This window comes from Collinsella sp. wc0529 (assembly GCF_046116875.1).
Taxonomy (GTDB): Bacteria; Actinomycetota; Coriobacteriia; order Coriobacteriales; family Coriobacteriaceae; genus Collinsella.
On record NZ_JBJXBO010000001.1, the window covers coordinates 173015 to 1095760 of the forward strand.

The following is a 922746-nucleotide window of genomic DNA, read 5'->3' on the forward strand; positions in this document are numbered from 1 at the left end:
CACTAGGTCGGCAATGGCCTTCTCGTCATCAACTACCAGTATGCGCTCGTTCATGCGTGCTCCTCTCGCGCTCCATTATGCCCGAGGCGACGCACGCCACACACAACAAGCGTGGGTGATTAAGTCGGCCTTAAGCACCCTTGTGCCCGTTCGGGAGCGGATGTGGGCCATACACGCACGCGATGATCGCCGACGCCGGCAAACGATATACTCTAGTTCCAGAAGAGACCATCCCGTCGAAAGCGAAATCCGTGAAGTCCCTCACCTCTTTTGCAAAGCGCTCAGTCCAGCTTGCCGCCGGCTTTGTCTGCGCTATCGCCCTTGCCGCTGGCGCGCCCACCGTCGCCGGCGCCCAAGTGCTCACGACCGACAATGTTTGCGGCAAAACTGCCGATGCGCGCGGTATCACGGCCGAAAACCTGCCCGATATCGATGCGACCAATGCCCTCGTCATGGGCAAAGACGGCACCGTCTACTATGCCCGCGGCGCCGATGAGCAGGTCAAGATTGCCTCGATCACCAAGGTCATGACCGCAATCCTAACCGTCGAGAATTGCAAGATGGACGAGAAGGTCACGGTGAGCAACGCCGCAGCCACCGTGGGCAATTCGACCGCCGGCTTGCTCGAAGGCGACAAGCTTACCGTGGAGCAGGCGCTGCGCGGCCTGATGATTCCCTCGGGCAACGACGCCGCCATCGTGCTCGCCGAATATGTGGGCAAGAAGATCGACCCTAAGACCAAAGACGCCGAGGCCACATTTGTGAAGGCCATGAACGAGCGCGCTAAGAAGCTCGGCTGCACCGGTACGCTTTTTGAAAACCCGCATGGTCTGGACTTTGATGAATGGGCTGGCAATATGCACTCAACCGCACACGACGTAGCGCTGATGATGCAGGAGGCCATGAAAAACGACACGATCCGCGAGGTCGTAGCGAGCGAGGATTCCTGGATCGAGGTCACGGGCGCCGACGGCACCGACCATTCGCATTCCATGGACACGCATAACTATTTGCTGGGCCAAGATGGCAACATCGGCGGCAAGACCGGCACCACCGACGACGCGGGCTATTGCTTTACGAGCGCCTACAACCGCGACGGCGACGAGATCTACACCGTTATTTTGAACTCCACCACCACCGATCAGCGCTTTACCGATACCGCCACCCTTGCCAACTGGTACTACGGCCACAAGGTGACGGTCGCAATCGCCAACACGCAGGAAAAGACCGCCAACGGCAACCCGCTTATGGCGCGCATTGGCCAAACCGACTGGACGGATAAGACAATCGACGCCACACTCGCCGATCCTACGGCGCAAGCGACCGTGTTTTCCCTTGCCGGCGAGGTGACCGAAAAGGTTAGCTACGACGATCTTTCGGGCACGGTGCATGTGGGCGACAAGGTGGGCAGTGTTACTCTCAAGCAGGACGGCACCAAAATCGCCGTTATGGACCTGGTTGCCGACGAGGAAGGCGCAGGGCCGAATCCCATTGAGTGGCTCCTTGTGAAGCTCGACCGCCTGGGCCGCCGCATCGACAACCGCCCACTCACGGCAGAAAGCGAGACCGTCGCCAAGGCGCCCGAGATGTAAGATCGAAGAACAATACACTCGCTGAAAGGAGGTGTCCGAAAGGATGCCTCCTTTTTTTGAGGGTTCGAATCCCCAGCGCCCTTTCTCGATAATAAAAAAGGGCCCCCGATGGGACCCTTCTTTAAAGTTAAACTGGCGGAGAGCTGGGGATTCGAACCCCAGATGCCCTTTTGGGGCATACTCGCTTAGCAGGCGAGCACCTTCGGCCTCTCGGTCAGCTCTCCGTAACAGCCGTTCTATAGTAACCAAACAGTCGAGGATGGGCAAGAGGGATTTTCAAATTGCCCAGCAGCCTCTCCTCCTTGCAAGCTTCGCCTACCCCAGCGAGCGGTTGAGGGAGCCGAGCTCATCGTTGCCCATGGTGCGCCACATTTGATAGATGCAGCCGCGCGCCAAGAAAAAGAAACCGTTATCGACGAGTTGCACGGCGGCATCCGCGAGTTGATTGGTCACGGCGGGCACCGGCGGCAGCTCAAGACCTGCCTTGTGGATGGTCGCGACAGCCTCCTCAAACGTGGGCGGTTTGATGACGCCCATCTCGTTCATAAGGCCCTGCATTTCCTCCTGCGCACTGCCGCCCGACTCCTCGCCGCGCGGCACTAGGCGGTAGCACGCCAGCGCCAGCTCGAGCTGGTCGCAGTTCCAGTAGGCGAATGCCAGGCGATAGAACAGGTAACCGATCGAAGGCCGGTCGCTGGCAATGCGCAGGCCGTGGCGCGCTACCTCGATAATCTCGTCATAGCGCTCCAGGCGTGCTAGCACGTTAATCAGGGCAAAGTGAGACTGCATGGACGAGCGCGCCAAATCGTAGAGACGACGCACCTCGGGCAGTGCACGCTCAAAGTCCTCTTGTTCGGCGTAAAAGCTGCAGATCTCGTGCTGGGCAAAATACAGCGCATCGGGCGCACGAAGGATTCGCACAGAGCGGTCTTCTTCCAACACCGGTAACACCATGCGCACCAGCTGGTTATCGCAAAACTGCGTTTGAACCGGACCTGTCGCCAAAAGCTCGGCGACGGCGCACTTGGCCTCCAACTCCTCGACAAGACGAGAAAAGCCTTCAAAAGCACCTGTACGGTCGACTTTTGCCTGCTCGCGCAATTCAACAACACGCGCCACGTATGGGTCGTCGTCCTCTTCCATGACCTCCAACTCGTCAGCCGTATCGGCAAGCAGCAGATCGCGCAGCGCCGGCGGCAGCATGCGATGGTCATCACGCGGACGAGCATGAACCTCCGCAGGCTCAATCGTCTCCGGAGCGGTTGACTCATACGCCTCAAGCAAACGCTTGCACGGCATATCGTCCATGTCCATGCTCTCAAGATCCTTAGCGACAGGCACGCAATCGGCCAGATAGGCCGCGCGCCCAAAGAAATACGTTGCAACAACGCGCTCGCCCTGCTCGCTGTCGGGAGCAGCAATCTGCACATAGCAGCGCGTGATGCAGGTGCCCGCGGCAAAACACGCTGCCGCAAGCGTGAGTGCCACGCGCGCATCGTGCTCCGCGGCCCAGATCGCGCGCGTATCCTCGTCCAGCTCGCGCCAGGCGTCATCTTGAGCGTCGTATTCACGTTGCGGCATGGCATCAACGACAGACTGCCCAAACCGAACGAGCATAATCCCCTCGGCAACGTTTACTCGATAGGTATAGTCGAGCCGCGTGACCACGTTGAGCGCCTCAACGATTCGCGCAAAACGGGTGCGCACGTCCCACTCGCCGCCCGGCTGGCAAGCCACCGTACCCGGTTTGCCCCACGGGTTATCGCTCGAGGCCGTATCGAGCAGTCGGGGAACATCGTTGGTCGTCTTAGCGATATGCCACGAATCAAAGAGTGCACAGCCCTCAAGGCTCGGCGAGGATGCCGCGGGGGCCAATCCAGCCCCGATGCGCTCAAGAATGCCGGAGAGGCGGTTGAGACGGCACTCGATGGCAAGCAGCATGTCAATCTCGTCCTGGTCCAACAGGCTACGATCAAAATTGAGATAGAAAATCTTTGAGCGATCAATGCGAGCCAGGCTCATCTCGGACTTGGCAGCGATGGTGCGCAGGCGGGGCAAGTCAATTTCGCTCATAAGGGCGGCGGCATAGCGCTCGATACCGCTCGGATTCTCGGCATGGTCAACGCGGTAGAGCAGCGTCTCGATAGCATCGGGGAGCGGTGCCGTGTTAAAGCCCAAAAACACCTCGACCGGCTCGGGCAACTTTACGAGCTTGATCTTGTCGATAACATTTTGCATACCCTCGTCGAGTCCGCCGGCGTTCGCCGTGCTCGCAATGGCATTTTCGGAGTCAGCGAATATCACGTAGCGCAGGAACATCGATGCCATGAACTCGCCGTAAGGAAGGGCGCGGATCGAGTTCCATGTCTCGTGGTCGGACTGCTCGCGCATGGGGCCTTCGGGAGAGCCGGCAGTTTGCGCGCACGCGCGCATTGCACCGTTGGCTTCCCTTACCATAATCTCACCAATACTGGAATCCGACTCGTCAAGGACCAGTTCCATGTCGGGATCGTTGGGCAGCGGAGCCTCGCTAACGGGGCGGTCCACCTTGTACACCTCACCCGAAACGCTTACGTAGCCCAAAAGCGACACATGACTTTTGCCGACGAATTCGACGACATAACAAGATTCACGCTGATCCTCGCCAAAGAGCTTCCAGACCACGCCATATGAGCGTCCCGCAGGCTGCTCGGGCATCGCCGGAAAGCGCTTCTTGGGATCGAGAAACCTGAGCTTGTATGTCGGACGCTCTGCCACGAAATATCACCCTGATCGGTCGCTTGAAGAAGGAGTGGTCGCGAATAAGTCGCGACATCTACTCGGAATCTTACACGAGTCGACAGGAAATCGTCCCTTTGGACGAAAGCACTCAAGCTGGCGCAAAAAAAGCCCCCGTTGCCGGGAGCTTTAATCTCAAATGGTGCGGCGTATAGGATTCGAACCTATGACGTTCTGATTCGTAGTCAGACCCTCTATCCAGCTGAGGTAACGCCGCGACTTGTTGATTATTATGCACATCGACTGAATAAAGGTCAAGCATTTTTCGAAAAAAGTTATCGAATTTGATTTTTACTCATTTTTGACCACTTGATGCGATCTTCACCGCATCGCGATATAAGAAAAGCTCCCGTTGCCGGGAGCTTTATAATCAATTGGTGCGGCGTATAGGATTCGAACCTATGACGTTCTGATTCGTAGTCAGACCCTCTATCCAGCTGAGGTAACGCCGCAACGCACGGATTATTATGCACGTGACCCCTCGATGGGTCAAGCGACAATTTGGAAAAATTTTACGAAGTGATGATTAAGACGCTCGCGCCTCGACCGAGGTCCGAATCCAGGCAGTGTTGCCATAAAAGAAAAGCCCCCGTTACCGGAGGCTTTAAGTTCAATTGGTGCGGCGTATAGGATTCCGCGCATCCGCTGCGCGGATCCGCACCGGCTTCGCCCGCCTGCCGACGTGCTCGCCCGCGGGCTAAAAACGCTCCGCGTTTTCTTGACGCCCGCGCCTCGACCGAGGTTCGAATCCATGCGGTGACGGCATAAAAGAAAAGCCCCCGTTGCCGGAGGCTTTCAATTTCAATTGGTGCGGCGTATAGGATTCGAACCTATGACGTTCTGATTCGTAGTCAGACCCTCTATCCAGCTGAGGTAACGCCGCAGCGCAAGACATATAAAACCACTTTAGCTTATTGGAGTCAAGCACAATCTCAAACTTTTTTGTGGAACGCAGTTTTGTCATGCTGCTCCGCATATACCGCTGTTCCCCGTACGATCGATTGGCTTTTCGATCACGTCAAACTTAGCATCAAGTTCCCTCAGGAGTGATCTCACCCGCTGGGCGCAATCATAATCGGCAAACGAGATGCTCAGCATGCGCGCGACCTGGTTGGAAGTCCCAACTCCATAGAAGTGCTCCAGCGCCACAAGTCCCTCGTGCGTCACAAAGGTCTCGACCACATGCGGCGACTCCTCAAAGCACCATTGTGTCAACGGACCCTCACTCGTCTGCCGAACCACCAGGCCGCCCATGCCAGACGGCTCACACGTTACAAGCAGGTACTCCCCGCCCTCGTCGCTCTCAAACAAAACCACCCGATCATCAAACAGCTCCATCGCGTCCCCTTTCTCTCGCTCTTATTTAGCAAAAGCATAGCAGGTAGATGGCTGTATACAGAACAGTTGTTCGTGTTCTTTCTATTGAGCTGTCCGCACGGCATGGTATGGACCTGCGCACGAAATAGGGCGCCCCCGAAGGAGCGCCCTTGCATATCCCCTATGCAGCCAACTTACGCGACCGGCTCGATCTTCTCGAGGCCGCCCATGTAGGGACGCAGGACCTCGGGGATCGTGATGGTGCCGTCGGCGTTCTGGTAGTTCTCCAGAATGGCGGCCATGGTGCGGCCGGCCGGCAGGCCGGAACCGTTGAGCGTGTGCAGGTAGCGCGAACCCTTGAAGTTCTCGGGGTCGCGATACTTGATGTTGGCGCGGCGAGCCTGGAAGTCACCGCAGTTGGAGCAGGAGCTGATCTCCTTGTAGGCGTTGTAGCTCGGCAGCCAGACCTCGACATCGTAGGTCTGACGGGCAGAGAAGCCCAAGTCGCCGGTGCACAGGCTAATCACGCGATACGGAAGGCCCAGCTGCTGCAGCAGGTACTCGGCCTCGGCGGTCATGCTCTCGAGCTCCTCGTCGGACTCCTCCGGCTTAGCGAACTTGACCATCTCGACCTTGTCGAACTCGTGCTGACGGATGATGCCGCGGGTGTCGCGACCGGCGGAACCGGCCTCCTCGCGGAAGCAGGGGGTGAAGGCGGTGTAGCGGCGCGGCAGGGTGTCGGCATCGAGGACCTCGCCGGCGTGCAGGTTGGTAAGCACGACCTCGGCGGTAGGAATCAGGAAGTTATCGCCCGAGACGTGATAGGCGTCGTCCTCGAACTTAGGCAGCTGACCCGTGCCGAACATAGTCTGACGCTTGACGACGATGGGCGGCCACCACTCCTTAAAGCCACGGCTGGTGTGCGTGTCGAGGAAGAAGTTGATGAGGGCGCGCTCCAGACGGGCGCCGGCGCCACCGAGAACGGTGAAGCGGCTGCCGGAGAGCTTGTTGCCGCGCTCGAAGTCGAGGATGTCGAGGTCGGTGCCCAGGTCCCAGTGCGGCTTAAAGTCGAAGTCGAACTCGCGCGGGGTGCCCCAGCGACGGCGCTCGATGTTCTCGTCCTCGTCCTTGCCGTACGGCGTGGCCTCACAAGGGATGTTGGGCAGGTGAGCCATGAAGTCGTACTGCTCCTGTTCGAGAGCAGTACGGCGCTCGGCCAGACCGTCAATCTTCTCGTTGACGGCGCGCACGGCCTCCTTGGCGGCCTCGGCCTCGTCCTTCTTGCCCTCCTTCATCAGGGCGCCGATCTTCTTGGACTCGGCATTGCGCGTAGCCTGGAGCTCCTCGACCTCGGTGATGACGGCACGGCGCTCGTCGTCGAGCTTAAAGAACTTCTCGCGATCCCAAGACGTCTGGCGGTTAGCCATGGCGACATCGATGGCATCGGGGTTCTCGCGAACAAACTTGATATCAAGCATTAGATCCTCCGGCGATATACATTCCATTTAGGTTGCAACCTTGTACATGTATGGGCAAGTATATACTTATGAGCGTTTACGACCCAACTCAACTACGCAAGAAGGCACCCAATGGACGCAGTTTTTTCCTTTTTGTTTGGCACCCGCACCGGTTTTGCCATCCTTTTCGCCGGCGGCATCCTGTTATTTGCGATTCTTGCCTTTGTAATGGAGAAGCGTACCCATAAGATGTACGTCGACCGCGGACCCAAGTCCGAGGATGAGGAAGACAGCTTCTGGGACTAACCTGCCAAAAAGGGACAGGTTTATTTTGGTCGGTTTTATCTGGGCAAACGCAAGCGCCCCGCAACTGGAATTGAGCCAGTTGCGGGGCGCTTTTCGCTAAAAGGACAAACTGCAGAAAATACCTGCCAAAAATAAACCTGTCTTTTTTGGTCGGTTTTACTGGAGAGTTGCGTCGATTGCCTTGACCAGGGCGCTGCGCATGCCGGAGTCCTCGAGCGCAACGACGCCCTTGATGGTGGCACCACCGGGCGAGCATACGGCATCCTTCATCGCCGCAGGATGCTGGCCAGTTGCAAGCTGCAGCTTTGCCGTACCCAGCACCATCTGGCTCACAATGCGATAGGCATCGGCACGCGGGATACCGTGCTTGACCGCTGCATCGCCCAGGGCCTCGATTGCCATGGCGACAAATGCCGGGGCGCAACCGCCCACCGTGCCGCCCACAAACAGCAGGCTCGTATCGAGCTCGACGACAGCGCCAAGCTTACCGAGCAGGTCGAGCACAACAGCACGCTGCTCGCCGTTGAGCGTAGAGGACTTCTCGCAGGCGATGACACCCTCGCCCACCGAAACCGGTGTGTTGGGCACCGTCGAGATGTGCGCGACGCCCGGCAGGACCTGCTCCCACTTGGCACTGTCCCAGGTCCAGGCAACCGACAGAACGACCTTTTTGGCAAGAGCATCCTTGAGCGGGGCGAATACCTTCTCGATCATGTACGGTTTGACCGCAGCGACCACGATATCGGATGCGGCGACAACCTCGGCGGCATCGTGGCAAGCGGCCATCCCGCGCGCCTCACAGCGCTCAACCAGCGCGTCGTAGCGACCCGCACAGGCGCACATATCGCTCGCAGCTACACCGGCAGCGATCCAGCCATCAGCCATGGCGCTCGCCATATTGCCAAAACCGACAAATCCAATCTTCATATCACATAGTCCTTTCAGACACATTCCTCAAAACGAAAGGTATTGTCCCACGCCATTGTTTCGTATTGCCGACCTATTTGTGATACGGCTCGCCACGGCTAATCTTGCAGGCGCGATAGATTTGCTCCAGCAGCACCACGCGCGCCAAGTTATGCGGCAAGGTAATGCGTCCAAAGCTGAGCATCTCGTCGGCTCGTGCGCGCACGCCATCGCTCACGCCGTCCGATCCGCCAATCACAAAGGCGATGTCGCTATTGCCTCGCAGCATAAGATCATCGAGCCGCGCCGAAAACTCCTCGCTCGAGCGCTCCTTGCCCTCGATAGCCAGCAGGATCACATGCGCTCGAGACGGCAAGGCAGCAAGAATCGCCGCCCCCTCCTTGTCGCGTGCGGCATCCACGCCGCCCGCCTTAGCCGGGTCGATATCGGCCACCTCGCGGATATCAACCTTGGCATAGGCACCTAGGCGCTTGGTGTACTCAGCGCACGCGTCCTTCCAAAAGCGCTCCTTGAGCTTACCGACGCAAACGACGGTGTATTTCACGCGCGTCTACTCCTTCGAATCGTTTTGAACTTTGCTGGCTGTCAGCATCTGCTCGAACATCGAGGCCGACTGCGAGAAATCGCTCGGCAGCACGACCGTCGAGGTTTTACCCGTACGAGCGAACTCCGTCATCATCTCGGACCACTGCGTAAACATGAACAGCTGGTTGGCCTCGTCGTTACCGACTCCCGTCTCCTGGATGATCTCGAGCGAATCTTTGATACCCAGCGCGATGGCCTTGCGCTGGTTGGCGATGCCCTCGCCCGCCTTTTCCATAGCCTCGGCCTCGGCGGTCGCCTCGGTGACGCGCTTGATGCGGTCTGCCTCGGCGAGCTCCTGCGCCGCAGCGCGCTTGCGCTGGGCGGCGTTGATGTCGTTCATGGAGTTCTCAACCTCGGTCGGCAGTGCGATTTTGGTGATGAGTGTCGACACGAGGGTGAAGCCGTAGGCAGCCATCTGCTCGGACACGGTGGCATTAACGTCCTTGGCGATGTCATCCTTCTTGGCAAAGACCTCATCGAGTGTGTAGACGGGAATCGAAGAGCGCAGAGCGTCGGTGATGAAGTCACGCATCTGGTCGACGGGCTCCTGCAGCATATAGTAGCTCTTGTAGATGCCCGAATCTGCCGGGCCGGCGCCCATGTCATAGCTCACGTGATACTGAGCAGAGACCTCAAGGCCGATGGTCACGTTGTCCTGGGTCTTAACGTCGATGCCAAAACCGTTTTTCATGGTGCGCAGACTCACCGTGGCGGCCTTGCGGTCGATCACGGGCACCTTCATGTGGAAGCCCGCGTTGACGATGCGGTTAAACTTGCCCAGACGCTCGATGATCACGGCATGTTGCTGTTCAACGACATAGCAGGCGTTGGGAAGCAGTAGCAACAAAATGATGATGGGAAGCAGAAGGCTCGTAAGGGCGGCAATGATACCGGACAACAGCATGGTCTCTCCTCTGATAGGCACACGTTGGCATTAGGATACCCGCACGAAGCAGCTGTGTGACACCAACAAGAGGACCCGTGGTCAAAAAAGGCCAAATATGAGTACTGTTACCAGTTTAGTAACAGCGTATTTGGGTCAAAATCGCCTCGTTGAACCCGAGGTCTGGTAGCGCACAGAGATGTGGTGTAAGAGGCGGGGCATGCCCCGCCTCCGCCCTTTCTTGAAAGGGAGGGGACACCGCCTAGAATTCGTCGTTGGAGTAATGAAGGTGACGAATGGAAGGAAAGGCGATGCCCCAAGAAGAGAGTGTACTGCGCCTCGGTCGCGACGAGGCCCTCGAGGCGGCGAGGCTTTGGCAGGAGTGCGGCGACGCGCGCGAGTTCGCGTGCAGGGTGCTGGGCGGCGTGATGAACGCACTGATGGACTCCGAGGCCCAGCAGATGTGCGGCGCGAGCCGCAACGAGCGCAGCGACGGCAGGGAGAACAGCCGCAACGGCTACCGCCCCAGGTCGCTCAAGACCGCCGTGGGCGACGTGGAGCTCGAGATACCCAAGCTCAGGCACGGCACCTACTACCCCGAGGGCATGCTCGCGCGATGGTCGCGCGTCGACACCTCGGTGGCCGCCATCGTGCAGGAGATGTACGTGTGCGGCGTGTCCACCCGCAAGGTCGAGCGCGTGGCGTCCAAGCTGGGCATATCCTCGCTGTCGAGCTCGGAGGTCTCGAGCCTCTGCTCCGACCTCGACGCCGAGGTGGCGGAGTTCCGCCGCCGCGACCTTTCGGGCACGCCGTGCTGCTACCTGTGGCTCGACGCCACCTACATGAGCTGCAGGGTCGGCTCGTCGGTCGTCTCGCAGGGCGTCGTGACCGCGATCGGGCTGGGCGCCGACGGGCGCAAGCACTTCCTGGGCTGCGACGTGGTCGACACCGAGAGCGAGGACTCCTGGGCGGCATTCCTCGGCGGGCTGCGCGAGCGCGGGCTGGCCGGCGTCCGCCTCGTGGTCTCCGACAGCCACGCCGGGCTCGTGGCCGCCGTCTCGCGCCTGTTCCAGGGCTGCGCCTGGCAGCGCTGCGTGACGCACCTGCAGCGCAACCTCCAGAGCGCCTGCTCGGGCAGGCCCGAGGACTCCAAGGCGGCCGTCAGGGACCTCGTGCACGCCGCGGTCTACCAGGACGACCCCGACCTCGCGCGCTGCGTGTGGGCCGAGGCGGCGCCCTGGGTGGCGTCGGTGTCCGCCAGGGCCGGCGAGGTCTTCGAGCAGGCCGAGGACTCCGCGCTGGCGTTCACGGCCTTCCCCAGGGCGCACTGGGCCAAGCTCCGCACCAACAACGTCCAGGAGCGCGCCAACCGCGAGATCAAGCGCCGCTACAGGGTCGTGCAGTCCTTCCCCTCGAGGGAGTCGATGCTGCGCCTGACGTGCGCGAGCCTCATGGAGACCGAGGGGCAGTGGTCCCAGCAGCGCGTGTTCTCCGAGGCCTCGGCCGCCGAGGGCTTCGCCGAGACCGCGGACAGGCCGGCCCCGACAGAGGGGAGGCGCCGCGCGCTCGGGCGGCGCGCCAGGGAGATAGTGGACGAGATAGTCGAGAAGCGCGGCCTCAAGAAGGAGTAACATCGGGGCTTGCAGCGACGGACCTCAGGACACTCTTACACCACGTCTGCGCGCGCCACCCGAGGTCTATCGAAATTACTTCATTTTGTCTCAAGGTTGAGCCAAATTAGCGTACATCTGTTGCGCAAAATGAGCAAAAATGGCTTCATGAAATGTCTCTATTTTCATGTCAGTACTCATATTTGCCACTTTTTGACCACAGGGACATCTACCGCGCGAAATCGATATGTCAAATCTGCCAAAACGGCCCATAACAAAAAAGCTCCCATTGCTGGGAGCTCTTTCAATCAATGGTGCGGGCGAAAGGACTTGAACCTTCATGGGGTTGCCCCCATACGGACCTGAACCGTACGCGTCTGCCAATTCCGCCACGCCCGCGTGCAGGAATTAGAATAACGGAGCGCCATCGCGAACGCAAGAACTATTTTTGAAAAAGTTTGCAGGCATTTTCCCAAGCGGCTTGCGCGATTGTTTCGGCGTCCTCACCAGTGCGATCGACACGGTCGTTAACCAGCGCGTTTGCCGTAATGGAGATCATTGCGGGCTCGCATTCAAGACCGCGGATGGGCTCCGGAGCCATATACGGGCAATCCGTCTCAAACAAAATTCGATCGAGTGGGGTTGCCGCAAATGCCTCGCGCACGTCGTCGTTGCGCTTAAAGGTGGCCGCACCACCATAGGCGATATAGCAGCCCAGCTCCACAAAGCGCTCCATCGTGGCGCGGTCCTCGCCAAAGCAGTGCAGCACACAACCGGCCTGGGGCACGCCCACCTCACGAAGCACGTTATAGGCGTCCACGTGCGAGGTTCGCTCCTGGTCCGTGTCCTCGTGACGCAGATGCAGCTCCACCGGCACGTTACGACACACGGCAAGCTCGAGCTGACGCGCCATGCAATCAATCTGCACGTTATGGGGTGCTGGCGCGATATCGTCGTCATAGTCCATGTGGTAGTCCAGGCCGATTTCGCCAATACCGGCGCATAAGGGGTCATCGAGTGCGGCAACGACCTGTGCGTGAACGTCGTCGGTATAGTCCGGCGCGCCATACGGATGCACACCGGCAAGATACTTGATCTGCGGGATATCCTGCATCGGCAGAATTTCGCGCACGAGCCAGTCACTATAGTCCGTCACGCTGCGCTTGTCGGCGATGGGGTCGAACATCGTCACCAACAGGTCGACACCCGCGGCTTTGGCGCGCACGAGCGTCTCGGGCACTTCTTTGCCCCAAAACGAAAGCAGATGCGCATGCGTGTCGGCAAGCGGTGCCAAGGGCACGGGGCAGGCGACCGTCTTCTTTTTCTTGGTAAACGTCACGCGTGCGGCATTAGGCATCATGGATTAGCTCCTGGGCCAGGCGAACAAAGTCGGCAACATCAAGCGTCTCGGCGCGCGTGGTGGGTGCGATACCGCAAGCCTCAAAGGCGGCATCGAGCACGTCTTTGGCAAAGCCGTTGGCGCTCATGGAATTGCGGATGGTCTTGCGACGCTGGGCAAATGCAGCATCAATCACGCGGGCCACAAATTCGCGATCGAGTCCTTCGGGCACCACACCGTCAACACGGTCGATACGCACGACGGCCGAGTCCACGTGCGGCGCCGGCATAAAGCAGCGCGGCGGCACCTCAAAGCGGCCCGTCACCTGCGCATACAGGCCGAGCTTTGCCGTATAGCCGCCATAGGTCTTGTTGCCCGACACTGCGGCAATGCGATCGGCAACCTCCTTTTGCACCATGACGACGGCACGCTTGAGCGCCGGCATCGTCTGGAAAAATTGCAAAATGATCGTCGCCGCCACGTTATAGGGCAGGTTCGCGACAAACACCGTCGGCTCACCGCCTGCAGCCTGCTCAATCTGCTCCGGACCCACCTTGAGCGCGTCGCCCATGATAAAGCGGAAGTTGGCATAGTCGGCGGCATGGGCATCGAGCACCGGCTCGAGCTCGGGGTCGGCCTCGATCGACGTGACGCACGCCGCTTCCTGCAGCAACGCAAGTGTCAACGTACCGCAACCCGGACCCACCTCGAGTACGCGCTCGTCACCTGCAAGCTCGGCAAGCTCGCAGATACGCTCGATCACATGATTGTCGATTAGAAAGTTCTGGCCCAGGCGATGCTTGGTCGCAAGGCCAAACTCCTCTAGCAGCTCCCTGGTGGCCGTGGGGTTTGCCAAAGGCGAAGTCGTCATGGTTGCCTCCTTAGCATGATGGCGGCGTCTTGAAACAAAAGGGCATGGACCGTGGTGGCCATGCCCTTACAGCTAAACAGCAAATTGCCGATATGGCGCTCGCGCGGTCTCTACGCCAGACGCGGGAACAGCGGATCGCCCTTCTCGACGGGCTGACCACCAGCAAGCAGGCCCCAAGCGCAAATGCCCTTGAGGTCGTCGCTCGCGGCCTCGTCCTCGCAGGACAGGCGGCGCAGAGCCTCGGCAGAAGTCTGGGGCATGAGCGGCATCAGCAGGTGAGCGGCAATGCGGATGGCCTCGAGCAGGTTGTAGATCACAAACGCCAGCTCGTCAGCCTTGGCCTCGTCCTTGGCAAGTGCCCAAGGCTCGGAGTCCTCGATGTAGTGGTTGGCAGCGTGGATGAGCTCCATGACCTCGTCCTTGGCTCCACCGTAATCGAGCACGTCCATCTTGGCCATGTAGCGCTCGACCAGACCATCGGCGATCTTTGCCAGCGGGTTGTCGAACGCATCGAACGATGCGGGCTTGGCGGGCGCACAACCGTCAAAGTACTTGCCGCTCATGTTGAGCGAACGCGAGATGAGGTTGCCCCAGCTGTTGGCCAGGTCGGCGTTGTAGACCTGCTCCATGCGATCGAAGCTGATGGCGCCGTCGGTACCGGGAACGACGTCGGTCATAAAGTAGTAGCGATAGCCCTCGACGCCCAGCATGTCGATAACGTCCTGCGGAGCGATGGCGTTGCCGCGGCTCTTGGACATCTTCTCGGCCTTGCCAGTCTCGGCATTGCGCACGGTCAGGAAGCCATGGGCAAAGACGTGCTCGGGCAGGGCCTCGCCAATGGCCATGAGCATGGCCGGCCAAATGACGCAGTGGAAGCGGATGATGTCCTTGCCCACGATGTGGAATTGCGCGGGCCAGCGATAGGCCAGCTCGGCACGGGCCTCGTCGGTATCGACACCGTAGCCGACAGCCGTCATATAGTTGAGCAGCGCGTCGAACCACACATAGGTCACGTGGCCCTCGTCAAACGGAACCTGGATGCCCCAGTCAAAGCTCGTACGGCTCACGGAAAGGTCGTTAAGGCCGCCCTCGACAAAGCTGCGAACCTCGTTCATGCGGAACGCAGGCTCGACAAAGTCGGGGTGCTCGTCATAGAGCTTAAGCAGCTTGTCCTGAAAGGCGGAAAGCTTAAAGAAGTAGGACTCCTCCTGCACGCGCTCGAGCGGGCGGTGGCAATCGGGGCACAGATGCTGACCGACGCTGCCGTACTCCTCGTCGCCCTTCTGGACCTGCGTATCGGTGAAGTAGGTCTCGTCGGGCACGCAGTACCAGCCGTCGTAGCTGCCCTTATACAGGTAGCCAGACTCCTTCATGCGCTCCCAGAGGTACTGCACGGCATGATGCTGGCGCGGCTCGGTGGTGCGGATGAAGTCGTCGTTGGAGATCTCGAGCTTGTTCCAAAGCTCCTTGAAGTGCGGAGCCTGGCTGTCGGTCCACTCCTGAGGCGTCATGTTGTGCTTGGCTGCGGCCTCGGCGACCTTCTCGCCGTGCTCGTCCATGCCGGTCAGGAACTTGACGTTATAGCCGGCGGAGCGGCGATAGCGAGCCTGAACGTCGGCGATGATGGTGGAATAAGCCGTGCCCAGGTGCGGATCGGCGTTGACGTAGTAGATGGGCGTCGTGATAAAGAACGAAGGCTTGCTTTGATCCATGGGGTTTGTCCTCCAGAAAAACGTTGCATACAGAGGATGATTCTAGCGCAAGGGCTGGATATCCTCCATCTATTGCATATCGAGCACCATGGCATAGACATCGCGCTTGCGGCGCGAATACTTCTGAGACAGGCGCTTGGCCACCGCAGACGCGGGCTCCCCCTCCTCGAGCGCGGCGCGGATATCCTCGCGCAGGGCCTCGTCGGGATCCGCTGCCGCGGCGCCAACCGGCACGGCACCGGCCTCCTCATCCTCGCTCGGCGGCGCGATGACCAGCGCAATCTCGCCCTTTACCTCGCCGCGAGCACGCAGCTCCTCGGCAAGCTGGGCAGCGGGCCCGCGCAAGACTTCCTCGTGCAGCTTGGTGAGCTCGCGGCAGACGGCAACCTCACGCTGGGGAAAGACCTCCACCACGGCCTCGAGCGTCGCCACGATGCGATGTGGAGACTCGTAGAAGATGAGCGCGCCGGGCACCACGGCAAGGCGCTGCAAACGGCGCACACGGTCGCCGTGCTTTCGGCCCAAAAAGCCCTCGAAGAAAAAATGCTCGCAGGGAATGCCGGACGAAACGAGCGCCGTGACGCAAGCAGAGGGCCCGGGAATAACTTCGACGGGCACATCGGCCTCACGTGCCGCCTCGACCAGCGCCTGGCCGGGATCGGACACGCTCGGCATGCCGGCGTCCGAGGCAAAGGCGAGGGTCTCCCCCGCCAGCAGACGGTCGACCAGGCCGGCGGCGCGGCTGGCGATCACATTCTCATCGCAACGGACAAGCGGCTTGGAAATGCCCAGATGCATCAGCAGCTTTGACGTCACACGCGTGTCTTCGCAGCAAATGACATCGGCGGCGGCAAACGCCTCGCCAACGCGCGGGGACAGGTCGCCCAGGTTGCCGATGGGCGTGCCGACCACATAGAGTTTGCCCGTATGGGCGCTGTTTTGCGTCATATCAACCTATTCAATCATGCCACGCTCGAGCGTACCGAGCGCCGCGCGGGCGTCCCATGCTGCAATGCGCTTCTCGGTCTTCCACGTTTGGAAGAACCAACCGGCAGCCGGTGCAAACGAAGCCAGTTGGTTGGCGATAAACACGCGCTCGTAGGCATTGCGGCCCTCGGGCGTAACCGACGAGTTGGCAAAGATCGCCGCGCCCGACCATTCGCCCACCAGCACGGGGAACCCAGTCGAAATCGCTTCTTTGAGCTCGCGCTTGTTACGCGAAATCGCCGTCGTCAGCCCGCGGGGGCTCGTGATGTCGAGCGCATGCTCGTCGCGGTAATGGTACAGGTGAAGGTCCATGTAGACGTTCTTGTACTTGGCGCCGCGCATAAAATGCTTCCACTCGCTGGGATGCCCCGACGACGAGAAGACGACGATCTTATCCTCGGGCATATACGAACGGACGAGCTCGTAGGCATCGCGATAGAAATATGCGCAGGTAGTGAGCAGGAATGCCATCCGTCATGGTGAAGAGGCTCTTGCGGACACTCATCTGCGGCGTATCCAGCAGCTCAATGCCCAGCAGGCTCTCGGCCTCGCCGTAGCGATCAGCCAAGCGCTCGAGCACGTCGAGTGCGACATGGCGGCCGTTAGTGGACGAATGCCACTCGGCAACAGCCTCCGGCGTGGCGGGCGAATCGTTGGAATCGCCCTGGCCACCGGGCACAGTTGCCAGATCAAGCAGCACGCGGATGTCGTACTTGGCAGCCCACTCAATTGCACGGTCGATGTAGTCGACAACCGAGATGTAGGACGCATCGGACTCCTGCGAGCCAAAGGCATACCAGGGCACCGGCAGACGCACGGCGTTGAGGCCGATCTGCGCCATGCGACGGAAATCGTCCTCGCTCACAAACGTCTCGTAATGACGGCGCATGCGCTCGTTATAGGCGGCGGTGCCCATGGCCTCCTGCAGCTCGGCCGCGTTGGATGCACCGGTCGCCGCGTATAGCGACGGGGTCACCCAAGGCTCGGGAATAAACCAGCCAGAGAGATTAACGCCGAGTATCCTCTCCATCACTGCCCCCTTCGGATCGTGCAGGCCGAGCCTGCATCGTATTGCATAGGAAAAGTATCGTTTTGAGTATACCCGCGCGTGCGGACAGACGACCGAACGGTCTGTAAAGTGGCGCAAAAGCGGGAGGAATATCTGGGCGGGCCCGAGATGGCGCGCCGAGATGTACATATGCGCCGGAAGTAGGCGGCCGGAAAGCGCATCCCGTTTTCGCAAAAGACTGGGATGCATTTTCCGTTCGAGGCCTCAATCGGAAAATGCATCCCGTTCTGAGCGCGAGATCTGGGACGCAGTTTCCGCCAAAGGCCGCAAAAGGAAAGCACGTCCCATTCTGACGCCGGATTCCGGGTCGCGCTTTCCCAAGCGACATCAAAGCGGAAAACGCATCCCACTCTGAAGACAAATTCCGGGACGCAATTTCCGCAGAGCCCTCGATAAAAGAAAAGGACCCCTTTGCAGAGGTCCTAGTCAATTCAAGGTGGCGGGGAAGGGAATCGCGTCCGCGCGCTGCGCGGACGGACCGCTGTGGCGCTTACGCGCCTTGCGAGCTGCGCTGGCAAACGCTTACGCGTTTACTCAGCTCCGCGCCCTCACGGGGTTCGATTCCATGTGGGGGCTGTATAAAAGAAAAGGACCCCTTTGCAGAGGTCCTAGTCAATTCAAGGTGGCGGGGAAGGGAATCGAACCCCTGACACGAGGATTTTCAGTCCTCTGCTCTACCAACTGAGCTACCCAGCCATTTGAGGTGTGCCTTGTTTCAAGGCTTGATTAGTATAACCAAGGACGCGTTCCGGTCAACCGAGAATTTTAAAAAAGTTTTTGAGCACAGCCTCGGTTCTATAAATCGGCACGTCAGAGGCATCAGCCGGCAGCAAGAAGTTTTTCACTCAGAGCCGCACGGGCAAACTCACTTGGCGTCATCCCCTCGGCAGCCGCCCGTCGACGAATGGCCTCCTTCATTCCCAGAGGAATCTTGACCGACAGCGTTGCCGTCCCCTCACCTGAGAGCGGGGACCGTCCATGCACGATCCCACCAACGGTGTGTTCGCCATCCGGAAACTCTCCGCGCTCGTACGACTCGCACCACGCGTCAATCATTTCATCCGTTACAACCTGACCATTAGCGGCCGTATACGTCTTGCCCATCATCGACCCCTTTGCCGAGCCTGTTCAATCTCCTGCCAAAATTTCTTCTGGACTGGAGACAAGGCATGAATGATAAGCCACCCACGGACAAGCTCGACCGCGACAAGCTCCACGCTTCGTCCGTCTGGGAGCCATCCAATCGCAAGCCATCTCGGCGGCTCGTCCTTCGACTCGCGACGAATGCACTCAGTAACCGCAAGCCAAGCGCTAAGCACCTGCTTTTCCGTCAGGTGCTTTTTAGCGTTGGGATGAATCTCAACATCCATGCATCTTCTCCTCCATCTTACCCAATTTCGTATGACGAAAGTCCACTGTCGCCAATTCTTAAGCCGGCACGCGTTGGAGAGCAGGGGTCGAAACAATGATTGAAGGACGCTCTAGTACGGCCCAGGCGCCGGGGCAGGAGCACATGCGCCAAGGGCGGACGTTTTCGTAGCGCGCGAGGATATTGCCGTCGCGATCGATAAAGGCGATGTCGATGGGATAGGCCATAAAACACGTATGGACCGAAGAGCAGCGTGGAAACGCCATGACGAGCGGCAGGCCGTTGGCGGCAACCGGACGCCGTCCCAGCATGCCGCGCAGGCGCACGACAAACGACTCCGCCACCACAAACTCGGCCGGCGTCCAACCCAGCCTATTGAGTGCCCGCGCGTAGGCGATGTAGGACGAGACCGCGGTCACATGACCACCCCCGGACGCCATGGATCGACCGTCACCGCACGCTCGTGCGACAACGTTGTCGGCGCCCCCAGCGGAACGCCAGCGATGCTGAGAGAAGTCGGCCACGGCTCATAGTGCATGGTGCAGGTGTAGGTCCTAAACGTACCGGATAGGGAGAGCAGGCCACCATCCGATGCCTTCGCGCCTTGCTCGCTCGACACTTCGATCTGTAAGTCATAGCCTTCCATGGCATTCAGAATTTGAGTCTGAACCGTCGCCGAGGCATCGGCAGAGCTTTCGTCGCCCTCCCCCTCCGACGCCACGGCATGCGCTAGCACGATGTCGGGCACCACGCGGTCGAAGCGCGCGACAGCGCTGGCAAAGATCATGACGTTGTACACGATGAGTGCCAGCACCAGCAAAACGGGCGTAACCACTGCCATCTCCACCGTCGCTTGGGCGCGCTCCTCGCGCAGACGCATGCGGATACTCATTACGACCCACCGCCCAGAGCGCCAACCAGCGTGGCGACATCGACGGTGAGCGGGATGGAGCCGCCGCCGGGCAGAGGAATCTCCGCAAGTGTGAACACCGTACCGCTAATGGTGCGTTCGACTTGATATTCCAACGCCTCGCAAAGCGCCTTGGGATCGGTCACGCCCAACGGAATACTTCGCAGTTTGTCTTGCGCTTGAGAGAGACCCGCAATGTCAGACCCCGGACTCTTAATGATATTGGCGGAATCGGTCAGCACCGGTTTTCGCAGGCACAAGTCGCACGGTTCCAAACCCAGCGCCGCCACGGACGCCGAAACGGTATCGCCGAGCCACGATGCGATGGAGCCCAACGCGCCGCTGCCCCCTCCTAGGCCTTTAATCATCTCGTCCATAAGTTCGTCGGCTGAGCCTTGGATATCACCGTATCCCACGAGTAGCCGTCCCCAAACATCCATGACGCCGTCGAGCACGCCGGCAACGCCGCCCGAGCGTTCCTTCAATGTCGAGAAAAATCGCGAAAGCACGTTGTTTTGCGCCGTCGCCTCATCGGGCGCCAGCACCGCGGCAGAGATAGCACCGCGATCGCCAAGCCTGACTGCCGCGTTAAACGAGGAGTTAAGTTGATCGGGGCTGGTAATGTCACCCGAAACTGCAAAGGCGACCACGCCGTTGCGGCCAGGTGGGGCGATACGCGGGCGCTCGCCGGAAAGCTCCTTGATGGCCTGGTCAAACGCATTGCCTGCACGGTCAGCCTCGTCCTCGGTCTGACGCTCGAGCTCGAACTCCTTGTTGCGGCATTCGACGTAGTCTTCCAGGGCCTCTTTGAACTTATCGAAGTGGTACTCGAAGCCCCTTTCGACAGAAGTCGTTGCAATCGCAACGTACCCTAAAGACGACACACCGAAATGGCATTCGCTACACGTTTCGTGACCGTCAAAATCTGCGACGGATGCCAGCCCACCTGGCTTTCCTTTTTTGTAATTTGGACAGTCAGTCCCATAATGCAAATAGGTAACTTTATCTACTTCACTCGTGGGCCAACACGCATCGGTATAGAGTTCAGTCGCCCGCGCCTCATCTGGATTTCGCGGAAGGAAAGGGATGTGGGCGGAAACTTTGCCGTCCTTTTCAGTTATATATGCCCGCTCGACTTCTTCGCTCGCATAAGCGAAGAACACCTTTCGTGCAGCAGAATCTGCCTGTTTTTCCGGACCCTCGCCAAGCGGTTTCTCATTTGCCAGGCGCTGGCGATAGTAGGCCTTCGCGCGATCGAGCGCCACTTGCGGTTCCCACGTAACGCTCGAAGCGTAATGCGGATTTTGAGCACCAGAGAGATCCGTCAGGCTTTTCGCACGCTCCCACATGCAAGAACAGCTGCTAACCGAGCCCTTGTCAGACCCACCACAATCCGCCAGCCAAGCGCGCTCTTTAGCCTTCGCCGTGTCCTCAGAAGCCTTCCGCAGCTCCTCGGCCGCACGCTCTAAATCATCTGATGTGTCTTTAATGGTATCGGTCGAGATCTCTGACCCTTTGAGCGCAGCGAAGTCCGATTCGGATGTCCTGGGCACGGCAAGCGCCGTACCGGTATAGGTCACACTATCGGTATCCTGCGCCGACACCGCCTGCGTGGCACGCGCGGCAATCAGATACGGCAGAGCCGTCTCGATTTTCCGCAAGCCTTCCGATGCGCTTTTGGCAAACTTGTTGCGCGTTTTAATGATCTCAATCCCGGTGTCGACCATATTGCCGGCAACTGGTTCGGCACCCGGGATGAGGATGGCGACCAGGCCCGTCCCGATCGTGGCAAACCCCGCTAGCCCCAGACTCAAGATGCTCGCATCAACCACCGTGGCAGCCGTGTGATAGGACGACACTACGTTGGCACCCGCCAGCGCGCCGCTATCGGCCGCCACCTGGGTGTCCCCCGCGCGCGACATGCTCCATATCGCCGCGGTCGACGAAAACAACAACGTGAGCACCACTAGGATGACCACGGCAGAAGAAAGCGTGGTGTAGGCACCGTCTTCGATAAACAGGTCGATACCGGCGCGGCCCATAAAGCCGCCTCGCTTGCGATGGCAGCTCGGACGGCGCGTCAAAACGCGTCTAGACCAGAAACGCTTAATCCCATGCAGCAATCCACGAATCATAATCTCCCTCCAGCCATTCGGGACGTGATTGATACGAGACATCGACCTTGAGCTCAACGTAGCCGCCCTCGGCGGTACCACCCATAACCTGCGCAAACGCACCGATCACAGGCAACGGCTTGACCTCGCCGGAAACGGACACGGACGAGACGCCGCCCGCATCGGCCCGGCTAAGCTCGACATCCCACGACAACGGCCCGCCGGCATGAAAGATCGAAACGTTGGGCACTGCGGCAAGCCGGCGGAGGGTGAACTCCTTAAGATCGTCGTCCTCCGCCGTCGTCGTGGTCATGAGCCGCGCGGTCTCGGCGGCGGCAGACTCCATGACCGCGCGCGTATAAAGCAGGCACACCGGTTGCAGTGCGAGAAGGATGAGCGTCAGAAACGTCGGCAGCAAAAAAGCGGCCTCGACCGTAGACTGCGCCCGGTCCTCGCGCGCGATATCAATACAACGCGATGTCCTTAGCGCCCGTAGCGGCGTCGATAACCGACGTCGAGGCAACGCCATGGGATGCCGCCCGCTCAACCAGCGCCGCCAAGCGTCCATCGGTGCCAGCACGCCAAAGTCCCACAATCGCCAGCACGATCGATAACAGCGCCACCGTGACGATGGCGTATTCGACCGTCGCTTGGGCAGATTCCTCACGCAGAATGCCATGCATTTCACGATCCCTCCTTTGAGCTTATTGTTTGCGGGACCAGACGCACGGCGCGCAGACGACACGAAGCATCGCCAGCATCCGCGGCAACCGTCACCATATCGACCCAGCCGCGCCCATCGCGCACGATGGCGCCCCATACGTTGCCCTTAATATCGAGATAGCCGCTCAGGGCGAGCTGGGCCGTTGGCACCTCGCGGTAGGCGCGTAACATATCCGCCGCTGCCTCGGTCATCGGTCGGTCCTCGGACCATGCAAGCCGGACCGCAATCGCGTTGTCCTCAGGTGAATCCGTCGCAGTGCCAGACCGCTTGTCGAGCGTCCGCAGAAAGGTTTGCGCCGTGACAGCGACATCCGAATCGTCCGCATCTCGCATCTCATCTTTTTGAGACGCCACCGCCGAATCTGAGTCCGAATCGAAGGCGGCCCCAGGACGCTGCTGCCGCGCGGCGTTAAGCCCCCAAAGCACCGCCGCTATCGCCACGGTCAGGCAAGCAAACACCAGCAGCACCCGGATGGGGCGCTCGCCCTCTACAGGCTGTTGATGCCCTCGCTGATAGCGTTCCATAGATCTTGGACCTTGCCCTTAAATGCGACAATGGCAATGATGGCGATCACCACGAGCACGCCGACCAAGATGGCGTATTCGGTGGTGCCCTGCGCACTCTCCTCCTGCAGTAGCTCCCCGGCATGCTGGCGAGCGCGAATTGACTGGCAAACAGCCCAGCTCCAGACCTTGCCAGCAACGTCAGTCATCGTGTTCATGTATTCCTCCCTACATCATCCCGCCTGCTCCCAACAGCGGGCCCAATATGGACAGAAGCAACGCCGGCAAGATGAGTGTGCCGGTGGGAATCAGCAGCTTGACGGGCGCACGCTCGATCTCGCGCTCGACCGCGGCGCGATGAGCCGCACGGATCTCGCGACTTTGAGCGGCCAGTGTCTCGGCAAGTGGGGCACCCAGGGCGAGCGCCTGTCCCACCGTGATGGCAAAGGTCTCGAGCGCTCGCACGTCCAGGTCGCGCGCGGCGGCCAACAACTCGTCCTCACGCGTGCCCACGCCCACCTGCCACGCCATGCAGGCCCGCTCAAGTCGAAGAGCCAGCACTGACCGGCGGTTGGCGCAGAAAATCTCAAGCGCCGCATCAAACGAAAGACCGGCCGAAAGACCCAAGCGCGCAACATCGATCATCTCGGACACTTCGCCGAGCGACACTCGCGCCGGGCCGCCCGCTCCAACCGCGCCCTTCATTCGCGCGGTCAGAGCATCGACCACCGAGCGACCCGCGGCAGCGACCAGCACCGCCTCGCGCTTGCAGGCCTCTGCGATCTTGCGTGCATCCGCCCGATCCAAACCCGTCGCGACAAATACACTCAGAGCGCACAGGCAAGCCGCAACTGCAACCGGGGCGCTCATAGCTCCACCCGCATAATGCGCCGGATAACCACCAGGGCAACGGCGTTGAGGGCAAGACCCAGCACCACAGCGCCCGCGCCGGCAGGCGTCGCAAGACCGCGACGAAAATCTGCCGAAAGCAGCGCCAACACCGCGCACATGCCCGTCGGCATCGCCGCGACCATATGCGCAGACATGCGGGCCTGCGACGTCTTAACATCTAGGCGGCGCTTGAGCTCAATGCGCTCCCCCACCATGCTCGACGCCTCGGACAGTAAGTCGGCAAGCGGAGCGCCGGTGCGCTGTGACACCTTAAGCGCCAAGGTCACAAGCGAAAGACCGGGGGCGTCGATGCGCACGAGCAAGTCATCGAGCGCGTCGGTCGCCGAGATGCCGCAATCGATTGCCGCCGCCACCCGCAAAAACTCGGTATGCACCGGTTCTTGCGCATGAGCGCCCACAAAGCGCATGCCCTGGGCCAGCGAATGTCCCGAGGCAAGCGACATGGAAAGTGCGGTAAACGCCTCGGGCATGGCCTCTTCTGCATCGTGTTGCTCGCGCCGGCTCTCAAAGCCATCCCGAGCGGCGCCAACGGCAAACGGAGCAACAAGTCCCAAGGCAAATCCGAGGGGCGATAACGACACCATCGTTAGCAAAACGCAGCAGACACCGCTCGATAGCAGCAGAAACGCCAAACGCCCCGAAGCATCCTCGATCGCGAGGCCAAGGCGACGCGCCGGAGCCAGCGATGCCCACGAACGGGCGATCTTTTTCAGCGGATCGTTTTCCACCAGCTCACGCGGCAGCTTCTCTGCCACCGTCTCGAGCGCCTGACGCGCCAGCTCCGCCGGCGGTACCTGCGGCACACGAGGTTCCGCCCCGCACGCCGTCGCAACAGAAAACCCTGCCAAACCCCCTACGACGAGGGGCACAGCGACCTCCATTCGTCCACCTCCTCTTGTGTGAGCGTCCCCGACCGCAGGCCTTCTGCGATAAACGGCGGCTCGCGGTCAAGCTTCCAGGTGCGCTCGGCGGCATCGAAAGTCACATAGCGCTCGAGCTCTACGCCGCCCGACGCGGCGCGACGCACCCCCGAATACGAGGAGACGAAACGCCTGCCATCGGCGTGGCGCTCGGACATCACGATGCCGTCGAGCGCCATGGCAATCTGCTCCTCGATGAGCTCGCTCGGCAGATCGATGCCATAACGTGCAAGCAACGTCAGACGCACCACGGTCTCCTGCTCGGAACCCGCATGAAGCGTGGTGAGCGACCCGTCGTGGCCCGTGTTCATGGCCTGCAACATGTCGCAGCACTCGGCACCGCGCACCTCGCCCACCACGATGCGGTCGGGGCGCATGCGCAGGGCATTGGTCACCAGGTCGCGGATCGTCACCGCGCCCTCGCCCTCAATTGAAGCCTCGCGCGCCTCTAGGCGCACCACGTGCGGATGATGCGCAAACTTGAGCTCAGCAGAGTCCTCGATCGTCACGATGCGCTCGCCGGTGGAGATCTCGCATGACAACGCGTTGAGCAGGGTGGTCTTACCAGATCCCGTGCCTCCCGCAACCGCCAGGTCCTGTCGCAGCGACACCGCGCACGACAGCAGCTGCGCATACCAAAGCGGCAGCGACCCCAGCCCCACAAGCTCGTCCAGCGAGCAGATACGGTCCGAGAACTTTCGGATGGTGAGAATCGGTCCGTCAATCGCCACAGGCGGAATCACCGCGTTGACGCGATAGCCCGTTTTGAGGCGGGCGTTGACGATGGGGCTGCGCTCGTCGATACGGCGGCCAAGTGGCGAGATGATGCGGTCGATAAGCACCCGGATCTGCTCATCATCCTCAAACGCATGCTCGATGGGGTACAAGACGCCGCCGCGTTCAAAGAAAGCCGAGCGGCAGCCGTTGATCATGATTTCGGTAACGGTGTCGTCCTCGATGAGCGGCTGCAACGGCCCCAAGCCCACCACGTCATCCAAAATCTCGTCGATGATAGTCTCGCGCTCGGGCGTCGCGAGATCGGTCGGCTCCTCAACATTGAGCGCCGCCTCCACCGCAGGACGCAATTCCGAGCGGGCAAGTGCCGGGTCGATATAGGCGCTGATACGCGCCACTTCGTCGTAACCCATGCGGTCCATCACGGCGCGCTTGGTGCGTCGTTTCACCGCGCGGCGACGCCCCGCATCTACAGGCGCTGCCGCCGCTGCAGCGCCGGCAGCCTTAATCCTCGTTTGCAGGCTCATCGCTGATCACCCTCGCGCGACCAGGGAAGGCGAATACGCGGGCGTTCGGTGCGCATTGCACGGTCGGCGACCATATCGCTCCAAGGGCCGACGGCGCACCCCAGTTCCACGAGCATCTCGCGCGTGGCCTCGCGCACGCTGGTCGCAAAAGCGCTGGTCTGCCCCACTGCCTCGTCAGCGCGCCCAAACGCCATGAGCGCGGCGAGATCCTGCCCGCCATCGGCGATACGAATCTTGGAGCTCAACGCACAGGCAATCTCAAAGCGCATGGCGACGTCCTCGTCTGCCCCGCGCGCACCGAACCGGTTGAACACGGCGCTCATGCGCGTGCGCGGCACACCTACTCGACTTGCCAGTTCAATGACGCGCGACGCCGATGTCGCGGACGACACCGCCGCATCGCCAACGACCAGGCAACGGTCGCTCGCCGCCACCGCAGCCGCCACGGCATCGCCCCAAAAGACCGAGGTATCGATAAAGACCACGTCGGATTCGCGACGCAGGACATCGAGCAGCAGCTCCACCGGACGTGCCATGAGCTCAGCTTGCTCGGGCGCCGCGACGGGACCCCAGAGCGTAACGCCCGGGGCGACGCGCATCGATGCGGCCACGATATCCGGCTCGGTGAGCGTGCCCGCCGCCGACGGCTCGATAAGTGCCGCCATATCGTGCGGAGCATCGACGCCTAACAAGTCGTAAAGGTTTCCAAACATCAGGTCCAGGTCGAGCACGGCGGCACGCAAGCCCAACAGCGACGATGTGTGTGCCATGGTGGCAACGATCGTCGACTTGCCGCAACCGCCCGAACCCGAAATGGCGCAGATGACCGGAGCTCGATGCGGCGAAGCGGCAGCGTCTGCCGGCGGCATCGGAGGCGGCGGGGCGGGCGTCGGTGACAGCGTCCCCGTCTCCCCCGCCGCAACTACACGCTGCGTCCAAGCCGGCATGGCGGCTTGTTCGGTCTGCGAGGCAGGCTCGTTCTGCGCAATCTGCTCATGCTGCATCAGCGACAACTCGCCGCACCCGGCAAAGCCCTCAACTTCGTCGAGTTCATCCGCCAGATTCACGCCGCGCACGTATCCCATATCTACAGCCGGGGAGTCGCCAGTATGCTGCGCCGGTCCTCCAGCGTCATCGTATACAAGGGGGTTCCGGGGGCGCCGACCATGCTCGGCTTCCGCTTTTCCATAATCATCAACACGCGGGCCTCTTGTAGCGCGAGGCGCCCCGGGTTCCCTATCAACAAAAGCATCGGGCTCAATCGTCATGCGCCGATCGGAATCAACCGCTCCCTCGCCCGCTCGCCCGTTGCCGCATATACTGTGCGCAGCGATGACCTCGGTCGCCCCTGCGCGAAACAGCCCCTCGATATCCGACGGATCGAGTGCTTCTATCAACACGACCACGCGACTCACGCGGCCTTCGGCCGTCAGGCGCGCAACAGTCTTGCGCACATCTTCGGTATCAAACAGAGACGCCGCGATGATGGCAGCTCCGCGGCGCGACGGAAACGCCCGCGCCATGGAAACCAGCCCGTCCAGGTCACCCACGCGAAGCACCTGTGCACCCGTATCACGGCCCTCGACTTCCCGCTGCAACAGCCCGTAATCGCCGCACGCGCAGCACGCAAGCCAGATCGCCTTCATCACTCGTCGCCTCCGCTCTTTTTGCCGCGCGCCGTGGCGGGAATCGTCAAGCTGACCGTTCCCTTGCCCGAGGCTCCCAGCAGTTCCTTGACGTCTTCGGGGTCAGCCGCCAGCGTCACCCATTCGATCTTGCCCTCGCGCGTGGCACCGGAATCCTCACTGGTATCGATCACGTACGCGCCGCACAGTCGATCGGTTACGCCGTCTTTTTGCACATACACATCCACGTAGCTGCCCACGCCCGTAGCACCGCCGACCGAGTGCTCGGCATCGACCGCCACCGAAACGGCGACTTTGCCCTTAGGCACCTCGAGCTTGTGGCTCTCGGCCTTGGTGTAGACATTGCAGATCACGGCGTTTTTGGGAATACGCGAAGTCGTCACGTCGCCGCGCACCTGGCGCAGCTCGGTCGCCGCGTCACGCGGCAGCAGACTCGTCAGCCATTCTTGGGTTATGACATTGGTCTCATCGAGGGTCTCGCCCACATCGATATCACGCGCCGCGACGCATACCTCGACGCGATCGCCACCGTACTTGGCCAAGGTCTCAGCCTGGACCTGTTCGGCTTGCGAGCGGATCGACGAGCCGTAAACCATGCAGAGCAGAGCAGCGAGCACGCCCGCGACCAGACTGATGGCGATGCGCTTGCTCTTGTTCACGGCCGCTCCTCTCATGGCAGTGCCGGGCGAATGCCCGTACCACCATTGTCTGGGCGGTCAGAGTGCAAAGCGGCGCAATCGCGATCTTGGTTTTCGATGTCAAACCAATCGCCGACCAAAAGCTGACCAGCCCGTCAAGCTCATGGCAAGGTTTTGGTCAGCACGTCAGCAAACTGCATGTTTCGAGGCTTTTCCGCAGCAAAAAAGCCGTCTCCCGAACAGTTGGGAGACGGCTGTCATAGGAAAAATCAATTACAGATGAACATCGGGATCGAGCATTTGAGCGCTCACGCGCATGGATGACGCCAGGTTTTGGAACGTTTCCAGACGCAGGCTGTCGATCTGCCCGGCGTCCTCGGCCTCGCGAACGGCGCAGCCCGGCTCATGGGTATGCGTGCAATCGCCAAACCGGCACGCGCGCGATGCCTCGACAATCTCGGGGAAGGCGCGCGCCAGACCCCGCTCGTGACCCACGAGCGGTAGGCTGCGCAGGCCCGGGGCATCGGCGATCACGCCGGCGTCGCCCGGCAGCGCCACCATCACGCGCGCGACGGTAGTGTGACGGCCTTGGTCGTCGCGTTCGCGCACACCGCCAGTCGCCAACGTATCGTGGCCCAGCAGTGCATTGAGCAGCGTCGACTTGCCGGCACCCGACTCGCCCAGAATCATGGCGCAGCTCCCGGCGGGCACGCAGGTGCGCACCTCGTCCAGGCCACGGCCCTCGGCAGAAGATGTCACGATTACGCACACGTCCGGGCCCACCAGGCGGCGCACGCGGTCCAGATCGCGCTCGAGCTCCTCGGCATCGCAGCGGTCAGCTTTGGTGAGCACCACCACCGGCTCGGCATCGCAGTCGAGCGCCAACACCAACGAGCGCGCCACGCGGTCGAGCAGCACCTCGCCAGCACCGAGCGCCTGCACGATTAGCACGCTATCCACGTTGGAGCAGAGCACCTGACGCTCTCCGCGGGCACGGCCGCGCCAACGCTCAAAGCTCGTACGGCGCGGCAGAACGCACTCAATCACGCCCATATCGTGCCCGGGAGCGCGGCGCACCGCCACACGGTCGCCCACGGCGGGCAGCAGGACCTCGTCCTCGCCGCGCGACTTGGCAAACCCCACGGCATGCTCGGCGCGGAAGGTATCGTTGGCAGTCGCCACCAGCGGAAACCCGCGATCCAAGCGCACCACGGCGCCAAGCTGCATCTGCTCGGGCTCCTCGGCATGTGCGCAGAAATCATCGAAGGCAGTCTGCTGGGCTTCATCGACCGGCAGGTCATCAAACGCCGGAACGTCCTGCAGCGCGTCGAGTCCCGGCACGCTTGCCAGCAGCTCCTCAGCAGATACGGGAGCCTCGGTCGCGAGCTTCCGACGACGATCACGCTTAGCCCGCGCCCCCGTCGTCTTTTTCTTCGCCTTAGCCTTAGCCTTGCCCACAAGCGCCTCCCAGCACCATAAATCACAACTGAGCAGGTATTTTAAATCAAATAGAGCTGGCCGGGCAAAGCCCTAAATCAAAAAGAGCCGGTCGAGCAAACGCTCGATCGGCTCACAAACTTTCCCTCAGCTTACGGTCCCGAGAGGTTGTCCGAAAGCCCGACCGCCGAGAGGGGTTTCTTCTGAGCGATCCCGCAGCGCGAAGCGCGAGGACCAGCGAAGAAGAAACCCCGCAGGCGGTCGGGCCGGTGGGAGGGATGGCCTTTCGACCTACTCTTTTTCGACCGCGCGCATGATCGCCTTGTAGATCTCCATCAGCGGGATGATCAGGAAGGCCAGGCCCAGCGCGGCAAGAACGCCCTTGAGCTCAAGCGTCACGGGGCCAAAGAACATCTCGGCAAGCGTCGGCTGCACGGTCACGATCACCGTCAGCACCAGTGCCAGCGCGGCAGAAGCCCACAGCCACTTGTTCTGCTTCTTCATGGTGAACAGCGACGCACGACGGCTGCGCATATTGAAGCAGTGGAAAATCTCGACCATGTTGAGCGTGATGAACGCCATCATCACGCCTTCCTCGTCGGCATTGCCGGCGATCATATCGGCGATGTGGATGTAGCCCATGTCAAAGTACACGCCCACAAAGAAGCTCGCCAGCACCAGCACGGTGATGATCAGACCCTGGACCACGCAGTCCAGGCCCATGTGACCGGCAAAGACACCGTCCTTGGCGTTGCGCGGCTTGCGCTTCATGATGTCACCCTCGGCATCCTCCATGCCCAGCGCGAGCGCGGGGAAGCAGTCGGTGACCAGGTTCACCCACAGCAGCTGCACCGGCTGGAAGATGGTAAAGCCGATGAGCGTGGCGATAAACACCGAGAACACCTCAGCAAGGTTGGCCGAAAGCAGGAACTGGATGACCTTGCGGATGTTGTCGTAGATGCGACGGCCCTCTTCGCAGGCACCGATGATGGTGGCGAAGTTGTCGTCGGCAAGCACCATGTCGGCAACGTTCTTGGTGACGTCGGTGCCGGTGATGCCCATACCGACGCCGATGTCGGCGCGCTTGATGGACGGGGCGTCGTTGACGCCGTCGCCCGTCATGGCCACGATCTGGTCGCGCGACTTCCAAGCCTCGACGATGCGTGTCTTGTGCTCGGGCTGGACGCGGGCGTACACGCCGTAGTCCTCGATGTGCGCGTCGAGTTCCTCGTCGCTCATGCGATCGAGGTCGGCACCGGTGATGGCATGGCTGCGATCGGTGACGATGCCCAGCTGCTTGGCGATGGCCACGGCGGTGTCGATGTGGTCGCCCGTGATCATGACGGTGCGGATACCGGCATCGTGCGCCTCGCGGATGGCGTCGGCGACCTCGGGACGAACCGGGTCAATCATGCCGGACAGGCCGCAGAAGACCAGGTCATGCTCGAGCGCGGCGGGACTGCAGTCGGCCGGGACCTCGGTGTAGGTGCGGCTTGCCAGCGCCAGCACGCGCAGGGCCTCGTCGGCCATGGCCTTGTTGGCGGCCACGAGCTCGGCACGACGTTCCTCGGTCAGGGGGACAACCTTATCGCCCTCGTAGATATGGGTGCACAGGCCGATCACCACGTCGGGCGCGCCCTTGGTGTACTGCTCGTACTCGCCATCCAGGGTCTCGACGACCACGGACATCATCTTACGGCCCGAGTCGAACGGGGCCTCGCCCACGCGCGGGTGCTCGGCAGTCAGGCCAGTAAGACCAGCCTTGCCGGCATCGTTGACGAGCGCGCACTCAGTCGGCTCACCAACGGCCTCGCCCAGGTCCTCGTCCCACTGGGCATCGGAGCACAGCGCCATACCGGCCAGGAACTTCTCCTTAGGCGCAGCGAGCTCGTGCTTGACGACGGTCATCTTGTTTTGGGTAAGGGTACCGGTCTTGTCGGAGCAGATGGTCTGCGTGCAGCCAAGGGTTTCGACGGCAGAGAGCTTGCGGATAATCGCCTGGCGCTTGGCCATTTTGGTCACGCCGAGCGAAAGCACGATAGTCACGACGGCAACCAGACCCTCAGGGATGGCGGCGACGGCAAGCGAGACAGCGACCATAAAGGTATCGAGCAGCGCGGTCGGGTCGGTGAGAACGTTGCCCACGCCGTGGCGGATGATGTCGACGCCAAAGATAACGACGCAGATGACGATAACCATGATAGTGAGGATGCGGCTGAGCTCGGCAAGCTTCACCTGCAGCGGCGTGAGCTCTTCCTTGGCCTCGGCCAGGGCGCCGGCGATCTTACCCATCTCGGTGTTCATGCCGGTACCGACTACGACGGCGCGGCCACGGCCGTACACCACGGTGGAGCCCATGTAGCACATGTTCTTGCGGTCGCCGAGCGGCACGTCGTCGGTGCCGGCGGCGAGCTCGATCACGTTGGCATGCTTCTCGACGGGCACGGACTCGCCGGTAAGGGCGGCCTCCTCGATCTTCATCGTGGCGCTCTCGAGCACGCGGCAGTCGGCCGGGACGGAGTCGCCCGCCTCGAGCATGATCACGTCACCGGGCACGAGCTCGGCGCTCGGCAGGTGCACGAGCTTGCCGTCGCGCAGCACCTTGGACTGCGCCGCGCTCATCTCCTGCAGGGCCTCGAGAGCCTCCTCGCTTTTAGCCTCCTGGACCACGCCCAGCACCGAGTTGACGATAACGACGAACATGATGATGGCGACGTCGGCAAAGTCCGCCTCACCCTTGACCATGCCCGTGAGTGCACTGATGACGGCGGCAACGATCAGCATGATGACCATGGGGTCGGCCATCTGCTCAAAGAAGCGCTTCCACAACGGCGTCTTCTCGGCTTCCTCGAGCTTGTTAGGGCCTGTCTTGGCGAGGCGCGACGACGCCTCGTCGTTGCTCAGGCCGAGGCTCTCATCGACACCTTGGTCGCTGAGTACCTCCGCCGCGGCGGACAGGTATTCCTTTTGCATATAGAGTCCCCTCCTGGGATTCGGGCCACTCAGCAGATTGATGCCCGATCATAATTCCCAGGAGAAGGGCAAGGGCTCATCAAGGCTGCCGTGCTGAGCGGCAGTTGATAGTGGAGCTATGGTACCCCAAAGCGACGCGTCTAGCCAAAACATTCCAATTGGAAACACGGCTCGAGTGCAACGATGCAGACCGTATGATGTTCGACATTGATAAAACGTTTTTTCTTCGGTGCATCATCAAACTGAAATATCGCCCAGATAGCAGCGGTTAGAACGGTTGGTAAAGTTTTTGCATATACCGTTTATTCGCAAAAAATGAACTTCTAATTCGGCATACGGTCGATTTTTTGGGGTATTCGGTCGGCATTTCGTTATAATCATCTCAGTTTTATTTCTTATGGTTTATCTATCAGCGCAAGACGATGTCAGATGGAGGTCTGAATGTACAAGCGCACCAAGATTGTATGCACCATGGGTCCCGCCTGCGATAGCGACGAGACCATCCGCGAGATGATCAAGGCGGGCATGAACGTCGCCCGTTTTAACTTCTCGCACGGATCCTACGACGAGCACCACGGTCGCATCGAGCGCGTCCGTCGTATTTCCAAGGAGCTCGGTCTGCCCGTCGGCATCCTGCTCGACACCAAGGGCCCCGAGGTCCGCACCGGCCTTCTGGTCGACGGCAAGAAGGTTGCCGTCAAGACCGGCGATAAGATCGTCGTCACCGCTCAGCCCACGTCCGAGGATTTCCACGGCACCTCTGAGCACATCTCCCTCGACTACCTGGCTCTGCCCTCCGAAGTCGAGAAGGGCTCCCTTATCCTGATCGATGATGGTCTGGTTGCCCTCGAGGTCGAGTCCGTCGACGGCCAGGACATGACCTGCGTCGTTAAGAACGACGGCCTGATCGGCGAGCGCAAGGGCGTCAACATGCCCAACGTCAACATCTCGCTGCCCGCTATCACCGAGCGCGATCGTCAGGACATCCTCTTTGGCCTGACCGAGAACATCGACTACATCGCCGCTTCCTTCATCCGTGACGGCGAGTCCGTCCGCGGCATTCGCAAGCTTTGCCGCGAGAACGGTGGCGAGCACGTGACAATCTTCCCGAAGATCGAGTGCGCCCTGGGCGTCGAGAACTTCGACGAGATCCTCGAGGCTTCCGACGGCATCATGGTCGCCCGTGGCGACCTGGGCATCGAGATCAAGCCCGAGCTCGTTCCGCACATCCAAAAGGAGATCATCGCTAAGTGCAACGCGGCCTACAAGCCCGTTATCACCGCTACGCAGATGCTCGACTCCATGCAGCAGAACCCGCGCCCGACGCGCGCCGAGGTTGCCGACGTTGCTAACGCCATTTACGACGGCACCGACGCCGTTATGCTCTCTGGCGAGTCCGCTGCCGGTAAGTACCCGGTCGAGGCCGTCAAGATGCAGGCCAGCATTGCTCTCGAGACCGAGAAGTACCTCCCGGCTCACGCTCCACTCGAGGTTCCGGCTGACGCTCACGGCACCCGCGTCGTCAACAACGTTGTGGGTATGTCCGCTGTGAACATGGCCACCACCGTTGGCGCCAAGTGCATCACCGTGCCGACGACCACTGGTCGTACTGCCCGCCTGATCTCGCACTTCCGTCCCAACATGCCGATCTGCGCGTTCTCCCGCCACGAGTGGGCCGTCCAGCAGATGATCATGTACTGGGGCGTCATCCCGCACCAGGCAGAGATTACCCAGGGCACCGTCAACGGCACGATCGTCAAGGCGATCGAGACCGCTAAGGAGCTCGGCTACGTCAAGACTGGCGATTTGACCGTCGCTACCGCCGGCGATCCCCGCATGAGCGTCCAGCTCGAGGACAAGGTCTCCTCGACCAACGTCGCTTACGTCGCTCAGGTACGCTAAATCGTACTTGCAAGCAGATTTGCATTGCAAAGGGCCCGGAAGGCATTGCCTTCCGGGCCCTTTTTCTGTGCCAATGCCGCCGCACGGCAAAACACGCACTCATTTCTTTACCAAAAGCGCGAAATCCACCCTTCGAGGCCAAAAAATAAAGCCCCAAGCGCTAAAAGTGTTCGCCCGGTGGCAAACCCACACCTCACACAGGGCTGATAAATCGTTTTAGCAAGAACCAAATCGACCTGGTTTTCGGAAGTATGCGGCAAATTCTGGAACCTCCGAGCACACCCTGTTTTTTCGCAACAAAATGCCTGATAAACTAGCCTCAAAAGCCAGGTCCGCTCATAGGGTTCAGATTTTGCCGCATACTTCCGGATTGACGCTGGCATCACTCGCTTCAAAGAGATGATTTCGGCCAGGAGGGCATTATGGACCTGACGCTTTGTGGGCAATCCGCCTTTAACTACTACCGCATCCCGCCGCAGGTATTAGGCCTTTACCCCGCCATTAGCCTTGGCAATATGGATCGCAGATGTTGTGGCCTCGGAAGTCATGCAGTTGTAAAAGACCTGCTTCACGCACCACTTCACAGGCTTGTATTCACTCGGGCACAATCCGGGTCGCGAAGCCTGTTTAAATCGCACCTCCTGACCCAAGAACCACCTCCGGGGCCGTTTAGGCAGACTGAACATGGGTTTGATGTCACGTCACCGGAGTTCACGCTGCTCAACCTTGCTACGCAGGTTTCACGCAACCAGTTACTCATGGCTTGCTACGAGATGTGCGGCTCCTTTGCAGTGTTTAAGCCCTGCGAGCGAACGCAACAACAACTCGATGAAGCTATTTCGCTTAAGTTCATTCCACCCAACTGCGGCTGGGAGCGAGTTAACGACACCAAGGGCAATGACACCAACTTGTGGAAGCGCACGCCGCTTCTTACCGCAACGGATATCGCCGCGTTCGCCAAGCAAGCCGCAGGCCTGCGCGGCGTCAAACAACTGCGCCGGGCGGCCGAGCACATGACGGGGCAGGCCGCCTCGCCCTTCGAAGTACAGACCTCCATGCTTATCTCGCTCCCCCGCGACGAGGGCGGCCAGGGCATCGAGATCGCCAAAAACGCGCGCATCCCGCTCAGTGAAGCCGCACGTTCGCTGTATGACAAAACCTGCTGCTACGCCGATATCCTCGTCGAAAGCGCCACCGACAGCATGGGCGTCATTCTGGAATGCCAAGGCCGCTCTGCCCACGACAGCGAAGCCGCGAGCCTCTCCGATGCCGAGCGCGCCACCGCACTCACAAGCATGGGCTACGACGTCATCCAAATTACCTATGACCAGATCAAGGAGAAGAAGAGCTTCGACCACATAGCCGAGCTCATCCATAAAAAGGCCGGGCTTCCCCACATCCCAAAGACCAAACAGGAACGCATTGCCGAAGATACCTTACGGCAAGAGCTACTTGTCGATTGGGTTGAGCTATTCACTGCCGGGCCGGCCAGCTAGCAGCTAGCAATCAGGGGCAGCGCAGGCACATCGGGCGATTCGACACGGACGGCAAAACCCGCCTCGGTCAGCTCGATGACCTCGGTAAACGTCGCATCGAAAAACTCCTCGGTTAGCAGGCGATACGGCGGATGATCGGGCTCACCGGGGTTTTCGCGCACGATCTCGTGCATAACGCCGATGGTCTTGAGCACATATTCTTTATGGATGGGATACTGCCCAAAACGTGCCGCAGCGGTATACAGGCGATCGGTCGCACGCGGGATGGAAACAATGCCGAGCGTCTTGCCAAACCAGTCAAAGTCGCCTTGCTTTTTAATGCGGAACTCCTCGCACGGCTTGCCGCCGTGCGCCTCCAGGTACTGATTCACGCGCGTATTCCATACGGTATCGGCCACCAGATGCGACCAGACACCCAGTGTCAAATCGAGCAACGACTGCGCCACGTCATCGGGCGCGAGCGAAAGCTCGCTAGCACCGGGACCGGCAACCGGCTCGGCATCCTTGTAGCGTTGGGGATAATGTACCCGATTGAGTCGCTCGCGCTCCTCGACAATCGAGGTCGCGGCAGCCGGCGTACCAACAGGCGCCCCTTTGAGCAGCGGCGCCACATAGGTATCCCAGAACTCGTGCTCGCGCGGCTTAGGGATAGGTTCGGGCTTTGCAAAGTGCGTAATGCGGTATGGGATGGGATCGGCGATGCCAGGGACCATATAGCCCACGAAGATATCCGGAACCACGCAGCCAAACAAAAAGGCATTGCGGTCGCGCACGCTATTGGCAAGCGCACCGGTGCGCTCCAGCAAACGCTCCGTCTGAGCGATATGAATGTTCCAGCTTGGCATAGCCACCCCCATAAAAACCTGGATAACTATACCATCACGGCAAAGCCGCGCAGGCGGCTACGCACGCTCTACGCAGCAACTATTCCGCAGCGCCGCTCTCGGTTCCATACGACGACACCGGCGCCTCGACCACATGGTGATATCGATCGATATAGATTGCACGGGCACCCAGGCGTCGCACCAAATCCTGGTGATGTGTGCTCATCAAGACCGTCTTACCCGCCGCGACGTAGGCCAGCAAGAAGTTGACCACGATGTCGCATGAATCCTCGTCGAGCCCATTGGTAGGCTCGTCGAGCACCAGGATATCCGGGTTCATCGACACCACCGCAGCCAGCGCAACGCGCTTCTTTTGCCCGCCCGAGAGCTGATAGGGAGAGACGTCGGCAAGGTCGGCAACCTGGAATAGCTCCATGGCATCGCGGACGCGGCGCTCGAGCTCGTCTGCCGGCAGCCCCATCTGCGCGGGACCAAAAGCAACTTCCTCGCCCACCGTAGCGCAGAACAGCTGGGCGTCGGCATTCTGGAACACAAAGCCCACGCGCTGATGAAAACGCTGAGCGGCCGCAGAATCCTTTAGAAACGCCGCATCGACCGCATGCCCGTCGAACAGGTACGCACCCGCGTCCGCAAGCTCAAGGCCGTTGATAAGACGCATAATCGTCGTCTTGCCGCAGCCGTTAGGACCAAGCAGAGCAACGAGCTCTCCACGGTTCACCTGCAATGAAACGCCATCGACCACCGTATGACCCGCATAGGAAAACACCACGTCGCGAAACTCGATGAGCGGCGTGACCTCGGCGCCGGCAGCACCGCTCGCACCCATCGCGTTATTCGTATCGTTTGCCAAAACGTCGCCCTTCCCTACTCACATCAACGGTTCGACCGTCCGCGCTACAGCACCGCGCACAACACGGCGAGCAACGCCACAACGGCCGCGTAAACCGCATCGCGCCAGCCAAAGCCGCTCCGTGCAGGCGCCGGATACACGCCGGCGAAGCCGCGACACAGCATGGCCTCGTCCATCGCGCGGCTGCATTCCATCGCCTTGATAAACGTCATGCCCATGATACCCGCCAGCGAATCGGTGCGCGAAAAACCCGCAGGCGCGGAACCGACGCTGCGCAGCATGACCGATTCGCACAGATCGTGCGCCGTGCGTCCCAGCACCTCAATATGCTTGAGCGCCATATCAAACGTAAAGATAACCTCGTCGGGCAGGTGCAGCATTTTGAGCGCCGCCGACATGCGGCTCCAGGTGAGCGTCCACGAAACACCCAGCACCAGCGACACATTAATAAACGTCTTGAGCGCGATCTTGAGCATGGCACCCGTGGCAGACGCGCCCAGCAGCAGGGCAGGCAGTGCCAGAACCACCGCAAGCCCCGTGGCGCCGAGCGCCGGTACAAAGGTCGCGCGCAGCCCACGTGCAGGGCGCACCGCGACCAGCACCAACGCGATCGCCGCCATCAACATCAGATACAGCGGGCTTTGCGTCAGACACACGCACAGAACGCAGACGAACATCCCCGCCAAACGTACCGGGGCCGAAACGGAAGAAAGGGCGCGGTCGATTATCGACCCGCCCTTGTGTGCGCCGCCGCCCAAGCGAACCCGCTCAAGCAGACTCGCCAGGTGCAGGACATTCTTTTGCATCACACGATGCCGAGCCCCCGCGGGCTCGTAACGCTGCTCGACCGCAAGCCAGCTAGGCAGCTCGACCATCGCCATGGGCTCCGCTTTCCTTGACCGTCAGCGAGATCAGACGGAATGCGATGGTGAGCACCGCCACGCCAATCACGCCCGAAAGAATATACATCGCGGCCTGGCCGGCAAAGCCAAGGCCCTGTTCCTCGGAATAGGCCTGCAGGTAATCACCCGTGGGCAGAGCGTCGGCAAAGGTCGGGGTATCGAGGCCGACCGAAGCCTGCAGGCTGTCGTCGCCAGCCTCCTGAACGGCGGTCGCGGCGCCCTCGGCGTCCCACTCACCCCAAGCGTCACCGGTGGCAAGCAAGCCGAGCGGCGTAGCCACGACAAGCACGGCGACCAGAATGAGCGTGGGGATCAGGGAAGTCTTCTTGGCGGTACCATCGGCGGCAAGCTGGCCATCGGCGGCTTCGGGGCCGACGATAATGCCCGGCGCCGTCTTCTTAATGAAACCGTAGATGGCGGCCGTTGCCACGCCCTCGATCACGCCGGCAACCAGCATATGCGGGATCAACATAGCCGGAATAGCCACGGACAGCGGGAAGGGGCAGTACAGCGGCGCGCCCGAGGCGTTGGTGAAGAGCATCGGCTGAATGCCAAACTCGATCGCCGCGCACAGGGCCGCCAGGCACAGGCCAACCCAACCGCTCACGATGGCAGAAACCGAGGTGCCCCAGCTCTTGTCGTGCAGACGGCTGTTGAGCGCACGGAACACGATAGCAGCGACAAACGGCAGCACAAAGGCCATGTTAAAGCAGTTAGCGCCAAAGGACAGGACGCCGCCGTCGCCAAACAGCAGCGCCTGCAGCGCAAGTGCAACCGAAACTGCAATGGCAGCAGCCTCGGGGCCCAGCAGCAGCGCGATGAGCGCGCCGCCAACAGCGTGACCAGTGGTGCCGCCGGGCAGCGGCACGTTGAACATCATGAGCAAAAAGGAGAATGCGGCACAAATGCCCAGGAACGCCATGTGCTCGCGATCGAGCGTGGCGCGCACCTTCTTGATGCAGTGGACCCAAACAGGCACCATCGCCACCGCCATGACGGCATCGGTTTGCGGGGACAGATAGTTATCTGGAATGTGCATGTACGCCTCCCGGTTGTCGGCGCACGGAATTGCAACGCCGTCTGAATTACCTTGCCAGTGTTACGCATTGTCAGATTCGTAACACGCCGCGGGATATCATAGCAAAACGGCGCACTGCCGACAAAGCAGCACGCCGTTATGTAATGCGCGTGTCATATATGAAGGCTCAACAGTGCCTTATATCGAGCATAGCGGTCACGTAAGACTCGGCGGCAACCACCGCTGACCCATACCCCAGCGCAAGCCCTATCCGCGGACCTCGCCGTTTACGCCCTTGCATACCTTGGTGACGATCTTCTGGTGCGCCTTCTCGACCTCTTCGCTGGTGAGCGTGTGGTCGTCGGAGCGATACGTAAGCGCAAAGGCCATGGACTTCTTGCCCGCTCCGATGCGGATGGGATCGCGGTAGACGTCGAACAGGCGCACGCCCTCGAGCAGCTTGCCGCCGGCGCTGGTAATGCGGCGCTCAAGATCCTCGCAGGTCACAGCATTATCGACCACGATAGCAAGGTCGTGCTCAACGGCCGGGTACTGCGAGAACTCGCGGTAGTTCTCCTGATTGCGGGCGCCCTTGATCAACTTGTCCAGATCGAGCTCAAAGGCAACGACGACCTCATCGATGCCCATCGCCTCGCGCGCCTCGGGGTGAATCTCGCCGACCCAGCCCAGCACGGTGCCGCCGGACAGGACCTCGGCCGCACGACCCGGCTGCAGGAAGGCATAGCCCTCGCCCTCGACGGGACGGAAGCGAACCTTCTCGATGCGCAGCTGGGCGAGCAACTCCTCGACAATGCCCTTGCCAGAGAAGAAGCGCAGCTTGCGGTACTTCATATTCCAGGACTGCTCGCTCCACTGGCCCGAGAGCACGCCCGCCACGGACTTGGTCTCCTTGGGCAGGCTGGCGTTCTCACGGCCGTGGAACAGGCTGCCGACCTCGTACAGGTGCACGTTGGGCGTACCGTGTGCCTCGTTGTAGGCCACGGACTGCAGCAAGCCCGGCAGCAGCGAACGACGCATCTCGGTCTGCTCGGCTACCAGCGGATTCATGAGCACCACGGGGCAGCCGCGGCCTTCGGTGGACATACCGATCTTCTCCAGGTCGCCCGGGGCGGCAAAGCCAAAGGTCGTGGTCTCGTTGAGGCCGCAGGCGCGCAGGATCTCGCCGACCTTACGGGTGAGCTTCTGCTCGCGAGTCAGGCCGCCGATGTGGTTCTTGGCAGCCGGGATGGTCGCCGTCACACGGCCCATGCCCCACAGGCGCAGGACCTCCTCGATCAGGTCAATCTCGCGCGGCAGGTCGGGGCGGAAGCTCGGCGGGGTGACCACGAAGTCCTCGCCGTCGCGCTCGACGGTGCAGCCCAGGCGGGTGAGCGAGCGCTCGATAAAGTCGGGCTCGATGTCGGCACCGCAGATGGCGTGCACGCGGGCCAGGCGCAGCTTGATGCTGTCGATGGTCTTGGGCGCGGGGAACACGTCCACATAGCCGGGGGCGACCTCGCCGCCGGCGATCTCCTCGATAAGCGCGCACGTCACATTGGCGACGTCCACGCAGCCGGTCTCGTCGACCTGGCGCTCAAAGCGGATGGAGGCGTCGGAGATCAGCGACAGGTCACGGCTGGTGTGCGAGGTGCGGCCGGCGTTGAAGCAGGCGCTCTCGACCATCACATCGACGGTATCGTCCTCGATCTCGGAATCCATACCGCCCATGACACCGGCCAGCGCCACGGGACGCTCGCCGTCGGTGATGAGACCCATGCCGGCGTCGAGCACGCGCTCCTCGCCGTCGAGAGTCGTGAACTTCTCGTCCTGCTGGGCGGCGCGAACCACCACGCGACGGTGGCCATCGCGCTCGGCAAAGGTGTCGAGGTCAAAGGCGTGCAGCGGCTGGCCGGTGAGCATCATCACGTAGTTGGTGATATCGACGATGTTGTTGTGCGGGCGCACGCCCAGGGCGTTGAGGCGCTTGACCATCCAGTCGGGCGAGGGACCGACCTTCACGTTGCGCACGATGCGGGCGACGTAGCGGTCGCACAGGCCCTCGTCGGCAATCTCGACCGAAAGCTCGTCGTCGGTCGCGCGGCCGGTCTCGACCTTGATGGCGGGCAGCTCAACGTGGAAATCGCGGTCGAAGATGGCACCGGTTTCGCGGGCCATGCCGATCATGGACAGGCAGTCGGGGCGGTTGGGCGTGATCTCGCAGTCGAGCACGGTGTCGCTCGAGCCCACGTACTCGGCAAACGGCATGCCGCAGGGCGTATCCTCGGGCAGGATCATGATGCCGGAGTGGTCGCCGCCCAGGCCGAGCTCGCGCGCGGAGCAGTTCATGCCCATGGACACGACGCCGCGAAGCTTGCTCTTCTTGATCTTGACGTCGCCGGGCAGGACAGCGCCGATCATGGCCGTGACGATGTGGTCACCAGCCTCGAAGTTCTGCGCGCCGCAGACGATCTGCAGCGGGGCGGGGTTGCCATCGGCGTCGAGGTTCTTGTCGCCCACGTCGACCGAGCACACATACATGTGGTCGCTATCGGGGTGCGGGGTCTTGGTGAGCACCTTGGCGGTCACCACGTGGTCGAAGGACTCGCCCACTGTGTCGATCGCCTCGACCTCGGTACCGGTACGGATATATTCGTCCGAAAGGGTCTTGGGATCCTCCGGAATATCGATCATGGTCTTGAGCCAGTCGTAAGAAACACGCATCTAGCTCTCCTTTCATACTGAAAGCCTGCGAAGAGATGCAGGTGGAAACTTCAACTTTGTGAACATTCCTTACAAAGCGAGGGTTGTCCAAGTGCGGCAGATCGGCCCGAAAGAGGAGCGCCGCGTACTTTGGTACGCAAGCGACGAATGAGCGCCGAGGTGCCGTGCTTGGGCAAGCCGCAGCCTAGAACTGATTCAAGAAGCGCATATCACCCGTCATGAGAGTTCTGAGGTCGGGCAGGTCGTAGCGCAGTGCCGCGACGCGCTCGGCGCCAATACCAAAGGCGAAGCCGGTGTACTTCTCGGGGTCGATGCCGCAGTTGATCAGGACGTTGGGGTCGACCATACCGCAGCCCAGGATCTCGATCCAGCCGCTGTGCTTGCAGAAGTTGCAGCCCTTGCCGCCGCACACGTGGCAGCTCACGTCCACCTCGCAGCTGGGCTCGGTGAAGGGGAAGAAGTGCGGGCGGTAACGCGTCTTGCGATCCTCGCCAAACATGCACTTAACAAAGTAGTCGAGCGTGCCCTTAAGATCGCCAAAGGTGATGCCCTCGTCGACGACCAGGCCCTCAATCTGGTTGAACTGCGGCAGGTGGCAGGCGTCGGCCGTGTCGGGACGGTAGACGGTGCCCGGGCAGATCATGTAGATGGGCGGCTTCTGCGACTCCATGGTGTGGATCTGCACGCCCGAGGTCTGGGTGCGCAGCAGCACGTCGGACTCACCGTGAGCGTGAGCCTCGGGATGCGCGACGCTGCCGGGGTTGTTGTCGACCACATAGAACGTGTCGCGAGCCGAGCGGCTCGGGTGATCCATGGGCGCGTTGAGCGCGGTGAAGTTGTAGTAGGAAGTATCGACCATGGGGCCGGACTCGACGGTGTAGCCGATGCCGCAGAAGATGTCCTCGGCCTCCTCGATGATCTGCTTGATCAGGTGCTGGTGACCGATCTGCGGACGGATGCCCGGCAGCGTGATGTCGACGGCCTCGTGCTCGAGTGCGTGCTTGAGGGCGGCGGCCTTCATCTCGGTGGTGCGCTCGTCGAGCATGCCCTCGATCAGCTGGCGCATCTCGTTGGCGCGTTTGCCCATCATGGGACGATCCTCGGGAGCGAGCTTGCCCATCATGCGCATCAGGCCGGTGATACGGCCCTTGCGGCCGAGCAGCTCAACGCGCGCGGCCTCGAGCTTGGCGGCGTCGTCAGCGCTAGTGACGAGCTCCTTGGCCTCTTCCTCGAGTTTGACCAGATCATCAATCAGACTCATGTCTTCCCTTTCGTCTCTCGCGCATCTCGCTTGCCGGGGCGGCTAGCACCCGATAGCTGCGGATGTGCGGCCCGGTTCGGTAACAAAAAACCGTCCTCGGGCATGTACATTGCCCAAGGACGGTTGAATTCCGCGGTACCACCTTGTTTGACCCGGCGGATGTCTGGCCCGCCGTGCCCACTCTGCGCCCCTTGTCGCGAGGCTCACGGCTTCCCTACTGGGACTTTGCTGCCACTGGCCGCGTGCCCGTTGAGGTCGCTGCTCGGGAGTGAACGCTTGGCCCTTGCCACCGCAGGAAGGCTTGCAGCCCATGACCTTCCCTCTCTTGCCGGCGACGCGGCGGGCAAAACCCTCTCCGTCAACGCATTGGGCTATAGGATAACACATTTCGCGAGCGCATCGCCGCGTTCCGTTTTGTTCGCGCTGGGTACAAGGCAGGTAGCTGTGCAAACTGGCCGCGCACCCGCCTGCGGCGCTCGGCCTGCGAGATTAAGGATACGGTATGGGAAAGAAACTCGATAAGAAGGCCAAGGCCGCCGTGGCAAAAGCCGCCAAGGGCGTCAAGGCCGCTAAAGTCGACAAGGCCGTCAAAAAGTTCCGCAAACTCGAGGGCAAGCTGTGGACTCGCGAGTACCTGCTCAAGATTGCCGAGTTCGATGGGGCGACGATTGCTCCTGCCAACGGCGCTGCCGCCCGTGCCGACGCCATGGGCACGCTTGCCGGCGAGCATCACAAGCTGCTGACCAGCGAGAAGTCCGTTGAGCTCGTACGCTCGTTAGCGCGCGAGACGGTTGCAGGCGGACACGTAGACGACCCGCAGCTGCTCAACGAGATCCGCGTGCTCGGCCGCGACCAGCGCGAGGCAAGCGTTATTCCCACCGAGGAGGCCGAAGCCTGGACCAGGCTCACCTGCGAGGCCGACGCCGTGTGGCACAAGGCCAAGACGGCCAACGACTGGGCGAGCTTTGAGCCCTATGTGGATAGAATCGTCGCCCAACTTAAGCATCAGGCCGAACTCATGGACCCCAAGCGCGACCCATACGACGTTTGGCTCGACCAGTACGAGCGCGGCCTTTCTGCCGAGAGCTTCGACGCATTTTGCGAGGAGGTCAAGGCCACGGTCGTGCCGCTCGTGCACGCCATCGGCGAGCGCGGCCAGCAGCCCGATGCCGACTTTTTGCACGCCCGCGTGCCCGAGGCCGCCCAGCGCGCCATGAGCTTCGACCTGATGAAGCTCGTCGGCCTGAACCTGGACGACACCACGCTTGCCTTTACCGAGCACCCGTTTAGCGAGGGCTTTGCCGTGGGTGACGCGCGCATCGCGACACACATCTACGAGGACGATTGCATCTCCAACGTCTACAGCATCATCCACGAGGCGGGGCACACCATGTACGAGCTGGGCGTCAATCCCGCCTATGCGCGCACCTGCCTGGAGGGCGGCACCTCCATGGGCATCCACGAGAGCCAGAGCCGCTTCTTTGAGAACACCGTGGGCCGCAGCCGTGCCTTTATGGGACCGCTGCTCGAGGTGCTGCGCCGCCACGCGCCCGAGGTCTACGGCAACGTAGACGAGGACACGCTCTACCGCGCCGTGAACATCGCGCAGCCGTCGTTGATCCGCACCGAGGCCGACGAGCTCACCTATCCGCTGCACGTTATGGTGCGCTACGAGATTGAGCGCATGCTGTTTGCCGGCGAGGCCACGGCCAAGGACATCCCCGCGCTTTGGAACCGCTTCATGAATGAGTACCTGGGCATTCCGGTTCCCGACGACACGCACGGTTGCCTGCAGGATACGCACTGGAGCGGTGGCTCGTTTGGCTACTTCCCCACCTATGCGCTGGGCAGCGCCTACGACGCCATGTTTGTGCCGGCCATGTGCCGCGACGGTGTCGACCTTACCGGCGCCTGTGCGAGCGGCGACCTGACACCCGTCCGCGCATGGCTGGGCGAGCACATTTGGCAGTGGGGCCGCGCCAAAGACGCGCCGGAACTCATCAAGGGCGCATGCGGCATGGCGTTCGATGCCCGCTACTACTGCAGCTACCTGCAGGACAAGTTCACCACGCTGTACGAGCTGTAAGGCATAACCGACACGCCAACGCAAAGGGGACGCCGCGGAACCAATCCGCGGCGCCCCCTTTCCACCTAGTTGTTTAAGAACGTCCCCAATGACTACCTTACAGAGCTTCCAGCGCCGCGGCGATGCGCTTCATGGCGACGTCGGCAGCTGCCTGGTCGGGAGCTTCGGCCAAAACGCGAATCACCGACTCGGTTCCACTCTTGCGCACCAGCACGCGGCCCTCGCCCGCCAGCGACGCCTCGGCCTCGGCGATGGCGGCTTGCACGCCCATGTTGCCCAGCGCGGCATCTTTATCCGCCACGCGTACAGCAACCTGAGCCTGCGGCAGTAGCTTGCACGGAGCCGTGAGCTGCGAGAGCGTCTCGCGCTCGGCACGAATCACTTCCATCACGCGCAGCGAGGTCATAATGCCGTCGCCCGTGCGCTCGATATCACCAAAGATCGTGTGGCCCGTCTGCTCGCCGCCCAGGCTGTAGCCGCCCTCGCGCATCTTGGCATACACGTGACGGTCGCCCACGCCGCTGGTCACGGCACTCAGGCCGGCAAGCTCCAACGACTTGATCAGGCCAAAGTTGCTGGCGATCGTCGGCACCACGGTACCGCCCGAGAGACGCCCGTGCTTGTTCAGGTACACACCGCACACGTACAGGATCTGGTCACCGTCGACCACGCGGCCGCGCTCGTCCACGGCCAGGCAGCGGTCGGCATCGCCATCGTAGGCAAAACCCACATCCAGGCCCTGCTCCACCACGTGGCGCTGCAGGCGCTCAATATGCGTAGAGCCGCAGTCGACATTGATGTTAAAGCCGTCGGGCGCGGCATTGATCACGCGCACATCGGCGCCCAGTGCGTCGAACACCGGCTTGGCCACCGAGGATGCCGAGCCGTTGGCGCAGTCGATACCGATCTTGACGCCCTGCAGCGAAAAGTTCGCGCTGGCGATGAGCGAAGCAATGTAGCGGTTGCGACCCTGCATGTAGTCCACCGTGGCGCCGATGTGGTTGCCCGTTGCCAGCGGCACCTCGCTCTTGCCATCGATATAGTCCTCGATGAGCTCCAGTACGTCCTCGTCCATCTTAAAGCCGTCGCTGTTGACTAGCTTAATGCCGTTATCGCAAAACGGGTTGTGGCTCGCGCTGATCATGATGCCGCAATCGAAGCAGCCTTCCACAGTCTGATGCGCTACGCCCGGCGTCGGGATCACATGCAGCATATAGGCGTCCGCACCGCTCGCGACCAGGCCGCTCACCAGCGCCGCCTCAAACATATAACTCGAGCGACGCGTGTCCTTGCCCACGATCACGCGCGCCTTAGCACTGCGGTTGGCGCCGTAATACCAGCCCACAAAACGGCCAATCTTATAAGCGTGCTCTACCGTCAGCCCAACGTTGGCCTCACCGCGAAAGCCGTCGGTGCCAAAGTACTTCATGCGCTCTCCTTACAAAATAGGGGCGAACAGATTGCCTGTCCGCCCCAAAATGGTACTCGATTATCTGCGCTACCAGAAAAACCCTACGCCGACGCGCTGTCGCGAGCCGCCTGGCATGTAGGAGTCTGACGCAGCGTAAGCGGCTTGTCCCCCGCCTCGGCCGACGTGGTCAGCGTATACGTGATCGTCGTCGTCTCGCCAGCATGCAGGTCAACGGTGCCCGAATAGAAGGGGATTCCATGCCACGTAGCGGCGCCAAGACCAAACTGTGTGCCCTCAACCGTAAGGTCACTGATGTTGCCGCCCGTCGGGGCAAACAACGAGACATTCAGGCGTTCGTCGTCACGCGCGGCATCGGGTGCGCTCGCCGCAACGTAGTCGGGCAGCTTGCCTGCCTCCTCCTGCGTCATGATGTTCGTCAGAGTAACGGTGATGCGATACGAGCACGTGCCGTCGCCGTTCTTGATGCCCTGGCCGATCTGCGTGTCGGCGTTCAGATACCAGTCGAGCTTGGAGAAGCTCAGGTTGTTAAAGTAAACGCCGGCAACAGGATCGGCACTCGGGTCATCCGGATCGGGCAGCGAAGCGTCAATGCCCGTCTCTTTGATGGCACTCTGCTCATCATCGTTTCTCATCCACGCGATCAGGCGGCCCTCTTCGGCACCGCGCTCAACGGCGCTGACAAGCTTCGTAACATCGACATCGCCGATACCGCCAAGGATCTTGTCGAAGGCAGCGCTGGCGACGGATGCAAAGATGCCGTCAGACTCCTCGACCGGATAGTTCCAGTACACATCGTGCATGAGGACCTTTGCGGCGTTGGTGCCGTCGACAACCGTTCCGTCGGGCAGTGACACGTTACCGACCAGGCCCAGCAGATACTGCAGGAACACCGGGTCGATACCGATGACGCCATCAACGTCCTGTCCATACTGGGACTTCCACAGCGCGGCGACACGCTGCGAGTTGCGGGGCCAATCAGGCGAATAGGTATTGCCCGAGTTGTACAGGTTACTGTGGTTGCCGAACAGCGCCTCATCCTCTTCGTCGACGCTCTCGACTGCCTCATCCTCGCTGAGTCCAATGCGGGGAACAAACTCGCCAATCGACATCTGGCCGTCAGTGACCGAAATCAGGCCCTGCGAACCGCCAAAGCCGCCGCAAGCACGAATCTCGACGTTGTTCATGGCGTACATAAGGTAGTTGCGCGTCTGGCCGTTGGCGCCGAGCATCTGGGGAAGGACGGGGGCGACCTTCTCCGCCGCGTCAACCGCACCGTTGAGGGTGGCAAAGCCGTCCTTGGCCTTATCGACCAGCTCGGTCACCTGGGAAATATGAGTATCGCCAATGCCCTGGACCTTCTCGTTGGCGCTCTTGAACACCTTCGAGCTGCTGGAAAGCGAATCGGCGACCGCCTGCAGCGCGGACACGTTAATCATGCCGTCCTGGAACAGCTTGCCGGGCGTGGCCTGCGAAAGGTTGTCGGCCATGGAAACCAGCGCGTTGCTCGAGACATCGGACAGGGCGTCGATCATGGTGCGGGCTGCGTTGATGTCACTGCCATACACCGGGATAAACGATGCCGCCGTCCACAGCGGGCTCGAGGTCTCCGCCTTCATGCTGTCGCAGAGCTCATCGATCTTCTTCGCGTCGTCAGGCAGCGTCGAAAAATCGCCCGACGTGACCTTGTCCTTAAGGCCACCGACGATCTCGACAGCCTCCTTCGCTTCGCTCTTTACGGTCTTTGCCGAGTTAAGCAGCATAAAGCCGCTTGCGCCAAGCGCAACGAGAAGCACCGCGACTACAACGGCAATAATGGCGCCGGTGTGACGCTTTTTGCGCTCGCCCTTGCGATGGCGATGACGGACCAGACCGTCAGAGGTCGAACTCGGCGAAGCGTCGCCACCGTAGTTCAAGCCAAAATCGTAATAATCTTCCTTGGAACCCGAGCCCGCAAACTCGGCACCGCTATCATCCAGGCGGGCGAACGTGCCAGTCTCGGAGGCGCCGGTGTAAATCGTGCCAAGGTTACCCGTAAGCCCCGCGCCACCGGCAGAGGGAGTATTGTTGGCGGCCTTGTCGGCATTAACGTTGCCGGCGGCATTCGCGGCGTTGGCAGCACCTGCGTTGTTCGCGGGTACCGAAGGAGCCCCGCTCGGCTGCGACGTGGAGGTTGCACCGCCCGCAAAGACATTCCCTCTTGCACGGCCGGTCTTTTTTGCCTTTTGAGACTGCTCGTACAGAGCGGTAAACATCGCCGTCTCGCCCGGGGACACGCGCTTACCGGAACCGCCCTGTCCAGCGCCGCCCGGCGTGCCGGCCTTACCAGCCCCGTTCGGACGCGGCGGAACTGCAGGGCGGCCGCTATCGCTGCCCTTAAAGTGATTACCAGCCATAAAGAAATCCTCGCAATTGAGTCGCAATGAAAAAGTCCATAACGTTGCTAGTTTATGGCATTTTGAGCATCGACAGCTAAACTCCAGACACGGACATCAATTGGCGAAAATGCGGCACAACACCTTTTCTGTCTTGGCGGCGGCGCTAGCTACACCGTAAGGAACATCATCACGATGATCATGGCAAAGCCGATAAGGTCGGTCGGCAAAAACACCGTCCCCAGCATAACGGCGCTGGTGATGGTCGCCGAAACCGGCTCCACAGTTCCGATGAGGCTCGCGCGCACCGAGCCGATGTCCTTAACGCCCTGCATATAAAGCATGTAAGCAAAAAACGAGCCGATAACCACGAACACCGCGAGCGCCTCGATGCCGGCAGCGTCGAGCGCCGGCATATGCGCCCAGGGCTGCACGAAGACGCACGAGACCACGCCCGCCGTGAGCATTGCCGAGCCCGTGACGATGGGGCTACCGTATTCGGGCAGGATCTTGGCGGGAATCACCGCCATACACGCGGCGCTGACCGCACACATAAGACCTGCTGCCAGGCCAAGCGGCGAGATATTCAGGCTGGTGGGGTCGCCGCCGGTGGCGATTAAAAAGGTTCCACCCAGAGCTAGGCCAATGCCGATGACTTCGCGAGTACGCGGCATGCGGCGATCGATCACGCAGGTGTAGCCCATGATGATAACGAGCTGCAGGCACTGGAGCACCGTCGCGGTTCCGGCGTTCGTCAGGCGCACGGCCGAAAGATAGCAAAACTGGTTGAACAGCAGGCCAAAGGCGGTAAAGAGCAGCAGCTGCTTGCGATCGGCGGGTGTGGTCCAGAGCTTAATCAGGCGCTCGCGGTCGCGCGTAACAACCACGGCCATAAAGAGTAGACCGGCGAGAATCTGACGCACGCTCATAAGCCACAAGGTGTCGACGTGGTAGGTATCGAACAGAAAGCTCGCGCTGGTGCCCGAGAAGCCCCAAAACGAACCGCCCACCAGCGTAGCCAAGACGCCCGTGATCATCTTGCGCGACGACGCATCGTTAAGGCGGTCGCGCCAGGCGCGGCGGGTGCTACGGCTGAGCTCGTCGGTGCCCTCGGGCACATCAATGTTCGATATATCGGTCATCGGCACCGAAGCCCCTGCGCCTTCGACCTGCTCGACACACTCTTTGCTCATTCCACTCCCCCGAAACAGCCTGGAAACAATTCGGCTTACCTTACCACGGCGAAGTCACCAGCTGGAGGCTTGTCCGCTTATCGGTAGGACAATTCCGCAGGTGTCTTTCCATAGCTCGATACCGCAATGGCCTTGCATTATGCGACAGCCAAATCGCGGCAGCAGGCTCTTTTAAAATGGATATGACGAAGCCCCCGAATTCCACAATGTAAGCGATTTTTAAAAATGTTCTTGCCACCGAGTTCAGGCTCCGTTATATTATCCCTTGCGCGCTTGCGCACCCTTGATCGGGCGTTTAGCTCAGGGGGAGAGCGCTTCCCTGACACGGAAGAGGTCAGAAGTTCAAATCTTCTAACGCCCACCAATTGTTCAACCGGTCTACCTGCGGAAATGCGGTAGACCGGTTTCTTGTATATAGCGCTGTATCCCAAATGTATCCCAAAAGGCGGCGCGCGAGCACTCGCTGGAGGCGGCGATGAGGGACATCGCCAGAAACGACCTGGTCATCCTGGACGAGTTCGGCTACGTGCCGCTGGACCTCGACAGCGCGAGGCTGCTGTTCCAGGGGGTGTCGGACTGCTACGAGAGGCACAGCCTGGTCATCACCACAAACATTGAGTTCAGCAAGTGGGGCACGGTCCTGGGGGACGACAAGATGGCGGCGGCGATGATCGACCGCATCGTCCACCACGGCCGCCTGGTCGAGTTCACCGGCGCGAGTCACCGTATGGAGGCGACGCTCATACTCGGCAAGGCGGTGGGATAGGTTAACGCGGCGTGTTTGCCAAAGTGCTCAATTTGGTCGCGCCACAATGTTCAGCTTGTCGTCGACACAAACAGCGGCTCCCGCGTTTGGCAGCCCCGTGGTCCCAGCGGACGCGGGGAGACCGAGAAGAGTCAGGGCTCCGCCTCCTTGAGCGCGCCCACGTCGCCCCCGTGTTCGTCGAGAAGGGCACGCGCGGCCTTGACGCTCCGCGCCCCAGCGAGCCTGAGCTCAGTACTCCACGCGCTCGTCGGCTGCTGCGCCCTCCACCGCTTCGATCCCCGAGCGAAGGGCGTCCGCCACCTCTGCCGACCTCGCGTCCTCTTGCCCTTCCGCGAGCTCGACCTTCGCCGCCTCGTCGCCATGAGTCTCACCGTCCATGTATCCTGCTTTCAAATCGCGGCAGGCACAACAAGGCGCCCGCCCAGTTACTCGATACGAGCAGCCTAGACGGGCGTCACAAAGTGGCAGAGGGGCACGACTCTAATGCCAGGCATCTGCTGGTATCATTAAAGTGCAGCATTGGTTATGGGAGAGGGCTTCACATCCCACAGCCAGTCAGACCTAAGTTGGCTTCGTCCTGCTATAGATTGAGGTGAAGGCGATTGACTGATCAACAAAGTGAGACGATCGAGATTTCCGAACAGATTCGCGACAAGAAAAAGGATGTGCGATTCAGCACTCGCGAATACGTTGCGGAATACCTCATCAATAAGTTCAATGCTGATGCATTCTACATTCCGCTTGACTATCAACGGAACTTCGTCTGGACGGACGTTGACTGCAGCTACTTTATTGAGTCTGTGCTAATTGGCCTGCCCATTCCCTACATGTTCTTTGCCGATGCTGAAGATGGCAGAACGGAAATCGTTGATGGAGCGCAAAGGATGAACGCCTTGGTGAACTTTGCCAGAGGCGATTTAACCTTGTGCAATCTAGACATCCTTACATCTGTCAACGGAAAGACCTATTCAGAACTTCCCATAGAAGTACAAAGAAGATTCGATAACGCGAGCTTTCGAGTGGTTTACCTTGAGGAAGGGACCACCTTTGACGTCCGACAGGAGATTTTTCGTCGTATCAATTCATCGGGCAAGCAGCTCAAATCGCAAGAAATTCGCCGTGGCTCCATGGGCGGCGATTTTACAAAACTAGTAAGCGAGCTCTCCAAAGATCCGCTCTTTATAAAACTTGCCCCGTTAAGCGAGACGGCGCGCAAACACTACGATGACATGGAACTTGTCACTCGTTTCTTCGCCTATGCAGACGGCTACCCAGATTTCGAGGGTTACAAAGACCGCGTTGCTAGTTACCTGGATGAATACACGAATCGCATGAACATCGAGCTTGCCGAGTCACCTGACAAGCGCAATGAACTCGTCGCTCGCTTCAAAGAAATGTTGGAATACGTTGAGAAGTGCTTGGGAGACAGGGGGTTCAAAAAGACACCGACAGGAAAAACGACTCCTCATGCGCGTTTCGAAGCTATTGCGGTCGGCGTTGCCGTGGCGTTGTCGGAGGACAAGGACCTTTCGCGCAAAGACATGTCTTGGATTGATTGCGAAGAGTTCCAGACCCTTGTGCGGTCAGACTCGGCAAACGTAAAGGCCAAGTTGAAAGCTCGCATTGATTTCGTTGCCAACAAGCTGAAGGCGGAGCGGTAAACCTTATGGATTCCAATGACTTTAACTTGGGGTACGAAGAGGTCTACAACGACCGCCTTGGTGAGACCAAGAGCATGATTACGCTCGCGACCCTGCTCGATTCGCTTGACCAAGGTGCAGAGGGCGTGCGCTACAATGCTGTAATGCGAGGAGCGTACGAAATCGCTGAAAAGGCAAATCCCAGTGGCCTGCCCTCATCGACACCAGATGTGACCCTCGTTTCCAGTGTCATCCGCTCCAACGTCAAGCTTATGATCTACAATATCATTGAGTACTCAGTCACTAATCTCATGCAGGCGATTTACGACAGAGTAAAGGACGAGGGTTGCGGCTACGCTGAGGTTTCCGAAAAGCTTCAATCGATTTGGCACCATACCCAAATGTATAACGGGTTGAGCGACCCAAAAGCCAGCAATAGTACTGCCGAGTCCATAAGCAAGAGGTTGCTTGATCATGCTGTTAAAAATAACGTACTTCAATTCAGCGTTCGGAACACCATCGCCGGTGGAAATCTAGATGTAGACAAAATCCTCAAGCTCTTTGATGACCACGGAATATCGATTCATGATGATATAGCGAACTGCAAGAGGGATGAGATTAAGAGCGAGCTTAAAGACATCAAGAATCGACGGAATGACCTAGCTCATGGATCAATTTCGTTTGCAGAAGCAAGCAATCAGGTGACAACATCGGAGCTTGCGGAGCTAGTCAATCATGTTGACTCATTTTTGATGCAGCTCCGCAAGGATGTTTCGACCTACCTCAACGCCGGTGAATATCGGCGCGGTATGACCGAATCAGAAGAGGGCTAGTGTACGCAAGCGGCAATTATGCTTTTGCCAACCGCTTCGCCGAGCTTTGGTGGCACGGCGTTTCCAATATGCCGTGCCACAGCTTTCTTGCTGATCTTCTCGCCAGGCCTAATGAACTTGTAATCCTGCGGGAAGCTCTGCAAGACGGCACCCTCACGCAAGGTTAGGGCTCGATTTTGCTCTGGATGCCCAAACCGGCCCGTACCGTACATATAGAACTGCGTAGTTATAGTTGGGGACGTCTCGTCCCAAGCCATCCTCCCGTAGACCGCAGGGTACGTTTGGCCAGCAGCCTTTTTATGACAATCAAGCCTCAGATCCTCAGGCCAATCTCGCCACGTGCCATTAGGCGTCGAAGCCTTAATGCGCTTCAAGTTTAGTTCTGATAGCGCCGACGCCGTTTGCAGAGAGTCCCCCCTGCAAGAGCCGCCAGCGCTCACGGCAGGCAGCGCACCTATTGCCTGCCGAACCGTAACAGCATGAGCGTTATCATTCGTAGGGTCAATCAAGCTGATGGACCCATTTCTAGAAGCTAGCAGAATCAATCGCCGCCGATGCTGGGGCACACCGTACTCCTCAGCCTTTACGACGCTGTATTCCACCGAGTATCCGGACTCCTTAAGCGTGTTCAAGAAACCAGAGAAGATGCTCTCCTTCTCGAGCTCGGGCACGTTCTCCATGGACACGTAATCTGGCTGCACTTCACGTACAAGCCTCCCAAACTGCGCAAGCAACCCCCAGTCCTTGTGCTTCTCGCGATGCTTCTTGTCCTTGCGGTGCTTCGAGAAGGGCTGGCAAGGAGCGCACCCTACCAAGACTTTGATGTCAAAGTCCTTCAGGAGCTCCTTGACTTCCTCCCCGGTGACCTCGGCGATGTTCTTGCAGATGAACTTGTCCTTACCGTTGTTCGCATCGTAGGCGTACTGGCAAGAGGAATCGAGGTCAAACCCAGCCACCACATCGATGCCAGCGGTGCGTAAACCGTAGGTCAGGCCCCCGACCCCGCAAAACAAATCCACAGCACCAATGGAGGCGCTCTGAGCCTTATCCTCCGTGGAACTATCAACGCTCATCGCAATCACCCCTTCGGCGTCCTAGAATGACCGTATGCGAGCGTCACAAACTCGAAAAGAATTCAACTCGCTAACTTTATAGATTAGCAGCAATCAGAGGGATTGGAGACCTGAGCTTGAAAACGTCACCGAACGGCTGTTTGCTTCCCGTAAACAGCAGAAGTGCAGGTAAAACGCCTTGGCCTCGATTTGCTTGATCGCCTGCTCCAAGTACGGCAATCCGGAGAGGTCCTGGCCGCCGGAGGCCGTGCAAAGCGCTCCGCTTGTATGGTCGCCCGTGCTCTTTCAGCCTGCGTTCGCCGCATGCCAGAAGAGCGTGCCCGCCGTGATCCTACCGCCCTCGTCCACATGCTCGAAGAGCTTGCGGGTAACGGCCTCGTCGTACTTCTCGGGGTCGTGGGAGCACCAGCTAAGGAACGTGTCGTGGTCGCCTCCAGCGGCCTCGTAGCTGATGCCGATGTTCTTCCAAGTCTCGTAGTTCTTGGGCGGCTCCATAGAGAGGAACGCCAAGTCGGCCTTCTCCTTATCGTTCATGCTGGCTCACCCCGCAATCGAGCTGCGAGGCGGCGCTCCCCGTGACCGAGCTGTAAGATGCAGCCACGACAGGCCCCCGGCCTGTCCACTCGCCGCCGGTGGCCCCGCCGCCAAGTATACGGCCACCGGTGTCATTTTCCTTGAATGCTTCCATAGGCATCGCTAGTCCTCAATGCCGAGCATGTCGCAGATTTTCTGCCCGCTGATCGCCCAGGTGCCGCCGATCATCATCGCGGGGAGCGTCCCGTCCGCGCACCACTTCTGGACTTGGCGCAGGCTCCACCCGCCAATCTCGGCCACGTGCTTAGGGGGTCTCGCACACCTTCACGTCCGCGCGCCGGATTTGCGAGCAGCCGAGCGGCTCCTTCCCATGCCCTATTCTCGCCTTTGTACCGAGCCATTCAGTCACCGCCCTAACCTCTGAGCTACTAATGACGTGTGATCACGGTTAAGACTGTACAAGAGCGAATTGCCGCGTTTAACTGTGGTTATGTAGTGCAGCAGTGGCAAAACTGCTTGACGGCGCGGGACTTCCATTTTGCTTTGCGACTGCTTGGACGGCCAAATTGCTCATTTGCTGACTTATAGCAATGCCCCAACGGCACCGTCGCGTTCGCAAACAGCCGCGGCCAACAGCAAGAACATCAGCAATTCCGTCGGCATGCATCGGACGTCCGCCGCTGGGGTATCCTTGGAGCACATGCACCGCAAGCCGCACAAAGGAGCCGCCATGCGCACCGAGCTCGATGTTCCCTTTTCGCACAAAGACCAGGCCAAGGCCCTGGGCGCCAAGTGGGACCGGGTCAAGAAGATCTGGTACGTGCCCGATGGCGTCAACCCCGAGCCCTTTGCCGCGTTGCTGCCCGGCGTGGATCGTTCCGACCCCAGCGCGCCCCACATCTATCTGGTGCTTGGCAAGCGCGAATGTTGGAAGTGCCGCGAGCAGACGACGGTCGCGGCCTTTGGCATTCCGTATCGGTTGGCCGAGGACTCGGGCAGCAAGGCCGCGCCCGGCGCTGCGCCCGCCATGGACGACGCGGGCCACATCGCGATCGACACCGCCCGCGCCAACGCCATAGCCATCGTTCCCGCGCTGGGCTGCGTGCCGGCCGAGATCCGCGACTACCTGCGCGAGCGCTGCGGCTACAAGCCCGTAACGTCGCGCACCACCAAAACCGTATCGCTCGCCAGCACCTGCACCGCCTGTGGCGCGCTGCAAGGCAGCCATTACCTGTTCGAGGAGCCCATGTCGCCGTTTGCGCTCACGGCTATCAACAAGCTGCCCGCGCTGGAGTTCGTGCGCGTGGAAGTCGCCGGCGTCTTTGGCATCCACGCCAGACAGGGCAACTTTGACCAGGCACTTTTTACCTGGGCACGCGACCACCACACCCAGTTCCACAAGCCCCTGTGCGAGGGGATCTACCTGTAAGATATCTTAGGTACCGGCGAGCGCTCCTGGCGGCAAGGTATCGCCCAAAGGCAGAAGCACCCGACAGACAATTAGGTGTCCGCATCGTCATACACGACATCGATACCACAGCCGTGACAGCGTCCGGGGCGCACCAGCATGTGAAGACGGTCTTGTTACAGTCCCAAAATATGCTCCAAATAGCCCTTGTTAAACCAGAACGATTGCCTGGTCATCCAACGTCCGTCGGGCAACTCGTAGGCGTTCCTCGCAATATCGCCGATTTCGGTTCCGTCGGCGAATCTGTACGCAGCTTTTGAGGTATGCGGGCGGACGTGAACGATCGGGTTGTCTGCCATACCGGGCAGGTTGTTGGTCACTTTGAGCTTTCCGCTTGCATCCCGATACGGATTGAGCTCAACGCCCTCGCGAATGACCTTTCGTGTCTCATCCCAACAAGCCTTTGCGGGGCCTTCGATTTCGTTTGCCGGCATTGCCCAGAATAGGCAGCGGTCAAGGCGCCACTCCCCCTCGTGGTCCTCACGGAACACGACAAAGAAGAAACGACTGGTCTCAAGGCGCGCACGGAAGGAAGACGTTTCCCAATCCTCATTGATTAGCTGCTTAAACTCAAACGGAGGGAAGGACATTGCTTGCTCGATGTGCCCCCTCTTATTAACGCGACAAGCGCGGACGTTAATCCCAGCCTTAACGAACTCCTCGGCAGCATTGTTTTTTATGCCGAGCATGCGATAAACGAGTGTCGTCCATTGCGCCTTGTTTCCTGTGTATTCCAAGCCGTACTGCTCCGCAATCTGGCGATCAGTTTCGCCATAGTGTTGCTCGATCAGTCCAGTTACGTAGCTTTCGAAATCAATGGACTCGTCGTCGCCTCGAACGATGCTCTCGCCGATACGCGGGGCACCGAGAACATAGGCGTGAAGCACATAGTCCATGTACGAGCGTTTGAGAGAAAAGGCGCGACGCTTCGCGCGACGGCGTTCGATCTCGCCCGTATCGGTATTGAAGTACTCGTAGTACTGGTCGACCCACATTGTCGCTTCGGTTGCGCCCTTTGTGCAGGCGCCCAAGTAGGTGGTCATGCCCTCCGACAGCTCGTCTGCGCGACCATCCTGAATGTACGAAATGATTTTCTCGTAGTCGGCGCGAATGATCTTCATATCCTCTTCGGGCAGACGAACCATGACTGCACGCTCAATGCGCTGGTCGTATTTGTCGATGGAGCGGTCACGGCCGTAATAAATCAGCAGGATATTGCTGAGCTTGGTCTTGAGATGCGAGCTGTCGTAGTCGAGCGAAACGGGACGGTCGTAGGGAATCATCGTCAAGACAAGACGTTCACCGGCAGATTTACGACCGTCTTTAAGTACGTCAAAACACGTTGCCTTGAGCTCGACACCCGCCTCGGGAAAGTCCGGCCGGTCGTCGCTGTTGGCCTTGTAGCCAAAGTAACGCTCCTCGATCAGGGTTCCCATACCGCCCTTGTACTTCTTGGATCCAAAGTCCTTAGGCGCGCTCTCCCCCTCCGGCGCAATGCCAAGCTCCAGAATGTCGCGAAACGTCATCCCGTCGAGATTGGCAGCATACCGCTCGATGCTAGAGGGGTCAGAAAAATCAGTATCGTCAAGCATGCGCTTGAAATCGAGGTGCTTCTTGGACATGGCAAATCCTCTCGAAATAAGACATGATCTAATACGTATGCTACTGTAAATTCGGGTTATACCGTGAAGATCCCCTAAGGGATCTTCCATTTGCAACCCGATTTCTGTACCCTTGATCTTTGCATTTGCAGCGATTTGGGGGAGTGAGTATGTCAGAGGTCAAAATCGCCGAGCTTTTTGCTGGCGTCGGCGGATTTCGTTTGGGCCTCGAAGGCTATGCTGACCCTCGTTATCCAGATTTCTACATGAAGCCCGCCGGACCCTTTCGCACCATTTGGGCCAATCAGTGGGAACCGCCCGGAACCAAGGCTCGTCAGTTCGCGGCACGCTGCTATATGGACCGCTTTGGCGAGGATTCCGTAGTCAACGAAGATATCAATAAAGTCCTGGAACAGGCTGAAGCCGGAGAGGTTGAAATCCCCGACGTCCAGATGGTTGTCGGCGGCTTCCCTTGCCAGGATTACTCCGTCGCTCGCCCGCTTAACCAGGCACATGGCATCGAGGGCAAGAAGGGTGTCCTTTGGTGGGACATCTACCACTTCCTCGAGATGAAGAAGCCGCGCTTCGGTCTCTTTGAGAATGTCGATCGTCTGCTCAAGTCGCCCGCGTCTCAGCGCGGTCGCGACTTCGCCATCATCCTAAGCTGCCTTGCCGACCTCGATTACACGGTCGAATGGCGCGTGGTCAACTCCGCGGAATATGGTTTTCCCCAGCGTCGCAAGCGTGTTTATATCTTCTGCGAAAAGGACGCTGGCAAGGTTGATCTCGTTGATCGCATGCACAACGGCGTCATGGCTAAAGCCTTCCCCGCCATCTATCCCGACGAGATGTCCGAGCTCGATGTTTTACCCGACCCCTACGAGAACTCAACTCGTTTTGGCGTCGGCCAAAAGACCTCTCAATTCAAGAATGCTGGCGTCATGCAGGGCTGTCATGTTCTGACCTGCGACTTTGCCGAGGACTATCACGGTGAGCGCCACGTGCTTGGCGACGTGCTTGTCGACGAGGCTTATGTCCCGGAGCAGTTCTACATCTCCGACGAAAAGCTTCCCGACTGGCGCTACCTTAAGGGCAGCAAGCGCGAAGAGCGCACTAACAAAAAGACAGGCTTTACGTACACGTATTCCGAAGGAGCCATGAGCTTCCCGGATGCCACCGACAAGCCGAGCCGCACCATCCTCACAGGAGAAGGCGGCACGGGAGCGAGCCGCTTCAAGCACGTCATCGAATGTCCCGATGGCCGTTTCCGCCGTCTTGTTCCCGACGAGCTCGATCAGCTTCAGGGATTCCCGAAAGGCTGGACCGATACGGGCATGACTGACGGCCATCGAGCCTTCTGCATGGGCAACGCACTCGTCACCGGCGTGCCCCATCGCATTGGCGAAGCTATGGTCGAAGTGTACAGCCTCTAAGGCAAGCAATCAGGAGCCGGCAGTTCACGCTGTCGACTCCGTTTTTTCCATCCCACTTCCCTGTATACTGATGTAGCACGTGTTTCATCCGGGCTTGTTGGGCCGGGTCGTTCATGGGAGGTTCTTGTGGCTGTTTCGAATCCGCCTAAGGGAAGCGTTTCTTCTTCGTCCATCAAGCCGGTTACGCGCAAGGCCGTGCGCTGCCAGCGCGAGGTCGCCTGGCTTGTCACGCAGGCAGCAGGCAGACTCGTGGCGAGCACGGAGGACGTCAATGCTCCCACACCGAGCTTTGTGCTGGCAGCGGCGCTGAATCGAGTACGCCAGCTGGAACTCGTCGCACAAGAAGACGGCAGCCATCTTGGCTACCAGGACGCTATGGCGCCCGACCTGTTGACTTTTTGTCACATGGCCAAGTTGCCTGCCGCGCCCAATGCGCTTTCGGACGCAGGCTACATGTTTACGCTCTCGGGCGCGGACCTTATCCGCGACATCTATGCATACTGCAGCGAGCTCGCCGAGCGCCACGTCTTTGACGCAGCTGAAGTCAAGCCGGGATACGCCATCAAGCTGGTTCTTAGGCTGTTCTTGATGGACGGGTTCGGGGCTATGCCAGCGTAAGCCGAGTCTTTAACTTCGCCGTCGACTGGGCAACAACCGCCTTACCTTAGCGGGCGCCAATCGAGAGTCGATTATTGAGTCGCCTCGTCCACTAACGCATTTATTCCACGCGCTCTGACAGTCGATATTTGCGGTTGCGGCTTGTCGACGGCGCCGTGGGCTCAAGCTCGCCTTGAGCAATGAGCGCGTTGACGCGCGACCTAACCTGGGAAATTGTAAGCCCCGTGCGTTCTGCCAGCTCACGCGTCCCCAGCTCGCCGTAGTGTTTGAGTGCCGTCACAATTAAGCCCCCGCCATGATCGACCGGCTCGATCTTTGAACGGTAAAGTACGACCTTGAACCGATCGAACCCCGGGCAGAACAGGGGCTCGGCCAGACCATGTGCGCGCATGGCATCGATCATCATCGGGATGCCCGAGCCATTGCCCTCAGCCGGCGAACCTGCGCCATCCGGCAGAGGGACAATCGACATGAGTTTCACGAGCGTCGCGTTACGGCATCTGGAGCTGCCGTCAAACAAGTTCTCGCGAGTCTTTCCCCCGTAAAGGCCGCCAGGATTCGTCACCTCGACACGATCGTCAAAGACGTCGACGGTAATCGACTGTCCACAGAACCGATCCCCGTATTCTCGATGGATTACGGCGTTGGCGATTGCCTCGCGCAGAACCTCCTCGGGAATCTCCAGCGAGTCGACACGCGAGACGCCTTGGACGGTCGAGGTTCGCCGCAAATTCTTGGCGACGGCCGCGACGGCATCCGAGATCATCTCGCCCAACGTTCCCTCACAGATTGTGCGGTCCATGAACCTCAGCGACCCCGCCGTGCCTTTCCGGGTCCCCGCATAGACAGCCATGTCGATAAAGAGCTTGGGATAAAACTGCTGGGGGTAGGTGCCCGCAACTAGGAGTCCAGCCTTGGTAACATTGCCCTGGGAATCAAGGAAATTTAGGCGCTCCAGCTTCGTTTGTTTGTCCGGCGCGCCGCGCATTGCCCGAGGCGTCAACGAGAAAGCCCGATCTATCGTACGGTCGACCAGCGCCTCGTCGAGATCGTCCGCGCCCGCGCCCGCCACCGCGTCGCGATCGCTCGGAGTCACTCGACCGTATGACGCCAATGCGAGCACCTCGGTCGACGAAAGCGGGACATCTTTGTCATCGATGCGTTTGTAGCTGCCACCTTGAGCGCCCCGTTCTATGACATAACAAGGCTTGCTCGACGGGTCGAGCTCCTCAATCGTGATGACCAGAACCACGGTGCCCTGGAGCTCCACGCGCTCAATGGTGTATTTGGGCGGATTGGCCAGCTTTCCGCGACCGCCGGCATCGCCCATGCCCGCCACGAATTGGTTGAGCACTTTCTCGGTCTCAAAGTTTGCAACTGGGACAAAACCCGCGCGCTCGCTCACTCCGAGTACGATGATGCCGCCGGCGGTGTTTGCGAAAGCGCTGACCGTTTCCCATACGTCGCGGGAAAGCGTTGTGGCGCTCTCCTTGACCTCGACGTTAAGATCGTCCGAGCCCATGCGCCTTAAAGACTCGAGCAGACCGGTCAGTTCGTTTTCGTTCATCTGCACGTCCTTTCGCTCGGTTCTGCGAAGAATGCCGCGAATGGATTTCCTTCGTCTCTCAGTTATCTCTCGTAATTATCTCTCATCTTTCTGTTATCTCTCATATTAGAGATGAGTGAGAGATAAAAGATAAGATGTCTGCCATCTGTTTCATATAAACATGTTTTTGCTGGTAGAACAATCGGTATTGAGATAATACCATGATTGCTTGTCTCTTTGCTGCTCAGTTATCTCTCATATTTATCTCTCGTCTTTCTGTTATCTCTCGTATTCGTGACGAATGAGAGATGAGAGATGTGCGGGCGGCGGATGAGCATGGATTTTGGACGGTCGGGAAATGAGGGTGGATATTTGGACGGTATTTGGGCGTTTTGAGGCTGATTCCGTCCGAAAATCCACTCTCATTCGATAGGCGTCCAAGTTTCCACGCTCGCGCGGCGGGCACGCGGGGCCTTTACCCAATCCGTTGGCATCGTCTTCAGTTCGCCGCAGAACCGCAGCCCCATATGGGTATACTCACGAGGATTCGACTCGATTCGCCCCCGCTGGGGCGTCAAAGGAGACTGCATATGCCCACCACCTCAACCGACCCGCGCGCCGCAACCGCTGCACTGCTGGTGCCCGGCACTACCTGCCACGGCTTTGCCGTCGAGCGCCGCGAGACCGTGCCCGAGCTCGACTCGGACGCTTACGTGCTGCGACACACTGCCTCGGGCGCTCGCCTGCTGTACCTGGCGTGCGACGACGAGAACAAGGCCTTTGCCATTGGCTTTAAGACGCCGCCGGCCGATTCCACCGGCGTGTTCCATATTCTTGAGCACTCGGTGCTGTGCGGATCGGCCAAGTTTCCCGTCAAGGAGCCGTTTGTCGACCTGATCAAGAGCTCCATGCAGACGTTCCTCAACGCCATGACCTACCCCGACAAGACCATCTACCCCGTTGCCACCACCAACGAGCAGGATCTGTACAACCTGATGGACGTGTATCTGGACGCGGTGTTCAACCCGGCCATCTATACCAAGCCCACCATTTTTGAGCAGGAGGGCTGGCACTACGAGCTGGACCTGCCGGAGGACGCCGAGGTCGACAGCAGCTCCGCGAGCCTGCGCGAGGGCACGCTGCGCTATAACGGCGTGGTGTTCAACGAGATGAAGGGTGCGCTGTCCGACCCCATGAGCGTGCTGGACGACGCCGTCAACGCCGCGCTCTATCCCGACACCGCCTATGCGCACGAGAGTGGCGGCGACCCGCGCGCGATTCCCGCGCTCACCTACGAGCAGTTCCTGGACACGCACGCGCGCCACTACAACCCCTCCAACTCCTACATCACGCTCTACGGCGACCTGGACGTGGACCGCGCACTGGCCTTTTTGGACGAGCGTTATCTGTCGCAGCCGAGTGCCGCGAGTCGCCGCATGGACGCTGCCGTCGCTGCCGGCGAGGACCCGTCCACGCTGGCACCCAATCCGCTGGGCGTGCAGGCACCCGTGACCTGCGAGTACAAGCGCGTCGAGATGGCCACTACACCCGAGAACGCCCTGGTGGGCTTGGGCCTGGTGCTGGGCAGCGCGCTCGACCGCAAACGCACGATCGCGGCGGATATCCTGTTTGAAGCACTGCTGGGTTCCAACGAAGCGCCGGTTAAGAAGGCCATTCTGGCCGCCGGCCTGGGCGGCAACGTGGTGAGCTACACCGCGGCCGAGAGCCTGCAGCCCTACGAGCTCATCATGCTGCAAAACGCGCAGCCCGGCGTGGCGCGCGAGCTGCGTCGCGTGTTCCAGGACGCCTGCCGCGACCTGTGCGAGCATGGCGTTCCGCGCGAGCGCCTGGAAGCTATCATCAGCAGCAACGAATACGACCTGCGCCAGCGCGACTACGGTATTGCCGACGGCGTGGCCATTGCGTGCGACGCGCTGAGCACCTGGCTCTACGATGACGACGCCGCGACGCTGGCGCTCAAGTACGGCCCGGTGTACGAGGAACTGCGTGGCGAGCTGGACGGCAGCTATTTTGAGGACCTGCTACGCGAGCTGGTGCTGGAAAACGACCATATGGCGCTGGTCGAGCTGGTGCCGGTGGACGCCGCCGAGGGCGCGGAGATCGCCGAGGCCGCCGAGCTGGCAGCCAAGCGCGATGCCATGACCGATGCCGAGCTGGCCGACGTGGTCGAGCGCACAGCTGCGCTGCGTGCCGCGCAGGAGGCCGAGGACACGCCCGAGGCCAAGGCCACGCTGCCGCGCCTGCGCGTGTCCGACATTGGCGAGGCGCGCCCCGAACCTCCGCTGGTCGTGGACACGACTGTGCCCATCCCCTGCCTGCGCCACGACATCCCCACCAACCGCCTGGCCTACGCCATGCAGTATTTCGACCTGAGCTGCGTCGCGTTTGAAGACCTGCCCTATGTGACGCTGCTCTGCCGCCTGCTCAAACAGCTGCCCACGAGCGAGCACTCGGCCGAGGAGCTCGACAACTTGCTCGCCGGCAAACTGGGCTTTTTGAGCTTTACGACCGAGGTCATGACCCAGCCCGACGTGGACGGCGCGCGCCCCTACCTGCTGGTGAGTGCCGGCGCCCTGTCCGAGAAGATCGATGCGCTGGCGAGCCTACCGCGCGAGGTATTGTCGAGCACGCTGCTGGCAGACGCCGACGCCGACCGCGTGCGCGACGTGCTCACGCAGATTCGCATTGGGCTTGAGCAGGGCTTTATCAACAACGGTCACTCGGCGGCGCTCGGTCGCGCGATGAGCTACAGCTCGCCTTCGGCCGTGGTGCGCGAGCAGCTTTCGGGCGTGGACTTCTACCTGTTCCTGCGCGATCTGCTCGACCACTTTGACGAGCGCGTGGACGGGTTGCGCACCAAGCTTGCCGAGCTGGCAGAGCGCGTCTTTGTGGCCGACGGCTGCCTAGCGAGCTTTACCGGCAGCGATGAGGACTTTAACGCGTACTGGGCCGCCGCGGGCGACTTGGGGCTGGGAGCTGGCGACGGCGCCGATGCCGGCCGCGACACGCTCGCGGTGCCGGCGCCGTGCGACCACCACGAGGCTTTCGTGATTCCCAGCGACATCTGCTTTGCCGCGCGTGCGTGCGATCCGCGTCGCCTGGGCATTGACGTGACAGGCGCTTGGGCCGTGGCTGCCAACGCGCTCTCCTACGACTACCTGTGGAACGAGATTCGCGTGAAGGGCGGTGCGTACGGCTGCGGATTCCGCGCGGCCGGCGAGCGTCAGACGGCGTTCTACACCTACCGCGACCCGGCGATCGATCCTTCGATTGAGCGCGTGGAGCGCGCGGGTGCATGGCTTGGCAGCTTTGAGCCCGACGAGGCCGCCTTTGAGGGCTTTATCGTGAGCTGCGTGAGCGGCATGGACGCGCCGGTGAAGCCGTACGCGCTCACCAAGCGCCGCAACACGACCTACCTGGCCGGGCTCGATCCGCATGCGCGCGAGGAGCGTCGCGCCCAGATGCTCGCCGCCACGCCCGGTGAGCTGCGCTCGCTCGGCGCCGACGTGACGCGCATCGCAGCCGAGTCGCCCACCTGCGTCTTTGGCGGCCGAGACGTCATCGCCAAGAGCAACGCCGGCTTTAACGTAGTCGACCTGCTGGGCTAACGCACTAAAGGTAGATTTTTGGGACATGCCCGAAAATCTACCTTTTTTCTGCGGCATGAGCGGGGCGGCGCAGCCCACCGCGGCGGTTTGTCTCAATCTGTAACATCTAGACGGCAATATCGGCTCCAGATGTTACAGATCGAGACGTTTCCAGACGACGCCGACCTTTTGTCTCAATCTGTAACAACTAGGTCCAATTTTGCCGAGTTACTGTTACAGATCGAGACAAACCGCCGCAGACGCCCATCACAGCACAGATAAAACCCGCCAAAATAAACCTGTCCCTTTTTGGTACGTTTGGGAGATGAGGCTGGGATGGATAAGGCCGAGTTGCGGCGGGCGGTGACTGCCCGGCGCAATGCTCTTGATTTGGATGTTCGGGCGGCGAAGTCCGCCGCTATCTGCGCGCGGCTTGTTGAGCTGATGGATCGCTTGGGTGCCGCGGCACCGCACACCGTTGCCGTCTATGCCGCGATGGGTTCCGAAGTCGACCCAGCCGCGTTTGTCGCTGCGGCCGCCAAACGCGGCTGGCGCGTGGCCTATCCGTGCATGCTCTCGGCAACAGACGCCATGGCTTGTGGCCAGCGCATGTGCATGCGGGCAGTCTCTGCCGGCGATGCGTCCGAGGCCCCGTTTATCGCCTACCCTACGCGGGCCTTCGCAGCCACGGACGTCGACAGCAGCCGCTTTCCCATCGTGTCTGCCGAAGCACTCGACATGATCGTCGTGCCGCTCGTAGCTTTCGACCGCACCGGCGCGCGCCTGGGCTACGGCGGCGGCTGCTACGACCGCTACCTGCCCATGCTCTCGCCCGCATGCCAAATCGTCGGCATCGCCTTTGACGAGCAGCGCGTCGACCACGTTCCCACCGACGCCCACGATCTGCCGCTGCCCAACATTGTCAGCGCCTAAATGCCAGCGTACCTCCCGACAGCCTAGTGCTCCTCGCCGGCGCGGGCTAGGTCGTAGGGCGTGGTCTGGTAGACGTAGTAGTTGAGCCAATTGGTGTAGAACAGCTGAGCCTGGCTGCGCCAGACGTTGCGCGGCTCGGCGGTGGGGTCGTCACCTGGGAAGTAATGCGCCGGCACCTCCGGGTTGAGTCCGCGCTTCACGTCGCGCTCGTACTCCAGACGCAGCGTGTCGGTATCGTACTCGGGATGGCCAAAGACAAAGAAGCGGCGGCTGTCGGTCGACTTGACGATGTACAGGCCCACCTCGTCGGACACGGCCACGACCTCAAGCTGCGGCTCGGCCTCCACGTCCTCGCGACGCACATCGGTGTTGCGCGAATGCACAGCATAGAAACGGTCGTCAAAGCCGCGAACCAGCGGGCTTTGCGGCTTCACCAGATAATGCTCGAACACGCCGCTCGCCTTTGCCGGCAGATCGTGCTTCTGAATACCGTAGTGGTGGTACAGGCCCGCCTGCGCGCCCCAACAAATGTGCAGCGTAGAGTGCACGTGTGTGGTGGACCAATCCATAATCTGGCAGAGCTCGGGCCAGTAGTCGACCTCCTCGAACGGCATCTGCTCCACCGGCGCGCCCGTGATGATCAGGCCGTCGTAGTGGATGTCGCGGATGTCGTCGAACGTGCGGTAGAACGTCTCCAGGTGGCCAGCGCTCACGTGCGTGGCCTCGTGCGTCTTGGTGCGCAGCAGGTCCACCTCCACCTGCAGCGGCGTGTTGGAGAGCTTGCGCATGATTTGCGTCTCGGTGGCGATCTTGGTGGGCATGAGGTTGAGGATGAGCACGCGCAGCGGGCGGATGTCCTGGTGCAGCGCGCGGTACTCGGTCATGACAAAGATGTTCTCGCTCTCGAGCTGCGCGGCGGCAGGGAGGGCGTCGGGAATGCGAATGGGCATGGATGCTCCTTACGAGTCAGTTGCAGCTATGGTACAACGACCGGCCCCATCCGCGCGAGCACATCGCCCAGCGATGCCGTCAGCGGCCAAATCACTCCAAAAGCAGAGATTAAGGCATGTCCCAAAAATCTGCGGCGCTTTAGCCTAGCAAAGTGGCAGCAGGACGATACAATGGTTCGACGCGAAAAACTCGGCCGAAAGGATACGTATATGTACCAGACGCGTAAGATCGGTGTGGTCGGCCAGGGCCACGTAGGAGCACATGTCGCCAACAGCCTGCTCATGCAGGGCATTGCCGATGAGCTGTACCTGTGCGATATCAACGAGGCCAAGGTGACGTCCGAGGTCCAGGACCTGCGCGACTCCCTTTCGTTTGTCCCGTACAACACCAAGATCGTCAACTGCTACGACCACTACGAGGAGCTAGCCTGCTGCGACGTCATCGTCAACGCCGCCGGCAAGGTCGCGCTGGCCGCCGGCAACCGCGACGGCGAGCTGTTCTTTACCACCGACGCCGCCCGCACCTTTGCCAAGCGCATCGTCGACGCCGGCTTTGACGGCATCTTCGTGAGCATCTCCAACCCCTGCGACGTCGTGTGCACCGAGCTGTGGCATCTGACCGGCTACGATCCCAAGAAGATTATCGGCTCGGGCTGCGGCCTGGACTCTGCCCGCCTGCGTACCGAGATCTCCAAGAAGGTCGGCGTGAGCCCCAAGTCCATCGACGCCTACATGATCGGCGAGCATGGCTTTAGCCAGCTGGCAGCCTTTAAGGCCGCAACCATCGCCGGCAAGAGCCTTAACGAACTTCAGGCCGAGAACCCCGACAAGTATGCCTTCGACCACATGGAGGTCGAGGAGCTCGCACGCAAGGGCGGCTATGTGACCTACCAGGGCAAGCAGTGCACCGAGTACGCCGTCGCCAACTCCGCCGCGCGCGTCTGCGCCGCTGTGTTGCACAACGAGCACGCCGTGCTTTCGGCATCCACGCTCATGACCGGCCAGTATGGCGAGGAGGGTATCTTTACCTCCCTGCCGTGCGTGATCGGCGCCGAGGGCGTCGAGGAGGTCTACACGCTGGACCTTTCCGAGCACGAGCTCGAGGGCTTCCACAAGAGCTGCCAGCACATCCGCGACAACATCGCCCAGCTCGATTGGTGGGATACCGAGGCCTACGACGCCAAGTAAGCCGCTGGCTGCCGCAACCTTGCGAATCTATGCGCGATACTAAGCGGGCCGCGCCGGAAACCCACCGGCGCGGCCCGCTTTTTACGCACGCTGTTCGCTTGCGAATCGAAGGTGAATGCTTTTCCCGTTACCTAGTACCGCTCGATGCCCATGTAGCGACGAATCTCAGGGCTGTGGTCGAACACCTTTCCGCGGGCGGCGCGCAGCTCGCAGCTCATGTTGTAGAAGAATATCGGCTCCAGGAACGAACGCACGTTGGCAGGCACCTCGCCCACGCCGTACTCGAGTGCATCGAGCACCATTACCGTATCGGTATGCGTGTTGAGGAACGCAAGAGCGCGCTCCTCCATGGGGCGGCACTCCCCTGCGCCAAGCTGCACAAAGTAAAACACGCCGGGCTCGGTGGCCTCGAAGGGACCGTGGAAGTACTCGCCGGAGTGGATGTAGCAGCAGTGCTGCCACTGCATCTCCATGAGCGAGCAGATGGCCATGGCGTAGGTCTGGCTAAAGTTGGGTCCGGAGCCCAGGATATAGAAGAACTTGTGCCGCTGACAGAGCTCGGCAAAGCGGGCGCCCAGCTCGGCGTTGACCTTCTCGCGGGCGGCGGGCAGCAGCGCATCCATCTGCTTTAGGCCCTCGTACATGTCGGCGAGTGCCTCGTAGCCTTCCTGCTGGTCGAGCAGCTCGGCGGCGATCAGAGCGCCGATGCCCTGCGGCACCTCGGCCTGCGGCACGCCCTCGCCCCAGGGGTAGACCCAGGTGGTCCACTTGCCGTTGTCGATCTTGGAGCCCTCGCAGTCGGTGAGGGCAACGACCTCGGCGCCGGCAGCCAGCGCCATCTCGCAGCCGTCGACGACCTCCTGCGTGTTGCCGCTGTGGCTGCAGGCAATAACGAGCGACTTCGGCCCTAGGCTCTTGGGGGCCATCAGGCAAAACTCGCGTGCAGTGTAGACCGTCGAGGTAAACGTGGTGGCCTCGCGCTTGAGCAGCTCGTTGGCCGGCATCAGGTCGATCATCGAACCGCCGCAAGCGATCCAAAAGACGTTCTCAATCTTGCCCTTGCGCTCGATGATTTCCTGAACCAGATCATGTGCGTTCATCCTGGTTTTCCTCCTTGTGTGGCGGTTTTGAACGACGACAGCTCGTACCTGCAGTCGTTCTATGTTGTCCTATTTATAGCACGCACGATGACGCTCGTGAAGCCATTTCGCCAAACTTGTTCTATGTTGTTCTATCTGTGGATGTTAGATGTCGAACACGTAGCGCGAGCCCACAATCTTTTGACGCCCAAGCAGCAAGGGCCGCTCGTCCGCATCGGTAAAGTACGCCTCCATATAGAAGAGTGGCTCACCGACCGGGATCTCGAGCAGTGGCGCGACTTGAGCGTCGGCAAGCGCAATCTCCACGGTACAAGGGTCGGATTTGAGCGGCGCGCGGCCCGAATGCTCGGCAACGAGCGCAAAGATTGAGTTATCGGTGAGGTCCTCGTCGGCAAGCGTCTGCAGATAGGGATGGTCAGCCAGCACAAAGGCGTTGTTCTCGAGCATGACGGGCACGCCGTCTGCCGTGCGCACACGCTCGACCACGATGAGCTCGCAGCCGGGTTCCACCCCAAAAAACGCCGCGTCCTCGCGCGTCGCCGCAACCACCGTGCGCGACACCAGGCGTGCTCCGGCCACCATGTCGTTGGCAGCGCAACCCTCGGAAAAGCTCTGAACGTCACCCTTCTGGACAATCTTGCGCTTGAGCTTGGGCGCGCACACGAACGTGCCCCTCCCCTGCTGGCGGTTGAGATACCCCGCGCGCGACAGCTCCTCGATGGCGCGGCGCACGGTGACGCGTCCCACACCATAGGACTTAGCGAGCTCCATCTCGGAAGGAATGCGCGAGCCGGATGTGTACACGCCACGCGCGATCTCGCCCTTTAGGTCGTCCATAACCTGCTGGTACAGCGGCACAGCGGACACCTCAGTGCGCTCGGTTTTATCGTCGGATGCCATCGTTATGCTCCATTCCGTGCATGCTCGAACTCAAACTCTTCAATCGCCGCCATAAACTGCTCGCCAAAGGCGTCGGCCTTTTTCTCGCCGATGCCGTTGACCTGGATAAGCTCGTCGCGCGTCTGTGGGCGTAGGCGGCACAGGCCGCGCAGGGCCTTGTCGGAAAAGACCATGTACGGCGCCATCTCCAGCTCCGTCGAAATATCCTTGCGCAGGGCACGCAGGCGCTCGAACAGCTCGGCATCGTCACCCACGCGCGGGCGCTGATCCAGCTCGGCCTCCTCGCGCAGCAGATCCACCGCACGGCGGGCGCGGGCCGAGGCCTTGCGCTTGGACGCGCGACGCTTAACGGTAAAGGCAAACGTCTCGTCCTCGACCTCGCCAGCGCGCGGGCCAAGCCCCACGACCGGGTACTGCCCCTGCGAGGTGGCCAAATAACCGCGGCCGCACAGCTGGCCGATGATGTCCTTGATGCGCCCGACCGATTCGCTCGACAGCTCACCGTAGCCGCGGTCCTCGTCCAGATGCATCTGGCGAATGCGCTCGGTGTTGCCGCCATGGAGCACGTCGGCGATGAGTGACTTGCCAAAGCGCATGGGGCGCGTGGCCACATAGCACACGGCGGCGCGGGCCATATCGGTGACGTCCTCGACCTCGAACTGCGTAAGGCAGTTGCTGCAGTTGCCGCAGCCCTCGGCGTCATCCGTGGCGGTGGCGCCCGCACCAGCCGCCGCGGCATGCTCGGCCGCGGCCTCGTCGCCAAAGTAGCGCAGCATGTATTCGCGCAGGCAACCGGTGGTATTGCAGTAGCCCTCCATCTGGCTGAGCAGGCGGTAGCGATTCTGGAGCGCCCACGCGCGCTGCTCGTCGTCGAGCGCCTCATCGGCAGCATCGCCGCGATCGATCAGAAAGCGGCGCATGCGAAAATCGTTGCCGTTCCACAGCAAGTGGCAGCTGGCCGGGTCGCCATCGCGGCCGGCACGGCCCGCCTCCTGGTAGTAGGCCTCGATGCTCTCGGGCACGTTGTTGTGGAGCACGTAGCGCACGTTGGGCTTGTCGATACCCATGCCAAAGGCGTTGGTGGCAACCATCACCTGGATATCGTCGTCGATAAAGGCGCGCTGGCTTTGGCGACGGGCGTCGTTGCCCATGCCTGCATGGTAGCGGCCAACGCGAATGCCGCTGGGGCCCAGAGCCTCGGCAAGCTCCGCGGCCAGCGTGTCGACCGTCTTGCGGGTCGAGCAATACACGATGCCGCTCTCGCTCGAATGCGCAATCACGTAGTCGCGCACCCACGCGGTCTTGGCCTTGTCGCCCATCTCCTCGCAACCAAAGTAGAGGTTCTTGCGATCGAAGCCCGTCACCACCGTCGCGGGGTTTTGCAGGCCGAGCATCTGCTGAATGTCCGCACGCACGCGCTCGGTCGCCGTGGCGGTAAACGCCGCCACGATGGGGCGCTGCGGCAGCGAATCGATAAACTCGCGAATCTGCAGGTAGGCGGGGCGGAAATCCTGCCCCCACTGGCTCACGCAGTGGGCCTCGTCAATAGCTACGAGCGGAACGCCGATGCCGCCTTCGGCCGCAGCTTCCTGCGCAAAAGCTAAAAAGCGCGGCTCGAGCAGGCGCTCGGGTGCCACGTACATAAGCTGGTAGCGACCCTCACGTGCCCGCTTGAGCACGGTGTTTTGCTGGGCCGGAGTAAGGCTGGAGTTGAGATAGCTGGGCCGCGCACCCGCCGCGAGCAATGCACGGGTCTGATCCTCCATAAGCGACAGCAGCGGACTCACCACAAAGGTGATGCCGGGCAGCATGAGCGCAGGCACCTGGTAGCAAATGGACTTGCCGGCGCCCGTGGGCATAACGCCCAGCGCATCGCGACCGGCAAGGATCGCATCGACCATGCGGTCCTGTCCCGGGCGAAACGAGGTGTAGCCAAAATAAGCGCCGAGCGTGTCGAGCGCCATCTGCTGCATGCTATCGGTCATGGTTTCCTAACGTCCAAGTCATCTGCCGCCGATTATACGCCGCCACGCGGACCGGTGCCGCGCCGCTGTCGGCCACGGGCGATGCAGTCCGAAAGGAACGGTAGTCATTGGGGACGTTCTTGGATGACTAGTCGTTTAAGAACGTCCCCAATGACTAAGCTCTTGACAAGCGTGGAAACGTCGCTGGTTGAGCATAAGTCAGCGAAAACGCCCCTAAGCGAGCAAGGTGACGTGAAAGAGGAGGGAAGCGTACTTCGGTACGCGACCGACGATTGAACGTCAGATTGCCGCTTAGGGGCGTTTGCAGCGTCGATCCGTTACGCGGTTTGGTAAAACCGCGTAACTAGAGCTACATCACCATGACGTAGCGGCTACCCACGTAGTACTGTTTGCCGAGCAAGACCGGCTCATCGTTGGGACCGGTAAAGCCGGCACGCAGATTGAGCAGCGGATCGTGCGGAGCAATGCCCAGCTCGGCCGCCTGCTCGGCGTTAGCTCGAACGGCCTCGACCGTACGGTAGCCAACCGAGACAATCGGGATTCCGCCAACACGCTCGACCTCGGCAAAAATCGACTTGTCCTCAAGATCGGCCGTCAACAGCTCGCGGTAGGCATCAAACGGCACAAAGATGTTCTCCTCAAAGATGGGCTCGCCGTCGGCCGTACGCACGCGCTTGATATGCAGCAGCAGCGCATCCTTCTGCAGGCCAAAGAACTCCATCTCGTTTTGGCGCGCCGGAACGATCTGGCGATCGATCACGTGCGCACCGGCCTTCATGCCGTTGCCGGCACACAGCGCGGTAAACGTCTGCAGCGTCGAGGCGTGAAACTGGCGATTGATGTGCGGCGTGGAGACAAAGGTGCCGCGGCCCTGCTGCTTAACCAGGTAACCATCGGAGCACAGCTCCTCGACAGCGCGGCGCACCGTAATACGGCTCACCTCGTACTGCTCGGCTAGTTCAAGCTCAGACGGAATACGCTCCTTGGGTGCATAAACACCTTTCTCGATCGCATCCTTGATTTCGTCGTAAATCTGCTGGTAAAGCGGTGCATTTTTGGGCGCGGGCATATCTGATCACTCTTATCGAAATATCGAAATAACTAATACGTATATAACGTCTAGTTTCATGTTACCTCATATTGATAAAACGATACACCCTCCCTACCAAAAAGCGACAGCTTCATTTTGGTAGGTTTTATCTGGGCAAACGAGAGCCCCTCGAAAGCAACGGGGCTTTCGAGGGGCTCGTTCGGATGGGTTGCGCAGGACCGGCAAATGCCAATACCCTACTTTCCGTCGTCCTGCTGTAGGCTGTCCTGCTCGCTGAGGCGCGCCTGCCTGCTGGCCATGCGCGCGGGCTTGTCGGGATCGGGTACGGCCGTGGGCATGGGTTCGTCGACATGACCGCCCCACCAGCCGCCCACAAAGTTGAGCGTGTGGAACACGTTGATCACGGCGCCGGGATCAACGTCGCACACCAACTTGATAATGTCCTGACTCTCGTAGGTCGAAACAACGGTGTTCAGCAGGTACATCTTTTCGCGGCTGTATCCGCCGACGACCTCGGCGCAGCTAATGCCGTGCTGAAAATGGTTTACGTAGGCAGTCATGACCTCGTCTGCCTTGCGCGTCGTAATCTGCAGCGTCACGCGATCGTAGCGACGATAGAAACTGTCGATAGTCTTGGTCGAAATAAACTGGAACACGATGGAATACGCCGCCTTGTCCCAGCCAAACATAAAGCCAAAGATCGCCAGGATAAAGCAGTTGAAACCAAAGATGACGCCCCAGATGGTCTTGCCCGTGTGGTTGGAAACCCACAGCGCGATAAAGTCGGTGCCGCCGGTGGATGCGCCGGATTTAAGCGCGATGGCAGCGCCCAGACCCGAGACCACGCCGCCAAAAATGATGAGCATGATCTTGTCGCCCAAAAATGGAGCGAAGTGAAAGACGTTGAGGAACAGCGACGAGAGCACGACCTGCATCATCGAGAAGATGACGAAGCGCTTGCTAATGCCGCTCCAGCATAGGAGCGCCACGGGGATGTTGAGCGCGAGCATGCCGAGCGAGATGTCGATATGAACGCCACCCAGCGAGGTAACGCGATCGAGTAGGACCGCGACGCCGGTAAGACCGCTCGGAAGCAGGTCGGCGGGCTGAATGAACGCCTGGATCAGAAATGTCTGGAGAACGGCGGAAATGGTGACCGCCACAGCGGTAATGGCACGGCGGACGATGGTGACGCGGCCGAGCACGAGTACGCGGTCCGTGAGCTGATCGATGGCGTTCGCCACGCAGGCTCCTTTCGAAGGCAGATGTAGTTGTGGGGTATGTCCGCGATTGTAGCATGGAGCGTGCGGGGGCGCTTCAATTCACCCTCTCTCGACAACCAAAGCGGGACCAACAGCCTCCACGACCAAAGGCCCAAATTACAAGTGAGTAGACTTTTTACGATCTGCCGAGCACACCCAAAACCGCCACCCCTGTGACCTGCGGTTTTGCTAGAGCAGATGCACTTTGTGCTCGTACTGCACCAAAAAGTCTACTCACTTAGTCCGAATCGAAGCCAAACGAATCCAAATAGAGGACAAATTAAGCCAATCCGCAGCAAAAGACGCGTGAACCAATGCTTCTCGCGGCGGATTGACACTACAAAGCGGCCAAAATGTCGGTCAGGCTGTCGATGACAACGTCGGCGGCGGACTGATCTAGGTTGACGCCCTCGTGCGGACGCAGCGCCAGGACGCGGGCGCTGGAGCGCTTGCCGGCCTCGATGCCCAAAGGCGAGTCCTCGATAACCAGGCATTCGGCAGGCTCCACCCCCAGCGCCTCCATGGCACGCAGGTAGATCTCGGGGTCGGGCTTAAACGCACTGCACTCGTGACCGCTGATGGTGTAGTCCAGCACGTCGGCGATACCGGCAATCCCCACCAGCTCGTCAATGAGCTCGCGATAAGACGAGCTTGCGATGGCGCACTTCACGCCGCGCTCGTGCAGCTTGCGCATCACCGGCTCCGTCTGCTCGTTGAGCAGCTCGGCATACGGAACGGGGTGGTCCGGGCTGTAGACCTGCTTGTACTCAACGCGCAGGCGTTCGCGCAGCTCAACATCGTCGGGCACCAGCGCCTCCCAAATGGCGGGCTCGTTAGACCCCGAAAGATCGGGGATCTCGTCAAAGTGGAAGCCCTTCTCCTCCATAAACGCCACGCGACGACGGTTGTAGAACCACTCGGTATCGACCAGCACGCCGTCCATATCAAACAGCACTGCCTTGATCATACGCATCTCCTCCCACCTGCCAAAAAGGGACAGGTTTATTTTGGTAGGTTTTATCTGGGGTTTTGCGACACGACAGACACGCCCTCCCCAGAGCAAAAAAGGGGACGGGGCGCAAACCCCATCCCCTCTCAATCAACCCGTAAGGTCTACTTACTTGTGATTAGTAGGAAAGCTTCCACATGTAGCGACGCATAGTCAGCGGGTGCTGACGGGCCTCGGCGATCTGGTTGCCGTACTCGCGCATAACGGCGAGGTGCAGCAGCGGGTTGAAGTAGGTGATGACGCTCGCGGGCACGGCGTCAGCCAGACCGTAGTCCTTGGAGTCGATCAGAGCGACCTTGGCACCCATGCGCTCAAGGAAGGTGAGGGCGCGAGCGTCCATCGGACGGGTGGCGCCATCGGACATGAAGAAGACGTAGGGCTTACCCTCGGTGGAAACCTCGAACGGGCCGTGGAAGTACTCGCCGGTGTTGTAGGCGGCGGCGTCGATCCACTGCATCTCGGTGAACAGGAAGGCGGCGTGAGAATAAGCCATCTTCTCGGAGGCACCGGAAGCCATGAAGTAGATCATCTTGTCGTCCTTGAAGTCCTCGGCGAACTTCTTGGCGAGTTTCTTGCAGTGCTGAGCGGCGTTCTCGCAGAGATCGAAGATGTTGGTGAGACCGGTGATCATGTCCTCGTAGTGGTCATAGCCCTCGGTCTGCTGAAGGATCTCGACAGCAAGAGCGATGGCATAGCCGGGCTTCTCGCACTTGGCAGCGTAGTTGGCATGGAAGCCGTGAACGATGACGTGGTCGGCGTCGACGGTCAGAGCGGAGCCAGCCTTGTTGGTGAGGGAGACGACCGGGCAGTTGTGCTTCTTGGCGGTCTTGTTGGCCTCAACGGTCTCGGGCGTGGAGCCACCGAGGGAGCAGGTGATCACGAAGGTGTGCTCGTTGACCCAGGAAGGCGTGTCGTAGTTGAACTCGTTAGCGGTGAAGATCTGAACGTTCAGCTTGTCCGTGTTGTTGGCCAGGAAGTACTTGGCAGGGTAAAGGTCGGACATGGAAGCACCGCAGCCGACGAAGGCGACGCTGTGGATCTCGTGGTTGGACAGGACGTCAGCGACGATCTGCTTAGGGAGGTTAAGGTCGATCTCGTACATCTGACACATTCCTTTCGATTTTTTGCGGCGCCACATTGCCGGGCGCTCGCAGGGTTACCGTGATTTGGACCGAGTCGCCGGCCCGTTGAGAATGTGTCAAAGGAACTGTCCCTTTGACACATTTAGGGATGGGAGCCTGCCTGGGGTATGGGATGTCAGGCAGGCCCCCGGGGGAAAGCGATTAGGCGCTTGGTCGCGACTAGGCCAGGATGCCGGCCGCGGAGAGGGCGATGCCGCCCACGATGGCGATCACGAGAAGCCAACCGGTGTTGACGTTCTTCTTGATGAGCCAGTACATAAGGCCGGTGAGGCCGAGGGAGATCATCTGGGGCATCATGCCGTCCAGGATGTCCTGGATCACGACGGTGCCGTCAGCGAACTGCAGCGGGGTGGTGGCGCCGATCAGCGTAGCGATCATGCCACCCACGGACATAAGACCCACGATGCCACAGACATACATGAGCTTCTCCATGAGGTCGCCGCCCTGAAGCTTGCTCAGGTACTCGTGGCCGCCCTGATAGCCCATCTTGGCTGCGAACCAAGTGATCAGCACAGAGGGGACGATGGAGATGAGCATGGCCAGGATCGGGCCCATGATGGAGCCCTGCTGAGCCAGCTGAACGCCCAGGCCAAAGGCGATAACGCGGATGGTGCCCTGGAAGAAGGAGTCACCGATGCCGGAAAGCGGACCCATGAGGGAGGTCTTGACCGCGTTGATCGAATCGGGATCGAAGTTCTCGGGATCCTTGGCGTACTCCTCCTCCATGGAGGCGGAGAGGCCCAGGATGAAAGCGCTCGTCTGCGGGGTGCAGTTGTAGAACGCCATGTGACGGTGGTAAGCCTCTTTCTTAGCAGCGAGCTGCTCGGGGTCGGACTCGTCCGGATAGAGGCGATCGAGCGTGGGAACCATGCCGTAGAGGAAGCCCATGTTCATCTGACGCTCGTAGTTCCAAGAGCCCTGGATGGCCCAGGAGCGCCAGAAGAACTGGCTGACCTTCTTGTTCAGGGACACGTCCTTGGTTGCGGTTGCCATAGTGTGTTCCTCCTTAGTCTTCGTCGTCTTCGAGCGGATCGTAGTCGGAATCGACACCGGCGGCTGCATGGGAACCGTTGAACTTGAAGCCCATGAAGACGACAGCCAGGCACACACCGATCAGAGCGACCGCGATGACGGACAGGTTGAGGTAAGCGGCGAGCAGGAAACCGATGAACAGGAACGGAGTCATACCCTTCTTGATCATCATGGTGAGCAGCAGGGCCAAGCCGTAGGCGGTCATGATCTTGGTCGAAACGTTAAGACCAGTGGACAGCCACTCGGGAACCATGTTGACGATGGCCTGAACCAGGTCGGTGCCAACAAAGACGGCGAGGAAGATCGGCAGGAAGTACATGAGAGCGTACAGACCGGAGCCGGCGCAGATGTGCATACGGTAGGCGGTCTTGAACTTTCCGTTATCGATCGCGCTATCTGCCACATGGGTGAGGGCGGCGATGATGGAGCGGAACACGATGCCGAGGAGCTGACCCAGGACGGCGACCGGGATGGCGATCGTCATGGCGGTCTCGGCGGAAGCATCAGTCAGGCACGCAAAGGCAGCGGCCACGATGCCGCCCAGGACCATATCGGGCGGAACGGCTGCGCCGACCTGCACCAGGCCCATGGACACGAGCTCGACGGCGGCACCGACGGCAAGGCCGGTGGGCACATCGCCCAGCAGCAGACCGACGAGCGTAGCGCCAACGAGGGGCTGCTCGAAGTTAAGACGACCGAGCAGGCGGGAGTCCCACATGCAGAACACGCCGACGAGGCCGACGAGCACCGCACTGATGAACGTATTCATACCCTTCTCCTTTCAGTCAGGCAAAAGCCTGGTTGATTACAGCTTGGCGTCGATGTCGACGCTCTGATACGTAGGGGTCTGCTGGACGTAGAGCTTAATGCCCATGTCGAGCAGCTGGTTGACGTCGGCCTTCTGGTTGGCGTCGAGGAAGACGGAGCTGTCCTTGCCGCCGACCTGATCGGCACCGTCGTGGTTGGCGGTGGCGCCCAGGTTGATGGCGTCGAGCTTGTAGCCCTGGCAGAACTGCAGCATCTCGGCAGTGTTGCCAAAGACGAACATGACGCGCTCGCCGAGGGTATTGAGCTTGTCCATCTTGGCGAGGGCATGCTCGACGGTGAAGACGTTCAGACGCACGCCCTGGGGCTTGGCCAGCTTAAGAGCGCCCTTCTTGATGTCATCGTTGGCGGCGGCGTTGTCGACGACGATGATGCGCTCGGCCTGAACCTTGGTGGTCCAGGTAAAGACGACCTGTCCGTGCAGCAGACGGTAGTCAAGACGTGCGAGGACGATCTTGGCGGGACCGGAGCTGTGACGGGATGCCTTGGCCTTCTTGGCAGGAGCCGCGGCGGCCTCGACCGGTGCGTTGGGGTTGGTCAGACCGGTGCGGGCCTCGTTGATGAGGGCTGCGAGCTCGGCACCCTTGACGGGGACGGGGCTCATAGCAAGCGTGAGCGCCAGCGGGATGTTGAAACCGCTGACAACCGTGAACTTCGTGCCGTTCTTGGAAAGCTCGACCATGTTGTTGTTGACCGAGCTGCCGAGCATATCGGTCAACACATAGACGGTGTCGTCCGCGTTGAACGTGGCGATCATGGCGTCCACCTTATTGGTGATGGGCTCCTTGTCGTCACGAGCAAGCGACACGACGTGGACGTTCGACACGTCGCCGAGAACCATCTCGAGCGTGTCTTTGGCGCCTGCGGCCAGGCCGCCATGAGATGCGAGAATGATCTGATTCATCTTGCCTCCTCCTTTTCGTTATGGTCATTATAACGTCTTATACGTTGCGGATATTGCTAATTAGTATAAAGACCGCTCGCGGGTGAAAATCGACCGTTGACGGGTTTAACGTAATCGAAACGTTGGGGCTGGGTAGGCCGGCGCTGGCTGGATAACCCCAGATCAGACGCCTCGCCAATCCCCTATCGCACGAAGTACCAGGGGCTTTCCTGCACGGTGGGCTCCAGCGCGATGCCGGTGCGCTCGCGGAACAGATCCATGTCCTGCGATTTCTCCGTCCACCACGCGTTGGGCTTAAAGGTCATGCTCTCAACGATATGGCCGACAAAGGCACTGTTGCGCAGCTTGGAGAAGTTGGTGTTCATAATCAGGATGGACGCGAGCACCAGCACGATGCCCAGGACCTTGATCGCGCCGGCGGGCTCGGCGTAGATGCCAATACCGACCAGAACGGTCGCCACGGTTTCGAACGAAGCCACGACCGGCACCTTCGACGTCTCGAGATCCATCGAAAGGCCCTGCATATAGAAAATGTACGCAAGAGCCGTCGGAATAAAGCCAAAGCCTGCGAACAGCAGAATGAGCTGCGGGGACATTGCCGCGGCTACATCGGACCACGGAGCCGAAAGCACTGCCATAAAGCATCCGCCAAAGACAAAGCCCCAAAACGTGACGGCCAGTGGATGAAGCGTCTTGGTGGCCATACGGCTAAACACCGCCAGCAGTGCACCGCAAAGTCCGGCGATTACACCCGACGCGACGCCCCAAGCCGAGAAATGGAAACCAGACAGGTCGCCGCTCGTCACCGCGAGCACGCAACCCACAATGTTAAAGACAATGGCGACGAGCTTGTTGGGGGTCACGTCCTCGCGATAAAGCACGCGGCCGAGCGCGACGCCAAACACCGGCGAGGTGTAGAGCAGCACCGAGGCCGTGGACATGCCCACCTCGCCCATGCACTCGTAATAGCAGGTGTTGGCGACGGCCAGACCGACGATACCGACAAGCGCGCAAGGAACAAGCTCTTTAGGACTTGCCTTAAACAGTGCCAAGGGACCCGAGACTTTTCCCTCACGAGCACCTCCCTGGCAACCCATGAACGCCAAGACCGGAGCCATTAAGACAGCACCCGACAACAGGCGAAAGGCCGCCATGCTCTGAGACGAAACACCCAGGGCCGATATTCCGTTAACAAAGATTCCGATGCTGCCCCACATAAGCGCGGCGATCAGCACCAGCACATAGCCCAGATTGCTTTTCTTCAACGCAGCCTCCTCGCTATTGTTTCCAATATGTTTCGTACTACGTTATAGTCGTTATATACATTTATCAAGACCGAAATCGGCGAACGGAAAACTGCTTCCCCACATCCCCAACGTCTAAGGCGCCGCTGGTTGAGCATAAGTCAGCGAGCGGGCCGCATTTGAGGCAAGGTGACGTGAAACGAAAGGGCGCTGACCTTCTGGTCGCGCCCTTGAAGTTGAACGTCAGATTGCCCAAATGCGGACCGCGCAGCGTCGAGCCGTTACGGCGTTTGGTAAAACGCCGTAACTAATAATCAAGCTTCCACATGTAGCGGCGCGTCATGTAGTCCTTGTGGGTGACGGCAGAGAGCGCACGCATGTACACGTTGTTGAGGATCGGGGCAAAGATCAGGTGGTTGAAGTACTCGCTCACGCTGTCCTTGATGTCGTTGAGGCCGAGCTCCTTGGCGTCGAGCTGATAGACGCGCTCGCCACCGTACTGGTTGACGAAGCGGATGCCGCGCTCGTCGTTGCAGCGGCTGCGGCCGACGCTGATGAGCTGGAACAGCGAGGTGCGCTTGTCCAGGATCTCGAAGGGGCCGTGGAAGAAGTCGCAGGTGTTGATGGTGCAGGAGTCGATCTGCAGCATCTCCTGCACGTTGCAGATGCTAAAGACGTAGGCGGCACCAAAGAGCGGGCCCTGGGCCATGACGTTGATGCAGGGCTTGTCGGCGTTCTGCTCGGCCCACTTGGCAGCGAGCGGACGGGTGTACTCGACGGCCTTGCGATAGATGGGGTCAACCAGGTCGAAGGCGGCCATAGCGGTCTCATACTCGGCATAGCCCTCGGTCTGCTGCGTAAGCTCCATGGCGATCATGGTCACGACGGCAGAGTTGGTGCGACCCATGCAGGACTCGTCGACGGCCAGGCTGTCGTACTGGATCTTGTAGTCGCAGACCTCGGTGAGGCCGGACTCGTCAACATAGATGGCGATGGTGCTGGCGCCGTGGTCCTTGGCGACCTGGGCGGCGACGATGGTCTCCTTGGTGCCGCGCATGGACACGACGACGGCCAGGGTGTTCTCGTTAACGTAGGCAGGAGTTGCGTGCACGAACTCATTGCTGGTGTAGCTGGAGCTCACGACCTGCGTGGCCTCGTGCTCCATAAAGTACTGGGCAGGATAGTTGCCGCCGTTGGATCCGCCGGCGCCAATCCACACGACGCGCTTGATGCCGCCCTTGTCTGCCTTGTCGGCCAAAACCTGGGAGACGACGTCCTTAACCTGTTCCTGAGTAGTCATCGTGCATCAGCCTTTCTTCTCGTTTGATGCTCTCGATGGCATACAAGTTACATACATGTTTTGATTATGTCGACTAGTTGTATGCTATATTTGTCTTAGAAAATTTGCTGATACGGTTTTCGATAACTTGCTACCAGCGGTTTTGTTGTTGTATTGAATACATGCTTGATTAGATACGCATACAGGTTAGATACAGGTTGATTGCATGAACGCTTCATCTAAAAAGAGACTGACCCAATACGAGCGCTTGGCGGGCATGTTGCGCGACCGCATCGCCTCCGGCACCTACGCGCGCGGAGACAAGCTGCCGTCCGAGATGGAACTCATGGACGAATCGGGGCTGTCGCGCAGCACCGTACGCCACGCCCTTAAGGTGCTCGTTGATGAGGGCCTGGTGCGCACCGAGCGCGGGCGTGGCGCCTTTGTGGCCGACACGCCCGCGCTCCACGAGAACAACCTGGTGTTTTCGAGCTACACGACACAGGTCCAGGGTCAGGGTATGAAGCCCACCACGCGCACGGTGGACTCGGGCTTTGCCAAGGCCGCGGGCAATGCGGCCAAGTTCTTCGATGTCGCCGTGGGCAGCAAGCTCGTCAAACTTGTCCGCCTGCGTTATCTGGACGATGCGCCGCTGTGCCTGGAGACCACCTATCTACCACCGAGCTTTGAGTCGCTCATCGATCGCGATATCAACGGTTCACTCTACGCCACGCTGCGCCAGGAATTCCATCGCGCGCCGGCACAGGGGCACAAGACCTTTGAGGTGTGCTATGCCTCGCAAAACGAGGCGTTTTTGCTCAACGTTGAGCGCGGGCAGGCGCTGATCCTGATCACCGACTACGTCTACGACACGGACGGCCGCCCGCTCCATGTCTCCAAGCGCATCCAACGCACCGACCGCGCCAAATACACCGAGCCCATCGGCTAACCTGCCAAAATAAACCTGTCCCTAAATGGTAGGTTTGGGGAGGTCGGGGAACCAGGTTGGTTTGGGTTGGTTAGGGACGCGCTCGGCTAGGACCAACTCCATCCAACACATGTCGTACCAGCGGCCGAACTTTTGGGCGCAGCGGTCGAAGGCACCCACCAGGCGATACCCCATATGGGCATGGAAATCCTGACTGTTATGCGTCAGATACTCGTCGTCCTTGTCGTGCGGCACGGCGATGAGCGCGCACATGTTGGTGATGCCCATCGCAATCAGGCATTGCTTGAGCGCGTCGTGCAGCATACGACCCAGCCCGCCGTGGCGCACATCGCGCGCCAGGTAGATCGATGTCTCGACCGACCAGTCGTATGCCTCGCGGCTGTTGAGCGGACTCACATAGGCATAACCTACCGGACGCCCGTCCAGCTCCATCACCAGATACGGATAGCGCTTGAGCGTACGCTCGATACGCCCGGCGAACTCCTCAACGCTCGGCACCTCGTATTCGCAGGTAATCGCCGTCTGGCGCACATACGGCTCATAGATGGCAAGCAACGCCGGCGCATCATCGGGCGTCGCCAGGCGAATCGTCGGCTCGGACATCTCGGTCATACAACCCTTCTCCCCCAAAAGCAAAGGCCGCCCTGCGCCAAGCTCAGGCGCGGGGCGGCCTCTTGTCATTACATCAGGCTACAGGACAGCCGCCAACGCGTCGATATCCTCCTGCGTCGTGGCCCAGCTGGTGCAAAAACGCACCACCGTGTGGGTATCGTCGTACTTTTCCCAGTACTCGATCGAGGCATGCTCGCGAATGCGGGCCATGTCCTCGTTGGGCAGAATCACGAACTGCTGGTTGGTCGGCGTCTCCAAGAAGAACTGGTAGCCGCGCTCGTGCAGCACGCGACGAAGCGCCTGCGCGGTTTCAATCGCCTGGCGACCAATCTCAAAATACAGGCCATCGGTAAAAAGAGCCTCAAACTGCACGCCCGTCAGGCGGCCCTTGGCAAGCAGTGCGCCATGCTGCTTAATACGCGGAATGGGATGCGCCGGGGCGTGCATGCCGCAAAACACCACGGCCTCGCCGCAAAGCGCGCCGCACTTGGTGCCGCCGATGTAGAACACGTCGCATAGCTGCGCCAGCTCGGACAGGGTAATGTCGCACTCATCGGCCGCCAGCGCATAGGCCAGGCGGGCGCCATCCACAAACAGCGGAATCTCGCGCTTCTGGCACACTGCGTGAATCGCCGCGAGCTCGGCCTTGGAGTACAGCGTGCCGTACTCGGTCGATAGGCTCACGTACACGGCGCCCGGGAACACCGTGTGCTCGTAGCTCTCGTTTTCGTAGAACACCTGGATATAGTTCTCCAGATCCTCGGCGTGCATCTTGCCCTCGTAGCCGGGGATGGTGAGCACCTTGTGACCGCCAAACTCGATGGCGCCCGCCTCGTGGCAGGCGACGTGGCCGGTCTCGGCAGCAACGACGCCCTCGTACGGCGCGAGCAGCATGTCAATCACCGTCGCGTTGGCCTGCGTGCCGCCCACCAGAAAAAACACGTCGGCATCGGGGGCCTGACAGGCCTCGCGGATAAGCTGCTTGGCACGCTCGGTGTGCGCATCGGTACCGTAGCCGGGCTGCGGCTCCATATTGGTGTCGACGAGCGCCTGCAGCACTGCCGGATGTGCGCCGTGGGAATAGTCGTTGTTAAACGCGAGCATGGCAATCCTCTCTTACCGGGTATCGGCCAGATGATTCAAACGGAGCTATTGTACGCCGTTGGGATAGGCAATGCGTGCGGCAAGGCACTCAAGTGCCAGTACCAGGGCAAAACCGCAGCTCACGTCACTCAAAAAGTGCGCGCCGATCACGATGCGCCCAAAGGCGACGAACGCTGCAACAACAACCGCCGCCCAAAAGATCACGCGGCGACGCGAAGGTTTTTCCTTAAAGGCTGCCGCGGGAAGCCCGGCGAGCATAAGGCCGATCGCCGCATGCGCCGTGTGTCCGCTCGCAAACGACTTGAACCCGTCCTTGATCACGCCGGCGGCGATATAGGCCCACTTGTCGGGGTTGCCGATCACCCACCACGGCTGAAAATTGAGCCCCGGCGTGACCTCGATCACGCGCATGCGCGGGCGCGACCATAACGGCTTAACAATGACGTTGAGGATGATGGCCTGAGCGACCCACACGGCCAGCACCATCAACGCCCAGCGCGTAAGCTCGTCGGGCTCGGTCGTGCGCGTGAGGCGGTAGGCGATGAAGTTGGCTGCGATGACCAACGCAAACGTCAGAACCAGCTGAAACGCAATAAGCTTGCCGCCGACGCGCAGCGATCCGATAATCTCGTAGCCGACCAGACCCACGTTGATCAAAACGCCCAGCGCAGCGAGCCACTTGCTCGCCTTGGAGTCGGAACGCACCGCGCGCACGAGCATAACGCCCGCGACGCTCGCCGTCAGCTCGAACGGTAGCTCGCCGGCCGCCTCGACAAAGCGACCGTACATGCTGCCGATGTTGAACAGCGCACTCGAGATCTGATAATCAAAGAAGCTGCCCACGCCCAGACAAAGGCACAGGACGGCCGCGATAATAGCGACATCTTTCTTATAGATGTATCCGAACATGCTTTCCTTTCGATGGGGCTGGAATCAACCTGCGAGGTGGCGGGGCAAAGAACAACTGGTAGCTATGCCCCGCCACGCCCCTACTTGTTAGTCATCGTCGCTCGTGCCTAATTGCTGCAGCAGCATGAGTGCCGCGGCCACGGGGCCGGTGCCGTCGCTGGCGTCGAGACCGCGACCCAGGCCGCTGCCCGCGCCGGCACCCGCCTTGTAGGGCACCGACAGTTTGCGGCTCTTGGGAAAGTTCACCGCGCCATAGCGGGTCTTAAGCTCAAAGGCCACCTTCTTGGGAACGTCAACCCCCAGGAAGGTAATGCGTCCACCGCTGAGCGTGACGCTCTCGAGCCCCAAGCGCTCGCCGCGAATGCGGATGCGAGCGCGGTTGAACAAGTTAAGCCCCGCCAACGGCAGCTCACCGTGCGCGGCCTCGGTCTCCTCCTGCACCTCGTCGATACTCTCCAGGTCCTCGGCCGCCGCGAGCTTGCGGTACACGAGCACGCGCTGGTCCACCGCCGGCATGTACTCCTCGGACAAGAAGTAGTCGGCCGGCAGGTTAATACCCACGCTCGCCGCCTCCACGCCGGCATCGTCATCGCCGCGCGCCTCGGCCACGGCCTGTCCCAGCATCTGCGTAAACAGGTCAAAGCCCACGCTCGACAGGTTGCCGTGCTGCTCGGCTCCCATAAGCGAGCCGGCGCCGCGAATCTCCAGGTCGCGCATGGCGATGCGCATGCCGCTGCCCAGGTCCTGGAACTCGGAAAGTGCGGTCAGGCGCGCCGTCGCCTCCTCGGTGAGCGGCAGCTCGCCCGGGAACATAAAGTACGCGTAGGCCTGCGTGGCAGAGCGACCCACACGGCCCTTGAGCTGGTAGAGCTGCGCCAGGCCCAGGCGCTGCGAATCCTCGATGATCAGCGTGTTGGCGGTCGCGTTGTCGATGCCGCTCTCCACGATGGTCGTGGCGATGAGCACGTCGATCTTTTTGGTCGCGAACTCGATCATCACGTCCTCGACCTCGCGCGGGCTCATCTTGCCGTGCGCCACGCCCACGCGCGACTCGGGCGCGGCCTCGTGCACGCGCGCCACGGCGTCGTCGATGGTCTTGACGCGGTTGGACACGTAGTACACCTGGCCGCCGCGACCCACCTCCAGGCGAATCGCCGCGCTCACCACGTCGGGATCGTACTCTCCCACGTGCACGATCACGGGGCGGCGCCCGGTCGGCGGCGTGGTGATCAGGCTCATGTCGCGCACGCCGCTCGTGGCCATCTGCATGGTTCGCGGAATCGGCGTTGCCGAAAGCGTGAGCACGTCGATTTGCTCGCGCAGGTTTTTGAGCTGCTCCTTGTGCTGCACACCAAAGCGCTGCTCTTCGTCGATGATCACCATACCCAGGTTCTTGGGGTTCACATCGGCAGAAAGCAAGCGGTGCGTGCCGATGAGCACATCGATCGTGCCCTCGGCAAACGCCTTGAGCGCGCGCTTTTGCTGCGCCGGGGTGCGGAAGCGGCTGAGCACCTCGACCTCCAGGCCAAACGGAGCAAAGCGCTCAAAGAATGTCTCGTAGTGCTGTTGGGCCAGAATGGTCGTGGGGCAGAGCACCATGACCTGGCGGCCGGAGTCCACGCACTTAAACGCCGCGCGCAGGGCAACCTCGGTCTTGCCAAAGCCCACGTCGCCGCACAGCAGGCGGTCCATGGGCTTGGGCGCCTCCATGTCGGCCTTGATGTCGGCGATAGCCTCCAGCTGGTCGCGCGTCTCGTCGTAGGGGAAGCTCTCCTCCATCTCGATCTGCTCGGGCGTATCGGGCGGACAGGCGATACCGGTAATCGACGAGCGGCGCGTATACAGGTCGACCAGGTCAAACGCCAGCTTTTTGGCGTTCTTGCGTGCCTTGTTGGTGGCACGCGTCCAGTCGGCGGTATTGAGCCTGGTCAGGCGCGGCTTGTCGCCGTCGGGGCCAACATAGCGTGTGATGCGGTCGACCTGCTCGAGCGGCACGTAGAGCTTGTCGCCGTCGGCATATTCCAGCAAAAAGTAGTCGCGCTCCTTGCCGCCCACTTCCTGGCGCGCGATCTCGCTAAAGAGCGCGATGCCGTGGGTGGCGTGCACCACGTAATCGCCCGGCTTAAACGGGAACGTGATCTGCGTAATGTCAACCTTGCGGCGGCTGCGCGCGCGGTTGGCGTCCATGCGGGCGTTGAGGTCGGCGATAGAGAACACGGCTAGGTTGGCATCGGGCACCACCACGCCCTGCGGCAGGGCAGCGTCCACAAAGGTCACGCGCCCGCGCGAGATGGTGGGCACGGCGGCGCCGGCGGCAGCCTGCGCGGCGCCCGCCTCGAGCGAGCGGGCGTTGAGCGCGTCGGCCTTATGCTCGCGAATTGCAGCATGGGCCTCCTGGCGTGCGGCACGGTCGGCGGAATCCGCCGCTGCCACGCGCACGCGGTCGCCGATAGCGCCGGCATTTTCGGGCGCGGCCGTCAGCGACTCCTCAAAGGTAATGCCCTCGTCGCCAAAGGTGAGCTCCATCGACTCGCGCGCACCGCGGTCGGGAATGGCAAACACGCAGGCGTAGCGCTTGCCCACGACTTCCTGAATGCGCGTCATAAAGCGATTGTCCGAGCCCGCGATAGCCGGCTGCTCAATCTTGAGCTCTGCCGTAACCGCGCCGCCGGCGCGAATCAGGCTCACATAGTTCAGGCGCTGCTGAGCACCAAAATCGAGCTGCTGGGCGCGTACATACAGGCCATCCAATCGGTCAATCCCCGCCTCGCCGGCACGGGCCTCGATATCCTCGTAGGCGCGCAGGCAGTCGTCGAACAGCGAACGCGGCTCGGACAAAACCACGAGCGCCTTGCCGCTCACGTGTGCCAGCGGGCTTACGGTCTGGCCGTACATCACCGGCAAAAAGCGGTCGAGCTCGGGCGTGACGATGCGTGCATCCACCATCTCGAGCAGCGCCGCCAGTTTGCTATCGTCCTGGCTGGCGCGGTAGAGCGCCACATGCATGTTGTGGACCGCCTCGTCGGTGAGCGCCAGCTCGCGGCACGGGAAGATCTCGATACTATCCTCGTTGCCGATGGTCTGCCCCGTGGAACTCACCATGCGGCGGATGCGGTCAATCTCATCGCCAAAAAACTCGATGCGCACGGGCGCCTTTTCCTGTGCGGGGAACACCTCGACGGTGTCGCCGTGCACGCGGAACAGGCCGGGCGCGTCGGCGGCGCCGGCATTGGTGTAGCCCATGCCCACCAGACGCTGCGGCACCTCGTCAAAAGGAATCTCCTCGCCCACCGCAAAGGTCGTGGACTCCCAGTAGCGGCTCTCGACTGGCGGCACGCAGCGCAGCAACGCGCGAGCCGAGGCAACCATGATGCAGTTGTCCCCGCGCACGATGCGTCCCAGGGCCTCGCAGCGCTGCGCTACCACGGCGTCGTCGGGCGCCTGCTCGCGCCACGGATAATCCTTGCGCTCAGGAAAACGGCATACATGCGCCAGGCCCACGTAGGCGGCAAGGCTACGAGCGGCGCGATCGGCCGCATCCTCGCCACTCACAACGTAGACCGTGGGGCGCGGGCGGCGCGCAAACTGAGCGGCCGCCATAAGCGTGCGACCCGACTGCGACACGGCCAGCGTCACGTCCTCGCCGGCATCGAGTCCGGCCTCGACGGTCTGCAGCGCCTCGGCAGTGTAGAGCTGCGCGGCTATACGGTGAATGAGCATGCTGTTCCTCCGGCATCGCAACGCCAAAAGCCCGCCGGGGCAAGCTCGGCGGGTCGTACGTCAAATACATTGTCTGTCATGGTAGCGCATGGAGAGGACTCCGGCTCAAGGGCAAACCCGGCCCCGCAAAAAACGCCAGACGAAAATGCGTTCCGCCCTACCCCGCTACGCGCACGCTGGGGCACAAATCTGCCAGCGGACACTCGTCACACTTGGGTTTGCGGGCGTCGCAGATCTCGCGACCGAAGGTGATCCACTGATGGTTGACCGACTCCCAATACTCGTGCGGCAAAATCTTGAGCAAATCCTGCTCGGTCTTGAGCGGCTCCTTTGCATGCGTCTTGGGACTCAGCATCAGGCGGTGCGCAATGCGGTTGACGTGCGTGTCCACCGCAATGCCCTCTACGATGCCATACCCCACGTTGAGCACGATGTTCGCCGTCTTGCGTCCCACGCCCGGCAGCTTCACGAGTTCCTTCATGTCGGCCGGCACCTCGCCGCCATAGTCGGCGACGATCATCTGCGCGGCCTCGACGGCATGCTTGGCTTTGCTCTTGTAGAAGCCGAGTGACTTGATGGTGTCTGCCACGTCAGCCACGCTCGCCCCGGCCATGGCCTCGGGCGTAGGCCACTGGGCAAACAGCCGCGGCGTCACCTTGTTGACCTGCGCATCGGTCGTTTGCGCCGAGAGCAGCACCGCGATCAGCAGGCGGAAGGGATTCTCGTGGTCCAAAAAGCACTCGACCGGGCCATAGCGACGGTTGAGACGCTCGCACACCTCAACGGCGCGCTCGCGTTTGGCGGCATTGGTCTCGCGTGGCATAACGACTCCTCGGCTCAACGGCACAATAAACTTATGGGCACAATTGTCCCACGTCCGAAACGCTTACGCCTCCAAGAATGCGCCGGTCTGACGGCTCCACAGGCTCGCGTACTCGCCACCCGCCTCGACGAGCTGCGCATGCGTGCCGTCCTCGACGATCTCGCCATCGGCCAGCACCACAATGCGGTCGAGCGCCGCCACGGTGGACAGGCGGTGCGCCACCACAATGGAGGTACGTCCACGCATCAGGTTTTCGAGCGCCTCCTGCACCAGCGCCTCGGACTCGCTGTCGAGGGCAGAGGTCGCCTCGTCGAGCACCAGAATCGGCGCGTCGGTTAGGATGGCGCGGGCGATAGCCACGCGCTGACGCTGGCCGCCCGAGAGCTTGACGCCGCGTTCGCCCACCATGGTGTCAAAGCCACGGGGCAGGCGGTCGATAAACTCGGTCGCATTAGCCAAGCGAGCCGCCTCGCGAATCTGCTCATCAGTGGCGTCGGGACGACCGTAGGCAATGTTTTCGCGAATGGAGCGATGGAACAGCAGCGCCTCCTGCGGCACGTAGGCAACCTGGCGACGCAGGCTCTGCTGCGTGCAGCGCGAGACGTCTTGGCCGTCCACGAGCACGCGGCCGCCCTGAACATCGTCCAGGCGCAGCAGCAGCTTGGTGAGCGTCGTCTTACCCGAGCCCGATTTGCCCACCAGGCCCACGCGCTGGCCCGCCGCCACATGAAGTGTCAGGTCATCGAACACGCTCTCGCCCGCCGCAGCGTCACGGTACGCAAAGCTCAGGTGCTCAAAATCAATCGCGCCCTCGCCCACCTTGAGCTCGGGGGCGTTCTCGTCGTCCGCCACCAGACGCGGCTCGTCCAGCACGCGCGTCATCTCGGCCGCATCGCCGAGCGCGCGGTTGATGCGCTGCATCATGGAGCTTACGTAGTTCAGGCGCATGGTAAGGTTATAGGTGTAGGTAAAGATCATGACGAGCGAGCCGGCCGAGATGCCAAACCACGCGTTGCCGCCCGCCACGAACACACTCACCACGGCCATAGTGATGACGATAAGACCCGAGGTCGTAAAGTTGCGCTGCATCATGGCGTGCATCGAGACCGTCTCGGCATCGCGCGCGGCACGATCGGCGGCGTCGAACAGATCGCGTTCAAAGTCCTCGCGCCCGCAAGTCTTGACGGCCAAGATGTTCGTGACCGCGTCGGAGAGTACGCCCGAGAGCTTGTTCTGCGCGGCGGACGTCGCGGCCGAAAGCGGCATGATGCGCTTGTACATAAGCCAGACAAACGCGATGTAGACGACCATGATGCACACTAGGATCACGGTAAACGTCGGCACCACCGGGGCGAGTGCGGCCACGGTGCAGATGACCGAGGTGATGGTGGGGATGAGCGAATACACCGTCACGTCGACCAGACCCGTGTAGCCGCTCATAAAACGGCTTGTCTGGCTCACAAGCGATCCGCCAAAGCGGCTGGTATGGAATGTCATGGATTGGTTGGAGAGCGTGTCGAAGCTTAGACGCGCCAGGTGATAGTTGCCTGCAATCTCGAGCTTGTAGACGGTGTAGTCCTGCAGCTTGGAGAGGATCTGACCCACCAGGTTAACGAGTACGAGCGCCAGGATATAGGGGCCGAAGACCTCAAACACCTGGTCACCCGCCACGGGACCGGCTTGAACGCGGTCGACAATGAGGGCCATCACATAGGTATTGGCAAACGTCAGCAAAAAGATGTAGCCCGCCGACGAGAACACCGAGAGAAAGACAATCAGCGGCTGCGTGCGCGTGACGCCCCAAAACCGCTGCAGCGTGCGGCGCACGGTGGAGCGGCTGAGCGGGCTGGTGCTTCTCTGAGACATGGGCTTCCTTTCGCGTCTGATAGGGCGAAACGCCATTGTTGCACATTGGAGCACGCTTCAGACAAGTGCGATACGAAAAGCGGTGGGGCACCCGCGTTTGTGCCGATGCCCCACCGTCTTGTTGCAATTAGTCCTCGTCTTCTTGGTCTGTGGGAAGGCCCGCGGGCGTGAGTCCCAAGATCTCATCGGCTTGGTCGGCGTCTTCCAGCGCGTCGATGTCCTTGAGCTTGCGCTCCATGACGTTGGTGCGCGTGGTAATGATGCCCTCGACCGTTTTGCCCGCGGTCTCGATCTGCTGCTGGGCGCGGCGCAGCGCCTTTTGATAGCGCGGCAGCTCGGCCTTGACGGCGGAAAGCACGCGCAGCACGTCGTCGGTACGTTTTTGCAATTTAAACGTCTGGTAGCTCATCTGCAGGCTGTTGAGAATGGCGGCCATGGTGCTGGGACCGGCAACGTTGACGTGATAGTCGCGGCCCAGGGTCTCGATAAGCCCGGGGCGGCTGACGATCTCGGCGTACAGTCCTTCAAACGGCACGAACATGATGCCAAAGTTGGTCGTTGCCGGCACACTCAGGTACTTTTCGCAGATGTCCTTGGCCTCGCGCTTGACCATGGTGTCGAGCGTCTTGCGCGCAGCCGCCACGGTCTCCGCATCGCCCGACTCCTGCGCGTCGAGCAAGTGCTCGTACGCGTCGCCCGGAAACTTGGAGTCAATCGGCAGCAGCACGGGGTCGCCCTCGTCCACCGGCAGCTTGACGGCAAACTCAACACGCTCCGAGGCTCCGGGCCTGGTGGCGACGTTTTCCAGATACTGGTCGGGTGTAAGGATGTCCGCCAGAATTGCGCCCAGCTGCACCTCGCCCAAAATACCGCGCGCCTTCACATTGCCCAGCACACGCTTAAGATCGCCCACGCCGGTGGCGATGGATTGCATGTCGCCCAACCCCTTGTACACGGCCTCGAGCTGGTCGCTCACCTGCTTAAACGATGCCGACAGGCGATCGTTGAGCGTGCGGGAGAGCTTCTCGTCCACCGTCGCGCGCATCTGATCGAGTTGCACGTTGTTGTCTTTGCGGATAGCACCCAGCTGGGCATCGACCGTCTCGCGCACCTTGTCCAGGCGGTGCTCAATGCCCTCGCGGTTGGCACCGAGCTGTTGGGCCGTCTCGCGGCGCAGGTCATCCATCCGGTCACCAGCTTGCGAGAACTCGCGTGCGATGGTCAGGTAACGTTGCTGCTCCACGGCCGCATCGGTCGTCTGCTGCTGCGCGATGGCATTGGCCGTGCGGCGAGTTTCGGCCAGCGCGACGTTCAGGGCATCGAGCGCGTTGTTGGCCTGCTCGAGTGCTGTCAGCGTTTCCGCGCTACTGTCGCCACGCTCCCGCAACTCGACACGCAGGCTCTTGAGCTGGAGGGCGCAAGCCACAGCAACCCCCACCGCCACCAAGGCGATCACAACAAGCACAATATCAATAGCAGACATAAACTCCGCCCAACAAACCCAATCGAGCACCAATCAAAACCGCGATCAATCTTACCCCGCCACACACACGGATCACTCACTGCCTTGCAGACAAATTTCTCTTAGAGCCGCGGACGCTAAAACGCTAACTCTCCCAGCCGGCGCGGATTGTTGTTATGACATCGCCTAGGCGCTGGCCGAGGGCTGACAGATGTTGGAGCACTTCGCCGGGCGAAGCACCGTTGAGGATGCAGGTGAGCGCATACGAGACCAAGAAAATCGCCGCAAGTCCTAGCGGAATGAGCACGATCATCGCCAAGGTGCGCAGGCGCTGGCCCACGCGGCGACGACGCGCACGACGTTTGTCGAACGCGAGCTCCTGCGCATATGAATCTTGCTGTACGGAATAGGCCTCTGGTGCCGATTCGCCCGCAGGCGAAACCGCAGGCGTGGCATTTTGCGCAGGGGGCTGGGCTGCCGCCCCTTGCATTTGCATCTCCATGAGTCGTTGCTGCTGACGCAGCATGCGCTCAGCTTGTTGCTGCGGAGTCTCAAGAAACAGATCCATGCTGGCCTCCTCAATCGGAGCATTCGACGCTTGCGCCCAGCATCCCGCACCGCCAATGCCACGGCAACGCAATCCGTAGCAATAGCTGCAAAGTTTTTTGTTGACAAAAGCTGTCGAAAAGCTCAACAACTCCCCTACCAGCACTTTCTCTGAGCTTTTTTCGCCAGCAATCTTTTGGCCTTCCACCCTTACGCCAACTGACCAAAATCTAACCAAAAGCTTGACGAAAATTGTGAAGACAGGGACCCCATACAAAAACGTGCCGCCCAAAAGGGGCGGCACGTTAACTTCTTATCAGTTTTCAGTAGCGAGCACGCGACGACCCGAAGCCGGAGCACAGGGCGGGGAAACACCTTTGCCTCGCGCGACCTGCGAAGCCGTGAGCGAGAGGGAAAGGTGTTTCCCCGCCCTGTGCTCCGCAGTCGGTGAAGGCAGCTTTACATGCCCGCGAGACCTCGGGCGGCGGTGGTGCACATAAACGCCAGGGCCAGAATCACGAGCGAGCCGGCAATGTCAGCCAGGGCGCCCGCAAAGCGACGCTCAAACAACCAGCTCTCAAAGTGCGGGGCAACGTTGCGCCAAACACGCCACAGCAAGATGCCCATACCGATGACGCCTGGGATATTGAGCAGTAGGATCTCGGAGCACAAAAGACCGATCAGGTTGCCGGCGGCAAAACCAGCGTCGCCCTCGCAGTATTTGCGATAAATCATGTACAACATGTACGCCACAAACGGCTGCAGGCACGCAGAGATAAACGTAACCACCATCGAGGGCTCCTGCGAAAAGACCTCGGTGAGTTTATCGACACTCGTAGCGTCCTTCGAAGCCAAGAATAAACCGATAACCACAAGGGGCACCACGCCCAAAATTACCTCGACCAGAGTAAACAACTTGGCAGTCAAATCCTCACTAGCCGAATTCAAATGAGGCGCCCACTCAGGATGAGCATGCGCGCCGACCTTCTTGTCCTTCTCGGCACGATCGGCCTTTTTACCCTCGGCAACCCGACGACCAGGATCCTTGCGAGTCCCCGCCGCAGCAACCCGAGCCCGAGACTTCTTACCCATACAAAAACACCCCACAACAGGAAATTAACCAAAACGCCACTGCCCAGTGTACCCCCTAAACAAAGGCGCCGCCCCAACCCAGAGCAAACCCCGCCAACCAAGTAACCAAACCATCAACCAAACGGCCGCAACCCAATCCCCATACAAAACGTGCCGCCCCTAAAGGGGCGGCACACAAACTTTAATATCAGCTTTTCTGTAGCGAGCACGCAACGACCCGAAGCCGGAGCGCAGGGCGGGAGGCCGGATCGCCTTCCCTCAACGCGACCCTGCGGAGCCGTGAGCGGGGAGGGAAGGCGATCCGGCCTCCCGCCCTGCGCTCCGCAGCAGTCAGCGCCAAGCGCTAGTAGTTCACCACCTGCTCCTCAAAGTACGCCTTCGGGTGGTTACACACCGGGCACACCTCGGGCGCCTCGGCGCCAACGTGCAGGTGCCCGCAGTTCAGGCACTTCCACACCTTCACGCCCTCACGCTCAAACACCTCGCCCGACTCGATGCGCTCGACGAGCTTGTTATAGCGCTCCTCGTGGGCCTTCTCGACGGCGGCGACGCCACGGAACTTCTCGGCGATCTCGGCAAAGCCCTCCTCCTCGGCGGTCTTGGCGAACTCGTCGTACATCGTGGTCCACTCGTAGTTCTCGCCCGCGGCGGCGTCACGCAGGTTGTCCAGAGTGCCCGGAACGGCGCCGTCGTGCAGATACTTAAACCACAGCTTGGCGTGCTCGGACTCGTTGCCCGCCGTCTCGGCAAAGATATTCGAGATCTGAACGTAGCCGTCCTTTTTGGCCTTGGATGCATAGTAGCGATACTTGGTGTGTGCCTGGGACTCACCGGCAAAAGCAGTCTCGAGGTTCTTCTTGGTCTGAGAGTTCTCAAAATCCATAGGTGTACTTCCCTTCAACACGTGCCGCCCATAGGCTTTGAGCGACCTTGTCTTTAGGATGCCCTCAAGCCGCGAATTTAAACCTTACAATCCCGTTCTTCAGATTTGAGCGGGCTACACACTCAACCAGCAATCGCCCTCGGCTCGGCAAAAGCCCTCGCGCTCCAGGTCAGCTAGAATGCCCGCGATCAAGTCGCACTCGACCGGCCCGCGACCGGCTGCCGCTTCCATCTCGTTAACGCCCACCACGGCATCAGCAAGCGTAATCCCCGCCGGCTGCCCATCGCGCGCTGCCAACAACATACGCACGATATGCGCGCGCTTTTGGCGGCGCGAGCCCTCAAACTTGGACTGACGACTATAGCCCGCCGACCGCCTGGACGGATTGGGCAGTGTCTTTTTAAGATACGCGCCGTAATCCAGCAATGCGTAATACCACGCGCGCGGCGTGTCGGCATCGTCTTGAGGCGCGGCAAAGGGCGCGATCTCGTCCGCCGCCGCACCGGGGGCCGCCGGACAGGCAGCTTGGATCAGCGGCACCAGTTCGCGATCGGGAACGGCCGGCACATCGGGAAAGAAATGATGCAAAAAGACCGTGCGCACATTGGTCTCCAAATACACGCCCGGAAGATCGAATGCAAACGAACGGATGCCCTGCGCCGTTGCCGGGCCAATGCCGGGCAGAGCGACCAAGTCACGCGTCTCGCGCGGAAACTCCCCATCCCAGTCCTCTACAACGCACTGTGCAGCCCTGTGAAGCGCCAAGGCGCGGCGATTATAGCCCATCCCCTGCCACGCATCCAAGACATCGGAAGGGACAGCCTGAGCGAGCGCCTGAACAGTCGGAAAGCGATCGAGCCACGCCGGCATACGCGTCTCCACGCGCGGCACCTGCGTCTGCTGCAGCATGACCTCGGAGAGCCAGATGATATACGGGTCGCGCGTTCGGCGCCACGGAAGGTCGCGATAACGCAAGACCCCTTCCGAACGAATCATCGAACGAAAGGGGTCCTGAATCATAGCTATACTCCTTATGCGGCGCTATTCCTCCCGGCAAGCGTACGCGCAGGCAGCGTACTCGGGAAACGCATCGCGATCGGCGAACTTGGGATCGACAGCCGGAATCTGGCGATGGGCGACGATATCGCCGAGCGAAACGGAATCGAGGTAGTCGCGCATCAACGCCTGGGCTCCGGCCCACAGGGGATGATAGCAGCACGCGCCCATGCGCGCACAGTCACCATCGGGGGCGGTGCAATCGTTCATAACCATAGGACCCTGAACGGCCTCGACGACCTGGCGGATAGTGACGTCGTCCGGACTAACCTTGAGACGCATGCCACCGTGGACGCCACGCAGGCTCTCCACAATACCGGCCTGGACCAAACCGTGCTGAATCGAGCGGGCAAACGAATACGGGACATTGACCTCTTCGGCAGCGGTGCGAACAGAAAGCAAACACTCCGGATCCTCAGCAAGCATCGCCAGCATACGAAGGGCGTAATCAGTCTTCCTCGATATGTCCATTTTTCCCCTTTCAAGGAATACGAACAGCTCGAACGAGCTCCGGGGCCGAGCTTGTGTCGAGACGCTAAATGACCGCCAGGACATCCAAATGGTAAATCGGATATCCACTGAGTGCCGCGCTTGGAGCAAAATGCATCAGATGCGGCGCACAGTGCAATTTAGTATAACCTAACCCCCTGTCTCGTAGAACAGGTGTTGCGCAACAAAGCTGTTGTTCAGACAGATATACTTATTAGATTTTACTTGCGTTCCCGAAGGCGCGGGGATTCTGGGCGAAGATGCACCAGGGCGATCGTTCTATCGAAACAAAGTGCATCAAACGCAAAAAGCCACGTCCGAAGACGTGGCTTTAATTGCGTTGGCGGGAAGTACGGGGCTCGAACCCGCGACCTCCGACGTGACAGGCCGGCGCTCTAACCAAACTGAGCTAACTCCCCAGGCAGACGTTCGCGTTTGTTTCCGCTCGCGTGCGCTGCGGGGATTAGTATACACAGAAGTCTGTCTGGCACGCAACAACTTTTTTGAAAAAATTTTTTGGCTGTCCGGGAGGGTTTCCGGGGCCGGCTGGCGCGGGTTAAGTTTGCTGCTCTACAGTCCTGCGCAAGACGGAAAGCACATTAAGTGCTTTCCTTTGCGTGCGGAACTCGCGACAAACTTAACCCGCGCCAGCCGGCCCCGGAAACCCTCCCTGCCGTCACTTGCTTCAAGCTGTTGTTGTTCCTCGCCGCTTCGCGGCTCGGCGGCCCCGTTCTCCGAGGTGGGGTTGTCTAAGGTTCTTGTTGAAACTCGGCCTTTGGCTCAAAGAAAAACGGGGGATGCATTGTGCATCCCCCGTTTTTGTTGTGGTTACTCTAGATCAATAAATTTGGCGCTTAGGATCTTGCCGTCTTTGACGAGCATTCTGGCCATGGTGGGGCCTCGGGTGCCTCTGGGGTAGCTGGCGCTGCCCGGGTTGAGGACTAAGCAGCGGCCCACTTGGGCTTCTTTGGTTACGTGGGTGTGGCCGTTGATGGCTACGTCTACGGATCCCACCGGAAGGTCTTCGCGGTAGTGGGCTACGGCGAATTTGAGGCCTTCGTAGGTAAAGAGCGCAAGACGGTCTACATCGGGACCGTAGTCGCGGTAGTAATCGTTGTTGCCCAGTACGGCCCGCACGGGGGCGATGGTGCATAGGTGCTCGTAGTCCATCTCTGACGTGAGGTCGCCGGCGTGGATAATCAGGTCTGCGCCTTCAAGCTCATCCAGGAGCGCAGGCGAAAGATAGCCGTGGGTGTCCGAGATGATGTCGATGCGCTTGGCGCTTGCACTGTTCATGGGATCCCTTCCGCAAAAAACGATTCGGCAGATACATACAAAAAAGGCCCCACGGCTCCGCAGACGATGGGTCTACAGGGCTGCGGGGCCAGTGTGCTAGAGACTCAGGGCCTTCTTGAGCGGCACGACGCGGCGGCGCGAAACCGGCACGCGTTCGTCGACGCCCGTAATGCCCAGCTGGATGGCGCCCGAGGGCACCGTCTCGACGTCCGTGACGCACGCCAAGTTGACGATATAGCGGCGGTGAACACGGAAGAAGCCAAAATCGCAGAGCTTGGCCTCAAACTGCGCCAGTGAGGTCGTCGACAAAAAACGATCATCGACGGTATAGATGCAGGAGTAATCGTCCTTGGCCATGATAAAGCGAATGTCGTCCACGGGAATGAGCACCTTGCGGCCGCCCTTTTCCACCGGGATACGCTCGATGGTCACCTTGCTGTCCGTAACCGGCTTGGCGCGTTGCATGACCTTCTCGATCGCGCGATCCAAGCGAGCTTCCTCGACCGGCTTCATCAGATAATCGACGGCATCCACGTCGAATGCCTCGACCGCATGGTCGCTATACGCAGTCACAAACACGATCGCCGGCGGATTTTTGAGCTTATGCAGCGCCTCGGCAAGTTGCAGGCCCGAGGCACCGGGCATCGAGATATCGAGAAACACGACATCCACGCGACTTTCCATAAGCATCTCGATGGCGGAGCGGACGCTCGACGCCTCCGTGATCGTGCCGATCTTGCCCGTTTGCTCGAGCAGGAAGCGAAGCTCCGAGCGGGCCGGCGCCTCATCATCCACAATCATCGCACGCAGCATAGGGATAAAACCTTTCGTCAACTAACTACGCCGGGCATCCGTCGCATGACGTTGAGCCCGTAGCCTTTTATTTTACTCTTGAATGTCGAAGATGCTCTCTGACAAATCAAGATGAAGGAGCACTTTGGTGCCCTTGCCCGGCGCCGATTCGACACGCGTATAGGAGTGCGGCCCATAAAAGCGATGGATGCGCTCCGAAATATTGTGCATGGCCACACCGGCGCCGCCACCCTGGGGAGAGCTGGCGTCGGGACGGGCAGAGCGCTCGTCAAACAGTCTGGCGGCGGTACCCTCATCCATGCCCACGCCATTATCGGCCACGGCAATCAAGATTGCATCCTCGCCGTCTTGGTGAACGGTCACGTCGATCCTCAGGGCGTCGTCATCGCCCATACCATGACGTACGGCGTTCTCGACAATCGGCTGGATCACGAACGCCGGCACCAGCGTATCTTCCACGTCCTCGGACACATCGAACGTCGCAAGCACGCGGTCCTCGCCAAAGCGGGCCTTCTCAAAGGTAAGGTAGCGCTTGGTCTGTGCAACCTCGCGCGAGACCGGAATAAGCGATCCCGAGTTGTCGAGCGTGGCACGATAGAACGATGAGAACTCACGAAGCAGTTCGCGGGCCCGCAGCGGGTCGGTGCGCGTAAACGATGCAATGGTGTTCAGCGTGTTGAACAGGAAGTGCGGGTTAATCTGCGCTTGCAGCGCACGTACCTCGGCGCGCGCCGTGAGTTCCTTTTGCACCTCGAGCTCGTGGATGGCGAGCTGTGTGGACAAGATCTCGGCAAAGCCCGAGGCAAGCGCGTACTGGGTACGGTCGACGGCGCGCGGGGTCTTGTAGTAGAACTTGAGCGTGCCGACGGTACGATCGCCCACCTTGATGGGGGCGATAATGCCGGCGGGGACTTGGTTGTGCGAGCCGTCCGAGCCCACGACATCCACCATACGGTTGAACGACTGCACGATGCCATGTTCGATAACGTAGCGTGTGGCAAGCGTGTGGATGGGAGAATCTGGCAGCAGTTTTTCCTCAAACTCGCCCGCGCAGGCCAACACGTTGCCCTCGTCGGTGATGGCCACCGTCATGGCGCGCGTCTCGGGCAAAATGCGCCGGCACACCAAACGCGCCGACTCCTGCGTCAGACCGCCCTTAATGTCCTCGAGCATGGCCGAGGCCACCGAGAGCGTCTCCTCGGTGTACTGGGAGCGCACCGAATCGGGATTGAGCGTCAAAAAGATAAAGATGCACAGAAAGATGCACAGCAGCGCGCAGGCAATCACCGTGGCGATCGGCTCGATACCGGTCACCAAGGCAAAAATAAAGTACACCAGCACGCAAATGGCGCAGGCAACGGCAATGATGCGAAAGATTGATATTGAACTATCGCGCTGGGCGCGGCGGTCGATCATTCGGCCCCCTCCAGGATACTGATCAGTTGTGCGTCACGCCAAAGCCCGTCCATGATCTTGGGCCAAAAGCTCTGGAAACGCAGGTAGCTTGCAGCGTTTTGGCGCGCATAGGCCTTTGCCTCGCCGATACCATGGCGCCAAATGCGCAGGTAGCCCTCATGCTCGCGGGTAAACACGCTGCGGACCATAGCGGTCTTGCGCACGCGGTCGTCGAGCTCGCGCGAAATCCAAGGGCCCGGGTAGGGCATGAGCGATGCCGCCGTAACGGGAATGAGCTCCTTTTGATGCGCGGCGAATGTCAACTTGGCCCGTTCGTAGTACCAACGGTATATATCCTGCATAAAGCGCGGTGAGCGCTTTTCGGACTCCGGAGGCAGATGGCGCACGGTCCACTCGTTATCGAACCACACGTCGTAGCCAAACATGCGCATGTTAAAGAGGTAATCCAAGTCCTCGCCGCGGGTGATAAACGGGTCAAAGGCCACACGCGTAAAGGCGCGGGCGTGCAGGGCCATCAGGCCGCCGCACACGTAGTTGGAGCGCGAGATGCGGGTGCCCGAGAGCGCCTTTTTCATCCAACGGTTGAACTCGATGCGCTTGGTCCACCAACGATGGCAGATGCCCGCCTTGTCCGTGGGAGCCAGCGGCGAGCCGTCGCGATCGTAGAAATAGCCGCTCTTGACCAAGATCGGCAAGCCCTGACGCGTCTGCTGCCCCAACGCATAGGTCGCGCGCTTCATAAAGTCGGCGTCGATGACAGTCTCATCGTCATCCAAAAAGATAACCGCGTCATGCCCCAGCACAGCGGCACAGGCTAGCCCCATGTTGCGGATGGCACCGTAGCCTCGCAGGCTCACGCACTCGCCCGAGCCCTTGGGCGCGATCTGAGCAACCCGGTCTGCGATATGCGAGGCCTGGGTGTTGGTGACAACGGTGACCTTGAGCGTGGGATGCGCGTCGACAATCTCGCGCACGCGCAGCGACACATCGGCTGTGGCAGAAACGGGACAGACCACCAAAAGGATGATGCGCGGGATGTCACGTACCTGCTCAAGCGAGGCCAGGCAGCGGTCGAGTTCGGGATTGTCGGCGTTGAGTCGCGTCGAATGGTCATAGGTGCCAGGGGCGTTTGCGCAAGCGTCATCGCCCGCCCAATACGTTGGAATCACGACTGTGGCGTTCATGCCTTACCCTCCCTGCAACACAAAAACGGGACGCCGCCAAACACAGGCGACGCCCCGCGACCTAGCTGATTCCATCATACCCACTTGGGCAAATCATTGCTCGCAAGTCGCAATGTTTATTGCGGATAACCCCAAAAGAGTACCGTGGACAGGCACAATAGCCGCTCGCTCCTATGCGGCATGCTCTGCCGCCCGAGTCATGCGGGACAGGCGGACCAGCAGCATAAAGCCAACGATCAGCAGCACGCCAATGGAAAGGACGCCCAGCGACGGGTTGCCGGTCAGCGAGGTGACGACCGACACCAGGAAGGTGCCCATAACGCTTGCATAACGACCAAAGATGTCAAAGAAGCCGTAGTACTCGTTGGACTTTTCCTTGGGGATAATGCGGCCAAAGTAGCTACGGCTGAGCGCCTGCACGCCACCCTGGAACAGGCCGACCATAATGGCAAGCACCCAGAATTCAAAGGCGGTCTTTAGGAAGAACGCGGCGAACAGCACAATGCCCATGTAGGCGGCGACCGCCACCAAGATCATGTTGAGCGTGCCCACGCGTCCGGCGAGCTTGCCGTAGATGATGGCGGATGGAAAGGCCACGAACTGCGTAACGAGCAGCGCAAGCACCAGCTGCGTCGAATCGATGCCCAAGGCCGATCCGTAACTGGTGGCCATGGAAATGACCGTGTGCACACCGTCGATATAGAAGAAGAACGCGATCATGTAGACCAGCACGGTCTTGTTGTGGGCGATCTCGCGCATGGTGTGTCCGACCTCGGAGAACACACCGCCCACGATGTGGCCGATAGTGTCCTCGGGACCGCGCTCGCGACCGTACTTTTGCTTATAGGTGCGAATGAGCGGCAGGGTAAAGATGAGCCACCAGGCACCAGTGATGATAAACGACAGACGCGTTGCCAGCATGGTAGGGACGCCAAGAGCGGGGCCACCCATGATGAGCGCCAGGCAGATGACGAACGGCACGGTGGAACCGATGTAGCCCCAGGCATAGCCCGAGCTGGACACGGCGTCCATGCGCTCGTCGGTGGTAATGTCGGGCAGCATGGCGTCGTAGAACGTCATAGAAGAGTTAAGGCCGATGGTGCACAGCACGTACACGGTCAAAAATGCCATGGCGGACATTGGGATAGCCTGCGCCAGGCAAAGCACCAGGCCCGTGAGGAAGAAGCCCAAGAAGAACTTGATCTTGTTGCCGGCGTAGTCGGCAAGCGCGCCCAGAATGGGCATGAGCATGGCGATGACCAGCGAGGCGATCGTCTGTGCATTGCCCCAGGCGACCACCAGGTCGGCCGAGGAAGCGCCGGTATTGATGGCGTTAAAGTAAATGGGCACCACCGAGGTATTGAGCAGCACGAGGGCCGAATTGCCCACATCATACATAACCCAGTTACGCTCGAGCTTGGTGTATTTCATGGACAGGGACCCTTCGTATTCGCCCGATATGCAGTTAGTTCATCGTACCCCAATTGTCCAGAACCGCCGGTAAGGATTCGGCAAAGGGGCACGCACGGGCCCTATTCCTCGCGGTCGAACTCCTCATCGGCATTGAGCACGCGACCGCTGTAGTTGACGTGACTGGTCACGGCATCCATGTCACCGGTCTCGATAAAACGTGCGACCGTGCACTCGTAATCGACCAGCGCGCGATCAAAGACCTCGGGGAAACTCTCGTTCGAGACCTCGTCGGTAAAGGGATTCTTCCATGTCAGATGGCCCAGGTTACCGGTGCGCTCGGGCAGCTCCGTCGTCACGCGATGGGCAAGGCCGTCGAGCAGCGAGTAGTCGTGCACCAAGCCCTCAACCAGCGAGATCGCGCGCGTCTTTGCGGAGCCGGCCGGCTCAATCGCGCGGTAAAGTCGCTGCATATTGGCAACGGCAGCACCGTACTCCCCCGCCGGAATGTCAATGCCGTACACGCGTCCGGCAACATAGCTCATCAGCACGCCGGCCACGCGATTGATGCGATCGGTGGTGACGATCTCGCCCGCCGGCGGGTAATCGTCAACCGTAGCGCCATCGCGTTTAAGCTGCAGCATCAGCACATCCAGGTCGCTCTCGATCACGGCATGGACCTGACTGCTCGAATCCTCAAGCTCTGAATCGGACTCGACAATGCCAAACTGCTGCTCATAGACAAAGGGATGGGCGTTGCGGTCGAGCACGTAATGAGACAGCAGGCCCAGCGCAAAGGCACGACCCAAGCTGGCGTCGCGCGGCAGCAGATGCGACACGCCGTCGCGCAGGCACGAGAACTGGCGCGACATGCGCGAGCGGTGCATGACCTGAGCAAGCAACATACAGTCGGAAATGCGCGGCGTGAGCATGTGGAAGAAAAACGGGTCGGGACCTTGGTTTCCCAGGATAAAGGCGATGCGCTCCTCGTCGGACGTAATAACGCCCTGCGGAAGACGGTCGATGCTTTCCTCGCCAAACAGATGATGCGTAATGAGCGCGGGCATAATGATCCTTTCGATTTCATTCGATGTCACCCATTATGCCCACCGCACGGTCATGCCAAACCTGCGGTGGTAAACGGCGCATCGCATGCTGTATGCGACGACCATTCCCCTTCGCCGCAAAAACAGAATGAAAGCTTAATATCATCCCGCTCGTGCGCCGAAGCAACTGTTTGCCCGTCGATGCGGTAAGGCATTAATGGTCTACTATTTCAATACACGCGTCTTCATGCTGTATCAATGAGAAGATCACGTATATCGCAAAGCAGTTCAAGCAACCCGGCGTCGTTCGGAGGCATCCATGATTACCGTTGCCGACATTTTGGCCTTACCGGCATTCGAGCGGATTGATTTAGTCGCACCCATCGAAGATGCCGGGGAGCACCGCGTCTACAACGTTGGTATCTTAGACTGCCCTCCTTCAATCAACGACTACAGCGCATACATGCCCGGCGAGTTCATTCTCACCAATCTTGGTTTTTGCTATGAAGACCCCGACCTATCCGACGCGTCGCTCATTGCCATGATTGAAAGGCGTGTCGCAGCCATTGCCGTTAAACGTGTGTACTCGCCATGTTTTACCGATGCAGTCGCCCAAGCAAGTGTACGCATGGGCGTCCCGGTATATCTCTATTCCGGCGCTTACCATGAGCGCGTCGCATTCGAGTCGCTCAACCTCTTGCAGCGCGATCTCGACGCATCCGACAAAAGCGACGCAGTCGACACGCTCCTATCGGGAAAGCCAAAAGCCCAAGTAAGACAAGAGATCAACAAGTTGGCGGGCCTTACCGGATCGACGATGCGCTGCATTGCCATCTCTGCCGAAAAAGATGATCGCTGCTCACTGTACGCAATTCAAGACACCCTCAACGATTTTCTGGACTCGTTTCGACAGCGACACGAGGATGTCCAAAACGCATGCGCGTTTCGCTACCACGATGCGCTGCTCGTTTTCGTCTCGTATGCCACCGATAAACAGCACGAGGGCGTCTTCTGTGACCTAGAAAATGCCATTCGAGGAGTTGGCGTCAACTACTGCGGCATAGGCGACCTGGTGCCCCTCGGCGAGGCAGATATCTCCATTCGTCAGGCAACAATCCTTCTCAATGAAGCCCATCTGAGCGGAACGCGCAGACTTGAGTGGTCGGATCTGTCCATGGGCGCCTTCTCCTATGCAGCGCAGACCAACCCCATGTTCGAGCGCACCGCGCAAGGTTTTCGCCACCGCATCGAAAGCTACGACACACAAAACTCTACCGAACTGGTCCAAACGGCACGTGCCTTTGTGCACTGCAGCGGCGACATCATCGACACCGCCGATCGCCTACACCAACACCCCAACACCGTCCGATATCGGTTGCGGCGTATTCGAGCACTCCTCGACATGGGCGATTCACACGACCGCGAGCTGCTCGTATTCCTTTCCCTCACTTTCCTCAGCAGATAGTGCGAGTTAACTCGAATCGTCATTTTTCACAAAACAACTCCGAATACGCTCGGACAATTGGCCTTGCAAGCCGCCAATTGCTCACGAATAACAATTCATTTGTAAAAAATAACAAATAGACCCCCGGAAGGCTTTGAGTTGGTACCAAACACATGGCATCTGGGTGCTCCTAGACTTTGAGTCATGGTTTCGGCGTGCCGCTGCACCGGCGCCCGACTACAGGTATCGATGCCCCATCCTGGGCGAACGAAACGCCTGACCTGTCTGGAGGGGCCCACGTGCGGGGCGTCCGTCGGGGGTAGGCAAGAACCGACGAAAGGAAACATGACTATGACTGATTCGGTTTTCCAGGGTCGCCACCTGCTCTCCACGAGGGACTACACCAGGGACGAGCTCATGTGGCTCATCGGCTTCGCCGAGCACCTCAAGGACCTCAAGAAGCAGAACGTCCCGCACCGCTACCTCGAGGGCAAGAACGTCGCGCTGCTCTTCGAGAAGACCTCCACCCGCACCCGCGCAGCCTTCACCACCGCCTGCATCGACCTGGGCGCCCACCCCGAGTACCTGGGCAAGGGCGACATCCAGCTGGGCAAGAAGGAGACGGTCCTCGACACCGCCAAGGTGCTCGGCTCCATGTTCGACGCCATCGAGTTCCGCGGCTTCAAGCAGGAGCACGTCGAGCAGCTCGCCGAGCACTCCGGCGTGCCCGTCTGGAACGGCCTCACTGACCGCGAGCACCCCACGCAGATGCTCGCCGACTTCATGACCATCAAGGAGCACTTCGGCAGGCTCGAGGGCCTCACGCTCGCCTACTGCGGCCAGGGTCGCAACAACGTCCAGAACTCCCTGATGATCACCTCCGCCATCCTCGGTGTGAACTACGTCAACGCCACCCCCAAGGAGCTCGAGCCCGACCCCGAGATCGTCGCCCTCGCGCAGAAGTTCGCCGCCGAGTCCGGCGCGACCATCCGCGTCACCAACGACCCCGTGGACGCCGTCCGCGGCGCCGACGCCGTCTACACCAACGTCTGGGCGGCCATGGGCGAGGAGTCCCAGTTCGCCGAGCGCGTCCGCCTGATGTCCCCGTTCCAGGTCAACGCCGAGCTCGTCTCCCACATCGAGAACCCCGACTGGATCTTCCTGCACTGCCTCCCGGCCTTCCACAACGCCGAGACCGAGTACGCCGCCAAGATCAAGGAGGAGCACGGCATCGAGGCCATGGAGTGCACCGACGACGTGATCTACAGCGAGCACTCCCGCTGCTTCGAGGAGGCCGAGAACCGCATGCACACCATCAAGGCCATCATGGCCGCGACCCTCGGCAACCTCTACATCCCGCGCGTCTAACCGCGCCACGGACCGACCGCACGCCGCGGCCCGCCCCTCCGGGCCGCGGCGCCTCACGTAAGGAAATACACCATGGCTGAAGAAATCAAGGAAAAGCCGGCGAGGAAGAAATTCCAGATGCCGAACACCTATGTGATCCTGTTCGCCGTCATCGCCTTCATCGCCCTCCTGACCTGGTTCGTCCCCGGCGGAGCCTACGAGCTCTCCGAGGGCGGCGACGCCATCGCCGGCACCTACCACGTGGTCGAGAGCAACCCCCAGGGCCTCTGGGACATCTTCATGGCCCCCATCACCGGCATGCTCGGCGGTGGCACGGTCTCCGGCGCCATTTCGATCTCCCTCACCATCATGCTGTTCGGCAGCTTACTCGAGATGATGGATCGCACCTGCGCGCTCAAGACGGCCATCAAGCGCATCACTATCGCCAATCAGAACAACATGCATGCGCTGATCGCCATCCTCGTTATCCTGATGGCGTTCTTCGGTACGCGCGAAGGCGCCTATGAGGAAGGCATCGTCTACTTCCTGATGTTCGTGCCCGTCATCCTGGCCCTCGGCCTCGATACGGTCACCGCGATCATGATCGTCGTCCTCGGCACCCAGATCGGCTGCCTCTCGTCGATCATTAACCCGTTCTCCACGGGCATCGCATCGGGTATCGCCGGCATCTCCCCTGGCGAGGGCATGATTCCCCGCATCGCGATGTTCGTCATCTTCACCGGCCTCGTCATCCTCCTGATCTGCCGCTACGCCGACAAGATCAAGGCGCATCCCGAGAAGTCCGTCCAGTTCTTCCGGCGCGAGCAGGACCTCAAGGAGTTCCCCGCCGCCGACGACGAGGACCTCACCCTCACCGGTCGCCAGAAGGGCGCGCTCGCACTGTTCGTACTTACCTTCGTCTTTATGATCGTCGGTCTGACCCCCTGGACCTCCCTCAACCCCGAGTGGACGTTCTTCGAGGACTTCGTCGCATGGGTCGCCGCAACCCCGGGCCTGCGCAACGTCCTGGGCACCGACATCACCGCCTTCGGAAACTGGTATTTCCCCGAGCTCTCGATGATCACCCTGATCATGGTCATCCTCATCGGCGTAGTCATGCACTATGATGCCGACACTATCATCGATACGATTCTCAAGGGCGCCTCCGGCCTGGTCTCCACCGCCTTCGTCGTGCCGCTGGCACGCGGCATCCAGGTCGTCATGGACAACGGCCAGATCACCCCGTCCATCCTCAACATGTGCGAGAACGCGCTGGCCTCCCTGCCGCCCTTCGCCTTCGTCGTCGTCGCCCTGGTCTGCTACTTCCTCATCGCCTGCCTGATCCCCAGCTCCACCGGCCTCGCCGCCGCCACCATGGGCATCATGGGCACGCTGTCCACCTTCGCCGGCGTCGACGTCTACATCATGGTCATCATCTACCTCATGGCGCTCGGCCTGGCCAAGATGATCACCCCGTGCTCCATCGTCGTCATGACGTGCACGGCCGCGGCGCACATGAGCTACGGCGACTGGGTCAAGAAGATCGCCCCCATCGTCGCCGTCCTGTTCGCCGCCTGCTGCGCCTTCCTCTGCGTCCTCGTGATGCTCTAGGTCTAGGCGCTACTCCCCCGCGGGAATCCTCGCGCGGCGGGCAAGCCCCTCCGTTTTTCCCGCCGCGCGCATTCCACCTAAGGTATGTAGGTCTTAAAGAAAGGAACCTGCCATGTCTGAAGAGAAAATCTACGTCTCCAACGCCACCAATCCGCTCAAAAAGGTCATGATGTGCTCGCCGAAGTACTACACCTTCAACGGCATCAACGTCATCACCTCCGAATGGATGAAGAAGGGCGATACCGAACAGAACGACATCATGGTCAAGGAATGGCAGATGCTCGTTGACGCCTACAAGGATAACGGCATCGAGGTCGTCGAGGTCGAGGCCAACCCCAAGTACGAGGTCATGACCTTTGCCCGCGACTATGGTTGCATGATCAAGGAAGGCGCCGTCATGGGCCACTTCCGTCATCCGGTCCGCCAGATCGAGGCCCAGTCCTATGAGGCAAAGCTTAAGGAGATGGGTGTCCCCATCGTCGCCCGCGTTAACGCAGGTTGCATGGAGGGCGGCGACTTCTGGATGATCGATGAGCATACGCTCGCCTGGGGCATGGTCGATCGTACCGATGAACAGGGAGTCGCCAGCCTCCGCCATCAGCTCGAGAAGTTTGGCTATACCGTCGTCGGCGTTCCCTGCCCGCCCGACAACCTGCACCTTGACATGATCTTTAACATCGTCGCTCCCCAAGTTGCGCTCGCTTGCATTGACCAGCTGCCCTATAACTTCCTGCAGATGCTCAAGCGCCGCGGCTTCGAGCTCATCCCCGTCGCCAGTGAGGATATGTACAAGCACGGCTGCAACGTCCAGTGCATCGGCAACAACAAGGTCGTTGCCATCGAGAAGAACAAGCACATCAACGACAAGATGCGCGCTCTGGGCATCGAGGTCATCGACGTGCCGCTCGACCAGATCCTGCACGCCGGCGGCGGCCCGCACTGCCTGACCCAGCCGATCGAGCGTCCGTAGTCCGAACGTTTCGCCTGGACAGTATTTGTCCGAGCCTCTCATGGGGCGCCGCTCCGCTGGATTCCGGCGCTGCGGCGCCCCTTTTTACCCACAAGCCCCTCAAAGGGGAAAGGAAGCACCCATGAAGATCTTGATCAGCGATTATGCCGAGAGCATGATGCCCCAGCACGACCTCGAAACCGAGACCCTCAAATCTCATCTGGGTGAGGATATCGATGTTGAGGTTTACGCGTATACCGATGAGGCACGCGAGGAGTTCTACGAGCATCTTGCCGATGCCGACGCTCTGCTCACCGCCTTCATCAAGGTGGACAAGGAAGCGTTCGAGCACGCTCCCAACCTCAAGGTCATCGCCATCAACGCCACCGGCTATGACAACGTAGACATGGACGAGGCAACTGCGCGCGGCGTGGGCGTCTGCCCCGTCGGCGAATACTGCACCTGGGATGTCTCCGAAAGCGCCATCGCCTATATGTACGCGCTCAACAAGAACTTCAAGTTCTACATCGGTCAGATTGAGCAGGAGCACCGTTGGGATTACGCCGCGGCTCCCGAGGTGCCTCGTCTTGAAGACCAGACCCTCGGCATCTTTGGTTTTGGCAAAATCGGCAAGTGCACCGCCCGTAAAGCCAAGGGCCTTGTCAAGCGCATCATCTCCAACGACCCCTTTATCGACCAGAACCTTTTTGGGCAAAACGGTGTCGAGCAGGCCGAGATCGACGAGGTTTTGGCCGAGGCCGACATCATTATCAATCATATGAATCTTAACGAGACGAACTATCATTACTTTGACGCCGAGAAGTTCGCCAAGATGAAGAAAAAGCCCATCGTCATTAACCTGGGCCGTGGCCTCTGCATGGACGAACCCGCTCTTATCGAAGCTCTCGATTCTGGCCAGATTCGCGCGTTTGGCGCCGATGTTCTGTATGACGAGACGCCCGACCTGGCAAACCACCCGCTCGTTGGCCGCGACAACGTGATTATCACGCCGCACTCTGCGTTCTATTCGTCTTCGTCGCTACGCGACCTCATGATCTTCCCGTGCAACAACATCGGACACTTCCTCAAGGGCGAAAAGGACCAGCTCTTCAAGTTGGTTAACGACGTTCCTGTCGTAAACGTGTTGTAGGAGCTTAAACTGCTTCCAGAACACGTGGCTCAACGGGATGAAGGCCTATTCTTCATCCCGTTTTATTGCTCCCCCTATCGTCTAAGCGACGTGCAGTCGCCGCGAACCAAAACAGCAGGGGCCACCAGACCAACAGAAAAGGGATCACTAGGGACCAGTCCTTAAAAATACCCGCATCTATATGCGACAACGTATATCACATTGTACGTTTACCGATAGGTCGGCTCGTTTGCGGAATACATGCCACCATAGATGTCCTCACATACTCACCGGATGGTATTATTGATATGTGATGCACGCTTTATTAAACGCATTACTTCCCCGACTTGAAGGGTGCAGCTTTCAAGTCGACAACAGAGTCAAGACCTTATTGATTAACGAGAGCCCCGTCTCCCATGGCGGAGGCAGGGCTTTCCGTGAAGGAGCTTTGTATGTCGGATAAGGCTGCCGCATCTGGCAAAGAACGTAAGCCACGCCAGATGCCCTCATCTTTTACCATTCTCTTTGGCTGCCTGTTGCTCGTGGCCATCGCCTCGTGGGTCGTCTCGTCATTTAGCCCTGACGTGCAGGCCGCAACGCTTGGCAACTTTATGGCTTCTCCCTTCTTGGGCTTTGAGAGCGCCATGCAGGTCTGCGTGTTCATTCTTGTGCTTGGCGGTTTCCTGGGCGTAGTCCAAAAAACGGGCGCGCTCGACACCGGCATCGCCGTGCTCGTCCGTAAACTAGGCGGTAATGATCTATTGCTCGTTCCTGTTCTCATGCTCGCCTTTGGCATCTGCGGATCCACGTACGGCATGCTCGAGGAATCCGTCCCCTTCTACCTGCTCCTGGCATCGGTCACGTTTGCCATGGGTTGGGATCCGCTCGTTGGATGCATGGTAGTTCTCATGGGCTGCGGCCTTGGCGTTTTGGGATCGACGGTCAACCCGTTTTCGACCGGACTCGCGCTTGATGCTCTCAAGGCAGCCGGCATCCCCTATGACCAGGGACTCATGATCGGCATCGGTCTGGTTATGTTCGCCATCGCCGAGATTTCGGGCATCATTTTTGTCATGCGGTATGCCAAGCGCGTCCGCACCGACCGCGCCGCCTCATCGCTCACCCCCGAGGAATGGGAGACCGCCGAGCGTCTCTACGGCGACAAGGACGGCGATTCCGCCGAGGACGCGCACGTCGAGCTTTCCAAAATTCAAAAGCGCGTCCTTGTTCTCTTCGCCCTCACGTTTGTCGTCATGATCATCGGCTTTATTCCGTGGCAGACATTCGGAGTTGGCCTATTTGATATCGGCGCCAAGGGCGATGACCTCAGCACCGCATGGAGCGCACTTTTGACTGGCCTGCCACTTGGTCAGTGGTACTTTACCGAATGCGGCATCTGGTTCTTCACCATGACAATTATTATCGGCAAGGTTGCCGGTATGCAGGAGAAAGAACTCGTCGACACCATCCTGCACGGCTGCGCCGACCTTGTTTCTGTCGCGCTCGTCGTCGCCGTCGCCCGCGGCGTCTCCGTGCTCATGTCCATCACCGGACTCGATGTGTGGATCCTCACCAACGCCGCCAACGCGCTCGCCGGCGTATCCGCCACAGTCTTTGCCCCGCTCTCCTATGCGCTCTACTTTGCCCTGTCTTTCCTCATCCCCTCGAGTACGGGCATGGCAACCGTCTCGATGCCTATCATGGGACCGTTGGCGGCATCCTTAGGCTTTGCCCCCGAAGCCATGGTCGCAATCTACCTCGCCACACACGGCGTTGTAGCGATGATCACTCCCACATGCGGGTCCATCATGGCTGGCCTCGAGCTTGCCCAGGTAAGCTACGCGACCTACATCAAGACGGCCGCCAAATACATGGTCCTGCTTACCGTGATTACCGTTTCGTTTGTCACCGTGCTGATGCTCGTTTTGTAATCGGCGGGCGCACCACAAATCACATCTTTTGAAAGGGGCCCAAAGAGCCCCTTTCTCTTAGCTCGAGGAGGGCGTCGCTTTATAGCGCCAAACTCGCCCCCGTTCGTGCCGTTTACCGAGCTTTTGGCGCGCGCACGCATTTGTTGTACATCTTTTTTGTAGGATAGACGGGTTATACATGAGGCAAGGCGGTTTAAATGGCATATGGTTTTAACGACGGCGATCAACGGCGACAGAGCGTTCGCCTTGCCGGTCGCGCTACGCCGACGCCCGGAAGCTCGTCTTCTTCCACCGCCGCCAGCCCGCAGTATCCAAGCAGCTCGCAACGGCAGCCCCGCCCTACGCCTCGGCAAAACACCAGCGGTTCTGAGACTCGAGGGCAGGCTAGTACCGCTGCGACTCGCAGACGCGACGGTGCCGTCGCTTCGAGCAGATCCAACGCTAAAACCGAACGGCGCAGTCGCAGTACCGATCAACGCCAAAGCACGCGCTCTTTCACGGGCACGCGCCAGCGCCAGACCGATGTGCCGCAACTGCGTCGCAACGGTCGCCCCCAGCCCGGCATCTTTGTCCGCCGTTCTTTTTCGCGCCCGCAGAACGGACGCAGCGGCCTGAGCTCTCGCCCGGCATCTCGAGCCGGCTCCGGCGCTCCCGCTCTACCCTTCCGCCGCGCACGCATCGCGCTTTGCTCCATCGTCGCGTGCCTGCTCTTTTTATTTTTAGGCTCGTGTATCTCCCACGGATCAGCCGGTCTCGAGCCCACCGCCGAGGACAAGCTGCTCAAGGCCCCCGTCGCGCCCGGTTATTCTTTCGCCTTTTCGACCCCGCGCTCGCAATGGCAAGCCGGCACGATGCCCCATATCTATCAGATCGACCCTGCATGGTCGGAGCTGCCTTACGCCGGCGGTACCATCCGCCAAAATGCTTGCGGGCCTACGTGCCTCACCATGGTCTATATCTTTAAGACGGGACGCACCGATATGACTCCCGTCGATATGTGCGCGCTTTCCGAGGCAGGCAATTACGCCCCCACCGGTGCAACCGAATGGTCGTTTATGACGAGCGGTGCGTGGCAGTTGGGACTTAACGGAACGGAGCTTCATAACGATCGCGACTCGATGACTCAGGCGCTGCGTTCGGGAGCGCCCGTCATCGCCGCCGTTCGGCCGGGCACCTTTACCAACGTGGGCCACTACATTGTACTTTACGGTATTGACGACGCCGACCAGATTGAAGTCTTCGATCCCAACTCGGCCAGCCGCAGCGCCCGACGCTGGGGCGTCGTAGAGGTCCTCAACGAAGTCGAAGCCATGTGGGCCTACTACTAGTCATTGGGCACTCATTGGGGACAGACTTAAATGAGTGGTCGTCGGGGACAGTCTTACGGACGCCAGCCGAGAGCAAACGAAAAGGGCCATCCCGAACTGCTTGGAACTGCCAGCACGGAAAGCGCATCCTGCTTTGGGGCCCAATAGCGGGATGCGCTTTCCGTTAGCGGCCCGTTTGGGAAACTAGGGACCGCTTTTCGACAAAAATCCGGGATGCATTTTCCGATTGAGGGCCTCAAGGGAAACCGCACCCCATGTTGGACGCTCATTCTGGGATGTGCTTTCCGCAGTTGATCGATGCGGCCTTTAAGGACTGTCCCAAGCTGCCGGCAGGAAAGGAACGTCCCCAAGTGCCGGGTTTCCGCAGCCTGCAATGCTCCTCATGAACAGCCGCCTCAATAACAAAAGCCCCTGCGGCCGAAGCGGACCGCGGGGGCAACAGACCTGCAAGAGTTAACTCAAGTCCTCGCCATTTGATGCAATGACCTTTTGGTACCAGCAGAAGCTGTCCTTTCGGTAGCGATCGAACGTGCCTTTGCCCGTATCATCGGCATCAACATAAACAAAGCCATAGCGCTTCTTCATCTGCCCCGTCGAGGCCGACACCAAATCGATACAGCCCCACGGCGTGTATCCCATCAGGTCAACACCGTCCTCGACAATTGCATCGCGCAGCGCAAGAATATGCCTTCGCAGGTAATCAATATGATACGCATCGTGGACTTTGCCGTCTTCCAGCGCATCGAGTCCGCCCACACCGTTCTCGGCGATAAAGAGCGGAAGATGGTAACGATCGTGGTAGCCGGCAAGCGTCACGCGCAAACCCAGCGCATCGATCTGCCACTTCCAGGCAGTCTCTTTATCCTTGAGGTACGGATTGCGCAACGTCGGGAACACGTTGCCCTCCGCCTTCTCGGCGATCACCTGATCATCGGCGCACACCAAGCGCGAGCAATAGTACGAGAACGAGATGAAGTCGACCGTATGCTCTGCCAGATACTCCGTATCGCCCGGCTCAGAGGGCACGTGAACACCCTCTTTCTCGAGTGCACGCAGCTTCCAAGCAGGATAGGCGCCCGCAGCCATCACGTCTGTGTAGAAGTAGCGGCCGCGGTCCTCCTCATACGCAAGCCATACGTCCTCGGGCGCACAACGGTACGGATAGGTCGCACCGGCAGCGACCATGCAACCCACCTTGTTTGCGGGATCGATCTTGTGCAGAATCTCGACAGCGCGAGCGCTCGCCATAAACATATGGTGCGAGAACGCCGCGGTCACGGCTGCACGGTCACGCTCATCCTCGAGCGTGACACCCGCGTTGAGATAGGACAGCGCCACGCTGTTGATCTCGTTGAACGTAAGCCAATAACGCACGAGGCCCTGGTACGCGCGTCCGACGGTCTCGACGTAGTGCGCATACCGCTCGATCATCTCTCGGCTTTGCCAGCCACCATAGCGCTCGACCAGAGCCAACGGATAGTCGTAGTGCGACAGCGTCACAAGCGGCTCGATTCCATGCTCGCGCAGCGCCTCGAATACCTGACGGTAAAACTCCAAGCCCTCGCCGTTGGGCTCGGTCTCCATCCCTGTGGGAAAAATACGGCTCCAGCAAATTGAAAGACGCAGGCACTTAAAGCCCATCTCGGCAAAGAGCTCGACATCCTCGTGCCAATGATGGAAGAAGTCGTTGCCCCAGCGGCATGGATACAGCCTGTCCGGATCATCCACGGGCTTTTGCCTGCCAAACATTACATCCCAGCGGTCGGAACCCTGTGGGATCAGGTCGGAGTGCGACATGCCGCGGCCGCCCTCGTTCCAGCCCCCTTCGGCCTGGTTGGCGGCGAGGGCACCACCCCACAAAAAGCCCTCGGGCATACCGGCGGCAGACGTTCTGTCAAAGTAACTCATGCTACTCAGCATCCTCGGCAGAAGCTGCCGCGGCGTTCTTCTGCTCCTGAGCCAGGAGCTGGTTATCGTACACCTTAAAGAACGGGTACCAGACCACAGCCATGACCACGATCAAAACGATCGTAAACACCCAGATGCGCGGGTCGAGGCACTGGACAAAGCCCTGAACGAAGATGGGGAACGTGCCGCTCACCAAGATGTAGAAGTTAGAGACAAGACCCAGTGAGACCGCACCCCAATACAGCAGGGCCGAGATCATGCCGCCTAGCACAAACGGAATCATGAGGATCGGGTTGAAGATGATGGGCGCGCCGAAGATCGCGGGCTCGGAGATACGGAAGAAGCTCGGCACGATCGATGCCCTGCCAAATGCCTTGAGCTGCTGCGACTTTGCCCTAAACGCGCAGAGCGCCACAAAAGAGAACGTATTACCCGTGCCGCCGATGAGGTTGATGGCCAACGACATGAGCGCCGGGTGGAACTCAAGCGGCTGCCCGGCAGCATAGAGCGAGGCGTTGGCGGCAAAGGCGGCAAGCGTGACCGGGGCGGTGATGGGCATTACGATCATGTTGCCGTGGACGCCAAAGCACCAAAACAGCAGCGTCATGAAGCAGATAAGCAGTGCGCCGGGCACAGAGTCAACTGCGACGGAAAGCGGGGCAGCGAGCAGCTTCTCGATAACCGAGGGGATGGACAGCGCGGGATCGATCATCTGGATCAGCAGGTTGCCGCCAAAGAAGATGAGGATGTTGGCGAGCATAGGTACGATGGCGCCAAAGGTTTCGGACAAAAACGGCGGCACGCCATCGGGCATCTTGATGGTGATGCCCTTGGTCTGGCAGAAGCGCGTGACCTCGACGGAGACCAAGGCAACGATGATGGCGGTAAACAGGCCCTGCGCACCCAGATAGGTGCAGGGGACCGCCTGGAGCACGGACTCGTCAGCAAGCTGGTAGTAGGACGACGGCGCCGCGGCGATCAGGAACATCACCAGCGAGGTCATACCGGCGTTAAGCTTGGGCATCTTGTAGGTGCCCGCCAGGTTATAGGCGATTGCGAACGTCACGATCACCGACAGTATGCCCATCGTCATGTTGAAGGGAATGAGCAGCGTGAGCTTATTGGCCGTGGCAAAATCGAGCCAAGGGCCAAAGACGGACCAGAACCCGCCCTGCGCCACCAGGTCGGCCGTGACCGGCGGGTTGGCGAGGATCATAAAGACGGCAGATACCAAGATGAAGCTGATCGCGCTCATAAAGCCCTTTTGCATGGAGGCAAAGTGGCGCTCGGTTCCGCAGAAATTGGCGATAGGGGTCAGTTTTTCCTGAAGCAGGGTCATGAACTTCTCCATGGTTGCCTCCTAACCCAACAGCGACTGGGCGAGTGCCAGCACGTTGGCGGCGTTGCCCATGCCGTAGTCCTGTGCGGGGATGACCGCGGTCGGCTTACCGCTCCCCTGCTTGACGGTGTTGAGCTGGTAGGACACCTGCGGCCCCAAGAGCAGCACGTCATAATTGGCGCACGTCTCCTGATACTCGCCGATACCCACCGCATCGATATCGAGCTCGATGCCGTTTTGCTCCGCATATTTCTCGAGTTTCTTCATCAGAATGCTTGTAGACAGACCAGCTGCGCAAACAAGAAGGATCTTCATAAGGGATTCCCTTCGCATTGATTGGTTGGATAGTCACCGCACGCCGCTAGGCGTTCTTGGTTGCAGTGCGCTCATACAGGCAGATCAGCTCCTGCACGAGCTCCTGAGCAAGCATGGAGCACATGAGGTGGTCCTGAGCATGGACCAGCAACACATCCACCGACAGATGCTCGCCCGCTGCCTCAGTCGAAAGCAGCTGCGTTTGGATGTGGTGAGCCTTGATTCCCGCATCCTTTGACTGCTTCATGAGTTTGGCGGCGGCGTCAAAATCCCCCGCCTTTGCCTTTTCAAGGGCTTCGAAGGCAAGGCTGCGTGCCTCTCCCGCTGCAGCGACCAGCTGAAACGAAACCATCTCGGTTCCCTGATCGTCCATAACGGTCTCCTCTCCCGTGATGTTTGGTTTGTACTTGAATATTCGAAACGCCTATCTCCCGCCCGCAATCCTCGAGGTTTATTGCAGGTAGACTGACAGGGTCATCGACAAAAGAAGTCTTAAGCCGTATGCGCTTGCACAAGCGCCATCAGCTCATGCCAGGACCGGCGCTCGCGTAGGCGCTCGACCCCCTGGCGGTCCATAAAGATCTCGGCGAGCAGTGAGCTCAAGATCAGCGCCTCATCGCCGCCCGACCGGGCAAACGAGACCATAAAGACGATATCGACCTCATGGCCGTATTCGTCCCAAAGAATGGGATGTTCGAGCAGGCCCACGGTAACAAAGGCCTCGGCGCTCAAGGGATGCATCCCATGGGGCATGGCTACCCCATTGCCAAACGAGGTGGCGCTCGCGCTCTCGCGCTCGGCGACCTCTTGGGCAAACTGGGCATCGACACGGCCGCTCTCGACGGCGCGCTCGGAGAGATATCGGAGAACGGCCTGCTTCGACGACGCCTCAACGCGGTTGAAGAACAGGGCACGGCTAAAGAAAGAGCTCACGGAGTCCGATTGCGCAGTGTCGTCGCTCAGCACCTTGCGGATAGCGTTGACATCGCTCGTCTCCAAGAAGAAATCGGCCTCGCGGACGGGCACGGGCAACTTGACGTTGAGCGGCACCGTTGTGAACACGTAGTCGATATGCGAAAAATCGAACGTTCCCACGCGGGCGACATCGCATGTCTCAATCGAATCGATATACATGCCAAACTGCTTGCGGTACTGGTGCTCGAGCATACGGGCGCTTCCCGCTCCCGAGGCGCACACGATCAGGATGCGTTTGCGACGCGGCTGGTCGGCTTGCTGCTCGAGGGCCAGGGCAAATGCCATGGCGATGTAGCCGAGCTCTTCATCAGAGGGCTGGCTGCCAAAATGACGCTCGAGTACCTGCGAGGTGCCAGCTGCCATCGAATAGGCCAACGGAAACCTCGTCTTGATATCGGACAGCATGGGGTTATCCATATGCATGTGATATTCAAGGCGATAGCCCAGAGGGCCGATATGCCGAGCAAGGTTCATGCGAAGTTCAAGATCGCCGCTAAAGTCAAACCTAAACTCATCGTTGACCGCACGTACCATCTCGGAAGCAATCTCCCACATCTCGTCCGAGATAACGGCAGAGCCCTTCTCGGGCACGCCCGTGCCCCTGCCGAGCAAATGGATTGCGATAAAGGCAACCTCTTCTCGGGGCATGCTCACGCCCAGGGCATCCTTGATGTTTGCGGCAATCTGGAAAGCCGCGGCGTATTCGCGCGTTCCCTCCAGTTTTTGAACGTCCGATTCTGCAGCTGGGACATAGCAGCCCTGCTCGATGCGGCCAAGAGCAATGTAAAGATGCATGATGAGATTGCGGGATGCCAGCGAGCTCACCGTGACGGGCGAGGCCGTCAGAGCATCGTCCACACATGCGGCGATGGCCCGCAGGCGCTCGGCGAGCTTTGCATCGTCGGTGTCGGGCAACACGGGCCTCACCAGCGAGGCCAGGCACAGGCGCCGCTGCGACTCCCCGCCCGCAACGCGGATTCCGTAGCGTGGGCGCTTTTCGAGCGTTAAGTCAAATTGGGCGAGTTTCTGCTCTACCAGACGCATGTCATTGGACAGAGTTCGCGCCGAAACGTAGAGTAAATCCGCATACTCCTCAATCGTCACCCACTGGGACCGCATGAGGAGGTCGTTAAGAAGGAAGGACACACGGCCGTCGCGCGTATCAGGAATGCCCGGATGGGCCAGAGCCGCACCGTCTAGCAAGCGAGCAAGCTCATCTGCACGTGCAACATCGATACGATACTGCCCCTTGCTGCCAACGATGCGTGCAACCCCTGCAAGGTTGTCGTTTGCGCGATGGATATAGTTTCTCACGGCGCGCTCGCTTACCTCGAGACGCTTGGCAAGTACCGCGACAGCGACAGGCTGAGCGTCCTCGATCATATTTACAAGCTGCTTGACGCGAGCATCCATGTCCTCCTCCTTTCCCTGCGTCTAGTCTAACGCGGTAAAGAATGACACTCCACGTCGCGCTCGTTCCGCCAACTCGGAACAGGTTGCGGGGAGTCCAGCTGAGCTATGGAGAGCCTGGGGAGAGGGCCCGAAGGCAATGCGTCGGTGTGGGATGCGCCTTCCCAGCCATTGGGCAGTCATTGGGGACAGACTTAAATGAGTAGTCGTTGGGGACGTTCTTGTTTGGCTAGTCGTTTAAGAACGTCCCCAATGACTATTAAGGACTGTCCCAAGCTGCCGGCAGGAAAGGACCGTCCCCAAGTGCCGGGTTTGTCCCCAATGACTAGGTGAATAGCAAAAGCCCCGCAGTCGGAGCGGACCGCGGGGCTCATGAAGAGAGGCTAGTTTGTGGGCGCTTTGCCTGGCGCCCACGGGAGAGGCAACGGAGTAGGGGCTACTCGTGGATGCGGGTGCCGGAGAGGCCGGCCATGGTCTCGGCGGCCTTGTCCAGGGCGCCGATGATGCAGGTGCGGCCCTTGCGGGAGCGGGCGAACTTGATGGCGGCGCGGACCTTGGGCTCCATGGAACCCTTGCCGAACTGACCCTCGTCGGCCAGGCGCTCGGCCTCGTCGGCGGTGAGGTCCTCGAGCTCCTCCTGGTTGGGCTTGCCAAAGTTGATGGCGACGTGCTCGACGGCGGTCAGCAGGAACAGGACGTCGGCGTCGCAGTCCTCGGCCAGCAGCTCGCCGCCCAGGTCCTTGTCGATGACGGCGGGAACGCCCTTGTAGCAGCCCTTGTTCTCGTAGTCGCGGACGACGGGGATGCCGCCGCCACCGCAGGCGATGACGATGAACTCGTTGTCGAGCAGGTTGAGGATGGAGTCGGCCTCGACGATCTTCTTGGGATCGGGGGAGGCGACGACGCGACGCCAGCCGCGGCCGGAATCCTCGACGAAGACCTTGGAGGGATCCTCGGCCATGAACTCCTTGGCCTGCTCCTCGGTGTAGAAGGGGCCGATCGGCTTGGTCGGGTTCTTGAACGCGGGATCGTCGGGATCGCACTCGATCTGGGTGACGACGGTGGCGGCGTGCCAACGCTTGTAGCGCTTGTGCATCTCGCGGCCGATGCCCTGCTGCAGGTGATAGCCGATGTAGCCCTGGGACATGGCGCCGCACTCGGGCAGCGGCATCTCGGGGGTGCCGATGGCGTCGTGGGCGGCGGCGAAGGCGTTCTGGATCATGCCGACCTGCGGGCCGTTGCCGTGGGTGATGATGATCTCGTTGCCCTGCTCGATGAGGCCGAGGAGAGCGTGGGCGGTGTTGCTCACGGCCTCGATCTGCTCGACGGGGTTGTTGCCGAGGGCGTTGCCGCCGAGGGCGACGACAATACGATCGGGCTTGCCAAGAGGCTTAGACATTGCTGGAATCCTTTCTGTAAAAGGCCTACAACCCATTAATAACCCGCGTCCGTGCGATACGCGAGTTTATTAGGGTTTATATTCTCTTTATCGCTCATTTTATTCATTTTGAAAATACCTAAGCGGCGAACGGTCGATTTTACCCGCTCAGCGTAAAGAAGCCCAGTTCAGGTATATCTACGCCATTTACGTGCAACTTTATTTAAATAGAGCAGGGATTAGACCAGATTATGCAAACTATATCTTTGCTAAACACAAAACGGACAGCGCAATATCTTACTCGCACTATACGCGATTCTATACATTAATTTGACGAGTATGCATCCCTGCAAAAACATGGGGCTTTTCATCCAACATAAGGGATAGCCGATCGCGCTTCACCCCGCGGCAAGCGACTGCGAGTTCGCAGTATGGAACTTTACCGTCGGCTTCTGCATGAACGCTGCCGACGCCCTTTCGCTCCTGCGCGCCCAAGCAGCCGAGAACGCTAACGGCGCCACTGCCAACCTGGCCACCCTCAACAACGGCGCCGCCAGCCTTTTCGCAAAGTACCGTGCTGGCTCGCTGGCTTTGAGGCCTAAGCGAGCTTTGCTATTTGCCAATTTTTGTATGATTTGGGTCAAATCTATCTGCCAATTTTTGTATGATTAGGGTCAAATCTATTTGCCAATTTTTGTCATTGAGGGGTTTTAATGCTACGCCGTAAGGTCACTGACAGGCTTTTGAGCTGGAAGAACAAATCCAATAAAGCGTTGCTTGTTACTGGCGCGCGTCAGATTGGCAAGAGCTATGCAATTCGCGCGTTTGGAAAGAGCAACTACGCTTCGTATTATGAGGTCAATCTGCTACTCGATGCCGAGGCAAGAGACGTACTTGTTGGCGCTAAGAACTCCATTGACTTCATCAACCGTGTGGCCCTTCTTGCGGATGCACCGCTTGTTGAAGGAGACACGCTTATCTTCGTCGATGAGATTCAGGAGTATCCGCAGATCGTTACACTTATGAAGGCGCTGGTCGAGGACGGACGCTTTAGCTATGTCTTCTCGGGGTCTATGCTTGGGACTGAGTTTAAGGGGATCTCTTCTTTTCCGGTGGGGTATGTCGAGCACATTGTTATGCGACCGATGGATTTTGAAGAGTTCTGTTGGGCAAACAGCATCAGCGAGAATGTGCTTGCAGACATTCGCAGCTGCCTTGTCGAGAGACGTCCCGTCGAAAACTATATTCATGAGGCGATGCTCAAAAACTTTAGAGCCTATATCGTTTGCGGCGGCATGCCAGAGGTCGTTCAGAACTATATCGATTCGGGCTATTCGCTCGTGAGAACGCGTGAGCTTCAAATTCAGCTAGTCGATCAGTACAAAAGCGATATCTCTAAATATGCATCGACTCGAGCGTTTAACGTTCGCTCCATTTTCGAGCAAATTCCCGTTCAGCTTGAGGCGGAGTCCCATCGCTTTATCGTCTCGTCTCTAGGCGAGGGAGCTCGTCTTCAAAAATACGAGCAGGATTTCCTATGGCTGGTGAACGCAGGCGTTGGATTGATGGTCCCCCAGGTGACGGAGGCCCGAAGTCCTCTTAAGAGGACAGAGAAGGCAGCCGCCTTCAAACTATACGAGTCCGATACAGGAATGCTCGCATCGCGATATCCCGGTAGCACGGCACGCGCTGTATATCTAGATATGAAAACCCCCAACCTCGGCGGTCTCTATGAAAACGTGGTCGCGCAGGAGCTTGTTGCCCTCGGAGCAGATACGTGGTACTACCAAACACGTGAGGTCGGTGAAGTCGACTTTGTAATCGAAGGCGCCCGAGGACATGTTGTCCCAATCGAAGTCAAATCGGGCAAGAAAGTTCGAGCACATGCGGCCCTCGATCGCCTGATGAGTGTGGGCGAGTACAAGATTCCCGAGGCCGTTGTGCTGAGCCACGAAAACCTTAGCGAAGAGGGCAAGATCCTGTACGTTCCAATCTATATGACATTCTGCCTCGATGAGTTTATGGAAAAGGACGACCCCAACAACGATTTCTCATTTGCACCCATATCTCTCTAGATCATCTGAACCAACAACCAAGCCCCCTCCATAACCAAAGTAACGCGTGGTTTCGCGGCCGCGCCGCGAAACAGCGACGGGGACAAAAGGCCCCCACAACCACGTCCCTCATGCAGCCCCACAATCCGAGGACGTAGTCGTAGCAGGATCTGAGGGCTGACCTTCGCGGACACTCCGCAGGACGAAAGAACCCCCGCCGCACGTAGTGCGCAGCGGGGGTTCTTTCATGTCCGAGGACGTCCGCGAAGGTCAGCCCTCAGATCCTGCGGTGGGAGACCTAGGCCTCGTTGTACACCGTCTTGAGCTTCAGCAGGTGAGCGTAGCGGTCCATAGCGGCCTGCTCGTTCTCCTTGAAGAGCTCCTCGGCGCGCTCGGGGAAGGAACGCGTCAGCGAAGCGTAACGGGCCTCGTTCATCAGGAACTCCTGATAACCGCCCGCGGGCTCCTTGGAATCGAGCGAGAACTTCTTGCCGGCAGCAGCCTCGGGGTTGAAGCGGAAGAGGTTCCAGTAACCGCACTCGACAGCCTTCTTCATCTCGGCCTGGCAGTTCTGCATGCCGCCCTTCTTGATGGAGTGCATCTCGCAGGGGCTGTAGCCGATGATGAGGGACGGGCCGTCGTAGGCCTCGGCCTCGTGAATAGCCTTGAGGGTCTGAGCCGGGTTGGCGCCCATGGCGACCTGTGCCACGTAGACGTAACCGTAGCTCATGGCAATCTCGGCCAGGGACTTCTTCTTGGTCACCTTACCGGCAGCGGCGAACTGAGCGACCTGGCCCAGGTTCGAGGCCTTGGAGGCCTGACCACCGGTGTTGGAGTAAACCTCGGTGTCGAAGACGAAGACGTTGACGTTGTGGCCGGAAGCCAGGACGTGATCCAGGCCACCGAAGCCGATGTCGTAGGCCCAACCGTCGCCGCCGAAGATCCAGAAGGACTTCTTGGTGAGGTAAGCCTTGTCGGCGAGAATCGCCTTGGAAGCGTCGCAGCCGCACTTCTCGAGCTCGGCAACGTAGGCAGCGGCAGCGGTCTTGGAGGCCTCGGCGTCGTTGACGGAGTCGATCCAAGCCTGGCCGGCAGCCTTGAGCTCATCGGACGGACCATCGGCAGCGATGATGTCCTGGGTAGCGGCGATCAGCTTCTTCTGGACGGCCTCGTAACCGACGGCCATGCCCAGACCGTGCTCGGCATTGTCCTCGAACAGGGAGTTGTTCCACGCCGGGCCGTGACCGTCCTTGTCCTTGCAGTAAGGAGCGGTGGCAGCGGGGTTGCCCCAAATGGAGGAGCAGCCGGTGGCGTTGGAGATGAACATGCGGTCGCCGGCGACCTGGGTCACCAGACGTGCATAGGCGGTCTCGGCGCAGCCGGCGCAGGAGCCGGAGAACTCCAGGTAGGGCTGCTTAAACTGGCTGCCCTTGACGTTGGCCGCGATGAGCTCCTTCTTCTCGGAGACGTTCTCGACCATGTAGTCCCAAACGGGCTGCTGGTCCATCTCCTGCTCGGTGGGAACCATCTCGAGGGCGCCCTTGGGGCAGACCTTGACGCAGTTGGTGCAGCCCATGCAGTCGAGCGGGGACACGGCCATGGTGAACTTCATGCCCTTGGCCTTGGGGCCCATGGCGTCGAGCGTGCGGGTAGCCTCGGGCGCGGCGGCAGCCTCGTCCTCGGTCATCGCGAACGGACGGATGGTGGCATGCGGGCACACATAGGCGCACTGGTTGCACTGGATGCACTTGGTCTCGTCCCAGTGGGGAACGACCACGGCGACGCCGCGCTTCTCGTATGCGGAGGCGCCCAGCTCAAACTGGCCGTCGGCGCAACCGACGAAGGCGGAAACGGGCAGGCTGTCGCCATCCATGCGATCGATGGGCTCGAGCAGGTTCTTGACCTGCTGGGCGATGGCGGACTTGGTCTCCTCGGAGAGCTCGACGGGAGCGGCATCCTCGGCGGTTGCCCAGTCGGCCGGAACCTCGAACTTACGGAAGGCGGTAGCGCCGGCATCGATGGCCTTATGGTTGGCGTCGACGATGGCCTGACCCTTCTTCATGTAGGACTTGGTGGCCGCGTCCTTCATGTACTGCAGGGCGTCCTCGGCGGGCAGGACCTTGGCCAGCGCGAAGAAGGCGGACTGGAGCACCGTGTTGGTGCGCTTGCCCATGCCGACCTTGGCAGCCAGGTCGATAGCGTCGATCAGGTAGACGTTGACGTTGTTGTTCGCGATGTAGCGCTTGGCCACGGCGGGCATGTGCTCGGCGAACTCCTCGTCGCTCCACTGACAGTTGACCAGGAAGGTGCCACCCGGCTTGACGTCGCGGACCATCTTGAAGCCCTTGACGATGTAGCTGGGGTTATGGCAAGCGACAAAGTCGGCCTTGGTCACGTAGTACGGCGAACGGATCGGAGAATCACCAAAGCGCAGGTGCGAAACGGTGACGCCGCCGGTCTTCTTGGAGTCGTACTGGAAGTAGGCCTGGACGTACTTGTCGGTGTGGTCGCCGATGATCTTGATCGAGTTCTTGTTGGCGCCGACGGTACCGTCGCCACCCAGACCCCAGAACTTGCACTCGATGGTGCCGGGGGCTGCGGTGTTGGGCGCATCCTCGGCCTCGGGCAGGCTCAGGTTGGTCACGTCATCGACGATGCCGATGGTGAACTCGCGCTTGGGCTCGTCCTTCTTGAGCTCCTCGAAGACAGCGAACGCGGACGCGGGAGGCGTGTCCTTGCTGCCCAGGCCGTAACGGCCGCCGACGACCTTGATGCCCGTCTTGCCGGCCTCGTAGAGAGCGGAGACAACGTCCTGGTAGAGCGGCTCGCCGATGGAACCCGGCTCCTTGGTGCGGTCCATAACGGCAATCTTCTTGACGGTCTCGGGGAGAACGTCGACAAAGTGCTTGATGGAGAACGGACGGAACAGGCGAACCTTGACCAGGCCGACCTTCTCGCCGTGAGCGTTGAGGTAGTCGATGACTTCCTCGAGCACGTCGCAGAAGGAGCCCATGCACACGACGACGCGATCAGCATCGGGAGCGCCGTAGTAGTTGAACAGGCCGTAATCGGTGCCGAGCTTCTCGTTGATCTTCTTCATGTAGCCCTCGACGACGGCGGGAAGCTCGTCGTAGACCTTGTTGCAGGCCTCGCGGTTCTGGAAGAAGATGTCGCCGTTCTCGTGGCTACCGCGGGTATGCGGGTGCTCAGGGTTGAGCGCGTGATCGCGGAAAGCCTGGACAGCGTCCATGTCGCACATCTCGGCCAGATCCTTGTAGTCCCACATGGCGACCTTCTGGATCTCGTGGCTGGTGCGGAAACCGTCGAAGAAGTTAAGGAACGGGGTCTTACCCTCGATGGCGGCAAGGTGAGCCACCGGCGAGAGGTCCATGACCTCCTGGACGTTGCCCTCGGCGAGCATGGCGAAACCGGTCTGGCGACAGGCCATGACGTCGGAGTGATCGCCAAAGATGTTCAGGGCGTGCGAAGCGACGCAACGCGCGGAGACGTGGAAAACGCCCGGGAGCTGCTCGCCTGCGATCTTGTACATGTTCGGGATCATCAGGAGCAGGCCCTGAGAAGCCGTGTAGGTGGTGGTCAGAGCACCGGCGCCCAGCGAACCGTGAACGGTACCGGCTGCACCTGCCTCGGACTCCATCTCGACGACCTTGACCGGGGTGCCGAAGATGTTCTTGCGACCCTGGGCCGCCCACTGGTCGACATGGTCGGCCATCGGGCTGGACGGCGTAATGGGATAAATTCCCGCTACCTCGGTGTACGCATACGAAACATATGCGGCCGCCTCGTTGCCGTCCATAGACTTAAACTTACGCGCCATATACCCCTCTCCTCTCATATAGGTATACAGGCCCCGGCGATCGCCGGGATATTGGCGTGATGGGATTTTCGTTGTTGCTTCCAATCATCTGGCAGGCGGACTCAGCAGCAGGTACATGGCGTGGAGAGAAGGCATGCCAAGGCGAGGAGGGCTGCACGCGCTCCACAGGCCCAGCTACCCGTCTTGCACATGACCGAGCGCCGCAAAGGCCGCATGCCGGATGCTCCCGGGCACGCCCCGGCGATGGGAAGCGCCCGCAACGGAAATCCGCATGCGGGCTTATTGTACCCCGCCGTCAAGCCATATTTCGGCAAATATAGGTGGCCGGTAAAGGTTTACCTCGGGTGACTATTGTGCGCCCGGCACCGACGGACACAGTCCCCTGGAACCCCACAGTAGTTGCGGTGAAATAGGGACTGTTTTTGCTGTTAACGGCCTTAATCAGTCCCTATTTCACCGCAACTCATTGGGGGGGATGAGCTAGAGGGCGCCGAGGAGGATGGCGTAGGTGGTGGATTCGCCGAGTTTGAGCTCGTCGCCGGGGTTGAGCTGGGCGGAGCGGCCAGGCTCTACTTGAACACACACACTCGTGGCCCCGTTTACCACAACGGTGCCGTTCGTGGACGACAGGTCCTCGACAAACCATGTGCCAGAATCGTCGCACCAGATATGGGCATGGCGGGCCGAGACGTCGTCACCGACATCGGTGATGTCGCCCTCCCCCGTTGCCAGTGCGCCGATCTCGACGCCTTCCTCACTCGGCTGAATCCAGCGCGGGGCGCTCACCACGTAGCCGTTTTGCACGCGCAGCAGTCCCAGCGGATGCGCCGGCGCGACCTCGCGCTCGCCCGCGACCGAAGATGTGCTCAGCGAGCGCGGCGTCGACGTGGCGCCGCCACAGGTCGCATGAGCGTAGTCGATGGCATAGGTCACCGACGAGCGGACATCTGCCGAGCAACCCACGGCGACAAACAGCACCAGGATGGCCTCGGCACGTTCGGCGGGCATGAGCTCAGCCGCCTGTGACAGGCGCTCGAGCGCATTGCGATAGAGATTCGTGTCCTGATGGCATTCCTCGAGTGCCCGCACCATGGGCTCGCCAGCGGGGCCGCACACCATATTGGTCACGGCCGCGGCGTCCATGGGATTGCGACGGCGCAGGGCCAGCTGCGACATAATGCGCGCGGTCGAGGTGCCGTAATCGGCAAAATAACGTTCCTGCAGCGTGCCGACCGGCGCGCGCACGATAAAGCGCGAAACCCAGGAGCGATCGGCGGCACGGCTCTGCGGACTACGGCCGTCGGCGAGCGGGCGGCTCGAGAGCACCAGGCCGCACAGTTCGATATGGCTCAGGTGCGCTGCGCGCTTAAAGATGTCAAACATTGCCCCGCACGGGGTGAGCTCAGCTTAAGAAGCCATGGCTTAGCCCTCCTTGGTCGCAGAGATAGTGTCGGATGCTTCGGCCGGCCCGCCAAAGGCGCGGGCAGCCGCGGCTCCGCCGGCAAGCGGCGTCGCCATGGGAATTTTCGCACGTCGTGCTGACACGACGGGAAGCTCAAAGGCAAACCCCATCGCCAGCAAAAACCACGTGAGCGCATAGGTTGCAATTATGGCGGCCACCAGGCCACCCGCCACGGCATGCTGGGAAAACACGGCACATGCGAGTGCGACCAGAGCCGGAACCTCGCAGGCGGAAAGGGCCAACACGCCCTGCAGGAACCCCGCGCGGCGATTGCGCGCCAAGGCTCCGGCAGCAATGCCCACCACGCCCGGCAGCGCCAACGCCAGCGCGGCGATAATGGCCGGCAGCCTCCCAGACCACATAAGCGGTCCCACGACGAGCGTCACATGGGCGCCCGACGCCAACAGCGCCGCTGATACCACGACCACAGCCCAAAGCACGCCGCATGCCGCCGTCGCACCAACCATCGCCGCACGCCGGGCTGCGTGCCCCGATACCTCCATCGGGCACGGCATGAGCGGCTCGGCGCGAAGCGAGCGGGCGACATTTTGCGCATAGTGGTCGCAAAATGCCGAGAGCGCCGCCTCCACCGCAGCCGGCTCGGGGCGATCTTCCTGATGGCAGGACAGGCAGGCCATCACCACATCGAACAGCTGAGCGTCGACAAACGCCAGTGCATCGCGCAGATCCTCGGAATTTGGATCGAGCCCCAGCTGCTGAGCCTGTTCGGCCGCGGCAAGTGCCACATCGGGCTCGCGTCGCAGCAGTTGCGTCAAGTCGCAGCCGGGTGCGTGGGCGCCGACGGGATAATCGGGCAGCGTATCCATCTTGAGGCGAGAGGGGCTGGCGATATCGCGCGTCCTTTTGCGCGAGCCCGAAGTACCCGACGCGCCCGGCGCTACTTCGTACGGCGCGACACCGGCAATGAGCTCGTAGACCGTACTCGCCGCTGCATAGACATCGATTGCCGGCGACATGCGGAGCGTGCGTAAGTCGGGGATATCGTCGGTGAGCATCTCGGGCGGGGCGTAGGTAACCGTCGCACGGCGCAGCGTGGCATAGCGCTCGGTAAACGACGCCTTGCCGCCGGTGCCGGCCACCGCAGAGGCGGGCTCGAGCGCCAGCGACGAGCCAAAATCGATCAAGCACAGGTCGAAGGTGCCCTCGGCAAGCTGTCGGTCGAGCGGCAGGCGCGCCGTGCGCACCATGATATTAGCGGGCGAGATATCGCGGTGGACAAAACCCTCGCCCACCAAGCTCATGCGGCAGAGCAGATCGAACAGGTCGCGACCCAGGCGCGCCGCCACGAGCGGTGACAGGCGGCCGGCGTCGTCCACGGCAAGGCGCGGGCGCAGGCGAGCGAGCGTCTCGCCCTCGACCCACTCCATGACAATCGCGGGCACGCCGTCGACCTCGCCCCACCCGTATAAGCGGGGAAAGCCCTTAAGGCCCGAAAGGGCACGATGGCATTCATATTCCTCGCGAAACGCCGCCTTGAACTTGGCGACCAGTGCCTCGTGGGCGACATCGTCATCAAATTCGTCGCGTGTTGGCAAGATGAGCTGCTTGAGCGCCACGGCCTCGCCCTGCGCGTTGACGGCACGCGTCACACGGCCGATACCGCCGCGGCGCATGGTGGCGTCATCGGCAAACAGCATCGTAAAACGGCGCAGGTAGGCGGGAAGCTCGTCCGTGCCCAGGGCGACGGCCGGCTCAAACCCGTCGACGCGCGCCAGGCGCAGGCCGACCATCGGATCGCGACCGAGCGATTGTGGTGTGGTGGATGCAAGATCGGTCATCATAGGGCAAGCGCCGCCACGTTATTGTTGAAGTTACCGAGCGCGACGTCATCATCGCCGTAATGGCCGACCCATTGACATAGGTTGGTGTAACAGCCCCACAGATTGGCATACTGCTGATACCACTTTGACCGGGGCGAGAATGTCTGACGACCGAACTCGGCTCGAATGACAAACATCTCCCCGACCAGGCTGTCGCACGGCCTGGGATCGCCCGTAGAGTTATAGGTCGAGACCACGTCATTGGCACGAGAAACATAGCCGTCGAGCATGTTGTACTTGGTCACAAGCCAACTGTGAATGCTCTCTTCCTCAGCAGCGGAAAGGCCACCGGAGTTTGCCTCGTTGTCAGTGTTGCCGCTCGTCGAGCCGCCATTTCCAGACCCTCCGGTAGAGGAACCCGACCCAGAGCCGCCGCCCGAACTCGACGAATCCGAGCCGGAGCCAGAAGTATCCGAGCTACCGGGCTTTCCGGACTGCTGGGCGTCCTGCTCCTTCTGCTGCTCGACCTTATTCACCGTTGCCGCCACGCTATTGTTGGACAACCGATCGATGATCTTGGTGTTGGTGAGCACGATGGTTTTGCCGTTGGCAAGCGTGACTTCGTTGTCCGGGGCCTCGGCGCCGTCCGCATCGTCGGTGCCAAACACAATATGCGCGACCACACTTGCCCAAGCATATCCAGTCGTGGTGCCCAAATCACTTTTGACCTCATGCCCCACGCGCGGTTCGCGTGCGGCATGCGCCTGCATCATGGACGGCACGGTCATGCCATAGGCCGAAACGCCAGCTATGACCAGCACCAGCGAGCACGATAGCAGTGCGTACGCCCGCGGTGCCAAGCCCAGTCGGCGTCGCATGCGCACCGCGGCGCCGCGCTTTGTCTGAGTGCCACCGGGCCGCATGCGTTCTCCTCCAACAAAAACACGCCGCTCAGAAGCGGCGCATTCATTCGAATCCATATTTGAGTGTATCAGCGAACCCAAAAGGTTGCGCAACGAATGGGCAAATTAAGGATGCGAGCGGAAGCATCCATGCGATAAGCGGATACGAAGCATCTTTGTTGCACAACAAACTCACAGTCGCACGGGAAAATTATGGCTACCCCGTGCGTCGCGAGGAAAACATGCGGCAGGAGCAGGCTCGCCACCTAAATCGCGCGACGGGCCTCGATGGCGCGGCCAAGCGTAAGCTCGTCGGCATACTCCAGGTCGCCGCCCACGGGCAGGCCGCTCGCCAGACGCGACACCTCGACGCCCAGCGGCTTGATAGTGCGGGCCAGGTAGCTCGCCGTGGTCTCGCCCTCGATGTTGGGGTTGGTGGCGATGATGACCTCATGGATATCCTCGTGGCCCAGACGCGCCAGCAGCTCGCGGATGTGCAACTGCTCGGGACCAATCTTGTCCATGGGACTGATCACGCCGCCCAATACATGGTAGAGGCCGTGGTAGCTGCCCGTGCGCTCGATCGCCTGGACGTCGCGCGGCTCGCCCACCACGCAGATGCGGGTGGTGTCGCGCATCGGGTCCTGGCAGATGGAGCACTCGTCGGCCGTGGCGTAGTTAAAGCAGCGGCTGCAAAAGTGGACCTCCTGCTTGACCTCCAGGATGGCCTCGGCCAGGCGGCGGGCCTCCTCGGCGTCGGCCTCCAACAGGTAATAGGCGATGCGCTGGGCCGACTTGGGACCAATGCCCGGCAGACGGCCCAGCTCATCGAGCAGTTTTTGCAGACTGTGATTCGCACTCATATATATGCGTGTCTTAGAACGGCATGCCCGGGATGTTGAGGCCGCCGGTGATGGCGCCCATCTGCTTGTTGGCGAGCTCGTTGACGCCGCGGACGGCCTCGTTGACGGCAGCCATGATCATATCCTGCAGCATATCGACGTCCTCGGGATCGAGGGCATCGGGATCGATGGTGAGGTTGACGAGCTCCATCTCGCCGTTAACGGTCACCTTGACCATGCCGCCGCCGGCAGAGGCGTCGACGGTCTGGGACTTGAGGTTCTCCTGCGCGGCGGCAAGCTGCTCCTGCATCTTGCGAGCCTGCTTCATCATCTGCTGCATGTTCATACCGGCCATGATGGCTCCTTTACGTGCGGCCGCACGCCGAGCCGCAAGGGCAGCCGGAGCACGGCGGGACTTTCAAACTCAAAAATCGTACCACGGCGCGAGGCCAGCGAGCGGGGCGGACACGCTACCTCAGTCGATATACATGTCCTGGAGCGTGATGCGCCCCCAAGATTATGCAAAGTTGAATAATTCGCATCTGCATAATATTTAAAGCTAAATCTCGTAGAGCCGGAATCCGACATTTAATGCGTACCACTAAATGGCTAAATGCCGAGCCACTACTCGAGGCGGCACGCATGACGGCGGGGTATAATTTGATTGCCATAGACAGCAATTTGGAGGTGCCCCATGAACGCCCCCGACGCGCTCCAAAACATCCGCTCAAAACACCCCGTTGCATATGTGGTTCTCTATCTCTTTGTCGGCTGGGCATTGCTGGTTGTCATCACCCATGCTATAGCCTTTGGAGCAGAACTGCTGATAGCCAGCTCGGACCAGCCCATCGTCAAATGGGAGACGACCGATAAGTGCACCGACGGAACCCGAACCGTTTACTACAACAGCCCGTCCCTCTACCAAGAGTTCAAGGTCAAGATAAAGGACTTCAAGATTGTCGATGCTGAGCCAGGCGTTTATTCGGCAATCGGAGCAACCCTCAACGCCGAGCAAGTCGAGTACACGGACAGCCATGCGACGTATCGTATCGACCTCAGCATCCTAGGCCGACCGTCACGCACCTGTCTGCTCGAATGCGATATACGCGGCGCCACGTTGCACATGTCCGAAATACAGATGCGCCCGGGCAAAACCCCTGAAGAGCTGGGGATCCTAAGCCCGGCGAGCAACTCTCAACAGTAGAACGATAGCCCGCCAGTTGTTTCTTTCCAACGTTTGCAAATCAGCGCATGGTTAGATGAAACAAACTGCATGATATCGCGTAAATCCCGAGCAGGAATATCGCCCTTGTTATGGGCCAGCTTGCATCCGCCGGAGCGGGTAAGCCATATCTTGGTTGCCTCGGCAGTGGGGCGCTTGACCGCAACGTGAACATGGACAGGTTCGCCGTTCTCCCCCGTCCAGAAGAAGATGATGTACGGCCCGAGTCGAAACAGGCTAGGCATAGACTCGTCCGCCTTCGTAGGCAAAACGCAGGATGAGCGGGGCATTGTTACGCACGAAATCATCGAGTTCTTTGAGGTCCGCTTCGCTAAAGCCCTCGTGTGACACCCAATTGAATGCCGGCAAGATACACTCCGCCGTGTCAAAACCCCAATCGCGCGGGCGCTCCACAACAACCTTCACCGTGTTGTCCTCCCGGACTTCGGAATACGAAACCTGCGTATCGTCCTCAAGGCGGACATATTCCCACATCATAAGCTCGCTCCGTTCAAAGGGTTCTCTTCTTGAGCAGTATACCCGCCCACGCAGCTACTCCACCGGCTTGAAGATGGTGGCCTGACCGAAGACGCTGCGGATGAGGTCTTTGGCCTCGTCCTCGGTCTGCGGGATGCTCGGGGCTGCGCCCTGGTGGCCGAAGGGGCTGCCGGCGCCGGGGTTGGACTCCCAGGGAGCTGCAGGAGCGTCCTCCTCTTTGGGGGCAGTTACAGCGGACTTGGGCGCGGGCGTCGCACCCGGCACGTCGAACGGAGGAAGATCGTCCCCGCTCGCATCGCCGGCAAAGCCGCCGACCATGGCGTCGTCGTAGGGCACCTGCTCGGATTCCCGCGGCGCGGACTGCGCGACAGGCTGAGCCTTGGGGGCAGCCGAGCGCTCGGGCGCACGGGGTGCGGGCTCGGTCGGGAGCCTACCCGTGGCAGGAGCACCGGCGGGGTTGTCGGAGCGTAGCCAGGGGGCTTTGCCCAGGTCAGACGACTTGGGCGCGGGCGAGACGGGCTTGGGCGCGGGTGTCGGAGCGGCCGGTTTGGGCGCCGCGGGCTTAGGCGCCGACGGGGTCGATGCCGCCACCGGTGCCGCTTGCTGCTGCGACGCGCCGGCGCTCGAGGATACAGGGGCCGCCGAGGACACGGGTTGCGGGTCCGCAGATGCCGCAGCCCGTGCAGATGGAGAATGCTCCTCATGTTGAGGAGCCGGCGTGCCACCCCCATCCAGGACATAGTCGACGGTACGACGACCGAAGACCGCGCAAACCGTCGGCAGGACCACCGACTGCGTATCGGCGCGACCGAGCATCTTAATGGCAAAAGTCGAACCCGCGGGGAACGAGACCGTGAGCTTGGAGCCGTCGTCGGCCGTGGCGCGGGCGTTGAGCAAAAGCCCTGCGTAGGAGGCCTGACGAGCCTTGACGCGCTCGACGACCTCGGCCCATTTGCGCTGGAGCTCGCCGGCGTCCTCAACCGCGGGGGTCTCGGCAGCACCGGCGGCGGCAACCTGGGCGGCATTGTTGGACTGGGGCTTAGGTGCCGGAGCGGTGGCAGGCGCGGGGGCCGCAACGGGCTGAGGCGTCGGAGCCGGCGCAGGCTGAGGCGCAGGCGCCGCAGGCTTGGAAGCTGACACGGACGCAGAACGGGGCACAGGCTGAGCCGCCGGAGCGGCAGTACCACGGTCCCAAGGCATACCGCCCTGGCGCGCGGACGTAGCAGCGGGGGCAGCGGATGCCGCCGGAGCGGCCGCACGAGCGCCCGAAATGAGCGTCGGCTGTTGGGCAGCAGCGGGTACGGATGCTGCAGGCGCGGCGGCCTGAGCAGCAGCCACGCTCGCCGGCACGGCGCCGTTGGCAACCATGGCCTCCAGACGCGCCACGCGCTCGGCCAATGCCTCAATCGTTAAATCAGCCTCGGGACGTGCCAGACGCGTGCAGGCAATCTCGAGCACCAGGCGCACGTCACTCGCGCCCCTCATCTCCAGTGCGGCATCGTCGAGCACTGTCAGCACACGGGCCAGGCGGTCGGCAGGATGCTCGCCAAAGGCAGCGACCTCGGCAGCAAGCGCCTCGGCCTGCTCGGAGCCGCCCTCAAACAGCTCGGCACGGGCACCGGCAACGCAGGCAACGTACACGTCACGCACATGCGCCACCAGGTCGCGCGTCAGCTCCAGCAGGTCGTTTCCTTCCTCGACCTGCGCACGGATCAGTCCATAGAGCTCGGCAACATCGCGATCGGCAATGGCGCGGGAAAACTCGCCCAGAATCTGGTCCGAAACCTCGCCCAAAAGCGAGCGGGCGTCGTCCGCATGCACAGAACCGTTGCCAAAGACGCTCAGCTGCTCCAGCGTGGACAACGCGTCGCGCATGCCGCCCTTGGCATGACGCGCCACGATAGCCAGCGCCTCGTCGTCGTAATCGAAGCCCTCCTGCTCGCACACGTATGCCAGGCGATGCTCAATATCCTCGTTGCCGATGCGATGGAAATCGAAACGCTGGCAGCGCGAGAGGATGGTCTCCAGAATCTTTTGCGGGTCGGTGGTGCACAGCACAAAGATCACGTGCGCCGGCGGCTCCTCAAGCGTCTTGAGCAGCGCGTTGAACGCCGCCGTCGTGAGCATGTGGACCTCGTCGATGATATAAATCTTGTACTTGCCACGCACCGGGGCAAAGTTGACGGAGTTGATAATTTCCTCGCGCACATTGTCCACGCCCGTGCGGGAGGCGGCATCGAGCTCGTAAACATCGGGGTGGTTACCCTCGGCAATGAGCTCACACTCCTCGCAAGTACCGTCGGGCATGCAGCCGCTTGCACCCTCGGCGCGCGCCGCCTCGGCATTGCGGCACAGCAGCGCCTTGGCCAGAATGCGCGCCATGGTAGTCTTGCCCGTGCCGCGCGGTCCGCAGAACAGGTAGGCGTGGGACAGGCGCCCCTCGGTGATGGCGTGCTCGAGCGTCGAGACGATATGCTGCTGGCCCACCACGGAGTCAAAGGTGAGCGGGCGATACTTTCGGTACAACGATTCCATGGGTGCTCCCCCGGGTATACTGAGTCTTGTTGCCGCGGCGGCCATGCGGTCGCACGGCATACTGCATTCCATAATAACCCGTACGGCGAGCCCGCCGCGATAGGAGTCCAAAGAGCATGGCAGACGCAGAGAGCAACCTCGTTCCCTCCGAAGCAGCCGACCAGGTCGAGGTCGCGCTCGAGGAGCAGGCCGCAGCCGACGACGGCATCCTGTACCTCAACGAGTACCAGTACGAAAACGACCTGGTCACCGACTTCGCCCGCCTGGTCGCCTCGCCCAGGCGTCGCGGCTCGCTGTATGTCGCCGCGGCAATTGCCGCGCTCATCGGCATCGGCATGCTGGTGGCCGGCGGCAACTGGATCAAGTTTGGCGTCGTCTTGGTCGTATTCGGCGCCTTTTTGGCCTGGTGGAGCAAAAACCTGCACCACACCCTCGCCCGCGACTTTATCGACGCCGTCGAGGCCGACGAGTCCATGGGCGGCCGCTATCGCCGCGTCGCCGCCAACGAGGACGGCCTGATGGTTTGGGGCAAGAGCGGCAAGTCGCAGTTCTTCCCGTTTGAGAAGCTCGACCACGTACTCGACGGCGAGCGCATCTTTGTGGCCATGTTCGCCGACCAGGGCGTGACGATCCCTAAGGACACCTTTGTTCGCGGCGATGCCGAGCAGTTTGGCACCTTCCTTAAGGCACGCATCAACAAAAAACTCCGCATCGAGACCAAACGCAAGAAGATGAAGGCCGAGAAGGCCGCCGCCGAGGCCAAGCAGGGCGACAAGCCCCAGGAGACCAAGGGCAAGCAGCGCAAGCAGAAGAAGAACAAGAAGAAGCGCTAAGGCCAAGCCAGACAGGCAGCCTCGTATCCCGCTATCCTCCCCATGCACCCGAGCGTGCTACACTAGCAGCATCTATGCCACCGCGAACGGCTCGGCTCCGCGCCCGCCACTCGCAAACGAACTTTAAACGCACGAGGGTTGGCCATGCCGCTTTTCTCGCAACATACCGCCCGGTTCTCGCCGGACGTTCCTTTGGAGGGCACCAGCTCTCGCGAGCTGCTCAAGCGGTACCAGCCGCTCGAGACACTTGCGACCGGCGGTTTTGGCTCCATCGAGATCTGCCGCGACACGCACCTGCGCCGCCGCGTCGCCATTAAACGCATCCCCCTTATCAACGGTGCCGGCATGCCCGCCAGCGACATCATGGATGTCCTGCGCGAGGCGCACACCGCCGCTATGCTTCAACATCCCAATATCGTGCAGGTTATCGACTTTACGCACGACACAGCCTATGCCTACCTAGTTATGGAATATGTCGATGGCATGTCGCTGGCCGAGTTTTTGCATCGCGTGGACGGCCACTCACTTACCTTTGACGAGGCCGCGGCCATTGCCGATGCCCTGGGCCAGGCGCTCACCTTCGCCCATAGCAATGGCGTACTCCACCTGGACATTAAGCCCGCCAACGTGCTCATCGACCACTCGGGCAATGTAAAGCTCACCGACTTTGGCATGGCGCGACTGTCGTCCGCCGGTGGCTTTGGCGGCTCGCGCGGTGGCACCATCGGCTACATGCCGCCCGAGCAGCTCGATATCGAGACCGGCACGGTCGACGAACGCGCCGATGTCTTTGCCCTCGCCTGCGTTATCTATGAGGGCCTGTGCGGCAGCGCTCCCTTTATGGCGGCCACGCCCGCTGACTCGCTCGACCGCATCATCGGCGGCGCCACCTATCCCAGCGAGCTGATACCACACTTTCCCCCGGGAGCCGAGAGCGCGCTCATGAGCGCGCTCTCCCCCATGCCGCAGGACCGCCCTAACAGCATCGAGGCATTTTGCGACCAGCTCCTTGCCGGTCTGGGCAGCGTACGCGTGGGCCGTCGCAGCCTGGAGCAAATGGTTGGCGAGCTTTCGGATGACGAGCGGGAGCTCGACGATATCGAGCCGTCGCACTACGAGGACGACGCCATCGAGGTCGACCCCGCACTCGGCTGGGCGGGCACGCGCTGGAGCCATGCGCGCGACTACACCATGCGCACTATCTCGGCACTAACGTGCGGCACCTTTAGCTTTTTGCTGATGCAAACGGCCGGGGTCGCGGCGCTTCCCGGCCTGGTCATTGCGGCCATCGCGATCGGAGCGGCGGCTGGCCTGGCCCCCCAGATTGGCTCGGCCATCTCGGCTGTGGGCTTTTTGGTGCTCATGGCCAACGCCACCATGCAGGCACAGGGCATCCTGTCGATGTTGCCCGTCGCGGTGATCTTTGCCGCCGCCATGTCCGGTTGGTGGATCGCCTGGGGCCGTACCGAGGCCGCCGCGAGCGCCGCACTCACCTGTGCACTCGCGCTTGGCTGTCTGACCGGCAATACCTTCCTGGCAGCTGGGGTCGCCGCCGGCGTCGCGTCATTTTGGCACGGCCCGGCAAGCGCCGCCGTGGCAACGGGCATGGGCGCGCTTTTTGCCCGTCTGGCCACGGTCGCGCTTTCAGCCGGAGGCGTGCTGGGGCTCGGTAACGTTGCCGCAGCGCTGGGAGACCCGCTCCTTTGGGCTGCCTTTGTGCTGGTCGCGGCAACTGCCGCAGCGTCATCCGCGCTGCTCAATGCCCATGCCAAGCGTGCCGATCAGGGCTCAAACCTTGCCGCAATCGCCGCCATCGCTGTCACCGGCATCGGCTGCGCAGCGGCGTCCTGTCTTGCACACCATATGGAAATTGCCAGCCTTGCAGCCGCGGTCATCGCCAAGGCGGCGGTTGCGGGAACCCTATCCTCTATAATCGTTGGGATATGCCTATATTTGCTCGGATACCAAAGAACCTATACGGAGAGTGATCTTTCGTGAACTTCCTGAACATCTTCGAGGACCACGTGGCCGGCATCTTCGGTGCCACCCGTGCCCCGTTCTCCTTTAAGAAGCTTGCCAAGCAGGCCGCTCGCGACATGGAGGATCAGACTCTGGTGATTAACGGCGTCAACACGGCGCCGGCACTCTATACCATCCTTATCGCCGCCGACGACGATCCCATGCTCGCCCCGTTCTACCCCGAGCTTTCACGCGAGGTCCGCGAGTTTGTGAAGGCGCAGGCCGAAAAGCGCCGCTATGTCTTTGTCGGCGAGCCCCTCGTGCGCTTTATGATCGATCCGCAGCTGCGCGCCGGCAAGTTCTCGGTCTTTGCCGAGAACGTCGATGCCCCCACGCTCGGCCGCCTGTACGAAGAAGAGCGCGCCTATCAAAACGGCCTGGGCCAGAACAACTCCGCGGCAAGCCGTGCCGCCAGCGCCCCGCGCGCCGGCCAGCAGCAGTTTGCTGCCCCGCAGCAGCAGCGCCCCGCCGCCATGCCCCAGCAGCAGCCGACGCCTCGCGCCGCCGCTGCCGACCCGCTTGCCGTGGCAGATCCCTTCGCGCCTAGCGTCCCCGACCCCGCCGCCGCACCCATCCCGGTGCCGCAGACCGTCTCGCGCGACGCGCTTGCCGGCATGGGCGGAGCCGCCGCGACCGGTGCCGCCGTGGGCCTAGGCGCCGCAGCCGGCATCGCCTCCAACATGGCGAGCACTCGCGCCCCGCAGCGCCCGCTCGCCCAGCTCGTCGATGTCGTGAGCGGCGAGAGCCATAGCATCACCTCCGCACAGGTGACCATCGGTCGCGAGCGCTCAGTTTCCGACATTGCCCTGCGCGACCCCAACGTGTCGCGCCGCCACGCCCAGCTCACCTTTACGGGCTCGGATTGGTCGATCGAGGACCTCAATTCCACCAACGGCACGCTCGTCAACAACCGCCGCATTACGCGCTGCCCGCTGCGCAACGGCGATCTGCTGACGTTTGGCCTGAGTACCTTTGAATTTAGGGGATAGTCGCTTATGAACATCGATATCGTCCTTTTTGCAGGCCGCATCGTCCTGGTCGCCCTGCTCTATATCTTCCTGTTCGCCGTCATGAAGACCGGCGTGGGACTTGTGCGCGGGCAGCGCCGCGACTCGGCTATCTGGACGATTGATGTGGACAAGGGTCCGCGCGGTATCCGCGGCATCCACGTAGACATGCTTGGCCCCGTCATCGTCGGTCGCTCGCCATCTTCGGACATCTGCATCAACGAACCGTTCGTCTCGGCCTCGCATGCGCGCTTTTCGCTGCAGGGCCCGGCGCTCATCATCGAGGACCTCAACTCGCTTAACGGCACGCTCGTCAACGGCCGCCAGCTCGTGGAGCCCGCGACGCTGCGTGAGGGCGACGAAGTCCAGATTGGCGACGTGGTCATGAAGGTGAACCGTCGATGATCGACGAGGAGAACAAGTCCGCAACTATGACCGAGGCACCGGCCGCCGCCACAGCTGCGCCGGCCCATGCCGCTCCGGCGGGCTCCGCACCCGTGGAGCCCGAGGACACCGTGTTCTCCCTGCCTCTTTCGCATGTAACGCATGATATTTCAGATCTCGCCGATAACGAGGACGAAGAGGATGCCGTAGCGGCGCCCATCGGCGCACATGCTGCGGAACAGCCCACAGCGCCCGAAGCAACCCCGGCGCCGGCTCACTTTGCAGAGCCCGTCGCCGCGGCAATCAACGAGAGCGCTGCAGTGTTTGCGGCACCCGAGCCCGCCGCGCCGGCGTTTCCCATAGCCCCGGCATCCGAGGTTGCGCCCGCGTCTACGCCGGCGCCCGAGGCAGGGCCATCCCCCGAGGACGGCCCTGCACCCAAGTCCCCGCAGCCTGCGCCCGCAAGCGAGTCCGATGCCGCGGCCGAGCCCGCCGCCCAGTCGAAAAACACGCCCGCGCCGTCGCACTTTGCGACGCCCGAGTCTATAGACGTCAGCCCGCAAGACGACGAGTCGACCGCCCGCGTTTCCGAGGAGCCCGACTCCCCGGACACTGGCGATTCCGAATCAAACGCCGTGACCGACACCGTCTCTCCCGGTGACACCGCCGAAATCGACGTTGCCGCCATTGAGGCCAAGCTCAAAGACCCCGGCTCGACCATGAGCTTTGAACCCCTAACCGAGGAGCGCATCGAGACCGACTCGACCTATGATGCTGGCACCACCACGCAACTCATGTGGGGCGCCCGCTCCGACGTTGGCTGCGTGCGCCCGCACAACGAGGATTCCTACCTGGTGCAGTCGCCGCTCTTTTGCGTATGCGACGGCATGGGTGGTCACGCTGCCGGCGAGGTGGCCTCTTCCATCGCCGTCGAGACTATTGCCAAGACGGCCCCACAGTCCGCCGACGCAGCACGCCTGGCCGCAGCCGTCGAGGCAGCCAACGCCGCCGTAATCGAGGCGGCCCTGAATGGCCTGGGCAAGCCCGGCATGGGCTGCACAGCCACTTGCGCCTATATCGAAAACGACACGCTCGCCATCGCCCACGTGGGTGACTCTCGCGCCTACCTGCTCCACGAGGGCACGCTCATCCGCGTGACCCGCGACCACTCCTACGTGGAGGAGCTCGTGGACGCCGGCGAGATCACGGCAGACGAGGCTCGCGTCCACCCCAACCGTTCGGTCATCACCCGCGCGCTGGGCTCGGACCCCGCCATGTATGCCGACCACTTCACTCTGCATATCGAGGAAGGCGACCGCCTGATCCTGTGCTCCGACGGCCTTTCGAGCATGATTCCCGATAGCGATATCGAGAACATCGCCACGCAGTCCTCAACCGCGCAAATCTGCGTCGACAACCTGGTGGACGCGGCGCTTGCCGCCGGCGGCCACGACAACGTGACCGTAGTAGTCGTTGACCTGGTTGACGATGGCGTCATGCGCGAGGCGCAACGCGTGCGTCGCCGCAACGTTACTATCGCCGCCATCCTGGCCCTCGTCTTTGTGCTGGCAGCTGGCATCTGGGCCTACACGGGTGTCACCGGCTCGTACTACCTGGGTACCTACCAGGGCAATGTCGCCGTCTGGCGCGGCCTGCCCGGCAAGCCACTCGGACTCAAGCTCCACTGGCTCGAAAGCGAAACCAGCATCAAGCTGTCCGACCTGCCCGAAGACACGCAAAACCGCCTCAAGGCGGGTATTCCGCAAACAAGTGTCGACGATGCGCAGGACACGATATCCAAGTACCGCCACCAGATCGACGAGGAGCAGACCCGCCAGGTGATCGACGCGCAAACGATTCGCGACAACACCAATCAGGGATCGACCTCCGAATCAGATTCCGAGAAAACCGCCGAACAGTCCGCCGAGGCCGAAGCCTCCGATAAGAATTAGAAAGGGAGTGCCGCTTATGAGTCGCCGCAACACCGAGCTGCTCTTGCTCATCGCCTCGGCGTTCCCCGTCATCCTGCTGTATGCGATGTACGTCCTCACCGCGGGCGCTGCCATCTCCTTTGAGACGCTCGCCGTACCGATCGGCCTCTTTGCCGCCTTTGCCGCGGCCCACATTGCCGTGCGCATCTTGGCGCCCGGTGCCGATCCCGCCATCCTGCCCATTGTCTTTGTGCTTTCGGGCATCGGCATCACGTTCGTGACGCGTCTCGCCCCCGCTCTCGCCATCTCACAGCTCATCATCCTGTTTGTCTCGGTGGCCCTGATGGTGGGAACGCTCGCACTGGTCAAAAACCTCGACGTGGTCGTGCGCTACAAGTACACCTTTGGCATTATCGGCATCATCCTGCTGATGCTGCCCATCTTTATCGGCACCACGATCTCGGGCTCCAAGCTCTGGATTCGCATCGCGGGCTTTACCATCCAGCCCGGCGAGTTCGCCAAGGTCTTTATCGTGCTGTTCCTGGCCGGGTACCTGGCCGAGAACCGCGAGCTGCTCTCCATCTCCAACCGCAAGATCCTGGGCTTTAAGATCCCTCGCCTGCGACTGCTGCTGCCGCTGTTTGCCGTGTGGGGTGTGTGCCTGCTCGTCGTCGTCTTCGAACGCGATCTGGGCTCGGCCGTGCTGTTCTACACCATCTTCTTGCTGATGCTCTACGTTGCCACGGGGCGCTTTTCGTATGTCGTTATCGGCCTTGCGCTCTTAGCCGTCGGAGCCGTGGGCGCCTACAAGTTCCTATCGCACGTTCAGGTGCGTTTCCAGGTTTGGGTCGATCCGTTTAAGGACGCCCAGGGCCAGGGCTACCAGATCGTCCAGTCGCTCTTCTCGCTTGCCGATGGCGGTCTGGTCGGTGTTGGCATCGGCAACGGCATGGCCAACAACATCCCTGTCGTCGAGTCCGACTTTATCTTCTCGGCTATCGGCGAGGAGATGGGCCTTTTGGGCGGCGGCGCCGTGCTCATCCTGTTTATGCTCTTTGCCGTGCGTGGCCTCACCACGGCTGCCCGCGCTAAATCCGACCTCGCCGCCTTTAGCGCCACGGGCCTTACGGCCGCCATCAGCTTCCAGGCCTTCTTGATCGTTGGCGGCGTAACCCGCCTGATCCCGCTGACCGGCGTCACCCTGCCCTTTATGAGCCAGGGCGGCTCCTCGCTGCTGGCGAGCTTTATCATCGTCGCGCTCCTGCTGCGCGCCGGTGACGAGGCGACCGGACGCGAGGCCGAGCTTACCGGCACCGGCACCATGGCCGCCATCACCGATGATCAGGTCGCATCTGCCGCCGCCCCGACGGGCACGCGCTTTGCCACCTCGTCTTCCTACGGCAGCGGCAGCCATTCCGTCGGCTCGCGCATGCGCCGTCGCCTGCTCGACACGCCTGAATCCGGTGTGCTCGGCCGCGTGGCGCTCGCCAACCGTCTAACCCGTGCGGTGCTCGCCTTTACGGCGCTGTTCGCCATCCTTATCGGCAACCTCACCTATGTCCAGGTCATCAAGGCCAAGGACTATCAGGACATGCCGACCAACAACCACACCATCGCCCGCTCCAAGTACATCCAGCGCGGCTCCATCATCACGTCCGACGGCGTGACGCTGGCCGAGTCGCTGCAGCAGGAGGACGGCACCTACGTACGCTCCTACCCCAACGGTAACCTGGCAGCGCACGTGGTTGGCTACGTGAGCCAGCAGTATGGCACCACCGCCATCGAGAGCGTCATGAACGACACGCTCACCGGTTCTAAGGACTACTCCAGCTGGAACAACGCCATCGCGTCGCTCGCGGGCCAGACCCAGCCGGGCAACACCGCCAAGCTCACCATCGACTCGCGTATCCAGACGGCGGCCGAGCAGGCACTCAAGGGCTTTAAGGGCGCTGTAGTGGTCATCGACCCGCGTACCGGCGCGGTGCTCGCATGTGCCAGCTCGCCCACCTACGACAACACCAACATCGATGCCCTGCTGCAGACGGGCGGCGGCGAGGACGGCTCCATGTACAATCGCGCCATGGACGCGCTGTACACGCCGGGCTCAACGTTTAAGGTCGTTACGCTTTCCGCGGCACTCGAGACCGGCACCGCCAGCCTTACCAGCACCTACCAGGCGCCCGGCTCCATGGACATCGGCAACGCACCGGTCACCAACTATGCCAACGAGAGCTACGGCACCATCAGCCTGCAGCAGGCCTTTGCCGTGTCCTCCAACGTCGTCTTTGGCCAGGTGGCAAACGAAGTTGGCGCAAACACGCTCGTGCAGTTTGCCAACGCTTTTGGCTACGGCCAAAAGCTCGGCCAGGACCTGACCTCCGCGGCCTCCATCATGGCCGACCCGTCGCTCATGACCGAGTGGGAGACCGCCTGGGCCGGTGCCGGCCAGCCTGTCGGCATGGACCACACGCCCGGCCCGCAGACCACCGTCATGCAAAACGCCGTGATTGCCGCCGCCATCGCTAACAGTGGTGTGGTCATGGACCCGTACTTTGTAGCCCAGGTACTCGCCCCGGACGGAACCGTGGTCAAGACCACGCAGTCCCGCTCGCTGGGTCAGGCCGTCAGCTCCGCCACGGCCGACCAGGTCAAGCAGGCCATGCTTGCCGTCGTCCAATCCGGCACCGGCACCGATGCCCAGATCCCCGGCGTCAAGGTCGCCGGCAAGACCGGCTCGGCCGAGACCGGCGGCACCAACGTCAACTCGATGTTCGTTGGCTTTGCACCTTACGATTCACCCACGGTCGCCATCTCGGTGGCCTTGGAGGATTTCGACAAGCATGACGTCAAGGCCGCCAAGATTGCCGGTATCGTCCTGACCGCGGCGCTTGCCGCACAGGGAGCGTGATGCCCATGATCGAATCGGACACCAGAGGCGCGCCGCGGCCGAAGAGTTAGCGGCAACGCGCCACACGGCCCCAGCGGCCACATCGTAGGTACTACACACATCGTTGAGCGAATAGTTATGTTAGGAGCAGGAATGGAACAGAGGGTCCTCGGGGGAAGATACCTCCTCAAGGATAAGGTGGGAACAGGCGGCATGGCGACCGTCTACCGTGCACAGGACCAGGTCCTCGACCGCACGGTAGCCGTCAAGATCATGCTGCCGCAGTATGCTGGCGACGCAACCTTCGCCGCACGCTTTAAGCAGGAGGCCCAGGCAGCAGCCGGTCTCTCCTCCCCCTATATCGTGGGCGTCTACGATTGGGGCAAGGACGGCGACACCTATTACATCGTCATGGAGTACCTGCGCGGCACCGACCTTAAGAGCGGCATCAAGAGCCACGGCGCCCTCGACCCCAAGAAGGTCGCCCAGATCGGCTCGCAGATCAGCTCCGCGCTTTCGGTCGCCCACAAGCACGAGATCATCCACCGCGACATTAAGCCGCAGAACATCATGGTGCTGCCCGACGGCAACATCAAGGTGATGGACTTTGGCATCGCGCGCGCCAAGAACAGCCACCTCACGCAAGACAACAACGTGCTGGGAACCGCCCACTACGTCAGCCCCGAGCAGACCCGTGGTCAGGACCTCGGCCCCACCTCGGATATCTACTCGCTGGGCGTCGTGATGTACGAGTGCGCCACCGGCCGCGTGCCCTTTGACGGTGACGACGCTATCTCGGTCGCACTCAAGCAGGTCAACGAGCTGCCTATTCCGCCGAGCCAGATCAACTCCGGTGTCGACGCCGACCTTGAGCGCATCATCCTCAAGTGCATGGAGAAGGACCCCGCAAACCGCTTCCAGACCGCCGACGAGCTGCGTCAGGTGCTCAACAGCTACCTGTCGGGCCGTGCCGTCAACGTCTCGGAGCCCACGCGCATCATCGGTGCCCCCGGTGAGTTGGGCGCCACCAAGACTCGCGAGCTTTCCGATCAGACGCGCGCCATGGTGCGTCCCGTCTCGGGCGTGAGCGGCCAAAATACCGCCCGCAGCTCGGTTTCGGGCTCCACCGGCTCCTACGAGGTCGAAAAGCCCAAATCCAACAAGAACAAGATCATCGCCGCCGTGGTGGCAGCCGTTGCCGTCATCGGCATCGTGGTGGCCTTTGCCACAGGACTCTTTGGCGGCGAGCAGGTCACCGTGCCCGATGTGCTGGGCAAGGACCAGCAGACTGCCGTCGAGCTGATCAAGGAAGCCGGCCTCGAGGTCGGCACCATCGACCAAAGCTACAACGACGATGTCGACGAGGGCAAGGTCGCCGAGCAGACGCCCAACGGCAACACCAAGAAGACCAAGGGCACCAAGGTGAACCTGGTAATCTCCAAGGGCCCCAAGCCCTCCGAAAAGGTTGAGGTTCCCAAACTTGTCGGCCTGACCAAGGACCAAGCAGAAGCCGCACTGGCAAGCGTTGGCCTGAAGGGCAACGCCTCCGAGGAGGCCAACGAGGCTGATGAGGGCCAGGTCTTTGAGCAGGGCACCGAAGCCGGTAAGGAAGTCGCGAAGGGCACGACCATCTCGTACAAGGTCTCGAGCGGCCCGGATACCACGTCCGTCCCCGACCTGACCGACATGACCGAGGCCCAGGCGCGCAACGCCCTCGATATGGCAGGCTTTGGTGTCGACGTGAGCTACCAGGAGAACGACTCGGTTACCGAGGGCACCGTGATCAGCTGGAACCCCAGCGGCAAGCAGAAGCCCGGCGCCACGATTACCGTCGTCATCGCCAAGAAGTCCGGCAAGGCCACCGTCCCGGGCAACCTGTACGGCAAGAGCATTTCCGCCGCCGTTACCGCGCTCAACAACGCCGGTTTCTATAACATTGGCTTCTGTGACCAGAACGGCAATCCCGTGAGCGGTAACGAGGATGCCACCGTTACGGGCGTCTCCCCCACCGGCAAGCAGTCCACCGACAGCACGATTACGCTGACGGTCGCACTTTCTGGTTCGGACTCGGGCTCGGGCACGAGCACGGGCGACGATTCCGGTACGACCAACTAGTCGCCACCCCACCACTCATCACGGCTTTCGCCGCAAACATATTCGCTCACAGGCGCCCGCTTGCTCCCCCAGCAAGCGGGCGCTTTCTTTATCTGAAGCAGCGAATACTCCGGCATGCCTTAAACCAGAAGAGCCCGGCACCGTAGCGGTACCAGGCTCGATATTCCTCTAGTGCCCCCCGGGCGGATTCGAAAACTTCCCCATTACAGTCTGAAATAGGTCATCGATAAATTTCGATGGCGAGCATTCGGCGCATTGCCTACGATACGGGCAAGCCCCGAGGGGCCGCCGATCGGGCGCCTCCGGATGGCCGTCTGCCCCTGCCCCGTAGAGGGCCCGGGGGGTGTTGCCACCGGGGGCGCTCGCCGCTCCGGACGACTGATAGGAAACTGCCGGGCGCAAGCGCCACGGCCAGGTAATGTGGGTGTCGCGGGGAGGGGTTCCGATCGGCCTACCGATTGGAGGATACCACCGTGGCACCAATTAGAATGTCGGAAGCCGTCATCGGGCTCGATGTCGGGAAATCGTCCCACTGGGCATGCGTCGCGACTCGAGACGGCGAGGTGCTGTTGAGCACCCCCGTCGCGAACAGGGAGGACGACCTGGACTCGCTGTTCGGCCGCTTCCCCGATGCGCTCGTGGTCGTCGACCAGTCGCGCAACATAGGCGCCCTCGCGCTCGCCCGCGCCAGGGCGGCCGGGATGTCGGCGGCGTACCTGCCGGGACTCGCGGCGCACGGGGCCGCCAGGCTCTTCGCCGGCGACGCCAAGACCGACGAGCGAGACGCGATGGTCATCGCGAAGACGGCGCTTGGCATCCCCGACGCGCTCCTGCCGGTCGGAGACCCAGGTCCGACGATTGCGGCGGCGAGGGCGCTGGCCGCCCAGAGGAACTTCCTGACCTGCGAGAACACTAGGAATAAGAACCGGCTGCGCAGCATCCTGCTGGAATCGTGCCCCGCCTTCGAGGCACTGGTCGACCTGTCCGACGGGCCCCAGCTGAGGCTCATGGCATCCCTCGGCGGGGCCTGGTCGGTAGCCGACGCCGGGCCCCGCAGGGCGGCGGCGCTCACGCGTGGGGCGGCGCGCGGTAAGATCGAGGCCCTCGTCCGCTCGACAACCTCCTCGACAAGGCCGGATGCGTCGGTCGTCGCCGCCGAGGACCGGGCGGTGAAACTGCTCGCGCGCAGGATATCCGAGAACTCGGCGGAGATCGAGGCGATCACGGCGGAGATCTCCGCCCTGCTCGAGGGCGACGATACCTACCGATGCCTCCTGACGGTGCCGGGCATCGGGCCCAAAACCGCTTCCGAGCTTGCGATCTCCATCGACATCGAAGACTTCCCCAGTCACGACAGGCTCGCGTCGTACTGCGGCCTGGCGCCGCGCAACCGCCAGTCGGGAACCTCGATCTCCTCGGTGACGGCATCGCGCCAAGGCAACAAGAGGCTGAAGAACCTGCTCATATTCTCATGTAACTGCCTCACCCGGACAGAGGGGAGATGGGGCGACTACTACACCAGGTGCCGAGAGCGGGGCATGTCGCACGGCAAGGCGCTCAAGGCGCTGGCGCGAAAGAGACTGAAGGTCATCTACGCGGTCATGCGAGACAGGGTGCCTTACGCAGCCTAGCCGAAACGCACCGAGCAGACTGAAGCCCACCGGCCTAATGGCTTGGCGTCAGCATGCCGCGATTCGGTCGCACGAAGAGCATTTCCCAGTTGACAAAACTATAGGAACACCCCCCGCGGGGAAATTGGTGACGCGGGTGTCGACGGCTCGAATCCTGCCGGCGGTCCCCACAAACCAGAAACGGCGCCGCTCTCGCGACGCCGTCATAATCTTCTGGTGCCCCCGGGCGGATTCGAACCGTCGACACCCGCTTTAGGAGAGCGGTGCTCTATCCCCTGAGCTACGGAGGCATGTTGTACTAGTGTAGCAGATTTACGCCGTTGTAATACAGCGTATAGCCACTCTTCGAAGTTGCGGTGGAACAGCCCTCCGGAAAGTGTGTCCCACTATCCAGGCAAATTCTGGGTCAAACTTTCCCAATGGGACCTCGCTGGAAACTGTGTCCCAGAATTTCGGCTCGAAACGGGACACAGTTTCCCAAACGACCCCGTTCCGGAAACTACATCCCGGAATCGGCGCTCGAACTGGGATGCACTTTCCCAATCGAGCCCCATGGGAAACTGCGTCCCACTTTGGGGGGCGCTCTTTAATGACTAGTTACCTTTGTGGAAGAGGTTTTTGATAACGGAGGGGATGCTCTTGGCGCCCTTGGCCGTCACATCGATAAAGTCGGGCGAACGCACAAGCTTATCCTCGTCGACGTACTTGCGGACAGCACGAAGCGTCTCTTTGTCGTCGCGCGTCGAAAACGTAAAGTGACCGTTGTCCTTGGTGAAGATGGCAAAACGCGTGATCTTCTTGGTGCCGCGTAAAACCTCGGCGGCAATATAGTCGACCTCGTCCCACGGGATTTGAATATAATCCTCGGGATTGCGCTCGTTGTAATACTCGAACGCCTTATTGCCCACCATCACGTTACCGTGGCTGGTAAGCCCCATCAGGCAGGTTGCCGGCGTTGCCAGATCGACCGTGCTGTTCTGAGATTGCGCCATACGCGCCTCGCCCTCCAATAAAAACAATCGGACCGCATCCAGTGTACCCACCGGGTGCGGTCCGTTTCAATGGCTCAAAAGCCCTTACCTAGCAACTCTCGGTCTTAAGCCGAAACGTGCTTACATGAAGCCGCAGACGCGACCGATGATGCCGATGGCGAAGAGAGCCAGGATGATGACGATCGGGCTGACCTTCTTCTTGAGGAGCTTGCAGACCAGCAGGGTCAGGCACACGGCGGCAAGGCCGGGGATGAGCTGATCGAGGTTGGCCTGAAGCGTGGTGACCTTCACCTGATCAAGGGCGTTAGCACCGATGGAGTTATACATCGTCAGCGCTTCCTTGATACCCTCGGAACCGGAGGGCAGGCTAGCCCAGTCGATAAAGGCGCCAGCAGACTGCGTGACCCTGGAGACGACCGGGGTGAAGGAGATGGACACCCAGCGCTCGACCAGGGCGCCGATGATGAACATACCCAGGATGGAAGCACCCTCGGTGACCTTGCCCATCAGACCGCCGGAGAGGTCCTTGGCGATGGAGGAGCCGACCTTGTAGCCAAACTCCTGCGTGTACCACAGGAAGGCGTAACGGATGATGTTCCACGCGAAGAAGAACAGCAGCGGACCGGCGATGCTGCCGGACAGGGCCAAGGAAGCGCCCAGAGCACCCAGAATCGGGCGAAGGGTGAACCAGAAGGCGGGGTCGCCGACACCGGCGAGCGGGCCCATCATACCGACCTTGACGCCCTGGATGGCGACGTCGTCAATCGGGGCACCGTTGGCGCGCTCCTCCTCGAGAGCGAGGGTAACGCCAATGACGGGGGCGGAAACATAGGGGTGGGTGTTATAGAACTCCAGGTGGCGCTTAAGAGCGGCAATCTGGTCATCCTTGCTGGTGTAGAGCTTCTTGATCGCAGGGATCATTGCGAAGCACCAGCCGCCGTTCTGCATACGCTCGTAGTTCCACGAGCCCTGAAGGAACTGATGACGGAAGCAAACCTTCTTGCGGTCAGCCTTGGTGAGCTGAATCTTGTTCTCTGCCATATGTATCACTCCCCTCCTACTCGTAATCGTTCAGAATGTCGCCGAGCGGGTCGCCGGAGCCACCGCCCATGCCGCCACCCTGCTTGGCCAGATCCTTAAGGCCAAGGTAGATGAGGGCAAGGGAGATGCCGATGAGGCCAAGGGCGATCAGCGTGAGCTGAGGGATGGCAGCAAGGACAAAGCCGAGGATGAAGAACGGCCAGGTCTCCTTGGTGGCCATCATGTTGATGACCATGGCGTAACCGACGGAAGCGACCATGCCGCCGCCGACAGCCATGCCGCCGGACAGCCAGTCGGGCATAGCGTTAAGCGCGTTGGTAACGGCCTCGGCCGGGATGATGCACAGAAGTACTGCCGGGATGGCAATACGAAGGCCCTGCATGAGGATGGCAGCGTACTGCCAGCGCTCGATGCCGGAGAAGTCGCCCTTCTCGGCGCAACCGTCCATGGCGTGAGCGATAGCGGTAGCAATGGTACGGCAGATCATGGTCAGGAACAGACCAGCGACCGACAGCGGGACGGCGACGGCGATGGCCGCGGTAACGGCCTTGGCCGAATCAGTGGCGCCGTCGTTGAGGGCGAGCACCATGATGATCGAAGAAGCGACCGAGGCCAGAGCGGCGTCAGGCGCGACGGCGGCGCCGACGTTAGCCCAGCCAAGGGCCATCATCTGGAGCGAACCGCCCAGGAGGATGCCCTCCTGAAGGTGACCGGTTACGAGACCGATAAGCGTGCATGCCACGAGCGGCTGATGGAACTGGAACTCATCCAGAATGCCTTCCATACCGGCAAGCAACGCGACAATCGCAACAAGCAGAATAGTGATTGCAGACATGTATCGGACCCTCCTTTACTATGCTTGAGCGGCCAGTTCGGCCTTAGCTTTCTTCAACATGGCGTCGAGATCCTCGGAAGCATCCGAAGGAACCTTGCGGACCTCGAACTTGACGCCCTTGGCCTTGAGGGCCTCGAGAGTCTTGACGTCGTCATCGCCCATAGCGACGGCGTTGGTGACGACGACCTTGCCCTTGGAGTGAGCCATGGAACCGATGTTGACTTCCTTGATGTCGACGCCGGCCTCGATGGCCTTGAGCAGATCCTGCGGGTTCTCAAAGAGCAGCATGGCCTTGGTGTCACCAAAGCGCGTGTCCTTGACGACCTCGGCCATCTTCTTGATGGGCACGACGTTGGCATGGACTCCCGGAGGGGCAGCCTGCTCGATCATGGTCTTACGGAGCTCATCGTGAGCAACGCCGTCGGAAACCACGATGATGCGGTTGGGGTTGATCTGCTTGGTCCACGTGGTGGCCACCTGACCATGAAGCAGACGGGTGTCGATACGGACGTGGGCAATCTTGATGTGCCCGTCGCCGATGACCGTTCCCGGAGGGATGGCGCCTGCAGGAGCAGCGGCGGCCGCAGCCGGCTTCTTCTCCTCGGGCTCCAGAGACTCGGGCTTGACGCGCACGCCAGCCTTAGCCTCAGTCACGAGATGTTTTGCGATCGCATGTGCAGTGTTCTTTGCGTCAAAGCGCTGCGAATATGCCTCGATGAGCATAGGCAGGTTGACACCGGTGACGATAGCCCAGGAATCGTGGCCCTCGATGAGCCCGCTGATCTGGTTGAACGGCGTGCCGCCCCACAGATCAACGAGGAAGAGCACCTGCTCCTGGTCTTCGAAGGAAGCGATTGCTTCCTCGACCTTGGCACGGAAGTCGTCGGGGCCCATGCTCGGCTCGAGCGAGACCACGGCAACAGACGGCTGATCGCCAAAGACCATCGAGCCCGTCTGCTTGATTCCAGCTGCCAAGTCCCCGTGGCTAGCAAGAACAATACTTACCATCACATAACCTCCTTTTTGTCTACGTATTTCCTACACGACATGAAAGGAGTATACCTGTTTGGATTGTGGAATTATAGCTAAATCCGCAAAAGGTTGGATTATTTGTTTAAACGTCTAGGTTTGTTACAAGTTGATTACGTTACTGCTTTTTGACTCATTACACGACAAGGCGTCGCTCATCAAGCTATGTATTTTATAGATACAAGCAAGCTGTTCATTAATATCGATATTAAGCAAGTGCGAATGTGCTCGTACTGTCACTATTTTGTTTAAACAGACATGGCTTGACTATTTGCACGACTTATGCTCAACAAAACTACTCAAAAAAGTTGCGGTGAAATAGTTCTTGTTTAAGAGTCAGAAGGCTGGATTTAGGAACTATTTCACCGCAACTTATAGGGAATCCTAGGCGATGTGGAGGGGGTTGGCGGCGTCGACGGCGTCGGGGACGTCGGAAGGGCCGTCGGGGACAGCGTCTGCCGGGTCCTCGTCGGGGGTCTCGATCTGCTTGATCATGACCTCCTGGCCCTGCAGCAGGTATGTCTCGCCGCTACCGCAATGGGGACAGGTCTTGCCGTGCTCGACCGTCGCGTAGTCGCAGCCACACGCCTCGCAATGTGTCACGGCCTCGACGGACTCCACGATAAGCTCCGCGCCCTCGGTGATAGGCTTTTTATCTGCTGCCCAGCGCCAAGCGTCGAGCAGCAAGTCGGGAACGACGCCCGAGACCTCGCCCAGCAGCAACGTCACGCTCGAAACGCGACGCACGCCATGAGCGCGCGCCACATTCTCAACATCACGAATGATGTGATAGACGATTCCGAGCTCGTGCATTTATTTCCTTCCGCCGTTCCCGTTATGACTACTTACTTGCGACCGAACTTAATCTTGATGGCGCGCTTCAAAGCATACTTGCCCAGACTTGGGAGCTTTTGCTCGTATTTGACCATCGTGGAGCACTCGGGGCGGTCGCGATCCAGATGGATGGCGTCAAACGCGCACTTGGTGGTGCACAGGCCACAGCCGATGCACTTGTTGGGGTCGACGATCGAGGCGCCGCAGCCCAGGCAGCGGGCGGTCTCGGCGCGCACCTGCTCCTCGGTAAAGGTCTCAACATACTCGCTAAACGGCGCAGCCTTCTCGCGTTCGCGGTCCACATGCGCAACCTCGCGGCTCGCGTTGTCGTAGCTCTCGAGCACAACGTCGTCGCGGTCGAGCGCGGTGTAGCGGCGCTGATTGCGGCCGATGGTGAGCGTGGAGCCCGGCTGCACAAAGCGATGGATAGACACCGCGGCCTCGTGGCCGGCGGCGATAGCGTCGATGGCAAAGCTGGGGCCGGTGTAGACGTCGCCGCCCACAAAGATGTCTGGCTCGGCGGTCTGGTAGGTCTGGGGATCGGCAAGGGCACCCTGGCCGCGGCCGAGCTCCACCTTGGAGCCAGCCAGCAGGTCGCCCCACACAATGGACTGGCCAATCGACATGACGACACGGTCGGCATCGACACGGCGCAGATCGTTCTCGTCGTACTCGGGCGCAAAACGGCCCTCGTCGTCAAAGACACACGTGCAGCGCTTGAAGGTGATACCGCACACACGACCGGCCTCGTCCAGGTGAATCTCCTTGGGGCCCCAGCCGCAGCTGATGTGAGCGCCGTCCTCAACGGCCTCGCGACGTTCTTCCTCGCTGGCGGGCATCTGGGCCTCGCTCTCCAGGCAGAACATCTCAACGTGCTCGGAACCCAGACGGCAGGCGTTGCGCGCGACATCGATAGCCACGTTGCCGCCGCCCACCACAATGGTGCGGCCGGGCAGCGCGTCGATCTTGCCACTGTTGACCTCGCGCAAAAAGTCGACGGCCACGGTCACGTCCTCGGCATCCTCACCCGGAATACCGGCAAGGCGGCCGCCCTGGCAGCCAATGGCAACGTAGAAGGCCTTAAAGCCCTGCGCGCGCAGCTCGTCGAGCGTCACATCGCGACCGACCTCAACGCCATAGCGGAACTCGGCACCCATCAGGCGAATGATCTCGACCTCGGCCTCGATAACATCCTTCTGCAGCTTAAAGCTGGGAATGCCGTAGGTGAGCATGCCGCCCGGGTGCTCGTTCTTCTCGAATACGACGGGCTTGTAGCCCTTCTCGACCAGATAGAAGGCACAGGACAGGCCGGCCGGACCGGCACCGATAATGGCAATCTTCTGATCGAAGCCGCCGGCACGCGTCGGGGTCACCACAGGTGGGACATAGCGGGTCGCGGCGTCCAGATCGCGCTGGGCGATAAACTTCTTGACCTCGTCGATAGCCACGGCGGCGTCCACACGGCCGCGGGTGCAGGCATTCTCGCAGCGGCGGTTGCACACACGGCCGCAGATAGCGGGCAGCGGGTTCTCGCGCTTGATGAGCGCCAGAGCCTCGTCATAGCGACCCTGAGCCGCGAGCTTCAAATAGCCCTGAACGGCAACGTGCGCGGGGCAGGCCGTCTTGCAGGGAGCGGTGCCGGACTCATGCGTCTCGATACGGTTGTCGTTGCGGTAGTTGGGCGACCACTTGGTGTGATCCCATTTGGTGGCGTCGGGCAGCTCCTGGCGCGGATACTCGGGCACCTGTCCGCCGGCCTTTTTGCTGCAGAGCTTCTGGCCGAGCTTGGCGGCGCCGGCCGGGCACACCTCAACGCAGCGACCGCAGGCAACGCACTTGTCCTTCTCGACCTTGGCGACATAGGCCGAGCGCGACAGGTTGGGCGTGTTGAACAGCTGAGAGGTGCGCAGGGCGTAGCACACGTTGACGTTGCAGTTGCAGATAGCGAAGATCTTGTTCTCGCCGTCAATGTTGGTAATCTGGTGCACAAAGCCGTTGTCCTCGGCCTGGCGCAAGATGTCGTAGACCTCTTCGCGCGTCACATAGTGGCCACGGTCGGTCTCGACCACGTAGTCGGCCATATCGCCCACGGCGATGCACCAATCGGCCGGGTCGTCGGCGCAGCCCTCACCCATCACGCGACGGCTCGCGCGGCAGCTGCAGGTGCTAGCGGCATATTTGCCATCATATTTGTCGAGCCAATGCTCGATATGCTCGATCGGCACCGACGTGCTCGCGGCATCGATAGCCTTCTCGACCGGAATGACATGCATGCCGATGCCGGCACCACCGGGCGGCACCATCGGCGTGGCCTTGGACAGCGGTCCCTTGGACGCCTGCTCAAAGAACTTGGCATAGACCGGGTGCTCCTCGAGCTGGCTCACGCGCATGTTGAGGAACTCGGCGGAACCCGGCACCAGCATGGGCAGCACCCACTGCTTGGCGCGCTCGGGGTTTTCCCAGTTGTACTCGAGCAGACCCGTGTAGCTCATGTCGTCGAGCATCTTCTCGATATCGGCTTCGGGCATGCCGGTGAGCTTGACCATCTCAGGCAGCGTATAGGGACGGCGCATCTTCATCTTGCAGAGCACTTCGGCCTGCTCGTCGGTTGCAGCCTCGGCAAACGACCAGTACTCGTAGCCCAGCAGCTCATCGCGATGCAGCAGACGGTTGGTGCAGTGCTCGCACAGCTTGACGATGGCCTCGCGCGGATGCTCCGGCAGCGGCGGCACAAACTCCGCACCGATATCGGGCTCGGTGTAGCTAATCCCCGGTCCGTTGAGAATCATAGTCGTCCCTTCTCTTGCCGCAGCCTGGCAGGCACGCAGCGCCCCTCTTTTTTGCAGGCCGGGCATGCCCCATGCCGTTCGCCCGCCATTGTTGACATTGTGTCAAAAATAGTATTGACGAACCGTCAACAATATTCAAGACTGTTAGGCGAACGGTCAGGCAAAAGAGGATGAAAGGCGGCAAAAACATGGGCAACAACACAGCAGATACCTCTGTGGTCGATGCCGTCCCCGCATCCGATAGCGCGGCAAAGCGCCTGACGGGCGACGAACGCCGTCGCGAGATCCTCGCCGCCGTGCGCACCGTAAGCTCCGAGCTGGGCGTGTCCCACCTATCGGTATCGGCCGTAACCAAGCGAGCCGGCTGCACGCGTTCATTGTTCTACCACTACTTCGCCGATATGGACGCCGCCGTCACCGCTGTTATGGACGAGGCGATCGACGGCTTTATCTCCGAGCTCGAGCAGTGGAACGCCGACCGCACCGTCGGTGATATCGAGGGCGCGCTCGACACCGTCGCCCCGCTCTTTAAGCGCCTGGTCGCCAGCGGCCACGAGCTGCCGAGCACGCTCACCTCGAGCAGCGGCGCGCTCTACGGCGGCTTTTTGCACAACGTGGTCCAGCGCGTGGCGCAGTATATCTGCGACACCACCGTAGTGGACTTTGTCGCCCATCATGAGCTACGCATCGACCATGTCTACGAGACGTTCTACACCCTCATCATGGGGTTGTTGATGTATATCCGCACGCACCCCGATGTGCCCGACGAAACGGTCAAGGAAATCATCGCCTCGACACTCCACATCGAGGGCTATACCGCCAAGTATCCGGAGCGCAAGCCCCAGAACTGACGACATTTGGCCAAACTGCCCGCGATCAGAAGAGGGGCCGCGGGCGTGTGAAAGGAGAGCAGCATGCTGTTCGATGTTTGGGGTAGCGATACCCTTATCCACTGGGCCGGCTGGGCCATGGTCTTTATTGACCTGATCGTGCTCAACGAAGTCGGCCGCCGCACCAAGCTGGGCGCGGCAATCATCTTTGGCGTGGCTCCGCTGGCCATGACCATCTACTGCGTCGCCATCGCCATCGGCGTCTCACAGGGTGCCGAGTGGGCGCTCACCAACCCCACCCATGTGTACCAGAACAGCTGGTTCCACTACGCCAAGGTATACGCGGCGCTCGCCGGTTGCTGGGGCTTCATTGCCATTAAGTACCAGTGGGGAAAGATCGGCAAGGCGCATTGGTTCCGCGCGTGGCCGTTTGTGATCGTCGCCATCAACATCATGATCGCCGTCGTGTCCGACTTCGAGAGCGCCTATCACTTCTTTGTCCTGGGCCAGTCCACTTGGGTCACCTCCGAGGGCGCCACGCAGCTGGCCGGCTGGAACAACGTGTTCAACGGCATCGCCGGTATCATCAACATCTTCTGCATGACCGGTTGGTGGAGCGTCTACGCCTCCGAGGATCAGACCGACATGCTGTGGCCCGATATGACCTGGGTCTACATCATCGCCTACGATATCTGGAACTTCTGCTACACCTACAACTGCCTGCCCACCCACTCCTGGTTCTGCGGCTTTGCGCTGCTGCTGGCGCCCACCGTCGCCGCCTTTATCTGGAACAAGGGCGGCTGGATCCAGAACCGCGCCTTTACGCTTGCTATTTGGTGCATGTTTGCCCAGGTGTTCCCGTACTTCCAGGAGGAGTCCATCTTTGTGACCCACTCCACGCTCGACCCCGGCGCCGCTACCGCGATCTCGATCGCCGCACTGGTCGCCAACGTCGCCGCGATCATCTACATCGCCTACCGCGCCAAGAAGCTCGGCCGCAATCCCTACAAGCAGGATGTCTTTGAGGGCACCAGCGATTGGGAGAAGGCTACCGCTCGCCGCGCCAAGGTTGATTACGCACACGCCGAGTAACGCGCCTGGCGCAGACATCGCTTGAGCGCGAAGCAGCATAGCCGGCTCCGCGCAACTCAACGCATTGCAGAGCCCCCGGAATGTGATTCGTTCGCGTTCCGGGGGCCTTTTGCTGCCGCGAGGATGCGGCCGAACGATGCGCTCGAGTTAAATCGGATCTTATATTTCGCACGCGCTTTATATGGCTCCATTTTTGGGTACAGTGTTGTCCCGATATTGAGCTTGGGGGATATATGAAAGATGAGACGATGGGCCAAGAGGATGCGGCCCAAGATGCAGAAGCTTGCGCTGAGGCCTTGGAGAGCTTAGACCGGATTTCACTCGATGAGATTGCGTTTGACGATTCGGGCGTTGATGTGCAGGATGAGTCGGAAGCCGAGGCACAGTCCGATGATCAGGACGCAGACGACGTTGAGCCTGCCGAGGATGAGGCAAATCACGAAGACACCGAAAGCGAGACCGGCAACCAACCCGAATCCGACATGGGCGAGGAAACCGTCTTGCTCGACAGCTTACCGGCCGAGGATTCGCTGACTCGCGAGCTTCCTGGCCTGGGTTCCGCACCAGCCGTGGATGAGACCATCGCCATGGGCGATATTCCCCTGCCGTCCGTTCCCTCGGCACACGAAGCCGAGGTCCGCCATCGCAAGATGTCTCCCAAGCGCCGCAATCTGATGGTCGCCGGCATCGTGGCCGTCGCGCTCGTCGCCGGCGGTGCAGGCTATGCTGCCTGGAACGGATATCAGCAAGAGCAGGCTGCCGCTGTCGCCGCCAATGCCCACACGATGATGTCAGTGCAGATTGGCGTGCATGCCGCGGGCCTCGACTGTTCCACCGGCTCCAAGATTCCCGTACAGGTGAGCGGTCAGGACGCTGATGGCTCCTCCGTGAGCGAAACGCTCTATGTTGACGAGCACGGCCGCGGCATCAAACTGCTGCCCGGCGATTACACGCTCTCCATCGCTGCCTCCCCCATCGCGGCCGACGGCACCATCTATACCGTCCCGACCACCAAGACGCAGGTCACCGTTAAGAGCGATGGACAGGATTTAAGTGCCCAGGCCACCTTTAAGCTCAAAGTGCCTTCGGCCGACACGGTGACTGACGACCAGATCGATGCCGCCGCCAAGTATGCCGAGGAGGGCGGTGCGAGCTCCGCCGCGGCTGCCAAAGTGCTCCAGCAGGCAGCAACCGCGCGGCGCGACGCCGCCGTCAATGCCGTGAGCGCGCAAAAGGCACAGGCGTCCCGTGATGCTGACGCTCGCCACAAGGCAACCGACCTCTACCAGCTCGATATTCCCGTCGAGTGGTACGGCAAGGTCGCAACTTGGCAAAACGGAAGCACGCTATGCATCTATCTGGGCGACGACGCCAATACGCCGCTCGTGACGCTCGTCGCGGTGCGCGAGGGCGAGAGCTTTACGCCCGATGAAGGCGATACGGTTTTGGGCGCGGCCAATCTAGGCAACGGTTATACCGTCTACGCCAGCGGCCCCGTCTATCCGTACGTGGTGCCCCAGACCATCAACGGACGGACGCAGAACCCCGTGTCAACCTACCCCATGGACACAGCCATTGAGCTTGTCGAGCTTACGACCGGCAACCGCTATACGTATAGCCAGATCAAGAACGACCTGGTGGGTAAAGACGGCAAGGCCGATGGTGCCACTAAGCTCGAAACCGACTACCTCGCGCAGATCCTGCTGCCGAGTATCAAAGCCCAGGACTAGCCGGCCCGAAGACAGCCGCCCAACGCAGTTGCGGTGAAATAGGGATTGTTTTTGCTGGTCAAACCGCAAAACAGTCCCTATTTCACCGCAACTTATTGGTGGCACTTAGCGCCACGGATCGGCTTCGAACATCGGCTCGCGCTCGGGGCGTCGGTCGCTGTAGGGGTCGTAACCGTCATCGTCCTCGTTCTCGGCACGGATATAGGGGTCGCGCGGCTTGGGCGCCGGTTTGGGAGAAGCCTTCGGTGCGACCGGCGCGGCGGGCGCTGCCTCAGCCGCCGGTGCGTGCGTCTTGATCTCGTCTTTCATCTGCATAGCTCCTTGCATCGCATCCGTTCAACATCATCTATTGTCGCACGAAAAAGGGCGGCGGACCCAATTGGATCCGCCGCCCTTGGCGTTTAGAGACGACTGGCAGATTTTAAGGCATGTCCCAAAAATCTACTCGGCGTCGGGGACCTCGTAGGTGGCCGCCGGCGTGTTGTCGCACACGACGGTAAAGCCGCCGTCCTTGTCGACATCGACCGTCACCTGATCGCCCTCGCGCACCGTGCCGTCGATGATAGCGGCAGCAATGGCATCCACGACCTCGCGCTGGACCAGGCGCTTGAGCGGACGGGCGCCGAACACGGGGTCCAGGCCGCCCACGGCGAGCATCTGCTTGGCCGCCGGGGTGATGGCAAGCGTCATGCGCTCCTTGGCCAGACGCGCGCGGACGTCGGCGAGCTGGATGTCGACGATCTTCTCGATCTGCGCCATGCCGAGCGGATGGAACACCACGATATCGTCGATACGGTTGAGGAACTCGGGGCGGAAGGTCTGAGCCATGGCCGCGTCGACCTGATGGCGCATCTCCTCCTCGTCCTTGCCCGAAAGCTCGGCGATAGCCTTGGAGCCCACGTTAGACGTCATGATGATAATCGTGTTCTTGAAGGACACCTGGCGACCCTGACCGTCGGTCAGACGGCCGTCGTCAAGCACCTGCAACAGCACGTTGAAGACATCTGGATGGGCCTTCTCCATCTCGTCGAGCAAGATCACGGAGTAGGGGCGACGGCGCACGGCCTCGGTGAGCTGGCCGCCCTCGTCGTAACCCACGTATCCCGGGGGCGCACCGATCAGACGCTGGACGCTGAACTTCTCCATGTACTCGGACATGTCGATACGCACGAGCGCGCGCTCGTCGTCGAACAGGCACTCGGCAAGCGCCTTGGCGAGCTCGGTCTTGCCCACGCCGGTGGGGCCCAGGAAGAAGAAGCTGCCGATGGGCTTGTCCGGATCGGAGAGACCCGCACGGCTGCGGCGCACGGCCGCGGCGACGGCGGAGACGGCCTCGTCCTGGCCGATGACGCGCTTATGCAGCTCACCCTCCAAGCCCTTCAGCTTGTCGAGCTCGCCCTGCATCATCTTGGACACGGGCACGCCGGTCCAGGCACTCACGACCTCGGCGATCTCATCGGAGGTCACCTGTTCGTTGAGGCCCTCGCCGTCCTGCTGCTTTTGCGCCTCGAGCGCAGCCTCGGAATCCTGAATCTGCTGTTGCAGGCCCGGAATCACGGAGTAGCGCAGCTCGGACGCACGGCCCAGATCACCATTGCGCGTCGCGCGCTCCTCTTCGCTCCTGGCCTCGTCGAGCTGTCCCTTGAGCTCTTGCACGTGGTCGATGGCGTTCTTCTGGTTGAGCCAGCCAGCCTTTTGCACGTTGAGTTTTTCCTGGACCTCGGCGATCTCCTGACGCAGGGCCTCCAGACGCTCCTTGGAGGCGTCGTCGGTCTCCTTCATGAGCGCCTGCTCCTCAATCTGCAGCTGGGTGAGCTGACGCGTGGTGGCGTCAATCTCGACCGGCATGCTGTCGAGCTCCATGCGCAGGCGGCTTGCCGCCTCATCGACCAGGTCGATGGCCTTGTCGGGCAGGAAGCGGTCGGCGATATAGCGATCGGAGAGGTCGGCGGCGGCCACGAGCGCGCTATCGGTGATGTGCACGCCGTGGAAGATCTCGTACTTCTCCTTGAGGCCACGCAGAATCGAGATGGTGTCCTCGACGGTAGGCTCGCTCACCATAACGGTCTGGAAACGACGGGCGAGCGCCGCGTCCTTCTCGATGTACTTGCGGTATTCGTCGAGCGTGGTCGCGCCGATCGCATGCAGGTCGCCACGGGCGAGCGCCGGCTTGAGGATGTTGCCTGCGTCCATGGAGCCCTCGGTGGCACCCGCGCCCACAATGGTGTGAAGCTCATCGATGAACAGGATGACCTTACCTTCGGATTTTTGCACTTCTTTGAGCACGGCCTTTAAGCGGTCCTCGAACTCACCACGGTACTTGGCGCCGGCGACCAACGCGCTCATGTCGAGCTCGATGAGGTCGCGGTCGCGCAGGGTGCTCGGCACATCGCCGGCCACGATACGCTGGGCGATGCCCTCGACGATAGCCGTTTTACCGACGCCCGGCTCACCGATGAGCACGGGGTTGTTCTTGGTGCGGCGGGACAGAACCTGAATGGTACGGCGGATCTCGTCGGTACGGCCGATGACCGGGTCGAGCTTACCGGCGCGGGCAAGATCGCAGATGTTGCGACCGTACTGCTCCAACGCCTCAAACTGGGTCTTGTCCTCGGCAGACGTCACGCGGTCATCGCCACGCAGCTCCTCGTAGACCTGCTCGATGCGCTCCTTGGTCACGCCAGCGTCACGCAGTACACGACCAGCCTCGCCCTTGTCCTCGGCAAGCGCCATCAGCAGATGCTCGGTCACCACAAAGCTGTCGCCCATCTTGGTGGCCTTCTTCTCGGCCTTTTCGATGACGCGGACGAGCTCGTTGGACAGGCCCATCTGCTGACCCTCGCCCGAAACCTTGGGCGCGCGGTCGACGGCATCCTGCGTGGAGCGTGCGAGCTGGGCCGGATCAGCGCCGATGCGCTCGATGATCACGGAGATATTGCGCTCGCCGGCACCGAGCAGGGCAGACAGCAGGTGAATCGGCTCCACCGCGCCGGCCTGCGCATCGGCAGCCGTGCTCATGGCGGTCTGCAACGCCTCGCGCGACGTCATTGCTAGCTTATCGATTCTCATGGAATCACCTCTCTTGGGGCGGCCGCCCTACGGGGCGGCTTCACGTTGTTCGAGAAGTATTGTTGCCAGCTTTGTGCGATCTTATACATAAATCTAAGTCTCTATATATAAGATTTTATGAGTGTTCCCACGACATGCAAACCACCACAAAGGGGACAGACACCTTTGTGGTGGTCGCGGTCTCTACTCCTTCGCCGGACCCGTACTTCCCGATTCGACGGTCCAGGGCATCTCATCCTCGAACAGCCATGTACGGGCAGACCCACTATCGCGTGCAGCCTGCGGGTCAGGCAAGCAGGTCTGTTTATAGGCATCTTGGATACACTGGCCCATAAAATCGTTGAGCTCGGTCTGGTCGCCCTCCATGACATAGGCGACATCGCCGTCCATGATGTAGATGCCCGGACCCTCATTGTCCTCGTAGCCCGGATCGTACGAGACATCACATAACTTTGCGCCGTTTGCAGTGTCCAGCTCGATGGAAGAGTGGCATCCGCCAACCATGTCGTTCGCTTTTGCCCGATAGGACGCATATCCATACCAGCGCTTAAAGATTTTGCCCTTGAGCAGCTCGGACGCCCTGTCGATCAGACCAGAATCCGTGGTATAGCGCATAGCCCCAAGCTGAATGCGTGGATAATTACTAATGCCCAGCGCAGCCGGTTGCTCATCAAAATCAACGGTAATGGTCTCAGGCTTGTCGTCGCCGGTCAGAAGTTCGACAGATTGAGTCACAGGCTTGACCACCGGCTCCGTCACCGCAGCAGGTAGAAATGCCATACCGACAGCGCCCGCGCCAACCACAGCGATCGCAAGCGCCAAGACAATCAATCCAATACGGGCAGGACTTCTCACAGCAAAGCACCTCACAATGCAAACCCGCGCCATTTGTCCTAATGATACCGCCGGCTAACACTATCACCAAAGAAGCCGCGCGCTCCCCACCACCACAAAGGGGACAGGCACCTTTGTGGTGGTTTTCGACGCTAACGGTCGACCATCTCACGCCATGAGATTAAACTTGAATTGTTCTCTGAACATATCCATTTCTGCCTATCCTCAACAGCTCTTTGTCTCGAGGAGCGCATATGAAGCCGTCTCATTCCACCGGTCGCAACGTCATCGCCATTCTCGCCATACCCATCGTGATGCTCTTCCTTATCGTCATCACGCCCTTTTCTTTTGGTATCGCCTCGCCCTTCGATCTTTGCGGGATGATCGACGCCGGCCCGCGTGCCACCTCGCTCTCCTTTGTCTGCCGTGGCGTGTTCTACGAATATGCAATTCCCACCGGAAGTTGGCAGTCCAAGTTACCGTTGCTCGGCAAGGTCGACGGATGCTCTCCTTATTTCTGCCTCGAACCTCAGACAATGAATTATCTGATCGACGACCAGCCCCTTGACTCCATCACCCTCGCCTACGACTACGCACCAAACACCGATGAGCGCCACATGAACCAAGTCCTCGACAAGCTGCTTGGACAGTGCGGGCTCACCGCGGAAGCCGGTCGAACCATCTATAGCAACCAGAAATTAAAGCGAACAGAACTCCGCCGTGTCGGAAAAATCAAAGGGCGAAACGGGGCCGCCTACTGGGATGCCTGGGCAACACGCGACAAGGGCGAATTCGGACACAGCACCTATATGGTCACTGTCTACACCAAAGACGGAATTAAGGACAATGTTGACGATTTCGCGTCATCCAAACTCGGCATCCCCAAAACAACCAAACCCGCCAGCCCAGATGAAATTCTGTAGAGGTGCCCATTAACATGCCGCTCAACGATCACAACAACATCGAGCTCGTCCCCACCGCCACAAAGGTGCCTGTCCCCTTTGTGGCGGTTTTCGACAAAAAGAAGCCGCCCCGATAACAGAGGCGGCATCAAGCAAGCCTATTTATTAGCGTCCCTCAAGACCCAACGAAAACGCAGCGATGGAATCGAGAACCGACAATAGCCCGTTCGCACAGATAGAGGCGGAGATTCAAGGTCAGAGTCCGGCTTAAACGGCTTAGCTATCGCACGTCACAACGTTCTCGTCGTCCTCCCTATCGTATTTATAGTGCTTACTGTGAAAATAGTGAGTTTAGTGAGAATAGTATCGCTCAAGACTCGTGAACTGAATTATTGACCTCTCGCCCAGAATGAGTGGGGCAAATATTCCTATTAGAGGTCAAATCGAAGCCCAATAGGGCCTTTTCGCCCCGTCATTTCGACCGATCGCTTTCTTTTGAATATTGTCGTAAGCTGGTATCACTTATCTTAATGAATGCATACTGTTTGCGAGGTACCCGCCGTGAAACGCTCCACCTATATCGGCCTGCTCGTCTTAGCGTTTGCGATTACCGCAGTCGGCGTAGGAATTATCTATCTCGCATTTCTCCCTGCCTCGGCAACGCAGGCGGCGGTTGAAACCGTAAGCTACCCCATCGAAATCCTCACCGATATCGTCAAACCCGATTCGATCACCGTCGATTTCGACGGTACGCCCGCAGCGCTTGGGGTCAGTAACTATCCCCGAATCGAACTTGGAGCCACGCGCTATACCCAAGATGAGCAGCTTATCGGTAAGGCAACCAGTTTACTCAAAGGCAAGACGTTTAAGCGGTGGTACGGCGCCGCAACATATCGAGCCAAGAACGGCCAAATGGTTGGCGGGTATCATTCGACCCTTGAGCTCGATGCGGCAAACGGGAGCAAATTGTGCAACGTCTCATACGACCCCGGCTGCGTGGACAATGAAGGACCGGGGGTCTATATCTCGGATGGCGACGTAATCTACGTCATGGAGGGCGACCAGACGGCAGTCGTCGATTTTATGGATCGGTGTACCGAGGATGCCTACGAACAAACCTGCGAGCCCGATCCGCAGACAGCGCGCAACAGTGGCTCGGCACGCACTTGGCTATTTGACGATGAAATAACCTGGACCCCATCGAAATAAGGACCCGCCGGGCAGGCACCTTTGTGGTGGTTTCGGCTCCGATGTTCCACTGTCTCGATCTGTAACATCTAGCGGCCCTTTTCGATCCTAGATGTTACAGATTGAGATGAAATGATCGGCGGCGATCGTTTGTCTCAATCTGTAACAACCGCTCGTCAAATAGGGGCCCAGATGTTACAGGTCGAGACAAACGGAACCACCGCAAAGGCGCCTACCCCTTCATGGTGGTTTTCGACAAAAGAAGCCGCCCCGATAACAGAGGCGGCATCAAGCAAGTCTATTTATTAGCGTCCCTCAAGACCCAACGAGAACGCAGAAATGTAGCCCGGGGCTTACCCTTTCCCGAACGCGACCCTCGCGAAGCGCGTGAGCGGGCGGGAAAGGGTAAGCCCCGGGCGGACAATTAAGTGCGTTACTCGGCAGCGGCCTTGAACTTGTTGTAGTTGATCAGGCAGCCGGCCTTGACGATGGCACGCTCCTCTGCCGTCATATCGGCAATGTAGAGCTCAATCTGCTCGACCGCACCGTCGGCGCGCACCACGTAGGCGGCGATGTCCTTTAGGTCACCGTCGAGCGCGGCACGGATACCCGGCACAAAGACATAGTCGCCCACCTCAAAGCTGGGCTCGGCCTCCATCTGGAAGGGCACCATACCCCAGTTCATCACGTTGGAGCGATAGCGCTTGGTGGCGTACTCGTGGACGATGTTGGCCAGACCGCCGATCACGCGCTGACAGCTCGCGGCCTGCTCGCGGGCGGAACCGTCACCGGGCTTCTTGGCATAGAGCATGGAGCCGTACTCAGTCGCCTTGGCATCGGCCGCGACACCCGCGCCGACCAGCGCCTCAAACACGCCCGCAAGCTCGGCATCGAGTGCCGCCAGATCGCCTGCTGCCTCGCCGGCAACGCGGCGCTTCTCCACGGCGTCGACCTCCTTGGAGCGACCCACGTAGGCCGGATCGCGACGGCTGAGCGTAAACTCGGCCAGGCCCAGCGGGTTGGAGCGGAAGGAGCTCGTCTCGCCCGAAGGAATGAGCTCGTCGGTCGTGGTGACCGGATCCATGATCTTGGAGCACACCTTGAGCAGGATATCGTCGCCGAGCGGCTCCATCGCGGGCCACGGCTTGATGTTGGGACCCTCGACCAGCTCGTCGGCAGGCTCCGCCTTGCCAAAGCCCCAGTACACGCGCTTTTTGTACGGCGCGTCGTCAAAGGTGTACTCGCAGGCCTCGTCCCAAGTCTCCTCGGGCAGGTCGGTCGCCGGCGTCAGGACGCCGCCGTTGGCAGCCGTCGCCGCAATGGAGCGGGCGTCCATCAGGGCCACGGCGCTCAGCTGGCCATTGCCCGGCTTGGAACCCTCGCGGTTGGGGAAGTTGCGCGTAGTGTGGCGGATCGAAAGGCCGTTGTTGGCGGGCGTGTCGCCGGCGCCGAAGCACGGGCCGCAGAACGCCGTGCGCACGATCGCGCCGGCCTCCATGAGGTCGTAGATGTAGCCGCGGCGTGTAAGCTCGAGTGCCACGGGCTGGCTCGTGGGATAGACCGACAGCGAGAACTCGCCGCAGCCGGTGTTGGCGCCCTTGAGCACGCGGGCAGCCTGGACCACGGAGTCGTAGTTGCCGCCCGAGCAGCCGGCGATAACGCCCTGCTGCACGTGCAGCTTGCCGTCGACGATCTTGTCGAGCAGGCTAAAGTGCGTCTTGCCCTCGCCGATCTTGGCGGCCTCGAGCTCCACCTCGTGCAGGATGTCCTCGAGGTTCTCGTTGAGCTCGTCAATCTCAAAGCCGTTGGAAGGATGGAACGGCAGCGCGATCATGGGCTTGATGCTCGACAGATCGACCTCGACGCAGCCGTCGTAGTAGGCGACATCGGCGGGCTTGAGCTCGCGGTAGTCGTCGCCGCGGCCGTGCATGGCCAAAAACGCGTGTGTGTCCTCGTCGGTGGCCCAGATGGAGGAAAGGCAGGTGGTCTCGGTGGTCATGACGTCGACGCCGTTGCGATAGTCAGTCGTCATGCTCGCGATGCCGGGGCCCACGAACTCCATGACCTTGTTCTTGACGTAGCCCTTGGCAAAGACGGCGCGGATGATGGCGAGCGCCACATCGTGCGGGCCGACGCCGGGGCGCGGAGCGCCCGTGAGGTAGATGGCGACGACGCCGGGATAGGCGACATCGTAGGTGTCGCGCAGCAGCTGCTTTGCCAGCTCGCCGCCGCCCTCGCCCACGGCCATGGTGCCCAGGGCGCCGTAGCGGGTGTGCGAGTCGGAGCCCAAGATCATCTTGCCGCAGCCGGCGAAGTTCTCACGCATAAAGGAGTGGATGACCGCAATATGGGGCGGAACGAAGATGCCGCCGTACTTCTTAGCAGCGGAAAGGCCAAAGACGTGGTCGTCCTCGTTGATGGTGCCGCCCACGGCGCACAGCGAGTTATGGCAGTTGGTGAGCACGTAGGGCAGCGGGAACTGCTCCATGCCCGAGGCACGCGCCGTTTGGATGATGCCGACAAAGGTGATGTCGTGGCTCGCCATGGCGTCGAAGCGGATCTTGAGCGCCTCGGGATCTCCGGACGTATTGTGTGCCTGGAGGATCGAATACGCGATGGTGCCACGCTTGGCATCCTCGGGCGTCTGCGTAATACCGCGCTCGGCAGCCTCGGCCGCAGGCACAACCTCGCTGCCGCCGCGCAGGTAGATGCCGTCCTCGTACAGCTTGACCATACTGTCTCCCACTCTGCCCGAAAGGCTCGGGCGCATAGCATACATTCATTCAATATCGTGCCATAGAACAGTTGCGAGTGGGTTGCGAATCTGCACGTTCACTTTATCTCGGTAAAGTAAAGGACGAGCCCCTTGCATCACTCTCCTAACAAGGAGTGTCCCAAAGTGCCGGCACAAAAGGAACGTCCCCAAGTGCCAAATGCCGCAAGAATGTCCCCTTTGACTAGTCATTTAAGAACGTCCCCAATGACTACCCTGCCGTATCCGGAGCAAGGCAACGCCGCAGGTAGAGGACGGACAGCGAGCGACGTCCAGAGCGAACAAGTTGGCATGAAAAAGGCAAGGCATAGACCTTCTGGTCATGCCTTGCCTTTTGAATGACAAATTGTCGCTCTGGACGTCGAGCAGCGTCGGCCCGTTACGCGGTTTGGTAAAACCGCGTAACTACAAATCCCCGCCGGCGCCCAGCAGCTTGCGCATGACTTGCTCGGGGTTAACTGAGCCGTCGCGCGGGGCCAGGGCGGTAATCTTCTTTTGCATCTTGTACTCGTGCAGCTCGTCCTCGAGCTGGCGTACGCGGGCGCGGAGCTTCTCGTTCTCGCGTTCGCGCTCCTCGGCACGCTCCTTCATATCGAGGATGCGCACCACGCCGGCGAGGTTGATGCCCTCGTCGGTCAGTTGGTTGATGAGCTCCAGGCGCTCGATATCGGCACGCGAATACAGACGCGTGTTGCCGCCCGAGCGCTGGGGATTCACCAAGCCTTTGGACTCGTAGACGCGCAGAGTCTGCGGGTGCATGCCGGTCAGCTCGGCCGCCACGCTGATCATGTACAGCGGTTTGTTCCTATTGTCCTCGGCCATGCTACCTGACCCCTTTCCGTCTCGTTATCGTCCATCATAAGCCCGTGGGCGCGGGCGTGCGCCGCGACCGCCCTAGTACGTCGCCTTGTAACGGTTGACCTTCTCGCGATAGTCGCGTGTGTCGGTCTCGCGCAGCTTGGTCATGGCATCGCGCTCGTCATCGGATAGGTTCGTGGGGACCTGCACCTTGATCTCGACGAGCAGCGCGCCTGTGCGGCCACGGTGCTTAACGTCGGGCGCCCCCATTTCCTTAAAGCGGAACTTCTTGCCCGTCTGGGTACCCGCGGGCACCTTCAGACGAACCGTCGCACCGCCGGGCGTCGGCACGTCCACCGTGCAGCCGAGCGCCGCCTCGTAGACCGAGACCGGTACCTCCATGGTCACGTCGGCACCTTTGCGCTTAAACAGCGGGTGCTCCTCCACATGCGTGGTCACGACCAGATCGCCGCGCTCGCCACCCGCAACGCCATACTCGCCGCGACGCTTGTAGCGCAGCTTGCCGCCGTCGACCGCACCCGCAGGCACCGAGACCGTAATGGTCTGCTGCTCACCTGTCGAGGGAATGCGATAGGTGACCTTGTGCGTCACACCGCGAAACGCGTCCTCGGCCGTCACATCGACGGTCAGCGACAGGTCGCCGCCCTTGCGAGCACGGCTGCGGCCAGCGCCGGCACCGGCAGCGCCCGCAGCCCCGGCAAAGCCCGAGCCCCAATCGCTGCCCCAGGCGCCGTTGCCGCTAAAGATGCTGTCGAAGATGTCGCCCCAGCCGCTGGCACCCGCGCCGGCACCGTAGCCGCCGCCATACGCGCCGCCCGCGCCCGGCATACCGCCAAACATGAGCATCTGGTCGTACTCTTTGCGCTTCTTCTCGTCCGAAAGCGTCTCATAGGCCTCGCTGATCTCCTTAAACTTGGCCTCGTCGCCGCCGGCATCGGGGTGATATTTTTGCGCGAGCTTGCGAAACGCGCTCTTGATCTCTTTGTCGGAGGCGCTCTTGGATACGCCCAGGATGTCATAGAAGGTTTTGCCTGCAGCCATCGTAGCTCCTCTCCTGTTACGTCCGCCGCCCATGCAGACGACGGCCCATGCTTTCATATGGCACTAGGCCAGAAAGGGCCCCGGGTGTTGCCCCGGGGCCCTTCTCAATTACTCCTCGGTGCTCTCGGCCGTATCGGCCGCAGCATCCTCGGGCGCCGCTTCGGGCTCCGGTGCGGGGCGCTTCTCGCCACCGTAGGTCACCGTCACCATCGCGGAACGCAGAATGCGATCCGCCATGCGGTAGCCCTTCTGGTACACATCGTTGACGGTCTCGTCGTACTGCGATGCGTCCTCGACGCGACCCACAGCCTGGTGCTCGAGCGGATCGAACGCCTCGCCCTTGGGGTCGATGGGCTCAACGCCCTCGTGCGCAAACACATCGAGCAGCTTGGCATGAACCGCGTCAACGCCATCGACGAACTGCTTAAAGTCGTCGGAAAGCTCTTGGCTGCGGGCATGGTCAATCGCGCGCTCGATATCGTCGATCACCGGCAACAGCGCGGTGACAAGCTTCTCGGTCGCGCGCTCGCGCTCGGCGATACGCTCGTTTGCGGTGCGGCGACGGAAGTTCTCCCAGTCGGCCTGCAGACGGGCGGTGCGCTCGGTGGCGTCCTTTGCCTTGTCCTCGGCGGCCTTCTGAGCCTCTGCCGCAGCATCAAGCTCGTTGCGCACGTCGGTAAGCTCCTTCTGAGCCTGCTCGAACTTAAGCTTAAAGTCGTTGTCGGCGGCTTCCTCACCGGCGCGGATAGCGGCTTCCACCATCTCGTCCTCGGTCATCGTCGCCTCCTTGTTGGAATCCTCTACCTGGTTCTCGGCAGCCTCGGCGGCCTCGGCCTCGTTGGCCTCGGTATCGTCGACGGCCTCTACGGGAATCTTCACGTCCTTCTCCTCAGAGTCAACGGGGGCGGCGCCAGCGGCAGCCGCCTCCGTGCGAGCTTTACGGGCGGACATGATTACTTGTCCTCGTCGTCCACAACCTCGTAGTCGGCGTCGACGACGTCATCGTCGGCAGGCTGGGCGTCAGCGGCACCGTCGGTCTGCTGCTGAGCGTCGGCATAGACAACCTGGGCCAGCTCGTAGGCCACGGACTGCAGGGACTCGCCGGCGGCCTTGATGGCCTCGACGTCAGAGCCCTCGAGCGCCTTCTTGGCGTCGGCGATAGCGGCCTCGGCCTTGGACTTCACGTCGGCGGAAACCTTGTCACCGAGCTCGTTGAGGGTCTGCTCGGTGGAGTAGCACAGGCTGTCGGTCTGGTTGCGAACCTCGACCTCTTCCTTCTGCTTCTTGTCCTCCTCGGCATGAGCCTCGGCGTCCTTGACCATACGATCGACTTCGTCGTCGGACAGAGCGGTGGAGCCGGAAATGGTGATCTGCTGCTCCTTGCCGGTGCCCTTGTCCTTAGCGGAGACCTTGACGATGCCGTTGGCGTCGATGTCGAAGGTGACCTCGATCTGCGGCACGCCGCGGCGGGCAGCCGGGATACCGGTCAGCTGGAACTTACCGAGCGACTTGTTATCGCGGGCAAGCTCGCGCTCGCCCTGGAGCACGTTGATCTCGACGCTGGTCTGGTTGTCGGCAGCGGTGGAGTAGACCTCGGTCTTGGAGGTCGGGATCGTGGTGTTGCGGTCGATCATCTTGGTCATGATGCCGCCCATGGTCTCGACGCCCAGCGACAGCGGGGTAACGTCGAGCAGCAGGATGCCCTCGACGTCGCCGGTGAGCACGCCGCCCTGGACGGCAGCGCCGTCGGCAACGACCTCGTCGGGGTTCACGGACATGTTGGGCTGCTTGCCGGTCATCGTCTTGACGAGCTCCTGGACGGCGGGCATACGGGTGGAGCCGCCGACGAGGATGACCTCGGTCAGATCGGAGAGCTTAAGCTTGGCGTCGCGCAGTGCGTTGGTGACAGGCTGCTTGCAGCGCTCGAGCAGGTCGCGGGTGATCTTCTCGAACTCGGCGCGGGTCAGCGTGTAGTTGAGGTGCAGCGGGCCGGACTGGTTCATGGTAATGAACGGCAGGTTGATGGTGGTCTGCTGGGCGGCGGAAAGCTCCTTCTTGGCGTTCTCGGCGGCCTCCTTCAGACGCTGCAGGGCCATGGGGTCCTGACGCAGGTCGACACCGTTCTCCTGCTGGAACTTATCGGCCATCCAGTCGATGACGCGCTGATCCCAGTCGTCGCCGCCCAGGTGGTTGTCGCCCGAGGTGGACAGAACCTCAAACACGCCGTCGGCGAGGTCGAGGATGGAGACGTCGAAGGTACCGCCGCCCAGGTCGAAGACCAGGATGCGCTGGTCGGTGCCCTGCTTGTCCAGGCCATAGGCAAGAGCAGCAGCGGTCGGCTCGTTGACGATACGCTTGACGTTGAGGCCGGCGATCTTACCGGCGTCCTTGGTGGCCTGACGCTGGGCGTCGTTGAAGTAGGCCGGGACGGTGATGACGGCGTCGGTGACGGTCTCGCCCAGATACTTCTCGGCGTCGGCCTTCATCTTCGCGAGCGTCATGGCGCTCACCTGCTCAGCGGTGTAATCCTTGCCCTCGATGTCGACGACGGCACGGCCACCCTGGCCCTCCTTGACCTCGTACGGCACGGTCTTGATCTCGGAGGTGCACTCGGAGTACTTGCGGCCCATAAAGCGCTTGATGGAGAACACGGTGTTCTTGGGGTTGGTGACAGCCTGGTTCTTAGCGGCCTTACCCACAACGCGGTCGCCGTCGGCACGGAAGCCCACGACAGACGGGGTGGTGCGGTCGCCCTCGGCGTTCACGATAATGGTCGGAGAACCGCCCTCGAGGACGGCCATTGCGGAGTTAGTAGTACCAAGGTCGATACCAAGAATCTTGCCCATTAGAAATTCCCTCTCTCTTGTGCGTTTGCACCGACTCGGCGGTCTGCCGAGCGGTGTTTCGGCTTGTCTTTCAGGATGTAGTGTATCCCCTTATGGGCCGGAATATACAAAATCTAAGTCAATTCATATAAGATTTCTTATTGCCGAGAGTTTAGGTTCGCAAATACGCAGGTAGACGCACTGTTTGAGTTCTCGGCAAATCTATCGAGATCTATGTAGAGATGGCTGAGGTTTGGGTCCGAGGGTGCCTGGGGCTGCCTTGCGGAAAGCTCGTCCCGTTTTGAGCGTGGATTCCGGGTCGCAGTTTCCGCTAGCGGGTCCAACCGGAAACTGCGACCCGGTTTTCGGCAAAATAACGGGATGCGGTTTCCGCAAGCACGCTCAATCGCCCTATATTTCAAGTCACCTTTAGCTAACATTTGCGCAGCTCAACGGCCCCACCTGCGCATTTTTTAGTAAACCTTGGCATACTCGGCGAACGGTATGAAGATGCCGGTCAGAGGGTATTGCAAACGGTCGCTCCCGTGGTATGTTTTTGCCCGAATCAAACCGGCGCGCATCGCCTGTAGCGTCGGTCAACAGAGAGGAAACTACCATGGCTCATCCCGTAATTGATGCCGACGAGTGCATCGCTTGTGGCGTTTGCGTCGACTCCTGCCCCGCTGGCGTTCTGGAGCTCCAGGACGTCGCTACCGTCGCCGACGAGGACTCCTGCGTCGCCTGTGGCGCTTGCCAGGACGCTTGCCCCGCCGGCGCGATCACCGAGATCGTCGAGGAGTAACAACTCCCCCACTTGCACACTCAAAAGTACACCGTGCACAAAAAAGGAGGCCTCCGCATCGCCGCGGAGGCCTCCTTTTGCATTCGTTACTAGGACCACCAATTTGGGGACAGGTTTCAAATTGGTGGTTTTGTCCCGCCACGAGTTCGCCCAAAATGGGAATGTGGACAAAATCACCCGTATTAACAACTAAATCTGCAGCAGCCGAGACAAACCAACGACAGCCGAAGAAGTCAGACTGAACAGACGCTGGCAAAAATGTTCTGCATCTTTTTACTCTAATAGGAAGCAGCTATTTAAAGCTAGACGTAGCGATAGAAAAGCATTTCGCTTACAGCACCGAGCGCCCTATTCAAAATCAAACAGCTTTGCAACGGGAACTCTGTAGAGAAGCGCCAACGCGTAGAGGGTCTGAAGCCGAGGAGCTCGCTTTCCTTGCTCGATATATCCAATCGAAACCCGGTCCATGCCGAGCGCTTCTCCGACAGCCTCTTGGGACAACCCTTGGCTCTTTCGAAGAAGTTGCAGATGGTGGCCCAGCTGCTTGTTGAAGTTTTGAAAACCCTCTGTTTCGCATAAATCAACGCTATGACATACGAATTTGTTGAACAACAAACAGAGAGTTTGCAAACAGACTTTTCCCAGCTTAATATGCAAACAAGGCATTTGCGAAGGAATGATTTTATGGACAAGCAGAGCCATCGATTTGACGAATCTAAGGTCCGCGAGGCCGCCATGGTGATATGGCAAGCGTCTCATGAAGGACAAACCTCGATTAGCTATTCAGAGTTCGCTCGGAGGATGAAAATGGGAAATCCTCACAGCAGAGAGGTCGCCTTTCTTTTAGACGCCATCCAGGAATGGTGCGTGAATTTGGGTCTGCCAAGCTTGCCCGCTCTGGTAGGAAAAAAGAATGATTCGAACCATATCCCCGGAGAAGGATTCTTCGAATCCTATGCAAACCACTATTTCGAGAACGAAGATTGGCGGCACGAAGTAGTCGATTTCGAGAGAAATAGAATCTCAAAGGCTTCCGCGAAGTATCGAGAAGCGTTTTCCAATGACAAAAATGAACTCTACGGCATGTAGAAGTTTTAGATAAGAAACGGGGGCAGAAATGTACTGCTGGAAATGTGGTCACAAGAATTCTGAAATAGCAGTGTATTGCGAAAAATGCGGAGCGTCTCTTTGCGACCCTGAAGGTTCATATAAAGAAACAGAAGCGGATGTACAGGCCAATGAAAGCAAAAGGGCAGCCATAAATCGAACAAAACCGAGTGAAGACAGCGACGGTCTTTCTTATCAGGCGAACAGCGATGAAACAGCGAGCAGCGTTCAAATGGCGCACGAGGCAGTCGATAGTGCTAAAACCGCTTTTTCAAACCTCGGCAATCAAATGCAACGATCCGCATTTAACACGAAGCAGCAGAAAATAGGCCTTTCTTTTTCCTTTGGGTTTAACCAGAAAATGATGGTGCTAGCTACCTTAATTGCCATCGTCGCATCGTTTCTCGGTTTTTCTTCCAAAGAACTGACCTCCACATCCTATTTGGGCGGCAGCTATGTTGCCATGGGCTATTGGTGGTTTCAGCCTATTTGGATTATTGCAACCGTCTTGGGCTGCTATGGCCTTCCTTTGATTGGCGTCGCAACAGGCGGCATTTCTTTAGTTGTTATATTGAACAGCCTTATCAGAGATGCAGGATTTGGTTTCAGCGTTGGTGTTGGTGCGGTATTGCTTGTAGTGGGAACGACCATGATGGTCGTATTTCATCTTCGCGCGGTATTGGGACGCAACGGGAAAGACCTCTTTTCTAATTCTGAATTGAAAAATATACAGCAAGCTGCCAAGCAGGTGGTCGGAAGTATGTCCAATACCTACCAAGATACTGCGCAGAAGCAAGGCGACGGCAGTCCGATAACGAGTAACGAAACGGCAGGCAACGAAGCTGGAAAGAAATGGTGTCCCAATTGTGGCGCCATGCAGGATGAGTCTGCAAAATTCTGTGGCAAATGTGGCCATCGTTTTGAATAGAAGGTCTCTGTAAATCAAACCGAGGAGACTCATATGTACTGCACAGAATGCGGCACGAAAAACGAAGACGGAATGCAATTCTGCGTTCAATGCGGGGCACCACTGGATTCAGCCCAGGTTGATTTATCTAGTCAACCTCTTGAGCCAACTCAGTCTGCGCTTGGCAATCGACTGTGCAATATCTCTACAACCAGTCGGAGCAGACAACCCAAAAAGCGTACGCGAATCATTGTGGCAGCGATGATTGCGGCGTTAGTCGCATGCGGAGGTGCCAGCTATTACTTTGGCGTGTACATGCCGCAATCGAAACAGACGACAAAGAAGCAGAAGACCACTGCAGCTGAATACTCGAAGCATTCTGTTCTTATCAGTGTTTCCGGAGATGGATGGAATACATCGGAAGGAGCTTCCAAGCTACCGATCCGCGTGAAAGGAACCGATGTCAACGGAAGCAAAATCGACAAAACGGCATTTGTCGATTCCGATGGAAAAGGTCTTGAACTCATTCCGGGAACATATGAGCTCGTAATAGAGGGTACTCCGATTGGAGCGGACGGCTCGCTCTGGAACGTTTCCGATTCGAGCGTAAAATTTAAAGTGAAGCGTGCTCTCAAAGATGGCGAAAAGGCTGATTTCCGCGAGATGGCAAAGCTGACATTGGGTGACAAGATCGATCCAGCCGATGTTACCGACGAGCAAATCAATGCGGCAGAAAAGTTAGCCGAGCGGGGAGGTTGCGATTCGAAGAGCTCAGCGAAAGCTCTAGCTGCAGCCGCAAGGGGAGCTCGTGATGCAGCAGTTTCCGCCAAACAAGCCGAGGATGCTTCTGCCGCTCAAAAGCGCGCTGAGCAAGAGGCTGAAAATGCAAAGAAAGCCGTCGAGCAGAATGAGTCATCGACGTCTTCTCTATCAGAAATAAGCCCATTTTGGGGCGCATTCGTCATGGCCAGTAAGGACTATACAACATCGGAGAAAAAGGCAGATGATCTTAGAAACAGCGGGTTCCCAGGCGCAATTGTCGTGTGCACAACAGACTGGACAAACCTTAACAAGGAGACGTGGTATTCGGTTTCCGCTGGCAGGTTTTCAAGTCGAACTGAGGCGGAACAAGCGGTTTCTGCCTTAAAAAATCAAGGCATGTCGGATGCCTACGTCCGATATTCTGGAGACCACCAGTAGCCCCACATCTTAAACACGTTTTTACTTGCGGATTTAGCATTTCATATTTCATATCTCATAAAACGAGGGCCATCGCATCGGCGCGATAGCCCTCTTTTTTGCAATCCTCAATTTGAAACCTGTCCCCAAATTGGTGGTCTAGCCGAGGTTGTCCTCGTAGGGCATGAGGTCTGCTAGGTAGCCTTTCTCCTTGAGCATCGCCTCGATCTCGTCGAGGGTCTGCTCGTCTTCCGCCGCGATGCGATGGAAGTGGTAGCCGCTCGTCACCGTTAGTAGTGGAAAGCTCTTGCCGCTCTCGATATCGTGCAGGTAGCGCTCAACATCGCGACGATTGCGGATGTCCAGGTCGGCCGTGATCTTACCGTACACGCGGTGATTGACGATCACGTTGAGCACGGCACCACCGGCGTCGACGATACTCGTGAGCTCATCGCCTGCCTGCTCCACGCCGTGGCGAACCTTGACCAAGCGCGTGGGAACAGCCGGACTGCTCGCCGCCTCCTGCAACACGTAGCCGCGATTGGTCGCCACGATATCGTGCCCATCGGCGCGCAGCAGGGCGATGTCTTGCACGACAATCTGGCGGCTCACACCCACCTCACGAGCAAGTGCGCTGCCGGAGACGGGGCCCTTGGCTCGCTCGAGCACGCCCATGATGGCACGGCGACGCTCGCGGGCGTCCATTATTTGCCGTCCAGCAGACGCAGGTGCTTAAGCGAGAGGTCGAGAATCGGCGCAGAGTGCGTCAGGGCGCCCGAGCTAATATAGTCGACACCCAGATCGGCCAGGGCGCGAATGTTGTCGGCGTCCACGTTGCCCGAACACTCGGTCTTGGCACGACCGGCGATAAGCTCGATAGCGGCCGCCATGTCGTCATGGGTCATATTGTCGAGCATGATAATGTCGGCACCGGCTTCCACGGCCTCGCGCACCATGTCCAGGTTCTCGCACTCGATCTCGACCGTCGCGGTAAACGATGCATGGGCGCGCGCCATCTCGATTGCACGCGCCACGCCGCCGGCGGCATCGATGTGGTTGTCCTTGAGCATGACGGCCGTCGACAGGTTGTAACGGTGGTTGCTGCCGCCGCCAATCTCGACCGCGGCCTTCTCAAAGACGCGCATGCCCGGCGTGGTCTTGCGCGTATCGACGAGCACGGTCTTGGTGCCCTCGAGCGCCGCGGCCATCTGGTGCGTATAGGTAGCGATACCGCTCATGCGCTGCAGGTAGTTGAGCGCCACGCGCTCGCCCGAAAGCAGTACGCGCGCATCGCCACGCACCTGCCCCACGTGGTCACCGGCGTGGACCTCGTCACCGTCGGCAACATCAAACAGCACCGAGCTCTGCGAATCCAGCAGCTCAAAGGTGCGAGCGAACACATCCAGGCCCGCGATGATGCCATCGGCCTTGGCGATAAGCTCCACCGTGGCGGGGCGCGCCGTGGGGCACACGCTCGCCGTGCTCACGTCCTCAAAGGTAATGTCCTCGCGCAGAGCCTGCAGAATCAGATCATCGACGACGAGCTTCATGGTAATGGGATTCATGGTCTACTCCTCCACGGCCTGCGTGCCGGCGGCACGGGCCAGATCATCGATTGCCAGGATGTCGGCGCTCAGGGCGCGATGACGGCCATCGAGCGCGGGATTGCCCGCCTGCTCCACGGCCAGTGACTCGCCGGTACGCATATACCACGCGGCGCGACGACCCCAGACCAGCGCTTCGAGCAGGCTGTTTGATGCAAGGCGATTCTTGCCGTGAACGCCGTTGCAGGCCGTCTCGCCCGCGGCGTAGAGCTCGGGCATCGAGGTGCGGCCGTCCTTATCGACCCATACGCCACCCATAAAGTAGTGCTGCGTGGGCGTAACGGGGATGGGCTCGTCCAAGATGTCGCGGCCGTCCTCAAGGCAGCGCGCGCGAATGTTGGCAAAATGCCCGGTCACCACATCGCGTTCGACGGGGGCGAAGCTCAGCCACTCGTGCTCGGTACCGTCCTGCTTCATCTGCTCGCGAATGGCGGCGGCGACCACATCACGCGGCTGAAGCTCGTCGGTAAAGCGCTCGCCGGCGGCGTTGAGCAAAATCGCGCCCTCGCCGCGGCAGCTCTCGCTGATCAGGAAGGTGCGGCCCGGCTGCGGCGAGAACAGTCCCGTGGGGTGAATCTGCACGTAGTCCAGATGCTCCATCTTAATGCCATGCTCCTGAGCAATGTAGCAGGCATCGCCCGTGAGCTGCGGGTAGTTGGTCGAATGGTCGTATACGCCGCCGATACCGCCCGTCGCCCACAGCGTGTGGCGGGCATGGATCTTAAACGGCTCGCCGGCATGCACGCCCCCGGCGGCATTTGTCAGCTCGTCGGCGGGACGAACCGAGTTGTCCTCGTCCACGGAAACGGCGACGACACCGGCACACACCGTGGCGCCGTCACGCTCGCCCGTCAGGATATCGGTCATGGCTACGTGCTCCAAAATCTGCACGTTATCCAGCTTGCGAACGGCCTGGAGCAGCTTGGTCGTAATCTCCTTGCCGGTGATATCGGCATGGAAGGCAATGCGCGGACGGCTGTGCGCGCCCTCGCGGGTAAAGTCGAGGCTGCCGTCGGCCTTGCGCTCAAAATCCACGCCCATCGCTAGCAGGTCGTTGATGACCGAGCGGCTCGAGCGGATCATGATGTCGACGCTCTCGCGGCGGTTCTCGTAATGGCCGGCGTGCATGGTGTCCTCAAAGAAGGCATCGTAGTCCGAGCCCTCGGGCAGCACGCAGATGCCGCCCTGTGCGAGCATCGAATCGCACTCGTCGACAGCGCCCTTGGAGAGCATGATCACGCGCGTGCTCGTCGGCAGGTTGAGAGCCGCGTACAGGCCCGCTACGCCGCAGCCGGCAATGACGACGTCGCACTCCATGTCGGGGTATTGCTTGGTTTCCATAGGAATCCTCTCCCTTGAATGTGACATAAGGGACCATCCCTCATGCCACATTGTTCTAGCGCGCTGCGTACTCGAGCATGCGGTCGAGCGTAAGTTTGGCCTGGTCGGCAGCCTCGTCCGACACGCCGATCTGCACCTCGCCCTCACCCGTCTCCAGGCAGCGCACGAGCTTTTCGAGCGTGATGAGATCCATGTTGACGCAGGTGGGCTGCACCGCAGGGAAATAGAACTTTTTGCCGGCGCCCTCGCAGCGGCGCTCGAGCTCGTAGAGCACGCCGCGGACCGTCACGATGATGAACTCGCTCGCGTCCGACTCCTCGGCGTACTTGATGATGCCGGCGGTGGAGCCGATGTAGTCGGCCTCGGCCAGAACGTCGGCCTTGCACTCGGGATGCGCCAGCACGAGCGCGTCGGGGTGGGCCTCCGTCGCGTCAACGATCTGCTCGACGGTGATGATGTGGTGGCGCGGGCAGTAGCCCTTGTTGAGGATGACGTGCTTTTGCGGCACCTGCTCGGCTACGAAGCGACCCAGGTTTTGGTCGGGAATGAACAGGACATGCTGCTGCGGCAGCTCGGACACAATCTTGACGGCGTTGGAGCTGGTGACACACACATCACTCCAGCTCTTGATCTCGACCGTGGAGTTGACGTAGCAGACCACGGCAAGGTCGTCACCGTACTCGGCGCGCGCCGCGTCGACCGTCTCACGCTTGACCATGTGCGCCATGGGGCAGTCCGCGCCCGGCTCGGGCAGCAGCACGGTCTTGGTGGGGTTGAGCAGCTTGGCGCTCTCGCCCATAAACTCCACGCCGCACAGCACGATGGTCTGCTGCGGCAGGCTCTTGGCAAGCTTTGCCAGGTAAAAGCTGTCGCCGACGTAATCAGCCACGGCCTGTACCTCGGGCGCCACGTAATAGTGCGCTAGGATCACCGCGTCACGTTGGGTTTTTAGTTGTTGAATGGCCTCGACAAGCTCTGCGGGCACCAGTGCCGCGCGCTCCGTTGCCGTCGTTGCCGATGCTAGGCCGGCCGCGATATCGCGTGCAAGCTCCGACGCATCCATGTTCGCGCTCTGTGCCATCAAGGCCCCTCTCTTTTGGCGAATCTTGGGGCTTTAGTATGACACCTAGGTTTACAGCTGACAAGACAGCTGTAAACCTAGGTGTCAAGTTGAAATAAAGATTCAATCATGTGGCAGGTCCATTTTCGAACTGGCAAGCTGAGGATAGCCGAGCTCTCGATAGCGCAGGAGGCATCTTTCGCCACCGCAATACCGCTCGGCGCGAGTTGCACGACGTGGGGCGCAAATGGGACACGCCTCCGCGAGCGGTCCGCACCCAATGTGGCAAAATCGAACTACTAAGGGGGCCCAGAATGCTCAAGATTATTGCCTGCGACGATGATGTCGCTTTTCTAGATAGACTGCACCGGATGATCGACCGTTGGTCGACCGAGACGGGCACGGCGGTCGATGTTGCGCTCGTCACGCGCGGCGAGGACCTGCTGGCCCGCCATGCCGCATCGCGCGCCGACATCATTCTGCTCGACATGATCATGCCGCTCGTCAACGGCATGGACACCGCGCGCGAATTGCGCCAGGCCGATACCGCCGTGCGTCTGGTGTTTCTCACTTCATCGCCCGAGTTTGCACTGGAGTCCTACGAGGTCCGCGCCTTCGATTATCTGCTCAAGCCCGTAACTTATGAACGCCTGGCGCAGTTACTCGACGAGCTTTCGAGCATGCGCCCGCCGGCAACCGACGAGCTCGTGATCAAAACGTCCTTTGGTTACCACGCCCTGCGCCTGTCCGACATCGAATATGCCGAGGCGCGCAACAAGCACGTGGTCTTCCACCTGCGCGATGGACGCGATATCGAGGCACTCGAGTCGTTCCGCAGCGTCGAGGACCGTTTGGCGCAAAATGCTACCTTCTTTAAATGCCACCGCAGCTACCAGGTCAACCTGCGCAATATCGATCACTTTGACCGCACGGACATCGTCATGCGCTCGGGTGCGTGCATCCCGCTTTCGCGCAGCTGCAAGCAGGGATTCCAAGACGCCTACTTTGCGGTTCGCTTTGAGGGTGGGAGACACTGATGGTCTCCTCGGTCGAAATGGTCCTTTGGGCAATCCACCACGCCACGACGCTGCTCTTTGGCGTCTTTGCCTCGGCGGCGCTGTGCGGTATCGAGATCAACCGGCGTCATGCGCTTGAACTGGTGCTGGTCGGTGCCGTAACTGGATGCGCATTTGGCCTCGCCAATGCCGTCGGCGGCGAGCTTTTCGCCCGCCAGGTATATCCACTCGTCGTGCATCTGCCGCTCGTCATCTATTTGTGCGCGCGCTACCGCCTGAGCCCGCTGCTTGCCGTGCTCGGCATTACGAGTGCCTATCTGAGCTGCCAGTTCAGCAATTGGATGGGCATCGCCGCCTTTGCCGCAACCGATTCTCAGATCGCGTACTATCTGGCGCGCATCGCGACCACACTCGCCGTCTTTGCTGTCCTGTTGCATTGGGCCGGCGACATCGGTCCGCGCTTGGCGATTAAAAGCACCACCGAGCTGGGCATCCTTTTAATCCTGCCGCTCGTCTATTACGTCTTTGACTATGCCACCAACGTCTACACCACGCTGTTCCACTCGGGCTCGGTGGTAACGGTTGAGTTTTTGGCATTTGCGCTCTGTGCCTTCTATCTTATGTTTCTTGCCGTTTACCTGCGCGAATACGAAGAAAAGGAAACCGCCGAGCGAGAGCGCTGGATGCTCGAAACCCGCGACAGCGCCGCCATCAAAGAGCTCGAGGCTTGGCGTCAATCTGGGCGCGAGCTGTCGATTCTTCGCCACGATATGCGCCACTTCCTACGCGGCCTGGCCGCTTTAATTGAGGAGGGCCACACCGACGAGGCGCTCAAACGCATCGATGAACTCTGCGAAGCCGGCGATCGCACCGCCGTACGCCGCTTCTGCGCCAACGAGACCGTAAACATCGCGCTTTCGTCATTTAACTCGGATATCAATAGAAACGGCATTACCGCCAACCTGCGCGCCGCCGTACCCGAAACCATCCACGTAGGTGACGCCGACCTGTTTAGCGTGCTCTCAAATGCCTTGGAAAACGCTATCACCGCCGCGAGCGCCGCGCCCCAGGGAAAGCGATTCGTCGACTTTGACCTGCGATTAGAGGACGGCCAGCTGCTGCTGTTAGTTTCCAACACGTTTGACCGCGCGCCGCGCATGGTCGACGGCATGCCCGTGACCCGGCATGCGGGCCACGGCTTTGGCACCAAGAGCATCAAACTTGCCGTGGAGCGCATGAACGGCAACTGTCAGTTCCGCATTAACGGCGATCGGTTTGAGCTGCGCGCTGTGATGTAGAAGTGCGGCGCCGATCTCGCGGCGTGTCTTGCCCGCCAGGCAATCGCTCACCGGCGCCAATCCGCTACAGCGGAGCGGCCGCCGGGGTCAGCTGCTTGATGTAGGCCCACATGCGCTGCTTGGCCGCTTTGTCGGTCAGCGCCGCCTCAAAGCCATCGAGCGCGAGCACGCGGCGGCCCTGCACATGGGCGACCAGGCCGGGCTTGAGCATGGCGGTGTCGAAGTCATCGATCGCCACGAGCATATCGGCGTAGGTCTCGCGCATGGCGTCAGCCGCGTTGTTGTCGAGCAGCAGCACCGCCTCGGGGTCCAAAGCCTCAAGCGCCTCACGGAACAGCTCGCACGGCAGAGTCTCGCCCACCGCGACCGTCCCATCACCCACGCCGGCGACGCTTGCCAGCACGCAAAAATCCTCGGGCGCGTAGCCGATGGCCCCAAGCGCCTTGCGCAACGCCGCGCCATCCGGGCCGGCGGCAAGCTCGCCACCCGAACGCTCGGCCTCGTCCAGATCGCCTTTGACCAGCACGATCGGCGAGCACGCGTTGCCCGCGATACGCACGCCACGACCCGCGAGCGATGCGAGCTCCTGCTCGGTCGCCTGGGCGATGGCTTCTTTTTTCTGGCTTTGTGACGTGGGCATGCGCTCTCCAATCGTTTGCGTGCCCACCATTATATAAAAGAGCCGCCCGCGAGTGGTTGCTTTGCGGGCGGCTGGGTATAAGCACGGTCGTACTGAGTTTTACGCGGCCGAGCCGCGTCGCATTATGGAGGTCACCATGGCTGACATTAATCAGATTACCCCCGAGAACTTCGATTCCATCGTTAACGACAGCCTGCCCGTGCTGGTCGATTTTTGGGCACCGTGGTGCGGGCCCTGTCGATCCCTCTCGCCCATCGTTGACGAGGTTGCCGATGAGCTGGCGGGCAAGCTTGCCGTTGCCAAATGCAACGTCGACGACAACCAGGACCTGGCCATGAAGTATGGCGTCATGAGCATCCCCACGCTGATTGTGTTTAAGAACGGCGAGGAGATTGACCGCTCGGTTGGCGCTCTGCCCAAGGCGAGGCTGCAGGCGCTGCTGGAGAAGCATCTGTAATACGCTTGTTACATGTTGCCGTCTGCCTGCCGTCCATGAGCGCTTTTACGCCGCTCGCCGGACTTCTGAATGCACCGAGTGCAACCACGGATAGTATGGTAGTCACAAACAGCCCCCAGTGAACGGGTGCGGGTCGCACAGACTCGTACCCGTTTTCTTATGCAGCTGCGCGCAGAGCGGGCGTAGTAAAATCTGAACCACTGAACTGCCCCATACAAAAGGAGATTTCCCATGCATGATGTTGGAATGAACATGAGCCAGCTTGCCATGAGCGTCAAGCAGGTCGACGACACCATCGAGCTCGCTCACGAGTGGAGCCATCAGCTGCTGCATGCGACCGAGAATTTTGACATGGAGCGCATCGGCGCCAAGCTCGAGGCAGCCATGGCCGCGCTGCACGAGGCCCACGACGCACTCGAGGGCTACGAAGAGGCCATCGAGGCCGACCACAACTCCGTCGGCTCCGTGAAGCTGGTGTAAAGTGGCCGAACACGAGCACGGCTGCGGGTACGAGCACGAGCGTCCGCACGGGGCGGGCGGTGACGCGGGCTGCCACTGTAGTGGCTCCGGCTCCGAGCTGGTCCGCTTTTCGGTTACCGCACCGGACGACTTGCTGCGCCGTTTTGACGAACAGATCGCGCGGCGCGGCGACGTGGCCAACCGATCCGAGGCCGTGCGCGACCTGATTCGCGCCTCGATCGCCAAAGAGCAGATGCGCACGCCCGATGAGCACGTTATCGGGTCGCTCACCATGATTTACGACCATCACACCGGCGACCTGACGCGCCGCCTGGACGAGGTGCAGCACGACTACACCGATGAAATCGTATCGACCATGCACGTGCATCTGGATCACCACAACTGCTTGGAGATCCTGGCGCTCAAAGGTCGCGGCGAGCGCGTCTACGAACTAGCCGACCGCCTGCTGGGCCTGCGCGGCGTTAAGCACGGCGAGCTCACCTGCGCCGCCACCAAGCAAAGCCTGGGGCTATAGCGGGATTTCCCGCAGCGCACCTGCCAAAAAGGGACAGGTTTGTTTTGGCAGGTTTAGAAGTTTTACCTACCAAAATAAACCTGTCCCTTTTTGGTCGGTTTTGATGAGGGGTGTCGCATGCGGCATGTGCATATTCATGTGACGGGCATTGTGCAGGGCGTTGGCATGCGGCCGTTTGTGTATCGCGAGGCCATTGCGCATGGCATTTGCGGATGGGTGCTCAATGCGGGCGACGGCGTGCATATCGAGGCGCACGCTTTGGCCGATGCGCTCGATGCTTTTGTTGCCGCGCTTTCTGAGCATGCGCCTGCGGCAGCCCGCGTAGAGTATGTCGAGGCTGTGGACTTGGCAGCCAACGGTTGGGATACCGCCAATGAACAGGGTTTTCGCATCGTAGCATCGCAGGACCAGACCGCGCACACGACGCTCGTCTCGCCCGATATCGCCACCTGTGACGATTGCCTGCGCGAGCTGTTCGACCCCGCCGATCGGCGCTATCACTACCCCTTTATCAACTGCACCAACTGCGGCCCACGCTTTACCATCATCCGATCGCTGCCTTATGACCGAGCGGCCACATCGATGGACCGTTTCCCCATGTGCCCCGCCTGCGCCGCAGAGTATGCCGATCCACTCGACCGTCGCTTTCACGCACAGCCCGATGCCTGCTTTGATTGCGGGCCGCATATTACGTGGCGCGAGGCTGTAAACGGCAATGCGTGCGGGAATTCGTCCGCGACACCGGCCGTCGGCACCACGCGCGAGGCCAGCGACGCTATCATCGAGCGCTGCGTTGAGCTGCTGGCCAGCGGTGGCATCGTCGCCATCAAGGGCCTGGGCGGATTCCATCTAGCCTGTGACGCTGCCAACGAGCAAGCGGTAGCCGAGTTGCGCCGTCGCAAACGCCGCAGCAACAAACCACTTGCCGTCATGGTGCGCAGTCTTGCCGATGCCGAGCGCCTGTGTCATATCGACGATGCTGAACGCGATCTGCTCGCTGGCAGTATCCGCCCCATCGTGCTGCTGCGCCGGCGTGCTGTTTGCGGGAACGACGGCGATTCTCCCGACGCCCTCGTACTCGCACCGTCCGTCGCGCACGACCTTCCCGAGCTTGGCGTTATGCTCCCCTACACCCCGCTTCAGCATCTTCTGCTTGCAGCTGCCGCGTCGCACGGTATGCACGCGCTCGTCATGACCAGTGGAAACCTGAGTGAAGAACCCATCGAGACCGACGACGACCTTGCCTGGGAGCGCCTCGTTGCCGCCGGCATCGCCGACGCGCTGCTCGGCAACGATCGCGCGATCCTCTCGCGCTACGACGACTCTGTGGTGCGCGTGGTTGACGGCGCCGTTATGCCCGTGCGCCGCGCTCGCGGATATGCACCCCAGCCGCTGCCGTTGCCGGCGCTCGACCGCGCTCCGTCCTGCGTGCTCGCCTGCGGGCCACAACAAAAGGCCACGATTGCGCTCACGCGTGAAGGGACGAACGGCGAGGCAACCTGTTTTGTGTCGCAGCATATCGGCGATGTTGAAAACGGCGGGACCTTCGATGCCTGGAACGCTGCGCGCACGCGCTTGGAAGATCTCTTTGACTTGGCGCCCACTGCCCTAGCCTGCGACTTGCATCCGAGTTATCTTTCGAGCCAATGGGCCCGCGAGCAGACACGGGAGTACAACCTGCCACTTATCGAAGTTCAGCACCATCATGCACATATCGCGAGCGTGATAGCCGAGGTCATCGCCGCGGGCCGGCTTACAACCGACGCGCGTGTCCTTGGCATCGCCTTTGACGGCACCGGCGCCGGCACCGATGGGACCATTTGGGGCGGCGAGTTTCTTGTTGCCAGCCTTGGCGGCTTTGAGCGCGTCGCGCATTTGCGCACCTGGGCGCTCCCCGGTGGGGCGGCCTCCGTGCGCGACGCCCGCCGCAACGCCTTTGCCCTGCTCAGCGAGCTCGGTCTGCTCGAGCACCCAGGTGCCGCTCGGCTTTTGGACAGCCTCGACGAGCAAGCGCGCAGCGTGACAGCCACCATGATCGAGCGTGGCATCAACAGCCCGCGCACCAGCAGCATGGGGCGTCTCTTTGATGCCGCCGCTGCGGTTTTGGGCATCTGCGGCCAGGCAACCTACGAGGGCGAACCCGCCATAGAACTCGAAGCCGCCGCCTGGCGCGCGCTCGACAACGAAATCGCCCATTTTCCCGACGACAACGCCGGCTATTTCGCATCTGGCCCATCGTGGCTGGACGGCCCCTATGTTCTGGACCAGAAAGCACTCTTTGAGGCACTTTTGGGAGGAATTGAAGCCGGAGCGCCCGCCGACAGGCTCGCACTCGACTTCCATGTCGCCGTCGCGCGCTCCTCGGCGCGCATCGCCAGCGATATCTGCGCGCACGAGGGCATCGGCACCGTCGCGCTCTCGGGTGGCGTGTTCATGAACCGACTTTTGCTCCAGCTCCTCACCCGCGAGCTCAAAAGCATGGGTCTCACTGTCTTGGTTCCCCACTCCGTACCCATCAACGACGGCTGCATCGCCTACGGTCAGGCGGCGGTCGCGCGCGCTCGTCTTGCGCAGATTGCGTCGCAGTAGCTCGCCCTCGCACGCCGCCGCGCCCAGTCGTCTCACAGGCGTAACGCGTTTGCCCGCGAACCCCGCGAGCGCTACCATCAACTGATGGATTATTGAGCGCCTATCCAACGCAAAGCGTCTAAAAGGGGAACATTATGTGCCTTGCCGTTCCCGGTAAAGTAGTCAAACGCGACGACGACCTCAAGGCCACCGTCGACATGATGGGCATCGAGCGCCCCGTGTCGCTACGACTCGTGCCGACGGCACAGGTTGGCGACTATATTCTCGTACACGCCGGCTTTGGCATCCAGATCGTCGACGAGCAGGAAGCGCAAGAAACGCTCGAGCTCGTTAATGCCATGACCGAACTGGCCGAAGAAGACCAACTGGCCAGCAACCCGGCCGAGGCATACTAGTGGCGGCCGGACAGCCGGCTCGCTCCGGTATCGACTTTTCGGCATTTCGCGATTCCAAGCTGGCCCGCGAGCTCATCGAGCGCATCCATGAACTCGTCGGCGACCGCACCATCAACCTTATGGAAGTCTGCGGCACGCACACCGTGAGCATCGGCCGCTATGGCTTTCGCTCCATTATGCCGGCCGGGCTCAAGCTGCTGAGCGGACCGGGTTGCCCCGTCTGCGTTACCGCCAACCGCGACATCGACCACGCAATCGCGCTCGCCAACATAGACGGCGCCATCATCACCACCTTTGGCGACATGATGCGCGTGCCCGGATCGTCTACCTCGCTCGCTGCGCAAAAGGCGGCCGGGCGCGACATCCGCATCGTCTACTCCCCGCTCGACGCGCTCGACATTGCCGAGCAAAACCCCGATCGCCCGGTCATTTTTATGGGCGTGGGCTTTGAGACTACGACGCCCACCATCGCCGCCGCCATCTTGGAGGCCGAGGCGCGCGGGCTTTTGAACTTTTCGGTCTATTGCGCCCACAAGACCACGCCGCCGGCGTTGCGCGCCATCGCCAACGATCCCGAGACCGCCATCGACGGCTTTATCCTGCCGGGACACGTCGCCACCATCACGGGCTTAGCCCCCTTTGGCTTTTTGGTCGACGAGTTTAAGACCCCGGGCGTGGTAACGGGATTTGAGCCGGTCGACATCTTGCAGGGTATCTGCATGCTGGTCCAGATGGTTGTCGAGGACAGACCCGCAATCGATAATGCCTACCGCCGTGGCGTCAACGCTGACGGCAACCCCGTGGCGCGCCAGCTGGTCGAGCAGGTATTTGAGCCGTGCGATACCACATGGCGCGGATTGGGGCCGATTGCCAACTCGGGCCTTTCCATCCGCCCCGAGTTCTCGCGCTTTGATGCCCGTACCCGCTTTGACGTGCCCGTCGAGGAGACGGTCGAGCCGCGCGGGTGCCGCTGCGGCGACGTGCTGCGCGGGGCCATTACACCGAGCAGCTGTCCGCTCTTTGGCCGTACCTGCACGCCCGAGCACCCCGTCGGCCCGTGCATGGTGAGCTCCGAGGGCAGCTGCGCGGCGTACTACCGCTACCGCGACTAGTCCGGACGCACCCGCACACCGGCACCACCCACGATTGGAGTTTTCGATATGTCCCGTACTGCCACCGATAGCACCGTCCTGTTGGGCCACGGCTCTGGCGGTCAGATGATGAAACGCATCATCGATGAGGTCTTTCTGGATGCATTTGGGTCGCCCGAGCTGCTCGAAGGCAACGACGCCGGCGTCGCCGCGCTGCCCGCGAGCGGGCACATAGCCATGTCGACTGACAGCTTTGTAGTCTCGCCGCAGTTCTTCCCCGGTGGCAACATCGGCCGACTCGCCGTGTGCGGAACCGTTAACGACGTCGCGACCTCGGGCGCCAACGTGCGCTACCTGTCGTGTGGCTTTATCCTCGAAGAGGGCTATCCCATGGATAAGCTCCACCAGATTGTGCAGACGATGGCCGAGACAGCACGTGAGGCGGGCGTGTCCATAATCACGGGCGACACCAAGGTGGTCGAGCGCGGCGGGGCCGACGGCGTCTACATCAATACCGCCGGCGTGGGCGAGGTTCCCACGGGCGTGGCGCTCAGCGGCGCCAACTGCCGCCCCGGCGACGTTATCCTGGTGTCAGGCACACTGGGCGACCACGGGATCGCCATCATGAGCCAACGCGAGGGCCTGGCGTTTTCGAGCACGATCGAAAGCGATGCCGCGCCGCTCAACCACCTGATTGCCGACGTTCTGGCCGCAGCGCCCGGCACGCGTTGCTTTCGCGACCCCACGCGCGGTGGCCTGGCGTCCACACTCAACGAGTTTGCCCAGGCCAGCGGTGTTGCCATGGAGGTCGACGAAGATGCCGTGCCCGTGCGTCCCGACGTGCAGGCCGCCTGCGAGATGCTCGGCTACGATGTGCTGCAGGTGGCAAACGAGGGCAAGATGGTTGCCGTCGTGCCGGCCGAACAAGCCGATGCGGCGCTGGGCGCCATGCACGCCGCCCGCTACGGCGAGAATGCCGCCGTCATCGGTCGCGTGCTGTCGCTTGCCGAGGGCGCCCGTCCCGCCGTGCGCGTGCGCACCGGCTGGGGTTCGACCCGCATCCTCGACATGCTCGTAGGAGAGCAGCTGCCGAGAATTTGCTAGCGACAAAGGCTCAGGGCTATTAAAGATATTCAGATTCCAAACATGCCCGGCACGCATGCCCAGTATCATGGGGTGCGTTTTGAAACCCAATGACGGGAGCTTTCATGGCAGCAGCTTTTTCCCATGTGATCTTTGACCTGGACGGCACCATCCTCAACACGCTCGAGGACCTGGCGGCCGCCGGCAACCATACCTGCGAGATGCACGGCTGGCCCACGTTTGCCGTAGACGAGTACCGCTACAAGGTGGGAAACGGCATGCTCAAGCTGGTCGAACGCTTTATGCCTGCCGAATATGCGGGCGACGGTCGCATGTTTGAGCAGACGCTTGCCGAGTTTAGGGCTTACTACGGCGAGCACAAGGAGGACCACACCGCCCCCTATGCCGGTACAATCGAGATGCTCGACCGCCTACGCGCCGCGGGCGTTCAGCTTGCCGTGCTCACTAACAAGGACCACGTCTCGGCGGCTCCGCTTATCGAAAAGTATTTTGGTTCCGAGCGCTTTGCACTGGTACAGGGCCGTGTCGATGCGTTTCCGCCTAAGCCCGAAGCACCCGTCACGCTGCATGTGATGGAGGAGCTGGGCGCCGATCCGGCAACCACGCTCTATGTGGGCGATTCCAATGTCGATATCCTGACCGGCCACAACGCCGGCCTTAAGAGCGCGGGCGTCAGCTGGGGCTTCCGCGGCCGCGCAGAGCTGGAAGCCGCCGGCGCCGACTACGTGGTGGACACCCAGGCAGAGCTCGCGGCGCTGATTCTGGGCGAGTAACGAGCGACACTGCTTAACGCAGCTGCGACAATGCTGTTGCGCGGAAAGTAGTCGTTGGGGACGTTCTTAAACGACTAGTCAGACAAGAACGCCCCAACGACTACCCCAACAATGGCAACGCCGCAGGTAGAGGACGGACAGCGAGCGGACACCAGAGCGAACAAATTGGCATGAAAAGAGGACGGCATAGACCTTCTGGTCATACCGTCCTCTTTGAATGACAAGTTGTCGCTCTGGTGCCCGCGCAACGTCGAGCAGTTGCGGCGTTTGGTAAAACGCCGCAACGAACTAGCTCAGCATTGCATCCATCATCTCGGAGTTGACGGAGTCGTCGGCAGACCACTCGCCGTCGTCGTTGCAGGTGTACTTGAAGATAACCGTGGTCTTCCTGGGCTCGGTGGCCTTGGTCACATCGACCATAACCTGACCGGCCATCTTGTACAGCTCGTCATCGGAAGGAACCGTGTCAAGCGCGGCGACCTTCTCCTGATACTGGGTGGAGAAGTCCTCGACGATCTTGTTCATAGACTTGCAGGTGATAGAGACCTCGGCGGTCGCGACACCCTTGTCCTCGTCGACCGTCACGTCGCCGATCTTGTAGTCAAAGCCCTCGAGATAGGTCTTGGCATACTCCTTGGGATCGATACCCAGCTGCTCGAACTCGTCGCCCGAAGCTTCCTCCAGACCAGAAAGGAAGTCGTCGCCACCGTTCTTGACCTCGTCAAACTGCGTCGTAAGATCCTCGGTGATGAGCTCCTCAACCGAAGGACCTCCACAGCCGGAAAGCACGACCACGCATGCAACCAAGACGGCCATGAGGGGCGCAAGCAGCAGCTTCTTTTTCATGTTGTTCCTCCCAATGAGCGGCACCGCGCTTCCCGGACGCGGCACACGTTGTAATAAGTAAGCCCATACTATCCACTTATGAACACCCTCGGCAACGCGAAGGCGCGGTCGGTTCGTTTTAGCGTCCGAACGGTTTGCAAGCCCGCCCAACGCGCAATAAAACGCTTCCCCACGGTGCAATAAAAAAGGTGGCCGGAAAACCCGACCACCCTTGCACATCCTTTGAACGCCGCAGTTTACTTGCGAACGACCTTAACGATGGCGTCACCGGCGGCGACGGCGGACTCTGCCTCAACGGTGAGCTCGACGTCGGCAAACTCGGCGGTGTTGGACACGGCCACCACGACGCAGTCCTTGTAACCGGCAGCGGCGATCTTGGCGCGGTCGATCTTGAGTATGGGCTGGCCGGCCTTCACAACGTCGTCGGCCTTGACGAAGCCCTCGAAGCCATCGCCGTTCATGTTGACGGTATCGACGCCAACGTGCACCAGAACCTCGATGCCGCTATCGGACTGCAGACCCACGGCGTGACCCATGGTGACGGTCACCTTACCGTCGCAGGGAGCGTAGACCAGATCGTCCTCGGGCCACACGGCACAGCCCTTGCCCAGAACCTCGCCACCAAAGACGGGATCGGGCACGTCGGCCATCTTGATGACCTTGCCCTTGACGGGCGAGCACAGCACGTCGGCGCCGGCAGAAGCAGAGATGGAGGCCGGAGCAGCGGCAGCCGCGGGCTCAGCCTTCTTCTTGAACATATCAAACAGACCCATACGTTTTCTCCTCTTGATTAAGCGCAACGTTGTGCGCATGTCTACGGTAATTATAGTGCCAAATGGTTCAAATGCTAAGGTGGGGACTCGAATCGCAAGCCCTTCTCGGTAGTGCTCGTGGGATGAGCATCTCCTTTGCATCGCGGTTCGATAAGCCGAGTATCGCCCACGCGCGGGACGGGCAGAAGCGGGCACGCCAAACCCGATACTTCTTTTCGCTCTCGAGTCCTGCCGCCGCCCCGTCCCTGACACTTCCTGATACCGACCGAAACGTGCCAAAATAAACCTGTCCCTTTTTGGTAGGTTTGGCGAGTGTGGATTTTCGGACGCTTAACTAACGAGCGTGGATAATCTCCCACTTTGACTTTGAGGCCGTCACCGAGCCAAAAACGGGAGATTATCCACGTTCATTTTGGATGACCCCCTTGTACCAAGCCGAGCTCCATGGTCAAGTAATAACGACTTCTCATCATTAGATTGTTTACATCAATTCTAATAATTATTTAATCCTTAAACTCGTTATTAGAATTGATATGATTAGCCTAATAACGAGTTTCCGGCACTAAAGATATGGAGGGCGCGATGCAAATCGAGGAGAACGGCCAGGGAACGCTCCGCAATAATCTATCGGGGAAATTGGCTTACTATTCGTTTTTTCCAACGCCCTTGCAATCATTGAGGCAGCTAAACCTCACCGAGGAAACCTATCGCACGCTTTCCGCATGCTCACGAAAGCTTGGAGAGCTTGAAGGCATGCTCTACTTTGTTCCCAACGCCGACATGTATCTGACAATGTACGTGCGCAAAGAAGCACTCCTTTCTTCGCAAATTGAGGGAACCCAGTGCACGTTTGACGACCTACTTAGTCCATCGCAAACACAACTCCATCATAAAGATGTCGCAGACGTCGTGAATTACGTCCGTGCTGTCGACCGCGGCGTAGAACTGCTCAAAAAGATGCCCTTGTGCACGAGACTTCTTAGGCAAGTTCATGCGGTCCTGCTGGACGGAGTGCGCGGAACGGAGAAGAATCCAGGCGAGCTGCGCTCCTCACAAAACTGGATTGGCCCCTCAGGCTGCACCATTGCAACCGCATCGTTTGTCCCTCCAAACATTGAAGATTTGAGTAACACGCTCCAGGACCTCGAACGCTTTATCAATGAGCCTCAAGTCGAAATGGATCCGATTGTGCGGGCGGCGCTCGTCCATTACCAATTTGAAACTGCCCATCCATTCCTAGACGGAAACGGTCGCCTGGGCAGGCTTCTCATTACACTTATGCTCATCAATGATGGCGTTCTTCATTCTTGCTTGTTCTATCCATCGTTCCAGTTCAAGAAAAATCGAAGCGAGTACTACCGGCAACTCACATCCGTAAGGGAGAGAGGCACTTACGAGGAATGGATAGAGTTTTTCTGCAACAGTCTTCTCGAGAGCGCGAAGGACTCGGTAGGGTCTTTAAAAAACCTTGTTGACCTCCATAACCGTTCCACAGCAACCATTACCGAAAATCTCGGAAGGACCGCTGCAAACGGGCAAAGGCTGTTGGGCATTCTTGAAGAGCACCCCATCGTCGACACCGCATTCATCGCTGCCCAACTCGATATCGGCAGGAGTACCGCGAGCTCGCTCGTCAAATCATTTGAAGAATTGGGTATCCTCCGTCCGCTCGACGAGTCAAGACAGAGATACCGGCAGTACGGGTATGAAGAGTATCTTTCGATTCTCAGGGAAGACGCCGAGCCGATTAGATAGGCATCGCAGCCCAAGCAAATTAAAGCGAGCGCGGATAATCTCCCACTTTGAGCCCGCACACAGGCCAAAAACGGGAGATTATCCACGCTCATTCCTGAGTAGTCATTTATGAACGTCCCCAATGACTAGTCCGGCAACGCCGATGTTTCGGCAACGACAGCGAGCGAGCCGCATTCGGAGCAAGACGACGCCGCAGGTAGAGAACGGACAGCGAGCGGGTCGCATTTGAGACAAGGTGACGTGAAACGAAAGGGCGCTGACCTTCTGGTCGCGCCCTTGAAGTTGAACGTCAGATTGTCCAAATGCGGCCCGCGCAGCGTCGAGCAGTTACGGCGTTTGGTAAAACGCCGTAACTAACGTGCTCCGTACTGCTCGTAGTAGGCGTCGATGGCGGTCTTGAGCTCGTCGTCGATGACAACCTTGCCGTCGATCTCGTGGTTGTAGAGGGTCTCGACGACCTCGGCCATGGAGACGATGCTCGCGACGGGGAAACCGTACTTGGCCTCGATCTCCTTCTGAGCGGTGGTCACACCGCCCTTGCCGACCTCCATGCGGTTGAGGGACACGATCAGGCCCTTGATCTCGACATCGGCAGCAGCCTTGACCTTAGGATAGGTCTCGTCGATGGACTTGCCGCTGGTGGTGACGTCCTCGACCATGACCACACGGTCGCCGTCCTTGGGCTCATAACCCAGCAGGTTGCCCTTATCGGCACCGTGGTCCTTGGCCTCCTTGCGGTCGCAGCAGTACTTGACCTCCTTGCCGTACAGCTCGTGGTAGGCAATTGCGGTCACGACGGCCAGCGGAATGCCCTTGTAGGCCGGTCCAAACAGCACATCAAAGTCGTCGCCAAAGTTATCGTGGATGGCTTGGGCGTAATACTCGCCCAGCTTCTTGAGCTGATAGCCCGTCACGTAAGCGCCGGCGTTCATAAAGAACGGGGACTGACGGCCGCTCTTGAGCGTAAAGCTGCCGAACTTAAGAACGTCAGACTCGACCATGAACTTGATGAACTCTTGCTTGTAAGCCTCCATGCGGGCTCCTCTCGTAATCGCGTACGTGCCTTCCAGTTTAGCGCAGGCGAAGCGTAGATGCGGGCGCGCTTTGGGACCACGGCATTCTGTAAAGGCTTTGTCAGGGGGAATGGTTTTCCGAACAATGGGGTTGACATGTCAAACTCCCTCATCAAGAATACGGGCGGATTAAAAAGGGGTACGAGATACCCAAAGCGCGCTGCGCTCAGCCTTTAGGAGGTGTGCCATGGAAGGCAGTCCTAGTCGAAAAACCTGCATGTCACCCTCGGCACGCCGCGAGGACTCCGCACACGCATAAACGCCACCGGCAGATCGCCAAAACCACCGCAAAGGCGCGCTGCACCCTTTGCGGGCTCAAGAGCTTGACGTGAGCGACATCTAGGTTTTTTGAAGCAAATACGACACGTACGCTAACTCCCCTCAACAAGGAGGACCCTATGCTGATGCTCAAAACCGTCACGGTACTCGAAGCCATCTCCAAGCGCCGCCGCACGGCGCGCCCTGCCGCTCATACCGGCCTGTCCAAGAACACCATATTCGCCGCCACCCATAGTGCCGAGGACGCCCTCGTACTGCTTGACGCCACGGCAAACGGCCTCACCGTCGAGCAGGCAACTGAGCGCCTGAACGCCGTCGGCCCCAACACCATCGAGGCAACGACCAAAACGCTCGCCCGCCGCATCGCCGACGCGTTCATCGATCCCTTCGCCGGCATCCTCGCCGCGCTCGCACTGGTCTCGCTCTACATCGACGTGCTCGCCGTGCCCGAACCGCAGCGCGACCCCTCCACGGTCATCGTCATCGGCACCATGCTGCTGGTATCGGGCGGCATGAAGTTTATCCAGGAAGCCCGCAGCGGCAATGCGGCAGAGGCCCTCAAGGACCTGGTCTCCAACACTTGCACCGCCCTGCGCGACGGCGGGCGCATCGAGATCCCCTTCGACGAGCTCGTCCCCGGCGATGTAATCCGCCTCTCTGCCGGCGATATGGTGCCAGCAGACGCCCGCATCATCACCGCGCGCGACCTGTTTGTGATCGAGTCCGCACTCACCGGCGAGAGCGAGGCCGTCGAGAAGACCACCGCCGTCACCGTCGTCGAGGGCGCCGACGGCTCCGCACTGCCACTCTCTGCCTGCAAGAACATCGTCTTTACCGGCACCTCCGTGCAAAACGGCGCCGCCATGGCGCTTGTCGTTGCCACCGGCTCGGACACCTACCTGGGCGGCATCGCCAAGATGCTCAACGGGCGCGGCGAAAAGAGCGCGTTTGACCGCGGCGTCTCGAGCGTCTCCATGCTGCTGGTGCGCCTGATGCTCGTTATGGCGCCGGCCGTCTTTGCCATCAACGCCGCCACCAAGGGCAACGTCATCGACGCGCTGCTGTTCGCCACGAGCGTGGCCGTGGGCATCACGCCGCAGATGCTTCCCGTCATCGTGACCACGAGCCTGTCGCAGGGCGCCAAGGACCTCGCCCGTCGCCAGGTTATCGTCAAGGAGCTGCCGGCGATTCAAAACCTCGGAGCGATGGACGTCCTGTGCTGCGACAAGACCGGCACCCTCACCGAAGACCGCATCGTGCTCGAGCGCTACCTCAACACCGATGGCAACGAGGACGCGCGCGTGCTGCGCCATGCGTTTTTGAACAGCTTCTTCCAGACCGGCCTCAAAAATCTTATCGACCTGGCCGTAATCGACCGTGCCGATGTGACGCCCTCGACCGTCGCACCCGATTCCATGCTGGGCCAGAGCCTGCGCGACCGCTACACCAAGGTCGACGAGGTTCCCTTCGATTTCTCGCGCCGTCGCCTGAGCGTAGTTGTCGCCGACGCCCAAGGCAAAACCCAGATGGTTACCAAGGGCGCTGCCGAGGAAATGCTCGAGATCTGCTCCTTTGTCGAGATCGATGGCATCGCTCAGCCGCTCACCGACGAGAAGCTCGCCCAGATTCGCAAGCAGATCGCCGGACTTAACGCCGAGGGCCTACGCGTAATTGCCGTGGCGCAGAAGACCAATCCGCGCTGCGTGGGCGAGTTTGGCATCGCCGACGAGTGCGACATGGTGCTGATGGGCTTTTTGGCCTTCCTCGATCCGCCCAAAGCAAGTGCCGCGGGCGCCGTCGCCACCCTCGAGGCCAAGGGCGTGGCGGTCAAGGTCCTAACCGGCGACAACGACCGCGTCGCCGCCACCGTCTGCGAGCAGATTGGTATCGATGCGAGCAACGTCTTGCTCGGCTCCGAGATCGATGCGCTCGATGACGCCGAACTTGCCAAGCGCGCCGAGAAAACCCACCTCTTCGCCAAGCTCTCGCCGCTGCAGAAGGCGCGCCTGGTACGTGTCATGCGCGAGATGCTCGGCCACACCGTGGGCTTTATGGGCGACGGCATCAACGACGCCGCCGCCATGCGTGCGAGCGATTGCGGCATCTCGGTCGATTCGGCCGTCGATATTGCCAAGGAATCCGCCGATATCATCTTACTTCAGAAGGACCTGGGCGTGCTCGAGCGCGGCATCATCGAAGGCCGCCGCACTTACGGCAACCTGCTCAAGTACCTCAAGACCACGGTGAGCTCCAACTTTGGCAATGTGCTGTCCGTGACCGTCGCGAGCCTGTTCTTGCCGTTTTTGCCCATGAGCGCCCTGCAGCTGGTACTGCTGTCGCTGGTCTACGAGATCGTGTGCATCGCACTGCCGTGGGACACCGTCGATGACGCCTGGACTGCCCGCCCGCGTGCCTGGGACGCCGCATCCATCAAGGGCTTTATGCTCGAGCTGGGCCCCGTGAGCTCGCTGTTTGACATCGTGACCTTCGCCGCGCTCTTCTTTGTCGTGTGCCCCGCCGCCGTGGACGCAAGCTGGTCCGAGCTTGCCGCCGCGGGCGACGTCGCGGGTATGGCGACCTTTGCTGCGCTCTTCCAGAGCGGCTGGTTTGTCGAGTCCATGTGGTCGCAGACACTCGTGGTCCACATGTTGCGCTCCCCGCATCTGCCGAGCCCGCGCGACCACGCCGCGCCCGCATTGTGCGTTCTTACCGTGCTGGGCCTGGCGCTCGTCACCTGGCTGCCGGCAAGCCCCATCGCCGATGTGCTCGGCCTCATGCCGCTGCCCACGAGCTTTTTTGGGCTGCTCATTGGCATCGTTACCGCCTATATCGCGCTCACCCAGCTGGCAAAGTGCCGCTACATTGCCCGCCACGGCGAGCTGCTGTAGCAAGTAGACGGAAAACACCCTGCCAGCTGCCGTTGCCACTACCACAGCTGCCAACGCCGCTGCCGCTGCCTCTGCCGCCGCCGCAGTCTATCCCCCCAGCAGTTGCGGTGAAATAGTTCCTGTTTAAAGCCCCGTGACTTTAATTTAGGGACTATTCCACCGCAACTTATTGGGAGGTTAGCTAGTCCTTGGGTGTCCAGGACCAGAAGAAGTTGATAAGGGCCACACGCGAGGCGGTACCGGCCTTTTTGTTGATCGAGGAAATGTGGCGATAGAGCGTGGAGCGCGAAAGAAAGAGCGTTGTGGCGATGTCCTGAACGCTCTGGTCCGAAACGACCAAGACCTCAAGAATATCGCGCTCGCGCTCTGTAAGCCCAAAGGTGGCGACGAAGGCATCAAGGCGTTCATCGGACGTGAGCTCCGCTGCCTCCACGGGCTCGGGGTCGGAGCATGTGGGCGCAAGATCCCCACCAAGATCGTCGGTGGCAAGCGGCAGTCCGTCCCGCATCGCGGCATCATCGGCCCGTTGCCCCAACTGCCCCAGCAGCGTAATCGCAATGCCCACAAACATCACGAGCGCCGCACCGACCGCAGCCAGCACATTTTGACTCGAGATAATCGCCACTGCCGGCGCCGTCACGAACATCGAGCACACGTTGTTGACGACGCGACCCATGCACGGCCAAAAATATGACCAGCGCGCATAGAGCGAGACGGCGGCATATTTTGTGGTAAAGAACACCACGAAAAAGCCCAAGCCCAGATAAAAGATGATCGTGGCAGCAAGCTCGTTGCCGCCATTGCCATCGACGATGAGCACAAAGAACGAAAGCGTGGACAGTATGGCGGCACATGTCATGCCGATATTCATATACGAGCGGCCGTGCAGGTCAAATAGTGCGCCAGCGACCAACGAGCTCACGACAAGCAGCAGGCGCGGCCAATCGCCCAAATCGACGGCTCCGACAGCATGCAGGGTCGTGAAGCCCGCGTTGAGAGCGGCGAATACGCTGGAAAGATACGCCGTCGCCACGGTCAGGCGAACTACGGCGCGACGGAATGCCGCCTTTGCCTCGGGATCGTCATGCCACTTGGCGCCATATTCCAGAGCATCTACCGAAAGCCCGGCAGCACTGGGTTCAAAGTTGGGATCGGACTCGTCGCGCAGCTTGGCGCGTCGGGCACCGTGGAGCAACGCCACCTGCGCGATCGCACAGACGACCAGAACAGCCTGCTGAGGAATGCCGACAGGCACCACCATGTGGTTGAGAACCTGCACCAGAACGCCCATGGCGTAAGAAAGTGCGGCGGCGCGCGCCAAGCAGGGCGTTCGCGCAAAGCGCCTCGCAAAATTTGCATGAGCAGTCGATCCGCAGTAGCCCAGCGCGCAGCACGCCACCAAACCGCCGGTAATTACCACCTCAACCTGAACCGCCATAATCAACAGCAGCAATGCCGCCACCAGCAAAACGCCCGTGACGTCACTCGTCGCGTCAATGGCATGGGGACGGCGATAGCGATAGTACAGAATGGGACGCACAAAAAAGCCAATCACGCTCGCGCCGATGACAAGGCTCTCATAAATAACGACCTCGTTCGGAGACACGAACTCGGCCATGCGCACATCAAAAAGATACTCGCACGCCAAAAACGTGAAGAAGAACAGCACCAGGCATATAATCTCCCGAATGCCCCGACGCAAATATGCGGTTGTGTCTCCCATGCCCCTCATGGTTAACCCCCAGCCGCTCAATTGTCTGGAAATCTATTTTAATAAAGAACCAGTCTCAATATCGAAGCCAGGCTTGAAATGCTGCAAATTTGACCCCAGCCGTTCACGTCACACCGCGGTTTTGAGCCTCATGGACCAGAAGGGGCACGCGCGGCCTCTAGCTCGGCAAGGAGTGTCTCCAACTGCCACTCATTTAAGTACGTCCCCAATGAGTGCCCAATGACTACCCGCGGCAAGGAGTGTCCCTATGTGTCGGATGAAAAATGGGCCATGTGTCCCAGTTGTGGAGATTCCTTGAGCCGTCTGGGTATCGTGAAAGATCGCGCACTCCCCCATCATCAAAAGTGACACACGCTACCTGTTGATGGGAGGCAGCCATGGGCTTCTTTGACAAGATGTTCGAGAAGAAAGAGTGCGCGATTTGCGGTACCGAGCTGGGACTTTTGGGAAAGACCAAGATCAGCGAAGGCTACCTGTGCAAAGAGTGTGCCGGCAAGCTCTCCCCCTACTTCCACGGCTATCGCTCCAGCACCGCGGACGATATCCGCGAGCAACTCGCCTACCGCGAGGCCAATGCCGAGCGCCTGGCGTCGTTCAACCCCACGCGCACACTCTCGGCCGGGCGCACCAACATCATGCTCGACGAAGACGCGGGCCTGCTGATCATCACTTCGCAGAGCCGCTGGCGCGACGCCAATCCCGACATCATCGAGTTCTCGCAGGTACTCGGCTGCGATATGGATATCGACGAGCACCGCACCGAAATCTATCGCGAGACAAAAGACGGCGAGCGCGAGAGCTACAATCCGCCGCGCTACGACCTGGATTACGACTTTAACCTGACCATCCACGTCAACACGCCGTACTTTACCGAGATCAACCTGCGCGTGAACGACTCCACCATCGATCAGCGCGGTTCCATCGAATACCGCGAGGCCAAGCGCCAGGCAACCGAGGTCCGCGACGCGCTGGTGCAGCTGCGTCAGGAAACGCGCGACAGCGTCGTGGCCGCTAAGGCCCCCAAGACCGCGGTCACCTGCCCCTTCTGCGGTGCAACCACCATTCCCGATGCCAGCGGGCGCTGCGAATACTGCGGCGGCGCCATCGGCGCATAGCCTCCGGCAGGGAAAGGACCGATCATGGCCTTCGAGAGCGTCAACTATCAGTGCCCCGCGTGTGGCGGCCCCCTTCACTTTGCCAGTGCCGAGCAAAAGCTCGTCTGCGACTACTGCGATTCGCGTTTTGAAGTCGAAGAAGTCGAGGCCCTCTATCGCGAGCGCCAGGACAAGGCAAATGCCAAAGCCGATGCCGCAGCCGCGGCCCCCAAGCCTGCTGTCGACGATGCCGTGCAGGAGCTGGCTCAAAACGCCGGCTACATCTGCTCGTCGTGCGGCGCCGAGCTCGTGTCCGACGGCACCGTCGCCGTCACCACCTGCCCGTACTGCGGCAACTCCGCCGTGGCGCCCGGCCAGCTCTCTGGCGACTTCTCGCCCGACCTGGTGATTCCGTTTAAGCTCGGGCGCGATGACGTCACGGCCGCACTCAAGGAACACTACAAGGGCAAGATCTTGCTGCCCAAGAGCTTTGTCACCGGCAACCATATCGACGAGGTCCAAGGTGTCTACGTGCCGTTTTGGCTCTACGGCGCCCGCGTTGACGGCGAAGTGTACTTTGACGCGACCAACGAGACCGTGACCGAGGAATCCGATCGCACCGTCACGACCACCGACCACTACGATGCCTATCGCAAGGGCAATATCTCGTTTAAGCGCGTGCCCGTCGACGGATCATCCAAGATGCCCGACGGCCACATGGACGCCATCGAGCCGTTTGACTACGACGCACTGCGTCCGTTCTCGGTCGCATATATGCCCGGCTACATCGCCAACCGTTACGACGAGGACTGCGAGACTTGCAAGGCGCGCGCCGAGCGCCGCATGGAAGAAAGCACAATCTCGGTCCTGCGCGAGACCGTCGTCGACGAATACGACGATGCCACGGTCGAAAGCAAGCAGCTCGACTACACCTGGGAAGACAGCGACTACGCCCTGTTCCCCGTCTGGATGCTCTCCACCTCGTGGAACGGCAAGAGCTACCTGTTTGCCATGAACGGCCAGACCGGCCGCTTGGTCGGCGAGCTCCCCTGCTCCAAGCCCAAGCTCGCCATCGCCTCGGTGCTGTTCTTTATGATCGGATTTATCCTCTCCCAGATTCTCTTTATGGGGGAATACGCCTTCGATCCGGATTACCTCACCTTTGATATCGAGGGCATCCTCATCAATATCATCGCGCCGCTGATCATCGTGATTATCGGAGACGTGCTACTGGTAGGCCAGCTCAAGACGGCCAACGAAGCAACCTGTGCCGATGAGTATTGTGGCGAGCTCGACCTGACCGAGAAACACGACACCTTCAGCCACACCGAGACCACCGTTGTCATGAAAGACGACAAGGACGACTAAGCAATCCAACCAATACCACCCGGCCTTTGACGAGAAAGGAAGATCACCATGGGACTCTTGAAAGCTGGATTGGGAGCTGCCGGCGGCGTCATGGCCGACCAGTGGAAGGAATTTATCTACTGCGAATCGATGCCTGCTGACGTCTTGGCCTGCAAGGGCAGCAAACGCACCGGTGGCCGCAGCTCCAACACGCGCGGCGAGGACAACGTCATCTCCAACGGCTCGGTCATCGCCGTCAACGACGGCCAGGGCATGCTCGTGGTGCAAAACGGCAAGATCATCGAAGTCGCGCTGGAGCCCGGTGAGTTCGTCTTCGATACCGGCAGCGAGCCGAGCGTCTTTAGCGGCAACCTGGGCGATTCCATCAAGGAGACCTTCGCCAATATCGGCAGCCGCTTTACCTTTGGCGGCGACGCGGGCAAGGACCAGCGCGTCTACTTCATCAACACCAAGGAGATCATCGGCAACAAGTACGGCACCGCCTCGCCCGTGCCCTTCCGCGTGGTCGATAACAACATTGGCCTGGACGTCGACATCTCCGTGCGCTGCAACGGCGAGTATTCGTATCGCATCACCAACCCGCTGCTGTTCTACACCAACGTGTGCGGCAACGTGACCGATAGCTATACGCGCGACAAGATCGACAGCCAGCTTAAGTCCGAGCTGCTCACCGCTCTGCAGCCCGCCTTTGCCAAGATCTCGGAGATGGGCATCCGCTACAGCGCTATCCCCGGCCACACCACCGAGCTCGCCCGTGCGCTCAACGAGGTCCTCTCTGCCGACTGGCGTGACCTGCGCGGCGTCGAGATCGTGAGCTTTGGCGTCAACTCCATCGCCGCCTCGCAAGAGGACGAGCAGATGATCAAGGACCTGCAGAAAGCCGCGGTCATGCGCGATCCCACTATGGCGGCAGCCAACATTGCCAGCGCCCAGAGCGACGCAATGCGCGCGGCAGCCGCCAACCCCAACGGCGCGATGGCGGGCTTTATGGGCATGGGCATGGCAGGCGGCATGGGCGGTATGAACGCCAGCCAGCTGTTCGCCGCCGGCCAGGCACAGCAGCAGGCCGCCCCGCAGCCGGCTCCGGCTCCCGCCCCCGCACCGGCACCCGCTGCCGCACCTGTGGCCGGCGCATGGACCTGCAGCTGCGGCGCCACCAACACCGGCAAGTTCTGCTCCGAGTGCGGCAGCCCCGCACCCGCCCCGGCACCGGCCAAGTGGTTCTGCCCCAACTGCGGCAGCGAAAACGGCGGCAAGTTCTGCAGCAACTGCAGAACGCCCAGGCCCTAACCCCTCTATCTGGTAATTGGCGGGGGATCCGCCACCCCCGCATTTGCTTCTATGGGTTTCGTTCGATAAAGGAGGACACCATGAAGACAACGTTCAAAAAGTCCGCGCTCGCATTCCTGACATGTATCTTGGCGCTCGCCTTTGCCCTGACGGGCTGCAGCGGCGGCGGCAAAGACCCCAAGGCCAACTTCGTCGGCAGCTGGCAGTACTCGGGTGGAACCTTGGACGGCGAAGAGCTCACCGATGAGTACATGGATATGCTCAAGGAGTGGGGCCTCAACTGTATCCTGATCCTCGACGAAGACGGCACGGGCGTCCTCGACATGTTCCTTGAGGTCGCCGACCTGAAATGGGAGGCCAAGGACGCCACCACCGTAACGATTACCGCCGAAGATGAGTCGCACGACCTGAAGCTCAAGGACGACAAGCTCGTCCTGGAGGTGGACGGCGACAAGCTTATCTTTACGAAGTCCGACAAGGATCTGTCCGGTACGGTGAAGAAGGATCGCGAGAACGCCGAGAAGGAAGAAGAGATCGATGAGGCCGTCGAAGACGACGACGTCCAGAGCATCGAAATCTCCCCCGCCGTCACCGTCGCCGATGACGACCTGTGCACCATCACCATCACCGAGAAGTTCAAGGACGACTGGGGCGACATCGGCTTTGTCGTCAATATCACCAACAAGAGCGACAAGGACCTGACCTTCTACGCTCCTTCCGGCAAGACCAACGTCAACGGCACCATGAAGGAACCCTGGTTCTCGGCTCACCTGATGCCCGGCACCAACGCCACCGAGGAATTCACGTTCTCGAACGGCACGCTCGATAGCCTTGACGACCTCGTCAATACGACCATCGGCATCGACGCCTACCTGACCGATTCCTACGAGGACGTCGCCTCCTACAGCGCAACCATCGCGTAACGGCACGTAACATCAGCCGCGGATTGGCGGACACATCCGCGCACATGTCAGGCGGGGCCGCAGGAGATAATCCTGCGGCCCCGCCGCTTTATGCCGATGCGTAACGAGCGCTAGCGCTCCATGTTGGGAACGATGCTGCCCTCGGTCACCGCATGCACGGCAAGGCGCATGATGTTGTCGTAGCCGGTCTTGCTTAGGATCTCCGAGATGCGACGCTTGATGGTGCCCTCACTCATAAACAGCTCGGCCGCAATCTCGCGACGGCTCTTGCCCTCGCAGGCAAGGCGCAAAATCGACAGCTCGACATCGTCGAGTGCCGCCGTACCCGAAAAATGCTCTCGGGCGGCTTGGGAAACGTGCAATAGCCCGCCAGCGTAGAGCGCATCACGGCGAACAGCTCGTCGATACCGACGTTCTTGTACACAAAGCTATCGACGCCCGCCTCGCGGGCCTGATCGACAAAGGTGATCTCGGGCATGCCGGTCATGATAATGATGCGGCACTCGGGCAGCCGCTCCTTGATGCGCGCCGCCGCCACGATGCCGTTTGAATCGTGTTCGGTGCACACGTCCATCAGTATCATGTCCGGGCGCTCCTTGAGCGCGACACCCAAGGCCTCGGAGGCATCGGCGATCGCGGCGACGACGGTCATATCGGGCTGGTCGCCAACGGAGCGCGCCAGACTTTCGCGCAGAATGGCCTGGTCTTCGACGATTAGCACGCGAATCATGAGCTTCTCCTTTGGGACGTGTCGTTGGCGTTAAGCGGAATGGATACCGTAAGCGTAAAGGGCGGGGCGGCGTGGACCTCTAGGCTGCCACCCAGATTTTGCGCGACATGCCTCATGCCTGGGATACCCGTTCCCTCGCGATACGATACGGGGGCCGGGGACCCGTCGTTAGAAATCGTCATGCGCGCGACGGCGTCAGCATCTGCCCCCTCCTGCCACAGGCGCACATGGACCCGATGCGCCTGCGCATGCTTGGTGGCATTGGTCGAGGCCTCGCGGATAATCTGCAAAAATGCGGCAGCAACACGCGCGTCCTCAGGCAGTGCACCCTCAACATCGATCTGTACACTCACCAGGCCAAAAGCATGGACGATATCACCCAGCTGCTCTGCAGGCTCGCTGGCACCGTCACTACGCAAATCGGCGGCAATTGAGCGTAGCAACGGGTCAATCTGCTCGAGCGACTCATCGTCCAGACGCCCCTCCTCCAAATAGCGATGAAGAATGGACAGACGCTGCCCGATTACATCGTGAACGCGGGCACGCATACGTAGGTAGGCCGCATTGTCGGCAACCTTTTTGACTTCTTCGATCTGGGCCTGGAGTTCTTTGCCCGCAAGCTCAAGCAGGTGATTGGCTTGCGCCAGGCGGTCGTGGGCATGCGCATACTCCGTCACGTCCAGTCCGATAATGCGCTCAAAGAGGCGGCCCGAAACCATAACCTCGTCGTGCACAAATAGGCGAATCTCGGCGGGAGAAATCTCGATCACCGCGCGAGCCTCACCAAAACGGTCCAAGTTAATCCGCACACGGTTCCTACTGCTTTCGGGCATTTGCATGCTAAGTTTGCGCAGGTCGTTCCATGTGCTGCTCATGTCACACAGATCGGTAGGCATATGAAGTTCCACCAGGTTTTTGCGCATGCAGCGGTTCATGAGCAGCGGACGGCCCCTCGGGTCCAGATACAGGATGCCCACGGGAATCACGTTGATGGTCTCGATCGTCGAGAACGCGGTGATATCCTCCTGGCGGTTACGGACGTCCATCAAGAGCGCCGCGATGGAACGGAACAGGAAGAACGCTCCCTCTGCGATAAGGACAACGGTCCACGCCGAGCCCATGGCAAAAACCACCGGCGGTGTAACGGCGACAACAAGCAGCAGCTCGACCAGCATGACGGGGCGACGATAGCGCACCATAAGTGCCACGCCATAGGCAAAGATCGCGGCATTGAGCCACAACGCTCCGCCCATTGCCCTGGCGCAAACGTCAAGCGGCGCCACCAGATACGAGCCAGACGACGCGAATAAGATGAGCGCCGAAATCATCAGGTGAAGCACAAGACTCGCCTCGTAGGCGCAAATCACCTTACGGTTATAGGACGAGCGGCGCGATGCGATGAGCGGGACGTGGATCGTCTGCAGGCACGCAGCCAGGGCAAAGACAACATCGAGCGCAACGATTTGGGGAAGGATGAGCGAAATCTGCATCGTCACTCACCCGCCCTCGGCATCAAAACGATCATGCGCAGCTGGCCGGGATCGCCCTCAAGGCGGTATGCCACGTTGCGCCCTTGCAGAGCGCTTTCGAGCTCTTGCGCAGCGGGCGTCTGCGAAAGATCTTCATCATCGTTGGAAAAAAGCGTGGCGCGCAGCTCGACACTGCATCGGTCATGGTCGCCCAAGTGATACATAAGCGCCGGATGGTCGGTGGTGTAGGCAAAAAACGCAAAGTCATACACGCAGTCGTACAGGGCGCTTACCGTACTGGCGTGCATCGGGCGCCGTATGGCGATAATCGAGGCGCAATCGATATCGATGGTGCGCAGGTCGCTTGCGAGCTCGTTGGCAATGAGCTGAATGCGGTCGCGATCAAAACCGCTCTCCCCGTGCTGTGCCAACGTGAGCGACCCCTTGCGCTTGCAATAGGCGACGAGCATCTTGGCGCGCTGCAGCATGCGGTAACGCTCGTGCGAAGATGCCTCATCGGTCAACGGCGGCAGCGAGCTCAGCAGGTCGTACATCCCTTCGAGCGCGCGGGCAAGCGCCTGGTCTACGTCTTGGACCAGCAAGGTCTCGGCCTCTTGATCTGCCAGGTGCGTCTTAAGGTCGTAGTCGGCGGCGAGTAGCTCGTTTTGACGCTGCAGCTCCATGCGACGATGTGCCAGTTCACGGTTAAGCTCATTGAGCTCCGACACGTCTTGGGCAAGCAGGGCCGATCCGCCCAGCAGTGGAAAGGCACGGTACATCACATCGGGATCGGACGCCACGGCAAAGGCATGGGCGCGGCCGTGCTCCTGGGTCCGCAACTCCTCGCGCACGCCTACCGGCATTGGCTTTGACACCGGCGTGGCATAGACTTCCTGCAGGTCGCGCGTTAGAACTTTGAGGTCGAGCGGCAAGGTGTCGAAGATGCCGGCGATGTCGTGATACGACGGAATGACACCACAATCGAGACAGATTTCCATCGCCACCACGCACAGGACACAATAGACGAGCGAAAAGTTGAGCCTCCATGCCCAAGGCACGCGCAACGCATACGAGATGGCAAAGAATGCGCCGCCCAGCAGCACGAGCGCCGCCGTGCCCGAGAAACGCTGGATGCGAAAGGACGAGGACCGGCCCACCAGGATAAAAAAGGCCACGAAGTCAAAGGCCGTCCACACGAGGACGGCGAAATAACCCCAGCCGTACGTGTAATCGTTGCTCCAGGTGTCGATTGTGCGGTCAAAGCGGAAGACCTGCTGGTGAAAATCGTTGGTGAGCACAAATCCGATAAGCAGGATGGCCACAATCCACAGCGCAGCGCAGTAGCGACGACCCAGGCGGTGTTGTTCCAGGCCCGCAAGGCGCAGACCACACAACTGGTAGAGCAGCGGAATGAGCGTCATGGGCACGTAGTACAGGTACCACAGCACGGTGGCATAGAACGGCGTGAACGACTTGTACTTGAGAATGACTTCGATCATCCACAGGGCGCAGATGGTGGCGACGGCAACAAGGCGACGGCGCAACACATAGTCCAAACAGCGCAGATAGACCGACACGCCCCAGATCGAAAATACAATTGCGGCGACAAGCAGCGGGAGAGAGCTCGAATGGACGAGCGCATCCACGACCTCTTCGGACACCCCGCCATAGGCTGGCACGGCGTTAGAAAGTTTGGGGTCGAAGGCGAACAGTGCCGGCAAGACTGCCAAAAGCATGAGGAACATCGCGGTGATGACACCGGCGATAGCAAAGACGCGGTGGCGGTACACCTGATGTGTTATGCCAACAAGGAATCGCGGCATGGCGAAGAGCCTGCCGCCCCTGGGATCCGCCACGGGTGCGGATCGGGCGGCCGCGTTGCCGATATGTCGCTCGCGGGTACCCATAGTGCTTTTAGTGTACCGACAGATGGGTCGAAAAAGCGGGCCGCATGTCCCAAAATCCGCAGACGGCAAGGCGCCCGGCAGCCTCCCCCGTCTGGCACTTCCCGATATCCGCCCGCCCCAAACCACCGCAAAGGAGACAGGCACCTTTGTGGTGGTTTGGGGCGATGCGCTAGTCCACGGTGATGTCGAGGTTCTTGCCGATGAGACCTACGTAGCCGCCCTCGGCTGCCTTGGGGCTGTCAGCATGGCAGAGGACCCACTTGTCGGCCTTCCAGTAGCAGTAGCTGTCACCGGCGGCAGGCATGTCGGATGCAGCCTCGGGGCGCGGGCCGTTGGTGCCCGCCGGCAGCGCCACCATCACCTGGAAGCCGCCGTCATCGACCATGCAGGGCGTGTAGTGGAGCGTGGTGTTGAAGACTTCGACGACCGTACCCGCCGGCACGCGAAACGCCTTGACGCACGCGGTGTCGAGCTTGCCGTCCTCGATCTCCCAGCGATGCGCCACGAGCAGAATAAAGTCGCGCGCGCCCAGGTTGAACTCGCTCGCGCGGTGGTACTCCAGGCAGTTGAGACGCGTGTTGTGGCCGTTGCACCAGCCCAGCTGGAACGGACGGCCACCAAACATGAGAAAGCCAAGCTTGTCGGCATCCTTGACGTCCTCGAGCTCCGGCGCACTTGCTACGTACTTGCTGCCCTCGGGAATGGGCGTGGCAGAGAGCGCCTCGAGCACGGGCGACGTGAGCTCGGACGAAACGTTATCCCAAACGTTGCCATAGGATTTGAACTCGGGATCGGAAACAGAATAGATATGCATGTTCACTCCTGTTCGTAAATGTGACTATACGAACATTCTAGAACAAACATGAGCGATTTTGAACGCTCGTCCCGACCAATCAACAAAAAGGCGCCCCCGCATAAGCAAAGGCGCCCAATGCGCGCGTTTTGGGCGATAAAGCTCTTACGCCTGCTGATAGTGCAGATGCTTCTCGTCGATATCGGCCAGGTCGCGGTCGAGGTAGCGGCGCGCAAGCCAGTTAGCCATGGGGAGGTTCTGGTCCAGGTAGTTGCCGCACTCCTCGGGAGCGGCACCGGGGACATCGCCCTCGAAGCCGGCGACAAACTCAAACAGCTCGCGGACGAGCGGCAAGATCTTCTCGCTCGTCACCTCGCCAAACACGACCAGGTAAAAGCCCGTGCGGCAGCCCATGGGGCCAAAGTAGACAATGCGGCTCGACCACTCGGCATGATTGCGCAAGAACGTTGCACCCAGGTGCTCGATGGTGTGGCACTCGGCCGTGTTCATGACCGGCTCCTTGTTGGGCGTGGTCAGGCGCAGGTCAAACGTGGTGACGGCAGCACCGGTCGCCGGATCGCGGTCGATGCGGCTCACATACACGCCGGGCTCAAGCAGCAGATGGTCAACGGAAAAACTCGCGATGCGCTCCATGGCAGATCCTCTCGATAGTCAAATTGGGACGGGGCTCTTTTAGCTGGTTCGAATAGTCGCACCAATCATACCAGTCAAAAAAAGCCCCATCCAAAAAGACAACTTAGCCAAGGACACGGGCCATGCGCGTCTTGAACTCGGACAGGAAGCGCGGAGCGTCAACAGTCAGCGCCACGAGTGCGCTCTTGTCGGGGTCGGCCACACGGCGCTCATCGCAGATGGTGCGGCCGCGATACTCGCCGAGCAGGTCGACGCGCAGGTTACAGCCGAGCGCGCCCACGAGCGTGGGGTCAATCGCCACGGCGACGGCAAGCGGATCGTGCAGCGCACAACCACCCAGGTAGGGGGCGTTCATCTCGTACGAGCCAATATAGTGCTCCACCATGCTCGCAAACGCGCAACCGGCCATGGTGCCCGAGCCCGTCCAGCCGGCAATGTCGCGACGCGTGAGCACCACGCGATGCGTCACATCCAAACCCACCATAGTGAGCTTGCGGCCCGAACGCAGCACGGCGTCGGCCGCCTCGGGATCACTTGCCATGTTGGCCTCGGCGCCCGCGCTCACGTTGCCGGGCACGGTCAGGGCGCCGCCCATAATCACCACGCGGCCGATAGACATCACCGCTGCCGCATCGCGCTCCAGGGCAAGCGCCAAGTTGGAGAGCGGGCCGGTCGCTACGTAGACCAGATCGGGACCATAGGTGCGCGCGGCATCGATCAGATAATCGACCGCAGCGTTACCGTCGGCAGACGTCGCCCCCACCGGCTCGTAGGGCGACGACGGCACGCTCGCGCCGCCGATGCCGTTCTTGCCGTGAATGAGCGCGGTGGACGCCGGCGGCGTATAGGGCTCAGTCGCCTGCAGAGGACGGTCGGCACCCAGGTACACCGGCACCTCGGGACGACCCAACAGGTCGAGCACCGCCAAGCAGTTATGCGCCGACTGGTCGACGCGCACGTTGCCAAAGCACGTGGTAATGCCGACGAGCTCCACCTCGGGGCTCGCGATGGCATAGGCAAGCGCCATCGCATCGTCCACACCCATATCCAGATCAAGGATCAGCTTCTTAATTGCCATTGTTCTACTCCGCTTCTCCGTCTTGTACTAAATCGTCTAAATCAAACACGCGCTCAACTTCGGCTCGCGTGGGAATCGACTGCTGTGCGCCCAAGCGCGACACCGTCACCGCCGCGGCGCGCGCGCCCACCGCCATGCACTCAAAGAGCGGCAGGCCCTCCAGACGAGCTGCAGCAAGCGCACCGATAAATGTATCGCCCGCGGCCGTCGTATCGACCACCGCACTCGAAAGCGCCGGCATGCGCAGCAGCTCGCCGTCATCGCCAAGCGTAACCGACCCGGCGCCGCCCAACGTGATGACCGCAGCTCCAGCACCCTTGGCGAGCAGGGCATTGAGCGCCGCGACGCAGCTCGCATCATCCGCGGGCAAGATGCCCGTCAGCACCTGGCACTCAGTCTCGTTGGGGCAGACCAGGTCGACTGCAGACCAGACCTCCGCAGGCAACTCACAGGCAGGCGCTGGATTAAAGACCGTATAGAACCCCAGCTCGTGAGCGCAAACAAGCGCCTCGGCAGTCGCCGCAAGGTCACATTCGCCCTGGGCGATAAAGACGCTTCCGGCAGCCGGGGCAATCTCGCTGGCGTCGCCGTCGAGCTCATCGGCCACCAGGCGTCTCAGCGCGCGGGCAACGTCCTCGCCCGCAAGCGCATGATTGGCGCCCGGCGACAGCACAATGCGGTTGTCGCCCTCACAGCGAATGATGGTCGCCGTTCCCGTCTCCACATCATCACGACGCGCCACAAAGTCACAGTCCACGCCAGCATCTTGGAGCCCCGCCACGAGCGACGTGCCAAACGCATCGCGCCCGACCGCGCCGATCATGCACGTGCGCGCGCCCATGTGCGCAGCTGCCACGGCCTGGTTGGCGCCCTTACCGCCGGCATTGCTGATAAATCCGCTGCCGCCGACGGTCTCGCCCGCACGCGGCATGCGCTCGCACGCCACCGAAAGGTCCATGTTCATACTGCCGAACACCGCAACGATGCCGCAATCTGCCATGGAAACCTCCTCGTCCGCGAGCTCTGCACCCGCTGTTGGCCGTCAATCGTGCGCTCTCGCGCCTCTATAACTTTAGTTCACTTTGATGTGAACGCGCGCTTGAGCTTGCACCGGCAGCAAGCATTCACAGGAGCAGGCGGCTACAATGAAGGCGTGCTGATTATTCTCGTCATTGGATGAAGTTTTATGGAACAATTCCCGCGATCGAGCTCACGCAGCTCACGCCACGCGAGCGATCAACGAGCGCCGCACGAACGTTCGCGCGCTAACCGACAAGCCACCGAGCCGCGCCGCGCCGCAGACTCTCATCGCGTGCCCGCCAACAAGGGTGACCGCACCAACAGCGCCGCAAAAGAACAGGCGCCCACGCGCCCCAAGTCCCGCTACATTCCCGCGCTCGACGGTCTGCGTACGCTCGCCGTCGTCGCGGTGGTGCTCTATCACCTCAACCTCACGTGGGCTCAGGGCGGCCTGCTCGGCGTCACGATCTTCTTTGTGCTTTCGGGCTATCTGATCACGCGCCTGCTGCTCAACGAAGTCGCTAAGACCGGCCGCATCGATCTTAAAAGCTTCTGGATTCGCCGCATCCGTCGCCTGGTCCCCGCCGTGGTAACGGTAGTGTTCGTGACCTGCGCGCTGTGCACCATCTTTAACCACGTGATGCTCACCAAGATGCGCCCCGACATCCTGCCGTCGCTGCTGTTCTTCAACAACTGGTGGCAGATTGCCCAAAACGTCTCATACTTCAATGCTCTGGGCGACCCCTCGCCGCTCACGCACTTTTGGTCGCTTGCCATCGAGGAACAGTTCTACCTGATTTGGCCGCCACTGCTGTTTGCCATGGTATCCATGCATGTGAGCAAGCCCAACACGCGCCGCGTGGTTCTGGGCCTTGCCGCGGTATCTGCCCTCGCCATGATGGTGCTTTACAACCCTGCCGCCGACCCCAGCCGCGTGTACTACGGCACCGACACCCGCGTGTTCTCGCTGCTACTGGGTGCCTGGATGGCCTTTATCCCCGATCGCGACCTGGCGCCGGTGCGTCTCGCTCATCGTTTGGGGCTCAATCGCCTGGCTGGCGCCGCCAAGCGCGGCAAGAGCACCGAGGGCAAGCCTGGCGAGAAGGCCGACGAATCAGCCGAGACCGCCCCGGCACAGCCGAGCGCCCTCGTGCGCTTTTGGTCCTCGCCCGCATCCATCGATGTGTTGGGCGTCGTGGGTCTGGTTGGCCTTGCCGCCATGGTCGCGCTCACCAACGGCTATACCGCGTTCCAGTATCGCGGCGGCACGCTGTTATGCTCCATCCTCACGCTCATGGTCATCGCGGCCTGCGTGCAGCCCCAGGGAATGGTTGCCCGCGTGCTGTCCGCCAAGCCGCTCGTGTGGGTTGGCAAGCGCTCGTACAGCATCTACCTGTGGCACTATCCGCTGCTGTTGCTCATGAACCCGGTCGCCAACATCAACGATACGCCCTGGTGGCAGTACATCTTGCAGGTACTTGTGGTAGTCGCCGTAGCCGAGTGCTCTTATCGCTTTATCGAAACGCCGTTTAGGAAGGGCGCCTTCGGCCGCACCGTCACCGAATTCCGCAATGGCACCACCACGCCCGCCAACTGGGCACGCGCGCACGTCCCTGTCTGCGCAGCCTGCGCTGTCGTGTTGGTCGTTGCACTGGGCGGCCTGATCTTTGTGCCCGAGACGTCTGCGCTGAGCGGCGAGGGCGCCGAAGTTCTGAACAAGGAAGCCAAAAACACCGCGCCCACCGACCAGCAGGCGGCCGACGACACCGACAAGGACAACGACGGCTTCCCCGATGGCTCCTACGACCTGTTGATGATCGGCGACTCCGTGTCGCTGCGCGCCGTTGATTCCTTTGACGGCGTGTTCCCGCACAGCCATATCGATGCCGAAAAGGGCCGCCAGTTTGATGCGGGCCGCGCGACATTTGAGGGCTATATCCAGCAGAACCTTGCCGGCAAGATCGTGGTCTTTGCCCTGGGCACCAACGGTTTGGTAACGGACGCCCAGGTCGACGCGATCATGGCCGACGCCGGCGAGCAGCGCATTGTCGTGTTTGTAAACACGCGTAGCCCGCAGCCGTGGGTCGGGTCCACAAACCAGGCCATCGCCAACGCCGCCACGCGCTACAAGAATGTACGCGTTATCGACTGGTACGGGCACAGCGCCAACCGCAACGACCTGTTCGACGGCGACGGCACGCACCTGTCGGCCACCGGCGTGACCGAGTACCTCAACCTGATCCACGATGCCGTCAAGAAGGACCTGCCCGTGCATCCCGAGGATCACGTTAACGATCCGCAGCCGGCAGCCGTCAAGTCTGCCACCGACGCACTCGTCAATGCGCTCGCTCTCAAGCCGCACAAGCTGGGCACCGACAAGTAACCTGCAGCGCAAACTTCCCACATCCGGAGGGGGTGTCTGCCACGGCAGACACCCCCTCCGGCAGTTAGGGACACTCCTGGCGCAGCCAATGAAGACCTCTACGGATGAATTCCAGGCCGCTCCGTCGCTCCAGACATCGTTTCCGCGCCTCGTGCGGTAGCGCACAGAGATGTGGTGTAAGAGGCGGGGCATGCCCCGCCTCCGCCCTTTCTTGAAAGGGAGGGGACACCGCCTAGAATTCGTCGTTGGAGTAATGAAGGTGACGAATGGAAGGAAAGGCGATGCCCCAAGAAGAGAGTGTACTGCGCCTCGGTCGCGACGAGGCCCTCGAGGCGGCGAGGCTTTGGCAGGAGTGCGGCGACGCGCGCGAGTTCGCGTGCAGGGTGCTGGGCGGCGTGATGAACGCACTGATGGACTCCGAGGCCCAGCAGATGTGCGGCGCGAGCCGCAACGAGCGCAGCGACGGCAGGGAGAACAGCCGCAACGGCTACCGCCCCAGGTCGCTCAAGACCGCCGTGGGCGACGTGGAGCTCGAGATACCCAAGCTCAGGCACGGCACCTACTACCCCGAGGGCATGCTCGCGCGATGGTCGCGCGTCGACACCTCGGTGGCCGCCATCGTGCAGGAGATGTACGTGTGCGGCGTGTCCACCCGCAAGGTCGAGCGCGTGGCGTCCAAGCTGGGCATATCCTCGCTGTCGAGCTCGGAGGTCTCGAGCCTCTGCTCCGACCTCGACGCCGAGGTGGCGGAGTTCCGCCGCCGCGACCTTTCGGGCACGCCGTGCTGCTACCTGTGGCTCGACGCCACCTACATGAGCTGCAGGGTCGGCTCGTCGGTCGTCTCGCAGGGCGTCGTGACCGCGATCGGGCTGGGCGCCGACGGGCGCAAGCACTTCCTGGGCTGCGACGTGGTCGACACCGAGAGCGAGGACTCCTGGGCGGCATTCCTCGGCGGGCTGCGCGAGCGCGGGCTGGCCGGCGTCCGCCTCGTGGTCTCCGACAGCCACGCCGGGCTCGTGGCCGCCGTCTCGCGCCTGTTCCAGGGCTGCGCCTGGCAGCGCTGCGTGACGCACCTGCAGCGCAACCTCCAGAGCGCCTGCTCGGGCAGGCCCGAGGACTCCAAGGCGGCCGTCAGGGACCTCGTGCACGCCGCGGTCTACCAGGACGACCCCGACCTCGCGCGCTGCGTGTGGGCCGAGGCGGCGCCCTGGGTGGCGTCGGTGTCCGCCAGGGCCGGCGAGGTCTTCGAGCAGGCCGAGGACTCCGCGCTGGCGTTCACGGCCTTCCCCAGGGCGCACTGGGCCAAGCTCCGCACCAACAACGTCCAGGAGCGCGCCAACCGCGAGATCAAGCGCCGCTACAGGGTCGTGCAGTCCTTCCCCTCGAGGGAGTCGATGCTGCGCCTGACGTGCGCGAGCCTCATGGAGACCGAGGGGCAGTGGTCCCAGCAGCGCGTGTTCTCCGAGGCCTCGGCCGCCGAGGGCTTCGCCGAGACCGCGGACAGGCCGGCCCCGACAGAGGGGAGGCGCCGCGCGCTCGGGCGGCGCGCCAGGGAGATAGTGGACGAGATAGTCGAGAAGCGCGGCCTCAAGAAGGAGTAACATCGGGGCTTGCAGCGACGGACCTCAGGACACTCTTACACCACGTCTGCGCGCGCCACCCCTACAACCCCCTAAAGCAGCCAACCTGACTGGTTTAAGGCGTATTGAAGCCAATTTTAATGAACATACTATAGGCTATGTTCATTATCTTTTAGGATGTAAATGCTATTCACTTAGCAACAGTACTCATATTTGGCATTTTTTGTCCATTGCTATATAACTAACACCCTATAGCAGACAAAAAACAGGCCGCGCCCCATCGCTGCGGCCTGTTCGGAAGCAAAAGTGGGCGTTAAGCGCTGTAGCCCATCGCTTGCAGGACAAACATGACGACCGTGAGCACCGTAATCACGGCGATAGTCGCCCAAGTGAGCATGTTCCACACGCGACCGTTGCGGTTGGCACCCATAATGTGACGGTCGGCCGCGATAACCACCTGGAATACCAAGACTACAGGCAGCAGCACGCCATTGATGACCTGCGAGGTCATCATAATCTGGAACAGATCGACGCCGGGCATAAGCACCAGCACGGCAGAGATACCGATGATGGCCGTAATGATGCCGCGGTAAACCGGGGCCTCGTCCCAGCTGCGGTCGGCACCGCGCTCCCAGCCAAATGCCTCGCAGATAGCGCTCGACGTAACGCCCGGCAGCACGCAGGCGGCCAAGAAGCTCGCCGCGACCAGCCCCGAGGCAAACAGCACCGTGGACCACTGGCCCGCGATGGGCTCCAATGCGCGGGCGGCATCGGCAGCGTCGCTAATCTGAATACCCGCGGGGAACAGCACCGTACCGGTCGTGATGATAATAAAGCCGGCGATGACATCGGCAGCAATCGAGCCGCTCACGGTGTCGATGCGCTGCAGCACGATATCGTCCTCGCCCGCATTCTTATCGACCACGTTGTTCTGCGCCAAGAAGATCATCCACGGCGCGATGGTGGTGCCGATCGTTGCGACCACAAGCGACACGTAACTGGGGTCGTTTTGGATGTTGGGCACAACCAGGTCGACCGCCACCTCGCCCCAGCTGGGACCAGCCATAAATGCAGCGACGATGTAGGTCACAAACACGCAGCTCACCAGCAGCAGAATCTTCTCGATGCGTTGGAAGCTGCCCGACATGGTAAGCATCCAAACCAGCAGCGCCACCAGCGGCACCGAGATGCTCGCTGGCACGCCAAAGAGGGCAAGGCCGCTCGCGATACCCGCAAACTCCGAGATGGTCACGGCCGTGTTGGCGATCAGCAGCGCCGCCATGGCCAGCACGCTCCTGCGCACGCCAAAGCGCTCGCGGATGAGCGAAGCCAGGCCCTTGCCTGTGACGCAGCCACAACGCGCCGCAGTCTCCTGCGTCACGATGAGCAGCACGGTCATGACAGGAAGCATCCACAGCATCTTGTAGCCATAGCTGGCACCGGCGCTGGAATACGTGGCGATGCCGCCGGCGTCATTGCCCGAAAGCGCCGCCAGAAGGCCAGGGCCCATGGCGCCAAAGATGGCCGCGATGGTCAGCTTTTGCTTGGTGCTCGCCTTTTGCTTCGTGTTTTGCACGCGACCACCTAGCCAATGACCGACATGGTGAGCAGCACTGCGGCGATGCAGTACGCCACGCATGAAATCATGACGGCAATGACGTTCATGGCGGTACCCGACGTATTGAGGTCGTGCTCGTCACGCCAGAACAGCACCATCAGGTAAATCACGGCGCTCATGTTGCCAATCAGGCAAACGATGGCCGCAATGTTAAAGCAGCCGGTAAAGAGCTGCTCTTCAAACATGGACGCGTCGGGGAATGCGGCGGTGCGCACCAGCTGGGCGCACAGGTAGGTCACGAGCGACAGAATCAGGCCCATGCCCGTGCTCTGGAAGAAGAACCCCAGATACGGCTTGGGCTCATCGTCATGGCCGTCGTACTCCAGGAAGTAGTTCTTGACGAACGACACCATACGCGAGGCAGCCAGCAGCACGAGCGGCATGGCGCACATGGGGAACACCACCAGATGCGCAGAGCCCAGCGCCGTCCCCAGCACTGTTGCCATGATGCACGAGGCAATACCCCACACGACAACCCAGTACTGGCGATGCACAAACCAGCTGAGCACATTCGTCGAGTCGTCGGACGCGCTATCGCCCGAACCGACGCCTGCGATCTGCAGGTCCTCCTGGTGCTCCTCGGCGATAACGTCCATGGCGTCGTCAAAGGTCACGATACCCAAGATGTGACGGTTCTCGTCGCAAACGGGGATGGCGACCAGGTCGTACTTGGTCATCTCGTCCGTTACGTCTTCCTGGTCATCGTCGGGCGACACATACACCAGGTCGCGATAGGCCAGCTGGCCCAGCGTGGCATCGCGGTCGGCCACGATGAGCGTGCGCAGCGAAAGCACGCCGGTGAGCATGCCGCTCGGATCCTCGGTATAGACGTAATAGACACTCTCGAAGTCCTCATCGAGTTTGCGAATCGCCTCGATGGCATCGCCGACCGTCGCCGTGGCGGGCAGCGAGACAAACTCCGAGGTCATGATGCGACCGGCGGTGTTGTCCTCATAACCCAGCAGGTTACGAATCGCCTTCTCCTCCTTGACGCCCATCAGGCGCAGGAGCTTCTCGGCCTTCTCGTAATCGAGCTCGTCGATCAGGTCAGCTGCATCGTCCGGGTCCATCATGGCCAGCATCGACGATGCGTCCGTGTCGGACAGGCCCTCGAGCATCTCGGTCATAAGCTCGTCGTCATCGAACTCCGAGATGGCCTCGGCGGCCTGGGCAGTATCGAGCTGCGCAAACACCTGCGCACGTAGGCGCGGGTCGAGCTGCTCGATAATATCGGCGATGTCGGCAGGGTGCAGCTCGCCGAGCGTCTTGTGCGACACCGAAAGTTGAATGTTCTTGGTCGAGCGGTCGAGCAGGTCCATGTAGGACCAAGCGATGATGTCCTCACTGAGCGGCTTGCCCAGGTGCTTCATAAAGCCTTCGACGATATGCTCGAGCGCGGGGCTGATGGCGCGTAGCAGACCGCGGGCACCGACCTCGGCGCCCAGCAGGCGCAGCTGATTTTCGCCCGACATGGAAAACTTGATGTCGTTTACGCGCACGACCTTCATGCCCTGCGTGTCGACAATCTGCTTGTTGAGCACGTCGCGGGCAAGCAAGAGTTCGGTCGGCTGCAGGTACGAAAAACGGATTTCGGTGGCCGACGTCTTAAGGTGTACACCCGTCTCGTCGATACGGTCGACCCATTTGCGCCAGCTGATCATAAACGGCGTCTTGCCGGGACCGCGGAACGCGAGCGACGTCACGTGCGGAAAAACTTCGCCGGTAGCAATACCAAAATCGTTCACCACGCCGAGCTTTTCTCCATCGACGTCCAAGACCGGCAATTTGAGCATCTCACTCAGATAATTCAATGGTGCTCCCCATCATTATTCCTCCGGACGCGGCCGCATGTGCGACGTCCGGGGGCTTCTGGATATGTATACGCATGCGCGGGCGGCACGCCGCTCGACGCTTACACCCCGTGCATGCGCAAAAAGCACCTGCATGGGGTCATCGACTGTATGGTCGAGGTTTGGATTTCACCTGTAACCTTTCTCTTGACCCTCATTAACCGCAGTAACTATAGCATCAGCATCGCCCTGCGGCATCGAATTTATGCGCTGCACATTGCAGGCATACCAAACGCTGACGCATCCGTGACATAGTCATTGGGGACGTTCTTAAATGACTACCCAATGACTACTCTGTGGTATCTTCGTCCTCGGCAAGTTGGGGGAACACGGCGTCCTTGGGCATGGTGACCTTCGTCAGCGAGGTGAGCTTTTTACTCAATGCCGTGTCCGTCTTGACCAGGTCGCTGAGCGTCACGATCTTGTAGCCGTCGGCGACAAGGCCATCGATAATCTGCGGCAGCGCCTCGAGTGTCTGCTCGGCGCATTCGTCTCTATCGGTGAGCAGCACGATATTGCCCGGCGTCACCGAATCGAGCACCGTCGAGACCTGCTCGTCGGCACCGTTGAGCAGCCAGTCGCCCGAGTCGATATTCCACGAGACCACGGCGGAGACCAGGTCCATCGCATCAATCCAGTTTTGCTCGTCAAAGGCAGCGTAGGGAGCACGCAGCAGCATCGTCTTCACGCCGGTCGCCGACTTAATCGCATCGGTGCCTTTCGTGATCTGTTCGCGTACCGCCTCACGGTCCTCGCCCTTGAGCGAATCGTCGCTGTAGCTGTTGGATCCGATCTCGCACCCGGCATCGACAATCGCCTTGGCCGTGGCAGGCGAGGCCTCGGCCGCATCGCCCGAAAGGAAGAACGTCGCGGTGACGCCCTTTTCCTTGAGCACCTGCAAGATCTGCTTGGTAGCGCCGCTCGGACCCTCGTCAAACGTCAGCGCCACGTACTTTTTGTTGCCCTTGGGCGCCACGCTGGCGCACGCAACGACGCAATCGGTGGCGGGCACAACCTCGCCGCGGTCTTGCGTCTTGCCCGACTGCTCACCAACCCACACCTCGGATCGGCCCTGGACACCCCATGTCTGCACATACTCGATAGCGCCCGTGCCCTCGATCTTGAGCTTGGGCTCGATAACCGCAGCCTGAACCTCGTGCTTCTCGTAGGTGTTACGGCCATCCTTGACCGTCACCTTCTCGCCGCCCTCAAGTTCGCGACTATCCCATTTGCCTTGCTTCACGCGCTTGCCGTCGACCTTCACCGACAGCTTTTCGCCGCCATGGCGCTTGAGCACGCTGTCGTCGACGGCCAGCAGATCGCCGGCGTCGTACGTTTCGGTCAGGCTTTGATCGTCGATAAGATTCTGCAGCGTAGAGCCCACGCGCACCGCGGTCTTCCGGCCGTTGAGCTCCACGTCCACGCTGCGGTTGACGTAGCCCACGACGGCAGCGATAAACAGCACGAGTGCACAACCCACGGCGATAAGCGCGTAGGGCAGGCGAGACGAACGACGGGGTGTGCGGCTGTTGCCGATGCGCGCACTGCGATCGCTAAACCCGCGGCTATGGTTGAGGTACATCGCGCCGGGCTTACGGTGACGCTTGCGCTGACCGCTGGGCAGCTGCCCCAGGTCGCGGCGCGCCGTCGGACGCGCACCCGAACGCCCGTTTAAGTTGGATCCGTTTTGGCGCATGTGCCCTCCCCCATAAACACAGCAAGCCGGAGCAACAGGTCTCCGGCTTGCCTCCCATCATTTGGTACGTCGCTATTTTGTAGCTTTTGACGAGCCTCCGCTCGCCTTTTGGTATTCGTCCTTAAAGGCCTTGAACATGCCGCGCGTCTTGCCGAGCTGCTTGCCCAGTGCGCGACTGCCCTTGTCCACGGCAACCGATCCCTTGTCGTCGAGCACCTTGGCGCCCTTTTTGACCTTGTCGCCCACCACGACGCTGGCCTCGGCGGCCTTGGCAGCCGCACCGCCCGAATACCCGAGCGACTTGACCTCGTCCGAAACGATCATTGCGCCGTCCGCATAACCGCGCAGCATCGTCGGCGGCACCTGCGTGTCACCAACCAAAACACTCGAAGCAGCACCGGCGGTCACATAGAATGCCTGCACGATGCCCGAACGCGGCTTGAACTCCACATCCGAGCAATAGCCCACGACGTCGCCCGATTCCGTGCGCACGTCCATACCGACCCAGATGATGCAATCGTCCAGGTTGATGTCGAGGCGCTTGGCGGCGGCGGCATCGTACGTGTCCTTGACGTCATCGACCGCAATGGCGCCCTCGTAGACACCAATGGCGTCGAGCGCTACGAATCGATCGGGACGCTCGATCATGCCCGCGATATCGGACTGGCGGACCATAAAGCCGACCACGCGCGTACCGCCCGGGGTAAAGACCGGAAAGTGAATCTTTCCGAGCTTTTTAGGGCTGCGCGGCGTGCCGTCCTTTTTGGTGCGCTTGTCCTCGGTAGGCTTGCGATAGATCTTGGCGCCGACAAAATCCCCGGCGCGCATTATGCCTCGGTCGAGGGCTCCGCAGCCTCGGTATCAGCCTCGACGGCATTCTCGACCACGACGTCGGCGGCAGGCGTCACGTTGCCACCCGAAATGGCGTCGTTGAGCTGCTCGCGCAGCTGGTCCATGCGCTCGCGGGCCAGGTCGACCTTGGCGCGCAGGTCGTCGGTCTTGGCGTCGACCATCGGGCCAAAGTCATTCACCGCAGCACGGGCCTCCTCGGCGCTGTGCTCGTAGGTGTCGCGCATATTGTCCCAGGCGTCGTTGGCGATATCGGCAGCCATGGCGCGGGTCTCGGCGCCCGAGCGCGGGGCCAGAGCAACGCCGACAATAGCGCCGGCAGCGGCACCAAAAAGTGCGCCGGAGACAAAGCTGAAAGTCTTACCCATGATCATTCCTCTCCTGCGGGCACGTCGGTGCCCACCGTTTGAATGTTGTCCATTATACCCGCAGCGCATCACTTGCCGCTCCGCTCATCTACGTACGGCAAAGGCGCAGGTACGTGATGGTGATAAACGCGTAGGCCTACTCCTGGGGCATAGCCGGCATGGCCGCCGTGGCACCCGGGTCCTCGCCGGCGCCGTCCACGAGCGGCAGGCTGCCCTCATGCGCAGGTCCTGCCGGAACCGTCGCCGCACCGCCAAAGACGGCAGCGGAAGCCTCGTGGTTCTCGGCAACCGCGCCCTCGGTATCAATCGCCACCTGGGGCTCGTCGTCAAAGTTGGGGACACCCTGGGGCTCGGTGGGAACAGGCTCGGCGGTCGCATCGGCAACGGACTCGGCGTCGGCCGGCACATCGCCCTCGTCAGCGCCCTCGTCCTCGACAGCATCTTCGCCGTTCGCAGCGGCGACGGCCTCGTGAGGATCCTTGCCCTCGGCCTCGGCGCGCATGCCCAGTACCAGGTTGCGCAGGCCCGCGACCGTGCCTTCCACGTCAGGGGCAGGCTGGTCGGCGTGCAGGTACGCCCAGTCCATCATAAAGGTGGCCGAAGACAGCGCACCGATGGCCAGCGCGTCGTCGGGGCACGAAAGCTCAACCTCAAAGACGCGCTCGTCGTGCTCGCTTACGCGCGTGCGGCCGCACGAGATGCTACCGGCAAGACCGGTCTCGTTCATGAGCTCGACCGTCACATGCTCCAGCAGATGGCAAAGCTCGGTCTGGCCCATGCAGTCCTGGAACTCGCGGCCAGAATCGCCCAGGCACAGGTGCTTGGCAATCGCCGGCACCAGGTAATACACGCGCGCCGTAGCCTCGATATCCTCCGAGGTCATGAGCGGCATGCCGGGGTTCACCAGCACGTGCGCGCAGATCTTGTCCTCGCTGACGGTGACCTTAAGGATGTTGAACAGGCCTGCCATAACTCTCCCCTACTCTTCCTTGTCCTACTCGTCGCCGTCGTGCGGATTCGCGGAACCCGCACCCGACGTCGTCGGCTCGTCTACCGAAGACTCGGAATCCTTCTTATCGGTTTCGGCCGGAGCGATCACGCGAATGAGCGAAATGCGCTGGCCACGCATCGACTGCACTTTAAACTTGTACCCCGCGACCTCAAACACCTCTCCGATGTCGGGCACCGAGTCACAAAGCTCCAAGATCCAGCCGGCGATGGTCTCATAATCATCGCTTTCCTCGAGCGGCCAACCAAGCTCAATCGCGTCATCGCACGAAAAACGCCCATCAACGAGCCACTCGCGGCGCGAAAGGCGCGTGAGATACTTGTTGTCGGGGTCGAACTCGTCCTCGATCTCGCCCACAATCTCCTCGACGATGTCCTCGATGGTGATGATGCCGGCCGTGCCGCCGTACTCGTCTACGACCACCACGATCTGGTCGTGAGAGGTCTGCATCTCGGACAGCAGCGGTAGGATGTCCTTGGTGTCGGGCACAAAGGTGGCGTCGCGCAAAAAGCCGGCGATGGGCTGGTCGCCCTTGCCGTCGAGCGCGGGCTGAATCAGGTCCTTGATGTGCGCAATGCCGGCGACGTTGTCGGGATCCTCGTGATAGACGGGGATGCGGCTGAAGCCGGTCTGGCGCATGGTGGACAACACGTCGGCGACCGTCTCGTCGTCCTCGCACATGGTGGTGTCCACGCGCGGCACCATGACCTCGCGGGCAACGGTGTCGCCTAGGTCGAAGATCTCGTGGATCATGCGCTTTTCCTCGTCGAGCAGGTCGTCCTGCTCCGAGACCATGTACTTGATCTCTTCTTCCGAGACGTTTTGGCGGTCGTCGGCGCTCTTGATGCGCAGGATGCGGGCCAGGCCATCGGAGCAGGCACCGGTCAGCCACACGAGCGGACGGGCGATCTTTTGGAAAAACGACAACGGTCCCACGACCTGCTTGGACACGCCCTCGGCATTGGCCAGGCCGATGCGCTTGGGGACGAGCTCGCCGATCACGATGGACACGAAGGCGACCGCGACGGTGATGATGACCGGCGCCAGGCCGCGCGCGATGGCGGAGAGCGGCGCGATGCCAAAGCTCATGAGCCACGTGGCGAGCGGGTCGGACAGACTCGTCGAGGCGACGGCGGACGAGGCGAAGCCCACGAGCGTAATGGCAACCTGGATGGTGGCGAGCAGCTGGTCGGAGTCGGCAGCCAGCTTAATGGCACGCTCGGCGCGCTTGTCGCCTTCCTCGGCCTCGTGCTCCAACACGGCGCGCTTGGCCGTGGTGAGCGCCATCTCGGACATAGAGAAGTAGCCGTTGATGAGGGTCAAAACGAGGGTGGTGATAAGGGAGATGGTTATGTCCATCGGGAGTTTCTCGAACCTCCAAGATTCGGGACGTCAGGTTAAAACGTTGATGGCGGATACGGCAATTGCACCGGCGCCCAAACGAGAACGCGGGCGCGCAGGCGTGGTCGCTAGATTACGAAGAGGATCACCGCCATGAACTGGAAGATGCTGCCGGCGAGCACCCACAGGTGAAACACGCTGTGCAGATAGCGCACGTTTTTGGCGATATAGAACGGCACGCCCGCGGTGTAGCACACGCCGCCGACGGCGAGCAGGGCAAGCGCCACGGGGTTGAGCAGCGCCACAAGTTCGGGCAGCTTAAAGACAACGAGCCAGCCCATCAGCAGGTAGACCAGGCCGCTTACCCAGTGCGGTTGACGCTCGCGCATAAAGCACTCGAGAGCGATGCCGATAATGGCGATGGCCCATACGGCAAAGAACAGCGCAGGGCCGCCGTCGTTTGCGAGCGTGATAAGGCAAAACGGCGTATAGCTGCCCGCAATGAGCAGGTAGATGCAGCTGTGGTCGATGATGCGAAACACGCGCTTGGCGCGCGCGGGCTGAATCGCGTGGTAGAGCGTGGAGGCTAGGTATTCGAGGATAATGCTGACGCCATAGACAATCGCCGCGGCCATGTGGGCCGGGCCTCCGCCGCGCAGGGCGGCGAATACGATCAGGAGCACCAGGCCCGCGATACCCAGCAGGCAGCCGACACCATGGGTGACGGAGTTCATGATCTCCTCGCCCACTGTGTAGTGTGGAACGACCGCGGTCTTGGGTCGCGGCTTAGAACTGTCGCTCGAATCGGACATGCCGGTTACATCCTCCAACGTAAAGAGTTCTCAACACTATATCAAAGCGTCTAGGTACGTGCGAAATTTGCACCATACGTGACCCTTTGTTTACCCATTCTTTGCCTGTTGACGCATCAACGGCGAACGTCCATAATGCGCTTGCATTAAATGTTGATGTATTAACATCTTATAGGAAAGCTTCTTATGTCTCAAAACGCACGTTCCCATCGAAAGCTCAAGATAGCCGGCATCGTTGCACTGGTGGTTGTCGTTGCGCTGCTCGGATTTGCCGGCAACTTTCTGTTTGACTTTGCCCTGAATCCCCAAGCGCCCTACACCATGAAGATGATGCAGGATAGCAAGAACGACAAAGAAGGCGAGCAGCCGGATGCCGAGGAAACCGAGGCGCGGGCGTGGTTTAAAGAGAATCGCGAGAGCAGCAGCCTCACCGCAGATGACGGAACCGAACTTGCCGCTTGGTATTTTGCCGCCTCGGAGAACACCCACGATTACGCCGTCTGCCTGCATGGATATACCAACGAGCCCATCGGCATGGCCCGATACGCCAAGCGCTTCCACAACCGCGGCATGAACGTGCTTGCGCCTGCCGCCCGCGCCCACGAGCGCTCCGGCGGCGACTATATCGGCATGGGCTGGCCCGAGCGCCTCGATATCGTCGCATGGATCGAGCAAATCGTTCAGGCTGACCCCGAGGCGCGCATCCTGGTCTTTGGCGAGTCGATGGGTGCAGCAACCGCTATGAACGTGGCGGGAGAATCTCTGCCCGCAAACGTGAAATGTATTATCGAGGACTGTGGTTATACGAGTGTTTGGGACGAGTTTTCTCTGCAGCTCAAGGACGTGTTCGGCCTGCCCAGCTTTCCCTTGCTCGATGTAGCAAACTTGGTGTGCAACGTGCGCGCGGGCTACGACTTTCATAAGGCGAGCAGTGTGGAGCAACTCAAACACGCGACGGTTCCCATGCTGTTTATCCACGGCGACCAGGACACCTTTGTGCCGTACGACATGCTCGACCAAAACTACGACGCGTGCGCCAGCAAAGTCAAGCAAAAGCTCACCATCCATGGCGCCGCCCACGCCAAGAGCGCGCAAGTTGACCCCGAGCTCTACTGGAACACAGTCAACAACTTCCTCGACGAGTATTTTTAGGCAAAAAGCAACGTCTGGGGTTTTGTTGCCAAAAATCGGTTTGTGGTCGGCGGTATTCGATTTTTCACCACACTTCTGAAAAGCCGCCCGCGAGCGTTGTGCTCGTGGGCGGCTTTTGCTCAACTTACGCTACAAAGGCGCTTATTTTGTCCAATAGCTAGGTGCTACTTGACCTCGATGAGCTCGTACTTGCTCGTGCCCAGGCCGATTTTCTCGGCGTGCGCGATGCACACGCGCCAGTCGGTGTCGGGATGCGTGATGCAGAAGGGATCCTTGGCCTGCTCGCCCTCCAGATGCTCGTGGTTGTGCTCCATCTTGGCCGCGCTATCGGTGAGCTCGGTGTTGGGCAGCGGCTCGGATGCCATGACGGCGTCGGCGCAGGCCTGGTCGATGGCGACCGGGTCGAAGCTCGCGAACATGCCGATGTCGTTGACGATAGGCGTATCGTTTTCGGGATGGCAGTCGCAGTTGGGACTGATGTCCATGGCAAGCGAGATGTGGAAGCTCGGGCGGCCGTCGACGACGGCCTTCGTATACTCGGCGATCTTGCAGTTGAGCACGTCGGCCGCGGCCTCATAACCGGGCTTGATGCAGTCCTGGTTGCATGCCGCAATGCAGCGTCCGCAGCCCACGCAGCGATCGTGGTCGATGGCAGCCACGTGCACCGTGCGAGTAGCGCCGCTGGCAAGCTCGCGCTCGCGGGTGCCGTCGAACGAGATAGCGTTGTGCGCGCAGATCTTTTCGCAGGCATGGCAGCCAACGCAGTGCTCGGTCGCGACGTTCGGCTTGCCGGCGGCATGCTGCTCCATCTTGCCGGCACGGCTGCCGCCTCCCATGCCCAGGTTCTTCATGGCGCCGCCAAAACCGGCCTGCTCATGGCCCTTAAAGTGGGTGAGGCTGATCACGATATCGGCATCCATGAGCGCCTGACCGATCTTGGCCTCGTGCACGTACTCGCCGCCCTCGACCGGGACGAGCGCCTCGTCGGTGCCCTTGAGGCCGTCGGCAATGATGATCTGGCAACCCGTAGCATACGGGGTAAAGCCGTTCTGGTAGGCGGTATCGATGTGCTCGAGCGCGTTTTTGCGGCTACCGACATAGAGCGTATTGCAGTCGGTGAGGAAGGGCTTGCCGCCCAGCTCCTTCACGACGTCCGCGACGGCGCGGGCGTAGTTGGGGCGCAAAAAGCTCAGGTTGCCCAGCTCGCCAAAGTGAATCTTGATGGCGACGAACTTGTTCTCAAAGTCGATCTGCTCGATACCGGCGTGACGGATGAGGCGCTTGAGCTTGTCGAGCTGGCTCTCGCGAGCATGCGTGCGCAGGTTGGTGAAGTACACCTTAGCGGGTGCTGCGGGTGCAGTTGCGGTCATAGATCTATCCCCTCGGTCTATATGGCGTTACAGACATAGAGGATGGTACCAGTTAAAGCAGAGGTAAAGTCAAGTACGGCACCTAGTCATTGGGGATGTTCTTAAATGAGTAGTCGCAGGGGACACTCTTTCGCCACCCGGCAGTTGGGGACAGTCCCCAAGTGCCGGCAGCTAGGGACAGTCCTTTCCAGCCGGCCGGCGAGCCGGCAAGTCAGCAAAGACTGTCCCCGATGACTAGTCGTTTAAGACTGTCCCCGATGACTACTCCTGCACCTTGAGAGCTTCGGCCAGGCCCACACGTTTGATGGAACGCATGTGCAGCAACGCCACGACCAGGTAGGTCGCAAAGCCAATGCCGACGCATGCAGCCATAGACCAAGCGGGCACGTAGATCTCGATATTGCCGTTGTAGGCGAGCAGCATCGAGCGGAAGATGGCCGTGAGCGAGCCAATAATGACCGGCAGGCTCAGCACGAGCGACGCCGCCACGCACAGCGTGATCGACCGGATGTACAGATGCGAGATCTCGCTATCGCGATAGCCAAAGACTTTCATGTAGCTGATCGAACGGGCGCTGTGGTCGATCACAGCCTTAGTCAGCAGGTACATAAACAGCAGGAAGATAAACACCGCGAGCCCAACCATCATGCCGATCATTTTGCTCATCATGCCTATAAACTGGTCGCCCACGGCGCGCATGTCGTCGGGCGTGGTGTCGCCGGCAAAGTAGCGCGCATCGAGGTCGAGCTTCTCGTCGCTCACATAGCCGTTAAAGTAGGCGGCGTCGTTGTCGAACAGCTCGTTAAAGTCGTCGATGCTCATGTAGATATTCATGTCCGACTTGGAGCCCCAGGCACAGTCCTTGCCCGCATACTCAAGGGAATAATGCTCGCCCTCGTACTTGTCGCTGAGTGTGACCTTCTGGCCCTCGCTCCAGCCAAACTTATCGAGCAGACCGCCGCCAAAGACGACGCGTCCGTCGCCGACGTTGAGGTCTTTCCAGTAGCGCGAATCGGGCAAGATGCCGTAGACGGAAATCGTCTCCTCGCCATTACCATCGCCGCGGTCGTATTGCAGCTGGTAGACGGCATATTTCTCGGCCTGTGCGATTGCACCCACGCCGTTGTCGGTCGTGTTAACCGGGTGGATATCGTCGTTGTCAGTGTCGACCTTAGAGGCCTTGTCAATCAGGTCGATAGCCTCGTCGCGGTTGCAGCCGAGGGCATCGGCAAGGTCATCGAGGCACGCATAAAGCGCATCCTTCTTGTCCTGAACCTTGGCAAGCGCGTTCTGCGCTGCGGTCAGGCTCTCGGCAGACGGAAACGCGGTCGCGGCATCGGCTGCCGTCTGCGCCGCATCGGCCGCGTCGTCAAGCTCGTCATCGGCATCTTGGGCGGCGGAAAGCAGCGCGCCGTCAACCGACTGCAAGCGCTCGAGTGCTGACCACTGCTCGCGCTCCTCGGCAGTGCCCTCGAGCTCCAGCGGCGCCTTGAGCGTGTACTGGTGCTCGGCGACCAGGCTTGTCTCGAGGTTGTCCGCGTAGTGCGTCATCGTGGGCAGAATCGCCAGGCCAAAGAGCAGCAGCAGCGAGGCAAACGCAATGCCCACAAAGAGCGTGACAAAGTTGCCCAGGTTGCGCAGAAAGATACGCAGGCGGAAGCGGGAAACAAAACCCATGCGCTCCGGCAGTTGCATACCGCGCTTGGTGCCCGATTTGCCGCTCGCCTCGTGACGAAGGAACTGCAACGGCGTCTTGCCCATTTTGCGAAACAGGCCCACCAGCGTGATGAGGATGAGCGCGGCGGCGGGAACCACGGCGCACTTCACAAAGATCTCCCAGCTCCAGTACACCTGGAAGGGCGGCAGGCTGTACGAACCGTAATAGAGGCTGCGCATGGGCTCGGTAAAGAACACAACGCCGAGCGCAGTGCCCAAAAGCGCCGCGACCACGCCCACGATGGCGGGAAGTGCCAGGTAGTGCAGCACGATCTCGCGACGGCGATAACCGCTGGCGAGCAGCGTGCCGATGATGGCGCTCTCCTCCTCGATGGTGGCGTCGGTAAGGACCACAAAGACGAACGCCATGATCACGATGATGATGTCGAGCAGCGTCATCCACATCATGGAGTCGCCGTCCACGTCATCGCGCGCATAGCCAATGCCCTGATTGGAATCGGCGTCGGTCAGATCGTCCACGCGCGCATCGGCGTCGGTCAGTGCCTCGACCATATCTTGCTCGGCGTCGATGCGGTCCGCGGTGGGGAGGTCGCGATCGGTAAAGGTGAAGGAGTAGGTGTAGGCGGGTGCGCCGCCGGCATCTTCGAGCGCGGCAAAGCCGCCATCGGTGACCTCGGCCACGCCGTACGTGATGGTGTTCACCGTAAAGTCCGAATTGTTGAGGAACAGCGCCTGACTATCGGGCTGGGTCATGATGCCGCAAATGGTGTAGGTGCGACCCTCGAGCTCGACTTTATCGCCCACGGACAGGTTGTTATTGGTGGCAAAGACACGGTCGATGGCCACCTCGTCATCCGCCTTGGGTTCCCTACCCTCACAGTAGGACGCAATGTCCACCTTAGCGCGGTGCGCATAGGTGCGCAGCGTGCGCTTGGTGCCGTCGTCGCCGGCGGTCTTTTTGATGATGGCGTCGATGGAGAAATTCTTGTAGAGCGTGACGCCGCCGACGTCGTCGGCCGCGTCCTCGGCGGCCTTGAGCTGCTCGTCGGTAGCCTCGAAGGAGGTGGTCACGCGGCCGTCCTCAATCGTGTAGTCGTCGCGCATGTCGTCGATAAGGCAACCGATGGAATGCGCCGCGAGCAAAAAGCCCGAGGTAAGGGCGATGCTTCCGCACATAAGCAAAAAGATGCCCAGGTACTTGCCGATATTGCGGCGCAGCTCGCGCGGGAGACGTTTTGCGAGAGGTGTCATGGCGCCGCCTACCAATCGAGCTCGGCGGCCGCAACGGGCGACTCGTTGAGCTCATCCTCGACGATGCGCCCGTCGCGCAAGCGCAGCACGCGATTGGCCATGCGCGCGATGGCGGCATTGTGGGTGACAATGATGATGGTGCAGCCGTAGGTGCGGTTGACATCCTCCATGAGCTGCAAGATTTCCTTGGACGTCTTATAGTCAAGCGCGCCCGTGGGCTCGTCGCACAGCAGCAGGCCCGGGTTTTTGACGAGCGCACGGCCGATGGCGCAGCGCTGCTGTTGGCCGCCCGAGACCTGGCGCGGGAACTTGTTGCGGTGCTCGTAAAGGCCCAGCGAACGCAGCAGGTTGTCGACATTGAGCGGGTTTTTGGACAGGTGCGCCGTGACCTCGATGTTCTCCTTGATGGTGAGGTCGGGCACCAGGTTGTAGAACTGGAAGACAAAGCCCAGCTCACGGCGGCGATACTCGCCCAGGTCGGCAGGCTTGAGCACCGTGAGGTCGCAGCCGTCCACCATGATGGAGCCGCCGTCGGCATCCTCCAGGCCGCCGATCAGGTTGAGAAAGGTCGACTTGCCCGAGCCCGAGGGTCCCAGCATGACGCAGATCTCGCCGCGATTGATGGACGTGTCGATGCCATCGAGTACCGTCAGGCGCGCATCACCGTCGCCGTAGTGCTTTTTGAGATCCTTGACCTGGACATAGGCTTCCTGCGTTGCCATGGTATCCCCCATTGTTAGCCTCGTACTACTTTATGAACGTAATAGTAAACCTTGGCGAACTATTTTGGGGCGAGGGCTAGGATTTATTTCAGACTAGGCGCGGGATTTGGCGCGTGCGAGAGCCAGGCCTACGGCGGCAATGGCGGCGGCGAAGAGCACGGTGACGCCCAGGTCGCAGGCGATGTCGCCCAACACGGCAGACGTCAGGTCCGAAGCAAGCGCCTTGCCGATCGCGTCGTTCACCCAATACGTCGGCACAAAGTGCGCCACCGTCTGCACGGCCGAGCCCATGAGCGACAGCGGCATCCAAGCGCCGCCCAAAAACGTCATGAGCATGCCGAGCAGGTTGCCCACACCGTTGAGCAGCTCCTCACGCGCACCCAGGCTCGAAAGGGCAAAGCCAACGGCCAGAGGCGTGCACGCCAGGGCAAACGTCGCCGCCAGCGCCAGGCACACACGACCCACGCCGACCTCGGCAACCGCGCCGGCAAAGCCCACGACGCCCATCATGCTCGACACAAACCAGATGCAGACGGTGAGCACTGCGGCAGCCGCGAACACGGCAAGCGAGCGCTGGCGCTCGGAGACCGGGCCGGCATCCATACGACGCACGCGCTCGGGCTCGTTCATGCCCGAGAACACCAACCCCACCGATACGATGACCGACGAGATAATCGCGTACGCGCCAAAGTTGAAATACGACTCGAGCGTGGCGGCAGCCGTCGAGTCGACCTTGACCTGCTCGATCTGGACCTCCGCGCGCTTTGCAGCGGCATGCTCGGCGGCCTTGGCAACGTCGCCGTTAGAAGCAGCGGGCTCAAGCGCCGCCGCAGCGCCCGCGAGCGAGATCCAGCGCGAGGCCTCGGCAGACGAAAGCGCCGCCGCCATGGTGCCGGAACCGTAGGTCACGTCGAGCTTGGGCAGGGCCTCCCCCGCGCGGGCAGCCGCAACGAGGTCGTCCTCAAACTCCTCCGGGATAAAGAACACGCAGTCGGCGCTGCCCTTGGCGCTGTTGCTCTTGGAGAGCGCGTCCGCAAGGTCGTACGTATCGTCGCCGATGCCCGTGACCAGCTCAAAACGCGAACCCAGATGCTTGGTAAGCGCACGCGAAAGGTCGCTGTCGTCGCAGTCGACCACGATCACGTTGGCATCGTAGGGCTTGTACTCGGTGAGCTGCGACGAGTTCCAGCTCACCGATGCCGCGATGAATACGCCCATGAGCGAGATGAACACCGTATAGATGAGCAGGTAGAACGGGTGCGCCAGCGCCATGCGAAGCGCGGTCTTAAAGGTGCTCATAGCGACTCCTTCCAAAGATCAGCGTAGCGGCGGCGACAAACACCAGGGCCATCAGGACGAGCACGCCCGCGCGAACAGCGAAGGGCCCCAGGTCCTCAAAGAAATACAGGCGATTGAACATGTCGCAGATGAGCTTGACGGGGTTGAACCAGCACTCGGCCGGGCAGGCGCGGGCGACGTCGTCGGCAAGCGCCATCGCCGGCTCGCCGTAGAGGCCGGCGAACAGGGCGCACGTGGTAGCAAAGCCCGTGAGGATGCCGGACTTGGACGCCTTGCCGCCCTTAACGGGAAGTGTGCCCACAAAGAGTCCCAGGCCCGTGGCGGCAAGCGCGGAAGCGGCGCCGCCCACCAGACACAGCCCCTCGCGCCCGCCAAAGTCGACGCCCACGACCAGGCGCACGTAGCCGATTGCGATCGCCATCGAGGCGAAGGAAACCAGCCACGAGCCGACAAAGATGCCGGCCAGCGACGCCGTCTTGGAAAGGCTGCCCACGCAGCGACGCGCGCCAAGGCCCGACAGATTGGGCTGCAGATCGACGACGCTCAAGGCGGCAAACTCGGCAGACATCATCGCGACCAGGCCAAAGAGCGCGTAATAGTAGATGACCGTGCCATCGGGTGTGGTGCGTGTCAGGCTTACGCGGCGGGTACTGCCCTCGAGCGACAGGGCGCGCGCAACCGCCTCCGGGTCGGCGAGCGCCGCCGGGCTGTCCTGGGCAATCTGGGACATGAGCTCGGCATTTTGTGTATACGAGCTTGCCACCGTCTCCAGAATGCTGCGATCGGTGAGCACCGATGAGGCACGCGAGCTGTCGTAGCTCGATAGCAGTGTGAGCTTGGGTACGCCTGCGTCGTCGACCGTATAGATGCCCGCAACCTCGCCGGCCTTAAGCGCACGGTTCGCATCGGCTGCGTCGTCGCACTCGTGAATCTCGAGCAGCTGATCGTCGCTCTCCTTGGCAAGCGACGTCGCCACGTCCTTAAAGGTCGAGGCGTCCCAGGCCTCGTCCGCTATGACGGCAACCGGCACCGGGTCGATCTTGCCGTCGGAGCTCAGATTCGCAAACATAAACATGAACATCGTGGAGAGCGCGACGGGAAAGATCGCGCCCCAAACCCACGTGCTCGGCCGGCGCAGCAGCGTTTTGACCGTGATGACAATGGTGTTGAACATGGCCGCCCCCTAGTCGCGCAGCTCGCGGCCGGTGATCTCGAGGAACACGTCGTTGAGGGTCGGCGGCTCGCTCCACACGCGGCCGAGCGCCACGTCGGCGGCGCGCAATGTGTCGAGGATGTCGACCAGGTTGTGCGGACTCGCCTCGCAGGTGCAGACGAGTTCGCCGCCGGACAGCTCGACGCTGAGCACGTGCTCGAGGGCGCGCAGCCGCTCGACCGTGGCGGGCTCGACGGCGCCGACCTCGACGGTCACGCGCTCGCCCATCTGGATCATGCGCTTGAGCTCGTCGTTGGTGCCCTGCGCCAGCACGCGGCCGCCGTCCATGATCATGATGCGGCTGCAGATCTGCTCGACTTCCTCCATGTAATGGCTGGTATACACCACCGTGGCGCCCTCGTCGCGCAGGCGGCAGATGCCCTCCAGGATGGCGTTGCGGCTCTGCGGGTCGACCGCCACCGTGGGCTCGTCAAAGAAGATGAGCTCGGGCTTGTGCGCGATGCCGCAGGCGATGTTGAGGCGACGCGCCAGGCCGCCCGAGAGCTTGCCGGGGCGGAACTTGGTAAAGTCGCCCAGCCCGACAAAGTCGATCGCCTCGTCCACGAGCGCGCGACGGCGCTTGCGGTCGTTGATGTACAGGCTGCAGAAATAGTCGATGTTCTCGCGCACCGTGAGCTCGTCGAATACCGCCACCTGCTGCGGCACCACGCCGATGCGGCGCTTGAGGTCGTAGCGGGCGGGCGTCATGGGCTCGCCGAACAGCTCGATGGTGCCCTTGTCGTAGGCGAGCAGCTGCAGAATGCAGTTGATGGACGTGGTCTTGCCCGAGCCGTTGGGTCCGAGCAGGCCAAAGATCTCGCCGGGGGCGATGCTCAGGTTAAAGTGGTCGAGCGCGATAAGGTCGTCGTAGCGCTTGACGAGGTTTTCGACGTGGACGATGTCTGTCATGAGGCGGCCCTTCCGTTGATTGCGGCCCGGTACGATTGCATCATCGCAGGAGCGAGCGGCGCGCACCAGTGAGCTTTGTCACGAGTGCGGAGCTTGGCCGTGCGGCCTGCCGACGTCCCCGCTTTGCCGCGTGGGAGGAATGTCACGGTTGCGTAGGCGGTCCCTCCACCACGCGCGGCTTCGCGTACAATACCCGTATGAACAGGCTTTTCGACAAATCGATCGTGCTGGCGTGCTGCATTGCGGCCGCCATGGGTCTTGCCGTGGACGCTCGCTTGGTCACGGCGTTTTGCCTTGGCGTTATCGCCACCTCGCTGGCCGAGGTCGTACAGGGAAACCGCGCCCGCCGTGTGAGCGAGGCCGCGAGCTACGCCTGCATCATCGCGGCTGTCTTCGTGCCGCCGTTTGTGCCGTTTGCGCCTCTCGCCCTCTATGACATCGCGCGACGCGTTCGCCGTGAACGAATCTGGCCCGCGCTGGCGATTGGCGCCGTGTTTGTCTGCGCGCTTGTCGCGGACCTTCGTGGTGGCGTGCTCACCACCCGAACGCTCCTGCTGACCGCCATCCTTTCGGTTGCCGCCACCTTGCTATCGCTACGCACCGCCCAGTTGGAGCGCGAGCAGCGGCGCATGCGCCGCACCCGCGACGAGCTGCAGGAACGAGCCCTCGCGCTCGAGGCGCGCAACCGCGATCTTGCCGATCGCCAGGACTACGAAGTCGAGCTCGCGACGCTCGCCGAACGCGCCCGCATCGCGCGCGAGATCCACGATAACGTCGGGCACCAGCTCACGCGCGCCTCACTGCAGGCCGAAGCCCTACGCGTGGTCCACGCCGACGAGCCTGGCGTCGCCGCCGATTTCGCCGACGTTAAACGCACGGTTGACGAGGCGCTCCAGCTTGTGCGCACCAGCGTCCACGCGCTCAACGACAACGCCGTCGACCTTTCCGTGCAGCTCGAACGCATTGTCGAAGGCACACGCTCGGACGGCGGCCCGCAGATTGAGCTTGAAGTTATGGCCGAACATGCGCCCGCAAACGTCGCCAACTGCTTTGCAGCGGTCCTGCGCGAAGCGCTCTCCAATACCATGCGCCACGCTTGCGCCCAGACCGTCACCGTACGGTGCATGGAGCATCCGTCGTTTTACCAGCTCATTGTTACCGACGATGGCGTGGGTGAGGTCCAAGCAAGCGGCCGCGGCACCGCGGAGGGCATGGGGCTCGCCTCCATGCGCAAGCGCATCGAGGCGCTTGGCGGCACCTTCACCGCCGGCCCACGTGCCGGCGCCGGCGGCTGGCGTGTGTTTGCCACCGTTCCCAAACAGCAAGGAGATGAGGGCCGATGAGGCTCATCGTTGTCGACGACGACCGCTTGGTGGTCGATTCGCTCAAGATCATCTTGGGCGCCCAGCCGCAGATCGAAGTGGTGGGCACCGGTGCCAACGGCAACGATGCGGTGGCGCTCTACGCCGAGCACGCACCCGATATTGCGCTGCTCGACATCCAGATGCCGGGACGCGACGGCCTTTCGGCCGCGCGCGAGATCCTTGAGCACGACCCTGCGGCGCGCGTGGTGTTTCTGACGACGTTCTCAGATGACGAGTACATTGTGTCGGCGCTCAAGCTGGGCGCCCGCGGCTACCTGATCAAGACCGATGTCGCTGCCATTCCGCCGGCGTTGGCGCAGGTCATGGACGGCAAACGCGTGCTCGAGGGCAAGGCGATCGAAGATATCAACTTTGATGGGGCGGACGTCGAGGCCGGCGCGACCCGCCGGCCCGCCGCCTTTGCCGGTCTGACCGACCGCGAGTTCGAAGTCGCCGAGCTCATCGCCCGCGGCCTCGACAACAAGGAGATCGCTGCCACCGCCTATATGGGCGAAGGCACCGTGCGCAACCACATCAGCTCAATCCTAGCCAAAATGGGGCTACGCAACCGCACCCAAATCGCCATCGCCTATCTGCGAGGCTAGCCGCTGGCTGCCGCCAATTTGATGCCATTTCAAAACTATGCCGGTTTACTACGATGAACCGCATATCTCCGACCACGGCAAATTGCGCACTTACAAAACCGCAGGTAGAACACTTGCGATATTTGCAAAAATGCGGGTGTGGTCAGGAATCTCGGATTCATCGTAGTAAACCGGCATAGTTTTGTTCGGGCGGCCCTGCACGAGTGTCTCCGCCAGCCTCGCGGGACCAAAATGAGCCGTTTTCCTCCGTCCCCAATGGATCAGCCGAAACCGCCCGCCACGAAATCGGCCCATCTACTACGTTTGACTCGATACCCCTGACCATACCTTCGTTTTGAACAAAACCGCAGGCGTTCTACCTGCGGTTTTGTTTTTGCGCTTTTCGGCATGGTTGGGGGTAAGGGGCTAAACGTAGTAGATGGGCCGGTTTCGTGGCGCGCCCTCCTCCCCAACGCACAAAAGCGCCACCACGGAGGAGGGAGATGCCTCCGTGGCGGCTGGGGGTAGGAGTAGGTCGGGATTTAGCCCCGCCGGCCGCCCGGGGCCTTCTGGCCCCGGGCGCTGCCAGCGTGCCTAGCGCTTACGGATACCCCAGACCAGGGCTCCGACGCCGGCCATGGCGATGACAAATGTCATAAGCAGAGCGGCGGCCTGCTGGTCACCCGTGGTGGGCAGGAAACCCTTGACCGTCTTGACGATATTCGTCACGGTCTTGGGCGTGCCGGGATCGGGCGTCGGCACGGGCGTCTCGGGCTTCTTGTACGTGTTGTTGAACACGATACCCTCGACGCTCTTGTCGCCCTTGGTAAAGGCGCCGTTCGCCTTGAGGTTGCCCTCGCCGTCATCGACCACGTTGACGGTCACGGTAAAGACGGACTTGTCGTAGGTCATACCGACCTCGTCGCCCTTGACCTCGCTGATGGTGTAGACGTGCGTACCGGGCTCGTCGTACTCAAACTTGTCGAAGCTGATCTTACCGTCGGCATCGTTGGTGACGGTGGACTCGATGCCCTCGCCAACGAGCTTAAAGCTGAACTCGTCCTTCTTGAGCTCGCGTCCCTCGAGCACCTTGATGGCGCCGATGGAGACTTGGGTGGGCATGGCGTGATACTTGTTGGTAAAACCAGCCGACTCGGTGGTTCCCTCGAGCTTGTGCGTCGCGGTCAGTGTGCCGTCACCATTGTCGGAGACGGTGGTCACGACGGTGTAAGTCGTGCCGTCATAGGTGACGCCCTTGTACAGGCCGAGCGCGTTGGGGCAAGCCTCGCGCAGCGTGTACGTGTGCGTGCCGGGTGCCTCGTAGCGAATCGGGCTCAGCGTCACGGTGCCGTTAGCGTCGTTGGTGCCGTTAGCGACAACCACGTCGTCCTCGAGCAGCTCAAACGTGAACTCACCTGCTGCAAGGTCGCGTCCAGTCAGGCGCTTGACTGTCTTGACCTGATCGGTCACGGACGAATCGGTAGGTGCCACGCCGTAGGTGTTGGTAAACGTGAAGGCAGCACCGTCATCGCCTTCGCGCTTGACGCTCAGATGCCCGGCACCGTCGTCAGACACGGTGTAGGAAACCTTGCGCGTGGCGTTGGTGTCATTGGTCACGCCAGGGGCACTACCGGACTCGGTCACCGTGTAAGTAAAGGTGTGCGAGCGCGGAGCGGTGGGGGCTGCGGGCTCGGACTCGTCGCCGGGCTCGTCAACGTTGGCATCAGCGTCGGCGTCGGCCTCTGCCTCGTCAGCGTCGACGTCGTCAGCTTCGTCTGCCTCGGCCTTATCGGTCGCATCGTCCGTCACGCCCAGGGCGCGGTTGAGGTCGTCGAGCGTAAAGTGGATCTTGCCAAAGTCCACGTTGCCGGCCGCGTCGTTGGTTGCGGTCGTGCGCTCGGGCATCGGGGCACCAGCCTCATCGGCGGTCACGGTAAAGGTGAACTTACCCGTGATGTCGGCCGGGGTCAGGCCCTCGGCAACCTGGAGCTTCTTAGTACCGGTGAGCGCGGCATCCACGGCGTCGGCGCCGTAGGCGTTCTCGAACAAGGGCTCGACGCCGCCGTAGTCGACCGTCGCCGTCAGGGTACCGTCACCGTTGTCGACGACGATAACCTTAAAGCCAAAGCTCCACGTTGTAGCGGAAACGCCATTCGGCAGCCCGAATAAATCTTCGTAGGCCGTGTAGTTAATGGTCCAGGCAAGCTTGCCGTCCTTATCGGTACGATAAGCAAGCCCAGCAGCCTCAAGATTAGCAAGCATCTTGGTGTCGTAGTGCAGCGTATCAAAGCTCACGTGCCCGCCGATATTGGGCTTGAGGTTTTCGTATGCCACAAGCTCACCCTGATAGGCGATGCCGAACCAGAACTCGCCGTCGGCCATCGGGCGACCGGTCAGAGTCTTGGTGGCAACGACCTGAGCAGCGGTGCCACCAGGCGTGTTGGTCGTAGCGCTGTAACTGTTGTGGAACGGCACCAGGGCCTTCTCGACCTTGTTCTCGCCACTCTTGTGGAACGTCTCATGCGTGCCCTCGGGACCACCGGAAACGGTCGTCGTAGCAGTGAGCGTACCGGCGGTGTCGTCGACGATGGCGATCGTCACCGTGCGTACGGCGTCATCGTAGGTGTAACCGGGCTGGCCGTCGTTCTTTTCGGCCACGGTGTACTTGAAGGTCTTGCCGGCGTCAGCTTGCGTAAATTTAACCTCATGACCAGCCAGAATGTCGATCAGTCCGACCGTTCCCTCTATCGTTGCGGGGGACTCGAAGTTGTTGGCCCCGGGCAGCAGGCCAAGTGCGCAAGCCGAATCATCGTCGGCGGGCGTCACGGTAAAGGTGAATTGACCCTCGGTCATGGGACGTCCGCAGAGGGTCTTGCTGAGCTTGAGGCCGCCGGCCGCGGCGTAATCGAGCTCAGTGCGGTATGTGTTGGTAAAGCGCCCGTTTTCCTTCTTGGTGACGTTGGCGGTCAGGTTGCCCTCGCCGTCCTCGGTCACGGTCACTTCGGCGGTTGCGACATGCGCGTCATACGTCATGCCGACCGTGCTGCCCGCGTTCTCGCGAATCTCGTACTTATAGGTTCCGGCAGCCGCAAAGTGAATCTTGCCGAACTTGATGGCGGCAATGCCGTCCTCCGCGTCCCCCTTGCTCACGGTTACGGTTGCGGGATCGGGCAGTGGGACGCCCTCGGGAGCGGTGATGGTAAAGCTAAACTCGTCCCCATCCGTCCAGTCGCGGCCGTCAATAGCCTTGCTCAGGCCAAAGTCGAGCTCCGCATCGAGCGGGGTCACGCTGTAGGTGTTCTTGAACTCGGCAGGCTCGGTGCCCTTCAGAACATGTGTGACACTGAGCGTACCGTCGCCATTGTCCGTGATGGTGGTCTCGATGGCGTACTTGGCGTCACTGTAGGTGATGCCCTTGCTGGTGGTTCCGCCGTTGACCTCGCGCAGCGTGTAGGTGTGCTTGCCGGGCTTGTCGTAGGCAATCTTGTCCATGGCAATCGTGCCGTCAGCAGCGTTGATACCCTTGGCGACGACCTTGTCGCCCTCGACCAGCTCAAAGGAGAACTCGCCGGCAGCAAGCTCACGCCCGGTCAGAACCTTGTTCGCGGTAATCTGGTCGGTGACGCTCGTCTCGACAGGCGTCGCGCTGTAGGTATTGGTGAACGTAAATGCCGCGTTGCCGTCCGGCTTGCGGGACGCGCTCAAATTGCCCTTGCCGTCATCGGTCACGGTGAAGGAAACCTCGCGCGACGGCTTGGCGTCGTTGGTCACGCCAGCGACCTCGCCGGACTCGGTCACGGTGTAGGTAAAGGTGTGCTCGCGCTTCTCGGGCTTCTCGCCCAGAGCCTTGTTAAGGTCGTCGAGCGTAAAGGTGATCTTGCCAAAGTCGACCTTGCCCTTGGCATCATTGGTCACGCTCGCGTTCGCGGGCATGGGTGCGCCCTCTTCACCGGTCACGGTAAAGGTGAACTTGCCGTTGATGTCGACCGGCATCAAGCCGTCGGCGACCTGCAGGTTCTTGATGCCCACAAGCGATGCCTCGGTAGCATTCGTGGTGTAGGCGTTCTTGAACTCGATGCTCTTGACGTCCTTGGCGTCCTTCAGCTCGTGCGTGGCAACCAGCTGGCCCTTGCCGTTATCGCTGATGGTCGTCACGATGGTGTAGGTCGTATCGTCATAGGTGATGCCGCCAGCGTCGCCCTTGACCTCGCGCAGCATGTAGATGTGCTGGCCGATCTCGGTGTACTTGATGGCGCTGAACGTCACCTTGCCGTCGGCGCCGTTCGCAACGGTCTCGATAAGCTCAGAGTCCTCGCCCTTAACCTCGCGCAGCTCAAAACTGAACTCACCGGCCGTAAGGTCGCGACCGGTCAGAGACTTGGTCACGTCAATCTTGTCGGTAACGCTGGACTCAACAGGATCCGCAGCGTAGACGTTCTTGAACTCGGTCACTTCGGCTTCACTCCAGGCCACCTTCACAGCGGCGCTGAGCTCACCCTTCTTGTTGGGCGTCACCGTCACGGTGATCTCCGCGACGCTACCGCTGTAGGCAATGCCGTCAATCGTGGTCCCGGCGTGCTTTTCGCTAACCTTGTAGACGTACGTGCCAGGCTCGGTGTATTCAATCGTGCCGAAGTCGATGGCAGCCTTGCCCTTGTCGTCCAGGTCGGCCCCGTGCACGATCGCAGTCGTAGTCGCAGGCATCGGAGCATTGCCCTCGGACGTCAGCCCAAACTCAAACGTGTCCGTATCCGTCCAAGCGCGGCCCTCGAGCACCTTGGTTAGACCAAAGCTGGCCTTGGTGTTCACCATTGCCGGCATCATGTCATACGCAAAGCTGATCTTGCCGTTGTTGCCCAGGTAGGAATTGACATGCGTCGCGGTCGCCTTGGCGGACACGTTATTCCACTTGGGGTTGAGAACGTCGGTCGCGGTGCCGGTGTTGTTGCCGCCCACGCTCTTCTTGGTGGTGTGGAGCTCATCGATAAAGGCCAGGCGCGCGGTTCCCACGCTAAACGACAGGTTTCCGTCCTTGTCGGCAACTATAGCGCCGTCAAACTTGGCAGCGTCGCCACCGATGAACTCGATGACGGCGGCGGTGGGCTTGGCCTCGCCGTTCTTGCCCTGCTCCTCAAACTCATCCTTGTAGTAATAGGTGCCTTTCTCTGCCAGTGAATTCTTTGCGGGCTGTGTGCAGTCCTTGTCCGTGTAAATGGGAGTCTGCTTCTGGAAGTAGTAGTAGCGGTTGGTGTCGGCCGGCTCAAAGGTCGCAACCGTATCGCCCAACGCACCACCGCTCCACTTGTTCGCGTAGAAGCTCACGGTCTTGGTGCCGTTGGCAACAGCCGTATTGCTCTCGATGTAATCCTTGAGCCCCGTTACCTTCTCGGGCGTAAACAGGTTGTCGAGTGCGACCTTCTTCACGCTCGAGGCATACTTCACCTGGATGGGCTTAACGGTATCGACCGAAAGCTTGCCGTCTACGGTCTTAAAGTGACTCAGCGGAATCAACGACGCGGGAATGTTGACCGTTACGATATCGCCCTTCTGGGGATTGTCGTCGCCGGCACGCTGCGCGGTAATGAGCAGGTCTTTTGCCTTGCCATCGAACTCGTACGTATCGGTCTTGGTTTCTTTGTTGACCGTCTTGCTCGGATTGGTAAACGGCGTGCCGTTGATGACGACCTCGGTGAAGCTGTCGACCTGCATAAAGTCGCCCAGCTCGTCGGTAAACGTGATGTAGCCGGACTTGGTCTCGTCGTAGCCCTTATGGATTTCGGTCGGATAAGGCGCCTCCGATGTGATGGCCTGCGAGATGTCGTCGAAAACCTTCTTGAGCTCTTCGGCATTGGTCGCCGACTTGTAGTAGTCGGCGTTTTCCGCGCGTGCACCGTGAGTATCCCATGCCGTGGCATTGGGGTAGTTGCTCGAAACGGCCTGCATGAACTTGTTCTCTTTTTGGCTTTTTCCCGAATCCTGGATACCAGCGCTGGGATCCGCGCCATCAAAGATGCCGATAGTATAAACGGTGGCCTTGCTGTCCTTCATGTTCTTGGCAGCCGCCACGGCAGCGTTAGCAACCGTAGGATCAAACTTGTCAATTTTCGTTGGCGTGCCGTCGGTAAAGAACACAACAATCTTCTTGGCGTCCGCGCGACCAGAAGTGATACCCTCTGCCAGCTGCAGACCATTGTCGGCGCGCGTTGCACCAGCGGGTGTAATCTGGGCAATCCTATGCTTAAGAGCTTTCACGTTGCCGCCGGAGCAATCGGTCAGGTCTTTCATAACCTGTGTGTAATTGTAGGTGTATCCTCCGTCACGATACGTCTCGTTGCCGATATTGTTGGACGTCTTGCCCGCAAACTTAACGATAGCAACCTTATGCTGCCTATCCACGCCCTCGATGCCCTCGTTTTGTTTGGCAATGGCGTCGATGAAGCTGCTGGCAGCGCTCTCCAGCGCATCGATGCGCCTGGTGGGATCTCCACCGCCCATCTCATGATCCATCGAGCCAGAGGCATCCAGCACCATCACGATGTCGAGCGGCGTGGTAACCGTCACGGTTGAATTAGACGTCGAGGACATCGCCGAAAGCGTGGTCAAAAAGTCCGACTCTTCGTTTTCCTCGGTTGCCTTGACCGTCTTGTCGGTCCAAATTCGACCGACGTTTTGGGTCGTTACCTTATTGCCACCGTGGCCTGCCGCCCAGATTTCCCAGCGACCGCTGGTGTCGGGGTCGGCGACCTTTCCGGTCATTATCGGTCCGTCCATTCCTGTGCTGGACCTGGCGTTGGCCTCGGGCAGCATGGCGAATGCTGCGGCTGGCAACACCAGCACTACGGCCAGTATCACCGCCAAGAGACCCCTCGTGTACTTACCCATCGTGTCTCCCTTCTCGCGGTCTCAGACCTTGCATCAGCCTAAAGTTACGAAATGAGACACAATTAGGGCAGGTGACACACGTTCCAGATTTGATTTTGGGCGTGAGACAAATGTCTCACCAAAGTTGAGACACGAGAGTTTTCGCAGGAAAACGGATGCGACTCGGAGCCAACAGGTCAAAATGATCCGTTTTCCTCCGTCCCCGGGGGATCAGTTGGTAACGCTCGCCACGAAATCGGGCCATCTACTACGTTTGACTCGATACCCCCGACCATAGCCGCTTTTCATGAAAAACCGCAAGCGTTCTACCTGCGGTTTTCATTTCGCATTACTTGACGTGGTCGAGGGCTGCCGCCTAAACGTAGTAGATAGGCCCATTTCGTGGCAGACGGGTCACGCGGCAGCCCTCGTGAGGCAAAAATGATCCGTTTCCCTCTGTCCACGGGAGATCAAGGGCTGCTACGGATATGGTGCTATTTCAAAACTATGCCGGATTACGGGGCTAAAGTCGGAGTCCTCATCCATACAGCCTTTTTTTGAAAAACGGCAAGCAGTCTACCTGCGGTTTTGTTTTTGGGATTTTCTGTATGGTCGGAGGTTCGCTATCCAGCCCCGTAATCCGGCATAGTTTTGTTCGCGACGGCACAACCGCGCGTTTAAGCGCGGGGCCGGTGGGGCATTTTTGCCCCACCGGCCCCTATTCCAGCGCTATTCCGGCTTGGTTTCTACTGTGGGAGTCTTGTCCGCTGCGACTGGGGTGCGGGCGGTGTCCATAGTCAGGCAGTGCTTGGGGCAGCTCTCGATGCACTCACCGCACACCACGCAGGCATACGGGTCGATCGACCACGTTCCACCCTTGCGATCGACCGCGAGCGCGCCCGCCGGACAGCGACGCGCGCACATACCGCAGCAAATGCACACGTCCATGTCGTTGACGATATGCCCGCGCAGGCGCTCGGGAGCCGTCAGCTTCTCCTGCGGATAGCACACCGTGACCGGCTGCTTGACCATAGAGCCCAAGGCTGTCTTGGCAAATGTCAGCAAACTCATGCCGCGCCTACCTTTCCGTGCAGCTAATACAGGGGTCGATGGTCAGGATAATCATGGGCACGTTGGCAAGGAGCACGCCCTGCAGCGCATGTGTCAGACCCGCCAGGTTCTGCGACGTCGGCGTGCGCACGCGGAAGCGATCCAGGTTCTTGGTGCCGTTGCCGCGCACATAGTAATACGCCTCGCCACGCGGCTGCTCAATCACAACCTCGCCACGCGCGCCGTCGGCCGGCGTGAGCTTGGTGCGCCCGCCGATGCCGTCGTGCGGGATCTTGCCCACAAGCTCCTCGATGATGTCCATGGCCTGCGTGACCTCGGCACAGCGCACCTGGCAGCGGGCATAGCAATCGCCATCGGTAGCAACGATGGGCTCAAACGCAGCCAGATCCGCATAGGCGCCGTCGCCGAACATGCGCACGTCGTAATCCACGCCCGAGGCGCGACCGAACGGGCCGACCATCGACAGATTCAGCGCATCCTTCTCGCTAATCACGCCCACGCCATGCAGGCGCTCGCCGCAGCTGGCATCGTCCAAAAACGTATGCACCAGAGCCTCGTAGTCGGGGCGCATGGCGTCAAGCGTCTCGACAATGCCCGCCAGCTCGGAGTCCTCGATATCGTGCTTAAGGCCGCCGATCTCATTAATCGACAGAATCACGCGGCCGCCGCAAGTGCTCTCAAAGATCTTGAGAATCTGCTCGCGCAGAGTCCACGAACGATAGAACAGTGCCTCGAAGCCAAAGGCATCGGCGAGCAGGCCCAGCCACAGCAGATGCGAGTGGATGCGCGAAAGCTCGTGCAGAATGGTGCGGATATACTGCACGCGGCCGGGCACCTCGATGTCGAGCATGCGCTCGCAGGCGCTGGCATAGCCATAGCTGTGACCCACGGCGCAAATGCCACAGATGCGCTCAGCGATGTAGCCAAACTGGTGCATATCGCGCTTTTCGGTGAGCTTCTCGAGTCCGCGGTGAACAAAGCCGATCTGCGGAATTGCCTCGATGACGCGGTCGTCCTCGATCACCAGGTCCAGATGAAGCGGCTCGGGCAGCACCGGGTGCTGCGGGCCAAACGGAATAACGGAGCGATGTGCCATGGACCTTACGCCTCCTTTTTCTGCTTGTCGCGGGCGGCCTTAGCGGCAAGCGCCGCGCGGACCTTGGCCGCTTTCTCGGGATCCATGGCGGCGAGCTTTGCCTCCATCTCGGCAGCCTTGAGCGCGGCCTTCGCAGCGGCCTCATCGTGCTGAGCATCGGAGCCGGCAGCCGCAGCGGGCTGAGCAGCGGCGCCCGCGGCGTCGCCGGCGCTCGCAGCACCCTCCCCTGCAGCAGCCGCAGCCGCGGCGGCCTTTTCGGCCGCGGCTTTGCGCGCCTTGGCCTCGGCGGCGGCACGGACCTTCATGGCCTTCTCGCGTGCGGCCTTCACCTCGGGCGTGATAACGCTCATGGGTTCGGCAGTCGAGACCTGGTAGAAAAAGCCCTTAAAGTCGATCTGCATGTCGGTGATGGCAAGCCCAAACAGGTCGTGCGCTTCGTTCTCAAACGGAAATACCGCCGGATAGTACGAGCTGATGGACGGAATCTCCTGATACTGATCAATTCCCTCAACCACCAGGTTCTCGATCGCATAGCTGCCGTCCTGCGCAATATTCTCCTGAGCAGCGCGGACGTTGATAAACGTATAGACCAGGCGATACGATCCGTCGTCCACACAGCGCTCGGCATGCATCTGCACAAAGCGCGCGCCGACGCCCTTGAGCGCCTGGACATGCGACAGAAGCTCGTCGATCCCAACGGTGGCATAGATAGCCTTTTGCATTACTCGGCCTCCTTTGCAGCGACGGGCGCTGCGGGTTTCTCGGCAGGCGCGTCACCGGCACCGTCAGCCCCGGCCCCAGCTGCAGCCACGAACCCGTCCTCGCCCAACTCGACGCCGCCATCCCAGGTAGCAGCGCCGCCCACGGTAAGCGGGTCACCGCCGGCGCGCATCACGGCCTCCTTCTGATCAAGGATGCCGCACGCCTCCACGATGGCATCGATCACGGTCTCGGGACGAATGGCGCACCCGGGCGCATACACGTCCACGGGAATCGCGCGGTCCACGCCGCCGATCACGTTATAGGCATCGCGGAATACGCCGCCCGAACACGCGCAAATGCCGCACGCCACCACGCACTTGGGCTCGAGCATCTGGCTGTAGATCTGGCGCACGACGGGCAGGTTCTGGGCATTGACCGACCCCGTCACCAAAAAGATATCCGCATGCTTGGGGTTGCCGGTGTTGACCACGCCAAAGCGCTCCGCATCGAACAGCGGCGTGAGCGAGGCCAGCACCTCGATATCGCATCCGTTGCAGCTCGAGCCGTCGTAATGAATGACCCACGGCGAGCGCGACATTTTATGATCCATGGATGCCGCCTCCTAAATAAACACGTCGACGAGGATGGGCATAAGGTTGAGCAGGCCAAACACCAGCGCCACGCCCCATCCGAGCCTAAAGCAGCTGCGCCAGGTGCTGCGTGCGAAGGTGTTGTCGATCAGGACCTCGACAAAATACGTCGCGGCCATCACGACCAGGGCTACAACCCAGCTCACGGGGTTGTCCCAGACAAAGAACATGCCCACCCACATCAAAAACAGCACGGTCTCGCACCAGTGCATAAGGGTCATCTTGGCCAGCGTGCCGCCGCTCATCTCGGTGGCGACGCCCTGGACGATCTCCTGATGCGCATGATGCGAGTACGAAAGGTCAAACGGCGACTTGCGCAGCTTGATGGTGAGCACCGCGAGCAGCGCGAGGAAAATGGGCGCGCTGTACACGATGATGGGGGCCGACTGCCCCGTCACGGCGATGGAATCGAAGCTGTCGGTGGCAAGGTACAGGCCCACGCTCATCAGCAAAACGGCGGGCTCGTAACTCATGACCTGCAGCAGCTCACGGTCGGCGCCGACCTGGGCAAACGGGCTTTGCGTCGAGGCGGACGCCAACACCACAAAGATCGCAGCGAGGGTCACCATAAAAGCGCACAACAGCGTGTTGGAACCCGACACAAAGATGCCGCCGCCCACCACGGTAAAGATGAGCGCGCACGCCATGTAGGTATCGTCCATGGTGTTTACGCTGGCGGGGGCCTTGCGCAGCAGCTTGGCCACATCGTAGAAAGGCTGGAGCAGGCGCGGGCCCACGCGGCCCTGCATGCGGGCCGAAAGTTTGCGGTCAACGCCGTCGATCAGGCCGCCCACAAGCGGCGCCAGTAAGGCAAATGCCACGGTGCCAATAAAAATGCCCACGACGCCCGAACCTTCAAAATACTTGCCGCGCAGCACCGAGGGCGCACTCATGGCAAGTCGCTCGGGCCCAATCCACGCGCAACACAGCAGCGCAAACAAGATAATGCTGCAGCACACGACGCTACCCGCGGGGCCAATACGCTTCTCGCCAAGGGCGTCCTCCGAGTACCAATTGCGCTTTTCGGCCTTCACCTCGTGTCCCATCGAGCCGCGGAAATGGCGATATTTGTCGGTCCCCACGCCCGAAAGGTACACGTTGACGTGCGGTTTGTTGCTCACGCGGAATGAAGTCAGCAGCACCACGGCGATAAACGCCACGATAACCACCATCAGGTACATGGCGTCCTTGCCAATAACGTACGGCACGCGGCCAAACACCATGGCCAAGTAAGGCGACACCAGACCGCTCGAGATAACCGGGAACGCCACGCAGCACAGAATCAGCAGCGCGGCGATGGTGTTGAGGGCCATCCATTCGGTCTTATGGACATTGACCTCAACGTTTTGAGCCGTGGGGTCGACACCCGAAAGCTTGGCAAGCCACTTGCCCCAGAAGAAGAACGTCGCGGCCGAGCCAAAGGCCAGCACCATGATCATGAGCACGTTGCCAGTCTGCGCGAACGCCACCAGGGCGCCCCACTTGGACACGAGCATGCCAAACGGCGCCACAAACATGCCCATGATGCCCAGCATCATCAGACGCGTCAGGTGCGGCATGCGGCTGAACATACCGTCCATGTCCTCGATATCGCGGCTGCCGATATGATGCTCGGCCGTGCCCACGCACAGGAACAGCAGCGACTTTGCCACCGTGTGGAACAGGATCAGAAAGATGGCCGCCCATACGGCCTCGGGCGCGCCGACACCCAGGCAGGCACTGATGAGGCCCAAGTTGGAAATGGTGGAGTACGCGAGCACGCGTTTGGCGTTGCTCTGCGAGATGGCCATGAGGGCAGCAAGCAAAAACGTGATGGCGCCCACACTCGTGACCATAAAGCCGGTTACGGGATAGATAGCATAGAGCGGGCTCAGCTTGACCATTAGGAACACGCCGGCTTTAACCATGGTTGACGAGTGCAGCAGGGCGCTCGTGGGAGTGGGGGCAACCATAGCACCCAACAGCCACGTGTGGAACGGCATCTGTGCGGCCTTGGTGAGTGCGGCGAGCGACAACAGGATGACCGGCATCACCAGCAGTGCGGATTGCGCGGTACCGGCGCCGGAAAGCTCGATCATGCCCGAGATGGTCAGCGGCATGCCGTTAACGTGCAAGAACATAAGGCCCGCCAAAAACGCGATACCGCCCAGCATGTTAAGGATGATCTGGGTGAAAGCGTTCTTGATGGCCTCGGGCGTGCGCGTGTAGCCAATCATAAGGAACGAGCACACGGTGGTGATTTCCCAGCCGCAGAACAGCCACTCAAGGTTGTCGCTCGTCACGATGACGAACATGGCCGAGAGGAACAGGAACATAAGCGCCAGGAACTGCGGGCGACGGTCGGGCGCGGTCTGCCCGCGCAGTGCGGCCTCGTGCTCGTCGTGGGCCTGGAAGTCCTTCATATAACCCAAGGCATACACGCAGATGAGGCTGCCAACAATGCCGACGGCGAGGACCATGATCACGCTCATGTAGTCCAGGTAGAGCGGCGTCGCCGTGACGGCTTCGACCGCGGGCAGCGTCATGGCTGCAAAGGCGAACGAGCCCACCAGCTGGACTATGCCGAGCACCGTGGCGAGCGCGTTCCTATATTTGTACGCGTTGTACAGGATTACGGCGCACAGGATGACGTCGATGACGGAGCTGATGATCGAGAGCACATGCGAGGTGCCGGAGGCAACCTCAAAGCTCTGCGGACCCATGCCAAAAAACATGACGGCGACTACAACTGTCACCGCCATAATAATGCCGGAGCCTATGAGCCCCACCGCATCGCGGGCGCGGTCACCGCGCGCGAGCAGCATGCCCAGCGCCGGTACCAGCGGAAACAGGGTAAGGAAATACAGTAGCGTCATACCATCACTCCCCCATGCAAAAACGCTGCAATTGTTTAACGTTATAGCTCAATTGATGAGTAGCGGCAGCGGGTTTTCGGTCAACTGGGGAGTTTTAGGCGTACGGGGCAAGGAGTCTGTCCGCTTTGGAGTAGAGGGGCGGCAAGAAAAATGCGCCCCTGTGGGCGCACCATCCCGTTCGCTATTCCGCCTTTTTAACGCGCAGCTTGCGACCGCGCGGCTTATCGACCAGTGCGGACTCACCGCTCTCGCGGTACTGACGGCACCAAGCCTTGACCGAAGACTCGCTGGGAATCTTGTGCTTGATCATGGCCTCGCGAACCGTCAAGCCGTTTTCCAGACGGTCCTTAACCACAGCGAGCTTTACGTCGTACGAATAGGTGTGATGATGCGAACCGGCATTGAGAACGGCGTCGGCACCGCCCACGGCATACGCGCGGGCCCACTGACGAGCCGTGGCCTGGGGAATGCCAAGCTCCGCGGCGAGAGCGCGATGACCGACCCCCTCTTGGAGGATCTCGACGGCGCGCTGTCTAACCTCGGGCGCATGCGTGCGAGTCCTAGTTGCTTCCGACATACCTGCCACTTCTTAGCCTTAGCCGTTAATCTGCTTTCTTACGTGCAAGTTAGATAGTAGCATTTTACTGTTTGCTCAAAGCAGTTAATTAAAATAGACGCGGCGTTATCTGGGCATTTGGCACCAAATTACGACATTTCTTTATCGATTATTTACGCTGGTAGCTGACTCGCAGCTAATCGTCATTCGCTTGTCAACAAAATTGGCATCTCTTTATGTCCTTTGGTATAGAGGATATAGTTATTAACCCCTCCCCCAATAATTTTGAGTGATCTGCAAGGCAGTAGACGTCCTCACTCCTCATGATTACCGCGCATTGCCATCCACCGGAGCAAAACAAAAAGGGCGGGACCTGCTGCGCTTGCAGGCCCCGCACCGGTTGACACCCGACGGGACACAGCCGGGCGAGACGGATCCGTGCTACCGCCCCGCCTGGCCGCGAAGTTAACTACAGCTCGTTGGCCGCGTGATATGCCGTGCGAATGGCGCTCGCGATGTCGGCGGTGCGCTCGCCCGAGCAGTCTCCCACGCAGGTCACGGGCACCGTCACGCCATCCAGGTCAAACGCGTTGGCCTTGGAGCCCACGGCCATCACCACGTAATCGCAGGCGATCTTTACCGGCTCCTCGGCGCCGTCCTCGGTAGTGCGAATGGCCTCCACGCCCTCGTCGGTAATGGCGGTCAGGCGGGTCTTCACGTGCTGCTCCACGTTGTGCTCTGCAAAGTCGCTCATAATCAGCGGCAGAATGGTCTCGGACTCGCCCGCGGCAATCTTGTCGAGCATCTCGACAATCGCCACCTCGCAGCCGCGCTGCAGCAGGTACTCGGCAGTCTCGGTGCCCACCAGGCCACCGCCAATGACGGCGACGCGGCCCGTAAGCTCCACCTTGCCGGCCAGCACGTCCCAGCTCGAGACGACCTTGTCCGAGTCGGCACCCGGAACGGGGATGACCACGTCGTGCGCGCCCACGGCAACAATCGCAGCGTCGGCGGCGTTGAGGTCCTCAGCGGTAGCGGCATGGCTGAGCTCAACCTTCACGCCCAGGCCGGGCAGAATCTTCTCGTAGTACTCAACCGAGCGCATGATCTCGTCCTTGCGCGGAGGCGCAGCCGCCAGCACAATCTGGCCACCCAGATGATCGCTCGCCTCGTAAACGGTCACGTCGTAGCCGCGCTTGGCCGCCACGCGTGCGGCCTCTAGGCCGGCGATGCCGCCGCCCACCACGGCGATCTTCTTGTCGCCCTCGCCCGGCTTAATGGCTATGGTCGCCTCGTCGCCGTTCTCGGCATTGAGCACGCACGAGATATACCTGCGATTTTGAATCGCATCGACGCAGCCCTTGTTGCAGTTGAGGCACTCGCGAACGGGCTCGCCCGTGGCGGCCTTCAGCGCAATGTCGGGGTCGCACATGAGCGAGCGGCCGTAGGCGATGATGTCGGCCGCGCCGTCTTCCAGAATCTTCTCGCCGGCCTCGACCGAGACAACACGGCCGACGGTTGCCACCGGCACGGAAACCAGGGCCTTGACGCGCTCGGCCACGGGCAGCGTCCAGTTGTAGGGCATGGCGCCCATGGGCGGAATGGTGTCTCCCATGTTGCCGGTGTGGTTGGCCTGCGCGACCTGGATCATGTCGATGCCCGCGCCCTCGAGCAGCTTGGCAAACTCGCAGGCCTCGTCGGGCTGCAGGCCACCCTTGCCGCGCGGCGTGCCGTCGGGGTTCTCCATGATCACGGGGAGCTTGTACTCCACCATCAGCTGCGGCGCGGCTTCCTTAATGGCAGCGACGACCTCCAGCGCGTAGCGAACGCGGTTCTCGAACGAGCCGCCGTACTCGTCGGTGCGCTGGTTGAGGATGGCCGAGCACAGCGAACCTACCAGGCGGTCGCCGTGGACCTCGATGGCATCGATCCCGGCCTGCTGCGCGCGAGCGGCCGAGGCGGCGATAGCCTCCTTGATCTGGGTGAGCTGCTCCACACTCGCCTCGTTCACAAAGTGCTGCATGTCGTGGTGCAGCTTGGCGTAGGCCTGGTTGCGGATCTCGTTGGACTCGGCCATCTTGGCGGCAAAGGTCTCCTCGTCGCCGGCGGCCTTGGCCTCCTGCGCGGCCTTGGCGGCGGCCATGGATCCCATGACCATGCGGCCGACACCGGGCACGTCGTACTCGGGGTGGAACAGCTGCAGCGCGACCTTGGCGCCGTGCTTGTGGACGGCATCGGCCAGGGCCTTAAACGTGGGGATTTGGGCGTCGGTCGCCAGCTTGGGCGTGGGGCTTGCGGTCATGACGGGAGCAACGTCGCCGATGACGATGTAACTCACGCCGCCACGGGCCAAGCGCTCGTAAAAAGCCAGGCTGCGCTCGCCAATGGAGCCGTCACGCTCCTCGTAGCCGGTGGTCAGCGGCGGAAACATAATGCGGTTTTTGAGCTCAAGGGGGCCAACCGTAATGGGCTGAAGCAGCTTGGATGCAGGTGCGGTCATGGACATTCCTCTCTTGTAGGCGCGGCGGCGATGTTGCCGCGTAGTTGTCTAGAGGATATGACATGGGAATACAACAGCGCAACGGAAATCGGCGGACAGCAGGTAGCGGCAGGTGGATGGGGCAGGGCGGCCCGTCGGTTTGTCTCAATCTGTAACAGTTACGCGGCAAAACTGGGTCTTACTGTTACAGATCGAGACAAACCAAACCCGCCTGCTAGAAAATCTCAATCTATAACAACAACTCGGCAAAATCCGTCCCTCGTGTTACAGATTTAGACAAACACGACCCAACCCACCGGTATATCTCGATCTGTAACACCTAGCCGCCCAAATCGGGTCTAGATGTTACAGATCGAGATTTTGTTTGAGAGGCCGAGAATTGGACCGAAAACACGGTCCCGAAATAACAAAAAAGCTCGCCGGCTAGGCCGACGAGCTGCAAGTTCTTGGTCGCGGGGGCAGGATTTGAACCTACGACCTCCGGGTTATGAGCCCGGCGAGCTACCAGACTGCTCCACCCCGCAATGTCTGGGCGCCTCATGTGCGCAAGAAAGAATATTACGCGGGAGTTCGGTAAACGGCAAGGAAAATCTCGTAGAGCATAATTCCTTCATATTTAAACCCCTCAGCCCCTATCACCGTAAACGAATCGCAGCCGAGCGCCGTCGACGGCACGTATACAATGGTGCGCGTCCTTTTATGCCGACACTGGGAGTAGACATGCTGCTCGCTATCGATATGGGAAATACGCAGACGGCCATGGGCCTGTTTGACGGAGACGAGCTGGTGCAGTCGTGGCGCATGCCCACCGACCGCTCCTATACCGCCGACGAGATCCACGTGCGCCTGATGGGCTTCTTTAAGATGTACGACCTCTCGCTCGGCGCGGTCGACGCGATCGCCTTTGCCGGCGTGGTGCCGCAGCTCTCGCGCGAATGGCACGCTGTGGCCGACCGCATTGCCGCAGACGCCATCGTCATCGGGCCGCAGACGGCCGCCGTGACCAAGCTGCGTGCGGCGCGACCCCAGGCCGTGGGCGCCGACCGCGTAGCTAACGCCGTCGCAGCCGAAGCTTTCTACGGCGCGCCAGCGATCGTGGTGGACTTTGGTACCGCGACCAATATCGACGTCATCGATGAGGACGGCTATTACATTGGCGGAGCGATCGCGCCGGGCATCCGCATCTCCATGGACGCGCTAGCTGCCCGCGCTGCCAAGCTCGCCAGCGTTCCGCTCGAGGCGCCCGAGCACGCCATCGGCCGTGACACCGAGGAATGCATCAAGGTCGGCGCCGTGATGGGCGCCGCCGCCATGGCCGAAGGCCTGGTCGCGCGCATGAAGCGCGAGCTGGGCCGCGACGATGCCACCGTTATCGCCACAGGCGGTCTCGCCGGCATCGTCGCCGATTCGACCGATGCCTTCGACGTGGTCGACGGACAGCTCACCATCAAGGGTATCTGCGAAATCTACCGCCGCATGCAGGAGCTGGGATAGGACAGGGGCTTAAGTCGAGCACGCCCGATGCCACAGTCCCCGCAAATGCTCGCCAAGCCTATTCCTCAAAACTGAATAATTTTCAATTTTGAGGAATAGGGCGCTGGCAACCCATTCCCCAGATAGGCGAAACCCTCCCCGGCACAGGCCGAGGAGGGTCTTGTTGTCATCGTTGTCTTTGAGCGCTGGTGCCTCGCGCTACAGCCCGCGAATTCGTACGGCCTCGGGCGGAAACTCCTGCTCGCCGGCATCGGTCTTGATGGTCGCGCGGCCCCAGATGTCCAGGCCCGCAAACACGCCCACCGCGAGCGGCAGACCGTTGGGCGACACCGCCGCGACCTGACGACCCAGCAGTGGCACCATGTCAAAGTACTCGCCCAGCACCGGAGCCAGCGGGCCCGCGGCGCCCTGCGGCGTGTTGGCGGCAACCGCCCAGGCGCCCACGCGGGTCAACACGGCGGCGGCCAGCGCCTCGACCAGCGCTTCGTCAGCCATATCCACGCCAAGCTCGCTCAGTGCCGAACGCTCAATATCCACCGTCACGGCACCGAACATGCCCGCGGCACCGGCACCGCCGTTGACGGCGACGCGCGCGAGCGACGTCTCAAACGCGGGCGCGCCGCACACGATGTCACTCGGCCACTGGATGCCCACTTTGCCGGCAAGCCCCAGGCCCGGCGTTGCGGCCGTGCCCGCGAGCACGTCCATCATACCCATTGCGGCCACAAACGGCAGGCCGTGGAAGGCGTGCATGTTCACATCGGGGCGCACGACCAGCGAAAACATCAGCGATGCATCGCCCGCGCTCCACGCGCACCAGCCCGCGGACATGCCCTCGCGGCCCGCGTCGCGCGCCGCGTCGAGCTCGGTGCCAGCGGCAACAGCATTCATCTCGATCATCTACATACGCCCCAATTCGCCCACGATATGGCCCACGCGGTCCTCGGGCTCCTTGACCTCGACGCCGTTGTAGCGGAAGAACCGCGCCGGGTCGTGCATCAGGTCCTCGAGCGGCACCAGCACAAAATCGCGTTCGCCGATCAGCGGATGCGGCAGGCGCAGCTTTTTGCCGCCGTGGGTCTCGCCGTCCATCCACAGCAGGTCCAGGTCGATGGTGCGCGGACCGTTGGCCTTGGCCTTTTTGGAGCGGTCGCGGCCCAGCTCGGCCTCGATCTTCATGAGCTCGTCGAGCAGCACCAGCGGCGCCAGCTCGGTCTTGATCTCGATGACGGCGTTGGCAAACGCATCCTGGCGCGTCTCGTAGGCCGGCTCACTCTCGTAGATGCGCGAGCAGTTGGACACGCAGGTCAGCGGAATCTCGGCGATCATGTCGCGCGCGGCGCGGATGTTGTCGCAACGATGCCCCAGGTTGGAGCCCACGGCCACAAACGCGCGGCGCGGCTGTGGCTTGGCAACCGCCCAGTAGCCGTTCAGGAACTGCGCAAAACCCGCGGCGTCGTGCACGCGCACGATGTTGGCACCGGCCTGGATGGCGCCCAGGCACACGCCAAACGTAGCGGCATCGCGCTCGGCGGCCTCGGTCACGCCCGAGACGGCGCCCACAAAGCGCTTGCGCGACACGGCGCACATGAGCGGATAGCCCAGTGACGCCATCTTGGCAGTCTCGCGCTGGATGACGATGTCCTCGTTAGCCGACTTACCAAAGCCCGGGCCAGGATCAATGCAGATGCGGTCGCGCGACACGCCGGCATGGATGAGCGTGCGGGCCTGGTCGGACAGAAAGCCCATGACGCGGCGCATGATGGGCGCCGAATCGGGCAGGGTGAAGCGGCGGAGCTGCGAGGTGGGCACGTAGGCTTCCTCGCGGCGGGCGCTGCGGCGCATCATGGCTGCCAGGTGGTCATTGGACTCCGATGCGACCTCGGTGGCTGCGGGCGCGGCCTCGGGCGCGGGCGCGACGGTCTCGGCGGCAGCAACCTGCTCGGCGGCCGGCGTCTCCTGCTCGCTTGCAGGCTCGGACGTGGGCTCCGGTTCGCCAAACGGCAACGAGGGCTGCACCACGCCGCCCGGAAGCTTGGCCTCCGGCTTAGGCTCGCCCAGCAACTTGCCGCGACGGCGGCGAGCCGGCTTCTCGGCCTCACGCGCGGCCTCGGCAGCCGCCTCGCGCGCCTTCTCGGCAACAAACGCCGCTGCCGAGGTATCGAGCTGCACCGTTGCGTGCGTGCGTGCGGTCGCGGCGACCTCGCCGGCGTGCATTACGATGACGCCGCAGGTGCTCGTCTTAACAAACTCGACCATCTTGGGATCGGTGAAGCCGGTCACGTCGTTGACGATCGAGGCGCCGCAGCGCACGGCCGCCTTGGCAACCGCCACGTGGCGCGTGTCGATCGAGACGATGGCACCCTCTTTGGCCAGCGCGCGCACCACGGGCAGCACGCGGCGAGCCTCCTCGTCGGGGTTGACCGGAGTAAAGCCGGGACGCGTGGACTCACCGCCCACGTCGATGATGTCGGCGCCGGCGTCGAGCATCGCCAGGCCGTACTCGATGGCGGCATCCGGGTCGAAGTGCTCCCCGCCATCGCTAAACGAATCGGGCGTCACGTTGAGGACGCCCATGATGCGCGGACGGTCAAAGCTGAGCTCGTACTTTCCGCACCGCCATGTCTTGCTGTCGTTCGCCATGAACATCCTCCTAAAATGCCCACGCCGCCGAGCTTGGGGAGCTGGCGGCGGGGTCGCTTTGCACTCAGTCTTTCTATTGTATCCGCGCACGCGGGCTAGAACGCAAACGCGGCCGCGATGTCGCAAGAAATCAGCAGGTCGGCATTTGCATCCTGATCGGTAGGAGCAAGATTGCAAATAGCCAGCGTATCGCCGGTAAAGTATCGCGTAAGGCCTGCCGCCGGATACACCACGAGCGAGGTCCCGCCCACAATGAGGGCATCGGCCGCGGCGATGGCGGCAACGGCACCGGTCAACACATGCTCGTCGAGCGGCTCTTCGTAGAGCACTACATCGGGCTTGATGCGGCCACCGCACGCGGGGCACGCAGGCACGCCCGCGGCATCCTCGTGCTCGCGCGAGCAAATCCACTCGGCGCTATAGACCGCGCCGCACGACTGGCAAATGTTGCGATGGACCGATCCGTGCAGCTCAAACACTCGCTGTGAGCCGGCCATCTGATGCAGGCCGTCGATATTTTGCGTCACCACGGCATTTAGCTTGCCGGCGCGCTCCAGCTCGGCCAACTTGGTGTGGCAGCGGTTGGGCTTAGCACCAAGCGCGATCATCTTGGTGCGGTAGAAGTCGAAGAACTCGGCCGGATGCGCCTCGTAAAAGCTATGCGAGAGCATAGTCTCGGGCGGGTAGGCAAACTGCTGGTGATACAGGCCGTCCACGCTGCGGAAATCGGGGATGCCACTCGCCGTGGAAACACCCGCGCCGCCAAAGAAGACCACGCGCTTGTGGGTGCCGAACAGCGCCGCCAGCGCGGCGGAGGCCTGTTTGGAGTCCGTTATCGCCTGCGTCATATGAGTCCTCCGTCCTCGTTGGTCAGGCAGCGTCGGGCAATGTCCCAGCATACAGCCTTTGGGTCAGTACGCGCGGAGCCCACCACCGCCCCTGTTGCGCTAATCTTAAGCCTGCCAACCCCGTCGAAAGGACACCATGCCTCAGACTTACACTTTTGCCTCGTGGAACGTCAACGGCCTGCGCGCCGTGCTCAAAAAGGACCCGAGCTTTATCCAGATCGCGCAAGAACTCGACGTCGATATCTTGGCGCTGCAGGAGACCAAACTGCAGGAGGGCCAGGTCGATATCGACCTGCCCGGCTATCACCAAACCTGGAGCTATGCCGAGCGCAAAGGCTATTCGGGCACTGCGGTCTTTAGCCGCCAGGAACCGCTGCGCGTGCTGCACGCCAACGCACTGCTACCCTACGCCGGCGAGGGCAAGGCGGCCGAACTCGTCGCCCAAGCCGCAACCGAGGGCCGCGTCTGCGCGCTCGAGTTCGACAAGTTCTGGTTTGTCGATGTCTACACGCCTAACGCCCAAAATGAGCTCGCGCGCATCGATGTACGCATGGCCTGGGACGATGCCTATCGTGGCTTTTTGAGCGCACTTGAACGCGAGACCGGTAAGCCCGTCGTAACCTGCGGCGACTTTAACGTAGCGCACGAGGAAATCGACCTTAAGAACCCCAAGTCCAACCGCGGCAACGCAGGCTTTTCGGACGAGGAACGCGGCAAGTTTACCGAGCTGCTCAACGCCGGCTTCACCGATACCTGGCGCGCGGCAAACCCCGACGTCGAGGGCGTCTACAGCTGGTGGAGCTACCGCTTTAATGCCCGCAAGAACAACGCCGGCTGGCGCATCGATTATTTCCTGGTGAGCGACGCAATCGCCGGCAACGTTCGCGACACCGGCATCCGCGGCGACATCTTTGGCAGCGACCACTGCCCCGTCACCCTCGCGCTAGAGCTCTAGCGCCAAGCAATTCCTGGGGGACAGAGGAAAACAGATCATGTGACCCCTCTCCCCCTATAAGTTGCGGTGGAGTAGTTCCTGTTTGGGCAGCAAATAGCCAAAAACGAGAACTATTCCACCGCAAGTTCGTGTGGGAACGCGAAATGCCCTACAGTCCGTATTTCACGACGACACGGTTAATGCGACGGCACCAAGGCTTGTACAAGGCGGCCAAAAACACGCAGGTCGCAAGGCCGTGCGTGATATCGAACGGCACCGCCGTGGCAAGACGTGCCACGGCACCCGCCCAAGTAAGCGGCCGTACAAATCCAATGATGTCATACGCGTTGATCACGACGCCATAGAGCAGGCCCGACGCAAAGCCGTACGCCAGCAGCGCTGGCATGCGCACGGTGCCGTCGGCGCGGTCGAACGCACCCGCATACGCCAGCGCACCGCCAACGTATCCCACGAGCCCCCAGGCATACATCTGCCACGGCGTCCACATGCCCTGTCCAAAAAAGAAATTGCTGGTCAGCGCCGCCAGCGCGCCAACCATAAAACCGTTGCGGCGACCAAGCGTCGCCCCCGCGATAATGGCGATGGCGCTCACCGGCTTAAAGTCGGGAATGGGCCCAAACAGGATGCGCCCCGCCGCCGCCAGCGCCGCCAGCACCAGCGTGGGCATAATCTGGCGCAATCCCGGACGAGATGCCTCGTAACCCGCAAAGAACAGCGCGAGCACCAGCGCCACCACAACCAGCATGGCCAATGCTGCCTGCTCAACACCCGACAGCAACGCGGCAGCCATCACCGCCGGCACCGCCAACAACAGCGGGACCTCCAGTTTTGCAAGCAAGCGCGCGACGCGATAATCCGTCATCCCATCACGCCCTATAAAACACGTTATCGGCAAAGAAGTCGGCCGGCGGCTCCATGCAGGCAATCTCGCCGTCAAACATCATGACGACGTCGTCGGCTACCTGCTCGGCAAAGTCCAAATCGTGCGTAGCCATGATGACGGTGCCGCCAGCCTTCGCATGGTCACGCAGGGCGCGGGCAATGATGCGGCGGCTGAACAGGTCTAGACCCTTGGTGGGCTCATCGAGCAATAGCAGTTCGGGGCCGATTAGCAGCAGTTTTGCCAATGCAAGCAGTTGACGCTGCCCGCCCGAAAGATCGTACGGATGGCGTCCATCCAGACCCGACAACCCCAAGCTCGCCGCACGCTCCCGCGCCAAGTTCTCGTCATATCCGCAGGTCGAAGCCCATTCCATCAGCTCGTCGCGAACCGTATCGGCAACCAGCAATGCTTTGGGATTCTGAGGCAGCAGCGCCGCCGAGGCCGCTCCGCGCACCATGCGGCCGCGCTGCAGCTTGGCGGTCTTCGCCAGCACCGAGAGTATCGTCGACTTACCGCATCCGTTGCCGCCCACGATCGCATGCACCGCACCGGCCGAAAACGTCACGTCGAGCCCGCGCAGCACCCAACCGCCCGCGCGATCGTAGCGAAACCAGCCTTCCGACAGGGTGGTAGCCGACCCGCCGTGCATTTTTTGGAGTATTCTGCTTCCATCCGTGCGCGGGAAGGCTTCCGAGCCATTCTCGAGCGACGTTTGCGCCACAAATTCGGACGATTTGTCCAATTCTGAACTTTTTTTCGCGCTCGATACGTCCCCGGGCGGCTCCAGAGAGCCCAAATTGTCCTCACGCCTGCTGAATACTCCGTTTTTTGCACATCGGATGGCACCCCACCCCAACATGTCATCGGAAAACAGCGATTCTCGGCGTCCCAAAGAAGACATATCCGCCACCTCGCGCACGCGACCGCCCTCAATCCGGTACGTACACGTCGCATACTCGAGCATCGGCCGCGGCTGATGCGTCGCCACAACAACCGTGCAGCCCAGCTCGCGATTCACACGAAACAGCGCGTGCAGGAAATTCTTCTCCGCAACCGGATCAAGCTGAGACGTGGGCTCGTCGAGCAGCAGCACGCGCGGGCGCAACGCCAGAACGGCCGCCAACGACAGCAACTGTTTGCGACCACCCGAAAGCGTGTCAGTATCGCGGTGAAGCCAATCTTCCAGCCCAAAGAAATAGCTGGTCTCAGCTACGCGACGGCGCATCTCATCACGTGCTAGCCCCAAGTTTTCCAGGCCAAACGCCATCTCGTGCCACACGGTTTCGCACACGATCTGGTTCTCGGGATCCTGGAACACATAGCCCACGCGCTCCGCCGATGCCCGCACATCCATGTCGGCGACGGGCTCGCCCAGCACGCGCAGCTCGCCGGAGCGCGTACCCGCCGGCGCGATCTCGGGCTTGAGCAGCGACAGCAGCGTCGACTTGCCCGAACCGGTACCGCCAACAAGCAGTGCAAACGCACCTTGGGAAACACGCCAATCAAGCCCCTCGAGCACCGGTGCCTCGGCCCCGGGATAGGCAAAACTAAGGCCTCGCACCTCAATCGCCGGCGCGGCCGAGCCATATGCCACACCCGCCGCCGAGCTCCTATCCAACCGAGCCATCAGCCAAACCTCTTCTCATCAATCGCGTGCGACGCGCAAGGCAGCATCATCCAGGCAGCGTACACGACATAGCCCAGCCACGGCGCCGGCACCGATAGTTGCGGGTAAAACGAATACTGCATCGTCGCAGTCCACGCCACTGCCGTCGTGGCCATGCCAAACAGCGCAAGTCCAACCAGCGCGGCAACATCGCCGCGCCCCAGCCGATACCGCGCATACGTCGTTCGACGCGTCGCGGCGCCCCACCCACGGGAGCGCATGGCGTCCGCGCGCTCCAGCGAATCTTCCATGCCCCAGCCCATCAACACGCTCGACGCCCACAGGCGCGATCGCACGGGATCGGTGGGCACGCGGCCCGGCACATCAATCGCATCCTGCACCGCCAGCACCGTACGACCGCGGCGTAAAAACTGCGGGATAAGCCTCATGCACATCGAGATCATGAGCGCAATCACCGGTGCGGCATTGCCCAGCAGCGCGAGCACCTTGTCGTATTCGAGCATCGACGCCGCGGCCTCAAACCACAGCACGCTCGCCACAAACAGCCCGCCCATGCACAGGCCGTATACCATGCTTTCCAGATACACCGCGCGCATGCCAATACGGAACAGCTCCGTCGAGCCCGAGGCGCTAAACAGCGGATTGACCAGCGCGATAATCAAAATCACCGGCAGCTGCCAGCGGAGTGCGCCCAGCGTGCGGGCAGCCCCGCGCGTCGCAAATCCATACGCCAGCCCGCCCGCAAGTGACAGCGCAATCAGCACCGGCTGCATCGAGAACATGGTGAGCCCCAGCGTCAGCACCATGTAGAGGGCCGGCACAGCCGGATGCGACATCGAGAATGCCGCGACGGGCTCGCCGCCAAACTCCTCTTGTATGTTGTCCACGGGCACCCCCGTCCCCTCGCTCAAACGACAGCTCCGCAGCACCGCCAACGCCGCACGCAAGCAGCGCAAACGCCACGCCGGCGGCACCGACATCGGCCGCCATGAGCCAATCGCTACGCGCTCAACATATGCCTGCGGTATCATATTGCGCCGTGTATCGTTTCCAAACACACGTCTCTATAACGTAACAGGAGATCACATGGACGCAACCGCAATTATCCTCGCTGCCGGCGAGGGCACCCGCATGAAGTCGAACCACTGTAAGGTTTCGCACAAGATCCTGGGCAAGCCCATGGTCCAGTGGATCGTCGACGCCACCATCAAGGCCGGCTGCAGCCGCGTCGTGGTCGTCATCGGCAGCCACGCCGACGAGATGCGCGCCCTGATCGACGGCGCCTACGCCAACAGCGCCACCAAAGTCGAGTGCGTTGAGCAGACCGAGCGCCTGGGCACCGGTCACGCCGTGAAGGTCGCGCTCGAGGCCTGCGGCATCACGCAAGGCCCCGTCGTCGTGCTCAACGGCGACCTGCCGCTCATCACCGCCGACACCGTCGCCAAGTTCGCGCAGACCGTCGCCACCGGCGAGCTCGCCTGCACCGTCATGACCATGACCCCGCCCGACCCCTTCGGCTACGGCCGCATCAAGCTGGGTGCCGACGGCCAGATCGAACGCATCATCGAGCAGAAGGACTGCACACCCGAGCAGGCCGCCACGCTGCTCGAGTGCAACGCCGGCTGCTACGCCTTCGACGGCGCGCAGCTCGCCGCGCACATTGACGAGATCGGCAACGACAACGCGCAGTCCGAGTACTATCTGCCCGACATGCTCGAGATCCTCAAGGGCCACGGCCAGGCAGTCTCCATCTTCCACTGCGATGACTACCGCGACGGCCTGGGCGTCAACAGCCGCATCCAGCTCGCGCAGCTCACCGCCATCGCGCGCGACCGCATCAACGAGCACTGGATGGCCGAGGGCGTTACCTTCATCGACCCCACGCAGGCCTGGATCGGCCCCGACGCCACCATCGGCCGCGACACCGTCGTGTGGCCGCAGACGCACCTGATCGGCCACGTCACCGTGGGCGAGGAGTGCCAGCTCGGCCCCAACAGCCGTCTCACCGACACCACCGTCGGCAGCGGCTGCATCATCGATGAGACCATCGCCATCGAGGCCGTCATCGAGAACGGCGTCGACTGCGGCCCGCGCGCCTACCTGCGCCCGGGCACCCACATGCTCGACGGATCCAAGGCCGGAACGCACGTGGAGATCAAGAAGTCCACGATCGGCGAGGGCTCCAAGGTGCCGCACCTGTCCTACATCGGCGACACCACCATGGGCTCCGGCGTCAACGTGGGCGCGGGCTCCATCACCTGCAACTACGACGGCGTGCACAAGCACAAGACCGTCATCGGCAAGGACGCCTTCATCGGTTCCGACACCATGATGGTCGCGCCTGCCCAGATCGGCGACGGCGCGCTCGTGGCCGCCGGCTCCGTCATCACCGAGCCGGTCCCGGCCGACGCACTTGGCCTGGGTCGTGCCCGCCAGGTAAACATTGAGGGCTGGGCCGCCGATTACCGCCGCCGTCTGCACGAGGACGACGAGGTATAACGTTTTACCAAGCATCTAAGGAGCTGTTCCCATGGGGGCGGCTCCTTTTTCTATCGTGACCTGCGCAACCGGATGAGTGGTCGGTTCGTGTCCGTTGACGGTAAAGACGTTATCAAGACCCGATTAACCCCGTCGCGCGGTTACAATGCAACAAGGCATCTATATGGCATTCGATATAAAGGAGAAGGGTAATGCCGATTAATGATCCCGAGAAGTCGGAGAATATGCGCAAGTCCATCCGCGTGTATTCCGGTTCCTCCAACCGTCCCCTCGCTCAGAAGATCGCTGAGTACCTTGGGGTCGAGCTTTCGGGCCTTACGCTAAAGCAGTTCGCCAATGGTGAGATTTACGCCCGCTACGACGAGACCGTCCGCGGCGCCGACGTCTTCCTGATTCAGTCCGTGGCCGGCGGCAACGTCAACGACATGCTCATGGAGCTGCTCATCGCCACCGACGCTGCCAAGCGCGCATCCGCCCGCTCCATCACCGCCGTCATCACCCACTACGGCTATGCCCGCCAGGACCGCAAGGCCGGCCCGCGCGAGCCCATCACCGCCCGCCTCGTCGCCAACCTGCTCGAGCGCGCTGGCGTCAACCGCATCATCACCCTCGACCTGCACCAGGGCCAGATTCAGGGCTTCTTCGATATCCCGGTTAACCACCTGTCCGCGCTGCCGCTGTTTGGCCAGTACTATAACGACATGCACTTCGACACCGACAACCTGGTTGTCGTCTCCCCCGATGTGGGCCGCGCCAAGGCCGCCAAGAAGCTGTCCGACATGCTCGGCTGCGACCTGGCCATCGCCCACAAGGGCCGTCCGCGCCACAACGCCGCCGAGGTCATGGGCATCATCGGTGACATCAAGGGCAAGACCTGCATCATCAACGACGACATGATCGACACCGCTGGCACCCTGTGCGCCAACGTCAAGGAGCTCAAGGCTATGGGCGCTGGCGACATCTACGTCTGCGCCACCCACGGCATCTTCTCCGGTCCGGCCATCGAGCGTCTGAACGACGCCCCGATCGTCGAGTGCCTCGTCACCGACGCCATTCCCGTCGAGGTCGGCGGCAAAATCAAGACCATCTCGGTCGCCGAGGAGTTCGCTCAGGCCATCTCCGCCGTTTACCACGAGGAGCCCGTCTCCACGCTCGTCGGCGGCGACTTCGCGCTGTAATCCAGCGTGCATCTCATCATCTTTGGTGTTTTTAAAGGGTCGGAAGCTCGCTTCCGACCCTTTTTCTGGTGGCGCGCGCAGACGTGGTGTAAGAGTGTCCTGAGGTCCGTCGCTGCAAGCCCCGATGTTACTCCTTCTTGAGGCCGCGCTTCTCGACTATCTCGTCCACTATCTCCCTGGCGCGCCGCCCGAGCGCGCGGCGCCTCCCCTCTGTCGGGGCCGGCCTGTCCGCGGTCTCGGCGAAGCCCTCGGCGGCCGAGGCCTCGGAGAACACGCGCTGCTGGGACCACTGCCCCTCGGTCTCCATGAGGCTCGCGCACGTCAGGCGCAGCATCGACTCCCTCGAGGGGAAGGACTGCACGACCCTGTAGCGGCGCTTGATCTCGCGGTTGGCGCGCTCCTGGACGTTGTTGGTGCGGAGCTTGGCCCAGTGCGCCCTGGGGAAGGCCGTGAACGCCAGCGCGGAGTCCTCGGCCTGCTCGAAGACCTCGCCGGCCCTGGCGGACACCGACGCCACCCAGGGCGCCGCCTCGGCCCACACGCAGCGCGCGAGGTCGGGGTCGTCCTGGTAGACCGCGGCGTGCACGAGGTCCCTGACGGCCGCCTTGGAGTCCTCGGGCCTGCCCGAGCAGGCGCTCTGGAGGTTGCGCTGCAGGTGCGTCACGCAGCGCTGCCAGGCGCAGCCCTGGAACAGGCGCGAGACGGCGGCCACGAGCCCGGCGTGGCTGTCGGAGACCACGAGGCGGACGCCGGCCAGCCCGCGCTCGCGCAGCCCGCCGAGGAATGCCGCCCAGGAGTCCTCGCTCTCGGTGTCGACCACGTCGCAGCCCAGGAAGTGCTTGCGCCCGTCGGCGCCCAGCCCGATCGCGGTCACGACGCCCTGCGAGACGACCGACGAGCCGACCCTGCAGCTCATGTAGGTGGCGTCGAGCCACAGGTAGCAGCACGGCGTGCCCGAAAGGTCGCGGCGGCGGAACTCCGCCACCTCGGCGTCGAGGTCGGAGCAGAGGCTCGAGACCTCCGAGCTCGACAGCGAGGATATGCCCAGCTTGGACGCCACGCGCTCGACCTTGCGGGTGGACACGCCGCACACGTACATCTCCTGCACGATGGCGGCCACCGAGGTGTCGACGCGCGACCATCGCGCGAGCATGCCCTCGGGGTAGTAGGTGCCGTGCCTGAGCTTGGGTATCTCGAGCTCCACGTCGCCCACGGCGGTCTTGAGCGACCTGGGGCGGTAGCCGTTGCGGCTGTTCTCCCTGCCGTCGCTGCGCTCGTTGCGGCTCGCGCCGCACATCTGCTGGGCCTCGGAGTCCATCAGTGCGTTCATCACGCCGCCCAGCACCCTGCACGCGAACTCGCGCGCGTCGCCGCACTCCTGCCAAAGCCTCGCCGCCTCGAGGGCCTCGTCGCGACCGAGGCGCAGTACACTCTCTTCTTGGGGCATCGCCTTTCCTTCCATTCGTCACCTTCATTACTCCAACGACGAATTCTAGGCGGTGTCCCCTCCCTTTCAAGAAAGGGCGGAGGCGGGGCATGCCCCGCCTCTTACACCACATCTCTGTGCGCTACCCTTTTTCTACCCCTCGACAACCTTCCCTGGACAATTAGTTCAGATACGTATTTTTTTAAAGCTCCAAAGGCCGTTCTGAGCCTTCTGAGCTCCCCGGCGAACGCCATACTGCCCAAAGCTCATCGCTTTCGAGTACGACCGCCGCATATTTACCCTCAAATCGCCCTCGAAAGCCCTTAGAAACGCCTCGAACGCCCGCCGTCTTATACGTATCTGAACTAACTGTCCAGTAGCTATCGTCAACCTTCGCGGCAGAGCTCAATTTCCTGCAATCCCCTCAACCGATTCCACCGATTTCATAACACCCAGCCGTTCATGGCGCGCAGCGCCCCGCTGAGCGAAAAGAACGGTATGGCGGTCGCATTCTGCCGCCAACTTAGTACGTTATAGCTATGACGACCGTGATTTCACATCTCTCCGCCCTCCGCGCAATTCGTCGCGCACGACGGGCGTACTCTGCCCTACCCTGGGACTCCGTTGATAGCGAACAGCAAGCACAGGCCTTGGCTGGCTGCATTCCCAACAATGACGCGATAGACTTTGGCGCACTTTCGATACTCGACGCCTGGAATGAAGATGATTCCGAACTGCTCGATCTTCTCGTTTCAAACGAAGACAACAGGCGCCCCGACAAGCGACTTCTTCAGCATATTCTCTCCACTCCTCTTCCTGAAGGTGCAATTATGCACGTCGAGGCCGACATCTACGCAACGTCTCCTGCCATGACAGCCATGCTTTGTTCCAAAAATGAATCAGTCGTCAAAACCTTGATGCTCCTTATGGAGCTGCTCGGAACCTACTCCCTTCCTCCCGGGGCAACATACCCCATTGCCTATGACGACATCTGGCCCAAGGGCGATGACTACGAAGCGATGGACGACCTCGATTGCCGGGGCGACCAGTCGGCGACCGAACAGCAGAACGAAACCCGCTACGAACAGGCACACTACAAATGCGAGCCCGCCACGACCATCGAAGATCTCGAGACTGTTGCACAGCTTGCCAAAAGCAGCTCATACACCTCGTTTCGCACGGCAGTCAAGCTCGCCCGACCCGGATCTGCATCCCCAGCCGAATCCCTAATGTTTGCCGTTCTCGGAGCGCCCATGCGCTTTGGCGGATTCGGATGTTGCAGCCTGCCCATGGGAGGCCTGCTACTCAACTATCGAATCGACTTCGACACTCTTGCGGTCAACATGTCCTCCGGCATCCCTTACGCCATCTGCGACCTATATTGCCCGGCCGCCGGAGTCGACAACGAATACAACGGAATTGGGCATGAGCTTCAAAACGCTCGCATCCACGATGGCAATCGAAATAATGGCCTCAAGGCAATGGGCATCCACGTCCTGGTTATCAATCGCGACCAAATGAAAGACCTTGTTGCACTCGAAGCCTTCGCCCAAACGATGCATCGACTCGCGGGAGTCCGATTCCGATACCGTATCAAGGGCTATCGCAAGCGTCAGGCCGCTTGGCTCAACGCCCTGCGGGCCGGAATCGGCCTTGCGCCGGTCTAAACGGCGAATCACCCGTGCACCGTCGAGCAGGGCTGGACAGTTAGTTCAAATACGTATAAATGGACACATTGAATTAGGCTGTTTTGCAGTTATCTCTATACCATTCGCCCGATTTGAAGGCAGGGTAGACTTCAAAACAGCGTCATATGGACTAACTAAAGCTCCAAAACAACGTATCGGCATTGAATTGAGCACTTCGAGTCCTCAGAACTTATACGTATCTGAACTAACTGTCCACCTCGATTTCGACGGCCGTCCAAACGCCCTCAAATAACCTCAATTGCCCTCCATTTGACAGCGGCAACAGGGTCGCTCACCATAGCAGGCGACAAATCAACGAAAGGATGAACATGGCAGCTGCACAGCCGCTTAAGATTCGCATGGTTGCCGGACTTGGCAACCCTGGCGATGAGTATGCCGAGACCCGCCACAACGCTGGCTTCAAAGCGATCGACGAGTTGGCCCGTCAGGCCGGCGTCACGTACTGGAAAAACCAGGCCGGCGCCGAGGTCGCGCTCATCAACATCAACGATCCCGAGGAAGAGGGCGGTAAGCGCCAGATTGTACTGGTCAAGCCGCAGTCGTATATGAATACCTCGGGTGGCCCCATCTCCAAGCTCTGCCGCGAGTACAAGATCAAGGCCGAGGAGCTGCTCGTAATCCACGACGAGCTCGACATTCCCGCCGGCGACGTACGTGTTAAGGTGGGCGGTGGCCACGCCGGTCACAACGGCCTGCGCTCCATCATCGACAAGATGGGCAGCCGCGACTTCAGCCGCATCCGCACCGGCATCGGCAACCCTCCCGGCAAGATGGCCGTCGCCGACTACGTGCTTAAGCAGCTGCGCGCCCGCGAGGCCGAGGATTTCCAGGACACCTGCGCCCGCGCCGCAGATGCCGCCGGTCTGGCAATCGTGCACGGCGTGATCTATGCCCGCGACCACGTCAACGGCGCCGCCTCCGCCAACGGCAAGCACTAAAACCTATCATTTAGGGATAGGTTTATTTTGGCAGGTTTTAACTGCGGAAACGCCGCAGCGGCCGCATCGCAATAAACCGCGCACCGGCATACACACATAGCACCCCAAAGGGGGCCGACCTCATTGCAACCCGAGGCTGGCCCCTTTGCCGTTTTACCCGATAAAACCTGCCAAAATAAACCTCTCCCCCTTTGGTAGGCCAAAGTGGATAAACCCTGCTCCCAACCGCCGAAGACACACGTAAGTGACATGTCCATGAGGGTATAATTTGCACCGTATGTCTGCACAACGCCTGTGCACGTACGGTTTTATTCGGGCTACCGTCCATTTCCGTGGAGGCACGGTTCGGCGGCCCTAACAAGAGAGGGGTTCTATGTATAAGATCCTGGAGAAGACGCAGTTCTCGGAGAAGGTGTTCAAGTTCCGCATCGAGGCGCCCGCAATCGCCAAGCATGCGCACGCTGGACAGTTCCTCATGGTCCGCGCCAACGAGACGGGCGAACGCGTCCCGTTTACCCTGGCCGGCTGGAACGGTGACGAGGGCTGGGTCGAGTTCATCTTCATGGTGATCGGCAAGACCACCGAGATGCTTTCCACCTACGAGGCCGGCGAGTCGCTGCGCGACGTCGTGGGCCCGCTGGGCGTTCCCACCGAGATGGCCGAGGGCCCCTGCGCCGTCATTGGCGGCGGCGTCGGCCTGGCAATTGCCTTCCCGGTCGCCAAGCACCTGGTCGAGACCGGTCACGAAGTTCACGCCATCATGGGCGCCCGCACCAAGGACCTCCTGCTCATGGAGGACCAGTTCCGCGAGCTCCTCGACGAGGACCACATCCACATCACCACTGACGACGGCTCCTACGGCGAGCAGGGCGTTGTCACCGCTCCGTTGGAGCGCCTGCTGCAGGACAAGGCCGTGAGCCAGGTCTTCTGCGTCGGCCCCGTTCCGATGATGAAGTTCTCGACCCTCACCGCCCAGAAATACGACACCCCCATCACCGCGTCCCTCAACCCCATCATGGTTGACGGCACCGGTATGTGCGGCTGCTGCCGCGTCGAGGTGGGCGGCGTGACCAAGTTCGCTTGCGTCGACGGCCCCGACTTCGATGCCACCCTGGTCGACTGGGATGACCTTCGTGCCCGCCAGGCCGCTTACCGTTCCGAAGAGGGCGAGTCCCTCAAGGCCTATGAGGAAAAGAGCTGCGCATGCCACTAGTTAACGGTCGTTTCGTTGCCGATATGAAGTCGCCCCGCACCCCCGATAACGAGGAGCCGGCTGCCGAGCGCGCCTGCGACTTCCGCCCCGTCGACAAGGGCTTCACCGAGGAGATGGCGCTGGCCGAGGCCGAGCGCTGCCTCAACTGCAAGAAGCCGTTCTGTGTTGAGGGCTGCCCCGTCAACATCAACATCCCCCGCTTTATCGAGCAGATCCGCGCGAAGGACTTCGGCGGCGCTCTCGATACCATCCGCGAGGACTCCATGCTTCCCGCCATCTGCGGCCGTGTCTGCCCGCAGGAGAACCAGTGCGAGGGCAAGTGCATCCGTGGTAAAAAGTCCGAGCCCGTGGCCATCGGCCAGCTCGAGCGCTTCCTGGGTGATCGCCCCGAGCTCGCCTCCACGCCCAAGATGGCCCCCAAGAACGGCAAGAAGGTCGCCGTCGTCGGCTCCGGCCCGTCCGGCATCACCTGCGCCGGCGAGCTCGCCCGTAACGGCTTTGACGTTACCGTCTTCGAGGCCTTCTTCACCGGCGGCGGCGTGCTGGTCTACGGCATCCCCGAGTTCCGTCTGCCCAAGGCGGTCGTCAAGCGCGAGATTGACGGCCTGGAGGACATGGGCGTCAAGTTTGAGTACAACTCCGTCGTGGGCAACATGGCCACGGCCGAGGAGCTGTTCGAGCAGGGCTTCGACGCCATCTACGTGGCGACCGGCGCTGGCCTGCCCAAGTTCCTCAACGTCCCCGGCGAGAACCTGCCCAACGTCTTCTTCGCAAACGAGTACCTCACCCGCGTGAACCTGATGAAGGCCAACAAGTTCCCCGAGTACGACACCCCCACCAAGCACGGCAAGAACGTCGTCGTCTTTGGTGGCGGCAACGTGGCTATGGACGCCGTCCGTACCGCCAAGCGCCTGGGCGCCGAGCACGCCATCATCGCCTATCGTCGTACCGAGGACGAGATGCCCTGCCGTCGCGCCGAGCTGCACCATGCCAAGGCCGAGGGCATCGAGGTTCTGCCGCTCGTTTCCCCGCTCGAGTTTGTCGCTGGCGAGGACGGCTCCGTGTGCGCCGTCAAGGTCCAGAAGATGGAGCTCGGCGAGCCCGACGAGTCCGGCCGTCGTCGCCCGGTGCCCATCGAGGGCGCCATCGAGGAGATTCCCTGCGACGTCGCAATCTCGGCTATCGGTACCAACGCCAACCCCTTCGCAAAGAAGATCGGCGGCAAGATGGAGCTCAACAAGTGGGGCTACATCATCGCCGACGAGGAGACCGGCCAGACCACCGATCCCCGCATCTGGGCCGGCGGCGACATCGTCACCGGTGCCGCTACGGTCATTCTGGCGATGGGCGCCGGCAAGAAGGCCGCCGCTTCCATCACCAAGAGCCTGCTGGGCGAGTAATCACCCTCAACGCTAGCCATCAAACGGCAAAGTCCCCGTCGAGCACACGCCCGGCGGGGACTTTTTCTATGCCGATCGCCCGACCACCACGATGGGGACAGGCACCTTTGTGATGGTTTTGGTCGGTTAGCCTTCGAGCTGCGCCACCTTGTAGCGGTAGGCTGCGGCGATGACGTCCTTGCAGCCTTCGCGGCCCAGCTTGGCGCGGTTGACGACGATGTCTTTACCGCTCGTCATCTTCCACTTTCCGGCACTGTAGCGCTTGTAAAATGCCTCGCGTGCCTTCTGCTGCTGTTTGACCAGCTTGGCGCCCTTCTTTTTGTTAAGGCCACGCTTTTTGCGCACAATCTCGACGCGGTCCTCAAAGGGGGCTGTCACCAGCACGGCAATGTGGTTGGGGTTGTTGCGCAGCAGATAATCGGACAGACGACCCTCGATAATGCAGCTCTCGGTCTCGCCCAGATCCAAAATCACCTGGCTCATCTTTTGGAACAACTTATCCGAGTACGAACGCGCATCGTAGCGGTCGGGCAGAAACGCCATGTTCTCCACGGCCAGACGCTCGTCGTAGGCGGCCATCTTATCGAGCGACTCGCCCGCGCGCAGCGATGCGCGCACCAGCAGCTCGTTATCGTACAGCGGAATCCCCAACTCGTCGGCAAGCATGCGGCCAATCTCGTGGCCCTCGGCGCCAAAGTCGCGCGCGATGGTAATGACCACAGGATTCTTCTTGTTCTCCAGATCGCTCATCGCGATTCCTTTCTCTATGTGACAAAGGGACAGTCCCTTTGTCACATTCTACGCTGCCACGATACGACGTTGATACGCTCGGACCAGCAGCGAGATACCAAAGTTGAGCACAAAGTACATCGCAAACACCAGGCCGTAGAGCATAAGCACCTGCGACAGGTCGATCGCGTGGGCCATCACGACGTTTGCCGTGTACATGAGCTCGGCCACGTTAATGCCCGAAAGATACGAGCTGTCCTTGATGACGGTCGTGCACTGGCTAAACAGCGCCGGAATGATCGTCTTAAACGTCTGCGGCAGAATGATGTAGCGCATGGTGGCAAAGAAGCCGAAGCCCTGGCTCTGCGCTGCCTCAAACTGGCCGCGCGGAATCGAGTTGAGACCGCCACGCACAATCTCGGCCATAACAGCGCTGGTGAACAGTGTAAAGGCGATGGTCGAAATCACAATGTCCAAACCCTGCACCGTAAAGTAGATAAACAGAATCCACAGCAGGTTTGGCGTGCAACGGAACAGCTCGATATAGGCGCTCACCAAAATACGGAACGGGCGGGGCGCATAGCTTTTAACGAGCGCCAGCACCGTGCCAAAGATGAGCGAGAAAAAGATCGACAGCGCCGAGATCTCGATCGTCTTAACAAAGCCGCCCCAAATGTAGAGCAGGTTGGTCGCGTTGAAGATTTCCATGCGCTAGGCCTCCTCTACGTTGTCGAGCCCCAGCTCGGCCAGGCTCACGCCGCGCGGACGCTCCTTGGAGCGGCGCTCGAGCCACTGCACCAGCATGGCGAGCGGAAAGCAGATGATGAAGTACATAAGGCAGCAGACGATGTATCCCTGCAGGTAACCGTACAGACTCACAAAGTTGTCGGAACGGTACATAAGGTCGCCGCCGGCCACAAGCGCCAGCACCGACGTGTTCTTGACCAGGTTGAGTGCCTGGTTACACAGCGGCGGCAGAATGATCTTGAATGTCTGGGGCAGCACGATGTACCAGTACGCCTGCGCACGGGTGAAGCCCTGGCTCTGGGCCGCCTCCATCTGACCGCGCGGAACCGCCTCGATACCAGTGCGGATGACCTCCGAAATGTAGGCCGCGTGATACAGGCCCACACCCAAGAAGCCCAACACGAACGGCGCGATGCGCACCGGCTGGTCGGCACCGGTTATGGCCTGCAAAAACTGCGGACCGGCCATGTACATAAAGAGCACCTGCACGGGCAACGGGGTGTTCTGGTAAAACTCCACGTACACGCGGCTTATGGCGCGCAGCACGCGCGAGCGAGTGGTAGAGAACACGCCCAGCAGCGTGCCCAGCACCAGCGACAGCAGCAGGCCGGCAACGACCACCTGCAGCGTCACGCCAAAGCCCTCCCAGAAGGGCCCCATGTTTTGAAATGTCGTCGACCAACGGTCGGCGTCAAATAATCCTTCGAGCATTTGATTCCTTCCTTGGACGATGCGCCTATACAAGACCCCAGGTCTTGACCTCTTGATCGAGCCAGCCGTCGGCCAGGCGATCGCAAATCACCTGATCGACCACGGCCGAAAGGTCGCAGCCCTTCTTGGTCGCCACGCCGTAGCCCTGCTCGCCAAACTTGACCTCGGGTTGCAACAGCTCAACGGTCTCGTTCATGTAACCGGCCAGCGTGGAGCGGTCCATGGCAAAGACGTCGATATTGCCGGCGTCGAGCGAACTCTTGATGATGGGGTAGCCGCTAAAGGCCCTAAACTCGGGCTTGCAGCTAAAGCCGTTGTCCTTGATCATCTGCTCGATCAGGCTCTGCGTGGTGGCGCCTTGGCTCACGCCAATGACCTTGCCGTCCAAATCCTCAATCGAGGTAAAGCCCGAACGCTTCTTGACCATGAGTCCCACGTAGTCGGTGCGGTACGGCGTCGAGAAATCCCAGCTCTTCTTGCGCTCGTCGGTTATGGTGTAGGTCGCCGCGACCACGTCGAGCTGGCCGTTATCGATCAGCGGGCCGCGCGTCTTGGGCGTTACGTCGGTAAACTCGACAAGCTCCTGGGCACGGGCCTCCTTGTAGCTCACGCCAAAGACGGCAGCGGCGATCTGGTAGCACAAATCGACTTCCATGCCCTCAAAGCGGCCCTTGGCGGTGTCGTAATAGCCGTAGCCGGGAACGTCCTTCTTAACGCCGGCATTCAGATGGCCACGCGACTTGATGGCCGCAAGCTTGGACCCCTTGCCGGAGTCCTCGCCGCTGTTGGAGTTGCCGCAACCGGTAAGCGCGGTCCCCGTCAGCGCGAGCATGCCGGCGCCCGCCAGCTGCAAAAAGCGACGGCGCGACACGGCCGCTCTCGTAATATCCGTCATGTCCATCACCGCGCCTAGTGCAGAATCTTGGACAGGAACTCGCGGCAGCGCGGGTTCTCGGGGTTATCGAAGAAGTGCTCGGGCGTGCCCTCCTCCAGAATGCGGCCGTCCTCCATAAAGATGACGCGGTCGGCCACCTGGCGCGCAAAGCCCATCTCGTGCGTCACGCAGATCATGGTGATGTCCTCCTGCGCGAGCTCAATCATAACGTCCAGAACCTCTTGGACCATCTCGGGGTCGAGCGCCGAGGTCGGCTCGTCAAACAGGATGATGGGCTGCTTGGTGCACAGGGCACGGGCGATGGCGATACGTTGCTGCTGACCGCCCGAAAGATTCTGCGGATACTCGCCGGCCTTATGCGCCATGCCAACACGCTTGAGCGCGGCGATGGCGATCTCGGTCGCCTCCTCCTTGCTCTTCTTTTGCAGCTTGATGGGCGCGAGCGTCAGATTGCCGAGCACCGTCATGTTAGGATACAGGTTGAACTGCTGAAACACCATGGAACTATACTTGCGAGCCATCTCCAGGTGATTCTTTTTGGTGAGCGGCGTACCGTCGATGACGACCTCGCCCGACGTGGGCTCCTCCAGATAATCGACGCAACGGATGAGCGTCGACTTACCCGAGCCGGAAGGCCCGATCATTACGAGCTTCTCGCCGCGCTTGACGGTGAGATTGATATCTTTGAGCACATGCAGGTCGCCAAAGTACTTGTTGAGATGCTTGATCTCGATCATGTCTGCCATGAATGTCCCTTCCCTGCGTTTACACGAGTTGAACTATTGTACGGAAAGAACCGCGTTTCCGCAGCCCACACTACATTCCCGTAAAGAACCCGCAACCTTTAACCCACTCATTGGGGACTGACTTAAATGAGTACCTGCTCATTGGGCACTCATTTAAGTCAGTCCCCAATGAGTACCCAGCTCATCAAAAAGGGGCGCGACTGCAATGGTCACGCCCCCTCGACATCAACTATGTACCGCTCGGCCCCTACGCGAGTTTGGCTCCGACGATCTTTGCCGCGGCAGGCTTATCGAAGTTGCCGCCGGTGGCCTTGCCGAGTGCGCCCATAACCTGGCCCATCTGCTTCTTGGACGTGGCGCCCAGCTCGGCGATGACCTGCTCAATCAAGGCCTCGAGCTCCTCGCCCGAAACCTGCGCGGGCAGCAGGCTCTCCAGAATCTTGACCTGCTCGGTCAGGTTGTCGGTACGCTCCTGGTCGGTGCCGGCCTTGATGGACATCTCCAGCGTCTCGCTCGTCTGCTTGATCAGACGCTTGATCATGCTGTTGACGTCTTCCTCGGTCACATCGCGGCGCTCGTTAACCTCGATATTCTTCACCTCGGCCTTAACCTGGCGAATGATGGACAGGCGAACCTTGTCCTTGGCCTTCATGGCAGCGATCATTTCCTTCTGCAGCTCTTCGTTGGTCATCTGCAAATCCTCCTCAATAGCGTGGGCGGCACTCGCGCGAGCACCGCCCCATGATTACTCGGTCGTCGACGAATCGTCGGTCGAACTCTTGGTGACGCCCTTCAGGCTGACGTTGTATGGCACGTCTTTGGGCATGGGATTGACGGTGATGTCGGCATCCTTCTTGTACTGCTCTAGCCACTCGCTGTACGCGGTGCTGGCCGCCTGCGTCTTCACCACGTTGGAGACGTACTTCTTGATGGCCTTGGGCACCTGGTTGATGTCATCAACCTGATTATCGACATGGAAGTAGTCGGTGCACTTGATGATGTGGTAGCCATAGGTCGACTCGACCACGTCGCTCACATCGCCCTTGTTGAGCCCCTCGAGCGCCGTCTGGTAGCTGTCGACAAAGGTGGTGAGCTTATCCCAGCCCACATCGCCCTTCTTCTCCTTGGAACCGGTGTCCTCGGAGTACTGCTCGACGGCGTCCTCAAAGCTCAGCTCACCGGAGTTGATCTTGTCCAGGCACTCCTGTGCCTTGGCCTTGGCGGCGGCCTTGTCCTCGTCGGAAGCGTCGGAATCAACCTTGATCAGGATGTTCGACGAGCGACGGGCGTCGTTGTAGCTGGACAGGTTTTCGTTGATGTAATCGACAATCTCGCTGTCCTTGGGCTTGCTCGTGGGCGCGACGGCATCCTTGAGTTTCTGTTGCGCCAGACTCTCCTTGAGCGAGTCCTTGTAGGTGTCCTCGGTATAGCCGTAGGTCTTGAGGGTCTTCTTAAAGGCCTTGGCTCCGCCCGCGCTCTTGCACGCGTCCTTCCAAGCCTTCTCGACCTCCTCGTCCGACACCGTCACGCCGTTCTCCTTCTGTGCCTGTTGAAGCAGAATCTGCTGCGTGTAGGAGTCGATGAGTTGCTTGCGGTACTTCTTGGGCGTGAGGTCGTTGTCGACCAGATACTGCGCCCAATCCTCATCCTTGGTGTAGCCGTAGGACGTGCGCATGCTCATGATCTGCTTGGTCACGGTGTCCTCGGTAAGGTTGGTGCCGTTGATAGTAGCAGCGACACCGCCGGTCAGCTTGTAGCCCGAGGTGTCCTCGGCCTGCGACATAAGGCCGGAGCACGCCATCGCCGAGACGGAAAGCAGCATCGCCAGCACGCCGATGACCACCAAGACGATCTTGACGGTCTTAGACACGTACGTCTTGCGCTGCTTCTTGCGAGAGCTGGAGGCAGCGCGGGCCTGCTGCTCGGGCGTCGGCGCGGCCTCGGAGTTCTTTTTCTTATTTGCCATAGTTGGCCTTTCGCATAACGAATCGAACAAACGCCATTGTGTCACAACGCAGCCCCCGCGGCACGCTTGGTGCATTGGGGACAGATTAATCTGCACCATTTTGGTGCAAAGGGGACAGCTCTGGCAGCCGGCAGTTAGGGACGTTCCTTTTCTGCCGGCAGTTAGGGACAGTCCCCAAGTGCCGGCAGAGACGATATGAGCAGGACATAAAAACATTGAGAGCCCCTGCTGCATGAAAGACCGCGGATTAGGCCGACAATGGTGAGTGTCTAATTCAGCCGCGGCGGCCACGCCGCATTCATGGAAGGGGCTCCCATGCTCGATACTACCACCTTCGTCGGCCTCGACGTCCACGCCCGCTCGATAAAGGCAGTCTCCCTCGACGTCATGACCGGGGAGGTGCGCTGCGCGACCTTCGGCTACGACGCCGGGGCAGTCGCGGAGTGGGTGCGGTCCGTGGACCCAAAGGCCAGGTGCGTGTACGAATCCGGGGTCACGGGGTTCGACCTGCAGAAGAGGCTCTCCGGCCTCGGGGTCGACTGCGTGGTCGGCGCCGTCTCGAAGATGATCAAGCCCAGCGCGGACAGGCGCAGGAAGAACGACCGCAACGACGCCGAGTTCCTCGCCCGCATGCTGTCGGTCGGCAACGTCGTCGAGGTGTGGGTCCCCGACGACGAGTGCGAGGCCGCCCGCGACCTGACCAGGGCGCTCGAGGACGCGAGGGACGACCTCTCGCGCGCGAAGCAGCGGCTCTCCAAGTTCCTGCTCAGGCACGGGCTCGCCTTCGACGAGAGGACGCCCACCGGCCGCAGGAAGGGCAACTGGACCCGGGCGCACTGGTCCTGGATCGAGTCGATTAGGTTCGCGGAGGGGGCCGACAACGACGTGCTCGCCTACTACGTCGACGCGGTCAGGCGGGCGGCGGAGGAGAAGGCGCGGCTCGAGGGGCTCGTCGAGGCCGAGGCCCGCAAGCCCAGGTGGAGGAGGAGGGTCGACTCCCTGCGCTGCCTCAAGGGCGTCGACACCGCGTCCGCCGCCGACCTCGTGTTCGAGGCCGGCGAGTTCTCGAGGTTCAGGAACGCCCGGTCGTTCGCCGCATGGGTCGGCCTGACGCCCTCCGAGCACTCCAGCGGGGAGAGCGACCGCAGGGGCGCGATCACCAAGGCAGGCAACAAACACCTGAGGAAGGCGCTGGTCGAGGCCGCGTGGCACTACCTGACGTGCTCGGGGCGGCCGAAGGGCCTCGCCAAGGGCCAGGCCCCGGACCGGGTCGCCCGCAGGCATGCCGCCAAGGGCGTGCGGAGGCTGGTCGAGAGGCGGGAGGCGCTGCTCGCGCGCGGGGTCCACAACAACAAGGCGAACGTGGCCACGGCGCGCGAGCTCGCCTGCTGGGTGTGGGCGGTCGGCCTCATGGCCGAGGAGGCGTAGGGGGGCGGTCCCCCGCACATAAGCCGATCACCCCGGAAGCGGTTCGATCCGAAGCCGTTGAGGCGAACCTCAGGTCCCTTTTCTGCGAGCGCCCAGGGCGCCACACGCGTGCACAGACTGTCGGTTCGACGTAGAAGCCTCAGCCGTAGCAACGGATTGCCCAGCGAGAGATCGCCGCGGGCGGATATTAAACTGCAAAGACGAGCGTCGGGAAGACACGCCGAGGTCGCCGCGGACGGGTTGATATAGGGAGAGGGCCTGACCCCATATCGTTGGGGCCAGGCCCGATTTTGCCTCTTGACAATGTCCTGCTCATATTAAAAGGAACGTCCCCAAGTGCCGACTCAGCCCCACCTTAGAAGTGGCGGCGGATGGCGTCGACCATACCCTGGGGCGTGGTCTGGCCGAGCACGTCGGCTGCGGCATCGGCGTCCATAAAGATGTTCATGAGCGCCTGCAGGGCCTCGACCTGGCCGCCCGGCTCGGCGATGCCCAGATTAATGACGATCTGCGCCGGCACCGGAGCGCCCATGCCAGCCATAGCGTTAAATGTCACGGGCGCGGTGGGCTTCACCACCGCGATATAGGGCTTGGTCACAAACCCCGGATCGGTATGCGGAATGGCAATGTTTGCCGCCGGCATGGCAAGGCCCGTGGGATAGGCATCCTCGCGCGTGAGAACGGCGTCGAGCCAACCGTCGGCAATGTAGCCACGTGGTGCAAGCTTGCCCTCGAGCCGCGCAAACACCTCATCCGGCGTCGCACACTCCCAATCAAAAAACACCAGCTCAGGCGTAAACAGCGCTTCGTTATCCGCCATGCGCTCACCTCTCTCACCTAGCCATCGGGGACGTTCTTAAATGACTAGTCGTTAAAGAACGTCGCAGGTGACTACCCAAAACAAAAGGTGGCCACGCGCGCCTTGGCGCCAATGACCACCCTGACTACTCGGCTAAATTGTACTGTGCGCCGCTAGCCGCGAGGCGCGTCAATTGCGACCTTGCCGCTCTCCAGCACGTGGACGCGGCCGTCGGCGAGCATTTGCACGACCTCGGGATACAGCACGTGCTCAATCGCGTGGATGTGCTCCTCGAGCGTGTCGACATCCCAACCTTCCTCGACAGCCAGCGCGCGCTGGGCGATGATGGGGCCGTTGTCGTAGATCTCGTTGGCAAAGTGCACGGTCACGCCGGTCACCTTGACACCGCGCGCAAAGGCATCGTCAATCGCATGCGCACCGGTAAAGCTCGGCAGCAGTGCCGGATGCAAGTTGACCACGCGGTTGGGAAACGCCGCCAGTAGAGGCGTGTGCACCATGCGCATGTAGCCGGCCATGACCACATACTCGCAGCCGCGCTCGAGAAGCTCGTGCGCGATGATCTCGTCGGCGGCAATAGGGTCGGCATAGACATCCTTGGACAGCGTGAGCGTCTGGATGCCCGCGCGCTCAGCGCGCTGCAAACCCTTAGCCGAAGGACGGCTCGACACCACAAGCTCAATCGAAGCGTTGAGCTTGCCGGCAGCGATCAGATCGATCAGCGCCTGCAGGTTAGTACCCGAACCGCTGATGAGCACACCGATCTTGAGCGGCTCGGCCGTATCGGTGCCGGTCGGACGGGTGTAGGGCACAAAGCCCAGGCCCTCGGCAGCAGCCATCTGCTCGTTAGCGCTCATCGGAGTACACGACCTTACCGGAACCCTCGACGCACTCGCCCACGCGGAACGGCTTCTCGCCCAGCGCGATCAGGGCCTCGGTAACCGCGACCTCGTCCTCGGGGGCGACGATCAGGCACAGGCCAACGCCCATGTTGAAAGTCTTGCATGCCTCATTGGGCGCGAGCTCGGCCTGGCGCGACACGTAGGTGATGACGGGCGGAACGTCCCAGCCCATCTCGGCACCGTTGCGGGTGACCACGGCGTCGACGTCGTCGGCGAGCGCGCGGTTGAGGTTCTCGGTAATACCGCCGCCAGTGATGTGGGCGATGGCGTGCACGTTGGCGCCGCCGCGGAGCAACTCAAGAATCGGCTTGACATAGATGCGCGTGGGGGCCAACAGGGCGTCTGCCAGCGATGCGCCACCGAGCTCCTCGAGCGGACGGCTCAGCTCCTCGGCCTTAGCGGCGGCCTCGGGCGTGCCCGGCTTAATACCGTCGACGCCAATGACCTTACGCACGAGCGAGTAGCCGTTGGAGTGCACGCCGGTGGAAGGCAGGCCCAGGATCACGTCGCCGGGACGGACATTCGCGGGGTCGAGCATCTTGGGACGGTCGACGACGCCCACGGTAAATCCGGCAAGGTCGTAGTCGGCAGGAGCCATGACGCCGGGGTGCTCGGCCATCTCGCCGCCCACGAGCGCGCAGCCCGCGAGCTTGCAGCCGTCGGCCACACCCTTGATGATCTTTGCCATGTGCTCGGCCTCGATGTGGCCGATGGCAACGTAGTCCAGGAAGAACAGCGGCTCGGCACCCGAAGCCAGAATGTCGTTGACGCACATAGCAACCAGGTCCTGGCCCACCGTCTCGTGACGGTCCATGATCTGGGCGAGCACGAGCTTGGTGCCCACGCCGTCGGTACCGCTAATCAGAATCGGGTCTTCCATATCCTTAAGCGCGGCAGCCGAGAACAGGCCACCAAAGCCACCGATGCCGCCGATGACCTCGGGACGGTTGGTGTCCTTAACCATCTGCTTAATAGCGTCAACGGCGCGGCCGCCCTCGGCGGTATCGACGCCGGCATCCTCATACGTCACATGCTTGCTGTCGCTCATCTGAGCCTTCCTCTCCCACTACCGTGGCGCCGCCCGGGCGCCAAACGGTGCTCATAGTTGCGTTCATTTCGGCGCGCGCCATAACAACGCGCGCCGTCATATCAACAAAACAGCAGGTAAAACCTACCAAAATAAACCTGTCCCTTTTTGGCAGGTTTTAGGCCTCGCCGTGTTCCTCTTCCCAGCTGCGATCGTCGTATTTCTCGACCACGGCGTCGTCATCAAAGTGCAGCGGCTTGTCCAGGTTGCGGGGCTTAAAGCCCTCCATGAACTTGTCGCGGCCAAAGCTCTCGGGAATCGCCACGGGGTAGCGGCCGGTAAAGCACGCATCGCAGTAACCGCCCTTGGGCATGACCTTAAGCAGGCCCTCGACCGAAAGGAAGGCCAGCGAATCGGCGCCGATATACTCGCAAATCTCGTCGACCGTCTTGTTGGCGCTGATAAGCTGCGACTGCACGTCGGTATCGATACCGTAGAAGCACGGCCAGATGACCTCGGGCGAGTTGATGCGGATATGAATCTCCTTGGCGCCGGCGTTGCGCAGCATCTTGACGAGCTGCACCATGGTGGTGCCGCGCACGATGGAGTCGTCGATGACGACCAGGCGCTTGCCCTCGATGTTGTCACGCAGCGGGTTGAGTTTCATGCGCACGCCCATGGCGCGCAGCTCCTGCGTGGGCTCGATAAACGTACGGCCCACGTAGCGGTTCTTGATGAGGCCCTCGCCAAAGGGAATACCGCTCTCGTGCGAATACCCCTCCGCGGGCGGCAGGCCGGAGTCGGGCACGCCGATGACCAGGTCGGCCTCGACGGGCTCCTCGTGTGCCAGCTGACGACCCATGTCGTAACGGCAGGCATAGACGCTCTTGCCGTTCATGATGGAGTCGGGGCGGGCAAAGTAGACCTGCTCAAAGATGCAGTTGGCGGGCTCTTCGGCTGCAGGCACGCCCTGCTCGGATACCAGACCCTCGGCGCTGATGCGCAAGATCTCGCCGGGACGGACGTCACGGACGTACTCGGCACCCACGATGTCGAGTGCGCAGGTCTCGGAGGCAACGACCCAGCCGCCGGCGCGGGTGACATGGGTGGTGGCGTCGACCGTCGCGGCGCCGTCCTGCGACGGCAGCTGCGAAACGGATGCGGCATCGGCCTGGTCCAGACCCTCGTCCACCAGCTTGCCCAGCACGAGCGGGCGAATGCCGTGCGGATCGCGGAATGCGTAGAGCGCTTGCTCGTTAATGAGCGTCATGGCGTAGCCGCCGCGCACAAGCTCCATGGTCTTACGAATGCCCTCGCGCAGGTGGCCCGTACGCTGGGTAAAGTAGCCGATAAGCTTGGTCGCGACCTCGGAATCCGAATTGGAGAGGAACGGCACACCCAGCTCGATCAGCTGGCGGCGCAGCTCGTCGGTGTTGACCAGAGTGCCGTTGTGAGCAAGCGCGATAATGACGCTATTGATGGTAGAGAGGTGCGGCTGAGAGGCTTCCCAGCTCTTGGCGCCGGCGGTGCCATAGCGCACATGGCCCACGGCCAGCTGACCGGAGAGCGTCGACAGGTCGGCATTGGAGAACACGCGGTCGAGCAGGCCCAGATCCTTGCGGACCATAACCGTACCGCCGTCACCAACAGCGATTCCCGCCGATTCTTGGCCACGGTGCTGCAGTGCACGCAGGCCAAAGTACGTCAGTCGAGCCACGTCGCGATCGGGCGCCCATACGCCGAAAATGCCACATTCCTCATGCAGCTGGTCGGAGTCCGGATCATACGTCGACATGGTGTTCACCTGTCCCGCGGCACGCTCGGCCGCGCGGATGGTTTCTTGAGACATGGCATCCCCTCAGAGCCTCGTTATTTGGCGTTACCTGCCCTATTATACGCACGGCAAGACAAGCACTCCCGCGCATGAACAGCGCTTTTTAAAAGCCCACCGAGCTTATAATCCGTTTTGCAGCCAAACATTTTATTGGGCAACCGCCTCGGGGCCGACGATCCCGCATACTTCCGTTGCGACGTGTCTCGCCCGCCGTTAGGACTTACATTGTTGCAATTGGGACGTTCGTCCTGTCTTTTGGCAGGTCGGCGGCGTATCCTTGTACCTACAGCAAAACGAGAAAGGTTATGTATGGATCGAAACGAACTCGACCCCAGCGTCCCCAGCGCCACGGAGGTCAAGAAGATCCCCCTCATCATTAAGGTATACGCCGTCCTGTGCATCCTGTCCGGCGTGGGCACGCTCCCGTCGGTCGGCGCCTTTATGTGGCAGGTCATCACCGCACTCATCAACGGCAACGCCGCCGCCAAGCTCGGCGACAACACGCTCGTCGCGGTCGGACTGATTGTCGCCGGCATCATGCTCTCGGCTGCCAGTGCCGTCATCTTGATCATCTTTGGCCTGGACCTCATCAAGAACCAGCGCCGCAATGCCGCCCGTCTGTCCTATATCCTTATCGCGTTTACCGTCGTCGAGCTTTTGGTTGACGTGATGCTCCAGGGCATCGGGCCCTTCTTGCTGCGCCCTGCCATCCAGCTCGGCATCCTCGTCGCGCTTTCGGCCACCGTCGACCCCACACTGCGCCAGGAGCGCGAGCTGCAGCGCCGCCTGCAGGAGATGCTCGACCGCGACGCCGCCGCCGAGGGCATGCTCGGGCGCGATGAAACCGGCGAGGGCTACATCAAGCTCAACTACTTCAACCTGTTCTGGGTATTCTTTGTCTGCTGCGTGCTCGGCCTGGTCCTGGAGGATATCTGGCATATGACCGTCAACGATCCGGGTGTCTACCAGGACCGCGCCGGTATGCTGTTTGGCCCCTTCAGCCCCATCTACGGCTTTGGTGCCGTGCTCATGACCATGGTGCTCAACCGCTTCTATAAAAAGAACCCCATCATCATTTTCCTGGTGAGCGCCCTGCTCGGCGCCAGCTTTGAGGTGTTCGTGGGCTGGTTTATGCAGACCGCGTTTGGCGTGGTCTCGTGGAGCTACTCGCACATAACGCTGTTCGGTATGCCCGACCCGCTCGTGGTCCTCACGGGCGGACGCACCTGCACGGGCTTCGCCTGTCTGTGGGGCCTGGGTGGCCTCATCTGGATCAAGCTGCTGCTGCCGAGGCTGCTCAAGCTCATCAACATGATTCCGTGGAAGAGCCGCTACTCGGCTACCGTCATCTTCACCATCATTATGCTGGTCGATGGCGTTATGACGCTGCAGTCGCTCGATTATTGGTATCAGCGCGTCAACGGCACGGAACCGGATATTCCCGTTGCGCAGTTCTACGGCAAGTACTTCGATAATGACTTTATGGAAAACCGCTTCCAGAGCATGACCATGAGCCCCAAGGATGCGACGCGCGTGTAGCGCCCACCGCGCCCAAAACGCAAAATGCCCGCCGGTATCTGAACTGCGCCCCAAATCTTGGACGCCCTAAATAGCGACTAGGCCGCGAGGGCCTGATTCCGGTACTCCTCCGGGGTCAGGCCCTTCAATCTTACCTGCCTCCGGCTCGTGTTCCAGTGGACTATGTATTCCTCCAGGTCGCGTTTGAAATCCTCGAACGTCTTCCACTCGCGGCCCCTGTAGAACTCGTCCTTGACGTGGCCGAAGAGCTGCTCGGTGGCGGCATTGTCGATGCAGTTCGCCTTCCTGGACATGCTCTGGACGATGCCGGCGGCCTCGAGCCTGGATGTGTACGAGGCGTGCTGGTACTGCCAGCCCCGGCCCGAGTGCATGGTCGGGGCGGCGCCCTCGGGGATCTTGGACAGCAGCTCGTCGAGCATCCTCGCCTGCTGGGCCATGTCGGGCGTGGTCGATATGTCGCTCGCCACGATCTCCTTGGTGCAGAAGTCCAGCGTCGGGGCCCAGTAGGCCTTGCCGCCGGCCACCTTGAACTCGGTGACGTCCGTCCCCAGCTTCCGCCACGGGGCCCCGGCGTCGAAATCCCTCGCGATCACGTTCTCGAACGTCCTGCCGACGACGCCCTTGTACGAGTTGTGCCTGTGGTAGGCCGTCTCGCGTCTGATGCCGCAGCGAATCCCCATCTCGCGCATCATCTTGAGCACGGTCTTGTCGGCTATCACGGCCCCCTCTTCCGCCCTGAGGCACATCGCTATCTGCCGGTGCCCGCAGCCGTTGGCGGTGCGCGAGAAGATCTCGGCGGCCGCCTCCCGGAGCTCGGCGCGCGTGGGCCTCGGCGGGTGCGCGAGGGCGTAGTAGTAGGTCGACCGCTTGAGCTCGGCGCATGCGAGCAGGTGCCCGAGCGCGTGCCCCTCGGCGCGCAGGGCCGCGACCGCTTCGGCCTTCGCCCTGGTCAGAGCCCGTCCCTCTCGACCAGGGCGCGTAATTTTTTTAGGTAGGCCACCTCGGCCTCGAGCCTACGGCACCGCTCCTCGAGCTCCTCCTCGCGGGTCCGCGGCCTCGCCCTGGAACCGCTCGGCCGGCCCTTGGGCCTCGGGCGCAGGGCCTCCGCGCCGCCCCGGCGGTATAGCGCGCACCACTTCTTGAGCGGCGACATCGACATTATGCCGAACGCCGCCATCGCCTCGGTCTTCGTCATGCCGCCGTCGACGACGGCGGAGGCGGCGGCGACCTTCTGCTCGTATGTGTACCTGCCCTGCTTTCCGTCCATGCGCAGCAGCACCTCGCTCCCGAACGCGCGGTATATCTCCTGCCATCTTCTCACGGCTTCCGCGGGAAGCGAAAGGGCAATCGCGGCAGATTTATACCCGTGCCCGAGCTCGAAGAGCCCTATGGCCGCCTTCCTGGCCTCGACATCATGCTTCACCCTCAAATCAACGCGCATAAAGAAAGCCTCCCATTTCTCATGTCCAAGAAATGGGAGGCAGTTCAATCACACGTACCGGCGGGCATTTTTATAAACGAGCCTTCTATCGACGCAAACCTCTACGCCTCGCGCTCAACCTCACTCACACACTCATTTTTGATGGTGCCAACGAGCGCCTGCAGCGCATCGACCACGTGCGGGCGAATGTCCCCGCCAATGAGCACGAGCATGATGTCGTCACCTACGGCAAGCTCGCCGCTTGCCAGCCACACGCGCACATAGCCGATACCCGGCATCGCGCGCGTGGCCTCGATAGCAGCCTGCACCTTGCTGGCGTCGTAGCCGAACACCATGCCGCCCACCTTGTGGCCCGGCGCCACGCCATCGGTCTCGACACCGCGCGCCTCGGCCTTGGGCGTCGCGCGCACCACACCGTTATGCGTCAGATACATCCCACAGCCTGCCGCCGAAGCATCGGCCTTGGCCTCGCGCAGCCAAGCATCAACCGAAGGCATCGTTTTGCCATTCTCTAGCATCATTTCTCCCTTACCGTCGTCGAGTAGCCAATTTGGAACGGGGCTTTTTAGCTACTCTCGAACAACTTATTCCTCGACCGGCGTGAGCACCATGACAGCACGCGTGTTGCTCAGCGATAACGAACGACAGGTCACAAGCGTCATGACCTTGGTTGCCGAAGCGGCACGATCGGTGGCATCGCTCGCCACGGCAGAGGCACCGTCGAGCATCTCGGACAGGTAGTTCTTGAGCCCGTCACCGCCCTCAAAATTGGGCGTGCGCGCCTTGGCATACGTGTCCTCGACAACTTTGGTCGCCAGTGGTCGCAGTTTATAGGTGGCGTCGCGCGTGATGTAATACACGTACTCTATGCTGTCGAACGTCGCCTGATCGGTCGTGTCCGAGACCACATTGAACATCGATCCGTCGTTCATGTGGTGACCATAGATCGTAGTCTGCTGGTCAACCATTCCTGGCGCGGTATCGTCGCTGTCCAAGAAGATCGCACCCGATGCATTGGACGTACCGTCAAACAGCGTGTTGAGGTATTTGGAGTTGTTATTGGTCTGCACCACGGGATAGTTGATGTTGGTTCCCGGCGCGTAAATCCAACCCACAACCTCGGGATTTGTCTGGGCAAGTGCATCGAAGTCGATAATCGGCACGCCGCTGGCGTCCTTATCGCTTACATATTGCTTTTCGATTTTCTGGTACGAATCGCTTGCCTGCTTATAGCCAATCTGAGCATTGATAAAGATGGCAGCGGCGGCAACAATCAGGCCGATGCCGATGATGATGAGCAGAATGGGAATAATGGAGCGGCGCTTTTTGCGCGGCGGCTCGGTGTAATCCGACGGCGCGGCATGCGATGAAGACCGGGGCGGCTTCTTAGCGGTGCTATAAGATGAAGGTCGATATGCGGCCGGCGCGTCCTGCCGACGATGCGTCGCCGGTGTCACGGGGCGCGGCGCGCGTGGCTGCTGAGGAGAGGATGCCCGACCCTGCTGCGCCGCATGGGCAGCATCCGGCTTCGACGGATCGGGAATCTGAGAAGCCTTGAATCGTTTTCCCTGATAGTCGGACATGGCTCTCCTTATACTGCGGTGTAACGGCGGAACGCCTAGGCGTCGGCCATCTCCTGCTTCATTTTCTCGATAACCTTGCGGTATTCGGGGTCGCAAGCGCCCAGAATCTGCGTGGCGTAGATGGCGGCGTTCTTGGCGCCGTTGATGGCAACGCAGGCCACGGGCACGCCCGAAGGCATCTGCACCATCGACAGCAGCGAATCCATACCGCCCAGGTCACTCGTCTTCATAGGCACACCGATAACCGGCAGTGGCGTAAAGGCAGCCACGACACCACCCAGGTGAGCGGCCTTGCCGGCGGCGGCGATGATCACTTTGATACCGCGATCGGCAGCGGTCGAAGCCCACTCGTGGACCTTCGCCGGCGTGCGATGTGCGCTCGCAATGACGAGCTCATAGGGCACACCAAGCGCCTCGAGCTCGGCGGTGCAACCTTCCATAACGCCCAGATCGGACTTGGAGCCCATGATGATCCCGACAACCGGCTTTTGATCTGCCATAAACAAAGACCTCCTGTTGAGAACGGCGACGCGGCGGATCCGCGACCCTTAACTACTGAGAGTAGTATAGCTGCTCCCGTCCCTGCGGTCTTTGTGGCGCTTCGCGGGCGGGCCAGGCTTTATCTTCACTCCGGTTGCTTCGCAAAGTCGTTCAGATAAAGCCTGGCCCGCCCGCGAAGCGCCCTGCGACCTACCGGGGATTGCTATGACGTACGTTGGCTGATGAATTGGAAGGAAAGGTCAACGGAGGCTGAAGGCAATTGGTTCAGCGAAAAACCCTGACGAATCTAATTCGTCAGGGCCCCACCAACGCTCACTCGTCGTTCATCGTTAAAGCTAGATATTCTCTTCCGCCCATTTCTCGAAATCGAGTTCTCGTCTCTGAGCAGTTCGGTAGACTTCCATGTCTTCGCGAGCGCCTACCACTACGATGGCCATCTTTTCTTTAATTCTGATGAGGCGGTACACGATTCGAATGCCACTTCCCCTGAGCTTGATCTTCATAAAGCCAGTCAAATCCGTACCTGCCTTGTTTCCAAGAGGCTTGCCGAATCCACCTTCGTTCTGCGGCAATGGGTTCGTTCTGATTTTTTCTATAGCCTTAAGGACGATCTTTCGTTGGGAGCCGTCCAGACGCTTAATATCCTTGAGAGCATCCGGGTAGAAAGCGACTTCGTACCCACTCATTCAAACTCGACCTCATCCATCTGATCGAGTTCGTCCTGGCTCACACCCAGCTCTTCCATAACATCAGACAGGGAAACAAGCGCATCGTCACTTGCCACAGCCATTCTCTTAAGCGCCAACGTTAACAAGGTGAGGTCCTCCTCCGCTTGCTTCGCTTCCCTATATTCATCGGGTGTAACAATCACAAACGCTGGCTTGTTGTGTTTGAGAACCACAACAGGATTGTCGTCCCCAACCTTCGAAAATGCAGCCGAGCCCTTACCGTGGCTGAAATCGCTAATTGGAACAAGGTTGTCGAGCATCTGCAAAGCAGGCATACATACCTCCTAAAAATGAATTCTTTTTCGAATTCATTTTATCATTCTTTTTTGCTATATTGTACCGCGCAACCGAAACAACCTTTTTAGAATACGAATCCGAGCTTAGAATGACTGTTGGCCCTCGCACCGCCCTTGCCTCTTTTATTACGTCAAGTGGTATACAGCGAAGCAAAATGGCGATCTAAAGTGCGCGGCACTCGCCTCGCATCGCTACAAAAAACAAACTGCCCCCCACCCACTCGGGCAAGGAGCAAGCCTCATTTTTAATCAGACTGAGAACCACGAATGCAGAAACACAGGCGACTTCAGTCCCTTATCGCCGAGAGACGTTATTGTGCAGCCATTTCTTTAAGCTTCTCAGCCATCAACAAACACACGTCTTCCGATTGCGGGTACACGCCAAAATGATCGAAGAAACCATGGTCACATCCGGCATATTCGATGACCTCGACATCGATTCCTGAAGACCGTAATTTTGTAGCCCATTTTTCATCGGGGATACGAAGCGGATCGTATTCGGATGTCACGATAGTCACCGGGGGGAAATCAGTGCAGTCCTCAAGCATTAGCGCAGAAATCAACGGGTCATGAGGAGACATTTTTCCGTGTGCACAAAGTTCGACCATCGGGCCGTCCGAATCGCGAAGATGGTCGATGCGAAAACGCGCAACGTCCTCTTGATCGGCTATCGCAGGAAAATCCTCATATCCCTCGCCCTGTTCGCCCGCAAGGTCGACTTCAGGATAGATTTCGAAGGCATGGGCTACAGCTCCAGCACCCCTGAGCTGAACACACGCATTAGTAAGGCTTCCTCCTGCGGAGTCGCCGGCGACCATTATTTTATGAGGATTGATTCCGAGATCCCCGGCATGCTCGCACACATAATCAAGAGCAAGAACGCAATCCTCGATCTGCCCGGGAAATGCCGTCTCCGGCGCCAAGCGGTATTCTGGATAAACCACCACTGCACCAGACTTTTCGGCGATGAACTCGAGCTGATGTTCAAATTGCAGAACATTCCCCGCCATAAACGCGCCGCCATGCAGGTAAACAAGCGCTGGACTTGCCTTCTTATGATTTGGTGGCGTCCAGACGAATAAATCTATATAGCGATCGGCCGCCTCCATGAGGATCTCATCGCGCTGAACCTCACCATCGAGTAGGCGGTATGTCGGCTTATCCGGGCGATGGCGCATTCCAATAAGGCTCGTCCAGCTCGGAGACATGCTAACATTCCGCATCTTCTTGCGAGATACCTCGAGAATTCGTGGGTCAAGCACATGCTCTCTTTCATCATCAGGAACCGGACGAATTTGAACCTCGAGCCCCCTCTTCTCGGTTATAAACGAGCGACCGGAGATGGCGCCAATCAACGCCTCGTCGTATTGTCTGCCCATCTTAAATCCCCTCTCGGCGATAACGCCAAATCGATATTTCCATAACTTTTGAGATAACGGCTTATGATGTCCTCAGTTGTCGTATATCTATGTACTAAAGAAACTGAAGACCAAGGGGTCCACCATGCCTGCAGCAAAAGACGAGCTCACTCAGCCAGAGCTTCTCTATCAGACCGTTGAAAACGATATCCTCAAGAAAATAGTTTCTGGCGAACTCCCCGGCGGCAGTCAGATTCCCACCGAAACCGAGCTTTGCAAGCAATACAAAGTAAGCAGGATCACCGTAAGACGCGCCGTACAGAATCTCATTGACCAAAACTTGCTCTACCGCCTGCGAGGCAAGGGAACATTCGTAAACCCATCGAAGCTCACCCTGAAACGAGGAACAAGCACCATTTTCAATTTGAGCTCCGACCCCCAATACGGCGATAAAACAACCAAGTCCATCTTGGAAACAGGCTTGATCAAGGCTGATGCCCACATTGCACGGGAGCTCAAAATTGACAACGGAACCGTAGTGCAACGAGTTGCGCGCTTGGTTTATATCGAAAATGCCCCCTGCGCCATCGACACCGTTTATGCAACGCAGGGCACTCTGCCCGGACTACTGGAGCTTCTCACAGACAATGCCAGTCTTTTCGACCTGATCGCCAACCATTACAGCATCGCAACCGGTATTGAGAAGCTCAAAATCACCGCAGGAATAGCGGGGCTCCAAGAAGCAAACCTTCTCGGTTATATCGTTGGAGCCCCCGTGAGCGTTGTCGAGCACGTCACATATGCCTGCGATGAAATGCCGCTCCACTATTCAAAAACCGTTTGGCGAGCAGACGCATCGTCCTTCGAGTTCAGCATCTCAAAAGATGGACGCCTTCTCTAGCCCAAAATCCCCAGGACGCCGAGCACAATACCCGCAGCGAGAATGCCCACAATCTGCCAAATAATTTTGACCTGTTTCTTATTGCAAAGACACATGATCCCGAACGCGCAGAGCGGCAAAAGAGCCGGGAATATCCCATCGAGCGTTTCCTGCAACTTAAACGCGGTGTCGCCGAAGTTAAGAGCGAGCGGAGTGGTAACTGCAACGGTGGTCGCCACCATTCCACCAACTACCATTAGTCCCACAATCGCCAGGCCGGACGTAACTTTGTGCATTACATCAGAATCGTTCAGCTTCGAAATCATGCCACTGCCAAGCGAATAACCATACTGAAGCCCAAACCAGCGGATCAGGATCGTTGGGACATTATAAAGAAGCAGGAACAGGATTGGGCCGAGCAGACTGCCCGAAAGGCAAAGTCCTGTCACAACGCCCGTCGCAATCATGCGAAGCGTACTGGCAATCAGTGAATCTCCAATACCGGAAAGCGGAGCCATAAGCGATGCTTTCATGGCGTTAATTGAGGCGGTGTCAAAGTCCTGATTGTTGGCGTTCTCCTCCTCCATGGAGGCCACAATGCCGGCGACCAGAGGATTAAACGTAACTTGAATATTGTAGAACTCAAGATGACGCTTATATGCCTCGATCCGGTCTTCAGGCTTATCGTATAACCGCTTGATTACCGGAATCATGTCGTAGCAGAAACCAACGTTCATTTGTCGGTCAAAGCTCCACATGATGTTGAGTGGAAAGCTACGCCAAAATAACGCCTTTAAGTCTTTCTTGGTTATTCTCTTATCGGTCGATTTATTTGACTCCGGCGAGAGCTCAAGAACATCATTAGAATTCGTTGTCATCGTCAACCTCCTTAGCGACCGCCGCACTGGCAGGCATAAAAATGTGAGCCATATTGAGAATCCCAATCAGGATCAGCGAAAACGCCACGATACCGATCGTCGGAATGTTTAGATAGGCACTCAGCAAGAAGCCTCCAAAGAATAGGAAGCTCAGCTCCTTGGTGGACAGGATTGACATAAGCTGCGCAAATCCAAGCGCGGGCAGAATACCCGTTGCGATCGTAAGCCCATTCGTAAGCCAATCAGGAATGGCGTCAATCAGTGCCTGAACAGCATCATTTCCAACGTAAAAAGCCACGCCGCAAATCAAGCCAAGCGCAATGATGTAGAGAATTCCATTGGTCCACATAGCGGCTGCAATCGTTTTGGGGTCGTCTTTTTCGGCGCCACGATCAGCCCAGACAGCCATAGGAGGCGTAACAACGCTATACATAAGGCTGTCAAACATGCCGGCAAGCACCGCAGTGGGCATAGCAATAGTCAGAGCGGTCTCGGGACCCGCACCCATAGTAATCGCAAAGGCTGTTCCCAAAACTGAACCAACAATTACGTTGGGCGGCACGGCAGCACCAACCTGCCAGACCCCCATGAACGCGAGTTCGAGCTGGAAACCAACAATAACGCCAGTCGGAATATCACCCAAAAAAATACCGACAATCGCTCCGAGGACAATCGGCCGCTCGACCATCGCAGTACCGAGTAAATAATCCGATTGACCTATCGCAGCGGCAAGACCAACCAGAAAAGCTTGAAGCAGCATATTTCTCCCTCTTCCTACAAATCAAAACTTGTTACGATGCGTTTTTTCTCGCTAGCAACCTGCCTTACCTCGAACTCGATTCCATCAGCCATGGCTTTCTTAATTTCATTAATATCGGATTGGGAAAGGCGCACAGCAGGGCCAAGCTCCTTTACGCTATCCCCCAACGGTCGAGCGCCGCCTAAATTCACAGACGTTATTTTTGGACACGCACGCGCAACTTCACAGGCGTCATGTACATTTCCCGCAACAACAATTAGCTCGTATTTATCCACCGCGCTTCCGTTAAGGGCCACGATGGAATCTTCTACACTTTTGACAACCAATTTGGCATCAGCGGGTTTTGCAATTCGCAGCGCTTGAATTCGCTCTTTGCTTGCGGCGTACTCATCTGAAACCACAAGAATAGCGTTTGCTTCAAGCGTTGGATACCAAGAGAACACGGTCTGCCCATGCACTAACCGGCTATCGACGCGACACAGTTTAATCATTTTGCCCCTTTCTCGACTTGAACACAGACAATCATCCTTGACTGCTAATGGCATATTACGTCATATGACGTAATATGCCATTACATAATATCTTGAACGGTTGAATATCACCGCTAAATGGTATTTATCTCTAAAAACAGGAGGTGCAATCCGTCTAGACACAGTGCGTCGGGGCAAGAGGGGCCGAGTTTCCTCCTGAGCGACTCTGCTTGCAGCCGGAGCGAAAGGGGGAAATCTCGGCCCCTCCCGCCCCGGCCGGCCAGGTCAACTACACCGTGTACTGCGGCAGGTCCTGCAGGGCGATGACGTCCATGCCCATGTCGTTGGCACTGCCGTGGCCCTGCTGGTCCTCGCGCACGGCCTCGATAGCACTCACGTACGTGTTGGCGGCAGACATCGCGGTCACGCAGGTCACGCCGCGGCGCACCGCCTCGGTACGCAACAGATAGCCGTCGCCACGCGAGCCCGGGCCGTATGGCGTATTGATGATTACCGCAATCTTGCCATCGGCGATCAGGTCACCGATATTGGGACGCTCGCCGTCGTGCGGGCCGCTAATCTTTTCCACGACCTCGCACGTCACGTTGCCGCCACGCAGCACGCGCGCCGTACCCTCGGTGGAGCAGATATCAAAGCCCAGGTAGCGAAGGATACGCGCGACCGAAAGGATGTGGCGCTTGTCGCGATCGCACACGCTAATGAACACCTTGCCGGCGCTCGGGTCGGGCAGCTTGTAGTCGATCGCCAGCTGCGTCTTGGCGTATGCCTCGGGATAGCTCTTGGCGATACCCATGACCTCGCCCGTCGACTTCATCTCGGGACCCAGGATAACGTCGGCGCCCGGGAAACGACCCCAGGGCATAACGGCTTCCTTCATGCAGAACCAATCGAGCTGACGCTCGTCGCTCGGCAGGCCCAGGCTGGCGATGGAATCGCCCGCCATGATACGCGCCGCACACTTGGCCAGCGGCACGCCGGTGGCCTTGGAGATAAACGGCACGGTGCGGCTGGCACGCGGGTTGGCCTCGATCACGTAAACGGTCTCGCCCTTGATGGCGTACTGCACGTTAACCAGGCCGCGTACGCCCAGCGCCATCGCGATGCGGCGCGTGGTCTCGCGGAGCTTCGCCTGCAGGCTCTCGCTAAAGCTGAACGGCGGAATGCAGGTCGCAGAGTCGCCGGAGTGAATACCGGCCTCCTCGATATGCTCCAGAATGCCGCCGATGTAGACCTCTTCGCCATCGCACAGGGCGTCGACATCGGACTCGATCGCACCCTCCAGGAAGCGATCGAGGTACACCGGGTAGTCGGGGCTAATGCGCGCGGCCTCGGCCATGTAATCGCGCAGATGCTCGGCATCGTAGGCGATCATCATGCCGCGGCCGCCCAGCACGTAGCTCGGACGCACCAGCAGTGGGTAGCCGATGTGCGCGGCCACGGCCTCGGCCTCCTCAAACGAGGTGGCCTGGCCCGCCGGCGGGTACATGATACCCAGCTTGTCGAGCAGAGCGGCGAAGCGCTCGCGGTCCTCGGCAAAGTCGATGGCATCGGGCTTGGTGCCCATGATGTTCACGCCGCTCTCCTCGAGCATGCGCGCCAGCTTAAGCGGGGTCTGGCCGCCGAGCGTCACCACGACGCCATCGGGGCGCTCAACGTCGATAACGTCCATGACGTCCTCGTAGGTGAGCGGCTCAAAGTACAGACGGTCGGACGTGTCATAGTCGGTCGAGACGGTCTCGGGATTGCAGTTGACCATGATGGTCTCAAAGCCGCGGGCCGCCAGCGCGTAGCTCGCGTGCACACAGCAGTAATCGAACTCGATACCCTGGCCAATGCGGTTGGGGCCGGCGCCCAGGATCATCGCCTTGGGCTTGTCCGCCGGCGTGGTCTCGTCGGGAGCCACGCACTTCTTGGCATCCGGGCTCGTGCGGTAGATGTTCTCGTACGTCTTGTAGTGGTACTCCGTGGCGCTCGAGAACTCCGCAGCGCAGGTATCAACCGTCTTCATGCTGGGAACCACGCCCAGGCCCTTGCGATAGGCGCGCACAAAGCGCTCGTCCGAGCCGGTCAGCGCGGCAATCTCGGCGTCGCTCGTGCCGTACTGCTTGAGCAGGCGCATCGCGTCGGCGTCGATATCCTCCACACGCAGGCCGCGGATGCTCTCCTGAACCTGCACCATGTCGTTGATGCGGTTGAGGTACCACGGGTCGATGCCGCAGGTGGCATGGATGCGAGCGATGTCCCAGCCACGGCGCAGGGCCTCGACCACAAAGAAGATGCGGTGCTCGGTCGGGGTTGCCACAGCCTGAGCAAGCTCATCGTCGCTCAGCTTATCGGCACCCTCTTTGCCACCGGCGCAAATGCCCTGGTGGCCATCCTCCAGCGAACGCATGGCCTTGCCAAAGGCCTCCTCAAAGGTGCGGCCGATCGCCATGATCTCGCCCACGGCCTTCATGCGCGTGGTGAGCGTGGGATCGGTACCCTTGAACTTCTCGAAGGCAAAGCGCGGCACCTTGACCACGCAGTAGTCAATCGTGGGCTCAAAGCAGGCAGGCGTTGCCTTGGTAATGTCGTTGACGATCTCGTCGAGCGTGTAGCCCACGGCAAGGCGCGCGGCGGCCTTGGCGATGGGGAAACCCGTGGCCTTGGAGGCCAGCGCGGACGAACGGCTCACGCGCGGGTTCATCTCGATGACGATCAGGCGGCCGGTGTTGGGGTTCACGGCAAACTGCACGTTGGAGCCGCCGGTCTCGACGCCGATCTTCTCCAAGATGGCGAGCGAGGCGACACGCATGCGCTGATACTCAAGGTCGGAGAGCGTCTGCGCCGGCGCCACGGTGATGGAGTCGCCGGTATGCACGCCCATGGGGTCGAGGTTCTCGATAGAGCACACGATGATGCCGTTGCCGGCGTGGTCACGCATGACCTCCATCTCGTACTCTTTCCAACCCTCGATGGACTCCTCGACCAGTACCTCATGGGCAGGCGAGAGCTCAAGGCCCTGGCTCACGATGGAGACGAGCTCCTCGTGGGTATGAGCGATGCCGCCACCGGCGCCGCCGAGGGTAAAGCTCGGGCGCAGTACGCAGGGATAGCCCACACGCTCGGCGATGGCCTCGGCGTCGGCCACGCTGTAGGCATAGCCCGAGCGCGCGACCTCCAGGCCAATCTCGGCCATGGCCTCGTTAAAGAGTTTGCGGTCCTCGCCGCGCTCGATGGCGGCCAGGTCGCAACCGATCATCTCGACGCCGTACTTGTCCAGCGTGCCGTCTTTCGCCAGCTCGACGGCGGCGTTCAAACCGGTCTGGCCGCCCAGCGTGGGCAGTAGCGCGTCCGGGCGCTCTTTCTTGATTACGCGCTCGATAAACTCGGCGGTGATGGGCTCAACATAGGTGCGATCGGCCAAGCCCGGGTCGGTCATGATGGTCGCCGGGTTGGAGTTGACCAGGATGACCTCAAAGCCATCCTCCTTGAGCACCTTGCAGGCCTGGGCGCCGGAGTAATCGAACTCGCAGGCCTGGCCAATGACAATGGGGCCCGAACCGATAACGAGGATACGCTTGATGTCAGTACGTTTCGGCATGTTAGTTCTCCTCGGTCTCGGTCGCGGCGGTCTCAGCAAAGTTCCAGCCAGCCAGGCGGTCCTTCGCGGTATCGATGTTCAGGTAGTTCTCCTCGCCGTCCATGAGTCGCGTAAAGGCGGTAAAGAGATAGTGGGCATCGGTGGGGCCAGGCGAAGCCTCGGGGTGGTACTGGACCGAGAAGCACGGGGCGTCGAGCAGCTGGATGCCCTCGGCGGTGCCGTCGTTGAGGTTCACGTGCGTCAGGCGAATGCGGCCAAAGCGCTCGTTCATCACGACCGGCGCGATTCCGCGGCGCACCCAGACGCGCAGATCTCCATCGGCCGCATGCTCGGTCTCGCCGCCGGAAAGCTCGGGGACAAGCTTGCCCAAGCTGGGGAACAGCAGACCAAAGCCATGGTTTTGCGCGGTAATCTCCACGCGACGGCTTACCAGGTTCATGACCGGCTGGTTGCCACCGCGGTGACCGAACTTAAGCTTTTCCATCTGAGCGCCGCAGGCCAGGTTGATCATCTGGTGACCAAGACAAATACCAAAGACCGGCACCTTGCCGATCAGCTGCTGCACCTGCTCGTAGGTCTCCACCACGGCGTCGGGGTCGCCGGGACCATTGGACAAAAAGACACCGTCGGGATTCATGTCGAGCACCTCACTCGCAGGCGTATCCCACGGCACGACGGTAAGGTCGCAGCCGGCGCGGACCAGACCCTCCAGAATGCCGCGCTTCACACCGCAGTCGTAGGCGACCACTTTGTGACGGGCAGGAGCGGCAGCCGTAAGCGCAAAGTCATGCGTGGCAGGCAGGTCGGCGGCCACAAACTCATGAGGCGCGGGGCAACTTACGGTCTTGACCAGGTTCTCGCCTACCAGCGTGGGCGCTGCGGCCAGACGCTCGGCAAGCTCGTCGACGTCGAAGAACTCGGTTGAGATAATGCCCATCTTGGAACCATTGTCGCGCAGATGGCGCACCAGAGCGCGGGTGTCGACACCCTCGATAGCGACGATGCCGTGAGCGCGCAGGTACTCCGGCACGCTAACGGCCGAGCGCCAGTTAGAAGGCGTGGCGCACATGTCGCGAACGATCATGCCGCGCATGGCCGGAGCGCTCGCAGGGCGCACGGCGTCGCCGGGGAAGGCCGACTGGACGTCGGTCTCGTCGATACCGTAGTTGCCGATCTGCGGATAGGTCATGGTTACGATTTGGCCGGCATAACTCGGGTCGGTCATGACCTCAAAGTAGCCCTCGAGCGAGGTGTTGAAGCAGACTTCGCCGGTCGCGGTGCCCTCGGCGCCGCATGCACGTCCATAAAAAATGGTCCCATCCTCAAGATACAGGATGCAGGGACCGCAGGTGCCCTTGCTGGTTTTGGCCAGCATACGCTGGCAAAGCTCGCTGGGCGCGAAGGTGCGGGCGGTAGCGCCCGCGGTATGGTTGTTCGCCATAATTCTCCTTCCCGGTCTCACAGGACCGGCTTAAAGGTGTGTAGTTAGGCCTCGCGGTATTGTAACCGCAAGCATGCCTCATGGCGTTAATTTCATCGAAATGTTTACGAAATGATAATTATGACTTTCTATGCATAATGATTTTTCTGGGACGGGGATTAAAAAATCATCCCGCGAGGCTTGTGGCTCACGCGGGATGATGACGTCTTATTATTTCTTGTCCTGCTCCAGCAGTTCGGACGGTGTGCGATCGGGCTTGCCGCCGCGGAAAATCTCGCGGCCATGCAGACGATGCTCCAGGTCACGTTCGGCCTTTTCCTCGTCAATCTTGGTCTGGCTCACCACCGGGTCCTCAATCAACGACGACACCGAGTTCACCTGCTTCTGGATGCGCTCGGCGATGGTGTCATCCATACTCACGATGCGCATCTTCCAGTCGATACTCGTGGCGTTGGATGAGCTCTTGGTCCACACGAACGTCAAAATGGCACTCTGGTGGCCGCGCGCGGGGAACATGCCAAAGAAGGAATCGTGCTGAATGTTGCTATCCTCGTCGATATAGGCGTGAACGTTATACACCACGCGGTCGATCTTATCGTTGAGCAACGCGTTGGTCGCAAGCGCCGCGGCCTGAATCTGCCCGTTGGACAGCAGCTCGAGCTCGTTGGCAGACGATGTGTCCAACACCGTCACCTCGACCGTGCCCGTGCGTTCATCGGCTTCATCGACGGTGAAGTCGAGCGGGAACTGCGTAAAGCCGTTGCCCCACTCAAGGCCGCCCTTCAGCGCCGTCGAAACGGTATCGACCGAAACGCTCTCGGACAGGTTGGCGGTGTTCAGACGACGCATCACGCCGTAGCCAATCTGCATGCCCACGATCAGCACCAAAATACCGATGACCACGGCCATCGCGGTCTTCGTAATGGTATGGCTCACCTGCGAGCCCGAAGGATCGTCCTCGGACAGCGGGTCGATATGTTTTGCCTGGCTCGCGCGGTCCTCGCTGCGCAGCTGCGCTAGCGCCGCTTTGTCACCGCGCTTGGCCGCAGCCTCCTTCTCACGCATGCGCTCGGTACGCTTTTTGGCGAGCGTGGGATCCAAGACGCCGGATGCATCGATTTCGGAGAATAACTCCGTCACTTCTTCCGGAGTCAAAGGGTTCTTGTCAGCCATAAACTTCCTGTCATATCAATCAGTCGAGCTCGTGCGCACGCGCACCTTCGAACTGCATTCGATAGTAACGGGCATAGGTGCCGCCACGGGCGAGAAGCTCCTCGTGCGTGCCACGCTCCACAACGCGACCATGCTCAACGGTCGCAATCTCATCGGCATGCTTAATGGTCGAAAGACGGTGGGCGATGACAATCGTGGTGCGGCCGCGTGCCAGCTCTTCGAGTGACTCCTGCACCGCCTCCTCGCTCTCGTTATCCAAAGCACTCGTCGCCTCGTCCAAAATCAGGATCTTGGGGTTCTTGAGAAACACGCGCGCGATGGCAACGCGCTGCTTCTGTCCGCCCGAAAGACGGCTGCCGCGCTCGCCCACCACGGTGTCGTAGCCCTGCGGAAGCGACTCGATAAAGGCATCGATGTTGGCGCGACGGGCGGCCTCGGCGATCTCTTCTGCCGTAGCGCCCGGCTTGCCGTAGGCGATGTTCTCGCCAATCGTACCGTCAAACAGATAGACATCCTGCTGCACCAGGCCGATGGCGCGGCGCAGGCTCTGCTGCGTCACATCGCGCACGTCCTGACCGTCGATGCTAATGGATCCGGTAGCCACGTCATAAAAGCGCGGCAGCAGCGAACAGGTCGTGGACTTGCCGCCACCCGAGGGGCCAACCAACGCGATGGTCTGCCCGGGCTTGATAGACAGGTCCATATGGTCGATAACAGGACGCTCGTCGGCATCGCCCTCGCCCAGCTCAACATCCTCGTAGTTAAAGCACACGTCGTGATACTCCACGGCGCCGGCAGTCACCTGCAGATCCGTAGCGCCCGGCTTGTCCTGGATATCCGGCGCCGTCGAGAGCACCTCGTCCATACGCTTAAAGCCGGCGATAGCCTTCTGATACGTTTCGGCCGAATTGACGAGCGTCTCAAGCGGCGTGCAGAACAGCGAAATATAGAGTGCAAAGGTCGCCATATCGACCGCCTGCAGCTGTCCCTTGGCGACCAGCCAGCCGCCCAGCAGCACCACGATCACATAGAGCACACCCGAGAGCAGGCCATACGTCGCGGTATAGACGCCCATGGCGTGATACATGTTCTCCTTGGACAAAAGGTAGCGGTCGTTAGAGGCACGGAACTTGGCACGCTCGGTCTCCTCGTTGGCAAAGCTCTTGACCACGCGCATGCCCGCCAGAGAATCCTGCAGCTGTGCATTAATGCCGCTGATCTTCTTGCGGTTGTCGCTAAAGACCTCGCGCATGCGCATGTTCTGCCAAAACATGACGACCGCAAACGCCGCCGTCACCACGGCCATGGCAAGCGCCAGCACCGGAGCGATGGTAAAGAGGATCACAAACGAGCCGATAATCTCGATACCGCAGATGATGATCCACTCGGGTACGTGATGCGCCGCCTCGCAGATATCGAACAGGTCGTTGACCACGCGGCTCATCATGTCACCCGAGCTGTTGCGGTCGAAGTACGCAAAGCTAAAGCGCTCATACTGGTCGAACAGGTCCTCGCGCATTTTGGACTCCATGCGCGCGCCCATCACGTGGCCCCAATAGCTCACAAAGTAGCGGCAGGCGCAGCGGACGGCATACATCAGCACCAAGCCCACCGCGATCATGCCGAGCGCCTGCATAATGGCAGCCTGACCCTGAGTAAATAGCCCACCGGTCAAATTACGCAGAATAATAGGAAAAGCAAGGTCAATGGCGGCAAGCACCAGAGCACAAACAGTATCAGCAACAAAAAGCCCCATCTGGGGCTCGTAATACGAAAGAAACCTCTTAAACATGCAGTCCTCGAAGAGAAATAAATAGCGTGATAAATCCGGTTGAGCCGGTCGGGCTGAAAACAAAGCGTCCCAACAAACATAACGCCGATGTTCTAGCAACGTCAGCGAAAACGTCCCTAAGCGAGCAAGGTGTCTTGAAAGAGGAGCGACGCGTACTTCGGTACGCGAGCGACGATTGAAAGGCAGATTGCCGCTTAGGGGCGTTTGCAGCGTCGACTCGTTACGCGGTTTGGTAAAACCGCGTAACCTAGAGCTCCGTGCCCCCAAGGCGGTGTGCGATGCTGTCGCAGGCCAAGGCGCCCACGACGGTCTTGGCGTCTTCGATCTTGCCGTCGAGTACGGCGTCGATCAGCTCATGCAGCGGCACCAGGTCCACGTTGACAAACTCGTCATCATCGGGGTTGGGCGCATCAAACTCGAGCTTGGTAGCCAAGTAGATGTGGATAATCTCATCGCAAAAACCACAGGACGTGACAATCGACGTCAAAAAGCGAATGCGACCAGCCCTAAAGCCCGTCTCCTCATGCAGCTCGCGCTTGGCGCAATCGAGCGGGTCCTCGCCTGGATCGAGCTTGCCGGCGGGAATCTCGACCGTCACGCGGTCGATGGCGGTGCGGTACTGACGCACCAGTACGATCTTGCCGCTCTCGGTCAGTGCCACAACAGCCGCCGCACCCGGATGGCGAACGATATCGCGGGCGCTGCGGCGACCGTTGGGCAGCTCAACCTCAAGACGGTGGACGTCGAGGATCTTGCCCTTCCAGGCGCACTCCTCCGAAAGAATCTTCTCGTGCAGCTCGGCATCGTGCGGGTCGTCATCGCCCAGCACCAGCGCCGGCTCGTCAGCGACCTCGCCACCAGGCTCGCCCTCGGCGTGCCCATACACGCGGCTGTCCTCTTCGACGATCTGCGCGTCCACGAGCTCTTCGTTCTTCTCGTCCATCCGTCTCATTCCTCTCGGATTTTAGGCATCCCAGGCGTCGCGGCCGCGCAGCGCGCGCAGGCCGATGTCGTGACGCAGGGTCTTGCCCTCAAAATCAATCTTCTCGCAGGCCTCGTAGGCAAGGTTGCGAGCGTTCTCGAACGTGTCGCCCAGAGCGGTCACGGCAAGCACGCGGCCACCATTGGTCACGAGCTGGCCGTCCACCACGGCGGTGCCCGCGTGGTACACGGTCACGTTCTCCATGGCCTCGGCATCGGCGATACCGGTGATGACCTTGCCCTTCTCGTAGCTGCCGGGATAGCCCGCGCTCGTCAGGACAACGGCCACGGCCCACTCGTCACGCCAGTCGAGCTCAATCTGATCGAGCTCGCAGTTGGCACAAGCCAGCATGACCTCGACCAAGTCGTTCTTAAGGCGCGGCAGCACGACCTGCGTCTCGGGGTCGCCAAAGCGGGCATTGAACTCCAGCACCTTGGGGCCGGCAGGCGTGAGCATAAAGCCGCCGTACAGGCAGCCGCGGTAGTCGATACCCTCGACAGCGAGCTCGGCCACGGTCTGCTCCATGACCTTCACCATCGTGGCGTGCTCCTCGTCAGTCACGATGGGCACCGGGCTGTAGACGCCCATGCCACCGGTGTTGGGGCCCTTGTCGCCCTCGAGCGCGCGCTTGTGGTCCTGCGAGGTGGCCATGGGGCGAACGGTCTTGCCGTCGGTAAAGGCCAGCAGCGAGCACTCGGGGCCAACGAGCATCTCCTCGATAACCACGGTGTTGCCGGCATCGCCAAAGGTGCCGCCAAAACACTCACGCACGGCCTCCTCGGCCTGCTCAAGTTCGGTCGCCACGATAACGCCCTTGCCCGCGGCAAGGCCGTCGGCCTTGACGACCAGCGGGGCGCCCTGCTCGCGCACGTAGGCGAGAGCCGAAGCCTCGTCGGTAAACGAACCATAGGCTGCCGTCGGAATGCCCGCACGCTCCATGAGCTGCTTGGAGAACAGCTTAGAGCCCTCCATCTGGGCGCCCTCGGCACCCGGGCCAAAGCAGGGAATACCCGCCGCGCGCACGGCGTCGGCCACGCCCGCCACGAGCGGAGCCTCGGGGCCAATTACCACGAGTCCGCATCCGTGGCTCTGAGCAAACGCCGCCACGGCCGCAGGATCGCAGTCGTCGAGAACAACGTTCTCGCCACAGCTCGCGGTGCCGCCGTTGCCCGGCGCGATGTAGAGCTTGCCGGCGCGCGGTGATGCCGCGAGCTTAGCTGCCAAAGCATGCTCACGGCCGCCGCTGCCCAACAACAGGATGTCGATGGTTTGAGTGTCCGCCTTCAAGGGTGCCTCCTCTATGGATTAACGGCCCGCTCCGCGCGAGCCCTTTGCAAGCAAATATACCCCTCGGCCGCCCGCTTGGGCTGCAAAGGGGTATATCGCAATAACCAAATAGCCCCGATTACTTCCAGAATCGGTTGATGATCTGCTCGCGACCAGCGCCAACGCCAATGAACGTCACGCGGGTGTGTGCCAGATCCTCGATAAACGCCACGTAGTCCTGAGCCTCCTGCGGCAGCTCGTCAAAGCTGCGGCAACCGGTGATGTCGCACTTCCAGCCAGGGAGCTCCTCGTAGATGGGCTTGGCATGCTCAAAGCGCACCTGATGCTCGGGCACGCTGGTATAGCGCTCGCCATCGACGTCGTAGGCCACGCACACCTTGATGGTGTCGAAGGCCGAAAGCACGTCGAGCTTGGTCACGGCGATGTCGGTGAGGCCGTTGACGCGCGAGGCATAGTTGGCGATAGGGCCGTCAAACCAGCCGCAACGACGACGGCGACCGGTGGTCACACCGTACTCATAGCCCTCCTCGGTCAGCGTGTGGCCAGCCTCGGACTCATAGGAAAGCTCGGTGGGCATGGGGCCCGAACCGACGCGGGTGATATAGGCCTTCATGACGCCCAGCACGCGGTCGACGTTCTTCATACCGACGCCGGAGCCGGTGATGGCGCCGCCGGCGGTGCAGTTGGAAGACGTCACGTACGGATAGGTGCCGTGGTCGATGTCGAGCAGCGTCGCCTGGGCGCCCTCAAACAGCAGGTCCTTGCCCTCATCGATCATGTTGTTGAGCAGCAGGCTCGTCTCGGTGATGTAGGGACGCAGGCGCTCGGCCATCGGCAGGTACTCGTCGCAAATCTGGTCCACGGTGTAGGTGGGCAGGTTGTAGATGAGCTCGAGCTCGGGGTTCACGCGGGCGAGAGCGGTCTCCAGCTTGTCGCGGAACAGCGCCTCGTCCAGCATGTCCTGCATGCGAAGGCCAATGCGGGCCATCTTGTCCTGATAGCACGGACCGATGCCGCGCTTGGTGGTACCGATGTTCTTCTTGCCGAGCTTCTGCTCAAAGGCGCCATCCAGATCAATGTGGTACGGCATGATGACATGCGCGTTGCCGCTAATCTTGAGGTTCTTGGTGGTGATGCCGTCGGCCTCGAACATGTCGATCTCCTCAAGGACAACCTTGGGGTTGACGACGCAGCCGTTACCGATCACCGACACGTGGTCGGAATACATGATGCCGGAAGGCACCTGGTGCAGGCCGTACTTCTTGCCGTTGACGACGATGGTGTGACCGGCATTGTTGCCGCCCGAGTAGCGCACGACGGCATCGAAGTCGCCGGCGACCAGGTCGCAAATCTTACCCTTGCCCTCATCGCCCCACTGGGCACCGACCAAAACGGTTGACGGCATGTTTACTCCTCACATTCATGGACTGTCTACGCGCCACGCCGGCACGCAGAAGCACAAAACATTCCCAGTATACCCGTGCAACGGGCGCCTGTCCTACTCCTCGGTATGCGCCCCATCAAGCTCATAGAACTTGGTGGATGCCGGCAGGAACATCAGGTCGACGTCACCGATCGGGCCCGAACGGTTCTTGGCCACGACGATACGCGTAACGCCCTCGTCGGGTCGATCGTCACGCGAGGCCTCGGCCTCATCGGCGGAGCGGTCCAAGAACATAACGATGTCGGCGTCCTGCTCGATGGAGCCCGATTCACGCAGGTCGGACAGCTGCGGGCGCTTGCCGGTACGGGACTCGACCTGACGCGACAGCTGCGACAGCGCAATGAGCGGGATCTTAAGCTCCTTGGCCATGATCTTTAAACCACGCGACATCTCGGAGACCTCGACGGTACGGCTCTCGGAGCGACGTCCCGGCGGAGGACTCACCAGCTGCAGGTAGTCCAGGATAATGATGGCCTTCTCCTTGTTGTGGAGCATGCGGCGGCTCTTGGCGCGGATCTCGGTCACCGTGGTGCCGGGCGTATCGTCAATCAGAATGTCGAGCTTAGACAAGGTCTGCGTGGCCTCGTTGATATTGGCCCACTGCTCGGGGCTAATGCGGCCCGTACGGAAGTCGCTGATCGAGATCATGGCGTAGGCGCAAATCAGGCGCTGGGCAATTTCCTTGCCCGACATCTCCAGCGAAAAGAAACCGACGGTATAGCCCGCAGCGGCGGCATTCAGCGCCAGGTTCAGAGCGAACGACGTCTTACCCACGGCAGGGCGGGCGCCGATAATGATGAGCTGGCCCTCGCGGAAACCCATAAGCATGCGGTCGAGCGACGGGAAGCCGGTGGGCACGCCCGCGGCCTGTCCACCGGCCTTACACACTTCCTCTGCCTCGTTATAGGCCTCGACCATAAACTCGGTCAGTGTCTTATAGCTCGACTTGACCTCGCGCGCCGTGACCTTGAGCAGCTTGCTCTCGGCCAGCTCCACGACCTCTTTGGTGTCGGTAGGGGCGTTATAGGCCAGCGCGTTGATCTCGTTGGTGGCACCGATCAGCTCGCGCAGCATCGAGTCGCGACGGACGATGGCGGCATGGTGCTGCCAGTTCACGAGCGACAGGGTCTGACCCATCAGCTCCAAAATGTAGGCCTCGCCGCCCACGGCATCAAGCTTGTTGATGCTGCGCAGGTAATCGATCAGCGAGATAGAGTCGATGGGAATGCGGCTGTTGTACATATCGACCATCGCGGTGTAGATGGTCTTATGAATGGGCCGGTAGAAGTCATCGGGCTGCAGCTCGACCTGGGCCTCCTCGACCACCTCGGGCGACAGCAGCATGGCGGCCAGTACATTGGCCTCTGCATCTTGGTTTTGAGGGAGACCCAACTTGGAGCCACGGTCCTCGACCGTCAGCCCCGTCTCCCTATCGTCGTATGCCATGAGCATCCTCATTCATATCGCTTGCGAGCATCCATAGTATCAGCCACAACCCCAAAACGGGCCGCGCCCCGGCAATCATCACCGAACGAAACGGATGAACGGTCCCGCATTTGGGACTTCACCGCAACGCATGCCATGGCGCTCGCTAAGCGTAGAAAACAAAAGGGCGCCCTGGTCTCCCAGAGCGCCCTTCTTAGAACAAGATTGTTGCGTTGCAGCAAATGCTACTCGGCAGCAGCCTCAGTCTCGACCTCGGCGGTCTCGGCCTCGGCGACCTCAGCGGCCTCCTCAGCCTCAGCCTCGGCAGCGAGCTCCTCGGCGGTAACGCCAACGAGAACGACAACCTCGGCCTTGATCTCGCGGTACAGCGAGATGGCAACGGTGTGGGCACCGGCAACCTTGATGGGCTTACCGAGCTCGACGCGCTTGCGGTCGATGTCCATACCGAGCTGAGCCTTGATGGCGTCAGCGATCATAGCGGCGGTAACGGAGCCAAAGAGGATGCCCTCGTCGCCGACCTTGACGTCAACGGTGACCGTCTTGCCCTCGAAGGCAGCCTTGGTCTCGTTGGCGGTAGCCAGACGGACGGCCTCGCGCTTGGCGATGTTGTTGCGACGCTCGTCAAGCTGCTTGAGGTTGCCCTTGGTGGCGGCAACAGCGAGCTTCTTGGGGAACAGGAAGTTCTCAGCGTAACCCTGAGCGACCTCTACGACGTCACCCTCGCCGCCCTTGCCCTTGATCTCATCGAGAAGAATAACCTTCATGACGCGTCTCCCTTCTTAGCCGCGGTCGCGGTTGCCACGAGAGGAAACCACGGGGACGGTGTACGGCAGGAGAGCCATCTCGCGGGCGCGCTTGATGGCGTTGGCGATGTCATGCTGATGCTGCGTGCAAGCGCCAGTGACGCGACGGGGCTTGATCTTGCCACGGTCGGTCATGTACTTACGGAGAAGCTGAGTGTCCTTATAGTCGATGAACTCAGTGTTCTCCTTGCAGAACTGGCAGTACTTACGACGCGGCTGACGTGCAGAAAAATCATTAGCCATGTCAAAATACCTTTCGTTTGGCAACTTCGGCGAACCGAAGCCGCCTCTCACTCAAAAATAGGTGAACAGCCCTTAAAACGGGATGTCCTCATCGTAGACGTCGACCGCGGGCGGCGCAGCCACCGGTGCGGCAGGACGCGGTGCGGGCGCTGCAGGGGCTGCGGGGGCGTAACCGCCCTGATCGTAGCCACCCTGGCCACCACGGGAGCTCATAAACTCGATCTCATCGACGATGACTTCAAGCTTGCTCCGGCGCTGGCCGTCGCGCTCCCAAGAGCTGTAGCGCAGCTTGCCCTCGATCGCGACCTTGTTTCCCTTTGCCAGGAAACGGCTCACGGCCTCGGCGCGCGTGCCGAACATAGTGCAGTCGACAAAGTTGGGATAGTCCTCCCACTCGCCAGTCTGCGGGTTGCGGCGACGATCGTTCACGGCGACGCCAAAGGACAGAACCTGGGTTCCGCCGGCGGTGGCGCGCAGCTCGGGATCACGCGTGAGGTTACCGGTGATGTTCACTCGATTGATGCTCATAACTCACTACTTCCTCTTGGGGCACAAGCCCAGTCCAAAACGACAGTCTTACTCCTGGTCGTCGCGACGGACGATCATGTGGCGGACCACAGCGTCGGTGATGCGCAGGACGCGATCAAGCTCGGCGATCTGGGTAGGATCTGCGTGGAAGTTGATGAGGGTGTAGTCACCATCGGTGAGGTCGTTGATCTCGTAGGCGAGCTTGCGCTTGCCCCACTCGTCAACGGAGTCGACCTTGCCAGCGCCCTCAGCGATCGTGGTATCGATACGCTTCATAACAGCGAGACGAGTCTCGGGGTCGAGCGACGGGTCAACAAAGAACAGCAGTTCATAAGCCTTCATATTGTCACCTCCTCTGGGCAAATGTGGCTTCAGGTCGTGAAGGTGCGCCTGAAGCAGGAAAAGACTTGGTAATAATATCTTTCAACCTCCCAGGCTGCAAGAATGTTCAGCTACAACCTCATGACCTCCACATATGCCCATACTCGCACGACGTTTCATGCGCATTCCAACCAAATGCTGACCAAAAGCTTGACGGATCTGTGGACAAGATACGGTGCCGTGAGGACAAGCTGAGCCAAGTCGCAGGTCAACGGGCGCATGGTTGTGGTCACAAAATGCATACCAGTGGCCCACAGCACCACCCAAAGATTTTTAAATTCATTGCCAAATCGCTTATAAATACCCCTTTTGAACAATTGAGTTGATCAACTACGCTGGTCGGAAGCCGTTTTTTGGCATCTCAAACCCCGCTGCAACGCCAAGCGCGGCCAAGCGTTTTAAAAAATGCCAACTTTTCTGTTTGCACTTTGCGATTCCTCGTGTATACTGACTTTCGCATTTAACGGAGAGTTGTCCGAGTGGCCGAAGGAGCACGATTGGAAATCGTGTAGGCGTCAAAAGCGTCTCCAGGGTTCAAATCCCTGACTCTCCGCCAGTTAATTCCAAAGCAGGCCTTCGAGCCTGCTTTGTTTTTACCCCACGCGGAGGGGTGGCAGAGTGGTTGAATGCGGCGGTCTCGAAAACCGTTTGGCCTGTATAAGGTCACGAGGGTTCGAATCCCTCCTCCTCCGCCATTTTGGTTGAAAAAGCTCCCGAGAATGGGAGCTTTTTTGTTTTGAGTCCCCAACAAGCAAACACGGCGGAGGAGGAGGGATTCGAACCCGCCAGGGCCCGGAGCGTAAAGAAAACGCGCCCGTGGCGCGTTTTTAGCGCAGCGCGGTCGGCGCAAGCCGACCGGATAAATTTTGAGCGGAGCTCAAAATTTGGACATCCCTCCTATTCGACCACGCCCCCATCGCGTTCAGCATCAACCCGGATCCCCAAACATGGAACCTATGACCGTACCCAGTCCCGACCGTTTGCCGAGCAATAGGGTCGCAATCGGCGCCGAACATGTACTATGTACGGGCATTGTCTAAACCCGTAACTCAAAGGACCCCATCTTGCCCGTTGCCGCCGCTATGATCGTTACCGCACACGCCTCGGATGCCATGGTTGCCATCCCGTTTTGGCTCGAGATGTTCGCCGTCGTCGCGGCATCGATCTCGGGCGTGTTGGTCGCACGCGAGCACAAACTCGACCTGGTGGGCGCCGTCGCGCTCGCCGTGGTCTGTGGACTGGGCGGCGGTCTTTTGCGCGATATGACGCTGCAGGTGGGCAACGTCTACATCCTCAACCAACCGATGGCGCTCCCGCTCTCCATCGCCACCGCGGCCATCATCTACATCTTCCCGGCAATCGTCGACAAGCCCGAAAAGCTCATTCCCCTGCTCGATATCATCTCGGTGGGTATTTATGCGGCAACCGGCGCAGACAAGGCGCTGGTCTACGGCTTTGCGCCGGCGGTGTGCATCATGATGGGCTTTTTTACCGCGGTGGGCGGCGGCATGCTGCGAGATGGTTTTATGGGTGTGGTGCCGGGTATCTTCCAACGCACCAACTTCTATGCCATCGCGGCCATCGCCGGATCGGCAAGCTATGTTTGCCTTGTCATGAGCGGCTTGGTCAGCAATGTCGTCGCACTGGTCGTTTGCGTCGTGGTGACCATGGGACTACGCTGGCTGTCGCTGCGCTTTGATATCAAAAGCCCCACCGAGGATGACATCGCACGCTTTTTGCACCGCAAAAAGTAGGTGGCGCGGGCTCATCCTTCGAAATGCAACCGAGAGGTTCTTTTAGAGCGCCCACGCGTTGGGTACCCTGTTAGGTGCATGTCGAGCATCTGACGAAGGATTCACTATGCCCTGTAATCAATTCCCGTCGACCCAGCGCCGTAAAGCGTGGGGCCGCATCACGATCTTATTCGCGCTCATCGCTCTAGCGGTCACCGCGCTTCCCACGGCGTCGTTCGCCGGCACGGACACCGCAGGCAACGTACTTGCGACCGACAATGACGCCAATTCGTCCGGCGTCGAAGGTGACCTGTACTGGGCAGGTCAGGCCCTCAACTTGGACGATGCGTCCATCGGTCGCGACATAATTGCAGCAGGCGAGAGCCTCTCCATCCGCGACTGCACGGTGGGCGGCGCCGTCCGCTTGGCGGCACGCACTATCGATATCGCCAAGACCACGGTTGATGGCAGCGTCACGGTCGTCGGTCAGCACGTTGTGCTCAATTCCGACAGCACCGCCAACTGTTTTTACGCGATAGGCGAGACGGTTGCCCTGCGCGGCTCTACCAAGTCGGCAGCGCTTGCGGGCGACACGGTGACCATCGATGGCACCGTCGAGGGCGATGTCGAGGTTTGGGCCGACAAGCTCATCCTGGGCAAGAACGCCCACATCACCGGCACCGTGAACGCGCACGTCTCCGAGGACCCCGAGCGTGCCGCAGGAGCCGAGGTAGGCGCGCTCAAGATCGACCGCACCGAGAACGAGGATACTTCCACCGTTAACGATGTCATCGGCGGTATCGTCGCCGCGGCACTCTCGACCTGCTTTGTCGCTCTGCTGCTCGAGCTCGTCTTTCCGCGCGCGACCGCCAGCGCCGCCGGCATGCTCCACCAGCGCCCCATGCCCCTGTGGGTGAGCGGTCTTCTGGGCACGATTGCTATCGTCCCCGCCGTCCTACTGCTAATTATCTCTATCGCTGGTCTGTCGCTTGCCGGAGCCCTCTTGTGCGGCGTTATCGGCATCGCGTTGGTGTCGAGTGCCTTTGCGGGGTGCGCGATCTCCCGCATGGTCGGACACAACCAAAACCGCTACGCCATGGCAGCCGTGGGCGGCGTAATCGCAGGCGCCCTCACGGGGCTTCCCCTCGTAGGTGACTTCATCAGCGGCGTAGCCTTTGTCTTTATGCTCGGCTACGTTATCCAGATCATCTGGCGCAACGCCCACCTCAAGCCGCAGCAGCCGGCTAACATGCCAGGACTCCCCACCGCTTAGCCACCAACCACCACAAAGGTGCCAGGTTACTTTGCACCAACAAACGAAGCGGGGCACTCGGTCATGTCGACCGGGTGCCCCGCTTTTCTTGGAGGGTTCTCTAGTAACTTTTTCAAAACCAATGACCATCAGGTCGGTAGGCCTGTGCGTCACTCGCTACGGAGGCAGTACGCCATTGAGCAAGAAGGGCAATTATTTTTCACGGCGACCTCCTCCCCGCTTGATGACGAGCGCGACAACAATAGCCACCACTCCGATGGCAGCCAAAACCGCCACCAGTACCAACGTTCTATCTCCCGTCGAGGGCATAAAGCCTCGACCTGCTTCTTTGCTTGGGGTGTTGAGCACCGACAGCTCAATCGAACCCGTCCTGGCATCGGCGGTATCAACCCGCAGAGGGTTTTCGACCGATACGGTCACCTTGGGCTTCGCGGTCGCCACTTGTTTAACGTCCAGACCCTCAGCCGCAACCGTCACCGTACGCTTGCCCTCAAAGGCGGTGTAGCCCTTGGGTGCCGCGATTTCCTCGACGGTATAGACACCCGCGTCCACACCGCTCAATTCCACATGGCCATCCGCGTCCGTGGTGATGCACGCGTCGGCATCCGTCGACCACGAGCCGTCAGTCGTTAGGATGCGGCCGCGGTCGTCGATGATGCGCAGTTTGGCACCCGCGAGCGGCTTATCGTCTGAGCTTGAGCGCTTGATCAGACTGAGTCCCCAGGTGTAGGCGCACGCATCGTCGCTCGGCGTGCGGGTGAAGCCGGCGTCGCCGGACTGGTCGGCGAGGGGAGAGCGCGGGTAGCGCAGGTACACCTCGTTGGGGTTGCCCTTCGCGATGCCGTGGTTGCACGCGCCGTTGAGCGGCGCATTGTACACGGCGACCACGCGGGCGCCCGCGGTGAAGGCGTCGGCCCCGCCGAGCGCGACGATCAGGTCGCCGGTGCGCACGGTGAAGGTCTTGCCGTCGGCCGCTACCTTGGTGGCGCACTGGGCCGTGATGTCGGTCCAACCCTTCGCGGGCTCGGTGCCGGCGCGGCCGTCCCTGACGGCCGAGACGGCGTCGAAGCCGCCGTCCGCGCCCGCCGCCGCGTACACGCGCATGCTCGCGGCCACCTTGGAGGGGTCGAGCCCCGCGCTCATGGTGTCGACGAACCGCACCGTATAGGTGTCGTAGGCCGTGAGCCCGGCCGGGACCGTGGCCGAGAGGCGCCAGTACAGGTCGTCGGCGACCGTGGCGTCGGCGGCCTTCTGCCAGGCGGCGGTGCCGTCCTCCAGCACGTGCTTGGCGACCTTGGGGGTCGCCGCCTTGGGCTTGACGGTGACGGCGCCACCGCCCACCAGGGCCATGATCGGCGCGGTGCCGGCCTCGCCCTGGTCGATGGCGTCGTCGTCGGCGACGATGAGCCAGTAGCCGCAGGGCAGCTCGGCCGCCATACCCGCGTTGAGGGGAACAGAAGCGGCACCTGCATTGCAAATCGCACAGGCGAGCCTTGCCGCCAGAGCGGTCGACATATGTCCGTCGGCATTCAGCCACTCGGCAGCCTCTTGCGCCGTCGATGCCGAGCTATCAAACCCCGCATCATAAAGAACGGGAAGGACAGCCTGACGAGCTGCATCGCTCGCCCACGCCAAGTCCGTCGCGACCTTTTGATCGGAGCCGGCTTTATCGGTAACAGTTGCCGAAAAGAGCTGGTATGCATCGTATTGCGTCGCGACGTCGCCGCCAATCGTGATGGCTCCGGCATCGGCAGCACGGGCCGTCTCGGGCGACGCTGCAAAAGCGAGGATAGTCGTCATGGCCACCATCATGACGGTCAACAAGCGGCGGTGCAGTTTACTCACGGCGACCATCTCGATCAAGACCACGGTGGCGACGAGCATGCATCCACGTCGCGGCAAAACACAACAGCGAAGCGCCGGCAAGATATGTCATAGTCAAGCCAGCCCCGCCCGCCTCAGGTAGCGTAGTCGAGTACTTGTTGGTAAAGGTCGGCGGATTCTGAGAGCCATCGTTATAGGTAACTAGGGCGTCGAGCTGGTCCGTGCCATTAGTTACCTTAACCGTGACGTTGTACACGGTCCTGTCATAGGTGATGTGATCTTTAACATGGTCGACGGCGCCCTCGGGCTCGACCTCGGAGATGGTGTAGGTATAGGTTCCCGCCTTGTTGTACTTGACGTCAAAGGAGACATTTCCCTTGTCATTATTAGTCACCGTCTGGAGCACCTTGCCCTCGGCGTCCTTGAGCACGAACGAGAACTGCCCCGCCTTGAAAGTGCCACCTTCAAGCACTTTCTTTGCTTTAATAACCGCAGAGCCCGTTAGGCGATTGTCGTAGATCCAGATCTCGTCCTTTTTGTCATCGCCGATGATTTCGGAGTCTTTGACGATGCTCTTCGCTTTATTGAGCTCAGTTTGATACTCCTCATCGTCAGCATTACCCTTAAGCATGATCCACGTGGGCGCCGCCGCGGCATAGCCGTCAGGCGCTTTCGTCTCCACGAGCTGGTAAAGCACGCAATTTACCATCGCCTTGTCTTCTGCGCCAAACGAGATTTTGCCGTTGGCGTCGGTGGGGGCGGCTTCAAACTTAGTCCTTGCATTCTCGATACCCACCGTTGCAACCTGGTCCATATTCACGCTGTAGAGCGTAAACTCCGCACGCTCGAGCGTCGCACCGACCTGCTGGGCGTCATACTTGGTCATCGTGATGCCGTAGCCGTTGCCACCTGCGCTGGCAGAAGCTTTTTTAATTTCCCATGTTTGATCATCAGTCGCAGAACCGTCCTTCACACCCGTAAGCATGGCGGTATTGGATAGAGGAACCTTGTTGCCAGGGATTCCGGTCGGGATAACCTCATACTCGACCTGGAGGTATTTCTTGTCGGGTACCTTAAGCGTCAACTTCGTACGCGAGCCAGTTTCATCCTTGACCTGCTCCACCTTCGACGAATAGTCCTTATCAGCCAGCGGTGACCAGGCACCATACACCCACTCATAGACCTTAAGCGTCGACGGCACCAGCGTGCACTTGGCATCCATGGTATCGACGAGCTCAAGGAAGTCGGTGCCGTTTTTAAGGGCAACGGCAGACTCGTTAACAAGAATGGTGTACTTAATGCGGTTGCTACTACTGACCTGTTCACCAGTCTTTTTGATAACGTTGTTCTTGATGGTGACGGTGCCACTGCCGGATTCGAACTTCTTGCTTCCCGACTCGGCGCTGGCCTTGTTGGCGAACTTCACCTCGTTTGTGGAGGTATCGAGCTCACCGCGCTTGACCGCCGTCTTGTACGTGAGCTTTGCGTAGCCGGCATAGCTTTCAAGCTCAGTCGTGGGGATGGAGAAGGTGACCGTATTGCCGTTGCGGCTGACGTTGTCGGCGGCGAGCGTCCGACCCGTAACGACCTCCTTGGCCTCGCCTCCGCGATGAAGCCCCGTATGTTTATCATAGGGGTTCTGCACGAGCGTATACTTTGCGGAATTCGCAACATAGCTCATACCATCCGGAAGGCTATCAACGATATTCAGCGGTTTCCCGCCCAGCTTTCCAGCTCCATAGTATTCGAACTCGCCATTTGCGCCCTTATTACCCTTTTGGCGGTTTGCATACACCGTCCAGTCGACAATCCAGGCGCCCTTCTCATCCGAGCCGTCAACGGTATGCCAATCGAAGTTCTCGACCCAAGACACCTTCGACTCCGTTTCCGGCTTCTCGACCGCGGGCGCCGTTTCTTGGTTGACAACGTACTTGACGGGTTCGGTGAACGGCCACTGTAGTCTCAGGCCCGGTGCTTCGACCGCTGCGAAGTTTGAGTACCAGCCCGACAGCGCTTCTGATGTGGTGTCGTAGGTGATAACGGCGTAGTCCTCGTTCTCGAGAGCGGCTTTCACGTTGTCGGTAACGATGATTTTGAGGTCGTAGTTTTTCTTTGTTTCATTACCCGGATAGCTGGTCGTTGGTCTCCAGTCGGTGCCCGGAACCAGCTTGGTATTGCCGATTTTAATGGTAATGGAGCTTTCGTCGACACCAAGCTTCTGCGACCATGTCGACTGAAACGTGTCCTTCACCGTCACCTCGCCTGGATGGGCCGCATTGACGATCGCCTTCAGCGCGACCTTCGTCTCCCACGTCGCCCTGCCCGTCGTCGCCGCCTCATCGTATCTCACGAGCCTCTTGGCGATCGGCACAACACCCGTCAGCTGCGGCGTGAAACTGCCATCATCGCTACCGGAAACGGAGCCTCCGCGCTCGATGGCCGCGCTGTTGCGCACAGTGTCGTACGAGCTCGTGTCGTTCATCTTGGTGTGATAAACGATGCAGTAGGTGGCGTACTTATCCTCAAGGTTGTTCGGGAACGTATAGGAAAAGGAATTATCCTTAGGTTCAAGTTTTCTTTCACAAATCTTGACTCCGCTCGCCTCCGAGTCGCCTTTGTAAACCGTAAAGTTGCCCGTATACGTCTGTTTTCCGTCCAGATTATCAGTGAACATGTAGCCGCTCATGTCGGCCTTGAGCTTGCCTTGGTTGAGCTTGACCGTCCACTTGATGTCCGACGGCGTGCCTGAGCCATTGGACTTCTTGATCATGTCATAGCCGAATGTAACAGGCTCAGCCGTAGCTGTTCTGTTATCGCTGTCGCTTGAGCCAGCCCAATTCCACGTTGCCGTATTCTCAGCTTTGATCAAATCGCCGCCGTTCGCGGCAACGCCGCTCTTCAGCACCGTATCGTACGTGATCGTGTGGTTGCCCTGGGAAAGGTTGCCCAGGCTGTCGAGGGTTACGACCTGGCCGTCGATCATCGGCTGGGAGTCAAGCTTCTTGCCGTCGAGCTTGAAACTGTCGTTCACAAAGCCGAAGTTGTCGCCCAGCGTATCAGTGAAGCTAACGTCCGTAGCATACGACTCTACGGTAAGCGTAACAGTCCAGGTAACCTTGGCCACGCCATCTGCGCCCTGGGAGAAGGTCCCCGACTTCGTCCCCGTGACTTTGCCGTCCTTGGTAGGGATTTTGATCGTTCCCACACCAGGGAACACGACAGATGCGCTGCTGCCTGAGCCGGTGCCCTTGCCTGCAAGCTCGAACGAGAAATTGGCTCCGACATAAATCTCCGCAGGGTTTGACGCAAGCCAGTTTTTGTCAAACGCAAAGATGACCTTATTGTCCTTAATCTTCCACGTGCCAGCCTTGGCGGCAGTGGCTTCCGGACCCTCCATGAGGTCGCCGCCGTCGTTGTCGTCAACGACAATGGTGTCGGGCAGCTTATAGACAGCGATGTTCTTCTCGGGCGTAGGCGCCTTGCCGCCTTTGAATTGTGCCGAGAAAGCTCCATAGAGCGTCGAAGTGGACGTTACGGGATCCTCGAGCTTTTGAGTGTGGTGCTCATCGGTATACAGCCTGACATCAACCGTCGCCGTATCCCCATCGATCGCAATCGGATCGGGCTTCGCAACGTCATCGGCGCGCACGGGGGATGCGCCGTGAAAAACTGCGGCGGTGAGGCTAATCAAAATGAAGATCAGGGCCGCCATACCAAGCGACCGCGAGCGGTGTGCGTCCATAGTTGTCCCTTAATTCCTACAACACAGTGTGGAATACGGCGAATCGTCGGATCGAACACAAGCCCCAACATCTACGAGAACCTACCTAGCGCATTGCAAGAACCCATTGGGGGCAACTTCTAAGACGGTTCGTCTATGCCACAATGCATAAAATACAATATAGATAACAGTCATGTAAACCGCTGGTAAAGAGGTCTTTTAATGTAATACCAGTTGATATTTATCTGTTAACGGTTTTGTATCAAAGCGGTTATATCCTGTGGAATTATGTATATGTTTAAACAACTTTACTTTGGCTGGAAAGCCGCTCGGGGGATAACCTCCTCCACCGTGGTGCAAAGTAACCTGTCCCCTTGCACCAAAAAGGGCGCCGACCATTGCGGTCGACGCCCTTTCTTGTTAGTCGCTATAAAGCCCAGCGCTTATTTGTTGACCTGGCCGGCGCGGACGGCAGCCTTCTTGCGGTCGGTGGCGTTGAGCAGACGCTTGCGCAGGCGGATGTTCTTGGGAGTGATCTCGACCAGCTCGTCGTCGGCGATGTACTCCAGCGCCTCCTCCAGCGAGAAGGTGCGGGGCGGCACCAGCTGGACGGAGATATCGGAGGTCGAGGAACGCTGGTTGCCCAGGTTCTTGGTACGGGCGATGTTGACGACCATGTCGCCGGCCTTGCTGCGCTCGCCCACGATCATGCCCTCATAGCACTCGGTGCCCGGCTCAACGAACAGCTGGCCGCGCTCCTGCAACGTGCCCAGAGCGTAGGCGACGGCCTTCTCGGTGGTCATAGAAATCATGGCGCCGTTCTGACGGTTGCCGATCTCGCCGGCATAAGGACCATACTCCAGGAAGGTGTGGTAGAACACGCCCTCGCCGTGGGTGACGTTCATGATGCGGTTCTTAAGACCCATGATGCCGCGCGTCGGGATTTTGAACTCGAGGTGCGTCACGATGCCCGAGGTGTCCATGCTCGTCATGATGCCGCCGGAGGTACCGAAGACCTCAACGACCTTGCCCGAGTACTCGTCCGGGCACTCGACGACGGCCTGCTCGACAGGCTCCATCTTGTTGCCGTTCTCGTCCTTCTTAAACAGAACGCGGGGACGGCCGACCTGGAACTCAAAGCCCTCGCGGCGCATGGACTCCATCAGGACGGACAGGTGCAGGATGCCGCGGCCAGAGACCTCGACGCCGCTCTTGTCCTCGAGCTCCTCGATCTTCATGGTCACGTTGTTCTCGGCCTCGTTGAACAGGCGCTCCTTGAGCTGACGGGCGCCCACGATGTCGCCATCACGGCCGACGAGCGGGGAGGTCGAAGCCTCAAAGACGATGGACAGGGTCGGCGGGTCGATCTCGATGGGCTCGAGCTCGACAGGGTTCTCGGGGTCGGTGTAAACATCGCCGATATCGGTGCGGTCAATACCCACGACAGCGGCGATATCGCCGGCGCCGACTTCCTGGCACTCGGTGCGGCCCAGGTAGTCGAAGGTAAAGAGCTGCTTGACGGTAGCGGTGGCGCTGGAGCCGTCGTTCTTCACAACCAGAATCTGGTCGCCCTGGTGGATGGTGCCAGAGTACACGCGGCCGATACCGATGCGACCGACGAAGTTGGAGTGGTCGATGGTCACGCACTGCATGGCCAGCGGGGCGTTCTCGTCAACCTCGGGCGCAGGCATGTCGTCGATGATCATGTCGAGCAGCGGGTACATGTCCATGTTGCCGTCGTTGGGGTCAAGGCGGGCAAAGCCATTCATGGCGCTGGCGTAGACCACGTGCTCCATGGCGAACTCAAGCTGGTCGTCGGTGGCGCCCAGGTCGGCCATGAGGTCCAGGCAGTCGTTGTAGGCCTTCTCGGGATTGGCGCCCGGACGATCGATCTTGTTGATGACGATCATGATCTTAAGGCCGGTGTCGATAGCGTGACGCAGCACGAAGCGGGTCTGGGGCATGGGGCCCTCAAAGGCGTCGACCAGCAGCAGGGCGCCGTCGGCCATACGCAGCACGCGCTCGACCTCGCCGCCAAAGTCGGCGTGGCCCGGAGTGTCGATGACGTTGATCTTGACGTCCTTGTACTCGATAGAGATGTTCTTGGCGAGAATCGTAATGCCGCGCTCGCGCTCCTGGTCGTTGGAATCCAGGACGCGGTCCTCGACCTGCTGGTTGGCACGGAAGGCGTCCGTGGCACGCAGGAGCTTGTCGACCATCGTCGTCTTGCCGTGGTCGACGTGGGCGATGATGGCGATGTTCCTCAGATTGTCTACGCGCATGTAGTTCCCCTATCTTCTATCTATATACAACCGGCACGCGTATGCGACCCACCCAGCAACGCAACGCTCGGCGGGAATATTGAGCCTTTTACCGAAAACTCGTTTATTTTAGCGATTTTAGATGAGAGGGGTTTCCTCACCTGCAGGTTCAGGGTCGCTCCACATAAAACCATCGCCGGCGCCCATGCCCTCATACAGCACATATGCCGAAAAACCACTCTCGAGCGTGGTTTCGAAGAAGCTCACGAGCAGAGCATCGTGATAGCCGCCGTCAATCTCGACGCAGCCGGTGTAGCCGATGGCATAGCGAGCGATACGGCCCAGGCCCTCGTCCTTAAGACCCATCTTGTGCTCGGAGATAAAGTTGGTGGCCGCCTCGAGGCACGCCTCTTCGCCATCCTCATCGAGCGCCGCCAGATAACGGTTGGAAGCGGCGTCCTCAATTGCCACGACCACGCCAGGGTTTTCACCGGCGGCAAGGTCGTCCAAGAACGCGCCGATCAGATCGCACACCATGGCGTCGAGCTCGGCGGAGACGTTACCGGCGTCCTGCATATCCTGTGCCATCTTTAGACCTTCCCATCGAGTCTGGCGTCGTTACAGTTCTTGTGCCTCGGCGGCGATCCTGGCGGCAGCGTCGCGGGCGCGCATCATGTCCGCTGCGCGCTTGTCGAGCACCTTGATCTGACTGGTCAGCATGACCGCATCGACCACGCCCCAGATCACCAGGCCCGTAGAGATCGAAAACCCAAGCGCACCAACTGTACCACGAAGGCGCGAGCAGATTGCCGCAACAAGGGCGGAGATGACAACCATCTTGATAAACGAGCCGCGGCGTTCGCGAAGCGTGCGGGCCTGCGTCACATAGGCAATGCGAGCCGCCTCAGAAGCCTCCGAGCGCATCTGGGCCTCGCGGACGATTGCAGCCGCCTCAGCCGACATACCGCCGGCCATCAGCGAACGCTCCGCAGCCTGGACGCCCCGCATTTAGAAGTCATCGGGGGAGAGCGTATGGACGAACTCGTCGAACTTCTCGAACTCCTGCTCGTCGTCGACTTCCTCGGCGTGGGTAGAAACAGTGCCCAGGCGATTCATGATGTCGTCCTCCACAAACATGGGGGCATTGCTGCGCACGGCAAGGGCAATGGCATCACTGGGGCGGGCGTCGATCTTGCGCTCGTCACCATCGGCCAGTACGACGATCGTCGCGTAGAACACCGGCGGCTCGGCGCGAACGATCTCGATGCGCTCGAGCTTGGCGCCCAGGGCGCCAACAGTATCGAGCAACAGGTCATGGGTAATCGGGCGCTCGGCGCGGCCGCTATCGATGCCGCGGCTGATGGCAGCGGCTTCAAACGAACCAGTCTGAATGGAAAGGGAACGCAGCGGCGCGGGCGAGTCCGATTTGCTGCAGCGCTCGCGAAGCACGATAAGCGATGGCACGGGACCGGCGGCCATGACGATGGTCTCTATGTCGACACGAACCATGGAACACCTCCGGTACGTAGCGGTTAACACGCGGCAGTCCGCCGCATTGAATAGCTATACTACCCAATCTTTCGCACAGCACACAAAACCAAAATGAGATTTATCGCAGACAAGAAAAAAGCCCCGAGGCAATGCCCCAGGGCTCTTCACAGTTTTGATGGTGGACCTGACAAGATTCGAACTTGTGACCTCCCGGTTATCAGCCGGACGCTCTAACCAACTGAGCTACAGGTCCATCATGGTGGAGGTTAGGGGGATCGAACCCCTGACCTCAGGCTTGCAAAGCCCGCGCTCTCCCAGCTGAGCTAAACCCCCACGGAGACAGTAATAAACACCCCAGCGGCGACTCGGCTCTCGCTGGGGTGTTTATTGCGAAAGAAAGTGGTGGACCTGACAAGATTCGAACTTGTGACCTCCCGGTTATCAGCCGGACGCTCTAACCAACTGAGCTACAGGTCCATCGCGCAAGGGATATATTAGACGAGTCGTTACGCGCGCGTCAACAACTTTTTTGAAAATCTTTGGGGGGTGTTCCTATAGTTTTGTCAACTGGGAAATGCTCTTCGTGCGACCGAATCGCGGCATGCTGACGCCAAGCCATTAGGCCGGTGGGCTTCAGTCTGCTCGGTGCGTTTCGGCTAGGCTGCGTAAGGCACCCTGTCTCGCATGACCGCGTAGATGACCTTCAGTCTCTTTCGCGCCAGCGCCTTGAGCGCCTTGCCGTGCGACATGCCCCGCTCTCGGCACCTGGTGTAGTAGTCGCCCCATCTCCCCTCTGTCCGGGTGAGGCAGTTACATGAGAATATGAGCAGGTTCTTCAGCCTCTTGTTGCCTTGGCGCGATGCCGTCACCGAGGAGATCGAGGTTCCCGACTGGCGGTTGCGCGGCGCCAGGCCGCAGTACGACGCGAGCCTGTCGTGACTGGGGAAGTCTTCGATGTCGATGGAGATCGCAAGCTCGGAAGCGGTTTTGGGCCCGATGCCCGGCACCGTCAGGAGGCATCGGTAGGTATCGTCGCCCTCGAGCAGGGCGGAGATCTCCGCCGTGATCGCCTCGATCTCCGCCGAGTTCTCGGATATCCTGCGCGCGAGCAGTTTCACCGCCCGGTCCTCGGCGGCGACGACCGACGCATCCGGCCTTGTCGAGGAGGTTGTCGAGCGGACGAGGGCCTCGATCTTACCGCGCGCCGCCCCACGCGTGAGCGCCGCCGCCCTGCGGGGCCCGGCGTCGGCTACCGACCAGGCCCCGCCGAGGGATGCCATGAGCCTCAGCTGGGGCCCGTCGGACAGGTCGACCAGTGCCTCGAAGGCGGGGCACGATTCCAGCAGGATGCTGCGCAGCCGGTTCTTATTCCTAGTGTTCTCGCAGGTCAGGAAGTTCCTCTGGGCGGCCAGCGCCCTCGCCGCCGCAATCGTCGGACCTGGGTCTCCGACCGGCAGGAGCGCGTCGGGGATGCCAAGCGCCGTCTTCGCGATGACCATCGCGTCTCGCTCGTCGGTCTTGGCGTCGCCGGCGAAGAGCCTGGCGGCCCCGTGCGCCGCGAGTCCCGGCAGGTACGCCGCCGACATCCCGGCCGCCCTGGCGCGGGCGAGCGCGAGGGCGCCTATGTTGCGCGACTGGTCGACGACCACGAGCGCATCGGGGAAGCGGCCGAACAGCGAGTCCAGGTCGTCCTCCCTGTTCGCGACGGGGGTGCTCAACAGCACCTCGCCGTCTCGAGTCGCGACGCATGCCCAGTGGGACGATTTCCCGACATCGAGCCCGATGACGGCTTCCGACATTCTAATTGGTGCCACGGTGGTATCCTCCAATCGGTAGGCCGATCGGAACCCCTCCCCGCGACACCCACATTACCTGGCCGTGGCGCTTGCGCCCGGCAGTTTCCTATCAGTCGTCCGGAGCGGCGAGCGCCCCCGGTGGCAACACCCCCCGGGCCCTCTACGGGGCAGGGGCAGACGGCCATCCGGAGGCGCCCGATCGGCGGCCCCTCGGGGCTTGCCCGTATCGTAGGCAATGCGCCGAATGCTCGCCATCGAAATTTATCGATGACCTATTTCAGACTGTAATGGGTGGTCGCTGGGCTGGCGAGATGGTTTTGGTTTGCTGCTCGGACAGTCCTGCGCAAGACGAAGGCCACATTAAGTGGCCTTCTTTGCGTGCGGAACTCGCGACAAACCAAAACCACCTCGCCAGCCCAGCGACCATGGGGTCCCAAGGTTTTCAAAAAAGCGGTCGGCGCGCAGTGCGCCGACCGCCGATATATGGGGTCTGATATTTTCTACCAGCCAGGGCCTCTTACTCGTCGAGGAGATCTTCTGGCATGTCGTTGCCGTCGCCTAGATCGACAGGGGTTTCTTCGGAAGCAGAGCCGTTTTCTGTGGCTTCGCCTTCGGGCTTTTCCTTGGCTGCCGTCATGCGGGCGACAGCGCATACGCGGTCGTTGTCGTCGACGGTCATCATCTTGACGCCCTGGGTGGCGCGGCCGGTCTGGCTGATCTCGTCGGTCTTGACGCGAATGACCGTCGCGCCCTCCGTCACGATGAACAGCTCGTGCTGCGGGCCCACCGTCTTCATGGCCGCGAGGTTACCCTTACGCTCGGTCATTTGAATGGTGTAGACGCCCTGACCGCCGCGATTCTGCTCCGGGTAGTCCGCGACCGGCGTGCGCTTGCCGTAGCCGCGCTCGGTGATGACGAATAGATCGCCGTTGCCGTTAGTGACTTCCATGCCCAGAACGCTCACGCCGTCCTTCAGACCGATACCGCGAACGCCGCTGGTATCGCGGCCGGTGGCGCGCACCTGCTCCTCGGAGAACATGATCGCCTTGCCCGCGGTGGTGGCCAGGATAATCTTGTCGCCCTCGCGCACGCGGCGCACGTTCAGCAGCGCGTCGTCGTCACGCAGGTTGATAGCGATCAGGCCGTCGCGACGGCTGCGGTCATATGCGCTCATCACGGTCTTTTTGACCATGCCGCTCTTGGTGGCAAACATCAGGTACTCGTCGGCCGGGAACTCGCGGCAGCTGATGACGCTCGCGATCTTCTCGCCCTCCTCGAAGGGCAGCAGGTTGACGATCGCGGTACCGCGCGCCTGGCGCGTACCCACCGGCAGCTCGTGCACCTTCAGGCGATAGACCTTGCCCTTGCTCGAGAAGAACAGCACGTACTCGTGCGTGGACGCGATGAACATCTCGTCGATAACGTCGTCCTCTTTGAGGTTGACGCCCGATACGCCCTTGCCGCCGCGCTTCTGGGCGCGGTAGGCAGCCACCGGGATACGCTTGACATAGCCGGTGTGGGTGATGGTCACGACCATGTCCTCGTCGGCGATGAGGTCCTCGACATCCAGGTCCTTCTCAACCTGGCTGATCTCGGTGCGGCGCTTGTCGCCAAACTTCTTGGAGATCTCGCGCATCTCTTCCTTGATGACGCCCAGGATCTTCTCCTCATGCGCCAGCAGGTCCTCGTAGTAGGCGATGGCGCGGCGCAGGCCGTCCAACTCTTCTTGGATCTTGTCGCGCTCCAGGCCGGTCAGGCGGCGCAGCTTCATCTCGAGGATGGCCGTAGTCTGCTCGGGCGTAAAGCCAAAGCGCTCGATCAAGCGGCTGCTGGCCTCGGAGTCGGTCTGCGAGGAGCGGATGATGCTAATGACCTCGTCGATATGGTCGAGAGCCATCAGGTAACCCTCGAGGATATGCGCGCGGGCCTGGGCCTTCTTAAGGTCGAAGCGGGTGCGGCGGGTAACGACGTCGACCTGGTGATCGATGTAGTGCTGCAGCATCTCGCGCAGGCTCAGGCATTTGGGAACGCCGTTGACGAGCGCCAGGTTGTTGGCGCCAAAGGTCGTCTGCAGCGAGGTGTACTTATACAGGTTGTTGAGCACGACCTGCGGAATGACGCCCTTCTTGAGCTCGATGACCAGACGGATGCCCTTCTGGTTGGACTCATCGCGCATATCCGAGATGCCCTCGATGCGCTTGTCGTTGACGAGCTGGGCGATCTTCTCCTGCAGGGTGCCCTTGTTGACCATGTAGGGAATCTCGGTAAAGACCAGGCGGCTGCGGCCGGTCTTGGTGGACTCCACATGTGCCTTGGCACGCACGGTAATGGAGCCGCGGCCGGTCTCGTAGCTCTGCTTAATGCCGGCGCTGCCCATGATGATGGCGCCGGTGGGGAAGTCCGGACCGGGCATGATCTGCATGAGCTCGTCGACGGTGGCGTCGGGGTTGTCGATCAGGTAGCAGGTGGCCTCGATCGCCTCGGTGAGGTTATGCGGGGCGATGTTGGTGGCCATGCCGACGGCGATGCCCTGGCTGCCGTTGACCAGCAGGTTGGGGAAGCGCGCAGGCAGCGCCACGGGCTCGGCGAGCGATTCGTCGTAGTTGGGCTGCCAGTCGACGGTATCCTTCTGCAAGTCACGCAGCAGTTCCATGGCGGGCTTTGCCAAGCGGCTCTCGGTGTAACGCATGGCCGCCGCGCCGTCGCCGTCGATGTTACCGAAGTTACCGTGACCGTCGATGAGCGGCGTGCGCATGGAGAACCACTGCGCCAGGCGGACCATGGCCTCGTAGACCGCGAAGTCGCCGTGCGGATGGTACTTACCGATAACTTCGCCGACCGTCCAGGCCGACTTCTTATGTGGGCGGTTGGGGTAGATGCCGCTCTCGTTCATCGCGTACAGGATGCGGCGGTGCACCGGCTTTAAGCCGTCACGCACGTCCGGCAGGGCGCGCGCCGTGATAACCGACATCGAATACTCGATAAACGACTGCTTCATCTCGCGACCGAACTCCGAAATCTGGAGCTGACCGCCGTTGATATCCTCGCCGGCCGAGGCGCCACGGTCGACTTCGCCAAAGCTCTCCTCGAGCTCGGCGTCGTCTTCCTCTTCCTCATCATCGGCATCGGGGTTATAGGCGTCCGGGTCGCCGTCCTCGCCCTGCTCAGCACGGGCAAGCAGGCGCTTCAGATCATCGGGCATACCGGCATCGCCGGCCTCGCCCGTACCCTCGTTATTGTTGATACCGTCTGCCACGTTACCTCCTCTTAAGCGTCAAGGAATCGTGCATCATGTGCATGCTTCTCGATGTACTCGCGGCGATAGCCGACCTCGGAACCCATCAGCTCGCGCACGGCGCGGTCCGCCACCACGGCGTCCTCGATCGACACGCGCTGCAGAATGCGGGTCTTGGGGTCCATCGTCGTCGAGGCAAGCTGCTTGGGGTCCATCTCGCCCAGGCCCTTGTAGCGCTGGACGGTATAGCCCTTGCGCTTTTTGGTAATCTTGCCGTCCTTGGCCTTGCCGTCCTCGTCGTTATCGTCGGGGTTCAGGCCCAGACTCTGGATGGTGTCGCGCAGGATCTCGTCTTCGGGCTGGCGGCCGTTGGGATACACGTAGTGGATCTTGTTGCGCACCTTAATGCCAAAGATGGGCGGGCAGGCAACATAGACGTAGCCGGCATCGATCAGCGGACGCATGTACTTGTAGAAGAACGTCAGCAGCAGGATGCGGATATGCGCACCGTCGACGTCTGCATCGGTCATGATGATGATCTTGTGGTAGCGCGCCTTGGTGATATCGAAGTCGCCGCCGTCGCCGGCACTCGTCGTGACGCCGCAGCCGATCGCGGTAATCAGCGACTGGATGGTGTCACTCGAGAACGCGCGATGGTCACCAACGCGTTCGACGTTCAAAATCTTGCCGCGCAGGGGCAGAATCGCCTGGATGTCTCGGCGACGGCCGTCCTTGGCCGAACCGCCTGCCGAGTCGCCCTCTACGATGAAGAGCTCGGTCAGCTCGGCATCGCGCACCGAGCAGTCGGCGAGCTTACCGGGCAGGGACGCCGTCTCGAGCAGGCTCTTGCGGCGGGTCGCTTCGCGCGCCTTGCGGGCGGCGTTGCGCGCCTTGCAGGCCTGTTGCGCCTTCTTGACGATCTCGCGGGCGGGCTTGGGATGCTCCTCCAAGTAATCGGCGAGGCCGTCGGTCACGATCTTGAGCGTGAGCGCGCGCATATAGGAGCTACCGAGCTTGGCCTTGGTCTGGCCCTCAAACTGCGGATCGGGCAGCTTGACCGAGATAACGGCCGAAAGGCCCTCGCGCACATCGTCGCCGGTCAGGTTGGCGTCTTTTTCCTTGAGCAGGTTCTGCTTGCGCGCATAGTCGTTGATCACGCGGGTGAGCGCGGTGCGGAAGCCCTCAAGGTGCATGCCGCCTTCGGGGGTGTAGATGTCGTTGGCAAACGACATGACGTTCTCGCCGTAGCCGCTATTCCACTGCAGGGAAACCTCAACCTCGCCCATCTTGGCCACAGGTGCGTCCGGGTCCGATTTGCCCTCGATGTAGATAGGCTCCTTAAAGGCCTCGGGGACGTCCTTGCCCTCGTTAAGGAACTTGACGAAGTCGATGATGCCGCCCTCGTAGCAAAACTCCTCCACGTGGGGAGTAGACTCGCGCTCGTCAGTCAGCACGATTTTGAGGTTCTTATTGAGGAACGCCGTCTCCTGCAGACGGTTGTGTAGCGTATCGAAATCGTAGATGCAGGTCTCGAAGATCTCGTCGTCGGGCCAGAAGGTGACGGTGGTGCCCGTCGAATCCGAGGTGCCCACGACCTCCATCTTCTTGACGGTCTTGCCGCGCGAGAACTCCATCTCGTAGGTGTTGCCATCGCGACGAACCTGAACGACCACGCGCTTGGACAGTGCGTTGACGACGGAGATGCCCACGCCGTGCAGGCCGCCCGAGACCTTATAGGCCGAGTTATCGAACTTACCGCCGGCGTGCAAGATCGTCATGACGACCTCGAGCGTCGGGATCTTTTTAACAGGGTGCTCGTCGACGGGGATGCCGCGCCCGTTGTCGACGACCGTGATGGAGTTGTCGGCGTGGACCGTCACCTGGATCTCGGTGCAGAAACCGGCCATGGCCTCGTCGACGGAGTTGTCAACGATCTCCCACACCAGGTGATGCAGACCGCTGGCGCTCGTCGAGCCGATATACATGCCCGGGCGCTTACGAACGGCCTCGAGACCTTCGAGAATCTTAATCTCGCCGCCATCGTAATCGTTTTCGTTTGCCACACGTCCTCCTTCAGTCAAGAAAATGTGTACAGCCTTACTAGTTTATCGTAAAAAAATACCCTCGGGAACGAGGGTATTTGGCTCTACAAGGCCACCAGATGCGATTTAAGACTCTTTTTTGCTTTGCACGCCCTTGGCCCACTCGGCACTGGCTCTCATGGCATTCTCGAGGGCCTCGCGCAGTTTTTGGTCTTCGATGGGCGCCACTTGGCGCTCAATCTCGGTGCGCTCGGCCTCACTTAGGTCAGCATGCGGAGCCGGCGGGCGCTCGGCCACGGCAGGACGCAGACGCTCTTTGGCAGCGGGCGGCGTGTGACCGGGCGCGGTGGTTTTGAACACCAGGCCATCCACATGCGCACCGGCGCGCTCCATGCGCGCGCGGATGATCTCGCGCAACAGCGTCATTTCCTGCGTCCACGAGGGCGAATCGAGATATACCAGCAGCTCATTGGACTCGGGCAGGTAGCGCAGGCCCGTCACATGCCGCCCCTCGCGCGTGCCCGAGCACACCGCGTTCCACGCGCGATAGACCGCGCGCGACTCCTCGGCAGCCTCCATCTGCGCGCGGCGCTCAGGTGTTGCAGCCGCCAGAATGCGCTGGCGCTCTGCGTTTAAAAACCCACTGAAGGCGACCGTTTCGCTCTCGCGCTCGTAATTAGCACGTCTCACCCATGCTCACCACCTTGGCTCGATCAAGCAGGTCATCGGTAAAGTATCCCAGGTTGGTCGTGGTTATGACCGTTTGGATATCATCGCCGATCAGCCGCAGAAAAGCACCGCGGCGCTCGCCGTCGAGCTCGCTCATCACGTCGTCCAGAAGCAACAGCGGAGCAGTACCCAGAACATCGTGAGCCACGGCCACCTCCGCCACCTTCCAGGACAGTACCAACGTTCGCTGCTGTCCTTGGCTGGCAAATAAACGAGCGGAGCGACCCGCCACGGTAAATTCAATCTCGTCGCGGTGCGGCCCCACCAACGTCACGCCGCGGCGAATTTCCTCGTCGGCGTGCTCATCAAGGGCAGCCAGCATGCGCTCGTACGCCCAGCCCTTCAGCTCTTCGCGATCATCGACCTGGGGCAAATCCCCCAGCGTGGACGTATAGGTCACGTTGGCAGCCTCACCGGATGCCACTTGCCCGTAGGCAGTGTGCACATGGCCCGCCAGCCGGTCGAGCAGGGCCAACCGGTGCACAAGCAGGGCCGAGCCCGCGCGGGCAATCGAATCGTTCCACGCGCCGAGCATCTCGCGACAGCACCAGGTCTCCTTGAGCAGGGCGTTACGCTGGGTCACGCAGCGTCCATAGGTGCTCGCAAGATCGGCATAGCGTGCGCTCAGTTGCATGCCAAAGTCATCGAGGGCGGCGCGGCGCACGCTGGCGCCTCGCTTAACCATGTCCAGATGGTCGGGGCAAAACAGCACGCTCGGCAGGACCCCGCGCACGCCGGCGGCAGAGCATCTCTTGCCGTTGCGGCTAAACGAGCGTTTACCGTCCTCCGCGCTCAATCCCATATCAAGCACGCGGCCATCGCCCTCGAGCCTCAGCTCGACCTTGCACGAGCCCACGCCGTCATGGACGAGCTCGGCTGCGGTCGGATGCCTAAACGAGGCGCCGCTCGTCAGCAGCTGCAGCGCCTCTATGAGATTGGTCTTTCCCGCCGCGTTGGGTCCCGCAAGTATCGTCACGCCCTCGTCCAGGGCAAGACGATAGCTCTCGAAACTGCGGTAGTGCGCGACGGAAAGATCGCGGGCGAACATGGTCATGGCGCAGCGCTAGATCCGGACCGGCATGACCAGGTACAGGTAGTTGATCTTGTCGTAGGACTTGAAGATGCCCGCCTGCGAGTAGCTCTTGAGCTCCAGCGTGATCTCCTTCTCCTTGGACAGGGCATTGAGGCAGCCGAAGATGTAGTGGTAGTTGAAGGCGATGGTACCCGACTCGCCCTCGGCCTCGACATCGATCGTCTCCTGTGCAAGGTCCTGGTCATTGGAAATGGAGGACAGGCCCATCTGCCCGTTCTCGACATCGATCTCGAACTTGACGGCGGGGTTGGCGCTCGCGATAACGGCCACGCGCTTGAGGGCGGCGTTAAAGGCGGCGACGTCGATCTTGACGCTCGTCACGCACGAATCGGGGATGAGCTGCTTGTAGTTGGGGTACACGCCCTCGATGCGGCGCGACACGTAGGTGGTGTTGCCGGCCTCGAAGACGACCTGGGTGTCGGTAGCCCCGATCATGATGGTCGCCTGGCTGGCCATGATGTTCAGTGCGTCGTTAAAGGCGTCAGCCGGAACGTTGAGCTCAAAGGAACCCTCGAGGGTCGAGGTCTCAACCTGCGTATCGCACACGGCCAAGCGGAAGGAATCGGTCGCCACCAGACGCACGGTGTTGTTCTCGACCTTCATGTGCACGCCACCCAGGATGGGGCGGGCCTTGTCGGTCGAGGTGACGCGCCACACGCGGCCGACCATCTCGGACAAGATATCGGTCGGCAGTTCCACGGCGCTCTCGATGGCATAGGCCGGAAACTCGGGGAAGTCATTAGCATCAAGCGTGTTCAGGCGGAAAGAGCTCTTCTCGCAACCAATCAGCACCTGGCGCTCGGACAGCTCAAAGGTGACCGGGGCATCGGGGAGGGTCTTGGTGATATTGGAGAGCATCTTACAGGGGATAACCATCTCGCCCTCTTCTTCGACATGCGCCGCGATGCGATGACGGATCGAGATGGTGTAGTTAGAGGTCTGGAATTCCAAGATGCCGTCTTGGGCCTTGACGAGCACGCCCGACAGGATGGGAAGGGTGGATGCCGAAGCGACACCCTTCATAACGACGCCGATGGCTTGTGTAAGCGAGCTCTGGCTGACGGTGAACTTCATCTTTTAATACCTTTCTATAGATATAAATATCTTAATAATAGTAATAGCACTGACGAAACTGTTGATTACTCCCAAAGACGCAGGTCAGACCCAGAAAGAGAATCGACAGCAGCCTGTGTGCAACAGGGGTGGTTTTCCACGTTCAAAACCTGCGCAAAACTTTTCATCACCGCGGGTTGGGTTTTAGACACCTTATGCCCGTGGTTTCGACAAGTTTTCAACAGGTGTCTCTATTTCCCTACGAGCGCAGTGTAATTTTATCGCGCAGCGACTTGAGGTCTTCGGTGACGGTGCGGTCTTCCTGGATCATCTTCTGGACCTTTTTGTAGCTCGTGCTGACGGTCGAGTGGTTGCGGTTGCCAAATTCGGCGCCCACCGCCGTGGTCGTCATTTCGCACATCTCGATGGCCAGGTAGATAGCGATATGGCGTGCTTTGGCGATATTGGCGTTGCGACGCGGGCCGATGAGCTCCTCGTGTGTCACGCCGTACTGCTCTTCGATGACGGACTGAACCGTCTGGACGTTGATCTTTTTGGCCGATGTGTCGAAGTACTGGCTGGCGATGGCGTCGATATCGTCAAAGGTGAGCTCTCCGCCCTCGCGCTCGCGGTCGCCCGCCTCGCCGGCGCAGCGCTCGCAAAAGCTCTCGAGTTCGCGGATGTTGGTGCCCGAGACCTCGGCCATGTGTTTAAAGTGCTCGTCGGTCAGGTGCCCGCCGTCGCCCCCATAGGCCGCCAGCAGTGAGTCGTCGCCCGCCTCGGGAGCGGCGACGATGGTGTTCTCGTAATAGCGCTGCAAGATCTTGTATTTCATCTCGTAGCTGGGCTCTGCGACCAGGCAGAGCATTCCGGCGTTGAAGCGGCTGGTCAGACGCTCGTCCATGCTCAGGTCCTTGGGGGCGCGGTCTGCCGCGATGACGACCTTCTTGTTGTTGCGGATGAACTCGTCCATGAGCTGGAAAAAGTAGTCCACACTCGCGCGCTTGCCGATGATGTTTTGGATGTCATCGATGATGAGCACGTCCACGCCGTGGTACGCCTGCATGATGGGGGCGTTGCTCTTCTTTTGACGGTCGAACTCGGTCATTAGGTCGTCCAGATATGCCTGGGAGTTGGCATACTTGACCTTGATCTCGGGCGACTTCTCGGCGAGCTCGTTTTTGATGGCGAGCAGCAGATGGGTCTTGCCCAGCCCCGATTTGCCATAGATGAACAGGGATGTGCATGTGCCGCGCTCGTCCGCGAGGGCGGCAAACTTGAGTGCCGAGCGATAGGCATGGCTGTTCTCGGGGCCGTAGACAAAGTTCTCAAAGGTAAATTTTGAGTTCGCGGCGAGCGGGGCTCCATCCGTATTCTGCTCGGCCGGCACGGTCGGTGCTGGCATGGGTGAAGCGGGGGCCGCAGCTTGCGTGGATTTAGTCGGCGCTCCGCCCTTCATCTGGTTCATCATGCGACGAAAATCGTCGGCCGAGAGCGTGTTCTTGATTGCAATGCCCGAATCCGCGCCCGCCGCTGCGTCGTGAGCGATGGGCATGTGCGTGACGGGTGCGTTCGTTGACGTCGCCGCCGCGCTCGTCAACGGTGCCATTGTTTCACGGGAAACATCGCTGTGCTGGTGCTCGATTGTCGGCACATCGCCTGCGGAGGCCGGCACCGCCGGGGAAGCAGCGGGAGCCGTGGCGGGCGCCGTGGCGGCAGCGGATTCCGTCGCGGCGCCTTGCGGTGCCACGATGTCGAGCGCGATCGGTGCAAAGGCGATTTCTTCCAGATAGGCCTCAATAGTCGGCTGATGCTTTTTGAGCTGCGCGATGGCAAAGCGCGAGGGGGCCTCGATCGTGAGCGTATCTTCGGTCAGGCTTATGGCGCGCGATTGCCCCAGCATGTTGATGAGGCGTGCATCTTGGCCGTCGCGCTGGCAAAAGGCGATGGCATCCCCCAGGATGATGCTTGCTTCCTCGTCCACTGTCTCTCCCGTTCTTTAGCTCTGAGCTCGCACGCGAGCGGCGCCGAGTTCGGTCAGATGGTATTTCTGGCCATGCTTGATGACCAAGCCGGCCTGCGCCAAGTCATTGAGCGTGCGTGACCAAGTGGGGGCCGAGTTTCCAAACGCCCTCGCAAGATCGGTTGCGCCGCACGCTTGATTTTGCGCCAGATAGCCCAGCGCGGCGTTGCCGCGATCGCTTACGAACACGTCCGGTTGTGGCTGTGCATACTGATTTACTGCATTAGGATACATCATTTGAGCTGCTGGTTGTTGAGAACTCTGCGTCGGCGGCATTTGCTGTTGAAAACTTTGAGGCCACTGTTGGTAAGGCTGCGGAGGCGTCTGCTGGGCCCAGGGGTTGTACTGCTGCTGCGGCATCTGCTGGTACGGCTGCTGATATCCCTGCTGGTACTGCTGCGGGAACTGCTGGCCATACCCCAGTGGCGGCATCTGCTGATATGGATATCCCTGTTGGTACGGCTGATAGCCCATTTGCTGGCCACCCGGCGCCCCCGTCGCCTGCTGCATTGCTGCTGCATCCTGATCAGCCAGCGGCATGGCCTCTGGCATGTTTGGCGGCATCGACATAGATGCCGCCTGGGGTTCTTGTGTGGGAAGCATTCCGGGCTGCTGCATCTGCCTCACGGGGGGCTGCATCTGCTGCGTTGCCACGGGCTGCTGCGCAAAAGCTCCCGGCAGGGGATATGTGGGCTGCTCCGTCTCGGGCCGCACGGCAGCGCCGCGTCCGCCGGCACGCTCGATTTCCTGCACGCGTTTAGGGTTCAGGCTTACCGTAACCACGGTGCCGTTGCCCATGTTGTCCTCGATGGATACGGCACCGCCGGCGTTTTCCAAATACTCCTGCACCATGGGAAACCCTGCTCCGGTTCCACGGATATAGCGCTTCATCTTGCTGTTTGCGCTGGTAACGCCAAAGTCGAAAGCACGTTCCTTGTCGTCGATGCCGGGTCCTTGGTCAGCAAAGCGGATGGTGTCTCCGCCGTCCAGAATCGAGATGATGGGCTCGGCAAAGTGTGCGTGGATAAAGTTTTCGACAATCTCGCGGATGACCATGAGCGAGATATGGCCACCTTGTTCTTTCATGCACTGGTAGACGGTGTTGGTCGTCTCTTCCAAATACGTGCGGACATCTTGCGGATCAATGACGATCACCCGCGGTGTCGACAGCATGTCGTCATAGACGGCGATGCGCGCGGCGTACATGGCTTTTGGCGCCTGCGTGGTCGTCTGCTCGCCTTCCGCACGCTCTTCGCGCACGCCGGTGATGTGCTCGTTGTCGGGTGCCGGGTCTCCGGAATCGACCATGGTGTAAAAGTCGTCAGACATGCCGCTCGCAATCTTTCAAAAGGTTTCGAACAAATAGTAGCTCACCGTGCAACGTTTCTCATCTTTCGACAACTTTTCAAAACTTGTTGAAAACTTTGGAAAACGGGTGAAAAGTTCTCAACATTGCCAACATGACCTGTTGAAAACTCGATGAAATATCGTGAAAGGTTGCCATGAGGCGCAAATTTCGGTTGTGCTTATGGGGGAACCGTGTGAACTGCGCAACCTTTTACCTTTGATTTCTTGACATTTGAACATTGATTTCCCTACAATCTTCAAGCTCACGTGTCTATATCTGCGTCCGCGTCCCCGCGGACACTCGAAATGCAGCAGGAGGAACTTAAGATGAAGCGTACGTATCAGCCTAATAAGCGTAAGCGTGCCAAGACCCATGGCTTCCGTGCCCGTATGGCCACTAAGGGTGGTCGTGCCGTGCTCGCCCGTCGTCGCGCCAAGGGCCGCAAGCGTCTCACTGTCTAGCAGCGATACACACATCTCGCATGAAGACTATTAAGTCTCGGCAAGATTTCGAGCATGTGTTCAGTCAGGGGCGTCGTTTCAATCACCCTCTGATTCGAATGACCATATGTGAATCGGTTGGCGAAGGCGACTCCGGAAGGGTCGCCTTCGTTGGTGCTAAGCGACTCGGTTGTGCCGTCGTGCGCAACCGATCTAAGCGTGTGATGCGCGAGGCCGCCCGCAGCTGCGGATTTCCCGTTGCGGGTTATGACATCATCTTGTTTGCAACTCCCAAGACGAGGGTTTCCTCGCCGCAGGAGATGGACAAGGCGTTGCGTTCGCTTATGAAGCGCGCCGGCGTTGCCGGGGAGGAGCGATGAGCAATCACGTTTTGCGACGTGTTGCCATCGCTCCTATTCGCATATATCAACAGGTTATTTCGCCCTTATTGCCTGACGCCTGCATTTATTACCCAACGTGCTCGCAATACGCCATCCAGGCGATTGAGAAGCACGGTGTTTTGAGAGGCTGCTGGCTTGCCGTGAGGCGCATCGCTCGCTGCAATCCCCTGCACGTCGGCGGTTATGACCCTGTGCCCTAGCGGGCACTCGCTATCGGAGGAAAACTTACATGTGGGATTGGATCGTTAACATCCTTTTCGAGCTGCTCAAGCTCATCCAGACCTTTGCGGTCGACTGGGGCCTGTCCATCATCATCCTGGTGGTCATCATCCGTCTGCTGCTGACGCCGCTCATGCTCAAGTCGACCAAGTCGACGGCTCGCATGCAGGTGCTGCAGCCCAAGATGCTCGAGATCCAGGAGCGCTATGCCGACGATCCCCAGCGTCAGGCCGAGGAGATGCAGAAGTTCTACAGCGAGAACAAGTTCAACCCCATGGCTGGCTGTCTGCCGCTGCTGATTCAGATGCCTATCCTGTTCGCCCTATTTACATTGCTGCGCAACCTGCCGCAGTACTTTAACGACGGCACGTTCTCGTTCTTCAACATCCTGCCCGACCTGACCACCACGCCGAGTGCTTCCTTTGCCGATGGCTTTATGGTTGCACTGCCTGCGCTGGTTTGCCTGATCCTGTTCGCCGTCCTGACCCTGATTCCGCAGCTCTATATGTCGCGCAACCAGACCGGCCAGCAGGCTCAGAGCATGCGTATGATGGCCGTTGTCATGACGGTCATGATGCTTTGGATGGGCTGGAGCCTTCCTGTTGGTGTTCTGCTGTACTACGACGTCTCGTCTGCTTGGCAGGTTATCCAGCAGATTTTTGTGACGCAGAAGGTCATCGACAAGGCGAAGGCCGATGAGGAGGAGCGTCTTAAGAACGCTCCGCTGCAGGTTGAGGTCACTCGTCGAGAGAAGAAGCCGCGCCCGCACAAGAAGAAGTAGTGGGATATCAATCTTATTTAGGTACCTAACTTTTGGAGTACGTTATGTCTGAAGAGATCATCGAGGATATGCTTGAGGAGGTTGCCCCGCAGGTCGCGGGCGATTATCCCGAGATTGCACAGCGCTACAAGGCTGGTGAAGAGCTGACCGATGAGGAGCTCGACACCATTGCCGATGTTGCGATTTCCATCCTGCGTTCTATCCTTTCGCACTTCGATGCCGCCAACTCTCCTATCGATGAGTATGAGGGCGACGAGGGTGAGCTGATTTTGGATGTAACGGCTCCCGACCTTGCTGTTCTCATTGGCCGTCATGGTCGCACCCTTGATGCTCTTCAGGTTATGTTCTCTTTGCTGGTGAGCCGCAAACTTGGCTTTAGGTATCCGGTTGTAGTGGACGTCGAGGGATACAAGAGCCGCCGTCAGGACAAGGTTGCCTCCATGGCTCAGTCTGCTGCCGAGCGTGCCATTCGCACTCATAAGAGTGTTTCGCTTCCGCCCATGAATGCCTACGAGCGTCGACTGGTTCACATTGCACTTCGTGGCAATGATGCCGTTGATACTCATTCTGAGGGTTCTGACCCTGATCGCCATGTGGTGATTGTTGCTCGATAATCTACTCGAGTTTATGCTAAGGGGACGTGGTTTCCACGTCCCCTTTTTTTGTCAAAAGTTCTCGATACGCTGATTTTTGTCAGAAAGGAGCTTTCGTTGTTAGTACTTACTGATCAGCAAGCTGACGAGATGTTGAGTCGTCTAGCTTTCTATTGCAAAGACTATTCCTTGAGCGTAACTGATGTTGAGCTGAGGAAATGTATTCAGCATTTGGATTTGGTTCTAGAAACAAATAAGATAACAAATCTCACCCGTATTCTTAACGTAGAAGATGCTGCAGTACTTCATATCCTCGACTCACTTGTTTTGCTCCCCTATATCAACAAGGCTCCTGAGGGAGCTTTGCTCGATATGGGAACAGGTGCGGGCTTCCCTGGTATTCCATTAACCATAACCACGCATCGTAAAGCTACTTATATTGACTCTGTTGGCAAGAAGGTTGATGCGGTAAATTCCTTTGTCCATGCTCTTAGATTGAAACATGCTCATGCGGTTCATGATCGTCTTGAAGAATATGCTCGAAGCCATAAGAAGCAGTTCTCTGTTGTAACCGCCCGCGCACTGGCCCCTCTACCGATTCTTGTTGAGTATGCGGCTCCGTACCTCAAGGATGGAGGGCTATTTGTTATAACCAAGGGCAATCCTTCGGATGAGGAGCTTGCTTCCGGCATGTCAGCAGCTAAGATTTGCGGCTTCACTTTGCTTCTGAATGACGCAAATGATTTGCCTGAAGGCTTGGGTCACAGGGAGTTCATTGTTCTTAAGAAGAGTCATCCAGCATCCGTTTCATTGCCTCGTGCAAATGGCGTGGCAAAGAAGAATCCGCTTGCCTAGATGTTTCACGTGAAACATAATGGATACTAACAACTTGCAGTGTTTCACGTGAAACATGGCGGTTGATATCGATTCGGAATGTTTCACGTGAAACATCCTCCGTTTGACAGCTTTAATACACACCAGGAGGGACCGTGGGATTTCGCGACGTTAAGCGTTCTAAGAGCGCAAAAGACACGCGTATCATTGCAATCATCAATCAAAAAGGCGGCGTCGGTAAGTCAACGACGGCTGTAAACCTTGCAGCGGCACTGGGTGAGCAGGGTCGTAAGACACTGATTGTCGATTTTGATCCGCAGGGAAACAGCACCAGTGGATTCGGAATTGAAAAAGAAGACCTTGATCACTGCATCTATGATGCATTGTTGAATGATGTGCCGGCAGAATCACTCGTTCTTGATACAAATTGCAAAAAGGTATTCGTAATTCCAGCTACAATTCAGCTTGCAGGCGCCGAAATTGAGCTCGTAAGCGCAATTGCTCGTGAAACACGCCTCAAAGATTTGCTTGAGCCGATTCAGGACGAGTTTGACTTTATTTTCATTGACTGTCCTCCTTCGCTCGGCCTGCTTACTATCAACGCTTTGACCGCAGCAGACAGCGTTTTGATTCCGATCCAGTGCGAATATTACGCACTCGAGGGCGTTACGAAGCTGCTTGAGTCAATGAAGATGGTCAAATCACGGCTGAACAAGGGCTTAGACACCTATGGTGTGCTTATGACCATGTATGACTCGCGTACTTCACTATCAAATCAGGTTGTTGAGGAGGTTCAATCGTACTTTGGTGATAAGGCGTTTAAGACGCTAATCCCCCGTACGGTTAAAATCTCCGAAGCTCCGTCTTTTGGAGAACCGGTAATTACCTATGCACCTCAAAATAAGGGTGCAAAAGCATATATGAACCTTGCAAAAGAGGTGATCAAGCGTGCCTAGTGTAAAGAAACGTGGCGGATTGGGACGTGGACTCAATGCTTTGGTCTCAGAGGCCGAGTATGAGACCAGCGGTTCGGCTGCATCGGCTTCAAATGCCGCATCTGAAACAAAACTACCTATTGAGGATATCGTTCCCAACCCTAATCAGCCACGAATTCATTTTAACGAAACTGAACTTCGCGAGTTAAGCGAGTCAATCCAAGAGCACGGCGTTTTGCAGCCGCTTTTGGTTCGCAAGCATGGAAACGGCTATGAGATCATTGCTGGTGAGCGACGTTACCAAGCTTCAAAGCTTGCTGGCCTTGAAGAATTGCCAGTCATCATTAAAGAGGTAAATGATGAAGAGATGCTGGCTCTTGCTCTTATCGAAAACCTTCAGCGTTCTGATCTGAATCCCGTCGAAGAGGCTAAGGGCTATCGCCAACTCATTGATGCCAGCGGGATGACCCAGGAGGCATTGTCGAAGGCAGTAAGCAAGTCACGCTCTGCAATTACAAACTCGCTGCGTCTTCTCGATCTCCCCGAAGTAGTTCAGCAGATGATTTTTGAGGGCAAACTTACTGCTGGTCATGCACGTGCGATTCTTGCAGTTCCCTATGAGGACGCGCGTATTCGACTTGCAGAGAAAGTTGTTACAGAGGGCCTTTCCGTAAGAGCGACAGAAAATCTTGCTCCGTTGTTTTCTGCCGGAGAGACACCTAAGACGCCAAGGCCTGCAACGCCTCAGTCCTTTAAAAAGGCTGCCCGTGTGCTTCGTCAGGTATTTAATACCAACGTGCGTGTGAAGAGCTCGCGTGGAAAGAATAAGATTGAGATTGAGTTTAAAGACGAGGAAGAGCTCTCTCGTATTCTTGGCGAAATGATTCAGTTTGATCAAGGAGGCCAAGATGAGGAATAAGATTTTAACAGCGATTGCATTGGTGACGACTGTCGCGGCTGGTGCCTTTGCTGGATATAAGATCGCGACAGACGATGAACTTCGAGGTCGTTTGCTTCGTGGCGCGCAAGATATCGTCGATACTTCCAAAAAGAAAATGGATGTTATGACGGAAGATGTTGCCATGCGTACAGCTCAGGTAACGAAGAATCCCAAGATTAATCAAGGTTGGGTCAGCAACCAATGGGAAAATGTAGGCTATTAGGTACCTAACAATTACTCAGCATATTTTGAGGGGGTCCTTGTCTGATTCATGAGACAAGGACCCCTTATTTTGGCCGTAAAAAATGGGACAGGTAGCAGCTGATTCAAAATTAAGGTCAATAAATGAAACGACCCCGGTTGCATATTCTGTAACCGGGGTCGTTCGATGTTTCACATGAAACGTTTTGGGATGCGACTCCCCTATGCGTTCTTCTGAACTTTGAAGCGCTGCTTCAGCTGTCCGCAAGCGGCGTCAATATCGTTACCACGGGAGTTACGAATCGTGGTCTCGATGCCACGGGACTCAAGACGACGCTGAAGATCCTCAACCTTATGAATCGGCGACGGCTTGAGCGGGCTACCCTCGATGTCGTTAAGCTGAATGAGGTTAACGTGGCACAGCGTTCCCTCGCAGAAGTCGCAGAGCGCCTGCATCTCGGGATTCGTATCGTTGACGCCTTCGATCATGGCATACTCATAGGTCGGGCGGCGGCCGGTCTTCTCGGTGTAGAGCTGAAGCGCTTCGTGAAGGCGAAGCAGCGTGTACTTCTTAACACCGGGCATGAGCTTATTGCGCGTCGACTGGATGGCGGAATGCAGGGAAACGGCAAGCGTGAACTGCTCGGGGATGTCGGCAAATTTGCGAATACCGGGAATAACGCCGCTGGTAGAGACGGTGAGGTGACGAGCGCCGATACCGATGCCATCGGGGTCGTTGAGGATTCGCAGCGCCTTGAGAACCTCGTCGTAGTTGGCAAACGGCTCGCCCTGGCCCATGAAGACTACGCTCGTGGCGCGCTCGCCAAAGTCGTTGGATACATGAAGTACCTGGTCGACGATCTCTTGAGCGGTCAGAGAGCGCTTGAGGCCGTTGAGACCGGTAGCGCAAAAGGCACAGCCCATGCCACAGCCTGCCTGGGTGGAAACGCAGACGGAAAGTTTGTTACGACGGGGCATGCCGACGGTCTCGACGGAAACGCCGTCGTGGTACTCGAGCAGATACTTGCGAGAGCCATCTTTGGAAACCTGCTTGGTGAGTTCAGTCGGCGTGTCAAAGGCAAAAGCCTCTTTAAGCTGCTCGCGGAAAGCCTTGGGAAGGTTGGTCATATCGTCAAACGAACAAACGTTCTTCTCAAAGACCCATTCGATGAGCTGCTTCGCGCGGAAGGCGGGCTGGCCAAGCTCGGCCACGAGCTCGCGAATATCGTTTTGGCTCAAGTCGCGAATGTCCTGAGATTTAGTCCTGGGATTCATGGAAGCCTTTCGATTTTGGGGAAACGTAGAGGGTATCGCTACAATATGGTATCAGCTGCAGAAATTATAGAGGAGGAGTCTGCCCATGCCGGGTAAAAGCCTAGAGAACATGCACGTAGCGGTCTTGGCGGGCGGTCATTCCGCTGAGCGCGAGATCTCGCTCAATTCGGGAAAGAACGTCGTGGTTGCCTTGAAGGAGGCCGGCTACACTTCGGTGGAGCTGCTCGACACGGCTGCCGATGATTTTATGGTAACCATGGCGACCGGCGGCTTTGACGTGGCGTTTATCGCCATGCACGGTGCCGGCGGCGAGGATGGCGCCATGCAGGGCGCCATGGAGACCCTGGGTATCCCCTACACGGCCTCGGGCGTGCTTGCCAGCGCCTGCGGCGCCGACAAGGAGGTCTCTAAGCTCTTGTACGCCAAGGCGGGCATCCCCATTGCCCCCGGCCTCGCGCTCGAGGTGGGCGATGAAGTCGATATCGATCATATCGTCGAGGTTTGTGGCGAGCGCTGCTTTGTGAAGCCGGCCGTCAACGGTTCCAGCTATGGCATTTCCCTGGTCCATGAGCCCTCCGAGCTGCCCGCGGCAATCGCCAAGGCGTTTGAGTACGGCGACAAAGTGCTGGTCGAGAAGTGCATCGAGGGTACCGAGATCACCGTCGGCGTGTACGGCGAGGACGACGTGCGCGCTCTGCCGATTGTCGAGATTCGTAAGCCCAAGGACTGCGAGTTCTACGATCTGGACGTGAAGTATGTCGACCCTACGGACATCCATCGCATTCCGGCGCAGATTTCACCCGAGAATTACACTCGCGCTCAGGAGCTTGCCTGTGCCGCTCACAAGGCCCTCGGTTGCCTGGGTATCTCGCGCAGTGACTTTATTGTGAGTGAGGACGGCCCCGTCATCCTCGAGACCAATACCATTCCCGGCATGACCGATACGTCGCTGTATCCGGATGAGATCCGCCACACCGACGACATGACGTTCCCGCAGGTCTGTGACAGCCTGATCCGTATGGGCCTTCGTCGAGCGGGCATTGCATGCTAATCGAGGACGCGGTTTCGTCAGGAACGCCGCAGTTTGTCATCGACTCCTATGCCACGCTTGCCGAACGCGCCAAAACGCAGTCCTTTGGCCTTATCGAGGAAGATGTAATTGTCCTCGATACCGAGACCACAGGTCTTTCGGTGCAGGACAACGAGCTGATCGAGATCTCGGCGGCCCGTCTTTCGGGCCGCGAGATCGTCGACCGCTTCGATACCTTCGTGCATCCCAAGCAGCTGATTCCCGCCGAGATTACCGAGCTCACGAGCATTACAAATGCCGATGTGGCAGATGCCCCGTCGGCCGTTGAGGCCGTAGCCGCTCTCGCCGATTTTGTCGGTGGTTGCCCGGTAATCGCACATAACGCCACGTTCGACCGCTCGTTTATCGAGTCGGTCAAAGGCGGCGTCAACGTGAGCGATATTTGGATCGATTCGCTGGCGCTGTCGCGCATCGCGCTTCCGCGCCTGGCCTCGCACAAGCTGTCTTTTATGGCCGATCTGTTTGGCTGTGACTCGGTATCACACCGTGCCAATGCCGACGTCGACGCCCTGTGTGGCGTATGGCGCGTGTTGCTCGTGGCACTCACCGACTTGCCCCAGGGCCTCATGGCGCGCCTAGCCGACATGCATCCGGACGTGCCTTGGTCCTATCGTCCAATCTTCTCATTCTTGGCGGGGCAGAACCCTAGTTCTATCTTCTCTCTCAGCGCCGCCCGTGCTGACGTTCTCAAGGCCGATCGCGCCGACGATCGGGTGGACGCCGACGAACTGCCGGTCCTCAAGATGCCGAGTCGTGAGGAGATTGAGGCAGACTATGCGCCAGGTGGCCTGGTCAATCGCATGTATCCCACTTACGAGCCGCGTGATGAGCAGATCGCGATGGCGCTCGAGGTCCGCGATGCGCTGGTCACGGGCACTCATCGTGTAATTGAGGCGGGCACAGGCGTCGGCAAATCGATGGCCTATCTGGTGCCTTTTGCCGAGGCGGCACGCCGTAACAACATCACGGTTGGTATTGCGACCAAATCGAACAATCTTGCAGACCAGCTCATGTACCATGAGCTGCCAAAACTTGCCGAGCAACTGGACGGTGGTCTGTCATTTTGCGCTCTCAAGGGCTATGACCACTATCCGTGCCTGCGCAAGCTTGAGCGCATGAGCCGAGGCCAGGTCGAGATTACCACCAAGCGCGATCCGGCGGACACGCTCACGGCGGTCGCGGTCATTATGGCGTACGTCTGCCAATCAGCCGATGGCGACCTCGACTCGCTTGGCATTCGGTGGCGCAGCGTCAACCGCCCCGACTTTACGACGGCTTCGCGCGAGTGTGCTCGCCGCCTCTGCCCGTTTTTCCCTGATAAATGTTTGGTCCACGGCGCTCGCCGTCGTGCGGCGCATGCCGATGTGGTGGTCACCAACCATTCCCTGCTGTTCCGCAATGTTGCGGCCGAGGGCAGGATTTTGCCTCCGATTCGTCATTGGGTAATCGACGAGGCTCATTCTATCGAGCGCGAGGCGCGCCGTCAGTGGGCGCGCGTGGTGTCGGCGGACGAATCACGCGTTCTGTTTGAGCGCCTGGGTGGCTCGAGCACCGGTGCGCTAAGCCAGGTCTCCCGTGATTTGGCAACCTCTGAGGGCTCTACGCTCTATCTGGGCCTTACTGCCAAGGCGACGTCGACGGTTGCGCGCGCGAGCATGGCAATCGCCGACGTGTTCGATGGCGTTCGCGAGCTCGGCCGCCGTGCCCGTGGGGGTTATGACAATGCCAATCTATGGATTGGCCCCGAGCTGCGCGAATCTGACGACTGGCATGATTTCTTACAGTCGGCCTACGCTGCCATCGATGCATTGGAACAAGCTGACAAGTGCGTCGACGCGCTGGTGCAAGCCGTCGCCGCCGACAAGCCCGAGGTTGTTGTCGACTTGGGCGATATCTCGCGCCGCCTGCACGAGCTGGCCGAGAACCTCAAACTCATCATCGACGGCACCGATGAACACTACGTGTATTCGCTGCAGGTCAATCGCAGGTTGCGTGCCGGCGGAGAGTCAATGACCGCAGAGCGCATCGACATTGGCGAGGCCTTGGCAACCGAGTGGCTGCCCGAGGTTCACACGGCTATCTTTGCCTCGGCGACCATGACGGTGTCCAAAAGCTTTGAACACTTTAACCACGCGGTCGGCCTCGATCGCATCGGTGCTTCAACATCCTCATCGCTGCACTTGGACTCGAGCTACGACTTTGATTCGAACATGGCTGTAGTCGTTGCGGGCGATATACCCGATCCGCGCGATCGTGAGAGCTATCTTACGGCGCTCGAGCGCGTGCTGGTCGACGCCCATCTTGCCATGGGCGGATCGGTGCTCACATTGTTTACCAATCGGCGCGACATGGAAGACCTGTACGCCCGCGTTGAGCCCAAGATGGCCCGTGCGGGTCTGGAGCTCAACTGCCAGCAGCGCAACTCATCTCCTCGTCGCCTGCGCGACCGGTTTATCAACGAGCCGACCTCGTCGCTTTTTGCTCTTAAGGCCTTCTGGGAGGGATTCGACGCCAGCGGCGAGACACTGCGCTGCGTCATCATTCCCAAGCTGCCGTTCTCGAGCCCCACGGACCCGCTCTCGTGCGAGCGCAACCTGCGCGAAGACCGCGCTTGGGCGCGCTATTCGCTGCCCGAGGCGGTGCTCGAGGTCAAGCAGGCGGCCGGCCGCCTTATCCGCTCGTCGACCGATTGCGGCGTGCTGATTCTGGCCGACCCGCGCCTGGTGACGAAGGGCTACGGAAAGAAGTTCTTAACGTCGCTGCCCACGAGCTCCTACCAGCGCATCGAATCGGCGCAGATCGGGCACTATCTGCAACTGTGGCGCGCACGCCACGAGCGGCGGCGCTAAAGCGGACAGACGAGGGTTTTTGCCATATCGCACAGGCGCTTTGACAGGGCGGGGTCATCCAAGATGCGGATGGCTCCGCCCGCTGCGATTACCTGGCTCAGTAGCCAACGCTCGGAGCCGTAATGCACGGTTACCGTTGCCATGTCTGCCCCGCCGCGCTCGATTAGGGTGATGCCGGCCCAGTCCAGATGCTCCGCCATATCGAATGGCATCAAGAGCTTTGCGCTGCGCTGCGTCCGGGCAAGGGAATCGTGGAGGGATGCGACGTCCGGTGTGTGAGGCACGACGGAGTCTTCCGTCAAGGCGAGTCCCTCGATTTTATCCATGCGATAGGTGCGCTGCTCATCGACTGTGATGTCCCAGGCAATCAGGTATGTTTGGTCGCCGTTTGCCGTAATGCGCAAGGGGTCGACCAGACGCTCGCGTGGCCGTGCATCGTCCATCGAGCGATATGAGATGCGGCAGCGAACGCCGTCCTGAATGGCGCAGCTCAGCTGCTGCCAGTGCGACCCGTGGTTGACGGTGTCAAAGACGCGCTGGTTATAGCCGAGCTCTTCGGGTAGAAGGGCATGTCGAATCCGGGCTGCCGTCTGCGGCTCGATCCCCAACGATTCAAGTTCGTGGTTGAGCACAGCGCCCTCGGCGGCACTCAGGCGCAACGGTAGCACACGCCCGGCGTCACCGGTGAGGATCACACGCTCGCCGTGGCATTCGCAGATGATGCGCGCACCAGATTCTCGGTCCGCGAGCGTCGAGACGATCTCGAGAATCTCGTCGAGCGATACTCCCGTGATGTCAAAGCGGCCGCAAATCTCGGTTCGTGTCATGCCGCTCTCGCCGGCGGCGTAGAGGGCCTCCATGATGTCAATCGCACGCGAGAGCCTTTGCTCGCTGGTGAGTTTACGCACGGGCATACTCGTGCACCGTCCTTTCAATGAGGTGGTTCCACGCCTGCTTGAGCGATTTGGGGGCCATGGGCCTCATGCCGTCCATGGCGTGGGCCATGCAAAATGAGGCGGCGGCTTCAAGGTCGCGCACGTCAACGGTCCAGATCCATCCCGCATCGGTGTGTGTGAGCTCACCTCGCCCGCGCGTGAGGCCGTTGATCATATCGATCTGCGTCTGAGGGGCGAACGAGAACGTGGCTGCAACGGGCGGTCGGTCGGCGAAATCGAATTCAAAGAACAGATAGTCGTTGAGATTGAAGTCCGCAGGGATGGCGTAGGCCTTCGAAGGACGCCATGCGCGAACGATACGGTCGCAGCGGAATGTCCTGATGTCGTCGGTGACATTGTCGAGGCCGCAGAAGTACGCCACGCCCTCGCGTTCGAACATGCCGTAGACACAGACGGTACGTTCTTTCTGCTCGCCGCGTCCGTTCTGATATAAAAATCGCAGCGCGCATCGCTCGGCAAAGGCGCTCCATACCGCATCGACGGTGGGAGAGCGGCGGATTGGTGCTTCGTCCACCGTCGTCCTACCGGTGAGATAGGCAATCTTGGAGCGAATATCGGCAAGCGGTGCGGCAAAAGTGGATGAGCCGGCCGCTAGTGTCTGGTCGATGGCGTTGAGCAGGATATCGGCGTCGTCTGCGGTGATGAGGCCGCCTGCTGCAAAGGTGTGCTCGCGGTCGATTGTCCACGAGCTTTCCTCGGTCTCCTGCGCACCGGCGGGGCGAACCTCCTTGATTAAGATGCCACGCTCGAGCAGTTTGTCACGATCGCGCCGAAACTTGCGCTTATCCGAGTCGATGTTGCCGGAGCCATATCCCAGGTCGGAATCCAAGACGATCTGCTCGGTCGTCAGCGGTTCGGGGGAGCTGTTGAGCACAAAGAAAAGATTGAGGATGCGCTGAGCCGTTTTATCGAAACTGGGCTCCGAATTCCCCTTTTTAATTGTCGCGGTCGTGTCGCTTGCCGTCATAGAGTCCTCGCATGAGAAGGTGGTTTGCTGCCATGATTTTAGTCCGATATGGAGATTAGGCTATATCCTTGTCCGCTCGGGGCGTTAAGATGGCCCGAATTCGGTCGTTTGCGCTCGCTCGGGGTATACTTTCGACTATATACGGTTCTAATGTGCATGCATTGGGCCTATTTGTCGGATTATGGATGTGGAGCGCACATGGCGAACACCCAGAACTATATTAACCACCTGCTGCAGAACACCGGCATTACGCCGGCATGCAGCGAAGAAGAGCGCTTGGCGGCCGAGGATATCGCTCAGATCTTCCGCAACCACGGCTTTGATCCCGAGGTTCAGGAGTTCAATGCCCCGGCGCCCAGTAGGTTGGCATTTGCCGTTACCGGTATTCTTGCGTTTGCCGGTGCCCTGCTGATGGGCATTGGTGGCGGTATCGGCTTGGTCGGCACCTTGCTGGCCATTGTCGGCGCCGTTCTTTACGTGCTCGAACGCACAGGGCACCCCGTGGTTTCGCGCCTGGGCAAGACGGGCGTGAGCCAAAATGTCATCGCCTACCACAAGGCCTCGGGCCCGCTCGCGTCTCCGCGCAACCGCCCGGTGGTCGTTGTCGCACACTACGACTCTCCCCGTGCTGAGCTGCTCGCCCGCGAGCCCTATGCTTCGTATCGTGCGCTCATCGCCAAGCTGTTGCCCGTTGCCACGGTTGCCCCCGCTGCCGTTGCCATCCTGCGTATCCTGCCGCTCCCCGGCGCGCTCAAGGTTCTGCTGTGGATTGTCGCGATCCTCGCTTCCCTCGTTGCACTTGCCAACGCGGCAAACATCATCTCTAACCGCCACATTCTTCCCTATACGTCCGGCGCGGTGTGCAACAAGTCTTCTGTCGCCGCTATGCTCGGCGTTATGGACAACGTTGCTCCCTTCCAGGGCGAGAACGAGTTTCCCGACGATGTTCCGTTCGATACCTATTTTGGGGAGCAGAAGCGTCGTGCCGAGGAAATGGCGCGCGCGGCGGCGGAGTATGCCGCGGCCCAGCAGCAAAACGACTACGGCAACACCATCGAGTACGAAGAGCCTACCTACGCCGAGGACGAGTTCGGTCAGCCGATTGCTCCCGACGCTCAGACCGAGCCCGAACAGGGCGAGGCTTTTGACGAGCAGATCGAGGGCTTTGAGGGTGCGTCTGCCGACGAGACGCTGATTGGCGCCATCGTGCCCGAGGATCAGAATCAGGCTGTCCAGGCCGAAGAGTTCAATGACGAGGTTCCCGCTGCTGAGCCGGCGGAGGAGCCTGCCGCGGCCGAGCCCGAGCCCAAGCTCTATCGCAACGCCGCCGGCAACATCCGCTTTGGTTCGGATGCCATCCGTGCGCTCGGAATGCTTCCCGAGTCCTGCACGCTCGATTACGAGGAGGGCGAGGAGCCGACGTTTGAGCCCGAGCCTGCCCCCGTCGTGACTGCGCCTGCGCCCGCTGTCACCGTGGATGATGAGTCTGCCGCGGTTGCCGCTGCCGTTGCCGAGCCCGAGGCGGTGTCTGCGATCGATCCCGCGGCAGGACTGGACATTTTGGCTCCCGCCGCGCCGGCGCAAGACGTTGCGGACGAGTCTGACGACGATTACGTTGAACAGCCGAGGCGCGTGTCTTACGAGAGCGATACTGATTTCTCTGCCGAGATTCCCGCGGCAACGCCCCATGCCGATATTGCATCCGCGTTCTCTTCGATTGGCGCCAGCGCTTCCAGCTTCTTTAAGGGTGCGCTTGCAAAGGGCAGGAAATTTGTCGACGATTTCGAGGAGAAGCGCGCTGCCGCACGCGAGGCTGCCGAGCAGGAGGCTATCGCTCAGCAGCAGGCAGCCGAGGCGGCACGTGAGCGCGCGGCGCAAGAGTTTGAGCAGAACGAGGCTATGCAGTCCGGGCCCGTCGACGCTGCCGAAGCTACGACGTCCTTTGAGTCCCAGCAACCGACGTCAGCGGATGTTGTTGAGGCAACAACGTCTTTCGAGGCTCAGCAGCACGTCGATAGCACCATGTCGTTTGATGCCGCGCAGTTCGATTCCACGATAACGTTTGAAAAGCAAGGCACCGCGATTGCCGAGCCCCTTCCTGTTTCCGATGAGCAGGGCGACGCGGCAGACGATGACGAGCCCATTGATGCTGCCGAAATCCAAGATGCCGCCGAGGACGAGTCCGTCGAGGCCAACTCTGACGAAGAGCAACACGCGGCAGCCGATCAAGGTGATTCGACCGAGGTCGAGCAGGAGGAAGTGCCTGCGGTTTCCGAGACTCCCGAGACGGATGAGTCGAGGCCTTACTCCACGCAGATTTTCACCATGCCGACCCCGAGTGGTTCCGGTGCCACGGTTGCCAATGTTGCTCCCACCCAGGACGAAACGGTCGATTCCCTTATGGCCCAGATTTCCTCCCAGGCATCGCCGCGTCCGCAGATGAATGTTCCCGATCCGGCGTCGGCACCGTCGCCTGCACCTTCCTCGTCTCCGCTGGCTTCGGTCCCCGATCCGTCGCTGCCGTCTATGAGGCAGGCAAACGTTGCGTCTCGCGCGTCGCTGTTCGACCTTCCCGATCCCTCTGCCCAGGTCAACGACCCCTTTGCTACTGCCCAGGGTCCCGAACCCACATCGGCACCCGTTGCGCCTTCTATGCCCGTTGCGTCGGGCGCGCAGCCGATCGAGACCATTTCGGCTCCCGCCCCGGCGGCACCCAAGTCTCGTAAGCGCGGCCTGGGTGGCCTGTTCGGTTGTAAAAGGAAAAACGAGCAGGACAGCATGAGTGATTGGCTGGGCGTCGAAGACGATTACGATGCCAAGAAGTCCGGTCGCGGTATCGGTTCGTGGGATAACTTCGAGGACGATAACGATGGCTGGAAGGGCGGCGCTACGTCTTCCGATGGCGCTTCTTCCGAAGATATGCTCTCGGCTGTCGCCTCTATGGGCGATGATGAGCTGCTCGGTCACGATATCTGGTTTGTGGCAACGGGCGCCTCGGATTGTGATGGCGCCGGCATGAAGGCCTTCTTGGCTTCGCATCGCGATAAGCTCCGCGGCGTATTCTTCATCAATCTTGAATCCGTCGGCGCCGGTAGGCTTTCGGTGGTGACGGTCGAGGGCGAACAGCAGCTGCTCAAGGGCGATCGCCGCATCATGAACCTGGTCAGCAAGGTGTGCAAGTCGTTCCATGTCGATTGTGGCGCGCTCGAGATGCCCTATGCCAAGACCGATGCCTATGCCGCGCTCGAGGCGAGCCGCCGAGCCCTCACCATCGCCGGCGTGGACGGCACGCGTCTGGCTTGCGCTCGTACCGAGGACGACCTGCCCCACAATGTCAACCCGACGAACATTGCCACGGTATCCGAGGTCGTGACCGAGGTTATCCGCCGTTCGTAGACGGAGCTCTAAGGAGTCAACGTGTTTTCGTATATTAAGCGCCATTGGCCTGTCTACGTGATTTTGACCTTGATTGCCATTGCGTTAGGATTTGGGGCTGCCTACATCGTGGGTGCAAAGGGCTCGACCCCCGCCTCCGCAATCAGCGAAGAGGTGGAGCAAGAACAGAGTACGGGTGCCGATGGGATTCCTGAGTCCGATCAGGCAATCGTTGATGGTGGATCTTCGTCTGCAGAGTAGATACGGCGATTTACATGATTGAAAGCGGGCGAGCCGGGGGACTGGCTCGCCCGCTTTTTCATCGCGCTAGCGCTTCTTTGGGATCGACCTAAGGCGAGCGAACCATAGGGCTGCGGCACCCGAGGTCAGGAGCGCGGTGATGCAAGCGGCGATGGGAACTGATCCTGTTGCCGGTAGGTCCTGCGGTAGGGTACAGCGTTGAATGACACGGTCCTCGTCATGTGACTCAAGTTTATCGCCGCCGCCGTTGCGGCAAAGATCGACGCGCGCGCTGTTGGTGAGTACGGTTTGGGGCGTATAAGCCGACGTTGCCTGCATGTGCACGACTGCGCCCCGAGCGTCTGTGCCAAGGATTGCTTTGGCATCGTCAAGGTCGTCGTGCTCATCTTTGAGATCATCGCGGGTCCAAGAATCCGCATCGCTTCGAGTCGTAAAGTCGGCGGCTACCGCACCGTATTCAATGCGAATGCCCGTTACGACGGTATTGGACGCAAGGTCGAGTTCTTTCGCCTCGAGTGTGGTGGATTCCGTGGTCGAGACATCCGCCTTCCAGAGGTGCCAGCCGTCGTAATCGACGAGGCGGCAATCCTCACCCAGACTTTCCCTTACTTCGTCGGACTCAAGCCAAGGATTTTCGTGCCCATCGTCAAGTGTCGCGTTTGCCGGCTCATCGACGTCTGTCGAGTCCAACGGCGTCGTGCGATACCACACGTTGCACAGACCGTTGAGGTCGCCGATGGCGACGGGGGTTTCGATTGAGACGAATCTCGCTGTGCCGTCTTTGGCGCACTCAAGATCATCGGTAATTGTGAACTCATCAACCCAGGTAGTTGAATCGTTTCGAGCGTCGATGGTATAGGAGAAAAGCCCATCCGTATTGGTTTGCATCGCGGCACGGTTTTTACCATCGCCGTTAGCCAACAGGCCCTTTTCGATAGGTTGGACAACTTCCTGACGCTTGTCGACCTGCCCCTTGATCTCGATGGGCGCATCCTTCATCGCGACGGATTGGACTTCTCCCGTATCCTTTATTTCAAACGTTATCTCCTCGGCAAGGTCATAGGTCCGCGGAGACATCATTTCGCGCAACGAGTAGGTGCCGGGTGCAAGATGTTCGACGCGGTGTGGCTTGTCGGATGAGGTCCAGGAGTCTATTTCGGTTTTATCGGGACCATATAAGGTGAGCTGTGCGCCTTCCACTTCCTGCTCACCGCTTGCATCGACCTTGGAGATATCAACCTTGGTGTAATCGTCGGATACGTTAAGCCGTGCTTCTACAACGGGTGTTTTCTGGTCGGCATAAGTAAGGTCGACAATATGGGTTGTCTGATCGAGCAAGAAGCCTGCCGGCGCTTGAGTCTCGACAACCTCGTAGCGTGCGGTGCCAGATTCCAGTGGGAGGTTGTCCGCGCGTGCTTCTCCAGTTTCATCCGTCGTGACGGTAGCGACAGTCTCACCGTCGAGCGCGGCAATGCTACCGTCGGGGCGCACGATATCACCCGAGGCGCGGATCTCAAAGACGGCGCCCGCGAGGCTGCTGCCGTCTATGGCATCGGTTTTAACGATCCTGATGTTTCCGGTCGCGGCGTGGTCATAATACGAGGCGATTGCAACGGGCGTTAGGTTCATGTCGGCGGGTATGTTTACCTCGATCTCTTCGCCGACAAGATAGGGCTCTTTGGCCGAGGTTTCGCGTACATAATAGGTGCCCGGCACGAGCGATTCGGGCAGTGTGACGGTGCCGGTCGCGTCAGTCGTAAAGGTGTCCATTACGTTATGTGCTGGATACCAGCAAGTTTGTGAGACAGGTTCGTGATTGCTGTCGAGGAGTTGGAAGGTGAATCCGGCTAGGGGAACAGAAGCGCCTGTTTGGGCATCGCGTTTTACAATCTGGAGATGCGTCGACAGAGCGTGGTTGTCCACGATATATTGAAGCTCGGCGCTGTCGGAAATCTGATTGGCCCCGACGGTCCATTCCCCTGCACGTTTAAAACCCTCGGGGACGGTTTCCGGAACCTCGCGAACCGTGTAGCCGGCACGGTCGTATGGGACGGCTCCGTGGACACCGGCGGGTCGTTTGCCTGTGCCGAACCATGCTTCGGGCTGATCTTTGGTGGAGGCAAAGCCATAGATGTTTGTGGTCAGTGTGCCAACAACCTGCTGAGAGCTGTTGCTGACAACCTCAAAGATAACACCACCCGCCGGCTGCTCCAGACCGGATTGGTCGCTATTGCCGTAATCCTTGAATTTGGAAATCTCAAGGTTAAACGCAATGGGGATATCGGAAACGCGAGATTCGATCTCGACCACGTCTGAATCGCCGAGCTGATCGGCTCCAACGGTATAGGTCCAGCTGTCGTTGGATGGTAGGTAGCCCTCGGGGGCTTTTGATTCGTAGATGGTAAAGGTTCCTAAGGGGACATCGGCGAGGGTAGCCCGACCGCTTTCGTCAGTCGTGAGAATTTGCGACCATCCAGGGGTTGATTGCGACACACACGTGAACTCTGCTCCTGCGAGTGAAGATCCCACCTGGGGGCCGGCATTCGTTGCGGCATCGAGTTTTACGATACGCAGGTTGATGGTGCCGGGTTGTTCATCGATGGCGACCTGCCCGCCGTCATTCCCCGTGGTAAAGGCAATACGATCGTGGCGGGGGACATAGCCGGTCGGCGCCTTCGTTTCAACTAGGTAGTATGCCGTGTTGGGCAGAAGTGTTGCTTGCGCTCGACCGTTGCTGTCCATCTTGATGGTGCCGACACGCGCGCCGCTGCCGCTCTCAAAAATATCGAATGTTGCCCCGGTAAACTGATAGGTATTGTTTCCGCTGGTAATAACGGTGTTCGCAGACTGCTTTTGGAAGGAAACAGAGACCGCCGGCAGTACATAGAGCATGTCTTGACGTTTGCTGCCGCCCGATACGGCCCCTAGATAGCGTCGCGCGCGGTGCGGAGCGGCTTTGATGCTTCCTGATTTTGCGCTGTCGTGGAGCCACCGCGCAGCCGTCACGACTTCATTGTCGGCGGTAAAGTGTCCGCTCTTGGTTTTACCCTGAGCGGTCGTGTAGGAGTAGGTGCCGTCGACATGGGTAGTGCCGTTGAGCATCCATACGGCAAGCTGGGTGGCGGCGCGGGCGCGATCGGGTGAAAGATGGTAACCGCCAAACGACGTGGTGGTGGGATATCCGTGACAAACGATTGCCGCGAACTCGTCGTCGAGCCACACCCAGCCTTGATCAAAGTTGAGCCATGGGCCGCCCGGTTTGGTGGGGCCGGGGCGCTCCTGGTTCATGCAGTAGGCAATCGAGGCGTCTTGAGCTTCATACTTGCCGATGAAGAAGGGTCCACAATCATCGCTAATAGTGCGGAAGCCGAGCTGGTCGTAGCCATCGACGGCAAATGCGGCTCCCGGTGCCAGGCAGCCGAAAAGCAGGAAGAGGAGCAGGAGCAGCGGACCTGTTGCGATTGCGCTGTGGACAGAGTGCGTGGGTGCGTTGGACATGGCTGCTCCTTATCCCTCGTGCGTCGCACGGGGAGGCTGCGACGCGTAGGATGAGGCTACCCCCGAGGTTCATGCGGGTAAGTACCGGAGCCTGACCAAAAGCTTGCCCAATTCCTGACAAATTGAGCTCAAATACAACAATCAAGCAAAAGCGCAGGTAAAAGATAAGGGGAACAGGAAGCCAAAGGTCCTCGTCTCCACAATTGACGCGATTTTCAAACGAATCTCCACAGCTAAAACAAGCATCGCCACCCTTGTGTCGAACAAGACAACCGCGTTATACTATCCCCCACATATGCGGGCATCGCCAAGTGGTAAGGCATCAGCTTCCCAAGCTGACACTCGCGGGTTCGAGTCCCGTTGCCCGCTCCAAAAAAGTAAAAGCACGACACCGTTTCGGTGCCGTGCTTTTTTCAACAAAGCGCCGGGACTCGAACCCGACAGGGTGCGAGCGTTAAGCAAATGTGAAGCGTTTGTAGCGAGCAGGCGAAGGCGCCGACAGGCGCCTGAAGCCGGTGCGGATTTGCGAAGCAAATACGCGGATGTCCCGTTGCCCGCTCCAATTCCAAAATGTTAGGTTAATGCCTGCTGCCCATACTTGCACCTGCGCACGGTACAATGGATGGGTTACGACCAACGTGCCAATAACCAAAAAGGAGCCGCTATGATCGATCGCTATACCCGCCCGGAGATGGGACACATCTTCTCCCTCGAGAACAAGTACGCCATTTGGCAGGAGATCGAGGTTCTGGCCTGCGAGGCCCAGGCGGAGCTCGGCAAGATCGGTATTTCCAAAGACGAGGCCCAGTGGATCCGCGACCATGCCAACTTTGAGAAGGCGAAGGTCGATGAGATCGAGGAAGTCACGCGCCACGACGTCATTGCCTTCCTGACCAACATGAAGGAATACATCGATGCCGATGTTCCCGAGGGCGACCCCAAGCCCAGCCGCTGGGTTCACTATGGCATGACCAGCTCGGATCTGGGCGACACGGCCCTGTGCTACCAGCTCACCCAGGCCTGCGACCTGATCATCGAGGACGTCAAGAAGCTCGGCGAGATTTGCAAGCGTCGCGCCTTTGAGGAGCGCAACACGCTCTGTGCCGGCCGCACTCATGGCATCCACGCCGAGCCGATGACCTTCGGCATGAAGTTTGGCTCTTGGGCCTGGGAGCTCAAGCGCGATCTGGATCGTCTTGAGGACGCCCGCAAGAATGTTGCCTTTGGTGCCATCTCGGGCGCTGTCGGCACGTACAGCTCCATCGAGCCGTTCGTCGAGGAGTATGTCTGCGAGCACCTGGGCCTGGTTCACGACCCGCTGTCCACACAGGTTATCAGCCGCGACCATCACGCCTATCTCGCCGGCGTTCTCGCCACCACCGCAGCCACCTGCGAGCGCATCGCTACCGAGGTCCGCAATCTGCAGAAGACTGATACGCTCGAGGCCGAGGAGCCGTTCCGTAAGGGTCAAAAGGGCAGCTCCGCCATGCCGCACAAGCGCAACCCCATCACCATGGAGAAGGTCTGCGGCCTGTCGCGCGTCGTGAAGGCCAACGCGCAGGTTGCCTTCGACAACGTCGCCCTGTGGCACGAGCGTGACATTTCGCACTCCTCTGCCGAGCGCGTCGCCCAGGCCGATAGTTTCATCGCGCTCGACCACATGTTCCAGTGCCTCATCCGCGTTATCGACGGCCTGCAGCTGTACCCTGCCCGCATGATGGCCAACCTCAATAAGACCCGTGGCCTCATCTTCTCCTCCAAGGTGCTGCTCGCCCTCGTCGACACGGGCATCACCCGCGAGGACGCGTACGCCATTGTGCAGGAGAACGCCATGGCAACCTGGCACGAGGTACAGGATTGTGTCTCCGGCCCCACCTTTAAGGAGCGTCTCGAGGCCGACCCGCGCTGCACCGTCAGTCAGGAGAAGCTCGACGAGATTTTTGATCCGTGGGACTTCCTCACCCGTATCGACACGGTCTTTGATCGTCTGGAGCAGTTGAGCTTCGAGTAGGTTCGGGCATAACGTTAGCTTTTTAGGGCGCTTTGCTGGTAATGTGTGTTGCCGGCGAAGCGCCTCGTTGCATTTAGGGAAAGACGGGGATAATAGTCGTCTCGAATAACATTCTGAGAGGGGATCGCATGATTTCGTTTGATTACAAGCCTCAGGGCGTGTGTGCTCGCAATATTCACCTTGACCTTTCCGATGACGGCAACAAGGTGATGGGCGTTGAGTTTACCGGTGGCTGCGACGGCAATCTCAAGGCAATCTCCAAGCTGGTCGAGGGCGCTCCTGCCGATCGCGTAATCGAGGTTCTCGCCGGTAATACCTGCGGTATGAAAAAGACCTCCTGCGCCGACCAGCTTACGCGCGCTATCGAGGCCGCTCGCGCCGAGATCGCCTAATGGGTATCGCCGATCACATCAAGAACGGAATATCGCGTCGCGGCTTTGTACTCGGTGGGGCTGCCGCGGGCGCTGCCACGGTGCTTGCCGGATGCTCGAAAAAAACGGGTACCAGCGATGATGCCGCCGGCGAGCCGCAGGTTATCAAGGACGATTCCAAGATCATCTCGATTACGGATGAGTACGAGGCAGTCGACATCGATCTTGAGCCGGCGGCGTCGTGGACGCTGCCGCTGGGTACGCTGCTGTACTACTGCGACGGCGATTACGCCGCGGCGATGATGGCGCCCGCATCGGCACTGCACGCCAACACACTCGGTGTGCTCAACCTGGGCGATGGCTCGCTTACCACATTAATCGAGGATCCTATCGAGGGCACGGGATATGCATTCTACGATGTCCGTGCCGGCGACGGCGTATTCGCGTGGGTTGAGATGAACTTTGCCAATTCATCGTGGAAGCTCTACGCTCAAAATCTGTCGGGCGCTTCGCTCTCTGGCGATGTGGTTGAGCTCGATCGAGGTGGCAAGGACTATGATCCGCCCCTGTTCACGGCGTTCGGGTCATCAGTCATCTGGTATAAAATGCCTTCGGCAGGCGGCAATAAAACGAGTAGTGATTCGTTTTGCTATCGTCGCTCGCTTGATGAATCCAAGGCCGAGGCAATTTGGAAATCGACGGGCCGCTTTGCATCGGCCCCGCGCGCGAGCGACGGCATTTTGACCATCTCGCCGCGTGTCCGCAACGACGAGGGCGTCTACTACGGCATAACGGCAATCGATCTGACCGACGGCAACAACACCAAGCGTGCCCAGCTGGTCCTCCCTTCGTCAGTTTCGCCTTTCGAGGCCGTATATATGGGCGATACCTTCGTGTTTTCTATCGAGGCGGCCTATAGTGGCGTGGGCAGCCTGGGCAATATGGGCACGTATATCGGTAATGAGGGAGGGCCGTACCTCTTCCTGTCACGCGAGCCGCTCGCATGTGCGGCTGGCAAGAAGAATAAATACCTTGTTAAGGTACAGGCGTCGCATTTCCTGATCGACACCTCTGCCAAGACCTATGGCTCGCTGCTGTCGCCCGACCGCGCTTTGGAGTATGGCGATTATCCAGCTACGGCGGGAAAATCGGACTCATTCCTTACGTACGCCACGGTGCGCAACAGCCAGGGTATACCAGAGACGGTCACTGCACGCCTGTTCTCTCTTTAAGCTTAGAGGGGTTAAAAAGGCGCCAACAGGGGAATAAGCGCGTTGTAATTGTGAGTACCGCCCGCCGAGCTGCCGCGTCATAGCGGCATCTGGCGGGCTCAGGTGCGTTAAAATGGGCTTGTTCTTAGCTAATTGAGACAGGGGGGGCCGTGTTATGGCTTCAGATGCAAAAAAGATTCTGCTGGTCGAGGATGAGAAGGCAATCCGTGACGCCGTCGCTGCCTATCTCGAGCGCGAAGGCTACTGGGTTGTGGGCGTCGGCGACGGCCAGTCCGCGATCGAGGAGTTCGAGAAGCATCAGTTCGACCTGGTCGTGCTCGATCTTATGCTCCCCAAGATTCCCGGCGAGCGTGTTTGCCGCACCATTCGCGATACCTCGGATGTCCCCATCATCATGCTGACGGCTAAGGGCGAGATCGAGGACCGTATTATCGGTCTTGAGCTCGGCGCCGACGACTATCTGATTAAGCCGTTCTCGCCGCGCGAGCTCGTCGCCCGCGTTCGCGCTCTGTTCCGCCGTGCCCACCAGGCCGACGAGCCCGCCGTCGAGGTGCTCGACTTCGGCGATCTGGTCATCGATATTTCGGGCCACAAGATCTTGGTCGAGGGCAAGGAAGTCGATCTGACGGCTTCCGAGTTCAAGCTGCTCACCACACTTGCTCGTCATCCCGGCCGTGTCTACAACCGTATGGAGCTGGTCGAGAAGGTGCTTGGGTATGACTTTGAGGGCTATGAGCGCACCATCGATAGCCACGTGAAGAACCTTCGCGCCAAGCTGGGCGATGATCCCAAGAAGCCCAAGTGGCTCTACACCGTCCATGGTGTCGGCTATCGCTTCGAGGCTCCGGCTAAGACCGATAAGTCGGACGAGAAATAGGGAAATCACATATGACACCTGCGCGCTTTGAAATCGGACAAAAGCACAAGCAGGAGAGCGAGGCGGGTTCCAAGGCTAGTTGGAACACGCCTCGTTCCGATTCACGGCCAACGATGAGCTATCCCTCGCGCATGGCACTTGCTTTTGCTCTGACATCGCTCATGACGGTATTGGTGCTGGTGGGCGTTGTCTCTGTTGTGTGGGGCACGGTCTTTTCGGATTACACACGCTCCAATATCGTCGAAATCGCAAATTCCGCTGCCGAGAAGTTGGCGACCTCATATGAGGAAAACGGCTCTTGGACCGCGGGAGAACTGCGCACGGTCGCAACGTCGAGTTTGGTTTCCGACGATCTGGGCATGCAGGTCGTCAATAAAAAGGGCGTGATCGTTTATGACGATTCCTGGCCCTCGGCAAGCGCGACCGCCGATGTACGCGAAAACCAGGCTACGACCGACGACACGAGCGGCAAGAGGGCATCGCATAGCCCGGTCTCGTCTGCTCCAACCGACTCCGATAGCGTTGCTAACGTCGAGATTGTAACGTCTTCCGGCGAGCATGTCGGACAGGTAAAGCTGTGGGCCATCGGCTCCGACGCTCTGCTCACCAAGGCGGACTCTGCGTTTAGGGAGAAGACCTTTAACGCCATGGCCCTCGCCGCGGTTGTTGCAATCTGCATTTCGGTCGTTATCGGATCGCTCGTGTCGCGCATGCTCACCAAGCCGATTCATCGCATCACCAGTACCGCAAAGCAAATCCGTGACGGCGACCTGTCGGCTCGCACGGGACTGCGCGGTGATGACGAGATCGATCAGCTGGGTGAGACCTTCGATGAGATGGCCACTTCGCTCGAGAAGGATATGAAACACGAGAAGCGCCTGACCTCAGACGTTGCACACGAGCTTCGCACGCCGCTTATGGCCATGCTCGCAACGGTCGAGGCCATGCAGGATGGCGTGTATCCCACCGACGATGAGCATTTGGAGACCGTTGCTTCCGAGACGCGTCGCCTGGCTCGTCTGGTGCAGCAGATGCTCGACCTGTCGCGTATGGAAAACAGCACGGCTCCGCTCAATCTAGAACCGGTGGACATGGTTCCGTTCGTGCGATCGATTGTGAATGGCCAGGAGCGCCTGTTTGCCGACCGTGACCTGCGTTTGCGCTTTGCAGATGAGACGCAGGGCCACGATGACGTTGTCGAGGCAGATCCCGACATGATCACGCAATGTGTTATCAACCTCATGAGCAACGCCATGCGCTACACCCCCGAGGGCGGTTGGGTCGTGGTGTCGGTGCTCAGTGACCGCAGGCACGTCAGCATTGCCGTTTCTGATACCGGCATCGGTATTGCCAAGGACGATCTGTCGCGCATTTTCGGGCGGTTTTGGCGCGCCGATGCCAGCCGCGCCCGCGAAGCTGGCGGCCTGGGCGTCGGCCTCGCCGTGACCAAGCAGATTGTCGAGCGTCACCATGGCTACATATCCGTGGAGTCGGAGCTTGGAAAGGGTACGACTTTTACAATTCATCTGCCCCGCGAGCACACGGCAGACGCGGCATCTACTACAATGGAGCACTAGCTTTTCGCTATTCGGTGAAGGAGGGGCCGCGTCCCTGCCGCTCCGAGTTTGCGAAAACATGCGGGAAAGAACCCGCATTTCTGTCGTATTTAGGTAAGGAGTGACTCACGTGACAACGATGGAGCGTCGTCCGGATTCCCGTGGCAAGGTTCGTGATATTTACGATGCCGGTGAAAACCTGCTGATGGTCGCCACCGACCGCATTTCTGCGTTCGACTTCATTCTTCCCGACGAGATTCCGTTTAAGGGAGAGGTGCTCAATCGCATCTCGGCATTCTGGTTCGATAAGTTTGCCGACATCGTCCCCAACCATCTCGTTTCCATCGACCCGGCGGATTTCCCCGAGGAGTTTGCTGAGTATCGTGACTACCTCGCTGGCCGCGCCATGCTGGTTAAGAAGGCCCAGACGATTCCTATCGAGTGCATCGTCCGCGGCTATCTGACCGGTTCGGGCAAGAAGACCTACGACGAGAACGGCACCGTCTGCGGCATCCAGCTGCCTGAGGGCCTGACCGAGGCTTCCAAGCTTCCCGAGCCGTTGTTCACGCCGTCCACGAAGGCCGAGATCGGTGACCACGACGAGAACATCTCGTTCGAGCGTTGCTGCGAGATCGTGGGCGAGGACATCGCCACGCAGATTCGTGACCTTTCCCTCAAGATCTACAAGGCCGCTGCCGAGTACGCCGCGACCCGTGGCATCATCATTGCCGACACCAAGTTCGAGTTTGGTGTTATTGATGGCAAGGTCACGCTGATCGACGAGTGCCTCACGCCCGACTCCAGCCGTTTCTGGCCTGCTGCCAGCTACGAGGAGGGCAAGATCCAGCCTAGCTACGACAAGCAATTCGTCCGCAATTGGCTCAAGGCCAACTGGGATATGACGGGGGAGACCCCGCACCTGCCCGCCGAGGTCATCGATGGCACGTCCGAGCGCTATCGCGAGGCCTTCCAGATCATCACCGGCTCCCAGTTCACAAGCATGAAGGAGAACGCATAAGTGAGTACCCGTAGCGCCACGAACAAGCGCACGCAATCCCACGAAGTTACCGGGGTTGCGCGCAAGTCTGCCGCATCTGCTAAGCCCGCCCGCCAAGCAGCGAGCTCCGTTCGCGTCGTGCCGGCTTCGTCTAAGGCACGCCGCAAAGAGCTCGAGAAGGGCGAGAACCTCGAGGGCCTCTCTAAAGAGGAGAAGCGCGCCCGCAAGGCCAAGCAGCGCGCCAAGGAGGACCGCATCTATACGGTGTCGAATATCCTCCTCAAGCAGGACGAGGACTACACCAAGCGCCGTCGCATCTGGTGGATTGTGCTCGCCATTGGCATGGTGCTCGTCGTGGCAATTTGGGCCTCGCTGTACTTCGCTCCCGCTGGCATGGTGTCCAGCCCTGTCCAGATGGTCGGCATCGTTTTGTCCTATGTCATCATCCTAGGTGACTTTATCTACGACTTCGCTCGTATTCGTCCCTTGCGCAACATGTACCGCGCGCAGGCCGAGGGCATGTCCGAGAACAAGCTCAACGCTCTTATTGAGCGCGCGGCTGCCGAGGAGGACCAGAAGGACTCCAAGAAGAAGTAGCGTTTGCATACATACTTATCGCTAAGATATAAGGCGCGTCGTTTTTGCGGCGCGCCTTTTTACTGTTCTATAGATAGATGGAGTGGCACATGATTCGAGCTGCCCTGACGGTCGAAGAGGCTCTGGAGGGCATGAAGGCCCTGGAGCCCAAGATTAAAAACTACGCGCGCCTGGTCGTCCGCAAGGGCGTAAACGTCAAGCCCGGCCAGGAGGTCGTCGTTCAGTCTCCGGTCGAGTGCGCGCCGTTTGCGCGCGTGGTGGTCGCGGAGGCCTATGCTGCCGCCGCCGGCCACGTGACGGTCATTTGGGCCGATGATGCCGTGACGAGGCTCACGTACGAGCATGTCGAGAAAAGCTATTTTGAGCAGACGCCCGAGTGGAAGCGCATGCAGCTGGATTCCTTGGCCCAGGATGGTGCCTGCTTTGTCTTTATCGAGGGTGCGGATCCTGCGGCCCTCAAGGGCATCGATCCAGCCAAGCCGGCCGCGGCATCAAAGGCGAGGAATACGCAGTGCAAAGTTTTCCGCCGTGGACTGGATTACAACATCAATCCGTGGTGCATCGCCGGCGCTCCGGTCGTGGCTTGGGCGCAAGAGGTGTTCCCAGGAGACGCCGATGAGGTTGCAATCTATAAGCTGTGGAATGCGATTCTGCACACCGCGCGCGCCGATGGCCAGGACCCGGAGAGCGACTGGGAACTCCATGACGCCGCATTCGAAAAGAACCTGCGCTTCCTGAACGACAATCGTTTCGACTACCTGCACTACACCGCGGCAAATGGAACCGATTTGACGATTGGCATGACGAAGGGTCACGAGTGGGCCGGCGGCAAGGGCAAGACGCCCGATGGACACCCCTTCTTCCCCAACATTCCCACCGAGGAAGTCTTCACCTCGCCCGATCGCATGCGCGCCGACGGTATCGTGTATTCTGCCATGCCGCTCATCCACCACGGCAATAAGGTCGACGATTTTTGGATTAAGTTTGAGGGAGGCCGCGTGGTGGACTACGACGCCCGTGTGGGCAAGGCAACGCTCGCGAGCATCATTGACACCGACGAAGGTGCCGCTCATCTGGGCGAGGTCGCGCTCATCTCCAAGAACACGCCGATCCGCGAAAGTGGTGTTCTGTTCTACGATACGCTCTATGACGAGAACGCTAGCTGCCATCTCGCGCTAGGTGTAGGTTTCCCCGAATGCATCGAGGGTGGGTATGACATGTCCAAGGAGGAGCTCCTGGAGCATGGCGTTAACGTCTCGAGCACGCACGTCGATTTTATGATCGGCACGGACGACATCGATATTACGGGCATTACGCCTGATGGACGTGAAGTTGTGATTTTCCAGAACGGCCAATGGAGTTGGGAATAGTCCCAGACCGTGGTACAATGCCACCCGCGGGCCGTTAGCTCAGCTGGCAGAGCAGGGGACTTTTAATCCCAAGGTCCAGGGTTCGAACCCCTGACGGCCCACCCAAAGATTGTTGAGGCGGTCAACTTCGGTTGGCCGTCTTTTTTGTCGCCCTTTCATGGGTTCGAACCCGTCGGGGCGCGGAGCTGAGTAAACGCGTGAGCGTTTGCCAGCGCAGCGCGCAAGGCGCGAAAGCGCCGCAGCGGCCGCCTGCGAAGCAGGCTGAACCCCTGACGGCCCACCATGGAATAGAAAGCGACCAACTCCGGTTGGTCGCTTTTTTGTTGCCGGTGCACGGGTTCGAACCCGTATCTAGCTATATATAAGAACGCTTGGCGAACAAAACCCGCCTTTTACCGATGGGAAACAAATAACTGATGCCTTTGGAGTAAAGTAGCGCTCCAGAGATGACCGATGTCTCAATACACATAAAACAGCTGGTCATCGTCAATATCAGAAGCCAATGCTTCAGTTTTAACCTCAGTGATGCGACTGAGGGACCTATTTATTTGTGAACAAAATATGGAGTGCGCGATTCCCGCCCACGGCGCCCCTCCGGTCTGGCAATATATCTCCTTGCCGCGCGGCCCGGTCGGACCGGGAACCAGCGCAGGCGTGCACCTTGAGAACCGGATACTGCGAGGATGGACACACCAGTTGTGTCGCATCCGGGCAGACATCGAACCATTTGAAATGGTCTAACTTGGATTTGTTTTTCGCAAGGCCGCCGAGAGGCGGCCCCGAGAAATTCCTTTTCCTATCTAATAGAACCATATGAATCGAACGGAACCGATCAGCGATGACTGAGAGGACCGGACGGGCTCGAAGCCCATACATTTTGGACGGAGAGTTCGATCCTGGCTCAGGATGAACGCTGGCGGCGCGCCTAACACATGCAAGTCGAACGGCACCCCTCTCCGGAGGGAAGCGAGTGGCGAACGGCTGAGTAACACGTGGAGAACCTGCCCCCTCCCCCGGGATAGCCGCCCGAAAGGACGGGTAATACCGGATACCCCGGGGCGCCGCATGGCACCCCGGCTAAAGCCCCGACGGGAGGGGATGGCTCCGCGGCCCATCAGGTAGACGGCGGGGTGACGGCCCACCGTGCCGACAACGGGTAGCCGGGTTGAGAGACCGACCGGCCAGATTGGGACTGAGACACGGCCCAGACTCCTACGGGAGGCAGCAGTGGGGAATCTTGCGCAATGGGGGGAACCCTGACGCAGCGACGCCGCGTGCGGGACGGAGGCCTTCGGGTCGTAAACCGCTTTCAGCAGGGAAGAGTCAAGACTGTACCTGCAGAAGAAGCCCCGGCTAACTACGTGCCAGCAGCCGCGGTAATACGTAGGGGGCGAGCGTTATCCGGATTCATTGGGCGTAAAGCGCGCGTAGGCGGCCCGGCAGGCCGGGGGTCGAAGCGGGGGGCTCAACCCCCCGAAGCCCCCGGAACCTCCGCGGCTTGGGTCCGGTAGGGGAGGGTGGAACACCCGGTGTAGCGGTGGAATGCGCAGATATCGGGTGGAACACCGGTGGCGAAGGCGGCCCTCTGGGCCGAGACCGACGCTGAGGCGCGAAAGCTGGGGGAGCGAACAGGATTAGATACCCTGGTAGTCCCAGCCGTAAACGATGGACGCTAGGTGTGGGGGGACGATCCCCCCGTGCCGCAGCCAACGCATTAAGCGTCCCGCCTGGGGAGTACGGCCGCAAGGCTAAAACTCAAAGGAATTGACGGGGGCCCGCACAAGCAGCGGAGCATGTGGCTTAATTCGAAGCAACGCGAAGAACCTTACCAGGGCTTGACATATGGGTGAAGCGGGGGAGACCCCGTGGCCGAGAGGAGCCCATACAGGTGGTGCATGGCTGTCGTCAGCTCGTGTCGTGAGATGTTGGGTTAAGTCCCGCAACGAGCGCAACCCCCGCCGCGTGTTGCCATCGGGTGATGCCGGGAACCCACGCGGGACCGCCGCCGTCAAGGCGGAGGAGGGCGGGGACGACGTCAAGTCATCATGCCCCTTATGCCCTGGGCTGCACACGTGCTACAATGGCCGGTACAGAGGGATGCCACCCCGCGAGGGGGAGCGGATCCCGGAAAGCCGGCCCCAGTTCGGATTGGGGGCTGCAACCCGCCCCCATGAAGTCGGAGTTGCTAGTAATCGCGGATCAGCATGCCGCGGTGAATGCGTTCCCGGGCCTTGTACACACCGCCCGTCACACCACCCGAGTCGTCTGCACCCGAAGTCGCCGGCCCAACCGTCAAGGGGGGAGGCGCCGAAGGTGTGGAGGGTGAGGGGGGTGAAGTCGTAACAAGGTAGCCGTACCGGAAGGTGCGGCTGGATCACCTCCTTTCTAGGGAGATACATTCTTAGAGAGACAAACTTTAACTCGAATAGAGGGCAGGAGCCCGTCCGGTAGATGTCCCGCCACGGATGATTCCCCGCAGCACCCGGTCCCCGGGGTCGCACCCGCGTACCTTGAGAGCCGCATAGCGATAGGAGAGAGATGGAAGATCAATTTCTTCCAGACTCGATTCTTTTCTGCGATTTATCAGACAGAATGATAGCAATCATTCATCCGATCCAAACAAGAAGAATTCACTTATATATGAGTGAGGAGCATCTGATCGCGAGCACAGTTCAACTACTGTGCCGCGGTATGAGATACCCGAATTGCGACATACGAGCGCTATTCATGATATCGATTAATTAATTTTAGCGACACGTGGATATCCCGCGGGCCCGATGCGGTCCCGCAAGATACCACGGGCGCACGGCGGATGCCTTGGCACAGGGAGCCGATGAAGGACGCGGCAAGCTGCGATAATCCCCGGCGAGGAGCACACATCCTTCGACCCGGGGGTCTCCGAATGGGCGAACCCATGCACAGCGGTGTGCATATCCCCCCGCTGAACACATAGGCGGGGGGAGGACAACCCGGGGAACTGAAACATCTAAGTACCCGGAGGAGAGGAAATCAATCTCGAGACTCCCCGAGTAGCGGCGAGCGAAAGGGGACCGATGGCCAAACCGTCGAGCGGGCATACCCGGCAGGGGTTCCGCCGACGGGGTTGCAGGGCCGCGCATCCGGGGGCTGCCGCCCCCGGGCGCAGGTCCGGCTGGGGAGCGGAACGGCATGGGAGGGCCGGCCGCAGCGGGTGACAGCCCCGTACGCGAACCCAGACCGGACGGCGCGACGCGGTCCCTGAGTAGGGCCGGGCACGTGAAACCCGGTCCGAACCTGGGTGGACCACCATCCAAGCCTGAGTACTACCCTGTGACCGATAGCGCACCAGTACCGTGAGGGAAAGGTGAAAAGCACCCCGGGAGGGGAGTGAAACAGTACCTGAAACCGTGCGCCCACGAGCAGTCGGAGCAACTTTATGTTGTGACGGCGTGCCTTTTGTAGAATGAGCCAGCGAGTCGCTGGCGCGGGGCGAGGTTAACCGAAAGGGAGCCGGAGCGAAAGCGAGCCTTAACAGGGCGACTTGAGTCCCGCGCCGCGGACGCGAAGCCGGGTGAGCTATCCGTGGGCAGGCTGAAGCGGGGGTAAGACCCCGTGGAGGGCCGAACGCACGTCGGTTGAAAACGGCGGCGATGACCTGCGGATAGGGGTGAAAGGCCAATCAAACCCGGAGATATCTCGTTCTCCCCGAAATAGCTTTAGGGCTAGCGTCGCGCGTTCACCGCCGGAGGTAGAGCACCGGATGGACGAGGGGGCTTCGCCGCCTACCGAATCCAACCGAACTCCGAATGCCGGCGGCCCAGAGCGCGGCAGTCAGAGCATGTGGGCTAAGCTGTGTGCTCGAGAGGGAAACAGCCCGGACCGCCCGCTAAGGTCCCCAAGTTCCAGCCGAGTGGCAAAGGATGTGCGTCCGCCCAGACAACCAGGATGTTGGCTTAGAAGCAGCCATCCATTCAAAGAGTGCGTAACAGCTCACTGGTCGAGTGGACATGCGCCGACAATACACGGGGCTAAGCTGGACACCGAAGCGGCGGGATTTTAATTCATTAGAATCGGTAGGGGAGCTTCCCATGGGCGGAGAAGCCGGAGGGCGACCGACGGTGGAGCGCATGGGAGTGAGAATGCTGGCATGAGTAGCGAGAGACGAGAGAGTAACTCGTCCGCCGTGAACCCGAGGTTTCCTGGGCAAGGCTAATCCTCCCAGGGTCAGTCGGGGGCTAAGGCGAGGCCGGTAGGCGTAGCCGACGCGCAGCAGGCAGACATTCCTGCACCGCGCACGCGGCGCTACGACCGACGGGGCGACGGATGGGGGTGGCTCGGCGGGGTTCTGGACGTCCCCGTGATGGAGCGCGGCCCGCGGACCAGGGAAATCCGGTCCGCATCGAGGGCGAGGCTCCGGACGAAGCGACTGAGCGAAGCGAGTGAGCCCGAGGTCCCTAGAAAAACCCCTAGGCAGGCGCGTGCGCGCCCGTACCGCAAACCGACACAGGTGGGTGGGTAGAACATACCGAGGCGATCGGGTCAACCATGGTCAAGGAACTCGGCACAATGGCCCCGTAACTTCGGGAGAAGGGGTGCCCGCGCGTACGTGAACCGGCTCGCCCGGGGAGCGGAGGCGGGCCGCAGTGGAGAGGCCCAAGCGACTGTTTACCAAAAACACAGGACTCTGCAGAAGCCGCAAGGCGACGTATAGGGTCTGACGCCTGCCCGGTGCCGGAAGGTCACGCGGAGGAGTTAGCCGATTCGGCGAAGCCCCGAAGCCAAGCCCCGGTAAACGGCGGCCGTAACTATAACGGTCCTAAGGTAGCGAAATTCCTTGTCGGGTAAGTTCCGACCTGCACGAAAGGCGCAACGACTTGGGCGCTGTCTCGACCATGGACCCGGTGAAATTGCACTGGTCGTGAAGATGCGACTTACCCGCGGAAGGACGGAAAGACCCCGTGAACCTTCACTGCAGCTTGGCATTGGCCGCTGGTCCCGCGTGTAGAGGATAGGCAGGAGGCACAGATCCGGAGGCGCCAGCCCCCGGGGAGCCGCCCTTGGAATACTGCCCTCGCGCGACCGGCGTCCTAACCCGAGGCCGTCAACCGGCTCGGGGACCGTGCCAGGCGGGCAGTTTGACTGGGGCGGTCGCCTCCTAAAGGGTAACGGAGGCGCGCGAAGGTCCGCTCGGGACGGTCGGCAACCGTCCTTTTGAATGCAAGAGTACAAGCGGGCTTGACTGCGAGGCCCACAAGCCGAGCAGGTGCGAAAGCAGGCTCTAGTGATCCGGCGGCCCCGAGTGGGTGGGCCGTCGCTCAACGGATAAAAGGTACTCCGGGGATAACAGGCTGATCTTGCCCAAGAGTCCACATCGACGGCAAGGTTTGGCACCTCGATGTCGGCTCATCGCATCCTGGGGCTGGAGCAGGTCCCAAGGGTACGGCTGTTCGCCGTTTAAAGCGGTACGCGAGCTGGGTTCAGAACGTCGTGAGACAGTTCGGTCCCTATCCTCCGTGGGCGCAGGAGAATCGATGGAGGCTGCCCCCAGTACGAGAGGACCGGGGTGGACGCACCTCCGGTGAACCGGTTGTCGACCAACGGCACGGCCGGGTAGCCGCGTGCGGCGCGGATAACCGCTGAAGGCATCTAAGCGGGAAGCCGTTCCAGGGATTAGTTCTCCTTCCGGTAAGGGCCCAGGTAGACTACCTGGTCGATAGACGGCAGGTGCAAGGGCGGCGACGTCCTCAGCCGAGCCGCACTAATCGCCCGAGCTCTTCCGGAACCGCACCTCGCGGCCCGCGGGACTTAGCGCTTGCGCGGTCCGGGCACGAGGATGCCCCCGAGTCATCTTTCCTATGCGCCATGCGGCCCCCAGGGCACGTGTAAGGTGAGACCCAGGACACCGTAACGGTGGGCGCCGCCCACCGGTCAGCGGCCAGAGCATGGGGGGCACGCCCGGTCCCGTTCCGAACCCGGAAGCTAAGCCCCATCGCGCCGAGAGTACTGCGGGGTCAGCCCGTGGGAGGCCAGGGCGCCGCTGACCGGTGGACGGCACCGAGCCGTACGCTTGAACTGAGAAGGGGGAGGCCTCGCGGCCTCCCCCTTTTTTGCGTTTACGCGCAACATTCCTTATGCAATTAAATCGATTTAATCATCTACCGCTGAATATAGACGTTCACCGGCTTATAGGACAAAATGTGTGTCTGCTTTAGGGGCATCGGCGCAGGCCGATGCCCCTTTTTCAGCCGTTTAAATTCCGTGCCCGCTTTTAACCGCTCGGACAGAATGTGTGTCCGGTTGCCTATCGTTCCCGCAGGTAGATAACCTTTTCCGGAACCGTTAAATACCCTTTCGGAAGAGGTGCCCATGAAGGCCGTTTATTGCCCCTACTGCGGCGGTCGGACCAAGCGCAACGGCAGGACCTCATCGGGGTCCCGGCGGTGGAGGTGCACGGCCTGCGGCGCGTCGACGACGGTGAGGTACGACGACACGGCGACGAGGCTCGAGGAGTTCCTCGGGTGGCTCCTCTCGAAGGACTCGCAGGCCACGATGCCGGGCGGCGGGCGGTCCTTCAGGCGCAGGACGGCCGAGCTCTGGGAGGTCTGGCCCATGCCCGTCCCCGACGGCGAGCTGCACCGCGTGCTCCACGTCGACGGGATCTGGGTCGCGCGCGACCTCGTGGTGCTCATATGCCGCAGCGGCGAGAGGGCGGTCTCCTGGTACATGGCCAGGTCCGAGAACCCGGGGGCGTGGTCGGCCCTCATGTCGCCGATCCCGGCGCCCGAGGTGGTCGTCACCGACGGCGGGAGCGGGTTCGCCAAGGCCGTGCGCGAGACCTGGCCGCGCACCAGGGTCCAGAGGTGCACCTTCCACGCCTTCTCGCAGGTCAAGCGCTACACGACGACGCGGCCGAAGCTCCAGGCGGGGCGCGAGCTCTACCTCATCGCGCGCGACCTCATGGGCATCGAGACGCTGCACCAGGCCGAGCTCTGGGTCGAGCGCTACCTCGACTGGTGCGGGTTCTGGGCCGACTTCCTGGAGGACAGGACCGTGGTGGACGGCAGGAGGGCCTGCGCCCACGAGAGGCTGAGGCGGGCGCGCTCGTCGCTGTCGTCTCTGGTGTCGGCGGGGACGCCGTCCACCCACCTCGACCCCGCCCTGGCCAAGGCCGGCCCGCTGCCGTCGACCAACAACATGATCGAGGGAGGGGTGAACTCGCAGCTGAGGGCCGTCCTGCGCAACCACCGGGGGCTGACGTCGGTCAAGCGCGTGAAGGCGGTGTTCTGGTGGTGCCACGCGCACTCGGGGGACGCGAGGACGGCGCGCGAGAAGCTCGCCACGATGCCGACCGACGCGGACATCGGCTTCCTGTTCAGCGTCTACTCCGCCTCGCCGTCGCGCGAGGACGGAGGGCCGGAGTGGGGCGACGGGGCCGTGTGGGAGGACCTCCACCACAGGGACCCGTACCCGTTCTGGCTGGATTAATGGATGGAAACGGATGTTCTATCGGGACACACATTTTGTCCTATAAGCCCGTTCACCGTTCTTTGGTCGGTTCTTTGTTCTCAATGGACTAATATTTGCTTTAGCGCACTGCTGCGCTTGTCCTGTTTTACACGGGTCGTTTTATTGATTGTGACGGAAGGACTCACATGGCAGATGTTCATGAGCTGCTTGATACTTGGATTGCCAATGTCAAGGACGAGGAGCTCCTCGCTGAGCTTAACACGATGAAGGAGCAGGGTGATGAGGACGCCATCACCGACGCTTTCTTCCAGGATCTCGCCTTCGGTACTGCCGGCCTTCGCGGCACTATCGGTGCGGGCACTAACCGTATGAATATCTATACGGTCGGTCGTGCGACCCAGGGATTCGCTGACTACCTCAATGCAACCTTCGAGCATCCGACGGTCGCCATCGCTCGCGACAGCCGCAATAAGGGCGAGCTGTTCGTTAAGACGACGGCTGCCATTCTTGCAGCAAATGGCGTGACTGCCCTCGTGTATCCCAAGATTTCTCCTGTGCCGACGCTCTCCTGGGCCGTCCGCGACCTTAAGTGCTCCGGTGGCATTTGCATGACCGCTAGCCATAACCCGGCGCCGTATAACGGCTACAAGGCCTATGGCCCTGACGGCTGCCAGATCACCAGCGAGGCCGCCGATGCAATTTCTAAGGCTATCGCCGAGACCGATACGTTCACCGGCGTGAAGTCCATGGACTTCGATGAGGCTCTTGAGCAGGGTCTGGTCAAATGGATCGATGACTCGTGCCTCGAGCGTTATTACGACGCCGTTCTCGCCCGCGGCGTGACTAACCTTTCTGCCGAGGAGATCGCTGGCGCTCCGCTTAAGCTCGTCTACACTCCGCTCAACGGCACTGGCCTCATTCCCGTCATGACGGTGCTCGAGCGCGCTGGCATCACCGATGTCACGGTTGTTCCCGAGCAGAAGGAGCCTAACGGCGATTTCCCGACCTGCCCGTATCCTAACCCCGAGATCCGTCAGGCCATGCAGAAGGGCATCGATCTCTGCGAGCAGGTTCACCCTGATTTGCTGCTTGCAACCGATCCCGACGCCGACCGTGTTGGCGTTGCCGTTAAGAATGGCGATGACTATCTGCTGCTGACCGGCAATGAGATGGGCGTTCTGCTGCTCGACTATATCTGCAAGACCCGCGCTGCCCGCGGTGAGGACCTCACTAAGAAGGTTGCTGTCACTACTATCGTTTCTTCCGCCATGGTTGACGCTCTGGCCGACGAGTACGGTTTTGAGCTCCGTCGCTGCCTGACGGGCTTCAAGTACATCGGCGACATCATTACTTCTCTTTCCGATGCTGGCGAGGTCGATCGCTTTATCTTCGGTTTTGAGGAGAGCTACGGCTATCTGGCCGGCGACCACGTGCGCGACAAGGACGCCGTGAGCACTTCGCTTTTGATTTGCCAGATGGCGCAGTATTACAAGCTCCAGGGAAAGAACCTTGCCGACGCGATGCACGAGCTGTACGAGAAGTATGGCTACTATCACAACAAGACGATTTCGCTGAGCTATCCGGGTGCTGAGGGTGCGGCAAAGATGGCCGGCATCATGGCCGGTCTGCGCAAGAACCCGCCCGCGGAGCTCGCCGGTTCCAAGATTGAGGCCGTCGTTGATTACAACACCTGCGTGAACGGCCTGCCGAAGGCTAATGTTATTGAGTTCGATCTTGAGGGTGGCAACAAGGGTATTGTTCGTCCTTCCGGCACCGAGCCCAAGATTAAGCTGTACATCTTCGCTAAGGGCGCGGATGCCGCCGAGGCAGATGCAGCACTTGACGCGATCGAGGAGTCCGGTCGCAAGCTGCTGGCATAAGGTATTTAAGAGTCTATTGCTATAGATGGGCGAAAGAGGGGATCTCGGATGCGAGGTCCCCTCCTGTTTTTAACCAGCCAGCCGAGAGTACTTATATGTGTAGGAAATGTGTACGCCCAGATTCCCGCCCCCGGGGCCCCTCCGGTCTGGCAATATATCTCCTTGCCGCGCGGCCCGGTCGGACCGGGAACCAGCGCAGGCGTGCACCTTGAGAACCGGATACTGCGAGGATGGACACACCAGTTGTGTCGCATCCGGGCAGACATCGAACCATTTGAAATGGTCTAACTTGGATTTGTTTTTCGCAAGGCCGCCGAGAGGCGGCCCCGAGAAATTCCTTTTCCTATCTAATAGAACCATATGAATCGAACGGAACCGATCAGCGATGACTGAGAGGACCGGACGGGCTCGAAGCCCATACATTTTGGACGGAGAGTTCGATCCTGGCTCAGGATGAACGCTGGCGGCGCGCCTAACACATGCAAGTCGAACGGCACCCCTCTCCGGAGGGAAGCGAGTGGCGAACGGCTGAGTAACACGTGGAGAACCTGCCCCCTCCCCCGGGATAGCCGCCCGAAAGGACGGGTAATACCGGATACCCCGGGGCGCCGCATGGCACCCCGGCTAAAGCCCCGACGGGAGGGGATGGCTCCGCGGCCCATCAGGTAGACGGCGGGGTGACGGCCCACCGTGCCGACAACGGGTAGCCGGGTTGAGAGACCGACCGGCCAGATTGGGACTGAGACACGGCCCAGACTCCTACGGGAGGCAGCAGTGGGGAATCTTGCGCAATGGGGGGAACCCTGACGCAGCGACGCCGCGTGCGGGACGGAGGCCTTCGGGTCGTAAACCGCTTTCAGCAGGGAAGAGTCAAGACTGTACCTGCAGAAGAAGCCCCGGCTAACTACGTGCCAGCAGCCGCGGTAATACGTAGGGGGCGAGCGTTATCCGGATTCATTGGGCGTAAAGCGCGCGTAGGCGGCCCGGCAGGCCGGGGGTCGAAGCGGGGGGCTCAACCCCCCGAAGCCCCCGGAACCTCCGCGGCTTGGGTCCGGTAGGGGAGGGTGGAACACCCGGTGTAGCGGTGGAATGCGCAGATATCGGGTGGAACACCGGTGGCGAAGGCGGCCCTCTGGGCCGAGACCGACGCTGAGGCGCGAAAGCTGGGGGAGCGAACAGGATTAGATACCCTGGTAGTCCCAGCCGTAAACGATGGACGCTAGGTGTGGGGGGACGATCCCCCCGTGCCGCAGCCAACGCATTAAGCGTCCCGCCTGGGGAGTACGGCCGCAAGGCTAAAACTCAAAGGAATTGACGGGGGCCCGCACAAGCAGCGGAGCATGTGGCTTAATTCGAAGCAACGCGAAGAACCTTACCAGGGCTTGACATATGGGTGAAGCGGGGGAGACCCCGTGGCCGAGAGGAGCCCATACAGGTGGTGCATGGCTGTCGTCAGCTCGTGTCGTGAGATGTTGGGTTAAGTCCCGCAACGAGCGCAACCCCCGCCGCGTGTTGCCATCGGGTGATGCCGGGAACCCACGCGGGACCGCCGCCGTCAAGGCGGAGGAGGGCGGGGACGACGTCAAGTCATCATGCCCCTTATGCCCTGGGCTGCACACGTGCTACAATGGCCGGTACAGAGGGATGCCACCCCGCGAGGGGGAGCGGATCCCGGAAAGCCGGCCCCAGTTCGGATTGGGGGCTGCAACCCGCCCCCATGAAGTCGGAGTTGCTAGTAATCGCGGATCAGCATGCCGCGGTGAATGCGTTCCCGGGCCTTGTACACACCGCCCGTCACACCACCCGAGTCGTCTGCACCCGAAGTCGCCGGCCCAACCGTCAAGGGGGGAGGCGCCGAAGGTGTGGAGGGTGAGGGGGGTGAAGTCGTAACAAGGTAGCCGTACCGGAAGGTGCGGCTGGATCACCTCCTTTCTAGGGAGATACATTCTTAGAGAGACAAACTTTAACTCGAATAGAGGGCAGGAGCCCGTCCGGTAGATGTCCCGCCACGGATGATTCCCCGCAGCACCCGGTCCCCGGGGTCGCACCCGCGTACCTTGAGAGCCGCATAGCGATAGGAGAGAGATGGAAGATCAATTTCTTCCAGACTCGATTCTTTTCTGCGATTTATCAGACAGAATGATAGCAATCATTCATCCGATCCAAACAAGAAGAATTCACTTATATATGAGTGAGGAGCATCTGATCGCGAGCACAGTTCAACTACTGTGCCGCGGTATGAGATACCCGAATTGCGACATACGAGCGCTATTCATGATATCGATTAATTAATTTTAGCGACACGTGGATATCCCGCGGGCCCGATGCGGTCCCGCAAGATACCACGGGCGCACGGCGGATGCCTTGGCACAGGGAGCCGATGAAGGACGCGGCAAGCTGCGATAATCCCCGGCGAGGAGCACACATCCTTCGACCCGGGGGTCTCCGAATGGGCGAACCCATGCACAGCGGTGTGCATATCCCCCCGCTGAACACATAGGCGGGGGGAGGACAACCCGGGGAACTGAAACATCTAAGTACCCGGAGGAGAGGAAATCAATCTCGAGACTCCCCGAGTAGCGGCGAGCGAAAGGGGACCGATGGCCAAACCGTCGAGCGGGCATACCCGGCAGGGGTTCCGCCGACGGGGTTGCAGGGCCGCGCATCCGGGGGCTGCCGCCCCCGGGCGCAGGTCCGGCTGGGGAGCGGAACGGCATGGGAGGGCCGGCCGCAGCGGGTGACAGCCCCGTACGCGAACCCAGACCGGACGGCGCGACGCGGTCCCTGAGTAGGGCCGGGCACGTGAAACCCGGTCCGAACCTGGGTGGACCACCATCCAAGCCTGAGTACTACCCTGTGACCGATAGCGCACCAGTACCGTGAGGGAAAGGTGAAAAGCACCCCGGGAGGGGAGTGAAACAGTACCTGAAACCGTGCGCCCACGAGCAGTCGGAGCAACTTTATGTTGTGACGGCGTGCCTTTTGTAGAATGAGCCAGCGAGTCGCTGGCGCGGGGCGAGGTTAACCGAAAGGGAGCCGGAGCGAAAGCGAGCCTTAACAGGGCGACTTGAGTCCCGCGCCGCGGACGCGAAGCCGGGTGAGCTATCCGTGGGCAGGCTGAAGCGGGGGTAAGACCCCGTGGAGGGCCGAACGCACGTCGGTTGAAAACGGCGGCGATGACCTGCGGATAGGGGTGAAAGGCCAATCAAACCCGGAGATATCTCGTTCTCCCCGAAATAGCTTTAGGGCTAGCGTCGCGCGTTCACCGCCGGAGGTAGAGCACCGGATGGACGAGGGGGCTTCGCCGCCTACCGAATCCAACCGAACTCCGAATGCCGGCGGCCCAGAGCGCGGCAGTCAGAGCATGTGGGCTAAGCTGTGTGCTCGAGAGGGAAACAGCCCGGACCGCCCGCTAAGGTCCCCAAGTTCCAGCCGAGTGGCAAAGGATGTGCGTCCGCCCAGACAACCAGGATGTTGGCTTAGAAGCAGCCATCCATTCAAAGAGTGCGTAACAGCTCACTGGTCGAGTGGACATGCGCCGACAATACACGGGGCTAAGCTGGACACCGAAGCGGCGGGATTTTAATTCATTAGAATCGGTAGGGGAGCTTCCCATGGGCGGAGAAGCCGGAGGGCGACCGACGGTGGAGCGCATGGGAGTGAGAATGCTGGCATGAGTAGCGAGAGACGAGAGAGTAACTCGTCCGCCGTGAACCCGAGGTTTCCTGGGCAAGGCTAATCCTCCCAGGGTCAGTCGGGGGCTAAGGCGAGGCCGGTAGGCGTAGCCGACGCGCAGCAGGCAGACATTCCTGCACCGCGCACGCGGCGCTACGACCGACGGGGCGACGGATGGGGGTGGCTCGGCGGGGTTCTGGACGTCCCCGTGATGGAGCGCGGCCCGCGGACCAGGGAAATCCGGTCCGCATCGAGGGCGAGGCTCCGGACGAAGCGACTGAGCGAAGCGAGTGAGCCCGAGGTCCCTAGAAAAACCCCTAGGCAGGCGCGTGCGCGCCCGTACCGCAAACCGACACAGGTGGGTGGGTAGAACATACCGAGGCGATCGGGTCAACCATGGTCAAGGAACTCGGCACAATGGCCCCGTAACTTCGGGAGAAGGGGTGCCCGCGCGTACGTGAACCGGCTCGCCCGGGGAGCGGAGGCGGGCCGCAGTGGAGAGGCCCAAGCGACTGTTTACCAAAAACACAGGACTCTGCAGAAGCCGCAAGGCGACGTATAGGGTCTGACGCCTGCCCGGTGCCGGAAGGTCACGCGGAGGAGTTAGCCGATTCGGCGAAGCCCCGAAGCCAAGCCCCGGTAAACGGCGGCCGTAACTATAACGGTCCTAAGGTAGCGAAATTCCTTGTCGGGTAAGTTCCGACCTGCACGAAAGGCGCAACGACTTGGGCGCTGTCTCGACCATGGACCCGGTGAAATTGCACTGGTCGTGAAGATGCGACTTACCCGCGGAAGGACGGAAAGACCCCGTGAACCTTCACTGCAGCTTGGCATTGGCCGCTGGTCCCGCGTGTAGAGGATAGGCAGGAGGCACAGATCCGGAGGCGCCAGCCCCCGGGGAGCCGCCCTTGGAATACTGCCCTCGCGCGACCGGCGTCCTAACCCGAGGCCGTCAACCGGCTCGGGGACCGTGCCAGGCGGGCAGTTTGACTGGGGCGGTCGCCTCCTAAAGGGTAACGGAGGCGCGCGAAGGTCCGCTCGGGACGGTCGGCAACCGTCCTTTTGAATGCAAGAGTACAAGCGGGCTTGACTGCGAGGCCCACAAGCCGAGCAGGTGCGAAAGCAGGCTCTAGTGATCCGGCGGCCCCGAGTGGGTGGGCCGTCGCTCAACGGATAAAAGGTACTCCGGGGATAACAGGCTGATCTTGCCCAAGAGTCCACATCGACGGCAAGGTTTGGCACCTCGATGTCGGCTCATCGCATCCTGGGGCTGGAGCAGGTCCCAAGGGTACGGCTGTTCGCCGTTTAAAGCGGTACGCGAGCTGGGTTCAGAACGTCGTGAGACAGTTCGGTCCCTATCCTCCGTGGGCGCAGGAGAATCGATGGAGGCTGCCCCCAGTACGAGAGGACCGGGGTGGACGCACCTCCGGTGAACCGGTTGTCGACCAACGGCACGGCCGGGTAGCCGCGTGCGGCGCGGATAACCGCTGAAGGCATCTAAGCGGGAAGCCGTTCCAGGGATTAGTTCTCCTTCCGGTAAGGGCCCAGGTAGACTACCTGGTCGATAGACGGCAGGTGCAAGGGCGGCGACGTCCTCAGCCGAGCCGCACTAATCGCCCGAGCTCTTCCGGAACCGCACCTCGCGGCCCGCGGGACTTAGCGCTTGCGCGGTCCGGGCACGAGGATGCCCCCGAGTCATCTTTCCTATGCGCCATGCGGCCCCCAGGGCACGTGTAAGGTGAGACCCAGGACACCGTAACGGTGGGCGCCGCCCACCGGTCAGCGGCCAGAGCATGGGGGGCACGCCCGGTCCCGTTCCGAACCCGGAAGCTAAGCCCCATCGCGCCGAGAGTACTGCGGGGTCAGCCCGTGGGAGGCCAGGGCGCCGCTGACCGGTGGACGGCACCGAGCCGTACGCTTGAACTGAGAAGGGGGAGGCCTTGCTGGGTATTCGTAAAACAGTTTTCGAGAAATGACACGGCAACTGCCTGTCAGGATTGGTTACGAGTACCCGGCTAGGCCGAGGAAGCATCAAGTCCCATGGCCGCACCGTCAAGGTGTTGGGTATGGGGCTTTTTGCATTTCAGGAACGTGTACATCTCTGGAAAGGTGTAACACACTAGACTTTGTACCAAAGTCGTGTGCCAAGGGTGCTGCGCCCCTTTGGAATCCCTGCTCATATCGCCTGTGGGCGATGAGGATTCGCCGCACAGAAAGCTCTCACAAAGGTGCACCGGGCTGTCTGCGGCGAGGGAAATGCACTTCTGCGGAAGTGTAATATTTAAAGAAGATAAATCGAATAACAAGGGCAACTGCTATGGCCACAATGATCAAAAGCAGGATTGTCAGTCGATGCTGCTTGCGTCGTTTACTTGACGAAACGAAGATTGATTTTCCCTGTTTTGGCGTTTCGAGATAGCGAGCCGAATTCGTCAAGGTTTGCTTTGGTCGAGGACCTCTTTGTTGATGAGTGGTGGATGCTTTCATCGGCTCATCACTAGCTGCGCTGTTTTTAGATAATGGTGCGTCTTTCAGATATACGGGGTCTCCCGAGGCGACGCCCATATGTTTACGTCCCGTTTGGGCATCCTCGAGCGTTTGATATCGATTTCTCGTCACATACTCGGGCTCCGGATCATTAATGGGCTCTTGCGAGATGTGGGGGCGATGGAACCGTGGCGGCTGCGTGGAAGTATCTTCCCCCTGCGTCGGCATAAACATATTGTTCTGGTTTTGGTCGTCCATGATGCCCTTTAGCTCGTTACCAACAACGTGTACGCGCTCATTGTAAGCCCCTTGTTATTTGTAGCTGGGGACATACTCGGTATTTAAGCTCCGGTTCAAAGAACCTTAACCTTCCTAAAACCTGAGTCATACGCACTTAGATATGCTTATAGTACTGGACTCAAAAAACTTTATAGTCGATGTATATATGAGCACTGGGTGGGCATATATAAGAGCGTCAAAAGAAGTCCCAGTCACCTGGAAGATGACTCGGCAGTCCTATAAAGGAGTGGTAAACATGGCAAGCATGGTTCCTTATCGTTCGGTTTTTGGCGTTCGTCCCTCTGCAAGCTCGCTGTTCGATCTGTTTGATGATATGAGCGACCTAGCGAACAGCTCGATTGCCTCTAAGGCGTTCCCCGTTGACGTTGAGGATAAGGGCGATGGCTATGAGGTCAAGGCTTATCTGACCGGCGTCGCCAAGGACGATATCGATGTCGAGCTTAACGAGGGCCGTCTGTCCATTAGCGTGAATGTCGAGGAAGACGAGGAGAACGAGGGCAAGAACTTCCTGCAGAAGGAGTTCAGCTCGTACAGCGCGACGCGTGGCGTGTATCTTAAGGACGCTTCGAGCGAGGGCCTCTCGGCTAAGTACGCTGACGGCATCCTGACCGTTACGGTTCCCAAGATCGTCGAGAAGAAGAACGTTACGAAGATCTCCATCGAATAACTTCGTTGGTGTTCTTCGCTATTAAAAGACAGCAAAAGGGGCTGGGAAGCGATTCCCGGCCCCTTTTGCTGTTTAGGACAGTCTATTGAATGGTTGCTGGCCGATACTGGCTTGCGGGGCGTATCGAGAGTTTTCGCGATCCTTGGAGAAGGGTGGCGGAGCTGCCGAGCTCGTCGTCCAGGGTTGCGGCTAGAGCTTTGGCATAGCTTTTGACGGTCAGGCTCGGACGATTGTTATCTTGGCTGATATGCATGGCAATGAGCTGTTCGGTGCGATCGGTAACAAGTTCGCGCGCGGCTTCGGCGGCTTGGCCGTTGGAGAGGTGTCCCCTTGCAGACAGGATGCGCTCCTGAAGAAAGCGGGGATATTCTCCCTCGTGCAGCATGTTCACGTCGTGGTTGCTTTCGAGCGCGAGGACTCGACAGTCTTTGAGGGTGTTCATGGCTTGGCTCGATAGCTCTCCGGTGTCGGTGGCAAAGCCGATGGAATCATCGAGGGCGTCGAATCGATAGCCGACTGGATTGATGACATCGTGTGATGTTGAGTAGGTTTGCACGTGGATGCCGGCAATGGATAGGGTGTCACCGGGATCGAATTCCTCGACAGGCAGATGCGAAAGATTTTCTTTGCTCGAAAGTGTGCCCCTGCTGGCAAAGAGGGGGCCGTGCCAGTGCTTGCACCAGACATCGAGACCCTTGATGTGATCGCTATGCTCATGAGTAATGAGAAGAGCCGAGACGTTCTCTGCCGAGAGCCCCAGTTCTGCCATGCGCTTTAATGTCTCGCGGCGAGAAAGACCGTCGTCAATCATGAGGAGCCCCCGGGGGCCTTCGATGAGCGCGCAGTTGCCTTTTGAGCCGCTGCCAAGGATATGAAGGTGCAGACGAGACATAAGATTCCAAAGGATACAATGGGTGCGAACGAATAGAGGAGGAAGCAAATGCCAACGGTATCTCAGCATTATGGACATCATGCTGCGTCGTGGGCCGATGATAAAGCCCTGGCAACGCGGCAGACGGCTGCCCCCGTGGTGCTCATGGTATCAGGTGGTGCGGACTCGACGGCTTTGCTCCTTATGGCGTGCACATCAAAGTTGGATATTCTGGATGGGCGTGGTGTAGCCCCCATTGCGCGCGAGCGACTGCACGTGCTGCATGTGAACCATCATCTGCGCGGCGAGGCATCCGATGGCGACGAGGCCTTTGTGCGCGGTCTATGCGCACAATATGGCTTGCCGCTATGTGTTGAGCATGCCTATTTTGATGATGAATCGGGCAATATCGAAGCGGCTGCCCGCGAGGTGCGCTATGCCGCGGCGCGGAGGTATGTTCGCGAGCTCTGCGCCCAGACAGGGGCACCGCGAACGGCGGCTCGTATCTGCACCGCGCACACGTCTTCGGATCGCGCGGAAACGTTTTTGATGAACGCGATTAAGGGTTCGGGGCCCGCTGGTCTATCGAGCATTCCTCGCCGGAGGAATATCGTGGTGCGCCCCTTGCTCGACCTGACCCATGATGAGCTCGTGGGCTATCTGCAGGTGCATAGTCAGCCGTGGCGAGAGGACGAGAGCAACGAGGACGTGTCGTACTTGCGTAACTACGTACGCCATCGAGTAATGCCGGTGGTGGCGCAGCGCAACGCGAGCGTCTGCAAGACAATTGGCGCCGCCTGCGAGATCTTAGGCGATGAGGACGCCTTTCTTTCCCAGCTTTCCGCACAGGCGTTTCGAAGCTGCCTACGTAAGGAGGCGGCGGGTGCATTGGTCCTTGACGCCCGCCGACTGGCCGCGGCCGAGGTGGTGATTGCCCGGCGCATGGTGCGACTGGCAATTAAGCGTATCGGCCCCGACGCTCGCCCGGAGATGCGGCATGTGGAGCGCGTGCTCGCCTGTGTCGCCGAGGGCTCGGGTTCGGTCACGCTGCCGGCGGGAATCGATGCGCGCGTGGAGTTTGGCATGCTGTCATTCAAGGCCCCGGCGGCGCGCGAGGGGTTAGTTGCCGATTGGGTCACCATTCCCGGTCGATTGCCGCTGGGGGCGGGCCGCATCCTGGTGGCAGAGCCGATGGCTGTGGAGCCGGGGTGTGATATTGTGCGCCGTGCCCGCGAACTTGCGGGTGCCGGAGGGGTGGTCGCTATGGTGGATGCCGCGACGCTGGGCTTTGCCGATCGCGATAGCGAACGGATGCTCGCCGGCTCGCGCGGGGAGATTCCCGCCGAGGCGCGTTTGGCGCGTCTGTGGGTAGACGGTCCCGTGCCGGGGGATGTGATGTGTCCGTTGGGCATGAGTGGGCGAAGTAAGAAGGTATCCGACCTACTCAACGAGGCTCGTATTCCCGTTTCTGAGCGCGCAGGCGTTCCCGTGGTGAGAACGGCTCCGGGAGGTGCCGTGGTATGGGTCGCAGGCGTTCGCACGGACGAACGTTTTAAATGCACGGCCGCAACGCGCGTGGCGTATCTGCTTCGTGTGGTCGATGCGGAATAGCGTCCCACGCCAGCTATTCTGTGCGACGTTGACGGTATTCCCGCGCTGATGGCGTACGGGCTGGAAAATATACCCCGTGCGCTGCTAGAATGTGAAGTTCGCGTCCATACGGCGGTGTATGGGCGATAAGCACAAGAAAGGGTTGTCATGGCTTCTCAACATCCGGATATCGAGAAGGTTCTGTTTACGCAGGAGGATATCGACGGTATCGTCTCTCGCCTGGGCGAGCAGATTACTCGCGACTACGCGGGTAAGGATCTGGTGCTGATTGCGGTCCTGCGCGGCGCCGTGGTCTTTATGGGCGACCTGATGCGCAAGATCGAGCTGCCGACCAACATCGATTTCATGGCTGTTTCGAGCTATGGCGACGGTGTGAAGTCCTCGGGTATCGTGCGTATCATTAAGGACCTGGATATCGACATCCGCGGTCGCGACGTGCTGATCGTCGAGGACATTCTGGACTCGGGCCTGACGCTCAAGTATCTGATGAAGAACCTCGAGAGCCGCAAGCCCGCTTCTCTGGAGGTCGCCGCCTTCCTGTGGAAGGACGTTGAGGACCGTACCTCGGCCATCACGCCCAAGTATGTTGGAACCCATTGCCCCGATGCCTTTGTGGTGGGCTACGGCCTCGACTATGCCGAGCGCTATCGTAACCTTCCGTATCTGGGCATTTTGAAACCGGAGGTTTATTCGTAAGATGCCCGACGACCGTAACGATAACAATTCCCAGACTCCCCGGGAGCCTAAGATCCCGGGGATGCCCGGAGGCAAGAAGCCCACGCGTACGGGCTGGCTGTATTTTATTTTGGCTTGCGCGCTTCTGGGCTACGCCTTCTTTAACATGGGCTCCGGCTTTGCCAATTCCAGCAATACCGTAAAGCTCGCGACGAGCGAGATGGTCAACGCCATCAAGCAGGATCGCGTCGAAGATCTGACCTATACGGTTCAAGACGGAAGCGTGACGGGTCATTACTGGAAGACGAAGAAGGACAAGGGCGATACGAGCGAGCTCAAGAGCTTCTCCTCGACCTATGTCGGCTCCGATTCGCTTGCCGAGCTTATGGCGGAGCACCCCGATACCAAGTACATCGTCAACACCAATGATCCCGATTTTTGGGGCGACCTGGCGATGAGCGTGCTTCCGACGATCGCCCTGATCGCCATCATGTTCTACTTTATGCGCCAGATGATGGGCGCCAACAACAGGAACATGCAGTTTGGCAAGACCAATGCCAAGACCAACGAGGCCACGCGCCCCAAGGTCAAGTTTGAAGACGTTGCCGGAGTGGACGAGGCAGTCGAGGAGCTCGAGGAGATCCGTGACTTTTTGAGCGATCCGGATCGCTATCGCAAGCTGGGCGCCAAGATCCCGCGTGGCGTGTTGCTGGTTGGCCCTCCGGGCACCGGTAAAACGCTGCTGGCCAAGGCCGTTGCCGGCGAGGCGGGCGTGCCGTTCTTTAGCATCTCGGGTTCCGACTTTGTCGAGATGTTCGTAGGTGTCGGCGCCAGCCGTGTGCGTGACCTCTTTAAGGAGGCCAAGTCCCAGGCCCCGTCGATCATCTTCATCGATGAGATCGATGCCGTGGGACGTCAGCGCGGAGCTGGCTTGGGCGGCGGTCACGACGAGCGCGAGCAGACGCTCAACCAGCTGCTGGTCGAGATGGACGGCTTTGAGGAAAGCGAGTCGGTCATCCTGATCGCCGCCACCAACCGCCCCGACATTCTGGATCCGGCGCTGCTGCGTCCCGGTCGTTTTGACCGTCAGGTTACGGTCGACCGTCCGGATGTGAAGGGCCGCGAGCAGATCTTGCGCGTGCATGCCGAGAACAAGCCGATGGACGAGGACGTTAAGTTTGAGAAGCTCGCCCAGATGACCGTTGGCTTCACTGGTGCCGATCTGGCAAATCTGCTCAACGAGTCTGCGCTGTTGGCTGCCCGCCGCCATCGTTCCGTGATCTCGATGGACGAGGTCGAGGAATCGATGGAGCGCGTGATTGCCGGACCGCAGCGCAAGGGTCGCGTGATGACCGAGGCCGAGCGCACCACGATTGCCTACCACGAGAGCGGTCACGCCCTGGTGGGCCACATCTTGGAGCATTCCGATCCGGTTCACAAGATCTCGATCGTCAGCCGTGGCCAGGCGCTGGGCTACACGCTGCAGCTTCCGCAGGAGGACCACTTCCTCAAGACCAAGAACGAGATGCTCGACGAGCTTGCCGTGTTCTTGGGCGGTCGCGTTGCCGAGGAGCTCATGTGCGATGACATCACGTCGGGCGCGAGCAACGACCTGGAGCGTGCGACCAAGATGGCGCGCGAGATGGTCACGCGCCTGGGCATGAGCGAGGAGCTGGGCACGCAAGTGTTTGGCGAGGCGCAACATCAGGTGTTCCTCGGTCGCGATTACGCCGATCATCAGGATTACTCCGAGGAGACGGCGCGCCGCATCGATATCGAGGTTCAGCGCATCATGCGTGAGGCCCATCGTCGTGCGGTCGAGATCCTGGACGCCCGTCGCGATCAGCTCGATCTGATGGCGAAGGTGCTGCTTGAGCGCGAGACCGTCGAAGGCGACGCCGTGAATGCCCTGCTCGATAACGAGTGGGACGCCTACCTTGAGCGCGAGGGCGATATCCTGGCGGCCAAGGAGGAGCGCAATGCCAAGGCGGCTGGCTTGCCGACCAAGAAGCGCACGCCTCGTATGAGCGAGGAGGAGCTGGCGGCTGATGCCGCGGCCTTTGCGCAGGCGGCCATGCAGGAGGATGCCGAGGCCGCGTCCGATGATGCTGGCGATGACCATGCCGTCAATGCCGGTGCCGACACCGACGCCGACAAATAGTCCTTGTAACAAAAGCCTCCGCGGGAAACCTGCGGAGGCTTTTCCTTTTGGCCGATATGAGGCCGTCTGTTGATTGGGGACAGACTTAAATGAGCGTTTTCACGCATTTAAGTCTGTCCCCAATCAACATTGCTGCGGCACTTTGCTCGGCTAAAGCGTACAATAGCGCCTATGCGAAAGGGGAACAGATGATCAACGAAACTATGTATGCTCGCGGTGCGGAAAGCTCCATCATCCGTGAGATTTTTAGCTATGGCCTTGAGCGCAAGGCGCAGATCGGTGCGGAAAACGTATTCGATTTTTCGCTGGGCAATCCGAGCGTTCCGGCACCCGCTGCTGTGGCGGAGTCCATTAAGAAGGCCCTGGAGCTGCCGAGCGACCAGCTGCACGGCTACACGCCCGCACCGGGCCTGCCGCAATGTCGTGCCGCTGTGGCCGAATCGCTCAACCGCCGCTTTGGCACGAGCTATGAGGGCAAAGACGTCTTTATGACGGTGGGTGCCGCGGCTTCGCTCACCTGCGCGCTCAACGCCGTTACGAATCCGGGCGACGAGGTTATTGTTATCGCCCCGTACTTTCCGGAGTATCGCGTTTGGATTGAGAAGGCCGGCTGTACGTGTGTTGAGGCGCTCGCCGATGAAGATACGTTCCAGCTGAGCGTGGACAACGTGCTCAAGGCGATTACCGATAAGACGACTGCCGTCATCATCGACTCACCCAACAATCCGACTGGTGCCGTATATACACGCAACACGCTGACGCGACTGGCCAATGTTCTGCGCGAGGCCAACGCTCAGCGCGATCCCGAGAATCCGATTATGCTCATCTCGGATGAGCCGTACCGCGAGATCGTGTACGGTGCCGAGGTGCCTTGGGTGCCCTCGATCTACGAGCACACCATCGTGTGCTACTCGTATTCCAAGTCGCTTTCGCTGCCGGGCGAGCGCGTGGGATGGATCCTTGTTCCCAATACGAATCCTCAGGCAAATCGTCTAATGCCCGCCGTTGCCGGTGCCGCCCGTACGCTGGGTTTCGTGTGCGCGCCGGCGCTCTTTCAGCGCGTAATTATCGACTGCATCGATGAGCCGAGTGACGTTGAGGCCTATGCCCGCAACCGCACCGCGCTTACCGACGCACTAGCGGAGTACGGCTACACCTATGTTGAGCCGGATGGCGCGTTCTACCTATGGGTGAAAGCGTTGGAGCCCGATGCGAATGCGTTTTGCGAGCGCGCAAAGAAGTATGAGTTGCTTGCGGTTCCCTCGGACAGCTTTGGTATGCCGGGTTGGTTCCGCCTGGGCTATTGCGTGAGCTACGAAACGATTGTCAATTCGCTACCCGCTTGGAAACAGTTGGCGGACGAGTATCGTTAAAAGTAAAGCGCTCTGCCTACAATGTTTTACGTGAAACGGGGTTTGGTGTTAAGCCGGACCCCGTTGTCATGGACGTTGTGTCTTTGGGATGGAGTGGTTTTACGACTATCGAAGGCTATGCGTACAATGAATATAAGCGACGGCCGTGCCAGATAAGGAGACCTGATGCCCTACCTGCTTTCTTGTGACATTCATACCCATACGATGTTCTCTGCGCATGCATATTCGACCATTGAGGAGAATGTGTACTGGGCGGCAGAGCGTGGTCTGCAGGTGCTCGGATCTGCCGACCATTTGAGCTCTATGGTTACGGCTTGCCCCAATGACCTGCGCAGTTACCAGTTCTTTATCAACCAGGATATCTGGCCGCGCATTTGGAGCGGCGTGCTGGTGCTGCGTGGTGCCGAGGCCGATATCGTTTCGCTGGACGGAAGCCTGTTTGGCGAGGACACTCCTGTCACGCTCGATATTGCCGGCGATTCGTACAGCCGTCAGCATTCGCTGTTCGATTTGGTTACGCGTAATTTGGATTATTTGGTTGCAAGCGTGCATAATCCGCAGATTGCTGAGGGCGCGACGCTGGCCCAGACGACCGAGATGTATATCAATGCCCTGGAGCACCCCAAGGTGTTCATGCTGGGTCACACGGGGCGTTCGGGTGTGCCGTTCGATATCGACGAGGTGCTGTTGGCAGCTAAGGCCAAACACAAGATTATCGAGATCAACAACCATAGTCTTGAACACGGTGTCGACACTGAGCATTGGGCCGTATGCCGCAAGATTGCCGAGCGCTGCGCCGAGCTGGGCGTGGGCATTGGCGTGTCGACCGATGCCCACATTGGCATGGCCATTGGCAAGCTCGATCACGCGCGCAAGATGCTCGACGAGATTCACTTCCCGCTGGATTTGATCGTGACGCGCGACCGCGAGACGCTGCTGCGCGAGATGGCGGCAGCCGGCGTGTGCGATCTGCGCAATGGGATGTAGCGGAGTTTATAAACCAAGCGAAGGGGGCGGCCCAGGCGGGTCGCCCCCTTTCTTGTCCCAAAAATCTACTGAGGTTGGTTAGCGGCGTTCGAGGACCGCTACGGTTTCGGTGTGGTCGGTGTGAGGGAACATGTCGACGGGCGTGATCTTGAGCAGGCAATAGCCTCCGTCGAGGAGCTGATGCAGGTCGCGCTCTTGAGTTACGGGGTTGCAGCTGATATAGGTGATGCGGCGCGGCTTAAGCGCGCAGGCAGCTTCGAGGAACTCGGGCGTGGAGCCGGCGCGCGGCGGATCGATGGAAAGGACATCGACCCGCTCGTTGTTATCGGCGGCATCCAGGATGTAATCGGTGGCGTCGTCGGCCATAAACCAAGCGCTGCGGGTGAGGCCGTTGAGCTCGGCATTGCGGCGTGCGTCGGCAATGCCCGCCGGGTTGCGCTCCACGCCGAGCAGCATAATGCCGATACCCTTGTTCTGGGCATCTTTAGCTGCGCAAAGACCGATGGTACCGCTGCCACAGTAGGCATCCATGAGCACATCGCCCTGGTGCAAATCCATGCCGTCGATAGCGAGCTGATAGAGCACCTCGGTCTGTTGCGGGTTGGTCTGATAAAACGCGGTGGGGGAGATGTCGAATTCGCAGCCGAGCAGCTGGTCGCGCATGCACTCGGCGCCATATACAATGCGGGTTTCCTCGCCGAGGATGGCGTTGCCGGGACGTCCGTTGATGTTTTGGGCGACGGTGACGATGCGCGGATCGAGTGCGGCGACAGCCTCAAAGAACTCCTGCGCATGCGGCAAGTCGCGCTGAGCGGTCACGAGCGTGACCATGACCTGGTCGGTACGCCAGCCGCAGCGGACGACGGCATAGCGAAGCAAACCAAGATGCTTGTCCTCATTAAAGGCGGGAATATGCAGCCGCTCAGCTTCGCGTGCGATGCCGTTGAGAATCTGACGGGCACCCGGTGCCTCGACAGGACACTCGGGTACGGCAACGATCTTGTGCGTGCCGCGCTCAAAGAAACCGCAACGGACAGCACCCTCCTTACCGGGAGCAAAGGGAGTGGCGGCCTTATGGCGAAAACCGCGCGGCGCAGGATATTTGCCCGGGTCGCCCAGGGTGACTCCCATACCGCGAATGGGGTCGACGCTAATACCCTCGCGCTCGCAAAGAGCAGCAAAAAGCTCCTCCATGGCGGCCTGCTTGGCGGCGAGCTGCTTCTTATAAGGACGATTGAGCGCCGTACACCCACCGCAAGCTTTCATGATGGAACAAGGAGACTTGGGGTCCACAGCCTTACGTGCAGACGAAACCCGATCTTTATGCGAGCGCTTGGAGCGAGTCTGAGACGCTTTGTCTCCGCCTCGACGAGAGTCAGAACGCTTGGTCTTAGCCCTGCTCTTGGTCGATTTGCTTTTTGCAGCTTTAGAAGACTTGGATTTCGTAGAAGATTTCTCCTCCTTCGACCCCTCAGCCGCCTCGACCAAAGCACGACGAGCCTTACGCTCCGCACGAGATTCTGCCATGAATTAACTCCACTAATTTACAAATTGAAATCTGAAAGCATTGTACCGTGCCAAGCTAGCGGACGATATACAAGCGCCCATTTCATGTCAGTGATAAGCCCAACGACGTTTGCCCGCCGGGTGCCGGGGCAGGGGTTAAGTTTGTCGCGAGTTCCGCACGAACAGGAGGCCACTTAATGTGGCCTCCGTCGTGAGCAGGACTGTAGAGCAGCAAACTTAACCCCTGCCCCGGCACCCGGCGGGCAACCTATCCCTTGTACTCTATCAAGGTAAAGTGTATGATTCTGAACGTTACACGACTCACTTTACTTAACTAAAGTGCCACCAAGGGGGAATACCATGAATACCGATATGTCTCGTCGTCAGTTTGTTGGTCTAGCCGGCTCGCTCGCCACGGTGCTTGGCCTTGGTCTTGTCGGTTGCGGCGGTGGTGCCGGCAAGGGCTCCGCTGCTGGCTCTGCCGCGGCCAAGGATGTGAAGGGCGCTGCGGAGTCCAAGAAGCTCGTGGTGGGCTTTGATAAGTCCTATCCTCCGTACGGCTTTGTGGGCGACGATGGCGAGTACACCGGCTTTGATCTCGATTTGGCCAAGGCTGTTGCCGATAAGCAGGGCTGGGAGGTCAAATACGAGGCCATCGACTGGGATGCCAAGGATACACTGCTCAACTCGGGTGCCATCAACTGCATCTGGAACGGCTTTACCATGGAGGGTCGCGAGGAGGATTACACGTTCTCCGAACCGTACATGCTCAACGAGCAGGTGCTGGTGGTAAAGAAGGATGCGGGCATCAAGAGCTGGGACGATCTTGCCGGTAAGACCGTGATTACCCAGACCGATTCCGCTGCGCAGGATGTGCTCGAGGGTGACCAGAAGGATCTGGCGGCGACGTTTGCCACGCTCGACACGATCGGCGAGTACAACACGGCCTTTATGCAGCTCGAGAGCGGCGCGGTCGATGCTGTGGCTTGCGACCTTTCGATTGCCCAGTATCAGCTTGCCGCAAAGCCCGATGCCTATACGCAGCTTGATGAGCCGCTGTCCAGCGAGCACTACGCCGTCGGCTTTAAGAAGGGCGACACCAAGTCGGCCGATGCTGTAGCCGAGTCGCTCAAGGCACTCTACGATGACGGTACGGTTAAGGATCTCTGCGACAAGTATTCAAGCTATGGTCTATCTTTCGATAATTGGGTGCTCAAGTAATGTCTATTCAGGTCATGATGCAGATGCTTGGCCAGGGTTTCTTGGTCAGTTTGCAGTTGTTTGTGCTGACGCTGTTGGGGTCGATTCCGCTGGGAATCCCCGTGGCGTTTATGCGCATGAGCAAAATCGCGCCGCTTCGCTGGATTGCGCGCATCTACATTTCGATCATGCGCGGTACGCCGCTCATGCTGCAGATGTTTGCCATCTACTTTGCCCCGTACTACGTGTTTGGCATTTCGCTCACGCCCGATTCCAAGTGGACGGCGTGCGTCGTGGCGTTCATCATCAACTACGCCGGTTACTTTGCCGAGATCTATCGCTCGGGCCTGCAGTCCATTCCGCGCGGTCAATACGAGGCTGCTGAGGTGCTGGGCTATTCGCGCATGCAGACGTTTCTGTATATCGTGATGCCGCAGGTCGCCAAGCGTATTCTGCCTGCGATGGGCAACGAGATCATCACGCTGGTCAAGGACACGTCGCTGGCGTTTGCCATTGGCGTGGGTGAGATGTTCTCGACGGCCAAGGCGCTGGTCGCCTCGCAGGTGAGCATGGTGCCGTTTGCGATCGCGGCGCTGATTTACTGGGTCTTTAACTTTGTGGTCGAGATGCTGCTGGGCGCCGCCGAAAAGAAGCTGGACTATTACCATGACTAACTCAGTGATGAAAATCGAAAGCGCGCGCAAGGCGTTTGGCGGCAATGAGGTGCTCAGGGATATCTCGCTCGAGGTCAAGCGTGGCGAGGTCGTGGCGATTATCGGGCCTTCGGGTGGCGGCAAGTCCACGCTGCTGCGGTGTGCCACGCTACTCGAGACACTCGACGGAGGCTCGCTCTCGTTTGGTGACCTTGCCGTTGCGACGGATGCGGGTTCGGGCGCGGTCTATGCGAAGGGCGATGTGCCCAAGCGGGCACGCTCGCGATTCGGCCTGGTGTTCCAAAATTACAACCTGTTCCCGCACTATACCGTGATGAAAAACATCATCGACGCGCCGATCCGCGTGCTTAAGCGCCCGCGCGAACAGGCGGAAGCTCGTGCGCGCGAGTTGATCGCGCAGATGGGGCTTACGGGCAACGAGAACAAGGTGCCATGTGAGCTTTCGGGCGGCCAGCAACAGCGTGTGAGTATCGCCCGCGCCTTGGCGCTCGACCCGGAGATCCTGTTCTTTGACGAGCCGACCTCGGCGCTCGATCCCGAGCTGACGGCCGAGGTGCTGCGTGTCATTAAAGACCTTGCGGCGCAGAATATGACGATGGTGATCGTGACCCACGCAATGCAGTTTGCGCGCGATGTTGCCGATCGCGTGGTCTTTATGGACGGCGGCCGCATTGTCGAGGAGGGTCCGGCCGAGCAGGTTATCAATCACCCGCGCGAGCAGCGCACCCGTGAGTTCTTGAGCCGTATCGAGGGATAGGCTCAGGTATTTACTCAACTATTAATTGAGGCGAAGCCGCCGCAGGTCTTACGGTCTGTGGCGGCTTTTTGTTTGCATCGACGGGGTTCAATAATCGCCTCACAAGCTTGTCTCTTCCTCTCGCCGCCTGTATTCATACGTGCGCCGAAAGGTATGCATGGACAGCCGCCCGTGAGGGTAGGGTGGTGGCATAGGACATTTGGAGGGTGAGTCGGCTCGGCTGCCGACCATGCTGCTCCCGGGACGGCACCGACCGCGAACTCTCCCCGTTGGCGTCGCGCATTGCGCGCGGCCCTGCAAGGAGGTCATCATGGGTGCTCCCAAGACCGGTAACGTAAGGAACGTGGTGCTCGTAGGCCAAGGCGGGGTGGGCAAGACTTCACTCGCCGAGGCCATGCTCCACCTTTCCGGCAAGACCGCCCGCCTGGGCGGCCACGACGGCACCAAGCCCACGCTCGACTATGACCCCGAAGAGGTCAAGCGTGCATTTTCCATCTCGACGACCATTGCGCCTATCGACTGGAAGGGCGCGCGCATCAATGTGCTCGATGCCCCGTGCTACCCCGATTTTATCGGCGACGCCTTTGCCGCGATGAGTGTCTGCGAGACGGCTCTGTTTGTGGTCGACGCCGAGGCCGGCCCGCAGCCTACGACGGTTAAGCTCTGGTATGCCGCCGAGGACCTGCGCCTGGCGCGTGCGGTGTTCGTAAACCGCCTGTCGCGCTCCGAGGCCAGCTTTGCGACCACGATGGACCTGCTGCAAGAGCGCTTTGGCACGCGCCTGGGCGCCGTGACCCTTCCCTGGGGCGAGGGCGAGGACTTTGACGGCATCATCGACCTGGTGCGCATGAAGGCGCGCCATTGCAACGGCACCGAAGCCGTTGAGTCGGAGATTCCCGAGGAGTATCGTGCCCAGGCCGAGGAAGCCCATGACCATCTGTGCGAGCTGGTGGCCGAGGCTGACGATGAACTGATGATGAAGTACTTGGAAGGCGAGGAGACGCTGACGCAGGAGGAGCTTGAAGGCCTGCTGTCGAAGGCGATTGCCGAGCGCATCTTTGTGCCGGTCTTTGCGGGCGATTGCATTAAGGAGCAGGGCGTCAACTCGCTGATGGACGACATCGCCACATACTTCCCGGCGCCGACCGACTACGGCGAGATGCCGCTTATCGACGGCGATTCGCTCAAGATTTCAAGCGACGATGATCGTCCGGTGGCGTTTGTGTTTAAGACCCTGGCCGATCCGCAGCAGGGTCGCATCAGCTTTATTAAGGTGCTGACGGGTACGCTTGAGCCGGGCCTTGAGCTGGTCAACGCGCGCACGCGCAAGGGCGACCGTCTGGCTCACCTGTATGTGATGTGCGGCCGCGACATGACCGAGGTCGGTCACGCCTATGCCGGCGACATTATCGTGGCACCCAAGCTGGCGGCCGAGACGGGCGATACGCTCTCGATTACCGGCAAGGTCGAGGCTGCGGCGTTTAAGTTCCCCAACTCGCAGTACCGCATCGCCATCGAGGCCGAGAATCGCGGCGACGAAGAGAAGCTCTACACGTTTATCGAGAAGGCCTGCAAGGCCGATCCGACCATGAGCATCGATCGTGACGAGGAGACGGGCCAGACCATTATCTCCGCCGTTGGTGAGGCGCAGGTTTCGGTGCTACTCAACCGTTTGGAGGATCGCACCAAGGTCGTGGCCAAGAGCGTGCCGATCCGCATTCCGTATCGCGAGACCATTCGCCGTACGGCAAGTGCCCAGGGCCGCCATAAGAAGCAGACCGGCGGTGCCGGTCAGTACGGCGACTGCTGGCTGCGCGTGGAGCCGCTTATTGGGCCCGACGGCACGAGCGACGGCTATGAGTTTGTAGACGAGGTCGTGGGCGGCCGCATTCCGCGCTCGCTGATCCCCGCCGTGGACAAGGGCGTTCAAGAGACCATGAAGGACGGCATCATTGCCGGCTACCCGCTCACGGGCATTCGCGTGGCTGTGTACGACGGCTCGTATCACAGCGTCGACTCCAACGAGATGGCGTTTCGCGCGGCGGCTCGCATCGGTCTGCGCAAGGCGTGCGCCGATGCCGATCCGGTGGTGCTGGAGCCCATCGAGGAAATCACGGTGACTATTCCCGAGAGCTACGCCGGCGCTGTGATGGGCGACATCTCGGCATCGCGCGGTCGCGTGACGGGCATGGAGACCGATGAGCGCGGCGACACCGTGGTCATTGCCCAGGCGCCGCTGGCAGAGCTGACGGATTATTCGACGCGCCTGCGCTCTATCACGCGCGGCACGGGTGACTTTACCATGAAGCCCGCTGGCTACGAGCAGGTGCCTTATGACGTTCAGGCCAAGCTGGTCGAGCGCTATGAGGAGGGCCGCGCCAAGTAACGCGTGGTTTTGCCTGCAACATGCATGCCGATGCAAGGGCCGCCCTGGGTAACCGGGGCGGCCCTTTTTGATCCCTTGGGGACGGAGGAAAACGGATCATGTTAGGTTTTGGGGCAGCTTGGTCGGCCCTAGTCTCCCGAGGTCTGGTTGCGGCCGGTGGCGTAGTCGATCTGCACGTGCGGCTGCAGGTTGTAACAGTACACGTGGAAGCAGAGGGTCTTACCGTGGTCCTCGACCGATTGCGCCTCAAGGCGAACACCGCGGCAGACAAGTTCCTCTTCGTTATACATGGGCGTGACGCGGTAGAGCACATGGTTGCCCGTATCGCGGATATAGCCGAGAATCTGCTCCTCAAACGGAAGCATGCCTGTTTCGTTGAGATAACGCGTGCCGGTGAGGAGATTCTTGCGGTTGGCGTTTTCGCCGCAAAGCGACCAGGCGATGAGGTGGCAGCGGTTGTAGAGGCTCTGGCCCGGAATAAAGTCGTAGCGCTGCTGGCGCCATCCAGCGGGATGGATACGCGAGATATCGCCGCGCTCGCCTTGACCGAGTGATTCGGGGCCCACGCAGGCGAGCGCTTTGCGGGTGCGGCCCAGGCTGTCGAGTTTGGAGAACTTCTTAAAGCAACCCTCTTCTGTAGCGCGCTCGTATTCATCGAGTGTGAATGATGGTGTGCCGAGCGGGTGCGTGCTGTCGGCGCGAAGGGCAACGTAGGGGTTGCCGGCGTAGTCAGGAATGCTGCTGAGATATACGCCACGGGCGCGGTCGAGATCGGGGTTTTCGACCTCGTCGATGGGTGTGACGGCGCTGTCCGCGGAAGCGTCGTCACCGGTGCCGTTTACGGCGGAGTCGGAGTCATCGCCAGCGTCTTGGCTATTTTGAGAGTCCGAGGAGCTCGCTGTTCCCGATTCGAGCCGAGCGACCAGGTCTGCCTCGTTGTCGGTGCGGCTGGGACTTTCGTTTTGTTTCTCGGCCAGAGCTACTGCCTGCTCATCGCTTTGCGGCGACAGCAACTTGGGCGCTCCGTCGAGCGATCCCGTAAACAGCGCAAACCCGAGCACCACGGCGGTGCCGATGGAAAGTACTTGCTTGTAGGTGGACTTGCGCGACATTGAGGCTCCTGGATGGACGGTTGGGAATCTACCAGTCTAGCAGGAGCCGCCAGGGGCCGTTCTGTCGAACAAATACTCAAGATTTTGGGGCAAACGCTGCTGGTTCATTTGCCTCATATGGAGCTGCAGCGGTTATGCATGTGGGGCTATTCGGAGTTTCCACAGATAAAACCTACCAAAATAAACCTGTCCCTTTTTGGCAGGCTAATCGTGAGTTATTTCACCGCAACATAGGGTACGGTTAGGAAGTGTGCACCTTAAAGAGTGGAGCCCTTGATTAGAGAGATTGCGCTCGTCTCTCTAAATGTCTCTCTAACGAGAAGGTCAGTTAAAGAGATAACATTAGGAAATCTAGCAGTGAATTTGATGCATCTCTCTAAATTTCTCTCTAAAATAAGATGCCTATCTCTCTAAAGTTAGAGAGATATACTATACTTTAGAGAGATAAATCTATCGTTTTAGAGAGACGGAATTCCGATGCTGCTGGATGAACCTCTTGGCCTTATCGTTGAGCGCCTTCGCAGGCGGGGGACTGATGACGCATCGGTAGAAGTTAAAGCCTGCACGAATAAATTGAGCGCAGACGTATGGGAGACAGTGAGCGCTTTTGCGAACACTGCGGGTGGGCTCATTATTTTGGGCCTGAACGAAGCCGAAGGATTTGTTCCTTCGGCTAACTTTGCTATCGATAGGGTGCGCGATCAGTTTGTTTCGGGTATCGGAGACGGAGGCTCAGCGGCAGTGGTGGCCCATGCGCCGCGGTACGAGCTTGATCGAGGCGAGGTCGACGGGCTCCAGGTGCTTCTGGTGCGCATCTTTGAACTTGAGCTTAAAGCGAAGCCTTGCTATATCGGCGCGCGCGGCGTGCAGAACGGTAGCTACAAGCGCGTGGATGATAAAGATATCAAGATGTCACCCGCTGAGCTATATGAGCTGCAGAGTGCGTTGCTTCCGAGCGATGCAGACGGCACGGTGGTTTCGGAGGCAACGGTCGAGGATTTGGATCCAGATGTCGTGCGGTCTATTATCGCAAATCGCCGGCTGCAGACCCCGCGCGTTTTGCGCGGGGCCGATACGCTGGAAAAGCAGCTGGTCAGACTCAATATCACTACAAAGGATGGTGCCGTGAAGCTCGCGGGGCTTCTGTCGGCGGGAATTTACCCCCAGCAGTTCTATCCCAAACTGATGATCGATGTCGCCGTTCATTCCGATGTGGAAAAATCTGCACCCGGGCAACCCCGGTTTATTGACCGCCAGTTGTGCGATGGCCCGATTCCGGCTTGCATCGAAGATGCCCTTGCCGCGATTGGACGAAACTTGCGCAAAGCGACGATAGTGCAAGGCGCTGGCAGAAGGGAGGATTGGGAAGTTCCCCAGGAGGTTTTGCGCGAGGCCTTGGCAAATGCCTGCATCCATCGAGAATATTCGCCCATGTTTGTGGGGCAGGCCGTGAGTGTCGATATCTATCCAGACAGAATAGAGATCAAAAACCCTGGCGGGCTTTGGGGCGGAAAGACGGTGGACAATCTTGCAGACGGGGAATCGCGCTGCCGAAACCCAAAGCTCATGAGCCTAATGGGGGCGACGCCGTTAGAGCATGCCGAGGGGGCCGTTGCGGAAAGCCAGGGATCTGGTATCCCGGCTATGATTCGCGAGATGGAGTCTCGTTCGCTTGGCAGGCCGAAATTTATCGTTAAGGCCGATTCGTTTACGGTGCTGCTTTCCCGGCACGGGGCGGAGCTTGCTGAAAACCGCACGTGGATTCAGAGCCATGTGGGCGCCGAGCTGACGGATCGCGAAGAAACATTGCTCATGTTTATGCGGGAGCATGGGTGCGTATGCGATGTTCAAAAAATACGAGAGGCCCTGAAGTGGGATTCGGATGACATTCGTCTGATCTGCGGGGACCTTGTAGATAAACATGCCCTGTCAAAATGCGGCAAAGACACGTTCGAAATTATCGATAGGAACAGAGAACCGTCAGCTTCGACGGCGGATAGGATCCTGGAGGCTCTCAGCGCCGAAGTGGATATGACGGCGCGAGAAATAGCGGTTGCATCGGGGGTCAGAATTTCGTCTGTCCGTTACCATCTGCCAAAAATGGCGGATAAAGGGCTCATCGAAGTAATGGGTTCATCGACGAGTCGTAACCGCCGATATCGGAAGAAGTAGATGCAGCCGGGTCGCCTCTCTAGTGCCTCTCGAAGTTAGATGGGTGCTAGAGGAGCGACTGCCTCGCGATATTTCCCCAGATAAAACCTGCCAAAATAAACCTGTCCCTTATTGGCAGGTCAGTTAACGCAGTGCAGGTTGGGCATATGCGAGCGAGCGGGCTTCGGGTGCGGTAAGGTGACGTGAAACAAGCGGGCGCTGACCTTTTGGTCGCGCCCGCGAAGTTGAACGTCAGATTGCCGTGCCCGGAGCCCGCGCAGCGCCGAGCAGTTGCGCCGTTTGTAAAACGGCGCAACCTAAAGATTCATGTTGCCGTGAATGTAGGGGGTGACCTCGGGGGAGATATGGTCGCAGCCCAGCTCGCGCAGCGCGGACTCGATGGCGGCGGGCAGCGGGGTCTTGCCCTTGTCGTCGACGGCGGCACCGCCGAGGGTGGCAATCTTGGCGACATCTGCGGGTGCGGCCTCGATATGCATGCAGCCGCCGACCAAGCGTGCGCGGACCTGAGCCAAGTCAAGATCGTGCAGGTAATCCTCGCAGGCGCGGATTAAATCGACCTTCTCGCGCGTAAGCTTCTCGCCCGTGGGAACGCGCGTGGCAAGACAGGCTCCCGCCGGCAGGTTCCAAACGGGGTAGCCCCATGCACGCAGCAGCTCGCGCTCTTCGTCCTTGGTAAAGCCGACCTCCATGAGAGGGGAGCGTACGCCGAGCTCTTCTGCCGCACGCATGCCGGGGCGGTAGTCACCGCGATCGCTTGCATTGCTGCCATCGATGACGGTGGGAAAGCCGAGCGACTTGGCGTGGTTGACGATGGCGGTAAAGCCGGCGTGCTTGCAGTGGTAGCAGCGATTAGCATCGTTGCAGGCTACTTGGGGGAGCTGCAGCTGATCCACCGAAAGATTGAGCACGGGGAGCTTAAAATGCGGCCCCTCATTGGCCTGTCCATCAACGGACTGCTCAAACGAAGTCTGTTCGGGCGTGCCGATGAGCGGCGTGGTGAGATGGACGAGGAGGGTATTGGTAGGCATGATGCGGGCGCAGACCGCGGCCAAAAAGCTGCTGTCGACACCACCGGAAAAGCCGATGGCGACGCGTCCGTATGCCAAAAGCAGCTGCTCGAGTGCTGCGAGTTTGTCCTGAAGCTCCTCTGCGGGTGCGGCGGTGTCTGAAAGCATGAAACGATCCTTATCGTTGAGTACTCGATCGAAAACTATAATCCTAATGCGTTACTTGCCATAAGACTTCTATCTGTGTAACGAAAGTGCAATATGGCATATACGTTATATACAAGTTGCCAAATGCGGTAGAGTTGCAGCAACGCGACAGCGAGAGTCGATGGGGGACCGATATGATCAAGGCTGTTATTTTTGACATGGATGGAACGCTGGTCGATACCGAGCGTTTGGGGATTAAGGCCTGGAAGGCAGGCGCCGCTGAGCTGGGGCTCGCGATTGATGAAGCGCTGATCCATCAGTTTATCGGCCGCACGCTGCCCGATGTTATGGATATCCTCGATAAGCATTATGGCAGCCACGAAACCACCGAGGCGATCTATCGTCGCCACAAGGAGATTCGCGACGAGATGGTCAAGACCGAACTGGAGCTTAAGGCCGGCGCCGCCGAGTGCCTAGACGAGTTGCTAGCTGCGGGCTATCACGTGGGCCTAGCGACGTCGTCGCGCCTCGTTACGGCCGAGCGCAACCTTAAGATGGTCGGTCTTTTTGACAAGTTTGAAACGGTAACGTGTGGCGAGGACGTCGTGCACGGCAAGCCCGACCCCGAGATGTATCTGCTCGCCTGCGAGCGTGCGGGCTTTGCCCCCGAGGAGTGCGCCGTGGTCGAGGATTCGCGCAATGGTTGCGTCTCGGGCATCACGGCCGGCTGCCACGTCTTTGCCGTCCCCGATATTGTGCCGCTGCCGCAGGACGTGGTGGATGGCTGCGAGGCCGTGCTCGATACGTTGTTCGACCTGGCGGCGGCAATCAAGACTGTGCGCTAGAAAATTGCGGCGTTGAAACGAGCGATTGCTCACGTTTGCGCTTAAGCAAAAGGGGTCCGGCAATGGTCGGGCCCCTTTTGCTTAAGCGGCGACTTAGCATACTCGCGGGCGTGCTATAGATACGCACCGAGGTTGATGGCCGTGGCGTCGGTCTGGCTGCTTGCCTGGGTGCTGGCGCGTTCCAGTAGGAACGGACGTACCAGTTCTTGGCGGTTGATATCCTCGGCGGCGACTGCGGTGACGGTACGCGCTGCGGAGCCGACACGGATATGCTTGATCTTTGCCGGGGCCTTGTTCTCGATTTGCTCCATCAGCAGTTGGACACCCTTGCGGCCAATCTCGTAGCCCGGGGGCGCTACCGTAGTGAGCGGGACCGATCCGCTCCAAGCGAGCGGGTTGCCATCGCAGCCTGCTACGCGTACTTGCCCGGGGACAGAGATGCCCTTGTCGACCAGTGCCGAAACGACGCCCGAGGCCAACACATCGGTCAGGCCGACGACAAAATCGGGACGTTCGTCCGCGGGGCGCTCGGCGATTTGGGCACCGATGCCGTAGCCGTCGGCAGCGGTATTCCATTCGCCGGCGTCGATGACTTCGATCTTGATATCGGGGTGCAGGGCGAGCGCCTTATGAATGCCAAGGACGCGCAGGGTGAGTTGCATAAATGCTGCTCGGCCGACGACGACAATATGGTGCGCGCCGCGGGCGATGGCAAGTTCGGCAATGATGCGACCCTGGGCCTCATTGTCGGCCGCTACGTAGTAGCCGGGCTCGGAGCAATGGATGTCCAGATGGACGATCGGCACGGGCATCTTGGTCATGGCGGGGTGCCAGTCGGGGGATGCCATGGGCTGAACCATGACGCCGGACATCTGGGTGCCCATAAAGTAGCGCAGGTAATGATCCTCGAGAATATCGTCGTTATCGGCGTTGGCGATGAGCAAGTCGTAGCCGTGCTTGCGGGCCTCGTTGTGGGCGCCGCTGGCGATTTGGAGCGAAAAGCCGTGATCGAGACGGGGGAGCACCAGGCCAAAGGACTTGGTGGCGCCGCCCGCGAGCTGACGGGCGCTTTGGTTGGGCAGGTAGCCAAGGCGATTGATGGTCTCGTTGATGAGCTTGAGGGTCTCGGGGCGCAGCTTTTCGGGGTGGTTGAGCGCGTTGGAAACCGTGCCCAACGAAACCCCGGCCTCGCGCGCGACGTCGCTGATTTTTACCTTTGCCATAGCGGCCCCTTTGATGCGTTTCAAGTACAAGCCAGATTGTAGCATCCCAAACCTACCAAAAAGGGACAGGTTTATTTTGGCAGGTTTATCTGGGGAAACGCCGTTGCCAGCGCGACCACCACGAAGGGGGCAGGTACCTTTGTGGTGGTTTGGACCGGCTGGACGTGTGTGCATCGAGTGGTATCTAAGTTGAGATACCACTTCTGGTATATCAGCTTGCGTTTGCGTGAGTACAATACTCGAACGTTATGCGTCTCAGCGCCCCCTGTGCGTGGACGTTTTGCAGTCAAGCGGACGAAGGGATTTATCCTATGTGCGGAATTGTCGGCTACACCGGCTCTGATATTGCAAAGAACATCCTGGTCACGGGCCTCAAGCGTATGGAGTATCGCGGCTATGACTCCTCGGGCGTCGCGCTCGAGGTGGGCGAGGGCGCCGCGGCGCACCTCGATGTCATCCGCCGCGTGGGTAAGGTCGCGGGCTTGGAGAGCGAGCTTTCCAATATCGACAGCGACGCTACCTGCGGTATCGGCCACACCCGTTGGGCCACCCACGGCAAGCCCTCCGTCGTTAACGCTCACCCCCACACCAGCTGCGACGGTCGTATCGCCATCGTCCACAACGGCATCATCGAGAACTTCGCCGAGCTGCGCGAAGAGCTGGAGGGCCGCGGCCACCACTTTAAGAGCGAGACCGATACCGAGGTCTTCGCGCATCTGATCGAAGAGGCTTATGCCGAGACGCACGACCTGATGGCCTCCGTGCGCGAGGCTTGCGCCCACGTGGTCGGTGCCTATGGTCTGGCCGCCGTGTGCGCTGACGAGCCCGGCGTGATCGCCGTGGCCCGCAAGGATTCCCCGATCGTGGTCGGCGCGGGCGAGACCGGCGCCTATGTCGCCTCCGACGTCATCGCGCTCATCGACGCAACCCGCGACGTCGTGGTGCTCGAGGACGGTCAGTTTGCCAAGCTCACGCCCGCAGGCGTCGAGTACACCGACGAGGCCGGCAACGTTATCGAGCCCAAGGTCACCCACATCGACTGGGACCTGGACATGGCAGAAAAGGGCGGTTATCCCGACTTTATGCTCAAGGAGATTCACGAGCAGCCGCGCGTCGTGCGCGACACGCTGGTTGGTCGTATGACGCCGGCCGGCGAGCTCGACATCGACGAGCTGGGCCTTTCGCTCGAGGAACTCAATGACATCGACCGCGTCTACGTGATCGCTTGCGGCACCAGCTATCACGCTGGCCTCATTGCCAAGAATCTCATTGAGGGCTGGGCTCGCATCCCCACCGAGGTGGAGGCGGCCAGCGAGTTCCGTTATCGCAACCCCATCATTACGCCGACGACGCTTGTCGTTGCCGTGTCCCAGTCGGGCGAGACGGCCGATACCCTTGCCGCCATTCGCGATGCGCGCATCAAGGGTGCCAAGGTCTTCGGCATCACCAACGTGGTGGGCAGCCCCGTGGCGCGTGAGAGCGACGGCGTCATCTACACCAAGGCCAACAAGGAGATTGCGGTCGCCTCGACCAAGAGCTTTATCGGCCAGGTTGTGAGCCTCACGCTTTTGGCTCTGCTGCTGGCGCAGGTCAAGTACCGCCTGACCACCAAACAGGCGCGCATGCTGTTCCGCGAGCTTTCCGATACGGCCGAGCAGATCCAGTGGATTTTGGATACCCAAACCGAGGCCGTTCATGAGGCCGCCCTGCTGTGCAAGGACGCGCAGTCGGCGCTGTTCGTGGGGCGTGGCATGGGTGCCGCCATTTCCTACGAGGGCGCGCTCAAGCTCAAGGAGGTCAGCTACCTGCACGCCGAGGCCTACGCCGCCGGCGAGATGAAGCACGGCCCCATTGCCCTGATCGACCCGGGCTTCCCTGTCATCGCTGTGGCCACCAAGAGTGCCACCTACGACAAGACCGTGTCGAACCTTATGGAGTGCAAGGCGCGCGGTGCCAAGGTCATCGTCGTTGCCACCGAGGGCGACGAGGAGATCAACAAGATCGCCGACTGCATCATCCGCGTGCCGGCAGTCCGCGACGTGTTCAGCCCCATCACGGCGAGCGTTCCTCTGCAGCTGCTCGCACGCGAGGTCGCCATCCTGCGCGGCTGCGACGTCGACCAGCCCCGTAACCTGGCGAAAAGCGTTACTGTCGAGTAGTTGGTTCCGCCGTTCTAGCGACTAAGGCCCGGCTCCGCATTTGACGGAGCCGGGCCTTGTTGCATTTGCACAGATAAAACCTGCCAAAATGAACCTGTCCTTTTTTGGTAGGTTAGCGGAGCTTGCTGGTCTCGAAGTACTCGGGGAACTGGTCCAGGACCTCGGTTTGGTTGCGGAACATCATGTGCAGGTGCTTGCTGACCAAAAAGCTCGCTTCGATGGGGTCGCGACCGGCGATAGCGCGGCGAATCTGCTTGTGCTCGTTCACGATGTCCTGATTGTCGAGAACCTGCGTGGCGGCGCGCAGCCAGCGGAAGCGCTCCAGGTCGGCATTGGTCTCTTCGAGCCACGACCACACGGTGCTGCGACATGCGATGCTAAAAATCATGTGATGCATGAGGTTGTCGCTCAAAAAGAAGCCGATGCGATCCTCATCGGCCATGGCCTTTTCCTGCAGCGCGATGGCTCGGTCGAGCTGCTCGATGCCTGCCGAGGTGGCGCGCGCACAGCACTCCACGATCACCTGCTTTTCCAGATGCTCGCGGATATAACAGGCACTCTCGGCAAGGGTGAGGTTGATGGGCGAAACATAGGTGCCGCTTTGGGGTACGGTGCGCACCAGGCCCTCTTGCGCCAGACGTACCAGTGCCTCGCGCACAGGGGTGCGCCCCATATCCAGGTCGTCGCAAAGCTGCTTGACGCCCAGCTTTTCGCCGGGCTTGTAGTCCAGGTAGACGATTTTGCGTCGAATGGTGTGGTAGGACTGGTCCTGTAGGCTCGTTTCCTGCTCGCCGACGTGCATCGATTCTTCCATAGCGCCTCGCAACTGTTCTATCAAACTCATATGTCAGTTGTTAATTATGCCGCGAATCAGCTCTCCGCGGTGGGTAATTCGGCTGTTGCCTGAGAACTATTGCGGCATCTTAGCCTGTGTTTGCGCAAGGCTGCGCTCAATGTTGCCGTATCATAAGCCGTCGCAAACGTGAAATAGAAAGAAGGAGTCCCATATGCAACTGGCAAATATCGTACGCGAGCGCTGGAAAGGCGTCTTGTTCTGCCTGATCATCGCCATTCCCGCGACGTTGCTCGGCAAACAAATTGAAGTGGTCGGCGGTCCGGTATTTGCCATCCTCTTTGGCATGGTCCTGGCGCTCGTCTTTCCCGGGAAGCGTCGCGAACAGCTCGCCGCCGGCGTCACCTATACGTCCAAAAAAGTCTTGCAGTACGCGGTTATTCTGCTTGGCTTTGGCATGAACCTCTCCCAGATTCTGTCCAAGGGCGCCCAGTCGCTGCCGATTATCGTGGCGACAATCTCGACCTCGCTTGTCATCGCCTTTGTCCTCTGCCGCGTCATGAACGTGCCGGGCAAGATCGCGACGCTTGTGGGTGTGGGTTCGTCGATTTGCGGCGGTTCTGCCATCGCCGCGACCGCACCCGTCATCGATGCCGACGATCGCGAGATTGCCCAGGCCATTTCGGTCATCTTCCTGTTTAACGTTATCGCGGCGCTCGTGTTTCCAACGCTCGGCGGCATGCTCGGGCTGACCAACGAGGGCTTTGGCCTGTTTGCCGGCACCGCCATCAACGACACCTCGTCCGTAACGGCTGCGGCGAGTGCCTGGGACAGCATGCATCCCGGCGCCAATGTGCTCGAGAGCGCCACGGTGGTCAAGCTTACCAGGACGCTGGCCATTATCCCCATCACGTTGGTCCTCGCATGCTGGCAGATGCATCTGGCGCGCAAAGCCGGCGGCGACGCCAAAAGCACGTTCTCGCTTAAACGTGCGTTTCCCATGTTTGTGCTGTTCTTTGTGCTGGCGAGCGTGATCACCACGGTGCTTCAGCTTCCTGCATCCATCACGGCGCCCATCAAGGAGCTGTCGAAGTTCTTTATTGTGATGGCCATGGCGGCTATTGGCTTTAATACCGATATCGTCGAGCTGGTCAAAAAGGGCGGCAAGCCCATCGTGCTGGGCTTTTGCTGCTGGATTGGCATTGCGTGCATGAGTTTAGGAATGCAACACGTACTGGGAATCTGGTAGAGAAGTAGCTTGTTTGCGTGCTGCGTGCTTCGTGCTGGTGAGCGCATGCTTGCGGTGGAGCGATAGGAGCTCTTGCGGGTATGGCTTGTCCGCAGGTTTATAAGTCCCGAAGAGCTCTTATCGCCCCGCCAGGATGGCGATGCGGGGCAACACCTATACTCGCAGGACGGCGCTTTCTGCCCTATAGTGTTTGGTAAGCAATATCGTTCAATTTTGAAACACTCGGTCGTACGACCGTCGGCGGTTGCACGACGCCGCGGACAGGGGCAAATCATGGATAGCGATGCCAAACTGAACATCTTGACCGATGCCCTGGCTGCTGCCGGGGCCTCGGCATTGGCAATCGATGCGCATGGGGACGTCGCGATCTCGACCATGAATGACGCGGCGCTTGAGCGGGATGTGGCGGTTTTTGTCGCTGAGCGCCTCGACCGTATAGGAGACGGCGCGCGTCTGGTTATGGGGCGTGCGGGTACGCGCCTGAGCCTGACCGTTCGCCCCACCGACAAAGAGGGCGGGGGCCTTTGGGCCGTCGTGGTCCGCGAGGTGCGCGGTGCCGCGGCGCATGCGGGCGTCGAGTGGCTCAACGCCGACGAAGTTGAGGCCCGCTACGAATCGAGCGCGTACGGCATCGTTGAGGGTGCCGCTGCGGTGGCTGCACCAGTTGCCGAGAGCTACGCGCGCGGTGTGCCCCTTATGCTCGAGGGTGAGCTGGGAGCGGGTCAGGTTGAGATCGCCAAGCGCCTCTATCTGGACGGTCCTTTTGCCGATCAGCCCTTTGTTTCCGTTGCGCTCGATGAACTCACCGATCGCGGTTGGCGCCATATGCTCAAAAGCTCCGAATCGCCGCTGTTCCAAACGGGGCTGACCCTTTGCATTGAGGGCTGGAACGCGGTTGGCCCCCAGCGCCTCCGCGAGCTCGTTTCCACGATGGCCGACACCGCGTTGGCGACGCGCTGCCATGTGGTGCTGACGGCGAATGACATGCCGGGCGGCAGCGAAAGTGATCAAGCCGCCTTTGTGACCGAGCGCTTCGCCTGTGCGGTGAGCGTGGCGCCGGCAATCGCCGAGCAGGGAGCCGCGTCGACGAAGGTTGCGCGCTATTTGGAATATCTCGCTGATGCATTTGGGACGGCAGCGGCCACGCTGTCTGCCGCGGCGACGAAGACGCTCGATGCTTACCGCTGGCCGCGCAACTATCTGCAGCTCCGCGAGGTCTCGGAACGACTGTATATATTGGTGGGGGCGGGCACGGTGGACCGCGCTGTGGCGGAGGAAGTGCTCGCCCAAGAGGACGTGATTAAGACCGCAACCTTTGGCGCCCCGACGCTCGAAAGTGACCTGTATATCCTGCGACCGCTGGCCGATACCGAGCGAGATATCGCGCATCTGGTTGTAGATCATCTCCACGGCAACCGAACCCGTGCGGCGGAGGTGCTGGGCATAAGCCGTACAACGCTGTGGCGCTTGCTGAAGGACGATGACCGTTGAGCGAGGCGCCCGTGACCGCGCGCGACGCGTGTGCTACAGTCCAAAGCGTTATTGTTTCGATTCGGTTACGGCGTGCGAGGGCATATGGCTGAGACTTCAAAACCGAGCCGCAGAAGGCGGAGTGCCGCGCCGGTCAACCGACGCACAACATCGGTGACGTGGGGTAAACACGCCTCGGGGTTTGACGGCTCGTTCAAGCGCACTAAATACGGCTATCCTTCGGCAAGCGCCCGCTTGGCCATGCAGGCAGAGTCCTCGCTATGGGGCCGGAAACGCGTGGTGGGCTCAAAGCTCAAGCACGATGGAACGCTCGGTTACATCAGCCGCGGGGCGGCTCGCCGCAGCGGACTCAATCCGGCTGGTTGGCATCGTTATGTTCCGATCGCGGTCGTCGTTGCAGTGATCGTCATCGCACTCGCTGCGCTTGGCTACGCCGGCGGTGGCGCCAACTTGGACGCAGTGTTTAAATCGCCCGAGCTCGCGCATGCAGGCACAGAAGTTGTCGAGGGCGCACAGACCCAGACGGGCGTTGCGCCCCAGCGCGGTATCGTTGCGGCGGCCTCCACCATCGCCGATGCGCAAAAGGACGAAGACAAGCAAGGCGACGACGCCGAAACGGCCCAGACGAACGAAACGACGACAACTCAAATATCAACATAGCTTGCCGGCAGAAGGGGACGTTCCTTTTCTGCCGGCAGTTTGGGACACTCCTGCGCTACTTGACGTATACCACGTTGTCGCGGCGGGGTTTGGGCTCGGGCAGCGTGTCCTCGGCATAGCCCAGAATGCAGTGACCGACACCGCGCAGGCTGCCGTCGGCGGGTAGACCCCAACTGGCCAGTAGCTCCAGGCCCTCGGGCGAATCGAAAACCTCGTGGGCGCGATGAATCCAGCACGAATCAACGCCCAGCGCATAGGCAGCGTTGAGCAGGTTGCCCATGGCGAGCGAGCCGTCTTCCAGATGTGTGGGCACGCTGCGGTCAACCAGCACCACCACAACGGTCTTGGCGCCATAGAAGGGGTCGCTGTTGCTGCCCATGACCTGGGCGTTGAGCTGCGAGAGACGCTCGACGGTCGCGGGGTCGGTGACGGCGACAAACGTCACCGGCTGGCGGCCCATGCCGCTCGGTGCATATTGGCCGGCTTCGATAATATGTGCAAGCTTTTCGGCCTCGACGGGACGATCGCTGTAGTTGCGGCAGCTGCGGCGGTGAATAAGTGCTTCGATAGTCTCCATGGTGTCTCCTTGCGGTGGCGTTGCAGATGCCCCGTTCATACCCGTCGGGCTCAAACGATAGACGGTCAATTGCCCGGCCAAAAGGATAGATTCCAATTGGGAAAGTAGGTTTGCATAAAAGTACCTTCAGAATGTGACAAACAAATAGAATGGTTAAACGTTTTATCCCGTCTACCCTGCGGTTTTTTACCACTTGCCTAAATGACGAACGCATAACCTCTGATAAAGGTTTTACTAAAGGAGCACCAACGTTTATCAATGCGCCGTGGTGGCGCCGGGCCAGGAGGTAACATCATGTTCCAGGCTGGAGATGTCGTCGAGACCGATTTCGAAGGATTTCTGAAGCTGCTGCGTTCCAAGACGCGCGCTTTCGTGTCGATCAACGATCACGAGTACTACATCACGCACACCGATGGCTATTGGCGTGTTCAGGATTGCGAGGCCCTCAACGACAAGGGCCACTTTACTGACTGATCCGAGCTGGTCAACACGGTCTGCGAGGTCGTCGAGCTGCCGTGGATTGCCGGCAAGAGCCTGCATGACAGCTTCTCGGGCGCTACGGTCTATGAGGCCGTCGCCGCCTAACAGGCAATAAAGCTCGATTTTCACGTGACCGCTGGCGCAGCCCCCGCGCCGGCGGTCTTTTCTGCCGATAGGCCATAAAAATGCACGCATTTGCGGAGAGCCTGTTGACGATAGTCAAAACTCGGACTAATGTAGAGATACAAATTGGTCAAAACTCGGACAATCGAATGGTGGGATAGATGAATAGTGCGGTTACGCTGGTCGATTTTGACCGGATGCTCAATGGACTCGACCATATCTATTCGGAGTTCTCGCGCACCTGCGGTCTTTCGGACTGCGCCTATTGGATGCTCGTCGACACCAGGACGGCGGGCGGTAGCATCGCCGTGAGCCGTCTGACAAGCGAATGGTTCTACAGCAAGCAGACCATCAACTCGGCAATTAAAACCTTGACGGCGCGGGGCTTCGCAACGTTGGAGTTTGCCGAAGGCAGCCGTAAGAACAAGGTTGTGAGCCTGACCGAAGAGGGCAGGCGATTTGCCGAGCGTTATGCGCTGCCGGCACTCAAGGCCGAGCAGCGAGCCTTTGGCGCGCTTGAGCCATGTGAGCAGCGCGAGATTATGCGCTTGATCGGCAAATTCTCTCAGGTGCTCGGCGATGAGTGCGATGCCTTTAAGCAGCATATCGCTGCCGAGAGCCAAGCCGAGAATCAAGGTGAGGGGGAGTCGTGCGACTGTTAATGAGGTTTCTAAAGCCATATCGAGGGCTTGTCGCAGTGACGCTGCTGGTGCTGCTGGTGGATAACGTCGGTACGCTGTTGGTTCCCACGATGCTGGCGAACATGGTCAACACCGGTATTACCACGGGCGATGTCGACTACATTTTACGCAACGGCCTATACATGTTTATCGCGACCAGCATGGCTAGCGGCGGTACGGTGCTGGGCTGCTATCTTTCGGCGCGCCTGGCCGCCAACGTGGCTTGCGATATCCGCAATGCCGTGTACGACAAATCGCTCGAGCTCGCGGCCAGCGATTTTGAGCGCTTTGGCACCGGATCGATGATCACGCGCTCGCTCAACGACATCAACGTGATTCAGCAGGCGATTCTGCAGACGATTCAGCTGGTGCTGCCCGTGCCTTTTTTGGCTGTGGCGGGCATCATCTTCGCCTGGTTTATCGATCCCGCCATGGGCACGCTTCTGGGCGTAGTCGTTGCGATTGTGCTGGTGGCGGCGGTCTTTACGGTTGCCAACGCGGCGCCGATTTTTATGCGCCTACAGGGCTTTATCGACCGCATGAACGTGGTGCTGCGCGAAAATATTGTGGGCGTGCGCGTCATCCGTGCGTTTAACAAGGAGCGCCACGAGGAACGGCGTCTGGACGAGGTGTTTAGCGAATACGCCGCCAACGCCATCAAAGTCAACCACCTGTTTGTGGGCCTCGACAGCTCAAGCTTCTTTTTGATGAACATCGCCGAGGTGGCGGTGCTGTGGGTGGGCGGCAACCGCGTAGGTGCCCACGCCATGCAGATTGCGAGTATCTCGGCGGTGCTGGAGTATGCAATTCTGATCCTGTTCTTTGTGATGATGGCCCAGATGGTGGTGCTGACGCTTCCGCGTGCTGCCGCGTGCCTGAACCGTGCGCAGCAGGTGTTGGAGATTGAGCCGAGCATCGTCGATGGCGAGCGCACGCTGGATGACGGGGCGCGCGAGCCCCAAGACGAAGCCGATGCGGTGGCCGTGTTCGACCACATGTCGTTTCGCTTTGACGATGCCGACGAGGACACCCTGTGCGATCTGAGCTTTGCCTGCCGTCGCGGTCAGACGACTGCGATCGTTGGCTCGACAGGCTCGGGCAAATCGACGGTGGCAAAGCTTCTGCTGCGCTTCCACGATGCCACCAAGGGCTCCATTCGCCTGAATGGTGTGGACCTGCGCGAGCTTACGCAAGACGAAATCCGCGGGCGCATTGCCTATGTGCCGCAGAAGGCGTGGCTGTTCTCGGGCACGGTGGCGAGCAACCTTCGCTTTGGTAACGAAGGCGCGACCGAGGGCGACATGCTTCACGCGCTCCAGGTTGCCCAGAGCACCTTTGTGCTCGATCAGCCGCAGGGGCTCGATACCCCGGTGGCGCAGGGCGGCACGAACTTTTCAGGCGGCCAGCGCCAGCGCCTGGCCATTGCTCGCGCGCTCATGAAGCGCGCCGATCTGTACATCTTCGATGACAGTTTTTCGGCCCTGGACTTTAAGACCGATGCGGCCCTGCGCCATGCATTGCAAGACGAGACGCGTGACGCTGCGGTGCTCATCATCGCGCAGCGCATCTCGACGATCTTGCACGCCGACCAGATCGTCGTGCTCAAGGATGGCGAGGTTGTGGGTCTGGGCACGCATGGCGAGCTTATGGAAACCTGCGAGGTGTACCGCGCCATCGCGGAATCGCAGATGAAGGGAGGTGAGTAGCATGACCGAGGAGCTCAAGAAGCAGGGCGGCGTTGATGACGCCGCTGCCGCGGGACTGGTCGAGGAAACGGCTGCCGCGTCGACCGAGCTGGATGACGCCGCCAAGGCTGCAGCCGAGCGCGAGGCTCGCCGCCAAGCGCTCTACGAGGAAAACGAACGTGCCGAGGACGAGCGCGCCCGCGCCGAGGCAGAGCGTATGCGCGACGTGGACGACGAAGACGAGGACGAGACGCCTCGGGATACCTGGGCGACTGTGCGCCGCCTGTGGAGTGAGGCTGCCGGCGACCATTGGCGCTTCTATATCGTGTTCGCGAGCATTGTGTTCTATGTCATCTTTAACACTGCCGCGCCGGCATATAGCGCCCGCGTGATCGATGAGCTGTGGGGCCACATTCAGGTAGCGTTTGTCAACAACGCCACCTTCAGCATCACCTGGGAGAACTGCGGCAGGACTATCTTCATCTACTTTTTGATTTGGACGGCCGCCGCTTCGTTCTACGCGCTCCAGAGCTTTTTGATGTCGAGCGTGGCCGAACGCCTCAATCTGTGCCTGCGCAACCGCATCGCGCAAAAGCTCAACCGTCTGCCGCTCGCCTATTTTGACGCGCATCGTCCCGGCGAGGTCGTCAGCCGCGCGACCAACGACCTGGACAAGATGTCCGAGAGCATGCAGCGCGGATTGCTGCAGCTGCTCGTGTCGATCGGCACGGTTGTTGGTGCTGTGAGCGTGATGTTCGTGTTCAGCGTGCAGCTTACGCTCGTCTTTCTGTTCTTTACGGCACTGTCGCTGCTGGTGACGAAGGTCGTCTCGCGCCGCACACACGATGTGACGGGCGAGCGCCAGGAGTGGGTGTCCAAGATTACGAGTGCGGTCGAGGAAGGCTATTCGGGCCGTCTGGTGATCCGCGCGTTTAACCGCGAACGTCAGAGCTCCGCTGAGGTGCACGAGGCTTCGAAGGAACTGGCTCGTGTGAGCACCAAGGCCGACTTTATGATCAATGCTGTCGGCCCCGCAGTGCGCTTTATCGGCCGTTTGGCGCAGATCGTTATTGCGCTTGTGGGCTGCAGCATGTTGGTTGCCGGCCACATGACCGTCGGCGTGTTCCAAGCGTTCTTTCAGTTTATCTACGAGGCATCCGAGCCCATGACGCAGCTGTCGTTTACCTTCAACTCGCTGCAGAGCGCGCTGGCGAGTGCGGAGCGCGTGTTCGACCTGCTCGATGAGCCCGAGATGGAGGCCGATCCGCAGCCGGGCGAGGCCGCCAAGCTACCGGGTCGCGTGGAGGGCCGCGTCGCCTTTGAGCATGTGCGCTTTGGCTACACGCCCGAAAAGCTGCTTATGCGCGACGTGTCGTTCACCGCCGAGCCGGGCCAGAAGATCGCCGTGGTGGGAACCACGGGCGCGGGCAAGACCACGCTCATCAACCTGCTCATGCGCTTCTACGAGATTGACGGCGGGCGTATTACGCTCGACGGCGTGGATACGAGCCGCATGGATCGCGGCGAGCTGCGGCAGCAGTTTGGCATGGTGCTGCAGGACGCCTGGCTGTTCGATGGCACGATTGCCGAAAACATCGCATATGGCTGCCCTGAGGCAACGCGCGAGGAGGTCGTGGCCGCCGCCCGTGCCGCGCAGGTCGATTTCTTTGTGCGCACCATGCCACAGGGCTACGACACGCACGTGGCCAACGATGCCGAAAGCATCAGCCAAGGTCAGCGCCAGCTGCTGACCATCGCGCGCGTACTGCTCAACAACCCGGCGATTCTCATCTTGGACGAGGCGACGTCGAGCGTGGACACGCGTACCGAGCTTGCCATCGGCCGTGCCATGGATGCGCTTATGCGCGGGCGCACGAGCTTTGTGATCGCGCATCGCCTGTCGACAATTGTGGATGCCGACCTGATCTTGGTCATGGATCATGGCAACATTATCGAGCAGGGTACGCATAAGGAGCTGCTGGCTGCCGAGGGTGCCTACGCCGACCTCTATCTGAGCCAGTTCGCATAATTTGATAAAGGGGCAGCCCCTTTGTCATATCACAAATAAGGCGCGCCGGGGATGAATTCCCTGGCGCGCCTTTGCGTTGACGTCAATGTTGTCGGTAGCCATCCGCTTCTAGCGTTCGTCCATGAGCTTCGTGACGAGGGCTTTGAGCTCGGCCACCTCTCGCTCGAGTTCCTTGACGCGGCGGGCATTCTCGGTGATGCCTTGGCGGTTGAGCGCGGACTGCTCGGCGGCGTCATCGGGCATGTACTCGCGATGCTGCTTGGCATCGAAGCTCTCCTCGAACACGCGGCAGCCGTTGCGCTTGATGATGCGGCCTGGCACGCCCACGACGGTGCAGTTGTCGGGCACGTCCTTAACGACAACCGAATTGCCGCCGATCTTGACGTTGTTGCCGATGCGAATGTTGCCGAGCACCTTGGCGCCCGTGCCCACGGTGACGTTGTTGCCCAGGGTGGGGTGGCGCTTGCCGGTTTCGTTGCCGGTGCCGCCGAGCGTAACGCCCTGGTAGAGCACGCAGTTGTCGCCCACGATGGTGGTTTCGCCGATGACGACGCCCATGGCGTGGTCGATAAAGAAATGCTTGCCGATCTGTGCAGCGGGATGAATCTCGACGCCGGTGATGTGGCGGGTGATTTGCGAGAGCACACGGGCGAGCGAGCGATGTCCATGCTCCCACAGCCAGTGCTCGGGCACATGGTTCCACTTGGCGTGCAGGCCGGGGTAGGACAGGAAGATGACCAGACCGTTTTGCGCAGCGGGGTCTTGCGCCTGGACGGTTTTGATGTCCTCGCGAATGGTATTGATAAAGCTCACCGGCCGCCCTCCCTTAGCGCCATGGCAATGCGATTCAATAAAGTATAGCGATTCGCTAGGGATTAGGAAGGACAATCTTGGCGGCATTGCGCGACAGGTGTCAGTTATGCAAACTTGCTGGTAATGAAGTAAGACTTTTGAGGGGTTTGACCCGTGCTCGTGCCGCAACCGTATACTGGTCAACTTGGACGTGCCCGCGCCCACAACTGAGAGGTTTTACTTCATGGGTTTCATCAATTTCATTGCCGAGCTGCTTAAGGATCCGCGCACCGCGATCGCCAGTTGGATTGCCGCCGGCCCGCTTATGGCCTACGGCGGCGTGTTCCTGATCATCTTCATCGAGACGGGCGTGGTATTCTTCCCGTTCCTTCCCGGCGATTCACTGCTGTTCGCCTCGGGTTTCTTTGCCCATAACGGCGGCTTTAACATCGTGGCTCTGTTGGCCGTCGCATGGTCTGCTGCCATCTTGGGCGATCAGTGCAACTTTATGATTGGCCATTTCTTTGGCAAAAAGATTATCGCTTCGGGCAAGGTGAAGGCTATGACGCCCGAGCGCATCAAAAAGTCCGAGGACTTCTTGGACAAGTGGGGTCACCTGGCCATCTTCCTGGGTCGCTTCTTCCCGTTTATCCGCACCTTTGTGCCCTTTATCGCCGGCATGGGCGGCATGCACTGGCGCAACTTCGTTATCTTTAACGTGCTGGGCGGCATTACCTGGTCGACGGTCTTTACGCTGCTGGGCTACTTCTTTGGCGGCATTCCCTTTGTGCAGGAGCACTTTGAGCTGCTGATTATCGGCATCGTCGCCGTGTCGATCATTCCGACCGTGGTCGGCTTGGTTAAGGCTAAGCTGGGCAAAAAGAACGCATAGCTCGAGGCAGCGCACAAACTGTGTCGTTGAGGCCCGCCACTGCTTACGGTGGCGGGCCTCTTTAGCTTCGGTTGAATGAAAATACTTTACTTAGTTAAAGAAAAGCGTTTTATCAGGCGCGTGCGGGGAGTACAATCTCGTGCATGCGAATCGACGTGCCATAGGCTTTGGTGTTGTCCGCGTGTCCCGTCCGGCTCTACGCTCCGGGCGTGCGACGTTGCGACGCGGTCGGCCTCGGTCCTTGCGTGCGAGTTCGCGAGTATGCAACTGTGTATGTAAGGAGCGACACATGACTGTCGAGAAGAAGGATATCGATTGGGGTAGCCTCGGCTTTGGCTACATGAAGACCGATTACAGCTACGAGGCCCATTGGAAGGACGGCGAGTGGGACGAGGGCGGCCTGACCACCGACCACACCCTGCATGTCTCCGAGTGCGGCGGCATCTTCCATTACTGCCAGGAGGTCTTTGAGGGCCTGAAAGCCTACACCGCCGAGGACGGCAGCATCGTCTGCTTCCGTCCCGATATGAACGCCGAGCGTATGTACAACTCTGCCCAGCGCCTCGAGATGCCCCCGTTCCCCAAGGACAAGTTTGTTGAGGCCGTCAAGCAGGTCGTTTCTGCCAACGCCGCCTGGGTTCCGCCCTTCGGCTCCGGTGCGACCCTGTACGTGCGCCCGTTTATGATCGGCTCCGGTGACGTGATTGGCGTGGCTCCCGCTCCTGAGTACACGTTCCGCATTCTCGTGACTCCGGTCGGTCCGTACTTTAAGGGCGGCCTTAAGCCCGTTAAGCTGCGCGTTTCCGAGTACGACCGCGCCGCACCGCATGGCACCGGCAACATCAAGGCCGGCCTGAACTACGCCATGTCCCTCAAGCCCACGATGGAAGCACACCGCGAGGGTTATGCCGAGAACCTGTATCTCGACTCCGAGTCCCGCACCTATGTCGAGGAGACCGGTGGCGCCAACGTCCTGTTCGTGAAGGAGGATGGCACCCTCGTCGTTCCTCAGTCGCACACCGACTCCATCCTGCCCTCCATCACCCGTCGTTCGCTCGTTCAGGTTGCCGAGGATCTGGGTATGACCGTCGATCAGCGTCCCGTCGAGTGGGCCGAGGTCAAGGCCGGTACCTTTGTGGAGTGCGGCCTGTGCGGCACCGCTGCCGTCATCTCCCCGGTGGGCGAGATCGACAACAAGGTCTATGGTGCCGATGAGACCGTGACCTTCCCGGCTGGCTACACCGAGATCGGCCCCGTGATGAAGAAGCTTCGCGAGACCCTGACTGGTATCCAGTCCGGTGCTGTCGAGGATAAGCACAACTGGGTTTACACCGTCGCGTAAGCTGCCTTGTATGTCCGGCCCGAGGGCAACCTTCCTTTCCGGTGCGTCCTCGGACATGAAAGAACCCCCGCTGCGCACTACGTGCGGCGGGGGTTCTTTCGTCCTGCGGAGTGCGCCGGAAAGGAAGGCCGCGCTTTTGTTTTGGTTCGCGCCATGTGGGGGGTGTTCCTATAGTTTTGTCAACTGGGAAATGCTCTTCGTGCGACCGAATCGCGGCATGCTGACGCCAAGCCATTAGGCCGGTGGGCTTCAGTCTGCTCGGTGCGTTTCGGCTAGGCTGCGTAAGGCACCCTGTCTCGCATGACCGCGTAGATGACCTTCAGTCTCTTTCGCGCCAGCGCCTTGAGCGCCTTGCCGTGCGACATGCCCCGCTCTCGGCACCTGGTGTAGTAGTCGCCCCATCTCCCCTCTGTCCGGGTGAGGCAGTTACATGAGAATATGAGCAGGTTCTTCAGCCTCTTGTTGCCTTGGCGCGATGCCGTCACCGAGGAGATCGAGGTTCCCGACTGGCGGTTGCGCGGCGCCAGGCCGCAGTACGACGCGAGCCTGTCGTGACTGGGGAAGTCTTCGATGTCGATGGAGATCGCAAGCTCGGAAGCGGTTTTGGGCCCGATGCCCGGCACCGTCAGGAGGCATCGGTAGGTATCGTCGCCCTCGAGCAGGGCGGAGATCTCCGCCGTGATCGCCTCGATCTCCGCCGAGTTCTCGGATATCCTGCGCGCGAGCAGTTTCACCGCCCGGTCCTCGGCGGCGACGACCGACGCATCCGGCCTTGTCGAGGAGGTTGTCGAGCGGACGAGGGCCTCGATCTTACCGCGCGCCGCCCCACGCGTGAGCGCCGCCGCCCTGCGGGGCCCGGCGTCGGCTACCGACCAGGCCCCGCCGAGGGATGCCATGAGCCTCAGCTGGGGCCCGTCGGACAGGTCGACCAGTGCCTCGAAGGCGGGGCACGATTCCAGCAGGATGCTGCGCAGCCGGTTCTTATTCCTAGTGTTCTCGCAGGTCAGGAAGTTCCTCTGGGCGGCCAGCGCCCTCGCCGCCGCAATCGTCGGACCTGGGTCTCCGACCGGCAGGAGCGCGTCGGGGATGCCAAGCGCCGTCTTCGCGATGACCATCGCGTCTCGCTCGTCGGTCTTGGCGTCGCCGGCGAAGAGCCTGGCGGCCCCGTGCGCCGCGAGTCCCGGCAGGTACGCCGCCGACATCCCGGCCGCCCTGGCGCGGGCGAGCGCGAGGGCGCCTATGTTGCGCGACTGGTCGACGACCACGAGCGCATCGGGGAAGCGGCCGAACAGCGAGTCCAGGTCGTCCTCCCTGTTCGCGACGGGGGTGCTCAACAGCACCTCGCCGTCTCGAGTCGCGACGCATGCCCAGTGGGACGATTTCCCGACATCGAGCCCGATGACGGCTTCCGACATTCTAATTGGTGCCACGGTGGTATCCTCCAATCGGTAGGCCGATCGGAACCCCTCCCCGCGACACCCACATTACCTGGCCGTGGCGCTTGCGCCCGGCAGTTTCCTATCAGTCGTCCGGAGCGGCGAGCGCCCCCGGTGGCAACACCCCCCGGGCCCTCTACGGGGCAGGGGCAGACGGCCATCCGGAGGCGCCCGATCGGCGGCCCCTCGGGGCTTGCCCGTATCGTAGGCAATGCGCCGAATGCTCGCCATCGAAATTTATCGATGACCTATTTCAGACTGTAATGGGTGGCGACGTGCATTTTTGCGAGTATTCTGCAATCGAAGGCCCCTGCATACCGACCTCGGGCAAAAAATCGGGATTTCTCGATGTTTTCTACGAATGATGGGCGGGGTTATGGGCTGGCAGCGTTTGATTTGCAGGGATATTCGCGGTCTTTGGCATTTATCGTGGCGCCCGAAGCTCTTGGTTATGTTGAATACTCCTGAAAATGCACGGCGCTTAGAGGGGGACCTTCGCGAAAAAGGAAACCGCCCCGTCGAAGTATGCATTCGACGGGGCGGTTTATACATTTGGCCGATTAAGGATGCGCTGTCAAACTACTAGAACTTGACGGTCGGGGCCTGGCGGGCTGCTTCGGCGGCCTCGAAGCCCTGGCGCTCCTTAAACTGGAAGATGCCGGCAAAGATGACAGCCGGGAACGTCTGAATGGCGTTGTTGTAGCTGAGTACGCAGTCGTTGTAGCTCTGGCGTGCATAGCTAATCTTGTTCTCGGTATCCTCGAGCGATGCCTGCAGCTGCGTAAAGTTGGTGTTTGCCTTAAGATCGGGATAGGCCTCGGCCACGGCGAAGAGCTGGCGCAGCGCACCGGTCAGCACGTTGTCGGCTTCCATCTTGGCCTCGGGCGTGGTGGCCTTGACGGCGGTGTTACGCGCGCTGATCACGGCGGAGAGCGTCTCCTGCTCGTGCTTGGCGTAGCCCTTGACGGTCTCGACCAGGTTGGGGATCAGGTCGTTGCGGCGCTGCAGCTGCGTATCGATGTTCTGCCAGGCGTTATCGATGCGGTTACGCTTGGTGACCATGTTGTTGTAGATGCCGGCGATGGCGCAGACAATCACAATGACAACAACGATGCCGATGATGACGGTAATCATGATGTCTCCGTTTCGAATGGCCGCGGCGGCATGCGCCAGCTGCCGTTGGTATAACGCTACTAGTATACCCGCAACGTTTTGCCGTGCCGAACTTTCCGGTAAGCGTTGTGTTTTCGGCGGGGTTGGCACCGGGGCAAAGCGCGCGAGGTACAGGTGTAAGATATGCGACAGATTGACGAGTGTTGTCTTTGCCCTGAGGATGGCGATACCAGTGGACCTTCGCATTAAGAAAACCTACCGCGCCCTGTTCGATGCCTTCACCGAGCTTCTCGAGGAGCATCGTTTTGAGGACCTGACGGTTGCCATGCTGTGCGACCGCGCCATGATTCGCCGCACGACGTTCTACAAGCACTTTCGCGACAAGAACGATTACTTTGCCTTTTATATCGATGAGCTCATGTCGGGCTTGCCGCAAAAACAGCCCGATGAGGCCGGCGCAGTGTCTGCCGAGGACGTGCGCGCGCTTCGGCACGCGATTTTGGACGATGCCATGAATATGATTCTGGCGCATGAGCAGCTCATGGATAACCTTTTGGCCAGCAGCATGTCGGGTATGTTGACCAACGTTATTTGCGACCGCATTGCCCGCTCCATCCGCGAGCGTGTGATGAACGTGCTTGCCGAGGATGCCCTGGCCCCCGTGTCACTCGAGACGACGTCTGAGTTTGTCGCCGGCGGTATTATTCGACTTTTCACGATATGGTGGGAATCGGGCCACGATCTTGAGCGTCGACCTGAGATAGCCGACGTGGTCGATGCGCTGTTTGAGCGGACCATGACACCGGTGCATCACTAGGAGTGGCGGAGAGAGGGGGATTCGAACCCCCGGAACGCTCTCGCGCTCAACGGTTTTCAAGACCGCCGCATTCAACCGCTCTGCCATCTCTCCGTGAGTCGTAATGATAGCATCGTTTTGAATTTGCAACAGGGAAGGCGAACGATGACGATCACCGAAATCGACGAGAAGTTCATGCGCGAGGCGCTGGCCGAGGCGCGAGCCGCCGCGGCGGTGGGCGAGGTGCCCATCGGAGCCGTAGTGGTGCGCGACGGCGAGATTGTCGCGCGGGCGCATAATCGTCGCGAGCTCGACCAGGATCCTTCGGCTCATGCAGAGTTCGCGGCCCTGTGCGCTGCCGCTCGGTCGCTCGGTCGTTGGCGCCTTTCCGATTGCACGGTCTACGTGACGCTCGAGCCATGCTGCATGTGTGCGGGGCTTATGGTTAACGCGCGCGTGGGGCGCTGCGTGTATGGCGCGCGTGACGCCAAGGCGGGCGCGCTGGGATCCCTGTATGACCTCAATGCCGACTCGCGCCTGAATCATCGCTTTAACGTGACGGCTGGGGTCCTGGCGGATGAATGCCGCGAGCTGCTGAGTAGCTATTTTGGCGGTCTGCGCGGAGCGGGCGGCGCTGGTTGCGGTTGTGGGGCCGATCTTGACGCGCACACCGCTCACGCCGCAGCGCTTGCAGGTGCCGGTGAAGATGCTGGCACGGCGTTTGACTTTGGTCCTGCGTGCCGCCGGCCCCGCCGTGTGCTGTTGGCGATCGACTCCTTTAAGGGCAGCGTGTCGAGTGCGCAGGCGGAGGCGGCGGTTGCCGAAGGCGTGCGCCGTGTGTGGTCCGATGCCCAGGTGGCCGCGTTGCCGCTGGCAGATGGTGGCGAGGGGACGCTCGATGCCGTTGCCGCGTGCGACGGTGAGATTGTGACCTGCGAGGTGGCAGGTCCCTTGGGCAAGCGCACGTCTGCCCGGATGCTGGTTGATATCGAGCACGAGTCCGCGGTCATCGAGATGGCCGAGGCGGCTGGCATTGGGTATTCGCCTTGCACGGAGTCGTCGGCGCTGGCTGCTACAACCTATGGCGTGGGCGAGCTCATGCTTCGTGCGGTTCGCACGGGCGCAAAGACACTCTATATTGGTCTGGGCGGCAGTGCCACCAACGACGGTGGCGCCGGCATGCTGCAGGCGCTGGGCGCCCACCTTGTCAATGAACACGGCTGCGATATCGTTCCCGGTCTTGCAGGCCTTGAACACGTGGCGAGTATCGATGTGGCGCCAGCGCTTCGGACGCTGAACGGCGCACGTGTCGTGGTGCTTTCCGATGTCGAGAATCCGCTCGTGGGGAGTCGAGGCGCCCTAGCAGTGTTCGGTGGGCAGAAGGGCCTGCCGACGGGGGATGCCGAGGTCCTGCGCAGGTGCGACAGCTGGATGGTCGGCTACGGTCGCTTGCTCGACGCCGCGATTGCCGGAGCTCGAGCCCAGGGGTTGTTGCGCACACCCGAGGGCGCCCGGACATTTGGCTCGGTGCTCAGCGTGCCCGGCGCGGGCGCTGCCGGTGGCTTGGGCGCGGCGTTGCTGGCGCTCGGCGCGGAGCTACGCTCGGGTGTGGAGACGGTGCTCGATCTCGTGGAGTTTGACGAGCGTGTACGCGATGTCGACCTGGTCATAACGGGCGAGGGCAATATGGACGAGCAATCCGCCGCCGGTAAGGCGCCGGTGGGCATGGCCCGTCGCGCGAAGCGATATGGCAAGCCGGTGGTCGCCGTCGTGGGCGGGCGCGCCGTCAACCTGGATGCGGTGTATGAGCAGGGTATTGACTTGGTTTTGCCGATTTGCCGCAAGCCCATGGACCTGGAGCAAGCGCTTAATCCGCAGGAAGCCACCACCAACCTTATCTGCGCTGGCGAAGCAGCCGCTCGATCCTACGACCTTGGCCGTATCTAAAACCTATCTCTTTATAAGTTGCGGTGGATTAGTTCCTGTTTGGCGGCTCAGACAGCAAAAACAGGAACTATTCCACCGCAACTTCGAGAATGGCCATTCGAGGTTGGCTGCCTTGGGTCTTTGGTCGGACCGTTTGCCACGAAATGCGGCCATCTACTACGTTAAACCGGCCACCCTCGACCATCCCGGAATTTGCAAAAACAAAACCGCAGGTAGAAAGCTTGCCGATTTTCGAAAAAGCCGGCTATGGTTGACCCTTGCGGCCTAAACGTAGTAGATAGGTCCTTTCTGTGGTGCGGCACCAAGCCGGTCATTTTGGGATGGGACTATTTTGACTACTCATTGGCTGCTCTGGCAATCGGGCTGCAAAAGTAGTCAAAAAAGCTCCGTCCCAAATTAGCTACCTTGCTCTGGCGGGCGGGAGCAGGTAAGATATACCGAGCGCCTAGCGCGTTCGATGGGTTCGGATGACGACATGTTCCGAATCTGGTCAGGTCCGGAAGGAAGCAGCCATAAGGAGCCTCTGTCGGGCATCCGAATCCATCGAGCGCACGGGCGCTTTTTTGGTGCCGCGATGCGGTCCCGGTGCCGGCGGGCTGTTTGGTGTCTCGCTGGTCCTCGGCTTTGCCTGCGGAATCGCTCGACTACCAAACAGCCCGCCGGCACCGGGACCACTTCGTCCAAAAAGCACCCGTAAAGGCGCGTTAGCCTAATTAAATCTATCCCTTAAGGAATGCTGCTCGTTGGCGTTGTCTGGGCATTGATGGCTACGTGGTTCAAGAGGCGGCGGTGCTGTTGCTTGAATTTTTGCAGTTAAAGAGGCTCGTTTCCCTAGGTTGGGGAAACGAGCCTCTTTTTGTCTCTGGGTTTGTAGATTGGCGAAGGCGATATGCTCTGGCAGCTATTTTGAGTTCTTGATGCGGCGTGTAGCTGTGGCGGTTATTCCGAGGCCTGCGGCGGCGACTGCTGCGAGTGCGATTGCGCTCGGCGCTGTGTCGCCTGTGTTTGCGAGCTTGCCGGCGGTCGTATTTGCTTGCTTGCCGCTGCTCGAGTTCGCCTGCTTGGTGGAGCTTGGCGGGGTATTTTTGCCGGTCGCGGACGAGCCGGTGGGATGTGCCGTTTCGGCCGGCTGCGCTGGGCTGGAGGGTTTTGTCGTCTCGGCGGGTCTCGTTATCTCGGGCGAGGTGGCCTTGTCTGCCGCGGCCTTAGCCTCTTCGTATGCCTTGCAGGCGTCGTCATAGGCCGCTTGCGCCTTTTCCAAATCGCCGAGGAGCGCATCTCGCTTGGCTATGTCCTCATCGATGTGGGCTTTAGCTTCCTGCGCCTCACTTTCGGAATCCTGAACCTGTCTTTCCTGGCTTTCGAGCCGGCGTCGGTAGGAGTGAAGATCATCTTCACAAGATTTCTCTCGCCTTTCTGCCGACATGATCTCACGTCGCAACTGCTTAATATGCTCTTTAGTAGCTGTGCTGGGCTCCTCGTCGCCGAGTGCTTCAAGTGCCTTATCTAATTCTGCCTGAAGGCCGCTTGTCCGGCTGTGGGCCTCATCGTATTTGGCTTGGGCTGCATCGACGTTCGCTTGCATGGCGGGAAGGCGTTCCCTCCGTTTGGCGGCTTCCGCCGCCACCATGTCGTAGATCTCTTGAAAAGCGGCAATGTCATCATCGATTGCCGCAAGTTTCTCGGGACTTGCGGCGTCTTTCGCGGCCTCGAGGTTTTTGAGCGCTTCCTGCATGGCTGCATACGCTTTTTCTTTTGCGGCGGCCGCATCTTCCGCCTGCAAGGCAACTGCACCGGTGGGGGAACTGGTTTCTGCCGCGATCGCCGTTGCGGGGGCGATTCCCGCGACAAGTGCCGCGGAAAGGGCGATGCCCACAGTTGCTCGTCTTGCTCTTCTTGCGAGAATGTCGTTCATCTCGGCACCTCATTTCAAGGGTCGGCGACTAACTTGGTAGCACTAATGTAAATATACCATGCTAGTTGACCCGACACTGGCTGGGTGTGCGCGTATACCCCTCCCCTGAAAACTGAATCCCGTTAGAAATGACGAGTTGTTTACGCTTCTTTTGGGGTGGCGGTACTATCATGGTTCGAATTGAATGTGGATGATGATAGGGAGCGCCTATACATGATTGAGCTGCTCAGGCGTTTTGGTGGTAAGTTTCGCCGATATATGGTGATCGGCCCTGCGTGCAAGCTAATCGAAGTGATCTTTGACCTGCTGACGCCGCTGGTGATTGCCCAGATGATCGATAAGGGCATTGGGGCGCACGACGTGAACGCCGTTATCCACTACGGTATGCTGCTTGCCGCCATGGCTGTGATCGGCATCTCGTTTACGCTCGTCTGCCAAAAGATGGCGGCGCTCACCTCGCAGGGCATGGGCACCGACATTCGTGGCGCGCTCTACCAGCATATCAACAAGCTGAGCTATGCCGAACTCGACCGTTTTGGCACGCCGTCGCTCATCACGCGTATCACCAACGACGTCAACCAGGTGCAGCTCGCTGTGGCGCTGGGCGTGCGCATGCTCATCCGCTGGCCCTTCCTAGCGGTGGGCTCCATGGTCGCGGCCCTTGCCATCGACCTTAAGCTCGGCATGATCTTCTTGATCTGCACGCCCGCTATCGGCCTGGTGTTTTGGTTTGTCATGGCGCGCTGTATCCCGTATTACAGGCAGCTGCAGGCAAAGCTCGACCGCATCGCGCTTATCTGCCGCGAGGGGCTTTCGGGCGCCCGCGTTGTTCGCGCCTTCGTGCGTGAGGACCACGAGCGCGAGCGTTTTGCCCAAGCCGCCGATGACCAGGCCAATACTGCCATCGCGGTGGGCAAGCTCTCGTCGATCCTTAATCCCGTCACGTTTTTGGTGATGAACCTGGGCGTGTGCGCCATCCTGTGGGTGGGCGGCATCCAGGTCAACGTGGGCGAGCTCACGCAGGGTCAGGTCATGGCGTTTGTGAACTACATGACGCAGACCCTCACCTCCATCGTCTACGTGGCCAACCTGGTCGTTGTTTTTACCAAGGCGAGCGCCAGCGCGTCGCGTATCAACGAGGTGCTCAATTGCGTGCCGAGCATCGCTGACGAGGGCAACGAGCCGGTCGCGCTGCCCCAGGCGCTCGCGACGGACGTCGACGCCCCGGCTCCCGCGCTGAGCTTTGACCATGCGAGCTTCTCGTTTGGCGCCGGCGCGGCCAATGCCGTGAGCGATGTGACCCTGGAACTTTCGTTGGGCAAAACGCTCGGCATTATCGGCGGCACGGGCAGCGGCAAGTCCACACTCGTCTCGCTTATTCCGCGCCTGTACGATGCGAGCACCGGCAGCGTGAGCGTGATGGGCTCCGACGTGCGTGCCTGGCAGCTCGGCCAGCTGCGCCATGTGGTCGCGACCGTTCCGCAGCGAGCGTCGCTGGTGAGCGGCACCATCCGCAGCAACCTGACCTGGCGTGACGAGTCGGCGACCGACGAGGAACTTTGGGCGGCGCTCGATATGGCGCAGGCGAGCGAGTTCGTGCGCAACAAGCCGCAGGGGCTCGACGCCCCGGTCGAGGCGGGCGGCAAGAACTTCAGCGGTGGCCAGCGCCAGCGCCTGACTATCGCGCGTGCCTTGGTGGGTTCGCCTCAGATATTGATCATGGACGACTCCGCCTCGGCGCTCGACTTTAAGACCGACGCGGCGCTTCGCCATGCCATCCGCGAGCGTAGCGTGCGCGGTGCCGCCGAGGGCGGGCTGCCGCTCACGACGGTGATCGTAAGCCAGCGCGTCTCGACCGTGCGCGACGCTGACATGATCTGCGTACTCGACCACGGCTCGGTCGCAGGCCTGGGCATGCATGACGAGCTGTACGCAAGCTGCCAGCTCTACCGCGAGATTTGCCAGTCGCAGTTGCGCCGCGAGGAGCTCGAGGGCCGGCAGGGGAGTGCGGCGCCCGCGTCCGCCCCAACCGCCTCCGCATCCGTCTGCGCAAAGGAGGGCTGCTAAATGAATCCGTATACTTCTTCCGGTTCGGTCGCCACGATGACGGCCAACGTGTCCGGCAACGATAACCTCAACGACCTGGGCGACGGTCCGCGCCAGCCCGGCGACCCTGAGCGCTATCCCGTGGGCGCGGTGACCCGCCGCCTGATGGGCTACGTCCGTCCGCACCGTATTTCGTTTGCGGCGTCGTTTGTGAGTGCCGCCGTCTCGGTGATTCTGCAGCTCTACACACCTATTCTCATCGGCGAGGGCATCGACCTGATCGTTGCTGCCGTGCAGGTGGACTTCGACGCGCTACTGCCGCTCGTTACCAAACTCGCGCTCGTCGTGGTAGGTGCCGCGGCCTTCCAGTGGCTGCAGGGCTATTGCGTCAACCGCTTGTCCTACGAGACGGTGCGCGACATGCGCGTGGAGGCGAGCGACAAGCTCAGTCGCATGCCGCTCAGCTTTATCGACAGCCACGCCCACGGCGACCTTATGAGCCGCGTGGTCAACGACGTCGACCAGGTGGGCGACGGTCTGCTCCAGGGCTTTACCCAGCTATTCACCGGCGTTATCACCATCGTTGGCACGCTCGCGTTTATGCTCTCCATTAACCTGACCATGACGCTCGTGGTGGTACTCGTCACGCCGCTTTCCATTTTTGCAGCCGGCGCCATCGCCAAGCTCTCCAACAAAAGCTTTACGGCGCAGCAGCGCATTCAGGGTCAGCTCGGTGGTCATATCGAAGAGTACGTAGGCGAGCAGAAGCTTGTCGACGCCTTTGCCTATGGCCCCAATGCGCAGCTGCGCTTTGATGCCCTTAACGCCGAGCTCTATACGGCAGGCGAGTGCGCGCAGTTTATGGGCTCGCTTTCCAATCCCGGTACGCGCTTTATCAATAACATCATCTATGCCGTGGTCGCTGTGATCGGCTGCGTGGGCGTGATCACGGGCGTGCCCGCGGCGCTTACGGTGGGCGGCGTGCAGATCTTCCTGTCCTATGCCAACCAGTACACCAAGCCGTTCAACGAGGTCACCAACGTCATTACGCAGGTCCAGACCGCGTACGCCTCGGCGCGCCGCATGTTTGCGCTGCTCGATGCGCGCGAGCAGGAGCCCGACGCGTCGGACGCTGTAGAGCTTACCGCCCCGCAGGGTGAGGTGACTTTTGAACACGTGGACTTTAGCTACGTGCCCGACCGCAAACTGCTGCAGGATATCTGCATCGAGGCTAAGCCCGGCATGCGCTTTGCCCTGGTCGGTCCTACGGGCTGTGGCAAGACGACGCTCATCAATTTGCTACTGCGTTTTTACGATATCGATGCCGGTCGCATTGCGGTCGATGGCCGTTCCTCGCGTGACTACACGCGCGCAAGCCTGCGCCGCGCCTTTGGCATGGTGCTGCAGGACACTTGGCTGTTCGAGGGCACGGTGGCGGAAAACATCGCCTACGGTTGTCCCGATGCCACGCGCGAACAGGTTGTCGAGGCGGCCAAGCGCGCGCACGCGCACAAGTTTATCGTGCAGCTGCCAGGCGGCTACGATACGGTGATCGGCGAGGACGGCGGCACGTTTAGCCAAGGTCAAAAACAGCTGCTGTGCATCGCACGCGTCATGCTCACCGATCCGGCTATCTTGCTGCTGGACGAGGCGACTTCGAGCATCGATACCCGCACCGAGCTGCAGGTGCAGGCGGCATTCGACGAGCTCATGGCTGGCCGCACAAGCTTTGTCGTGGCGCATCGCCTGAGCACCATCCGCAACGCCGACTGCATTTTGGTGATGCGCGACGGCCAGATTATCGAGCGCGGCACGCACGACGAGCTGCTAGCGGCAGGCGGCTTCTACGCCGAACTCTACCGCAGCCAATTCGCCCAGTAAGCAAGCCCGTGGGGCAAATTAATCAATCGACAGACGGTGGTTTACATCTGTCACGTAAGTACTAAGATATTCATCTAATAAATTGCATTAGTGGCTTTAGTTTTGGGGGAAACGAGGCAACGTGACTATGACGTGCTCTTTGGTGGTTAACAGCAAGAGCGGTAATACCAGGATGGTTTCGGGCGCGATCAAGCGCGCTCTGCAGGCTGCGGGTGTTGATTTTGTCCATGCCGCGGCGTTGAGCGACGATGCGGATGCAGATCAGGTTGCGCTCGAGGCGCAGGGCGCCTGCGCGGCCGACACGGTGCTCGTCGGTTTTTGGTGCGACAAGGGCGCGTGCACGCCTTCAGTTGCGGCGTTGCTCTCCGCCTTGCACGGCAAGCGCGTGTTCCTGTTTGGCACCTGCGGCTTTGGGGCCGACCAGAGCTATTATCAGCAGATTATCGACCGCGTAACTTCCAATTTGGCTGGGGATGCCGAGCTTGCGGGCTGGGCGATGTGCCAGGGCAAGATGGGCCCTGCCGTAAAGCAGCGCTACGAGGCAATGCTTGAGCAAGAACCCGAAAACGCGCGCTATAAGATGCTGCTCGACAACTGGTTTGCCGCAAAGGACCATCCCACCAAGGAGGACCTGGACAACATGGCCGCAGCCGCCAAGAAGGCCGTGCTGGGGGAGTAGCTCCCATCGCTGACGGCGGTCGGTCCATCTTTCTAAATGAAACGTCCTCCCGGGCGTCGGGGCACGAAGTTCCCTGCTCTACAGTCCTGCGCAAGACGAAGGCCACATTAAGTGGCCTTCTTTGCGTGCGGAACTCGCGATGAACTTCGTGCCCCGCCGTCCGGGAGGACGCCTCTTTATTGATGGGAGGCCTGATAGGTCGATGGTTCCGTGCCCGGATGCGTCCAAAGTGGGACGGGCTTTCCGGATGGGCAGGCTTTCGAAAAATGCGTCCCGGAATTTGCCTTTGGAATGGGACGTAGTTTCCCGTTGAGGTGCTTTGCGGAAAGTGCATCCCACTCTGGGCGGTCGAAGTGGGACACACTTTCCCAAAGGCGCTCCAACGGGAAATTGCGTCCCATTATTCGGTCAAGAAACGGGATGCATTTTCCCAATGAGAGCAAAACCGGAAAATGCATCCCACAATCAGCCCTCAAAGTGGGACGCCGTTTCCCAATGAGGCTCAAGCGGAAAATGCATCCCGGAATTTGCGCTCAAAGTGGGATGCGGTTTCCGGTTGAGGGTCTAAGGGGAAAATGCGTCCCAGAATCGACGCTTGAAATGGGATGCAGTTTCCCGATGAGGCACTCGACGGAAAATACATCCCAGAAATGGCCTTTGAGCTGGGATAAGATTTCCGCGGCATCTCGGATTCTCAAAAATGAGACACGCCGTTGGCGAAAATGAGACACGTGATATCGGGCATCGGATGTATCATTTGCAAAAATGAGTACACTCCACTCGAATAAAGCGAGGTCCCTCATGTACGTTCCACACCCCCGTATCCGTAGGCTGTCGAAAATCCCGCTTGTTGGGACGGCGGCGCTTGCTGCGTTGGTCGCCACGAGCGTCGCCTGCTTCACGGCCACGCCCCAGGTTGCCCAGGCGGCAGACGCGCCCGCAATCACCGATATGACCGAGCAGGATTATCAAGCCCTGGGTCTGGGCACGAGCGAGGACATTCCGGCCGATACCGTTGGCCCCTATTCCACTGATACCCCCACGACGTTTGCCACGCGCAGCGAGGTCTATATGGCAGCTAACGGTAGCCATGGCAATCGCTACACTCTGCGCGACAAGCTCGAGAACGTCGAGCGCGGTGACATTGGCGGCAGCAGCAAACTCACCGATGGCTATGGAAGTGTGTGGGGCGCCGCAAAGTTCTGGCAAAACGTCAACAACTTCGATACGAACAGCGATCTCTACAAGCATAGCGACTACGGTGGCGGCACCTGGTCGTACCTAAGCAACAATGAGCCCTCAACAGTACTCGCCAACGACAACAACGGTTTCTCGGGCATTCACGCCACGAGTGTTGAGTTCTGCAGCGACGCCAGCACGGGCAAAAAGAGCCGCGTTGCCGAGCTCCGTGCCTACGGCGACAGTTCCTCCACGACGATTGACGGCAAGTCATACGCCGGAAAGGTTGAGCTGGTCCTCTACTCGTTTAGCAACGGGCGCACGCGCACTCTCGACACACACCTGCCGGTGACGGTCAACACTAATATGATGTACGAAGGCCGTTTTAAGTACCTGGATGCCGGTTACCTGCAAGAGCACGACGCCGTCTTTGATGTCGAGGCGGGCGATGTCGATGGCGACGGCGTCGACGAGCTTTTTGTCTACGCGGGCTGCTATGTCGACGAGAACGGCGTGCGCAAGGCTGTAGTCGACATGTATGACTTGGAGGGCGGCAACTGGAAGCAAAGCGTCGTCAAGATCGATGCCGGTAACGCCGCGGACTACACCACGCACAACAAAGGCGGGAACGACTCCTGGACGCAGCTTCAGTCAGCTCCTGTCGTTTCGCTAGCGGCCGGCGACCTCGATCGCGATTTTTGCGATGACCTCGCCATCGTGGTCTCGGCACCCTACGGCAAGAAGAATATTGATAAGTCGACGCATTGCGAGCTGTTTTCGTGGGATGCATCCAAGGGTGCGCTCGTCCATGTCGATGCTCTGGGCGACGCGGGCGCAATCTCCCTCTCCGCGAACGGCAAGACCATGGTCGCTGCGAATGCGACGTTCGGCACGTTTGCCGCCTACGATGAAGAAGGAAAGAAGACGGGTGAAACCGTCACGGGCCTTATTCTTGCGGGCTATGACTGGCAACGCAGCGCTTTTGATTACGGCGCTTCTGACGGCAGCAAGGGGCTGTACGGCGCGCTGTACCGCTACGCGTATTTTGACTCGGAGTCTGGCGAGTTCAAGCTTTCCGATTGTAAGGAATACAGAGACGGGCTCCTCGCCTCCTATGGGCTGATGCATGTGCCCAACAGCGCATGGAAGGATAGCGCTCAGGATAAGCGCTATCCGTGCACCTTGGCGCCTATTGCCCTTGCCACTGCCAACCTTGACGGCCTGTCCGAGCAGCTGGCGGTTGACGAGGTGCTCGTGGGCGGCGATGTGTTCCGCGACTTTGCCTGCAACACGGCACAGAGCGGGGCTCAGGGCTTGGGGTCCATGGTCGGAACCATGAGCATGAGCGGTCAGCAATACAACAGCAGCAACAAGCATGACCACAAGGGTATAGAACAGGTGTGGATCAGCGACGTCAAGGCGGGCAGCGTCTCGGGTTCGGACCGCTATAACGAGAGCTTTATCGCCGTGGTGGGCAAGCATCGCGACGAGGACCTGCGCAAGAACGATGACTACTATTGGATGACCGCCTCGCATTTTTCGCTCGACGAGAACGGAAAGGTGCGCCGCGGCGAGGAGCAGGTGATTAGCGAGAGCAACCGTCGCGGCACTACCTACGGCACATTTATCTCGCTCGCGCTGCCCGATGTCGACAACGACAGCGTCAAGATCACGTACAAGGACCGCTACAAGGTCTATACCAACCCGCGCGTGCTTGCCGTGCTGCAGGATGCGCCCTATGTTGAGGATCTGGAGCAGGCATACGGCTATCTGGTGTTGGGCGGCACGTCATACGGAGAGGAAAAGGGCACGGGGACATCCCAGGGCTATACCATTGGCGCCGAGTTGGGCGTTGCCGTCGAGGTGCAGACCGGTCCGCCCCTGGTCGCGATGAATGCTTCAGTCGATTTTGCCGCCGAGGGATGCTATGACTATCGGAGCGAGCGCACGGTCAGCGCAAGCGTAAGCTATGAGTCGCATGCCGGCGAGGGTGACAAGGCCGTGCTCTACACGATTCCGATGGTCTATTACGAGTATGAGATCGAAAATGAGGAAACTGGTGGCAAGGGCGTGATGGCGGCGCCCGTGTCGCTCGGCGCGCAGACCTCGGTCGTTAATGTCGAGGCCTATGACCGCATTGCCAAACAGCACAATATGACGCCGCTCAGCTACTTTTTGACCAACCGGTCGGGAGAACCCGGAACCTATCAAACGACGCTCAACGGCGAGACTCCCGTTGGGGATTCCTTTGGCCTGGGCAAGCCTGGCGTAACGCGTGCCTACACGCACGATGGGTTTAACGGCGCCGCCGCGCAGTCGGGGGCGAGCATTGAGCAGACCATCGAAGTCGAGGAGGGCAAGGAGCAGGAGCTCGAGCTCGGCTTGACGCTGAACGGCAGCGTTGTCATGGGCGCGAAGCTCGCAAAGCACGAGTTGTTTGGCGGCCTGTGCTTTGGTGCCAACGCCGGCTTTACTACGGGTAACTCCTCGAGTGAATCGACCGAATACGGCGGCACCGTCGACAACCTGCCCGAGGCCGCGCAGGGCAAGTACGGTTTTGTGTGGCGTCTGGGCGTCAACGCGGTGGATGTCGACAAGTTCGAGGCAGACTCGGGCGACAAGCTCGGCACCAAGGACACCGACCAGTTCTGGATCGTGGGCTATGACGTTAAGGACGTCGAGATGCCCGACGCGCCGGCCGTGACGGGCTTTACGGCAAACGCCGTCGATTCGACCAGCGTTACGTTTAGCTGGGACGATGTACTCGCAAACAAGAGTGGCTTTAGCTACGGCGTGGGCATGCTGCAGAGCAATGCGGCGGATGCGGTCGTCAATAGCTGGAAGATTGCCGACAACACGCAGACCTCGCTCAAGTGGGATGGGCTGCAGCCCAATACGGAGTATCGATTCGCCATCGCCGCCGTTAAGAATGGATCCACGACCGAAACAGGTATTCGCTCGGCAATCATCACGGTCAAGACCATGCCCGATGGCATGACGATGACCGTGAGCGGACCTGCGGCGGATGCTGCGGAGGGGTCGGATCTTGGATACGACTCTTCGGTTGAGCGCACGGCGGGAAGCCACCTGACGCTCTCGGCGATTGGCCATGTGAAGCAACTCGGTGCCGACGATAGCGAAACAGGGCTGGCACCGACCTATATGTGGTACCGCAAGGGCCGCGGCGAGACAGAGTTTAAGCTCGTGGGTGCCGATGGCAACCTCGCGGCTGGAACGGCCTCAAAGCTCGAGATTGACCTGACCGCAGACGATGACGGTGCGCAGTATTACTGCCACGTGGGATACAACGAGGTGGGCCTCGACACCGGCACGACGCTCGTGAATATCGAGGCCGAGGAGACGGCGCTCACAACGGTGAACGCCACCCCGATCCGCACGCGCCGCCTGTTCTCACAGGCAAGTGCGGGCGCCAAGAAGTTCCTGGACCATACGCTGGTAAACACCGCCGGCCCAACCGATTCCGAAGGCTCAAAGGACCCCGAGACTCCTGAGACCCCGACGAACCCGGACAAGCCCAAGTCCGACAACGGAGCTAAGACCGACACCAAGGTCAAGACTACGACCACAGCGAAGAACCTCGCAAACACCGGCGACCAAACATTCGCCCTAGTCGCCACCGCAGCAGCAGCGGGAGCAACGCTCGTAGTGATAGCCCTCATCATGCTGATCAAGCGCCGCAAGACCCACTAGTAGCCAGTCGAACATATCGACAACCCAAAAACCCGGGTAGCCAAAAAACAGGCCACCCGGGTTTTCTGTTGAGTGGAGACTCCGCAAGCGGAAACTGCGTCCCATAATTAGGCCGAGAAATGGGATGAACTTTCCCAATGAGAGCCAACCGGAAACCACGTCCCAGAATCAGCCCCCAAAGTGGGACGCACTTTCCCAACGAGCCTCAACCGGAAAATACATCCCGGAATCCAGCTGAATAGTGGGACACACTTTCCCAATCGGGTCCCAAGCGGAAACTGCATCCCATTCCGGACGTGAATTCTGGGACACGGTTTCCGGATGCAAAAAGGCCACATGACGTGGCCTTCAACTTATATATGTTCAGCAGATGCCCCCATGACAAGCCGCGTTTCAACACCGAGGCGTCTGCCCGGCGGCACGGAACGTAAGGTTCATCGCGAGTTCCGCACGAGCCGGAGAGCACTTAATGTGCTCTCCGTGCGAGCAGGACTGTCCGAGCAGGGAACCTTACGTTCCGCGCCGCCGGGCAGACGAACCAGTTAAGACGCGCCGTTACTTGATCTTGGTCGTACCCGGTGCCAGGTTGGGGTCGGTCTCGTTGGCCTCGGTCTGGAAGTGCTCGGTGTACACGTTCTTGCCGTCGCGGAACATCTCGTAGTACTGCATCTTGGCGTAATCCTCGCGCGCCTTGGTGGCGGCTGCGGCAGCGGCGTCGTCGCCGGTGACGTTGGAGGAAAGCGCCCAGCGCAGGCTGGCGTCCTCGTAGCCCACGGAGTTGATAGCGGGCAGCGACTCGCGCAGCGTCATGTGCGCTTTCTGGTAGTCGGTCAGCGGGGCGCCGATCAGCTGCATCAGCTGGGTGGACAGGTAGTTGGTGGACAGGTCGTCGGTCTCGCTCGTCTGGTCGCAGCCGGCAACGTCGTAGTTGGCCCAGATGATGTAGTCGGTCTGCCACAGGCGCTCCTGATGCGTAGCATCGTCTTCGCCGGTAAACCACTTGTCATTGAACTTGGACGGGAAGAACGGCTGGTGGTCGCCCCAGAACACCACGACCACCTTACGGTCGAGCTTGCTCAGGGCGTTGAGGAAGTAGCGCAGCGCCTGGTCGGACTGCTCGATGCACGAGACATACTCGTCGACATCGGAGAGCGTGCCGTCCTCGACGGTCTTGGCGTCCAAATCGGTCGTGTCGATATTCAGGTGCATCTGCTTGTCGACCGGCAGCAGGCCCGTATCGTAGCCCGAGTGGTTCTGCATGGTCACGTCGAAGATAAACTGCGGATCGGCGTTCTGGTCGAGCAGCTCAAGAATCTTGTCGTAGGTAGCCTGGTCGGTCACCATGCCGCGCAGGGTGTCGGCTCCCTGGAAGTCATTGATAGACAGGAACTGGTCAAAGCCAAAGTCCTTGTAGACGTTCTCGCGGTTCCAGTTGGTCGCGTGGTTGGGGTGCATGGCCGTGGTGGAATAGCCGAGCGATTTGAACTGTTCTGCCAGGTTCCCGGTCGTCTCCATGTTGTAGATGGTGTAGGGGTACACGCCCGAGCCCAGGTTAGCCATGGAGTTGCCGGTCATAAACTCAAACTCGGTATTGGCGGTGCCGCCGCCGTAGGCGCTCACATAGAGCTTGCCGCGGCTGAGGCAGTTGGACAGGTTCTTAAAGTACTGCGGGCCCTCGTAGCCGGCGCGCATGTTCTGGTAGATCGACAGATCCGAGAAGGTCTCATTCATGATGGCGATGACCGTGGGCTTCTCGCTGTCGAACTGCTCCTTTGCGGCGGCGCGCTCGTCGCTCTTGGCCGCGTCGGACTTGTCGTAGGCCTTGGCGTACTTTTTGAGCGTGGCCTTGGCATCGTCGACGGAGTAGTCGGCGGGTTTGGGCGGCTTGATGGACTGCGCCGCACTAATAAAGGCGGGCAGGTAGCCCTCGCGCCAGTAGCTCTCGAGCGGGCGCCAGGTGTAGACGGTGATGCCGAGGGTGTTGTAGTAGTCGATGAGCGTGACATGCGCGGTTACGCCGCCCAGGCACAGCACTGCCACGAGCAGGTTGGTGAGCAGCATGCGCTTGGCGTTGGCGGCACCCTTCTGACGGTGCGGTGCCACCAGGCCGGCGTACTCGCACAGCAGCATGGCGATGGCGGTAAAGCCCATGGACAGCACACAGAACAGCGAGATGGAGAAGGTGTAGCCGGTGCCGGCGACCGCGGCGGCGGTGGAGATGGCCGAAAGGTCGCCCGGCTGGATGGGCATGGATTTAAACGTGATGACGAAGAACTCGGCAATGCCCAGGACAAAGAGGGCAAAGGCCAGGACCGCGGGAGCTGCGCCGTGGCGCTGGAACAGGAAGAACAAGCCGATCATGAGCACGGTGATGATGGCCCACTCGAGCAGGATGCACAGGGGGTAGACCCAGGTAAAGTCGTGGTTGGACGAGACCTCCATGCCCAGCAGCGCAAAGACGCCGGCGAGCAGCAGGCACAGGACGGCGGCGACGAGTGGTTTGCCCACAAAGGCGCCGCGCAGGCGGGCGAGCTTGCCGGTGGGGGCGGGGGCGTCGGGCTTGGCGAACGCAAAGACGCGCGGGGCGATGCGATCGCGGGCGATGCTGGCCCAGGCGCATCCGGTGAGGATGGCGTTGGTCAGGATGAGCATCACAAAGGCGAGCGGCTCGTTTTGGGCGACGAGGCCAATGGCGCCCCAAATAGTCAAAAAGACCTGGAACAGGCCGAAGACGACGCTCCACCCAAGAGCGCTTTTGGCAACGGTGCCCGACTGAGCGCGAATGGCCTTGGCCTCGCGCAAGACAAGGTAGACGGTCGCCGTAAGACCGACGAGCGAGATGGCGGCAGCGAACATGCTGAGACTCCTCACAAACTAAAACGTACGAAAGCGGGGGTTTACCCGATTGTTACCAAGATATGCGCTGCAATTGGTGGCTGCGCACAACAACCAGCCATATTAACGCGCACGTGCGGCGGTGTGGCGCAATGTAGTGGCGGCCTGCGCGATAATGGACGGGAATTACACGGAAACGTAAAGGCTTCTTAAAGAATTAGCGAGGATAGAGCTATGGGCGAGCAGGTTTGTATGACGGGCACCGAGTACTGCGGCGGAGCTGTGGGCGTGGATGCGTGCGGCTATCCGGTCGAGACTACGGGCAACGCGGCGCTGGACATCTTGGAACACCGCTCGTCCACGCGTGCCTTCGCGCGTGATGACGACGACCGTCCCGTGGCGGTGACCGACGAGCAGCGGGCGGCGATCTTGCATGCGGCGAGCCGCGCGCCGTCGGCGGGCGCCATGATGATGTATTCCATCGTGAGCATCCGCGAGCAGGCAACGCTCGACCGCCTGGCCGACCTGTGCGACCACCAGCCCATGATCGCCAAGGCGCCCTGGGCACTTATATTTGTGGTCGACTATGCCAAGTGGATCGATCTGTTTGAGCACGTGGGCTGCTTTGAGCCCGAGTTTGTCGAGCGCACGGGCAAGGCGCCCCGTCGTGCACCAGGTCTGGGCGACTTTGCCATCGCGGCCCAGGACGCCGTGATCGCCGCGCAAAACGCCGTGGTTGCCGCCGAGGCCCTGGGCCTGGGGAGCTGCTACATCGGTGATATCGTCGAGAATGCCGAGGAAGTTGCCGAGCTGCTCGATCTGCCGCCCTATACCATGCCGCTGTCGATGCTCATCATCGGCACGCCCCGTAAGGAGCGCCCGGCAATCGCGCACCCCGTGGTGAACCTGGTGCACGAGGAGCGCTACTGCCGCGCCGATGCTGCGACCATGGACGCGCAGGTGGCCGAGATGGACGCGATGTTCCGTCCGCATGCCCGCGAGGTGGGCGAGCGCGTCGTGGACATCTATACCCGCAAGCACACGAGTCCCTTTATGGCCGAGATGAGCCGCTCCATGGAGTGGTGGTTCAAAAATTGGCTTGGAAAATGACGAATGTGACAAAGGGACAGTCCCTTTGTCACATTCCATATCGCCGCGGTAGCCTAAAGACTGTATAAATCTTTATCTAGCTGGGAAAACAGTGCATTTAAACATGGCCGATTACCTATAATCCTTTCGAACGTTAAAGTTGGGAGGAAACCGGCTTATGGAACAAAAGGCCAAGGAGGCAGCCTCGCACGCTGCGATTCCTGTGAGCATCTCGGCGATGCTCGTCACGCTGGGCGTGGTGTATGGCGATATCGGCACCAGCCCCATGTATGTAACCAAGGCGCTCGTTGCCGGCAACGGCGGCATCGGAAGCGTCACGGAGGAGTTCGTGCTTGGTGCGCTCTCCCTTGTCGTGTGGACGGTCACGCTGCTGACCACTATCAAGTATGTGCTCATCTCGCTGCGCGCCGATAACCATGGTGAGGGCGGCATCTTTGCCCTGTACAGCTTGGTTAAGCGCTGCGGCAAGTGGCTTATCATCCCCGCCATGCTGGGCGGCGCGGCACTGCTCGCCGACGGCATCCTGACGCCGGCCGTTACCGTTACCACGGCCATCGAGGGCCTGCGCACCATCCCGGCGGTCCATGCCGTGCTGGGCGATGACCAGGGCCGCGTCGTGGCCATCACGCTTGCCATCATCATCGCGCTCTTCTTGGTACAACGTATCGGTACGGCCAAGATCGGTCACGCCTTTGGCCCCATCATGACGCTGTGGTTCCTGTTCCTGGGCGGCACGGGTCTGTTCTTTGTCTTCCAGCACCCCGCCGTGCTGCTGTGCCTCAACCCGGTGCGCGGCATCGCCTTTTTGCTGAGCCCCAACAACCACGCGGGCATCATGATTCTGGGCAGCTGCTTCCTCGCCACCACCGGTGCCGAGGCGCTCTACTCCGACATGGGCCACGTCGGCCGCGGCAACATCTACGCTACCTGGCCGTTCGTTAAGTGCTGCCTGCTGCTTTCCTATATGGGCCAGGGCGCTTGGCTTATGAACAACGCTGCCAACCCCGAGCTCATGGGCATTGCCGACCTCAACCCGTTCTACCAGATGCTCGCCCCGGGCCTGCGCCCGTTTGCCGTAGGCCTTTCCACCGTCGCGGCCATCATTGCCTCGCAGGCGCTCATCACCGGCGCGTTTTCGCTGGTGTCCGAGGCCAGCCGCCTGGACCTTATGCCGCACATGCAGGTCTTCTACCCTGCCGAGACCAAGGGCCAGCTCTACATCCCCATGGTCAACAACGTCATGCTTGTCGGCTGCGTCATTGTGGTGCTGCTGTTCCAGAACTCGGCGCATATGGAAGCCGCCTACGGCCTTGCCATTACGCTGACTATGATGTGCACCACGCTGCTGCTCTTCTTCTACCTGCACGAGGAGCGTAAGCTCAAGGTTGCTCCGTGGATCTTCGCAGCCTTCTTCCTTATGCTCGAGGGCTTCTTCTTTGTGAGCTCGCTCACCAAGTTCTTCCACGGCGGCTACTTCACCATCCTTATGGCTGCACTCATCATGGGCATTATGGTGTGCTGGTACAACGGCACGGCGGTCGAGCAGCGCCAGTTTACGCTGCTGCCGCTGCGCAGCTACCTGCCGCAGCTCAAGCGCCTGCGTGACGACGACCGTTACGAGCGCATGAGCGACAACGTCGTGTACCTGACCAAGGACACCCATACCGACTACATCGACCGCGATATCGTCTATTCGATCTTGGACAAGCATCCCAAGCGCGCCCGCGCCTGGTGGTTTGTGAATGTCGAGACCATGGACGAACCGCACACCTTTGCCTATTCGGTCGAGACGTTCGGCACCGACTACGTGTTCCGCGTGCATCTGTACCTGGGCTACAAGATCAACCAGCGCGTCAATGCCTACCTGCGTCAGGTTGTTCAGGACCTGGCTGCCACCGGCGAGCTGCCGCCGCAGACGCATGACTACTCGGTCTACAAGGATCCGGGTAACATCGGTACGTTCAAGTTCGTCCTGATCCGTAAGCTTCTGGCGCCCGAAAGCGATGTGGAGCCCAGCGAGCGTACGGCCATCACGCTTAAGTACATCATCCGCCGTGCCGCCGGCACGCCTGCACGCTGGTACGGCCTGGAGAACTCCAACGTGAGCTTTGAGTACGTGCCGCTGTTCACCAAGTTCAAGGCTGTGAATAAGATGCAGCGCCTAGCCCCCAACGAGCGGCCGTAGACGTCGGCGGCTACACGGAGTTAGTTTTTGATGGATAAGCATGAGGCCGGGGAGGTAAACATGGATACAAAGGCGCTCGATGGCCGTGAGGCGGTGGTCGAAATGGTGCGTGAGGCGCGCGTCGACGCCGCCGAAGATCGGTTCTTTACGAATCGTGCCAACATGGACATGGCCGACCGTGTGATCTCGATCGTGGTGACGCTGCTTGTCGCGGCGTGCGTGTGCGCACTGCTCGCGCACGTGCTGTTTGTCTAACGACCGCAGGCTGCAAAGGCTATACACTTGGAACCACCACAAGGGAAACCACCACAAAGGTGCCTGTCCCTTTGTGGTGGTTTTTGTTTTTGAGAGAGGGGCGGGGCACTGATGGACGTCCGTACGGACGGCGATATTGCCGATAGCTTTTGGTGGCGGCGCACAACGCTGACGCGCCGCACTCCTCTGTATGACGCCTGCGTATCGGTGGGGCTGCTGGTCGCGGCGACGATTGTGGGCGCGCTGCTCGACCATCCGGGTCTCGCGCCGAGCATCATGATCGTCTATGTGTTCGCCGTTCAGCTGTGCGCATTCTTTACCTGGAGTCGCCTGTATTGCTTGCTGAGCTCGGCTGCCGCCGTGGCGCTCTACAACTTCTTGTTTGTCGACCCGCGCTACTCGCTGTCGCTTATCGACCGCGGCTATCCCGGCATGTTCTTCATCATGTTCGTGGTCTCGCTTGTGTCGAGCTCGATTGCGTTGGCCCTGCGCCGCGCCTTGGCACAGGCTGCCGCCAGCGACCGCCGCACGCATATGGTGCTCGAGACCAACCGCATGCTGCAGCGGTGCGCCGATCAGCATCAGATCGTTCACGCCATGGCCACGCAGCTGGCGCGTCTTTCGGGCTGCCCTGTCGTGTGGTACAGCGCCGACGCCGAGGGCGATGACCTGCTGCCGCGCGCGACTTACACGGCCGTGGGCGATGCCGCACCGGTGCACGAACTGGCGCCGCAGATGCCGCCTCGGCTCTCGGCGTCCGCCTATGTGGGAACGCCGCTCGACGCCACGTTTGGCGGCTCGGCGTTTTATGGCATCTACCTGACGGTTCGCACGGGCGACGGCTTCGCGCGCTCGGGCGACCCCGCCTCGGTGGTGGGCGTGCTGGCTATCGTTGCCGAGCCCGACGTGCTGACGCATGAGGAGCGGACACTTGCCGATGCCATCGTGAGCGAAGGCGAGCTGGCGCTCGATCGCGCCCGCGCCATGGAGGCCCGCGAGGAGGCGGCGGTGCTTGCCAAAAATGAGCAGCTGCGCGCCAACCTGCTGCGCTCCATCTCGCACGACCTGCGCACGCCGCTCACCAGTATTTCGGGTAATGCCGATGTGCTGCTCGACCAGGGCTCGACCGGCACCGCCGTGCTCGACGCCCAAACGCGCCGCGGCCTGCTCTTGTCCATTCGCTCGGATGCGCAATGGCTCAACGCCACCGTCGAGAACCTGCTCGCCATCACCAAGCTCGAGGGCGGCGGTATGCGCCTGTCGACCACGCTCGAGCTCATGGACGATATCGTCGAGGAGGCGCTGCGCCACGTAAGTCCGGCCGTGCGTGAGCACGATCTTAAGGTAGTGCCGTGCGACGAGCCGGCGCTCGTCAACGTCGATGCGCGCCTGATGGTGCAGCTGGTGGTCAATCTGGTGAACAACGCCATCACCTATACGCCCGCGGGCTCGCATATCATGATTTCGATTAGCGTCGACGATGGACGCGTGGCGTGCTCGGTTGCCGATGATGGTCCGGGCATCGCACCCGAGGATCGCGAGCGCATCTTTGAGTCGTTCTACACCGCCAACCACGGTTTGGCCGACAGCCATCGCAGCGTGGGCCTGGGTCTTTCGCTCTGCCGCTCCATTGCGCTGGCGCATGGCGGTAGCATAGAGGTTGCCGCGGCGGACCCGCACGGCTCGGTCTTTACGATTGAGCTTCCCGTCGCCGACGTTTCGTTTGATAAGGAGTAGCGCCGTGCCGAACTCTGCCGTAAAACCGCTCATCTTGGTTGTTGAGGACGACCCCGCTGTCCGCAACCTTATCGTTGCCGCGCTCGAGACGCACGGCTTGCGCCATATGGCCGTGGAGACCGCCCATGCCGCCATCGCCGCCGCCTCGTCGCAGGCGCCGAGCATTGTGCTGCTCGATCTGGGCCTGCCCGATATGGACGGCGTCAAGGTGGTGGAGTCGGTGCGCGCATGGTCGGGAATGCCGATCATTGTGGTCTCGGCGCGCAGCGAGGACGCGGATAAGATTCGCGCGCTCGATGCCGGTGCCGACGACTATCTGACCAAGCCGTTTTCGGTCGAGGAACTGCTCGCGCGCATTCGCACGACGCTCAGGCGCCTTTCGTATGCGCAAACGGGCAGTGTTGCCTCCGAGGGCTCGTTCGATACCGGTGAGCTGCATATCGATTTTGATGCCGGCATCGCCACGATGGATGGCGAGGAACTGCATCTGACGCCGATCGAGTATAAGCTCCTGTGCCTGCTGGCGCATAACGCCGACAAGGTGCTGACACACCAGTCTATCCTGCATGAGATTTGGGGCACGGCAACTAAGAGTGACCTGGCAAGCCTGCGCGTCTTTATGGGTACGCTGCGCAAGAAGATCGAGTCCGACCCCGCGCATCCGCGCTATATCCAGACGCACGTGGGTATCGGCTATCGCCTGGTCACCCAAGGCTAGATCGCCAACCACCATCCCAATATGAGTTGCGGTGAAATACGGTCTAAATTTGCCTAATTCCAGGCAAAGCAGTCCGTATTCCACCGCAACTTTGTTTATTTGCCCTTGGGCTTGCTGGCGTAGAACTTCTTCTTTTTGGGCTTGCCGGCGGGGGAGGGTTTGCCGGCAAAGTTGGACTTGCCGTTGCCGGTCTGCGCGTGCGCAGGTACAGCCGCGCGGGGCTTGCGGGCCTCGGGGTTGCGCAGCTCCTCGGTTCGCTCGGCAATCTCCTCGGCGCTAAAGCCGACCTCGGCCATGGCGTCCTCGATGGGCAGTCGGCGCACGATATAGCAGTGGTGCACCTTCTGGTTGCGCGCGAAGTCCTCGGGGATGGTCTGTGCCGTAATGTCCTCCAGCACGACGCCCGCGCGCGCGAGCTTGCGCGTTTCGGGGCGGAAGCCGCGCAGGTTGCAGCTAAAGATGGCATGTCCGCCCTGTGCAAGCAGGCGAGATACGCCGGCCAAAAGCTCAACATGGTCGCGCTGGACATCCCAGGTGCGGCGGCCCATCTTGGACGAGTTCGAGAACGTGGGCGGGTCGACAAAGATCAAGTCCCAGCGGTTGCGCGTCTGGCGCTGGTCGCGAATCCAGGCGAGCACGTCGTCGCGCACAAAATGATGCTGCGGACCAACAAAGCCGTTCTGGCGCATATTGCGCTCGGCCCAGTCCAGGTAGGTGTTGGAAAGGTCGACTGTCACGGTTTCCTCGACGCCGCCGTCGGCCGCATAGCAGGTGGCGGTGCCGGTATAGGCGAACAGATTGAGGAAGCGGCGTGCCTGTTTGGCGTGTTCGCGCACCAGGTTGCGGGTGACGCGGTGATCCAGGAAGATGCCCACATCCAGGTAGTCGTCAAAGTTGACGGCAAAGGTGAGCCCGCCTTCTTCGATGAGCGGCAGACGCCGGCGCGCGATGTTGGCGCGCTCGCCCGATCCGCCCTTGCCGGCGCCCTGCTTGCCGTACTGCGAGCCGCCGCGCGAACGCATGCGGGCCTTGGCGTGCACATGCTCGGCCGGAACATCAAGGATGCGCGGCGCGATGGCCAAGATGTCGAGCATGCGGGCCTGGGCCAGCGCGGGATCGATGGTCTTGGGCGCGGCGTATTCGGCGATGACGAGCCAGCGGCCCGGCGTCTGCGGGCAACCCTCGTACAGGTCGATGGCAGCGGAGTAGTCGGGCAGGTCGGCATCGTAGACGCGATAGCAGCTCACGCCCTCGCGCTTGGCCCACTTGCGGCGCAGACGGGCATTCTTGCGCAGGCGGTTGGCGAACTGCTCGGACTCCGGGATGAGCACGGGCAGCGGCTTGCCGTCGCCCAAGTCGAGCGTGGCGGCAGGTTCGGGCATGGAGGAAGCGGCGGCTTCGTCGTTGGCTTCGTTGGCATCCGCAACCTCGGCCTCGGCATCCGCGCTGGTCGCAGCCTCAAACGCTGCAGCGGCGTGGTCGAGTGAGGGCCAAACTTCAAGAGCCGCCTCCTCGTTATTGGGCATGACGGCGATCGAGCGCTCGGGCTCGGCGTGGAGCGCGCGGGCCAGCAAGCCGTCGCGGGTGAGAGCGGCGACCGGCGCCGAAGCGAGCTCGGGGGCGCGGCGCAGCTCGCCGATGAGCGTCATGGCATCGTGCATGAGCGAAAGCGGGGTCTCGGTCGTGTCCGCGACCAGGGCGGCACCGGCGACGGCGCCCGCATGGTCCAGCACGGTGGCGGGCTTGGCGGCACAAAAGTCGACAAAACGCTTGTAGCCGGCGCACTTGACCATGCGCTCGGCAGTCTTGCGGGCGGCGGGGTCGATGTCTACGGCCACGATGCGCGCCTGGCGCTCGCGCGCTGCCGCCTCGCGCTCGCGCGCCTCGGCAAGCAGCTGCTCCCACAGGACAGCGTCGTGCAGCTGCCAGCCCTCAAAGCCCCAGCGCTCGCGTGCGGCGCCCGGGGCGCGGTCGGTCAGAATGTTCACGGCCTCCAGCAGCAGACCGCCGCCGGCGCACGAGGCATCGATCAGCGTGGGAAGGGCTTCGTTTTCGTAATCGTCGGCCGTCAGCTCGCGCTCGCATAGTGCGGTCCAGCCGACCTGCGCTAGCACCAGGGCGGCGTAGTCGGGGCGCAACACGTGTGCGCCCTCGCCGGCACGAGTCGCAGCGGGCGGCAGACGCTTGAACAGCGGGTCGCCCGAAAGGTCCAGGCTGATGCTCGCGCGGCGCTGACGCAGCGAAAGCAACAGGTGAACATCGGGGTCGGCGGCATCGACGTCGGCGCGACGGCCCGTGGTCTCGGCCAGACGGTCGCACAGCGCGTCTTTGGCGCGCAGGGCCGAGAAGCGCGTGTTGCGCAGCTGCTCGGTCACGCCGCGGGCGGTGATGGCGATGGTGGCGCCGGGGCGGATGATGGTCTCCCAGGCGATGTCGTAAACGCTATCGTACAGTTCATCGGCATCCTGCGCCTCAAAGCGCCCGAGTACCACGAACACACGGCTCGCCAGGCGCGACCACAGACAGGCGCGGTAGCCTTCTTCGAGCTCGCCCTCAAATGTAGCGCGGCCCTTCAGCCGGCGAACATGCGAAAGCCCGAGGCGTTTAAGCTCATCGGCGAGTGCGGACTCAAAGCCCTCGGGGCAGCTTGCGTAAAATTCCATGGGTGACCTCTCTGGTTGCGTCGCTCCATTATATGATGGATACTTCGTTTACTCTCGCCCCCGAAAGGAACCCATATGATTGATGCGTGCCCCGATTCCGCCGTGCTCTTTTTTGACGTGGACGGCACGCTGACGTCGTTCGATCCCGACAACATGACCGACAAGGACTTTTCGGCGGTTCGCCCCTCGCAGGCGGTGATCGAGGCGTTTCATCGTCTGCGCGACGCAGGGCACAAGGCGTTTATCTGCACGGGTCGTCCCTTGTGGCTGATTGCCGATGGCCTGCGTGCTTTGGAGCCTGCGGGTGTCGTTGCCATGGCGGGCGCCACGCTCGAGGTCGAGGGTCGCGTGGTGCATGAGGACTGCTTTGACGAGGACGTTATCGAGGAGCTTGCGCGCCGTATGGCAGCGGCAGGGATTGAGGCCTTTTTCGAGACCAACGTGGCTACTTTTGCCCTGGAACCCGCGGGTGTTGAGCAGTCGTCTCTGATCGGCACTTCTGTGGTGCACAGCGCCGAGGAGATGCGCGTCGACGGCAGTCTGCGCGTGGGCAAGGTGTGCATCGTCGCGAGCTACCTGGCTCGCGTAGCCAACGATGACGGCTTTATCGATCGCGAGTTTGAGCTGTGCAACACCGGTGGTCAGAATCGCGAGCTGAGCCCCAAGGGCATTGACAAGGGCGTGGGCGTGGCGCGAGCGCTGGAATACCTGGGTCGCACCGGCAACGCGCGCACCTTTGGCTTCGGCGATTCGGGTAACGACCTGGGCATGCTCGCTGCGGTCGAGACGGCCGTGGCCATGGGCAACGCCATGCCCGAGGTCAAGGCGCTCGCCGACTACGTGACCGACGATGTCGCACACGACGGCACCGTCACAGCGATGCAGCATTTCGGCCTCATCTAATGAATCCCGCGTTCTGACGTTTGCCCAAACTGCGACTCTTTGCTTTTGCATGCTCAATCGATTTATCAATCCAAACACTGAGGTGTTTATACCGTTCGCCGAGAAGATAAAAAACCGCAGCTCACGCCTTGATAAACGTAGGTAAAGTGTTTAGCAGTTTAACGCCCATGTGCAAGCGAAAGGAATCAGGCAGATGGCAATCAAGGTGTTCGCTGACGGTGCAAACCTCGAGGGCATGCTCGACATGTACGAGAACGGCAACGTTCAGGGTTTCACGACCAACCCGTCCCTTATGAAGAAGGGCGGCGTGACGGATTACCGCGCGTTTGCCAAGGAGGTCCTGGCCCACATCACCGATGTGTCTGTCTCGTTTGAGGTCTTTGCCGACGACGTCGAGACCATGGAGGTCGAGGCGCGCGAGATCGCTACCTGGGCCGAGAACGTCTACGTCAAGATTCCGTGCGTGACCACCAAGGGCGAGTCCACCGCCGAGCTGGTGCGCAAGCTTTCGGCCGACGGCATCAAGGTCAACGTCACCACCATCTTTACGCCTACGCAGGTTGATGAGATGGTCGAGGCCGTCGACGCCGAGACGCCGTCCATCATCTCGCTCTTTGCCGGCCGCATCGCCGATACCGGCGTCGACCCCATTCCGTTTATGACGGAGTCGGTCAAGAAGGCCGCCGCAAAGCCCAACTGCGAGGTCCTGTGGGCGTCCACGCGCGAGCTCATCAACATTTACCAGGCCGAGGCCTGCGGTTGCCAGATCATTACGGTGCCCAACAGCATCCTGGCCAAGCGCAAGAACATTGGTCGCGACCCGTACGAGGTCTCGCTCGACACCGTGCGCGGTTTTGCCAAGGATATCGCGGCGCTCGGTTTCCATATCCTGCCGTAGCGCGAACACCGACTGTACCGTGGGCTGTTCGCCCCGGCCTTTCCTTTCCCTATCGCTCACGCGCTCCGCGAGGGTCGCGCTAGGCAAAGGAAAGGCCGGGGCTGCCGGCACGAGCTTGCCAGCAAGTTGGCGATTGGCTTCCATATCCTGCCGTGGGCAAAGGTACCCCCGCCTGCGCCGTGCAAAATTGAGAGTATTCAGCAAGGTAAAGGTCTTTATCAGTTGACCGAAGCATGGAACGGCCCCCGTTTTGGCTCTGACGACGCTAAAACGGGGGCTGTTTTTTGCTTTTTCGTCTCTGAGGGGCATCCGGAACGGTGGAATTTGCAGAATACTCGCGATTTTGCACATCGCTACAGGGGGTACCTTTGCTTTGGCGGTTTACTTTCCCTGCACCATGGTGAGCGAGATCTTCTTGCGGTCGCGATCGACCTTTTCTACCCACACCTTGACCGTGTCGCCGACGCGCACCACGTCGCTCGGGTGCTTGACAAAGCGATTGGCCAGCTTGGAGATATGCACGAGGCCGTCCTGGTGCACGCCCACGTCGACGAACGCGCCAAAGTCGACGACGTTGCGCACCGTCCCCTTGAGCTCCATGCCGGGTTCCAGGTCGTCGATGGAAAGCGCCGAGCGGCTAAAGACCACCTCGGGCGCGTCGTCGCGCGGGTCGCGGCCGGGCTTCTTGAGCTCGTTGACGATGTCGATGAGCGTGAGGGTGCCGCAGTTCAGGTCACTTGCCAGCGCCGAGATACTGCCCAGACGGCGCTCGATGTCGGGCACGCCGCCGCGGCTGAGCTCGCTGGCTTTAACGCCGGCGCGTTCCAGGACGGACGTGGCCACCTCGTAGCTCTCGGGGTGGACGCTCGTCGCGTCGAGCGGGTTCTTGCCGCCGCTGATGCGCAGGAAGCCCGCGGCGTTGAGGTATGCCTTGGGTCCTAGTTTGGGGACCTTCTTAAGCTGGCGGCGATCGGTAAAGGCACCGTTTTCCTCGCGGTAGGCCACGATGTTTTTGGCCACGCTCGGCGTGATGCCCGATACGTATCCCAGCAGGCTTGCGCTCGCGGTATTCACGTCGACGCCCACGCGGTTGACGACGTCCTCCACCACATGGCCCAGGGTGCGCGAAAGCTCGGCCTGGTCAAGGTCGTGCTGGTACTGGCCAACGCCGATGGACTGGGGCGGGATCTTGACGAGCTCTGCCAGCGGGTCCTGTAGACGGCGGCCCAGGCTCATGGCGCCACGCACGGTGACGTCCAGATCGGGATACTCCTGGCTGGCGAGCTCGGAGGCGGAGTACACCGATGCGCCGGCCTCGTTGACGATGGTGTATCGCAGCTCAGGCGCCTGCTCGGCGATGAACTCCGAGACGACTTCCTCGGTCTCGCGGCTGGCGGTGCCGTTGCCGATGACGATGGTGTTGACGCTGTCCTTTTTGACGAGGCGGGCGAGCTCGCGCTTGGTGCCGGCGACGTCGTGGCGCGGCTTGGTGGGATAGACCACGCCGTGGTCGAGCAGCTTGCCGGTCTCGTCCATGACGGCGACCTTGCAGCCGGTGCGGTAGCCCGGATCGAGCGCGAGCACGCGGGCGCCGCGCACGGGGCGTGCCGAGAGCAGGCCCTCGAGATTCTTGGCAAAGACATTGATGGCCTCGGTCTGCGCACGGACGGTGAGTTTGGCGCGGGCCTCGCGCTCCAGCGAGGGGGCCATGAGGCGCTTGTAGCCGTCGGCGATGGCGGCGTCAAAGACGGGCGCGAAGACGCCCTGGCGTCGGGGCCAACGGCTGCCGAGGCGTGCCGTGGCGGCGGCGCCGTCGACGTTCACGCGCACGCGGAGCTTGCCCTCGCGCTCACCGCGGTCGATAGCCAGCACGCGGTGGTTGGGTATACGGCGCAGCGGCTCATCATAGCTGTAGTACGGCTCGTAGGGGGTCTTCTCGGTGGGGTCGGTGGCCTCGACGACGATGTCTGCGGTGTTTTGCGTAAAGGCACGCAGGTCGGCGACGTTCTCGGGGTCCTCGGCCACCGTCTCGGCCACGATGTCCGCCGCGCCGGCGAGCGCCTTTTCGGGCGTGTCGAAGCCGGCCTCCTCATTGACGTATGCTGCGGCGGCGTCGAGCGCACTGCCCTTGGCCGAGGCCTGCATGATGATCATGTTGGCGAGCGGCTCCAGGCCGGCTTCGCGGGCCTTCTGCGCGCGAGTCATGCGCTTTTTGCGGTAGGGCTTGTAGAGGTCCTCGACACGCTGGAGCTGCGTGGCCTCGCGAATCTGCTGCTCGAGCTCGGGCGTGAGCTTGCCCTGGGCGTCGATGAGCAGAATGACGTCCTCTTTGCGCTGTTCAAGATTGCGCAGGTAGGACAGGCGCTCGTCGAGTGCGCGCAGGGCGACGTCGTCCATGCCGCCCGTTGCTTCTTTGCGGTAGCGCGAGATAAAGGGGATGGTGTTGCCCTCGTCGATGAGCTTGACGGCTGCCTCGATGTTGGCGGCCTTAAGGTTGAGCTCGTGGGCGAGCTGGGCGATAAGATCCATGGGACTCCTTGCGTTTAAGGTGCGTTTGCAGCACAGGGCTACCAAGGATACCACCCGTTTCAAAAGACTGTTTTGGGCCCTCGCCACGAAAACGACCTATCTACTACGTTTGAACCGTATGGGTCGACCATCCCCCGGTTTTCAGAAAATACGCAAGCCGTCTACCTGCGCTTTTGATTTTAGGAAATATGGCATGGTTGAGGGTGATTGGCTAAACGTAGTAGATAGGCCCATTTCGTGGCGAACGAATCAGGCTGAGGTGCAAAATGGCCCCCGTCTCAGAAAAATCGTCGGCAAGGTAGCAAAATGCCCCGCGGGCAGGAGGCTGCTCGCGGGGCAAAGAAGAGGGGCTTATTGGTGGCGGACCGAGGGGTTCGGCATGGGGTTTGCCGCGGTCGCTCTTAAGGCATTACAGCTCGACGAGCTGGCCGGTCTCGGCGGCCTCCTTGATGGCGTTGAGAAGCGTGAGCGTCTTGACGTTGTCGGCGGGGGTTACGACGGGCTCGACCTCGCGGCGGACAACCTTCACAAAGTGCTTGAGCTGCATCTTGTGTGGCAGTGCCGAGTCGACAGCCGGAATCTCCATCTGCAGCGGCTTGTGCCAGTTGGAGGCGCCGTCGTAGGAGAACTGGTGCAGGCGGGGCAGCGACAGGGCGCCCTTGGTGCCGCCGATAAAGTAGGCGTCGGCGTCGAAGGGGCGGTACTGCGGATCCTCGCGAGCGGTTGCCTCCCAGTTCCAGGGGCTGGCGGTGGCGTCGGAGATGGTCATGCTTGCGAGCGCGCCATCGGCAAAACGGACGTTGACCACGGCGGAGTCCTCGGTCTCAAAACCGCGGGCGGCGCTGGACTGCATACCCTGGACGGCAACAGGCTCGCCCAGCAGATAGCGGAGCAGGTCGACGTCGTGAACCAGGTTGACCAGGATCGGGCCGGCACCCTTCTTGCGGCGCCACTCGACATCGAAATACTCGTCATTCTTATAGATCATGTAGTGGAAGCTCGACACGGTGAGCTTGCCCAGCTCGCCGGACTCGATGATCTCCTTGGCCTTGTTGACGAAGGGGTTGTGGCGACGGTGCTGACCTACGAGCACGGGCACGCCGGCGGTCTCGGCCTCGGCGGCGAAGGCCTGGGCATCCTCGAGATCGTTGGAGATCGGCTTTTCGATCAACGGCACGATATTGCGCTTCACAGCCTCGCGGGCAACGCCCAGGTGCAAGTCGTTGGGGGTGGCGATAATGACGGCCTCGGGTTTGACCTCGTCCATCATCTGGGCGGGATCGGTGTAAAACGGCACGCCGGCGGCCTCGGCCGTGGCGCGAGCGCCCTCAAAGGCGTCGGCGATGGCGACGAGTTCGGCCTCGGGTTCCTCGGTGACAAAGCGGATGTGGTTGCGGCCCATGGCGCCGGCGCCGATAACGGCAATGCGGACGGGGTTGAGCTCAGACATTTCGACTCCTTAATACTGGTGACCGGTGGGATGCGACAAAGGGGCTGTCCCTTTGTCGCATCGGTAAAACTAGGCGGACTTCTTCTTGCTGTCGGAGACCATCATGTAGACGGTGAGCACGACGGCGATGGCGGCGATCACAATGGCGCCGTAGAAGGACTGCTGGTAGGCGGCGCTGCCGGCCTCGGCGTGATACAGCACGGCGGTGATGGGCTGGCTGATCCAGGTGGAAGCGGCATAACCCAAAAACATGATGCCGTAGTTGACGCCGATGTTGCTGGTGCCAAAGGCGCCACCGGTGAGCGGCGGGTAGATGACGAGCAGGGCGCCAAAGCTAAAGCCGAGCAGGGCGAGCGCCACAAAGAACATGCTCTGCGTAAAGCTCATCGACATGATGACGAGTGCGACGATGGTGACGACAAGGCTGATGAGCAGCGACTTATAGGCGCCGAGCTTGTCGATGATCTGGCCAAAGGACAGACGGCCGACCAGGTTGGCGCAGGTGTTGACGGAGACGACCACGCCGCCGAGGGCGACGGCCGCGGCGCTCGTGGGGTCGGCGAAGAGCTGGACGGCGGCGATGGAGGCAACCTTGCCCACGAGCAGGGTGCCCGCGGTGGCGGCAAAGGCGAAGGTGACGATGAGGACCCAGAAGCGCGGGGTCTTGACCATCTCGCCCGGGGTGAGGTCGCCGAAGGTGCCGGCATGTGCGCCACCCTTGGGGGCCTCGAAGCCCTCGGGCAGCCAGCCGGCCTCGGGGGCCTTCAGGAACAGGGCGGAGGCGGCGATTGTCACAAAGAAAATGACGCCGAGCGCCTTAAGGGCGCCAAAGATGCCCAGGCTCGGGATGAGCAGCGAGGCGAGCACCGGGGACAGCACGGCGGGGCCGGCGGTCGAAGCGGCCAGGGTGATGCCGGAGGCGAGACCCTTCTTGTCGATGAACCACTTTTGGCCGGTGGTGAGCGCCGGGTTGTAGCCCAGGCCGTTGCCGATGGCGGCGACGAGCGAGAACCACAGGTAGAACTGCCACGGCTCGGTGACGGTACCGGACATGAACCAGCCCAGGCCGTAGCACACGGCGGCGGCGATCACGACGTTGCGCGGGCCGATCTTATCGGAGATGCGGCCGGCGAAGATGCCCGTCACGGCCATGATGGTCTGAAAGACCGGGAAGGCCCAGGTAAGAGCGCTGGACCACTCGGGGTAGACGGCGAGCAGGTTCTTGCTCACGACGGAATACAGCGCGATGGAGCTGATGAAGAACATGGTGACGCACGCGGCGGAAAGCACGACAGCGCGACCCTTGTTGGAGTTGGTGGAAGCCATTGGACTCTTTCTAATCGATACGGGGGAGGAACAGGCGTGTCTGCGGGTCCTCCCTGTCGGGTTGGTTTACTGGTCAGTCGGCTTGGCGACGCCGGACTCATCGGACCAGAGCTCGACACCCTTGTTCTTAAGGTAGTTGTCGGCATAGGCGCGACGGCCGCCGGGCTTGGCGGTGAGGTCGCCCATCATGTTGGAGAAGCCGCCGTCGACCTTGATGGCGTCGCCGGTGGTAAAGTCCGAGCGCTTGGACGCCAGGAACATGACGGCGTTGGCGATATCGCTGACCTCGCCGATGCGGCGCGTGGCGATCAGGCGGCTGCGGCTCTTTTCGACCTCGGGGTCGGCGTAGAAGTTGGCCGACATCGGGGTCTTAACGAAGCAAGGCTCGACGCAGTTGGAGCGGACGCCGTAGGGGCCCCATTCGGCAGCCAGCATCTTGGACATCATGTTGACGCCCGCCTTGGTGGAGCTGTACACGCCCGAGAACGTCTCGGGGGAGTGGCTGGCAACGGTCGAGATGTGCACCAGGCGACCCTGGCCGGCCTTGATCATCTCGCGACCAAAGCGCTGCGAGGTGATGAAGTAACCGGTGAGGTTGACGTTGAGCACCTGCTCCCAGTCGCTCAGCGGCAGGTCCTCCATGGCGGCGAAGCGCAGGATGCCGGCGGTGTTGACAAGGACGTCGACGCGGCCGAAGTCGGCGATGGTGGCATCGACGGCGGCCTGAACCTCGGCCTCGTCGGTGGCGTTCATCTTGTAGCCCTCGGCGTGGATGCCAAACTCGGCGGCGAGGTCGGCGGCTGCGGCCTTGACCTTCTCCTCGTCCAGGTCGAGCAGGACGACGTTGGCGCCGTTGCGGGCGAACTCGCGGCAAATCTCGACGCCCATACCGCCGAGCGCGCCGGTCACGGCGCAGACATCGCCCTCGAGCTTAAGCCAATTGCTCATAGGAACTTCCCTTCTTGTGCCTCCCGGTGGGTCGCTCCCATTAACCGACCCACGTGGTTTTCGCTGGTTATCGTATGCTTTGCATTTGCGCAGGTGAATTGCATATTTGTTAGAATGGCGTTAACCGTAGGTTTATACTGTGCGATGCAGTTTTTCTCAATCGAGCGCGTGACCTGCCAAAACGACCCCCTGTGGCGCCATGCGTTCACAGGCGCGAAAACGGGAGATTGACGTGTACGATCGACGACTCGAGGCCATATCGGCCGCCGCGGAGCTGGGAAGCTTCTCACGTGCGGCGGCAAAATTGCGCGTGTCGACCCCGGCGCTCGTCAAACAGGTGTCGGGTTTCGAGGCCGAGTTTGGCATCACGTTGTTCGAGCGCTCGCATTCGGGTGTTAAGGTGACGCCGGCGGGCGCTCTGCTGGTGGACGACGCGCGCTCGATCATGCGGCAGTCCGAGGACGCGCTGCGCCGCGCCCGACGCGCGGCGGGCGATGGCGGTGCCGTGCGTCTGGGTGTGTCGATGATGTGCCCGGGGCGCCAAACGCTGTCGATGTGGTCGGGCGTACACGAGCTGGAACCGTCGCTGCGATTTGAGATCGTGCCGGTAAGCGACCTCTATGACGAGCGCGAGACCGTCATGCGCAGCCTCGGTCGTGAGGTCGATGTGGTGCAGTCGAGTTTTTCGACCCCGCGCTGGGGTGACGCCTGCCAAAAGCTCCGCATTGTCAACGTGCCGTTTTATATCGACCTGCCGCGCACGAGCCCGCTGGCGCGCAAGAATCGCATTACGGTCGCCGACTTGGAGGGTATGCGTCTGCGCGTGCTCCGCCACGGCAACGACGCTATGGACAGCCTGCGTATCGATCTTTTGGCAGACGGCGGCGTGGACGTGATCGATGTGGATAGCTTCGACTTTGCGCTCTTTAACGAGGCGGAGGAAAAGGGTGACGCGGTGCTCACCTGCGGCGCATGGTCGGGGGTGCACCCGGCCTTTGTGGGCGTACCGTTCCTGTGCGGCCGCGAGGTGCCGGTCTTTTTGCACTATCCGCTCGAGCCGACCCTCCAAGTACAAAAATTCATCAACGCCATGGCACAACTTCTCAAATAGCCAAAAGAGTCCCGTCCCAAATTAGCTACCCTTTGCTACGGGTTTAGCGGTCCTCGCGTCGCGGCCCGGCTGCCTCGGCTGTCTTTACGCGGTTCTTGTCGATGTACATGTTTTTGTCGGCCTGAGAAAAGAGTTCACGCATCGTAGGCGGTTCATCAAAATCACTGGAAAGCGCGTAGCCCACCGCATAGCTGATAGGCATGTCGGGGTGAGCCCCGGAATACTCGTTCACGTTCGCGCGAATCCGAGCGAGACAGGATTCCACAGCGGCTCGGTCGGCATCCCACAGCACCGCGATAAACTCATCGTCGCCGTCGCGACCCACAAAGCACGTCTCCGACGCCACACTTCCCAGTTGTTGGGCAAAAGAGCGAATGTATTCATCGCCCTTCTCATGGCCGAAGTTGTTATTGACCATATGCAGATTGTTAAGGTCGAAGACGCACACCGCAACGGGCGCCTCCGCGGAGACAGGCTGCTCCTGCCCCAAGATCTCCTCGCACTTGTTCTTATTGGGCAGTCCCGTGGCTTCGTCGAGATAGACTTTGTTCTGCAGTTCGCGATTGAGCGCGGCAGTTCGCACCGCGCGAACAAGTTCGACCGCAAAGGTCGCCACCAAGCCCATGATGTCGATGATCACCAGGCCCTCGAGATAGTTGAGCGCCGACGCCTTCTCCTGAGAGTAGTCCTCTGCGAGTCGCGTAGCATCGTCGCAAATGCCAAAGAACTCCTCGCTCATGGAGATGATGTCGGTGTTCTCATAGCCGACTTCGCGCACGCGGATGATCTCGGTGCAAAGCTCATCAAAATAATTTGCAAGCTCGGTCATTTTTGCCTGATACTCATCGTCGTCGAGACGGACGAGGTTGAGGTCGTCACTTCCGTAACGCAAACCGTTGATGTATGAATCCACGGCTTTGAGCAGGTCATCTTGAGGCTGGCCCGCATCCTCGAGCTTAACGATTCGCTGCGTGGTACCGCGCACCAGACCGGCGTAGTTGACCACACGCGCCGTGCCCTGGATATCGGAGACGAGCAGCATAACATTGATGAAGAAGAAGATGAGAACTGCCGTGAGCACCATCATGAGCAGGCGCACCGCCTGGCCGGCCTTCTTGGCGACAGAAGTATTCACAAGTTCACTCCCCTAAATGACAAAAGAACAGGTAGCACGCAGTGTGCTGAAATTCATGGGTGGTTAACTCTACCATATGGGCCAGCAGCCTCAAACTGCAGCAGACGCTCGTCCAAATTGGCGTGACGCTTGCCTTGTTGTTCTTGACCTGGCCGCGCTATCGGACATGCTTCTGGTCTTGGATCACCATGGGAAAGCTCATCCCGTTTTGTGCGTCTAGAGTGGGATGCGGCTTCCCAAAGGTGCCGTTAGGGGAAATCACATCCCGGTTTACCCCCTTGAAATGGGATGCCGTTTCCCGGAGGGGGTCCAGCGGGAAACGGCATCCCATTTTGGGCCCGAAAAGTGGGATACGGTTTCCGGCCGGCATGAAAAAGCCTCCGCAGCTCGTGTGGCTGCGGAGGCTTTATTCGTTGCGGTGCATTGTGTTTGGGTCGTTGAGATGAGTCGATTTGCCGCTCATTCGTCGGGCATTGACCTTAGGGTCATGCCCGACGAATGAGCGGCAAATCGGCCATCTCGGCGAGCCGAACTACTCCAGCTCAAACGCTCCGGTATAGAGCTGGTAGTAATACCCGCGCTTGGCGATCAGCTCGTCGTGGTTGCCGCGCTCAATGATGCGGCCGTGATCCAGACAGATGATCGCGTCGGAGTTGCGCACGGTGGACAGGCGGTGCGCGATGACAAACGTCGTGCGGCCCTCCATGAGCTTGTCCATGCCGGCTTGCACGATGGCCTCGGTGCGGGTATCAATGCTCGACGTGGCCTCGTCCAGGATCATCGCCGGCGGATCGGCGACGGCGGCGCGTGCGATCGAGATCAACTGGCGCTGGCCCTGCGACAGCTGCGCGCCGTTGCCGGTGAGCATGGTGTCGTAGCCGTCGGGCAGGCGGGTGATAAAGTCGTTCGCGCCCGCGAGCTTGGCCGCCGCGATGCACTCCTCGTCGGTGGCGTCCAGGTTGCCGTAGCGGATGTTGTCCATCACGGTGCCGGTGAACAGGTTCACGTCCTGCAGCACAACGCCCAGCGAGCGGCGCAGATCGGCCTTGCGGATCTTGTTGACGTTGATGCCGTCGTAGCGGATCTTGCCGTCGGCGATGTCGTAGAAGCGGTTGATGAGGTTGGTGATGGTCGTCTTGCCGGCACCGGTGGCGCCGACAAACGCGACCTTCTGGCCCGGCTTGGCAAACACGGACACGCCGTGCAGCACCTCGTGGTCGGGCGTGTAGCCAAAGTCGACGTTGTCCATGACCAGGTCGCCGCGCAGCGGCACGTACTCGATCTCGCCGGTTGCGCGGTGCGGATGTTTCCACGCCCACATGCCGGTGTGGTGGTCGGCCTCCTCGAGCTGCCAGGTGTCGGGGTTCACCTGAGCGTTGACGAGCGTCACATAGCCTTCGTCGGCTTCGGGCTCCTCGTCGATGAGCTCAAAGATACGGTCGGCGCCGGCGAGGCCCATGACCACGGCGTTGATCTGCTGCGAGATCTGGCCGATCTGTCCGCAGAACTGCTTGGTCATGTTGAGGAACGGCACCACGACGGCGATGGACAGTGCCATGCCCGAGATGCTCAGGTTGGGCACGCCCAGCGCCAGGAAAATGCCGCCTGCCAGTGCGACCAGCACGTAGAGCAGGTTTCCCAGGTTCATAAGGATGGGCATGAGGATGTTGGCGTACATGTTGGCCTTCTGCGAGACCTCGAAGAGCTTTTCGTTGCGCTCGTCAAAATCGGCTTCGGCGGCAGACTCGTGGCAGAATGCCTTGACGACCTTCTGGCCGTTCATGACTTCCTCGATATGGCCCTCGACCACGCCGAGCTCGGTCTGCTGCGCAATAAAGAAGCGCGCGGAGTTGGAGCCGAGCAGCTTGGTCATAAAGGTCATAAAGACGACGCCGGCCACGATGACCAGGCACATCCACACGCTGTAGTACAGCATGATAAAGAACACCGTGACGATGACGATGGTCGTCATGAGCAGGTTGGGCAGCGACTGGCTGATCATCTGGCGCAGCGTGTCGATGTCGTTGGTGTAGTGGCTCATGATGTCGCCGCGCTGGTGCGTGTCGAAGTAGCGAATCGGCAGGTCCTGCATGCGGTTGAACATCTTCTCGCGCAGCTTCTCGAGCGAGCCCTGCGTGACGATGGCCATGGCGCGGTTCCAGAACAGCGAGGACAGGATGCCGACGCCGTAGATGCAGGCGAGGGTGGTCACGAGCTGTGCAATCTTGGGCTCTGCGGCTTCCCAATCGCCCGACTGCCACGATTCGCTAATAATCTGCAGGGCGCTCTGAAGGAAGGTCGCGCCGATGGAGTTGATGATGGCGCAGAGCACCACGCCGACGACGACGAGGGGCAAAAGCACGGGGTAGAAGCCAAAGAGCGTCTTGATGAGGCGCGACATGGTGCCGCCCTTGCGGTTGAGCGCGCGCTCGGCAGTAGTTGCCTTACTCATGTGCCTCGCCTCCTTCCTGGGTCTGGGCTTGCGTTGCGGATGCCTCGGTATTGGCCTCGACGGCCCCTTCGCCCTCGGCAGACATCTTGTTTTGCGAGGTAAAGGTCTCGCGGTAGATCTCGCTCGTCTTGAGCAGCTCGTCGTGGTTACCGATCTGCGCGATACGGCCGCCCTCCATGACGATGATGCGGTCTGCGTCCTGCACGGAGCTGATGCGCTGGGCGATGATGAGCTTGGTCGTGTTGGGCAGATAGCTTGCCAACCCTGCGCGGATCTTGGCGTCGGTCTTGGTGTCGACGGCGCTGGTGGAGTCGTCCAAGATCAAGATCTTGGGGCGACGCAGCAGGGCACGCGCAATGCACAGGCGCTGCTTCTGACCGCCGGAAACATTGGAGCCGCCCTGCTCGATCCAGGTGTCGTAGCCCTTGGGGAAGCCGTCGACAAACTCATCGGCGCAGGCCAGGTGTGCCGCCTCGCGGACTTCCTCGTCGGTGGCGTTCGGGTCGCCCCAACGCAGATTCTCGGCGATGGTGCCGCTAAACAGCACGTTTTTCTGTAGCACCATGGCCACTTGGTGGCGCAAGGCGTCCAAGTCGTAGTCGCGCACGTCCATGCCGCCCACGCGCACGGTGCCCTCGGTGGCGTCGTACAGGCGGGCGATGAGGTTTACAAGCGTGGACTTGGCCGAGCCGGTGCCGCCGATGATGCCGATGGTCTCGCCGCTCTTAATGTGCAGGTCGATATCGTCGAGCGCCTGGCGCTTCGCATGCGCGGAATACTTAAAGCTCACGTGGTCAAAGTCGATGGAACCGTCGGCAACCTCGAGCACGGGCTCGGCGGGATCGGCGATCGTGGGCTCGGCGGCTAGCACCTCGGTGATGCGGTGCGCCGATTCGTCGGCCATGGTCACCATGACAAAGATCATCGATAGCTGCATCAGGCTCATGAGGATTTGGAAGCCATAGGTAAAGATCGAGGAGAGCTGGCCCACGTCGAACAGCGTGCCCTGGCTCGTGATGATGAGCTTGGAGCCCAGGTAGATGATGACGACAAACGCGCCGTTGACGCAGATGTTCATCATGGGGTTGTTAAAGGCAAGCAGCTTCTCGGCGCGGGTGAAGTCCATCTGGACGTCGCGTGCGGCGGTCGCGAACTTCTCCTTCTCAAAGTCTTCGCGCACGTAGCTCTTGACCACGCGCATGCCGGTGACGTTTTCCTCGACGGACTCGTTAAGGGCGTCGTACTTGTGGAACACGCGCGAGAAGATGGGACGCACCTTAAAGATGATAAAGAACAGCCCAAAGCCCAGCAGCGGAATGATGACCAGGTAGACCATGGCGACGCTGCCGCCCATGATAAATGCCATGGTAAAGGCGAAGATCAATACCAGCGGCGCGCGCACGGCGATACGGATGATCATCATAAAGGCCTGCTGCACGTTGTTGATATCGGTGGTCAGGCGCGTGACGAGCGAGGAGCTCGAGAACTCATCGATGTTGGCAAAGCTGAACGTCTGGATCTTGTAGAACAGGTCGTGACGCAGGTTCTTAGCGAAGCCGCAACTCGCATGGCTGCAGGTGACGCCGGCAGCGGCGCCAAAAGCAAGCGACGTCAGCGCGATGAGCACCAAAAAGCCCGCGGTGGGAAGCATCTCGGCTACGGTGGTGCCATCTTTGATGGCGTCGATCAGGTTGGCGGTGATAAATGGAATCAGCATCTCGCAGAGCACCTCGCCAAGCACGAGCAACGGCGTGGCAACGGTGACTTTTATATAGTCGCGGATGCTGCCCATGAGGGTTTTAATCATCCAGTTCCTCCCAGGTTACACGGATTTTCTCGAGCATTTCGGCGAGCTGCTCGCGCTCGTCGTGGGTGAGGGCACCAAAGGCCTGCTCTCTAAAGCGAATGCGGGCTGCCTGGTCGATGCGGGCGTTTTCCCGGCCGGTTTCGGTCAGGCGAATGGTGAGCTGCCGTCGATCCTTGGGGTTACGGCTGCGCTCGATGAGGCCGTTGAGCTCGAGTTTGGACAGGATCTCGGAAAGCGACCCCGGCTTGAGGTCAAAGTGCATGCCGAGTTCCTGCTGCGACATCTCGCCGCCGGGTTGCTTGGCCAGCAGGCAGATGATGGGCGCCTTGCCGGACACGCCTCCGCCATGAAAATGCATGTAATGGCCGCAAAAGCCCAGGCCATTGAGGATGCGCTTGGCAAGCTTGTCTTCTGAGCTAACCGCTTCGGGTGCATCCGCCGGCTGTGACGGGTCGCCGCCGGGCTCGTGCGAACAAAGGTTAAGAGGTTCATCGCACATGAATTAGTGTTGCTCCTTTCTTTAGTTAGGTAGTGGAATTGTTTTGTGCCTAACCAATCTAGGAGCATGAGAAATGAATGTCAAGGTACCAAACTTATTAAGTTACGGCGTTTTGCCAAACGCCGTAACCGCTCGACGCTGCAAACGCTCCTAAGCGGCAATCTGGCGTTCAATCGTCGTGCATGGCCACAAGGCCTATGCCCTCCTCTTTCACGCCACCTTGCTCGCTTAGGAACGTTTTCGCTGTCCGTCCTCAACCTGTGATTCCGCCACGGTCCGTTTCGGTGCATGCAATCCCTTGGGGACGGAGGAAAAGGGATCATTTTCCGTAACCTTTCCGCAACAATTTACCCTTCGCGCTGCTCGACTCCGCTCACAACGTCCCCTGCGCTACACTTAGTCGCACTGTGGCGCTGCTGCGCCGTGCCCGAACCAAGGGAGACCCTCATGAAGAACACTCAGCTGCTGCTGATCAACGATATGTGCGGCTACGGCAAGGTCGCGCTTTCCGCCATGCTGCCGGTGCTGTCGCACATGGGCTACCGCATCCACAACCTGCCGACGGCACTTGTGTCCGATACGCTCAACTATCCCAAGTTCTACATCCACGACACCACCGAGTACGTGCGCCAGAGCCTCGCCATCTGGGAGGAGCTCGGCTTTGAGTTCGACGCCATCTCTACCGGCTTTATCGTGACCGAGGAAGAGACGCGCATCATTTCGGACTTCTGCCACCGTCGCGCGCAAAAGGGTACCAAGGTGTTCGTCGACCCCATCATGGGCGACAACGGCAAGCTCTACGCCGGCGTGCCCGAGTCCACGATCGGTCTCATGCGCAGCCTGCTCGAGTGCGCCGACTATGCGGTGCCAAACTACACCGAGGCGTGCCTGCTCACCGATACGCCCATTGCCGAGCAAATCACGCCCGATGAGGGCCGCACTCTTGTGGATGCCGTGCGTGCCCTGGGCGCCAAGTCGGTGGTCATTACGAGCGCTGTGGTCGACGGTGCGAATGTCGTCATCGGTTACGACCATGTGGCGGGGGAGTACTTCACGATTCCCTTCGACCTGATCCCGGTCTATTTCCCGGGCACGGGTGACACGTTCTCGGCGGTGCTCGTCGGCCGCGTTATGGCAGGTTGGAGTTTGCAACGCGCGACGTCCGATGCCATGCGCGTGGTGGCTGAGCTTATCGAGCGCAATGCCGACCAAGAGGACAAGTCGGCTGGCCTTCCCATCGAGGCCTGCCTGGATGTGATTGACCATGAGTAATGCTGGCGAGGGCGGCGCCAAGCCTGCGGGCGAGAACAAGCCGCTCGGCGCGCCGCGGGGCAAGCGTCCGCGCATCCGCGTGAGCTGCGTGGACCAGCTGGGTGCGTGCCGCTGCCACCATGGTCACAAGCCGGGCGACGTTTTTGACTTCGACCGAGACCGCGGCAAGATGTGTGCCATGGCCTGCCATGTGGGCTTTCCCTATATCGATATCCTGCGCTATGGCGGAACCGTGCCTGGCAACGAGCCCGGTACGGCAAAGTTCTGCTGCCCCGAGGTCGATACGCTGAACGTCTGGCTTGCCGAGATCGTCGACGAGTAGTCGAGCGCAATGTGACAAAGGGACAGTCCCTTTGTCACATTCGCCGGGGCTGCCCCTTCTTTTTGCTTATAATCCTAAATCTCTGCATTTCATCCGATTTTAGGTTCTAAAAATCCTACATTTCATCGATAATTAAGCGCATAAAACTTTGCATTTCATTTGATGACACTGAGGGGAGAGCCTATGCTGCGCAGGAAAATAGCGGCAGAGCTGGAGCGTTGGCTGAAGTCTGCCGAGCAAAAGGCCTTATTCATCACGGGTTCTCGCCAGATCGGCAAAAGCTATTCGATTCGCGCATTTGGCAAAGCCAGCCATGCAACCTACATCGAGCTCAATCTCATGGAAAATCGCCAGGCAAAAGATGCTCTTCTCGAGGCGCGGAATGCCGATGATTTCATCAGCAGGGTGACGCTTCTTTCGGGAAAGTCGATTGCACCAGGCAAAACGCTCGTGTTTATCGATGAGGTCCAAGAGGCCCCCGACATCATGACGATGGCAAAGTTCCTTGTAGAGGACGGGAGGTGCCGCTGGGCGTTTTCGGGGTCAATGCTCGGGACCCAGTTCAAGGGCGTCAGGTCCTATCCCGTGGGGTATGTCCACGAGCTTAGGATGTTCCCGCTCGATTTTGAGGAGTTTTGCTGGGCAACCGGGGTGAGCGAGGGGGCTCGCCAAACGATACGTGACGCGTGTATCAGCGAGAGGCCCATTCCTGATTACATTCATGACGCGATGATGGCAAACTTCAGGACCTATACCGTTGTCGGCGGAATGCCGGAGGTCGTGCAGCGTTTCCTTGACACGCAGGGCGACCTTGCCTCTGTTCGTCAGCTGCAGTCAGAGCTCAACGAACAGTACCGGCGGGATATCTCCAAGTATGCAAGCGGGCGAGCCCTGCAGGTGCAGAGCATCTACGATCAGCTCCCTATTATGCTCGAGGGCGAAAACAAGCGCTTCGTGCTCAATTCCATTGACCCCAAGGCTCACTACGAGAAGTATCAGCGAGATTTTGTATGGCTTGTCGATGCCGGCGTTGCTCTCAAAGCCGATATCGTAACCGAGCCAAAATCGCCCCTGCTCAAGACGGCACGGCCATCGCAGTTCAAGCTATATCAATCGGATACGGGCATGTTGATGGCGCGCTACCCCGTTGGAGTCGCCCAAGCGGCGTATCTTGATAGCAAAGAGCCCAATCTGGGCGGCATTTACGAAAACGTGGTGGCCCAGCAGCTAGCTGCCCAAAATCGCCAGCTTTACTACTATCAGACAAAAAAGCGCGGCGAAGTGGACTTTGTGGTCGATGGACCGGATGGGACGGCTGTTCCGATCGAGGTTAAATCGGGCTCCTATTACCACGCGCACGCTGCGCTCGGTCATGTGCTTGATACGGCTGAATATGGCGTAAGGCTCGGGATTGTTTTCTCGAGAGGCAACGTTGAGCGCAACGGAGCGGTTCTCTATTTGCCGCTATATGCGACCTGGGCCCTTTCGGATGTTTTGGGCGACTCCTGCGCCGAAGGGATAAAGCTGGAGGTCAAGCCGGTCTAGGGCCAGTCCCGGATGTGGCAAAGGGGTAGTCCCTTTGTCACATTCATGAGCGTGGATTTTCTCCCACCGAGATAACGAGCGTGGATTTTCTCCCGTTTAGAGCGCACTCGAACGCTCAAAGTGGGAGAAAATCCACGCTCGTTTTATGCCGATGGCGTGGCCCGTGTGCCCGCGCCGCCCGAGCGCCTACAGCTGCTCGAGCATGGCGGTGCAACCGGCGAGTACATCGCGGTAGGTGGCGTCGAAATTGCCGGTGTACCAGGGGTCGGCCACGTCGCCGGGGCGATCGGTCCAATCGAGCAGGCGCGAGATCTTGCCATCGGGGTCCTTCCCAAAAATTCGGTACAGGGCGCGGGCGTTCTCGTCGTCCATATAGACAATGTGGTCCCAGTCGCCATACTCCGCGCGACGCACCTGACGTGCGCGATGTGCGACGACGGGAATCCCGACCTCGCGTAGCTTGGCAATGGTGCCGTGGTGTGGCGGGTTGCCGATCTCCTCGGTCGAGGTCGCAGCGGAATCAATGACAAACTCGCCCGCGCGCCCGGCGCGCCGCACTAGCTCGGTAAACACGGACTCAGCCATCGTCGAGCGACAGATGTTCCCATGGCAGATAAACAGTACACGTTGCATATGCGGTTTCCTTTCGATCGCCATCATCGAGCTCGAGTATCGCATCTACGCCTGCGCCCTTGCCCGCCTGCGCTCCCAGTGAGCCAATTTAATCGTCACCAGCGTAAGCACCCAGGCCACAAGCGAGAACGCGGCACCCACTGCGCCTACGTGCGCAATGCCAATGCTGCTTACCACGGCGCCGCCCACTGCGGTGCCAAACGAGATGCCGACGTTAAACGCCATGGGCTCAACCGAACTTGCGAGTACCATCGACTTGGGATGGCGGCTGCGTGCCACGTCCATGAAGTGCGTGATGCACGACACCGAGAACAAGTACATGAGCAGCGCCAAGCTAAAGACAAAGGCCAGCGCGAGCGGCATGGTGCCGCCCACAGCAAACAGCCCGAGTAACGCCGCAGCCTGCAGCACGAACGTCACAAGCAGCGCCTTCATGCCAAAGCGCGCATCGATCCATCCGCCCAGGATGTTCGAGATCAGGCAGAACACGCCGTAGGCCATGAGCGTGGTACTGGCTTCGACCGTGCCCATGCCCAGCACCTGCTCAAGATAAGGCGTCACGTAGCCATAGAAAACGTAGACCGACCCCACGCCAAACAAAAAGATGAGCATGCCGGTGACGATGCTCGGCTCGCGTAGCAGACCCGCCTGCTCGCGAAAGGTGGCGGGCTCGTCGGTTTGCCCAGCGCGCGGCATAAACATCACGAGCGCTCCGCAGATCAGAACGGCAAAGGTCAGCGTGCCGTACATGGCCACGTGCCAGTCGAGCGTGTCGGCCACAAACTTGCCGATCGAAGTGACAAAGACCATTGCCACGGAAAACGCGCCGTACACCACCGAGATGGCGAGTGAGGTCTGCTGCGGGGACAGCAGCTCGGGGATATACGTCACGCCCACGGCGAGCAGTGCGCCCGAGACGGAGCCCAAGATGATGCGCGAGGCGAACAGCACTTGAAAGTTGGGTGCCAGCGCCATGACCAGATTGCCGAGCACAAAGACGATGCTATAGCACACGAGCAGTTGGTAACGACGGAAGCGCCCCGTGCTGAGCGCGAGCACCGGCGTCGCGATAGCGTAGATCAGTGCGAACACGCTAATAAGTTGGCCTGCGGTGGCAAGCGATACGCCGAGTTCCGTCGCCAAGTCACTTTCGATGCCGATGACCACGAACTCCGAACAGCCGAGCGAAAAGCCTAACAACACGAGCAGCGCCAGGCAGAGCTTGGTGCGCGCGGGGGAGAGCGCGGCGGCGGTTGACTTACTTTTTGGCGTGGTTGCGGCGGTCAAGGTTGTCACTCCAATGTCGCGTGAATAAGCGGGATTCAATCCCTGCAACTCTAACAGAATGTGACAAAGGGACAGTCTCTTTGTCACATTCGCGGCGTGGCTGCCGCCTAAACCGTCACAACATTCGATGAAAATCTCGAAAACGAGGAAAAACGTGGTAGCGCACAGAGATGTGGTGTAAGAGGCGGGGCATGCCCCGCCTCCGCCCTTTCTTGAAAGGGAGGGGACACCGCCTAGAATTCGTCGTTGGAGTAATGAAGGTGACGAATGGAAGGAAAGGCGATGCCCCAAGAAGAGAGTGTACTGCGCCTCGGTCGCGACGAGGCCCTCGAGGCGGCGAGGCTTTGGCAGGAGTGCGGCGACGCGCGCGAGTTCGCGTGCAGGGTGCTGGGCGGCGTGATGAACGCACTGATGGACTCCGAGGCCCAGCAGATGTGCGGCGCGAGCCGCAACGAGCGCAGCGACGGCAGGGAGAACAGCCGCAACGGCTACCGCCCCAGGTCGCTCAAGACCGCCGTGGGCGACGTGGAGCTCGAGATACCCAAGCTCAGGCACGGCACCTACTACCCCGAGGGCATGCTCGCGCGATGGTCGCGCGTCGACACCTCGGTGGCCGCCATCGTGCAGGAGATGTACGTGTGCGGCGTGTCCACCCGCAAGGTCGAGCGCGTGGCGTCCAAGCTGGGCATATCCTCGCTGTCGAGCTCGGAGGTCTCGAGCCTCTGCTCCGACCTCGACGCCGAGGTGGCGGAGTTCCGCCGCCGCGACCTTTCGGGCACGCCGTGCTGCTACCTGTGGCTCGACGCCACCTACATGAGCTGCAGGGTCGGCTCGTCGGTCGTCTCGCAGGGCGTCGTGACCGCGATCGGGCTGGGCGCCGACGGGCGCAAGCACTTCCTGGGCTGCGACGTGGTCGACACCGAGAGCGAGGACTCCTGGGCGGCATTCCTCGGCGGGCTGCGCGAGCGCGGGCTGGCCGGCGTCCGCCTCGTGGTCTCCGACAGCCACGCCGGGCTCGTGGCCGCCGTCTCGCGCCTGTTCCAGGGCTGCGCCTGGCAGCGCTGCGTGACGCACCTGCAGCGCAACCTCCAGAGCGCCTGCTCGGGCAGGCCCGAGGACTCCAAGGCGGCCGTCAGGGACCTCGTGCACGCCGCGGTCTACCAGGACGACCCCGACCTCGCGCGCTGCGTGTGGGCCGAGGCGGCGCCCTGGGTGGCGTCGGTGTCCGCCAGGGCCGGCGAGGTCTTCGAGCAGGCCGAGGACTCCGCGCTGGCGTTCACGGCCTTCCCCAGGGCGCACTGGGCCAAGCTCCGCACCAACAACGTCCAGGAGCGCGCCAACCGCGAGATCAAGCGCCGCTACAGGGTCGTGCAGTCCTTCCCCTCGAGGGAGTCGATGCTGCGCCTGACGTGCGCGAGCCTCATGGAGACCGAGGGGCAGTGGTCCCAGCAGCGCGTGTTCTCCGAGGCCTCGGCCGCCGAGGGCTTCGCCGAGACCGCGGACAGGCCGGCCCCGACAGAGGGGAGGCGCCGCGCGCTCGGGCGGCGCGCCAGGGAGATAGTGGACGAGATAGTCGAGAAGCGCGGCCTCAAGAAGGAGTAACATCGGGGCTTGCAGCGACGGACCTCAGGACACTCTTACACCACGTCTGCGCGCGCCACCAAAAACGTCGAATGTTGTGACGGTTTTCGTGTCCGGCGCGGGTGAGCTTCGGTGCCGTCTGGGGGTATAAGACTAGCGAGTGTTTATTTGCGAGGCCTAAGGGGCGCCCCGTATGGATATCGATAACTTTGAATGGTGGTATAGCGAGGGCGAGGCTCCGGACGAGGAGTGGGACGAGCCCGCGTCGCGTGACGTGTCGAGCGACGAGGACGAGACCGGCAACGATGCCGCTGTCGAGCCTGATGCCGCCTCCGATGCCGCCGAGCCCCTGACCTTTGAGCAGGCTTGGGCCCAAGCCGAGGCCGATGAGGCTAAGGCCGATGCCACGGCCACACTCGGTGAGCCGGCGGACATGTCCATCTCGCCGGCAAAGATCCCGCAGCCGCGTCACACCATCGACCCCGACAGCACGGCATCCTTCAGCATTCTCGACGTGCCCGCGCAAGGCGCCCAGGCGCCTGCGCCCACACATCGCCCCGACCTGGCTCGTGAGGAAGACGCGGGCCGCCGTTCTCCGCTCGGCCCCATCCTCATCGCCTTCATGGCCGGCGTTATCGCCTGCTCGGCAATCGGTAGCGTTTGGAGCCATGTCGAGCAGCAGCGTCAAGACGCCGCCAAGGTCGAGATGTCTGTCGAGCAATCGCTCAGCCGCACGCGCTCGGTACATGTGTCGGTCGAGGTCAAGGACGGCGCGATGTGGGACACCGCGCGTGGCGACAGCCAAATGCTCATCCACATCGTGGGGCGTACGCTCAAAGGGCAGACGATTGACGAGTATCAATACGTCAATTCCGCTGGTGACGGCATCGAGCTCAAGCCCGGCGACTACGAGCTCACCGTCGACGAACCGCCCGTCGCCACCGACGGCACGCGCTTCCGCGCCTCAAAGCGCATGGTTCCCGTGAGCTTTAACTCGCAGGCGCCCGATACGGTCGATAGCACTCCGCAGGGCGGGTTTGACCTTTACGCTATTGCTCAATAACTGCGCCTGTCGCTCAACCCCGCCGCCAAGAGTGGGACAATAGCCCTCGACACTATTGTTTACTTTTGGAGGAAGTAGCATGTCTACCGTCACTACCATCAAGCGCGGCAGCCTCACCGCGGCCATCGATTCCATGGGCGCTCAGCTCACGAGCCTTGCCCTCAACGGCAACGAGTATCTGTGGCAGGGCGACCCCGCCTTTTGGGGCAAGCATGCGCCCATCCTGTTCCCCATTGTGGGCTCGCTGCGCAACAACACGGCGACGTCTGCGGCTGGCACCTGCGAGATGCCGCGCCACGGCCTCGCGCGCATCGTCGAGCACAAGCTGGTCGAGGTTTCGGAGGACGGCTCCTCGGTAACGTACGAGATCACCGACACGCCCGAGTCGCTCAAGGCCTTTCCGTTCCACTTTAAGCTCAACATGACCTATGCCCTGACTGGTGACGCCACACTTACCCAGACCTTTGCCGTCACCAATACCGGCGACGTGGACCTGCCGTTCTCGGTGGGCGGCCACCCCGCATTTAACGTACCTGCTCCCGGTGCCGAGGACGAGGCGTTCGAGGATTACGAGCTGGCATTTACCGAGGCTTGGACCAACGAGGCCCCCATCATCACGCCCGATGGCCTCATGACGTTCGAGGGTAGCTACAAGGCTCCCGATAACTCGGACGTACTGCCCATCACGCACCGCAGCTTCGATAACGACGCCATCATGTTCACCGATACCCCGGGCTCCACGCTCACGCTGCGCGGCCGCAAGTCGGGCCACGGCGTCAAGATCGACTTTGAGGGCTTTAAGTACATCGGCGTGTGGTCTGCCGCCAACGACGCCCCGTTTGTGGCGCTCGAGCCCTGGACCGGTCATACCACCACGGACACCGAGGACGACGTCTTTGAGCACAAGGTCAACACCATCACCTTGGCTCCCGGCGAGACGGACAAGCGCAGCTTTAGCGTTACCTTGCTCTAGAGGTTCCGCCGCTCGGTCGATGCTGCGCGCCGTCCAGAGCGATAATTTGTCATTCAAAAGGCAAGGCATGACCAGAAGGTTTATGCCTTGCCTTTTTCATGCCTAGTCGTTGGGGACGTTCTTGTTTGACTAGTCGTTTAAGAACGTCCCCAACGACTACCAATCATTTTCAGTTCGTAAACTTGCATATATGCATTTACATATGCATTTGCTGGAGATAGCGCTGAGCGGTATCCTGTTAAGTCGTCAGCATACGATTCAACAGGGAAGGCAGATTATGCATTCTCCCCAACAGTGCGATGCGCAGACCCAGCCGGTATGCAGCCGTCGCATCTTTTTGGGTGGCGCTCTCGCTGCGAGCGCTTCCGTCGTCGCCGGCGCGCTCGCCGGCTGTCGGCGTCCGTCCACGCTGGAAGTAGTTCAGCCCACGACGGGCGGCGGTCGCGATGACCTGTCCGATTCCGTGATTGGCAAGGACAAGATCCGCATTGGCATGGAGGCGGCCTACGCCCCGTACAACTGGCAGGTTTCCGAAGCCAGTGAGTACACCATCCCCATCGACAACGTGCAGGGCGCCTATGCCGATGGCTACGACGTGCAGATCGCCAAGATCGTCTGCAAGGCCCTCGGTGGCGAGCCCGTTGCCGTCAAGCAGAGCTTCTCGGGCCTTATCGACTCGCTCAACAACGGCCAGATCGACCTCATCATTGCCGGCATGAGCGCCACGCCCGAGCGCGAGGAGTCGGTCGGCTTTTCCGACCCGTACTTCATTGGCTACTTTGGCCTGTTCGTAAAAGAGGGTTCCCCCTACCAAAACGCCACCAAGCTCAGCGACTTTAGCGGTGCCACGGTACTCGGCCAAAAGGACACCATGCTCGATACCGTCATCGACGAGATCCCGGGCGTCGTCCACAAGAACCCGGTCGATTCGGTCCCCACGGTGTTCTCGAATCTGCTGCAGGGCACGTGCGACGCCGTGACCTACAACACCGAGAACGAGAAGGGCTATATGGCCCAAAATCCCGGTATCGTCCCCATCCATTTTGCCGAGGGCGAGGGCTTTAAGCAGGAGGTCGCGGCAAACGTCGGCTGCCGCAAGGGCTCGGACAAGCTGCTCAAGCTCATCGACAAGACACTCAAGGGTGTCAGCCAGGAGGAGCGCGACCAAATGTGGGACGCGTGCCTCGACCGTCAGCCGGCATAGGGAGGCAGCATGAAAACCATCAATCGTCTGGCCTCCTTTATCAAGGCCGACCACCGTTATGTGTACCTGGGCACGAGCGTCATCGCGGCACTCGGCCTGGCGTTTAGCCAGCGCAATCCCACACCGCTGAGCTTCTTGGCGCCTACGGGCGTGTTCCAAGACTGCCTCTGGGCAATCCTTTGGGCCTGGCTTGTCGTGTCGGCGGCGGCGCTGGTCACCAAACTCATGCACTGGAACGACTATCGCGAAACGTCGCCGTTCGCATCCGAGCGTTTCCGTCGCGGCGCACGCTTGGGCAGCTACGTCGTGGCCGCCATCGCGGCAATCTTTTTCGTGGACCGTTGCGTCATGTCGTTTATCGATCTGGTGCAGGTGAGCATTGTCTCGGACTCCAACCCCAGCGACTTTTTGTCGAGCCTGGTCTACATGACCTACAAGAGCGGCGACTTCTTTATCCGCGGCATCGAGATCACCATCGCACTTGCGACCTTCGGTACCGTCATCGCCTTTTTCCTGGCGCTGCTCTTTGTGTTCCTGCGTATTCAGACCTTCGATCGCGTGGACAACGACCTGGTGCGCTTCTTTAAGAGCATCGGCCGCGGCTTTGCGACTGTCTACTCCACCATCGTGCGCGGCACGCCCATGATGGTTCAGGGCCTGCTCATCTATTACGCGGGCTTCACCGTTTTGCGCGGCATGGGCTTCGAGACCGCCCAGGCCAACCAGATTTGGAGTACCTTCACCGCCGGCCTCGTCACCATCTCGCTCAACTCCACCGCCTACATGATGGAGGTTCTGCGCGGCGGCATCGAGTCCATCGACCCCGGCCAGGCCGAGGCAGCGCGCTCGCTGGGTCTTTCGCAGTGGCAGGCTATGCGCAAGGTCGTGTTCCCCCAGGGCATTAAAAACGCGATTCCGGCGCTCACCAACGAGCTCATCATCAACATCAAGGACTCGTCGGTGCTCTCGGTCATCGGCGTGTTCGACCTCATGTACGCCACCACCACCGTCGCCGGCGTGTACTACCGTCAGATGGAGGTCTACTGCGTGGCGCTCGTGGTTTACTTGATCCTGACGCTCGTGGCGAGCCGCCTGCTCGAGGCCTTTGGCAAAAAGCTCGGCGCCGAGGCTCCGGCAACGCTGCCCAGCTCCAACTAGGCTCAAGACGAGGAGAATCATCATGGCAGATATCGCCACTACCGGCACCGCGGCCGCCGCACAGACCAATGAGCCGCTTATCCGCGTCGAGGGCCTGCGCAAGAGCTTCGGCTCGCTCGAGGTGCTCAAGGGCATCGACCTGTCCGTTAACCCCGGCGAGGTCGTCACCATTATCGGCGCTTCGGGCTCGGGCAAGTCGACCTTCCTGCGCTGTCTCAACCTGCTCGAGACCCCGGACGCGGGCCACATCTGGCTCCACGGCCAGGACCTTACGGCCGAGCGCTGCAATATCAATAAACTCCGCGAGGACATCGGCATGGTGTTCCAGGGCTTTAACCTGTTCAACAACATGGATGTGCTCGACAACTGCACGCTTGCGCCCGTCACGCTCAAAAAGATGAGCAAGGCCGAGGCTGAAAAAATTGCGATGGAGCATCTGACGAGCGTGGGACTCGAAAAGTTCGCGCACGCCGCCGTGGGCCGCCTGTCCGGTGGTCAAAAACAGCGCGTAGCCATCGCACGCGCCCTGTGCATGAATCCGCAGATCATGCTGTTCGACGAGCCGACTTCGGCACTCGACCCCGAGATCGTGGGCGAGGTGCTCGAGGTCATGCGCAAGCTCGCGGCCGACGGCATGACCATGGTCGTCGTCACGCACGAGATGGCCTTTGCCCGAACCGTGTCCGACCGCGTGGTCTTTATGGATAAGGGCGTGGTGCTCGAGGACGCCGCGCCGGCCGAGCTCTTTGGCAACCCCAAACACCAGCGCACCCGCGAGTTCCTCTCGCGCTATCTCGAGGACAAATAACCGACCGCAAACGCTTATGTGGCAGGGCCGCTCCGGTGGGGCGGCCCTCGTCATCACAATCGAAAGGATGTCATGGCCGAGGTTTGGCGCTTCTTTGCGCATGAGGATGATTTTGCCGATTTGGACGAAGCTGGTGCGTGCGAGCGCCTGGGCCGCGTGCTGTCGTTTCCGACTATTTCGAGTATGGATGCCGAGGCGGTGGACTGGCAGCCGTTCGACGACCTGCGCTCGTATATGCAGCAGGCTTGGCCGCACGTATTTACGGCGGGTAAGGTCGAGCTTATCGACCATTCGCTATTGGTGACGCTTGGCGGTTCCGACTCTGCCCTCAAGCCCATTATGCTCATGGGCCACATGGACGTGGTTCCCGTGGTACCCGGCACCGAGGCTGACTGGACGCATGCCCCCTTTAGCGGACATGTGGACGACACCTACATTTGGGGTCGCGGCGCCATCGATATGAAAGACCAGGTCGCAGGCATTCTCGAGGCGGTTGAGTATGCGCTCGCGCACGGCTGGGAGCACAAGCGTACCCTGCTGCTCGCCTTTGGCCAGGACGAGGAAACCACGCAGTGCGGCGCAGGCGCCATCGGACGCGCGCTCGAGGAGCGCGGCATTGAGCTTGAGTACCTGATCGACGAGGGTGACTACCGTATTGTTTCGGCTGCCGAGTATGGCGCGGGCGAGGGCTGGCTTATGCATGCCGACCTCGCGGAGAAGGGCTACGCCGATATCGTACTCAAGACGAAGAGTGAGGGCGGGCATTCGTCCAACCCTTACGGCGGCACATCGCTCGAGGTGCTCAGCCGTGCCATCACCGCAATCTGCGATATCGAGTGGTCGACGCGCGTGACCGACTTGCTTGCCGCCCAGCTCGTCGAGTTGGGGCTCTACACGGCCGACGAGATTGCCTCCAACAAGGACACCATCGTGCGCGAGTGCCTCGCCAGCAAGAAGCTCTACCCGCTCGTGACGACCACCTGCGCGCCCACGCAGATCGAGGGCGGCAGCACCGGCGCCAACGTAATGCCGCAGGATATGTGGGCTAATATCAACTTCCGCATGCTCGAGGGCACGAGCGTGGCCGACGTTGTGGCGCGCTGCCGCGAGGCGGTTGCCGCGGCGGGCCTTGCCGGTCGTGTCGAAGTGGAGTTGGGCCCCGGCAGCTCCGAACCCTCGCCGTCCCCGCGCATCGGTGGACCGGGACTCGAGGCCGTTCGCGCCATTGCCGCCCGCTATTTCCGTGATCCAAAGGGGACGGAGGAAAACGGATCATTCGAGCCAGTGGCAATTGTGCCCTCGACCGTGATCGGTGCGACCGACGCTGCCAACTACCAGCACATTTGCCCTGAGTGCATTCGCTTCTCGGCCTTTGTGGTTGATGACGACGAGTGCGATCGCGGTGTCCACGGCACCAACGAGCGCATCACCCGCCGCGCCTACCTCCAGGGCATCCGCTTCCTCGTCGCTTTACTCCAAACGCTCTAGCCAAAAAGCAAGCCCTTGGTGCAATGGAGTCAGGTTTGTTTGCACCAATCATTCCGTGCGGGTTATATGCAGGTTTGCCTGCGCACGCTATCATGTATGGGTTAGACCGCAATTATGTACCCCATACGCGAAGGGATGCGCATGTATCTGAAGATCGACATGTTCTAGCTGGGCTTACCCCCGCAGCGGCGCCCCGCGTCCCATCAATTCTGCCGATTTTCACCTTCACGCATATAAAGGAGTCCGTCATGCGCGACAAGCTCGAAAAGATCATCAAGGCCTACGAGGAGCTCGAGAAGAAGCTTTCCGACCCGGCCGTCGCCTCCGATATCAAGGAGTTCACGCGTCTCAACAAGGAGTACGCGCACCAGTCCGACCTCATCGCCGCCTCGCGCGAGTACATCGGCGCGCTCGATGACATCGAGGCTGCCAAGGAAATGCTGCACGATACCACCGATGCCGATGAGAAGGAGATGCTCCAGATGGACATCTCCGAAAACGAGGCAAAGCTCCCCCAGCTCGAGGAAGACATCAAGTACATGCTCATCCCGAGCGACCCCAACGACGACAAGAACACCATCGTCGAGATTCGCTCCGCCGCCGGTGGCGACGAGGCGGCCATCTTTGCCGGCGATCTGTACAAGATGTACCAGCGCTTTTGTGAGTCGCGCGGCTGGAAGACCACCGTGCTCGATTCCAGCCCCAGCGAGGCCGGTGGCTTTAAGTCCATTGAGTTCAAGGTTGAGGGCGACCGCGTCTACTCCGTTATGAAGTACGAGTCCGGCGTGCACCGTGTCCAGCGCGTCCCCAAGACCGAGTCCCAGGGCCGCATCCAGACTTCAACGGCTACCGTTGCCGTGCTTCCCGAGGCCGAGGAAATCGACGTCCAGATCAACCAGTCTGACCTGCGCATCGACACCTACTGCGCCTCCGGCCCTGGCGGTCAGTGCGTTAACACCACCTACTCCGCCGTGCGCATCACCCACCTGCCCACCAACACCGTGGTGCAGTCGCAGGAGCAGCGTTCCCAGATCCAGAACCGCGAGGTCTGCATGCAGATGCTGCGCGCCCGTCTGTACGAGATGGAACTCGAGAAGCAACAGGCAGAGCTCGGTGCCGAGCGCCAGAGCCAGATCGGCCACGGTAACCGTTCCGAGAAGATCCGCACCTACAACCAGCCCCAGGACCGCGTGACCGATCACCGCATCGGTTTCAACTCCACTTATAACGGCGTCCTTCTGGGCGACCAGCTCGGCACCGTGATCGAGGCGCTCGCCGCCGCCGAGCGAGCCGAGAAGCTGGCACAGGCCGTGTAGTGGGTTACGCGGTTTTACCAAACCGCGTAACGGCTCGACGCTGCGCGACGTCCAGAGCGACAATTTGTCATTCAAAAGGCAGGGCATGACCAGAAGGTCTATGCCTTGCCTTTTTCATGCCAACTTGTTCGCTCTGGACGTCGCTCGCTGTCCGTCCTCTACCTGCGGCGCCTTAGATGTAGTCATTGGGGACGTTCTTAAACGACTAGGTTGGGCTTATTGCTTTGAGATGTTATTCAACCAGTTGTGATGGCCTTTGAGCTGCTTACCTGCTTAAAGCAATTAACGGTGTGCATCTGCTATTGAAAATATTGCTCGAAAAATCGTTCAAGAAGTCGTGGGGCCCTTTTTGACGCGTCGCACGTCAAGTGATGTGGCACGCGTTTGGTTAGATATTGGTCAGTTTTGGGGCAACCTTGCCAAAAGCTTGACGGATGCAGATTTAGACGTCGGCGAATGAACGCTTCGATTGCAATCCAAGCAAAATTCTGGGCGGATTCTCGATAATCGCTTTCAATCGTCCCTTGCCGCGTGCCGCCCTCGCGTACAATCTGCTCCGACATTCGCGCGCCGCCCGGCGCTTAAGAGGGGAGGACCCCATGGCAAACGAGATCTGGACCATCAAGCGTTGTCTCGAGTGGACCAAGGAGTACCTGGCCGAGCGCGGCGAGGAGCACCCCCGTCTTTCTGCCGAGTGGCTGCTCTGCTCTGCCACGGGTTTGGCACGCATTGACCTATATATGCGCATGGACGAGACGCTTAACGCGGCCCAGCTCGAGACCATGCACGCGGCCGTTGTCCGCCGCGCTAAGGGTGAGCCGCTGCAATACATCACGGGCAGCACGCAGTTTCGCATGATCGACGTCGCGTGCGCCCCTGGCGTGCTCATTCCGCGCCCCGAGACCGAGATGCTCGTCGAGGAAGTCCTCAATTATCTGGATGCCGAGGTGCTGAGCCCCGAGGCCGCCGCCCGTCAGCGTGTTGAGCTGCCTTGGAACGATGAGGTCGAGCAGGCTCGCAAGGCCGAGGCGGCGCTGGCAGACGAGCGCGCGACCGCCGAGCGCCGTGCCGCCAACCTGACGGCCGCCGATGAGGCTGCGCTGGGTAGCGACGTGCTCGGTAGCCGTGCCTATGCCGAGGAACTGGCCGACCGCGAGGCCGAGGAAGCCGCCGCGCAGGCGGCAGAAGCAGAGGCCATGGAAACCCCCGAGCCCGAGCTCGACGAATACGGCATCGCCATCGACGGTGCCGACCAGGAGACGGCTTCAGCTCAGGATGCTGCTGCGCCTGCTTCAGCTGAGCCCCGCATCGCCCGCGTTCTCGAGGTCGGCTGCGGCACGGGCTGCATCTCGCTCTCGCTTGCCTGGGAGCGTCGCGGCCACGTCACCTGCACTGCTACCGATATCGAGCCGCGCGCCATCGACCTTGCTACCAAAAACCGCGATGCGCTTGGCCTCACGTCCGACGAGGTCGCCTTTAGCCTCACGAACCTGGTGAGCTCCATTCCCCGCGAAGAGTGGGGCACCTTTGACGTACTCGTCTCCAACCCGCCCTACATCCCCACCGATGTCATGCGCTCGCTGCCGCACGAGGTCAAGGACTTTGAGCCCGATCTGGCGCTCGAGGGCGGTGCCGACGGCCTCGATATCTTCCGCCGTCTGCTCAACGCGGCACCCTACATGCTGCGCGCCGGCGGCCTCTTTGCCTGCGAGCTCTACGAGGGCGCGCTCGATGCCGCGGCCGAGCTCTGTCGTCAAGCGGGCCTGTCGGACGTGCGCATCGTCCACGACCTCACCAATCGCCCCCGCATCGTCCGAGCCATCGTCACCGAGCCCAAGCAGCGCCAGTAATATTTATTAACTGGTTAGCAAAAATTATAAAGTAGTTTATAATTAGGACGGCTGAAAGAGGTCGGCCCATGCAACCTCCTACCTTTCGGGAAATCATTGCCCTACTCAAGCACGATGGATTCGTGAAGGTCGCGCAAGTCGGTAGTCACGCTAAGTATGTTTCTGGTGACCGTGTTGTCACCGTGAACGGCTCTGGTGGTGATCGACCAAAGAAGGGCACGTGGGCAAGTATTCGTCGCCAAGCTGGATGGTAGTTGGAGGCAAAATGAGGCAGCGATTTACCTATGACTGCGTTCTCATAAAAGAAGACGACGGTTACTGCGCCAGCTTCCCGCAGATTCCCGGCGCCTTTGCCGATGGCGATACGCGCGAAGAAGCGATTGCCCATGCCACCGAGGCGCTGATGGCGTTTTTGGCCGACGATCTCAACAACGGTTTGACTCCGGCAGGGTACGAACGCTCGGCCGAGGTCGTGGCCCTTTCAGTCGAAATCGATCACGAGGACGCTCGGGAAGCGGCGTGCCGAACATTTAAAGACGCAGCGCTGGACCTCAAAGTCTCCGCTCCGCGGATTACCGCGCTGGTCAAAGCCGGAAAGCTCGATGTTGAACTCGTCGATGGCCGTCGGATGATAACGATAGACAGCATCGAGCGCTACGCCGCTCAAGAACGTCACGCCGGAAGACCAAAGAAGTTCGTAGCCGTCCAATAACCCCCTCACTTTCACCGACTACTAGAGCCGCTCACCAAACCAACATGCGCTCTGGGCAAATAGGTTGAACGTTTCGTGCGAGAATGCCCCACAGTAAACAAACTTGCACCAGAGCGTAAGGGGCTGGCATACACATGCAGACGGTCTATCGGGTATACGAGGGAGCGCGCGAGCCGCATCGGCTTGCAGTCGAGCGCACGGCCGAGCTACTCGGTCGCGGCGGCCTGGCGCTTATTCCAACCGAGACGGTCTACGGTGTCGCCGTGGCGGTCAACGCTTTCTCGGACGCCGTTCCACAAGATACAAGTGAACCTCTGCCGTGGCCGCGCGATCCGCAGGCCACCGTCAACGGCGCCGCGGTCCCCGCACTCGGTACCGGCTATCGTCGCATCTTTACCCTCAAGCAGCGCGAGCTCACCCAAACGGTTGCCTGGCTGGTCGATGATGCCGGGGCACTCGATCGCTATGGCGTGGATATCCCTAATGAGGCCCGCGTGCTTGCCCGACGATGCTGGCCAGGCGCCCTGACTATCGTGGTCAAGGCGGCCCCCTGCGTGCCGATCTTTATGCGCGCCGCCGACGACACGGTGGCACTTCGCGCTTCGGCCTCGCCCGTGGTGCAAGCGCTCATCCGCGCCTGCGGCAGCCCTCTTGCCTGCACCAGCGCCAACACGCACGGCGCGCCCGCGCCGGCAAGTTTTGCCACGGTGGAGGAGCGCATCCTGGAGGGGGTCGATGTGGCTGTCGATGCCGGTGAGACCCCGTGTCGCGACGCCTCAACCATCGTGTCGTTTCAGCACGGCGAGCTCCAGATCCTGCGCCAAGGCGCGCTTCCCGCATCAGAGATCGAACGGGTCCTGTCCGACCCGATGCAATAGAAAGGTGTAAGCGATGTCGTTGAATCTAGGTAGCCTGGGTATGGAAGACGCCTCGTTTAGCTTTGGCGGTTCCTACATCATGGCGCTCGACTGCGGCACCACCTCGGTACTCGCGACCATCGTCGACGAGTACGGCTGCATCGTCGCCCAGGCGCGTCGTAGCGTCAAAACCAGCTTCCCGCGCCCCGGCTGGGTGGAGCAGGATCCCACGGAGGTGCTTGCCAGCCAGATCGGCGTGATGATGGAGGTTCAGTTTAAGAGCGGCATTCATTCTGACCGCATCGCCGCTATCGGTATCTCCAACCAGCGCGAGACCACGGTGGTGTGGGACCGCATAAGCGGCCAACCCATCTATAACGCCATCGTGTGGCAATGCCGTCGCACCGCACCTCTGATCGACGAGCTGGTCGAGCAGGGCGCAGAAGAACTGGTGCGCTCCCGCACGGGACTCACGCTCGATCCGTATTTCTCGGCCTCCAAGGTGCAGTGGATCCTCGACAACGTCGATGGTGCGCGTGAGAGCGCGGCGGCGGGCGACCTCATGTTCGGCACCATCGACACCTGGCTCATCTACAACCTCACCGGCGGTCAGGTCTTTGCCACCGACTACACCAATGCCAGCCGCACCGCGCTCTTTAATATCCATACGCTCGATTGGGACGACGATCTGCTGGCACTTTTCGACATCCCGCGTTCCATGATGCCCGAGGTTCGTTGGAGCTCGGGCGACTACGGCCGCGTCGCGAGCGACATCATGACCAACATGCCACCCATCATGGGCGTGGCGGGCGACCAGCAGGCGTCGCTGTTCGGCCACTGCTGCTTCCATCCCGGCCAGACCAAAAACACCTACGGCACGGGTTGCTTTATGCTCATGAACACCGGCGACGAGATCGTCGAATCCAAGAACGGTCTGGTCTCCACGATCGGTATCGCCGCGGACGGCAAGATCAGCTATGCGCTCGAGGGCTCTATTTTTGCCGCCGGCTCAACGATGAACTGGCTGCGCAACAACATGGGCATCATCTCGAGCGTGAGCGAGTCCGCGCAACTCGCCGTTTCGATCAACGACAACGAGGGCTGCTACTTCGTCCCCGCCTTCGCAGGCCTGGGCGCTCCCTGGTGGGACCCGCATGCTCGCGGTATCGTGTGCGGCCTGACCGGCGCCTCGAGTCGCGCGACCATTGTGCGTGCAGCCTGCGAGTCCATGGCCTACCAGAGTTATGACGTGCTACGCGCCATGGAGCAGGACGTGGGACTTTCGATTGAGCGCCTGTCCGTCGATGGCGGCGCCTCGCGCAACGAGTTCATCATGCAATTCCAGGCTGATCTGCTGGATATCCCCGTGCTGCAGTGCGAGACGGTGGAGACCACGGCGATCGGCGCCGCGTACTTGGCGGGCCTTGCTGTCGGCTATTGGGAGGATTTGGAGGAGCTGGAGCAAAACGCTCAGATCGTCAAAGTCTTCCATCCTCACATGTCCGCCGAGCGCCGTGAGAGCAACCTCGCTGGTTGGCGTGATGCCGTCAAGCGTTCGCTCAACACCGCTCAGTAGGGTTGCGACGAGCTGCTCGATACAACAAACCGTTAAACTTATGCACGGCGCGAGGCAACAATGTCGCCAGGCGTCTTGTCAGCAAGGCCATCTTCCGGCCGCAACGAAAGGGGCAATCAACCCATGACCGTCACCTACGATACGTCCCGCGTGACGCTTGTCGACCATCCGCTCGTCCAGCACAAGCTGTCGATCCTGCGCGACAAGAGCACCGGCACCAACCAGTTCCGCCAGCTCGTGCGCGAGCTTGCGCTCTTTGACGGCTACGAGGCCATGCGCGACCTGCCCATGGAAGACGTCGAGGTCGAGACCCCCATCACCACTGCCACGTTTAAGCAGCTTGCCGGCAAGAAGCTCGCCATCGTTCCCATCCTGCGCGCGGGCCTCGGCATGGTCGATGGCATCCTCGACTTGGTACCCTCCGCTCGCGTGGGCCACATCGGTATGGAGCGCGACGAGGTCACCCACGAGCCGCATGAGTATTACTGCAAGATGCCCAAGGATATCGATCAGCGCATCTGCCTGGTTGTCGACCCCATGCTCGCTACGGGCGGTTCGGCCGAGATGGCCATCAGCTACCTGCGCGAGCGCGGTGTCAAGGATATCCGCATGCTGTGCATCGTCGCCGCGCCCGAGGGCCTCAAGTCACTGACCGAAAAGGACCCCGACGTACATATTTATACCTGCGCCATCGACGACCATCTCAACGAGGCCGCCTACATCGTTCCCGGCCTGGGCGACGCCGGAGACCGCATCTACGGCACGCTCTAGTCGTTGGGCCTTGTCGGCTACGGTCACAAATACGAAGAAATGGTGCGCGCGGGCGAGCAAAAGTCGTCCACGCGCACTTCTGTTAACGGACGTTTTGCCCTGAGGGGTTCGAAAAAACGTATTACCGTACCTGCGGCATAAAGAAGGCCTTAAGAAAACGTACAGGTGCGTATTAACCGTTTGTTTTACGGTTGTACTTTAGCGATTGGCTCGTACAATAGTCACCAATGTTTGGCTGGGACTGTGCCGTGAGGCGTTAAAAAGGAAAGCGAGGAAGCCAGTGTTTCAGATAGCCGATCTGCTCGCTATCGTTGCAGGCGCCATCGCGGGCGCAATTGCCTTCCTTCCCTTTGTCTTTACGCTCAAGCCGGTTCTTGACGATAAACAGAATGCGGACATGCTCAAGGGCATGGTGAGTCTGGCGGTCTCGGCAGTCGCCCTGCTCGTCTTTACCTTGGTTGTGTTTGCGTTGTTCGGAGAGGCATTTCGCATGTTCCTCCTGGGCGAGGCGATCGGCTTCGTGGCCTTTATGGCCGCCTGCGCGGTTCGCGTCGCCAAGGCGCTGCGAGATCCTCATGAGGTCGAAAGGTAAGTCGTGGAAATTTTTGAAAAGCTGCCTGATGAGATTAATCATCTGGTCAGCGAGTTCAGCTCCACCCCTGTCGTGGGCGATCTGAGCTGCGGCATCACGCAGTACTCGTTTTGGCTGATCGTCTCCACGATCGTGCTCCTGATCGTCCTGGCCGTGTTCAAGAAGAAGCAGACCCTGGTTCCCAAGGGCTTCTTCGTCAACGGTTTCGAGTACATCATCGAGTACGTCGAGAACGATATCGGCAAGGGTGTCGTGGGTGAGAACTGGAAGAAGCACTTCCCGTTCCTGTGCTCGCTTTTCCTGTTCATCCTGATCAATAACATGATCGGCCTGATCCCGGGAATGAAGCCCGGCACCGGCGCAATCGGCTCCACCGCCGCACTCGCCATTTTCGCCTTCGTGTACTTCATCTACTACGGATGCAAGGCTCACGGCGTGATCGGCTACATCAAGAGCCTCGCCCCGCAGGGCGTGAGCTTCCCGATGAACGTGCTCGTGTGGGTCGTCGAGCTTTTCTCGACCTTCCTGCGCCTCATCACGCTCGCCGTCCGTCTGTTCTGCAACATGTTCGCAGGACACGTGGTCATGGGCTCGTTCGCCATCATGGCGAGCATGTTCATGCAGCCGCTGCTTCAGCAGGTTTCCGCGGCCCACGCCGTCGGCGCCCTGCCTTCGCTGGCCTGGCTTGCCATCCTCATCCTGATCTATGCGATCGAGCTTGTGGTCGGCGCCATCCAGGCTTACGTCTTCACGGTCCTTACCGCCGTGTATGTCTCCGAGGCAGAGGAGGTCGCGGAGGAGGAGTAATCTTCCGTTCGCGCCTTAAAGGTAAGGCAATTCGTTAAACCGCCGGTGCCCGTACCCATGGAGCCCGGCAGTTATAAAAAGGTTATCCTGCGTGAAATAAGACACGCACGACAAAGGAGGAATCGTGGGAGTTATCGGTTACGGTCTCGGTGTTATCGGCGCTGGTCTTGCTATCGGCCTGTCTGCTCTGGGTGCTACGGGTGCTATGGCCCGTCAGCCTGAGGTCCAGGGCCGCGTGTTCACCGTCTTCATCATGGGCTCCGCCTTCGGCGAGGCTCTGGCTCTGATCGGCTTCGTTGTCGCGCTGATCGTTAAATAGCACGGAGCGTCAAGTATGAATCTTTCATCCCAGAAGAGCGCGATCGCACTCTCCGCGTCCGCGGCCGCGCTGCTTATGCCGGTTTCCGCGTTCGCCGAGGACGGCGCTGCCGGTGCGGACATCCTCATCCCTAAGATGGCGGAGTTCATCCCGGCGCTTATCGCCTTCCTGATCATCTGGATCGTGCTGGCCAAGGTCGCCCTGCCGGGCATCATGAAAACCATGGAGGAGCGCGGCAAGAAGATCGAGGAGAGCCTCGACGAGGCCGAGAAGACCAAGCAGGAGGCTATCGCCAAGCGCGCTGAGTCCGACTCGATCGTCACCGACGCCCGTCGTCAGGCTGCCGACATCGTTCTCGAGGCCCGTAAGGACGCCGAGTCCGAGCGCGCCCGTATCATCGAGGCTGCTCACAAGGAGGCCGAGGAGATCATCGCCAAGGCCCATACGACCGTCGAGGACGAGCGCAAGTCCATTTACGCCGGTGCCGCGAGCTCCATCGCCGACCTGTCCGTTGCCGTCGCCACCAAGATCGTGGGCGAGGCACTCGAGGACGATGCCGAGCAGAAGAAGCTCATCGAGCGCTACATCCAGGAAGCAGGTAGCCTGAATGCCGACTAGCCGCTATCAGGACAAGGTGCTCGAGACCTACGCGCGCTCCCTTCTGGAAGCCGCTAAGGCCGAGGACCATGTGTTTGAGGACCTCGAGATGATCGAGCGCCTGGCTTCTGCCAGCCCCGAGATCATCGCCGTGCTCGACACCATGTCCAAGCGCGACCAGCTCGACCTTCTTCCCAAGGTGGCAGCTGCCTTTAAGTATGTTGCCGAGGAAGACGAGGATGTAGTGGGTGTGACCGTCACCACGGCGATCCCGCTCGACGACGAGCTGCGTCAAACCATCACTAAGAAATGCGAGCAGGACTTCGGCCGCAAGGTATTCCTTATCGAGCAGGTCGACCCGTCTATCGTGGGCGGCCTGGTGCTCGAGGCCCGCGGCGAGCGTCGTGACATTTCCGTCAAGACGCAGCTGCGCATCGCGCAGGAGACCCTCGCAAACTCTGCTAATTCGTACGGAGGTGAAGCCTAATGTCCGAAACCCTCAATGCCCAGGATATCGCCAAGAAACTGCAGGAGCAGCTCACGAGCCTCTCCGCGACGGTCGATACGCATGAGGTTTCAACGGTCGATGAGGTAGGCGACGGCATCGCGCGCGTCTCCGGCCTCAAGAGCGCCATGGCAGGCGAGCTTCTGGAGTTCAAGAGCTCCGATACCGGTGAGACCGTCTTCGGCCTTGCCCAGAACCTTGACCGTGACGAGGTCGGCGCCGTTCTGTTCGGTGCCGTCGACTCCATCAAGGAAGGCGACGAGTGCCGCACCACTGGCCGCGTTATGGATATCCCCGTGAGCCGTGCCATGCTCGGCCGCGTCGTCAATCCGCTCGGCCAGCCCATCGACGGCCTGGGCGACATCGTCGCTACGCACCGTCGCCCCATCGAGTTCAAGGCTCCCGGCGTCATCGATCGTACCCCGGTGTGCGAGCCGGTTCAGACCGGTCTGCTCGCTATCGACTCCATGGTGCCTATTGGCCGCGGTCAGCGTGAGCTCATCATCGGTGACCGTAAGACCGGTAAGACCGCCATCGCCATCGACGCTATCCTCAACCAGCGCGGCAAGGGCATGGTCTGCATCTATGTCGCCATCGGCCAGAAGGCCTCCACGGTTGCCAACATCCGCGAGACCCTCGCTCAGCACGGTGCGCTCGACTACACCATCATCGTTTCGGCCACCGCTGCCGATTCCGCCCCTATGCAGTACATCGCGCCTATGGCCGGTGCCGCTATTGGCGAGTTCTTTATGTACAACGGCGAGGACGGCAAGCCCGCCAGCGAGACCAACCCCGGCGGCCACGTGCTCGTCATCTACGATGACCTGTCCAAGCAGGCTGTGGCCTACCGTCAGATGTCGCTGACGCTGCATCGTCCGCCCGGACGCGAGGCCTATCCTGGCGACATCTTCTACCTGCACTCTCGTCTGCTCGAGCGTGCCGTCAAGATGTCCAAGAAGAACGGTTACGGCTCCATGACGGCACTGCCGATCATCGAGACCCAGGACGGCGATGTCTCGGCCTACATTCCGACCAACGTCATTTCCATTACCGATGGTCAGATCTACCTGCAGTCCGAGCTCTTCTTCCAGGGTCAGCGCCCGGCAGTCGACGTGGGTATCTCCGTGTCCCGCGTCGGTGGCGATGCGCAGACCAAGGCCATGAAGCAGGTCGCCGGCAACCTCCGTCTGGACCTCGCTTCCTATCAGGAGCTCGCTGGCTTTACGCAGTTCGGCTCCGACCTCGACGAGGCTACTCAGAAGCAGCTGACCCACGGTGCTCGCATGACCGAGCTCCTGAAGCAGCCGCGTTACAAGCCGTTTGAGGTTGGCGAGCAGATCGTTACGCTGTTCGCTGGCAACGAGGGCTTCCTGGATGACCTGGAGATCGCCGACGTGCTGCCTTTCCGTGCCGAGCTCATCGAGTACATGGACAATGGCTTTGGTTCGCTGCTCGACAAGGTTCGCGCCAAGAAGATCGATGATGACACCAAGGCTGAGCTCTTGCGCGTCATCGGCGACTTCAAGCAGCAGTTCATGGCCAAGCACCATTCGGATGTTTCTGGATCAGAGGAGAACTAAGCCCCATGGCCAACCTTCGCGACATTAAGAAGCGAATCTCCTCGGTTACCACGACCAAGCAGATCACGCGCACGATGGAGATGGTCTCTACGGCCAAGATTCGTCGTGCCCTCGATCGCTCCAAGCAGGCCGAGCCCTATAAGGAGGCGCTGACCGACGTCATGTTGACGGTCGCCGGCGACGCCTCCTGTTCGGGCACCGATCCCATGCTGCAGAAGCATGAGAGCGTCAAGCATGGCCTGATTGTCGTTATTGCCTCGGACCGCGGCCTTGCCGGCGGTTTCAATACGACGGTGGAGCGCACGGCCGAAAAGCTCGCCGCTTCTTGGGCGAACGACGGCATCGAATGCGAGATCATCGCGTGCGGGCGTAAGCCGGCCACGTATTTCCGTGACCGCGCAAACGTTGTCATGCACTTTGAGGGCAACTCCTCTGAGCCCGATTTCAATCAGGCCCGCATGATCTCCTCTCATATCTGCGATGCGTATCGTGCCGGTGAGCTTGACCGTGTCGAGCTTGTCTACCACCACGCCAAGAACCGCGTGGATCAGGAGCTTCGCGTCGAGCATCTGTTGCCGCTCGACCCCGAGATGATCGCTATGGCCCACGGTCCGCGTAAGAACGAGACCGACGCCCCTAAGCGCATCTCGTCCACGTTCGAGTTCGTGCCCTCTCCCGAGCATGTTCTCGGCAAGCTTGTGCCGTCTTATATCCTGACGGTCATCTACCAGGCCCTGATCGATTCGGCGGCTGCCGAGCAGGGTGCACGCCGCAAGGCCATGCACTCCGCGACGGAAAACGCCACCGCGATCATCTCGACCCTTACCCGCACGTATAGTCGCGTGCGCCAGGCTTCGATCACGACCGAGATTAACGAGATCGTCGGCGGAGCCTCAGCATTGGAGGAACAGTAATGGCTAATAACACCGTAAAGCTTGCGGTCGAGGAAGCCACCAAGAAGACGACTGCCGGTGATGGTCGCATCGTGCGAATCATCGGCCCTGTCGTCGACGTCAAGTTTGACGGCGCGGTGCCCCCGATCTACAACGCGCTCACGGTCGAGGCCGAGACCCCGATCGGTCATCTGAGCACGATCCTCGAGGTCGAGAGCCAGCTTCCGGGCGGCGTCGTCCGCACGGTCGCCATGTCCTCGACCGACGGCCTGCAGCGCGGCCTCATCGCCACCGATACCGGTGAGCCCATGAAGATGCCCGTTGGTCCCAAGACGCTCGGCCGCATTTGGAACGTCATGGGCAAGCCCGTCGACGGCAAGCCCATGCCCGAGGTGGAGGAGTTCTACCCCATCCACCATGCAGCGCCCCGTTTCGACGAGCTCACCACCAAGACCGAGATCTTCGAGACCGGCATCAAGGCCGTCGACCTGCTCGAGCCCTACATCCGCGGCGGCAAGACAGGTCTGTTCGGCGGCGCCGGCGTCGGCAAGACCGTTCTGATCCAGGAGCTCATCAACAACCTCGCCCAGGAGCACGGCGGCACCTCGGTGTTCACCGGCGTCGGCGAGCGTACCCGCGAGGGCACCGACCTGTTCCTCGAGATGAGCGAGTCTGGCGTTATCGACAAGACCTGCTTGGTCTATGGTCAGATGAACGAGCCGCCCGGAGCGCGTCTGCGCATCGGTCTGGCCGGCCTTACCACCGCTGAGTACTTCCGCGATCGCGGCCAGGACGTTCTGCTGTTCATCGACAACATCTTCCGCTTCTCCCAGGCAGGTTCCGAGGTTTCCGCACTGCTGGGCCGTATGCCGTCCGCCGTTGGTTACCAGCCCACGCTGGCAACCGAGATGGGCGACCTCCAGGAGCGCATTACCTCGACCAAGACGGGCTCCATTACCTCCGTCCAGGCTGTCTACGTCCCCGCAGACGACCTGACCGACCCGGCGCCTGCCACGACGTTTACGCACCTCGACGCCACCACGGTTCTTTCGCGTAGCATTTCGTCGCTCGGCCTGTTCCCGGCTATCGACCCGCTCGCATCTTCCTCCGACGCTCTCGATCCCTCGATTGTCGGCGAGGAGCACTACCGTGTCGCCGTCAAGGTCCAGGAGCTCCTGCAGGAGTACTCCGACCTTCAGGACATCATCGCCATTCTGGGTATGGACGAGCTGTCCGAGGAGCAGCGCCTTACGGTCAACCGTGCCCGTAAGATTCAGCAGTTCCTCTCGCAGTCCTTCCACGTCGCCGAGAAGTTCACCGGCAACCCCGGTGTCTACGTCCGCGTCGAGGATACCGTCCGCTCTTTCGCCGAGATTGTCGACGGCAAGGCCGATGACCTGCCCGAGCAGGCTTTCCGCTATGCTTCCACGATTGAGGACGTGCGCGAGCGCGCCCGCAAGATGGGGGAGAAGTAGGTTATGCGTATCCGCATCGTGTGCCCCGTGAGCTGCGCCTATGAGGGCGACGCTGCGTTTGTGTCGATTCCGTCCACGGATGGCGAGTTTGGCGTTCTGCCTGCTCACTCCAGCGAGATCTGCACGATCGACCGCGGTTACGTTCGCGTTTCCGATAAGGCCATGGGCACTGTCGACCACACGTTTGCCGTGGCCGGCGGCTATGCCCAGGTTGCGGACGATGTCGTGACCGTTCTCGCCGAGCGCGCTTGCGATTTGGCGACCGTCGATGCCGACAAGCTTAAAGCTGATATTCAAGGTTTTGAAGAGAAGCTGGGTAATTTGTCGGAGGATGATGCACGCCGCGCCTACCTCTATAATGAAATCGCATGGTGTAAGCTCAAGCTTGCCCAATAGTCAAACGATTTAGCGTTCGACCATTTGCGAACACATCATGCCCGGGATGGCCCAGCCACCCCGGGCATGCTTTTTGAAAGGGTAGACCTTGGATATTATCCGCGTTGAGGGTGGCCACGCCATCGGAGGCTCCGTGCCCGTTTCGGGCGCCAAGAACTCCGCGCTCAAACTCATGGCGGCAACGCTTCTGGCGCCGGGCAAGACGACGCTGCAGAACGTGCCCGATATTTCCGATGTCCACGTGATGGGCAAGGTGCTCAAAGGCATGGGCGCTACGATCGATGTTCTCGACGAACACACGCTCGAGATTGATACCTCTCAGGTCGATTCATGGGAGGCCCCCTACGAGCTCGTTGCCAAGATGCGCGCTTCCACCGCCGTCATGGGACCCCTGCTGGGCCGCTTCCATCGCGCCAAAATTGCCATGCCGGGCGGCTGCAACCTGGGTGCTCGCAAGATCGATATGCACATTCTTGGTCTTGAGGCCCTGGGCGTTGAGTTCGATACCGCCCACGGTTACATCAACGCTAATGCGCCCCAAGGTCTGCGCGGTACCACCGTCACGCTCGAGTTCGCCAGTGTCGGTGCGACCGAGAACCTCATTATGGCATCCGTGCGCGCGAAGGGCACCACGGTTATCGACAATGCCGCCCGCGAGCCCGAGATCGTCGATCTCGCCAACATGCTCAACGAGATGGGCGCTAAGATTGTCGGCGCCGGTACGCCTGTCGTGACCATCGAGGGCGTGGAAGAGCTGCATCCCGTTACCCATCGCGTAGTGGGCGACCGCATCGAGGCCGGCACCTTTATCGTCGCCGGTGCGTTGATGGCCGACGATCGCGGTGTCGACGTCACGGGTTTTTGCCCCATTCACTTGGGCATGGTGCTCAAGAAGATGGAGCTCATGGGTATCGACTGCGAGCGCGTCGAGGATGGCGTCCATGTAAACCGTGCCGAGCGTATCAAGCCGGTCGACATCCAGACGCTTCCGTTCCCCGGTTTCCCGACCGACATGCAGGCGCAGATTATGGTGCTCTCCGCCCTTGCCGACGGCAGTTCCGTTATTACCGAAAACATCTTCGAGAATCGCTTTATGTTTGCCTCTGAGCTGGTGCGCATGGGTGCCGACATTCGTATCGAGAGCCATCATGCCATGATTCATGGCGTCAAGGGCTTCTCGGGTGCACAGGTTACCTCGCCCGATCTGCGCGGCGGAGCGGCCCTCGTCGTAGCGGGCTTGATCGCCGACGGGACGACCGAGGTTTCGGCTATCCATCACATCAAGCGCGGCTACGAGCAGTTTGTCGAAAAGCTGCAGGCGCTCGGTGCGCATGTCGAGCATGCTACCGTCCCCGATCCCGTCATCTACTAATACAGGTTGCCTATGTTTAATAAAAAGCCCCTCGCGGATACCACCACCCGAAGACCCTCAACTGGTGCGCAGGCCAAGATCTACAGTCGCGATAACGTGGCTCGCTATTCCGAGCGCGCTCGTCAACGTCGCCGTAGCCACACGATTCGTCACGTCGCGCTCATTGTCGTGCTTGGCGTGCTGCTGAGTGCCACTACCGCTGCCGGCCTGTGGTTTGCCACCATTATGGGCAAGCTCGGCGATTCTAATGTCATTACCGACAATCTGCGTCGGGTTCTGGTTGACACCGATGAGGCAAAGGATCCGTTCTACGTGCTGCTTCTTGGCACCGATGGCCGTCCGGGCGAGGATACGTATCGTGCCGACTCGATTATCCTGGCACGCATCGACCCCACGCAAAAGCAGGCGACGCTCATTTCCGTTCCGCGCGACACCAAGGTCGAGTACAAGGGCGAGACCATGAAGATCAACGCCTGCCATACCGTTGGCGGCGCCGAGGCCATGGTCGAGGCGGTCAACGAGCTGTGCGGTGTTCAGATTTCCCACTATGCCGAGGTCAGCTTCGACGGTATGCAGGCGCTGATTGATTCGGTTGGCGGTATCGACATTAACGCAACCGATGATGTTGACGACCCCGAGCACCTGGATATTAAGATTACCGCTGGCCAGCAGCATATGGACGGTGCCACCGCCCTTACCTATGCCCGCTGCCGCTACACCTATGCCGACGGCGATTACACGCGCATGCGCCACCAGCGTCAGGTGCTTGGCGCCCTTGCCAACCAGATTCTCAATAACTTCGATGCCACGAAGATCTTTGGCCTGGTTAATTCGCTGTCCGATATGCTCGTAACCGATATGAGCGTTCAGGATATCGTGGCTACGGTCAACGCCATGCGCGGTATGGATGTCGACGGTATCTACTCGGCCAACCTGCCCTCGTACGCCGACGACAGCACCATGATCGACGGTGTGAGCTACGTCTTTGTCTACGAGGACGAGCTCAAGGAAATGATGGAGCGCGTCGACGCCGGCAAGGACCCCAAGGGTCCCAACACCATGGGCCTTTCCGACGGTTCCAGCTCTACGATCGGCGACCTGAACAACAACACGTCTGACGACTACGCAAACGGTACCGCAACCTCATCGGTCAGCTCTGACGATTCCGATGACTCAAGCGATTCGAGCGATTCGGACTACTACGAAGAGCCCACCGGCGACGGCAACGGCTACGAAGCCAACTACTAGAGTTACGCGGTTTTACCAAACCGCGTAACCAGTTGACGCTGCAAACCCGCCAGAGCGGCAATCTGCCTTTCAACTTCGGCGGCATGATCAAAAGATCAATGCCACCTCGTTTCAAGGCACCTTGCTCGCTCTGGCGGGTTTTCGCTGTCGGTGCCAAAACATCGGCGTAACACTTGGCACATGGGTAGTCATTGGGGACGTTCTTAAACGACTGGTCAAAGGGGGCACTCTTGATGCACTTGGCACTTGGGGACGTTCCTTTTGTACCGGCAGTTTGGGACACTCCTTGCTTCAAGAGGCTGGCGTGCGTCAACCTATTCTCGTTGCAGTAAAAAAACCGCCCCGTTCTTGGTTGAGGACGGGGCGATTCGTCTTTTGGACTTGTGCAGCCAGGCTTATGCAAAGCGGGCGACGAGCTCCTGGAGCACGTCGGTCATCTTGACGAGCGAACTGACCGGGACGAACTCGTTGACGCCGTGGTAGCAATAGCCGCCGGTGGAAAGGTTGGGGCAGGGCAGACCGCGGAACGACAGCTGAGCGCCGTCGGTGCCGCCGCGAATCGGCAGCACTTGGGGCTCAACGCCGCAGGCAAGGTAGGCTTCCTTGGCAACATCAATAAGCTCGGGATAGTCACGAACGATCTCGGCCATATTTCGATACTGCTGCTTAATCTCGACCGTCACGCGCTCCTCACCCAGACGCTGGTTGAGCATCGAGGCGGCGGCATCAACAAGGTCGAGTTTCTGCTGGAACTTGGCGGCGTCATGGTCGCGGACGATATAGCGCGCTGTGGCGTGATCGACGGTCGCAGATACACCCTCAAGGTGATAAAAGCCCTCGTAGCCTTCCGTATACTCCGGGCGCTGCACGTAAGGGAGCAACGCGTTGAAGTCACAGAACAGATTGCCTGCGTTGACCATACGGCCCTTAGCGTCGCCCGGGTGGATGGACTGGCCCTCAAAGCGGACGGTCGCCTCGGCGGCGTTAAAGCACTCCCACTCCAGCTCGCCGATGGGGCCGCCGTCGACCGTGTAGGCGTACTTGCAGCCAAAGGTATCGATATCCAACAGCTCGGCTCCGTGGCCGATCTCCTCGTCAGGGCAGAAGCAAATGCCGAGTGCGGGATGGGGCAGAGAAGGGTCCTGAGCGATACGCGCGACAAGCGACATGATCTCGGCGACGCCTGCCTTGTCGTCCGCGCCCAGCAGCGTGGTGCCATCGCTGCAGACCAGGTCCTCACCCGCGAGGTCATTCAGGGCGGGAAGCTTGGCGGTACTCATGGCAACGGGCTTACCGTCAACCGTGCCGCAGACCAGGTCGCCGCCTTCGTAGTGTACGATGTGCGGCTTCACGCCGGCGCCCGGTGCAACTTCGGTGGTGTCGAGATGGGCGATCAGGCCCAGGGCGGGCTTGTCCTCAGCGCCCGCACTTGCGGGGATATGCGCGCAGACATAGGCGTGCTCGGTCACGTGGGCATCTTCCGCACCAAGCTCGCGCAGCTCTTCAGCCAGCACGTTGGCAAGGTCAAACTGAACGGCGCTCGAGGGTACCTGGTCGCAGTTTGCATCCTCGGACTGCGTGTTGATCTGGACGTAGCGCAAAAAGCGTTCGAGGACATCGGGGCTCGTGGTGGTGTTTTCCATAAAGACCGCTCCAATCTTGGTCGTCGTGTGCAACAAGAACTCTAGCACGGTATGCCACGGCATACCACGACGCTTGGATGGGGTAGAATCAGCCATTGAATGCAGAAGGGACGGAAGATCATGGATACGACAAATAGCTCGCGCGAACTACATCTGACGGTGGCGAACGAAGACTACTTGGAGTGCATGGTTCGCATTGAAAGCGAAGAGGGGGAAACCAACGGCGTGCGATCGGTCGACATCGCGCAGCGCCTTGGCGTCTCCAAGGCATCGGTCAATAAAGCGGTTTCGGCGCTCAAGGCATCCGAGCTTGTCGAGCAATCGCACTACGGCAAGGTAATCCTGACCGATCGCGGTCGCGAGGTTGGCACGGCTATCTGGTACCGTCATCGCCTCATCCGCACGTTTTTGGTTCAGGAGCTCGGTGTCGAATTTGAGCGAGCCGATTCCGAGGCCTGCATGATGGAGCATGCGCTATCCGAGGACACGATGAGCCGCTGGCTCGCCTATCTCGAAAAGCAGGGAATCAGCGTCGAGGAATAGCGGGATATATATGGATACGAGTTATTACAACCGCTTTGGTGCCGAGGAACTTACGCGCCGCTTGTCGAGCGAGACCTTGTTGGCGCAGGGCCCCATGGGCAGTGTTCTGTTGAGTGAGTACGATGCCGCCGACATTCCACCGGCGTTTTGGAATCTGGCAGAGCCGCAGACCGTTTCTCGTATCCATCGCTTGTATGTCGCCGCCGGCGCGCAGGTGCTCATTACCAACACCTTTCAGGCATCGAGCTATGCCCTCAAGCACGACCAGATTGCGCCGTCCGTGGCGGAGGTCAATCGCGGGGCCGTCGACGATGCCCGCCAGGCGCACCCTCAGCTGCTGCTAGGCTCGATGGGCCCGATCGGTATTGAGTGGTTTGCCGAGGACTCTGCCGAGTATCGTGAAATCCGAGGCATTGCGCGCGAACAGGCGCACGCCTTGCTCAACGCCGGCGTTGACGGTCTGCTGATCGAGACGGTGACGTCTATCCGTAATTTGCAGCCCATGCTTGCCGGCGCCCGAGATGCCGCCGATGGCATGCCTGTTCTGGTGAGTTTTGTCGTTGACGATAAAGGCGACCTGTTGGGCGATGGCCTCAACATCGAGGCAGCCGTTTTGTACGCCGAAAAACACGGCGCAAATTCGGTTGGTGTTAATTGCTGTTCGCTTGCGGCCGCGAACGCGGCGGTGCCCAGGATGGTCGCATCGGCGACTACTCCCGTCACGGTGCGTCCCAACGTAGGCGATCCGGTCCAGACTCAGGATGGCCCCGTATGGCACGAGAACCCCGAAGCTTTCGCGCGCGCATGCATCGAATGGAGACATGCCGGTGCCGCAATGGTGGGCAGTTGCTGTGGAACCACGGCAATCACTACGGCCGCGATGGCCGAGGCGCTCGATATATAAAGGGCAAACCGCTCCATACGGGGCGGTTTTTTTATTGCTTGCATGTCCTCGGCAGCATTTGCCCAAATGGTGAATGCTGGTGCCGGCAGGTTGCCGAGTGCATGTTGCGGGTATACCCCATGCGTACCATGATCCAAACACTGTGAGGTGTCTGCGCGTGTGCGCGATAATTCATTTTGGAACTGACGGTTGGCGCGCTCGCGTCGATGAGGACTTCACTGCCGATAACGTTGCCCGTATCGCCGATGCCGTCGGCGAGTTGTGGCAAAAGACCAATCCGGGCAAAACGGTATATATAGGGTTCGACACCCGGCCCCTGGCGCGCGAGTTCGCTGAGCTTGCGGCGGGCGTGCTAGCAGCGCACGGGCTAGACGCCGTGCTCGCTTCGCGACCTGTCCCGACCCCTGCCCTTACGTGGGCGGCGGCTTATGACGGTGAAGCGTGCGGCGCGCTCATGGTGACGGGGTCCCATCATCCGCAGGGCTATCTGTGCCTCAAGATTCGCATGGGTGACGGCTCGACCGCCAACCAGGATGTCATCGAAGAGCTCGAAGAGACTATGGCTCCCGAGCCAATGGGGATCGAGGGGCAATATCGCACCGCGGATATCATTCCTGACTATATGCAGGCGGTGGCATCGTTTGTCGATGCCGAAGCCATCCGCGCCGCGCACTTGCGCGTGGTTGTCGATCCCATGGGCGGCGCAGCCCAGGGCTATCTAGCCGACTTGCTGCGCGAGCTTGGCGTTGAGGTGCACGAGATTCACGCCGGGCAGGCGTCTGACCAAGAAGATATCTGCCCCGACCCCGTTGAACCGTGGGTGGACGCTTGCGAGCGCACGGTTATCGAGGACGGAGCTTGCGCTGGCCTGGTGACCGACGGCGACGCCGACCGTATCGGCGCGGTTGACGAGCGCGGCAGATATATACATCCGCATCAGATCATGGCGCTCGTTTTGGGCGACTTGGTTCAATTTCGTAATTTGGAGGGGCGCGTCGTCGTCAATCTTTCATGCTCGACGCTCGTGCGTCGCATTGCCGAGGCGCTTGGCTGCCGCGTGACCGTCAAACCAGTCGGTTTCAAATATATAGCGGCGGAGATGAAGAAGGGCGGCGTCCTCATAGGCGGCGAAGAAGCCGGTGGTATCGGCATCGCCGCGCATATGCCCGAGCGCGATGGAATCCTCGCCTGTCTGATTCTGTGTGAGCTTATGGCAAAGACGGGCGCGCCTTTGGGCGTTCTGGTCGACCAACTCGAGGACAGTTTTGGTAAGACGAGTTACGGTCGACGCGATTTGCGCCTTGAGGCCGAAGATGCCGAAACGTTGCGAACCCTGCTGCCGGGCGTAAACCCCAAGTCGATTTGTGGCAAGGTGCCGCAAAACGTTAGCCATATGGATGGCTTGCGTTTGGCATTCGAGGATGACACGTGGCTGCTGGTCCGTCCTAGCGGGACCGAACCGGTGGTGCGCGTCTACGCCGAGGGGTTCTCGGTGGAAGAACGTGATGAGTTGCTCGATGCTGGCTGTGCTTTAGCTAGGGGGACGTATCCGCTTTAACCATGAGACTGCCTTATATAAAGAGATGCTCGGCGAGCGGTAGGTAACGGCTGGCAAACGTTAGTCGGATCAAAAGATGTGTAGGAAATGTGTACGCCCAGATTCCCGCCCCCGGGGCCCCTCCGGTCTGGCAATATATCTCCTTGCCGCGCGGCCCGGTGGAACCGGATGAGCCGCAAAGCGTGCACCTTGAGAACCGGATACTGCGAGGATGGACACACCAGATGTGTCGCATCCGGGCAGACATCGAACCATTTGAAATGGTCTAACTTGGATTTGTTTTTCGCAAGGCCGCCGAGAGGCGGCCCCGAGAAATTCCTTTTCCTATACTAGAACCATATGAATCGAACGGAACCGATCAGCGATGACTGAGAGGACCGGACGGGCTCGAAGCCCATACATTTTGGACGGAGAGTTCGATCCTGGCTCAGGATGAACGCTGGCGGCGCGCCTAACACATGCAAGTCGAACGGCACCCCTCTCCGGAGGGAAGCGAGTGGCGAACGGCTGAGTAACACGTGGAGAACCTGCCCCCTCCCCCGGGATAGCCGCCCGAAAGGACGGGTAATACCGGATACCCCCGGGCGCCGCATGGCGCCCGGGCTAAAGCCCCGACGGGAGGGGATGGCTCCGCGGCCCATCAGGTAGACGGCGGGGTGACGGCCCACCGTGCCGACAACGGGTAGCCGGGTTGAGAGACCGACCGGCCAGATTGGGACTGAGACACGGCCCAGACTCCTACGGGAGGCAGCAGTGGGGAATCTTGCGCAATGGGGGGAACCCTGACGCAGCGACGCCGCGTGCGGGACGGAGGCCTTCGGGTCGTAAACCGCTTTCAGCAGGGAAGAGTCAAGACTGTACCTGCAGAAGAAGCCCCGGCTAACTACGTGCCAGCAGCCGCGGTAATACGTAGGGGGCGAGCGTTATCCGGATTCATTGGGCGTAAAGCGCGCGTAGGCGGCCCGGCAGGCCGGGGGTCGAAGCGGGGGGCTCAACCCCCCGAAGCCCCCGGAACCTCCGCGGCTTGGGTCCGGTAGGGGAGGGTGGAACACCCGGTGTAGCGGTGGAATGCGCAGATATCGGGTGGAACACCGGTGGCGAAGGCGGCCCTCTGGGCCGAGACCGACGCTGAGGCGCGAAAGCTGGGGGAGCGAACAGGATTAGATACCCTGGTAGTCCCAGCCGTAAACGATGGACGCTAGGTGTGGGGGGACGATCCCCCCGTGCCGCAGCCAACGCATTAAGCGTCCCGCCTGGGGAGTACGGCCGCAAGGCTAAAACTCAAAGGAATTGACGGGGGCCCGCACAAGCAGCGGAGCATGTGGCTTAATTCGAAGCAACGCGAAGAACCTTACCAGGGCTTGACATATGGGTGAAGCGGGGGAGACCCCGTGGCCGAGAGGAGCCCATACAGGTGGTGCATGGCTGTCGTCAGCTCGTGTCGTGAGATGTTGGGTTAAGTCCCGCAACGAGCGCAACCCCCGCCGCGTGTTGCCATCGGGTGATGCCGGGAACCCACGCGGGACCGCCGCCGTCAAGGCGGAGGAGGGCGGGGACGACGTCAAGTCATCATGCCCCTTATGCCCTGGGCTGCACACGTGCTACAATGGCCGGTACAGAGGGATGCCACCCCGCGAGGGGGAGCGGATCCCGGAAAGCCGGCCCCAGTTCGGATTGGGGGCTGCAACCCGCCCCCATGAAGTCGGAGTTGCTAGTAATCGCGGATCAGCATGCCGCGGTGAATGCGTTCCCGGGCCTTGTACACACCGCCCGTCACACCACCCGAGTCGTCTGCACCCGAAGTCGCCGGCCCAACCGTCAAGGGGGGAGGCGCCGAAGGTGTGGAGGGTGAGGGGGGTGAAGTCGTAACAAGGTAGCCGTACCGGAAGGTGCGGCTGGATCACCTCCTTTCTAGGGAGATACATTCTTAGAGAGACAAACTTTAACTCGAATAGAGGGCAGGAGCCCGTCCGGTAGATGTCCCGCCACGGATGATTCCCCGCAGCACCCGGTCCCCGGGGTCGCACCCGCGTACCTTGAGAGCCGCATAGCGATAGGAGAGAGATGGAAGATCAATTTCTTCCAGACTCGATTCTTTTCTGCGATTTATCAGACAGAATGATAGCAATCATTCATCCGATCCAAACAAGAAGAATTCACTTATATATGAGTGAGGAGCATCTGATCGCGAGCACAGTTCAACTACTGTGCCGCGGTATGAGATACCCGAATTGCGACATACGAGCGCTATTCATGATATCGATTAATTAATTTTAGCGACACGTGGATATCCCGCGGGCCCGATGCGGTCCCGCAAGATACCACGGGCGCACGGCGGATGCCTTGGCACAGGGAGCCGATGAAGGACGCGGCAAGCTGCGATAATCCCCGGCGAGGAGCACACATCCTTCGACCCGGGGGTCTCCGAATGGGCGAACCCATGCACAGCGGTGTGCATATCCCCCCGCTGAACACATAGGCGGGGGGAGGACAACCCGGGGAACTGAAACATCTAAGTACCCGGAGGAGAGGAAATCAATCTCGAGACTCCCCGAGTAGCGGCGAGCGAAAGGGGACCGATGGCCAAACCGTCGAGCGGGCATACCCGGCAGGGGTTCCGCCGACGGGGTTGCAGGGCCGCGCATCCGGGGGCTGCCGCCCCCGGGCGCAGGTCCGGCTGGGGAGCGGAACGGCATGGGAGGGCCGGCCGCAGCGGGTGACAGCCCCGTACGCGAACCCAGACCGGACGGCGCGACGCGGTCCCTGAGTAGGGCCGGGCACGTGAAACCCGGTCCGAACCTGGGTGGACCACCATCCAAGCCTGAGTACTACCCTGTGACCGATAGCGCACCAGTACCGTGAGGGAAAGGTGAAAAGCACCCCGGGAGGGGAGTGAAACAGTACCTGAAACCGTGCGCCCACGAGCAGTCGGAGCAACTTTATGTTGTGACGGCGTGCCTTTTGTAGAATGAGCCAGCGAGTCGCTGGCGCGGGGCGAGGTTAACCGAAAGGGAGCCGGAGCGAAAGCGAGCCTTAACAGGGCGACTTGAGTCCCGCGCCGCGGACGCGAAGCCGGGTGAGCTATCCGTGGGCAGGCTGAAGCGGGGGTAAGACCCCGTGGAGGGCCGAACGCACGTCGGTTGAAAACGGCGGCGATGACCTGCGGATAGGGGTGAAAGGCCAATCAAACCCGGAGATATCTCGTTCTCCCCGAAATAGCTTTAGGGCTAGCGTCGCGCGTTCACCGCCGGAGGTAGAGCACCGGATGGACGAGGGGGCTTCGCCGCCTACCGAATCCAACCGAACTCCGAATGCCGGCGGCCCAGAGCGCGGCAGTCAGAGCATGTGGGCTAAGCTGTGTGCTCGAGAGGGAAACAGCCCGGACCGCCCGCTAAGGTCCCCAAGTTCCAGCCGAGTGGCAAAGGATGTGCGTCCGCCCAGACAACCAGGATGTTGGCTTAGAAGCAGCCATCCATTCAAAGAGTGCGTAACAGCTCACTGGTCGAGTGGACATGCGCCGACAATACACGGGGCTAAGCTGGACACCGAAGCGGCGGGATTTTAATTCATTAGAATCGGTAGGGGAGCTTCCCATGGGCGGAGAAGCCGGAGGGCGACCGACGGTGGAGCGCATGGGAGTGAGAATGCTGGCATGAGTAGCGAGAGACGAGAGAGTAACTCGTCCGCCGTGAACCCGAGGTTTCCTGGGCAAGGCTAATCCTCCCAGGGTCAGTCGGGGGCTAAGGCGAGGCCGGTAGGCGTAGCCGACGCGCAGCAGGCAGACATTCCTGCACCGCGCACGCGGCGCTACGACCGACGGGGCGACGGATGGGGGTGGCTCGGCGGGGTTCTGGACGTCCCCGTGATGGAGCGCGGCCCGCGGACCAGGGAAATCCGGTCCGCATCGAGGGCGAGGCTCCGGACGAAGCGACTGAGCGAAGCGAGTGAGCCCGAGGTCCCTAGAAAAACCCCTAGGCAGGCGCGTGCGCGCCCGTACCGCAAACCGACACAGGTGGGTGGGTAGAACATACCGAGGCGATCGGGTCAACCATGGTCAAGGAACTCGGCACAATGGCCCCGTAACTTCGGGAGAAGGGGTGCCCGCGCGTACGTGAACCGGCTCGCCCGGGGAGCGGAGGCGGGCCGCAGTGGAGAGGCCCAAGCGACTGTTTACCAAAAACACAGGACTCTGCAGAAGCCGCAAGGCGACGTATAGGGTCTGACGCCTGCCCGGTGCCGGAAGGTCACGCGGAGGAGTTAGCCGATTCGGCGAAGCCCCGAAGCCAAGCCCCGGTAAACGGCGGCCGTAACTATAACGGTCCTAAGGTAGCGAAATTCCTTGTCGGGTAAGTTCCGACCTGCACGAAAGGCGCAACGACTTGGGCGCTGTCTCGACCATGGACCCGGTGAAATTGCACTGGTCGTGAAGATGCGACTTACCCGCGGAAGGACGGAAAGACCCCGTGAACCTTCACTGCAGCTTGGCATTGGCCGCTGGTCCCGCGTGTAGAGGATAGGCAGGAGGCACAGATCCGGAGGCGCCAGCCCCCGGGGAGCCGCCCTTGGAATACTGCCCTCGCGCGACCGGCGTCCTAACCCGAGGCCGTCAACCGGCTCGGGGACCGTGCCAGGCGGGCAGTTTGACTGGGGCGGTCGCCTCCTAAAGGGTAACGGAGGCGCGCGAAGGTCCGCTCGGGACGGTCGGCAACCGTCCTTTTGAATGCAAGAGTACAAGCGGGCTTGACTGCGAGGCCCACAAGCCGAGCAGGTGCGAAAGCAGGCTCTAGTGATCCGGCGGCCCCGAGTGGGTGGGCCGTCGCTCAACGGATAAAAGGTACTCCGGGGATAACAGGCTGATCTTGCCCAAGAGTCCACATCGACGGCAAGGTTTGGCACCTCGATGTCGGCTCATCGCATCCTGGGGCTGGAGCAGGTCCCAAGGGTACGGCTGTTCGCCGTTTAAAGCGGTACGCGAGCTGGGTTCAGAACGTCGTGAGACAGTTCGGTCCCTATCCTCCGTGGGCGCAGGAGAATCGATGGAGGCTGCCCCCAGTACGAGAGGACCGGGGTGGACGCACCTCCGGTGAACCGGTTGTCGACCAACGGCACGGCCGGGTAGCCGCGTGCGGCGCGGATAACCGCTGAAGGCATCTAAGCGGGAAGCCGTTCCAGGGATTAGTTCTCCTTCCGGTAAGGGCCCAGGTAGACTACCTGGTCGATAGACGGCAGGTGCAAGGGCGGCGACGTCCTCAGCCGAGCCGCACTAATCGCCCGAGCTCTTCCGGAACCGCACCTCGCGGCCCGCGGGACTTAGCGCTTGCGCGGTCCGGGCACGAGGATGCCCCCGAGTCATCTTTCCTATGCGCCATGCGGCCCCCAGGGCACGTGTAAGGTGAGACCCAGGACACCGTAACGGTGGGCGCCGCCCACCGGTCAGCGGCCAGAGCATGGGGGGCACGCCCGGTCCCGTTCCGAACCCGGAAGCTAAGCCCCATCGCGCCGAGAGTACTGCGGGGTCAGCCCGTGGGAGGCCAGGGCGCCGCTGACCGGTGGACGGCACCGAGCCGTACGCTTGAACTGAGAAGGGGGAGGCCTCGCGGCCTCCCCCTTTTTGCGTTGTATAAGCTGATAATTGCCCTTTCTGTTTTAGGAGTGCTTGGATTGACTTTAGTCGAGGACATCGTTGTCGTCCGCGGTGAGGTAGAGCCGATCTTCTTGCTTATGTCGCTTTCTGGTGGCGCTCAGTCGGCTCCAGGGTTCTGTCGCCACGTTTATCCGGACGGATCTTTTGCTCCTTATTTCCAGTAAATCAATTAAGGGGGCGCGTTTCAATCAAATACACTCCGCCTGCGGGGGCTCTATCTAATTAGTGATAGAGCCCCCGCAGGCGTTTTATAGGTTTGTTAACGTTGTCCTTCAATTTATGACGGGTTAATTTGCGGATACAAACGAGGGTATAAAGATGCTATGTCTACAGTGGACAGCGAGATTCCCGAGGTCATACGGTCTGTCCAAGGTTTATGACCATATGTGTGACTCTGAGCAACTCGGAGCCCAGTTAATTAATTTGTGAACAAAATATGGAGTGCGCGATTCCCGCCCACGGCGCCCCTCCGGTCTGGCAATATATCTCCTTGCCGCGCGGCCCGGTCGGACCGGGAACCAGCGCAGGCGTGCACCTTGAGAACCGGATACTGCGAGGATGGACACACCAGTTGTGTCGCATCCGGGCAGACATCGAACCATTTGAAATGGTCTAACTTGGATTTGTTTTTCGCAAGGCCGCCGAGAGGCGGCCCCGAGAAATTCCTTTTCCTATCTAATAGAACCATATGAATCGAACGGAACCGATCAGCGATGACTGAGAGGACCGGACGGGCTCGAAGCCCATACATTTTGGACGGAGAGTTCGATCCTGGCTCAGGATGAACGCTGGCGGCGCGCCTAACACATGCAAGTCGAACGGCACCCCTCTCCGGAGGGAAGCGAGTGGCGAACGGCTGAGTAACACGTGGAGAACCTGCCCCCTCCCCCGGGATAGCCGCCCGAAAGGACGGGTAATACCGGATACCCCCGGGCGCCGCATGGCGCCCGGGCTAAAGCCCCGACGGGAGGGGATGGCTCCGCGGCCCATCAGGTAGACGGCGGGGTGACGGCCCACCGTGCCGACAACGGGTAGCCGGGTTGAGAGACCGACCGGCCAGATTGGGACTGAGACACGGCCCAGACTCCTACGGGAGGCAGCAGTGGGGAATCTTGCGCAATGGGGGGAACCCTGACGCAGCGACGCCGCGTGCGGGACGGAGGCCTTCGGGTCGTAAACCGCTTTCAGCAGGGAAGAGTCAAGACTGTACCTGCAGAAGAAGCCCCGGCTAACTACGTGCCAGCAGCCGCGGTAATACGTAGGGGGCGAGCGTTATCCGGATTCATTGGGCGTAAAGCGCGCGTAGGCGGCCCGGCAGGCCGGGGGTCGAAGCGGGGGGCTCAACCCCCCGAAGCCCCCGGAACCTCCGCGGCTTGGGTCCGGTAGGGGAGGGTGGAACACCCGGTGTAGCGGTGGAATGCGCAGATATCGGGTGGAACACCGGTGGCGAAGGCGGCCCTCTGGGCCGAGACCGACGCTGAGGCGCGAAAGCTGGGGGAGCGAACAGGATTAGATACCCTGGTAGTCCCAGCCGTAAACGATGGACGCTAGGTGTGGGGGGACGATCCCCCCGTGCCGCAGCCAACGCATTAAGCGTCCCGCCTGGGGAGTACGGCCGCAAGGCTAAAACTCAAAGGAATTGACGGGGGCCCGCACAAGCAGCGGAGCATGTGGCTTAATTCGAAGCAACGCGAAGAACCTTACCAGGGCTTGACATATGGGTGAAGCGGGGGAGACCCCGTGGCCGAGAGGAGCCCATACAGGTGGTGCATGGCTGTCGTCAGCTCGTGTCGTGAGATGTTGGGTTAAGTCCCGCAACGAGCGCAACCCCCGCCGCGTGTTGCCATCGGGTGATGCCGGGAACCCACGCGGGACCGCCGCCGTCAAGGCGGAGGAGGGCGGGGACGACGTCAAGTCATCATGCCCCTTATGCCCTGGGCTGCACACGTGCTACAATGGCCGGTACAGAGGGATGCCACCCCGCGAGGGGGAGCGGATCCCGGAAAGCCGGCCCCAGTTCGGATTGGGGGCTGCAACCCGCCCCCATGAAGTCGGAGTTGCTAGTAATCGCGGATCAGCATGCCGCGGTGAATGCGTTCCCGGGCCTTGTACACACCGCCCGTCACACCACCCGAGTCGTCTGCACCCGAAGTCGCCGGCCCAACCGTCAAGGGGGGAGGCGCCGAAGGTGTGGAGGGTGAGGGGGGTGAAGTCGTAACAAGGTAGCCGTACCGGAAGGTGCGGCTGGATCACCTCCTTTCTAGGGAGATACATTCTTAGAGAGACAAACTTTAACTCGAATAGAGGGCAGGAGCCCGTCCGGTAGATGTCCCGCCACGGATGATTCCCCGCAGCACCCGGTCCCCGGGGTCGCACCCGCGTACCTTGAGAGCCGCATAGCGATAGGAGAGAGATGGAAGATCAATTTCTTCCAGACTCGATTCTTTTCTGCGATTTATCAGACAGAATGATAGCAATCATTCATCCGATCCAAACAAGAAGAATTCACTTATATATGAGTGAGGAGCATCTGATCGCGAGCACAGTTCAACTACTGTGCCGCGGTATGAGATACCCGAATTGCGACATACGAGCGCTATTCATGATATCGATTAATTAATTTTAGCGACACGTGGATATCCCGCGGGCCCGATGCGGTCCCGCAAGATACCACGGGCGCACGGCGGATGCCTTGGCACAGGGAGCCGATGAAGGACGCGGCAAGCTGCGATAATCCCCGGCGAGGAGCACACATCCTTCGACCCGGGGGTCTCCGAATGGGCGAACCCATGCACAGCGGTGTGCATATCCCCCCGCTGAACACATAGGCGGGGGGAGGACAACCCGGGGAACTGAAACATCTAAGTACCCGGAGGAGAGGAAATCAATCTCGAGACTCCCCGAGTAGCGGCGAGCGAAAGGGGACCGATGGCCAAACCGTCGAGCGGGCATACCCGGCAGGGGTTCCGCCGACGGGGTTGCAGGGCCGCGCATCCGGGGGCTGCCGCCCCCGGGCGCAGGTCCGGCTGGGGAGCGGAACGGCATGGGAGGGCCGGCCGCAGCGGGTGACAGCCCCGTACGCGAACCCAGACCGGACGGCGCGACGCGGTCCCTGAGTAGGGCCGGGCACGTGAAACCCGGTCCGAACCTGGGTGGACCACCATCCAAGCCTGAGTACTACCCTGTGACCGATAGCGCACCAGTACCGTGAGGGAAAGGTGAAAAGCACCCCGGGAGGGGAGTGAAACAGTACCTGAAACCGTGCGCCCACGAGCAGTCGGAGCAACTTTCAGTTGTGACGGCGTGCCTTTTGTAGAATGAGCCAGCGAGTCGCTGGCGCGGGGCGAGGTTAACCGAAAGGGAGCCGGAGCGAAAGCGAGCCTTAACAGGGCGACTTGAGTCCCGCGCCGCGGACGCGAAGCCGGGTGAGCTATCCGTGGGCAGGCTGAAGCGGGGGTAAGACCCCGTGGAGGGCCGAACGCACGTCGGTTGAAAACGGCGGCGATGACCTGCGGATAGGGGTGAAAGGCCAATCAAACCCGGAGATATCTCGTTCTCCCCGAAATAGCTTTAGGGCTAGCGTCGCGCGTTCACCGCCGGAGGTAGAGCACCGGATGGACGAGGGGGCTTCGCCGCCTACCGAATCCAACCGAACTCCGAATGCCGGCGGCCCAGAGCGCGGCAGTCAGAGCATGTGGGCTAAGCTGTGTGCTCGAGAGGGAAACAGCCCGGACCGCCCGCTAAGGTCCCCAAGTTCCAGCCGAGTGGCAAAGGATGTGCGTCCGCCCAGACAACCAGGATGTTGGCTTAGAAGCAGCCATCCATTCAAAGAGTGCGTAACAGCTCACTGGTCGAGTGGACATGCGCCGACAATACACGGGGCTAAGCTGGACACCGAAGCGGCGGGATTTTAATTCATTAGAATCGGTAGGGGAGCTTCCCATGGGCGGAGAAGCCGGAGGGCGACCGACGGTGGAGCGCATGGGAGTGAGAATGCTGGCATGAGTAGCGAGAGACGAGAGAGTAACTCGTCCGCCGTGAACCCGAGGTTTCCTGGGCAAGGCTAATCCTCCCAGGGTCAGTCGGGGGCTAAGGCGAGGCCGGTAGGCGTAGCCGACGCGCAGCAGGCAGACATTCCTGCACCGCGCACGCGGCGCTACGACCGACGGGGCGACGGATGGGGGTGGCTCGGCGGGGTTCTGGACGTCCCCGTGATGGAGCGCGGCCCGCGGACCAGGGAAATCCGGTCCGCATCGAGGGCGAGGCTCCGGACGAAGCGACTGAGCGAAGCGAGTGAGCCCGAGGTCCCTAGAAAAACCCCTAGGCAGGCGCGTGCGCGCCCGTACCGCAAACCGACACAGGTGGGTGGGTAGAACATACCGAGGCGATCGGGTCAACCATGGTCAAGGAACTCGGCACAATGGCCCCGTAACTTCGGGAGAAGGGGTGCCCGCGCGTACGTGAACCGGCTCGCCCGGGGAGCGGAGGCGGGCCGCAGTGGAGAGGCCCAAGCGACTGTTTACCAAAAACACAGGACTCTGCAGAAGCCGCAAGGCGACGTATAGGGTCTGACGCCTGCCCGGTGCCGGAAGGTCACGCGGAGGAGTTAGCCGATTCGGCGAAGCCCCGAAGCCAAGCCCCGGTAAACGGCGGCCGTAACTATAACGGTCCTAAGGTAGCGAAATTCCTTGTCGGGTAAGTTCCGACCTGCACGAAAGGCGCAACGACTTGGGCGCTGTCTCGACCATGGACCCGGTGAAATTGCACTGGTCGTGAAGATGCGACTTACCCGCGGAAGGACGGAAAGACCCCGTGAACCTTCACTGCAGCTTGGCATTGGCCGCTGGTCCCGCGTGTAGAGGATAGGCAGGAGGCACAGATCCGGAGGCGCCAGCCCCCGGGGAGCCGCCCTTGGAATACTGCCCTCGCGCGACCGGCGTCCTAACCCGAGGCCGTCAACCGGCTCGGGGACCGTGCCAGGCGGGCAGTTTGACTGGGGCGGTCGCCTCCTAAAGGGTAACGGAGGCGCGCGAAGGTCCGCTCGGGACGGTCGGCAACCGTCCTTTTGAATGCAAGAGTACAAGCGGGCTTGACTGCGAGGCCCACAAGCCGAGCAGGTGCGAAAGCAGGCTCTAGTGATCCGGCGGCCCCGAGTGGGTGGGCCGTCGCTCAACGGATAAAAGGTACTCCGGGGATAACAGGCTGATCTTGCCCAAGAGTCCACATCGACGGCAAGGTTTGGCACCTCGATGTCGGCTCATCGCATCCTGGGGCTGGAGCAGGTCCCAAGGGTACGGCTGTTCGCCGTTTAAAGCGGTACGCGAGCTGGGTTCAGAACGTCGTGAGACAGTTCGGTCCCTATCCTCCGTGGGCGCAGGAGAATCGATGGAGGCTGCCCCCAGTACGAGAGGACCGGGGTGGACGCACCTCCGGTGAACCGGTTGTCGACCAACGGCACGGCCGGGTAGCCGCGTGCGGCGCGGATAACCGCTGAAGGCATCTAAGCGGGAAGCCGTTCCAGGGATTAGTTCTCCTTCCGGTAAGGGCCCAGGTAGACTACCTGGTCGATAGACGGCAGGTGCAAGGGCGGCGACGTCCTCAGCCGAGCCGCACTAATCGCCCGAGCTCTTCCGGAACCGCACCTCGCGGCCCGCGGGACTTAGCGCTTGCGCGGTCCGGGCACGAGGATGCCCCCGAGTCATCTTTCCTATGCGCCATGCGGCCCCCAGGGCACGTGTAAGGTGAGACCCAGGACACCGTAACGGTGGGCGCCGCCCACCGGTCAGCGGCCAGAGCATGGGGGGCACGCCCGGTCCCGTTCCGAACCCGGAAGCTAAGCCCCATCGCGCCGAGAGTACTGCGGGGTCAGCCCGTGGGAGGCCAGGGCGCCGCTGACCGGTGGACGGCACCGAGCCGTACGCTTGAACTGAGAAGGGGGAGGCCTCGCGGCCTCCCCCTTTTTTTGCGTTTACGGGCTCTTGTCTCACATAGTAGCTGTGTTTTATAACCCTCGTTTGTCGCATCTTCTGTGAACGGGCTACAATAACTTAGTCTGTGCGATATGGAGGTGAACATGGCTGAAGCTGGTATCGGCGTTGATATCGTCGAGATTTCCCGTATGAAATCAATACTTGAAAAGACGCCGTCGTTTGCTCGGCGTGTGTTTACCGAAGAAGAGCGTGCGTATTGTGATGCATCATCGCGCCCCGCTGCTCACTATGCCAGCCGCTTTGCTTCGCGCGAGGCGGTACTTAAAGCTCTCGGCACGGGTTTTAGTCAAGGCGTTGGTCGCAAGGATGTTTCGGTTACGCGTGATAAACTCGGCAAACCGAAAGCGCTGCTTTCGGGCCGTGCTCTCGAGATCGCTCAAGAGCTGGGTGTTGTTGAGGTCGCTCTTTCCATTACGCTTACAGGAGACTTAGCCGTTGCGAATGCCATCGCGATTACCGAAGATGCTCGGCCTAAGGCAAAAGAGGAAAAGGTGAGTACCAAGAAACGCGTAGCGCAGACATTTAAAGAGGCTCGCTCTGTTTTAGATGAGCTTGAGCAGCTGCAGAATTCAGCATTGACGGAGCACCTGGGCGATGCTTCGCAAGATACGCTAGGAGCATAGATGAAACCGGTTTTGAGTACCGAAGAAGTCGTTCGTCTCGAGGATATCATCGAACGCGAAGGGACTTCGAAGGCCGAGCTTATGGAGCTAGCGGGTGAGTTTGCCGCCAACGAGGTCTTGAAGCTCAATCCCGATCGGGTTCTCGTTCTGGTCGGTTTTGGTAATAATGGCGGCGACGGTTGGGTTGCCGCCGATATTCTGAGCCATAAGGGTGTGGACGTCGATATCGTTTCTCCGGTTGAGCCGGATGAGATTCCTGCTGCTCTGGCACGTCATGTTGCTCGTCGTACTGCCGGCCGCGATGTGCACGTTTGCGTCGGCCCCTCGCGTGACGAACTCGAGGTTTTGATCGATAAGGCCGATGTTGTTGTCGATGCCATTTTTGGTACCGGTTTCCACGGGAATCTGCGTGCGCCGTTCTCCATCTGGATTCCTACGGTCAATGAATGCGCCGATTGTGTCGTATCCATTGATGTCCCCTCGGGCCTGAATGCCGAGACGGGCGTTGTTGATGACGACTGCATTCGTGCCGAGCATACGGTGACGATGATTGCGCCCAAGATTGGTCTGTATAGCGCTGATGGTCCTGAGTATGCTGGCGATTTGATCTGCGGCAATCTTTACGACCGTCTTGACGAGGTCATCGATGATGTCGAACACGCCGCCGAGATTGTCGAGCCCGGTGACTTAGTCGATTACTTTGCTCCACTTCCTACGAATATCGATAAGTATTCCCGTGGCTCTGTGCTTATTGTCGCCGGATCTGCGCAATATCCTGGTGCTGCCATTATGGCGGCCAAGTCTGCAGCTCGCGCGGGTGCTGGTTACGTGGCAGTCGCGGCTCCTGACGCCTGCGCCAATCTTATTCGCATGGCACTTCCTTCGATTCCCGTCTTTGCTATTCCGTCTGATTCCCGCGGCTCCTTTGGCGCCGCTGCGCGCATGACGGTGTGCGAGATTGCAAAGAAGTACAGCTGTGTACTGTGCGGTCCCGGTATGACGACATCTGCCGGCGCTATGCAGGTGGTTTCGGGCTTGCTCGAGCTTGATGTGCCGCTTATTTTGGACGCCGATGCACTCAACTGCCTTGCTAAGATTGCCATTGACGGTATTGATAGTAATCCCGAGATGTATCGTCGCGAGCAGCCGTTGGTTATGACGCCGCACTATCGTGAGCTTTCGCGTCTGGTTGCCGGTGACGAGGTGAACGACCTTGGTACCGCGATTGCGGCCGCGCAGAAGGTTGTCTGGGCTGCAGGCTCCGACAATCTGGTGGTCATTGCCAAGGGGCCGACGACGGCTATCTGTGGCGTTGAGCGTGTGTTGCTGCCGCTCTCGGGTCCGGCTTCTCTAGCAACTGCCGGTTCGGGTGATGTTCTCGCGGGTATTTTGGCCGGCACGCTTGCCACCATGCGCGACGAGATGGATCGTTGGGAGTTGCTGTATTCGTACGCCGTCGCACTTCACAGCTACGCCGGTTTTGCCGCGGCGACGGAGTATGGTGAGAAGAGCGTTATCGCGACCGATCTTATCGACTTGATCGGTCCTGCCATGGAGCTGGCGGCAAAGGATGCGCTCGAAGATCTGGGAATCATGGACGAAGGGTCGGATGACTAATCATGAATAAAGCCGTTTTGACGCGCTGGTCCTGGGTCGAGATCGACCGTGGGGCGCTCCGTCGTAACACGAGGGCCTACAAGAACTTGCTGAATCCACGTCAGCGCCTGTGCTGCGTGGTCAAGGCCGATGCTTATGGCCATGGAGCTGTTGAGTGCGCCAAGATCATGTATTCGGCCGGTGCCGACATGTTTGCCGTGGCGACGGTTAACGAGGGCGTTGAGCTCCGACAGGGCGGGATTACGAAACCCATCCTCATCCTAAGCGAGCCGCCTATCGAGGCCATTCCGACGTTGCTCGAGTTTGATATCATGCCCTCGGTCTATACGTCTGACTTTGCTCTTGCGTATGGCGAATGTGCCGTCGCGGCGGGCAAAGTGGGCAAGTATCATCTCGCCATCGAGACGGGCATGAATCGTATCGGCGTTCACTACACGCAGGTGCTCGACTTTGTCCGCGGTATAAATTTCCATCGCGGTATTCAGTGCGACGGCGTATTTACGCACTTCGCCACGGCCGATGAACCTTCGGGCTGGGACTACAAACTGCAGTGTCAGCGCTTTACCGAGGCCGTTCAGGCCATTAAGGATGCGGGCTTTGAGTGCGGTATCGTGCACTGCGCCAACACGCCGTCCTCGATGCTCGACCCTTCGATGCATTTTGATATGATTCGCGCCGGCGTTGGCTTGTATGGCATGCAGCCGTGCGAGCTGAGTGGCCGCGTGATGCAGCTTGATCCCGTTATGAGCGTCCATGCGCGTGTGACGCGCGTGGCACACCCTGCGATGGGTGAGGGCGTGGGCTACGGTTTTACCTACCGCGTACCGCGTACGCGCGTTCAGATCTGCACGCTGCCGATCGGTTATGCCGATGGCCTATCGCGTACGCTTTCCAATCGTATGGATGTGCTGTATCGCGGCGAGCGCGTGCATCAGGTTGGCAATATCTGCATGGACCAGTTTATGGTCGCCATTCAGTCCAACCCGGCACACGAGATTCCCGAGGCCGAGTATGGTGACGAGATGATTATTGTCGGCCGCGATGGCGATGCCGAGATCACTATGGACGAGATGGCCCGACTGCGCGGAACGATTAACTACGAGGTCGCCTGCGGCTTTGGCATGCGTCTCGACAAGGTCTACGTGTAGGAGCCGCTATGGGCGTCATGCACATCCCCGGCCATACCCATCAGGCACCACGTGAGGTCGCACTCGAGGAAATTGAGGCCGTTCTGGGCGATTGTCACCTCTGCCAGCTCTACCAGTCGCGTCACAATATCGTGTTTGGCGTGGGAAACCCCCGCGCTCGTGTGATGTTTATTGGCGAGGCGCCGGGCCGCAATGAGGATTTGCAGGGCGAGCCCTTTGTGGGGGCGGCAGGCGAGGACCTCAACGGCATTTTGTCGCTGGCGGGGCTCAAACGCGAAGACGTCTACATTGCCAACGTGCTTAAGTGCCGCCCGCCGGGAAACCGCAATCCACGTCCCGAGGAAGTGCTGGCTTGCTCGCCGTTTTTGCGTGAGCAGATTCGAAGCATCTGGCCCGATATTATCGTGACGCTCGGCAACCCCGCGACGCACTTTGTGCTTAAGACCGAGATTGGCATTACTAAGCTGCGCGGCAGGTTCCACCAGATGGGGCATTTTGTAGTAATGCCCACGTTCCATCCGGCAGCAGCGCTACGCAATCCGGCGTGGCAGGAACTGCTGGAGGAAGACTTTAAGATGCTGGGCGACTATCTGGAGCGACATCCCGCACCAGAGGACGCCTCGGAATAATAAGGAGCATATATGTCCCTGGAGCGCCTGGGGGTAGGTACTTACAAAACGACTTGCGCTGCCGATACGGAGTACTTTGGCGAGCTAATTGCACCGTGCCTTGAGGACGGCGATGTGCTCATCCTGACCGGTGGCCTGGGGGTGGGCAAAACTCACTTTACCAAGGGCGTCTCGCGCGGGCTGGGCGATGAGCATATGGTTACGAGCCCTACGTTTGCGCTCATGGCCGTTCATGATCAAGGCCGTATTCCGCTGTTTCACTTTGATCTATACCGTCTGGAGCATGCCTACGAGCTCGAGGATACGGGCATTTTCGATGTGCTGGGCTATGAGGGTGCTTGCCTGCTGGAATGGGGCGAACAATTCCAAGACGAGCTGACGGATGAGTATCTTTCGGTGACGCTCAAGCGTGATGAGGGCGACAGTGATGTGCGAACGATAACGCTCGAGGCGCACGGTGACCGCGCAATGGAGCTTTCCCATTTGATTGATAAGGCTGTACAAGATGAGCTTGCATAACGACAACGCGCTGGTGGCGGCGCTCGATACCTCGACCGACATGCTTGCCTGCGCGGCAAGCTGGATTGATGGGCAGACGGGCGAGACGAAGCTCGTGAGTGGCGACCACATGTGTCGCCGTCACGCCAACGTTGAGCTCGTGAATACCGTTGATGGCGTGCTGGCTCAAGTCGGTCTGGATCGCAGCGATGTTGGTTGCTACGTGGTCGGCCGCGGCCCGGGGTCGTTTACGGGTGTGCGCATCGGCATCTCCACTGCCAAGGGCCTCGCGCGCGGTGCCAATGTTCCGCTGCTGGGCGTGTCGACGCTCGACGCTTGCGCTTGGACGGCGTGGAAGGCTGGCGTGCGCGGCAAGCTTGGTATCTTGGCCGATGCCATGCGCGGTGAGGTATATCCGGCACTATATATGCTGGGCGATGAGGGTCCCGAGCGTCAATTTGAGCGCGAACACGTGGTCAAGGCCGCCGTGGCGCTCGATGAGTGGCGCCGAGCAGCGGACTGGGACCAGGTTCAGCTGACCGGTGACGGTCTCGTGCGCTATGGCAAGCTGCTGGGTGAGGACGAGACCGCCCGCTGCGTGGAGCGCGACCTGTGGTGGCCTTCGGGCGAGGGCTTGCTGCTCGCGCACGCTGCGGGTGACGGCGATCCGGCTCGCGTCCTGCCGATTTACACGCGCCTTTCGGATGCCGAGGAAAACGAGCGCAAGCGTCTTGGTCTTGCCGAGAGTGCGCAGAGCGAAATTACGGGCGTTGCCGATGAGCTCGCCGGTCGTCATCTGCAGTTCCGTCCCATGGGCGCGGCGGATGCCGAGGGCGCGAGCGCGCTAGAGGCTGCCTGCTTTGAAGGTGCCGGACACGAGGCGTGGACGCCGGGCATGTTCCTGTCCGAACTGGGCGAGGACGTCGCTGCGCCGCGTAGTTGGTGGGTGGCACACGACGACGGCAAGCTGCTGGGCCTTGCCGGCGGTATGGTCGTGGACGGTGATGTGCAGATTCTGGATGTCGCCGTCGACTCGGCACATCGCCGTGAGGGCATTGCCCGCAAGCTGCTGTCGCATGTGAGCTATGATGCCCAGATGCTCGGCTGCACCACGGCTTCGCTCGAGGTCGAGGACGGCAACGAGGGCGCGATTGCGCTCTATGCCGCTCTGGGCTTTACCGAGGTGGGTCGTCGTCGTGGCTACTACGGTGTCGGCAAAGACGCCATCGTCATGACGGCCCCACTTCCCCTCGTACTTCCGGTCGATAACGCCTCGCCCGAGCCGACGGCAGCCGAGCAACGCGTATGGCCGCTGCCTGCGCCTGGGCGCTCCGAGGGGGAGCGCGCCGAAATTGAGCGCCGCCGCCTGGTGCTCGCTATCGAGAGTTCCTGCGACGAGACGGCCGTGGCGATTATCGATGCGGATGGCAATATGCTGGCCAACCAGGTGTCGACACAGATTGATTTTCATGCCCGCTTTGGCGGCGTGGTGCCCGAGATCGCCTCGCGCAAACACGTTGAGGTGATTGTGAGTGTCGTGGATGCGGCGCTCGAGGATGCCGCAGCATCGCTTGGTCTTGAGGGTGGAGCCATTGCTCCCAGCGAGCTTGCCGCCGTGGGCGTGACACAGGGTCCGGGCCTGGTGGGCGCCCTCGTGGTGGGCGTTGCCTTTGCCAAAGGCTTTGCCTACGCTGCCGGTAAGCCGCTCGTATGCGTCAACCATCTGGAGGGGCACCTGTTTGCCAACCTGCTGGCGCAACCCGACCTCAAACCGCCGTTTATCTTCACGCTTGTCTCGGGTGGGCACACCATGCTCGTGCACGTGAAGGCGTGGGGCGACTACGAGGTGCTCGGTGAGACGCTCGACGACGCTGTGGGCGAGGCCTTCGACAAGGTAGCCAAGGCGTTGGGTCTGGGCTATCCCGGTGGCCCCATCATTTCCAAGCTGGCCGAGACGGGCAACCCCAAGGCGATCGATTTCCCCCGTGCGCTTAACAGCAGGGGAGACTATCGCTTCTCGCTTTCGGGCCTTAAAACCGCTGTGACGCTCTACATTGAACAGGAGACCAAGGCCGGGCGCACGATTCACCTGCCCGATCTGGCAGCTTCGTTTGAGGCAGCTGTCTTTGACGTGCAGTACAAGAAGGCCAAAAACGCATTGCACGCTACCGGATGCAAGGAATACTGCATCGGTGGCGGCGTCTCGGCCAACCCGCATCTGCGCGAGATGATGATCAAGAAGCTTGGGCGTCAGGGGATTCGCGTAACGGTGCCGCCCTTGTCTGCCTGTACCGATAACGCAGCCATGATCGCGGAGGTCGCCCGCCGTAAATTCGACCGAGGTGAAATCTCGCCGTTCGACGTCGACGCCGATCCAAACATGACGCTGTAGTCGTACGGGTGCGGTCCCCGACGCTGCCCGGGCGCCAGCGGCCGCATATGAACTTTCCTGCTCTACAGTCCTGCTCACGACGGAGGCCACATTAAGTGGCCTCCTGTTCGTGCGGAACTCGCGATAAAGTTCATATGCGGCCGCTGGCGCCCGGGCAGCGCCGGGGACCTTTCTGTACCGATGCGGCTTCTGAGCCGGATTGGCGTCGACAACGTCCGGCAAGGTTAGCCAGCTGCGTCGAATTTCCGGCGTGCTTTAGCTGAAAGAAAAAGATGGTGTGCGGAGCTTTGCTCCGCATTTGGGATGGGAGCCCCTCGGGAGCGGGCGGGCGTATACAAGGTTTATCGCGAGTTCCGCACGAGCCGGAGAGCACTTAATGTGCTCTCCGTGCGAGCAGGACTGTAGAGCAGGAAACCTTGTATACGCCCGCCCGCTCCCGAGGGGCATCTCTCATGCAAAAACTGTCGTGGGGTAAAGTCCGAGGTCAGTGGCGTTTTATACCGAGAAATTCAAAAAAGTCGAAAATTCATTACAAATTTGCGTTGACTTTAGGTAACTAAAGTTTCATACTCCTTTTCAACCACTGGGGGATGTGAACACGCACGGATCGTTCGCATCATGATTGAAGAGGATTTCTTAGACATGTTCACGCATCAGCTAAACATTATCAGCGTAGTAATTATCTGATGCGGGTTAGCACATACAGCTAGCCCGTACGATAACGGGCGGCTGATAAAGATGAGGGCCGTCGAGCGCAACCGACGGCCCTCATTTTTTATGTCTAGGAAGTTCTTTTTAGAGGAGGAAATGTAATGAACGGAGTTTTGCTCATGGTTGTGGCCGCGGCGGTGCTCGCCTGCGGCTATCTGGGCTACGGCCGTTGGCTGGCCAACAAGTGGGGCGTTGACAAAGAGGCCCTCACGCCGGCCAAGCGCATGAAGGACGGCAAGAGCTTCTCGCCCGTCTCCGCCTTCACCGCGTTCTCGCACCAGTTCAGCTCGATCTGCGGTGCTGGCCCTGTTACGGGTACGATCGTCGCCATGGCCTTCGGCTGGCTTCCCGTCGTGCTCTGGGTCCTCGTCGGCGGCATCTTCTTTGGCGCCGTCCATGACTTTGGCGCTCTGTACGCCTCGATGAAGAACAACGGCAAGTCCCTGGCTCAGCTCATCGAGAAGTACATCGGCAAGACCGGCCGTCGCCTGTTCCTGCTGTTCTGCTGGCTGTTCTGCATCATCGTCATCGCCGCTTTCACCGACATGGTCTGCAAGACGTTCATGTTCACCCCGGCCGTTGACGCTTCTGGTGCTGCTACCGGTGCCATCGACTTCACCAAGTCCTATGCCGCCGGCTGCGCTGGTACCATCTCCATCCTGTTCACCTTCGTCGCTATCGCCTTTGGTTGGGCCCAGAAGAAGTTCAACCTCACCGGCGCTGCCGAGTTCGTCACCGGCGTGGTCCTCATGGTTCTCATGTTCGCCGTCGGTATGCAGTTCCCGCTCTACCTGGATAAGTTCCAGTGGTTCGCCGTCGTCATGGTCTACCTGGTCTTTGCTGGCGCTATGCCCATCCAGATGCTCAAGACCCCGCGTGACTACCTTACTTCCATCATGATGATTGTCATGATCGTCTGCGCTGTCCTCGGCATCGTCGTCCTGGGCGTCAACGGTCAGGCCACTATCACCGCTCCGGTCTTCACCGGCTTCTCCACTGCCTCCGGCATGATGTTCCCGGTCCTGTTCGTCTCCGTCGCTTGCGGTGCTCTCTCCGGTTTCCACAGCCTCGTTTCTTCCGGCACCTCTTCTAAGCAGGTCGAGAAGGAGCAGGACGCCGTCAAGGTCGGTTACGGCGCCATGATCGTCGAGTCCTTCGTCGGCATCCTTGCCATCATCGTCGCCGGCATCATGTTCTCCGACATGAACACCGCCGGTACCGGCGCCCTCAACGCCGGTGTCGCTTCCACCCCGTTCCAGATCTTCGCCGCTGGCATCTCCCGCGGTATGCAGGCCTTCGGTGTTGACGGCACGCTTGCTACCGTCTTTATGACCATGAACGTCTCCGCTCTGGCCCTGACCTCGCTCGACGCCGTCGCCCGCATCGCCCGCACTTCGTTCTCCGAGTTCTTTGCCCAGACCAACGATGCCCTGGCCATCGAGTCCAAGGCCGGCTACATGAAGGTCCTCGGCAACCCCTGGTTCGCCACGGTCGTTACCCTGCTTCCCGGTCTCGCTCTCGCTTTTGGTGGCTATGCCAACATCTGGCCGCTCTTTGGTGCTTCCAACCAGCTGCTCGGCGGCATGACCATGATCACCCTCGCCGTGTTCTGCAAGTGCACCGGCCGCAATGGCTGGATGCTCTACGTGCCCGTCGTCTTCCTGCTCTGCTGCACCTTCACCTCGCTGGTCCAGAGCGCCATGGGCTGCATGACCGCCGTCCAGGCCTACGGTTTCTTCGGTACCATCCCGGCTACCGCCACCACGGCCGCCGTCTCCGTCGCCGCCACCAAGGGCCTGCAGCTCGTCTTTGCCGTCCTGCTGATGGTCCTGGGCCTCATCGTTGCCGTCAACTGCCTCAAGGAGTTCTTCGGCAAGGAGGCTGGCTCCATGCCTGATGAGGAGCCCGAGTGGTCCGATATGGGCAAGGCCGAGTACGGTCGCGCCGCTGCCGCTGAGGCTCCTGCCGACGCCGAGGTCGCCAAGGCCTAGTCGGTCGGACGGGTTGAATCTCCCATCCATTTGACTCGGAAAGACCGGGTCCGCGACTTCGCGGGCTCGGTCTTTTTTCATGCAAAAGCGGGTGACGCTCGAGTGTTCTCGCAGATGTTTTGCGTGGATAAGGGCGCGCGTTGTACCATATAGACGTATATGTGTACATATGAAAGGGGCCCCGTGGCCAAGACGGTATATTCCGATAACCAAAATAATGTCGATGCCCTGGCTGAGCGTCTGAGCAGCCAGACATCGCTTTCTGCTGAGCGTGCCAAGCTGGTTGCCTACGACCTGCTTTGCCGCAAGGCGCTCAAGATCAAGTCGAGCGCGCTGGCGCAAATTTTCCGTTCCGTCGATAAGGAATGTGACACCAAGGCGATGCGCGATGAGCTTATCGCGGCAAATATCGTGACCAAGATCGAGGGTAGCGGCATTAACGGGCGCCCGGCGTTCTATACCATCAATGCCGAGATCCGCGATGCCCAGGAGCAGCCTGCCGAGTCCGTCGAGGATTTTGTCGTCGAGGATCCCGCTGACGTGCCTGCTGTGGAAGAAGTTGCCCCGCGTGAGCATGTCGATACCGATGAGTTGCTCGATGAGAACGTCGTGCGTGCCTTTACGGCCAAGGCAGGACGCGGCGGTTTTGGCGGGGGTGGCAAGCGCGATGCGCAGCGCCGCGCCCAGCAGGAGCGCTTCCGTCGCGCCGTTGCTCGAAAGGGTGAGACGGATGCTGAGGCTGTTGAGACCGAGGTTGCTGCCGAGTCGCAGAAGCCCGCGAGGGAGCAAAAGCCCGTGGAGGCCCAAGAGCCCAAGCGTCGTCGCGGTGCTCACTTTAAGACTGCACAGCAGGATGCCGCGCGTGAGGTTGAAGAGTCTTCTGAGGTTGCAGACGATGTTGAGGGGTCTGCCAAGAAGGCTCCGGGTTCGTGTCGTCCCGGCCGCGGTTTTGCGGGACGCGCGTATCCCGTAAAGCATCAGGAGAAGGGCGAGTCGGTTTCGACCACCCAGGACGAGAAGGCCGTTGAGCCGGAGGCTCGCGAGCAGAAGCCTGTTGAGCCGCAGCTTGAGGTTGATGCCGAGGCCAAGGGCCAGCAGCCTACTGATGAGCAGACGGAGCAGGGCGCGTCGAGCAAGCCTCGCCGCCGTCGCCATCGTGGGGGCCGCAGTTCCCATGCCGAGACTGCAACCGAGAAGACCACGCCGCAGAACGAGGATGCGAAGGCCGAGGTTTCTTCGGGGCAGCCTAAGCGCCAGCCGGCGAAGGAGAGCAAGTCCGTTCGTCCGCAGAAGCAGGCATCTATGCCGAAGCGCGAGCGCAATTCCCAAGGCGATTCTAAGCGCAAGTCTCAGAAGAAGCCGGAGTCTGCCGCAGCAGATACTGCTGCCCAGCAGCCCAGGCCGGACGTTCACGGCGAGGTCTCGGCGTTTGCCCTTGCCCGCGTTTTAGGCAGGCAGCTGCTCAAGGTTGTCCCTACGCCCACGGCGCTCTCTAAGATCAAGGAGCAGCAGACACAGATCGTAAAGGTTGAGGGCAAGGACGGCAAAAAGGCTCCGCAGCGCACTCAGCACAACGAGATGTCCAACCGCAAGATTGCCGAGGAAATCGCAATCATCCAGGCTTGGATCGAGCAGAACCGAGGTGCCGATACGCCGGTTGCCTCGCGCCGCCAGCGTGCCTACCAGATCTTTAACGACGAGAAGGCTTTTGACGGCAAGCACGGTGAGCGCCTGATCAGGCGTATGACCGAAAAAGGCATCAGCATGCAGGCGATCAAGGTCGCTCCCAATCGCCCCGTGCACTTTACGGGTTTCTTTACGCTGGGTGCCGACAAGCCGTTCATTATGGTCGAGAACCTGGACACCTACGACGAGATCGTCAAGCTGCTGCGTGGCCGCAAGCACGCCAAGCTCTTTGGCATCAAGGTGGGCGGCGTGATTTTTGGCGGCGGATGCAAGGCAAGCGTCTCGCATGCCCTGGACGATTATCTGGCCGAGATTGGCTATCGCTTTAACTACGTCTACTATGTGGGCGATATCGACCGCGAGGGCGCGCGCATCGTCGAGCAGGCTCGCAATGCCAATGTGGTTGAGATTCGCCTGCATGCCGGCATGTACCGCGCCATGCTCGCCGAGCATAGGCGTCGCGTGAAGGCCGGCGGCGCGTGCGAGCCCGCTGCTGCCAACCAGGGCGTGCCGCAGAACCTGGCAGCGACGATCAAGGATCTGCCCATGGTTACGCGCGTGCAGTTCCGCAACGTGCTGCGCGAGGGCGGGCGTATTCCGCAGGAGATCCTGATGACCGCAGACTATCGGGATGGCGACTCGGGAAGCTTCGACCGCATGCTCAACAACTAGGGCGTTCGGCCCCGGGAGAGTGGGGACACCGGCTTAGGTTTCCTGCTCTACAGTCCTGCTCACGACGGAGGCCACATTAAGTGGCCTCCTGTTCGTGCGGAACTCGCGATAAACCTAAGCCGGTGTCCCCACTCTCCCGGGGCCTGCGGCTACTTGGTTGTCGCATGCGGGTCGCTTTTCGGAACTGGGCTGATATTTTCTAGATGAAAGGCGCTCTTGGTCCTTATGGGCTTGGGGCGCCTGTCTTTTAAAGGTAGATTTTTGGGAGGCCGGCACTTGGAGACGTTCCTTTAGTGCCGGCACTTTAGGAACGTCTCCAAGTGCCGGCTGTGGGACGGAGGGATTCCGCGTCCGCCTTTTCGGCGGCCGCGCCCCGCTGCGTCGCTTCGCTCCTTGCGTGCTGCGCTGGAAAACGCTTCGCGTTTCCTCAGCTCCGCACCCTTGCGGGTTCTCGAATCCCTCCGCTTGCCCACAAGAAAGCGCCCTGGGCCGTTATGGGCTCAGGGCGCTCAATTTTAATGGCTGGGACGGAGGGATTCGAACCCCCAACAGCCGGCACCAAAAACCGGAGTTCTACCGTTGAACTACGTCCCAATGTGTGGTGTTGCCCAAAAGCAACTCGTTTAGTTTACCTAATCTGCGAGGGCATCGCAAACGCCATCGAGCAGGCGTACGGCGAGTGTCTGCGCGTCGCTGGCCGTGAAGGTGCCGTTGTAGCGCGTCATGCCCGTGAGCTCAATGCGAATGCGAGCCGGCTTCTGCTGCGCGGCGACATTGGCGGTGCGGATGCGCTGGGCCAGGTTGTGGCACTCGGCGAGGGCAATCGTGGCGCGCGGTGCGGCGTCGGCGGGCAGCTCGTCGCTTGCGATCTCGAGCACCAGGTCAACGTCGGTTGGGACCTCGGAGTCGCAGAGCATCATGCCGCTGTTGTCGGTCGTTGCCGTGGCGATATTCCACATACGCGACGCAACACTGCGTGCGATGGGGTCCTCGCCGATAACGGCAATCTGAAAGCGCTCGAGCACGTTGGCGGCGCGAGCAAAACCGATGCGGGACTCGGCTTCGGTGACCGAGGGCTTGCCCTCCCACACATGGTGCAGGCGGTTGATGTAGGCGTAGGTGTCCTGGAAGGCCATGCCGTCGGCAAACAGGCCGACATTTTCCTGGAACTGCTGCAGGGCGGCCTCGGTATGCGGACCAAAGTAGCCGTCGTCTTCGCCACAGGCAAAGCCCAAAACGTTGAGAGCGCGCTGCAGGGCCTGCACATCGGCGCCATGGAAATTGGGCATGCGCAGATAGAGGGTGCGGTCGCCCAGCTTATACGAAGCGTCTACAAGGGCGCTCCAACAGGGGATATCGACGGCATGACCGGCAGCAAGGCCGCTGTCGAGCCTGAAGGTGCTGACGGCCTGCTCAGTGGTGGCTCCAAAGTACTTGTCGGTGACTTCGGCGGCATCAATCGTGTAGCCGAGCTGCAGGAGACGAGACTGCACGTCCTCGACGGCTGCTCCTTGCATGCCCGTTGTAATAGGTTCCATGAACGAACCCCTTTCGGCGTACCATTCGTACTATTTGAGCGTCTGTCGGATAGACAACGCAAAGGGATGCATAAACATGCACTCAACAGTGTAGCAAGTTGTGCCTAAATACGCTGCTGACAGGTTTTATAACCCCCGTTAGTTAAGGCGCTCCACAAAGAAATCTGCCATGGAGAGGAACAGCTCGCGTGCGTGCGGATCAAGCTCAACGTTCTCGATGGCCGCTTTGGCCTTAGCGGTCAGGTCGAGCGCGTAAGTGTGGGCGTAATCGATGGAGCCGGTTTCCTGAAAGATCTCCACGGCGCGTGCGAGCTGCGCGGGATCATCGGTACCCGAGGAAAGAATCGCTTCGACCTCGTCGTGGTGGCGCTCATCAGAGAGGGCGTGTACGGCGACAAGCGTGCGCTTGCCCTCGGTGATGTCGGTGCGGAAGTCCTTGTTGGCGGCTTCCTTAGCGCCGACAAGGTTGAGCAGGTCGTCCTGAATCTGAAAGGCAAGGCCCGTGTGCAGGCCAAAGGCGCGCAGCGCTTCGATTTGCTCATCGCTGCCGCCGCCGATAATGGCTCCGGCGGCAAGCGGCGTGGCTCCGCTGTAAAACGCGGTCTTGTGCGTCGCCATGTCCAGGTAGTCATCAACCGAGATATCAAAGCGCCCGTCACGGACCCAACCCAGGTCGAGCGCTTGACCCTCGATGGTGCGGACGATCATCTCGGTTAGCTCGTGGAGCACGCGCAGCTTCACGTCGGACTCCAGCGTGGGGTCGTCGAGAACGGTCTTGGTGACCATGGTGAGCGCCAGGTCGCCACAATTGATGGCAAGCCCCGTGCCCTCGGTAAGGTGCATGCAGGGCTTGCCTCGACGAAGCTGTCCGTTGTCGGCGATGTCGTCGTGGATCAGCGCGCCCGACTGGAAATGTTCGATGGCTGCCGCAGCGCTGCGGGCACTCTCAAAGCTACCGCCCACTGCGGTTGCGGCGAGCATGCAGATAAGCGGGCGGTGGCGCTTGCCGGCGTTGGCCGTAAAAGCCGAGAGCGGCGCGTACAGGTAGCGCTCGATATCGGCAGAGGTCGCCTGTCCGTCAAAGAACGTGGCCAGATAGTCGTTAATCTGGTCAAAGTGCTGGGCTAAAAAGCTGGTAAACGGACTGGACACGGGTTCTCGCATTCTTTCTGAGGTTGCATTGGTGCAATATGCAGACAACATATTGCCACATCAGGGCGTTTGGCGCGGCAGTTTTGGCGATTTAGGACAACGGGCGTGCGTTTGATGGAGCGCGCCTAAATCAGCCTAAAATGCTCGAGCGCCGCAACGACACCGTCGTGATCGACGGTGTCGGTCACGTAATCGGCCTTATCCTTGAGATAGTCCGGCGCATTGCCCATGGCGATACCGACATCGACGGCGTTCATCAGCGAGACGTCATTGCTGGCGTCGCCGATGCCGTATACGGTTCCGTGGTGGGGATCGAGGGCATCGAGTACAGACTGGATGCCCCCGCGCTTCGTGCATTCGCGGGGCGAGATTTCGGTTACCTCGAGTTCGAGCTCGTTAAAGCACAGCAGCGGCTCAAGTGCCTTATCTTGGGCGATGCGGTTGGCGAGCGATGTAGACATCAAGATCTTGTAGACACTGTAATGTTGCAGCTGCGTGACTGCGTCGCCCAGGGTGCGCGCGTATCCGGGGGCATCGGGGGCATCGGCACTCATGCGCACGACGCCGTTGAGGCCCTCAAAGCGGATGACCTCGCCCGATTGCTCAAGGTAGGGGGCAAGACGCTGCAGCATACTGGGCGTCATCGACAGATCGCGAATTGCGTGTCCGTTGATCTCGGCGTAACCGCCCGCAAGACAGACGATGCCGGTCCAGGGCAGCTCAAGAAGTTTGGGGTGGATGCAGCTCAGGGTGCGTCCCGTGCAGATAAAGGCCATGTTGCCGTTGGCGACAAACTCGCGGATGGCCTGCGAGACCGCCTCGTTGGGATAGGGGGAGAGGTCCCGCTCGTCTTCGGGAAGGTCTTGGGCGAGCCTGGGGTCTTGCCAGGCGAGCGTTCCGTCGATATCGAAGAAGCAAATATCGCCGCGCTTATGGGCTGCGCTGGCGGCAGGGGAGGCCGAGGCGGTGGGCACAAATTCCGGCTCGAGGCCCATGATCTGGTCAAAATGCTCTTTAACGCGGGGAACGGAGATGCCGATGACCACCTGGGCGGTCTTGTCCGTAATGATGAGGCCCTTGGCGCCCACCGCGACAAACGACGCGTTATCTGCAACGATGGAAGGGTCTGCGACCTCGACGCGCAGGCGCGTGGCGCAGTTGGTTGCGCCCACAATATTGCCAACGCCACCTAAAAGCTGAATTACCCGCTCAGCGAGGACGTGATCTTGATCGGATCGACTATTGACCTCGTCATTGGGAGATTGCTCTTTGGCAAAGCCGCTTTCCGTTAAACGATCGATTGCCGCGCGATTGGCAACATGATCCTCGCGGCCCGGCGTCTTAAGGTCATAGACCAAGATGAGTGCTCGAAAACTAACAAAAAAGATGAGGCTAAAGGCAAGGCCGATACCGAGCGCCAAAAGATAGGCACCGGCATGCGTGCGCATGAGCGGAATAAAGTTGAAGGCTGCCATCTCAATCAAGCCGCCCGAGAAGATGCCGACGATGCCAAAGAGATTCATGGTTGTGGCAAGGCAAGACGATAAGACGGCGTAGAGCAAAAAGAGCCCGGGGTGGGTGAACATAAAGAGAAACTCGAGTGGCTCGGTAACGCCGCAAACCACCGAGGCGACGATGGCGGGCAAAAGGATGACCTTAAGGCCGGCGCGGCGCTCTGGTTTTGCGGTGGAGTAGAACGCGGCTGCGATGGCGGGAAGGCCAAAGAGCTTGACCCAGCCGGTGGCGGTAAAACCGGCCCACGGCGCAAGTTCATTAAGGGGGCGCGTGCTATGGGAGAGGATGGGGAGCAAGCTGCTCCACGTGGCGTAGATGCCGTCGTTAATGACCAGGTTGTCGTAGTAGATCGGCATGTAGAGCAGGTGGTGCAGCCCCATGGGCTCGAGCGCTCGCTCCAAAAGCACAAAGATGCCCACGCCAAAGGGGCCGACGCTCGTAAGTGCATGGCGCAGCGTTTCGGTCATTGCGTATACGGAGGGCACGATGGCGGCCGAGATAGCGGCAAGGGCAAACACGGCAAAAAAGCTGATGAGGTAGACCAGCGAGGAGCCCGAGAAGGTGCCGAGCCAATCGGGAACCTTGGCATCGTAGAAGCGGTCATGGATGGCAACGACGGTTGCCGATACCGCCAGCGGGCCGATAATGCCGGTGTCGAGCGTCTTGATGCCGTCGATGACGGTGATACCGCTGGCGGAGGTCAAAGATGACGGGTACTTAAGTCCAAGATTGTCTCCGCTCAGCTTAATGATCTCGCTCAAAAAGAAGCAGTAGGCAAAATAGGCGACGAGAGCCTCGAGGCAGCAACGAGCCGGTTGTTTTTGGGCAAGACCGATGGGCAGCGCTACGGCAAAAAGGAGCGGGAGGCGTTTAAAGACCGTCCACGAGCCGCGCTGGATGATGGTCCAAAAAGCGTACCAAGGGGTTCCGTATACGGCGAGATCGCCGACGATGTCCGCAGTCGTTGCGAGAGCGGAGACGCCGACCATGAGGCCTGATATAGAAAACAGCATGGCGGGCGCGAACATTGCCCCGCCAAAGCGTTGGATTTTTTGCAGCATGTTCTGCCTTCCGAATATCGAGGCGCGTTGCGCGTGGGGAAACGTTTAAACAATGGATTCATTGTAGAGGACCAGACGATTGTCGTACCGGCAGTTTTGAGCGAAACCGATTTGGGCATGACAGAAACCGTCAACGGTTAAATCCTGTCGCTTTACCGATATTCGGTTTAAACAACTTTAAGAAATGCTATCGTGCCTAGCCGGAAATGAATAATGTAGAGGTGAAACAATGCCAAAAGCGATATACGAAGGAATCTACCGAGAAATACGCTCGCGCATCATTAATGGGACCTATGCGTTTCAGGAGATGCTGCCAACCGAAGCCGAGCTGACCGCGGAGTTCGGATGCACTCGCAATACCGTCCGTCGCGCCTTGGGTATGCTGGCCGACGGGATGTTTGTGCAGCCCATACACGGCAAGGGCGTGCGCGTTATTTGGCTTAAGGGCGAAACCGACATGTTGGGCGCACTCGAAGAGGTTGAGTCGTTTGGCGAGTTTGCAAAGCGCAACAATGCCGTTGCATCTACGGACGTTAAGTCTTTCGAACATCTGGTTTGCACCGAGCAACTCTCTCGTCACCTGGGCTTTAAGGTGGGCGAGGAGTTGATTCGCGTAGTGCGTGTCCGAAGCCTCAACGGCAACGCGCGCCAAGTGGACCATGGCTATTTTTTGGCGTCGATCGCCAAGGGCCTGACTCCCGAGATCGCGGCAGATTCTATTTACGGCTATCTGGAGCACAAGCGCGGTGTCAAAGTGATGGCGAGCCGTCGTACGGTGAGTGTCGAGCTCGCCAACGATGAGGACTGCAGCTATCTTGACCTCGGCAAATACAACTGCGTTGCCGTCATGGAGAGTCAGTCGTACACCTCGGACGGTATCTTGTTTGAGGTGACGCACACTCGCACACACCCCGAGATCTTCCATTACCGTGTCAATTCCAAGCGATAGCCGGCTAGCTCGCAGCCTGACGAGACTCATGGCCTCAAAGAGAAAACGCCCGGTCAAACCGACGGTACATCGGCTTGACCGGGCGTTTTCTCTGCATTCGATAACAAATAATTGTTTATACAAAACTTGTCAAGTATCAAGTTGAAATTACCGTTCACCGAAGTTTTTCTACCGCTCTAGTAATACTTGTTCAAACAACTAGCCAAATAGCGTATCGTTCAAATCAGCAAAAGGGGCAAAGTCCCCGAGCCAATCTCCGAAGGCGGCGGCAAAGGGTGCCGCCACGGTGTGAAAGGGTGGATTGTAATGAAGAACGAAATGAGCAGAAGGCAGTTCCTGGGCTTTGCTGGTTCCGCGGCTGCAGTTCTTGGTCTGGGCCTCGTGGGTTGCGGTGGTTCTGCCGGCTCCGGCTCCTCTGCTTCTGGTGACGCTGCCGAGGTCTACTTCCTCCAATTCAAGCCCGAGGTCGACAAGGAGTGGAAGGAGATCGCCAAGGCCTATAAGAAGGAGAAGGGCGTCGAGGTCAAGATCGTGACCGCTGCCTCCAACACCTACGAGGAGAAGCTCAAGTCCGAGATGTCCAAGAGCTCCGCTCCGACCCTGTTCCAGGTCAACGGCCCCACCGGTCTTAAGAACTGGAAGGATTACTGCGCCGACCTGTCCGATACCAAGCTCCGCGGTGAGCTCATTGACGACTCCCTGGCTCTGCAGTCCGACGGCAAGGATGTGTGCATCGACTGGGTTCAGGAGAGCTTCGGCATCATCTACAACAAGCAGCTGCTCGAGAAGGCTGGCTACAAGGCCGAGGACATCAACTCCTTCGACAAGCTGAAGGCTTGTGCCGATGACATCCAGGCCCGCAAGGACGAGCTTGGTGTCGAGGGTGCCTTCACTTCCGCCGGCATGGACGACTCCTCCAGCTGGCGCTACACCACCCACCTTGCCAACATGCCGCTCTACTACGAGTTTGAGAAGGAGCACAACCAGGAGGACGACGAGATCAAGGGTGAGTTCCTCGACAACTACAAGCAGATCTTCGACCTGTACATCACCGACTCCACCTGCGATCCTTCGCAGCTTGCTTCCAAGACCGGCGACGACGCCACCAACGAGTTCGCAACCGGCAAGGCCGTCTTCTACCAGAACGGCTCTTGGGCCTACTCTGACCTCGTCAAGGCCGGCATGACCGACGATCAGATTGGCATGATGCCGATCTACATCGGTGTTGACGGCGAGGAGAACCAGGGCCTGTGCTCCGGCGGCGAGAACTACTGGTGCGTCAGTTCCCAGGCTTCCGAGGATGCCCAGAAGGCCACCGAGGACTTCATGTATTGGTGCGTCACCGCTGACACCCCGACCAGCATCATCGCCGACAAGATGGGTCTGACCGCTCCGTTCAAGAGCGCCAAGGAGACTACCAACGTCTTCTCGCAGCAGGCCGTTGCCATGGCCAAGGACGGCAAGAAGACCGTCGCTTGGGACTTCGTCTACATTCCCTCCGAGGAGTGGAAGAAGAACCTCAAGCAGGCTCTGATTGCCTACGCTGCCGATAACACCAAGTGGGACGGCGTCAAGAACGCCTTCGTCGATGGCTGGAAGACCGAGAAGGCTGCTTCCGAGTAAGTAGTTGCTGCCCAAGCTATCTGATTAGCGACAGGGGGCGGGCAGACGTTGGTTTGCCCGCCCCCTGCATATTGAAAGGACCCTTCTATGGGCAAAGCACTCAAGCGCTGGTGGCCGCTCTTTATGCTGCCCACGTGCCTGGCGTTTATGATCGGGTTCGTGATCCCCTTTATCCAGGGCTTCTATCTCTCGTTCTGCCAGTTTATTACCATCAACAATACGCACTTTGTCGGTATCGAGAACTACGTGCGCGCACTGTCCGATCCGCAGTTTGCCACGTCGTTCTTCTTTACCGTGGCGTTTGCCTTCCTGTCGACGGTGCTCATCAACGTGATCGCCCTGGCCATTGCGCAGGCGCTCACCCGCAAGGCGCTCAAAGGCACCAACATCTTCCGTACGATCTTCTTTATGCCTAATCTGATCGGCGGCATCGTGCTGGGCTACATCTGGCAGATTCTGATCAACTGCCTACTCTCCAACGTGGGCGCCCAGCTCATTGCCCTTAACTCTGCTGCTGGCTTCTGGGGCCTTATCATCCTGACCCTGTGGCAGCAGGTCGGCTACATGATGATCATCTACATCGCTGGTCTGCAGTCCATTCCGTCCGACTACATCGAGGCCGCCAAGGTCGACGGTGCCACGGCATGGCAGACGTTTTGGAAGGTTAAGATCCCTAACCTGATGCCGACCATCACCATCTGCCTGTTCCTGTCCATCACCAACGGCTTTAAGCTGTTCGACCAGAACCTCGCCCTTACCGGCGGCGCCCCCGCGCACTCCACCGAGATGCTCGCCCTGAACATCTACAACACGTTCTATTCGCGTGCCGGTATCGCATGGCAGGGCATTGGTCAGGCCAAGGCGGTTATCTTCTGCATCCTGGTCGTGGCCATCTCCATGATCCAGCTTAAGGCCACGAGGTCCAAGGAGGTGCAGCAGTAATGAAACGCGATAAGGTTATCAACCGCGCGCTCTCGATTTTCTTTACGATCCTGTCGCTCGCGTGGATCTACCCCGTGTTCATGATTGCGCTTAATTCTTTTAAGAAAGCGACCGCAATCAGCACCACCACGGCATTCGATCTGCTCACGCCCGAGACGTTCAACGGCCTCGCAAACTACATGCACGCCCTTAACGAGCAGGGCTTTGCCTCGGCATTTATGTACTCGCTCATCATCACGGTCACGTCGGTCGTGCTGATTCTGGTGTGCTGCTCCATGTGTGCTTGGTACGTAGTGCGCGTCAACAACAAGATCTCGAACTTCTTCTATTACCTGTTCGTCTTCTCGATGGTCGTGCCCTTCCAGATGCTCATGTTCACGCTGTCCAATTTGGCGGACCGCATCGGCTTCAACACGCCGTTCAACATCTGCTTTATCTATCTGGGCTTTGGCGCGGGCCTGGCGGTCTTTATGTTCGCCGGCTTTGTAAAGAACATTCCGCTCGAGATCGAAGAGGCGGCCATGATCGACGGCTGCAACCCGGTCCAGGTGTTCTTTAAGATCGTCCTTCCCATCATGAAGCCCACCTATCTTTCGGTCGGCATCCTCGAGACCATGTGGGTCTGGAACGACTATCTGCTGCCCTACCTTACGCTCGACTCCACCAAGTACAAGACCATTCCTATCTTGATCCAGTACTTCCGCGGCGGCTACGGCCACGTCGAGCTCGGCCCCATGATGGCCTGCATCATGATGGTCGTTATCCCCATCGTTATCATGTACATCCTCTGCCAGAAGTACATCATCGACGGCGTGGTGGCAGGTGCCGTCAAGGGCTGATGCCGTAACTGTTTTGCAAGTTTCTGCGGCGCCCCTCAGCGCGGCGCCGCATATCGAAAGGTAAAGACATGGCCGAGATCGTTCTCAAACATGTTCAGAAGGTGTATCCCAACACCGAGTCCAAAAAGAAGGGCTTCTTTGGCAAAAAGAAGAAGACCGAGGAGAAGAAGCACAACCTCAAGGTTACCGAGGACGGTGTGCTCGCTGTAGAGGACTTCAACCTCACCGTTCACGACCAGGAGTTCGTCGTCCTCGTTGGCCCCTCTGGCTGCGGTAAGTCCACGACGATGCGCATGGTCGCCGGCCTGGAGGACATTACCTCGGGCGATGTGCTCATCGACGGCAAGCGTGTCAACGACGTGGCGCCCAAGGACCGCGACATCGCCATGGTGTTCCAGAGCTACGCTCTGTACCCCAATATGACGGTGTACGAGAACATGGCATTTACGCTCGAGCTCAAGAAGGTTCCCAAGGACGAGATCGACCGCAAGGTTCGCTCTGCTGCCGAGATTCTGGGCATTACCGAGTACCTCGACCGTAAGCCCAAGGCGCTCTCCGGCGGCCAGCGCCAGCGTGTCGCTATCGGCCGCGCCATCGTGCGTGACCCCAAGGTCTTCCTGATGGACGAGCCGCTGTCCAACCTGGACGCCAAGCTTCGTAACCAGATGCGTGCCGAGCTCATTAAGCTGCGCCACGAGATCAAGGGCACGTTCATTTATGTTACTCACGACCAGACCGAGGCTATGACCCTCGGTGACCGTATCGTGGTCATGAAGGACGGCGTTGTCCAGCAGATCGCCACGCCGCAGGAGGTCTTCAACCATCCCGCGAACATCTTCGTCGCCGGCTTCATCGGCGTGCCGCAGATGAACTTCTTCGATGCCCAGCTGGTGCGCTCGGGCAACGGCTTTACCGTCAAGACCGAGGATATGAACGTGGCGCTCGCCCCCGAGACTTGCGCTCAGCTTGCCCTCAACTGGGACGGCGGCGACGTGAAGGAGATTACGGCCGGCGTGCGTCCCGAGCAGATCCTGCTTGCCGACAAGGGCGAGGAGGGCGCGCTCCAGGGTACCGTCGAGGTGACCGAGCTCATGGGCTCGACCGAGCATGTCCACGTGACCGCTCCCGACGGCCAGTTTGTCCTGATTATCCCCGTCGTCGACCTCGAGGCCAAGGGCGCGCTCAAGGCTGGCGACACCATCTGGTTCAAGTTCGAGAAGAACGCGACCCACCTCTTCGATAAGGTCTCTGGCAAGAACCTTATCTAGGCCCGGTGCAACCAGGCCCTTCCTTTGGGCGACTGCGGTATTGCCATCCTTTTGCCGCGGTCACATATAAGGCTCCCCTCCCGTCCGCTGGGCGAGAGGGGAGCCTTTCTTTGTGTTGGGGCTGTCTGACCGGTCGTTTGTCTCGATCTGTAACAGGTAGGGCCGATTTCGGACGTTAGATGTTACAGATCGAGACGGTTCCGCTGAGCTAACCATTTCATCTAAATCTGTAACACCAAAGGTGAATTTCAGCTGCTAGATGTTACAGATCGAGATTGACCCAAGGGGGGGCCGGTATGTCTCAATCTGTAACAGCTGGGACCGTTTTTACCGAGTAGTTGTTACAGATCGAGATTGTTTGGCCGAGTTGGGTCGCAGGGTAACGTGCGGGCACAAAAAACGGAGCCGTGTTGCCACGACTCCGTTTCTCAAGAGGATGGGTAAGGGAAGCGAAATTAGCTCAGGTGCCAAATCTCGTCGTTGTACTGGGAGATCGTGCGGTCAGACGAGAAGGTGCCGGCGTTGGCGATATTGATGAGCGTCTTGCGCATCCAGGCGTCCTGGTCCTCGTAGTCGGCCAACACGCGCTCCTTGGTCTGGATGTACTCCTCGATGTCGAGCAGGGCCATAAACCAGTCCTTGCCCTTAATGTCATCGTGCAGGCGCTGCAGGCGCTCGACGTTGCCGGTCGCCATAAAGGCCGGGTTGGTGATGAAGTCCACCAGCAGTTTAATGCCGGGCTTGCGGTAGAGCACACCGGCGTCATAGGTGCCGTCGGCATAGAGCTGCTCGACCTGTTTGGACGAGGCACCAAAGGTATAGATATTCTCGTCGCCCACGAGCTCGGCAATCTCCACGTTGGCGCCGTCGAGCGTGCACAGGGTTAGGGCGCCGTTGAGCATGAACTTCATGTTGGAGGTGCCGCTCGCCTCCTTGGAGGCCAGGCTGATCTGCTCGGAGATATCAGCGGCGGGGATCACGCGCTCGGCGGCGGTGACGTTGTAGTTCTCGATCATGACGACCTGCAGGTAGGGAGCCACGTCGGGGTCGTTTGCAATCCACTGCGACAGCGTCAAGATCAGATGGATGATGTCCTGCGCGATAGTGTAGGCAGGCGCCGCCTTGCCGCCAAAGATGATGGTGACGGGGTGCTTAGGTCTGTTGCCGTTCTTGATATCGAGGTACTTCCAGATGATGTAGAGCGCGAGCATCTGCTGACGCTTGTACTCGTGGATGCGCTTGACCTGGACGTCGATGATGGCGTTGGAGGGAATGGTCACGCCCTGCTCGAGCGCCATGAACTGGCGCATGATGGCCTTGGCTTCGACCTTGGTGGCGGCCAGGCGCTCAAGAACGTCCTTGTCGTCGGCGAACTTGGCGAGTTTGCTCAGATCGCCGGTGCTGCGCCAGTCGGTGCCGATCACATCGTCGAGCAGGCTGGCGAGCGCGGGGTTAGCGCCATGGATCCAGCGGCGGAAGGTGATGCCGTTGGTCTTGTTGGAGAACTTCTTGGGATAGATCTCGTAGAACGGATGAAGCTCGGTGTCCTCCAGGATCTTGGTGTGGAGGGCGGCTACGCCGTTGATGGAGAAGCCAAAGTGGATGTCCATGTGGGCCATGTGGACGGTGTCGTGCTCGTCGATGATGGCGACGCGCGGGTCATCGTGCTCGGCCTTCGCGATCTCATCGAGCTTGACGATAATGTCGGCGATGGCAGGGGAGACCTTCTGCAGGCTGGCGAGCGGCCACTTCTCGAGCGCCTCGGCAAGAATCGTGTGGTTAGTGTAGGCGACCATGGAGCGTACAATGGTCACGGCCTCGTCAAACTCGACGCCATGCTCGGTGGTGAGCAAGCGAATGAGCTCGGGGATGACCATGGTGGGGTGCGTGTCGTTAATTTGGACCACGGCATAGTCGGCCAGATCGTGCAGGTTGCTGCCGCGCTCGACGGCCTCGTCGATCAGGAGCTGGGCGGCGTTGCTCACCATGAAGTACTCCTGATAGATGCGAAGTAGGCGGCCCTGCTCGTCGGAATCGTCGGGGTAGAGGAACAAGGTGAGGTTCTTGGCGATCTCGGTCTTGTCGAAGTCGATGGAGCTGCCGGGGACCAGGCCGTCGTCGACGCTCGCCAGGTCGAACAGGCGCAGGCGGTTCTTGGTGGGCTGGCCGTAACCGGGCACATCGATGTTGACGAGCTTGGAAGTAACGGCAAAATCGCCGAACTCGACGGTGTAGGAGCGGTCATCGTCGACTAGGATGTCCTGCTCACCGAGCCACTCGTCGGGGACGGCCTTCTGCTGGTTGTCGACAAAGCGCTGACGGAACAGACCGTAGTGATAGTTGAGGCCCACGCCATCGCCGGTCAAGCCCAGCGTGGCGATGGAATCCAGGAAGCATGCGGCCAAGCGGCCCAGGCCGCCGTTGCCGAGTGACGGCTCGACCTCGAACTCCTCGATCTTGTTGAGGTCGTGGCCTGCGGCGGTGAGCTGGTCCTTAACCTCGTCGTAGATGCCGAGGTCGATCATATTGTTGATGAGCAGCTTGCCGATCAAAAATTCGGCGGAAATGTAATAGAGCTTTTTCTTGCCGTTGTTGAGCGGGCGGGCGGCGGAGCGCTCCTGCACGAGTTTGACCAGCAGCTTGTAAATGCGACGGTCGTCGAGCTGCTCGAGCGAGGTGCCAAAAGACTGCTCGGCGAGTTCCATGAGGTTAATTCGGGGCATGTTTTCTCCTGTGATGGGTTGTTTCATGTCTGCAATTCATAAGAAGCCCGCGCGAGGGGATTGGGGTGGCCTCGCGCGGGAAAAGCAAGCGCGTCCGCACGGTGGGGAGGGGTCGGGCGCGGTGGCTCCTATTGAGGAAGCTCGATTTCGGCTTCCGACGGGATGCGGAAGTAGGTCTCGGTCCAGTCGGTGAGTTTGTGCTCGAGCTCGCGGGTGATGGCGCCGTCGAGCATGCGCCAGGTCCAGTTGCCGCCCAGCGTGGCAGGGGTGTTGATGCGCGCCTCGTTGCCCAAGTTGAGCAGGTCCTGCATGGTGAAGATGCACGTGTCGCTCACGCTGGCGGCGATGGTGCGATTGAGTGCATCTGCCATGGGTTCGCCGGCTTGCTGATGGGTGTACAGGGCTGCCTGCTCGCGCTGACGCGGGGTGGCCGTTCTCTCAAACCAACCGCGCGCCGTCTCGTTGTCGTGGGTGCCCACATAGGCGACGGTGTTGGCGATGTAGTTATGCGGCAGGTAGTACGAGTTGGTGCCCTCAAAGGCAAACTGCAGGATCTTCATGCCGGGGAAGCCCGAGTTGTCGCGCATGTCGATGACGCCGGGGGTGAGGAAGCCCAGGTCCTCGGCGATGATGGGCAGCGTGCCGAGCTTTTCCTCGAGCGTCTTGAAGAACTTGAGGCCGGGACCCTGCGTCCACGAACCGTAGGACGAATCGGGCGAGGAGAACGGCACCTCCCAATAGGCCTCGAAGCCGCGGAAGTGATCCAGGCGGATGACGTCGTACATGTCGAGGGCGGCGCGAATGCGGCCCTCCCACCAGGAGAAGCCGTCGGACTCCATGGCGTCCCAGTCGTAGATGGGGTTGCCCCAGTACTGGCCGGTGGCCGAGAACTGGTCGGGCGGCGTGCCGGCGACGCTCACGGGATTGCCGGCGGCGTCGATCTTAAAGAGCTCAGGCGTCGCCCACATCTCGACGGAGTCACGCGAGACATAGATGGGCAGGTCGCCGATGATGAGAATGTCGCGCTCGTTGGCATAGGCCTTGAGGCGGCTCCACTGGCGATCGAAGAAGTACTGCGTCATCTGGTGGTAGAGCATACGCGCCGGATGGTCGGCGCAGACCTTGGCGGAAGCCTCGCCGCGGGTGCGGAGCTCCGCGGGCCACTCCCAAAACGCCTTGAGACCGCACTCCTCTTTGACGGTCATGAACTCACAGTAGGGGATGAGCCAGTCCTCGTTGGCCTGGATAAAGTCATCGAAATCGGCCGGCTTGTCGGCGGCAAAGCGCTCGGCGGCGCGGTCGAGAATCTGACGGCGGCCACCAAAGATGGCACCGTAGTCGACATTGCTGGGGTCGGATCCCAGATACACGCCATCGATATCGCGCTGCTCCAGATACCCTGCCTCGATAAGCTCGGCAAAGTCGATAAAGTTGGGGTTGCCTGCGCGGGCCGAGAACGACTGATAGGGCGAATCGCCATAGCTGGTCGTCGTAAGGGGCAGAATCTGCCAGTAATGTTGTTTGCACGAGGCGAGAAAATCGACGAAGTCGTAGGCATTCCAACCAAAGCCGCCGATTCCGTATGGTCCGGGCAGAGATGAGACGGGCATGAGGACGCCGCTTGCACGCTCCATGGATGCACTCACCGTCCTTTTGAATAAGGGGCTGCGCCGTAGATGGATAGACGGCTCGTCCCGAGTTTCCATTTCTATTGTCCCTATTGTAGAACATGTTGTTTAAACATGTATAGAGAGAATGAAAAAGTTGCCGACTTTCGGTGAATGGTAGTGCGCCATAGACGATATGAGTTGAACATTGGGAGCTCCTCCCCTTGCGGCTCTTTTGTGGGTCGGGCGACAATGGTCGTCGTCATTAAAGACCGGCTGCCAGCCAGGTTGCAACAATGCAAGAAGGGTTCACATTCAGTTGGCCGTTGACACAAACAATCGCGCGAAGACCTCGTCTTCTTCGGTAAGTCCAGGCGCGGCAAGACGCGCATGGCAGTCGCCCTCACGATGCGCGCGGTCGCCGCGGACATGTCGGTCAGGTTCTGGCAGACCGCGCAGCTGGTTCTCGAGCTCGGCAACGCGAAGCGCAAGGGAACGCTGTCGAAACTGTTGAACGACGTGTCGCCCGCGAGGCTGCTCGTGCTCGACGAGTTCGTCTACGTCCCCTGCGACGTAGACGGTGCGAGGGTTCTCTACCAGGTCATTTCCGTCCATGTAGTGCTCGTAGGCTGCGGCGTCGTCGGGCTCGTCGAAGGAGAGGGACTCCGTCCAGTCCCAGTAGGCCCCCGTCCAGGCGCCCCTGCGCCTGCCGGCCGGCGTCGTCTCGTCGAAGACGAGGCCGTGGCGCAGCAGGAACTTCGACATCCGCTGCTTGGCGTGTTGCAGGTCGTCGCGCGCGTCCTCGAGGGCGCTCGTCGGGGACCCACACCTCGACGACGTTGCGGCGCGCCAGCATGCGTGCCAGCCACTCGGCGTCGCGGCGGTCGTTCTTGCGGCCGCGGTCGGCCGCGGGCCGGTGCATCTTCGGGACCGCCCCGACGACGCAGCCGAGGCCGAGGGCCCGCAGCGCGCGGCCGCGGTTGATGGTACGACCATTGTCGCCCGACCCACGAGAGAGCTGCAAGGGGAGAGGCCCCAATGTTCAACTCATATCGTCTGTTGTGCCAGAGTCGCTCGGGAAAGCGCGACCGACGCAGCGCGCTGTTTTCCAGTCACATCCAGTTCGGGTTGATTTCGGCATGCGATAAGAAACTGGATTTGAATTTCGACTCGAAAGATGGGCAATGCTGATGAGAAACGCTTGGAGTTCGGGATTGCGCGGCGTGAAGCGACCCTCCTTTTATCGAGTTCGTTACAATGTAGGAAAAACAGTAAGTAAGAAGACCTCTGATTGCTTTAGGAGGAGCTGTGGTGAATAGCGCCCAGAAGATCGATAAGTCCATCCAGAAGATGATGACTCTCGGAAGAAGGCTTGGGATTCTGTTTACGGCGCTGTTTATAGCGGTGTGTTGCTGTTCGGTGGTGGTGGTTATTTCCATTGGGCTTATGGCTGCTCAAGGAAACCTATATGATCCATCAAAGACGGTTTCCGTAGTGGTTCCTTTGATGTATCTTCTGATTTCCGGAGGGGCCACATGGACCCTGCGGGGAATCAGCATGGACATGGCTCATGGCGAATCGCCCTTTACCCTTTCGCATGCTCGAAGAATCTCGATTATCGGGTGGCTGTTTGTTGCAGCAGCAATAGGTGACCTCTTGTTTTCTCCGGGGTTTCTTTCGATAGTGATTGGCCCCTTCGACTTGCTGGGGAACGCCTATTCGATGTTTGAAAACCTGGCCCTGCCCATAGATATTGGTGCTGTGCTGGGGGCCGTTTGCTGCTTCTCGATTTCTGCGATATGGCGCTACGGAGCTCTGCTTCAAGACCAGACCGAGGATTTGGTGTGAGGGGCGGCATGGACTATCTGATTATTGAGCTTGAAAGCTTATTGCTTCGACGCGGAAAGACGAGTACGGATATCATTCGGGCGACCGGGCACACACCGGCAAGTATCTCAAAAATACGAAATGGCAAGGTGAAGGCAATTAGGTTAAAGACATTGCTGGATATTTGCGTAGAGCTTGATTGCCAGCCTGGCGATCTTATTAAGCGCGTCAACGAAAGAGAACTTGAGGAACTGGCGACGCGGCGCGCCCGCAACGCGCTGAGCAGGGCGACCGCGACGGGTGATGACCCGGTCCTGGAGTCAGATCATGTTTACGTGGTCGATCTTAGAGACGACTGAGGCTGGAGAATAAAAAAGTATTGAGCAGGTGCAGCCCGTGAAAACAACGGTTTTCACGGGCTGTTCATTCAACGTCCTGCAGTGGCCTGTATTTCTCGCCGCGTCACTGGGGAACGAGAGAGTCATTTCCTGTGCTGGATGCAGGGGGGTGCTTACCTTGTGTACTATATAAATAAGCTTATATTGAAATATGACACATATCGAATTAGAATAACATTATCAATTCGGTATGCAAGGAAAGGAGGGAGAGATGGATTGGATTAACGAGCCGGAGGAAGGCGTTGCACCCGCGTGCGGTAACTGCTTCTTCTACGCGCACGGGGGATGCACGAAGAGGTGCCCCAATCAGTCCTGCACGTTCCGTTTCTAGGGGGCAGAGATGAACTGGCTTTCTACCGCGAAAGGAGGGGAATGAAATGGAATGGATTACCGAGCCGTCAGCCGGAGCTGAGCCCATGTGCAACAATTGCTTCTTTTACGCGCACGGCAGCTGCAGCACCAAGTGTTCTTCACAGGAGTGCACTATCCGCTTTTAGCGGATAGTGCACGCCGTACGGCGTGCACAGACTGTTCAAAGATATTTTGGCCAGCAGCGCCTGAGGGGCGATGTGGCATTGCAATATGGGGGGGCGAACCGACGTTACCTATAACCCCGCACAATTGCCATGTCGTCCCTTTTTATTGACGGGGAGGATGTCGTCCATGCGGGAAGTCCCAGTTGAATTGCGTGCCATATCCAAGAGATATGGCGGGTTTGAAGCGGTTAAATCAGTCTCGTTCTCTTTAATGGAAGGCGAGCTGTGTGCACTCATTGGGGAGAATGGTGCCGGCAAGAGCACGTTAATTCGATTGATCACGGGGCTTTCGGAGCCATCGTCAGGAACGATCTCGATGTTTGGGCAAACCGGGAGACGTGAAATACGGAGCTGCAGGGAAAGGCTGGGTTATATGCCCGACCTCAATGCTTCGTATCCTAATCTGACCGCGCGAGACAACTTGGTCGTTCGCTGTATTGAGTGGGGGCTTCCCACCGATCGTTCCATCGACGGTGTGTTATCAACCGTCGGTTTGGGGGAGGCCGGCGGGAAGAAAGTGAAGAACTTCTCAATGGGAATGAGGAGGCGTCTCGATCTGGCCATAGCGTTGCTGGGCGATCCGGAGCTGTTGATCCTGGACGAGCCGACAAACGGCCTGGATCCGATGGGGATAGTCGAAGTAAGAAAAATCCTTACGCATCTTAACAAAGATCAAGGTAAAACGATTCTCGTATCCAGCCACAATCTTGAGGAGATGCACAAGCTGGCAACTGATTACCTCTTCATAAGTCATGGTCGCCTCATTCGAAGGATGACCGCACCTCAGCTGGAAAAGTCATGCCGCGGTGGTTTCGTGTTGCATGTGGACGATCTGGAGCGAACGAGATCGGTTCTCGGAGATGAGACCTCACATTCTTTTCTGCCGGACGGCAGCGTCCTTATGCGCTATGAGGAGAAAAAGGAAGGGCGGGGCATTGCAATCGAAGCGCTCTCGACCGCAGGTGTGAGGGTTGCGGAGGCGTATTCTCATAGGAAGAGCCTTGAGGAGTTTTATTCGGAGCTCATCGGTCGAGAGAGCGAGCTGTGATGAAACGCGAGTTCATCTCAGCTTTTCGGAGCGAGGTATGGTTGCTCGCCAGGCACCCGGCGACCGCTCTGATGATTGCGCTTGCGGCTGTGCTGTATGTGGTTGCGGCTGCGACTTCGTCTGAGGTGCTGATCATGGTCGCCGGTGATGACCCGTATACGCTTGGAGGGGCTATAGGTTTTATTGGAAACCTAGTGGATGCAGGGGACGTTTTGGGCTCTGTTGCCCGGACGTCTTTTGCGTCTACAGTGGTCTGGATTCCGGTGACGATTCTCTACGCGGTTTACGCCACGTCGAGAGACTTTGAATCCGTGGCTTACGCCGTATCGAGATCGCGAGGGGTGTCGCAGGCGGCGATTGTGATCACGAAGCTGTTGGTGAACTGCACTCTGGTCGGTGCCGTGTATCTTCTTTCTACGACTGCGCTGTATTTAACCAAGATGGCCCAATGGGACGTTGGGGCCTCGTGCTCAGGGTTTGCCCAATTTGTATCGATTGCGCTGATGATCGCGCTGCTGCTCATTTCGATGTACGCCGCTACCTTCGCCCTGTATTTGCTCACGAGGAGTGTGGTGGCGAGCAGCGTCGTTGCAATAGCGGTTTCGATATTTGTGATGGTGTGGTTCCCAAGTACATACGGAAGCGGTCAGCCCAGCTTGCTGCTCATGCTCTCGCCCGTGTATTACCTGATGAACCTGTGTTCCCTGAGTATGCAGAATGTTGGTGTAATTCAGGTTTTGCTGTATGCGGGCGGCACTGTGCTTGTGTCGGTTGGAGTTGCGCTCGTCTCGCTATTTGTAAGGACGGCGGTTCGATGAATCTTGGGATGTCGGTCAGGGCGGAACTGTTCCGCGCAAGGAGAATGAAACTCGCCGTGATAATAGCGCTGATGTATTTGGGCATCGCGGGGATTTATGTGTTTGCCGGGTCCGGCGCATGGGTCTCCGCAGGGGGAGAGGGCCAGTTCTTTGGCTTTTCCGCCGATCCGGGCTATCTTTTCTCGATAGGGGTTGGGCCAACGGGTATCTCTTCCTGGCTAAGTGTCGTCTCCATGGCGCATACGGTGTTCTTCCCAATCGTCTCTGTTGTTGTGGCGGGGACGCTATTCGGTGATGCGACGAGCGTGTCGGCAAGGGGAGTTTCGATTGCTCGGGGCTTCCGCAGCTGGCAGCTGTTTGCGGCAAAGACATTGGCTTGCGAAGTGTATACGCTGTGCCCCTACATCGTGTTTACTCTCGGTGTCGCTGCGGTCTTTGCCGTGTGCTCCGGAAGCGGTCTAGACAGCCTTACGGTTGGTAATGTGACCTCGGCACTCCTGTCGAATATCGTTATAGACGCCGCTTATACGCTGATGGTTGCGGTTGCATATGAGGTGTTCAGGATCAGATCTCTTGTGTCGGGAGCCTTGCTGGTCGCAACGTTCGCGGGCCTTGTTATCGCGATGAGTTTCCCAACCGTTTTACCCCCGGTTCACATGGCTTATTGGATGAGGGCGTGCGGGGCTGCCGGCGGGACGGTCCTGATGGCTGCATGCGGCCATGCGGTCATCGTGTCGCTCGCATGTCTATTGCTGCTTTCGTGCAGTTTTTATCGAAGAAGGTAGTGCGCTGGCGTATGCGCAGCGTCTGAGGGTCGATATGGATTTGATTGGAAATGGAGATGGTGCGAAGTGAAACTGTCGCAATTTAATGTGGTGCATGAACATAACGGAAGTCTTCTTATCATGAATGCGCGAACCGGCGGCATCCTGTCGTTAAATCCGGAATACGCGCAGTAATTCAAAAGGATTCAAGAAGGGGACGTTCGGGATGCCGATGATCTTGTCGCGGAGCTGATAAGGGGAGGCATCCTAGTCAATGAGGAGAGGGACGAGCTTGGGGAGATCAGGTTGCAAAGTCGCGCCGCGCGCTTTGCGAATACTGCTCTGTCCCTTACCATTGCGCCAACGATGGCTTGCAACTTTTGCTGTCCCTACTGCTATGAAAAGGGACAGGCGTACACGACGATGGGCGAGGAGGTTTTGACACAGCTCTCCAAGTTCGTGAAAGATTACTATCCTGGTATCGCAAGTCTCTCAGTTGGATGGTACGGCGGCGAGCCTCTGCTCGGAATGAAGATGATCGAACGGATTACGTCGGATCTGAAAGATGTCGTGGGGCCAACGTGTGAATATTCCGCATCGATAGTGACAAATGGCTATCTGCTGACGCCTGATGTTGCAAGGAGGCTCGCGGCATGTGGTGTGACGAGCGCGCAAGTGACTATAGATGGATCGAAGTCGGATCACGATTCGAGAAGGATTCTTCACGACGGAAGCCCTACATACGAACGTATTCTCAAGAACGTCAAAGAGTGTGCCGACATCATCGATATTTCGATAAGGAGCAACGTCGACAAGACCAACATCGAGGCCGCTCAAGAGCTATTGGATTATCTCGAGCTAAATGGCCTGATGAATAAGGTTCACTTCTATTTAGCCCCTGTTGACGATATCAATCAGGTATGTGCGAACGACAGCCACTGCTTTACTGTAAAAGAGTTCTCGTATGAGGAGACTGAGTTTTATAAAAGGGCAATTGCGCGGGGCTTCAAAGTTCAACCTTTTGGTGGGACGAATTTCGGGATATGTTGCGCCGTTGGAATCAACTCGTACGTGGTTGATCCCGTCGGAGATTTGTATAAGTGCTGGGATGACATTGGAATGAAGGAGCGGAGGGTCGGAACTATTTTCGAGCCGCCAATGTTGAGCAAGAACATGATTAACTGGATGGCATATGAGCCGGATGACCCGGAATGCCAAGAGTGCTTTGCTTTTCCCATGTGCATGGGAGGGTGCCCCAACCACGCCTTAAACGGTGAGGGGAAACGTTGCGTTTCCTTCCGGTATGATGCCGAGCAAAAAATGCTGCTCTCCCAGATGATGAATACGGCAAAACGGGGTGCGGGGCAAAATGAGGCTGATGCTTAATCTCTGTAGAAAATATATACTGGGCGGTCGATTCTACGCCTATCTTGTCGTAACAGTTTTGGTCGGGCTGCTTGCGCTTGCGGGTCCCTTTCTTACCGGCATAGTGGTAAACCGATTGGCGATGCCGGCCAGCGCCGATCTTGCCGCCGTTCTCGTTTGTTGCCTTATTTTGGTTGCGGTCCAAGCGGTTCGAGCGGGACTAGTGTATTGCTCAGAGATGCTGTACATCAACCTTCAGTCGCATGCGGGGTTCGGCTTAAATGCGGATACGCTTGAGCACGTGAAGCACCTTCCCCAGGCATTCTTCGAGGGCTTCAACGCGTCGTATTATAACCAGCAAATCAATCACGACGCTAATGACCTTGTCATCTTCGTAATCAACTCGGTTGTGGGGGTTTCAAGCAACGTTATCACCCTTTTGTCCGCCCTGTTTGTTCTCGGTAGCCTGAATATCAAGTTGAGTGTGGTCTGCCTTGTTCTTGCGGCAGCGAGTGCCGCTTTTTATGCGGTTTCACGCGCAAGGCTGTTTGAGAGAAGTTTTGACGTACAAGAGCAGAGCGCGAGGTTTTTTTCCTGTCTACAAGATCAGTTGGAGAAAGTTGATTTCATCCGCAAACATGCTTTGTTCGATAGGTCCCGCGCTGTACTGGTCGAAGCTTTTAATGGGCTCTATCCAACGATGAGAGCAAATCAGGAAGTAGGGTCTAGATTTACCTTTGGCAACGCGTTGGTCGCTTCCGCCGCTCAAGGATGTCTTCTTGCTGTGGGCGCGGTTGAAGTGATGGGCGGGAGACTGTTGCCTGGTTTTCTCGTGACTGCTGTTGGATATTATTCGAACTTAAGCTCAGCGGTACAGTATTTGTTGGGCTGGGGAAGGGATTACCAGACTAATCGCGTATGCTATGAGCGGCTGAAAAGAATTTGGGATGTCCCGGTGGAAGCGAATGGCAAATTGGCGCTTGGTCCGATTGAGGAAATCCGTCTAGAGAACATCAAGCTACGTTATCCAGGGGCGGAAAGGGTCGCGTTAAGCATTGAGGGGCTCGCGTTTTCCAGGGGTCGGCTATATGGAATCTCGGGGCCGAATGGTTCGGGGAAGAGCTCGCTGCTGTCAGTGATATTGGGGCTATATCCAGATGACACAGAAGGGGCCGTTCGCTACAACGGGGTGTCACAGCGTTGCATCGATCGATATGCATTGCGGCGGTGTCGAGTCAGCATTACGGAGCAAGAACCCCCTATCGTTGAGGGGACGATTCTCGATAATCTTACGCTGCTTTCTGATGATTACGAGATGGATAAGCTGAATCGGATGCTTGTCATATTGGGGCTAGACGAAATGGTTGCTTCTGTGGAGAACGGGGCAACGGCGATGCTTGACGGCGGGAAAGGAGGGGTGTCCGGCGGCGAGAAGCAAAAGATTGCAATTGTGAGACAGCTGTTGAAATCGCCGGACGTTATGCTTTTTGATGAACCGACCTCAGCACTTGATGCGAAGAGTCGAGGCGCGCTGATCAAATTGCTTCATGAAATTAAGAGAGACCATATTGTAATCGTTGTCACTCATGACGAGGAGATGCTTGCCGCCTGTGACGAGGTCATTTCGACGGCTGGATGATTATCGGATTGTGGCGTTGAAGACCAAGAAACTTGAAATGGCGTGGGCTCTGGGTAGGTCTCCACGGGTACGCCGTCGGTGCTGTACTCGACCGCCCGGCAAGAAGGTTTTATAGCGTGTTTCCCCAGAGAGGTCCCTTTGTCCGGTAGTGGCGAGGGGAGCCTCTCTTTTGCTCCCCTCTTGCGGCGGAGGGGGACACCATGCGCCTATGCAGGACGAACTGCGCGTTCTTGTCGAATGATGGGCTATGTGTAGAGATGATGGTCTCGGGTAGAGGCCGTGTCGCACTCGGCTGCGACGAACCAGGCATTCAATCTTCATCCGGGAGGGCCTTGGCAAGACGAGCAGGGCGAAGACCTTGGCGACGTTCGAGGGCCGTGTGACGCCCGGCTCCACGCTCATCCACGACATGGAGGGCGCGCACATGACGCTTGTCAACAAGCTGTCACTGAAGAGCCAGCGCTACAACGCGAAGCTGCTCAAGTGCGTTCCCGACGGCCAGAACCCGCTGGGGCTCGTGAACCGGATGCGCTACTTCATGCAGAGCTTCCTGAGGGTTCACCCCGGCTCCAACCGGGACGACATGCAGGGCTGTGGCTATGAGTCCGCCCGAGGACAAGCTTGAGAAGGTCGCGATGGTGCTCGATCGGGCAATGCGATACCCGAAAACGCTCAGGTTCAGGCAGTTCTATGCAAGAAGGCCCAGCTCAGATGAGTTCGACGAGTAATATTTATCAACACAGTGCAAGGGGGATTTTATTTGTATTTCATCCGTGTTGAGCTTCACACGGTGCGCGACTCATCGCAAACTGGCGGTCGCAGCGGAAAGAAAACCGACTGTAGACGAACGATCGAAATCGGGAGCAGATAGCCACCGGATGCTTTTCGGTCTCCTACGCGTCGACCTCCGCGATTTCTTCTGCGTCTCGCCAAGTTGAAAGGAGCGATGTCGAAAACTCCTTTTCGGTTAGCGTCAAGACATCCTTCACGCAAAACCCTTTCAATTTGTCAGGAAGCCCAAAGCGTGCTTTTCTCCTAATCGAACTGGCAACTCGCTTCAACGCGGTCTTGTTCTTGTCCTCGTTGTATACCAAAACAAAGACGCAGTGCTCGCGAAACCATCTCGTCCTCTTTCCCCACAGGTCCGAGCAGATCAAAACGCTGTCCTTGCACTTCTCGATGAGGGCGTCCCTTTGGCCAAGATTGATACCAAGCTCTTCGTCATCCTTGGGATTGAGCCTCTTCCCCAGCGTCTCCTTCAGACTGCCGTTCTTAAATTCGACTAGATATAACGTTTCCCGGTCGCAATACAGCGCATCGGCGGAGCGCGGGAGTTGCATCCACCTATTGACCTTTTTGCAGTAGCATTCTTTAACAGAGTCAAAATTGACAACAGGGAAATCGTCATCCACAAGAGAGACGCTCCCGTCTCTGGATGTTTTGGAGATGGTCGACGTGCAGTCCCTTAGGATACAGGTCCTGCAACGGGAGCAACCATCGCTGCCATCTGGCACCGCGGGAGAGTTCGGATGAGGGCAGGAGGCGCACAGGTCGCTACTCAAGGCCGTACTCCTCCCTCTCAAGCGTATCAAAAGGAGCCGCCAGCTTCTCGTAGGCGACCTCAGTCGAGCCGGTTATATCGGCAAAGCGAGAGCGTCCATCAGTGCAGGTCTCCGCAAGATAATATGAGCACAATCCATCAACAGCGTGCTTCTTAGAATACACTTCGATCGCATTCAGGAAATATGGACTATGGGTGCTCATTAAGACGTGCATCCCGAGCTCTTTCTGGAGCAGCACGATTATCTCGGCGAAGGCCAGCTGCCATGCAGGATGAAGATGAATCTCGGGTTCATCGAGGATAATAGTCCCTCCGGCATCTAGCGCGCCGGACTTCAAGAGCACCTTCATGATGGCGAACGTCTTCAAGCCAGCAGAAAGGTTCCCAGGCTCCAACCCCCGAGCGAAGCCCTCTTCGAGATACGTAAGGTGACCGCGACTTTCGCTCCTCTCGAAATGCCCCGGACATAAGGAGGAAACCTTGTCCATGAGAACCTTCAGGTGTCGCTCCTTCGCGATCTCTTCGAACAGCGAGGACTCGCTGTCATCGTTACGGATGGTCGCCTGAATCAAATCTTGCCGCAGCTCCTCCTGGTGTCCAAGGAGGGGCTTGAACCGAAAAGCGGGGCCGTAGGGTCCTCCGAGAGAATCGATCAGGAACGGGTCGTCCAGATAATGCGCCCTGAATCGCAAAACCCTCCTATCGTGCACCTCCGCCACCTCGTCACTTGCAACCGAGAAAACCGTAGATGCGTCCTTTATCTGGAGTTCGACCTTCCCGGGCTCTTCGCCGAAAACCGAATTGATCTGGCCGTTGAACTCGCTTCGGAACCTGTTTGTCGCAATCGCACGAAATACCTCATCATCGGAGATATCCATGATCTCGATAATCTGATCGGCAACTCCTGCTACGCCATTCGTGAAATCGGATTCGATCTCACGGGAGATCTCCTCCCCGTAATACTCCTTTATCTCATCAATAAGCTCGTCCCTCGTGCACTCGCCCGAAAAAACCCTGTCGATGAAACTATTCATTCTTCCAGCAGTTCGCCTATGGCGAGACGTGGAGTCGAGAGGGCTTCCCACATATGCCTTCCTGATGGCGCGCTCAACACTATTGCGCCTCATGCGGTCGATTTTGTTCTCCGAATCGGACATGCTGTTGAAGGCCGCATAAAGCGCTTTTCCAACCGTGCTTTTCCCCGTCCCGTTCTCCCCGGCGATCACGGCAATACCATTAATCTCGATATCGGCCTCAGCGACCCTGCCGATGTTTTTCATCTTGATTTTCAATGCATATCACCAGCTCTAAACTCGCGAGACTCAATAGCTCGATTATCGCACAGAGAGATCGACTTCTCGAGGACTCCCTAAATGGAACGCGCGGTGAGGACATGGCTCGCCGCCGTCCGCTTCGCGTTCGCGCGGGGGAAGGTGACGACCAGGGACCTCTCCGGGCTCATCGAGAGGAGCGCCAGATTCTCCTCGTCCATTTGAACTGTATCGTATTCAAGGACACTTGACTTAGAGGAATGGCGTTGAGCGGCGATAATCGTTTCAGCGCCAAAAAGAAAGGAGTGTCAGTCATGGCAGACGGGCCCTCCTACACAGCGGGGTACCGCGCCGAGGCCGCAGACTTCGCCGCCGCGTCGGGGAAGCCCATCGCCCAAGTGGCAGCCGACCTCGGCATCAACGAGAAGACCCTGGGAAGATGGGTGACGGTCAGGAAGAAGGAGCTGACCAACCACCCGGTCGCGGCGGCCGCAAGTGCATGCGCGAGCTCGAGCCCGAGAACGAGCTCCTAAAAGGCCCCGACCTCACATTGGAGGCCGGGGCCCGTAGATTTTGGAATATGCCCAGAAATCTACCGCGGTTGAGTGCTACTCGGCGTCGGCGAAGCCGTTGGGGTTGTGGCTCTGCCAGTTCCAGCTATCGCGGCACATGTCCGCGATGTCGTACTGGGCCTTCCAGCCCATCATGCGCTCGGCCTTGGAGGCATCGCACCAGTTGGCAGCGATGTCGCCGGCGCGGCGCTCGCGGATCACGTAGGGCAGCTCCTTGCCACAAGCCTTGGAGAAGGCGGCGACGACCTCGAGTACCGAGGTGCCGGTGCCGGTGCCCAAGTTAAAGATCTCGACGCCGGTCTTGCCGTTCATCCAGTTGAGGGCGGCCACGTGACCAGATGCCAGATCGCACACGTGGATGTAATCGCGCACGCCGGTGCCGTCGGGGGTGGGGTAGTCGTTGCCAAAGACCTGAACGGCCTCGAGCTTGCCCACGGCGACCTGGGCGACATAGGGCACCAGGTTGTTGGGGATGCCCTTGGGATCCTCGCCGATCAGGCCCGACGGATGGGCGCCGATGGGATTGAAATAACGGAGCAGCACGACGTCCCACTCGGGGTCGGCGGTGTGGACGTCCATAAGGATCTGCTCGATCATCCACTTGGTCCAACCATAGGGGTTGGTCGCGGGCTTCTTAGGATCCTCCTCGGTGACGGGCGGGTTGTCCGGGTCGCCGTAGACGGTCGAGGAGCTCGAGAAGATGATGGACTTGCAGCCATGGTTGCGCATGACGTCGATGAGCACCAGGGTGTTCTCGATGTTGTTGTGGTAGTACTCGACGGGCTTGCTCACCGACTCGCCGACGGCCTTAAAGCCGGCGAAGTGGATGACGCGGTCGATCTGATGGGTATCGAAGATCTTGTTCATCGCATCGCGGTCGAGCACGTTGGCCTCGTAGAAGGTGAGGTTCTTGGCGGCCTCGTCGCCCACGATGGTCTTGACGCGGTCGACGGCGACGGCGCTGGAGTTGGAGAGATCATCGACGATGACGACCTGGTAGCCACCCTCGAGCAGCTGAACGACGGTGTGCGAGCCGATAAAGCCGGCGCCACCGGTAACGAGGACGCAGGTGTCTTTGGGGTCGAGTGCTTTGGACATGTAGTCTCCTATCGAATCAGGAACACTTCTAGAGGGGAGTATAGCGCAGGCGGGGACGCCCAAATCGTGCGCAGTAGAAAAGCAGAGGATTATGTTAACGTACTCATAAAAGAGCTTGCGTACGCATAACCTGATCTTTGGCATTTGCTTACGAGCCGCCGACCTTGCGGTTTCCTGCCGTTCGTGGAAATCGTTGGGACGCGCCATATGTACGCTAATATGTATGAGTTGAGCGACATATAAATAAGCATGTAACGGAGTACATATGTCACCAAACAGCGATTCCATCCTTTCCCAGGAGCTCTCGCGCCGCACTGCCCTCAAGGCCCTGTTCGGCGCCGCTTCTGCGGCAGTTCTTTTTGGCCTGCCCGCTCGCGCCCATGCGGCGGAGGCTTCCAAAGAAACCACCGATAAACTGAATGCCGCCCAGGCCCAGCTCGACGAGGTTCAGGCCCAGCTCGACAGCATCGCAAATGAGTATGCGGCGCTGGCCAACAAGAATGCCCAGACCCTCAACGACATCGAGAATGTCCAGGGCAAGATTGACGACACGCAGGCCCAGATCGATGAAAAGAAGGCCGAGCTCAAGAAGAAGCGCAACGACCTTTCCGATCGCGTGGCCGCCAGCTACAAGTCCGGCGGCACGAACATCCTGTCGCTGCTGCTGGCCTCTGGCTCGTTTGAGGAACTCGTCGCCAACGCGCATTACGTTGAGAAGATCAACAAGAGCGACCGCGACGCCATCGAGGACATTCAGACCATCCAGGAAGAGCTCGATGCGCAAAAGACCGAGCTCGAAGCACAAAAGGCCGACCTGGAGAAGCTCAAGGACCAGCAGACGGCTCAGATGCAGGATATGCAGGCCAAGCAGCAAGAAGTCCAGACCGTGCTGAACGGTCTTTCCGACGACGTCAAGGAGCTCATGGCTCAGCGTGATTCCGAGATCCTCGCTGCCGCCCAGGCTGAGGAGGCCGCTAGGAAGGCGGCTGCGGCAGCCGCGGCCTCTGCGAACAAGAACAATTCCTACTCGGGTGGTTCGAGCTCGGGTGGCGGATCGTATGCCGGCGGCACCCCGCAACAGACGGGCGGTTCGGGCAAGCAGCAGGCCGTCGTCAATGCGTGCTACTCGACGCCTTCTCCCGGCCAGGGCTGGTGCGCTGCCTGGGTTACCAACGTCTTCCGCAATGCCGGCGTGGGCTACTTTGGTGGCAACGCGTGTGACATGTTCAACGCCTGGTGCTATAGCTCCGACCGCTCGGCGCTGCAGGTGGGTATGATCGTTGCCGATTCCTCGCACAGCGGCACGGGTGCTCCGGGTCTTATCTACGGTCATGTGGGTATCTACGTTGGCGGCGGCATCGTCATGAGCAATGAGGGCGCCATTACGTCTAAGTCGCTTGATTCGTTTATTAGCTTCTATGGCACTGGCTCTGGCGTGCGTTGGGGCTGGCTCGGCGGTATTGCGCTGTCGTAGCTGCGGCTTGGTCCGGGACAGTCCGAGAGGCATAAGGTTGCCTGCTCGGGCAGTCCTGCTCGCACGGAGAGCACATTAAGTGCTCTCCGGCTCGTGCGGAACTCGCGATCAACCTTATGCCTCTCGGACTGTCCCGGCCCTCTCGGGTCCAATACGTCACACACCGGACTGGTTTATCTGAATTAAAGAAAGTGAAGGCCCCTTTCGGGGCCTTCTTTTTATAAAAATTCGCCTACTCGGTGGACTTCGGGTTCTAGGTCTACGTTGAATTGGTCTTTGACGGTTGCCTGGATGTGGCGGATGAGTTCGTCGACGTCGGCGGCGGTGGCGTGGTCGGCGTTGACGATAAAGCCGCAGTGCTTTTCGCTTACCTGCGCGCCGCCAACGGCGTGTCCTCGCAGGCCGGCATCCATGATGAGCTTGCCGGCAAAGTAACCCTCGGGGCGCTTGAAGGTGGAGCCGGCACTCGGCATGTCGAGCGGTTGCTTGTCCTCGCGACGCTGACGGTAGTCGTCCATGTCGGCCTTGATCATCGCGGCGTTGCCCGGGGCGAGATTGAAAGTGGCCGAAAGCACGATAAAGCCGTCGTCGGCGATGCGGCTCTTGCGATAGCCCAGGTTGAGCTCATCGACATCGAACTCGATGATGTTGCCGCTGCCGCTGGTGCCGTCGTCGAGCATGCGGGCGGGCTTGTAGACGCGCACAGACTCCAGCACGTCTGCCATGCAGGCACCGTAGGCGCCGGCGTTCATGTAGCAGGCGCCGCCGACCGATCCGGGGATGCCCGAGATGGGCTCCATGCCGGTGAGACCGGCCTCGGCTGCCGCCGCGGCGACATCGGAAAGCAAGGCGCCGGCCGCCGCCGTGACGTGCGTACCGTCGACCGTAATGTCGGAGAGGCCTTCGCCCAACGCCACGACGACGCCGCGGATACCCTTGTCGCCGACGAGCAGGTCGGAGCCGTTGCCCACGATGGTGAGCGGCAGGTCGCAGCGATAACAGGTGTCGAGCGTGGCGACGAGGCCCTGCTCGGTATCGGGCGTGACAAAGACGTCGGCCGGGCCGCCGATCTTAAACGTGGTGTGCTCGCGCATGGGCTCGCTCATCAGCACGTTGTCCTCGCCGGCAACGCCAGCAAGCGCGCACAGCAGGTCCTCGTTAAAAAAGTCGTTCTCGTGCATACGAATATCCGCCTTTTGGTGGTCGTTGTCATCAATCGATTGCAATATACCCCACCCGGACGGATTTGGTGCGCTGGCGGCGATAAAACAGCCGTCTACCGGATTGGTAAAGTGTTTATCACCGAGGTAGAGGGGCGGTCGCTATACTTTCAAGAGATTGCGCGTAAACCTGGAAGGAGCGAGATGGCCAACAAAGTCACCCTCAAGCAGATCGCCCAGGAGGTGGGGCTTTCCCCCTCGTCGGTCTCGCTTGTTCTCAATAATCGGCCCTGTCGCATCTCGGAAGAAAACCGCAAGCTCATCAAGGAGGTCGCGGCGCGCAACCACTATGTCCCCAACCAGATTGCGCGTAGTCTGGTCATGCGCGAGTCGCGCACGCTGGGCCTTATCGTCCCTAACATCGAGAGCCGCTTTTTTGCCTCGCTCGCCGGTAGCCTGGAAAAGCGCTGCCGCGAGGACGGCTATGCGCTCTTTATTACCAGCTCGGGTGGAAGTGCCGACGACGATCTGGAGCTGCTGCGCCAGCTGGTAACGCGCGGCGTTGATGGCGTCTTCCTGGTTGTGGGCGACGAGTTCTCCGACGACCGCGCCCTGCGCGAAGAAGTCAGCCATCTGCCTATCCCTGCCGTGATGGTCGACCGTGCCATTGAGGGACTCGAGTGCGACAAGGTGATGTTCGACCACGAGATGGGCGGCTACATGGCCACCCGCTATCTGATCGAGCAGGGCCACCGCCGTATTGCTTGCCTGGTTAACGCACGCCGCTCCAATACGGGTCGCAAACGACTTGCCGGCTATGAGCGCGCACTGCGCGAGGTTGGCTTGCCTATCGACGCGCGTTTGGAGTTTGAGAGCGAGTACTACATTCCGAGTGCCTACGAGGCCTCGGAGGCGGTGCTCGCAACTGATGCCACCGCCGTGTTCGCAAGCTCGGATAACATTGCCCTCGGTCTGCTCAAGCGCTTACACGAGATGGGGAAGAGCATTCCGGGCGACATCTCGGTGGTGAGTTACGACAACTCGGCCGCCGACGTTCTCTTTGAGCCGGCGCTGACCGCGATTGAGCAGGATCCTGGTATCCTCGCGGAGCATGCTTTTGGCTGCATGTCCAAGCGTCTTGCCGGTAGGGGCGGTAGGCGTGCCGAAGAGGTCGTCCTGGAGCCGGCACTTATCGTTAAGGGCAGCGTGCTCGAACTTACCGAATGTAGCTAAGCGTACTTGTTTGTTTGCATAGATTGCATGCGGAGTGTCCGCTATTTGCCGGCCCTCGTCCGTTAACTCTTCCGCTGGGCGAGCCATAGACGCCGCGCACCGATGCGATAAAGCAGTGGCTTGAAATTGGTGCTATATTCGGCTTGAGTTGTTTAATGCTAGTACGGGAGGCTGATATGGGGCTGTTCAAGAAGAAAAACCCGCAGGATGCCTTTGATCCCGATGTGTTTACCATCACGGATACGATTTTGGACCCGCCGCGGTTTACATTTTTGCCGGCTATCTACCAGGATGCCACGCGCCGCAAGTGGGCTGTGCATCAACGCGGTGGCGAGCCGAAGATTTTTGACTATGCGGACGTGTTGCAGTGCGAAGTGGCCGAGGCAGGCGATCCGGAGGCCGAAGAAGCGGTCTCTAAACAGGAATTTGCCCAGCGTATCCTGGCAAATCCTGCCAAGGCGGCGAAAATAAACGCTGCCAAGCGTAATATGTGTCTTGGTATGGGCGTTGTTGTGGCGGTTCAGACGGGAAAAGACGAGGTTTCCAAATTAGAGATTCCCGTTATGACCGACGAGGTCAAACGCGATTCAAGTCTATATAAGTCGTATCGGAATGTCGCCGAGAAGATCAAGGCAGAATTTGATGCCATGGGAGGGCTGGCCTAATTTTGGCGGCATACGTTTCTGAATGAGGAGTCTGTGCAATGGCAGGCGAATCTTATGCAATTCCCCCCAAAGATCGTGCTGTTGAGGGAATTCTTTGGTATATCCAGCACCATCAGCTTGCCGGCGGCGATCGCCTGCCGGCCGAGCGCGTGCTGCGCGAAGAGATTGGCGTTTCGCGTACGGCGTTGCGTGCCGGTATCACGCGGCTTATCTCGTGTGGAACGCTCGAGAGCCGTCGCGGATCGGGCACGTATGTGTGTCCTCCCAAGCCGCTGAATATCTTCCAGGAAACGTATAACTTTTCCGATGCTGTGCGGACTGCCGGCCTGCACCCCTCTTCTCGTCTGGTTTCCACCGGGACCATCGAGGCGGATGAGGCGCTTGCCGACAAGCTTGGGGTGGCTGTAGGCGCTCCCTTGCTCCGCATGCAGCGCGTTCGACTTATTGAGGGCGAGCCGACGTCAATCGAGACGGCTCACGTTAACCTGTCCCTGTGCCCATCGCTTATCGAGCACGATTTTGAGTGCGAGAGCCTTTACGATGTCTTGCTCAAAGAAGGTGGCGTGCGTGTTGAGCATGGACGTGAGCATATCTCCATCTCGCGTTTGAACGCCGAAGAGGCCGAGCTGCTTCAGCAAGAAGAGGGAACGCCGGTGTTCTATGAGAGCTCGATCGAATTTGATAAGGACATGCGTTTTGTGGAGCATTGCAAATCGGTGATTTTGCCCACAAAGTTCCGCTTTGCCGATAACGGCGAAGAGAACGGCATGAGGAGCGTGGCGGGTGAACAATGGCTGAAACAGTAGATGCCACCCCGGTTTATATGCGCATTCGACGCCGCATCGAGGAACGTATCGAGCGCAGTATATATCCCATGGGTTCCATGATTCCGTCCGAAAAAGACCTTGCCGAGGAATTTGGTACGACACGCTTGACCATCCGAAGCGCTGTCGATGAGCTGGTTCGGCGCGGGCAGATTCGCCGTGTTCGGGGAAAAGGTGCCTTTGTGGCGCAGAAAGTACCTGCTTTTTTTGAACGCACGGTCGGTTTCCGTGAATCGGTCAGTGCTTCGGGCGGCGAGCCGTCCGTCCGTATTCTCGCGCGTTCCAAGCGTTATGCGGGGCCATATTACGCCGGCCTGTTTGGCATCGCCGAGGACGACCTGCTCTATTCCGTTCGACGCCTGAACTGCATAAACGGTAGCCCCGTATCGATTGAGACGGCGCTGATTCCCTGCCTGCTGTTCCCAACCATCGAAGATATTGACGTGTCGGTCTTCAGTTTGTACGAGACCTATGAGATGCTGGGCCGAAAGCCAGTCATGGCACAGGAAAAGCTCGATATCGAAGCGCTGGGCGCACGAGATGCCGGCCTCCTTGGACTGGAACAGGGCGATCTTGTTTTGCTTTTGGAATGCGTGAGCTATGACGCGAGCGGTCAGGCTATTGAGTATGTAAAGTCCTTCAATCGTGGCGATACGGGCGGCTACACCTATACGTACTAGCTGGTATTTTGTGAATAACGGCTGGGAAACTAACCAGTTTTGATCGTTGGGTCAGCTGTATATACAACCTTACAGGGCTCAAAATCGACCGTTCGCCGATGGGGATAAATTAATCGACAAAGAGGTATCAAAAAGCCGTAACCTGTAACTGTGATTGGTATCAAATACTAATGATTTGTTACGAGGTGAGACGATGAAGATGCTCGATTACGTTCAGCTTGCCCATGTGCGTATGGGGGAGAACCTCGAGCGTTCGTCTGAGCTGGTAGCGCAGCTCGTTGATATTTTCCAGTCCGGTTCTTTTGACGCGCTGCGCATCGTTGCTTCGGGTTCGTCGCGCCATGCCGCCGATTGCGCCCGCGATTACCTGCAAGATGCCCTGCAAATGCAGGTGTCCGTTGTGACGCCCGAGGCCTTCGTTGATTTTGAACACACCTATCCGCAGCATGCGCTCAACATTGCCGTTTCGCAGAGTGGCTATTCGACCAATACGATTGCGGCGCTCGATTACATGCGCGCACACGATATGGCTGCAGTTGCGCTCACGGCAAACGTCGAGGCACCCATCAAGGAACACGCTGACATCGTTCTTGACTACGGTGTGGGCGTCGAGTCGGTGGACTTTGTGACTCTGGGCGTCGAGGTGCTCGTTGAGTACCTGGTGCTCTTTGGTATTTACAGCGGTCAGGCGCGCGGAACGATTGACGCCAAGGGCGTTGCCCAGCGTCTTGACGACCTGCGCGAGGCCATCCAGGCCAATGCCGTCATGTGCAAGACCGCCGAGGCATATGTCCAAGACCACATGCTCGAGCTTTCTGAGCACACGCCCGCCATGGTCGTCGGCAACGGCCCCAACTATGGCGTTGCCGAAGAGGCGGCCCTCAAGCTGAGCGAGACCATCAAGATTCCTGCCATGCATCACGAAGGCGAGGAGTTCGTCCACGGTCCCGAGATGCAGATCGTTCCGGGCTATCTGGTGTTTATCGTCGACGATCCGCAGGGGTCGGAGCGTCTTGCGAATATCGCTGATGCGCTATCGAACGTTACGACAAAAGCGGTGCTGCTCACGGCCCATCCCAAGGGTAGGGCTCACGAGGTTGCGGTGCCTCAGGTGGCTCCGCTGCTCAGCGCAATTCCCAATCTTGTGTTCTTCCAGACGATTGCGGCCATGATAGCCGAGCGTCTGAAGTCATGGGACGTGCACCCGTATCTTGATGCTGTCTCCAAGCAAATGGAGGTCAAGGCAGAGGGCTACGAAGAGTCAGTCAATGCGCTTAAGGCCAAAGCGGCTGAGTGTTACGGAATGTAAGCGGGTTTTGATGCCCGTTGGCATGGGGGATGTGGAAACAACCCCAGAAAGGAGAGACAAATGAAGGAAACCGAGAAGATCGAGATCATGCATTTCGACCAGGAGGGCTATCTCGAGGACGGCAAGGCGCTCTACGAGACCGGCAAGAAGATGACCGCGCTCGCCGACAAGGTCGCCGACGAGGGCTACGACGCCGTGTTCCTGATGGGCGTCGGCGGCACCTGGGACGAGCTCATGCAGCTCGAGTACCTCATGAACAAGTTCGGCGACCGCGACCTCGAGGTCTACCTGATCCACGCCGCCGAGTGGAACGCCATGGGCCACAAGCGCATGACCGAGAAGTCCGTCGTGCTCACCGCCTCCGAGTCCGGCACCACCCCCGAGGTCCTCGAGGCCGTCAAGAAGATGAAGGGCATGGGCGTGCGCGTCTACGCCATGACCAAGCCCGAGGGCCCCATCGGCCAGGCTGTCGGCGCCGAGAACTGCGTCGCCATGGCTTCTGACCATGGTTCGGGCGGCTGTGAGAAGGGCTACTACCTCGCCGACTGCTTCGGCCTGCGCCTGCTCAACCGCCGCGGCTGCTTCCCCAAGTTTGACCTGTTTATCGAGCAGACCAAGGACATCTGGAAGGACATGCTCGATATCCGCAAGCGCTTCGAGCCGCGCGCCGAGGAGCTCGCCAAGAAGTACGCCCTGGCCCCCTACACCATGTTCATCGGCTCCGGCGCCCTGTGGGGCGAGACGATCCTGTTCTCGATGTGCATCCTGGAGGAGATGCAGTGGAAGCGCACCCGCTACATCACCTCGGCCGACTTCTTCCACGGCACCCTCGAGCTCGTGGAGCCCGGCGTCCCGGTCTTCCTGTTCATGGGCGAGGACGAGAACCGCAAGCTCGACGAGCGCGTCCGCGCGTTCCTGACCCGCGGCGTGACCGGCGACACCGACATCAACATCATCGACACCGCCGAGTTCGCGATCCCCGGCCTTGACGACGAGTTCCGCGTCATCGTCTCCCCGTGGATTCTGACGGTGCTCGTGACCGACCGCCTGGCTCGCTACTACGAGACGGTCACCAAGCACAACCTCAAGTATCGTCGCTACTATCACCAGTTCGACTACTAAAGAAAACGGGTGCGGGAACGTGCCGGGCTATTGAGAGGAACACAGAATGAGACAGTACATCATCGCCAGCCATGCGCACTTCGCTACCGGCATCAAGGAGAGCGTCGAGCTGCTCTCGGGCGCTCGCGACAACGTCCACGATCTTTCGATGTTCGTCGATGGCCGCATGGACGTGGCCGAGGAGGCCCAAAAACTGCTGGCAGGCATGTCTGCCGACGATGATGTCGTTGTCTGCACCGACCTCTTTGGCGGCAGCGTCAACAACGAGTTCACCAAGATCGTCCAGACGCGTCCCCGCACGTACCTCGTTACCAACATGAACCTTCCTCTCCTCATCCAGTTGCTGTTCTCTGACGAGTCGGCGCCGGTTGAGGAGACGATTCGCGCCATCGTCGCTGCGGACGATACGCGCGTGAAGTTTGTCAACGATCTTTTGGTCGATGACGACGAGGAAGAAGAGTTCTAATCCGCAGCACCTACTGACACGCCGTAAGACGGTACAAGACCTTTGGGGGGTCACATTATGATTCAGCTACTTCGCGTTGACCATCGCCTGCTTCATGGCCAGGTCGCAGTTTCCTGGGTTCAGGGCCTTGGCTCCAACTGCATCTTCTGCGTGGGCGATAAGGTCGCTAACGACCCGGTGTGGAAGACGACGCTCAAGATGGGCAAGCCTGCCGGCTGCAAGCTCGTCATCAAAGATATGGAGCATGCAATCGAAGCTATCAACTCGGGCGTGACCGACAAGTACAAGATGATCATCTGTGTCGCCACTATTGCTGAGGCAAAGCAGCTTGTTGAGGGCTGCCCGCAGATCAAGTCGGTCAACCTGGGCAACACCAAGCCCAAGGACGAGAAGCGTCCCGATGCGCGTCAGGTCTCTCGTCAGATCTTCCTGACCGCGGCCGAGGAAGCCGATGTGCGCGAGATGCTGGATCGTGGCGTTGAGGTCGAGATTCGACCCCTGGCCGATGACCCCAAGGTTGACTGCGCCAGCGTGCTCTAGGCGTTCAATTTCGAAGAGTCTGAGCTCTTCGTAGTTTCCTATTAGGAAAGGGGGATATATGCTTACCCAAGCAATCCTCATCGGACTTATCGCCGCATTTGGTAAGTTCGACTTCCAGCTCGGTACGCTCTATGCGTTCCGCCCCATCGTCCTGTGCCCGCTCGTGGGCCTGGTGCTGGGGGACCTGCAGTCCGGCCTCGCGATCGGCGCCAGCCTGGAGCTGCTGTTCATGGGCTCGATCTCCATCGGCGCCTACGTGCCGCCTGATGAGACGATCGGCGGCGTGCTCGCCTGCGCCTTCGCTATCCAGCTGGGCCAGAGCACCGAGGCAGCCATCGCGCTTGCCATGCCCATCGCCACGCTGTGCCTTGCCATCAAGAACATCCTCAACGCCGCCCTGCCGATCCTGGTTGACCGCGCTGATGTCTTCTCCGGCCAGGGCAACCTTAAGGGTGTCTATGCGATGCACTTCCTGATCGGTTTGACCGGTATCATCATGGCGTTCCTGCTGTGCTCGCTGTCGTTCTATCTGGGTGCTGACGCCATCCAGGGCGTGCTCGACTTTATCCCCGACTTTGTCCTTGCTGGCTTTGGCGTTGCCGCCAACATCCTGCCTGCCATGGGCTTCGCCATGCTCGGCCGCCTGGTGCTCACCAAGCAGCTCGTGCCCTTCTACTTCCTGGGCTTCCTGCTGTGCTCCTACGCCAACGTGCCCGTCCTGGGCGTCGCCCTGATCGCCATCATCATCGGCATCGACAAGTTCGACCTGCTCGGCCTGGGCGGAGCCCAGCCCCAGCTCTCCGCGGAAGGGGATGAGGACGATGACTTCTAGTCCCGAGAACAAGATCACGCGCTCCGACCTCGTCAAGAGCGCCGTCAACGTCGGCGCCCTGGGCATGGAGTTCTCCTGGACCTACTACAAGCAGATGAACATCGCCTTCTGCCTGATGGTCGCCAACATGCTCAAGAAGATCTACGCCGGCCGCCCCGACGACTACGCCGAGGCCCTGCACCGCCACTGCGCGTTCTTCAACATCACCGTCCAGTTCGCCCCGTTCGTCGGCGGCATCGCGATGGCCATGGAGGAGAAGGTCGCCCGCGGCGAGATCGAGCCGGAGAGCGTCAACGACGTCAAGGCCGCCCTCATGGGCCCGCTGTCGGGCATCGGCGACTCCATCTTCCTGTCGACGCTGCGCGTGGTCGCCGCCGCGGTGGGCATCAGCCTGTGCCAGGCCGGCAACCCCTTCGGCCCCATCGCCTTCCTGCTCATCTACAACGTCCCCGGCTTCGCGCTGCGCATCTGGGGCGCCGTCAAGGGCTACGAGCTGGGCGTGGGCTTCCTGGACGAGGCCCAGAGGACCGGCCTCATGCAGAAGATCATGACCTGCGTGGGAATCGTGGGCGTCATGGTCGTGGGCGCCATGTGCAAGGACATGTTCTGGGCCAGCATCCCGGTGGCCATCGGCTCGGGCGAGGACGCCCAGACCCTCCAGGACATCCTGGACGGCATCATGCCCGGCATGCTCGGCATGATCGCCTTCTGGCTGTACTACTGGCTGCTGTCCAAGAAGATCAACCCCATGGTGCTGATCGTGGCCACCATGGTCGTGGGCATCATCGGCGCGTTCTTCGGCGTGCTGGCGTAAGGGCCCGACCTATTATCTGCCCCCAAGGGAAACGGCGACCCGTTGTGGTCGCCGTTTTTTATTACCGAAAGCTAGTTGGAGGTGCTTCGTGATTCGATCTGACAATCCACCCGATAATGGCGTGAGCGGGGCGATGTATCTATTTGGCACGGCGCTCTTGTGGAGTTTTATCGGCATCCTCGTTCGCGCCAATTCGCAGTCAGCTCTTTTGATTGGTGCCGTTACGGCAATATTTATGGCGCTCTTTATCCTGCTCGTTGGCAGGCCCGTCCTCCGCGTCAGCCGTCTTATTGTCCTTGTGGCCGTCTGCAACTTCGTGACGGGCACCACGTTTAACTTTGCCAACCAGCTCACGACGGTCGGCAACGCGATCGTTCTGCAGTACACCTCGATGATTTTCGTTATCGTGTATCAATCGCTCGCAACTCGCACGTTGCCCTCGCCTGCGAAGATTGCCTCCGTGGTGGTTGCTTTTACGGGTATGGGACTTTTCTTTTTAGGTGATTTGAGCGCCGAGGGCATGCTCGGCAACCTGCTTGCCGTCATTTCGGGAGCCACCTTTGGGCTGTGTTTCTTTTTAAACTCTCGCCCCGATGCGTCGCCCATGGTGTCCTCGCTCATCTCCTGCGGCATCTCGATGTTGCCGATTGTCTATTTTGCCGGCGCCCTAGACTCCGTGAGGCCATTTGAGTGGGGGCTCATGCTGGTGCATGGCCTTTTTTGCAGTGGCCTTGCGAGCGTGCTGTATGCCAAGGGGATCGCGCGAACCAACGCGTTTGCGGCCAACTTGGTTTGCATGAGCGAGGTCGTGCTCGCTCCCTGCTGGTCGGCGCTCTTCTTTGGCGAGGTCTTTAGCTGGAACGAGTTCTTGGGCGCGGCGATGATCGTTTTGGTGATTGTGGCCAACTTGGCATCCGATGCTTTTGGCGACGGCTTTCTGGTGGCGCTTGTCCGCCATCGAAACAAAGAGCGTGCCTAATGGGATGCGCCTGCCGTTTACGGTAAAAAACACCCCGCTGAGCGACTGGTATTAAATAAGGCGAACCTGCATACCTATAATTGGTATCAAATCATTTGTGCCTGGCATGGGTGTTAGCAGCACACCAGGTACGCTTCGAGCCGTGGAATCGAACTCCCGGAATTGATATCAACAACGCGCGCGACGGGAGTGACGACGGTTCGAGATTCCTTATTGGGAGGAATTATGCTTGTCCAAGCAATCCTCGTCGGCTTAGTCGGAGCGTTTGGATGCCTCGACTACCAGCTCGGCACCCTCTACGCGTTCCGCCCCATCGTCCTGTGCCCGCTCGTGGGCCTGGTGCTGGGGGACCTGCAGACTGGCCTTGCCGTTGGCGCCAGCCTGGAGCTGCTGTTCATGGGCTCGATCTCCATCGGCGCCTACGTGCCGCCTAACGAAACCGTCGGCGGCGTGCTCGCCTGCGCGTTTGCCATTCAGCTCGGTCAGGGTACCGAGACGGCCATCGCGCTCGCCATGCCCATCGCCGTCCTTGCGCTGACGATCGGCAACATTACCAATGCCTTGTTCCCTGTGTTTGTCGATATGGCAGACAAGTTCGCCCTCAAGGGAAACCTCAAAGGCATCTACGCCGTTCATTGGGGAATTGGAATCTGGGGCTGCGTCGAGTACTTCCTGCTGTGCGGCGGCGCCTTCTATTTGGGTTCCGACGCCATCCAGGGCCTGCTCGACTTCATCCCGCCCTTCATCATCGACGGTTGCGGCGTTGCCGCCAACATCCTGCCGGCCATGGGCTTCGCCATGCTCGGCCGCCTGGTGCTCACCAAGCAGCTCGTGCCCTTCTACTTCCTGGGCTTCCTGCTGTGCTCCTACGCCAACGTGCCCGTCCTGGGCGTCGCCCTGATCGCCATCATCATCGGCATCGACAAGTTCGACCTGCTCGGCCTGGGCGGAGCCCAGCCCCAGCTCTCCGCGGAAGGGGATGAGGACGATGACTTCTAGTCCCGAGAACAAGATCACGCGCTCCGACCTCGTCAAGAGCGCCGTCAACGTCGGCGCCCTGGGCATGGAGTTCTCCTGGACCTACTACAAGCAGATGAACATCGCCTTCTGCCTGATGGTCGCCAACATGCTCAAGAAGATCTACGCCGGCCGCCCCGACGACTACGCCGAGGCCCTGCACCGCCACTGCGCGTTCTTCAACATCACCGTCCAGTTCGCCCCGTTCGTCGGCGGCATCGCGATGGCCATGGAGGAGAAGGTCGCCCGCGGCGAGATCGAGCCGGAGAGCGTCAACGACGTCAAGGCCGCCCTCATGGGCCCGCTGTCGGGCATCGGCGACTCCATCTTCCTGTCGACGCTGCGCGTGGTCGCCGCCGCGGTGGGCATCAGCCTGTGCCAGGCCGGCAACCCCTTCGGCCCCATCGCCTTCCTGCTCATCTACAACGTCCCCGGCTTCGCGCTGCGCATCTGGGGCGCCGTCAAGGGCTACGAGCTGGGCGTGGGCTTCCTGGACGAGGCCCAGAGGACCGGCCTCATGCAGAAGATCATGACCTGCGTGGGAATCGTGGGCGTCATGGTCGTGGGCGCCATGTGCAAGGACATGTTCTGGGCCAGCATCCCGGTGGCCATCGGCTCGGGCGACGACGCCCAGACCCTCCAGGACATCCTGGACGGCATCATGCCCGGCATGCTCGGCATGATCGCCTTCTGGCTGTACTACTGGCTGCTGTCCAAGAAGATCAACCCCATGGTGCTGATCGTGGCCACCATGGTCGTGGGCATCATCGGCGCGTTCTTCGGCGTGCTGGCGTAAGGGCCCGGCTGCATAGACTGTCATTGCAACCTGGTAAGGGGATGGAGCGGGCCTATGCCCTCCATCCCCTTACTTGTATAGAGGGAGTTCGTATGTTCGCGAAGGATCGCGAAGCAATGCGCCTGACGCCGGCAGAAGTCAGGCTGATTCTTATTGAGTCTCTGCAATGGTGCGCCAACAACGCGGTGTACTTTTTAGGGCTTATCGGCGCGGCGACGTATAATCTGGCTGGCACGGCCTTTTTGGTTGCTGCCATTACGCTCGTACGCAATCTTATGACGTCGGCGGGCAATATGGTGTCGGGCTCGGTCATCGACCGTTTTGGACCGCGCCGGACGTCGTTTGTGACGTGCGTGATTACGGCGGTGCTATCGCTTGGCGTGGGGTTGGCGCCGTTGTCTGTCCCCGGGCTTGTGTTTGCCGCGTGCGTCTTGGGGCTTGCGGGCGGCTTTATCAACACCTGCACGCATGCGTTTCCGGGCTATCTTGAATCGACCACCGAGGGCCGCACCCGCGTGAACGGCCTGATGGTCTTCTATAGCAATATCGCCTATACCGCCGGCCCGCTGCTCGGCGGCGCCATCGTGAGCTGTTTTGCCACGCAGTCTGTTTACCTGCTCATGGCTGGCATGATGGGTGTGGCGGCCGTGCTCTCCTTGGGCTGTCACGAGTGTGTTGCTCCCGCAAAAGGGGAAAAGCCGAAGGGCGGTATTCTGGGCGGCATGGCCGAGGGTGCGCGACTTACGTTTCGCGATCACGACTTGCGCCTCATCTTTATCTCGGGCTTTTTGGGTTTCTTTGCGTTTGGCGCGTTCGATTCACTGGAGTCGTTGTTCTACCGCGATGTGCTCAACGTGGATATCGTCTGGCTGGGCTGGTTGTCCTCGGTCGTGGGCCTCACTTCCTCGGTGGGCGCGTTCATCCTGACCAAGCTTTCTGCTCGCCATGTCAACCTGCGATTGCTGCTCGGCGCGCTCATGGCCGTGGGCATTGGGTCCATGGTGTACGTGGGCACCGATATGCTGGGGGTCGCGATTATCGGTCAGGCGATTAACGGTCTGGCCTGGGGGTTCCTGGAGCCGCTGCAAATGATCTTGATTCAGGAGCGCGCCGACATCAAATACCTGGGGCGCATCACCGGCTTTGTGCGTTTTGGCCTGATGAGCGCCGGCGTGCTGCCGCTGCTGGCGGCTCCGTTTTTGGCGGAGGCTTTGGGCGTTCAGGCGGTGCTGTTTGGGGCATCGACCATTATTGCGCTGGTAGGAACGCTGTTCTTTGTCACACAAGGGAGGCGCCAGAGGCGTTAGCTATACATTCAATTCTAATTTAATACCACTCACCAGAGAATTTCGACCGTTCACCGAGGATTGGAGCAGATTGATAAGTGGTATTAAAAACACATTAGGTGTATGTCTATAATTGGTATCGAAAAGAAACGCGATGTATAGAGTTGCGTGCAGGACAGAAAGGAAAAGCCATGAAGGAAACCGAGAAGATCGAGATCATGCATTTCGACCAGGAGGGCTATCTCGAGGACGGCAAGGCGCTCTACGAGACCGGCAAGAAGATGACCGCGCTCGCCGACAAGGTCGCCGACGAGGGCTACGACGCCGTGTTCCTGATGGGCGTCGGCGGCACCTGGGACGAGCTCATGCAGCTCGAGTACCTCATGAACAAGTTCGGCGACCGCGACCTCGAGGTCTACCTGATCCACGCCGCCGAGTGGAACGCCATGGGCCACAAGCGCATGACCGAGAAGTCCGTCGTGCTCACCGCCTCCGAGTCCGGTACCACCCCCGAGGTCCTCGAGGCCGTCAAGAAGATGAAGGGCATGGGCGTGCGCGTCTACGCCATGACCAAGCCCGAGGGCCCCATCGGCCAGGCTGTCGGCGCCGAGAACTGCGTCGCCATGGCTTCTGACCATGGTTCGGGCGGCTGTGAGAAGGGCTACTACCTCGCCGACTGCTTCGGCCTGCGCCTGCTCAACCGCCGCGGCTGCTTCCCCAAGTTTGACCTGTTTATCGAGCAGACCAAGGACATCTGGAAGGACATGCTCGATATCCGCAAGCGCTTCGAGCCGCGCGCCGAGGAGCTCGCCAAGAAGTACGCCCTGGCCCCCTACACCATGTTCATCGGCTCCGGCGCCCTGTGGGGCGAGACGATCCTGTTCTCGATGTGCATCCTGGAGGAGATGCAGTGGAAGCGCACCCGCTACATCACCTCGGCCGACTTCTTCCACGGCACCCTCGAGCTCGTGGAGCCCGGCGTCCCGGTCTTCCTGTTCATGGGCGAGGACGAGAACCGCAAGCTCGACGAGCGCGTCCGCGCGTTCCTGACCCGCGGCGTGACCGGCGACACCGACATCAACATCATCGACACCGCCGAGTTCGCGATCCCCGGCCTTGACGACGAGTTCCGCGTCATCGTCTCCCCGTGGATTCTGACGGTGCTCGTGACCGACCGCCTGGCTCGCTACTACGAGACGGTCACCAAGCACAACCTCAACTACCGTCGCTACTATCACCAGTTCGACTACTAAGAGCAAATAACGTTTGTGTAATTGGGCCTCGCTCCTATATGGAACGGGGCCTCGCTTGGGTTGGAGAGTAATTATGAGCTATCCCCAGCTTGCCGTCATGAATATCAGCCATCGTTATTTTGACCTTGAGGAGTTCTTTTCTTCGGCGTCGGCTTCGGGCTACACGTGTTGCGAGCTTTGGACCGGGGCGATGCATCTGTATGTCGATTGCCATGGATACGATTCGCTCGAGCAGGTGCAGGAGCTGTCACAGCGGTATGGGGTTCGGATTGTGGGGCTTTGTCCCGAACAGAACAACCCCAAGCCGTGGAATATCGCGGCGCGCGGGAATGAGGCGCGTGCCCGCACGCTCGCGTACTTTAAGAACGTTGTGGATATCGCGGCGGAACTTGGAGCCGAGCAGGTCATGGTCTCGAGCGGCTGGGCATTTTTGAACGAGCCGATCGAGGACGCGTGGGGTCGCAGCGCCTCGATGCTGCGTGCGATTGCCGAGCATGCGGGAGAGCGCGGCGTGCGACTGGTGCTCGAGGCCCTGCAGCCGGTTGAGTCGATGATCGTGAACTCGGCGGCCGATACGAAGCGCATGATCGAGGCAGTTGATCATCCGGCACTTAAGGCATGTCTGGATTTGGGCGCTATGGCGGTGGCGGGGGATACCATCGACGATTATTTCGATCTGCTTGGCGATGATGTCGCCCACGTGCATTTTGTCGATGTTGCGGCAGATGGCACGACGCATCTTGCCTGGGGTGACGGCGACCGCGATATGCGCGCCGACCTGGATAGGTTGGTGGCGCGCGGCTATCGCGGAGTTGTTTCGGCCGAGACCTATGATTGGCGCTATTTCGCCAATCCCGCGGCAGCCGATGCGCAGGTAATGGCAGAGTATCGTCGTGCGATTGGCGTCTAGGTGGGGTTGGGTTGCGACAATCCGCTCCTATGTTTCCAAATGAATACGGTGTGAGCCGAGGAGGACGATTCTCCCCGCAAACACTCTAGTATGCTAAAGTACCCAGAAGACCGGCGGAGCTATGCCGGTCTTCTGCTCTATATGAAACACAGCATGAGGAGGCTCACCAGATGACGGCCACACCGTGGGGATTCCGGGACATATTGCCCGAGGAGGCTCAGGCGCGCGAGGAGATCGCATGTACGGTGAAGGGCTGCTTCAGGGAGCATCATTACCTTCCGGTCGAGACACCGCTGCTCGAGGACAAGGGTTCGCTCGAGGAAGGCGGCCGCATTGCGGACACGCCGTTTAAGCTCTTTGATGACGACGGCCGCCTGTTGGTGGTCCGTCCCGACAACACGCTGCCGATCGTGCGCTTGGTTTCGACCCGTATGCGCGCTGCCGACTTGCCTCTGCGCTTACGTTACGAGGCGCCGGTGGTTCGCGAGTGTCAGCGCAATGCCGGTGGTTCGCGCCAGTTTACGCAGTTGGGCTTTGAGCTTATCGGCGCGGGCGATACCTCGGGCGATGTCGAGATTGTCTCGCTGGTCGCCGAGGCCGTGCGCGAGCTGGCACTTCCCGATGCGCGCATTATCGCAGGCAGCGTGCGTCCTTTTAAGGAATTGCTCGCGGTATGCGAGGATCGTGAGCTGGCTGCCGAGGCCCTGCGCTGCGTGCATGCCAACGACTTTGTGGGCCTCGATGCCCGCGTGGCTGCCAGCGCCGAGTCCGATGCCGTCAAGGCCGCCATTAGCGAGCTGCCGCGCCTGCACGGTGGTGCCGAGGTGCTCGACCGCGTGGATGCGCTGCTGGAGGCTGCCGGCATCGTCGCGCCGCTGACGCGCGAGCTGCGTGCCCTGGTCGAGGGCCTGGCTCCCGAGGACGCCCAGGTGCTGTCCTTCGACTTCTCCATCATGAATTCTTTTGATTACTACACGGGTCTGGTCTTTAAGGCCTATGCCGGCGGCCTGCCCGATCCGGTCGGTTCGGGCGGACGCTACGACTCCATCTTTACCGGTGCGTTTGGCGACGGTATCGAGGTGCCGGCGGCGGGCTTCGCCTTTTCGCTCGAGCGTCTGGAGGCCGTGCGCACCTCGGCCGAGGACGCCGCTTCCGATGGCGACCACGCCGTGGGCCGTGGCGCCGAGGGGCCGCTGCGTATCGCCGTGCCCAAGGGCTCGCTTAAGGCCGACACGCTCGACGTGCTCGAGACCGCGGGCCTGGACGTCTCCGAGCTGCGTGACCCCGGCCGTCACCTGATCGTGCGCGGCCGCGACACGCGTGCCGGCGAGGGCGCGGTCGGCGATATCGAGTTTGTCATCGTGCGTCCCAGCGATGCGCCTGCCTTTGTGGGTTGCGGCGGTGCCGATTGCGGCATCTGCGGCTGGGACTCGCTCATCGAGGCAGACCTCAACCTGCTGCAGCTGGTCGACCTGGGCTATGGCCTGTGCACCTTTATCGAGGCGGAGCCCGCACGGCGCGCCGGTCAGGCCGAGCGCAACTATGCTCGTCGCGGGTCGCTTCGCGTGGCCACCAAGTATCCGCGCATCGCGAGCGCCTGGTATGCCGAGCGAGGCGTGAACGCCGACATCGTTTCGCTGCACGGCAACATCGAGCTGGGCCCCATCGTCGGCATGACCGATCGCATCGTGGACATTACCGCCACGGGTGCCACGCTACGCGACAACGACCTGGTCATTACCGGTCGCATCATGGACTGCACGGCCCGTTTCTTTGTCAATCCAGGTGCCGCACGCCTGGATTCGCGCGTACGCAATCTGGCAGATCGTCTGGCCGCGGCCGTGAAGGACAAGCATTTTGAGCCCGTTGCGGGCTCGGCACAATAGCGCGAGCACGCACGGGCGTCCCAGCGTACGGGCTGCGGGCCGATTGGCGCCGCCGCCCGGTCTCTCGTTTTTCGAACATAACCTCGACCGATAGGGGATACCGATATGAAGACCATCAAACTTGCTCCCGGTGAGCGCCTCGTTACTAACCAGCTCAACCGCAAGGGCGTGCTGCCGCAAAACATCGTCGACGCCGCCCGCGATATCGTGGCCAACGTGCGTGCCAACGGCGATGCCGCGGTGCGCGATTACTGTCAGCGTTTTGACGGTGTCGAGCTGCAGAGCTTCCGCTTGCCGCAAGAGCAGATCGATGCCGCGCTCGAAGGCCTCGATCCCGCTTTTGTCGCGGCGCTCGAAAAGGCTGCACGCCAGATTCGCGAATTCCACCAGCGCGAGGTCGAGCAGAGCTGGTTTACCACGCGCCCGGACGGCACGATGCTCGGCGTTAAGGTGACCCCGCTCGCGGCGGCCGGCATCTACGTGCCGGGCGGTCGCGCGCAGTATCCCTCCACGGTGCTCATGAACGCCATTCCCGCCAAGGTCGCCGGCGTCAAGCGCGTGGTAATGGTGACCCCGCCGCAAAAAGACGGCCTGATCAGCCCCTACACGCTCGCCGCGGCAAAACTCGGCGGCGTGGACGAAATCTATATGGTGGGTGGCGCTCAGGCCGTGGCCGCGCTGGCGTACGGTACCGAGAGCATTCCGCGTGTCGATAAAATCACCGGTCCGGGCAACGCTTTTGTTGCCGCTGCCAAGCAGATTGTCTCGGGCGACGTGGGAATCGACATGGTCGCTGGCCCGTCCGAGGTCTGCGTGCTGGCCGATGCCACGGCCAAGCCCATGGTGGTCGCGGCAGACCTGATGGCCCAGGCCGAGCACGATCCGCTGGCCGCCTGTTATCTGGTGACCTGCGATGGGCAGTTTGCGCGCGAGGTCGAGGCTGGCATCGACATTCTGGTGGCGCAGTCGCCACGCGCCGAAATCACGCGCGCCTCGCTCGACAACGAAGGCACCATCGTGGTGGCCGCCGATATGGCTGCCGCCGTCGAGGCCGTGAACACCGTGGCGCCCGAGCACCTGGAGCTGCACTGCAAGGATGCGATGGGCCTGCTCGGCGGCATTCGCAACGCCGGCGCCATCTTTGTGGGCGCTTGGAGCTCCGAGCCGCTCGGCGATTACGTTGCCGGTCCCAACCACACGCTGCCGACTGGCGGCACGGCCATGTTCTCCAACCCGCTTTCGGTCGAAGAGTTCGTTAAGCGCTCGAGCGTCATTTGCTATACGCCCGAGGGCCTGCTCTCCGACGCTCCCGCCACACAACGTCTGGCCGAGGCCGAGGGCCTGTGGGCGCACGCGCTATCCGCCGCTCTGCGTCGCCGTGTGCTGGAGCAGGGCGAGGATGCCGTGAGTGCCGAGTCTCTGGCTGCGGCCGACCTGACCAAGGTCGCCTGGCCGGGCGACGCCGTGGCGACGGTTGCCAAGGGTGTGGACCTGGCTTCCGCTGGCGCGACCGGCGAGGAGGCCTAACATGGCCGAACTCACGCCGCGCATGAAGGAGCTCGTCCAGCCCTACTTGGCCGGTATCGAACCCTACGATCCCGACTTTGCGCCCACGCGCATCAATCTTTCGGCCAACGAGAACACCTATCCCGTGCCGGCTGGCGTGCGCAAGGCGGTCGACGCGGCCCTGGCTGCCACGCCGCTCAACCGCTATCCCGACCCCATGTCCAACGACCTGCGCGATGAGCTTGCTGCCTGGCATGGCGTGGCACGTGAGAATATTTGCGTGGGCAACGGCGGCGACGAGCTGCTCTATAACTACCTGCTGGCGTTTGGCGGCGCGGGACGGACCCTGCTCAACTGCCCGCCGTGCTTTAGCGAGTATGCGTTCTTTGCGTCTCTGTGCCAGACCGAGGTGCGCGACGTGTGGCGTGATCCGACGAGCTTTGAGCTCGACCAGGCAGCCATGCTCGCCGCGGCGCCGGAGTGCAACTTGGCCATCGTGACCTCGCCCAATAACCCCACGGGCGACGTGGCGCCGCTCGACTTTGTCGCGGCCCTGTGCGATGCATGCCCCGGCATGGTCATGGTCGACGAGGCCTACGTTGAGTTTGCGGACGATTCGTTTGGCGCGGCTACCACGGCGCAGGGGCTTATCGCCGAGCATCCCAACCTGGTGATTCTGCATACGCTGTCCAAGGCGTTTGGCGCCGCCGGCACGCGTCTGGGCTATGTGATCGCGGCGCCCGAGGTCATCGATGTGTTTGCGGCGATTCGCCAAATCTACTCGGTTAACGTGCTAAGCCAGGCCGCCGCGCTTGCCTGCGTGCGTGCCCGCGATGCGTATGCGCCTGTGGTGGCACAGGTCGCATCCGAGCGCGAGCGCGAGTTGTGCGCCCTGCATGCAATGGCTGCCGAGGGCATGCCCGTGGAGGCATGGCCGAGCGCGGCGAACTTTGTGCTCGTGCGCACGTCGCATGCCACGCGCGTGCGCGAGCGTCTGCGCGACGAGTATTCGATTTTGGTGCGCGACTTTAGCTACGCGCCGGGGCTCGCGGACTGCCTGCGCATTACCGTGGGCACCCCGCAGGAAAACGACGAGGTGCTGGCTGCGTTTGCCGCGCTGGTGAAGGAGGAGATGTAGATGGACCGCTATGCCGAGGTGACCCGCAAGACGGGCGAGACCGACATTGTCGTAAAGCTCGACCTGGATGGAAGCGGCGTGTGCGATATCTCGACCGGTGTGCCGTTTTTCGACCACATGCTCAACGCTTTTGGCCGCCATGGCCTGTTCGATCTGACGGTGCACGCGGTGGGCGACGTGGAGGTCGATGCGCATCATACCGTCGAGGACACGGGCATTGTGCTGGGCGAGGCGTTTTGCCAGGCGCTGGGCGACAAGGCGGGCATTACACGCTTTGCCGACGCGGCGATCGCCATGGACGAGACACTCGTGATGGCTGCTGTTGATATTTCGGGGCGCGGGCAGGCCTACTGCGAGCTGCCCGTGCCGACCGAGCGCGTGGGCAGCTTCGATACCGAGCTGGCCGTCGAGTTCTTCTACGCCTTTGCGCGCGATGCCAAGCTCACGCTGCACGTGCGCGAGCTGGCGGGCGGCAACTCGCATCACATTATCGAGGCCGCCTTTAAGGCCGTGGGTCGCACGATGCGCCACGCCTGCGAGCTCGATCCCCGCGTGCAGGGCATCCCCAGCACCAAGGGATCGCTGTAACCGTCACAAGGGTAAAACCACCACAAAGGGGACAGGCACCTTTGTGGTGGTTTTGGATGATGAGAAGTGGAGGGGTCGCGTGGGCGAACCGAAGATCGTGGTGGTTGACTACCACAAGGGCAACTTGTCGAGCGTTGCGCGCGGGCTTGCGCGCGCCGGTGCCGCCGCCTGCACATCGGACGATCCGGAGCAGATCCGTAATGCCGACGGCCTGGTCATCCCGGGCGTGGGCGCGTTCTATGACGCGATCGCCTTTATGCGCCAGAGCGGCGAGGCGGACGCGGTGCTCGATGCCGTCGCCGCCGGAACTCCGCTGCTCGGCATCTGCCTGGGCCTTCAGCTATTTTTTGAGCGCGGCAACGAAGGCGTGCCTGCGGACGAGGGCGCGGTTGCCGATGGCAACACCCCCCAGCAGGCCGGTGGCCCCTGGGTCGATGGCCTGGGTATTATGTGCGGTTCGTGCACGCGCTTGGAGTCGAGTCGCCTGAAGGTGCCGCACGTGGGCTGGGACCAGGTGCACATGACGCCCACCGGTGCGGCCGATCCGCTGCTTACTGGTTTTGCCGAGGGTGCCAACATGTACTTCACCCACAGCTACGCGGTGTCCGACGATGCCGATGCCGCCGATGTGCTGGCGCGCACGCACTATACGCGGAGCTTCCCGTGCATCGTGCGCCATGGCAACGTGTGGGGCTGCCAGTTCCATCCCGAGAAATCCTCCGCGCTGGGTCAGCGCATTCTTAAAAACTTTGTGAGCATCGTCGAGGGGGCCGGCCGATGATTCTGTTTCCCGCAATCGATTTGATCGGCGGTAAGGTCGTGCGCCTGGAGCGCGGTGACCGGAGCCGCTGCAAGGTATATTCCGACGACCCCGTGGCCGTTGCCCGCTCCTTTGCCGAGCAGGGCACGAGCTGGGTGCACGTCGTCGACCTGTCCGCTGCCTTTGGCGAGGACGAGGATGCGTGCGCTGCCAACTCGGCGGCGATAAAGGCTATCTGCGGCGTCGACGGTCTGTCCGTGGACGTGGGCGGCGGCGTTCGCTCGCTCGCGCGCATCGACGAGCTTGCCGGCTATGGCGCGCGTCGCATCGCGCTGGGCACGGTGATCGTGACCGAGCCGGGATTTGCCGAGGTGGCGGCTCGCGGCTTTGGCGAGCTGCTGGTGGCAGATATCGCCGCACGCGACGGCCAGGTCAAGGTGAACGGCTGGCGCGACGGCGCGGGCGTGGCACTCGACGATGCCGTGGCGCAGCTTTCCGAGCTGGGCTTTAAGCATCTGGTGTATACCGACATCGCGCGCGATGGCATGCAGACGGGCATCGATGTGGCGGCGTATCGTCATGTGGCCGAGGTCGCGGGCTTTCCCGTCGTGGCTTCGGGTGGTATCTCGACGCTCGACGATATCCGCGCACTGGCCGCGGTGGGTGAGGATGCTATTGAGGGCGCCATTACCGGCCGTGCGCTCTACGAGGGCAACTTTACGCTGGCCCAGGCGCTAGCCGCCGCCCGAGGGGAGGAGTAGCCCATGCTTACCAAACGCGTGATTCCCTGCTTGGACGTCAAGGACGGCCGCGTGGTCAAGGGCGTCAACTTTGTGAGCCTGCGCGATGCGGGCGACCCGGTGGAGCTAGCCCGCGCCTACGACCGCGAGGGTGCGGACGAGGTTGTCTTCCTGGACATTACCGCCACGAGCGACAACCGCGCGACGACCATCGAGATGGCGGCGCATGCGGCCGAGGAGCTCGCTATTCCCTATACCGTGGGCGGCGGCTTTCGCGACCTGGCGGGCATGCGCACCATGGTTGCAGCCGGCGCCGACAAGGTGTCGCTTAACTCTGCCGCCGTGCGCGATCCGTCGTTGATTAGCCAGGCTGCCGCGGCGTTTGGCAGCCAGGCCGTGGTCGTGGCGATCGATGCCAAGCGCGTCGGTTTGCCCGGCGCATCTGGTGCCGACAAGTGGGAGGTCTTTACCGCAGGCGGCCGCAACGCCACGGGTATCGACGCGGTGGCGTGGGCCGAGGAGGCGGCCCGTCGCGGCGCCGGCGAGATCTTGCTCACCAGTATGGACCGCGACGGCACCAAGGCCGGCTTTGACCTGGCGCTCACCCGCGCCGTGGCGCGCGCGGTGCCGATTCCCGTCATCGCGAGCGGCGGAGCGGGCACGCTCGAGCATTTTGCCGAGGGCGTGATCGAGGGCGAGGCCGACGCCGTGCTGGCGGCGAGCGTCTTTCACTTTGGAACCTTCAGCATTCGCCAGGTGAAGGAGTATATGGCGTCGCAGGCTATTCCCGTGAGATTGGATTTTTAAATGGAGCAAGTGACAACTGCGTCCGAGCTCAAATACGACGCCAAGGGGCTGATTCCTTGTGTGGTTCAGCAGTATGACACCGGCGAGGTGCTTATGGTTGCCTGGATGAACGAGGAGTCGGTGGGGTTGACGCTCAAGACCGGCACCACGTGGTTTTGGAGCCGCAGTCGCCAGGAGCTCTGGAACAAGGGCGCGACGAGCGGCAATATGCAAGCGGTCAAGGAGCTCTGGGCCGACTGCGATAGCGATACGCTGCTGGTCAAGGTTGACTCGCCGGGCCCGGCTTGCCACACCGGCAACCGTACCTGCTTCTTTAAGAAACTCGCGTAGGGCGGGCGCTCGATTAGACGCTCGGCCACCAGAAAGGATTGAACTATGGGTGTGCGCACCGCAAACATTCAGGATGGAAATATCGGTGAGACGCTGACGGGGCTCGCCGAGGTGATTCACGGTCGTCGTGATGCATCGCCGCAGGAGAGCTATACCGCGCGTCTGCTGACCGACGTCGAGGATGAGCTGCTCAAGAAGCTTGCCGAGGAGTCGAGCGAGGTGATCATGGCCTGCAAGGATAACGATCACGATCACATCCGCTACGAGGCCGGCGACCTGGTCTACCACCTGCTCGTAACCCTTGAGCGCTACGGTATCACCCTCGACGAGCTTGCCGGCGAACTCAACGCCCGCCGCCACTAGTCGTTTGGGACAGTCTTTGTTGGTGTAACGGGGTCATGGAAGTTGCGGTGAAATAGGGACTGTTTAAGCGCTTCATCAGGCAAAACAATCCCTATTCCACCGCAACTTATGAAGGGATGGCTAGTCGAGGGGTGTGGATTCCCATTCGCCGTTGGGGTGGGGGATGTCGAAGGTTCGGTAGCCGCAGTCGTAAGCGTGGGCCTGGGCCTCGCGGATGTTCCAGCAGATGTCGCAGGCGCGGTGTGCGTCCGAGCCAAAGGTGATGGGTACCTCGGTGTGGGCGAAGCAACGCAATAGCCCGGTCGCGGGATAGTAATCGTCGAGCCCCTTGCGCGGCGCGGCGGTCGAGACCTCAACGCGGCGGCCCGTGTCGTGAGCGCACTCGGCCATCTGCCCCCAGAACGGCGTCGGGTCAAAGTCGGGCGCAAAGCCTTCCTTCGAAAAGCGCATGACCAGGTCGGGATGGGCCATTACGTCAAAGTTGAGTGAGCTTTCGCAAGCGCGGCACCAGTCGTCGACGTAGCGCTCCCACACGCCGTGTACCCCCAGGTTTTCCCAAACGTGCAGGTTGGTGTCGTCGTCGATCCAACCGCAAAGGGAATCGGGTGTATCGGGACGAGCGACGTTTTCCGTTCCCGCCGTACCCGCGGCGCCGGCCATGATATCGCCTGGGTTGCCAATCCAATGCACACTGCCCAGGCGTACGACGGCGCCCTGGGACCAGCGCTCAACCAAAGGCTCGCAGCCCTCGTACCAATCGCATTCAAAGCCATAGATAAGCTCGAGCTCCGGCGCGATTTGCGCGGCAAGCTTGCGAGCATCCTCAAAAGCCAGACGATGTGCCGGCAGGTCGCCCTCAGTAACCTGCACTTCGCAGTTGGCATCCATGCTGGCGGGCAGTGTGAGATGGTCGGCCGAGACCATGACGCGGCAGCCGGCCGCAGCAGCGGCGCGAACGTTGTCTTCAAACGAGGCATGGCCGTCCGAGAACGAGGTGTGGGTATGGCAATCGACCAGCGGGCAGGCAGACATGGCGACTCCTTTGCATTTGGCGAAACCGCTCCATTGTAATGGCGCGGCCCCCGATGCGACGAGCGCACCGGGGGGCCGAAATCGACTGGAAAGGGTGCGCGGTGCGGCCTCGCTTGCGCTCTCAAAACATGCACATCAGCCTCCAAAAGCTGCAGAAAATGACATGTTTGGAGGCTGATGTACATGTTTGGATAGGAGCGAGGGCGGCGACGGACGAAAGTCACGTCTGTGCCACGTCCAATGTGCTAGCGTTTGGATGAACAAAACGAGCCCGCGCGGAAAGGATCCGGACCGTATGCAATGCGATAGCACATCCCCGCTGTCCCGCGAGACCGATGCGCCCGAGACCATCGTCAAGCTGGAGTGCGACATCGACGACGCGTCGCCCGAGGTGCTCGCCTATGCCGCCGACCGCCTGCGCGAGGCGGGTGCTCGCGAGGTACATTGGCTGCCCCTCTATTGCAAGAAAGACCGCCCCAGCTGGCAGCTACAGGTAATCTGTGCTCACGAGGATATCGAGCGCCTGCAGACGATTATCTTTTTGGAAACCACGACCAACGGCATTCGTCGCCAGGTCATGGAGCGCGTTTGCCTGCCACGCCGCTTTGAGCGCGTAACGACGCCATGGGGCGAGGTGTCCGTCAAGGTGGCAACCCTGCCCGATGGCAGCGAGCGTGCAGCGCCCGAGTACGAGGACTGCGCCCGTCTCGCTCGCGAGCATAACGTGCCGCTCCAGCGCGTGATGCAGACGGCACAAGCCGCGGCACTGCGATTTGAATAACGCGGCTGGTGGCGACATTCTGCGCCCAGCCATATCAACCCCATTCGAAAGGATCTCCCCATGAAATACCTCATCGCCTCCGACATCCACGGCTCGGCATACTGGGCCGAGCGCCTGGTCGCCGACATCGAATCCGAGCAGCCCGACCGCATCGTGCTGCTGGGCGACCTGCTCTACCACGGTCCGCGCAACGACCTGCCGCGCGATTACGCCCCCAAGCGCGTAATCCCGCTGCTCAACGCCCTGGCCGACCGCATCATCGCGGTGCGCGGCAACTGCGATGCCGAGGTCGACCAGATGGTCCTCGACTTTCCCGTCATGGCCGACTACGCCACGCTGTTTGACGAGACCGGCCGCGAGCTGTTCCTGACGCACGGCCATGTCTTTGGCGCCGGCATGCACAACAGCGTCGACCACGCGCCCGCGCTGCCCGAGGGCTCCGCGCTCGTCTACGGCCATACGCACATCAAGGTCAACGAGGAAAGTGCCGCGCATCCGGGCCTGTGGCTCTTCAACCCCGGCAGTGTGAGCATTCCCAAGGACGGCACGCACAGCTACGGCATCTACGAGGGCGGTGCGTTCCGCCACGTGATCCTGGAGGAGGAATAACCATGGCGCAGCATATGGCTCAGCAAAATGCCGAGGGCTCGCGCGATCTGTCCACGCTGATAGACGCGTCGGCCGAGCTGCAGCATCTGGTGCAGACCATCTGGCGTCTGCGTCAGCCCGATGGCTGCCCTTGGGATCGCGAACAGACACACCGCAGCATCGGCAAGAACATGATCGAGGAGGCCTACGAGGCACTCGACTGCATCGAGGCGGACGACGCGGTTCACCTACGCGAGGAGCTGGGCGACGTGCTCATGCAGGTCGTGCTGCATGCGCAGATCGCGGCGGATGCCGGCGAGTTTACGCTGGCCGACGTGGCGCGCGATATCGACGCCAAACTCATTCGCCGTCATCCGCACGTGTTTGGCGATGTGGATGCCGACAGCTCCGACGAGGTACTCAAGATTTGGGACGAGGTCAAGCTTGCCGAGAGGGCTGCCAAGGACAAGGCCGTGGCGGCAGGCGAGGCTGCGCCCGAGGGCCTGCTCGACGGCGTGCCCACGCATCTGCCGGCGCTGATGCAGGCTCAGAAGGTGTCGCGCAAGGCGGCTGCCGTGGGCTTTGAGTGGGAGACGGTCCAGGATGTGTGGGACGAGGTTGCCGAGGAGCGTGCCGAGTTTGAGGCCGAGGCCCCTGGCTCGCCCGAGCGCGAAATGGAGTTTGGCGACCTGCTCTTTGCCTTGGTCAACGTCGCACGCAAAGAGGGTATCGACGCCGAGAGCGCCCTTCGTGCCAGCACGGCAAAGTTCCGCCGTCGCTGGGCCGCGATGGAGCAGATGGCGGCCGATGCTCACGTGGATCTTGCCGAGCTTTCGACCCACGGCCTCAACGACCTGTGGGATGCCGCAAAGGCGGAGGAGTAAGACTGCGGGAACGACGGGCTGACACGCCTCATCGTTCCCGCTAAATTTTTCGAAAATCAAGTGTATCCCTCGGCTAACTTAGGGCATAATGCAAAAAGTGCGACATGGCTAACTTACGGAGGCGCACCGACGGTGCACGGTCAGCCGGTCGCTTGCATCCACTACGTTTCCAAGTGAGAGGGAGACAACATGAGCGATATTTTGGACGTCTACGGTCGCGAGGTGCTCGACAGCCGCGGCAATCCCACCGTCGAGGTCGAGGTCGTGCTCGAGGACGGCAGCTTTGGCCGCGCGATGGTGCCTTCGGGTGCTTCGACCGGCGCCTTTGAGGCCTGCGAGCTGCGCGATGGCGACAAGGGCCGCTACCTGGGCAAGGGCGTTTCGCAGGCCGTCGAGCACGTCAACAACGAGTGCGCTAACGCCGTCGTGGGCCTCGACGCTTTCGATCAGCGCGCCGTCGATGCCGCGCTGATTGCCGCGGACGGTACCCCCAACAAGACCAAGCTCGGTGCCAACGCCATCCTGGGCGTGTCGCTGGCCGTTGCCCGCGCCGCTGCCGAGTCGGCGGGCCTGTCGCTGTACCAGTATCTGGGCGGCGTCAATGCCCACCTGCTGCCCACGCCCATGATGAACATCCTCAACGGCGGTGTGCATGCCGACAATAACGTCGACTTCCAGGAGTTCATGATCATGCCGGTGGGCGCTCCGAGCTTTGCCGAGGGCCTGCGTTGGTGCGCCGAGGTCTACCACACCCTCAAGGGCGTGCTGCACGAGGCCGGCCTGGGCGGCGGCGTGGGCGACGAGGGCGGCTTTGCGCCCAACCTCAAGACCAATGCCGAGCCGTTCGAGTACATCACCAAGGCCGTGGAGAAAGCCGGCTTTAAGCCCGGCGTCGACTTCATGTACGCCATGGACCCGGCCTCGACCGAGTTCTACAACGCCGAGACCGGCATGTACGAGCTCAAGGGCGAGGGTGTTGAGTACACGAGTGCCCAGATGGTCGATTACTGGGAGAAGCTCGTCGACACCTATCCCATCATCTCCATCGAGGACGGCATGGCCGAGGAGGACTGGGACGGCTGGGTCGAGCTTACCCGTCGCATTGGCAACAAGGTGCAGCTGGTGGGCGACGACCTGTTCGTCACCAACACCGAGCGCCTCAAGAAGGGCATCGAGCTGGGTGCCGCCAACGCGATCCTGGTCAAGGTCAACCAGATCGGCACGCTCACCGAGTCGCTCGAGGCCATCGAGACTGCCAAGGAGGCCGGTTACGCTTGCATCGTGAGCCACCGCTCCGGCGAGACCGAGGACTCCACGATCGCCGACTTGGTCGTGGGCGTCAACGCCGGTCAGATTAAGTCGGGCGCCCCGTGCCGCAGCGACCGTATCGCCAAGTACAACCAGCTCATCCGTATCGAGGACGAGCTCGAGGGCAGCGCGCGCTACGCCGGCAAGGCCGCGTTCTACAACATTCGCTAGGCAAACGGCGTGCGCGGGGCGGGGCTGACTCGGATTCGCCTCGCTCCCGCCGGGCGCTGTTGAGCACCATTGGGCGCTGGGCCATATGGCTCAGCGCCTTTTTTATGTCGAGCAAGGGCCGCCGAAGGCGTTGCGCGCGCTCGTGCTATAACTAAAAGACTTAGCGCAAACAAACCTCAACCGCACAAGGCGCACATGGATCAGATTTACGACAACAGGTACTATTCCGCCGGTTCGCGTGAGCCGTCGCCTCGCCGTGCGCGCACGGTGCAGCTCGGCGGGTCCGATTACGCCGGTGCCGACTGCTCCACGCAGCGATCGACAAGTGCCTCACACTCCCGTGCTCAAGTGAATACGTCGACGGACCGCCCGCTACGTTCGGTGCGCCCGGCGCACTCGGAGCATGCTCAGCGTTCCTCGGCTCAAACGCATGAAAAGCCGAGTAGGCCCTCGAACCGTCTTTCGGGCTCGGACTTCATGCATTACGCCAACGATAACGCGGTGGTCAAGGCAATCTACGACTTTACCCACGGTCCCCAGCGGGGGCTGTTTGTTGGCATTGTCGTCGCCCTGGCGCTTGTGAGCCTGTATTTCCCCGTGCGCGACCTGTATGTGGCAAAACGCTCGAGCGACATCTTGGCCAAGCAGGTCGAGATTCGCGAGCAATATAACGACGACCTGCAAAAAAGCGTCGACAAGCTGCTCTCGGAGGAGGGTATCAAGGACGCGGCATCCGAGGACCTGGGCCTGGTGATGCCCGGCGAGAAGAGGATTGAAGTGCAGGGCCTGGACGACGATTCGGATGCCTCGTCGAGCAAAAAGTCCTCAAACGCCAAGAAGGCCAGCGAAGTGGCCAAGGAAATCGAAGAAGTCGGTAAGGACGCGCCGTGGTACATCCAAGCGCTCGACATGCTGTTTGGGTTTAACGGCGTCGAGGGTCAGACGGTCGTGTCCAACGGCAAATAGCGCCCGGAGGGGAGCTCGCAATGACAAATTGCAAACGCTATAAGGTGGCCGCGATCGACCTGGGAACGGTGTCGTCGCGACTGGTGTTGGCCCAGGTCGAGGGCGGGGCAATCGTGGAATCGTCCAAGCATACCGAGATTACCGATCTGGGTGAGGGCGTGGACGCGACGGGCCGCTTTTGCGAGGCGGCCGTTGAGCGCGTGCTCGCTGCGTGCCGCATGTTTGTGGACGAGGCTCGTGCCTTTGGGGCCGCGTGCATCTGCACCACCTGCACGAGCGCCGCGCGTGATGCGTCCAACGCAGCACTGCTGCTGGACGGCCTGCGCGATCTGGGGCTTGAGCCACAGGTGATTCCGGGCGAGGTCGAGGCACGCCTGACGTTTTTTGGCGTGGTGCACGACTTTGCCGGCGAGCGCATCATTGTTGCCGATTCGGGCGGCGGATCCACGGAGCTCGCGACGGGCGTCTATGCGCCGGAGCGTGGCGTCTTTGCGCTAGAAGGGACGCGCTCGCTGGACATTGGCTGCCGCCGCGTGACGGAGCGGTTTTTCTCGACGCTGCCACCCGCACGCGGCGAGCTTGCTGCCGCTGCCGCGTGGGCAGGCGAGCAGTTCGCCGCCTATTTTGAAGGCCTGCCCAGCGACTTTGAGCGCGCCGAGCGTCTGGTCGCGGTGGGTGGCACGGTGACTACGCTGGTGGCTCTGGTCCACGAGCTGGAACCGTACGATTCGAGCTTTGTTCACCTACGCGAGCTGTCGCTGGAGCAGGTCTCGGCCGCTATCGAGCGCATGTCTGTGTTGGACGCGGAAGGCATCGCCGCGCTGCCGGGTGTACAGCCCAAACGCGCGGGCGTGATCTTGGCTGGCGCCGTGGTGATCCGCGAACTCATGCGTGCCGGCGGCTACAAGACGCTCACCGTAAGCGAGAACAGCCTGCTCGCCGGTATGGCCGCCACCATCAACGAGACCCTCGACGGCGCGACCCCCACCATCGGCTGGACCCCGAGCCTGAGTGCTCTTTAACCGTCTTCCTCTGAGTTGCGGTGAAATAGTTCCTAAATAAGCTGGTAAACGGTATAAACAGGATCTATTCCACCGCAACTTAGAGCCCTGCCGGCGTGTAAAAGAAACGAGCCCGCATCCCTTGGGGACACAGGCTCGAAAGCTCCATATGGTAGGGGCGGTGGGACGTCCGCGCATTTGCTGCGCAAATACGCACCGGCTTCGGCCGCCTGTCGGCGCCCTCGCCGGCTCGCTACGGACGCTGCGCGTCCGCTTAACGCTCGCCCCCTCGCGGGTTCGAGTCTCACCGGCATCTAAAAGAAGCGAGCCCGCATCCCTGAGGAACACGGGCTCGAAAGCTCCATATGGTAGGGGCGGTGGGACTCGAACCCACAATCCTTGCGGCGAGAGATTTTAAGTCTCCTGCGTATGCCAATTCCGCCACGCCCCCGTGAGACTAGAAGTCTAGCACAAGCCGTCCGTTACGCGTTGACGGCCATCGAGTGTTGGCCCGACTTCTCCAGGAACTCCTGGAACTTGGCTTCGTCGCCCTTGTTCTGGTACTGCAGGGCTAGCAGGTACTCCAAGCGGCAGCGCTTGACCGGGTCGTCGCCGACATCCTCGAGCATGCGCTCCAGCTCGGGAATGTCGTTGTGGCGCTTGAGGATCATCGTGTCGTACATCAGCTGACACTCGTGCGCAACTGCCTCGGCCTGACCGCCCTCAAAGCCCTTGATCTCGTGCAACAGCTCTTTGGACTTTTTGCGGTCCTCCTGGCCAACATAGTAGTTAAAGGCCTTAATCACCAAGTCGACGCGCTGCATCTTGGGGAGGTTGAGTCCCAGCAGTAGGTCGAACATCTCGCTGGCGCGCTCGTGGTCCTCGCGCAGCAGATAGGAGTTCAGACGCAGGTAGTCGCGGTTGTAGCGCGGGTACAGCATGCTGGTGAGTTTGCCGTCGAGCAAACGATCGAACTCGTCCCACTGCTTGGCAGCCATAAGCTGCTGCAGGCGCTTAAACGTGGTGCGTTTTTTGACGCTAAAGAACACCGACACGGCGATGCAGATGATAACGACGGCGGTCCAGAGGGTGCGGGAATCGGGCATATTAGGGTCCTTAGTCGCTCATAAAGCGAGCGGTATGACAACACGTACTAGATGTATTATACGCAGCGCGCAAGCAAACTGGCATAAAAGCTCATCGAGGCCGAGTGCCATCGCTCGCTGCGGTACACTTACCTAAAGTAAACCATGAAGGGAGACATTACCTATGAAGAAGATCGTTTTGGCTTGCGGTGCTGGCGCTGCTACTTCCACGCTCGTTGCCCAGAAGGTCGCTACTCTGCTCGACGCCAACGGTTATGCCGACAAGTACGAGATCGTGCAGTGCGCCATCTCCGAGGCCAAGGATTACTGCGACGAGGGCGCCGACCTGCTGATCGCCACCACCGTTGCCCCCGAGGGCCTCACCTGCCCGTACGTGAGCGGCGTGCCCTTCATGACTGGCATGAACCGCGTCGCTGCCGAGAAGGCCGTTCTCGACGTCATGGCTCAGTAGGCGCTGACTGTATGAATGAGCAGAACGCCAATCCGGTCGAGCTCTTTGGCATGCGCGTTGCCCATGTGGGCATTAACGCCACCGACCCGGCAGACGCCCTGGAGATCGCGGAGCTGTTCTCGACGATGATGGGCCTGCCCGTCATCGAGACCCCGGTTTCGTACTTCAACGATTCGCTGGTCGAGATCATGAAGCAGAACGGTCGTGGCACCAAGGGCCACATCGGCTTTGCCGTTAACGACATCGATGCAGCTGAGAAGTGGTTTGCCGAGCGCGGGCTCGAGGTCAACGAAGAGTCGCGCGCGCTGCTGCCCGACGGTGGTACCAAGCTCGTGTACTTTAAGCGCGAGTTCGCCGGTTTCGCCGTGCACCTGTGCCGCGAGTAGCGCACAAGCTGCCATAGCTGGCAAAAAGGGATAGGGTCGCGTGGCCCTATCCCTTTATTTATGCCGAGGGGCTTCCTATCGTGGCAGGCGAATCGTAAAGCGGCTGCCGACCCCTTCGACCGAGGTCACACCGATGACGCCGCCGTGGCTGTCGACGATCCACTTGGCGATCGCAAGCCCCAGACCCGAACCCTGTGCGCCGGCATCGCGCGCGTTGTCGGCACGGTAGAACCGCTCGAACGCGTGAGCTGCGGATTCCTGGTTCATGCCGATGCCCTCGTCCTCAACACTTATGTCGATCGTGCCCGCGCCCGCATCTGGCGTTATGCCAAATGTGACGGTCGTTCCCGCATCCGAGTACTTGGCGGCGTTTTGCACGATCACGCGCAGAGCCTGCTTCACGAGCGCCACGTCGACGGGCGCGTCGCAGCGCGGGTCGCTGGCAAGCGCAGCGTCAGAAGCCAGCCGATACGTGTGCTCGGTATCGATCATCTGCGATTCTTCGCATACCTCGCTGACCAGTGCAGCCAAGTTGGTATGCGCACGCTGCAGGACCGTGCGCCCGGCATCGCCGCGTGCCAAAAACAGCAGCTGCTCCACAAGCTCTTGCATGTGCTCGCTTTCGGCTTTAAGGGACGCGATGGATTCCGCCAGCACGTCCGGGTCGTTCTTACCCCAGCGGTCGAGCATGTTCACGTAGCCCTGAATCACCGCGATGGGCGTGCGCAGCTCGTGGCTCGCGTCGTTGACAAAGCGCATCTGCTGCAGCTTGGCCTCTTGCATCTGGCGCAGCAGGCGGTTGAGTGCGACCTCGATGCTTGCCAGGTCGGCGTCGCCGGTGGTGACGCTCGGCGAGTCGACGCTTGCGCGCTCGATGGCCTGCTCCAGTGTTTCCATTTTGCCGCCGGCGAGTTGCATGCGGCCGAGTTCGTCCACGCGCAGGGCCAGATCGTTGAGCGGCGCCATGGTGCGGCGCACGCGGCGGGCGCCGCCGAGCATGTTGAGCACGCTGATGACCTGCCAACCCACAACGACAAGGTAGAGAGGCCATAGCGTGACGAGGTCCTGCGCGAGGGGGAAAGTCTTGGTGGTACGCGCAAGCTCGACGGTATAGGTGAGCGTTGTCAGGTCCCAGCCGCGCGCGGGCGTCAGCGTCATGCCGCGAACGGTGGCGCTGGGGATCCATCCTGCGGTAAACGCGCCGTTGGGCAGCGTCTGGTTGTATCCATAGACAAGGATCGCCGCCACAATCACTACTAGCAGCAGGTCGAGCCAAACGTAGCTCATCAGGCGGCGCCACATATAGCTCCAGTTGATGGCGCGGGCGATGGAGGTGACGCGCTTGGCCTCGGCGTTACGCGCGGCAGACATAGCCCACCCCGCGCACGGTCTGGATGATGCGGACGCCGCCGGCGTCCTCGATCTTGGCGCGTAGATGCGCGATGTGCACGTCGACGTTGTTGGTGTCGCCCATGTATTCGTAGCCCAGCGCTTCGTGCGCGATGCGTTCGCGCGTGAGCACGGTCTCGGCATGCGCCATAAGCAGGGCGAGGACATCGAACTCGCGGGCCGTGAGCGCAATGGGCGAGCCGCCGACCGTGACTTCGCGGCGGTCGGGGTCGAGCGCAACCGAGCCCACGGCGAGCGTGGCGGGGGAGAGCGAGGCGGAAACCTGGGTCGAGTCACTGACCGGGGGTATCGCGGTGGCGCCGACACCCGTGCCGCCTGCCGCGCCCGTCCCGATGCCGCCAACGCCCGAAGCCGCCCGCACGGCCTCCGAGCGCTTCAACGCCACGCGGATCCGTGCGAACAGCTCCTCAATCGCAAACGGCTTGGTCAGGTAATCGTCGGCGCCGGCATCGAGCCCGGCCACCTTGTCCATCACGGCATCGCGCGCGGTGACCATTATCACCGGCACATCCTTGTGCTTGCGGACGCGCCGCAGGACCTCCATGCCGTTGAGCTGCGGCAACAACACATCGAGCAGAATAAGATCGTAGTTGCGCTCCAGCGCCAGGTCCACGGCGGTGCGGCCATCGGCGGCGTGTTCCACCTGGTAGCCCTCGTGCTCCAGCTCGAGCGTCACAAAGCGGGCGATTTTCTCCTCGTCCTCTACGATCAGGATCCGTGCCATGCGTGCCCCCGTCTGCGATTACTTGTCGTCGTTCAGATTTTGCTTGATGTCGTCCGCGGCATCGGCGGCGTGATTCATAAGGTTGTTGATGCTGCCGGGCACGTCGCCGTCGCTGTCGATGCGGTAGCGCATGCCAAAGAACAGGCCAATCAGCATCAGCCAAATCGTAGCGCCCCAGGCAAACAGGGCGATGATGGGGATCAGGATGGGGATGTTGAGGATGATCGCATCGCGGCGCGTGGCGATAAACTTGGTGTCCAGGCTCAGGCGGAAGAGCTTTTTGAGGTACTCCCATACGCTGTCCATCTTCTTGGAGAAGTCGGTCTTTTCGCTCGACTTCTCGTAGGCGGCCTGCGCGGCGACCATCTCGGCTGAGGGCTCATCGACTGGCGCGGACTCGGTGGCGGCGTGCGCCGACGTGGTCTGCGTCTTGCCCTGCGACTCGAGCCAAATGATGGCGTCCAAAACGTTGCCGTCGGCGGCGTCGAGCGCGGCCTTGGCATCGGTGTAGCTCGCGTTGCACTTGGTGCGGATGGTTTCAACTTTTTCGAGGTCGTCCATGACCTGTCCTTTCGTTCGATGGGCGCGACGCCGGGCGATCTGCCCGGGCGCGAGCGTTGCGTTCGGCGGCCTGCGTTGCGCGGCGCCGCCCCGCCCCTTGTTCGAACTCTATAGTGCAGGTTATAGATTAAGCGATTCTTGAGCCAAGATTAATGTTGGATGAGTTTTTTGGTGGTGCGGAGGCGGGCTTTGAGGCAAGCGCAGGCTGAGCGGCTAGAGCCCAGGGGTAAATTTGTGTCCGCACGGCGAGATATACTTTTAACGATGTTGATGGGCGTGACAGGGCAAAGTTGCCTGGCGCCTGCGAAACCAGAGGGGCCGCCGTGCCGCATGGTGCAAACGAGCGGGGTCTTGATACAAACAGGAGGTCATAAGTGCATATCTACGCTATGAGTGACATTCACGGGTGCCTTGATGCTTTTAAGGCATCGCTTTCCACCGTCGACCTCGATGCCGAGGATTCCAAGCTGGTTTTGCTTGGCGACTACTGCGACCGAGGTCCCGATTCGCTCGGCGTCTTTGAGCTCGTCATGGACCTACAAAAGCGTTATGGCGACCGCGTCGTGGCGCTGCGTGGCAACCACGAGGAGATGCTGCTCGAATACATCGACGAGGCGAACGATCGCAATTTCACGCAGGCATGGATACTTGCCGACAGTAATTTGGCAACGGCCAAGAGCTTCTTAGACGCCGAGGCATTCAAGCACGTTAAGCACCTTTTGAGGCTCAGGGAGTTCGAGGAGGCCTACGCCTTTACGGTTGAGCGCATAAAGGCCGAGCACGCGGACATAATCGCGTGGGTTCGCAAGCTCCCCTACTTTTACGAAAGTCCCTTCGGCCAGGTCTTTGTGCACGCCGGCATTGACGAGGGTGCCGGGGAGTACTGGAAGCTTGGCACGTCTGACGAGTCGTTCACCATGATGCCGCCCGATTACGTGGGGCGTAAGTTCTACCTAGATGTTATCGCCGGGCACATCAACACCGAGGCGGTCTCGGGCATCACGGGCTACCGCGGTATATGGCATGACGGAGCCAGCCATTACTACATCGACGGGAACGTCATGAAGAACGGCGAGGTCGCCGTTCTGAGCTACGATTCGGAAACGGGGAAGTATGGTGGCCCCGGGTTGGAGTAGGCTGGCGGGCGATTGGCTCGCGGATTGTCTGCGCGGGCTCGATTCGGGGCTAGGACTGCGCCTTTGACGTTAACGGGATGCGGAAGCACCGAGAGGGGTGCTTCCGCGGAAACGATCGTCGGGGCTTCTTTTACCCAGTGACATAAGGCTTTTATTTGGCTAGCTTTTTGGTCGACTCGACCATCGCGTCCTTTATCCAGGTCATCGAGGCATCGGAGGTGTAGTCTCTGCCCTTAATGACGTTTAGTGAGAGGCTGCTTTGCAAGCTGAAGGTTGCAAGCTGCAAACTGAAGAAAGGTTTTAGTTTAGATGAAATTAAAAAAAGAACTACGCTAACTTATAATTATGGAACTGTGAGAGGCATCTGAAAAAGGTGACTATAAGATGGATGACAAGCGTATTTTAATCATTAACGGCAAGACCGAGGACCAGATAATCGAGCAAATTATCGGTCTAGTGAATGATGATGATGAGCTAGGAGACATTCTAAAATCATATGAGGAGTCTCCTGGACTTAACGAATTAATAGAGAACATGTCTGCCTTCTTCACCGTTCAATAGAAAATTGCTTTTATGCGTAGGCCAGGGATAAAGCTGGTGCCAGCTTGGGGCAAGAACGATGAAACTGTTTTCCCGCACAATGTCAAAGGCGTTGATCATAAATTGAAGGTGCAAATCAAATGAAGATTAAGGAATTTTGCTCTCATATTATTGATATGTATGCTGGCGGTTTTGATGAGGATGTATTGAATACAGAATTCTCAAAATCTGGTTTTGAAGAGTTTCATAAAAATCACGGTAATAAGTACTTATTGGTTATTTTAATTGATAGTACCGATGACGATCAAATTATTACAACTTTTGATATGTCTGGTACATTTCCTAGTGATGATGGCGGTTTGATGACAAGGTATACTCCTACTGGAGCTTATGCTATTGGACCTGCAAAGGAGAGGAACATCTCTGCTGAGCGTACTATCGAGGTTACAATTTGGGTTACTCACGTATTTGATTATATCAATTTCTTTGAAAATAATGTTGACGTAAAACCGTTGTACAAGAGGGACGTATTGTATGAAGAGGATTAATATCGCAATCGATGACAGGACTGGAAAGTATTTCGTTCCTGATGATTCTCCAAATGACGATTATTTCGACGATGAAGATGAACAATTTATTTCAAATCGTAAAGATTTCAAAACTGTAGATAGTTTCATTTATTATGCCAAATCTGTGAAACAGTATCTTGCAAATGGTTGGGTGCCGGAAAGAATTTATTAACCGGTTCGTTTGATTACCAGCTATATCGGCACTGCGATTCACAATACGGCATTGCCAAAGAACGCCTTCCTCGGAAGGTGCGGCTACGCACGGGCCAACGAGCGCGAGTGCGTTACAGGTCCCGCGTGTGCGAGGAATAGGAGTTGAACGATATGATTGCGTCGCAGCGCGGGGAGGATTTCACGCGCTGCGACGCAATCTCAGTTGTGCGTTTGCGGCAAACTGCCAATCAGCATATTTGTGAATATAACCGCAGTACACCCCGATCTTCGAAGCGGGACACGACGACAGCCTTTCATACTCATCGAGCATTGAGCGCAGCTTCGTGTGCTCAACAGGCTCGATCTTCCTCTCGACTAGCGAATCGACGTCAGTGGTCGTGACTTTGTTCTCGGGCATCGCAGGCTACCGTGGCATCTGGCATGACGGGGCCAGCCATTTCTACATCGACGGGAACGTAGTTCAGCACGGCGAGGTTGCCGCGCTGAACTACGACTCGGAGACGGGGAGGTACAGCGGACAAGGGCTGGAGGGCGATTAGTACTCCTGCGGCCCGCACAACGCCACCTTAAGCCATTCGTTCATTTTCTTAGAGGGGCATCTTGTGATTAATTCTTCCTTCTTTGTGTAAATGCGGAGTTCGGGTTTACCGGAGCTACTGCAGTAAAATTGCAGCACCGTCGTATTCAAGTTCTCATCCCATTTTTCGATATGCTGATGCAGGCAATGGTATTCATGCTGATTGTTGCTTAAGGCGTGGGCGGCATCATAGAGCGCAAGCACGGAGATGAGCACATGCCATTGCTGGTTTAGATTGTCCTGCGCGCTGTCAGTAAAGGGCTTGAAGGGGTCGACTCGTGCAATTGTTCTACCGCTGTCGTCAAATTGGTAGTGGTAATACCCCTGCTTATCAGGGCAGTCCTTGAGCCTATGCTTGAGTGTGAAGTAGAACGCAATGTTTCCTGGCAACTCTTTTGCTAGCGTGTCAGATATCGTTCTTCGATTGTTTTTGAGTTTGGAGATAAGTTCGTCACAATCGAGGAGTTTGGAACGCACTTTTGAGTCATCAGTATCCTTGAGAATCTGTCTGAGGTTATTAAGAGTGTCGCTGTCAAGTTCGTTTAGCGCGCATATGGTTTTACCCAGCCTATAGGCTGGGTCAGACTTGCTGCTTTCGGGACAATAGTTGCAAGGCTTGTTGCACCATCCGATGAAGTCTTTGACGCCTATTGGATGATTGACATTAAACTTTTTAGTCAGGGATGCACTGTTGCGCACACTGTCGACACGGTTGAAAAAGTCCTGGATATCGTTCAGATCGGCAAGCTGGGTTTCGTCCATATCTGGATTCCTTTCTCATCAGGAAGCAAGTCTCATTATAGGCATTCCTGCGGTCGCAGCGGCTAGGGGTGCCAACGGATAGCCGGGGGTTCCATCGAAGGAAAGAAGCGGGTTCCCAGGACATTCAAGATTTGAGGTCTAATACTTTTCCCGAGAAGTGAACGAGCTAAATCGGACCCCCGAAGCATCGACACTTTAGAGGTGTCGTTCCCTGCGGTTTCAATGCTGAAATCCCACGATTATGCCGCCGAAAAATGCGGATGTTTCAGGGGTCCAAAAACAGCCGTTCACTTCTCGGGAAAAGTATTAGGCCTCGATAGCGGGGGATGTGGTGCCGGTGCAAAACGGCGTCAAAGGTTGGTCGAGCAGGTGGTTTCTCCATTGATGTCCGCGCGACATGTGACACTTACCCTGCCGCCCTGCTCCGCCGCGGCGGCATGCATCTGAACAACGACCCTCTAAGGAGTTCGATATTGATGAGTGACAACACCAAGCATCTCGCAAGGAAGTGCGTCAAGGACGCGGGGCCGTGCCTCGCGCTGTGCCTTGCCGGCGCAGCGGTCGCGCTGCTGGCTGTTCTGGGGCCGTTCGACGTGCTCCGAAGTGCCGCCTCTCTGCACGTTTGCATGGCCCTTGCCGGCGCCATGATGACCGGTGGCGTGCTCGATCTGATTTTTTGGGTGCTTGACCCGTTTGGATGGAAGAACGAGGGGTAAGCCCTAAGGGATGGAAGGGCTGGAACGGTTGGCTTAGTGATCGTGCGGAATGTGGGCTAGCGACTTACAGGGAAGTGGTAGTCCGATGACGGTCTATGTAACAGGCGATATTCACGGCGGTGTCGACATGCAAAAGCTTCGCGACTGGGAGCTCGGGAATAGTCTGACGAGCGACGACTATCTCATCGTCGCCGGCGACTTTGGCTTTCCGTGGGATTTCTCTGCCGAGGAGTGCGCCGATATCGCCTGGCTGGAGTCGCGCCCCTATACCGTGCTGTTCGTCGACGGCAACCACGAGCGCTTCGACCATTGGGCGGAGCGTCCCATGGAGCTGTGGCACGGTGGGCTGACGCAGCGCCTGTCGGATACCTCGCCCATACGGCGTCTGACGCGTGGCGAGGTTTTTGAACTCGACGGCTCAACGATCTTTACCATGGGCGGCGCCACGAGCGTGGATAAGGAATACCGCATTCCCTATTCCAGCTGGTGGCCACAGGAGCTGCCGGACGAGCGCAACTTTGAGGAGGCGCGGGCAAAGCTCGACAGCGTGTACTGGAAGGTCGACTACGTGATCACCCACACCTGCTCCACGCGCATGCTTTCGCCCACGCTTTATCCGGCACCCGGCTGGAATTATCCCGATGTCGATCGACTCACCACGTTTTTCGACGAGCTGGAGGACCGCCTGGACTACAAGCACTGGTACTACGGGCACTTTCACCGTGACGCCAACCCGGCCGAGCGCTATACCGTGCTCTTCGACTGCATAGTTCGCTTGGGCGACGAACTTCAGCCCTGGGATGTTGCGTAGGGGCGGGGTGGCTGGCTACTCGACCGTTACAGTGATGTTTTCCCGATGCGTACGGATAACATCCCAGCTAAAGTGCTCGGCCAGCTGCTCGGCGGTACGCGGCGTGGTGTCCGGCGCGATGCCTGTTTGTCCGGCGAGCCAGCCCAGCAGTGCCTCGGGTGTGCCAAAGCGGGCGCGGAGCTCGCCCAGGTCTAGATCGCGATCGCGCTTGGAAAGGCGGCGGCCGTCCGGCGACATGAGTAGCGGAATGTGCGCGTAGTGCGGTGTGGGAAGTTCCAGCAGATGCTGCAGATAGATTTGGCGCGGCGTGGAGCCAAGCAGGTCGCATCCGCGTACGACCTCGGTGACGCCCATGGCGGCGTCGTCGACCACCACGGCTAGCTGATAGGCAAACACGCCGTCGCTGCGGCGCACCAAAAAGTCGCCGCACTCGGTGGCGAGTGCCTCGCATTGGGCTCCGTACGTGCGGTCCACGAATTCGACTACATCGTCTGCGAGGTCGTCGACGGCGGGCATGCGCAGGCGCGTGGCCGGAGCGCGCAGAATGCTGCGGCGTGCAACTTCCTCGGCAGAAAGGCCTCGGCAGGCGCCGCGGTAGATGGGCGTGCCGTCGCTGGCGTGCGGCGCGCTTGCGGTGTGGAGCTCGGCGCGCGTGCAAAAGCAGGGATAGGTGAGGCCGGCGTCTTGCAGTTGGCGCAAGGCGTCCTTGTACAGATCCAGGCGATCGTGCTGGTAGTAGGGGCCTTCGTCCCACTCGAGTCCCAACCAGGCCAGGTCGTCAATCAGTTGAGCGGCAAGTTCCGGGCGCTTGCAGCGATCGTCCAGATCCTCAATGCGCAGTACGATGCTGCCGCCCTGGCTGCGGGCCGAAAGCCACGCGCACAGGCAGCTGAACACGTTGCCCAGGTGCATGCGGCCCGATGGCGACGGGGCAAAGCGCCCCACGACGGGTGCGGGAACGGAGGCAGGCTGCGTCGTTGGCGCGCCCGCGGCGGGCGTTGCTATGTTGCGTGCGTTGATATCCATGCGGACGAGTATAGCGCGGGGCGCGGTAGGGAGGCGTCACTGTGGTCCGCAAGTTATCGAGGCCCCGCATTGTGTATAGCGGGCCGCAGACTCGGTGCTTTGGTTCTTGTCCATCAACTCGGCACCTTAGACGACAGAACCCCCGGCAGCTCTTCGCAACTGCCGGGGGTTCCGCGGAAAAGGGGGACATGATCCTCAAGCGAACGGCAAAGGGGCAAACCGTTTTCGCTCAACTGCTTTATGCCCCTCGGCTGGCGGCTCAATCAGCGCGTGCCGCGCCCACACAAAGCCGCTACACCTGTGACAGAGCTGTGAAGTGGTATCTATTGCTGGCGCGGGCCATGCCAAGGGTGTCCCTAATGACTAGTCATTTAAGAACGTCCCCAATGACTAGCTGCCGGGGTGCGGGCGTGACTTTCGTCCCGTTTGATACTCCGCTGGCCTAGATGTTCGTCATGTGCGCCCGTAAACGTGGGACAATGGCGTTACTGGTATCACAGACAAAGGATGTGCCCATGAACGACCCCGTTGCCAAAACCTGTCGGCAGCGCCGCCTGTTTGCGCGATTTGCTTCCGTCTGCGCACTCGTCGCGCTTGCATTGCTGCTACTGCCCGCCGCCGCGCACGCCGACGGTTATTCCATGACCCAAACCTATATCAGTGCCACGGTTGAGGCCGATGGATCGCTGACCGTTGTCGAGGGACGCCAGTTTGATTTCGACGACGACATCAACGGCGTGTTTTGGGAGATCAATACGGGCACCAACCAGCAGGGCGGCACGGCGGGCGTCGACGTGCTGAGTGTCGAGGAAGAGGACACCGCGTTTAACAAAGTCGATAGCGCGAACAAGGGCGATTCTGGCGTCTACACGGTCGAGCAGACCAGTGACGGCGTAAGGATTAAGGTGTTCAGCCCCCACGAGAGCGGCGACAGCGCGATCTATTATGTGGGCTACACCATGACCGGTGCGGTTATGAACTGGGCCGATACCGCCGAGCTCTACTGGAAGTTCGTGGGCGACGGCTGGTCTGCGGATTCCGACGATGTCGAGATGGAAGTGCGCTTCGCTAATGCCGCTGCCGGGACGGCGGCCGTCAAGGGCGATAATTTCCGCGCATGGGGCCACGGCCCGCTGACGGGCGATGTATCGCTCGATGCGGACGAACCCATGGTCACCTATACCATTCCCTGTGTGCATCAGGGCGAATTCGCCGAGGCACGCATCGCCTTCCCTAGCGACTGGGTGCCGCAACTTACCGCCTCGGGCGAAGAGCGCATGTCAACGATCATGAGCGAAGAGAAGGAATGGGCCGACGAGGCTAACGCCCGCCGCGCTCACGCTCGCATGATTGCCAATGCACTTGCCGTGCTAAGTGTTGTCGCGGCGTTGGCCTTTACCGGCACAATCGTTGTGCTTAAGCTGCGCAAGCGCAAGCCCAAGCCGCTTTTCCGGGACGAATATTTCCGCGATGTGCCTTCGGCCGACCATCCCGCCGTGCTTTCGGCTCTCATGAGCTGGAACGAGGTGCCCGATCAGGCATATATCGCCACGCTTATGAAGCTCACCGACGACCGTGTGATCAAGCTGGAGCAGGCGGCCGTGACCACGGCCAAGAAGGGTCTGTTGGGGCGTGAAAAAGAAGAGCAGACGTATCGCGTGACGGTGAGTGATGCGGGCTGGGAGTCGGCCAAGGGCATTGACCACATGGTGCTCAAGGTCTTCTTTGCCGGTGCTAAGCCTGACGAGAACGGCGATCGCTCGCGCACGTTCGACGAGCTGCAGCACTACGTCAAGCAGCACGCTACACCCGTGGGCGACAAGCTCGAGGACTATCAGAACACCGTTAAGGGCAAGCTGGCCGATAGCGAGTACGTTGCCTCGGACGGCATTGTTGCAATGGTGTTTTGCCTGGTTCTTGGTGTCCTGATTGCCTTTGTTCCCGTGGGATCCATCTTCTTTACCGATGGCGCACAGGCGAACATTACCGCCGCGGTTATCTCGGTGCCGATTGTGCTGGTGGGTATCGGCGTGGGCCTTACGTTCCGCCGCTTTACGCCGGAGGGCGCCGAGGTGGCGGCTCGCTGCAAGGCACTTAAGCATTGGCTCGAGGACTTCACTCGTCTAAAGGAAGCCGTCCCCGGCGATCTGGTGCTGTGGAACAAGCTGCTGGTGATGGGCGTGGCGCTGGGTGTTTCCAAGGAAGTGCTACGTCAGCTTGCCGAGGCCGTGCCGCCCGAGGTGCGTGAGGCCGACGGCTTCTATGACAATTATCCCTGCTACTGGTGGTACTACCATCATTACGGTATCGAGTCTCCGCTCGATTCGTTCGATGACGTGTATCACGAGAGCATCCGTGAGCTGGCGTCGAGCTCCGACAGCTCGGGCGGCGGCGGAGGCGGCGGCTTCTCTGGCGGCGGAGGCGGCGGCGTCGGCGGAGGCGGCGGCGGAACGTTCTAGCGCGCTCTGATTTTTGGGATGGATCTTCTCCGGCGACTGTTGGCGGAAAATCTATCCCATTTTTATGCTTTGAAATGGGTCTATCTTTCCGTTACGGATCCCCACACAGGGGGCAGTGGGCAAAAAATGCCAAATATGAGTACTGTTGCCATTATAGTGACATATATTTGCACTAAATAATGGGCTCCTAATGAGATTATCTCTCGTTAGGGGCCCATTTTATTGAACATTTGTGGAAATACGTCAGCTCGCCTGACTGGCTGCTATGTCTAAAAGCCTCTAAAATGCCCCAAATCGCTGCTACTAAAAAGGTAACAGTACTCATATTTGATGTTTTTTGCCCACAGCTATTTGCAGACCCCTCTATAGGGCGACGCCAACGAGGGTTTCGTCGACTGTGCTACCCAAGAATGTCCCCAACGACTAGGTGCGGTTGCTGCCAAGGAGTGTCCCGGGGTGCCGGCACAAAAGGAACGTCCCTAACTGCCGGGTTTAGGCTGTTAGATCGAGTTCGTAGAGGAAGCTTTCGCGCGGCATGTCGTGACGGCGCTCTTCGCGGTTGGCGCGGTGCGTGGCCGTGCGCTTAAAGCCGTGCAGCTCGTAGAACTTCCACGAGCAGTTGGAGTCGGTGTACAGGTGCGCCCTCGTCGCTCCAAGCGAGGACAGGTGCGAGACGGCGGCATCGAGCAGAACCGTGCCAACGCCCAGGCCATGGACATCGCGATCCACGGCAAGCAGCGTGACCTCGTTGTCGTGCGGCAACGGGCTGCTCTCGAGCAGGCGGTTGTTGGTTCGGATGGTTGCGCGCACAAACGAGAGATACTCGGCGCACGCATCGGGCTCTAGCTCACGCATCTGCGATAGCAGCGCGCGTTCGGTATCCATCCAATGCTCGTTGATAGTGGCGCCGGAGCTCTGTCCCGCACGCGCGAGCGAAATGCCACGCGCCTGACCGTCGATTACGGCAACCTGTGAAAACGTCGACGACGAAAGGCAATAGGCGAGGTCGCACGCGGCCTCAAGGCGGTTGTACTCATCGTTATCCGAATTGTTATGCCAAAGCTGCTGCAGAATCAGCGCGATGGCGTCGAAGTCTTCGGTATCAAACGGTCGGTAGAGAACCCGCGAGACCATGGTGCCTCTTTCTTTTGCGGATGCATATCGAGCACAGTTCTACCACGCCATTGGCATCTAATTATGGTGCCCCTGTGTTCCATGAACTCACCGTGCCCGGTGCCGTGCCCATCCCCTCTGCTCGCAAACTTTTTCTGCATATGCGCCCGTTGCGGGGTGCATCGATGCGCTCGATGCGCTACATTAAATCAGTATTTTCAATGCCGCTGCGCGAGCGCTGCAGATCGACGTATCACCGACTCACAGAGCACGGCGGCGTACCAGACAGGAGGACTGCATGGGATCTGATGTGAAGATCGCACGCGCGTTGATCTCGGTTACCGATAAGACGGGCGTCGTCGATTTCGCACGGACGCTGGTTGACGACTTTGGCGTCGAGATCATCTCTACGGGCGGCACGGCTCGTGCCATCGAGGACGCGGGCGTTCCCGTAACCCCCATCGAGGAGTTCACGGGCTATCCCGAGATGATGGACGGCCGCGTCAAGACGCTGCACCCCAAGGTTCACGGCGCGCTGCTGGCCCGCCGCGATTCCGAGCAGCACATGCAGGAGGCGGCTCAGCACGGCATTAAGCTGATCGACCTGGTCGTCGTCAACCTGTACGAGTTCGAGAAGACCGTCGCCAACCCCGAGGTCACCTTCGCGGACGCCATCGAGCACATCGACATCGGTGGCCCCTCCATGCTGCGCTCTGCCGCCAAGAACGCCACGAGCGTTACCGTCATTTCCGATCCGGCCGACTATGATGCCGTCCTGGCCGAGATGCACGAGACCGGTGGCTGCACCACGCTTTCCACCCGTCGTCGCCTGCAGGTGAAGGTCTACCAGACCACCGCCGCCTACGACACGGCCATCTCCCGCTGGCTCGCCGCCCAGGCAAGCGACGTGGCGGACACCTCTGCCAAGCTCGAGATTTCGCTGGAGAAGGTCGACGACCTGCGCTATGGCGAGAACCCGCAGCAGAAAGCCACAGTCTATCGCTTTGCCGAGGGCTGCGAGAACACCGCGAGCTCGCAGTTCCCGCTCGTGGGCTCCAAGCAGATCCAGGGCAAGCCGCTCAGCTACAACAACTATCTGGATGCCGACGCCGCCTGGAACCTGGTCCGCGAGTTCGACGAGCCGGCCTGCGTAATCCTCAAGCACCAGAACCCCTGCGGTTCCGCCGTTGCCGAGGACATCACGGCTGCCTACGACCGCGCTTTTGCCTGCGATCCCAAGAGCGCCTTCGGCGGCATCATCGCCTGCAACCGCGAGGTTCCCTTTGATCTGGTTGAGCACTTTGCCGATCAGAACAAGCAGTTCGTCGAGGTCATCATCGCCCCGAGCTACACCGCCGAGGCGCTCGAGCGCATGGCCAAGCGCCCCAACCTGCGCGTGTTGGCGACCGGCGGCGTGGACCACGGCGCTCAGGTGGAGCTGCGCTCCGTCGACGGCGGCATGCTGGTGCAGGAGGTCGACCACGTGACCGAGGATCCCGCGACCTTTACGTTCCCCACCGACCGCAAGCCCACCGACGCCGAGATGGCCGAGCTCGAGTTTGCCTGGAAGGTCTGCAAGGGCGTTAAGTCCAACGCCATCCTGGTCTCCAAGGGTAAGGCCGGCATTGGCATGGGCCCGGGTCAGCCTAACCGCGTTGACTCTGCGCTACTTGCCTGCGAGCGCGCCGAGGACTTCTGCGAGCGCGAGGGCGTGGAGAAGGGCGGCTTTGCCTGTGCAAGCGACGCGTTCTTCCCGTTCCGCGACAACGTCGACGTGCTTGCTGCACACGGCGTGACCTGCATCATCCAGCCCGGCGGCTCCAAGCGCGACGACGAAAGCATCCAGGCCTGCAACGAGCACAATATTGCTATGGTCTTTACCGGCGCCCGCCACTTCCGCCACTAAGTTCCGCCTTGGGACAAAATAATCTCCGCAAAAGACGGCTGCTCCGTTTGGAGGGCCGTCTTTTTGGTATAAGAGGACGGAATGACTAACACGAAAGGTATGACCATGCCCCAGATTGATGATGCCGAGCTGTTTGGCAATGCCGAGGATCAGCGTGCGTACGAGGACTTTTGCGCCAATCAGGAGGCGGTCGAGAAGTTTACGCTCGACAAGCCCGCGCTTGTCTGCCGTTGGCGCATGTCCAATAAAAAGGTGCCCATGCTCAACCGCCACATTCGCGCACTGTCCGAGCGCCTGGTGCAGGGCGAGCCGCTTACCCATAACATGCTCAGCTGGGCCAAACAGCACGTTGAGTGGTCGCTTGCCGAGGGCGATTACACTGCGCACGACGGCGTACTCATGCTGGTGATCGACATCAACGGCAACGCCGCCATGACGGTGGGGGAGTACGAGCCGCTCGCCGATACGTCGGCCAAGGCGCTGCGTGCCCGTTCCGCCGAGGCCCGCTCCGAGGCCGACGAGACCGGCGTGGCGCCCGAGTTGCTCGCCGCCGTCAACAACGGCGAGCTTGCCTTTGTGGCGCCGGCGGACGAGTGCCTGTGCGGCACGGCGACGCTCATCGAGCAGCTCGCCCAGACCAAGGGCATCCCGGTCACGCGCGTAGACATTCCCGCGCAACTCAAGGGCGCGCTGTTCCTGGTGAGCGACGAGCACGGCGTGGTTCCCGCAACCGAGACGGACGCTGCGGAGGCCGACGCCGCCACGGTCGCCTTCTTCGCCGAAGGCTACGAAAAGCTCCGTGCCCGCCGCTCCTAACCTCAAGGCGGGGTGGGCTTACTGAAGTGAGCGAGCGCGTTCGATGGCGTAGGCGAGCGACAGCTGCTCCATCTCCGGGGCGCATTTGTAGCTCAGTCCGGTGAGAGCTGTCACCTTATCGAGGCGATATCGAATTGTGTTCGGGTGCTGGCCAGTCTGCTTGGCGGTTTGCTCGATACGTCGGTCGTTCTCGATGAATGCGGCGAGCGTTGATTCCAGTTCGCTGCCATGCTCGCTGTCGTGCTCGCGTATCGGCGAGAGAATCGCCTCCGAGAACGATCGCATCTCCGGGGTTTCCGCAAAAGGCATCACGGTTCTCAGGATGCCGAGCTGCGTATAGCGGACGGGACCCTCGGCTCGTTGACAAGATAGGCGCTGTGCGTAAATCGCCTGCGAGATCGCCTGCGCCACCGCCTCGTCTCCAAACAGAATATCGCTGATGCCGAGCCCTTCCGCTCCGCCATCGATGCCGCTAGCCTCGATGAGCTCCGTGAGCGCCTGCACGATTCGCTCCACATCGAGCGTCTGCTCCGAGTCGCTTGTCGCTACGAATAGCAATCCTCCGTCATAGGGTGCCAGCATGTTGTGGCATCCGGCGAGGGTCGATTTTGCACAGAGACGTTCGATTTGCAAAAACGTACGCGGGTCGAGGGGCTCTGCAAACGATGCGAACAGGGCGACCGCTTCGTCCAGAAATGACGGGTTGAGGCCTCGGATGCGTCGGCAGATGGACTCGGGCGATACGTCTGTCCTCAGGGCATCGATCTCGCGCTGTGCGAAGTCGATGGACGCGAGCTGCTCGATATGCCGTTTGACCTCATAGATGACGCTGTCAAAGAACAGTGAGTCGTCGGTCGTGAGAAAGACCGGGTAGTGCCGCGCGTTGGCGTAGCGGATGGCTTGGTCGGGAATCGGGATATGCAGGACGTTTTTGATGATAAGACCGCTCGTTCCCTTGGCGACGAGGTATTTCACGGCTTCAGTGATGAGGTATGGGTCGTCCTTCGCATAGAGGAAGGTGCTGAGGACGATTTCGTCTGAGCTGAAGTTGGCGCGCTGGTACTTGTTCTTGAGGCCGGGCATAAGTTCATAATCGAGGATCCCGACGCCAGAGACGGCACGCGAGACGCCATCGCTGCCGGCGATTAGACGGACCGACCCCTCATATTCCCGTGAGAAGTCCGAGATGGTGTATAGCATCAACATCACCTTGTAAATCACTACAATAAGTACAGGTATAAATAGGATAATCGCACATCCGTATGCCGTTGATGCGGGAAATAGCTCAAATACCTGCTGATAGAACGAAAAATCAGATTGAGAATCGTTGTAGATTCCAACAAGGAATGATCCTTGGCGACATCGTTACTAAACCGTACAGTGAAGCAACGTAAAGCTTTCGCTGAAAGGAGCGATGATGGGGCAGATGATGGTACTTTCGGCCGAGGAAGTTTCCAAGGTGCTGACGATCGAGGATGCAATCGCTGCCGTGGAGGAGGCATATCGCCAGAAGGCAACGGGCAAGGGCGTTGCGTGGCCGATGGTATATGAGCAGTTCGAGCCCGGCGTGGCCGATATGGATATCCGCTCGGGCGAGTTGGCGGGAAGCGGTCTCTTCGGTCTCAAGCTCACTGCCTGGTTCTCTCAGAATCCCAAAAAGGGGCTGCCCGAAATCTTTGGCACCACGCTGCTGTGCGACAACGCGACGGGTGAGCCGTTGGCGCTGCTCAATGCCTCTGCCGTCACTGGACTTCGCACCGGTGCCGCCGCTGCGCTCGGTGCCAAGTGGTTGGCTCGGGCGGATGCGTCCAAACTGCTTGTTGCGGGTGCCGGCCATATGAGCACCTATATGGTGGCGGGCGTGCTCGCCGCCTGTCCCAAAGTGAGCGAGGTCAAGGTGTGGGAGCCAGTTTCCGATGCCGCGCCCGAGGCCCGCGTCGAGCGCATGCGAGACGAGGTCGCCCATATCTTGGGCGCCTGCGAGCATGCTCGCGAGGCATCCACCTATTCCATCGAGGCGACGGCCGACGGCCAAGGCGCCGCGGCAGAGGCCGACATCATCGTGACGATCACGCCGGCGACCAAGCCCATCATTCCCGATTCATGGGTGCGTCCTGGTACGCATATCTCCTGCGTCGGTGCCGACATGCCCGGCAAGCAGGAGCTCGCCTCGGCGCTTGTCGCCCGTGCCGCTGTTTACGTCGACGATCGCGAGCAATCCGTCGCGTCCGGTGAGCTGGAGATTCCGGTTGCCGAGGGTGTCATCACGCCCGAGGACATCAGAGCGGAGCTCGGCGAAGTCATCGCCGGCACGGCTACGGGGCGTTCGGATGACGAGCAGGTGACGGTGTTCGATACGTCGGGCATCGCCGTTCAGGACCTTTCGGCATCGAAAATCGCCTACGACCGCGCCATCGAGGCGGGGCTGGGCACCGTGGTGGAACTGTAAGAAAGTCAAGGAAAGGAAACGACAATGCAGATCAAGGATTTCGCCGTCGAGCAGTGGATGAACGAGTGGGAGACCAAGTGCACCCACAACGTTGCGGAGACGTGCGTCTACTCCCTCACGCTCGACCAGCTGTTCGAGCTTACGAACACCGACAAGAAGGCGTGGCTCGATAGCCTGTGCTCGCGCCGATTCACCTACGGAGACATCGAGGGGCAGCCCGTCTTCCTCGAGGGGGTCGCGCGTCTCTATAAGACGGTCGAGCCCGGGCATATCGTGCCCACGCACGGCGCAACCGGTGCCAACTCCCTGGTTATTTCCACGCTCGTCGAACCGGGCGATCACGTAGTCTCCGTCAAGCCCACCTACCAGCAGCTTTACTCGATTCCCGAGATGTGCGGTGCGAAGGTCGATATTCTTCAGCTCGATCGCAAGAACGGCTACCACGTCGACGTCGACGCGCTCGATGCTCTGGTGACCGACGATACCAAGCTCATCTGCATCAATAACCCGGACAACCCCACGGGCGCCCTGCTCGACACCGATACGCTCAAGGCGATTGTCGAGGTCGCGCGCAAACACGACGCGTGGGTGCTCTGCGACGAGGTCTACCGTCTGCTTACTCAGACGGATGAGTACTCCGAGTCCGTGATCGACCTGTACGACAAGGCCATCGTCACCGCATCCATGTCCAAGGTTTGGTCGTTCGCCGGCCTGCGTCTGGGCTGGGCGGTCACCAAGAGCCCGGAGCTCCGTCGCGCGCTGCTCTCGCATCGTGACTACAACCTGATTTCCGCTGGCATATTCAGCGAGACGGTGGCGGAGCTGATTCTGGGCAACGCTTCCGTGATCCTTGAGCGCAGCCGTCGCATCGTCCGTCAGAACCTTGCTGTTCTGGAGAAGTGGGTCGAGAGCGAGCCGCACCTGTCGTTCGTCAAGCCCGAGGCGGGTACCACCGCGCTCGTGTATTACGACTACGACATCGACTCCAGGACGTTCTGCATCGACATGATAAAGAAGTCCGGCGCGCTCGTCACTCCGGGCGATTGCTTCGAGGAGCCCAAGAGCATGCGCATCGGCTATGCATACTCCGATAACACCGACGACCTGCAGAAGGGCCTGGATGCCATCTCTGCGTACATGCGTACGCTCGAGTAGAGACTCGAGGTCGAAGTGATGGGGCCGATCGGCTCAGGCCCGAGGGCCCCTATTTTCTCTCAAGACTACCGAACGCTTTTGTCACATTAGGTGCCCACGGGGTCGTATTGCTGCGACGCTGTGGGCATAATGGTGTGAAAGGTGCAAGTTACGCGAAATGGGAGGACACATGGCGCTGATCTATGTCGTTGAGGACGACGAGCCCATTCGTCGTGAGCTTATCGACATCCTTGCCCGCGCCGGTTTTGAGGTTGAGGCATGCGAATCGTTTGAGCATGTCTCGCGCGATATTCTCGCCGCCGTGCCCGACCTGGTGCTGCTCGACCTCACGCTTCCCGTCAAGGACGGCCAGCATATCTGCCACGAGGTTCGCCGCGAATCCGAGGTTCCCATCATCGTCCTCACGTCGCGCACGACCGAGATCGACGAGGTCATGGCCATGACGCTCGGCGCGGACGACTTTGTTCCCAAGCCCTACAGCGCCCGTGTGCTCGTGGCGCGCATCAATGCCTTGCTGCGTCGCACCGCGGCGGCGGGCGAGCGCAGCACGCTCGTCCACAAGGGACTGGAGCTCGACCTCGCACGCTCCATGGTCACCAACACGCAAACGGGCACCAGCACCGAGCTCACAAAAAACGAACTGCGTATTCTCTCGCTGCTTCTGAGCCGCGCGGGCAAGATTGTTTCGCGCTCGGCCATCATGCAGGATCTGTGGGACTCCGACGCCTTCGTGGACGACAATACGCTTACCGTCAACATCAACCGCCTGCGCACCACGCTCGAAAAAATCGGCATCAAGGGGTATTTGACCACGCACCGCGGCCAGGGCTATTCGGTCTAGGGGCTGGCTATGTCGTTTGGCAAGTTCTTTAAAGATGCGCTGCTTCCCGTCGCCGTGTGGACGTGCGGCGTGCTGCTGAGCTGCTTTGTGCTGACGGTCGCCGGCGCACCCATTTCTATCGTGGTCGTGGCGGTTGGCGTGTCCTTTATCTTTGGTATGCTCGGCATCGTGATCGAGTACGCTCGCCGTCGCCGTTTTCTGCGTCAGTTGGAGCGCGCGGCAGAGGAGCTCGAGAGTCCCGCATGGGTGCAGGAGATGGTGCAATGCCCGGCCTATGCCGAGGGCGAGCTCGAGTACGAGGTCTTGCGCCGGGTGGGCAAAGCCGCCTGCGACGAGGTTGCCGAAGGCCGGCGTCAGACCGATGACTACCGCGACTATATCGAGAGCTGGGTCCACGAGGCCAAGCTGCCCCTGGCGGCGGCCCATCTGATTTTGGAAAACCTGGACAGCAGCGAAGACGACCTGTCGCGCGTGGATGACCTGGGTCGCGAGCTGGCTCGCGTGGAGCGCTATATCGATCAAGCGCTGTACTACGCGCGCTCGGAAGTCGTGGAGCGCGACTACCTGATTCGCCGCTGGGATCTCAAGACCCTGGTGACGGGCGCGATTAAGGCCAATGCGCGTGAGCTCATCGCGGCGCACGTGGCTCCGGTGTGCGAGAACCTCGACTTTGAGGTCTTTACCGACGAGAAGTGGCTCGAGTTTATTCTGGGCCAGCTCATTCAGAACAGCATTAAATATGCGCGTGAGGACGGCGCAAAGATCGTGTTTTCGGGTGCGTTGCTGGACGAGGGTCTGGCAAGCGAGCGCATCGAGCTTACCGTCGCGGACAACGGCTGCGGCGTGTGTGCGGCAGACCTGCCGCGCGTGTTCGAGAAGGGCTTTACCGGCGACAACGGCCGCACCACCAAGCGTGCGACGGGCATCGGCCTCTACCTGGTGGCGCGCCTGTGCTCCAAGATGGGCATCGACGTCACCGCAGCATCCGAGCCCGGCGAAGGCTTCGTCGTCACGTTCGCCTTCTCGACGAACAAGTTCCAATACTTTGAGTAACGCACACGGCAAACGCCCGTCCAAACAAAACGTGCCGCCCCAAACGGGGCGGCACGCCATTTTTCTATCAGACAACTCGTTGAAGTAAGGCTGCGAAGGCCGCGGGGCCGGGAGGGGTTTCCTAAGGGCACATCCCGCAGCCGCAACGCGGCGAGGACGTGCCCGTGGAAACCCCGCAGGCCCCGCGGCCGGTGGGAGCAACGCTACTTCACGACCAAGATGTCGCAGTCCGTATTGCGCAGCAGGAACGTCGAAATCGAACCCAGCAGCGCATACTTGATCGAGGACAGGCCGCGGGCGCCGCAGAGCACCAGGTCGGGCTTAACCACGTCGAGCATCTCGTCCTTGAGCGTCTCGCGAATACGGCCGGCGCGAATCATGACCTCGACCTCGGGAATATCGGGATTGGCCTTGGCCTCTTCGAGCTGCTTGGCAATGGAGTTCTTAAATGCCTCCTCTAGGCCGTTGACCAGATCAACCGGATAGGAACCGGCGCTCTCGAGCGCCGTGGAATCGATAACGTGGCCGATGATTAGCTTGGCGCCGTTGTTCGCGGCGACCTTGATGGCGCGTGCGAGCACAAAATCCTGCTGCTCAGTACCGTCGAGTGAAACAAATACCTTGGTGTAGCCCTCGTTCATGGTTTCCTCCTTGGTCTATCGCACGGGCGCGGGGCTCGTGCGTCGGGCGGGCGCGGGCGCGTTGGCCGCCGGACACTTTATCTTGTTGCAGTTATACCCAAGGATTTCGGTTTGACCGCTCGCAATTCTGTGAACGGACGAGTTTTTTGGTAAGGGTAGGCGCAGGCGCGCCCGAACGGTTGATAATGGGACATCGCCCGCACCGTCCGCAGAACAATATCGGCGGGTGTCTAACGAGGGGGTCCCTTTGGATATCATCGAGCTTCTAAAATCTGCCTTCATGGGCCTGGTCGAGGGCATCACCGAATGGCTGCCCGTCTCGTCGACCGGTCACATGATCTTGGTGGACGAGTTCGTCAAGATGAACGTGAGCGAGACGTTCTGGAACATGTTCCTGGTCGTGATTCAGCTTGGCGCCATTTTGGCCGTCTGCGTCCTGTTCTTCCATGAGCTCAACCCGTTCTCGCCCAGCAAGGGCAAGGAGGGCCGTCGCGACACGTGGGTGCTGTGGGGCAAGATCGTGCTCGGCTGCATTCCTGCGGCGGCGATCGGCCTGCCGCTCAACGACTGGATGGAGGAGCATTTCTACAACGCTCCCGTCGTGGCGCTGGCGCTCATTGTGTACGGCGTGCTGTTTATCGTGATCGAGAACTGGCGCGCGAGCAAGCGCGAGGAAACGGCCGTTGCCGGTTCGTTTGGTTCGCGTGCTGTGGTGTCGGGTGGACGCCCTGCCGGTGCGCACTTTGCGGCGCCCGCCGCGGCTACCGCTGAGGATGAGGACGATGACGAGGATCTGGACTTTGGTTCCATCACCACGCTCGAGGACCTGAGCTGGAAGACTGCGCTGGGTATCGGCTGCTTCCAGGTGCTTTCGCTGATTCCGGGCACGTCGCGTTCCGGCTCCACCATCATCGGTGGCCTACTTTTGGGCTGCACGCGTTCGGTGGCGTCCAAGTTTACGTTCTTCCTGGCCATCCCTGTCATGTTTGGCGCGAGCGCGCTCAAGCTGGTCAAGTATTTCATCAAGGGCGGCACGTTCGGCGCCAACGAGGTCGCTATCCTGGGCGTGGGCTGCGTTGTGGCCTTTGTGGTTTCGCTCATCGCCATCAAGTGGCTCATGGGCTTCGTCCGCCGTCACGACTTTAAGTGCTTCGGTGTTTACCGCATCATTCTGGGCATCGTAGTGCTCGCATACTTCTTCGTTCTGGAGCCTATGCTCGGCCTGTAACTTGGTTGACGCTGCGCGGCGGCCAGAACGACAACTTGTCATTCAAAGAGGGCGGCATGACCAAAAGGTCTATGCCGCCCTCTTTTCATGCCAATTTGTTCGCCCTGGCCGCCGCTCGCTGCTGCTGCCATGATATCGGTGGCTCCCTGGTTGGTGCATTGGGGTCAGGTTACTTTGCAGCAACATGGTGCAGACTAACCTGACCCCATTGCGCCAAATCCGCTGGGGCGGGCCTGACGGTGGCGCGCGGAGTCGTGGTGTGATTTGCGTCGGTGTCCGCGCGGCTCGGTATACTGGTACGGCTCAAACTATGGCGTCGCCCGCAGGCGCGCCGTCCGTCAGATGAGGAGTCGCCCATGACCCAGCCCTTGCCCTGGGAAAAGAACGCCGCGGTACCCGTGCCGCCCGCGCCGGAACCCGTGCCGCTCGATGCGTACACCGCCCCTGCTGCGCCGGAGCCCGATCTCGTCCCGCTCGACATCTACGACGCTCCCGCGCCGGCACCCAAACCCGCCAAGCCGCTCGTCGACATCGACAGCCTTAATCCCGCCCAGCGCGAGGCGGTCCTGTCCACCGAGGGCCCGTTGCTGGTGCTCGCCGGCGCCGGCTCGGGCAAGACCCGCGTCTTGACCTTCCGCATCGCACACATGCTCGGCGACCTGGGTGTTAAGCCTTGGCAGGTTCTTGCCATCACGTTTACCAACAAGGCCGCGGCCGAGATGCGCGAGCGTCTGGCGGCACTCATTCCCAGCGGCACCCGTGGCATGTGGGTGTGCACCTTCCATGCCATGTGCGTGCGCATGCTGCGCGAGGACGCCGACCTGCTGGGCTACACCGGTCAGTTCACCATCTACGATGACGACGATTCCAAGCGCATGGTGCGCGATATTATGCAGGCGCTCGGTATCGAGCAAAAGCAATTCCCCATCAACATGATCCGCAGCAAGATCAGTTCGGCCAAAAACGCCATGATCGGCCCCGAGGACATGCTCAAATCCGCCGACAGCCCCAACGACAAAAAGGCCGCGCAGGTCTACTTGGAGCTGGAGCGCCGCCTGCGCGCCGCCAATGCGATGGACTTCGACGACCTGCTCGTGCGCACGCTTGAGCTGCTGCGCACCCGCCCCGAGGTGCTCGAAAAGTACCAGGAGCGCTTCCGCTACATTAGCGTCGACGAGTACCAGGACACCAACCACGTCCAGTACGAGATCGCTAACCTGCTGGCCGCCAAGTACCAAAACCTCATGGTCGTAGGCGACGATGACCAGTCCATTTACAGCTGGCGCGGCGCCGACATCACCAACATCCTGGACTTTGAGAAGGACTTTAAAAACTGCAAGACCGTCAAGCTGGAGCAGAACTATCGTTCCACGGGTCACATCCTGAGCGCCGCCAATGCCGTGGTGCGCCACAACTCGCAGCGCAAGGACAAGCGCCTGTTTACGGCCGAGGGCGATGGCGAGAAGATCCAGGCCTTCCAAGCGAGCGACGAGCGCGACGAGGGCCGCTGGATTGCCGGCGAGATCGAGAAACTGCATGCCAAAGGCACGAGCTATGACGATATCGCCGTGTTCTATCGCACCAACGCCCAGTCGCGTATCCTCGAAGATATGTTCCTGCGCGCGGGCGTGCCCTACAAGATCGTGGGAGGCACGCGATTCTTCGACCGTGCCGAGATCCGCGACGTCATGGCTTACCTCAAGATGATCGTGAACCCGGCCGACGAGATGAGCGTCAAGCGCATCATTAACACACCGCGCCGCGGCATCGGCTCAACCTCGATCCAAAAGATCGAGCAGCTGGCGCGCGACAACCGCTGTTCGTTCTTCCAGGCCTGCGAGATCGCGTGCGCCGAGACGGGCATGTTTAGCGCCAAGGTGCGCAATGGCCTGTCGAGCTTTGTGTCGCTGGTGCGCGAGGGTCGCCGCATGGACGGCGAGCTCAAGGACGTTGTCGAGATGATTGTCGATAAGACGGGCCTGCTGCAGGCGTTTCGCGCCGAGGGCACCATGGAGTCCGAGAGCCGTGCCGAGAATATCCAGGAATTTCTGGGCGTCGCTGCCGAATTTGAGGAAACGCACGAGGATATCGAGGGCACGCTCGAGAGCTTAGAAGAGCTGCGCGCAGCCGGTGTTGCCGACGTGCCTGCCGGCGCCGAGCCCGAGCCCGTCGTGGTGAGCGCGCCCGCGCCCAAACCGGGACCGTCCGCCCCGGCATCCTCGTTTGAGGCACTCGTCGGCGCGCGCGATGCTGCAGGTTCCAATCCGCTCGATAGCCTAGCCGCCCCGGCGCTCTCGCCGCAGGATGCCCTGGCCGCCGCCATCGCGGGCAACGCGTATGCCGCGCCGACGGAGATGCCGGCGGGTGTCGTACATGCCGACGAGATCGAGCGCACCTACGGCCCGCTCACCTGTAAAGCGCTGCCGGCACTCATGGAGTGGCTGGCCCTGCGCTCTGACTTGGATTCCCTGGCCGGCGAGACGCATGCCATCACCATGATGACCATCCACTCCGCCAAGGGCCTGGAGTTCCCGGCAGTGTTCGTGGCCGGCATGGAGGAGGGCATCTTCCCGCACGTGCACGACTTTGGCGGCAGCGATGACCCGGGCAAGCTCGAGGAGGAGCGTCGCCTGGCCTACGTTGCCATCACGCGCGCCCGTAAGCGCCTGTTCTTGACCTATGCGGCCAAGCGTCGCACCTACGGCTCGACTTCTGCCAACCCGCGCTCGCGCTTCCTCAACGAGATTCCGTTTGAGGACATCGAGTTTAGCGGCATCGGTTCTGCCGGTTTTGAGGGCACGGGCTGGGAGAAGCGCGGCGACCGTCACGGCACGTTTGGCTCGGGTATGGGCTCGGACATGTATGGCGGCAAGGTGTTTGGCTCACATACGCGCTCGACCGGCGGTTCCGGTTCGCGCGGCGGATCGAGCTTTGATGACTTCTTTGGCGGCAGCAGCTATGGGACCGAGCGCCATCGTGGGGTCTCGCCCGACGCTGGCCGTGTTGCCTCGACCTTTGGCTCGGGCGCGCCGCGAGCCAAAAAGCCGTCGTCCAAGGTGTCCCCGACGGTGGAGCGCAAGGTCGATCGCGCCAGCGCATCGCAGGACTTTGCCGCGGGCGATACTGTGAGTCACAAGACCTTTGGCACGGGTACTGTCATCTCGGTTGTCGGAGACATGATCGAGGTTCAATTCGAAAAGACCGGCCAGACCAAAAAGCTGATGAAGGGCTTTGCACCGATCGTTAAACTGTCGTAATCCCGGCGGACCTGGGCGGGCGTATGGGGCAACATCGCCTGCTCGGACAGTCCTGCGCAAGACGGAGGCCACATTAAGTGGCCTCCTTTGCGTGCGGAACTCGCGATCGATGTTGCCCCATACGCCCGCCCAGGTCCTTAGATAACGTTGCTTGCGAACGTCGCTCTGCTCGTTCGCTTTTTGATCTGGAGAGCCGGGTGGGCTGATATGTAGATACGAGTAGGGGCTCCTCCGTTGGTGGACGGGGGAGCCCCTTGTTGCGTTTTGGTTGTTGTTGCGACCTAGAGGTGGCTGATGATCAGTTCCATCTTGCCTTCGAGGTCGATGGAGCTGACGGTGCTCGGGGCCAGCAGGTGGCTTCCCTTGTGGACGGGGTCGCCGCAGACGGTGCCTTCGCCGTCGATGACCGACAGACACATGAAGGGCCAGCGCTGGTCGAGGGTCTTGCTGCCGTCGACGCGCACGCGGTCGACGGTGTAGCAGGGGTTGGACTCGAGCTCGGTTACGCCATCTACCTCGGGCGTGGTTACGGTACCGTCGGTCGGTGCCTGCGCGTTAAAGTTGATGCAATCCAGGCTCTGCTCAATGTGCAGCGGGCGCAGCTTGCCGTCGGTGCCGGGGCGGTCGTAGTCGTACAGGCGATACGTCACGTCGCTCGACTGCTGCGTCTCCAAAATGAGCGTGCCGGTCTTGATGGCGTGCACGGTACCGGAATCAATCTGGAAAAAGTCGCCCTTGTGGATCGGCAGCACGTTGAGCATGTCGTCCCAACGGCCTTCCTCGATCATCTGTGCGGCCTCGACGCGGTCCTTGGCGCGCTGGCCGACGATGATCGTGGCACCGGGCTCGCAGTCCAGTACATACCAGCACTCGGTTTTGCCCAGGCTGCCGTTCTCGTGCTCGGCGGCGTACTCGTCGTTGGGATGAATCTGGATCGAAAGGTCGTCCTTGGCATCCAGAATCTTAATGAGCAGCGGGAACTCCTTGCCCTCGCAATTGCCAAAGAGCTCGCGGTGCTCGGCCCACAGCCATGAAAGCGTGTGGCCGGCATACGGGCCCTCCGCAATCTGGCAGTCACCGTTGGGATGGGCCGAGATGGCCCAGCACTCACCGATGGGACCCTCGGGAATGTCGTAGCCAAATACGGTTTCGAGTTGACGGCCGCCCCAGATTTTCTCGTGGAAGATCGGCGTCAGTTTAATCAAATCGGACATGTTCATACCCCCATTGTGCTGCGTGGGCGCCGCGTAAAACTGTTCAAAACGAGCGCCTGTATGACTACAAAAACCTATGCCAATGTTACGTTGTGCAACTCAAAGCGGTCGCCAACGTTGCGCGAGACCGAATACTCAAAGGCGGCGCCGCTGTCCAAAAAGCCAATCTGCTTGAGCTCGAGCAGGGGAGAGCCAGGTTTGGTGTCCAGGCGCTCAGCTTCTTCCTTGGTTGCTGCCACGGCGCGAATGGTACGGTGGAAGCTCGAAATTTTCAGCCCGCATTGCTCGCGGATGAAATGGTAGACCGATCCGTACAGGTCCTTCTTTTTAAGGCCCGGAATCAGCTCGAGCGGCATGTAGGTGTACTCGATAACGATGGGCTTCTCATCGGCCTGACGCACGCGCACGATGTGATAGGCAAAGTCATCCTCGGCAATTCCCAGCTGGGCTGCGATGTCCGCTGGTGGATTAACAATCGAGAAATCATAGACCACCGAGGTCACCTTCTCCCCGCGGTGCTCATACGAAAAACCCTGGGCACGGTCGTTTTTGCCCTGGAAAAACGCCTGGCCGGGAAGCCCCGCCGTGTCCTTAACGTAGGTACCCGATCCACGACGGCTGGTAATTAGACCTTCCTCGGTGATTTGCTCGATAGCTCGTTTGACAGTGATTTTGGAAACGCTATAGAGCTCACAGAACTCAACGACGGTGGGAAGCTTGTCGCCCGGTTTAAGAGCGCCATCCTCGATACTTCGACGAATATCTGCAGCTATCGCCTCGTATTTGGGAATCATGGAACCTCCTTTCCGACATATATGAATACAAAAAGTAAGTATAACCCTCAACAGGGCATCCATATTACTTTTATCTAAGAAGTTCGAGAAAGAAAAAAGAAAAAGACGCTTTACTTTTAAAATTAGAGCGCTATAGTTTAAGCAACGAACGGAATCCTTCCGCACAACAGGATCGACCGTTTGGGGACGGTTTTGTTTTGGCGGGTTGGATATCGGTATGGCCGGTGCGCGCCCGCGCCGGATAACCTGCCAAAGCAAACCCGTCTCCAACCGGAAGCTCTAGAACACGAAAGCGAGGACTTTGATGGCACAGTATCAGCTGCCCAACGACTTCTTCTTTGGCGCTGCTATGTCCGGCCCGCAGACTGAGGGTCAGTGGAACCAGGGCGGCAAGCTCGAGAACCTGTGGGACACCTGGTCCATCCAGGATCTGGGTTCGTTCTACAACCGCGTTGGCTCTTACGCCGGCAATGACTTTATGGCCAAGTACCAGGAAGACCTTCGCATTTTGAAGGACTTGGGTCTGGATACCTATCGCACTTCCATCCAGTGGAGCCGTCTGCTCGATGCCGACGGCAACCTCAACGAGGAAGGTGCCGCGTGGTATCACGAGTTGTTCCGCGCCTCTCGCGAAGCCGGCTTGGAGCCGTTTGTCAACTTGTACCACTTTGACATGCCCACCTACCTCTTTAACCGTGGCGGCTGGGAGAGCCGTGAGGTTGTCGAGGCTTACGCACATTACGCCGACGTCGCCTTCCACGAGTTTGGCCAGGAGATTAAGTACTGGTTCACCTTTAACGAGCCCATCGTCGAGCCCGAGCAGCGCTATCAGGAGGGCGTGTGGTTCCCGCAGCTCCACGACTTCAACCGCGCCCGCACCGTGCAGTATCACATCTCGCTGGCGCACGCGCTGGCCGTGGCCAACTATCGTCGCGCCTATGACGAGGGCGCTATTCGCGCCGATGCCAAGATCGGCATGATCAACTGCTTTACCCCGGTCTACACCAAGGAGAACCCCAGCGAGGCGGACCTCGAGGCCGTGCGCATGACCAGCGGCATCAACAACCGCTGGTGGCTCGACCTCATCACCAAGGGCGAGCTTCCTGCCGACGTGCTCGACAGCCTGGCCGAGGGCGGCGTTAAGCTCCCGTTCCGCGCCGGCGACCAAGAGATCCTTAAGCAGGGTGTTGTCGACTGGCTCGGCTGCAACTACTACCACCCCACGCGTGTTCAGGCGCCGGCGAGCAAGGTCGACCAGTACGGCCTGCCGCACTTTGCCGACGAGTACGTATGGCCCGACGCCGTTATGAACGAGAGCCGCGGCTGGGAGATCTACCCGCAGGGCCTCTACGACTTTGGCATGGACTGCGCTAAGAACTACCCCGATCTTGAGTGGTTCGTTTCCGAGAACGGCATCGGCATCATGGACGAATACAAGAACCGTGACGCCGAAGGAACCATCCAGGATGACTACCGCGTCGACTTTGTACGTCAGCACCTGGAGTGGGTGGCCAAGGCCATCGACGAGGGCGCCAAGTGCCGGGGCTATCACTACTGGGCCGTCATCGATAACTGGTCTTGGGCCAATGCCTTTAAGAATCGTTACGGCTTTGTCGAGGTCGATCTCATGGACGGCTACAAGCGCCGCCTTAAGAAGTCGGCGGCCTGGCTCAAACAGGTCGCCACGACCCACGTGGTTGATTAGCGACCGGGCGAACGCCCAGACCGCGCGCCGCCGCGCGCAACACATGGCACATCTGGTGGCAGAGGGCGACAGACCACCGTGCGCATAGGAAAAGGCCGGATTTGAAAGTTAGGAGCAATCATGGCCAGTGACAACGGAAAGAGCTTCCTCGACAAGTTTGCCGAGGTCTCTGCGAAGGTGGGAAACCAGGTTCACCTGCGTTCCCTGCGTGACGCCTTCGCGACCATCACGCCGCTCTATATCCTTGCGGGTATCGCGGTTCTTATTAACAACGTCGTGTTCCCTCTGTTCCCGCTCGATGCGGCGGGCCTTGCCAACCTTCAGACGTGGGGCTCGGCAATTACGCTGGGCACCCTCAACGTCTCTGCCATTATCTTGGCCGGATTGATTGGCTACAGCCTCGCCAAGAACAAGCGTTTCGATAACCCGCTCGCTTGCGTGGTCGTCGCCATCTCTGCCTTCGTCATCATGATGCCGCAGCAGATCACCGCCTCGCTTGCCGCCACGAGCCCACTGCTCACCGACAAGATCACCTCCGCCGAGGTCACGGGCGCCCTTTCGACTGCCAACACCGGCACCAACGGTCTGTTCTCGGCTATTATCATCGCCCTGCTTTCCGTCTCGCTCTTCATCAAGATTTCTGGCGTCGAGAAGCTCAAGGTTAAGCTGGGCGAGGGCGTGCCTCCCGCGGTCTCCAACTCCTTCAACGTCATGATTCCGATGCTGCTTAACCTCGCGGTCTTCGCTCTTGCCGCAGCCCTGCTCGCCGTGTGCGCCGGCACCGATCTGTGCACCATCATCTCCACGTGCATCTCCAACCCGCTCAAGAGCATCATGAACGCCGGTCCGTGGGCTGTTATCCTCATCTACACCCTTGCTAACCTGCTGTTCTGCGTCGGTATTCACCAGTCCACCATCTCTGGCGCTACCGTCGAGCCGATCCTGACCATGCTCATCGTCGACAACATGGCTACCTTTGCCGCCGGTGGCACCATCCAGCCCGATCACTACATGAACATGCAGATCGTTAACAGCTTCGCCCTCATCGGCGGCTCGGGCTGCACCCTCATGCTCCTGCTCGACACGCTCCTGTTCTCCAAGAACAAGGCTTCCGAGACCGTTTCCAAGATGGCTATCCTGCCTGGTCTGTTCAACATCAACGAGCCGGTTATCTACGGTTACCCCATCGTGTACAACCTGCCGCTCATGATCCCGTTCGTTCTTCTTCCCGATCTGTTCATCGGCATCACCTATGGCCTTACCTGCGCAGGCATCATCAGCCCCTGCATCGCCCAGGTGCCCTGGACCATGCCTCCCGTCATCAATGCCCTGCTCGCTACGGGCTTTGACTGGCGCGCCGGCGTGTGGCAGGCTATCGAGATTGTCATTGGCATGGCCGTCTACCTGCCCTTTATGAAGATTTCCGAGAAGGCAATCGCCAAGCAGGAGGCTTTCGCCGAGTAGAACGCCTAACGTTCGTCCCTTTCACCTTTGCGGGCGCCGGTACGCGGTGCCGGTGCCCGCAGCTCTCTCCCTTGTGTAAAGATGCAGGGGGGTGGGCACAATAGCCGCAAGGAATAAAACCAGTTGTCGTCTGCGCGCCGCGCAGTTATAAGGAGGAAACCATGAAGAAGATCATGCTCTGCTGCAATGCCGGTATGTCCACGAGCCTGCTGGTCCAGAAGATGCAGGCCGAGGTTGCAAACCGTGGTCTGGATATTGAGGTCGAGGCTCGTCCCATGAACGAGGCCCACGATCACCTGGACGAGTGCGACATGTTGCTGCTTGGTCCGCAGATCGGCTACACCAAGGGCGATTTTGAGAAGGAGGCCGCCGGCCGCTTCCCGGTTGAGGTTATCAACATGGTCGACTACGGCCGCATGAACGCTGCCGGCATCATCGACCACTGCGTCAGCGTGATGGGCTAGGTGCTCTGCATGGAGGATATGAACGAACTGCAGATGACCTGCTTTGAGATCATCAGCTACGTCGGTACCGCCAAGAGCATGTACATCAATGCCGTGCAAAAGGCCAAGGAGGGCGATTTTGACGCCGCCGAGGAGCTTATCAAGCAGGGCGACGAGGCCTATAACGGTGGCCACGATGTTCACATGGGGCTTCTGAAGAAGGAGGCCAACGGCGAGCGTAACGGCGAGGCCCCGTTGATTTTGCTGCATGCCGAGGACCAGATGGCCGGCACCGAGACCATGCGCGTCATGGCGACGGAGCTCATCGAGGTTCACAAGCAGCTGCAGGCACTTCAGGCCTAGTCGGCGTTATCGCCGCGACGGACCGTGCGGTCCAACAGACAACATAGTCCCTTTGACGGGCGCCGGGAGCCTCCGCCTCCCGGCGCCTTTATTTTTGGGGATGGTCTTGCGCGGCCTGTTGGGCAGCCAATTGCGTTACCCCAGATAAAACCTGCCAAAACAAACCTGTCCCTTTTTGGTAGGTTTTTGCCTTGAGAGCGGTACCATACAGGCAATGTTTAAACGAGAAAGGTGGGCTCCCATGGAACCTAAGCAGTACTACATCGGCATCGACGTCGGCGGCACTTCGGTTAAGGAGGGCCTGTTCGACGAGGACGGCAACCTGCTTGCCAAGGCCAGCGTGCCCACGCCTCCTATCGTTGACGCTGCGGGCTTTGCCGCGGTGACCGAGGCTATCGACCAGGTGGTCGCCAAGGCACAGATTCCGCGTGCCTTTGTGGCGGGCATTGGCCTGGCCGTTCCGTGTCCCATCCCGGCGTCGGGCGATGCCAAGGTCAAGGCCAACATTGCCATTAACCTGCCCGAGCTGAGGGTCGCCATTCAGAAGCACTGCCCCGATGCGGTCGTTAAGTATGAGAACGATGCCAACGCCGCTGCCATGGGCGAGGCCTGGCTCGGTTCTGCCAAGGGCGTGCAGAACGTGGTGATGGTCACCATCGGTACCGGCGTGGGCGGCGGCGTTATCGTTAACGGCGACGTGGTATCGGGCGTTGTGGGCGCCGGCGGCGAGATTGGCCACATGTGCCTGAACCCGGCCGAGGAGCGCACCTGCGGCTGTGGCGGCCATGGCCATCTGGAGCAGTATTCCAGCGCCACCGGCGTGGTGAGCAACTACCTTGCCGAGTGCAAGAAGGCGGGTGTCGAGCCCATTGAGCTCACCGGCCCCTCCGATTCCAAGGACGTGTTCCAGGCCTGCCGCGAGGGCGACAAGCTTGCGCTGGCCGCAGCCGACACCATGGCCGACTACCTTGGCCGCGCCCTGGCGCTTATCGCCAACGTGGTCGACCCCGAGATGTTCCTGATCGGTGGCGGCGCGTCTGCCTCGGCCGATGTTTATCTCGACAAGGTTCGCGAGCACTTTAAGCAGTACGCGCTCTCTGCCTCGCGCGAGACGCCCATTAAGGTCGCTTCGCTCGGAAACGACGCCGGCATCATCGGTGCCGCCTACGTAGCCCTGCGCGCCGCCGGTAAATAGTCGGTGCAGGAGGGCGGTGGTACAAGGTGGCAGACTTCGCCCCCAGGCTCGCCCCAAATTGCGCCGCGGCCCTTGCGTCTCATAAGGCTCGGCGCCAGCGTGCTACCATAGCTACGTCCAAGTACACATATCAAGTGGAGGATATCCATGGCAAACGTTCTTGTCTTTGGTCACCAGAACCCCGATAACGACGCCATCATGAGCGCCGTCGTCCTGTCCCAGCTGCTCAATCAGGTTGAGTATGCCGGCAACACCTACGAGGCCTGCGCTCTGGGCCAGCTTCCGGCCGAGTCCGCCAAGCTGCTCGCCGACGCCGGCATCGCCGAGCCCCGCGTGATCGAGTCCGTCGAGGCCGGTCAGCTCGTCGTCCTCACCGACCACAACGAGTCTGCCCAGTCCGTCGCCGGCCTTAAGGATGCCACGGTCTTTGGCGTTGTCGATCATCACCGCATTGGCGACTTCGAGACCGCCGGCCCGCTGCACTACATCTGCCTGCCCTGGGGCTCCAGCTGCACCATCGTCACCAAGCTCGCCGGCGTGCTCGGCGTTGAGCTTTCCGACGTCCAGGCCAAGCTGCTGCTCTCGGCCATGATGACCGATACGCTCATGCTCAAGAGCCCCACCACCACCGATGTCGACCGCGCCGTCGCCGCCAAGCTCGGCGAGCAGGTGGGCGTCGACCCGGTCAAGTTCGGCATGGAGGTCTTCCTCACCCGTCCGTCCGGCTCCTTCACCGCAGCCGAGATGGTCGGCAACGACATCAAGATGTTCGAGCCCGCCGGCAAGAAGCTGCTCATCGGCCAGTACGAGACCGTCGACAAGAGCCGTGCGCTCGGTATGATCGACGAGATCCGCGAGGCCATGCGCGCCTACGCCGCCGAGAAGGGTGCTGACGGCATTGTCCTGTGCATCACCGACATCATGGAGGAGGGCTCGCAGGTCCTGCTCGAGGGCGAGACCGAGGCTGCTCAGAAGGGCCTGGGCATTGCCGACGAGCACGACGGCGTCTGGATGCCGGGCGTCCTCTCCCGTAAGAAGCAGGTCGCTGCCCCCATCATGGCCGCCTGCTAGGTTTAGTTGACCAAACGCCACGACCGGATCGCGGACACCCCGCACTCCGGTCGTTTTTTGTACACGGCGCCGCGTCGTCTCTTGGACAGGCGTGCCCGTGCCGTTGAGCAAATAATGTTCAACCTGTGGTTCCGCTTTTCGGCCACGCCTGCGTGCTTGTCGTGCAGGGTAGGCTAGATGCAAGCGTAATACGTTAGAGCGCGGCGCCGCCACTTGGGCGGGCCGTGCTTTTTTAAGACGGGAACTTTCCCGTGAAAGGAGCCGCCCATGGCAGCAACTGAGCAGCTGTTCAACGTTCGTGAGCGCAAGCGCTTTGAACGTCACGACATCTGGGAGCGCATCGCCGAGAACGGCACGATTTCCGCCGCCGTCATGGTCTTCGCCGCCATCGCCGCCGTCTTTTGCGCCAATACCGATGCCTACGAGGCCATCCATCACTTTTTGGAGACCCCGCTGTATGTGGGTCTGGGCAACCTTACGGCCGGTCTCACCGTTGAGCTTTTCGTTAACGACTTTCTCATGGCGATTTTCTTTTTGCTGGTGGGCATTGAGCTTAAGTACGAGATGACGGTCGGCGAGCTCAAAAACCCGCGCCAGGCTATGCTTCCCATGCTGGCGGCCGTGGGCGGCGTCGTCGTTCCCGCCTGCATCTATCTGATCTTTAACCATGCCGGCGCGCACAACGGCTGGGCCATTCCCATGGCAACCGATATTGCCTTTGCGCTGGGCGTGCTGTCGCTTTTGGGTAATCGCGTGCCCAACGGCGTGCGTGTGTTCTTCTCGACGCTTGCCATCGCCGACGACCTCATTTCCATCGCCGCCATCGCCATCTTCTACGGTCAGAGCCCCAATCCGTTTTGGTTGGGCGCCGCCGCGCTTGTGACCTGCGCGCTCGTGTGGCTCAACAAGACGCAGCATTACCGCCTTGCCCCGTACTCGGTGCTGGGCCTGCTGCTGTGGTTCTGCATGTTCAAGAGCGGCGTGCATGCTACGCTCGCCGGCGTCATCTTGGCCTTTACCATCCCGGCCAAGTGCGGCGTCAAGCTCGATAGCCTCACCGATTGGTTGGGCGAGTGCCTGCCGCTGCTCGATGACCGCTACGATGACGAGGCACACATCCTGGGCCAGCATGACTTTACCGTCTCGACTACCAAGGTCGAGCGCGTCATGCACCGCGTGACCCCGCCGCTCATTCGCATGGAGCGTCTGATCTCCACGCCGGTCAACTTTGTGATCCTGCCGATCTTTGCGTTCGTCAACGCACAGGTTCGCCTAGTGGGCGTGGACATGAGCACGCTGCTCACCGACCCGGTGACGCTCGGCGTGTACTTTGGCATGCTGCTGGGTAAGCCGATCGGTATCTTTGGCATGACGTTTGCCCTGGTTAAGCTTAGGGCCTGCGAGCTGCCGCGCAATGTCAACTGGCACATGATTGCCGGCGTGGGCATTCTGGGCGGCATCGGCTTTACCATGTCGATTCTCATCAGCGGCCTCGCCTTCCCGACGGCCCAGTTTGAGGTTCTGGCCGCCAAGGCCGCTATTCTCGCCGGCTCTGTCACCGCGGCCGTACTTGGCATGATCTACATGAGTGTGATCTGCAAGCACCCCGCGCCCAAGAACGAGTAGGCGCGTAGAAACAGACGCCAGAGCCTGCTCGAGCGCGTGTAAAACGCGGTTTTGAGTGGTACTTGCCACCTGCCGGACACCCCAGTGGCCAAAAAACGCCGTTTGTGAGTACTGTCACAAACGGCGTTTCATTTTAGGCGCGAAAAATAATGTACAAATCTATTCTGTCTGTGCATTAACGATTGCGTGGCTGGACGAAAAATGCCGATGCATCCTTCCAAAACCGGACACAAAAGGCCAAGACTGGCCTTTTTAATTCAAAATCGCTGTTACTAAAAAAGTAACAGTACTCATATTTGCTATTTTTTGACCACAGGCCCCAATGACTAGGTTTATTCCACGGTGCCGTAGATGGCGCCCCAGCCGTGGGCGGCCAAGGCGGAGTTGAGCTGGTCGCAAAGTGACTGGCGGTCGTAATAGCCGGGCGGTAGCAGGTTGACGATTTCCATGAGATCGGGCGCCAGGTCCAAGATTTCGGCCTGTACGATCAGATCCAGGCGGTCGATGGCGTGACGGTCGTAAAATAGTCCGTCGACCAGGCGCTGCAGGTCGCCGAATTCCTCGGCCTGGAACGATCCGTACTCCATAGTGCCTCCTTGGGCGCTTCACGCCGGCATGCGCGGCGATTCGTAATTCATTGCGATGGACTTAATCTATCACGGCTTCATAACGTTGCGACGGTGGCGGTCTATACTTAGAAGAATTGCAACGTACCGCTTCGTGAAAGGTCGCACCCATGCAGACGATCTACCAGAAGATGGAAACCACCGAACTCGATGCCGCCATCGAGGCGCTCAAGGCCGAGGTCGCCGAGGTCAAGGCCAAGGGCCTGGCGCTCGACATGGCTCGCGGCAAGCCGTCGCCCTCCCAGGTGGACATCTCTCGACCCATGCTCGATATCCTCAATGCCGATGCCGATCTGCACGACGGCAATGTCGACTGCTCCAACTACGGCTGCTTTGAGGGCATTCCCTCGGCACGCAAGCTGGCGGGGGAGTTCCTGGGTTGCCCCGCCGAGCAGACGCTCGTGCTGGGTTCGTCGAGCTTGCTGATCGAGCACGATATCGCCGGTATGTTCTGGCGTTGCGGCTCGTGTGGTAGCGATCCTTGGGAGGCTTACGAGGCAGCGCACGACGGCAAGAAGGTCAAGTTCCTGTGCCCGGTTCCCGGCTACGATCGCCACTTTGGCATTACCGCCGACTTGGGTATCGAGAACGTTCCCGTCGCGATGACCGACAACGGCCCCGATATGGACGAGATCGAGCGCCTCGTTGCCGCCGACGATTCCATCAAGGGCATCTGGTGCGTGCCCAAGTATTCCAACCCCACGGGTATCACCTTTAGCGAGGACACCGTGCGCCGCCTGGTCGAGATGCACACGGCCGCGCCCGATTTCCGCATCTTCTGGGACAACGCCTACTGCGTGCACGACCTGTACGACGAGACCGACGAGCTCGCCAACATCTTTGATCTTGCCCGCGCGGCGGGCACCGAGGACCGCGTGGTGGCATTCGCCTCGACGTCCAAGATCACCTTCCCGGGTGCCGGTATCGGCTTTATCGGTGCGAGCCCCGCGGTTATCGCGGAGTTCTCCAAGCGCCTGAAGGCCGGCCTCATCAGTGCCGACAAGCTCAACCAGCTGCGTCACGTGCGCTTCCTTCCCACCATCGAGGCGGTCAAGGAGCACATGAAAAAGCATGCCGAGTTCCTGCGCCCGCGCTTTGAGGCTGTCGAGCGCAAGCTCACCGAGGGCTTGGGCGACACGGGCTGCGCCACCTGGACGCACCCCCGCGGCGGCTACTTTGTAAGCTTCGATGGTCCCGAGGGCTCGGCTCAAAAGGTCGCCGCGCTTTGCGCAGACCTGGGCGTTAAGCTCACGCCGGCCGGTGCCACCTGGCCCTATGGCAAGGATCCGCGCGACACCAACATCCGCATCGCGCCGAGCTATCCCACGGTCGAGGACCTAGAGGCTGCGCTCGATGTGCTGGTGCTGGCCGTCAAGCTCGTCGCTGCCGAGCTTGCGCGTGCCGAGCGCGCCTAGCGCGCGGCTTCCCGTACTATCCGCACTTTCGATACGTAAAGGAGCGTATACATGGATTTGGGTATTTCCACCAACCCCACGCCAGAGCTCTACACCATTAAGGTAACCGGCGAGATCGATATCTCTAACGCCGATAGCCTGCGCAATGCCATCGACCTGGCGCTCGAGCAGCCCACTGAGGCCGTTGAGCTCGATTTTGCCCAGGTGAGCTACATCGATTCGACGGGCATTGGCGTGCTCGTGGGCGCCGCGCACCACGCGGCCGACCACGACAAGCGCTTTAGCTGCACCAATGTGCAGCCCCCGGTGATGCGTGTGGTTCAGCTGTTGGGTGTCGACCAGGAGATTTCGATTACCGCTGCATAACCTTTGCCCTCAAAAGGGCGTGCCGTTTGGCATATGTTTGTGATGCGCTCGGACGTTTTGGCGTCCGGGCGCTATACTTGACCGAATGAATAGACGAGTTCCGGCCGAATGGCGCGGTGCGGGCTCGACTCACATCGAGCCTTGGAGGTATGTGTGTTTGGTATTGGAGAGGGTGAGCTCGCGATCATCGTGGTCTTCGGCTTTTTGCTGTTTGGCCCGGATAAGCTCCCACAGATGGGCCGCACGATCGGCCGTGCCATCCGTCAGTTCCGCGAGACGCAGGAAAAGATGACGGCCGTTGTTCAGTCCGAGATTATCGATCCGGTGAGTGAGGCCGCTTCGGCCCCGGTCAAGCCCAAGAAGGCTGCTGCGACCGACGACGATTCCGATGCGGACGAGGATGCCGCCGAGACGGCAGCGCCCGCAAAGAAGGAGACCTTTGCCGAGCGTCGCGCTCGTCTTGCTGCCGTGAAAGCCGCGAGCGAGGCTGCCGCCGAGGGCGAGGGTGCTGCTGAGGAGTCCGAGGCCGAGGGTGCCGAGCCTGCCGCTGCCGTCGAGCCTGTCGTCGAGCCCGAGCCTGCTGCAGAGCCGGAGCCCGAGCCCGAGCCGGCAGAGCCCACGACGGCTGACCTCTACGCCCGTCGTCCCCGCAAGCGCAAGGCCGTCGTCGACCAGCTCGCTCGCGAGCTCGAGGCCGAGGACGAGGCCGTTGCCGAGGCTGCCACCGCCGACGCCTCGAAGGGAGGCGATGAGTAATGCCTATCGGACCTGCGCGCATGCCGCTCTTCGATCACCTGGGAGAGCTCCGTCGCCGCCTGACCATCGTGGTCGTGTCGGTGTTTGCCGCCGCCATCGTGCTGTATTTCGCCACGCCCGTGGTGCTCGACATCCTGGAAGACCCCATCCGCTCCTTTGTGCCGGACGGTAAGTTCTACATCACCACCACGCTCGGCGGCTTTGGCCTGCGCTTCTCGCTGGCCATCAAGATGGCCGTGGTCATGTGCACGCCCATGATCATCTGGCAGATTCTGGCATTTTTCCTGCCGGCACTGCGTCCCAACGAGCGCAAGTGGGTTGTGCCTACGGTGCTCGCCTCGACGGTGCTGTTCTTCCTGGGCGCAATCTTTTGCTACTTCATCATTATCCCGGCAGGCTTTGAGTGGCTCATCGGCGAGACCTCTGCCGTCGCAACCGCGCTGCCCGACCTGGAGAACTACGTCAACATGGAGCTGCTCTTTATGATCGGCTTTGGTGTGGCGTTTGAGCTGCCGCTCATCATCTTCTACCTGTCCGTCTTCCACATCGTGTCCTACGCGGCCTTCCGCGGCGCCTGGCGCTACGTGTACGTGGGCCTGCTTGTGGGCTCGGCTGTGATTACGCCCGACGGCTCGCCCGTTACGCTGGGGCTCATGTATGGTGCCCTGCTCTCGCTCTACGAGATTTCGCTCGCCATTGCCCGCGTGGTCATTACCGCGCGCGAGGGCAAGGAGGGCTTGTTTGTGAGCCGTCTGGACCTGTTCTCGGACGATGAGGACGACGAGGAGTAAATCGGTATGCACGAGGTTGGCATTGTCAACGGCATACTCGATACAGTGATTCGCGCGGCGCGTGGGGCGGGGGCCTCGCGCGCCGTTTTGGTAACGCTGCGTATCGGGGATATGACCGAAGTTGTGCGCGAGGCGCTCGACTTTGCGTGGGAGACATTTCGCGATGAGGACCCGCTCACGCGAGGCTGCGAGCTTGCCGTGGAGGAAGTCCATCCACAAAGCGAGTGTCTGGACTGCGGGGAGGTCTTTGAGCACGATCGCTTCCATTGCCGCTGTCCCCAATGTGGCGGCGCCAACGTGCGCCTGCTGCACGGCCGCGAGCTCGACATCGCAAGTATCGAAATCGAAACCCCCGACGATTAGCCCGCTAGCCATCTGGTGATGGGGTATAAAGGGGCCAAAGTAAGGAGCGCTAAGTATGGCTGAGAAAACGATTGATATCGCGTCGCCGATTCTGTCGCGCAACGAGCGCCTGGCAGATCAGCTGCGACAGCGATTTAAAGAGACAAACACCTATGTGATCAATGTGCTGTCGAGCCCCGGTTCGGGCAAGACCACCACGATCCTGGGCACCAACGAGCGCCTGCGCGACAAGGCTGGCCTGCGCTGTGCCGTCATCGAGGGCGATATTGCCTCGGATGTCGACGCCATCACCATGAAGGAAGCCGGCATGCCCGCCATCCAGATCAACACGGGTGGCCTGTGCCACCTCGAGGGCAACATGATCATGGAGGCCGTCGACGCCTTCGACCAAGCTGTGGGTCTTCAAAACATCGATGTCATCTTTATCGAAAACGTGGGTAACTTGGTCTGCCCAGTCGACTTTGACCTGGGCGAGAACCTGTCCATCATGATCCTCTCGGTGCCCGAGGGCGACGACAAGCCCATCAAGTACCCGGGCATCTTCCAACACGCCGGCGCGCAGCTGCTCAACAAGGTCGACGTGGCTCCGGCTTTCGATTTTGACATGGATAGGTATACTAAGACACTCGATGACCTCAATCCGCAGGCGCCGCGGTTTGCCGTGAGCGCGCGCAAGGGCGAGGGCATGGATGCCTGGTGCGATTGGCTCATCGGGCAGATTGAGCAAGCAAGGGCGTAAGTCGGCCGCCATACGGGCGGGCGTAGCCGCAGAGATACGAGATAGGAGCCTCTTTTGAAGCTCATCATCGCCGAGAAAAACGACGCCGCGCGTCAGATCGCCGAGCGGCTGTCCACGGGTAAGCCCAAAAAGGACAAGGTGTACAATACCGCCATCTATCGTTTTGAGTGGAAGGGCGAGGAGTGCGTGACGATCGGCCTTGCCGGTCACATCCTTGCGCCCGATTTTTGCGACAGCGTGCTTTTCGATAAAAAGCTGGGTTGGTATTCGGTGACCGAAGACGGCGAGATGCTGCCGGCCGATATGCCCGATGGCCTGGCCCGCCCGCCGTACGACACCAAGCGCAAGCCGTTTCTTGCCGATGGCATTTCCATCAAGGGCTGGAAGCTCGAGAGCCTGCCTTACCTCACCTGGGCACCCGTTATTAAGCTGCCGGCCGAGAAGGAGCTCATTCGTTCGCTCAAGAACCTCGCTAAAAAGTCCGACAGCGTCATTATCGCCACGGACTTCGACCGCGAGGGCGAGCTGATCGGCTCGGACGCTCTCAACAAGGTGCGCGAGGTTGCGCCCGACCTGCCGGTCGCCCGCGCCCAGTATTCTTCGTTTACCAAGGCCGAGATCACGCAGGCCTTCGATAACCTTGTCTCGCTCGACCAGAACCTGGCCGACGCCGGCGAGAGCCGTCAGCACATCGACCTCATCTGGGGCGCGGTGCTCACGCGCTACCTGACGCTCGCCAAGTTTGGCGGTTTTGGCAACGTGCGTTCCGCCGGCCGCGTGCAGACGCCGACGCTTGCCCTGGTGGTCGAGCGCGAGCGCGAGCGCATGGCGTTTGTGCCCGAGGACTATTGGCAGATCCGTGGCATGGGCGCCGCGCAGAGTGCTGCCGAGGACGACCGCTTTAAGATTGCGCACAAGACGGCACGCTTTACCGACAAGGATGCTGCCGAGACAGCGTACGGCCACGTTGACGGCGCTACGACGGCGACCGTTGCCGCGGTGACCAAGCGCTCGCGCAAGCAGCAGCCGCCCACGCCGTTTGCGACCACCTCGCTGCAGGCTGCCGCCGCAGCCGAGGGTATCTCGCCTGCGCGTACCATGCGCATCGCCGAGTCCCTCTACATGGCGGGCCTCATCAGCTACCCGCGTGTCGACAATACCGTGTACCCCGCGACGCTCGATCTGGGCGCCGTGGTGAGCGACCTGGCAAAGATTAACCCGGCGCTGGCACCCGTGTGCAAAAAGGTACTCGCCGGTCCCATGAAGCCCACGCGTGGCAAGGTCGAGACCACCGACCACCCGCCTATCTACCCCACGGGCGAGGGCGATCCGTCCACGCTCGACGGCGGCCAGCGTAAGCTCTACGACCTCATCGCCCGCCGCTTTCTGGCAACGCTCATGGGGCCCGCGAGCATCGAGAACACCAAGCTCGAGCTCGACGTGAACGGTGAGCCGTTCGTGGCTTCGGGCGATGTGCTCGTGACCCCGGGTTTCCGCGAGGCGTATCCGTATGGACTCAAGCGCGATGAGCAGATGCCGCCGCTGGAGCAGGGCGATACGGTCGACGTGTTCGACATTAAACTCGAGGCCAAGCAGACCGAGCCGCCCGCGCGCTACAGCCAGGGCAAGCTCGTGCAGGAGATGGAAAAGCGCGGCCTGGGCACCAAGTCCACACGCGCGAGCATCATCGAGCGCCTGTACGCCGTGCGCTACCTCAAAAACGATCCCGTGGAGCCGAGTCAGCTGGGCATCGCCATCATCGATGCACTGACGCAGTTTGCCCCGCGCATCACGAGCCCCGATATGACCAGCGAGCTCGATGGCGACATGACCCGTGTGGAGCGCGGCGAGGATACCGAAGAGCATGTCGTGGCGCACTCGCGCGCGCTGCTGGCTGGTGTGCTCGACGAGCTGCTCAAGCACACGCAGGAGCTGGGCGACGCCATCAGCGACGCCGTCACGGCCGATGCGCGCGTGGGCGCCTGCCCCAAGTGCGGCAAGGACCTGGTTATGAAGACGAGCGCCAAGACCCGTGGCAGCTTCATTGGCTGCATGGGCTGGCCCGACTGCGACGTGACCTATCCGGTGCCGAGCGGCGTCAAGGTAAGCCCGCTCGAGGGCGAGGCGGCCGTGTGCCCCGAGTGCGGCGCGCCGCGCATTAAGTGCCAGCCGTTCCGCCAGAAGGCCTTCGAGATTTGCGTGAACCCCACGTGCCCCACCAACTACGAGCCCGACCTTAAGGTGGGCGAGTGCAAGGTGTGTGCCGAGGCCGGACGCCATGGCGACCTGATCGCACACAAGAGCGAGAAGAGCGGCAAGCGCTTTATCCGCTGCACCAACTATGACGATTGCGGCGTGAGCTATCCGCTGCCGGCGCGTGGCAAGCTCGAGGCGACGGGCGAGACCTGTCCCGAGTGCGGCGCCCCCATCGTGGTGGTCAACACGGCGCGCGGCCCGTGGCGCATCTGCGTGAACATGGACTGCCCGACCAAGGAGAAGAAACCCGCCCGCGGCCGCAAGACCACGACTAAGGCGAGCACGGCCAAGAAGACGACGGCGGTCAAGAAGACGACCGCCAAAAAGACGACGGCCAAGAAGTCGACTACCAAAAAGACCGCCGCCGACAAGTAGCGGCGCAGTCGAAACATTGCCGAAAACAAAAACGAGCGAGGACCCCGCGATCCTCGCTCGTTTTCTAGGCAGTCATTGGGGACGTTCTTTAATGAGTAGTCGTTTGAGAACGTCGCATGCGACTAGTTCACTTCGACGGGTTTGGCGCCGGGATAGCGCTCCTCAAAGTCTAGACGGTACTTATTGTCATTGGTGCCCGCCACGTTGTCGCGCGACAGTGGCGTCACGATCTCATTCTTGTGGTCCGCAGGCTTGGCGTATTTCAGGCTGATCTCCCAGGCATCACAGATTGCGTCAATGCGGTGATCCAGGTCGTCGTACAGGGCAACGATGTCTTTCCAGGAGCTGTAGTTCTTGGAGCTCGTCGGGACGTCTAGGTCCTCGACGATGTCGTAATACTGCTCGATGGTGTCCTCCGTGCGCTCGGCGACGTCGGCGAGATTTTGACGGGTGGTTCGATCCTCTTCCAGATAGCTGCCGTTGAAGTTCTGCGCGCAGCCACGGACGTAGTTGTCGAGGTCTTCGAGCAAGTCGTAGTATTCGCTCAGTCGGCGGTAGAGATTCTGCTCGGAGAGCGTTGCTTCGCCGCCATCCTCGTCGTCGTCATCGTCATCATCGTCGTACAGGCTGTTGGGATCGCCGAGAGGCTTTAGGTCATCGTCGTCGACGTCATGGTGCAGCTTAGCTACCTCGGCAGTCGTCTGCGTGGCGGCGTTGTCGAAAGGCTTGATCACAAAGAAAACGACCAGGGCGATGATGATCGCCACCAGCACAACGATAACGGCGATAAGCGGCCCGGTGCCGCTCTTTTTGGGAGCGGGGGTCTGTGACGAAGCGGGCGCGTATGCGGGAGCCGGCTGCTGTTGGGGCGAGCCGCTCGCGACGGGTATGCGCTGCGTGGTCTCGACGGCTGCGGGGCCTGCGGCGGGGTCGGGGCGATAGGCGAGGGGGTCGTCCGCCTTGGCTTGCGGCGTATCGAGGGAACCGGTCTGCTCAAAAGCGGGCTGGCTATCGCTTGCGGTTGTTTGCTCAACGGGTGCACCGCACGAGGTGCAGAACTTGGCATTATCTGCAAGAAGCTTGCCGCACGAGGCGCAATACCGAGACATTGCCACTCCTTTCGCCACATTTCAATGCAATACGACGATTATACCCAGCGTCCAAAATTCCCCATCATAAGTTGCGGTGAAATAGGGACTGTTTGGCGGTCTCAGAGCTTCAATCAGTCCCTATTTCACCGCAAGTTCGGGGATGCCTCGATGGCTAGGTTGGATTTGGGACGCGCCGAGCACTGGGGTATCATGGCTTGGTTGCTATAACTTGCATTTTCGCGCCTTGTAGGAAGGGACTGCGCCCATGGCTTTTGAGCCCGCTCAACATAGCTTTATCACGCTCGAGGGCGTCGATGGCGCCGGCAAGTCCACGCAGGCGCGCCTGCTGGCCCGTGCGCTCGAGCTCGCTGGCTATCAGGTCGTAACTCTGCGCGAGCCGGGCGGCACCGCCATCAGCGAAAAGATTCGCGCCCTGCTGCTCGACCCCGCCAATACGGCGATGGGCGACACCTGCGAGCTGCTGCTCTACGAGGCCGCGCGTGCCCAGCTGGTGCACGAAGTCATCGCGCCTGCCCTCGCTGCCGGCAAGGTGGTCCTGTGCGACCGTTTCTACGATTCCACGACCTGCTATCAGGCGTTTGCCGATGGCCTCGACCGTCAGATGGTGCGCGATGCCAACAACCTGGCTGTCGCCGGTACGCATCCGGCGCTCACGCTCGTCTATCACATCACGCCCGAGCAGGCGGCGCTGCGCATGGCCGCCCGTGGTGCGGCAGACCGCATGGAGGCCAAGGGCATGGCCTTCCAGGAGCGTGTCTACCAGGGATTTTGCGCAATTGCTGCCGAGGAGCCAGACCGCGTAAAGCTCATCGACGCCACTGCGTCGATCGCAGACGTCTTCGCGCAGACGGTTGAGCAGGTTCGCGCCTACGGCCTCGACATTTCCCAGGACGCCGTCACCGCCGCGCTTGCCCAGGAGGCCGAGTAGCATGGCCCCCGCTCAGGCAAGCCTACTGGCCAAGCTCGACACCCAAGAGCGCGTGCGCGACTTTTTGACCAATGCCGTCGCCAGCGGTCGCGCATCGCACGCCTACCTGTTTTTGGGTGCGCCCGGCGCCGGCAAGCTCGACGCCGCGTGGGCGCTCGCCCAAGCCTTCCTGTGCGAGCAAGATGGCTGCGGCTCATGCGATAGCTGCGTGCGCGTCGCCCGCCATACGCACCCCGACGTGCACTATTACACGCCCGAGAGCGCCACGGGCTACCTCATCGCCCAGACCCGCGAGCTGCTCGATGACGTGCCTCTGGCGCCCATCCGCGCTAAGGCCAAGGTCTACATCATCGACCGTGCCGAGCAACTGCGCGCCAACACCGCCAACGCACTGCTCAAAACGCTCGAGGAGCCGCCCGAGGGCGTTATGTTCATCCTGCTGGGCACCTCGGCAGACGTGATGTTGCCCACCATCGTGAGCCGCTGCCAGTGCGTGCCGTTTCGGCTGGTATCGCCCGCCGTCGCCGCGCAGGCCGTGAGCCGCGCCACCGGTCAGGACCCTGCGCGTTGCCGCATGGCCGTCGCCGTAGCGGGAAGCCCCACGCGTGGCATCGAGTTCCTCAAGAGCGCCGAGCGCCAGGACGCCCGCCGTCAGATGGTTCGCGCCATCGATTCGCTTATCGCCGCCGACGAGGCCGACGTGCTCAGCCGCGCCAAGTCACTCATCGTCGCCGTTAAGGCGCCGCTCGCCGAGGTCAAGTCCACGCAGGAAAAGGTGCTCGAGCAAAACGCCGACTACCTGTCGCGTGGAGCATTGAAGCAGCTTGAGGACCGCAACAAGCGCGAACTCAACGCGCGCGAGCGTTCGGGTATCATGGAAGCGCTGGCGAGCGCGCGGACGCTCATGCGCGACGTGCTGCTGACGCTTCAGGACGAGGCGGCCGACGTGGTGAACGAAGACGTGCGCGACACGATCGGTCGGCTTGCCGCCGCGACGAATGTTGCGGGTGCCACGCGGGCGCTCGAGGCAGTCGCGACCGCCGAGCGCAACATCGCCAGAAACGTTACTCCCCAGCTGGCCATCGAGGTCATGCTGTTCGATATCAGGAAGGCACTGAAATGCCGTTAGTCGTACCCGTTAAGTTTACCTACGCCTCGCGCGACCTGTGGTTCGATCCGCAGGATCTGGATATCCTCGAGGCCGATTATGCCATTTGCTCCACCGAGCGCGGAACCGAGATCGGCCTGGTCACGGCCGATCCCTTCGAGGTACCGCAAGACGAGATCGGTCAGCCGCTCAAGCCCGTGCTGCGCGTGGCGAGCGACATCGACCTGCAGCTTGCCGACGACCTGGCCATCCAGGGCGACGAGGCCATGGTCGACTTCCGCCGCCTGGTCAAGGAGCTCGACCTCGAGATGAAGCCGGTGGGCGTCGAGTACCTGTTTGGCGGCGAGAAGGCCGTGTTCTACTTTGCGGCCGAGGAGCGCGTCGATTTTCGCCAGCTCGTCAAGGATCTGTCCTCGACGCTGCACATTCGCGTCGACATGCGCCAGATCGGTGTGCGCGACGAGACCCGCCTGGTGGGCGGCTATGCCCAGTGCGGACAGGAGCTCTGCTGCACGCGCTTTGGCGGACAGTTTGAGCCCGTCTCGATCCGCATGGCAAAAGAGCAGGACCTGCCGCTCAACTCGTCCAAGATCAGCGGCGTGTGCGGCCGCCTGATGTGCTGTCTGCGCTACGAGTTCGAGGCCTACAAGGACTTTAAGAGCCGTGCGCCCAAAAAGAAGACGCTCATCGATACGCCGCTTGGCAAGGCGCGTATCCAGGAGTATGACACGCCGCGTGAGCAGCTGGTGCTGCGCCTGGAGAACGGCAAAGTCTTTAAGGTCAACCTGGCCGATATGACGTGCTCGGAGGGCTGCAAAAAGAAGGCCGCCGAGCAGGGCTGCAACTGCCGCCCCGACTGCGTGACGCGCGACGTGCTCGAGCGCATTGAGTCGCCCGAGATGCGTCTGGCGCTCATGGAGCTCGATCGCGAAAACGGCGTCGATGTGGGCGATGGCCTGTCGAGTGCCGACCGTCTGGCCGGCACGTCGATGCCCAAGCGCCGTCGTCGCGATGCTGAATCCGATGCCCGCGCCGGTCAGGGCGAGGGCCGTGGCCGCGGAAAGGGCCGCGGTAAGGCCGAGACACCCGAGGCCGAGGGGGCGGCCGATGGCCGTCGCCGTCGCAAGCGCGCGGGCTCGGGCGATGCTACCGAGGTTGCAGCCGCGGGCAAGAACGCCTCTCGCGAGCGCGAGGTTCAGCAGCCCCAGCAGCAGAATCGCGGCGGCGGCATGAACCCCACACGTCGCCGCCGCCGTCATCTGTCGAGCGAGGAGCGCGAGGACGCCTTCCGCGCCGCAGCTGCTCGCGAGGTCGGTGCCACTTCCAAGGGCGCCTCGGCCTCCGATGCGCCTGTCGACAAGGGCGGCAAGTCACGTGGCGAGGAGGAGCGCGCGCCGCGTCCGCGCCGTCGCCATTCCTCGGGCGCGCAGCAGAAGCCTTCAGTGCCCTCCGTGGCCGATCAGGTCTCGGATGGCGAGGTCAAGGTCACGCGCCGTCGTCCCGGAGATGGCGGGGGAGCGGCTGCCAAGGCTTCGCATGGCGCCGCTCGCGACGAACGCGAGCCGCGCGGTGGCGAGGGCTCGGCCGACCAGGGTCAAAAGCGCCGTCGCCGTCGCCGTTCCCGCAAGCCGCGCCAGGATGGTGGCGAGGGCTCGACCCCGTCTTCGTCCGCACCACAACCGCCTGCCGGCGAATAACGCCCGCGAGCGGATTTAGCCCGCCTTGCCCCGAGCGCATCGGGGTATCATAGCGCCGAATCAACAACCCTCCCTGCGGCCGAACGTAGGGAGGGTTGTGTCTTGAAGAGCCATCTGAACATATTGAGCTGTTTGCAGGGTGCCGGTGCCCTACCGTTTGCGGACGAATTACTACCGTTTGCCGAGTGGGTGGCACGCGAGGCGCTCGAGGCATTGTCGCCAACACGATGTGCCGGCTGCGAGCGCGCCGGTGCGCTTATTTGCCAAGACTGCCTTGCCGCGTTCACGCTCATCGACCCACGTCATAGCTGCACCCGATGCAGCGCCCCGTTTGGGGATTTGCTGTGCACTGAGTGTTCGGTCGAGGGCACGTCCTCGGCAATGACGGAGGCGCTCGACCGCTGCCTGGCGTGCGCCGTCTATGCGCATCCGCTGCCGCGCATCATTAAAGCGTACAAGGATGCGGGCGAGCGACGTCTGGCTCCGTATCTGGCGGAGCTGCTCTACGACACCGCCCTGCATGCCCAGGTCGTAGCGCCCGATCGCTATGGAGGTGTGCTGTCCGGTGCGGATGCGGTGGTGTTTGTGCCTGCGACGGCGGCAGCGTTTCGGCGGCGTGGTTTCGAGCATATGGAGGCCACTGCGCGCCCATTTTGCGAGCTGTCGGGCGTGCCGTTGCTGGACGCCCTGGTCAAGTACGGCCATGGCGACCAGCGCGAACTCGGTCGTGAGGAGCGCCGCGAGCGTGCCCAAGGCATGTATGAGACGGTTGAGGACGTGCACGGCCGCCGCCTGCTGCTTATCGATGACGTTATCACCACGGGCGCGACGATGGCCGCGGCTTCGGCGGAACTCAAGCGCGCCGGTGCCGCGGCCGTTGATGGCCTCGCTATCGCACGCGTTTGGTAGGGGTGGTTTTGTGGCAGTGAAGATTGAGCGGCGCAACGAGCCGACAAGCGAACAGCTAGCGGCTTCCGTAATCCTAACAGGCGCCTCGGCGCTACGCATGATGCGCTCCGAGCGCCGGCAGATGGGCTACATAAGCTGGAGGGACCTTGATCCCGATGAAGAGCGCCATGTGCTGCGCACGTCGTCGCCCTCGACCGAGGACATCTATCTTCCCGACTTGGTGCGGATTGGGGCCGCAAGCGGCGAGGTGCAAGAAGATCTTTGCTTGCTGGTGGGATCTGCGGCGCAGCGCCGCCGTATTCTTGGCGTGAGCTGGTCCGTATGCTCCGAGTTGCCCGCCGGCTCGATTCTAGAGGTGGAACCGGGGGTGTACAGTCAATCTCCCGAGGCCCTTTGCGTAGCCGTCGCGCGCGAGGTCGGCTGTATCCAGGCATTTGCCCTGGCCCAGGAGCTGTGCTCTAAGATTTCGCTGAGTGACCGCGGGAAGTATCTGCCTCCCTACACCTCGCCCGTTACGAATAAACTTGCAAAGGACAAGGACCAGCCAGCAGACGTGGGCTACTTTGAGGTTGAGCCGGTGCTGACGCCCGATCGTCTGGCAGATTACCTCGCGGTATGCAAGGGGAATGCGGCCAAACAACTGCAGCGTCTGTGTCCCTACTTGTCAGAAAACCCGCGCTCGCCCATGGAGTGCATCATGCTCGCTCTGTTTTCGCTTCCGTTTTCCTATGGCGGATTTGCCTGCGGTCCCTTTAAGACTGACTACAAGATCGAGTTCGATGACCGCGCGCGGGCAATCTCGGGGATGCCGCATGCAGTTTGCGATGCGTATCAGGAAGCAGCCCAGTTTGACCTGGAATACAACGGTGAGCTGGGCCATTCCTCCCGGAGGGGACGTATCCATGATGAAAAACGCAACACGGGCTTGATTACTATGGGAATCGAGGTCGCGACGGTCAATAACGAGATGCTCTGCGACATGGAAGCAATGGAGGCGCTCGCATGGCGCATGCACCAGCGTATGCGAAAGCGGTACCGGAATCGTGTCGATGCCCGCAGGAAAAAGCAAGAGGCGCTGCTTAAGGTGGCGCGCGCAGACGTGGTGTAAGAGTGTCCTGAGGTCCGTCGCTGCAAGCCCCGATGTTACTCCTTCTTGAGGCCGCGCTTCTCGACTATCTCGTCCACTATCTCCCTGGCGCGCCGCCCGAGCGCGCGGCGCCTCCCCTCTGTCGGGGCCGGCCTGTCCGCGGTCTCGGCGAAGCCCTCGGCGGCCGAGGCCTCGGAGAACACGCGCTGCTGGGACCACTGCCCCTCGGTCTCCATGAGGCTCGCGCACGTCAGGCGCAGCATCGACTCCCTCGAGGGGAAGGACTGCACGACCCTGTAGCGGCGCTTGATCTCGCGGTTGGCGCGCTCCTGGACGTTGTTGGTGCGGAGCTTGGCCCAGTGCGCCCTGGGGAAGGCCGTGAACGCCAGCGCGGAGTCCTCGGCCTGCTCGAAGACCTCGCCGGCCCTGGCGGACACCGACGCCACCCAGGGCGCCGCCTCGGCCCACACGCAGCGCGCGAGGTCGGGGTCGTCCTGGTAGACCGCGGCGTGCACGAGGTCCCTGACGGCCGCCTTGGAGTCCTCGGGCCTGCCCGAGCAGGCGCTCTGGAGGTTGCGCTGCAGGTGCGTCACGCAGCGCTGCCAGGCGCAGCCCTGGAACAGGCGCGAGACGGCGGCCACGAGCCCGGCGTGGCTGTCGGAGACCACGAGGCGGACGCCGGCCAGCCCGCGCTCGCGCAGCCCGCCGAGGAATGCCGCCCAGGAGTCCTCGCTCTCGGTGTCGACCACGTCGCAGCCCAGGAAGTGCTTGCGCCCGTCGGCGCCCAGCCCGATCGCGGTCACGACGCCCTGCGAGACGACCGACGAGCCGACCCTGCAGCTCATGTAGGTGGCGTCGAGCCACAGGTAGCAGCACGGCGTGCCCGAAAGGTCGCGGCGGCGGAACTCCGCCACCTCGGCGTCGAGGTCGGAGCAGAGGCTCGAGACCTCCGAGCTCGACAGCGAGGATATGCCCAGCTTGGACGCCACGCGCTCGACCTTGCGGGTGGACACGCCGCACACGTACATCTCCTGCACGATGGCGGCCACCGAGGTGTCGACGCGCGACCATCGCGCGAGCATGCCCTCGGGGTAGTAGGTGCCGTGCCTGAGCTTGGGTATCTCGAGCTCCACGTCGCCCACGGCGGTCTTGAGCGACCTGGGGCGGTAGCCGTTGCGGCTGTTCTCCCTGCCGTCGCTGCGCTCGTTGCGGCTCGCGCCGCACATCTGCTGGGCCTCGGAGTCCATCAGTGCGTTCATCACGCCGCCCAGCACCCTGCACGCGAACTCGCGCGCGTCGCCGCACTCCTGCCAAAGCCTCGCCGCCTCGAGGGCCTCGTCGCGACCGAGGCGCAGTACACTCTCTTCTTGGGGCATCGCCTTTCCTTCCATTCGTCACCTTCATTACTCCAACGACGAATTCTAGGCGGTGTCCCCTCCCTTTCAAGAAAGGGCGGAGGCGGGGCATGCCCCGCCTCTTACACCACATCTCTGTGCGCTACCCTGCTTAACACGCTGCGGGCGTGTTTTGGGCTTAAACCCGCCTAACAATGCTCTGAAACAGAGGGTTGGATATATGCTCTGGCCAAAATATAGCAAATATGAGTACTGCTACAAATTCAGTAACAGCAAAATCAGGGATTTTGGGACTGGAAGAGGGGGTAAATTAGAAAGTTATTAAACAAATGTGGAATATCCTGGCATCAATCTGACGTTATAGAGCGTGAAAACAGCTTGCAGAGCCAAAAACTCCTGCTACTAAATTGGTAACAGTACTCATATTTGCTATTTTTTGGCCACGGCGCCCTAAGACGGGTGTGTTGGGGCTTTCCATAGGGGAGCGACGGGCTCAATCAGAGTACGTGCGGTCCGTCCTGACCTGCGAAATCTGTACTCGCGATGCGAATAACGCCCCTAACCTTAAACTTTAGCTTGAACTTAGCTATAATGCGCTTCGTTCCTACCAGGCTGTGGTTGCGGACGGACGAAATGCCCGTCCTAGTCCAAGACAGACGCGGTCAAAGGGATCCACGTAAGCGACCGCGTGCGCGCGGCGCGATCATGGCGCGTCCTAGATGTAAGCCGCACCGTCCGTTCGACTTTCTTTGGGGCAATACCGCCTCGCGGGCGAGCGGGCCAGTCGTGAAGGTGGCTGCGGCCTCCCGAGCAAACACCCCGGTGCGCAAGTGTGGGGTCAAATACCAGGTCAGCTGGTGGGAACAACCTGATATTCCGTGCAACGCACGGATCGTATACGACACAGAAGGTAGGGTAGTGGACATGGTGAGGGGCAGCTTGATGCACGCGGCTCGGTTAGGTGCTGGGACCGCAGCGGTCATCGCCGTTTTGGGCCTGAGCGGATGCGCGTTCAACCCGCTGTCTACGTTCACGACTCCCACGATCGACCAGATCGAGTACGAGACCGTCACGCCGGCGGTGTCGGACGACGCCCTGGTCACTCCCGGAACCCTGACGGTCGCCCTCGATACTTCCGATGCGCCGCAGGCCATGCAGGACGCCGACGGCGAGCTCACGGGGTATGCGGTTGACGCCGCCCGCGCCCTCGCAAGCCGCATGGGCCTTAAGGTCTCCTTTGTCGATGCGTCTTCGGCAGGTTCCGCGCTCGGCGACAAAAAGGCCGATATCTTTATCGGCGAGATTAACTCCACGGACGGGGACATTAGCTCGCTCGGCACCTGCCTGTACGATGCCACTTCCGTGTTCGGTAAAACTAGCGATGGTGGGTCGCTAAGCGTTTCCACCGATACCCTTAACACGTCCACCCTGGGCGTTCAGACGTCCTCGGCCTCGCAGGAGGCGCTTGCTAAGCAGAGCATCACCGCCAACCAAAAGACCTACTCCAACATCAACGAGTGCTTTGAGGCGCTCGAGTCCGGCGAGGTCGACTATGTGATCTGCGACTCCACGGCCGGCGGCTACCTTGCACGCCTGATGAGCGAGGTCTCCTATGTCGGTGCGCTCGAGGCGCCCTCGACGCTTGGTGTTGCGGGCCTCTCGTCCAATGACGAACTGTGCCGTGCCGTGAGCGATGCCCTCGACGGTATTACGGCCGACGGCACGCTCGAGGCGGTCCACTCTGTCTGGTATGGCACGATGCCCTACGACCTCACCACTAAGACGGTTTCGGGCGCTAACGTGCAGCCGGTCGACTCTGAGTCCAGTGAGACCACGTCCTCCGGCAGCGAGTTCTCCGATTCCAACAATGAGACCGCATCCTCCGAGGACAAATCGTCCAGCCAGGAAGGCGCCATCACCGACGACGACATTAACAAACTCAATAGCTAGTTATTGCTAGGGGTGGTGTCTCCTATACGTTGGAAAGGACACCTCTTCACGGTTTCAACACGCACTGCCGGGCTTCCCCAATAGAGGAGCCCGGCTTTTTCATCCCTATAAAACCAGCAGGTCAAAGCCAATTTCAAGAAGAAAAACCAACTCTGCCGTCGCCCTCCTATAGCGCACTTTGCCACAGAAAAGTGCGAGACTTCGGTATGCGGTATCAAGCAATCGTTATTCGGGTCTTTGGGAATCCGCGTGATTAAATGCACGGCAATGGGTACATAGCCAGTACAGTAAGTCCCCGAGGCAGATTGGAGCCACGTATGGATATCAAGGTTTCTGGACGCAAGACGACGGTAACCGATGCTCTGCGTGCGCATGTGGATGAGAAGATCGGCGAGGCGCTCAAGGTTTTCGATATCGAGCCCATGACGGTCGACGTTGTACTTCGCTATGAGAAGAACCCCTCGAACCCCAACCCGGCAATCGTCGAGGTTACGGTTCGTGTCCGCGGTTCGGTGATTCGCGTTGCCGAGCACGGTGCAGATATGTACGCCGCCATCGACCTCTCCGCCGATAAGGTCACCCGCCAGCTGCGCAAGTTCAAGACCAAGGTCGTGGACAACCGCCAGGGCGGTGCCAGCGCAGCGGATGTCGCACCGGTCGAGCGCGTCGAGGATCTGGCCGACCTGCTGCTGCCCGAGGAGGAGGACGACCTGCTCGTCCGCGAGAAGGTCATCGATGTCACCCCGATGACTGAGGAGCAGGCGCTGGTGCAGACCGATCTGCTCGGCCACGACTTCTACGTGTTCGAGAACGCGACGACTGGCCTCATCAATGTGGTGTATCACCGTAAGAATGGTGGATATGGCATCATCAAGCCCCGCATCGAAACACTTGACGAGTAAAATACGTTAACTTGCATGAGTTAACGGCTGGCGGCCATCCCATGCGGGTGGCCGCCTTTTTACGTAAGGAGTCGCTTTGATGGACAAGGCTGCATCTACCGGCCATTCTGACCGCTGCCGCATCGTCGTCGATACCTGCTGCGACTTTAGCCCCGAGGTCGCCGCGAACCTCGATGTCGATATCTTGGGCTTCCCCTTTATCATCGATGGCGAGGAGCGCACGGACGATATCTGGTCGAGCATGAGCCCTAAGGAGTTCTACGACCGCATGCGCGCCGGTGCCCGCGTGTCCACCTCGGCTGTGTCGCTCGGTCGCTATATCGAGTTCTTTACCGAGTGCGCCAAAGAGGGCACACCCACGGTCTACCTGTGCTTTACCTCGGCGCTGTCGTCGAGCTACAACTCCGCGTGCCAGGCGGCAGATGCCGTGCGCGCCGAGTATCCCGATTTTGAGCTTTACGTGGTCGACAACGCTCTGCCCTGTGCGACCGGCGCGCTCTTGGCGCTCGAGGCCGTGCGCCAGCGTTCGGCGGGACTGACCGCCAAGCAGCTGGTCGATTGGGCAAACGAGGCAAAGACCTACGTCCACGGCTACTTTACGCTCGAGAGCTTTGACGCGCTGGCTGCCGGCGGCCGCATTCCTCCCGCGGCGGCGCAGCTCACGGCAAAGCTCGACGTCAAGCCCGAGCTCTCCTACGACCTGGCCGGCTCGCTGTCGCTGATCGGCGTCAACCGCGGCCGCAAGAAGGCGCTCAAGTCCATCCTCAAGTCGTTCCGCGAGAACTACGTGCCCGATCGCACCATGCCCATCGCCATCATGACGGCCGATGCCGAAAAGGATGGTGACTGGCTCGAAGCCGCCATCCGCAAGGAGGAGGGTTGCGCCGACGTCACGATCATTCGCGGCTCCGTGGGTCCCACCATCGGCTCGCACGTGGGCCCCGGCATGGTGGGCTGCGCGTTTTGGGGTAAGAACCGCGCCGACAAGGCGTCGCTTTCCGACCGTATCGCCCGCCGCGTGCGTGGTCAGTAGGCAAGCGCTGCGTCCGTAATCGCCCTCGACTCACAGCCCAAACGCTGGCACCGAGTATTCAACCTGGTAACAACACCCAACCCAAAAGGAAAGGTTTCATGGCAAACAAGCTCTCCGTCGCATTCATTGGCACCGGAATCATGGGTGCCCCCATCGCCGGCCACATTCTGGACGCCGGCTATCCCGTCACGGTCAACAACCGCACCAAGTCCAAGGCGGCGGCGCTTATCGAGCGCGGCGCCGTCTGGGCAGATACGCCGGCCGATGCCGCGGCGAACGCCGATGTCGTCTTTACCATGGTGGGCTATCCCTCCGAGGTCGAGGAACTCTACCTGGCGGGCGACGGCCTGCTCGCGTGCACCAAGCCGGGTGCGGTCTTGATCGACCTTACCACGAGCTCGCCCGAGCTGGCGCGCGATATTGCCGAGGCCGCCCAGGTCTCCGGTCGCATGGCGTTTGACTGCCCCGTCACCGGCGGCGAGTCGGGTGCCATCGCCGGCACGCTCACGGCTATCGTGGGCGCCACCGAGAACGACATCGCGCCGGTCCGCGACATCCTTTCCACCTTTGCGGCAACCATCTGCTGCTTCGATGGCGCCGGCAAGGGCCAGGCTGCCAAGCTCGCCAACCAGGTGTCGCTGGGCGCCTGCATGGTCGGCATGGCAGACGCGCTGGCGTTTGCCGAGCTGAGCGGCCTTGATCTTGAGAAGACCCGTCAGATGATCCTGGGTGGCACCGGCAAGTCCGGCGCCATGGAGAGCCTGGCGCCCAAGGCGCTCGACGGCGACTACAAGCCCGGCTTTATGGTCGAGCACTTCATTAAGGACCTGCGCTTGGCGCTCGCCTATGCCGACGACCGTGAGCTTGCGCTGCCCGGCGCCGACGTGGCCTTTACGCTCTACGACATGCTCGATGCCATCGGTGGCGCCAAGCTGGGCACCCAGGCCGTCACGGTCCTCTATAAGGAGGAGGCCGATGCCATCGCCGCCGGTCTGGACTGGTCGCAGTATCGTCCCGAGGAGCACGGTGCTCACGAGGAAGGCTGCGGTTGCGGCGAGCGTGGCGACGACCACGAGTGCGGTTGTGGACACCACCATGGCGAGGACCACGAGTGCTGCGGCGGTCACGGTCATGACGACGGCCACGAGTGCTGCTGCGGCCACCATCACGGGGAGTAGCGCCTATGAGCTTGACGTTCGTGGTGCTTGCGCTGGTGCTCTTTCTCTTTGCGATCTACATCGGCTTTTTGTGCGGCCAGTGGGCGTGCGAAAAGCGCGTCATCACCAAGCGCGACTACTGGATTGCCAACTTTGCGGGAGCTGCGGCAGTCGTCCTGCTGACCTGGGTGTTCTCGCTGTTCCCGCTGGTGCAGTTTGCGCCGATCGGCTGGCTCGGCGGCTTTATCGCCGGCCTTAAGATGAGCTTTGGCGAGTCCGTCGGTCCGTGGCGCAAGCACGACGAGGTCTTTAACGTCAACAAGGCACACCGCGCCGCCGCCGACGCGGGCGATGCCGAGGAACGCCGCCGTGCGCGTCGTAATGGCGCTGCCGACCGACAGCTCATCTCGGTCACCGATGACAGCAAGGGTGCTGGCAAGCACGCTAAGAAATAGTAAAAAGAGGTAACTATGGCAGAAAACAAAGACGAACAGCTCACCGACGAGGAGCTGGCACAGCTTCAGCTGGCAGAGGAGAACGAGAATGCCGTCGACCGCCTGGTCCAGGAGCTCGGCTGCCCCACGCGCCGTATCCGCCAGTTTGCCGCCCGCGTGCTGCACCTGCTTGCCGAGCGCGATCCGCAGCGCGTGGTGCCCTGCGTGCCCGCGCTGATCGAGGCGCTCGACCGCCCCGAGGCTCAGACCCGCTGGGAGGCCCTCGATGCCCTGACGGCGCTCGCCACCACCTGCCCCGAGCAGCTGGGCGATGCCTTTGAGGGCGCCGAGACCGCACTGTTCGACGAGATTTCCTCCACGCTGCGCTATGCCGCCTTCCGCCTGCTGTGCGTGTGGGGCGCCACGAGTGCTGAGCGTTCACGCGAGGCTTGGCCCATCCTAGACGAGGCCATCCAGTGCTACCACGGCGACCTTGAGTATCGCGATATGCTCGGTTGCCTGTACGAGTTTGGCCAGGGCGAGATCGACGCCGAGGTCGCCGAGAAGCTTGCGCTGCGCCTTAAGTTCGACGCCGAGAACGGCAAGGGCAGCTATCTCAAGGCCCGTTCGAGCGAGATTTGCGAAATGCTTGTTAAACGTTTTGGCCTGGATCTCTCCAAAAAGAAGAAGCGTGCTAGCGTTAAAAAATCTGACGACGCCGAAGACGAGGAGTAACAGATTATGGCGCACGATGTAGTCCTGATTCCCGGTGACGGTATCGGTCCCGAGATTACGCAGGCCATGCGCCGCGTGGTCGAGGCCACCGGTGTCCAGATCAACTGGAACGTCCAGGAGGCAGGTGCCGGCGTCATGGACGAGTTTGGCACGCCGCTGCCCCAGCACGTGCTCGATGCGGTCGCCGAGACCAAGGTTGCCATCAAGGGCCCCATCACCACGCCGGTCGGCACGGGTTTCCGCAGCGTTAACGTGGCCCTGCGCAAGCACTTCGACCTGTACGCCTGCGTGCGCCCCTGCCTGTCGCAGCCGGGCGACGGCTCGCGCTTCCGCGACGTCGACCTGGTCATCGTGCGTGAGAACACCGAGGACCTCTACGCCGGGATCGAGTTCGATGAGGGCGCTGCCGAGGTCGAGGAGCTCTCACAGCTTGTCGAGCGCTCGGGTCAGAAGACCTTCGCCGCCGATTCCGCCATCTCAATTAAGCCCATCTCCATCGCCAAGAGCCGCCGCATTGTGGAGTACGCCTTTGAGTACGCCCGCCGCTGCGGCCGTAAAAAGGTGACGGCCGTGCACAAGGCCAACATTATGAAGGCGACCGATGGCCTGTTCCTGCGCGTTGCGCGCGAGGTGGCCGCCAACTATCCCGATATTGAGTTCAACGACAAGATCGTCGACGCCACCTGCATGGGCCTGGTCCAGAACCCCAACGACTTCGATGTCCTGGTGCTGCCCAACCTGTACGGCGATATCGTCAGCGATCTGTGCGCCGGCCTGGTAGGTGGCCTGGGTATGGCCCCCGGCTCCAACATCGGTGCCGACTGCGCCATCTTCGAGGCAACGCATGGCTCCGCGCCCGATATCGCTGGCCAGGATATCGCCAACCCCACGGCCGAGATTCTCTCTGCTGCGATGATGCTCGATCACCTGGGCGAGAACGACGCTGCCAATCGCATTCGCGCCGCCGTATCTGCCACGCTCGACGAGGGCGAGCAGGTTACCGGCGACGTGCGCCGTGCCCAGACCGGCTCCGTTGAGGGTGCGGTGGGCACGCAGGCCTTTGCCGATGCCGTTATCGCGCACCTGGCCTAAGGTAGGCACGCTGCAAACGCCTAAATAGTACTTAAGTGTTTGCGTATAACCTAAGAATCAATACGCCCGGCACTCTGTCGGGCGTATTCTATTGAAGACTATGTTTCCTAACAAGGAGTAACTGATATGGGTCTGATTCAAAAGAAGGACGAGAAGGACGAGATCGACGGCATCCAGATCATCGAGCGCGGCGAAGGCCCCGACGGTGACGAGGACGAGAAGATCGATCTGGTCGCCGGTACGTCTGCCGAGCACATTGCTGCCGGTACGACGGCCGAGGAGGAGGACGCCCGTCTGGAGGCTCAGATTGCCGCGGATGCCGCTGACGAGAATCTGATGCCCGAGGCCCAGGATGAGGACGACGATATCCTGGGTTCCGATGAAGACGATCGCGTATCCAAGCACAAGAAGACGATGATCGCCGCCTTTGTGGTTGCCGTCGTGATCGCTGCGGTGGTCGGCTTCTTTATTGGCAATGGCGGCTTTGGCGGCAAGGGTGTCGGCTCGGCGACCCTGACCGAGGACCAGCTCGATTCGACCGTGGCAAGCTATAGCTACAACGGCAAGAAGAGCGATATCACCGCGCGCGAGGCCATCGAGAGCCAGTACAGCCTCGATACCGTCAAGGATAGTGATGGCAACTACACCGCTCCTTCTGCCGACGTCATCCTGTCCTACGTGCGCAACAAGATCCTGCTCGATGCCGCCGAGGACGAGGGCATTACCGTCTCTTCCAAGGAGATGAAGAAGTACGCCGAGGATTCCATCGGCACTTCTGACTACAAGACCATGGCCACGCAGTATGGCGTGTCCAAGGACCAGGCCAAGCAGATCGTCCGCCAGTCCGCGACGCTGCAGAAGCTCTACAAGAAGAAGGTGGGCGATAGCTCCGCAAGCATGCCGACCGCCCCGACCGAGCCTTCTGACGGCAACGAGGAGACCGCGAGCAAGGATTACGCCGACTACATCATCAACCTTGCCGGCGATGAGTGGGATAGCTCAAAGGGCACTTGGAAGGACGAGAACGGCACCTACGCTAAGGCCTTTGCCGACGATGCCTTTACGGCCGATAGCGCTACCTATAAGCAGGCCATGACCGCCTACTACACTGCTTACCAGCAGTACTCTTCGCAGGCTTCGAGCGCCAGCTCCAAGTGGACCGAGTATGCTAACGGCCTCTACGCCAAGGCCAACATCAGCATCTACGGCCTGTTTGCGTAAAGAGTCGCACGGCTCATCGAGCATCTAGCCGATAGACAGCAGAAAGTCCGCCAGTACGGAAGTCGTTCTGGCGGACTTTTTGCGTTGAGGGCGTGATTGGCGGCTTAATTATGGCTATTCATCTTTAAGTCCAAAAAGGCTATCGGCTTCATCGTCGGATATATATTCCAGTACATCGCCCGGTTGGCAGTCGAGTGCCCGACATATCGCGTCAAGAGTTGAAAAACGTATGGCAGAAACCTTGCCCGTCTTAATGCGTGACATATTGACCTGGGAGATGCCCACGCGTTCCGCAAGCTCTTTGGATGAGATCTTGCGTTCGGCGAGCATGCGGTCAAGCCGCAGAATAATCATGGATTCCCCCTAGAGCAACTCGTCATCTTGTTTTTGCAGGATATACCCGTAGCGGAAGATACTGGCAATCAGGCAAATAATCAGGCCTGCAAAGAGCATGGAGGGCTCGAATAACTGGCCGACGAACGCATCCGTAAAGCTGCCGCCAAATCCTGAGAGTATTATTCCCGTGATTACGGCACCAAGAAGCCTCACGGCAACGCCGCCGATAAGGAATAAATGTCCTACTCGACGAAGTGTGTGGTTACATTCAAGGTCAAAGGGCCTGCCTTCCTTTTCAATGTTGAAGAAAAGCCTGCGCACGCTTAGCGCGATGGTAAGCGCGAGGCATGTCATCAAGAGGCTCCCTATGGCAGTGTGACCATCGTGTGCGACGAGCATAAGTGGGGTCTGCGCATCGGTACCGACGATAGCCAGGCACGGCCCTTCGCCGCCTTGAAGTTCTACGGATTGGAGACACGACCCTTGGGAGAGGCTAGGCAATACGAGTAGAAGGTCAATCGCAATGACTGCGAGAAGTCCCAGAGCGAGCGCCACGGTGGTGCAGATTGTGGCCCATTTGCAGATGCGAGTGAGCTTCCTCAGATCGGCTATTGCCTGTTCACGGTCGATGGCTTCATTCGATTTGGATACGTTCCAGCGGATCATAGCTCCTCCAACCAATGTCTTGGATGATACTTGTATCTTATATCATATTTAATGATAAACGATAAACAATTACAGATTAGAGTAAGTAATGTTTGTGAGACGAATAGCGAGAGCTATGGCTCATTTTGGGTGTCGGAGTTTGGCGCGCGGGGGATGAGGACAAATGTCAAAACTTTCCGTGATCGCACAAGTGCTTCATCGGGTTCCCCGATTCATATGGGAAAACAACTGCAAACGATTGCAAGTAACCGGTGAACGGTCGAAAACTACCGTTCACCGATAATCTCAAAACTGGTTCTAACTGGTATTAAGTCAAAAAGACCAATTCACATATCTTCACAATGACCTGCAATTTTTCTGCACGCTATTTTTAGCCGCCCTGCGTTGTTTAGGGACAGGAAAAGTTCCGATCTTTTGCCAAAGCATTTCGAAACGGTTTCAAAACCGCAGGTAGAAGTGTTAACGACCGGTAAACGGTCGAAATATCACCGTGAGCGGTGCAAAAACGTTTTACCGTATGAATCAAGGAAAGCGACCTCTTCTGGGGTGATATAGTGACAACAACACGTCACGTGGTTACTACCAGTTTAGAAACCACTGGTCTTCAAAGAACGCTTTCTAAGAAGCTTTAAGGGCGAGCGCCCGCTGGCTTCCGAAAATCATCGGACTCAGATTGTACACACCTTCGGAAGGGAAATTTGAATGGTTGGCTTTATTCTTACCGGTCATGGACAGTTCGCACCCGGCCTAGCTAGCGCTATCGCTATGGTTGCCGGCGACCAGCCCGCTTTTACCGTCGTTCCTTTTGAGGGCGACCAGGCTGCTTCCTACGGTGAGGATCTCCGCGCCGCTATTACCGCCATGCGCGAGGAGTGCGATGGCGTGCTCGTCTTTACCGACCTGCTTGGCGGCACCCCGTTCAACCAGTCGATGATGATTGCCCAGGATGTCGACAACGTCGAGGTTCTGACTGGCACCAACCTTCCCATGGTTATTGAGCTTCTGTTCCTCCGCGGCAATGCCACGCTCGCCGAGCTTGGCGAGCAGGCCGTGACCGTTGGCCAGACGGGCGTCACCGCCCAGACGGTCGCATCCGTTGCCGGCTCCGAGGAAGAGGATATCTTCGGCGACGAGGACGGCATCTAATGGCCGATTTCGGAGCCAACGTCCTGAGCTCCTCGGTCGCCCTTTTAGGCCTGCTTGTCATCATGGGCTTGATTTACACCATCTGGTCGCAAATCAACATGAAGAAGAAGCAGAAGTACTTCAAGGAGCTGCACACCGAGCTCAAGCCGGGTCAAGAGGTTCTTTTCGCCGGCGGTATCTACGGAACCGTCAAAGGCATCGAAGGCGAGAAGGTCCAGATCAAAGTCCGATCCGGAGCCGTCGTAGATGTTTCGCGTTACGCGATTCAGGAGATCAAGTAACTGTCGTCAGCAAATAACGAAAGGAAGCTGATCAACATGGCAGAACCCAACATTCTTCTTACCCGCATCGATAACCGACTGGTTCATGGTCAGGTTGCCACCCAGTGGAACTCCACCCTGGGCTCCAACCTCATCCTCGTCGCCAACGACGACGTGGCGTCCAACACCATGCGCCAGAACCTCATGAAGATGGCCGCTCCCGCCGGCGTCGCTACGCGTTTCTTCTCTCTGCAGAAGACCATCGACGTCATTGGCAAGGCGAGCCCGCGCCAGAAGATCTTCATCGTGGCCGAAACACCGGAAGACGTGCTTACGCTCGTCAAGGGCGGTGTGCCTATAAAGAAGGTAAACATCGGCAACATGCACATGTCGGAAGGAAAGCGCCAAGTCGCCACCTCCGTCGCAGTTAACGACGAGGATGTCGCTGCGTTTAAAGAGCTGCAGGAATTGGGGGTGGAGTTGGAGATCAGGCGCGTTCCGAGCACGCCTGTTGAGGACACGAGCAAGCTCTTCTCGTAATCCTCGTGATCCACGTTGTCAGGAGTGAAACCCTGACGTTCTGTACGTGAAATCCAAAGTGCGTACATACATTTTGAAAGGAGGAGCAAGATGGAATACTCGATCATCCAGATCGCTCTGGTCTTCGTCGTCACGTTCATCGCGGCAATCGACCAGTTTGACTTCCTCGAGTCTCTCTATCAGCCCATCGTCACCGGCGCCGTCATCGGTCTTATCCTTGGCGACCTCAACACCGGTCTTCTCGTGGGTGGTACCTATCAGCTCATGACGATCGGCAACATGCCGATCGGAGGCGCTCAGCCGCCTAACGCCGTCATCGGCGGCATCATGGCAGCCATTCTCGCTATCGCCACGGGCCTCGAGCCCAACGCGGCAGTCGGCCTCGCCATTCCGTTCGCTCTGCTTGGCCAGCTTGGCGTTACCCTGGTCTTCACGCTTATGTCCCCGCTTATGTCCACGGCCGATAACATGGCTCACAACGCGGACACCAAGGGCATCGAGCGCCTGAACTACTTCGCCATGGCTCTGCTCGGCCTGATCTTCGCTGTCGTCGTCACCCTGTTCTTCATCGCTGGCGCTACCATCGGTCAGACCATCGCTTCTGCCATCCCGACTTGGCTGCAGACCGGTCTGTCCGCTGCAGGCGGCATGATGCGCTTCGTCGGCTTCGCCGTCCTGCTCAAGGTTATGATGAACCGCGATATGTGGGGCTTCTTCCTCATGGGCTTTGGCCTCGCGCTCATCACCGTTGCCAACGATTCGCTGGCAACCCCTGCTCTGCTCATCCTCGCTCTCATCGGCTTCGGCATCGCTTTCTGGGACTTCCAGCAGCAGACCGAGCTGAAGGGTGCAGCTGTTTCTGACGGAGGTGACTTCGAAGATGGCATCTAATGAGTATGTGATCCCGGAGCACTACGAGGATCTCACTCCTGCTCCGCAGCTCGACCAGAAGACCCTCAACAAGATGGCTTGGCGCTCCTGCTTCCTGCAGGCATCGTTCAACTACGAGCGCATGCAGGCCGCTGGCTGGCTCTACTCCATCATCCCCGGTCTGGAGAAGATCCACACCAACAAGAACGACCTCGCGGCTTCCATGAGCCACAACCTGGAGTTCTTCAACACCCACCCGTTCCTTGTCACCTTTGTTATGGGCATCGTGCTTTCGCTCGAGCAGAACAAGGTTGACATCCCCACGATCCGCGCCGTCCGCGTCGCCGCAATGGGCCCGCTCGGTGGTATCGGTGACGCCCTGTTCTGGCTGACGCTCGTGCCTATCACGGCCGGCATCACCTCCAACATGGCCATCAACGGCAACGCCGCTGCACCGATCATCTTCCTGGTGATCTTCAACGTCGTCCAGTTCGCTCTGCGCTTCTGGCTCATGAACTGGTCCTACAAGCTTGGCACCAGCGCTATTGACGCTCTGACCGCCAACATGCAGGCCTTCACGCGTGCCGCTTCCATCATGGGCGTCTTCGTCGTCGGTTGCCTGGTCGTCACCATGGGTGGCACCCAGATCAACCTCCAGATCCCCAACGGCACCACCCGTGGCCTCTCCGCTACTACCGTGATCGTCTCCGAGAAGGAGGCCGAGAACTTCACCGGTATGGAGGGCATCGATACCGAGACCGCTGAGGCCGGTACCATCGCCATGACCGATAAGGACGGCAACGCCCTTACCGCTTCCGATGCCGACGGCAACGCTGTCGAGTGCGGCGTCACCGATTTGGGTAACGGCATGGAGTCCGTGACCTACGGCACCGTTACCGAGGATCCGGTCAACTTCTCTGTTGCCGACACCCTCAACACCATCGTCCCGAAGCTCGTCCCGCTTATGCTTACGCTGCTGCTTTACTACATGTTCGCTAAGCACAGCTGGACCCCGACCAAGGGCATTCTCCTGCTCTTCGTCCTTGGCATCCTGGGCGCTGGCCCGCTTGGTCTCTGGCCGAGCATCTGGTAAGGCTCTAGCTTGAGGGGTGTGTCCCTACGCGGCTCACACCCCGACCCCTTAAGCCATGTGTATGTTAAAAGCCGCGTGCTCGAAAGAGCGCGCGGCTTTTGTTTTCTTAATGATTCGGGTGTGGCAGACAGATAATGCATAACACCCTAGGTAGTTAGCCGAATTCGAGCAAAAGGGAGGATAGGATGGCGATCGGAGCGCGTAAGCAACCGCTGTACGATCAGCTGGTCGATATTCTGACCGAAAAGATTGACCATGAATATCGCGCCGGTGACATGATTCCTTCCGAGCGCGAACTTTCGGAGCGCTATGGTCTCTCGCGCACTACGGTACGCCTGGCTCTGCAGGAACTGGAGCGTTTAGGACTGGTGGTTCGGCAGCACGGTCGCGGTACCTTTGTGACCGACCGTTCGGCAAAAGCAACCAATCTTATGCAGTCCTACAGCTTTACCGAGCAGATGCGCGCGATGGGTCGAGAACCCGAGACCACGATTCTCGAGTTTTGCGAGATGGAGGCCGATAAGAATCTGGCCGAGCATATGGGATTGCGCATCGGTGATCGCATTTTTAAGCTCAAGCGCCTTCGTTCTGCCGACAACATGCCCATGATGGTCGAACGCAGCTATCTACCGGTTCGTCAATTTCTGTCCCTAAAGCGACCGCTGCTGGAGCGTAAGCCGCTTTACGATGTGATTGAGCAGGACTTTCAGCAAAAGATTCGCGTGGCCGAAGAGGAGTTCTATGCGAGCATAGCCCGTCCCACCGATGCCCACCTTTTGGGAATTGTCGAGGGCTCGCCTGTGCTCGATTTGGTCAGGACTACGTATAACGAGTCAAACGAGGTAGTGGAGTACACACTCTCGGTTGCTCGTGCCGATCAGTTTAAATACAAGGTTTACCACCAGCGCAGTAACTAGTGCTCGCATCGTTTCCATATGGTGATTCTTTGCATTTAACTGGTTACTACCAGATAACCAACCGAAGTGTATAATTGCACGTCAGAGGATTACTTCTAGAGAGAGGTATTAAAAATGTTCGAGAAGAGTGTCGAGGAGCTCACCGAGCTCGGCGCCCAGATCACCACGGCCGAGATTGCTCAGCAGCCCGAGCTTTGGCGTGATACGCTCAACATCTATCGCGAGAACAAGGAGGCCATCGAGGCCTTCCTGGCCGAGGCTCGCGCTATGGGTGAGGGTCGTCTGTCCGTTGTCTTCACCGGTGCCGGTACGTCCGACTACGTTGGCGATACCTGCGCCCCGTACCTGCGTCACGCTGGCAACACTGATCTCTACGACTTTAAGCCCATCGCCACGACCGACATCGTGAGCGCCCCGCGCGACTTCCTGCGCGCCGAGGATCCCACGCTCGTGGTTTCCTTTGCCCGCTCTGGCAACAGCCCCGAGAGCCTTGCCGCCGTTGCCGTTGCCAAGGAGCTCGTCCACAACGTCAAGTTCCTCAACATCACCTGCGCTCCCGAGGGCAAGCTCGCCGTCGAGTCCGCCGATGATCCCAATGCGCTGACGCTGCTCATCCCGCGCGCCAACGACAAGGGCTTCGCCATGACCGGTTCCTACACCTGCATGACCCTGCTCTCCACCCTTATTTTCGACACTGCCTCTGACGAGCAGAAGGCCGAGTGGGTCGAGACCATCGCCAAGATGGGCGAGGAGGTCATCTCCCGTGAGCCCGAGATCGCCGATTACCTGGCTGGCGACTTCAACCGCGTGACCTACTTGGGTTCTGGCTCCTTCGGTGGCCTTGCTCAGGAGAGCCAGCTCAAGATTCTCGAGCTCGCTCACGGTCTGGTCGCTACTTCCTACGACACCTCCATGGGCTATCGTCACGGACCTAAGTCCTTCGTCGACGATAAGACGCTCGTCTTCGTGTTCGTCAACAACGACGCCTACACCCGTCAGTACGACATCGACATCCTCAACGAGATCGGTGGCGACAAGATTGCTCAGCACACCGTTGCCGTTCAGCAGGATGGCGCTACCGTCTACGAGGGCGAGTCCTTCACCTTTAAGGGCTACGAGGCGCTTCCCGAGGGCTACCTTGCCCTGCCGTTCGTGATGTTTGCCCAGGCTATCAGCCTGCTCAACTCCGTGCGCGTGGGCAACACGCCCGATACGCCGAGCCCCACCGGCACGGTCAACCGCGTGGTCAAGGGTGTGACGATTCACCCCTTCACCGCTTAATCGCGTCCCCCTGTAAGGGCGCCCGTCCGCTCATAACGGCGGGCGGGCGCTTTTTGTTTTTACATGGACCGGGTATAAGCATTACCACAGTCAACTGCTTTAGAAGCAAGGAGTGCATATGAGCACGTACGCAATTAAGGCTGACAAGTTCTTCTTGCCGGCAGGCCCGCAACTGGGCGGCTATCTTATGGTCGAGGATGGCGTTTTTGGCGCCTGGCAGGCCGACGAGCCCTCTTGCGAGATTAAGGACTACACGGGATCGTGGATCGCACCGGGTATGGTCGATACTCACATCCATGGCTTCTACAACCACTCAACTACCGATAACGATCCCGAGGGCATCGATATCAGCTCAACCGAGCTCGCCCGTCGCGGTACCACCAGCTGGCTGCCCACGACGTTCACCGATGGCGTCGAACAGATCAAGGACGCCTGCGCTGCTATCGCCAAGGCGGACGAGGGCCGCGGCCCCGACTTCTGCGGTGCCCGCATTCAGGGCATCTACCTGGAGGGCCCCTTCTTTACCATGAAGCACGTGGGCGCGCAGAACCCCGCTTACCTGATTGACCCCTCCGAGGAGGTTTTCGACCAGTGGCAGGAGGCTGCGGGCGGTCGCATCGTTAAGAGCGCCATGGCCGCCGAGCGCGACGGTGCCGCTGCTTATGCGGCTGCTCTGAACGCCAAGGGCGTGGTGACCAGCATCGGTCACTCCGACGCCACCTACGATGAGTGCATCGCCGCTATCAATGCCGGTGCCAGCTGCTTTACGCATACCTATAACGGCCAGCGCGGTCTGCATCACCGTGAGCCCGGTGTCGTGGGTGCTGCCATGTCCACGCCCGAGACCTACGCCGAGATCATCTGTGACGGCAAGCACGTAAACCCTGCCGCCATCAAGGCACTGCTGCAGGCAAAGGGCTGGCAGCACACGGTGCTCATCACCGACTGCCTGGGCTGCGGCGGCATGCCCGAGGGCAGCTACACCAGTGGTGGCATGGACGTCATCATGAAGGACAACCTGTGCTGGCTCGCCGACGGCAAAAGCATTGCCGGCTCGGTGCTCACGCTTGCCCAGGGCGTCAAGAACATTGTCGATTGGGGCATCGCCAGCGCTGATATCGCCATTCGCATGGCAACCGAGGTGCCGGCTCGCTCTGCGCACATCGAGGATAAGTGCGGCAGCATCATGCCGGGTCGCGACGCCGACTTTGTCGTGTTCGACCATGAGCTCACCCTCGTCGAGACGTATGTTGGCGGCCAGAGCGTCGGCAACGCCCTTACCGATTAACGATAGAAAAAGACGGCGGGCCCGAATCTGCTCGGACCCGCCGTATGGGTTAAACGCTCAAAAGCACCTTAACAGTTACAGCTTGTTAACGATCTTCTTTGCCGTGCGCTTGACGCCGGCCACAAGACCCCCCGCGGGATGCTCCTTTTCGTATGCTAGACGCTTCTCGCGCTTGGCGTACTCTTCGACGATGATGTCGCCATACTCGTCTTCGATCTTGTCGAAGAAGTCGACGGCGCCCTTAATTTCCTCAGCGGTCGGGTGTCCCTTCTGGACGCCGCCGGTGAGTTTGAACGGCCCCCACGTATCAAAGCCGGGACAGCCGTAGACGCCCATAAAGATGGCCTGCCTCATGCGGCAGATGCCATCGATATCCTTGCCGTACCACTTGTTTTTGCCACCGTAGGTCATAAGGCCAAACACCTTGTCCTGCGGCTGCAGCACGTTCGTGAGCACGCGTGCCATGTCCTTGTCGATCTCGGAGTAATAGATGCCCGTGGCGACACCGATCAGATGGTATTCGTGCAGGTCGGGGTACTCGTTTTTACCGAGTGACTTCACGTCGAGGGTATCGATCTCGGGGTGCGCCTCGACGATGGCGTCCACGAGCTTTTTCGTATTGCCGTGGTGGTGTGAGGCATAAAGGATGATGGTTCGCATAAGAAGGCCTTTCAGCTGTAATTGCATCAATGTCTGTATGGTACCCCGTTGCATGGCTGGGAAACCGGACGCATCGATGAACGTGCGGGTTTGTCCTTTGGTCAGGGCCGAGACGGGTTCTTGCGAGCAAAAAGCAGTTGTTCGAAAGGATGGACAATGGAATACGCTCTCTCCAACGATTCGATTTCTATCAAGGTCTCCACGGCCGGTGGTTCGTTTACCTCGATTGAGGCTGGAGGTCGCGAGTACTTGTGGCAGGGCGATCCCGCCGTGTGGTCCGGCCAGGCACCGATTTGCTTCCCGATTTGCGGAGGTTTGCGCGATAACAGCGCCATGACGTTTGCCGGACATCATGTGAAGCTCGCCCGCCATGGGTTTGCGCGCAAACAGGAGTGGAAGCTGCTGAGCCAGAGCGAGAACGAGCTGGCGATGTGCCTGGCTTCGGAGGATAACGCCGCGCTGCTGAGCGATTATCCGTATCCGTTTAAGCTTGTCGCCCGCTATACGCTCGAGGACGCCGCCGTGCGCGTCTCCTATGAGGTTACCAACGAGGGCACCGAGGACATGCCTTTCTTTATCGGTGGACACCCCGGCTTTAGGTGCCCGCTCGATGAGGGCGAGGCCTATACGGACTACGAGTTGCGTTTTGAGAAAGACGAGGCTGCTGAGCTTTGCGCTGCCGTCCCCTCGACTGGCTTGATTGACGTGACCAACCGCTCCAAGAACCCCATGGTGGGAAAGACGCTGCCTCTGTCACATGAGCTCTTCGATTTTGCGGAGACCATCTTTGACGTGCTCGAGAGCCGTCAGGTCACGCTTTCCAAAAAGGGCGAGGACAAGGGTGTTCGCCTGAGCTTTGAGGGCTTCCCGTACCTCATTGTGTGGAGCAAGCCCGAGGGTGATTTTGTGGCAGTTGAGCCCTGGGGCGGTCTTTCGACCTGCTCCGATGAGGACGACGTGCTTGAGCACAAGCGCGGCTGCCTTATCGCCAAGCCCAAAGAAACCATCGTGCGCTCGTTCACAATCGAGATTCTGTAGTCGCATGTAGCCAATTCGTTTTGCAAGGCATAAGGAGCCTGCGAGATAAGGAGCTAGAAATGATCCTCACCGTTACGATGAACCCGTCCGTCGATACGCGCTATCAGCTCGATGAGCTCATTATCGACGACGTCAACCGCGTGACGCCCGAAAAGACCGCCGGCGGTAAGGGCCTCAACGTGGCCCGCGTCCTGGGCCAGCTGGGCGACGATGTCGTGGCAACCGGCTTGCTTGGTGGTCATATGGGCGCCTATATGGCCGAGCTCATGGATGCTAACGGCATTAAGAATGATTTTGTGCCCATCAAGGGCGAGACTCGCATTTGTCTCAACATCCTCCACGCCGGCAACCAGACCGAGCTGCTCGAGAGCGGCCCGACGATTGCCCCCGAGGAGCTCGATGCCTTTACCGCCAAGTTCGCCGAGCTTGCGAGCAAGGCCGATGTCGTTACCATCTCGGGTTCGCTGCCCCGCGGCGTCGAGGCGGACTACTACGCTAAGATCACGGGCATTGCAGAGAACGCCGGCGCCAAGGTGCTGCTCGATACCTCGGGCGCCTCGCTCGAGGCTGCGCTCAAGTCCGAGGTCAAGCCTGAGCTGGTTAAGCCTAACCTGACCGAAATTAACGGCCTTCTGGGCACGAGCTTTACCACCGACGATGTGGACGAGCTCCGTTCCGCGCTCGCCTCTGACGCCCGCTTCTCCGATATCCCCTGGGTCGTCGTATCCATGGGCGCTGCCGGCTCCGTTGGTTTCCATAACGGCCGTGCGTTCCGCGCCAAGACCCCCGATATCCCCGCCGTTAACGCTACGGGCTCTGGCGATTCGACCATTGCCGGCTTCGCACATGCGATTGCTGCCGGAGCCGACGACGAGACGGTGCTGCGTACCGCCAACACCTGCGGCAAGCTCAATGCCATGGATCCCATGACTGGCCACTTGGTTATGGATCGTTGGGACGAGGTTTACAACGGCGTTGTCGTGACCGAGCTGTAAGAGCTTGGGCGTCGCCCCCGGCATCGCTTGCTAGCTCATGCCGACGACAAGTGCGGTAGCATTATGCCGGGGCGCGACGGCGACGTTGTCGTGTTCAATCCCGACCTTACCCTGGTCGAGACGTATGTGGGTGGCAACAGCGTCGGCAATGCGTTTGCCGAGTAGCCGCCAAAGAAACGATCCGAGAGGGGATTTAGATGATTTACGGTGCATTGGGCGATATCGAGGAGTACCGCGGAATGCTCAAGGGCCTCGATGTGCTGATTGATTGGCTCGAGGAGAACGACCCGGCGGAGCTCGAGGTCGGCAGCCATCCGATTCTGGGCGACAAGGTCTATGCGAACGTCATGGCTCCCACGACTCGTCCCGAGGCCGAGGCTCACTACGAGACGCATCAGCGCTATCACGACCTGCAGATCGACATCGAGGGTCGCGAGGCCTTTAAGGTTGCCACGGGCAGCCTGACGCTGGTTCAGGAGTTTGACGAGAAGGACGACTACGATCTGGTCGATTCCGACGCCTCGATCGCCGGCGATCTTGCCGACGACAAGTTTGCGCTGTTCGTTGCCGGCGAGCCTCACATGCCCACGCTCGAGTTCCCGGGCGATGGCGCGCAGCCGGTCAAGAAGATCTGCTTTAAGCTGCTTGCCGACGCTTACTGGGAGGAGTAGCGCGCTGCTCGGCTGAGCTGTTCGTCTGATGGCGTGATTTCCCTAGGGAAATCACGCTAGGACCCCGCCAAACGTGCTTTCTCTAGGGGAATCACGTTTGGCGGGGTTTTCGGTTTTTGAATAGGGAAGCCTCATTTATTTGCGAAGAACATCGGCTAGCCGCAGGATTGAAATCATCGACCGATAAGTGAGTTCCACCTTTTCGCCCGCAAGCAGTCGTTTCGAGCCAATCTCATCTAGCCCCACAAGCCGAGAAAACAGCGGGCCGCTCATCGTGCCATCGTCAATTGATTCCCTTATGGTCTTCAAAACGTCCGTATCATGAAGCGATGCCGAGCTGTAGGGGGCAACACGAGCGGAACTCTCAATTAACGACGAGACAAAAGGATGGAGATGCTTTGGACATAGTCCATCAAACACCACATCCCCATTGTCGTTCGAGCCGACCAGGCGCCAAGTATAATGATCGACCCAGTCATCCCCGTCATATATGGCGTCCATGAGCAACTTCCCGTCTAGAGAGAGAAACCTATTTGGACATCGGGGCGCAAGACCGCAATCCATATCGGGCCTGCAGCAGCTCCAACCCAACGCACCACATAGGTTCCCTTTCGTACATGTGTATCAATCTGCCCCGAAATGCCGGTGAATGCAATTCCAGACCCGTTTGTCGGATAGCAATCGACGTATTTTTGTTTTCCGCTCACAACCTTGTATAGATATATCGTTCCAGCAAAAGAGAAGGGATCGTGACTATTTTAGATCTATATGGCCAATTCGAGCCCTCACCATGGCAATTGTTGCAGCTGGGTTTCTTTTCATTAAAATTTCACTTTGGTAAATCCCCGCCCCTAAGCATTAAACCCGAAGTCCACCGAGTGGGCCGCTGTTGACGTGGCGATGCTTGGATTGGCGCGCACGCACTCAAAATCGGTAACAAAAAAGCCGCCCGAAGGCGGCTATCTTGTGCAATGGAGCCAGCGACCGGGCTCGAACCGGTGACCCCCGCTTTACGAGAGCGGTGCTCTACCAACTGAGCTACGCTGGCGGCCATGTGATGACGCAACAGGAGCGTCAACGGCTGTCTATGATACGGGACATCGCACATCCGCGCAAGTGTTTTGACGGCTTTTCTCACTTAAAATGCACTAATATTGGAGACGTGATGTCTTGCTCTTACGGATCTCAAGCAGAATGGGGCGGCGATGGCTCAACCCAAGATTCTTCTCACGCGCATCGATGACCGGTTTATTTACGGACAAGACGTTGAGCTATGGAACGAAGCCGTGGGTTCCAACCTTGTCTTAATCGTCAACGATGAGATTGCGGCTGATTCGCGCAAGTGGGCCCCTATGAGGGTGGCGACGCTCGATGGCGTGTGGACACGGTTTTTCTCGGTGCAAAAGGCCATCGACATCATTCAGACCGCAACGCCGCGTCAATGGATTTTGATCATGGTGGCCTCACCCGCCGATGCGCTCGCGCTGGTTAAGGGCGGTGTGCCCATTACCAAGATCAGTATCGGTCACATGCAAGCAGGGGAGGGCAAGCGTCCCGCGACGCCTACAGTTGCCGTAGACGACACAGACGTCGCCGCCTTCAAAGAGCTGCAAGAACTCGGCATAGAGCTAGAAATCCGCTACCTCCCCAGCTCCAATCCCGACCCCATTCAACTAGTCGTTGGGGACACCCTTGGCACTTGGGGACGTTCCTTTTAATATGAGCAGGACATTGTCAAGAGGCAAAATCGGGCCTGGCCCCAACGATATGGGGTCAGGCCCTCTCCCTATATCAACCCGTCCGCGGCGACCTCGGCGTGTCTTCCCGACGCTCGTCTTTGCAGTTTAATATCCGCCCGCGGCGATCTCTCGCTGGGCAATCCGTTGCTACGGCTGAGGCTTCTACGTCGAACCGACAGTCTGTGCACGCGTGTGGCGCCATGGGCGCCCGTCAGAGACGATATGAGCAGGGGCTCTCAATGTTTTATGTCCTGCTCATATCGTCTCTGCCGGGCGGCGAAAGAGCGCGCCCAACGACCAGCCGTTTAAGAGCGCCCCCGATACATAGTTGCCGGAACCTGGTCGTCTGTTGATAAAAAAGAAACCGCTAACGGACAAAATGGCGCCTTTTGCGGATTAGTCGCTGTGCCGGAAAATAAATTGTCAGAACCAGGCGATAATTAAATTGCCGCGGCTGTCGTTACATATGACACGTGACAGGAGGACATGATGAAAAAAATGCCCAAGTTGTTGTTAGCAATGGTTGTCCTATTTTTCGCCACCGGATTTATTTTATTGCCCTCCGCAAATGCTTCTGAGTATTTGACGCCCGCCGACGCATGCTTCGATTTGAATGATGGGCCGAAACAAGAACGTACTATCGAGCTGCCAGATGGCTCTACAGGTGTTTTTGGGATAGAGAAAGAGCAAGCTGATGTTGCCCCGATTTGGGACGGCTACTACAACGCTACTGATGGGAATTGGAAGGTTTACTTCTATACTGGAGTGCTCGATGCTGAGTACTGGATATCAATCAAGAACTACAACATTACATCGTGGTGGGGCCATAAGGCATCTTCCGTTGGTGCTGCCTTATCGAATTTCAGTAAGAGTTTTTCTTCCAAACGAACAAAGTGGAGCTTTCTTTTTACCGGTGTAGGCGGTATGGCGTCTGCGACTTATACTCTTGGAGCTGAAATAAATGGCTCACGACTGCATACATATCTAGCGTGATTCAATATGGGCGTGTTGGGTAAGATCAACATTGGCGGAGAGGTTTCCCTCCTGGCTATAGTTCTGGTTGAGGTCGGAATCACCGCTGCGGTGATCTATCTCGTTTACAAGTTGATAAAGGCTCTCAAAAAGGTTATTGAACGAACCAAACAAGAGTAGGCGGTCAGCCCACTCGATTTCGAACCCATTTCAGCAGGTGCCATCCTCTCTGTCTGCTTCTCTGTGGGCGGAGAGGATTTTTCTATGACTGAGACCGCATCAGCGCCAAATCCACGCCTATCCTCGACCCGTCACCTGGGGACGTTCCTTTCCAGCCGGTGCTTGGGGAGACTCCTTGCCACCCGGTCGTCGTAGATGTTCTTAAACGACTAGCGATCGGGGACAGCCCTTGCCGATTGGCCGGTTTGCCGTCCGGGTTGGCAAGGGCTGTCCTTTTAATATGAGCAGGACATTGTCAAGAGGCAAAATCGGGCCTGGCCCCAACGATATGGGGTCAGGCCCTCTCCCTATATCAACCCGTCCGCGGCGACCTCGGCGTGTCTTCCCGACGCTCGTCTTTGCAGTTTAATATCCGCCCGCGGCGATCTCTCGCTGGGCAATCCGTTGCTACGGCTGAGGCTTCTACGTCGAACCGACAGTCTGTGCACGCGTGTGGCGCCCTGGGCGCTCGCAGAAAAGGGACCTGAGGTTCGCCTCAACGGCTTCGGATCGAACCGCTTCCGGGGTGATCGGCTTATGTGCGGGGGACCGGCCCCCTACGCCTCCTCGGCCATGAGGCCGACCGCCCACACCCAGCAGGCGAGCTCGCGCGCCGTGGCCACGTTCGCCTTGTTGTTGTGGACCCCGCGCGCGAGCAGCGCCTCCCGCCTCTCGACCAGCCTCCGCACGCCCTTGGCGGCATGCCTGCGGGCGACCCGGTCCGGGGCCTGGCCCTTGGCGAGGTCCTTCGGCCGCCCCGAGCACGTCAGGTAGTGCCACGCGGCCTCGACCAGCGCCTTCCTCAGGTGTTTGTTGCCTGCCTTGGTGATCGCGCCCCTGCGGTCGCTCTCCCCGCTGGAGTGCTCGGAGGGCGTCAGGCCGACCCATGCGGCGAACGACCGGGCGTTCGACTGGATAGAAAAACGCCCGTCGGCGGTGGTGCCGGCGGGCGTTGCTGTACGGTATGTCACGTTGTGGGCTTAGTGCCTCATAAAGTGGTATTCGATCACATTGCTGTAGGGGTGACCCGGGCCCACAATGCCCTGTGGGAACAGCGGCTGGTGCGGCGTATCGGGGTACATCTCTGCCTCGAGGGCAAAGCCGGCGCCCCAACCATAGTTGGCATCGTCCTTGGCGTGCTCGTCGCCCAGCCAGTTGCCGGTGTAGAGCTGCACGCCAGGGGCGGTGGTGTAGTAGTCCAGCTCACGACCGGTCCACATCTCCTCGACGTGCATCGCGCGGCGCAGATTACGGCCGTACTGATAGCCATCGATGCACAGACAGTGATCGTAGCCACGGGCCTGCTTAATCTGCGGGTCGTCGGCTTCCATGCCAGGAGCGACGGGGCGCAGCTCACGGAAGTCAAACGGCGTGCCCTCGACCGGAGCGATCTCGCCGGTGGGGATATTCTGCTCGTTGATGGGCAGGTAGTGGGCGGCGTTAGCAACAAAGAAGTGCTCGCAGTCCATGCCGGCGTTATGACCGGCAAGGTTAAAGTATGTGTGGTTGGTCATGGACACGTAGGTGGCGCGGTCGCTCTCGCAACCGTACTCGATGCGGAAGACGCCGGTGCGCGTAACGGTAAACACGGCCGTAAAGATGCGGTTGCCGGGCAGGCCCAGCTCGCCATCCTTAAGCGAGGTGGTCATGTGCACGGCGTTATGGACCTCGTCGAGCTCAACATCCCACACGCGTTTATGCAGACCGTGCTCAAGATCGCTGTGCAGGTTGTTGGCGCCCTCGTTGGCGGGCATATGCCAGTCCGTGCCGTCGATGGTGATCGTGGCGCCCGCGGTGCGGTTTGCCACGGGGCCGATGGTCGCGCCAAAGCAGGCGGGGTTGTCAAAGTAATCCTCGAGCCTATCGAAGCCCAGCACCACATCGCGCACGTTGCCGGGGATGTCGGGCACATCAATACCCAGCACGGTGGCGCCATAGTCCATAATGCGAACGCAGATCTCGGGCCCGTTGAGGGTGTAACGATGAACGGGGGTACCGCACGGCGCGGTGCCGAAAAGCTCGGAAGTGATCATTTGGTTCCTAACATCGAGGTATTTCGGACAAACTGTAGCGCGAACAGGCGAGATTATCACTACACCCCACTAAAGCAGGGGGTATTTTTCTCAAAAAAGTGATGATTGGAGCTGTGCGGGCGTTCATTTCTGGCGCGCGCGAGTCTGATACAATTTGTTCGTTATTGTTTGAATGATATACGTGCAAAGAACGGCGAGGATTCATCGTGATTAAGGCAGAGCGACAGGATAAGGTTCGTCAGCTGCTCGAAGAGCAGGGCACGGTCTCGGTCAAGGAGATTTCGGATGCACTGGGCGTTTCGGACATGACGGTCCGTCGCGACCTTGAGGAGCTTGCGAGCCTAGGCGAGATCGAGCGCGTGCACGGCGGAGCCCGCAGTGCACAGGGCCGTCCCCACGCTATGCTGCGCCATGAGTACTCGCATAGTGAAAAGCGCTCCAAGCATGCCGAGGAAAAGCTGCAGATTGCGCGCCGCGCCGTGGAGCTTATCGAAGAGGGCTCGACCATCTTTTTGGGGACGGGCACCACGGTTGAGCAGATGGCCTCGATGCTGCCGGCGTTTCGTCTGCGCATCGTGACTAACTCGCTTTCGGTGTTTAGCCTGCTCGAGGCGAGCGAAGACTACGAACTGTGCCTGGTGGGCGGCATGTACCGCCGCCGCACTGCCGCCTTTGTGGGCCCCACGGCCGAGGACACCTTGCGCGCACTGGGGATCGACGCAGCCTTTATCGGCGCAAACGGCATTCTGGACGGCGACGTGTCCACGTCTAACATGGAAGAGGGCCGTATCCAGCAGCTCGCCTTTAGCAAGGCCGACTCGCGCTATCTGATCGCCGACTCCAGCAAGATCGGCAAGCGCGACTTCTACACCTTCTGTCGTCTGGACAGCCTGGACGCCGTGGTGTGCGAGCCGGGCATCGCCGCCGAAGATCGTGCCGCCATCGAGGAGCATACGCAGGTCATTTGCTAGCTAGCGCTACGGGATTGCCAACGGGCGATGCGGGAGGACTTTTACCTCCTGTCATTGTGGAAACCAGCGCGTCAGCGCTACGCGATATGACGCGCAAATGAGGACTCCGCTATCAAATTGTCTCAACCTGTGATATCTAGGCGGCCAAAAGCGAGTCAGATGTTACAGATCGAGATTTTTGGCTCGGCCTATTCCGTTTGTCTCGATCTGTAACAGCTAGGACCGAAAAATTCAGCTAGTTGTTACAGATTGAGATTGAGAGGATTGACCTGTGCATTCATCTCAATCTGTAACATCTAGACGTCCAAAACCGGTCTTAGTGTTACAGATTGAGACAATTCGGCGTGGTCTACCTTGTTTGTCTCGATCTGTAACGGTTAGGACTTAAAAACTCGGCTACGTGTTACAGATCGAGACAAAAGAAAAAGAACATTAGGACTTGAAAATAAAGTTTTGATAAGGGACCCGCCCAGTTAAGACGGTGCGGCAGACAATTGAGATTAGTTTGCCTCCGGAGTCGTAAGCATAATGAGTCAGTTCGATGACCGGAAGTTTTGCAACACCATAATTACTGGCTTCGGAATCGCTAAGCTGACGTGCTCTATAGCTTTCCCTAACAGATTGGATAGACTTGGACAAGTCGTCCATGATTCTGCTAAATGCCTGAAAATCTAACTGGTTATTCGGAACGCGCGACTTTGAAATGAAGAACGTATCAGCGCCTATGAAGCTGCCTTCAAGTTCGTAGGTCAATTCAAGACGCTGAATTTCATCGCGACTTTGACATCCAAATTGTTGGAGCATCATTACGGAAATTGGACGACCTGATGTGAGGCCGCCGAAATGTTTGGTGATGGCATCCGGATCAACGCCATCGCAATGGCTTGCAAAGTCAAAGTCTAAAAGTGAATTGAGCTCGCTAACGCGTTTCGGTGCAACAAACGATCCCTTACCTTGGATTCGATAGATACTTCCACGACGCTCCAGCTCACTCATGGCAAGTCGGACGGTTGTTCTGCTTACGGCGTATTCGTCGCAGAGTTCCATTTCTGTCGGAAGTTTATCGTCTGCTTGATATTCATCGACGATCTGCTTGAGCAGCGCGTCGGTGAGCTGTAAATAGAGTGGCCGTTTTTCGTGTGTATCGAGCATTAGAGCCTCAGTTTGCATGTTGGTTATACCTGATGGTTGCCTCAGTCGGGATGTAACGTGGGCAAGGTAACCTTAACGTATCACAGAGCGGCTCAGCATGACGATCTGATGCCTGTATCCACGAAGGGCTTGTCCGAGCGTGAAGATATTCTGGGGCAGGCAAATACCGTTCATGGAGTCCCCGATATGTTGGAGGTCAGCGCCGGCTGCTTTTGCTGCAAGGCCTATTTTCTTAATGGTCTCGCTGTCGCAGGAGTCTTGACTCGTCCCGTTCGCCGCCATGACGAGAACCTTCTCTTCAATTGACTTGCCTACGTTGTGGGATCGTACAAAGTCTACGATGGCGCGCAGGTCTGCTTCTTGGAAGCAAGGGACGGTGTAGGGGGCTGGCACGAGAAGGATATCGACGCCGAGGTCAACAAACTTGCGCGCAATTTCGAGCGTCATGACAGGTTCCGCAACGCCCGCTCCATGCATTTTTCCGGCTATGACCAGGCCATTGAAATGCTCTTTGGAGAGTTTAATCGAATGGGCGATTGCATCGTTGGAGACGCCGGTTCCAGGGTTGCCCGTCAGGCAGATAAAATCAAATCCGAGTTCGTTAGCCTTTTCTAAGGTCTTGGGAGAGACGCGACGACCCATGGGGATTTCCGTTCGGGATTCAGACATCTCTGCCTCGTTATCAACTGGCTCCAGATTGACGCCAATGGGCCTTCCGCATGCTCGCTTCACCCAAGTGACCGGGTTTTCATTGAGATCATCTGGAATACCGGCAATAACTGGATCGAACACATCGAGCGCGTTAAACAGAAGCAGGTCGGCACCTGCGGCACGTTCGATTTCTGCATTAGTAACGCCGCCGAGAAATTGGGAAGAGGGTACGTTTTCCGCCATGATGGTACGTCCCTCGGAAGCCAGAATTGCCTGTTTTAGATCCATGGATGACGTGGCGGCAAAATCGGATGCGGACATGTTCAGTAATCGTTTGGGCATTGTTACTTCCTTTGACTAGAACGACAGGCTTGTGACATTGTCTCTAATATTGTTACAACAATATATTCAATATGTTATATCCAATCGGTGAACGGTTGCAAGCTTATTGTATTGCTCGGAAAAAATAGCCTTTAGCTGGGAAAACATTATATTAATCAACTACCGTTCACCGAATAAGTATTTGAATTCTTGACATATCGACAAAGCGGAAAAAGAATTGGTTATGACAAATCGCGCAAATGATATTACATTTCGCACAAGAACGTATTCACTTACATAAGTGGATACAAACGGGGACGACGACGGTTGAGTCCGGATAAATCGTTGTGTGCCCGGGAATCATGAAAGGATGTGTTATGGACGCTATCGTCAAATTCCTTGAAAAACACCAGCCCCTCTTCGACAAAATCTCGAGGAACATTTATCTGGTGGCGATTAAGGATGGCTTTCTCTCGAATATGCCAATTGTGCTGTTCTCGAGCTTGTTCCTTCTTCTTTCGACGCTCCCTGCCTATGTAGGCATCACGCTTCCGTCTGAGGTGCTGGATTTCTTCAATAAAATCTATGCATATACCATGGGACTTCTTGGCATTATGGTGGCCGGCACCACGGCGAGCTCACTTGCCATGTCGATGAACCGTCGCATGCCTTCGGGTAAATCTCTCAACCCCACCTCGTGCATGGTTTGTGCCATGTGCGGCATGCTCTTGCTATCGGTGACGAACGATGTTGTCTCGATTGGCGGAGCAGATACATCTGTTTTTGAAACCGGCTATATGGGAACCAAGGGTTTTCTCGCTGCGTTCGTAGCCGCATTCTTGACTGTTAATATCTATAAGGTGTGCATTAGCCATAATGTGACGATCAAGCTTCCCAAAGAGGTCCCTGGCTCTATTGCGCAGAGTTTTCGCGATATCTTTGCATTTGGGTTTTCGATCCTTGCGTGCGCTTTTATCGATCTTGCGAGCCGCAAGCTGCTTGCTGTGCCGTTCGCCAATTTGGTATCCGCTCTCATCTCGCCGCTGTTCTCCGCGGTCGACACCTATCCTGGCATGGCGCTTATCGAAGGCGCGGTCGCGCTTTTCCAATTTATGGGTATCCACGGTGCTTCGGTTGTCATGAGTCCGATCAATGCTGCGCTCTACGGCAATACCGTTACCAATCTTGAGGTTTTCCAAGCAGGTGGACACCCGTCAATTGCTCTCACGCAGGACTTTACAAGCTTCATCGGCGGTCTGGGCGGTTCTGGCTGCACGTTCATCGTTCCTATTATCCTGATCATGTTTATGCGCTCCAAGCAGCTTAAAGCCATGGGCAAGGCATCGATTATCCCGGTGATTTTTGGAGTTAACGAGCCCGTTATCTTCGGTATGCCGATTGTTCTCAATCCCTATATGTTCGTGCCCTTCCTAGTGGCTCCTATGGTCAACGCCATTATCGGTAAATTTTTCATTGACGTCATTGGAATGAACGCCCCCATGTATACCATGCCGTGGGCGCTTCCCGGCCCAATTGGTGCGTTCCTCACCACGGGTCTCGATCTGCGTTCTCTCGTATTGATGGCAGTGCTGTTGGTCGTTGACTTTGTGATTTACTATCCGTTCTGCAAGGCGTATGACCATCAGCTTTGTTTGGAAGAGTCTGCAAAGGAGACTGCAGGAAACTCGGATGCAGATGCTATTGCCGCACAGGAAAATGTCGCAAAAGCTCTCGAGGCGGTAAAGGACAAGGCGGAGCAGATCCGCGTGCTTGTGCTTTGCCAAGGTGCCGGCACTTCGACTCTCTTGGCAAATGCTCTTCGCGAAGGTGCCGCTGCTAAGGGTATCGATCTGGTTTCTCAGTCCGGTGCGTACGGAAGCCACTATGAGACGATGGATCAGTACAACGTGATTGTTCTGGCGCCCCAGGCACGCATGTACTATGACGCTATGAAGGCCGATACCGATCGCCTTGGAATTAAACTGCTCACCACAAGGGGCAAGGAGTATATCGACCTTACCAACGATCCCGAAGGTGCAATTGACTGGATCGTTCAGGAGCTGGCCAAATAGTGGATGCACTTCGTCGTTGATTCGTCGGTGTATGGTACGGCCCCGCAGCTTATTGAGCTGCGGGGCCGTATTTCGTTGAGTATCTAATTGAGACAATGAGCGCAACCGTCGTGAGATCGCATTGGCGCTCTCCGAGTCACCGACAAACTGCCTTCCATCTATGTGACCAATTCGCTTTCGGTCTTTAACCTGCTCGAGGCGCGCGAGGGCTGCGACCTGTGCCTGGTGGGCGGCATGTACCGTCGCCGCACCGCCGCCTTTGTGGGCCCCATGGCCGAGGATGCCCTGCGTGCGCTGGGCATTGACGCGGCGTTTATCGGTGCCAACGGCATCTTGGACGGTGACGTATCTACGTCCAATATGGACGAGGGCCGCATCCAGCAGCTCGCCTTTAGCAAGGCCGATACGCGCTACCTCATCGCCGACTCCAGCAAGATCGGCGGGCGATACTTCTGCCCATTACAGTCTGAAATAGGTCATCGATAAATTTCGATGGCGAGCATTCGGCGCATTGCCTACGATACGGGCAAGCCCCGAGGGGCCGCCGATCGGGCGCCTCCGGATGGCCGTCTGCCCCTGCCCCGTAGAGGGCCCGGGGGGTGTTGCCACCGGGGGCGCTCGCCGCTCCGGACGACTGATAGGAAACTGCCGGGCGCAAGCGCCACGGCCAGGTAATGTGGGTGTCGCGGGGAGGGGTTCCGATCGGCCTACCGATTGGAGGATACCACCGTGGCACCAATTAGAATGTCGGAAGCCGTCATCGGGCTCGATGTCGGGAAATCGTCCCACTGGGCATGCGTCGCGACTCGAGACGGCGAGGTGCTGTTGAGCACCCCCGTCGCGAACAGGGAGGACGACCTGGACTCGCTGTTCGGCCGCTTCCCCGATGCGCTCGTGGTCGTCGACCAGTCGCGCAACATAGGCGCCCTCGCGCTCGCCCGCGCCAGGGCGGCCGGGATGTCGGCGGCGTACCTGCCGGGACTCGCGGCGCACGGGGCCGCCAGGCTCTTCGCCGGCGACGCCAAGACCGACGAGCGAGACGCGATGGTCATCGCGAAGACGGCGCTTGGCATCCCCGACGCGCTCCTGCCGGTCGGAGACCCAGGTCCGACGATTGCGGCGGCGAGGGCGCTGGCCGCCCAGAGGAACTTCCTGACCTGCGAGAACACTAGGAATAAGAACCGGCTGCGCAGCATCCTGCTGGAATCGTGCCCCGCCTTCGAGGCACTGGTCGACCTGTCCGACGGGCCCCAGCTGAGGCTCATGGCATCCCTCGGCGGGGCCTGGTCGGTAGCCGACGCCGGGCCCCGCAGGGCGGCGGCGCTCACGCGTGGGGCGGCGCGCGGTAAGATCGAGGCCCTCGTCCGCTCGACAACCTCCTCGACAAGGCCGGATGCGTCGGTCGTCGCCGCCGAGGACCGGGCGGTGAAACTGCTCGCGCGCAGGATATCCGAGAACTCGGCGGAGATCGAGGCGATCACGGCGGAGATCTCCGCCCTGCTCGAGGGCGACGATACCTACCGATGCCTCCTGACGGTGCCGGGCATCGGGCCCAAAACCGCTTCCGAGCTTGCGATCTCCATCGACATCGAAGACTTCCCCAGTCACGACAGGCTCGCGTCGTACTGCGGCCTGGCGCCGCGCAACCGCCAGTCGGGAACCTCGATCTCCTCGGTGACGGCATCGCGCCAAGGCAACAAGAGGCTGAAGAACCTGCTCATATTCTCATGTAACTGCCTCACCCGGACAGAGGGGAGATGGGGCGACTACTACACCAGGTGCCGAGAGCGGGGCATGTCGCACGGCAAGGCGCTCAAGGCGCTGGCGCGAAAGAGACTGAAGGTCATCTACGCGGTCATGCGAGACAGGGTGCCTTACGCAGCCTAGCCGAAACGCACCGAGCAGACTGAAGCCCACCGGCCTAATGGCTTGGCGTCAGCATGCCGCGATTCGGTCGCACGAAGAGCATTTCCCAGTTGACAAAACTATAGGAACACCCCCCTGCCAGCGCGGGGTTACCGCTTCACAATGACGCGCAAATAACTTTGGGCAACAAGGATGAGGCTATTCTGAGATATGACTAGACTCCGTATCTCGTCTTTATGTCCCTTGAGAATGAATCGTAGTCTTCATAGAGCCCTTCTCTGCTTTCATCCTCGGCGTGGTTTACACGTTCAAGGAGCTTATCCTTTGAAGCCTCTTTTGTTATTGCGGCCTCGCCATCGGGTATTGTGGCTTGCAAGAATAGTTCTAGAGCATGGACGTCTTTGAGTATGTAGCCCGTCGAACGACCCGCTCCTGTTTTTTCGATTGCGCTGCAACTAACAAGCTGGCCGAGGGTTCGTTTAACGGTTACCTCGCTGATATCGGGGCAGCTGGACCGGATGTCGGATTTCTTAATGACGCCGGGTCTCTGTTGAAATAGAACAGCGATGCGCGCTTGCTTCGACATGGGACGAGTGCTTGATTCAATTAAGGTACGCTGCTCGAGCTGTCGGTAGGCGGCCAGGGTTGTTCCGAGCATGAAACGGATAAAGGGTACTTCGGTGTTTTGATTTTCATTCCATCCAGTGGAGCTTGCAGCGAGGGCGTTGTAGTAAAGCGCTTTGTTGTCTTCAATAAGTCGTTCGATGCTGATGTAACGCGCAACATCGTATCCAGTCTTTTCGAGCAGCAGCGTTGTAAGGAGCCGGCTCATCCTGCCATTGCCATCGTTGAAGGGATGAATGCTAACAAAATCGAAGATAAAGCGGAGCGATATAAGGAGGGGATCGCAAACTTGGCGAGATAAAGCATCGTTGAGGGACTGGCAGGCTTCTTTAATAAGTCCCGGGGTTGCTAGAGCCGAAGGGGGCCTAAAGCGCACAAATCGATTACCTTGATCGTCAATGGAGACGATTTCGTTATCGCCATCTTTCCAATGGCCTCCATACGAGATTGCCGTGTGCGCCATGAGGTCACGATGCAACTGCAGAATGACCGATGGCGTTACGGGAATGGAATCGTGTTGCTCGTGAATAAGCGACAGCACATCTCGGTATCCAGCGATTTCTTCCTCTGCGCGGGAGCTTGGCTTGGCGGAATACGCCATGATCGCTTTGAGTCTTTTTTGGGTGGTAACAATTCCTTCAAGTCCGTTGGAGGATCGGGTGCTTTGGATCTTAGCCTCCTCCATTAGGGACGATAGAAGCTCGGGTTTGACTTGACTCAGAGCAAGCTGACGGCCTTTATGCTCGCGTATCGAGAGGAGGAGGTTGGTGATTGGAGTTGCTTCGAGTTCCGCTGGGACTGTGGTGTAATCGAACTGGCGCATGCGGCTCCTTTCGGTATCACGAACATACTTTCGATATCATAATACCATTAAATGATACCGAAAGTATGTTCGTGATACCGAAAACTGGAAACCATGGTTCATAACTGCTTGGAAAGTTCGGATTTGACTATCTTATTGTCTTGATCTGTAACAGTTAGACGGTTAAAAGTGGGCTACGTGTTACAGATTGAGATCTTTCAGCCCTGGTCGCCCGTTCGTCTAAATCTATAACAGTTAGGATTGAAAATCCCTGCTAGATGTTACAGATCGAGATAAACGGTCCGCACGGGCTCACCAAAAACAAAAAGACCGCATGCGAACCCGTGGAGGGATTCGCATGCGGCCGACAGGGGGTATGCGGCAAAAGTTAGGCCATAAGCAGGCCGGTCTCCGCGACGTTCTTGTACCAGTACGCGCTCGCCTTGGGATAGCGCTTCTGGGTCTCAAAGTCGATGTAGAACAGGCCATAACGCTTGTTGTAGCCGTTGGTCCAGGAGAACTGGTCCTGCAGCGACCACACAAAGTAACCGTCGACGTTTACGCCGCCGTCGATTGCCTTGAGGATCCACGCGAGATGCTGACGCATGTAGTCGATACGAGGGGCGTCATCGATAAAGCCATCCTCGAAGTCGTCCTTATAGCCCATGCCGTTCTCGGTGATGTAGATCTTCTTGTAGTTGGGGTAATCGTTCTTAATGCGGAGCAGCAGGTCGTACAGGCCCTCGGGATAGATGATCCAGTCCCAATCGGTGGTGGGTACGCCTTCGCGCACGCACGACTCGCCCACGCCCTTGAGGAACCAGCGCGAGGAGCCCTTGTCGCCGGTGCCATTGTGGTTGATGTCGTTTTCGCCCTCGGCGGCACGCAGGAACTGGCACTTGTAGGTGTTGACGCCCAGGCAATCGTTGTAGGGGAGCGCGGCGGTCAGCGCGGCGATGTCCTCGTCGCGGACGTCGAGCTCGCCGCCGGCGATATGGGCCAGCTTGGTTGCGGCTTCCATGGTGTCGGCTGCATAGTGGCCGCGGAAGGTGGCGTCGAGCACCCAGCGGTTGTTGATGACGTCGGCCATGCGGGCGGCCTCGCAGTCGGCAGCGCTGTTGGGATCGAGGGGATACTTGGGCTCCAGGTTCTGGACAATGCCGATCTCGCCCTCAAAGCCGCCCTCATGGAAGGCGACGACAGCCTTGGCGTGGGCCACCATCATGTTGTGCATAAGCTGGAAGGCCTTGTCCAGGCGATACTTCTCGCCGTGCGGCCAGTTGCCGACGATAAAGCTGCCCTCGGCGGTCGCGGGAATCTCGTTAAAGGTAAACCAGTGCTTGACCTCGGTGAACTCGGCAAAGCAGAACTTGGCGTACTCGACAAAGGCGTCGATCGTCGTGCGCGTCAGGAAGCCCTCGCCGCCGTTCTGGTAAAAGGCCTCGGGCGTATCGAAGTGATCGAGCGTGACATAGGGGATAACGCCGGCTTTATTGCAGGTGGCAAAGAGCTCGTGATAGAAGGCGACACCCTCGGGGTTAATCTCGCCAGTACCGTTGGGGAAGATGCGGCTCCAAGCGATGGAGACGCGGATACCGTTGATGCCGAAGCGCTGGCACAGGTCGATATCGACCGGGTACTTGTTGTAGAAATCGCTTGCGGGATCGGGGGAGAAGCGACCCTGAGCTGCCAGGAAATCGTCCCAGGGCACTTTGCCCTTGCCGTGCGTGCGGGTCTCGCCCTCAACCTGGTAAGCGGCGGTGGCGCCGCCAAACACAAAGCCGTCGGGGAACTGCATGGGGTTGGTCATGAGTCATCCTTTCTGTGGGATACGAATAGGGAGAGGTGCCCAAACTGGGGGTCCGGGCACCAACAGAGGGAGGAACTAGTCGAGGTTCTCGCGGAGCCACTTGATGGCGCCGGCGGGGTCGCGAGTAAGGTCGATATATTCCTTACCGCGCGGGGCGAGCAGCTTAATGCCCAGGCGATCGGTGTCGGCCTTCATGTCGTTGTAATAGCTGCGTACCTGCGGGGCGAGCACGATGACGTCGTACTGATCCATGATGGCAGTGTGTTGGCCATAAGCGCCTGCGGAGGAAGCAATATTCTCTCCGGTCTGTGCAGCACCTTCCTTGATGGCGTTGGCAAGCATGGCAGAGGTGCCGGCGCCGGCGCACAGGACGAGGACCTTCAGGCCATCGACGTCCTTCTTAGCGGATGCGTCGGCGGCGGGCTCGGGCTGATCGGCGACAGGCTTGCTGTCGGCGGCGACAACGGTCGTCTCGACGGAAGCGGTAGTCTGCTCGACAGCGGGCGCAGAGGCGTTGGCGGCAATGGCAGCGGCACCGTTGGACTCGAGACCCAGCTCGGCGGCGCGCTCGGCCTCCTGGTCGCAGAGCAGCTTATCGTATGCCTTCAAGAACGGCAGGTAGATGATGGCGTCCAGCAAGATGATGATCGCGACAAATACCAGGGCGATAAGCTGGAAGTTTGTGGTGATGAAGATGCCGATGGGGGCAGGGGTAGCCCAAGGCACCACGAAGGAGAAGCCGTTCATGCCCACATTGTCGATAAAGAACTTGGCAACACTCACGTTGACGCAGCCGGCGGCAACAAAGGGGATGAGCATGTAGGGGTTAAGGATCATCGGCGCGCCAAAGAGCAACGGTTCGTTGACGGCGAAGGCAACAGGAACAATCGAGGCCTTACCGACGGCTTTGAGCTGCTTGGACTTCATAAAGAGAATCAGCAGGAGCGGCACGATGAACGTCGCGCCGGTGCCGCCGAACTCACCCACGAGCGACATGTTAAAGGTGAGGGAGTGGGCGGGGTGACCACCGGCCAGCAGAACCTGCAGGTTCTCGGCCTGGTTGGCAAGACGGATGGGGTCGATGCCCGGCTGGACAATCGAAGGACCATGGACACCGATGAACCAGAAGAATGCGGTGGCTGCCTGAATAAGGATGAGTCCGGGGTAGGTCTCTGCTGCAGTGAAGAGCGGGGAGAGCAGTTTGATAAGCAGCTCGGAGAACGGAACGCCCATGAGGTTGCGCACGACGACATCGATGATGCCGCAGATGATGACGGCGCCGCCAAAGGGGATGATGTCGCGGAAGTTCTGAGCGATGGCGCCCGGGACCTCCTTGGGCAGCTTAATGGTCAGATCGCGCGAGACGCAGAACTTATAAACCCACACGGTAATGAACGCGGCGATATAGGCCGAGAACAGACCGCGCGTACCCATGCTGGTGCAATCGAAGACCGAAAGCTCGGAGCCGTTGAACTTGGTGGTGAACTGCGTAACAGCGAGCAGCAGCATGCTGCACTGGGCGGCCACCATGGTGGAGCCGTCGTTGAGCACCTTGCCGGCGGGCATGCGACGGTTCATGGAAGCCGTGAAGTTCTTGGCGGTGGTGCCGGCAACCATGATGCCCATAACGCCCATGGTGAAGTTGTACAGCTTGTTGCACCAGTCGATGAGCGGCTGGGGCAGCGTGATGCCAACGACGCCAGGGAGGGTGGCGATTAGCAGGAAGATCGAAGAGGTGAGGACAATGGGCATGCACCCAAGGAATCCGTCCTTGATGGCCTGGAGGTAGATATTCCTCGAGATCTTCTCAAAGAACGGTTGATGCTTTTCGAGCATCTTTACGATGGCGTCCATAGAGCTCCTTTGCTGCTTGATGCGCGATGCATGTGGATGGAACTGGTCGTCGATGGATGGTCAGGACTGCCCGGAAACCTTCCTGTTTAAGGAAGGCATTGCGAAATGACAACGTTGTCATTTCGTTAATGACAACGTAAGACATTTTTGGAAGAGCAACAAGGATATACGGGTGAGTGGTCGATATTGTCCGGTAAACGGTTGATTTATCAGTCAGGCAGGTAGTGTATGCTAGAACGCAAAAAGCAAGCGATGCAAAACCGACTGGAGAAGCAGTGGCAACGATGGACAAGAAAAACGTCTCGATGAACGATGTGGCAGTTGCCGCGGGCGTTTCTCTCAAGACGGTTTCGCGTGTGATCAACGAGCCCGATAGCGTGCGAGAGTCGACACGCGATAAGGTCCATTCCGCAATGGAGGCACTCGGGTTTCGAACTAACTTTGCCGCGCGTTCGCTCAAGTTGGGCCGTTACGGGTGCATCGGCGTCGTGCTGTTTCACTTGTCGGGTGGTGCCGTGGACATGATTGACGGTATCGCCGATGCCGCCGAGGAACGCGGCTTTGCGCTCACGATGATTAAGAAGCGCGCAGGGGAGAAGATGACCCTTGCCGATGCGGCGCGCAGGATGTCGCAGCTGCCTGTTGATGGCATGATCTTCAACCTGCGTCAGATGGTCGATGACTTTGATACCTTTGAGGCACCGAAGGACCTCAAGACGGTGATTATCACACCGATGGAACATCCTACCTGCTCCACCGTCAGTGACGACCAAGAGGGCGGCGCGCGCATGGCGTGCGAGTACTTCTTGGATCATGGTCACAAGAACGTGTATTTCGTTTCGGGTAAGAAAGAGTCGCTATCGAGCCAGTGCCGTATGAAAGGTTGGCGCTCGGCACTCGAGGCGCGTGGCATTGAGCCGCCTGAGCCTCTGCAAGGCGATTGGAATGCGGATAGTGGCTACGCCGCGGGCCTTGTGCTTGCCGATAAGCCCGATTGCACGGCGGTCCTCGCTGCTAACGACTGCATGGCAAACGGCGTGATGATGGCTCTACGCGACAAAGGGCTTAGCGTGCCCGACGACGTGTCCGTGATCGGTTTCGACGATGAGCTTTACAAGACGATTCCCAACTCGATTCTGACGTCGGTGAAGTTTCGCCACCGCGAGCTGGGCATCCGTGCGCTTAACGAGGTCGTCGCAGGTCTGGAAGCCCCGAGCTCCAGAAGCCGTACGCTCGTCTCGGGCGTGCTGGTCGAGCGTTCCAGCGTGAAGGACCTGCGGGCGTAGACGTGCTCGGCCTGCTCGTCTAAATCTGTAACAGGTGGGACCCGAAAACTCGACTAGATGTTACAGATTTAGACAATTCGGCCCGGCTTATTCTGTTTGTCTCGATCTGTAACATCTAAGCGGTCAAAAGCGGTCTACATGTTACAGATTGAGATTTTTGGCTTGGCCTGTGCGTTCACCTCGATCTGTAACAGCTGGGACCCAAAAACTCGGCTAGATGTTACAGATTAAGATGAACAGGAGGACGGGTGCGGTCTAAACAAAATGGCCCGCGCATCACACATCGATGCACGGGCCATTTATTGTCTGCAAGCGGCAGGTGGTGTCAGCGTCTTATGCCTCGAGGTTTTCCTCGATCCAGGCGACGGCACCCTTGGGATCCTTAGTGAGGTCGATGTACTGTTTGCCCTTGGGCGACAGCAGCGTGATGCCCAGGCGGTCGGTGTCGGCCTTCATCTCGTTGTAATAGGTGCGAACCTGCGGAGCCAGGACGATGACGTTGTACTGGTCCATGATGGCGTAGTGGCTGCCGTAGGCACCGGCGTTGGCGGTAATGTCGATGCCCAGCTCGTCGGCGCCTTCCTTAAGCGCGTTGGCGAGCAGTGCAGAGGTGCCGGCGCCAGCGCACAGAACCAGAACCCTCAGATCCTTGCCCTTAAGGGCGGACGGAGCTGCGGAGGCCTCAGTGGCAGAAGCGGTCTCGACAACAGGAGCCTCAACGGCGGGGGCGGCAGCGGTCTTGACGGCCTTGGTCTCCTCGGCCTCTTCTTCGGCCAGGGTCTCGGCCTCCTGCTTGCACAGGACGTTGTCGTAGGCCTTGCAGAACGGGTAGTAGATCAAGAAGTCAACGACCAGCAGGACGACAACCAGGACCAGAGAGATCGGCTGGAAGTTGGTGTCGATGAAGGTGCCGATCGGTCCGGGGAGTGCCCACGGCATGGCATAGATAAAGCCGTTCATGCCCAAAAAGTCGATGAAGAACTTACCAATGAGGACGTTGGCCACGGGGGCAAACAGGAACGGGATCAGGAAGTACGGGTTGAGGATGATGGGCGCGGCGAACAGCAGCGGCTCGTTGACGGCGAACATCACGGGCACGACAGAGGCTTTGCCGACGGCCTTGAGCTGCTTGGAGCGCATAAAGAGCAGGAAGATGATCGGGACAATGAACGTGGCGCCGGTGCCGCCGAGTTCGCCGATGTAGTTACCGAAGTTTTCGGTCAGGGCGAGGGCGGGGTGACCGCCGGCCTGCAGCGTGGCGAGGTTGGTGGTGATGTTGCCAAACAGCGCGGCGTTGAGGGCAGGCTTAACGACCGAGGGGCCGTGGATGCCCATGAACCAGAACAGCGGGATCATGAACCAGATGAGGGCGAGGCCGGCGTAGGAATCGGCAGCGGCGAACAGCGGGCTCACCAGCGTGGAGATGACGTTGGCAAACGGGACGGCCAAGCAGGTGCGGCAGATAACGTCGATGACGGCGACAAACAGGATGGAGAAGCTGAAGGCGAAGATGTCGCGGAAGTTCTGGGCGATGGCGCCGGGGACTTCTTTGGGCAGCTTGATGGTGATGTCTCGCTTAATGCAGAAGGCATAGATGTTGACCGTGGCAAATGCGGCGACAAAGGAGCTCAGCAGGCCCTTGGTGCCCATGTTGTCGGTAAAGAACACCGAGACATCGGCGCCGTCGATCTTGGCACTCGTCTGGGTAACGGCCAAGATGAGCATAGCGCACATGGCGGCGACCATGGTGCTCGTGGCGTTGATGGCCTTGCCGGCAGGCATGCGGCGGTTCTTGGAGCCGGTCAGCGCGCTTGCGGTGGTGCCGGCGACCATGATGCCCACGACGCCCATCGTGAAGTTGTAAACCTTGTTGCAGAAGTTCACGACGTCGACGTTCCACCAGTCGGGCAGCGTAAAGCCGCCGACCGTGGCGACAACGCCCGGCAGGGTCGAAATAAGCAGGAAGACAGAAGAAGACAGGATAATGGGCATTGCTGCCAAAAAGCCGTCTTTAATGGCCTGAAGGTAGATGTTCTTAGAGACCTTGTCGAAGTACGGCTGACCTTTCTCCAAGAACTTAACGATCGATTCCATAGTTCACGCTCCTCTTTGCATGAAATCTTAATGGCATGGACGTTGAAAACCTATATGGTCTCCCGCTTGCTAAAAGCCCGGGTGCAGGCGGGGCCGGTCCCAGGGGGAGAGAGGGGAGCGGCTGGGTTTGTATCGCATAGGGCCGCTCCCTTCTCGGGGGAAAGCGAGGCGATGCGCTACTGCGCGTCCGCCATAGTGTCGGCGAGCTCCTTGTACCAGAGTGCCGACTGCTTGATGTAGCGTTTTTGCGTGTCGAAGTCGATGTAGAACAGGCCGTAGCGCTTGTTATAGCCATTGGCCCACGAGAACTGGTCCTGCAGGCTCCAGATAAAGTAGCCCTGGACGTCGACGCCCTCGGCGCGCGCCTGGAGCACCTTCTCCATGTGCTGGTCGACAAAGTCGATGCGCTCGGGATCGGCGACGATGCCGTTTGCGTCGGGCTCGGGGTCCTTGTGGCCCAGGCCGTTTTCGGTGATATAGATGACGGGGAGGTTGGGATAGGTGGCGCTGATGTGCTTGAGCGTGTCGTAGAGGCCTTGCGGGTAGATGAGCCAATCCCAGTCGGTGGTGGGGATACCCGGCATATCGACCTGCTGCCCGACGCCCTTAAACTTAAAGCACGAGGTGCCCTTGTCTCCGGTGCCGTTAAAGCTGTTGGTTGACTCGCCATCGTAGGCGGCGATAAACGCCGACTGATAGTAGTTGAGGCCGAACATATCGTTGCGGGGCGCCGCCTTGGCGAGCTCCTCCATGTCGCTGTCCTCAACCGTAAGTGTGGCGTTGTTGGCACGCAGAATCTCGTTGATGAGTGAGAGGGTGCGCGCGGAGTAGTGACCCAGGAAGGCGCCGTCCATGATGAAGTCGGTGTAGAAGGCGTTGTACAGGTCGGCGGCGTGCTGGTCGGCGGGCGAGTCGGTGGCAGGATATGCCGGCGTCAGGACGTTGACCATGCCAATGCGTCCGCCCAGGTGCTCGGTCTCGTCAAGATCCTTATACAGGTTGACGGCGCGGGCGTGGGCAACGAGCTCGTTGTGCTGGCTCTGGATGCCGCTCGTCACATCAAAGTGATGGTTGGGCGGGAAGTTGCCTTGGATGTATTGGGAGTGCGAGAGGCTGATGAGCTCGTTGATGGTGAACCAATTCTTGACCTCGCGGAACTCGCGGAAGCAGAACTCGGCATAGCGCACATAGGCGTCGACGGTCTTGCGGTTGAGCCAGTCGCCCTGGTTGAACAGGGCGGCGGGGGAGTCAAAGTGATGCAGGGACACATAGGGCTCGACGCCATACTTTTTGCAGCAGGCGAACAGCTCGTGGTAGTGCTTAACGCCCTCGGCGAGGGGTTCGGCATCGTCGCCGTTGGGGAAGATGCGGGTCCAGGCGATGGACACACGAATGGCGTTGAGTCCATGCTCGGCAGAAAGGCGGATATCCTCCTCGTAGCGGTTGTAGAAATCACTGGCCGGGTCGGGCAAAAAGCGACCCTGGGCGACAAGGTAATCGTCCCACATGGTCTTACCCTTGCCTGCCACCTTCGTGGAACCTTCCGTTTGGTACGCGGCGGTTGCGGCGCCCCAAACAAAGCCCTTCGGCAGCTGCTGTACGCGGTTTAGCAAAGACATATGCATACACCCTCTCGTCTCGCTGTTCGATATTGTGCGTTTGCGCTCAGGAGGCTCCCTGGTTAGCGTTCAGCGGTGAAAAAGCCCGATAAACACTATCTTAAAATGATTAGAAACAAAATGAGCACGTGAACATTTGACAATGAGCACGTTAACATCCGGCTGGGATGTATAGAAACAAAACAACTTCAAACAGCCGCGAACGGTTGTATTTGTTCGGTAAGCGGTTTTGATTGACAGAAGTTTTCATGTTGTGGTATATGGCTCGGGTATCATGAGCACGTTATCAATGTATGTACGATGCGCCATGGGCGCGGGGAATAGTTGGGAAGCAGGTTAGCGTGGAAGGCATGGATCAGCAGACAAGGAATGGTCGTTCGGCGAGCGCGGCAGAGGTTGCGGCGCTCGCTGGCGTGAGCCGCCAGACTGTGTCTCGCGTGGTCAACGGTATGCCCAACGTGACGGAAAAGACGCGCAAGCGTGTGCTGGCCGCCATGGAAGAGCTGGGCTTTCGTCCCAATTTTGCTGGAGCGGCGTTGCGCGGCGGGTCGTATCGTTCTATTGGCCTGTGCATGTACAACATCACACGTGTCGGTAACCTGGCGACGCTCGAGGGTATCATGCAAGCGGCGCGCGAGCACGATTTTGCCGTCACTATGATCGAGATGGGCGGCGACAAGCCCTATGCACTTGCCGATGCCTCGCGCCGCATGGTCGAGCGACCCGTCGACGGCATGATTCTCAACATGAACCGCATGGCTCCCGATTTTGAGGAGTTTGTTCCCCAGCCGGGAGTGCGAACGGTCATCCTGTCCATGTATGCGCATCCGCGCTGCACGACGATCGACTCCGACCAGTATGGTTCGTGCGAGCTGTTGACCAATTATCTGCTGGAACATGGTCACTCGAATATGCGGTTTGTGGCGGGTCCGGAAAACTCGATTTCCTCGCGTTTTCGTGAGGCCGGTTGGCGCGATACGCTGGGTCGTGCTCATGTCGATGCCGCTCCGATGCTGCGTGGCGATTGGAGTGCGGACAGTGGGTACGCCATGGGCGAGCGGATTGCGGCCGAGGTGCTTGCCGGCGGGTCGCAGGCGCCGACTGCCGTGCTTGCGGCAAATGACCAGATGGCGCTGGGCGTTATCGCCGCGCTCGAGAACGCGGGCCTGTCCGTGCCCGACGACGTGAGCGTGGTTGGTATCGACGACGCACTCGAGGGACTTGTTCCTCACAATCGACTGACGACGCTGCGATTTGATTTGCGCGGTGTCGGTAAGCTTGCGTTTGAGGCGGCGATTGGAGAGAGCTCGTCTATCGAGGCGATTCATGTGCCGAGTACGCTGGTCGAACGCTCGACTGTTAGGGACATACGGGGTTAGGTCCTACTCCGTTTGTCTCGATTTGTAACAGGTAGACGGTCAAAAGCGGGCTACGTGTTACAGATTTAGATTCTTCGGAAAGAGCAATCCTGTTCGTCTCAATCTGTAACAGCTAGGACCAAAAAACTCGGCTAGATGTTACAGATCGAGACAAACGGCTCCCGACCAGCCCAAAAACAAAAAGACCGGGGGCGGCGCGCCGTGTGACGTGCCGCCCCCGGCTGAGAAATGGGGACAGGTTGTGTGAGCGGGCAACCCCGCCAGCCACTAGTCCAGACGACGGGTCTGCGCCACGTGCTTGTACCAGTAGGCGCTTGCCTTGGGCGTGCGCTTCTGGGTTTCAAAGTCAACGTAAAAGAAGCCGTAACGCTTGTTGTAGCCATTGGTCCAGGAGAACTGATCCTGCAGGCTCCACAGGAAGTAGCCGCCCACGTTGACGCCCACCTCCATGGCCTTGAGCAGCCAACGCAGGTGCTGCTCGATGTAGTCGATGCGCGGCTGGTCGTCCACAAAACCGTCCTTGTAGGGGTCCTTGTAGCCCATGCCGTTCTCGGTGATGAAAATCTGCTTGTAGTTGGGGTAGCGCTGCTTAATGTAGACGAGCAGATCGAACAGGCCCTCGGGATAGATGATCCAGTCCCAGTCGGTGGTGGGGATGCCAGGCTTGTTCACATGCTCGCCAATACCCTTAACGCGCCAGCGGCCAGTGCCCTTCTCGCCCGTACCGTTGTGGTGCAGGTCGTTCTCGCCGTCGTAAGCCTTCAAGAAGCGGCACTGGTAGTTGTTAACGCCCAGGTAGTCGTTGTAGAGCGCGGCCTCGCGCATGATTTCCAGATCCTCGTCTAGGATCTCGATGGTGCCGCCCGAGACGGCAGCCAGGCGGTTGGCGCACTCGAGGGTGTCGGGCGCATAGTCGCCGCGGAAGGTGGCGTCGAGCAAGAACTGGTTTTGCAGCACGTGCTCGTTGTTGGCGGCTTTGATGTCGGCGGGGTCGTTCTCGTTGAGCGGGTACTTAAACTCCAGCGACTGGATGACGCCGATTTTGCCCTTAAAGCCGCCGTTGTGGAAGGCCAGCACGGCCTTGGCGTGGGCGAGCATCATGTTGTGCTCGCACTGGAAGGCCTCGGCCAGATGCGCCTTGACGCCACCGGGGAAGGTGCCCTCGATGTAGGTGTTGGAGGCGTCGGCCCAGATCTCGTTAAAGGTGAACCAGTAGGTCACCTGGTCGGCGTACTCCTTAAAGCAGAAGGTGGCAAAGTCCACAAAGGCGTCGATGGTCTCGCGGTTGAGGAAGTCGCCCTTCTCAAAGAGGGGAAGCGGCGTGTCAAAGTGATGCAGCGTGACGAACGGCTCAACGTGGTGCTTGTGGCACTCGGCGAAGAGATCGTGGTAGAACTGGACGCCCTCGGGGTTGATTTCGCCGGTGCCGTTGGGGAAGATGCGGCTCCAGGCGATGGAGAGGCGAATGCCGTTGATGCCGAACTCCTCGCACAGCTCCAGGTCGACGGGGTACTGGTTGTAGAAGTCCGAAGCGGGATCGGGGGAGAAGCGCCCCTGGGCCTCCAGAAAGTCGTCCCAGGCAACCTTGCCCTTACCGTGAGTGCGGGTCTCGCCCTCTACCTGGTAGGCAGCGGTGGCGCCGCCAAAGACAAAGTCCTCGGGAAACTGCGCGGGCGGGTTGGTGACGCTAGCAGGATTAACGGACATGATGATCCAATCGTCTAAATCGAAGGGCCAGCCGGTCTTGGATGGTCGGCTGGCCCTGGGCGTTACTTACTTCGAAAGTTGCTCACTCACGAAGGCGAGAGACTTGTCGCCGTTCTGGGAGAGCTCGATGTACTGCTTGCCACGGCAGGCGACGCACTTGTTGCCCACGCGCTCACAGTCCTTCTGCAGGTCGGCCAGGTAGCTTGCGGCCTGCGGGGCCAGGACGACCAGGTCAAAGTCGGGGAGCATGTCCACGTGGTTGCCATAGGCCTCGGCAGCGGTCTCAAGATTGATGCCGCGCTCCTTGGCGGCCTTGGCCAGCGCGTTAGCGAGCAGGCCCGAGGTACCGCCACCCTGGCAGAGCACGAGCACGCGCTTGCCGTTGAGGTCGCTGGCGGTCGTTGCCCCGGCAGCGGGTGCTGCAGAAGCGGCGGGGGCGTCAGCCTTCACGGCCTCGGCGGCAGCGCCGGCAGCAACGCTCTTGGCGTCAGCCTTGCCCTGGAAGGCATCGTTGAGCTTGGCGGCCTTCTCGGCGTTCTTGGCGGCGAGCTCCTCCTGGGAGATCTCGGCCTCCTCGGCGCACTTCTGGGCGTCATAGGCACGGAAGAACGGATAGTACAGAACGAAGTCGACGACCAGGATAAGGGCGAGCATCACAAAGGCGAGCGGCTGGAAGCCCAGGCCCATGATGGTGCCGATGGGGCCGGGGACGGTCCAGGGCAGGGTGTACATAAAGCCGTTCATGCCCAAGAAGTCGATAAAGATCTTGAGGATCCAGATGTTGGCGATCGGGGCAAAGACGAACGGGACAAAGAAGACGGGGTTGAGCACGATGGGCGCGGCGAACAGCAGCGGCTCGTTGACGGCAAAGCACACGGGGACGATAGCTGCCTTACCGACGGCGCGCATCTCCTGAGACTTGGCCAGGAAGCAGAACATAAAGACCAGGACGAGCGTGGCGCCGGTGCCGCCCATGCAGACGACGAAGTACTGGGCACCCTGGGTCAGGACAGCGGAAGCGTGCTGGCCGGCCTGGAACGCAGCCAGGTTGTCGGTCATGTTGGCAACGAGAGCGGCGGCGATGGCGGGCTCGACGATCGAGGGGCCGTGGACGCCCACGAACCAGAACAGGCTCATGGCGCCGTAGATCACAGCGAGGCCGATGTAGCCATCAGCAGCGGTGAACAGGGGCTGGAACACCTGGATGACGCCTTGGGCAAAGCAGAAGCCAAAAGCAGCGCGGAAGACGATGTCAAAAACCCAAAAGACGGTGATGCAGACGGAGAAGGGGATGATGTCCTTGAAGGTCTGCGAGATGTTGGGCGGAACCTGCTCGGGCATCTTGACGGTGATGTTGCGCTTAATGAAGAACTTGTAGATGATGCCGGTCACAAACGCAGCGATGAAAGCGGTCAGCAGGCCCTTGGAACCAAGGTAGGTGGTGTTGAAGCCGCTGACAGCGTCCGTGGCGATGGTATCGCTCGAAAGGAGCAAGAAGCCGATGATGGCCGCGCACATGCACGAGATGAAGTTGATCTGGTTGTTCTTGGGCAGATCGCGGTTCTGAGCGTCGGCGAAGTGCTTGGCCGTGGTGGCGGCGCAGGCGATGGCCAGGATGCCCATGGAGTAGTTGTAGCACTTCCACAGGGCGTTGTTGATGTCATCGGGCCAGTAGAAACCCCAGATGTTGGGGACCGAGGCTACCAGGCAGAAGATGGACGAGAAGATGATGATGGGGATGACGGAGATAAAGCCGTCGCGGATCGCCTTGAGGTACTTGTTGCGGGCGATCGCGTTGAAAAAGGGCTGGCCCTTTTCGATGATGGCGATGAGTTGCTCCATGCAATGCTCCTAAGAGTCGGTGGGTTAGCAACGATGGTAGCTTTTGGCTTTCGGTTGCCAAAATGTTGACGTTGCCATTTTGTGACACAAAATAAGACGCGAACCGATGGCCCCTGTGCCTGTGGACCGTCGATTCCTTACGCGTAAACGTTTGAGCCGCCCGGTGGCTCTGTGTTTGCACAATGGCAACGTTAACATTTGGGCGACAAAAGCCGTTCGGGGAAGCAAAAATGTCGGTGAACGGTAGGTTTTGGGTGGTGAGCGTATGGTGGGGGAGGCGTTGGATATACTTGAAGGCGTTAAAAATGACTGCGCAAGGTGCCACCAATGGCATCGTTGACATAGAAAGATCGACCTATGGCCGCTGTTAAAAAATCGGTATCCGTCAAAGACGTAGCGCGCCTCGCGGGCGTCTCGGAGCAGACGGTCTCGCGCACCGTGCACGATTCGCCCAGCGTGCGCCCCGAGACCAAGGAACGCGTGCGTGCCGCCATGCGCGAGCTGGGGTATCGCCCCAATTTTGCCGGTCGATCGCTGCGCCGCGGTAAGTTTAAGACCGTCGGCGTCGCCATGTTCAACATTACCGGCACCGGCAATCTCGACCGTATGGAGGGCTTTGCCGCCGCGGCCGATAAGCACGGCTATGCCATCACCCTCACTAAAGTAGACGGGCATCCGTATACCCTCGAGAGCGCATCGTCGCGCATGAGCGCACTGCCAGTGGACGGTATCGTTGTGATCATGAATCGCATGCCGGCAGACTTTGGCACTTTTGAGCCGCTGCCCGGCATGCAGACGGTGCTCGTTACGATGTTGGAGCACCCGCTCTGTTCAACGGTCGATAACGACCAGTTCGATTGCTCGCGCCAGGTGGTCGAGTACTTGCTGGAGCGGGGGCACAAGACCGTGCACTTTATCTCGTGTCCCGAGCGCTCGCTTTCGGGCATGCGGCGCGAGGAAGGCTGGCGCGAGACATTGCGTGCGCATGGCATTGAGCCACCGCGACTTATCCGTGGCGATTGGACGGCGCAGAGCGGATATGCCGCAGGTCAGGCCCTGGCGGATGATCCGACCTGTACGGCCATTTATGCTTCCAACGACGCCATGGCCTACGGCTGCATTCGCGGGCTCGAGTCGCGCGGAAAGCGCGTGCCCGAGGACGTGAGTGTGGTGGGTGTTGATGACAGCCTGGGCGATATCGTGCCCGACCGTCGCCTGACCACGGTGCGCTTTGACAACAAGCGCGTCGGCATGTGGGCGGTCGACAAGATTGCCGGCGCCGAGGGCGTTGCGCCCGGTGTGGAGCACATGCTGTTTCCGGGCGTGCTCGTCGAGGGCGATACGGTGCGCGATGTACGCTAGGGCGCAGGTCTGTTTGGGTTGCCGCTAATTGTGTTCGATATTGTTCAGATTGGTTTAAAAACCGTTCACGGGCGAAAAGCGACCGTTCATAGCTCGAAATCACGTTTTGCGCTGTTCTTTTTTGTTTGAATGTTATTGTTTCTGTCATACACAACGCAGCGCGTATGCCCGGACGCGATGCTCTCCATTGGTTCATATGTGAAAGGAACGCAATATGGCAACCAAAGAAGAAATCTCGATGGTTGGATTCGAGATTGTCGCATACGCAGGTGACGCCCAGACCGATCTGCTTGCAGCGCTCGATGCTGCTCGCGAGGGTGACTTTGAGAAGGCCGAACAGCTGCACAAGGATGCCAGCGATGCACTTATCGGCGCCCACGACACGCAGACCAAGCTGCTTTCGCAGGAGGCCGGCGGTGGCGAGATGGAGATGACCTTCATCATGGCTCACGCTCAGGACACTCTCATGACCACTATGATCCTGGAGAAGCAGGCCCGCTTTACCATCGATGCCTACAAGCGCATCGCTGAGCTCGAGGCCAAGCTCGCCTAACGAGCCCTCACAACCAAGTTCCCTTCCAAAAGCCCTGCCGCTACCCGCGGCAGGGCTTTTTTCTGTCCTCCTCCCCGCAACTCATCCCGAGATGGTCATTGGGGACGTTCTTAAACGACTAGTCATTGGGGACAGTCTTGGTGCGCTCCGTTCGTCCTCCCGTTCGATTTTTGCTCGGTGGGTATACTTCCTTTCGCATTAAACGCCGGACTGAGGAGGTATCCAAATGCCGGATAACGGGTCAATACAAAAAAGAGGCGCGCACGAGATGGCTCATGGGCGTCCTGTCCAGATAACCGAGCACACGACGGTAACCGAGCTGCAGCCCAGCCTGTCCGATGTCGTGTGCGCAAACAAAAAGCTGCAGATTGGCTTTATCGTTGCGCTCGTGGTGCTGGCGCTGCTGTCGGGCTTTGTGGCTCGTCCGCATTTCGCCGATACCAAAACTTGGGACTCCACCATCGAGGTCATCGACCAAAAGAAAGGCAACGTTTTGGCGCTCACGACCTCGTGCGTGGCGCTGTCTGCGGGCATTACCGCGCTGCCGGGTGATACGGGAACGCCGGTTGCCGAGCAGCTCGCGCAGCTTTCAGGCAACCTTGGTATCGTGCTTACCGTGCTATACCTAGAGAAATATTTGCTCACGATTTTGTGGTCGGTTGGCCTGGGCATCTTAATCCCGTTTGCATTGGTGCTCTTTGCGGTGTCGCTCGGCATTCACGGGCGCTGGAGCACGAGCACTGTCCTGCGCCGTGTGGCGACACGCGTGCTGGTGGTTGCCGTGATCGGCATGGCGCTCGTGCCCGCGAGCGTATGGGTGTCGCAGAAGGTCGATGAAACGTATCGAGTGAGCATCGAGGCGGCCGAGCAAAAGGCGGCCGACGCTGCGAGTGCGGCAGATAGCGATAGCTCCAAAACAAGCAAGAAAAAGACCGAGTCCGCAGAGCCCAAGAACGTGCTTGAGCAGCTTGCCGACGGCGCCTCGGGTCTCGTCGCGTCGGTGACCAGCGGCGCCAAGCAGATGACCGACGAGATTGTGCAGCAGGTGACCGACCTAATCGAAGGCGTCATCGTGATGATCGTGACTTCGTGCGTGATTCCATTGCTGGTGCTCGCAGCGTTTCTGTGGCTGGGTCACGTATTGCTGGGGATTGATATTTCCGGCCCGGCGAACTATTTGACGGGCCGCTTTCTGAGTGCTCCGTCCAAGCACGCCAAAAAGGGTGGGCAGTTCGAGTAGCTAAAACAGCTGTATATACCGGGGCATACCGCCGAAGGGCGGCCGAGATGCGTTCTCGGCCGCCCTCTTTGTTTGTTGAACACATGGGCGCTACGTCCGCGCCGGGCCCAAACGGTCAGCAATCATCCGTGAACGGTATTTGTTCAAAAAAGAACAAAGATAAACAAATAGTTGTTGCAGTTGCTGTTCGAATGTGTTCAAATAAACATGAACAGTGAAGAACCGCACATTCAGATGCCCGGACCTGAACGCGATTCAACACTTCCAAACAGGAACTACGCACCTGCGTATCTCTCAAGGAGGATGTCATGAGGGTTGTAATCGCTTCCGATGCCGACGGTATGTCGATGAAGGAGTCCATCAAGGAGATGCTCATCGCCGACGGTCACGAGGTCGTCGACTATTCCGAGACCCCTGCCGCGGACTTTGTCGATTCCGCGACCGCCGTTGCCAAGGACCTGCTGGAGCACAAGGATTCCCAGGGCTTCGCATTCGATAAGTACGGCGTCGGCTCCTATATGGCCGCCGTCAAGATCAAGGGTATGGTCGTCGCCAACATTTCCGACGAGCGTTCCGCCTACATGACCCGCGAGCACAACGGCTCGCGCATGGTCACCATGGGCCCGGGCGTTGTGGGCACCGAGGTCGCCAAGAAGATCGCCCGCGAGTTCCTGCGCGCCCAGTATGCCGGCGGCCGTCACCAGATCCGTGTCGACATGCTCAACAAGATGGCCTAACGAGAGCCACCGAGAACTCGAACTTCTACCTCAACTTGTGAATTCAGACGAAAGGACGTTCTGATGAAGAAGACCATCGCAATCGGTTGCGACCATATCGTTACGGACGAGAAGATCTATCTGGCCGACCGCCTGGAGCAGGCTGGCTACAAGGTGCTCGACTGCGGCACCTATAGCCACACCCGTACGCACTATCCCATCTACGGTAAGGCCGTGGGCGAGGCTGTTGCCAGCGGCAAGGCCGACTTTGGCGTGGCCCTGTGCGGCACCGGCATCGGCATCACCAACGCCGTCAACAAGGTTCCCGGCGCCCGTTGCGCCCTGGTTCGCGACATGACCTCTGCCCTGTATGCCCGTCGCGAGCTCAACGCCAACATCGTGGGCTTTGGCGGCAAGATCACTGGCGAGTTCCTGATGGCCGACATCATGCTTGCCTTCCTGGAGGAGCCCTACGAGAAGACCCCCGAGCACGATGCCCTGATCGCCAAGATCGATGCCTGCAATAAGGCTGACGCCGAGGCTCAGGCTGACCCGCACTTCTTTGACGAGTTCCTCGAGAAGTGGGACCGCGGCGAGTACCACGACTAGCGGGTATCCGGCGTAATTAACTAGTCCGTTGACGGCTCGCGTTTCTGTGATGGGGCGCGGGCCGGTTTGCTATCAGCCCAATTGGCCCAGCGGGCTGGACGTGCATTGTTCTTTTGTTTGCGGCGCTGCCTCATTACCTTTCTGCTAAAGGCACGACGTTCACAATGGATCGTGCGAGATGATATGTGAAGGAGAAGATTCCCATGGAGTTTGTTCTTGATAACGGCTCTGTCCGCATTGCGTTGAGCACGGCTGGCGGATCGTTCACTTCTATTGCGGCCAACGGTCGCGAGTACCTGTGGCAGGGCGATCCGGCGGTCTGGTCGGGCCAGGCACCCATTTGCTTCCCGATCTGCGGCGGCCTTCGTGACGGTCACGCAATGACCATGGGCGGCCGCGAGGTAAAGCTCGCCCGCCACGGCTTTGCGCGCAAGCAGGAGTGGAAGCTCGAGGAACAGAGCGACAACATGGTTGCGCTGAGCCTAAGCTCTGCCGACCATGCCGAGTTGCTCGAGCAGTACCCGTATCCGTTTAAGATCGTTGCTCGTTACACGATCGATTCGGAAAAGGTGAACGTGTCCTACGAGGTGACCAATGAGGGCACCGAGGACATGCCATTCTTTGTGGGCGGTCACCCCGGCTTTAAGTGCCCGCTCGACGAGGGTGAGTCCTATGACGACTATGAGCTCCGTTTTGAGCAGCGCGAGGCCGACGAGCTGTGTACTGCCGTTCCCTCGACGGGCCTGATTGATGTTGAGCATCGCAGCAAGAACCCGATGGTCGGCCGCGACTTGCCGCTTACCCACGAACTCTTCGACTTCGCGGAGACCATCTTTGACGTGCTCGAGAGCCGCGTGGTTACGCTGACCAAGAAAACTGAGGACAAGGGCGTGCGCCTGACGTTCCCCGATATGCCGTACCTGATTGTGTGGAGCAAGCCCGAGGGCGACTTTGTGGCTGTTGAACCGTGGGGCGGCCTGTCCACCTGCTCCGACGAGGACGATATTCTGGAGCACAAGCGTGGCTGCCTGGTTGCCAAGCCGGGGGAGACCGTTACCCGCGGCTTTGAGATCGAGATCCTTTAACGAGTTATCGTATGTTTGGGGCCGCGCGTGTCGTGCCCCGGAAACAGGAGTTCAATATGATTCTGACCGTTACCATGAACCCGTCGATTGATACGCGCTATCAGCTCGACAAGCTGATCATCGACGATGTTAACCGTGTGACGCCCGAAAAGACCGCTGGCGGCAAGGGCCTCAACGTGAGCCGTGTGTTGCTGCAGTTGGGCGACGATGTGCTCGCGACCGGTCTGCTCGGCGGCCACATGGGTGCCTATATGGCCGAGCTTATGGATGCCGACGGCGTCAAGAACGACTTTGTGCCCATCGCCGGTGAGACGCGCATTTGCCTGAATATCCTGCACGAGGGCAATCAGACCGAGCTTTTGGAGAGCGGTCCGCAGATCGCCCCGGCCGAGCTCGAGGCCTTTACGGCCAAGTTCGCCGAGCTTGCAGCGAAGGCGGACGTTGTGACGCTTTCGGGCTCGCTGCCGCGTGGCGTCGATGCCGGCTACTATGCCGAGCTCGTCAAGATCGCCGAGGAGGCGGGCGCCAAGGTGCTGCTCGACACCTCGGGCGCATCGCTGGAGGCCGCGCTGGAGTCCGACGCTAAGCCTGAGCTCGTAAAGCCCAACCTGACCGAGATTAACGGCCTGCTGGGTACGTCCTTTACGACCGATGATGTCGATGCCCTGCGCGAGGCGCTTGCCGCCGATAGCCGCTTTGCCGGTATCCCCTGGGTTGTCGTATCGATGGGCGCTGCCGGTTCGGTGGGCTTCCATGAGGGCCGCGCGTTCCGCGCCAAGACGCCCGCGATTGCGGCTGTGAACGCGACGGGTTCCGGCGACTCGACCATCGCCGGCTTTGCACATGCCATTGCTGCTGGCGCCGACGACGTCACGGTGCTCAAGACCGCCAATACCTGCGGCAAGCTCAACGCCATGGATCCCAAGACCGGCCACCTGGTCATGGACCGCTGGGATGAGATCTACAACAGCGTTGAAGTAACGGAGCTGTAGAGTTACGCGGTTTTACCAAACCGCGTAACGACTCGACGCTGCGCGGGCCGCATTTGGACAATCTGACGTTCAACTTCAAGGGCGCGACCAGAAGGTCAGCGCCCTTTCGTTTCACGTCACCTTGCCTCAAATGCGGCCCGCTCGCTGCCGTTGCCAAGACATCGGCGTTGCCTTGCTTCGGGAATGCGGCAGATAGGGACGTTCCTTTTTTGCCGGCAGTTTGGGACACTCCTTACGGGACACCCCCTCCACAGCGCCTATGCCAGCTTGTCGATTTGCCCAATCTCCCAGAGCGGAATGTTGACGAGCGTGCCCTCTTCTCTATATGCCGCTAACGATGTTCTCACGCAACGCTCGAGCTTGAACTTCTCGCAGGCAATCCTCAGGCTCTTTGCTTTGAGATTCTCTGCCGCCTTTACCTCGAGCGGAAGCACGGTCCCCGCATGGTCGATGGCAAAGTCAGTCTCTGCATTGCCGGAGGAGGATGACCAATACGCGGGAGTTTTGCCTTGGAGCAAAAGCTCCTGTGCGACGTATTGCTCGGTCAGCGAGCCTTTGAACTCCGTAAAAACAGCGGGCCCGTTCAGAACAATGGCTGGCGTGAGGCCGGAGAGTGCTCCGAGGATGCCGGTGTCGATGTAGAACAGCTTGAAGCCCGAGAGATCCTCGTAGCTTGTGAGCGGTGCTCTTAGGGCGGAAACACGTGGTACCTTATGAACGATTCCATAGTCCATGAGCCACTGGAGGCTTTCCTCAAAATCGCGTGCGCGCGCCCCGGGACGAAGCGCGCCGTAGACGAACTTCTTGTTTTCCTTTGCGAGCTGGCCGGGAAGGGATTTCCAAACCAGCCTCATGCGCTCGACGATGCGGGCTGGCGCATGCTTGCCAAAATCGGATTCATAAGCTTCGATGATTTGCTGCTGAAGCCTGCGGGCTTCGATGAAATCGTGGGAGGCGGCGAAAGCGGAGACAACTTCTGGCATGCCGCCGACAACGAGGTATTCCTTGAGCAGGTGCTCGAGCTTTTCGGAAACGTTTGCCAGCAGGTCAATGTCTGCGGCAAGGATGGCATCTGCGAGCGGATCGCCATCGACGGCACGAATGAACTCGACAAACCCCATGGGGCGCATGGTGAGCTGGTCGATCTTGCCGACGGGGAACGACTCGTTTTCGCGTCGGAGCGCGAGCCCCATATAGGAGCCGGCTGCCACGATATGGTATTCCGGCGCCAGTTCGTTGAAGTATTTGAGCGAGGTGATGCCACGCGGTGCCTCTTGGATTTCGTCGAAGATGATGAGCGTGTCTGTCGGCGTTATGGTCTGGCCGCGCAGGAGCTCTATCTGGGAGATGATGCGTTTGGGGTCAAGGCTTCCGTCGAACAGCGAACGTGCGCCCGGTTCGAGCATAAAGTCAAAACGGATGACGTTTTGATACTGCTGGCCTGCGAATTCGTTGATAAGCCAGGTTTTTCCCGTCTGGCGGGCCCCTTTAAGCAGGAGGGGCTTGCGGTTTGCCCTAGATTTCCAAGCGATGAGTTCGTCCATTAGCTGTCGCTGCATACTGCCTCCTAACGATCATGGTTAGTATAAGACCGTTTTGGTCTTTCCATCGAAAAATGTGGGAGTAAACCACGTTTTTCCATCGAATAATGTGTGAGGCAATCACGTTTTTCCATCGAATAATGTGAGGGTTTAGGTAGGCATCTGGGGACGTTCTTTTTCTGCCGGCAGTTTGGGACACTCCTTGTTTTGGTGCAAATTAGTTACCCTTGCATCAGAAAACGGCGCCCGTCGGCGATGTTGCCGGCGGGCGCCGTTGTCGTGTGGGCGGTTATGTCGTGGCCGCTGATGAGGCTCGAACCCGTATGCTACAGCGAGTCGATAAAGCGCTGCTGGGCGGCGCGTCCTGCCTCGTCCCACTTAAAGACGCCGGCGTTGTCGAGTACGTGGCCAAACACCACGCCGACCTCTTCGTGCAGGATGTCGATGGCGTTGTCGGCTGTAAGCTCGTCGGCGCGGCGGGCAAAGACGTCCTTGGCCCATGCGGCGTGGCTGCGGCAAAGGTCGTCGCCCTCGAGCGCGCCAGCAAGGTCGTAGCTGGCATCGGCCTTGGCCGCCAGCAAGTGCTCGCGGACAGCGCCGAGCTCGGGAACCAAGCGCGGCGGCAAAATGGCCAGGCCCATGACCTCGATCAGGCCGATGTTCTCCTTCTTGATGTGGTGGTACTCGGCATGCGGGTGGAATACGCCCAGCGGATGCTCGTCGGTCGTGATGTTGCAGCGAAGCGCCAGGTAGGCCTCGTAGATTTCGCCGCCGGCATTGCCGCGGGAGTCGACGCGGCGAATGACGGGCGTCACGGTGTTGTGGGCCACGCCGTCGGCTGTGTGCGCGATGACGCCCACCGACTCATCGGTCCACTCGCGCCAGGCGAGGATAATCTTCTCGGCGGCGTCGAGCAGCTGGGCGCGGTCGTGCGAGCGCAGCCGCAGCACCGAAAGCGGCCACTGCAACACGGTACCGCTGACCTGGTCAAAGCCGGGCACGTTAAACTGCGAGACTTCGGTGGCATGCATCATGGGGAACTCGTGCGCGCCGCCCTGGAAGTGGTCGTGCGACAGAATCGAGCCGCCCACGATGGGCAGGTCGGCGTTGGAGCCAATAAAGTAGTGCGGGAACAGGTCCACAAAATCGAGCAGGCAGGTCAGCCCCTTGCGGTCGACGTGCATCGGGCGATGCTCGGAGCTCATGGCAATGCAGTGCTCGTTAAAGTACGCGTACGGGCTGTACTGGAAGCCCCAGCGCTCGCCGTTGAGCTGGATGGGGATAACGCGCAGATTCTGACGGGCGGGGTGGGCGCCGCCGTCGGCTGCAGCGGAGCGTCCAGGGTAGCCCTCGTTTTCGATGCAGAGTTGGCAGGCGGGATACTTCTCGCCCGTGTTTTTGGCAGCACCGGCTGCGGCAATATCGCGCGGGTCCTTCTCAGGCTTGGACAGGTTGATGGTGATCTCAAGATCGCCCCAGTTGGTGGGGGTGCTCCATTTGATGTTGCGCGCGATGGCGGCACGGCGCACGTAGCCGGCGTCGCAGCACAGGCCGTAGAACCAGTCGGTCGCGGCGCGGGGCTCGTTGACGCCCATACGTCCGTTGAACTCCTCGTTTACAACCGAAGGCCTCGGCATGAGCGCGCCCATGATGCGCATGGCGATGCGGTCGCGGCCCGACACCGTGTCCTCGGCGGCACCGTTGGCAACGGCAGCCTCGGCAAGCGCGGCAAGCGTGCCTTCAAGGTCATAGTTGGGCAGGGTATCGGGGTGCAAGAGCGAGAGTTTTTCGACCTGGAGCGCCCAAGCCATGTCGAGTGCGGGGCCCGTGGCGCCGATGCACTCCAAAATGGTGTTGTATGCCCAGATGCGATCGCCCTGGCCGATCATCGATCGGTGGATAGCGTACTCGATCAGGTTCTGCGCAGCCTCGCGCGCGTCGGTCATTACAGCCATGCCGCGTAAGCCCCCTTGTCAGAAATTGCGTAGTGGCGGGCAGAGCCCTCGCCCAGCCAGCCGTTCATCTTGGTAATGAAGGTGTCGACCAGGTCGAGCGGCACGAAGGCCTGGATGGTGCCACCAAAGCCGCCACCGTGGATACGGACGGCGCCGCGGCCGTCGAGCACGTGCTCGGCCAGCGCCAGGGCATACATGGAAGGCTGCTCGGAGCCCAGCTTGGCAACGACATTCTGCAGGTACATGGCAGAACTGGCGCCGGACTCGCGCGTCAGGACCAGGAACTGGTCGATGTCGCCGGCGTTCAGGGCCGCCCAGCGCTTGTCGACCAGGCCGTTCTCGTACCAGTAGTGAACGGCGCGCAGGCAGGCACGGTCGCCCAGTTTGGCACGCAGCTCGGGGAGCTTGGCGTCAAAATCGGCAACGCCGACCTCGCACAGGCGTGCCTTGCCAAACTCGGCGGCGACGTCTTGCATCTCGCGCGGAACGGCAGCGTAATCGTCGGTGGCGGCCACGTGGTCGGCACCGACCTTAACGAGCACGAGCGCATAACCGTGATCCTCAAAGTTGAGCTCGAGCTTCTGGGTTTTAGGCTGAGCCTGGTCCTCAAAGTCCATGTAGGCGAGGCCGCCCAGACACACAGCGGCTTGGTCCATCAGACCGCAGGGCTTGCCGTAATAGTTGTTCTCGGTGCGCTGGCTCATCTGGGCGAGCGCGACGGGCTCGATGGCGGGTGCGCCCCAGAGCGTCTCCATGGCGCGACCGTATGCCGCCTCGACAGCAGCGGAGCTGGAAAGGCCGCCGCCCGAGGGGACAGAGCAGGTGAAGGCGAAGTCGAAGCCCTGGGGCTCAACGCCCAGAGCAGCGATTTCGTGGGCCATGCCGCGGACGAGGCTCGCGGACGTGCCCTTCTCGGACTCCTGAACATCTAGCGTATCGAGCGCGATCTCAAACGTGGGGTAGCCCTCATCGGCAACGCGGACCTTGTTGGTGTCGGTCGCTACGGCGATGCCGTCGACAGCGACATCGAGCGAGCCGGCGATAACGTGGCCGCCCTCGTGATCGGTGTGGTTGCCACTGATTTCGGAACGGCCGGGCGCGTGCACGTAGAGCACCTGGCGGTCGCCGATGGGGCCAAACTCCTCCTCAAATAGCTTGGTGAGCGTGGCGAATGTCTTTTCGTCGGGAGTGGTCATGGGAGTCCTTTCCTTGGCGCGCACGGGTGAGTTTTGCGTCGTTATGAGTACGTTAACAACTTGAAGCGGCATGAACCGAGTGTTCACGATACCGCACGTTACGGGCTATGTTAACGTACTCATAACACAACGCTTGTCACTTTTTGAGAATCTGGTAATCGGTAGAAATACAGCCGTGAACGGTACTGCCGTATGGACTTATAAAGCAGAAGAGATGCAGATAGAAAAAGTAGAGTACGTTAACATGCGTCCGACGATAGCGGGCCTCGGCGCGGAGTGTATCTCTGCCCGGGCCGGCATTCACGCTATTCAGATCTCGCAAGGGTGAAGGTGATCCTGTGGCAAGGCGCCCGTCCAACGATACAGGTACGCGTCCGGTCTCCATGGCCGACGTCGCCCGCGCTGCCGGCGTTTCGCAGCAGACGGTTTCGCGCGTTGCCAACGGATTGCCCAACGTTAACGAGCAGACGCGCCAGCGCGTGCAGGCCGCTATGCAAGAGCTCGGCTTTCGTCCGAGTTATGCCGGTCGCTCGCTGCGTGACGGCCGTTACCATTCGGTCGGCCTGTGCGTCAACGATGTCACCAAGTTTGGCAACCTCTCAATGATTGACGGCATCGCCAGCGCTGCTCGCGAGCATAATTGCGCCATCACGCTGGTCGAGATGTCCAAGACCGAGGAGTTTTCGCTTGCCGAGGCCACGCGTCGTATGGCCGCATTGCCGGTGGACGGCATCATCATCGGCATGAGTCGCATGGCGCCCGATTTTGAGACGTTTGATCCGTTGCCGAGCATTGGCACGGTCATCGTTACCATGTACGCGCACCCGCGGGTGACCACGGTCGATTCCGACCATTACGGCTGCTCGCTATTGCTTATGGATCATCTGTTTGAGCTGGGCCACGAGCAAATTCGCTTTATCGGCGGTCCGTCCTTCTCGGTCGACGAACAGTTCCGCCGGGCTGGTTGGAGAGATTCTCTCGAGCGCAGGCATATCAAAATGGCCGAACCACTCGAAGGCGACTGGTCTGCCAACAGCGGCTACGAGGCCGGCAGGTACCTGGCCGAGCACGATCACACCATGACGGCGATCTATGCGGCAAACGATCAGATGGCAAATGGCGCGATTGCCGCGCTGCGTGATAGCGGCCTGCGCGTGCCCGAGGACGTGAGCGTGGTGGGCGTCGACGATTCGCTCGATGATTTTGTGGCACACAACGAGCTCACGACCGTGCGATTCGATCTACATCAGCGCGGACGCGAGGTGTTTGAGCATGCGGTTCCCGAGGCGGGTACGGCGGGCAAAACCGTTGCCATTCGTATTCCCGGCCAGCTCATCGTTCGGCATACCACGGCAGCTCCCCGCGCATAGTTTCCGCAGCTCATCGGCTCAATATTCCGCCTCAATAACAATCGATAAGGATGCTGACAGATAGCCGTGGCTATGAAGGCGAGTGCTATGATAGACGGGTTCTTTTGTCTATCTAGGAGGCTTTGCCTGATGGAGATCACCAAGGATATCCGCTACATTGGCGTCGACGATCACGACATTGACCTGTTCGAGGGCCAGTACGATGTGTCCGAGAACGGTATGGCATACAACAGCTACGTTATCTTGGGCGAAAAGATTGCTGTCGCCGATTCGGTTGACGCTGACTTTGTCGACGAGTGGCTCGGCAACCTCGAGGCCGTGCTCGATGGCCGTACGCCCGACTACCTGGTCGTCCATCACATGGAGCCCGATCACTCCGCCGGTATCGCTGCCTTTATGGAGCGCTATCCCCAGGCACAGATTGTGGCCAGCATGGGTGCCTTCCGCATGATGGTCAACTACTTTGGCACCGACTACCCCGAGCGCAAGATGGTCGTCAAAGAGGGCGACGTGCTCGACCTGGGCGGCCACAGCCTGACCTTTATCGGCGCCCCCAACGTTCACTGGCCCGAGGTGATCTTCTCCTACGAGTCCACCGACAAGGTGCTCTTTAGTGCCGACGGCTTTGGCAAGTTTGGCGCCAACGACATCGAGGATCCCGAGGGGTGGGCTTGCGAGGCTCGCCGCTACTACTTTGGCATCGTCGGTAAGTTCGGCAAGTTCGTGCAGGCCGTGCTCAAGAAGGCCGCCGACCTGGACATTCAGATTATCTGCCCGCTCCACGGCCCCGTGCTGACCGAGAACCTGGGCTACTACCTCGACACCTATAACACCTGGTCGAGCTATCAGCCCGAAGACGAGGGCATCACGATCGCCTATGCGAGCGTGTATGGCCATCTGAAGGCTGCCGTCGAGGAGCTCGCATCTGCGCTCGAGGCTCGCGGCCAGAAGGTCTCCGTCTTTGATCTGGCTCGCGACGACATGGCCGAGGCCGTTGAGGATGCGTTCCGCTACGACCGTCTGGTGCTCGCCTCCATTACCTATCAGGGCGAGATCTTCCCGTGCATGAGCACCTTTATCCACACGCTCGCCGAGCATGCCTACCAGAACCGTACCGTGGCGCTTGTCGAGTCCGGTTCCTGGGCGCCCGCTGCCGCCAAGGTTATGACCAAGGAGCTCGAGGATATGAAGGACATCACCCTGACGCAGAACAAGGTGACTGTGCTGGGCTCGCTCAACGACGCCTCGCGCGCTCAGATCGAGGCCCTCGCCGACGAGCTTGCCAAGTAGCGACACATTCACTTTTGACGCTCAACCATCACAACCACCACAAAGGGGACAGGCACCTTTGTGGTGGTTTTTGTTTAAGCGCCGGCGATGAGGAGATTTGGGCGGGCGTTGTCGACGATCTCGGCGATTGAGGTGGCGACGGCATTATCGGGGTCGCTGTCCATCACGATGGAGTCGACGTCGGCGAGTTCGGCAAAGCGGTACATGCCGCGTCCGTTAACCTTGCTGGCGTCCATGAGGGCGACGCTTTGACGGGCGGCACCGACCATAGCCGCTTTGGTCTCGGCCATCTGGGGAAAGTCGGTCGTAAAGCCGCAGCTGGGGACAAAGGCGCCGGGGCACATGACGGCCAGATCGGCATGGACCATTTGGAGCGCCTGCATAGTGAGCGGTCCGTACAAATAACGATGGCCTTTGCGCAGCGCCCCGCCCAGCATGACGACATCGACTGAGGGCATGCTCTCGTCGATGTAATCGGCAATGGTAATGTCGGCCGTGATGACGGTGATACCGTCGCGCTGATCGAGGAGCCGGACGAACTCGAGCGCCGTGGTGCCCGAGTCGACGAGCAGCGTGTCGCCGTCATTGACGAGCTCGATGGCGCTTTGCGCGATGGCCTGCTTGGCGGCGACGTTGACATTGATGCGGCGATCCTGCGTGGAAACGGTTAGGCGTTTGTGGAGCGATACGGCACCACCATGTGTGCGGCGCAGCTTGCCTGCTTCGGCGAGCGCGTCCAGGTCGGCGCGGGCGGTGACGGAGGACACGCCAAAGGTCTGGGCGATTTCTGCTACCTGCACCGAGGCATTATGGTCGAGCATCTCCATGATGGCGGAACGACGCTCGTCGGCAAAGGCACGGTTGGTGGCTTGGGCCATGCTTGCTCCATTCTCGGCTAAATTTGCAGGAATTGTGTTGACTCTATTTTCGTTCATTTTCTTTTTGAGTAAGAAAACACCTTTCGATTACTTATCTTTTCTATAAAAGAAAGACGCTGAACGCCCAAAATTCAATATCGAACATGTTCACTCGGCTCAAATTTCTTCCGTTTGCTTTTCAAAAATGACTGTATTGACCTGCATGGGCTCAATATCTCGCACGTGCAAAGCTGCTGAATTTCATACAATGAGCGCAGCAAAACGCAAGGTAAAACGCCTTGTGAACAACTACGCCCGATGTCCAGATGCGGGCGAGGGAGAGGAGCAAACGCTCATGGCACTTGTTACCACCGAAAAGATGCTTAAGGACGCTCAGGCCGGCCACTACGCCGTCGGCGCGTTCAACGTCGAGAACCTCGAGTTTGTTATGGCCGTTCTGGCTGCTGCCGAGGAGACCAAGTCCCCCGTCATCATGCAGACCACCCCGGGCACCATCAAGACCGCTGGTCTGGACTACTTCTACGGCATGGTCAAGGCTGCCGCCGAGCGCGCTTCTGTGCCCGTCGCTCTGCACCTCGATCACGGCGATGGCTATGACCGCTGCATGCAGGCTTTCCGCACTGGCTACACCTCTGTCATGATCGACGGTTCGCACGAGTCCTTCGAGGACAACATTGCCTTGACCAAGTCCGTCGCCGATGCTGGCCGCGCCATGGGCGTGCCCGTCGAGGCCGAGCTCGGTAAGGTTGGCGGCAAGGAGGACGACGGTCCCGCGGTTGAGGGCGAGAGCCCCTACACCGATCCTGCCGAGGCCAAGGAGTTCGTCGAGCGCACCGGCTGCACCTCGCTGGCCATTGGCGTTGGCACCAGCCACGGCGTGTACACGAGCGATCCGCACATCGAGCAGTCCGTGGTCAAGGCCATCCGCGACGCCGTCGACGTGCCGCTGGTTCTGCACGGCACCTCCGGTGTGCCCGATGAGCAGGTTGCCGAGGCTGTGAAGAACGGCATCTGCAAGGTTAACTACGCCACCGAGCTGCGTCAGGCCTACACCAAGGGCTTCATGGCCTATATGGCCGAGAATCCCGCCTGCTTCGACCCCAAGAAGCCGGCTAAGGAGGGTATGCGTGAGATCACCGAGCTGGTTAAGATCCGCATGACCAACCTCAACTCTGTGGGCAAAGCAGAGTAACAGCAAGGGTACTCCGACTCGCTACATATCCCGGGGAGGGACGAGGGCTTAGTTCCCCAATCGTCCTCGGGCATGCAAAAAGCCTCGCTGCGCACTTCGTGCGGCGAGGCTTTTTGCCCCCTGCGGAAAGATTGGGGAGCTAAGCCCTCGTCCCTCCCAGGTTGACCTACTCGAGGTCGTCGCCGTTGTGGCGTTAGGTCTGAAAATAATAAGAAGCCTTCGCGCTGCGGAATGATTTTGGAAACTAAGTACGGGGACCCGCCCAAGCCGTCCTGCTCAATCGCCCTTGTGGCGTTGGGGCTGAAGGGGTGGGATGCGGGGGTTACTTGGTTGTTAGGGTTAGTAGGTCGTTGGGGGTTTTGAGGTTGTAGGTGGCATTTGGGATATCTTGGTGTGATCCCCATGCTGCTTTGGCAAAACTGACCCCTGCTGAAGTTGCGCATTGTTCGTCGTAGACGGTGTCGCCAACGTAGACGACGTTGCCAGGATTCGCGCCCGTACGCCGGAGATATTCGAGCATGGGAGCGGGTGCGGGTTGATGTTCGGTTGTGTCTTCGACAAGGATGATGTGCTCAAAATACTTATCGAAGCCAAGGGGTGCAATTTCGTCTGTGTATTCGTCGCGCGCACGTGAGGAGACGATGCCAAGTTTGCAGCCGTTGTTGGCGAGTGTTGCGATGACTTCAAGCAAACCTGGAAACACGCTGATGGTGTTTTTAAAGCTGGCGGCAACTTGGCACCAGCGATTCAACGTTGCCTGCGAGTAGATTCCAAGTTTCTCAAGGGCATCCTTGCCGGGTATGCCGAGGGCAAATTCAAGCTCGTGTCGGGGGAGCGTTTTGCCGGTCTCTTCTTGGACAATCTGGACAAGCGATGATAGAACGCTTTCTTCTGTATCTGCCAATGTCCCATCAACGTCAAATACGATATGGTCAAAGTGCTTCATATGGTTGCTCCTCTCTGTTGTTTGCCTGCAAGTTTGATGCGGTGACAGAAGAAGGGCTAGCGGGATTTCTGCCTGGTGCTATCGAGATTCTGCCTCGCTGCTCGATAGCTCGAAGGAGTGCACCCCATTTGTTCTTTAAATACCTGGCCAAGATGGCTTGCTGTCGCAAAGCCGCATTGGCGCGCGACTGTCTGGACCGTTCGCGTGGTGTGTGCCAAAAGTTCGCAAGCACGGTTTACGCGGTATGCGCGCAGATATGCCGCCGGGGTCGTTCCTGCGCAAGCTTCGATAATGCGGTAACACTCTCTTTCGCTTACGCCGGCTGCAGATGCCATCTGGGGCACATCTATAGCGGCTGCATAGTTTGCGCGGATATAGTCCAGGATTGCCTTGAACTGTACGTCGCGGTTGGTCATCCAAGAGGCGTTGTCGGAGGAAAAGAGCGGTTCGGCCTTGGCGTAAATCTGAATCCAGAGCTCTGACAAGCTATTCCGAAGCGCCATCTCGTTCTGCGGCCGTTGAAGGTCGTGGTTAAAGGAACTCTTCAGCAAATCGATAAAGGGCATATCGTCGGGGTTGGTGGGCGACCATTTGAGCACATCGACGCCTCGACATTGCAGCAAAGGATTGATATAGCGCTTTTGAAGGCGTCCCGCGGGATCGCCGAGCATCGACGGCTGAAAGATATGCAACATTTGAATGGCTGGTGCCGAATTGGGTGATTGCAGCGTGCTGTGCAAAACGCCGCCGTTGATAAAGCCGGCGGACCCTTCCTCAAAGCGCACGTGTTCATGAGCTGCGCGCGTTCGATAGTCAATCGCTCCCTGCTCCATGTAGAAAAGCTCGACTTCGGAATGCCAGTGCCAGGGGACGGAATTGCCCGGATAGCGAGCGAATTCTGCGCGTTCGGCAATATAGGGCCAGTCTTCGGCGGTCTCGGGAAACGCTTCCTCGCGTCCTCCGCGGTGCAATTCTATGTGATCCATGTTTCGCATGGCATCAGTATAAAGCGCAATGGGCTTAGATTGCTCTTGCCTGTTCGGGGAACGCCTTGTCTAGGGATGCTTGGAGCTTTTCGAAGGATGCTCGTAAGTTGAGGCTCTGATCGGCTGAGCGCTTGGTTTTTGTGGTGGGGGAGTCGAGGAGACCGTTTCTCTGTGTCGGGGGGAAGGAGAAAAGGTTTGCATATTTTAGGGATGGCTGCTGTGCTGCGTCATTGGAAGAATGCATGCTTATGCGGCCTCCTCGATGTCCACCAATAGATTGCGCTCGGGGTATGCTGCTAGGTCCCGTGCGTTGGCAGTATTATGCCGCGGCTGCTGCAAAGAAGCGCTAAAGAAAGGCTTAATCTGGTTTGGTGTTACGATGAAACTGCAGGTCAGAGGTATCGAGTAACATTCTTGAAAGGTTTTGAGCTTAAGGGCTTTCTAAGGTTTGTGGCGCGGATGTGGCTCGCCTGTGTGGGGCGTGTGGACGGCTCGTTCCTAGCGCTGCGGTTCTGCGGCGCGCACCTGCTCGATGACCTTTTCCATTGTGGCGTCGATGCGGTCTTTTTTGAGCTCGCATTCCCAGATGGTTATGGGTGTCCAGCCCATTTGAGTGAGTGCTGCCACGGCAGCGCGGTCGCGCTCGACGTTGCGACGGAACTTTGCCTCCCAAAACTCAACGTTGCGCTTGGGCTGGCTCGGATTGCACTTGGGGCAGCGGTGCCAAAAGCAGCCGTTGACGAAGATGGCGATCTTGCGCCCGGGAAAGGCGATGTCGGGTTTTCCAGGCACCTTCCATTCCAAACGATAACCCGTAAGGCCCGCGGCGCGCAGGCGCTGGCGAACGAGCAACTCGGGCTTGGTGTTGGCGCGCTTGTTGCCCTTCATGGACTTTTTGATGGCGGCGCGACGGCGGACCAGTTCGCGCTCGTCAGCGGAGAGGTCCGAGGTATCGATGCCGTCGAGTAGGCCGGGCTTGGGACGCTTCTTGCTGCGGCGCTTAGGTGCGCGCTTGGGCTTGGTGGCGGGTTTGTCGGCTGTGTTGGGCGTGGCGTCATCGGCGGAGCTTGCCTCGAGCCGGTCTTCCTTCAGCTCAATCAGGGCATCAATGAGCCCCTTGTCGGCGGGCATCCATTCTACCGTGGCAAGCGAGGTGCGCGGAATCCAGCGGATATCGAGCTGGCGGTCGTGCTTCTGGGGTTCATCGGATTCATCGGCGAGTGAGCAGTAGTAGCACTCCATGGAGAGATGAAGGTCGGGGTAGTCGTACTCAACGGTATAGAAATCGCGCAGGTTGGTGACTTTTACCTGCAGCTCTTCCATGAGTTCGCGGCGCACGGCGTCTTCGGGTGTCTCGCCGCGCATGAGCTTGCCGCCGGGAAACTCCCAAAGTCCCTGCATGTCGCCGTAGCCGCGCTGCACGGCAAGCAGCTCGTCAGATCCTTCCTTGCGAATGATCCCAGCGGCAACATGAATAGTCTTCAACAGGAGTCCTCTCTCAACATCAACACGCGGCAGGGTAGCTATCCGTACCTTACACAACGGTAAGGCAAGCGTAAGCCATATCGATGGTAGCCGACTCGTCTTCTTGCGACTATAGATGCCGTAGACTAATCGCAAGAAAGGACTCGGTATGCAAACCACGCACATGGCGACCCCGGTACTGGAGGTCGCGCATCTCGAAAAGGTATACGGAGCGCTAGGCAACGTGACCCGCGCGCTCAACGACGTCAGCTTTACCGTCAACCGCGGTGAATTTGTTGGCATCATGGGCGCTTCGGGCTCGGGCAAGTCGACGTTGCTCAACTGCGTGTCGACCATCGATAGCGCCACAAGTGGCACGATCCGCATCAACGGGCAGGACGTGACGCGCATGAAGCAGGCTAAGCTTTCGCAGTTCCGCCGCGAGGAGCTCGGCTTTATCTTCCAGGACTCCAACCTGCTCGATACGCTCACGGCACGCGAGAACATCGCCCTGCCGCTCACCATCGCCCGCACAAACTCGGCAGAGATCTCGACCCGCGTGCAGGATGTGGCAGCGCGCCTCTCCATCAGTCAGGTGCTCGACAAGTATCCCTACCAGATGTCCGGCGGTCAGCAGCAGCGCGTTGCCGCGGCTCGCGCGCTCGTCACCGACCCCACCATGATCATGGCCGACGAGCCCACCGGCGCCCTCGATTCTAAAAGCGCTCGTCTGCTGCTCGAGAGCCTGGAGGCCCTTAACCGCCGCCTACGCGCCACGGTGCTCATGGTCACGCACGACAGCTTTGCCGCCAGCTACACGAGCCGTGTGCTGTTTATCCGCGACGGCAAGATCTTCACCGAGCTGCGCCGCGGCGACACCGACCGCCGAGAGTTCTTCGACCGCATTATGGAGGTCGTTGCCATGATGGGCGGTGAGGGCTCCGATGCTCTGTAAACTCGCTTGGGGCAACGTCCGCCGCGCCGGCCGCGACTACCTCGTCTACCTTTTGACGCTCACCCTGGGCGTTACGGTCTTCTATGCCTTTAACACCGTCTCGATGCAGGTTGACATCGCCGGCATCGATGAAAAGGGCTTGGCGCGGGTTATGGACAGCATGCTCGGCTACCTGACGTATTTTTTGGCCGGTGTCATGGCCTTTTTGATGGTGTATGCCAATAACTTCATCATGAAACGCCGCAAGAAGGAGTTTGGCCTGTACCAGGTGCTCGGCATGGGGCGCGGGCGCGTAGCCACGATTATGGCGCTCGAGACCGTGATAGTATCGGTCGTGGCCTTTGTCGCCGGCATTGTACTGGGCGTGGGACTCTCGCAGCTCATGACGTTCTTTACGGCTTCGCTCTTTAAGACACAGATCGCCAATTTTCACTTCTTCTTCTCGGTGCATGCGTTCAACCTGACCCTTGTCTGCATGCTCGTGATGTTTGTGCTCACGTTACTGCTGAACCTGCGCGCCGTTCGTCGCACTAAGCTCATTGAGCTCATGGGTGCCGAGCGTCGCAACGAGAGCATCAAGACACGCAACCCCTGGATCGCGATTGCCATCTTTGCCGTGGGCGTGGTGCTGGTGGGCGTGGCCTATTACCGTCTGCTACGTGATGGGTTCCCGCTAACCGCGACGGACAGCAAGCTGCAAGAGGCCATGAGCCAGTTTGGCATTACAACCGCTATGGTTACAGTGGGCACCTTTGCGCTGTTCTGGGGACTCTCGGGCATGCTTATCAAGCTGCTGCAGAGCCTGCGCAGCGTGTATTGGCGCGGCCTCAATATGTTTACCGTGCGTCAGCTTTCGGTCAAGGTCAATACGGTGTGCTTTTCGATGGGCGTCATCGCGATGATTCTGTTTTTGGCCATCACCTCGGTGACGTGCGGTATGTCGATTGCCAATGTGATGAACGAGAATCTGGAGCGCTATAACCCTGTTGACGTGTCTCAGACGTATGTCTATTACACGCCCGAAACGCTCGACTACTACAAGGAGTATGTCAATCCGTCTGAGGCCGATCGCATGGTGCTGGCCGATGCAACGGTTGATTTGTACGCTGCATGGCATGGCGATCGTAAAGATCCCGATAACGTTGCAGACGGTATTAAGGGCAAGTCGGCGGACAACAACGACGAGACCGGCAAAAAGGTCAATATCGCCGATGTTGCCGGTGAGCATGTGCAGATCGATTCGTATCTGAGTTACCCGCTTGGCGGCTCGGGTCCCTCGGTGGTGGCGGGTGAGATGTGCAAGGCCATGGGCGAAAAGCTTCCTAAGGCGCTCGAGGGAAGCAACGCCGATGCGATGGGTCTGTTTGTGACGCCGGCGAGCCAGTACAACAAACTGCGCCAGATGATGGGCGAGGAGCCGGTGAGCATTGGTCGCGACCAGTACGTGCTTACGTGTGATATGGGCGGTGAGCTGGGCGACCTGTACACCAAATACATGGCCGGCGGCCATGCCCTCACCTTGGGCGGGCATGAGCTCAAGCCCGCAACCGATAAGTCGGACGAGGACACGGCGGCCATCGCCAACTCGGCGATGGGCAGCAATCCCGGTACCGTGGTCGTAGCCGATGAGCTGTTGTCCCAACTTAATCTGCAGCCGTATTCCAGTAATCTGCTCGTTAACTACAAACAGGGGATGGATGTGACCAAAGCAGACGAGAGCATTAAATACACCTTGCTCGACAATCTGCTCGTTGACGGCAAGGAGCCGGGGTCATGGGGAGTCTTCATCACGCGTTCCGAGATGTATACGCAGGCGGCGCAGATGAACGGCATGATTAGCTATCTGGCCATCTACATTGGCTTTGTACTGGTCGTTGCATGCGCGGCGATTCTGTCGATCCAGCAACTCTCCAACGTGGCCGACGGCAGCCGCAGCTATCGTGTGCTGGCACAGATCGGCTGTGACGACCGCCAGATTCGCCATTCGGTGATGGCGCAGCAAGCGGTGTTCTTCCTGTTCCCGCTGGCAGCGGGCCTGGCTCACTCCTTTGTGGCGCTCAAGGTGATTATCGAGCTAGTGAGCATATTCGGAGATATGAGCATCGGCGGCACCGTGGGCCTCACCTGTGCAATCTTCCTGGCAGCATACGGTGGCTACTTCCTGGTGACCTACCTCATGAGCGCCGGCATGGTACAAGCTGCCATCGCCACCCGCTACAGCGAGTAACAAGCGAGCAAAACCGTTGCAAAACCAGTGCGAACAACCGCTGCGAAGGGAGTCCAGCCCCCCTTCGCGGCGTTTTTTGCCTGACTGATGAGTCTCAAGACCAAGTGAGTAGACTTTTTTGGATCTGTCGAGCACATCGCGGGTGGCGCCCAATAAAACAGCAGGTCAGGGCTGTGGCGTTTTGGGGCGTGCTTGGCCTCCTGCAAAAAGCCTACTCACTTGGTTTTTTCTGCTAGAAAACCGCCGCGAGGGAAAGCAGCTCCCTTGCGGCGGTTGGCGTTTGCCCAGATAAAACCTGCCAAAATAAACCTGTCCCTTTTTAGCAGGTTATCGCTTCCAAAAATGGAGGATCAGCGTGGTGCCTTTTGGTGGAGGGGGGATATTGATTAATTCGGGTAACAGTTTTTTTAACGCCGGGAACGATGTTAAAATAACCAAAATGCTATCTAGGAGCTTTGATTTTATGGCAACCGAGGCAGCTACCCTGCAAAGCGTGACGCGCTCGTTCCTCTGGCATTCAATTATGTTGTTTATAGGGGCGGCTGGTCTGTATTGTGTGGCGCCAAGTATTTATACGGGCCTTTCTGGCACCGTTCTTATCGGTCTGCATCTGCTTTCGGGCTTCTGTGTGGGCCTCATCTCTCGCCCTGTGAGACAGGGTATTTCCAAAAGGCTTTTTGGACTTATGCTCGTAGACATTGCACTTCTTGTGATGTACACGATATCTCTTAATGTCTTTCATCAATTTCATGTTGTGGTTTCGGCGTTCGCGTTCATTTTGTTGTTACTAGCCCCCTTGCTTGTCGCTTGCTGTTCTTGGGCGCTTGGCGGTGAATTCGCAAACATACGTGCGGGATTAAAGGGGAAACATGTGGCCGATGGCTCTGCTCTCCACGGGTATCCTGAGCTCGCACTTTACAGCCCCGTTGTGCTCTTGATTGCTTTGCTTGTTGGCCTTCAGTTTCTTCTCGTCCCGTTGATGGACTCCATCGGTTCTTTCCTTTCCGTTAACGCCGAGATGGGGGTTGCTGCCTTGCTCGTCGAACCTCTTGCGTTTGGTAATGCCGCCGTTATTCTCGATACGGATTGTTTGTTTTCGCGCAATATAAACATCGGAGCTGTGCTCCTGAGCTTTGGTGGGCATCAAGAGATCGTATTGCTTCTGGTTACCGTTTTGGGCAGTATCCTTGCCAGGGCCATAACGCGATTTTTCCCTGACTTAACGAGCGCTTTTTCTGCGGCCGCCAAATTAGGAGGAAAACACTCTGCAGTTGCCGATATCCCTACGGCTTCGGGTTTTTCTCAAAGGGAGTCCGCGGTTTTCTCTATGAGGATAGAGGGAAAAACGTACGAGGAGATTGCTTCTGCCTTGGACATTTCCCCGTCTACTGCCCGTACCTATTTGTCGCGGGCCTTGACTAAAACCGGATATAAAAGCATTTCAGAGGCGACGGCCGGACTTCTCTTGTCAAAGGATGCGTGGCATCTTGACGCAACAAAAGGCCATGATCACCGTTCAGAATCGCTGGGGTCCTCATCGTTCAATCAGAACTGCAGGATAGTCTTCGTCTGCTTCCTGTTTATGTATGCGTCTGGAATGGGCATCGAGGAAATCCTCGTATGCTTCGGCTTTGAGCATGATGCGATAATCCTATCGATAGCTATAGTGCTTGTGGCCCTGTGTTGCCGTGCGGCTATACGGTGGATGTCTGAAATGCACTTGTGCCTTTCGCCTGAACTCACCCTTTCTTCGGTGTCTGTGGGTGCTGGAGCAGCGTTCTGGGTTCACGATGTGGTAAGTCGACTGTACATTTTCTTTGAGTCCGTTGGGAGCGGTGAGGCCGTTGGCGGCCTTATGCCTGCCTTACGCGTGACTGCGTTCCTTGTCGTACTTATCCTTATGGCTAATTCGCTGCTATTCTTGCGTTCGAAAGATACGGTTCGGGTGGGTGATCGACGCGATACCGTGCGTGAGGCCTTCTTGAGGCTTGGTTTCACGCCGCTTTATGCCGATATCATGACATGCGTTTTTGATGGCAATAGAACCACCGAGATTTGCGCGCATCTTAACGTTGCTCGGGGAACCGTCAAAGAGGCCAAGAGCAAGAGCTATGCCTTGCTTGGAGTTCACTCGGAGCGTGAACTTAGAGATAGGGTTTTTAGTCTTATGGCAGATGTTATAGAAAATAGCAGGTAGAAGCCTGTAGACAAATAAGATTGTAAATCCATCCTACACGTCTACAGACAGTTCTGACGATGAAGGCGATACTTCCGGACAACGGGTCCGACGACTCGTGTGTTGCGAACCGGAGGTGCTTGCTGTGAAGACCTGTGATTGCCTCACATATGTACGGCTTAATTTAGAAGTTCTTGCGCGCAACCGGGGAATTATGTTGCTGACGGCGCTGCTCGCGCTCGTATTCTGCATCCCGGTATTTCTATCCGTTCCAACGGGAGCAGATTATCTATATGGTAGAGCTTCCATCGAAGACCAGAGAGCCCTTTTGGTCTCTCAAGTCTCTGACGGCGTTTATGACACTGCCCCACAGGAGCTCAACAGCATCATTGCCGACGAAAGGGCGTGCCTTGATCGGGCGCTTGAAAGCAAGGCGGACTCCAGAGAGTATTACGATGCGATTGCCGATTACGACAATCTATTGCTCAAGGAATACCGACTCGGTTATTTGAATGGTGTTGATTCGGAGTTATCGCTTGAAGCCCAAGAACGTCTTCCCCGAGCCATATCGATGCTGGCCCATCCGGAATCGTACGACTCAACAACAAAAATGCCCGGGATGATTCTTCTCGCATATTATTGCGGCGCTGTTCCTGCAATAGCGTGGCTTTTGGTCCCGGTCCTCGTCCTCTATATGTCGCTTGAGGGGGATGGAAAGCGGTTCTACGATCGAGCGTTGTTGTCAAAGTTAGAGATGAATGCATGCCGCGTTCTCGTCTCTGGTATTGCATCGATGCTGGTTTTGGTTCTGGCGTTGGCTCCCTGTTTTGTATTGGCAACGGTGTTTAACGGTGTAGGTCAGACAGAGTACCCAGTCGTATTCATTCAGTATGGTGACGTAGTCGAAAGAACTGTGTTAGTTCAGCTAGGGCTATTTGCCGTCTTTGAAGCTGTGCTGTCGATGATGTTTGCTTGCTTGGGCGTGTGCGTGTACGCCGGAAGCAGAAACAGGGCCATTTCGTCCATGGTGATCGCTCTTGTGGGGGGCATAAGCCAGCTTCCGTTTTATGCGAGCAAAGATGCTCCATGGCATGCGTTGCTGCCGTATATGGTGTCGAGCTATTCTGCCTCTTCGTTTGCGCTCGGCGGCGCATCTTACGCCAATGGAGCGGAGGTATCTCTCGTTCCTGAAGCCAGTGCATCGCACTGCCTCTTTGCCGTGATGGGCGCGTTTGCTGTTTGCGCGTTGGGGGTCATTTCGTTTTCGTGTCTAAAAAGCAAGAATCGCTGGGCCTGGAACCATATTCGCCCGGATAGTTTGGGCGAGAAAAGCTTGCTCTCTCTGTCGCTGGATGCGTTGACGGTTGGAAAAAACCAGCTGGTAAAGGGATTGCAGTTTGATATGCCCGCTGGCCAGATATGGGGTCTTGTCGCGCCAAATGGACATGGCAAGACTACGCTACTGAATACTCTTTGGGGAGATGCTGGGCCATCAGTGCGCGTGTCAGGTTCTCTCTGTTTTCATGCAAAAGTATGCGTCGACCGTGAGGAAATGAGAAAGGTATTCTTTTTGGTTCCGAATAGGCCGTCGCTATTGATTCCATACATGACCGTCGCTTTTCATCTCGACCGATGCAGGAGAATTTGGCATTCACCTCGCACTTTGGACCAAGTGCTTGATCGCTTTGACTTGACTGGGTTGAAGAATACGCCCGTATCTAGGCTGTCTGATGGAAATAGACAATTACTTAATGTCGCGATGGCGTATATGTCCTATTGCGAAGTCGTCCTTTTGGATGAGCCCATGAATGCACTTGATGTGAGACACGTTGCGATTGTTTCGAATGCTCTTAGAGATGAAGCGGGTAGAGGAGCACATGTCATTATCTCTTCTCATCTTATCGGAAACCTCGAATCGCTCTGCGATGCCTCCGTATTGCTCACAGGGGATGACTCGCGTGTCGTTACCAGAGAAATGGGAGGTGATTCGAAGTGGATCGGTAATGTATACGCGCAGCTTTTCAAGACGAACGACAGTAAAACTAGGAAAGGAAGATAACCATGAAACGCCATGTAACGAAGAACTTTGTGAAGGCAATGTTCGCATGTTTTATGCTTACCCTGTCGATGGTCACAATTCCCGTTTGTGCGACGGCGAAACCAGATGCAGGTTCTGTCGCGCCTTGTCGTCTTGTGACAGCGGACGTCTTGGACACTTACAAGTCGTTCTCCACTGCGAACCACCCGAGCGAGAATGTTGATTGTTTCGACCAGACATACAAGAGGTTGTCTTTCAAAACCTCTTATTCTCGTACGGGGCAAACGATCCTCTATACAGGTGCAGCGTTAAGCCCACGCGGGAACGGAATGCCTGGGTTTGAGACGAAATATAAGTGCACATATCGTACCTGGTAGATAACCCTAGGACCAGATTCTCTCCGAATTACTTTGCGGAGGATTGATCTAACGCTGCCGCTCCTGCGTTTATCTCAATCTGTAACACTTGGCTGGTAATAACGTTTCCATCTGTTTCAGATTGAGACTATTCAACTCGCACTATGTTGATCGTCTTGATCTGTAACAGCAAAACGGCGATTTTACCTCTACATGTTACAGATTGAGACGATTGAAACCGTGGTAGCAAAGGATGCCGCGAAAGACCGCGAAAGAAGTACCTCTTCTGCGGTGGTATTTTCACCTATCCGGCGCGCCCCAAATGCAAGTGAGTAGGCTTTTTGGAACCTGCCGAGCACATCGCGGTACAAGCTCAATAAAACCGCAGGCCAGAGCTGTGGCGTTTTGGGGCGTGCTTGGCCTTTCGCAAAAAGTCTACTCACTTAGTTTTCGCCAGAAGACCGCCATGAGCAAACCACCACAAAGGTGCCTGTCCCCTTTGTGGTGGTTTTGGCGTTTGCCCAGATAAAACCTGCCAGAATAAACCTGTCCCTTTTTGGTAGGTCACGAGCGAGGATTTTCGGACGCTTGCTCGACGAGAGTGGATAATCTCCCGCTTTTGGCGCGGACATAGGCCGAAAACGGGAGATTATCCACTCTCGTGGTAAGCAAGTCCTCGTGTCATCCGTTCCCTTTTTGGTTGGTCGTGCTTGCACTTTAGCGTGCGACAGCGGATAATGCCGAGCATTCGACAATTCACACTTTGACTTATTTGATTGAGGAGGCCCCGCATGGCCATGGATTTCAAACGCAGGCTGCCGATTCCCATGGAGATCCGCGAGGAAATGCCGCTTTCCGCCGAGCTTACCGCCAAAAAGCAGGCATTCGACGCCGAGGTCGCCAAGGTCTTTACCGGCGAGGACGCGCGCAAGGTGCTCATCATCGGCCCGTGCTCTGCCGACCGCGAGGACTCGGTGCTTGAGTACATGAACCGACTGGCCAAGGTCGCCGAGGAGGTCAAGGACAAGCTCATCATCATTCCGCGCGTCTACACCAACAAGCCGCGCACCAAGGGCACCGGCTACAAGGGTCTGCTGCACAACCCCGACCCCGAGGCGCCCGATGACCTGCTCGAAGGCGTTAAGGCCATCCGCCACATGCACCTGCGCGTCATCGAGGAGACTGGCTTCTTTACCGCCGACGAGATGCTCTACCCCTCTAATTACCAGTACCTCGTCGACCTGCTGAGCTACGTTGCCGTCGGCGCGCGCTCGGTCGAAAACCAGGAGCATCGCTTGGTGTCGAGCGGCATTTCGGTGCCCGTCGGCATGAAGAACCCCACCGCCGGTTCCACCACCGTCATGCTCAACTCCATCTACGCCGCCCAGGCACATCAGAGCTTCATCTTCCGTAACTGGGAGGTTGAGTGCGACGGAAACCCGCTCGCACACGCCGTCATGCGCGGCTACATTGGTCTCGACGGTCGCACCTACCCCAATTACCACTACGAGCACCTGGAGCGCCTGGCCGAGCGTTATACCGAGCATGCCGGTTACGCCAACCCGGCGGCGGTCATCGACTGCAACCACGACAACTCGGGCAAACGTCCGCTGGAGCAGTATCGTATTTGCAAGGAGGTGCTCGACAGCTGCCGCCGCAATGAGTCCATCTCTAAGCTAGTCAAGGGCTTTATGATCGAGTCCTACCTGGAGGACGGCAATCAGCCGGTCGACGGCGGCGTCTTTGGCAAGTCGATCACCGACCCGTGCCTGGGCTGGGAAAAGACCGACTACCTCATCCACGAGATCGCGGAACGGATTTAGTTACGCGGTTTTACCAAACGCCGTAACCGGCCGACGCTGCGCGGGCCGCATTAGGACAATCTGACGTTCGACTTCAAGGGCGCGACCAAAAGGTCAGCGCCCTATCGCTTCACGTCGCCTTGCCTCAAATGCGACCCGCTCGCTGTCGTTTCCAAGACGTCGACGTTGCCGGGGTTGCCAAGGGGTTGGTGCAAGGGGGACAGGTTACTTTGCACCAGGTTGGTGCAGATTAACCTGTCCCCCTTGCACCAGGATGTGGTTTGCTTGCCGGCATCGGTAGGTCTTCGGCGCTTTCCAAGCCCAGTGGGAAAAAATGCCAAATATGAGTACTGTTGCTATTGTAGTGCCATATTACTTTCGCAAAACAATGGACATAACAGCAAATATGTTCATTAACGTCGACGCATATTAGCCCGCTATAGAGCTGTTTGACTAATTGAGAGGCGCATGCAAGCTGCGAGGGCGGCATTTGGGGCAGTTTTGGCTGTTACTAAAAATGTAACAGTACTCATATTTGACCTTTTTTGGCCACAGGGTCCGGAAGGGGCTGTCAATCGGGCCCCAAGAGAGCCAATTCGAGTGCCGTGGACGAAAAAACGGGGGCGCAGGTTGTCCTGCGCCCCCGTTCTCGGGCGTTATTCGTTCCCTGCGGCAGAATTTACGCCGCCTCGTCGAACTGCGAGTTGTACAGGTCGGCGTAGAAGCCGCCTTGGGCGAGCAGCTCGTCGTGCGTGCCCTTCTCGACGATGTCACCGTCGCGGATTACCAAGATCACGTCGGCGTTGCGGATCGTGGACAGGCGGTGCGCGATAACAAAGCTGGTACGGCCCTGCATCAGCGCATCCATGGCGCGCTGAATGAGCTCCTCGGTGCGGGTGTCCACGTTAGAGGTCGCCTCGTCCAAAATCAACGCCGGACGGTCGGCCAAAATGGCGCGGGCGATGGTCACAAGCTGGCGCTGGCCCTGCGACAGGTTGGTGCCCTCCTCGTTGATCATAAAGTCGTAGCCACCGGCGAGCGTATGAATAAAGTGGTCGCAGCGTGCGGCGCGCGCAGCGGCCTCGACCTCGGCATCGCTCGCGTCGGGGCGTCCGTAGCGGATGTTCTCGCGGATGGTGCCGTTAAACAGCCAGGTGTCCTGCAGCACCATGGCAAACTCGCCGCGCAGTGCCGCGCGGTCCCAGTCGCGCACATCGACGCCCTCGACACGCAGCGAGCCGCCGTCCACGTCGTAGAAGCGCTGCAGCAGCTTAACGAGCGTGGTCTTGCCGGCGCCGGTGGGGCCGACGATGGCGATGGTCTGGCCGGGCTGCGCCTCGCAGCTAAAGTCGTGGATGATGATCTTGTCGGGCGTGTAGCCAAACTTGACATGGTCAAACACCACGTGGCCGGGGCGCTTCTCGGGAATCTGCGCGTCGGCCTTCTGCTCCTCCTCGGGCGCGGCCAGGAACTCAAAGACGCGCTCGGTGGCGGCAGCCATCGACTGCATCGTGTTGCTCACGTTGCCCAGCTGCTGCACGGGTTGCGTAAAGTTGCGAACGTACTGGATAAAGCTCTGGATGTCGCCGGGCGTGGCATTGCCGGTCAGCGCGAGCTGCGCGCCCACCACGACGACGCCCACGTAGCCCATGTTGCCCACCAAGCTCATAAGCGGCATCATCAGGCCCGACAGGAACTGCGAGCGCCAGCCACTAATAAAGAGGCGGTCGTTTTGACGGTCGAACTCTTCAATCGAGGCCTCGGCGCGGTCGAACACCTGAATGACGTTCTGGCCGGCAAAGTCCTCCTCGATAATGCCGTTGACGGCGCCCAGAACCTGCTGTTGCTCGCGGAAGTACGGCTGCGAGAAGTGAATCATCACGGTCAAGATAATCGCGGCGGCCGGCAGCGTGAGCACGGTGACGCCGGTAAGCGGCAGGCTGATCGAAAGCATCATGACGAGCACGCCGATAATCTGCGTCACCGACGTGATGAGCTGCGTCACGCTCTGGTTGAGCGACTGACCCAGCGTATCGACGTCGTTGGTGATGCGGCTGAGCACGTCGCCCTTGCTGTGGCCGTTGAAGTAACTCATCGGCACGACGGCAATCTTGGCGGCGATTTCCTTGCGCATGCGGTAGCAGATCTTTTGCGTGACGCCGGTCATGAGCCAGCCCTGGACCAGGCTGCAGACAGAGCTCGCCAGATACAGGCAGAGCAAAAAGCCGAGCGTCTTGGCGATCCAGGCAAAGTCGACGTCGCCGGTGCCGTTGACCTTGGCGACCAGGCCTTCGAACAGCTTGGTCGTAACTTGGCCGAGCACCTTGGGTCCCACAATGTTAAAGATGACCGAGCACACGGCAAAGGCGACGGCGGTAAACACGGCAATCTTATGCTGACCGATATAGCCGAGCAGCTGCCTCATGGTGCCCTTAAAGTCCTTGGCCTTTTCGCCGCGACGCATGCCGCCCATGCGGCCCATGGGACCACGCTGGCGGGTGGGCTTGGGAATCTGAGTCTTGGTCTCGTCTGCCATTAGCGCTCGCCTCCTTCCATGACGGCTGCAATTTCTTCTTGGGTAAGCCCCAGCTCCTCGGCGGAAAGCTGCGACTGTGCGATCTCCAGATACGCCGGGCAGCTGCGCAGCAGCTCCTCGTGCGTCCCGGTGCCCACTACGTGGCCGTCGTCGAGCACGATGATCTGGTCGGCGTGCATGATGGTCGCGATGCGCTGGGCCACGACCACGAGTGCGGCGTCGGTAACGTTTTTGGCCAGCTCCTCGCGTAGGCGCGCGTCGGTCTTGTAGTCGAGGGCACTAAACGAGTCATCGAACACCACGACCTCGGGCTTTTTGGCCAACGCGCGGGCGATGGCCAGACGCTGGCGCTGACCGCCCGAGACATTGGATCCGGCCTGGCTGATGGGGGAGTCGTAGCCGCCCTCGCGCTCGGCGATAAAGTCCTCCGCCTGGGCGACGCGTGCCGCCTGGCGCATATCCTCGTCACTCACCATATCGCCGGCAAACTTGAGGTTGCTCTCGACGGTGCCCGAGAACAGGCGACCCTGCTGCGGGATATAACCAATACGGCGGCGTAGCTCGGAAAGGGTCATGTCACGCACGTCGATGCCGTCGAGCGAAATGCTGCCGCCTGTGACGTCGTACAGGCGCGGAATCAGCTGCACGAGCGTGGACTTGCCCGAGCCCGTGGAGCCAATGATGCCGAGCATCTGACCGGCATGCGTGGTGAAGTTTACACCGCTAATGACGTCGGCGCGGGCATCGGGATACTGGAAACTCACGTCACGGAAGGTGAGCTCGCCGCGCGGCGCGCTGGCAGCGGGCAGTTTGGGCGAGGTGGGGTCGTTGATGCTCGTGGGGCAGGTGATGACCTCTTCCACGCGCTCGGCTGCGACCTCGGCGCGGGGCAGGATGACCGAAACCATGGTGAGGATCATAAACGCCATGACGATCTGCATGGTGTAGGAGATAAACGCCATCATGTTGCCGACCTGCATCACGCCGTCGGACACGCCCTGCGCGCCAAACCAGACGATAAGCACGGTGATGCAATTCATGACCAGCATCATGAGCGGCATCATAAAGCTCATGGCGCGGTTGGTGTAGAGCTGCGTGGTCATCAGGTCGAGCGAAGCCTTGTCAAAACGCTCGAGCTCATGCTCCTCGCGGTTGAACGAGCGGATAGGCATAAGGCCGTCGAGCAGCTCGCGGGCGGTAAGGTTCACGCGGTCCACAAAGCTCTGCATCTTTTTGAATTTGGGCATAGTGAGGCCCATAAGCACGCCGACGACGGCCGAGACCGCGATGATGGCCACGGCGATGGTCCACTCCAGGCCGGTGTGGTTGGCCAGGACGCGCATGACGGCGACGATGCCCATGACGGGCGCCATCAGACACATGCGGATAAACAGGGTTGCGGCCATCTGAATCTGCTGAATGTCGTTGGTGCAGCGGGTGATGAGCGAGGCCTGGCTAAACTTGCCCACCTCGGCCGGCGAGAAGTGCATAACCTTGTTGAAGGTCTCGCGGCGCAGGTCGCGTGCGATGGAGCAGGCGGTGCGCGAAGCCACGGCACCGGTCAGGATGGTGGCGACCAGCGACACCAGACACAGACCAAACATCGTGGTCGCCATGCGGCCCAGGTAGGCGTTCTGCACGTCGGCGGGGTCGATGCCCTGCGCCTTGTACTCGTCCTGTACATAGCTCACGGCGCGCTGGGTGACGATGGAGCCCGACATGGAGCCCATTTTGTCCGCCATTTCGTTGGCGCCCTCGACGAGCTTGCTTTGGTCTACCAGACCGCCCTCGACACCCAGGCGCAGGCTCTTCATGGTGATCTTGCCGCCGTCGGCGTCGATCTGCTTTTGCATATTCTGCGCCGCTGCGGCCTTCTGCTGCATCTCGGCGAGCTGCTCGGGCGTCATCGCTGCCATTTGCTCGGGCGCGGGCATCGCCTGGGCGGCGTCGCCATCGCTTGCCTCGGTGGATGCGCCGGTCATGTCGCCCATGGCGTCGGCGTCGATGCCCTGGTTGAAGGCGAGCACGACGGTCTCAGGCAAGCTCATGATATCGGCGAGCTTGCTGCCGTCGGCGCGCTCATCCTCGGTTCCCTTGTACGTGCGGACCCCGTTTTTGTCTGCCTTGCCAAACGCAGCCTCTACCGTCTTGGCGTCCTTGGCGCTCATGAAGAGTTCGAGGTCGTCGAGCGATTCGGCGCGAATGGTGTCGGGCACGGGCGAGGCGATGCCGCCTTGCTGCACACCCACGTCGACGATGTCGCTCATATAGGTGGGCAGCGCCAGATCGGCGTTGCAGCTGATTACGATAAGTACGATAGCTGCGAACAGTGCCAGGATATGCTTTTTAAAGAGCTTGAGAATCCTCACTCGGCATCTCTCCTTTCTTGATTGCGGTCGATAATTTCGTTGGCACGCCTTAGAAGACGCACCATCTCTTGGGTATCTGTTTCGCCGAGCTGCTCGAGGAAAGCCGCGGTGCGGTCCTCGAATTCCCGGCGTTTGATTTCGAGATCCTGGAATCCCTTGTCGGTCACTATGACGTGTACGCGACGACGGTCAGTCTTTGAGTGCTCGCGCTCGACCCAGCCCTTGGCCTCGAGGGCGCGTAAGATATTGGCGATGCGGGCGCTCGAGACCCAGGCGCGATCAGCGAGTTCGCTCGGCGTGAGCGAACCGCCAGCGAGCATGAGAGCGCGCATGACGGCCATCTCGCCGCCGAGGGCTTTGTCCGCAAAACGCGAAATGCGCTGATGCATGCTGCCGAACTCGGAAAGGAGCTGACGCCCAAGTTCACGGAAATCGGTATCTTCCACCGAAAACCCCTAACACTAGAAACTATTTTCGGTGAAAGATGATACCCTTGCACGCGTACCCTATGCGGTAGATTTTGGGACATGTCTAGAAAACTACCTTTAGGCGACCTCCGTACACCGTCGGTGCCAGCAAAGTTAGGGGCAGATCGTTAGGCATGCCCTAAAGCCTACTCAGAGGCACTTTACCCTGCTAAAGCTGGCATAACAGCTAGAGTGAACGTCGTACAAAGGCAAGCAAAAATACCAAACAAATCGGTGAACGGTAGTTGTTCACGCTCTCATTTCCTGCGGGTTTGTAAAAAACGCCCTTATGATATAAAAAAAGAAACATATAACAGCCCAGATGGAGAGGGTCGCTATGTTATCCTTCTCAGACGGGTGAAATCTTGGGTTTTGGGTTGTAGTTCCAAGGTGGACAAACGTTTTTCCTGCACCAGCGTGTGGTGAAGAACGAAAGAAGCCGGTAGTGCAAGCCGAAAATTCAAGAATTCAATAAGCAGCGGTGTGAGAGAGCGCCGCATTACACGTAACTAGGAGCGTGGTTACACAATGCAGGAGGCATGGGAAGGCTTCAAGGAAGGTATCTGGACGGGAGAGGTTGACGTCCGAGACTTCATCCAGAAGAACTACACCCCCTACGAGGGCGATGAGTCGTTCCTCGTAGGTCCGACCGAGCGTACCAAGGAGCTGTGGGGCGAGGTTCTCGACCTGCTGCTTAAGGAGCGCGAGCAGGGTGGTGTCCTCGATATGGACACCAAGACCGTCACGGGTATCGTGAGTCACCCCGCTGGCTACATCGATAATGCCCATCGCGACAAGGAGACCATTGTTGGCCTCCAGACCGACAAGCCGCTCAAGCGCGCTCTGCACGTCAACGGTGGTATTCGCATCGCTTGCCAGGCTGCCAGCCAGCACGGCTATAAGGTCGACGAGAACGTTGTCGAGCGCTACACCTTCGAGCGTAAGACCCACAACGCTGGCGTCTTCGATGTTTACACCCCCGAGATGCGTGCTTGCCGCTCGGCTCACATCATCACCGGTCTGCCCGATGGCTATGGCCGCGGCCGTATCATCGGCGACTACCGTCGTGTCGCCCTGTACGGTGTCGACTACCTGATCAAGGACAAGGAGGCCCAGAAGGCTTCCACCCCGACGGTCATGACCGCCGACAACATCCGCGATCGTGAGGAGCTGCAGGAGCAGATCCGCGCCCTCGGCGAGCTTAAGATGATGGCCGAGACCTATGGTTTCGATATTTCCAACCCTGCTACCAACACGCAGGAGGCCATCCAGTGGATGTACTTCGCCTACCTCGCTGCCGTCAAGGAGCAGAACGGCGCCGCTATGTCCATCGGCCGTACCTCCACGTTCATCGACATCTACGCTGAGCGCGACCTTGCCAACGGTACCTTCACCGAGGAGCAGATCCAGGAGTTCGTGGATCACTTCATCATGAAGCTTCGCATGGTCAAGTTTGCCCGTACCCCCGAGTACCAGGCCCTGTTCACCGGCGACCCGCAGTGGGTCACCGAGTCCATCGGCGGCATGGGTGTCGACGGCCGTACGCTCGTTACCAAGATGAGCTACCGCTACCTGCACACGCTCGAGAACATGGGCACCAGCCCCGAGCCCAACATGACCGTTCTGTGGTCGACCCGTCTGCCCGAGAACTTCAAGAAGTTCTGCGCCAAGACTTCTGTCGCTAGCTCCTCGATCCAGTACGAGAACGACGACCTCATGCGCGTCTATCATGGCGACGACTACGGCATCGCCTGCTGCGTGTCCTCCATGCGCATCGGCAAGGAGATGCAGTTCTTCGGCGCTCGCGCCAACCTGGCCAAGTGCCTGCTGTACGCACTCAACGGCGGTGTTGACGAGGTCTCCAAGAAGCAGGTCGGCCCCAAGTATCGCGCCGTCGAGGGCGATACGCTCGATTACGACGACGTTGTGGCCAAGTACAACGACATGATGAAGTGGCTCGCTGGCGTGTACGTCAACTCGCTGAACATCATTCACTACATGCACGACAAGTATTGCTACGAGCGCATCCAGATGGCTCTGCACGACAAGCACGTGCACCGCTGGTTCGCTACGGGCATCGCTGGCCTTTCCGTCGTGGCTGACTCCCTGTCCGCCATCAAGTACGCCAAGGTCCACCCCGTCCGTGATGAGAACGGCATCATCGTCGACTTCGAGACCGAGGGCGAGTTCCCCAAGTACGGTAACGACGACGACCGCGTCGACCAGATCGCTCACGACGTTGTGCACCAGTTCATGGAGTACATCCGCATGAACGACACCTACCGCAACTCCGTGCCCACGACCTCGGTTCTGACCATTACCTCCAACGTCGTGTACGGTAAGAAGACCGGCTCCACGCCCGACGGCCGCAAGGCTGGCCAGCCGTTCGCCCCGGGTGCTAACCCCATGCACAAGCGCGATAGCCACGGCGCCATCGCTTCGCTGTCTTCGGTTTCCAAGCTCCCGTTCCGCGATGCTCAGGACGGCATCTCCAACACCTTCTCCATCATCCCGAGTGCGCTCGGCAAGGAGGACCAGGTGTTCTTTGGCGATATCGACCTTGATCAGCTGGGCGAGTAACTATTGTTAGTGCTATACTAACAATAACGATTACTGATTAGTGCGCCGGTTTCGGCCGGCGCCTATTAATCGAAGGGACACATTATGAAGGTTTCTGAAGTTTCCGAGACCCAGGCCGATAACCTGGTCCACATGCTCGACGCTTACGCCGAGAAGGGTGGCCACCACCTGAACATCAACGTCTTCAACCGTGAGACGCTGCTCGACGCTCAGGCTCACCCCGAGAAGTACCCGCAGCTGACCATCCGCGTTTCCGGCTATGCCGTGAACTTCCACACGCTCACCAAGGAGCAGCAGGACGAGGTCATTGCGCGTACCTTCCACGACAAGTTCTAAAGGGATTTAACTCCCGCAGGATCGCCGGGCCGCTTTGGGTTACTTTCCAAAACGTCCTCGGACATGCAAAGGGCTCCGCTGCGCGCGTTGCGCGGCGGGGCCTCTTTGCGTCCTGCGGGATGTTTTGGAAAATAACCCAAAAACGGCCAAGCGGGGTTCTTCGGAGTCACCCTTTAGGCGGAACTCTCCTAATTATTTGGATGAGTCGTTTACTTACTTGTGCTGTTACCGTCTTCCCGCTGTTGTTGGGGTATGCTTTGTTCGTATGTAAACGTATGACATGTTGATGGGGGAGGGTGCTATGGCTCGCGAGGGCACTCGTTCTAAGGATTCTGCTAAGCCTGGCATCAAGGAAGTTGCAGCGGTGGCGGGGGTTTCGCCTACTACGGTATCTCGCGTGCTTAATAATCGCGGCTACATTAGCCAGGAAACCCGCGATAAAGTCCATGCGGCGATGGAGCGCATCAACTATACGCCCAACGATATCGCCCGTGCCATGCTCAACGGTCGCCTGAATCTTATCGGTATGATCGTTCCCTTTGTGAGCAGCCCGTTCCATGCTCAGGTTGTGCAGGCGGTCGAGCGCACGTTGGCGGAAAACGGCTTTAAGATGCTGCTGTGCAACAGCGCCAATCGACCCGATCTTGAGCGTTCCTATATTGACATGCTCCGCCGCAATATGGTCGACGGCGTCATCGTCAACTCCCTCAATATCGGTGCCGAGGCATATGCCGAGATGGGCTTGAGCCTGGTTGGCATCGACTGCGATCTTGGCGAGGGCTCTGTCCAGATTGCAAGTGACAGCTATGGCATTGGCGAGCTCGCCACGCGCCGTCTGATTGATGACGGCTGCAGGCGTATCCTGTGCCTGCGCAGCAATAGCCGCATGCGCATGCCTGCCAATAAGCGTACCGATGCCTACCTCGATATTGTTGAGCAGGCCGGTTTGTCCGCGCTTGTCCGTGAGGTTGAGTTCGTTAAGCCCGACGACGAAAAGGGCGCGGTCGTTGCGAAGATCCTCGATGAGAACCCCGATATTGACGGCATCTTTGCGGGAGACGATACGATGGCGGCCATCTGTCTCAACGTGATGAAGCAGCGCGGCTTTAGCGCTCCAGACGACATTAAGGTCGTGGGCGCGGATGGTGCCCGCCGCACTATGACGTTTATGCCTGACTTAACAACCGTACGTCAAGATATCGATCGCATCGGAGAGCTCGCGGCGCAATCCATCATTGCTCTTATTAACGGTGAAAAGCCCGAGTCGAATATCAAGCTTCCCGTTGAGCTTATCGAGGGCAAAACCGCGTAGTTCATCCCGTGCCAAAAGAATTCCTCAAACGCCTCTGATGACCGTTCACCGGCATATGTCAACCGTTTGCCGACGACTGGAACTGCGAAAAGACGTATTGGTGTGAAAACGTTTGACATATGAAAACGATTGACATATCTTGCCATTGTACCGAGTTAGTATGTCGTGGAAAGGAAGTCTCGGATGCACAAGGTGTATTACCAGCCTGAGGGAATTTGGGTAGGCGACATCATGCCGTACGGCGAGGACGGCACGTTCTATCTCTATCATCAGCGTGACACGCGTAACCCCGAACCTTTCGGAGAGCCGTTTGGCTGGGCACTCGCTACGACCAAGGATTTCGTCAACTACAAGGACTTTGGCGAGAGCCTTGAGCGTGGCGGCGACGAGGAAGTCGACCAGTACATTTATGCCGGCACGGTGTTTAAGGTGGGCGACAAGTACCATGCGCTCTACACTGGTTGCAATCGCGATAAGGTCCGCGCACGTTTGATGAAGCAGGTTCTTCTTCACGCAACGAGCGACGACGCCGTCAAGTGGGAGAAGAACATCGCCGAGACGCTGCTTCCGCCCCAGGAGGGTTACGATGACCGCAACTGGCGCGATCCCTTTGTGCTTTGGGATGAGGAGAACGAAGAGTACATGCTCATCCTCGGCACGCGTGTGGGCGAGGACAAGCGTCTGATGACCGGCCGCCTGGTCAAGTTCACCTCCAAGGATCTGACCAACTGGGAGTTCCAGGGCGACTGGTGGAACCCGGGCCTGTACACCATGTTTGAGATGCCTGATCTCTTTAAGATGGGCGACTGGTGGTACCTCGTCTTTTCCGAGTACAGCGACGGCAACAAGACCCGTTACCGCATGTCCAAGTCCATCAACGGTCCTTGGATTACCCCCGCTGACGACTCCTTCGACGGCCGCGCGTACTACGCCGCTCGCACCGCATTCGATGGCGAGCGTCGCGTTCTCTTTGGTTGGGTTCCTACGCGTGACGAGGGCGGCGACCCCAGCTCTTACCTATGGGGTGGCACCTTTATGCCCCTCGAGATCGTTCAGCGTGCCGACGGAACGCTCGGCACCAAGCTCCCCGACAGCATGCTTGGCGCCTTTGGCGAGGCTAAGGCAGTCGAGACCTTTGAGCTTTCCTGCGAGTCGGGCAAGGTCGAGCAGGTTTTGTCTGCAGACGCCGGCTCCACCTACTTGCTCGATACCGACATTGAGCTCGGCGGTAACGCTGCCGGCTTCTCGGTCAAGTTCGCCGAGGACGCCGAGACCGGTCTTGCCTATGAGTTCCGCGCCAACCTGCGCGAGGGCAAGCTCGAGTTCACGCCGGCTCCCCAGTACCCGTGGTTCCAGGTCAACAACATGGGCCTCGAGCGTCCGTTGTTCTTTAAGGGCGAGGGCACTCACCATGTGCGTCTGGTCGTCGACGACGACATCGCGACCATCTTTGTCGATGATGTTGCGCTCAACGCTCGCTTCTGCAACAAGCAGGGCCAGGGTGTGGCGCTTACCGTCACCGACGGTGCGCTCAAGTGCGCAAACGCAACGATCGCGTCTCTGTAGCGGCAACGAACCGTTTTATGATTTAGAAAAGGAATGGAGAGGAACATGGACTACAAGGCAGTGTCCCAGCAAGTCGTCGACAACGTCGGCGGACTGGAGAACATCGAGGGCGCCACGCATTGCGTGACCCGTCTGCGTTTGGTGCTCAAGGATACGAGCAAATACAACAAGGCCGAGCTCGAGAACATCGATGGCGTCAAGGGCGTGCTGTACAACAGCGGCCAGCTCATGATCATCTTTGGTACCGGTACCGTCAACAAGGTTTACGATGAGTTTATGGCTCTGACGGGCGTTAAGGAGATCAGCGCTTCCGAGGTCAAGGGCGCCGAGGCAGACAAGAAGGGCAAGTTCTTCTCGGTCCTCAAGGTATTCTCGGACATCTTTATCCCCATCATTCCCGCCTTCGTCGGCGCTGCTATCATCATCGGCCTTAAGTCGCTGATCGTTGCCAACGGCCTCTTTGGCATGGAAGGCAGCCTCGCCGATCACAGCGAGTTCCTCAAGAACCTCGCAAGCTTCTTTGCCATTATCGCCACCACGTTCGACTACCTGCCTGTCCTGGTTATGTACAGCGCGGTCAAGCGTTTTGGCGGTAACCCGATCCTGGGCATCCTCGTCGGTATCGTCATGGTTCACCCGAGCCTTATGAACCGCAACACGTTCGTTATGGACCCGACGGGTGCTGAGTACTGGAACTTTGGTCCGCTCTCCATTCCCATGGTTGCTTTCCAGGGCGGCGTGTTCCCTGCAATCCTGACTGCCTGGTTTATGGCCAAGGTCGAAAAGATTGCCCAGAAGTACATCCCCGAGGTCGTTTCGTTCGTCTTTGTCCCGACCGTTACCCTGATTCTTGCTAACGTCGCCCTGTTCACCGTGTTCGGCCCGCTCGGCAACCTGATCGGCGACGTCCTCGCCGGTGTAATCGATATCCTGTACAACAGGATGGGCGTCTTCGGTGCCTTTGTCTTTGCCGCATTCCTGCAGCCGCTCGTCGTTACCGGTACGCATCAGTTCATCCAGGGTATCGAGGCAAACCTCGTCGCCACGACTGGCTTCAACTACATCCAGGCCATCTGGTCGGTTTCCATCATCGCCCAGGGCGGCGGCGCCATCGGCATGTACCTCATTCACAAGAAGCATTCCAAAGAGCGCAACATCTGCATGTCGTCCTTTATCCCGACGCTGGTCGGTATCTCCGAGCCCGCAATCTTTGCTGCAAACATGCGCTACTCGATCATCCCGTTCATCTGCGCTTGCATCGGTGCAGGCTGCGGCGGTGCCTTCGTGAAGCTCTTTGAGGTGCGCGCCATCGGTCAGGGTCTGACCGGCGTGCTTGGCCTGCTCATCGTCACGCCCGAGACGCTCGTGTGGTATGTGGCTGGCAATCTCATCGCCTTTATCGTGCCGATCGTCTTGATCTTTGCCTACAACAAGGCAAAGGGCGTGCCGACCACTGATGAAGAGGGCGCTGGTGCTGGCTTCGATGTCAGCTTCTAGTTGAGCCGTTCAGCGTAATCTGAGGATAAGTCCATTTGGGGAAGGGCGTTCGGCTCGTGTGAGTCGAGCGTCCTTCCCCATAGACGAGAAAGTCAACGGCGATGTTTAATCAAAAAAATAAGGTGACACGCGCGGACTATGAGCAGTGGCGTGCCGGACAGGATGAGACGGCGGGTCGCATCGCGTCCGACCCCGATAGGCTCCTGTTCCATGTGGAGCCTGAGCTTGGCTGGCTCAACGACCCCAACGGTTTGGTGCAGATCGGTGATACGTATCACATCTATCACCAATACGATCCATTCGATGCTGCGCATGGCGGTCCAGTGCTTTGGAATCATCTGACAACAAAGGATTTTGTGACGTACGAGAATCGCGGCCCTGTGCTGTTCCCCGATTCCGATTTGGATTCGAGCGGAGCGTATTCTGGTTCTGCCTTTGTACACGACGGCAAGATTCACTACTTCTATACCGGCAACGTCAAGCATTTTGACCGCGATGATTACGACTACGTGTTGACGGGCCGTGAGCAAAACCAGATTCATGTGGTTGCCGAGAACCCCGACGAATTGGGCGAGAAGCGCATAACTGTTGGGCCGGTCGATTACCCCGACGATATCGGTACGCACGTGCGTGATCCCAAAATCCTTGAACACGATGGTATCTACTACATGGTTCTGGGCGCTCGTACGAAAGACGACCGCGGCTGCGTGCTTGTCTATACCTCGAGCGATCTAGAGGACTGGAGCTATGCGACGCGCATTGAGTTGGGCGAGAAGTTTGGCTTTATGTGGGAGTGCCCCGATCTGTTTGAGCTCGATGGTGAGCTTATTCTCGTTTGCTGTCCGCAGGGTGTGTCCGCCGATGGATGGCGTTACCGCAATCCGCACCAGTGCGTGTGGTTTCCCATCGAGGCCGATTGGGAGGCGCCGAGTTTTAAGATCGCCGGGCAGGGCATGCCCCCGATGGTCGATGCCGGCTTTGATTTCTACGCACCGCAGTCTTTTGAGGATGCTGCGGGTCGGCGTTTGATGATCGGGTGGTCGGGTTGCCCCGATGCGACGGCAAAAAGCCCGACGGTGGCACGCGGGTGGCAGTGCGCGTTGACGGTGCCGAGAGAACTGAGCATGCGCGATGGTAAGCTCTGTCAGCAGCCGGTGCACGAGATTGAGAGGATGCGCGGCGACTGCGTTTGCGCGACAGGCGGTGAAACCGTTGAGGAGCCGGGCCGCCTGTTTGATCTTGTGGTTTCCTGTGAGGGCGCCCAGGTGATCGAGCTCGAAATCCGCAAGGGTGTCTTTGTGCGCTATGCAGACGGGATGCTTACCCTCGACATGGGTGACGAAGGCTATGGGCGCGACCAGAGGTCGATCGAGCTCACCGAGCTTCGCGACCTGCGCGTGCTTTCGGACACTACGATGGTCGAGATTTTTGCAAATGGCGGCGAGGCAGCACTTACGAGCCGGACCTATTCGCCGGCGGTTCCGGCGATGGAGCTGCACGCCGAGGGTGCGGTATCGATGAATTTCTACCGCCTCGTGCATTAACCGTGCATGGAGTACGATTGGACTTGCTGGGCGGAATGTGTCGCAGTTACCGCGGCCAGCTACCGTTTATCGCGTATAGCGACCGTTTGCGGAATAAGTAACACTCCTTAATAAACCGTGTAGAATCTCAGGATGCACGGCGTTTTCCAGGGAGACGCTGTCCTTTGTTGTGTGCAAGGGGCGGCGTCTCTTTGGCGCTTGGACGCTGTTGTGCAACAGTGCGGCGGCGCGTGCCATGTATTGAAAAGCCAATGTTGAGATGGGTCGTGATAAGAATGGGCAAATACGTAATCGTGGTTGAATCTGGTTCGGATGTGACGCCGGAGCTCTGCGAGCGCTACGGCATCGTGCGCGTGCCCATGCATGTCACGATTGGTGACGAGACCGTCGAGGACGGCTCGATCGATCCGCTTGAGATTTACTCGCGCTGCAACGAGTTTGGTGTGATGCCCAAGACCAGCGGCTGTGCGCCGGCAGATTTTGCGCACGTATATGACCGTATCCATGCCGAGCAGCCCGATGCGACCATTCTGCATCTTGCGTACTCCGAGGCCACGACCTGCTCGCATCAATCATCGAAGATCGCCGCCAAGGGTCGCGACTACGTCTACTCCATGGACACGCGCTTTGTCTCGGTGGGGCAGTCGCTCGTTGTCGTCGAGACCGCCAAATACATCGAGACTCACCCCAATGCCACCGTCGACGAGATCTTCGCCTTCGCGAACTCCGTCATGGACCGCGTGCTGCTGGGCTTTGTTCCTACGGACCTTGCCTTCCTTAAGGCGGGCGGTCGCTTGTCCAACGTCGCGTTCCTGGGCGCCCATCTGCTCAAGATTAAGCCCTGCATTGAGGTGACGGGCGGTAAGTTCGTGGCGACCAAGAAGTTCCGCGGTTCTATGCTCAAGTGCGCCCGCGCCTTCATTGACCACATGGTTGCGAAGGGCGAGATTGACTACTCGCACATTGGCCTGGCGTATTCGGTGGGCCTTTCCCAGGAGCTGCGCGATGACATGGAAGTCTATGCGCATGACCTGGGCTTTAAGGACGTTACCTGGACTCAAGTCGGCGGCGTCATCTCGAGCCATTGCGGCCCGACCGCCTTCGGTGCGGTGCTCACGCTTAAGGCGTAAAGGCCGCAGGCGAGCGTTCTTCAGCCTGACATCTCGACGTAGACCCCAGCCATGGTGATGGGGGATAGATTAAAACGTGCCGTTCTAGTCTGAGACGTTTAAACGCAAACGCATGGGCTAGAATGGCTCTGGCATTTTAATTGGTTGCATCCAAGGAGAGGCAAGGTAGCGCGAATGGCAGAAATGACGCTTGAGGGTGTGGACGCTCGTCCCGAGGACTCTGCGTTTGCCCTTGGCCGCGTGCATTCGATCGAGACGATGGGAACGGTCGACGGACCCGGCATCCGCTTTGTGGTGTTTGTTCAGGGCTGTCCCATGCGCTGCGCGTATTGCCACAATCCCGATACCTGGTCGGTCAACGGCGGCACCATGGTGACCGTCGAACACCTGATGGATGAGTTCCAGAGTAACCACGAGTTCTATCGCAGCGGTGGAATTACGGTGTCCGGCGGCGAGCCGCTCCTGCAGCCCGAGTTTTTGGCCGACCTGTTCCGTGCAATGCACAACAACCCCGATGGCCGCGTGCATACCTGCCTTGACAGCTGCGGGTATGCGTTTGATCCCGGCCATCCCGAGAAGTTTGATGCCGTGCTCAACGAGACCGACATGGTGCTGCTCGACATCAAACATGCCGATCCGGCTGAGCATAAAAAGCTGACCGGCTGCGATCCTGCACGTATCCTGGCGTTTGGCGATGAGCTTGCCCGTCGCAAGATCAAGGTCGTTATCCGCCACGTGGTTGTGCCGGGCATTACCGACACGGTGGAGGAGTGCGAGAAGCTCGGTCGCCTCATCGCTCCATGGCACAACGTGGTGGGCCTGGAAATGCTGCCGTATCACACGATGGGTGTCGTCAAGTACGAGCAACTGGGCATTCCCTATAAGCTCGAGGGCGTGCCCCAGATGGATACCGCGCGCATGCCCGAGCTGCGCAATGCCGTTATGACCGGCATGAAAAAGCGCCGTGCGGAGCTCAGGTCGGCCATCGGCTAACAAGCTATTTTTGCCCCTTTATGATACCCGAGCTGTACTGACTTAACGGCTTGGTGCTGACGCGGCTGAGCCAAAATGCTGGTACCATACCGTGGATAAGCAATTTGCACGGATTTGGGGGATGGCATGGCAACCATCGCGATCATAGGCGCACTCGAAAAAGAGGTTGCGCAGATTAAGGAAGAGCTGAGCGGCGCGCATGAGTCGCAGGAGGCGGGCTTGACCGTTGTGAACGGTGGGCTTTCGGGTCTGACGGTAGTCGCCACGACGGCAGGCATGGGGACCGTGAACGCCGCTGCCGCAACGCAGCATCTCATCAGCAAATACGCCCCGCAGGCCGTTGTGTTTTCGGGTATTGCGGGCGGCCTAAACCCTAAACTCCATATTAACGACGTGGTTATAGGCAAGTGCCTGCGCTATCTGGATACCGATACGGCACTCATCGCCGAGTCCGCGCCGGGGCTCGAGGAGTTTGCCTCGACGCCGGCGTTGGTTGATGTTGCCGCCGCCGTGCTTGCCGAGCATGGATTTGTGGATACCTCGGCGGATGAGAATTCTGCGGAGAAGGACCCCAAGCAGTTCCTGTGTGGCACTATCGCCACGGGTGACCGCTTTGTTACGGGTGACGCCATGCGTAACGCTGCGATTGAGGCCACGCATGCCGATTGCGTCGAGATGGAGGGTGCGGCAATTGCGCACATCGCGGCCAAGAATGGTGTCGATTGCCTAGTGCTGCGCGCTATCAGCGATAATTGTGACGAGGCATATGACGCGTTTTGCGAGCGCGAGTTCGATCTGGATGAGTACGCTCGCACCGCGAGCGGCATCACGCTTGACATCGTTCGTAGTATCGCCGCCGCGCAATAGCACGCCCGTTTTGTAAGAACCTACGACCAAGGAGTGTCCATGGCCGATTCAATTAACTACCAGCTTGCCAAGTTCGTCGCCAGCTACGGCAAGGTTTCGCAGATCCCCGAGTCCACCTGTCCCGAGGTGAGCTTTGTTGGCCGCTCCAACGTGGGCAAGTCGTCGATCATGAACAAGCTCTTTGGTCGCAAGAACCTGGTCAAGGTTTCGAGCACGCCGGGCAAGACGAGCAACATCAATTTCTTCGAGGCCGATGACGTGCACTTTGTCGACCTGCCGGGTTACGGTTTCGCCCGTCGTTCCAAAGCTGAGCGCGATCGCTGGGCCGAGCTGATCGGCGACTTCTTCGACTCCGAGCGCAGCTTTAACCTGGTTGTGTCGCTGGTGGACATTCGTCACGACCCCAGCAAGCTCGACCACGACATGATCGACTACCTACAGGGCAACGAGTTCAACTTTATCGTCTGCCTCACCAAAGCCGACAAGCTCAGCCGCACCCAGCAGGCCCGCCAGGCAGCAGCCATCAAAAAGCAACTCAACGTCCCGGCCGAGAACGTGATCATCACAAGCTCTCAGACCGGCGCCGGCATCGACGAGCTCAAAAAGCGCATCGCCGAAGCCTGCCTCTAATAAGGGCTCTTGGCAAAAGCTTTTGAGCATATCGCCCTAGTGATAGTTAATACTGGACTGTCACTAGGGTGATATCTTGACTCTGATGGTGTCGACATTAGGGATTTGATGGCAGGGAGGGTTGATTTGAATGATCCAAGAGTTAACGGATTGTGGGCCGAGTAGGACATACCCCGTCTACTACCTCGAGGATGCAATGAACAACCTCGGCGACTGCTTTGACTATGCCGTTAACGATCATGGGGCAGAAGGATCGGAAGTTGCTGAACTCTTTTGCCTGAGCGGCGTAGCTCGCGAGTTCGAACGCGGCAACGCATGGGTAGTGTCGGGAAAATCGGGCGTCGAGCTGTTCGCGCTTATCGCCGAAAGGTCGGGCTATCAATCGAGGCCGATGCCAAATCGAACCTATCGATTCGAAAAGACACCGGAATATTGGACAGGCTGGATATTGGCATACCTTCAGTGGCGCCTAGGAGAGTCTTTCGAAGATTTGCTGCATGTCGTTCCATTTGATGCGCTGCGCAGTCTGTACTACCCCTGGCACGAAGCCTCGGAGGAACGCGTGGCTCGCCTCGTCTGCGATATGGCGAAGAAAGTGCCTCGTCAAACTAAATTGGCGCTAGCAAGAAAGAGGTTCAAGAAAACCCAACAAGACCTGGCATACGAATCGGGCGTATCACTCCGCTCAATCCAAATGTACGAACAGCGCCAACGAAACATCAACGAAGCCTCGGTAACAACCGTAAGAGCCATAGCAAAAGCCCTCCACTGCAACATCGAAGACCTCCTAGAACCAGTCTTCGAATACAAAGAAACCAGCGCTGCCTAAACCAAGCACACAGCCGAAGCCCATCTAAAGAGCATGTTTCACACCAGCAAGGGCCCCTATCAATAAAAGGCCAAACTATCAGCCCGGCGATTTTCCAGAGCGTAGGTCCCTGTAGCCGCCGCCGGCGAAGTTAACATAGGGGAGGCCAGGGGCTTTGCCCCCAAATCTTTCCGCAGGACGGCGGGACCCCCGCCGCACGAAGTGCGCAGCGGGGGTCCTGTCATGTCCGAGGACGATTTGGGGGCAAAGCCCCTGGCCTCCCCGGCGAGTATACGGGACGGCGACTACAGGTATTCGATCTGGGCGCCTTCCGTGTCGCACGTGAGGATGTGCGTGTCACACTTGGGGAACTGCTCACGCAGCTTGACCTGCAGGAACTTTGCCACGATGGTGTCGTCGGTCACGGCCATGAGGGTCGAGCCGGAGCCACTGATCCAGATGGTCTTGGCGCCTCCGTTAAGGCAGGTGTCGCGCACAGCGTTGTAGTCGGGGATGAGGCGGCGACGATAGGGCTCCTGAATGCGGTCGTCATTAGCGGCGGCAATCAGGTCCAGATCGCCGGTCTCCAGGCCGCGCGTCATACCGGCGATGCGGCCCATCTGCCACACGGCGGTGGAGAGCGGAATCTCCTGCGGCACGACCTTGCGCGCCTCGCTCGTGTGTACCTCGTAGGGCGGAATCACGGTAATAAAACGCAGGCGATCGCTCACCTCGTAGCGCAGGCACTGGGGGAGCGAATCGGTCGGCGTAAAGGAGCAGACGGCGCCGCCCAGGATAGCAGGGGCGACGTTATCGGGATGGCCCTCGACCTCGGTGGCAATGCGGACGAGCTCGGCACGGTCGACGGTGTGGCCCGTCAGCGCGGCGGCAGCCATGATGCCGGCGACGACGCAGGTGGAGCTAGAACCCAGGCCACGGGCGACGGGCACGTCGGTTTGAATGTCGATAGCGACGGGGAAGGCCGGCGCGCCCCACGCGGCCAGAGCATCGACGAAGCTCACATAGACCAGGTTATTCTCGTTTTGGAACTCCTCGGGACAGCCCGTGATGGTGAGCTTGTCGGCGCGCTCGAAGGTGAAGTGCGAGTAGAGGCTGACGGCCATGCCGAGGGTGTCGTAGCCGATGCCTAGGTTGGCGCTGGTTGCTGGGACGGTGATTTTGATCATGTGGGTCCTCCTGGGCGGGTCTGGCCGTTTAGTTCGCTGCTCGGGCAGTCCTGGCTTGCTCGGAAAGCACATTAAGTGCTTTCCGGCTCGTACGGAACTCACGACGAACTAAACGGCCAGACCCGCTCGCATGCTCGTCATCATCCCGAAAGCTAAATAAAAAGAAGGTGCGCCGGCTTTCGCCGGCGCTTAATAAGGGGTCTAGTTGGTGCTCATTCGTTTTGCTGCAGACTCGACGTAGCTTGCCATCTCGTCGACGTCGCAGACGTCTTCGAAACGGACGGGCTTGGATTCGAGTTCGGCGAGCTGGGCCGGGGCGACCGTGTTGGTGGCCTGCTCGAGCACGCGCATGGCCTCAAAGTCGTCCTCGGGAACGTCGAGGCCCAGGGCGTCGCAGCAGGCGCGCGGGAACTTGTAGGGGCTTGCGGTCGAAAGCAGCACGCGGGCCTTGGCACCCTCGGCGGGAGCGACTTTTTCAAAGACGTGATAGCCGCAAGCGGTGTGCGGGTCGATCACGTAGCCGTTCGCATCCCAGCAGCTCTTGATGGCAGTGCGGACCTCGTCCTCGCTGGCCCAACCGCAGCCAAAGACGCTCTGAATCTTTGCCAGCAGGTCGGCGGGAACCTCGTAGCGACCAGTCTGTGCCAGCTGCTCCATAAGGCCGGCAACGAGCTCGCAGTCGCCGTTGGACAGGAAGTACAGCATGCGCTCCAGGTTGGAGCTAATAAGGATGTCCATCGACGGCGAGATGGTCGTGAAGAACGGGCGGTTACGGTCGTAAACGCCGGTGGTCAGGAAGTCGGCAAGCACGTTGTTCTTGTCGCTCGCCACGACGAGCTTGGCGACGGGCAGACCCATGCGCTTGGCGTAGTAGCCGGCCAAGATATCGCCAAAGTTGCCGGTCGGTACGCAGAACTCCACGGCGTCGCCGGCCTCGATGGCGCCGGCGCGCAGCAGCTGCGCATAGGCGGCAAAGTAGTAGACGACCTGCGGTACCAGGCGGCCGACGTTGATGGAGTTGGCGCTCGAAAGCACCGTGCCGGCGGCCTCCAAGCGCTCGGCAAGCTCCTTATCGGCAAAGATGCGCTTGACGGCACTCTGGGCGTCGTCGAAGTTGCCGCGGATGCCGCAGACGGCGACGTTATCGCCCTCCTGCGTGGACATCTGCAGGTTCTGGACGCGGCTGACCTTGCCCTCGGGATAAAAGACGGTGATGCCCGTGCCCGGAGCGTCGGCAAAACCGGCGAGCGCGGCCTTGCCCGTGTCGCCCGACGTGGCGGTGACGATCATGATGCGCTCAGCGCCGCCGTCCCTGGCGGAAGTGCGGGCCATCAGACGGGGGAGCATCTGCAGGGCGACGTCCTTGAAGGCGCTTGTGGGGCCGCCAAAGAGCTCCATCACATAGGTCTGAGGGGCGTCGGCGCCCGGCGCAGCGTCGAGTTTGACGAGCGGCGTAACCTCTTCACTCGCGAACGTGCCGCGGTATGCCTCGTCGACACACGCCGAAATTTCTTCGGCCGTGTAATCATTCAGTAACATTCCCAACACATCTTGAGCGATTTCAAAGTACGATTTATCTGCAAGCGAGCTGATATCGACCTGCTGGGTGCCGAGCTCGTCCGAGACAAACAAACCCCCGTCGGGAGCGATGCCGGTACGGATTGCCACCTTACTTGAGCACGATAAAGTGCGTCCTCGTGTACTATGATAAGTTCCCATATAACACTGCTCCTCGGATGCCTTGGTCCCAATCGGTGAAACCATGGTATCAGAGCGCGCAAAATAGGTTTGCAGAGGCTTTTTAGAAAGGTAACCTCAAGCCCATGATTAAGATTGCCAAGTTTGGCGGCTCGTCGGTCGCCGACGCTGAACACTTCAAGAAGATCAAGGCCATCGTCGACGCCGACCCTGCCCGCCGTTTTGTGGTGGTTTCCGCCTGCGGCCGCCGCTTTAAGGGCGACACCAAGGTGACCGACCTGCTCTACCTGGTTAACGCGCACGTTAAGTATCACGTGTCGTGCGAGGAACTGCTCGAGGACATTGGCCAGCGCTATTTTGATATCGCTGACGAGCTGGAGCTCACCTATCCCATCCGCGAGGAGTTCGCGGCCTTTGCCGAGCGCGCCCGCTCGGGCGGCTACTCTACCGAGGAGCTCGTGAGCCGCGGCGAGTATTTCACCGCTCGCCTGATGGCCGAGTACCTGGGCCTGCCGTTCCTGGACGCCGCGACGGTTGTGGCGTTCCATCACGACGGTACGCTCAGCATGAATCGCACCTCCGAGCTGGTGCAGGAGTACGGTCAGCAGGGCGGCTTTGTTATGCCCGGTTTCTACGGCGCGACGCGAGAGGGCCAGATCAAGCTGCTCGACCGTGGCGGCGGCGATATCTCGGGCTCGATTCTGGCCAAGTGCCTGGGCGCCGATCTGTACGAGAACTGGACCGACGTTTCGGGTTTCTATTCTGCCGATCCGCGTATTGTTCCCGAGGCTCAGCCCATTGCGCGCGTTACCTACGAGGAGCTGCGCGAGCTTTCGTACATGGGCGCAAGCGTCCTGCACGAGGAGGCCGTGTTCCCCGTGCGCGAGGCAGGCATTCCGCTGGTCATCAAGAACACCAATGCGCCGCAGGACCCCGGCACCATCATTAGCGAGACGGCTGATGAGGGTGAGGCAGAGCCCATCATTACCGGCGTGACCGGCAAGCGCGGTTTTGTCGCCATCAACGTCGCCCGTGACCGCACCAAGCCTCGTGTCGGCTTTATGCGCCGCGCACTTTCGGTCTTCGAGCGCTATGACGTTTCCGTCGAGCACATGCCCACCGGTGTCGACCGCTTTGGCGCCGTGGTGCAGGAGAAGGATGTGCACGATTCGCTGTACTCGCTTGTGGGCGACATTCAACAGGAGGTAGAGCCGCTCGAGATCGAGGTTGTCGAGGGCCTGGCGCTCATCGCTACCGTCGGCCGTAACCTGCGCGGCCGCGCAGGTATCTCGGGCCATCTGTTTGGTATGCTTGGCCAGGCCGGCGTGAGCGTGCGTATGATTTCGCAGAGCTGCGACGAGATCAACATCATTATCGGTGTCGAGGAGAAGGACTTCGACCTGGCGATTCGGACCATTTACCGTGCCTTCTCCGATGAGAACGGCATTGTGAAGGTCTCCGACCTGGAGGCTTCCGCGCCGGTCGATCCCGCTCTGGCTGCGCTCCACAAGTAGCTGCTATCTCGCTAGATTTTTGAGTCATGTCTCAAAATCTACGGCGGGGCGTTTCGTTTCGGTTTCGTTTCGACGGGGCGGGTTTCGTGCCCGCCCCGTTCTTGTATACACTGGCAACAATAATTGGCCTGCTCGGCGTGCGGGCAAAAGCCACAACCTTTAAAGGGGGAAGCATGAAACAGTACACGGTTGCTATTTTGGGCGCGACGGGAGCCGTGGGCACCCAGATGCTCGAGTGCCTCAACGAGCAGAAGTTTCCGGTCGGTAAGCTCAAGCTGCTGGCGAGCGCGCGCTCTGCGGGCAAGACCGTTGAGTTCCGCGGCGAGCAGATCGTAATCGAAGAGGCTTGCCCCGAGGCCTTTGAGGGCTGCGACATCGTACTCGGCGCTGCCGGCGACGATATCGCCAAGGAGCTGCTGCCCGAGGCCGTCAAGCGCGGTGCCGTCGTGGTCGATAACAGCCATGCCTTCCGCATGGACCCCGAGGTGCCGCTGGTCGTGCCCGAGATCAATGCCGACGATATCAAGTGGCATCACGGCCTTATCGCCAATCCCAACTGCGCGACCATCATCGGCCTGGTTCCCACGTGGCCGCTGCATCAGCTCGCTGGCGTGAAGCGCATGATCGTCTCGACGTATCAGGCGGCTTCGGGTGCTGGCGCTCCCGGCATGGCCGAGTTCGAGGCTCAGCTGGCCGCCCTGGGCCGTGGCGAAGAGATTCCCGAGCCGCACGCTTTTGCCGCCCAGTTGGCGAGCAACCTGATTCCGCAGATCGGTGGCGTCAAGGAGGAGGGCTTTACCTCCGAGGAGATGAAGCTGCAAAACGAGGGCCGCAAGATCATGCACCTGCCCGAGCTGCGCGTGAACTGCACCTGCGTGCGCGTGCCCGTGCTGCGCTCGCACTCCGAGAGCATTACGCTCGAGTTTGAGCGCGACATCACGGTGGAAGAGGCCCGTGCCGCGCTGGCTGCCGCTCCGGGCGTGAAGCTCGTTGACGACATGAGCGCCGAGGATGCGCACGATCGCTTCCCCATGCCGATGGATACGTCCGACCAGGATCTGATCTGGGTCGGTCGCGTGCGTCGCGACATCTCGAACCCCGAGGCTGCGCGCGGCATCACCTTCTGGTGCTGCGGCGATCAAATCCGTAAGGGCGCGGCAACCAACGCTGTCCAAATCGCCAAGTTGCTCTGCGAGTAGCGGTGGACCTGTCCGGCTGGGGCCGGGCTTAGTTTTCAGAACGTCCTCGACCATGTGTGGCGCCTTGTCCTGCTCCTTCGGAGCTGCGGACAAGGCGCCACACTGGTCTGCGGAGTGTTCTGAAAACTAAGCCCGGCCCCAGCCTGCGGTGGCGCTGCTGCGAGCAGTCTGCAATGGGGCCGTTGTTGGTTGGGGCCGCTGGGCTGATGTGGGGGCGTGTGGCTGTTGCGGGCCCTGGCCCTGGCGGCGGCCTTGGCGCTTCGCGCCTGCCGCCTTGGGGGCTGTGGGGCGCGGCCGGCAGCTGCGGCGCGTTCGCACTTGCTGCCTGGGGTGACTTTGGGATTGGGGCGAATCGGGGTCTAATACTTTTCCCGTGAAGTGAACGACCTTATTTGGACCCCCGAAGCATTGGCATATTTTGACCGCTATTTCCTGCGGTTTTGCAGTGCGAATCCTGCGGTTTTGCGGTCTAAAGGTGTGGATGCTCTGGGGCTTCGTTTTTACTCGTTCACTTCTCGGGAAAAGTATTAGAGCTCAGCTCGCGGGGGTACCGCCCTGGCGTCGAAGCTCCGCGTCTTCTTCGCTTGATTGGGGAAGGTGGCCTCGCTTAAACAATACGAGCCTGCCCGGGCGTATCTGACAGGTTGTCTGCACAATTCGCGGTATTATGTTGCGGAGTTTTGAAAGGAGCCGCTGGTGGTCACGACGACGTTTGCTTCGCCTTTGGGCGAGATTCTGCTTGCCGCTGATGGCCGCGGTTTGACGGGGCTTTGGTTTGAGGGGCAGGAGCACTTTGGCTCTACGCTGCTCAAAGAAGATACGGAGCATGTCGAGGGTTCCGATGCGGTTTCTGGTGCTGGCGGGATGTCTTCGGTGAGTCCGGCAAATGGTGCGGCTTCTTCGGTGCTTGAGCGTTCTTGGGCTTGGCTGAATGCTTATTTTGCGGGGCAGGAGCCTCGGTTTACGCCGCCGTTGCATTTGATTGGCACGGCGTTTCAGCGTGAGGTTTGGTTTGAGCTGCTCTCTATCCCGCGTGGCGAGGTCGCTACGTATGGCGAGATCTCCCAGCGTGTTGCGGCTCGACATCGTGTGCCGGGAAATGAAGCGCCCGTTGTATCTCCTCACGCGGTGGGGGCTGCGGTCGCTCGCAACCCTATTTCGATCATCGTGCCGTGCCATCGTGTAGTTGCCGCCGACGGATCGCTCAACGGATATGCCGGTGGCCTCGACCGCAAGGAGTGGCTGCTTCGGCTTGAGGGCGCGTACGAGGAGTAACGCTCGAACACTTTGCCTGTAGTAGCCGACTTCGACCAAAGCTCGCTCGAGTTCGCTTTGATCAGAGCACTTAAGACCCTTGTTTTCTGTCAATAGTGCTATTTGTTCGTTGATGGATATCCGCGACTTCCGGTATTTCATTTAAGCCTCTTGATAGAAAAAGAGCTGGAGTTGCGCATCGTTGAGAGGCTTTCCAGCTTTAGCAAAACAAACTTATAAGATGCGACGGGCCGCGTCAAGATAATTACCGGACGGCCTAGGAGGCGGCTGGTTGGCTTAAAACCTAGCGCGTGAAATGACGCTCCATGCTATTCAGCGCGCTTGATAGGATGACGAACCACAGTCTTAAGTTTCTCCGGTGCACATTTGCGCGGATCGGAGAGATAGATTTCGTGATGTAAGCGGGTGTCTGAGAAGTCGGGGGAATAGCCCTGCTCGGTCGCGTATTCATACATAGCGTTTACGGTCGCCGGTTCGTTGTCGTAGGGCCCGGTGTGCATGCATTGAACGCAGAGACCCTCGTCAACTTTAAGCAGCTCGACGGCAGAAAAGTCCAGTTTCTTTTTGTTCGTGGCTTCCACGACTGCCCAGTCAAAGTCATCTCGGGTGACGAAATCGGGTAGGCGGATGCACGAGATAAAGTTGAAATCGTCCTTGCGTACATAATCGATGTCGCCGCTCGGGGAGTCTTGCCACCAGAAACCCTCGAGCGGCGGTACCACAAAGTCGAAATAGCCCTCGATACTCCTTGAGCCTTTCTTCGACATCTTGACGGTATAGGCGATTCCGTAAAGCAGCGGCAGGGCGTTTTGATGCTCGCCACCTTCGGTATTTGGGTCGCCCTTGCCGCGAACGGCAACGTAGCTCATAGGCGGGACAGTTACGATACTCGGCTTGCTTGCAGGTTTGTAGAGCTCCTTGCATTCCTTCTTAAAGTCGAACGCCATGTTGGCCGCCTTTCTGCGTATTGGCCTGCTTAGATAGCTGAATCATATCATAGAAACGAACAGCTGTTCGAATGATTTGGCTGACAGATTGAGATGCGTGCGTTGTGTTTGGCGGTCGGCCTGACCCAATCGATGATTTCTTTGCCTTCCCGGCGCTTCATCTATGGTTGCCGTTTCCCCATATAAAACCTGCCAAAATGAACCTGTCCCTTTTTGGTCGGTGCGAAATGGGTAATACTAAAGAGTTATCCGACCAGATGGGAATTGATCGATGGCCTATATCGAATTCAAAGATGTCATCAAGGCATACGGCGAGGGCGACGCCCGTATTCATGCGCTCGACGGCGCGAGCTTTACGGTCGAGCGCGGTGAGCTCGCCATTATCCTGGGCGCCTCGGGTGCTGGCAAGACCACGGCGCTCAACATCCTGGGCGGCATGGATACGGCGACTTCCGGCACCGTGACGGTGGACGGGCGCGACGTGAGCTCTGCCAACGAGGCGCAGCTTGTGGAGTACCGCCGCGCCGACGTCGGCTTTGTCTTTCAGTTCTACAATCTGGTTCCCAACCTGACGGCGCTCGAAAACGTTGAGCTTGCAGCTCAGATCTGCCCCGATTCGCTCGATGCCGAACAGACGCTTCGCCAGGTTGGCCTGGGCGAGCGCCTCGCCAACTTCCCCGCGCAGCTTTCGGGCGGCGAGCAGCAGCGCGTGTCCATTGCCCGCGCACTGGCCAAGAACCCCAAGCTTCTTTTATGCGACGAGCCCACGGGCGCGCTCGACTATAAAACCGGCAAGCAGATCTTGCAGCTGCTGCAGGATACCTGCCGCAAGCAGGGCATTACGGTCATCATCATCACGCACAACTCCGCGCTCGCGCCCATGGCTGATCGCCTGATCCGCTTTAAGAGTGGTCGCGTGGAGAGCGAGACGGTCCAGCAAAATCCCGTGCCTATCGAGACGATCGAGTGGTAGCGCCCATGGACCAGGACCGCCAAAACAGCCAACGCCGCAACGCGCGGAACATGGAGCACGAGCAGGATTTTACGACCTATCGTACCGCCCAAAGCTCAAACGATATGGTGCCGACGGTATTTCGCCGTGGCATCTACCGCACAATCCGCGGCAGTCTTAAGCGCTTCTTGTCCATCGTGGTCATCACCGCGCTTGGCGTGAGCGTGATGTGCGGCCTTAAGGCGGGCTGCGAGGATTTGCGCGATTCGGTCGACGCTTATTTTGACCAGCAGAACGTCTATGACATTAACGTACAGTCGACCTGTGGCCTTACGCGCGACGATCTTGCGGCCATTCAAGAGGTCGACGGCGTCGAGACGGCCGAGGGCATCTACACCGAGACCGCTTACACCGCCGTGGGCACAACGCGCGAGCGCGTGGTCGTGCAAAGTCTTTCCAAGGAGAATATCGATCAACCGGTGCTGGTGAGCGGCGATTTGCCCGAGAGCGCCGGTGAGGTCGCGGTGACTTCGAAGTTCCTGAAGGCTTCGGGCAAAAAGCTCGGCGATACGGTGAGTTTTGCCGCCAATGACGCGAGCTCGTCGAACCAAAGTGGCAAGGACCAGTTTGCCGCGGGCGATTACACCATTACGGCCGAGGTCCTCGATCCTACCGACGTGAGCTCCGACTCGACAGTCAACGCCTTTCGCGCTGCTTCGGCTGCGGACTATAAGTTCTATGTGAGCGAGGATGCCGCGACATCTTCTTCCTATTCCGCAGTCCACGTAGCCGTCGAGGGAGCCAAGGACCTCAACTCCTATTCTGATGCCTATACGGCAAGGATTAACGAGGTCAAGGGCAATATCGAGAAGATCCGCGAGGAGCGTGAGAAGGCGCGCGCCCAGGAGCTGACGGTCGACACGCCGGCAAGCTTGGATGCGGCCGAGCGCCAGGCGAATATGCTCTTTGGGATTGAGCAGGACAACATCAATCGCATGGCAGAGGGCAGCGAGGAGCGCATGCAAGCGCAGACCGACCTGGATCAGCGCCGCGCCGCCGCCGACCAGCAGTTTGCCGATGCCCGCGCCGAGCTTTCCGATCTGGGCGAATGCACCTGGTACATCCAGGACCGCGGCAATATCGCAAGCTACTCGAGCGTGGAGAGCGATAGCTCGTCAATTGAGGCTATCGCCACGGTGTTCCCGTTCATCTTCTTTATCGTCGCCGTGCTCATCAGCCTCACCACCGCCACGCGTATGGTCGAGGAGGAGCGCACGCTTATTGGCCTGTACAAAGCGCTCGGCTATTCGCGCGGGCGTATTCTGTCCAAATACGTGGACTACTCGCTGTGGGCGTGTCTGATCGGCGGCGTGCTCGGCAACATCATCGGATTTGTGGGCCTGCCGCTGTTCCTGTTTACGGTGTTCGATGACATGTACTCTCTGCCCCAGATGCTGCTTTCGTACGACATCGTGTCGTCGCTCGTGTCGGTTGCGCTGTTTGCCGTGGGCGTGGTGGGCGCCACGATTATCGCCTGCCGCCACGAGATGGCCGAGACGCCGGCTTCGCTCATGCGCCCCAAGGCGCCGCGTGCCGGCTCGCGTATCTTGCTTGAGCGCATCGGCTTTATCTGGCACCGCATGGGCTTTTTGAACAAGGTGGCAGCGCGTAACCTGTTCCGCTACAAAAAGCGTGCCCTTATGACCATCTTCGGTATCGCCGGCTGCACGGCGCTCGTGATCTGCGGCATGGGCATCCGCGATACGTCGGTGGCGCTTTCGCCCAAACAGTACGGGCATATCACGCGCTATGACCTGCTGGCGGTTGCCAATCCCGATGACTTTACGCAGACGTGCGCGGCGCTCGACGAGCGAAGCGCGGCCAAGGATTCCGACGTGACCGTGACTTCGACGCTGCCGATCATGACCGACAACGTCACTTTTACGTTTGGCGGCAAGAGCGAGACCGTACAGCTCATTGTGATTCCCGACGACCGCACGGGTGACTTGGGTGACTACGTGCGCCTGGAGGATGAGTCCAAAGAACCGCTCGCCTTGCGTGACGGGGACGTGTACTTGAGCAAGAGCTCGCAACTGGTGCTGGGGATTCAGCCGGGCGACACAGCACACGTCCAGGATTCGTCGCTCAACGTCGCCAAGGTCAAGGTTAGCGACATTTCGCTCAACTATCTGGGCAACACGCTCTATATGACGCAGAGCACCTATGAGCGCGCGTTCGACCGAAGCGCGCGTCTTAACGGCATCTTTGCGCTGCTTAAGGGCTCATCTTCTGACCAGATTGCGTTTAGCAAGAAGCTTAAGAACGACGGTTGGCTCACCATCTCGAGCACGGCCGAGCATTGGGAAAATTATGAGGCGAACTTCACTATCATCAATTCCGTCGTGGTACTTGTGACCTTTATGGCGGCGTGCCTGTCGTTTGTGGTGGTGTTTACGCTGTCCAACACCAACATCTCCGAGCGCGAGCGCGAGCTGGCGACCATCAAGGTGCTGGGCTTCCGCCGTGGCGAGGTGCACCACTACGTCAACAAGGAGACGTTGATCCTCACGGCGATTGGCGCCGCGCTGGGCGTGCCGCTGGGTAGCCTGCTGGCCGAGAGCTTTACGTACATTCTGCAGATGCCGTCGCTCTACTTTGACGTTGAGGTCGAGCCGCTGAGTTATGTGCTCGCCGTAGTGCTTTCCTTTGTCTTTACGTTTATCGTCAACCTCGTCACCAACCGAACGCTCAACAAGATCGACATGGTCGGCGCCCTCAAGAGCGCCGAGTAACCTGTTCTCGGATTCGAGTTGTAGCGAGCTGCGACGTGCCACAGTCGCTTTATTGCATAAATCGCCCCGCCGAATGCATATTTCGGCGGGGCGATTGCTATTTGTCCACAGGTACCCCCGGGGGCGGCGTACAAATTCCGGAGTATTCAGCATCCCGGAGCCCGCGGGCGCGCAAAACTGCGCTGAAAGCCCTGATTAAGAGCCCCCAGCGCCTCAAGAGCCGCTCATTTTCCACAGGATGCGGCCCATAGTGCCTGCCTTTCGTCCAAAATCCAGTATGCAGGCATCCTCAGCTGCTGAAAACTCCCAAAAATGCACGTCGCATCCTACCCCACGCACCCGCAGCAAGAAGGCGAATAGCCTCGGCCTCCCCAGTTGCCGCAGGAGGCCCAGGGCTTACCTCCCAAATCTTTCCGCAGGACGGAAGGACCCCGCCGCGCGAAGCGCACAGCGGGGTCCTGACATGTCCGAGGACGATTTGGGAGGTAAGCCCTGGGGCCTCCGATGAGAGCAGTTTCGGCCGAGGTTATTCGTCGCCGAAGCTGATGCCCAACGCCTTGGCCTCGCGCACCAGGTCGCTCTGGGGATCGACATACTTGAGCTTGCCGGCGACATCCTCGAGCGGCATGTGGCACATCTTGCCGTCACGCAGGGCAATCATGTAGCCAAACTCGCCGCGTAGGCAGCCCAGCGCGGCCTCGACGCCGCACTGGGTCGCAAAGATGCGGTCCTGGGCGTCGGGCTGGCCGCCGCGCTGCGTGTGGCCGGGGATGGCGACGCGGGTCTCGCGACCGGTCTTGGCTTCGATCTCCTTGGCGATGTCGTAGACAATCGACGGGCTCGTACGCTCGGCGAGCTTCTTCTTGTACTCCTTCTTGGACAACGCCGCGTCCTCCTTGGAGATAGCGCCCTCGGCGACGGCCACGATGGTAAAGCGGCTGCCGGTCTCCATACGATGCTCGATGGTCTTGATGACGTTGTCCATGTCGTAGGGGATCTCGGGAATCAGGATGACGTCCGCGCCGCCCGCGACGCCGGCGTATAGCGGGATCCAGCCAACCTTGTGGCCCATGATCTCGATAACGAACACGCGGCCGTGGCTCGAAGCGGTGGTGTGAATGTCGTCGATGCACTTGGTGGCGACGTCGATGGCGCTCGTAAAGCCAAACGTCAGCTCGGTGCCCCAGGTGTCGTTATCGATGGTCTTAGGCAGGGCGATAACGTTGAGGCCCTCTTCGCGCAGACGGTTGGCGGTCTTGGTGGAGCCGTTGCCGCCCAGCATAAACAGGCAGTCGAGCTGCAGCTTATGATAGGTGTGGACCATTGCGGGCACCTTCTCGACGCCATCGGCCTCGGGAACATCCAGGCGCTTGAACGGCGTACGGCTCGTGCCCAGGATGGTGCCGCCGCGGGTGAGGATACCGCTAAAATCGGCGGGCGTCATGACGCGGAACCTGCTGTAGATAAGGCCCTGGTAGCCGTCCTCAAAACCATAGATCTCGATAGGTTCTTCGCTATTGGTCATAAGCGTTTTGACGATGCCGCGCATGGTGGCGTTGAGCGCCTGACAGTCGCCGCCACTGGTAAGAAGACCGATTCTGAGCATGATGAATCCTTCCGGGCAAGTTATAACATGCGCATAAGTTTACCCCCGCACACTGTTGATACGGGGGTAAAACGTGTTAGCTCAAGCGTATGGAAATGTAAACAACGTCAGGCGAGCGTAAGGTCGACGAGCCTGGGTCCTTACAGTGCGAAGGCGTCGACGTCGCCCCAGTGGCGGCGCAGCGTAATGGCGGCGGCGGGTTCGGTATTGTCAAAGACGACCGACCATTGCGTATTGCTGGTGATGTCTTCCGGATTGGGCTCTTGCGCTGCGGCGCGCAGGGCCTTCCAAGCGACTGTCTCGTCCTGGGCACCGACATGGGCGTCAAGGACATCGGCGATTGCGACGGCGCGCTCTTTACCATGGCCCAGCTCGCCATTCTTTTGGTTGGGCAGTACTTCGTCGCCATAGCAGGCGTAGAAGTTCGTAACCTGGCGTGCAGGAGTCGCTTTGAAAGCGCGGTCCGGATCGTGTGGATCCCACTCTACTACGCGCGCGTCACCGGCGGCGTCGTTGATAAAGAAGTGGTAATCGCGTCCGGCCATGGCGTGCATGTCGTGGGCGGAAAGTAGGTCGACGGCCTCTTGCGTGGTAGCCGCGCGGTCGAGCACCAGACGGATGGCGAGCGAGGTATTGATGACGGGGCGCTGCGTGTCCTGGTCACAGGGCTTGGAGTCCAGGGTGAGTACGGCAATGGACACGCCGCATTCGTTAACACCGTCGAGCTGGGCAAACGGGCCCATCAACGCCGCGGCGCGTCCGGTGACGGAGTCAAGCGGAGTGTTGGCGCCCAGGTTATTGAGGGCGGCAAACCCGATGGAAGCATAGCCGCCGCGTGGGTGATTGCGCACCAGCAGCGCCGAGGTGTCGTCCTTAAAGTCGTAATTGCGACCGGTGCGCACGCGGCCTTCGGCATCTACGGCGACAAAAGCGCTGCAGGCAAACTGGGGCGCCTGGACATGTGCCGGCACACCGGGCAGCACCTGCGCCACCACGGCATCGATGTAGGCCTGGTCGTCGCGCACGCCAGCGGCGATGATGAGATCAAGATCGTAGTCGTAGGCGATGTCGATTGCGTACAGGTCATAGCCATCCGCGTAGCCGGTCAAGCGTCTGAGCGACGCGGCGGACTTGATTTGCTTGCGGTAAACGATGCCGGCGGCAGCGGCAAAGCCGACGGCGACTCCCGCGACACCGCAGGCGATGGCAATGTTACGTGGCTTCATGACGGTTCCTCTCGTCCTGTTAGCGCAATTGTCGCAAAAGGGGCGCGGGCATGATGGCTCAACTTGGTGAGCGGTGCGGAATTAAGCACGGAATGAAGAGTGCGGCGCTGGCGTGGCGGGGTATGCTGGAGGGGACCATCAACCCAGCGAAAGGGGAGAGCATGACGGATCAGGAAACGCCCGAGCGCGCGCACGTGACGGCCGACGATATCGAGGCCGCCAACGACCTTATCGACTTTATCGAGGCATGCCCCAGCATGTTCCATACGGCGGCGACCATTATGGCCGAGCTCGACGAGGCGGGCTTTACCTACCTGTCCGAGAACGCGGCGTGGGACATCGAGCCGGGCGGGCGTTATTACACGCAGCGCAACACCTCGAGCGTTATCGCCTTTAAGGTGGGCGAGGACCTGGCTGCTACGTGGGGCGAGGACGGCGTTGCCGGTGACTATCATTTTCAGCTCACGGCGTCGCACAGCGATTCGCCGACGTTTAAGGTCAAGGCCGTGCCTGAGCTTGACGGCGCGGGCGAGACGCTGCGCCTGAACACCGAGGCATACGGCGGCATGATCGACTACACCTGGTTCGATCGCCCGCTGGCGCTCGCGGGCCGCGTGTTGGTGCGCGAAGGCGACCGTATTGAGAGCCGCCTGCTTGCCACCGAGCGCGAGGTCGCTATCATTCCGAGCCTTGCCATCCATATGAATCGTGGCGTTAACGAGGGCTTTGCGCCCAACCGCGCCGTCGACCTGTGCCCGCTCATCAGCGCCGGTGATCTTAAGCAGGGCGACTTTGATGCTCTGATCGCCGACGAGTTGGACGTTGAGCCCGAGCAGATTCTGGGTCGCGATCTGTTCCTGGTCAATCGTCAGGATGCGCGCATTTGGGGCTGGGCCGACGAGTTTATCTCGACGCCCAAGCTCGACGACCTGGCCTGCGCCTATACCTCGCTGCAGGCATTTTTGGGTGCTGAGAACGCGCGCGATATCTCGGTCTTCTGCTGCTTTGATAACGAGGAGGTTGGCTCCGAGACCAAGCAGGGCGCCATGTCGACGTTCTTGGCCGACGCGCTGCGCCGCATCAACGGATCGCTGGGCTTTGACGACGAGTCGTACCATCGCGCACTTGCCGCCTCGATGCTTGTGAGCTGCGACAACGCGCATGCCGTGCACCCCAACCACGCCGAGAAGTGCGATGCCCGCAACCAGGTTGTGCTCAACGGCGGCATCGTCATCAAGGAAGCCGCCAACCAGCACTATTGTACCGATGCCTTTAGCCGCGCGGTGTTCCAAGCTATTTGCGATGACGCCGACGTGCCCACGCAGGCCTTCGCCAACAAGAGCGATATGGCCGGCGGATCCACGCTCGGCAATCTGTCCAATATGCAGGCGAGCATGCATGCCGTGGACGTGGGCCTGCCGCAGCTGGCCATGCACTCGAGCTACGAGACCGGCGGCGTGCGCGACGTTATGTACGCCATCCGCGCCCTCACCGCCTTCTACGAGCGAAACCTAACCATCAACGGCGCCGAAAGCGTGGAGCTCTAAAACCTGCTAAAAGGGACAGGTTTATTTTGCAGGTTTTATCTGGGCAAATGCCGCAAAGCCAACAGCTGGACAGAATTGTTATGACACCGCAGGTTGAGCAAGCGTCAGCGAGCGATGTCCAGAGCGAACAAGTTGGCATGAAAAAGGCAAGGCATAGACCTTCTGGTCATGCCTTGCCTTTTGAATGGCAAATTGTCGCTCTGGGCGGCGCGCAGCGTCGAGGGGTTCCGGCGTTTGGTAAAACGCCGGAACAACCTAATGCTCAATCCAGCAACGCAGGGTCTCGCCGGCTTGCAGGTGACGCAGATTCTCTGCGGCAATGTCGACCACATTGTTGAGCGTGGCGGCCAGATGGAACCAGCCCGAGATATGCGGCGTAATGAGCATGTTAGGCGCATCCCACAGTGGGCTTGTCTCAGGCAGCGGCTCGGGGTCGGTGACGTCGACCGCGGCGCCGGCGAGATGACCCGACTCCAGGGCGGCAACCAAGTCGTCGGCGACCACAAGGTCGCCGCGGCCGCCGTTGGCAAAGAAGGCGCCCGGTTTCATCGCAGCGAAGAACTCGGCGTTCGCCAAGCCGCGGGTCTCGGGCGTGCTGGGCATAAAGGATGCGACGATGTCAGCCTCGGCCAGACGCTCGGGCAGGGCGTCCATGCTGTCCATGTCCTCAAACACAATGGGGTAGACGAGCGGATGGCGCTTGATGCCGCGGACGTGCGCACCCATGTTGCGGCAGAGCGTGGCGAAGTGGCCACCGATATCGCCCGCGCCCAGCACCAGCACATTGGCGTTTTTGAGCGAGGTGACCGGCCCCAAATCCTCCCAGCGATGCTCGCGCTGCAGGTCCTGGTAGCCGGGCAGGCGCTTCATCATAGACAGCACCATGGCAAACATGTGCTCGCTCACGGCCTGGCCGTAGGCGCCGATTGAGCAAGACAGCTTGGCTTCAGCCGGCACGGTGCCGGCGGCGAGATAGTCGTCATAGCCGGCGGTCTGCAGTTGCAGCAGCTGGAGGCGCTCGCATGCGGTCAGCAGGGAAGGGTCTATGTTGCCCAGGATCACGTCGGCATTGGCGACCTGTTCACGCGTGATGGTGTCGGAGCTCGTGTAGATAAAGTCCTCGCCCGGAGCGCTCGACTCAAGAATTGCGCGATGGCGGTCGTTGACGGGCAGCAAAACCAGGATGTTCACAAGCAGTCCTTTCCGCTCGACCTGCCAAAAAGGGACAGGTTTATTTTGGCAGGTTGTATCAGGCAAAACGTTATAAAAACGCCGGGCTACGCGATGGTTAACATATCCATCGCGTAGCCCGGCGCATCCACAGCTACCAGCTCAGCAGCTCGTAACCATCCTCGGTCACCACGAGCTGTACCTCGCACTGGGCCGAATCGCTGCCGTCCTTGGTGCGCACGCACCAGCCGTCACCCTTGCTGATCTTGATGTCGGGCGCTCCGGCGTTGACCATGGGCTCGATGGTAAAGACCATGCCCGGAGCCATGATGGTGTCCACATCGGGCGCCTCGGTGGTAAAGCCCACAAACGGGTCCTCGTGGAACTCCTTACCGATACCGTGTCCGCCGTACTCGCGCACCACGCTAAAGCCGGCGTCCTCGACCGTCTTTTGCACGGCCTCGGCCATCACGGACAGCGGTAGCCATGGCTTGACGGCCGCCAGACCCGCCTCCACGCTGGCGCGGGTGACGTCGACCAGGCGCTGGCGCTCGGCCGAGACCTCGCCGATGCAGAACATACGGCTCGAATCACTAAAGTAACCGTCCAGGATCGTGGAGCAGTCCACGTTGATGATGTCGCCCTCGTGCAGCACATCCGCATCGCAGGGGATACCGTGGCAGACGACGTCGTTGATCGAGGTGCACACGCTCTTGGGATAGCCCTCGTAGTTAAGATCGGCCGGCGTGCCGCCGTGCTCGACGGTGCAGTCGTAGATCATCTGGTCGATCTGGTTGGTGGTCATGCCCGCGGCGATGTGTTCGCCTACGTAATCGAGCACACCCACGTTGATGGCGGCCGAGCGCTTGATGCCCTCGATATCGGCGGGCGTCTTGTAGAGCGTGCGGGGCAGAACCTCCCAGCCCTCTTCCCACAAGCGCTCGAGGCGCTCATCAAAGGCGCTATGGCATTTCTTATATTTTTTGCCGCTGCCGCACCAGCAGACGTCGTTGCGGCCGGGCACGGGTCCATTGTCAAACATGGCTAACTTCCTTTCATTCGCAGCTAGTATAGCCCACTCACAGGGCAGCTGCGCGCTAGTAGCTCACCTGGCAGGGAATGCCGAGGGCGCGCACGCGCGCGGCGATGGCGTCGAGGGCCTCGGGCGCTGCTTTGGCAAGGCCGGCGACCGGCGTCTCGCGAGCCACCGTGTAGATGGTCGCTTCTTGTGGGCGAATGCGCTCAAGTGCCGCGAGCCAGGGGGCAACGTACTCCTCGCCGGTGTTGTCGATGGGCTTGCCCAGATACTCACCGGTCAAAAAGATCGTCTGGATAATAACGTGACCGTCAAAGCTTGCGAACGTCTCAATCTGGTGCTCGACGTCGTAGGGGCCAACAGGCTGGTCGAGCAGCTGGATAAATGCCGGATCGACCGTATCGAGCTTGAGGATGTTGTCGTCGACCATCATGAGCGCATCGTGCACCTCGGGGCGGTCGGCGCGCGTACCGTTGGAGAGCACGGCGATTTTGGAGTTTGGGGCCAGCTGATCGCGCAGCGCGACGGCGCCGGCAATCGCCTGGGGAAACTCCGGTGCGGCGGTGGGCTCGCCGTTTCCTGCGAAGGTGATCACATCGGGGAGCTCGCCCTCGGCTGCCATCTCGCGCAGCTTTGCCTCGAGCGCGTCGAGTACCACGGCAGCTGTGTTGTACGGCTCATGGCAGGGGCGCTCGGCGTTGAGGCCGTTTTCGCAGTAAATGCAGTCGAACGTGCAGATTTTGCCGCTGGCCGGCATCATGTTGACGCCGAGCGAGAGACCAAGGCGACGGCTGCGAACGGGCCCAAAGATGGGGCTGGCATTCAAAAACGTAGACATAGGCATATGCTCCTCAAGACAATTGTGCCTAAGCATAGCATCGGCTCCAAAGCAAGGTGCGGGCTCTTGCTTTACAAGTTTCGTTTTTTCACGTCGCCCATTATGCCGCGCCATGAAAAGCCTCGGGTCGGGTAAAGTTAATCTGTTAACAAGGTGTAAGGCAATGTGGGTCCATCCAACCGCGCTGACGTGCAACTGGATGAGCATTGATGATGGGGGCACAACATGAATTTTACGGTCGAGAATGCGGGCACCACGATTGCCTGTCGCGAATATGCCGGCCCGGATGTGTCGCCTGATACTCCTGCTTTGGTGTGCGTGCACGGCGCTTGTGTCGACGGCACATTTTTCGACGGCATCGCTTGTGAGCTCAGCCGCAACTACCGCGTAATTGCCTACGACCGCCGCGGCTGTGGTGACAGCAGCGAAGCGGCAGACGGCAGCTATGATCTTGCCGCTCAGGCCGCCGACCTGCAGGCCGTGATCGAACACGTCGGTGCTCCGACAAATGTGCTTGCGCACAGCGCCGGTACGTTGGTGGCGCTGGAGCTTCTTCGCGCCGAACCCCATCTCGTCGCCCGTGCGATTCTGCACGAGCCGGCTGTGTCGGCCGAAGGCGTCGGCATGGGCGCAGCTCCGGTTTTGCTCGATATGATTGCGGCTGGAAAGGTTTCAAGGGCGCTCCGGCTTTTCTTGGGAGCCCTCGGCGACTTGGACCCCGAGGCTCCTGGGACGACTAAGGCGGAAGCCAAACATGCCCTGCGCAATGGTCGTTGCTTCATGGCCAATGAATACGGAACAAATATGACATATGCTCCCGACTGGGAGCGCGCCTGCGCGTCAAAGGCGGTGTCGGCCGTGTTTTTGGGCGAGCTTTCGGTCGATACGCCCCGCGAGGCTGGCACGCGAGCGGCTGCCGAATATCTCGATTGCCCCCTTGTGACGATTCCGGGCGCGCATAACGGTTTGCGCGATCGCCCCGTTACGGCGGCAAACGCCGTTCGCGATGTCTTGGAGCGTTAGCACGCTCGATGACCTGCGGGGAGAGGGACTGTTAGCGTTTCGTCATTGTTAACGAATGCGCCCATAAGCGCGCGCCCGCGGCTCCATTACCGCCGTTTGCCAGGTCATAAAAATGCAACGATAATCGCGCGTTTGCCTTCAGCTGTTAGATGTTACCCTTGTACCAATTGATATGCACCGTTGCCGTGCGTAACGATAGAAAGGGCCCCATATGCTCAATAATCACGAGGTCAATCTAACCGACGAGGAGGCTGCCGCCGAGGTCGCCCGCGTCGCGAAGACCTACCCCGTGGTGCGTTTGCTGTCGGCCGATCAGATTAAGAACGAGCCTAACTGCCTGCTCGCCGGCAATCGGTGCCCTTGTCTGCGTCAGTCAAGTCTTGAGGCCTTGGCAGGTTCCGATGATGTATCGGAGCAGCTGCTCAATGATGGTACCGAGTACCGCGCTCGCCTGCGCCCTCTGAAGGTCGAGGGCGAGCCTCACGTCCTGCTGATGGTGCGTCCGATCGATGAGCAAGAGGCTGCAGAAGAGGACCTCGTCTACACCGACGTGCTGACGGGTGTGCGCAATCGCCGATATTACGAGGAAAAGCTCCGTAGCGCCCGCATGAATGCCGGCGTTGCGGTGATCGACCTTGATGATTTTAGGGTCTTTAACGATACGTGTGGCCGTCATGCCGGCGACCTTGCGCTCGGTGCTGTGGCGACGGCCATACGCAGCGGAATTCGTTCGACTGACGAGCTTGTGCGCTACGGCTGCGACAAGTTTGTGGTCGTCATGCCCAATATTCCCTCCGATGACTTCACCCGTCGCCTGCATCAGGTGTCCGATGCCGTTCATGCCACGATTGTTCCGGGCCATGAGTACGTGAGCTTGACGGCATGTGTTGGTGGCGTTCGCATTCATGGCGAGACGGTCGATGAGGGCGTTGGCCGCGCTGTCCAGTTATTGAGCCGCGCTAAGGCAAAAGCCGGTACGGTCGTGACCGATGCCGATTCCATCGAAGCCTTCCAAAGCGAAAAGCCTTTGGTGCTTATTGTCGATGACTCCGAGATGAACCGAGCCATTCTCAACGAGATGCTCAAGGACGAGTATTGCATCCTCGAGGCCGCCAACGGTCGTACGGCGCTCGACATGGTCGACCGCTATGGCGATGAGTTGTCGCTCGTGCTGCTGGATATTGTCATGCCGGGCATAAGCGGCTTTGAGGTGCTGGCCGATCTGTCACGCCGATCGGGTATCGACAATCTGCCTTTCATCATGATTTCGAGCGAAGATTCCGATGATATGGTTCTGCGCGCGTACGAGCTGGGCGCCTCGGACTATATCAACCGCCCGTTTGACTCCCGTGTCGTGCGCCGCCGTGTAAGCAACACCATCCGCCTATACGCCAAACAGCGCCGCCTGACGAGTCTGCTGTCCCAGCAGTACAACGAGCGCGTCAAGAACAGTCGCATGCTCATCGACATCATGGCCGGTGTCATGGAGCTTCGCAATGGTGAGAGCGGCAGGCACGTTACGAACATCGAGAAGCTGACCGAGCTGCTGCTTGACTGTCTGGTCCAGCGTAGCGACACGATCTCCCTCGACAATGAGGAACGCTCCACGATTGCCCTGGCTTCGGCGCTGCACGATATCGGCAAGATGTCGATTGACGATGCGATTCTCAACAAACCCGGGCGCCTTACGCCCGAGGAGTTCGAGATTATGAAGACGCATACCACGATGGGCGCCGACATGCTGCGTGAGCTGGGTAGCCATCACGTTGGCAATGCGCTTATGGAATATGCGTACCAGATTGCGCGTTGGCATCACGAGCGCTGGGACGGCAAGGGCTATCCCGATGGCCTTAAGGGCGCCGAGATTCCCATTGCCGCGCAGGTGGTCTCGGTGGCCGACGTGTATGATGCGCTGACGAGCGTGCGCGTGTACAAGGACGCTATCCCGCACAAGGAGGCGATCCAGATGATTCTGGACGGTAAGTGCGGCACCTTTAACCCACTGTTGCTCGACTGCCTGCTCGAGGTGCAAGACCGTATTGCTGAGACGTTGGCACGCCCCGCCGACGTTGTTGCGTTTCCCACGATTTAGTTTGACCAAAGGAGTTTTAATCCATGATTTCCATGCGTGAGGCGTATGAGAAGATCGGCGCTAATTATGATGACGCGTGCGCTCGGCTGATGGGCGAGGAAATGCTTGCCCGCTTTGCCCTCAAGTTTTTGGATGACGAGAGCATGGACAAACTGGAGGCCGCCATGGCGGCAGGAGACGCCGAAGGTGCGTTTATGGCAGTGCATACGCTCAAGGGCGTGAGCCAGAACCTGGGATTCGATAATCTGTACGAGCCGGCGGTTGTGGTGACCGATGCGCTGCGCGGCGCCGATGCCGTTGACGGCGCACGCGAGGGAATGCATGCACTGCAGCAGCAATATGCGGCTACGATGTCGGCCCTGCGCGAGGCGGCTGAATAAGAGCTTGCGAGCCTTGGACTGTGTGCCGGCAGCATATAGGTAATAGGGCGCCCCGCCGGACCATGTGGCCGGCGGGGCGCCCTTATCTGTTATGCGGTTCGCGAGCTAGCGGGCCTGCTTTACCTTGGCCGCTGCCTCGACAAACGACTTCCACAGGTTAAAGTCGGTCTCGAGCGTCTTCCACGTGTACTCAGGGTGCCATTGCACGCCCAGGCAGAAAGGCTGGCCTTCGACTTCGATGCACTCGGGAACGCCGTCGGTTGCCTTGGCGACCAAGCGCGTGCTTTTACCCAGACGATCGACGCAGCAGTGATGTGCCGAGTTGGTCTGGATCAGCCTGTGCCCGCCAACCGCGCGCTCCAGCAGCGAGCCCGGCACGACCTCGACGGGATGCACAGGGTCGTTGAGCACGTGGGTATGGCGCCACTGCGTGCGGCCCTCGCGAGCGCCCAGGCTCGGCACGTCCATGCACAGGGTGCCGCCGGTGGCGACGTTGAGCAGCTGCGTGCCGCGGCAGGTGGTAAAGAGCGGCTTTTTGGCGCGGAGCACCTCGTCGACCAGCTTGAACTCAAAACTATCACGGATCTCGCAGCAGAGGGTGGGGTCGTAGGGTCGATCATCGCCCCAACGTTTGGGATTGACATCCGGGCCACCGGGAATGGCGATGCCGTCGGCGATATCGACGTAATGACGGATGACCTCAATGTCCTCGGTGATGGACATCTGCAGCGGCAGGCCGCCGGCGGCAAGGATGGCATCGACAAAGACACTTGCGATTTCTTCGTTGGGGGAGAGCGTTTCGCTTAAAAACGGCTTTGCCCCTTCCCAACGCGGCGCCACCAGGATGAGTGGACGGTCGGCGGGGGCAACGTCGACGTGCGGGGTATAGGACGAGGAGGTATGGGTTCCGATCATAGGTGTTGCTTTCGAATCCGGGTGGACATGGTGCATGGGTGGCGCGGGGCAAACGTTACTGATGAATTTGCCCGCGTGGCAATTGGGTTAGTGGCCCTTGATGGAGTTGAGGAAGTCCTGGGCGCGCTTGGTCTGGGGGTGGTCGAAGAACTCGTCGGGCGTGCCGGTTTCCACGATCTGGCCGTCGGCCATAAACACGACGCGGTCGGCTACGCGGCGGGCAAAGTTCATCTCGTGCGTGATGACGATCATCGTCATGCCCTGCTGGGCCAGACGGACCATGACCTCGAGCACCTCGTTGATCATCTCGGGATCGAGGGCACTCGTGGGCTCGTCAAAGAGCATGGCCTTGGGTTGCATGGCAAGCGAGCGGGCGATGGCTACGCGCTGTTGCTGGCCGCCCGAGAGCTGTGCGGGCACCTTATCGGCCTGCTCGGCCACGCCCACGCGGCCCAGCAGGTCCATGGCGCGCTCACGGGCTTCGTCCTTGGAGACGCCCAGCACATCGACCGGTCCCAGCATGACGTTCTGCAGGACGGTCATATGTGCGAACAGGTTGAACTGCTGAAACACCATGCCCAGCTCGGCACGCATGCGGGCAAGGTCCTTGCCTTCCTGCGGTAGGGGCTCGCCCTCGATGAGGATCTCGCCCGAGTCGATGGTTTCCAGGCGGTTGATGGTGCGGCACATGGTCGACTTGCCCGAGCCCGAAGGACCGATCACAACGACGACCTCGCCGCGGTCGACTGAGAGATTGATGTCGTTGAGGACGTGCAGATCTCCGTAGTGCTTATCGACGTGTCTGAGCTCGATCAGCGGCTGATTGCCGGTGGAAGAGGTGCTCTGTGCCATGGTGCTCGGCTCCTTATGACTCGAAATGGTAAAGCGTTAGCGGATGATGGTCGCGCCGGTCTTGTGCGAAACGTAGACAGCGGCCTTGTTGATCGCGACGTTGATGAGGATGTAGATGACCGCGATAACCAGGTAGACCGACACGAGGGCGTCGTAGTTGGTAATGAGCACGCGGGCGTTTTGCATGAGGTCGGGGTAGCTCACCACGTAGGCGACGGTGGTGTCTTTGACTACGACCACAAGCTGCGAAATCAACGACGGAATGATAAACCGAATAGCCTGCGGCAACACGATTTTAAAGGTGATTTTAGCTTTGGAGAGGCCGAGTGCCTGGGCGGCTTCGACCTGGCCGCGCGGCACGGCGTTGACGCCAGCGCGAAAGATCTCGGCGAGTACGCCAGCTGCGGCGAGCGCGACGGGAAGCGTGAGCATCCAAAAAGATGGCAGCGCGATCTTGTACTGGGGCAGCACCAAAAAGAAGAAGTAGATGAACAGCAGGCTCGGTACGCCGCGGAAGAAATCGGTGAGCACGCGGCAAACCAGTTGGAGCGGCTTAATGTCGCTGGTGCGGCCGAGCATAAGGGCTAAGCCCAGCACCAGTGCGATGGCGCCAGCGGTGAGTGCGACTTTAACAGTGCCCTCAAAGCCGGCAAGCAGGAACTTCCAGGTGGTGAGGTGCGTAAAGAAATACCAATAGTGGACCGAAAGCTGGCCGGTCACATAGAAGCGCTGCAGTACCAGGATGGCGAGCGCGGCGACAGCAACAAGCGAGATGGCGGTGCCGATGCGAATCTTGGCGCGCATCTTGGGGCCGGGAGCCTCGTAGAGCGCATCGCGCATGGTGAGCGCGGAGGTGGAGTGCTTGCTCATCGGAGGATCCTCACCTTCTTATCGATATAGTTGCCAATGTGGCTCACCACGAAGGCTGTGCCCAGGTAGCCGAGCGCCGAGATAAAGAACGCGGCGACGCCGCCGAGCGAGCGCGTGTTGATATAGCTCACCACGCCGGTGAGCTCTTGCGGCTTAAGCGGCACCTGGCTGCCCAAGGCGGTAGTGAGCATGACGGCGATAAAGAGGTTAGTCATGGGCAGCACACTCGAGCGCAGTGCCTGCGGAATCACGATCTTGGCGAGGATGCGGCTGAAGCTCATGCCGAGCGAACGTGCGGCTTCCACCTGACCGACGCCGACGGTATTGATGCCGCTCATAAAGTTCTCGGAGCCAAAGGCCGAGCCCAAAAGGACCGTGGCGACGATAACGCAGGTGCGGTAGGGCAGGACGACCTTGAGCGGCGGCAGCGCATAGACGACGATGATGAGCAGCGCAATGCCGGGGATGTTACGGAAGACCTGGACATACAGGTCGCCAAAGACGCGCAGCGGCTTGAGCGGCGACACGCGCATCACGGTGACGGCAACGGCCAGCACCATGGCGATGGCAAACGACTCAAGTGTCATGCCCCAGGTTGCTAGCAGGGCGTCGATATAGTTCTGGCCATAGAGCGACCAGAGCTCGGAGAGACTCATGCGGACCTCCTGCCGGTAAGGAAAGGGGCTCCCGTGTGTACGGAAGCCCCGACAACTCAGTGAGGAAACAGTTTACCGCAATAAAGCGCATCATGCGTTTCCGTATGGTTTCGTTGCGGCTGTTACCAGGCTCGCTGCCTAGGCGCCGATCTCGGGCAGCTCGGGAACATTGGTGTCGCCCGTACGGTCACCAATGCAGATCTGCCACAGCTCGGTCCAGGTGCCATCGTCCTCGATCTTCTTAAGGAAGTCGTTAACGAAGGCGACGCCGTCGGAATCGAGCGGCAGGCCGATGCCGTAGGGCTCCTTGCTGCCGAAGGGCTTGCCGGCGATCTTGTACTTACCGGGCTCGCGGACCAGGGCGCTTTGCTGCATGTTGTTGTCGATGACATAGGCGTCAACGCGACCCTGCTGGAGTGCCTGGCGGGCCTCCTCGTCGGTCTTGAACTCCTGCTGGCTGGCCTTGGGAACGAACTCCTCCAGGATGGCGGGGCCGTTGGAGCCGGACTGGACGGCGACGTTCTTGTCGGCCAGGTCGTCGACGCTCTTGATGTCGTCGTTATCGGCGAGCACCAGGATGGCCTGCTGCGTGTAGTAGTAGGGGCCGGCGAAGGAGACGAGCTTCTTGCGCTCGTCAGTGATGGTGTAGGTGGCAAAGACGGCGTCGACCTGGCCGTTCTGCAGGACAGACTCGCGCGTGTCCGAGGTCACCTGGGTGATCTCGACCTTGTTCTCGCCCAGAATGTAGTTGGACAGGAGCTGTGCGATACCGGCATCGAAGCCGCGGGTCTGACCGTCTTTCTCGTTGAGGAGGGAGAAGAGCGTGGAGGTCTGAACGCCACCGATCTTAAAGACGCCGGCGTCCTTGACGGCCGTGGCCCAGGTGCTGGCGGCGATGGCATCGTCGTCGGCTTTGGGGCCGTTGTCGACGAGCTTGTCGAATGCCTTGGCATCGAGCGTAGCGGAAACCTCGGTATCCTCGGAGCCCTTGGAGGAGCCGGCGGCGGAACCCTTGTCGGCCTCGGCGCTGGTGTCGGAGCAGCCGGCAAGACCAAGGCCGGCGACGGTTGCGAAGGTGGCGGCAACGAAGCCGCGGCGGTCGAGAACGACCTGCTGGGAGAGGTTCTTGCTCATAGGAGAACACCTTTCTCAAAAAATCCTAGTGGTTGAGTAGAGTTATACCCTATTGCGCTCAAATGGGTCAACACGAAATAACTCAGAAACATACTTGTCTTATGGGTTATTCTACCTACCAAAAAGGGACAGGTTTATTTTGGCAGGTTTTATCTGGGCAAACGTCGGTTGTTGCTGCTGAGATAGTGCTTTTCGGACGGCCCGCCTCGCTGTTTTGTCTCAATCAGTAACAGGTAGACGAGGAAATGGGTTCTAACTGTTGCAGATCGAGATTTTCTCTTCAGGGGAATTCGAATGTCTCGATCTGTAACATCTGGACGGACAAAAGGTCTCTATCTGTTACAGATTGAGACAAAGGTCAGGGACTAAGACGTCTTGTCTAGATCTGTAACAGTTAGACGGGAATTCGGGCCCTAGATGTTACAGATTGAGATAATCGCGTCGCGAAAACAAAAACCTCCGCAGGGGGGTGCTTTCCTTGCGGAGGTTTTCTTACTCGTTGAGTAGTCTTGCGGCTTCGGCGGCCATGTTCTCGACCGTCATGCCGTTCTGCGCGAGCAGTTCGTTGGGGTCGTAGCGGTCGGGGAAGCCCTTGGCGATGCCGAAGGTGCGCGTGCGCACGGGCGTGCAGGCCAGGTAGCACGCCACGCGCTCGCCCCAGCCGCCGTCCAAGATGCCGTCCTCGAGGGTGACGACAACGCGATGCTCGGCGACAAGGCTGTCGAGGAACTCGCGATCGAGCTCGGTTGCAAAGCGCGGGTTGACGAGCGTGGCCTCGATGCCGTACTCGGCGGCCAAGCGGTTTGCCACGCGCTCGCCCAACTCAAAGAAGTCGCCGAGCGCAAGCACGGCAACGTCGCGGCCCTGACGCACCACGTTATAGCGAACGGCGCTGTAGTCGGTGTCTTCGGCGGGCGCAAGGTCGGGACGGCTCACCAGGCCGATGCCCGGTACGCGGATTGCCACGGGATGCTCGCGGTGGTCGAGCGACCAGCTCAGCATGGACAGATATTCCTCCATGCAGGCCGGCGCCAAGTAGTGCATGTTGGGAAGACCGCCCAGCATGGAAATATCAAAGAACGAGAGGTGCGTCTCGGACGTGGTGCCAAAGATTGACGCACCAAACACCAAAATGGTTGCGGGGGCGTCGTTGAGGCACAGGTCGTGCCACAGCTCGTCGTAGGCGCGCTGCAAAAACGTGCCGTACACACCAAAGACTGGCTTGGCGCCCGAGCGCGCAAGCGCGGTGGCAAAGGTCACGGCGTGCTCCTCGGCAATGCCCACATCGACGAACTGTTTGCCGGCGGCAGCGCGAAGCTCGGGTGTAAAGCCCATAATGTAGGGCGTGGCGGCCGTGATGCCAACGACCTGTGGATCGCGCTCGATGGCGGCGCTGAGCGCCTCGCCCGTAATGTCAGCATAGGTGCGCGGCGCGGGCTCGCTCGGATGGCCCGGGCAGAGCTTGCGCCCGGTCGCCATGTCAAACGGACCCACGTGGTGCCAGCGCTCGGGGTCGCTTTGGGCTGGCTCAAAGCCCTTGCCCTTGGCGGTGGAGACGTGCAGCACGATGGGATGATCGATATTGCGCAGTTCCTGCAGCGCGTCGACGAGGGCCAACACATCGTTACCGGCGTCCAGATAGCGGTAGTCGAGCCCCATCGCGCGGAAAACGTTGCGCTCGCAGGTGCCGTTGCTGGCGCGCAGCTCGGCCAGATTGCGATACAGGCCGCCATGGTTCTCGGCAATGGACTGGTCGTTGTCATTGACGATGATGATCAGGTTGCTATCGAGTTCGGCGGCATTGTTAAAGCCCTCAAACGCCAGGCCGCCCGAAAGCGAGCCGTCGCCAATAACGGTAATGACGTTGTACGTATCGCCCGCCAGGTCGCGAGCGTGCGCCAGGCCGCAGCCCAGGCTCACCGAGGTCGAGGTATGGCCCATGGCGAACAGGTCGTGCTCGGACTCGTCGGGATTGGCAAAGCCAGAAGCCTCACCATAACGTTCCGGATCGATATAGGTGTACGCGCGCCCGGTCAGCGCCTTGTGAGCGTAGGTCTGGTGCGACACGTCAAAGACAATCTTGTCGGTGGGAGAGTTAAACACGCGATGAAGCGCAACCGTAAGCTCAACGACGCCCAGGTTGGGGGCAACGTGCCCGCCGACGGCGGCGGAGCTTTCGAGGATTGCCTGGCGGATCTCGCCGCAGAGCTGCGGGAGCTCGGCGCGATTAAGAGCCTTGACGTCCTCGGGCGTTGTCGTTTGCGTAAGCAGCATCGTTGTGGGTTACTCCATGCGAATCGAGCGCCGGCGCTCCCTCGGCCGACACAATTGCACAAGACAGTCTCGCACATTTTGGCGTTTGATATGTGACGGCGGCGCGGTAATTCGCCAACTGGCGGGGCAAAACGTTTTGTCCGATGCCATACTGATGTGTTCCATGATGTTTTTATCGATTGTGCACAAGCCGTGGCTTGCCGCTGTGAGTCGCTGGAAGGAGGCAGCATGTCCGATGTCGTTCGTGCCGAGAACATCGCGTGCGAAGTAGACCATGCTGCCCGTCAACTGGCACAGGCGGGCCGTCTGGACTTGACGCGCGAGTTTATCCAACATGGCGACGTGACGGTCTATGCACATGTGACTTCGGTAGCGCGGGCGAGCCTGTCCTTTGCCGAGTGCTTGGGCCGTGCTGGCATTTCGGTCGACCGTGCTTCGTTGCTGCGCGGAGCCCTGCTGCACGATTACTTTCTCTATGACTGGCACGATCCCGATCCAAGCCATCGGCTGCATGGCTTTCGCCACCCGTTTTTTGCCCTGGCGCGTGCCGAGGAAGATTTTGAACTGACGTCGCGCGAGCGGAATATTATCGTGCGCCATATGTTTCCGCTGGTGCCAGTGCCGCCGACGTGTCGTGAGGCATGGATTGTGTGCCTGGCGGATAAATGGTGTGCTCTGCGCGAGACGGTCGCCTGCCGTCTACCGCGCAAAGGCGGCGCGAACGATTCGAACGAGGGCTCGAGTGACGGCTCGAGCAAAGATTCGAGCGAAAAGAGGAGAGAGTAGACGGTGGGGACCGCGATTGACATGGCGTTTGGCGGCGCGACGCTTGCCGTCTGCCCGCTTTCGGCACTGGTGCTCTCGTTTGCCTTTTACGGGTTTTGCGGCTGGGCGTGGGAGTCGACGGTCTGCGCCATGCTCAATCACGGACGATTTGCCAACAGCGGCTTTTTGCTGGGGCCGTGTTGTCCTATCTATGGTGTGGGCGGCATTGCCTGCTGGCTGCTGTTGCGCGGGATTCCGGATGCCCCGAGCCAGTTTGTCGCTGCAGCGCTCGTATGCAGCGTGATTGAGTACAGCGTAGGCGTGCTGCTGGAAAAAACAACGGGCGCTCGCTTTTGGGACTATTCGCACCTGCCGTTTAACCTGCACGGACGCATCTGTCTGTACTGGGCCTGCGCGTTTGGCTTGGGTGCGTTGTGCATTTGCCGTTTAGTGGAGCCGGCATTGCTGGGGCTGCTTGGCCATCTGCCGGTGCTGATTGTGCGGCTGTCCGCCTTTATCGTCGCGGTCGCGATGATGGTCGACGCAGTGTGCTCTTTGGCCAGCTGGCGCCGCCTGTCTGATCAGTTGGAGCGCGTCCGGGCCGACCTTGCCGACCGCATCAACGAGTCGCTTGCCGATGCGTCTGATTCCATGCTTGAACGTATTCCCGATTCGGCGATCGACTCGGTGGCGCAGACGCATATCCGCAGCCGTGCCGTTAACGCGTGGCTGGCCGAGCTGGGTGACGCCGCGCTCGATGCCCTGTGCGAGAAGGCTTCGATGCCGACGTTTATCGCGGATGGTGCTCGCGGCCTGGCACTTGCTGCCCGCCGCGTGGCCGATGCCGCGCCGAGCATGCCGCGTCCGTCGCTCAGTCGTCGCCTTGCCGGCAAGGGCATAAGCCGTCCGGTGCCGAGCGTGTCACTCAGCCGCCGCGACCTGCGCTTCTTCAATGCCTTCCCGCGCTTGCGTATCAACCGCTACGAGGGCGTCATCCGAGCTACCGACCTCCGCGACCGAGCCCGCGAGCTGTTCCGGCGCTAGCCGGGACGGGCGCGCTCGCGGCTTCCTTGCTCGCGTATTTCCCGTTGGTTTCGCGCCCGTTGCCGCGCCGTTTCCAAGATTGCGGTGCCGTTGGAGACGGCAAGATTTGGGTCGAGCCGGTCGAGGAGGTTATCCGCATCCGCACCGGCGAACATGGCCCCTCTGCGGTGTAGGACAATCTTTCGCCTGACGGGCGTGCCTCTCTTGGGGCGCGCCCGTTCTCGTCTACAATATCGTGCAGACGAAGGAGAGGCATGCCCATGATCAAGATGTTTGCGAGTGACTTAGACGGAACGCTGCTGAACGCCCTGCATGAGGCGGATGGGACCATCCGCCGTGCCATTCGCGAGCTGACCGAGGCTGGCTTGCATGTGGTTCCCGCGACCGGACGCTCGACGCTGCCGATCGGCGAGCATGGCTTTACGGGCCTGGCGCTTGACGCCTGCTGCTCCAACGGGTCCATCGTGCGCGACAGCCATGGCGAGGTGCTCAAGACCTGGACCATCGATCCGCAGATTACCGAGGAGCTGCTCAAGGCGTTCCCGGACATTTGCTTTGATTGCTCCACGCCCGATGGCATGTTCTCGAGCGGTTCGTTCGAGATGCACCAGGCGGGCTTTAAAAAGGACAGTCCTATCAAGCGCATCGTGATGCGCGGCATGCGTGCACGTGGGGGGTATCACGAGGAGCAATATTTCGATCAGTCGATCGGTGACATCCTGCGCCATGACGTGTGCAAGATTAACTGTCGCGTGATCTCGTCCGAGCTGGAGCGCGACCTTAAGGCATATCTGGCCGAGCGATCGGACCGCGTGGTCAACGCACCGTTCGATCCGGTGATGTTTGAGATCACGGACGTGGCGTGCAACAAGGGCGAGAGCGTGGCCTGGCTGGCGGGCTACTACGGTATTGCCGAGGACGAGGTCGCGGTTTACGGCGACGGCGGCAACGACATTGCCATGCTCAAGCGCTTCCGCCACAGCTACGCGACCAAAAACGCAAGCGATGCAGCTAAGGCCGCCGCTAGTGCGACCATCGGCAGTTGCATGGTTCACGCCGTCCCCAAACACATGCTCGCCACCATGCATAAGCAGAACTCCTGCACCATCATCGAATAATGCGACAAAAGGATTGCCCCTTCGTCACATCCCAAATATTGCCTTTACGTGTTGATGCACACGGTGTGCAATAATACTCGCACTGTGCAATAGCGCACAGGCTGAGTAACAAGGAGGACGCTTGTCCCAGCTCGAGAAATGCGATCGCCGGTCCCTTCGCTCGCAGCGTGCCCTTCGCCAGGCACTTGCTAGCGAGCTTGCCGAAAGCGGCGACCTTTCGCGCATTAATGTCGCGTCGCTCACCGAGCGCGCTGGCCTTACGCGTCGCACGTTCTATTCGCATTACCGCGATATCCCCGACTTTATCAATCAAATCGAGGACGGCTTGCTGGCCGAGATCCGTGAGCGCATTGAGCTCATCACCGCAGCTCAGCTGCCCGACCTCTATCACAACATCGATGATCTTGAGCCGGCACCCGGTTCGGTTGAGCTGCTGCGCTATCTTGCGGCTAATCGCGACCTTATCGGGGCCCTGCTGGGCCCGGGCGGCGACCCCGCCTTTATTAAAAAGATCATCGATACCGCACGCGAGGCCGTGGTGCCGCGTGCACAGACGGGCATTTTGGGCTTGGCGCTGGGCACCTTCTTTGACTACTACGTCACCTACGTCGTGAGTGCCGAGGTCGGCCTGATTCAGCGTTGGTTTGAGCGTGGGCTCACCGAATCGCCCGAGACCATGGCGCGCATTATGACGGTTATCGCCTTTGTGCGCCCCGGCGACCTGTATGGCCAACCCATCGATATCAACGTGCCGGAATACGGCATGAAGCTATTGAATCTGCAGCTCGAGGACGCGGTCGACACCACCGCAACCGTCGAGTCCAACAACTAAGAGGAGAGACAATGAGCAAACTCGTCGAGGGCATTAAAGACCGTGTGGTCGCTGCCGCACGCGAGGCCGCGCCCGCCGTGGTGGACGCCGCGCAGAAGGCCGCGACCGCGGCTGCCGAGAAAGTTGCTGAGGCAGTTGCCGATGCCAAGAAAACGGCAGGGGAGACGTCCGTCGCTAGCGAGCCCGCCACCGCCGCTGAGCCCCTAGCCGCCACCGCCCAGGCCCCCGAAGGCGCGATCTTCAACCCCGAGGCCGCCCGCGGCAACCTGCACCTGGGCATCGACGTGGGCTCCACCACCGTTAAGCTCGCTGTGCTCAACGACGACAACCAGATTGTCTACGCCAAGTACCAGCGTCACCACACCGACGTCCGCGCTTGCGCCCGCGACCTGTTCGAGGGTGCCGCGACCGTGCTGCCGACGGCCCAAATGACCTGCGCCATTACCGGCTCGGGCGGCCTGCTGCTGTCCCAGTGGCTCGACCTGGAGTTTGTCCAGGAGGTCATCGCCAGCAAGCGTGCCGTCGAGACCCTCATCCCGGCCACCGATGTTGCCATCGAGCTGGGCGGCGAGGACGCCAAGATCATCTACTTCGACAACGGCATCGAGCAGCGCATGAACGGCACCTGCGCCGGCGGCACGGGCGCCTTCATCGACCAGATGGCCACTCTGCTGCACACCGACGCCAGCGGCCTTAACGAACTCGCGGCCAACGCCACCACCATCTATCCCATCGCCAGCCGCTGCGGCGTTTTTGCCAAGACCGACGTGCAGCCGCTGCTCAACGAAGGCGCCCGTCCCGAGGACGTCGCCGCTTCCATCTTCCAGGCTGTCGTGACCCAGACCATCTCGGGCCTGGCGTGCGGCCGTCCCATCCGCGGCAACGTCGCCTTCCTGGGCGGTCCGCTGCAGTATCTCTCCGAGCTGCGCCACCGCTTCTACCTCACGCTCAACCTGGACGAGGAACACCGTATCGTGCCCCAAAACGCCCACCTGTTTGTGGCGAGCGGCGCCGCCATGGCGCACGAGTCCAACAAGCTCAGCACGTTCCCGCAGCTCATCGAGGCCATCGACAGCTTAGGCGACACACAGGGTGCCGAGGTCGAGCGCCTGGATCCGCTCTTTGCCACCGACGAGGACTTCGCCGAGTTCAAAACCCGCCACGACCAGGAAGTCGTCCCCAAGGGCAAGCTCGAAGGCTACACCGGCCGCGTGTTCATCGGTATCGACGCCGGTTCCACCACCATGAAGGCCGCGCTCGTGGGCGAGGACGGTCAGCTGCTGCACACCTGGTACGGCAACAACAACGGCGACATCCTGGGCACGGCCAAGGTCATCATGGCCGATTTCTACAACCACATTCCCGCCGGTTGCACCATCGGCCACGTGACTACCACGGGCTACGGCGAGGCGCTGCTCATCGAGGCCCTCAAGGCCGACTCCGGCGAGATCGAGACCGTCGCGCATCTGCGCGGCGCCAAGGCGTTCCTGCCCGGCGTCGAGTTCATTCTGGACATTGGCGGCCAGGACATGAAGTGCCTGCGCGTCAAGGACGGCGTGATCGAGCACATCATGCTCAACGAGGCCTGCTCGTCGGGTTGCGGTAGCTTTATCGAGAGCTTCGCCGTCTCTATGAATATGGACGTGCGCGCGTTCGCAAACGCTGCCATCCATGCCAAGGCCCCGGTCGACCTGGGCAGCCGCTGCACGGTCTTTATGAACTCGCGCGTCAAGCAGGCGCAAAAGGAAGGCGCCACGGTGGGCGACATTGCGGCCGGCCTGTCCTATTCCGTCATCAAGAACGCCCTGTTCAAGGTCATTAAGCTGCGCGACCCCAAGGAGATCGGCAGCCAGGTGATCGTCCAGGGCGGCACCTTTATGTCCGATGCGACGCTGCGCGCGTTTGAGCAGCTCACCGGCGTTCATGCCGTGCGTCCCGACATCGCCGGCTGCATGGGCGCCTACGGTGCGGCCTTGCTCGCCCGCGATCGCGCCGGCGCCGACGGCACCTCGACCATCCTCTCGGCCGAGGACATCGCACACCTCACCGTGACGCAAAAGCATGTCCGCTGCGGCCGTTGCTCTAACAACTGCCAGCTTACCGTCAACGACTTTGGCGGCGGCAGGCGCTTCATTACCGGCAACCGCTGCGAGAAGGGCGCCGGCCACAAAAAGCAAAAGACCGAGGCCCCCAACCTCTTCAAAAAGAAAAACGAGTTGCTGTTTAACCGCGAGGTGCTGAGCCCCGACGAGGCCCCGCGCGGCACCGTCGGCATCCCGCGCGCGCTCAACATGTACGAGAACTACCCCTTCTGGCATGCATTCTTTACGCGCCTGGGCTTTAGCGTGCAGCTGTCCGACCAGTCGAGCAAAAAGACCTACCAGGCGGGCATCGAGTCCATGCCGTCCGAGAGCGTGTGCTACCCGGCAAAGATGAGCCACGGCCATGTGATGAACCTTATCGACCGCGATGTCGACTTCATCTGGATGCCGTGCGTGCGTTGGGAGCGCAAGGAGGATCCGACGGCTGGCAACTGCTATAACTGCCCCATCGTCATGAGCTACCCCACGGCGCTGGCGCTCAATATTGACGAGATCCGCGAGCAGAACATCGAGTTCCTGTATCCGTTTGTGCCGTATCACGACAAGACCGAGCTCAAGCGCCGCCTGTACCAGGTGCTCGCCGTCGACCGTGTGGCCGATGCTGAGGCCGGTCGCGGTCGCGTGCGCGGTCCTAAAATCACGCGCTCCGAGGTCGATGCCGCCGTCAACGCTGCCTTTGAGGCCGATGCGCGTTTCCACGAGGACATCCAGACTATGGGCGAGGAGGCTCTTAAGTGGGTCGAGGACCACGGCGGCCATGGCATCGTACTCGCCGGCCGTCCTTACCATAACGACCCCGAGATCAACCACGCCCTGCCCGAGCTTATTTCGAGCTTTGGCTTTGCGGTCTTTACCGAGGATTCGCTCGCGCATCTCGTGAAGCCCGAGCGCCCCATCCGCGTCGTCGACCAGTGGATGTACCACAGCCGCCTGTACGCCGTCGCCCGTTTTGTGACGATGCGCAACGATCTGGACCTGATCCAGCTCAACTCCTTCGGCTGCGGCCTGGATGCCCTGACCACCGATCAGGTACAGGAAATCCTAGAGGCCAGCGGCAAGATCTACACCGTGCTCAAGATCGACGAGGTGTCCAACCTGGGTGCCGCGCGCATTCGCATCCGCTCGCTCATGGCCGCGCTTAAGGACCAGGAGGCCGAGCGCCTGGCCGAGGCCACGGCCGCGGGCGAGGCCTACGAGCAGGGCGATGCCGCGCCGGTGGCGCCCTCCACGGATGCCCCCGCATTCGCGAGCCGCAAGTACACGTTCGAGGCGCAGCGCGAGAGTGCTTCGACCGCGTGGCCCAAGGTCCCCTTTACCGAGCAGATGCGCGAGGAGGGCTACACCATCCTGTGCCCGCAGATGGCGCCGATCCACTTTGACCTGGTCAAAGAGGTATTCCGTGGTGCCGGCTACAACTTGGAGCTGCTGCCCTCGACCGACCACGACGCCGTCGAGGCCGGCCTGCGCTATGTGAACAATGACATTTGCTATCCGTCGATCCTGGTAACGGGCCAGATCATGGAGGCCATCGAGAGCGGTCGGTACGACCTGTCCAAGACGGCCGTGGTTATCAGCCAGACCGGCGGCGGCTGCCGTGCCACCAACTACATCGCACTTATCCGCAAGGCCCTGCGCGAGAGTGGCCACCCCGAGATCCCGGTGATCTCGCTTTCTGCTGTGGCGCTCGGCGAGGACAACCCCGGCTTTAAGATTACGCCGGCGCTGCTCAAGCAGGCGGTCTACGCGGTGCTCTTTGGCGACGTGATGATGCAGATGCTCTATCGTTGCCGTCCGTACGAGGCCACTCCCGGCGCTGCCAACGCACTCTACGAGGAGTACATGGCGCGCGCTCGCAAGCTGGCGCCCAAGTTCAACAGGCATAACTACACCAAGCTGTGCCGCGAAGCCATCCGCGCGTTCGACACCATGCCGCTTGTGGGCGAGGGCGCCAAGCCGCGCGTGGGCGTGGTCGGCGAGATCTTGGTCAAGTTCCACCCCACAGCCAACAACCACGTGGTCGATGTCATCGAGCGCGAGGGCTGCGAGGCTGTGGTGCCGGGCCTGCTCGATTTCTTCCTGTACTCCATGAGCAATGCCGAGCTGCAAAAAGACGAGCTGGGAAGCTCTGCCACGGCGCGCGCTAGCATGCAGGCACTCATTAAGCTGGTGGACTGGATGCGTACGCCGGTGGAGGAGATGCTCGAAAAGTCCCGCCGCTTTGAGGCGCCCGAGCGCATCGGCACCATGGCCGACAAGGCCCGCACGGTGCTTTCGGTGTGCAACAACATGGGCGAGGGCTGGCTGCTCACGGCCGAGATGCTCGACCTGATCGACCATGGTGCGCCCAACATCATCTGCACGCAGCCCTTCGCGTGCCTGCCTAACCACGTGGTGGGCAAGGCCGTGATCAAGGAGCTGCGCCGCCAGCATCCCGAGAGCAACATTGTCGCGGTGGACTACGACCCTGGCGCGTCCGAGGTCAACCAGCTCAACCGGATTAAGCTTATGATTAGCGTGGCGAAGGAGAACATGCGCGCCGGCAAGGGCTTTAAGCTCGAGAAGGTGGCGCCGCTCGCAATGGACGAGGTCACCGGCCAGATGCGTGCCCATGATGGCTGCGTGAGCTGCGGGCCGGCCAGCGAGGAGGCCGTTGCATCGGTCGCCAAGCGTCTGGGACGCGGCATTAAGAAGTAGCTTGCCTGCTATGGGCTAGATATGAGACAAACGGGTGGTGGCCGTACCGGCTACCACCCGTTTTTGCTGGACATATGTTGCGCAAATGACCTTGCTACAGCCTTCCGTGGGCTCGCCCGATTTCTGGGCCGGTTTGGGCTTTGAGGACAAGTTACTGCAGGCCCAAGGCGATTTTTCGCTCAACGCAGGCCAGCACGGTGTGACCTATCTGCCAAACGACGAGACGATCGCTATGGACTGCCCATCGCCACCTACGAGATGGAAGCCGAGAAGTACATCTACCGCGTGTACAAGTACGAGCTGTAGCGCTGCGCTTAGGTTTGACCAATGGAGTATGAAAACACGCCGTTCGCCGATGCCCCCTCCGCGAGTGGCAGCCATATGGTTTGATGTCAGAAACATATAGTTGTCGCCAGCCTGCTGGCGACGTTCCCCCTGATATCGGAGGTTCCAGGTATGTTTCACGCTCCGTTAAACAACTATCGGTTGGGCTAACATGGGTCGCCGTGCTATTTCGATAACCCTTGCAGTGGTCTGCCTGGCTGTGCTCCTGGGCGCTACAGGGCTGTTTGCTATAAGTCGAGAAACGTCCTATATGCAGGAATGCGCTTCCGAAGGGTTTGCCATTGACGGTTACTATCGGGACGACAAGACGAGTCTGGAAACCCTGGCCTTTCTTGAAGAGGATAACCATCGGTGGCAACTGGTCGACAAAGACGGCAGCTGCGTAGACGGGCAGTTTAAGCGTACGGATGACCCCAACATCCTGATATTAAAGAAGGAAAACGGCGAAGAATTCGGTACGGTCCACGTGGCGTATGTGTCACGCCGACGCGAGCAGGGCCAGCTCTATCTATTTAGAAATAGCAAAGTGACCCGATTTTATCTGGTGAGCACCAAACCTGCGTTTACGGTGGAGTCGGGCGATGTCGATCTGGACAGTTGATTCACGGCAATAAAACAGCGAGCGGGGCGCGGGTGTGAACTGCACCCCGCTATTTGCTCGTGTCCGTATCGCGTCTGCGCCTCGTCGTAGCTTGCATCCGTGCGAGCGTTCATCCCGCGCCGGCATCACTTCACGTCAAACTCCACGCGATCGAGTTCGGGCACATTGAGGTCGATGAGCTTGCGGGCGACGTGACGGTCGTGCGCCCCAAGCGCCTCGCTTGTCGTCACATGGGCGACAATCTCGCGCTCGACGATACCCTCCTCGTCGCCTTCGGTGGCCGAGGTCTCGACGGCGACGGTGTAATCCTTAAAGCCTGGCAGCACCGCCGCAAGCTCGCGCGTGGTTTCGGTGACGCCGTAGCCGTCCTGCACGCCGGCCTGCGCCGAGCCAATAGACCCCGCCGTCATAACGATGCAGGGGATAGCAAAGACTACCGTGCCCACGATGATGCGGCGGCGCACCTTGCGCGATAGCTCGTCGACCTCGGCGTTTTCTTCTGCAGTCACAATACCGTCGCCGTTGAGGTCGCGCTTGAGCGGTACGCGCAAAAGAAGCAGCACAGCTTCGGCAGCCAGCGCGATAAAGACGACGTTGATGCCAAACTCGTAGAGCGCCGAGAGAAACAGTGGCCCGCTTGCGATGGCGATGCCATAGCCCGCCGCGCACAGGGGCGGCATGAGCGCGGTCGCAACGGCCACGCCGGCGATAAGCGTGGCGGGTTCCTGGTCGCGCGAGTTGCCCAGGCCACCCGCAAAGCCGCCCGCGAGCGCGACGGCAAGGTCCCACACGGTCGGTGTCGAATTGTCGATGATGGCGGCCGTGGTGGTGCCAAGGGGTGAGAGCTTAAAGTACAACGTGGACGTGACCAGGCAAAAGGCCATCTGTAGAGCCAAGCTCGCGATGGCCTCGACGGTAATCTCGCGGTCGAGCGTGGCGATGCCGTATGCCATGGCAAGGACCGAGCCCATGAGCGGGCAGATGAGCATGGCGCCTACAATGGCGATATCCGAGTCGATATCGAGGCCGATGCTCGCGATGAGCATGGCGATGATGAGGATGCATAGGTGGGAGCCAGTCAGACGCGCCCCGTTTACAAAACGCTTGCGGATCACGTGGTAGGGCGCGCGACCCTCGCGAATGTTGAACGCCCTCTTTAGAAAGCGACCTGCCTGCTCAGCTGCCTCGCTATGGGCAGGGCGGATGCCGTGGCGCCGGTGATGGCGTTCGCGTAGTCGCTTGATCTGTTGTTTGTCGAGTTCCATGTCCACCTCGTTCCAGGGCGGTCCGCGCAACGCACCCGTTGTTCTAACTCTACACCGTGGCGGGCGGGGTGCCTGTTGGACGCGGGATCCGATAGGACGGATGACGCGGGAGCAAATGCAAATCACAGGCTCAATTCCATCCCGCGAAAATATGATGCACCAGCTCCTACATATGTGACGAAATTGTGAAGCACGAGAGCGTGAATTTCAAAAAATCCGCCGGTGACCAATGTTGCGCAACAGAATTCAAAAATCAGCTCTTACATTTTGAAGCGTATGGATACATCCGTGTCAAAGGGAGAAAGCCATGGCAAACTACAGTCCACAACACTTTGAGCCTAGGGCCAAGGCCGTCAACGTCAAGGGCGTTGCCAACCGCGCCGTCGCAACCGTTTTGACGGCGGGCCTCATCGCTCAGCCGCTCATGTCGCCGCTGGCGGCAATCGCCGCACCGTCAACCGATAACGGCGATTCTGTTCAGGGGGGTGTTCCTATAGTTTTGTCAACTGGGAAATGCTCTTCGTGCGACCGAATCGCGGCATGCTGACGCCAAGCCATTAGGCCGGTGGGCTTCAGTCTGCTCGGTGCGTTTCGGCTAGGCTGCGTAAGGCACCCTGTCTCGCATGACCGCGTAGATGACCTTCAGTCTCTTTCGCGCCAGCGCCTTGAGCGCCTTGCCGTGCGACATGCCCCGCTCTCGGCACCTGGTGTAGTAGTCGCCCCATCTCCCCTCTGTCCGGGTGAGGCAGTTACATGAGAATATGAGCAGGTTCTTCAGCCTCTTGTTGCCTTGGCGCGATGCCGTCACCGAGGAGATCGAGGTTCCCGACTGGCGGTTGCGCGGCGCCAGGCCGCAGTACGACGCGAGCCTGTCGTGACTGGGGAAGTCTTCGATGTCGATGGAGATCGCAAGCTCGGAAGCGGTTTTGGGCCCGATGCCCGGCACCGTCAGGAGGCATCGGTAGGTATCGTCGCCCTCGAGCAGGGCGGAGATCTCCGCCGTGATCGCCTCGATCTCCGCCGAGTTCTCGGATATCCTGCGCGCGAGCAGTTTCACCGCCCGGTCCTCGGCGGCGACGACCGACGCATCCGGCCTTGTCGAGGAGGTTGTCGAGCGGACGAGGGCCTCGATCTTACCGCGCGCCGCCCCACGCGTGAGCGCCGCCGCCCTGCGGGGCCCGGCGTCGGCTACCGACCAGGCCCCGCCGAGGGATGCCATGAGCCTCAGCTGGGGCCCGTCGGACAGGTCGACCAGTGCCTCGAAGGCGGGGCACGATTCCAGCAGGATGCTGCGCAGCCGGTTCTTATTCCTAGTGTTCTCGCAGGTCAGGAAGTTCCTCTGGGCGGCCAGCGCCCTCGCCGCCGCAATCGTCGGACCTGGGTCTCCGACCGGCAGGAGCGCGTCGGGGATGCCAAGCGCCGTCTTCGCGATGACCATCGCGTCTCGCTCGTCGGTCTTGGCGTCGCCGGCGAAGAGCCTGGCGGCCCCGTGCGCCGCGAGTCCCGGCAGGTACGCCGCCGACATCCCGGCCGCCCTGGCGCGGGCGAGCGCGAGGGCGCCTATGTTGCGCGACTGGTCGACGACCACGAGCGCATCGGGGAAGCGGCCGAACAGCGAGTCCAGGTCGTCCTCCCTGTTCGCGACGGGGGTGCTCAACAGCACCTCGCCGTCTCGAGTCGCGACGCATGCCCAGTGGGACGATTTCCCGACATCGAGCCCGATGACGGCTTCCGACATTCTAATTGGTGCCACGGTGGTATCCTCCAATCGGTAGGCCGATCGGAACCCCTCCCCGCGACACCCACATTACCTGGCCGTGGCGCTTGCGCCCGGCAGTTTCCTATCAGTCGTCCGGAGCGGCGAGCGCCCCCGGTGGCAACACCCCCCGGGCCCTCTACGGGGCAGGGGCAGACGGCCATCCGGAGGCGCCCGATCGGCGGCCCCTCGGGGCTTGCCCGTATCGTAGGCAATGCGCCGAATGCTCGCCATCGAAATTTATCGATGACCTATTTCAGACTGTAATGGGGTAGTTCTGTAGAGAATACCGTTGCCGCCGGTAACCAAGCGGTCGTAAAGACGGCTGCCCAGCTGGCCGAGGAGTCGGCAAAGCAGCTCAAGGACGCTCAGGCCGCCTACGATGCCGCCCAGAAGAAGGCCGACGCGGCGGGCCAGTCTCAAAAGCAGGCGCAGCAGCAAAAGGATCAGGCCTCGCAGGCAGTAAGCGACAACGAAATCGAGCAGAACGCAGCAGAAGTCGCCGCGCTCCAGGAGAAGATCGACGAGCTTAAGGCGGCCGTCGAAAAGACCGAGCAGCAGCAGAAGAAGCTGGGCGACCTCAACGATCAGCTCGATCAGGCCAACAAGAGTGTCGAGGATAAGACCCAGGCGCTCAAGGACGCCAAGGCAAAGCAGGATGAGGCCAAGAAGGCCCTCGACGATGCACAGGCCAAGCTCGAGGCCATGGGTATGGACGAGTACGAGGCCGCCAAGAAGGCCGTCGAGGACGCGCAGACAAAGCTCGATGACGCCAATAAGGCCGTTACTACTGCACAGGCCAATCTGGACCAGGCCAAGGCTGCCGAGGCCAGCGCCCAGCAGGAAAAGCAGAATACCGAGGCAGCTTTGACGACTGCCCAGGCCAAGAAGCAGGAGACTGCCGCTGCTCTCGCAGCCGCAACCACCGCGCGCGATAACGCCCAGCAGAAGTTCAACCAGGCGCAGGCCGCGCTAAATGCTGCCGTCTCGGGTACGGGTGTTGACCTGAGTGCGCTTGAGGCCGCCATGAACGCTGCTGCTGGTGAGCTCAAGACCGCGCAGACGGAGCTCAACGCCGCGACGGATGCCGACGCTACCGCCCAGGCGAACCTGCAGGCGGCCCAGAATACCGCCACCGCCGCGCAGGAGAAGGCCAACGCCGCCAACGCTGCCGTGGCATCTGCCCAGTCCGCATACGATGCGGCAAACAAGGAGTACAACGCCGCCGCCAGCGAGCGCGACGCCGCCAAGGCCGCATACGAGAAGGCGCAGCAGACCGAAGCAGACAAGAAGACCGCGTACGATAAGCTTGTCGAAGTTCGCAAGCAGAAACGCGGCGAGTGGGAGACGGCATGCGCCGCTTCGAACGCCGCGGAAAAGGCTTATGACGCTGCTAATGCCCAGGTTGAGGCTCTTGAGCAGCAGATTGCAGACCTAAAGTCCAACATGACCGTTGACCAGGAAGTCATCAGTCAGGGTATGTTCGGCTTCATGAACTACATCATCGGCGGCAGCCAGTTCACAGCCACGCAGAAAAAGAACGCCCAGGATGCCGTATCGACGTTGACCGGCGCCGATGACAAGGCCGAGTGGTATGACGATTACGTCGATCAGGACATGTCTCGCGACACCAACCCGCTTTCCTTGGAGCAGATGCGAAACGCCCTGACATATCTCGACACCCAGAACAACCTCCGCAAGGCGAACGGCCAGTCGGCGCTCAGCGTCAGCCTCCGCATGACTGTGGCCGCCGCCCTTAATGCATCATATTCGTCGAACCACTGGGGACACTCGAACTGCTACTCGGATAACGGTGAAAATCTTGCTGGCGGTGGCGGTGCATATACCGGCGGCGAGACTGAGGACACCCTAGGCTGGCCCTATACTGGTCTCTACACTCAGGAGAAGGTTAATTACGAGAATTGGATTAAAAAGAACGGTGCGGATAGCGAGGTTGGCAAAGATCTCATGGCTCATCGCTATGATTCGTACTATATCTACCAAAACTATCGCGATGTCTATTCCGGTACAAAAGATGAGAACGGTAAGGAAAGAGGAGACGGCTGCGGGCACTATCTCAACATTATCGATTCCGCTACGGTGGCTATCGGCATCGCGACGGGTAGCGGTAAAAACACCGATTCCGAGGTAACCATCTTCGATTACAGCGCTGATGACACTCAGGCTGATTTCACAGTCTCCGAGTTCAAGAAGCTCCTGAACGACTACATCGATTCCGCCTACAATGCAGGCGGCACGCAGGAGCAGAAGGAGCAGCTGAAGCAGCTTCAGAACAAGCTGGCAGAGGCGCAGAAGACGCTGGGCACGGCCGATACGGCATATCTCGCTGCTCTCAATAATCAGAAAGACGCACAAGACGCCTATACCGCGGCTGACACGAACGTGAACACCGCCAAGGGCGAGTACGAGAAGGCTAAGTCCGGCACCGCCGCCGCGAAGACGGCATACGCCGCCGCCGAAGCCAAACTCAAGGGTGTCGACGTCAAGACGCCCCAGACCAAGCTCGACGCCGCCAAGGGCGAGGCCGCTACTGCCCAGGCAGCTCTCGATAAGGCAAACGCCACGCTTGCTGACAGCAAGACGAAGGCAGCCGAGGCCGCTGCTCACAAGGCGAAGGCTCGCAGCGCCCGCGACGCCGCCAAGGTAAAGTCCGATCAGGCCAACGAGGCGTATGACAACGCTACCGCTTCGGTCAAGGACCTTGCCGCCAAGTGCGATGCCGCCAAGACGGATCTTGCGAACAAGCAGGGCACGCTTGACGATGCCAAGAAGGCCGACGACACTGCCCAGGCTGGCGTTGACAAGGCTCAGGCCGCAGATGTGCACGCCGCGACCGCTCTTTCGGGCGCCAAGCAGGCAGTTGCCGCCAAGACGCAGACCCTGTCCGACGCACAGGCGAAGGCCAAGGCCGCCGAGGACGAGCTTGCCACCGCAAACAAGGCCTTCGAGCGCTTCGCCGGTGCCCAGAAGGCGGTCGACGACGCCAAGGCCGCCTATGACGCTGCCGTCGCCGGTGTCGCCGATGCCCAGAAGCAGCTCGAGGCCGCCAACGAAGCCGTCGTCGATGCGAACCTCGATATCTTCAAGGCCAAGGCCGAGCTTGCCAACGATGAGGCACTCAAGGCCGATCTTGAGGCTGTCGACCACAAGGCATCCCTTGCCGCGGGCACGACGGGCAACGAGAAGCTGGTCAAGCTGAACGCTGCCTACGCTCGCTACAAGGCTGCCGTCGATGCTGCCGCTGGTCTCAAGGCTGCCCTGAGCGATGCCGATGCCAAGCTGTCCGACGCCAACGACGCCTATGCCGACGCGCTTGCCGAGCTTGACGATGCCAAGGATGCCTTGGCTGCCGCGCAGGCCGAGTACGACAAGTATCATCCCAAGGCTGAGCCGCAGGCCAAGCCTCAGGTTGCGCAGGCTGCTGCAAAGGCCCCCGTTGCCAAGAAACAGGCTGCGCCTGCCGCGCTCGCCCAGACCGGTGATGACTCCGCTCTTGCGGGCGAGGTGTTCGTCATCGGCGGTATCACCCTCGTGGCCGCTGGTGTGACGCTGAGCGATCGTCGTCGCAAGCAGATGTAGCGTTTCGAGCGTAGATTCTGCAACGAACTTCAGTTCATAGCAGGAACGCTTCGATAGCTTAACCGATAAGGCCGGCTCGCTGTTAAACGCAGCGCGCCGGCCTTTCTTTGTTTCGATATCAAAAAGCCCGGTCGGTAGCCGCGAAAGCTACCGACCGGGCAAATCGTAGGCAATATGGTTGCTGTCGAGCAGCTGCTCGACTTAGCCCAGCAGGCTCAGACCCACGGAGACAAACGCCAGGATAACGCCGACGATGGACTCGCCGCCGAGCAGGCCGCTGGCGACAACCAGGCCCTGTTCCTGGAAGGCGGCGTCCTTGGCAGCCCTCTCCTCGTCAGAAAGACCAGCGGTGGCGTCGCGGTGGGCAGACCACTTGTCGTAGGCGAGCTTGACGCAGGAGCCCAGGAATGCCGTGAGTGACATGTAGAACGGCAGGTACACGCCCAGGCCGATCATCATGGCCGGAATGCCGAGCCAGTACATGACGATGCCGGCGATAAAGCCGCCTGCGAACCACGGCACGCTCGGGATACCCGAGACCATGGTGGCGACCACACTTGCCTGCGCGGCAACGAAGCTCTTGTCGGGACCAAAGGCGTCCGGACCATAGGCGGTGACGAGCGCGACCATGACGGCGGCGGCGACCAAGGCGCCCACGATGCCGCCGATGGCCTGGCCGATCCACTGTGCGCGCGGGTTGGTGCCCAGCACGGCACCGGCCTTAAAGTCGTTCATGACGTCGCCCGCAAGGCCGCACGCCACGGCTACGATGCCGGCGATAAAGAACAGCTTGACCTGAGCGAGCTGCGCGAAGGCGGCAACGATGAGCATGACGATGAGGCCGAAGATCTCCATGGGGTCGATGCCCGTCTGGCCGCAGCTCTGCGCGCTCATGATGGTGGTGACAAAGGTGAACAGCGTCACGATGACGGCCGGAACGGGGCCAAGGTCGAGCACGATGGCGATGATCACGGCGATGGCGGCAGCGCCTAGGCCGATGATGCCGGCGTCGAGCTTAAGGGAGCCCGAGATGAGCGACTGCTCGTCGGTGTCGGTGGAGCTGTCGGCGGCTAGACCGCGGACGATGCCGGCGACCTGTGGCAGGATGTCCTTGAGGACGACAGCGACGCCAAAGCCCATCATGAGGCCCATGCCCAGGGACTTGACGATGCCCTGCGCAGTCACAACGTCAAACAGACCGGCAGCGGTGCCGCCGACAATGATGCCAAAATTGCCCAGCAGCGCGCCGGCAAACCAGAAGGCGACCGGGGCGAAGCCCACGAGGAAGCCGACGGAGAGCAGCATGGGCGAGTTGTAGATGCCAAAGGTCACGCCGGGGATGTTGAGCGTGCACAGCATGCTGGGCACCACGCCCAGGGCGTCGCGCAGCACGCTATAGATGCCGGCGATGGCCATGGAACCAAAGAGCTGCTTGCCGGTTTTGCCGCCAGCCTCGGTCGCGCGCAAGGTCTGAGCCGCGGCGTTGCCGGTGGGGAACTCAAGCGCGGCGTCCACGATAAAGTGACGGTGGATGAGTGCCGTGGCCAGCAGGCCCAGGATGGTGCCGGCGAGTGCCACGATAAACATGTCGAGCCAGCTGATCTGGTCGGCATAGCCCAGCATCCAGGCGCCCGGGATGGTAAACGCCAGGCCGCCGGCGACCATGGCGCCCGCGGACATGATGGTGTGGGTGACGTTGGCCTCGTTGAGGCTGGCATTGCCCATGAGCTTAAGGAAGAACAGCGAGATGACGGCAGCGAAGACGATCGGCCAGGGGAGTGCGCCCATCTTGAGGGCGGTGTAGGCCGAGCTTGCCGTGATAATCACGCAGCCAAGGACGCCGATGACGACGCCGCGCAGCGTGAGTTGCCCGCGCATCGAAGCGCGGTTCGAGGGATTGCTCATATAGAACTCCTTTGCGTATATCCGCTTCCCCCGGGAGCGCCGCTACGGATACGGCGCGGGAAGTCGGGTTACCAAGGGCCGCCGCGTGAGCTCGCGCGCGACCGCGCACCAGTATAGCCGCAAGGCAGCTCATTTGGGACGGGGCTTTTTTAGCTGACCCAGGCTCGGCCAAAGGATGATTATTCTGGGACGGGGATTAAAAAATCATTGTGTACCTAATGATTTTTTAATCCCCGTCCCAGAATAATCATCCCAAATTGACTGCCTTGCCTACGGGATATACTGCTGGGCAGACGAAAGGAGCGCCGACGATGCTTAATGGGTGCGCATATATATTGACGGTCGACGTGGGCAACACGTTCATTCGCTTTGGCCTGTTTGCCGAGGATTCGGCCGCGGCGCAGGAATGCCCGCTTGCGACGTGCGAGATCACCACGCCGTCGAGCATTACGGCCGACGAAGCGCGTATGCGTCTCGCTCAAGTCATGGCCGCGCTGGCGGCTGATGCGGGCATGCCCGGCGCGCTCGTTCCCGCAGCTGCAGTGCTGAGCTGCGTGGTGCCGGCGCTCGAGCGTCCGTGGAAGGCGGCACTTTCCCGCACCTGCACGGGGCGCGTGCTCACGGTGGGGCCGGGCCTCAAGACCGGCATGCCCGTCCACTACGACGACCCGGCCGAGATCGGTCCCGACCGCATCGCCGACGCCGTGGCGGCCCGGGCCGTTTACGGCTCTCCGTGCATCGTGATCGACCTGGGCACTACGACCAATATCGAGGTCATCGATACGCACGGAACCTTTGTCGGCGGCGTCATCGCGCCGGGTCTGGCACTTGGCGCCCGCTCGCTTTCGGCGGCTGCGGCGCGCCTGCCGCAGGTCGAGCCCTCGGCACCCACGCATGTGATCGGTCGCAACACGCGCGAGGCCATGCGCTCGGGCGTGGTCTTGGGCGAGGTGGCCCGCATCGACGGCATGCTCGATATGGTGCTTGCCGAGATGCGCTCGACCAAGGCGGCGGGCGAGGGCAGCGTGCCCATCATCATCACCGGCGATGATGCCGAGGCGCTCGCGGCGTTGGTCGGCCATAGCCTGACGGTAGACGACGCGCTGACGCTGCGAGGACTGGCCGAGCTCTACCGCATCAACCAAAAGCCCCGCCGCGTGTAAAAGTGAGGGCGCCGGTGGGACAAACGCCTCCACCTTTCACCTGCTACAATAGGTCAAACTATTGCGATTTCGGAGGTGTCTGCCATGTCGGACGATCTTCATCAAACTTCGTCAGGCAAGCGCCTGGACGTCATTAGCTGGGACGAGTTCTTTATGAGCGTGGCCATCGCCGCGCAGCGCCGCAGCAAGGATCCCAACACGCAGGTGGGTGCGTGCATCGCCAGCACCAACCACCGCATCCTTTCGGTGGGCTACAACGGTACGCCCTCGGCGCTCAACGACGACTTTTTTCCGTGGGGTACGAGCGACGACCCGCTGCAGGACAAGCACAACTACGTGGTCCATGCCGAGGCAAACGCCGTGCTCAACTACCGTGGCTCGCTCAAGGATCTCGAGGGTTCCACGGTCTACGTCACGCTGTTCCCGTGCCACGACTGTGCCAAGATCCTGGCGCAGGTAGGTGTGGGCGAGGTCGTCTACCTGGACAACAAGTACGCCGACACTGATGATGGACGCATCAGCCGCCGCATCCTCGATTCTTGCGGCATTAGCTACCGCCAGGTTATCGTCGATGTTCACATCGGCACCGAGGGGCAGGCTCAGCAGTAGCGCGTGGCAACGCCAGCTGGCAACAAAAGGCAGCCAAAAGAGCCCCGTCCCAAATTGACTACTCGTGAAAGTCGCGTCTGCGCGCATGGACGGCTCGTGAGCGGGTACATGGCTGTAGTAACATAGCTTCTGTCCGCGGGCGCGCCCGCGTAATTGTGAGAAAGGAGCCCCTGTGGCTGTTAACGAAGAGCTGCTTAAGAAGGTTCTTGAAGAGATCCGCCCCAACCTGCAGGCCGACGGCGGCGATATGGAGTATGTGGGCGTCGACGACGAGGGTGTCGTCAAGCTGGAGCTGCAGGGCGCTTGCGCCGGCTGCCCCATGAGCTCGCTGACCCTGTCCATGGGCATCGAGCGCATCCTCAAGGAGCATGTGCCCGGCGTTACCCGCGTGGAGCAGGTTAATGCCTCCGGTGAGACCGACGACCTGTACGACGAGTACGCGCCGTTCTAAGATGCGAAAGCTGCGGACGGCATACTCCGCATAGACGTTACGCCCAAATATGCGGCTGCGAGCGCAAGGCCCGCGGCCGCATTTGTATGTAGGGAGTAGGAGGGTCGACATGTTCAACGACTTCTACCATATGCTTGATCCTGTCGCGATCTCGGCGGGCCCCATCACCATCTACTGGTACGGCCTGGCCTACGTGGTCGGCGCTCTGCTCACGGCGGTCGTCATGTACCGCACGCAGCGTCGCTGGGGTTTTAACATCACGATTGACGACCTGACGAGTGTCGTGGTCGGCGTGGTCTTTGGCCTCATTATCGGTGCGCGCCTGTTCTACGTCGTCTTTTACGGTGATGGCTACTACTGGGCGCACCCGCTCGAGATCTTTGCCACCAACGAGGGCGGCATGAGCTTCCATGGCGGTTTGGTGGGCGGCATTATCGGTGGCATCATCGTGTGCCGCATGTATAAGCTCGATGCCTGGACTTTGGCAGACCTTGCCGTCATAGGCGCGCCGCTGGCCTTGTGTCTGGGCCGTTGTGCCAACTTTGTCAATGGTGAGCTGTGGGGCAAGCCGACCGATCTGCCCTGGGGCGTGATCTTTGGCGGCACCGCGGGCAATATGCCGCGTCACCCCTCCCAGCTCTATGAGGCATTTCTTGAGGGCATCGTGCTCTTTTGCATTTTGCAGGTGCTCAGCCGCAAAAAGCCGCTACTGCCCCAAGGCACGTTTATGGGCGTGTTTGTGATGGGTTACGGCATCGTCCGCTTCCTCATTGAGTTTGTGCGCGTGCCCGATGCCCAGCTGGGCTATCTGCTGGGCGGCGTCATCACCATGGGTCAGCTACTGAGCCTGCCACTTGTGATTGCAGGCCTGGCGCTCATCATCTTTGCTCGTCGCCGCAACCAACCCCAGCGCATCTACCTCGACGCCTAACCACCACAAAGGGGACAGGCACCTTTGTGGTGGTTTGCTGGGCAACGATGACAGAACAATAACGTTTCCCCAGATAAAACCTGCCAAAATAAACCTGTCCCTTTTTGGCAGGTTTCTAGAAAGGCTCTTTGGACTGTGAAGGATTCCGATCTCTCCACAACGGCTGCGCGCGACGCTGCCCGCATCGTCTGGTTTAAGCGCTACCCCGCCAAGCAGACGCTCATCGCATTTTTGCTCGCGCTGTTGGCGACCACGGCGTTTTCCATCGATCCCGCCCCGGTGTCGAGCAACGCAGTCTTGGCGATTGACCCCAAAGCCTCGGGCATGCTGTACGTGTGCTACGAGGTGCTCCTCTCGTTTGCCGGCCATACCGACGCGGTCATGCTGCTTGCACTTGCCTGCCTGCTCACCTTGCCGTTTCGCTACGTGTTCTTTGGCCGTGGCGACACCTGGCGTCCATCGATCATTCTGCCGTCGCTGTTCTTCGCCATCTGCATGGTGTTCGGCCGCAGCTACGATCTCACCGACTCGGCCGAGATTGTCCTTGGCGACAAAGCCCGCATCATCTGCGCCTGGATTGGCGGCGCGGGCTGGATGCTCTTGGCGGTCGTTGCCTTCTACCTTGCCTTTGAGTGTCTAGATTGGCTGAGCTCTCGGCGCATTCCGTTTTCCGAGGCGCACTTTGGCCGCGTATGGCGTGTGACTCACGCCGTGCTCTCGGTCCATCCCTTTGCCGGGCCCTTCCTGGTGCTTATGATCGCCTGGGCGCCCACGCTCATCGCTTCGCTGCCTGGCCTTTTTATGGGAGATACGGGCGCGCAGATTCGCCAGTGGTTCAACTATCCCAACGGCACGAGCGACTATCTGCGCCTACTCAACCCCAACGTGCTGCTCAACGGGCATCATCCCGTAGTGCACACGGCCATTATCGGCTCGTGCGTTCAGCTGGGGCTTTCGCTGTTCAACAGCGCTAACGCGGGTCTTGCCATCTATACCTGCGCTCAATTTGTCATCACGGCTGCCTGCATGGCCTATTCCATTTCGTCGCTGCGCAAACTGGGCGTGAGCCTGCCGGTTCGCGGTGCGATCCTGCTGTTCTTTGCGTTTATGCCGATGTTCTCTAACTACGCGGTGTTGCTCACCAAAGACGTGCTCTTTGCCGACGCGTTCTTGGTGCTGCTGGTACAGACCGTCAAGCTCGTGGCATGTGGCCTGCCCCGTCGTGATGCCAATGCCGAGCGAGCGGGCGAGAAAGCCCCCGTGCTCTTTGCGCGCCACGACTGGCTGCTGCTCGCTCTGGGCGCCATGGGTTCCACGTTCCTGCGCAACGGCGGCCTGGTGTTTCCCCTGGCGGCATGCGTAATCGCGGCGGCGTTTTGCGTATGGGACGCGCATGTGGCTCGTCGTGCAGCCAAGCAGACTGGTGCTGCGCCTTCGGGCGCCATCCCGCGTTTCCGCTGGGTTGGCGTTCTCGCGGTGCTCGCGCTCTGCCTTGCCTCTAATATGTACTTCACCAAGGTGTTTATGCCGGCGCACGACATTACGCCTGGTTCCAAGCGCGAAATCCTCTCGATTCCGTTCCAGCAGACGGCTCGTTTCGTCCAAAAGCACGACGGCCTCAACTCGGGCGTCAACCCCAAGGTCAAGGACGACGGTACGATTGAAGAGGCGCCCTGCGACGGTTCGGTGACCGACGAAGAGCGTGCCGTGATCGACCGTGTGCTCAAGTACGAGAACCTGGGCCGCCGCTACAACCCCGACAAGTCCGATGCCGTCAAAAATTGCTTTAACGAGTACGCCTCGCAGGAGGACATCGATGCCTATTTTGAGGTATGGGCTCAGATGTTTAAGAAGGATCCCGAGTGCTATATTTCGGCGCTTATCAATAACTACTATGGTTATTTTTATCCGAGCGCGCGCGATGCCTGGGTTTACAGCACGGCGCGTAGTGCCGAGATCATGGCGCGTCCCGACAACCTCAAGTACTTCGACTTCCATCCGGTTGACAGCAACGTGGTGCGCTGGTGTGACCACCTGATCAATCTGTACCGTGTGGCGGTGCAGCGTGTTCCCTTTATCTCGCTCACCATGAGCTCGGCCACCTATGTGTGGATCATGATCGCCGTGGTGGTCTACCTGCTGCGTCGTCATTCATGGCGTGCACTGGCGATCTGGGTGCCGCTGTTGGGCGTGCTCGCCGTGTGCCTGATTGGTCCGTGCAACGGCTCGACCTACATGCGCTACCTGTATCCGGTCATCGCCTGCATGCCCTTCGCCATCGGCGCCACCGTCACCCGCAGCGACTTCCTCTGGTCCTAACTTGGTGCATTGAGGTCAGGTTTCTTTGCACCAAAGGGGCCATCATCACGACGCCTTCATTTTGGGGTTTATCTCGCAGGCCAGTAGGTATATCATAACGACGTTTGTTTATATTGCCCGAGCATCTGCGCTGGGCTTTAGGTCGAAACCGATAGGAGACACGTATGTCCGGACACTCTAAGTGGGCCACAACCAAGCATCGTAAGGGCGCGCAGGACGCCAAGCGTTCCGCCCTCTTCTCCAAGCTCAGCCGCAACATCACCGTTGCTGCCCGTCTCGGCGGTGACCCGCTGCCCGAGAACAACGCCAGCCTCGCCGCTGCCGTTGCCAAGGCCAAGGCTCAGTCCATGCCTAAGGACAAGATCAAGTCCGCTATCGACAAGGCTTTTGGTTCGGGTGCTGACGCCGCCGTCTACGAGAACATCGTGTACGAGGGCTACGGTCCCGCCGGTGTCGCCGTCTACGTCGACTGCCTGACCGACAACCGCAACCGTACCGCCGCCGATGTCCGTTCCGCCTTCTCCCACGCTGGTGGCAACCTGGGCACCTCTGGCTCCGTCGCCTTCCAGTTTGAGCGCAAGGGCCAGATCGTCGTCGCCAAGGAGATCCTGGACGAGAACGCCAAGAAGGAGACCATGATCGCCAACGGTGCTGCCGGTGACGAGGATGAGTTCATGATGGCCATCGCCGAGGCCGGTGGCGAGGACTACGAGGATGCCGGCGAGGAGTGGATCGTCTGGACTACTGCTAACGAGGTCATGGCTGTCTCCAAGGCGCTCGAGGAGCAGGGCGTCCAGGTCAAGGGCTCCGAGACCACCATGGTCCCGACCACCCCGACCGAGGTCTCCGGCGCCGACGCCAAGAAGGTTCAGCGCCTCATCGACCGTCTTGAGGAGCTCGACGACGTCCAGGATGTTTACAGCACCATGGACATGACCGACGAGGTCATCGCTGCCCTCGAGGAGGAGTAGCGCTCGCACGGGTTAAGCCGTGCATATCTGGGCATAATGAAGCGAGCATGCAAGCCTCGTGGAATAGATGAGCCGGATCCGCGTGCGTAGAGCACCGGACCCGGCTCTTTTATAATGATGCGAACCGTTTTGTATTTCGAGTGCCGAGATTTGAAGGGAGCGCCACGTGCGCGTACTCAAACGAGCCCTAGCGATTGTGTATCTTGCCGCCGCCATCGTGGCGCTGGGTACGCTTGTCTGCCAGTTTTGGGGGCCGTATACGTATCGCTTTATGCTGCTGATGCGCGACCCCATGCCGCGCATTGTCGTGACGGCATGCGGCGGAGTTGTGGCGATCGGCGTGCTGGTAAGCTTCTTCCGCCTGATGTTTGCTCGTCGCGAGCCGTCCTGTGTGCATCCGGCGGGGGAGCGCAATATCGAGGTCACCCTTGCGGCGCTTTCTTCGTGTGCTAGGGCTGCTGCCGAGCGCGACGACCGCGTGATGGTCGAGCATGTCGAGGCCCGCGTCCAAGGCTCCGACGATTCGCACGTCCGATTTAAGGTCGAGGCTATCGCGCTTGACGATAAGGACGTGGCATCTCTGGCTACCGCGATGCAGCAGCGCATCGAGGAAGCTTGCGACACCATGCTCGGCACGCCGGGTACGACCACGCGCGTCCGTTTTTTGCCGTCCAAGACTACCGTCCAGACCGTGGAGGTTTCCGGTGAGTGATACCAATCAAGATAAGACCGCTCGTACGCCGCGCCTGACGATTGACCAGAGCGCCACGCCGGCGAGCGAACCTGTTGATTCCAAAGCAGAGGCAACCGAGTTACAAGACGCGGCAGCCGCGGATTTTGACGAGGCTATGGGTCTCATCAAGGGTACGGGCGCTGCCATCTGGAGCTATGCTGTGCGTCATCCCAACACCACGCTCGGCGCCGTCGCTGGCTTTATCCTCGCCGTGTTGGTTCTCACGTTGGGCCTGTGGGACACGCTCGTCATTGCATTCTTCGTGCTGATCGGCGCTGTGATCGGCCAGATTCGCGACGGCGAGAACGGGATCGTCAACTTCTTCGGCCGTCTGTTTAGTGGCCGCTAATATGTATTCGACTGTCGCATCCGCGGCAGGCATAAGGAGGAACCATGGCTTTTAATACGAAGGTCGATGTAGCCGATACCGAGCTCGAGACAGACGAGGCCGTCGCCGCCGAGGCCGAGGGCGTAACGTTCGAGGATGATGCGCTCGTCGAGGCCGAGTCCGATGTGGATGAGGATGACGAGGAAGCGGACGAGTCCGAGGACTCGCTGACCTATTCCAACGGCGTGATCGAGAAGATCGTTGCCATGGCCACCCGCGAGGTTCCGCACGTTCTGGGCATGAAGGGTAACCTCATGCACTTTGTGCAGGAGCAGTTTGGTGCTGAGAATCTGACCAAGGGCGTGACGGTCGAGGTCACCGATGACAATCGCGTGGTCGTCAACATCTCCGTCATTATCGAGTACGGCGCCTATGCGCCCGCGATTTTCGACGACGTTAAGGCGCGCGTGACCGAGCGCCTTGCCGCGATGACCGGCCTTGAGGTGGCGGGCGTCAACCTGCGCATCGAGGACGTCATCACCCCCGAGGAGTACGAGCACCGCACCAGCCAGCACGAATAACCTTCCAAAAAGGGACAGGTTTGTTTTGGCAGGTTTTATCTGCGAAAACGTTAAACGGCCGACCGCGCAAGCAAAAGCGTGGCCGGCCGTTATTTGTATGCCCCCCCGATGTAGGCATACCGCTCGTCTAGCTAGGGGTTGCAATCGTCGCGTTCCGCGTTACCCTAATGGGCGCATTGTTTCCAAATTGTTAACGAGGGGTTGCCGTAATGGCTGACGAGCACGAAACAGAAAGTAAGGCATGGGCGATTGAGGCTGCCGCGGCAGAGGCAGCATCGCGTGCTGCCGAGGAGATGCATCGTCCTCCCGTGGTGCCGATGGAGCGCGTGGTCGATCGCACCGATATCGAGCGCGGCGAGCGTGCCGGTCAAAAGCGCAGCCAGGAGCCGGGCTTCCCGCGCTTTTTTGCCGAGCTCAATCTGGGCCTGATTCTTACGGCCTTCGCCATCGTTGCGTTTAAAACCCCTAATCACTTTGCTTTTGGCGGCACCTCGGGCGTGTCGGTCATTCTGTCCACGCTGTTCCCGACCCTGCCCGTCGGCGTCTTTATGTGGATTATTAACGCGGTTCTCGTCGTTTTGGGCTTTATCTTTTTGGAACGCAAGGCAATCCTGTGGAGCGTCTTCGCCTCGTTTGCGCTGTCCGCCTATGTTTCGCTGTTTGAGCTCTTTATTCCGACCGATGTCTCGATGACGGGCGATATGTGGCTCGACCTGTGCTTTGCCGTGATACTGCCGGCGCTCGGCAGCGCCATCGTCTTTGATATTGGCGCCTCGACGGGCGGCACGGACATCCTCGCCATGATCCTCAAGCGCCGCACCACGCTCGAGATTGGCCGCGCGCTGCTGTTGGTCGATATCGGCATCGTGGCCATCGCGGCCTTTTTGTATGGTCCGCGTGTCGGTCTGTATTGCGTGCTCGGCCTGTTTGCCAAGACGCTTGTGGTCGACAAAGCCATTGAGAGCATCCATCTTCGTAAGGTCTGCACGGTCATTTGCTCCGAACCCCTTAAGGTCGAGGAGTTTATCGTCAAGCATCTCAACCGCACGGCGACCATCAGCCGGGGCTACGGTGCCTTCTCGGGCAAGTGTGTGACGGTGATCATGAGCGTGCTGAGCCGTCGCGAGGCCGTGCAACTGCGCCGCTATGCGCGCGAAGTCGATCCGGGTGCCTTTATCACGATCGTCGACAGCTCCGAGATCGTCGGCAAGGGCTTCCGCGGAACGAACTAGCACAGACGTATTCAACGAACCGCCTGCTGGCGCCGTGTACCTTGCAAATCGGTCATCTTTGAGTATTTGACCCCACATTGGGCAATAATGATGCTAAAGACATCGTTTGCGATCCAAGTGATTCGTTCAAGATACGAAGGGATGATTCTATGTTCTGCTCGCAGTGTGGCGCCCCCATGGGCGATAACGACAAGTTCTGCGGCGTGTGTGGCGCTCCTAATGCCGGTGCCGCTGGCCCCGCTCCCCAGGGACAGCCTCAGCCCCAGCAGTTTGTTCCGCAACCGCCCGTGGCGAATGCGCCAAAGGGCTGTGTGGCTCAGGCGTTCCAAGATATGACTAAGACTCCGGGCGTGCTTCAGCGTGTATGCCAAATCGCGTTTTTGCCGGCGCTGATTTGCGTTGTGTCGGTGCTCGTGCTGTTTATTCCCGTTATTGGCGGCATTGCGGCTGCCATCGGCTTTTTGGCAGCTTGCATTGCGAGTGTGTGCGGTTCCGGCTTTGGTATCGAGTGGGGCCGTGATCTGTCGCTCAAGGTCGATGACGGCATGGACCGTCCGCTGATGCGTTCCACGTCGTTTGGTCTCGGAGTCTTTTCGAGCGTTATTTCGGTCGTGCTCGAGGTTATCGCTGCCATTCCCGTTATCGGTGTAGTGCTTTCGCTGGCGGAGGGCGCGGTAATTGGCGCCGCAGGCTCGTATTCGTATTACGGCTCTTATGCGCTCGAAGCTGCGCTGTTTGGCTCGCTTGGCCTGCTTGTCCTGGCGCTAATTGCCTCGGCGATTCTGGGTGTCTTCTTTAAGATGTTCGCCGACATTGCCGTGATGCACTTTGCGGTGACCGGGCGCGTCGAGAGCGCGTTTTCGCTCGATAAGGTCTGGGCGGCCTTTAAGCACAACAAGACCAAGCTGTTCTGTGCTTCGTTCCTTCCCGAGTTTTTGACGGGCCTGGTTTCCAACGCCATTACGTGGATCTTGACAGCTATCTTTGGTGCCATCGCCGGAATTGGCGCGTACGGCTATTACTATCGCCCCACGGGTATCGAGGCGATTGTTACCGCCGGTGGTGTCACGCTCGTATTGTTCCTGGTGCTGATTGCATTCGTCACGGTGTTCCTTACGGTCTTTGGCAAGATGCTCAAGCACCGTGCCGTTGGCTATTGGGCTGCACGTTATGCAAGCGAATGGGCCGATGAGGACAAGGACGACGTTTTGACTTTTGTGCTCCCGGGTGAGAAGAAGCCTGCTCCTGCGGGATTCAATCCCACGGCAGCCACTGGTGCTGCGCCTGCCCCGGCGCCCGCGCCTGCACCTGCCCCGGCACCCGCGCCTGCCCCTGCCCCGGCACCTGCTCCTGTCCCCGCACCGGCGTCCGAGGCGACGCCTGCGGAGCCCGATTGGGATGCCGTTGCCACGCCGGCGGATGAGCCGGGCGATAATCCTGCTGCCGAAAACAATCAAACCGAATAGCCGGTCGAGGCGCCCTGGGCAACTGAGCCCGGGGTGCCTTTTTCTACTGCGAAAGCAAGAAAATGCCTGGGAAAACGGTTGCAGCAAAATTTCTCGGAAATTGGTCAATGTTGCGCAACAACGCCGCGGCTATTGTTGAGAACGTAGACGTGTAAGGTTTGAAGGCGTGCGACGCCTTAGGAAAAGGAGAGGCTCATGTTCTGTCCCACTTGTGGTTCTCCCATTTCGGATGATGCCAAATTCTGCCCTGTTTGCGGATCCGCCGTTGGTGCCGCTTCTGCCGCTGCGGCCCCGCAGCCCCAGCCCGCTCCGGCCCAGGCTATTCAGCCCGCGCCCCAGCCTCAGCAGCAGTACACCGGTCAATACGCCCAACAGTCCGCATCCGCTCCGATGGGCTATGACCCCATTAAGGCTGACCGCAGCCTGATCGGCTGGCTGCTGCTCTCTCTTGTGACCTGCGGTATCTATTCGTTCTACTTCCTGTATTGCTTGGCACGCGACGTCAACACGTTGTGTCAGGATGACGGCGATTACACGCCGGGTCTGGCGGAATTCATCCTTCTATCGTTTGTGACCTGCGGCTTCTACGCGTACTACTGGTATTACAAGATTGGCAACCGCCTGCAGGCCAACGCTCCTCGCTACGGCCTGGTGTTCCAGGAAAACGGCACCACCGTTCTTCTGTGGCAGATCTTCGGCGCGCTCCTGTGCGGCCTTGGTCCCATCTTCGCTATGAACATCGTCATCAATAATACCAATGCCATGGCAACGGCTTACAACACTCGCCTTGGCGCTCGTGCCTAACAATAAGGGCGGCGTGAACAGCTTCCAGGGACATAGGGGCACGGCAGAGCTCCTTCGCCGCGCCCTTTTTTGCACCGGCGCGCTCTTTGTCGCCTGGCTCGCGCTCTACCTGCTCGACATTGGCTGCATTTTTCGATTGATGACGGGCATTCCTTGTCCGGGATGCGGCATGACGAGGGCGTGGCTGGCGGCGCTGCGCCTCGATTATGCGGCTGCCTTTGCCTACCATCCGCTGTTTTGGGTGGTGCCGATTGCGTTTGTGCTCGCGTTCGTGCGCGAGGAGGTGGCATCGAGCAAGCTAAAGCGTGGTATCGACATTGCGGTCACCGTGTTGTGCGTGCTGGTCGTCGTCGTATGGATCGTGCGCCTCGTCAATCCGGCAGATGCCGGTCTGCTCTTTGGCGGCTATGCGCCCGCCGGAGTTCCCGACGATATCATCCACCTCGAACCCCCACGCTGGCTCACCATCCTTCGCTCTTACCTGGCATGACGGAGGACGCGCTAGAAAAACGGTCGACACATAAGCGGGGGCGAACGTTGAGATAACGTCCGCCCCCGCTTTGCTTTAGCCAGGCTGTTATGGATGGGCGTGACGGCTACTCGTCGCGCTTTTCCTCGTGGCGAGCGGCAGCCCGCGCATCGTGGATGCCCTTGATTGCAGCATGGCGGGCGGTGCGAGCATCGTGCATGGCGTCGCGCGCCTCAGCGGCCGTGGCCTTGGCAGAGCGCAGCTTGGCGGCCAAGTCGGGGTTGGTCTCGGCAACCGCGGCGATCGTGGGGCCGTCGAGCTCCTCTTGCGTGGGCTCGGCCAAAAAGTCGATAGCATACTGGGCGGCCACCATGGAGCCCTTTGCCAGCACGGTCTCGTCAATCTTGTAGAAGCAAGAATGTTGGGCGTACGTGGCGCCAATCTGGGGGTTGCGCGTGCCAACAAAGGCGAGCACGCCCGGCACGCGGCGCAGGTACTCCGAGAAGTCCTCGCCCGAAAGCGTGCCGCGATAATGGCCTTCGCCCGCGGGGCCCAAGCACTTGACCACGGCCTGACGACAACGCTCGCTCGAGGCGACGTCGTTTTCGACCTTGTAGTTGGCGATGGTGTAGTCGGTGAGCTCTGCCTCGGCGCCCAAGGCGGCCGCGGTATGCTCCACGATGCGGCGCATGAGCTCCGGCATTTCCTCGTGGGTCGAATCGCCGTAGGTGCGCACCGTGCCGGCGAGGTAGGCCGTGCCGGCGATAACGTTGCGTGCGGTGCCGCCGTGCAGCTCGCCGACGGTGATGACAGCCGGCTCGTAGGGGCTGATCTCGCGCGAGACGATGGTCTGCAGGGCGTTGACGATCTCTGCGGCCACCATAACGGCGTCGTGACCGCGCTGGGGCATGGCGCCGTGGCACGAGGTGCCGCGTACGTCGATACGGAACCAGTCGGTATTGGCCATGCGCGGTCCGGGCTCGCAGCTCACGGTGCCGGCGTCGACCTCGCTCCAGATGTGCGCGGCGTAGGCGCCATCGACGCCGTCGAGCACACCCGTGCCGATCATGAGCTTGGCGCCCTGGCCGTTTTCCTCGCTGGGCTGGAAGACGATGCGGACCTCGCCGTGGATGTCGTCGGTCATATGGCGCAGGATTTGCAGCGTGCCGAGCATCATGGCGATATGGCAGTCGTGGCCGCAGGCGTGCATACAGCCCTCGTTGACGCTGGCGAACTCCTCGCCGGTCTGCTCGGTAACGGGCAGGGCGTCGATATCGGCGCGCAGCAGGATGCGGCGGCGTGGCGTGCCGTCCTCGCGATAGGCGTCGGGCGCGGTGCCGCGAAGCGTTGCCACCAGGCCCGTCTTAAGGGGACGCTCGTAGGGGATATTCATGGCGTCGAGCTGGTTGGCGATGTCGGAGGTCGTGCGCTCCTCGGCGAGGCTCAGCTCCGGGTGCTTATGGAAGTGCCGGCGCTGCTTGATGATATATGGTTCAAACTCGGTAGCGATATCTTGGATGGCCGCGGTGACGTCGTCAGCCGCGCGAGCCTCGGTCGCCGCCATAATCTGCTGTGCCTTGGTCTTCGTCATGGTCGATTTGCTCCTTGCTGGGTTGATCGCAAAATCGTACAGGCTCTCTCCAGTATGCCACCTGCCGCTAGGGCTGGTAAAGTTGCCGTTTGCCGCTTGGGGTTTTGTTACAAGGGCGGGGGAGTACACTCGGGGGTGTTGAATTTCCTGCCAGAGATGGGGATGCCCATGCAACATATCGATCGGATTATCCGCTCCAAGAACGTCTTTACCGCGCAAGACGGCATCGATACCACCCGCGAGCTGGCGATTGCCATCGCAGGCGACCGTATCGTCGCAGTCGGTGCGCCCGATGACGTGATCGCCGCCGCTCCTGCCGCTACGTCGGTTATCGACTACGGCGAGCAGTTTGTCTGCCCCGGTTTCCATGACGCTCATCTGCACTTCTCCCATACCTCGGTCGGTTCCTCGCCGTACATGCTCATGGATATGGGCACGTCCGAGGCGGCGCTGGTGCAACATGCGCTCGAGTTTTCCCAGGACCTGCCCGACGACGCTTGGGTTGTGACGCAGGGCTGGCGCGACTACCGTTGGGACCCGCGCGAGCATCCTACCAAGGCGTCGCTCGATGTGGCATTCCCCGATCGTCCCTGTGTTATGTATTCGGGCGACGGGCACACGCTGTGGCTCAACAGCCGCGCACTCGATGCACTCGGCGTCACGCGCGACAGCGAGCCACCAGCGGGCGGTAGCTACGACAAGGACGCAAACGGCGAGCTCACGGGTATTGCTCACGAGGCGGCTGCCATGCAGCTGCTACCGCGCTGCCTTGAGTGGCTGGGCGAGGATCGCATCGCAAGCGCTTACGCCGATCAAATGAGGCGGATGGCCGAGCAGGGCATCACCTCGATATGCGATATGTCGCTCATGCCCATGCCGGGCTGCGATTTTATCCGCGACGACGTCTACGACAAACTGCAGGCAGCCGGCAAGTTGGGCATCCGAGCCCATTTGTTTCCCACGCTGCTGGATGACCAATCGCGCTTGGAAGAGCTGCAGGTACGTTACGCGAACAACGCGCTGCTTTCGGCGCCAGGCTTTAAGCAGTTCTTCGACGGCGTGTCGAGCGAACACACGGCCTATCTCACCGAGCCCTATACCAACCCGCGCTTCCCGGGCGATCAAGGTCGCCTGACGGTTCCTGCCGAGCGTATGCGCAAACTGGTCCTCGCTGCCGCGGAGCGCGGTCACACCGTGCGCATCCACGTCATTGGCGACGGTGCCATCCATGCCGCGCTCGATATCTTTGAGGAGGCCGCCGAACTGTATGGCCTGCCCCAGCACAGTCATAACACGCTCGAGCATCTGGAGAACCTCTTGCCCGAGGACATCGATCGTCTACGCAAGCTTAACGTCGTTGCCTCGAGCCAGCCCTGTCACATTACACTCGACCCGGGCGGCCCCGAGCGCGATCTGGGCCTGGAGCGCAGCCGCATCATGTGGCCGTTTGCGACCTATAAGCAGCGCGGCATTCGCCAAGCCTTCGGTACCGACAGCCCTATCACAGCTGTTACCAGCATGAACGTGCTCTACACGGCTATCACGCGCCAGGACCCCAAAAGCCACTGGCCCGAGGGCGGCTGGCTGCCGAGCGAGCGCATCGATGCAGCAACAGCCCTGCGCAACTACACCCTGGGCAGCGCGTACGCAGCGGGCGACGAGCAAAACCTCGGCAGCCTGGAACCCGGCAAATACGCCGACCTGGTAGTCCTGGATCAAAACCCACTCACCATCGACCCCCAAGAACTGCAAGCCACCAAGGTTCAGGCCACCTACCTGGCAGGTAACTTGATTTACGAGCGCTAACCCCACATCCACACCTCAGTTGCGGTGAAATAGTCCCTAAAATCGGCCTTCAAGCCCAAAAACAGGAACTATTCCACCGCAACTTAAAAGAGCGCGTCCCAACAACGTGCCCCTATCTTGTGCATTCCATCCGCATCGCCATTTTGCTGCACTGACTTCTCTGAATTCCGGGCCCTAGTTAGTCAACCTGGCTCCCGGGGCGGACCGGAGGGCATGAAGTTTGTCGCGAGTTCCGCACGCAAAGGAAAGCACTTAATGTGCTTTCCGTCTTGCGCAGGACTGTAGAGCAGCAAACTTCATGCCCTCCGGTCCGCCCCGGGAGCCACTTCTAAGTTATCCCCCGGCATTCAGAAAATCTAAGTGCCAAAAAATAAGATTTTTTGACTCCGTGTTGTATAACCCGCCATTCGTGGGTACCATTCAACGCGTACGCAAACAAAAAGGGTTAATTCGCGTGGCATAACCACGCGGCCCAAAAAGGAGGAGACAAGCATGTCGTCTTTGAAGCCGCTTGCAGATCGTGTTCTGGTCAAGCCCGACGAGGCCGAGCAGAAGACCGCTTCTGGTCTGTACATCGCCAGCAACGCCCAGGAGAAGCCGCAGCGCGGCACCATCGTTGCCGTTGGCGCCGGCAAGGTCAACGACAAGGGTGAGCGCATCCCCATGGACGTCAAGGTCGGTGACGTTGTCATCTACGGTAAGTTCGGTGGCAACGAGGTCAAGGTCGACGGCGAGAAGTATCTGCTGATGCGCGCCGACGACATCTACGCTGTCGTCGAGGCCTAGTCTCGTCAGAATCTCTGATTCGTCTTTGAACGCGCCCGCCGCATAGGACTCGGAAGCGGCGACGCGAGTCACATTTCTTTTGGAGGATTACCTACCATGGCAAAGAACATTACGTTCAACACCGATGCCCGCGCTAAGCTTGCCAAGGGCGTCAACACTCTGGCCGACGCCGTAACCGTCACCATGGGCCCCAAGGGTCGCTACGTTGCGCTGCAGCGTACGTTCGGTGCTCCGACCATCACCAACGACGGCGTTTCCGTCGCCAAGGAGATTGAGCTCGAGGACAACATCGAGAACATGGGCGCCCAGCTGGTGAAGGAGGTCGCCACCAAGACCAACGACACCGTGGGTGACGGCACCACCACCGCAACCCTGCTCGCTCAGGCCATCGTCAACGACGGTCTGCGCAACGTTGCTGCTGGCGCTAACCCGCTGGCCATCCGTCGCGGCATCGACAAGGCCGTCAACGCCGCCGTCGCCGAGATGAAGAAGCAGGCCAAGCCGGTCGAGACCAAGGAGCAGATTGCTTCCGTCGGTACCATCTCTGCCGGTGACCCCGAGGTCGGCGAGAAGATCGCCGAGGCCATGGAGGTCGTGGGCAAGGACGGCGTCATCACCGTCGAGGATTCCCAGACGTTCGACATCACCATCGACACCGTCGAGGGCATGCAGTTCGACAAGGGCTATGTCTCCGCTTACTTCGTCACGGACAACGACCGCATGGAGGCCGTGATGAAGGATCCGTACATCCTCATCACCGACCAGAAGATCTCCAGCGTTCAGGACATCATGCCCGTTCTCGAGGCTGTCCAGCGCGCTGGCCGTGGCCTGCTCATCATCGCTGAGGACATCGACGGCGAGGCTCTGCCTACCCTGGTCCTCAACAAGATCCGTGGCGCTCTCAACGTCTGCGCCGTCAAGGCTCCGGGCTACGGCGATCGCCGCAAGCGCATCCTCGAGGACATCGCCGTCCTCACCGGTGGCCAGGCCGCTCTGGACGAGCTGGGCGTGAAGGTCGCTGACATCACCGCCGATATGCTCGGTACCGCTAAGTCCGTCACCATCTCCAAGGACAACACCGTCGTCGTCGGCGGCGCTGGCTCCAAGGAGGCCATCGACGCTCGCATCGCTCAGATCAAGGGCGAGATGGAGAACACCACCTCTGACTTCGACCGCGAGAAGCTCCAGGAGCGCCTGGCCAAGCTCTCCGGTGGCGTTGCCGTCATCAAGGTCGGCGCTGCTACCGAGTCCGAGCTCAAGGAGATCAAGCACCGCGTCGAGGACGCCCTGCAGGCTACCCGTGCTGCTGTCGAGGAGGGCATTGTCGCCGGTGGCGGCGTCGCCTTCATGGACGCTGCTCCTGCGCTCGATGCTGTCGAGATTGACGACCCCGAGGAGAAGATCGGTGTCGACATCGTCAAGAAGGCTCTGACCGCTCCGGTCGCTACCATCGCCAAGAACGCTGGCTTTGAGGGCGCTGTCGTGGTCGACAAGGTTGCCGAGCTGCCCGCCGGCCAGGGTCTCAACTCTGCCAACGGCGAGTGGGGCGACATGATCGAGATGGGCGTCCTCGACCCCGTCAAGGTCAGCCGCGTCACCCTGCAGAACGCTGCTTCTGTCGCCAGCCTGATCCTCATCACCGAGGCTACCGTCTCCGATGTGCCCAAGAACACTCAGCTTGAGGACGCTATCGCTGCTGCTACCGCTGGTCAGCAGGGCGGCGGTATGTACTAAGGCCGACAAGGTCTAGAACTCCCACCGGGAATCCGGGGGCGGGACGGGGACTTCTCTCCGGAACGTCCTCGGACATGCAAAGAGGCTCCGCATCGCGCTTCGCGCTGCGGAGCCTCTTTGCGTCCTGCGGAATATTCCGGAGAGAAGCCCCGTCCCGCCCCCGGATTCCCTGCGTTTACGGCCTTGAGGTCGGCGGGCGGAGAAGGATGTGGTCGATAGGGATACGTGTCCCGGTCGCTGTTTCGCGGCTTTGCCGCGAAAGGCGCGTTACTTTGGCGTGGACGGAGAACGTGGTTATCGCGTTAACTTGTCCCGGTCGCATTTCTGGAGCGTTCCCCTCCCGCCATAAATTAGCCTCAGCATACTTGCACGAATACCCTCTCGTGCTACACTTGCAGTTGCTGTTTCAGGGCGGGGTGGAATTCCCCACTGGCGGTAAATCGGGCGGTGCCAAAGGGGTGCCGTGGCGCAGACGAGATGCCTGCGGCCGAGCCGATGAGCCCGCGACCCGTGCGTGCGTTGGTTCGCATGCCGGCTGAACTGGTGAGATCCCAGTACCAACGGTTAGAGTCCGGATGAAAGAGGCAGGTGATCTTATGTCTGAACAGTCACAGCATATCCATTTTGAGAACACGAATAGGTGGAGCACCAAACAGCTCGTTACCATGGCGTTGATGTGCGCCTTGGGCGCCTTGTTTATGTACGTGCAGCTGCCCATCCTTCCTTCGGCGCCGTTTTTGACGTATGACCCGTCGCTGGTGCCGGCGATGGTGTGTGGATTTGCGTATGGCCCTGGTGCCGGCACCGCTGTTGCCGCTATGGCGATTGTTATCCATGCGCTTACCACGGGCGACTGGGTCGGTGCGCTTATGAACCTGGTTGCCACGCTGGGCTACATTCTGCCCGCGGCTATCGTCTATCAGAAGATGCATACCTATAAGGGTGCCGTGATTGGCCTGGTGCTCGGCGTTATTGCCGCTACGGCGTTGTCTATGGTCGCAAATCTTACCATTGGCGTATGGTTCTGGTATGGCTCGGTCGATGTGATCGCCCCGCTTATGATTCCTGCCGTGCTGCCGTTCAACCTTATCAAGACCGTGCTTAACTCGGTATTGACGCTTGCGGTGTACAAGGCGGTCTCCAACCTCATCACGCCCAAGAAGGACCAGGTCAAAGGCCGCGCATGATTGAGTGTCGGGGCGTTTCCTTTAGCTATGACGGTGCCGTGCCGGCGCTCGACGGCGTCGATCTAAACATCGAGGACGGCGAGTTTTTCTGCATCCTCGGTGGTAATGGGTCGGGCAAGTCGACGTTTGCCAAGCATCTGAATGCACTGTTGCAGCCCGATGCGGGCACGGTGCGTATCAACGGTATGGATGCGTCCGACCTCGAGCTGGTCTATGACATTCGTTCGACCGCGGGCATGGTATTCCAGAATCCCGATGATCAGCTGGTGGCAACGCTTGTCGAAGATGACGTTGCGTTCGGTCCCGAAAACCTTGGCGTGCCATCGGCACAAATTGCGCAGCGCGTACGCGAGGCGCTGAAGGGCGTGGGCCTGGTGGGCTTTGAGCGCCACGAGACCCATGCGCTTTCGGGTGGCCAAAAGCAACGCGTGGCGCTTGCCGGCGTGCTTGCCATGGAACCGCGCGTTCTCATTTTGGACGAGGCTTCCTCGATGCTCGATCCGCGTGGGCGTAAGGGCCTCATGAAGGCTTGCCGCGCGTTGCACGCTCGCGGTATGACCATCGTGATGATTACGCACTTTATGGAAGAAGCCGCCGAGGCCGATCGTGTCGCGGTGTTTCGGGCGGGGCACGTTGCCATGCTCGGTACGCCCGAGGAAATTTTGACGCGGGCGGATGAGCTTGCGCAGCTCAACCTGGATATGCCGGAGTCGTGTCGTCTGGGCATGGCGCTTCGTACGAAGGGCGTGCCTGTTCATGCGCAGGTGCGCGAGGTGGATATGGTCGCTGAGATTGCGCAGGCTTATGCCGAGCGAAGTGGGGCAGACACCGCGGGACAGTCTTCCGCATCCCAGTTGGAAATCGCTGACGGCACTGTTCCGGTAGACAACGAGGACAACGCGTCGGAGCCCGTCATCGAACTATCCCATGTTTCGTACAGTTATTCGCTCAGTCCGCGCGAGCGCCACCGCTGGCACAAGCGCTCGGCCACTGCGGGCAAATCGAACAAACAAGCCCTTTGGGGAAACGACCCCAGCAGCCCGTGGGCGCTGCGCGATGTATCGCTGACGGTGCGTCGCGGCGAGTTCCTGGGCTTGGCAGGTCATACCGGTTCGGGTAAGTCGACGCTGGTCCAGCATCTCAACGGTTTGATTCGCCCCCAGGAGGGATCCGTTCGCGCGCTGGAGCTCGATCTATCAAACAAGAAAGACGCCGCCGCGGTTAAGGCCAAGGTCGGCGTGGTGTTTCAATATCCCGAGCGTCAGCTGTTTGCCGAAACCGTGGCACAGGACGTGGCGTTTGGTCCGCACAACCTTGGCTTGCCGCAAGATGAAGTCGACCGTCGTGTCGAGTCGTCGCTCTCGCGCGTGGGCCTCGACCTTTCCACGGTCGGCGACAAGAGTCCCTTTGAGCTTTCGGGCGGTCAGCAACGGCGTGTGGCATTCGCCGGCGTGCTCGCCATGGAGCCCGAAGTCCTGGTGCTCGATGAACCCATGGCGGGGCTCGACCCGGCTGCGCGCAGGGATTTCTTAGGGCTCATCGATCGACTCCATCGCGAGGGCCTGACCGTTGTCATGGTTTCGCACAGCATGGATGACCTGGCCAATTGCTGCGACCGCATCGTCGTGATGAACGAGGGCGCGGTGTTTGCCGAAGGCACGCCCGCTCAGGTTTTTGCGCATGCGGATGAGCTTAAATCAATCGGCTTGGGTGTTCCCGCTGCCCAGCGCATGGCGCTGGCGCTTGCGAAGGCAGGCGTGCCGCTGCGCTTTGACGGCCTCTATACGGTTGAGTCGCTGGCAGACGAGTTGGTGGACCTGCTAATCGGTCGCTCGGGCGGTCCTTCTAACGTCGCGGACATTGCTAATTCCAAGACGGTCGCGCGAGAGGAGGGCTGCTGATGGAGGCGTTTTCGTTTGGCAGTTACTATCCCGGCGATAGTGCAATCCACCGCCTGGACCCGCGAACCAAGTTGCTCTTGGGCTTTGTGTTTCTGATCACGACGCTCACGGTCAGTGGCTTCCGCGGACTGGCCCCGGTCGCAATTTTCGTTGTGCTGACCTATGCCGTGTCTCGGGTGCCGGTTCGTCGCGTTCTGTCGTCGATGGCGCCGCTGCTGGCAATCGTCGTCGTGGTCGCGGTGCTCAACTTGTTTACCGATCAGAGTGGGCGCATCCTGTGGCAGCTCGGCTTTCTGCAGATAAGCGAGGGCTCACTGCGTTCTGCCGCCTTTATGGCGTGCCGCCTGGCGTTGATGATGGCCGGTATGAGCGCCATTACACTCACCACGCCGACGCTCGACCTCACCGCGGGCTTTGAGCGCCTGCTCGCGCCGTTTGCGCGTGTGGGACTTCCTGCGCACGAGCTCGGCATGATCATGGGTATCGCGCTACGCTTTATGCCGCAGTTTGCCACTGAGATGAAGCAGACGGCCGATGCACAGGCAAGCCGCGGTGCGCGCGTGACGGGCGGTCCGCTCGGTGGCGTACGCATGCTCGGCAGTGTGGCGATCCCGCTGTTCACCGGCGTGTTCCGCCATGCCGAGACGCTTTCGGCCGCCATGGATGCGCGTTGCTATCACGGCGAACAGGGACGCACGCGTCTGCATGCACTTACGTTTGGCCGCGGCGATGCGTTGGCGGCGGTGGTGACGGCGTTGCTGCTCATCTGCGTCATCGTCATCAACCTTCAACTTGTTTAGGCGCGATTCGAGCGCAAGAAAGGGGTCCCTATGATCGACAACGACCGCACGGCTCAGCTTGAGCGCGCCTGTTCGTATCTCAGGCGCATTCCGGCGTGGTATCTGGCCACGACCGATGTAGCCGACGGGCATCAGCCTCGCGTGAGGCCGTTTTCGTTTGCCATGGTCGATGACGGTAAACTGTGGTTTTGTACGTCGCGCGACAAAGATGTGTGGGCGGAGCTGAGCGCGAATCCCAAGTTTGAGCTCTCGGGCTGGAAGCCGGGGGAATGTTGGATCGTATTGACCGGCGAAGCCGCACTTGAGGACGACGCAGTTGCGAGCGACAAGGTGCGTCAAGCGGGTTTTAAGCACATGGTGGGCATTGGCGCGGAACACGAGAGTGCCAACGACGGCCGCCTTGCTTTCTTTTCGGTCCGCAATATTGCCGCGCGCTTCTGTGATATCGACGGCAGCGAGGAGCGCCAGGAGCTCTAGCTCGCACAAACCAGGCTCCCAAACTAGCTAGTACAGGAGGAAACGTGGACGGATTGAATACGGTGCTGGAGTATCTGACGTCGGTGCCGGCGTGGTATCTGGCGACGAGTGTGGACGGGCAGCCGCATGTGCGTCCGTTCTCGTTTGCACAGATTCAGGACGGCAAGCTGTGGTTTGTGACGGCGCGCACCAAAGATGTGTGGCAGGAGCTGCTGCAAAACCAGCGCTTTGAGGCCACGAGTTGGTGGCCGGGCCATGGCTGGCTCATCTTGCGCGGGCGTGCCGGCTTGGATGACCGGGCTTTAGACGAAATGCGCGAAGCCGGGTGGAAGCATCTAGAGCACCTGGGCGAGCACTATGAGGGGCCTAACGACCCCACGCTCGTCTTCTTTAGCGTCGAGGATCCCGAGGCTTTTATCTGCAATCACGACGAATGGGTGCCGGTCGAGCTCTAGCCGGCTGGCTCATCCTAACAACTTGGTTTTCGCATGGGCGGGCCCCGTATTGCCCGGTGCCGTTAGGAGCGCCGGTCAATACGGGGCCCGCTCCATTTGTCAATTCCTTCAAGCGAATGTGTCGGGATTGTTTCAATGCATGAATATGCAAGCCATTTACGTGTTCATGCATCTTTTGGTGCTAAAGTTTCAACCCACTTCATAACGACCACTGCGAAATGCGCATCGGTGCATAAATCGCAGACAAGGAGTCTGATATGTCTTTAAAGGTTGGAATCGTCGGCGCGGCTGGATATGCCGGAGCCGAGCTCATTCGCCTCGTGCTCGGCCATCCCGAGTTTGAACTTGTCGCCATTACGTCCAACGCCGATGCTGGCCAGCCGCTGTCTTCGGTCTATCCGAGCTTTGCCGGCGTGAGCGATCTGCTTTTTACCACGCACGACGCCCCCGAGCTCAAGAGCTGCGATGCGGTTTTTCTTGCTGTGCCGCACACGGCTGCCATGGCACAGGTGCCCGCGCTCCTTGCCGCAGGCGTTTCCTGCTTCGATTTGTCTGCCGACTACCGTCTGAGCGATCCGGCCGTGTTCGAGGCGTGGTATGCCGCCGCGCATACGAGCCCCGAGCTGCTCAAGACGCGTGCTTTCGGCCTCCCCGAGCTGTTCTGCCAGGACTTAGAGACCGCTGCTTCCAGCCATGCCGACGGCAAACCCGTGCTGGTCGCCTGCGCCGGTTGCTATCCCACCGCAACGAGCCTTGCCGCCGCGCCCGCCGTGCGCGCTGGCTGGGTTGCCCAGAGCGGCCCCGTGATCGTTGATGCCATCAGCGGTGTGACGGGTGCCGGCAAGTCCTGCAACGCTCGTACGCATTTTTGCAGCGCTGACGAGAACTTGGAGGCCTACGGCGTGGGCAAGCATCGCCACACGCCCGAGATTGAGCAAATCCTTGGCCTGACCGATCGCGTCGTCTTCACCCCGCATCTGGCACCGCTCAAGCGCGGCCTGCTCTCCACGGTGACGCTGCCGCTCACGCCGCAGGCCATCGACTCCCTGGCTCTTGAGGATGTTGTCGACTATTACAAGCAGTTCTACGCTGGACGCACCTTTGTGCGTGTGCTCGACGCCGGCCAGCAGCCCAAGACGGCTTCGGTCGTCGGCACCAACGCCGCCCAGATCGGCCTCGCGCTCAACAAGCGCGCGGGCGTGCTGGTGGCGACGGGCGCCATCGACAATCTGTGCAAGGGCGCTGCGGGCCAAGCAGTCCAGTGCGCCAATATCGTCTTTGGCTTTGACGAGCGACGAGGCTTGCCCACAGTGGCGTGCCCGGTGTAGCACATTCGATTGTTAACGATTTGGTAGTCGGGCATCGAGTGGGGCGCCACTCTTAAGCTGGTCTCATGATCACGACTGGCATGGCGCACCAACCGATGTCCGTTTTTTGTTTGACATAAGGAGTCATAAAGACGATGAATACCGAGCTGTTTGATATCAAGATTCGCGCCGTCGAGGGTGGCGTTACGGCTGCGGCTGGTTTTAAAGCTGCGGGCATCCACGCTGGGTTCCGCAAGAACCCCGAGCGTTTGGATTACGCGCTCGTCGTGCCCGATAAACCCTGTCCCGGTGCCGGCGTGTTTACCACCAATCGCTTTTGCGCGGCGCCCGTGCAAGTGAGCCGTGCCAACCTGGGCGGTGCCGACAAGGGTTACGGTATCATCGCCGGCGTTTCGGTCAACTCTGGCAATGCCAACGCCGCCACGGGTGAGACCGGCCTTGCATGCGCGCGCGAGACGTGCAGCATCGCATCGCAGGTCATCGGCTGCGAGCCCCAGCAGATTCTGGTTGCCTCCACGGGCGTGATTGGCCAGATTCTGCCGATCGACACGTTTGAGACCGCCATTCCTGCTGCCTACGAGGCGCTCTCCGCCCACGGTGGCGCCGATGCCGCTCGCGCCATCATGACGACTGACACGCACTCCAAGGAGTACGCCGTGTCCTATGTCAGCGAGGCTGCGGGTCATGCGGGCAATGTCTATACGGTAGGCGGAATGTGCAAGGGCTCGGGCATGATCATGCCCAATATGGCCACCATGATCGCGGTTATTACTACCGATGCCCCCGTCGAGCCTGCGGCACTTCATGCCCTGCTGCTCTCGACCGTCAAGCAGACCTTTAACAAGGTAACGGTCGATTCCGACACCTCGACCAACGACACCTGCATCATGCTTGCCTCCGGCGCCGCTGCCGCAGATGCCGAGCCTATCGTCGAGGGCTCCGATGCCTTCGACGAGTTGGCATTTGCCGTGCACGAGGTGTGCGAGAGCCTGGCGCGCAATATCGCCGCCGATGGTGAGGGCGCATCCAAGCTTGTTACGGTCAACGTTACCGGCGCCGTGAACGACGAGGAGGCCGATATCGCCGCCCGTGCCGTTTCCAACTCGCCGCTCGTTAAGACCTGCATCGCCGGCCACGACTGCAACTGGGGCCGTGTTGCCATGGCGCTTGGCAAGTGCGGCGTGAAGTTTAATCAGGAAGACGTTTCCATCGACATGATGGGCATGCCTGTCTGTCGCGACGGTCTGACTGTTCCCTTTGATGAGGACGAGGCTCTACGACGTTTCGAGGCGCCCGAGATCGTGATCTCGGCCGACCTGGGCGCAGGCGACGCGGCAACGACCGTGTGGACCTGCGACCTCACGCATGAGTACATCTCCATCAACGGCGACTACCGTTCCTAGATTCCGGGCACGCTGCGCATCTTGCCGCGATTGCGGACAGCGGAGCACGGCGCGATAACGATACGAAAGACGAGGCAGATTATGAAATTCGCACGCGATTGTCGTTCGAGCGAATCCAACGAAGCAACCGCGCAGCTGCTGTTCGAAGCGCTGCCGTGGATTAAGAACCTGACCGGCAAGACGGTTGTTATCAAATATGGCGGAGCCGCCATGGTTGATGAGCAGCTGCGCCGCGACGTGATGAGCGACATCGTTTTGCTCAAGATCATCGGTATGCGCCCCGTCATCGTGCATGGCGGTGGCAAGGCTATCAACGAGGCGCTCAGCCACTACGACATCCCCGTCGAGTTTAAGAACGGCCAGCGCGTGACTACGCCTGCCACCATGGACATCGTGCGTGAGGTACTGGGCGGCAAGGTCAATCAGGAGCTGGTCGCGGCGCTCAACCACCACGGCAACCTGGCCGTGGGCGTGTCCGGCAGCGACGCCGGCACCCTTATCGCCGAGCCGCTCGACCCAGAGCTCGGCCGCGTGGGCAAGGTCACGCACGTCAACACCGACTATATCGAGCGCCTGCTCGATAGCGAGTACATCCCCGTCATCGCTACCGTCGCGGCGGGGGAGGACGGCGGTTTCTTCAACATCAACGCCGACACCGCCGCCGGTGCCGTTGCCGCGGCGCTCCACGCGCATAAGGCGATCTTTTTGACCGATGTCGATGGCCTGTACAAGGACTTTAGCGACAAGGACTCGCTTATCTCCAACCTAACGCTCGACGAGGTTAACGAAATGCTCTACGGCGGCGAGGTCGATAAGGGCATGATTCCCAAGCTGCGTGCGGCCGTCGATGCGCTTACCGGCGGCGTATTTCGTGCCCACATCATTAACGGTACTACGCCGCATTCGCTGCTCCTGGAGCTGCTGACCGATGCCGGCGTCGGCACCGTGATCCATTCCACCGAGACGGCTTACGAGTTCGATACGCATCCGCATCCGCTTTCGACGTTTGCTGCGCGTCTGACCGAGAACCTTGACGAGGTCGAGAAGCTTCAGACGGTCTAGCTGACCCTCAGCCGCCCCATTCCTGCACCCATAGCCCCGCGCCGTCTGGCGCCCAACGAAAGGCATCTCATGTCACTTGCAGCTCAGCAATCGCTTGAATCCCATTACGTTATGCATACCTTTGGCCGCTCTCCGGTCGAGTTTGTCGAGGGTCACGGCATGAAGCTCACCGGCGACGATGGCCGTGAGTACCTCGACTTTCTTGCCGGCATCGGCGTGTGCAGCCTAGGTCATGGCGACCCGGCTGTGCTTTCGGCGCTCGAGGCACAGACCAAAAAGCTCATGCATGTCTCCAATTACTTCTACATTGAGCAGCGCGGACAGGTCGCGGCGCTGCTGTCCAAGCTTGCTAACGACGACGTAGATGGTGCGCGCGTGCTTGCCGATGCCGTTGTCGCCGGCGATGAGACCACGGCAGCTGCTCTTGGTGCCCCGGCTGCGGATGAGCAGGTTTGGGAGACCTTCTTTGCCAACTCTGGCGCCGAGGCCAACGAGGGCTCGATGAAGCTCGCGCGCCTGTACGCCAAGCGTGCCGGTAATGGCGGCAACACCATCGTGTGCATGCGCGGCGGGTTCCACGGCCGTACGCTCGAGACCATTGCCGCCACCATGCAGGATTGGCTGCAGGACAGCTTCCGCCCACTGCCGGGTGGCTTTGTGGCCTGCACGCCCAACGATGTCGATGAACTGCGTGCGATCTTTAAGCAGCTGGGCAGTGAAATTTGCGCCGTGATGCTCGAGCCGATCCAAGGTGAGAGTGGCGTGCACCCCATGACCGAGGAGTTTATGGCGGCGGCGCGCGACCTGGCACACGAAGTGGGCGCCGTGCTTATCGCCGACGAGGTCCAGTGCGGCATCTTCCGCTCTGGCAAGCCGTTTGCATTCCAAACCTATGGCGTGGAGCCTGACATCATGAGCCTTGCCAAGGGCATTGCCGACGGCGTGCCCATGGGTGCCGTGGTGGCAAAGAAGGAAATCGCCGACGTCTTTAAGCCCGGCGATCATGGTTCGACCTTTGGCGGTAGCTGCCTGGCCATCACGGCGTGTGCCGCGACGCTCTCCGCGCTCGTGCGCGGCGATTATGCCGACCATGCTGCCAAGGTAGGCGCCTATATGGAGGCAAAGCTCGCTAAGCTGCCGCACGTGACCGAGGTGCGTGGCCGCGGCTTGATGCTCGGCTGTGATTTGGATGATGCTGCGGGCGATGCGCATGATATTGTTGCCCGCGCGCTGGCCGCCGGTGCCGTGATTAACGCTACGGGTGCCCATACGCTGCGTTTCCTGCCGCCGCTCGTCTGCGAGGAAGCCGACGTGGATAGTCTGATTGAGATCCTGTCGGGTGTCTTGGGCTAACGCGGTGCAATAACTCAATTTGGACCGGGTTCCGGACTGCTGACGGGTAGCGCACAGAGATGTGGTGTAAGAGGCGGGGCATGCCCCGCCTCCGCCCTTTCTTGAAAGGGAGGGGACACCGCCTAGAATTCGTCGTTGGAGTAATGAAGGTGACGAATGGAAGGAAAGGCGATGCCCCAAGAAGAGAGTGTACTGCGCCTCGGTCGCGACGAGGCCCTCGAGGCGGCGAGGCTTTGGCAGGAGTGCGGCGACGCGCGCGAGTTCGCGTGCAGGGTGCTGGGCGGCGTGATGAACGCACTGATGGACTCCGAGGCCCAGCAGATGTGCGGCGCGAGCCGCAACGAGCGCAGCGACGGCAGGGAGAACAGCCGCAACGGCTACCGCCCCAGGTCGCTCAAGACCGCCGTGGGCGACGTGGAGCTCGAGATACCCAAGCTCAGGCACGGCACCTACTACCCCGAGGGCATGCTCGCGCGATGGTCGCGCGTCGACACCTCGGTGGCCGCCATCGTGCAGGAGATGTACGTGTGCGGCGTGTCCACCCGCAAGGTCGAGCGCGTGGCGTCCAAGCTGGGCATATCCTCGCTGTCGAGCTCGGAGGTCTCGAGCCTCTGCTCCGACCTCGACGCCGAGGTGGCGGAGTTCCGCCGCCGCGACCTTTCGGGCACGCCGTGCTGCTACCTGTGGCTCGACGCCACCTACATGAGCTGCAGGGTCGGCTCGTCGGTCGTCTCGCAGGGCGTCGTGACCGCGATCGGGCTGGGCGCCGACGGGCGCAAGCACTTCCTGGGCTGCGACGTGGTCGACACCGAGAGCGAGGACTCCTGGGCGGCATTCCTCGGCGGGCTGCGCGAGCGCGGGCTGGCCGGCGTCCGCCTCGTGGTCTCCGACAGCCACGCCGGGCTCGTGGCCGCCGTCTCGCGCCTGTTCCAGGGCTGCGCCTGGCAGCGCTGCGTGACGCACCTGCAGCGCAACCTCCAGAGCGCCTGCTCGGGCAGGCCCGAGGACTCCAAGGCGGCCGTCAGGGACCTCGTGCACGCCGCGGTCTACCAGGACGACCCCGACCTCGCGCGCTGCGTGTGGGCCGAGGCGGCGCCCTGGGTGGCGTCGGTGTCCGCCAGGGCCGGCGAGGTCTTCGAGCAGGCCGAGGACTCCGCGCTGGCGTTCACGGCCTTCCCCAGGGCGCACTGGGCCAAGCTCCGCACCAACAACGTCCAGGAGCGCGCCAACCGCGAGATCAAGCGCCGCTACAGGGTCGTGCAGTCCTTCCCCTCGAGGGAGTCGATGCTGCGCCTGACGTGCGCGAGCCTCATGGAGACCGAGGGGCAGTGGTCCCAGCAGCGCGTGTTCTCCGAGGCCTCGGCCGCCGAGGGCTTCGCCGAGACCGCGGACAGGCCGGCCCCGACAGAGGGGAGGCGCCGCGCGCTCGGGCGGCGCGCCAGGGAGATAGTGGACGAGATAGTCGAGAAGCGCGGCCTCAAGAAGGAGTAACATCGGGGCTTGCAGCGACGGACCTCAGGACACTCTTACACCACGTCTGCGCGCGCCACCTGCTGACGTGCCCTATGCGGCATGATTCAGCGGTCTGGAGCCCGTTTTGCCTTAGATTTGCTAAGGCAAGGGGGACCTGCTGACCAAAAAACAGTAAATATGAGTACTGCTACCGATTTGGTAGCAGCAGTTTTGGACTAATAAGGCCAGATATCAAGTCGAAATGGCGATGAATACACGATTTTGATCTAACTGTTAGTCCTTATAATGGACATATGTTGCGTAACTTAAGCAAATACTGTCTTTTTATATGTTGCAAACAAAGTAGCAGTACTCATTTTTGCCATTTTTTGACCACGGCCTTTGTGACAGACGTGCTGGCGGGTTCGAATCCCATGCGCTGGGCATGAAAAAGGAAAGGCCTCCATCGCTGGAGGCCTATCAAATCAGTGGTGGGCGATGAGGGATGTCCGCGTGCGGCTCCGCCGCCCGCATCCGCTTCGTCGCTTCGCTCCTCGCGTGCTGCGCTGGAAAACGCTTCGCGTTTCCTCAGCTCCGCACCCTTGCGGGTTCGAATCCCATGAAATGGGCCCAAACAAAAACGGTCCCCTTTCGAGGACCGTTTCCAATTCAATGGTGGGCGATGAGGGATTCGAACCCCCAGCCTTGTGCGTGTAAAGCACCTGCGCTAACCGTTGCGCCAATCGCCCGTGCGGAGAGAGTATAGCAAAACAATCGCCCCATTCACCTCATATCCATTAAAGGTAACCGGCGCGTGTCACAGCGGAGCTGATTCAGTTGAGATTGCCTGAACATTCCGCCCCTCTTTACGCCCTCGGGTATACTCAAAAGCTACTGATTCGATTTGATGCCCAGCAACAGCAGAGGGGATAGTATATGTGCGGTTTTGTCGGTTTTGTCGGTGGGACGGATAACCAATCCGAGGTGCTCACCAAGATGATGGACCGCATCGTCCATCGCGGTCCCGACATGGGCGGTCAGTTTATCGACGGCCGCGTTGCCCTGGGCTTCCGCCGCCTGTCGATCCTCGACCTGACCGAGGCCGGCGCTCAGCCCATGGCCAATGAGGACGGCAGCGTCGTCATTGTCTTCAACGGCGAGATCTACAACTTCCAAGAACTCCGTTCCGAGCTCGAGGCCAAGGGCTACAAGTTCCACTGCGGCGCCGACACCGAGAGCCTCCTGCACGGCTACGAGGAGTGGGGCGAGGCCGTACTCGATCGTCTGCGCGGTATGTACGCCTTCGTCATCTGGGACAAAAAGAAGAACAAGCTTTTTGGCGCCCGCGACATCTTTGGCATCAAGCCGCTCTACTACTATCCCATGGCCGATGCGGGCGACGGCGCTCCGGGCGTGCTCTTTGGTTCCGAGATCAAGAGCTTCCTGGACTACCCGCACTTCCACAAGGCGGTCAACAAAAAGGCTCTGCGTCCGTACATGACGCTGCAGTATTCGGCAACCGAGGAGACCTTCTTCGAGGGTGTCTACAAGCTGCCGCCGGCGCACTACTTTACCGTCGATATCCCGACCGGCAAGATGAACATCGAGCGTTACTGGGATTGCGATTACTCTGCCGTCGAGAAGCCGTTCGAAGAGTATGTCGATGAGCTGGACGAGGTCGTGCACGAGAGCGTCGAGGCCCATCGCATCGCCGACGTCAAGGTCGCGTCGTTCCTCTCCGGTGGCGTCGACTCCAGCTACATCGCCGCTTGCCTCATGCCCGACAAGACCTTCTCGGTGGGCTTTGACTACAAGAACTTCAACGAGACCAACTACGCCAAGGAGCTTTCCGATAAGCTCGGCGTCGAGAACGTTCGCAAGATGATTACCGCCGACGAGTTCTTCGGTGCGCTCGAGGACATCCAGTATCACATGGACGAGCCGCAGTCCAACCTGTCTTCCGTGCCGCTGTGGTTCTTGGCCGAGATGGCCCGCAAGGACGTCACCGTGGTGCTTTCGGGCGAAGGCGCCGACGAACTCTTTGGCGGCTACGCCTACTACGAGGATACGGTCCCGGTGCGCAAGTACAAAAAGATGGTGCCGCTGCCCATCCGTCGCGCGCTCGGTAACCTGGCGCTGCATATGCCGTACTTCAAGGGACATAACTTCCTGGTCAAGGGTGCCGAGATCCCTGAGAAGTCGTTCCTGGGACAGGCTCTGGTATGGCCGGAGCGCGAGGTCGACGGCGTGCTCAAGCCCGAGTACAACACCGGCGATGGCGCCTTCGAGCTTGCCGCTCCCATCTATGCGCGCGTGAAGGGTCAGCCCGAGCTGGTCAAGAAGCAGTACCTGGACATGAACATGTGGCTCCCGGGCGACATTCTGCTCAAGGCCGACAAGATGTGCATGGCACACTCACTGGAGCTGCGCGTGCCCTTCCTGGACCGCAAAGTCATGGAGTTCGCCGAGCACATTCCCGACCGCTACCGCATCAACGAGAACGGCAACAAACAGGTACTCCGCCACGCTGCCAACAAGTCGCTGCCCGATGAGTGGGCCACCCGTCCCAAGGTGGGCTTCCCGGTGCCGATTGTCTACTGGCTGCGCGAGCAAAAGTGGTACGACTATGTCAAGGAGTACTTCACCGCGCCGTGGGCAAGCGAGTTCTTCAATACCGACGAGCTCATGCACCTGCTCGATCTGCACTTTGCGGGCAAGGGCGATTTCCAGCGCAAGATCTATACGCCGCTCGTGTTCCTAGTGTGGTACAAGCGCTTCTTTATCGACGAGGGCCAGCCTTCTGTTCAGGCTGCCTAGTCTCGGCTTACGAATGCCTGCGCGTAACGGCTCCTCCGGGAGCCGTTTTTGCGCGAGCACGTTTCAGTTACTATGAAAACCGTCCCTGCCAAATGGCTGAGAAAGGTGAAAGATGCACCATTCGGATTCCGCGACCGTGACCACGGTCGATACGCTTGCCAAGCTTCTCGGTGTGTGCGGCGAGCTGCGCGCATCGGAGCAGGTTGACGAGCGTGCCGTGACCGGCTGCTCGTTTGATTCGCGCGCGGTCTCGGCAGGTGACGTGTTCTTTTGCAAAGGTGCTGCCTTTAAGCCCGCGTTTTTGAGCATGGCGCTCGATGCGGGCGCCGTCGCATTTGTGTGCGAGGAGTCGCTGGTCGAGTCTCTGGAGCCGCTGGCGAAGGAGAGCGGTGCTGCGATGCTGGTTGTTGAAAGTGTTCGCACGGCCATGGCCCTGTTGCCGCCGGAGGTCTACGACCGTCCCGACCACGACGTCAAGATCGTGGGCATCACCGGCACCAAGGGAAAGACCACGGCCGCTTTTATGCTCCAGTCGATTATCAAAGCGGCGGGCGAGTCCTGCGGCATGATCGGCTCGGTGAGTACCGACGATGGTATCGAGTGCTACGAGAGCACCAATACTACGCCCGAGGCCCCCGAGGTCTGGCGCCATATCGCCAACTGTCGCACGTCCGGTCGCCAGTCCATGGTCATGGAGGTTTCGAGCCAGGCGCTCAAGTACCAGCGCGTCGAGAACCTGCCGTTTGACGTGGCGTGCTTCCTCAACATCGGGCGTGACCACATCTCGCCGATTGAACACCCCACGTTTGAGGATTATTTTGAGAGCAAGCTCAGGATCTTTGACCAGGCAAAGACCGCCGTGGTGAATCTGGGCACCGAAGAGGTCGACCGTGTGCTGGAGGCAGCGTCGACGGCCGAGCGCTTGGTGACCGTTGGCGTCGAGCATCCCGAGGCAAGCCTGTGGGCGAGCGACGTACGCATGGTCGGCTTTAGCATCGAGTTCAACTTGCATGGCCTGTGTGCCGACGAGTCCGAGGCGGGGGAGAAGGTCCTGCTGGGTATCGCGGGCGACTTTAACGTGGAGAACGCGCTGGTCGCTATCGCCGCCGCGCGCGAGATCGGCATCGGTATCGAGGCTATCAAGAAGGGCCTCTCCAAACTGCGTGTGCCGGGCCGTATGGAGGTCGTGGAGTCGAAGGACGGCCGCGTGATCTGCGTCGTCGACTATGCGCACAACCAGCTTTCGTTCCGTTCGCTTTTCTCGTCGGTCAAGCGCGCGTTTCCCGCCAGCCCGGTCATCGCGGTGTTTGGCGCTGCCGGCGGCAAGGCGCAGGAGCGCCGCGAGCAGCTTCCGCGCGAGGCCGCACCGTATTCCGACCTGATGATCTTTGCCAATGAGGACCCGGCTCACGAGGACCCGATGAAGGTCTGTCGCGAGCTTGCCGAACATGTTCCCGACGATACGCCGAACAAGATCATCCTCGATCGCGAAGCTGCCGTGCATGCGGCGTTCAAGGCGGCGCGCGAGGAGTACGTCAACCCCGATGCTCCTACCATTGTCTTGCTGCTGGCAAAGGGTGACGAGGAGCTCATGCACGTGGGCGACGAGTTCGTGCCCATCGAGAGCGACCTTTCGTTGGCCAATCGCCTGATCGATGTTACCCAGTTTGACTAATGAACCATGATGGCGGCGGCGCCCTGAGTGCGCTGTCGCCATAAGCGTGTTCCCTCAATCAAAACATGCCGTCCAAGTCCAAATCCTTCTACGTAAACGGAGTAACCATGTCCCACAATACCCTGCCGACCGTTGCCGAGCTTTCGGGCGAGATGCGCGAGCGCTTGGCCAAGGTCAAGTACGTCTTTACCGACCTGGATGCCACGATGCTCGCGCCCGGCTCGTGCGCGCTGCGCGACAACGACGGCAACCCTTCGACCAAACTCGTCGAGGCCGTCGTGGCGCTCGCTCGCGCTGGTATCCAGGTGGTTCCCACCTCGGGCCGCAACCGTACCATGATCCACGAGGACGCGCGCGTGCTCGGCCTCAACTCCTACATCGGCGAGATGGGCGGCCTGGTCATGTACGACCTCAAAGCCAACGATTGGGAGTATCTGACCGGCGACATGCCTTACGACCCCGCCTGCGGCCTTACTCCGCACCAGGTGATCGAGCAGACCGGCGTGTGCGAGAAGATCCTCGCCCGCTGGCCGCACAAGATCGAGTACCACAACGACATGTCGACCGGTTACAAATACCGTGAGGTCACCGTCGGCATGCGCGGCGATGTGCCCGACGATGAGGTCCAGGCCATCCTGGACGAGGCCGGCTGCGGTCTGATCTGGGCTTGCAACGGCCATCTGACTCACCTGTCCAAGCCGACGACGCTCGAACTCGATCGCGTCGAGGACGGCCGCGCCTTCAACATCAATCCGGCGGGTCTCAACAAGGGCGTTGCCATTGCGCGCTTCTGCGAGCACCTAGGGATCGAGCGCGAGGAGACGCTCGCGCTCGGCGACTCCGAGTCCGACTTCTACATGGCCGATCACGTGGGCACGTTCTGCTTGGTCGAGAATGGCCTGACGAGCGCCGGCGCGCCCGAGTTCCTGGCTGCTTGCGAGAACGCTTTCGTTACGCGCGGCAAAATTGTCGACGGTTGGGCGGCGACGGCAGAGCTGCTGGTCGCGGCGCGTTCGTAGCGCGGCGTCGCTGCACTTGGACATGTCTTTTCGAGAGAGACTGGTGAGGTAATGTCCGATATCGAGAATCCGGCAGGCGACACGCGCCCGATTGGCGTGTTCGATTCTGGTTTGGGCGGTCTGACGGTTGCGCGCGCCATCGCGACGGCGCTGCCGCACGAGTCCGTCTACTACTTCGGCGACACCAAACGCTGCCCCTACGGCACGCGCACCGAGGATGAGGTGCGCTCGTTTGCGTTGCAGGCGGGTCGTTGGCTTTCGAAGCACGACGTCAAGATTATGGTCATCGCCTGCAACACGGCGACCGCTGCGGCCTTGCGTCTGGCCCAGCAGGTGCTCGACGTTCCCGTGATCGGTGTGATCGCGCCGGGTGCCCGTGCGGCAATCAACAGCACGCGTACGCGTCGCGTGGGCGTGCTCGCCACCAACCTCACCATTCGCTCGGGCGCCTACACGCGCGCCATTCAGGACCTGGATGCCGGCGTCGATGTATACGGCTGTCCTGCCTCGAGCTTTGTCGAGGTTGTCGAACACGAGCTCGCCTCGGGTGCACATCTGCAGGAACAGTGGCTTGAGAACGAGGACATCTTCGATACGCCTGCCGTGCGTGCGCTGGTGGGTGCCACGGTTGAGCCGCTGCGCGACCACGGTATCGATACCGTGGTGCTCGGCTGTACGCATTTCCCGCTGTTGGTGGGACCTATCCGCCATGCGCTGGGGCCTGGGGTGCGCGTCGTGAGTTCCGCCGAGGAGACCACGCGCGAGCTGACCGATATCCTCACGCGCCGCGAGCAGCTGGCGGGCGACGCCGCCGAGCCGCAGCATCGTTTTGCCACGACGGCCGATAACATTGCCGAGTTTGCGGTGGCGGGCAGCTTTATCTTTGGTCAGCCGCTCAAGAGCATCGAACATATCGATATCGATGAGCTGAAATAGATGTAAGGCAGCCGCCAAAGCCTTCGCCACATCTTTTGCCGAAAGGATATTTCTATGGAGTATATGCAGGTCAACCGCGCCAACGGCCGTGCCGCCAATGAGCTGCGCCCCGTCAAGCTCACTCGTGGCGTCATGAAGCACGCCCACGGCTCGTGTTTGGCCGAGTTCGGTGACACGCGCGTACTGTGCGCCGCCACTATCGAGGAGGGCGTGCCGGGCTGGCGAAAGGGAGCTAAGGCCGGCTGGGTGACCGCGGAATACGCCATGCTGCCGGCGTCGACCGGCAAGCGCTGCAAGCGCGAGCACGCCAACCGCAAGGGCCGCTCCATGGAGATCGAGCGCCTCATCGGTCGCAGCCTGCGTACCGTCGTCAATATGAAGGCACTCGGCGAGTACACCGTTACCGTCGACTGCGACGTGATTCAGGCCGATGGCGGCACGCGTACAGCGAGCATCACCGGCGCCTGGGTGGCGCTGCACGACGCCCTCGCCATGTGGGTCGAGGCGGGCAAGATCGAGCGCATCCCGCTTATCGGCCAGGTGGCTGCCATCTCCATGGGCGTTGTCGACGGCAATACGCTGCTTGACCTCGATTATTCCGAGGACAGCCATGCCGAGGTCGACATGAACCTCGTCGCCACCGACACCGGCGAGATGATCGAGCTCCAGGGCACCGGCGAGCAGGCGCCCTTTGACCGCAAACGCCTCAACGCCCTGCTCGACCTGGGCGACAAGGGTATCGCCGAGCTCATCGAGCTTCAGCGCCAAGCCATCGCCTAACCTGCCAAAAGGGACAGGTTTATTTTGGTAGGTTTTATCTGCTGAAATGCTGCGTTGAAAGGTCCGATCGCCTGAGAGGGGAGAGGTCAAGTGCCCAAACGCCCCTCACGCGGCTTGCTATAGAGACAAGGAGGCCAGTCATGGCACTTGAGAAGATTGACATCGACACCCTCGACCCGGCGGCGACCATCGTCGTGGCAACGGGCAACGCCCATAAGCTCACCGAGATCGAGGCCATTTTGGGCAAGGTCATGCCCGAGGTGCGCTTTGTGGCGCTCGGCCAGCTGGGTGATTTTGAGGATCCCGAGGAAAACGGCACGACGTTTTTGGAGAACGCCATCATCAAGGCCCAAGCCGCGGTTGAGGAGACGGGCCTTATGGCCATTGCCGACGATTCGGGCTTGGTCGTCGACGCGCTGGACGGTGAGCCCGGTGTGTATAGCGCGCGCTATGCGGGCGTGCACGGCGACGATGCCGCCAACAACGCCAAGCTTCTCGTTAACCTGGAAGGCGTGGCAGATGAGGACCGCACCGCGCGCTTTATGAGCGTCGTCGCGCTCATCGACACGGACGGTCTGGTTACCTATGGCGAGGGCGCCTGCGAGGGCGTTATCGCGCACGAGGGCCGCGGCGACCATGGTTTTGGCTATGACCCGCTGTTCCTGCCGGTCGACACGCCGGGCAAGACCATGGCCGAGCTGACGGCTGACGAGAAGAACGCCATCAGCCATCGTTTCCACGCGCTCGAGCATCTGTCCGCCAAGCTGACGGGCGAGGAGTAGGCCATGCGTGCGGTGGTGCAGCGCGTGCTCAACGCCGGCGTGACGGTCGACGGCGAGTGCGTGGGCCGCATTGGACGCGGCTACCTGGTGCTGCTGGGTGTGGGCCATGGCGATACGCGTGCCGAGGCCGACAAGCTGTGGGGCAAGCTCCGCGGGCTGCGTATCAACGAGGACGAGAACGGCAAGACCAATCTGGCACTTGCCGATGTCGACGGCGAGGTGCTCGTGGTGTCGCAGTTCACGCTGTTCGCCGACTGCCGCCACGGTCGCCGTCCGTCGTTTACGGATGCCGGCGCGCCCGATGTTGCCAACGAGCTCTACGAGTACTTCCTGACGCTCGTTCGCCAAGATGTCGAACACGTGGCGCACGGCATTTTTGGCGCCGATATGAAAGTCGACTTGGTCAACGACGGCCCATTCACCATCGTCTTGGACACCGATATCCTTTAGGTTACGCGGTTTTACCAAACCGCGTAACAACTGGTCATGCGAGATTGTCGTCTGGTACGTATTCGAGACCGGGCTTTTTTAGCTACTTGCGTATGGCCACAACAGGGTGCTATAGTATTAGAGTTTTGTCTATCTTAGGGGTATTATCCCCTTTTTGAATTGCACCTTCTGGAGGCCCTGTTCATGGAAGAGATGGAAGTCAATCACGTCGACGACATCCACGAGAAGCTGACCGATATGGTGGGCGATCGCGTCAAGGTTAAGGCCAACATGGGCCGTACCCGCGTCGTCGAGCGCATGGGCACCATCAAGAGCGTCCACCCGGCCGTCTTCATTGTCGAGGTTGACGAGCGTCGCGGCCGCAAGTCGCGTCAGTCCTACCAGTACATCGATGTCCTCACCGGCCAGGTCGAGCTGTTCGACCCCGAGAGCGGCGAGCATATCTTTACCCCGCTCGGCAATCAGCTCGAGGAGCATTAACGGTGACCGATTGGTCCCTGACTCTTTCCGCGCCGGCAAAGATCAACCTCTACCTGGGGGTTCATACCGAGCGCGATGACCGCGGCTACCACAGGGTCGATTCCCTGATGGCAGCCGTCGGTCTTTCCGATACCGTGACGGTCACGCCGGCGCAGGCGCTGACCGTCCAGACGGTTCCAGCATCAGATTTTCCCATGCAAAAGAATACGGCGTATCGGGCTGCGGTTGCTATGGCCGAGCATTATGGTCGCGAGGCAAACATCTGCGTGACGATTGAGAAGCGCATTCCATTGTGCGCCGGCTTGGGCGGCCCCTCGACGGATGCGGCCGCGGTCATTGTCGCCTTGGCGGAGCTCTGGGGCATTGATCGCACCGACCCAGCGCTCGACGATATTGCGCGGGGCATTGGTGCTGACGTCCCGTTCTTTTTGCACGCGAGTCCTGCGTTCTACGTAGGTGGGGGAGACGTGCTGGCAACTGAGTACCCCGCGCTGCCCGCGACGCCCGTCGTGCTGGTCAAGCCGCGCGAGGCAAGCGTTTCGACAATTGAAGCCTATCGACGTTTTGACGAGGCCCCGGTGCCTGCGGACAAGCCCGGCGCGATAGCTTCTGCCTTGCGTGCTGGTGATGCCGAGACGGCATATGCACTCATCCATAACAACCTTGGTGTCATTTCCGCACAGATGGAGTCGCAGATTCAAACGGTCCTCGACTGGCTGCGTAAACAGGACGGAACCGTTGCTGTAGATGTGTGCGGATCGGGTGCCTGCTCGTTTGCCATTTGCGACACCGCTGCCATGGCCGAAAGGCTTGCCGATGCTGCCCAGCAAAGTGGCTGGTGGGCCTGCGCGACTGAGCTTATTCCCAACACGGTTCAAATCGACGCGCCAAAGAAATAAAAATTTCTCTAGCACGCGGCGAAAATCTTTGTTACTATAGTCGAGCTAACGGGTTGTGGCTCAGTTTGGTAGAGCACTGCGTTCGGGACGCAGGGGTCGCTGGTTCAAATCCAGTCAACCCGACCAGAGCATGAGGAGGGACCGCTTCTTGCGGTCCCTTTTTTTAGCTATTGTTGTGATACCGCGATACCCGCGGTATACTCATTCGAGCTTGTCTCGCTGTATTGTGGAGGTCTACATGTTTGGACTGAGGGCTCCTGAGCTCATCATTATTCTCGTTGTTATCCTGATTATCTTTGGGCCTAAGAACCTGCCGAAGCTCGGTAAGTCCCTCGGCTCTACCGTCAAGAATATCCGCGAGGGTATGGAGGGCGACGATAAGGACGAGACCAAGCAGGCCGAGGACGTTGTGGTCGAGGAGTCCGAGGAGGACAAGAAGATCGCAGAGCTCGAGGCCCAGCTCGCCGCCGCCAAGAAAAAGAAGGCAGAGGACGGCGACGCGGACGCAGAGTAGTCCCATCCCTTTGGGGTGAGCACCTGACCGGCTTGCCCGCAGGCTAGCCGGTCTTTTTCGTTATGTTGACAGTTGATTGTTACATCATAGTTGGGGAGATATCCGTATGGACGCAAGCCAGATCGTACTGACCGCTGAGGGCCGCCAGAAGCTCGTCGAGGAGCTCGCTTGGCGTGAGGGCGATTACGCCAAGGAGATCGTCGAGGACATCAAGGAAGCCCGCGCGTTTGGCGACCTTTCGGAGAACTCCGAGTACGATGCCGCCAAGGACAAGCAGGCTCAGAATGCTGCTCGCATTGCCGAGATTCAGGCTATTCTCGCCAACGCTCAGGTTGCTGCCACCACGGGCGATCTGACCGTCTCCATCGGTTCCACCGTTTCGCTGATTGATCCCAACGGTGAGGTCATGGAAGTCACGCTCGTCGGTACCACCGAGACCAACTCGCTCGAGCACAAGATCTCCAACGAGTCCCCGGTCGGCCACGCCATCATCGGCCACGGCGAGGGCGACTCCGTCGAGGTCGTTACGCCTTCCGGCAAGACTCGCGTCTACACCATCGCCAAGATCGCACGCTAGACCACGGTCCCGCGTAAAGGTATGTTTTCGCTCCCTGGGACCGAATCCTGGGGAGCGTTTTAGTTTGAGGAGCTAACTTATGGCAGAGAACCAAAACGCCGCCGAGCAGGCATCGACGCTCAACGACGAGCGTGCCACGCGCCTGGCCAAGCGCGCCGCCCTGTTCGAGGCGGGCCAGAACCCCTATCCCGAGCACTCCGAGATCGAGGACTACGTTGCCGACATCGAGGCTAAGTATGCCGATCTTGCCGATGGCGAAGACACCGAGGACGTCGTGAAGATCGGCGGCCGCGTGGTCGCCAAGCGTGGTCAGGGCAAGATCATGTTCATCGTCGTGCGCGACGCAACGGCCGAGATTCAGCTGTTCTGCCGCATCAACGACATGGACGAGGCTGCCTGGAATACGCTCAAGGCCCTCGACCTGGGCGACATCCTGGGCGTGACCGGCGTGGTCGTGCGCACCCAGCGCGGCCAGCTTTCCGTTGCCCCTAAGAGCGCGACCCTGCTTTCCAAGGCCGTTCGTCCGCTGCCCGAGAAGTTCCACGGTCTTTCCGACAAGGAGACCCGCTATCGCCAGCGCTATGTCGACCTGATCGCCAACGACGACGTTCGCGAGACCTTCCGTAAGCGTTCGCAGATTCTCTCTACCTTCCGTCGCTTTATGGAGTCCGACGGTTACATGGAGGTCGAGACCCCCATCCTGCAGACCATCCAGGGCGGCGCTACCGCCAAGCCGTTCATTACCCACTTCAACGCGCTCGATCAGGAGTGCTACCTGCGTATTGCCACCGAGCTCCATCTCAAGCGCTGCATCGTCGGTGGTTTTGAGCGCGTGTTCGAGATCGGCCGCATCTTCCGTAACGAGGGCATGGACCTTACCCACAACCCCGAGTTCACCACGATGGAGGCCTACCGTGCCTTCTCAGACCTCGAGGGCATGAAGGCGCTCGCCCAGGGTGTCATCAAGGCGGCTAACAAGGCCATCGGCAACCCCGAGGTCATCGAGTACCAGGGCCAGACCATCGACCTTTCTGGTGAGTGGGCCAGCCGTCCCATGACCGACATCGTCTCCGACGTGCTCGGCAAGCAGGTCACCATCGACACGCCGGTCGAGGAGCTTGCTGCCGCCGCGCGCGAGAAGGGCCTGGAGATCAAGCCCGAGTGGACTGCCGGCAAGATCATCGCCGAGATTTACGATGAGCTGGGCGAGGACACCATCGTCAACCCGACCTTCGTGTGCGATTACCCCATCGAGGTCAGCCCGCTCGCTAAGCGGTTTGAGGACGACCCGCGTTTGACTCACCGCTTTGAGCTGGTCATCGCCGGCCACGAGTACGCCAACGCATTCTCCGAGCTCAACGACCCGGTCGACCAGGCTGAGCGCTTTGCTGCCCAGATGGCCGAGAAGGCCGGCGGCGACGATGAGGCTATGGAGTATGACGAGGACTACGTGCGCGCCCTCGAGTACGGTATGCCTCCCGCGGGCGGCATTGGCATTGGTATCGACCGCGTGGTCATGCTGCTTACCAACCAGGCTTCTATCCGCGACGTCCTGCTGTTCCCGCACATGAAGCCCGAGAAGGGTTTCCAGTCCGGTGCCGCTGCCGCCAAGGCTGCAGAGGCCGGCAACGCCGCGAGCCCATTCGTTAAGTCGCTTAAGCCCACGCTCGATTACTCCAAGATCGCCGTTGAGCCGCTGTTTGAGGAGTTCGTCGACTTTGATACCTTCTCCAAGAGCGATTTCCGCGCTGTGAAGGTCAAGGCATGCGAGGCCGTCAAGAAGTCCAAGAAGCTGCTGAACTTTACGCTCGACGACGGTACCGGTACCGACCGCACCATCCTCTCCGGTATTCACGCTTATTACGAGCCCGAGGACCTGGTCGGCAAGACCTTGCTCGCCATCACCAACCTGCCTCCGCGCAAGATGATGGGCATCCCCAGCTGCGGCATGCTCATCAGTGCCATCCACGAGGAGGATGGTGAGGAGCGCCTCAACCTGATCCAGCTCGACGCCTCCATCCCCGCCGGCGCAAAGATGTACTAACTTGTTACGCGGTTCTACGAACCGCGTAACGGCTCGACGCTGCGCGGGCCGCATTTGGACAATCTGACGTTCAACTTCAAGGGCGCGACCAAAAGGTCAGCGCCCTTTCGTTTCACGTCACCTTGTCACAAATGCGACCCGCTCGCTGGCGTTGCCAATACATCGACGTTGTCGGAGTAGTCATTGGGGACGTTCTTGAATGACTAGTCGTTGGGGACGTTCTTAAACGACTAGTCATTCAAGAACGTCCCCAATGACTACTCAATGGCTATTGCGCGTATGGCTCGCATGACAGCCGTCTCTTTTATGTTTCCTTTAGCCGTCGCTGTCTAGGATGGGGGTTAGTCGATAGGAAGGGAGCACCGGGATGGACGATGCGAGCGAGCGCGCGATTGAAGAGGACATGCTCGATCAGTTCAACTACTTTGATGATGAGGACGAGGAGCTGATCGATCGTCGCGAGCCAGCGCCGCTTGATTCCTTTGATCTGGTCGATGAAGAGACTGATGAGGACGAGGTCGGATCAACGGAGCCCCCACAGCCTTCGCGCCTTGACTCGCTGCTTTCGAGAGCCCCCATGCACCACGGCGTTCGTGCCGGCGCGCTCCATATGAAAACTGACTGGCACCAGATCGTGACGGCAGGCGATGAGCTTGCCGTCGATGCGCCGCTCACCGATAAATCATCCATCATCTGCCGCACCGGCATGCTTATGCTGGCAAGCGGAACGGGTGCCTGGCGCGTGCGCGATACCATGAATCGTGTTGCCGCCGTACTCGGTGTCACCATCCACGTTGACTTAAGTCTTCTGTCGTTTGAGTGCACCTGCATCGAAGATGGCCACTGCTTTAACGAGGTTGTCAGCCTGCCCACAACGGGAGTCAATACCCATCGCATTTGGATGATGGAGAGCTTCTTAAAGGAAATCGAGACGTATGGGCGCCGGTTTACCGTGCACGAATACCACGAGATGCTCAAGACCGTTGAGAGTTCAAAACCCGATTACTCTCCCTGGCAACAGGGCCTTGCGGCAGCTTGTGCTTGCGGCGCCTTCGTCTTTTTGCTCGGCGGCGGCCCTATCGAGATGGCCTGCGCGTTTGTGGGCGCGGGTGTCGGCAACTTTGCCCGCTCCCATATTCTCAAGCAAGGCCTTGGTCAGTTCAGCGCGCTGACGACCGGCGTTGCGCTCGCTTGCGTTTCGTATCTGCTGGCATTGCTCGGCCTTGGCCAGGTCATACCGGGGGCAATGTCGCACCAAGAAGGCTATATCGGCGCCATGCTCTTTGTGATTCCCGGCTTTCCGCTCATTACGGCGGGCCTCGACATCGCCAAGCTCGACATGCGAAGCGGTATCGAGCGCCTTTCATATGCCGTATCGATTATTGTGATGGCGACGCTCGTAGGTTGGATGGTTGCCGAGTGTGTTGGCCTGGCGCCGGACGACTTTGCCCCACTGGGCCTTTCGCCGCTTGCCCTTACGCTCCTGCGCGTGGTGATGAGCTTCGTTGGCGTATTCGGCTTCTCGGTGATGTTCAACAGCCCGGTAAAGATGGCCGCGGCAGCTGGGTTGATCGGCGCCGTGTCCAATACCCTGCGTCTGACCCTTGTCGATGCGCCGACGATGATTCCCTTCCTGGGCCTCAGCACGGGAATGCCTCCCGAGGCAGCAGCGTTTATCGGCGCGCTGGTATCGGGTCTGCTGGCAAGCTTGGCCGAAGTCAAGCTCACCTACCCGCGCATCGCCCTCACGGTGCCTTCGATTGTCATTATGGTGCCCGGTCTGTATCTCTATCGCTCTATGTATTACATGTGCACCTTCGACACGGTCAACATGCTCGGCTGGTTTGTGCGCGCAGTGCTCATCGTGGCGTTTCTGCCCGTTGGCTTGGGCGTGGCGAGAACCCTCACCGACCCTCGCTGGCGCCATACCAGCTAATTAGCGCAAGGGGGACAGGTTACTTTGCACCAAATGAGTTGCGGTGAAATAGGGACTGAATTGCTGCTTAAAGGGTCAAAACAGTCCGTATTCCACCGCAACTTATGGGGTCGGGGGATTATCGGTGCCCTGCATCTTCATAAACTCAACGCTTACGAAGCGCGCGCCGTTCGTGTTAGGGTAGTTCCACCACATAAGTAGTCGCAGACGCACGTATCGCGGGCGGGCGAGATGAAGTTCCAACAGCTCCATCTTGCCCGCCCGTTTTTGTTGCGTGGCGCCGCGGTACAACACAGAGAGGAATCTGCCCTTTATGCCTATCAACAAACGAGAGAGCCTGCTGTTCACCTTTATCATGTGCTTTTGCATGGTGCTCTGGATGAGCATCTACAACGTTGCCCTGCAGCACGGGGCCATCAACGGCGAGGTCGTTGCCACTGCGTGGCTCGGCTTCCCCGTTGCCTACATTTTTGCCATGTGCTGCGACTGGTTCGTCGCCAGCCCGCTCGCCAAGGGTTTCGCCTTTAAGTACTTGGTCACGCCGGGCAAGAGCTCGCCACTTGCCATGACGCTCGCCGTCAGCTCCTGCATGGTCGTTCCCATGGTCATCATCATGTCGCTGTACGGTGCCTGTGAGGGTCTGACGCACATGCCCGGCGGCATCCTTGCGAACCTGTATTCCGTGCCCGCGATCTGGATGATCAACATCCCGCATAATTTTGTGATGGCGCTGCCGTGGAACCTTTTGGTAGCCGGTCCGATTTCCCGCTTCGTCTTCCGTCGCGCCTTCCCTGTGGGGACGGTTTTCGAGGAGGAGCATGCCGAGCTCTTGGAGCAGGCTATGGCTCCTGAGTGCGAGTAGCTCGCTTAGGGATCTGCTGAGCGCGGGCGACTTGCTTGGTTGGAGCCCTAAGCGTGGATAGCTCTCTCGGCGACATCGCGGGCGTGAGCGGTGCACATGACCGGAGGGCCCGTGCTGCTCCGTTGCCCGACGTGCTAGCGCGCAGAACAATCTGTTGGTGCATTCGGCGGCTGCTGAAGCGTTTCGGCAGCCGCTTTTTATACGGAGTTTAAATACAACAGTCTGTTGTATTACGTAGAGTGGTATATCTCTAGCGGGAAAAATGCGAGAGACGGAGCATTATGGCGTTGCTAGTAGGACTGGACGTAGGGTCGACGACGACCAAAGTTTACGCGATGCACGAGGATATGACCGAGGCGTGGTGGGGATATCGCCGCCACGGGGCGTGTCAGACAGCGAGCGTGCGCGCCATGCTCGGCGAGCTCGCCGAGCGCTTTCCCCATGAGTCACTGCGCGTTGCGGTGACCGGCTCGGGTGCGCGCGATATCGCGACCGCGCTGGGCGCCTCGTACGTTCAGGAGGTGGTCGCCAACGCGCTCGCGATCAGCAGGTTCTATCCGCAGACGCGCTGCGCCATCGAGCTGGGCGGCCAAGACGCCAAGATGATCTTCTTCCGCACCAACGATAAGGGAGACATCGAGGTTGCCGACATGCGCATGAACGGCTCGTGCGCAGGCGGTACCGGTGCATTTATCGACGAGATGGCAAAGCTCATGGGGGTCGGCACCGAATCGGGCGAGTTCGAGCAGCTCGCAAGCCGGGGAACGACCGTCCACGAGGTCTCGGGCCGCTGCGGCGTGTACGCAAAGACCGATATCCAGCCGCTGCTCAACGAGGGCATTCCTACCACCGACCTGGCGCTTTCGGCGCTTCACGCGGTCGCCCGCCAAACGATCGGCGGTCTGGCCCAGGGTATCGACATCGAGCCGCCGGTAATCTTCGAGGGCGGTACGCTCGCCTACAACCCCACACTGGTCCGCGTGTTCCGGGAGCAACTGAATCTATCGGACGATCAGGTTATCGTCCCGCGCGATCCGCAGATCATGGTCGCGCGCGGTGCCGCCCTGTCGCTGACCGACATGTTCGCATCGTCCCAACCGATCGACCTTCCCGACGCTTTTGTCCGGCTGGATAAGCTCGAGACGGTCGCGCCCGCAAGCGGGGAGGGACGTCTTGCCCAGCCCTTTTTTGCCACACCTGCCGAGCAGGCGGATTTTACGGCACGCCATGGCAAAGAGACGCCGGCAAAGGGTCCGGATGCGTATGCGCCCGGAGAGACGGTGCGTGTGGCGCTCGGTATCGATTCGGGGAGCACGACGACCAAGTTCGCCCTGGTCGATGAGGCGGGTGAGCTTGTCGATTCGTTCTACGCGTCTAATAACGGCAGACCGCTCGACGTCGCCCAACAGGGTCTTGTCAGCTTGAAGAACCGCTGGGAGACAGCGGGAGTCACGCTTGCGATCGATGCCGTGGGCACCACGGGATACGGCGAGGAGCTTTTCGCGCGCGCGTTCCACGCCGACTACCATACGGTCGAGACGGTCGCGCACGCCCGCGCCGCGTGCGCATGCGTTCCCGATGCGACCTTCGTGCTCGACATCGGCGGACAGGATATGAAGGCCATCTGGCTCAACCACGGCGTGCTGACCGATATCGTCGTCAACGAGGCGTGCTCTGCGGGCTGCGGCTCGTTCCTCGAGGGTTTTGCCAAAAACCTCGGAATAGCCGTTGAGGATATCGCGACCGAGGCATTTTCGTCCAAAGCCCCCGCCGTTCTCGGCAGCCGCTGCACGGTGTTCATGAACAGCAGCGTCGTTTCCGAGCAGCGGCGCGGTAAGGGTCCGGGCGACATCATGGCCGGTCTCTGCCGTTCGATTATCGAGAACGTGTTCACCAAGGTCATTCGCGTTTCAAATCTCAACCGTCTGGGCGACAAAGTCGTCGTCCAGGGCGGCACGTTCCGAAACGACGCGGTGCTGCGCGCATTCGAGCAGTATCTGGGCAAACCCGTCACGCGTGCGCCCCACCCGGGGCTGATGGGCGCTATCGGTATCGCCCTGCTCGCGCGCGAGGAATGCCGCAAGGGCGACGCCGGCACGTCGTTTATCGGGCTCGATGCCGTGGAGCGCTTCGAGCATCGCGAGTTCGGCGGCGTTACCTGCCGTCGGTGCAACAACCGCTGCCAGCGCGCGGTCGTGGCGTTTGGCGACGGCTCGCTTTACGTCACGGGCAATCGCTGCCCGCGCGGCGGCGCCATCTCATGGGATGAGCTCGTGCGCAAGGTTCCCGCGGCGGAGGAGCTGCGTCCGCAGGGTGCTTGCGAGGCACAGGCGCCCGGCACGGGGCGCGACCGGACCGCGGCTGCCCCCAATCTCTTTGTCGACCGCGAGAAGCTGCTGTTCGAGTCGTACCCCACGGTTCTCGTCTGCGGGGGGCGCGATGTCACGATCGGCATTCCCCGTGTGCTTGAGTTCTGGGACACCATGCCGTTCTGGTCGACGTTCTTCAGCACGCTCGGCTTTAAGGTGCGCGTCTCGGGACGCAGCACCAAGGCGATGTACGAGCGCGGTCTGGCGCACGTCACATCCGACACCGTGTGCTTCCCGGCCAAGCTCGTCCACGGGCACATCCGCAATCTCGTCGACGCCGGCGTCGACCGCATCTTCATGCCCATCATCACGACGGTGCCCACCGAAAACACCGCCTCTACCAGCGAGTGGATGTGCGCCGTCGTAAAGGGATACCCCTACGTGATGCGCAATTCCGATAACCCGGAGGAGCGTTTCGGCGTTCCGTTCGATACGCCGCTGTTCCACTGGTACGACGAGGGCGACCGAAACCGCCAGCTCAAGGCGTGGTGCAAGGAGACCTTCGATATCGATGCCGACCTGGTTGCCAAGGCGACCGAGCAGGCGGACCGCGCGCAGGAGACGTTTGAGAACCAGCTGCAGCTGCGCGGCAGGCAGGTGCTCGAGAACGTGCACGAGGACGGCGGCTACGCGGTGGTGATCGCTTCGCGCCCGTACCACAACGACCCGCTGGTCAACCACGGGCTGCCCAAGCTCTTCTCTGAGCGCGGCATCCCCGTGCTGACGCCCGATGCGGTGCCGGGGGTCTGCAACGTCGATCTTTCCAACAGCCGCATCGACATCGTGAACAACTACCATGCGCGCATGCTGTCGTGCGCGGTCATCGTCGCATCGACGCCCGAGCTCGAGCTCGTGCAGATGGGCAGCTTCGGCTGCGGCCACGATGCGTATCTCACCGACGAGATCGCGCGCATGATGGGCGAGATGGGCTCCAAGGTTCCGATGATGATCAAGCTCGATGAGAGCGACGTCGCCGGTCCCATGGGCATTCGCGTGCGTTCGTTTATCGAGTCGGTCAACCGTCGTCGCGCGGAGGAGCGTGCCGAGGGCGCCCGGGTGCACGCGGTCCATCCGCTCGACGACCCGTATAAGGTCAAGTACACCAAGCGCGACCGGCACGACAAGATCGCGCTGGTCCCCAACACCTCCCATGCGTTCTGCAGGCTCATGACCGCGGCGATGCGCAATCAGGGCGTGCGCGCCGAGGCCCTTGATATCGGGCGCGAGGATGCCATCCGCCTGGGCAAACGCTATGTGCACAACGACATCTGCTTCCCCGCGCAAATCGTGATCGGCGAGGCGCTCGCGGCACTCGAGAGCGGTAAGTACGACCCGCACGACGTCGCCGTGGTGACTGGCAAGTATATCGGCGACTGCCGCCTGACGCACTACATGCCCCTGCTGCGCCGCGCGCTCGACGACGCGGGATACGACTATGTCCCGGTGCTCACCAACGACGACGTCGATGCCCACAATGCGCATCCGGGCTTCAAGCTCGGCCTTGGCCCGAGCATCCAGATCGCCTACGGTCTTCCCATGATCGATGCCCTCGAGGCCATGCTTAGGCGCATCCGTCCCTACGAGCTCGAGAAGGGCGCGGCGGACGCTGCGTTCGACCGCGCGCTCGATGAGGTTATCGAGGGCATGGAGCGCTCCGGGCTGAGAGGCCAGGCGACGGGCTTCAAACGCGCGCTTGCGATCATGGACGCCGTTCCGTACGACCGCTCGAACCCGCATCCGACCGTTCTCATCGTGGGCGAGTACCTGCTCAATTTCCATCTCGGCGCCAACCACGAGATCGAGCGCTACCTCGAGGACAACGGGCTCGAGGTCATCGAGGCGCGCATGACCGACGTGATCCGCAAGACCTATTTCTACAAGCATGCGCAGTCGCGCGAGTTCCACGTCGACCTGTCGCTGCCCGAAAAGGCCTGGTACGCCACGGCGGACAACCTGTTCGAGCTCGCGCACGACCGTTGCGACCGCCTGGGCGCGGCGAGCCCGCTCTACGAGCCGCCGACGCGCATGCCCGAGCTCGTGCGCGCGAGCGATAAGATCCTGCACCATACGTTCGATGCGGGCGAGGGCGTGCTGATTCCGGCGGAGATTCTCGAGCACGCCAAGCGCGGCTGCCGCAACTTCGTGATCCTGCAGCCGTTCGGGTGTCTGCCCAACCATGTCGTGGGGCGCGGGCTCATCCATGCGCTCAAGGAGCAGTATCCCACGGCGCAGTTCCTGCCGCTCGACTACGATCCCGACGTGAGCTTCGCCAACGTGGAGAACCGTCTTCAGATGCTCATCATGAACGCCAAGGCGCAGGGGTGCGGTGAGGCGCATGGCGAGACCGCGTAAGGACGCCGATGCGCCCGATGCACGCACCCGTATCATCGAGGCGTTTTGGGAGCTCATCGAGAACAACAGCATCTTCGAGCTGTCGGTTGGCGAGGTGACCCGCGCCGCCCAGTGCAATCGCGGAACGTTTTACTACTATTTTCACGATTTCGATGAACTCGTCGCCATCGCCATAGCCCAGCTGCTGCAGGATAACGAGCTCATCACCGATGCCCTCTGGCATTTTTCGAGCGAGGGCGACCTTTCGGCGTTCGACCGGCGCGACGTCCGCTGCCTGCTGCGGCGCATCGTCATCACCATGAGGGCGGGTGCCGCCGAGCAGGTCGTGCAGGGCATCCATACGATCATCATCGACCGCGTGAGAGAGATCGTCCACCCCGACGGAGAAGAGCTCAAGGCAGATTCGAGCTTTGCGGTGGGCTTTCTGGTCTCGGGCATCATGGGCTTTGTGATGGCGGTCGGCTTTGCCCGGGAGGGCGGCGAGGAGATAGACCTCGAGCAGCCGGGGGACAGCGCGTGCGCGTACCTGAGGGCGGTCGCCATGCAGACGGTGGAAACGGTCGCGCAAGTCGAGGGCGTCGATACATCCGAGCTGCTCGAACGCGTCTCCAAGGAGGCCGATGCCTATCGCGCATCGCGTGCGACGAGTCCCGACGTGGTGAAAGACGCCTAGGGTTTCTCTTGCGGGGCGCCTGTCGCGCATCGCGCGGTGAGTCCCGCGATGCGGTCATAACCTGCATTCATGTGAGCCGGGTTTATAGATATTCCTCCAGCTGTTAACATAGACGACCTGTGGGTAAAGAGACAAAAGCGCCGCCGACGGGCGGGCGTTTTGATTTCGATGAACTCATGTAAGGAAACGAGCATGTTAGATAGATTTACCGATCGAGCGCGCAAGGTCATGTCGATGGCCAAACAGGAGGCGCTCGATCTGCACTCAAATAAGGTGGGCACCGAGCACCTGCTGCTCGCACTCGCCAAGGAGGACGAGGGCATCGCTGCCGAGGCGCTGCGCTCGCTTGATATCTCCTACGACGACATCATGGACACCCTCAAGGAGGTCCAGACCACGGTTCCCGAGCCCAGCGAGGAGACCGAGGCTGCCAAGCTTGCCTTTACGCCGCTCGTCATTAGCGTGATGGAGCGCTCCTTCCGCGTGGCACGTGAGAACAACCAGACCTACGTGTCGACCGAGCACTTGCTGATTGGCATCGTCGAAGAGGGTAACGGCATGGCCATGGACATCCTCATGCGCCTGGGTGTGTCGTCCGCCTCCATCAAAAAGGCTATCGAGAAACTTACCGCCAAGGACCAGGACAAGAAGCGTCCGCTCGCCGGCGCCGGTGCCGGGCGTCCCGGTGCGGGCCTGCCGTTCTTTAGCGGCTCGGACGCGTCGCAGCAAAAGGGGAGCGGCACCGATACGCTTAAGCAGTTCGCCACCAACCTTACGCAGAAGGCGCGCGACGGCGAGCTCGACCCTGTAATTGGTCGCGAAAAGGAAGTCCAGCGTATGATGGAGATCCTTTCGCGTCGCACCAAGAACAATCCGCTTATCTTGGGCGACCCCGGCGTGGGCAAGACGGCCATCGTCGAGGGTCTGGCTCAGCAGATCGCCGCCGGCAACGTGCCCGAGAACCTTATGAACCAGAACATCTGGACGCTCGACCTGCCGGGCCTCGTTGCGGGCGCCAAGTATCGCGGTGAGTTTGAGGAGCGCCTCAAGAACGTGATCCAGGAGGCCACCGAAGCTGACGACGTCATCCTGTTTATTGACGAGATGCACACCATCATCGGTGCCGGCTCTGCCGAGGGCTCCATCGACGCGAGTTCCATGCTCAAGCCCGTGCTCGCGCGCGGTGCCTTCCAGATTATCGGCGCCACCACGGCCGAGGAATTCCGCAAGTACCTCACCAAGGACCCGGCCTTCGAGCGTCGCTTCCAGACCATCGATGTCGAGGAGCCGAGCGTCGAGGACACGGTCAAGATCCTGACCGCGCTCAAGCCGCGCTACGAGGAGCACCACCATGTGCGCTATACGCAGGGTGCTATCGAGGCCGCCGCGAACCTCTCCGACCGCTACATCCAGGATCGCTTCCTGCCCGATAAGGCCATCGACCTCATCGACGAGGCCGGTGCCCGCGCCCGCATCGCCGCCAACCGCGCGCCCGAGCCGGTGCGCGAGGCCGAGCATCGCGTGGAGGAGCTTAAGGCCGCCGCGCAGGAGGCCACCGAGAGCGACGACATGAACAAGGCCGCCGAGATCACCGAGCAGCAAAAGGCTGCCGAGATTGAGCTCGCCGAGGCCAAGGCTGCCTGGACGGCCGAGCTCGACGCCAGCCCGCTCACCATCGATGTCTCCCAGATTGCCGACATCGTGTCCGTGACCTCGGGCGTGCCGGTGTCCTCGCTCACCGAGAGCGAGAGCCGCCGCCTGCTGCAGGCCGAAAGCGTGCTCAAGACGCGCATCATCGGTCAGGACGAGGCCGTCGAGGCCGTTGCCAAGGCCGTGCGCCGCAGCCGCTCGCCGCTCAAGGACCCGCGTCGCCCCGGCGGCAGCTTTATCTTCCTGGGCCCCACCGGCACGGGCAAAACCGAGCTCGCCAAGACGCTCGCCGAGTATCTCTTTGGCAGCAAGGACGCGCTCATCAGCTTCGATATGTCGGAGTTTGGCAGTGAGTTCGAGGTCTCCAAGCTCATCGGTAGCCCCCCGGGCTATGTGGGCCACGACGAGGGCGGCCAGCTCACCAAGGCTGTTCGCCGTCACCCGTACTCGGTCGTGCTGTTCGACGAGATCGAGAAGGCGCACCCCGACATCTTCAATATCCTGCTGCAGGTGTTGGAGGAGGGCCGTCTGACCGATAGCCAGGGCAAGACGGTCGACTTCCGCAATACGGTGATCATCATGACGTCAAACGTGGGCGCCCGCGAGATCGCGCAGGATGCGAGCGTTGGCTTTGGCACCACCGGCGAGCAGGGCCTCACCTCGAGTGAGATCCGCGGCCGCGCGATGGGCGAGCTCAAGCGCCTGTTCCGCCCCGAGCTGCTCAACCGTATCGACGACATCGTGGTGTTCCAGAAGCTCTCGGGCGAGAACCTGACCAAGATTGCGCACCTGCTGGTGGACGATCTGCGCCAGCGCCTGATCGCAAACGGCATGAACATCAAGCTTACCGATGCGGCCTACGACAAGATTGTGGCGGAGGGTACCGACCTCACCAACGGCGCGCGTCCGCTGCGTCGTGCCATCCAAAAGCTCATCGAGGATCCGCTGTCCGAGGAGCTGCTGGCCGGTGAGTGGGGCGAGGGCGATACCGTCCTGTGCGACGTGGTCGACGGCAAGTTTGTCTTTAGCCACGGCACGGGTGAGATTCCGGCGCCGCGTCCGGCGGGTGCACTCGGGGGCGATACCGCTCCGGCGGCGCCGCACACCGGAAACGCCGCGCCTGTGAGCAGTGGCGTGAGCTCGGGCCCCGGCGGCATGATGCAAGCCGGTTCCGGCGCGCTGTAGGGCGTAACATAGCTTTGCGAAGGGGCACTCCTGTCGGGGCGCCCCTTTTTTATGAGTAAATGGTGCTATACTCGAAATATAAATATGTATAGCAGAAGGAGCTAGCATGCCAATATCGGTACTCGACTCACGGCCGGTCCAGATGAATGTGCGCATGGATCGCCAACTCAAAGAGGCTGGGGACGCCGTGCTGGCGCATATCGGCATGACGCCGTCACAAGCTGTGAGGGAGCTGTGGCAGTACTTGACCGAGAACGGTCATATGCCCGTCGCAAAAAAGAATGATGACGAAGTCCTGCCTGACGACATACGATCGAAGGCGAGTTCGTCCCGCGTCTCGGAAGGGGCTGCGTTAATTTCGAATTTTTATGAGCGGTTCTCGATTCAGAGGCCGAGCCCCGATGAAGCCTTTGATTACGACGAGTTATACGATCAAATGATGAGCGAGAGATTCAGCGATTGGATCGAATTATGAGCGGCGTCGGAACGAAACGTGTGCTCAAGCTGTTGATCGACACGAACGTCTGGCTAGATTACTTTCTCGCTCGCACGAATGCGACCAGGCCGATAGTCGAGCTCCTTTCTCGCGCGGCGGAAGCGGAGGATATCGTCCTCTTCTCGTCCTCCCTGTCTGTCAAAGACGTCTATTACATTCTGGGAAGGACGATGAAGGCCGACGCCCGCCGTGAGGGGGCTCTCACTCCCGAAGCCATCGCCGGTGCCGACGAGACAGCGTGGGCGTGCGTTCGCCTGATTCGGCAAAAGTCGATTATTGCCTCGGTCGGTGCAGACGAGGTCTTCGACTCCTTTGTGTTCAAGTATCATCACAACGACTTTGAGGACGACCTGATGCTGGGCGTCGCCAATCGCATTGATGCCGATTACGTCGTGACAGAGGACAAAAATCTCATCAAACATACCAATGGTGTATGCATTAATGTTCAACAGGCGTTGAAGTTGGTTGAAGGGTCCAACGTCCCTTCGGCACGGCCCGTCTAACCTGCTTTATCTTGATAAAGTGGCGTTTCCTCGCCGTTAGCCGATGATGCGAGGGCGCTCGGCGTTTTCGACTGGTTTATGCACGCAAAGTCTGGGAATATACAAGTCGCATGTCTTACTGTCTAACCAGTTGCGCCAAGGAGGCACCATGGACTACAAGATTACCGGTTACGAGCCCGCCCAGCTGTTCCATTTCTTTGAGGAGGTCAGCGCGATCCCCCGTGGGTCTGGCAACGAGAAGGGCATCAGCGATTTCCTGGTCGCGTTTGCCAAGGAGCGCGGTCTCGATGTGTACCAGGACGAGGTCTACAACGTCATCATTCGCAAGCCCGCATCTGCCGGCGCCGAGAATGCCCCGACCGTGATGCTGCAGGGCCACATCGACATGGTGTGCGACAAGCTGGGCTCCGTCGAGCACGACTTTACGACTGATGGTATCGACCTGGTCGTCAAGGACGGCGTCCTCACCGCTAACGGCACCACTCTGGGCGCCGACAACGGTATTGCCGTCGCTCTGATGCTCACTGTTCTCGATGACGATTCGATCGTTCACCCCGCCCTCGAGTGCGTATTCACCACCGACGAGGAGACCGGCCTGGTCGGCGCCGAGACGCTCGACAAGTCCCAGATTAGCGCCCGCACCATGATTAACCTTGACTCCGAGGAAGAGGGCGTTGCTACCGTCAGCTGCGCCGGCGGTGTCGTCGTTACCTACACCTGCCCGATCGCGCGCGAGCACAAGACCGGTAGCGCCCTCACGCTCGACATCTCCGGCCTGCTGGGCGGCCACTCCGGCAGCGATATTAACCTGGAGCGCGGCAACGGCAACCTCATCATGGCCCGCATCATCGACCGCCTGATGGTTGCCGGCGAGCCCGCCATCGTTAGCTTTAACGGCGGCACCAAGGACAACGCCATCAACCGTGAGTGCAAGGCCGAGCTGGTCTACGCCGACCACGCTGCAGCCGAGGCCGCGGCCCAGATCGCAAAGGGCATCATCGCCGACGTTACTGCCGAGCTCGAGGTCTTCGACCCCGGCTTTACCTGCACGGTTGAGATTGCCGACAACACTGAGGTCGAGGCCATGGACGAAAAGTCCGCACTTGCCCTTATTCGCGCTCTGCGTCTTGCCCCCAACGGTGTGATCCGCCGCAATGTCGCCACCGACGGCTCCGTCGAGGTTTCCTCCAACATCGGCGTGGTTGCCACCTCTGACGACCAAGTCAAGATCATGCTGTCCCCGCGCTCCTCGATCACCTCGCTGCAGAACGAGTTCAAGGACCGCCTGCAGACGCTGGCCGATGTCCTGGGATTCGACGCCAAGTTTGAGTTCGAGTATCCCGGCTGGAGCTATGCCGAGCATTCGCCGGTCCGCGACATCTTTGTCGAGAGCTATCGCGAGCTCTTTGGCTCCGAGCTACGAATCGAGTCCATTCACGCCGGCCTTGAGTGCGGCCTGTTTGCCGAGGCCCTGCACGGCCTGGACGCCATCGCCGTGGGCCCGACGCTCTCCGATGTCCACACCCCGGACGAGAGCATGGAGCTCGCTTCTGCCGAGCGCTTCTACGAGCTGCTCATCGACGTCCTCAAGCGCCTCGCTGCGTAAAGGTTGCGCTAGCAGCAGTCCGAGCTACGTGCTAGCGGATTGCAAATGACATTATGAGAGGGGGCATCCGAGCTTTTGCGACGGGTGCCCCCTCTCTTTTTTAAGAAATGGGAAATTGATTGGCGTCTAGCCCATATCCGCCTTGATGAGGTCGAGGGTGCGCTGGCAGTTTTCGCGGACGGGGCCGAGCATATGCTCGCGCAGGTCCGCCATGCCGGGCAGGTCGGCGTATTCGTCCATGACCTCTTCCATGCAAACGGGTACCTCGTAGGCGAGGTCCATCATGGTCGCAAAGCAAAACTTCTCAGATAGTCCGGCATCGATGAGCGCCGCCTCCAGCGCGGGGTCGCCCATACCGTGGTATCGACGGATAGCGCCTGGACCGATGCGCCCCACACGATTTTCGCCGCCAACGCTCATGGCCAGGCGTGCCCGACGTCGCATGCGCTCATACGCTAAGCCCGATGCGACATCGTACATGGGTGCGAGCGCCGCGTTTGTGCCTTTGCCTAGGATGAGCGAGTAGTTTTTAGCGTGTGCGTCAGGCGCTCCGATAATGGCGTTGTAGAACAACATATAGGTAAAAAGCACAAGATTCATGTGGTGGGGGACTGTGTTGATCAGTCGTTCTTGGATGTCTCGTGTAGTTGGTCCTCCGTCAGCGGTGTATTTCTGGCTTGGCAATACACCGAGCGCCTGGCAAAAGTCCTCCTGATGCACCCTTTCGATATTTCCGCTGCTATTGGCCATTCTGTCGTACCGTTCAACGACGAGCGCGGCTTCGTCTTCAAATGTGCAATAGGAGACGTTGGCAGTTGGAATGCCAACACGCCGAGCCGTTTTCATGCAGACGAATTCGTTTAAGGCCTGATGTTTGAACCCAACGACACCATTTTTGAAGATATGGGTAGTGGGGGATGACCCTAGGCATTCGCACCATTGGCCATCATGCCAAGCTAGTGCAAATTTGCCTTGATTGCCGCCCAGGGACCAGCTTTCGTTGGAGCCCATCCATGTCTCTCTTTCGCCATCGCGAATTGCTTTGAGCTTGTGAGCGATTTGAGAATTGGTAAGCGGGCGGTATGTCGAGACCCTGCCGCGGGCGGCGTCTAATTGATCGGCTCGACAAAACTGAACGGCCCCCGCGCAGTCAAGACCGATATGGCACAAGAGGGCGACGGGGTTGTTGGATGCAACGTCATGCTCGGCGGCAATAGCGCGACGCTGCTCTTGACTGTCGGGCAAAAGGCCAAATAGGAATGGGCGGACGATGTTATGGCCATACGTGCGATTGGAAAGCGGCATTGTTAGCGATAGCGGTGCTCCGCGATAGGTTGGGGCGTATACAAAGCTGCAGAGTCCATGCTCGTCTTGCCGGAGAGTGCCGGCGATTTCGCCACAAATGAGGGTCGCGAGTTCCATCTCTGCCATTTATTTCACAACCTTGCAGCCAAAGGAGAGGTTTGAAGTGCCGGAAAGGCCTTGCTCGGCTGCGATTTGGGCCAGCAAGGCACCATAGGAAGATGGCGTTCCTTGTCGAGTGGGTCGTCTGCCTACGCTTGGCTTTGGCAGGGTATTCGAGTTCGCGATAGGGAGGTTCACTATCGTCGTCGGATGTTCGGAGGGCGATGCGATGGAGTCGTTATCGCTTTGCGCGAAGAGACCTATGCCGAGTGCGTTAAAGACGGTCAGCAACTTGTCGAGTCGAATGCCGGTGGCGTCGCCCAGCTCGAGCGATGCGAGCAGGCGCTCCGAAACACCGGCCTTTTTAGCGAGGGTCGCACGGGTGATCCCTTGCGCCTCGCGTGCCCGGCGCACGTAGACGCCAGCTTGGCGCGGTGTGGTGATGGGAAGGGTATCCACGGCGATCTCCTAACGTGCAGACTTTTGCATATCAGTATGACATGCAAAAGTCTGCATGAAAAGGCCTCATGCAAAACACTGCATGAGGCCTCTATGTTGACCGTTGAGCTTATGAGAGGCGTTTTTTTATATCGCGAGAATCCCCAGATGCTCAAGCAAGATCTTAAGCCCGATGAGGACGAGTACGACGCCACCCACGATGGCGGCGGGTTTTTCGTAGCGCGCGCCAAAGGTGTGGCCGATCGCTACGCCGGCAACGGAGAAGAGAAAGGTCGTGATGCCAATGAGCGACACGGCAGGAACGATATCGACCGAGAGCGCGGCAAACGAGATGCCCACGGCAAGCGCGTCAATCGAGGTGGCGATGGCAAGGATTAGATATTCGCCCAGGTCGATCTTTTCGGCATCCTTGCCGTCGCCTTCGTTCTCGTCCTCAGTAAAGGCTTCCCACAGCATCTTGCCGCCGATAAAGGCGAGCAGGATAAAGGCGATCCAGTGGTCGATGGGGCTGATGATGCCCATGAACTGGCTACCAAGGGCCCACCCAATTACGGGCATGCCGGCCTGGAAACCGCCAAAGAACAGGCCGAGTATCACGGCGACCTTAAGGTTGATCCTTTTCATGCCAAGGCCCTTGCAGATGGATACGGCAAAAGCGTCCATAGAAAGGCCGATAGCGAGCAACACAAGCTCTGCGAGTCCCATAGTCTGGCTCCCTCTCTGCGGGCGGGCCCGCGTGTACCTCTTGGGGGAGTAACAAAAAAGACCCGTGGCGTACGCGTTGCGCGCACAGCCACGAGTCTCGTTCATTAAGGCAAGCCAGGCCGCATCGGCCAGTGTGTTGACTTGCCGCGCCACCGGAGGCGAACCCGATCACGCGACTACTCCCTCATTTATGCGAATCCCGATGCTACCACATGAACAGCTGATTTGGGTTGGGCTCTCAGCTGTGTTCGCTCATTCTGTAAGCATCGGATTTCGCAAGCGCCGCAGGGACAAACCGTGAGAAACTATTTAGCGTTTATGGAGCGTACACGATGGGAGCGATGCCTTGGATAAGAACGAGCTGCAAAAGCGTATGGAACAGGCCATCCGCCTGACGGCACCTGGTCAGCCGATCCGCACCGCCCTCGACATGATCATCGCCGGTCACCTGGGCGCCCTTATCTGCGTCGGCGACACCGAAAACGTGCTCGCTGCCGGTAACGACGGCTTCCCGCTCAACATTTCGTTTACCTCGAACCGCCTGTTCGAGCTTTCCAAGATGGACGGCGCCATCGTCATCGATGGCGACCTCACCCAGATCCTGCGCGCCAACTTCCACCTCAATCCCGATCCCTCGCTCGCCACGAGTGAGACGGGCATGCGTCACCGTACTGCCGCTCGCATGTCGGTGCTCACCGATGCCATCGTGATCTCGGTTTCGGCTCGCCGTGCCGTCGTTAACGTGTACGTTCACGGCAAGAGCTACGAGATCCAGCCCGTCACCACCATCATGAGCTCGGTCAACCAGCTCGTCGCCACGCTTCAGACCACCCGTCAGTCGCTCGATCGCTCCTTGCTGCGCCTGACGGCCCTTGAGCTCGACGACTACGTTACGCTCGCCGACATCACCGGCATCTTCTCGAGTTTCGAGATCATGCAACAGGCAAAGACCGAGCTTAAGGATTGCATCGTCAAGCTGGGTAACCAGGGCAAGCTCGTGCAGATGCAGCTCGAGCAGCTCGCGGGCTCCAGCATGGATACCGAATACGACCTGATGATCCGCGACTACGCAAGCGATTCCTCCGAGGCAAACGCCGAGAAGATTCGCGCCGAGCTCGCTCGCATGACGCCTAAGGACCTGTCCGACCCGCAGCATGTGGCGGCGGTTCTGGGTTACGACGACCTGGACGAGGACTCCGTCATGACACCGCTGGGCCTGCGCACGCTTTCGCGCGTGTCCGTCGTGCGCGACGGCGTGGCCGAGAAGATCGTCGACGAGTATGGCTCGCTGCAGGAGCTCATGGACGACATCAGCGAGGATCCGGAGCGCTTGGGCGACTTTGGCGTCAACAACCCTGCCATTCTTGCGGACTCGCTGTACCGCATGAAGGGCACCAAACAGGGGAACGCATAATGGCGCCCGTATGCGCCGTGGTCGTTGCCGGCGGCAGCGGCCAGCGCTTTGGAAATCCCGGCGGCAAGCAGCTCGTTAATGTGGCGGGCCGTCCGCTCATGAGCTGGTCCATCCGCGCGTTCGATCGTAGCGATAAGGTCGGCCATATCGTCGTGGTTTGCCCTGCCGAGCGCCGTGCCGAGATGCGCCGCCTGGCCATTGACCCGTTTGACTATGACACGCCCATCAGCTTTGCCGATGCCGGCGATACCCGTCAGGATTCCACCCGTGCCGGCGTGCATGCGGTTCCGGCGGGTTTCGAATATGTCGCCATCCACGACGGCGCTCGTCCGCTCATTACGACCGAGGCCATCGACCACGCTATCGACGTGCTCGTGAGCGACCGTGCCCTCGACGGTGTCGTGTGCGGTCAGCCCGCGATCGACACACTCAAGATCGTTGACGGCGATAATATCGTCGAGACGCCGCCGCGTGAGCTCTACTGGGCAGCGCAGACGCCGCAGATCTTTAGCGTCGATGCTATGAAGCGCGCCCACGCTGCAGCCATTGCCGAGGGCTTTATCGGTACCGATGATTCGTCGCTGGTCGAGCGCATGGGTGGGCGCGTCCGCTGCGTCCAGAGCCCACGCGATAACCTTAAGGTGACGGTGCCCGAGGACCTGCGTCCCGTAACCGCGATTCTGCTTGGCCGCATGGCCGAGGGAGAGGACCTTCCCCATGTTCAGTAACCTGCGCATTGGCCATGGCTACGACGTTCACCGTCTGGTGGAGGGGCGTCGATGTATCATCGGCGGTGTCGACATTCCCTACGAGCGCGGCCTGCTGGGCCACTCGGATGCCGATGTGCTCGCGCACGCCTTGGCCGACGCCATTCTGGGCGCCTGCCGTGGGGGAGACATCGGCAAGCTATTCCCCGACACCGATCCCGCCTACGAGGGTGCCGATTCGATGGTGCTGCTTGCCCGCGTGATGGACTATGCGCGTGAGCTGGGCTTTGAGTTTGTCGATGCCGATTGCACCATTGCCTGCCAGCAGCCTAAGATCACCCCGCATCGCGATGCCATGCGCGCCAACCTTGCCCATGCCCTGGGCGTTGACGTCGAAAACGTGGGCGTCGCCGCCACTACGACCGAAAAGCTCGGTTGGGAAGGCCAGGGCGAGGGAATCGGCGCCTGGGCCGTCTGCCTGCTACAGAAAACCGTTAAGGAGTAACGAATGCGTATCTACAACAGCGCTACCCATAAAAAGGAAGAGTTCCAGCCCATCGAGTCCGGCAAGGTCCGCATGTACGTGTGCGGCCCCACGGTCTACGACAACATCCACATCGGCAACGCCCGTACGTTCATCAGCTTTGACGTGATTCGCCGCTGGCTCATCGCGAGCGGTTACGAGGTCACGTTCGCCCAGAACCTCACCGATGTCGACGACAAGATCATCAAGCGCGCCAACGAGCAGGGCCGTACGGCCGCCGAGGTCGCGACGGAGTTCTCCGACAAGTTCATCGGCGTCATGCGCGCCGCCAACGTGCTCGATCCCGATGTGCGCCCCCGCGCCACCAAGGAGATCGGCCCCATGATCGCCATGATCAAGACGCTTATCGAGCAGGGCCACGCTTACGCAGCCGATAACGGCGATGTGTACTTTGCCGTGCGCAGCGATCCCAGCTATGGTCAGGTCTCGGGCCGCAACATCGACGACCTTATGGTTGGCGCACGCATTGAGGAGAACGAGGACAAGAACGACCCGCTCGACTTTGCCCTGTGGAAGGCCGCCAAGCCCGGCGAGCCCAGCTGGCCGAGCCCCTGGGGCGAGGGCCGTCCCGGTTGGCACACCGAGTGCGCCGCCATGGTGCATCGCTACCTGGGCACTCCGATCGACATCCACGGCGGCGGCTCCGACCTTGCCTTCCCGCATCACGAGAACGAGTGCGCTCAGGCCACCTGCGCCTGGCACCAGGGCTTCTCCAACACCTGGATGCACACGGGCATGCTGCTGGTAGACGGCGAGAAGATGTCCAAGTCGCTCGGCAACTTCTTTACGCTGGCCGAGGTCCTCGAGCAGCACTCCGCTGCCGCCCTGCGCCTGCTGATGCTGCAGACGAGCTATCGCTCGCCGCTCGACTTTTCTTGGGAGCGCCTGGAGGGTGCCGAGAACTCGCTCACGCGTATCGCCGGTACGGTCGAGAACCTTCGCTGGGCCGCGAACCATGCGACGGCCGATGCCGATGAGGCAGCATCCGAGGCGTTTGCCGCCAAGGCCGCCGAGACCCGTGCCACCTTTAAGGAGTGCATGGACGACGACTTTAACACCGCTGGTGCCATGGGTGCCGTCTTTGGCTTTGTGACCGAGTGCAACCAGTACCTGGAGCAGGCGGGCGACGCTGCCGACAAGGCCGCCGCGCTTGCCGCCGCCGACACGCTGACCGAGCTGCTCGATACGCTTGGCGTCGAGCTTCCCGAGCCCAAGGTCGAGCTGCCGCTGGGCCTGCTGGGCGTTGCCGCCGGTTTGGTTGCCTACACGGGTGACGACGTGGACGAGGCCGCTGCCAAGATTCTCGAGGCCCGCGCCGAGGCCCGTGCCGCCAAGAACTGGGATCTGGCCGACGCCATCCGCGACCAGCTCAAGGACCTGGGCCTGACGATTGAAGATACCGCCGCCGGCACTCGTATTAAGAGTCTCTAGTATTTGTCGACCGTTCGAGGTGCGGCAGATTGCCTTGAAAGAGGAGGGCATAGACCTGGTGGTCATGCCCGACGATTGAAAGGCAAGGTGCCGTGGCTCGGACGGTCGATTCTTGTCCGTTATCTATTTAAGGAGGCCGTTTTATGGCCGACAATCGCAAGCGTGCACCTCGTGGCGGCAAGCAGGCCGCTTCTGGCTCGCGTCCGATTCGCCGCAACGATCGCGCTGCCGCTCCCAAGGGCCAGCGCGATCGTACCCAGGCCGCACGTCCGCAGCGCGATCGCAACCGCGATGCTGTCCAGGCTCCCAAGGGCGAGTTTATCGAAGGCCGCCGTGCTGCCGCCGAGGCGCTACGCACTGGTTTTCCCATCAAGTGCGCGCTCATTGTCGAGGGTGGAGAGCGCGATGCCGCCTTGTCGCGCCTGGTCGACGACCTCAACGCCGCGGGCGTCCGCATTAAGTATGTGCCGCGCGCGCAGCTCGACGCACTGTCGAGCCATGGCGCTCATCAGGGCATCGCACTCGAGGTTGGCAACTTCCCCTATGCTGATGTCGCCGATATTCTCGACCGCGCAGGCGACGGTCCGGCGCTTGTCGTCGTGCTCGACCATGTGACCGACGACGGCAACTTTGGCGCCATTGTGCGCTCCGCCGAGGTCGTGGGCGCGGCCGGCGTCGTCATCGCCAACAAGCGTGCCGCCGGCGTGACCGTGGGCAGCTACAAGACCTCGGCCGGTGCTGTCATGCATCTGCCTATCGCGCAGGTTCCCAATATTGCCCGTGCACTCGATGACCTCAAGGCCGCTGGTTTTTGGGTGGGCGGTGCTTCCGAGCACGCCGAGGGCAGTTGCTGGGATGCTCCCTTCGAAGGTCGCGTGGCGCTCGTCATGGGCTCCGAGGGCGACGGCATCTCGCGCCTGGTACTCGAGAAATGCGACTTTTTGACCAAGCTTCCCCAACGCGGCATGACCGAGAGCCTCAATGTTGCCCAGGCGACCACGGCGTTGTGCTTTGAGTGGCTGCGCCGCAACGCCGGCGAGCTCATGGGGGAGGAGTAGCGCATGTCCAAGAAGAACCGTGCCAAGTCCAAGGCCAAGCGCTTTGGCGAGGGCTCGGCCAAGCCGATTGTTTCGGCCGCGACCTACGGCGTGGGCGGCAATGCGTTTGCGCAGGCTATCGCCGACCCAGTCTCGACGGTGCACTCCAACAAGCCCGAGCTGCTGGTGGTCGACGGTTACAACGTGATTCACTGCACGCCGCGCTACGAAAAGCTCGTGTACGACCATTCCGACGATCCGTATTCCAGCGACGTCCACGATATGGCGCGCACCGCCCTCATCAACGACGTTGCTGCCTTTGCCCAGGGCCGTTACGAGGCCGTGATCGTGTTTGACGGCGCGGGCAATATCTCCAGTGAACGTCCCAACCTGCCGGCCCGCGGCGTGCGCATCGAGTTTTCGCCGACGGGCGTATCGGCCGACACCGTGGTGCAGAAGCTCTGCATCGAGGCGCGCGAGGAAGGCCGCGCGTGCTCCGTGGTATCGAGCGACGGCACGATCCAGGCTGTCGTCATGGGCAAGGGCGTCACGCGCATCTCGAGCCGCATGCTGGTGGACGAGATCAAACAGATCGACAACGACGTGCATGAGGCCGAGGAAGCACCCCAGATCAAGATGACCCTGGGCAGCCGCCTGAGCCCCGAGGCCCTGGCCAAGCTCAAGGCGTTGCGTGGGAGATAGGGGAGCTGACGGGCAATGCTGCCTCGCTAACTCCATTCAGCGATGTTGATCATTCTTTCGAGGCGCCACGTTAGCGCCTCTTTTAGATAAGGCAGTCTCGCTGCTAGGGCATCGTTTTTAGACAGAATCTCGATCGCCTCGTCAACGAAGCCTTCGAGTTTGTCGCCGTCAAACCAGCCCATGTCCTCGACGAGCAACATTTGTTTGGCGGGGCTTGAATGAAACTGCGCGCTGGTAAAACTGTGCTCTCCCGCCCTAAGCTCCTCAAGAGAAATGTTGCACCAGAGCGATGAGCCCGAATCGAAGATGGGGGCTGGTCTGCAGACCAGTGAGTTGACGTTTCGCACGAGGCCGAAGTTGCGCCAATGACGATCGTAGTTGGCGATGATGTCGTCGCACACGATCATGCGGTCAAGGGCATCCTTGACGCCTGTCACCCCGAGCTCCTCGCAGTTTGCTACATATCGCTCGTAGTCGGTTAGCCGTTCATCTGCGTTTGCGTGCTGGTTTACATAGAACGCAGGGACATACTCTTCTTCATCAGTTAAGAAGACATCGCATGTGCTCAGGGCGGAAGTGCCCGTGCCCTCGAGCGAGTAAGGCACATAATCGCAGGCGTTTAGGATGCGACGGTGGAGCGCGGTCGCCACCAGCTCGTTATAAGGTTCCTGGTCCAGGTGCGCTCCTGCCTTATGCAGAATTCGACGTTCGCCCTCGCACGTCCAGTACTTTTGAAGATTGCCGTCCGAGGTGTTATCGGGCTTTGCGGCAGCCGCTTTTCCCTCTGGGGCAAAGGGTGCAATGGACAGCGAGACGTCATCAAAGGCGTTATTGAAGAAGTTGATATCCTCCCAGGTGAGACCGGAACCTTGGGGCCTAATCCAATACTGGTCGGATAAGGAGAGGCCGAGATTTCGCTGGACGAGTTCATCGGGAACATCGACTGCGGCTTCTGCAAGCAGGGAGGCTAGCCCAATGCGTGCGAGCGGGATACCGCGGCCGCGCCACCAGATGCGGAAGGAGTCTAGCGATATGGGGCTATTAGGGCCAAATACTCCAATAGGGGCGTGGGCGTAATCGATGTCGGCACCGATGTGGGTAAAGTCTTTTCGCGATGTACTGTAGACCAGCTGAGCGACTTCGTACGTGCGGTTCATGAGGGTGAACGCGATCTCGCTCTTACCGTGGCCGCGGCGGGGACGTCCCCCCGTTTTGGTCACAGAGCGGAGTCGCGTGTCGACGCTGTCTTTGTCGATGAGCCATACACCAGAAGCCTTGCGGGCCTCAAGTGCTCCGTTTTTTATGAGCTCCTGCACCCTGCGCGGAGTGATGCCGAGCAGCTCGGCGGTTTCTTTGGTAGTAAGCATCGCGAAACCCTTCGCCAGAACGAATAGTTTTATATATAGCAATTGTAATTAAAACTATTCGTTCTGGCGAATGGTTTTAAGATTGAGGGCGCACTGACAGAAATGAACGGGCCTGGTACGCGTTGTTGCTGGATTTTGCATATTTGTATAACGCCGTGCGGCCTGTTGCGCCCCGTCCGCAATTCCTTTATTCTTAACTCGCTTCGCGTGAAAGCGCCAAGTGTGCCAGTGTGGCGCAACGGTAGCGCAACTGATTTGTAATCAGTGGGTTGCAGGTTCGATTCCTGTCACTGGCTCCATGAGAGTTTCGGGCTCTGTTTCCTTGTGGGACAGGGCCCGTTTCTATTTATGTCGATAAGTCAGCGTGTTTGGCGCCAACCAAGCTTCAGGTTTGTCTCGATCCGTAACACGAGTGGGCTGAAGACCCTCCTTATAGTTACAGATCGAAACATTGCCAAGGGAAGGCCGATAACATCTCGATCCGTAACACGAAGAGGCTGAAAACCGTTCTTACTGTTACAGAATGAGACGTAAGCGGGGGTTTCTGCGAAACATCTCGATCTGTAACAGATAGGGGAGGAATAACCCTCTTACTGTTACAGGTCGAGACATAGGCCGGGGCGAGGTTGGTCATCGTCATCGAGCGTGGATTATCGGACACACGAGCGTGGAAAATCTTCCGCCTAGTGAATGAGCGTGGATAATCTGCCACTTTGGATTCGATGGCACGGCAAAGCGGGAGATTATCCACGCTCGATTTCAAACGGAAGAAAATCCACGCTCGATTTTGCCTGGGAAGAGCAATCTTCTGTCTGGGCAGCCCCGATCTCGACCTATATATAGGTGCAAATAAGCTGGTATCGAAGTTCGATACTGAAGGTGTACTCCACTACAGCAAAGTGTTACCTTGGGAAACGTCACCTCAGTATCCAAAACCACTGTCCTTCATATCCAAACTCAATAAAACCGCAGGTCACGGCTATATAGATACGCCCGGCACCGTGTATCTAGAGGTTTTCGTTGACAGCCCCCAAGGTGGCATCGTATTATCTTCTTCGTTCGCGGGGGCGGCGGTCCAAAAGACCAAAGAACCTGCGGATACTTGAACGATTGGGAGTTTGCCCGAGTGGTTAATGGGGACGGGCTGTAAACCCGTTGGCTCTGCCTACATAGGTTCGAATCCTATAGCTCCCACCCGTCAAGTGCCTGTATAGCTCAGTCGGTAGAGCACTTCGTTGGTAACGAAGAGGTCACCAGTTCAAGTCTGGTTGCAGGCTCCATCCGGCGGTGTAGCTCAGTTGGTTAGAGCACACGGTTCATACCCGTGGCGTCACTGGTTCGAATCCAGTCACCGCTACCATAGGTAACACGGTGGCTTCTCAATAGTATGTTGAGAGGCCACTATGGTATAAAGGCAAAGTCCCGTCCGGGGACGACCTGTTAAGAGGAGGGCTTTATGGCCAAAGAGAAGTTTGAGCGCACTAAGCCGCATGTTAACATCGGCACCATTGGTCACGTCGACCACGGCAAGACCACGCTGACCGCTGCCATCACCAAGGTTCTCTCCGAGACCGAGGGCTGCAAGGCTGACTTCACTGCGTTCGAGAACATCGACAAGGCTCCCGAGGAGCGCGAGCGCGGCATTACGATTTCCGTCTCCCACGTTGAATACGAGACCGCTGCCCGTCACTACGCTCACGTTGACTGCCCGGGCCACGCTGACTACGTCAAGAACATGATCTCCGGCGCTGCTCAGATGGACGGCGCTATCCTGGTCATCGCTGCTACCGACGGCCCCATGGCTCAGACCCGCGAGCATATCCTGCTCGCCCGTCAGGTCGGCGTTCCCTACATCGTCGTCTTCCTGAACAAGTGCGACATGGTCGACGATGACGAGCTCATCGACCTCGTCGAGATGGAGACCCGTGAGCTCCTCTCCGAGTACGATTTCCCCGGCGACGACATCCCCGTCATCCGTGGTTCCGCTCTGGGCGCTCTCGAGGGCGACGCCAAGTGGATGGACGCCATCCGCGAGCTAATGAAGGCCGTCGACGAGTACATCCCGACGCCTGCTCGTAACAACGACCTCCCCTTCCTGATGGCCGTTGAGGACGTTATGACCATCTCCGGCCGTGGTACCGTTGCTACTGGCCGTGTCGAGCGCGGTGAGCTCAAGCTCAACGAGCCCGTCGAGATCGTCGGCATCAAGGATACCCAGAACACCGTCGTTACCGGTATCGAGATGTTCCGTAAGTCCATGGACTTCTGCGAGGCTGGCGACAACGTCGGTCTGCTGCTCCGCGGCATCAAGCGCGAGGACATCGAGCGTGGCCAGGTTCTCTGCAAGCCCGGTTCGGTTACCCCGCACACCAAGTTCACCGGCGAGATCTACGTTCTGACCAAGGAGGAGGGCGGCCGTCACACCCCGTTCTTCGATGGTTATCGTCCTCAGTTCTACTTCCGTACCACCGACGTTACCGGTACGGTCAAGCTCCCCGAGGGCACCGAGATGGCTATGCCTGGTGACCACATCACCATCGAGGGCGACCTCATCCACCCGATCGCCATGGAGGAGGGCCTGCGCTTCGCTATCCGCGAGGGTGGCCACACCGTCGGTTCGGGCATCGTCTCCACGATCATTGAGTAAATTAGCTCTTTGATATAGCTGACTTAGAGAACCCGGCACTTATATGGGTGCCGGGTTCTTTTCTGCAATGGATATTGAGCCGTTGCTGGTGTCGAGAGGATCGATAATGGTCCTGGATGCACCGTCGATTAGCTCTCGATGGCTTCATTGATGTGTTCCAAATATGAATGGATCCACCGAGAACCAATTGACTCGAGGTTTTCATTGACAGCACTTACGTGGAGCTGATAAAGTAACAACTCGTGCCCGTACGGGGCGGAAATGAAAGGTTCAGGATACATGCGTACTCTAGTTACTCTTGCGTGCACTGAGTGCAAGCGCCGCAACTATACGACCACCAAGAACAAGTCGACCATGCCTGATCGTATGGAGATCAAGAAGTATTGCCCCTGGTGCCGTCACCACACGCTGCACAAAGAGACTCGCTAGTCTCTAGTCACATACGCCAGTAGTTCAATTGGTAGAGCATCGGTCTCCAAAACCGAGTGTTGAGGGTTCGAGTCCTTCCTGGCGTGCCAGTCATTATTCCGTAAGCTCCCACTTGGGGGCTTACGGTTTACTCATGTATAAGCGCATTGCGCGGAGGTAACCCAAATGGCCAACAATAAGAACAAGAAGAAGGCTCAGCAGCCGGCACCTGCCAACAAAGCTGCCGCCAACTCCAAGGTTGAGGCCAAGAAGGCCGTTGTCAAGAAGAACGAGAAGGCTGCGAAGTCCAAGAAGAACGAGAAGCCTGGTTTCTTCGCCCGCACCAAGAAGTATTTCGCTTCGGTCAAGTCCGAGATGAAGCGTGTCACGTGGCCCGATAAGAAGGAGCTCGTGAACTACTCGGTTGTCGTTTGCGCTTCTCTGATCGTCGTCGGCGTCGTCATCGCTCTGCTCGATGCTGGCTTTGGCGAGGCTCTTGCTCTGTTCTCTGGATTGAGGGGCTAAACCATGTCTAAGCGTTGGTACGTCGTTCACACTTACTCTGGATACGAGAACCGCGTTAAGTCCGATCTCGAGCATCGCATCGAGACTATGGGCATGCAGGACCGTATCTTTGATATCGAGATTCCTATGGAGCGCGTCACCGAGATTAAAGAGGGTGGCAAGCGTGAGACCAAGGATTCCAAGATCTTCCCGGGTTATGTCCTGGTCCGCATGGAGATGGATGACGATGCTTGGACGTGTGTTCGTAACACGCCTGGCGTCACCGGTTTCCTAGGCGGCAACGGCAAGCCCGCTCCGCTTTCCCGCGACGAGTACAACAAGATGACTCGTCGTCCCGGTAAGGGCGATTCGCCCAAGCGCACCTCGGTTGATATTGAGGTCGGTACGTCCGTCCGCGTCACCGATGGCCCGCTTACCGACTTTGATGGCAAGGTCTCCGAGGTTAACACCGAGGCTGGCAAGCTCAAGGTCACGCTGATGATCTTTGGCCGCGAGACGCCGGTCGAGCTCGACTTTAACCAGGTCGCTGTCATCGCTTAAGTTTTCGTCCGTTCGCGCGAGCGTGCTTCTTCTGTGACTGCTCATCTCAGGAGTGCTTCTAACACGTGCGTGCTTACGATATAGCAAGTACTTCACACTCGTGATTCGAAAGGAATGACCATGGCTGAGAAGAAGGTTGCCAACGTCATTAAGCTCCAGATTCCTGCTGGTGCAGCTAACCCCGCTCCTCCCGTCGGCCCCGCCCTGGGCGCTGCTGGCGTGAACATCATGCAGTTCTGCCAGGCCTTTAACGCCGAGACGCAGGACAAGAAGGGCGACATCATCCCCGTTGAGATCTCTGTCTACGAGGATAAGTCCTTCTCCTTCATCACCAAGACTCCGCCGGCGGCTCACCTCATCAAGAAGGAGCTGAACCTCAAGTCTGGTTCCGCTAAGCCCCAGGCCGACAAGGTTGGTCAGCTCTCCCAGGAGCAGCTCACCAAGATCGCCGAGATCAAGATGCCGGACCTCAATGCCAACGACATTGACGCCGCTAAGAAGATCATCGCCGGTACCGCCCGTTCCATGGGCGTCACCATCGCTGAGTAGCGATTTCTTTTGGTAACGACGGGTGCTCCGACCGGGGCGCCCGTTAAATGTGTGCAATAGGGCATACGATACGATGTGGGAGGGCTCACGCCCGTTTAACCACAGGAGGTAATGCACATGGCTAAGCATGGTAAGAGCTATAACGCCGCTGCCGAGAAGATCGACCGCGCCACGCTCTACACCCCCCTTCAGGCTGCCAAGCTCATCAAGGAGCTCGACACCGCCAAGTTCGACGAGACCGTCGAGGCTCACTTCCGTCTGGGCATCGATACTCGTAAGGCTGACCAGAACATCCGTGGTTCCATCTCCCTGCCCCACGGCACCGGCAAGACCGTTCGTGTTGCCGTCTTTGCCGAGGGCGAGAAGGCCCGTGAGGCTGAGGCTGCCGGCGCCGACATCATCGGTTCCGACGAGCTCGTCGCCCAGATTCAGAAGGGCGAGATCAACTTCGACGCCGCTATCGCTACGCCGAACATGATGGCCAAGGTTGGCCGCATCGGTAAGATCCTTGGTCCCCGTGGCCTCATGCCGAACCCCAAGCTCGGCACCGTGACCATGGACGTCGCCAAGATGGTCTCCGAGCTCAAGGCTGGCCGCGTTGAGTACCGCGCCGACCGCTACGGCATCTGCCACGTGCCCCTGGGCAAGAAGTCCTTCTCTGAGCAGCAGCTCGTCGAGAACTACGCTGCCCTGTACACCGAGATTCTGCGCGTCAAGCCCTCTTCTGCTAAGGGCAAGTACGTCAAGTCCATCTCCGTGTCTTCCACCATGGGCCCTGGCGTCAAGGTCGATCCCGCTGTCCAGCGTGACTTCCTGGCTGAGTAACTGCTAGTTACTGCCTGAGTACAGCAAGCATTGCTAAAGAAACCCGGTTCTGCCTTGTGCAGGACCGGGTTTCTTGCTATCGCGTCAAAAGCACCATAAAGGGGACAGTGTCCCCTTTATGGTGGTTACCAGGGTGTTCTGGCTGTTGAGGGCTCGATGGCATCGCGGCGCTTGAGCTCACGGCGCATGGTTTGCGAGTTGAGCCAGGCTGCCTGCCAGCCACGGATGGGGTAGCGCGTCTGGTCGAGCTCAAACTGCGTATAGCCGCAGGCGTTGATGATCGTCGTTCCACACATATGCTGCCGCTCGCGCTGAAAGTCGCGACCATAGCTTTGGTGTACATGCCCATGCACCATGTAGTCGGCCCCCCAGGACTCAAGCGCCGTGTTAAAGCACTCAAACCCTCGATGCGGTAGATCGTCCAAATCACCCATACCGGCGGCGGGCGCATGGGTAAGCAGAATGTCGCACCCGCCGACCATCCTAACCTTACGCGACAGCTTACGCATGCGCTTGGACATCTCGCGTTCGGTGTACATGTTGGCGCCGTCGCGATAACGCATGGACCCGCCAAGGCCCGCAATGCGAATCCCTCGGTACGTGTACACGCTGTCTTCTACGCAGATACATCCGCCCGGTGCATGACGTGCGTAGCGGTCATCGTGATTGCCACGCACGTAGATGAGCGGTTTGTTGATGACCGTAACCAAAAACTCAAGATAGTCCGGGTCCAGATCGCCGGCGGACAAAATCAGGTCGACGCCCTCAAAGCGTTCCTTGCGAAAGCACTCCCAAAGGCATCGTTCTTCGGTATCGGCTATGGCAAGGATTTTCATAGGACAGGGACTTTCGGCTCATCGTCGAGCTGCGGAATGGTGCCTACCACGTTGTCCGCCAGCCAATTCATCTCGACAATCTGCGTGCTCGGCAGCGGAGGGAAGCCTTCGATCTGTACCACGCCGTTCTGGCTGTGGAGCTCGCCGCCAAAGGGGTTGATGGATCCCTCGACAATGCCGTTGCGGAGCAACTGCACGAGTTTGCGCGTCTGGTAGGGTAGGCCCGGAGCGTAACGGATGTCGATAACGCCGGAGCTCATGCCATACCAGTAGTTGACGGCGCGCACTTGGTTGTCATCGCTGGTCTCGTCCCACGTGCCGTGCAGAAGGCTGCGAACGATGAGCTCGTAGTAACGGCCCCAGTTCCATACCGGCATGGCGATGCCGGAAACCTTGCCATCGACCAGGCGGTGGAGTCCGTAGGCCGTAGGGTCTTCGAGCGACTTTGACATGTCAGCGCCGGTCATGACGCTCACGCCTTCGCGGCACATGGCCTCGGCAAGACCGCCGGCGGGCACATCGCCCCAGGTGAGGATAATTTGCGCGCGGGGGTCGAGCAGCGAGGCGCCGATGGCAAAGGCATTGATCTCGCTGAGCGCGCCGGATGCGAAGACCGACGCGTGGTAGCCGATGCGATGGTTGTCCGCCATGCTGGCGGCAAGGGCGCCCAGGAGGAACTTGGCCTCGTACATCTTGCCAAAGTACGAACGGACGCTTTGGTGGGGAAGGCCGATAGAGCAGTTAAGGAACCGAACCTGGGGATACTCAACGGCAGCTCTGAGCGTGTATTCCATCAGGCGGTGCGAGGTCGAGAAGATGACGTTGTCTCCATGTTTGACAGCCGTTTCCACGGCGGCGTAGAACACGTCCGGATCGTGACAGTCCTCGAACGCCTCGGTGCGCACGATACCGTCAAAGTGCTCATCGAGATACTGACGTCCTTGGTCGTGCAGGCTGTCCCAGCTCGACGCCGCACAGGGGAACTCATGGATAAAGGCGATACGCAGGGGGTTGGCCGCCGAATAGACAGTCTTGCCCATAAAGAAGTTGAGCACGCCGGAGGTGGACTTGGCGGGCGACTCCTCCTCATCGACGCTCGGCGCTTCGACAAGATCGACCTTGTCCTCATCATTTTTGCCGGCAATGACCAGCTCGCGCCAAATCTTGCACAGGCGGTTTACGACGATATCCGTCGGCGTATCCAACAGGCGGTCCTGGTTGTACACATTGAGGTAGACGAGCATGGCGTCGGCGGGCGTAATGTCCAGGTGGTCGCCGCCTGCGCGAAGGTAGGCGCGCTTAAAGAGCAGGAAGGTGTGGCGCAGGTAGTCGACCTTTTTCTGCGGCCATTTTTCGATAAGGTTCTGACCGAGCATCTTGGCGAGCGTCTCGTAGCTTCCCTCACGCGAGAACTCGATCTCGTATAGGGGGCAGACGCGCCAAAACGCGCAGAATTCACCGTACAGGCGGCTTTCGACGGAATCCCATGTGCCGGGGTAGAGACGGGTGACTTTGGCCGAAACCGTCGGGGCGTCTAGGAATTTGAGGACACTGACGCGTTTGTTGCCTTCCTGGACATAGAACCGATGCATGAACTCGGTGACGATGATGGGGTCGCGATAGCCTTCGGTTACCTGGATGTCGTAGAGGTTGGACCACTTGCGGGCGAACTCGGTGTTAAACGGCAGCAGGGGCATAAAGTTGCATGAAAAGGCGGACTGACGGCCTTTGGTGACCGTGCCGACGACCATTTCGAGCGGAATATCCCGCAGGCCGACGCTCACTCGCTGACCTAAGGGGAGCTGAGCAACCAAGCTATCGAGGTCCGTAAGGTATGGATGCTCGCTTTGGCTGATGGCGCGACGGCGTCCCTGCTCGCCGCGCTTGCGTGCTTGACGATAGGCCTCTTCCATGGTGTCTACTCCCTTAGTCGTTTAAACAACGATATGAACCATGGTACCACGAATGAAAACCGCTACAAAGATGCCTGTCCCCTTTGCGGTGGTTTAGGCGATGATGGGGGCGATGGTGCGGATGCAGGCGTCGGCTGCCGTAAAAGTGGTGCTGTCGTCGCTGACGATAAAGATGATCTTGCCCTTGATACCAAAGTCGCCGATTTCGCTAAAGAGCACGTAGGGCTCCTTGTCAAAGCCCGAGATGGGCGAAACGGCCGTTTTGGTGGCGCTGACGAGCTCGTCTGCTAGCGCATCGAGAGACGCCCATTTGGAGGGGTCTTTCACCGCGACGGGGACGGCCACGCGTCCAAAGGGCATCAAATGCACGAGTGTGTTCTTGGAAATGTTGGAGTTGGGGACGATGATGGTCTGCCCGCAGGCATCTTCGATGGTCGTGTGGCGCCAAGTGATGTCTTGGACCACGCCGGATACGCCGCCGACCTCGATATTGTCGCCGGGTTTGATGATGCCCATAAAGGTCACCTGCATGCCGCCGATAAGGTTTGACAGCGTGTCCTGAAAGCCGAGCGAGATGGCGATGCCGCCGACGCCAAGAGCGGCGACGAGCGCGTTTGCGTTAATGCCAAAGCAGTTGTCGAGGATAAAGCTGCCGCCAATCATCCAGATGACGGCGCGCGCGATGTTGATGAAGATACTCGATGCCGGAAGCGGGTTATCGTCTCGGTTAAGCAGATGGTTCAGGGTCTTGGATACGACCTTGGCGGCGACGGCGGTGCCTATCGCCAAGATGACGGCCCAGATGATGTTGTGGACCCACCGTTGCTCAAAGAAATGAAGAATCGGCTCAAACAATTCCATGTAGGGAAAACCTCCTTATGATCGTCCAACCATGATACCCACCAGAAGCCCGTCCGATCACATCGAACGGGCCGATAACTTGAGATGGGGTGGCCGCGGTGGCGTAAGCTGGGGCGCCGGCGAGCACGCCGGCAAGGAGTGCGGCGGTCAAGCAAGACGGGGAAGAGGTCTTCTCATGGCAGTTTCCTTAGTTCTTAATCAAGGGTCCCTGCTGGCGCTGGATTATCGACATAATATGCGAAAACCGCCGCAAGGGCGTCTGTCCCTTTGCGGCGGTTTTGACGTTTGCGCAGGTAAAACCTGCCAAAATAAACCTGTCCCTTTTTGGTAGGTTTAGCTCAGCAGCATGCGGTCGTTGGCGAGCTCGCCGCCCGAGACCTCCTCGAACTTCTGCAGCAGGTCGGCGACGGTGAGCGACTTCTTCTCATCGCCCGCCACGTCGTAGATTACGTGGCCCTCGTGCATCATGATCAGGCGATTGCCCAGACGGATGGCGTCATTCATGTTATGCGTGACCATGAGCGTGGTCAGGTGGTGCTCGTCGACGATCTCTTCGGTCAGATTGAGCACCTTCGATGCCGTCTTGGGGTCGAGGGCCGCAGTGTGCTCGTCGAGCAGCAGCAGGCGCGGCCTGGTGAGCGTGGCCATCAGCAGGGTGAGTGCCTGGCGCTGGCCGCCCGAAAGCAGGCCGACCTTGGCGTTGAGACGCGTGTCCAGACCAAGGTCCAGGCGCTTGAGCAGCTCAACGTACTCATCTTTCTCGGCCTTGGTGACGCCCCACGAAAGGCCGCGACGCTGGCCGCGACGCTTGGCGAGGGCCAGGTTCTCGGCGATCTGCATGTCGGCAGCGGTACCGCGCATGGGGTCCTGAAACACGCGGCCCAGGTACTTGGCGCGCTGCGACTCGCTCAGGCGCGAGATGTCGGTGCCGTCGAGCTCAATAACGCCCGAATCGAGCGGGTACACGCCGGCGATCATGTTGAGCAGCGTGGACTTGCCGGCGCCGTTGCCGCCGATCACGGTTACAAAGTCGCCGTCATTCAGGGTAAGGTCGACGCTGGTGAGCGCGCGCTTCTCGGTGACGGTGCCCTTGTTAAAGGTCTTCTTGACATGCGAGAGCTTAAGCATCTGCCTCATCTCCCTTCGTGTAGGAGCTGCGGAGCTTATAGCGCTCCCAAACCACGGGCACGCACAGGGCCACAGCGACAATTGCGGCGGAGAGCAGCTTCATGTCGTTGGCGTCCATGCCCAACTGCAGCACGATGGCGCGGATAAGGAAGTACACCACGGAGCCAAAGACGGCGGAGGCAAGACGGACGCTAAACTGCGTGAGGCCGCCGGGCAGCAGACGGCCGAGCACCTCGCCGATAACAATGGCGGCAAGACCGATAACGATGGCACCGGTGCCCATACCAATGTCGGCATACTTTTGGCTCTGGCAGATGAGAGCGCCCGAAAGGCCGATGAGGGCGTTGGAGAGCACGAGGGCGATCATCTTGGTGGAGTTGGTGTTGACGCCCAGAGCGCGGATCATGTACTCGTTGTTGCCGGTGGCTCGCAGCGCCGAGCCGATCTCGGTGCCAAAGAACCAATACAGGATGGCAACGATAGCCACGGCGAGCAGGATGCCCAAGATGATGGCAACGGTGGACTGCGGCAGACCGGTCATATTGCTGACGGCGGAGAACACGGTGCCCTTGGCAAGAATGGGCGTATTGGACTTGCCCATGATGCGCAGGTTGATGGACCACAGGCTGATCTGGGTGAGGATTCCGGCGAGGATCGCGGGAATCTCAAAGACGGTGGTCAGAATGCCCGTGACGGCGCCCGCGATGGCGCCGGCGCACATACCGGCCAGCACGGCGAACAGCGGGTCGACGTTGTTATTGACGATGAGCACAGCGCAGACGCAGCCGCCGAGGGCAAAGCTGCCGTCGCAGGTCATATCGGGAATGTCGAGCAGGCGGAACGTGATAAACACGCCAAGCACCATAATGCCCCAGAGGACGCCCTGCGAAACGGCGCCCTGCAATGCAATGAGCATGCTTCATACCTCCTAGGATAGGGTGGACACGTGAGTCACCATGATAGCGGTAACAATGCATAAAAGAGCTGCGGCCGGATGTTTTGACTCATCCGAAACAAGCAGGGCGAACGCCGGTCTTTGGCGTTCGCCCCTGTGGCTCAGATATTGAATAACGCGGCTAAAGCGCGAGCACGGGCTCTAGACGCATGCCGCGTATGGCATTACGCGTCCAGGGCGGAAAGGTCGATGCCCAGGGCCTCGGCCATTTCGTCGTTCTTGACGACGACCAGGTCCTTGCTCGAGAGGTGCTTGATCGGCATATCCTCGGGCTTGGCCTCGCCCTTCAGGATCTTAACGGCCATCTCGCCCGCGGCGTAGCCCAGGTCCTCATAGTTGATGGAGAGGGTGAACAGGCCGCCGGCCATGCACATGCCCTCCTCGCCGGTCACGAAGGGAAGCTTGTTTTCCTTGCAGATCTGGCCGACCTGCGAGGCACCCGCGGCGATGGTGTTGTCGGTGGGGGAGTACAGCGCGTCGACCTTGCCCACGGCAGACTCGACGACGGACTGAATCTCGTTGGAGCTCGAGACGGTGAAGTCAGTGTACTCGAGGCCCAGCTTGTCGAGCTCCTTCTTGGCGGCCTTGATCTGGACGTCGGAGTTGGACTCGGCGGTGCAGTAGAGCAGGCCGACCTTTTTAACGTCGGGCAGGACCTTCTGCATCATCTCGAGCTGCTCGGCGACCGGGGTGAGGTCGGAAGCGCCCGTGACGTTGGTGCCGGGCTTGTCGTTGTCCTGGACCAGACCGGAGGCGGCGTAGTCGGTGATGGCGCAGCCCACGATGGGGATATCGGCCGTGGCGCCGGCGGCAGCCTGCGCGGCGGGCGTGGCGATGGCATAAATCAGGTTGACGTTGTCGCCCACAAACTTGTCGGCAATGGACTTACACGTGGACTGGTCGTTCTGGGCGTTCTTCTGGTCGATCTTGACCTTAAGGCCGCTCTCCTTGATGGCCTTGACAAAGCCGTCGTTGGCGGCATCGAGTGCGGAGTGCTCGGTGAGCTGCAGAACGCCGATGGTGTAGTCGGAACCGACGGCAGCAGAGCCGGAACCAGAGTTGCCGCCGCATCCGGCGAGCGGGGCGAGCGCGAGCAGGCCGGCGGAGACCAGAAGGCTCCTGCGGCTGATGGTGATGTCCTTCATATCATTACCCCCAGTATAAAAATGGCTGGAAACACTGCACTGGGACAAAGTGCAAGTGGAACTATAGTAGCGCTGATGTCCATTTTTACAACAGCCTGGCGGGTTTTTTAATACAGAATCGGATGGGCGGTACGGGTAGTCGAATGGGCGGCGGAGGGTCTTATGCGGCGGAGGAGGCGTCGTCCTCCTCGTCGAGGGCGGCGAAGAGCTTCTTGCCGTCGAGCAGGCGCGTGCTGACGTTTCTCATGCGGGCGATCTCGACGGTGCGCAGCGTATCGTCGGTGCCTCGGGCGTCGTAGACCGTTCCCAGCAGATACGAGATGCCATCGCGCTGCCTGATGGCAAAGGGACGGAGTGTCATCCGTGCTGCTTCGGTTTCGCCGCGTGTCGTGACGCTCGAAATATCAAAACTCACCGTGGTTCCGTGGTCGATGGCCTGCTCGACGAGCTCGCACGTGTCGATGCGCTTGATGGGCGCGCGCGTTGCCTTGGTAGCCTTGCTGCCTGCGCTTGGAGCGGGTTCGGGTGTATCGAGGTAGCCGCGAACGTCGGCACTCGCCATGGCAACTAAATGCTGCGCCATGCTCTTGCGGATAGCGATAGGCGTGGAGCGGTTGCGCATGACCATACCGTGGAGCCGGATGATCTCTTCATCGGTGAGCGGGCGGGTAAGAAGTTTGTAGCCCACGCCGCGTTTGTACTCAATTTCGTATCCGGCATGGCGAAGCGCGGAGATGGCGGTGTAGATGCTGCGCCGCGCCGCCGAGATGGGCATGCGGGCGGGGTCGTCGGGATGGGCGAGGCGCCGGATCAACTCATCGGAAAGCATGGCCTTGTCCTCGCCGGTGTTTTCGCTTAATAGTTGCAGGATGCGAACGGCGCGATAGGCTGCCATCGAGGCGGCGCCTCTAGTCGTGGTGTCGTAGGTTTCAACAGCGGCTTCGGTCATCGTGCCCACGTCCTTTCCGTTTTGGGTGGCGACGGTATGGAGCCTAGGACGCGGGGCTTTCTCAGGGGCGCAGGGCGCTCTGGGCGGTCGGTAGTCGTCGGCAAACGGCGGGTCGAGTTTTCAACAGCCCTGCTCAACTGACCAAAACCTTGCCAAAAGCTTGACGGATGCTGTTGAAAAAAGCGTCTCTCGACCGATGTCGAGAGACGCTTGTACGATGAGCGTTGGCGTGTGGCGACGCGAGCTAGTGTCCGACGATTAGAAGTCGGCGTTGCCCACGGTGCGCGGGTGCGGCAGGACGTCGCGGATGTTGCCCACGCCGGTCAGATACATGACCAAGCGCTCGAAGCCCAGACCGTAGCCGGCGTGCTTGCAGGAACCGTAGCGGCGCAGGTCAAGGTAGTACTTGTACTGCTCGGGATTCATACCCAGGTCCTTGATGCGGGCCTCGAGCAGATCCAGGCGCTCCTCGCGCTGGGAGCCGCCGATAATCTCGCCGATACCGGGAACCAGGCAGTCGGCGGCGGCGACGGTCTTGCCGTCCTCGTTCATGCGCATGTAGAACGCCTTGATCTCGGCCGGGTAGTCGGTCACGAAGGTCGGGCGCTTAAAGTGCTCCTCGGTCAGGAAGCGCTCGTGCTCGGTCTGCAGGTCGATGCCCCAGCTGACGGGGTAATCAAACTGGTGGCCAGCAGCGACTGCCTGCTCCAGGATCTCGACGGCCTCGGTGTAGGTAACGCGGGCAAAGTCGGAGTTGGCGACATGGTCCAGGCGCTCGAGCAGACCCTTGTCCACAAACTTGTTGAGCATATTGAGCTCGTCGGGGCAGGTTGCCATAACGTCCTTAAGGACGTACTTGAGCATGGCCTCGGCGTTATCCATGTAGTCGTTAAGGTCGGCAAAGGCCATCTCGGGCTCGATCATCCAAAACTCGGCGGCGTGGCGCGTGGTGTTGGAGTTCTCGGCACGGAAGGTGGGGCCAAAGGTGTACACGTCGCCAAAGGCCATGGCAAAGTTCTCGGCATTGAGCTGGCCGGACACGGTGAGGCTTGCATGCTTGCCAAAGAAGTCCTGGCTCCAGTCGACCTCGCCGGACTCGGTGAGGGGCGGATTTTTGGGGTCGAGCGTGGTCACGCGGAACATCTCGCCGGCGCCCTCGCAGTCACTCGTGGTGATGATGGGGGTGTTGACGTAGACAAAGCCCTGCTCCTGGAAGAAGCGGTGGATGGCGGCAGCCGCGACAGAGCGGATGCGGAACACGGCGCGGAACAGGTTGGTGCGCGGACGCAGGTGCTGCTGGGTGCGCAGGAACTCGACGGTTGCGCGCTTCTTCTGCAGCGGGTAATCCGGGGCGCTGACGCCCTCGACCTCGATGGAGGTGGCAGAAAGCTCGAAAGGCTGGGGCGCATCGGGGGTCAGCTTGACGGTGCCGGTGCAAATGAGTGCGGCCGAGACGTTTTGATGGGCGATCTCGTCGTAGTTGTCGAGTGCCTCGCGGTTCATGACGACCTGCAGGTCGCGGAAGCAGCTGCCGTCGTTGAGCGTAACAAAGCCAAAGTTCTTCATGTCGCGGACGGACTTGACCCAGCCGGCGACGGTGACGGTCTGGCCGCCGAGCGACTCGGCATCGGCATAGAGCTGCGCGATTTTGGTGCGGTTCACGTATCCTCCCATAACGGTTGAATGATAGTTATCCATACAGTTCGATATTCTAGCAGCTCGGCTCATTTGGGCTATACAGATAAGGCATTGGCGGGATGGTTTTTCAAACGAAAAGCGCCCGCGGCCTAATGGTCGTGGGCGCTTGACGAGGTGCCTTTTGGCTGTGTGGCGCGGGGCCTGGCTACTTGGTCTTGGCAACCAGCAGCGGGTCGCCAAGCTTGACGAGCGGGTTGCCGCCGATAAGCGTTCCAGACTCGCCGACATGGTCGATGCTCTTAAGACGATCGAGCTCGGAGACGATGACGGTCACGATGTCCTCGTGACCAGCGGCCTTAATGGCCTCGCGGTCGAAGCTGATGAGCGGCTGGCCTGCCTTGACCACATCGCCCATCTCGACAAAGCGGGCAAAACCCTTGCCGTTCATTTCCACGGTGCCCAGGCCAACATGGATGAACACGCGCAGGCCGTCCTCGGTAATCATGCCGATGGAGTGGTTGGTGACAGTGGTGGCACCGATGCGGCCGTTGGCGGGCGCATAGATGGTGCCGGTAATGGGCTCGATGCCATAGCCCTGGCCAAGCATGCCCGAGGCGATCGTCTCGTCGGGAACCTCGTTCAGGTTGACGAGCACGCCGTTGACGGGGGCATAGATGACGCCTTCGCGGGTAGCGAAGCTTGCTGCGGGCGGAACGGACGCCTCGCCGGTCGAGGTGAAGGTGGACTTAAGCGAATCGAGCAGACCCATAGTTGCCTCCAACTTAAATAGGCGCATATCGCGCGTTTGGTTTGCCGGAAACGTTTCACATGTGTTTCGCGGCTTGGTCAACGCCCCTATTCTACGCTGCTCAACGATACCTCTGAACTGGGATTATGTGATATATCAGTTGAAGGGAAACTTATTGCCGGAGTGTTTCTGCGCCACGGGTTCAAGTGGGGTACGCTTGAAGGCGAAAAACAAGGGCGCATAATTTGCGCGAAGGGAGCACATATGATTGTCGAGAACCATGCGCTGTGGGGCGAGGAGCCGACCGAGGATTATCCGGCGACGTTTACGTATTTGGGTGCCGAGCCGCTGCCCGATAAACCGAATGGCCGCCGCCCCGCGGTGATCATCTGCGGCGGAGGCGGGTTTACGCATATCGCTCCGCACGAGCAGGACCCGGTGGCGTTTGCATTTTTGGATCGCGGCTACCAGGCCTTTGTGCTCAACTATGTCACGAGTTCTACGGGTGACGTGAGCTTTCCGCACCCCCAGGCAGATCTTGCCAAGATGGTCGCCACGGTGCGCGCCAACGCCGACGAGTGGCATGTCGATCCTAAGCGCGTGTGCGTCGTGGGCTTTTCTGCTGGCGGCATGATTTGCGCCTCGCTGGCAACACAGTGGAAGACCGGCCCCTTCGCGGCACTTGCCGGGGCGCGTCCGGACGACATTCGTCCCGATGCCGTGGTGCTGGGCTATCCATTGCTCGACTTTGCCTATGTGCGTGACATGCAGACGCGCGATCCGCGCATTGACTTGCGTGTGCCCAAGACGGGCGGCAAGACGGGGCGCGATTTGCTCAACGACTACCTGTCGATGGTGACGGGCGGCGAGGCAACTGACGAGCATCTGGCCGACATCTGCCCCACCACGCATGTTTCGCGTCAGATGCCACCGACCTTTGTGTGGGGCGTGTCCGACGACAAGACGGCGCCGATCGCGCAGGTCTACCCGTTTGCGCAGCGCATGGCCGAGGAGGGCGTTGCATGCGAGATGCACGTCTTCGACCAGGGTGGTCACGGCCTTTCGCTCGGCAACGCCAACACCGCGGTCGACAACGAGGACAAGCAGGCGGCAGTCCGTCCCTGGATCCGCCTAGCCTTCCGCTTCCTGGAGCGCCACGGGTTTTAGTTACGGCGTTTTACCAAACGCCGTAACCATTTGACGCTGCAAGCCCGCCAGAGCGGCAATCTGCCTTTCAGCTTCGGTGGCATGACCAGAAGGTCAATGCCACCTCGCTTCAAGGCACCTTGCTCGCTCTGGCGGGCTTTCGCTGTCGGTTCCAAGACATCGGCGTTGCTATGGCCCAGATGCGGCACTTGGGGACGGTCCTTGCAACAATCTGTTGATTGAACATCGTCGTATGTTCGCGCTATCATGCGTGGTTAAATGGTTAGCCATGGCAAACGGTTAGCCAAGATAAACAAAATGCAACGCCCTGTGGGCGCCGGGGGAGGAACACGGACGTGAGGCTCGATACACTCGAGATTGGAAAGGACGCCGTCGTCGCATCGGTGACATCGGACGACCAGGCACTCCGACAGCATATTTTGGACATGGGCCTAACGCCGGGCACCGAAGTCACCATGATGAAGTACGCCCCCATGGGTGACCCGCTCGAGATCCGCCTGCGTGGCTACGAGTTGACACTGCGTAAGGACGATGCCGCTCGCATCGAGCTCGTGGGTATTCACGACACCGATACGGGTCCGCGCGCTAACGCCGCAATCGGCACGACGGAGCATCCGGCCCTGGGCGAGGGGACGTATTCGCCCCGTGCGGCAAAGACGGCCGTGCCAGAGGGCGCGCCGCTGCACTTTGCCCTCGCCGGCAACCAAAACTGCGGCAAGACCACGTTATTCAACCAGCTGACGGGCTCCAACCAGCACGTCGGTAACTTTCCCGGCGTGACGGTCGACCGCAAAGATGGCACCATCCGTAACCATCCCGAGGCGAGCGTTACCGACCTGCCCGGCATTTACTCCCTGTCGCCGTACACAGGCGAGGAAGTCGTGAGCCGTCAGTTCATCCTCGACGAGCGTCCGGACGCCATCATCGACATCATTGACGCCACCAACATCGAGCGCAACCTGTACCTGACACTGCAGCTCATGGAGCTTGACCGTCCTATGGTCATCGCGCTCAACATGATGGACGAGGTGACCGCCAACGGCGGCGCCGTAGACGTCAACTTGCTCGAGAGCCTGTTGGGCGTGCCCGTTGTCCCCATTAGCGCTGCCCGCAACGAGGGCATCGGCGAGCTGGTGGACCACGCCCTGCACGTGGCACGGTTCCGCGAGCGCCCCGGTCGCCTGGACTTTTGCGCGCCCGACGGTCCGGACGGCGGTGCACTGCATCGCTGCATTCACGGCATTGCTAACCTGATCGAGGACCATGCCGTGACGGCGCACATCCCGGTGCGCTTTGCGGCGACCAAGCTGGTCGAGGGCGATGAGCTGGTAACCGAGGCGCTTCACCTGGATCGCAACGAGCTCGACGCTATCGAGCACATCATCACCCAGATGGAGGGCGAGGCCGGCACTGACCGCCTGTCTGCGCTGGCGGACATGCGCTTTAGCTTTATCGGCGATGTGTGCGGGCGCTGCGTCGTCAAGCCGCACGAAAGTCGCGAACACGTGCGCTCTGTCAAAATCGACCGCATTCTGACGGGTCGCTATACGGCCATTCCGGCGTTTCTGTTGATCATGGGCCTCGTCTTTTGGCTGACGTTTGGCGTGATCGGCGCGGCGTTGCAGGGACTCATGGAGGACGGTATCGCTGCCATCATCGCCTCGGCCGATGCGGGCCTCAAGGCGTTCGGTACCAACGACGTGGTGCGCTCGCTGGCTGTCGACGGCGTGCTTACGGGCGTGGGCAGTGTGCTGACCTTCCTGCCGATTATCGTCGTGCTCTTTTTGTTCCTCTCCATTCTGGAAGACTCCGGATACATGGCGCGCGTGGCCTTTGTCATGGATAAGGTGTTGCGTCGCTTTGGTCTGTCGGGCCGCAGTTTCGTGCCCATGCTCGTCGGCTTTGGCTGCACCGTGCCAGCTATCATGTCGACCCGTACGCTCCCATCCGAGCACGACCGCAAGATGACGGTCATGCTCACGCCGTTTATGAGCTGCTCAGCCAAGCTGCCGGTTTACGGCTTGCTGTGCGGGGCGTTTTTCCCGCAGGCGACGGTTCCCGCCATGGTCTCGCTCTATCTGATCGGTATCGTGGTCGGCTGCGTCGCGGCTTTGGTGCTCAACCGCACGGCATTTAAGGGCGACCCGGTGCCGTTTATCATGGAGCTCCCCAATTACCGCCTGCCGAGCGTCAAGACGACGGTGATGCTGGCATGGGATAAGGCCAAGGACTTCATCACCAAGGCCTTTACCATTATCTTTGCCGCGACCGTGGTCATCTGGTTCCTTCAGACGTTCGACATCCGCTTTAACGTGGTCGCCGACCAGTCGCAAAGCCTGCTTGCCGGTCTGGGTAGCATCATCGCGCCGGTGTTGGCCCCGCTCGGCTTTGGCGACTGGCGCGCCTCGACGGCGCTCGTCACGGGGCTCATTGCCAAGGAGAGCGTCATCTCGACTCTCACGGTGCTTTTGGGCGCAACGTCGCCCGCGGCGCTGTCGACCATGTTTTCGCCGTTTACCGCCTACGTGTTCTTGGTCTTTACGTTGCTGTACCCGCCTTGTGTGGCGGCAATCGGCGCCGTCAAGAGCGAGTTGGGCGCGCGCTATGCCGTGGCCGTATTCGCGTTTCAGGTCGCCGTTGCCTGGATCGTGGCGTTTGTCGTGCATTCGGCGGGCATATTGCTGGGGTTGGCTTAGTTATGAATTGACGGCGCAACCTCTGTGTATCGAATTGTTTTCGGCCCCGCATCTGTACTGACGGATGCGGGGCCGTTGCTATATAATCGCCTCCGTTCAAAACGATTGGAGACGTTATATATGACTCAGACAAGGCAAGACGGCATCACGCTCAAGCAGTGGCTCCCACTCGTCGGGCTCACCTGCTGTGCGTTCGTGTTCAACACGTCGGAGTTTATGCCCATCGGCCTTTTGACTGGGTAGCGCACAGAGATGTGGTGTAAGAGGCGGGGCATGCCCCGCCTCCGCCCTTTCTTGAAAGGGAGGGGACACCGCCTAGAATTCGTCGTTGGAGTAATGAAGGTGACGAATGGAAGGAAAGGCGATGCCCCAAGAAGAGAGTGTACTGCGCCTCGGTCGCGACGAGGCCCTCGAGGCGGCGAGGCTTTGGCAGGAGTGCGGCGACGCGCGCGAGTTCGCGTGCAGGGTGCTGGGCGGCGTGATGAACGCACTGATGGACTCCGAGGCCCAGCAGATGTGCGGCGCGAGCCGCAACGAGCGCAGCGACGGCAGGGAGAACAGCCGCAACGGCTACCGCCCCAGGTCGCTCAAGACCGCCGTGGGCGACGTGGAGCTCGAGATACCCAAGCTCAGGCACGGCACCTACTACCCCGAGGGCATGCTCGCGCGATGGTCGCGCGTCGACACCTCGGTGGCCGCCATCGTGCAGGAGATGTACGTGTGCGGCGTGTCCACCCGCAAGGTCGAGCGCGTGGCGTCCAAGCTGGGCATATCCTCGCTGTCGAGCTCGGAGGTCTCGAGCCTCTGCTCCGACCTCGACGCCGAGGTGGCGGAGTTCCGCCGCCGCGACCTTTCGGGCACGCCGTGCTGCTACCTGTGGCTCGACGCCACCTACATGAGCTGCAGGGTCGGCTCGTCGGTCGTCTCGCAGGGCGTCGTGACCGCGATCGGGCTGGGCGCCGACGGGCGCAAGCACTTCCTGGGCTGCGACGTGGTCGACACCGAGAGCGAGGACTCCTGGGCGGCATTCCTCGGCGGGCTGCGCGAGCGCGGGCTGGCCGGCGTCCGCCTCGTGGTCTCCGACAGCCACGCCGGGCTCGTGGCCGCCGTCTCGCGCCTGTTCCAGGGCTGCGCCTGGCAGCGCTGCGTGACGCACCTGCAGCGCAACCTCCAGAGCGCCTGCTCGGGCAGGCCCGAGGACTCCAAGGCGGCCGTCAGGGACCTCGTGCACGCCGCGGTCTACCAGGACGACCCCGACCTCGCGCGCTGCGTGTGGGCCGAGGCGGCGCCCTGGGTGGCGTCGGTGTCCGCCAGGGCCGGCGAGGTCTTCGAGCAGGCCGAGGACTCCGCGCTGGCGTTCACGGCCTTCCCCAGGGCGCACTGGGCCAAGCTCCGCACCAACAACGTCCAGGAGCGCGCCAACCGCGAGATCAAGCGCCGCTACAGGGTCGTGCAGTCCTTCCCCTCGAGGGAGTCGATGCTGCGCCTGACGTGCGCGAGCCTCATGGAGACCGAGGGGCAGTGGTCCCAGCAGCGCGTGTTCTCCGAGGCCTCGGCCGCCGAGGGCTTCGCCGAGACCGCGGACAGGCCGGCCCCGACAGAGGGGAGGCGCCGCGCGCTCGGGCGGCGCGCCAGGGAGATAGTGGACGAGATAGTCGAGAAGCGCGGCCTCAAGAAGGAGTAACATCGGGGCTTGCAGCGACGGACCTCAGGACACTCTTACACCACGTCTGCGCGCGCCACCTTTGACTGATATCGCCGCGTCGTTCTCGCTCACCGAGGCCCAGGCGGGCATCATGATCTCGGTCTATGCCTGGGGCGTCATGCTGCTGTCGCTGCCGCTCATGGTGTTCGCCTCGCGCTTTGAGTTCAAGCGGATGCTGCTGGGCGTGCTGGCCGTGTTCTCGCTCGGTCAGTTCCTGTCCGCTGTGGCGCCGACCTATCCCATCCTGGTCTGCGCGCGTCTGGTGGTCGCTTGCGCACATGCCGTGTTCTGGTCAGTCGCCTCGATTATGGCCTCGCGCCTGGTCGACACTCGCCACGGCGCGCTCGCCATCAGCATGATCGCCACGGGCTCGTCCATCGCGCAGATCTTTGGCCTGCCTCTCGGTCGCGCCATTGGCTTGGCCGTGGGCTGGCGCATGACGTTTGCCGTGGTCGGGGGCCTCTCAGCCATCGCGGTCGTCTACCAGGCAGCGGTGTTCCCGGCCATGCCGGCGGGTGAGCGCTTTACCGTCAAACAGCTGCCCGAGCTGCTCAAGAACCCGCTCCTCATCGCGCTCTACGCAGTCACGGTCTTCATGGCGACCGGCTATTACGCAAGCTACAGCTATATCGAGCCCTTCCTGGCGCAGGTCGCGCACGTCGATGCGGGCGCCATCACCATGACGCTGACGGCGTTTGGCTGTTCCGGCTTGGTGGGCAGCTGGCTGTTCAGCCGCCTGTTCGACGGGCACCGTTTTCCGTTCCTTGCTATCACGCTCTCCGGCGTGCCGGTGGCCCTGCTGCTCATGGGGCCGGCCGCATCGTCGCTCGTGACAGTGCTTGCCGTCTGCGCACTGTGGGGCTGCTGCGCCACGGCCTTCAATGTGGCGTTCCAGGCCGAGCTCATCAAGCACACGCCGGCAGATTCGTCGGCCGTCGCCATGTCGATCTTCTCGGGCCTGTTTAACCTCGGTATTGGCACGGGCACCGCAATCGGCGGCGCCGTGGTTTCGGGTCCCGGTATCGCTTGGATCGGCTTCGCGGGCGGGGCGATTGCCGTCGTGGGCGTCATCCTCGCCATCACCGTGCTGTTTCCGGCCATCCGCCGCGCCAAGCCCGTCGCCTAATCACGTCCCCTCATCAGTTGCGGTGGAATAGTTCCTGTTTAAGGCTTCTGAAGGCCCAGACAGGAACTATTCCACCGCAACTTATTTTGGGGGAGAGGATACAAGCTGGGCATACAATGGATGTCGTTGTGTTGAGCTTACCGGGAGGTTGCTATGTGGGCATACGAGACGACGTTCTATCAGATCTATCCGCTGGGCTTCTGTGGAGCTCCGCGCGAAAACGCCGCACCCGTTGCCGAGGACGAGCTTGCCCAGGCCGTCAACGTTGCTCCTAACCCCGATGCTCCCATTATGAAAATCGCCAAGTGGGCCGACTACCTGCAGGAACTCGGCGTTGGCGCTGTGCTGATCAACCCGCCGCTCGAGTCCGATAGCCACGGCTACGATACACGCAGCCTGCGTCATATCGACCGCCGCCTGGGTGGGGATACCGACTTTGCCGCCGTATGCGACACGCTGCATGCCCATGGCATCCGCGTGGTGCTCGATGCCGTCTTCAACCACGTCGGCCGCGGTTTTTGGGCCTTCCGCGATGTGCAGGAGCGCAAGTGGGACTCACCGTACAAGGACTGGTTCCACATTAGCTTTGACGGCGACTCCTGCTACGGCGACGGCTTTTGGTACGAGGGCTGGGAGGGCCATTTCGAGCTTGTGAAGCTCAACCTGCAAAATCCCGCTGTGGTCGATTACCTGCTCGAGTCCGTGCGCCGCTGGGCCGAGGTCTTTGGCGTCGACGGCCTGCGCCTGGACGTTGCCTATATGCTCGACCGCGACTTTATGCGCCGCCTGCACGCCTTTACCCGTGAGCTCAAGCCCGACTTTGTGCTGATCGGCGAGACGCTCCACGGCGACTACAACCAAATCGTCAACGACGAGATGCTCGACTCCTGCACCAACTACGAGTGCTACAAGGGCCTGTACTCCAGCTTTAACTCGGTCAACATGTTCGAGATCGCCCATTCGCTGCACCGCCAGTTTGGCGGCGATCCGTGGTGCATCTACCGCGGCAAACATCTGCTGTCGTTTGTCGACAACCACGATGTGCCGCGCCTGGCAAGTATCCTCACCGACAAGTCGTGTCTGCGTCCCGCCTACGGCATGCTCTTTGGCATGCCGGGCATCCCGTGCGTCTACTATGGCAGCGAGTGGGGAATTGCCGGCGAAAAGGGTGGCCCCGATGGCGACTGGGCGCTGCGACCTGCGCTCAATGAGCCTGCGCCCAACGAGCTGACGGCGTTCATCACGCAGCTTGCGCACCTTCTCTCGGCCGACGACGCGGCTGCCCGTGCTCTCAACTACGGTGCCTATCGCAACGTGGTGATCCAGAACAAGCAGCTGCTGTTCGAGCGCGCCTGTGACGGCGCGACGGTACTCGTGGCGGTGAATGCCGTGGGTGAGCCTTACACCTTTGGCGCCGGCGAGCTCAACGGGTCCTTCGTCGACCTGCTTGCCGACGATGCGCCCACGGTCGAGCTGACGGGTACCCTTGAGCTTGCACCCTACGAGGTGCGCTATCTGTTGAGAGCCTAGCCCATGGCCGTATCTGACGAGGGCTATCAACATATTGAGCATGGGTTTGAGCCCGTGTTTGACGAGCACTCGCGCGTTTTGGTGCTCGGGTCGTTTCCCTCGGTGCTTTCGCGCGCCAATGCCTTTTATTACGGCAACCCTCAGAATCGCTTTTGGCGCGTGATGGCCGCGTGCCTCGGTGTGCCTGTGCCGCCCAACGAGGGCGATCCTTTGGCAAGCGGTGAGCCCGCGACGCTCGATGCCTCCATTGCCGCCAAGCGGGCCATGCTGCTGAACGGCGGCGTGGCCCTGTGGGACGTGATCGAGAGCTGCGACATTAAGGGCTCGAGCGACGCGAGCATTCGCAACGTTGTGCCGGCACATATCGAGCGCATTACCGATGCCGCGCCGATCGAGGTCGTTGTCTGTAACGGCGGTACGGCAGGGCGACTCTACAAACGCTACTTGCAAGATCGGATGGGGCTGCCTGCCATTGTCCTGCCGTCGACGAGTCCGGCCAACGCGGCGTGGCGTTTGGAGCGGCTTGTCGAGCGTTGGAGTGAAGCCGTTGACTGGGCAGCTCATTAATTTAGATTATTGATTGAGTGTGGGTGCCGAGGCGTTTCATGATGGCATGCCAGATCGGTGCGGGCAGCGCGGGCTTGACGCGCACCATGCCGTCGGCATCGACGCTACCGGCATTGCCACCGCCAAGCAGCTGCGCATGCTCAATGGAACAGCCCATGCGCACGGCGCCCACAAGCTTATCCATCGCTTCGGAAAACGGTCGGCGCAAGAGGCCCATGCGCGGGGAGTGGCGAAGCGCTGCGATGCCGGTGCCGGTGCAGACGACAATGCCACCGCACCACGACAACCCCCGACGCTCGCACGCTTCGCGCAGATGGCCAACGACCGTGTGCGCTCGCTCGGGACTCCCGCAGTCGGCTTGAACAACGACATAGACGCGCGTTTCCGTGCCCCCAAGGCAATCAAGCGCCTGCTCAACGACGCTCATCGCCTCGTAATTGAGCGCATTCTCAACAGCGAATACAATACCGTCCGCAGCGCTGCCGTCATCGTCCGACTCCAGAGCGACCAGACGGGGGAGCGAAGTACCGGAAAGCCGGGCATAGGCCGCGATGGCATCTTGCAGGTCCCAGAGCAAAAACTCAAGATCGGCGCTATCGGGAATACTGATATACGCAATGGTCTGCAGCGTTTTGGGCTTATCGCCGCGTGCGATCGCCTCCATGTCATCTCCTTTCCAGTCCGTTTCCGTTTAGGTTACACCGTCTGGCAGCGCCTCGCCGCGCTATCCTAGTGCAACCCTTACGAAAGGAACGCCATGCGCCTGCCCATGAATACCTCGCTTGCCACGCTCAAGCCCTCCGGCATCCGTCGGATCAACGCGCTCGCCGCCCAGCACTCAGGATGCATTGCGCTCGCGCTCGGCGAGCCCGATTTTCCTACACCCGATGTGATTAGCGCCGAGGTGACCGCCGCGCTGGGCCGCGGCGACACGCACTATCCGCCCAACAACGGTCGCCCCGCCCTGCGTGAGGCGTTGTCTGCCTACATGGGGGACGCGGGCCTGGCGTTTTCGGCCGACGAGGTCATCCTGACCGACGGTGCGACCGAGGCGCTGTCGGCAACATTCATGGCTATGCTCAACCCAGGCGACGAGGTCATTATCCCCACGCCGGCCTTTGGCCTGTACGAGAGCATCGTCGTGGCCAACCACGCCAAAGCGGTCTTTTTGGATACGGAGTCTGCGCAATTTCAGATTGACGAGGATGCGCTTCGTGCTTGCGTGACGCCGGCGACCAAGGCCATCGTCATCTGCTCGCCCAACAACCCCACGGGCTGCATCCTCAACGCAGCATCGCTCGACGCCGTGGCACACGTGGCGGAGCAGACGGGCATCTACGTGATCTGCGACGACGTATACAACCGCCTGGTCTACGTGGACGGCTACGAGCGCTTTGCCCAGCGCCACCCGGAGCTTCGTGAGCAGACGGTCGTCATCGAGAGCTTCTCCAAGCCCTGGGCTATGACCGGCTGGCGCCTGGGCTGGCTCGCAGCGGCAACCCCCGTCATCGCCGAGATCGCAAAGGCCCACCAATACTTAGTATCGAGTGCTGTCTCCTTCGAAATGGACGCCGCAGCCCGAGCCCTCACCGTCGACCCAACCCCCATGCTAAAAGTCTACCGAGCCCGCCGCGAGCGCGTACTCGAAGCCTTAAACGCCATGGGCCTCGACGTAGTAGAGCCCGCAGGAGCCTTCTATACTTTCCCGAGCATCAAAAAGTTCGGCCTAACCAGCGAAGACTTCTGCATCAAAGCCATCAAAGAAGCAAACGTAGCCCTAGTCCCGGGAGACTGCTTCGGAACCGAAGGCCACATCCGCCTCAGCTACTGCGTTTCCGACAAAGACCTGGACGAAGGTCTCCGCCGCCTGTCCACCTTCATTTCAACCTTGTAGCCCTCAGGGATGCAACACATCAGCCCACCGACCCAAGCATTATGAGTGGGGCGCGCCGGCCAACGGAAAACCGGGCTGCCCCATAGTTGACGCAGGCCGCGCCGCCGAAGGCCAGGCGCAAGGTTTTCGTAGATTCCGCACGAGCCGAAGGCCACTTAATGTGGCCTTCGTGCGAGCCCAGGACTTGACCGAGCGAAAACCTTGCGCCTGGCCTTCGGCGGCGCGACCGAGATGGTGGAATTGTGTGCAGCCCGGTTTTCCGTTGACCGACGCCGGGGTCCCCGCCATAATACTTTCGGTTCACGCACGAATCCGCTGCCAGAGACAGCCGGCGCAAACGGGTCTTACCCGCGAGCTTAATGGGACTTCCCGCCAGCCGAGGTGGTCGAGTAGATATGTCTTCTCGCCCCCGTCGCTCATGCAGCGCGGGGGCTTTCTTTTTGGACATGCCCCCGTCACGTCCTTGTGGCGGACCGTGCCCGGAAAGAATTCGAGGAGGTGTAATTCATGCCCCAGCAGTACAAAATCGACAAGGTTGCAGAGATCGAGTCCCGTATCGCCGAGAACGCCGGTCTGTTCGTTGTCAACTACAACGGTCTGACGGTTAAGCAGGCTCAGGAGCTGCGTCATCAGCTTCGCGAGTGCGGCGCCGAGATGAAGGTCTACAAGAACAACCTGGTCAAGATCGCCCTCAAGAACCAGGAGCAGCCCGAGATCGACGAGATTCTCGCCGGCCCCGTCGCTTATGTGTTCTACGAGACCGAGCCGGTCGAGGCCGCTAAGGCCCTTAAGGACTTCTCCGCTAAGTCCAAGGGCGTCCTTGAGATCAAGGGCGGTATCTCCGACGGCAAGGCCGTTTCCGCTGATGATGTTAAGGCTATCGCCGAGCTGCCCACCAAGGATCAGCTTCTTGGCCAGATCGCCGGTCTCATCTCCGGTTTCGCTCGCGACATCGCTGTCTGCGTCAACGGCGTTTCCTCTGGTCTCGCTCGTTCGATTCAGCAGGTCTCCGAGCAGAAGGCAGCCTAGTCGCTGTTTTCGCCCGCGGCGGCAACGCCGCACCCCTGGCGCATTCGCGCCGTGTTTTAACTGATCTCCGTGCACAGACACGGAAACCGAAAGGACTTAGAAATGGCTAAGCTTACCACCGATGAGATCATCGATGCTCTTAAGGAAATGACCCTTCTCGAGGCTTCCGAGCTCGTCAAGGCTATCGAGGACACCTTCGGCGTTTCCGCCGCTGCTCCTGCCGCTGTTGTCGCCGCTCCCGCTGCTGGCGCTGCTGAGGCCGAGGAGAAGACCGAGTTTGACGTCGTGCTCGAGGGCTTCGGCGACAACAAGATCCAGGTCATCAAGGCCGTCCGTGAGCTCACCAACCTTGGCCTGAAGGAGGCCAAGGAGGTCGTCGAGGGCGCTCCCAAGGCTGTTCTCGAGGGTGCCAAGAAGGAGGACGCCGAGGCTGCCAAGGAGAAGCTTGAGGCTGCTGGCGCTGCTGTCACCCTCAAGTAATCAGGCTTTCTCGCCAGATTTCTTTGCAGACGGGGTTCGCATTGCGAGTCCCGTCTTTTTTGTTTTTCGGTCCCTCGACATCGGTAGCTCAAACTGCCATGTTCTGTGATTTGCGTCGTATCGGGCACCCTGCCGTTGGGCAATAAAATTGCACCATTCGAGCAATAATTTGCGTTGACCTGCTGAAGAATTGTCTCTGCCTTGTAGCGACATATAGTTCCAGCGGTAAGATGCTTGGGTATCGCAATTTGGTCTGCGGCTGTGTGCCGCACGCATGGGGCGCTTTTGCGCCTGCGAAAGGATCTTTGAATAACATGAAGGCAATCATCCCCGCCGCCGGTCTTGGCACGCGTTTTCTGCCTGGCACCAAGTGCACGCCCAAAGAGATGCTGCCGGTGCTCGACAAGCCCGTCATTCAGTACGTCGTTGAGGAGGCGCTCGACCCCGAGGAGGTCGACGACGCCATCATCGTTACTTCTCCCGGTAAGCCCGAGCTACTGAACTACTTCCAGCCCGATCGCTCGCTCGAGAACCTGCTGCGCGAGCGCGGCAAGAACGCCTATGCCGATGCCGTCGCCCACGCTGGCGGTATGCCGGTCGACTTCCGTTATCAGTACGAGCCCAAGGGCCTCGGCCATGCTATCCGCTCTGCTGCCGACGCCGTGGCAGGGGAGAACTTCCTGGTTCTTCTGGGCGACTACGTTGTGCCTAATCGCGACATCTGCGACAAGATGCTCGCCGTTTCCAAGGAGCACGGTGGAGCTTCGGTTATCGCCGTCGCTGCTTGCTCGCCCGAGGAAGTCAGCCGCTACGGCGTTATCGCCGGCGAGCGCGTTGGTTCGCTCGAGGGCGCCGAGGACGTTGCCGATGCAGAGCCGGGCGCTGTCTGGCGTATCGGCGGTCTGGTCGAGAAGCCCGCTCCCGAGGCTGCTCCGTCCAACCTGTACATCGTCGGCCGCTATCTGCTGAGCCCGCTGGTCATGGACCTGCTGGCAGATCAGCAGGCCGGCAAGGGCGGCGAGATCCAGCTCACCGACGCCATGGCCCGTTCGCTCGACCGTGAGGCCATGTATGCCGTCGTCATCGACCCGCTGTCGGGCTACGACACCGGCACTCCCTCTGGCTGGATGGCCACCAACGCCCTCATGGCTGCAAGCGATCCCCGCTTTGCCGATGCCTTCTGGGACGCCATCGACGAGCGCGGCGGATTGATGCGCAAGTAAGCCTTCGGGCATCGACATTTACGGGTGCGGACTTCGGTTCGCGCCCGTTTTTTATAAGAGTTGCGATTGCCGGCTCTTTGTTCACAGAAAATATATGAACAGATGTTCGATACGCATATATCTACCTGCATTTTTTCTGTCGAAAAACTTTGCTACTCCAAAAACTCAATCGCGTCAAGGCTTTTCTTGCCCAACGGTCGGTACCTGATAAACTATTAGGTTGCGATAACTGGCGAAGCTATGCCTCGCCAACCCACCGAGCATTTCCGTGAAGGAGGAAAAACCTGGTGACCTACGCATACACTGCCACTGAGCGCAAGCGCGTCAGCTTCGGGAAAATCCCGGAGGCCATGGAGCTCCCCAACCTTATCTCTGTTCAAAGGGAATCCTTTGAGCGTTTTAAGGACGAGGGCCTTCGTGAGGCGTTCAAGGAATCCAGCCCCATCCAGAGCCAGAACCATGTTCTCGAGGTTACCTTCGGCGAGCATCAGTTCGGCGACCCCGCGCACACCGTTGAGGAGTGCCGCGAGAAGGACATGACCTATCAGGCCCCGCTTCTGACCGACGTCCGTCTCACCAACAAGGAGACCGGCGAGATCAAGGAGCAGCTCGTCTTCATGGGCGACTTCCCCATGATGACCGATCAGGGCACCTTCATCATCAACGGTACCGAGCGTATCGTCGTCTCGCAGCTCGTCCGCTCCCCGGGCGTGTACTACAGCTCCGAGATGGATTCGGGCAAGCAGATCTACAAGGCTCAGATCATCCCGTCCCGCGGTGCCTGGCTCGAGTTCGAGGTCGACAAGCGCGACCAGCTCATGGTCTCCATCGACCGTAAGCGCAAGCAGAGCGCCACGATGTTCCTGCGCGCCCTTGGCATCGCCGTCACCAACGACGACATTATCGAGCTGCTCGGCAACTCCGATGTGATCAAGCGCACCCTGGAGCGCGACACCGCCCTCACTCGCGAGGACGCCCTCATCGAGATCTACCGTCGTCTGCGCCCTGGCGAGCCTCCCACCGTGGACGCTTCCCGCAGCCTGCTCGAGGGTCTGCTCTTTAACCCGCAGCGCTACGATCTGGCCCGTGTCGGTCGTTACAAGGTCAACAAGAAGCTCAACCTCACCACCGAGGAAGAGGTCACGGTGCTCACCGACGAGGATATCGTCGCGACGCTGCGCTACCTCCTGTCCCTCGCTGCCGGCGAGCAGGGCTTCAAGGTCGACGATATCGACCACTTCGGCAACCGCCGCATCCGTACCGTCGGCGAGCTCGTCGCCAACCAGTTCCGTATCGGCATGAGCCGTATGGAGCGCGTCGTCCGTGAGCGCATGAGCTCCCAGGACATCGACGAGATCACCCCGCAGTCGCTTATCAACATCCGTCCGATCGTGGCCTCCATCAAGGAGTTCTTCGGTTCCTCGCAGCTCTCGCAGTTCATGGACCAGGCGAACCCCCTGACCGGTCTGACCCACAAGCGCCGTCTGTCCGCACTCGGCCCTGGCGGTCTTGCCGGCCACAAGTCCGGCTCCAGCCGCCGCACCAACGTGCCGACGGCCGTCCGCGACGTCCACAACTCGCACTACAGCCGCATGTGCCCGATCGAGACCCCCGAAGGCCCCAACATCGGCCTGATCGGCTCGCTCGCCCTCTACGCCCGCGTCAACGAGTATGGCTTCATCGAGGCCCCGTTCCGTCGCGTCGAGAACGGCGTTGCCACCGACCAGATCGACTGGATGACCGCTGACGAGGAAGAGAAGCACGTCATCGCGCCGGCCAACACGCCGCTCGATCCTAAGACCAACGAGTTCATCACGACCGATGCCGAGGGCAAGATCGTCCGTCCGCACAGCGTGATCGCCCGTACCCGCGACTTCGACGGCTCCTTCGGCGCTCCCGCCGACGTGCCCGTCGAGGACGTCGACTACATGGACGTCTCGCCGCGTCAGATGCTCTCCGTCGCAGCCACGCTGATCCCGTTCCTTGAGCACGACGATGCCAAGCGTACGCTGATGGGCGCTAACATGCAGCGTCAGGCCGTGCCGCTGGTTCACCCCGCCGCTCCCTATGTCGGTACCGGCATGGAGCGCCGCGCCGCTCTGGACTCCGGCGAGGTCACCCTGGCCAAGAACGCCGGCGAGGTCATCTTTGCCGACGCCGCCAAGATCATCGTCAAGCATGCCGGCGGCATGGATGAGTATCATCTGGCCAAGTACCAGCGCTCCAACCAGTCTACCTGCATCAACCACCGTCCGCTCGTTCGCGTCGGTGACACCGTTGAGCAGGGCGAGCCTCTGGCCGACGGTCCTTCGACCGATCACGGCGAGCTCGCACTGGGCCAGAACCTCACCGTGGCCTATATGCCGTGGGAAGGTTTTAACTACGAGGACGGTATCGTCGTGTCCGAGCGCCTGGTGGCCGAGGATCTGCTGACGACCATCAACATCACCCGTCACGAGATCGACGCCCGCGACACCAAGCTCGGCCCCGAGGAGATCACCCGCGAGATCCCGAACCTCTCCGAGGACATGCTTGCCAACCTCGACGAGGACGGCATCATCCGCATCGGCGCTGAGGTCGGCCCTGGCGACATCCTGGTCGGCAAGGTCACGCCTAAGGGCGAGAGCGCTCTGACCGCCGAGGAGCGCCTGCTGCGCGCCATCTTCGGTGCCAAGGCTCACGATGTCCGCGATACCTCCCTTAAGATGCCTCACGGCGCTTACGGCCGCGTCATCGACGTCGTCCGCTTTAGCCGCGAGAACGGCGACGACCTGGCCCCCGGCGTCAACGAGCAGGTGCGCGTCTACGTCGCCCAGCGTCGTAAGATCCAGCAGGGCGATAAGATCGCCGGCCGCCACGGCAACAAGGGTGTTATTTGTAACGTTCTGCCGGTCGAGGACATGCCCTACATGGCTGACGGTACCCCGATCGACGTTATCCTCAACCCGCTGGGCGTTCCTTCGCGTATGAACGTCGGCCAGCTGCTCGAGTGCCACCTTGGCTGGGCTGCTGCCTGCGGTTGGGATACCGAGCAGGCCGACTCCGACAAGTATGTCCCCGGTCCGTTCTTCACCGCGACGCCCGTCTTCGACGGCGCCAAGGAGGACGAGATCGCCGAGGTCATTCGTCGTGCCAACAAGAACATGCTCAACAAGGCCACCGCTGCCTTTGGCGATCACATGCGCCCCGAGTTCGTCACCCAGCTTGACGAGCGCGGCAAGACCCGTCTGTTCGACGGCCGCACCGGCGAGGAGTTCCGCGAGCCCATTACCGTGGGTACGTCCTACATCCTCAAGCTCGGCCACATGGTCGACGACAAGATCCACGCCCGTTCGACCGGCCCTTACAGCCTGGTTACCCAGCAGCCTCTGGGCGGCAAGGCTCAGTTCGGCGGCCAGCGCTTCGGCGAGATGGAAGTTTGGGCACTGTACGCTTACGGTGCTTCCAACGTCCTGCAGGAGATCCTGACCGTCAAGTCCGACGATACCGTGGGCCGCGTCAAGACCTACGAGTCCATCGTCAAGGGCGAGAACGTTCCTGTCCCGGGTATCCCCGAGTCCTTCAAGGTTCTCGTCAAGGAGATTCGCTCCCTTGCACTGGACATCGAGCCCATGCACGATGCCGACGAGGACGCCTCCGCCCCTGTGACCGCCGAGGAGACCTCCGCTCTCGACGACCTGGCTGCGCTCGCCGGCGTTGACGCCGACGTCGAGGCCCAGGATGCCGAGACCGCCGAGGCACCCGAGGCTGTCGCCGCCACGACCACTGATAAGGAGTAGTTGACTGTGGCAGATTTCGAAGCTACTGATTTTGACTCGGTAAAGATCTCCCTTGCCTCCGCCGACCAGATCCGTTCCTGGTCGCACGGTGAGGTCAAGAAGCCGGAGACCATCAATTACCGTACCCTCAAGCCCGAGAAGGACGGCCTGTTCTGCGAGAAGATCTTCGGTCCCGCCAAGGACTGGGAGTGCTCCTGCGGCAAGTACAAGGGCATCCGCTTTAAGGGCATCGTCTGCGAGCGCTGCGGCGTCGAGGTCACCTCGGCCAAGGTGCGTCGCGACCGCATGGGCCACATCGAGCTCGCCGCTCCCGTGTCCCACATCTGGTACTTCAAGAGCCCCACGAGCTTCCCGATGAGCCGTATGCTCGACATCAAGTCCAAGGACCTCGAGAAGGTTCTGTACTTTGCCAGCTACATCATCACCGAGGTTGACTACGAGGCTCGCGAGGCCGACGCCGACGACCTGCGCGAGGAGCTCGCCGCCGATCTGGAAGAGATCGATGCCGAGTGCGCCCGCCAGATCGAGTCCCTCAAGGAGCAGGGCAACCCCGAGAACTTTGACGAGTTCTCCGACGAGGAGCCGCTGACCCCCGAGGAGATCGCCTCTGGCATCGTCGACATCGAGGAAGAGTGCAAGGACGAGAAGCAGCTCCGCACGGACGCCTTCAACGCCTTCATGAAGCTCAGCGAGCGCGACCTCATTTCCGATGAGCCGCTGTTCCGTGAGATGACCCGTTACTACTCCATGTACTTCAAGGGCGGCATGGGTGCCGAGGCCGTCCGCGACCTGCTCGCTGCCATCGACCTCCCCTCCGAGGCCGAGAAGCTCAAGGCCATCATCGCCGACGAGGACTCCCAGAAGCAGAAGCGCGAGAAGGCCGTTAAGCGCCTCGAGGTCGTTGACGCCTTCCTGAAGGGCGGCAACAGCCCCGCGAACATGATCCTGGACGTCATTCCGGTCATTCCGCCCGATTTGCGCCCGATGGTCCAGCTTGACGGTGGCCGTTTCGCCGCGTCCGACCTCAACGACCTGTACCGTCGCGTGATCAACCGTAACAACCGACTCAAGCGCCTGCTCGACCTGGACGCCCCTGCGATCATCGTGAATAACGAGAAGCGCATGCTCCAGGAGTCCGTGGACGCCCTGTTCGACAACGGCCGTCGTGGTCGCCCGGTCTCTGGCCGTGGCGGTCGCCCGCTCAAGTCGCTCGCCGAGGCCCTCAAGGGCAAGCAGGGTCGTTTCCGTCAGAACCTGCTGGGCAAGCGTGTCGACTACTCCGGCCGTTCGGTAATCGTTACCGACCCCAAGCTGCTGCTGCACCAGTGCGGTCTGCCCAAGACCATGGCGCTGGAGCTCTTCAAGCCCTTCGTCATGAAGCGCCTGGTCGAGCTTGGCAAGGTCGAGAACATCAAGGGCGCCAAGCGCGCTATCGACCGCGGTGCCACCTTTGTGTGGGATATCCTCGAAGAGGTCATCGACGGCCGCGTCGTGCTGCTCAACCGTGCACCGACCCTGCACCGTCTGTCCATCCAGGCCTTTGAGCCGGTGCTGGTCGAGGGCAAGGCTATCCACCTGCACCCGCTGGTCTGCTCGCCCTTCAACGCCGACTTCGACGGCGACCAGATGTCTGTCCACGTGCCGCTGTCCAGCCAGGCTCAGGCCGAGGCCCGCGTGCTCATGCTCTCTGCGAACAACCTGCGCTCGCCGGCATCCGGCAAGCCGGTCAACATCCCTTCGCAGGACATGATCATCGGTGTGTACTACCTCACCCAGGTTCGCGAGGGTCTGCCGGGCGAGAACCACGTGTTCTCGAGCTTCGACGACGCGCTGCACGCCTATGACTGCCGCTCCGAGGTCGACATGCAGGCCAAGATCCAGGTCCGCGTGTCCGCTGCCGATGCCAACGTCATCAACGAGGACGGCACCCGTATCTTCCGCGTCAAGAACGGCAAGAACGAGTTTGTCGACTACGACGTCACCGGCAACAAGACCGCGCGCTTCGAGACCTCTATCGGCCGCATCATCTTCAACCGCCAGTGCCTGCCCGAAGATTACGAGTTCATGAACTACAAGATGGTCAAGGGCGACGTGGCCAAGCTGGTTGCGGACTGCTGCGATCGCTATCCCGAGGCCAAGGTCGGCCCGATCCTCGACGCCATCAAGTACTCCGGCTTCCACTATGCTACCCGCGCCGGCCTCACCATCTCGGTGTGGGACGCTCTCATCCCTGCCGAGAAGCAGGAGCTGCTCGACCGCGCCCAGGCCAACGTCGACCAGATCAACGAGTACTTCGAGGAGGGCTTCATCAACGAGACGGAGCGCCACATCGAAGTCGTTAACGAGTGGACCGCTTGTACCGATAAGGTTGCAGCGCTCATGCTCGACATGTTCGACGAGGAGAACCCGCTGTACATGATGGCCGACTCCGGCGCCCGTGGTTCTAAGACCCAGCTGCGTCAGCTCGGCGGCATGCGTGGTCTGATGGCAGACATGTCCGGCGAGACGATCGACCTTCCCATTAAGGCGAACTTCCGCGAGGGCCTACTGCCGCTCGAGTACTTCATTTCGACCTACGGCGCCCGTAAGGGCCTGGTCGATACCGCATCCCACACCTCGGACTCTGGTTACCTGACCCGTCGTCTGGTCGACGTGGCCCAGGACGTCATTGTCCGCGAGGAGGACTGCGGTACGCACGAGGGCGTTACCTACAACCTCATCATCCCCGGCACCACCGACCTCAACACCGACCTCGTCGGCCGTTGCTTCATCGAGGATGTCGTGGCTCCCGATGGCACCGTGCTCTTTGAGCAGGACGGTTACATCGAGAAGGTCGCCGACATCCAGAAGATGGTCGATGCCGGCCTCAAGAAGGTCAAGCTTCGCGCGCTGCTCACCTGCCGCTCCAAGTACGGCGTGTGCCAGAAGTGCTACGGCTGGGATCTTTCCACCCGTCGTCCGGTCGCCATCGGTACCGCGGTCGGCATTATTGCCGCCCAGTCCATCGGCGAGCCCGGTACGCAGCTTACGATGCGTACCATTCACTCCGGCGGCGTTGCTGGCGTCGACGATATTACGCAGGGTCTGCCTACGGTCAGCCGTATGTTCGATATCGTCGGCAACGTCAACGAGAAGATTCTGGGTCGCGAGGCCGAGCTGGCTCCGTACTCCGGTCACCTCTCGATTAAGCCCGAGAAGTCTGAGTACGTGCTGACGCTCACCGACTCCGAGGACCACACCCGTGTCCTCGACGAGCGTCGCGTTCCCGCTTCGGTGCGCTTCATGCCCGAGATCGAGGACGGCTGCGAGGTTCGCGCCGGCGACCAGATCACCAAGGGCTTCGTCAACTTCCGCAACCTGCGCAAGCTGACCGACATCGAGTCGACGATGCACACCTTCGTCGAGAGCGTTAAGGACGTCTACACCAGCCAGGGCGTTGACCTGAACGACAAGCACATCGAGGTGCTCGCACGTCAGATGCTGCGTCGCGTTCAGATCACCAACCCCGGCGACTCCAAGTACCTGCTTGGTCAGTACGTCGACCGCTACGAGTTCGCCGACGAAGTCGAGCGCGTTGCCCGTCTGGGCGGTCAGGCTCCTGTGGCCGAGCCCGTCATCCTGGGTACGCTCAAGGTCGCGTCCAACATCGACTCCTGGCTGTCGAGCGCTTCGTTCATCCGTACCGCCGGCGTCCTTACCGAGGCTGCCATCGAGGGCAAGGTCGACCACCTGCTCGACCTTAAGTCCAACGTCATCGTCGGTAAGAAGATCCCGGCTGGTACCGGCCTCAAGCCGTACGCCAACGCCAAGCTGACGTATCGCACGGCCGACGGCTATGTCGACATCGACGGCCCGGCTTCGCCCAACGCCAAGTCGCTGCCCGAGTGGGCTCCGGTTGAGCTCAAGGACCTGGACGAGCAGCTCCCGCAGCAGCTCGACTGGGCCGGCTACGACGAGTTCGGCGGTGCTGACGGTTCGTTCACCCGCAACGGCCACACCATCTCCGCCGAGAAGGCTCGTCTGTACCTGTTCGACGACCTGGGCGTGTCGCAGCGCTGGACCAACAAGTTCAGCGAAGTCGGCATCGAGACGGTCGGCGACCTGGTCGGCAAGTCCGAGGAGGATCTGCTGCGCATCGACGGCATCGGTGCCAAGGCGATCGAGGAGCTCCGTGACGGCCTGGAGGCCCACGACTTGCTCTACATCCTCGAGAACAACGACGACGTTGCCGACGAGGAAGACCTCTCGCAGCTGCTGCAGATGGTCTTTAGCCCCGACGGTCCGGACGATATCCTGCTGGGTACCTCCGCTCCGACGCATCACGCCGACGCCGACGAGGAGCTCCTGGGCGCCCCGATCGACGACAAGAAGGCTCCCGCCAACGGTGCCATCAACGAGGACATGGCTTCTCTCGATGAGCTGCTCAACCAGCTCGTGGACACCGACGACGCCGAAGAGGCCAAGGACAACGACGAGGAGTAATTTCCAAGTACGTTAACCGTCCTTCCAAAGACCCGTTTCCCAACAGGGAAGCGGGTCTTTTTTGTTGAAGAAAACCTGCCAAAAAGGGACAGGTTTATTTTGGTAGGTTTTTCCTGCTTGAATTTGAAACATTCCGTTCGGTCAAAGCGTATCTATGGTGAGGGCCTCAGCAAGAAACATCAGCATCACCGGGAGGTGATTATGGAAGAACAAGCTTTTAGACAGGCGGTTGAAGATCACAGGGATGTCGTGTTTCGAATCGCATTGACGTACCTGCGCGATCGTGCCGATGCCGACGATATTGCCCAAGATGTCTTTCTTAAGCTGCTTAAAAGCGATGGACATTTTGAGAGTTGGGAGCATCTTCGCCGCTGGCTTATCCGGGTCACGATCAATGAATGCAAATCGCTCTTTCGAAAGCCGTGGAGGCGCGTGGAGGATATTGAGAACCTGGCCGGTTCGCTATCGGTAGCGCAGGATGAGACCAGGGCTGTCCTGTCGGACGTTATGCGACTTCCGGAACGATTCCGTATCCCCATCGTGCTCTATTACTATCTGGGCTTTTCGACCTCAGAGATTGCCGAGTTGTTGCATGTACCAGCCGCGACCGTTCGAACGCGTTTAGCTCGTGGTCGATCGAAGCTCAAATTCATCCTAGAGGAGGGCGACCGTGAAATCCAACCAAATCAAGCAGGCCTTCGAGTCCATCCAAGCCGATAGCAATCTTGCAGATCGCGTCCTTAATACCGCTGCGGGTGAGCCGCTTCATCGAAAGGGCCACGCGAAGTCTCTCTATGTTGCCGTAATCGGATGTCTCGCCGGAGTGTTGGCGACCGGAGGGGTCGCCTACGCCGTTATCAATTCCAGCTATTTTGCCTCAGCCTGGGGAAACCACGGCAATGGGGATTCCATTACCTGGACCAACGGCGGCTCATCGGGGGCTAAATACACCTACACCAGAGAGTTTGGTGACGGCATTGCGCCCCAAAGCCTGGAGGGTGCAGTTCAGGAGGTTAATCTGTCCGTCGAGGGTAACGGCTATACGCTTGATATCCATGAGATGGCTATCGATAAAAACGGTTGCGGTGCCGTGACGTTTACGCTGTCCAATCCAAATGGCGTTAACTACTACAAGCCGGCAGCAGAGACGGGCGAACTTGTTCTCTATGGTGAAGAAGAACAAGGCATCGGCACGCCCAGCATGAACTTCGGCGAGGAATGGGCTGACACACGCTGCACAATTGATAAAGACACATCAAGCGACACGGTCATTAATGGCACGATGTACTTTGCCTCGTGGAATCGCGAGCGAGATTTGGGACATGCGGTCAGCTGGAATATCTGCTGGACTGAGGGCGAAGGCGAGGACGCGAAGCTGCTCGAGGCATCGACGCCCGAGTTTAGCGTTGGAGCGTACGTCGATACAAAGGAACTCCGCTCCGATGACTCGCCTCTTGAGATTAGCCCGTTTTCCATCCAGACGCACATCGACGATCTGGGCATTGACGCAGTCACGAAAAAGTTGACCGTTACCTACAAGGATGGATCGGAGCAGATTATCGAAGACGATGCTGCAGGCGCGTACAATTCCTATGTTTCGCTGACGCGCAATAGCGGGGAGAACATCTCGGTTCCGACAAAGCTGATCAATGTCGATCAAGTGGTCTCGGTAACCCTCGAGGGCACGAGATACACATCAACAGGAGAGACCGAAACAGAAGTTCCCTTTACCATCGTCTATTCGTAAGGTCTGGGCCGCTTCCCAAGAGGGGAAGCGGCCTTTTTAGCGTTATATGGACGAGTGGATTGAACGCTATTTGCCTGATTCTCGCAAGAACGTGGCAAATGGATGCGAATCACCGTGAAGAGCGGCGTTTCCCCAGATAAAACCGACCAAAATAAACCTGTCCCTTTTTGGCAGGGAACGTTGCCCCGACGAGCACGTCGGATTCCCGGTCCGGGCGGCCCGCTGTTTAAGTTTGTCGCGAGTTCCGCACGAGCCGGAGGCCACTTAATGTGGCCTCCGTGCGAGCCAGGACTGTAGAGCAGCAAACTTAAACAGCGGGCCGCCCGGGCCGGGAATCCGCCCCCGCGCACAGAAGGGGATTCCTTTTGTGTAGGCTTTGCGGAAATATACTCATTTTGGGATACGCCCGGCGGCGTGGTCTGTTGACGGCACAGCTAACGCCACGTATCCTATCGAACTGCGTGTTTCGTAGGGGGATGCTGACCCCTCGATTCAAGCCGTTGCACTTTACAGAAAGCTGGAATCATTCGAGAAGGAGTACGCTTTGCCTACTATTAACCAGCTGGTTCGCCAGGGCCGTCGTTCCGTGCCCAAGAAGTCCAAGAACGCTGCTCTGCAGCACAACTCCCAGAAGCGCGGCGTGTGCACCCGCGTCTTCACCACGAGCCCCAAGAAGCCGAACTCGGCTCTTCGTAAGGTTGCCCGTGTTCGCCTCGTCAACGGCATCGAAGTTACCGCTTACATCCCGGGTGAGGGCCACAACCTGCAGGAGCACTCCATCGTGCTCGTCCGCGGCGGTCGTGTCCGTGACCTCCCTGGTGTCCGTTATCACGTCATCCGTGGCGCCTACGACGCTGCTCCGGTCCAGAACCGTATGCAGGCCCGTTCCAAGTACGGTGCTAAGCGCCCCAAGGCCAAATAAGCCAGATAACGTTTTGATACTTTCGCCGTGTGCCGCCTAAGCGCCGCACGGTAGACACTTAAGGAGATTTCACATGCCGCGTCGTGCAGCAGCTAATCGTCGTGAGGTTCAGCCTGACGCCGTTTACAACAACCGCCTGGTGACTCAGCTCATCAACAAGGTCCTTCTTGACGGCAAGAAGGCCACCGCTGAGCGCATCGTTTACACCGCTTTCGAGATCGTTGCCGAGAAGTCCGAGGGTGGCGACGCTCTCGCTACCTTCAAGAAGGCTATGGACAACGTCAAGCCCACGCTCGAGGTTAAGCCCAAGCGTGTCGGTGGCGCTACCTATCAGGTCCCGATGGAGGTTAACTCCCGTCGTTCCACCGCTCTGGGTATCCGCTGGATCGTCAACTTCTCCCGCGCTCGCAAGGAGAAGACCATGGCCGAGCGTCTCGCCAACGAGATCCTCGACGCTTCCAACGGCCTGGGCGCTTCCGTCAAGAAGCGTGAGGACGTCTTCAAGATGGCCGAGGCCAACCGCGCGTTCTCTCACTATCGTTGGTAAGTTAAGGTAAGGAACTAACATGGCTAAGCCTAAGTACAAGCTTTCCGATACCCGTAACATCGGCATCATGGCTCACATCGATGCCGGTAAGACCACCACGACCGAGCGTATTCTTTACTACACCGGTAAGACCCACAAGATCGGTGAGGTCCATGAGGGCGCTGCCACCATGGACTGGATGGTTCAGGAGCAGGAGCGCGGCGTAACCATTACCTCCGCTGCTACCACGTGCTTCTGGAACAAGGACGGTAAGGACTACCGCATCCAGATCATCGACACCCCGGGCCACGTTGACTTCACCGCCGAGGTCGAGCGCTGCCTGCGCGTCCTCGATGGCGCTGTCGCCGTCTTCGACGCCGTTGCCGGCGTTCAGCCCCAGTCTGAGACCGTTTGGCGTCAGGCTTCCACCTTCAACGTCCCCCGCATCGCTTTCATCAACAAGTATGACCGCGTGGGCGCTGACTTCTTCAACGCTATCGAGACCATGAAGGATCGTCTCGACGCTAACGCCGTGGCCGCTCAGGTCCCGATGGGCGCCGAGGACAACTTCTGGGGCGTCATCGACCTGGTCACCATGACTGCATGGGACTTCAAGGCCGACGAGAAGGGTATGACCTACCCCGAGCCGATGGACGAGATCCCGGCTGAGTTTGCCGACATCGCTGCCACCAAGCGCGAGGAGCTCCTTGACGCTGCTGCCAGCTTTGACGACGAGCTCATGGAGAAGATCCTCATGGAGGAGGACTTCACCGTCGAGGAGCTCAAGGCTGCTCTGCGCAAGGGTGTTCTGGCCAATGAGCTCAACCTCGTCTTCGTGGGCTCCGCCTACAAGAACAAGGGCGTTCAGGAGCTGCTCGACGCTGTCGTCGACTACCTGCCCAGCCCGCTCGACGTTGAGGCCGTCACCGGTACCGATCCGGACACCGGCGAGGAGATCCAGCGTCATCCTTCCTTCGACGAGCCCTTCTCCGGCCTGGTCTTCAAGATCATGACCGATCCGTTCGTCGGTAAGCTCACCTATGTCCGCGTTTACTCCGGCCGCGCCGAGTCCGGCTCCTACGTTGTTAACGCTTCCAACGGTCAGCGCGAGCGCCTCGGCCGCATCCTCGAGATGAACGCCGCCGAGCGTATCGACCGTGACGACGCTGCCGCCGGCGACATCGTCGCTTGCGTCGGCTTCAAGAACTCCACCACCGGCGACACCCTGTGCGCCGAGGGCAAGGAGATCGTCCTCGAGAAGATCGAGTTCGCTAAGCCCGTTATCGACGTTGCCATCGAGCCCAAGACCAAGGCCGAGCAGGACAAGATGTCCCTGGCTCTGACCAAGCTCGCCGAGGAGGACCCGACCTTCCAGGTGTCCACCAACCACGAGACCGGCCAGACCATCATCGCCGGCATGGGCGAGCTGCACCTCGAGATCATCGTCGACCGTCTGCTCCGCGAGTTCAAGGTTGACGCTAACGTCGGTAAGCCCCAGGTTGCCTATCGCGAGACCGCTGGTCACGACGTCGAGAAGGCTGAGGGCAAGTTTGTCCGTCAGTCCGGCGGTCGCGGTCAGTACGGCCACGCTGTCATCAAGCTCGAGAAGATGGAGGAGGGCTTCGGCTACGAGTTCGTCAACGCTATCGTCGGCGGCGTCGTGCCCAAGGAGTACATCCCGTCCATCGACAAGGGCATCCAGGAGGCCCTGAACACCGGTGTTATCGCCGGCTTCCCGGTCCTTGACGTTAAGGTCACCCTGTTCGACGGTTCTTACCACGAGGTCGACTCCTCCGAGGCCGCCTTCAAGATCGCCGGTTCCATGGCTATCAAGGACGCCCTCAAGAAGTCCGATCCGCAGCTGCTCGAGCCGATCATGGCTGTCGAGGTCGAGACCCCCGAGCAGTACATGGGCGACGTTATGGGCAACCTCTCCGGTCGCCGCGGCAAGATCGAGGGCATGGAGGATCGCAAGAACAGCAAGCTCATCCGTGCCAAGGTGCCGCTGGGCGAGATGTTCGGTTACGCTACCGACCTTCGCTCCCAGACCCAGGGCCGTGCATCCTACACGATGCAGTTCGACTCTTATGAGCCCGCGCCCAAGTCCATCGTGGACGAGGTCATGAGCAAGAACGCCTAAGTTCGAGCTCCCTGTTACGTAATCCGCGAGAACATCTCTCGCACTCTTTGGAGGTTTAAGTTGGCTACCCAGAAGATCCGCATTCGCCTCAAGGGCTATGATCACGAGGTCGTCGATCAGTCCGCGAAGCTCATCGTCGAGACCGCTCAGAAGACCGGCGCTCGCGTTTCCGGTCCTGTCCCCCTGCCCACCGAGCGCAACCTGTACACGGTTATCCGCTCGCCGCACGTGAACAAGGACTCCCGTGAGCAGTTCGAGATGCGCACTCACAAGCGCCTCATCGACATCCTCGACCCCACCTCGGGCACCGTTGATTCGCTCATGCGTCTCGACCTCCCCGCTGGCGTCGACATTGACATCAAGCTCTAAGCGATATCGCTCATAGCTTAAAGGGCCCCGCTGCCGTTACGGTAGCGGGGCCCTTTTGTTTTGAATGATGGTTTGGACTGCCGGGTAATGCTGCCGAGCCGATGACTGCGGCGCCCTAATCGCTTAAGTGGCGCAAAGACGCCTCCTCAAAATGGAAGAAACGCAAGCCGTCTTTCGTTTCGATGCACGCGCGACCAAAGCCATCGACCGTTTTAAAGATGCCTCGCGCCAGCTCGTCTCCAGCGGGGGAGCGGGCGATAACGTGCTCTCCAATCCAATTGAGGTGAGCGACATATTCGCCGTGGACGGGCGCGAGCGGTCCGGTGTTTTCTTCCATGGAGTTGAGGCGTTCTGCCCAGGCATCTACGGCGTCTATAACGGCGTGATAGACCTCATCAAGGAGCATGTCGACGGTAGGAACGTTTTCGTTAAGGTCCGAGAGGCCAATTGCCGCCAGGCCGCCATCGGGCACCTCCTGCGGCGTGTAGTTTACGTTGACGCCAATGCCGCAGACGGCGAAGGGCCCGCCCTCGTTGTCACGAGCCGCTTCGACTAAGATGCCGCCAAGCTTATGTCCTCGTGCGACGAGGTCGTTGGGCCATTTGAGGCCGATCTCGTTAGCAAGACCCTGCTTTTCGAGCGCCTCGAGCACCGCTAGGCCGCTGACGGCGGCAAGACCAGAGTACTTTGCAGGATTAACGCATGGACGCAGGACAATCGAAAGCAATAGGTTGCCGGCGGTTGAATCCCACTTGTGGCCGCGCCGGCCGCGCCCTGCTGTCTGAGCCCGGGCGGCAAGTCCTGTGCCGTGCGGCGCTCCCCGTTTTCCTGCTTCGAGCAGGTCATCGTTGGTCGATCCGGTTACGTCGACTATCGTTAAACAAGAATCCATAACAGCTGCTACCTCCTAAGTTAATAAGGCAATCGCGCAATGGTGTCGAGAGATAGACACAATGTGAAGCCTTTGTCGCATTTGGACAATTTAATGTTAACACGTCAACAACGACAAAAATGCGCTATCCTCTCTTGGTCGATGTAAACACGTCAACAACTCAAAGGAGGTTAGTGATGGGTTTCACGATTCTTGGAACAGGCTCGGCGCTTCCTGAACGCAGTGTTTCCAATGACGAGCTGTCTGAGTTCCTCGATACCTCGGATGAGTGGATTTTTACCCGCACAGGTATCAAGAGCCGCCACGTCTGCACCACCGAGTCACTTGACGACCTTGCCGTAGCGGCGAGCGAGCGGGCACTCCAGGTGTCCGGAATCGACGCGAGCCAGCTGGATCTGATCGTCTGCTCGACGACGACGGGTGACCACCTTGTTCCCGCTGAGGCGTGTGCCGTTGCTGAGCGACTAGGCGCGACGTGCCCTGCCTTCGATGTCTCGGCGGCTTGTGCCGGCTTCGTATTTGCGCTCGATGTCGCCGAGGGCTATATCGCCCGCGGTCGCGCCACCTGCGTGCTTGTCGTTGCTGCCGAGCAGATGACGCGCGCGCTCGACTGGACCGACCGCGCCACCTGCGTGCTCTTTGGCGATGGGGCAGGCGCCGCAGTGATTGGAGCTGGGGGAGACAACCCCCTTGCCGTTGAGCTTTCGACGGCGCCCGACGTCGAGACGTTGCGCGTATCCGGTCTGGTCGGCACCTCGCCGTTTAAGGCCTCTGCAGATAGCGAGAGCGTGCTGTCCATGAATGGCCGCCGCGTGTTCAAGTTCGGCGTCAACGCCATCTGCGACACGGTCCATAAGCTTGCGAGCGATGCGGGCATTTCGGTCGAAGACATCGACCATTTTGTATTCCATCAGGCTAACGAACGAATCCTGAGTCAGGCGGTCAAGCGCCTGGGCGTGCCAGACGAGCGCGTGGTTCGAACGCTGCGCGAGACCGGCAACATTTCGAGCGCCTGCATTCCCTTTGCGCTTGATCGACTGGCACGCACCGACGCACTGAAAGCGGGCGACACCATTGCCCTCGTTGGATTTGGCGCCGGTTTGGATATAGGTGGCTATCTGCTTCGTTGGAAGTAGTCGCACATAGGAAATAAAAACGCCCCTAGGGCACAAACAAAGGAGAACTACCATGGCAGATCAGAAGACCTTCGAGCGCGTTTGCGACGTTATCCGCGAGACCGCCGGCCTTGACGACGTCGAGATGAAGCCTGAGTCCACGCTCGAGGAGATTGGCCTCGACAGTCTGGGCACCGTCGAGATCCTCGTCGCCGTCGAGGACGAGTTTGGTATCCAGCTCGATACCGAGGAGAACCCCAAGACGGTCGGCGAGTTCGCCGATACGGTCGAGGCGGCATTGGAGAAGTAGAGATGCTCAAGACTCCTCTCTGCGATCTGCTCGGCATCGAAAAGCCCGTGTTCCAGGGCGGTATGGCTTGGATTGCCGACGCCTCGTTGGCGTCCGCAGTGTCCGAGGCGGGCGGCTTAGGGATTATCGCAGCCATGAACGCCGACGCCAACTGGCTGCGCGACCAGATTCACGAGCTGCGCGCCAGGACGGATAAACCCTTTGGCGTCAACGTCATGCTCATGAGCCCGTTTGCCGACGAGGTCGCGCAGGTCGTGATTGACGAGCGAGTGCCGGTCGTCGTGACGGGCGCCGGCAATCCTGCCAAGTACATGAAGGCGTGGAACGAGGCGGGCATCAAGGTCATCCCGGTCGTTGCCTCGGTGGCGCTGGCGCGCCTCGTGGTGCGTCGTGGAGCCACGGCGGTTGTTGCCGAGGGTACCGAATCGGGCGGCCATATTGGCGAGACCTCGACGATGGCACTGGTGCCGCAGGTCGTCGATGCGGTCGACATTCCCGTCGTGGCCGCCGGCGGTATCGCGGATGGCCGCGGGGTGGCGGCCGCCTTTATGCTTGGCGCCGCTGGCGTCCAAGTGGGTACGCGTTTTCTCGTTGCCGATGAGTGCACCGTCTCGGAGCAGTACAAGGAGATGATCCTGAAGGCCAACGACACTTCGACGCGTGCGACCGGCCGCTCGACGGGACATCCGGTGCGCGCCCTCAAGAGTCCCTTCACCAACGCCTACGCCAAGAGCGAGGCGGCGGGCGTAAGTGTCGAGGAGCTCGGGGCCATGGGCACGGGCGCCCTTCGCAAGGCCGCCAAGGACGGCAATTACGAAGAGGGTTCGTTTTTGTGTGGACAGATTGCCGGCATGGTTAGCGAGCGCCAGAGCGCACGCGAAATCGTTGACGACCTGGTCGATGGCGCCGAGCGCGTCCTGAAGGGTGCGTGCGCATGGGTAGCGTAGCGTTTCTGTTTGCCGGCCAGGGTGCCCAACACCCCGCGATGGGCGTCGATCTGATCGAGACATCGCCGGCGGCCGCCGAGGTGTTCGCGATCGCCGACGAGGTGCGCCCGGGGACCAGCGAGCAGTGCCGGAGCGCCTCCAAGGAGGAGCTCTCGCAGACCGAGAACACGCAGCCGTGCGTGTTCGTTCACGACCTGGCAGCGGCCGCCGCATTGCGTGAGCGCGGCGTGGTGCCTGCCGCCTGTGCGGGATTTTCGCTGGGCGAGGTCGCCGCGCTCACCTTTGCGGGGGCGTTCGATACGCGAGCGGGCTTTGAGCTTGTGTTCGAGCGCGCGGCGCTGATGGCCGCGGCTGCCGAGCGCCATCCGGGCGGCATGCGCGCCGTCATCAAGCTCGATGCGGCGCAAGTCGAGAACCTGGCTGCGCAGGCCGGCGAGGACTGCTGGCCGGTCAACTACAACAGCCCGCAGCAGACGGTTGTTGCCGGAGCGCCCGAGGCGCTGCAGGCGCTCGACGTCCTAGTAAAAGAGGCTGGCGGCCGCGCCATGAAGGTCGCGGTGTCGGGTGCATTTCATAGCCCCTATATGGCCGAGGCGACCTGTGGCCTTGCCGCATATATTGAGGCCGGTCACGCGCCGTCCCCGTTGCTCATTCCTGTTTTGGCAAATATGACAGCGGCGCCCTATCCGGCGGACCCCCAGACGGCATCGGGTGTCTTGGCCAATCAAGTGAGCCATGCCGTGCGCTGGGTCGATACGCTGCACACTCTGCAGGATCAAGGCATCGACACATTTATTGAGGTCGGTCCTGGCAAAACACTGTCGGGCCTGGTCAAGCGTACGCTGAGCGACGTTCGCGTTTATTCGTGCGAAACGGCCGAGCAGGTCGCAGCTATTGCCGATGAGCTCGCATAGCCCACAGGGCTGTAACCCGAAAGGAATGACATGGGCAACTTGAACAACGGCGCGCTCGAGCGCAACGACTCACGCCGTGTGGCACTGGTCACGGGCGGCTCGCGGGGAATCGGCCGCGCTTGTGCGGTTGGCTTGGCGGAGGACGGCTTTGATATTGCCGTCGTCTATGCCGGTAGCGTCGATGCCGCGCGCGAGACATGCGGAGCCTGCGAGATGGTTGGCGCCACGGCGCGCGCATATCAATGCGACGTGGCAGACCCCGCTGCCGTCAATGCGTGCGTGGAAGCGGTCCTCAACGACTTTGGCTCCATTTGGGCGCTCGTCAACAACGCCGGCATCACGCGCGACGGCCTGCTCATGCGTATGGGTGACGATGCCTTCGACCGCGTGCTCGATGTCAATCTCAAGGGCACGTTCAATACGACGCGCGCACTCACCAAGACCTTTATGCGCCAGCGCGGCGGTTGCGTCATCAACATGAGCTCGGTTGTGGGCCTGATGGGCAATGCCGGGCAGGCCAACTACGCTGCCTCCAAGGCGGGCGTCATCGGCCTGACCAAGGCGGTAGCGCGCGAGCTTGCGCCCCGCGGCGTACGAGTGAACGCGGTCGCACCCGGGTTTGTCGAGACGGATATGACGGCAAAGCTCTCGGAGAAGGTTCGCGCGGCAACCGAGGAGCAGATTCCCCTAAAGCGCATGGCGCGCCCCGAGGAAGTGGCCGGCGTGGTGCGCTTTTTAGCGAGCGATGCGGCTGCCTACATTACGGGCGAGGTCGTACGCGTCGACGGCGGAATGGCGATGTAGAAATCAGGACCGAAGAACGGCTTGGATGAGGAGACCATGATGGAACAGAGAGTTGCAATCACCGGTATCGGTGCCGTGTCGCCGCTCGGCAACACCGCGCTTGCCACCTGGGCGGCCATGTGCGCCGGCACGTGCGGCATCGGCCCGATCACGCACTTCGATACCGATGCATTTGCTGTCAAGGTGGCAGCCGAGGTCAAGGGCTTTGACGGCAACGAGTACTTTGGCAAGCGTGACGCCAAGCATCTCGACCCCTGCGTTCAGTTTGCGATGGCGGCTTCGGACGAAGCCATGCACGATGCGGGCTTTGATGCCGAAGGCGCCATCGATCGAGAGCGCCTGGGCGTCTACGTGGGGTCGGGCGTGGGCGGCATGCAGACACTCGTCGACAACGTCCACACGATCGCCGATCGGGGGCCTCGTCGCGCATCTCCTTACATGATCGCGATGATGATTCCCAACATGGCTTCGGGCAACATCGCGATTCGCCATAAGGCAAAGGGCCCGACCCTGCCCGTCGTGACCGCGTGCGCAACCTCGGCCCATGCGGTGGGCGAGGCGTTCCGCGCCATCAAGCACGGCTATGCCGATGCGATTCTCGCCGGCGGTGCTGAGGCCGCAATTATCCCCGATGCCGTTGCGGGCTTTACGTCCTGCCGCGCATTGACCACCAATCCCGATCCCGCGACGGCATGCCGTCCGTTCGATGCAGACCGCGACGGCTTTGTGATGGGCGAGGGCGCCTGCGTGCTCGTGCTCGAGAGCATGGAACATGCGCAGGCGCGCGGTGCGCACATTTATGCCGAGGTCGTGGGCTACGGCAACACCGATGATGCCTATCACATCACGAGCCCCGATCCCGAGGCTGCCGGCATTGCCCGTGCGATATCACTGGCGGTGGCCGAGGGCGACGTTAAGCCTTCCGAGGGCCTCTACATCAACGCTCACGGCACCTCGACCAAGCTCAACGATTCGTCCGAGACGGCGGGCATTAAGCGTGCGCTCGGCGAGGACGCGGCACGCGCCGCGCACGTCTCGTCGACCAAGTCGATGACCGGCCACATGATCGGTGCCACGGGCGCCATCGAGGTCATGGCCTGTGCCATGGCGCTCGAGCAGGGTGTGGTACCCCCGACTATTAACTACCACACGCCCGATCCCGCCTGCGATCTTGATTACACGCCTAATCGAGCGGTTCGCGCCGACCTTACCTGGGCGCTTTCGACCAACCTGGGCTTTGGCGGGCACAACGCCGCCATCGCGCTGCGTAGATATACGAGGAGCTAGAGCATGGATTCCAAAAGACTTGCCGAGATAGCCGATGTTATGGAGGACCGCGGCCTCACGCGCGTACGCGTTGAGGAGCCCGATGGCACCGCGGTCGAACTTGAGCGCGTGAGCGCCGCGCAGCCGGTTGCCGTGCCCATGCCTATGCCGGGTGCCGTGACTGCTCCGGCGGTGGCTCCTGTCGCCATGCCTGCCGCCGCACCGGAGCCCACCGCGCAGGCGCCTGCCGCCGCACCGGAGCCCAAGGGCACCGAGGTGACCGCTCCCATGGTTGGCGTTTTCTATGCTGCCCCGGCGCCGGGTGACGAGCCGTTTGTGCACGTGGGCTCCAAGGTCAAGGCCGGCGAGACCCTCTGCATCATCGAGGCCATGAAGGTTCTCAACGAGGTGACGGCCGAGGCAGACGGCGAGGTGCTCGAGATCTGCGTGGCCGACGGCGACCTCGTGGAGTTTGGCAGCTGCCTCATGAGGATCGGATAGGTGATGTCCATGAACAAAGAAGAGCTCAAGAAGCTGTTGCCGCATCGCGAGCCGATGCTTTTGCTCGACGAGGCCGAGCTGGTGGGCGACGAGGCCCACGGCAAGATCACGATCACGGGCGACGAGTACTTTTTGCAGGGGCATTTTCCGGGAAACCCGGTGGTCCCCGGCGTGATTCAGTGCGAGATGCTCGCCCAAAACTGTTGCGTGCTGCTGATGGACGACGAGGAAGCGCGCGGCGCGACGCCGTTCTACACGAGTCTGGACAAGGTGCGCTTTAAGCGTCCGGTGCGCCCGGGCGACACGGTTGATCTGGTGTGCACCATCACGCGTGCGCGCGGGCCGTTCCGCTTTGCGACGGGTACTGCGAGCGTCAACGGTGAGGTTTGCTGCCGCGCCGATATGTCTTTTGCACTCATGCACGAAAGTTAAGGAAGGCTTCATGTTCGACAAAGTGCTCATCGCCAACCGCGGAGAAGTCGCGGTCCGTGTTATCCGCGCGTGCCGCGATATGGGCATCAAGACCGTCGCCGTTTATTCCACGGCCGATGCGGACGCGCTGCACGTGCAGCTTGCCGACGAGGCGTATTGCATCGGCGGCCCGCGTCTTGCCGAGAGCTACCTCAACGACGATGCTGTGCTCACCTGTGCCGTAAAGTCGGGAGCTAAGGCGATCCATCCCGGCTATGGCTTCTTTTCCGAGAAGGCGAGCTTCGTGCGCGACTGCGACAAGTATGGCCTGACGTTTGTCGGTCCTTCGGCCAAGGTGATCGACAGCATGGGCGACAAGGACGCCGCACGTCGAACGGCTGCCGCGGCGGGCGTGCCCATCGTACCGGGCTGCGATTTGCTCAAAAGCCCCGAGGAGGCGACGGCCGAGGCTGAGCGCATTGGCTGCCCCGTGCTTATTAAGGCGCGTGCGGGCGGCGGCGGTCGCGGTATTCGTAAGGTCGAGCGCGTGGAAGATGCGGCAAAGGCCTTTATTGAAGCACGCGCCGAGGGCGAGGCCGTTTTTGGCGACGGCGAGTGCTACATGGAGAAGTTCGTCGCGCCGGCGCATCACGTTGAGGTACAGATTATGGCCGATAAGCAGGGCCATGTGTTTTCGCTCGGCGAGCGCGAGTGCTCGGTGCAGCGGCGCAACCAAAAGCTAATCGAGGAGAGCCCCGCGCCGTGCCTCGACGGACACGACGACATTCGTGCTCGCATGCACAAGGCGGCGCGTGACCTGGCTCGTGCCGTCGGCTACGAAGGAGCCGGTACCATCGAGTTCCTGTATTCGGACGACGGCAATTTCTACTTTATGGAAATGAACACGCGCTTGCAGGTGGAGCATCCGGTTACGGAGTTTGTGACCGATACCGACTTGGTCAAGTGGCAGCTGCGCGTGGCAGCCGGCCAGCCTCTGCCCTTTGAGCAGGAGGATATGCCGGTCCGCAACCACGCCATGGAGTGCCGCATCAATGCCGAAACGCCGGACTTTCTGCCGTCATGCGGAACGGTCACCGCGTTGCGTGTGCCGGGTGGTCCGCGCGTGCGCTGGGATTCCGCCATGTTTACCGGTGCTAAAGTTCCGCCGTACTACGACTCCATGCTTGGCAAGCTCATCGTGTGTGCGCCCACGCGTGACGGCGCCATTCGCAAGATGCGCTCGGCCCTGGGCGAGCTCGTGATTGAGGGCGTGAGCGAAAACAGCGAGCTTCAGCTCGACGTGCTGGCAAACGACGAGTTCTTGTCGGGCATGTATCACACCGATCTGATGGGGCATCTCTATGCTGATGAATAGAAAAGCGAAGACGGTCAACGTCCTCGAGGGACCGATGACCGAGTCGTGCGCCGAGTTTCCCGCGCGCCACGTGTTTATCAAGTGCCCGGAGTGCCGCCGCGTGATCGATGAGGCACGCCTACACGACAACCTCGAGGTCTGCCCTCGTTGCGGCAAACACTTTCGCGTGAGCGGTCGCGCGCGCATGCGCATGACGGTCGACGAGGGCACGTTTGAGGAATGGGATGCCAATCTGGCGCCGGAGGACTTCCTCTCGTTTCCCGGCTATGCCGACAAGCTCAAGAGCGTGAGCGAGCGTTCGGGCGAGCGCGATGCCGTTGTGTGCGGCAGGGGCAAAATCTGCGGTTGCGATACCGCGCTCTTCTTTATGGACGCCAACTTTATGATGGGCTCGATGGGCTCCGTGGTGGGCGAGAAGATCTGTCGCACATTTGAGCGTGCGACCGAGCTGGGATTGCCGGTTGTCGGCTTTACCGTTTCGGGCGGTGCGCGCATGCAGGAGGGCGTGACCTCGCTTATGCAGATGGCCAAGATTTCTGCGGCGGTTAGGCGCCACAGTGAGGCGGGCGGCCTGTATGTCACGGTGCTCACCGACCCCACGACCGGAGGCGTAACCGCGAGCTTTGCTATGGAGGGCGACATTATCCTGGCCGAGCCCGATGCCCTGACGGCATTTGCAGGCCCGCGCGTGATCGAGCAGAACATGCACAAGCGCCTGCCCAAGGGATTCCAGCGCTCCGAGTTTTTGCTGGAGCACGGCTTTTGCGATGCCGTTGTACCGCGTGGCGAGGTTGCGCTCACGGTAGGCGAGCTGCTGGCGCTGCACGAAGGGCACGCGCCCGGCCTGGGGGCACCGCACGAGATTGTGCATACGGGCCGCCGCGGCAAAAAGCTGGGACACTTGTTTAAGCGCTCGGCGCCACCAAAAACCGCGCTCGAGATTGTCAAGCAGACCCGCTCGGCAGATCGCGCCACGGCAGGCGAGATGATCTCGCTGGGCCTGGATGGATTTGTGGAGCTGCACGGCGACCGCTACTTTGGCGACGACGCTGCTGTGGTGGCTGGCATTGGCTGGAAAGACGGACGCCCCGTAACGGTCATCGCCGTCGAGCGCGGCACCACGACTAAAGAGCGTATGCGTCGCAACTTTGGTATGGCACATCCCGAGGGCTACCGCAAAGCGCGTCGCCTGATGCGCCAGGCCGAAAAGTTTGGTCGACCGGTTCTGTGCCTGGTCGATACTTCGGGCGCGTTTTGCGGCATCGGTGCCGAGGAACGCGGCCAGGGTGAGGCGATTGCCCAGAATCTCATAGAGATGAGCGGCCTCAAGACGCCGATTGTCTCGGTGGTGACAGGCGAGGGCGGCTCTGGTGGCGCGCTGGCGCTGTCCGTGGCCGACCGCATCCTGATGCTCTCGAGCTCGGCCTATTCGGTCGTGAGCCCCGAGGCCTGTGCGTCGATCCTGTGGAAGGATACCGAGCGCGCGAATGAGGCCGCCGAGGCGCTTAAGCTCACGGCCCCCGATCTGTTGGCGCTCGGCATCATCGACGGCATTGTTGACGATAGGGGCCTGTCGCATGAGGAGATCGCCGGTGCCGTCATGTCCTCGGCATTTGATGCCTTCGATACGCTTGGGCAGCTCGACGACGCGACCCTCACAAACCTCCGCTACGAAAAGTACCGCGCAATCGGTCAGTACCGCACGATGTGACAAAGGGACAGCCCACATGTCATATTGGGAAAGGCGTTCCATGCTACAAGTTTCTAACACCTCGTTTACAACGTCGGTTTCATCAAACGCCATGGCCGTGGTGGACTATCTGTCCAAAAGCATGATGTCGGCGCTGCCGTTTATTGTCTGCGCGGCGTTGTTCCGCACCGTCGCTGTCATTATGGGCGAAGGCATGCTGGGCCTGTGGTCTGCCGATTCCGATATCTATCGCCTGTTCTACAGTTGGCTCTATAACGCCGGCTACTACTTTTTGCCCATTTATCTTGGTTGGGCGGCCGCCCGCCAGCTCGGTTGCTCGGAGCAGCTGGGCATGATGCTGGGCGGCGTATTGATTGCGCCCGATCTGCTTAAGCTCGTCGATGCCGCATCGACGACGGGGGCATCGATGACTTCCGTGTATGGTCTGCTTCCCGCGCCGGTCAACGATTACACGACGACTGTTATTCCAGTTCTCCTTTCGGTGCCTGTGCTATGGCGAGTGGAGTGTTTCTTTAAGCGCGTTATCCCTAGGGCCGTGGCATTTTCGTTTGTTCCGTTTGCGACCATGCTTGTCATGGTTCCGGTTTCGCTGTGTATTACGGCACCGGCGGGCAGCTATCTGGGCATGCTGTTGGGCCAGCTTATGTTTATGCTTGGCAATTCCGGTGGCATCGTGTCGCTGCTCACGCTCATGGGGCTTGCCGCGGGCTGGGAGTTCCTAAAGATAGCGGGCGTCAGCAACGTCGTTCTATCGCTTGCGTACGCGCAGTTTATGAGTGTGGGAACGGATTCGTGCATCCTGATTGCCGCGACGATGGCGACGTTCGCCGTTTGGGGCATGCCTTTTGGCGCGTCGCTCCGCGTTGCGGATAAGGACGAGAAGGCGCTCATGCTGGGCTACTCAATCTCGGGTGTTCTTGGCGGCGTAAGCGAGCCGGCGCTGTACGGTTGCGGCTTTAAATATGGCAGGTGCCTGACGTGCATGGCCATTGGCGGCGCCGTCGGAGGCCTTGTTGCAGCCGTGGGCCACGTTACGGCCTATACCATCGGCATGACGAATGTCCTCATGGTCATTGGCTTTGCCACGGGCGGCATCTCGAACCTGCTGTGGTGCTGCGCTGCCGGCGGTGTGGCATTTGCGGTGTCTGCGGCGCTGAGCTGCTGCTTTGGCGTGGTGCCGGCGAAGGGACAGACGATGGGGGACGGAGCCGATTCACCCGAAACCTCGAAGAGCGTGGCCGAAGTAAGCGCGTAAACCTGTGCGACACAAGGACGATTCCTTTGCCATGCTCCAAGGCCGTGGCCCGTGTGGGTCGCGGCCTTTTTGTATCTGAAGGACAAAGTGGCTACACTACAATCCGTTTGAGCAATAGATATATATAGGCAGTACCGTGGGGGCTGATGAAGATGGTCGAGTGGATCGTTCGTCGTGCGCAGGGCGACCGTGCGCGCGTGGGCACGTTGACGGGCATGGTGTGTATTCTCGCTAATGTTGCGCTTTGTGCTGCGAAGGGCGCAATTGGTGTGCTGTCGGGATCGGTTTCGATTGTGGCGGATGCCATGAACAACCTGTCCGATGCCAGCTCGAATATCGTGAGCGTGCTGGGCTTTAAGCTGGCGAGCAAGCCGGCGGACCCCGAGCATCCTTACGGACATGGCCGCTACGAGTATCTCTCGGGTCTGGTCGTGGCGGCGCTCGTGCTGCTGATCGGCGTTGAGCTGGTGAAGTCCTCGGTTGAGCGCATCATCCACCCCGAACCTGTCGAGTTCTCGCTTGCCCTGGTGGCAGTTCTAGTGCTTTCGATGGTCGTAAAGCTCTGGATGGCGGCCCTCAACCAAAAGCTCGGCGATCGCATTGAGTCCGAGACGCTGCATGCGACCGCGCAGGATTCCAAGAACGATGTCCTTGCTACGGGTGCCGTGCTGGCATGTGCGATTGTTTCGCAGGTGACGCACATCAATCTTGACGCATGGGTTGGCTTTGCCGTTGGCGCCTATATTGGCTGGAGCGGCCTTGAACTTATTCAAGATACGGTGAGCCCGCTTTTGGGCCAGTCACCCGATCCTAAGCTGGTCAAGCACATTCGAGACAAGATCATGAGCTATCCCGGCGTTTTGGGCGTTCACGATTTGATGGTTCACGACTACGGCCCGGGCAGGAAGTTTGCAAGTGCGCACGCCGAGATGGCGGCCGAGGCCAGCCCGCTGGAAAGCCACGACACGCTCGATAACATCGAGCAGTCGTTTAGGAACGAAGACGGCATGATTGTCACGCTTCACTACGACCCCATCGTGACCGACGATCCAAAGGTGGCGAGCATGCGCTTGCGCATCAACGCTATGGCTCAAGAGATCGATAGCCGCCTTTCGATTCATGATTTGCGCTGCGTGCCGGGCCCCACGCACACCAACGTGATTTTTGACTGCGTGCGTCCCTCGGATCTGCAGATGAGTGCCGAAGACTTAAAGCACGCGCTGGCACAACGGGTCGAATCGGAATATCCCAAGTCGATTGCCAAGATTACGATCGACGAAGACTACGTAGGGCATACCCACGAGTAAGGCTGTGCCGGCAAAGCAGGTTATGCAGAAGGGGAGAGCATGAAGAAGCTGTATCTACTCCGCCACGGTCAGACGGAGTTCAACGTCAAAAAGCTGGTCCAGGGCCGCTGCGATTCGCCGCTGACCGATCTGGGCCGTCAGCAAGCCGGGATGGCAGCCGCATGGCTTAAGGGCCACGGCGTCGTCCCCGACAAAGTGGTCTCTTCGCCCTTAGGCCGAGCCATGGACACAGCTCAGCTCGTCGCATGCGAGCTCCTCGGCCCGGACGCAGCAGCCGAGCCCTGCGAAGGCATTATCGAGCGCTGCTACGGCTCCTTCGAAGAAGGCCCGCACGGCGCGCTGCCCACCGACGTCTGGGATCCGGGCGAGGACCTGGTCCCCTTCGGAGGAGAAGGAAGCCAGGCGCTACAAGAACGTATGGTGGATGCGCTTACCAATATCATGGGCTCCGAGGGCATCGAAACCCTTCTAGCAGTAAGCCACGGCAGCGCCAGCCGCCAATTTATCAAGGCCGCAGCCCCAGAGGGCTTCGAGCTCCCAACAAAACTCCCCAACTGCGCCATCATGATCTTCGATTTCGATGAGGCAAAGTCACAAGTAGAAGGCGAGCCAATGCAATGCAAGTTCACCCTCCAGCAAATAGTGGACCCCCAACAAAGTAATTAGCTGAGCGAGCAGAGTTAAGCAGACATCTACGTGGCGTTCCCAGTGTGCGGCGGAGGGGGCGGGCCTGAGGCATATTAAGGTTGTCGCGAGTTCCGCACGAACAGGAGAGCACTTAATGTGCTCTCCGTCGTGAGCAGGACTGTAGAGCAGCAACCTTAATATGCCTCAGGCCCGCCCCCTCCGCCGCACACTGGGAACGTGCCACGCACTTTACCTGCGTAAACAATGTGAGTGAAATATGAATCTCGATGGATACGCCCGCAGCCGTGTATACTAAACAGCTGTGTGAAACCAGGGGAGTATTCTGGCTGGACAAAATGCCTGCTTAATAGGGTTGTCAGGTAGTCCGGACGCAATACAAGGCTGGGGAGCACGTCGTGTAAGTAGTGGTCCTCTAGGGGCGTACGCTCGGTGGTGTACGCATTGTCCCAAGACCACGCGAGAGTTGGGATCATATCTTGATCAGCATGATTCTCGGCCGCAAGATTGGCATGACCCAGGTTTGGGACGAGGACGACAACGTCGTTCCCGTCACGGTCATCCAGGCTGGCCCCTGCGCTGTCTCGCAGGTTAAAACTCAGGCAACCGACGGCTATGACGCCGTCCAGATCGGTTTCGGCGACATCAAGGCCAAGAACGTGAACAAGCCCATGGCTGGTCACTTCGCTAAGGCTGGCGTCGAGCCTGTCCGTTTCCTTCGTGAGGTCCGCGTCGAGAACGGCGAGGAGCACAAGGTCGGCGAGGTCGTCACCGTCGCTGATTTCGCTGATGTCGAGAAGGTCGACGTCATCGGTACCTCCAAGGGTAAGGGCTTCCAGGGTCGCATCAAGCGCTGGGGTCAGCGCCGCGGTCCTATGACGCATGGTTCTCACTTCCAGCGTCACCCCGGTTCTATCGGTCAGTGCGCCTATCCTGCGCGCGTCCTCAAGGGCGTCAAGATGGCCGGTCACATGGGTAACGAGCGCGTTACCGTCAAGAACCTTTCCGTTGTCCGCATCGATGCCGAGCAGAACCTCATCTTGGTCAAGGGCGCTGTCCCGGGTGCCAAGAATGGTCTCGTCGCCATCCGTATGGCCTAAGGGCCCAGCCCATTTAGCCCAGCGTCATACCAAGGAGAACACTTAAATGGCAAAGTTTGAAGTAAAGAACAGCGAGGGCAAGAAGGTCGCCGAGGCCGAGCTCGCCGCTGAGGTGTACGGCATCGAGCCGAACATCCACGTTATGCACCACATCGTCAAGTGCCAGATGGCCTCTTGGCGTCAGGGCACCCAGTCTGCTAAGGGTCGCTCTGAGGTTTCCGGTGGCGGCAAGAAGCCTTGGCGTCAGAAGGGCACCGGCCGTGCCCGCCAGGGTTCCATCCGTGCTGCCCAGTGGCGTCACGGTGGCGTTGTCTTCGCCCCCAAGCCCCGTTCCTACGCTAAGCGTATGAACAACAAGGAGGTCAAGCTGGCTATGCGCTCCGCGCTGTCCGCCAAGCTGGCCGATGGCGAGCTCGTGCTCGTCGACGACTACGGCTTCGAGAAGCCTTCCACCAAGGCTGCCGTCGCCATGCTCAAGGCTCTCGGTCTTGAGGGCAAGCGTCTGACCATCATCGTTCGCGATGAGGACGTCAACGCCTACCTGTCGTTCCGCAACATTCCCAAGACGTTCATCATCACCGCTGACGAGGCCAACACCTACGATCTCGTCAACAACAACGCTGTGCTGATGCCCGCCGACATCGCCGCTCACTTCGGGGAGGTGCTTGCATAAATGACCGCCCACGAGATCATCATCCGTCCGATCGTGTCCGAGCGTTCCTTCTCCGGCATGGAGCTGAACAAGTACACGTTCGAGGTCGCCAAGGATGCTAACAAGTATCAGATCAAGGACGCTGTCGAGGAGATCTTCGGCGTCAAGGTCGTTCGCGTGAACACCCTGACGGTCAAGCCCAAGACCAAGCGCGTGCGCTATGTCGCCGGCAAGACCCGTTCTTGGAAGAAGGCCATCGTCACGCTGGCCGAGGGCGACACCATCGAGGTCTTTGGCAACCAGGCCTAAGACTCGCTGCTGTTGAGTGAGCTCATGCCTCCCAAATAGGGGAGGCGGGAGCTCAAGGTTTTGGGCGTATTAAATGGACACGCCCGGAACCGTGTATACGTCCGGTGTCATCGCACCCGAGGCAGAACCTCGAATCCCTGTCTGCGATGGCTAACGGATTCCTATTGAAAGGGATTGTAATGGCTGTAAAGCACCTTAAGCCGACCTCCGCTGGTAGGCGTTGGCAGACGATCTCCGACTTCTCCGAGATCACCTGCACCAAGCCCGAGAAGTCTCTTCTCGAGCCCCTGCCCAAGAAGGCCGGTCGTAACAACAACGGCCGCATCACCACCCGCCACCAGGGCGGCGGCGTGAAGCGTCGTTACCGCGTGATCGACTTCAAGCGCAACAAGGACGGCGTGCCCGCCAAGGTTGCCACGATCGAGTACGATCCGAACCGTTCCGCTCGCATCGCTCTGCTGCACTACGCTGACGGTGAGAAGCGCTACATCCTGGCCCCCAAGGGCCTCGAGGTCGGTCAGACCATCATGTCCGGTTCTGACGCCGACATCAAGCCGGGCAACGCTCTGCCCCTCGCCGACATCCCCGTCGGTACGCTCATCCACGCCGTCGAGTTCCAGCCGGGCAAGGGCGCTGCTATCGCCCGTTCCGCCGGTAACTCCTGCCAGCTGATGGGTAAGGAGGGCAAGTACGCCATCGTCCGTATGCCTTCCTCCGAGATGCGCCGCATCCTCGTTACCTGCCGCGCCACCGTCGGTGAGGTCGGCAACGCCGATCACTCCAACATCGTCATCGGCAAGGCCGGCCGTAAGCGTCACATGAACGTGCGCCCGACCGTCCGCGGTACCGTCATGAACCCTGTCGACCACCCGCACGGCGGTGGCGAGGGCAAGAACCACACCTCTGGTCGTCCCTCTGTTACCCCCTGGGGTAAGCCGACGAAGGGCCTTCGTACGCGCAAGAAGAAGAAGGTCTCGAACCAGCACATCATTCGTCGCCGTAAGAAGTAATTTCGGATACCGAGTTTTAGGAGAAAGCACTTATGAGCAGAAGTCTCAAAAAGGGCCCGTTCGTGGAGACTCGCCTTCTCTCGCGTATCACCGCGATGAACGAGGCTGGCAAGAAGGACGTTGTGAAGACCTGGTCCCGCGCGTCCACCATCTTCCCCGAGATGGTTGGTCACACCATCGCCGTCCACGACGGCCGCAAGCATGTGCCCGTGTATGTTACCGAGTCCATGGTTGGTCACAAGCTCGGCGAGTTCGCGCCGACTCGTACGTTCCGTGGCCACAAGGCCAAATAGGGGGTTAACCGTAAATGGCAACTAAGTCTATTGAAACTGAGGCCACCGAGGTTCGCGCCGTCGCTAAGTACGTGCGTGTTTCCCCCAGCAAGGCCCGCCTGGTGGTCGATCTGATCCGCCGCAAGCCTGTCGCTCAGGCCTTCGACATCCTCCACTTCTGCGACCGCGCCGTCGCCGTGGATGTCGAGAAGGTTCTCCGTTCCGCCGTTGCGAACGCCGAGAACAACAACGGTCTGCGTGCCGACAACCTGGTTGTCGCCGCTGCCTATGTTGACGAGGGTCCGACGCTTAAGCGCATCCGTCCCCGCGCCAAGGGTTCCGCTTCTCGTATTCTGAAGCGTACTTCCCACATCACCGTCGTCGTTGCTCCTCGAAAGGAGGCGTAAAGCTGTATGGGTCAGAAAGTCTACCCCACCGGCTTCCGTCTTGGCATCACCGAGAACTGGCGCTCCCGCTGGTTCGCAGAGAAGGATTACGCTAAGACCCTCGGTAACGATCTCGAGATCCGCAAGTACCTCGAGAAGCGTCTTTCCCGCGCAGCTGTCTCCCGCGTCGAGATCGAGCGCGCTGGCGACAAGGTGAAGGTCATCATCCTCACCGCTCGCCCCGGCGTTGTCATCGGTAAGAAGGGTGCCGAGATCGATACCCTCCGCACCGAGCTCGAGAAGGTCGCTGGCGTCTCCAAGGGCCAGCTCTCCGTCGACGTTGTCGAGATCAAGCGCCCCGAGCTCGACGCCAACCTCGTTGCTCAGTCCATCGCTGAGCAGCTCGAGGGCCGCGTTGCCTTCCGTCGCGCTATGCGCAAGGCTGTCCAGTCCGCCCGCAAGGCCGGCGCCAAGGGCATCCGTATCCAGTGCTCCGGTCGTCTCGGCGGTGCCGAGATGGGCCGTCGTGAGTGGTACCGTGAGGGTCGCGTGCCTCTGCACACCCTCCGCGCCAAGATCGACTACGGCACGGCTGTCGCCAGCACCACCATGGGTGCCTGCGGCGTGAAGGTCTGGATCTACCTGGGCGAGAAGCTCCCGGGCCAGCCTGTTCCCAACCCTGCACTCGAGGGCTCTTCCCGTCCTCGTCGTCGTAACTCCGAGAGGAGGGGTCAGTAGTGCTTGCCCCTAAGCGTATTCTTCACCGCAAGGTGCAGCGTGGCTCCATGAAGGGCCAGGCCAAGGGTAATACCGAGCTGCATTTCGGCGAGTTTGGTATCCAGGCTCTCGAGGCCCATTGGATCACCAACCGTCAGATCGAGGCCGCTCGTATTGCCATGACCCGCTACATGAAGCGTGGCGGTCGTGTCTACATCACGATCTTCCCCGATAAGCCCATCACCAAGAAGCCTGCCGAGACTCGCATGGGTTCTGGTAAGGGTAACCCCGAGGAGTGGGTGGCCGTCGTCAAGCCCGGCCGCATCATGTTCGAGGTCAAGGGCGTGCCCGAGGAGGTCGCTCGCGAGGCTCTGCGTCTTGCACAGCACAAGCTTCCCATCAAGACCAAGATTGTTGCTGCCAAGAACGCTGAGCAGCGCATCGAGAAGGAGATGGCTGAGGAGGCCGCTCTCGAGGCCAAGTGGGCTGCTGAGGACGCCGCCGCCGCCAAGGAGGAGAACTAATGAAGCCCGCAGAGATTCGTGAGCTCTCGGACGCTCAGCTCGTTGAGAAGCTGAAGGAAATGCGCGCCGAGCTCTTTAACCTTCGTTTCCAGATGGCCACCAGCCAGCTGGACAACACCGCTCGCGTCAACACCGTGAAGAAGGACATCGCTCGCGTCCTCACGGAGCAGCGCGCCCGCGAGATCGCAGCGGAGAAGTCCGCTGTCGCCGAGTAGGACCTAAGGAGAGAACATGACTGATTCGCGTAACTCGCGTAAGGTCCGTACGGGTGTCGTTACCTCCGTCTCCGGTGCCAAGACCATTGTTGTCACCATCACCGAGCGCAAGCGTCACCCCAAGTACGGCAAGATGATGACCAGCTCCAAGAAGCTGCACGCTCACGACGAGGAGTGCACGGCTGGCGTGGGCGATACCGTCCGCGTTATGGAGACCCGTCCTATGTCCAAGATGAAGCGTTGGCGCCTCATCGAGGTCGTCGAGCGCGCTAAATAAGCAGTCGCTCTTACGACTTGTACGTTTCCGAAGATGTGCGTATGCCTGGCTTGCATACCACGGGCCGTATAAAGGCTGCGCACCTCTCTTCGGTTCTTAGTTCGGAGGAACATCTACCATGATTCAGATGCAAACCATGCTGAACGTCGCCGACAACTCCGGCGCTCGCAAGATTCGCTGCATCAAGGTGCTTGGCGGTTCCAAGCGTCGTTATGCAGGCATCGGCGATGTGTTCATCGGTGCTGTCCAGGAGGCTACCCCTGGCGCCAACGTCAAGAAGAAGGACGTTGTCCGTTGCGTCGTCGTTCGCACCGTTAAGGAGATCCGCCGCAAGGATGGCTCCTACATTCGCTTTGATGAGAACGCCTGCGTTGTCATCAACAACGATGGTTCGCCCGTCGGCACCCGTATCTTCGGGCCCGTCGCTCGCGAGCTTCGTGACAAGAAGTACATGAAGATCGTCTCGCTCGCTCCCGAGACCCTGTAGTTAGGGGAGATATATGTATATCAAGAAGGGCGATAAGGTCCAGGTTCTCTCTGGTAAGGATCGCGGCAAGCAGGGCGTTATCCTGCGTGCTCTCCCCGCAGAGAACAAGGTCGTTGTCGAGGGCGTTTCGGTCGTCAAGAAGGCCGTCAAGCCCAACGCTGCCAACCAGCAGGGCGGCATCGTTTCGCAGGAGGCTCCCATCGATGCCTCCAACGTCAATCTCGTTTGCCCCGAGTGCGGTAAGGTTACCCGCGTCGGTCACGAGAAGGACGGCAAGAACAAGCTGCGCGTCTGCAAGAAGTGCGGCCACAAGTTCTAAGCTGCCCGCAACATCAAGTTGCTAGCAATGGCCCGGATGCCACGGCACCCGGGCCTTTTTTCTATCCCTACTCATTGGGGACAGGCTTAAATGAGTACCCTAACTGGGTAAGCATAAATGAGCGGGTCGTGCTGTATAAATTGCTTGTGTGCGCGTTTATGCGCGTTAGATTGCGTTTAATTACGCACCTATGCGTATATATGCGCCGTTTACGGGGCAATAATGACCGTTTAGCGGTGAGATACGCAAAAACGCGCATTGACGCGCGTGTTTGTGCGAATATAGAGCTGTCAGAAATGCAAGACGTTCTATGACACAGGAGACACATAATGGCAGATTCCAAGCAGGCTCCACTCGACGCCGCGGCAGCCGCCAAAGCAGCATTTGCTTCGGTCCAGGACAAGCCGTTCCCTAACGACATCTTTACGGCTCCCGAGCTCCGTTGGGCTGTGATCGGTTGCGGCGTTATTGCCAACCAGATGGCTCAGTCCCTTGCCCTGGCCGGCCGCAAGCTTACGGGCGTTGCCAACCGCACGCTCACCAAGGCTCAGACTTTTGCCGACCAGTACGGCGTCGAGAAGGTCTATGACACGGTTGAGGATCTCTACGCCGATCCTGACATCGACGCCGTCTACATCACCACCCCGCACAACACCCATATCACCTATCTGCGCGCCGCCCTGGCGGCCGGCAAGCACGTTCTCTGCGAGAAGGCCATCACGCTCAACTCCGCCGAGCTCGATGAGGCCCGCGCCATTGCCGCCGAACACAACGTGGTCCTTATGGACGCTACCACGGTGCTCCACATGCCCTTGTATCAAGAGCTGCGCCGCCGCATGGATGCCGGCGAGTTTGGCCGCATGAACCTCGCTCAGCTCAACTTTGGTAGCTACAAGGAGTACGGCGACCTGACCAACCGTTTCTACAATCGCAACCTCGCCGGCGGTGCCATGCTCGATATTGGCGTATACGCCCTGTCCGTCATGCGCCTGTTTATGGCGAGCCAGCCCGTTGAGGTCGTGTCTCTGGGTAACACCTGCGAGACCGGCGTGGACGTTGCAGGCGGCATCGTCTGCCGCAATGCCGAGCAGCAGCTGGGCGTCGTGAGCCTTACGCTCCACTCCAAGCAGCCAAAGCGCTCGGTTATCAGCTTTGACAATTGCTATGTCGAGGTCAACGAGTATCCGCGCGCCGATCACGCGACGATCGTGTGGACCGCGGACGGTCATCGCGAGGAGGTCGCCGCGGGCACCGAGGCTTATGCCCTGTGCTACGAGATGGCTGACCTCGAGCAGGCCGTCGCCGGCGACGATTCCAAGCGTGAGCTTCTGGATTATGCTTCTGATGTGATGGAGCTCATGACCAAGCTCCGCGCCGATTGGGGAGTCGTCTACCCCGAGGAGGAGTAAGCGATGCTTGCGGAAGATAGGCTCAATACGATCGTGTCGATGGTGCAGCAGGCTGGCTCGGTAACGGTGCCCGAGCTTGCCGATGCCCTGGGCGTGACGGCCTCTACCATTCGACGCGACCTACAGACGCTCGACCGCGCACACCGTATCGCCAAGGTACACGGAGGCGCGACGAGTCTGGAGCGCGCGCATGTGACGCGCGACCTGACGATCGGCGAGCGCAGTGATCTCCATAACGATGACAAGGAGCGCATCTGCGCCCGTGCTGCGGCCCTGGTGGAGCCCGATAGCTTTGTGTATATCGATTCGGGCTCCACGACCCTCAAGCTCATCGAGCATCTTCCGCGCCTTGAGGGCGTCACCTATGTGACTGATTCCGTGCTTCACGCTCAGCATCTCGCCCTGCGCGGGATGCGCACCGTTGTGCTGGGCGGCGAGCTCAAGCCCGAGACCGAGGCGCTCGTCGGCCCCGATGCCTTGGCAACTCTGGACCGCTATAACTTCAACTGCGGCTTTTGGGGTTCCAATGGCATCGCCGCCGAGCAAGGTCTCACCACACCGGATATCGAGGAAGCGCAGGTCAAGCGTGTCTCGATGCGCCATACCGCCAAACGCTTCGTAATCTCGGACGCCAGCAAATTTGGCATGGTGGCGCCCGTCAAGTTTGCGGACTTCCGCGACGCAACGATTATTACCGCGGGTGAGGTGCCAGCCAAGTACCAGTCGATGGACAACGTCATCACGGTCTAGCGATGGGACAAGGCCAAAACCACCACAAAGGTGCCTGTCCCCATTGTGGTGGTTAGTAACGAAAACCGAATAGTTTTCTCAATAGAAAAGCGGCAACGTCCATTACGGGCGTTGCCGCTTTCGTTGTCTACCGGTTTAGTCTAAATCTGTAACATCTGGGACCGATTTTGCCGAGTCATTGTTACAGATTGAGATTTTCCCTTAAGGGGGATTCGAATGTCTCGATCTGTAACAGATAGACCGGAAAATGGGCTCTAACTGTTACAGATCGAGACGTTTTGGGACCGCGGCTGGGCCATTGCGGCAAAACCACCACAAAGGTGCCTGTCCCCATTGTGGTGGTTTAGGGCTCCCAGGGGCAGGGGGCTTCGATGTGGATGTGCTCGCCGGTTACGGGATGCGTAAAGGACACGCTGTGGGCATGGAGCATCAGGCCGCAGGGACGCGGCGTGCCGTAGAGCTCGTCGCCAACCAGGGGATGACGCTCGCTTGCCAGGTGCACGCGGATTTGGTGCTTGCGGCCGGTGAGCAGCTCGACATCGATATACGAGCGCGTGGGCAGGCCACGACGGCTCTTAAGACGCTTGAGCACCTTCACGCGCGTTTGAGACGGCTTGCCGCTGGCGCCGACGCGCATCTTGCGGCTGTCGTGGCGGTCGCGGGCGATGGGCTTGTCGATGAGCTTTTCGTTCCAGTCGATCTTGCCCTCGGCGAGCGCCAGGTAGTGCTTTCCGAATGCGTGGTCGATGACCATCTGGTCAAAGGCGGGCTGCGTCTGCTTGTCGAGCGAAAACAGCACTACGCCGGTGGTGTCGCGGTCCAGGCGGTTGAGCGGCTGCATGTCGGTCGCGGCAAAGCCGTCGCCCATCGCCAGCAGCAGGTCGCTGGCGTAGTCGGTAAGCGTGCGCTCGCCGGTGCCGTCGCCGTGGACGATCATGCCGGCGGGCTTGTCGATGGCCATGAGCCAGGCGTCGCAGTAGAGGACTTGAGGTTCTTCGTTCACGTGTAAGCCTTTCGGTTAGCTGATTCCCACAAACATGCAGCCCGAGGTCGCCCCGCGCAGACGGGCGGCGGGCTTACGGCCGGCCTGCGCTGCTTCGATGGCACGACGGACGCGGGCGACGGCACGGCCCACCTCATCCGTCTCGAGCAGCGTTCCGTCTACCATGAGACGACGCACGCCGGCATCGAGCAGCTGAGGGACCTGCGGCGTGAGGTCGATGGGGTAGGCATCGTACAGGCGAGAGCGGCCGTGGATGTCGGTGCGGACGGGCATGACCTTTCCGTCGATATTCTTGAGCGAGAGCTTGCGGGCGCGCAGGCGGCAGTTGGCGCAATCGTGGATGCAGCCGTTGGCAACCTGCAGAATGCAGTGCTCGCTTGTCATGACGCGCGGGCGGCCAAAGACGGTGATGCCCAGAGCCGCGGGCGCGGCGGCGCCGAGCGAGACAATCTCGTCGAGCGTGATTTCGGGCGAGAGCCAAAACGCACCGGCTCCGCGCTCGGCAAGCGCCTCCATGCAGGGCGTGTTGTGCACCGGCAGGCAAGAGCGAATCTCGGCCGTGGCGCCGGCATGCGCGGCTACGGCGAGCTCGGAGATATTGCCGACGGCGACGGTGGCTCCAGCATTGATCCAGGGATCGACGCGCTCGTGGTCGACGGCGCGGCAGACCTCGTCGAGTACAGGCACGATACCCTGCTCAAATGCATCGGCGGGGGAGAGCCCGGCCGCATCGAGCGCGTCGGTGGTCATGTAGATGCGCGTTGCACCCTCCACGCGCGCTGCCTCGGCGGCTTCGAGCGAGGTGACGGCGGCGCAAATCTGCGGCTCATCGCGGTAATGCTCGGGCGCGGGGCGGGAATCACTGGTTACAATCGCCGGCAACTCGAGCGTTTTCGCACGCTCCTCGTACGGTGCCAGAATGGCCTCCTCGAGCGCTTTACAGGCGGCGGCGCGCACCTTGTGCACGGCGGAGAAGCCCATACCGCAGCCGGCGTCGAGCGAAATGTCAAAGCTCGCTGCCTCAAAGGGCGAAGAGCCCATGCGGCCCACATGCTCAACCAGGTCTGCCGCCTCGACGGCGCGGGTCTTGGCGGCCTCGACGGTAAAGCCGGTGGCGGTGGCGGTAAGCGCGGGGTCGTCGCAGCAGGTGAGCGTAACGGTAAACGGCTCGCCCAGACGCGCCACGACGGACACATCTACGGCGCGGCGGCGCAGCACATCGCGCTTGAGCGCGGCGCCGGCAGCGTCAATGGCGCGTTGACTGCGAATCACGCGCACACGGCAACCCTCGGGCATGCTACGGGGCACGCGGCACTCGATGATATCGCCGGCTGCGGCATCATCGGCGGCAATGGTGGTCAGGAATTGGTCGAACTCATCGTCGTGGCGAAGCTCCAGCAGGTCGCCCTTGCCCACGGGCTCAAACAGCTCAATACGGGCGATGGCGGCACGTCGACGGCGGTCGTCGGGCTTGAGGCCTCGCACATCGCGGTTGGCCGGGCGGCTGCCCAGCACCGTGCCCACGATCTGGCCGCGGTTGTTGGAGCGCTCGTAGCTCATCATCTCGTCGCCCGAGGTGCCGTCCTGATAGGCGTGCGTAAAGTCGCGGTTGAAGCAGCGCTTGAGCTGGCGCTGGCGGGCGGCTTCCTCGTCCTTGGCAACGGCGACCCCTGCCAGCATGTCATCAATTTCGTGACGATACACATCAACGATGGAGTACACGTAATCGGGCGCCTTCATGCGGCCCTCGAGCTTGAGCGATGCGGCACCGGCGTCATACAGACGGCGAACAAGCTGCGAAGTGTTGGTGTCGCGCGGGCATAGCGCGCGCTCGCGGCCGGCGGGGGAGAGCGCGCGGCCGTTCTCGTCGATCAGCTCGTAAGGCAGGCGACAGGGCTGAGCGCACATGCCGCGGTTGGCCGAGCGGCCCGCCATAGCAAAGCTCGACAGCAGGCACAGACCCGAGTAGCAAAAGCAGATGGCGCCGTGGCTAAAGACCTCAAGGTCCACATCGGGCGCGGCATCGTGAATGGCGGCAATCTCGTCGATGGAAAGCTCGCGCGAGAGGGTCACGCGGTCGGCGCCCTGCTCGCGGCACCAAAGGGTTCCGCGGTCGTCATGGATGTTCGCTTGGGTCGAGATATGCGTCTCGATGCCGGGCATGGTGCGCTTGACCTCAAAGAACAGGCCCCAGTCCTGGATGATGAAGGCGTCGGCGCCCAGCGTGGAGCAGCGATGGATGAGTTGCAGCGCATCGCCCATCTCGGACTGCTTGATGACGATGTTGACCGTGACGTAGACGCGCGACCCGGCCAGGTGTGCAGCACGGCAGGCCTGCTCAAAGGCCTCGTCGGTAAAGTTGGTGGCCTTGCGGCGGGCGTTGAAGCTGCCCATGCCGCAGTAGATGGCGTCTGCCCCGGCGGCGAGTGCGGCGGCAAAGGGCTCGGGCCCTCCGGCGGGCGCCAAGAGCTCGGGTCTGCGGTTGGTGGTTCGACTGGCGGTTACGGTCATATCCTGCCTTTCAAAATGCTCAGATACTCAAAAGTATAGTGGTGCTGTTGCGGCGGACGAGCCCTGTGGCCCAAGCAGGATAAAGTCTTCAGCAGCCCTTGCAGCAAAAATGATCCGTTTCCCTCCGTCCCCTATGGATCACCTGATCCGATGGGGACGGAGGGAAACGGATCATTTTGAGCTTCACCGTCCGGTCGTGCCGTTCAGCGGTCGACAGGCGCCGTTGAGCGATAAAATATTCTCGCAACGTGATAATAATCTTGCATCGCGCGGAAACCTTGAGTACTATCCCAAATCAAGCGCGGTGTTCAGACCGAATTGTGCCTCCCGGTGTGAACGCCGCGCTCACGCTCTCTATCTGATCGTAAGGAGAAAAACATGAGCAAGACCGTCGTGTCTTCCGATAACGCACCTGCAGCCATCGGCCCGTATTCCCCCGGCATCCAGACCGGCAACATGGTGTTCCTGTCCGGCCAGCTGGGCATCGACCCCGCAACCGGCAAGATGCCCGAGGGCGTCGAGGCCCAGGCTAAGCAGTCCCTTGCTAACGTCGAGGCCCTGCTGACCGCTGCCGGCGCCACCTTTGCCGATGTCGTCAAGACCACGGTCTACCTGGCCGACATCGCCGACTTCGCTGCCGTGAACGAGATCTACGCCTCCAAGTTCGAGGCTCCGTTCCCCGCGCGCAGCGCCTTCCAGGTTGCCGCCCTTCCGGCTGGCGGTCTGGTCGAGATCGAGGTCGTCGCCGCTCTCTAAGGCGTTGGCCACAACTAAACATGACATGCAAAAAGACCCTGCAGCGCGTGAACTGACTCCCATTTCTTGGACATGAGAAATGGGAGGCTTTCTTTATGCGCGTTGATTTGAGGGTGAAGCATGATGTCGAGGCCAGGAAGGCGGCCATAGGGCTCTTCGAGCTCGGGCACGGGTATAAATCTGCCGCGATTGCCCTTTCGCTTCCCGCGGAAGCCGTGAGAAGATGGCAGGAGATATACCGCGCGTTCGGGAGCGAGGTGCTGCTGCGCATGGACGGAAAGCAGGGCAGGTACACATACGAGCAGAAGGTCGCCGCCGCCTCCGCCGTCGTCGACGGCGGCATGACGAAGACCGAGGCGATGGCGGCGTTCGGCATAATGTCGATGTCGCCGCTCAAGAAGTGGTGCGCGCTATACCGCCGGGGCGGCGCGGAGGCCCTGCGCCCGAGGCCCAAGGGCCGGCCGAGCGGTTCCAGGGCGAGGCCGCGGACCCGCGAGGAGGAGCTCGAGGAGCGGTGCCGTAGGCTCGAGGCCGAGGTGGCCTACCTAAAAAAATTACGCGCCCTGGTCGAGAGGGACGGGCTCTGACCAGGGCGAAGGCCGAAGCGGTCGCGGCCCTGCGCGCCGAGGGGCACGCGCTCGGGCACCTGCTCGCATGCGCCGAGCTCAAGCGGTCGACCTACTACTACGCCCTCGCGCACCCGCCGAGGCCCACGCGCCCCGAGCTCCGGGAGGCGGCCGCCGAGATCTTCTCGCGCACCGCCAACGGCTGCGGGCACCGGCAGATAGCGATGTGCCTCAGGGCGGAAGAGGGGGCCGTGATAGCCGACAAGACCGTGCTCAAGATGATGCGCGAGATGGGGATTCGCTGCGGCATCAGACGCGAGACGGCCTACCACAGGCACAACTCGTACAAGGGCGTCGTCGGCAGGACGTTCGAGAACGTGATCGCGAGGGATTTCGACGCCGGGGCCCCGTGGCGGAAGCTGGGGACGGACGTCACCGAGTTCAAGGTGGCCGGCGGCAAGGCCTACTGGGCCCCGACGCTGGACTTCTGCACCAAGGAGATCGTGGCGAGCGACATATCGACCACGCCCGACATGGCCCAGCAGGCGAGGATGCTCGACGAGCTGCTGTCCAAGATCCCCGAGGGCGCCGCCCCGACCATGCACTCGGGCCGGGGCTGGCAGTACCAGCACGCCTCGTACACATCCAGGCTCGAGGCCGCCGGCATCGTCCAGAGCATGTCCAGGAAGGCGAACTGCATCGACAATGCCGCCACCGAGCAGCTCTTCGGCCACGTCAAGGACGAGTTCTACAGGGGCCGCGAGTGGAAGACGTTCGAGGATTTCAAACGCGACCTGGAGGAATACATAGTCCACTGGAACACGAGCCGGAGGCAGGTAAGATTGAAGGGCCTGACCCCGGAGGAGTACCGGAATCAGGCCCTCGCGGCCTAGTCGCTATTTAGGGCGTCCAAGATTTGGGGCGCAGTTCAGCGTGCGAGCTGCAGGGTCTTTTGTCAGGTGATGGATCGCTTGTGGAGCCGCGCTCCATTTTGCTCGTTAGCCTTCCTTGCGAACTTTTTGCAGGTAGCGGTAGACGCTGGGCTCCGAGATGCCCAGCGCGGTGGCGGCGCAGGCAACAGCGCCCTTGAGCATGAACACCCCGTTGCCGTTGAGGTGGCGAATGACGTCCACGCGGTCGCTCTGACCAAGCGACGCTACATCCAGCCCACGCGCGCTCAGCAACTCGGCAATGCTGCGGTCGATGAGCTCCTGTGTAGACTCCGAAAGGCTTTCGACCTCGATAGGGGCGGGCTCCGTGCGCGTCGGCGCCGCGTCGAAGCACGCCATGAGCTGCTGCGCCATGGCGTTGATGGAGCGCACGGTCGAGAGGTCGGTGTTGACGCAGAGCATACCGACGATCTCGTCATTCTCGCGGATAAAGTACGTCGCTGACTCCAACGTCTTGCCGCCGGCACCGCGCCCCTCGTAGCCCGTAATAAATGGCAGGTCGCGATACTTGGGATCGTGCATGATCTTGAGCGCCAGATCGGTAGCGGGGCCGCCGACCTTGCGGCCGCTCACGATGCCGTTGCGAATATCGACGATGGCGTGGTCGGGATCCGAGAAATCGTGCAGCACGATCTCGCTGTTTTTGCCGAGTATCTGCTCCAGAAAATCGACCATCGGCAAAAAGCGACGTACGGTCTCGTTCACGGGCAACTCCTTTGGGTGAAATCGGAAATGTTCATAACAATTTTTTCTCATGGTAACACGCTGCCCATCATCTCGTATATCCGCAGGTACATTGCGTAATGCAGACGAACGGTAGGAATTTAGCGGTAAACGGTTGACCAAAAGAAATGTTAGATGTTATTTTGACCAGACACTTTCCTGACCTGCGGGAATGCGTTATTTCAGCTGAAGAATAGTCTGATAACAAAAAATTATTATTGAGAATGAGAATCATCTTTAATACGATATGCAATGAAGGCACAACCTCAACCCCGCACTGCGTCACAATAGAGCGTTAGATGCGAAAACAACTACTTCGAGGATTGGTGGTCAAATGACCCAGGAGACGGTTACGAACGGCACTGAAGCCCTGTTCACTCGCGAAGGCATGCCTCCCGTTAAGGAAATGATCCCGTGTGCCCTTCAGCACGTACTGGCATCGTTTGCCGGCATCATTACCCCGGCGGTCATCATGGCCGGCGTCTACGGCTTTAATAGCCAGCAGAGCACCGACATCATCCAGGTCGCGCTCATTCTTTCGGCGATCGATACGGCCCTTCAGGCCTTCGCTCCCTTCCGTCGCATCGGCGGCGGCCTGCCCATCGTCATGGGCGTTTCGTTCGCGTTCCTGCCGGCCCTGCAGGCCATGGGTGCCTCGGGCTTTAGCTTTGGTGCGCTGCTGGGTGGCGAGATCGTCGGCGGCGCCGTCGCGGTCCTCTTTGGTCTGGCCTACAGCAAGATCAAGTGGCTGTTCCCACCCGTCGTGACCGGTACGGTCATCTTCTCCATTGGCGTCTCTCTCTATCCCACGGCCGTCAAGTATATGGCCGGCGGTATGGGTACGCCGCTGTGGGGCACCCCGCAGGCCTGGTGCGTCGCTCTTATCACCTTCGCCGTGGTCTTTGCGCTCGCCAACTTTGGCAAGGGCACGCTCAAGCTGGGATCCGTGTTCTTTGGCATGATCGTTGGCATGATCGTCTCCATCCCCTTTGGCATGATCGACTTCTCCAGCGTCGCCACCGCTCAGGTCTTCGCCCTTCCCAAGCTCATGCCCTACGCGCTCGAGTTTGATCCCGAGGTCTGCATTACCCTCGCCGTCGTGTTCCCCATGGTTGCTATTCAGGTTATCGGTGACGTCTCCGCCGCCTGCCTGGGCTCCATCGACCGTATGCCCACCGAGCGTGAGCTCTCCGGCGCTATCGTGTCCCAGGGCCTCACCTCTATGGTCGGCGGCCTGCTGGGCGGTCTTCCCACCAGCGCCCTTGGCCAGAATGTGGGCATCATCTGCTCCAACAAGGTCGTCAACAAGTGGGTCTTTGTGATCATCGCGGCCGTCTTTGCCATCGCCGGCCTGTTCCCGCAGCTTTCTGCCGTCCTTTCCGCTATCCCGCAGCCCGTCATCGGCGGCGCGACCGTCGGCGTCTTTGGCACCATCACCATGAACGGCGTGCGCATGTTCACCCGCGAGGGCCTCACGCAGCGCACTACCACTATCGTCGGCACCTCCGTCGTCTTTGGCCTGGGTATCTGGATGGCCAGCGGTTGCCTTGCCGGCGAGGGTATGCCCGCCTGGGTGTCCACCGTCATCGGCTCCAATGCCGTAGCCCCCACCGCCATCATGGCCATTGTCCTTAACCTGATCCTTCCGCAGACGCCGGTCGTGGCCCAGCATATCGATGCTGCCAAGGACGCTGCCGTGGATCTGGTCTTGCCCGAGAGCAAGAAGTAACCAATTCGGTGCTATTCGTCGGCGGACGCATCGCCTCGTCCGCCGACGTCATGCGGCGCCAAGCCGCACTTCAAAGGGTTTGTCCCTTTGGTGAAGCGTTGACGGGAGAGGGCCCGTTTCCGGTGTAGGCCGGCGCTTCGCACTCCGCCATGTCAGAGGTGTCAAACCCCGCCCCTGATGTTGAAGGGAGCATCCATGCTTCTGGTCGCTAACGGTTCCGTCTTTACTCGCAACGCTCAGACCCCGTTCATTCCAAACGGTGCGGTCGCCATTGACGGAGATACGATCGTCGAAGTAGGTCCCGAGTGCGAGCTCAAGGCCAAGTACCCGGATGCCGAGTACGTCGACGCCCAGGGCAACCTCATCATGCCCGGACTTATCAACTGCCACACCCACATCTACTCGGGTCTGGCCCGCGGCCTTGCCATTAAGGGCTGCAACCCCACCAACTTCCTGGAGAATCTTGAGCAGCAGTGGTGGAAGATCGATGACAACCTGACGCTCGACGGCACCAAGGCCAGCGCCTATGCCACGATTCTTGACTCCATCCGCGATGGCGTCACCACGATCTTCGATCACCATGCGAGCTTCTGCGAGATCCCGGGAAGCCTCTTTACCATTAAGGACGCCGCTCAGGAGCTGGGCATGCGTTCGTGCCTGTGCTACGAGGTCTCCGATCGCCGCGGCCAGGAAAAATGCGACCAGGCCATTGCCGAGAACGCCGAGTTCGCCCAGTGGGCCGCCAAGGAGCGTCGCGATAACGACAACCACATGATCGCCGCCATGTTTGGCGGTCACGCCACCTTTACGCTGTCGGACGAGACCATGGACAAGATGGCTGAGGCCAACAACGGCCTGACCGGCTTCCACATCCATGTGTGCGAGGGCATGAACGACGTGTGGGATTCCCGCCTCAACCGCGGTGGCATCAGCCCCGTCGAGCGCCTGCTGCAGCACAACCTGCTGGGTCCCGACACCATGCTGGGCCACTGCATCCACGTGACGCCTGCCGAGATGGATATCGTCAAGGAGTCCGGCACCTGGCTCGTCAACAACCCCGAATCCAATATGGGCAACGCCGTGGGCTGCGCCCCCGTGCTCGAATTCTTCCGCCGCGGCATTCCTGTGTGCATGGGTACCGACGCCTACACCCACGATATGCTCGAGAGCCTTAAGGTCTTCCTGATCATTCAGCGCCACAACGCCGCCATGCCCAACGTGGGCTGGTGCGAGGCCATGACCATGCTGTTCGAGAACAACGCCAAGATGGCGAGCAAGTACTTCGATCGCAAGCTCGGTGTGCTCGAGGCCGGCGCTGCCGCCGACGTCATCGTCATGGACTACAAGCCCTTTACGCCGCTGAGCGAGGAGAACATCGACGGCCACATGCTCTTTGGCATGATGGGCAAAAACTGCCGCACCACCATCATCAACGGCCGCGTCCTGTACAAGGATCGCGAGTTCGTTGGGATTGATGAGGACAAGATCAACGCGTGGACCATGGCTGAGTCCAAGAAGCTCTGGAGCACGCTCAACGATCGCGCCTACTAATTACAAGTAGATTCACGCGCGTCGGATGTTTCGCCGCATCCGACGCGCGTATAGGCGGCCTCCGCGGGGTCGCCGGCGCTGTGCTAGCGCTACACCGTATTTGCGCCCGCCGCGCGGTCTCGCCGGGCGTTACAGAGAGGAGCTCATTATGAGCGACATCATGAGGCCGATCCCGTTTTCGCAGCTGATGAACTGGATCATCGAGGAGCACAAGACTCAGGGCGCCGTCTTTGGCGTGCGCAAGATGGTCACGACCAACCAGGAGGGTGCGCTTCCCATTTTTGACGAGCGCATCGAGACTCCGTTTGGCCCGGCCGCCGGTCCCAACACGCAGCTGGCCCAGAACATCGTGGCCTCTTATGTGGCTGGTTCCCGCTTCTTTGAGCTTAAGACCGTTCAGGTTATGGACGGCGAGGAGCTCTCCAAGTGCGTTAACAAGCCCTGCATTGTGGCGCAGGACGAGTGCTACAACTGCGAGTGGTCGACCGAGCTCGAGGTTCCGCAGGCCTTTGCCGAGTACGTGAAGGCATGGTTCGCCTGCCACCTGATCGCTCGCGAGTACGGCCTGGGCAGCCCGGACGGCTTTGTCTTTAACATGTCGGTGGGCTATGACCTGGAGGGCATTAAGAGCCCCAAGGTCGATGCGTACATTGAGGGCATGAAGGACGCCAGCGGCTCCGAGGTTTGGAACGAGTGCCGCACGTGGGCGCTCGCTAACCTGGACAAGTTTGAGCATGTCGATGCTGCGTTTGTCGAGTCCATCCCGGCGCGCGTCTCCAACTCCATTACCGAGTCCACGCTGCACGGCTGCCCGCCCGCCGAGATCGAGCGCATCGCGACCTACCTCATCACCGAGAAGGGCCTCAACACCTACATCAAGTGCAACCCCACGCTGCTGGGCTATGAGTTTGCCCGCCAGCGCCTCAACGAGCTGGGCTTTGACTACATCGTCTTCGATGACACGCACTTCCGCGAGGACCTGCAGTGGGCCGATGCCGTGCCCATGTTCGAGCGCCTGATTGCCCTGTGCGCCGAGCGCGGTTTGGAGTTTGGCGTCAAGCTCACCAACACCTTCCCCGTCGATGTGACGAGGAACGAGCTGCCCTCCACCGAGATGTACATGTCGGGCCGTTCGCTGTTCTCGCTGACCATCGAGGCCGCCCGCCGCATTACCGAGCAGTTCGATGGCAAGCTGCGCATCAGCTACTCCGGCGGTGCTACGGTCTACAACATCCGCGCCCTGTACGATGCCGGCATTTGGCCCGTCACCCTGGCGACCGACGTGCTCAAGCCTGGTGGCTACGAGCGCTTTAGCCAGATGGCCGGCGAGTTTACCGATCTGGACGGCAAGCCGTTTGAGGGTGTCTCTCTCGACGCCGTGACCGCGATCCAGGTCGATTCGCTTACCAACCCGCTCTATAAGAAGCCGCTGCGCCCGCTGCCCGATCGCAAGGTCGCCGGTAAGAGCCCGCTTTCCGACTGCTTTACCACGCCGTGCCGCACGAGCTGCCCCATCCAGCAGGATATTCCCGCCTACCTGGCGGCTGTTGACGAGGGTCGCTACGAGGACGCGCTCAACATTATCATCGAGCGCAACGCCCTGCCGTTCATTACCGGCACCATCTGTCCGCATCCCTGCGGCCGTGCCTGCGAGCGTGCGTTCTACGAGCCCGAGGGCGCCCAGATTCGCGCCAGCAAGCTCAAGGCCGCCCGCGAGGCCATGACCGCCGTGCTGCCCAAGCTGCGCGCCCAGGCCATCGCAAACGACGGCGAGCGCAACGTTGCCGTTATCGGCGGCGGCCCGGCCGGCCTGGCGACGGCGTTCTTCCTGACGCGTGCCGGCGTGCCCGTCACCATCTTCGAGGCCCGCGACTCTCTCGGCGGCGTGGTCCGTCACGTGATCCCCGAGTTCCGTATCGCCAGCGACGATATCTCCCACGATGCCGAGCTCTGCCTGGCCTTTGGCGCCAAGGTGCAGCTCAACGCTCGCGTTGATTCCATCGACGAACTCAAGGCTCAAGGCTTTACTGACGTGGTCGTGGCCACCGGTGCCTGGATGCCCGGCTCTGCGGGCTTGGGCGAGGGTGCCGAGCTCGATGTGCTGGAGTTCCTCGAGGCCGCCAAGAAGGGCGAGAAACTCGAACTGGGCGAGGACGTCGTGGTCATTGGCGCCGGCAACACCGCCATGGACGCGGCCCGCGTGGCCAAGCGCCTGGCCGGCGTGAAGAACGTGCGCCTGGTGTATCGCCGCACCAAGAAGCAGATGCCCGCCGACGAGGAAGAGCTCGATCTTGCTCTTGCCGACGGCGTTGAGTTCTGCGAGCTGCTGGCGCCCAAGGCGCTCAACGGCTCCGTGCTGACCTGCGACGTTATGGAGCTCGGCGAGCCGGATGCAAGCGGCCGTCGCAGTCCCGTCGCCACGGGCGAGACCGTCGAGCTTTCCGCCACCACGGTGATCTGCGCCGTGGGCGAGGGCATCGATGCCAGCCTTTACGATGCCGCGGGCGTCGAGCACGACCGTCGCGGCCGTCTTGCCGCCACCTCCACCGGCGTTGAGGGCGTCTGGGCTGCGGGCGACTGCCGTCGCGGTCCTGCCACCGTGGTCGAGGCTATCGCCGACGCCGCGGAGGTCGCCCGTGCCATCGCCGGCGTGGACTTTAACAAGTACGCCGGCTGCAACGAGCAGGCCGGCCGCGAGGACACCTGCTACGAGCGCAAGGGGTCGCTGTGCCGCGACAAGCGCAACTGCACCAAGACCCGCTGCCTGGGCTGCGGCTCGGTGTGCGAGGTCTGCTGCGACGTGTGCCCCAACCGCGCCAACGTGGCAATTAAGGTGCCGGGCCTGGCCAAGCATCAGGTCGTCCATGTCGACGGCATGTGCAACGAGTGCGGTAACTGCGCCGTGTTCTGCCCCTACCAGGAGGGTCGTCCCTACAAGGACAAGCTCACCCTGTTCTGGAGCGAGCAGGACATGGAGAACTCCGAGAACGAGGGCTTCCTGGCCGTGGACGAGGACCACTTTAAGGTCCGCGTCGCCGGCACGGTCCGCACCGTCTCGGTCGATGCCGTCAACACCGGTCTTCCCGAGGCCGTCCGCCTGACCATCAGGGCCGTGCGCGACAACTATTCGTACCTTCTTAAGAAATAGGCGAGTCTCTTATGGCCAAATCCATTCAACATAACGTGGCCTACGTTGCCTGCGGAAGTGGTTGCGCTTCCGCAGGCGGCGACGCCCGCTGCAGCGAAGGCTGCATTGGCTGTGGCGCCTGCGTCACGGCCTGCCCCCACGGCGCCATTGCGCTGGTCGATGGCATCGCCCGCGTGGATCGCTCCAAGTGCACGGGCTGTGGCCTGTGCGGTATGGCGTGCCCGCAGCGCGTGATTGCCTTCGTTCCCGGCTACCAGAACATTCTGGTGCGCTGCAACAACACAGATAAGGGCGCCATCGCTCGCAAGATCTGCGACACGAGCTGCATCGGTTGCGGCATGTGCGCTAAAAAGTGCCCTGCCGGCGCTATCCGCATCGAGGACAACTGCGCCCATATCGACGGCGTGGACTGCCTGTCGTGCGGCATGTGCGCCGTCGTCTGCCCGCATGGCGCCATCCACGACCGCACCGGCATCGCCGCCGGCGTGTAGAAGGGAATCACCATGGCACAGGAATTCACTTTTACCGTTAACGGCGTCGAGCGCACGACGACGGAGAATAAACCGCTGCTGCGCTACCTGCGCGACGACCTGCATATCCATTCCGCCAAGGACGGCTGCTCCGAAGGTGCTTGCGGTACCTGCACCATCCATGTGGACGGTGCGGCCGTCAAGGCGTGCGTGCTGACCACTGCTCTTGCTGCCGGTCGCAACATCGTAACCGTCGAGGGCCTGCCCGAGGACGTGCGCGAGGCCTTTGTGTACGCCTTTGGCGCCGTGGGCGCCGTGCAGTGCGGTTTTTGCATTCCCGGCATGGTCATGGCGGGCGCAGCGCTCATCGCCGAGGACCCCGAGCCCACCGAGGAGCAGATTAAGTACGCCATTCGCGGTAACGTCTGCCGCTGCACCGGCTACAAAAAGATTATCGAGGGCATCTCGCTGGCCGCTGCGGTGCTCCGCGGCGAAAAGCAGATCGATGAGGACCTGGAGCGCGGCGATGACTACGGCGTGGGCAAGCGCGCCTTCCGTATCGACGTGCGCAAGAAGGTGCTCGGCGAGGGCAAGTATCCCGACGACATCGACGAGCTCGATCAGCCGGGCCTGACCTATGCCAGCGCCGTGCGCTCCAAGTATCCGCGCGCCCGCGTGCTCTCCATCGACACCTCCAAGGCCGAGGCCCTGCCCGGTGTGGTGGGCATCCTGCGCGCCGAGGACGTGCCGGTCAACCAGGTCGGCCACCTTATCCAGGACTGGGACGTCATGATCGCCCAGGGCGATATCACCCGCTGCGTGGGTGACGCCATCGTGCTGGTGGTTGCCGAGGACGAGGCGACGCTCGAGAAGGCCAAGAAGCTCGTAAAGATTGATTACGAGCCGCTGGAGCCCGTGCGCAACATCGCCGAGGCCAGGTCTGCCGACGCCCCGCGCCTGCACGACAGCTTCTTTGCCTTTGGCAACACGGTGGAGCTCAAGGACAACGTGTGCCAGAGCCGTCACGTGACGCGCGGTGACGCCGCCAAGGCGCTGGCAGAGAGCGCGTTTACCGTGACGCAGCGCTTTACCACGCCCTTTACCGAGCATGCCTTCTTGGAGCCCGAGTGCGCCGTTGCCTTCCCGTACAAGAATGGCGTCAAGGTGCAGTCGACCGACCAGGGCGCCTACGACACGCGCAAAGAGTGCGCTCACATGTTTGGCTGGGATAGCGAGCCCGAGCGCGTGGTCGTCGAGACCATGCTCGTGGGTGGCGGCTTTGGCGGCAAGGAGGACGTGTCCATCCAGCACTTGGCCGCGCTCGCCGCATATAAGTTCCAGCGTCCTGTGAAGTGTAAGCTCACGCGTGCCGAGTCGCTCGCTTTCCATCCCAAGCGTCACGCCATGGACGGCACCTTTACACTGGGCTGCGACGCCGAGGGCAACTTTACCGGCCTGGATTGCGAGATCAACTTTGATACCGGCGCCTACGCGTCGCTGTGCGGCCCGGTGCTCGAGCGCGCCTGTACGCATGCCGTCGGCCCCTACAAGTACCAGAACACCGACATTCGCGGCTTTGGCTACTACACCAACAACCCGCCCGCCGGTGCGTACCGCGGCTTTGGCGTTTGCCAGTCCGAGTTTGCGCTCGAGAGCCTGATCGACCTGCTGGCCGAGAAGGTCGGCCTGGATCCGTGGGAGATCCGCTACCGTAACGCCATCGAGCCGGGCGAGGTTTTGCCCAACGGCCAGATTGCCGATTGCTCCACGGCACTGAAGGAGACGCTGCTCGAGGTCAAGGATGCCTACTACGCGCATCCCGGACACGCCGGTATCGCCTGCGCCATGAAGAACGCCGGCG

The 922746-nt window shown here is 60.3% G+C and carries 749 protein-coding genes, 28 tRNA genes, 12 rRNA genes, 1 other RNA gene, 3 pseudogenes and 1 riboswitch (2 of these 794 only partly in view); of the genes and pseudogenes, 464 read left to right on the forward strand and 329 right to left on the reverse strand.

Annotated features, from left to right (window positions below; genetic code table 11):
- Positions 1-54 carry the beginning of a response regulator transcription factor gene (locus tag ACKUTP_RS00690; protein ID WP_195503860.1) on the reverse strand. It extends 642 nt beyond the left edge of the window, so only the first 54 of its 696 coding nucleotides appear in the window; the start codon lies at positions 52-54; its stop codon lies beyond the left edge, outside the window.
- Between the two features lie 197 nt (positions 55-251).
- On the opposite strand from ACKUTP_RS00690, the gene ACKUTP_RS00695 reads away from it, so the two are divergent.
- Positions 252-1592 (forward strand): D-alanyl-D-alanine carboxypeptidase family protein, encoded by a 1341-nt coding sequence (locus tag ACKUTP_RS00695; RefSeq protein WP_409063305.1) that lies wholly within the window; start codon positions 252-254, stop codon positions 1590-1592.
- Between the two features lie 133 nt (positions 1593-1725).
- On the opposite strand, the gene ACKUTP_RS00700 is transcribed toward ACKUTP_RS00695, so the two are convergent.
- From ACKUTP_RS00700 to serS, 7 genes are all read right to left on the reverse strand, one after another.
- Positions 1726-1816: transfer RNA gene (locus ACKUTP_RS00700), tRNA-Ser, on the reverse strand.
- A 91-nt stretch (positions 1817-1907) separates the two neighbouring features.
- Positions 1908-4349, reverse strand: coding sequence for a tetratricopeptide repeat protein (locus ACKUTP_RS00705; protein WP_409063306.1), 2442 nt, complete (start codon positions 4347-4349; stop codon positions 1908-1910).
- A 161-nt stretch (positions 4350-4510) separates the two neighbouring features.
- A tRNA-Arg gene (locus tag ACKUTP_RS00710) sits at positions 4511-4587 on the reverse strand.
- Positions 4588-4745: 158 nt separating this feature from the next.
- A tRNA-Arg gene (locus ACKUTP_RS00715) sits at positions 4746-4822 on the reverse strand.
- 354 nt (positions 4823-5176) lie between these two features.
- Positions 5177-5253: transfer RNA gene (locus tag ACKUTP_RS00720), tRNA-Arg, on the reverse strand.
- A gap of 77 nt (positions 5254-5330) precedes the next feature.
- A complete protein-coding gene (locus ACKUTP_RS00725; RefSeq protein WP_035136827.1) occupies positions 5331-5708 on the reverse strand; it encodes a hypothetical protein in 378 nt (125 codons plus the stop codon).
- A gap of 173 nt (positions 5709-5881) precedes the next feature.
- Positions 5882-7165, reverse strand: a complete 1284-nt coding sequence (gene serS, locus ACKUTP_RS00730) for a serine--tRNA ligase (RefSeq protein WP_409063307.1) — start codon at positions 7163-7165, stop codon at positions 5882-5884.
- A 111-nt stretch (positions 7166-7276) separates the two neighbouring features.
- Here serS and ACKUTP_RS00735 point away from each other — a divergent pair, with 111 nt between their 5' ends.
- A complete protein-coding gene (locus tag ACKUTP_RS00735) occupies positions 7277-7450 on the forward strand; it encodes a DUF6724 family protein (RefSeq protein ID WP_006235069.1) in 174 nt (57 codons plus the stop codon).
- Positions 7451-7606: 156 nt separating this feature from the next.
- Here ACKUTP_RS00735 and proC read toward each other — a convergent pair whose 3' ends face one another.
- From proC to ACKUTP_RS00750, 3 genes are all read right to left on the reverse strand, one after another.
- Complete coding sequence (gene proC / locus ACKUTP_RS00740) at positions 7607-8377, reverse strand: pyrroline-5-carboxylate reductase (protein ID WP_409063308.1); 771 nt, start codon at positions 8375-8377, stop codon at positions 7607-7609.
- 73 nt (positions 8378-8450) lie between these two features.
- Positions 8451-8921 carry a 23S rRNA (pseudouridine(1915)-N(3))-methyltransferase RlmH gene (rlmH, locus tag ACKUTP_RS00745; RefSeq protein ID WP_409063309.1) on the reverse strand — a complete coding sequence of 157 codons (471 nt, stop codon included), beginning with the start codon at positions 8919-8921 and terminating at the stop codon, positions 8451-8453.
- A 6-nt stretch (positions 8922-8927) separates the two neighbouring features.
- Positions 8928-9866, reverse strand: coding sequence for an SPFH domain-containing protein (locus tag ACKUTP_RS00750; protein WP_055285926.1), 939 nt, complete (start codon positions 9864-9866; stop codon positions 8928-8930).
- A gap of 275 nt (positions 9867-10141) precedes the next feature.
- Between ACKUTP_RS00750 and ACKUTP_RS00755 the strand changes: the two genes are divergently transcribed.
- The gene (locus ACKUTP_RS00755) at positions 10142-11476 is read left to right on the forward strand and encodes an IS256 family transposase (protein WP_409063237.1); all 1335 of its coding nucleotides are present in this window, start codon (positions 10142-10144) and stop codon (positions 11474-11476) included.
- A gap of 291 nt (positions 11477-11767) precedes the next feature.
- Here ACKUTP_RS00755 and ACKUTP_RS00760 read toward each other — a convergent pair.
- The 23 genes from ACKUTP_RS00760 to ACKUTP_RS00870 form a co-directional block, all read right to left on the reverse strand.
- Positions 11768-11854: transfer RNA gene (locus tag ACKUTP_RS00760), tRNA-Leu, on the reverse strand.
- A gap of 43 nt (positions 11855-11897) precedes the next feature.
- A complete protein-coding gene (locus ACKUTP_RS00765; protein WP_409063310.1) occupies positions 11898-12815 on the reverse strand; it encodes a TatD family hydrolase in 918 nt (305 codons plus the stop codon).
- Positions 12805-13665 (reverse strand): 16S rRNA (adenine(1518)-N(6)/adenine(1519)-N(6))-dimethyltransferase RsmA, encoded by an 861-nt coding sequence (rsmA, locus tag ACKUTP_RS00770; RefSeq protein WP_409063311.1) that lies wholly within the window; start codon positions 13663-13665, stop codon positions 12805-12807. The genes ACKUTP_RS00765 and rsmA overlap by 11 nt, the downstream gene beginning before the upstream one ends.
- Positions 13666-13775: 110 nt before the next feature.
- Positions 13776-15377 carry a methionine--tRNA ligase gene (gene metG, locus ACKUTP_RS00775; RefSeq protein WP_409063312.1) on the reverse strand — a complete coding sequence of 534 codons (1602 nt, stop codon included), beginning with the start codon at positions 15375-15377 and terminating at the stop codon, positions 13776-13778.
- Positions 15378-15446: 69 nt separating this feature from the next.
- Positions 15447-16325 (reverse strand): 16S rRNA (cytidine(1402)-2'-O)-methyltransferase, encoded by an 879-nt coding sequence (gene rsmI / locus ACKUTP_RS00780; protein WP_409063313.1) that lies wholly within the window; start codon positions 16323-16325, stop codon positions 15447-15449.
- A gap of 6 nt (positions 16326-16331) precedes the next feature.
- Entirely contained in the window at positions 16332-16769 is a 438-nt protein-coding gene (locus ACKUTP_RS00785; protein WP_409063314.1) for a hypothetical protein, read from the reverse strand.
- Complete coding sequence (locus ACKUTP_RS00790) at positions 16756-17394, reverse strand: glycoside hydrolase family 5 protein (RefSeq protein WP_409063315.1); 639 nt, start codon at positions 17392-17394, stop codon at positions 16756-16758. Before ACKUTP_RS00790 ends, ACKUTP_RS00785 begins: the two co-directional genes overlap by 14 nt.
- Before the next feature lie 662 nt (positions 17395-18056).
- Positions 18057-18129 (reverse strand) — tRNA-Phe (locus ACKUTP_RS00795).
- A 123-nt stretch (positions 18130-18252) separates the two neighbouring features.
- A complete protein-coding gene (locus ACKUTP_RS00800) occupies positions 18253-18537 on the reverse strand; it encodes a hypothetical protein (protein ID WP_409063316.1) in 285 nt (94 codons plus the stop codon).
- A 324-nt stretch (positions 18538-18861) separates the two neighbouring features.
- Positions 18862-19242, reverse strand: a complete 381-nt coding sequence (locus ACKUTP_RS00805; RefSeq protein ID WP_195503932.1) for a DUF192 domain-containing protein — start codon at positions 19240-19242, stop codon at positions 18862-18864.
- Positions 19218-19694: a TadE/TadG family type IV pilus assembly protein gene (locus ACKUTP_RS00810; RefSeq protein WP_195919506.1), complete on the reverse strand. Its 477-nt coding sequence runs from the start codon at positions 19692-19694 to the stop codon at positions 19218-19220. The genes ACKUTP_RS00805 and ACKUTP_RS00810 overlap by 25 nt, the downstream gene beginning before the upstream one ends.
- Entirely contained in the window at positions 19694-21847 is a 2154-nt protein-coding gene (locus tag ACKUTP_RS00815; protein ID WP_409063317.1) for a hypothetical protein, read from the reverse strand. The genes ACKUTP_RS00810 and ACKUTP_RS00815 overlap by 1 nt, the downstream gene beginning before the upstream one ends.
- Complete coding sequence (locus ACKUTP_RS00820; RefSeq protein ID WP_195521636.1) at positions 21819-22355, reverse strand: TadE/TadG family type IV pilus assembly protein; 537 nt, start codon at positions 22353-22355, stop codon at positions 21819-21821. Before ACKUTP_RS00820 ends, ACKUTP_RS00815 begins: the two co-directional genes overlap by 29 nt.
- Entirely contained in the window at positions 22291-22509 is a 219-nt protein-coding gene (locus ACKUTP_RS00825; RefSeq protein ID WP_368142207.1) for a hypothetical protein, read from the reverse strand. The genes ACKUTP_RS00820 and ACKUTP_RS00825 overlap by 65 nt, the downstream gene beginning before the upstream one ends.
- A 1-nt stretch (position 22510) precedes the next feature.
- On the reverse strand, positions 22511-23074 hold the full coding sequence (locus tag ACKUTP_RS00830; protein ID WP_409063318.1) for a hypothetical protein: 564 nt from the start codon (positions 23072-23074) through the stop codon (positions 22511-22513).
- Positions 23038-23271 carry a hypothetical protein gene (locus ACKUTP_RS00835; protein ID WP_006235091.1) on the reverse strand — a complete coding sequence of 78 codons (234 nt, stop codon included), beginning with the start codon at positions 23269-23271 and terminating at the stop codon, positions 23038-23040. Before ACKUTP_RS00835 ends, ACKUTP_RS00830 begins: the two co-directional genes overlap by 37 nt.
- A 10-nt stretch (positions 23272-23281) precedes the next feature.
- A complete protein-coding gene (locus ACKUTP_RS00840; RefSeq protein WP_409063319.1) occupies positions 23282-23923 on the reverse strand; it encodes a type II secretion system F family protein in 642 nt (213 codons plus the stop codon).
- On the reverse strand, positions 23920-24768 hold the full coding sequence (locus tag ACKUTP_RS00845; protein WP_232049603.1) for a type II secretion system F family protein: 849 nt from the start codon (positions 24766-24768) through the stop codon (positions 23920-23922). The genes ACKUTP_RS00840 and ACKUTP_RS00845 overlap by 4 nt, the downstream gene beginning before the upstream one ends.
- A 50-nt stretch (positions 24769-24818) precedes the next feature.
- Positions 24819-26147, reverse strand: a complete 1329-nt coding sequence (locus tag ACKUTP_RS00850) for a CpaF family protein (protein WP_260699098.1) — start codon at positions 26145-26147, stop codon at positions 24819-24821.
- A complete protein-coding gene (locus ACKUTP_RS00855; protein ID WP_409063320.1) occupies positions 26144-27793 on the reverse strand; it encodes a P-loop NTPase in 1650 nt (549 codons plus the stop codon). The genes ACKUTP_RS00850 and ACKUTP_RS00855 overlap by 4 nt, the downstream gene beginning before the upstream one ends.
- Positions 27793-28452 (reverse strand): Flp pilus assembly protein CpaB, encoded by a 660-nt coding sequence (gene cpaB / locus ACKUTP_RS00860; RefSeq protein ID WP_022094089.1) that lies wholly within the window; start codon positions 28450-28452, stop codon positions 27793-27795. Before cpaB ends, ACKUTP_RS00855 begins: the two co-directional genes overlap by 1 nt.
- A gap of 252 nt (positions 28453-28704) precedes the next feature.
- Positions 28705-29658 (reverse strand): ribosome small subunit-dependent GTPase A, encoded by a 954-nt coding sequence (rsgA, locus tag ACKUTP_RS00865; RefSeq protein WP_409063868.1) that lies wholly within the window; start codon positions 29656-29658, stop codon positions 28705-28707.
- A gap of 501 nt (positions 29659-30159) precedes the next feature.
- Positions 30160-32841, reverse strand: coding sequence for a cation-translocating P-type ATPase (locus ACKUTP_RS00870; protein ID WP_409063321.1), 2682 nt, complete (start codon positions 32839-32841; stop codon positions 30160-30162).
- Positions 32842-33282: 441 nt separating this feature from the next.
- Between ACKUTP_RS00870 and pyk the strand changes: the two genes are divergently transcribed.
- Both pyk and ACKUTP_RS00880 read left to right on the forward strand, forming a co-directional pair.
- On the forward strand, positions 33283-34743 hold the full coding sequence (gene pyk, locus ACKUTP_RS00875) for a pyruvate kinase (RefSeq protein WP_368147061.1): 1461 nt from the start codon (positions 33283-33285) through the stop codon (positions 34741-34743).
- Positions 34744-35165: 422 nt separating this feature from the next.
- Positions 35166-36239, forward strand: coding sequence for a hypothetical protein (locus ACKUTP_RS00880; protein ID WP_409063322.1), 1074 nt, complete (start codon positions 35166-35168; stop codon positions 36237-36239).
- On the opposite strand, the gene ACKUTP_RS00885 is transcribed toward ACKUTP_RS00880, so the two are convergent.
- From ACKUTP_RS00885 to pheS, 6 genes are all read right to left on the reverse strand, one after another.
- On the reverse strand, positions 36236-37084 hold the full coding sequence (locus tag ACKUTP_RS00885; RefSeq protein ID WP_409063323.1) for a hypothetical protein: 849 nt from the start codon (positions 37082-37084) through the stop codon (positions 36236-36238). The two genes, ACKUTP_RS00880 and ACKUTP_RS00885, sit on opposite strands and share 4 nt — an antisense overlap.
- Before the next feature lie 79 nt (positions 37085-37163).
- Positions 37164-37934 carry an energy-coupling factor ABC transporter ATP-binding protein gene (locus ACKUTP_RS00890; RefSeq protein WP_409063324.1) on the reverse strand — a complete coding sequence of 257 codons (771 nt, stop codon included), beginning with the start codon at positions 37932-37934 and terminating at the stop codon, positions 37164-37166.
- Between the two features lie 44 nt (positions 37935-37978).
- Positions 37979-38815, reverse strand: coding sequence for an energy-coupling factor transporter transmembrane component T family protein (locus ACKUTP_RS00895; protein ID WP_409063325.1), 837 nt, complete (start codon positions 38813-38815; stop codon positions 37979-37981).
- Positions 38793-39875, reverse strand: a complete 1083-nt coding sequence (cbiM, locus tag ACKUTP_RS00900) for a cobalt transporter CbiM (RefSeq protein WP_409063326.1) — start codon at positions 39873-39875, stop codon at positions 38793-38795. The genes ACKUTP_RS00895 and cbiM overlap by 23 nt, the downstream gene beginning before the upstream one ends.
- 246 nt (positions 39876-40121) lie before the next feature.
- On the reverse strand, positions 40122-42575 hold the full coding sequence (gene pheT / locus ACKUTP_RS00905; RefSeq protein WP_409063327.1) for a phenylalanine--tRNA ligase subunit beta: 2454 nt from the start codon (positions 42573-42575) through the stop codon (positions 40122-40124).
- 184 nt (positions 42576-42759) lie between these two features.
- Complete coding sequence (gene pheS / locus ACKUTP_RS00910; protein WP_117770495.1) at positions 42760-43836, reverse strand: phenylalanine--tRNA ligase subunit alpha; 1077 nt, start codon at positions 43834-43836, stop codon at positions 42760-42762.
- Between the two features lie 502 nt (positions 43837-44338).
- On the opposite strand from pheS, the gene ACKUTP_RS00915 reads away from it, so the two are divergent.
- Positions 44339-45922, forward strand: a complete 1584-nt coding sequence (locus tag ACKUTP_RS00915; RefSeq protein ID WP_409063328.1) for a carboxypeptidase M32 — start codon at positions 44339-44341, stop codon at positions 45920-45922.
- A 97-nt stretch (positions 45923-46019) separates the two neighbouring features.
- Here ACKUTP_RS00915 and glmM read toward each other — a convergent pair whose 3' ends face one another.
- The 3 genes from glmM to ACKUTP_RS00930 all read right to left on the reverse strand — a co-directional run bounded on the left by glmM (position 46020) and on the right by ACKUTP_RS00930 (position 50919).
- The gene (glmM, locus tag ACKUTP_RS00920) at positions 46020-47351 is read right to left on the reverse strand and encodes a phosphoglucosamine mutase (protein WP_409063329.1); all 1332 of its coding nucleotides are present in this window, start codon (positions 47349-47351) and stop codon (positions 46020-46022) included.
- An 83-nt stretch (positions 47352-47434) separates the two neighbouring features.
- Positions 47435-49747 carry a DUF4012 domain-containing protein gene (locus ACKUTP_RS00925; RefSeq protein ID WP_409063330.1) on the reverse strand — a complete coding sequence of 771 codons (2313 nt, stop codon included), beginning with the start codon at positions 49745-49747 and terminating at the stop codon, positions 47435-47437.
- A gap of 149 nt (positions 49748-49896) precedes the next feature.
- On the reverse strand, positions 49897-50919 hold the full coding sequence (locus tag ACKUTP_RS00930; protein ID WP_349129479.1) for an EamA family transporter: 1023 nt from the start codon (positions 50917-50919) through the stop codon (positions 49897-49899).
- A gap of 289 nt (positions 50920-51208) precedes the next feature.
- Here ACKUTP_RS00930 and ACKUTP_RS00935 point away from each other — a divergent pair.
- Both ACKUTP_RS00935 and ACKUTP_RS00940 read left to right on the forward strand, forming a co-directional pair.
- Positions 51209-51283 (forward strand) — tRNA-Val (locus ACKUTP_RS00935).
- Between the two features lie 60 nt (positions 51284-51343).
- A complete protein-coding gene (locus tag ACKUTP_RS00940) occupies positions 51344-51685 on the forward strand; it encodes an ATP-binding protein (RefSeq protein ID WP_346979024.1) in 342 nt (113 codons plus the stop codon).
- Between the two features lie 228 nt (positions 51686-51913).
- On the opposite strand, the gene ACKUTP_RS00945 is transcribed toward ACKUTP_RS00940, so the two are convergent.
- On the reverse strand, positions 51914-52063 hold the full coding sequence (locus tag ACKUTP_RS00945; protein WP_175406107.1) for a hypothetical protein: 150 nt from the start codon (positions 52061-52063) through the stop codon (positions 51914-51916).
- A 224-nt stretch (positions 52064-52287) separates the two neighbouring features.
- Here ACKUTP_RS00945 and ACKUTP_RS00950 point away from each other — a divergent pair, with 224 nt between their 5' ends.
- Positions 52288-53346, forward strand: coding sequence for a DUF262 domain-containing protein (locus tag ACKUTP_RS00950; RefSeq protein WP_346978998.1), 1059 nt, complete (start codon positions 52288-52290; stop codon positions 53344-53346).
- A gap of 5 nt (positions 53347-53351) precedes the next feature.
- Positions 53352-54158: an MAE_28990/MAE_18760 family HEPN-like nuclease gene (locus tag ACKUTP_RS00955; RefSeq protein ID WP_409063331.1), complete on the forward strand. Its 807-nt coding sequence runs from the start codon at positions 53352-53354 to the stop codon at positions 54156-54158.
- Here the strand turns inward: ACKUTP_RS00955 and ACKUTP_RS00960 are convergent.
- From ACKUTP_RS00960 to ACKUTP_RS00970, 3 genes are all read right to left on the reverse strand, one after another.
- Positions 54155-55231 carry a DNA cytosine methyltransferase gene (locus ACKUTP_RS00960; protein ID WP_117765512.1) on the reverse strand — a complete coding sequence of 359 codons (1077 nt, stop codon included), beginning with the start codon at positions 55229-55231 and terminating at the stop codon, positions 54155-54157. The two genes, ACKUTP_RS00955 and ACKUTP_RS00960, sit on opposite strands and share 4 nt — an antisense overlap.
- 285 nt (positions 55232-55516) lie before the next feature.
- A complete protein-coding gene (locus ACKUTP_RS00965) occupies positions 55517-55765 on the reverse strand; it encodes a PriCT-2 domain-containing protein (protein WP_117765514.1) in 249 nt (82 codons plus the stop codon).
- Between the two features lie 162 nt (positions 55766-55927).
- Complete coding sequence (locus ACKUTP_RS00970) at positions 55928-56065, reverse strand: helix-turn-helix domain-containing protein (RefSeq protein ID WP_138113932.1); 138 nt, start codon at positions 56063-56065, stop codon at positions 55928-55930.
- Between the two features lie 430 nt (positions 56066-56495).
- Between ACKUTP_RS00970 and ACKUTP_RS00975 the strand changes: the two genes are divergently transcribed.
- Entirely contained in the window at positions 56496-57194 is a 699-nt protein-coding gene (locus ACKUTP_RS00975) for a DUF5710 domain-containing protein (protein ID WP_409063332.1), read from the forward strand.
- A 155-nt stretch (positions 57195-57349) separates the two neighbouring features.
- Here ACKUTP_RS00975 and ACKUTP_RS00980 read toward each other — a convergent pair whose 3' ends face one another.
- The gene (locus tag ACKUTP_RS00980; protein WP_347478046.1) at positions 57350-58855 is read right to left on the reverse strand and encodes a Sau3AI family type II restriction endonuclease; all 1506 of its coding nucleotides are present in this window, start codon (positions 58853-58855) and stop codon (positions 57350-57352) included.
- A 149-nt stretch (positions 58856-59004) separates the two neighbouring features.
- Between ACKUTP_RS00980 and dcm the strand changes: the two genes are divergently transcribed.
- Both dcm and ACKUTP_RS00990 read left to right on the forward strand, forming a co-directional pair.
- Positions 59005-60267 (forward strand): DNA (cytosine-5-)-methyltransferase, encoded by a 1263-nt coding sequence (gene dcm / locus ACKUTP_RS00985; RefSeq protein ID WP_347478045.1) that lies wholly within the window; start codon positions 59005-59007, stop codon positions 60265-60267.
- 126 nt (positions 60268-60393) lie between these two features.
- A complete protein-coding gene (locus ACKUTP_RS00990; RefSeq protein WP_409063333.1) occupies positions 60394-60885 on the forward strand; it encodes a hypothetical protein in 492 nt (163 codons plus the stop codon).
- A gap of 100 nt (positions 60886-60985) precedes the next feature.
- On the opposite strand, the gene ACKUTP_RS00995 is transcribed toward ACKUTP_RS00990, so the two are convergent.
- On the reverse strand, positions 60986-62452 hold the full coding sequence (locus ACKUTP_RS00995; RefSeq protein ID WP_409063334.1) for an ATP-binding protein: 1467 nt from the start codon (positions 62450-62452) through the stop codon (positions 60986-60988).
- Between the two features lie 569 nt (positions 62453-63021).
- Here ACKUTP_RS00995 and ACKUTP_RS01000 point away from each other — a divergent pair.
- Both ACKUTP_RS01000 and ACKUTP_RS01005 read left to right on the forward strand, forming a co-directional pair.
- Complete coding sequence (locus ACKUTP_RS01000) at positions 63022-66060, forward strand: insulinase family protein (protein WP_409063335.1); 3039 nt, start codon at positions 63022-63024, stop codon at positions 66058-66060.
- A 315-nt stretch (positions 66061-66375) separates the two neighbouring features.
- A complete protein-coding gene (locus ACKUTP_RS01005; protein ID WP_409063336.1) occupies positions 66376-66972 on the forward strand; it encodes a 5-formyltetrahydrofolate cyclo-ligase in 597 nt (198 codons plus the stop codon).
- A gap of 23 nt (positions 66973-66995) precedes the next feature.
- Here ACKUTP_RS01005 and metA read toward each other — a convergent pair whose 3' ends face one another.
- The gene (gene metA / locus ACKUTP_RS01010; protein ID WP_320676580.1) at positions 66996-67922 is read right to left on the reverse strand and encodes a homoserine O-succinyltransferase; all 927 of its coding nucleotides are present in this window, start codon (positions 67920-67922) and stop codon (positions 66996-66998) included.
- A 210-nt stretch (positions 67923-68132) separates the two neighbouring features.
- Here metA and ACKUTP_RS01015 point away from each other — a divergent pair, with 210 nt between their 5' ends.
- Complete coding sequence (locus ACKUTP_RS01015; protein WP_117806029.1) at positions 68133-69110, forward strand: L-lactate dehydrogenase; 978 nt, start codon at positions 68133-68135, stop codon at positions 69108-69110.
- A 131-nt stretch (positions 69111-69241) separates the two neighbouring features.
- On the opposite strand, the gene ACKUTP_RS01020 is transcribed toward ACKUTP_RS01015, so the two are convergent.
- From ACKUTP_RS01020 to ACKUTP_RS01075, 12 genes are all read right to left on the reverse strand, one after another.
- A complete protein-coding gene (locus ACKUTP_RS01020) occupies positions 69242-70210 on the reverse strand; it encodes an SIS domain-containing protein (RefSeq protein ID WP_409063337.1) in 969 nt (322 codons plus the stop codon).
- 144 nt (positions 70211-70354) lie between these two features.
- Positions 70355-71110 carry a GntR family transcriptional regulator gene (locus ACKUTP_RS01025; protein WP_409063338.1) on the reverse strand — a complete coding sequence of 252 codons (756 nt, stop codon included), beginning with the start codon at positions 71108-71110 and terminating at the stop codon, positions 70355-70357.
- 2 nt (positions 71111-71112) lie between these two features.
- The gene (locus ACKUTP_RS01030; protein WP_409063339.1) at positions 71113-73095 is read right to left on the reverse strand and encodes a RecQ family ATP-dependent DNA helicase; all 1983 of its coding nucleotides are present in this window, start codon (positions 73093-73095) and stop codon (positions 71113-71115) included.
- Between the two features lie 349 nt (positions 73096-73444).
- Positions 73445-74164, reverse strand: a complete 720-nt coding sequence (locus ACKUTP_RS01035; protein ID WP_035136785.1) for a GntR family transcriptional regulator — start codon at positions 74162-74164, stop codon at positions 73445-73447.
- A gap of 218 nt (positions 74165-74382) precedes the next feature.
- Entirely contained in the window at positions 74383-75390 is a 1008-nt protein-coding gene (locus ACKUTP_RS01040) for a YitT family protein (RefSeq protein ID WP_409063340.1), read from the reverse strand.
- 355 nt (positions 75391-75745) lie between these two features.
- A complete protein-coding gene (locus ACKUTP_RS01045; RefSeq protein ID WP_409063341.1) occupies positions 75746-76375 on the reverse strand; it encodes an HAD family hydrolase in 630 nt (209 codons plus the stop codon).
- 160 nt (positions 76376-76535) lie between these two features.
- On the reverse strand, positions 76536-77519 hold the full coding sequence (locus tag ACKUTP_RS01050) for an SIS domain-containing protein (RefSeq protein WP_409063342.1): 984 nt from the start codon (positions 77517-77519) through the stop codon (positions 76536-76538).
- Between the two features lie 199 nt (positions 77520-77718).
- Positions 77719-78552 (reverse strand): PTS system mannose/fructose/sorbose family transporter subunit IID, encoded by an 834-nt coding sequence (locus ACKUTP_RS01055; protein ID WP_409063343.1) that lies wholly within the window; start codon positions 78550-78552, stop codon positions 77719-77721.
- A 13-nt stretch (positions 78553-78565) separates the two neighbouring features.
- Positions 78566-79360: a PTS mannose/fructose/sorbose/N-acetylgalactosamine transporter subunit IIC gene (locus tag ACKUTP_RS01060; RefSeq protein WP_409063344.1), complete on the reverse strand. Its 795-nt coding sequence runs from the start codon at positions 79358-79360 to the stop codon at positions 78566-78568.
- A 36-nt stretch (positions 79361-79396) separates the two neighbouring features.
- On the reverse strand, positions 79397-80320 hold the full coding sequence (locus ACKUTP_RS01065; protein WP_409063345.1) for a PTS mannose/fructose/sorbose transporter subunit IIAB: 924 nt from the start codon (positions 80318-80320) through the stop codon (positions 79397-79399).
- 182 nt (positions 80321-80502) lie between these two features.
- Positions 80503-81585 (reverse strand): DMT family transporter, encoded by a 1083-nt coding sequence (locus tag ACKUTP_RS01070; protein WP_409063346.1) that lies wholly within the window; start codon positions 81583-81585, stop codon positions 80503-80505.
- A 286-nt stretch (positions 81586-81871) separates the two neighbouring features.
- Positions 81872-82864: an SIS domain-containing protein gene (locus tag ACKUTP_RS01075; RefSeq protein ID WP_006235139.1), complete on the reverse strand. Its 993-nt coding sequence runs from the start codon at positions 82862-82864 to the stop codon at positions 81872-81874.
- Positions 82865-83069: 205 nt separating this feature from the next.
- Here ACKUTP_RS01075 and ACKUTP_RS01080 point away from each other — a divergent pair, with 205 nt between their 5' ends.
- Positions 83070-83792 carry a GntR family transcriptional regulator gene (locus ACKUTP_RS01080; RefSeq protein ID WP_195521480.1) on the forward strand — a complete coding sequence of 241 codons (723 nt, stop codon included), beginning with the start codon at positions 83070-83072 and terminating at the stop codon, positions 83790-83792.
- A gap of 21 nt (positions 83793-83813) precedes the next feature.
- Here the strand turns inward: ACKUTP_RS01080 and ACKUTP_RS01085 are convergent, their stop codons facing one another.
- From ACKUTP_RS01085 to ACKUTP_RS01175, 19 genes are all read right to left on the reverse strand, one after another.
- Positions 83814-84404, reverse strand: a complete 591-nt coding sequence (locus ACKUTP_RS01085) for a GNAT family N-acetyltransferase (protein ID WP_409063347.1) — start codon at positions 84402-84404, stop codon at positions 83814-83816.
- Between the two features lie 78 nt (positions 84405-84482).
- Positions 84483-85508: a threonine aldolase family protein gene (locus tag ACKUTP_RS01090; RefSeq protein ID WP_409063348.1), complete on the reverse strand. Its 1026-nt coding sequence runs from the start codon at positions 85506-85508 to the stop codon at positions 84483-84485.
- A gap of 45 nt (positions 85509-85553) precedes the next feature.
- Positions 85554-86417 (reverse strand): phosphatase PAP2 family protein, encoded by an 864-nt coding sequence (locus ACKUTP_RS01095; RefSeq protein ID WP_409063349.1) that lies wholly within the window; start codon positions 86415-86417, stop codon positions 85554-85556.
- Positions 86418-86504: 87 nt separating this feature from the next.
- Positions 86505-90137, reverse strand: a complete 3633-nt coding sequence (gene mfd / locus ACKUTP_RS01100; RefSeq protein ID WP_409063350.1) for a transcription-repair coupling factor — start codon at positions 90135-90137, stop codon at positions 86505-86507.
- Between the two features lie 157 nt (positions 90138-90294).
- Positions 90295-90960 carry an endonuclease III gene (gene nth / locus ACKUTP_RS01105; protein ID WP_055310092.1) on the reverse strand — a complete coding sequence of 222 codons (666 nt, stop codon included), beginning with the start codon at positions 90958-90960 and terminating at the stop codon, positions 90295-90297.
- Between the two features lie 63 nt (positions 90961-91023).
- Complete coding sequence (locus ACKUTP_RS01110) at positions 91024-92826, reverse strand: ABC transporter ATP-binding protein (protein WP_409063351.1); 1803 nt, start codon at positions 92824-92826, stop codon at positions 91024-91026.
- Positions 92827-92953: 127 nt separating this feature from the next.
- Entirely contained in the window at positions 92954-94309 is a 1356-nt protein-coding gene (locus ACKUTP_RS01115; protein ID WP_409063352.1) for a DNA recombination protein RmuC, read from the reverse strand.
- A gap of 124 nt (positions 94310-94433) precedes the next feature.
- On the reverse strand, positions 94434-94856 hold the full coding sequence (locus ACKUTP_RS01120) for a hypothetical protein (protein WP_409063353.1): 423 nt from the start codon (positions 94854-94856) through the stop codon (positions 94434-94436).
- Positions 94857-95293: 437 nt separating this feature from the next.
- The gene (locus ACKUTP_RS01125; RefSeq protein WP_409063354.1) at positions 95294-95926 is read right to left on the reverse strand and encodes a hypothetical protein; all 633 of its coding nucleotides are present in this window, start codon (positions 95924-95926) and stop codon (positions 95294-95296) included.
- A 343-nt stretch (positions 95927-96269) separates the two neighbouring features.
- Positions 96270-96809 (reverse strand): rubrerythrin, encoded by a 540-nt coding sequence (gene rbr / locus ACKUTP_RS01130; protein WP_006235152.1) that lies wholly within the window; start codon positions 96807-96809, stop codon positions 96270-96272.
- A gap of 114 nt (positions 96810-96923) precedes the next feature.
- On the reverse strand, positions 96924-97829 hold the full coding sequence (locus ACKUTP_RS01135; RefSeq protein WP_035136759.1) for an adenine glycosylase: 906 nt from the start codon (positions 97827-97829) through the stop codon (positions 96924-96926).
- A 21-nt stretch (positions 97830-97850) separates the two neighbouring features.
- Positions 97851-98336 (reverse strand): RrF2 family transcriptional regulator, encoded by a 486-nt coding sequence (locus tag ACKUTP_RS01140; protein ID WP_409063355.1) that lies wholly within the window; start codon positions 98334-98336, stop codon positions 97851-97853.
- 359 nt (positions 98337-98695) lie between these two features.
- Positions 98696-98773 (reverse strand) — tRNA-Asp (locus ACKUTP_RS01145).
- Positions 98774-99182: 409 nt separating this feature from the next.
- Positions 99183-99650: a YfcE family phosphodiesterase gene (locus ACKUTP_RS01150; RefSeq protein WP_409063356.1), complete on the reverse strand. Its 468-nt coding sequence runs from the start codon at positions 99648-99650 to the stop codon at positions 99183-99185.
- Between the two features lie 96 nt (positions 99651-99746).
- Positions 99747-100463 (reverse strand): LytTR family DNA-binding domain-containing protein, encoded by a 717-nt coding sequence (locus ACKUTP_RS01155; RefSeq protein WP_006235156.1) that lies wholly within the window; start codon positions 100461-100463, stop codon positions 99747-99749.
- A gap of 72 nt (positions 100464-100535) precedes the next feature.
- The gene (locus ACKUTP_RS01160) at positions 100536-101879 is read right to left on the reverse strand and encodes a histidine kinase (RefSeq protein ID WP_055310084.1); all 1344 of its coding nucleotides are present in this window, start codon (positions 101877-101879) and stop codon (positions 100536-100538) included.
- Positions 101876-103063, reverse strand: a complete 1188-nt coding sequence (locus ACKUTP_RS01165) for a glycosyltransferase (protein WP_409063357.1) — start codon at positions 103061-103063, stop codon at positions 101876-101878. The genes ACKUTP_RS01160 and ACKUTP_RS01165 overlap by 4 nt, the downstream gene beginning before the upstream one ends.
- A gap of 171 nt (positions 103064-103234) precedes the next feature.
- Positions 103235-104494, reverse strand: coding sequence for an MFS transporter (locus tag ACKUTP_RS01170; RefSeq protein WP_006235159.1), 1260 nt, complete (start codon positions 104492-104494; stop codon positions 103235-103237).
- 101 nt (positions 104495-104595) lie between these two features.
- On the reverse strand, positions 104596-105540 hold the full coding sequence (locus ACKUTP_RS01175) for a zinc dependent phospholipase C family protein (protein WP_409063358.1): 945 nt from the start codon (positions 105538-105540) through the stop codon (positions 104596-104598).
- 298 nt (positions 105541-105838) lie between these two features.
- Between ACKUTP_RS01175 and ACKUTP_RS01180 the strand changes: the two genes are divergently transcribed.
- The 7 genes from ACKUTP_RS01180 (at position 105839) to ACKUTP_RS01210 (ending at position 115258) form a co-directional block, all read left to right on the forward strand.
- Positions 105839-106984 carry a PucR family transcriptional regulator gene (locus tag ACKUTP_RS01180; RefSeq protein WP_152067293.1) on the forward strand — a complete coding sequence of 382 codons (1146 nt, stop codon included), beginning with the start codon at positions 105839-105841 and terminating at the stop codon, positions 106982-106984.
- Positions 106985-107314: 330 nt separating this feature from the next.
- Positions 107315-108331, forward strand: coding sequence for an ornithine carbamoyltransferase (argF, locus tag ACKUTP_RS01185; protein ID WP_152067292.1), 1017 nt, complete (start codon positions 107315-107317; stop codon positions 108329-108331).
- A 72-nt stretch (positions 108332-108403) separates the two neighbouring features.
- On the forward strand, positions 108404-109921 hold the full coding sequence (locus tag ACKUTP_RS01190) for a YfcC family protein (protein ID WP_409063359.1): 1518 nt from the start codon (positions 108404-108406) through the stop codon (positions 109919-109921).
- Between the two features lie 112 nt (positions 109922-110033).
- Complete coding sequence (locus ACKUTP_RS01195) at positions 110034-110891, forward strand: dimethylarginine dimethylaminohydrolase family protein (RefSeq protein ID WP_118098110.1); 858 nt, start codon at positions 110034-110036, stop codon at positions 110889-110891.
- Between the two features lie 121 nt (positions 110892-111012).
- On the forward strand, positions 111013-112020 hold the full coding sequence (locus ACKUTP_RS01200; protein ID WP_161160079.1) for an NAD(P)-dependent oxidoreductase: 1008 nt from the start codon (positions 111013-111015) through the stop codon (positions 112018-112020).
- A gap of 431 nt (positions 112021-112451) precedes the next feature.
- Positions 112452-113930, forward strand: coding sequence for a YfcC family protein (locus tag ACKUTP_RS01205; protein WP_409063360.1), 1479 nt, complete (start codon positions 112452-112454; stop codon positions 113928-113930).
- 524 nt (positions 113931-114454) lie between these two features.
- The gene (locus ACKUTP_RS01210; protein ID WP_226812386.1) at positions 114455-115258 is read left to right on the forward strand and encodes a C39 family peptidase; all 804 of its coding nucleotides are present in this window, start codon (positions 114455-114457) and stop codon (positions 115256-115258) included.
- A gap of 453 nt (positions 115259-115711) precedes the next feature.
- Here ACKUTP_RS01210 and ACKUTP_RS01215 read toward each other — a convergent pair whose 3' ends face one another.
- The 6 genes from ACKUTP_RS01215 to arcC form a co-directional block, all read right to left on the reverse strand.
- Positions 115712-117166: a family 1 glycosylhydrolase gene (locus ACKUTP_RS01215; protein WP_409063361.1), complete on the reverse strand. Its 1455-nt coding sequence runs from the start codon at positions 117164-117166 to the stop codon at positions 115712-115714.
- A gap of 1 nt (position 117167) precedes the next feature.
- Entirely contained in the window at positions 117168-118517 is a 1350-nt protein-coding gene (locus ACKUTP_RS01220) for a PTS sugar transporter subunit IIC (protein WP_409063362.1), read from the reverse strand.
- Positions 118518-118526: 9 nt separating this feature from the next.
- Positions 118527-118820 (reverse strand): PTS sugar transporter subunit IIB, encoded by a 294-nt coding sequence (locus ACKUTP_RS01225; protein ID WP_117648560.1) that lies wholly within the window; start codon positions 118818-118820, stop codon positions 118527-118529.
- Between the two features lie 46 nt (positions 118821-118866).
- Entirely contained in the window at positions 118867-119193 is a 327-nt protein-coding gene (locus ACKUTP_RS01230; protein ID WP_117757821.1) for a PTS lactose/cellobiose transporter subunit IIA, read from the reverse strand.
- A gap of 119 nt (positions 119194-119312) precedes the next feature.
- Positions 119313-121208 carry a BglG family transcription antiterminator gene (locus ACKUTP_RS01235; RefSeq protein ID WP_409063363.1) on the reverse strand — a complete coding sequence of 632 codons (1896 nt, stop codon included), beginning with the start codon at positions 121206-121208 and terminating at the stop codon, positions 119313-119315.
- A 433-nt stretch (positions 121209-121641) separates the two neighbouring features.
- Positions 121642-122604 (reverse strand): carbamate kinase, encoded by a 963-nt coding sequence (gene arcC, locus ACKUTP_RS01240; protein WP_006235166.1) that lies wholly within the window; start codon positions 122602-122604, stop codon positions 121642-121644.
- 435 nt (positions 122605-123039) lie between these two features.
- Here arcC and ACKUTP_RS01245 point away from each other — a divergent pair, with 435 nt between their 5' ends.
- Positions 123040-123255, forward strand: coding sequence for a hypothetical protein (locus tag ACKUTP_RS01245; protein ID WP_161160075.1), 216 nt, complete (start codon positions 123040-123042; stop codon positions 123253-123255).
- Between the two features lie 41 nt (positions 123256-123296).
- Complete coding sequence (locus tag ACKUTP_RS01250; protein ID WP_161160074.1) at positions 123297-124658, forward strand: ATP-binding protein; 1362 nt, start codon at positions 123297-123299, stop codon at positions 124656-124658.
- Positions 124659-124935: 277 nt separating this feature from the next.
- Here the strand turns inward: ACKUTP_RS01250 and nifJ are convergent, their stop codons facing one another.
- The 6 genes from nifJ to ACKUTP_RS01280 all read right to left on the reverse strand — a co-directional run bounded on the left by nifJ (position 124936) and on the right by ACKUTP_RS01280 (position 133817).
- The gene (gene nifJ / locus ACKUTP_RS01255) at positions 124936-128475 is read right to left on the reverse strand and encodes a pyruvate:ferredoxin (flavodoxin) oxidoreductase (RefSeq protein ID WP_409063364.1); all 3540 of its coding nucleotides are present in this window, start codon (positions 128473-128475) and stop codon (positions 124936-124938) included.
- Between the two features lie 480 nt (positions 128476-128955).
- A complete protein-coding gene (locus ACKUTP_RS01260; protein ID WP_409063365.1) occupies positions 128956-129858 on the reverse strand; it encodes an FHA domain-containing protein in 903 nt (300 codons plus the stop codon).
- A 39-nt stretch (positions 129859-129897) separates the two neighbouring features.
- A complete protein-coding gene (locus ACKUTP_RS01265; RefSeq protein ID WP_409063366.1) occupies positions 129898-131739 on the reverse strand; it encodes a serine/threonine protein kinase in 1842 nt (613 codons plus the stop codon).
- Complete coding sequence (locus ACKUTP_RS01270) at positions 131736-132641, reverse strand: hypothetical protein (RefSeq protein WP_409063367.1); 906 nt, start codon at positions 132639-132641, stop codon at positions 131736-131738. Before ACKUTP_RS01270 ends, ACKUTP_RS01265 begins: the two co-directional genes overlap by 4 nt.
- A 245-nt stretch (positions 132642-132886) precedes the next feature.
- A complete protein-coding gene (recR, locus tag ACKUTP_RS01275; RefSeq protein WP_006235173.1) occupies positions 132887-133483 on the reverse strand; it encodes a recombination mediator RecR in 597 nt (198 codons plus the stop codon).
- A gap of 13 nt (positions 133484-133496) precedes the next feature.
- Positions 133497-133817, reverse strand: coding sequence for a YbaB/EbfC family nucleoid-associated protein (locus ACKUTP_RS01280; RefSeq protein ID WP_006235174.1), 321 nt, complete (start codon positions 133815-133817; stop codon positions 133497-133499).
- Between the two features lie 339 nt (positions 133818-134156).
- On the opposite strand from ACKUTP_RS01280, the gene ACKUTP_RS01285 reads away from it, so the two are divergent.
- Entirely contained in the window at positions 134157-134666 is a 510-nt protein-coding gene (locus ACKUTP_RS01285) for a hypothetical protein (RefSeq protein WP_409063368.1), read from the forward strand.
- Here ACKUTP_RS01285 and ACKUTP_RS01290 read toward each other — a convergent pair.
- From ACKUTP_RS01290 to dnaX, 3 genes are read right to left on the reverse strand one after another with little or no spacing between them, the layout of a single operon-like run.
- Entirely contained in the window at positions 134657-134929 is a 273-nt protein-coding gene (locus tag ACKUTP_RS01290; RefSeq protein ID WP_099432548.1) for a DUF4160 domain-containing protein, read from the reverse strand. The two genes, ACKUTP_RS01285 and ACKUTP_RS01290, sit on opposite strands and share 10 nt — an antisense overlap.
- The gene (locus tag ACKUTP_RS01295) at positions 134922-135182 is read right to left on the reverse strand and encodes a hypothetical protein (RefSeq protein WP_099432547.1); all 261 of its coding nucleotides are present in this window, start codon (positions 135180-135182) and stop codon (positions 134922-134924) included. The genes ACKUTP_RS01290 and ACKUTP_RS01295 overlap by 8 nt, the downstream gene beginning before the upstream one ends.
- A 54-nt stretch (positions 135183-135236) precedes the next feature.
- A complete protein-coding gene (gene dnaX, locus ACKUTP_RS01300; protein WP_409063369.1) occupies positions 135237-137717 on the reverse strand; it encodes a DNA polymerase III subunit gamma/tau in 2481 nt (826 codons plus the stop codon).
- Between the two features lie 116 nt (positions 137718-137833).
- On the opposite strand from dnaX, the gene ACKUTP_RS01305 reads away from it, so the two are divergent.
- The 8 genes from ACKUTP_RS01305 (at position 137834) to ACKUTP_RS01340 (ending at position 150524) form a co-directional block, all read left to right on the forward strand.
- A complete protein-coding gene (locus ACKUTP_RS01305) occupies positions 137834-138550 on the forward strand; it encodes a hypothetical protein (RefSeq protein WP_409063370.1) in 717 nt (238 codons plus the stop codon).
- A gap of 144 nt (positions 138551-138694) precedes the next feature.
- Positions 138695-140548, forward strand: coding sequence for a serine/threonine-protein kinase (locus ACKUTP_RS01310; RefSeq protein WP_409063371.1), 1854 nt, complete (start codon positions 138695-138697; stop codon positions 140546-140548).
- Positions 140545-141558, forward strand: a complete 1014-nt coding sequence (locus tag ACKUTP_RS01315; RefSeq protein ID WP_409063372.1) for an FhaA domain-containing protein — start codon at positions 140545-140547, stop codon at positions 141556-141558. Before ACKUTP_RS01310 ends, ACKUTP_RS01315 begins: the two co-directional genes overlap by 4 nt.
- A 6-nt stretch (positions 141559-141564) precedes the next feature.
- A complete protein-coding gene (locus tag ACKUTP_RS01320) occupies positions 141565-141981 on the forward strand; it encodes an FHA domain-containing protein (protein ID WP_006235180.1) in 417 nt (138 codons plus the stop codon).
- Complete coding sequence (locus ACKUTP_RS01325) at positions 141978-143912, forward strand: Stp1/IreP family PP2C-type Ser/Thr phosphatase (protein ID WP_409063373.1); 1935 nt, start codon at positions 141978-141980, stop codon at positions 143910-143912. The genes ACKUTP_RS01320 and ACKUTP_RS01325 overlap by 4 nt, the downstream gene beginning before the upstream one ends.
- 16 nt (positions 143913-143928) lie before the next feature.
- Positions 143929-146799, forward strand: a complete 2871-nt coding sequence (locus ACKUTP_RS01330; RefSeq protein WP_409063374.1) for an FtsW/RodA/SpoVE family cell cycle protein — start codon at positions 143929-143931, stop codon at positions 146797-146799.
- A gap of 132 nt (positions 146800-146931) precedes the next feature.
- Positions 146932-148893, forward strand: coding sequence for a Stk1 family PASTA domain-containing Ser/Thr kinase (pknB, locus tag ACKUTP_RS01335; RefSeq protein ID WP_409063375.1), 1962 nt, complete (start codon positions 146932-146934; stop codon positions 148891-148893).
- A gap of 473 nt (positions 148894-149366) precedes the next feature.
- Positions 149367-150524: an IS110 family transposase gene (locus tag ACKUTP_RS01340; RefSeq protein WP_409063376.1), complete on the forward strand. Its 1158-nt coding sequence runs from the start codon at positions 149367-149369 to the stop codon at positions 150522-150524.
- A 214-nt stretch (positions 150525-150738) separates the two neighbouring features.
- On the opposite strand, the gene ACKUTP_RS01345 is transcribed toward ACKUTP_RS01340, so the two are convergent.
- The 7 genes from ACKUTP_RS01345 to ACKUTP_RS01375 form a co-directional block, all read right to left on the reverse strand.
- Positions 150739-150814: transfer RNA gene (locus ACKUTP_RS01345), tRNA-Arg, on the reverse strand.
- A 303-nt stretch (positions 150815-151117) separates the two neighbouring features.
- On the reverse strand, positions 151118-151516 hold the full coding sequence (locus ACKUTP_RS01350) for a DUF956 family protein (protein WP_006235193.1): 399 nt from the start codon (positions 151514-151516) through the stop codon (positions 151118-151120).
- A gap of 120 nt (positions 151517-151636) precedes the next feature.
- Complete coding sequence (locus ACKUTP_RS01355; protein WP_409063377.1) at positions 151637-152557, reverse strand: PTS system mannose/fructose/sorbose family transporter subunit IID; 921 nt, start codon at positions 152555-152557, stop codon at positions 151637-151639.
- A gap of 16 nt (positions 152558-152573) precedes the next feature.
- On the reverse strand, positions 152574-153392 hold the full coding sequence (locus ACKUTP_RS01360) for a PTS mannose/fructose/sorbose transporter subunit IIC (protein ID WP_409063378.1): 819 nt from the start codon (positions 153390-153392) through the stop codon (positions 152574-152576).
- Positions 153393-153410: 18 nt separating this feature from the next.
- A complete protein-coding gene (locus ACKUTP_RS01365) occupies positions 153411-154400 on the reverse strand; it encodes a PTS sugar transporter subunit IIB (RefSeq protein WP_055250789.1) in 990 nt (329 codons plus the stop codon).
- Between the two features lie 405 nt (positions 154401-154805).
- Positions 154806-155234 (reverse strand): hydrogenase maturation nickel metallochaperone HypA, encoded by a 429-nt coding sequence (locus ACKUTP_RS01370; RefSeq protein WP_409063379.1) that lies wholly within the window; start codon positions 155232-155234, stop codon positions 154806-154808.
- A gap of 32 nt (positions 155235-155266) precedes the next feature.
- Positions 155267-158044, reverse strand: coding sequence for an FAD-dependent oxidoreductase (locus ACKUTP_RS01375; protein ID WP_409063380.1), 2778 nt, complete (start codon positions 158042-158044; stop codon positions 155267-155269).
- A gap of 188 nt (positions 158045-158232) precedes the next feature.
- Between ACKUTP_RS01375 and ACKUTP_RS01380 the strand changes: the two genes are divergently transcribed.
- The 3 genes from ACKUTP_RS01380 (at position 158233) to ACKUTP_RS01390 (ending at position 161696) form a co-directional block, all read left to right on the forward strand.
- A complete protein-coding gene (locus ACKUTP_RS01380) occupies positions 158233-158895 on the forward strand; it encodes a TetR/AcrR family transcriptional regulator (protein WP_409063381.1) in 663 nt (220 codons plus the stop codon).
- A 63-nt stretch (positions 158896-158958) separates the two neighbouring features.
- The gene (locus tag ACKUTP_RS01385; RefSeq protein WP_409063382.1) at positions 158959-159966 is read left to right on the forward strand and encodes a DUF5692 family protein; all 1008 of its coding nucleotides are present in this window, start codon (positions 158959-158961) and stop codon (positions 159964-159966) included.
- Positions 159967-160199: 233 nt separating this feature from the next.
- The gene (locus ACKUTP_RS01390; protein ID WP_409063383.1) at positions 160200-161696 is read left to right on the forward strand and encodes a hypothetical protein; all 1497 of its coding nucleotides are present in this window, start codon (positions 160200-160202) and stop codon (positions 161694-161696) included.
- 105 nt (positions 161697-161801) lie between these two features.
- Here the strand turns inward: ACKUTP_RS01390 and ACKUTP_RS01395 are convergent, their stop codons facing one another.
- The 3 genes from ACKUTP_RS01395 to ACKUTP_RS01405 form a co-directional block, all read right to left on the reverse strand.
- Positions 161802-162005 (reverse strand): hypothetical protein, encoded by a 204-nt coding sequence (locus tag ACKUTP_RS01395; protein WP_346981622.1) that lies wholly within the window; start codon positions 162003-162005, stop codon positions 161802-161804.
- 132 nt (positions 162006-162137) lie between these two features.
- Positions 162138-164765: an ATP-dependent chaperone ClpB gene (clpB, locus tag ACKUTP_RS01400; protein WP_409063384.1), complete on the reverse strand. Its 2628-nt coding sequence runs from the start codon at positions 164763-164765 to the stop codon at positions 162138-162140.
- Between the two features lie 183 nt (positions 164766-164948).
- On the reverse strand, positions 164949-165620 hold the full coding sequence (locus ACKUTP_RS01405; protein ID WP_147333364.1) for a hypothetical protein: 672 nt from the start codon (positions 165618-165620) through the stop codon (positions 164949-164951).
- 233 nt (positions 165621-165853) lie between these two features.
- Between ACKUTP_RS01405 and ACKUTP_RS01410 the strand changes: the two genes are divergently transcribed.
- Together ACKUTP_RS01410 and ACKUTP_RS01415 are read left to right on the forward strand one after the other, a co-directional pair.
- A complete protein-coding gene (locus ACKUTP_RS01410) occupies positions 165854-166522 on the forward strand; it encodes a hypothetical protein (protein WP_409063385.1) in 669 nt (222 codons plus the stop codon).
- 540 nt (positions 166523-167062) lie between these two features.
- A complete protein-coding gene (locus ACKUTP_RS01415; protein WP_117770267.1) occupies positions 167063-167710 on the forward strand; it encodes a hypothetical protein in 648 nt (215 codons plus the stop codon).
- A 412-nt stretch (positions 167711-168122) separates the two neighbouring features.
- Here ACKUTP_RS01415 and ACKUTP_RS01420 read toward each other — a convergent pair whose 3' ends face one another.
- The 5 genes from ACKUTP_RS01420 to dnaK form a co-directional block, all read right to left on the reverse strand.
- Positions 168123-170423: a hydratase gene (locus tag ACKUTP_RS01420; protein WP_117876923.1), complete on the reverse strand. Its 2301-nt coding sequence runs from the start codon at positions 170421-170423 to the stop codon at positions 168123-168125.
- Between the two features lie 444 nt (positions 170424-170867).
- Positions 170868-171284, reverse strand: coding sequence for a heat shock protein transcriptional repressor HspR (locus tag ACKUTP_RS01425; RefSeq protein WP_006235210.1), 417 nt, complete (start codon positions 171282-171284; stop codon positions 170868-170870).
- Between the two features lie 72 nt (positions 171285-171356).
- Positions 171357-172322 carry a DnaJ C-terminal domain-containing protein gene (locus tag ACKUTP_RS01430; protein WP_117876925.1) on the reverse strand — a complete coding sequence of 322 codons (966 nt, stop codon included), beginning with the start codon at positions 172320-172322 and terminating at the stop codon, positions 171357-171359.
- 108 nt (positions 172323-172430) lie between these two features.
- Positions 172431-173273 carry a nucleotide exchange factor GrpE gene (locus ACKUTP_RS01435; RefSeq protein WP_409063386.1) on the reverse strand — a complete coding sequence of 281 codons (843 nt, stop codon included), beginning with the start codon at positions 173271-173273 and terminating at the stop codon, positions 172431-172433.
- Between the two features lie 2 nt (positions 173274-173275).
- Complete coding sequence (gene dnaK / locus ACKUTP_RS01440) at positions 173276-175168, reverse strand: molecular chaperone DnaK (protein ID WP_409063387.1); 1893 nt, start codon at positions 175166-175168, stop codon at positions 173276-173278.
- A 529-nt stretch (positions 175169-175697) separates the two neighbouring features.
- Between dnaK and ACKUTP_RS01445 the strand changes: the two genes are divergently transcribed.
- Positions 175698-175949 (forward strand): 4Fe-4S binding protein, encoded by a 252-nt coding sequence (locus ACKUTP_RS01445; RefSeq protein ID WP_158564522.1) that lies wholly within the window; start codon positions 175698-175700, stop codon positions 175947-175949.
- Between the two features lie 348 nt (positions 175950-176297).
- On the opposite strand, the gene ACKUTP_RS01450 is transcribed toward ACKUTP_RS01445, so the two are convergent.
- Positions 176298-176708: a helix-turn-helix transcriptional regulator gene (locus tag ACKUTP_RS01450; protein WP_409063388.1), complete on the reverse strand. Its 411-nt coding sequence runs from the start codon at positions 176706-176708 to the stop codon at positions 176298-176300.
- Between ACKUTP_RS01450 and ACKUTP_RS01455 the strand changes: the two genes are divergently transcribed.
- From ACKUTP_RS01455 to ACKUTP_RS01465, 3 genes are read left to right on the forward strand one after another with little or no spacing between them, the layout of a single operon-like run.
- A complete protein-coding gene (locus tag ACKUTP_RS01455) occupies positions 176634-177038 on the forward strand; it encodes a hypothetical protein (RefSeq protein WP_409063885.1) in 405 nt (134 codons plus the stop codon). The two genes, ACKUTP_RS01450 and ACKUTP_RS01455, sit on opposite strands and share 75 nt — an antisense overlap.
- 28 nt (positions 177039-177066) lie before the next feature.
- Positions 177067-177984: a zinc ribbon domain-containing protein gene (locus tag ACKUTP_RS01460; protein WP_409063389.1), complete on the forward strand. Its 918-nt coding sequence runs from the start codon at positions 177067-177069 to the stop codon at positions 177982-177984.
- A 33-nt stretch (positions 177985-178017) separates the two neighbouring features.
- Entirely contained in the window at positions 178018-179163 is a 1146-nt protein-coding gene (locus ACKUTP_RS01465) for a zinc-ribbon domain-containing protein (protein WP_409063390.1), read from the forward strand.
- A 138-nt stretch (positions 179164-179301) separates the two neighbouring features.
- Here the strand turns inward: ACKUTP_RS01465 and ACKUTP_RS01470 are convergent, their stop codons facing one another.
- The 4 genes from ACKUTP_RS01470 to nadA are packed head-to-tail and all read right to left on the reverse strand — an operon-like array spanning position 179302 to position 183168.
- Positions 179302-179847, reverse strand: coding sequence for a transcription repressor NadR (locus tag ACKUTP_RS01470; protein ID WP_409063391.1), 546 nt, complete (start codon positions 179845-179847; stop codon positions 179302-179304).
- The gene (nadC, locus tag ACKUTP_RS01475) at positions 179847-180707 is read right to left on the reverse strand and encodes a carboxylating nicotinate-nucleotide diphosphorylase (RefSeq protein WP_409063392.1); all 861 of its coding nucleotides are present in this window, start codon (positions 180705-180707) and stop codon (positions 179847-179849) included. The genes ACKUTP_RS01470 and nadC overlap by 1 nt, the downstream gene beginning before the upstream one ends.
- A gap of 3 nt (positions 180708-180710) precedes the next feature.
- Positions 180711-182087, reverse strand: a complete 1377-nt coding sequence (locus ACKUTP_RS01480; protein ID WP_409063393.1) for an L-aspartate oxidase — start codon at positions 182085-182087, stop codon at positions 180711-180713.
- A 55-nt stretch (positions 182088-182142) separates the two neighbouring features.
- A complete protein-coding gene (gene nadA, locus ACKUTP_RS01485) occupies positions 182143-183168 on the reverse strand; it encodes a quinolinate synthase NadA (RefSeq protein WP_409063394.1) in 1026 nt (341 codons plus the stop codon).
- Between the two features lie 293 nt (positions 183169-183461).
- On the opposite strand from nadA, the gene ACKUTP_RS01490 reads away from it, so the two are divergent.
- Both ACKUTP_RS01490 and ACKUTP_RS01495 read left to right on the forward strand, forming a co-directional pair.
- The gene (locus ACKUTP_RS01490; RefSeq protein WP_409063395.1) at positions 183462-184184 is read left to right on the forward strand and encodes a LytR/AlgR family response regulator transcription factor; all 723 of its coding nucleotides are present in this window, start codon (positions 183462-183464) and stop codon (positions 184182-184184) included.
- A complete protein-coding gene (locus ACKUTP_RS01495; RefSeq protein ID WP_409063396.1) occupies positions 184184-185461 on the forward strand; it encodes a sensor histidine kinase in 1278 nt (425 codons plus the stop codon). The genes ACKUTP_RS01490 and ACKUTP_RS01495 overlap by 1 nt, the downstream gene beginning before the upstream one ends.
- A gap of 64 nt (positions 185462-185525) precedes the next feature.
- On the opposite strand, the gene ACKUTP_RS01500 is transcribed toward ACKUTP_RS01495, so the two are convergent.
- On the reverse strand, positions 185526-186101 hold the full coding sequence (locus tag ACKUTP_RS01500) for a hypothetical protein (protein WP_260699689.1): 576 nt from the start codon (positions 186099-186101) through the stop codon (positions 185526-185528).
- A 136-nt stretch (positions 186102-186237) separates the two neighbouring features.
- Between ACKUTP_RS01500 and trxA the strand changes: the two genes are divergently transcribed.
- From trxA to ACKUTP_RS01540, 8 genes are all read left to right on the forward strand, one after another.
- Entirely contained in the window at positions 186238-186558 is a 321-nt protein-coding gene (gene trxA, locus ACKUTP_RS01505) for a thioredoxin (RefSeq protein WP_022093990.1), read from the forward strand.
- 231 nt (positions 186559-186789) lie between these two features.
- Positions 186790-187038: a hypothetical protein gene (locus ACKUTP_RS01510; protein ID WP_006235225.1), complete on the forward strand. Its 249-nt coding sequence runs from the start codon at positions 186790-186792 to the stop codon at positions 187036-187038.
- 1 nt (position 187039) lies between these two features.
- Complete coding sequence (gene nikR / locus ACKUTP_RS01515) at positions 187040-187552, forward strand: nickel-responsive transcriptional regulator NikR (protein WP_409063397.1); 513 nt, start codon at positions 187040-187042, stop codon at positions 187550-187552.
- A gap of 117 nt (positions 187553-187669) precedes the next feature.
- Entirely contained in the window at positions 187670-190141 is a 2472-nt protein-coding gene (gene hypF / locus ACKUTP_RS01520) for a carbamoyltransferase HypF (protein ID WP_409063398.1), read from the forward strand.
- 134 nt (positions 190142-190275) lie between these two features.
- A complete protein-coding gene (locus ACKUTP_RS01525) occupies positions 190276-190536 on the forward strand; it encodes a HypC/HybG/HupF family hydrogenase formation chaperone (protein ID WP_022094793.1) in 261 nt (86 codons plus the stop codon).
- On the forward strand, positions 190536-191648 hold the full coding sequence (hypD, locus tag ACKUTP_RS01530; protein WP_409063399.1) for a hydrogenase formation protein HypD: 1113 nt from the start codon (positions 190536-190538) through the stop codon (positions 191646-191648). The genes ACKUTP_RS01525 and hypD overlap by 1 nt, the downstream gene beginning before the upstream one ends.
- Before the next feature lie 48 nt (positions 191649-191696).
- Complete coding sequence (hypE, locus tag ACKUTP_RS01535) at positions 191697-192731, forward strand: hydrogenase expression/formation protein HypE (protein WP_409063400.1); 1035 nt, start codon at positions 191697-191699, stop codon at positions 192729-192731.
- Positions 192732-192835: 104 nt separating this feature from the next.
- Positions 192836-193504: an HAD family hydrolase gene (locus ACKUTP_RS01540; RefSeq protein ID WP_409063401.1), complete on the forward strand. Its 669-nt coding sequence runs from the start codon at positions 192836-192838 to the stop codon at positions 193502-193504.
- 288 nt (positions 193505-193792) lie between these two features.
- On the opposite strand, the gene ACKUTP_RS01545 is transcribed toward ACKUTP_RS01540, so the two are convergent.
- Both ACKUTP_RS01545 and ACKUTP_RS01550 read right to left on the reverse strand, forming a co-directional pair.
- Positions 193793-194350, reverse strand: a complete 558-nt coding sequence (locus ACKUTP_RS01545) for a hypothetical protein (RefSeq protein ID WP_035136614.1) — start codon at positions 194348-194350, stop codon at positions 193793-193795.
- A 236-nt stretch (positions 194351-194586) separates the two neighbouring features.
- Positions 194587-195123: a PTS glucose transporter subunit IIA gene (locus ACKUTP_RS01550; RefSeq protein ID WP_035136613.1), complete on the reverse strand. Its 537-nt coding sequence runs from the start codon at positions 195121-195123 to the stop codon at positions 194587-194589.
- A 582-nt stretch (positions 195124-195705) separates the two neighbouring features.
- On the opposite strand from ACKUTP_RS01550, the gene ACKUTP_RS01555 reads away from it, so the two are divergent.
- Positions 195706-196878: a Fic family protein gene (locus ACKUTP_RS01555; protein ID WP_035136612.1), complete on the forward strand. Its 1173-nt coding sequence runs from the start codon at positions 195706-195708 to the stop codon at positions 196876-196878.
- Between the two features lie 353 nt (positions 196879-197231).
- Here ACKUTP_RS01555 and pyrE read toward each other — a convergent pair whose 3' ends face one another.
- Entirely contained in the window at positions 197232-197912 is a 681-nt protein-coding gene (gene pyrE, locus ACKUTP_RS01560) for an orotate phosphoribosyltransferase (protein ID WP_148332521.1), read from the reverse strand.
- 437 nt (positions 197913-198349) lie between these two features.
- Between pyrE and mgtA the strand changes: the two genes are divergently transcribed.
- Positions 198350-201118: a magnesium-translocating P-type ATPase gene (gene mgtA, locus ACKUTP_RS01565; RefSeq protein ID WP_409063402.1), complete on the forward strand. Its 2769-nt coding sequence runs from the start codon at positions 198350-198352 to the stop codon at positions 201116-201118.
- A 181-nt stretch (positions 201119-201299) separates the two neighbouring features.
- Here mgtA and ACKUTP_RS01570 read toward each other — a convergent pair whose 3' ends face one another.
- Positions 201300-202841, reverse strand: coding sequence for a LuxR C-terminal-related transcriptional regulator (locus ACKUTP_RS01570; RefSeq protein WP_409063403.1), 1542 nt, complete (start codon positions 202839-202841; stop codon positions 201300-201302).
- A gap of 386 nt (positions 202842-203227) precedes the next feature.
- Between ACKUTP_RS01570 and ACKUTP_RS01575 the strand changes: the two genes are divergently transcribed.
- From ACKUTP_RS01575 to ACKUTP_RS01590, 4 genes are all read left to right on the forward strand, one after another.
- Positions 203228-203965, forward strand: a complete 738-nt coding sequence (locus ACKUTP_RS01575) for a DUF4428 domain-containing protein (RefSeq protein ID WP_138340566.1) — start codon at positions 203228-203230, stop codon at positions 203963-203965.
- A 24-nt stretch (positions 203966-203989) separates the two neighbouring features.
- On the forward strand, positions 203990-205312 hold the full coding sequence (locus tag ACKUTP_RS01580) for a hypothetical protein (RefSeq protein ID WP_409063404.1): 1323 nt from the start codon (positions 203990-203992) through the stop codon (positions 205310-205312).
- A gap of 48 nt (positions 205313-205360) precedes the next feature.
- On the forward strand, positions 205361-206602 hold the full coding sequence (locus ACKUTP_RS01585) for an SPFH domain-containing protein (RefSeq protein WP_409063405.1): 1242 nt from the start codon (positions 205361-205363) through the stop codon (positions 206600-206602).
- A gap of 80 nt (positions 206603-206682) precedes the next feature.
- Positions 206683-207525 (forward strand): hypothetical protein, encoded by an 843-nt coding sequence (locus ACKUTP_RS01590; RefSeq protein ID WP_409063406.1) that lies wholly within the window; start codon positions 206683-206685, stop codon positions 207523-207525.
- Positions 207526-207635: 110 nt separating this feature from the next.
- Here the strand turns inward: ACKUTP_RS01590 and ACKUTP_RS01595 are convergent, their stop codons facing one another.
- From ACKUTP_RS01595 to ACKUTP_RS01630, 8 genes are all read right to left on the reverse strand, one after another.
- Positions 207636-207815, reverse strand: a complete 180-nt coding sequence (locus tag ACKUTP_RS01595; RefSeq protein ID WP_409063407.1) for a response regulator transcription factor — start codon at positions 207813-207815, stop codon at positions 207636-207638.
- The gene (locus ACKUTP_RS01600) at positions 207758-208255 is read right to left on the reverse strand and encodes a response regulator transcription factor (RefSeq protein ID WP_409063408.1); all 498 of its coding nucleotides are present in this window, start codon (positions 208253-208255) and stop codon (positions 207758-207760) included. The genes ACKUTP_RS01595 and ACKUTP_RS01600 overlap by 58 nt, the downstream gene beginning before the upstream one ends.
- The gene (locus ACKUTP_RS01605; protein ID WP_409063869.1) at positions 208252-209745 is read right to left on the reverse strand and encodes a sensor histidine kinase; all 1494 of its coding nucleotides are present in this window, start codon (positions 209743-209745) and stop codon (positions 208252-208254) included. Before ACKUTP_RS01605 ends, ACKUTP_RS01600 begins: the two co-directional genes overlap by 4 nt.
- A 2-nt stretch (positions 209746-209747) precedes the next feature.
- A complete protein-coding gene (locus ACKUTP_RS01610) occupies positions 209748-211547 on the reverse strand; it encodes a histidine kinase N-terminal 7TM domain-containing protein (RefSeq protein ID WP_409063409.1) in 1800 nt (599 codons plus the stop codon).
- A gap of 253 nt (positions 211548-211800) precedes the next feature.
- On the reverse strand, positions 211801-212445 hold the full coding sequence (locus tag ACKUTP_RS01615) for a DUF4867 family protein (RefSeq protein ID WP_409063410.1): 645 nt from the start codon (positions 212443-212445) through the stop codon (positions 211801-211803).
- A 144-nt stretch (positions 212446-212589) separates the two neighbouring features.
- On the reverse strand, positions 212590-213078 hold the full coding sequence (locus tag ACKUTP_RS01620; RefSeq protein WP_409063411.1) for an S-ribosylhomocysteine lyase: 489 nt from the start codon (positions 213076-213078) through the stop codon (positions 212590-212592).
- A 103-nt stretch (positions 213079-213181) separates the two neighbouring features.
- Entirely contained in the window at positions 213182-214156 is a 975-nt protein-coding gene (locus ACKUTP_RS01625) for a nucleoside hydrolase (protein WP_409063412.1), read from the reverse strand.
- A gap of 4 nt (positions 214157-214160) precedes the next feature.
- A complete protein-coding gene (locus ACKUTP_RS01630) occupies positions 214161-215156 on the reverse strand; it encodes a ribokinase (RefSeq protein WP_409063413.1) in 996 nt (331 codons plus the stop codon).
- Positions 215157-215342: 186 nt separating this feature from the next.
- Here ACKUTP_RS01630 and ACKUTP_RS01635 point away from each other — a divergent pair, with 186 nt between their 5' ends.
- Both ACKUTP_RS01635 and ACKUTP_RS01640 read left to right on the forward strand, forming a co-directional pair.
- Entirely contained in the window at positions 215343-217559 is a 2217-nt protein-coding gene (locus tag ACKUTP_RS01635) for an acyltransferase family protein (protein WP_409063414.1), read from the forward strand.
- Positions 217560-217825: 266 nt separating this feature from the next.
- The gene (locus ACKUTP_RS01640; protein ID WP_409063237.1) at positions 217826-219160 is read left to right on the forward strand and encodes an IS256 family transposase; all 1335 of its coding nucleotides are present in this window, start codon (positions 217826-217828) and stop codon (positions 219158-219160) included.
- A 292-nt stretch (positions 219161-219452) separates the two neighbouring features.
- On the opposite strand, the gene ACKUTP_RS01645 is transcribed toward ACKUTP_RS01640, so the two are convergent.
- The 8 genes from ACKUTP_RS01645 to trhA form a co-directional block, all read right to left on the reverse strand.
- Positions 219453-220649 carry an Nramp family divalent metal transporter gene (locus ACKUTP_RS01645; RefSeq protein WP_409063870.1) on the reverse strand — a complete coding sequence of 399 codons (1197 nt, stop codon included), beginning with the start codon at positions 220647-220649 and terminating at the stop codon, positions 219453-219455.
- Between the two features lie 74 nt (positions 220650-220723).
- Positions 220724-222568 (reverse strand): magnesium transporter, encoded by a 1845-nt coding sequence (locus ACKUTP_RS01650; RefSeq protein ID WP_409063415.1) that lies wholly within the window; start codon positions 222566-222568, stop codon positions 220724-220726.
- Between the two features lie 328 nt (positions 222569-222896).
- Positions 222897-224303 (reverse strand): polysaccharide deacetylase family protein, encoded by a 1407-nt coding sequence (locus ACKUTP_RS01655; RefSeq protein ID WP_409063416.1) that lies wholly within the window; start codon positions 224301-224303, stop codon positions 222897-222899.
- Between the two features lie 72 nt (positions 224304-224375).
- Positions 224376-225131, reverse strand: coding sequence for a hypothetical protein (locus ACKUTP_RS01660; RefSeq protein WP_006235736.1), 756 nt, complete (start codon positions 225129-225131; stop codon positions 224376-224378).
- Positions 225131-225520 (reverse strand): YtxH domain-containing protein, encoded by a 390-nt coding sequence (locus ACKUTP_RS01665; RefSeq protein WP_035136593.1) that lies wholly within the window; start codon positions 225518-225520, stop codon positions 225131-225133. Before ACKUTP_RS01665 ends, ACKUTP_RS01660 begins: the two co-directional genes overlap by 1 nt.
- Positions 225521-225656: 136 nt before the next feature.
- A complete protein-coding gene (locus ACKUTP_RS01670; protein ID WP_409063417.1) occupies positions 225657-226490 on the reverse strand; it encodes a cyanophycin synthetase family protein in 834 nt (277 codons plus the stop codon).
- A gap of 24 nt (positions 226491-226514) precedes the next feature.
- On the reverse strand, positions 226515-227888 hold the full coding sequence (locus ACKUTP_RS01675; protein WP_055285343.1) for a hemolysin family protein: 1374 nt from the start codon (positions 227886-227888) through the stop codon (positions 226515-226517).
- Between the two features lie 110 nt (positions 227889-227998).
- On the reverse strand, positions 227999-228682 hold the full coding sequence (trhA, locus tag ACKUTP_RS01680) for a PAQR family membrane homeostasis protein TrhA (RefSeq protein WP_409063418.1): 684 nt from the start codon (positions 228680-228682) through the stop codon (positions 227999-228001).
- A 186-nt stretch (positions 228683-228868) separates the two neighbouring features.
- Between trhA and ACKUTP_RS01685 the strand changes: the two genes are divergently transcribed.
- On the forward strand, positions 228869-229834 hold the full coding sequence (locus ACKUTP_RS01685) for an alpha/beta hydrolase (RefSeq protein WP_409063419.1): 966 nt from the start codon (positions 228869-228871) through the stop codon (positions 229832-229834).
- Between the two features lie 164 nt (positions 229835-229998).
- Here the strand turns inward: ACKUTP_RS01685 and ACKUTP_RS01690 are convergent, their stop codons facing one another.
- The 6 genes from ACKUTP_RS01690 to ACKUTP_RS01715 form a co-directional block, all read right to left on the reverse strand.
- A complete protein-coding gene (locus ACKUTP_RS01690; protein WP_055252574.1) occupies positions 229999-231204 on the reverse strand; it encodes a DUF362 domain-containing protein in 1206 nt (401 codons plus the stop codon).
- Between the two features lie 261 nt (positions 231205-231465).
- The gene (locus tag ACKUTP_RS01695; protein ID WP_409063420.1) at positions 231466-234132 is read right to left on the reverse strand and encodes an ABC transporter permease; all 2667 of its coding nucleotides are present in this window, start codon (positions 234130-234132) and stop codon (positions 231466-231468) included.
- A gap of 8 nt (positions 234133-234140) precedes the next feature.
- Positions 234141-234854, reverse strand: coding sequence for an ABC transporter ATP-binding protein (locus ACKUTP_RS01700; RefSeq protein ID WP_035137112.1), 714 nt, complete (start codon positions 234852-234854; stop codon positions 234141-234143).
- A 93-nt stretch (positions 234855-234947) separates the two neighbouring features.
- A complete protein-coding gene (locus ACKUTP_RS01705) occupies positions 234948-236153 on the reverse strand; it encodes an ABC transporter permease (protein WP_409063421.1) in 1206 nt (401 codons plus the stop codon).
- Positions 236140-237327 (reverse strand): ABC transporter permease, encoded by a 1188-nt coding sequence (locus ACKUTP_RS01710; RefSeq protein WP_409063422.1) that lies wholly within the window; start codon positions 237325-237327, stop codon positions 236140-236142. Before ACKUTP_RS01710 ends, ACKUTP_RS01705 begins: the two co-directional genes overlap by 14 nt.
- Before the next feature lie 9 nt (positions 237328-237336).
- Positions 237337-238275 (reverse strand): ABC transporter ATP-binding protein, encoded by a 939-nt coding sequence (locus tag ACKUTP_RS01715; RefSeq protein WP_343006436.1) that lies wholly within the window; start codon positions 238273-238275, stop codon positions 237337-237339.
- A gap of 197 nt (positions 238276-238472) precedes the next feature.
- On the opposite strand from ACKUTP_RS01715, the gene ACKUTP_RS01720 reads away from it, so the two are divergent.
- Positions 238473-239618 carry a sensor histidine kinase gene (locus ACKUTP_RS01720; protein WP_409063423.1) on the forward strand — a complete coding sequence of 382 codons (1146 nt, stop codon included), beginning with the start codon at positions 238473-238475 and terminating at the stop codon, positions 239616-239618.
- On the forward strand, positions 239615-240244 hold the full coding sequence (locus ACKUTP_RS01725; protein ID WP_148332880.1) for a response regulator transcription factor: 630 nt from the start codon (positions 239615-239617) through the stop codon (positions 240242-240244). Before ACKUTP_RS01720 ends, ACKUTP_RS01725 begins: the two co-directional genes overlap by 4 nt.
- 573 nt (positions 240245-240817) lie before the next feature.
- Here ACKUTP_RS01725 and ACKUTP_RS01730 read toward each other — a convergent pair.
- The 9 genes from ACKUTP_RS01730 to ACKUTP_RS01770 all read right to left on the reverse strand — a co-directional run bounded on the left by ACKUTP_RS01730 (position 240818) and on the right by ACKUTP_RS01770 (position 257038).
- Complete coding sequence (locus ACKUTP_RS01730) at positions 240818-247105, reverse strand: Spy0128 family protein (protein WP_409063424.1); 6288 nt, start codon at positions 247103-247105, stop codon at positions 240818-240820.
- A 708-nt stretch (positions 247106-247813) separates the two neighbouring features.
- Complete coding sequence (locus ACKUTP_RS01735; RefSeq protein ID WP_117648239.1) at positions 247814-248155, reverse strand: 4Fe-4S dicluster domain-containing protein; 342 nt, start codon at positions 248153-248155, stop codon at positions 247814-247816.
- A 7-nt stretch (positions 248156-248162) separates the two neighbouring features.
- A complete protein-coding gene (locus ACKUTP_RS01740) occupies positions 248163-249251 on the reverse strand; it encodes a nickel-dependent hydrogenase large subunit (protein ID WP_195621575.1) in 1089 nt (362 codons plus the stop codon).
- A gap of 5 nt (positions 249252-249256) precedes the next feature.
- Positions 249257-249973: an NADH-quinone oxidoreductase subunit C gene (locus ACKUTP_RS01745; protein WP_161115236.1), complete on the reverse strand. Its 717-nt coding sequence runs from the start codon at positions 249971-249973 to the stop codon at positions 249257-249259.
- Positions 249973-250563: an NADH-quinone oxidoreductase subunit B family protein gene (locus ACKUTP_RS01750; RefSeq protein WP_195621579.1), complete on the reverse strand. Its 591-nt coding sequence runs from the start codon at positions 250561-250563 to the stop codon at positions 249973-249975. The genes ACKUTP_RS01745 and ACKUTP_RS01750 overlap by 1 nt, the downstream gene beginning before the upstream one ends.
- A 12-nt stretch (positions 250564-250575) precedes the next feature.
- Entirely contained in the window at positions 250576-253458 is a 2883-nt protein-coding gene (locus ACKUTP_RS01755; RefSeq protein ID WP_409063425.1) for a proton-conducting transporter membrane subunit, read from the reverse strand.
- Between the two features lie 181 nt (positions 253459-253639).
- The gene (locus ACKUTP_RS01760) at positions 253640-254035 is read right to left on the reverse strand and encodes a helix-turn-helix domain-containing protein (protein ID WP_409063426.1); all 396 of its coding nucleotides are present in this window, start codon (positions 254033-254035) and stop codon (positions 253640-253642) included.
- Between the two features lie 448 nt (positions 254036-254483).
- Positions 254484-256514: a bilirubin reductase, long form gene (gene bilR, locus ACKUTP_RS01765; RefSeq protein WP_240125875.1), complete on the reverse strand. Its 2031-nt coding sequence runs from the start codon at positions 256512-256514 to the stop codon at positions 254484-254486.
- Between the two features lie 447 nt (positions 256515-256961).
- Positions 256962-257038, reverse strand: a tRNA-Met gene (locus tag ACKUTP_RS01770).
- 196 nt (positions 257039-257234) lie between these two features.
- Here ACKUTP_RS01770 and ACKUTP_RS01775 point away from each other — a divergent pair.
- On the forward strand, positions 257235-258008 hold the full coding sequence (locus ACKUTP_RS01775; RefSeq protein WP_161115240.1) for a type III pantothenate kinase: 774 nt from the start codon (positions 257235-257237) through the stop codon (positions 258006-258008).
- Between the two features lie 198 nt (positions 258009-258206).
- Here the strand turns inward: ACKUTP_RS01775 and ACKUTP_RS01780 are convergent, their stop codons facing one another.
- The 3 genes from ACKUTP_RS01780 to ACKUTP_RS01790 all read right to left on the reverse strand — a co-directional run bounded on the left by ACKUTP_RS01780 (position 258207) and on the right by ACKUTP_RS01790 (position 261499).
- On the reverse strand, positions 258207-258908 hold the full coding sequence (locus tag ACKUTP_RS01780) for a hypothetical protein (RefSeq protein ID WP_161115241.1): 702 nt from the start codon (positions 258906-258908) through the stop codon (positions 258207-258209).
- Positions 258909-260651 carry a dihydropteroate synthase gene (folP, locus tag ACKUTP_RS01785; RefSeq protein WP_409063427.1) on the reverse strand — a complete coding sequence of 581 codons (1743 nt, stop codon included), beginning with the start codon at positions 260649-260651 and terminating at the stop codon, positions 258909-258911.
- A 95-nt stretch (positions 260652-260746) separates the two neighbouring features.
- Complete coding sequence (locus ACKUTP_RS01790) at positions 260747-261499, reverse strand: NAD-dependent protein deacylase (RefSeq protein WP_409063428.1); 753 nt, start codon at positions 261497-261499, stop codon at positions 260747-260749.
- A gap of 136 nt (positions 261500-261635) precedes the next feature.
- Here ACKUTP_RS01790 and ACKUTP_RS01795 point away from each other — a divergent pair, with 136 nt between their 5' ends.
- Positions 261636-262454 carry an exodeoxyribonuclease III gene (locus ACKUTP_RS01795; protein ID WP_409063429.1) on the forward strand — a complete coding sequence of 273 codons (819 nt, stop codon included), beginning with the start codon at positions 261636-261638 and terminating at the stop codon, positions 262452-262454.
- A 148-nt stretch (positions 262455-262602) separates the two neighbouring features.
- Here ACKUTP_RS01795 and ACKUTP_RS01800 read toward each other — a convergent pair whose 3' ends face one another.
- Genes ACKUTP_RS01800 through ACKUTP_RS01810 form a run of 3 tightly spaced genes read right to left on the reverse strand, consistent with a single transcriptional unit; the run spans position 262603 to position 265851 of the window.
- A complete protein-coding gene (locus tag ACKUTP_RS01800; RefSeq protein ID WP_117746194.1) occupies positions 262603-263316 on the reverse strand; it encodes a DUF6580 family putative transport protein in 714 nt (237 codons plus the stop codon).
- 4 nt (positions 263317-263320) lie between these two features.
- Positions 263321-264964, reverse strand: a complete 1644-nt coding sequence (locus ACKUTP_RS01805; RefSeq protein WP_117746193.1) for an ABC transporter ATP-binding protein — start codon at positions 264962-264964, stop codon at positions 263321-263323.
- The gene (locus tag ACKUTP_RS01810; RefSeq protein WP_409063430.1) at positions 264964-265851 is read right to left on the reverse strand and encodes an energy-coupling factor transporter transmembrane component T; all 888 of its coding nucleotides are present in this window, start codon (positions 265849-265851) and stop codon (positions 264964-264966) included. Before ACKUTP_RS01810 ends, ACKUTP_RS01805 begins: the two co-directional genes overlap by 1 nt.
- Before the next feature lie 199 nt (positions 265852-266050).
- On the opposite strand from ACKUTP_RS01810, the gene glmU reads away from it, so the two are divergent.
- Together glmU and ACKUTP_RS01820 are read left to right on the forward strand one after the other, a co-directional pair.
- Positions 266051-267463, forward strand: a complete 1413-nt coding sequence (glmU, locus tag ACKUTP_RS01815; protein ID WP_195544072.1) for a bifunctional UDP-N-acetylglucosamine diphosphorylase/glucosamine-1-phosphate N-acetyltransferase GlmU — start codon at positions 266051-266053, stop codon at positions 267461-267463.
- Between the two features lie 191 nt (positions 267464-267654).
- Entirely contained in the window at positions 267655-268641 is a 987-nt protein-coding gene (locus tag ACKUTP_RS01820) for a ribose-phosphate pyrophosphokinase (protein ID WP_022094252.1), read from the forward strand.
- Between the two features lie 127 nt (positions 268642-268768).
- Here ACKUTP_RS01820 and ACKUTP_RS01825 read toward each other — a convergent pair whose 3' ends face one another.
- Positions 268769-270103, reverse strand: a complete 1335-nt coding sequence (locus ACKUTP_RS01825; protein WP_409063237.1) for an IS256 family transposase — start codon at positions 270101-270103, stop codon at positions 268769-268771.
- Between the two features lie 503 nt (positions 270104-270606).
- Between ACKUTP_RS01825 and ACKUTP_RS01830 the strand changes: the two genes are divergently transcribed.
- The 4 genes from ACKUTP_RS01830 (at position 270607) to gltA (ending at position 275327) form a co-directional block, all read left to right on the forward strand.
- Positions 270607-271734 carry a hypothetical protein gene (locus ACKUTP_RS01830; protein WP_409063431.1) on the forward strand — a complete coding sequence of 376 codons (1128 nt, stop codon included), beginning with the start codon at positions 270607-270609 and terminating at the stop codon, positions 271732-271734.
- A 350-nt stretch (positions 271735-272084) separates the two neighbouring features.
- Positions 272085-272714, forward strand: a complete 630-nt coding sequence (gene pth, locus ACKUTP_RS01835) for an aminoacyl-tRNA hydrolase (protein ID WP_171025267.1) — start codon at positions 272085-272087, stop codon at positions 272712-272714.
- 373 nt (positions 272715-273087) lie between these two features.
- The gene (locus ACKUTP_RS01840; RefSeq protein WP_006235793.1) at positions 273088-273927 is read left to right on the forward strand and encodes a sulfide/dihydroorotate dehydrogenase-like FAD/NAD-binding protein; all 840 of its coding nucleotides are present in this window, start codon (positions 273088-273090) and stop codon (positions 273925-273927) included.
- A complete protein-coding gene (gltA, locus tag ACKUTP_RS01845) occupies positions 273918-275327 on the forward strand; it encodes an NADPH-dependent glutamate synthase (protein WP_250787339.1) in 1410 nt (469 codons plus the stop codon). Before ACKUTP_RS01840 ends, gltA begins: the two co-directional genes overlap by 10 nt.
- Before the next feature lie 126 nt (positions 275328-275453).
- On the opposite strand, the gene ACKUTP_RS01850 is transcribed toward gltA, so the two are convergent.
- From ACKUTP_RS01850 to ACKUTP_RS01880, 7 genes are all read right to left on the reverse strand, one after another.
- Complete coding sequence (locus ACKUTP_RS01850; protein WP_055251542.1) at positions 275454-276077, reverse strand: AAA family ATPase; 624 nt, start codon at positions 276075-276077, stop codon at positions 275454-275456.
- Positions 276078-276125: 48 nt separating this feature from the next.
- Entirely contained in the window at positions 276126-276764 is a 639-nt protein-coding gene (locus tag ACKUTP_RS01855; RefSeq protein WP_055285379.1) for an amino acid ABC transporter permease, read from the reverse strand.
- A gap of 3 nt (positions 276765-276767) precedes the next feature.
- Entirely contained in the window at positions 276768-277514 is a 747-nt protein-coding gene (locus ACKUTP_RS01860) for an amino acid ABC transporter permease (protein ID WP_035136546.1), read from the reverse strand.
- Between the two features lie 25 nt (positions 277515-277539).
- On the reverse strand, positions 277540-278415 hold the full coding sequence (locus ACKUTP_RS01865) for a transporter substrate-binding domain-containing protein (RefSeq protein ID WP_409063432.1): 876 nt from the start codon (positions 278413-278415) through the stop codon (positions 277540-277542).
- A gap of 8 nt (positions 278416-278423) precedes the next feature.
- Positions 278424-279155 carry an amino acid ABC transporter ATP-binding protein gene (locus ACKUTP_RS01870; RefSeq protein ID WP_022094215.1) on the reverse strand — a complete coding sequence of 244 codons (732 nt, stop codon included), beginning with the start codon at positions 279153-279155 and terminating at the stop codon, positions 278424-278426.
- A gap of 247 nt (positions 279156-279402) precedes the next feature.
- Positions 279403-279846, reverse strand: a complete 444-nt coding sequence (locus ACKUTP_RS01875; RefSeq protein WP_006235801.1) for a GatB/YqeY domain-containing protein — start codon at positions 279844-279846, stop codon at positions 279403-279405.
- Between the two features lie 54 nt (positions 279847-279900).
- The gene (locus ACKUTP_RS01880) at positions 279901-281121 is read right to left on the reverse strand and encodes a peptidylprolyl isomerase (RefSeq protein WP_409063433.1); all 1221 of its coding nucleotides are present in this window, start codon (positions 281119-281121) and stop codon (positions 279901-279903) included.
- A gap of 315 nt (positions 281122-281436) precedes the next feature.
- Here ACKUTP_RS01880 and ACKUTP_RS01885 point away from each other — a divergent pair, with 315 nt between their 5' ends.
- Positions 281437-282549 (forward strand): IS110 family transposase, encoded by a 1113-nt coding sequence (locus ACKUTP_RS01885; protein ID WP_409063434.1) that lies wholly within the window; start codon positions 281437-281439, stop codon positions 282547-282549.
- Positions 282550-282904: 355 nt separating this feature from the next.
- Here the strand turns inward: ACKUTP_RS01885 and ACKUTP_RS01890 are convergent, their stop codons facing one another.
- From ACKUTP_RS01890 to ACKUTP_RS01905, 4 genes are all read right to left on the reverse strand, one after another.
- On the reverse strand, positions 282905-283369 hold the full coding sequence (locus ACKUTP_RS01890) for a PTS sugar transporter subunit IIA (RefSeq protein ID WP_409063435.1): 465 nt from the start codon (positions 283367-283369) through the stop codon (positions 282905-282907).
- 152 nt (positions 283370-283521) lie between these two features.
- Positions 283522-284223 (reverse strand): phosphoribosylglycinamide formyltransferase, encoded by a 702-nt coding sequence (gene purN / locus ACKUTP_RS01895; protein WP_055285383.1) that lies wholly within the window; start codon positions 284221-284223, stop codon positions 283522-283524.
- Positions 284213-285316 (reverse strand): phosphoribosylformylglycinamidine cyclo-ligase, encoded by a 1104-nt coding sequence (purM, locus tag ACKUTP_RS01900; protein ID WP_409063436.1) that lies wholly within the window; start codon positions 285314-285316, stop codon positions 284213-284215. Before purM ends, purN begins: the two co-directional genes overlap by 11 nt.
- Before the next feature lie 157 nt (positions 285317-285473).
- Positions 285474-287144, reverse strand: a complete 1671-nt coding sequence (locus tag ACKUTP_RS01905) for an amidophosphoribosyltransferase (protein ID WP_409063437.1) — start codon at positions 287142-287144, stop codon at positions 285474-285476.
- A 294-nt stretch (positions 287145-287438) separates the two neighbouring features.
- Here ACKUTP_RS01905 and ACKUTP_RS01910 point away from each other — a divergent pair, with 294 nt between their 5' ends.
- Positions 287439-288668, forward strand: a complete 1230-nt coding sequence (locus ACKUTP_RS01910; RefSeq protein WP_117848443.1) for a putative ABC transporter permease — start codon at positions 287439-287441, stop codon at positions 288666-288668.
- Between the two features lie 77 nt (positions 288669-288745).
- Here ACKUTP_RS01910 and ACKUTP_RS01915 read toward each other — a convergent pair whose 3' ends face one another.
- From ACKUTP_RS01915 to ACKUTP_RS01950, 8 genes are all read right to left on the reverse strand, one after another.
- Positions 288746-289651 carry an IS3 family transposase gene (locus ACKUTP_RS01915; protein ID WP_409063871.1) on the reverse strand — a complete coding sequence of 302 codons (906 nt, stop codon included), beginning with the start codon at positions 289649-289651 and terminating at the stop codon, positions 288746-288748.
- Positions 289618-290109 (reverse strand): helix-turn-helix domain-containing protein, encoded by a 492-nt coding sequence (locus ACKUTP_RS01920; RefSeq protein ID WP_195503260.1) that lies wholly within the window; start codon positions 290107-290109, stop codon positions 289618-289620. The genes ACKUTP_RS01915 and ACKUTP_RS01920 overlap by 34 nt, the downstream gene beginning before the upstream one ends.
- Before the next feature lie 101 nt (positions 290110-290210).
- Entirely contained in the window at positions 290211-290627 is a 417-nt protein-coding gene (locus ACKUTP_RS01925) for a molybdenum cofactor biosynthesis protein MoaE (RefSeq protein ID WP_409063438.1), read from the reverse strand.
- A gap of 66 nt (positions 290628-290693) precedes the next feature.
- Positions 290694-291692: a sortase domain-bontaining protein gene (locus ACKUTP_RS01930; protein ID WP_409063439.1), complete on the reverse strand. Its 999-nt coding sequence runs from the start codon at positions 291690-291692 to the stop codon at positions 290694-290696.
- Positions 291693-291727: 35 nt separating this feature from the next.
- Complete coding sequence (purE, locus tag ACKUTP_RS01935; protein WP_006235810.1) at positions 291728-292192, reverse strand: 5-(carboxyamino)imidazole ribonucleotide mutase; 465 nt, start codon at positions 292190-292192, stop codon at positions 291728-291730.
- 336 nt (positions 292193-292528) lie between these two features.
- Complete coding sequence (locus tag ACKUTP_RS01940; RefSeq protein ID WP_006235811.1) at positions 292529-292879, reverse strand: type II toxin-antitoxin system RelE/ParE family toxin; 351 nt, start codon at positions 292877-292879, stop codon at positions 292529-292531.
- The gene (locus ACKUTP_RS01945) at positions 292876-293196 is read right to left on the reverse strand and encodes a type II toxin-antitoxin system prevent-host-death family antitoxin (protein ID WP_055287606.1); all 321 of its coding nucleotides are present in this window, start codon (positions 293194-293196) and stop codon (positions 292876-292878) included. Before ACKUTP_RS01945 ends, ACKUTP_RS01940 begins: the two co-directional genes overlap by 4 nt.
- Positions 293197-293528: 332 nt before the next feature.
- Positions 293529-294596: an alpha/beta hydrolase gene (locus ACKUTP_RS01950; protein WP_055287608.1), complete on the reverse strand. Its 1068-nt coding sequence runs from the start codon at positions 294594-294596 to the stop codon at positions 293529-293531.
- Between the two features lie 124 nt (positions 294597-294720).
- Between ACKUTP_RS01950 and ACKUTP_RS01955 the strand changes: the two genes are divergently transcribed.
- A complete protein-coding gene (locus tag ACKUTP_RS01955) occupies positions 294721-295476 on the forward strand; it encodes a GntR family transcriptional regulator (RefSeq protein ID WP_055287610.1) in 756 nt (251 codons plus the stop codon).
- On the opposite strand, the gene ACKUTP_RS01960 is transcribed toward ACKUTP_RS01955, so the two are convergent.
- The 15 genes from ACKUTP_RS01960 to rpsF form a co-directional block, all read right to left on the reverse strand.
- Positions 295473-296333: a PTS system mannose/fructose/sorbose family transporter subunit IID gene (locus ACKUTP_RS01960; protein ID WP_006235816.1), complete on the reverse strand. Its 861-nt coding sequence runs from the start codon at positions 296331-296333 to the stop codon at positions 295473-295475. The two genes, ACKUTP_RS01955 and ACKUTP_RS01960, sit on opposite strands and share 4 nt — an antisense overlap.
- Entirely contained in the window at positions 296317-297093 is a 777-nt protein-coding gene (locus ACKUTP_RS01965; protein ID WP_006235817.1) for a PTS sugar transporter subunit IIC, read from the reverse strand. Before ACKUTP_RS01965 ends, ACKUTP_RS01960 begins: the two co-directional genes overlap by 17 nt.
- A gap of 14 nt (positions 297094-297107) precedes the next feature.
- Positions 297108-297584: a PTS sugar transporter subunit IIB gene (locus tag ACKUTP_RS01970; protein ID WP_006235818.1), complete on the reverse strand. Its 477-nt coding sequence runs from the start codon at positions 297582-297584 to the stop codon at positions 297108-297110.
- 268 nt (positions 297585-297852) lie between these two features.
- A complete protein-coding gene (gene carB / locus ACKUTP_RS01975; protein ID WP_409063440.1) occupies positions 297853-301167 on the reverse strand; it encodes a carbamoyl-phosphate synthase large subunit in 3315 nt (1104 codons plus the stop codon).
- A gap of 1 nt (position 301168) precedes the next feature.
- Complete coding sequence (gene carA / locus ACKUTP_RS01980; RefSeq protein ID WP_238023200.1) at positions 301169-302608, reverse strand: glutamine-hydrolyzing carbamoyl-phosphate synthase small subunit; 1440 nt, start codon at positions 302606-302608, stop codon at positions 301169-301171.
- A gap of 210 nt (positions 302609-302818) precedes the next feature.
- Positions 302819-303781, reverse strand: a complete 963-nt coding sequence (locus ACKUTP_RS01985) for a hypothetical protein (protein WP_035136527.1) — start codon at positions 303779-303781, stop codon at positions 302819-302821.
- A 19-nt stretch (positions 303782-303800) separates the two neighbouring features.
- On the reverse strand, positions 303801-305573 hold the full coding sequence (locus tag ACKUTP_RS01990; protein WP_409063441.1) for an ABC transporter ATP-binding protein: 1773 nt from the start codon (positions 305571-305573) through the stop codon (positions 303801-303803).
- A gap of 247 nt (positions 305574-305820) precedes the next feature.
- Positions 305821-306516, reverse strand: a complete 696-nt coding sequence (locus ACKUTP_RS01995) for an NUDIX domain-containing protein (protein WP_195568396.1) — start codon at positions 306514-306516, stop codon at positions 305821-305823.
- A gap of 21 nt (positions 306517-306537) precedes the next feature.
- Positions 306538-307842 (reverse strand): phosphoribosylamine--glycine ligase, encoded by a 1305-nt coding sequence (gene purD, locus ACKUTP_RS02000; protein ID WP_409063442.1) that lies wholly within the window; start codon positions 307840-307842, stop codon positions 306538-306540.
- Positions 307843-307960: 118 nt separating this feature from the next.
- Positions 307961-309247 carry an adenylosuccinate synthase gene (locus tag ACKUTP_RS02005; RefSeq protein WP_022094075.1) on the reverse strand — a complete coding sequence of 429 codons (1287 nt, stop codon included), beginning with the start codon at positions 309245-309247 and terminating at the stop codon, positions 307961-307963.
- Between the two features lie 93 nt (positions 309248-309340).
- Entirely contained in the window at positions 309341-310738 is a 1398-nt protein-coding gene (gene dnaB / locus ACKUTP_RS02010) for a replicative DNA helicase (protein ID WP_117778659.1), read from the reverse strand.
- Positions 310739-310956: 218 nt separating this feature from the next.
- Complete coding sequence (gene rplI / locus ACKUTP_RS02015; RefSeq protein ID WP_055310293.1) at positions 310957-311496, reverse strand: 50S ribosomal protein L9; 540 nt, start codon at positions 311494-311496, stop codon at positions 310957-310959.
- Positions 311497-311511: 15 nt separating this feature from the next.
- On the reverse strand, positions 311512-311778 hold the full coding sequence (gene rpsR, locus ACKUTP_RS02020; RefSeq protein ID WP_006235829.1) for a 30S ribosomal protein S18: 267 nt from the start codon (positions 311776-311778) through the stop codon (positions 311512-311514).
- Positions 311779-311850: 72 nt separating this feature from the next.
- A complete protein-coding gene (locus ACKUTP_RS02025) occupies positions 311851-312306 on the reverse strand; it encodes a single-stranded DNA-binding protein (protein ID WP_409063443.1) in 456 nt (151 codons plus the stop codon).
- Between the two features lie 48 nt (positions 312307-312354).
- Positions 312355-312648, reverse strand: coding sequence for a 30S ribosomal protein S6 (gene rpsF / locus ACKUTP_RS02030; RefSeq protein WP_006235831.1), 294 nt, complete (start codon positions 312646-312648; stop codon positions 312355-312357).
- 504 nt (positions 312649-313152) lie between these two features.
- On the opposite strand from rpsF, the gene ACKUTP_RS02035 reads away from it, so the two are divergent.
- The 4 genes from ACKUTP_RS02035 to ACKUTP_RS02050 all read left to right on the forward strand — a co-directional run bounded on the left by ACKUTP_RS02035 (position 313153) and on the right by ACKUTP_RS02050 (position 315693).
- Positions 313153-313243 (forward strand) — tRNA-Ser (locus tag ACKUTP_RS02035).
- 48 nt (positions 313244-313291) lie between these two features.
- A tRNA-Ser gene (locus ACKUTP_RS02040) sits at positions 313292-313382 on the forward strand.
- Positions 313383-313751: 369 nt separating this feature from the next.
- Complete coding sequence (locus tag ACKUTP_RS02045; protein WP_229065363.1) at positions 313752-314441, forward strand: trimeric intracellular cation channel family protein; 690 nt, start codon at positions 313752-313754, stop codon at positions 314439-314441.
- A gap of 106 nt (positions 314442-314547) precedes the next feature.
- On the forward strand, positions 314548-315693 hold the full coding sequence (locus ACKUTP_RS02050; RefSeq protein ID WP_409063444.1) for a hypothetical protein: 1146 nt from the start codon (positions 314548-314550) through the stop codon (positions 315691-315693).
- A 192-nt stretch (positions 315694-315885) separates the two neighbouring features.
- On the opposite strand, the gene ACKUTP_RS02055 is transcribed toward ACKUTP_RS02050, so the two are convergent.
- The 17 genes from ACKUTP_RS02055 to ACKUTP_RS02135 form a co-directional block, all read right to left on the reverse strand.
- A complete protein-coding gene (locus tag ACKUTP_RS02055; protein WP_409063445.1) occupies positions 315886-317577 on the reverse strand; it encodes a SpaA isopeptide-forming pilin-related protein in 1692 nt (563 codons plus the stop codon).
- A complete protein-coding gene (locus ACKUTP_RS02060) occupies positions 317531-321259 on the reverse strand; it encodes a Spy0128 family protein (protein WP_409063446.1) in 3729 nt (1242 codons plus the stop codon). The genes ACKUTP_RS02055 and ACKUTP_RS02060 overlap by 47 nt, the downstream gene beginning before the upstream one ends.
- Before the next feature lie 422 nt (positions 321260-321681).
- Entirely contained in the window at positions 321682-323520 is a 1839-nt protein-coding gene (gene typA / locus ACKUTP_RS02065; protein WP_006235837.1) for a translational GTPase TypA, read from the reverse strand.
- A gap of 117 nt (positions 323521-323637) precedes the next feature.
- Entirely contained in the window at positions 323638-324087 is a 450-nt protein-coding gene (locus tag ACKUTP_RS02070) for a hypothetical protein (protein ID WP_089572580.1), read from the reverse strand.
- Between the two features lie 30 nt (positions 324088-324117).
- A complete protein-coding gene (locus tag ACKUTP_RS02075; RefSeq protein WP_409063447.1) occupies positions 324118-324507 on the reverse strand; it encodes a hypothetical protein in 390 nt (129 codons plus the stop codon).
- Complete coding sequence (locus ACKUTP_RS02080; protein WP_118238245.1) at positions 324508-325008, reverse strand: bifunctional nuclease family protein; 501 nt, start codon at positions 325006-325008, stop codon at positions 324508-324510. It lies immediately after the preceding gene.
- A 158-nt stretch (positions 325009-325166) separates the two neighbouring features.
- Positions 325167-325243 (reverse strand) — tRNA-Ile (locus ACKUTP_RS02085).
- Positions 325244-325247: 4 nt separating this feature from the next.
- Positions 325248-325323, reverse strand: a tRNA-Ala gene (locus ACKUTP_RS02090).
- A 67-nt stretch (positions 325324-325390) separates the two neighbouring features.
- Positions 325391-325467: transfer RNA gene (locus ACKUTP_RS02095), tRNA-Ile, on the reverse strand.
- Between the two features lie 179 nt (positions 325468-325646).
- Positions 325647-326804, reverse strand: coding sequence for an IS110 family transposase (locus tag ACKUTP_RS02100; RefSeq protein WP_409063376.1), 1158 nt, complete (start codon positions 326802-326804; stop codon positions 325647-325649).
- Between the two features lie 499 nt (positions 326805-327303).
- Positions 327304-329988, reverse strand: coding sequence for a DNA gyrase subunit A (gene gyrA / locus ACKUTP_RS02105; RefSeq protein ID WP_409063872.1), 2685 nt, complete (start codon positions 329986-329988; stop codon positions 327304-327306).
- A 65-nt stretch (positions 329989-330053) separates the two neighbouring features.
- Entirely contained in the window at positions 330054-332084 is a 2031-nt protein-coding gene (gene gyrB / locus ACKUTP_RS02110) for a DNA topoisomerase (ATP-hydrolyzing) subunit B (protein WP_022094340.1), read from the reverse strand.
- Positions 332085-332189: 105 nt separating this feature from the next.
- Complete coding sequence (locus tag ACKUTP_RS02115) at positions 332190-332753, reverse strand: DciA family protein (RefSeq protein ID WP_409063448.1); 564 nt, start codon at positions 332751-332753, stop codon at positions 332190-332192.
- Entirely contained in the window at positions 332740-333846 is a 1107-nt protein-coding gene (gene recF / locus ACKUTP_RS02120) for a DNA replication/repair protein RecF (protein WP_409063449.1), read from the reverse strand. Before recF ends, ACKUTP_RS02115 begins: the two co-directional genes overlap by 14 nt.
- A gap of 9 nt (positions 333847-333855) precedes the next feature.
- The gene (gene dnaN / locus ACKUTP_RS02125; protein ID WP_022094338.1) at positions 333856-334959 is read right to left on the reverse strand and encodes a DNA polymerase III subunit beta; all 1104 of its coding nucleotides are present in this window, start codon (positions 334957-334959) and stop codon (positions 333856-333858) included.
- A 238-nt stretch (positions 334960-335197) separates the two neighbouring features.
- Complete coding sequence (locus ACKUTP_RS02130; protein ID WP_117848455.1) at positions 335198-336922, reverse strand: DnaA ATPase domain-containing protein; 1725 nt, start codon at positions 336920-336922, stop codon at positions 335198-335200.
- Positions 336923-336937: 15 nt separating this feature from the next.
- Positions 336938-338290 (reverse strand): ATP-binding protein, encoded by a 1353-nt coding sequence (locus tag ACKUTP_RS02135; RefSeq protein ID WP_409063450.1) that lies wholly within the window; start codon positions 338288-338290, stop codon positions 336938-336940.
- A 345-nt stretch (positions 338291-338635) separates the two neighbouring features.
- Here ACKUTP_RS02135 and rpmH point away from each other — a divergent pair, with 345 nt between their 5' ends.
- The 9 genes from rpmH to ACKUTP_RS02180 all read left to right on the forward strand — a co-directional run bounded on the left by rpmH (position 338636) and on the right by ACKUTP_RS02180 (position 343675).
- Positions 338636-338770, forward strand: a complete 135-nt coding sequence (gene rpmH / locus ACKUTP_RS02140) for a 50S ribosomal protein L34 (protein WP_019127408.1) — start codon at positions 338636-338638, stop codon at positions 338768-338770.
- A 20-nt stretch (positions 338771-338790) separates the two neighbouring features.
- The gene (rnpA, locus tag ACKUTP_RS02145) at positions 338791-339129 is read left to right on the forward strand and encodes a ribonuclease P protein component (protein WP_006236191.1); all 339 of its coding nucleotides are present in this window, start codon (positions 338791-338793) and stop codon (positions 339127-339129) included.
- The gene (yidD, locus tag ACKUTP_RS02150) at positions 339126-339350 is read left to right on the forward strand and encodes a membrane protein insertion efficiency factor YidD (protein ID WP_082222962.1); all 225 of its coding nucleotides are present in this window, start codon (positions 339126-339128) and stop codon (positions 339348-339350) included. The genes rnpA and yidD overlap by 4 nt, the downstream gene beginning before the upstream one ends.
- Positions 339351-339379: 29 nt before the next feature.
- On the forward strand, positions 339380-340150 hold the full coding sequence (locus tag ACKUTP_RS02155; RefSeq protein WP_006236192.1) for a YidC/Oxa1 family membrane protein insertase: 771 nt from the start codon (positions 339380-339382) through the stop codon (positions 340148-340150).
- 44 nt (positions 340151-340194) lie between these two features.
- Positions 340195-340764 carry a R3H domain-containing nucleic acid-binding protein gene (locus ACKUTP_RS02160; RefSeq protein ID WP_022093802.1) on the forward strand — a complete coding sequence of 190 codons (570 nt, stop codon included), beginning with the start codon at positions 340195-340197 and terminating at the stop codon, positions 340762-340764.
- 96 nt (positions 340765-340860) lie between these two features.
- Positions 340861-341598 carry a 16S rRNA (guanine(527)-N(7))-methyltransferase RsmG gene (gene rsmG, locus ACKUTP_RS02165; protein ID WP_409063451.1) on the forward strand — a complete coding sequence of 246 codons (738 nt, stop codon included), beginning with the start codon at positions 340861-340863 and terminating at the stop codon, positions 341596-341598.
- Between the two features lie 134 nt (positions 341599-341732).
- The gene (locus tag ACKUTP_RS02170; RefSeq protein ID WP_022093800.1) at positions 341733-342533 is read left to right on the forward strand and encodes a ParA family protein; all 801 of its coding nucleotides are present in this window, start codon (positions 341733-341735) and stop codon (positions 342531-342533) included.
- Complete coding sequence (locus ACKUTP_RS02175) at positions 342526-343431, forward strand: ParB/RepB/Spo0J family partition protein (RefSeq protein WP_172544928.1); 906 nt, start codon at positions 342526-342528, stop codon at positions 343429-343431. Before ACKUTP_RS02170 ends, ACKUTP_RS02175 begins: the two co-directional genes overlap by 8 nt.
- Positions 343421-343675, forward strand: coding sequence for a hypothetical protein (locus tag ACKUTP_RS02180; RefSeq protein WP_117564012.1), 255 nt, complete (start codon positions 343421-343423; stop codon positions 343673-343675). The genes ACKUTP_RS02175 and ACKUTP_RS02180 overlap by 11 nt, the downstream gene beginning before the upstream one ends.
- Before the next feature lie 200 nt (positions 343676-343875).
- Here ACKUTP_RS02180 and rlmN read toward each other — a convergent pair whose 3' ends face one another.
- Positions 343876-344928 (reverse strand): 23S rRNA (adenine(2503)-C(2))-methyltransferase RlmN, encoded by a 1053-nt coding sequence (gene rlmN, locus ACKUTP_RS02185; protein ID WP_055287295.1) that lies wholly within the window; start codon positions 344926-344928, stop codon positions 343876-343878.
- An 85-nt stretch (positions 344929-345013) separates the two neighbouring features.
- Here rlmN and ACKUTP_RS02190 point away from each other — a divergent pair, with 85 nt between their 5' ends.
- Both ACKUTP_RS02190 and ACKUTP_RS02195 read left to right on the forward strand, forming a co-directional pair.
- Positions 345014-345979: a D-alanine--D-alanine ligase gene (locus ACKUTP_RS02190; RefSeq protein WP_195232624.1), complete on the forward strand. Its 966-nt coding sequence runs from the start codon at positions 345014-345016 to the stop codon at positions 345977-345979.
- Entirely contained in the window at positions 345973-348867 is a 2895-nt protein-coding gene (locus ACKUTP_RS02195) for a helicase C-terminal domain-containing protein (RefSeq protein ID WP_409063452.1), read from the forward strand. The genes ACKUTP_RS02190 and ACKUTP_RS02195 overlap by 7 nt, the downstream gene beginning before the upstream one ends.
- Here the strand turns inward: ACKUTP_RS02195 and ACKUTP_RS02200 are convergent.
- Together ACKUTP_RS02200 and ACKUTP_RS02205 are read right to left on the reverse strand one after the other, a co-directional pair.
- Positions 348864-349781, reverse strand: a complete 918-nt coding sequence (locus tag ACKUTP_RS02200) for a helix-turn-helix transcriptional regulator (protein WP_409063453.1) — start codon at positions 349779-349781, stop codon at positions 348864-348866. The two genes, ACKUTP_RS02195 and ACKUTP_RS02200, sit on opposite strands and share 4 nt — an antisense overlap.
- Positions 349768-350790 carry a helix-turn-helix transcriptional regulator gene (locus tag ACKUTP_RS02205; RefSeq protein WP_409063454.1) on the reverse strand — a complete coding sequence of 341 codons (1023 nt, stop codon included), beginning with the start codon at positions 350788-350790 and terminating at the stop codon, positions 349768-349770. The genes ACKUTP_RS02200 and ACKUTP_RS02205 overlap by 14 nt, the downstream gene beginning before the upstream one ends.
- A gap of 198 nt (positions 350791-350988) precedes the next feature.
- Here ACKUTP_RS02205 and ACKUTP_RS02210 point away from each other — a divergent pair, with 198 nt between their 5' ends.
- Positions 350989-354186: a hypothetical protein gene (locus ACKUTP_RS02210; RefSeq protein ID WP_409063455.1), complete on the forward strand. Its 3198-nt coding sequence runs from the start codon at positions 350989-350991 to the stop codon at positions 354184-354186.
- Between the two features lie 21 nt (positions 354187-354207).
- On the forward strand, positions 354208-354426 hold the full coding sequence (locus ACKUTP_RS02215; RefSeq protein ID WP_409063456.1) for a hypothetical protein: 219 nt from the start codon (positions 354208-354210) through the stop codon (positions 354424-354426).
- Between the two features lie 66 nt (positions 354427-354492).
- Here the strand turns inward: ACKUTP_RS02215 and ACKUTP_RS02220 are convergent, their stop codons facing one another.
- A complete protein-coding gene (locus ACKUTP_RS02220) occupies positions 354493-357924 on the reverse strand; it encodes a SpaA isopeptide-forming pilin-related protein (protein ID WP_409063457.1) in 3432 nt (1143 codons plus the stop codon).
- A gap of 297 nt (positions 357925-358221) precedes the next feature.
- Here ACKUTP_RS02220 and ACKUTP_RS02225 point away from each other — a divergent pair.
- The 18 genes from ACKUTP_RS02225 to rrf (ACKUTP_RS02310) all read left to right on the forward strand — a co-directional run bounded on the left by ACKUTP_RS02225 (position 358222) and on the right by rrf (ACKUTP_RS02310) (position 381830).
- Positions 358222-358296: transfer RNA gene (locus ACKUTP_RS02225), tRNA-Gly, on the forward strand.
- Between the two features lie 292 nt (positions 358297-358588).
- Positions 358589-359935 (forward strand): adenylosuccinate lyase, encoded by a 1347-nt coding sequence (gene purB, locus ACKUTP_RS02230; RefSeq protein ID WP_022093797.1) that lies wholly within the window; start codon positions 358589-358591, stop codon positions 359933-359935.
- Between the two features lie 128 nt (positions 359936-360063).
- Positions 360064-360327 carry a TIGR03905 family TSCPD domain-containing protein gene (locus ACKUTP_RS02235; protein ID WP_117848466.1) on the forward strand — a complete coding sequence of 88 codons (264 nt, stop codon included), beginning with the start codon at positions 360064-360066 and terminating at the stop codon, positions 360325-360327.
- Positions 360327-361538 (forward strand): twin-arginine translocation signal domain-containing protein, encoded by a 1212-nt coding sequence (locus tag ACKUTP_RS02240; RefSeq protein ID WP_195544100.1) that lies wholly within the window; start codon positions 360327-360329, stop codon positions 361536-361538. The genes ACKUTP_RS02235 and ACKUTP_RS02240 overlap by 1 nt, the downstream gene beginning before the upstream one ends.
- 154 nt (positions 361539-361692) lie before the next feature.
- Positions 361693-362415 carry a response regulator transcription factor gene (locus tag ACKUTP_RS02245; protein WP_006236208.1) on the forward strand — a complete coding sequence of 241 codons (723 nt, stop codon included), beginning with the start codon at positions 361693-361695 and terminating at the stop codon, positions 362413-362415.
- 11 nt (positions 362416-362426) lie between these two features.
- Positions 362427-363992 carry an ATP-binding protein gene (locus tag ACKUTP_RS02250; protein WP_035136482.1) on the forward strand — a complete coding sequence of 522 codons (1566 nt, stop codon included), beginning with the start codon at positions 362427-362429 and terminating at the stop codon, positions 363990-363992.
- A 118-nt stretch (positions 363993-364110) separates the two neighbouring features.
- Complete coding sequence (locus ACKUTP_RS02255) at positions 364111-364989, forward strand: phosphoribosylaminoimidazolesuccinocarboxamide synthase (RefSeq protein WP_035136481.1); 879 nt, start codon at positions 364111-364113, stop codon at positions 364987-364989.
- Positions 364990-365565 (forward strand): hypothetical protein, encoded by a 576-nt coding sequence (locus tag ACKUTP_RS02260; protein WP_035136480.1) that lies wholly within the window; start codon positions 364990-364992, stop codon positions 365563-365565. It abuts the gene before it with no gap.
- A gap of 89 nt (positions 365566-365654) precedes the next feature.
- Positions 365655-366935 (forward strand): aminopeptidase, encoded by a 1281-nt coding sequence (locus ACKUTP_RS02265; protein ID WP_409063458.1) that lies wholly within the window; start codon positions 365655-365657, stop codon positions 366933-366935.
- Positions 366936-366963: 28 nt separating this feature from the next.
- Positions 366964-367036: transfer RNA gene (locus ACKUTP_RS02270), tRNA-Lys, on the forward strand.
- Positions 367037-367813: 777 nt separating this feature from the next.
- Positions 367814-369320 (forward strand): 16S ribosomal RNA (locus tag ACKUTP_RS02275).
- Positions 369321-369720: 400 nt separating this feature from the next.
- Positions 369721-372696 (forward strand): 23S ribosomal RNA (locus ACKUTP_RS02280).
- A 145-nt stretch (positions 372697-372841) separates the two neighbouring features.
- Positions 372842-372957: ribosomal RNA gene (gene rrf, locus ACKUTP_RS02285) — 5S ribosomal RNA — on the forward strand.
- Together the 16S, 23S and 5S rRNA genes form the textbook arrangement of a ribosomal RNA operon.
- A gap of 323 nt (positions 372958-373280) precedes the next feature.
- Positions 373281-374399, forward strand: a complete 1119-nt coding sequence (locus ACKUTP_RS02290) for an IS1249 family transposase (protein ID WP_409063459.1) — start codon at positions 373281-373283, stop codon at positions 374397-374399.
- Positions 374400-374566: 167 nt separating this feature from the next.
- Positions 374567-376261: a phospho-sugar mutase gene (locus ACKUTP_RS02295; RefSeq protein WP_409063460.1), complete on the forward strand. Its 1695-nt coding sequence runs from the start codon at positions 374567-374569 to the stop codon at positions 376259-376261.
- 425 nt (positions 376262-376686) lie between these two features.
- A 16S ribosomal RNA gene (locus ACKUTP_RS02300) occupies positions 376687-378193 on the forward strand.
- A 400-nt stretch (positions 378194-378593) separates the two neighbouring features.
- Positions 378594-381569 (forward strand): 23S ribosomal RNA (locus ACKUTP_RS02305).
- A gap of 145 nt (positions 381570-381714) precedes the next feature.
- Positions 381715-381830, forward strand: a 5S ribosomal RNA gene (gene rrf, locus ACKUTP_RS02310).
- A gap of 326 nt (positions 381831-382156) precedes the next feature.
- On the opposite strand, the gene ACKUTP_RS02315 is transcribed toward rrf (ACKUTP_RS02310), so the two are convergent.
- The gene (locus ACKUTP_RS02315; RefSeq protein ID WP_409063461.1) at positions 382157-382681 is read right to left on the reverse strand and encodes a hypothetical protein; all 525 of its coding nucleotides are present in this window, start codon (positions 382679-382681) and stop codon (positions 382157-382159) included.
- Positions 382682-382958: 277 nt separating this feature from the next.
- On the opposite strand from ACKUTP_RS02315, the gene ACKUTP_RS02320 reads away from it, so the two are divergent.
- A complete protein-coding gene (locus tag ACKUTP_RS02320; RefSeq protein ID WP_055310182.1) occupies positions 382959-383390 on the forward strand; it encodes an Hsp20/alpha crystallin family protein in 432 nt (143 codons plus the stop codon).
- A gap of 82 nt (positions 383391-383472) precedes the next feature.
- Here the strand turns inward: ACKUTP_RS02320 and ACKUTP_RS02325 are convergent, their stop codons facing one another.
- The gene (locus ACKUTP_RS02325) at positions 383473-384282 is read right to left on the reverse strand and encodes an MBL fold metallo-hydrolase (protein ID WP_409063462.1); all 810 of its coding nucleotides are present in this window, start codon (positions 384280-384282) and stop codon (positions 383473-383475) included.
- A gap of 48 nt (positions 384283-384330) precedes the next feature.
- Here ACKUTP_RS02325 and tilS point away from each other — a divergent pair, with 48 nt between their 5' ends.
- The 5 genes from tilS to ACKUTP_RS02350 all read left to right on the forward strand — a co-directional run bounded on the left by tilS (position 384331) and on the right by ACKUTP_RS02350 (position 391068).
- Positions 384331-385872 (forward strand): tRNA lysidine(34) synthetase TilS, encoded by a 1542-nt coding sequence (gene tilS / locus ACKUTP_RS02330; protein ID WP_409063463.1) that lies wholly within the window; start codon positions 384331-384333, stop codon positions 385870-385872.
- 147 nt (positions 385873-386019) lie between these two features.
- The gene (hpt, locus tag ACKUTP_RS02335) at positions 386020-386568 is read left to right on the forward strand and encodes a hypoxanthine phosphoribosyltransferase (RefSeq protein WP_117774133.1); all 549 of its coding nucleotides are present in this window, start codon (positions 386020-386022) and stop codon (positions 386566-386568) included.
- 61 nt (positions 386569-386629) lie between these two features.
- Positions 386630-388708: an ATP-dependent zinc metalloprotease FtsH gene (gene ftsH, locus ACKUTP_RS02340; RefSeq protein ID WP_409063464.1), complete on the forward strand. Its 2079-nt coding sequence runs from the start codon at positions 386630-386632 to the stop codon at positions 388706-388708.
- Between the two features lie 188 nt (positions 388709-388896).
- The gene (locus ACKUTP_RS02345; protein WP_409063465.1) at positions 388897-390081 is read left to right on the forward strand and encodes a pyridoxal phosphate-dependent aminotransferase; all 1185 of its coding nucleotides are present in this window, start codon (positions 388897-388899) and stop codon (positions 390079-390081) included.
- A 165-nt stretch (positions 390082-390246) separates the two neighbouring features.
- Positions 390247-391068 (forward strand): phosphatase, encoded by an 822-nt coding sequence (locus ACKUTP_RS02350; RefSeq protein WP_349117146.1) that lies wholly within the window; start codon positions 390247-390249, stop codon positions 391066-391068.
- Between the two features lie 78 nt (positions 391069-391146).
- Here ACKUTP_RS02350 and rlmD read toward each other — a convergent pair whose 3' ends face one another.
- Positions 391147-392595 carry a 23S rRNA (uracil(1939)-C(5))-methyltransferase RlmD gene (gene rlmD, locus ACKUTP_RS02355; RefSeq protein WP_409063466.1) on the reverse strand — a complete coding sequence of 483 codons (1449 nt, stop codon included), beginning with the start codon at positions 392593-392595 and terminating at the stop codon, positions 391147-391149.
- Between the two features lie 339 nt (positions 392596-392934).
- On the opposite strand from rlmD, the gene ACKUTP_RS02360 reads away from it, so the two are divergent.
- The 4 genes from ACKUTP_RS02360 (at position 392935) to ACKUTP_RS02375 (ending at position 397591) form a co-directional block, all read left to right on the forward strand.
- Positions 392935-393795, forward strand: a complete 861-nt coding sequence (locus tag ACKUTP_RS02360; protein ID WP_409063467.1) for a transporter substrate-binding domain-containing protein — start codon at positions 392935-392937, stop codon at positions 393793-393795.
- Positions 393795-394448, forward strand: coding sequence for an amino acid ABC transporter permease (locus ACKUTP_RS02365; RefSeq protein ID WP_409063468.1), 654 nt, complete (start codon positions 393795-393797; stop codon positions 394446-394448). The genes ACKUTP_RS02360 and ACKUTP_RS02365 overlap by 1 nt, the downstream gene beginning before the upstream one ends.
- The gene (locus tag ACKUTP_RS02370) at positions 394441-395205 is read left to right on the forward strand and encodes an amino acid ABC transporter ATP-binding protein (RefSeq protein WP_409063469.1); all 765 of its coding nucleotides are present in this window, start codon (positions 394441-394443) and stop codon (positions 395203-395205) included. Before ACKUTP_RS02365 ends, ACKUTP_RS02370 begins: the two co-directional genes overlap by 8 nt.
- Before the next feature lie 310 nt (positions 395206-395515).
- Complete coding sequence (locus ACKUTP_RS02375) at positions 395516-397591, forward strand: translation factor GTPase family protein (protein WP_022093945.1); 2076 nt, start codon at positions 395516-395518, stop codon at positions 397589-397591.
- Between the two features lie 128 nt (positions 397592-397719).
- On the opposite strand, the gene ACKUTP_RS02380 is transcribed toward ACKUTP_RS02375, so the two are convergent.
- On the reverse strand, positions 397720-398703 hold the full coding sequence (locus ACKUTP_RS02380; protein ID WP_409063470.1) for a DNA/RNA non-specific endonuclease: 984 nt from the start codon (positions 398701-398703) through the stop codon (positions 397720-397722).
- 477 nt (positions 398704-399180) lie between these two features.
- On the opposite strand from ACKUTP_RS02380, the gene ACKUTP_RS02385 reads away from it, so the two are divergent.
- On the forward strand, positions 399181-400875 hold the full coding sequence (locus ACKUTP_RS02385) for an ATP-binding protein (protein ID WP_409063471.1): 1695 nt from the start codon (positions 399181-399183) through the stop codon (positions 400873-400875).
- A 296-nt stretch (positions 400876-401171) separates the two neighbouring features.
- Here ACKUTP_RS02385 and ACKUTP_RS02390 read toward each other — a convergent pair whose 3' ends face one another.
- Positions 401172-402050: a hypothetical protein gene (locus ACKUTP_RS02390; protein WP_409063472.1), complete on the reverse strand. Its 879-nt coding sequence runs from the start codon at positions 402048-402050 to the stop codon at positions 401172-401174.
- A gap of 173 nt (positions 402051-402223) precedes the next feature.
- On the opposite strand from ACKUTP_RS02390, the gene ACKUTP_RS02395 reads away from it, so the two are divergent.
- The gene (locus tag ACKUTP_RS02395) at positions 402224-402874 is read left to right on the forward strand and encodes an HAD family phosphatase (RefSeq protein WP_195920185.1); all 651 of its coding nucleotides are present in this window, start codon (positions 402224-402226) and stop codon (positions 402872-402874) included.
- Positions 402875-402987: 113 nt separating this feature from the next.
- On the opposite strand, the gene ACKUTP_RS02400 is transcribed toward ACKUTP_RS02395, so the two are convergent.
- Positions 402988-404097, reverse strand: coding sequence for a LacI family DNA-binding transcriptional regulator (locus ACKUTP_RS02400; RefSeq protein ID WP_022094247.1), 1110 nt, complete (start codon positions 404095-404097; stop codon positions 402988-402990).
- A 311-nt stretch (positions 404098-404408) separates the two neighbouring features.
- Here ACKUTP_RS02400 and glmS point away from each other — a divergent pair, with 311 nt between their 5' ends.
- Entirely contained in the window at positions 404409-406256 is a 1848-nt protein-coding gene (gene glmS / locus ACKUTP_RS02405) for a glutamine--fructose-6-phosphate transaminase (isomerizing) (RefSeq protein WP_409063473.1), read from the forward strand.
- A gap of 112 nt (positions 406257-406368) precedes the next feature.
- Here glmS and ACKUTP_RS02410 read toward each other — a convergent pair whose 3' ends face one another.
- Positions 406369-407070 carry a GntR family transcriptional regulator gene (locus ACKUTP_RS02410; RefSeq protein ID WP_055310169.1) on the reverse strand — a complete coding sequence of 234 codons (702 nt, stop codon included), beginning with the start codon at positions 407068-407070 and terminating at the stop codon, positions 406369-406371.
- A 193-nt stretch (positions 407071-407263) separates the two neighbouring features.
- On the opposite strand from ACKUTP_RS02410, the gene ACKUTP_RS02415 reads away from it, so the two are divergent.
- The 3 genes from ACKUTP_RS02415 (at position 407264) to ACKUTP_RS02425 (ending at position 410449) form a co-directional block, all read left to right on the forward strand.
- Positions 407264-408298, forward strand: coding sequence for a YeiH family protein (locus ACKUTP_RS02415; protein ID WP_409063474.1), 1035 nt, complete (start codon positions 407264-407266; stop codon positions 408296-408298).
- Between the two features lie 273 nt (positions 408299-408571).
- The gene (locus ACKUTP_RS02420) at positions 408572-409789 is read left to right on the forward strand and encodes a helix-turn-helix domain-containing protein (RefSeq protein ID WP_409063475.1); all 1218 of its coding nucleotides are present in this window, start codon (positions 408572-408574) and stop codon (positions 409787-409789) included.
- Between the two features lie 84 nt (positions 409790-409873).
- Positions 409874-410449, forward strand: a complete 576-nt coding sequence (locus ACKUTP_RS02425) for a hypothetical protein (protein ID WP_195444770.1) — start codon at positions 409874-409876, stop codon at positions 410447-410449.
- A 55-nt stretch (positions 410450-410504) separates the two neighbouring features.
- Here the strand turns inward: ACKUTP_RS02425 and ACKUTP_RS02430 are convergent, their stop codons facing one another.
- Entirely contained in the window at positions 410505-411026 is a 522-nt protein-coding gene (locus tag ACKUTP_RS02430) for a nitroreductase family protein (protein ID WP_409063476.1), read from the reverse strand.
- Positions 411027-411320: 294 nt separating this feature from the next.
- Between ACKUTP_RS02430 and ACKUTP_RS02435 the strand changes: the two genes are divergently transcribed.
- The 4 genes from ACKUTP_RS02435 to ACKUTP_RS02450 all read left to right on the forward strand — a co-directional run bounded on the left by ACKUTP_RS02435 (position 411321) and on the right by ACKUTP_RS02450 (position 416023).
- On the forward strand, positions 411321-411500 hold the full coding sequence (locus ACKUTP_RS02435) for a hypothetical protein (protein ID WP_409063477.1): 180 nt from the start codon (positions 411321-411323) through the stop codon (positions 411498-411500).
- Positions 411501-411790: 290 nt separating this feature from the next.
- Positions 411791-412291 (forward strand): MarR family winged helix-turn-helix transcriptional regulator, encoded by a 501-nt coding sequence (locus tag ACKUTP_RS02440; protein WP_409063478.1) that lies wholly within the window; start codon positions 411791-411793, stop codon positions 412289-412291.
- Positions 412291-414015 (forward strand): ABC transporter ATP-binding protein, encoded by a 1725-nt coding sequence (locus tag ACKUTP_RS02445; RefSeq protein ID WP_409063479.1) that lies wholly within the window; start codon positions 412291-412293, stop codon positions 414013-414015. The genes ACKUTP_RS02440 and ACKUTP_RS02445 overlap by 1 nt, the downstream gene beginning before the upstream one ends.
- Before the next feature lies 1 nt (position 414016).
- On the forward strand, positions 414017-416023 hold the full coding sequence (locus ACKUTP_RS02450) for an ABC transporter ATP-binding protein (RefSeq protein WP_409063480.1): 2007 nt from the start codon (positions 414017-414019) through the stop codon (positions 416021-416023).
- 108 nt (positions 416024-416131) lie between these two features.
- Here the strand turns inward: ACKUTP_RS02450 and cysE are convergent, their stop codons facing one another.
- Positions 416132-416836 (reverse strand): serine O-acetyltransferase, encoded by a 705-nt coding sequence (cysE, locus tag ACKUTP_RS02455; protein ID WP_271740462.1) that lies wholly within the window; start codon positions 416834-416836, stop codon positions 416132-416134.
- A 223-nt stretch (positions 416837-417059) separates the two neighbouring features.
- Between cysE and ACKUTP_RS02460 the strand changes: the two genes are divergently transcribed.
- Both ACKUTP_RS02460 and ACKUTP_RS02465 read left to right on the forward strand, forming a co-directional pair.
- The gene (locus ACKUTP_RS02460; protein WP_409063481.1) at positions 417060-417707 is read left to right on the forward strand and encodes a DedA family protein; all 648 of its coding nucleotides are present in this window, start codon (positions 417060-417062) and stop codon (positions 417705-417707) included.
- Between the two features lie 289 nt (positions 417708-417996).
- Positions 417997-419049, forward strand: coding sequence for a branched-chain amino acid aminotransferase (locus ACKUTP_RS02465; RefSeq protein WP_022093821.1), 1053 nt, complete (start codon positions 417997-417999; stop codon positions 419047-419049).
- 272 nt (positions 419050-419321) lie between these two features.
- On the opposite strand, the gene ACKUTP_RS02470 is transcribed toward ACKUTP_RS02465, so the two are convergent.
- Positions 419322-420479 carry an IS110 family transposase gene (locus ACKUTP_RS02470; RefSeq protein WP_409063376.1) on the reverse strand — a complete coding sequence of 386 codons (1158 nt, stop codon included), beginning with the start codon at positions 420477-420479 and terminating at the stop codon, positions 419322-419324.
- Between the two features lie 588 nt (positions 420480-421067).
- Entirely contained in the window at positions 421068-421619 is a 552-nt protein-coding gene (locus ACKUTP_RS02475) for a LemA family protein (RefSeq protein ID WP_082421874.1), read from the reverse strand.
- 211 nt (positions 421620-421830) lie between these two features.
- Between ACKUTP_RS02475 and ACKUTP_RS02480 the strand changes: the two genes are divergently transcribed.
- Positions 421831-422415: a TetR/AcrR family transcriptional regulator gene (locus ACKUTP_RS02480; RefSeq protein WP_409063482.1), complete on the forward strand. Its 585-nt coding sequence runs from the start codon at positions 421831-421833 to the stop codon at positions 422413-422415.
- A gap of 3 nt (positions 422416-422418) precedes the next feature.
- Here ACKUTP_RS02480 and ACKUTP_RS02485 read toward each other — a convergent pair.
- A tRNA-Ser gene (locus ACKUTP_RS02485) sits at positions 422419-422508 on the reverse strand.
- A gap of 51 nt (positions 422509-422559) precedes the next feature.
- Between ACKUTP_RS02485 and tadA the strand changes: the two genes are divergently transcribed.
- Positions 422560-424341 carry a tRNA adenosine(34) deaminase TadA gene (gene tadA, locus ACKUTP_RS02490; RefSeq protein ID WP_409063483.1) on the forward strand — a complete coding sequence of 594 codons (1782 nt, stop codon included), beginning with the start codon at positions 422560-422562 and terminating at the stop codon, positions 424339-424341.
- 454 nt (positions 424342-424795) lie between these two features.
- Positions 424796-424891: signal recognition particle sRNA small type (ffs, locus tag ACKUTP_RS02495), an RNA gene on the forward strand.
- Between the two features lie 351 nt (positions 424892-425242).
- On the opposite strand, the gene ACKUTP_RS02500 is transcribed toward ffs, so the two are convergent.
- Positions 425243-426256: a hypothetical protein gene (locus ACKUTP_RS02500; RefSeq protein ID WP_409063484.1), complete on the reverse strand. Its 1014-nt coding sequence runs from the start codon at positions 426254-426256 to the stop codon at positions 425243-425245.
- Positions 426257-426469: 213 nt separating this feature from the next.
- Here ACKUTP_RS02500 and ACKUTP_RS02505 point away from each other — a divergent pair, with 213 nt between their 5' ends.
- From ACKUTP_RS02505 to ACKUTP_RS02520, 4 genes are all read left to right on the forward strand, one after another.
- Positions 426470-428323, forward strand: a complete 1854-nt coding sequence (locus tag ACKUTP_RS02505; RefSeq protein WP_409063485.1) for an ABC transporter ATP-binding protein — start codon at positions 426470-426472, stop codon at positions 428321-428323.
- The gene (locus tag ACKUTP_RS02510) at positions 428324-430183 is read left to right on the forward strand and encodes an ABC transporter ATP-binding protein (RefSeq protein WP_409063486.1); all 1860 of its coding nucleotides are present in this window, start codon (positions 428324-428326) and stop codon (positions 430181-430183) included. It begins immediately after the preceding gene.
- Positions 430184-430310: 127 nt separating this feature from the next.
- A complete protein-coding gene (gene bilS / locus ACKUTP_RS02515; protein WP_035138751.1) occupies positions 430311-430862 on the forward strand; it encodes a flavodoxin family protein BilS in 552 nt (183 codons plus the stop codon).
- A gap of 801 nt (positions 430863-431663) precedes the next feature.
- Positions 431664-435752, forward strand: coding sequence for a fibronectin type III domain-containing protein (locus tag ACKUTP_RS02520; protein WP_409063487.1), 4089 nt, complete (start codon positions 431664-431666; stop codon positions 435750-435752).
- Between the two features lie 555 nt (positions 435753-436307).
- Here ACKUTP_RS02520 and ACKUTP_RS02525 read toward each other — a convergent pair.
- On the reverse strand, positions 436308-438608 hold the full coding sequence (locus ACKUTP_RS02525) for an LTA synthase family protein (protein WP_409063488.1): 2301 nt from the start codon (positions 438606-438608) through the stop codon (positions 436308-436310).
- A 213-nt stretch (positions 438609-438821) separates the two neighbouring features.
- On the opposite strand from ACKUTP_RS02525, the gene ACKUTP_RS02530 reads away from it, so the two are divergent.
- The 5 genes from ACKUTP_RS02530 to ACKUTP_RS02550 all read left to right on the forward strand — a co-directional run bounded on the left by ACKUTP_RS02530 (position 438822) and on the right by ACKUTP_RS02550 (position 444592).
- Complete coding sequence (locus tag ACKUTP_RS02530; RefSeq protein ID WP_409063489.1) at positions 438822-439697, forward strand: nitroreductase family protein; 876 nt, start codon at positions 438822-438824, stop codon at positions 439695-439697.
- 157 nt (positions 439698-439854) lie between these two features.
- On the forward strand, positions 439855-441882 hold the full coding sequence (locus ACKUTP_RS02535) for a KUP/HAK/KT family potassium transporter (protein WP_409063490.1): 2028 nt from the start codon (positions 439855-439857) through the stop codon (positions 441880-441882).
- 60 nt (positions 441883-441942) lie between these two features.
- On the forward strand, positions 441943-442137 hold the full coding sequence (locus ACKUTP_RS02540) for a hypothetical protein (protein ID WP_158572412.1): 195 nt from the start codon (positions 441943-441945) through the stop codon (positions 442135-442137).
- A 111-nt stretch (positions 442138-442248) separates the two neighbouring features.
- Positions 442249-443874, forward strand: coding sequence for an ATP-binding protein (locus ACKUTP_RS02545; protein WP_349115294.1), 1626 nt, complete (start codon positions 442249-442251; stop codon positions 443872-443874).
- Positions 443875-443878: 4 nt separating this feature from the next.
- Positions 443879-444592: a response regulator gene (locus ACKUTP_RS02550; RefSeq protein ID WP_409063491.1), complete on the forward strand. Its 714-nt coding sequence runs from the start codon at positions 443879-443881 to the stop codon at positions 444590-444592.
- A gap of 95 nt (positions 444593-444687) precedes the next feature.
- On the opposite strand, the gene rlmKL is transcribed toward ACKUTP_RS02550, so the two are convergent.
- Entirely contained in the window at positions 444688-447255 is a 2568-nt protein-coding gene (gene rlmKL, locus ACKUTP_RS02555; RefSeq protein WP_409063492.1) for a bifunctional 23S rRNA (guanine(2069)-N(7))-methyltransferase RlmK/23S rRNA (guanine(2445)-N(2))-methyltransferase RlmL, read from the reverse strand.
- 75 nt (positions 447256-447330) lie between these two features.
- Between rlmKL and ACKUTP_RS02560 the strand changes: the two genes are divergently transcribed.
- Both ACKUTP_RS02560 and ACKUTP_RS02565 read left to right on the forward strand, forming a co-directional pair.
- Entirely contained in the window at positions 447331-448158 is an 828-nt protein-coding gene (locus tag ACKUTP_RS02560) for an HAD-IIB family hydrolase (RefSeq protein ID WP_271738343.1), read from the forward strand.
- A 193-nt stretch (positions 448159-448351) separates the two neighbouring features.
- A complete protein-coding gene (locus ACKUTP_RS02565; protein WP_196025514.1) occupies positions 448352-449056 on the forward strand; it encodes a transaldolase in 705 nt (234 codons plus the stop codon).
- Positions 449057-449437: 381 nt separating this feature from the next.
- Here ACKUTP_RS02565 and ACKUTP_RS02570 read toward each other — a convergent pair whose 3' ends face one another.
- The 4 genes from ACKUTP_RS02570 to ACKUTP_RS02585 all read right to left on the reverse strand — a co-directional run bounded on the left by ACKUTP_RS02570 (position 449438) and on the right by ACKUTP_RS02585 (position 455309).
- Positions 449438-451585, reverse strand: coding sequence for a Tex family protein (locus tag ACKUTP_RS02570; RefSeq protein WP_409063493.1), 2148 nt, complete (start codon positions 451583-451585; stop codon positions 449438-449440).
- A gap of 409 nt (positions 451586-451994) precedes the next feature.
- Positions 451995-453035, reverse strand: a complete 1041-nt coding sequence (locus tag ACKUTP_RS02575) for a Gfo/Idh/MocA family protein (RefSeq protein ID WP_271738341.1) — start codon at positions 453033-453035, stop codon at positions 451995-451997.
- A gap of 69 nt (positions 453036-453104) precedes the next feature.
- On the reverse strand, positions 453105-454361 hold the full coding sequence (locus ACKUTP_RS02580; protein WP_117646283.1) for an MFS transporter: 1257 nt from the start codon (positions 454359-454361) through the stop codon (positions 453105-453107).
- Positions 454362-454427: 66 nt separating this feature from the next.
- A complete protein-coding gene (locus ACKUTP_RS02585; RefSeq protein ID WP_118934451.1) occupies positions 454428-455309 on the reverse strand; it encodes an SDR family NAD(P)-dependent oxidoreductase in 882 nt (293 codons plus the stop codon).
- 232 nt (positions 455310-455541) lie between these two features.
- Between ACKUTP_RS02585 and ACKUTP_RS02590 the strand changes: the two genes are divergently transcribed.
- The gene (locus ACKUTP_RS02590; RefSeq protein WP_349115288.1) at positions 455542-456420 is read left to right on the forward strand and encodes a LysR family transcriptional regulator; all 879 of its coding nucleotides are present in this window, start codon (positions 455542-455544) and stop codon (positions 456418-456420) included.
- A 43-nt stretch (positions 456421-456463) separates the two neighbouring features.
- Here ACKUTP_RS02590 and ACKUTP_RS02595 read toward each other — a convergent pair whose 3' ends face one another.
- From ACKUTP_RS02595 to ACKUTP_RS02610, 4 genes are all read right to left on the reverse strand, one after another.
- Positions 456464-457555, reverse strand: coding sequence for a GGDEF domain-containing protein (locus ACKUTP_RS02595; RefSeq protein ID WP_409063494.1), 1092 nt, complete (start codon positions 457553-457555; stop codon positions 456464-456466).
- Positions 457556-458087: 532 nt separating this feature from the next.
- A complete protein-coding gene (locus ACKUTP_RS02600) occupies positions 458088-460007 on the reverse strand; it encodes an ABC transporter ATP-binding protein (RefSeq protein WP_409063495.1) in 1920 nt (639 codons plus the stop codon).
- On the reverse strand, positions 460000-461814 hold the full coding sequence (locus ACKUTP_RS02605) for an ABC transporter ATP-binding protein (protein WP_409063496.1): 1815 nt from the start codon (positions 461812-461814) through the stop codon (positions 460000-460002). The genes ACKUTP_RS02600 and ACKUTP_RS02605 overlap by 8 nt, the downstream gene beginning before the upstream one ends.
- Positions 461807-462313 carry a MarR family winged helix-turn-helix transcriptional regulator gene (locus ACKUTP_RS02610; RefSeq protein WP_117770394.1) on the reverse strand — a complete coding sequence of 169 codons (507 nt, stop codon included), beginning with the start codon at positions 462311-462313 and terminating at the stop codon, positions 461807-461809. The genes ACKUTP_RS02605 and ACKUTP_RS02610 overlap by 8 nt, the downstream gene beginning before the upstream one ends.
- 447 nt (positions 462314-462760) lie before the next feature.
- Between ACKUTP_RS02610 and ACKUTP_RS02615 the strand changes: the two genes are divergently transcribed.
- From ACKUTP_RS02615 to ACKUTP_RS02625, 3 genes are all read left to right on the forward strand, one after another.
- Positions 462761-463585, forward strand: coding sequence for a PfkB family carbohydrate kinase (locus ACKUTP_RS02615; protein ID WP_035138774.1), 825 nt, complete (start codon positions 462761-462763; stop codon positions 463583-463585).
- A complete protein-coding gene (locus ACKUTP_RS02620; RefSeq protein WP_215674512.1) occupies positions 463578-463907 on the forward strand; it encodes a TIGR04076 family protein in 330 nt (109 codons plus the stop codon). Before ACKUTP_RS02615 ends, ACKUTP_RS02620 begins: the two co-directional genes overlap by 8 nt.
- Before the next feature lie 183 nt (positions 463908-464090).
- Complete coding sequence (locus ACKUTP_RS02625) at positions 464091-465452, forward strand: ATP-binding protein (RefSeq protein ID WP_373093880.1); 1362 nt, start codon at positions 464091-464093, stop codon at positions 465450-465452.
- 186 nt (positions 465453-465638) lie between these two features.
- On the opposite strand, the gene ACKUTP_RS02630 is transcribed toward ACKUTP_RS02625, so the two are convergent.
- Positions 465639-466085: a low molecular weight protein-tyrosine-phosphatase gene (locus tag ACKUTP_RS02630; RefSeq protein WP_368135174.1), complete on the reverse strand. Its 447-nt coding sequence runs from the start codon at positions 466083-466085 to the stop codon at positions 465639-465641.
- Between the two features lie 45 nt (positions 466086-466130).
- Complete coding sequence (locus tag ACKUTP_RS02635; protein WP_253279170.1) at positions 466131-467381, reverse strand: MFS transporter; 1251 nt, start codon at positions 467379-467381, stop codon at positions 466131-466133.
- Between the two features lie 258 nt (positions 467382-467639).
- Between ACKUTP_RS02635 and ACKUTP_RS02640 the strand changes: the two genes are divergently transcribed.
- The 25 genes from ACKUTP_RS02640 to ACKUTP_RS02760 all read left to right on the forward strand — a co-directional run bounded on the left by ACKUTP_RS02640 (position 467640) and on the right by ACKUTP_RS02760 (position 492513).
- On the forward strand, positions 467640-468974 hold the full coding sequence (locus ACKUTP_RS02640) for an IS256 family transposase (RefSeq protein WP_409063237.1): 1335 nt from the start codon (positions 467640-467642) through the stop codon (positions 468972-468974).
- Between the two features lie 172 nt (positions 468975-469146).
- Positions 469147-470016: a hypothetical protein gene (locus ACKUTP_RS02645; RefSeq protein WP_195919330.1), complete on the forward strand. Its 870-nt coding sequence runs from the start codon at positions 469147-469149 to the stop codon at positions 470014-470016.
- A 79-nt stretch (positions 470017-470095) separates the two neighbouring features.
- A complete protein-coding gene (locus ACKUTP_RS02650) occupies positions 470096-470989 on the forward strand; it encodes an aldose 1-epimerase family protein (protein ID WP_349088750.1) in 894 nt (297 codons plus the stop codon).
- Between the two features lie 277 nt (positions 470990-471266).
- A complete protein-coding gene (locus ACKUTP_RS02655) occupies positions 471267-472193 on the forward strand; it encodes a transporter substrate-binding domain-containing protein (RefSeq protein WP_368144229.1) in 927 nt (308 codons plus the stop codon).
- A 9-nt stretch (positions 472194-472202) separates the two neighbouring features.
- Positions 472203-473351 carry an amino acid ABC transporter permease gene (locus ACKUTP_RS02660; protein WP_368144228.1) on the forward strand — a complete coding sequence of 383 codons (1149 nt, stop codon included), beginning with the start codon at positions 472203-472205 and terminating at the stop codon, positions 473349-473351.
- Between the two features lie 22 nt (positions 473352-473373).
- Positions 473374-474159, forward strand: a complete 786-nt coding sequence (locus ACKUTP_RS02665; RefSeq protein ID WP_409063497.1) for an amino acid ABC transporter ATP-binding protein — start codon at positions 473374-473376, stop codon at positions 474157-474159.
- Positions 474160-474231: 72 nt separating this feature from the next.
- Positions 474232-475647, forward strand: a complete 1416-nt coding sequence (locus ACKUTP_RS02670) for a M20/M25/M40 family metallo-hydrolase (RefSeq protein WP_409063498.1) — start codon at positions 474232-474234, stop codon at positions 475645-475647.
- 248 nt (positions 475648-475895) lie between these two features.
- Positions 475896-476963, forward strand: coding sequence for a peptide chain release factor 1 (gene prfA / locus ACKUTP_RS02675; protein WP_035138783.1), 1068 nt, complete (start codon positions 475896-475898; stop codon positions 476961-476963).
- Positions 476964-477562: 599 nt separating this feature from the next.
- Entirely contained in the window at positions 477563-478813 is a 1251-nt protein-coding gene (locus tag ACKUTP_RS02680) for a N5-glutamine methyltransferase family protein (RefSeq protein ID WP_409063499.1), read from the forward strand.
- A 68-nt stretch (positions 478814-478881) separates the two neighbouring features.
- Complete coding sequence (locus ACKUTP_RS02685; protein ID WP_089573106.1) at positions 478882-479067, forward strand: type II toxin-antitoxin system HicA family toxin; 186 nt, start codon at positions 478882-478884, stop codon at positions 479065-479067.
- Positions 479034-479525: a type II toxin-antitoxin system HicB family antitoxin gene (locus ACKUTP_RS02690; RefSeq protein ID WP_128620077.1), complete on the forward strand. Its 492-nt coding sequence runs from the start codon at positions 479034-479036 to the stop codon at positions 479523-479525. The genes ACKUTP_RS02685 and ACKUTP_RS02690 overlap by 34 nt, the downstream gene beginning before the upstream one ends.
- A gap of 134 nt (positions 479526-479659) precedes the next feature.
- The gene (locus ACKUTP_RS02695) at positions 479660-480403 is read left to right on the forward strand and encodes an L-threonylcarbamoyladenylate synthase (protein ID WP_409063500.1); all 744 of its coding nucleotides are present in this window, start codon (positions 479660-479662) and stop codon (positions 480401-480403) included.
- A 13-nt stretch (positions 480404-480416) separates the two neighbouring features.
- Positions 480417-481958 (forward strand): glycerol kinase GlpK, encoded by a 1542-nt coding sequence (gene glpK / locus ACKUTP_RS02700; protein ID WP_409063501.1) that lies wholly within the window; start codon positions 480417-480419, stop codon positions 481956-481958.
- A 123-nt stretch (positions 481959-482081) separates the two neighbouring features.
- Positions 482082-482729, forward strand: a complete 648-nt coding sequence (gene upp / locus ACKUTP_RS02705; RefSeq protein ID WP_118376863.1) for a uracil phosphoribosyltransferase — start codon at positions 482082-482084, stop codon at positions 482727-482729.
- Positions 482730-483009: 280 nt separating this feature from the next.
- Positions 483010-483321 (forward strand): hypothetical protein, encoded by a 312-nt coding sequence (locus ACKUTP_RS02710; protein ID WP_409063502.1) that lies wholly within the window; start codon positions 483010-483012, stop codon positions 483319-483321.
- Positions 483322-483324: 3 nt separating this feature from the next.
- Positions 483325-484128, forward strand: coding sequence for a F0F1 ATP synthase subunit A (gene atpB / locus ACKUTP_RS02715; RefSeq protein ID WP_022094263.1), 804 nt, complete (start codon positions 483325-483327; stop codon positions 484126-484128).
- Between the two features lie 124 nt (positions 484129-484252).
- Positions 484253-484447 carry an ATP synthase subunit C gene (locus ACKUTP_RS02720; RefSeq protein ID WP_022094262.1) on the forward strand — a complete coding sequence of 65 codons (195 nt, stop codon included), beginning with the start codon at positions 484253-484255 and terminating at the stop codon, positions 484445-484447.
- A 15-nt stretch (positions 484448-484462) separates the two neighbouring features.
- The gene (atpF, locus tag ACKUTP_RS02725) at positions 484463-485065 is read left to right on the forward strand and encodes a F0F1 ATP synthase subunit B (protein ID WP_006235712.1); all 603 of its coding nucleotides are present in this window, start codon (positions 484463-484465) and stop codon (positions 485063-485065) included.
- Positions 485055-485531 (forward strand): FoF1 ATP synthase subunit delta, encoded by a 477-nt coding sequence (locus ACKUTP_RS02730; protein WP_260699621.1) that lies wholly within the window; start codon positions 485055-485057, stop codon positions 485529-485531. Before atpF ends, ACKUTP_RS02730 begins: the two co-directional genes overlap by 11 nt.
- The gene (gene atpA / locus ACKUTP_RS02735) at positions 485531-487129 is read left to right on the forward strand and encodes a F0F1 ATP synthase subunit alpha (protein ID WP_006235714.1); all 1599 of its coding nucleotides are present in this window, start codon (positions 485531-485533) and stop codon (positions 487127-487129) included. The genes ACKUTP_RS02730 and atpA overlap by 1 nt, the downstream gene beginning before the upstream one ends.
- A 5-nt stretch (positions 487130-487134) precedes the next feature.
- Positions 487135-488043: an ATP synthase F1 subunit gamma gene (atpG, locus tag ACKUTP_RS02740; protein WP_006235716.1), complete on the forward strand. Its 909-nt coding sequence runs from the start codon at positions 487135-487137 to the stop codon at positions 488041-488043.
- Positions 488043-489497: a F0F1 ATP synthase subunit beta gene (gene atpD / locus ACKUTP_RS02745; RefSeq protein ID WP_006235717.1), complete on the forward strand. Its 1455-nt coding sequence runs from the start codon at positions 488043-488045 to the stop codon at positions 489495-489497. Before atpG ends, atpD begins: the two co-directional genes overlap by 1 nt.
- 3 nt (positions 489498-489500) lie before the next feature.
- Complete coding sequence (atpC, locus tag ACKUTP_RS02750; protein ID WP_006235718.1) at positions 489501-489893, forward strand: ATP synthase F1 subunit epsilon; 393 nt, start codon at positions 489501-489503, stop codon at positions 489891-489893.
- 88 nt (positions 489894-489981) lie between these two features.
- Complete coding sequence (gene murA / locus ACKUTP_RS02755) at positions 489982-491265, forward strand: UDP-N-acetylglucosamine 1-carboxyvinyltransferase (protein ID WP_117821434.1); 1284 nt, start codon at positions 489982-489984, stop codon at positions 491263-491265.
- 12 nt (positions 491266-491277) lie between these two features.
- Positions 491278-492513 carry an LCP family protein gene (locus ACKUTP_RS02760; RefSeq protein WP_089573100.1) on the forward strand — a complete coding sequence of 412 codons (1236 nt, stop codon included), beginning with the start codon at positions 491278-491280 and terminating at the stop codon, positions 492511-492513.
- Positions 492514-492908: 395 nt separating this feature from the next.
- Here ACKUTP_RS02760 and pepT read toward each other — a convergent pair whose 3' ends face one another.
- A complete protein-coding gene (gene pepT / locus ACKUTP_RS02765; RefSeq protein WP_152067898.1) occupies positions 492909-494156 on the reverse strand; it encodes a peptidase T in 1248 nt (415 codons plus the stop codon).
- Between the two features lie 120 nt (positions 494157-494276).
- Between pepT and ACKUTP_RS02770 the strand changes: the two genes are divergently transcribed.
- From ACKUTP_RS02770 to ACKUTP_RS02850, 17 genes are all read left to right on the forward strand, one after another.
- Positions 494277-494699 (forward strand): metal-dependent transcriptional regulator, encoded by a 423-nt coding sequence (locus ACKUTP_RS02770; protein ID WP_040359600.1) that lies wholly within the window; start codon positions 494277-494279, stop codon positions 494697-494699.
- Between the two features lie 10 nt (positions 494700-494709).
- A complete protein-coding gene (locus ACKUTP_RS02775) occupies positions 494710-495603 on the forward strand; it encodes a homocysteine S-methyltransferase family protein (protein ID WP_035138801.1) in 894 nt (297 codons plus the stop codon).
- 157 nt (positions 495604-495760) lie between these two features.
- Positions 495761-497161, forward strand: coding sequence for a phosphoglucomutase/phosphomannomutase family protein (locus tag ACKUTP_RS02780; protein WP_409063503.1), 1401 nt, complete (start codon positions 495761-495763; stop codon positions 497159-497161).
- Positions 497162-497565: 404 nt separating this feature from the next.
- Positions 497566-499072: ribosomal RNA gene (locus tag ACKUTP_RS02785) — 16S ribosomal RNA — on the forward strand.
- A 400-nt stretch (positions 499073-499472) separates the two neighbouring features.
- Positions 499473-502448, forward strand: a 23S ribosomal RNA gene (locus ACKUTP_RS02790).
- A gap of 145 nt (positions 502449-502593) precedes the next feature.
- Positions 502594-502709 (forward strand): 5S ribosomal RNA (gene rrf / locus ACKUTP_RS02795).
- A gap of 849 nt (positions 502710-503558) precedes the next feature.
- Positions 503559-505065, forward strand: a 16S ribosomal RNA gene (locus tag ACKUTP_RS02800).
- Positions 505066-505465: 400 nt separating this feature from the next.
- A 23S ribosomal RNA gene (locus ACKUTP_RS02805) occupies positions 505466-508441 on the forward strand.
- A gap of 145 nt (positions 508442-508586) precedes the next feature.
- Positions 508587-508702: ribosomal RNA gene (gene rrf / locus ACKUTP_RS02810) — 5S ribosomal RNA — on the forward strand.
- A 176-nt stretch (positions 508703-508878) separates the two neighbouring features.
- On the forward strand, positions 508879-509418 hold the full coding sequence (acpS, locus tag ACKUTP_RS02815; protein ID WP_409063504.1) for a holo-ACP synthase: 540 nt from the start codon (positions 508879-508881) through the stop codon (positions 509416-509418).
- Positions 509419-511035 carry an NAD(P)H-hydrate dehydratase gene (locus ACKUTP_RS02820; protein WP_368138321.1) on the forward strand — a complete coding sequence of 539 codons (1617 nt, stop codon included), beginning with the start codon at positions 509419-509421 and terminating at the stop codon, positions 511033-511035.
- 2 nt (positions 511036-511037) lie between these two features.
- Positions 511038-512183 (forward strand): alanine racemase, encoded by a 1146-nt coding sequence (gene alr, locus ACKUTP_RS02825; protein WP_409063505.1) that lies wholly within the window; start codon positions 511038-511040, stop codon positions 512181-512183.
- Positions 512184-512191: 8 nt separating this feature from the next.
- Positions 512192-512812, forward strand: a complete 621-nt coding sequence (locus ACKUTP_RS02830; RefSeq protein WP_006235848.1) for a uracil-DNA glycosylase — start codon at positions 512192-512194, stop codon at positions 512810-512812.
- A gap of 12 nt (positions 512813-512824) precedes the next feature.
- Positions 512825-513331 carry a tRNA (adenosine(37)-N6)-threonylcarbamoyltransferase complex ATPase subunit type 1 TsaE gene (gene tsaE / locus ACKUTP_RS02835; protein WP_117735673.1) on the forward strand — a complete coding sequence of 169 codons (507 nt, stop codon included), beginning with the start codon at positions 512825-512827 and terminating at the stop codon, positions 513329-513331.
- On the forward strand, positions 513318-515702 hold the full coding sequence (gene tsaD / locus ACKUTP_RS02840) for a tRNA (adenosine(37)-N6)-threonylcarbamoyltransferase complex transferase subunit TsaD (protein WP_368144613.1): 2385 nt from the start codon (positions 513318-513320) through the stop codon (positions 515700-515702). Before tsaE ends, tsaD begins: the two co-directional genes overlap by 14 nt.
- Positions 515703-516514: 812 nt before the next feature.
- Positions 516515-518404, forward strand: a complete 1890-nt coding sequence (locus tag ACKUTP_RS02845; RefSeq protein ID WP_409063506.1) for a carbon starvation protein A — start codon at positions 516515-516517, stop codon at positions 518402-518404.
- 183 nt (positions 518405-518587) lie between these two features.
- Complete coding sequence (locus ACKUTP_RS02850) at positions 518588-520762, forward strand: hypothetical protein (RefSeq protein WP_409063507.1); 2175 nt, start codon at positions 518588-518590, stop codon at positions 520760-520762.
- Between the two features lie 519 nt (positions 520763-521281).
- On the opposite strand, the gene ACKUTP_RS02855 is transcribed toward ACKUTP_RS02850, so the two are convergent.
- The 4 genes from ACKUTP_RS02855 to ACKUTP_RS02870 all read right to left on the reverse strand — a co-directional run bounded on the left by ACKUTP_RS02855 (position 521282) and on the right by ACKUTP_RS02870 (position 526028).
- Positions 521282-521356 (reverse strand) — tRNA-Gln (locus tag ACKUTP_RS02855).
- 38 nt (positions 521357-521394) lie between these two features.
- The gene (locus tag ACKUTP_RS02860; RefSeq protein WP_022094145.1) at positions 521395-522300 is read right to left on the reverse strand and encodes a peptidoglycan-binding protein; all 906 of its coding nucleotides are present in this window, start codon (positions 522298-522300) and stop codon (positions 521395-521397) included.
- A gap of 138 nt (positions 522301-522438) precedes the next feature.
- The gene (locus ACKUTP_RS02865; protein WP_346979634.1) at positions 522439-523452 is read right to left on the reverse strand and encodes a polyprenyl synthetase family protein; all 1014 of its coding nucleotides are present in this window, start codon (positions 523450-523452) and stop codon (positions 522439-522441) included.
- A 125-nt stretch (positions 523453-523577) separates the two neighbouring features.
- Positions 523578-526028, reverse strand: coding sequence for a PTS transporter subunit EIIC (locus ACKUTP_RS02870; RefSeq protein WP_409063508.1), 2451 nt, complete (start codon positions 526026-526028; stop codon positions 523578-523580).
- A 229-nt stretch (positions 526029-526257) separates the two neighbouring features.
- On the opposite strand from ACKUTP_RS02870, the gene ACKUTP_RS02875 reads away from it, so the two are divergent.
- The 5 genes from ACKUTP_RS02875 to ACKUTP_RS02895 all read left to right on the forward strand — a co-directional run bounded on the left by ACKUTP_RS02875 (position 526258) and on the right by ACKUTP_RS02895 (position 531649).
- Positions 526258-526977 carry a GntR family transcriptional regulator gene (locus ACKUTP_RS02875; RefSeq protein WP_035137765.1) on the forward strand — a complete coding sequence of 240 codons (720 nt, stop codon included), beginning with the start codon at positions 526258-526260 and terminating at the stop codon, positions 526975-526977.
- Between the two features lie 306 nt (positions 526978-527283).
- On the forward strand, positions 527284-528600 hold the full coding sequence (locus ACKUTP_RS02880) for an ABC transporter substrate-binding protein (RefSeq protein ID WP_195240873.1): 1317 nt from the start codon (positions 527284-527286) through the stop codon (positions 528598-528600).
- Between the two features lie 87 nt (positions 528601-528687).
- On the forward strand, positions 528688-529542 hold the full coding sequence (locus ACKUTP_RS02885; protein WP_055285610.1) for a carbohydrate ABC transporter permease: 855 nt from the start codon (positions 528688-528690) through the stop codon (positions 529540-529542).
- Positions 529542-530381 carry a carbohydrate ABC transporter permease gene (locus ACKUTP_RS02890; protein WP_022095055.1) on the forward strand — a complete coding sequence of 280 codons (840 nt, stop codon included), beginning with the start codon at positions 529542-529544 and terminating at the stop codon, positions 530379-530381. The genes ACKUTP_RS02885 and ACKUTP_RS02890 overlap by 1 nt, the downstream gene beginning before the upstream one ends.
- Positions 530382-530449: 68 nt before the next feature.
- Complete coding sequence (locus tag ACKUTP_RS02895) at positions 530450-531649, forward strand: ABC transporter ATP-binding protein (protein ID WP_138113449.1); 1200 nt, start codon at positions 530450-530452, stop codon at positions 531647-531649.
- Positions 531650-532104: 455 nt separating this feature from the next.
- On the opposite strand, the gene glgP is transcribed toward ACKUTP_RS02895, so the two are convergent.
- Both glgP and malQ read right to left on the reverse strand, forming a co-directional pair.
- On the reverse strand, positions 532105-534372 hold the full coding sequence (glgP, locus tag ACKUTP_RS02900) for a glycogen/starch/alpha-glucan family phosphorylase (RefSeq protein WP_226812452.1): 2268 nt from the start codon (positions 534370-534372) through the stop codon (positions 532105-532107).
- 128 nt (positions 534373-534500) lie between these two features.
- On the reverse strand, positions 534501-536078 hold the full coding sequence (malQ, locus tag ACKUTP_RS02905) for a 4-alpha-glucanotransferase (protein ID WP_409063509.1): 1578 nt from the start codon (positions 536076-536078) through the stop codon (positions 534501-534503).
- A gap of 291 nt (positions 536079-536369) precedes the next feature.
- Between malQ and ACKUTP_RS02910 the strand changes: the two genes are divergently transcribed.
- The 9 genes from ACKUTP_RS02910 to ACKUTP_RS02950 all read left to right on the forward strand — a co-directional run bounded on the left by ACKUTP_RS02910 (position 536370) and on the right by ACKUTP_RS02950 (position 544999).
- Positions 536370-536963, forward strand: a complete 594-nt coding sequence (locus ACKUTP_RS02910) for an ATP-binding protein (protein WP_409063510.1) — start codon at positions 536370-536372, stop codon at positions 536961-536963.
- A 327-nt stretch (positions 536964-537290) separates the two neighbouring features.
- Positions 537291-537827, forward strand: a complete 537-nt coding sequence (locus ACKUTP_RS02915) for a hypothetical protein (RefSeq protein WP_035137761.1) — start codon at positions 537291-537293, stop codon at positions 537825-537827.
- An 8-nt stretch (positions 537828-537835) separates the two neighbouring features.
- Positions 537836-538165: a helix-turn-helix transcriptional regulator gene (locus tag ACKUTP_RS02920; RefSeq protein WP_052044110.1), complete on the forward strand. Its 330-nt coding sequence runs from the start codon at positions 537836-537838 to the stop codon at positions 538163-538165.
- A gap of 702 nt (positions 538166-538867) precedes the next feature.
- The gene (locus tag ACKUTP_RS02925) at positions 538868-539788 is read left to right on the forward strand and encodes an ABC transporter ATP-binding protein (protein WP_035137759.1); all 921 of its coding nucleotides are present in this window, start codon (positions 538868-538870) and stop codon (positions 539786-539788) included.
- Positions 539788-540606, forward strand: coding sequence for a hypothetical protein (locus ACKUTP_RS02930; protein WP_195240859.1), 819 nt, complete (start codon positions 539788-539790; stop codon positions 540604-540606). The genes ACKUTP_RS02925 and ACKUTP_RS02930 overlap by 1 nt, the downstream gene beginning before the upstream one ends.
- The gene (locus tag ACKUTP_RS02935) at positions 540603-541391 is read left to right on the forward strand and encodes a hypothetical protein (RefSeq protein ID WP_035137757.1); all 789 of its coding nucleotides are present in this window, start codon (positions 540603-540605) and stop codon (positions 541389-541391) included. The genes ACKUTP_RS02930 and ACKUTP_RS02935 overlap by 4 nt, the downstream gene beginning before the upstream one ends.
- 345 nt (positions 541392-541736) lie before the next feature.
- Complete coding sequence (locus ACKUTP_RS02940; protein ID WP_147324164.1) at positions 541737-542756, forward strand: radical SAM/SPASM domain-containing protein; 1020 nt, start codon at positions 541737-541739, stop codon at positions 542754-542756.
- Positions 542740-544374 (forward strand): ABC transporter ATP-binding protein, encoded by a 1635-nt coding sequence (locus ACKUTP_RS02945; protein ID WP_084591801.1) that lies wholly within the window; start codon positions 542740-542742, stop codon positions 544372-544374. Before ACKUTP_RS02940 ends, ACKUTP_RS02945 begins: the two co-directional genes overlap by 17 nt.
- Before the next feature lie 358 nt (positions 544375-544732).
- Positions 544733-544999, forward strand: a complete 267-nt coding sequence (locus ACKUTP_RS02950; protein ID WP_409063511.1) for a hypothetical protein — start codon at positions 544733-544735, stop codon at positions 544997-544999.
- Between the two features lie 268 nt (positions 545000-545267).
- On the opposite strand, the gene ACKUTP_RS02955 is transcribed toward ACKUTP_RS02950, so the two are convergent.
- A complete protein-coding gene (locus ACKUTP_RS02955) occupies positions 545268-545936 on the reverse strand; it encodes a hypothetical protein (RefSeq protein WP_204987218.1) in 669 nt (222 codons plus the stop codon).
- The gene (locus tag ACKUTP_RS02960) at positions 545929-547215 is read right to left on the reverse strand and encodes an ATP-binding protein (RefSeq protein ID WP_117584252.1); all 1287 of its coding nucleotides are present in this window, start codon (positions 547213-547215) and stop codon (positions 545929-545931) included. Before ACKUTP_RS02960 ends, ACKUTP_RS02955 begins: the two co-directional genes overlap by 8 nt.
- Before the next feature lie 305 nt (positions 547216-547520).
- Here ACKUTP_RS02960 and ACKUTP_RS02965 point away from each other — a divergent pair, with 305 nt between their 5' ends.
- Positions 547521-547739: a transposase gene (locus tag ACKUTP_RS02965; RefSeq protein ID WP_409063512.1), complete on the forward strand. Its 219-nt coding sequence runs from the start codon at positions 547521-547523 to the stop codon at positions 547737-547739.
- A 75-nt stretch (positions 547740-547814) separates the two neighbouring features.
- Here the strand turns inward: ACKUTP_RS02965 and galE are convergent, their stop codons facing one another.
- Positions 547815-548876, reverse strand: coding sequence for a UDP-glucose 4-epimerase GalE (gene galE / locus ACKUTP_RS02970; RefSeq protein WP_006235870.1), 1062 nt, complete (start codon positions 548874-548876; stop codon positions 547815-547817).
- A 265-nt stretch (positions 548877-549141) separates the two neighbouring features.
- Between galE and ACKUTP_RS02975 the strand changes: the two genes are divergently transcribed.
- The gene (locus tag ACKUTP_RS02975; RefSeq protein ID WP_409063513.1) at positions 549142-550350 is read left to right on the forward strand and encodes a hypothetical protein; all 1209 of its coding nucleotides are present in this window, start codon (positions 549142-549144) and stop codon (positions 550348-550350) included.
- 218 nt (positions 550351-550568) lie between these two features.
- Here the strand turns inward: ACKUTP_RS02975 and murB are convergent, their stop codons facing one another.
- Positions 550569-551531: a UDP-N-acetylmuramate dehydrogenase gene (gene murB, locus ACKUTP_RS02980; RefSeq protein WP_409063873.1), complete on the reverse strand. Its 963-nt coding sequence runs from the start codon at positions 551529-551531 to the stop codon at positions 550569-550571.
- A gap of 183 nt (positions 551532-551714) precedes the next feature.
- Here murB and ACKUTP_RS02985 point away from each other — a divergent pair, with 183 nt between their 5' ends.
- From ACKUTP_RS02985 to hisE, 25 genes are all read left to right on the forward strand, one after another.
- Positions 551715-552743: a LacI family DNA-binding transcriptional regulator gene (locus tag ACKUTP_RS02985; protein WP_035137746.1), complete on the forward strand. Its 1029-nt coding sequence runs from the start codon at positions 551715-551717 to the stop codon at positions 552741-552743.
- A gap of 176 nt (positions 552744-552919) precedes the next feature.
- Complete coding sequence (locus ACKUTP_RS02990) at positions 552920-553408, forward strand: hypothetical protein (RefSeq protein WP_035137745.1); 489 nt, start codon at positions 552920-552922, stop codon at positions 553406-553408.
- Between the two features lie 38 nt (positions 553409-553446).
- Entirely contained in the window at positions 553447-554214 is a 768-nt protein-coding gene (locus ACKUTP_RS02995) for a GntR family transcriptional regulator (RefSeq protein WP_409063514.1), read from the forward strand.
- Positions 554199-554912 (forward strand): GntR family transcriptional regulator, encoded by a 714-nt coding sequence (locus ACKUTP_RS03000; RefSeq protein WP_409063515.1) that lies wholly within the window; start codon positions 554199-554201, stop codon positions 554910-554912. Before ACKUTP_RS02995 ends, ACKUTP_RS03000 begins: the two co-directional genes overlap by 16 nt.
- Positions 554913-555105: 193 nt before the next feature.
- Entirely contained in the window at positions 555106-556221 is a 1116-nt protein-coding gene (locus ACKUTP_RS03005; RefSeq protein ID WP_409063516.1) for an SIS domain-containing protein, read from the forward strand.
- 60 nt (positions 556222-556281) lie between these two features.
- Positions 556282-557343: an SIS domain-containing protein gene (locus ACKUTP_RS03010; protein ID WP_250787561.1), complete on the forward strand. Its 1062-nt coding sequence runs from the start codon at positions 556282-556284 to the stop codon at positions 557341-557343.
- A 46-nt stretch (positions 557344-557389) separates the two neighbouring features.
- Positions 557390-557809 carry a PTS sugar transporter subunit IIA gene (locus ACKUTP_RS03015; RefSeq protein WP_035137739.1) on the forward strand — a complete coding sequence of 140 codons (420 nt, stop codon included), beginning with the start codon at positions 557390-557392 and terminating at the stop codon, positions 557807-557809.
- A 57-nt stretch (positions 557810-557866) separates the two neighbouring features.
- Positions 557867-558349, forward strand: a complete 483-nt coding sequence (locus tag ACKUTP_RS03020; protein WP_099432286.1) for a PTS sugar transporter subunit IIB — start codon at positions 557867-557869, stop codon at positions 558347-558349.
- A 58-nt stretch (positions 558350-558407) separates the two neighbouring features.
- Entirely contained in the window at positions 558408-559181 is a 774-nt protein-coding gene (locus ACKUTP_RS03025; protein WP_138341425.1) for a PTS sugar transporter subunit IIC, read from the forward strand.
- On the forward strand, positions 559162-559995 hold the full coding sequence (locus tag ACKUTP_RS03030) for a PTS system mannose/fructose/sorbose family transporter subunit IID (RefSeq protein ID WP_147329364.1): 834 nt from the start codon (positions 559162-559164) through the stop codon (positions 559993-559995). The genes ACKUTP_RS03025 and ACKUTP_RS03030 overlap by 20 nt, the downstream gene beginning before the upstream one ends.
- A 235-nt stretch (positions 559996-560230) precedes the next feature.
- Positions 560231-560974, forward strand: a complete 744-nt coding sequence (locus ACKUTP_RS03035; RefSeq protein WP_409063517.1) for a DMT family transporter — start codon at positions 560231-560233, stop codon at positions 560972-560974.
- 225 nt (positions 560975-561199) lie between these two features.
- Positions 561200-561973: a PTS sugar transporter subunit IIC gene (locus tag ACKUTP_RS03040; RefSeq protein WP_035137735.1), complete on the forward strand. Its 774-nt coding sequence runs from the start codon at positions 561200-561202 to the stop codon at positions 561971-561973.
- Positions 561954-562787 (forward strand): PTS system mannose/fructose/sorbose family transporter subunit IID, encoded by an 834-nt coding sequence (locus tag ACKUTP_RS03045; RefSeq protein ID WP_195241126.1) that lies wholly within the window; start codon positions 561954-561956, stop codon positions 562785-562787. Before ACKUTP_RS03040 ends, ACKUTP_RS03045 begins: the two co-directional genes overlap by 20 nt.
- A gap of 92 nt (positions 562788-562879) precedes the next feature.
- On the forward strand, positions 562880-564094 hold the full coding sequence (locus ACKUTP_RS03050) for an MFS transporter (protein ID WP_409063518.1): 1215 nt from the start codon (positions 562880-562882) through the stop codon (positions 564092-564094).
- A gap of 170 nt (positions 564095-564264) precedes the next feature.
- On the forward strand, positions 564265-565326 hold the full coding sequence (locus ACKUTP_RS03055; protein ID WP_409063519.1) for an SIS domain-containing protein: 1062 nt from the start codon (positions 564265-564267) through the stop codon (positions 565324-565326).
- A gap of 73 nt (positions 565327-565399) precedes the next feature.
- A complete protein-coding gene (locus ACKUTP_RS03060; protein WP_409063520.1) occupies positions 565400-566236 on the forward strand; it encodes a sugar phosphate isomerase/epimerase family protein in 837 nt (278 codons plus the stop codon).
- Positions 566237-566406: 170 nt separating this feature from the next.
- Positions 566407-568122 (forward strand): ATP phosphoribosyltransferase, encoded by a 1716-nt coding sequence (gene hisG / locus ACKUTP_RS03065; protein WP_409063521.1) that lies wholly within the window; start codon positions 566407-566409, stop codon positions 568120-568122.
- Positions 568123-568227: 105 nt separating this feature from the next.
- Entirely contained in the window at positions 568228-569649 is a 1422-nt protein-coding gene (gene hisD, locus ACKUTP_RS03070; protein WP_409063522.1) for a histidinol dehydrogenase, read from the forward strand.
- Between the two features lies 1 nt (position 569650).
- A complete protein-coding gene (gene hisC, locus ACKUTP_RS03075; protein WP_409063523.1) occupies positions 569651-570766 on the forward strand; it encodes a histidinol-phosphate transaminase in 1116 nt (371 codons plus the stop codon).
- Positions 570767-571354, forward strand: coding sequence for an imidazoleglycerol-phosphate dehydratase HisB (hisB, locus tag ACKUTP_RS03080; protein ID WP_117779030.1), 588 nt, complete (start codon positions 570767-570769; stop codon positions 571352-571354).
- Between the two features lie 79 nt (positions 571355-571433).
- Positions 571434-572135: an imidazole glycerol phosphate synthase subunit HisH gene (gene hisH / locus ACKUTP_RS03085; protein WP_409063524.1), complete on the forward strand. Its 702-nt coding sequence runs from the start codon at positions 571434-571436 to the stop codon at positions 572133-572135.
- Positions 572132-572875: a HisA/HisF-related TIM barrel protein gene (locus ACKUTP_RS03090; protein WP_195544820.1), complete on the forward strand. Its 744-nt coding sequence runs from the start codon at positions 572132-572134 to the stop codon at positions 572873-572875. Before hisH ends, ACKUTP_RS03090 begins: the two co-directional genes overlap by 4 nt.
- A gap of 3 nt (positions 572876-572878) precedes the next feature.
- Entirely contained in the window at positions 572879-573661 is a 783-nt protein-coding gene (gene hisF, locus ACKUTP_RS03095; RefSeq protein WP_409063525.1) for an imidazole glycerol phosphate synthase subunit HisF, read from the forward strand.
- On the forward strand, positions 573662-573991 hold the full coding sequence (gene hisI, locus ACKUTP_RS03100; protein ID WP_195240749.1) for a phosphoribosyl-AMP cyclohydrolase: 330 nt from the start codon (positions 573662-573664) through the stop codon (positions 573989-573991).
- 45 nt (positions 573992-574036) lie between these two features.
- Positions 574037-574354: a phosphoribosyl-ATP diphosphatase gene (gene hisE / locus ACKUTP_RS03105; protein ID WP_195544822.1), complete on the forward strand. Its 318-nt coding sequence runs from the start codon at positions 574037-574039 to the stop codon at positions 574352-574354.
- A gap of 120 nt (positions 574355-574474) precedes the next feature.
- Here hisE and ACKUTP_RS03110 read toward each other — a convergent pair whose 3' ends face one another.
- Positions 574475-575386, reverse strand: a complete 912-nt coding sequence (locus tag ACKUTP_RS03110) for a PHP domain-containing protein (protein WP_409063526.1) — start codon at positions 575384-575386, stop codon at positions 574475-574477.
- Positions 575387-575681: 295 nt separating this feature from the next.
- Here ACKUTP_RS03110 and larC point away from each other — a divergent pair, with 295 nt between their 5' ends.
- The 6 genes from larC (at position 575682) to ACKUTP_RS03140 (ending at position 581106) form a co-directional block, all read left to right on the forward strand.
- Positions 575682-576167 carry a nickel insertion protein gene (gene larC, locus ACKUTP_RS03115; RefSeq protein WP_409063527.1) on the forward strand — a complete coding sequence of 162 codons (486 nt, stop codon included), beginning with the start codon at positions 575682-575684 and terminating at the stop codon, positions 576165-576167.
- 60 nt (positions 576168-576227) lie between these two features.
- Positions 576228-576776 (forward strand): phosphodiesterase, encoded by a 549-nt coding sequence (gene yfcE, locus ACKUTP_RS03120; protein ID WP_271738938.1) that lies wholly within the window; start codon positions 576228-576230, stop codon positions 576774-576776.
- Positions 576777-576778: 2 nt separating this feature from the next.
- Entirely contained in the window at positions 576779-577639 is an 861-nt protein-coding gene (mazG, locus tag ACKUTP_RS03125) for a nucleoside triphosphate pyrophosphohydrolase (protein ID WP_195503586.1), read from the forward strand.
- Between the two features lie 189 nt (positions 577640-577828).
- Complete coding sequence (eno, locus tag ACKUTP_RS03130; RefSeq protein WP_117564903.1) at positions 577829-579118, forward strand: phosphopyruvate hydratase; 1290 nt, start codon at positions 577829-577831, stop codon at positions 579116-579118.
- 195 nt (positions 579119-579313) lie between these two features.
- Positions 579314-580084 (forward strand): hypothetical protein, encoded by a 771-nt coding sequence (locus ACKUTP_RS03135; protein ID WP_409063528.1) that lies wholly within the window; start codon positions 579314-579316, stop codon positions 580082-580084.
- Between the two features lie 20 nt (positions 580085-580104).
- Positions 580105-581106, forward strand: a complete 1002-nt coding sequence (locus ACKUTP_RS03140) for a hypothetical protein (protein WP_409063529.1) — start codon at positions 580105-580107, stop codon at positions 581104-581106.
- 345 nt (positions 581107-581451) lie between these two features.
- Here the strand turns inward: ACKUTP_RS03140 and ACKUTP_RS03145 are convergent.
- Both ACKUTP_RS03145 and ACKUTP_RS03150 read right to left on the reverse strand, forming a co-directional pair.
- Positions 581452-581536: transfer RNA gene (locus ACKUTP_RS03145), tRNA-Leu, on the reverse strand.
- Positions 581537-581567: 31 nt separating this feature from the next.
- Complete coding sequence (locus ACKUTP_RS03150) at positions 581568-582191, reverse strand: hypothetical protein (protein ID WP_006235902.1); 624 nt, start codon at positions 582189-582191, stop codon at positions 581568-581570.
- A gap of 163 nt (positions 582192-582354) precedes the next feature.
- On the opposite strand from ACKUTP_RS03150, the gene ACKUTP_RS03155 reads away from it, so the two are divergent.
- Together ACKUTP_RS03155 and ACKUTP_RS03160 are read left to right on the forward strand one after the other, a co-directional pair.
- Positions 582355-582642, forward strand: a complete 288-nt coding sequence (locus ACKUTP_RS03155; protein ID WP_006235903.1) for a PTS sugar transporter subunit IIB — start codon at positions 582355-582357, stop codon at positions 582640-582642.
- Positions 582643-582653: 11 nt separating this feature from the next.
- Positions 582654-583028 carry a VOC family protein gene (locus ACKUTP_RS03160; protein WP_006235904.1) on the forward strand — a complete coding sequence of 125 codons (375 nt, stop codon included), beginning with the start codon at positions 582654-582656 and terminating at the stop codon, positions 583026-583028.
- Positions 583029-583103: 75 nt separating this feature from the next.
- Here the strand turns inward: ACKUTP_RS03160 and ACKUTP_RS03165 are convergent, their stop codons facing one another.
- From ACKUTP_RS03165 to ACKUTP_RS03175, 3 genes are read right to left on the reverse strand one after another with little or no spacing between them, the layout of a single operon-like run.
- Entirely contained in the window at positions 583104-584399 is a 1296-nt protein-coding gene (locus ACKUTP_RS03165) for a sensor histidine kinase (protein ID WP_409063530.1), read from the reverse strand.
- Entirely contained in the window at positions 584383-585162 is a 780-nt protein-coding gene (locus tag ACKUTP_RS03170; RefSeq protein WP_117847866.1) for a response regulator transcription factor, read from the reverse strand. Before ACKUTP_RS03170 ends, ACKUTP_RS03165 begins: the two co-directional genes overlap by 17 nt.
- 18 nt (positions 585163-585180) lie before the next feature.
- The gene (locus tag ACKUTP_RS03175) at positions 585181-585723 is read right to left on the reverse strand and encodes a DUF4342 domain-containing protein (RefSeq protein WP_409063531.1); all 543 of its coding nucleotides are present in this window, start codon (positions 585721-585723) and stop codon (positions 585181-585183) included.
- A 374-nt stretch (positions 585724-586097) separates the two neighbouring features.
- On the opposite strand from ACKUTP_RS03175, the gene ACKUTP_RS03180 reads away from it, so the two are divergent.
- The 4 genes from ACKUTP_RS03180 (at position 586098) to ACKUTP_RS03195 (ending at position 588140) form a co-directional block, all read left to right on the forward strand.
- Entirely contained in the window at positions 586098-586859 is a 762-nt protein-coding gene (locus tag ACKUTP_RS03180) for a metallophosphoesterase (RefSeq protein ID WP_409063532.1), read from the forward strand.
- 384 nt (positions 586860-587243) lie between these two features.
- The gene (locus ACKUTP_RS03185) at positions 587244-587420 is read left to right on the forward strand and encodes a hypothetical protein (RefSeq protein WP_409063533.1); all 177 of its coding nucleotides are present in this window, start codon (positions 587244-587246) and stop codon (positions 587418-587420) included.
- A 119-nt stretch (positions 587421-587539) separates the two neighbouring features.
- A complete protein-coding gene (locus ACKUTP_RS03190; protein WP_409063534.1) occupies positions 587540-587947 on the forward strand; it encodes a hypothetical protein in 408 nt (135 codons plus the stop codon).
- On the forward strand, positions 587934-588140 hold the full coding sequence (locus ACKUTP_RS03195; RefSeq protein WP_409063535.1) for a hypothetical protein: 207 nt from the start codon (positions 587934-587936) through the stop codon (positions 588138-588140). Before ACKUTP_RS03190 ends, ACKUTP_RS03195 begins: the two co-directional genes overlap by 14 nt.
- Before the next feature lie 537 nt (positions 588141-588677).
- Here ACKUTP_RS03195 and ACKUTP_RS03200 read toward each other — a convergent pair.
- Entirely contained in the window at positions 588678-589481 is an 804-nt protein-coding gene (locus tag ACKUTP_RS03200) for a hypothetical protein (RefSeq protein ID WP_409063536.1), read from the reverse strand.
- 476 nt (positions 589482-589957) lie between these two features.
- On the opposite strand from ACKUTP_RS03200, the gene ACKUTP_RS03205 reads away from it, so the two are divergent.
- On the forward strand, positions 589958-590197 hold the full coding sequence (locus ACKUTP_RS03205; protein ID WP_409063537.1) for a hypothetical protein: 240 nt from the start codon (positions 589958-589960) through the stop codon (positions 590195-590197).
- Positions 590198-590282: 85 nt separating this feature from the next.
- Positions 590283-591008, forward strand: coding sequence for a metallophosphoesterase (locus ACKUTP_RS03210; protein WP_409063538.1), 726 nt, complete (start codon positions 590283-590285; stop codon positions 591006-591008).
- Between the two features lie 15 nt (positions 591009-591023).
- Here ACKUTP_RS03210 and gluQRS read toward each other — a convergent pair whose 3' ends face one another.
- Positions 591024-592034, reverse strand: coding sequence for a tRNA glutamyl-Q(34) synthetase GluQRS (gene gluQRS, locus ACKUTP_RS03215; RefSeq protein WP_409063539.1), 1011 nt, complete (start codon positions 592032-592034; stop codon positions 591024-591026).
- A gap of 515 nt (positions 592035-592549) precedes the next feature.
- Here gluQRS and ACKUTP_RS03220 point away from each other — a divergent pair.
- Positions 592550-594493, forward strand: coding sequence for a DUF2207 family protein (locus ACKUTP_RS03220; RefSeq protein ID WP_409063540.1), 1944 nt, complete (start codon positions 592550-592552; stop codon positions 594491-594493).
- A gap of 492 nt (positions 594494-594985) precedes the next feature.
- On the opposite strand, the gene ACKUTP_RS03225 is transcribed toward ACKUTP_RS03220, so the two are convergent.
- Entirely contained in the window at positions 594986-595627 is a 642-nt protein-coding gene (locus tag ACKUTP_RS03225; RefSeq protein ID WP_055310399.1) for a GNAT family N-acetyltransferase, read from the reverse strand.
- 277 nt (positions 595628-595904) lie between these two features.
- On the opposite strand from ACKUTP_RS03225, the gene purH reads away from it, so the two are divergent.
- Together purH and ACKUTP_RS03235 are read left to right on the forward strand one after the other, a co-directional pair.
- Complete coding sequence (gene purH, locus ACKUTP_RS03230) at positions 595905-597512, forward strand: bifunctional phosphoribosylaminoimidazolecarboxamide formyltransferase/IMP cyclohydrolase (protein ID WP_349088162.1); 1608 nt, start codon at positions 595905-595907, stop codon at positions 597510-597512.
- An 81-nt stretch (positions 597513-597593) separates the two neighbouring features.
- Positions 597594-598328 (forward strand): hypothetical protein, encoded by a 735-nt coding sequence (locus ACKUTP_RS03235; protein WP_195240723.1) that lies wholly within the window; start codon positions 597594-597596, stop codon positions 598326-598328.
- Between the two features lie 18 nt (positions 598329-598346).
- Here the strand turns inward: ACKUTP_RS03235 and ACKUTP_RS03240 are convergent, their stop codons facing one another.
- Entirely contained in the window at positions 598347-599528 is a 1182-nt protein-coding gene (locus tag ACKUTP_RS03240) for a PucR family transcriptional regulator (RefSeq protein ID WP_195240721.1), read from the reverse strand.
- A 217-nt stretch (positions 599529-599745) separates the two neighbouring features.
- Here ACKUTP_RS03240 and ACKUTP_RS03245 point away from each other — a divergent pair, with 217 nt between their 5' ends.
- From ACKUTP_RS03245 to ACKUTP_RS03260, 4 genes are all read left to right on the forward strand, one after another.
- The gene (locus ACKUTP_RS03245; protein WP_409063541.1) at positions 599746-600777 is read left to right on the forward strand and encodes an ornithine cyclodeaminase family protein; all 1032 of its coding nucleotides are present in this window, start codon (positions 599746-599748) and stop codon (positions 600775-600777) included.
- Between the two features lie 24 nt (positions 600778-600801).
- Positions 600802-601932: an aminotransferase gene (locus ACKUTP_RS03250; RefSeq protein ID WP_409063542.1), complete on the forward strand. Its 1131-nt coding sequence runs from the start codon at positions 600802-600804 to the stop codon at positions 601930-601932.
- 169 nt (positions 601933-602101) lie between these two features.
- Entirely contained in the window at positions 602102-602773 is a 672-nt protein-coding gene (locus ACKUTP_RS03255) for a response regulator transcription factor (RefSeq protein ID WP_409063543.1), read from the forward strand.
- Positions 602774-602782: 9 nt separating this feature from the next.
- Complete coding sequence (locus ACKUTP_RS03260) at positions 602783-603826, forward strand: sensor histidine kinase (RefSeq protein ID WP_161115888.1); 1044 nt, start codon at positions 602783-602785, stop codon at positions 603824-603826.
- A gap of 203 nt (positions 603827-604029) precedes the next feature.
- Here the strand turns inward: ACKUTP_RS03260 and ACKUTP_RS03265 are convergent, their stop codons facing one another.
- Positions 604030-604467 carry a universal stress protein gene (locus ACKUTP_RS03265; protein WP_006235921.1) on the reverse strand — a complete coding sequence of 146 codons (438 nt, stop codon included), beginning with the start codon at positions 604465-604467 and terminating at the stop codon, positions 604030-604032.
- 247 nt (positions 604468-604714) lie between these two features.
- On the opposite strand from ACKUTP_RS03265, the gene ACKUTP_RS03270 reads away from it, so the two are divergent.
- Together ACKUTP_RS03270 and ACKUTP_RS03275 are read left to right on the forward strand one after the other, a co-directional pair.
- Entirely contained in the window at positions 604715-605695 is a 981-nt protein-coding gene (locus ACKUTP_RS03270; RefSeq protein ID WP_196033629.1) for an undecaprenyl-diphosphate phosphatase, read from the forward strand.
- Between the two features lie 356 nt (positions 605696-606051).
- Positions 606052-608952 carry an ATP-dependent helicase gene (locus ACKUTP_RS03275; RefSeq protein ID WP_409063544.1) on the forward strand — a complete coding sequence of 967 codons (2901 nt, stop codon included), beginning with the start codon at positions 606052-606054 and terminating at the stop codon, positions 608950-608952.
- A gap of 281 nt (positions 608953-609233) precedes the next feature.
- On the opposite strand, the gene ACKUTP_RS03280 is transcribed toward ACKUTP_RS03275, so the two are convergent.
- Positions 609234-610166 (reverse strand): type I phosphomannose isomerase catalytic subunit, encoded by a 933-nt coding sequence (locus ACKUTP_RS03280; protein WP_371732510.1) that lies wholly within the window; start codon positions 610164-610166, stop codon positions 609234-609236.
- Positions 610167-610240: 74 nt separating this feature from the next.
- Entirely contained in the window at positions 610241-610960 is a 720-nt protein-coding gene (locus tag ACKUTP_RS03285; protein WP_195240705.1) for a GntR family transcriptional regulator, read from the reverse strand.
- A gap of 304 nt (positions 610961-611264) precedes the next feature.
- On the opposite strand from ACKUTP_RS03285, the gene ACKUTP_RS03290 reads away from it, so the two are divergent.
- The 7 genes from ACKUTP_RS03290 (at position 611265) to nhaA (ending at position 618827) form a co-directional block, all read left to right on the forward strand.
- Entirely contained in the window at positions 611265-612665 is a 1401-nt protein-coding gene (locus ACKUTP_RS03290) for a glycoside hydrolase family 1 protein (RefSeq protein ID WP_117746098.1), read from the forward strand.
- Positions 612666-612785: 120 nt separating this feature from the next.
- Positions 612786-614129 carry a PTS sugar transporter subunit IIC gene (locus ACKUTP_RS03295; RefSeq protein WP_138340244.1) on the forward strand — a complete coding sequence of 448 codons (1344 nt, stop codon included), beginning with the start codon at positions 612786-612788 and terminating at the stop codon, positions 614127-614129.
- A 161-nt stretch (positions 614130-614290) separates the two neighbouring features.
- Complete coding sequence (locus ACKUTP_RS03300) at positions 614291-614593, forward strand: PTS sugar transporter subunit IIB (RefSeq protein ID WP_035137700.1); 303 nt, start codon at positions 614291-614293, stop codon at positions 614591-614593.
- A gap of 9 nt (positions 614594-614602) precedes the next feature.
- Positions 614603-614935, forward strand: coding sequence for a PTS lactose/cellobiose transporter subunit IIA (locus ACKUTP_RS03305; RefSeq protein WP_197736861.1), 333 nt, complete (start codon positions 614603-614605; stop codon positions 614933-614935).
- Between the two features lie 241 nt (positions 614936-615176).
- Positions 615177-616130: an ROK family protein gene (locus ACKUTP_RS03310; protein ID WP_233540726.1), complete on the forward strand. Its 954-nt coding sequence runs from the start codon at positions 615177-615179 to the stop codon at positions 616128-616130.
- A 147-nt stretch (positions 616131-616277) separates the two neighbouring features.
- The gene (locus ACKUTP_RS03315; RefSeq protein ID WP_006235927.1) at positions 616278-617201 is read left to right on the forward strand and encodes a manganese-dependent inorganic pyrophosphatase; all 924 of its coding nucleotides are present in this window, start codon (positions 616278-616280) and stop codon (positions 617199-617201) included.
- A 267-nt stretch (positions 617202-617468) separates the two neighbouring features.
- Positions 617469-618827: a Na+/H+ antiporter NhaA gene (gene nhaA / locus ACKUTP_RS03320; protein ID WP_409063545.1), complete on the forward strand. Its 1359-nt coding sequence runs from the start codon at positions 617469-617471 to the stop codon at positions 618825-618827.
- A 332-nt stretch (positions 618828-619159) separates the two neighbouring features.
- On the opposite strand, the gene ACKUTP_RS03325 is transcribed toward nhaA, so the two are convergent.
- Positions 619160-619414, reverse strand: coding sequence for a hypothetical protein (locus ACKUTP_RS03325; protein WP_055285533.1), 255 nt, complete (start codon positions 619412-619414; stop codon positions 619160-619162).
- 149 nt (positions 619415-619563) lie between these two features.
- Here ACKUTP_RS03325 and ACKUTP_RS03330 point away from each other — a divergent pair, with 149 nt between their 5' ends.
- The 7 genes from ACKUTP_RS03330 (at position 619564) to ACKUTP_RS03360 (ending at position 626514) form a co-directional block, all read left to right on the forward strand.
- Positions 619564-620868, forward strand: coding sequence for an aminotransferase class I/II-fold pyridoxal phosphate-dependent enzyme (locus tag ACKUTP_RS03330; protein ID WP_226802899.1), 1305 nt, complete (start codon positions 619564-619566; stop codon positions 620866-620868).
- Positions 620869-620919: 51 nt separating this feature from the next.
- Positions 620920-621234, forward strand: coding sequence for an STAS domain-containing protein (locus ACKUTP_RS03335; protein ID WP_320677937.1), 315 nt, complete (start codon positions 620920-620922; stop codon positions 621232-621234).
- A gap of 153 nt (positions 621235-621387) precedes the next feature.
- Positions 621388-621990 (forward strand): twin-arginine translocase TatA/TatE family subunit, encoded by a 603-nt coding sequence (locus ACKUTP_RS03340; RefSeq protein WP_409063546.1) that lies wholly within the window; start codon positions 621388-621390, stop codon positions 621988-621990.
- Positions 621990-622781 (forward strand): twin-arginine translocase subunit TatC, encoded by a 792-nt coding sequence (gene tatC / locus ACKUTP_RS03345; protein ID WP_022093860.1) that lies wholly within the window; start codon positions 621990-621992, stop codon positions 622779-622781. The genes ACKUTP_RS03340 and tatC overlap by 1 nt, the downstream gene beginning before the upstream one ends.
- 6 nt (positions 622782-622787) lie before the next feature.
- The gene (gene hypA / locus ACKUTP_RS03350) at positions 622788-623144 is read left to right on the forward strand and encodes a hydrogenase maturation nickel metallochaperone HypA (protein ID WP_117565013.1); all 357 of its coding nucleotides are present in this window, start codon (positions 622788-622790) and stop codon (positions 623142-623144) included.
- Positions 623145-623199: 55 nt separating this feature from the next.
- On the forward strand, positions 623200-623883 hold the full coding sequence (hypB, locus tag ACKUTP_RS03355) for a hydrogenase nickel incorporation protein HypB (RefSeq protein ID WP_055310413.1): 684 nt from the start codon (positions 623200-623202) through the stop codon (positions 623881-623883).
- A 54-nt stretch (positions 623884-623937) separates the two neighbouring features.
- Positions 623938-626514 (forward strand): DNA topoisomerase I, encoded by a 2577-nt coding sequence (locus ACKUTP_RS03360; RefSeq protein ID WP_409063547.1) that lies wholly within the window; start codon positions 623938-623940, stop codon positions 626512-626514.
- A gap of 122 nt (positions 626515-626636) precedes the next feature.
- On the opposite strand, the gene ACKUTP_RS03365 is transcribed toward ACKUTP_RS03360, so the two are convergent.
- Positions 626637-627623 (reverse strand): zinc-ribbon domain-containing protein, encoded by a 987-nt coding sequence (locus tag ACKUTP_RS03365; protein ID WP_195520975.1) that lies wholly within the window; start codon positions 627621-627623, stop codon positions 626637-626639.
- 247 nt (positions 627624-627870) lie between these two features.
- On the opposite strand from ACKUTP_RS03365, the gene tmk reads away from it, so the two are divergent.
- The 5 genes from tmk (at position 627871) to ACKUTP_RS03390 (ending at position 633376) form a co-directional block, all read left to right on the forward strand.
- Positions 627871-628554: a dTMP kinase gene (gene tmk / locus ACKUTP_RS03370; RefSeq protein ID WP_409063548.1), complete on the forward strand. Its 684-nt coding sequence runs from the start codon at positions 627871-627873 to the stop codon at positions 628552-628554.
- Position 628555: 1 nt separating this feature from the next.
- Entirely contained in the window at positions 628556-629683 is a 1128-nt protein-coding gene (locus ACKUTP_RS03375) for an ATP-binding protein (RefSeq protein ID WP_195240967.1), read from the forward strand.
- A complete protein-coding gene (locus ACKUTP_RS03380; RefSeq protein WP_409063549.1) occupies positions 629674-631359 on the forward strand; it encodes a stage 0 sporulation family protein in 1686 nt (561 codons plus the stop codon). The genes ACKUTP_RS03375 and ACKUTP_RS03380 overlap by 10 nt, the downstream gene beginning before the upstream one ends.
- Before the next feature lie 102 nt (positions 631360-631461).
- Entirely contained in the window at positions 631462-632268 is an 807-nt protein-coding gene (locus ACKUTP_RS03385; protein WP_409063550.1) for a phosphoribosyltransferase family protein, read from the forward strand.
- A gap of 10 nt (positions 632269-632278) precedes the next feature.
- The gene (locus tag ACKUTP_RS03390; protein WP_409063551.1) at positions 632279-633376 is read left to right on the forward strand and encodes a hypothetical protein; all 1098 of its coding nucleotides are present in this window, start codon (positions 632279-632281) and stop codon (positions 633374-633376) included.
- A 35-nt stretch (positions 633377-633411) separates the two neighbouring features.
- On the opposite strand, the gene ACKUTP_RS03395 is transcribed toward ACKUTP_RS03390, so the two are convergent.
- Positions 633412-634746: an IS256 family transposase gene (locus ACKUTP_RS03395; RefSeq protein ID WP_409063237.1), complete on the reverse strand. Its 1335-nt coding sequence runs from the start codon at positions 634744-634746 to the stop codon at positions 633412-633414.
- Positions 634747-635634: 888 nt separating this feature from the next.
- Here ACKUTP_RS03395 and ACKUTP_RS03400 point away from each other — a divergent pair.
- From ACKUTP_RS03400 to ACKUTP_RS03435, 8 genes are all read left to right on the forward strand, one after another.
- Entirely contained in the window at positions 635635-636660 is a 1026-nt protein-coding gene (locus tag ACKUTP_RS03400; RefSeq protein WP_409063874.1) for a substrate-binding periplasmic protein, read from the forward strand.
- Between the two features lie 317 nt (positions 636661-636977).
- Positions 636978-637562 carry a ribosome hibernation-promoting factor, HPF/YfiA family gene (gene hpf / locus ACKUTP_RS03405; protein ID WP_055310422.1) on the forward strand — a complete coding sequence of 195 codons (585 nt, stop codon included), beginning with the start codon at positions 636978-636980 and terminating at the stop codon, positions 637560-637562.
- A gap of 79 nt (positions 637563-637641) precedes the next feature.
- Complete coding sequence (locus ACKUTP_RS03410) at positions 637642-638595, forward strand: DegV family protein (protein ID WP_373267675.1); 954 nt, start codon at positions 637642-637644, stop codon at positions 638593-638595.
- A gap of 98 nt (positions 638596-638693) precedes the next feature.
- A complete protein-coding gene (locus ACKUTP_RS03415; protein ID WP_409063552.1) occupies positions 638694-639773 on the forward strand; it encodes an NAD(P)-binding domain-containing protein in 1080 nt (359 codons plus the stop codon).
- Between the two features lie 5 nt (positions 639774-639778).
- A complete protein-coding gene (locus ACKUTP_RS03420) occupies positions 639779-640207 on the forward strand; it encodes a hypothetical protein (protein ID WP_055251218.1) in 429 nt (142 codons plus the stop codon).
- Between the two features lie 15 nt (positions 640208-640222).
- Positions 640223-640921 (forward strand): HEAT repeat domain-containing protein, encoded by a 699-nt coding sequence (locus ACKUTP_RS03425; protein ID WP_055251216.1) that lies wholly within the window; start codon positions 640223-640225, stop codon positions 640919-640921.
- Positions 640922-640927: 6 nt separating this feature from the next.
- Entirely contained in the window at positions 640928-642013 is a 1086-nt protein-coding gene (locus ACKUTP_RS03430) for an isocitrate/isopropylmalate dehydrogenase family protein (RefSeq protein WP_022094615.1), read from the forward strand.
- A 126-nt stretch (positions 642014-642139) separates the two neighbouring features.
- A complete protein-coding gene (locus tag ACKUTP_RS03435) occupies positions 642140-643234 on the forward strand; it encodes a hypothetical protein (protein ID WP_117769906.1) in 1095 nt (364 codons plus the stop codon).
- Positions 643235-643348: 114 nt separating this feature from the next.
- Here ACKUTP_RS03435 and ACKUTP_RS03440 read toward each other — a convergent pair whose 3' ends face one another.
- Together ACKUTP_RS03440 and ACKUTP_RS03445 are read right to left on the reverse strand one after the other, a co-directional pair.
- Complete coding sequence (locus ACKUTP_RS03440) at positions 643349-643588, reverse strand: helix-turn-helix transcriptional regulator (protein WP_118388347.1); 240 nt, start codon at positions 643586-643588, stop codon at positions 643349-643351.
- A 9-nt stretch (positions 643589-643597) separates the two neighbouring features.
- Positions 643598-644236 (reverse strand): hypothetical protein, encoded by a 639-nt coding sequence (locus ACKUTP_RS03445; protein ID WP_409063553.1) that lies wholly within the window; start codon positions 644234-644236, stop codon positions 643598-643600.
- A 702-nt stretch (positions 644237-644938) separates the two neighbouring features.
- Here ACKUTP_RS03445 and ACKUTP_RS03450 point away from each other — a divergent pair.
- From ACKUTP_RS03450 to nagA, 8 genes are all read left to right on the forward strand, one after another.
- On the forward strand, positions 644939-645382 hold the full coding sequence (locus ACKUTP_RS03450; RefSeq protein WP_035137680.1) for a PTS sugar transporter subunit IIA: 444 nt from the start codon (positions 644939-644941) through the stop codon (positions 645380-645382).
- Positions 645382-645663: a preprotein translocase subunit YajC gene (gene yajC / locus ACKUTP_RS03455; protein ID WP_022094612.1), complete on the forward strand. Its 282-nt coding sequence runs from the start codon at positions 645382-645384 to the stop codon at positions 645661-645663. The genes ACKUTP_RS03450 and yajC overlap by 1 nt, the downstream gene beginning before the upstream one ends.
- Positions 645664-645699: 36 nt before the next feature.
- Positions 645700-646182 carry a PTS N-acetylgalactosamine transporter subunit IIB gene (gene agaV / locus ACKUTP_RS03460; protein ID WP_022094611.1) on the forward strand — a complete coding sequence of 161 codons (483 nt, stop codon included), beginning with the start codon at positions 645700-645702 and terminating at the stop codon, positions 646180-646182.
- A 90-nt stretch (positions 646183-646272) separates the two neighbouring features.
- Complete coding sequence (locus ACKUTP_RS03465; RefSeq protein ID WP_022094610.1) at positions 646273-647073, forward strand: PTS sugar transporter subunit IIC; 801 nt, start codon at positions 646273-646275, stop codon at positions 647071-647073.
- Positions 647063-648145, forward strand: a complete 1083-nt coding sequence (locus ACKUTP_RS03470) for a PTS system mannose/fructose/sorbose family transporter subunit IID (protein WP_055251210.1) — start codon at positions 647063-647065, stop codon at positions 648143-648145. The genes ACKUTP_RS03465 and ACKUTP_RS03470 overlap by 11 nt, the downstream gene beginning before the upstream one ends.
- Positions 648146-648330: 185 nt before the next feature.
- Positions 648331-649062, forward strand: coding sequence for a GntR family transcriptional regulator (locus ACKUTP_RS03475; protein WP_022094608.1), 732 nt, complete (start codon positions 648331-648333; stop codon positions 649060-649062).
- Positions 649063-649176: 114 nt separating this feature from the next.
- Positions 649177-650343 carry an SIS domain-containing protein gene (locus ACKUTP_RS03480; RefSeq protein WP_138374503.1) on the forward strand — a complete coding sequence of 389 codons (1167 nt, stop codon included), beginning with the start codon at positions 649177-649179 and terminating at the stop codon, positions 650341-650343.
- Positions 650344-650461: 118 nt separating this feature from the next.
- Positions 650462-651631 (forward strand): N-acetylglucosamine-6-phosphate deacetylase, encoded by a 1170-nt coding sequence (gene nagA / locus ACKUTP_RS03485; protein ID WP_409063554.1) that lies wholly within the window; start codon positions 650462-650464, stop codon positions 651629-651631.
- Positions 651632-651706: 75 nt separating this feature from the next.
- Here nagA and ACKUTP_RS03490 read toward each other — a convergent pair whose 3' ends face one another.
- Positions 651707-652291: a flavodoxin domain-containing protein gene (locus ACKUTP_RS03490; RefSeq protein WP_225093927.1), complete on the reverse strand. Its 585-nt coding sequence runs from the start codon at positions 652289-652291 to the stop codon at positions 651707-651709.
- Between the two features lie 156 nt (positions 652292-652447).
- Here ACKUTP_RS03490 and ACKUTP_RS03495 point away from each other — a divergent pair, with 156 nt between their 5' ends.
- The 3 genes from ACKUTP_RS03495 to ACKUTP_RS03505 all read left to right on the forward strand — a co-directional run bounded on the left by ACKUTP_RS03495 (position 652448) and on the right by ACKUTP_RS03505 (position 654995).
- Entirely contained in the window at positions 652448-653329 is an 882-nt protein-coding gene (locus ACKUTP_RS03495; protein WP_117847913.1) for an aldose 1-epimerase family protein, read from the forward strand.
- A gap of 59 nt (positions 653330-653388) precedes the next feature.
- On the forward strand, positions 653389-654324 hold the full coding sequence (locus ACKUTP_RS03500; RefSeq protein ID WP_055251199.1) for a hexose kinase: 936 nt from the start codon (positions 653389-653391) through the stop codon (positions 654322-654324).
- A 197-nt stretch (positions 654325-654521) separates the two neighbouring features.
- The gene (locus ACKUTP_RS03505; protein WP_117756832.1) at positions 654522-654995 is read left to right on the forward strand and encodes a YhcH/YjgK/YiaL family protein; all 474 of its coding nucleotides are present in this window, start codon (positions 654522-654524) and stop codon (positions 654993-654995) included.
- Positions 654996-655130: 135 nt separating this feature from the next.
- On the opposite strand, the gene ACKUTP_RS03510 is transcribed toward ACKUTP_RS03505, so the two are convergent.
- Both ACKUTP_RS03510 and ACKUTP_RS03515 read right to left on the reverse strand, forming a co-directional pair.
- Positions 655131-655496: a hypothetical protein gene (locus ACKUTP_RS03510; RefSeq protein ID WP_117564756.1), complete on the reverse strand. Its 366-nt coding sequence runs from the start codon at positions 655494-655496 to the stop codon at positions 655131-655133.
- A 471-nt stretch (positions 655497-655967) separates the two neighbouring features.
- Positions 655968-656043, reverse strand: a tRNA-Thr gene (locus ACKUTP_RS03515).
- A 157-nt stretch (positions 656044-656200) separates the two neighbouring features.
- Between ACKUTP_RS03515 and ACKUTP_RS03520 the strand changes: the two genes are divergently transcribed.
- Positions 656201-656713: a PTS system mannose/fructose/N-acetylgalactosamine-transporter subunit IIB gene (locus ACKUTP_RS03520; RefSeq protein WP_409063555.1), complete on the forward strand. Its 513-nt coding sequence runs from the start codon at positions 656201-656203 to the stop codon at positions 656711-656713.
- Between the two features lie 510 nt (positions 656714-657223).
- Entirely contained in the window at positions 657224-657727 is a 504-nt protein-coding gene (locus ACKUTP_RS03525; protein WP_368131294.1) for a DUF5626 family protein, read from the forward strand.
- A 755-nt stretch (positions 657728-658482) separates the two neighbouring features.
- Here the strand turns inward: ACKUTP_RS03525 and ACKUTP_RS03530 are convergent.
- Positions 658483-658896, reverse strand: a complete 414-nt coding sequence (locus tag ACKUTP_RS03530) for a transposase (protein ID WP_409063556.1) — start codon at positions 658894-658896, stop codon at positions 658483-658485.
- A gap of 9 nt (positions 658897-658905) precedes the next feature.
- On the reverse strand, positions 658906-659958 hold the full coding sequence (locus ACKUTP_RS03535) for an aldose epimerase family protein (protein WP_409063557.1): 1053 nt from the start codon (positions 659956-659958) through the stop codon (positions 658906-658908).
- A 206-nt stretch (positions 659959-660164) separates the two neighbouring features.
- Between ACKUTP_RS03535 and ACKUTP_RS03540 the strand changes: the two genes are divergently transcribed.
- Positions 660165-660929 (forward strand): DeoR/GlpR family DNA-binding transcription regulator, encoded by a 765-nt coding sequence (locus ACKUTP_RS03540; RefSeq protein ID WP_409063558.1) that lies wholly within the window; start codon positions 660165-660167, stop codon positions 660927-660929.
- 432 nt (positions 660930-661361) lie between these two features.
- On the opposite strand, the gene ACKUTP_RS03545 is transcribed toward ACKUTP_RS03540, so the two are convergent.
- Together ACKUTP_RS03545 and ACKUTP_RS03550 are read right to left on the reverse strand one after the other, a co-directional pair.
- On the reverse strand, positions 661362-662099 hold the full coding sequence (locus ACKUTP_RS03545; protein WP_250787243.1) for a GntR family transcriptional regulator: 738 nt from the start codon (positions 662097-662099) through the stop codon (positions 661362-661364).
- A gap of 54 nt (positions 662100-662153) precedes the next feature.
- Positions 662154-663053: a haloacid dehalogenase-like hydrolase gene (locus ACKUTP_RS03550; protein WP_229077205.1), complete on the reverse strand. Its 900-nt coding sequence runs from the start codon at positions 663051-663053 to the stop codon at positions 662154-662156.
- Between the two features lie 377 nt (positions 663054-663430).
- Between ACKUTP_RS03550 and ACKUTP_RS03555 the strand changes: the two genes are divergently transcribed.
- The 3 genes from ACKUTP_RS03555 (at position 663431) to ACKUTP_RS03565 (ending at position 667012) form a co-directional block, all read left to right on the forward strand.
- Positions 663431-665125 carry a PTS lactose transporter subunit IIBC gene (locus ACKUTP_RS03555; RefSeq protein ID WP_055310563.1) on the forward strand — a complete coding sequence of 565 codons (1695 nt, stop codon included), beginning with the start codon at positions 663431-663433 and terminating at the stop codon, positions 665123-665125.
- A gap of 162 nt (positions 665126-665287) precedes the next feature.
- Positions 665288-665611, forward strand: coding sequence for a hypothetical protein (locus tag ACKUTP_RS03560; RefSeq protein ID WP_409063559.1), 324 nt, complete (start codon positions 665288-665290; stop codon positions 665609-665611).
- A gap of 243 nt (positions 665612-665854) precedes the next feature.
- Entirely contained in the window at positions 665855-667012 is a 1158-nt protein-coding gene (locus ACKUTP_RS03565; RefSeq protein ID WP_409063376.1) for an IS110 family transposase, read from the forward strand.
- Positions 667013-667205: 193 nt separating this feature from the next.
- Here ACKUTP_RS03565 and ACKUTP_RS03570 read toward each other — a convergent pair whose 3' ends face one another.
- The 3 genes from ACKUTP_RS03570 to ACKUTP_RS03580 all read right to left on the reverse strand — a co-directional run bounded on the left by ACKUTP_RS03570 (position 667206) and on the right by ACKUTP_RS03580 (position 672081).
- A complete protein-coding gene (locus tag ACKUTP_RS03570) occupies positions 667206-668438 on the reverse strand; it encodes a Fic family protein (RefSeq protein ID WP_409063560.1) in 1233 nt (410 codons plus the stop codon).
- A 367-nt stretch (positions 668439-668805) separates the two neighbouring features.
- Complete coding sequence (lacG, locus tag ACKUTP_RS03575) at positions 668806-670227, reverse strand: 6-phospho-beta-galactosidase (RefSeq protein WP_229058862.1); 1422 nt, start codon at positions 670225-670227, stop codon at positions 668806-668808.
- A gap of 75 nt (positions 670228-670302) precedes the next feature.
- Positions 670303-672081: a PTS lactose transporter subunit IIBC gene (locus ACKUTP_RS03580; RefSeq protein ID WP_409063561.1), complete on the reverse strand. Its 1779-nt coding sequence runs from the start codon at positions 672079-672081 to the stop codon at positions 670303-670305.
- A 284-nt stretch (positions 672082-672365) separates the two neighbouring features.
- Between ACKUTP_RS03580 and ACKUTP_RS03585 the strand changes: the two genes are divergently transcribed.
- On the forward strand, positions 672366-673367 hold the full coding sequence (locus ACKUTP_RS03585; protein ID WP_409063562.1) for a LacI family DNA-binding transcriptional regulator: 1002 nt from the start codon (positions 672366-672368) through the stop codon (positions 673365-673367).
- Between the two features lie 333 nt (positions 673368-673700).
- Here ACKUTP_RS03585 and ACKUTP_RS03590 read toward each other — a convergent pair whose 3' ends face one another.
- Together ACKUTP_RS03590 and lacG (ACKUTP_RS03595) are read right to left on the reverse strand one after the other, a co-directional pair.
- Positions 673701-675461 carry a PTS lactose transporter subunit IIBC gene (locus ACKUTP_RS03590; RefSeq protein ID WP_022094682.1) on the reverse strand — a complete coding sequence of 587 codons (1761 nt, stop codon included), beginning with the start codon at positions 675459-675461 and terminating at the stop codon, positions 673701-673703.
- 176 nt (positions 675462-675637) lie between these two features.
- Entirely contained in the window at positions 675638-677086 is a 1449-nt protein-coding gene (gene lacG / locus ACKUTP_RS03595) for a 6-phospho-beta-galactosidase (protein WP_006234822.1), read from the reverse strand.
- Between the two features lie 344 nt (positions 677087-677430).
- Between lacG (ACKUTP_RS03595) and ACKUTP_RS03600 the strand changes: the two genes are divergently transcribed.
- Positions 677431-678459 (forward strand): LacI family DNA-binding transcriptional regulator, encoded by a 1029-nt coding sequence (locus tag ACKUTP_RS03600; protein WP_040358938.1) that lies wholly within the window; start codon positions 677431-677433, stop codon positions 678457-678459.
- Positions 678460-678726: 267 nt separating this feature from the next.
- Here the strand turns inward: ACKUTP_RS03600 and lacG (ACKUTP_RS03605) are convergent, their stop codons facing one another.
- Together lacG (ACKUTP_RS03605) and ACKUTP_RS03610 are read right to left on the reverse strand one after the other, a co-directional pair.
- Complete coding sequence (gene lacG / locus ACKUTP_RS03605) at positions 678727-680166, reverse strand: 6-phospho-beta-galactosidase (RefSeq protein ID WP_022094685.1); 1440 nt, start codon at positions 680164-680166, stop codon at positions 678727-678729.
- Between the two features lie 66 nt (positions 680167-680232).
- Positions 680233-682008: a lactose/cellobiose PTS transporter subunit IIB gene (locus tag ACKUTP_RS03610; protein ID WP_409063563.1), complete on the reverse strand. Its 1776-nt coding sequence runs from the start codon at positions 682006-682008 to the stop codon at positions 680233-680235.
- Between the two features lie 357 nt (positions 682009-682365).
- Here ACKUTP_RS03610 and ACKUTP_RS03615 point away from each other — a divergent pair, with 357 nt between their 5' ends.
- From ACKUTP_RS03615 to ACKUTP_RS03645, 7 genes are all read left to right on the forward strand, one after another.
- Positions 682366-683370, forward strand: a complete 1005-nt coding sequence (locus ACKUTP_RS03615) for a LacI family DNA-binding transcriptional regulator (RefSeq protein ID WP_409063564.1) — start codon at positions 682366-682368, stop codon at positions 683368-683370.
- 214 nt (positions 683371-683584) lie between these two features.
- Positions 683585-683923: a PTS lactose/cellobiose transporter subunit IIA gene (locus ACKUTP_RS03620; RefSeq protein ID WP_055252615.1), complete on the forward strand. Its 339-nt coding sequence runs from the start codon at positions 683585-683587 to the stop codon at positions 683921-683923.
- Positions 683924-684191: 268 nt separating this feature from the next.
- The gene (locus ACKUTP_RS03625) at positions 684192-685163 is read left to right on the forward strand and encodes a hypothetical protein (protein ID WP_409063565.1); all 972 of its coding nucleotides are present in this window, start codon (positions 684192-684194) and stop codon (positions 685161-685163) included.
- A 308-nt stretch (positions 685164-685471) separates the two neighbouring features.
- Positions 685472-685900 (forward strand): galactose-6-phosphate isomerase subunit LacA, encoded by a 429-nt coding sequence (gene lacA, locus ACKUTP_RS03630; protein ID WP_006234830.1) that lies wholly within the window; start codon positions 685472-685474, stop codon positions 685898-685900.
- A 63-nt stretch (positions 685901-685963) separates the two neighbouring features.
- A complete protein-coding gene (gene lacB, locus ACKUTP_RS03635) occupies positions 685964-686488 on the forward strand; it encodes a galactose-6-phosphate isomerase subunit LacB (RefSeq protein WP_006234831.1) in 525 nt (174 codons plus the stop codon).
- A gap of 203 nt (positions 686489-686691) precedes the next feature.
- Complete coding sequence (locus ACKUTP_RS03640; protein ID WP_409063566.1) at positions 686692-687573, forward strand: aldose 1-epimerase family protein; 882 nt, start codon at positions 686692-686694, stop codon at positions 687571-687573.
- A 56-nt stretch (positions 687574-687629) separates the two neighbouring features.
- The gene (locus ACKUTP_RS03645; protein ID WP_409063567.1) at positions 687630-688565 is read left to right on the forward strand and encodes a hexose kinase; all 936 of its coding nucleotides are present in this window, start codon (positions 687630-687632) and stop codon (positions 688563-688565) included.
- Between the two features lie 257 nt (positions 688566-688822).
- Here the strand turns inward: ACKUTP_RS03645 and ACKUTP_RS03650 are convergent, their stop codons facing one another.
- The 3 genes from ACKUTP_RS03650 to ACKUTP_RS03660 all read right to left on the reverse strand — a co-directional run bounded on the left by ACKUTP_RS03650 (position 688823) and on the right by ACKUTP_RS03660 (position 693257).
- A complete protein-coding gene (locus ACKUTP_RS03650) occupies positions 688823-690109 on the reverse strand; it encodes an ATP-binding protein (RefSeq protein WP_409063568.1) in 1287 nt (428 codons plus the stop codon).
- A 323-nt stretch (positions 690110-690432) separates the two neighbouring features.
- Entirely contained in the window at positions 690433-692061 is a 1629-nt protein-coding gene (locus tag ACKUTP_RS03655; protein ID WP_409063569.1) for a UDP-glucose--hexose-1-phosphate uridylyltransferase, read from the reverse strand.
- Complete coding sequence (locus tag ACKUTP_RS03660) at positions 692052-693257, reverse strand: galactokinase (protein ID WP_409063570.1); 1206 nt, start codon at positions 693255-693257, stop codon at positions 692052-692054. The genes ACKUTP_RS03655 and ACKUTP_RS03660 overlap by 10 nt, the downstream gene beginning before the upstream one ends.
- 383 nt (positions 693258-693640) lie before the next feature.
- Here ACKUTP_RS03660 and ACKUTP_RS03665 point away from each other — a divergent pair, with 383 nt between their 5' ends.
- Both ACKUTP_RS03665 and ACKUTP_RS03670 read left to right on the forward strand, forming a co-directional pair.
- Positions 693641-694627, forward strand: a complete 987-nt coding sequence (locus ACKUTP_RS03665; protein WP_409063875.1) for a LacI family DNA-binding transcriptional regulator — start codon at positions 693641-693643, stop codon at positions 694625-694627.
- Positions 694628-694756: 129 nt separating this feature from the next.
- Positions 694757-695917 carry an FprA family A-type flavoprotein gene (locus ACKUTP_RS03670; RefSeq protein WP_409063571.1) on the forward strand — a complete coding sequence of 387 codons (1161 nt, stop codon included), beginning with the start codon at positions 694757-694759 and terminating at the stop codon, positions 695915-695917.
- 74 nt (positions 695918-695991) lie between these two features.
- On the opposite strand, the gene ACKUTP_RS03675 is transcribed toward ACKUTP_RS03670, so the two are convergent.
- Entirely contained in the window at positions 695992-696795 is an 804-nt protein-coding gene (locus tag ACKUTP_RS03675) for a DeoR/GlpR family DNA-binding transcription regulator (protein WP_409063572.1), read from the reverse strand.
- A 334-nt stretch (positions 696796-697129) separates the two neighbouring features.
- On the opposite strand from ACKUTP_RS03675, the gene ACKUTP_RS03680 reads away from it, so the two are divergent.
- Entirely contained in the window at positions 697130-697987 is an 858-nt protein-coding gene (locus tag ACKUTP_RS03680) for a class II fructose-bisphosphate aldolase (RefSeq protein WP_022095149.1), read from the forward strand.
- Between the two features lie 322 nt (positions 697988-698309).
- On the opposite strand, the gene ACKUTP_RS03685 is transcribed toward ACKUTP_RS03680, so the two are convergent.
- The 3 genes from ACKUTP_RS03685 to vsr form a co-directional block, all read right to left on the reverse strand.
- Complete coding sequence (locus ACKUTP_RS03685) at positions 698310-698933, reverse strand: HAD family hydrolase (RefSeq protein ID WP_409063573.1); 624 nt, start codon at positions 698931-698933, stop codon at positions 698310-698312.
- 56 nt (positions 698934-698989) lie between these two features.
- A complete protein-coding gene (locus tag ACKUTP_RS03690; protein ID WP_118256595.1) occupies positions 698990-699928 on the reverse strand; it encodes an AraC family transcriptional regulator in 939 nt (312 codons plus the stop codon).
- A gap of 489 nt (positions 699929-700417) precedes the next feature.
- On the reverse strand, positions 700418-701404 hold the full coding sequence (vsr, locus tag ACKUTP_RS03695) for a DNA mismatch endonuclease Vsr (RefSeq protein WP_409063574.1): 987 nt from the start codon (positions 701402-701404) through the stop codon (positions 700418-700420).
- A gap of 148 nt (positions 701405-701552) precedes the next feature.
- On the opposite strand from vsr, the gene ACKUTP_RS03700 reads away from it, so the two are divergent.
- The 5 genes from ACKUTP_RS03700 to ACKUTP_RS03720 all read left to right on the forward strand — a co-directional run bounded on the left by ACKUTP_RS03700 (position 701553) and on the right by ACKUTP_RS03720 (position 710958).
- Complete coding sequence (locus ACKUTP_RS03700; RefSeq protein ID WP_006234847.1) at positions 701553-702338, forward strand: ABC transporter ATP-binding protein; 786 nt, start codon at positions 701553-701555, stop codon at positions 702336-702338.
- Complete coding sequence (locus ACKUTP_RS03705; RefSeq protein ID WP_409063575.1) at positions 702328-704565, forward strand: FtsX-like permease family protein; 2238 nt, start codon at positions 702328-702330, stop codon at positions 704563-704565. Before ACKUTP_RS03700 ends, ACKUTP_RS03705 begins: the two co-directional genes overlap by 11 nt.
- Before the next feature lie 463 nt (positions 704566-705028).
- Complete coding sequence (locus ACKUTP_RS03710) at positions 705029-706762, forward strand: LuxR C-terminal-related transcriptional regulator (RefSeq protein ID WP_346977194.1); 1734 nt, start codon at positions 705029-705031, stop codon at positions 706760-706762.
- Positions 706763-706886: 124 nt separating this feature from the next.
- Positions 706887-708800 carry an ATP-binding cassette domain-containing protein gene (locus ACKUTP_RS03715; RefSeq protein WP_368140390.1) on the forward strand — a complete coding sequence of 638 codons (1914 nt, stop codon included), beginning with the start codon at positions 706887-706889 and terminating at the stop codon, positions 708798-708800.
- Positions 708801-709926: 1126 nt separating this feature from the next.
- Positions 709927-710958: a 3-deoxy-7-phosphoheptulonate synthase gene (locus ACKUTP_RS03720; protein WP_409063576.1), complete on the forward strand. Its 1032-nt coding sequence runs from the start codon at positions 709927-709929 to the stop codon at positions 710956-710958.
- Between the two features lie 658 nt (positions 710959-711616).
- On the opposite strand, the gene ACKUTP_RS03725 is transcribed toward ACKUTP_RS03720, so the two are convergent.
- The 3 genes from ACKUTP_RS03725 to ACKUTP_RS03735 are packed head-to-tail and all read right to left on the reverse strand — an operon-like array spanning position 711617 to position 716288.
- On the reverse strand, positions 711617-713473 hold the full coding sequence (locus ACKUTP_RS03725; protein ID WP_271730270.1) for an ABC transporter ATP-binding protein: 1857 nt from the start codon (positions 713471-713473) through the stop codon (positions 711617-711619).
- Positions 713473-715842 (reverse strand): ABC transporter ATP-binding protein, encoded by a 2370-nt coding sequence (locus ACKUTP_RS03730; protein WP_409063577.1) that lies wholly within the window; start codon positions 715840-715842, stop codon positions 713473-713475. Before ACKUTP_RS03730 ends, ACKUTP_RS03725 begins: the two co-directional genes overlap by 1 nt.
- Positions 715839-716288 carry a MarR family winged helix-turn-helix transcriptional regulator gene (locus ACKUTP_RS03735; protein WP_409063578.1) on the reverse strand — a complete coding sequence of 150 codons (450 nt, stop codon included), beginning with the start codon at positions 716286-716288 and terminating at the stop codon, positions 715839-715841. Before ACKUTP_RS03735 ends, ACKUTP_RS03730 begins: the two co-directional genes overlap by 4 nt.
- Positions 716289-716837: 549 nt before the next feature.
- On the opposite strand from ACKUTP_RS03735, the pseudogene pflB reads away from it, so the two are divergent.
- From pflB to ACKUTP_RS03785, 10 genes and pseudogenes are all read left to right on the forward strand, one after another.
- Positions 716838-719216 (forward strand): annotated as a pseudogene (gene pflB / locus ACKUTP_RS03740) (formate C-acetyltransferase); the annotation flags it as partial.
- Positions 719217-719526: 310 nt separating this feature from the next.
- Positions 719527-720537, forward strand: a complete 1011-nt coding sequence (locus ACKUTP_RS03745; protein WP_409063579.1) for a LacI family DNA-binding transcriptional regulator — start codon at positions 719527-719529, stop codon at positions 720535-720537.
- 183 nt (positions 720538-720720) lie between these two features.
- On the forward strand, positions 720721-722103 hold the full coding sequence (locus ACKUTP_RS03750; protein WP_409063580.1) for a family 43 glycosylhydrolase: 1383 nt from the start codon (positions 720721-720723) through the stop codon (positions 722101-722103).
- Between the two features lie 45 nt (positions 722104-722148).
- A complete protein-coding gene (locus ACKUTP_RS03755) occupies positions 722149-723600 on the forward strand; it encodes a PTS transporter subunit EIIC (RefSeq protein ID WP_052044095.1) in 1452 nt (483 codons plus the stop codon).
- A 101-nt stretch (positions 723601-723701) separates the two neighbouring features.
- Positions 723702-725144, forward strand: coding sequence for a glycoside hydrolase family 32 protein (locus ACKUTP_RS03760; RefSeq protein WP_409063581.1), 1443 nt, complete (start codon positions 723702-723704; stop codon positions 725142-725144).
- Positions 725145-725419: 275 nt separating this feature from the next.
- Entirely contained in the window at positions 725420-726274 is an 855-nt protein-coding gene (locus ACKUTP_RS03765) for a DegV family protein (protein WP_226812423.1), read from the forward strand.
- Between the two features lie 174 nt (positions 726275-726448).
- On the forward strand, positions 726449-727267 hold the full coding sequence (gene pflA / locus ACKUTP_RS03770) for a pyruvate formate-lyase-activating protein (protein ID WP_152067596.1): 819 nt from the start codon (positions 726449-726451) through the stop codon (positions 727265-727267).
- A 126-nt stretch (positions 727268-727393) separates the two neighbouring features.
- Positions 727394-728134, forward strand: a complete 741-nt coding sequence (mtnN, locus tag ACKUTP_RS03775) for a 5'-methylthioadenosine/S-adenosylhomocysteine nucleosidase (protein WP_152067597.1) — start codon at positions 727394-727396, stop codon at positions 728132-728134.
- Between the two features lie 39 nt (positions 728135-728173).
- Positions 728174-728764, forward strand: coding sequence for a ribosome biogenesis GTP-binding protein YihA/YsxC (gene yihA / locus ACKUTP_RS03780; protein ID WP_161159348.1), 591 nt, complete (start codon positions 728174-728176; stop codon positions 728762-728764).
- A 196-nt stretch (positions 728765-728960) separates the two neighbouring features.
- Positions 728961-729593, forward strand: a complete 633-nt coding sequence (locus tag ACKUTP_RS03785; RefSeq protein ID WP_368137247.1) for a helix-turn-helix transcriptional regulator — start codon at positions 728961-728963, stop codon at positions 729591-729593.
- A gap of 284 nt (positions 729594-729877) precedes the next feature.
- On the opposite strand, the gene thrB is transcribed toward ACKUTP_RS03785, so the two are convergent.
- The gene (thrB, locus tag ACKUTP_RS03790; RefSeq protein WP_409063582.1) at positions 729878-730759 is read right to left on the reverse strand and encodes a homoserine kinase; all 882 of its coding nucleotides are present in this window, start codon (positions 730757-730759) and stop codon (positions 729878-729880) included.
- A 201-nt stretch (positions 730760-730960) separates the two neighbouring features.
- The gene (gene thrC, locus ACKUTP_RS03795) at positions 730961-732478 is read right to left on the reverse strand and encodes a threonine synthase (protein ID WP_409063583.1); all 1518 of its coding nucleotides are present in this window, start codon (positions 732476-732478) and stop codon (positions 730961-730963) included.
- A gap of 104 nt (positions 732479-732582) precedes the next feature.
- Between thrC and ACKUTP_RS03800 the strand changes: the two genes are divergently transcribed.
- The 3 genes from ACKUTP_RS03800 to ACKUTP_RS03810 all read left to right on the forward strand — a co-directional run bounded on the left by ACKUTP_RS03800 (position 732583) and on the right by ACKUTP_RS03810 (position 736445).
- The gene (locus ACKUTP_RS03800; RefSeq protein ID WP_346982183.1) at positions 732583-733971 is read left to right on the forward strand and encodes an aspartate kinase; all 1389 of its coding nucleotides are present in this window, start codon (positions 732583-732585) and stop codon (positions 733969-733971) included.
- 173 nt (positions 733972-734144) lie between these two features.
- Positions 734145-735170, forward strand: a complete 1026-nt coding sequence (locus tag ACKUTP_RS03805; protein ID WP_409063584.1) for an aspartate-semialdehyde dehydrogenase — start codon at positions 734145-734147, stop codon at positions 735168-735170.
- Between the two features lie 696 nt (positions 735171-735866).
- Positions 735867-736445, forward strand: coding sequence for a methylated-DNA--[protein]-cysteine S-methyltransferase (locus ACKUTP_RS03810; protein WP_409063585.1), 579 nt, complete (start codon positions 735867-735869; stop codon positions 736443-736445).
- A 308-nt stretch (positions 736446-736753) separates the two neighbouring features.
- On the opposite strand, the gene ACKUTP_RS03815 is transcribed toward ACKUTP_RS03810, so the two are convergent.
- On the reverse strand, positions 736754-737392 hold the full coding sequence (locus ACKUTP_RS03815; protein WP_409063586.1) for a GyrI-like domain-containing protein: 639 nt from the start codon (positions 737390-737392) through the stop codon (positions 736754-736756).
- 271 nt (positions 737393-737663) lie between these two features.
- Here ACKUTP_RS03815 and ACKUTP_RS03820 point away from each other — a divergent pair, with 271 nt between their 5' ends.
- Positions 737664-738365, forward strand: coding sequence for an ABC transporter ATP-binding protein (locus ACKUTP_RS03820; RefSeq protein ID WP_117635686.1), 702 nt, complete (start codon positions 737664-737666; stop codon positions 738363-738365).
- A gap of 5 nt (positions 738366-738370) precedes the next feature.
- On the forward strand, positions 738371-741136 hold the full coding sequence (locus ACKUTP_RS03825) for an FtsX-like permease family protein (protein ID WP_409063587.1): 2766 nt from the start codon (positions 738371-738373) through the stop codon (positions 741134-741136).
- A 526-nt stretch (positions 741137-741662) separates the two neighbouring features.
- Here ACKUTP_RS03825 and ACKUTP_RS03830 read toward each other — a convergent pair.
- Positions 741663-742742 carry an ATP-dependent 6-phosphofructokinase gene (locus tag ACKUTP_RS03830; protein ID WP_349109954.1) on the reverse strand — a complete coding sequence of 360 codons (1080 nt, stop codon included), beginning with the start codon at positions 742740-742742 and terminating at the stop codon, positions 741663-741665.
- A gap of 140 nt (positions 742743-742882) precedes the next feature.
- Entirely contained in the window at positions 742883-743968 is a 1086-nt protein-coding gene (locus tag ACKUTP_RS03835; protein WP_409063588.1) for a carcinine hydrolase/isopenicillin-N N-acyltransferase family protein, read from the reverse strand.
- Positions 743969-744129: 161 nt separating this feature from the next.
- Between ACKUTP_RS03835 and ACKUTP_RS03840 the strand changes: the two genes are divergently transcribed.
- Positions 744130-745515, forward strand: a complete 1386-nt coding sequence (locus tag ACKUTP_RS03840; protein WP_409063589.1) for a M18 family aminopeptidase — start codon at positions 744130-744132, stop codon at positions 745513-745515.
- Between the two features lie 255 nt (positions 745516-745770).
- On the opposite strand, the gene ACKUTP_RS03845 is transcribed toward ACKUTP_RS03840, so the two are convergent.
- The 3 genes from ACKUTP_RS03845 to ACKUTP_RS03855 form a co-directional block, all read right to left on the reverse strand.
- Complete coding sequence (locus ACKUTP_RS03845) at positions 745771-746706, reverse strand: D-2-hydroxyacid dehydrogenase (RefSeq protein ID WP_409063590.1); 936 nt, start codon at positions 746704-746706, stop codon at positions 745771-745773.
- A 133-nt stretch (positions 746707-746839) separates the two neighbouring features.
- Positions 746840-747727, reverse strand: a complete 888-nt coding sequence (map, locus tag ACKUTP_RS03850) for a type I methionyl aminopeptidase (RefSeq protein ID WP_409063591.1) — start codon at positions 747725-747727, stop codon at positions 746840-746842.
- 55 nt (positions 747728-747782) lie between these two features.
- Positions 747783-748559: a radical SAM protein gene (locus tag ACKUTP_RS03855; protein WP_217108382.1), complete on the reverse strand. Its 777-nt coding sequence runs from the start codon at positions 748557-748559 to the stop codon at positions 747783-747785.
- 225 nt (positions 748560-748784) lie between these two features.
- On the opposite strand from ACKUTP_RS03855, the gene ACKUTP_RS03860 reads away from it, so the two are divergent.
- The 3 genes from ACKUTP_RS03860 to ACKUTP_RS03870 all read left to right on the forward strand — a co-directional run bounded on the left by ACKUTP_RS03860 (position 748785) and on the right by ACKUTP_RS03870 (position 752054).
- A complete protein-coding gene (locus ACKUTP_RS03860; protein ID WP_409063592.1) occupies positions 748785-749582 on the forward strand; it encodes an alpha/beta fold hydrolase in 798 nt (265 codons plus the stop codon).
- A 211-nt stretch (positions 749583-749793) separates the two neighbouring features.
- Positions 749794-751674 carry a diguanylate cyclase gene (locus ACKUTP_RS03865; protein WP_250787702.1) on the forward strand — a complete coding sequence of 627 codons (1881 nt, stop codon included), beginning with the start codon at positions 749794-749796 and terminating at the stop codon, positions 751672-751674.
- Positions 751675-751697: 23 nt separating this feature from the next.
- Complete coding sequence (locus ACKUTP_RS03870; RefSeq protein WP_238022585.1) at positions 751698-752054, forward strand: Hpt domain-containing protein; 357 nt, start codon at positions 751698-751700, stop codon at positions 752052-752054.
- A 105-nt stretch (positions 752055-752159) separates the two neighbouring features.
- On the opposite strand, the gene ACKUTP_RS03875 is transcribed toward ACKUTP_RS03870, so the two are convergent.
- The 6 genes from ACKUTP_RS03875 to ACKUTP_RS03900 all read right to left on the reverse strand — a co-directional run bounded on the left by ACKUTP_RS03875 (position 752160) and on the right by ACKUTP_RS03900 (position 758755).
- A complete protein-coding gene (locus ACKUTP_RS03875; protein WP_250787701.1) occupies positions 752160-752969 on the reverse strand; it encodes a gamma-glutamyl-gamma-aminobutyrate hydrolase family protein in 810 nt (269 codons plus the stop codon).
- Positions 752970-753056: 87 nt separating this feature from the next.
- On the reverse strand, positions 753057-753821 hold the full coding sequence (locus ACKUTP_RS03880) for an amino acid ABC transporter ATP-binding protein (RefSeq protein ID WP_022094659.1): 765 nt from the start codon (positions 753819-753821) through the stop codon (positions 753057-753059).
- 36 nt (positions 753822-753857) lie between these two features.
- Entirely contained in the window at positions 753858-754691 is an 834-nt protein-coding gene (locus ACKUTP_RS03885; protein WP_342995840.1) for an amino acid ABC transporter permease, read from the reverse strand.
- Positions 754688-755347 (reverse strand): amino acid ABC transporter permease, encoded by a 660-nt coding sequence (locus ACKUTP_RS03890; RefSeq protein ID WP_022094657.1) that lies wholly within the window; start codon positions 755345-755347, stop codon positions 754688-754690. Before ACKUTP_RS03890 ends, ACKUTP_RS03885 begins: the two co-directional genes overlap by 4 nt.
- 138 nt (positions 755348-755485) lie before the next feature.
- On the reverse strand, positions 755486-756481 hold the full coding sequence (locus tag ACKUTP_RS03895) for a glutamate ABC transporter substrate-binding protein (RefSeq protein ID WP_250787700.1): 996 nt from the start codon (positions 756479-756481) through the stop codon (positions 755486-755488).
- Positions 756482-756973: 492 nt separating this feature from the next.
- Positions 756974-758755: a 1-deoxy-D-xylulose-5-phosphate synthase gene (locus ACKUTP_RS03900; RefSeq protein ID WP_250787699.1), complete on the reverse strand. Its 1782-nt coding sequence runs from the start codon at positions 758753-758755 to the stop codon at positions 756974-756976.
- A gap of 228 nt (positions 758756-758983) precedes the next feature.
- Here ACKUTP_RS03900 and ACKUTP_RS03905 point away from each other — a divergent pair, with 228 nt between their 5' ends.
- The 7 genes and pseudogenes from ACKUTP_RS03905 to ACKUTP_RS03935 all read left to right on the forward strand — a co-directional run bounded on the left by ACKUTP_RS03905 (position 758984) and on the right by ACKUTP_RS03935 (position 768256).
- Positions 758984-759541, forward strand: a complete 558-nt coding sequence (locus tag ACKUTP_RS03905; protein WP_250787698.1) for an HD domain-containing protein — start codon at positions 758984-758986, stop codon at positions 759539-759541.
- Between the two features lie 3 nt (positions 759542-759544).
- On the forward strand, positions 759545-760564 hold the full coding sequence (locus ACKUTP_RS03910) for a putative ABC transporter permease (protein ID WP_250787697.1): 1020 nt from the start codon (positions 759545-759547) through the stop codon (positions 760562-760564).
- An 83-nt stretch (positions 760565-760647) separates the two neighbouring features.
- Positions 760648-760737 (forward strand): annotated as a pseudogene (locus ACKUTP_RS03915) (P-II family nitrogen regulator); the annotation flags it as partial.
- A gap of 87 nt (positions 760738-760824) precedes the next feature.
- Positions 760825-761682, forward strand: coding sequence for an HAD-IIB family hydrolase (locus ACKUTP_RS03920; protein WP_250787696.1), 858 nt, complete (start codon positions 760825-760827; stop codon positions 761680-761682).
- A 121-nt stretch (positions 761683-761803) separates the two neighbouring features.
- Positions 761804-762514 carry a TetR/AcrR family transcriptional regulator gene (locus ACKUTP_RS03925; protein ID WP_409063593.1) on the forward strand — a complete coding sequence of 237 codons (711 nt, stop codon included), beginning with the start codon at positions 761804-761806 and terminating at the stop codon, positions 762512-762514.
- Between the two features lie 11 nt (positions 762515-762525).
- Positions 762526-767310 carry an acyl-CoA dehydratase activase-related protein gene (locus ACKUTP_RS03930; RefSeq protein WP_409063594.1) on the forward strand — a complete coding sequence of 1595 codons (4785 nt, stop codon included), beginning with the start codon at positions 762526-762528 and terminating at the stop codon, positions 767308-767310.
- A gap of 496 nt (positions 767311-767806) precedes the next feature.
- Positions 767807-768256, forward strand: coding sequence for a hypothetical protein (locus tag ACKUTP_RS03935; protein ID WP_409063595.1), 450 nt, complete (start codon positions 767807-767809; stop codon positions 768254-768256).
- A 125-nt stretch (positions 768257-768381) separates the two neighbouring features.
- Here ACKUTP_RS03935 and ACKUTP_RS03940 read toward each other — a convergent pair whose 3' ends face one another.
- Positions 768382-769521: a DUF389 domain-containing protein gene (locus ACKUTP_RS03940; protein WP_250787692.1), complete on the reverse strand. Its 1140-nt coding sequence runs from the start codon at positions 769519-769521 to the stop codon at positions 768382-768384.
- Between the two features lie 307 nt (positions 769522-769828).
- Between ACKUTP_RS03940 and ACKUTP_RS03945 the strand changes: the two genes are divergently transcribed.
- Entirely contained in the window at positions 769829-770068 is a 240-nt protein-coding gene (locus ACKUTP_RS03945) for a hypothetical protein (protein WP_409063596.1), read from the forward strand.
- 48 nt (positions 770069-770116) lie between these two features.
- Here ACKUTP_RS03945 and ACKUTP_RS03950 read toward each other — a convergent pair whose 3' ends face one another.
- On the reverse strand, positions 770117-771274 hold the full coding sequence (locus ACKUTP_RS03950; protein ID WP_409063376.1) for an IS110 family transposase: 1158 nt from the start codon (positions 771272-771274) through the stop codon (positions 770117-770119).
- Positions 771275-771988: 714 nt separating this feature from the next.
- On the opposite strand from ACKUTP_RS03950, the gene ACKUTP_RS03955 reads away from it, so the two are divergent.
- Complete coding sequence (locus ACKUTP_RS03955; protein ID WP_409063597.1) at positions 771989-774877, forward strand: CAP domain-containing protein; 2889 nt, start codon at positions 771989-771991, stop codon at positions 774875-774877.
- A 201-nt stretch (positions 774878-775078) separates the two neighbouring features.
- Here ACKUTP_RS03955 and ACKUTP_RS03960 read toward each other — a convergent pair whose 3' ends face one another.
- The gene (locus ACKUTP_RS03960) at positions 775079-776782 is read right to left on the reverse strand and encodes an OPT/YSL family transporter (RefSeq protein WP_250787690.1); all 1704 of its coding nucleotides are present in this window, start codon (positions 776780-776782) and stop codon (positions 775079-775081) included.
- Between the two features lie 311 nt (positions 776783-777093).
- Here ACKUTP_RS03960 and ACKUTP_RS03965 point away from each other — a divergent pair, with 311 nt between their 5' ends.
- The 13 genes from ACKUTP_RS03965 (at position 777094) to ACKUTP_RS04025 (ending at position 788860) form a co-directional block, all read left to right on the forward strand.
- Positions 777094-777945 (forward strand): type III pantothenate kinase, encoded by an 852-nt coding sequence (locus ACKUTP_RS03965; protein WP_409063598.1) that lies wholly within the window; start codon positions 777094-777096, stop codon positions 777943-777945.
- Positions 777946-778029: 84 nt separating this feature from the next.
- A complete protein-coding gene (locus tag ACKUTP_RS03970; protein WP_099432128.1) occupies positions 778030-778554 on the forward strand; it encodes a dCMP deaminase family protein in 525 nt (174 codons plus the stop codon).
- A 172-nt stretch (positions 778555-778726) separates the two neighbouring features.
- A complete protein-coding gene (locus ACKUTP_RS03975) occupies positions 778727-779005 on the forward strand; it encodes a NifU family protein (RefSeq protein WP_099432127.1) in 279 nt (92 codons plus the stop codon).
- A 109-nt stretch (positions 779006-779114) separates the two neighbouring features.
- The gene (gene lgt / locus ACKUTP_RS03980; RefSeq protein WP_409063599.1) at positions 779115-779936 is read left to right on the forward strand and encodes a prolipoprotein diacylglyceryl transferase; all 822 of its coding nucleotides are present in this window, start codon (positions 779115-779117) and stop codon (positions 779934-779936) included.
- A 135-nt stretch (positions 779937-780071) separates the two neighbouring features.
- Positions 780072-782255 carry a DUF6020 family protein gene (locus tag ACKUTP_RS03985; RefSeq protein ID WP_409063600.1) on the forward strand — a complete coding sequence of 728 codons (2184 nt, stop codon included), beginning with the start codon at positions 780072-780074 and terminating at the stop codon, positions 782253-782255.
- 164 nt (positions 782256-782419) lie between these two features.
- Positions 782420-783226 carry a YebC/PmpR family DNA-binding transcriptional regulator gene (locus tag ACKUTP_RS03990; protein WP_006234926.1) on the forward strand — a complete coding sequence of 269 codons (807 nt, stop codon included), beginning with the start codon at positions 782420-782422 and terminating at the stop codon, positions 783224-783226.
- A 166-nt stretch (positions 783227-783392) separates the two neighbouring features.
- A complete protein-coding gene (locus tag ACKUTP_RS03995; protein ID WP_409063601.1) occupies positions 783393-783938 on the forward strand; it encodes a hypothetical protein in 546 nt (181 codons plus the stop codon).
- A complete protein-coding gene (locus tag ACKUTP_RS04000) occupies positions 783931-784308 on the forward strand; it encodes a DUF2273 domain-containing protein (protein ID WP_040358983.1) in 378 nt (125 codons plus the stop codon). Before ACKUTP_RS03995 ends, ACKUTP_RS04000 begins: the two co-directional genes overlap by 8 nt.
- A 44-nt stretch (positions 784309-784352) precedes the next feature.
- A complete protein-coding gene (locus tag ACKUTP_RS04005; protein WP_409063602.1) occupies positions 784353-784868 on the forward strand; it encodes an Asp23/Gls24 family envelope stress response protein in 516 nt (171 codons plus the stop codon).
- Between the two features lie 209 nt (positions 784869-785077).
- Positions 785078-786100, forward strand: coding sequence for a YitT family protein (locus ACKUTP_RS04010; RefSeq protein ID WP_195624941.1), 1023 nt, complete (start codon positions 785078-785080; stop codon positions 786098-786100).
- Between the two features lie 149 nt (positions 786101-786249).
- The gene (locus tag ACKUTP_RS04015; RefSeq protein WP_409063603.1) at positions 786250-787566 is read left to right on the forward strand and encodes a zinc-ribbon domain-containing protein; all 1317 of its coding nucleotides are present in this window, start codon (positions 786250-786252) and stop codon (positions 787564-787566) included.
- Between the two features lie 195 nt (positions 787567-787761).
- Positions 787762-788370: a DUF4234 domain-containing protein gene (locus tag ACKUTP_RS04020; RefSeq protein WP_138339567.1), complete on the forward strand. Its 609-nt coding sequence runs from the start codon at positions 787762-787764 to the stop codon at positions 788368-788370.
- Positions 788363-788860, forward strand: coding sequence for a DUF2752 domain-containing protein (locus tag ACKUTP_RS04025; protein ID WP_161115103.1), 498 nt, complete (start codon positions 788363-788365; stop codon positions 788858-788860). Before ACKUTP_RS04020 ends, ACKUTP_RS04025 begins: the two co-directional genes overlap by 8 nt.
- 106 nt (positions 788861-788966) lie before the next feature.
- Here ACKUTP_RS04025 and ACKUTP_RS04030 read toward each other — a convergent pair whose 3' ends face one another.
- Positions 788967-790430: a M20 family metallopeptidase gene (locus ACKUTP_RS04030; RefSeq protein ID WP_409063604.1), complete on the reverse strand. Its 1464-nt coding sequence runs from the start codon at positions 790428-790430 to the stop codon at positions 788967-788969.
- Positions 790431-790598: 168 nt separating this feature from the next.
- Here ACKUTP_RS04030 and ACKUTP_RS04035 point away from each other — a divergent pair, with 168 nt between their 5' ends.
- The 13 genes from ACKUTP_RS04035 to ACKUTP_RS04095 all read left to right on the forward strand — a co-directional run bounded on the left by ACKUTP_RS04035 (position 790599) and on the right by ACKUTP_RS04095 (position 806213).
- A complete protein-coding gene (locus tag ACKUTP_RS04035; RefSeq protein ID WP_409063605.1) occupies positions 790599-792236 on the forward strand; it encodes an amidohydrolase in 1638 nt (545 codons plus the stop codon).
- Between the two features lie 492 nt (positions 792237-792728).
- A complete protein-coding gene (gene groES / locus ACKUTP_RS04040; protein WP_022094351.1) occupies positions 792729-793022 on the forward strand; it encodes a co-chaperone GroES in 294 nt (97 codons plus the stop codon).
- A gap of 96 nt (positions 793023-793118) precedes the next feature.
- Entirely contained in the window at positions 793119-794756 is a 1638-nt protein-coding gene (gene groL, locus ACKUTP_RS04045) for a chaperonin GroEL (RefSeq protein ID WP_006234938.1), read from the forward strand.
- Positions 794757-795154: 398 nt separating this feature from the next.
- Positions 795155-795347: riboswitch (FMN riboswitch) on the forward strand.
- 5 nt (positions 795348-795352) lie between these two features.
- Entirely contained in the window at positions 795353-795943 is a 591-nt protein-coding gene (locus tag ACKUTP_RS04050; RefSeq protein WP_055252299.1) for an ECF transporter S component, read from the forward strand.
- Positions 795940-797844, forward strand: coding sequence for an energy-coupling factor transporter ATPase (locus ACKUTP_RS04055; protein WP_409063606.1), 1905 nt, complete (start codon positions 795940-795942; stop codon positions 797842-797844). The genes ACKUTP_RS04050 and ACKUTP_RS04055 overlap by 4 nt, the downstream gene beginning before the upstream one ends.
- Positions 797844-798644, forward strand: coding sequence for an energy-coupling factor transporter transmembrane component T family protein (locus ACKUTP_RS04060; protein WP_409063607.1), 801 nt, complete (start codon positions 797844-797846; stop codon positions 798642-798644). The genes ACKUTP_RS04055 and ACKUTP_RS04060 overlap by 1 nt, the downstream gene beginning before the upstream one ends.
- Before the next feature lie 30 nt (positions 798645-798674).
- On the forward strand, positions 798675-799121 hold the full coding sequence (locus ACKUTP_RS04065) for a pyridoxamine 5'-phosphate oxidase family protein (protein ID WP_409063608.1): 447 nt from the start codon (positions 798675-798677) through the stop codon (positions 799119-799121).
- A 44-nt stretch (positions 799122-799165) separates the two neighbouring features.
- The gene (locus tag ACKUTP_RS04070; protein ID WP_117745769.1) at positions 799166-799576 is read left to right on the forward strand and encodes a pyridoxamine 5'-phosphate oxidase family protein; all 411 of its coding nucleotides are present in this window, start codon (positions 799166-799168) and stop codon (positions 799574-799576) included.
- Between the two features lie 257 nt (positions 799577-799833).
- Positions 799834-800904 carry an N-acetyl-gamma-glutamyl-phosphate reductase gene (argC, locus tag ACKUTP_RS04075; protein ID WP_161144648.1) on the forward strand — a complete coding sequence of 357 codons (1071 nt, stop codon included), beginning with the start codon at positions 799834-799836 and terminating at the stop codon, positions 800902-800904.
- A gap of 134 nt (positions 800905-801038) precedes the next feature.
- Positions 801039-802307 carry a bifunctional glutamate N-acetyltransferase/amino-acid acetyltransferase ArgJ gene (gene argJ, locus ACKUTP_RS04080; RefSeq protein WP_192919502.1) on the forward strand — a complete coding sequence of 423 codons (1269 nt, stop codon included), beginning with the start codon at positions 801039-801041 and terminating at the stop codon, positions 802305-802307.
- Between the two features lie 81 nt (positions 802308-802388).
- Positions 802389-803369 (forward strand): acetylglutamate kinase, encoded by a 981-nt coding sequence (gene argB, locus ACKUTP_RS04085; protein WP_117734280.1) that lies wholly within the window; start codon positions 802389-802391, stop codon positions 803367-803369.
- A 69-nt stretch (positions 803370-803438) separates the two neighbouring features.
- Entirely contained in the window at positions 803439-804722 is a 1284-nt protein-coding gene (locus ACKUTP_RS04090; RefSeq protein ID WP_161115109.1) for an aminotransferase class III-fold pyridoxal phosphate-dependent enzyme, read from the forward strand.
- A gap of 156 nt (positions 804723-804878) precedes the next feature.
- Positions 804879-806213 carry an IS256 family transposase gene (locus ACKUTP_RS04095; RefSeq protein ID WP_409063237.1) on the forward strand — a complete coding sequence of 445 codons (1335 nt, stop codon included), beginning with the start codon at positions 804879-804881 and terminating at the stop codon, positions 806211-806213.
- Positions 806214-806847: 634 nt separating this feature from the next.
- On the opposite strand, the gene ACKUTP_RS04100 is transcribed toward ACKUTP_RS04095, so the two are convergent.
- Positions 806848-806923, reverse strand: a tRNA-Val gene (locus ACKUTP_RS04100).
- 187 nt (positions 806924-807110) lie between these two features.
- Here ACKUTP_RS04100 and asnB point away from each other — a divergent pair.
- From asnB to ACKUTP_RS04205, 21 genes are all read left to right on the forward strand, one after another.
- Positions 807111-808991: an asparagine synthase (glutamine-hydrolyzing) gene (gene asnB / locus ACKUTP_RS04105; RefSeq protein WP_161115110.1), complete on the forward strand. Its 1881-nt coding sequence runs from the start codon at positions 807111-807113 to the stop codon at positions 808989-808991.
- A gap of 112 nt (positions 808992-809103) precedes the next feature.
- Entirely contained in the window at positions 809104-810666 is a 1563-nt protein-coding gene (locus tag ACKUTP_RS04110; protein WP_161115111.1) for a Mur ligase family protein, read from the forward strand.
- Between the two features lie 107 nt (positions 810667-810773).
- Positions 810774-811685, forward strand: a complete 912-nt coding sequence (locus ACKUTP_RS04115; protein ID WP_161115112.1) for an HAD family hydrolase — start codon at positions 810774-810776, stop codon at positions 811683-811685.
- 51 nt (positions 811686-811736) lie between these two features.
- Complete coding sequence (murI, locus tag ACKUTP_RS04120) at positions 811737-812621, forward strand: glutamate racemase (protein ID WP_035137557.1); 885 nt, start codon at positions 811737-811739, stop codon at positions 812619-812621.
- Between the two features lie 54 nt (positions 812622-812675).
- Positions 812676-813401, forward strand: coding sequence for a ribonuclease PH (gene rph / locus ACKUTP_RS04125; RefSeq protein WP_195232425.1), 726 nt, complete (start codon positions 812676-812678; stop codon positions 813399-813401).
- A gap of 140 nt (positions 813402-813541) precedes the next feature.
- The gene (gene rdgB / locus ACKUTP_RS04130) at positions 813542-814183 is read left to right on the forward strand and encodes an RdgB/HAM1 family non-canonical purine NTP pyrophosphatase (RefSeq protein WP_022094898.1); all 642 of its coding nucleotides are present in this window, start codon (positions 813542-813544) and stop codon (positions 814181-814183) included.
- Between the two features lie 3 nt (positions 814184-814186).
- Complete coding sequence (gene dtd, locus ACKUTP_RS04135) at positions 814187-814633, forward strand: D-aminoacyl-tRNA deacylase (RefSeq protein ID WP_409063609.1); 447 nt, start codon at positions 814187-814189, stop codon at positions 814631-814633.
- Positions 814634-814816: 183 nt separating this feature from the next.
- On the forward strand, positions 814817-815113 hold the full coding sequence (locus ACKUTP_RS04140; protein WP_006234957.1) for a Veg family protein: 297 nt from the start codon (positions 814817-814819) through the stop codon (positions 815111-815113).
- 2 nt (positions 815114-815115) lie between these two features.
- Complete coding sequence (gene ispE / locus ACKUTP_RS04145; protein WP_409063610.1) at positions 815116-816012, forward strand: 4-(cytidine 5'-diphospho)-2-C-methyl-D-erythritol kinase; 897 nt, start codon at positions 815116-815118, stop codon at positions 816010-816012.
- 49 nt (positions 816013-816061) lie between these two features.
- Positions 816062-816138, forward strand: a tRNA-Pro gene (locus ACKUTP_RS04150).
- A 112-nt stretch (positions 816139-816250) separates the two neighbouring features.
- Entirely contained in the window at positions 816251-816526 is a 276-nt protein-coding gene (tatA, locus tag ACKUTP_RS04155) for a twin-arginine translocase TatA/TatE family subunit (RefSeq protein WP_409063611.1), read from the forward strand.
- Positions 816527-816632: 106 nt separating this feature from the next.
- Positions 816633-817103 carry a transcription elongation factor GreA gene (gene greA, locus ACKUTP_RS04160; RefSeq protein WP_006234960.1) on the forward strand — a complete coding sequence of 157 codons (471 nt, stop codon included), beginning with the start codon at positions 816633-816635 and terminating at the stop codon, positions 817101-817103.
- Positions 817104-817182: 79 nt separating this feature from the next.
- Positions 817183-819147, forward strand: a complete 1965-nt coding sequence (gene lysS / locus ACKUTP_RS04165; RefSeq protein WP_409063612.1) for a lysine--tRNA ligase — start codon at positions 817183-817185, stop codon at positions 819145-819147.
- A 367-nt stretch (positions 819148-819514) separates the two neighbouring features.
- Entirely contained in the window at positions 819515-821083 is a 1569-nt protein-coding gene (locus ACKUTP_RS04170; protein WP_409063613.1) for a threonine/serine exporter ThrE family protein, read from the forward strand.
- A 313-nt stretch (positions 821084-821396) separates the two neighbouring features.
- On the forward strand, positions 821397-821945 hold the full coding sequence (locus ACKUTP_RS04175; protein ID WP_022094319.1) for a hypothetical protein: 549 nt from the start codon (positions 821397-821399) through the stop codon (positions 821943-821945).
- 281 nt (positions 821946-822226) lie between these two features.
- The gene (locus ACKUTP_RS04180; RefSeq protein WP_409063614.1) at positions 822227-826666 is read left to right on the forward strand and encodes an acyl-CoA dehydratase activase; all 4440 of its coding nucleotides are present in this window, start codon (positions 822227-822229) and stop codon (positions 826664-826666) included.
- Positions 826650-827339 (forward strand): TetR/AcrR family transcriptional regulator, encoded by a 690-nt coding sequence (locus tag ACKUTP_RS04185; RefSeq protein ID WP_055309426.1) that lies wholly within the window; start codon positions 826650-826652, stop codon positions 827337-827339. The genes ACKUTP_RS04180 and ACKUTP_RS04185 overlap by 17 nt, the downstream gene beginning before the upstream one ends.
- A gap of 192 nt (positions 827340-827531) precedes the next feature.
- A complete protein-coding gene (locus ACKUTP_RS04190; protein ID WP_409063615.1) occupies positions 827532-830174 on the forward strand; it encodes an ATP-dependent Clp protease ATP-binding subunit in 2643 nt (880 codons plus the stop codon).
- 106 nt (positions 830175-830280) lie between these two features.
- The gene (locus ACKUTP_RS04195) at positions 830281-830649 is read left to right on the forward strand and encodes a type II toxin-antitoxin system RelB/DinJ family antitoxin (protein WP_138339587.1); all 369 of its coding nucleotides are present in this window, start codon (positions 830281-830283) and stop codon (positions 830647-830649) included.
- Entirely contained in the window at positions 830646-831173 is a 528-nt protein-coding gene (locus ACKUTP_RS04200; protein WP_117745784.1) for a PIN domain-containing protein, read from the forward strand. The genes ACKUTP_RS04195 and ACKUTP_RS04200 overlap by 4 nt, the downstream gene beginning before the upstream one ends.
- 148 nt (positions 831174-831321) lie before the next feature.
- Positions 831322-832779: an aminoacyl-histidine dipeptidase gene (locus ACKUTP_RS04205; RefSeq protein ID WP_409063616.1), complete on the forward strand. Its 1458-nt coding sequence runs from the start codon at positions 831322-831324 to the stop codon at positions 832777-832779.
- 126 nt (positions 832780-832905) lie between these two features.
- Here the strand turns inward: ACKUTP_RS04205 and ACKUTP_RS04210 are convergent, their stop codons facing one another.
- The 3 genes from ACKUTP_RS04210 to ACKUTP_RS04220 all read right to left on the reverse strand — a co-directional run bounded on the left by ACKUTP_RS04210 (position 832906) and on the right by ACKUTP_RS04220 (position 835347).
- Positions 832906-834210, reverse strand: a complete 1305-nt coding sequence (locus ACKUTP_RS04210) for a type II toxin-antitoxin system HipA family toxin (RefSeq protein WP_409063617.1) — start codon at positions 834208-834210, stop codon at positions 832906-832908.
- Entirely contained in the window at positions 834211-834642 is a 432-nt protein-coding gene (locus tag ACKUTP_RS04215) for a multiprotein-bridging factor 1 family protein (RefSeq protein WP_409063618.1), read from the reverse strand.
- A 126-nt stretch (positions 834643-834768) separates the two neighbouring features.
- Positions 834769-835347 carry a manganese efflux pump MntP family protein gene (locus ACKUTP_RS04220; protein WP_409063619.1) on the reverse strand — a complete coding sequence of 193 codons (579 nt, stop codon included), beginning with the start codon at positions 835345-835347 and terminating at the stop codon, positions 834769-834771.
- Between the two features lie 373 nt (positions 835348-835720).
- On the opposite strand from ACKUTP_RS04220, the gene disA reads away from it, so the two are divergent.
- The 6 genes from disA (at position 835721) to ACKUTP_RS04250 (ending at position 841182) form a co-directional block, all read left to right on the forward strand.
- Entirely contained in the window at positions 835721-836761 is a 1041-nt protein-coding gene (gene disA, locus ACKUTP_RS04225; protein WP_006234973.1) for a DNA integrity scanning diadenylate cyclase DisA, read from the forward strand.
- Positions 836761-837489, forward strand: a complete 729-nt coding sequence (ispD, locus tag ACKUTP_RS04230; protein WP_035137545.1) for a 2-C-methyl-D-erythritol 4-phosphate cytidylyltransferase — start codon at positions 836761-836763, stop codon at positions 837487-837489. Before disA ends, ispD begins: the two co-directional genes overlap by 1 nt.
- Entirely contained in the window at positions 837479-837973 is a 495-nt protein-coding gene (gene ispF / locus ACKUTP_RS04235) for a 2-C-methyl-D-erythritol 2,4-cyclodiphosphate synthase (RefSeq protein WP_006234975.1), read from the forward strand. The genes ispD and ispF overlap by 11 nt, the downstream gene beginning before the upstream one ends.
- 3 nt (positions 837974-837976) lie before the next feature.
- Positions 837977-839443, forward strand: a complete 1467-nt coding sequence (gene cysS, locus ACKUTP_RS04240) for a cysteine--tRNA ligase (protein ID WP_409063620.1) — start codon at positions 837977-837979, stop codon at positions 839441-839443.
- Between the two features lie 143 nt (positions 839444-839586).
- Positions 839587-840501, forward strand: coding sequence for a 23S rRNA (guanosine(2251)-2'-O)-methyltransferase RlmB (gene rlmB, locus ACKUTP_RS04245; protein ID WP_409063621.1), 915 nt, complete (start codon positions 839587-839589; stop codon positions 840499-840501).
- A 3-nt stretch (positions 840502-840504) separates the two neighbouring features.
- The gene (locus ACKUTP_RS04250) at positions 840505-841182 is read left to right on the forward strand and encodes an NYN domain-containing protein (RefSeq protein WP_055285223.1); all 678 of its coding nucleotides are present in this window, start codon (positions 840505-840507) and stop codon (positions 841180-841182) included.
- 26 nt (positions 841183-841208) lie between these two features.
- On the opposite strand, the gene ACKUTP_RS04255 is transcribed toward ACKUTP_RS04250, so the two are convergent.
- Entirely contained in the window at positions 841209-842549 is a 1341-nt protein-coding gene (locus tag ACKUTP_RS04255) for a DNA-binding protein (protein WP_409063622.1), read from the reverse strand.
- A 224-nt stretch (positions 842550-842773) separates the two neighbouring features.
- Here ACKUTP_RS04255 and ACKUTP_RS04260 point away from each other — a divergent pair.
- The 11 genes from ACKUTP_RS04260 (at position 842774) to rplA (ending at position 848043) form a co-directional block, all read left to right on the forward strand.
- Positions 842774-842848 (forward strand) — tRNA-Thr (locus ACKUTP_RS04260).
- A gap of 813 nt (positions 842849-843661) precedes the next feature.
- Positions 843662-843743, forward strand: a tRNA-Tyr gene (locus tag ACKUTP_RS04265).
- A 10-nt stretch (positions 843744-843753) separates the two neighbouring features.
- Positions 843754-843829 (forward strand) — tRNA-Thr (locus ACKUTP_RS04270).
- A 3-nt stretch (positions 843830-843832) separates the two neighbouring features.
- Positions 843833-843909, forward strand: a tRNA-Met gene (locus tag ACKUTP_RS04275).
- A 96-nt stretch (positions 843910-844005) separates the two neighbouring features.
- A complete protein-coding gene (tuf, locus tag ACKUTP_RS04280; RefSeq protein ID WP_035137538.1) occupies positions 844006-845196 on the forward strand; it encodes an elongation factor Tu in 1191 nt (396 codons plus the stop codon).
- A gap of 279 nt (positions 845197-845475) precedes the next feature.
- Entirely contained in the window at positions 845476-845625 is a 150-nt protein-coding gene (gene rpmG, locus ACKUTP_RS04285) for a 50S ribosomal protein L33 (RefSeq protein ID WP_022093895.1), read from the forward strand.
- A gap of 13 nt (positions 845626-845638) precedes the next feature.
- Positions 845639-845714, forward strand: a tRNA-Trp gene (locus ACKUTP_RS04290).
- 76 nt (positions 845715-845790) lie between these two features.
- On the forward strand, positions 845791-846129 hold the full coding sequence (secE, locus tag ACKUTP_RS04295; protein WP_409063623.1) for a preprotein translocase subunit SecE: 339 nt from the start codon (positions 845791-845793) through the stop codon (positions 846127-846129).
- Between the two features lie 3 nt (positions 846130-846132).
- Positions 846133-846669 carry a transcription termination/antitermination protein NusG gene (nusG, locus tag ACKUTP_RS04300; RefSeq protein WP_099432095.1) on the forward strand — a complete coding sequence of 179 codons (537 nt, stop codon included), beginning with the start codon at positions 846133-846135 and terminating at the stop codon, positions 846667-846669.
- Positions 846670-846789: 120 nt separating this feature from the next.
- Complete coding sequence (gene rplK, locus ACKUTP_RS04305) at positions 846790-847218, forward strand: 50S ribosomal protein L11 (protein ID WP_022093893.1); 429 nt, start codon at positions 846790-846792, stop codon at positions 847216-847218.
- A gap of 117 nt (positions 847219-847335) precedes the next feature.
- Entirely contained in the window at positions 847336-848043 is a 708-nt protein-coding gene (gene rplA / locus ACKUTP_RS04310; RefSeq protein WP_022093892.1) for a 50S ribosomal protein L1, read from the forward strand.
- A gap of 125 nt (positions 848044-848168) precedes the next feature.
- On the opposite strand, the gene ACKUTP_RS04315 is transcribed toward rplA, so the two are convergent.
- The 9 genes from ACKUTP_RS04315 to ACKUTP_RS04355 all read right to left on the reverse strand — a co-directional run bounded on the left by ACKUTP_RS04315 (position 848169) and on the right by ACKUTP_RS04355 (position 858237).
- Positions 848169-848879 carry a metallophosphoesterase gene (locus tag ACKUTP_RS04315; protein WP_409063624.1) on the reverse strand — a complete coding sequence of 237 codons (711 nt, stop codon included), beginning with the start codon at positions 848877-848879 and terminating at the stop codon, positions 848169-848171.
- On the reverse strand, positions 848876-850792 hold the full coding sequence (locus tag ACKUTP_RS04320; protein WP_409063625.1) for a BMP family ABC transporter substrate-binding protein: 1917 nt from the start codon (positions 850790-850792) through the stop codon (positions 848876-848878). Before ACKUTP_RS04320 ends, ACKUTP_RS04315 begins: the two co-directional genes overlap by 4 nt.
- A 93-nt stretch (positions 850793-850885) precedes the next feature.
- Entirely contained in the window at positions 850886-851653 is a 768-nt protein-coding gene (locus ACKUTP_RS04325) for a mechanosensitive ion channel family protein (RefSeq protein ID WP_409063626.1), read from the reverse strand.
- A 333-nt stretch (positions 851654-851986) separates the two neighbouring features.
- A complete protein-coding gene (locus tag ACKUTP_RS04330) occupies positions 851987-852781 on the reverse strand; it encodes an ABC transporter ATP-binding protein (RefSeq protein WP_409063627.1) in 795 nt (264 codons plus the stop codon).
- Positions 852774-853697: an ABC transporter permease gene (locus tag ACKUTP_RS04335; RefSeq protein ID WP_409063628.1), complete on the reverse strand. Its 924-nt coding sequence runs from the start codon at positions 853695-853697 to the stop codon at positions 852774-852776. The genes ACKUTP_RS04330 and ACKUTP_RS04335 overlap by 8 nt, the downstream gene beginning before the upstream one ends.
- A 203-nt stretch (positions 853698-853900) precedes the next feature.
- Entirely contained in the window at positions 853901-854881 is a 981-nt protein-coding gene (locus ACKUTP_RS04340) for an ABC transporter substrate-binding protein (protein WP_368159742.1), read from the reverse strand.
- A gap of 160 nt (positions 854882-855041) precedes the next feature.
- Entirely contained in the window at positions 855042-855830 is a 789-nt protein-coding gene (locus ACKUTP_RS04345; RefSeq protein ID WP_368159740.1) for a hypothetical protein, read from the reverse strand.
- A 258-nt stretch (positions 855831-856088) separates the two neighbouring features.
- Complete coding sequence (gene asnS, locus ACKUTP_RS04350) at positions 856089-857492, reverse strand: asparagine--tRNA ligase (protein WP_368042030.1); 1404 nt, start codon at positions 857490-857492, stop codon at positions 856089-856091.
- A 181-nt stretch (positions 857493-857673) separates the two neighbouring features.
- Positions 857674-858237, reverse strand: a complete 564-nt coding sequence (locus ACKUTP_RS04355; RefSeq protein ID WP_040359007.1) for a PTS glucose transporter subunit IIA — start codon at positions 858235-858237, stop codon at positions 857674-857676.
- Between the two features lie 243 nt (positions 858238-858480).
- On the opposite strand from ACKUTP_RS04355, the gene ACKUTP_RS04360 reads away from it, so the two are divergent.
- The 7 genes from ACKUTP_RS04360 to ACKUTP_RS04390 all read left to right on the forward strand — a co-directional run bounded on the left by ACKUTP_RS04360 (position 858481) and on the right by ACKUTP_RS04390 (position 867007).
- Positions 858481-859383 carry an alpha/beta hydrolase gene (locus tag ACKUTP_RS04360; RefSeq protein WP_161144885.1) on the forward strand — a complete coding sequence of 301 codons (903 nt, stop codon included), beginning with the start codon at positions 858481-858483 and terminating at the stop codon, positions 859381-859383.
- A 335-nt stretch (positions 859384-859718) separates the two neighbouring features.
- Positions 859719-862079, forward strand: a complete 2361-nt coding sequence (gene feoB / locus ACKUTP_RS04365; protein WP_409063629.1) for a ferrous iron transport protein B — start codon at positions 859719-859721, stop codon at positions 862077-862079.
- A 120-nt stretch (positions 862080-862199) separates the two neighbouring features.
- Positions 862200-862322 carry a hypothetical protein gene (locus ACKUTP_RS04370; RefSeq protein WP_409063630.1) on the forward strand — a complete coding sequence of 41 codons (123 nt, stop codon included), beginning with the start codon at positions 862200-862202 and terminating at the stop codon, positions 862320-862322.
- Between the two features lie 106 nt (positions 862323-862428).
- Positions 862429-863763: an IS256 family transposase gene (locus ACKUTP_RS04375; protein WP_409063237.1), complete on the forward strand. Its 1335-nt coding sequence runs from the start codon at positions 862429-862431 to the stop codon at positions 863761-863763.
- A 61-nt stretch (positions 863764-863824) separates the two neighbouring features.
- A complete protein-coding gene (locus ACKUTP_RS04380) occupies positions 863825-864910 on the forward strand; it encodes an MFS transporter (RefSeq protein WP_409063631.1) in 1086 nt (361 codons plus the stop codon).
- A 153-nt stretch (positions 864911-865063) separates the two neighbouring features.
- Positions 865064-866440 carry an alpha-amylase family glycosyl hydrolase gene (locus tag ACKUTP_RS04385; RefSeq protein ID WP_409063632.1) on the forward strand — a complete coding sequence of 459 codons (1377 nt, stop codon included), beginning with the start codon at positions 865064-865066 and terminating at the stop codon, positions 866438-866440.
- A gap of 3 nt (positions 866441-866443) precedes the next feature.
- Positions 866444-867007, forward strand: coding sequence for a uracil-DNA glycosylase family protein (locus ACKUTP_RS04390; protein WP_409063633.1), 564 nt, complete (start codon positions 866444-866446; stop codon positions 867005-867007).
- 1 nt (position 867008) lies between these two features.
- Here ACKUTP_RS04390 and ACKUTP_RS04395 read toward each other — a convergent pair whose 3' ends face one another.
- The gene (locus tag ACKUTP_RS04395; protein WP_161115134.1) at positions 867009-867671 is read right to left on the reverse strand and encodes a hypothetical protein; all 663 of its coding nucleotides are present in this window, start codon (positions 867669-867671) and stop codon (positions 867009-867011) included.
- A 93-nt stretch (positions 867672-867764) separates the two neighbouring features.
- Between ACKUTP_RS04395 and ACKUTP_RS04400 the strand changes: the two genes are divergently transcribed.
- The 12 genes from ACKUTP_RS04400 (at position 867765) to rpsJ (ending at position 885598) form a co-directional block, all read left to right on the forward strand.
- Positions 867765-868901, forward strand: a complete 1137-nt coding sequence (locus ACKUTP_RS04400) for a pyridoxal phosphate-dependent aminotransferase (protein ID WP_409063634.1) — start codon at positions 867765-867767, stop codon at positions 868899-868901.
- A gap of 507 nt (positions 868902-869408) precedes the next feature.
- Positions 869409-869930 carry a 50S ribosomal protein L10 gene (rplJ, locus tag ACKUTP_RS04405; protein WP_055250258.1) on the forward strand — a complete coding sequence of 174 codons (522 nt, stop codon included), beginning with the start codon at positions 869409-869411 and terminating at the stop codon, positions 869928-869930.
- Positions 869931-870032: 102 nt separating this feature from the next.
- A complete protein-coding gene (rplL, locus tag ACKUTP_RS04410; RefSeq protein WP_006235005.1) occupies positions 870033-870410 on the forward strand; it encodes a 50S ribosomal protein L7/L12 in 378 nt (125 codons plus the stop codon).
- A 314-nt stretch (positions 870411-870724) separates the two neighbouring features.
- Positions 870725-871633, forward strand: coding sequence for a UTP--glucose-1-phosphate uridylyltransferase (locus ACKUTP_RS04415; protein ID WP_055250255.1), 909 nt, complete (start codon positions 870725-870727; stop codon positions 871631-871633).
- A gap of 287 nt (positions 871634-871920) precedes the next feature.
- Positions 871921-875412 (forward strand): DNA-directed RNA polymerase subunit beta, encoded by a 3492-nt coding sequence (locus ACKUTP_RS04420; RefSeq protein ID WP_271745422.1) that lies wholly within the window; start codon positions 871921-871923, stop codon positions 875410-875412.
- A gap of 6 nt (positions 875413-875418) precedes the next feature.
- Positions 875419-879894 carry a DNA-directed RNA polymerase subunit beta' gene (locus tag ACKUTP_RS04425; protein ID WP_172677957.1) on the forward strand — a complete coding sequence of 1492 codons (4476 nt, stop codon included), beginning with the start codon at positions 875419-875421 and terminating at the stop codon, positions 879892-879894.
- 201 nt (positions 879895-880095) lie between these two features.
- Complete coding sequence (locus ACKUTP_RS04430) at positions 880096-880614, forward strand: RNA polymerase sigma factor (RefSeq protein ID WP_409063635.1); 519 nt, start codon at positions 880096-880098, stop codon at positions 880612-880614.
- The gene (locus ACKUTP_RS04435; protein WP_409063636.1) at positions 880565-881641 is read left to right on the forward strand and encodes a DUF4179 domain-containing protein; all 1077 of its coding nucleotides are present in this window, start codon (positions 880565-880567) and stop codon (positions 881639-881641) included. The genes ACKUTP_RS04430 and ACKUTP_RS04435 overlap by 50 nt, the downstream gene beginning before the upstream one ends.
- Before the next feature lie 544 nt (positions 881642-882185).
- On the forward strand, positions 882186-882563 hold the full coding sequence (gene rpsL, locus ACKUTP_RS04440) for a 30S ribosomal protein S12 (RefSeq protein WP_006235012.1): 378 nt from the start codon (positions 882186-882188) through the stop codon (positions 882561-882563).
- 73 nt (positions 882564-882636) lie between these two features.
- The gene (gene rpsG / locus ACKUTP_RS04445; RefSeq protein ID WP_006235013.1) at positions 882637-883110 is read left to right on the forward strand and encodes a 30S ribosomal protein S7; all 474 of its coding nucleotides are present in this window, start codon (positions 882637-882639) and stop codon (positions 883108-883110) included.
- A 19-nt stretch (positions 883111-883129) separates the two neighbouring features.
- A complete protein-coding gene (fusA, locus tag ACKUTP_RS04450) occupies positions 883130-885229 on the forward strand; it encodes an elongation factor G (protein WP_022094183.1) in 2100 nt (699 codons plus the stop codon).
- A gap of 60 nt (positions 885230-885289) precedes the next feature.
- Positions 885290-885598 (forward strand): 30S ribosomal protein S10, encoded by a 309-nt coding sequence (gene rpsJ / locus ACKUTP_RS04455; RefSeq protein WP_022094184.1) that lies wholly within the window; start codon positions 885290-885292, stop codon positions 885596-885598.
- Between the two features lie 115 nt (positions 885599-885713).
- On the opposite strand, the gene ACKUTP_RS04460 is transcribed toward rpsJ, so the two are convergent.
- Positions 885714-886490 (reverse strand): biotin--[acetyl-CoA-carboxylase] ligase, encoded by a 777-nt coding sequence (locus ACKUTP_RS04460; protein WP_409063637.1) that lies wholly within the window; start codon positions 886488-886490, stop codon positions 885714-885716.
- 176 nt (positions 886491-886666) lie between these two features.
- On the opposite strand from ACKUTP_RS04460, the gene ACKUTP_RS04465 reads away from it, so the two are divergent.
- The 27 genes and pseudogenes from ACKUTP_RS04465 to ACKUTP_RS04595 all read left to right on the forward strand — a co-directional run bounded on the left by ACKUTP_RS04465 (position 886667) and on the right by ACKUTP_RS04595 (position 907478).
- Positions 886667-887626, forward strand: coding sequence for a 3-oxoacyl-ACP synthase III family protein (locus tag ACKUTP_RS04465; RefSeq protein WP_409063638.1), 960 nt, complete (start codon positions 886667-886669; stop codon positions 887624-887626).
- Positions 887627-887678: 52 nt separating this feature from the next.
- The gene (locus ACKUTP_RS04470) at positions 887679-887915 is read left to right on the forward strand and encodes an acyl carrier protein (protein ID WP_006235019.1); all 237 of its coding nucleotides are present in this window, start codon (positions 887679-887681) and stop codon (positions 887913-887915) included.
- A 2-nt stretch (positions 887916-887917) separates the two neighbouring features.
- Positions 887918-888862, forward strand: coding sequence for an enoyl-[acyl-carrier-protein] reductase FabK (gene fabK, locus ACKUTP_RS04475; protein WP_409063639.1), 945 nt, complete (start codon positions 887918-887920; stop codon positions 888860-888862).
- On the forward strand, positions 888850-889776 hold the full coding sequence (locus tag ACKUTP_RS04480) for an ACP S-malonyltransferase (RefSeq protein WP_409063640.1): 927 nt from the start codon (positions 888850-888852) through the stop codon (positions 889774-889776). The genes fabK and ACKUTP_RS04480 overlap by 13 nt, the downstream gene beginning before the upstream one ends.
- A 30-nt stretch (positions 889777-889806) precedes the next feature.
- Positions 889807-890580, forward strand: coding sequence for a 3-oxoacyl-[acyl-carrier-protein] reductase (gene fabG / locus ACKUTP_RS04485; RefSeq protein ID WP_409063641.1), 774 nt, complete (start codon positions 889807-889809; stop codon positions 890578-890580).
- Positions 890581-890619: 39 nt separating this feature from the next.
- The gene (gene fabF, locus ACKUTP_RS04490; RefSeq protein WP_409063642.1) at positions 890620-891867 is read left to right on the forward strand and encodes a beta-ketoacyl-ACP synthase II; all 1248 of its coding nucleotides are present in this window, start codon (positions 890620-890622) and stop codon (positions 891865-891867) included.
- A gap of 3 nt (positions 891868-891870) precedes the next feature.
- Complete coding sequence (gene accB / locus ACKUTP_RS04495; protein WP_409063643.1) at positions 891871-892347, forward strand: acetyl-CoA carboxylase biotin carboxyl carrier protein; 477 nt, start codon at positions 891871-891873, stop codon at positions 892345-892347.
- 9 nt (positions 892348-892356) lie between these two features.
- On the forward strand, positions 892357-892779 hold the full coding sequence (gene fabZ / locus ACKUTP_RS04500; protein WP_117583068.1) for a 3-hydroxyacyl-ACP dehydratase FabZ: 423 nt from the start codon (positions 892357-892359) through the stop codon (positions 892777-892779).
- A gap of 10 nt (positions 892780-892789) precedes the next feature.
- Complete coding sequence (locus tag ACKUTP_RS04505; protein ID WP_409063644.1) at positions 892790-894133, forward strand: acetyl/propionyl/methylcrotonyl-CoA carboxylase subunit alpha; 1344 nt, start codon at positions 892790-892792, stop codon at positions 894131-894133.
- Positions 894120-895844, forward strand: a complete 1725-nt coding sequence (gene accD, locus ACKUTP_RS04510) for an acetyl-CoA carboxylase, carboxyltransferase subunit beta (protein ID WP_409063645.1) — start codon at positions 894120-894122, stop codon at positions 895842-895844. Before ACKUTP_RS04505 ends, accD begins: the two co-directional genes overlap by 14 nt.
- A 40-nt stretch (positions 895845-895884) precedes the next feature.
- The gene (locus tag ACKUTP_RS04515; RefSeq protein WP_409063646.1) at positions 895885-897099 is read left to right on the forward strand and encodes a hypothetical protein; all 1215 of its coding nucleotides are present in this window, start codon (positions 895885-895887) and stop codon (positions 897097-897099) included.
- Positions 897100-897251: 152 nt separating this feature from the next.
- A complete protein-coding gene (locus tag ACKUTP_RS04520) occupies positions 897252-898406 on the forward strand; it encodes a cation diffusion facilitator family transporter (protein WP_409063876.1) in 1155 nt (384 codons plus the stop codon).
- 39 nt (positions 898407-898445) lie between these two features.
- Positions 898446-899072 carry a histidine phosphatase family protein gene (locus ACKUTP_RS04525; protein ID WP_409063647.1) on the forward strand — a complete coding sequence of 209 codons (627 nt, stop codon included), beginning with the start codon at positions 898446-898448 and terminating at the stop codon, positions 899070-899072.
- 458 nt (positions 899073-899530) lie between these two features.
- Positions 899531-900151, forward strand: coding sequence for a 50S ribosomal protein L3 (gene rplC, locus ACKUTP_RS04530; RefSeq protein WP_035137484.1), 621 nt, complete (start codon positions 899531-899533; stop codon positions 900149-900151).
- Positions 900152-900197: 46 nt separating this feature from the next.
- Positions 900198-900824 (forward strand): 50S ribosomal protein L4, encoded by a 627-nt coding sequence (gene rplD / locus ACKUTP_RS04535; protein WP_006235032.1) that lies wholly within the window; start codon positions 900198-900200, stop codon positions 900822-900824.
- A complete protein-coding gene (gene rplW, locus ACKUTP_RS04540) occupies positions 900825-901112 on the forward strand; it encodes a 50S ribosomal protein L23 (RefSeq protein WP_022094197.1) in 288 nt (95 codons plus the stop codon). It abuts the gene before it with no gap.
- Between the two features lie 179 nt (positions 901113-901291).
- A complete protein-coding gene (rplB, locus tag ACKUTP_RS04545; RefSeq protein WP_022094198.1) occupies positions 901292-902122 on the forward strand; it encodes a 50S ribosomal protein L2 in 831 nt (276 codons plus the stop codon).
- Positions 902123-902154: 32 nt separating this feature from the next.
- Positions 902155-902415 carry a 30S ribosomal protein S19 gene (gene rpsS, locus ACKUTP_RS04550; RefSeq protein WP_006235035.1) on the forward strand — a complete coding sequence of 87 codons (261 nt, stop codon included), beginning with the start codon at positions 902155-902157 and terminating at the stop codon, positions 902413-902415.
- Positions 902416-902429: 14 nt separating this feature from the next.
- Positions 902430-902801, forward strand: a complete 372-nt coding sequence (rplV, locus tag ACKUTP_RS04555; protein ID WP_006235036.1) for a 50S ribosomal protein L22 — start codon at positions 902430-902432, stop codon at positions 902799-902801.
- Positions 902802-902807: 6 nt separating this feature from the next.
- A complete protein-coding gene (gene rpsC / locus ACKUTP_RS04560) occupies positions 902808-903518 on the forward strand; it encodes a 30S ribosomal protein S3 (protein WP_006235037.1) in 711 nt (236 codons plus the stop codon).
- Positions 903518-903913: pseudogene (gene rplP / locus ACKUTP_RS04565) on the forward strand (50S ribosomal protein L16); the annotation flags it as partial. The gene rpsC and the pseudogene rplP, both read left to right, overlap by 1 nt.
- A 107-nt stretch (positions 903914-904020) precedes the next feature.
- Positions 904021-904236: a 50S ribosomal protein L29 gene (gene rpmC, locus ACKUTP_RS04570; RefSeq protein WP_006235039.1), complete on the forward strand. Its 216-nt coding sequence runs from the start codon at positions 904021-904023 to the stop codon at positions 904234-904236.
- Positions 904237-904252: 16 nt separating this feature from the next.
- Positions 904253-904513, forward strand: a complete 261-nt coding sequence (gene rpsQ / locus ACKUTP_RS04575; RefSeq protein WP_006235040.1) for a 30S ribosomal protein S17 — start codon at positions 904253-904255, stop codon at positions 904511-904513.
- Positions 904514-904631: 118 nt separating this feature from the next.
- Positions 904632-905000: a 50S ribosomal protein L14 gene (gene rplN, locus ACKUTP_RS04580; protein ID WP_006235041.1), complete on the forward strand. Its 369-nt coding sequence runs from the start codon at positions 904632-904634 to the stop codon at positions 904998-905000.
- A gap of 13 nt (positions 905001-905013) precedes the next feature.
- A complete protein-coding gene (gene rplX, locus ACKUTP_RS04585) occupies positions 905014-905319 on the forward strand; it encodes a 50S ribosomal protein L24 (protein WP_099432059.1) in 306 nt (101 codons plus the stop codon).
- A 329-nt stretch (positions 905320-905648) separates the two neighbouring features.
- Entirely contained in the window at positions 905649-906728 is a 1080-nt protein-coding gene (locus ACKUTP_RS04590; protein ID WP_195544432.1) for a Gfo/Idh/MocA family protein, read from the forward strand.
- 3 nt (positions 906729-906731) lie between these two features.
- Positions 906732-907478, forward strand: a complete 747-nt coding sequence (locus ACKUTP_RS04595) for a DeoR/GlpR family DNA-binding transcription regulator (RefSeq protein ID WP_409063648.1) — start codon at positions 906732-906734, stop codon at positions 907476-907478.
- A 343-nt stretch (positions 907479-907821) separates the two neighbouring features.
- Here the strand turns inward: ACKUTP_RS04595 and ACKUTP_RS04600 are convergent, their stop codons facing one another.
- Together ACKUTP_RS04600 and ACKUTP_RS04605 are read right to left on the reverse strand one after the other, a co-directional pair.
- Positions 907822-908481, reverse strand: coding sequence for an RluA family pseudouridine synthase (locus ACKUTP_RS04600; RefSeq protein ID WP_373093810.1), 660 nt, complete (start codon positions 908479-908481; stop codon positions 907822-907824).
- Between the two features lie 15 nt (positions 908482-908496).
- Positions 908497-910992 carry a DUF3656 domain-containing protein gene (locus tag ACKUTP_RS04605; RefSeq protein WP_409063649.1) on the reverse strand — a complete coding sequence of 832 codons (2496 nt, stop codon included), beginning with the start codon at positions 910990-910992 and terminating at the stop codon, positions 908497-908499.
- A 378-nt stretch (positions 910993-911370) separates the two neighbouring features.
- Between ACKUTP_RS04605 and ACKUTP_RS04610 the strand changes: the two genes are divergently transcribed.
- The 3 genes from ACKUTP_RS04610 to ACKUTP_RS04620 all read left to right on the forward strand — a co-directional run bounded on the left by ACKUTP_RS04610 (position 911371) and on the right by ACKUTP_RS04620 (position 913207).
- Positions 911371-911748 carry a RidA family protein gene (locus ACKUTP_RS04610; protein ID WP_035137477.1) on the forward strand — a complete coding sequence of 126 codons (378 nt, stop codon included), beginning with the start codon at positions 911371-911373 and terminating at the stop codon, positions 911746-911748.
- Between the two features lie 95 nt (positions 911749-911843).
- Positions 911844-912335: a helix-turn-helix domain-containing protein gene (locus ACKUTP_RS04615; RefSeq protein ID WP_195503260.1), complete on the forward strand. Its 492-nt coding sequence runs from the start codon at positions 911844-911846 to the stop codon at positions 912333-912335.
- A gap of 29 nt (positions 912336-912364) precedes the next feature.
- Positions 912365-913207 carry an IS3 family transposase gene (locus ACKUTP_RS04620; protein ID WP_409063877.1) on the forward strand — a complete coding sequence of 281 codons (843 nt, stop codon included), beginning with the start codon at positions 912365-912367 and terminating at the stop codon, positions 913205-913207.
- A gap of 105 nt (positions 913208-913312) precedes the next feature.
- Here the strand turns inward: ACKUTP_RS04620 and ACKUTP_RS04625 are convergent, their stop codons facing one another.
- Positions 913313-913969: a transcriptional regulator gene (locus tag ACKUTP_RS04625; protein ID WP_249360945.1), complete on the reverse strand. Its 657-nt coding sequence runs from the start codon at positions 913967-913969 to the stop codon at positions 913313-913315.
- 352 nt (positions 913970-914321) lie between these two features.
- Here ACKUTP_RS04625 and ACKUTP_RS04630 point away from each other — a divergent pair, with 352 nt between their 5' ends.
- The 5 genes from ACKUTP_RS04630 to xdh form a co-directional block, all read left to right on the forward strand.
- Positions 914322-915716 (forward strand): uracil-xanthine permease family protein, encoded by a 1395-nt coding sequence (locus tag ACKUTP_RS04630; protein ID WP_409063650.1) that lies wholly within the window; start codon positions 914322-914324, stop codon positions 915714-915716.
- A 195-nt stretch (positions 915717-915911) separates the two neighbouring features.
- Positions 915912-917267, forward strand: coding sequence for a putative aminohydrolase SsnA (ssnA, locus tag ACKUTP_RS04635; protein ID WP_117802957.1), 1356 nt, complete (start codon positions 915912-915914; stop codon positions 917265-917267).
- A 148-nt stretch (positions 917268-917415) separates the two neighbouring features.
- On the forward strand, positions 917416-920415 hold the full coding sequence (gene ygfK, locus ACKUTP_RS04640) for a putative selenate reductase subunit YgfK (protein ID WP_409063651.1): 3000 nt from the start codon (positions 917416-917418) through the stop codon (positions 920413-920415).
- 11 nt (positions 920416-920426) lie between these two features.
- Positions 920427-920906, forward strand: coding sequence for a 4Fe-4S binding protein (locus ACKUTP_RS04645; protein WP_006235055.1), 480 nt, complete (start codon positions 920427-920429; stop codon positions 920904-920906).
- A 12-nt stretch (positions 920907-920918) separates the two neighbouring features.
- Positions 920919-922746, forward strand: the 5' portion of a protein-coding gene (xdh, locus tag ACKUTP_RS04650; RefSeq protein ID WP_409063652.1) for a selenium-dependent xanthine dehydrogenase. It continues 950 nt past the right edge of the window; the window shows 1828 of its 2778 coding nt (coding positions 1-1828); its start codon is at positions 920919-920921; the stop codon falls past the right edge of the window.

Bases quoted from the DNA above. Each gene is read 5' to 3' on its own strand.
- nth (WP_055310092.1), bottom strand. From the start codon at position 90,960: ATGCCACGCGAGACCAATGCCGCCAAACGCGAGCGCGCCGTTGAGGTG.
- ACKUTP_RS02930 (WP_195240859.1), top strand. From the start codon at position 539,788: ATGAAACGCGAGTTCATCTCAGCTTTTCGGAGCGAGGTATGGTTGCTC.
- ACKUTP_RS03800 (WP_346982183.1), top strand. From the start codon at position 732,583: ATGATTAAGATTGCCAAGTTTGGCGGCTCGTCGGTCGCCGACGCTGAA.
- ACKUTP_RS04220 (WP_409063619.1), bottom strand. From the start codon at position 835,347: ATGGGACTCGCAGAGCTTGTGTTGCTCGCTATCGGCCTTTCTATGGAC.
- ACKUTP_RS04610 (WP_035137477.1), top strand. From the start codon at position 911,371: ATGAGCAAGACCGTCGTGTCTTCCGATAACGCACCTGCAGCCATCGGC.
- ACKUTP_RS03675 (WP_409063572.1), bottom strand. From the start codon at position 696,795: ATGGCCCAAGCCACCAACCGTGCCTTTGCCGACGAGCGTCGTTCCGCC.
- lgt (WP_409063599.1), top strand. From the start codon at position 779,115: ATGTTCAACGACTTCTACCATATGCTTGATCCTGTCGCGATCTCGGCG.
- ACKUTP_RS01305 (WP_409063370.1), top strand. From the start codon at position 137,834: ATGGCAGACGCAGAGAGCAACCTCGTTCCCTCCGAAGCAGCCGACCAG.
- rlmB (WP_409063621.1), top strand. From the start codon at position 839,587: ATGGCCGACAATCGCAAGCGTGCACCTCGTGGCGGCAAGCAGGCCGCT.
- ACKUTP_RS02890 (WP_022095055.1), top strand. From the start codon at position 529,542: ATGAAACGCGATAAGGTTATCAACCGCGCGCTCTCGATTTTCTTTACG.
- ACKUTP_RS03885 (WP_342995840.1), bottom strand. From the start codon at position 754,691: ATGAGCAAGCACTCCACCTCCGCGCTCACCATGCGCGATGCGCTCTAC.
- purH (WP_349088162.1), top strand. From the start codon at position 595,905: ATGGGATCTGATGTGAAGATCGCACGCGCGTTGATCTCGGTTACCGAT.
- ACKUTP_RS00850 (WP_260699098.1), bottom strand. From the start codon at position 26,147: ATGAGCCTGCAAACGAGGATTAAGGCTGCCGGCGCTGCAGCGGCGGCA.
- ACKUTP_RS04030 (WP_409063604.1), bottom strand. From the start codon at position 790,430: ATGACGAAGACCAAGGCACAGCAGATTATGGCGGCGACCGAGGCTCGC.
- ACKUTP_RS01450 (WP_409063388.1), bottom strand. From the start codon at position 176,708: ATGAGACGCTTGCCATATCACCATGGCGGCCTCGCGGACCTTAGATTC.
- lacG (WP_229058862.1), bottom strand. From the start codon at position 670,227: ATGACCAACCCCATGCAGTTCCCCGACGGCTTTGTGTTTGGCGGCGCC.
- ACKUTP_RS01190 (WP_409063359.1), top strand. From the start codon at position 108,404: ATGGCTGAAGAAATCAAGGAAAAGCCGGCGAGGAAGAAATTCCAGATG.
- ACKUTP_RS03545 (WP_250787243.1), bottom strand. From the start codon at position 662,099: ATGCAAACTGAGGCTCTAATGCTCGATACACACGAAAAACGGCCACTC.
- ACKUTP_RS02245 (WP_006236208.1), top strand. From the start codon at position 361,693: ATGGCTTCAGATGCAAAAAAGATTCTGCTGGTCGAGGATGAGAAGGCA.
- ACKUTP_RS01055 (WP_409063343.1), bottom strand. From the start codon at position 78,552: ATGGCAACCGCAACCAAGGACGTGTCCCTGAACAAGAAGGTCAGCCAG.
- ACKUTP_RS02545 (WP_349115294.1), top strand. From the start codon at position 442,249: ATGGACGTCCGTACGGACGGCGATATTGCCGATAGCTTTTGGTGGCGG.
- ACKUTP_RS04590 (WP_195544432.1), top strand. From the start codon at position 905,649: ATGGCAGATTCCAAGCAGGCTCCACTCGACGCCGCGGCAGCCGCCAAA.
- gluQRS (WP_409063539.1), bottom strand. From the start codon at position 592,034: ATGGATATCAACGCACGCAACATAGCAACGCCCGCCGCGGGCGCGCCA.
- ACKUTP_RS01370 (WP_409063379.1), bottom strand. From the start codon at position 155,234: ATGCACGAGCTCGGAATCGTCTATCACATCATTCGTGATGTTGAGAAT.
- ACKUTP_RS01830 (WP_409063431.1), top strand. From the start codon at position 270,607: ATGACGACCGTGATTTCACATCTCTCCGCCCTCCGCGCAATTCGTCGC.
- argJ (WP_192919502.1), top strand. From the start codon at position 801,039: ATGAATACCGAGCTGTTTGATATCAAGATTCGCGCCGTCGAGGGTGGC.
- ACKUTP_RS03285 (WP_195240705.1), bottom strand. From the start codon at position 610,960: ATGATTCCCAAATACGAGGCGATAGCTGCAGATATTCGTCGAAGTATC.
- mfd (WP_409063350.1), bottom strand. From the start codon at position 90,137: ATGCTCATTCACCGTATAGCCGCGCAGCTCTACACTGCCGAGGCGCTG.
- ACKUTP_RS03235 (WP_195240723.1), top strand. From the start codon at position 597,594: ATGACTAACACGAAAGGTATGACCATGCCCCAGATTGATGATGCCGAG.
- ACKUTP_RS03535 (WP_409063557.1), bottom strand. From the start codon at position 659,958: ATGATCACTTCCGAGCTTTTCGGCACCGCGCCGTGCGGTACCCCCGTT.
- thrB (WP_409063582.1), bottom strand. From the start codon at position 730,759: ATGATCAAAATCACCGTCCCAGCAACCAGCGCCAACCTAGGCATCGGC.
- ACKUTP_RS04170 (WP_409063613.1), top strand. From the start codon at position 819,515: ATGGACGATGCGAGCGAGCGCGCGATTGAAGAGGACATGCTCGATCAG.
- ACKUTP_RS02845 (WP_409063506.1), top strand. From the start codon at position 516,515: ATGAACGGAGTTTTGCTCATGGTTGTGGCCGCGGCGGTGCTCGCCTGC.
- greA (WP_006234960.1), top strand. From the start codon at position 816,633: ATGGACGCAAGCCAGATCGTACTGACCGCTGAGGGCCGCCAGAAGCTC.
- ACKUTP_RS01080 (WP_195521480.1), top strand. From the start codon at position 83,070: ATGAACGCTTCATCTAAAAAGAGACTGACCCAATACGAGCGCTTGGCG.
- recR (WP_006235173.1), bottom strand. From the start codon at position 133,483: ATGAGTGCGAATCACAGTCTGCAAAAACTGCTCGATGAGCTGGGCCGT.
- ACKUTP_RS00755 (WP_409063237.1), top strand. From the start codon at position 10,142: ATGGAAGGAAAGGCGATGCCCCAAGAAGAGAGTGTACTGCGCCTCGGT.
- ACKUTP_RS03590 (WP_022094682.1), bottom strand. From the start codon at position 675,461: ATGGAATCGATCGTTAAGTTCTTGGAGAAAGGTCAGCCGTACTTCGAC.
- ACKUTP_RS01645 (WP_409063870.1), bottom strand. From the start codon at position 220,649: ATGGGCCCTGGCCTTCTGGCGGCGCTTTCGGGCAATGACGCCGGCGGC.
- ACKUTP_RS03135 (WP_409063528.1), top strand. From the start codon at position 579,314: ATGGATCAGATTTACGACAACAGGTACTATTCCGCCGGTTCGCGTGAG.
- pheS (WP_117770495.1), bottom strand. From the start codon at position 43,836: ATGAGTCTGATTGATGATCTGGTCAAACTCGAGGAAGAGGCCAAGGAG.
- hisE (WP_195544822.1), top strand. From the start codon at position 574,037: ATGGGTGTGCGCACCGCAAACATTCAGGATGGAAATATCGGTGAGACG.
- hypE (WP_409063400.1), top strand. From the start codon at position 191,697: ATGTCCCGTACTGCCACCGATAGCACCGTCCTGTTGGGCCACGGCTCT.
- ACKUTP_RS04465 (WP_409063638.1), top strand. From the start codon at position 886,667: ATGGGTTTCACGATTCTTGGAACAGGCTCGGCGCTTCCTGAACGCAGT.
- ACKUTP_RS04355 (WP_040359007.1), bottom strand. From the start codon at position 858,237: ATGGGTCTGCTCGATTCGCTTAAGTCCACCTTCACCTCGACCGGCGAG.
- rpmG (WP_022093895.1), top strand. From the start codon at position 845,476: ATGCGTACTCTAGTTACTCTTGCGTGCACTGAGTGCAAGCGCCGCAAC.
- ACKUTP_RS02235 (WP_117848466.1), top strand. From the start codon at position 360,064: ATGATTTCGTTTGATTACAAGCCTCAGGGCGTGTGTGCTCGCAATATT.
- yajC (WP_022094612.1), top strand. From the start codon at position 645,382: ATGGCCGATTTCGGAGCCAACGTCCTGAGCTCCTCGGTCGCCCTTTTA.
- mtnN (WP_152067597.1), top strand. From the start codon at position 727,394: ATGGCAACCATCGCGATCATAGGCGCACTCGAAAAAGAGGTTGCGCAG.
- fabK (WP_409063639.1), top strand. From the start codon at position 887,918: ATGCTCAAGACTCCTCTCTGCGATCTGCTCGGCATCGAAAAGCCCGTG.
- ACKUTP_RS01095 (WP_409063349.1), bottom strand. From the start codon at position 86,417: ATGTTCGGATACATCTATAAGAAAGATGTCGCTATTATCGCGGCCGTC.
- purB (WP_022093797.1), top strand. From the start codon at position 358,589: ATGATCGATCGCTATACCCGCCCGGAGATGGGACACATCTTCTCCCTC.
- ACKUTP_RS02410 (WP_055310169.1), bottom strand. From the start codon at position 407,070: ATGGAAGAATCGATGCACGTCGGCGAGCAGGAAACGAGCCTACAGGAC.
- serS (WP_409063307.1), bottom strand. From the start codon at position 7,165: ATGCTTGATATCAAGTTTGTTCGCGAGAACCCCGATGCCATCGATGTC.
- ACKUTP_RS01325 (WP_409063373.1), top strand. From the start codon at position 141,978: ATGATCGACGAGGAGAACAAGTCCGCAACTATGACCGAGGCACCGGCC.
- ACKUTP_RS02290 (WP_409063459.1), top strand. From the start codon at position 373,281: ATGAAGGCCGTTTATTGCCCCTACTGCGGCGGTCGGACCAAGCGCAAC.
- dcm (WP_347478045.1), top strand. From the start codon at position 59,005: ATGTCAGAGGTCAAAATCGCCGAGCTTTTTGCTGGCGTCGGCGGATTT.
- ACKUTP_RS02425 (WP_195444770.1), top strand. From the start codon at position 409,874: ATGGCTGAGACTTCAAAACCGAGCCGCAGAAGGCGGAGTGCCGCGCCG.
- purN (WP_055285383.1), bottom strand. From the start codon at position 284,223: ATGAGCGCTAACGAGCAGATGGCTGCTGCCGAGGGCCTGGGCTTTGTG.
- ACKUTP_RS02505 (WP_409063485.1), top strand. From the start codon at position 426,470: ATGATTGAGCTGCTCAGGCGTTTTGGTGGTAAGTTTCGCCGATATATG.
- ACKUTP_RS01390 (WP_409063383.1), top strand. From the start codon at position 160,200: ATGAAAGATGAGACGATGGGCCAAGAGGATGCGGCCCAAGATGCAGAA.
- ACKUTP_RS00820 (WP_195521636.1), bottom strand. From the start codon at position 22,355: ATGGCGTTGCCTCGACGTCGGTTATCGACGCCGCTACGGGCGCTAAGG.
- ACKUTP_RS02775 (WP_035138801.1), top strand. From the start codon at position 494,710: ATGGATACGAGTTATTACAACCGCTTTGGTGCCGAGGAACTTACGCGC.
- ACKUTP_RS02830 (WP_006235848.1), top strand. From the start codon at position 512,192: ATGGGCGTCATGCACATCCCCGGCCATACCCATCAGGCACCACGTGAG.
- ACKUTP_RS03410 (WP_373267675.1), top strand. From the start codon at position 637,642: ATGGACAAGGCTGCATCTACCGGCCATTCTGACCGCTGCCGCATCGTC.
- ygfK (WP_409063651.1), top strand. From the start codon at position 917,416: ATGAGCGACATCATGAGGCCGATCCCGTTTTCGCAGCTGATGAACTGG.
- ACKUTP_RS02055 (WP_409063445.1), bottom strand. From the start codon at position 317,577: ATGCTCGTCGCCACCGTGGTCTTGATCGAGATGGTCGCCGTGAGTAAA.
- ACKUTP_RS00750 (WP_055285926.1), bottom strand. From the start codon at position 9,866: ATGCTGTTGTCCGGTATCATTGCCGCCCTTACGAGCCTTCTGCTTCCC.
- typA (WP_006235837.1), bottom strand. From the start codon at position 323,520: ATGCGCGTAGACAATCTGAGGAACATCGCCATCATCGCCCACGTCGAC.
- ACKUTP_RS04430 (WP_409063635.1), top strand. From the start codon at position 880,096: ATGGAAGAACAAGCTTTTAGACAGGCGGTTGAAGATCACAGGGATGTC.
- ACKUTP_RS02510 (WP_409063486.1), top strand. From the start codon at position 428,324: ATGAATCCGTATACTTCTTCCGGTTCGGTCGCCACGATGACGGCCAAC.
- ACKUTP_RS04115 (WP_161115112.1), top strand. From the start codon at position 810,774: ATGTCCCACAATACCCTGCCGACCGTTGCCGAGCTTTCGGGCGAGATG.
- ACKUTP_RS03940 (WP_250787692.1), bottom strand. From the start codon at position 769,521: ATGGAACTCGACAAACAACAGATCAAGCGACTACGCGAACGCCATCAC.
- ACKUTP_RS03890 (WP_022094657.1), bottom strand. From the start codon at position 755,347: ATGAGTCTCTCCGAGCTCTGGTCGCTCTATGGCCAGAACTATATCGAC.
- ACKUTP_RS03265 (WP_006235921.1), bottom strand. From the start codon at position 604,467: ATGAACGAGGGCTACACCAAGGTATTTGTTTCACTCGACGGTACTGAG.
- secE (WP_409063623.1), top strand. From the start codon at position 845,791: ATGGCCAACAATAAGAACAAGAAGAAGGCTCAGCAGCCGGCACCTGCC.
- ACKUTP_RS02440 (WP_409063478.1), top strand. From the start codon at position 411,791: ATGAATAGTGCGGTTACGCTGGTCGATTTTGACCGGATGCTCAATGGA.
- ACKUTP_RS03050 (WP_409063518.1), top strand. From the start codon at position 562,880: ATGTTCGCGAAGGATCGCGAAGCAATGCGCCTGACGCCGGCAGAAGTC.
- ACKUTP_RS01985 (WP_035136527.1), bottom strand. From the start codon at position 303,781: ATGGCTGACAAGAACCCTTTGACTCCGGAAGAAGTGACGGAGTTATTC.
- ACKUTP_RS01635 (WP_409063414.1), top strand. From the start codon at position 215,343: ATGGAACAATTCCCGCGATCGAGCTCACGCAGCTCACGCCACGCGAGC.
- argC (WP_161144648.1), top strand. From the start codon at position 799,834: ATGTCTTTAAAGGTTGGAATCGTCGGCGCGGCTGGATATGCCGGAGCC.
- ACKUTP_RS02540 (WP_158572412.1), top strand. From the start codon at position 441,943: ATGGATACAAAGGCGCTCGATGGCCGTGAGGCGGTGGTCGAAATGGTG.
- prfA (WP_035138783.1), top strand. From the start codon at position 475,896: ATGCGCGACAAGCTCGAAAAGATCATCAAGGCCTACGAGGAGCTCGAG.
- ACKUTP_RS04335 (WP_409063628.1), bottom strand. From the start codon at position 853,697: ATGCTCATTGCATTGCAGGGCGCCGTTTCGCAGGGCGTCCTCTGGGGC.
- ACKUTP_RS01230 (WP_117757821.1), bottom strand. From the start codon at position 119,193: ATGGACGATCAGGGAACCGAGATGGTTTCGTTTCAGCTGGTCGCTGCA.
- upp (WP_118376863.1), top strand. From the start codon at position 482,082: ATGACCGTCACCTACGATACGTCCCGCGTGACGCTTGTCGACCATCCG.
- rplI (WP_055310293.1), bottom strand. From the start codon at position 311,496: ATGAAGGTTATTCTTCTCGATGAGATCAAGGGCAAGGGCGGCGAGGGT.
- rplB (WP_022094198.1), top strand. From the start codon at position 901,292: ATGGCTGTAAAGCACCTTAAGCCGACCTCCGCTGGTAGGCGTTGGCAG.
- ACKUTP_RS03465 (WP_022094610.1), top strand. From the start codon at position 646,273: ATGGAATACTCGATCATCCAGATCGCTCTGGTCTTCGTCGTCACGTTC.
- ftsH (WP_409063464.1), top strand. From the start codon at position 386,630: ATGCCCGGAGGCAAGAAGCCCACGCGTACGGGCTGGCTGTATTTTATT.
- pth (WP_171025267.1), top strand. From the start codon at position 272,085: ATGGCAGCTGCACAGCCGCTTAAGATTCGCATGGTTGCCGGACTTGGC.
- ACKUTP_RS02640 (WP_409063237.1), top strand. From the start codon at position 467,640: ATGGAAGGAAAGGCGATGCCCCAAGAAGAGAGTGTACTGCGCCTCGGT.
- ACKUTP_RS02870 (WP_409063508.1), bottom strand. From the start codon at position 526,028: ATGCTGCAAAAAATCCAACGCTTTGGCGGGGCAATGTTCGCGCCCGCC.
- ACKUTP_RS01990 (WP_409063441.1), bottom strand. From the start codon at position 305,573: ATGTTTAAGAGGTTTCTTTCGTATTACGAGCCCCAGATGGGGCTTTTT.
- ACKUTP_RS02995 (WP_409063514.1), top strand. From the start codon at position 553,447: ATGGCAGGCGAATCTTATGCAATTCCCCCCAAAGATCGTGCTGTTGAG.
- ACKUTP_RS04375 (WP_409063237.1), top strand. From the start codon at position 862,429: ATGGAAGGAAAGGCGATGCCCCAAGAAGAGAGTGTACTGCGCCTCGGT.
- ACKUTP_RS01910 (WP_117848443.1), top strand. From the start codon at position 287,439: ATGGATCGAAACGAACTCGACCCCAGCGTCCCCAGCGCCACGGAGGTC.
- ACKUTP_RS03330 (WP_226802899.1), top strand. From the start codon at position 619,564: ATGCAGACGATCTACCAGAAGATGGAAACCACCGAACTCGATGCCGCC.
- ACKUTP_RS03765 (WP_226812423.1), top strand. From the start codon at position 725,420: ATGGGCAAATACGTAATCGTGGTTGAATCTGGTTCGGATGTGACGCCG.
- ACKUTP_RS04315 (WP_409063624.1), bottom strand. From the start codon at position 848,879: ATGAAAATCCTTGCCATAGCCGATACCGAAGAACGATGCCTTTGGGAG.
- tmk (WP_409063548.1), top strand. From the start codon at position 627,871: ATGGCTTTTGAGCCCGCTCAACATAGCTTTATCACGCTCGAGGGCGTC.
- ACKUTP_RS03570 (WP_409063560.1), bottom strand. From the start codon at position 668,438: ATGCGCCAGTTCGATTACACCACAGTCCCAGCGGAACTCGAAGCAACT.
- ACKUTP_RS01995 (WP_195568396.1), bottom strand. From the start codon at position 306,516: ATGGACGAGAAGAACGAAGAGCTCGTGGACGCGCAGATCGTCGAAGAG.
- ACKUTP_RS01490 (WP_409063395.1), top strand. From the start codon at position 183,462: ATGCTCAAGATTATTGCCTGCGACGATGATGTCGCTTTTCTAGATAGA.
- ACKUTP_RS01360 (WP_409063378.1), bottom strand. From the start codon at position 153,392: ATGTCTGCAATCACTATTCTGCTTGTTGCGATTGTCGCGTTGCTTGCC.
- rsgA (WP_409063868.1), bottom strand. From the start codon at position 29,658: ATGCAGCTTGGCGCCGTGGTGCGCTTGGATCGCGGGTTTCCGCTGGTG.
- ACKUTP_RS03260 (WP_161115888.1), top strand. From the start codon at position 602,783: ATGTCGTTTGGCAAGTTCTTTAAAGATGCGCTGCTTCCCGTCGCCGTG.
- ACKUTP_RS03220 (WP_409063540.1), top strand. From the start codon at position 592,550: ATGAACGACCCCGTTGCCAAAACCTGTCGGCAGCGCCGCCTGTTTGCG.
- rplA (WP_022093892.1), top strand. From the start codon at position 847,336: ATGGCTAAGCATGGTAAGAGCTATAACGCCGCTGCCGAGAAGATCGAC.
- atpF (WP_006235712.1), top strand. From the start codon at position 484,463: ATGAATCTTTCATCCCAGAAGAGCGCGATCGCACTCTCCGCGTCCGCG.
- ACKUTP_RS02655 (WP_368144229.1), top strand. From the start codon at position 471,267: ATGCATTCTCCCCAACAGTGCGATGCGCAGACCCAGCCGGTATGCAGC.
- ACKUTP_RS02070 (WP_089572580.1), bottom strand. From the start codon at position 324,087: ATGGCACAGGATATGCAGGACGCCGGTAACGTCTCCGCCGAGCTCGAC.
- rplN (WP_006235041.1), top strand. From the start codon at position 904,632: ATGATTCAGATGCAAACCATGCTGAACGTCGCCGACAACTCCGGCGCT.
- ACKUTP_RS01920 (WP_195503260.1), bottom strand. From the start codon at position 290,109: ATGCGCGTTGATTTGAGGGTGAAGCATGATGTCGAGGCCAGGAAGGCG.
- ACKUTP_RS00830 (WP_409063318.1), bottom strand. From the start codon at position 23,074: ATGGAACGCTATCAGCGAGGGCATCAACAGCCTGTAGAGGGCGAGCGC.
- ACKUTP_RS03045 (WP_195241126.1), top strand. From the start codon at position 561,954: ATGAGGACGATGACTTCTAGTCCCGAGAACAAGATCACGCGCTCCGAC.
- accB (WP_409063643.1), top strand. From the start codon at position 891,871: ATGGATTCCAAAAGACTTGCCGAGATAGCCGATGTTATGGAGGACCGC.
- glmS (WP_409063473.1), top strand. From the start codon at position 404,409: ATGTGCGGAATTGTCGGCTACACCGGCTCTGATATTGCAAAGAACATC.
- ACKUTP_RS03490 (WP_225093927.1), bottom strand. From the start codon at position 652,291: ATGCGAACCATCATCCTTTATGCCTCACACCACCACGGCAATACGAAA.
- map (WP_409063591.1), bottom strand. From the start codon at position 747,727: ATGTTTGACAATGGACCCGTGCCCGGCCGCAACGACGTCTGCTGGTGC.
- ACKUTP_RS03060 (WP_409063520.1), top strand. From the start codon at position 565,400: ATGAGCTATCCCCAGCTTGCCGTCATGAATATCAGCCATCGTTATTTT.
- ACKUTP_RS01260 (WP_409063365.1), bottom strand. From the start codon at position 129,858: ATGTTTGACATCTTTAAGCGCGCAGCGCACCTGAGCCATATCGAACTG.
- ACKUTP_RS03090 (WP_195544820.1), top strand. From the start codon at position 572,132: ATGATTCTGTTTCCCGCAATCGATTTGATCGGCGGTAAGGTCGTGCGC.
- hypF (WP_409063398.1), top strand. From the start codon at position 187,670: ATGCGGCATGTGCATATTCATGTGACGGGCATTGTGCAGGGCGTTGGC.
- ACKUTP_RS03035 (WP_409063517.1), top strand. From the start codon at position 560,231: ATGGCGCTCTTTATCCTGCTCGTTGGCAGGCCCGTCCTCCGCGTCAGC.
- ACKUTP_RS03965 (WP_409063598.1), top strand. From the start codon at position 777,094: ATGCTTAATGGGTGCGCATATATATTGACGGTCGACGTGGGCAACACG.
- ACKUTP_RS03185 (WP_409063533.1), top strand. From the start codon at position 587,244: ATGGATGACAAGCGTATTTTAATCATTAACGGCAAGACCGAGGACCAG.
- hpf (WP_055310422.1), top strand. From the start codon at position 636,978: ATGGATATCAAGGTTTCTGGACGCAAGACGACGGTAACCGATGCTCTG.
- hisG (WP_409063521.1), top strand. From the start codon at position 566,407: ATGACGGCCACACCGTGGGGATTCCGGGACATATTGCCCGAGGAGGCT.
- larC (WP_409063527.1), top strand. From the start codon at position 575,682: ATGCAATGCGATAGCACATCCCCGCTGTCCCGCGAGACCGATGCGCCC.
- ACKUTP_RS03900 (WP_250787699.1), bottom strand. From the start codon at position 758,755: ATGCTGCTTACGCAAACGACAACGCCCGAGGACGTCAAGGCTCTTAAT.
- ACKUTP_RS04060 (WP_409063607.1), top strand. From the start codon at position 797,844: ATGGAGGCGTTTTCGTTTGGCAGTTACTATCCCGGCGATAGTGCAATC.
- ACKUTP_RS03195 (WP_409063535.1), top strand. From the start codon at position 587,934: ATGAAGAGGATTAATATCGCAATCGATGACAGGACTGGAAAGTATTTC.
- ACKUTP_RS02400 (WP_022094247.1), bottom strand. From the start codon at position 404,097: ATGGCAAAGGTAAAAATCAGCGACGTCGCGCGCGAGGCCGGGGTTTCG.
- pheT (WP_409063327.1), bottom strand. From the start codon at position 42,575: ATGCGTGTTTCTTACGACTGGCTCAAGACCATGATCGATATTCCGGAG.
- ACKUTP_RS04005 (WP_409063602.1), top strand. From the start codon at position 784,353: ATGGCTTTTAATACGAAGGTCGATGTAGCCGATACCGAGCTCGAGACA.
- ACKUTP_RS02445 (WP_409063479.1), top strand. From the start codon at position 412,291: ATGAGGTTTCTAAAGCCATATCGAGGGCTTGTCGCAGTGACGCTGCTG.
- ACKUTP_RS01085 (WP_409063347.1), bottom strand. From the start codon at position 84,404: ATGACCGAGATGTCCGAGCCGACGATTCGCCTGGCGACGCCCGATGAT.
- ACKUTP_RS04390 (WP_409063633.1), top strand. From the start codon at position 866,444: ATGGCCGTATCTGACGAGGGCTATCAACATATTGAGCATGGGTTTGAG.
- nusG (WP_099432095.1), top strand. From the start codon at position 846,133: ATGTCTAAGCGTTGGTACGTCGTTCACACTTACTCTGGATACGAGAAC.
- dtd (WP_409063609.1), top strand. From the start codon at position 814,187: ATGCGTGCGGTGGTGCAGCGCGTGCTCAACGCCGGCGTGACGGTCGAC.
- ACKUTP_RS01840 (WP_006235793.1), top strand. From the start codon at position 273,088: ATGTATAAGATCCTGGAGAAGACGCAGTTCTCGGAGAAGGTGTTCAAG.
- bilR (WP_240125875.1), bottom strand. From the start codon at position 256,514: ATGACCGCACCTGCATCCAAGCTGCTTCAGCCCATTACGGTTGGCCCC.
- ACKUTP_RS03480 (WP_138374503.1), top strand. From the start codon at position 649,177: ATGTTCGAGAAGAGTGTCGAGGAGCTCACCGAGCTCGGCGCCCAGATC.
- ACKUTP_RS02180 (WP_117564012.1), top strand. From the start codon at position 343,421: ATGAGGAATAAGATTTTAACAGCGATTGCATTGGTGACGACTGTCGCG.
- ACKUTP_RS04210 (WP_409063617.1), bottom strand. From the start codon at position 834,210: ATGGCAGAGATGGAACTCGCGACCCTCATTTGTGGCGAAATCGCCGGC.
- ACKUTP_RS00995 (WP_409063334.1), bottom strand. From the start codon at position 62,452: ATGAACGAAAACGAACTGACCGGTCTGCTCGAGTCTTTAAGGCGCATG.
- ACKUTP_RS03445 (WP_409063553.1), bottom strand. From the start codon at position 644,236: ATGATCCGCTGGAACGTATCCAAATCGAATGAAGCCATCGACCGTGAA.
- dnaB (WP_117778659.1), bottom strand. From the start codon at position 310,738: ATGCTCATGGCATACGACGATAGGGAGACGGGGCTGACGGTCGAGGAC.
- ACKUTP_RS04195 (WP_138339587.1), top strand. From the start codon at position 830,281: ATGCCAATATCGGTACTCGACTCACGGCCGGTCCAGATGAATGTGCGC.
- tsaE (WP_117735673.1), top strand. From the start codon at position 512,825: ATGTCCCTGGAGCGCCTGGGGGTAGGTACTTACAAAACGACTTGCGCT.
- rsmI (WP_409063313.1), bottom strand. From the start codon at position 16,325: ATGACGCAAAACAGCGCCCATACGGGCAAACTCTATGTGGTCGGCACG.
- ACKUTP_RS02695 (WP_409063500.1), top strand. From the start codon at position 479,660: ATGCAGACGGTCTATCGGGTATACGAGGGAGCGCGCGAGCCGCATCGG.
- pepT (WP_152067898.1), bottom strand. From the start codon at position 494,156: ATGGAAAACACCACCACGAGCCCCGATGTCCTCGAACGCTTTTTGCGC.
- ACKUTP_RS01740 (WP_195621575.1), bottom strand. From the start codon at position 249,251: ATGGCACATCGCTCCGTTATTCCGTTTGGCCCGCAGCACCCGGTGCTG.
- ACKUTP_RS00840 (WP_409063319.1), bottom strand. From the start codon at position 23,923: ATGAGCGCCCCGGTTGCAGTTGCGGCTTGCCTGTGCGCTCTGAGTGTA.
- ACKUTP_RS03855 (WP_217108382.1), bottom strand. From the start codon at position 748,559: ATGTCTACGTTTTTGAATGCCAGCCCCATCTTTGGGCCCGTTCGCAGC.
- ACKUTP_RS02645 (WP_195919330.1), top strand. From the start codon at position 469,147: ATGGATATCGATAACTTTGAATGGTGGTATAGCGAGGGCGAGGCTCCG.
- ACKUTP_RS02435 (WP_409063477.1), top strand. From the start codon at position 411,321: ATGTTCCAGGCTGGAGATGTCGTCGAGACCGATTTCGAAGGATTTCTG.
- ACKUTP_RS01365 (WP_055250789.1), bottom strand. From the start codon at position 154,400: ATGGTAAGTATTGTTCTTGCTAGCCACGGGGACTTGGCAGCTGGAATC.
- ACKUTP_RS04595 (WP_409063648.1), top strand. From the start codon at position 906,732: ATGCTTGCGGAAGATAGGCTCAATACGATCGTGTCGATGGTGCAGCAG.
- ACKUTP_RS00765 (WP_409063310.1), bottom strand. From the start codon at position 12,815: ATGATGCCTAATGCCGCACGCGTGACGTTTACCAAGAAAAAGAAGACG.
- ACKUTP_RS01600 (WP_409063408.1), bottom strand. From the start codon at position 208,255: ATGATTCGCGTGCTAATCGTCGAAGACCAGGCCATTCTGCGCGAAAGT.
- tatA (WP_409063611.1), top strand. From the start codon at position 816,251: ATGTTTGGACTGAGGGCTCCTGAGCTCATCATTATTCTCGTTGTTATC.
- ACKUTP_RS01855 (WP_055285379.1), bottom strand. From the start codon at position 276,764: ATGGAAATCTTCAACGCGACCAACCTGCTCTACATTTGGGGCGGCTTT.
- ACKUTP_RS04615 (WP_195503260.1), top strand. From the start codon at position 911,844: ATGCGCGTTGATTTGAGGGTGAAGCATGATGTCGAGGCCAGGAAGGCG.
- ACKUTP_RS03210 (WP_409063538.1), top strand. From the start codon at position 590,283: ATGACGGTCTATGTAACAGGCGATATTCACGGCGGTGTCGACATGCAA.
- atpD (WP_006235717.1), top strand. From the start codon at position 488,043: ATGGCTAATAACACCGTAAAGCTTGCGGTCGAGGAAGCCACCAAGAAG.
- ACKUTP_RS02650 (WP_349088750.1), top strand. From the start codon at position 470,096: ATGTCTACCGTCACTACCATCAAGCGCGGCAGCCTCACCGCGGCCATC.
- ACKUTP_RS03645 (WP_409063567.1), top strand. From the start codon at position 687,630: ATGATTCTGACCGTTACCATGAACCCGTCGATTGATACGCGCTATCAG.
- ACKUTP_RS02975 (WP_409063513.1), top strand. From the start codon at position 549,142: ATGTCACCAAACAGCGATTCCATCCTTTCCCAGGAGCTCTCGCGCCGC.
- ACKUTP_RS02005 (WP_022094075.1), bottom strand. From the start codon at position 309,247: ATGCCGTCAACCGTTTTGGTCGGTGCCCAGTGGGGCGATGAGGGCAAG.
- ACKUTP_RS02360 (WP_409063467.1), top strand. From the start codon at position 392,935: ATGAATACCGATATGTCTCGTCGTCAGTTTGTTGGTCTAGCCGGCTCG.
- ACKUTP_RS01955 (WP_055287610.1), top strand. From the start codon at position 294,721: ATGCCTGCAGCAAAAGACGAGCTCACTCAGCCAGAGCTTCTCTATCAG.
- rlmD (WP_409063466.1), bottom strand. From the start codon at position 392,595: ATGGCAGAATCTCGTGCGGAGCGTAAGGCTCGTCGTGCTTTGGTCGAG.
- ACKUTP_RS03395 (WP_409063237.1), bottom strand. From the start codon at position 634,746: ATGGAAGGAAAGGCGATGCCCCAAGAAGAGAGTGTACTGCGCCTCGGT.
- hisB (WP_117779030.1), top strand. From the start codon at position 570,767: ATGGACCGCTATGCCGAGGTGACCCGCAAGACGGGCGAGACCGACATT.
- ACKUTP_RS02880 (WP_195240873.1), top strand. From the start codon at position 527,284: ATGAAGAACGAAATGAGCAGAAGGCAGTTCCTGGGCTTTGCTGGTTCC.
- ACKUTP_RS03275 (WP_409063544.1), top strand. From the start codon at position 606,052: ATGACCCAGCCCTTGCCCTGGGAAAAGAACGCCGCGGTACCCGTGCCG.
- ACKUTP_RS03295 (WP_138340244.1), top strand. From the start codon at position 612,786: ATGGCCAGTGACAACGGAAAGAGCTTCCTCGACAAGTTTGCCGAGGTC.
- ACKUTP_RS03420 (WP_055251218.1), top strand. From the start codon at position 639,779: ATGAGCTTGACGTTCGTGGTGCTTGCGCTGGTGCTCTTTCTCTTTGCG.
- ACKUTP_RS04525 (WP_409063647.1), top strand. From the start codon at position 898,446: ATGAAGAAGCTGTATCTACTCCGCCACGGTCAGACGGAGTTCAACGTC.
- ACKUTP_RS01035 (WP_035136785.1), bottom strand. From the start codon at position 74,164: ATGCCCGCGCCCAAAAATGCACCGCTTTACCAGCAGATTTACGACGAA.
- ACKUTP_RS03475 (WP_022094608.1), top strand. From the start codon at position 648,331: ATGGCGATCGGAGCGCGTAAGCAACCGCTGTACGATCAGCTGGTCGAT.
- ACKUTP_RS01375 (WP_409063380.1), bottom strand. From the start codon at position 158,044: ATGATTCTCAACGGACCGGGGATTAGCTACACCGAGCCCGATATCGGT.
- hisF (WP_409063525.1), top strand. From the start codon at position 572,879: ATGCTTACCAAACGCGTGATTCCCTGCTTGGACGTCAAGGACGGCCGC.
- pknB (WP_409063375.1), top strand. From the start codon at position 146,932: ATGGAACAGAGGGTCCTCGGGGGAAGATACCTCCTCAAGGATAAGGTG.
- ACKUTP_RS00725 (WP_035136827.1), bottom strand. From the start codon at position 5,708: ATGGAGCTGTTTGATGATCGGGTGGTTTTGTTTGAGAGCGACGAGGGC.
- ACKUTP_RS03375 (WP_195240967.1), top strand. From the start codon at position 628,556: ATGGCCCCCGCTCAGGCAAGCCTACTGGCCAAGCTCGACACCCAAGAG.
- ACKUTP_RS03470 (WP_055251210.1), top strand. From the start codon at position 647,063: ATGGCATCTAATGAGTATGTGATCCCGGAGCACTACGAGGATCTCACT.
- ispD (WP_035137545.1), top strand. From the start codon at position 836,761: ATGGCGCCCGTATGCGCCGTGGTCGTTGCCGGCGGCAGCGGCCAGCGC.
- ACKUTP_RS02820 (WP_368138321.1), top strand. From the start codon at position 509,419: ATGAAACCGGTTTTGAGTACCGAAGAAGTCGTTCGTCTCGAGGATATC.
- ACKUTP_RS01590 (WP_409063406.1), top strand. From the start codon at position 206,683: ATGAAGACAACGTTCAAAAAGTCCGCGCTCGCATTCCTGACATGTATC.
- ACKUTP_RS03555 (WP_055310563.1), top strand. From the start codon at position 663,431: ATGGACGCTATCGTCAAATTCCTTGAAAAACACCAGCCCCTCTTCGAC.
- galE (WP_006235870.1), bottom strand. From the start codon at position 548,876: ATGTCCAAAGCACTCGACCCCAAAGACACCTGCGTCCTCGTTACCGGT.
- ACKUTP_RS03430 (WP_022094615.1), top strand. From the start codon at position 640,928: ATGGCGCACGATGTAGTCCTGATTCCCGGTGACGGTATCGGTCCCGAG.
- ACKUTP_RS02080 (WP_118238245.1), bottom strand. From the start codon at position 325,008: ATGGTTCGTGTCGACATAGAGACCATCGTCATGGCCGCCGGTCCCGTG.
- ACKUTP_RS04645 (WP_006235055.1), top strand. From the start codon at position 920,427: ATGGCCAAATCCATTCAACATAACGTGGCCTACGTTGCCTGCGGAAGT.
- ACKUTP_RS03865 (WP_250787702.1), top strand. From the start codon at position 749,794: ATGCTCAATAATCACGAGGTCAATCTAACCGACGAGGAGGCTGCCGCC.
- ACKUTP_RS03660 (WP_409063570.1), bottom strand. From the start codon at position 693,257: ATGACCACTCCCGACGAAAAGACATTCGCCACGCTCACCAAGCTATTT.
- ACKUTP_RS02580 (WP_117646283.1), bottom strand. From the start codon at position 454,361: ATGGCTTCCACCAACTCCAACAAGGGTCGCGCTGTCGTGCTTTCCGCC.
- ACKUTP_RS03025 (WP_138341425.1), top strand. From the start codon at position 558,408: ATGCTTACCCAAGCAATCCTCATCGGACTTATCGCCGCATTTGGTAAG.
- ACKUTP_RS01760 (WP_409063426.1), bottom strand. From the start codon at position 254,035: ATGTCGGAAGCAACTAGGACTCGCACGCATGCGCCCGAGGTTAGACAG.
- ACKUTP_RS00785 (WP_409063314.1), bottom strand. From the start codon at position 16,769: ATGCCCGAGGATAAGATCGTCGTCTTCTCGTCGTCGGGGCATCCCAGC.
- yihA (WP_161159348.1), top strand. From the start codon at position 728,174: ATGGCCGATTCAATTAACTACCAGCTTGCCAAGTTCGTCGCCAGCTAC.
- arcC (WP_006235166.1), bottom strand. From the start codon at position 122,604: ATGTCTAAGCCTCTTGGCAAGCCCGATCGTATTGTCGTCGCCCTCGGC.
- ACKUTP_RS01020 (WP_409063337.1), bottom strand. From the start codon at position 70,210: ATGAACGCACATGATCTGGTTCAGGAAATCATCGAGCGCAAGGGCAAG.
- argF (WP_152067292.1), top strand. From the start codon at position 107,315: ATGACTGATTCGGTTTTCCAGGGTCGCCACCTGCTCTCCACGAGGGAC.
- ACKUTP_RS02415 (WP_409063474.1), top strand. From the start codon at position 407,264: ATGCAACTGGCAAATATCGTACGCGAGCGCTGGAAAGGCGTCTTGTTC.
- ACKUTP_RS03840 (WP_409063589.1), top strand. From the start codon at position 744,130: ATGACGGATCAGGAAACGCCCGAGCGCGCGCACGTGACGGCCGACGAT.
- ACKUTP_RS03160 (WP_006235904.1), top strand. From the start codon at position 582,654: ATGAATGAGCAGAACGCCAATCCGGTCGAGCTCTTTGGCATGCGCGTT.
- ACKUTP_RS03990 (WP_006234926.1), top strand. From the start codon at position 782,420: ATGTCCGGACACTCTAAGTGGGCCACAACCAAGCATCGTAAGGGCGCG.
- ACKUTP_RS01695 (WP_409063420.1), bottom strand. From the start codon at position 234,132: ATGACACCTCTCGCAAAACGTCTCCCGCGCGAGCTGCGCCGCAATATC.
- folP (WP_409063427.1), bottom strand. From the start codon at position 260,651: ATGGCGAACGACAGCAAGACATGGCGGTGCGGAAAGTACGAGCTCAGC.
- ACKUTP_RS04190 (WP_409063615.1), top strand. From the start codon at position 827,532: ATGTTAGATAGATTTACCGATCGAGCGCGCAAGGTCATGTCGATGGCC.
- ACKUTP_RS04605 (WP_409063649.1), bottom strand. From the start codon at position 910,992: ATGACCGTAACCGCCAGTCGAACCACCAACCGCAGACCCGAGCTCTTG.
- ACKUTP_RS02060 (WP_409063446.1), bottom strand. From the start codon at position 321,259: ATGGACGCACACCGCTCGCGGTCGCTTGGTATGGCGGCCCTGATCTTC.
- rdgB (WP_022094898.1), top strand. From the start codon at position 813,542: ATGGCACTTGAGAAGATTGACATCGACACCCTCGACCCGGCGGCGACC.
- accD (WP_409063645.1), top strand. From the start codon at position 894,120: ATGCTGATGAATAGAAAAGCGAAGACGGTCAACGTCCTCGAGGGACCG.
- ACKUTP_RS01410 (WP_409063385.1), top strand. From the start codon at position 165,854: ATGAAGCCGTCTCATTCCACCGGTCGCAACGTCATCGCCATTCTCGCC.
- ACKUTP_RS01030 (WP_409063339.1), bottom strand. From the start codon at position 73,095: ATGACCGATAGCATGCAGCAGATGGCGCTCGACACGCTCGGCGCTTAT.
- ACKUTP_RS03640 (WP_409063566.1), top strand. From the start codon at position 686,692: ATGGAGTTTGTTCTTGATAACGGCTCTGTCCGCATTGCGTTGAGCACG.
- ACKUTP_RS01640 (WP_409063237.1), top strand. From the start codon at position 217,826: ATGGAAGGAAAGGCGATGCCCCAAGAAGAGAGTGTACTGCGCCTCGGT.
- ACKUTP_RS01690 (WP_055252574.1), bottom strand. From the start codon at position 231,204: ATGACCGCAACTGCACCCGCAGCACCCGCTAAGGTGTACTTCACCAAC.
- ACKUTP_RS03825 (WP_409063587.1), top strand. From the start codon at position 738,371: ATGGACCAGGACCGCCAAAACAGCCAACGCCGCAACGCGCGGAACATG.
- ACKUTP_RS00735 (WP_006235069.1), top strand. From the start codon at position 7,277: ATGGACGCAGTTTTTTCCTTTTTGTTTGGCACCCGCACCGGTTTTGCC.
- ACKUTP_RS03240 (WP_195240721.1), bottom strand. From the start codon at position 599,528: ATGCTATACACCATCTCGGACTTCTCACGGGAATATGAGGGGTCGGTC.
- bilS (WP_035138751.1), top strand. From the start codon at position 430,311: ATGACGTGCTCTTTGGTGGTTAACAGCAAGAGCGGTAATACCAGGATG.
- asnB (WP_161115110.1), top strand. From the start codon at position 807,111: ATGTGCGGTTTTGTCGGTTTTGTCGGTGGGACGGATAACCAATCCGAG.
- ACKUTP_RS04090 (WP_161115109.1), top strand. From the start codon at position 803,439: ATGTCACTTGCAGCTCAGCAATCGCTTGAATCCCATTACGTTATGCAT.
- rpsG (WP_006235013.1), top strand. From the start codon at position 882,637: ATGCCGCGTCGTGCAGCAGCTAATCGTCGTGAGGTTCAGCCTGACGCC.
- ACKUTP_RS02200 (WP_409063453.1), bottom strand. From the start codon at position 349,781: ATGCCCGTGCGTAAACTCACCAGCGAGCAAAGGCTCTCGCGTGCGATT.
- ACKUTP_RS01925 (WP_409063438.1), bottom strand. From the start codon at position 290,627: ATGCTAGAGAATGGCAAAACGATGCCTTCGGTTGATGCTTGGCTGCGC.
- ACKUTP_RS01090 (WP_409063348.1), bottom strand. From the start codon at position 85,508: ATGCTCGCGTTTAACAACGACTATTCCCACGGCGCACATCCGGCAGTG.
- ACKUTP_RS03815 (WP_409063586.1), bottom strand. From the start codon at position 737,392: ATGGCGTTCGACTTTAAGAAGGAATGCAAGGAGCTCTACAAACCTGCA.
- proC (WP_409063308.1), bottom strand. From the start codon at position 8,377: ATGAAGATTGGATTTGTCGGTTTTGGCAATATGGCGAGCGCCATGGCT.
- argB (WP_117734280.1), top strand. From the start codon at position 802,389: ATGAAATTCGCACGCGATTGTCGTTCGAGCGAATCCAACGAAGCAACC.
- metA (WP_320676580.1), bottom strand. From the start codon at position 67,922: ATGCCCATTCGCATTCCCGACGCCCTCCCTGCCGCCGCGCAGCTCGAG.
- ACKUTP_RS03585 (WP_409063562.1), top strand. From the start codon at position 672,366: ATGGACAAGAAAAACGTCTCGATGAACGATGTGGCAGTTGCCGCGGGC.
- ACKUTP_RS01875 (WP_006235801.1), bottom strand. From the start codon at position 279,846: ATGACCAACGAAGAGCTGCAGAAGGAAATGATCGCTGCCATGAAGGCC.
- ACKUTP_RS02500 (WP_409063484.1), bottom strand. From the start codon at position 426,256: ATGAACGACATTCTCGCAAGAAGAGCAAGACGAGCAACTGTGGGCATC.
- ACKUTP_RS03905 (WP_250787698.1), top strand. From the start codon at position 758,984: ATGTCCGATGTCGTTCGTGCCGAGAACATCGCGTGCGAAGTAGACCAT.
- atpA (WP_006235714.1), top strand. From the start codon at position 485,531: ATGTCCGAAACCCTCAATGCCCAGGATATCGCCAAGAAACTGCAGGAG.
- clpB (WP_409063384.1), bottom strand. From the start codon at position 164,765: ATGAGAATCGATAAGCTAGCAATGACGTCGCGCGAGGCGTTGCAGACC.
- hpt (WP_117774133.1), top strand. From the start codon at position 386,020: ATGGCTTCTCAACATCCGGATATCGAGAAGGTTCTGTTTACGCAGGAG.
- ACKUTP_RS01610 (WP_409063409.1), bottom strand. From the start codon at position 211,547: ATGCCGCGATTCCTTGTTGGCATAACACATCAGGTGTACCGCCACCGC.
- ACKUTP_RS01540 (WP_409063401.1), top strand. From the start codon at position 192,836: ATGGCAGCAGCTTTTTCCCATGTGATCTTTGACCTGGACGGCACCATC.
- cysS (WP_409063620.1), top strand. From the start codon at position 837,977: ATGCGTATCTACAACAGCGCTACCCATAAAAAGGAAGAGTTCCAGCCC.
- rplJ (WP_055250258.1), top strand. From the start codon at position 869,409: ATGCCCCAGCAGTACAAAATCGACAAGGTTGCAGAGATCGAGTCCCGT.
- tuf (WP_035137538.1), top strand. From the start codon at position 844,006: ATGGCCAAAGAGAAGTTTGAGCGCACTAAGCCGCATGTTAACATCGGC.
- ACKUTP_RS01860 (WP_035136546.1), bottom strand. From the start codon at position 277,514: ATGCTCGAAGGATTATTTGACGCCGACCGTTGGTCGACGACATTTCAA.
- ACKUTP_RS03450 (WP_035137680.1), top strand. From the start codon at position 644,939: ATGGTTGGCTTTATTCTTACCGGTCATGGACAGTTCGCACCCGGCCTA.
- ACKUTP_RS01885 (WP_409063434.1), top strand. From the start codon at position 281,437: ATGCTCGATACTACCACCTTCGTCGGCCTCGACGTCCACGCCCGCTCG.
- ACKUTP_RS01005 (WP_409063336.1), top strand. From the start codon at position 66,376: ATGGATAAGGCCGAGTTGCGGCGGGCGGTGACTGCCCGGCGCAATGCT.
- ACKUTP_RS02390 (WP_409063472.1), bottom strand. From the start codon at position 402,050: ATGCTTTCAGACACCGCCGCACCCGCAGAGGAGCTTCAGGACAAACTC.
- mazG (WP_195503586.1), top strand. From the start codon at position 576,779: ATGGCGCAGCATATGGCTCAGCAAAATGCCGAGGGCTCGCGCGATCTG.
- ACKUTP_RS01620 (WP_409063411.1), bottom strand. From the start codon at position 213,078: ATGGAGCGCATCGCGAGTTTTTCCGTTGACCATCTGCTGCTTGAGCCC.
- ACKUTP_RS02600 (WP_409063495.1), bottom strand. From the start codon at position 460,007: ATGAGTAAGGCAACTACTGCCGAGCGCGCGCTCAACCGCAAGGGCGGC.
- ispF (WP_006234975.1), top strand. From the start codon at position 837,479: ATGTTCAGTAACCTGCGCATTGGCCATGGCTACGACGTTCACCGTCTG.
- ACKUTP_RS02985 (WP_035137746.1), top strand. From the start codon at position 551,715: ATGGCCAACAAAGTCACCCTCAAGCAGATCGCCCAGGAGGTGGGGCTT.
- ACKUTP_RS01115 (WP_409063352.1), bottom strand. From the start codon at position 94,309: ATGTCTGCTATTGATATTGTGCTTGTTGTGATCGCCTTGGTGGCGGTG.
- ACKUTP_RS01575 (WP_138340566.1), top strand. From the start codon at position 203,228: ATGGGCTTCTTTGACAAGATGTTCGAGAAGAAAGAGTGCGCGATTTGC.
- ACKUTP_RS03400 (WP_409063874.1), top strand. From the start codon at position 635,635: ATGGTGAGGGGCAGCTTGATGCACGCGGCTCGGTTAGGTGCTGGGACC.
- murB (WP_409063873.1), bottom strand. From the start codon at position 551,531: ATGCACGAGAACGACTTTTTTAACGAGGACCTGCTGTGCGCGCTTGCT.
- ACKUTP_RS02295 (WP_409063460.1), top strand. From the start codon at position 374,567: ATGGCAGATGTTCATGAGCTGCTTGATACTTGGATTGCCAATGTCAAG.
- ACKUTP_RS00980 (WP_347478046.1), bottom strand. From the start codon at position 58,855: ATGTCCAAGAAGCACCTCGATTTCAAGCGCATGCTTGACGATACTGAT.
- rpsC (WP_006235037.1), top strand. From the start codon at position 902,808: ATGGGTCAGAAAGTCTACCCCACCGGCTTCCGTCTTGGCATCACCGAG.
- lacG (WP_022094685.1), bottom strand. From the start codon at position 680,166: ATGTCCGTTAATCCTGCTAGCGTCACCAACCCGCCCGCGCAGTTTCCC.
- ACKUTP_RS03280 (WP_371732510.1), bottom strand. From the start codon at position 610,166: ATGTCCGATTTGATTAAACTGACGCCGATCTTCCACGAGAAAATCTGG.
- ACKUTP_RS03690 (WP_118256595.1), bottom strand. From the start codon at position 699,928: ATGCGAAACATGGATCACATAGAATTGCACCGCGGAGGACGCGAGGAA.
- ACKUTP_RS02050 (WP_409063444.1), top strand. From the start codon at position 314,548: ATGCCCTGTAATCAATTCCCGTCGACCCAGCGCCGTAAAGCGTGGGGC.
- ACKUTP_RS04370 (WP_409063630.1), top strand. From the start codon at position 862,200: ATGACTCAGACAAGGCAAGACGGCATCACGCTCAAGCAGTGGCTCCCA.
- ACKUTP_RS01295 (WP_099432547.1), bottom strand. From the start codon at position 135,182: ATGATGTGGGAATATGTCCGCCTTGAGGACGATACGCAGGTTTCGTAT.
- rplX (WP_099432059.1), top strand. From the start codon at position 905,014: ATGTATATCAAGAAGGGCGATAAGGTCCAGGTTCTCTCTGGTAAGGAT.
- ACKUTP_RS01155 (WP_006235156.1), bottom strand. From the start codon at position 100,463: ATGCTGCGTGCGATGATTGTGGATGATGAGGCGCCGGCCCGCTCGGAG.
- carB (WP_409063440.1), bottom strand. From the start codon at position 301,167: ATGCCGAAACGTACTGACATCAAGCGTATCCTCGTTATCGGTTCGGGC.
- glmM (WP_409063329.1), bottom strand. From the start codon at position 47,351: ATGAAGTACTTTGGCACCGACGGCTTTCGCGGTGAGGCCAACGTTGGG.
- rpsR (WP_006235829.1), bottom strand. From the start codon at position 311,778: ATGGCTAATGATTTTTCTGCACGTCAGCCGCGTCGTAAGTACTGCCAG.
- fabF (WP_409063642.1), top strand. From the start codon at position 890,620: ATGGAACAGAGAGTTGCAATCACCGGTATCGGTGCCGTGTCGCCGCTC.
- ACKUTP_RS01110 (WP_409063351.1), bottom strand. From the start codon at position 92,826: ATGTCTCAGAGAAGCACCAGCCCGCTCAGCCGCTCCACCGTGCGCCGC.
- ACKUTP_RS03580 (WP_409063561.1), bottom strand. From the start codon at position 672,081: ATGGACGCCATCGTAAAGATGCTCGAAAAGCATCAACCGTTCTTTGAG.
- ACKUTP_RS01750 (WP_195621579.1), bottom strand. From the start codon at position 250,563: ATGGATCATAAAATGTCGCGCTCGCCGTGGGTCATTCATTACGACGGC.
- ACKUTP_RS03205 (WP_409063537.1), top strand. From the start codon at position 589,958: ATGAGTGACAACACCAAGCATCTCGCAAGGAAGTGCGTCAAGGACGCG.
- purM (WP_409063436.1), bottom strand. From the start codon at position 285,316: ATGAGCGACAGCAAGCATGTGACGTATGAGGATGCCGGCGTCGATACC.
- rpsF (WP_006235831.1), bottom strand. From the start codon at position 312,648: ATGAAGGCTTATGAACTGCTGTTCTTTGTTGACCCGTCGCTCGACCCC.
- ACKUTP_RS01385 (WP_409063382.1), top strand. From the start codon at position 158,959: ATGCTGTTCGATGTTTGGGGTAGCGATACCCTTATCCACTGGGCCGGC.
- ACKUTP_RS03665 (WP_409063875.1), top strand. From the start codon at position 693,641: ATGGCCGACGTCGCCCGCGCTGCCGGCGTTTCGCAGCAGACGGTTTCG.
- rlmKL (WP_409063492.1), bottom strand. From the start codon at position 447,255: ATGGAATTTTACGCAAGCTGCCCCGAGGGCTTTGAGTCCGCACTCGCC.
- ACKUTP_RS02940 (WP_147324164.1), top strand. From the start codon at position 541,737: ATGGCTTGCAACTTTTGCTGTCCCTACTGCTATGAAAAGGGACAGGCG.
- rpsS (WP_006235035.1), top strand. From the start codon at position 902,155: ATGAGCAGAAGTCTCAAAAAGGGCCCGTTCGTGGAGACTCGCCTTCTC.
- ACKUTP_RS01615 (WP_409063410.1), bottom strand. From the start codon at position 212,445: ATGCATATCTATTCTGTTTCCGATCCCGAGTTCAAATCCTATGGCAAC.
- ACKUTP_RS03020 (WP_099432286.1), top strand. From the start codon at position 557,867: ATGATTCAGCTACTTCGCGTTGACCATCGCCTGCTTCATGGCCAGGTC.
- ACKUTP_RS03875 (WP_250787701.1), bottom strand. From the start codon at position 752,969: ATGATCGGAACCCATACCTCCTCGTCCTATACCCCGCACGTCGACGTT.
- ACKUTP_RS03255 (WP_409063543.1), top strand. From the start codon at position 602,102: ATGGCGCTGATCTATGTCGTTGAGGACGACGAGCCCATTCGTCGTGAG.
- ACKUTP_RS01285 (WP_409063368.1), top strand. From the start codon at position 134,157: ATGAACGCCCCCGACGCGCTCCAAAACATCCGCTCAAAACACCCCGTT.
- ACKUTP_RS01775 (WP_161115240.1), top strand. From the start codon at position 257,235: ATGCTGCTCGCTATCGATATGGGAAATACGCAGACGGCCATGGGCCTG.
- ACKUTP_RS04185 (WP_055309426.1), top strand. From the start codon at position 826,650: ATGGCGAGACCGCGTAAGGACGCCGATGCGCCCGATGCACGCACCCGT.
- glgP (WP_226812452.1), bottom strand. From the start codon at position 534,372: ATGCCCCGAATTAACCTCATGGAACTCGCCGAGCAGTCTTTTGGCACC.
- ACKUTP_RS01445 (WP_158564522.1), top strand. From the start codon at position 175,698: ATGTTTTTGCCCGAATCAAACCGGCGCGCATCGCCTGTAGCGTCGGTC.
- ACKUTP_RS02610 (WP_117770394.1), bottom strand. From the start codon at position 462,313: ATGTGCGATGAACCTCTTAACCTTTGTTCGCACGAGCCCGGCGGCGAC.
- ACKUTP_RS01705 (WP_409063421.1), bottom strand. From the start codon at position 236,153: ATGAGCACCTTTAAGACCGCGCTTCGCATGGCGCTGGCGCACCCGTTC.
- ACKUTP_RS02895 (WP_138113449.1), top strand. From the start codon at position 530,450: ATGGCCGAGATCGTTCTCAAACATGTTCAGAAGGTGTATCCCAACACC.
- rplL (WP_006235005.1), top strand. From the start codon at position 870,033: ATGGCTAAGCTTACCACCGATGAGATCATCGATGCTCTTAAGGAAATG.
- ACKUTP_RS02560 (WP_271738343.1), top strand. From the start codon at position 447,331: ATGATTGATGCGTGCCCCGATTCCGCCGTGCTCTTTTTTGACGTGGAC.
- ACKUTP_RS02325 (WP_409063462.1), bottom strand. From the start codon at position 384,282: ATGTCTCGTCTGCACCTTCATATCCTTGGCAGCGGCTCAAAAGGCAAC.
- ACKUTP_RS01710 (WP_409063422.1), bottom strand. From the start codon at position 237,327: ATGTTCAACACCATTGTCATCACGGTCAAAACGCTGCTGCGCCGGCCG.
- ACKUTP_RS01465 (WP_409063390.1), top strand. From the start codon at position 178,018: ATGTACTGCACAGAATGCGGCACGAAAAACGAAGACGGAATGCAATTC.
- ACKUTP_RS00880 (WP_409063322.1), top strand. From the start codon at position 35,166: ATGGACCTGACGCTTTGTGGGCAATCCGCCTTTAACTACTACCGCATC.
- ACKUTP_RS01890 (WP_409063435.1), bottom strand. From the start codon at position 283,369: ATGGCGGATAACGAAGCGCTGTTTACGCCTGAGCTGGTGTTTTTTGAT.
- ACKUTP_RS02760 (WP_089573100.1), top strand. From the start codon at position 491,278: ATGTTTAATAAAAAGCCCCTCGCGGATACCACCACCCGAAGACCCTCA.
- ACKUTP_RS02680 (WP_409063499.1), top strand. From the start codon at position 477,563: ATGGCAAACGAGATCTGGACCATCAAGCGTTGTCTCGAGTGGACCAAG.
- ACKUTP_RS02605 (WP_409063496.1), bottom strand. From the start codon at position 461,814: ATGATTAAAACCCTCATGGGCAGCATCCGCGACTATATAAAAGTCACC.
- hisC (WP_409063523.1), top strand. From the start codon at position 569,651: ATGGCCGAACTCACGCCGCGCATGAAGGAGCTCGTCCAGCCCTACTTG.
- ACKUTP_RS04505 (WP_409063644.1), top strand. From the start codon at position 892,790: ATGTTCGACAAAGTGCTCATCGCCAACCGCGGAGAAGTCGCGGTCCGT.
- ACKUTP_RS03140 (WP_409063529.1), top strand. From the start codon at position 580,105: ATGACAAATTGCAAACGCTATAAGGTGGCCGCGATCGACCTGGGAACG.
- ACKUTP_RS02570 (WP_409063493.1), bottom strand. From the start codon at position 451,585: ATGGATCTTATCGCCCAGCTCGCCCACGAGCTCAACCTTAAGGCCGCC.
- ACKUTP_RS03955 (WP_409063597.1), top strand. From the start codon at position 771,989: ATGGACGAGTACGAGGCCGCCAAGAAGGCCGTCGAGGACGCGCAGACA.
- ACKUTP_RS04110 (WP_161115111.1), top strand. From the start codon at position 809,104: ATGCACCATTCGGATTCCGCGACCGTGACCACGGTCGATACGCTTGCC.
- nagA (WP_409063554.1), top strand. From the start codon at position 650,462: ATGAGCACGTACGCAATTAAGGCTGACAAGTTCTTCTTGCCGGCAGGC.
- ACKUTP_RS04520 (WP_409063876.1), top strand. From the start codon at position 897,252: ATGGTCGAGTGGATCGTTCGTCGTGCGCAGGGCGACCGTGCGCGCGTG.
- ACKUTP_RS02730 (WP_260699621.1), top strand. From the start codon at position 485,055: ATGCCGACTAGCCGCTATCAGGACAAGGTGCTCGAGACCTACGCGCGC.
- ACKUTP_RS01225 (WP_117648560.1), bottom strand. From the start codon at position 118,820: ATGAAGATCCTTCTTGTTTGCGCAGCTGGTCTGTCTACAAGCATTCTG.
- ACKUTP_RS01245 (WP_161160075.1), top strand. From the start codon at position 123,040: ATGAACGCTGCCGACGCCCTTTCGCTCCTGCGCGCCCAAGCAGCCGAG.
- gltA (WP_250787339.1), top strand. From the start codon at position 273,918: ATGCCACTAGTTAACGGTCGTTTCGTTGCCGATATGAAGTCGCCCCGC.
- ACKUTP_RS03055 (WP_409063519.1), top strand. From the start codon at position 564,265: ATGAAGGAAACCGAGAAGATCGAGATCATGCATTTCGACCAGGAGGGC.
- ACKUTP_RS04015 (WP_409063603.1), top strand. From the start codon at position 786,250: ATGTTCTGCTCGCAGTGTGGCGCCCCCATGGGCGATAACGACAAGTTC.
- ACKUTP_RS03300 (WP_035137700.1), top strand. From the start codon at position 614,291: ATGAAGAAGATCATGCTCTGCTGCAATGCCGGTATGTCCACGAGCCTG.
- ACKUTP_RS03600 (WP_040358938.1), top strand. From the start codon at position 677,431: ATGGATCAGCAGACAAGGAATGGTCGTTCGGCGAGCGCGGCAGAGGTT.
- ACKUTP_RS02240 (WP_195544100.1), top strand. From the start codon at position 360,327: ATGGGTATCGCCGATCACATCAAGAACGGAATATCGCGTCGCGGCTTT.
- glmU (WP_195544072.1), top strand. From the start codon at position 266,051: ATGGACGCAACCGCAATTATCCTCGCTGCCGGCGAGGGCACCCGCATG.
- ACKUTP_RS01310 (WP_409063371.1), top strand. From the start codon at position 138,695: ATGCCGCTTTTCTCGCAACATACCGCCCGGTTCTCGCCGGACGTTCCT.
- ACKUTP_RS03030 (WP_147329364.1), top strand. From the start codon at position 559,162: ATGAGGACGATGACTTCTAGTCCCGAGAACAAGATCACGCGCTCCGAC.
- ACKUTP_RS03935 (WP_409063595.1), top strand. From the start codon at position 767,807: ATGGGTCGCCGTGCTATTTCGATAACCCTTGCAGTGGTCTGCCTGGCT.
- ACKUTP_RS01435 (WP_409063386.1), bottom strand. From the start codon at position 173,273: ATGTCCGCCCGTAAAGCTCGCACGGAGGCGGCTGCCGCTGGCGCCGCC.
- ACKUTP_RS04200 (WP_117745784.1), top strand. From the start codon at position 830,646: ATGAGCGGCGTCGGAACGAAACGTGTGCTCAAGCTGTTGATCGACACG.
- ACKUTP_RS01720 (WP_409063423.1), top strand. From the start codon at position 238,473: ATGAACAGGCTTTTCGACAAATCGATCGTGCTGGCGTGCTGCATTGCG.
- ACKUTP_RS01850 (WP_055251542.1), bottom strand. From the start codon at position 276,077: ATGAGCGATCTGGAGAACAAGAAGAATCCTGTGGTCATTACCATCGCG.
- ACKUTP_RS03365 (WP_195520975.1), bottom strand. From the start codon at position 627,623: ATGTCTCGGTATTGCGCCTCGTGCGGCAAGCTTCTTGCAGATAATGCC.
- ACKUTP_RS03700 (WP_006234847.1), top strand. From the start codon at position 701,553: ATGCAAACCACGCACATGGCGACCCCGGTACTGGAGGTCGCGCATCTC.
- recF (WP_409063449.1), bottom strand. From the start codon at position 333,846: ATGACCATGTTCGCCCGCGATCTTTCCGTCGCGCACTACCGCAGTTTC.
- ACKUTP_RS01960 (WP_006235816.1), bottom strand. From the start codon at position 296,333: ATGACAACGAATTCTAATGATGTTCTTGAGCTCTCGCCGGAGTCAAAT.
- ACKUTP_RS02530 (WP_409063489.1), top strand. From the start codon at position 438,822: ATGGGCGAGCAGGTTTGTATGACGGGCACCGAGTACTGCGGCGGAGCT.
- ACKUTP_RS03830 (WP_349109954.1), bottom strand. From the start codon at position 742,742: ATGCTCAGAATCGGTCTTCTTACCAGTGGCGGCGACTGTCAGGCGCTC.
- lacB (WP_006234831.1), top strand. From the start codon at position 685,964: ATGAAGAAGACCATCGCAATCGGTTGCGACCATATCGTTACGGACGAG.
- ACKUTP_RS03835 (WP_409063588.1), bottom strand. From the start codon at position 743,968: ATGAAGCCACGTAACATTGCCATCGCCTGCGGTGTCGCGGGAGTCGCC.
- ACKUTP_RS04630 (WP_409063650.1), top strand. From the start codon at position 914,322: ATGACCCAGGAGACGGTTACGAACGGCACTGAAGCCCTGTTCACTCGC.
- ACKUTP_RS03110 (WP_409063526.1), bottom strand. From the start codon at position 575,386: ATGTCTGCCTGCCCGCTGGTCGATTGCCATACCCACACCTCGTTCTCG.
- pyk (WP_368147061.1), top strand. From the start codon at position 33,283: ATGTACAAGCGCACCAAGATTGTATGCACCATGGGTCCCGCCTGCGAT.
- ACKUTP_RS03310 (WP_233540726.1), top strand. From the start codon at position 615,177: ATGGAACCTAAGCAGTACTACATCGGCATCGACGTCGGCGGCACTTCG.
- trhA (WP_409063418.1), bottom strand. From the start codon at position 228,682: ATGTCCGATTCGAGCGACAGTTCTAAGCCGCGACCCAAGACCGCGGTC.
- rplK (WP_022093893.1), top strand. From the start codon at position 846,790: ATGGCTGAGAAGAAGGTTGCCAACGTCATTAAGCTCCAGATTCCTGCT.
- ACKUTP_RS03010 (WP_250787561.1), top strand. From the start codon at position 556,282: ATGAAGGAAACCGAGAAGATCGAGATCATGCATTTCGACCAGGAGGGC.
- ACKUTP_RS04515 (WP_409063646.1), top strand. From the start codon at position 895,885: ATGCTACAAGTTTCTAACACCTCGTTTACAACGTCGGTTTCATCAAAC.
- ACKUTP_RS03750 (WP_409063580.1), top strand. From the start codon at position 720,721: ATGCACAAGGTGTATTACCAGCCTGAGGGAATTTGGGTAGGCGACATC.
- ACKUTP_RS02450 (WP_409063480.1), top strand. From the start codon at position 414,017: ATGACCGAGGAGCTCAAGAAGCAGGGCGGCGTTGATGACGCCGCTGCC.
- ACKUTP_RS04325 (WP_409063626.1), bottom strand. From the start codon at position 851,653: ATGGAATTGTTTGAGCCGATTCTTCATTTCTTTGAGCAACGGTGGGTC.
- ACKUTP_RS02620 (WP_215674512.1), top strand. From the start codon at position 463,578: ATGAGTAATGCTGGCGAGGGCGGCGCCAAGCCTGCGGGCGAGAACAAG.
- pyrE (WP_148332521.1), bottom strand. From the start codon at position 197,912: ATGGAGGCTTACAAGCAAGAGTTCATCAAGTTCATGGTCGAGTCTGAC.
- ACKUTP_RS00790 (WP_409063315.1), bottom strand. From the start codon at position 17,394: ATGGAGAGGATACTCGGCGTTAATCTCTCTGGCTGGTTTATTCCCGAG.
- ACKUTP_RS03325 (WP_055285533.1), bottom strand. From the start codon at position 619,414: ATGGAGTACGGATCGTTCCAGGCCGAGGAATTCGGCGACCTGCAGCGC.
- ACKUTP_RS02135 (WP_409063450.1), bottom strand. From the start codon at position 338,290: ATGTCTGACGACTTTTACACCATGGTCGATTCCGGAGACCCGGCACCC.
- ACKUTP_RS01545 (WP_035136614.1), bottom strand. From the start codon at position 194,350: ATGAAAAAGAAGCTGCTGCTTGCGCCCCTCATGGCCGTCTTGGTTGCA.
- ACKUTP_RS04395 (WP_161115134.1), bottom strand. From the start codon at position 867,671: ATGGAGGCGATCGCACGCGGCGATAAGCCCAAAACGCTGCAGACCATT.
- ACKUTP_RS02220 (WP_409063457.1), bottom strand. From the start codon at position 357,924: ATGTCCAACGCACCCACGCACTCTGTCCACAGCGCAATCGCAACAGGT.
- ACKUTP_RS01795 (WP_409063429.1), top strand. From the start codon at position 261,636: ATGCCTCAGACTTACACTTTTGCCTCGTGGAACGTCAACGGCCTGCGC.
- ACKUTP_RS02375 (WP_022093945.1), top strand. From the start codon at position 395,516: ATGGGTGCTCCCAAGACCGGTAACGTAAGGAACGTGGTGCTCGTAGGC.
- fabG (WP_409063641.1), top strand. From the start codon at position 889,807: ATGGGCAACTTGAACAACGGCGCGCTCGAGCGCAACGACTCACGCCGT.
- rnpA (WP_006236191.1), top strand. From the start codon at position 338,791: ATGAAGACTATTAAGTCTCGGCAAGATTTCGAGCATGTGTTCAGTCAG.
- ACKUTP_RS03015 (WP_035137739.1), top strand. From the start codon at position 557,390: ATGAGACAGTACATCATCGCCAGCCATGCGCACTTCGCTACCGGCATC.
- ACKUTP_RS03005 (WP_409063516.1), top strand. From the start codon at position 555,106: ATGAAGATGCTCGATTACGTTCAGCTTGCCCATGTGCGTATGGGGGAG.
- gyrA (WP_409063872.1), bottom strand. From the start codon at position 329,988: ATGCCCGATGATCTGAAGCGCCTGCTTGCCCGTGCTGAGCAGGGCGAG.
- ACKUTP_RS01045 (WP_409063341.1), bottom strand. From the start codon at position 76,375: ATGATCAAGGCAGTGCTGTTTGATATGGACGGCGTGCTGGTCGATACC.
- ACKUTP_RS04180 (WP_409063614.1), top strand. From the start codon at position 822,227: ATGGCGTTGCTAGTAGGACTGGACGTAGGGTCGACGACGACCAAAGTT.
- ACKUTP_RS04140 (WP_006234957.1), top strand. From the start codon at position 814,817: ATGGAAGAGATGGAAGTCAATCACGTCGACGACATCCACGAGAAGCTG.
- ACKUTP_RS02670 (WP_409063498.1), top strand. From the start codon at position 474,232: ATGGCCGAGGTTTGGCGCTTCTTTGCGCATGAGGATGATTTTGCCGAT.
- ACKUTP_RS02520 (WP_409063487.1), top strand. From the start codon at position 431,664: ATGTACGTTCCACACCCCCGTATCCGTAGGCTGTCGAAAATCCCGCTT.
- ACKUTP_RS01060 (WP_409063344.1), bottom strand. From the start codon at position 79,360: ATGAATACGTTCATCAGTGCGGTGCTCGTCGGCCTCGTCGGCGTGTTC.
- hisD (WP_409063522.1), top strand. From the start codon at position 568,228: ATGAAGACCATCAAACTTGCTCCCGGTGAGCGCCTCGTTACTAACCAG.
- ACKUTP_RS02615 (WP_035138774.1), top strand. From the start codon at position 462,761: ATGAAGAACACTCAGCTGCTGCTGATCAACGATATGTGCGGCTACGGC.
- ACKUTP_RS01685 (WP_409063419.1), top strand. From the start codon at position 228,869: ATGTCTCAAAACGCACGTTCCCATCGAAAGCTCAAGATAGCCGGCATC.
- ACKUTP_RS04360 (WP_161144885.1), top strand. From the start codon at position 858,481: ATGATTGTCGAGAACCATGCGCTGTGGGGCGAGGAGCCGACCGAGGAT.
- ACKUTP_RS01630 (WP_409063413.1), bottom strand. From the start codon at position 215,156: ATGGCAGATTGCGGCATCGTTGCGGTGTTCGGCAGTATGAACATGGAC.
- rph (WP_195232425.1), top strand. From the start codon at position 812,676: ATGGAGTATATGCAGGTCAACCGCGCCAACGGCCGTGCCGCCAATGAG.
- ACKUTP_RS03820 (WP_117635686.1), top strand. From the start codon at position 737,664: ATGGCCTATATCGAATTCAAAGATGTCATCAAGGCATACGGCGAGGGC.
- ACKUTP_RS03335 (WP_320677937.1), top strand. From the start codon at position 620,920: ATGGATTTGGGTATTTCCACCAACCCCACGCCAGAGCTCTACACCATT.
- ACKUTP_RS01865 (WP_409063432.1), bottom strand. From the start codon at position 278,415: ATGGACATGACGGATATTACGAGAGCGGCCGTGTCGCGCCGTCGCTTT.
- ACKUTP_RS01950 (WP_055287608.1), bottom strand. From the start codon at position 294,596: ATGGGCAGACAATACGACGAGGCGTTGATTGGCGCCATCTCCGGTCGC.
- atpG (WP_006235716.1), top strand. From the start codon at position 487,135: ATGGCCAACCTTCGCGACATTAAGAAGCGAATCTCCTCGGTTACCACG.
- thrC (WP_409063583.1), bottom strand. From the start codon at position 732,478: ATGGGAACTTATCATAGTACACGAGGACGCACTTTATCGTGCTCAAGT.
- ACKUTP_RS02365 (WP_409063468.1), top strand. From the start codon at position 393,795: ATGTCTATTCAGGTCATGATGCAGATGCTTGGCCAGGGTTTCTTGGTC.
- ACKUTP_RS03725 (WP_271730270.1), bottom strand. From the start codon at position 713,473: ATGGCAGACGAGACCAAGACTCAGATTCCCAAGCCCACCCGCCAGCGT.
- ACKUTP_RS02155 (WP_006236192.1), top strand. From the start codon at position 339,380: ATGTGGGATTGGATCGTTAACATCCTTTTCGAGCTGCTCAAGCTCATC.
- ACKUTP_RS01215 (WP_409063361.1), bottom strand. From the start codon at position 117,166: ATGAGTTACTTTGACAGAACGTCTGCCGCCGGTATGCCCGAGGGCTTT.
- ACKUTP_RS03155 (WP_006235903.1), top strand. From the start codon at position 582,355: ATGAAGAAGATCGTTTTGGCTTGCGGTGCTGGCGCTGCTACTTCCACG.
- ACKUTP_RS02565 (WP_196025514.1), top strand. From the start codon at position 448,352: ATGGCAATCAAGGTGTTCGCTGACGGTGCAAACCTCGAGGGCATGCTC.
- ACKUTP_RS02430 (WP_409063476.1), bottom strand. From the start codon at position 411,026: ATGGAGACTATCGAAGCACTTATTCACCGCCGCAGCTGCCGCAACTAC.
- ACKUTP_RS01015 (WP_117806029.1), top strand. From the start codon at position 68,133: ATGTACCAGACGCGTAAGATCGGTGTGGTCGGCCAGGGCCACGTAGGA.
- ACKUTP_RS01510 (WP_006235225.1), top strand. From the start codon at position 186,790: ATGCATGATGTTGGAATGAACATGAGCCAGCTTGCCATGAGCGTCAAG.
- ACKUTP_RS01120 (WP_409063353.1), bottom strand. From the start codon at position 94,856: ATGGATCTGTTTCTTGAGACTCCGCAGCAACAAGCTGAGCGCATGCTG.
- ACKUTP_RS02585 (WP_118934451.1), bottom strand. From the start codon at position 455,309: ATGAGCAATTGGCTTAAGCTCGAGGGCGATGTCTGCGCCGTGACCGGC.
- murI (WP_035137557.1), top strand. From the start codon at position 811,737: ATGTCCGATATCGAGAATCCGGCAGGCGACACGCGCCCGATTGGCGTG.
- ACKUTP_RS03655 (WP_409063569.1), bottom strand. From the start codon at position 692,061: ATGGCTGTAATGACCGACGCGCGCGAGGCTGCGCAGAACCTGATCGAG.
- ACKUTP_RS02345 (WP_409063465.1), top strand. From the start codon at position 388,897: ATGATCAACGAAACTATGTATGCTCGCGGTGCGGAAAGCTCCATCATC.
- ACKUTP_RS04460 (WP_409063637.1), bottom strand. From the start codon at position 886,490: ATGGATTCTTGTTTAACGATAGTCGACGTAACCGGATCGACCAACGAT.
- ACKUTP_RS02535 (WP_409063490.1), top strand. From the start codon at position 439,855: ATGGAACAAAAGGCCAAGGAGGCAGCCTCGCACGCTGCGATTCCTGTG.
- ACKUTP_RS03620 (WP_055252615.1), top strand. From the start codon at position 683,585: ATGGCAACCAAAGAAGAAATCTCGATGGTTGGATTCGAGATTGTCGCA.
- ACKUTP_RS02875 (WP_035137765.1), top strand. From the start codon at position 526,258: ATGCCAAAAGCGATATACGAAGGAATCTACCGAGAAATACGCTCGCGC.
- ACKUTP_RS02625 (WP_373093880.1), top strand. From the start codon at position 464,091: ATGCTGCGCAGGAAAATAGCGGCAGAGCTGGAGCGTTGGCTGAAGTCT.
- ACKUTP_RS04065 (WP_409063608.1), top strand. From the start codon at position 798,675: ATGATCGACAACGACCGCACGGCTCAGCTTGAGCGCGCCTGTTCGTAT.
- ACKUTP_RS01150 (WP_409063356.1), bottom strand. From the start codon at position 99,650: ATGAACAGTGCAAGCGCCAAGCGCATCGACATCATCTCGGACACCCAC.
- ACKUTP_RS01290 (WP_099432548.1), bottom strand. From the start codon at position 134,929: ATGCCTAGCCTGTTTCGACTCGGGCCGTACATCATCTTCTTCTGGACG.
- ACKUTP_RS01500 (WP_260699689.1), bottom strand. From the start codon at position 186,101: ATGCCCACGTCACAAAGCCAGAAAAAAGAAGCCATCGCCCAGGCGACC.
- ACKUTP_RS01905 (WP_409063437.1), bottom strand. From the start codon at position 287,144: ATGTCTCAAGAAACCATCCGCGCGGCCGAGCGTGCCGCGGGACAGGTG.
- ACKUTP_RS01625 (WP_409063412.1), bottom strand. From the start codon at position 214,156: ATGGCAATTAAGAAGCTGATCCTTGATCTGGATATGGGTGTGGACGAT.
- ACKUTP_RS03000 (WP_409063515.1), top strand. From the start codon at position 554,199: ATGGCTGAAACAGTAGATGCCACCCCGGTTTATATGCGCATTCGACGC.
- ACKUTP_RS02320 (WP_055310182.1), top strand. From the start codon at position 382,959: ATGGCAAGCATGGTTCCTTATCGTTCGGTTTTTGGCGTTCGTCCCTCT.
- ACKUTP_RS02885 (WP_055285610.1), top strand. From the start codon at position 528,688: ATGGGCAAAGCACTCAAGCGCTGGTGGCCGCTCTTTATGCTGCCCACG.
- glpK (WP_409063501.1), top strand. From the start codon at position 480,417: ATGTCGTTGAATCTAGGTAGCCTGGGTATGGAAGACGCCTCGTTTAGC.
- acpS (WP_409063504.1), top strand. From the start codon at position 508,879: ATGGCTGAAGCTGGTATCGGCGTTGATATCGTCGAGATTTCCCGTATG.
- ACKUTP_RS03245 (WP_409063541.1), top strand. From the start codon at position 599,746: ATGGGGCAGATGATGGTACTTTCGGCCGAGGAAGTTTCCAAGGTGCTG.
- ACKUTP_RS01730 (WP_409063424.1), bottom strand. From the start codon at position 247,105: ATGGGTAAGTACACGAGGGGTCTCTTGGCGGTGATACTGGCCGTAGTG.
- ACKUTP_RS03760 (WP_409063581.1), top strand. From the start codon at position 723,702: ATGTTTAATCAAAAAAATAAGGTGACACGCGCGGACTATGAGCAGTGG.
- ACKUTP_RS01430 (WP_117876925.1), bottom strand. From the start codon at position 172,322: ATGGCTGCAGGCAAAACCTTCTATGACATCCTGGGCGTATCCAAGAGC.
- ACKUTP_RS01655 (WP_409063416.1), bottom strand. From the start codon at position 224,303: ATGCGCCAAAACGGATCCAACTTAAACGGGCGTTCGGGTGCGCGTCCG.
- ACKUTP_RS01205 (WP_409063360.1), top strand. From the start codon at position 112,452: ATGTCGGATAAGGCTGCCGCATCTGGCAAAGAACGTAAGCCACGCCAG.
- ACKUTP_RS02250 (WP_035136482.1), top strand. From the start codon at position 362,427: ATGACACCTGCGCGCTTTGAAATCGGACAAAAGCACAAGCAGGAGAGC.
- ACKUTP_RS01930 (WP_409063439.1), bottom strand. From the start codon at position 291,692: ATGTCCGACTATCAGGGAAAACGATTCAAGGCTTCTCAGATTCCCGAT.
- ACKUTP_RS00975 (WP_409063332.1), top strand. From the start codon at position 56,496: ATGCGCACCGAGCTCGATGTTCCCTTTTCGCACAAAGACCAGGCCAAG.
- ACKUTP_RS01050 (WP_409063342.1), bottom strand. From the start codon at position 77,519: ATGTACGAGATCGACCTTAACCTCCCTAAGCAGATCGTCGCTGACGTC.
- ACKUTP_RS03685 (WP_409063573.1), bottom strand. From the start codon at position 698,933: ATGAAGCACTTTGACCATATCGTATTTGACGTTGATGGGACATTGGCA.
- ACKUTP_RS01605 (WP_409063869.1), bottom strand. From the start codon at position 209,745: ATGCAGATTTCGCTCATCCTTCCCCAAATCGTTGCGCTCGATGTTGTC.
- ACKUTP_RS04035 (WP_409063605.1), top strand. From the start codon at position 790,599: ATGCAACATATCGATCGGATTATCCGCTCCAAGAACGTCTTTACCGCG.
- ACKUTP_RS04400 (WP_409063634.1), top strand. From the start codon at position 867,765: ATGCGCCTGCCCATGAATACCTCGCTTGCCACGCTCAAGCCCTCCGGC.
- ACKUTP_RS02380 (WP_409063470.1), bottom strand. From the start codon at position 398,703: ATGTCGCGCAAGTCCACCTACAAGCAAGTACTTTCCATCGGCACCGCC.
- ssnA (WP_117802957.1), top strand. From the start codon at position 915,912: ATGCTTCTGGTCGCTAACGGTTCCGTCTTTACTCGCAACGCTCAGACC.
- ACKUTP_RS02025 (WP_409063443.1), bottom strand. From the start codon at position 312,306: ATGAGCATCAATCGAGTGAACATCACCGGTAACCTCACGCGTGATCCC.
- ACKUTP_RS02350 (WP_349117146.1), top strand. From the start codon at position 390,247: ATGCCCTACCTGCTTTCTTGTGACATTCATACCCATACGATGTTCTCT.
- ACKUTP_RS03860 (WP_409063592.1), top strand. From the start codon at position 748,785: ATGAATTTTACGGTCGAGAATGCGGGCACCACGATTGCCTGTCGCGAA.
- ACKUTP_RS03435 (WP_117769906.1), top strand. From the start codon at position 642,140: ATGGGTCTGATTCAAAAGAAGGACGAGAAGGACGAGATCGACGGCATC.
- ACKUTP_RS00825 (WP_368142207.1), bottom strand. From the start codon at position 22,509: ATGCATGGCATTCTGCGTGAGGAATCTGCCCAAGCGACGGTCGAATAC.
- ACKUTP_RS01725 (WP_148332880.1), top strand. From the start codon at position 239,615: ATGAGGCTCATCGTTGTCGACGACGACCGCTTGGTGGTCGATTCGCTC.
- rplV (WP_006235036.1), top strand. From the start codon at position 902,430: ATGGCAACTAAGTCTATTGAAACTGAGGCCACCGAGGTTCGCGCCGTC.
- ACKUTP_RS03495 (WP_117847913.1), top strand. From the start codon at position 652,448: ATGGAATACGCTCTCTCCAACGATTCGATTTCTATCAAGGTCTCCACG.
- fabZ (WP_117583068.1), top strand. From the start codon at position 892,357: ATGAACAAAGAAGAGCTCAAGAAGCTGTTGCCGCATCGCGAGCCGATG.
- ACKUTP_RS02420 (WP_409063475.1), top strand. From the start codon at position 408,572: ATGGATAGCGATGCCAAACTGAACATCTTGACCGATGCCCTGGCTGCT.
- ACKUTP_RS03525 (WP_368131294.1), top strand. From the start codon at position 657,224: ATGAAAAAAATGCCCAAGTTGTTGTTAGCAATGGTTGTCCTATTTTTC.
- ACKUTP_RS04330 (WP_409063627.1), bottom strand. From the start codon at position 852,781: ATGCTTAAGCTCTCGCATGTCAAGAAGACCTTTAACAAGGGCACCGTC.
- agaV (WP_022094611.1), top strand. From the start codon at position 645,700: ATGGCAGAACCCAACATTCTTCTTACCCGCATCGATAACCGACTGGTT.
- ACKUTP_RS01945 (WP_055287606.1), bottom strand. From the start codon at position 293,196: ATGCCTGCTTTGCAGATGCTCGACAACCTTGTTCCAATTAGCGATTTC.
- ACKUTP_RS00885 (WP_409063323.1), bottom strand. From the start codon at position 37,084: ATGCCAAGCTGGAACATTCATATCGCTCAGACGGAGCGTTTGCTGGAG.
- ACKUTP_RS03510 (WP_117564756.1), bottom strand. From the start codon at position 655,496: ATGGACGCCATATATGACGGGGATGACTGGGTCGATCATTATACTTGG.
- ACKUTP_RS02960 (WP_117584252.1), bottom strand. From the start codon at position 547,215: ATGAAAAACATCGGCAGGGTCGCTGAGGCCGATATCGAGATTAATGGT.
- rplD (WP_006235032.1), top strand. From the start codon at position 900,198: ATGGCAAAGTTTGAAGTAAAGAACAGCGAGGGCAAGAAGGTCGCCGAG.
- atpC (WP_006235718.1), top strand. From the start codon at position 489,501: ATGCGTATCCGCATCGTGTGCCCCGTGAGCTGCGCCTATGAGGGCGAC.
- ACKUTP_RS03505 (WP_117756832.1), top strand. From the start codon at position 654,522: ATGATTTACGGTGCATTGGGCGATATCGAGGAGTACCGCGGAATGCTC.
- ACKUTP_RS01180 (WP_152067293.1), top strand. From the start codon at position 105,839: ATGATTACCGTTGCCGACATTTTGGCCTTACCGGCATTCGAGCGGATT.
- rsmA (WP_409063311.1), bottom strand. From the start codon at position 13,665: ATGACGACTTCGCCTTTGGCAAACCCCACGGCCACCAGGGAGCTGCTA.
- ACKUTP_RS03970 (WP_099432128.1), top strand. From the start codon at position 778,030: ATGTCGGACGATCTTCATCAAACTTCGTCAGGCAAGCGCCTGGACGTC.
- eno (WP_117564903.1), top strand. From the start codon at position 577,829: ATGAGCGATATTTTGGACGTCTACGGTCGCGAGGTGCTCGACAGCCGC.
- ACKUTP_RS02945 (WP_084591801.1), top strand. From the start codon at position 542,740: ATGAGGCTGATGCTTAATCTCTGTAGAAAATATATACTGGGCGGTCGA.
- ACKUTP_RS04480 (WP_409063640.1), top strand. From the start codon at position 888,850: ATGGGTAGCGTAGCGTTTCTGTTTGCCGGCCAGGGTGCCCAACACCCC.
- lacA (WP_006234830.1), top strand. From the start codon at position 685,472: ATGAGGGTTGTAATCGCTTCCGATGCCGACGGTATGTCGATGAAGGAG.
- ACKUTP_RS04340 (WP_368159742.1), bottom strand. From the start codon at position 854,881: ATGAAGGACATCACCATCAGCCGCAGGAGCCTTCTGGTCTCCGCCGGC.
- ACKUTP_RS01580 (WP_409063404.1), top strand. From the start codon at position 203,990: ATGGCCTTCGAGAGCGTCAACTATCAGTGCCCCGCGTGTGGCGGCCCC.
- ACKUTP_RS03670 (WP_409063571.1), top strand. From the start codon at position 694,757: ATGGAGATCACCAAGGATATCCGCTACATTGGCGTCGACGATCACGAC.
- hypB (WP_055310413.1), top strand. From the start codon at position 623,200: ATGGCTGAGAAAACGATTGATATCGCGTCGCCGATTCTGTCGCGCAAC.
- ACKUTP_RS04320 (WP_409063625.1), bottom strand. From the start codon at position 850,792: ATGGAAGAGGCCTATCGTCAAGCACGCAAGCGCGGCGAGCAGGGACGC.
- ACKUTP_RS04020 (WP_138339567.1), top strand. From the start codon at position 787,762: ATGTTCTGTCCCACTTGTGGTTCTCCCATTTCGGATGATGCCAAATTC.
- ACKUTP_RS01805 (WP_117746193.1), bottom strand. From the start codon at position 264,964: ATGGCTCGGTTGGATAGGAGCTCGGCGGCGGGTGTGGCATATGGCTCG.
- ACKUTP_RS03745 (WP_409063579.1), top strand. From the start codon at position 719,527: ATGGCTCGCGAGGGCACTCGTTCTAAGGATTCTGCTAAGCCTGGCATC.
- ACKUTP_RS02075 (WP_409063447.1), bottom strand. From the start codon at position 324,507: ATGCGGGGCGTCCAGGCTGCGGAGCGTTCGCTGATGGCCGGCGGTATG.
- ACKUTP_RS02575 (WP_271738341.1), bottom strand. From the start codon at position 453,035: ATGTCTGAGCTCAACCCCGTCCGCATTGCCGTTATCGGCGCCGGCGCC.
- ACKUTP_RS03880 (WP_022094659.1), bottom strand. From the start codon at position 753,821: ATGGCACAGAGCACCTCTTCCACCGGCAATCAGCCGCTGATCGAGCTC.
- rlmN (WP_055287295.1), bottom strand. From the start codon at position 344,928: ATGAATCCCAGGACTAAATCTCAGGACATTCGCGACTTGAGCCAAAAC.
- ACKUTP_RS01735 (WP_117648239.1), bottom strand. From the start codon at position 248,155: ATGAGTTTGCTGACATTTGCCAAGACAGCCTTGGGCTCTATGGTCAAG.
- ACKUTP_RS04470 (WP_006235019.1), top strand. From the start codon at position 887,679: ATGGCAGATCAGAAGACCTTCGAGCGCGTTTGCGACGTTATCCGCGAG.
- ACKUTP_RS00960 (WP_117765512.1), bottom strand. From the start codon at position 55,231: ATGAGCGTTGATAGTTCCACGGAGGATAAGGCTCAGAGCGCCTCCATT.
- ACKUTP_RS03520 (WP_409063555.1), top strand. From the start codon at position 656,201: ATGGCTCAACCCAAGATTCTTCTCACGCGCATCGATGACCGGTTTATT.
- ACKUTP_RS03785 (WP_368137247.1), top strand. From the start codon at position 728,961: ATGAACAACCTCGGCGACTGCTTTGACTATGCCGTTAACGATCATGGG.
- ACKUTP_RS03500 (WP_055251199.1), top strand. From the start codon at position 653,389: ATGATCCTCACCGTTACGATGAACCCGTCCGTCGATACGCGCTATCAG.
- ACKUTP_RS03415 (WP_409063552.1), top strand. From the start codon at position 638,694: ATGGCAAACAAGCTCTCCGTCGCATTCATTGGCACCGGAATCATGGGT.
- ACKUTP_RS02475 (WP_082421874.1), bottom strand. From the start codon at position 421,619: ATGATTACCGTCATCATCGGCATCGTTGTTGTCATTGTGATTGTCTGC.
- ACKUTP_RS01555 (WP_035136612.1), top strand. From the start codon at position 195,706: ATGCAAATCGAGGAGAACGGCCAGGGAACGCTCCGCAATAATCTATCG.
- ACKUTP_RS00800 (WP_409063316.1), bottom strand. From the start codon at position 18,537: ATGGGCAAGACGTATACGGCCGCTAATGGTCAGGTTGTAACGGATGAA.
- pflA (WP_152067596.1), top strand. From the start codon at position 726,449: ATGGCAGAAATGACGCTTGAGGGTGTGGACGCTCGTCCCGAGGACTCT.
- ACKUTP_RS01125 (WP_409063354.1), bottom strand. From the start codon at position 95,926: ATGGGTAAGAAGTCTCGGGCTCGGGTTGCTGCGGCGGGGACTCGCAAG.
- ACKUTP_RS04255 (WP_409063622.1), bottom strand. From the start codon at position 842,549: ATGCTTACTACCAAAGAAACCGCCGAGCTGCTCGGCATCACTCCGCGC.
- yfcE (WP_271738938.1), top strand. From the start codon at position 576,228: ATGAAATACCTCATCGCCTCCGACATCCACGGCTCGGCATACTGGGCC.
- ACKUTP_RS03870 (WP_238022585.1), top strand. From the start codon at position 751,698: ATGATTTCCATGCGTGAGGCGTATGAGAAGATCGGCGCTAATTATGAT.
- tatC (WP_022093860.1), top strand. From the start codon at position 621,990: ATGCCTATCGGACCTGCGCGCATGCCGCTCTTCGATCACCTGGGAGAG.
- groL (WP_006234938.1), top strand. From the start codon at position 793,119: ATGGCAAAGAACATTACGTTCAACACCGATGCCCGCGCTAAGCTTGCC.
- ACKUTP_RS03625 (WP_409063565.1), top strand. From the start codon at position 684,192: ATGGCTCATGGGCGTCCTGTCCAGATAACCGAGCACACGACGGTAACC.
- ACKUTP_RS02770 (WP_040359600.1), top strand. From the start codon at position 494,277: ATGGATACGACAAATAGCTCGCGCGAACTACATCTGACGGTGGCGAAC.
- ACKUTP_RS00895 (WP_409063325.1), bottom strand. From the start codon at position 38,815: ATGGCGATGGTCGAGCTGCCTAGCTGGCTTGCGGTCGAGCAGCGTTAC.
- ACKUTP_RS03305 (WP_197736861.1), top strand. From the start codon at position 614,603: ATGGAGGATATGAACGAACTGCAGATGACCTGCTTTGAGATCATCAGC.
- ACKUTP_RS01870 (WP_022094215.1), bottom strand. From the start codon at position 279,155: ATGGCAGACATGATCGAGATCAAGCATCTCAACAAGTACTTTGGCGAC.
- ACKUTP_RS03175 (WP_409063531.1), bottom strand. From the start codon at position 585,723: ATGGACGACCTCGAAAAAGTTGAAACCATCCGCACCAAGTGCAACGCG.
- ACKUTP_RS02460 (WP_409063481.1), top strand. From the start codon at position 417,060: ATGGGTTTCATCAATTTCATTGCCGAGCTGCTTAAGGATCCGCGCACC.
- dnaN (WP_022094338.1), bottom strand. From the start codon at position 334,959: ATGAAGTTCACCGTCAGCCAGAGCTCGCTTACACAAGCCATCGGCGTC.
- fusA (WP_022094183.1), top strand. From the start codon at position 883,130: ATGGCTAAGCCTAAGTACAAGCTTTCCGATACCCGTAACATCGGCATC.
- dnaX (WP_409063369.1), bottom strand. From the start codon at position 137,717: ATGGAATCGTTGTACCGAAAGTATCGCCCGCTCACCTTTGACTCCGTG.
- ACKUTP_RS02660 (WP_368144228.1), top strand. From the start codon at position 472,203: ATGAAAACCATCAATCGTCTGGCCTCCTTTATCAAGGCCGACCACCGT.
- ACKUTP_RS02910 (WP_409063510.1), top strand. From the start codon at position 536,370: ATGGCAGTCGCCCTCACGATGCGCGCGGTCGCCGCGGACATGTCGGTC.
- ACKUTP_RS01660 (WP_006235736.1), bottom strand. From the start codon at position 225,131: ATGCGCGCCGGGGATTTTGTCGGCGCCAAGATCTATCGCAAGCCTACC.
- tadA (WP_409063483.1), top strand. From the start codon at position 422,560: ATGACGATCACCGAAATCGACGAGAAGTTCATGCGCGAGGCGCTGGCC.
- ACKUTP_RS00835 (WP_006235091.1), bottom strand. From the start codon at position 23,271: ATGAACACGATGACTGACGTTGCTGGCAAGGTCTGGAGCTGGGCTGTT.
- ACKUTP_RS03895 (WP_250787700.1), bottom strand. From the start codon at position 756,481: ATGAGCAAGAACCTCTCCCAGCAGGTCGTTCTCGACCGCCGCGGCTTC.
- ACKUTP_RS00815 (WP_409063317.1), bottom strand. From the start codon at position 21,847: ATGATTCGTGGATTGCTGCATGGGATTAAGCGTTTCTGGTCTAGACGC.
- rpsQ (WP_006235040.1), top strand. From the start codon at position 904,253: ATGACTGATTCGCGTAACTCGCGTAAGGTCCGTACGGGTGTCGTTACC.
- ACKUTP_RS02385 (WP_409063471.1), top strand. From the start codon at position 399,181: ATGCTGCTGGATGAACCTCTTGGCCTTATCGTTGAGCGCCTTCGCAGG.
- ACKUTP_RS03290 (WP_117746098.1), top strand. From the start codon at position 611,265: ATGGCACAGTATCAGCTGCCCAACGACTTCTTCTTTGGCGCTGCTATG.
- ACKUTP_RS02990 (WP_035137745.1), top strand. From the start codon at position 552,920: ATGGGGCTGTTCAAGAAGAAAAACCCGCAGGATGCCTTTGATCCCGAT.
- ACKUTP_RS04010 (WP_195624941.1), top strand. From the start codon at position 785,078: ATGGCTGACGAGCACGAAACAGAAAGTAAGGCATGGGCGATTGAGGCT.
- ACKUTP_RS02630 (WP_368135174.1), bottom strand. From the start codon at position 466,085: ATGCAACGTGTACTGTTTATCTGCCATGGGAACATCTGTCGCTCGACG.
- ACKUTP_RS00945 (WP_175406107.1), bottom strand. From the start codon at position 52,063: ATGGACGGTGAGACTCATGGCGACGAGGCGGCGAAGGTCGAGCTCGCG.
- ACKUTP_RS03720 (WP_409063576.1), top strand. From the start codon at position 709,927: ATGGCCATGGATTTCAAACGCAGGCTGCCGATTCCCATGGAGATCCGC.
- ACKUTP_RS00925 (WP_409063330.1), bottom strand. From the start codon at position 49,747: ATGGCTGGTAATCACTTTAAGGGCAGCGATAGCGGCCGCCCTGCAGTT.
- ACKUTP_RS01160 (WP_055310084.1), bottom strand. From the start codon at position 101,879: ATGATCGACCGCCGCGCCCAGCGCGATAGTTCAATATCAATCTTTCGC.
- ACKUTP_RS03615 (WP_409063564.1), top strand. From the start codon at position 682,366: ATGGCCGCTGTTAAAAAATCGGTATCCGTCAAAGACGTAGCGCGCCTC.
- ACKUTP_RS01470 (WP_409063391.1), bottom strand. From the start codon at position 179,847: ATGGACGCCCGCGAGCGTCGCCGTGCCATCATGGGCGTGCTCGAGCGA.
- ACKUTP_RS01825 (WP_409063237.1), bottom strand. From the start codon at position 270,103: ATGGAAGGAAAGGCGATGCCCCAAGAAGAGAGTGTACTGCGCCTCGGT.
- ACKUTP_RS01065 (WP_409063345.1), bottom strand. From the start codon at position 80,320: ATGAATCAGATCATTCTCGCATCTCATGGCGGCCTGGCCGCAGGCGCC.
- malQ (WP_409063509.1), bottom strand. From the start codon at position 536,078: ATGGAAACTCGGGACGAGCCGTCTATCCATCTACGGCGCAGCCCCTTA.
- ACKUTP_RS00855 (WP_409063320.1), bottom strand. From the start codon at position 27,793: ATGAAGGCGATCTGGCTTGCGTGCTGCGCGTGCGGCGATTACGGGCTG.
- ACKUTP_RS01075 (WP_006235139.1), bottom strand. From the start codon at position 82,864: ATGACTACTCAGGAACAGGTTAAGGACGTCGTCTCCCAGGTTTTGGCC.
- purE (WP_006235810.1), bottom strand. From the start codon at position 292,192: ATGGCAGATCAAAAGCCGGTTGTCGGGATCATCATGGGCTCCAAGTCC.
- ACKUTP_RS04415 (WP_055250255.1), top strand. From the start codon at position 870,725: ATGAAGGCAATCATCCCCGCCGCCGGTCTTGGCACGCGTTTTCTGCCT.
- ACKUTP_RS01265 (WP_409063366.1), bottom strand. From the start codon at position 131,739: ATGATGACCGATCTTGCATCCACCACACCACAATCGCTCGGTCGCGAT.
- yidD (WP_082222962.1), top strand. From the start codon at position 339,126: ATGAGCAATCACGTTTTGCGACGTGTTGCCATCGCTCCTATTCGCATA.
- ACKUTP_RS03380 (WP_409063549.1), top strand. From the start codon at position 629,674: ATGCCGTTAGTCGTACCCGTTAAGTTTACCTACGCCTCGCGCGACCTG.
- ACKUTP_RS03165 (WP_409063530.1), bottom strand. From the start codon at position 584,399: ATGTCTGCCGCGCGTAACGCCGAGGCCAAGCGCGTCACCTCCATCGCC.
- ACKUTP_RS01800 (WP_117746194.1), bottom strand. From the start codon at position 263,316: ATGACGGATTATCGCGTCGCGCGCTTGCTTGCAAAACTGGAGGTCCCG.
- ACKUTP_RS03680 (WP_022095149.1), top strand. From the start codon at position 697,130: ATGGCACTTGTTACCACCGAAAAGATGCTTAAGGACGCTCAGGCCGGC.
- ACKUTP_RS02685 (WP_089573106.1), top strand. From the start codon at position 478,882: ATGCAACCTCCTACCTTTCGGGAAATCATTGCCCTACTCAAGCACGAT.
- ACKUTP_RS01525 (WP_022094793.1), top strand. From the start codon at position 190,276: ATGTGCCTTGCCGTTCCCGGTAAAGTAGTCAAACGCGACGACGACCTC.
- ACKUTP_RS01195 (WP_118098110.1), top strand. From the start codon at position 110,034: ATGTCTGAAGAGAAAATCTACGTCTCCAACGCCACCAATCCGCTCAAA.
- ACKUTP_RS00810 (WP_195919506.1), bottom strand. From the start codon at position 19,694: ATGAGTATCCGCATGCGTCTGCGCGAGGAGCGCGCCCAAGCGACGGTG.
- ACKUTP_RS04050 (WP_055252299.1), top strand. From the start codon at position 795,353: ATGTCTGAACAGTCACAGCATATCCATTTTGAGAACACGAATAGGTGG.
- ACKUTP_RS04095 (WP_409063237.1), top strand. From the start codon at position 804,879: ATGGAAGGAAAGGCGATGCCCCAAGAAGAGAGTGTACTGCGCCTCGGT.
- ACKUTP_RS02525 (WP_409063488.1), bottom strand. From the start codon at position 438,608: ATGTTCGCTGCCGCCATCTCGCTCGTCGGTCTTACGGCGACCGTCTAC.
- ACKUTP_RS03960 (WP_250787690.1), bottom strand. From the start codon at position 776,782: ATGAGCAATCCCTCGAACCGCGCTTCGATGCGCGGGCAACTCACGCTG.
- ACKUTP_RS01940 (WP_006235811.1), bottom strand. From the start codon at position 292,879: ATGAGTGGGTACGAAGTCGCTTTCTACCCGGATGCTCTCAAGGATATT.
- mgtA (WP_409063402.1), top strand. From the start codon at position 198,350: ATGCTGATGCTCAAAACCGTCACGGTACTCGAAGCCATCTCCAAGCGC.
- ACKUTP_RS02395 (WP_195920185.1), top strand. From the start codon at position 402,224: ATGATCAAGGCTGTTATTTTTGACATGGATGGAACGCTGGTCGATACC.
- cbiM (WP_409063326.1), bottom strand. From the start codon at position 39,875: ATGCACATTCCAGATAACTATCTGTCCCCGCAAACCGATGCCGTCATG.
- ACKUTP_RS02860 (WP_022094145.1), bottom strand. From the start codon at position 522,300: ATGGAACCTATTACAACGGGCATGCAAGGAGCAGCCGTCGAGGACGTG.
- ACKUTP_RS03920 (WP_250787696.1), top strand. From the start codon at position 760,825: ATGATCAAGATGTTTGCGAGTGACTTAGACGGAACGCTGCTGAACGCC.
- ACKUTP_RS01380 (WP_409063381.1), top strand. From the start codon at position 158,233: ATGGGCAACAACACAGCAGATACCTCTGTGGTCGATGCCGTCCCCGCA.
- ACKUTP_RS01965 (WP_006235817.1), bottom strand. From the start codon at position 297,093: ATGCTGCTTCAAGCTTTTCTGGTTGGTCTTGCCGCTGCGATAGGTCAA.
- ACKUTP_RS04345 (WP_368159740.1), bottom strand. From the start codon at position 855,830: ATGACCGAAGCCGCTGTTGAAACCTACGACACCACGACTAGAGGCGCC.
- ACKUTP_RS04055 (WP_409063606.1), top strand. From the start codon at position 795,940: ATGATTGAGTGTCGGGGCGTTTCCTTTAGCTATGACGGTGCCGTGCCG.
- alr (WP_409063505.1), top strand. From the start codon at position 511,038: ATGAATAAAGCCGTTTTGACGCGCTGGTCCTGGGTCGAGATCGACCGT.
- ACKUTP_RS04250 (WP_055285223.1), top strand. From the start codon at position 840,505: ATGTCCAAGAAGAACCGTGCCAAGTCCAAGGCCAAGCGCTTTGGCGAG.
- lysS (WP_409063612.1), top strand. From the start codon at position 817,183: ATGGCAGAGAACCAAAACGCCGCCGAGCAGGCATCGACGCTCAACGAC.
- ACKUTP_RS01495 (WP_409063396.1), top strand. From the start codon at position 184,184: ATGGTCTCCTCGGTCGAAATGGTCCTTTGGGCAATCCACCACGCCACG.
- ACKUTP_RS03040 (WP_035137735.1), top strand. From the start codon at position 561,200: ATGCTTGTCCAAGCAATCCTCGTCGGCTTAGTCGGAGCGTTTGGATGC.
- ACKUTP_RS01330 (WP_409063374.1), top strand. From the start codon at position 143,929: ATGAGTCGCCGCAACACCGAGCTGCTCTTGCTCATCGCCTCGGCGTTC.
- ACKUTP_RS01700 (WP_035137112.1), bottom strand. From the start codon at position 234,854: ATGGCAACGCAGGAAGCCTATGTCCAGGTCAAGGATCTCAAAAAGCAC.
- ACKUTP_RS03650 (WP_409063568.1), bottom strand. From the start codon at position 690,109: ATGGACGAACTCATCGCTTGGAAATCTAGGGCAAACCGCAAGCCCCTC.
- groES (WP_022094351.1), top strand. From the start codon at position 792,729: ATGTCGTCTTTGAAGCCGCTTGCAGATCGTGTTCTGGTCAAGCCCGAC.
- ACKUTP_RS01420 (WP_117876923.1), bottom strand. From the start codon at position 170,423: ATGGTCAAGCTGTACGAGGACGGCATCTACCTGCGCGGCGGCAGCGAG.
- ACKUTP_RS01170 (WP_006235159.1), bottom strand. From the start codon at position 104,494: ATGAAATACACCAAGCTCGAGCGTAACTGGGTTATGTATGATGTGGGC.
- ACKUTP_RS01880 (WP_409063433.1), bottom strand. From the start codon at position 281,121: ATGGCAAATAAGAAAAAGAACTCCGAGGCCGCGCCGACGCCCGAGCAG.
- ACKUTP_RS03425 (WP_055251216.1), top strand. From the start codon at position 640,223: ATGGCAGAAAACAAAGACGAACAGCTCACCGACGAGGAGCTGGCACAG.
- ACKUTP_RS03225 (WP_055310399.1), bottom strand. From the start codon at position 595,627: ATGGTCTCGCGGGTTCTCTACCGACCGTTTGATACCGAAGACTTCGAC.
- ACKUTP_RS01135 (WP_035136759.1), bottom strand. From the start codon at position 97,829: ATGATTCAGGACCCCTTTCGTTCGATGATTCGTTCGGAAGGGGTCTTG.
- ACKUTP_RS03805 (WP_409063584.1), top strand. From the start codon at position 734,145: ATGAAACAGTACACGGTTGCTATTTTGGGCGCGACGGGAGCCGTGGGC.
- ACKUTP_RS03250 (WP_409063542.1), top strand. From the start codon at position 600,802: ATGCAGATCAAGGATTTCGCCGTCGAGCAGTGGATGAACGAGTGGGAG.
- ACKUTP_RS01350 (WP_006235193.1), bottom strand. From the start codon at position 151,516: ATGGCGCAATCTCAGAACAGCACGGTCGATCTGGCAACGCCGGCAACC.
- ACKUTP_RS01970 (WP_006235818.1), bottom strand. From the start codon at position 297,584: ATGATTAAACTGTGTCGCGTCGATAGCCGGTTAGTGCATGGGCAGACC.
- ACKUTP_RS00930 (WP_349129479.1), bottom strand. From the start codon at position 50,919: ATGAGCAAAGAGTGTGTCGAGCAGGTCGAAGGCGCAGGGGCTTCGGTG.
- ACKUTP_RS03150 (WP_006235902.1), bottom strand. From the start codon at position 582,191: ATGCCCGATTCCCGCACCCTCTGGACCGCCGTCGTTATCATCTGCATC.
- ACKUTP_RS02205 (WP_409063454.1), bottom strand. From the start codon at position 350,790: ATGACGGCAAGCGACACGACCGCGACAATTAAAAAGGGGAATTCGGAG.
- ACKUTP_RS01745 (WP_161115236.1), bottom strand. From the start codon at position 249,973: ATGCAAAAGGCTATCTATGCCACCGTTGGGATCGACGAGCTTCTGTCG.
- ACKUTP_RS01395 (WP_346981622.1), bottom strand. From the start codon at position 162,005: ATGAAAGACGAGATCAAGACGCACGCACCGGCGGCTGAGGCAGCGCCC.
- ACKUTP_RS01790 (WP_409063428.1), bottom strand. From the start codon at position 261,499: ATGACGCAGGCGATAACGGACTCCAAACAGGCCTCCGCCGCGCTGGCG.
- ACKUTP_RS01715 (WP_343006436.1), bottom strand. From the start codon at position 238,275: ATGACAGACATCGTCCACGTCGAAAACCTCGTCAAGCGCTACGACGAC.
- ACKUTP_RS01200 (WP_161160079.1), top strand. From the start codon at position 111,013: ATGAAGATCTTGATCAGCGATTATGCCGAGAGCATGATGCCCCAGCAC.
- ACKUTP_RS01550 (WP_035136613.1), bottom strand. From the start codon at position 195,123: ATGGGTCTGTTTGATATGTTCAAGAAGAAGGCTGAGCCCGCGGCTGCC.
- ACKUTP_RS02920 (WP_052044110.1), top strand. From the start codon at position 537,836: ATGGACTATCTGATTATTGAGCTTGAAAGCTTATTGCTTCGACGCGGA.
- ACKUTP_RS01455 (WP_409063885.1), top strand. From the start codon at position 176,634: ATGGACAAGCAGAGCCATCGATTTGACGAATCTAAGGTCCGCGAGGCC.
- ACKUTP_RS01220 (WP_409063362.1), bottom strand. From the start codon at position 118,517: ATGGAGAAGTTCATGACCCTGCTTCAGGAAAAACTGACCCCTATCGCC.
- ACKUTP_RS01425 (WP_006235210.1), bottom strand. From the start codon at position 171,284: ATGGCCGAGGACAATAGGAACAAACCGCTGTACATGATCAGCGTGGCG.
- ACKUTP_RS03550 (WP_229077205.1), bottom strand. From the start codon at position 663,053: ATGTCCGCATCCGATTTTGCCGCCACGTCATCCATGGATCTAAAACAG.
- ACKUTP_RS00805 (WP_195503932.1), bottom strand. From the start codon at position 19,242: ATGGCGTCCGGGGGTGGTCATGTGACCGCGGTCTCGTCCTACATCGCC.
- ACKUTP_RS01780 (WP_161115241.1), bottom strand. From the start codon at position 258,908: ATGATCGAGATGAATGCTGTTGCCGCTGGCACCGAGCTCGACGCGGCG.
- ACKUTP_RS02965 (WP_409063512.1), top strand. From the start codon at position 547,521: ATGGCAGACGGGCCCTCCTACACAGCGGGGTACCGCGCCGAGGCCGCA.
- rbr (WP_006235152.1), bottom strand. From the start codon at position 96,809: ATGGATTTTGAGAACTCTCAGACCAAGAAGAACCTCGAGACTGCTTTT.
- ACKUTP_RS01270 (WP_409063367.1), bottom strand. From the start codon at position 132,641: ATGCGGCCCGGTGGCACTCAGACAAAGCGCGGCGCCGCGGTGCGCATG.
- ACKUTP_RS01670 (WP_409063417.1), bottom strand. From the start codon at position 226,490: ATGGCAGGCCTGTTCAACATCCTTAAGGTCACCGTCAGCGAGGACAAG.
- trxA (WP_022093990.1), top strand. From the start codon at position 186,238: ATGGCTGACATTAATCAGATTACCCCCGAGAACTTCGATTCCATCGTT.
- ACKUTP_RS02315 (WP_409063461.1), bottom strand. From the start codon at position 382,681: ATGGACGACCAAAACCAGAACAATATGTTTATGCCGACGCAGGGGGAA.
- ACKUTP_RS02160 (WP_022093802.1), top strand. From the start codon at position 340,195: ATGTCTGAAGAGATCATCGAGGATATGCTTGAGGAGGTTGCCCCGCAG.
- nadA (WP_409063394.1), bottom strand. From the start codon at position 183,168: ATGGCACAGAGCGCGAACATGGATGCGTCGGAGCTTGCACGCGATATC.
- lacG (WP_006234822.1), bottom strand. From the start codon at position 677,086: ATGCATATGTCTTTGCTAAACCGCGTACAGCAGCTGCCGAAGGGCTTT.
- ACKUTP_RS02190 (WP_195232624.1), top strand. From the start codon at position 345,014: ATGCCGGGTAAAAGCCTAGAGAACATGCACGTAGCGGTCTTGGCGGGC.
- nadC (WP_409063392.1), bottom strand. From the start codon at position 180,707: ATGAATCCCATTACCATGAAGCTCGTCGTCGATGATCTGATTCTGCAG.
- ACKUTP_RS01000 (WP_409063335.1), top strand. From the start codon at position 63,022: ATGCCCACCACCTCAACCGACCCGCGCGCCGCAACCGCTGCACTGCTG.
- tsaD (WP_368144613.1), top strand. From the start codon at position 513,318: ATGAGCTTGCATAACGACAACGCGCTGGTGGCGGCGCTCGATACCTCG.
- ACKUTP_RS04175 (WP_022094319.1), top strand. From the start codon at position 821,397: ATGCCTATCAACAAACGAGAGAGCCTGCTGTTCACCTTTATCATGTGC.
- ACKUTP_RS02370 (WP_409063469.1), top strand. From the start codon at position 394,441: ATGACTAACTCAGTGATGAAAATCGAAAGCGCGCGCAAGGCGTTTGGC.
- ACKUTP_RS01480 (WP_409063393.1), bottom strand. From the start codon at position 182,087: ATGGAAACCAAGCAATACCCCGACATGGAGTGCGACGTCGTCATTGCC.
- ACKUTP_RS02925 (WP_035137759.1), top strand. From the start codon at position 538,868: ATGCGGGAAGTCCCAGTTGAATTGCGTGCCATATCCAAGAGATATGGC.
- ACKUTP_RS00955 (WP_409063331.1), top strand. From the start codon at position 53,352: ATGGATTCCAATGACTTTAACTTGGGGTACGAAGAGGTCTACAACGAC.
- ACKUTP_RS01570 (WP_409063403.1), bottom strand. From the start codon at position 202,841: ATGGGAGACACAACCGCATATTTGCGTCGGGGCATTCGGGAGATTATA.
- ACKUTP_RS02935 (WP_035137757.1), top strand. From the start codon at position 540,603: ATGAATCTTGGGATGTCGGTCAGGGCGGAACTGTTCCGCGCAAGGAGA.
- ACKUTP_RS01585 (WP_409063405.1), top strand. From the start codon at position 205,361: ATGGGACTCTTGAAAGCTGGATTGGGAGCTGCCGGCGGCGTCATGGCC.
- disA (WP_006234973.1), top strand. From the start codon at position 835,721: ATGGAACAGGCCATCCGCCTGACGGCACCTGGTCAGCCGATCCGCACC.
- ACKUTP_RS01140 (WP_409063355.1), bottom strand. From the start codon at position 98,336: ATGGACATATCGAGGAAGACTGATTACGCCCTTCGTATGCTGGCGATG.
- tilS (WP_409063463.1), top strand. From the start codon at position 384,331: ATGCCAACGGTATCTCAGCATTATGGACATCATGCTGCGTCGTGGGCC.
- ACKUTP_RS01820 (WP_022094252.1), top strand. From the start codon at position 267,655: ATGCCGATTAATGATCCCGAGAAGTCGGAGAATATGCGCAAGTCCATC.
- hisI (WP_195240749.1), top strand. From the start codon at position 573,662: ATGGAGCAAGTGACAACTGCGTCCGAGCTCAAATACGACGCCAAGGGG.
- ACKUTP_RS03170 (WP_117847866.1), bottom strand. From the start codon at position 585,162: ATGGCACGGATCCTGATCGTAGAGGACGAGGAGAAAATCGCCCGCTTT.
- ACKUTP_RS01665 (WP_035136593.1), bottom strand. From the start codon at position 225,520: ATGGGTAAGACTTTCAGCTTTGTCTCCGGCGCACTTTTTGGTGCCGCT.
- ACKUTP_RS04205 (WP_409063616.1), top strand. From the start codon at position 831,322: ATGGACTACAAGATTACCGGTTACGAGCCCGCCCAGCTGTTCCATTTC.
- ACKUTP_RS02665 (WP_409063497.1), top strand. From the start codon at position 473,374: ATGGCAGATATCGCCACTACCGGCACCGCGGCCGCCGCACAGACCAAT.
- ACKUTP_RS03755 (WP_052044095.1), top strand. From the start codon at position 722,149: ATGGACTACAAGGCAGTGTCCCAGCAAGTCGTCGACAACGTCGGCGGA.
- ACKUTP_RS01355 (WP_409063377.1), bottom strand. From the start codon at position 152,557: ATGGCAGAGAACAAGATTCAGCTCACCAAGGCTGACCGCAAGAAGGTT.
- metG (WP_409063312.1), bottom strand. From the start codon at position 15,377: ATGGATCAAAGCAAGCCTTCGTTCTTTATCACGACGCCCATCTACTAC.
- nifJ (WP_409063364.1), bottom strand. From the start codon at position 128,475: ATGGCGCGTAAGTTTAAGTCTATGGACGGCAACGAGGCGGCCGCATAT.
- ACKUTP_RS03930 (WP_409063594.1), top strand. From the start codon at position 762,526: ATGAGCAAACTCGTCGAGGGCATTAAAGACCGTGTGGTCGCTGCCGCA.
- ACKUTP_RS02195 (WP_409063452.1), top strand. From the start codon at position 345,973: ATGCTAATCGAGGACGCGGTTTCGTCAGGAACGCCGCAGTTTGTCATC.
- ACKUTP_RS02265 (WP_409063458.1), top strand. From the start codon at position 365,655: ATGATTCGAGCTGCCCTGACGGTCGAAGAGGCTCTGGAGGGCATGAAG.
- ACKUTP_RS01675 (WP_055285343.1), bottom strand. From the start codon at position 227,888: ATGGACATAACCATCTCCCTTATCACCACCCTCGTTTTGACCCTCATC.
- rpmH (WP_019127408.1), top strand. From the start codon at position 338,636: ATGAAGCGTACGTATCAGCCTAATAAGCGTAAGCGTGCCAAGACCCAT.
- hypA (WP_117565013.1), top strand. From the start codon at position 622,788: ATGCACGAGGTTGGCATTGTCAACGGCATACTCGATACAGTGATTCGC.
- dnaK (WP_409063387.1), bottom strand. From the start codon at position 175,168: ATGGGCAAGATTCTTGGTATCGACCTTGGTACTACTAACTCCGCAATG.
- ACKUTP_RS03710 (WP_346977194.1), top strand. From the start codon at position 705,029: ATGGCAACCGAGGCAGCTACCCTGCAAAGCGTGACGCGCTCGTTCCTC.
- ACKUTP_RS01460 (WP_409063389.1), top strand. From the start codon at position 177,067: ATGTACTGCTGGAAATGTGGTCACAAGAATTCTGAAATAGCAGTGTAT.
- rplW (WP_022094197.1), top strand. From the start codon at position 900,825: ATGACCGCCCACGAGATCATCATCCGTCCGATCGTGTCCGAGCGTTCC.
- ACKUTP_RS03705 (WP_409063575.1), top strand. From the start codon at position 702,328: ATGCTCTGTAAACTCGCTTGGGGCAACGTCCGCCGCGCCGGCCGCGAC.
- ACKUTP_RS03200 (WP_409063536.1), bottom strand. From the start codon at position 589,481: ATGGACGAAACCCAGCTTGCCGATCTGAACGATATCCAGGACTTTTTC.
- ACKUTP_RS03945 (WP_409063596.1), top strand. From the start codon at position 769,829: ATGGCAAACTACAGTCCACAACACTTTGAGCCTAGGGCCAAGGCCGTC.
- ACKUTP_RS01755 (WP_409063425.1), bottom strand. From the start codon at position 253,458: ATGACGCTACTGTATTTCCTTACCCTGTTTCCGCTGGTACCGGCGCTG.
- ACKUTP_RS03440 (WP_118388347.1), bottom strand. From the start codon at position 643,588: ATGATTATTCTGCGGCTTGACCGCATGCTCGCCGAACGCAAGATCTCA.
- ACKUTP_RS02255 (WP_035136481.1), top strand. From the start codon at position 364,111: ATGGAGCGTCGTCCGGATTCCCGTGGCAAGGTTCGTGATATTTACGAT.
- ACKUTP_RS02210 (WP_409063455.1), top strand. From the start codon at position 350,989: ATGGCGAACACCCAGAACTATATTAACCACCTGCTGCAGAACACCGGC.
- ACKUTP_RS03190 (WP_409063534.1), top strand. From the start codon at position 587,540: ATGAAGATTAAGGAATTTTGCTCTCATATTATTGATATGTATGCTGGC.
- ACKUTP_RS02465 (WP_022093821.1), top strand. From the start codon at position 417,997: ATGACTGTCGAGAAGAAGGATATCGATTGGGGTAGCCTCGGCTTTGGC.
- ACKUTP_RS00965 (WP_117765514.1), bottom strand. From the start codon at position 55,765: ATGAACGATAAGGAGAAGGCCGACTTGGCGTTCCTCTCTATGGAGCCG.
- carA (WP_238023200.1), bottom strand. From the start codon at position 302,608: ATGGCGAACAACCATACCGCGGGCGCTACCGCCCGCACCTTCGCGCCC.
- ACKUTP_RS03610 (WP_409063563.1), bottom strand. From the start codon at position 682,008: ATGGAGCAACTCATCGCCATCATCGAAAAGGGCCAGCCCTTTTTCAAC.
- ACKUTP_RS01165 (WP_409063357.1), bottom strand. From the start codon at position 103,063: ATGAACGCCACAGTCGTGATTCCAACGTATTGGGCGGGCGATGACGCT.
- nhaA (WP_409063545.1), top strand. From the start codon at position 617,469: ATGGCAGCAACTGAGCAGCTGTTCAACGTTCGTGAGCGCAAGCGCTTT.
- rpmC (WP_006235039.1), top strand. From the start codon at position 904,021: ATGAAGCCCGCAGAGATTCGTGAGCTCTCGGACGCTCAGCTCGTTGAG.
- ACKUTP_RS04385 (WP_409063632.1), top strand. From the start codon at position 865,064: ATGTGGGCATACGAGACGACGTTCTATCAGATCTATCCGCTGGGCTTC.
- ACKUTP_RS01025 (WP_409063338.1), bottom strand. From the start codon at position 71,110: ATGGCATCCGACGATAAAACCGAGCGCACTGAGGTGTCCGCTGTGCCG.
- ACKUTP_RS00870 (WP_409063321.1), bottom strand. From the start codon at position 32,841: ATGCAAAAGGAATACCTGTCCGCCGCGGCGGAGGTACTCAGCGACCAA.
- ACKUTP_RS01320 (WP_006235180.1), top strand. From the start codon at position 141,565: ATGAACATCGATATCGTCCTTTTTGCAGGCCGCATCGTCCTGGTCGCC.
- ACKUTP_RS03315 (WP_006235927.1), top strand. From the start codon at position 616,278: ATGGCAAACGTTCTTGTCTTTGGTCACCAGAACCCCGATAACGACGCC.
- ACKUTP_RS01175 (WP_409063358.1), bottom strand. From the start codon at position 105,540: ATGCCCGCGCTCATTACGCATCATCTGTTTGGCGAGGAAAGCATCGAC.
- ACKUTP_RS00915 (WP_409063328.1), top strand. From the start codon at position 44,339: ATGGGAAAGAAACTCGATAAGAAGGCCAAGGCCGCCGTGGCAAAAGCC.
- ACKUTP_RS01235 (WP_409063363.1), bottom strand. From the start codon at position 121,208: ATGGATGCTCGCGTCAAGCAGCTTGTAAATATGATCGAGGACGCTCAG.
- ACKUTP_RS01280 (WP_006235174.1), bottom strand. From the start codon at position 133,817: ATGGCCGGTATGAACATGCAGCAGATGATGAAGCAGGCTCGCAAGATG.
- ACKUTP_RS01250 (WP_161160074.1), top strand. From the start codon at position 123,297: ATGCTACGCCGTAAGGTCACTGACAGGCTTTTGAGCTGGAAGAACAAA.